The sequence below is a fragment of the Caulobacter sp. FV2ps19 genome (genome assembly GCF_058681035.1).
In genome coordinates, this window is record NZ_CM178729.1 from 2180740 (window position 1) to 3090489 (window position 909750).

The following is a 909750-nucleotide window of genomic DNA, read 5'->3' on the forward strand; positions in this document are numbered from 1 at the left end:
CGCCATTGAGGGCGCCGATCACCGGTTGGCTGAAGACGAAGGCGTAATAGTCGGGAAAGGCCGCGCCCAGAACCCCCGGACCAAGAATGATGCCGCCGATGATCTGCACGACCACCAGCGGGGCGTAATATTCGGTGCGAAACAGCCGCCATACCAGGTAGGGTGCGGCGAAAATGATCAGCATCGCGATCAGAAAGACTTCAGACGTACTCATCGCCGCGTGCACGATGTTTTCCCCACCCATTTTGCAACTCGAGTAACATGGGCGCCGAAAGCGTGGCAACCGGCATTGGCAACGCTGTCATTGGGTCGGAACGCCAGGCTCTTTCCCCAAGGCGGCGGTCCGGCTAAGGACGGCCCATGGCTCTGCACATCATCAAGCTGGTTGTCGGCTGCGACACGATCGACGACCTGCTGGCCTGGCACACGGCCGGCGAGCCCTGGATCATGCATACCCGCATGACGCCCAAGCGCATCGACGAGGTGCTGGACGGCGGCTCGCTGTATCGGGTGTTCAAAGGGCAGGTTCTGTGTCGCCAGAAGATCCTGGCGATCGACACCGTCGGCGAGGGCGCGGCCAAGCGCTGCGAGGTGACGGTCGATCCGCCGATCATCCGCGTGGTTCCGCAGCCGCGCCGGGCCTTCCAGGGCTGGCGCTATCTGCCGGCCGAAGACGCCCCGGCCGACCTGACCGAAAGCGAGGCGGCCGAGATGCCGCAGGATCTGGCCCGACAGCTGCGCGAACTTGGGGCCTGGTAAGCTAGACGGCCATGTTGTCGATCAGCCGGGTCTTGCCGAGCCAGGCGGCGACCAGGATGCGACCCTGGGCGGCGCCGATCGGACCAGGGCCCAGCTTCGACAGGTCTGACGCCTCGCGCACCTCCAGATAGTCGATCTGACCAAAGCCGGCTGCGCTCAGGGCGGCCTTGCCGGCGGCCTCGGCCTCGTCGATCCGGCCGCCATTTGCCACGGCCCGTGCCGCCGTGCGCAGGGCCTCGGGCAGGGCGACAGCTCGGGCGCGCTCGTCGCTGCTCAGATAGGCGTTGCGCGAGGAGAGAGCCAGACCGTCCTCCGCGCGCGCCGTGGGTGCGGCGATGATCTCCACCGGCAGGTCCAGGTCGCGCACAAGGCGCTGGATGACCTGCAGTTGCTGATAGTCCTTTTCGCCGAACACGGCGTAGTCCGCCTGGCTCTGGATCAGCAGCTTGGCGACCACGGTGGCGACGCCGCTGAAGAACCGGGGCCTGGCCTCGCCTTCCAGAGGGGCGGACACGCCAGAAACCGTGATCGCGGTCGAGAAGCCCGGCGCATACATTTCGTCGACTGAGGGTGCGAACATCAGGTCGCAGCCCACGGAGGCCAGCGCTTCGGCGTCGATGGCCTCGCCGCGCGGATAGGCGTCGAAATCCTCATGCGGCGCGAACTGGGTGGGATTGACGAAGACGCTGGCCACGGTGCGCCGCGCTCTGCCCTGGCCCAGCTTGATCAGGGTCAGGTGTCCGGCGTGCAGCGCGCCCATGGTGGGGATCAGGGCGACGGAGTCTCCGGCGGCTTTCCAGGCGGCGACCTGGGCGCGCAGATCGGCGACGGTGCGGACGATGACGGGGGAAGCTTGGGGCATCGGCGGCCTCTTGTACAAACAGGCGTGGCTTATGGCTGAGCGGCGCGGCGACGTCCACCGCGCCGCCAGGGTGCGGATGATCTTTGCCCCCTGCGACAAAACGGCCTGTGGAACAAAGCGATGACCGCTCGGCGCGGTTATCTCCGTCGTGTTAACTTTTCAGTGACCGTGCGAGTCGCGGTGTGAGATGGAGCGAGCACATGGCTGAAACGCGCGTGATCGTGGTCGGCAACGAGAAGGGCGGGGCGGGTAAGTCCACCATCGCTGTGCACCTCGTTACGGCCCTGCTTTACGGTGGCGCCAAGGTTGCGGTCATTGACCTCGACCTGCGTCAGTGCACCTCCATGCGCTTCTTCGAGAACCGCCGCGCCTGGCTGGAGGGCAAGAAGCTGTCCTTGCCGGAGCCGCTGCAACTTCGCCTGAGCGAGGACGATATCGCTCTGGCCACGGCGTCGGACGCTGAGCAGGTCGAGCACTTCGAGCGGGCCTTCGCCCGGGGTCTTGAAGAGGCAGACTTCGTCCTGATCGACACGCCCGGCGGTGACACCGCCATCTCGCGCCTGGCCCATGGCAGGGCCGACCTGATTGTCACGCCGATGAACGACAGCTTCGTCGACTTCGACATGCTGGGTCACGTCGATCCCGTGACCATGGAGCTGACGACGCCCAGCCTCTATTCGCAGGCCGTCTGGGAAGCCCGCAAGGCGCGGGCCATGAGCGGCCAGCGCCAGGCTCTGGACTGGGTGGTGCTGCGCAACCGCCTGGCCACCACCGAAGCCCGTAACCGCAAGCGCCTGGAAGATCGCCTCACCGCGCTGGCCAAGCGTGTTGGCTTCCGCATGGGCCCGGGTCTGCGCGACCGCGTGATCTATCGCGAACTGTTCCCGTTCGGCCTGACCATCGCCGACCTGTCGCCCCAGGTTCGTCCCGTGCCGGTCTCGCTCCAGCATCTGGCGGCGCGTCAGGAGCTACGCGCCCTGATGCATTCGCTTGGTCTTTCGGCCTATTCCGGGGAAACTCTGCTCGCCGCCCAATAGGGTCCTCTCCGGGACCTTCGGGCGCTTCCGGAAACGCGATGATCTATCTGTTGCTTGGCGCGGCCGTTCTGGCCCTGGTGTTCTGGGGCGGAAAGCGTCCGCTCGTGAAGGGCGAAGGCTGGCGTGTCGGCGCCGGCGTCGTGGCCTTGGCCGCGTTTGCAGGCGCCGCCTACACCACGCTTCGTGGCGGTTGGGGCGCTGGCATTGTCCTGGGCGTCGTGGGCTTATGGAGCGCTTCCGAGGCGCGCCGTCGGGATGGAACGCGCAACGCCGCCACGCCATCCGTCTCTGGACCCAGCATGACTGAGGCGCGCTCGATCCTGGGTGTCGGCCCCGAGGCCACGGCCGACGAGATCCGGTCGGCCCATGCGCGCCTGATTCGCCTGGCTCATCCCGACAAGGGCGGCACGACGGGTTTGGCGGCCCAACTCAATGCGGCGCGTGATCGGCTGCTGAAGCGCTAAAGTATCGTGCGGAAAAGTGGACGCCGATTTTCCGAAAAAACGATGCGAAAACAAAAGCCTAGAGTAAGAAAAAGCCCGGGGCGCCGTACGCCCCGGGCTCGATCCGAACTCTTGAGACGCGCTGCGGTTAGCGCGGCGACAGCACCATGCAGGGCTGGCGCTTGGCGGTGATCGCGGCGCAGGCGCTGCGGGCGGCTTCCGCCGTCAGGCCCTGGAACTGGGCGCGGAAGGCGCCGCCGGCGGCGCCCTCGACCGCGCCTTCGGCGTCGCTCACGAACTTGGCGAAACGGCCGCGAACGATCGACAGTTGTTTGGTGGCCAACCCCTTGGACTTGAAGGCGCCGACCTGCACGGACCACTCGCCCTTGGGCTTCCTGGCCTTGGCCTGGGCGGCTTTGAGGGTGGGCGAGACCTTGACCGGCGCGGGGTTGGGCTTGTCGGTAAGGACGATCTGCAGACCCGCCTGATCGCCATCGCCCTGTTCAATCGACGGGCGCATGATCTGTCCGCTCGGCTCGTCTTCATACAGATTGGCGGCGATGGTGGTGCGGTCGCCATGCGAACGGCGCTTCATCACCTCAAAGCCCGTCAGCAGCAGGTCTTCCATATTGTTGTCGCGCCAGGCGGTCGACGAGCCGCCCAGGACCACGGCGATCAGGCGCCGACCGTCGCGCACGGCCGAGCCGGCGAGGTTGTAGCCCGAGGCATTGGTGTAGCCCGTCTTCAGGCCGTCAAAACCGTCCATGCTGTCGAGCAGACGGTTGTGGCCCCGGACATAGTTGCCGCGGAAGGTGAAGCCCTTGATGCTGAAATAGCTGTAGTACTGCGGGAAGTCGCGCATCGTCGCGCGCGACAGGATGGCCAGATCCCGAGCGGTGCTGATCTGACGGCTGTCGGGCAGACCCGAGGCGTTCACGAACCGGCTGTTGCGCATGCCCAGTTCCTGGCCGCGCAGGGTCATCAGGGCGGCGAATCGCTGCTCGCTGCCGCCCAGCTTTTCGGCCAGGGCGACCGCGACGTCATTGGCGGACTTCACCGTGATGGAGCGGATCGCCTCGTCCACAGACAGGCTGTCACCAGCCGGAAGGCCCAGCTTGGTTGGCGTCTGGGCGGCGGCGCGGGGGGACATGACGACACGGTCGGTCAGCTTCATCCGGCCTTCGCTCAATGCCTCAAAGGCAAGATAGAGCGTCATGACCTTGGTCACCGAGGCAGGGTAGCGGGGGCTGTCAGCCCTTTTGTCGTAAAGGACTTCGCCCGAATTGGCGTCGATCACGATGGCCGCGTATTTGGGCTCGGTCGTGTTCAGTTGCAGATACGGCACCTGGGCCGCCGCGGTACTGGGCGCGATACCGGCGAGAGACGACAGCGCGAGACCGAGGGCGACGAGCAAGGGACGGGCGGATCGAAGCTTGGCGAACATGAATGTGCGTCCGTCATGTTTGAACTGAGCGGTTCCGCACCGCCACACGCGTGATCCTAGCATGACCTGACCCGCCTTTAGCCAAAGTAAACAACCGGTGAGCGATCTTGTCGCGATTGCGGAAAAATCATGCGCGTTGCCCGTCCGCTGCAGCTTGCCCTAGGGTCATGGTGCGCTGCACAAATTTCTTGACTGCTGCACTGCAACATGGCAAATCGACGTTGTCCCAAATGCATGGGGCTGTTCGCGCAGCTTCGCCATGCCCCGCCCATTTCCAGGAGACTCCCCATGGCCGCCGCCGAAACGATGAAGAAGACCGTCGAGCAATTCAGCACCGCCTCGAACCAAGCGTTCAAGGACGGCGTGGAAAAGTCCCTGTCCGCCCTGGCGGAAGCCAACACCCATTCCAAGAAGAACCTTGAGGCCGTCGTGGCTTCGGTGACCGCCGCCACCAAGGGCGCTGAAGCCCTGGGCGCCGAGGCCTTCGCCTATTCGAAGAAGGCCGCCGAAGATCAGGTCGCCGCCGCCAAGTCGCTGGCCGCCGCCAAGAGCGTTCAGGAAGCCATGGAACTGCAGACGACCTGGGCCAAGTCGGCTCTGGAAGCCTATGTCGCTCAGATGAGCAAGGCTTCGGAGATCGTCTCGGCTTCGATCAAGGACTCGATGAAGCCCCTGAACGAACGGGTCAGCGCCGCTGTCGAAAAGTTCCAGGCCGCGCGCTAGGGCGACCGCGAGGTCGGCGCACGGCGCCGGCGTCTACAGCTTGAAGAAAGGCCCAAGCCGGTGACGGCTTGGGCCTTTTTTCTTGTACCCGCCCTTGGCGAGGTTAAGCATTGCGGCTCGTGAACGGAGTGCGTGATGTCCAGGATTGAAGACCGTCTGAACCAGCTTGGCGTGGTGCTGCCCCAGCCCGTGGCGCCAGTCGCCAACTATGTGCCGTTCGTGCGGTCGGGCAACCTCGTCCACATCTCGGGCCAGATCTCTCTGGACGCCGGGGGCGGGATCAAGGGCACGGTCGGCGTGGATGTCGATCTGGAGACCGCTCAAAAGGCGGCGCGTCTGTGCGGGATCAACCTGCTGGCCCAGATGAAGGTGGCCTGCGACGGGGACCTCGATCGGGTGGTGCGGGTGGTCAAGCTGGGCGGCTTTGTCCAGGCGGGGCCCGACTTCATCGACATTCCCAAGGTCATCAACGGGTGTTCGGACCTGATGGTCGATGTGTTGGGCGACAGCGGTCGCCACGCCCGCTCGGCGGTCGGCGTCTATCGGCTGCCGCTGGGCTTTGCGGTCGAGGTCGATGCGGTGGTGGAGATCGCTTGATGCCCAGTCGCGAGCGTCCATCGACTGAGGTGTTTGGCGAGGCCTGGGAGCGTCTGTCCGAGCCCGCCATCGCCCACCGCGGTCTGTGGACGCCCGGCGGCGCTCCGGAAAATTCGCTGGCCGCCTTTCAGGCCGCCTGTTTGCGTGGCTACGCGGTCGAGCTTGATGTGCAGCTTACCGCCGATGGCCATGCGGTGGTCTTCCATGATGAGAGGCTGGAGCGCCTGACCGGCGTCGAAGGCCGCTTGCGCGATCATACCGCCGCCGAGCTCGGCGTGATGACGCTGCTGGGGACGGACGAAACCATCCCGACCCTGGCCGACACTTTGACGATGATTGGCCACCGGGCCATGGTCTATATCGAGCTGAAGACCCCGTTCGGCGAGGTTGGCCCCCTTGAAAAGGTGGTCTCCGAAATCCTGATCGACCACAATGGTCCGATCGCGGTGATCGGTTTCAACCCCTATTCCCACGCCTGGTTCGCCGACCATCATCCGCAGATCCTGCGCGGCCTCAATTCCTATGGCTGGAACGACGACGGCGCCCGAAAGCTGGCGCCGGAGATGCGCAAGTCGCTGGCGGCGCTGGAACAGGTCGAGATTGCCAGGCCCGACTTCCTGTCGCTGGGTCTGGACATGCTGCCTAGCGCGCGCGCGGACCTCTACCGCGACAAGGGCATGCCGGTGGTCGCTTGGACAGTGCGCTCGCCCGAGCAGTGGGACACAGTCAGCGACCATTGCGACAATCTGATCTTCGAGGGTTTCGAGGCGTGATCGGTGTGAAGGCGGCGGTTCGCGTGCATCGCGAGATCGCCGAGATCGGGCGCGAGGCCTGGGACGCTTGCGCCGCGCCGACCGGTGATCCGTTCGTCAGCTATGATTTCCTGTCGATCCTGGAGGAGAGCGGCTGCGTCGGCTCCCGCACAGGCTGGGCCCCGCAGCACCTGTCGGTCGAGGACGAAACGGGTGGCGTGGCCGGGGTCATGCCGCTTTATCTGAAGTCCCACAGCCAGGGCGAATACGTCTTCGACCATGCCTGGGCCGACGCCTATGAGCGGGCAGGGGGGCGTTATTATCCCAAGCTGCAGTGCTCATCACCGTTCTCGCCGGTGACAGGCTCACGCCTGATCGTCCGGCCTGATGTCGATGTGGACGAAGGACGCTCGGCGCTGCTGGGCGGCGCCCTGACCCTGTGCGAGCGCATGGGGGCCTCGTCTCTGCACGTGACCTTCCCGAACGCCGACGAATGGGCCTGGATGGGCGAGCGTGGCTTGCTCCTGCGCCAGGACCAGCAATATCACTGGGAAAACGCCGGCTACGCCACCTTCGACGACTTCCTGGCGGCCCTGTCGTCCAATCGCCGCAAGACCATCCGTCGCGAGCGCCGCGACGCCCAGGACGGGCTGGAGATCGTAGCCCTGACCGGCGATGCGCTGACCGAAGAGCACTGGGACGCCTTCTTCGGCTTCTACATGGACACTGGCAGTCGAAAATGGGGCCGGCCCTATCTGAACCGGTCGTTCTATTCGCTGCTGGGTGAGCGGATGGCCGACAAGGTGATCCTGGTGATGGCGCGCCGTCCGGGCGGGCCGTGGATCGCCGGCGCCCTGAACCTGCTGGGCCGCGACTGCCTGTATGGCCGTCACTGGGGCTGCGCCGAGGACGTGCCGTTCCTGCATTTCGAGCTCTGCTACTATCAGGCCATCGAGCATGCGATCCGGCTGGGCCTGCCGCGCGTCGAGGCCGGGGCCCAGGGGCAGCACAAGATCGCCCGCGGCTACCTGCCCAGCCCGGTCTATTCGGCCCACTGGATCGCCGACCCGATGCTGCGCGAGCCGGTGGCTCGCTATCTGGAACGCGAGCGCGAGGCCGTCGAGAGCGACATGCGGATGCTCAACGACGAATATTCGCCGTTCAAGGAGGAGCGCTAGGCCCGCTCCCAGGCCGCTCCGAGCAGCGACCGGATCTCGTCATCGATCTCGGTCGGGGAGCTCAGGACGAGCTTGGCCTTGAGGCGATCCGACCACCCTTCGTTTCGGGGTTCCTGCAGGCGAGGGGACGCGTCGGGCGTTACGGCCAAACCCAGCACGATCGTTCCGCCTTTGGCCGGCTTTGCGGCGGCGAACTGCACCTTGCGTGACCAGGCGGTGAAGGCCTTTCGCTGGCCGGTGACCAGTCCGTCGAAGTCTGCGACCGCCGTCTCTATCGCTTCGAGGATCGCCGTCGAGGCGGGGTCTATCCACAGGGCGGCGCGCAAGCCGGCGGCGTCGTCCCAGCCCATCTCTGACGGAAAGGCCTGCGCCAGGATCGGCGCCGCGCGGTTCTGGCCGATCCCGTGATGGGTCTTGAGCCACTCGGTGCGGGCGCGGGGTTTGGTTTCCGGGCAGTCCCGGCGGACGATCTCGACCCACTGCGCAAGGGTTTTGCCAGTTTCTCGCTCCAGCCCGGCCTGAACTGATGCGAACCACTTCTTTTGGGCCTCGGTGAGGTGCTCTGGACCGTCAACGGACTTGGTCGCCATGCTTGCGCGCTCCGGCTGGTTTGCTACGACCATCGCCACACTTTCGATGAGAGCATGACGGACGCTGAAGCCGGCGTCCACTTTCAGCTGTCATGCTCTGCAGGAGACGGCCATGAGCCTTAACGGAACCTACGACCCCGACAACATCTTCGCCAAGATCATCCGCGGCGACATGCCGGCGGTGAAGGTGTTTGAGGACGATCAGGTCCTGGCCTTCATGGACGTGTTCCCGCAGTCGCGCGGCCACATGCTGGTGATCTCCAAGACCTCCAAGGCCCGCAACCTGCTCGACGCGGAGGCCAAGACCCTGGGCCGACTGATCGGCGCCACCCAGAAAGCCGCCGCCGCCGTGACGGCGGCCCTGAAGCCCGACGGCGTGATGATCTCGCAGTTCAACGGCGCCCCGGCAGGCCAGACCGTGTTCCACCTGCATTTCCACGTCATCCCCCGCTATGAGGGAGAGGCGCTGGGCCGGCATGGCGAGGGCATGGCCGATGTCGAGGAGCTGAAGGCCCTGGCCGAGAAGATCACGGCGGCGCTGTAGGGATTTGCAACCAAGGCATTCGCGTTAAGGTGGCGTGCGGAGGGGGATTCGCATGCGGCTGCATCCAGTGACCTGGCTGATGATTATGGGCGTGATGCTGAAGCTCGGCGTCCTGGCCATAACGCTCGCGAGCCTCGTAGCCTCGGTCGTCTATCTCGAGACCGACGGCATGCGGTCGGAAGAGGCATCTTTCGTGCTCGGCGCCATTACTGAGCCGATGGCCTGGAATCTTCGTGAGCTCGCTCAAACAACTCTTCTGGTGGGCATGGCCTTCTGGATCGAGGCGCTTGTTCGGGTTTATGGCCGCCTGCAACACCTGAACGCACAGACACTGGGGGAGAAGGCGCATGCCTGATCAGTACGCCGCGCCAGCCGACCGCTCGTCAGCCTTTCTTCGTCGCCTGCATCCCGTGACCCGGCTTATCGTTGCCGCAGGCCTATTGCACCTGTGCGGCGATGTCGTCGGCGGATTGCATGCACTGTGGCTCCAACAGAATGCCATGGCTGTTGCCGACCAAGGTTCGATCGCCCAGCTGTTCTCGAACGGTGCTCACGCCTTGGCCTATACGATCAGCTTCTTTGGAACGGCCGCGACCGTTGAGTACCTCTTCCGCATCTGGCGGGAGGTGGCGCTCATGAGAGAGCGAAAACAATCGCTATGACGGGGCCGCGTTTAGCCGCGCGACGCTGATGAAGGTGGCGCTGCCCTGATCAGGGGAAGAGTTTGATGATGGCGGTGGCCAGACCGACGACGGCCGTCATGGCGCCCACGAGGGCGAAGCCCTGGACGCGGAGCTGATCGTGAAGCTCGGCGCGAATGCGGTGTTCCGATATCGTGATATCGGCCTTCGTCGCCACATCGGCGATGTCTGCCTTGGTCGCCAGGCCGCTGATGTCCGGAAAGTTGGTCGCGTAGCGCATCAACTCGACAATCGCGTCGGCGGCGGGTTCCTCGACGCCCGCATCGCGGAGGCGTTTTGAAGCGCTGAGTGTGTCGAAGGTCGCGGGCATGTAATCAATCTACCCGTTTGCTCCCGTTTTATCTATCGCCTCGCGCGAGCCGGAATCGAAAGAGGCCCGGATCGCTCCGGGCCTCTCGATGGTGCTGGATCTATTCGACCAGCGCCGGTTCGGCGTCGCTCTTGTCCGAGGCCTGGGACTTTCCGGGCTTTTCCGGGGTGCTTTCGATCTCGAAGTCGATCTTGCTGTCCTTGAGGATGATCTTGACGTGGCCGCCGCGAACGAGGCGTCCAAACAGGATGTCATCGGCCAGCGGCTTCTTGATGTGCTCCTGGATGACCCGGCCCAGGGGCCGAGCGCCGTAGAGCTCGTCGAAGCCGTTCTTGGCCAGCCAGTCGGCCGCGTCGTCGGTCAGTTCGATCGTCACGTTCCGGTCGGCCAACTGGGCCTCCATCTGCATGACGAACTTCTGCACGACCTGGCGGATGATCTCCGGCGTCAGCGGCTTGAAGGCCACGACCGCGTCGAGGCGGTTGCGGAATTCCGGCGTGAACAGGCGCTTGAGGGCGGCCTCTTCCTCGCCAACCACCTTGTCGCGACCAAACCCGATCGACTGCCGCTGGGCGTCCGAAGCGCCCGCATTGGTCGTCATGATGAGGATCACGTTGCGGAAATCGACCTTCTTGCCGTTGGAGTCGGTGAGAACCCCGTGGTCCATGACCTGCAGCAGGATGTTGTAGACGTCCTGGTGAGCCTTCTCGATTTCGTCCAGCAGCACCACGGCGTGCGGGTGCTGGTCGACGGCGTCGGTCAGCTGGCCGCCCTGGTCATAGCCGACATAGCCGGGAGGGGCGCCGATCAGGCGGCTCACGGTATGGCGTTCCATGTATTCGGACATGTCGAAGCGGATCATCTCGATGCCAAGCGTCGAGGCCAGCTGCTTGGCGGCTTCGGTCTTGCCAACGCCCGTGGGGCCGCTGAACAGGAACGAGCCGATCGGCTTGTCCGCGTCGCGAAGACCGGCGCGGGCCAGCTTCATGGCCGACGACAACTGATCGATCGCGGGGTCCTGACCGAACACGGCGCGCTTCAGATCCGATTCCAGTTCCTTCAGCGCCTCGGTGTCCGACTTCGAAACCGACTTGGGCGGGATGCGGGCGATCTTGGCCACGACGGCTTCGATCTCCTTGACGCCGAGAACCTTCTTGCGACGGTTCTCGGGCAGCAGCATCTGGCCGGCGCCTGCCTCGTCGATCACGTCGATCGCCTTGTCGGGCAGCTTGCGGTCGGTGATGTACTTGGCCGCCAGCTCGACCGCCACTTTGATGGCCTCGTTGGTGTATTTCAGCTTGTGGAAGTCCTCGTAGTAGCTCTTGAGCCCCTTGAGGATCTTGATGGTGTCTTCCACCGTCGGCTCGTTGACGTCGATCTTCTGGAAGCGCCGGACCAGGGCCCGATCCTTCTCGAAGTGCTGACGGAACTCCTTGTAGGTGGTCGAGCCCATGCAGCGCAGGCTGCCCGAGGCCAGAGCCGGCTTGAGCAGGTTTGAAGCGTCCATCGCCCCGCCGCTGGTGGCGCCGGCGCCGATCACCGTGTGGATCTCGTCGATGAACAGCACCGCATTGGGGTGGTTCTCGAGTTCCTTGACCACCTGCTTGACGCGTTCCTCAAAGTCGCCGCGATAGCGGGTGCCGGCCAGCAGCGCGCCCATGTCGAGCGAGAAGATGGTGGCTTCCGCCAGGACCTCGGGGACCTGATGGGTGATGATCTTGCGGGCCAGGCCCTCGGCGATGGCGGTCTTGCCGACGCCCGGCTCGCCCACCAGCAGGGGGTTGTTCTTGGTGCGACGGCACAGGATCTGGATCGCGCGTTCCACTTCGTTCGCGCGGCCGATCAGCGGGTCGACCTTGCCCTGGCGGGCCTTCTCATTGAGGTTGACGCAATAGGCCTCGAGCGCCTCGCCGCCGGTCTTGGCGTTGGGCTTGTCGGTGTCTTCTTCCGTCGTGCTGCTGTTGGCGCCCTTGACGGCCTTGGGCTCGGAGGCGCCGGCCTTCTTGGCAATGCCATGGGCGATGAAGTTCACCGCGTCATAGCGCGTCATGTCCTGCTCTTGCAGGAAGTAGGCGGCATGGCTTTCGCGTTCCGAGAAGATGGCCACCAGCACATTGGCGCCGGTGACTTCTTCGCGGCCGGAGGACTGGACGTGGATCACCGCGCGCTGGATCACGCGCTGGAAGCCGGCGGTCGGCTTGGCGTCTTCTTCATCGTCGACGACCAGCGAGGCCAGTTCGACGTCGAGATAGTTGGCCAGGCTCTTTTTCAGGGCGACGAGATCGACGTCGCAGGCCCGCATCACCCCGGCGGCGTCATCGTCGTCGGTGAGGGAGAGGAGCAAATGCTCCAGGGTCGCGTATTCGTGCTTTCGCTGATTGGCGTAGGCGACGGCGCGGTGGAGAGATTCTTCGAGGGGGCGAGAAAACGAGGGCAAGGGGGGAGGCTCCTCAGTCTTTTTCCATGGTGCACTGCAGGGGATGCTGATGACGACGCGCCGAGTCTATGACTTGCGCAACCTTCGTTTCAGCAACTTCGTAAGTATAAACGCCGCATACGCCGACGCCGTGCTGGTGCACGAGCAGCATGATACGCGTCGCGTCTTCGCGCGACTTGTTGAAGAAGCGCTCAAGGACGTACACGACAAATTCCATCGGCGTGTAATCGTCGTTGAGAATCAATACTCGATAAAGCGACGGCTTTTGAACCTTCGGCTTCACCTCAGTGACGACCGACGATCCGGAACCGTTATTCTGTCCGCCTTGCTTTCGCTCGGCCATCGACCGTTTTCTCCTGGCGGGTCAAAAGCGCCCGCCTTTCTGGATTAGATATGGAAACGCAGCGGCTTTGGAAGGGCCAGTTGCCTCGGTGCGCCGCTTTAACACAGGGGCGCCCTGCAAAAGGGCTTCACGATTGGGAGAGGGGAGGCCGTACGACGACGGTTTCCTGGGCGAGGATCCAAAATGGGGCGCGGCGATGCAGCGCGCAAGGGGACGGCGTTAACGCGGCGCGTCCGAGCGCTATGAGAGGGGCAGGGTGTATTCCAGATCATACAGGTGCTGGCCGTCGACAATCTCGATCGTCAGCTGTCCGGCGATACCCTTCAGCGCCCCCGCGCCGGAGTCGGGGACGATCTCCACCGTCAGCCTACGGTCGGCGCCGCGCATCAAGCCCTGGTGAACCAGCGCAAAGCTGCCGGCCTTGCCTTGTAGCGTCCCAGTGACGCGTTCGATGGCCACATAGACTGCCGAGCCGGGCGTATCGGTTCCGGCGGTCAGCATCTGGCCCTTGCCTGTCGCCTCCAGGTCGCCATGAAAGGTCTTGTCCAGCGACATCCGGCCCAGGATCGAACCTTCTGCGGTGTCCTGTTCCTGCGGCGCCATCTTCACCTCGAAGGGGCCCTTGGCGTGATGGATCATGGCGGCGGCTCCGGACGACGATGATGGCGGGTTGGTCTGGGTGGCGGCGATTGGCGCCGAGATCAGACTGGTCAGCACAGCGAGCGCGATGAATGGCGTGGACGGCATGCAGGCTCCTTGGATAACGTCGATCCTTGATAGAGCAACGCTACAAGCGAACAACCTTCAGCGGCTTTTGAGGGCGCGTCCCGTCATCACCGCGCCGGCGCCGAACTTGCCGCGCAGGGCGTCGATGGTCTGCTCATTCTTTAGGGTTCGCCGCTCGTCGGCCGCGAAGAAATCGTCGGCCGCGCCCTCGGCGGGGACGAACTCGGTCAGGCCCGCACCGATCAGGCGATAATAGGTTCCGCCGGGCTCGCTCGCGAGAAGCTCGCGCGTCACCTGAAACAGCGTGCGCGCCGTCTGGATCGGCACGGGTAGGGTGCGGCGGCGGGTGTGGATCTTGAAGTCGGGTGTGCGCAGCTTCAGCGTCGCCACCCGCCCGGCGACGCCTTCGGCCCGCGCCTGTTTGGCGACCCGTTCGCACAGGGGCCAGAGTTCGTCCTCCAGATCCTCAGCCTTGAACAGGTCGTCATTGAAGGTGGTTTCGGCGCTGATGGTCTTGCGCACCTGATCGGGATCAACCGACCGCGCGTCCTGGCCTTGGGCCAGGCGGTGCAGACGCAGGCCGCCGGATCCCAGCGTGGCCGCCAGATGCTTGAGATCGGCGGCCGCGATATCGCCGACCGTGCGAAAGCCTTCGGAGGCCAGGGCGCTGACCGTGGCGGGGCCCACCCCCGGCAGGATCGAGACGGGCTTGTCGGCCAGAAAGGTCTGGGCCTCGGCGGCCCCGATCACCGAGAAGCCACGCGGCTTGTCCAGCTCCGAGGCGATTTTGGCCAGAAACTTGTTGGGCGCCAGGCCGATTGAGACCGTCAGCTGGATCTCGGCCTCGATCTCGCGCTGCAGCCGGGTCAGCATCACGGCCGGAGAGGCGCCATGCAAGCGCTCTGTGCCCGACAGGTCGATCCAGGCCTCGTCCAGCGACAGGGGCTGTACCAGCGGCGTCAGGGCGTCCAGCTTGGCCATGATCCGCCGGCTCTCTTCGCGGTACTTGGCGAAGTTGGGCTTGATCACCACGGCGTCCGGACACAGCTTTAGCGCCTTGTACATCGGCATGGCCGAGCGCGCGCCGCTCATGCGGGCGATGTAGCAGGCGGTGGTGACCACGCCCCGTTTGCCGCCGCCGATGATCACCGGCTGGTCGCGGATCGAGGGATCGTCGCGCTTCTCGACCGAGGCATAGAAGGCGTCGCAGTCCAGGTGCGCCATCGACAGCGTGGCCAGCTCCTCATGGAAGATCGTGCGCGGCGAACCACAGGACGGGCAGCGCGAGGCCTTCGCCTCGCCCGTCCAGTCGCAGTCGCGGCAGAGGGCCTTCATCGCTCGTCCCTTTTTAGGAGTCCTGGAGCGGCCAAAGCCAGACCGCGCCCCGGACGCCGGAGCTGTCGCCATGCACGGCCTTGCGCACCGGCGTTTCAAAGGTGTCGGAGAAGACGTGTGGCGCGATCGCGGCCGGCAGCCGCGCGTACAGCGCCTCGACGTTCGACATGCCGCCGCCCAGCACGATGACGTCCGGGTCGAGCAGGTCGCACATCGCCGCCAGGGACCGCGCCAGGCGATCGACATAGCGATCCAGCGCCGCTGCGGCCGCCGCGTCGCCGGCCTCAATGGCCGCCATGACGGCCTGTCCGGTCGGGTGTCCGGCGTCGCGGGCGAAGGCCGGGCCGGCGATCCAGGTCTCGAGACAGCCCCGGCGGCCGCACCAGCAGGCGGGACCGGGATATTCCTCGGGGCGGGGCCAGGGCAGGGGCGTGTGTCCCCATTCGCCGGCGACGCCGTTGCGGCCTTCGATGATCCGTCCATCGACCACGACGCCGCCGCCGCAGCCGGTGCCGACGATGGCGGCGAACACGACACCCTCTCCGGCGCCGGCGCCGTCGGCGGCTTCCGACAAGGCCAGGCAGTTGGCGTCGTTGGTCAGGCGCACGGGACGCTCAAGCGCCCTCGCCAGGTCTTGTTCGAACGGACGGCCGTTCAGATAGACGCTGTTGGCGTTGCGGATCAGGCCGGTGCGCGGCGAGATCGAGCCGGGGACGCCGACGCCCAGCCGCGCCGCCTTGGCGCCGGCCATGCACTCGGCGTCGACCAGAAGTTCGGCGATGACGCTCAGGGCCTCGTCATAATTGCCGGGATTGGGCTTGCGGACGCGGGCGACGAACTGGCCATCGCCATCCAGGGCGGCGACTTCAATCTTGGTGCCGCCGAAATCGACGCCGAAACGGATCATGCGAACAGGCGCGCCTCGATCGCGGTCTGCAGGTGGGGCCAATGGTCGATCCGCGCATGGCGGTCGGGCGCGCTGGGCGCCAGCGGCCGCAGACGTTCGTCGCTGACCATCTGGAAGCGGGTCACCTGCGGGGCGCTGGCCGCGACCGATTCCAGCTGGGGGAGGAGGTCGTCGATAAAGACCGATGAGCCTGACGTCCGCGCGCTCAGTTCCGCCGCCGCAGGTCCCTTGGGGCCGCTGTTGATGATCAGCGGGTAGTCGAAGCCATGAGTCTTCAGCCACTGGGCGCGGGCCAGGCGGCCATGTTCGGGGGCGTTGGTCAGGATAATGACTCCGGAGCGGGTGGACAGGTTGGCCAGGGCGTCAGCGGCGCCCTCGGCGGGCGGCAGGTCATCGGCCCCGTCGCGGAAGAAATCGTCGAACAGGGCCTTGCCTGCGATCAGGTCCAGATGCTCGGTTTCGCCGGGCCGATAGATGTTCTGGAACAGGGCGAAACGGTCAACGCGCAGCTCAAAGCCGTGCCGGCCGATGAAGGCCCCGAACCCGCGCATGAACTGGGCGAGGACCTCATCGACATCGACGATCACCAGCGGCGCGGCGGGATCGATGGCGCAGGCTTCGATGTCGGAGTAACTAGGTTCCATGATCTGCGATTGGCCGGTGTTAACGCGATTAGCGGGGGCTTAAGGATATTCGTGCGATCTGGACACAGAAGGCCGCGCGAATCTCTCAGGCGTCGCCACGGACCGTATGGTCGGGGTCAGGATGACGAAGAAGGTCCTCATCGTGGAGGATAATGAGCTGAACATGAAGCTCTTTCATGATCTGCTCGAAGCCCAGGGTTATGAGACCCTGCAGACCCGCGAGGGTTTGCAGGCGCTATCCATTGCCCGGGATAGTCGCCCTGATCTGATCCTCATGGATATCCAGCTGCCGGAGATCTCGGGGCTCGAGGTCACCAAGTGGCTCAAGGAGGACGAGGATCTGGCGCATATCCCCGTCGTGGCCGTCACGGCCTTCGCCATGAAGGGCGACGAGGAGCGGATCAGGGAGGGCGGCTGCGAAGCCTACATCTCCAAGCCGATCTCGGTGGCCCACTTCCTGGACACCATCAAACGCTTGCTGGACAAGGCTCCGGCATGAGCGCGCGCATCCTCGTCGTCGATGACATCGAGGCCAATGTGCGCCTGCTCGAGGCCAAGCTTTCGGCCGAATATTATCAGGTCTCCACCGCGTCGGACGGGCCCACGGCCCTGGCGATGGCGGCCAGCGACCTGCCCGACATCATCCTGCTGGACGTCATGATGCCCGGCATGGACGGTTTCACCGTCTGCAAGCGCCTGAAGGAAGACGTCGCTACACGCCATATTCCTGTGGTGCTGGTGACCGCTCTGGATGGCCGCGCGGACCGCATCCAGGGGCTGGAGGCGGGGGCTTCGGACTTTCTGACCAAGCCGATCGACGACGTCATGCTGTTCGCCCGCGTGCGGAGCCTGACGCGCCTGAAGCTGGTCATCGACGAACTGCGCCAGCGCGAGGCCTCGGGCCGCCGCATGGGCGTGATCGCCGGCGCCGCCTCGCGGCTCGACGGCCTGGGCGGCCGGGTGCTGATCGTCGACGACAACGAACGCCAGGCCCAGCGCATCGCCGCCGAGCTCAGCGTCGAGCATCGCCCCGTGGTCGAGTCCGATCCGGAAAAGGCGCGGATCAGCGCTGGTGGGCCGGTGGACCTGGTGATCATCAACGCCGCCGCCAAAAGTTTCGATGGCCTGCGCTTCGCGGCCTCCTTGCGCTCCAACGAGCGCACCCGCCATCTGCCCGTTCTGGCCATGGTTGATCCCGACGAGCGTCAGCGGATGGTCAAGGCGCTGGAAATCGGCGTCAACGACATCCTGCCGCGTCCGGTCGATCCGCAGGAGCTGGCGGCCCGGGTCAAGACCCAGATCCAGCGCAAGCGGTACACGGACTATCTGCGCAACAATCTCGACCACAGCCTGGAACTGGCCGTCACCGACCAACTGACCGGCCTGCACAACCGTCGCTACATGACCGGCCAGCTCGACTCCCTGGTCCAGCGCTCGGTGCTGGGCGGCGATCCGGTGGCGGCGCTGCTGATCGACATCGATCACTTCAAGAAGATCAACGACACCTTCGGTCATGACGTCGGCGACGAGGTGCTGCGCGAGTTCGCCGTGCGTCTGGCCTCCAATGTCCGGGCCATCGACCTGCCTTGCCGCTATGGCGGCGAGGAGTTCACGGTGATCATGCCCGACACCCAGCTGGCCGACGCGATGCGCATCGCCGAGCGCATCCGCATGCATGTCGCCGGCTCGCCCTTCCGGGTGGCGCAGGGCAAGGAACTGCTGACGGTGACCATCTCGATCGGCGTCTCGGCCACCCTGGGCGAGACCGACACCCCCGAAGCTCTTCTCAAGCGGGCGGATGAGGGCGTCTATGAAGCCAAGGCTTCTGGCCGCAACGCCGTGGTCGGCCGCGTCGCCTGACGGCTTTTCAAGCCACTGTCGCTTTCCTGACATCGTGGCCGCTTAGGCGGTTGCATGCAGCAATCGATTGGGCAATTTGCATCAATGAAGAAGCTTCTGACTTTCGGCGCCCTGGCTTGCGCCGCCCTCGCGCTCGGCGCGCCCGCCCTGGCCGAGCCCGTCGCCAAGCCTGCCCCCAAGCTGGTCGTGGTCATCTCGGTCGACCAGTTCAGCGCCAATCTGTTCGCCCAGTACCGGTCGCAGTTCACCGGCGGCCTGGCGACCCTGGCGGAGGAGGGGATCGTCTATCCCAACGGCTATCAGTCCCACGCCTTCACCGAGACCTGTCCCGGGCACTCGACCCTGCTGACCGGCAAGCATCCCAACAAGACCGGCATCAGCGCCAACGACTGGTATGATCGGGAGACCGGCAAGTCGGTCTATTGCCTCGGCGATCCCAGCAGCCCCCTGGCTCATGACCCCGACGCGCGTCCGGTCAGCCCACGGAACCTGGTCGCCACCACCTATGGTGACTGGCTGAAGGCCGTTTCCCCGAGCAGCCGGGTGTTTGGCGTTTCGGGCAAGGATCGCGGCGCGATCACCATGTCCGGCCACCATGCCGACGGCGCCTTCTGGTATGTGCCCGGCTATGGCTTCACCACCTTCGTGCCCCCTGGCGACACCGCCGAGGCCCGGCTGAAGCCCGTGGCGGCGTTCAACGCCAGGATCGCCACCGACCTCAAGAAGCACCCGTTCGTGTGGGACTATGACAAGCGCCCGATGGACGCCCTGACCGGCGGTTCGGCCAAGCGCTGCAAGGCCCTGGAGGCCGACTATGTGACCGGCGGCCGCAAGTGGCGCGCCGCCCTGCCGATTCCGGTCGCGCCGGACGCGGCGGGCAAGCTGCGCGACCTGGGCTCCAGCCCCTATATCGACCAGGTCTCGCTGGAACTGGCCGCTCAGCTCCGCGACACCTATGGCCTGGGCGACGGCCCGCAGGTGGATGTTCTGACCGTCAGCCTGTCGGCCACCGACTATATCGGCCACCGCTACGGCACGCGCGGTCCGGAGATGTGCGATCAGATGGCGCGTCTGGATGAGGGGCTCGGCGCGTTCTTGAAGAGCGTCGGCAAGGCCAAGGGCGGCGTGCTGGTGGTGCTGACCGCCGACCACGGCGGCGCCGACATGGCCGAGCGGCTGAACGGCGAGGGCTATGATGTCGAACGGGTGATCGCCAAGCCGTGGCTGGCCAAGTTGAACGCCCAGGTGCGGGCTGATCTGGGTCTGTCCTGGGATCCGCTGATGGCGGACGGCGGCATCGACCAGATCTACGCCGTGGGGCCCGATCGCAAGGCGCCCTCGATCACCGACCGCGCCCGGATCGTCGCCGACGCCCTGGCTCTGATCTCCCGCCTGCCCGAGGTCGCCGGCGCCTTCGACGCCAATACCCTGCTGACCGCGGAAGCGGCCCCGGCCGACGCCTCGCCCGAGGAAATCTCGGTCATGGAGCGCATGCGCCGCAGCGCCTATCCCGGTCGTACGGGTGACATCCTGGTCGCCTTCAAGCCCGACATCGTGCCCTCGACCCCGGGGGCGACCTATGTCTCCGGCCACGGCAGTCCCTGGGACTATGACCGCCGGGTGCCGATCCTGTTCTGGTGGAAGGGCGGCGCGCCGCGCGAACGCATCCTGCCGCTGGACACCGTCGACATCGCCCCGACCATCGCGGCGGTGACCGGCGTCACGCCCCCGGCCGACATCGACGGTCGCTGCCGGCCGCTGGGGTCCGGGCACGACTGCTAGCTCACAGGCCCCCTCCTGACCGCTTCGCGGTCGTCCTCCCCCGGAGGGGGAAGATGCTCCCATCTTCCCCCTCCGGGGGAGGAGCGCCGTAGGCGCGGAGGGGGCGAGTTTCCGAGCCCAGAATCAAAAACGCCCGGCTATCGCTAGCCGGGCGTTTTCGTGTGTCGTGCCAGTCGGGCAGATCTTACTTGATCTTGCCTTCCTTGAATTCGACGTGCTTGCGGATGACCGGATCGTACTTCTTCAGCACCATCTTCTCGGTCTTGGTGCGGGCGTTCTTCTTGGTCACGTAGAAGAAGCCGGTATCCGCCGTGGAGTTCAGGCGGATCTTGATTGAAGCCGGTTTGGCCATGGTCGAATCCCTGCGGTATCGCGCAGGGTTCCCGCGCGCTGGAAATGAGAGGCGCGGAACATACTCATCACCCGGCCAAAGTCAATTGCCGATAGGGCAGCGTGTGTAAGGGAAGTCGACGGCTTTGGCACGGCCACCGACCTGACCCTCGATACGGGCGATCAAGGTCCGCTCATCCACCCGACGATACAGAATACGCTGGGGAAAATCGTGTTGCGGGTTCTCGAACACCGCTGTTTCGTTGACGAAGCCCTTGAAGGTGAAGCTCGTCTCGGCCTGACCCGAGGGGAGGGCGACATACCGGAGTTGGCCGTCGTCGCCTCGATCGATTCTGAGGAATTCATAGTCGCGCGCCACGCCGTCGCGAACGCGGCGGCTGAGCCCCATCATCATTCCGCCGTCGGTGGCGATCCACTGTTCTGTCGTGCGGCCGTTTGCAGCGACCTGTTCCCAGCAACCGGCGAGCATGCCGCTGAGCACCTCTTCGGCCGGAGGGCCGCTCGCTGGCGAGCTGACGAGGACGCCGGCGGCGAGGATCAGGCCGATCATATCCATCTCCGAGACAGCGTGGCTCAGACGTAGGTCAGGTTCCGCGCGCCGTTCAGGAAACGCATGAAGGGGGCCGGTCGTCCAGCGTCGCGTAGCCTCTGGCCGATCTCGCCGACCACGAAGCGGGTGATGTTGGGCAGGTCCAGGGCCAGGGCCTCGTCGAAATCGACCCAGGCGATCTCGTCCAGCTCGCCGCAGTCGGGCTGGCGCTCCAGGCTCAGCAGCGCCTCGGCCGGGGCCATGAAGAATCGGGCGTCGAAACGGCGGGTGCGATAGGGCGGGGTGATGGCGCGGGCCACGAAGGCCAGCGGCGCAAGGTCGGGCAGGGCGCCTTGAGCCAGGAAGGGCCTCCAGGGGCCCGCAGCAGGCCGTGGAGGCGCGGGCTTGGCCATCAGCAGTCCAGTCTCCTCGAAGGTCTCTCGCACCGCCGCCAGCGCCAGGGCGCGGGCCAGGGCGGCCGGGGACGGGTGGCGCGGCTGGTGGGTCAGCCGCGCCGCGGTCTCGGGGCTCAGTTCCGAGGCGGCGGGCGCGCGATAGTCGCCGCGATCGACGCGGCCGCCGGGAAACACCCACTTGTCGGGCATGAAGGCGTGGCCGCCGGCCCGTCGACCCATCAGCAGGCGGGGCTTGGCGGCGTCGGTGCGGACAATGATCAGGGTGGCGGCGTGGCGCGGGCGCAGCACGCCGGTCCCCGGCTCGCGCACGGCGGCGTCGTGGATCGTGTCGAATTTGGCGTCGATCGGCTCATCCATGGGGCAAGCTTAGCCCGTTTGCGTCCTTCGCCAAGCCGACCCTTGCGTCACCTTGACCGCTTGCCGGCCTGCGTCCCAATCTCTGATCCGCGTTCAAGGGGATGAGTCATGTCTGTACGGGTTTCGACGCTGGCGATCATGGCCGGCCTGGCTTTCGGCGCGCCGGCTCTGGCGGCGCCCTCCACGGCCAAGATCGAGGCGGCGGCCAAGGCGGTTCAGCCCAAGGTCATCGCCTGGCGCCGCGACATCCACGAGCATCCCGAACTGGGCAATCAGGAGGTCCGCACCGCCGCGATCATCGCCAAGGAGCTGAGGGCCCTGGGTTTCGAGGTGCGCGAAGGCGTGGGCAAGACCGGCGTGGTCGGGATCCTCAAGGGCGGTAAACCCGGCAAGGTCGTGGCCCTGCGCGCCGACATGGACGCCCTGCCGGTCGCGGAAAAGACCGGCCAGCCGTTCGCCTCCAAGGCCACCGCCACCTGGGAGGGCCGGACGGTCCCGGTGATGCACGCCTGCGGCCATGACACCCACGTGGCCATGCTGCTGGGCGCCGCCACGGTGCTGGCCGGCATGAAGGCTGACATCAAGGGCACGGTGGTGCTGATCTTCCAGCCCGCCGAGGAAGGCCCTCAGGCCGGCGAAGAGGGCGGCGCCAAGCTGATGATCCAGGACGGGGCGCTGGACCAGCCCAAGGTCGACGCGATCTTCGGCCTGCATATCGGCCCGGCCGACGCCCATCTGCTGAACTATCGCGCCGGCGGCTTCTATGCCGGGGCTGATCGCCTGACCATCACCGTCAAGGGCAAGCAGACCCACGGCGCGCGGCCCTGGGCCGGCATCGACATGTCCAGCATCGCCGCCGACATCGTTCAGGCCATCAACCAGATCGCCGCTCGTCAGGTGGATGTGGGTGTGTCGCCCTCGGTGGTCACCATCGCCATGATCAATATGGGCCTGCGCAGCAACATCATCCCCGAAGACCTGAAGATGGAAGGGACGATGCGCACCTTCACGCCCGAGCGGAAGGCCGAGCTGATCGACAAGGTCACCAAGGCCGTCGCCGCCGTCGGCGACCGCTACGGCGCCAAGGCCACGGCGGTGTTCAGCCAGCCCTATCCGGTGACCTACAACAATCCCGAGCTGTCGAGCTTCGTGAAGGCCAGCTTGCTCAAGGCCTCACCCGGCAAGGTGGATGACCAGGGCGCGTTGGTGACGGGGGCTGAGGACTTCTCGCTCTACGCCCTGAAGGTCCCTGGGGTGTTCGTGCAACTGGGCGGACGGCCCAAGGGCGTCCCCGCCGCCGGCGCGCCGGCCAACCACTCACCCTATTTCGATGTCGACGAGGACGTGTTCGAGACCGGCGTGAAGGCCGAGGTGTTCATGGCGTTGGACTATCTGGAGCGGAAGTAGGCCTACGGACTTGCCCCCTCCGCGCCTGCGGCGCTCCTCCCCCGGAGGGGGAGGACGGGCGCGAAGCGGCCCGGAGGGGGCAAGGGGTGTTTGCCGTCCGCTAAAAGACCTGCACCGTCCGCCGCCCCGCGATCATAATTGGGCCCGATTGGCGCCCACATAGGCTTTCGCGAACGACCGCGTCGCGTGTGTGAAGGAACAGATCATGGCGGACTTCTACGCCTTCGCCCTGGCTTTGGCGCTGATCTCGGTCGCGGTGGCGATCCACTTCCAGGCGCTGCGGGCTCTGTCGCGCGGCCAAGACCGGCTGATGGTGTCGGGGCGACTGAAGATTCTGCTGGTGATCTTCGGCCTCATCATCGCCCACGTCTTTGAAGCGGCGGTGTTCGCGGGCGGCTACGCGCTGGGCGAGCACATCCTGCACCTGGGCAGCTTTGTCGGCGCCTCAAGGATCAGCGCCAGCCAACTGTTCTATTTCTCGATGGAGGCCTTCACCACCCAAGGCGTGGGCGATGTCTATCCGGTCGGCCCGCTGCGCCTGATCGCCAGCCTTGAGCCCCTGGCCGGCCTGATCCTGATCGGCTGGTCGGGATCCTTCACTTTCCTGGCGATGCGGCTGGACTGGCGCTTCGCGCCGCAAACCACGGAACCAGACGCGACAGCGCTTCCTTCACCTCCGCCGTCGACACCGCGAAACTGAAGCGCATGAAGCGGTGGCCCTCGACGGGGTCGAAGTCGATCCCCGGGGCCGTCGCGACGCCAGTATCGACCAACAGCTGCTTGCAGAAGGCCATGGAGTTGTCGGTCAGGTGGCCGATATCGGCCCAGATGTAGAAGGCCCCGTCCGGCGGCGCGATCCTCGCCAGGCCCAGGGCGGGCAGGGCATCGAGCAGCAACTGGCGGTTGGCGCGATAGACCTCGACATGGCCTTCCAGCTCGCCTGTGCAGTCCATGGCGACCAGACCGGCGTGCTGGCTCAGCGAGGGGGCGGTGAGGAACAGATTGCCCATATAGGCGCGGGCCCGGTGGACGTGGGCCAGCGGCGACAGCAGCCAGCCCAGCCGCCAGCCGACCATGCTGAAATATTTCGAGAAGCTGTTGACGATCAAGGCCCTGGGCTCGAACTCCAGCATCGAGCGCACCGGTCCGACATAGCTGAGGCCGTGATAGATCTCGTCGCTGACGATGCGGATCCCGCGCGCGCGGCAGACGGCGGCGATGGCGGCCATCTCGTCGTCGGTGATGATGGTGCCGGTCGGATTGGCCGGGCTGGCGACGATGACGCCGGCCGGGGGAGGATCCAGCGCCTCTAGGTGAGCGGCGGTCAGTTGGTAGCGATCCTGCGGTCCGCAGGCGATCTCGACCGGGATCAGGTTCAGCGCCTTCAGCGTATTGCGATAGGCGACATAGCCAGGGCGGGCCAGGGCGACGCGATCGCCGGCCTCGAAGCTGGAGGCCAGGGCCATGACCAGGGCCGGCGACGCGCCGCAGGTCAGGATGATCTGTTCGGGATCGACCGTGACGCCGTGCCGGTCGTCATAGAGCTGGGCGATGCGGGCCTTCAGGGCGGGGCTCTCCCAATAGCCCAGGCCGTCGCTGTCCAGCACCGCGTGAGTTCGCGCTATGGCGGCCTTGGGCGCGCCGGTCGAGGGCTGGCCGAACTCCATGTGGATGACCGAACGCCCTTCGGCCTTCAGCTGGTGGGCCAGGCGGCTGATGGCGATGGCGTGGAACGGGTCGAGGTCGGGGCGCATGGCCTATTCTGTTAGCGGCATTCGCAGCCGCGCCCAAGAGGCGGCGCCTGTGGCGTCGCGCCTCGGCCCATGGCAAGACTTCGGCATGATCTCGACCGTCAAGCTTGCCGTCCTCGCCGTCGCCGTCAGTCTTTCGCTGGGCGGGGCGCCGTCCTTGGCCGGCGAGCGCCTGCCGGTTCACGTCGGAGGCCGTGTCGTGGCCGAGCCTGATGGCGCCCTGCGCTTCGGCTGGCCGGGCGTCTATGTCGAGAGCCGCTTCGAAGGGCCCTCGGTCGAGGTCGCCGTCGACGCCGCGCAGGACCATCTGGCGGTGTCCATCGACGGACAGCGCCGGGCGGAGCTGAGCAAGCCGGGTCCGGCGCGGCTCAGCTTCAGCGGGCTGGGCCCCGGCGCTCATGTGGTTCGCCTGGACAAGCTGACCGAGAGCCAGAGTGGTTCGTCTCGCTTCCTGGGCTTTTTCGCCGGCCCTAAGGCTCATGGCTTGCCCGAGGTCGGTCGCGGTCGGCGTATCGAGTTCATCGGCGACTCCCACACGGTCGGCTATGGCGTGCGCTCGACGGCGCTGGCGTGCACGGAAGCCGAAGTTCACGACCTGACCGACACCAGCCTGGCTTTTGGCCCCGTGCTGGCCCGCCGGCTGGACGCCGACTATCGGATCGTCGCCTTCTCGGGCCGGGGCGTGGTGCGCAACTATGCCGGCATTGTACCGGGCGAGCCCTTGCCGGCCCTCTATGATCGCCTGATCCCGGGCGAGGCGACCCCGCGCGTCGCGGACGGTGACCCGTGGAAGCCGCAGTTGATCGTGGTCGGGCTGGGGACCAACGACTTCTCGACGCCGGTCAAGCCGGGCGAGGCCTGGGCTGATCAGGCGGCTTTGCGGGCGGCCTATCGCGACGGCTATGTCGCCTTCCTCCACGCCGTGGCCGCGCGCCAGCCGCAAGCCCGCTTCCTGCTGATCGCCGGCGACCTGTTCGCCGACGACGTGGCGCAGGTGGCGCGCCAGATCGACGCCGTTGCGCCCGGGCTTGTCACGCCCGTGCGGATCACCGGCATGGCCAAGACCGGCTGCCACGGGCATCCTTCGGTGTCGGATCAGATCCTGATGGCCGACCGGCTGGAAGCGGCGATCAACAGCTTGCCGGACGCGTGGAGCCGCTAAGTATAGCCCGCCTTCCTGGGCCTTGTGCCCAGGACCCATGTTTGAGGCAGGTTGTGATTTCGGCCTCATTCACGGCTGAACAGCCCAGAACACAGACCCAAACTCGCATCGACGGCGCCATGGATCCTGGGCGCAAGGCCCAGGAAGGCTAGTCTTTCTGCCGGTTATTGATAAGCCATAGCCCTGCCGTGACAGCGGGAGCAGCCTACCGCCGCTTGCCGCGCCGCACGCCCTTGGGCAGGCCGCCGCGCGGTTTCACCCCCGCCTGACGCCTCGCCCCCAGGCGGGGCAGCGGGGCCTTCGGGTCGGCCGGCAGGGGCGGGGTCAGCATCTCGAACAGCAGGCCGCCGGTCACCGGGGTGGCCTCGACCAGCTTGACCTCGACCTGCAGGCCCAGCGGCCAGCGCTTGCCGGTGCGATCGCCGACCAGGGCGTGCATGCGTTCGTCGTGGACGAAGAACTCCTGGCCCAAGGTCGAGACCGGGACCAGGCCGTCGGCGCCGGTCTCGTCCAGCTTCACGAACAGACCAAAACGGGTGACGCCGGTGATGCGGCCGTTGAATGTCGCCCCCACCCGGTCGGACAGGAAGGCGGCGATATAGCGGTCGGTGGCGTCGCGCTCGGCGGCCATGGCCCGGCGCTCGGCGAAGGTGATGACCTCGGCGGTGTCCTTGATCTGGCTGATGTCCTGATCGGTCAGGCCGTCCGATCCCAGCCCCAGCGCGCGGATCAGGGCCCGGTGGACGATCAGGTCGGCATAGCGGCGGATCGGGCTGGTGAAGTGGGCGTATTTGGCCAGGTTCAGGCCGAAATGGCCCAGATTGTCCGAGCTGTAATGGGCCTGCATCTGGGTGCGCAGCACCACCTCATTGACGATGGCGGCGTGCGGCCCGTCGCGGGTCTCGTCCAGCAGCTTGTTGAAGCGGTGGGTCTGGGGCGCCTCGCCCTTGCTCCACTTGATCTCCAGGGTCGCCAGGAACTCGGCCAGGTTCTGCACCTTCTCCTGGCTGGGCGTGTCGTGAACGCGATAGATCAGCGGCGTGCGCTTGGCTTCCAGGCTCTCGGCGGCCGAGACATTGGCCTGGATCATCATCTCCTCGATCAGCTTGTGGGCCTCAAGGCTGGGGCGGCGGTTGATCGAGGCGATCTCGCCCTCGCGGGTGATGACGATCTTGCGCTCGTCGCTCTCGATGGCCAGGGGCGAGCGGATCTCGCGGCCCTTGCCCATCAGGCGGAAGGCGGTCCACAGCGGCTTGAGCACCGGGTCCAGCAGCGGGCCGGCCTTGTCGCCGTCCTGGCCGTCGGGCGGGACCACGCCGTCGATCGCGGCCTGGGCCTGCTCATAGGACAGCTTGGCGGCGCTGCGCATCAGGCCGCGCACGAAGCGGTGGCTCTTCTTGCGGCCGTTGGAGTCGAACACCATCCGCACCGCCAGGGTGGCGCGGTTCTCGTTCTCGCGCAGGGAGCACAGGCCGTTGGACAGCACCTCGGGCAGCATCGGCTCCACCCGGTCGGGGAAATAGACGCTGTTGCCCTTCTCGCGGGCTTCCTTGTCCAGGGCCGAGCCGGGGCGGACATAGGCGGCGACGTCGGCGATGGCCACCCAGACGATCCAGCCGTCCGGATTGCCGGCGTCGGGGTCGGGATGGGCATAGACGGCGTCGTCGTGGTCGCGGGCGTCGACCGGGTCGATGGTGATGAACGGCAGGTCGCGCAGATCATCGCGCCCTTCCAGGGTGGGCGGCTTGGCGTTCGCCGCTTCGGCCTCTGCCTCTTCCGAGAAGCCGGTCGGGATGCCGTGGCTGTGGATGGCGATCAGCGAGGCGGCGCGGGGATCGTCCTCCTGGCCCACCACTTCCAGCACCTTGCCCTGTTTGGGACCATAGCGACCGGCGGCCGTGCCGACCTGGGCGATGACCAGATCGCCCTCTTTCAGGTCCTTGGCTTCCTGCTCGTTGAGGATCAGGCTTTCCTTGGACTTGCGGTCCACCGGCTCGACGCGGATCTCGCGGCGATGCTTGCGGATCACGCCCAGGATCTTGTGAGCGCTCTGGCCCAGCTTCTTGATCAGCCGGGCTTCCATCTCGCCGTTTTCGAGGCGCTCGAAGCGCACCAGCAGGCGGTCGCCCATGCCGGGCGCGCCGCCGGCGGCCTCGTTGCGGGCCGGCGACAGCCGCACCAGGGGCGCGTCGTCGCCCGACTTGGTCAGCTTGACGAACATGTCGCCGTCTGTGTCGCGCTCGACCACATCGACCACGCCCACCGGCGGCAGCGACCCGGCCTCGGCGAAGCCCTTGCGGCCCCGCTTGCCCAGGTCGCCCGAGGCTTCCAGCTCGCGCAGCATTTCGCGCAGGGCCCGGCGATCGACGCCCTTGAGCCCAAAGTGGCGGGCGATGTCGGCCTTGCCCGCTTCCCCGGCGCTGCGCAGGAAGGCCAGCAGGGTGTCGCGATCCGGCAAGCCGGCGGGCGGCTTGGAAGCGGCGGGGAATTTCGATGATTTGGGCGAGCGCGGTTTAGCCATGTCCTGCAATAACCCGCGAGCGGGGCGGAAGGCCAAGGGAAACGCTCAAGAACCGCTCTGACCCTGACTTGGCGCCTGTTGGCAGACCGCTTTGGGGGCGATAGGTCTTTGCCTCCGCTCGGCCACCTTTGCGGTCGATTATCGCGCGGCCCCTGGCCTTGCCCGTCGCACAGGAACGATCCATGACCTTGAACGCCCGCGGCCGCGCCGTCCTGCTTTCGCTGCTGCTCTGCGGAGTCGCCGCGCCCGCCCTGGCCCAGACATCCCAGGCGGTCCCGGCCATCCTGGCGACGGCCGAGGCGCGGGACATCCACTCCTACGCCCAGCCGCTGGTGGCGCGGGTCACCCATATCGATCTGGACCTGACCGCCGATTTCGTCGGCCAGAAGATGACCGGCACGGCCGCCCTCGACATCGCCGCCGCGCCGGACGCCAAGCAGGTGGTGCTCGACAGCAAGGGCCTGGTGATCCACGGGATCACCGACGCCAAGGGCCAGGCCTTACCGTGGACCCTGGGCGCGGCCGATCCGATTCTGGGCGCGCCCCTGACCGTCACGCTCAACGGCGCCCGGCGCATTGTCATCGCCTATGACAGCGCGCCCGACGGCGCGGCCCTGCAGTGGCTGGACCCCGCCCAGACGGCCGGCAAGACCAAGCCCTATCTGTTCAGCCAGGGCGAGGCGATCCTCAACCGCAGCTGGATCCCCACCCAGGACAGCCCCGGCATCCGCCAGACCTGGACCGCCCGCATCGTCGCGCCCGCCGGCCTCAAGGCGGTGATGAGCGCCGAGATGCTGACCCCTGACGGCGAAACTTTGACGGGTGAAATGGGCGCCGGCGGCGCTCGCGCCTATCGCTTCAGGATGGACAAGCCCGTCGCCTCCTACCTGATCGCCCTGGCCATCGGCGATCTGGCGTTCCAGCCTCTGGGCCAGCGCACCGGCGTCTATACCGAGCCGTCGGTGATGAAGAAGACCGCCAACGAACTGGTCGATGTCGAGAAGATGGTCGAGGCGGCCGAGGGGCTCTACGGGCCCTATGCCTGGGGCCGTTACGACCTGCTGGTGCTGCCGCCGTCGTTCCCGTTCGGCGGCATGGAGAACCCGCGCCTGACCTTCGCCACCCCGACCATCATCGCAGGCGACCGCTCGCTGGTCAGCCTGGTGGCCCATGAGCTGGCCCACTCGTGGTCGGGCAACCTCGTGAACAACGCCACATGGTCGGACTTCTGGCTGAACGAGGGCTTCACCGACTATTTCGAAAACCGGATCATGGAGAAACTCTACGGCAAGCCGCGCGCCGACATGCTGGCTGATCTGGGCTGGAGCGACCTGCAGGCGGCGATCCAGGACGCCGGCGGCCCGACCGGCGCCGACACCAGGCTGCACTTGGACCTTGCTGGCCGCGATCCCGACGACGGCATGACCGATATCGCCTACCAGAAGGGCGCGACCTTCCTGCGCACCATCGAGAAGGCCGTCGGCCGCGACCGCTGGGACGCCTACCTGAAGGCCTATTTCGCCCGCCACGCCTTCCAGTCGCAGACCACGGCCGGCTTCGTCACCGATCTGCGCGCCAACCTGATCAAGGGCGATCCCAAGCTGGAAGCGGCGATCGGCATCGATCAATGGGTCTATGAGGCGGGTCTGCCGGCCAACGCCGTGCACATCCAGTCGGCCGCCTTCCCGGCGGTGGACGCCCTGGCGGCCGGTTATGCCCAGGGCGGGCCCGCCCCGTCCGCCCAATGGGCGGCCTGGAGCACGCCCGAGCGCACTCGCTTCATCTCGAGCCTGCCGCGTCAGCTGTCGACGGAACGCCTGGCGGCGCTGGACAAGGCCTTCGGCCTGTCGGCCCAGGGCAACAGCGAGATCCGCTTTGTCTGGCTGGAGCTGGCTGTCGCCAATCGCTACGCGCCGGCCGTGCCGTCGCTGGAGGCCTTCCTCACCGAGCAAGGCCGCCGCAAGTTCGTCGCGCCGCTGTTCAAGGACCTGATGGCCCAGGGCGACTGGGGCCAGCCGATCGCCAAGGCGCACTACGCCAAGACCCGACCACTGTACCACGCCGTGACGCGGCAGACGGTGGACGGCATCGTCAAGTAGGGGGGCGATCGACAGTCCGCCCCTCGCCCCTTTTTCATCCGTTGTTCCCGCCCTCGGGGCGGGAATGACGGCGATACAGGTGGGAAGCGTCGTCGAAATCCTGACGTTCGCAGCCGCTAGTACAGGTCCTCGATCCGCACCGGCGCGGCGGGAGCGGCTTCCGGCTTTTTCTCGCTCTGCGCGGGCGCGGCGGGCGGGGCCTCGATCACGGTGGGCGGCGCCTCGGCCTCGGGGGTCTTGACCTCGACGGCCTTGACCTTGGGCTTTTCGGGCGGCGGCGGCACATAGAGCGGGGCCGGGGCGGCGTCGCGGACCGGCACGCCCGAGACTTCCGCCAGGGGGGCGGTCGAGGCGATGGCGTTCGACTTGCTGCCCTTAAGCGCATTGGTCAGGCCCATGGCGAAGCCCAGGACGCTGGCCACGACCAGGCCGGCGACCACGAGATTGAGCGAAAGGGGCCGTTCAAGCGTCGTCATGGGCGCAATCTAAACCCGGACCGTGTTCATGGGTAGGGCTCAGGCCTCCGCCTTGGTCGGCTTCTTGGCTGCCGGTTTCTTGGCGGCGGCCTTCTTGGCGGCGGGTTTCTTGGCCGCAGCCTTCTTGGCCGGCGCGGCGCCGTCCGTCGCGACAGCCTTGGCCTTGGCGGTGGTCTTGGCAGGAGCCTTTTTCGCGGCGGCCTTCTTGGCCGGCTTCTTGCCGCCGCCCTTGGCGACGCGTTCGGCCAGCAGCACCACGGCCTCGTCCAGGGTCAGGGCGGCCGGATCGGCGCCCTTGGGCACATTGGCGTTGGTGTCGCCGTGCTTGATATAGGGCCCAAAGCGGCCCGACAGCACCTTCACCGGCTTGCCGTCCTCGGGGTGGACGCCCAGATCGGCCAAGGCCGCGGCCTGACCGCGTTGCGGACGTCCGCCGCCGGCCCGCTTGTCGGCCAGCAGGGCGACCGCGCGGTTCAGGCCGATGTCGAACACCTCTTCGGGGTTCTCCAGATTGGCGTAGGTGCCTTCGTGCAGCACGAAGGGCCCGAACCGGCCGAGGCCGGCGGTGATCTTCTTGCCGTCGTCGGGGTGCAGGCCCACCTCGCGCGGCAGGGCCAGCAGGCGCAGGGCCTTTTCCAGATCCACGGCGCCGGGCAGCCAGCCCTTGGGCAGGCTGGAGCGTTTGGGCTTGTCGCCGCTATCGACAGCGGCCGGCTCTTCGACATAGGGGCCAAAGCGGCCGTTCTTCAGCCACACGGCGCGACCGGTGGCCGGATTGATGCCCAGCTCCTTGTCGGCGGCCTCGGCCTCGCCTTCGCCTTCGGCGGTGGCCAGCTGGCGGGTGAAGCGGCATTCCGGATAGTTGGAACAGCCGATGAAGGCGCCGAACTTGCCGACCTTCAGCGACAACATGCCCGTGCCGCAGGTGGGGCAGAGACGCGGGTTGGAACCGTCGCCCTTGTCGGGGAAGATGTGCGGGCCAAGCGCGTCGTTCAGAGCGTCCAGCACATTGGTGACGCGCAGTTCTGCGATCTCGCCGACGGCGGCGTGGAATTCCTTCCAGAAGTCGCGCAGGAACTGCTTCCAGTCCAGCTTGCCGTCCGACACCAGGTCCAGCTGTTCCTCGAGGCCGGCGGTGAAGTCGTATTCCACGTAGCGGCGGAAGAACTGCTCCAGGAACGCTGTGACCAGGCGGCCCTTGTCCTCGGGGATGAAGCGGTTCTTCTCCATCTTCACATATTCGCGGTCGCGCAGCACGGTCAGGACCGAGGCGTAGGTCGACGGACGGCCGATCCCCAGCTCTTCCATCTTCTTGACCAGGCTGGCTTCCGAATAGCGCGGGGGCGGTTCGGTGAAGTGCTGGTCGGCGCGGGCGTCGATCACCTTGGCGGCGGCGCCTTCGGTGATCATCGGCAGGCGGGCGCTGTCCTCGTCGCCGTCATCATCGCGGCCTTCTTCGTAGACGGTCAGATAGCCGGGGAAGAGCACGACCTGGCCGGTGGCCCGCAGGCCGGTCTGGCCGTCGTGGCTTTCGATGTCGACCGTGGTGCGCTCGATGCGGGCGCTTTCCATCTGCGAGGCGATCATCCGCTTCCAGATCAGCTCGTACAGGCGGCCCAGATCGGGCTCCAGACGCAGCGAGCCGGGATTGCGGCCCAGGCTGGTCGGCCGGATGGCTTCGTGCGCCTCCTGGGCGTTCTTGGCCTTGACCTTGTAGTAGCGCGGCGTCTCGGGGACGTAGTCCTTGCCATAGACATTGCCGATCACCTCGCGGGCCTCGGCGATCCCTTCAGGACCCACCGCCACGCCGTCGGTTCGCATATAGGTGATCAGGCCGACGGTCTCGCCGCCGATGTCGATGCCTTCATACAGCTTCTGCGCCGCCTGCATGGTGCGCTGGGCCGAGAAGCCCAGTTTGCGCGAGGCTTCCTGCTGCAGGGTCGAGGTGGTGAAGGGCGGGGCGGGCGAGCGCTTGCCCGGCTTCTTCTCGACGGCGGCGATCTTGAACACCGCCTTTTCGACGGCCGCCTTGGCGGCCAGGGCCGAGCCCTCGTTGCCCAGGTCGAACTTGGTGAGGCGCTTGCCCTCGTGCTTGACCAGGCGGGCCAGGAACGGATCGGCGCCGGCCGAGACGTCGGCGTCGACGCTCCAGTATTCCTGGGTCTTGAAGCGCTCGATCTCCATCTCGCGCTCGACGATCAGGCGCAGGCAGACCGATTGCACGCGGCCGGCCGAGCGGCTGCCCGGCAGCTTGCGCCACAGGACCGGCGAGAGGGTGAAGCCGACCAGATAGTCCAGCGCGCGGCGGGCCAGATAGGCCTCGACCAGCTCCATGTCGATGTCGCGCGGATTGGCCATGGCCTCCAGAACCGAGGCCTTGGTGATGGCGTTGAACGTCACGCGCTGGACGGTCATGCCCTTGACCGCCTTCTTCTTCTGAAGGACTTCCAGGATGTGCCAGCTGATCGCTTCCCCTTCGCGGTCGGGGTCGGTGGCCAGGATCAGGCGGTCGGCCCCCTTCATCGCGTCGATGATGTCGGAGACGCGCTTGGACGACTTGGCGTCGATCTCCCAGCTCATCGCGAAGTCGTTGTCGGGCTCCACCGAGCCATCCTTCGACGGCAGGTCACGGATGTGACCGTACGAGGCGAGAACCGTATAGTCGGACCCGAGATACTTGTTGATGGTCTTGGCCTTGGCCGGGCTCTCGACGACGACGACGTTCATTAGGACTCTTGGACCTTGGCAGAAGGATCGCCTCGGAGGCGAGCGGCGGAAAGTGGGGGCGCGATGGGGTGTCTGTCAACGCGGGCTGTTGAAACGGCGTCGTTTCCCGCGATTTGGTAGCCGATTGTTAAGGGGGGGTATGCTTTGTTCCAGGCTCAAGACCTGACTTTTGCCTGGAACCCGCCTTGGATCTGACCGTCAACAGGATCGCGACTGAAGGGTATGTTTCGCCCATCCAGCCCGTGCGCCCGGTGACGTCGAACGCTGAGCGCGCCCAGATCGCCGACCAGCTGAAGCAGGCCATCCGCGCCGCGCCGGCCCAGGGCACGGGTTTGCTGGTCGACCTTTCGATCTAGATCTCGCGCTCAACTGCTCGACAAGCTACCCCATGTTTCCGTCTTCCCGGCGAATGCCGGGATCCAGATCGAGCCCAGAGACTGGGTCGGTTTGGCGCTTTTGAGGGCGCATCATCCCCAAACGCTCAGGATGAATCTGGGCCCCAGCCTTCGCCGGGGAGACGGGTAGGAGTTTGAGTTCTAATTGAGTTTTGACCCTAGATCTCGCGCGTCCCGGACGCGTCGTTCAGCCTTTCAGACCTTCACGCCTGGGGCGTGTTCCGCGCCAGCCAGGCCTCGACGGCGCTGGCGGCTTTCAAGTGATTTGAGCTCGAGAAGGTGGCGAAGGCCTCGCGGGCCAGGGCCGCCGTCTCCTCGGCGTCGCCGCCGAACAGCGACAGGGCGTCGTCGATCAGAACGCCATTGAGCATAGCCCTCATGGCCGCGGCCCTGGCGCGCACCCGCCCGGCGTTGGCGGGCAGGTCGCCCAGACTCCGGGCGCGGTCGAAAGCCTCGATGGCGCCGGCGAAGTCGCCCGTCAGATAGCGAACCTGGCCCAGACAGACCAGCCAGACCGGCTCGGCCCGCCGGGACTCCGCGGCGCTCTGCAGGGACGGGAGGGCTTCAGCATATCGCCCCGCGGCCATCAGGGTCAGGCCCAGGCCAAACTGCGCTTCGGCGTGATCCGGGTCCGCGTCCAGCACGGCGCGGAAGCCGGCCTCGGCCTCCTGGCGGAGGCCCGCGCCGCTGGCCTCGACCGCGCGATCGAACAGGTCGGTGACGGAGGACTGGTCCAATGCGGTGATCCTTGAGAGCGGCGATGCAGACTACACCGTCTGATTGAGATTCGTCAGGCTGGGCCTGAGCCTGTCGCCACCATCCCGCCGGTCAGAAACTCCGCCCGGTCGGCCAGGGCCAGTTCGACCAGGGCCGCCATCACCGCCGAGGTCGGGGCGCCCGTCGCCCGGACCAGCTCGTCGCGCGATACGGCCGTGGGCGAGAGCAGGGCGGCGAGACGCTCGCGCAGGGCGTCCAGATCGAGCTCGGCGTCCGGCTCGCCCTGGTAGTCGCGTTCGCGCTCGCGCAGATGGCTCTGGCCCGACAGCGAGCGCAGGACGTCCTCGGCCCCTTCGCACAGGATCGCGCCCTGGCGGATCAGGTCGTTGGTTCCCCGGGCGCGGGGGTCCAGCGGCGAACCAGGCACGGCGAAGACGTCGCGGCCCTGTTCGGCGGCCAGGCGGGCGGTGATCAGCGAGCCGGATTTCAGCTCGGCCTCGACCACCACCACCCCCAGCGACAGGCCCGAGATGATGCGGTTGCGGCGCGGGAAGTCCTTGGCCTGGGCCCGGCGGTCGGGGGCGCTTTCGCTGACCACGCAGCCCTCGGCGGCGAGGCGGGCGTGCAGCGTGTGATGCTCGGGCGGATAGATGTCGCCGACCCCGCCGCCCAGCACGGCGATCGAGCCGGTGCGCAGGCTCCCCTCATGGGCCGCGCCATCGACGCCGCGCGCCATGCCGCTGACGATCACATGGCCGGCTTCGCCCAGTTCGACGGCCAACTGGCGCGCGAAGCGCTGGCCGGCGGCCGAGGCGATGCGCGCGCCGACGATGGCGATGCAGGGCTGGGGCAAGAGCTCGGCGCGGCCCAGGGCCCACAGCACCGGCGGCGGCGGATCCAGAGCCGCCAGACGGGCCGGGAAGTCGGGTTCGCAGCCGCAGATCAAGCGTGCGCCCAGGGCCGCGCCGGCCTCCAGCTCGCGCTCGATCGTCTCGCGCAGGGGGAGGTTCAGGGGCGTGGCGCGGCCGCCGCGGCGCGACAGGTCGGGCAGGGCGGACAGCGCGCGTTCGGGCGTGCCGAAGCGGGCCAGCAGATGGTCGAAGGCGACGGGGCCGACCGTCTCGGTGCGCGCCAGCCTTAGCCAGGCCAGGCGCTGAAGGTCCGAGAGGCGACCCAAAGTCATGCGAAAAAAGGGGTCACGCGGCCGGCGGCGGCGTCTCCACCGTCTTCTTCTGGCCGATCCGGGGCTCTTCGCCCTTCAGCAGGCGGGCGATGTTCTCGCGGTGGCGGATGAAGATCAGCACCGCCATGAACAGGGCCAGGCTGAGCATCGGATAGGGCTGGTCGGTGGCCAGCACGAACGGGCCGGCCAGGGCGGCGGCGGTCAGGGCGGCCAGCGAGCTGATGCGGAACAGGGCCGCCATGGCCAGCCAGGTGATCGCCGCCAGCACGCCCACCGGCCAGCAGGCGGCCAGCAGCACGCCGTAGAAGGTGGCCACGCCCTTGCCGCCCTTGAACTTCAGCCAGATGGGGAACAGGTGGCCCAGGAACGCGGCCCCGCCGGCCAGGGCGACGATGGCGGCGCTGTCGTGGGTCAGCCAGCGGGCCAGCAGCACGGCCAGGGCGCCCTTGCCGGCGTCGCCGATCAGGGTGATGGCCGCCAGGTCCTTGCGCCCCGAGCGCAGCACATTGGTCGCGCCGATATTGCCCGAGCCGATCTGGCGGATGTCGCCCGCGCCGCCCAGCCGCGTGGCGATCAGGCCAAACGGGATCGAGCCGAGGAGATAGCCTCCGACGACCGTGATCGCGAGTGTGAGATAGACGGCTTGGGCGAGATCTTGCACAGTTCGACTCTAAGGCGAGTTGCGCGCGATTTCAATCGCTGCGCAAGGATTGCGAGTGGGCATGGTGTAGCAGCAGAGTCGGGCGAGGGGCAAAATCTCGATCGCGCCCCGCCGAGGAGACGTTCTCGGACTCCTCACGCCGACGCTACGCGCCGCCGGATCAGTCGGCTGGTCAGGATGGCGGCGACCAGGGCGCCGGCCCCGCCATAGGCGGCCCCGGTGATCGCCGTCTCGATCGAAAGGCCCCAGGGCAGGCAGAACAGCGCTGAGGTCGCGCCGCCCACCATCGCGCAGATCAGCCTGAAGCGAAAACGGGTCCCGCCGCGGCGGGCGATCGACGCGGCCAGACCCGTCAGGCCGGCCGGCATCAGGCCGTAGGCCCAGCTGAAGACCAGCATGACCGGGTTGGCGAGCACGCCAGGCAGGCCGAGGTCATAGCGCGCCGAAGGGGCCATCGCGCTGAGCGTGGCCACGGCGAGCACGGCCAGGGTGCTGACACTCGACGCGATCAGGGCGAAGACCAGGGCATAGGCCCAGGCGGAGGACGATCGAGATCCGGCCATTTCACCCCTGCGGTGATCGGTTTGCCTACCCTTCGGCGTGGTGAACGATGCGCCCATCCACCAGCGTCATCAAGACCTGACCCTGCAGCCGTCGTCCGTCGAACGGCGAGTTCTTGGACTTTGACAGCAGCTTGGCGGCGTCGACAATGATCGGGGCGTCGATGTCGCACAGCACCAGATCGGCGGGGGCCCCCGGCGCGATCCGTCCGCCGCGCAGGCCCAGCAGCTCGGCCGGGGCCAGGGTCACCGCGCGGATCAGGTCGACCAGCGGCAGCCGCTCGTCGTGATAGAGGTTCAGCAGGGCCGGCAGCAGGGTCTCCAGACCCACGGCGCCGGGCGCGGCCTCATCGAACGGCAGACGCTTGTCCTCGGCGGGCGCCGGGGCGTGGGCCGAGACGACGATGTCGATCAGCCCTGACGCCAGGGCCTCGATCAGGGCCTGGCGGTCGTCCTCGCCGCGCAGGGGCGGTGAGAGCTTGGCGAAGGTGCGATAGTCGCCGACGTCCAGTTCATTGAACGACAGGTGGTTGATCGACACGCTGGCGTGCAGGCGCAGCCCCTTGGCCTTGCCCCGCGCCAGGGTCTCCAGGGCGCCGGCGCTGGTGATCTGGTCGACCAGCAGGCGGCCGCCGGAGGCTTCCAGCAGGGCGATGTCGCGTTCCAGCATGATCCGCTCGGCCATCGGCGAGATCGAGGGCAGGCCCATGCGGCCGGCGAACTCGCCGCCGATCGCCGCGCCGCCCTGGGCCAGCCACAGATCCATCGGCCGATGAGCCAGAAGGGTGTCGAAGCCCTTGGCGTAGGTCAGGATGCGCTGGAAGACCTTGCTGTCGACGATCGGGTGGTCGGCGTCGGTGATATAGACGCAGCCCGCTTCACGCATCAGGCCGATCTCGGCCATCCGCTCGCCCTTCAGGCCCTTGGTCGCCGCGCCGGCGCACAGGATGCGGGCGCTGTCGATGTCGCGGGCGCGGCGCAGAATGAAGTCCACCACGCTGGGATCATCGACGGCCGGATCGGTGTCGGGCTGGACGACGATCGAGGTCACGCCGCCAGCCGCGGCGGCGCGGGCGGCCGAGGCCAGGGTTTCCTTGGTTTCGGCGCCGGGCTCGCCGGTCTTGACGCGCAGGTCGATCAGGCCCGGCGCCAGCATCGCGCCGCCGCAGTCGACGATGCGGACGCCCTTGCCCAGCTTGCCGAACGCGCGACCCTTGGCCACGTCGGCGATGACGCCTTCGGAAACGATGACGCCGCCGGGACCGTCATAGCCGCTTTCAGGGTCAACGAGGCGGGCGTTGGTGAAGGCTATGGGCTGGGGAGCGTTCATGATCGAAACTCGGGCTTGCGCCGTGCGTCCTTCGAGGCCCGCCCCTTAGGCAAAGAGGGGGCGGGCGCCTCAGGAAGAGGAATTGTGTTGCTGAAAACCTCATCCTGAGGTGCGAACCGCAGGTGAGCCTCGAAGGACGCAGGGCGGTTCATCGCCCCGCCTCCCCGATCCGCGCGGCCAGGCTGGTCAGCACCGCCATCCGGGCGGCGACGCCCATTTCGACCTGGTCCTGGATCAGGCTGATCTCGGGATCGTCGGCGACGTCGGAATCAATCTCGACACCCCGGTTCATCGGCCCCGGGTGCATGACCCTGGCCCCCGGCGCGGCGCGGGACAGCTTTTCGCGATCCAGGCCGTAGAAGCGGAAATATTCGCGGGTCGAGGGCACGAAGGCGCCCTGCATCCGTTCCAGCTGCAGGCGCAGCATCATCACCACATCGGCCCCGGCCAGGCCCGATTTCATGTCGTTGTGGACGGTGACGCCCCAGCGCTCGGCCTGGGCCGGGATCAGGGTGGCGGGGCCCACCAGCCGCACGCTGGCCCCCAGGGTATGCAGCAGGGCGACGTTCGAGCGCGCCACGCGGCTGTGCAGCACGTCGCCGCAGATGGCCACGGTCAGGCCCGAGACCCGACCAAAGGCGCGGCGGATCGACAGGGCGTCCAAGACCGCCTGGGTGGGATGCTCATGCTGGCCGTCGCCGGCGTTGATCACGTGGCCGCTGACCTTCTGGCTCAGCAAGCTGGCCGCGCCCGACGAGGCGTGGCGCACCACCAGAAGGTCGGGGCGCATGGCGTTGAGGGTCACGGCGGTGTCGATCAGGGTCTCGCCCTTGGTGATCGACGAGGTGCGCGGGCTCATATTGACCACGTCGGCGCCCAGGCGCTTGCCGGCGATCTCGAAGCTGGACTGGGTGCGGGTGCTGTTCTCGAAGAACAGGTTCATCAAGGTGCGACCCTTGAGGATGTCCAGCGACTTGGAGGTCTGGCGGTTGAAGGCCACGAAGGCCTCGGCCAGGTCCAGCAGGTCGGCCGCCTGGGGCGCATTCAGGTCGCCGGCGGACAGGAAATGGCGTTTGGGGAACGCAAAGGCGCGCTTGCGGATCGCGTCGAGCGCGACGCGGGCGGGATCATGGGCGGTGGCCGTCATGAAACGGTGTCATAGGCGGCTTTGCCGGGGGAGGGAAGGCCGGCGGGTGCGCTGGATGGGGATAGTTGGCCGACGCCGCAGGCCCCCTACGGCCCGCTGTCGCGGTCGTCTTCCCCCTGGAAGGGGAAGATGAGATCCGCGCCCTTCATCTTCCCCCTCCGGGGGAAGACGACCGCTACAGCGGTCCGTAGGGGGCAAGGGCGGGGATAGAGCGCAGTTTATCCCCGTCCAATTCCACAAAAACCTAATCCTTATCAACGCTCTGCAAATAAAACGATCTCCCCAATCAGACGCGTTCAGACCTGCCGTATTCTAAACCCACCTCGTCGCACGGGAAGGGCGCAAGGCCAGCGACCATTGCGGCGGCGGGGGGCGATCGAGCGGGAGTCGAAGGCGGCGCGGGGCGGGTTGCTCCGATGCTGGAAAGTGGAGGTCTCAGAAGGAGGCCTTCGTCGCCGGGTCACATGAAACAGTGGGCGAGGATCTTAAACTTGCCCGCCGGGGACCTTCACGCTGGAAGGCCCGACCGCCCGAAGGTTAATGCGGCGCCGGACGACTGGAGACCGGCGGCGGTCCATAAGGATGCGCCGGCCAAGGCCCAGGGACAGGGATGACCGTGCGGGGTGGAGGGCTGAGAAGGCCCAAGCTGCCCGGCCTGAGGGAAAACGATCGCGCGGAGCGTCTGGCTTCGTCGAAACGGTATTTTGTCTAACTCATCCGGACGTCGTCCGGACGCTCCGCAGCCCTTTCCATCCCTTCAGCGAGAGATCGCGTGAGGCCGATGACACTTGCCCCCTACGGACCGCTGTCGCGATCGTCTTCCCCCTCCGGGGGCGGAGCGCGCAGCGCGGAGGGGGGCAGTGGACGGGGACAGACCCCGGCCGAGGGAACCCGTGATGACGAACCGCCTAAACCTTCCCCGCCGCCTCGCGCATCCCCCGCATGCGCTCCAGCGCGCCCTGCAGGATCCAGCCGGCGGCCATCTTGTCGACGACCTCGGCGCGGCGCTTGCGGTTGACGTCGTGCTCCTCGATCAGCACCCGGGTGACCGCGGCGGTCGACAGCCGCTCGTCCCAGAAGGTGATCGGCACGTGCGGCTGCAGGCGCAGCAGGTTGCGACCCAGGGCCCGGTTGGACTGGCAGCGGACGCCTTCGGTGCCGTCCATGTTCATCGGCAGGCCGATGACGATGCCGGCCGCCTTGCGGCTGCCCATCAGCTGGAACAGGGTGGCGGCGTCCTCGCTGAACTTGGTCTTGCGGATCAGGGCCAGGGGGCTGGCGACCGTCAGGGTGACGTCGGACACGGCCACGCCGATGGTCTTCTCGCCCGGATCCAGCCCGACGATCGGCAGGTAGTCGGGGATGGCGGCGGCGAATTCTTCGATGTCGAGTACAGGCATTGCCCCTCTTATCACGGGGAACGACTTGTCAAAGCGCCCCTCTGACGGCTAACCCACGCGCTTGGAATTCAGGAGGCCCCCATGGCCATTGACGTCGCCACAGTGCGCAAGGTCGCGCGGCTCGCGCGGATCGCGGAACCCGAGGAACGCCTGGAAGGGCTGGCCCAGGAACTCAACGGCATCATGACGTGGATCGAGCAGCTGGCCGAGGTGAACACCGACGGCGTCGAACCGCTGACCAGCGTGGTCGGCGCCGGCGCGCCGCTGCGCGAGGATGTGGTCACCATGGGCGGTGACGCCGGGATGATCACCTTCAACGCGCCCAAGTCTGTCGACGGCTTCTTCGTCGTGCCCAAGGTGGTCGAATAATGAGTGCGCTCACGTCCCTGACCCTGAAGGGCGCCCTCGACGGCCTCAACGCCGGCGACTTCACTTCGGTGGAGCTGACCACGGCCCATATCGAGGCGATCGAGGCCGCGCGGCCGCTGAACGCCTTCGTCCTGGAGACGCCCGAGCACGCCCTGTCGATGGCCGCCGCTTCGGACGCCCGCCGGGCGCTGGACCTGCGGGGGCCGCTGGACGGCGCGCCGCTGGGTGTGAAGGACCTGTTCTGCACCAAGGACATCCGCACCACGGCCTGCTCGAACATCCTGGGCAACTTCATTCCGCAGTACGAATCCACCGTCACCAGCCAGCTGTGGCGTGACGGGGCGGTGATGCTGGGCAAGCTGAACCTGGATCAGTTCGCCATGGGCTCGTCCAACGAGACCAGCGCCTTTGGCCCGGTGACCAATCCCTGGCGCTCGTCGGCCAGCAACAAGCCCCTGACCCCCGGCGGTTCGTCGGGCGGCAGCGCCGCGGCCGTGGCCGCCGACCTGTGCCTGGGGGCGACCGCCACCGACACCGGCGGCTCGATCCGCCAGCCTGCCGCCTTCACCGGCACGGTCGGCATCAAGCCCACCTATGGTCGCTGCTCGCGCTGGGGCGTCGTGGCCTTCGCCAGCTCGCTGGACCAGGCCGGACCGATCGCCAAGACGGTCGAGGACGCCGCCATCCTGCTGACCTCGATGTGCGGTCACGACCCCAAGGATTCGACCAGCCTCGACGTCGAAGTGCCCGACTTCAGCCTGTATGTCGGCAAGTCGATCAAGGGTCTGCGGATCGGCATTCCCAAGGAATACCGCGTCGACAACATGCCCGCCGAGATCGAGAAGCTGTGGGCCGACGGCATTGAATGGTTGAAAGAAGCTGGGTGCGAGATCGTCGAGATCAGCCTGCCGCACACCAAATACGCCCTGCCGGCCTATTACATCGTCGCCCCGGCCGAGGCCTCCTCGAACCTGGCCCGCTATGACGGCATGCGCTACGGCCATCGGGCGCAGGGCGCCAACCTGACCGAGATCTACGAAAACACCCGGGCCGAAGGCTTCGGCGACGAGGTCAAGCGCCGGATCATGATCGGCACCTATGTGCTCTCGGCCGGCTATTACGACGCCTACTATCTGAAGGCCCTGAAGGTGCGCCGCCGCATCGCCGAGGACTTCGACAAGGCCTGGGAGCGCTGCGACGCCATCCTGACCCCGACCGCGCCGTCGGCGGCGTTCGGGCTGGGCGAGAACAGCAACGACCCGATCGCCATGTATCTGAACGACGTCTTCACGGTGACGACCAACCTGGCGGGCCTGCCAGGTCTGTCGCTGCCGGCGGGTCTTGACGCCAACGGCCTGCCGCTGGGCCTGCAGATCATCGGCAAGCCTCTGGACGAGGGGACGGTGTTCTCGGTGGCAGGGGCCATGGAAAAGGCGGCCGGCTTTACCGCCAAGGCCGCCCGCTGGTGGTGAAATAGAAAGGGCGGCTCCGCGAGGAGCCGCCCTTTTTCGCTATTGGGGTTCAGCTGGCGACATCGCCGCCGGTGCTGCTGGCGTGGCGATGGGGGCCGGAATCATCAGGGGAGGCGGCTCGGGGATGGACACGGCCGGGGCGGTCGGGGCCGCAACCGTGGCGCTCACGTCCGACGCGGCGGTGGTCGCGTCAGGCGCCGTGACGGCTTTCGGCGCGGCCGCTTTGCGAGCGACGGCTACCCGTGTCGCGGGTTGAGTGGGCGCGACGGCGGGCGTGGGCGGAAAAGTATCGTTCACGGCGATCTGGCTCGGAGCGGGCGCCGCCTCGGCCGGCGCCAAGGGCGGGGTTAGTGGCGCTGTATCGGTGATCGCCATCTGGGCCTGGGGCGCCGCGGCTTGAGACGGCGAGGTCGCGCTGGGCATCATTGTCCAGGCCAGAGCCCCGGCGGCGAACAGCACGATCGGCGCGCCGATCAGCAAAGGCAGGTTGCTCGACGAGCGCCGGCTGGACGGGCGGGCATAGATCGGAGCGGCGGCGAACAGGGCGGACGCATCGGAAGTCGCCGTAACGCGCGGTTCAGGGGCGTCGAAATTCAGAACTTGATTGTAGGCGGGCATGTTGTGCTCCTCAATTCTAGTCTCGAGGAGGTAACCATCGTGTGATGCGCTAGTTCCGCTGAACACACAACGACACATATTTCAACAAGAAGGCGCCTTATTTGCTTTGGCTGCTGGTGGGGACCTGTGATGGATAAATTAGACTGTCCTTGGCGCGCAAGGTCTTGCAGGCTCGAACCGCCGGCCCGGTGTTCGCCTCCCGAAGAAAAGGCCCGCGACGCCCGCCGCCTAAGGCTTTTCCGCCAGGGGGCGGGCGGTGTAAGAGAAGCGCATGACGCAAGATTCCAAAACCATCCAAGGTCGCACCGGCCCGTGGGAAATCGTTCTAGGCTTGGAGATCCACGCCCAGGTCGCCAGCACGTCCAAGCTGTTCTCCGGCGCCGCCGTGGGCTTTGGCGCGGGGCCTAATGAGCAGGTCAGTCTGGTGGACGCGGCCATGCCCGGCATGCTTCCGGTGCTGAACGGCTTCTGCGTCGAGCAGGCGGTCAAGACGGGTCTGGGTCTGAAGGCCAAGATCAATCTGAAGAGCCGTTTCGACCGCAAGAACTACTTCTATCCCGATCTGCCGCAGGGCTATCAGATCAGCCAGTTCGACCAGCCGATCGTCGGCGAGGGGGTCGTCACCGTTGAGCGCGATGACGGCACGAGCTTCGACGTCGGCGTCGAGCGCCTGCACCTGGAGCAGGACGCCGGCAAGTCGATCCACGATCTGGACCCCAACGCCACCTATGTCGACCTGAACCGGGCCGGCACGGCGCTGATGGAGATCGTCTCCAAGCCCCACATGCGCACCTCGGAAGAGGCGGCCGCCTATGTGAAGAAGATCCGTACGATCCTCGTCTATCTGGGCACCTGCGACGGCGACATGGACAAGGGCAACCTGCGCGCCGACGTCAATGTCTCGGTCTGCCGCCCCGGCGCCTATGAGAAGTTCCGCGAGACCGGCAGCTTCAGCCATTTGGGTACGCGCTGCGAGATCAAGAACGTCAACTCGTATCGCTATATCCAGCAGGCCATCGAGTACGAGGCCCGTCGCCAGATCGAGATCCTGGAAGACGGCGGGACGATCGATCAGGAGACCCGCCTGTTTGATCCGACCAAGGTCGAGACCCGCTCGATGCGGTCCAAGGAAGAGGCGCACGACTATCGCTACTTCCCCGATCCGGACCTGCTGCCGCTGATCCTCGACTCCGAATGGGTCAAGGACCTGGAGGCCAACCTGCCGGAACTGCCGGACGCCAAGAAGGCGCGGCTGCAGAGCCAGTATGGCCTGTCGGCCTATGACGCCGGCGTGCTGATCATCGAGAGCGACCGCGCCGACTATTTCGAGGCCGCCGCCAAGGGCCGCGACGCCAAGCTGGTGGCCAACTGGGTGACCAATGAGCTGCTGGCCCGTCTGTCGGCCCACGGCCACGAGATCGCCGCCTCGCCGCTGCCGGCGTCGGACATCGCCCAGCTGGTCGAGCTGATCGAGAACGGCACCATCAGCTCCAAGATCGCCAAGGAGGTCTTCGAGCACATGTGGGCCGGCGAGGGACGTCCCGCCGAAATCGTCGAGAAGCGCGGTCTTGTGCAGATCAACGACACCGGCGCCATCGAGGCGGCCATCGATACGTTGATCGCGGGCAACCCCGACAAGGCTGCGGCTGTGAAGGAAAAGCCTCAGGCCATCGGCTGGTTCGTCGGTCAGGTCATGAAGGAAACGGGCGGCAAGGCCAATCCGGCCACCGTCAATGACCTGCTGAAGGCCAAGCTGGGCCTTTAGGCCAGCACGCCCCGGAGGCTGCCTCCGGGGCGCTTTGGCTAATAGCCGTTGGTGATCACGTCGAAGATCAAGCCCGTGGCGATGGCCGCCAGGACATAGTCGTTGCCCGTGCGATACCAGTAGTAGCCGCGGGGCGGCGGCCGCAGACGATAGCGACCATAGTCTCGCACGACATAGGTCCCGCCGCGATAATAGCGCGGCAGATAGGACCCGCGACGCCAGGTCTCATAGCCGGGCCTGTAGCCAGGGCGGCCGTAATAGCTGGGCGGCGGCGCGCCGTAATGGAACCGGCTGCCGTAGTAATAGCCATTGTGGCGGCCGCTATCCCAGCGACTCCGTGAATCACCGTGATCTCGCCGGTGTTCACGGTGATGATCGCGACGATCCCACCGACCCCGATCCTGGGCTGAGGCGTCAGAAGCCGTCAGGGCTATGGGGCCGGCCACCGAAGCGGCCGCAGCGATAGTGAGCAATAGACGTTTCATCTCGTCCACTCCTTGTGGTCAGGCGGGTTTAACGCCGCCAAATCCCTCGACCTGAATGTGATGCTCGGCCCATTGGGCTGAACCGCGCCTGAATGACTTGGTCAGGCGGAATGGACTTCCTTCTCGGCTGCTTACTGGCCAGACTTCTATCTGCGGCCAATTGTCCGTCGTGAATGTCGCTGAAGGTTCGGGGTTGCGCGGCCTGGAAAGCGGCGCGATCCTTCATGACCGTCCGAGAACCCGAAAATGGGGCGTATGGGGCTATTTTGGGCGAAATGCAGTGTGCGAGATCTAAAGAGAATCTCTTCGGGTGGCGTCTGCGTTAACGCTCTGTATATGGGCGTTTACGCTCAGTAACACCCGTGAACGATACATGTATTCGTTCTAAAATTCATGATGTCGCCGCGCTTAACTATATATTCAGCGGCTGTGGACTTTTCTGCATTCAGACCGGTGATCCCACAGAACGTCGGGATAGGTCAGGACGAGGAAATGAAGCCATGATGATGAGCATTGAACCCCCAGCCGCTCACGTGCTGCCGCTGCCGACCCCGGAGTCGTCGAGCGACGATCTGTTCCGAATGGGTCTTATGTATTCGACCGGTCAGGGCGGCGCGCCTGTCGACTACGTGTCGGCGCACATGCTGTTCAACCTGGCTGCTATGCGCGGTTCGGTCGAGGCCAAGGTCTATCGCAAGGAACTCTCGCAGGAGATGGCCAGCGAAGACGTCGCCGAAGCCCAGCGCGCCGCGCGCGAATGGCTGGCCCACGGCTGAACCCGGCTTCCCGGGTTCAGCGGCCCATCGTTTGCCGGCTGAGCCTATTGGCCGACGCCGTTGACCGCATAGCTGAAACTCACCGGCAGCAGGTCACGGAAATACTGCTGCATGAACAGTCCCGTCTCGGCCGCGCCGCTGCGCGGCACGTAGACCACGTCGAACCGGCGTAGAGGGATCAGGTCCACGCCGCTTCCAGGGTTCGTCAACCCCTTCAGAAGATCCGCCGTGCGCATCATGGCGCGACCGTCGGGGCCGCGACGAATGATCACGACCTGACTGCGCTTGGATGAGGCCTTGAAGCCGCCCGCCTGGATGACGGCGCGTAAGGCGTCCACATCGCCGGGCATGTCATAGACGCCCGGATTGCCGACTTCACCGCCGACGAAAACTTTCAGGGGCGCGGTCGCCTTGACCGACACCTGGACCTGAGGGCGCAGCAATTGGCTGCCATAAGCCTCGGTGACCGCATCTTCCAACTCATAGATCGTCCGGTCAGCCGCCATGACCGGACCCAGCAAGGGCAAGACAATGCGCCCGTCCGGCTGGACGATCGCTGATTTGTTGAGCTCGGTGGCCGAGGCCACGGTCACCTCGACCTCATCGCCCGGATAGAAGCGATAGGAGGGCTCCTGCTCGGTCCAGTCAGCATAGCCGATATTGGGGAAATTCGCCGTTGGGCGCGGGGCAGGGGTCAGGGGTTCACCGTCCACGTGACTACAAGCGGTCATGCCGCTGGCCAGAAGCAGGATCGCCAAAGCCGTGGAGAGGTGCGTGCGCCTTTGCATGCGGCAAGTCTTAACAGGAATGGGTAACGAAGCCTTAAGAGCGGGCGGACCAGTTTGGGCTCAGGATTGAACCCTTCGGATTCGAATGTCGACGACGAGCGCCTGGACCAGCGTGCCGCATGACCCCCCGTCGCAACGCGACTGGGCGACGCGTGCGCGCTATGCGCCGACCGACTTCATCACCCTGCTATGGCGCGAACGCTTTCTGATGCTGGGGGTTTTCCTGGTCATCGCGCTGTTGGGCGTCGCCTTCTCGGTGACTCTGAAGAAGAACTACACCGCTGAATCCAGTCTCTTCGTCCGCCTGGGTCAGGAGTATGTCTACGAGCCGCGGGCCGGAGACGCGGGTCGTGGCGCCGTGCCGAATGTCGATCAGGTCATTCAGTCCGAGGCCGAGATTTTGGGCAGCGGCGAACTGCGCGAACGTGTGATCCGCAAGATTGGCTTCGCCAACGTTTTTCCCGCTCAAGCCCGAAAATACGCCGCCGCGACGCCTGAGGGCAAACGCCGGATGATCGCCTTGGGACGGGACTCCATTGCGCGCAGCCTGAAGATCGAAACGGCGCCGGACAACTCGATCATCCGTCTGTCGTACAAGAACGCACACCCCGATCTGGCGGAGAAGGTTCTCAACACCTTGCTCGAAGAATATCTCATCTACCGCCGCAGTCTGCTGATCGGCGGCGACGATCGCGTGTTGCAGCGCCAGAAGAGCATCTTCGAGCAGAAGCTGGAGGAGACTGACGCCAGCTATCAGTCCTTCCTGACGACGAACGACATCGGTGATTTCACCTCACAGAAGACCACGTTGACCCAGCTTCAGAGTCAGGTCGAGCAACAGAAATATTCGATCGAGGCTCAGCTTCAGGATCGCGTGGCCCGGCTGGCCGCCGTTGAAGCCGAACTGGCGCGCACCCCCGCTGAAGCCGTCCTCTACCGCGACGTCGACATGTCGGCGGCCGCCAAGCTCAATCAATTGAGGCTGGATCGTGAGGGTCTGCTCTCTCGCTATCGTCCTGACGCGAGCCCCGTGCGCGATATCGACGCCCAGATTGCTCAACTCGAACACGGCATCGCCGCAGGGCGCATGACGGGCGAAGGGGCGCGCCGCAGCGGCCCAAATCCGATCTGGCAGACCCTGCAGACCTCTCGCAATGACCTTAGCGCCGAAGTGGCGGCCCTGCGAGAATCTCAGGCGACGGCCAGCCAACAGGTCATGGATGTCAATCAGCGCCTGCTGCGCCTCGCGCAACTGGAACCGCAATTCAACCAATTGACCCTGGATCGGGACGTGCTGACGTCCAATGTTCGCGATTTCACCGTCAAAGAGCAGCAGGATGAGGCCCAACGCCGGATGTCGTCGCAGAGCAGTGACAATATTCGCATTGTTCAACGCGCTGTCGCGCCATCTCAGGGGAAAAGCCTCAAGAAGCCGATCTTGGCTCTGTCCCTCATGTTCGCGGCGTTCACGGCGGTCTGCGCGGGCCTAGTCCGCATGTTCTTGCGTCCGGGACTCCAGACGCCGGCCTCGGCCGCCCGCACCTTGAATCTTCCAGTGCTGGCCACTGCCGATTTCAAATATTGAGGCCTTGACGGTGAGCGCTTTGGCCGCCTTTCGCGTGCCGGGGGAATGGCGCTAGTTTGTAAGCCTTGAACACGCGGCGATTCGACGGATGGTGGATTTGAACGCCGAGATGGCGGAGTTGTGGAGTTCCCTGGGCGCGCCAGCGCCCGGGCGCCCTCACGTCATCCAGGTGGTCGCCGCTCGGCGCGGCGAAGGGGTCTCGACCGTCGCTCGAGAACTGGCCCGTTTCACGGCCGCGCGCGCCGGTCGCAAGACCTGGCTGGTCGATATGGACCTGGCCAACGCCTCACAATTCCAAACGCTCTCTGCAAACCCCGAGCGTTTTGGTGTTCTGGGACCAGCCGTAGCCGCCTCTCCGGACGGCTCGGCCTTCTTCACGGTCCAGCCTCCGGCGCCCCGTCCGGACGGTGGCGTGTGGCCCGACGCCAAGTATCTGGCCGCCTACAGCGTCGGTGGTGCGCGCCTCTGGGTCACGCGCTTCAATCGCGAAGCCCTCCGAGGGCCTCAGAAGGTGCACGTCATTCCGGGGGCGGAGTATTGGCAGGCGCTTCGCCGTCACGCCGAGGTGATCATCGTCGACAGTCCTTCTGTGGATCGATCTCAGGCCGCCCTGACCGTGGCGCAGCACATGGATCAATCCGTGCTTGTCGTCTCGGCCCAGCAGGCCGATGTGAAGCCGCCAGCCCAGCTTCGCGACGCCCTGGCCTCGGCCGGTGGCCGGTGCGCAGGCGTCTTCTTCAATCAGGTCTCGGTGCAGCCGCCAGCGTTTCTTCGGGCGATCCTGCCGTGACTCCTCCGAGGAGGACCTGGCTCCTCCTGCCGCAGATCGCCATCTTCTGCGTCTCGGTAGGCATGCTGCTGATCTACAGCGGCGGTTGGGAACTCCCGCTGTTCGGCGAGAACGCCGGCGAATCCGTCTCCGGTATCATGAGGATCGCCTATTTGCCGGCCTATGCCGCGGGCTTCCTGCTGATCGCGCTGAACCCCTGGAACATGATCAGGGTCTCTGTGCGACAGCCCTTGCTGATCGTTCTGATGCTGATCGTCGCTGGCTCAACGATGTGGTCGATCGCGCCGGATGTGACGACGCGACGCGCCTTTGCGGTGATTTGCACGACGCTTGGCGGGCTTGTCTTGGCCGCACGCTTCAAGTGGGCGGAACTGGCCGAAGTCGTCGGGGCCACCTTCATCGTCCTGATCGTCGCCAGTTTTGTCGTCAGCCTGGCCGTGCCGTCGATCGGCGTCATGACCGAGCTCTTTCCCGGCGCTTGGCGCGGCCTGTGGCTGGAAAAGAATGCGCTGGGCGGTATGATGGCTCTGGGCTTCTGCCTCCTGTCCGCTGCGGCTCTGCTCAATCCGCAACGCGCGCGTTTATGGTGGCCGTTCGCGGGCTTGGCCCTGGTGCTGGTCCTGATGTCGACGTCCAAGACCTCTTTGGCGTCGTTGATCGTCGGGGCAGGGGCTCTTGTGTTCGTGCTGATTGCTCGGCGCAGCCCCGCCGCGAGCGCGGCGATTACCTGGACAGGCGTGACGGCCGTGGTGCTTCTGGCGGGGTTCCTGCTGGTGGCGTCAGATGTGTTCTTCGCCATCCTGGGCAAGGACGCCACCCTGACGGGCCGCACACAGATCTGGAGCGCGGTTATGCGGCAGATCGAGGAAAGGCCCTGGCTTGGTTACGGATACGCGGCGGTTTGGGACAACAAGTCCGGCTGGGGCCCGTTTACCTGGATCAGCAAGGAAGCGGGCTTCCAGGCGCATCATGCGCACAACTCTTGGCTCGAGCAGTGGCTGGGTATGGGCATTCTGGGCCTGACGGCTTGGGTCCTGTTCTACCTGCAGACCCTGGCCTTGGCTCTGATCGCGGTGTTTCGCGAGCGTGGCGCATTGTTGGCTTTCCCGTTCCTGGTCGTATTCAGTCTCGTCTCACTGACCGAGAGCATCGCTGTGGTCTATAATGACTTTCGTTGGGCGCTGTTTGTGGCCTTTGCAGCGAAATTGGCCTTTTCGGATCGCCAGCAGGATCTCGGTTAACCGCGTCGTCGAACGAAGTTTTTAGTGCCTACAGGCTAAGGCTTGGCTCGCTGCCCTCAAAATGGGGGACGGATGCCGGAGTATGTCTTGGTGAAACCTGCCGCACTTCAGGCCGACGCGGACGAGTTCTCCGGCGCTTTCGCATCGCCGCGAACCCCGATCAGCACGCGCCAGATCTTGGCGCGCTCGGCGGTGATCCTGGGGTTTCTGGCCTATGTGGCCTTCATGGGCGCGGCTTGGTGGGTGGCTTTGAAGGTCGTTCCAACCCACGTGTCCGTCACCCTGCTGGGACGGACGCTTGATACGGACTCGGCCCACGAGCACATCAATAACGTGGCGATGATCTTCCTCCTGCTGCCCGCGGCTTTGTGGATTGAGGCCGTCGTGGTGGGGTGGCCCAAGAGCTCGGCTCGACAATTGATTTTGGCGCCCACGGCGTCGCTGAAGACCGATCTGGCGTGTTTCTTCCTCGGTCAGGCTCGTGTGACGGACATCATGGGCCGTTTGATGATGTTGGGGGCCACGATGATCTCGGGGGCCTGGATTCACGATTGGCTCGAAGGGGTGACCGGCTTGGCGATCGGCCCCGAGCCGTTGCCTGCGCCGGTACAGGTCGTCCTGTATTTCCTGCTCTATTCGTTCTTTGAGTACTGGACGCATCGCCTCGACCACTCGCGCTTGTTCTGGCCGCTGCACCGCTATCACCACTCGGCGGAGGACTTCGGCGTTATCACGGCGGCGCGTCAGCATCCTGCGGCCTTTACGGGGCTCTTTATCGTCAATCTGCCTATGGCCGTCCTGGGCGCACCGGTCGACGTGATGATCTATGTGAACGTTCTCGTGGTCAGCATTGGCTTTCTGATCCACTCGAAGATTGACTCAAACTGGGGCTGGATCGGGCGTTGGCTGATCCAGTCGCCCAATCACCATCGCCTTCACCATAAGCTCGACATGAGTCGGCCGACCGGTCATTTCTCGTCGGTTCCCCTCTGGGATCGCCTGTTTGGAACCTGGTACGGCGATGGCGACGCCTCGCTCGCGATCGGTGTGGATACGCCCTACCAGCAGGGCTTGTTTGTTCCGCGCGACATGGTGCGTGACTATTGTCACTTCTGGATAGGCTTCTTCGGCGGCCGCAATGACGGGCCGGAGTCCAATTTTCCCGGCTTTTCGAAGCGGAATGCGCCGGAGGCCTAAAGCCCGATCCTGCGTGAGCCCTCGGCGACGGTGACCACGTCGAAGCCGGCATTTATCGCGCCATCGACCAGTCGTTCCAGGGTTTGGACCGAGCAGCCCCATTGCGACGGAGCGGGCGCCACGTCGTGGGTATAGAGGATCAGCCAAGCCTTGCGCGCATGGGCGCGATCCAGCCATTTCAAGGCCGTGGCCTCGCCATCTTCCCCCTCGATCCCGACGGCGGGCGCCTGGTTCAGGTCGGCTCCATTGGCGATCAGGCCATGGTGCAGGGCGCGGACGGTCTTGAAGCGGCCCGCCAGCAGCATTTTTGCGGCGGCGCCGACGTCGCCGTATGGATAGGCGAAGCTCACAGGCGCGCCAGCGCCCCATGATGCGAGGGCCCGGGCGTTCTGGTCGATATCGGCCAGGGTTGTTTCGCGCGACGCCTGACCACAATCGAGGTGGGAGAAGGTGTGGCAGCCGATCTCATGGCCGGCGGCGTGCAGGCGCGCAGCGTCCTCGCCCGTCGCAAACCGACCCATGGGGCCGTCGCGACCGGTCAGGCCGGCGGCAAAATAGTAGGTGCCCCGCAAGCCACGGGCCTCCAGGACCCGAGCGCCCGCGTCGCAGGCCGTCGCCGGCGCATCGTCGAAGCTGAACGACACCATAGGCCGCTCCAGCCTTACCCGCGCCGGACGACGATGCGCCAGCCGGATCAGGCGTCGGCGCAGCTTGCCCTTCAGGGTGCGGTCAGGCTCGTAGGCGTCGACCTTTTCGTGGGAAACCTGCATCAGACGGCCTCACAATAGAGGGCGGCCCGGTAGAGCCTCAGGGCGAAGGCGCGCATGGCGATGGGCGCGGCCTCGTTCAAAGCGAAGGTCTTCAACAACGGTCGCCAGACTTCGCGCGCAGGCAGGGACTTGAGCGCTCGGGCGACTTTATAGCTGGGATAGGCGCCGACGATGTCACGGTGGGCGGCGACGACGCGCGCGAAGTTGGCGGCGGACTGCTCGTATTTGGCGGCCATCGCGGGCGCGGTGTCGAGCCCCAGATGGCTGGCCGAATTGTCGATGTGCAGGATTGGGTGCTCGCGGCCCACACGCATGGCCCATTCGACGTCTTCCCAGCCCCAGCCGGTGAAGCCTTCGTCAAAGGCGACGGTATCGAAGACGTCGCGCCGGACCAGCAGGTTCGAGGTGAACACGTGCTTCTCTGGCGATCGAGCGCGTTCCGGGGCGGGGGTGCAGTCGCTCTTCAGCGCCATGGCCCGGTGCAAAGCGTGCTCCGGCCGATCGGGGGTCTGGTTGAGGGTAAAGCCCCCAAAGGCAATGGGAGCATTGTCGCGCTCAGCCAAAGCTGTCCAGCGTGGCAGGAAATCCTTCGGGTCGGGCAGCATGTCGGCGTCGAGGAACAGGAAGTGGCCGGCGCGGGCATGGCTGGCCAGTCGGTTGCGGCCCTTCGCGCGGCCTTCGTTGGCGGACAACCGCACGAAGCGGGCGGGCAGGCGGAGGCGTTCGATACGGCGCGTGAGCCGGTCGGCCAGCGCCTTGTCCGCACCGCCGTCATCCAGAACGATGATTTCCGCACGTGCCGTCGGATCGTCCAGCGCCTTGAGCAAGGCTGAGGGATCGTCGCGATAGTTTGGAATCAACACGGAAAGGCGCGGCCGGGCGTCGGTCCAGGCGGCGTTGTCGAAGACGCTCTCTGTCGCGGTGGAGATCATGCTGGACGAGCCCTTCGTCGGACAAGACCGGAAAGCTTGCCGCGAAGCCCGTCTATATTGAGTCCCAGGACCACGCCGCTATAGACCGCCGCGCCGACGCTGGCTTTCAGGATCAGTTCGACGAGGCCGCCCGGCGAGGGCAGGGCGATCAGCACGGCGGCCATCAGAAAGCAGGCTCCCCCGGCCTTGGCCAAGATGTCCCACGGAATGGGCAGGGGCTGGGCGCTTCGCCCCAGCGCCCAGGCTGCGATGGCGCCCACGCCATAGCTGGCGGTGGTCGCCCAGAGCGCGCCGTCCAGACCAAACCTCGGGATCAGCACAAGGTTCAGGGTGAGGTTGACCAGGGCGGGGGCGGACATGCTGGCGATCAGCAGGGGCGTGCGCCGACCCAGGGTGAAGGCCTGCAGCAGATAATAGGTCGTAACGCCGGATAGCCAACCGCTGGCCGCGATCCAGGGGGTGACGTGAGCCGCGCCGGCCCGCAGGGCCTCGCCCACCATCAGATCGACCAGGGGAGAGGCCACTAGCGCCAGGCCCACAGCGGCGGGCAAGGTCAGCAGGATCATGAACGCGGCTTGCTCGCGAGCCGCTGTTTTGAGAGCCGCCGGGCCGCCGCGCTCGAGCGCGGCGACCAGGGCCGGGCCGCCGGCCATGCCCAGCCAGATGAACATCACATCCAGGGTGCGGCTGCCCACGGAATAACCGGCGTGATAGGCGCCGACCGTCGCTTCGCCCAGATAGGCGGCCAGCAGAAATCGGTCGGTGGTCGACAGGATCAGGGCCAGGATCAGCGACAGCGCCACCGGCAGTCCATAGGCGGCATAGTCGCGGGCCATGACCCTGTCGAAATGGCCGCCGCCCATGCGCGCCAGGTCTCTGGGTAGGACAAACACCAGGCACAGCAGTGAGATCGCGCCCATGCCCATCAGCGGCGCAGCGCCACCCAGACCAACAAGCGCCAGGACCAGACCCAGGGCAAAACCTCCGATGGTCTGGATGATATCGAGCGAGGCGGCTCCGGACACCTCGCCAGCGGCGCGTCGCCGCTCTTGGGACAGTTTGGTCAGGCTCTTGACCAGAACGGTGGCGAACGCCGCCGCCAACGCGACCTTCATCGGTCCCGCGAGAGGCAGGAAGTGCAGAACGATCGCAGCGACGACGGGGACCGCTACAGCGGCGGCCCCCCAGAGCCGATAGAGGGTGGCGAAATGGTCGAGCAGGCGGCCGTCTTCCGCGCGCTTGGCGTAAAAGCGGGCCATTGCCGCTTCGGTCCAGGTCAACAGGAACGTCTGGGTCAGGCTCAAGGCCGAGAAGGCCAGGGCATAAGCGCCGTATTCTTCCGGCGATAGCACGCGGGTGAACAGGACAATCGTCAGCAAGCCAACAACGCCCTGGGCGATATTGACCGGTAGATACCCAAGGACGCCGCGCCAGAACATCCCGGCTAACGCACCGTAGACCGATCGCCGAGCAAGCAGGGAATGGTCATGGCGATGATGTAGACGTCCAGCCAGAAAGACTGCCGTTCGATATAGTCGACATCCAGGGCCACGCGTTCGCGGACAAGTTCCGGAGTGTCGACGGGGCCGCGCGAGCCGTTGATGGCCGCCCAGCCCGTGACGCCAGGCTTCATGCGGTGACGATGGGCATATTGCTCGACCAGCTTGGAAGATTCCACGTCGCCAGTCTTCATGCCGACGGCATGGGGGCGGGGACCGACAATCGACATCTCGCCCACCAGCACGTTGAAAAGCTGCGGCAGTTCGTCAAGGCTGGTCCTGCGGATGAATTTGCCAACCCGGGTGACCCGGTCGTCATTGGCGCTGATTTGGCGCGCCGCGCGGGCGTCGGCCATTTCATGACGCATGGAGCGGAACTTCCAGACCAGGATCTCTTCATTGTTGAAGCCGTGTCGGCGCTGGCGGAAGAAGATCGGCCCGGGACTGTCGAGGCGCACGGCGACCGCGACGATCGCCATGACCGGCGCGGCGATCACCAGGCCGCACAGGCACACCGCCAGATCTTGCAGCCGCTTGACGAAGGCCTTGCGTGCGTCGGTCGGTGAGCTGGTCAGGTCCGCAAGGGCGGCGTCGGCGATGCGGGACACGGCGGCGTCGCTATCGGCGTCGCGGCCCACATCGATGAACAGGCTTATCGGGTTGGGCAGAACCTCCAGCTTGTCGACCAGTTGCCGTACGCGGCCGCGGGCCTCGGAGGTGACGGCGATGATGATCCGATCCACATAAGGCATCACGCGGTGGTCGATCAGGGCCGAGGTATCGCCCAGAACCGGGACGCCCAGAACATTTTCGGGCGCGCGATCCAACCGATCGTCGAAAATCCCCAAGACATTGACATCGCCCGTGCGCATCGCCGCGGCGATCAGATGTTGCGCATTTGCTGTGGCGCCGACCACCACGACATTCGGGGTGAGCCGACCTTGGCGACGCCCGCGCGCGATCAAGCCCCACCAGAGTGCGTGCAGTCCCAGCATGAGCGGGGCGAGGCTCATAAACGCCAGGAGCGGCGAGGTCGCATCCGGAGGACCGGCCGGCCAGATCATGTTGATCGCCAGTACCGTCGTGGCAGCGGCGCCGGAGGCGGCCAGCACGCGCAAAAGATGGCGGGGCAGGGGCTCCCTACGCGCGAAGACGTAGGCCTCGAGCGCGCGCAAGGCCAAGAGCAGTACTACAGCGCCGGCTGATAGCGCCATCCCGGCGCGGGTGTTGAACGCAGTATCTGCCGAGCCGCGGGGTAGAAGCGCGAAGATGGCGACGCAGGCGGCTAGGGTGGCGGTCGCATCGATGGCGCGAAAGGCGCGCGCCAGTATTCTCGCCTCGATCCGGATTCGCGCCGGTGTCAGGTGTTCTGGACGAAACGGGCCGCGTCGGCCGCGAGACGGAGAAGCATGCGCCGGCCTCTTTGGGCGAGGCGTCGCCGCCTCAGCCTCAGAACCTCGGTTCGCTTCTATCGGCAGCTCAGGATCACGTGTGATGACGGGCGGCATGGGCTCTGAACCGGGAAAACTATGTAAAATCTAGCGCCGCCGTCTGAGCTTCGCGTTAACGCTGCGATTTTCCATTCTCGCTGATTGTCATGTCGCCACGAACAGGCTATCCAGCCGCTCCTCTCAGGAGGAGACGTGGCCGAGAGGCTGAAGGCACCGCTTTGCTAAAGCGGCATACCCCAAAAGGGTATCGAGGGTTCGAATCCCTCCGTCTCCGCCACCACCCCGATCCAGTGCTGTCCAAGCGTGTCCACCCCTGTCGGGGATGGCTTTGATTCATCACGCTTTTCTCTCAGATTCGTGTCTGGACGCGTCCAGATTCAGCCGCTCCTATCGCTCTGGTCGAAGGGGGTGGAAACGGGGGTTCGATCCCGTGTGGGTTGGATTGGGTGTTGGGAGAGGTTCTCATGGCCAAGCTAGTTGATCGACTCACAGCCATGACGGTGCGCCATCTTGCCGGCCCTGGTCGCTATCACGATGGCGGCGGCCTCTATCTTCAGGTCACCCCCAGCGGCGGCAAGTCGTGGATCTTCCGCTACGCCATCGATCGGCGAGAGCGGCAGATGGGGCTGGGCCCTATCGAGTTCGTTAGTCTGTCGCAGGCGCGAGAGCTGGCCCGTGAAGCGCGAAAGCAGCTTTATGAAGGGCACGACCCCATTGAAGTGCGGCCCAGTCGGCGCAGGGCGCGCAGGGCCGAGACCCCGAAAGAGGATCCGCCGACGGGTGTCACCTTCAGGGATGCAATGGTCGCCTATATCGACACCAATAAGGCGGCCTGGCGCAGCGACAAGCATGTTCAGCAGTGGCGCACCACGCTGGAGACCTACGCCGCGCCTCACTTTGGCGACAAGCCGCTGGCTGCCATCGAAACCGCCGATGTTCTGGCGGCCCTCAAGCCGATCTGGTTGACCAAGGCTGAAACCGCCAGTCGGCTACGAGGCCGGATCGAGGCCGTGCTGAGTTGGGGAACCGTCCAGGGTTTCCGGACGGGCGAAAACCCGGCGCGCTGGAACGGCCATCTGCAGATGATCCTCCCGGCCAAGTCCAGGGTCCGAAAGGTCAAGCATCACGCTGCGCTCGACTATGAGGCGTTGCCGGGTTTCATGGCGGATCTGCGTCTGCAGGCCGGCGTGGGCGTGCTGGCGCTGCGGTTCACCATCCTGACCGCCGCCCGCACGGGAGAGGTGCTCGGCGCCGACTGGAGTGAGATCGACCTGGAGCGCAAGGTCTGGATTGTTCCCGCGTCGCGGATGAAGGCGGGCCGGGAGCATCGCGTGCCGCTGAGCGAGGCGGCTATCGAGATCCTCGAGCATCAGCGCGAGGTCTGGGGCGAGGCCGAGGCGAGGCGTTACAGAAAGACAGTCGGGGAGGGGCAGGGGCCGATCGGTCCCGTGTTCACAGGCCTGCTGGCCGGCAAGGCGTTGAGCAACATGGCCATGCTGGCGGTGCTGCGGCGCATGGGCCGCAGCGATCTGACCAGTCACGGCTTTCGCAGCACCTTTCGGGACTGGGCGGCTGAGGTGACGCACTATCCCAGCGAATTGGTCGAGATGGCCCTGGCCCACACCATCGCCAACAAGGTCGAGGCCGCCTATCGCAGGGGAGATCTTTTCGAAAAGCGGCGGGGGCTCATGGAGGATTGGGCGAAGGCTGCAGGTTGCTGAGCTTTGCCCATGGCCAGGGGTGAACGCTTCCGCGCTGCCCTTGAAGGAAAGCCCGAGCTAGCTTTCAGATCGGACGATGGAGAGTTCATCATCGAGGTTCTGCGCCGTGCATGATTGCAACTCCCGTGTTACGCGGGGTTCAAGGCCCTCTGCGGGGCTAGAACCTTGAGGGCTTTGTGACGACGATCTATCCGGTGATCCTGTGCGGTGGTTCTGGCACGCGTCTTTGGCCCGCCTCGCGGGCTGACCAGCCCAAACAGTTTCTGAAACTGATCGGGGACTATTCCAGCTTTCAGGACACCGTGCTGCGCGTGGCCACCTTGCCCGGTCGGGCCGAGATCGTCGTCGTCACTGGTGGCGACATGGTCGACTTCGTGCTCGCGCAGACCGCGGAGATCGGTGTTCCGGTCACCGTTCTGGTCGAACCTGAAGCCCGCAATTCCGCGCCTGCGGTCGCCGCGGCGGCGGCCTATGTGCAGTCGCGTGATCCTGAAGGTGTCGTCCTCATGCTGGCCGCCGACCACTATATTGGTGAGCCCGAGATTTTTGGTGAAGCAGTCGTGATCGCCGCCAGGGCCGCCGCTGAGGACTGGATTGTCACCTTTGGCGTGAAACCGACAGCTCCGGCCACCGGGTTTGGCTACATTCGGCCGGGTGAGGCGCTGCTGAACGGCGTCATGGGCGTGGCCGCCTTCATCGAGAAGCCCGACCGCGTTACGGCCGAAGGTTACGTCGTAGATGGCTATCTGTGGAACAGCGGCAATTTCGCTTTCAAGGCCGACATGCTGCTAGGCGAGCTGGATGCCTTTGAGCCCAGCATCTCCGACGCCGCACGCGCCTGTATCGCCGCCCTGACGATCGAAGGCGGTGTCGCTCTGCTGGATAAGGCCGCCTTCTCCGGTGCCGCCAAGATCTCGCTCGATTATGCGGTGATGGAGCGCACCAAGAAGGCCGCCGTAGTCCCCGCAGCCTTTTCCTGGTCCGACCTTGGGGCGTGGGACACCATCTGGGACGCCTCTCCCAAGGCCGAAGGCGACAATGCCGTTTCTGGCGACGTCACCTTGATCGACTGCGAGCGCGTCCTGGTCCGCTCGACCGGTCCCTTCGTCGCCGTCATTGGTCTTGAAGACATCGTTGTGGATGCAGAGCCCGACGCTGTACTGGTCTGCCACCGCGACGCCAGCCAGTCGGTCAAGACCCTAGTCGACGACCTACAGCGCAAGGGCCGCTCAATCGCTAGCGGTCGCGAGCGCGAAGGGGATGTGCGGCGTGTGTTGAGCCTTACCGCCGGCGTCCAGATTGAGCAGTGGAGATTGAAGGCTGGGGAAACTGCAGAGCTGCCTATCGGTTCGGTTCAGGTGCTGGAGGGCGTGGTCGAGGGCGTGAGCGTGCTGGCGACGCTTGAGTTCGTTAGGTCGGTTCAAGCGACGACCGCCGCAACATTGCTTATCACGCGACGGCTCTAAACCGCCGGCTGGCGCCCTTCATGTGCCTTGTTCGTTGCGGCGAAGCCGGCCCCGGGGACGGCGGATGAGCGGGCCTCGAGAAGGATAGACCATCCGCGGATCCATTTCGATTAGGCCTCCACTGCAGCGGCCCTGCTTCTCTGTTTCGGTCATTCCCGCAAGGTCATCAGTCAAGCCCGCGCTGTGAGCAGCGCAACCCTGGGGAGACTCCGGCGGCCGGTTTGCCGAATTCGTCATCGAGTGGGGCATTTTCCGTCAGCGTTTTGTGACATCGCGCACATTTTCCGCCGCATGGTTGTGGCGTAGGGTGGTGTTTGGTAAAGGCTTCGTTAAGTCTCGCGGGGCTTGTTTCATGCGAAATATGGTGGGGACATGGTTAGCGTCGCTTCTAATCCGCCAGCGGATCTATCGCTTGTGGGTAAAATCATGCCGCGCGTAGCGTTGGATCCTTATAAGCGGGCATTCGACATTATTGTCGCCGCGGTCATGCTCGTTTTTTTTGCGCCGCTGTTATTGCTGGTTGCATGGCTAATCCATCTGGAATCACCGGGTCCGATCCTGTTCCGACAGGCTCGAGGCGGGCTGAATGGCCGGGTCTTCACGATCTACAAATTCCGTTCGATGCGCTGCCAGGAGAATGGCGCGAGCGTCGTGCAAGCCTTGCGTGATGATGATCGCATTACTCGGATCGGACGATTCATCCGTAAAGCGAGTGTCGACGAGTTGCCGCAATTGTTGAACGTTTTGAAGGGCGATATGTCCCTCGTGGGGCCTCGGCCTCATGCGCAGGCCCATGATGCCCAGTATGGTGCGCTAATTCCGAGCTATCAGCTACGATCCCAGGCCCGACCGGGCCTGACGGGTTTTGCTCAGATCAAAGGGCTCCGTGGCGGAACGAGTGATGTTGCGGCCATGGCCGAACGGGTCAAGATCGACGTCGAATATATCGAAACTTGGTCTTTTGGCCGAGATATTAAGATTATGCTTCTGACTGTCCCACACCTGATAATGGCGGAAAACGCTTATTAGCCGCGTCAAATATTTCGAGCGCAGGCTAGTGGTCTGTTTCTACACGTGGGTCGAGATGTGGAGTGTTCAGGCGCTTGTACTGCGCTCATCTGTGGTGCGGGAGCTTTCTCTAGACTGAAAAATGGTTAATGAAAGTTCCTAGTTGCATTAACTTAGTCTTTGAGTGATTGACTGTCTGAACTGATTTGTCCCGCCAGTTTGGGCGGGGGCGCACCGATGGGGGATTTATGCGCGTAGCGATGATTGGCACGGGTTATGTGGGCCTGGTGTCCGGGGCGTGTTTCGCCGATTTCGGTCACGTGGTGACCTGCATCGACAAGGATCCGAGCAAGATCCTGCGTCTGGAGCAGGGCGAGATCCCGATCTTCGAGCCGGGGCTCGATGACCTGGTCGCCCGCAACGTTCGCGAAGGCCGGTTGTTCTTCACCCTCGAAGGCGCCCAGGCGATCAAGGAGGCCGACGCGGTGTTCATCGCCGTCGGCACCCCGACCCGCCGCGGCGACGGCCATGCCGACCTGTCCTATGTCTATGCCGCCGCAGAGGAGATCGCCGGCCTGATCGACGGCTTCACCGTCATCGTCACCAAGTCGACCGTGCCGGTCGGCACCGGCGACGAGGTCGAGGCGATCATCCAGCGCGTGCGGCCCGACGCCCAGTTCGCCGTGGTGTCGAATCCCGAGTTCCTGCGCGAAGGCGCAGCCATCGAGGACTTCAAGCGTCCCGACCGCGTGGTGGTCGGCACCGAGGACGAGCGCGCCCAGGCGGTGATGCGCGAGCTCTATCGCCCGCTGAGCCTGAACGAGACGCCGATCGTGTTCACCGGTCGCAAGACCAGTGAGCTGATCAAGTACGCGGCCAACGCGTTCCTGGCGATGAAGATCACCTTCATCAACGAGATGGCCGACCTCTGCGAGAAGGTCGGGGCCGACGTCCAGCAGGTGGCCAAGGGCATCGGCCTGGACAAGCGTATCGGCGGCAAGTTCCTCAACGCCGGTCCCGGCTATGGCGGATCGTGCTTCCCGAAGGACACCATCGCCCTCGTTCGCACCGCCCAGCAATACGGCGCGCCGGTCAAGCTGATCGAGACCACGGTGGCCGTGAACGACGCCCGCAAGAAGGCGATGGCGACCAAGGTCGCCGACGCCATCGGCACGACCGACCTGACCGGCAAGACGATCGGCGTGCTGGGTGTGACCTTCAAACCCAACACCGACGACATGCGCGACGCCCCCAGCCTCGACATCCTGCCGGCGCTGCAGGCCATGGGCGCGACGGTTCAGGCCTACGATCCGGAAGGCGCCAAGGAGGCGGCCCACATGCTGCCGGGCGTGGAGTTCAAGGCCGGGCCATATGAGGCCGCTCAGGGCGCCGACGCCCTGGTGATCCTGACCGAATGGGACCAGTTCCGGGCTCTGGATCTGGAGCGCCTGAAGACGGCCATGGCCGCGCCAGTCGTCGTCGATCTGCGCAATGTCTACAAGCCTAGCGAGATGGTCAAACACGGCTTTACTTACGCGTCGATCGGCAGGGCGTAGCCGCGGATGGTGAACCTAGAGGCCCCGGTCTCGAGAGGCGCGTCGACAAGAGCTTTGCGCGTTCTGATCGTCGCTTTGAATTATGCGCCGGATCTGGTGGGGTGCGCGAAGTACACGACAGAATTGGCTGAAGCCCTTGTGGCGCGCGGCCATCAAGTGGAGGTCGTGACCGCTCCGCCCTACTATCCCGACTGGGTTATCGGCGATGGGTATTCAGGTGCGCGGTGGAGCAAGGAGGCAATTGGTGGTGTTATCGTACACCGGGCTCCGCTCTACATTCCCGCGCGACCATCGGGTGTAAAACGATTGCTCCACTTGGCGTCGTTCGGCCTCAGCGCCTTGCCGACCGCCATTGCAGTGGCGCGAAGGTTTCGGCCTGACCTCGTCTTCTCCATTGCGCCCGCCCTAACCTCGACCGGCGCCGCGCTTGCAGCTGCAGCGTCGGCAAAGGCCGTCAGTTGGTTGCACGTTCAGGATTTCGAAGTCGACGCGGCTTTTGATCTAGGCCTTCTAAAAGGGCCTCTGGCGCGGCGAATAGCACTGAATTTCGAACGGCTTATATTTGGTGGCTTCGATCGGGTTTCTAGCATTTCGCCAGCCATGGTTCGATTGCTGGGCGACAAAGGTGTGGAACGCGCCATTGAGCTGCGCAACTGGGTCGATGTCGACACCACCCGCGTATTCCCAAGTTCCAATACTGATTTTCGGCGAACGCTCGGGCTCGATCCAGCGCGAGTTGTGGCGCTCTATTCGGGCAATATGGCCGGCAAGCAAGGGCTGGAGGCTCTTGCCGAGGTGGCGGTTCAGCTCAAGAAAGCAAACGCGCCTGTAACCCTACTGCTTTGCGGGGCCGGACCGGGAAGAGCGGATCTGGAAGCCTCTTGCGTAGGCCTAGACAACGTTCGTTTCCTGCCGCTCCAGCCGCTCGATCGTCTCCCGGAACTTCTCGGCACCGCTGATATCCATCTCCTGCCCCAGAGGCCGGAGGCGGCTGACTTGGTCTTGCCGTCCAAGCTGGCCGGCATGCTAGCTTCCGGCCGCCCTGTGGTCGCAATGGCTATGCCTGGCACGGCGTTGGCCTCGGAAGTCGAGGGCTGCGGCATGGTCGTTCAGCCCGATGCCGACAGCATGGCCACGGCCATACTGACCTTGGCGTCTGATGGTGACCGGCGCCGGAAGCTGGGGTTGGTCGCACGGGAACGCGCCGAAACGCGATGGCGGAAGAGCGCCATCATCGACGCCTTCGAGATTGAGATCAAAGACCTAACTGCAAAGCCTGGCGGGAAAATCGCATGACCGGATCCAAAGACATTGCGGTCGTATTGCTGACCTTCAATTCCGAAAAATCCATTGCCCGCACTCTACGTTCGGTGAAGGCGCTGTCGGACGAGATCCATGTGGTGGACTCGTTTAGTACAGATCGCACCCTAGAGATCTGTGAGGCGTATGGCTGCAAGATCGTGCAGCGACCGTTCCTGAACTATTCAGACCAGCGCAACTGGGCGATCGACAACCTCCCGATCGAAGCTCCCTGGCAGCTTCACGTTGACGCCGACGAAGAACTGGAGCCGGACCTTAGATCGCTCATTTCCAAAATCGATCTGCGGGCATCCAAATTTGACGGTTTCCTGATTGGCCGGAAGATCGTCTTCATGGGGAAGGTCTTGCGCTTTGGCGGCATCAACAAGACTTGGCATTGTCGGCTATTTCGAGCGGGCTTTGGGCGCTGCGAAGACCGACTTTACGATCAGCACTTCCTGTGCACTGGAGAGGTCACTCTGCTGAAGGGCTTTATGCTGGATCATCAAGAAGACACCTTGGCTGAGTGGACGCGACGGCATAACCGCTGGTCAGATATGGAAAGCGAGGAGATCGAAAGCGCGGCCGCCTCCGGTCCGCAAATCGTTCCTGACCTCCAAGGATCTGAAATACAAAAGAAGAGATACTATAAGGGACTATACTATCGGGCCCCGTTGTTCTGGCGGGCGATCGCATACTTCATTTACAGATATGTTTTAAAGCTCGGCATGCTTGATGGTGTGCGGGGGTTTATTTATCACAGCCTACAAGGTTTGTGGTTTAGGCTTTTGGTTGATGCAAAAATATACGAGCGTAGGTTGTCCTGAGTAAAGCTCTCGCCAGTTAGGCATACGTGAAAGCTTCCCCTCTGGTGAGGGCTGACCTCACTGGAGGGGTACCGCTCGCGGCAGGTTGCCAGCGGTAGTCTCGCCGATCGCCCGTTCTTGGACCAGCGGATTGACGGCTAATCGAGATCGAGCGGTGGGTTAACGGCTAGCATGCAGGGCGGCCCCTGGCGGAGCGCCTCTTGGTCGCCGAGATGGAGATTCGGACTCGCGAGCAGCGCCCCCCAGGTTGGCACAACCCACCACGAGCTCTCAACTACATGCTCAAGCGCTGAGCGGCTTCACGCACTCCGTCGAAACTAATCGTATCTGCCTGAGCCACAACGTAACCGGCGCGAGAACCCCACGGCGGTATGAGCCCTGGCTTATTTTGCGAAGGCCAGATCTTCGCTGAGCGCGCGCCGAGTGGCGCATGCGATCTTGATGGCGATAACGACGTCAGGGATCACGCGCCAAGTGTCAGCGACGGCTTGACGCGGCACGTTGGGCGGCAGCTCACCGTAGATCGGCGTTCCATCCGGCTCGGTGCAGTTGCTGAGTATGGTCGCCAGCAGGCCTGCGGTCTCGGTATCCCTCCGGTGAGGGCCGCCTTGTCGGCCTGAGGTGGTTGGCGATGCTTGGCTCTTAAGTCTGGTCATATGGCCGGTCGTATGAGCGGGCGTAAGAGCGCTGGATGAGCCAGATCACGTTGTTGACCGGCGAGCGCCGCCGGACGTGGACCGATGAGCAGAAGCTGGCGATTCTGGACGAGGCGTTCGGGGGTAGCGCCGTCGTGGCCGAGGTCGCGCGACGCCATGAGATTTCGACGGGCTTGCTCTACACTTGGCGGCGCAACGTCTTGGCCGCGCGGGACGAGAGCGGCTTTGTCCCGGCGGTTGTCGTCGATAGTGGCGCGGCCCCTGGTCCGGCTGGGAGCCTGGATCCAGCCATCGTCGTTGAGCTGCCACTTATAGATCAGGCTGGTCGCCACCTCGTACTTCCGCGCCACGTCGGCCACCACGGCGCCAGGCGAGAACGCGGCCATCAGGATCTCGCGCTGTTCGCTCACGCTCCACCGCCGACGCCGCTCGGGGCCCGAGATCAACGTCACATGGGCCATGCTGCACAGCTATGAGCGCTCATAAGGTCTCCTTACGAGCGCAGCATCCCGGCTAGGCTCCCCCTCAGCAAGGCGGCCCACGGCGGAGGGGTACCATCGAGACCGCCGAACGCAAGAAGGCCCGAGGCGAGAAGCCCAAGGCTGTCTACCCCAAGGCCCTGGAGGCGGTGCGCCTGATCGACGCCCTGTTCGCCGTCGAGCGGCAGATCAATGGCGCGAGCCCAGACGAGCGCCTGGCCGTCCGCCGCCAGCAAAGCGCCCCGATCATCGCCGAGTTGGAAGCCTGGATGGACGAGACCCGCCAGCAGCTCACCAGCAGCCATCACATCGTCAAGGCAATCAACTATCTGAAGCGCCGCTGGCCTTCGTTCACCCGCTTCCAGGACGACGGTCGCGTCTGCCTCAGCAACAACGCTGTCAAACGGCACGCAATCGGGCCCCCCTATCGGCGCCAAATGGGGACCCCCTTTCCGAGTTCGAGCGGCGATGCGCGTAGCTCTCAGCCAGCGCAGAGCATCGCCGCGGGGTGAGCCACTGATCGATCAGCTGCCCGGAGGGGGGTCTGGGGGGAGGTTGAACAAGTTGTGGATGAAGCGGGGCGTGCCGGTCAGGCGCGGTTCCTGAGCCGCCAGCTGTCGTTGCCGGTCTCGACGATGTCGCAGTGGTGGGTCAGGCGGTCGAGCAGCGCCGTGGTCATCTTGGCGTCGCCGAAGACCGTGGGCCATTCTCCGAAGGTCAGGTTGGTGGTGATGATCACCGAGGTGCGCTCGTAAAGCTTGCTGACCAGGTGGAACAGGCGCTGGCCCAGACAGGCGCCAAGCGGTTCACCTACCTCTACGACTTCGGAGATGGTTGGAGCCACACGGTCAAGCTCGATCGGTTCGAGACCCTTCCAGCCGGCCTCGACGCGACGTTCCTGGCCTACGCCAAGGGGCCATGTCCGCCGGAAGACTGCGGCGGGCCGTTCGGCTACGCCGATCTCGTCCAAGCCTACACTGACCCCGCTCACGAGAGCCATCTCGACGCCCTCGACATCCTCGGGACGAGGTTCAATCCGATCGCAGACCCCACCACGGATCGATACGACGCAATCCAACGCCTCGTCGGAAGTTGGGCTCGCAAGCCGCGCGTATCTCGCTGACCGCAGTACTCACCGGATGGGTACCGGTCTCGAGCGTCTCGAACAAGAACTTCCATTGAGGGATATTCAGTTTTAGCGCGCCGTAGAAGCCCCAGATCGCCTTGGACGCCCTGACCATGGCCATCGAGCGCCAAAAACCCGCGCCAGGGCATGTTCATCACTCCGATCGCGGCATTCAAGGCGGCCGAGACCTACCGTTCAGCCCTGGCCCGGTCAGGGATCACCCCGTCCATGAGCCGCAAGGGCGACTGCTGGGACAACGCGCCAATGGAAAGCTTGTTGGCTTCGCCGGCCTGTGGCTCCACACCCTCAAGACAGAACGGGTCCATCATCGGATCTACGCCACCCGCGCCGAGGCCCGGCGCGATCTGTTCGGCTATATCGAGGGCTTCTACAATTCACGTCGCCTGCATTCGGCTCTGGGCTATATCAGCCCAGCCGAGATGGAACGCAGAGCGGCTTAACCCCGTCCACTTTCTCGGGGGAAGATCAGTCTTCACTGAATAACCCCAGGCAGCCGCTGCGTAGCCCAGAACTACGCAGCGTGAGCCCGACTTAGTCTGCTCGGCTCTTCAACAGCTCGTCGAAGTACGAGATAGTCTTCGAGAGACCCTCATCCAAAGCGACCGTTGGTTCCCAGCTCAGTAGTGCCTTGGCTTTTGTAATGTCCGGTTTCCGTTGCCGGGGATCGTCAGCAGGTAATGGCCGATGAACGAGCTTGGATTTAGATCCTGTGAGCTCGACCACCTTTTGTGCCAGCGCCTTCATGGTAAACTCCCCAGGATTTCCTAGATTTATCGGCCCAGTGACCGAGTCGTCCGTGGCCATCAATCTTAGGAAGCCCTCAACCAAATCATCTACGAAGCAAAATGATCGGGTCTGATCACCATCTCCATACAATGTGATATCATCGCCTTTTAGGGCCTGAACTATAAAATTCGACACCACTCGACCGTCGTTCGGGTGCATACGCGGCCCGTAAGTATTGAATATGCGCGCGACTTTGATCTGCAACCCGTGCTGCCGATGATAATCAAAGAACAGAGTTTCTGCACATCGCTTTCCCTCATCATAGCACGATCGGATGCCGATGGGGTTAACATTCCCCCAATACTCCTCCGGCTGGGGGTGAACAGAGGGATCGCCATAAACTTCGCTAGTGGAAGCTTGAAAAATTTTGGCTTTACGCCTTTTGGCTAAGCCAAGCATATTAATCGCGCCATGCACGCTAGTCTTCGTTGTTTGAACTGGGTCGTATTGATAGTGCACGGGGGAGGCAGGGCAGGCCAAATTATAGATTTCGTCAACCTCTGCAAACAGTGGAAATGTAACGTCGTGACGCATAAGTTCAAAAGCTGGATTGCTTAGTAGGTGAGCTACGTTGCGACGGCTTCCTGTATAATAATTATCCACGCACAATACTTCATTGCCCCTCTCGAGGAGCCGTTCGCACAGGTGCGAACCCACAAAGCCTGCGCCTCCGGTGACCAAAATTCTCTTAGACATACTCGCCCCGCTCAAGGTTCTAACGGGGCGTCAGCCCCAACGGATTTCGATCTGATCGTTCGCTGCCTAATAATCCGGGCAGGATTGCCGGCATAAACAGTCCACGGATCAAGACTCTTAGCAGCTACGCCACGTGCGCCCAATACAGATCCTTCGCCGACAACAACACCAGGGCCGACAAAAGCTTCTGCAGCAATCCAAGCCCAAGATTCAATCGTTATCGGACGGGCCTGCAATTGAAAATGCGGGTCGTCTATATCATGCGTACCTGCGCATAAGTGAGCTCGCTGCGAGACCAAAGCGTGCGGCATTAGCGTAATCGGTGCCATGCAATAGCAAGTGACGCCAGCTCCCATAGTCGAAAAAGGACCCATCTCAAGATTTGCTGGGTACCAGACATCGACGCCGGGGTAGACCTTTGCTTTTCGATCTATTCTCGCGCCGAATGAACGCAAAAGGAACCGCCTCCAAGCATGAAAGGGCACTGGCGTCCAACGTCCAGAGACACTCCACACGATTTGCCACAACGCTCTATATGCTCGGTGCCGAATGGGGAAGCTGGGCCCGCCTTCCGAAGGGCGCGTGTCCTCCGCATTGAGAATGTCGCCCCCCACCTCAGTGAACGACCTACTTACCCTACCTTTCGACATTGAGACCTTCATATCCAAGTCTTCATCCGCTCGACTAATCCGGGACCCGTAGTCTTCACATCGAACTTACTAAGAAAGAGGCTAGAAGCGTTCTTTGATAACCTCTCACGGTCGCGCGCTTCTAGCGAGGTCCACTTGTGAAGAAGTTCCTCCACGCCTTGCAGCGTGTCATTGGCGACAAATCCCGCTTCAGCAGCCTGTACCTCACGCCAAATATTAACTTTATTGCTGATCAATACGGGGACCGCGCACGCTAGGCTTTCCGCGACGACGATTCCGAAATTCTCTTGATGCGACGGTAAAATAAACGCGCTGGCACCATGAAGCGCACTTAGCTTTTCTGCTCCCTGGAGCATTCCTGGCCAATGAATTCTTTCACCAACCCCGAGGTCTTTGGCGAGCTGCTGCAAGCCAGCTACCGATCCACTTTCATCAGGACCCGCTACCACGAGCTGCAGATCAGGATCCTGAGTAACGATCTTGGCGAAAGCTTTGACCAATAGGTCGCAGCCCTTCTTGGGGTGGATGCGACTCATGAATAGGATGTAAGGGCGATCGCGAAGCGTCGGAATGAAATGTGAAAGGGGTTTCAGAGATAGATTTTCCCCTTCTTGAGGGCGCGCAGTTCCGTAAGGTACGACCTCCTCCTTATAGGGGTGGCAAAGAAACACGCTACGAGCTGATATCTTTTCCTCTTCGCTTGTAAAAAGTACGCGTTGCGCCTTGGCCAAGAGACGTCCCTCTCCAATAAGCCAGGAAACTTGCTTCCCAAAATGCTTAAGTGGATAGGACCGTTTGAACCAGGGATCCATCATCCCATGAGGAAAGACAAAGTAAGGCGTGTCTGAATTCGGGAGAACTCTTGAAGCACCGAAGCTAGCGTAGTTCCATAATCCGTTTACGATAATTGCGTCATAGTTCTTTGAATGCCGCTGGAGCCAGGGAACAAACTCCGGCGCATAGCCATATCGCTTCAAAAAACCATGGCGCTGCGCCTTGCTGCCGAGCGCATGGACTCGCAACGGAAAGTTGCTCAGGTGTTCCGCATCGCTCGGGTCGAGACATAAAATCTCGCGAGTAACCTGCGATGCAGTCACCTCCGCTTGTCTAAGAATGCCTTCAATCGGGCCGCCACCAACGGGATTAACGGATCGAATAATGTGGAGCAGCTTTAATGGAGGCATTTTCGAGGTGTTATGCATCACAGAGTTCCGCCCCACGCTGGTCGCTGGAGGGTTTTGCTACGGTCGTTAAACGTGCAGGTCGCCCCTCCACTGCTGCCTCGCTGTCGAGGGCCCACTGAGTCCATAAAGCCCCACGCATTCCAGTAAGCGCTTCCAAGCTTGTCACCGGGAGTATCCTTTCGGCAGGTACAGTTTGAGGATCCGCGCGGCCCCACGCTTGCAGTTTAAGGGGGGAGCTGTCGCGCTCCCTGAGCGACTCCGGATCAACGACCGCAGCACTGCCAACTTGTAGCTCAGCCCCGCTACTCGCCCCGCGTAAATGATGCTCAATCTGGCGGGGGAGTCGCCGCTCAATAATCGCGCCTGTTCGGCCGGCCATGTGGCCGCCCCCTCTGTACCTGAACAAGGTTGTTGATAAATTCCCATCGCTCAATGCGCCTTCACTATGCTGGCCGCCTGCGGCGGGGCGGCAAAGTTTGGGTCTGTTCCGCTCATAGCCACCCGAGCCACCAGCCGGGCGCCTTTAAGGCTAAGGTGATCTGCATTAAAATATAGTACGCCGACCTCCGGCATATATGCCGGACACTTTATGTCGCTACAAAGTATAGCGCTTGAGTCAATCACTTTAACATGATTTAGACCTTTTAACTTAGCGATAAGATCCAAGTAAGGCTCGTTAGCGGCGTCGAAATCACTACGAAGAACACCCCAGTCTCGGAAATCTGAGCCCCGATCATTGAGAAGTTGCATAGCGGAAGGGGCATCATAGGGCATTATAGGTATAGGTGCGATTACTACCACCTGCTTTCCATTTGCCAGCAAATACTTCACTGATTTTTCGAACCCAGCTAAAATGCTACGACTATCTGACGTCGCATAACCGGTGAAATTCATTACAAGGTAGACCACATGAATGTCCGGCATGGAGGCTAAAATCTTAGCGATGTTATCGTTCCGCTGTCGACAGTGTGGTCGTCGCGATGACACATAGCCGATGGCAGGCGGGCACGCCGACGCAGAGAATTGAACTACGGAATGGGAGCTTTGCCCCGCTACTTCGCCAAGCTCGAAGGAAAACTCTGCGGCATGACTGTCTCCCCATACCGCAATGTCCGCTGGATGCGAGCGGTCGCCAAACACGCATGCAGATTGAGCCGTAAGCATCACGGCCCCGTCCGCATGGCAGCGGGATCTCATTGGATGGTAGTCATCGCGGGCGCTCAAAAGTGAACGTGATTGCTCGCCAAGTTTCGCGCTGAATCCATTGGTCAAGATGACACATGTCGCAGCCGTCAAAATTACAGCTATGCCAACCGCCGTGTATTTAAACACAGGTATGGTAACAGCAGGTGATTTTCGAATAAATGGCCGTTCAATATATCGATAGGAGATCCAGGAAATTCCTGTTGCGACCAACATCAATAGCGATGATGTTAATAGATTGAGCTCCCCAAGCGCCCAGTGCCTACCGAAGACCAAAAGCGGCCAATGCCAAAGATATAGGGAATATGAGATGTCGCCAAACCATGTGAGCGGGCGCCAAGATAGCATCCTACCCGCAAGGCTTCCGTTGGGCGCCTGACACCAAAGTGTGGTGGCCGTCAGGCCGGATACAATCAAGGCCGGCAGGCCTGGAAATGAGCTGTTTGACTTAAGGAGGAGCAAGAAAAGCGCAATTGCTGCCACGGCCGAAGTCGAAAGTGCGCCGCGAAATTTGGGCGATATGATTTCGCTTGATGGCTTGCAAACGGCGATCACAGCTCCAGTGAGGAGTTCATAGGCGCGCGCCGGCGCGAAAAAAAACGCTGCCGAAGGATAGTAGCGTAGAAGTATTAGCTGGATAAGAAACGAGAGCGCTAGGCAGGTAAGTATAGCGGGTAGAAGTAAGCTTTTCTGTACGCGAAACAAAAACGCCAACATTAGCGGGTAGACTAGGTAGAATTGCTCCTCCACCGAAAGTGACCATGTGTGGAGGAGTGGCTTTAAGTGTGAAACGTCATCAAAGTAACCGGACCCAAACATAAACAACATGTTTGACGAAAATAGCAGAGTGGCAGCCACACTTTGCGCAGCCTTAACGTATGTTGGTGGACTGAGAGCAAAAAAGCCAGCGATGAGGACCGAGAGCAATATAATCGACAATGCCGGCATTAAACGACGCGCTCGGCGCTCGTAAAATTTTGATATCGAGTAGGTGCCGCGGTTGAGTTCGCTGAGAATGATTTTAGTGATCAAGAACCCTGATAGTACGAAAAATATGTCGACCCCAAGAAAACCACCCGCAAGTATTTCGCCGCTTGCTGCATGATAGATGACGACACTGAGGACCGCGATCCCGCGTAGGCCTTGGATGTCCTCCCGATGCATTCGCTCCGTCATTTGCGTACCTCGGCACCCAACGGCCTATCCAATCGCCCTGGCCCGGCGGCGGTTCGCGCCTTGATGCTGGTTGAGTGCAGAAGTCTCAGCAGCGCTGCGCCGAGGACAACTGATACTAGAACGGTCGCTATACGGAAGATGGCGACGTCAAGACCGCCGCGGGTGACGTAGAGGGTCAGGATCGGAACCATTATGAAAACAAGTGCTGCCGTAAGGTAAGGCAGCGATCTTGCTCGCTGATAAGCCCAATCAAGTAGGCTCAGTAGCGCCCCGTAAGCAAAGCTGCCGATAGCCACGACATAGTAACCGCCGATGACATATAGCTCTCCAAACACGCCGTTGGTGAGGCCGCCGAGTCTGTCGCGTGACACCATTAAGCGCATCATCCGAGCAAGCTGCTCTGGCTTGTCTGGATCGAGAAATCTTGGCGTTAGTATTCGGAGGCTATCTATATAGAGGAGCGGCTTGTGGCCCATTTCTCTGACGAAGCGTTCGGCGAATACGTAACCTTCAATCGCTGAGCCTTGCGCAACGTTCATAAGCAGCATGTCCCCGTAGCTAAGCCCTTGGCCTCCCTGCAGCGTAAGCCGTATAAGTAAAGTCACGTTGAAAAGGACAACAAGCGCGATGCCCAGCACAACCAGAGAGGTCGTGCTAACATGCCTATGCGCGGAGTACGCAAGAATGTAACCGAGCGCAGTGATGGCGAGTTGAACGCGTCCTCCGAGAGCGAAGAATATAAGTGTCGAAAGTATGATTGAAAACCAAGGAACCGACTTCCCCATGCGCATTCTCACAATCATCAAAGCGCAACAGGTCAATGCATTTACGCAAGCGGAAACATATATTATCGAATAAATAAATCCTTCGACTGGAACCCGGGTCATCGCCATCTTGGCGAAACCAAGAGCTCCGAGTGGTTGAAGTATGATTAAGGCTGAGACCAGAACGGTGCTAATCAAGTGAACTACTTGCACCGTTCCTGGAAAGGGCGCCAAGTATGAGGCGCGCAGTTCTTGCGAAGGTTCTAGCGTTTTGGTTCCGGGGTTGCTCGGAAGTGTGGACTTTGCGGCGCCATACCCAAATGCGAGGGCAAGAGTAGATACGGCGGCGATGTTTAGGGCGGAGAGTGTTGATTGATCGTAGGCGCGGGCCGTGGTCATGCCGGGAGTATAATTTGCTATCCAAGCAAAGAGAATGGGGCACAGATGTGACGCACCTAGGAAGAAAGCAATCAATGCTAGTCCGGGGCGGCGCGGTCCAATCCCGTACGTAAACATGACAATGATGCCGGTGAGCGTAACAATAAGCGCAAGGGTCATTTGAAATTGCCCGAGTGGGGCTTCCCATCTACTTCTTGGAGCTGCCTAGTGAGGCGCGGCGCCCGTCGCATCATAGCCAGCAGCGCGCCAGCAGCTAGTATCTGGCTGATGCCTTCGGCAAGGGGAAAGGCGTATTGTGAAAGTGGTTTCAAAAGGAAGAAAGTTAGGACGAGAGATATGCAGACGTACGTCCAGGTCACTGGAACGGTCATCAATAGTCGATCGGCGGCTGCATAGCCTTGCTGCAAGCCGAGATACACGTTTCCCGTCACAACGATAGGCGCGAAGGCGGCGATTAGGTAGGTAGCCGCCCCCGTTCCTTCAACTATATGCGACAAGCCCCACGCAAAAACTACAATGGCCACGCAGGCCAATATCGAAAGAACCAGACCTGTTTTTTGCGCAGCGTATGTGGCTGCCCTCAGGTCAATTCCGCTAGTGACTGCGGCCACAAGTTGCGGGAATTCAGCGCGACGAACGAATTGGAGCAGTTGCATTGCCGCGTTTAGTAGTTGCTTTGCGTATACCAAAATGCCCGTCCCCGACGGGCCTAGGAAGTGATGAGCGAGCCACAGTTGACCTCGGAAGAAGAGCTGGCCAGGCATAATTGCGGCTAGGTATGTGGTTCCAGAGTAAAAACTCTTGAGGGCGATGTGGGAGTTGAATGCAATGCCTTCTATTTTGACTCCGTTGCGTCGAATTATGACGATCTGGATAATCGTGGAAAGTATAACGCCAATCGAATAGCTTCCGCCAAGTAGACAGCCCGCGATTGGCGGTGATAGTTTAGCTGCGGGTGCCAGTGTTCCAGCAAAAAGGAGAACTGGAAGGGTTGCTAAGACGCCCGCAATGCCGCTTCGGCGACGCCCATCTAAGACGCCGTTCGCGTTGAATGCGTGCGCCGGCAGTCCAGCCGACGCGGTAGCTGCGAATGCGAGCTCAAATCCAAACCGAATTTTAGAGGCCGTGATGGCAAGAGCTAGGATTGCAATTGCGGTTAGGCCTAGCCTGACTAAGCTGAGAGACCAGTAAGCTTGAGAAATGGTCGAATCTGGATCGGTTTCAGGCGTACTTGCAGCGATGCGAGTAAGGGTCAGCACCCCGCCCCAGTCCGCAATCAAATACACTAAAACGGCGGTGTAGTAGGCAACCCCAGCAGTTCCTAGAAATGCTGCATTACCTTCCGACAATAAATATGTCTGGACGCAGAACATCGTTCCTTGGCCGACGGCGAAAGCACTCACCAACAGAGCGATGTTAGTGTGCACTACGCCCAGAGGGCTAAATCTGAGGCGCATCAGCTTCACGCGAGTGAAAACTCTCGATAAACTTCAGATATGCCCCTCCGCAATTCAACGCATGGGTGCCAATTCATTCCGCGCAGTTTGTCGCCACTCATCAGCTTACGAAGCGTGCCATCGGGCTTTGTGGTGTCGGTGCGGATGTCCCCATCAAAACCGACTACCTCGCAAATGAGTCTGGCCAAATCGATTATTGCTACATCTTCGCCCGAACCAACGTTGACGTGTTCGAAATCCGAGTAGCGCTGCATCAGGAAGACACACGCATCCGCACAATCGTCAGCGTGCAGGAATTCGCGCCGAGGTGTCCCTGTGCCCCAGATGGTTATGTGGTCCACGCCCGCGATCATTGCCTCGTGCGCCTTTCGGATTAGGGCTGGGAGGACGTGGCTAGTGTTCAGGTCGAAGTTGTCGCCGGGGCCATACAGGTTGGTCGGCATGGCGCTGATGAAGTCGCTGCCGTGCTGCTTGCGATAGGCTTGCGCCAGCTTGATGCCCGCGATTTTGGCGATCGCGTACCATTCATTGGTTGGCTCAAGCGCGCCCGTTAGTAGTGAGTCCTCGCGGATCGGTTGCTCGGCGAACTTCGGATAGATGCAGGACGAACCGAGGAACAGCAACTTGGCCACACCCTCGCGGTGCGCGGCCTCGATAATGTTGGCCTCGATCATCAGGTTGTCATAGAGGAAGTCGGCCGGAAAGCTGTCGTTGGCCAGAATGCCGCCGACCTTCGCCGCCGCCAGGAAGATGGCGTCCGGCTTTTCCTTTGCCATCCAGGCCTGGACCTGGTCCTGACGCTTGAGATCGACGACCTCGCGTCCAGCCGTGATCACTTCGCAGCCTTCTGAAGCCAGCCGCCGCACGATGGCGGAGCCGACCATCCCGCGATGGCCGGCCACCCAGACGCGCTTCCCGGCAAGCGGAAAGATCACCTCATTCGGCATTGCGACGTTGCTCCCGAGCGACATTGATCATGTCGGCGGCGACCATCTCGGCGCAGAGCTGCTCCCACTTGGTGTCGTGGACCCAGCCGAGCTTTTCCTTGGCCTTGGTCGGATCGCCGATCAGCAACTCAACTTCGGTCGGGCGGAAGTAGCGCGGGTCGACCTCGACGAGCACCTTGCCGGTTTCGGCGCAGGTGCCCTTTTCTTCGACGCCCGTGCCCGACCAGTTGATGGTTACGCCGGTCTCGGAGAAGGCCTTCGTCACGAAGTCGCGAACGAGGGTCGTCTCGCCGGTTGCGAGAACGTAGTCGTCAGCGACTTCCTGCTGCAGCATCAACCACATGCCGCGGACGTATTCGCGGGCGTGGCCCCAGTCGCGCTTGGCGTCGAGGTTGCCGAGATAGAGCTTGTCCTGATAGCCCTGCTTGATGGCCGAGACCGCGCGAGTGATCTTGCGGGTCACGAAGGTTTCGCCGCGCAGCGGGCTTTCGTGGTTGAACAGGATGCCGTTGCTGGCGTGGATGCCGTAGGCCTCGCGATAGTTCACCACGATCCAATAAGCATAGAGCTTGGCGGCGGCGTAGGGGCTGCGCGGGTAGAACGGGGTCTTTTCGCTCTGGGGCACTTCCTGCACCAGGCCGTAAAGCTCCGAGGTCGAGGCCTGATAGAACTTGGTCTTCTTTTCCAGGCCGAGAATGCGGATGGCCTCAAGCAGGCGCAGCGTACCCGTGCCGTCGGCATTGCTGGTGTATTCCGGGGTCTCGAAGCTGACCGCCACGTGGCTCTGGGCCGCGAGGTTGTAGATTTCGTCCGGCTGGGTCTGCTGCACGATCCGGATCAGGTTCGTGCTGTCGGTCAGGTCGCCGTAGTGGAGAATGAACCGCTGATCCTTCTCGTGAGGATCCTGGTACAGGTTCTCGATACGGCCGGTATTGAAGGACGAGGAGCGGCGCTTCACGCCGTGCACCGTGTAGCCCTTGGAAAGCAGAAGTTCGGACAGGTACGCCCCGTCCTGACCGGTCACGCCCGTTATCAGCGCGACCTTGCCATTGCTGGCTACACTCATGGTATCCCCTTAAGTCCCCACGGCCCAATCCAGGCCCACACACATGTGCTCAGTAGCTGAGCAGCCGATCAGGCGGAAGCAAATCTTGCGCCACCCCATAACGAGATGGCAGATGCGTCGCCTCCCAGGGTCGGCTTGATTATTTTTACACCAGAATGGAACACCTGCGGCTGTGTCTAACATCACAGTCTGGTTAACTTTCCCATTGGATTGCGCTGCGTTTCTTAACGCTCGTTTGATTGATTTTATGCGTCCGTAAAAGAAGCTTTGTGCAGCGGTCATAATTTGCGAACCCGATTAGATCGGGCGCGGAGCATATCTAGGTTCGCATTTAGGTTGAAAGCGTAGCTTCGGCCGGTGAGGGGCCTAGCCGCTAGCGTTCTCACATGACATCGATTGTCGAAATGCCACTTCTGCCTAGATAATGCCCGCTCGAAGCGGATCTCGTGGATGAAGAAGGCCGACGTGGCAGTCATCAGAGCATCCCCAAATCTACGGCATTGGCGCCCGGAAACACCGCCGACAGACGCGCGTCGCCTAGTCCGTAAAGGCGCATCGTTAGACCGCCAATCATGGCGCGGTAGTCGGTCAGCACCGGCAGGTCGCGCCCCTCGTTGAGTGTTTTAGGGTTCAGGGCGACTTGGTCGCCGGCGATGCGGCCGCCTTTGACGGATCCGCCGAGCACCCAATAGGTACTGCCCCGGCCGTGATCTGTACCCTTGTCGCCATTCTCGCGAAAGGTTCGGCCAAATTCCGAGATCACGATCACCGTCGTCTTCGCCCAGACCTCATCGCCGAGACCTTCGGTGAGGCCGGTCAAACCGCGTCCGAGCTGCCCCAGTCTGTCGGCGAGCACGCCGGTCGCCGCGCCTTGGTTGACGTGGGTGTCCCATCCGCCGACGTCGAGAAAGGCCAGATTGTAGTCGTTGCGCATCAGCGTCGCGACGCGGCGGGTGGCGAGCTCGAAGCCGCTCGGCGAGACGGTGTTGCGGTTGGCGGCGATCATTTCCCCGCTGATAGCGTCATAGGCCTTGTCGCGGACGGTGAAGCCCTGGCTGACCGCGTCCGATAGGCTATGGCCGCGATACATCTCTTCGATCAGTCGCGCCTGCCTTTCATCGATCCCCGACTTGGACACCGAGCCGATGGCGATGTTCGGAACCACCCGCTCGCCCTGGAACGCCAGAGGCGGTTGAGCGGTGAAGGCGATCGAACGCGAGCCTGTAAGCTGTTGGCTAAGCCGCTCCATGAAGCCGGACCGGTAGCTGCGCGATCCGCCGACGGGTTGACCCAACTCGATCGTGTCCTGGGTCTCGAAGTGACTCCTGGAAAGATCGTCGGATCCGGCGAAGGGCACGAAGGCGATCTGTCGCTTTTGCCATAGCGGATAGATGGAGTCCTTCAGCGCTGGATGCAGGCTCCAGTCGACGTCCAGGGCCAAAGCGGCCGCAGCGTCGCCTGCGGCGGGGCGGGCGATCCGCAGGTTGGGCCTGGCTTCGTGGTAGAAGTCGCTGCTGGTCGGGATCACCACGTTCAAGGCGTCGTAGCCGCCGCGCAGAAACAGCACCAGCAGACGCTGGTCGCTGGCCGGCGCGCTCCACGCCCGACCCGCGACGCCGAGGGCCGCGGTCGCCAGGCTGGAGGTCAGAAAAGCTCGGCGATCCATGGGCTCACCTGCGGAGGAACTCTGGGGAGGACAGGAATAGGGCGTTCCATTCGGCCGACGATTTGGCCTGAGCCAAAGCTGCTTTGGTCGAAGGACCAAGGGCGGCTTCGGAGTTGGAGAAATAGAGCCGGTTCTGCAGTTGCGGAAACGCCGGCGCATCGACCGCGTCGGGCGTGTTGGGTTTGAAGAGGCCTGAAGAGCTCGAGCCAATTTGCCGGGCGACGTCGAACATCGTCGTCAATTGCCCAGGGCCGGTCCAAGCGGAGTCTTCCAGGGAATAGCCATCGGGGGTCTCCCGGCCATAGAGGCTTTGACCCATCCGGCTCAGCCAGTTTTCGATCGGGGCCGTATTGGCGATCGGCCGCCCGTCATAGGCCAGCCGCACGGCTGATACCGTGAAATGCATCGGATCCTTGGTCTTGCCGCCCAAGGACGCCTTGAAGTCCGAGGCGCGGAAGAGCGTCTTGAGCACGACGGCGATGTCGCCGTCGCTCCGCAGGAACGCCTTGGTCATTTGATCGACGAGTTTAGGCGGGGCCTGACCCATGAAGAACAGCGCCAGCTTCGTGGAGACGTGGCGGGCGGTCGCTGGGTCGCGGGCCAAAATGTCGAGGGCTTGATCCAGTTCGCTAAGGCCCGAGCCCTTGATCGGATGGCCTAGGAGGATCTTGTCGGCGAAGTCGTGCCGGGCCGGATTGAACTCGAAGAGCCCAAGCCGCACGTATTGCGCCTGCTGCTCGGGCTTGAGCTTCGGCGCGTCGCTCGATAGGCTGACGCCGACACCGGTCAGGATGCGGGTCATCGCCTCGACGTCCTTCTGCGTATAGCCGGAGCCCACGCTCAAGGTGTGCAGCTCGAGAATTTCTCGGCCATAATTCTCATTGAGCCGGCCAACCGCATTTTGATCATTGTCGAGATAGCGCAGCATGGCCGGGTGGAGAGCCGCCGCCTCGAGCAGATCTCGGAAACGCCCAAGAGCATGCGGTCTGATGGCTTGGTCTTCGTAGTCGGCGATCAGCGCGCGGATGTCGCGCTTGTCGGCCTGGACGTTGAAGTGATTGACCCAGAACCAGGTCATCTGCTCTTGCAGTTGGTTGGGCGAGTAGAGATCGCGAAGAAGCGATCGCGAGGTGGTTTGGCGCTTGAGGTCGGCCATAACGCGACCGTAGGCCTGTTGCGCGGCCTGGCGCTCCGCCGGTTCCTTGATTTGATTGGCGGCTCTGTTTTGAGCGTCCATGGCGACAGCCAGCTTCTCCATGGGCTCAGTGGTGATGCGCATCTGGTCGATCTGAGCTTGAACGCTGTCGGGTAACGTCGCCGGATTTGAAGGGCGCAATTGCGCGCTCAGCCAACGCTCATCCCCAAGATGCTCGGCGTTTTCGACGGCTTGCGATGTTCGCCCCCAGGTCACACGATCGACCAGCGCCACCGTACGCGCCGAAGCGGCCGCAGCGTCGGGAAGCGTCATTTCGATCGCGACTACGGCGAAGATTGCGACAAGGACCGGACGGCCAAGCGCTTTCAATCGAGACATGGCAAGGCTCACTTCGGGGACACCATGGAACGCGCCGGTGGCAAATCCGTGTCCGCGTCCGTGCGAAGAGATCTGACGTGCGTCGATCAAACCCTATCGTTGCGCGCGGATGTGACGTGGGAGGTCCATTCCGCGGCGCGCGGCAGATCAGTCGCGGAAGTACCGGTGCTTTCTGTCTCGCTTGAGCATTCGGCGCACGACGCCCTCAAGGCTCGGCCAAGCGAAAAGCAGCAATAGGCCAAGGATAACGAGCACGGCGAGCGCGGGCATGGTCAGCTCCAGATAAGAGCGCATCCTCCCGAACGGCGGCATTTATCGTTGATTAGCTAAAGATGGCACGCTTAGGGGCCTATACGAATTGCGCAAGGGAAACATGACCGCAAAGCCTCCGTACCGCCTGGTTTCGGGTCTCGGGCGAGGGGCCACGCCCGCCTGCTAACATTTGCGACGCATGCTGCGGCACGTGTGTCGGGCATTCGTTCGACGCCAAGTCCTTCAACCTAGGTCGTCTTGCGCTATTCTACGGCTCGCCGCCGCGATCGTCACGGGCGGCGCGACTTGACCGGCCTCATCATCGGGGGGGGGGGGGCGAACTCAGCCCCCGGCAAAGCCACACGACTGTCCACTGCGGCCCGAAGATCCGCCTCTAGCGCATGGCCGGCTGAATATCGGCATGGCAGCAGTAGCTGCTGGGCCACGCGAAGATTGCCGCTTTGGCTCAGGATAGTCGTGCCGGCGCGGTGACGGCGCTGTGGATCACCTGCGGCAGGGTGGCCGGCGCGCTTGACGGCCGCGCACAGACGCGTCTGTAGGGCCGGATGCTGGCCAGCCTCAGGATCGCCCGCTCGATCGCCCAAACTTTCGCCGGACAGATATCTTCGTCGAACCGGATGCTCGTCAGGCCGACCGATCGGGCGCGCTCCGCGCGGGCGGCGATCTGTTGGCCGTCGTCGGCGCGCAGCGGCAGCGGGGGATCAATTCTGCTCATGCGCTGCAGAAACGCAGTTTAGCATTCCAATAAGCAGGGCGAACAGATTTGGCATTTTATCAGCGGATGCCCAACCTGCATGGTTGCCGGTTGTTGGTGTCGCTGGTCGAGGTGCTCACTTCGAATTTCGGTTTCCACGGCTTTCGGATGACATGAAACCTATGCGGCTGCCCGCCAGCGCGGCGGTTTAAGAAAAATTCACGTCACAGCAAGCGCCCGTTGGACAGAATTTGCTAGCCGCGTGCTACTGGTCAATTGAGCCTCGGATGCGAGGTACAACCTGGGGTCTTCGTGAACGCGATCTATCCTGTCATTCTTTGCGGCGGTTCGGGCACGCGCCTTTGGCCAGCTTCGCGAGCCGACCAGCCCAAGCAGTTCCTGCAACTCATTGGGGACCATTCCAGCTTCCAGGATACCGTGCTGCGTGTGGCCACGCTGCCGGACCGCGCGGAAATCGTCATCGTCACCGGCGCAGCCATGGTCGAGTTCGTGCTGGAGCAGACCGCGCAGATCGGCGTTGAGGTCACCGTTCTGGTCGAGCCCGAGGCCCGCGACTCCGCCCCGGCCGTCGCTGCAGCCGCCGCCTATGTCCAGTCGCGCGATCCGCAGGGTGTCGCCCTGATGTTGGCCGCTGACCACTATATCGCCGAGCCGGACGTCTTCGGCCTGGCCGCCGTGACTGCCGCCAAGGCTGCCGCCGAGGGCTGGATCGTCACGTTCGGGGTCAAGCCGACGGCTCCCGCTACCGGATTTGGCTACATCCGGCCCGGCGATGCTTTGCTGGATGGCAGCGTCAGCGCCGTCGCCGCCTTTGTCGAGAAGCCCGACCGCGCCACCGCCGAGACCTACGTCGCCGATGGATATCTCTGGAACAGTGGCAATTTCGCTTTTAAGGCCGGCATGCTGTTGGGCGAGCTCGACGCCTTTGAGCCTAGCGTTTCCGCCGCCGCTCGCGCCTGCGTGGCTGCTCTGAAGATCACCGATGGCGTTGGCCGGTTGGACAAGGCCGCCTTCTCTGGGGCCGCCAAGATCTCGCTCGACTATGCGGTTATGGAGCGCACGAAAAAGGCCGCCGTGGTCCCCGCAGCGTTTTCGTGGTCCGACCTTGGGGCCTGGGACGCGATCTGGGAGGCTTTCCCCAAGACCGACAGCGACAATGCCGTCTCCGGCGACGTCACCCTGATCGACTGTGAGCGCGTCCTGGCCCGCTCGACCGGTCCCTTCGTCGGTGTCATCGGTCTTTCGGACGTCGTCGTGGTGGCGGAGCCCGACGCCATCCTGGTCTGTCATCGCGACGCCAGCCAGGCGGTCAAAGCCCTCGTCGATGGCCTTAAGCGCGACGGTCGCTCGATCGCTAGCGGCCGGGATCGGGGCCATGCCGTGCGCAAGGTATTGGCGACCACGGCCACCACACGGATCGAGCAATGGATCCTGAAGGTCGGCGAAAACGTCCAACTCCCCGCAGGCGTGATTCAGGTGCTTGAGGGCGAGGTCGAAGGCCTTGACCGTGTCAACACGTTGGACACCATCAAAAGTGTTCAAGCGAGGACGACGACAATCCTGCTGCTCACCTTGCGAACCTAACCACCTGGTCCATCTTCGCGTGGCGGCGCACCTTGGCCGTCAGCCGGGTTGTCCCGCCTGAAGGGCGTTCAAAAGAAACTCAGCTTCAAGACCGCCGCAACCACGCACAGGGCAAGCCATACCGCACCAGTTATCGCGATCGCAGGAAGCCATCGAAGATCTTGTGAGCGACGAGTCGAGTGCGGTATCTGATCGGGGCGGCCAGCCATGCGTTTCCTCTGGGCGCGTTTCCCGGCCCTTATTCTGAATAGACGATACTGCGTGTGCCTGCGCAAGCGGGATGCCGCCGTTGAACCATCGGGGGCCGTTTGGCGCTAATTAGTCCCGAAAATACCGATGTTTCCGATCCCGCTTGAGGAATCGGCGCAGTTCTTTTTCTGCGCTAGGCCAAACGAGAAGCAGCAATAGCGCGACGATAACCAGGATGGCCAGCAGGGGCATGGGGAGCTCCAAGATCGTGAGCCTCCTCCCAAGTCGGCGCCCATCTTGAGGCTCCGTTGGCGGGCAGGATGGCGAGGCCACGGCAAAAGGGCAAGGCGATCTTGTCCTGCCGCGTCCGGCCCTCGAATAAATCGGGCAAGGCGCCCAAAGGCAAGGCGCGTTAGAGGGCCAAGGTCTGTTTCGGTTCTGCCGTTGATGGGCGGAGCGACCCTCGCGATGACGTTGAATCGCTAAGGACATCTCTGAACAGGCGCCGGGTGGGGCTTTGAGGTTTCGGCGCGGGTGATCGTCCTTGCGTCCGGCCCAGAGCCGTAGGGAAGCAAATGCCGAGGTCCCGGCGTTCTCGATGTTGTGGCGTTGAGATGGCGCAGGGAGGCGAGGCCAAGCTCGAACCTATCAGGCGTTAGCGGGGAGCGGCGCATTGGCCACCGCAAGCTGCTGGCTTCGGGGGAGGGGAGATGGAGGCCCGGCCCAGGATCGAACCGGGGTCCATGGACACCGCATCCGCTGCGTAACCCCTCCGCCACCGAGTCGTTCGGCGTCAATTCAAGGCGCGCGCGGGCTTGTGATTTATGAGGGGTGACCCTTGACACCGCCGAGGCGTCGGCGATGGCGGAGGACGAGATTCAGGCCGGCGCGGTCGCTTCGCGGTTCTGGCTTTGGCCATTTTCGCGGAGGCCGTGCGCATTTTTTACAGGAAAGGGCGTCCCCGCCGCCGGGCGGCGGGGACATGAGAGGCGAGGCTCGAACCTCGTCTTTTACATCGGAGGGCTACGGCCCTTCGGTCTCGCCCTTGTAGGCGGGCTCGACTGCAACAGATCGATGCCGCGCCGGAGGGAAAGCGCCGGGCTTAACCGAAGCCGGCGGCTGGAATCGTTATTGGCGAACGACAGAGGGGCTGCACCTTTGTCCGTGACATTGCGTCAAGGCGCTTATGTCCGCCTCGCAAAATGCCGCCAGAAAGTTTGAGTCTTAGGCAGGGCGCTGAGGCGTTGGAAGGCGACGCGCGGTCCGCGCGCATTGTCTTGGCTAGTGGTCGTGTGGTCCGTCGCATGCGGCGATGAAGCGCCGTGGGCGGGCCTGGCGTGTCGTTCTGTTTGGGGCGCGTCCTACGCGGCCTCTTGGGCTTGATCCCGGACCGAGGCGGCGCTGTTTGGCAACCTTGGCGGCGGCTTTCTTCCCCGGGGCTTTGCCCCTTCCTCGCGATGCAACAAAGCCGCCGCCCACGGTCCTGCGCTGGCGCTTCGGGCCCGCTGGCGCGGCCTGCCGTCCTTCACCTGTCCCCGGTCTTCGGGTCGCCATCGAGGTCGCGATAGGCGCGGCCCCAGACCAGAAGGACGAACATCATGGCCCGCATCGGCTCATTTTACCAGATTGAGCGCGCATACGGGCCCAACCATTCGATCTTGGATAATCGTCACGTCCGCGTGGCGTTCGCGACCAACGACGAGCGCACCGCGCGCCGGATCAGCGACACGCTGGGCACCGCGACGGAGATGAGGGCGATGGCCAATTATGCGGGCCATCGGCTATCTCCCTGGCTTGGACACCTGATGGTCTCGCGCTAGGAAACCGCGCGTCCGCTGCTCACGCCCGGCGAGGTCATGCAGCTGCCGCCGCACGAAGCCGTCGTCCTGGTGGCCGGCGCGCCGCCGATCCGGGCGACCAAGATCCGCTACTACGCCGATCCACGTCTCGCTCGCCGGGTCTGTGTGCTGGACACCGCAGCGGGCGTCCCGAGCGCGCCCGTTGCCGCCGATTGGAGTGGCGCCGTCTCGTCGAAGGCAACGACCACAGCGGGATGCTCGACGGCTCAAGACGATGGGGGGCTGAAGCGAGAACCCGACCTGGACGGTCCTGAGGCCCCGCCGCTGCAGGACCGCGATGATGACATCGACACGGGCGAGGGTGAGGAAGGTGACGAAGCCCAGCAGGGGCGAGAATTGCAGCGCCGGTTTACGGGCGTGGCGCGCCAGGCAGCGCTGGATCGTGACGACGGCATCCCGCTGGGGGCGACGCATGAAGATCCCCACCAAGGTCTTCCTGACCAGCGACACTATCCGCGTCCTGGACGACCGCGCCCGCCGGACGAAACGGCAGAAGTCAGAGATCGTCCGTGCGGCCGTCGAGGCCTATCTGTCGCCCGACAGCGCCGAGGCCGGGGAGGCGGCATTGTTTCGTCGGCTCGATCGGATGTCTCGGCAGCTCGATCGACTGGAGCGCGACGTCACGATCGCCAATGAGGCCATCGGGCTCTTCGTGAAGACCTGGCTGAAGGTGACGCCGGCGATGTCGGCGGTGGAGGATCGGGCGGCTAGTGCGAAGGGACAGGAAAGGTACGCGGCGTTCATCGATCTGCTGTCGCGGCGGATCGCGGAGGGACGGCTGCTGCGCGGGGAGGTTTTGAACGACGTCGCCGGCGGAGGCGATCATCATGACTCTTAGCGGCCCTCGGGAAGGGCCGCTTTCGGCGAAGTACCGATGGTTTGACCTCCTGCGCCAGGAGCGCATTCACTCGACCAAATAGTCGACGAACACCCGCACGTAGCGAGCATGTCGGCCCCGCACGCAACACGGCCTGGAAGACCTCCGTATTTCCGGGATCGAAGTTTTGAAGGATCGGGATCAGCCGGCCAGTCGCCACCAGATCGCCGAGGCAGCGAAGCGCCGAGACGGCGCGCGAAACAATCGGTGTGGGGGTCGAACACGCACGGCGTCATTGGCTCAAGCGGCGCGGGTGCGTCTGAAGCCATGGCGAGTGAATGCGAGTATTCTGCGATTTCGACGGCACGATCGCCAAGCTCGACACCACCGACCTGGTCCTGACCCGTCTGGCCGACCCGGCGTGGGAAGTGCTCGAGGCGCGCTGGGCCCGCGGCGAGATCGCCGCCGCCGAGTGCATGCGCGACCAGATCGCCCTGATCGACGGCGACGACGCGGCGCTCGATGCGGTGCTCGACAGCGTCGAACTGGCCGACGGTTTCGTCGAGTTCGTCGCCTGGTGCCAAGCCAACGCCGTGCCGCTGACCGTGCTCAGCGACGGTGTTGACCGCTTCATTTTTCGCATTCTGGATCGCCACGGCCTGTCGCACTTGCCGGTGGTCGCCAACCAAATGGTCGGCAATGCGCTGCTCGGTCGAAGGCTGGAGCAGCCTTGGTCGCGCGCGGGCTGCGCGGCTGGCTCCGGCGTCTGCAAGTGCCTGGTCGTGGCCAGGTCTGACGAGCGGGCAAACGATCCTCGCGACCTGATGGTCTTCATCGGCGACGGGCGTTCGGACTTCTGCGTCTCGGGCCGCGCCAACCTGCTGTTCGCCCGCGACAAGCTGGCCGCCTACGCCCGCTCGCGGGCAATGCCCCATCACGAATTTTCCGATTTCCACACCATCAGGACGACGCTCGCGGCCACTCACGGCCGCCTGGCGCGCCGCGCCGCCATCTGACCGGAGCCGCTTCATGTACGACGCCGAAAATTCCGCTCAACTCCTCGACGAAGCCGCCCTGCGCGAGCTCGAGGCCCAGTACTGCTCCTACGGCGACACCGTCCACTACCTGCCCGATCCCAAGTTCTTCGACGGCTGCGAGGGCTCGTTCATGTACGACGCCCAGGGGCGCCGGTTCCTGGACCTGCAGATGTGGTACTCGGCGGTCAATTTCGGCTACCGCAACCCGCGCCTGAACGCCGTGGCCCACCGCCAGCTCGACACTCTGCCGCAGGTGGCCAGTCAGTACCTGCACCGCGAGAAGGTCGAACTGGCGGCGATGATCGCCCAGGACGCCGAAAAGAAGTTTGGTCGCAAGGGCCGGGTGCATTTCAACGTCGGCGGCGCCCAGGCGGTTGAGGACTCGCTGAAGCTGGTGCGCAACGCCTCGGGCGGCAAGCAGCTAATGTTCGCCTTCGAGGGCGGCTATCATGGTCGCACTCTGGGCGCTTCGGCGATTACCTCGTCCTACCGCTACCGCCGCCGCTTCGGCCACTTCAGCGACCGCGCGCAGTTCATTGAGTTCCCGTACCATTTCCGCGGCCCCAAGGGCATGAGCAAGGAAGAGTACGGCGCGGCCTGTGTGGCCAAGTTCGCCCGCCTGTTCGAAACCGAATACAATGGCGTGCTCGACACCAAGACCGGCCAGGCCGAATACGCCGCCTTCTACATCGAGCCCATTCAGGGCACCGGCGGCTATGTCATCCCGCCGCCCAACTTCTTCATCGAGCTGAAAAAGGTCCTCGACCAGTACGGTGTCCTGCTCGTGGTCGACGAAATTCAGATGGGTATGTTCCGGACCGGAAAGCTGTGGTCGATCGAGCATTTCGGCGTGCAACCTGATGTACTGGTGTTCGGCAAGGCCTTGACCAATGGCCTCAACCCGCTGTCGGGCGTCTGGGCCCGCGAGGAACTGATCAACCCGGAGATCTTCCCGCCCGGTTCGACCCATTCGACCTTCAATTCCAACCCGATGGGCACGGCCGTGGCGCTGGAGGCCCTGCGGATGACCTCCGAGGTCGACTACGGCGCAGCCGTGATGGAGAAGGGCGCCTATTTCCTGAAGGGCCTGAAGGACCTGCAGAAGCGCTGGCCGCAGATCGGCGACGTCGACGGCCTTGGCCTGGCCTTGCGCGCCGAGATCTGCGAGGCCGATGGCTTCACCCCCGCCAAGGCCCTGCTCAACCGCATGGAAGCTGAGGGGATGAAGGGTGACATCGAGATCGACGGCGAGCACTACGGCCTGATCCTCGACGTCGGCGGCTACCACAAGAACGTCATCACGCTGGCGCCCTCGCTGGAGATCAGCAGGGACGAGATCGACCTGGCCCTCAAGCTGCTCGACGCGGTCCTGCGCCGTTGCGTCGATTGAGTCACGGGATGCGGCCGGTCTTCTTGAACCTCGACGGCGCTTTGAGCGCGCAGCCCGTGCTGCGCAACCGGGCTGACGGCCTGACCGTCGAGGCCCGGGACCTGGGACCGGCTCTGCGTCTATGGAGTCGGCCGCCGGCCCTCGCCGCGCTGGCCGAACGCCTGCGCGACTTTGCGCCTATAGGGGCCAGTCCCGACCTGGTGTTCGCCGGTTCGGGAGACTTTCACCATGTGACGCCGATGCTGATCGAGCGAGCCCTCGCGGCGTCGGGCGCCGGCGCCGTGACCGTGGTGCATTTCGACAACCATCCCGACTGGGTGCGGTTCGGGAACGGCCTGCATTGCGGCTCTTGGGTCGGGCGGGCCGCGCGCCTGTCAGAAGTGGCCAGGGTGATCACCGTGGGCGTGTGCAGCGGCGACATTGACCGTCCCGAGACCAAACGCGCGGATCTGGATCTCGTCGCCGAACAGCGAGTCGAACTCTATCCCTATAGCGCGCCCGATGGCGGCCCCGTTTTGCGGGTTGGCGCCCAGAGTTGGCCCTCGATCGAGGCGATGGGCGAGAGCGGGTTCGCCGACCTGCTCGCGTCGCGCATCGTGACCCCGGTGATCTACGTCACCATCGACAAGGACGTCCTGTGTTCGGCCGACGCCGTTACCAACTGGGACCAGGGGCGCCTGAGCCTGGAGGGGCTGGAGACGCTCCTCCGCGCCGTCGCGACGCGCGCGCGGGTAATCGGCGCCGACGTGGTCGGGGACTGGTCGGCGCCGCGCTACGGTCCCGGACCGCTGGCGGCCATGCTCAAGATCGGAGAAGCGTTTCTCGATCAGCCGCATCGCGGGCCACTGCCCGCAGTGGCGCGGCGGATTAATCAGGCGACCAATCTTCGTCTGCTTTCGCTGTTTTCGGAGGTCGCGCCGTGAGCTCGGCTCTGAACTTCGCCAGCGCCGGTCTGCTGGCCTTCTGCATCGTCACGGAGATCGGTCGCGAACTCAGCTTCAAGGCGGCTTCGGACGGGGCCGAGGGCAGGCGGGCCTATATCGCGGCGCTAGCCCTACAGCCGGTGCTGTGGCTGGGGATCGTATTCTGGTTCGTCGAGATGATCGCTTGGTTGCTGGTGTTGGAAACCACTCCTCTGAGCCTGGCCTTCCCGATCATGACCCTGACCTACGCTGGCGTGCCCCTGGCCGGCACGTTGATCCTGAAGGAGCGGCTTAGCTCGATCCAGATCGCCGGCGCGGCCGTGGTCGCCGCCGGGGTGACCTGCGTGGGGCTGTCAGGCCTGTGACCCTTTCGAAGCCCGGAGCCATGGCCATGAGGCCGCAAGTCTTCCGTCTCGCCAGGCGCGTGTTCAGCCGCACGATCATCGGCCAGGCCTTGGCCGGATGGGCCGGGTTCGACCGACAACCACGCGGCTCGACCCAGGCGGCGGCGTCATGAGCGTCCAGCCGCTCCGGCTGGCCGGCCGTTCCGGCCAGGGCGTCCTGCTGGTGCATGGCCTGACCGGCGCCCCGGCTGAGATGAAGCCTCTGGCCAAGCGCCTGGCGCGGCGCGGCTTCGAGGTTGCCGCGCCTCTGCTGCCCGGTCATGGCGCCGACGAGGCGACCCTGCTGAGAACCACCTGGCGCGACTGGCTCGACGGTCTGTGCGAAGCCCATGACCGCTTCGCCACCCAGGTCGATGCCGTGCACGTAGCGGGAATCTGCGTTGGCGGGGCCCTGGGCCTGATGCTGGCGGCCGAGCGCCCGACCATCCGCGCCGCGGCGGTCTATTCGATGACCTTCGAATACGACGGCTGGAACATGCCGCGCTTCGCCGTCGCCGCGCCCGTGATCCAGCTGGTCGCCAACCTGCCGGGCGTGCGCCAACTGAGCTGGGCCGAGACCCATCCCTTCGGGTTGAAGGACGAACGGCTACGCAGCCTGGCGGAACGCGCGCCCGGCGGTCTTATCGAAGGGGCTATCGACCGCCTGCCGCTCGGCGCGCTCTACCAGATGTATCGTATGAGCCGGCGGCTGGAGCGGATGGGCAAGTCGATCCAGACACCGACCCTGATCCTTCACGCCCGCGACGACGACATGAGCCACCCGCGCAACGCCTATCGGCTGCAACGCGCTCTGGGCGGCCACACGCGGTTGCTACTGCTCGAAGACAGCTTTCACATGATCCACGTGGACCAGGAACGCGATCGGGTGGCGGCGGCCACGGCCGCCTTCTTCGGCAACGCCACGCCGCAGGGATCCGAGCTCCTGGAACGGTGGTCGCATGCTTGAGGCCCGCGTCCTGACAACGCTCGACGACCTGCCGCGCGCGCAGTGGGACCTCCTGTTTGGTGACGGACTGGAGGGCTTCGGCTACCTGCGGGCGGTGGAAGGCGCGGGCCTGCCCGGGTTCGCCTGGCGCTATGTGCTGGTCCACCGGCAGGAACGCCTGGTCGGCGCGGCGCCGGCCTTCATTACAGACTACCGGCTCGAGACCACGTTCGAAGGGGCGGGCCGCAAGATTGCCGAGCACCTGCGCCGCATCGCGCCGGGCGTGATGACGCCCAGACTGGCCTGTCTCGGTTCGCCTTGCACGGAAGTCGCGACCGCTGGCTTCGCCCCGGACCTGTCCGGGGCCGAGCGTTGCATCGTCCTGGCGGCGTTGATCAAGGCCTTCGAACAGGATGCGGTCCAGGCGGGATGTCCGCTGACAGGCGTAAAGGACGCCGACTTCGCGCAAGGCCAGCTGTGGTCCGACGCCATGGCTTCGGCCGGCTACAGCGCCGTGCCGGGACAGGCGATCGCCGACCTCATCATCGACTTCCCGGACATCGAGACTTATCTGGCGCGACTGTCCAGCGGAGTGCGTCGCGACATGCGCCGCAAGCTGCGCGCCCGGTGCGATGTGCGCGTTGAGTTGCGGTCGGACCTGGGCGCAGACCTGCCGCGCGCGATGACGCTCTATCACCAGACCCTGGCGCGGGCTTCCGCCCAGCTCGAGACGCTGACGCCAGCCTTCTTCACCGACGTCGCCGCCCGCATGCCGGGGCGGGCCATCTTCGCGCTCTACTATGTCGGAAGCGACCTGCTGGCTTTCAACCTGCTACTCGATGACGGCGAAGTTCTGCTCGACAAGTTCTTCTGCATGGAGGCCGAGCGCGGTCGCGCTTACAACCTCTACTTCCTCAGCTGGTTCTTCAATATCGAGCACAGCCTGCGGCGGGGCCTAAAACGCTATCAGAGCGGCCAGGCCAACCTCGGCGAAAAGCGCCGGCTTGGCAGCCGGCTGACCCCGACGACCCAGTATTTCCGCCATCGCAACGGCCTGCTCAACGGCGCCCTTCGCGCCCTGGCGCCGTTGGTGCTGGGCGACCGGCTTGAAGGACTGGTCGCATGATCCCGAACATCAAGGCGCCCCGCCGCCGCCTCGCGCCGGTGGTGCTGTTCGCCATCCTGCCGCTCCTGACCCTGGGCTACCAGATCGCCGCCAAAGCCTCGGCCGCGCAGTTGGCCCATGCCGGGTTCGACCTGGCCTGCCTGATCCGCGCCGCGCAGATGCCGACGGTCCAGTTGCTGCTGGCCCTCGAGGTCGCCGCCTTCGTGGCCTGGATGATCGTTCTGGCCGAAATGCCGCTCAGCGCCGCTTTCCCTCTTTCGTCGGTCAGCTACGTGCTGGTCATCGCCGCCAGCGCCGTCGTCTTCCATGAGCCGATCGGGCCGCTGCAGGTGGTGGGCAGCGTCGCCATCCTGTTTGGGGTCTGGCTGATCGGCCATGGCGGGCGCGAGGTTCGGCCCGCCAAGCCGGGCGCGGGCGCATGAGGTCGATCGCGCTCAAGACCTTGCTCTTCGACTGGCGACGCTTCGCGCCGGCTGCCGTCGCGGTGGGCTTTTCCGGACTGCTGGTGCTGTTGCAGGCCGGCCTGATTCTCGGCGTGTTCTCGCTGGCCAGCGTCTATGTCACCAGGTCGTCAGCCGACCTGTGGATCGGCTTTCCGGGCGTCCAGAGCATCGACTTGGGCCGGCCCATCGGCGGAGCGACGGAACTACTGCTGCGCGCCGATCCCCGCGTCGCCCAGGTGGAGCCCTTCTACTGGGGCTCAGGTGAGTGGCGAACCCGCCACCATGGCATGGTCAATGTTTACATCGTCGGGGTCGATCCCAAGCCCGGCGCCATGGTGCTGGCGGACGTCCTGCCAACCGACCTGCGCGCCGCCCTGGCCGAGCCGGACGCGGTGCTGGTTGATCGCGCCGATCTGGACAAACTCGAGACGGGTGTCGGCGGGCTGGCGGAGATCAACGGCCACCGGGTGCGGATCGCGGGCGTGACCGAGGGTCTGCGGGCCCTGGGCGGCGTCAATGTCATCGCCTCGCCCGCCACCGCCCGCCGGCTGGACCCGACGATTGGCGACAGGGGAGGGGCGGCCTATTTCACGGCGCGGCTTGTCGATCCAGCCCAGGCCCGCGCCACGGTCGCCGATCTTCGCGAGGTCGGCCGCCAACGGGGCTTCGAGGCGATGACCAGCCGCGCCTTCGCCGAGCGCAGCGTCCGCTACTGGCTGGCGGAGTCCGGGGCCGGGGTGGCCTTCGTGTTCGGCAGCGCGGTGGCGATCCTGGTGGCTGTGATCGTCACCAGTCAGACCCTGGCGGCGGCTGTCGCGGCCTCCCTCAAGGACTATGCGGCCCTGCGCGCGCTAGGGTTCACCGTCGGCACCCTGCGCGCCATCGTCCTGGCCCAGACTGCATGGATTGCCGCCACCGGTCTGGTCCTGGCCGGCGGCCTGACGGCGATGCTCGTGGTCCTGGCGCGTCTGAAGGCCACCCCGCTGGTGCTAACCCCCGTGATGGCCGCCGTGGCCATCGGTCTGGTGGTGCTGGTCGCTCTCGGCTCGGGCCTCTGGGCCCTGCGCGGTGTCGGTCGCGCCGATCCGGCCACATTGCTCTTGTGAGGTTTTCCATGGTTTCGACCCCCACGCGGCCAGGTCGCGCGCCGATCCTGCCGATCCTTCTGACTGGCTTGGCGCTCCACGCCTGTCAGAAGGGGCCAGAGAGCGCTCCGGCCCAGAACCGTTCGCAGGCGAGCGCGATGGCCCAGGGGGTGGTCGCCGTCGAGAGCGGGCTGATCCCAGTCGCCGCGCCGCGCGACGGCCTGATCACCCATGTGGGCGTCGAGGAAGGCGTCCATGTGGAGCGCGGCGTAGTGCTGGCGCAGCTCGACCGGGATCGCACCGTCCTGTTGGTCGAGCAGGCGGCGGCGGAAACGGCCCAACTTCGGGCAGCTTGGCGCGAGGCCGAGGCGCGATCAGCGGCCGCCCAGGCGGAAGCTGCGCGCATGGCCCGCTTGGCCTCGGCGGACGCTGCGACCGGCCATGACGCCGAATTGGCGCGCCAGGCTGCGGTCTTGGCCCTGGCCCAGAGCGAACAGGCCGGTCGCGCCGTCGACGTCGCTAGGGTGCGTCAGCGGCTGGCCGAGGTGGAGCAGACCGCGCGCACCGTCCGGGCGCCGGTGGCGGGCGTGGTGCTGCGGCGCTCAGCGGCCGTGGGCTCGGCGGCGGTGGCGGGCTCCGCCACGCCGCTGTTCGTCCTGGCGCCGGACGGACCTCGGATCGTTCGCGCCGAGCTGGATGAGGCTTTCGTCGACAAGGTCGGGCCCGGCGCGACCGCCTGGATCACCGACGCTAGCGGTGGCGGACACGTTTTCAAGGCTCGCGTGGTGCGGGTCTCCCCGAGCTTCGAGGCCGCAGCCCTTGATGATCAGCCCGGCGGCCGCGCCGACGGCCGCGTCCTGCGCCTGGTCCTGGCGTTCGAGGAGACCAATGGCCTGCGCCTGGGCCAACGGGTGCTGGCGAGGATCGACAGATGATCGGCCAGGTCCTGACTGCGCTTCTCATGGTCGCGCCGGCGGTCGTGCAAGCGGCGCCGACGGCCCAGGCGGTCGCGTCGGAGGCCGGTCCCCCCTGGTTGCCGGATTTGAAGGATCCGGTCCTGGCCGACCTGCTGCTGCGGGCCGAGCTGGGGTCTCTGGATATTCGCATGGCCCTGGTGCGCCTCGAGCGGGCGGGGGCCGACGTCGATCTGGCCCAGGCAGGGCGGCGGCCGAACCTGACGATCAGCGCGCAAGCTGCGGTCGGCGGCGGCGCCTTCTCGTCCGCGCGCGGCGGCGCGGGGGTCCCGGTCCTGGGTCGCTACGAGGTGGATCTGTATGGGCGGCTGAAGCATGGCCAGACTGCGGCGACGGCCGACGAAGCCGCCAGCCTGCGGGACGCCGCCGGCGTGCGTTGCCGGGTACTGGCGGAAGTCGCCCATGCCTATATCACCCTGCGCGCGGCGCAGGCGCGTCAGGCCGCAGCGGACATGAAAGCGACATTGGCGGTGCAAACCAGCGATCTGATCGGTCGACGTCAGGCCGAAGGCGCGGCCACCGACCATGCCCTGACGACCGCGCGAATGGCGGAGGCGCAGACACGGGCCGAACTCCAGAGCGCTACCCACGCCATCGAGGCGCAACGGATGCGGCTGGGGATCCTGCTGGGCCAGGACACCCCCATCGATGAGCCGGCCTACGCCGGCGACGAGATCCCGCCGACGCCGCCGGTGACCACCGTCTCGTCCGAAGCGGTTCTGGCGCGCGCCGATATCCTGGCCGCCGAGGCCCGCCTGCAGGCCGCCGACGCTCGCCGCGCCGAGGCCGTAACGGCGTCGCGACCTCGGTTCACCCTAACCGCAGGCTTGGGCTCCGGCGACACTGGCCTGGTCTATCTGCTGGACGTGCGGGCCCTGGCCTGGGTGGTGGCCGGTGGCCTGACCCACGACCTGCTGGACGGCGGCGCGGCCAGGGCGCGCCGGCGAGGTGCGGAGGCCGACGCGCAACTCGCCGAGCTGGCCTATCGCAAGGCGGTCGGCGAGGCCTGGGGACAGGTGCGCCTCGGTCTGGCGGCGCTGCAGGACGCGACAGTGACCGAGAGTGTGGCGCGCAAGGCCTGGCGTCAGGCGGTCATCGCGTTCGGGACGGGGCAGACGCGGCGTCGCGACGGGGACATCGACGGCGTGGCCCTGGCGGCGCTGCAGGTGCGTGCCGTCGATGCCGACATCGCGCTGGCCGAGGCCCAGGCCGTACGGGCCCGGGCCTATATCGACCTGTCGCTCGCCCTGGGCGGACGCGGAGCATGAACATCTCCCTTCGCGCGGAAGCGGTGCGCAAGAGCTACGGCGCCGGGGTCCAGAGGGTCGATGCGCTGCACCCGATCAGCCTGAGCTTGCGGTCGGGCGAGTTGGTGATGATCACCGGCCCCTCCGGGTCTGGCAAGTCGACCTTGCTGGCGATCATCTCGGGCCTGCTGAGCCCGGACTCCGGCGCGGTCGAGGCGTTGGGCAGGGCCCTGCAACCGATGAGCGCCGACCAGCGCGACCGTTTCCGGCTGGCCCACTCTGGATTCATCTTCCAGGGATTCCACCTTCTTCCGGCTCTGACCGCCAGCGAGCAGGTCGAGATCGTCCTGCGTCAGCTCGGCGTCTCGGCCCCGGACGCGCGGTTGCGGGCGGTTCAGGCTCTGGAGGCCGTGGGGCTGGGGCGGCGTATGGCCAACCGGCCAGGCGAGATGTCCGGCGGCGAAAAGCAGCGGGTGGCCATCGCGCGCGCCCTGGCCAAGCGTCCGGCCCTGATCTTCGCCGACGAGCCGACCTCGGCGCTCGATTCCGAGAACGGCCGCCAGATCGCCGGCTTGCTGCGCGCGCAGGCGCAGGCCAGCGGCGCGACCGTGGTCTGTGTCACCCACGACGCCCGGCTCGCCGACCTCGCCGACCGGGTGTTGCGGATGGAAGATGGGCGAATGCTGGCTTAGAGGGCGCGACATCGGTGGGGGGGGGGGGCGCTCGGCGACTTGATGGGCCGCCTAAGGGCCGCGTCGGCCCACCGCCGTTCGTGGCCGTCGCGAAAAATCGATGAGGGATCGCGCGAGGCACGTCGTCGGTGAGCCATGAGCATCCGATTTTCTCTCGCGACGAGGTTCGTCAGGCGGTCCCCGGCATGGCGACCACCGTCCAGGTTGGCCCCGTACCAGCAAGGGCGGTCGTTGCGGTTTACGCATCCCGCCCGGGTCGGCGCGAGGCGCTTCTCGCGCCTGCCGGTCCGCCGGGGCGTCCTGTTGTGATGAGCCTGTCGTCGTATCTCCTCCGGAAGGCGCTCGGGCCGCGTGTTCCGCGCGGAGGTCTGGTATTGGTCATGCCATCGGGCAGGCGTCTTGTCTTCGGCGACGGCGACGGCGACGGCGACGGCGATCAGGTCGTCGCGCGCTTGACCGACCCTGCCGCCGCCTGGGCCCTGGTGCTCGATCCCGACCTGAAAACCGGCGAGCTGTTCACTGACGGCCGGCTGGTGATGGAGCGGGGCTCGATCTACGACTTCATCAGCCTGGTGCTCGACAATGACGGCGAGGTCAGCCCATCACCCGTCGTGCAGGCCATCGACCGCGCCCGAACGGCGACCCAGCTCTGGCGTCAGCGCAATGATCCGCGCCGGTCCCGACGCAATGTCGCCCACCACTACGACCTTGGCGACGATCTCTACGCGTTGTTTCTCGATCCGGACTGGCAGTACTCCTGCGCTTATTTCGAGCATCCCGGACAGAGTCTGGCCGACGCCCAGCTGGCCAAGAAACGCCACATCGCCGCCAAGCTGCGGCTTGAGCCTAATCATCGCGTGCTCGACATCGGCTGCGGCTGGGGCGGACTGGCGCTCTATCTGGCCAGGGTCGCCGACGTCGCCGAGGTTCTGGGCGTGACACTGTCCCAGGAGCAGGCTGCTCGCGCCCGGCAAAGGGCCGAGAGCCTGGACCTGGCCGATCGCGCGCTGTTCTCCCTGACCGACTACCGGTCCGTCGAGGGCCGGTTCGATCGCATCGTCTCGGTCGGCATGTTCGAGCATGTCGGCCTGGGCAACTACGAAGCGTTCTTCGCCACCTGTCGGCAGCGGCTGAGCGATGACGGAGTGATGCTGCTCCACACCATCGGCTGCTCCGACGCGCCCAGCGTCACCAATCCCTGGATCACCAAGTACATCTTCCCCGGCGGACATCTGCCGTCGCTGTCGGACATGGTCAAGGTGGTCGAGCGGTCGGGTCTAGTCATCACCGACATCGAGGTCCTGCGCTTGCACTACGCCGAAACCTTGCGGGCCTGGCGGCTGGCTTTCATGGCCCGCCGCGCCGAGGCCGTTGCGATGTTCGACGAACGGTTTTGCCGGATGTGGGAGTATTATCTGGCCATGTCGGAGACGGCGTTCCGCTACGAGCAGGTCGTGGTCTTCCAGCTGCAGATCAGCCGGCGGCAAGAGACCGTTCCGCTGACGCGGGCCTACGTGGCTTTGGCGGAATCCGCGTTGCGCGCCCGTGAAGGGCCGTCGGCCTGACCGGCGATCGGTCGCCGGGCGGCCGTGGTCGACAAAGGTCGAGAAGAAGAGAGCCGCGAAAGGCTGACTGGCCCGGCTGCGTCGGTGCGCGCCCCAGGGGTGGCTCCGCTGCGGGCGCCGGTGCGGATCCGTCCCGACCATCGCCACCGTCTCGGCGCTTCCACTCCGGCGCACTGGATGCCTCACGTGGTGTTGGCCGCTGGTCCCTCAGTAAGGAGACGCCGCCCTGAGACGGCCAATCTGACGCCGAAAAACTTTGGGTCAGGTGCGGATGGCGCGCTGCCGGCGGTTCTGCGCGAGTCAGCCTGACGCCTGGCGACAATTGTGTGTGGGGGGCGAGGGGCGGCGGCGTCATTGGCCAGAACAGCGCAGCGACGCGTCACACAGACAGAAGAGGTTCACCATGGACAGAAGCCGTTTTCCCCTTGCGACGGTCACGCCCGCGGCGCGTAAGCTCGGAGTGCGCTTGGCGCTCGGCCTTCTCGCGGCTGGGGCGCTAACGTCGGTCGCGCTGGCCCGGACTAGCGCCGAGGCGTCCAACACGCACCTGCCGGTGGCCGGCGCCGAGGCCGAGACCGTCCACGATCCATTCGTGGCGTTCAACCGAGCCAGCTACGGCTTCAGCATGGATGTGGACCGATGGGTGACCGGGCCGATCGCTCATGCCTACATGGCCGTGGCGCCAGATCCCGTGCGTGATTGGGTCAGCGCGGCGGTCAACAACCTGGGCGAGCCGCGGACCCTCCTCAACGACGTCGCCCAGGGTCATCCCAAGCGCGCCGGCGTGACCACCTCGCGTTTCGTGATCAACTCGACCGTCGGCGTGTTCGGATTGTTCGATGTCGCCACCGATATCGGCCTTCCCTACCATCAGGCAGATTTTGGTCAGACCCTAGGTCGTTATGGCGTCCAGCCAGGGACGTTTTTCTATATTCCGGTTCTTGGCCCGCTGACCGCGCGCGAAGGGGCGGGCCGGATGGTCGACGCCTTGACCGACCCCGTCACCCTGGTCGGCGGCAATTTCCGTACGACGTTCGGGGCGACGCGCGCGGGCGTCACCCTTGTGGATAAGCGGGCTGATCTCGACCCTCAGATTCGAGGGCTGGAGGACGCCACGGATCCCTATGCGACCGTACGAGCGGCTTACCTCCAACGTCGCGCGGCCCTGGTGCGCGAAGCCAACGGCGAAGCGCAGGTCTTGCCTGATTTCGACGACGCGCCGTCACCGTCGCTCAAAGTCCCGTCATCCGACCCCGCGCCCGGCACGCCTGAAGCCCAATGACCGGTCCGAAACCAGCCCAATCACACGCTCGCCCCACGCGCCGCTTCGCCCAGTTCGCGCTGGCGGCCCTGGTCGGACTAGGCGGTCTGTCGCAGGCGCGTCCGGCTCTGGCTCAAGCCGCCCGCGACCCCCAGGCTGAGCAGTTCGTACAGACACTGGCCCAGCGGGTGATCTCGGTCCTGGCCGACAGGAGCCAGAGCGACGCCCAGAAAAAGGCGACCTTCCATACGGCCATCGATCAACTGGCCGACGTGCCTAGGATCACTAACTTCGTGTTGGGCAAGTACGCCCGGACAATTACGCCTGACCAGCGCACTCGGTTCGCGGCGGCTTTCCGCGTCTATGCCGAGGCCGTGTATCGGCACCGCATCGACGCCTATCAGGGCGAGAAGCTCACGGTGACCGGCTCGACGTTGCGCAAGCCGGGTGACGTGATTGTCAACGCCACGATTTCCGGCGGCCAGATCAGCCAGGCACTGCCGGTCTCCTGGCGAGTGCTGGGTGGCGGGACCTCGTGGAAGGTGGTCGACGTGCAGTTCAAGGGCGTCTGGCTGGCGATCAACCAACAGCAGGACTTCGTTTCGACGATCGACAACGCCGGCGGCGATATCGACGTGCTGATCGCCCAGCTGCAGCGTGACGGCCAGCGTTCCGTCGCGCGTAAATAAACAACGACCAAGCCGTCCGTTTGGGCGGGCGGCTTTGCTGGATTTCGAAAGGATATGGGATTGCACGAACAATGGGCCGAGACCCTGATGGGTCTTCTCGTCCTCGTCCTTGGGGTGGGGGTTCTAGTCTACGCGCTGACGGTGGGTGGCGTGGGCCGCAAGCCGGGCGGTTATGACGTCACGGCCAAGTTCGGCCAGGTCGGATCGCTGGCTCCCGGTGCGGCCGTCGCCGTAGCGGGCGTCGAGGTCGGTGCCGTTTCGGAAATCAGACTGGATCCCAAGACCTATCTGGCGGTGACCACGCTGCGCCTCGATCGGGACGTCAAACTGCCCTCGGACTCGACCGCCAGGATCACCAGCGACAGCCTGCTAGGCGGCGTCCACGTGGCCATCGTGCCTGGCGGCTCAACCGACAACATCAAGCCGGGCGGCGAGATCGACAACACCCAGGGCGCTGTCGACCTGTTCGGCCTGATCGGGTCGGCGATGCGGCCCCAAGGTGTCGCCGCCGCGCCGACGGCAGGCGAAGCGCCCGCCGCGCCCGCCGCCAGCGCTCCGGACAGTTACTGAGATGGCTGCGGTCGGCGCGGCGACGCCTGCGTTCTTGAAGCCCTTGCGCACCATCGGACGCTCGACCCTGGCCGCGCTGCGGATGGTGGGCGGGGGCGGGATCTTTGCCGTGCGCGGGGTGATCTCGGTCTTCTCGCCGCCCTGGTTCCCAGTCCAACTGCTGCGACAACTCCTGGCGATCGGCTTCTTCTCGCTGCCGGTCGTTGGACTGACCGCCGTCTTCACCGGCGCGGCGCTGGCCCTGAATATCTTCACCGGCGGTGGGCGCTTTAACGCCGAGCAGGCGATGCCGCAGATCGTCGCTCTGGGCATCACGCGCGAACTGGGACCGGTGCTGGCGGCCCTGATGCTGGCCGGCCGGGTGTCTGCCGCTATCGCTGCCGAGATCGGAGCGATGCGCGCCACCGAACAGATCGACGCCATGCGCACGCTGTCGACCGACCCGTTCCACTACCTGGTCGTGCCGCGCCTACTGGCCGCGACCCTGGTCCTGCCACTGTTGACCCTGGTCGCCGACATCATCGGCGTGGCCGGCGGCTGGCTGGTGGCGGTGCGAATTCTCGACTTCAACTCGGCGGCCTACATTCATAACACCGCCGACTTCCTACAGCTTTGGGATGTCGGCTCGGGCCTGATCAAGGCGGCTGTCTTCGGCTTCATCGTCGCCCTGATGGGCTGCTATCACGGCTATCACGCCAAGGGCGGCGCGCGGGGCGTTGGCCAGGCGACCACCCACGCAGTGGTGTCCTCGGCGATCCTGATATTCGCCTCCGACTATTTCCTCACAACGCTGTTCACTAACACATGACCGATACGCCAAAACTTGAGTGGAAAGGCGTCTGCAAGCGCTTCGATGGTCCTGTCCTGGACGGACTGGATCTGAGCGTCGCGGCGGGTCGGTCGCTGGTGATCATTGGCGGGTCAGGGCAGGGCAAGTCGGTGACCATCAAGGTGGCCATGGGTCTGCTGAACCCTGACACGGGTCAGGTGCTGGTCGATGGCAGGAACGTGGTCGGGATGGGCGGGCATTCGCGGCGCGAGCTGTTCTCGCGCATCGGCGTGCTGTTTCAGGGAGCGGCCCTGTTCGATAGCCTGACCATCTGGGAGAATGTCGCCTTTCGCCTGATCAATGCCGATGGCGTGCCCCGCAAGGAGGCCAAGGCGCGGGCGATCGAGGCTCTGGGCCGCGTGCGCCTGCAACCCAGCGTCGCCGATTCCTATCCGTCCGAATTGTCGGGCGGGATGCAGAAGCGCGTCGGCCTGGCGCGGGCCGTAGTCGCCAATCCCGAGATTCTGTTCTTCGACGAGCCGACCACCGGGCTGGACCCGATCACCTCGGCGGTGATCAACGCGCTGATCGTGGATCAGGTGCGGGGCCTGGGCTGCACGGCGGTGTCGATCACCCACGACCTTACCTCCGCCCGGACGATCGGCCACGAGATCGCCATGCTGCATGGCGGTCGAATCGTCTGGCGTGGTGCGCCCACCGAACTCGACCGGACGGACAACGCCTATATACGCCAGTTCGTTGACGCTTCGGCCGACGGGCCGATGATGAACGCAGTTTAGGGCATGGCCTCTTTCATGCGCGGGGAACCTGACCCCAGCCCATCCGCAGTGACAACCAAACCCGCCAGGCCGGCCGAGTTTCGCCCACTGTTACACCGCCGATCACGATGAAACCGGACCCGATTTAGGCGTTCTTCGCGCGGATGGAGAGGACCCATGATCGCCCAGTGGCGTTTTCGGCGAGTCGGAGCGCGACGCGAAAATGGCCAGGATGCCTTCAGTGTCGCGCACAACGGCGCGAGGCGACAAGTCTAGAACCGCGACACAAGCCGAAAGCCGGTCGTGCGCGGCCGCAGAGGTGTGATGGCCTGGTCGCTGCGCGGGGCGAACGGATTGCCGACAGCAAAGGTGTTGGCGTGGCTGTTGACGGGATTGTCGACATAGGCCTCAAGGGTCCAGCGCTCGGTTTCAAGCGCCGCGCTGGTCGACGTCGTCCAGTAGCTGTCCAGGTCTCGTCCGGTGGCCTCGCCCAACCCTAGTCGCGCGCCCCCCCTGTAGACGGCTTGAACACGAACGCGCAAGGTGGGACCCCAGGCCAGAGGTCGGTGATAGTCGATATTGAGATTGGCCGATCCGCTGGAAATCCCCACCGAGCCCGCATTGGCGGCCGACGCCGGATCCGGGCTGAGTCGCGATAGGCTGGGATTGTTGACCAGGAGCGCCAAACTTAGATCGAAGTGATCGCTGGCGCGCCAGGCGCCTTCGACTTCAGCGCCCGTATTGTCGCCGTCGCCGACATTGACCGTGTAGCCCAGGCCGTCCGCGAGGTACTGATCGCTCTGGATCGAACCCCACTCGGCATAGAAGGCCGCGGCGCGCATCCGCAGGCGATCATCGAAAGCCTTCAGCTTGACGCCAACCTCGCGGTTCCAGAGTTCGTCGGGGCGGTACTGGCGTTGCGGGGCGCCAAAACTCCCAAATACCTGCCCCATTCTCCCGCCGGTATTGAATCCGCCGGGGCGATAGCCTTCAGAAAGCTGCAGATAGACCAACAGCGAGGACCTCGGCGCATAGCTGACCAGGATCTTGGGCGAGACCCCGCGCTCGCCGTCTTCGCCTGCGAAGGCGCGGGCCTCCCCTACCTGAATGACGCTGGATCGGACACCATAGTGGTAGTCGAACCAGCGCAGGCCGGCCGTGGCCGACAGGCTCCACGGCAGGTCCCAGGTGGCTTCGCCATAGACGGCCGTTTCGCGGATGTCGTCGATGCGCGCTTCCTGATAGCCAGGAGCCCCGCCCGTCGTGGCCGGTGCCATGGCGCTGTCGAAGCGGACCTGTGTGGTGGAGAAGAAGGCGCCGACAAGGCCATGCAGCGGTCGCCCGGACGGAGTGGCGTAGGTGACCTCTCCGACCACCAGATCAGTGCTCCGCGCGTCGTCGAAGGCGGCCGGGCCCGCCGGCAGGCCAAACAGGGCCGTCTGGCTCGTGGCGTCGTAGCGACTGGAGAAGTCGTGACCCAGGCGCGAAATCGAACCGGTGAACCGGCCCCAGTCTCCGTCACCCGTCAGGGTCAGCGAGTCCTGGTCAAAGCTGTTGGCATGGGGTTCGCGCACGACGTTGTCGCGCATCAACGGTCCCAACCGCGCCACACCGTACTGGGTGTCGTGGTTGTCGATCGATTGGAAGTTGGTCACCGCCGTGACCTGCCAGGCGGACGACAGGACGGCGCGAAGCGACAGGCGTGCGCCCTTCCGCTCGGAGGCGTTGGTGTCTTTGCGCGCCAGCCCGGCACTGTCGATGTAGCCGGGCGACTTCTCAACGTAACCCACCGCCCGCATCGCCACTTTTCCGGCCAGCAGCGGAAGATTGATCGTACCCTCCATCTCGCTGCCCACGCCACCGTGGCGGGTGGCGGAGGCGCCCGCCAGGACCTGGCCGGAGATCGCGTCAAGATTGGGCTTGCGTGTGACCAGGCGAACGACCCCGCCGATCGTACCGCCGCCGTAAAGCGTGCCCTGGGGGCCCCGCATGACTTCGACCCGTTCGATGTCGGCCAGCCGCAGATCCGGGTCTGGCGCGTTGTAGGTGATGGGCGCCTCGTCAAGATAAAGGGCGACAATCGACTGGGTCTGCCCCGTGAAGGCCCCGTCCGAAAGGCCGCGCAGCAGGATCTTGTTACGGCCAGGACCCAGGTTGGTGGTGGTTAGTCCCGCTGCCTGAAAACCGATGTCGGCCAAGCTGGAGGCGCGCTGGCGGGTGATCGCCTCGCCGGAGACCGCCGAGATCGCGTAGGGGGTCCGGCCCGGGAGGTTGGGAAAGCGCTGGGCGGTGATCACCACCTCTCCGAGCGCGACTTCGCCCTCCGCCTCCGCCACGACCGGCGGCGCCGGCTGCGGCGCGGAGGCGGCTGTGGGGGGGGGGCTTCGGAACGGCCTTGCGCACCAGCACGGTGCGCTGATCCAGGATGGCGAAGGTGCAACCCGACCCGGCCAGCACGCGAGAAAGGGCGGTCTCCAGCGACATAAGCCCGGCGATCGTCGGGCTATCGCCGCGACAGACGTCGAGATTGCCGCCCAGAGACACCTCGGCCTGAAGCGCCAGGTTAATCAGGGCCTCGCGCACGGGCTTGCGCGCCACCTGCAGCCGAACCTCCGGCGACGCGGCCTCGGCGGCGGGGCCAAGGCTGAGCGACGCAGAGACAAACGCGAACAGACCCGCCCATCGCGGCGCGGACCGGCTCACGAAATCCATGACCGGCGCCTGGCGATCATTGTCCCTTCAGAACGATTTCGTTCGGGCGCGTGACGACAGCCACCCCGCTGAACTGGGCCAATCGCTCGACCATGGCCCGCTGTCCGTCGACGAGGAACACACCGCTGACCTTCACGTTCGCCGCGCTGGGATCGATCCGGATCGGCGCGCCGCCATACCGGTTGAAGTCGGCGACCACGTCGGCCAGGGGCGCGTTGTTGTAGATCAGCCGTCCGGAGCGCCAGGCGAACACCGCGTCGGGATCGGCGCCGCGCACCTCCTGGACGTTGGTGCCCTCGGTATGGAGAACCTGCTGGCCTCTGGTCAACCGCACCTCGCCGCCGCTCGCTTGCGCCACGGCGACGACGCCGCGACGCACGGTGACGGCGGTGCGACCCGCATGGCGCGAGATATTGAATTCGGTGCCGATCACTCGAACCCTCTGATCGCCCAGGGCAACCACGAACGGGCTGCCAGGCTTGTGGACGACGTCAAACGCGGCCTGGCCGTCCGCGAGGATGACGTCCCGGCGTCCGACGCGCATCGTGACGCTGACCCGCGTGTCGGCGCCCAGGGTCAGGCGCGAGCCATCCGCCAGGGTCACGGCCCGGACCTCGCCCTTGGTGGTGACATAGTCCGTCGGGGCCGAGGGCAGCCATCTCGGCGCCAACAGCAGGGCCGCGATACTGGCGGCGATGGCTCCGCCGGCGATCAGCCAGGGCGCTGGGCGTCGTGAGCGCGACTTGAAGGCCGTGACCGTGGATCTGGGCTCGAGCGCCTTGGTGTCGGTGGGGCTGGAAGGCGTCGCTGTAGCGGTCGCCAACAGGGCTTCGGCCGCCGGGTCTTCCAGGTCGAGCCATAGCGCCTCCACGTCTTCATAGGCCAGGCGGTGGGCTGGATCGGCTTCGAGCCAGGTCCGGAAATCCGTCCAGGCGTCGAGGTCGGCGTCGTCGCGCAGACGGGCGAACCAGTCTGCTGCGGTCTGCAGGATCGGATCGATCGGAGAAGCGGTCATGGGCGGTCACCTGAGGCTTCGCGGCCGAATACGGGCCAGCCTCTCCGCAACGACGTCGCCGACACACTTTCGCCTCCCCGGTTTGTTGGAGGGTGATGCAGATCAGCCACACTCATCGCGTCACCCTGGAATGAAGATGGCCCAGGGCCAGGCTGATCTGCTTTTCAACCAAGCTTTTGGAGATTTGCAGGGCGGCGGCGATCTGGGCGTAAGACAGACCGTCGACCTTGTTTAGCTTGAAAATCTGCTGAGTGCGCGGAGATAGCGTCGTCAGGGCGGCCAGGACCTTGTCCAGCCGCTGTCGCGCGATGACGGCGGATTCCGCATCGGGCGCGTCGGCGACATCCACCGATCCCATCGACGCCTGGTGAGTGCTGCGCCAGTCGGCGTCGCGCGCGCTGGCGCGGCGACGCTGACGCATGCGGTCCAACATCAGGTTGGAAGCCAGCCGATAGAGAAAGGCCGGCGGATTGTTCACCGGCTCATCGTGCAGGGCGATGACCTTCAGATAGAGGTCCTGCACGAGATCCTCGACATCGGCGTCGGGACCCAGCTTGGCCAAAAAAAACCGCCGCATATCGTCGCGGCGCTCAAGATAGGAAGCCAGAAGAGGCGATTGGTTCTGCACCGGCGACTACTTCAGCAAGACGTCAAATGAGCAAGGGTCGAAAGCAGGGGCACGCAAAGATCCAATAGACTGGCGATGTCCTAGGAGCCGCCTTTTGTGAAGCTTATCGAGATAAGGTTCACGGCGAAATGTCACAACTATGGCCATCGCTTTCGACTAACCGCGCACGCGGCGGGCCAACACGCCGAAGAACGCGAACCTTTCGCGATCATCTTCTAAGACCATGTTGCAAGAGCCTACAAGGGCCGAGCGATGGGCTATGACGACGAGATCTTCAAGATCCTGCGATCGGAAAGCCGCTGACTCAAAGCAAGAAATAATTCGGTGAGTGGTTGGTAGCCGCGTGGAGTCATTGGGGTATGGCTTCACGGAGTATCGCCCATGACCGACACCCTCTTCGCTCACGGCTTTCTGACCGATGGAGATGTCGCTTATCTTGTCGCCAGGCACGCGGGCTTGGCTCAGTCTATGCTAGGCCGCACAACTCCGATCTGTGACTTGCAGCTTTCCGCTGAGGAGTATGGAGCGGTGCTCGTCGCGATCGAGGATCACTTCGACATCGAGATCGACGACATGGTCGGCGCCGACTGCGCCACCCTTGGAGATCTGATGGACCGGCTCAAGGACCGCGTCTCCCGCTCCCGCCGTCTTGTCGTCTGGCTGGATGACGAGCAGTTCATCAATGCGGTGCTCTAGGGTCGAAACCCGATCAAACACTTGAATGATATATTCTTGTTGTGATTCAATCTCCGAAACGGAGGTTGAATCATGGCTGGAGAGTTCTGGTTGTCGGATCGGCAGTGGGCGGTGATCGATCCGTTGCTGCCGAAAAACCAGTCGGGCGCGCATCGGGTCGATGACCGGCGCGTCATCAGCGGTATCATCCATGTGCTGAAGGTGGGTTGCCGGTGGCAAGACTGTCCCGCAGTCTATGGCCCGCCAACGACCATCTACAACCGGTTCCGGCGCTGGACGATCAAGGGTGTCTGGCGGCGGCTGTTCGCGGCCCTGGTGGCGTTCAGCCCCGACGACGTGCACATGATCGACTCCACCAGCGCCAAGGCCCACCGCTCGGCGGGTGGCGGAAAAGGGGGGCCGAAATCCAGGCGATCGGCCGTTCGCGCGGCGGCCGCACGACCAAGATCCACGCCGTCGTCGACGGCAAAGGCCGCCTCATCGCCTTTGAAATAGCCGCCGGGCAGCGCGGCGACGCCCCCTTCGCCCGGTCATTGCTTGAGCCGCTTCCCAGTGCGCGCCTCTGCCTGGCCGACACCGCCTATGACGCCGACAAGTTGCGCAATTTCCTGATCGAACGGGGAACTACCCCGGTCATCCCCAACAACCCGACCCGAAAACGCATGCAGCCCTTCGATCCGGAGGCCTACAAGCAGCGCAATCTGGTCGAGCGGATGTTCTGCAGGCTCAAGGACTGGCGGCGTGTCGCCACCCGATACGACAAGCTCGCCGCCATCTTTGCCAGCGCCGTCTTCATCGCCGCCATCATCATATGGTGGGCCCAATGAGTCTGGAGCCTAGGCCAAATGCTCCACCGGCGCCGAACCGAAGTTGACTGTGGCCTGGTGATCAATCCGGCCTGAGCACGCCTCGCCACAGTTGAGCGGTGGCGTCCCAGCGCGCACTCTGACCCATCTCTACAATATATCCCAATATATCACCCTACGGACAGCCGCATCGACCATATCCACGTCGTCGTTGGGGTGTCTGCGGCATAATAAACATCGAATACTAGAACTTTGTCTGATTCTATAGAGAGAGAAATCTCCATTCATAATGCACAACAAGAACATTCGGAGCGGGCACTGACATGACCCAAATCAGAAGGTCCCTGAACAACCTGGTGACGGGGCGTCGCAAATTCTTGAGTGGGGCGACAGCACTTGGTATTGGCGCCGGACTGTCCGCGCCTAACATTGCCTCCCGCGCGACAGCGGCGGAGATTTCGGACATCTCATTGCGAGACCAGGACCTGCGCTTTATCGGCACGGAAGAGACCTTTTCCACCCATGAGTTGATGGTGCTGAACGACCGGCTGTTTCTCGAGGAGACGGGTCTTGCCGAACTAGGTCCGCGCCGCATCCGCGCGATGGATGAGGCGGGGATCAACGTTCAAGTTCTCTCCGCGCATACGCCAGGGGTGCAACACGTCCCCGGTCAGGCAGGCGTCGATTTCGCGTATCGTCTCAACAAGATGCTCGTCGATGGACCGATGGCCACCTATCCGGGGCGGTTCCAGGCATTTGCAACCTTGCCGTTGCAGAGTCCGGAGGCCTCAGCGGACGAACTAGAACGGGCAGTTCGGGAGGATGGCTTCCTGGGATGCTTGACCAATGGAATTATCGGCAAAAAATTCCTCGATCATCCTGATTTTGAGCCCGTTCTGGCGCGTGCCCAAGCCCTTGATGTGCCGATATACATCCACCCAGGCCTGCCACCTGACGAAATTTTCCAGATCTACTACAGTAATATGCGGCCAGAATATCAGGCGGAGTTCCAGGATCAGTTTCTCAGTATCTCAGCTTATGGATGGCACCAAGAAGTAGTCACTCAATGTCTTAGAATGATCACATCGGGTGTGTTCGACAAATTTCCCAAACTACAGATCATTATTGGTCACATGGGGGAGGGTTTGCCATTCTTTTGCAAGCGAATCGTGGAGAAGATGAGTGAGGTGACCAAAGGCACCCTGAAAAAGCCGTTCGACCAATATTTCCATGATAATTTCTGGTTTACAACTAGCGCATTATTTCAAGATGATCTGTTAGATCTCTTGCTGAAGCACATCAGTGTGGACCGAGTGATGTTTGCAACCGACTACCCGTTTGCGAACATGAAGGAAGGAACCGACTGGTTTCGTGCCGTCAATCTGCCCCGTGAAACAAAGGAAAAAATCGCGTTCCGAAATGCGGAGAAACTCTTCGGGATCAAGGCCTGACGCAATTTGCACCGGATCGAATGACGCCGGTTGGATTGTCGTGTCTGTCAAACGGCGTTCAAGGCTGCATTGGTCAGCGAGGCCCAGAGTGCTCGCTCGTGACGCTCGGCGGCGGGCGGCTTCCGCACTGGCGGGTTTGGCGCTAACCAATCCCGCAGCTGGCCTGAGTTTCAATATCCGCAAAGGGTCGGAAACGGAAGGAAGCGCGAGGCCCACATCCGGGCCTTCGCACTGTGTCCGATGTCCGGTTCCTGGAGCTATACCAAGGTCTGCAATTGGCGCAAGACCGCCGCCGCGAGGGGCGCGCCGCGTGTCGCGAGCGACCTTACGAACGACAGAGAGGGGTGCAGGAACGCGTAGCGCGGGGGCCGTCGGCTTTCGTTGGCTCTCCTGGCGCGGCGTTCGGCTCCTGGCCCGTTCTCGGGAGTAATTGACCCCTGAAGGCGCGTGGCCGTCACCGACCTGTCATAGCCTCCTTTTCGTGGGCTGGACCTGGGAGTGTCCGGCCCTCGAAGACCAACAAGGGGGTATCATGGCCAGATTCAATAGCTTTCGCCTGACGCTGCTGGCGAGCTGCGCGGCGCTGATTGGCGGGGGCCACGCGTTGGCCCAGGACGCCAACGGCTCCAGCCTGCTGGATGAAGTGATCGTCACCGCCACAAAGCGAGACGAGAGCGTCCGCGACATCTCCGGTTCGGTCACCGCCATATCTGGCAAGCAGTTGGAGGCCTTGGGCGCCCAGAGCTTCGCCGACTACATCGCCCGCGCCCCGGGCGTGGTGTTCAACGATTTCCAGCCGGGCACCTCGCACGTGGTGGTGCGCGGCATCGCCACCAGCGCCGGCAACGTGCAGGGCCAGGGCACCACCGGCTACTACATCAATGAAGTGCCGCTGACCGAGCCGGGCTGGACGATCGTCATTCCTGACATCGACGCCTTCGACGTCGGTCACGTCGAAATCCTGCGCGGCCCGCAAGGCTCGCTCTACGGTTCGGCCTCGATGGGCGGGGCGATCAACTACGTGGCCAACAAGGCCAACGCCTCGGCGTTCGACGCCGCCGTCGAAGGCACGTTGAGCCAGACCAAGAACGCGGACCTCAGCTACGCTGGCAAGGCGATGGTCAACATCCCGCTGGTCACCGACAAGCTGGCCGTGCGCGGCGTGGTCGCCTACCGCGAGGAGCAGGGCTATCTCGACAATGTCGGCATCGGCAAGAAGGGCTCCAACGACATCGGGGTCGGCGGCGGCCGCCTGTCGGTGGTCTGGACCCCGACGGACAACACCGAGCTTTCGTGGCTGAGCCTCTATCAGAAGACCGACGCCGACGACGCGCCCTACCGCAACCCCGCGCTTGGCGACCTGAAGCGCAGCACGGCCATCGCCGAGCCGAACGTCACCGAGGTGGAGCTGCATAGCCTGCGGGTCGACCACGACTTCGGCTTCGCCAAATTCACCGCCATCGGCGCCTATCAGGAAAAAAGCCAGGACTACCTGTTCGACTACACCCCGGTGCGCGGCGCCTACAACGCCGACCTGGGCCTGAACCTGACCTCGCCACTTTATATCAAGAGCGGCGGCGACAGCGAGGGCAAGAGCCTGGAAATGCGCCTGGCCTCGCCCAAGAGCGACAGGTTCGAGTGGCTGGTCGGGGCCATGTACTTCGAGAGCGACAAGCACCTCTATGAGGCCATCGGCGCGGCCGGTGCGGCGGCTCAGTTCAACGCCTCGCCGCTGTTTGGCGCCGGATCGGGCGCTGTGATCGCGCCCGACGGCGAGATCTTCAACGCCTTCTACACCGACCTGTCGGCCAAGGAGACGGCGCTGTTCGGTGAAGCCTCCTACCACTTCACGCCGCAGATCAAGCTGACCGGCGGCGGGCGTCTGTTCAAGACCGAGATCGAGAGCGTCTCCACCCAGGTGGGCTTCTCGACCTATCCCGGCGCGCCGATCGTGACCCCGTCGACGGACAAGCAGGACGGCTTCTCGCCCAAGGTGTCGCTGACCTACACGCCCAATGAAGACGCGATGATCTACGCGCTCTATTCGGAAGGCTTCCGCTTCGGCACGCCGAACACGCCGGGCCTGTCGGCCTATCCGATCCCGGCCGGCTCCAGCAGCGACTCCCTGAAGAACTACGAGGTGGGCGTGCGGCTCAACCCTGCGCCTGGCTTCCAGCTCGACGTCACCGCCTTCCACGTGAAGTGGGACGACATTCAGCTGCGGCTGCAGACGCCGGACTTCTTCAACTACGCGGCCAACGGCGGCTCGGCCAAGAGCAACGGCGTCGAGGTCTCGGCCGCCTGGCAGGCCACCGACAAGCTCGACCTGTCGTCCAGTGTCACCTACATGCAGGCGCGCCTGACCGAGCCGCTGTTCATTCTGTGGTACGGCACCGCCCCGGAAGGTGCGCAACTGCCTGGATCGGCCGACTGGTCGATCTCCAACCTGGCATCCTACCGGTTCGGCGGGACCTACAAGCCGATCCTGACGGTTTCGCACCGCTACCTGTCCAAAGGGATCAGCGACCTCAATTCGGCGGTGCCCGGCGTCACGCCCAGCGAGCAGGGCGACTACAACCTGTTCGACCTGCGCTTGCGCGCCAGCTTCGGCAAGACCAACGTCTCGCTGTTCGGCGCCAACATCACCGACGAACGCGGCGTGACCCGCACGGTGCCCGAGGCCAATGGCCTCAGCCAGGGCCTGGTGCGTCCGCGCACGTTCGGCGTGACGGTGAACTGGGCGCTGTAGGCGTCCGGAATCCGGACTGAGTAAGGCTTGAGGGGCGATACATGGATCGGCGACAGTTCTTCCTGACGGCGGCTGTCGCCGCATTCATGCCCCAGGTGGCGAGCGCGGCGACGCCCTTGCTCAAGCCTCCGGTCACGCCCGTCCGTCCGCATAGGATCAGCCAGCTGGGCCGCACGCGGACGGACGATTTCGCCTGGCTGCGCGATCCTAACTGGAAGCAGGTCTCTCGCGGCGAAGCCCCCCTAAACGCCGAAATCCGGGAGCGCCTGGAAGACGAGAACCGCTACGCCGAGGCCATCCTGGCGCCGACCAAGCCGCGCCAGGCCCAGTACGCGGCGGCCATGGCGGCGATGACGAGCGGCGATGACAGCCCACCGCCCGCCCCGGATGGCCCGTGGCTCTATTACAGCTATTTCCGGTCGGGCGAGGATCATCCGGTCCACGCCCGCAAGCCGCGCGGCGGCGGACCCGAGCAGGTGCTGCTGGACGAGCAGGCCCGCGCCAAGGGCCACGCCTACTACCGGATCGTCGAGGCCGCCCACAGCCCGGACCATTCGCTGTTCGTCTGGGCCGAGGACCTGGAGGGCGGCGATCGTCATGTGATCTGCGTGCGCGACCTGGCGACAGGCCAGATCCACACCTCGGCCAAGGCCGATGGCTATGGCTGGAAGGGCCTGGTCGTCTCGCCGGATTCGCAGTGGATTTTCTGGATCTGGCGCGACGCCTTCAGCCGCCCCGCCAAGGTCTTCCGCCGTCCGGCGCGTGGCGGCGAGGACGTGCTGGTCTATGAGGAAAAGGATCCGGCGCTGTTCATGTCGCTGGAGCGCACCGCCTCGGACGGCTTCGTGGTCATCCATATCCTGGGGCCGGACCTCGACGAGGCGTGGTTGATTCCGGCTGGTGAGCCCACCGCCGAGCCCCGGTTGGTCGAACCGCGCCGGCCGGGCCTGCACTACATGGTGCAGGATTGGGACGGACACCTGGTTATCCTGACGGACGCCGATGGCGCGATCGACGGCAAGCTGATGCGCGCGCCCCTCGATGCGCCGGGCAAGGCGAACTGGCGCGACTGGGTTGCGCACCAGCCCGGTCGCCACATCCTCGAGACCCTGACGTTCAAGAGCCACTTTGTGCGCCTACAGCGCCGCGACGGCCAGCTGGAGGTGGTTGTCGCCGCCCGGGGTGGGGGCGGCGAGCGGAAGGTCGCCTTCGACGAGGCGGCCTATACCGTCGGCTTCGATCCGAAACAGGAACACGACGGCGCCCGCCTGCGCCTGATCTACCAGTCGCCGCGCACGCCGGGGCGGTGGATCGACTACGATCTGGCGTCGGGCCTGCAGACCGTGGTCAAGGCCACTTCTGCCGGCGGGGGCTTTTCGTCCGACGCCTATGAGGTGCGCCGCCTGGAGGCCGCGGCCTCCGATGGCGCGCTTGTTCCGGTCACGGTGCTGATGCGAAAGGGCGCCAAGCTGGACGGCGGCGCGCCGCTGCTGCTCTACGCCTACGGCTCCTATGGCATTTCAAGCGAGGCCGACTTCTCGGTTCCCGCCCTGGCCCTGGTCGACCAGGGCTGGATCTACGCCATCGCCCACGTGCGGGGCGGGGCGGAGAGGGGGCGTGGCTGGTTCCTGGATGGACGGCGGTTCAAGAAGAAGAACACCTTCACCGACTTCATCGCCTGCGCCGAGCATCTGCACGCGGGCGGGTATGGCGCCAAGGGGCGCACGGTCGCCTATGGTCTCTCGGCCGGCGGACTTCTGATGGGCGGGATCGCCAACCTGCGGCCGGACCTGTGGGGCGGGATCATCGCCCAGGTGCCGTTCGTCGACATGCTCAACACCATGAGCGACGCCACCCATCCGCTGGTCCCGGCCTTCCGGCCCGACTGGGGCGATCCGCTGGCCGATCCCGAGGCCTATGACTATATCGCTTCGATCTCGCCTTACGAGAACGTCCGCGACCAGGCCTATCCGCCGATCCTGGCCACGGCCGGCATCCGCGACGACCGGGTCAGCTACTGGGAGCCGGCCAAGTGGGTGGCCAACATCCGACGCCACAACACCGGCCCGGCGCCGACCCTGTTCCAGACCAACATGGCGGCCGGGCACCAGGCGGCCTCAGGGCGTTCGGACCAGTACAACCAAATGGGTCTGTTCTGGGCCTTCGCTGAACTGAGCCTGACCCTGGGAGGCCAGGCTTGAACCTCGCCGACGCCCTGCGGATCGGCAGGCTCGACGCGCACGGCCAGGCGCAGCTGGCGCGGTCGGGCGAGGTGAGCGCCGCCCAACTGACCGAAGCGGCGATCCTGCGCATCGAGGCGCTCGATCCAGTTCTGGGCGCTGTCAGCGCGCGGGGCTTCGACCTGGCGCGTGGCCGGGTCGCGCAGCCTATTGGCGAGGGGCCGATGGCCGGCGTGCCCTACCTGCTCAAGGACTCGCTGGACTATCCGGGACTGCCCGGCCGGGGCGGCTCGCGGGCCCGAACCGACGCGCCGGCGACGCGATCCTTCGCCTTCACCGATCGCTTCGACGCCCAGGGCCTGGTTCCGCTGGGCAAGAGCAACATGCCGGAGTTTGGCCTGCTGCCGGTCACCGAGCCGCTGCTGGGTCCCGTAACCCGCAATCCCTGGGGCGAGGGCGCGACGCCAGGTGGCTCCAGCGGCGGCGCGGGCGCGGCCTTGGCGGCGGGGCTCGTGCCTCTGGCTCACGGCAGCGACGGCGCCGGTTCGATCCGCATCCCGGCCTCGTGCTGCGGTGTGGTGGGCCTCAAGCCCGGACGCGACGCTACCGTGCGGGTGCGGGCCCGCAGCGTCATCGAGGACCTGATCGTCGGCGACAGCCTGATGAGCCGCAGCGTCCGCGACGTGGCCTGGGCCTTCGCCGCCGCCCACCCGGACGCCGGACGCGGCGCGGTCGTGTCCCCGTCGGCCCGCCGCCTGCGGATCGGCCTGTGCTTTGACGCACTGGGCGAGGGGCCGCCCGACTCGGCGGTCGTCCGCGCGACCGAGGCCGCCGCTGGGCTTTGCGAAAGGCTGGGCCACCATGTCGAGGTTGCAGCGCCGTCCCTCGACCGCGCCGCCGCCGCCCAGGCAATGCGCACCCTGTGGATGCACGATGCGGCCGACGCCGTGGACGGTGTCCGGACCGAGGGGCGCGCTCATCTGCTGGAACTCTGGACCCTGGCCTTGGCCGAGCAAGCCGCCGCCTTGCCCGCCGCCGCCCTTGAGGCGGCGATGGGGCAGGTCGCCGAAGCGCCTCGCCAATTGTCGGCCTGGTACGCCGGCTACGACATCATGCTGACCCCGACCCTGGCCGCCCCCCCGCCGCCGATCGGCTTCATGCAACCTGCGTTGACGCCTGATCTGTTGATGACGCGGATGTTCGACTGGCTGGGCTATACGTCCTTGCAGAACCTCTCTGGCACGCCGGCCATCTCGCTGCCGCTGGGATGGTCGGACGATGGCCTGCCGATCGGGGTGATGTTCGCCGCCGATCGCGGACAGGAGGACATGCTGCTTGCCTTGGCCTTTGAGCTGGAGGCCGCGCAGCCCTGGGCCCATCGGTGGCCCGACCTGACGGACAAGGCCGCCTGATGGACCCGACCCCCGCCAAATACGCCGCCCGCTCGGACGACGACGTGCTACGTCTGGTGACGGAAAATCCGATGGCCTGGGTCGTGAGCGCCGACGGCCCCTTCGCGACGCCCTTGCCCCTGCGCCCCCTAAAGGACGCGAACGGCGCGCTAACCGGCCTGATCGGCCATTTCGCCCGGTCCAATCGCCAGTGGGAGCGCCTGCGCGACAACCCGCGCGCCCTGGTCCTCTTCATGGGCCCGCACGCCTATGTCTCACCGTCGTGGATGAGCGATCGTGTCCAGGCCCCGACTTGGAACTACGCCAGCGCCGCGTTCGCTCTGGAGTTGGAATTCATCGACGATGAAGCCGAGCTTCGCGCCCTGCTGGCCGATCTGATCGACGCCATGGAGGCCGGTCGCGACAACGCCTGGAGCCTGCCCGAGGTGGACGCCCGCTATGCCGGCCTCTCGCGCGGCATCGTCGGCTTTCGCGCCCGCATCGTCGGGGCCAAGGTGACATTCAAGCTGGGCCAGGACGAGCGCGACGACGTCTATGTCGACATCCTTGACGGTCTGAAGGCCGAAGGACGCGAGGATCTGGTCGCCTGGATGGCCGCGTTCAATGCAGGCCGGGCCTAGCCTCCGAAGTACTGGCTGGGCGCGACGCCGAACGCCCGCTGGAACATCGCCGTGAAGGCGCTGGGGCTGTTGTAGCCGACGTCAAAGGCGACGCTGGTCACCGAGTGGCCCAGCGACAGCAACGACAGGGCTTCGGCCAAGCGCACCTGTTGACGCCACAGGCTGAACGTCACGCCTGTTTCACGGCGGAAGGCGCGGGTGAAGGTGCGCCGCCCCATGCCCGCTGCGTCGGCCCACTGGTCCAGGTCGTCCTCCTGGGACGGGTCCTGGATGATGGCGCGGCAGATGCGAACCAGCCGCGGTTCCTGGGGCATGGGGATGTGGAGGGCGGTGGCGTCGCCCGTGGCCGAGCGGGCGATCTCATCGAGAATCAGGGCCATGAGGCGGTCGTCGCGTCCGCCCAGCTCGTACTCCAACGGCAGCAGCGAGGCCTCGATAATGAGTTCACGCAGAAGGTTGGAGACCTTCAGCACCCGGCAACGCTGGGGCAAGCGGTCGTCGGCGCCCGGTTCGACATAGAGCGTGCGCAGCGACACGGCCCCGCGACAAAGTGCTTCGTGTCGAACCCCGCCCGGAATCCACACCCCGCGCTGTGGCGGGATCGTGAAGCTGGCGGTCTCGGTCATCACCGACATCACTCCGGCGCTGGCATAGACCAGTTGCGCCCGTTGATGCGCGTGAGGGGGGTCGATGAAGGACGCAGGATACTCGTCGGAAAGCACCGCGAGGGGCCTTGAGACGTTCTGGTAGTCCTCGCCTTTTGTGCTCCGTTCCATGTGGCCCAATCTAGACGATTGAAGATCCGTGATCGACAGCGTGCCACGCCACTACGGCTAGTCTAGCGTTTAATGCGGAAGCGCCGGACATGTTGACCAAAGCTTAGGCACCGCCTTCCTTCTCGCGGTTCGTGAACCGCTACGTAGAGTTCCTGGAGCGGAATGACCGATACCTTGACGACGCGGGCGGGCGAGGATCTGGACCCGGCCATCGCGCGCTTCATTCGCGAGACCGGCGAGGCGTATCGTCAGCATGCTGATCTCGCCAGCGTATCAAACGCCGACATGAGGCTGATCTGCGAGACCGTCCGCGCGCCCTGGCGCCAGGGCGGCCCCCGCATGGCGTCGACATCCGAGCGCGAGGTCGACACGCGCCACGGCCCGGTGCACGTTCGCATTCACGATCCGTCACCGGAAGGAGCCAAGCCGGCGCTGATCTATCTGCACGGCGGCGGCTGGACATTCTTCAGCCTCGACACTCACGACCGGGTCATGCGTGAATATGCGGCCCGGGCCGGCGTGGTGGTGGTCGGCGTCGACTACGCGCTTTCTCCCGAGGCGAAGTTTCCCGTCGCATTGGAACAGACGGTCGATGTGGCGCTTTGGCTGCGCGACGCCGGCGCCGCGATCGGCGTCGATCCGCACCGGCTCGCCATTGGCGGTGACTCCGCGGGAGGCAATCTTTCATTTTGCGCCAGCCTGATGCTGCGGGCGCTTGGTCGCGACGATGTGATCAAGGCCATGGTGCTGAACTATCCGGTCCTCGACACCGACTCCACGGCCGAACACCGCCAACGTTTCGGAGGACCGGCCTACATGCTGACCCCCGACGAGATGGCGATATTCTGGGCCAACTACCTGACCGCGCCGGAGGAGCGCGATAATCCGTTGGCGAACCCGGCCAAGGCCCGCCTGGAAGGCCTGCCGCCGGTGTTCCTGGCCATTCCGGAATGTGACCTACTCTCCAGCCAGAGCCTGGCCATGGCGGATCGACTGAAGGCTGCGGGCGTGCCGACCAAAGCCGTGGTCTATTCCGGCGCCAGCCACAGCTTCCTGGAGGCGGTGTCGATCGCCGCGGTGGCGGGTCAAGCCTTCGATGACGCGGCGGCCTGGCTGAGCGAGACGTGGTCGCGATGACCAGCGTGGTGCTCATCGGTCTTGGACGAATGGGCGCGACGTTGATAACGGGCTGGATCACCGCCGGCGTGACGCCATTGTACTTTGTCGACCGCAACGCTGCGTCCTGGTCCGGAGCGGTCAAGCTGACGTCCATAGCCGATATCGCCGACTTGCCCCGTCCTTTGGTTGTCATCCTGGCGGTAAAGCCAGGAACGGGCCCAGAGCTCCTGGCCGAGCTGGCGCCTTGGTTGGGCGGCCAGGACCTCGTGATCTCGGTGATGGCCGGTGTAAGCCTCCAGACCCTGCGGCGGGGTGTCGGGGACAATGTCGATGTGGTTCGGGCAATGCCGAACATCGCATTCGCCAGGGGACGATCGGCGACCGCCGCCATCGCCGAGCCCGGCGTTTCGCCTGAAAACCTCGCCGTCTGCGAACGGCTGCTCATGGCCGGCGGGGGGCTGACATGGCTGTTGACTGAGCAGGCGCTGACGGCGGCCACGGCGATCTCGGGCAGCGGTCTGGCCTATGTCTTCCTGTTTGCTGAGCATCTGGCCCGGGCCGGCGCAGAGCTTGGGCTTTCTCACTCGTCGGCCATGGCTCTAGCCAGGGATGTCTTGGCCGGCGCCGGCGCGATGGCGGCGGAGGGCGAGCCTCTGGCGGCAATGCGCAACCGCATCACCAGCCCGGGGGGCACGACCGCCGCCGCCCTGGCCGTGTTCGACCGGGACGACGCTCTACAGCGGCTGGTGGTTGACGCCGCCTGGGCCGCCGCGCGCCGCTCGGCTGAACTTTCGGCTGACACTGTCCTTCCAACAAAGCGACCATCGCCATGTCTTTGACCCTGCGCATCCTTCTGGCCCTGGTGCTGGGCCTGGCGATTGGCGCTGGCTTGGCGGCCTTCCAGCCCCAATGGTTGGGCCCGTCCACCGAGGTCGCCAAGGTGGTCGGAGGGCTGTGGCTGGACGCGCTGCGGATGACGATCGTTCCGCTGATCTTCAGCCTGCTGGTGACCGGCGTCGCCTCTGCGGCAGGGACGCTCGCCGCGGGCGGCGTGGCCGCCCGAACTCTCGGCCTTTTCGCGGTCCTGCTGCTGGCCGCGGCGCTGCTCAGCGCCCTGGTCGTGCCGGCGATCCTGCAGGTTTTCCCGATCCCGATGGAGGCCGCAACCGCGCTGCGCGCGGGGCTTGGCGAGCATCCCGCCGTCCCAGGTTTACCGCCGATCGGCGACTGGCTGCGCAGCTTCGTGCCGGTCAACCCGGTCGGGGCGGCCGCCAACGGGGCCATCGTGCCGCTGGTCGTGTTTGCCCTGGTGTTCGGTCTGGCGGTCACGCGGATCGAGGTAAAGTCCCGCAATAGCCTGCTGATGGTGCTCGACGCTGTGGTCGCCGCGATGCTTGTCATCGTGCGCTGGGTGCTTTGGGCGGCGCCGGCCGGCGTCCTTGCGTTGTCGCTGCAGGTCGGCGTCACCGCCGGCGTCGGCGCGGCCGGGGGGCTTGCGCACTATGTTCTGGCCATCTCGGCGGTCTGCATCGTGGTCACCCTGGCGCTCTATCCGCTCGTCACCTTGACCACGAGGATTCCGCTGGTTCAGTTCGCCCGCGCCGCGGCGCCGGCTCAACTTGTGGCGTTTAGCACCCAGTCGTCGATCGCGTCTCTTCCAGCCATGGTCGACGCCACCCAAAAAGCCCTGAGAGTCCCCGAGCACGTTAGCAACCTGGTGCTGCCGCTGGCCGTGTCACTGTTCAGGATCACCAGCGCCACGGCCAATATGGCTGTGGCGGTCTATGTCGCCGCGTTGTTTGGCGTACCCTTGACCCCGCTGACCCTTGGAACCGGCGTGATCGTCGCCGCCATTGTGAGTCTGGCGGCCGTGGGCCTGCCCAGCCAGGTATCGTTCTTCACGGCGATCGGCCCGGTGTGCCTGGCCATGGGGGCGCCAATTACGGTCCTGCCGCTGCTGCTGGCCATCGAAAGCATACCCGACATCTTCCGCACCGTCGGCAACGTCACCGCTGATATCGCGGTGACCGCCATGATCGATCGGAACTCGCCGCAGCAAGACCGGAGAAGCGACTCCGAAGAGCTGCAAGAGCCTGTTCCTTGAGCCTGCTTTAGGCAGATTTTAATCTGGCGGGCGGTCCGAGACACCAACAGCGTCCTTCCCGCGAGCGGTGCTTTACGGCGTCTTTCTGGAAACGAGCTTACGTCTGCTTCTCTAATCGAGCATCGGGGTCAAGCTCGCTTGATCTGTCGGCCGCAGGTCGTTCACGCGCGTCACGCTTCCTTCGCAGTCTGGTGACTTCTTGCGAGTGGAGCTGACCCACCGACTGAGGAATAGAGCACCAAAGTCTCCTGATCCTCCCTCGTTTCAGTGGACACCCATGCTTCTGTAATGGGTCAACCAGCTTTTCGGGTTGATATGCCCGACGACGCCGATGACTCGGCGAGCCTCATCTAGCTTTCGTATTGTCCACGCATGCGCGGAATACGGCATGGGTTGTCGGCTTTACCGAGATCCCTTTCGGGATGTTGAGGGCTATGCCGCTGGGATTCCACCCGTGCTGGACGCTTTCAGTACGTCCATCGTCGCGCCGCTTTGGGATCTTGCTTCTGTCCGTGGTCGACGTTGCCGCCACATGATGCCATCTGATCCGAGTTGGCGAGCCAATCTAAAACGCGGCCTCTGCAAGAGCAGACCTGCTGCATTTACGGCTTCGCCATTTGGCCTGTCCCGCGGCGAGACCTTCGGGCGTGGTGGTTACGGCGGCCCGAGCTTCGTGCGGCTAAGCTGCTATCGGCGCCTCACCTGGCTGGAACAGCGATCCGTCCACCCAGATGCGGTGCAGGACCGTCGCCAGTTTGCGTGCGAGCGCGACCTTGGCCCGTTTGGCGCCACGTCGGCGGGCTACGTCCTGCGCCCAGCCCTTGAGTGTCGAGGCGCCTGCTGACCGATGTAGGATGATGTGGGCGGCTTCATACAAGGCTGATCGGACCATGCCGTCGCCCACCTTGGTGATCGAGCCAGTGATGTCCTTCGCTCCCGACTGATACTTTCTGGGGGTGAGGCCGAAGTGAGCGCCGAGCGATTTTGACGATCGGAACCGGGAAGGATCATCGACCGCAGAGACATATGTCGCCGCGACCAGGGCGCCGACGCCAGGGACGCTCATCAGACGTCGGTAAACTGGATTGGCGCGGACGATCGCAAGGACCTGACGGTGAAGCTGATGGTATTCCACCTGGAGTGCCCGCCGCGCGCGCAGCATGGGTTCAATGACCTGCTGCAGCGTGTGATGGCCGGCGATAAGTTCCTCGATCCGAGCCTCATAGCGCCCCTTGCTGATGACACCGACCTTGAGGCCGAAGCCGCGCAGGATTCCACGGATGCTGAGTTCAATGTCCATGCGCTTGGTTTGGAGGAGCTTTCGGCCGGTGAGCAACGCGCGAACCTCCTGGGCCGGTGGCGACTTGGCATGGACGGGACGGAACCAGCCCATCCGTAACAACTGGGCGATCCCCCGTGCGTCATTTCGGTCAGTCTTGTTGGTCATGGCTGAGAGCGCGGCCTTCACGTGCCGCGTCTCCAGAAGCACGACCTCGAAGCCCGCTGCGACCAGCCCGCGATGTAGCCACTGGGACAACGGCCCAGCCTCGAGCCCGACCCTTCCGATCGTCAAGCCGGACCGATGGAGACAGGCGCTCAAAGGCTCAGGCTCGCTGCTGACCTTGATCTCCAGAACGATCTTGCCTGTTGGGTCCACGACGCACACGCTGCTCTGGTCCAGCGACACATCGATCCCGACGAAGTGTTCCATCTCGCCCTCCTGCACTGGGGCGCGGCCATCCGCGCTCACTATTCGAAATTAGCGCCATCCAGCTTCTGCGCCGACTGTCAGACCCACTACGGTATCTAGCTTTTCGGAGCTGGAGAGGAGTGTCTGATGAGCGTGAAGCGTCGGGTCTTTCCGGAGACCTTCAAACGAGAAGCGGTTGACCGTGTCGCCAGCAGCGGCCTGCGCGGCCTGGCCGCTTTGCCCCGCCGCACCCGGACGACCGACAGCCGCCATGGCTATCCCATCGCGCCCAACAGGCTCGCCCGTAACTTCCAGGCGGCGGCCCCTGGCCAGGTCTGGCTCGCCGACCTGACCTATATTCCGACCGGCGAAGGTTGGCTCTACCTGGCCGGCATCCTCGACATGCACACCCGCAAGCTCGTCGGCTGGTCGATGCGTGACGCCCTGCACGCCCAGATCGTCTTGGACGCCCTAACCATGGCCATCGAGCGCCAAAAGCCCGCGCCGGGGCTCATTCATCATTCGGATCGTGGCATTCAATATGCTGCCGAGGCCTACCGCTCGGCCCTGGCCCGGTCAGGGATTACTCCCTCCATGAGCCGCAAGGGAGACTGCTGGGACAACGCCCCGATGGAGAGCTTGTTGGCTTCGCCGGCCTGCGGCTCCACACCGTCAAGACCGAACGGGTCCATCATCGGATCTACGCCACCCGCGCCGAGGCCCGGCGCGATCTGTTCGGCTATATCGAGGGCTTCTACAATTCACGTCGCCTGCATTCGGCTCTGGGCTATATCAGCCCCGCCGAGATGGAACGCAGAGCGGCCTAACCCCGTCCACTTTCTCGGGGGAAGATCAGTATCCGACCTGTGCGAATCGAACAGCATCGCGGGCAGCAGCAACGCGAAGAAAACCGCCAGTAGGTGGTAGGTCATCACGAAACCCTCCTGACCATGTCCTGGCCTTGCCAGGTTCTGCATTCCGATCGGATCGATGGGGGATTGGAAAAAACGGGTTGGGTCCTCTGGGGGGGGGGGGACCCAACCCGCTGTCGACGGCCTAGTTCGCCCAGCCGAGTGAGAAGGCCTTGCCAACGAACACGGACGCGACGACCTCGTCGGTATCGCTGCGCCAGTTCAGCTTGACCCCGCTGTTGAGCGTCCCATCGCCGTTGTTGCTGGTCAGGTAGACCGGCAACTCGACGGCGTAGAGGTCGTTCTTGGAGTCATAGGTCACGGCCAGCGAGGCGCTGAAATCGCCGAATGAGCGGCGGGCTTCGGCGCTGATCAAATCGCGGATCGTGTGCGTCGGCGCGCCGTTCGCGCCTGTCAGGCAACCGGTGGTTCCAACAGCGCAGAGCGTAATGTCGTCCTGGGGTCCGTAGCCGTCCTGGTGCTCCAGGCTTAGCAGCACCAGCCACGGCGTCTGGATGGGACGCAGGGCGTAGTACGCCTTGGCCGACCAGGCTGTCTTCTCGACCGACCTTTTGGTGACGGTGGCCGGATCCAGATAATCGAAGACCACGCGCCCGCTCTTTGCGCTGACGCCGTAGGAGCGGAGCATGGGCTTGTCGCCCCAGTGGAGCCGCAAGAAGGTGTCGAGGCTTGCCGGCTCATAGGTGGCGATGAAGCCATCGTCGCAACCATTGTCGTCGTACCATTGCTGGGCGGCGGCCCTGGTCTCGGCGGCGGCCGCCTGGGTCGGGGCTCCAGCGGAGCCCAGGCTCTTGGCGCGCTGGTCCAGGCGATCGAGGATCGCGGCGCAGAGCGCGTTTTCACGCTGGCCGATCTCCACCCACCGGTCACGCGAGGGGCGTGAGATCTGCATGACCGACCACGACATCTCGAGAGCCGCGCCGCGCGCCAAGGCGTCCAGCGTCTTGGCTGGCGTCTTGTCGACGTCGCCGCTGAGCGGTGCGGTCAGGGTCAGGTCGATCGTGTCGAAATAGGCGTTGCTCCCGTCGCCCCGCGACTGTCGAGCCTTGGCCCGGCCGTAGCGCATCAGAATCTTGGCGCCGTTCTCGTCGGTCTCGATCTGAACGCCGCTCGGGCTGGTGACTTTCTGGTCGAGCGGTGCGGCGGCCGTGGCCTCCTTGTAAGCGAAGCTCGGCTGGGCGTTGGTCTGCTCAGCCCGGGCGGCGACGCCCGAGGCCAGACCGGCTGTGATCGCCAGGATGGCGACATGGGCGGGCAGCGGGCTCATGACGTGAACGGCTTGCTGCCGCCCCCGACCACGGCGCCGGGGCGGATCGTGCTGGCCTTGACGCTGACCAGCATCTGGCCGCCGCGCTTGACCTCGATCCGCATCTTGTCCCCGGCCTTGCCCCCGAACCACCAGAGCAGCATGTGGTTGCCGTGGGCCAGGGGGTGCGGGGGCGGGGAGGGCGTGACGTCATCATTGTCGATAGCCACCCAATGGGGGCCGTCGCACGTCACGCTGACTTCGACATCGTCCATGGCTCTGATCCTCCGATCGGTTTGCGAAGAGGATCTTGTTTTCCACGGTTCCCGGCAGCTTGGCCGTGACGGCCGTCACGCCGACGCGAACTTTCGGGCGAGCACAGCACAGCGTTGTACATGCGATCAGCTTCTGGCACGGTTAAGATCTCGGTGGTCGGGGGGCCAAGGGTGGGCGAGACGGGGGACGTCGGAGCGCCGCGCTACAAGGCGTTCATCAGCTATAGCCATCGCGATGCGGTGTTTGGGCGCCGGCTACACAGGCGGCTGGAAGGCTATGTCCTGCCGCGACGGCTGACGGGCGCGAACGGACGCCGACTGTCACCAATTTTCCGCGACCGCGAGGAACTATCCGCCGCCGGAGATCTCGGCGTCGAGGTGCGCGCGGCTCTGGCCGGTTCCAACTGCCTGATCGTTGTCTGCACCCCAGCGGCGGCCGCCTCGCTCTGGGTGTCGCGCGAGATCGAGACGTTTCGCGCGCTGTGTCCGGGCCGGCCCGTGCTGGCGGCTCTGGCGGCGGGCGAACCGGCGGAGGCCTTTCCCGCCGCTCTGGTGGTTGGGGGGATCGAGCCTTTGGCCGCCGATTTCCGCCGCGAAGGTGATGGTCGGCGGCTGGCTTTCCTGAAATTGGTGGCGGGCGTGAGCGGGGTGGGCCTGGACGAACTGGTCCAGCGCGATGCGCAACGTCGATTGCGCAGCGTGATGGCCGTCACGGGACTGTCGCTGGCCGCGGTGCTAGGCATGGGCCTGCTCACGGCCTTCGCCCTGAACGCGCGTGACGAAGCCGAACGTCAACGCGGCGAATCCGAGTCGCTGGTGGAATTCATGATGACCGACCTGCGCGCGAAATTGACGCCGACCCAGCGACTGGCTGTCCAGAGCGCGGTCACCCAGCGGGCGCTCGACTACTATGCGGGGCAGGACCCCGAGCGCCGGACGCCGACTTCGCTCGCGCGCTTCGGGCGCGTGTTGAGCGCCTGGGGCGCCGATAGCGAAGAGGGCGGCCAGCTGACGACGGCGAGCGCGCGCTTTCGTCAGGCCTACGCGATCACTGGCCGGCTTGTGGCGGCCGAGCCGGACAATCCCCAACGGCTTTTCGACCATGCTCAGAATGAATACGGACTGGCCACAGTGGCCTATCGCAAGGGGCGCCTGGTTGAGGCCAAGGCCGGCTTTGCGCGCTATCGCGACCTGGCCGGTCGCCTGACCCGAATCCGGCCCGACAGCATAGAGTACCGCCGGGAGTTGGGCTACGCCGAAGGCAATCTCTGCACCGTGGCGGTGGACGGGGGCGACAAGGCGCAGAGCCAGAGACACTGCGCTGAGTCGCTGAAGGTCATGCGGGACGTAGATGCTCGTCTCGCCGAGACGCGACACGTCCAGGCGGCGGACCTGATCAATCGCCACGCCTGGATGTCTGAGGCTTACAAGGTCAGCGGCGACATCGCTGGCGCGATCAGCGAGCGCGCAATGGAAGAGAAGCGCCTCGATATCGAAATGGCCCGCTACCCTGATGACCGCAATCTGCAGGCCGACTGGGTGGCGCTCAAGCAGGCCCAGGGTGGCCTAGCCTATGTGTCGGGCGACGCCCAAACGGCGCTTTCCTATCTGGCCGCCAGCCGCGCGCGCGCGGTCGAGCTGATGGCCTTCGATCCCGACAAGGCTCGGGCGCGACGTCTGCTGGCCCGGATCGACAACAGTATCGCGTACGTCAAGCAAAACCCCACACCTAGGAGGCGCAAGTGAGCGAACGCATTCCCACGACAAAACCCGGGGATTTCCGCCCGGAAAAGATCGTCCACGTCATCCTGACGGTCGATAGATGCAAACTGTCCACCAACGAGAAGGACGCGATGAGTTTGGCCTTCACGATCAAGGAACCTGATCCCGAGGCGCCGACCATGGCCCCCGGCGATGAAACGAAAGTGACGGACTACGCGGTGCAAAGAGCCAGCCCGCAGTTGGTCGGCATCAAGCTGCAGCCGGCGCCCTCACCCTTCGACATCACGGTCAATAGGCCGTGCTGGGTGGTGGTGGAGCTCGACGAGAAGATCGAAAACTGGCAATTTGCCACCGGCGAGCGGGGCGTGACCACCAAGGCCGAGTCCGACCGAAATTGCTATCTGCGACATGTCTACGACGACGGCGCCCAACCGGCCGGTGAGCGGGTCCCCCGCGATGGATGTCGGGTGCTGTATTTCGGTGTCGTGGCTCGGGACTGCGCCAACACCGCCCAGGGCGGCGAGCTTTTCAACTTCCACACCGAGTTCCTCGTGGAGGAAAATTGTGTCAAAAAACGCCTGAGCGTGATCTTCGACCCGGACGTCAAGAACGAAGGGACAAAGTTCCCGCCCTAGGGCCGGGCCGCTTCCTCGCCACACCCTGGTCCCGTCTTCGCCTGAGCCGCGCTTGTCCCAGTCGCCATTCCTTCTCGATCTCGCCGCCCTGGTCCGCGCAGGTGCGGTGGACCACGCCTGGACCCTGTTCGTCGAGGCAGGGCTTGCGGCGTCGGACGATCCGGCCGTCCTGACCCTGAAAGGACGGATCCTAAAGGCGCGGGCGAGGGCGGCGCAAGGCGGGCGGGGCGCTGAGCTTTACCGCCTGGCCGCCGCCGCCTACCTGGCCGCGGCGCCGGGCGGCGGCGGGACATACGCCCTGATCAACGCCGCCACGCTGTCGCTGCTGGCGGGCGACGAGGTCGCCGCGCGGGTCCACGCCCTGGCGGTTTTACAGGCCGACGAGGACGACGCACCCTATTATCAGGCCGCCACCCGGGCCGAAGCCTTGCTGGTGTTGCGCCGGTTCGACGAGGCCTGGGCGGCGTTGGACGCGGCGCTGGCGGCCGCCCCCAAGGCTTGGGAGGACCATGCCGTCACCTTGCGCCAGTTCCGGCTGCTGCTGGAGGCTCTTGGGGAGAATGACGCCGGATTGGCGAGGCTGGCGCCGCCCCGGTCGCTCCACTTCACCGGACATATGTCCGTGTCGCCCGACGACGTGGGTCTGGCCGCCCAGGTCACCCGTATCGTCGCCGAGGAGCGCGTGGCGTTCGGCTACGGCGCTCTGGCCGCGGGGGCGGACATGGTGGTCGCCGAGGCCCTGGCGGACGCGGGGGTCGAGCTGCACGTACTGCTGCCCATCGATCCGGCCCTGTTTCGGAGGCTCTCGGTGACGCCCTGGGGCGAAGCCTGGGGCGCGCGGTTCGACCGGCTGATGGCCCAGGCCGAGAGCGTCCGGGTGGTGACGCCCGGGGCCTTGGCGATCGATGCGCCGACGATCGACCTCGCCGCCGAGACCGCCATGGGTCTGGCGGTGCTGAAGGCGGCGACCGTGGCGGGGGAGGCCGTGCAGCTGGCGGTGCTGTGCGGCGACGAGGCGGGGAGCAGCGCGCGCGCCGCGGCCCAATGGGCCGGCGGCGGACGGCGACAGCGGCTTCTCACGGCGCCCCGCCTGACGACGGGCGCGGTCTCGCCGATCGACCCGGCCTCGCGCCTTGCGGCCTTCCTGGGCTGCGCCGTCGATCTGCCCGACAGCCTCGATCGGGACCAAATCCTGCGAACCCTCGCGCGAGCGGTCCATGACGGACCCGCGCCATTCACCGCGCCCAGTTGGTCCGGAGCCACCCTGCTGCTCGTTTACGAGGCGCCGGATGAGGCGGCGCGGGCGGCGCGGGCGATCCTGGCGGCTTTGGGCGAGCGCGTCCGCCTGTCGGCGAGTTACGGGCTGACCACGATGGCGCCCGATCCCTTCGGCGGGGGCCTCCTGGCCACCGGCGCGGAAGCCGAGGCCGTCTTTCGCCTGTTGGTGACCACGCCGTCTGGGGCGATCCATCTGGGCCTCGCCCTCGCTGCGGCCCTCAGCTTGACCACGCCCGCCAACCAGCCCTCGCCCGTCACGGACCTCACCGGGGATGAACTGGGGCCCTATGCGCTGCGGGCCTGACCCGGCTCAGTCGATCAGGCCTTCCAGCCGCCGCGGCGCCACGACGACGAGCGCTTGGGGCGTGCGACGCACGATGCCGCGCCGCTCCAGGGCGCTCACCGTGCGCGACACGGTCTCACGGGTCGTCTGGAGGTCCATCGCCAAAGCGGCCAACACCGGCGGGGGGCTGATCGACCAGTCGGCGCGCTCGGCCCGCCGCCAGAGTTCAGCGTGGATGCGGCCGACGGCGCTGAGGGTGTTGCGATCGACAATCCGCTCGGCGGCTTCGCGCAGCTGCCGCAGGAGCATGCGCGAGAGCGTCAGGCCCACGCAGCTGTGGCGCTCCATCATCCGAAGGAAATCCAGGGCCGCGAACACGGCCGCGCGGGCTGCCTCCAGGGCTACGATCTCGGCTTCGCTCTTGGTTCCCGGCTGGACCGTCGCGCCAAAGAGATCGCCGGGCGAGAGGTCGCGCAGCAGGACCGGTTCTCCGCCCCGGCCGACAGCGGCGGCGCGGACCCGCCCCAAGGTCAGCAGATAGGTCTCACCGCAGGGGTCGTCCTGGCGAAGAATGACCGCGCCTGTCCGGTAGGCGCGCTCGATCGCGACCCCGGCGATGCTGCGGGCCACGTCCTCTTGGCACTGGAAGGCCTCGCGCACGAAGACCAACAGGTTCGCTTCCGTCTTGGCGTCCAATCGCGGCTCCCCTGGCGCGTCAGGCCAAGCCACGATGCCACAGCGCGCTGCACGGTAGTAGCCCCAGGCCGACTCGACGGCTGGAAGCGGGTTGGCGTTGGACCGATGGCGCGGTGAACCGCGCCGCGTCTGCCGGAGGCCCTGACGCTCTGAGAGATCGGGTTCAGGACGAAAGCCCAGGCGTTGATGTCTTTGCGTCTCGCCGACATGGCCTTGCCGGGAGGGTCTCTTTCGTAGCCTCTGATTCATGGGCCAATTTGGCGCGTTAGTGGTGTTGCCCAGAGCATACCCGGTCAGGCTTTGGGGCATGCCAAAGGACTGTAGCCGCCAATAGGCCGTTGCGCGCGGAAGGGCTTAAACGCCTGGCAACGCCCTTCTCGTCATAGCCCTCACGGTTTCGCCTACAGGCTGGAAATCGCCGCGCGGAGTTTGTCGGCTACCGTCCGAGCCGCGTCCTTCAGACCGGCATTGTCGATCGCCTGCATGGAGGCGACGGGATCAATGGCGGAGACATCTGTGCGGCCATCATCGCCCTCCTGCACCACGACATTGCAGGGCAGCATGGCGCCCACATTGGCCTCCAGTTTCAGCGCTTCGTACGCCAAACCCGGGTTACAAGCGCCCAGGATCAGGTAGCGACGGAAGTCGACGTCGATCTTGGCCTTCAAGGTCTTCTGGATATCGATCTCCGTGATGACGCCAAAGCCTTCCTTCGCAAGGGCCTCCCGAGTCCGTGCGACCGCGTCATCGAATGGAACGTTGAGGCTCTTGGAGAACACGTAGGTCATTGGCGCCTCCCAGGCGGCTTGAGGTCGGCTTCAGGCTACTAGGTGGGCACGCTGCGGCGGATGACGCCTTCCAGGACGGTTGCCGCTGCGACCGTATTCGAGATTGTCCCATATTTACGGACATTACGGTGCAGGAGTTCCAGGCGAGCATCATCCTCGTCTGTGTCGATGATCAACTCATAGTCCACACGCTCGATGAGGGGCGGCGCATCCTGGCGCACCGCCTTGAGCCGAACCTCTACACCACGAAGCTTGAAGTTCAGGAGCGGGGTGACCCGCTCGATACCCTTGATCATGCAGGCTGCGATTGAGGCCAGAAACAGTTCTGCGGGATTGAACGCATCCCGGCGGCCAGCGACATCGGTGTCCAGAACAAGGCTTGCCTCCTTGGCTCGCGCCAAGCTCCCGTGGCCGTCGATGCGCTTTGCGATGACGCTGTAGTTCATTCTGAGCCTTGGCGGCACGGCTGGCGCTTCGATAGGGCATCGGCGACTTGCGCTTTGGTGTGCTGCCAATATGAGTAGAGGCCTCAGCCGGGAGAACATTGATCTGTCTCAAGCCGGCGATGCGACTGAGGCGGCGCCTACGATCAATGCTCAACTGTGTAAAATATGGGCGACTGCGAGGTTGTGCGGCGTAGAGCGTCTGCGCCGGTTACCGTTCAAGCCGTCTCCGCCCTAGGCATGCGCCATGCGCGTGCTTGTCATCGACCCCGATCCTGCCCGAGCCGCCCTAGTTGCCGAGGGCCTGCTAGGCATCGATCCGCTCGAGGTGAGACAGGCGGCGCTTTTTGATGAGCGGGAGGTGGCGGCCTTTGCTCCCGATGTGGTGGTCATCGCGGCCGATAGTCCCGACCGCGACACCCTGGAGAGCTTGCGGGAGGTTACGCACGGCAACGCTCGCCCGGTGGTGATGTTCGTCGATCGCTCCGAACCGGGGCTGGCCGAGCAGGCGGTCCGGGCGGGCGTGGCGGCCTATATCGTCGATGGGCTGGCTCCAGGGCGGGTGCGACCGATCCTGGACGTGGCCATGAGCCGCTTTGCCCTGACCCAGCAATTGCGCGGCGATCTGGCCAAGGCCAAGGCGGATCTGGAGTCTCGCAAGATCGTCGAACGCGCCAAGGGTCTGTTGATGAAGGAGCGAGGTCTGGACGAGGACGGCGCCTATCGTCTGCTGCGCAAATTGGCCATGGACAAGGGCCGGCCGATCGGTGCGGTGGCCGCCGACTTGATGGCCTTCGCGGGTATTCTGAAAGGAGACGCCTCGTGAGCGGTCTCGTCGATTTGCGCCTGGGCTTCATCCCCCTGACCGACTGCGCGCCGCTGGTGGTGGCCAAGGCTTTGGGCTTCTTCGCCGAAGAAGGGTTGGAGGTGAGCCTCAGCCGCGAGGCCTCGTGGGCCACCCTTCGCGACAAGGTCACGGTGGGCGCCCTGGACGGGGCGCACATGCTGGCGCCGATGGCCCTGGCCTCCACCCTGGGTGTGGCAAGCGACGCCGTGCCGATGATCGCGCCGATGGCCCTGAACCTGAACGGCAGCGCCATCACGGTCTCGACGGCCTTGGCTGACGCGTTGCGTCAGATCGATCCCGAAGGCATGGCCCAGCGGCCGATCACGGCGCGTCCCCTGGCGCGGCTCCTGGAAAAGCGCCGGGCGACTGGTGAGCCGCTTCTGACCTTCGCCGTGGTCTTCACCTATTCGATGCACGCCTACGAGTTGCGCTATTGGATGGCCCAGGCCGGGATCGATCCGGATCGGGACATCAAACTGGTGGTCACGCCGCCGCCGCGCATGGTCGAGCAACTGCGATCGGGCGGAGTCGATGGGTTCTGCGTCGGGGCGCCGTGGAACGCCGTCGCGCTGCACGAGGGGCTGGGCGAGGTGCTGATCAGGGCCTCGGAGTTTTGGCCCGGCTCGCCCGACAAGGTGTTCGGGGTCAAGGCCCAGTGGGCCGCGACCCATCCCGACGAGCTTCGCGCCGCCCTCAGGGCGATCATCAGGGCCTCGGCCTGGGCCGATGATCCAGCCCATCGTCAGACGCTTGTTGAACTGCTGGCTTTGCCCGAGCACATCGGCGCGCCCCCAGAGGCCATCGCCTGGGCCTTGGCAGACGAGATCGTCTTTCATGACGGGGCGGCGGGACTGCCGCGCCGGGAGCACGCCCTCTGGTTCTTGTCGCAAATGGCGCGCTGGGGCCAGGTTGAGGTGAACCAGGACTTTGGGCGCATAGCTGACATGGTCTATCGCCCGGACCTCTTCCAGGCGGCGGCGATCTCGCTGGGCCCTGTCATCGAGCCGGCAGGCGCGTTCGCGGAGGCCGCGAATGTCCCGTCCATGGTTCTGTTCGATGGCCTGGAGTTTCGTCCCGAAGCTGCCGGACTCTATGCCGCCGGCTTCCCAATCACCCGCTTGAGCGTCTGACGGGGCAGGGCGCAGCGATCCTTGAGGTCGCACAAACGCGCGGAATACGGGCATGGACCTGCTGAAATCTGCTGTTGCGCTGTGCAAAAATGCGCCGATGACGGAGCGCTGTAGACGAGAACGCTGTTTTTCGATTGCCGCAGGTCGGCGCCCGCCCCCTTCCTAGGGGCGACACGCGGGGCAACGAAGTTCCGCGCTGGCCCGAGAGGGCCGCCGACGGTGACGCAATCGTCGGTATGGAATGGACAACGACGTCCGGAGAGATCGCACACGCGGTCTCGCCGGGCGTTTTTTTTTTGGCCTTGGGGGATTGAGGCAATGAAAAACCTGCGAGGAATGCTGCGATGCGGCTCGGCTGGCTGCGCCCTGATGTTGGGCGGAACGGCCTGGGCCCAGGAGGCGCCGGCACCTGCCACGCCGACCGCTGACGCTGCGGTCGAGGTCGGCGCCGAGCCGGCCGTCGAACCGCCGCCGCTCACGCCGTCGCTGACCATCAGCGACCAGATCGCGGCCGGCAAGCTGATCCTGGAGGTCCGGGCTCGCTATGAGACCGTCGATCAGACCAAGACCGCCACGCTCAAGGACGACGCCTCGGCCTTCACCGTCCGCACCCGCCTTGGCTGGGAGACCGCCGAGTTTGCCAAGGTGAAGGGGCTGATCGAGTTCGAGGACGTCCGCCAGGCCGGCGCCGAGCACTACGCCGTCAACGTGCCGGGCGCGACGACCGCCCCGCTGAACGGCGCCGACAAGGCCCGCTATCCGGTGGTCAACGATCCGGACGTCACCGAACTGAACCGTCTGCAACTGACTTGGACGCCCAGCGCGGCCGTGCAGCTGACCGCGGGCCGTCAGCGCATCTTGCTGGATGACCAGCGCTTCGTAGGTAATGTCGGCTGGCGTCAGGACGAGCAGACCTTCGACGCCATCCGCGCCGATGTCGCCCTGGGCCGGTTCAAGGCGACCTACGCCTATGTCACCCACATCAACCGCATCCTGGGTGAGCTGAAAGACTGGGACAGCGACAGCCACCTGCTGAACGCGACCTGGTCGCCGGCCGAGGCCCTGCGCCTGCAAGGCTTCGTCTACGCCCTGGACTTCGGCAATTCGGCGGTCAACTCGTCGCTCACCAAAGGTGTGAAGGCCTCGGGCAAGACCTGGGTCAGCCTGTTCCAGCTGGCCTATAACGCCACCTACGCCCAGCAGTCGGACTACCACCGCAACACGCCCAACTTCGACCTGGCCTATTGGGGCGGCGACGTCGCGGCGACCTTCGACATCTACACGGTCAAGGCTGCCTACGAGTCCCTGGAAGGCGACGGGGCGCGCGGCTTCACCACGCCCTTGGCCACCGTTCACGCCTTCCAGGGGTGGAGCGACGCCTTCGTCTCGCCGGGCGGCAACAAGAGCTTCGTCGACGGCCTCGAGGACGCCAACCTCACCTTCAACGCCAAGCCCCGGTTCAAGCGGACCTACTGGTTCAACACCGATGTGCTGGTCCGCTACCACGACTTCAACGACCAGAAGACGGGTGCGGACCTGGGTCGCGAGTGGGGCGTCCAGCTGACGGCCGCGATCACCGCGAAGCTCTCGATCCAATTGAAATATGCCGACTTCAAGCGCCAGGCGACCGTGCCGCTGGGCACGGCGGCGCCGCCGCCGTCGCGGACCAAGGGCTGGATCACCCTCGAATACAAACTCTGAACCCCAGCGGGACCTGAAGATCATGACCAAGACCGACAAGACTATCGCCGGCTCTGAGATGAGCCTCACCCGCCGCAACGCCCTGCTGGGCGCCGCCGCCACCGTCGCCGCCGTGAAGGCCGCTTTCCCGGGCGGGGCTCACGCCGCCGGCGCGGGTCCTGAAGTGGCCAAGGCTCGGCTGGGCTTTATCGCCCTGACGGACTCATCACCCCTGATCATCGCCAAGGAACGGGGCCTGTTCGCCAAGCACGGCCTGCCCGATATCGAGGTCGTCAAGCAGGCGTCCTGGGCCGCCACGCGGGACAATCTTGTGCTCGGCTCAGGCGGCGGCGGCATCGACGGCGCACATATTCTCTCGCCCATGCCGTTGCAGTTCACCCTGGGCGTCCAGACCGGCGGCAAGCCGTTGCCGATGTACATCCTGGCTCGCCTGAACACCAACGGTCAGGGCATCTCGGTGGGCAATGACCTCAAGTCGGTGCAGGTGAGGCTCAACGCCGCCGGGGCCAAGGCCCGGTTCGCTCAGTTGAAGGCGGCCGGCAACATCGCCAAGGTGGCCATGACCTTCCGGGGTGGCACCCATGACCTGTGGCTGCGCTACTGGCTGGCCGCCGCCGGGATCAATCCGGACGTCGACGTCTCGACCATCATCATCCCGCCGCCGCAGATGGTCGCCAACGTCAAGGCCGGCACCCAGGACGCCTTCTGCGTCGGCGAGCCCTGGAACGGCCAGACCGTCAATCAGCACATCGGCTATACGGCGACGACCACCAGCGAGCTGTGGATGAACCACCCGGAGAAGGCCCTGGGCCTGCGGGCCGACTGGGTGGACAAATATCCCCGCGCCGCCCAGGCCATGACCGCCGCGGTTCTGGAAGCCCAGATGTGGTGCGACAAGCCAGGCAACAAGCCGGCCATGTGCTCGATCGTCTCGGGTCGCCAGTACATCAATGTGCCGATGGGCGACATCCTGCCTCGCCAGCAGGGCGTCATCGACTATGGCGACGGCCGCAAGGTTTCGGGCTCGCCGCACATCATGAAGTTTTGGGCCGACAACGCCAGCTTCCCCTACAAGTCGCACGACCTGTGGTTCGTCACCGAAAATGTCCGCTGGGGCGTGATCGGTCAGAGCGTCAACAAGCAGGCGCTGGTCAACAAGGTTAATCGGTCCGACATCTGGCGCGCCGCCGCCAAGTCGATCGGCCAGACGGGCCCCGCCGGCGACAGCCGGGGCGTCGAGCGCTTCTTCAACGGCAAGACCTTCGATCCGGCCAACCCGGCGGCCTATTTGGCCAGCCAGCCGATCAAGAAGCTGGCCTAGGGGGGGCGTGTCCATGACCTTCCCCAAACCCAGTTTCGTCGCCGCCGAGCAGATCAAGGGTTCGGCGGCCTATCTGGCGCCGCGCGAGCCTGCCGCGATGGCCGATCGTTTGGCGTCGCTGCGCCGCCATGCGATCGGCCTGGTCTCGACCGTGCTGCCGCCGCTGCTGACCGTGGCCTTGATCATGCTCGCCTGGCAGGTCTTGTGCGGCGAGTCCTATGAGGGGCTGCCGTCGCCATCGAGGATCTGGCTGGAGTCGCGGGAGCTGATCGTCGATCCGTTGTACGACCACGGCGGTATCGACCAGGGCCTGTTCTGGCAGGTGCTGACCAGTCTCAAGCGGGTAGGCATCGGCTTTTCATTCTCGGCCGTCTGCGGCGTGATGCTGGGCGTGCTGATCGGCTCCAACCGCTGGGCTCACCGGGGGCTGGACCCCATCTTCCAGGTCCTGCGCACCGTGCCGCCCCTGGCCTGGCTGCCGATTTCACTGGCCGCTTTCCACGAAGCCAATCCTTCGGCCTTGTTCGTGATCTTCATCACCTCGATCTGGCCGATCGTCATCAACACGGCGGTGGGCGTGCGCAACATCCCGACCGATTACATCAATGTCGCCAAGGTGCTGCGGCTGTCGCCGACCGAGCACTTCTTCAAGATCCTGTTGCCGGCCACCGCGCCCTACATCTTCACCGGTCTGCGGATCGGCATCGGCATGAGCTGGCTGGCGATCGTCGCGTCCGAGATGTTGCTGGGCGGCGTCGGGGTCGGATTCTTTATCTGGGACCAATACAACTCGTCGCGCATCTCCGACATCATCGTGGCCTTGGCCTGGGTCGGATTGACCGGCTTCTTCCTCGATCGCCTGGTGGCCCTGCTGGGCCACGTCATCTCGCGCGGCGACGCCGCCAGCTAGGGGACCATGACCATGGCAAAGGCCTATCTTTCCATCGAAGGCGTCGGGGTCACCTTCGGCGCGGGCACCGTCCGCTCCGAGGTGCTGACCGGCGTCGATCTGAAGGTCGACAAGGGCGAGTTCGTCTCGATCATCGGCCACTCGGGCTGCGGCAAATCCACCCTGCTCAATGTGGTCGCCGGCCTTGTCCCGGTGACCACCGGCGCGGTGATCCTTGACCGCCAAGAGGTCAACGCGCCGGGCCCGGATCGGGCGGTGGTGTTCCAGAACCACTCGCTCCTGCCGTGGCTGTCGGTGCGCGAGAACGTCAGTCTTGCGGTCGAAAAGGTGTTCGGCAAGACCAAGTCGGCCGCCGAGCGCCGTGACTGGACGCTACACAATCTGGAACTGGTCAAGATGACCCACGCCCTGGACAAGCGGCCCGCTGAGATTTCCGGCGGCATGAAGCAGCGGGTCGGCATTGCCCGTGCCCTGGCCATGGAGCCCAAGGTGCTGCTGCTGGACGAGCCGTTTGGCGCGCTGGACGCCCTGACGCGCGCCCATCTGCAAGACAGCGTCATGGAGATCCACGCGGTGTTGAACAACACGGTGTTGATGGTCACCCACGATGTCGACGAGGCGGCGCTGCTGTCGGACCGCATCGTGATGATGACCAATGGCCCGCGCGCCAACATTGGCCAGGTGCTTGAGGTGGCTCTTGCGAGACCACGTGATCGCCTGGCCGTTGCCGAAAACCCGACCTACATCCATGCCCGCGCGGCGGTGATCGAATTCCTCTACGCGCGTCGAGCCGCCTAGGTTGCTTATAAGTTGGGCGCCTGGATCGCCTATTTGCTGAGCGATCAAGCGCCGGCTGTGGTGTGGGTGCCTGGGGGATCAAGACAGGGTGACACCCATCCCGTCTTGATCCCCTTCTAACGGCAAGCCTTCGGACAACGGCGTTCGTGGCTGCAAGAGAAGACCGCTCGGATGCGGTCACCCGTCGGGCGCAGTCGCCCCTCTCGCAGACACGCAAGACCGAGGCACGCTCATGAATCTCCGCGATTTCGCCAAGGTCGGCCACCCGCCGACCCTTTTCGCCGCCTTCCTCTATTTCGATCTCAGCTTCATGGTCTGGGTGATCCTGGGCCCCCTGGGCGTGGCGATCGCCAAGGACTTCAATCTCGACCCCGCCCAAAAGGGCCTGATGGTCGCGGTGCCGGTGCTGGCGGGCGCGCTCCTGAGGCTGGTCAATGGGGTCCTGGTCGACCGTATTGGTCCCAAGAAGACCGGCATGATCAATCAGATGATCGTGCTGACCGGTCTGGTGCTGGCCTGGGCGGTTGGCATTCACAGCTATCATCAGGTTCTGGCCCTGGGTCTGGTGCTGGGCGTGGCAGGAGCCTCGTTCGCCGTCGCCCTGCCTCTGGCTTCGCGCTGGTATCCGCAGGAATATCAGGGCTTGGCGCTGGGCATCGCGGGGGCCGGCAATTCCGGCACCGCCCTGGCCGCGCTGTTCGCGCCGCTGCTGGCCAAGCACTTTGGCTGGCAGAACGTTATTGGCCTGGCAGCGCTGCCGCTGGCCGTCGCCTTCGTGGTTTACATGCTGATGGCCAAGGACGCTCCGGAGCAACCCGCGCCCAAGAAGCTGGCCGAATATCTCGACGTGCTGAAGGCGCCCGACGCCTGGTGGTTGATGCTGCTCTATTCGGTGACCTTCGGGGGCTTCGTCGGCCTGGCTTCGTCCCTGACCATCTATTTCAATTCTGAATATCACCTGGATCCGGTGATCGCCGGGTTCTTCACCGCCGGCTGCGTGTTCGCCGGGTCGTTCGTGAGGCCGGTGGGCGGGGCGCTGGCCGATCGCTTCGGCGGCGTACGGACCCTGAGCTTTGTGTTCATCCTGGCCGCCATCGGCCTGGCCGCCGTGAGTTTCCAGATGCCCTCGGCCTGGGTTGCCCTGGCCGTGCTGATGATCGCGATGTTGGCCCTGGGGGCCGGCAACGGCGCGGTCTTCCAACTGGCCCCGCAGCGGTTCCGCAAGGAGATCGGCGTGATGACAGGGCTGATCGGCATGACCGGCGGCATCGGCGGCTTCTACCTGGCCTCGACCCTGGGCATGGCCAAGAAGCTGACCGGCTCCTATCAACTCGGCTTTCTCGGCTTCGCGGCCCTGGCGCTGTTGGCCCTCGTCGTCCTGCACAGCCTGAAGGCCCGCTGGCGCTCGGTCTGGCCGACCCTGCAGCCCGACGCCGCCCCGATCCGCGTCTAGTCCTCAGACTTAAGCGAGCAAAGTCATGACCCATCCTCAAAGGGAACGTCTGGTCGTCATCGGCAACGGCATGGCCGGGTGCCGGGCGGTTGAGGAAATCCTCAAGCGCGACCCCAAGCGCTACGAGATCGCCATCTTCGGCGCCGAGCCCCGGGTGAATTACAACCGGATCATGCTTTCGCCGGTGTTGGCGGGCGAGAAGGCCTTCGCTGACATCGTGATCAATGACGAGACCTGGTACGGCGACAACGGCATTGCCCTGCACGCCGGGCGCGCCGTCACCGGCGTCGATCTGGAGCAGCACACGGTCACCAGTGAGGGCGGGTTCCAGCTCGGATATGACAAGCTGATCCTGGCCACCGGGTCCGACCCGTTCCGCCTGCCGCTACCGGGGTCGGACCTGAAGGGCGTGGTGACGTTCCGCGATCTGGACGATGTTGAAGCCATGGTCGCGGCGTCGGTCAAGCCGGGCGCGCGGGCCGTGGTGATCGGCGGCGGGTTGCTGGGCCTTGAAGCCGCCTATGGTCTGGCGCGCCGGGGGATGGGCGCCACGGTCGTCCACCTGATGGACGTGCTGATGGAGCGCCAGCTGGACGAAAGCGCTGGCTTCCTGTTGCGCGAGGCCTTGCTGGAGCGCGGCGTCGAAACGGTGCTGGGGGCCCATTCCGAGGAGATCGTCGGTCAGGACGGCCAGGTCGCCGGCCTGAAGCTGAAAGACGGCCGCGTCCTGCCTTGCGATCTGCTGGTCATGGCCGTCGGCATCCGACCCAACGCCACCCTGGCGCGCGAGGCGGGTCTGGCCGTCAATCGCGGCGTGGTGGTGGATGACGCCATGCGCACCTCCGATCCGGCTGTGTTCGCGGTGGGCGAATGCGCTGAACATCGCGGCAATTGCTACGGCCTGGTCGCGCCCATCTGGGACATGTGCCGCTCGCTGGCCCAGTCGCTCACTGACGGCGAAGGCGCCTATGAAGGCTCGGTGCTTTCGACCCGCCTGAAAGTCTCGGGCGTCGACGTGTTTTCCGCCGGCAAGTTCGCGGGCGGCGAAGGCTGCGAGGACATCGTGTTCCGCGACGCCGGGCGCGGCGTCTACAAGCGCGTGGTCATCGAGGACGGCAAGGTCGCCGGCGCGGTGCTGTTCGGCGACGCCGCCGACGGCGGCTGGTACTTCGACCTCATGCGGGCCGGGACCATGGTCGCCGACATTCGCGACACCCTGATCTTCGGTCAGGCCATCACGGAGGGTTTGTCCGGCCTGGACCCTAATGCGGCCGTTGCGGCCATGCCCGATACGCAGGAAATCTGCGGCTGCAACGGTGTCTGCAAGGGTTCGATCGTCTCGGCCATCACCAGCCAGGGTCTGACGACCCTGGATGACGTGAAGGCGGTCACCAAGGCTTCGGCCTCGTGCGGCTCTTGCACCCCGCTGGTCGAGCAGGTGCTGAAACTGACCTTGGGCGATGGCTTCAAGGCCCAGGTCGGCCCCAAGCCAATGTGCAAATGTACGCACCATCCGCACTCGGCCGTCCGTGAGGCGATCCTGTCTCAGGACCTGAAGTCCATGCCGGCGGTGATGCAGGCCTTGGAATGGACCACACCCGACGGCTGCTCGTCCTGCCGGCCGGCCTTGAACTATTATCTGCTGTGCGCCTGGCCCGCCGAATATCGCGACGACAAGCAGTCGCGCTACATCAACGAGCGGGTCCACGCCAACATCCAGAAGGACGGCACCTACAGCGTTGTGCCGCGCATGTGGGGCGGCATGACAACGCCGGACGAACTGCGGGCCATCGCCGATGTCGCCGACAAGTTCGCCATTCCCGCCGTCAAGGTCACCGGTGGTCAGCGCATCGACCTGCTGGGCGTAAAAAAGGACGATCTGCCGGCCGTCTGGGCCGACCTGAACGCCGCCGGCATGGTCAGCGGCCACGCCTACGCCAAGGGCCTGCGCACGGTGAAGACCTGCGTCGGCACCGACTGGTGCCGGTTCGGCACCCAGGACTCCACGGGCCTGGGCATCCGCCTGGAGAAGTTCCTCTGGGGCTCGTGGGCGCCGGCCAAGGTCAAGCTGGCGGTGTCGGGCTGTCCGCGCAACTGCGCCGAGGCCACTTGCAAGGACTTCGGCGTCGTCTGCGTCGACAGCGGTTACGAGATCCACATCGGCGGCGCGGCGGGCCTGCACATCCAGGGCACCAAGGTTCTGACCCACGTCGGGACCGAGGATGAGGTGGTCTGGGTCATTGCCGCCGCCATGCAGCTCTATCGCGAAGAAGGCTGGTACCTGGAGCGCGTCTACAAGTGGATGGCGCGTGTCGGTCTGGAGGCCATCCAGGCCCAGGTCATCGATCCGGACCAGCGCAAGGCCCTTTACGACCGCTTTGTCTTCTCGCAGCGCTTTGCCCGCATCGACCCCTGGGCCGAGCGCGTGGCCGGTCGCCACAACGAGGAATTCACCCCCATGAGCCGCCGGATGGAGTTCGCTCCCGCATGAACCTCTCCGTCAAACAGCCTGTCTGGATCGATGTCGGCGCCGTCACCGATGTGCCCCGTCGCGGCGCGCGCCGCGTGACCAGCCCGCGCGGCGACATCGCCATCTTCCGCACCGGCGATGGCGAGGTCTTTGCGCTGATGGACGCCTGTCCGCACAAGGGCGGGCCGCTCAGCCAGGGTATTGTCCACGGTCGCGCCGTGGCCTGTCCGCTGCACAACTGGTCGATCGACCTGGCCACCGGCCAGCCGATGGGCGCCGACAAGGGCAAGGGCTGCACCCCTGTGGTCCCGCTGGAAGTGCGCGATGGCAGATTGCTGCTGAGCTTTGCTCTGGTCGAGGCCGATGGCTGACGACGCGGCTGCCCTCTCGGTCAAGACCGCTTGTCCCTATTGCGGCGTCGGCTGCGGCGTGACCGCCGTCGTCACCCGCGACGAGGGCGTGAGCCGGGCGGTGTCGGTGGCCGGCGATCAGGCCCATCCCGCCAATCTGGGTCGCCTCTGTTCCAAAGGGACGGCGTTGGGCGCTACCGTCGGCCTCGAAGGCCGGTTGCTGGAACCGACCATCGGCGGCCGCGTCGCGAGTTGGACTGAAGCGACGACCCTGGTCGCCAAGCGCTTTAGCGATACGATCGCCAAGCACGGACCCGACAGCGTCGCCTTCTACGTCTCGGGTCAGTTGCTGACCGAGGACTACTACGTCGCCAACAAGCTGATGAAGGGCTTCATTGGTTCGGGCAATATCGACACCAACAGCCGGCTCTGCATGGCCTCGGCCGTCGCGGCCCACAAACAGGCCTTCGGCGCCGACCTGGTGCCGGGTTGCTATGAAGACCTCGACCTTGCCGATCTGGTTGTGTTCAGCGGCCATAACGCCGCCTGGACCCATCCGGTGCTCTATCGGCGCATGGAGGCGGCCCGGGCGCGCGGCCAGAAGCACGTGGTCATCGATCCGCGCCGCACCGACACCGCCGAGGGCGCCGATCTGCACCTTGCCATCGCGCCGCAAAGCGATGTGCGCCTATGGACCGGCCTGCTGGCCGACCTGATCCGGCGCGGCGCGATCGATCGCAACTATATCGCCGCCCATGTGAACGGCTTTGACGCGGTCGAGGCGGCCCTGGGCGAACTCGACCAGTCGCCTCAGGCGGTCGCCGCCGACTGCGGTCTGGCGCTGGTCGACCTGCTGACCTTTTTCGATCTGTTCGCCGGCCATCCCAGGACGGTCAGTCTGTTCTCGATGGGAGCCAACCAGTCGGCCCAGGGCGTGGCCAAGGGGCTGTCGATCCTCAATGTCCATCTGGCCACCGGTCGCATCGGAAAGCCTGGGGCCTGCCCGTTCTCGATCACCGGCCAGCCCAACGCCATGGGCGGGCGGGAAACCGGCGGCATGGCCAACACCCTGGCCGGCCATATGGACTTCGAGCCGACCGACCGGGATCGCGTCGCCCGCTTCTGGGGTGCGCCCGACACCGCGCGCAAGCCGGGTCTGAAGGCCGTCGACATGTTCGAGGCGGTGCATGACGGCCGGATCAAGGCGATCTGGGTGATGGCCACCAACCCGGCCGTCTCGATGCCTGACGCCGGCCGGGTGCGCGAGGCCCTGGCCAAGTGCCCGTTCGTGGTCGTCTCCGACTGCATCGCCGACACCGACACCAGCGCCTTCGCCCATGTGAAGCTGCCGGCCCTGGCCTGGGGCGAGAAGGACGGCACGGTCACCAATTCCGAACGTCGCATCTCGCGTCAGCGGCCCTTGTTCGCCGCGCCGGGCAAGGCGCGCGCCGACTGGAAGATCATCGCCGACGTCGCCCTGGCCATGGGCCATGACGGTTTCGGCTGGTCGAGCCCCGCCAGCGTGTTCCGCGAATGGGCGCGCCTGACGGCCTATGAGAATGACGGCCGCCTGCTCGACCTTTCGGGTCTGACCGGCATCGATCCGGAGGGCTATGTCGGCCTGAAGCCGGTGCAGTGGCCGGTCAGAGCCGACGGGCAGGGCGCGCCGCGTCTGTTTGTCGACGGCCGCTTTCAGACCCCTGATGCTCGCGCCCGAATGGTCCCGACCCTTCCGAAGGGGCCTGCCGACGCCGTCAGCGACGCCTATCCACTATCACTCAATACGGGCCGCATCCGCGACCAGTGGCACACCATGACCCGTACGGGTCTCGCGCCCGACCTGTGCCGCCACGCGCCCGAGCCCTTTGTCGAGATGCATCCGGTCGACGCCGAGGCCGCCGGCGTCAAGGACGGGGCTCTGACCCGGGTCCTGACCGCGCTTGGCGAAGCCGTCGTGATTGCCAGGGTCACCGACCGGCAACGCCCCGGCGACCTGTTCATGCCCATGCACTGGACCGCCGCCTTCGCGCCGTCAGGGCGATCCAATGGCCTGATCGCGCCGAATATCGACCCAATCTCCGGTCAGCCGGAATTCAAACACACCCCAGCCCGGATCCGGGCCTATCGCGAAACCTGGAAGGGCTTCTTTCTGTCGCGCGACAGTCTCAGCGCGCCCGCCGGCCAGGATCTCGTATGGCGACGTATCCCGCGGGAGGCCTGTCAGCAGCATGAGTTCGCGGGGCGTGGCGACCAGGCCCAACGCGAGGTCGTCCGCAAGGTGCTGTCAAAAAGACTGGTCGGCGAGTTGGTGGCCTATGAGGATGCCGGTTCCGGTGCGCGTCGCGAGGCCTGGGTGCGCGACGGGCGATTGGCGGCGGTGCTGTTCATGACCACCAGCGGAGCCCTGCCGTCGCGTGACTGGCTGGCCGAGCTGTTCACCGCGCCGCTGCTGGGCGCCCAGGCGCGCTCGGCCCTGCTGTTTGGCCGTCCACCTGGCGCACCAGTCGACAAGGGCGCTTTGGTCTGCGCCTGCCTGAAGGTGGGCGCCAAGACTATCCAGGCCGCCATCTCGGCCGGCGCCGTCAATCCCGACGCCGTGGGCGTGGCCACCGGGGCGGGGACCAATTGCGGCTCCTGCCGGCCCGAGATCGCCCGGATGATCGCCGCTTCCCTCAAGCTCGCCAAGGAGACCGTCGATGTCGCATGATCCAAAGCCCGGCTGCGTCCTGCTCGTCGGCGCAGGCCCCGGTCCCGTCGATCTGATGACGTTGCGCGCGGTGCGGGCGGTCGAGAGCGCCCAGGCCCTGCTGTACGACGCCCTGATCTCCGAGGAGGCCACAGCTCTCGCGCCGCCGGGCTGCATCCGGATCGAGACCGGCAAGCGCTCCGGCCGTCCCAGCATGAGCCAGGACGCCATCAATCGCCTGGCTTTGCGCCTGGCGCGCAAAGGCCTGCGGGTGGTGCGCCTGAAGGGCGGAGATCCCTCGATCTTCGGTCGGGTCGGCGAAGAGGCGGACTATCTGCGGCGCTTCGGGATCGCGGTCGAGGTGGTCCCCGGCGTCACTGCCGCCTGCGCGGCGGCTGCGCAGTTCGGCTTCCCGCTCACGCATCGTGGCCAGGCCCGGCGAGTGATCTTCGCTACCGCGCGAGTCGAAGGCGCTGGCGCGGTCAGCGACTGGCAGCTGGGCGCCGATCCCGAAGCCACCTTGGCCATCTATATGGGCGGCGAAGCGGCTTCATCTCTGGCGCTCGCGCTTCTTCTGCAGGGGAGGGTTCCGACAACGTCGGTCGCGATCATGGAGAGCGTCGGTGGATCGAACGCCAGACTGACCACTGTGACCCTTGGGGAACTTGCCCAAGTCGGAGCCTCGACGTCGGGTGGCCCGCTTCTGATCGTTATCGGCGATGTTGTCTCCGCTGTCGCAGAAGCTTTGGTCCACGAGGCGCCGAAGAGGGCGTCCGCTTGAGTGGCAGGCTGATGTCGCTGTTGTCCGTCAACCGAACGTCGCCCTCCTGAGGCGGTTCGAGAGTCCGGAATTGGCGCAGCTTTCACATCGCTGGCCGGCAACCTCCGCCGCGCAATGGCCATCCGGAATTGCGGTGTCGTTGGGTTGTCCGTTTCCTATGCTCGCGACGAGCCGAGGCCAGCCATCGTCCCGCTCACGGAAAGCCCGATCCCGTTTGACCGTTCCGGCTTGTCCGCCGCCTGGTGTCACGCGCTCTGGAACCAAGACGGACATCCAGGAGCCCCGGACATGATGGGCGATCAATCCCAAAAGCCCGGCCTTCTCAGCAGGAGGAGGTTGGTGGCGCTCGCCGCGGCCGGGTCGCCGCTGATCGCGATCCTTGCGTCGCCCCCGGCCCGATCTGCGGTCGCCGCGACCAAGGCAGCCGGGGCGGAGCCGCCACGACAGGTTCCCGTGGCGTTGGCCGCGGAGATCCAACGCCGGAACGCCGACCTCTCGGCGGCCTGGCTGAGCGGGGATGTCGAGCGGCGAATGGCCCACTACGCCGCCGACAGCATCAGCAATCCCGATTACCAGCCTCGACTGTACGGCCCAGGTTCGATCGCCCGCTACTATCGGGTCCTGGCGTCTCGTCAGCGGGTCAGCGCCCATGCCCGTCGCACGACCGAGATCCTTTCGCTTGATGATGAAAGCGCGCTGGAACTTGGGCGCTTCGATCTTATCTACCCCCTCCTGGCGGACGGGGCGTCGCATAGCCTTCAAGGTCGGTACGCGAACCTGTGGCGTCGCCAAACCGACGGCGCCTTGAAGCTGAAGGCCGAAGTCTGGGGCTATTTCGAGCGGATCGACAATCCCGCCTCCCATAGCCTGGGCGAACGCGAGACGGCGGGCCGCGCGGCCCCGCCGGGCGACCCGGCGGTCGAGGCCGAACTTGGCAGGCTCAACGCCCTCGACGCCGAAGCGGTCAAGACCCACGACGCCGCCGCGAAGATCGCCCGCTATGCCGACGACGCCATCTTCATGCCCTACGCGGATACGCCCAAGGTCGGGATCGATGAGATTCGAACCCATCTGGTTCGCTACACCGAACAGGGCCGAGTCGTGGTCTTCGAGTCGGTCAAGGTCTGGAATGAGGGCTTCGAGGTGCTGGACGGCTACGTGGTCGAGTATCCCAAGTTCGAGGTGCGCTGGCGCAACGGCGCGGATTCTGGGATCGTCTCGGGCGGAGGTCTTCGGCTGTGGCGGCGGCAAGCCGACGGCGCGCTGAAGATGTTCCGCCAGATCGCGACCCACGACCATCGGGCCTAGCGCCGGGAAAGCCGTCTCGGCCCCCGGGCCAGGCCGCCCAGGATCAGGAGCATCGTCGGATGAACGTCGTGAGCCGTGGCCGACGTTACGCGCTTTGGGGCGCCGCCCTGGCGGGCGTCTGGTCGATCGTGGCGCTGCTCAATTCCTGGCAATGGTACATGGGCGGCCTCGTGACGGGCCAGGATCCCAAATGGCTGGAGCTTCTTGGTTACTCGGTCGCCGGTAACAGCATCTGGGCGCTTCTGACGCCGCTGGTGGTCGCCTTCGCCCGTCGCACGCCCTTCGATCCGCGACGCGGCGTCCGGTTCTTCATCGTGCATCTGGCGGCGGGCGTCGGCTTCGCTCTGCTGCAGACGGCGCTCTATGTCGCCCTCATGTGGGCGCTGGGCGCCGAGGCGCCGGGCCGGATGCTCGTGCAGAAGCTGTCGGGAAATTTCCAGATCAATCTGCTGATCTACGCGATCATTGTCGCCCTCGTGGTCGGCGCGCGAGCCTATCGCGCGCTCCGCGACCGGGAGGTGGCGGGCGCGCGCATGGAGGCGCGGCTGGCGGAGGCCGAGAGCGCGGCGCTGCGCGCGCAACTGCAGCCGCACTTTCTGTTCAACACCCTCAACGCGATCTCGGCGCTGGTCGAGGATGAGCCGCGCCGGGCCCGACGCCTGATCGCCAAGCTGGGCGACTTGCTGCGCCTGTCCATTGAGGAACATCGCGCGCCGCAAAGCGCGTTTGGCGACGAGCTGGATTTCACCGAGGCCTATCTCGCCATCGAGCAGGCGCGGCTCGGGCCAAGGCTGCGGGTCGTCCGCGATGTCGCGGACGACGCCTTGACCTGTCTGGTGCCGACCCTGCTGCTCCAGCCCCTGGTGGAGAACGCCGTTCGCCATGGAATCTCGCCCCTGGTGGAGGGCGGCACGGTGACGATCGCCGCCAGGGTGGTCGACGGGCGGCTGCATGTGACCGTGGCCGACGACGGCAAGGGCGCCGGCGCGATCGTCGAGCGTGTGGGGCTGGGCAACGCGCGCCGACGACTGCGACAGCTGTATGGCGACCACCATTCCCTGGAGATCGACACGGCCCCGACGGCGGGGTTCAGGGTCGTGCTGGTGACGCCGCGATGATCCGGACACTGATCGTCGACGACGAACCTCTGGCCCGGCGGCGTGTCGCGACCCTGCTGCGCGCGCAACCGGATTTCGAGGTCGTCGGCGAGGCGGCGCACGGGGCGTCGGCCATCGCCCAGATCGAGACGGCGCGACCCGACCTTGTCTTCCTCGACGTCCAGATGCCGGAGGTGACCGGCTTCGACGTCGTCGAGGCGGTCGGCGTCCAGGCGATGCCGATCACCGTCTTCGTGACCGCCCACGACGCCTTCGCCGTTCGCGCCTTCGAGGTGCAGGCCATCGACTATCTGCTCAAACCCTTCGGCGACGGCCGGTTCGCGCAGGTCCTCGAACGGGTGCGCCGGCAGGCAGCCTCCGGCTCCGGACCGGCGGGCGCCTTGACCTCGCTGCTGGCCAGCGTTCCCCGGACGCCCCGGCTGGTGGCGCGCGGCAACGGCGTGGCCCGGATCATTCCGCTGGAGGACGTCCATTGGATCGGCGCGGCCGGCAACTATGCGGAGGTCCATACGGCCGCGCGGGCGCTGCTGATCGACGAGTCGATCGCTTCTCTGGCGGCCCGCCTGCCGGCGCAGGCCTTCGCGCGCATCCATCGCGCCGTGATCGTGCGCCTGGACGCCATTGCCGAAGTTCGCGCCGGATCGCACGGCGACGGCGCGCTGCGCCTGACCAGCGGCGTCGAGCTGAGGATCAGTCGCCGCTATCGCGAGGCTGTCTGGCGCTATCTGGGCGCCTGACCCGGGCCATACGGCCAGAAGCGTCAAGTCATTTGCGACGGAAGGGTATGACGAGCGTGTCGCCCTCTTCCTGGCCGGCCCGGTTGAGGAAATAGACCGTGAAGCTGTCCGGGCCCGCTTGGGAAAAGGTGATGCCGTCGAAGAACAGGGTCTTGGCGTCCCGGTCGACCAGGGGGCGGTCGATATAGGCGTTCTGCGCCTCCCAGCCGGCGAGAAGCGGCGTGAAGTGCTTGACCCGAACGGTGACGGTGTCCCCTGCCTGCGCGAACACGCTGATCTCGTAGAAGATCACGCCGCTCGGGCTCACCGCGCGAACAAAGCCGGGCATGTGACCGAACTTCGGGCTCAGAATGACATGCTCGACGGGGCCTTCGGGCATGTCGCCGATCCAATGCCCCTCAAGCCAGGCCAGCTCGGTGATGCTGGTCGGCGGCCCGGAGGCGCCCTTGGCTAGCAGTTTGATCATGGACCGTGGCGTCGCCACGGCGACCTGGGCGAAGGATGGCGACGCGGCGATGAGCATTGAGGCCACCACGAGCGCCTCAAGCCCGCGGCGGATGGGGCAGGGGCTCATCGCGAAGCTGCATCGAAGACCAGATGGCGGGCGAAGAACGGCAGGACGTCAGTATAGACCCGGCCGTTCTCGCCCCAGTGGCGATCGCGGAAGCCGCCCCCATGCTCCTCGGCCTCGTGCGGCACGCCGTATTCGTCGAGCAGATGGGCGAAGGCCTGATTGCCGTAGACGTGGTCGACGATGGGGTCGGCCCGTCCCCAGTCGAATTTGAAGCCTCTGAGCGTCTTCAGGTTCTCGGCATGGGACGGGAGCTGCGCCGAGAGGCTGAAATGGTCGTGGAACCGCGCCATGACGGCGGTGTTGACCACTACGCGACCCTCCACGCTGCGCGCCGGGGGATCGAAGAATAGCGGGGGCCGGTGCGGGGCGGGCAGGAAGGCCTGATAGATCGACGTGAAGATCCGCGAAAAGCCGTCGTCGCCCAGGTCGTCCAGCGATCGCGCCCGCGCCAGCCGCTCCCAGTTGGGTCGGCTGTAGGTGGTCTGGAGCCCCCGGCCCGCGCCGAGGGGCTGCATCCCATAGACCGCGCCGAACACCTCGGGATGTCGCATGCCGAAGCGGATCGCGCCGTAACCGCCGGCGCCGTCCCCGACCACGCCGCGAGAGTTCCGGTTCGCCAACGTCCGGTATTGGGCGTCGATATAGGGAACCAGCTCGCCGACCATGAAGTCTTCCCAGTTCCCGGTGGCGGGGGAGTTGACGTACCAGGCGCTGCCGGCCGGGGTCGAGAAGTCCGCCGTGACGACGATGACGTCGCCGATCACGCCCTGGCCGATCGCGCGGTCGAACAGCGCCTTGGCGCCATGGTTCGCGAAGGGGGCCGTCTGATCTTCAAAGAAGGGGTTGAGATAGTAGAGCACCGGAAAGCGCTTTTGCCCGCCTGAATAGCCGGGCGGCAAATAGATCATCAGACCGCGCAGCGGGGAGACGCCGATCTTGCTGTCGACGAAGTTCTTTGATCGCAATTCGGTCGCGATCAGTCGCCCCGACGGCTGGCCGACCGCCGCCGAACCGACGCAGAGCGTCAGTAAAAAACAGAAAGAAGCACACAGTCCGCGCCACCCGTACATGCCAACCCTCCCTCGCCGTGACGCTCAAGAGGGGCGCCGCGAAGAGCTCCGTCGCAACCGTCCCTTGCCAGGCGGGATCGACGGCGCCGTGGGCGGGACCCCACGTCTCGGCGAGGAGGCGTGGGCCATACCCGAGGCCAGCGCTGAACGTCCGGAATCTGGAGCGGTCCCAAGGGCCGCTATTGGCGCGTCGTCACCCTTGGTGGACGGGTGTAGACGGGTTTGCGCTCCCCCTGTCGGGACCTCCAGCGGTCGCTACGGGGTTTCCCGGGTTCCGGGATTGATGGCTAAGGACGCGCCTGCGGCGCCGCCAGCGTCGTATGCCTTCGGTGACACCATGCGGGTAGGGCGGCGCACCGTCCTCAGCTTCAGATCAAGCTTATGGAGTTCGGCGTCGATGATCGCCGACTTGAGAACGACGAGATCTCGCCCGGTATTGTTATTGGCCACGTCACGCCCGGCCTTCATCACGGTCAATTTGTCTGCGATGGACGCGACCATCCCCAGCGTGAAGGAGGCGTTCGCCAGGTGTCGCTCTTGATGCCGAAACCGCTGATAGGCGGTTGTGGTCTTATACCGGCCAAGCTCGGTTCGAACGGCGCTGTTGATCAGTTCGGTCAGGTAGTGTGCGGCTTCGATATCGGAGCGAAGGCCAAAGAAGACGTATCGCGGATCGCCTGTCGGGGTTTTCTCGCGCCAAACCCGGCAATCGCAGAAATGCGCGATGGCGCTGATGCAGTCGCCCAGCGGTATGCGCTTGTTGAGCTTGGTCGAATATTCGCGTCGCTCGCACGCAGCATCACGGATTTCGATGTCGGTCAGCGACAAGTCGTACCGATCGAGCAGCTCGGCGACCTTGTTGGCGGCAGACAAGGCTTCGTCTTCGGTGCAGCCGTTGTCCGTCGTTTTAGCGCGTAGACCCTGGATGCGTGTCTTGAGCTTATCGAGGGCTGCGAGGTCGGGATTTTCTTTCACGGATGAGTCCCGAAAAGCCGACTTTCGGCGACACCGACGCCAGCCCCTCAGGGCGCCGACGCTGTCCTTCTAGCTGACGTCGGCGGCTCATCCCAGCGCCTCCCTCGAATGTCGTGTTCCTGGAGCGGTCCCAACGCATGCTGCTGGCGCACGATCGCCAAGCGCTGGAGACCACCTACTGGACCGACCCGCTGGTTTTCTATGCGGGTCGTTATGGGAAACGCGCTTCCGGCCTCAGGACGGATACGACCGAGCGTCATTGCCTTTCATTGCGATATCGGAGTTTGTTGACCGGCGAGGCTGTCGTTGATCGCTAGCCCTCACCCCCCAAATGAACGCCCGCCGCCGAAGCCGCTTCGAGAGATAACTGAACTACGACTCTGAACCCGCGTCGGGGCATCTGCCTGCGAAGGCAAGTTGAAGCTCTCGGACCGCACCCGCGTGCGGCCGGTGACATAATCGCGCGAGAGCGGATAGCCGCTGCCGCCATAATAGGTCCCGTTCCGATCGCGATACATCGGTGCGCCGCGATAGCCGCCGCCCATGTTGTTCAGCGCCTGGCCGATGATGAAGCCGGTCAGCAGCGGGGTGAAGAAGCTGCCGCCCTGGCTGGAGCGCGGCACGCACTGGTCGACGCCATAGCGCGCCTCGCAGCTTTGCTGATCGCTGAACTTGGGGGCGTTCTCGGCGCTATCCTTCTGGGCCTGGGCCAGCGTGGTTTCGCACTGCTGGGCGGTGAAGTCGCCCGAGGCCTTGCACTCGTCCAGGCTGGTGAAGGTGCGGGCCTCGACGGCCCGGCCCGCCTCTGCGGCCGGCGGATCGCCCCATTGGGTGACGGCGGGTGAGTTGTCGCAGGCGGTGATCGACACCGCCGCCCCGGCCATCAGGGTGGTCAGGGTCAGGCTGCGCGAGCGCTTCAGGCGTTTGGTCTGATCGGTCATGGCGCGGCTCACGACGTCATGCAGGCGGCGTTGAGCAGGCCCACCGCGATGGAGATGCTGGCCAGATAGACGCCGGCCGCCAGTTCGCCCCGCTCGATGCGGGCGGCGACGTCCTTCATCACCACCACGCGGATCAGGGTGAAGGCGGCGATCTGGATCACGCCGGCCAAGGCGGCCCAAGCGCAGAATTCGACCAGTGACACCGTGTGGCTGAGCGCCGACGCCAGGGGGAGCACGTAACCCACCAGCGCTCCGCCCAAGGCCAGGGCGGCGGCGACATTCCCTTCTCGGATCAGCTGGCCCTCATGATAGGGCGTCACCCACTGATAGATGACCTTGAAGGCCACGGTGAACAGGCCAGCGGCGATGAAGGCCACCAGGAAGGCCAGGGCGCTGGTTGTAAACCCTTGAAGATCGAACATGGGTCTTTCCGTCTTTCTGTTCAGGCTTTGAATTCGCCGGCTTCCAGCGGGATGCCCAGCATGATCTCGAATGAGACCTCTTTGTCTTCGGTCTCCTGCTCGATGGCGAGCAGCAATTCACGGCCGTCGCCCTGAAGGTCGCGGCCGAACAGCATGCAGGTCTGGAAGATGCGGCGGTCGGGAATGCCGTCCCGGTCGTCGTGCAGATCTTCCCAGAAAGTCACGGGATCTTGGCTTTCGGCCTCGTCGCCGAACCACAGGCGGGGATAGTCGGCGAGGCCCTTGGCGGTGAACACGCGGGCCTTCAGGCGAGCCAGCCAAGCGTCGCGGTCGGCTCGGCCGCCGGGATAGGCGCTATCCCACGCCATGAATACTGTCATGTCGCTCAGGCGCTGGCCTTCGCGATCGTCGGACACCGCCTGGAGCATCACGTGGTCGTCGGTGTAGAAGCGATGGACGAACCCGCCGTCCTTGAGTTCCACCAGACCTTGGGCGGTGATCTCCAGCGTATCGCGATCCAGAGCGAACCGGGTGTCTCCGCCGAACCGCCGCCAGGCCAGGGTGTCGAGCCACACCGTCCGACCCAGGGTGACATTGCGGATAATGGGCAAGGCCGGCGCGGCGAGCGCGGCGTCCTTGCGTCCGAAAAGCTTGCTGAACATCAAACGGACCCGATCGGCACAACGCCCCCTTCCTGTACGACGCCAAGCCCACTAGCAAAAGGGGGCGGGCCATTACCAACTTGTCATGCCCGATGATCGTGCGGCGCTCTCGACGACTGGTGTTCGCCCTCCCATCTTGTATGAAACGCCACGCCCTTCGAGGATGATGCCCTATGACGACCCCCGCCTGGACTGTTCGCGCGCTAAAGACCGCCCTATCGGATGGCCTCAGCGACGCCATGACAGCCAAGATCGTGGAAGGCGCCGATCCCATCCTGCTGGTGACCATGCATGATCATGGCGACTTGGAGATCTTTGTCAGCGTCAGCGACCAGCAGATCGCCGCCTCGGTGCTGTTGTGGCCGGTCGACGAGCAGGAAGACAGGCACGCCTTCAACGAGTTCCTACTGAAGGCCCAGAAGCTCGTGCCGCTATCGAACTTCGGCATCAGCAGCGTCGGCGACCGCGATTTCTACGAGCTGTTCGGCGAACTGGCCCCGTCCTCGTCGCTGGACGACATCCTGATCGAGCTGCGGGTGCTGGCCGAGAACGCCATCGAGGCGGCCTCCGACCTTCGCTCGTCCTTCAACCCCACCCCCGCCGCCTAAAGTCGCGAACCCGGAGACTCCCCATGTCCATCTGGAACAAGCTGTTCACCCTGGGCCGCGCTGGCGCGCATGAAGCCTCGGCCGCCGTCGTCGACGCCAATGCGCTGCGGATCCTGGATCAGGAAATCCGCGACGCCGACACCGCCCAGGGTAAGGCGCGCGACGACATGGCCACCCTCGTCGCCCGTCGCCGGATTCTGGAGAAGGAAGTCTCCAGCTTCCGAGATCAGGTGACCAAGTACGAGGGCTCGGCCCGCGCCGCCGTCGGCAAGGGCGACATGGACCTGGCGCGCCAGGTGGCCCAGCGCATCGCCGACCTCGAAGCCGACATCGCCCTCAAGGAGCCCCAGATCGGCGACATGCGCGCCGCCGAGGATCAGCTTCACACCGCCATCACCGCCACCGACCGCCGCATCGAGACCCTGCGTCGCGAGGTCGAGGTCGTGAAGGTCAACGAGTCCGTCCAGAAGGCCCAGGCCTCGGTCGCGGCGCGTGGCGCGGGCGCCGGCTCGTCGTTGGGCTCGGCCGCCGACAGCCTCGCGCGCATCAAGGAACGCCAGGCCATTCGCGGCGAACGTATCAAGGCGGCCGGCGAACTGGAAGACCGCCGCACGGGCGCCGATCTGGACGAAAAGCTGCGCCTAGCCGGCATCGGCCCAGGCCAGTCCTCGGCCGATGACATCCTGGCGCGCCTGGCCGCGCCGGCCGCCGCGCCGCTGCAGATCGAGCAGAAGGCCGCCGATCCCGCCAAGCCAAGCGACGCCTAGACCGCGTGCGCCGACTTGACCTGACACCGCGAGCCGACTGGCAGGCGAAAGCCGACGCCGTGGGCTTCGTCTACCATCACACCGATGGCCAGGCCTATTGGGACGAGTCCGCAGCCTACGCCTTCACCCTGGCCCAGATCGAGGACGATCTGGAGCCGGCGGCGGCCGACCTGCATGAGCTTTGCCTGGACCTGGTCGACGAGGTCGCCGGCAGCGAAGTCCTGATGACCCGCTTGGCGATCCCGGCCGAGCACCAGGACTTCGTGGCCGCCTCCTGGCGCGCCAAGGCGCCGTCGCTCTATGGCCGATTCGACTTCGGCTATGATGGCGTGAGCAAGCCCAAGCTCTACGAATACAACGCCGACACCCCGACCAGCGTCTTCGAGGCCGCCACCTTCCAGTGGCTCTGGCTCGAGGAGCTGTTGGCCTCGGGCGCCTTGCCGGCCGGGACCGACCAGTTCAACAGCCTGTTCGAGGCGTTGCGCGACCGATTCAAGACGTTGTTCCCCAGCGGCGGCTTCGTCCATTTCGCCAGCGACGCCCAGGCGGTCGAGGATCGCCAGACGGTGCGGTTCTTCGAAGACCTGGCGACGCAGGCGGGCCTCGATCCTAAGTTCGTCGCCATCGACGATATCGGGCTTAATGGCGAGGGGCGCTTCGTGGACACCGACGGCTTCGAGCTGCAGGCGGCGTTCAAGCTCTATCCCTGGGAATTCATGCTGCGCGAGCCCTATGCCGCGCACCTGAAGACCGCCGCAGTGCGCTGGATGGAGCCGGCCTGGAAGGCGATCCTGTCCAACAAGGGCATCCTGCCCTTGCTATGGGAGCGTCACCCCGGGCATCCCAATCTGCTGGAAGCCTATTTCGAGGGCGACCCCGCCGCCTCGGCCCTCGGGCCGCGCCACGTGCGCAAGCCGCTGTTCTCGCGCGAGGGCGCCAATATCGAGATCGTCGGCGGCGACGAGCCGGTTCTGGACCAGGGCTATGGCGAGGAAGGCGCTGTGCTGCAGGCCTATCATCCGCCGCCCGAGTTCGCCGGCAAGCGGCCGGTGATCGGCGCCTGGATCGTCGGCAACGCGCCGGCCGGCATCGGCGTGCGCGAGGACGACAGCGTCATCACCAAGAACCTCGCGCGGTTCGTACCGCATGTGATCGAAGCCTAGCGACGTCTAGTCCATACATGCCCAACTGAACGTCGCATTTCCGGAGGCGACCCAAGGGCAGCTCATGGCGCAGCGACGACTGAGATCCGGACGTGCTCGGTCAGGGAAGGGAGGCTGTGGGACTTAACGGCTAGCGTATGGCGCCCGTTTCGGGGCCGCGCAGCGAGGTCGGCTTTACGGAGCGGGCCTTTCGGCGTCTCGGCAGCCCGCTGGGATTGCCCCAGAAGGTCACGACGGCCAGCGTGCCCAGCAGGGTCAGGGCCAGGCCCGACACGGTCATCACCAGGCGATAGGCCGGTCCCCCGACCTTAGCCGCGTGCAGGGGGAAGTCGGTATTGGTGATCCGCGAGCCCAGGGGCAGGGCCTGAGCGTCGCGCGCGGCGACCATGCGGCCATTGGCGGGATCGAACCAGGCCATCGTCCGGCCGTTGGGCAGCCACTCGGCCTGCTGGCGCAGTCGGATCGAGATCAGCCCGCCCGCCTTGGCCGGCGGCGTGATGATCCGCACCTCGGCGCCGGGGAAACGGGTCTGGGCTTGGCCGATCACCCTGGCCCAATCCAGATCCTTGGCCAGGTTTCCGCCCTTGATCTTGGGAGGAGCCGAGGCCTGTTCCATGGTCGAAGGCGCGGTGAACGGCGCGCGCAGGGCTCGGGAGAACCACTTCAGGTTCATGGTCGCGCCGGTGGTCAGTGAAATGATCAGCAGCGGTGCGACCAGGACGCCCAGATCACGGTGATGATGGACGATCGCCGCCCGCTTCATCATCCGCGGCCAGGCGCGCAGATGGAACACCCGCCGTGTCGGCCACCACAGGATCAGGCCCGTGACCACGAAGCCCAGGCCTGCCAGACTCGCGACCCCGGCGACGATCTCGCCCGTATCACCCGCGAACAGATGGTGGTGGAAGTCGAACAGCCAGACCTCGGGCCGCGCCCATTTCGAGGTCCAGCTCAGGATGATCGCGCCGTCCTGGTCAGTATAGGCCGCCCGCTCGCGATCCTTGTAGCTCAGCCTGTGTACGCCCTGGTCGGCGGTCGCCAGCACGATGGAGCGCGGACGGTCCTCGGCGGCGAAAACTCTCGCCGCCGCCGCCGCCAGGGTGGCTGTGTCCTGCCGCTGGGCGTCGGCGGCGTGAGGCACGGTGGCGCGCAGAAAGGCGTCCTCATGCACCAGCAGCGCGCCGGTGAAGCCCAGGAGCGCCAGCAGGAGGCCGATCAGGCCGCCCGTCCAGCGGTGCAGCAGGCGCAGGGTCTTCATCAGAAGCGCGTTTCCCAGCCCAGGGTCGCCGTCCGGCCCCGGCCGGCATAGAACTTGTCCCTCTGGGGCGCGGTCGTGTCCGAGTGGTAGGTGATGTATTGCTTGTCGAAGAGGTTCTGCACGCCCAGCGACAGCGCCCCGACCGGCAGCTCGTAGCGCACGAAGGCGTCGGCGACCGTGTAGCCTTCGAAATCGTCCTTCACCGTCGCGGTCTGCATGTTGCGCGACATGTAGTTCTGCACCTGCAGGCGCAGGGCCCATTTGCCGGCCTGGTAGTCGGCGGCCAGGTTCAGACGGTCGGGCGAGATGTTGGCGCCGTCCAGGTCGGTGTCGACCTTACCGTCCCGGTTGGTGTCGGTCTGGCCGCGCAGGCGGGCGTAGCCGGTCGAGACCTCCAGGCCGGGCACGGGCGTGCGAGCCTTCACATTGACTTCCAGCCCCTCGATGGCCACGCCCTGGCGCTGGACGTCGAAGATGCCGTCGGCGTTGCGGACCAGGAACTGGCCCAGCTTCGACTTGGACCAGAAGTAGGTCACGTCGGCGTCGAAGGGGCCGCGCTTGAACTCGGCGCCGATCTCCCGGTTGTTGGACACGATGGGCTCGATCGCCAGGTAGGTGTCGACGTCCTGATTGGGGATGTTGATGCCGCGCAGGATGCGCCCGACATCCGGCACGGTGTAGCCCTCGGCATAGCTGGCATAGGCGCGCAGGCCCTTGGCCGGTTCGAACACGACGCCCCCGTTGACCAGGGTGGCCTTGAACTCGGGAGCGCCGCCGCCGACCTGACGCGAACCGTAGGAGGCCAGGGTGGTGAAGTCGTCGACCTTCAGCTTGACGTTCTCGAAGCGCACGCCGCCGGCCAGGCGCAGCTTGCCCTCCAGAAGAGCGTAGTTGCCCTGGAAGAAGGGAGCGATGCTCTCGAACTTGGTCGGCGGCACCCAGGCGCGGCCCGTGGCGGTCAGCAGTTGGGCTGTGGTGTCGGTCAGGGCGTCCAGACCCGCAGTGGCGACCAGACCTTCGATCCCCGGCACGGCGCGCTCATAGCTCATCCGCGCGCCCAACTTGCGCGAACGGTTCGCGGACTGGTCGAACAGCGTGCCGATGGGCGCGATACGCGCATCCTGGAAGGTGGCGCTGATGTCGCCGCCGAAGGTGTCGCGCGTGCGGTTGAAGAACAGCTGGGCGTTCAGCACGCCGCCAGCGAGATCGTCATTGACCAAGGACGCCGAGATCGTCTCGACGCGGTTGGCTGCTGGATCGCCGGGGACCACGCCCCGGAAAGCGGTCGTCGGCAAGCGGATGGCGCTGTCGCCGTCCGTCGGGAGAATCGCGGTCGACGGCGTGCGGCCAGCGACCGTGGCGGTCACGTAGTCGCCGTCGCCCTTCAGCTCGAAGCGGCTGCCGACCACGTCCAGGCGAGTGCTGGGGCTGAGTTGCCAGCCGAGGCGGCCAAACAGCGACAGGGTCTTGGAATCCTGGACATCACCCTGGGCGGTATCCATGCCGATGCGTCGGCCGGCGCCGTCATAGAAGGCGCCGCGGGTCTCGTAGGCGACGCCGGCGGTGGCGTCGAACGCGCCGCCCCGCCAGCTGACCAAGCCTGCGATCTTGCCGCCCACGGAGTCGCCCAGCGTGTTGCCGCCGCTGGCCTGGATCAGGGTGCGACCCGAGACGCCGTCCTGCTTGGGCGGTCCCACCGTCACCTGATTCACCACGCCGCCGGTGGCGCCGATGCCCTGCAGGGCGTTGGAGCCGTAGATCAGCTCGACACGGTCGATGAAGAACGGGTCGATCGTGTAGCCGTCGCGCGAACCGTCGCGGACCGGCGTCGACTGCGGGATACCGTTGATGGCGTAAAGCGGTGAGCGGCCGCGCAGGCTCTCGCCCGCGCCAGACAGCTTCTGGCGCGTCGGCGAGAACGACGGCGACAGGGTCGAGACAGCGTCGATGATCGAGCCGCTGATCGCCACCTGCTGGTTCAGGGTCGCGTTGTCGATCACGTCGACCGTCAGGGGCAGGGCGCTGGCCGGCAGGATGGTGCGGGCGGCGGTCACCACGACCTGGTCGATGTTGGTCTGGGCTTGGGCGAACGCGGCCGGGGACAGCGCCAGAGGGCTGAGGCCGGCGAGGAGGGCGAGCCGCAGGCGCGCGCTGGAAACTTGCTTGGTCATGACGCCCCGGAGAACATGAATCTAGGATGAGGCGCCGTATGATGTAATTGCGACTGAGTTGCAATATGTCTTGTGGGATATCGAACTTCTGAAGTCGTGAACTGACGATGGTCGCTGCGCGAAAGCGGCGTCGCGCCGCTAGAGCATTTTCCGACGAAGTGGATACCCGTTCGTCGTCAGAAAATACGCCAAAACAAAAGGCTAGAGCATTTCGTCGATCCAGTTGGATCGGAAAATGCCCTAGGGTCGAAACCCGATCAAACACTTGAATGATATATTCTTGTTGTGCTTCAATCTCCGAAACGGAGGTTGAATCATGGCTGGAGAGTTCTGGTTGTCGGATCGGCAGTGGGCGGTGATCGATCCGTTGCTGCCGAAAAACCAGTCGGGCGCGCATCGGGTCGATGACCGGCGCGTCATCAGCGGTATCATCCATGTGCTGAAGGTGGGTTGCCGGTGGCAAGACTGTCCCGCAGTCTATGGCCCGCCAACGACCATCTACAACCGGTTCCGGCGCTGGACGATCAAGGGTGTCTGGCGGCGGCTGTTCGCGGCCCTGGTGGCGTTCAGCCCCGACGACGTGCACATGATCGACTCCACCAGCGCCAAGGCCCACCGCTCGGCGGGTGGCGGAAAAGGGGGGCCGAAATCCAGGCGATCGGCCGTTCGCGCGGCGGCCGCACGACCAAGATCCACGCCGTCGTCGACGGCAAAGGCCGCCTCATCGCCTTTGAAATAGCCGCCGGGCAGCGCGGCGACGCCCCCTTCGCCCGGTCATTGCTTGAGCCGCTTCCCAGTGCGCGCCTCTGCCTGGCCGACACCGCCTATGACGCCGACAAGTTGCGCAATTTCCTGATCGAACGGGGAACTACCCCGGTCATCCCCAACAACCCGACCCGAAAACGCATGCAGCCCTTCGATCCGGAGGCCTACAAGCAGCGCAATCTGGTCGAGCGGATGTTCTGCAGGCTCAAGGACTGGCGGCGTGTCGCCACCCGATACGACAAGCTCGCCGCCATCTTTGCCAGCGCCGTCTTCATCGCCGCCATCATCATATGGTGGGCCCAATGAGTCTGGAGCCTAGTCCGGATGGCTCAGAGCCACAGGTCGTTGACGCTGACCTGCTCCTGAAAAACTGGACCGGTTTGAGATGGAGTTTTCTCGTTTTGCGGCAAGGGCCACGGAACGAGGAGCGACCGTGAGCCGAAGGCCGGCGAAGCCAACAGGTCGAAGTTCAGTGAAGCGCAGGCGGCGTTCATCCTGCGGCAGACCTCGCCAAGCGTGGCGCTCGAGACGGCCCGCTTGACCATGGTGATGATCTCGTCGAGGGCGGTGGCGGTCTCCTCAAGGCTTTCTTCGTGGCGCACGTTCGCCCGGCCTGGGCTCGGCATGCACTTAAGGCTGGGCCTGAGGCAAGGGTTGGCCCTGGATGCAAAGTTTACAATTCAGGTCGCGTTATTGTTTGTTGAAGCCGCCGGTTCAGTGCCACGCTCCTCCCTGCTTCGCGTTTAGAGTAAGGGCTGGACTATGGATGAAAAGAACGCCGCGTTGATCGGCTTGACCGCAGAGGTGGTCGCCGCGTTTGTCGGTAACAACGCCGTTGCGGTCGCGGATCTGCCTGGACTGATCAAAACCGTTCATGCGGCCCTGTCGGGCGCTGAAGTTCCGGCGCTTGAAGCGCCGGATGAAGCCATCAAGCCGACCGCTGGACAGATCCGCAAGAGCATCACGCCCGACGCCGTGATCAGCTTCATCGACGGCAAGCCCTACAAGACCTTGAAGCGTCATCTTAATACGCACGGCATGACCATAGCCGAGTACAAAGCCAGGTTTGGACTGCCCAACGACTATCCCACCACGGCCCCGGCCTACAGCGAAGCGCGCAGCGCCATGGCCAAGGCCCTCGGTCTTGGGATAGGCGGTCGCAAGCCGCCCAAGACGTTGACCAAGGCCTCAAACGCGCGCGCCAGGAGCGCCTAGGAGGCCCTGATCAGGTTGCCGACCGCTCGGCAACCTGATCGCGTCGCCAGGCGCCAGTGTACATTCGCAACGAATAGGAAATTCCAGTTCCCCAGTTTCTCGGTGGGCCGTAGGAAACGGCGCGGCTTAACCCGGTCCACTTTCTCGGGGGAAAATCAGACGGCGACCGCATTCAGCGGCGTAGCTTCAGGAGGTTGCGAGCAGCTAGAGCCATGATCACTGCGGCCGTGAGCATCAATCCCAGATTCACCCCCAGGCCGATCGAGGAGAAGGCCTGGGCGCCATGATGTGACATGTGCGCCAGCGGCAAGATCATGATCATCGCCCCCGCCACCAGCGGCGCCAGCCCATGAAGCCGTCGCGGGTCGGCCCAGAGGCCGGCAAGCGTGACGAGCACCAGGCTGATCCAGAACAGGGGCGCCGGCGGAACACCCCCGAGCATCGCCAGCGTACAGGCCAGCGCCACAAGGGCGGGCGTCGCCCAGACGAACGTCGTCCAGGCCGACTGGATGCGCGGATAGGGCCGTCCCTTTTCCGCAGACTTCGCGAGCCAGATATCCACGCCCGTCGTGCACAGAAAGCTGAGCCCCAGACCCAGAAGCACATAGATCAGCTTAACGGGCATGCCGCCGAAGGCGCCCGCGTGCAGGCGGAACATCGAGCCATAGACCTGACGGCCGATCTCGCCGTTGGAATAGCCGTCCTTGCCCATCACGCCGCCGGCCGAATTGATCCGGTAACCTTCGCTGTAGATCAGACGATCGCGATGGGCCGCGCCGATGCTCAGCTGCTCATCCTTCGTGCCGAACTGACTGAGCGTCAGATAGATCGGCGGATTGTCGGGGTAGACCTTCGCAAAGTTGCGCAGGGCCGCAACGAGGCGCGGCTCCGGTATCGCGATGCTCGGTGGCGGTCCCGCTTTCCGGGCCTCGGCGACAACGGATTTTGGGTCGCCATAGATCGCGGCCATCGCCTTGACGCCGTCGCCCCCGAACTTCAAAGGCGCGGCGATCGCCAACACCAGCAGCGCCAGCCCCATGATCGCGCCGGACAGGGCGACGATGAAATGGAATGGCAGACCCCACACCGCTATCCGGTTGTGGATGTCGACGCGGGACAGGCGGCGGCCGCCGTCGAGCCGCAAGGTGAAGGCGTCTCGGAACATGCGCGGAAGCGCCAGGGCGCCGCCGACGATCAGGGCGACCAGCAGCACGCCCAGCACCCCGATCATCACAAAGCCGATCGTTCCGGGCAGATTGAGCTCGTAGTGCAGCTCGGTGAGGAAGTGCGTCAGCTCGTGCGCGCCGGGGCCGGCCGGGTTGCCTTGCGAGTCATAGGACAACGCGTCCGGCTCGTAGTCGACGATCAGGCGCGGCATCTCGGCGCTGGGCGTGATGACATAGACGTCGGTCGGCTTGGCCTCGGTGCGGGAGATGTGCTGGCGCGCAGAGGCGACGGCGCGCCCGACAGCCTCGGGCGAGATCTGGGTCATCTCGGGAACCCCGGGCGTCTCCCAGCGCTGAAACTCGCCGTAGAACACCGCGACGGTGCCGGTGATGCAGACCAGGTACATCACAGCGGCCAGCACCAGTCCCAGCAGCTTGTGGGCCAGCAATTGACCTTTGACGAAGCCGGCCGGAACCCGTGGCCAGATTGTCTTTTTCGCCTTGTCAGCCATCAATGCGCTCCGGCAGCCGCGAGCGCGGCCAGCACTAAGGCCGCCGCGCAGCCCATGAAATCAGCCCGCCACGGCCGGCTTGACGCGAGCAGCCACAACAGGGCGCCCGACAGGACGCCGGCGAACAGAAAAGCGCTCAGCACCGTGCTGTCGATCGGGCTCCAGGGCGCGTAGGCCAGGCACACCGCGGCGGCAGCGACCGACAGGGCCGGCGCGGCGACAAGCGCGCCAAACCAGCGGGCCGCATTGCGGCTGGCCCGGCCGGCGGCTGCCACCTCACCGTTGTCGGCCGCCTGACGGACCGGGCGCTCGCGCCGAACCTTGCCGCTGGCGAGGCGCGGCAGGGCGTCCGGCGCCAGCAGCGCAAGGCCCAGCAGCATCGGCGCCAGAGACCCCAGGGCCACGGCCTTGTCCAACGAGACGGTGAGCAGCCAAGGCGTTGCGCCCAAGACGATCAGCGCCCAGGCGCCGGCCAGCATGGCGCCGCCAAGGCCGGCCTTGGTCCGCCAGTGTCGTAGCAGAACCGCGAGCCCCGCCGCCTGAACGAGGATCCCCAACGCTTGCAGCACGGCTCGCGCCCCCCCGTCTTAGAAGTTATGCGTCAGCGAAACCGTGAAGTTACGCGGCGCGCCGTAGCGGTACTGGCTGAAGTAGCTGATCTGCGTGTAGTAGGTTTCGTCGAACAGGTTATCGACGTTGGCCTGCACGGTCAGATCATCGGTGATCTTGTAGCGCGCCATCAGGTTCACCAGCGCGAACGCCTTCTGCTCGATCCGCGTGGCCGCGCCGCTCACCGGGTTGGCGGCCAGCGAGTAGATGGTGTCGCGCCAGTTGACGCCACCGCCGACGCTCAGCCGGTCCAGCGCGCCCTCGAACCGATAGGTCGTGAACAGTGAGAAGCTCTTGCGCGGCTGGTCAGTGTTGACCTTCGCCCCGGTGGCGTCCTCCACCTCGAATTGGGCGTAGGCGGCGCTGACATCCCAGTTGGGCTTCACGCGGCCCAGCAGCTCGAGTTCGAAGCCCTTGCTCTGCGCGCCATCGGCCGGCGCATAGGCCTGCTCGGGCGGGGCCGATCCCGGAACCACAGCGCTCGTCGCCTGGCCCAGGCCGTCCTGCCCGATTTTGAAGACCGCGATGGTCGACTGCAGATTATCGTCGAAGAAGGCGCTCTTCAGGCCCAGCTCGTAGGCCTTGCCGACGATCGGATCGAGGGTCTTGGCGTTGATGTCGCGCACGTTTTGCGGCTGGAAGATTTCCGTGTAGCTGGCGTAGAGGCGGTGGGCCGGCGTCAGATCATAGAGGGCACCCACATAGGGGATGACCACGTCGTCGGCCGCGTAGTTGTCCGGCGAGCCGCCGTTGATGCCGGTGCGCTCCCAGGTCGACAGCCGCGCCCCGCCGATCACCTTCAGGGCGTCTGTGATGTTGAGGCGGGTCACGGCGAAGTAGCCGGTCTGTTCGGTCTTGTTGTCCGTATATTGGGTGGGCGTCGAGGCGAAGTCCGGCTTGGGGAAGTTCCCGGTCCAGCTATAGAGGCTGGTCGCCGGCGCGAAGGCGTTCGCCCCGCCCGCGACATAATAGGAGACATCCGACGTCTGCTGGCTGCGCAGCGCACCCAGCGTGAACTCATGCTCGCGCCCGAACAGCCAATAGCCGCCCTGCAGCTGGACGTCGAAACTGTCCTGCGTCGTCTGCCCGTTGCTCTTGTAAGGGTAGGTCGCCAGGCCTACGCCCGTCGTGCGATCAAGTGCGCCGTATTGGTAGAGCAGCTGCGAGGCCTGCTCGTTGAGCAGCCGGTTGTAGTTGAACGACACCTTCCAATCGTTGGCGAAGGTGTGCTGCAAATTGGCGAAGACATTGGTGTTCTGGGTGTCCCAATACGTCCACTTCGCCGCCGTGTTGGTCGAGACCGGCAGCTTGGTCAGGCCGCCATCGGCATAGAAGGTCGGCAGCGAGCCCCAGAACGCGGCGTTCGGCGCAGTCACCTGCTCGCTGGCCCCGACTCGCAGCAAGGTCGAGGCGCTCAGGTCGGCTTCGACCACGCCGTAGAACACATGCTTTTCCGAGGACTGCAGGTCGAAATAGGTGTCGCCCTTTTCGTACTTGGCGACGAAGCGGCCGCGGACCTGCCCGTCCTTGATCGCGCCCGAGAGGTCGGTCTCGATGCGGCGCTTGTCCCAGCTGCCCAGCGTCGCGGTGACCGAGCCCTTGAACTCGCGGGAGTCGGCGTGCTTGCGCACCAGGTTGATCGAGCCCGACGGGTCGCCCGCGCCGGTCAGCAGACCCGTGGCCCCGCGCACGATCTCGATGCGCTCATAGATCGACACGTCGGCGATGGTCTCACCGGAATCGCCGGCCAGGCTCCACGAGGTCGGCACGCCGTCGATCTGGTAGTTCTTGATCTCGAAACCGCGCGCGTTGAACACGTTGCGCACGTCGTCGACCTCGACCATCGAGACGCCGGCCGTATTGCGCACGACGTCGGAAATGGTCGAGAGGTTCTGGTCCTTGATGCGCTGCTGGGTGATCACCGTCACTGATTGAGGCGTCTCGCGCACCGACAGGCCAAGGCCGGTGGCGGTGTCGATGGTCTTGTCCACGGTATAGCGGCCGGTGACCATCACGGCTTCGACGGTGTTGTCCGTCTGCGCGTTGGCGACGCCCGCGACACCGACGAGCGCGACGCCCGCCAGCAAGCCCAATTTCAAACCCATGACGATCCCCTGGCCAAGGAGAACGTCACGACATGTGTCGACGCCCCCTGCTAATGCGAATGGGTCGCATTAGCAGGGGGCGTCGTCCTGTACAAGCGACAGAGTCGCGGCATCAACGATCACGCGGCGCTGAGGGCCATCTGATCGCCGGGGAAGGGCGTTGATTTTCTACAGATCGATCTTCCGCTGTAGACCGCCTGGGGAAGGTCCTCGGCGAAGACGCGGGCGATCTGCGCCTTGAGGGCCGGATCTCGGCGGGCCCGCGCCGAAAGTCGCATGGAATCGCGTCTTTGGACCAGGCGCTCGCGGTAGGTCGACGGGGCGATGGGCAAGACCTTGCAGATCGGCTCGCCCCATGAGCCCCCGATGCTCGTCAGTAGACGTGATTATCGCTTGAGCGGGCGGTCGCGCTCCGCCCCGGCAAAAATAGGCCGACGCCTGGCGCAGGATCTCGTTGCCTTGGCGCAGTTTGCGGGTCTCCCGCTCCAGCGCCTTGAGCGTCTGGGCGATATCGGTTGGTACGCCGGCCCGCCTGCCGCTGTCGACCTGCGTGCTTTAGGTTTTTGTTTTCGCATCGTTTTTGCGAAAAGCCGGCGTCCACTTTTCCGCACGATGCTTTAGACTCACCCATGCTGGGTCTGCGGCGCTCGCCCGATTTTCTGGGCGATCGACACTACGGCCGCCCAGCGCGAAGCGTGATCGAGCACCATCCGCGCCGCGCGCTCGCGAACCTCAGGTGAAAACCTGGTCGTCGTCGTGTTTGTCATGAACCCTATCTCTCAGGCGTCAGGGCCTCCGGCAAACACGGGGCGGTTCAGGGCAAAGCCACTGGCGCGTCTGGTCGAAGGTCCGGAATCTGGAGATGCGCTAACGGCAGCGCTGATCTACCGCGTTCTTACATCGCCCACCTCGCCCGGATCGTGATCGTTCTCGGCGTACCAGGCGTGATCCAGACGTTGCTGTAGGAGCTTTCTAGATAGTAGGCGTCCAGCAGGTTCTCGGCGTCGAGGTGCAAGGACAGCCTCCGCGTCGCCTGGTAGCTGAGGTTCAGCCGCGCGGTGACATAGTCGGGCAGCTCGAAGCCGGAATTGACGTCGTCGCCCGGACGCTTGCCGACATAGACGAGGCCGCCGCCCAAGCCGACCGCGCCCGGACCGGCCTGGGTCGAACGCCAATGGGCGTAGACCGCCCCGGAATGGCGCGGAATGTTGCTCAGCGCGCTGCCCACGAAGCCTGACCGGGTGTCCTTGGTGATCTCCGTGTCGGTGAAGGCGTAGACCCCGGTCAGGGTCAATTGGTCATTGATCCGCAGATTGACGTCGGCCTCCGCGCCTCGGCTGCGCGCTTGCCCCACCGCGATGAAGAAACCGCTGTTGGCGGCGTCGTTGACCAGGATGTTGCTCTTGTCGATCCGGAAGGCAGACAGCGTCCCGGTCAGGCGGCCGTCGCGCAGGGCGTATTTGAACCCGCTCTCCAGCGCCTCGCCTTTCTCCGGCGCGAAGGCGAGGCCAGCAGCATCGGTTCCTTGGTTGTAGCGGAACGATTGTCCCCAGCTGATATAGGCCGACCATTGGTCGGACGCCGCCCAGGTCAGCGCCGCCCGGGGAGATGTGCGAGCCGGGCTCTGCTTGGCGGCGGTGCTGTTGCGATAGTTGGTGGTGGTCTGCTGGATCCAGTCATGGCGCAGGCCCAGCAGCGCGGTGAAGCGGCCCGCGGTCACCAGGTCCTGGGCGTAGAGGCTTTGGCCGCGAAGTTCCTCCAGCAGATCCTGGTTCAGCGTGGCGACGGGCTTGGGCTGGCCGTAGACCGGGTTGAAGATGTCGATGGCGTAGGGCGCCGCGGCGGTCGGGCTGTAGCGCAGGAAAACGCGGCGCTGGTCGTAGGTGAAGGCGTCGCCGCCGAGGCGAAGCTGGTGTTCGCGCCCCTTCCATTGACGAGCCACGCTCAGTTCGATGCGGCCCGACAGGTCCTGCCAGTCATAGTCGTGGACGCGCAGTTGCCGGCGAAGCTGGGTTCCAACCAGAGCCGAGTTGTGGGTCGACTGGCCCTTGAAGAGGCCGTCTCGGTACTGGAGCCCTCCCTCCAGAGACACGCCCTGGGCAAGCTCGAAGACGCCGGAGACCTGATGCTGGAGGCTCCGTTGATGGATCTTGCCATCGTTGGGTTCGCCCAGAAACCGTTCGCGGGGCAGGGCCTTACCGTCGCCATTCACGGCCACCAGGCCCCGGTCATGGACGAAATGAACATCCATCGCCTCGAACTGGTAGAGCAGGTGCGCCCTGTCGGTGGGATCCCAGGCCAGGGACGGGGCCAACACCAATCGGTCGCTGCCGACATGGTCGCGGAAGCCTTCGGTGGTCTGGTAGGCGCCGACCAGGCGGGCCGAGACCGTGTCGTTGACCGGCCCGCCAACGTCGCCGACGGCGCGCCAGGTGTCGAAACTGCCATAGCTTAGCTCGGCCGAGGCATGGGCGTGGCGCAGGGGCGCCTTGGTGACGATGTTGATCGAGCCGCCGGGCTCGCCCTTGCCCGACAGCGCCGACGCCGGGCCCTTGAGCACCTGGAAGGACTCGACCGTGGCGGTGTCTCGGCGCGGGTTGAAACCGCGATTGGCCGTGAAACGGTTGACCAGAAGATCGGGTCCCTGGTTGATGTCGCCCGAGAAACCCCGGATGGCGTAGGCGTCCCATGCGCCGCCGAAACTGTTCTGGCGCGCCATGCCGCCGGCCAGGTCGAACAGGTCCGACAGGTTGGCCAGGCCAGTCTGATCGATCAGCTCACGATCCAGAACGCGGACGCTTTGCGGCAGGCGCAGGGGATCGACGTCCAGGCCGTTGATGCTGGCGTTGGCGCGCCGCGCGGTCACCGTCACGTCCTCCACGCGCGTATCCTCCACATCCGCCTCCGCCGCGCCGGCCGCCGTCGTAAGGCCAACCGCCGCGCAACCGGCCAGCATCGCCGCCCGAAAGTCCCTCAAACCCATCTCGTCCCCCGAAAATCCACCACCGCGGTCATCCGCGATTGACTCTCAACAGTAGTGTTACGTTATAACGTCCTAGTCGAGTTGAGCTCGGCTTTGCAAGCGCCAACGCGACTTGGAACGAGGGGATCTGGATTTTGACCATCACATCGACCGCGGCCTTGGAAGCCGTGGGCTTGGAGCAGCGCTTTGGCGGCCAGTCCGTTCTTCGGGGTCTGACCTTCTCGGTGGGGGCGGGGGAGATTTACGCCCTGCTCGGCGGCAATGGCGCGGGCAAGTCCACGACCCTGAACCTGTTCCTGGGTCTGGCCAGCCCGACCGCCGGGTCCGTGCGCGTCTGTGGCGTCGAGGTCGGCGCAGACCCCACGGCGGCGCGTTCGCGCATCGCCTACGTCCCCGAAAACGTCGCGCTCTACGAGCATCTGACGGCTCGCGAGAACATCGACTACCTTCTGACCCTCGCGCGGGCCGACACCGACACTGCGGTGATCCAAGAGGCCCTAGACGCCGTGGGCCTGGTGCGCGACGCTTGGGACCGCCGGCTTTCGGGGTTCTCCAAGGGTATGCGCCAGAAGGTGGCCATCGCCCTGGCCATCGCCCGGCGCGTGCCGGTGCTGCTGCTGGACGAGCCGACCTCGGGCCTGGATCCGCGCGCCACGGCCGACTTCAACCGGCTGCTGCAGACCGCGCGCGCCCGGGGCGTGGCGACCCTGATGGTGACCCACGACCTGCTGGGCGCCAGCGAGGTCGCCGACCGCATCGGTTTCCTGGCCGATGGCCGCCTTGAGGTCGAGCTTGCCGCCGAAGGGCCGGACCGTTTCGACGTGCGGGCCCTTCATCATCGCTATGTCCAGGCTGGAGAGGCCGCGTGAGCGTTCGCCCAAACCTGATCGGCCGTGTCGCGCGCGAGGAATGGCGCGCCCTGGCGCGCAACCACGTCTCCGTGGTGGCCGGGGTGATCCTGGCGGCCCTGCTGCTCAGCGCCGCCTTGCTGGGCGTGGAGCAGCGCACCGCCATCGAGACGGCCCGAGAGCGCTATCAAGCCACGTCCGACCGGCAGTTCGACGCCCAGCCCGACCGCCACCCGCATCGCATGGTGCACTACGGCCAGTTCGTCTTCCGGCCTCTGTCGGCCCTGGCGTTCTTCGACCGGGGCGTTGACAGCTTCACCGGCCATACCGTGTTCCTTGAGGGTCACCGTCAGAACAGCGCCAATTTCAGCGAGGCGCGGCAGTCCTCGCTGCTGCTGCGGTTTGGCGAGTTGACGCCGGCCTTCGTGCTGCAAACCCTGGCGCCGCTGCTGGTGATCTTTCTGGCCTATGGCGCGGTGGCCGGTGAACGCGAGCGCGGCACCCTGCGCCTGATGGTCGCCCAAGGCCTGGCGCCGGGCCAGATGCTGCTGGGAAAACTGGCGGCTCATGGCGGGGTCGTCGGCCTGATCCTGGCGCCGGCGGCCTTGGCCTTGCTGGCCGCGGCTCTGCTCGGGTGGGCGCCGCCAGGGCCGGCGCTTCTTATGGTGCTGATCTACGGGCTCTATCTGGTGATCTGGGCGGTCGGCGCTGTGTTGGTTTCGGCGCTGGCGCGCCGCTCGCGAGACGCCCTGATCGTGCTGGTCTCGATCTGGATGGTCCTGGTGGTGCTGATCCCGCGCACCCTGCCGGAGATCGCCGCGCGCCTTCAGACGCCGACCAAGATCGAAACCGACATCGCCATCCACGCCGATCTGGTCAAGATCGGCGACAGCCACAATCCCGACGATCCCTATTTCTCGGCCTTCAAGGCCAAGACGCTGGCCCAATATGGGGTCCGGCGGGTCGAGGATCTGCCGGTGCAATGGAGCGGCCTGGTCGGCATGGAAGGCGAGCGCCTGACCAGCCAGCTCTTTGACCGCTACGCCCGAGAGGCCTTCACGCGTGAGCAGGCCCAGAACAGTTTCGTGCGTGGCTTTGGCGTCGTCAGTCCAGTGATCGCTCTGCGCCAGGCGTCGATGAGCCTGGCGGGGACCGACATCGAGAGCCACCAGGACTTCCTCGATCAGGTCGAGCGTTATCGCTACGCCTTCGTCCAGGCGCTCAACCGCATGCAGGTCGAGCAGATCCCCAACCAGAACGCCGGGGAGGATCCCCGCATCTCCGCCGACAATTGGAAACGGGTGCCCAGCTTTTCCTATGTCGCGCCGGATGTCCTGCGCCTCGCCGGCGGCCGCGTCGCCGCCAATCTCGCCATTCTGACCGCTTGGCTGGTCGTGCTGCTGGCGCTCGCCGCGCCCATCGCCCGCCGCCTTCGCAAGGACGCCCGATGATCCGCCTTCGATACGAACTGCGCCTGCTGCTCCGCTCGAAGGTCAGCGCCGCCGCCCTGGTTTTGCTGCTGGCGTTATCGCTGCTGTCGGTGTGGACCGGTCTTGCCGCCACCGCCCGCCAGAACGCGACCATCGATCGCGTCGCGGCCGCGCAAGGACGCGATCTGGCCGCCGTCGCCGGGCGGTACGGCAAGCCCGACGGCGAGGCGGGCTATGCGGCCTACTACACCTTTCATCTGACCTCTGATCGCCCGTCCGGCCTGGCCTTCGCGGCCATGGGGCAGCGCGACATCCAGCCCTATGTGCTGCGCGTGCGCGCCCTGGGTCTTCAGGCCCAGCTCTACGAAACCGAGACGGTCAATCCCGAACTCGCCCTGCCGGGGCCCTTCGATTTCGCCTTCGTTCTGATCTATCTCGCGCCGCTGGCGGTGATCGTGCTGATGCACGACCTGATTTCGGGCGAACGCGAGGCCGGCCGCCTGCGCCTGCTCAGCGCCTTGCCCGCCGCGCCCGGCGCCGTGTGGCTCCAGCGTTCGGCCTTGAGGCTGGCCTTGGTGCTGCTGGCGCTGCTGGCGCCGTTCCTGATCGGCGCGATCATCGCCCGGGCGCCGGTCGCGGGCGTGGCGATCCTGTGTCTGGTCGCGGTGCTCTATGTCGCCTTCTGGACCGGCCTTGGCCTGTTGGTCGGCGCATGGGGGCGCCGCTCGGCCTTCAACGCCGCGGCCCTGGTCGGCTGTTGGATCGTGCTTGTGCTGCTGGTTCCCGCCCTGGGCAATGCGGTGCTGTCTCGCGCTGTTCCGGTCGGGCGCGGCGTCGACCTGACCCTGGCCCAGCGCGAGGCGGTGCACCATGCCTGGGACGTCCCGCGCGAAGCGGTGATGGATCCGTTTGTCGCCAAGCACCCGGAATGGAAGGGCACGCCGGCGGTCGGCGGCCGCTTCCACTGGAAATGGTACTACGCCATGCATGAGATGGGCGATGACAGCGTGGCGGGGCAGGTCGCCGCCTACCGCGCCAGCCTGGCGGCCCGACAGACCTGGACGGAACGCCTTGGGTGGCTGTCGCCAGCGGCCGGAGCCCAGAGCCTGGTTCATCGCATCGCCGACAGCGACCTGCCGGCCCATCTGGCCTATCAGGACAGCGTCACGGCGTTCCACCGCCGCCTGCAGGACTTCTACTATCCCTACCTCTTCAACGAGCGTCCCTTCACGCGTGTGGATTTCGAGAGGCTGCCGATCTATGCGCCCAGGCCGCCATCCGGCTCGGCGCCATTTATGCCATTGCTGGCGCTTCTCGCCATCACGGCAGGTGTTTGGTCGGGTGCGACGAGGGCCGTCCGGTGCTTGAGGAGCTGAAGCCGTGATGGGGCGTCGATGGGAAGTGCGCCGAGGTCTCCTATTGATGCTGTGGACCTCGGGTAATCGCGGCACGGGTCCAACAGGCCGATAGTGCCGCGATCCGGGCAAGACCCGATGGCAAGCACATCGGAGGGTCTGAGGTCGTCCCACGCCTTCAGGCCGGATGGCGCCGATCCAGGTCGTTGGAAAGAAGAAGGTGAGGACGGCCAGGCCGTCCTCACCAAGGAGAGTAGACCTAGAACGCTTTCTTGACGCCGACCTCGATCGTCCGGCCCAGCGGGTTGCCGGTCCACGGGTCGTAGCCGAACTCTTCCTGAGCCGGCGGCGGGTCGCGGTCGAACATGTTGGCGACCGTAGCGGTCAGAGCCATGTCGCCGTTCAGTTCGACACGATAGGTGAAGTCGGCCGTGATCCACTTCTCGCCGTTTTCGCCATATTGCACACCCGCCCGCTCGTCCTGGACGGCGGAGACGTAGTTGACGCCGAAGCGGAAGTTCTGGCTGCCTAGCTGATAGTTGACGCCCACGTTTGCGCGCCACTTGGGAGCCGCCTGCGCAAAGGTGGCGAAGTTCAGGGTGCCCAGACGGTCGTCGCCCGTGGAGATGACGACGCCGTCCAGGGTGGTGGGGCCGGTGCGAAGCTCGGTCACACGGGTGGCGGTCAGGCTGACGTCGAGATTGCCGGGACCCAGCGGCAGGCCGTAGTTGCTCTGGATGTCGAAACCGTTGGTGGTCTGGCCCGGGCCGTTGCCGTAGCGGGTCGAGACCGCCGAGAAGCTGCCGACGCCGCTCATGCCCACCGCGCAACCGGCGTTGAAGCTGATCCGGGCCAGCAACGGCTGCTTGGCCATATCGCAGGTGGTGATCGTGCCGCCGGCCCCGTTGAACACCAGGCTGGCGATCTGGTTGGGATCGGCGACCTGACCGATCTGGTCCTTGGTGCGGATGTCGAAATAGTCGACGATCAGGCGGAACTTGTGATCCTCGGCCAAGCCCCGGCTCTGCCAGATGGCGCCGAAATTGGCGGTCTTGGCGGTTTCGGGTTTGAGGTCGGCGTCGGTGACGAACTGGGCCGCCAGCCAGTTGCTGGCCGCCACCGTGAAGGTGCGCGCGGCCACCGTGATCGCGCCGGGCGTCACGCCCAGCGGCGGGGTCTGGTAGTTGGTGCCGTACGACCCGCGAAGGGTCAGCGGTCCCCAGACGTTCCACTTGCCCGACACCTTGTAGACCGTCGCGCCCAGGTCGTTGGAGAACCGCTCGCGGCGAGCGGCCAGCTGGAAGTTGAGGTTCGACAGCACAGGAACCTGCAACTCGCCAAACAGCGAATACTGGCTCTGGTCGGCCTGAGCCGGCACGGTGGGGGCGAACAGCACGAAAGGCCCCGGCGCGTCGGGCGTGCAGCCCCGGTAGTTGGGGTCACTGGTCGGCAACGGGTTGGCTTCCAGGTTCGGCGAACCCGGGCCGTTGGCGCTGGTCGTGCCATGCGGCCATTCGCACTGCACTGTTCCATTGTTAGACGTGCTGGAGACGATCTGGCGGCTCTCCAGCGTGCGGTACTGCGCGCCCAGCGCCCAGCCGATCTCGCCGCCGGGCAGCGTGATCCCCGAAGAGCCGTTGAACACCAGGTCGGCGGTGAAGTTGTTGCTCTTGGTCTCGACGGCGCGCGGGTCGAACATCCAGAGGCTCAGATCCTCGGGATTCTCGTGGCCGGCGACGTAGTTTGGGTTGGCCAGGTCCCGGACGGGCTGGCCCTTGAACGCGCTGGAGAACGGGTTCCACCACTGGCACCCGTTCTTGCCGGCGGCGGCGGCGTTCTGGGTGCCAAAGCGGGTGGGGTCCAGATCGACCGCGTGGCAATTGGCGCCGCCAAAGCCGTTCATCGCCTCTTGCAGTCGATAGCCGATAGTGTCGGCGTGGGTATTGTAGTTGTAGGCGTCGTTGTAGGTCAGGGCGAAGTCGTAGCCGACGTCCTTGGCGAACGGCGCCAGGTCGCCGAAGTCGCCGGTCAGCCCGGCCGACACGCGCCAGACCTTGTTGTCGATGCGGTCGGCGACGCCGAAGCCGTCGCCATCCGAATAGTAGGGATTCCCGCCGTGACCGAACAACCGGTAGGTGGTCGGGGTGAAGCCCTGCGCGCCGACAATGCCGTGGGCGGCGGCGAACTCGGCCGCGAACGGATTGGTGATCGGCACATAGAACTGGTTGACAGCGCCGGTCGTTAGGGCTGGACCCCGCGTCACCGGCTGGGCCGGCGATCCCATCACCTGGGGCAGGGTCACGCGGCCATAGGACACATCGGCGTGGAACTTCATGCTGTCGGTGACCTGCGCCTTGATCTGGGCGTAGAGCCGATAGGTGTCCTGGTTTTCGACCAGCCGATAATAGGGGATGTAGTTGTAGGCGCAGGTATAGGCGTTGTCGTACCGGCCGCCGACCGCCGCGCAGCTGGCGGGGGTGAAATCGGAGACGAGACCGCCCAGGGGCGCGCCCCATTCGCCGACATCGGTGGCGGTGGGAACGGCGGGCAGGGCGCCGCGCGGCTGCCAGCCGGTGAGGTTGGTCAGGGTGGACCACGGAGCGGGATTGTAGCCGGTCCCCGGTGTCAGCGAGGCCTTGGTGAAGTCGCGCTCCATCGTGTTCAGGCGCGAGCGATGCTCATATTCGGCCGACACTAGCAGATTGACCCGGTCCTCGCCGATCCCCGCCATGGCGCCGACAGAATAGTCGCCCTTGGAGCCGTCGATATATTTGTACTGGGCCTGGGTTTGCAGGCCGACGAAATGGTCCTGGGTGATGAAGTTGACCACCCCGCCGGTGGCGTCGGCGCCGTAGATGACGGCCGCGCCGTCCTTCAGAATCTCGGTCCGCGCCAGGGCCATTGACGGCACGTTGGCGGTGTTCTGGTTCATCCGCCGACCATTCAGCAGGACCAGCGTCTTGTCCGCGCCGAGGCCGCGCAGATTGTAGTTCACCGAGCCCACCAGGGCGGGGCCGCCGAAATAGTACGACTCGCCGGTCGTGGGCCCCGAGATCGTCAGGCTCTTGGCGAACTCCAGCGCCGTGGGCGAGCCCTGCTTTTCGAGCGTCGCCTGCGAATAGACCTCGACCGGAAGGGCGGCGTCCAGCGCCGAGCCCCGGATGTTGGAGCCTGTGACGACGATTTCCTCGACCTGGGTGGTCGGATCCGCCGGACGCCTGGAGTCTTGACTCCAGGCCGGTTGCGCGAGGCCGGCGACCCCGATCAGAAGCGCTAGGCGCGATGCACTGCTAAGCCCGATTTTCATGTTGGTTGCCTCCCCGCTGAACGAGTCTCTTAACGCTCATTCTCACAAGAGTGAGTGTTGCATCGTCGCTCACGCAGCGTCAATGATCATTGTTCTGCGGCGGACCCTTCATGGTCGTAGGTTCGGGACGATTGACAGGACGGCGCCGGACGGGGACTACCCAAGGGAGACAGACTGGAGGAAAGCCGATTGGCAGACGCTAGAAGAAGCCCCTCGAAGCCCGGGGCGGGGAAGGCGGTCGGAGGCGCTGGCGCCAAGCCAGCTGGGCGCACCAAGGCCGAACAGCGCGCCGAAAGTCTCGAGCAGATCCTGGACGCGGCGGAGTATCTGTTTTCGCAGAACGGCCTTTACGGTGTGACGCTGCGGGACGTGGCCGTGCGCGTCGGCATCCACACCACGCTGCTGAACTACTATTTCAAGGACAAGGTGAACCTGTTCGAGGCCGTATTCGCGCGCCGCGCCGGCGTGACGGCGGGGCGTCGGATGGTCGCGCTTGAGAAATACGCGGACGAGGCCGGGGCGACGCCGACGGTCGAGGGCGCTCTGCACGCCTTTCTCGATACCGACCTGGACCTCTATTACGAGGGCGGTGAGCACTGGATGAACTACGCCGCCTTCTGCGCTCGCGTCAGCAACACGCCGGAAGGCGCGGCGCTGATGGACGAGCACTTCGATCCCGTCGTTTTAAAGCTGGTCGGCATCCTAAAGCGCGCTTTGCCCGACTATGCGGACGAGGAAATCTTTTGGGGCTACCACTTCGTCAGCGGGGCCCTGATGAACACCCTGGCGCGGACGGGCCGCATCGACCGGCTGTCGAGCGGCGTCTGCCACTCCGACGACTTTCCGGCCGTCAAGAAGCGGATCGCCAAGTTCATGGCCGCGGGCTTCATCGCCCTGAGAGCGTAAGGTCCGCGGCGCCCTGGGGCTTGCCAGTCTCGGCGCGCGCGAAAATGCGCGCCAGCCACAGGAAAAGCCCCACCGCCAGGAGATAGAACGGGATCAGGGTGTAGAGCGCGATCTGCAGCGAATTGTGCGGATGGCTGGCCCGGAAGAAGTCGCTGGCGGCGCCGACATAGGTCGGACCCAGCCCCAACCCGATGAAGTTCATGACCAGCAGCAACAGCGCGCCGGCCATCACCCGTTGATCGGGTCGCACCTCCTGCTGAACCAGCGCCACCGACGAAGACAGGTAGAAATAGTTCAGGAAGGTCGGGCCGATCAGAAACGCCAGGGCCAGGGGCCAGGTCGGAGCCCACACGAAGCCGATATAGAACGGAATGGCCAGGGTCAGCGAGATGGCCGGCGCCAGGGCGTAGGCGGTCTTGGACCGCCGGGTGAAGCGGTCGATCACCCGGCCGGAGACGAAGATCCCTGCGCTCATGCCGACCCCCACCACCAGGGCATACCAGAGCGCGACCTCCGAAAGGGTCATGCCCTTTTCGCGCATCAGGAACAGGGTGGCGAAGTTGCCCAGGCCGTAGGTGACAAATTGAGTCGCACCGCTGCCGAGCGCCGCCAGCACCAGCGTGGGGCGAGAGAAGAACATCACCAGGGTCGACCAGAAGCCGGTCTTCTGGAGGACGGGCCCGGCGTCGATCGGATCCATGCCGCCGCGGGGCGGTTCGCGCACCACCAGCGGCAGGACGACCGCGGCCAGGACGCCTACGACGCCCAGCACCACGAACGCGTAGCGCCAGTTGAAGGCCGCCGCGATCGCCGCGCCAAAAGCGATGCCCAGCGCCGCACCCACCGGCGGGCCCAGATTATAGACGCTCAACGCCGTGCCACGCTGTCCGGGCGGAAAATAATCGCAGATGATCGCGTAGGACGGCGGAACGCCGCCGGCCTCGCCAAAGCCCACCGTCATGCGCGAAATGGCAAATTGTGTGTAGTTGGCCGACAGGCCGCAGGCGGCGGTCGCCGCGCTCCAGATCCCGCAGGCCACGGACAGGACAGCGACGCGATTGGTGCGGTCGGCCAGCCATCCCACTGGGATGGCGATGAAGCAGTAGAAGAGCGCGAAATAGAAGCCGCCGATCAGGCCCAGCTGGCCATCGGTGACGTGCAAGGTGTCTTGGATCGGCTTGGCCAGGATCGACATCAGCTGTCGGTCGAGAAAATTCAGGACATACACGAACCACAGCATCGCCAGGACGATCCAGGCGCGAGGGGCGGCTGTTCGAGAGAGGCCGAGGTCGCGAGGCGCGCGCGCCTCGGCGCGTTGCGCCGCTGAAACGGTGTCCAAAGCTTCCTCCCGGCCATTTTGCGCTAGTCTAGCGTGGCTTTCCCCGATCATGCCGCCCATTAACGGCCACCGTCAATTATATTCACACTCATGAGAGTGAGTGTTGACGGGGCCCCAGATTCTCGCCACGTTCGCGCCAAGCGCCGACGACGAATAAGCGGCGTGGGCTTGGGGAGCGGGCGTCATGAGGCTGAGTTTTTCACGTCGCCCCAGGCTCGGCTCCCTGGCGGCTTGCGCTCTGGCCCTGGCCCCGGCCGCAGCGAGGGCGGAGCAGCCCGTTGTTCGTGCGCCGGTCGGCGCTGTTCGGGGCGTCGACCTGAATGGCCTTCAGGTCTTCAAGGGCATTCCCTACGCCGCGCCGCCCGTGGGCGAGCGCCGCTGGAAGCCGCCGGCAGATGCAACGCCCTGGAGCGGCGTTCGCGACGCGGCTGAGTTTGGCCCGGCCTGCTATCAGCCCAAGCCGCGCCCCGGCAGCCTCTACGCCGATCCGCTGGCGGCGATGAGCGAGGACTGCTTGTCCCTGAACGTTTGGGCGCCCGCGAAGATCAAAAAGGCCCCTGTCCTGGTCTGGATCCACGGCGGCTCGCTGACCTCCGGCTCCAGCAGCGAAGGGATGTACGACGGCGCCGCCCTGGCCAAGCGCGGTGTGGTGGTCGTGTCGATCAACTACCGCCTGGGCGTGCTGGGCTATCTGGCCCACCCCGAACTCAGCGCGGAGTCGCCCGACCATGTCTCGGGCAATTATGGCCTGCTGGACCAGATCGCGGCCCTGCGCTGGGTGAAGCGCAACATCGCCGCCTTCGGGGGCGATCCGGCCAATGTCACGATCGCAGGGGAGTCGGCGGGCGGCCTCAGCGTCATGTATCTGATGGCCTCGCCGCCAGCGCGCGGGCTGTTCGCCAAGGCGATCGCCCAGAGCGCCTACATGATCTCGACGCCCGACCTGCGCGAGACGCGGTTCGGACATACGCCGGCCGAGGCGATCGGCGTCGCCACGGCCGCCAAGCTGAACGCCCGGGGCCTGGCCGACCTGCGGGCCATGGACGCCGAGACCCTGACGACCGCTGCCCTGATGGCCGGCTTCCAGACCTTCGGCGCGGTCGACGGCAAGGTCCTGCCGGGTCAGCTCGTCGATGTGTTCAATCGCGGCGAGCAGGCGCGCGTACCGATCCTGGCGGGCTTCAACAGCGGCGAGATCCGTTCGCTGAGGATACTGGCCCCGCCGCCGCCGGCCGACGCGACGACCTACGAAGCCGAGATCCGCGCCCGCTACGGCGACCTGGCCGGCGACTATCTGAAGCTCTATCCTTCGAACGACCTGGCCGAGAGCGTGCTGCTGGCCCCGCGCGACGCCCTCTATGGCTGGACCGCGGAGCGGCTGGTCGCCAAGCAGACGGCCGTCGGCGCGCAGGGTTATCTCTATTTCTTCGACCACGGCTATCCGGCGGCGGACGCCGCAGGGCTGCACGCCTTCCACGCCAGCGAGATCCCCTACGTCTTCGGGACGGCCGCCCTGACGCCGCCGGCCTGGCCGAAGGTTCCGGCGACGGCCGTCGAGGAGACTCTCTCTGCGGCGATGATCGATTACTGGACGTCGTTCGCCCGCGACGGCGCGCCCCGCGCGGCGGGCCAGGCCGAGTGGCGGCCCTACGGCGCCGAGCGGGCCTATATGGCGTTTGTCGAAGGTCCCCGGGCCGCCGTCCATCTGCAACCGGGCATGTACGAACTGAACGAAGCGGTCATGTGCCGCCGCCGCGCCCAGGGCGACATCCCATGGAATTGGAACGTCGGCGTCGTGTCGCCGCCGCTTCCCGCTAGAGCGGCCCAGTGCCGGTGATTGAAGGGCCTATGATCGACGGTGAAATGCAGGCGTTCGCGTTGACGCTCGACAAGTTCCTGATCCACGCCGCCAAGTGGCGGCCGAATGCGGAGGTGGTCACCGCGCGGGACGGCGGCGGGACCGATCGCGTCGGCTATGCGGCGCTGATGGCCCGCAGCCTGCGGGTGTCGGCCGTGCTCCAGGGCCTGGGCGTGAAGACGGGCGACCGCATCGCCACCCTGGCCTGGAACACCCAGGCCCATGTCGAGGTCTGGTACGCCATCATGGGCATGGGGGCGGTGTGCCACACGCTTAATCCCCGCCTGACGGCCGACCATCTGGCGGCGATGATCGTCCAGTCACGGGCGCGCGTGCTGATCGTCGCCGCCGACCTGGCGCCGCTGGCGGAGCAAATCCTGGACCGCGCGCCCTCGGTCGAGCGGCTGCTGGTCATCGACGACGAAGGGGAGGCGACGTCGCACGACCGGCTCGAACCGCTGATCGCCGCGGCGGACGACGGCGCGGTCTGGGGCGACTTCGACGAGACCGCGCCCAGCGGCCTGTGCTTCACCTCGGGCACCACCGGCGCGCCCAAGGGCGTGACCTACACCCATCGCTCCAGCTTCCTGCACACGCTGCGCATCCTGCAGGTCGATGTGATGGCGATTTCGGGCCAGGACTGCGTCCTGGCCGTGGTGCCGATGTTCCACGCCAACGCCTGGGGCCTGCCGTTCGCGGCGCCGGCCGTCGGGGCCAAGCTGGTCCTGCCGGGCCGGCACGCCGACGGCGCCAGCCTCGCGCGCCTGATCGCCGACGAGGGCGTGACCGTGGGTGTCGGCGTGCCCACGGTTTGGCTGGGCTTGGTGGAGCACCTGGAAGAGAAGGGCGGTGAGCTGCCTTCCCTTCGGCGCGTCATCGTGGGCGGGGCGCCGATGGCGCCGGCCCTGATGAAGCGCATCGAGCGGCGGCTGGGCGTCACGGTTCAGACCAGCTGGGGCATGACCGAGCTGTCGCCCTCCGGCACCGTGGCGGGCCTGAGTGATCCGTCCCGCGCGGCCTTGTCCGGGCGTCCGGCAGTGGGGGTGGACCTGATGCTGACCGACGCGGACGGCGCGCCTCTGCCAGAGCAGCGCGACGTCGAGGGCCACTTGCGGGTGCGCGGCGCGGCGGTGGTGCAGCGCTATTTCGGCCATGACGCGCCGGCCACCGACGCCGCCGGCTGGTTCCCCACGGGCGATCTGGCGCGCATCGATATCGACGGCAACCTGATGATCACCGGCCGCGCCAAGGACCTGATCAAGTCGGGCGGCGAATGGATCAACCCCGCCGAGATCGAGGCGGTGATCGGCGCGCTGCCGGAGGTTTCCCTGGCCGCGGTGATCGGCCGCTCCGACGCCAAGTGGGGCGAGCGGCCCATCCTGCTTGTCGAGATGCAGGGGGCGGGCGAGGTCAGCGACGAGGCGCTGCTGGCGCCGCTGCGCGGCCGCGTGGCGTCGTGGTGGATCCCCGACGCGGTCTATCGCCTGGCGCGCATGCCCCTGGCTGCGACCGGCAAGATCGACAAAATTCGCCTGAGATCAGAGTTCGGCGGCGACTGATACTTGTCGTCGCCGGCCCCGATCAGGATTTTGCCGACAAGGTTGTTCACTCGTTAAATAGTGAATTTAAGGGGCGAGCTGTTGCTCGCGAACTTTTTAAGGAAGGGGAGGCTCGATGTCACTGAACCGACGGGTTGCGATCATCACCGGGGCGGGCGGCGGACTGGGCCGCGCCCATGCGCTGTATCTCGCCCGCCAAGGCGCGCGGGTGGTCGTCAACGACCTGACCCAGGAGGCCGCTGATCGCGTGGTCGCCGAGATCGCCGCGCAGGGCGGTGAGGCCATCGGCCTGGCGGCCTCGGTCACCGACGAGGCGGCCGTCGCGGCGATGGTGCGCAAGGTCATGGAGCGCTGGGGTCAGATCGACATCCTGGTCAGCAACGCCGGCGTCTTGCGCGACAGGAGCTTCGCCAAGATGAGCCTCGACGACTTCCGCCTGGTGGTCGACGTCCACCTGATGGGGGCGGCGGTCTGCGCCAAGGCGGTGTGGGACATCATGCGCGCGCAACGCCATGGCCGCATCGTGATGACCACCTCGTCGTCGGGCCTGTACGGAAACTTCGGCCAGGCCAACTATGGCGCCGCCAAGATGGCTCTGGTCGGTCTGATGCAGACCCTGGCCATCGAGGGCGAGAACTACGGCGTCCGCGTCAACTGTCTGGCCCCGACGGCCGCGACCGGCATGACCGAGGGCGTGCTCTCCCAAGCGAGCCTGGAGCGGCTGGATCCCAGCTTCGTCAGCCCTGGCCTGTTGGCGCTGGTCGGCCAGGACGCTCCGACGCGGACGATCCTGTGCGCCGGCGCCGGCCACTTCGCGACCGCCAATGTCACGCTCACCGAAGGGCGCTATGTCGGCGGCGGGCGCGATGCGGGCGAGCAGGTCATTGGCCAGTGGGACGGGATCACCGAGCGGGCCGGCGAGATCGTCCCGGCCTACGGCTTCACTCAGGCCGAACGCGAGCTGGCCAGCGCCGGCCTGATCGAGACTGTCATGGCAGGGCGGGGCTGATGCGGGAGGCCCTCATCGTCTCCACGGCGCGCACGCCGATCGGACGCGCCTATCGCGGGGCCTTCAACGCCACGCCGTCGCCGACCCTGGCGGCCCACGCCCTGACGGCCGCCGTCGCGCGGGCCGGGATCGCGCCGGACGAGATCGAGGACTGCCTTCTGGGCTGCTCCCTGCCCCAGGGCGTGCAGCAGACCATCGGCCGCATGGCGGCGCTTCGGGCGGGCTTCCCGGCGACCGTGCCGGGCATGACCCTGGACCGGCAGTGCTCGTCGGGCCTGATGACCATCGCCACGGCGGCCAAACAGGTCATCGTCGATCGCATGGACGTCATCGTGGCCGGCGGGGTGGAGTCGATCTCGCTGGTCCAGACGCCTGAGCTTCGCGTCGATCAGGATCCCGAGCTCGTGGCGCTGTGTCACGACGCCTACATGCCGATGCTGGACACCGCCGAGGTGGTGGCCGCCCGCTACGGCGTCACCCGTGAGGACTGTGACGTCTACGCCCTGGCCTCGCAGTATCGCGCCGCCGTCGCTCAAGCCACGGGACGCTTCGACGCCGAGATCGTGCCGGTGACCGCGACCATGAAGGTGGTCGACAAGCTCACCCAGTCCGTCGACCTGCGGACCGTGACGCTTGAGCGCGACGAGGGCGTGCGTCCCGACACCACATTCGAGGGCCTGACCGCGCTGAAGGCCGTGCGGCCCGGCGGCGTGGTCACGGCGGGCAACGCCAGCCAGCTCTCGGACGGCGCCGCGGCCTGCGTGGTTATGGAGGCCAGCGTGGCGGCTCGGCGCGGCCTGCAGCCACTGGGTCGCTATGTTGGCATGGCCGTCGCCGGCGTGGAGCCCGACGAGATGGGCATCGGCCCGGTCTTCGCCATTCCGCGACTGCTGGAGCGGTTCGACCTCTCGATCGACGACATCGGCCTTTGGGAGCTGAACGAGGCTTTCGCCTGCCAGGTTCTCTATTGCCGCGACCGCCTGGGCCTTCCGGACGAGCGTCTGAACGTCAACGGCGGCGCGATCGCCATGGGCCACCCCTACGGCATGTCGGGCGCCCGCCTGGTCGGCCACGCCCTGTTGGAGGGCAGGCGCCGGGGCGTGCGCCACGTCGTCGTCACCATGTGTGTCGGCGGCGGCATGGGCGCCGCGGGACTGTTCGAAGTGCTGTGAAACAAAGGGCGCGGCGGCGGCGTCCGTTTGCAAAAGTGTGACATCACGTTCGCTCAGGGAGACGCGTCATGAAGGCCTGGTTCAAATACCTCGCGGGGATGCTCGGCTTGAGCGTCCTCGCCCTTCATGGTCTCGCCGCCACCCAGGCGCCGGACCCGACGGTCCAGCACCCGGACTACGCCCAGCCGGCCCTGTGGCTATGCCGGCCCGATCTGGAGGATAACCGTTGCAAGGTCGATCTGGACGCCACGGTCATCGCGCCCAGCGGGAAGATGACGGTCCAGCGCCATGTCGCCGCCAAGGCCCCGAAGGTCGACTGCTTCTTTGTCTATCCGACCGTCTCGAACGATCCCGGCTGGATCTCGGACTTCTCGCCCGACGCAGCCGAGTGGGACGACATCAAGGTGCAGTTCGCGCGGTTCGGATCGGTCTGCCGCCCGTTCGCGCCGCTCTATCGGCAGGGAACCCTCCGCAGGCTCCGGGCTCCGGGAGGCGGTCCAGCGCCCGTCGGACCACAGCCGCCCGCCGGCTTCGGCGGGTTCTCGGACGTGGTCGACGCTTGGAAGTGGTACATGGCGCACGAGAACCAGGGCCGCGGGGTCGTGCTGATCGGCCACAGCCAGGGCGGCGCGATGATCGCCCGACTGATCGCTCAGGAGATCGACGGCAAGCCGGTTCAGAAGCAACTGATCTCGGCCCTCATCCTGGGCGCTCCCGTGATGGTTCCGCCGGGCAAGGACGTTGGCGGTTCGTTCCAGTCGATCCCGCTCTGCCGCGCCGACACCCAGATCGGCTGCGTGATCAGCTATGCGACCTTCCGCGACCGTCTGCCGCCACCGGTCAATTCCCGCTTCGGCCGCGCGCGAGACGGCCTGCGCGTGGCGTGCGTCAATCCGGCGAATCTGGCCGGCGGGGTGGGCCAGCCTGTGTCCTACTTCATGACCAGGGGTTTCCTGAACGGCTCGGGCGGGGACATCCAGCCTGATTGGGTGCGGCCGGCCCGACCGATCGGCACCTATTTTGTCACGACGCCGGGGCTTGTCTCGACCCAGTGCGTCCAGAGCGGCGAGTTCGACTACTTGGCCCTGCACGTGAACGCTGTCCCCGCAGACCCCCGCACGGACGAACTTGGCGGTCAGATCATCCGGCGCTGGGGGGCAGACCTGTCATGGGGTCTGCACTTGCTCGACGTCGATCATTCCATCGGCACTCTGATCCGAACCGTTGGCCGGCAGGCCGAGACCTACCTAGCTGCGGATCAAAACCTGAGTGCGGTTCTGTTCGTCATCAAGTTTCACCAGGCTGGCCATGTCACAATCGAAGCGACATTGCCCCCTTCGCGCGCCGGAACGAGAGCATTGGCGGACCATCTGAGGCCGCTAATGTTGCCTCAAACCGCGGGGCGGGGCGCGACAGCTCACGCCTCTGCCCGCGCAGTATATGGGCCTTGTGACGTAGAAGACGTCACCATGGCCAAGGTCAGCGGTGAAGCAGAGTCTGCCTTGGTCGATAAGGCTTGGCTGACGATCATGCCGCAGCATTAGGCGGCTCTTGTGAGAGGCCGGTTGTGGGCGGTCAGATCGGCGACCGCGTTACGGCTTGGCTGAATTTCGCCGGACCATCGCATCGACATAGGTCCCGATCAGTCGCCGGTCGAGCGGGGGGCAGGTCAGGCCGACCGGCGCAAGCACACTGCGCAGACACGAGGCGTCAAACTGCATGGTCTGGATGTTGGGCTTTGGGTTTCGCGCCGGATCCAGGATGGAGCCCAACACCAGCGGCATGAACTCCCGATGGGCGGCGAGCATGCCTCGAAGCGCGCTATGCCAGGCCGCGAACGGCACGAGTTCCATCGCCTGGCCGTTGTCTTCAATCCCCTGGACGAGCTCCCGCCAGGTAATCGGGGTTTCTGTGATGATGTGGAAATGGCGGTTGGCGGCGGCCGACGCCAGAACGACCTGCGCCATCGCCGCCGCGGCGAAGTCGACGGGCGTGATATGCATCAGGAAGTCGACGTCCTGCGCCTTGCCCATCGCCAGGCAGGCTCGCACGTTCAACGTCACCACGTCGTCGGGTTTGCTTTGTCCTGACCGGGTGTCGCCCCATAGATATCCAAGCCGATGGATGGTGACGTTCCATCCCCGCGCGCGGGCTGCGTCGCCAACGCGTTCTGCGATCCACTTGGACGCCGGATAGCCGCCAACGAAGCCTTCCCCCTCACCGATAAGAGCGTCTTCGGCGACATGGCTGACCCCTTTGTACGACGCCTCGTTGAAGACCGAGTACGAGGATGAGAGGTGCAGCGGTTTGGGGCGGGTCGCGGCCGCAAGGCGCAACAGGTTGACCGGGCCGTCGACATTGATGGGCAGAAGGTTATCCAGCGGCGCGATGAAGTTCACATTGGCGGCTGCGTCGACAATGGCGTCGAGGTCAGCGGCCAGCTTCGTCCACGCGGGGTCATCCAGGCCAAGGCGGGGCTGGTCTACCGCGCCCGTCACCACCTCCACCCGACCAAGGTCTGCCTGCAGATGATAGCGAGCGAGGTTGGCCTTAATGCGTGCAAGCCCGGCCGCCGCGTCGCTCGCCCGCACCAGGCACACCAAGGTGGCGTCCGAGCGGTCCAGCAAGGCCGCCAGAAGGTACGCGCCAAGATAGCCGGTCGCGCCCGTCAGCAGGATGCGCGCCGGGCGCTCGGCGATCACGCCAGCCGCTGGGTCCTTCAGATCATCAGGCAGTTGCACATGGCTGAGGAGACAGGTCTTCGACATCGGGGCCTCACGATCCTTCACGTGCGCAGCCTTGCCGCGTTCCAGTTCAACCACTGCTCGGGCCGACGTCGCAGAAGGTCCTCGATGTGACCGGCCATGATCTCGACGGTCTCGGCTTGGCTATGGATTGCGCGGTCCAGGACGGGGCGCGGCGTCACCCGCAGGGCGTCGTCTTCCCATTCATGGATGAAAGGCGCGATCGGGATCCCCATGCCGTGTATCCTCGACATCAGGGCGGTCTTGACGCCGAGGCCCGCGCTGACGCCGTCGAGCGCGCGGACCCCGGGTGTTCCGGGTCGGTGGGGGCCATCGGGCAGGATCAGCAACCTCCTGATCGAGCCATCTTTCAATCCCCTTGCGAGCTGGCGCAGTCCGGCGGGATCGGTGCTGATCACCTCCACGGTGTCCAGGACCCAGCGGTTGCCGCCCAGGCGCAGCCAACCCATGTTTCGCGCCGCCATCAGCGCGTGCAGCGGGCCATGGTGAAGGTCGCGCCAGGCCGCGCCGATCAACGAACAGACCAGGGGAAAAGCGGCCATGTGGAAGACCGTGCTCACCACCTGCGAGCGCGATTCCAAGGGCTCGAGCGCCGCACGCACTTGGGCGTAGGCGTGCGGCAAGCGTTCACGCACGGCGGCGAAATCCCACGTGTTGGCCCCGATCGTCGCCGGCAGATACAGTTGCCACAAGGCCATGGGGGCTAGGGCAGCCTGCAATCTTTCCTCCGACACGGCCAAATGCGAGGCCATGGCCTGGGCGCCTTCGAGGATGAAGCCTGGGACCGCTGCGCCCGTGGCGCCTTGCTGTCGCAACCGCGCGACGTCGATCAGGCTGGCGAAGGTTTCCGCCTCGCGGCGTTGCGCGGGAGAGGGGGGCGGAGGCTCAGCCACGCGGCTGACCGATCAGGGCGAGCATCCTGTTGACCGCAGTGGCGAGGGTCGAGCCTTCGGCGAAGCTGTGCTGGAGACGGGTCGCGGCCGCCACGAACGCTGGCCTGGCGCCGTCGATGGTCACCAACGCCGCCGACAGGCTCTCGGCCGACACGGCGTCTCGCTCGATGACCACGGCCGCGCCCAGGTTGGCCGCCTGCCGGGCGACAAGATGCTGGTCCACCGCCTGCGGTACGACGATCATCGGCACCGCATGGGAAAGCGCCTCTGACACACTGTTCATGCCCCCGTGGGTCACGAAGAGCTGGGCCTGGGCCAGCACGCCAATCTGGTCGACAAACCGATAGGCCTGGACGTGCTCGGGCCAGGACGACGGCGCGGCGGCGGCGTCGCCCAACGAGACGATGACCTGCCAGCCCCTTTGAGCCAAAACCTGGCTGATCCGCAGTAGCAGGGCGTGGTCTTGATTGAAGAGCGTGCCCAGCGACACATAGGCCAGAGGTCGCTGTCCGATCGCCTGGGCGCGGGTTCCGTCGCGAGGACGTGCGTCGACCAGTGGGCCGACGAACAGGTGGCTTTCGTCAAGGAACCGGCCAGCAGGCTGGAAAGCTCGGCTGGTGTAGACGAACTTGAGATCCGCCGCGGGCGCCAACAGGTCAAAATGATCTTGCATGCCCGCGCCATAAGCCAGGTTCAAGCGCTCGAAGGCCGGCTGCGACCAGGCGGCTGGCGGCGGCGCGTTCAGCATCTTGAGCAGCTGGCGATTGAAGGCGAAGGTGGTGATGGAGCAGGCGCTCGGAAGTCCCAGCCTACGGGCGATGACGCCGCCCCAAAAGGCAGAGGCGTCAAATAGCACCAGATCTGGCGCCGGCTTCATTTCGGCCAGGAGCAGCGGCAGCAGTATGTCCGCGACAGCCAGGTTGCGCGCCAGGTGCTCGCTGGAGTCAACCGGGGTGGTGAGCAGGGCTTCACACGCGCCGGGATAGGCCACCAACCGCGCGCCCGCGCTCTCCACCAGGGCCTTGAACGCCGGCAGCGAGTAGTAGTCGACCCGCGCGCCGCGGCGTGTCAGCTCCGCGACAAGAGGCAAGCTCGGCGCGGTGTGGCCGCGCACGGGAAAGCCGAAGAAGGCCAGGTTCGGCATGAACGAACCTTCCGCCTAGAGGCCGACACTGCGTACGCTATTGGCGGCCAGCTCGCGGATGGAGGGGTTGTCCATGATCAATTCGATGTCGGCCTCCACGCCCAGGACCTGATCGAGCTCAAACTTCAGTTCGACAATCTGGAGAGAGTCAATCGCCAGTTCGGCCAGACGAACCGAGGCGTCGATGGGCGCCGCCGGATCGGCCCGCAGCCCCTCTAGGGTGGCCAGCAGGAAGTCTTCCACCAGACGGGCGCGGTGTTGCGGCGGCGAGGCCGCCAGCTGCGCATGGGTCAGCAGTTCGATCACTTGTTCGCTCATGCCAGTCTGTCGCCTTGAGGTTGAAGGGGGGATTGCTGGTGCGTGGCCTGCCCAGGCTGCGAAGGCGCGTCGGCCCCCGCGAGGCCCGCCCCATAGCCGAACCGCTTGAGAAAGGGTGAGAAGGCTTGGCGACGCGCCTCGTAAGCCTCCAGGACATCTGGCTTCAGCCTGCTTTCGCGCGGCGCTGGCGCAGCCGCCGGGGGCGCTAGCTCCATATCGAGAAACCGGCCCATGCGTTCAAAGGCGCCGCCTTGGTCAGCGCACATGTCCTCGTAGCGCAGCGTCAGAATGTTGGCGCGTGGATGGGTCTCAAGCCAGGCGAGGAAGCCGAGATGGGCGCGCACAATACTGTCGGCCAGCCACGAGACACCGGCTGGCGAATGCAGGAAAAGACCCTGGGTCATCCGTCGCTTTGGGTCATCAAGCAGGTCACGATAGCCGCGTTCGAGAAGAAGCAGGTAGGGGTTTGGTCGCAGCACCAGGTCCCGCCAGGCATTGACCTGTGACTGCAGGGTCGCCAGCGGATGGCGCTGGATGGCGATAAAGCGCGCTTGCGGCCAGGTGGAGTCCAGTAGCGGAAGGGCAGCTGGATAATCGGGCGGCGATTTCAGCAGGAGCGGTTGATCTCGGCCATCGATCAGCGCCTTTTTTGCGCAGATATCACGAAGGCGATGCAAGCTGTCGGGCGTGGTGTCAGGCTGGTTGTAGCGAAGCTGGCCGTCGCCGATCACCAGGCCGTATTCCTCGGGCGTGTCGGCGCGCGCGGGGATGGCGTCAATTCCGCGATCGCTGGCAACCCCCGCCAGCATGGCCTCGAAGGCCGCCTTCGCTGCGGTCTTGCGATCCAGCAGATGATCGTGGACGAGCGTTCCGCGGGCGTCGGCGAAGACATCGTAGGCGCTCAGAAAGCGAAAGGCGCCGCTCCGCGCCAATTGGAGATGCAGCCAGGTTGTGCCGGAACGCTGACAGCCGACCAGGAAGACCAACGGGCCAGGATCTTGCGCGTAAGCGCTCAACTGCGCTTGGCCGTCGCGGTCAATGTCAGCGGCCGTCTGTTGCGGCGTCATGCTTGAGCCAACGGTTTTAGGCGAAACAGAACCCTGTCGCGCGGCTGCGTCGTGTAGGCGGCGGATAGGGCTATGGGCGCGTCCGACACCAATTGAAGCTCGAACTTCGCCAGGGTCATGCAGGCGATGGCGCTCATTTCCATCAGCGCCAAACCCCGTCCCAGGCAGGCGCGCATTCCGGTGCCAAAAGCGATGAGTGAGCGCGAGACGATGGGCGGCTGGGCGCCCGGCAGGAAGCGCTCGGGCCGGTATTGATCACTTTGCGGCCAAAGCGCCGGTATGCGGTGCAAGACGTAAGGACTGCAGATCACGCGCGTACCGGCAGGGATCTGCGTGTCGCCGACAACGACATCCCGGCGAGCCACCCGACCCATGAACCAGACCGGCGGGTAGAGGCGCTGGCTCTCGTTGAAGGCCGCGACAACAAAGGGGGGCGCGTCCATCGGCGGCGTTCCCTCCGCGGCGTGGGTTTTGGCCAGAACTTCCGCGCGGGCGCGCGACTGGGCCTGCGGGTGCTTGGCCAGCAGGTAAAGGCCCCAGAACATGCTTTCGCCGGTGGTGACGAAGCCTGCGGCCAGCAGGGTGACGACCTGATCGGCCAGGAAGGCGCGCTTGCGCTCAGGGGTGTAGGCTTGGAAAGTCTGCGTCGCCATCAAGCCGCCCAGGAGGTCATCTGAGGAGGAGGGGCGGGCGAGCCGTTCATCAGCGACCGCAGCCGCCAGGCGATCCATATGCTCAAGGACCCCGGTATGGGCGCTGCGCTGGAAGCGGCTTGCGGGCGCGCTCGCACCCATGCGCTTGACCAGATAGGTGATCCGGACTGTCTCCACGCGCTCAAGATCGCCCAGAGTGCGGAAAAGGTCGTCGGCCAGCGCAGCGTCGGTGATGCCGAGCAGTCCGATGGCGACAACGTCGAAAGCCAGGCGACTGGCCGCCCAGAGCAAGTCGACGGGTTCGTCCGGCGGCAGGGCCGACCAGGTGTCCATCAGGCGGGTCACTCGCTCGCAGATCAGCGGCTCCAACTGGCGGACGCGGCGACGCGTGAACAGGGGGGCGAACATGGCGTGTTGCTCAATCCAACCCTCGCCATCGACCGTGATGATCCCGTCACGCCACGAGACGCGCGGTATTTCCCCCGTCGCCCCCTTCTCGAAATCTTCCAGCTTGCCGTTCATCACCGCGTGGATCGATGCGGGGTCGGACAGGACCAGGAAGGTCTCATCGTTCATCCGAAACCAAGGCTTCGAATTGGAGAGCGCCAGATCCAACAGAAAGTTTTGCGGAGCCTGCGCGAACGCCATCAAGCTGTCGGGCAAGTCGTGGCCCATGGTCTAGCCTTGACCCTTCGGCGGGGCGGCAAGAGCGCCCAACGGGCCATGAGCACTCCGCAAGCCCAGACTCTCTCCAGACCAAGTTGTGGGGCGGCAAAGCACGCGCGGACGAAGGAAAGCCACCCGAGAAAGTCCCACTGCTGCGGCGATCGACTGCGTGAACGCTGTCGGAATCAAGCCGCCATCCGCCCAAAGCGCGACTGATAGGGAACTGCTTAGCGGCTAAGCTGGCGTTGTCGACCCCGGTAACGGCGAAATGCGAAGCGGCGTCGCGAAATTCCGCAATTGAACCCTGGCCAAAAGCGCGCGCCGCGTTCAGCGCCTAAGGTAAAGCGGCCCAAGGGGCTTGGGCCCGACGCTGAGCCGCGCGTTCGATCCCTCTGTCCGTCCAAAATAGTGCGGCTGCGCGGCGCGTCCTGCCTATGAAGGCCGCGTTTTCGAGGTGTGTCAGTGGCGGGTATTGGCGCGTAAGCGACCCTCATAGACTCCGCTCTCAGGCGAACCTTGCAATCGGCGTGCGCCGGTCAATTACGACAGCTTGCCGCCATCCTCGCGCTCGATGGCGATCACGGACGGACGCGGTGGCGCACCCTCCACGAAATCTGGCCAGCGCATCTTTGCCCCTTCCAATGAGGGCGAACGTTCGGCGGGGTGCTGGACCGACAGGAACATCGCCCTGCCATCCCCCGTGAAGGCCGGGCTGCAGCACTCTGCGCCGGACGGGGGGGAGTAGAACAGTCTGGGCCATGCGGTTTGCGCGCCAGAGGTCTGCATCATCCACAATCCATCATGCTGTCTGACCCCCGGTCCGTCCGTGCAGATCCACATGCGGCCGGCGGCGTCGAAGCTCAGATTATCGGGCGCTTCGAACCAATCCTCTGATCCCGCATCGGGGTGGAACCTTGCGCCTGATCCAGGCATGGCGGGGTCGCCACAGAGCGCAAAGACGCTCCAGGTGAAGCGGTCTGCAGCATGGTCTGGGCCGCAGCCGTTGTCGGGTGGGATAAGTTCCAGAATGTGACCGCCAGGGTTGGCGGCCCGGGGATTGGCGGGGTTGGTCGCCTCGGTGCGGTCCTCAACGCCCGTCAGCGCGATATAGACCCGCCCGGTTTTTGGATTGGGTTCATAGCCTTCCGGCGAATCCATCGGCGTGGCGCCGAGAAGATCGGCGGCGCGCCGGGTTTCCAGCAGTACATCGCCCTGGCTGGCGAAGCCGTTGGCCTGCGTCAGCGGACCGGTTCCAAACACTAGCGGCGCCCAATCGAGCGTTCCGTCGGCGGCGAACCGGGCGACGCTCAGGACGCCCTCATCCAGCAGATCGCGATTGGCGGCGCGATCGCGGGGGTTGAAGGCGTCGCGACTGACGAACCGGTAGCAGTATTCATATTCCCAGTCGTCGCCGAGATAGACCACCACCCGGCCATCGGGCGCGACCACGCTATGGGCGCCCTCGTGGGCGAAACGCCCAAGCGCGGTCCGCTTGACCGGCGGTGCGGTCGGGTCGAGGGGGTCGATCTCGACAACCCATTCGAAGCGGTTGGACTCATTGGGCTCGTGGCCCAGGTCAAAGCGCTTGTCGATCCGGCTCCAGCCGTAGCGGCCCTCCGGCTCGAGATCGGTGTAGTAGCCCCGCCTCATGCGCGCGGCGTCAGGATGGCCTCGCCAGTCGCCGCCGAAGAACTCCGCGGAGCCTTCTTCACCCGAAAGCACCGTTCCCCAAGGCGTTACCCCGCCATTGCAGTTGTCATGGGTGCCAAGGACCCGCCGGCCGGTCGGGTCTGCGCGCGTGCGCAGCTTGGGATGGCCGGCTGCGGGACCTGAAATCTGGATCGGCGTGGTGGCGGTGATCCGGCGGTTATAGGGACTATCGATCACCGCCCGCCACGCGCCGTCCACGCGCCGAACCTCAGCGACGCTCAGGCCGCAGGCGGCCATGCAAACCCTCAGCTGCTCGTCGCTGAGGGTTTGGGCGCCATCGCTCGCCGTGACGCCGGGAAACATCAGAAACGGGGTTGGGTACTCGTGATTGACCACCAGCAGGCCGCCATTGGGATCACCTGACGGCAGGGGAAGGATGGCGGTGAAGTCGTTGTTGTAGCCAAATTGCCGCTCCTGCCCGGCGGCGCTCAGGGCTGCGATGTCGAACGGCGAGGCGTCTGACCACAAAGGATCCCCCCAGCGCAGGACCACCGTGCGTTTGAACCCTTCGGGCAAGGCCTCAACCGGACCGATCGAGGGCGAGAGCGGCTTGAAGCCGATGGCGTCGGGAACGACAGCCGCGCGCGATCGTGGCGGGGTCACCCCAACGGCGACTCCCGCCGCCAGCAGGCGCCGCCGGTCGATCAGGTTGGAGATCGGCCCGGCCTCGCCGCGCGGCCGGTTGGACGCCGCGCGTCCCTTGTCATTGTGAACGCGCGACGGCCAGGTCCAGGACATTGGAGCCTCAGAAGCTGTAATTGAGACCAAAGGTCATGGTGCGACCGCTATAGGTGGCCCCTTCCAGATAGCGCGAGCCCTCACCATAGCGTTCGTCGACGATCGGCTTGTCGCCATCATTGAGGATATCGACGGCATTGAAGAACACCTTGGCGCGGCTGTTGAGGGCATAGCGCAACTGGCCGTCCAGAGAGCCGTAGGCCTGCTCGACAATGCGCGTGCCGTAGCTGGAGAACCGTACGGCCTGACGGTCGCGCCAGCCATAGGCCAGCGAGCCTTCCAGGCCATACTTCTGGTAGGTGGCGGCGGCGGTGTAGATCCGTTGCGGCGCGTTGAAGAAGTCTCCCTTGGCGATGTCGTCGACGCCCGGGTCGGCCTTGCTACGCTGCAAGGTGGCGTTGGCGTAGACGCCCAGCCCGCCCCAGACGCCCGGCAACTGCGCGAACTGGCGCACCAGATTTAGCTCTAGGCCATAGACCGTGGCCCGCTTGCCGTTGGCGTAGGTGATGACGTCGTCGATGGTTTTGCCCACCAGGCGAGGATCGTTCTCAAAGCGGGCGCGGTCGGCTTGCGTCTCGCCGGCCACGCCGCTGAAGATGAAGCGGTCGATGCGCTTGTAATAAACCCCGGCCGAGATGATGCCGATCGATCCGAAATAGCGCTCGACGCCAAGGTCGAAATTATAGGCATAGGCCGGCTTCAGACCAGGATTGCCGACCGTAACGTCCACTTCGCCATCGTCCTCCTCAATCTCCGTCGCGCCGGAGATGAACAAAGGCTCGGGGCGGGCGATCGAGGTGAAGATCGCGCCGCGCACCACCAGATCATCGCTGGCGCGATAGTTGACCTGCAGGCGCGGCAGCCAGCTTGTATATTTGGCTATTCCGGTCACGGGCGTGAACTGAGGGTCCTGTCCCTCCAGTTCAACGGCTTCCCAGTTATCCGAGGCGATCCGGGTGTGGTCCAGGCGCAGGCCGCCGATCGCTTCCCAGCGCCCCCAGACGCCCTTGGCCATCAGATAGCCGGCGAAGATGTCCTCGCGGCTCTGATAGCTGTCTTCGTCGCGGGGGATGGCGCCATCTTCGACATAGTCATTCTCAAAGTCGGGATGGGTGTCGACCAGATGTTGTGAATAGGTATTCCAGGCCTTCACCTGGGCGATGTCGAGCGACAGGAAGGCGGGGTAGGGCGCGCCGGTCTTGGAGACGTCGACCAGCGGACCGACACCGAAGGTCTCCAGGGTCAGCGGGCCCTGCAGATCCATGACATTGGCCTCCACCAGCTTTCGCTCTGAGCGCTCGGCCTTGGCGCCAAACTTCACCGACCGCAGCCAGCTGGAGCTTGGCTCATAGGTCACGTCGATGTGGGCGGCCACGCGGGTGTTCTTCTGATCATCGATGTCGATGTCGTTGTAGCCGAGTACATATTGCGAGGGATCGGCCAAGCGCGCCTTGTCAGCGGCCGTCAGATTGGGTTGGGGGAACTTGCCCGAGAAGTCATAGCCAAACAGGTTGCTGTCCAGATCGACCTTGAAGGCGACTTCATTGTCGAAGGGCTCGTTGCGGACGCCGGCCGAATAGCCAAGCCCATAGTCGAGGGTGAAGGCGACGGCGCGGGTTCGGCCGGTCAGAACGTAGGACTGCTGGGTCAGTTCGGTTTCTTCGTACTGGTCGAAGATCTGCGCATTGCCCGCCTCGGTGAGGATCAGCTTGCCGTCGTCGTCATAGTCTTCCGTACCGCCCTCAAAATAGATTTCGCGGCTGAGCTCCTGATCGTAGAGGCGGTTGTAGCTGCCCTTGAAAGTCAGCTCTGTGTTCTCGGAGATGGCCCAGTTCAAGGCGACATTGGCCGAGATGTTTTCGCGCTTGTCTTCATATTGCGCGACGTGGAATTGCAGGGGGGTGACGCCCAGGCTGGGATCATCCTCGATAAAGCTCAGATAGTCTTCGTCATTGTAAAAGACGTAGCCCTTGGTGTTTCGCTTTGAGTACCCGCCCGACACCAGGACCCCGAACTGATCGTGGTCGCCGAACCGCCGCGCCGCCGTGCCCTGAAACATCGGGCTGGTCTTGCCGGCAAGGTCGTGATGGAAGCCGCTGATTGTCAGATCCAGCACCGGCTTGGCGAAATCGAAAGCCGTGGCCGTCTCCAGTACGACCGCGCCGCCGATGCCATCGGCGTCCTGGTCGGGCAGCAGGGTCTTGTGCACGGTGATCGAGGACAGGGCGGCGGTCTGGATCATGTCCAGCGGCACCCGACGACTGGCCTTCTCCGGCTGGGCGGCGTTCATGCCGTTGATCTGGGTGTTGTTGAGGCCGCTGTCCAAGCCGCGGATCGAGACATAGCGGCCCTCGCCGGCGACCACTTCGCGCTGCACCGAAACACCGGGCATGCGGCGCAAGGCTTCTGCGGCGTTGAGATCAGGGAAGCGGCCAGCCTGGTCAGCGGCCACGATATTGCTGAGATTGTCGGCGTTGCGCTGGCGGCTGAGCGCGCGGGCCTGGGCGGCGCGCTGGCCTGTGACGACCAGCTCGGAAATTTGAGCTGCGCCCATCACGGAAACGCGCAGCGGGTTTTCCCCTGGCGCAATCTCGATGGTCTCATTGTGGTCTGGCAAGCCGAGATACTGAAAGGTCAGGGTATGGGCGCCGGAAGGCAGGGCGCCGAAGCGGTAGCGACCCTCGGAGTCGGTGACGGCGGTCTGGCCTGTCTCATCGATGCGCACCAGCACGCCAGACAGCGGGGCCTGGCCGTCGATCTGACGCACCGATCCAGAAATCTGGCCAATACCCTGCCGCTTTGCCGCCACCAGGCCGATCGTGCGGCCATTGTCGCTGTCGATGACAAGCGGCGCGCCCGCCAAGAGCAGGTTCAAAGCCTTGCGGGTCGTATATCGGCCTTGCAGCGACTTGCTGGTTCGACCTTCGATCGCGTCATAGGGAAACAGGATCTGCACGCCAGCCTGACGCGAGAAGGCGTTGAGCGCCGAAGCCAGGCCTTGGGCGGGAATATCGAAGGTGTTTTCAGCCGCCGCAATCTCGGTGGCTTGGGCCCAGGCGGCGGGCGCTGAGAAGGCGCAGGTGGTCGCAAGCAGCGCCGCCATCAGGCGGGCGCTCGAAGAACGCTTGAAGGGCATTGGGTCGCTCCGGTCAGCCGCTCAACCCCCGAATGGGCAGGCTGCGCCATAGAGACGCTTGAGCTTTGGCCAAGCTCTATGCCGAGCGCGAAATTTATTCGGCGCGGGTCAACATGATGGTGTTGTCGCCCGCGTCGACCGCCCGCACGCCGAAGCTGGAGCGCAGAGTGTCGAGAAAATCGGTGGGGTCCGAATTGGTGAAACGCCCGCCCAGACGCAGCTTGCTAAGCTCGGGATCGGCTATCACCAGCTTCTGGGTCAGATAGCGATTATAGTCTTCCACGACCGCCCCCAAGGGCGCGCCCTGGAAGACAATCTCGCCGCGCCGCCAGGCCGAGACCGCGTCGAGCGACTCTGTCGAGGCCTTCTGTATAAAGGTATCGGATGCTGTCGCCACCACGCTCTGACCGCGCTCGAAACGGGCGGCCGGCCCATGGCCTGTCTGGGATGGTCGAAGCGCTCCGGCGCCTTGCAGCACCAGGAGGTTGAGCGAACCGCCCCTGAGCCGGGCGTTGAATTCGCCAGCGCTCAGATCGACGGTCACCTCGCCGGCCTTGAGAACACAAGGCGCATGTGAGGCCGCGTCAACCGTCACGACCGCTTCGCCACGATCGAGCCAAATGCACGGCGCGCCCTGGCTTTGGCGCCAGGACACCTTGCTATCGGTGTTCAGATCGATGACGACGCCATCGCCGACGGTCACCCTCCGCCGCTCGCCAGGACGGGTGCTTGCCGTCGATTTTGCGAAGGTCTTGGACGCGAAGGCGCCGGCGCCAATGACGCTCGCGCCGCCGATCAGGCTCGCGGCGCGCAGGAAGGCGCGACGAGACGGCGGCGGCGACATGGCGCTTTTGGGAATGTCCAGGGATGTCCTGGTCTGGCCCAGCCTCATCCACAGTCGCGAGGCCTTGGCGAAGGCCGCCGCATGGGCCGGATCGGCCTCGCGCCAGCGCTCGAAGGCCTCCACATCTGCCGAACCAGAGTCGAGTTGCGCCAGCCAGAGACTAGCCTGGTCCCTTATCGCCCCGTGGTCGCCTTGGTCCTGCGGCTCCATCCGGTCTCACGTTCTCCAGCGGCGGGATCCTCCGCCATTTCCGCCGCGTCCAGCATTTGCGCCAACAGGCTCAAGCCCTTGGCGAGATGCTTCTCCATAGTAGAGACGCTTATGCCCAGCCGCGCCGCTACGGCCTTGGGCGACATCCCGTCGAAGCGTCGCATTATCACGACCCGGCGGGCCTGTGGTGGAAGCTTTTGGATCGCAGCGATCAGGCGGCGCAATTCGTCCCGATCTGACAGTTGGTCGAGAGCGTCGACCGCCAGATCGGCGTGTTGCAGGTCTTCAACAGCCGCAACGTTATCTATGGAGACGATACGCGCGCGACGAAGTCTCTGAATGCCAAGATTACGCACGACCTGAAGCACGTAGGCGCGTGGATTGGCCGCCTGCCGCGCGCCAGGATGCGAGAACACGCGGGCATAGGCGTCCTGCACGAGATCTGCGGCTTCGTCGAAATCGCCGGTCAGTCGGCGCGCCAACTTCAGATACTGCCGCTCGTAGGGCAGGATTTGGTCGATGAACCAATGATCGAACTCGCGGAGCCATATCATTTGGTCGGACCCGGGTGGAAGGCGGCTAGCTGGAGCCTTCCTTAGAAGATCCCGAAGACAGTATGACGACATGTCTCGTCTGCGGAGCCGCGTCATGGGCGCGGACGTCCGCCCCAGCCTCGTTCTCCCGCAGCATCCCGACGATCTGCGCCTCACTGAACTTCGACTTGTTGGCTTCGCCGGCCTTCGGCTCATGGTCGCTCCTCGCTCCGTGGCCCATGCCGCAAAACGAGAAAATTCTAGCTCAAACTGGTCCAGTTTTTCAGGAGCAGGTCAAACCACCACAACGCCCTGGAAGGGAACCTGTCTAGACCCAGGAGCCACGATCTGGCGTGAACCCGCAGGCCCCATCGCAACACGAGGCCTTCGCTTGAGCCAGATAGGCGGGTTCGTGCCACCAATAGTCCGCGCTGGCCTCGCAAACGAAACGCCGCTGCTGGCTCAGGGACGCGTGCATGGCGTGAGGCGTGAAGGGCGCGATCAGGTCGGCGATTGTATAGATCTGACCGTGCTTGATCACCGTCTGGACCTTCGCGGCGTCCTCGATCCTGGCCAGGGGATCACCGTCTACGACAATCAGGTCGGCATAGGCGCCAGGCGCGACCACACCCAGCGGCTCGTCGAGATAGTCGGCCGAGGCGCTGGTGGCGGTGACAAGGGCCTCAAACGGCGACATGCCAAAGCGCACCATGGCCCGCAGGTTCATGTGCAGGCTGACGGCGTTGAAGTCGATCGGCGAGTCGGTGCCGGTGACGATACGGCCGCCGGCGCGGACGGTGCGCGCCACTTCGGCGATATTGCGCTCCAGCGAGGCCAGAATGGTCGTGCGGTCGGCCGCCGCCATCAGCTTGGCGCGCTCCAGAAGGCGGGCATATTCCCACGGCGGATAGAGGGCGCGGACGCGCTCATCGTCGACCAGCGAGCGATCATCGCCAAACAGGGCCGTAGAGGTGAACAGGGTCGGGGTGCGGGCGGCCTTGCTGGCCAAGAAGGCCGCATTGACGTCCTGATAGATGTTTCCCAGCGCGCTGACGGTTCGCGAATAGCCGGTGCGGCTGGTCGCCCCCAGATGCTCCATACCGTCCATGCCCAGGGCCAGGGCCGGATAGTGATAGTGCGACGTCAGGGGCAGGCCCTTGGCGTGCGCCCAGTCGACAACCTCCTTCTGGCGCTCACCCGACAGGCGGACATAGGTCTTGATCAGGTCGTAGGACAGGGCCTCGGCCCGCTTCATCTCCAGCGCCATCTGACCCGGCTCGGTCACCGGCCGCATGAAGTTGTAGAAGATCCGCGAGCCGTCGATGGCCTCGCCGGTGGCGTAGTAGCGCGGGCCGACGCGAGCCCCGGCCTCGATCGCTTCCTGGTCCTCGACCGTGTGATAGGCCGGTCCGCCGGGCGAGCGGGTGGTGGTCACCCCCAGCGACAGCCACAGCCGACCCTCGCGGTCGCCATAGCCATAGCCCTGCATCTGACGGTGGGTGTGCATATCGATCAGGCCGGGCATCATCGTGAAGGCCCCTGCGTCGACCACCTGAACGCCGTCAGGGACGGTCGCGCCGCGCGACGAAACCGAGACGATCTTGCCGCCCTCGATCAGCACGTCGACGTTGTGGCGCAACTCGGGCGAGCGGCCGTCCCACAGCTTGCCGGCCTGGACCAGGATACGGTCCTTGGGCTTGAGGCTGGTCCAGGTCAGGCCGTGCGGCACAACGCGCGGCGCGCCGCCGGCGGCCGGGATCAGCTTCAGCTGACCGGCCGAGATGTAGAGCAGCAGCTTGCCGTCGCCGCCGTAGCTGACGGCGTCCGTGACCTCGTCATTGAGCGGCCTGGGCGGTCCGGTGAATTTGCCGGCAGCGTCGACGGGCGCGACGTGAAGACGGCTGGCGAAGACGAAGGCGAGGTTGGCGCCGTCCGGCGACCAGACGGGGCCGTCGTCGCCGCGCGTGCCCAGCGAGCGATGCGGCAGGACCGGCGCATAGGTCCCCTTGCCGGTCTCGACATCGACCGTGAGGATCTCGCTGAGGCCCTCACGGAAGCGAGCGGAATAGGGCTTGAAGGCGGCATAGGCGATGGTCTTGTCGCCGGGGCCCCAGGTCGGCTTGCCGGGCTCCCACAGGTCGGCATAGAGGCGGCGCGTCTCGCCGGTCATGGCGTCGGCGATGAACAGGCCGCCGTTCTGGCTGAGGAAGGCGAGGCTCTTGCCGTCGCGCGACCAGGCGCTGGACACCGCCGCGCCGTCGAAATGGGTCAGCTGGCGGGCCTCACCGCTGGCCATGTCGCGCAGCCAGATATCGAGACTGCCCCCCTTGTCGGTGGAATAGGCCAGGGTCTTGCCGTCAGGCGACCAGGCCGGATCAACCTTGCTGAACGGGTCCCTGGTGAGGGGTGCGGCCTTGCCGCCGATCGGCAGCAGATAGAGGTCGTTGAGAGCCCGGAACACGATCCGGGTTCCGTCCGGCGACAGGGCCGGACTGCCGATACCGACCACCGGCCGGGATTTGGCCGACAGGAAGTCGCGGCTCTTCTTGTCGTAGCGCGGACGGATCACCGGCACGGTGACCGAGAAGGCGATGGTCTGGGCCGGTCCGCCCGGCTTGCGGCGACGGATCTTGCCATCGGCGGCGTACACGAACTCGCCCGTGGGCAGCCACGAGACGCGGAACGGGAAGACATCCTCATCCCTGACGATCACGCCGGAAGCCGCGCTGCGTAGCTCGGCCCGTCCTCCCTCTATGGCGGTGTAGATCACGTCCGAGCCGTCTGGCGTGAACGCGGGACTGGCGACCGAGGCGGCGTTGAAGCGGTCGCCTGAAGGCTTGACGTTCGCCACGGTGCGCCGCGCGCCGGCGGCGTCCTGGACGTCGATGCGAACCTTGTCGACGGTGAAGGCGATGGCCTTGCCGTCGGGCGACCATGACGGCTCGAACTCGTCCGTGGTTCCGTTGCTGAACAGCGTGACCGCGCCGGTCGCCAGGTCAAGGATCTGGATGCTGTAGCGGCCGCCGTCGCGGTCGGATGCGAAGGCGATTCTGCGGCCGTCGGGGCTGTAGCGGGGCTCGCGGCAGTCGAAGGCGCCCTTGGTCAGCTGCTTCAGATTGGCGCCATCCGCGTCAATCGACCAGATGTGGAAATTGCCGTCGCGATAGGACTGGAAGACCAGGGTCTTGCCGTCCGGCGACCAGTCGGGCTGGGCGATCTCGAAGATGTCGTCGGTCAGGCGTCTGACCGGCCCTCCGGCGAGGGGCTGCAGCCACAGCATGGCGTAGACGTCGAAGGCCACCGTCGAGCCGTCGGGCGAGACGACGGCGCAGATATTGGTGCCCTCGACGGCGGTGGCGAACCGGGTGTCGTCGCTGACCGCCGTTGCAGCGGCGGCCTCCAGGGGAGGGAGAAGGGCGACGGCACCCGTGACGGCGATCGCCCCGCCGCCGAGGGAAAACAACCGACGACGGCTTACGCCGTTCGAGGGATCCTGCGTCATGCGTCTACTCGCCAAAAAGGCCGGCCCGGGCCACAGGCCCGGACCAGCGAACCAAGGTTAGAACGTTGCGGCGACCCGGGCGTAATAGAACCCGCCGCTGATCCCATAGGGGGAGTACTGATTGTAGTAGACGAAGGCGGGCGTGCCGCGGTTGGCGGCCCTGACGCTGTCGGGATAGGCGTCGAACAGATTGTTGGCCCCAACGCTGACGGTGATCTGCTCAGTGGCCGCGTAGCTCATGTCGATATCGGCGATGAGTTTCGGGCTGACCGTTTCGTCATTGGCCGCCAGCGTGCTGCGTTGGATCACCTTGCCGTAGCGGGTCAGACGCAGGTTGGTGTTGAACTTGCCCAAGGTCCAGTCCGCGCCGGCGATATACTTGTCCTTGGGGGTGCCGACCGTCAGGTCGCCCACTTTCACCCGGTTGATATAGACGATGCCGGTCGCCGCCAGGGCCGCAGGCGGCGAGACGATACGGTCGAACTTGCTCTTGTTGAAATTCGCCGAGACCGTCCAGCGCACCGCGCCGAAGTCGCCAAAGTCGGTCCGGTAGTCGGCCACCAGATCCACGCCGCGCGTCGTCGTGTCAGCGAAGTTGCCGTAGTAGAACGCCGCCTGCTGCGGGTTGAGGCCCTGGCTGGCGAGGGCGGCGCTGACCGCCGCGCTGGGACCCAGCGTTCCGCTTTGCAGGATGCGGTTCTTGATCTTGATTTCATAGACGTCGAGCGTGACGTTCATGCGCGGCAACGGCTGGGCGACGATGCCCATCGAATAGTTGGTCGACTTCTCCGCCTCCAGCGGCTTGGCCCCCAGCGCGATGGCCGCAGGGTTGTCTGGCGGCAGCAACTGCACCGGATACAGCTGGGTGGTGGTGGCTGGCGGCACGATGACCCCGATGGTGCTGGACGAGGCGTAGTGCTGTTGCTGCAGCGACGGCGCGCGGAAGCCGGTGCTGGCCGTCCCGCGAACCGCCAGGCCGGGGATGATGGCGTAGCGGCTGGAGAGCTTGAAGGTCTTGGCGTCGCCGAAATCCGAATACCGTTCGAAGCGGCCCGCCAGAGCCATTTCCCACTTGTCAGTCAGCTTCTGTTCGACATTGGCATAGAGGCTGGTGTTGTTGCGCGAGAAGACACCGGCCGAGAACGGCGGGAAACCGGTCACGCCCTGCGAACCGCCCGCGAACACGACGCCGGCCTGAGGGCTGCCGGCCGGCGCGACATAGCCGCCATTGATGTAGGAGGCCGGCTCGCCGGCTTCGATCTGGAACTGGTCGTCGCGATATTCAGCGCCCAGAGCCAGGAAGGTCGGGTGTTCGAACAGCCCGGTGTCCAGCTCCCGGGTCAGGTCAAGGTTGGTCGTCCACTCCTGGAACTTCAAGGCGCCGATATAGAAACGGGTCGGGCTGTCGGGGCCCATCGAGGCGTTCAGCGCATTCTCATAGTAGCCGACATCGTTGCGGCTGAAGGTGGAGCTGAGATCCCAGTCAAAACCGAGCACATCCGCGCCCTTGGCGCCCACCGCCACCTGGAAGTCGCGATCCTTCAGGAACAGGCGCGGGGTGTAGCCGTCCGGCGTTACGGCGGTGATATTGTTCGAGGAGTTCGGATTGCGGAAGGTCAGCCAAGCTGCGGTGTTGCGGCTGGCGAAGGTGCCGAACGAGTAGAGCTTGATGTCGTCGGTGATCTGCGAGCCGGCGCTGTAGCCGACCGAGAACAGCTGCACGCCCGGCGAGCCGGGGTGGCTGGTATGACGGTCGGCCGTGGCCTCGCGCGGGTCGGGGGTCGAGCCGGCCGTACCTACCTTGACCGGTTGGCCCTGTGCGTTGAGCGGGAAGTACATCACCGTGGTATTGGGCGTGATAGCGCCGCGATCCGTCGGATCGGCAATGCGGACATCGCCAGTCAGGTTCAGATAGCCGTTCTCACCCAGCTTCAGGCCGAAATTGCCGGAGATCTGGCCCGTCTCGCCGTCGCCCTCTCCGGTCTTACCGTAGAGGACGGACATTGAACCGCCCTCGGCGTCGTCCTTGAGGATGATGTTGATGACCCCGGCCAGGGCGTCGGAACCATACTGGGCCGAGGCGCCGTCGCGCAGCACCTCGATGCGTTCGATCGAGGCGGCGGGGATCAGGTCGAGGTCGGGCGGCGACTGACCGTTTTGGGTCGTGCCGTTGACGAACAGGATGGCCGTGTTGTGTCGGCGCTTACCGTTGACCAGAACCAGGGTCTGGTCGGCGCTGAGGCCGCGCAGGGATACGGTCTTGACCGCGAAGCTGGCGCCGGCGCCGCTGCTGGACGTATTGGCGGATGGCACAAGGGTCGAGATCAGGTCGCGGGTCGACTGCTTGCCGCTCTTGGCCAGTTCGGCGGCCGACAGCACATCGATCGGCGCCATGCTCTGGGTCACCGTGCGCGAGGTCGAGCGCGTGCCGGTGACGATCAATTCCTCGATCACGCTGGGCGTCTCGGGCTCGACCGGATCGGCCACGACGGCCGCCGGAGCCACGTCGCCGCCGCCGGCCGACCAACGGGCCTTGACCAAGCCGGCGCGGGGCGGCGCCAGGATGATGGTCTTGCCGTCATTGGAAACCACCACCAGCCCCGTGCCCGCCAGTAATCGGTCCAGCGCCACGGGCACCGGCAGATCGCCGCGCACCGGCGCGGTGCGCCGTCCCTGCGCCGCCTCGGCCTGGATCAGAATCTGAACGCCGGCCTGGCGAGCGAACTGGGGAATGCCCGTCGCGGCCGGCTGGGAGTCGATCTTGAATGGCACAGCCTGGGCCAGGGCGGCCCCGGCGCTCAGCGCCCACATCGCCGACGCGGCGCACAGCAGGTTTCGGCTCGCGGCCCGTTTCCATTCGTTCATCGACAATCCCCCATCGATACGAAGTCCGCCAAGCGCGGCCTTCTGACAGGACGAGGGACGCCAGGGATATTTCCGGCGTCGGATCGGGCGAATGATCCGCCCCCGGTCGAACACGCTCGATTTCGCGCCATTCGCGAACGCCGGCGCCCATTTCGGATGCGCGAAGGTTGTCGCCGTCGACGCGGACGACGTCGCCGGGGGGTTACGACAGGGGCGCGCGGCTCAATCGGATGACCTTGTCATCCTCGCTGACCTTGGCGCCGATCGTCGCCGCCACGGCCGCGGCGAAGCTTTCCGGCTCGTTGGTGCGGAACAGACCCACAAAGCGCTCGCGCGCCAGGTCGGGGTCCTCGATGATGATTTGGCGGCTATTGTAGCGATTGAACTGCCGGGCGGCGTCGCCCAGGCTGTCGCCGTCCAGGGCGATCTCGCCGTTGCGCCAGGCCAGGCTGCGTTCGATCAGCGACGGGCTCTCGGCCACGACAGGCGCGCTGAAGCCGGCCAGTTGCACGCGGTTTCCGGCTCCCAGACGCTGACGCGGACCAGCCTGCCCCTCGATCCAGGTTTCGACCACGCCCTCGGTGACCATCACCTCGACGCCGTCGCCACCGCGTCGCACCGAGAAGGCGGTGCCCACGGCGCGCACCCGCACCCGGCCGGCCGAGACGACAAAGGGGCGCTGGGCGTCCTTGGCGACCTGGAACCACGCCTCGCCCCGATGCAGCGCAATCTGCCGCGACTTGGGCTTGAGGGTTACGTCAAGCGCGGTAGTCGTGTTGATCGCCACCAGGGAGCCGTCAGCAAGGGGAACGCGACGGATCTCGCCCAGTTGGGTGTCGAGACGCTGATGGCGTGTGGTCAGGAAAACCGCGCCGCCGGCCACCGCTGCCGCCATGGCGCCGCCGGCGCCCGCCAGCAGGGTTCGGCGGTTTGGACGCCGGGCTTGGCCGGCGGACGGATCGGAGCCGGCCAGAGCCCGTCCGCGGTCCAGAAAACTGATGGCGGCCTGGGCCCGCAGGAACGCGCCCGCGCGGCGCGGGTCGCCAGCCAGCCAGGCCTGGAGCTCGACGTCATGATCCGCATCCAGTTCGCGACCATCGACGCGCGCAGCCCAGTCGGCCGCCTCGTCATCGATCTCTTTTGCGGATGGAGTGGAGGTCATGACCTTTATCGGCTGGCGCTTTATCGTTGTTGGAGGCTTCCGTTAAGGCTCGCAGAATTAAACGCAAGCCCCGCATTGACTGTGTCTCGACGACATTCTCGGTCACCCCGAGCCGCGCGGCCACGTCGCGCTGCGACAGGCCATGGATCCGACGCAGGGTGAAGATCTGTCGACAACGCTCGGGCAACCCTTCGATCAGATGCTGCACCCGCTGCAGTTCGCGCCGCCCCGCGACGATGCGTTCGGGAGAGGGTTCTTCATCTACGACGTTCAGCGCGTCGATTTCCGTGACGCAATCGATACGAACAATGCGGGCGCGACGTATTTTCTCGATGGCGATGTTGCGCGCCGTCCGGAAAAAATAGGCGCGACCATTAAGGATGTGGCTGACCCTGTCCAGCGCCGCCAGCCGGCAATAGGTCTCCTGGATGATATCGTCGATGTCGGCGGGATAGCTGCCCGACCCGCGCAACCAGGCTCGAACATCCGCCTCGTGAGGCAAGATCTGACCCCCGACAAAAGCGACGATTTCAGCGCGACTCTGTTTCACTTCGGTCTCGTGAAGACACACCAACACCGGGCAGGCTTCAGCGACGCTGGTTTGCAAAGCAACAGCGCGAGACCGTGATTCTCCGTTTGACGTCGCGGCGCCCTGTAGCGGTCAGATCGCGCGGCCGCTCCGCCAGGTCCTAGGCGCCCGCGGCGCGAGGGGTTGGTCTGCCAGTATGCGTGTACTCCCCATCTCAGGGCGTGCATCACGGTACTCATATGACCGCCTCAGGCCGCCAACTTCGGCATTCAGAAACGCTAGAGTGCGCTTTGAGCCAACGTCCTGCGGCATTTCCTCCGCGTGTGACGGGGCCGCTACGATCCGCTTACGGCAGGCGTTCTCCCCCAAACTGGCTCAAACCGGTCCGGTCTTTCAGGAGTAGGTCAGATTGGGTGGGAAACCCAGACCTGATCCATTCGGAGCGCACAGGCGGCTGTCATTTGATCGGTTTATTTTGACGGAAGCACAGACGCCGTGCATCGCTTCAAGAAAGGCCCTGAGCCAGGCGAGGAAACCGATTGCAGGATGTGCGGGCGCGTGTCGTGACGTGGCTGGGGCGGGAGGTCTTGCCCCATGAGGCCGATGTGCGCGCGTGGCTAAGGCGGTCCCTGGCCGCTGGAGGCGACGCAGATGACATCATCCAGGAGGCCTATTGCCGCCTGGCGAGCTTGGCCTCGATCGATCACATCGAAAGCCCGCGCGCCTATTTCTTCCAGACTGCGCGCAGCATAGCGCTCGAGCAACTTCGAAGAGCGCGGGTCGTGCGGATCGATACGGTGACGGAAATCGACGCGCTGAACGTCGAACTGGACGAGCCGTCGCCGGAGCGGATCGCCGGTGGTCGGCGTGAATTGGCTCGGGTTCAGCGGCTGATCGCCGCCTTGCCCGAGCGATGCCGGCGCATCTTTGAGATGCGCAAGATTGAGGGTTTGTCACAGCGCGAGATTGCCCGCCGGATGGGGGTCACCGAGCATGTGGTCGAGAATGAATCCGTAAGGGGGTTGCGGGCAATCCTCGCCGCCCTCGCGGAAACTGAAGGCAATGATGGCGTGGCCGCGAGGAGACCTGGGCAGCATGATCGATCGCGAAAGCGCCGCTGATATCGAGGCGCAGGCCGCCCGATGGGTGGTCCGCGCCGATCTGGGCGACCTGTCTGAGCATGATCGCGACGCCTTGGCTGTCTGGCTGGCCGCTGACCCGCGTCGGCGGGGCGCTTTCGCGCGCGCCGAGGCCGCCTGGAGCCTGATGGATCGGGCCCGGGCGCTTGGGACCGCGCCGGCGGGGGCTCCACCCCGACTTCGCGTCGGCCGCAGAGGTCTGCTGGCGGGATTTGGCGCGGCGGCGGCGGCCTGTGCGGCGGTGATCGTCGGCCCGCGCCTGTTGTCGGCCCGCTATGGCACGGCCCTGGGCGAGATCCGCCGGGTGCCGCTGGCCGATGGTTCAATGGCGGCGATCAACACCAACACCGCGTTGGAAGTCGCCATGTCGCCACGCCTGCGCCAGGTGAAGCTCGACAAGGGGGAGGCCTGGTTCGAGGTCGCCAAGGACGCGCAGCGTCCTTTTGTGGTCGAGAGCGGGCCGGTGCGGGTGAGGGCGGTCGGCACAGCCTTCTCCGTGCGCCGCCGTGATGGCGGTTGCGAAGTTCTGGTCACCGAGGGCGTTGTCGAGGTGTGGAGCGAGGCGACTGGCGAGCCGCCGCGTCGGGTATCGGCCGGGGAGCGAACCTTCGCCAGCGACGCGGCTGGCGCGACGGCGCCCGCGCTCGCGGCCCTGGAGATCAATCGCCACCTGGCCTGGCGGGATGGCCAGATTGTCCTGGACGGCGACGCCTTCAGCGAGGCCGCCGCCGAGTTCAATCGCTATAACAGCCGCAAGATCGTCATCGTCGGCCAAGCCTTGGCCGACGAGAAGCTGGTCGGCTGGTTTCGTACCAACGATCCAGAAAGTTTCGCTCGCGCCGCCGCCGCCAGCTTCGGCGGGCAGGTTACCGTGCGTGGTGACACCATACTGGTGCAGGGCGTCGAATAAAGTTTGTTGTCCTCTGACGGAAACCGGTTTCCTCCGCATCGCTATCAACAGGCGCTCCAAGAAGCGTCAGGCGAAACAAACACGGGAGGGCGTCGTATGGGTTATTCACGATACTACTATGGCAAGATGGGCTTGATGGCGGCGGCGGGCGTTTCGGCCCTGCTGGTCAGCGCTCAAGCTCAGGCCCAGACTCGCAAGTTCGATATCGCGGCCCAATCGGCCGCCACGGGCATTCCTCAATTTGGCAAGCAGGCCGACCTGCAGATCCTGGCGCCCCAGGACGCTCTGCGGGGCCAGCGCGTCAATAGCGTCCGCGGCGCCTATACGGTATCTGACGGCCTTGCCCAGCTGCTGCGAGGAGCCGACCTGACCGTGGTCTCCAATGACGGCCGCACGGCGGTCGTCGGCCAGCGCGCTTCGATCCAGTTGGCCTCGACAGCGCCGGTCGCTCTGGTCCAGGCGATTCCGTCTGTTGCCCAAGAGCCGGACGTCGCCGCCGAGGTCGAGGAGGTGGTGGTCACCGGTTTTCGCGCCAGCCTGGGCAGCGCCATCAACGTCAAGAAGCGCGCCAATGGCGTGATCGACGTCATCAAGGCCGAGGATATTGCCGACTTCCCGGACGCCAATCTCGCCGAATCCATCCAGCGCGTGCCGGGCGTCTCAATCGCCCGTGACGCTGGCGAGGGGCGGCAGATCACCGTACGGGGTCTGGGCCCGCAGTTCACCCGGGTGCGCATCAACGGCGTCGAAGGGCAGAGCACCGCCAGCGGCACCGACAGCTCGGGCGGCGCCAACCGCAACCGCGCCTTCGACTTCAACGTGTTCGCCTCGGAGCTGTTCAACAGCATCACGGTGCGCAAGACCGCCTCGGCTCAGACCGAGGAAGGCTCACTGGGCGCCACTGTCGACCTGCAGACGGGCCGGCCGTTCGACTACAAGGGCTCGACCCTCGTGATCTCGGCCCAGCAGGGCTATAATGACCTCTCCAAATCCTGGGACCCGCGGTTTGCTGCCCTGGCGTCCACGACCTGGGCCGATGGCAAGATCGGCGCCCTGGTCTCGCTGGCCTACACCAAACGCGAGTTGCTGGAGGAAGGGCACGGCTCGGGGGGCTGGCTGAACGGCACAGAGGCTGGCGGCTATAGCCCGGCCTCGACCTTCACCGACGCAAAGCTTGCCAGCACCTTCTCACCGCGCTTCCCTCGCTATGGTCGCCTGACCCATGAGCAGGAGCGGCTGGGCTTGACAACTTCGCTGCAGTTTCGGCCCGACGAGAACACCCTGTTCAGCGCCGACATCCTCTATTCGGACTTCAAGGCCAACCGCACCGAGAACTGGCTGGAGGCCCTGTCTTTCGCGCGAAACGCCTCGCAGGGCGGGCGACCCGAAATCATCGTCCGCGACGGCGTGATCAACGCCAAGGGCGATATGGTCTATGGCCTGTTTGACGATGTCGATGTCGAGAGCGAGACCCGCTACGATGTGCTGGAGACCGAATACAGCCAGGCTACCTTCACCGGCGAGCATCGCTTCGGCGACAAGCTGAAGGTCACCGGCCTGGTCGGCTTCTCAAAATCCGATTTCAAGAACCCGATCCAGACGACCGTGATCATCAATCGCGAGAACGCCGACGGCTTCTCGTATGATTATCGGGACAACGCCAACCTGCCGGCGATGAACTTCGGCTTCGATGTCACAGACCCGTTGGCCTACAATTTCGGTGCGGCGCGATCGGAGATCCGCCTTCGACCCCAGGGCGTGACCAACACGATCCGCACCGCCCAGCTCGACGGCGACTATGAGTTGACGAACAGCCTGCGTCTGAAGGCCGGCGTCAATTTCAAAACCTACAAGTTCAGGTCCTGGGCCCAGGCGCGGGTCAATGAGTCGGTTGTGCCGACTCTGCCCGCGGGCGTCACCCTGGCCAGCCTGACGACGATGATCACCGGCTTTGGCAAGAACCTGGGCGGCGGCGGCTATCCCACCACCTGGGCTGCGCCGGACCTCAACGCCTTCGCCAAGCTGTTCGACATCTATAGTGGCAAGGGCCTGTTCGAACTGAGCGGGGCCAGCAATTCCAATGCGCGCGGCAACATCCGCAGCGTCGAGGAAAAGGATACCGCCGCCTACGTCCAGCTCGATTTTGACACCGAGCGCTTCGTGGTGCCCATTCGGGGCGACTTGGGCGTGCGCTATGTGAAGACCGAGCAGAGCTCGACGGGCTATCAGTTGGTGGCGGGGGCGGCCCAGCAGGCCACGGTTGATCGTGAGTATGACGACGTCCTGCCCGCCCTGAACCTGACGGCCGAGGTCACGCCAGACTTCCTGCTGCGCTTCGGGGCCGCCAAGGTCATGACGCGTCCCAACCTGGGCAGCCTGACCCCTGGCGGCAGCCTGTCTACCGTGGGCGTGTTCAGCGTCAGTTCGGGTAATCCAAACCTGGATCCGATCCGGGCCACCACCTACGACCTGTCGGCCGAATGGTACTTCGCCAAAGACGCCCTGCTGTCGGTGGGTCTGTTCTACAAGGACATCGAAAGCTACATCCAGAACTCGAGGACCTCGCAACCCTTTAGCGCTTCGGGTTTGCCGGTCAGCTTGCTCGATGGCTTGGGCGTGTCGCCCAACGACACCTTCCTGTTCAGCCGCCCCGTCAACACCAAGGGCGGACCGCTCAAGGGGATCGAGGTCAGCTATCAGCAGCCCTTCAGTTTCCTTCCCGGGCTCTTGCGCAACACCGGCGCGATCCTCAACGCCACGATCGTCAAGTCCAAGATCGACTATATCTCGTCGCGCTCGGCCACGGGGTACGTGCAGAACGATCTGGTGGGCCTTTCGAAGAACGCCTTCAACGCCACGCTTTACTATGAGGACGACAAGTTCAGCGCCCGCGTCTCCGCCGCCTATCGCGACAAGTATCTGACCGCCGTGCCCAGCGGCACCAGCACCAACGACATCGACGGGGTGCGCGACACCTATACGGTGGACGCCTCGGCGTCTTACGCGATCAACAGCCGTCTCAAGCTGACCTTCGAAGGCCTGAACCTGACGGATACCTTCAACGAACAGTACACCGACAGCCAGCGCGACAGCGTCTATGTCTATTCGCACACGGGTCGGCAGTACAATTTCGGACTGCGGTATTCGTTCTAAGTTTTCCTCCTCCCGAGGAATATGGGCGTCGGCCGTCTTCCCGGCCGGCGCCCGCCTTTTTTGTCTTTGAGGCTTCGATGCGGATGGCTCCTCTGACACGACGTGGGCTCCTGGCCGGAGCAACCCTGCTGGCGACGCCGGGACTGGCTTTGGCTACGCCTTCTTATGACGCCGTGCTGAAACGGCCGGAGGACCCCCGGCGGTTTTCGGCCCCGACGTATGCCCGTCTTTCGGCGGCCGTCGCGGCGGCGCCGGCCGATGGCGACCGGCCCTTTCGCATCCTGATCACGCGCGGGCTTTGGGATGAGCAGGCGGTCATCGACAAGCCGTTCATTCATCTGGTCGGCGAGGATCGCAAGGCGTCGATCATCAGTCATCTGGCCGCTTCAGGATTGACCGCCCCAGATGGCAAGCGCTGGGGCACCTTCCGCACACCGACCCTGTTTGTCCGGGCGCCGGATTTCGCGGCGCGCGATCTGACGATCCAGAACGCCTTTGATGGCCTGGCTGAAATGACCAAGCCCGGCGGCCTTCATTCGCATGATGGGGCAGGGCCCCAGGCGGTGGCCTTGATGCTCGACAAGGGCAGCGACCGCGCCCGGCTGACCCAGGTTGATATCCTGAGCTACCAGGACACCCTGTTCCCGGACGCCGGACGCAGCCTGTTCGAACGCTGCCTCATCGCCGGGAGCTATGATTTCATTTTCGGCGCGGGCACGGCGTGGTTCGAGACCTGCGAAATTCGCTCGCGCCCGCGGCCTGTTGATCCCGTCGACGGCTATATCGTGGCTCCCAGCACGCCGATCGATCAGCCCTACGGCTTGGTCTTCGACAATTGCCGTCTGACCAGGGAACCGGGCGTCGCGCCTGGTAGCGTCTATCTGGGGCGGCCCTGGCGGCCGTCCAGCCAGTTTGATGACGGGCGTTACGGCGACCCCCGCTTCGTCGGCGCGAGCGCGTTTCTCAATTGCTGGATGGACGATCATATCGCGCCGCAGGGCTGGACGGAGATGTGGTACACCGGGCGCGACGGCAATCCCCGCACCATGCTGCAGCCCGAGGACGTGCGGTTCTCGCAGTTCGCCGTCCGAGGGCCCGGCGCGGCGCCTTTCGCGCGCGGGCGCTGGATGTCTGAAGACGAGGCTCGAGAATATCAGCCGCAAACCGTGCTTGCCGGGTGGCTATGATTTAATCTGTGGGGCGCTCACTGTGGCCGATTGGTGAAGCGCGCAGTTGACCGATCGGTAGCGAGGTTCAGACCTGTTCAACGCCTTGCTGGGTGAAGTTGCAGCGCTGGATGATCGGGTTGTCCTGGCGGTCGTGCGGCGCGAGGCGCGGCGAGCGATTTGCGCGCCTTCGAGGTTCATTTCGGGGGTGACTTGGGCGCGCCAAGGACCATGAACCGGGCCAGGGGGCGTTTGAAGAGCAGCAGGTAGGTGACATGGCCGGCCACCAGCAGCATCAGGCCGTTGCCGAGCAGTTCGTGGATTTCTCCAAGCGGGCTGTCTTCGCCGTCCTCATCACCTTCACCTTCACCTTCACCTTCATCTCCCTCGCGCTCGCCGCTTCTTTCCGTTTGGGCCACGATAGGTGCGGTTGTTTGGCTTGAGGCGGACTTGAGGGCTCGCCCGCGGTCCATCGCGATGCCCGTGCCGGTTACCCCGATCAGGCAGACAGCGATTCCGAGCAGCAGGATCCGACTGATGGCCGGATGGGTGAAGGCGTTGTCGAGCTTGAGGCCCTGGATCTGCGGGTAGAATCGCATGAGGCCCAGCTGGGGCGCGCCCGTCAGGGCCATGACAACCCGCAAGAGGATCACGGCCGCGACGCCGTAGCCAAGCCAGGCGTGAACAGCCCCCCATTCGTTGCTGAAATAGGCCGCCAGCACCAGGACGGCGAGCACGGCGTGGTAGGCCCGAAGGCGCGTCATGACCGGCATGACCAGTCCTTTCTTGGCGTTGAGTAGTGACATGGTCGCGCCAAGGGGCGCGGGCTGTCTGTGATCCTGGAGCATGTCGGGAAGGCGATGCGCCGGCGGACGGATCAGGTTCGAGCGCCGCCAGCGGCCTGCCAGTGATCAAACCCCTTTCGGGTCCGACCGTCTGGCGATCTCGCATGAGATCGCCGTCTGGAATGGCCGCCTAGGCGCCTTTAATTCGCCGCCTCACCGGACGTTCCGCGCGAAGCGGCCGCCTCGGCCTGAATCCAGCCGAGGCGCTTGGAGATTATTGACCAGCCAACTGGTCGTGCGCGGCCTTGTAGCGGGCATAGTGGTCGCCCTCGTCGGCGGCGATCTGGCGAAAGAGGGCGGCGGCTTTCAGATCGCCGGCCTTTTCCGCCTGGTCCGCGAAGCCAATGTACATGGTCTTGTTCTCATATTTTTCGCCGGCCATGGCGTCGAGCAAGTTGGCGGTGTTGGTCCCATCCAGCTTCAGGGCGTCGGCCTCACGTGCGAAATGCTCGTTGGCTTCGACATTGGCCGAGTCTTCGAACAGCTTGGCCAGGGCCTCATTGCCGCCTTCGCGAGCGACCTCCGCGTAGCGAAGATATTTGAGGTTGGCGAAGGCCTCACCATGCATGGCGGCCTGCAGGTTCTCGCGGGTCTGGGGCGACAGAGCGTCGGCGGCGAAGGCCGGGCCGGTCGAGACGAGGGCCGTCAGCGCAGCGGCGGCCAGAAGCTTGGTCAGGGTCATGGGATGTCTCCGGGGAGCGCGGATCGCGCTGTGCGCAATCTCCGCCTGCGGCCTGACGAAAACCTGACAGGCCAGGCGATCCAAAAATCTGATGTCCGTCAGGTTTTCGTCAGTCGCTGCGGTCAGCCTGGCGATCAAGGAGCTCCAGCTCCCGATCTCAACGGAGAAAGCCCATGCGCAAATTTCTGATCTCGGCGACGATCGCCGCCGCCACCCTGTCCATCGCCGGCGCCGCTGTCGCTGGCCCCAAATGCACGACCGAGCCCAAGGCCAAGTGGCTGACCGAGGCCCAGATGAAGGTCAAGATCGCCGCGCTGGGCTACACCAAGATCAAGGTCTTCCAGGTTAGCGGCAGCTGCTACGAAATCTATGGGATGAACAAGGCCGGCAAAAAGGCCGAGGTCTATTTCAACCCGGTCTCGGGCGCGATCGTTCAGGACAACGAGGACTAGACGCCGATGTCGCCTCAAGCATCAGGCGACGCCGTTCCAGCTTCCGACGCCTTGGCGCCACCGTCCCCGGCGCGCGTCAAGGTGTGGGATCCGCTCGTGCGCCTCTTTCATTGGACACTGGCCCTGGGCTGCATCGCCAACCTGACCGTCCTGCGGGAGGTCAAGTCAGTCCACCGCTATGTGGGCTATGTCGTACTCGCCGCTGTTGTGACCCGGCTGGTCTGGGGCTTTATCGGCACGCGACATGCCCGCTTCTCCGACTTCACGCCCGGTCCGCGACGTCTGCTGGCCTATCTGGTCGCCCTGTCGCGAGGCCGTGAGCCGCGCTATGTCGGGCACAACCCGGCGGGGGCGGTGATGATGCTGGCCTTGATGGGCCTGGTCCTGACGTGCGGCGTCACGGGCTGGATGATGGGGCTGGACGCCTTCTGGGGCGAGCCATGGCTTGAAACCCTGCACGAAGGCGCGGCCAATGTGATCTTGATCATGGCGATCGTTCACGTTCTGGCGGCGCTTGTCGAAAGCTGGCGCCACCGCGAGAACCTGGTCCTGTCGATGATCAACGGTTTCAAGCGCGCGCCGAAGGGAAGCGACGTCTGCCATGCGCCTGCTGCTGATTGAGGACAATACGCGACTGGGCGAGTTGATCGTCGAAGGACTTGGGCGTGAGGGCTTCGTCATCGACTGGCGCGAGACGCTGGAAGAGGGCCTGGAGGCGCGGGGACTGGCGGCCTACGATTTGATCCTGCTGGATCTTGGCCTGCCCGACGGTGATGGCCTAGATCTCGTCCGGCGCTTGCGGCGCGACCGCGACGTCGTGCCGATCATGATCCTGACCGCGCGCGGCGGCCTGGGCGAGAAGATCGCCGGGCTCGACGTCGGCGCCGATGACTATCTGGTCAAGCCGTTCGATATCGCCGAGCTGGCGGCGCGTTGCCGGGCCCTCTTGCGACGCCCCGGCGCCTGCCTGGGCGTGGTCCTGAGCGCGGGCAATGTCGCGCTGGACACCGCCGGCCGGAGCTTGCAGGTGGCTGGCGCAGGCATAGCCATCACCCCACGGGAGCTGGCCTTGCTGGAACACCTGTTGCGCCGGGCGGGTCAGGTCGTCCCTAAGGCCAGCCTGGAAGATCAGCTCTACGCCATGGATGCGGAGGTGACGCCCAACGCCCTTGAGGTGGCCGTCTCGCGCCTGCGTAAGCGCCTCGCGAGCGCAGGCGCGGACGTTATTCTGCGAACCGCCCACGGGGTTGGCTATGTCCTGCTGGCGCCATCAAACGCGGCTTCCGCGCATGGCTGAGGCCGCGTTCGGCGCGCATCGTCGACAGAGTCTTTTTGCCCTGATCGCCCAGCGATTGACGCTGTTGGCCGTCGTCTTCGCCTTGCTCGACGTGGCGATCGTCGTGCCGATGTACGCCAATGATGAGCAGGCGCTGGCCGAGGACTTTATTGCTCAGCAGGCGCAACGCGCCGATCACCTGCTGGCCGGCGGGTTTAAATCGAACGAGGCGTCAGTCGCCTTGGCCAAGCTTGCCAAGCCCGCCGGAGTGAGCGCGTGGCGGGTTGAAGTGTTTGACGACAGGCAGCGCCTGGTGGGTAAGGTTGGTGATCTGGCTGGCGCGTCCAAGGCGCCGTCGGCGGGAATGCTGGACTGGACCCAGCGCGAAACCAGTCCTCAAGGCGCGTTAATTTTCGGGGTTCATCGCTTTGAGGGAAAAGGCGGTCGCCGCTGGATCGCGATCACCGCCAGGGCGCGTGGAAATCGGCTCTATTGGCCCGTCATCGGCCAGGAACTGGTCGAGCATGTCGCCCTGCCGCTCATTCCGCTGACGCTGCTCCTGCTGCTTTTCAACGTTCAGGTCGTCGGCCGCCTGCTCAAGCCTCTCTCGCTGGCGGCCCATCAGGTCGACGCCCTGGATCCGGGCCGGATGGACGCGCGGCTATCCGAGCCGGACGCCTCGCGCGAGGTCGTGGCCCTGGTCGGGGCGGTCAACCGGGCGCTGGATCGTCTGCAGCAAGCCATGGGCCTGCTCAAGGGCTTCACCGCCGACGCGGCCCACGAACTGCGCACCCCGCTCTCGGTTCTGAGGCTGCGGATCGAAGGGTTACCCGATAGTCCTGGCAGGGCTCGCCTGGCCCAGGAGGTGGAGTCGATGACCCGCCTGGTCAACCAGATGCTGGATATGGCTCAGGCCGACGCCCTGGAACTGACCGATGCGCAGGATATCGACCTCGCCGCTCTGGCGGCCCAGGTCGTTGGACAGATCGCGCCGCACGCCTTTGCGGCCGGCTATGATGTCCGCCTGACAAATCTTGGGGGGGCGAGGCTGCGCGGCCATCCCGACGCCTTGTCGAGGGCCCTGCGAAACCTGATCGAAAACGCAATCCATCACGCCATTCCGGAAGGCCCGATCGAGGTCACCGTCGGCCCCGGGGCGCGCCTGTCTGTCCGCGATCATGGCCCCGGTCTTGCGGGCAAAGATATCGACAGGATCTTCGACCGCTTCTGGCGCAAGTCGCGCTCCGCCGAGGGCGGGGCGGGGCTGGGCCTTGGAATTGTTCGCAGCCTCGTTGAGGCCCACGGCGGCGTCGTCACCGCCCAAAACGCCGACGGCGGCGGCGCGATCTTCACCTGTGTCTTTGCCGACACCTGAGATGTAACTTCAGCCCGCTGGCCGTTCGATATTCCCCCTTCGAAGGGGATCCTGACACGGGAGCGATGCTGCTGGCCGGGGCCGCTGGCGAGCACCGAGTCTTGCGCCGCCATCCGCCCAGGATCTGAGGGTCTGGAAGTCGGAGGAGTTCCAAGGTGCGCCTTTGGCGCTCAGCAGCGCTTTCTTAGAGCCCGGGCGAAAACCTCGCCGCTTTCGACAAAACCCGTGGCCAGACAAAATGCGCGCAGGTCGCCGGGCCCGATCGGCGGGTGAACCACAAGCTCGCCGCACCCCGCAGAGCGGGCGGCCTGGGAGGCTGCCTTGAGAAGCAGGCGCGCGACCCCGTTTCGACGCCGGTCTGGATCGACGAGGAGGGTGGAGATCCACCCCACCTTCAGGTCGGCCGTGAGAACCGAATGCCAATGCGCCGCGATGACGCCCGACGGCGGGCCCCATTCGTCGGCGATGAGCAGGACGCCGGGTTGATCCTGAATGGCCCTCAGGCGCAGGGCAAGTTTGTCCCTGGCAAGGGTTAGGCCCGCTGTTTTGAGCAGTTCGGCCAATCCGTCCACGTCGCCATTGTCGGCGGCTCGAATGGACAGGCCGTAGCGGCTCGACATGGCGATTGTGTCTCCCCGTCACGCGAGATGGCGGTTATGGCCGCTTACCCCGAAGCCATAGAACGTCTGTTTGCCTGTTGGAAGCAGACCAGGGTTCTCGACTGGCGCAACGCCTCAGACCGACATCAAGGTCGTGAACGGAGGCTTGCGTGTCAGGTGAGGCGCTTGATCAGGAAGCGCGCGCCGAGCTGCAGGCCTGGCTCATCGATGCTGTGGCTAAGGCCTGACGAAACGTGGGATGCGACGTCGAAGTCCAGGTCTTTGAGCTGGGCTTCGGCTTGATGCAGAGCTTCGACGGGCAGGACGTCGTCGCGGTCGCCGTGGACGAGTAGAATTGGTGGCTTGGTCACGACCTCGGCGGCCAGTGCGCCTGGGTCGGCCAGCATGCCGGAGAAGCCGATGACGCCGGCCAGGGCCTTGACCCGGCGCGGCCCGACATGCAGCGCCATCATCGTGCCCTGGCTGAACCCCACCAGAGCCAGGTTGTCTTCGCTGAGGCCATGGGTGGCGAGCTGGGTGTCGATATAGGCGTTCAGCGCCGGGGCCGAGACGCGGACGCCCGCCGCGCGCGCCGCAGGCGTCAGGCTGGTCAGCGGCCACCATTGTCGACCGTACGGAACGCCGTCGCAGGGCTGAGGCGCGTCGGGCGCAAGGAACAGTGTGTCGGGCAGGGCCGCTGCCCAGTAGGGCGCCAGATCGATCAGGTCCGCGCCGTTCGATCCGTAGCCGTGCAGGAAAATCACCAGGGATTTGGCCGGGCCGCCCGAGATCGGCGACGCGCTTGGACCGTCAAGCGTGGGGATCTGGGTCATGGCGGCTCCTGGCGGTAGGGTTTGGGTGCGGTGCTCCTGATAGCCGCGTGGGCGCGGCTGCGTCGCGCGCCGAGACTTCACCGGGAGCGCCAGGATCCTTTTCGACCGTTGGGCTTGGCGCGAACCCGCCGATCCCCTGTCTTTCTACACCGGGGTACGACGAGTCGATTTGGCCGTTGATATCGGCCTCGATCGGAAGGGCGCGCGACGACAGCAGGCGGACCTTCGCACTGTGTCCGAAGGTCCGTTTCCTGAAGCAATCCAAACTTCTGCTCCATTGGCGGTTGCCGGTCCTGGCCATCTTTACGCTGCCCTTATGCGTGGCTGTCTTTTCCGCATGGCGAGCTTACGCGCCGCCGTGGTCTTCAAGCCGCCTATCCGAATGGAGGCGGCGAATGGCTGACCTGATTTTTCTGGCGCTCGGCGGGGGCTATTTCTGGCTTTCGCCGCCTTCGCCATGGCGTTGAGGCGCGTCTGACCATGCTGGTGAGCGTGCTGTGGGGAGCCGGGGCGATCGTCGTCGCGGCCTATATGGTCGCGGCCCTGCTGCGACCCGACAAGTTCTGACGGATCACATTTCATGAATTGGCAAGGATGGGCGGAGATCGCCCTGACCCTGGGCCTGGCGGTCGCGATCGCCTGGCCGCTGGGGGTCTATATGTCACGGGTCTGGAACGGCGAACGCACCTGGCTGGACCCGGTGCTCAAGCCCGTTGAGGCCCTGTTCTACGCGGCTGGCGGCATCGACCCGAAGAAGAGCCAGGCCTGGCACGGCTACGCCCTGGCGCTGCTGGCCTTCAACGCCGTGGGCTTTGGGCTGGGCTATGCCGTGCTGCGTCTGCAGGGCTTGCTGCCGTTGAATCCGCAGGGGTTCGCCGGCCTCTCGCCGCACCTGGCGTTCAACGTCGCCGCCAGCTTTGTGACCAACACCAACTGGCAGAGCTATGGCGGCGAGACCACGATGTCGACGCTGAGCCAGATGATGGTTCTGACGGTCCAGAACTTCGTTTCGGCCGCCACCGGCGCGACCATCGCCGCCGCCCTGGCGCGGGCCTTCATCGCCAATCGCGGCGAGGGAGTCGGCAATTTCTGGGCCGATCTGGTGCGCACCACACTGTATGTGCTGCTGCCGCTGTCGATCGTGCTGTCGATCGTGCTGGTCGCCCTGGGCCTGCCCCAGACCCTGGTCAGCGCCGTCGACGCCACCACCGTGGAGGGCGCGCCGCAGAAGATCGCGCTGTTCGCGGTCGCCAGCCAGGAAGCCATCAAGCAACTGGGCATCAACGGCGGCGGCGTGTTCAACGCCAACTCGGCCCATCCATTCGAGAACCCGACGCCGCTGACCGACCTGATCACGGCGGTGTCGATCAACATGCTGGGCTGGGCCGCCTTCTTCGCCTTCGGCCGTTCGGCCCTGGCCCGCAAGGATGTCCGCGCCCTGGTGGTCTCGGCCATGATCCTGCTGTCGGTGGGCGCGGCGGCGGTCTACGCCGCCGAAACCCAGCCGGCTCCGGCTCTGGTCGCCGCCCATGTCGACGCTTCCGCCAATCTGGAAGGCAAGGAGGTTCGCTTCGGCGCGCCGGCCACCGCCGTCTGGGCGGCCATGACCACGGGCGCCTCCAACGGCTCGGTCAATGGCATGCATTCCAGCCTGATGCCGCTGGGCGGCGCGGTGGCGATGTTCCTGATGCAGCTGGGCGAGATCCTGCCCGGCGGCATCGGCTCGGGGATCGCCATCATGGTGGTCATGGCCCTGCTGGCGGTGTTCGTCGCCGGGCTGATGGTGGGTCGCACGCCCGAATATCTGGGCAAGAAGGTCGAGGCTCGCGAGATCCAGCTGGCCATGCTGGCCGTGCTGATCGTGCCGCTGTCGATGCTGGGCTTCTCGGCGATCGCGGCAGTGCTTCCCGAGGCGCTGAAAGGGCTGATGCACGTCGGGCCGCACGGCCTGTCGGAGATCCTCTATGGCTACACCTCGGCCACGGCCAACAACGGCTCGGCGTTTGGCGGACTGAGCGCCAACGCGCCGTGGTGGAACACCACCCTGGGGATCTCGATGATGCTGGGGCGCTTCGTTCCGCTCATCGCGGTTCTGGCCATCGCCGGCGGTCTGGCCGCCAAGCCCAAGCTGGCGCAGTCGGTCGGGACTCTGCCGACCCATGGCGGCCTGTTCATCGGCCTCCTGATCGGGGTGATCCTGATCCTCGGCGGCCTGCAATTTTTCCCCGCCTTGGCGCTGGGGCCGATCGTCGAGCACTTCCAGGCGCTCGCCGCCGTCGCCGCCGTCCACTGACACATCCGATCGCAAAGGCGATTTGACATGACCACCCTAGACCCTTCCATCGGTGAGGACCGGCGCCCGTCGGCCTCTCTGGCCGGCGGCCTGTCTTCCAGCGTCCTGCTGCGGGCGACCAAGGACGCCTTCGTCAAGCTGGACCCCCGCCGACTGACCAACAATCCGGTGATCTTCACCACCTGGATCGTGGCCCTGCTGTCGACCGTTTCGGCGGTCGCGGCGATTGCCGATCATCAACCGGCGGGCTTCGCGATCCAGATCGCCGGCTGGCTCTGGGCGACCGTACTGTTCGCCAATCTGGCGGAAAGCGTCGCCGAGGGCCGCGGCAAGGCGGCGGCCGACAGCCTGCGCGCGACCCGCGTCACCACCAAGGCCAAGCTGATCGTCGACGAGAAGACCGGCCTGATCGTCCCGACCCCCGCTCACAAGCTGGGAGTCGGCGAGATCATCCTGATCGAGGCCGGTGACGTCGTCCCCACCGACGGCGAGATCATCGAAGGCATGGCCAGCGTCAACGAGGCCGCCATCACCGGTGAAAGCGCCCCGGTAATCCGCGAGAGCGGCGGCGATCGCTCGGCCGTCACCGGTGGCACCACCGTGGTCAGCGACTGGATCAAGGTGCGGGTCACCGCCGAGGCGGGCAACACCTTCCTCGACCGGATGATCGCCATGGTCGAGGGCGCCGATCGGCGCAAGACGCCCAATGAAATCGCCCTGGCGGTGTTGCTGGCCGGCCTGACCCTGATCTTCCTGATCGCCGTGGTCTCCCTGCTGGGCCTGGGCAAGTTCTCGGGCGTGGCGCTGGATCCGCTGGTGCTGGGCGCGCTGTTCATCACGCTCATCCCGACCACCATCGGCGGCCTGCTCAGCGCCGTCGGCATCGCCGGCATGGACCGGCTGCTGAAGGTCAATGTGCTGGCCACCTCGGGGCGGGCGGTGGAGGCGGCCGGAGACGTCGACACCCTGCTGCTGGACAAGACCGGCACCATCACCTTCGGCAACCGCATGGCCACGGAGGTGATCGCTGCGCCCGGCGTGCGCCCCGACGCCGCCCTGCGCGCCGCCGTCAGCGCCTCGCTGGCCGACGAGACCCCGGAAGGCCGCTCCATCGTCGAGCTGGGCAGAAGTCAGGGCGTGGTCGTCGAGGTTCCGGCCGGCGCGACGTCGATCCCGTTCAGCGCCATGACCCGCCAGTCGGGCCTGGACGCGGGCGGCCTGTCATGGCGCAAGGGGGCGGTGGACGCGGTCTATCGCAGTCTGGCGCTGGAGCCCCGTCAGATCCCGGCCGAGGTCAGCGCCGCCGTGGACCGCATCGCCCGCTCGGGCGGCACCCCGCTGGCGGTCAGCGAGAACGGCGTCCTGGTGGGGGTCATCCACCTCAAGGACGTGGTCAAGCCCGGCGTCAAGGAGCGCTTCGCCGACCTGCGGCGCATGGGTCTGCGCACGGTGATGATCACCGGCGACAACCCGGTGACCGCCGCCGCCATCGCGTCGGAGGCCGGGGTCGACGACTTTCTGGCCGAGGCGACGCCCGAGGACAAGCTGCGGCTGATCCGCGAGGAGCAGGGCCGGGGGCGACTGGTCGCCATGTGCGGCGACGGCGCCAATGACGCGCCTGCTCTGGCGCAGGCCGATGTCGGGGTGGCCATGCAGACCGGCGCCCAGGCCGCCCGCGAGGCCGGCAACATGGTCGATCTGGACAGCGACCCCACCAAGGTCATCGAGATCGTCGAGGTCGGCAAGCAGATGCTGATCACGCGCGGCGCCCTGACCACCTTCTCGATCGCCAACGACGTGGCCAAGTACTTCGCCATCATCCCGGCGATGTTCGTGGTCTCGCTGCCGGCGCTGGGCGCGATGAACGTGATGCGGCTGCACAGCCCGCAGAGCGCCATTCTCTCGGCGGTGATCTTCAACGCCCTGGTGATCGTCGCCCTGATCCCGCTGGCGCTGAAGGGCGTGAAATATCGCGCCGTCGGCGCCGGCAAGCTGCTGTCGCGCAACCTGCTGATCTACGGCCTGGGCGGACTGATCGCGCCGTTCGTCGGCATCAAGCTGATCGACATGATCGTATCCGCCCTCGGCTTGGCCTAAGCTGCAACCTTCGGAGATTCACCCCTCATGCTCTCCCAACCCCTTCTTGCTCACGTAAAGCCGGCCCTGGTTACGATGGGCCTCTTCACCGCCCTGCTGGGCCTGGCCTATCCGTTGGCCGTCACCAGCGTCGCCCAGGCGGCTTTCCCCTACCAGGCCAATGGCAGCCTGGTGCGGGACGCCAGGGGAACCGTCGTCGGCTCGGCCCTGATCGGTCAGGCCTTCGCCGCGCCGCAGTATCTGCATCCCCGCCCTTCGGCGGCCGGCGCGGGCTATGACGCCTCGGCCTCCAGCGGCTCGAACATGGGCCCGATGAACCCGGCCCTGGCCGAGCGGGTCAAGGCCGACGCCGACGCCCTGCGGGCCGAACACCCGGGCGCGGTCATCCCCGCCGATGCGGTGACGACGTCGGGATCGGGCCTGGATCCGGACATCTCGCCGGCCTACGCCCAGCTGCAGGCCGCCCGGATCGCCAAGGCGCGCGGCCTGGACAGCGGCGACGTTCAGGCGGTGATCGACGCCCATGTCCAGGGCCGCCTGCTGGGCTTCATCGGCCAGCCGCGCGTCAATGTGCTGGCGGTCAACCGGGCGCTCGACGCCCGCGCGCCGGGCTAGACGCTTGGCGGCCGACGAACGTCCCTATCCCGAACCGGGTCGACCCGACCCCGAGGCGCTCCTGGCCGCCGCCAACAAGGCGAGCCGGGGGCGCCTGAAGGTGTTTCTGGGCATGGCCCCCGGCGTGGGCAAGACTTACGAGATGCTGCGCGCCGCCCGGCGCCGGAAAGCCCAGGGCCAGGACGTGGTTGTCGGTCTGGTCGAGACTCACGGCCGTCGCGAGACCGAGAGCCTGCTGCGCGACATGGAGGTGCTGGCCCGCAAGCCGATCGACCATCGCGAGCGGGTGGTGATGGAGTTCGATCTCGACGCCGCCCTGGCCCGCAAACCCAAGCTGCTGCTGGTCGACGAATACGCCCATTCCAACGCCCAGGGCTCGCGCCACACCAAGCGCTGGCAGGACGTCGAGGAGATCCTGGCGGCGGGGATCGATGTCTGGACGACCCTGAACGTCCAGCATCTGGAAAGTCTGGTCGATGTGGTGCTGCGCATCACGGGCGTTCGGCAGCGTGAGACGGTGCCCGACAGCGCGCTGTCCCGGGCCGATGACATCGAGGTCGTCGACATCACGCCGGAGGAACTTCGCGAACGGATGGCGGCGGGCAAGGTCTATGTGCCCGAGACCGCGCGCCTGGCGTCCGAGAACTTCTTCAAGGTCGAGAATCTCACCGCCTTGCGCGAGCTGGCCTTGCGGCGGGCGGCCCAGACCGTGGACGACCAGCTGGTCGCCGCCATGCGCGAGAAGGGTGTCGAGGGCCCCTGGGCGGCCGGCGAGCGGATCCTGGTCCTGATCGGCGGCGACGCCATGGCCGGCGGGCTGGTGCGGACCGGCCGGCGCCTGGCGGACATGATGATGGACGCGCCCTGGACCGTCGCCCATGTCGATCGGCCCGACCGACCGCCGCCCGGTCTGGCCGCCGCCGCGCGCGCCAATGACGCCCTCAAGCTGGCCGAACAGCTGGGCGGGTCCACCGTGGTGCTGAGCGGCGCGGACGTCGTGGCCACGGTGATGGCCTATGCCCGGCGCAACAACGTCACCCAGATCGTCATCGGCAAGTCGGCCGACAGCCGCTGGCGCGAGATGCTGGGCAAGTCCCTGGCCGCGGCCCTGCTGCGCGAGGCGCGGGGCGCGGCGATCCATGTCGTGACCGAGGCCGCCCACGAGACGGTTGTCGAACCGCCCCGATCGCGCCCCGCGACGCCGTGGACCGGCTATGTCGTCAGCGCAGCCTGCGTCGTCCTGGCCACCCTGGCCGCCTGGGGGCTGGATGTGGCGTTCGACCGGGTCGACCTGGGGATGATCTTCCTGGCCGCCGTGTTGGCGGCCGGGGTGCTGCACGGGCTGAAGCCGGCCCTGGCGGCGGCGACCCTGGCCTTCCTCGTCTATAACTACCTGTTCCTCGAGCCCCGGCACAGCTTCGCGATCGGCGCGCCGATCGACTTCCTGACCCTGATCGTCTTCTGGGCCGTGGCGCTGGCGGCGGGCGGACTGGCGGGGCGGGTGCGCGACCAGGGTCTGGACGCCCAGCGCCGGGCCTCGGCGGTCTCGGCCCTGCTGGCCGCCAGCCGCACCTTTTCGGCGGCCGCCGGTCGCGACGCCGCCGCGCGGGCCATCGCCGAACAGGCCGCCGCCGCGGCCGGCGCCAGGGCGATGGTGCTGTTACCCCGCCATGGCGAGCTTGAAGCCGCAGCGGGCGCGCCGACACTGGAATCCCTCGACGCCGCAGGCATGGCCGCCGCCCGCTGGGCGTGGGAAAAGGGCGAACCGGCCGGCTTTGGCACAGGCACCCTTCCGCAGACCCGCTGGACCTTCTGGCCCCTGGACGGCGTGCGCTCCAGGGCCGGGGTGGCCGGGGTCGAGGCCGGCGCGATGATCCCGGGGTCCGACACCGAGCGGCTGGTCCTGGCGCTGTTGGAGCAGGGGGCCGTGGCGCTGGAGCGCGCCGAACTGGCGACCGAGGCCGTCGAAACAGAAACCCTGCGCCGCGCTGATCGCTTCCGGTCGGCCTTGCTGAACTCGATCAGCCACGATCTGCGCACGCCGCTGTCGACCGTGCTGGGCGCGTCCACCACGCTGATCGACTACGGCAAGACCCTGAGCCTGGCGGTGCGCGACGACCTGACCCTCAGCATTCGCGAGGAGGCCGAACGGCTCAACCGCTATGTCGGCAATCTTCTGGACATGACGCGTCTGGAAGGCGGCGCCTTGCGGCTTCGCACCGACTGGACCGACGTGCGCGACGTGCTGGGCGCGGCGGCCGACCGCGTCGCGCGTCGCTTGGGCGAGCGGGCCTTGACCCGCGACTATCCGCCGGAGCTCAGCCTCGTGCGCATCGATGGCGGGCTGCTGGAACAGGCGATCGTCAACATCCTGGAAAACGCCATCGCCTACAGCGCCCCGGGCACCCGGATCGAGATGGCCGCCTATGAGGACCAGGGCAATGTCGTGATCAGCATCGAGGACGAGGGGCGCGGCATTCCAACCGCCGAACTGGAAGGTGTTTTCGAGAAGTTCCGCCGCATGGAGGAGCCGACCGACCGAACCCAGGGCGCGGGCCTTGGCCTGTCGATCGCCAAGGGCTTCATCGACGCCATGGGCGGACGCATCGCCGCCGCCAGTCCCATTCATGACGGCAAGGGGACACGGATCCTGATCAGTCTGCCCAAGGCGGTCGCCACGCCCCATCACCTGCTATGACGACGCCATGAGTGTTTCGCGCCCCCGCATCCTGGTCATCGACGACGAGCCCCAGATCCATCGCTTCCTGGGTCCGGCGCTGGACGCGGCCGGTTACGAGCCGCTGCGCGCCGGCAGCGGTCAGGAGGGCCTGCGCGGCATCGCGCTGTGGTCGCCCGACGCCGTGGTGCTGGACCTTGGTCTGCCTGACATGGACGGCAAGGACGTGCTGATCCGGGCCCGCGATTTCTACGATGGTCCGATCCTGATCCTGTCGGCCCGCGATCGCGAGGCCGAGAAGATCCAGGCCCTGGATCACGGGGCCAACGACTATCTGGAAAAGCCGTTCGGCGTCGGCGAACTGCTGGCGCGCCTGCGCGCCGCGCTACGCCAGCGCGCATCGGCCAAGGCGCCGCAAGGTCCCATCCGATCCGGCGAGGTCGAGATTGATCTGGACATGCATCGCGTCACCCGAGCCGGCGAGATCGTGAAGCTCTCGCCCAAGGAATATGAGCTTCTGGCCCGGCTGGCGCGCGGCCATGGAAAACTGCTGACCCACAGGGACTTGCTGGTCGCAATCTGGGGGCCCGCCCACGCGGCGGACACCCAGTATCTTCGCGTCTTCATTGGCCAGTTGCGCCAAAAGCTTGAGCTCGATCCCGCCCGCCCGAAGATCATCGAAACTGAGCCCGGGGTCGGCTATCGCTTCAGCGTGGATTGAACGGCAGGGAACAGCAGGCGCAAACAGGGCTGAGAATAGATCACAACCTCTAAAGGCCCGCATTGGGCCGTGATCATTATCTCTGCTCCTGGCGCGTTTGAGCGAATCCAAGACTACGAGCGAGCAACGTCCTCATGCTGCTGGGTGGGGCGATGTCGCAGGCTAAGCGGGTCATCAGCATCACGCCCACGGTCTTATCGGCGCGCTCGCGACGGGGGGCAAGGTGTAGACGCCTGGGGCTCCTGGTCCGACCGGCAGCTTGAAGCCCACGAAAACCATCACCAGCAACACCCCGCCGGCCATGAAGCCCAGGCAATAGGGCAACATGAGTGCGATCATCGAGCCGACGCCAAATTTCGGTCGCCAGCGCTGGCAGAGGATCAACACCAGCGGAAAATTCGAGGCCAGGGGCGTGACGATGTTGAAGATCGAGTCGCCCATCCGATAGGCGGCGGTGGTCATCTCCGGCGAGATCCCCAGCAGCATCATCATTGGCACCACCACCGGCGCCATGGCGCTCCACTTGGCCGAGGCGGAGCCGATCACCAGGTCCAGCCCTGACGACATGGCCAGCAGCGAAACCAGCAGGGCCGGCTTGGGCAGTCCGACGTCTTGCAGCATCTCGGCGCCCTTGACCGCCAGGACCGGCCCCAGCTTGGACCAACTGAACATCGCCACGAAGTGGGCGGCAAAGAAGGCCAGCACCAGATAGGGGGCCATGTCCTTCATGCCCTGGCCCATCATCGAGACCACGTCGCGGTGGCTCTTGATCGCGCCGGTCGCCGAACCGAACGCCCAGCCACTGGCCAGGAACAGCAGCATGAAGGCGGCGATCAGGGCTTGGTAGAAGGGTGTCATCCGACGCGGCCCGACCGCCGTCTCGTCAATCAGCGGGGTAAAGCCGGGCCACAGGGTCAGGGCCGCGAACAGACCGATGATGACCAGGGCGGCGACGCCGGCGCGGCGCAGGCCGCGACGCTCGGCCTCGCCCGGCTCGTCCAGGGTCACCCCGGCCTGCGCGGCGGCGGCTTCATCCGGACGCCAGGGGCCCAGGCGCGGCTCGACGATGCGATCGGTGACGAACCAGGCGATCGGCGTGAACAGGATCCCTATCGACAGGGTGAACCACCAGTTCCCCAGCGGATTCATCACGAAGTCAGGATCGATCAGCCGGGCGGCCGGCTCAGTGATTCCCAGGATCAGCACGTCGAACTGCCCAGGCAGGATATTGCCCGCGAAGGCGCCCGAGATGCCGGCATAGGCGATGGCGATCCCGGCCAACGGATGGCGGCCGCTCTCGGCATAGATAAGGGCCGACAGCGGGATCAGCACCACATAGGCGGCGTCCGCGGCGTGGTGCGACATCAGGCCAATTAGGAAGATCGCGGGCGTCAGGGACCGTCGCGGCAGTTTTCGAACCGCGTCGCCCAGCAGGGCTCCGAACAGGCCGGTGCGTTCAGCGACCGCCGCGCCCAGCATAACGACCAGTACGAGACCCAGCGGCGGGAAGCCGGTCAGGGTGTCGGGCATGTTGACCAGCAGCCTGGAGAGATTGGCCTCTGACAGCAGACTCTGGGTCTTCAGATGCGCGCCGGTGACGGGGTTGACCGCGCTCCAGCCGGCCGTGCTGGCGATCACCGAGATCACCATCAGAATGGCGATGCAGAAGGCGAAGATGAACACCGGATCGGGGAGGGCGTCGCCGATCTTCTCGATGCGATCAAGCAGGCGCGCGCCCCGGCGTGCGGCCGGGCCGCGCGTATCGTCCGTCGTCATAGGAACCCTTCCCCGTTGGAGGGAGCCTCGCAGGAGGGGGCAAGCCGTACAACTGCATTGCGGTAGGGTATCAGGTCATTTGCGGGGCGCATGACCTGGGCGCTTTTCGGCGGCTCTGTTATGGCCGGGTCGATCAGGCGGCTCGTCACAGGCCTGCCATCTCCAATCCGTTTCCGTTGGTGGGCCCGACCCGCCCCAAGCCAAGGGTCGATTGACTTCACCACGTGCGACCTTGGGAAGGTCTTGTGTGGATGGCTTGTGTGGATGGCTCCCGCATTGCAAGGGGTGACGTGACGTTCGGCGGAGTAGTCGGATGCAGTCTTGTGTTCGACCTGTTCGCGCGGCGCTTCGGCCGCTGGCCATGATGGTTTCCGCAGACGAGGTCCCTATCTGCTTTGCGGGCCATGACGCCCTGGACCTTCCGTGGGTTGTCCTCGCCTCCGGTCTGACCGGCTCGCCATCAGTTCACATCGTCCTCGCAACTCATTCCTCGTGTGGGCCGCTCGCGTGGGCTCAGACGGCCACGGCCTCCCGAGCCGTCGGCGCGCGATAGTTCTCACCACGCGTCATAATCGCCCAGATCGCGCGTGCGCTGTGATTGGCCATCGCTACGGTCGCGACGCGGAGCGGCTTGCGCGCGAGCAGAGCCGTGACCCGTGCATCAGCCAGGCCAGGACGATAGGCGTTGCGGGCGATGATCGAGGTCATGCCGTTGATCAGCAGCCTTCGCAGGTATTTATCGCCCATCTTGGAGATCCTCCCGAGCCGCTCCTTCCCGCCGCTGCAATTCTGCAACGGTGTCAGTCCCAGCCACGCGGCGAACTGCCGCCCCGATCGGAATTGCGCTGGATCCGTCACTGTGGCCGCCAACGCTGTCGCGCCCAGAAGACCCACGCCCGGCACGGTCGCGATGCGTTGAGAAAGCTCGCTGGAACGATGCCACGCCAGCAGTTCACGCTCGAGCTTGCGGATGCGGGCTTGACCTTCCAGCGCCTGTTCGGCCAACGCGCCGATCACCTTCGCGGCCAGCTGAGGGATGTCCGGGGCTTCGCCGGCCACCACCCGGCGGACGAAAGCCAGAGCGTAGGTGATCCCCTTTGGAAGTTCGATGCCGAACTCCCCCAGCAGGCCGCGGATCATGTTCACCAGCTGCGTGCGCTGGCGCACGAGGAGGTCGCGTGTCCGATGAAGCGCAAGCGCCGCCTGCTGCTCGCGCGTCTTGATCGATACAAAGCGCATGGTCGGGCGCTGCACGGCTTCGCAGATCGCCTCCGCGTCGTTGGCGTCAGTCTTGCCACGCTTCACATACGGCTTGACGTAGGCCGGCGGCATGAGCCGGACCTCGTGGCCTAAGCCGCTCAGCTCACGCGCCCAATGATGGCTGGTTCCGCAGGCCTCCATGCCCACCAGGCAAGGCGCAAGCTTGCTGAAGAACGGGACCACCTGCGCCCTTCTGAGCGCGCGACGAACGACGACCTCGCCCGTACTGCTGATCCCATGCACCTGAAAGACGTTCTTGGCCAGGTCGAGGCCAACGGTGGTAATCTCCATCTCGGGTGGCTCCCAATGCTCAGGTTGTTATGACAGCAACCACTTTGGCCCTTTGAGGCCGGGAGCGGGAGCCATCCACTCCATCTAGTTTCTATAACAGGCCAAGGTCTGCCTTTGGCGCGGGGAGAACAGCCATATCGAGGGCGCAAGGCAATGACGGGGAGCGGCTCGACAGGTCGTGCCGCGGGGCGGCTCAAGCTGGGCCATGTCTCTTGCCATCTCTTGCGCTGCGGCGCCAATAGGAGGCGGCTGGAGCTCGAGCGATAATGACGCAGACACGACTGAAGGGCGCCGAACGACGCGAACGCTTTCTCGACGCGGCCGCCCAGATCGTTATCGAGCAGGGTGTCGCCGCCGTGACCATGGATGGCGTGGCCCAGCTAACGGGCGTGACCAAGGCGCTTGGCTATCGCTATTTCACCGATCGCGACGATCTGCTGACCGCGCTTTTTGATCGCGAGACCCAGATCTATGTCGAGCGCCTGGCCACCGAGGTCGGGCCCGGGTCGAGCTTTGAGGATTGGGTTCGCGGGGCTCTCAAATACTGGTGCCGTCGCGCCGACGAACGGGGCGAACTCTTCATGCGACTGGTGAGGGACTGCGGCCCTCTGGCGGAGCGGGCGCGGACCAACCGCAAGGCGGACGCCGAGGGTTGGGCGCTGGGTCTGCAGAAGGCCTTCGGCCTGCCACCGCGCCAAGCCAAACAATATGCCTGGTTTATGGTTGCTGGAACGGCGGGCGCCCTGGACGCGCGGGACGGCGACGATGAGGCCATGATCGACGCCATCACCCTGGCGGTCGTCGCCGGCGCCAAGGCTCTCGCCAAGACGTATGGCGAGCCCCGCGTCGCCACGAAGGCCTAGAGCCTCTGACGGCGGATGGTGGGTTGCTCAACTCATTAAGTGACGGTATCGTTACTTAATGAGTGAGGCGCCGAGACCTCGCGCGCGGCGGGATCGCCGCCCGGGAGGCACCATCACATGAAGCTCTATGGCGAAGACTACCCTGCGCCCAACCCGCGACGGGTCAGGATCTTTCTGGCCGAGAAGGGCCTTGCCCTGGAACATGAGCGGGTGCCGCTGCGCGAGCGCGCCCACAAGGCCAGCGACTTCATGGAGAAGAACTCCCTGGGTCAGGTGCCCGTGCTGGAGCTGGACGACGGTTCATTTCTCAGCGAGAGCGTCAGCATCTGCCGCTATCTGGAAGGGTTGCACCCCGAGCCGCCGCTGTTTGGGACCACCCCCAAGGATCAGGCGACGATCGACATGTGGATCCGGCGCATCGAGCTGCAACTGATGATGCCGATCGCCCACATCTGGCGTCACACCCATCCGCTCACCGCGGCCCTGCTGACCCAGTACAAGGACTTTGGCGAGTCAAACCGCGCTCATGCCGACCGGGTCTACCGGTGGCTGGACACCGAAATGGCCGATCGCGCCTTCATCGCCGGCGACGCCTACAGCATGGCCGACATCATCGCCGTGACCACGATCGAGTTCGGCCAGAACATCGGCGTGGCGATCCCGGAGGACTGCGGCCGGGTTACGGCATGGCTGGCGCGAATAGGCGAGCGGCCCAGCACGGCAGCCTGACGAACAACTGTTCGAAAGTCATTGCCATTCGCAATAAGTGACGGTAGCGTTACTTAAGTGTTCCGGGCCCGGACGCTGTTCCCATCAGACGGTGAGTCACCGCACTCGCCGCTCGTCTTCGACGACCGCGCCTTGAGCGCGGACGCCGGCGGCTTGCGCCCTCGCAGATCACAAAAGAAGCCGCCCAGCGGCTCAAGGAAGGAACGCGCCATGTCCATCCAACCGCGCCCGTCGCGAGCCCTCAAGACCGAGCTGCTGATGGGAGCCTCCTTTGGGGCTGCCGTGCTGTTGTCCGCGAGCGCCGCCTGGGCCCAGACGGTCCAGCCGTCCGCCAACACCAGTTCCGTGATTACTGTCGACGAGATCATGGTCACCGCCCAGAAGCGGGCCGAGAACGTCCAGGACGTGCCCCTGGCCATCACCGCGGTGCGCGGCGAGGCGCTGGCGGCCATGAACATCACCCAGCCGCAGCAACTGTCGCTGATCGATCCGAGCGTTCGCTTCAAGCAGAGCCTGAGCAGCAGCGCCTCGGGCCTGACGATCCGCGGCGTCGGCACCAGCAGCTTCTCGGCTGGGATCGAGCAGAGCATCTCCACCGTCGTCGACGGCGTGGTGCTGGCCGATCCGGCCAGCCTGGCCACCCTGGCCGATGTCGAGCGGGTCGAGATCCTGCGCGGCCCGCAGGGCATGCTGTTTGGCAAGAACGCCTCTGCGGGTCTGGTGCACTTCATCACCAACCGGCCCAGGCTGAACGAGAACAGCGGCCAGCTTCACGTCCAGTACGGCGAGCGTGGCGAGCAGGTCCTGCAAGCGATCGGCAATGTGGCCCTGGGTGACACCCTGGCCTTGCGCCTGGTGGCCACGCACAACGAGCGCGACGGCCTGATCCGCAACGTCGCCAAGGACAACGCCTTCACCGACCCGCAGGATGTCAGCACCCTGACCCTGAAGTTGTTGTGGAAGCCCCGTGACGACCTGACCGTCTATTTCTCGGCCGACCGCACTGACAACGACGCCTTCTGCTGCTCCTCGACCTGGCGCAAGGTCACGCCGGGCTACGCCCCGGCCGTCACCAATGCCCGCTACGGCATTGTCGCCGGTCCCAAGAACCTGCAGGTCGCCGCCAATGGTCCATCCGAAGGCAAGTCGACCGCCCAGGGCGGAACGCTGCAGGTCGACTATGATCTCGGCGCCGTGGCCCTGACCTCGATCAGCGCCTATCGCTCCGTCAAACGCCAGGCCTTCTATGACGGCGACCTGACGCCGGTCAGCTATGTCGACGTCAATGGCGGGGCCGGGAAGACCGACTGGCTCAGCCAGGAACTACGTCTGACCTCTCCGATTGGCGAGCGCTTTGACTATGTCGTCGGCCTCTATCTCTACCACTCCAAGGCTTCTTCGCTGATCCGTCAGCGCGGGCAACTGAGCTGGATCGTGCCGGCGTCGAACGGCGCGACCATCCCCATCATTCCCGGCGCGCCGCTGGGGACGATCTTCGAGACCTCGACCTATAACGACATCAACTCCACCAGCTTCGCCGGCTTTGGCCAGGTTGGCCTGCACATCACGCCCAAGCTGGACCTGATCGCCGGAGCGCGGGTCACGCGCGACGAAATCACCCTAGACTATCATCGGTCCCCGACGCCCGGAGCGGTCTATATCCCAGGCTCGGTGACCCTGGAGCTGCACCAGGGCGTCAACAACACCAACACCTCCTGGCGGATCGGTCCGCGCTACAATTTCAGCGACGACATCATGGCCTATGCGACGGTGTCGCGCGGCTACAAGGGGCCGGGCTTCAGCGGCCTGAGCGCCGCCAACGCCACGGCCGAGCAGCGGGTGCAGCCGGAAATCCCGACCAGCTATGAGGTCGGCATGAAGGCCGCTTTCCTGGATCGCCGCCTGATCCTCAACGCCGACGTCTACAGCACCACGATCAAGAACTTCCAGGCCCAGGTCTCCGATCTGACCAGCGCCACCTATTCGTCGCGGATCACCAACGCTGGGCAGATCAAGACGCGCGGCGTCGAAGCCAATCTGATGGCGCGGCCGATGGCTGGGCTCAGCCTCACGGCTGGCGCAGCCTACACCCACGCCCGCTACGCCGACTTCAACGGCGTGCAGTGCTATTTCGGCCAGCCCAAGATCGCCCAAGGTGGCCCTTGCAGCGCCCCGCCGGCCTCGCCTACCTCGCTGGACGGCTTCTTCAACGCCAAGGGCCTCAGCATCGCCGGCGTTCCCGAGTGGGTCTATGGCCTCAGCGCGGTCTATGAGCGCGATCTGACGTCGGATCTGCGCGGATTCTTCCAGGCCAACTGGAACTGGCAGAGCGACATCAACTACTCGATCAGCGGCGATCCTGGGACGATCCAGAAGTCCTATGGCCTGCTGGGGGGACGTGTGGGCGTCTCGGCGCCGGACAAGGCCTGGAGCGTGGCGCTGTACGCCAGCAACCTGCTCGACAAGCGCTATGCCGCCCAGATCACGCCGTCGCCGGTCACAGGGCTCAATCCCGGCGGCTACGTCCAGTATTTCAGTCCGGACTCGGTGCGCCATGTCGGGGTCGCCCTCGACGTCGCCTTCTAGGTCCAGCTCGCGCGCGCCCTTGCAATCGGCGCCCTGGGGACGAGACGGTTCACGCCAGCGAGCGGCGCGGACAGCCCCCGTCTCGTCCCATTTTTCTTCAACCGAGCCACCCTCTCAAAAGGAGAGCCGCATGAAACAGCTTATGGGACGTCGCGCCTCGCTGGGCGCACTGGCCGGCCTGGCCGCCGCGCCGCTCATGGCCTCGAAGGCCAATGCCAAGCCCACCGCGCCGATGCCGCCGGTGACGATCTACCACCTCGAAGGCCGCCGCTCCGAGCGTATCGTCTGGCTGATGGAGGAGCTGGGCCTGCCCTATGAGCTGAAGTTCAAGCGCGGTGACCTGGCCGGCTCAATGGCCTTGATCCGCGAGTTCAGCCCCGTGGTGCCCATGGCGCCGACCGTCAAATATGGCGATCAGGTCCTGGTCGAGTCCGGCGCGATCATCGAGCTGATCCTGAACCGTCACGCGCCTGGAAAGCTGCAGCCCGCGCTCGATAGCCGGGACTATCCTGATTACCTGATGTGGATGCACTTCGCCGAAGGCAGCTTGGCGGCGCGTCTGTTCTCTGACTACCGCGCCTGGATGGCCCAACCGCCCAAGCAGCGCTCGCGCCTCGTCGACTCCGAGGCCGTCGTCCAGTTTGCGGAGAACTTCCTGGGTCAGCATCCCTGGTTCGGTGGTCCCGCCTTCTCTGGTGCGGACATCATGATGATGTTCCCTCTCAACGCGGCGACGGGCCTGAATCTGGTCGAGGTCTCGCAGTTCCCGAATGTCGCGGACTGGAAAGCCCGGATCGAGGCGCGGCCAGCCTATCAGCGCATGCTCGCCAAGGCGCGCCCCGACGGCATGATCGGCAACCTGCCGCGCTTGCCGCAACACGCTCCTTCAGGTCCCCGCGAAACGCCGCCGTCACCCAAATAGCTCGGGGGTTTCGACGAAACCGAGAGACGAAAGCCTGCGGTCGAGCGGACATCGAGAGTCTGCCTTTGGCGCAAGCCGGTCACGATTGGATCGCGTCATCCCTGTCTGGCCAGCCGCCTTTAGAGCGGTTCAACGGGCTTGGCCCACACCAGATAACGCAGCGGGCCGTGGGTCTTGGCGTCCAGTGGCCAGCAGGTGGCCAGGGCCAGGGCGTGGCCGGGAGCGTGCGGGTCCACGCCCGAGGCGTCCCAGCGAACGACCTGGGCTGTGACCATTCGGAAGCGGACGTGGCGGCCATCGATGCGGTCCACCTGGATTTCGTCGCCCGGCTTCACCTGTCCCAGCAGGGCGAAATGGGTGTCGCGGTGGGCGGCGTAGACCGCCGTACCCCGGTCGCCGGCGTCGGGCGTGCCGGCCACGTGGCCAGGACCGAACGCCAGGGCCTGGCCGCTGGCGCTGTTCAGCACGATCACGGAGCGGCGCAGGCGGGGGAAGGTCATCCGGGCTATCGGCCAGGTATCGGCCCAGGGCCAGGGCTTGACCGGCTGGCCGGTGGCGAGCGCCCGGTCGAAGGCCCGCTCCAGCAACGCCTGGGCCAGCACCGCCTTGACGGGGACCCACAGGCCCTGGCCGCAGAGCGTCAGTCCCACGGCCATGACCACGGCCGCCGGGACCAGGAACGGGAGCCGCCGGCGGACGGCTCCCAGGCGGATGGTGATCCGGCTCACGCCGTCTTCCTCCGGTCCGACAGGATCCAGCCGCCGGCCCCCAGAGCGCCGCCCAGGGCCAGAAGGCCCAGGCCGATCATGACCAGCATCGGACCTTGGGTCGCGGTTTGCGGCAGGTCCAGCCCGGCGTCTTGTCGGTCGGCGTCCGCGCCGGCCTCGCCGTCCGCGCCCGGGTGGCGGGCGCCGCCGAACAGGACGTCGAAGTCCCAGCCGGCCGGCAGGTTCAGCGGCAGGTCGGCGCGGGCCAGGGGTGTTCCGGCCGGGCGGGAAGGGGTCTTGTCCACAGCCACCAGGCTGGTCTGACGGGTCACCAGCTGGTGCTCCAGGCCCAGCGTCAGCACCCGCGCGTCAGCCTCTTCGTCGGTGATCTGGGCCAAGCTGCGGGCGACCTCGGCGTCGGTCACCTTGCGGCGCGCCCAAAGCTTGGAGATTCCCTTGCCGGTCTCGGCGTCCTTCAGTGAAATCCGGGTCTCCCAGGGCTTGCCGTCGATCACGCCGCTGATCCGCAGGGTTCCTTTCATCGCGCCGACCCTGGCCGCCACGGTGACGGGTTCGCCGCGATAGAGGTCGGGCAAGACCGAGGGTGCGAGATCGGCGTCGGTCCCCTCGAACACGGCCGTCAGGTTGGTGGCCACCGGGCTTTCCAGCTTGTCGAACAGTCGGCGCATGGCCTCCTCGACGCCGTCGGTCGAGCCGATGTGGGTGAAGCTGCCCCGGCCCAGTTCAGCGGCGCGGCTCATCAGGTAGGTGTTGGGGGCCGAGCCGATGCCGACCATGAACACACGCGAGCGGCCGCGGCCGGCGCTGATGGTGTCGAACAGGCCTTGTTCGTCGCCGATCGCGCCGTCGGTCAGGAACACCACCTGGCGCACCCTGCCGCTTTCGCCGGCTTGATCGTCCCGGAGGGCGGCGGCCATGGCCGGGACCATCTCGGTGCCGCCATCGGCGTCGAGCCCGGCGACGAACTTCTGGGCCTTGGCGATATGAGTGGCGTCGGCGGTCACCACGCTGGGAAACAGCACCGTCAGGCTGTCGTCGAAGCGCACGACATTGAACCGGTCGCCGCTCTTCAGATGGGCCAGGCCATAGGCCAGGCTGGCCTTGGCCTGCCGCATCGACTCGCCGCCCATCGAGCCGGAATTATCGATCACGAACACCATGTCGCGCGGGGCGGGCGGCGTCGCGCGGGCGGTGATCGGCGGGGTCAGTTGGGCCAGCACATAGTGCTCGCCGGCCACCTTCTCGTGGAACAGGCCGACGGCCGGGGTGGCCAGGGGCGCGGCGCGCCACGTCAGGACGAAGTCGCGATCGGCCGCGACCTCGCCCTTGGCCAGGGTGATCGTCTTGCCGCCGCGTTTGTCGCGCACGTCCAGGCCGTGGGTTGCGCTGACCACGTCGGCCAGGGGAAAGCCGGCGCGCAGGTGGACGGTGATGGTCACCGGGTTGATCGCGCCGTGGACGCGCGGATCGACGATCGGGGCCTTGGCGTCGGGGGCGGGCGTCGCGCCCGGTGCGGTGTAGCGCGGGGCCACGACCAGCGGCACGCGCAGCGAATAGTCGCCAGCCGAGACCGTGACGGGGGCCTGGTACTCGATCTGCACCAGCACGGTTTCGCCAGGACCGACATTGGCGACTGAGTTGGTGAACATGTTGGGCCGGCCCTGCTCGACCAGGCTGGCCTTCTTTCCCTGGGCCTTGGCCGCGTCGTAGATCGCCTGGGCCTCGGCCTTCTTCTTGATCTCGCCGACGATGACCTTGTTTCCGACCACCATCTTCAGGGTGTCGACCCCGCCGTCGTCGGGCAGCGGGTAGACATAGATCGCCTCCACCCAGCGGTCGGTGTCGTTGCGAAAGGCCTGGGTGACGCGGGTGCGCACGGTCAGGCCGCTGACGGTCATGTCGATGTCGGTTCCCAGGCGTACGGCCTCGACCACGGCGTCGCCGCCCCCCGTCTTGGCGTCATGGGCGCGCATCATCAGAGCGCCGGAGGTCACGCCGCCAGGTTCGGCGGCGAAACTCTTCTGGCAGAATACCAGGGCCGCCAGCACCGCCAGGATCAGCATCAGTCCGGCCGCGCCGCGATGCAGGGCCAGCACGGCCAGGGCAAGGACGCGGGGCCGGAACAAACCACGGGGCGCGCCGACGTCGGGAACAGGCATGGGAAGATCTCCTCATCTCGAAAGCGAGAGATCTCTCTTGTCTTCACACCCGGCCTCGGTCGCGAGCCTCATGATTTGCCTTGTTCGTGAGGAACCCGTGCAGATCGTCCGGTGGAAGCCTTGCGGGGGCGCGAGCTGTGCGGCAGTGTGCGGAAATGTACGGATTCGTCGGGACTTGATGCAGTGACCTTGGCCCAGGCGGAAGCCGACCTCTCGACCGAACTGAGCCAGGCGATCGCCGTGCGCGTGCGTGAGGAACTGGCTCGCCGACGGCTTTCGCGCCAGGCTCTGGCGGATCTGGCCAAGATCAGTATCTCGACGCTGGAAAAAGCGCTGGCGGGTCGCAGGCCCTTCACCCTGGCCACCACGATCCGGCTGGAGGAGGCGCTGGGGGCGTCGCTACGCGCCCCGGTTCGCGCGGCCGCTTCGGCCCTGCCGCCGGGTCTCGCCCCCGAGTCTCTGGGGTCCTATTCGCGCACCGCGGTGGCCTGGCTGGAGGGTGAGTACCTGACGCTGCGGCCGTCGTTCGAGGATCCCAAGGCCGTCTACGCCTATCGCACCGAGATCGCCTGGGACGAGGCCTCGTCCAGCCTGGCCTTCCGCGAGGCGGCGCGACAGGACGCTGACTTCACCCAGAAGGGCGCGGTCTCGCTGTCCAACCAGTCGGGTCACACCTATCTGATCACCAACGAGCAGGGGCAATTCCGGCTCGTCATTCTGGGGCGGCCGGTGATCGGCGGCGAGATGTACGGCATGTTGACCACCTTGCAGGCCGGTCACGGCAGCCATCTGACCCCGGCCGCCGCCCCGATCGCTTTCGTTCCTTTACGCCGGATCGCCGACGCGGCGTTCGGGAGGATTACCGACGGCGACGCGCATTACGAGGCCTACCGCGCGACCCTGGCGCGGGTCACGGACAAGGGTTTCGCGCGGTTTTTCGCGGGGTAGAGGGGGCGTCGCCACCCTAGGGCTCTATTCTGCAACAGGTTGTTCTGAGCCTGGCCGCGCCGCTTCAGGCCCCGTCGACGCCCTGCTTCGCGAGCCTGAACGTCGACGGGGCGGCGGCGCGTCAGGCTGCGGGGGGCGAGGTCCAGCCGCCTCCAAGGGCCTTGTAGACGGCGACGACATCGGTGTTGACCCCGGTCTCGGCGACGCTGAGGGCGTCTTCGGCCGCCAGCAAGGTGCGCTCGGCGTCCAGCAGCACCAGGAAATCGATGCCGCCTTCCTTGTACTGGATGCGCGCCAGCTCGGCCGCGCGGCGCGAGGCCGCCGACTGGTCGGCCAGGCTCTTCAGCTGGGCTTGTTGCTGACGATAGGAGACTAGCGCGTTCTCCAGGTCCTCCAGCGCCCGCAGCACCGTCTGGTCGTAGGCGGCCAGCGAGGCGTCGCCCCGCGCCTGCGCCGCCTTCAGCCGCGCATGGGCGCCGCCGAGGTCGAGGGCCGGCCAACTGACGCTGGGCGCGACCGACCAGGCCTGGCTGGCGCTGTCGCCGAACGTCGAGGACGATCCCGACAGGAAGCCGACAAAGCCCGTCACCCGGACGCGCGGGAAGAGGTCGGCCGTGGCCACCCCCACCTTGGCGGTCTGGGCGGCCAGCCGGCGCTCGGCGGCCTGCACGTCGGGCCGACGGCGCAGCAGGTCGGCGGCGTCGCCGATCGGCAGGGCCGCGACCCGGGGACGGATCTCGGTCTCGCGGGCGACCAGCAGGGCGTCCAGCGCGCCGGGGCGTTGGCCAGTCAGCACCGCCAGGCGGTGGCCCGCGATCTTTTCGGCGGTGATCAGCGACGGGATGACCGCTTCGGTGGCGCTCAGGCGCGCCTGGGCGGAGGCGACATCGATCGGGCTGCCCGCCCCGGCGTCGAAGCGGACGCGGGTCAGGCGCACCGTTTCGCGCTGGGCGCCCAGGTTACGGTTGGCGACCGCCAGGCGAGCCTGGGCGCCGCGCAGTTCCAGGTAGTTGCGCGCCACTTCCGCAGCGATGGTCACCTGGGCGTCGCGCAGGTCGGCCTTGGCCGCCCCGCTTTCGGCCCGGGCGGCTTCGACGCCGCGACGGACGCGGCCGAAGAGATCAATCTCCCAGCCGGCGTCGAAGCCGGCCTGATAGGTCTCGCTCTCGACCCGTTCGCCGCCTGAACCGGCCTGCTGCTGGTCGCTCTTCTGATAGCCGCCGCTGGCGGTGAGGCGGGGCAGCTGGTCGAGACGCGCGTCCCTGAACAGGGCGCGGGCCTCGTCGACCCGGGCGACCGCGATGCGGATGTCGAGATTGTCGCCCAGGGCCTGGGTGACCAGGCTGTCCAGCACCGGATCGCCAAAGCTTTTCCACCAGTCGGCTTCGGGCGTGGCGGCGGTGAAGGTGTCGGCGGCGGCGTTCTGGAACACCGCCGGCGGCGTCGCCGGAGTTTCGTAGTTGGGACCCACGGCGCAGGCGGCGGCGAGCATCGAGACGCCGGCGACGAGGATGGCTTTCAAGGCGAGCATGGCTCTTGATCCCTTCCTGCCGGTCCTGGCCGGGCGACCCAAGTGCAGCGGCCCAAATGAGCTGAATTTGGCCGGGCCCGGCTCCCCCGCGCGATGCGGAGGAGGACGGGAGCCTTGGGCCGAGGTTTGAACGAGCATGTCCATCAGTGCGCCTCCACGGCGGTCGCGACAGGCGTCGCCGTCGTCGCCTTGCGGGCGGCGTTGCGACGGATGACGAAGTAGAAGATCGGGGTCAGCACCAGGCCGAAGACCGTGACGCCCAGCATGCCGGAGAACACCGCCACGCCCATCGCCTTGCGCATTTCCGACCCGGCGCCATGCGAGACGACCAGCGGCCAGACGCCCATGATGAAGGCGATCGAGGTCATCAGGATCGGCCGCAGGCGCAGGCGACAGGCTTCCAGCACCGCTTGCAGCGGCGTGTCGCCATGCTCCTCCCGCTCCTTGGCGAATTCGACGATCAGGATGGCGTTCTTGCAGGCCAGCCCCACCAGCACGATCAGCCCGATCTGGGTGAAGATGTTGTTGTCGCCGTGGGTCAGCAGCACGCCGGCCAAAGCCGACAGCAGGGTCATCGGCACGATCAGGATGACCACCAGTGGCAGCGTCCAGCTTTCGTACTGGGCGACCAGCACCAGGAAGGCCAGCAGCACGCACAGCGGGAAGATATAGACCGCCGAATTGCCGGCCAGGATCTGCTGGTAGGTCAGCTCGGTCCACTCATAGCCCATGCCGTTGGGCAGCTCTGTCCTGGCCAGATCTTCGAGGGCCTTCTGGGCCTGGCCCGACGAGAAGCCGGGCGAGGGACCGCCGTTGATCTCGGCGGTCAGCATGCCGTTATAGTGGCTCTCGCGGTCGGGGCCGGTGGCCTCCTTGAAGCTGACGAAGCTGCCCAGTGGGATCATCTGGCCAGAACTGTTGCGGGTCTGCAGGCGCAGCATCTGTTCGGGCTGCAGGCGGAATTTCTGGTCAGCCTGGACATTGACCTCATAGGTGCGGCCAAAGCGGTTGAAGTCGTTGACGTACAGCGAGCCCAGATAGACCTGCATGGTCTCGAACAGGTCGGTCAGCGACACGCCCGAGGCCCGGGCCTTTTCACGGTCGATGTCGGCCTGGATCTTCGGCACGCCGACCTGATAGCTGGAGAACACACCGGTCAGGGCGGGGTCCTGCCGGGCCTTGTCCATCAGGTTCTGGGTAGCCTTGTAGAGCTCGTCCGAACCCAGGCCCGCCTTGTCGACGATCTGCATGCGGAAGCCGCCGATGGTGCCCAGACCCTGAACCGAAGGCGGCGGGAACACCGCGATCTGCGCGTCGGGGATGGCGCCGAACTTCTGGTTCAGCGCGCCGACGATGGCGCCGGCCGACTCCGCCTTGCCGCGACGGTCCTTGAACTCGTCGAGGGCGAAGAAGATCGCGCCGGAATTGGGGCTGTTGATCAGCCCGTTCACCGACAGGCCGGGGAAGGCGATGGCGTGCTTGACGCCCGGGACCTTCAAAGCGATGTCGCCCATCTGCCGAACGACCGCTTCGGTGCGGTCCAGTGAGGCCGCGTCGGGCAGTTGCACGACGGCGACGACATAGGCCTTGTCCTGCTGCGGCACGAAGCCGCCCGGGGTCTTGCTGAAGGCGAAGACCGTCAGGATCAGCAGCACGCCATAGATGACCAGGCCGGTGGTCGACTTGCCCAGGCTCTTGGCCACGCCATTGACGTAGCCGTTGGACGCCCTGGCGAAGAAGCGGTTGAACGGGTTGAACAGCCAGCCCAGCCCCGCGTCGATGGCTTTCTGGAAACGGTCCTTGGGCGCGTCGTGGCTGCGCAGCAGCACCGCGGCCAGGGCCGGCGACAGGGTCAGGGAGTTGAAGGCCGAGATCACCGTCGAGATGGCGATGGTCAGGGCGAACTGACGATAGAACTGGCCCGACAGGCCGGTGATGAAGGCGGTCGGGATGAACACCGCGCACAGCACCAGGGCGGTGGAGATGATCGGTCCGGTGACCTCGCTCATGGCCTTGCGGGTGGCCGCGGCCGGTTCGAGCCCGTTGGAGATGTTGCGCTCGACGTTCTCGACCACGACGATGGCGTCATCGACGACGATGCCGATGGCCAGCACCAGGCCAAACAGGGTCAGGGCGTTGAGGCCAAAGCCCAGCATCAGCAGCACCGCGAAGGTGCCGACCAGCGAGACGGGCACGGCGATCAGCGGAATGATCGAGGCGCGCCAGCCCTGCAGGAACAGCACCACCACCAGAACCACCAGGATGATGGCCTCGATCAGGGTGTGAACCACCGAGTCGATACTCTCGTGGACGAAGGCGGTGGTGTCGTAGACGATCTCGTAGTCGACGCCTTCGGGGAAGTCCTTCTTGAGCGCCTGCATCGTCTTCTTGATGTCGGCCGCCATCTTCAGGGCGTTCGAACCGGGACGCTGGAAGATCGGCATGGCCACGGCCGACTTGTTGTCGAGCAAGCTGCGCAGGGCGTAGTTGTTGGCGCCCAGCTCCACACGGGCCACGTCGCCCAGGTGGGTGATTTCGCCGTTGTCGCCCGAGCGGATGATCACGTCGCGGAACTGCTCCTCGTCGGTCAGGCGGCCCGGCGCGTTGATCGACAGCTGGAAGGCCGAGCCCATGTCGGTGGGCGGCGCGCCAAGCTGGCCGGCGGCCACCTGGACGTTCTGCTCGCGCAGGGCCTTCACCACATCGCCGGCCGTCATGTTCATCGAGGCCAGCTTTTCCGGATCCAGCCACACCCGCATCGAATAGGCGCCGGCGCCGAAGATCTGCACGTCACCCACGCCGTCGACGCGCTTGATGCGGTCCTTGATGTTCAGCTGGGCGTAGTTGCTGAGATACAGCATGTCGTAGCGATTGTTCGGCGAGGTCATGTGCACGACCATGGTCAGGTCGGGCGAGGCCTTGTCGGTGGTCACGCCGATGCGCTGCACCTCCTGGGGCAGTTTGGGCAGGGCCTGGGCGACCCGGTTCTGCACCTGCACCTGGGCCTTATCGAGATCTGTGCCGAGGGCGAAGGTAACGGTCAGCACCATCGCGCCGTCGGCGGCCGATTGCGACGACTGGTAGAGCATGCCCTCGACGCCGTTGATGGCCTGCTCCAGCGGCGCGGCGACGGTCTGGCCGATGACGGCGGGGTTGGCCCCGGGATAGGCGGCGCGCACGACCACGGTCGGCGGCACCACTTCAGGATATTCCGAGATCGGCAGGCGCGGCAGCGCCACCAGTCCGGCGATGAAGATGACGATGGAGAGCACAGCGGCGAACCGCGGTCTGCTCACGAAGAACTTGGAGAAATTCATGGGAGGCGCCTTTGCGGGCGGGCAGGGGGAGGAGCGTGAACGGGTTCCCTCCCCCTTGATGGGGGAGGGGTAGGGGAGGGGGTGAAAGCGTCGGCGGGCCTGAACGCCGCCTCGCCACATGCTGAGGCGCTGTCACCCCCCATCCCCGCCCTTCCCCCATCAAAGGGGGAAGGGAGAAGAAAAGGATCAGCGCTGCTGGACGGTGTCGGCCAGCGCCACGCGTTGCGGCCCCGTCTCGAACTGGCGCAGGTCGCTGCTCAGGTCGGTCTTGATGACCACCGGGTTGACGGTGTCGCCCGGCTTGACCTTCTGCAGGCCGCCGACGATCACCCGGTCGCCGGGCTTGAGGCCCTGGCGGATGATGCGCAGGTTGCCGGCCAGCGGGCCGATCTCGACGGGGCGGTACTCGGCCTTGTTGTCCTTGCCGACCACCACGACGAAGCGCTTGCCAAGGTCGGTGGCTACCGCGCGGTCCGGGGCCAGGGCCACGGTCTGGGAGGTGTCGCTGACCAGGCGGATGCGGGCGAACAGGCCCGGCGTGAACCGGCCGTCAGCATTGGCGAAGATGGCCCGGCCGCCGATGGTGCCGCTCTTGGCGTCCATCGCATTGTCGATGAAGGCCAGCTTGCCCTGGTGGGGATAACCGTCCTCGGTCATCAGGCCCATATAGACCGGGCTCTGCTTGCCGCGCTCGGCGGAAGCATATTTCAGGAAGGTCTGCTCGTCGGCGTTGAAGGCCGCATAGATCGGGGTGTCGGACACCACGGTGGTCAGCAGGTCGGCCTGGGTGACCAGGTTGCCGCGGGTGATCAGGGCCTTGGAGACGCGGCCTTCGATCGGCGAGACCACGCGGGTGAATTCCAGGTTCAGGCGGGCGGTTTGCAAGGCGGCGTTGGCGGCGGCGAGATTGGCCTGGGCGGCCTTTTCTTCCGACGACAGGCGGTCAAATTCGCTTTGCGCCAGGGCGTTCTGATCGATCAGGCGACGACCGCGCTCGCGGTTGACGATGGTCAGGTCCCACTGGGCCTTGGCGCGAGCGACTTCGGCGGCGGCGCGATTGGCCTCGGCCTGGAACGGACGCGGGTCGATCTCGAACAGCACCTGGCCCTTGTGGACCCGGGCGCCTTCCTGGAAGCGGGCGCCGTCGACATAGCCGCCGACGCGCGGCCGGATCTCCACGGTGTCGATGGGTTCAAGGCGACCGGTGAAGTCGTCCCATTGGCGCAGCGACTTGAAGGCCACGGCGGTGATGGTGACTTGGGCGGGCGGAGCAGCGGCTTCTTGCCTGGCTTGGGCGCCGCAGGCGGCCAGCACGGCGGCGGCGGCCAGGGCGGTCAGCGAGGTGAGGAGGGGTTGGATGCGCATGGTAGATCCTGCCGAAAGGCGTGGAAAACGAAGAGAAGGGGTTTGAGGGTCAGTCCTTGACCGTCATTCCCAGGCGGGGCGGCGGGCGGATCGGCTGGACTTCGAGGTTGTCCGGTCCTGATCCGCGGCCGCCTTGGAGAGTTTTTTGATCCAGTGACGGAGGGGGCGGGCGTGAAGCCGCGCTGCGGCAAGCCATCCGGCGGTGGACCCTCCCGCGGAACGGGCGGCCGGCACGGCGTGTTTGTTCGTGTCCAGGGGCATGGCGCGCCCTCCAAATGGGGTTAAGGATGGAATGTCGCGGGGCGGGCCACTTGACCTTCGTCCCTGCGAGGACGATTTAGGATGTGACGAGACCGTTCGGTATCATCGCCATGAGGCAGAGATACTGACCGGTCACTCTCACGTCAAGATGAGGTAGTTGAAAATGGCCGCGAGAAATTCTGATGAGGGTGGGGCAGACGGGGCGGACGCCACGGTCTGTGCGCCCGCATCGAAGCGCCCGGCCCGAGATCGTATCTTCGAGACGGCGCGTGATCTCTTCTATCAGCACGGCATCCGCGCCGTGGGGGTGGAGACCATCGCCGCCGAGGCCGACGCTACCAAGATGACGCTCTACCGGAACTTCCCATCCAAGGACATTCTGGTCGCCGAGATCCTGCGAGAGCAGGAAAAGGACTACTGGATCTGGTGGGACCAGGTGACGGCCTGCTGCTGCGACGATCCGCGCGGCCAGCTTGAGGCGATCTTTGACGCCTTCGAGACCAAGGCCTGCAGCGGCGACGTGCACGGCTGCCCGCTATCGAACGCCGCCATCGAACTCCATGAAGTGGACCATCCGGCCCAGAAGGTTTCGATGGCCTACAAGCAGACCCTGCACGCGCGGCTGATCGATTTGTGCCAGCGCGCCGGCGCGCCGAACAGCGACCTGGCTGATGGCCTGATGCTGCTGATGGAGGGGTCTTACTCGGCGCGCGTCACCCTGGGCCCCGAAGGGCCGGTGCGCGCGGTGGCGCGAGCGGGCAGGGCGCTGATCCGCTGCGCCTTGGGCGAGCGCTAGGGTGGCACGGGTCTGCACCGCGCCGCGCCGTGATTATGTAACGCATTCCCGCACCGGCCCTCTGAAGCTATAGAACCGTCATGAGGCGACTGGAGACATGGTGGCGGGGCGTGGGAGGGCTGCTGTTGTCCTGCCTGGTGGCGCTTATGGTTCTGTCACCGACCCTCGACGCCATGATCTGTGGCGGCGATACCGGCAGGGTCGCGGCGCCGATTGCTGACGCCGCCTCGACGGTTCAACCCGATCACCAGCGTGCCAGTCATCGCGACGCCAGTGATGTCTGCCAGCATGGGCACTGCCACCACAGTACGCCGATGTTGATCGTCCAGTTGGACGGCGAGCCGTGGCGCGTGTTGGTCCAGACCCTGCATCCGACGCTCAGCGCCAGGGTCGCGCCCTCGCGGGCCCTGGCCGGACCCGAACGCCCCCCACGCGCCTGACGGACTGCGCGCGACATCGCGCGCTCGTTTTCGTCACATCGCGAGGATTTTCATGTCATCGACCCGATGGCCGCTCCGTGCGGCCTTGGCCTGCGCCGCCGCGGGAGCACTCTGCGCCGCGCCGGCCCAGGCCGACCCGGCGCCGGCGTTCGCCGAGCTTCTGCGACGGGCTCAGTCCGCCGCCCCCCGCCTGGCCGAGAGCCGAGCGGACGTCGCCCAGTCCGAAGGCCTGGCCCGCCAAGCGCTAGCCCGGCCCAACCCGACGCTCAGCGTCAATGTCGAGAACTTCGGCGGCTCGGGCCCGTTCAACCGCGGCGACGCGGCCGAAAGCTCCGCCGCGTTCGAACAGGCCCTGGAGTTGGGCGGTAAGCGTCCGGCCCGCATCGCCGCCGGACGCGCCGAACTCGAAGCCGCCCGCGCGAAGGCCGCCCAGGCCCAGGGCGATTTTGCCTTCGACCTTGCCGCCGCCTATGCCCAAGCCGAGGCCGCCGACCTACGGCTGAAGCTGGCCGCAGACGCCATTGCCTTGGCCGGGGAGGATCTTCGTGTCACCCGGGCCTTGGTCGAGGCCGGCAAGGAAGCCGACCTCCGCAGCCTCCAGGCCCAGTCGGTGATCGAAGCCGCCCGCGCTCAGCTGGGCGAAGCCAAGGCTGAACGCGCAGGCGCTTTCGCCAAGCTGACGGCCCTGTCAGGCGGCGACCTACCGATCACCTCGATCGCCGTCAGTCTCCTGGCCCATGCCGATCGTATGGAACCCTTGCCGCGCGTCGATCCGATCGCCACGCCGCCCTATCTGGCGGCGCAAGCCGAGCGGGAGGCGGCAGCGCGCCGGGTTCGGGTCGAACAGACCCGGGCCGCGCCGGACGTGTCGATCTCGCTGGGCGTTCGCCGACTGGCGGGTGATGACGCCACGGCTCTAGTCGCCGGCGTCTCGGCGCCGTTCCCGATCTTCGACCGCAACAGGGGCAATATCTCAGCCTCGCAAGCGGCCCTGGTCGCGGCCGACGCCCGCCTCAACGCGGCCCGCCTGGACGCCCAGGCCGAGATCGCTTCGGCCCTGGCCAAGGCCGAGGCCGCCCAGATCCGGGTGGGGGCCAGTCGGCAGGCCGAGGCGACGACCACCGAGGCCTATCGCCTCACCCGCCTGGGCTACGAAGGCGGCAAGTTGCCTTTGGTCGAAGTCCTAAACGCCCGTCGCGCGCTGATCGACGCCCGCGACCAGATCCTCAATGCCCGGCTCGAGCGGCTGACCGCCGAAGCCGGCCTCGCGCGCCTGCAGGGCGCCGCGCCATTTGGAGACCACCCATGAGATCCTCTTCCATGCCGCTTTATGGCGGCGTCGCCGCCGCCGTGGTCATCGCGGGCGTTGGCGGGTTTGGCCTGGCCAAGCTCACCCAGAAGACCCCGTCGACTCCGGCCGCGGAAGCCCCGGCGACCGCCGAGGGTCCTGTCGATCAGCTCACGCTGAAGCCCGAGGCGATCACCTCGGCTGGCATCCTCACCGAGACCGTCGCGGCTGGCGGTCTCTCGGCCGAGATCCTGGCCCAGGGGGCGGTGACGGCCGCACCTGGCGGCCAAGCCGTCCTGACCGCCCGGGCCGGCGGCACGGTCACCCGGATCTTCAAGCGCCTGGGCGACCCAGTGCGGGCCGGAGAGACCCTGGCGATCGTTGAAGGCGTCGACGCCGCCCAGATCGCCGCCGACCGCACGGTAGCCGGTGCCAAGGCGACTCTGGCCCAGAAGGCCCTGGCGCGCGAGAAGTCGCTCTACGAAAAGCGCATCTCGCCGCGCCAGGACTACGAGCAGGCGCAAGCCGAAGCCGCCGCCGCCAATGCCGAAGCACGCCGCGCCCAGGTCGCCGCCGGCGCCGCGCGGGTCACGGCCGATGGTCGGGGCGTGAGGGTCACCAGCCCGATCTCTGGCCGGGTGACCGCCGCTGCGGTCAGCCTCGGGGCTTTCGTCGAACCCCAGACCGAACTCTTCCGGGTCGTCGATCCGCGCCAGATCCAGATCGAGGCCTCGGTGACCGGACCTGACGCCCAGCGCATCGCGCCGGGAGACCGCGCTGTTCTGGAACTGGCGGATGGTCGCACGCTCAATGTCGCCGTTCGCTCGATCACACCCGGCCTCAACGCCGAGACGCGGGCCGCCACCGTGGTGATGACCTTGCCCGAGGGCGGGAGCGTCCTGCAGCACGGCCAGACCTTGCGGGTTCGCATCCTTCCGGCTCGCGCGTCCGGAACCGGGGGCATCGTTGTCCCCGAGGAGGCGGTCCAGACCCTGGAAGGCCAGGACTTGGTCTTCGTTCGCACCGCCCAAGGCTTCAAGGCCACCCCCGTTCAGGTCGGGGCGCGCAGCGCCGGCCGGGTGGAGATCCTAGGCGGCCTTTCCGCCGGCCAGAAGGTCGCCACCAGGAACGCCTTCCTGCTCAAGGCCGAGCTCCGCAAGGGCGGCGGGGAGGCGCACTGATGATCGCCAAGCTTCTCGCGTTCTCGGTGCGCGCCCGCTGGGCCGTGCTGTTCGTCGTCCTGGGCGTCTCGGTTCTCGGCGCCTGGCAACTCACCAAGCTGCCGATCGACGCCGTGCCCGACATCACCAACAAGCAGGTGCAGATCAACACCAGCGACCCGACGCTCTCGCCCATCGAGATCGAAAAGCGCGTGACCTTCCCGGTCGAGACTGCCCTGGCCGGCATTCCCGGCCTGGAGACCACGCGCTCGATCTCGCGCAACGGCTTTTCCCAGGTCACCGCCGTCTTCAAGGAGAACGTCGACCTCTATTTCGCCCGCCAGCAGGTCAATGAGCGGCTGGCCCAGGCCCGCGACAGCCTGCCCCAAGGCGTCCAGCCGCAGGTCGGCCCGGTTACCACGGGCCTGGGCGAAGTCTTCATGTACGCCATCGACTTCGCCAATCCCGGCGGTCGCGGCGCGAAGACCCAGGACGGCGAGCCCGGCTGGCAAAGCGATGGCGCGTTCCTGACGCCCGAGGGCGCACGGCTGACGGACGACGTTTCTCGCGCCGCCTATCTGCGCACGGTCCAGGACTGGATCATCAGTCCGCAACTGCGCGGTGTGCACGGCGTCGCTGGCATCGACACCATCGGCGGCTTCGAAAAGCAGTACGTCGTCGAGCCCGATCCGGTGAAGCTGGCCGGCTATGGCGTGTCATTCTCCGAACTGGCCAAGGCGCTGGAGGCGGCAAACCTGTCGGTCGGCGCCAACTTCGTCGAGCGGGCCGGCGAGGCCTATCTTGTTCGCGCCGACGCGCGGATCCGCAGCATCGACGAGATCGCCAATGCGATCATCGCCACCCGGGGCGGCGTCGCCGTCGCGGTCAAGGATGTCGCCGCCGTCAGGCTGGGCGGCGAGCTTCGCACCGGCGCGGCCAGCATGAACGGCCACGAGGTGGTGATCGGCACCTCGCTGATGTTGATCGGCGAGAACAGCCGCACCGTCGCCAAGGCGGTGGGCGAGAAGCTTGCCCAGGTCGAAAAGTCCTTGCCGCCGGGCGTCATCGTCACCCCGACCCTGGACCGATCCAAGCTGGTCAACGCCACCGTCGCCACCGTCGAGCGCAACCTGCTCGAAGGCGCGATCCTGGTGGCCGCCGCGCTCTTCCTGCTGCTGGGCAATGTCCGCGCCGCCCTGATCGCGGTGCTGATCATCCCGTTCTCGTTCCTGATGACGGCGATCGGCATGAACGGCCTGAAGGTGTCGGGCAACCTCATGAGCCTGGGCGCCCTGGACTTTGGGCTGATCGTCGATGGCACGGTGATCATCATCGAAAACTGCCTGCGGCGACTGGCCGAACGCCAGCACCACGAGGGCCGGCTCCTGACCCTGCGCGAGCGACAGGAGGAAACCGTGCTGGCCTCGCAGGAAATGATCCGCCCGACCGTCTATGGCCAGGCGATTATCTTCCTAGTTTTCGCCCCGTTGCTGACCTTCACCGGCGTCGAGGGCAAGACTTTCTCGCCGATGGCCATCACCCTGATGCTGGCCTTGGCGTCGGCCTTCGTCCTGTCCCTGACCTTCGTGCCAGCCATGGTCGCTCTGCTGATCCGGGGCAGGGTCGCCGAGAAGGACGTCCCGATCGTCGCCTGGATCAAGCGGATCTATGAGCCTGTCCTGCGCCGCTCGGTCGCCCGGCCTTGGCCGTTCATCGCCGCGGGCCTTGGCCTCTTCGCCATCGCCGGGGTGGTCTTCACCCAGTTGGGCCAGGAGTTCATTCCACAACTGGACGAGAAGAACATCGCCCTGTCCTCGCAGCGCATTCCCTCGACCTCGCTTGAGCAGTCCCTGGCCATGCAGACGAAGGTCGAGCAGGCGATCACCAGCCTGCCGGAAGTGGAGCGGATGTTCTCCAAGACCGGCACCGCCGAGGTCGCCACCGATCCGATGCCGCCCAACATCTCGGACGGCTTTGTGATCCTCAAGCCCGAGAAGGAGTGGCCCAAGGGCGTCGACAGCAAGGCCGACATCCTGGACCGTGTTCAGGCCAAGCTTGACGGTCTGGTCGGCAACAGCTTCGAATTGACCCAGCCGATCCAGATGCGGTTCAACGAACTGATCGCCGGGGTGCGGGGCGACGTGGCCATCAAGCTCTATGGCGACGATCTGGAGCAGATGAGCGCCGCGGCGGACAAGATCGGCGCGGCGCTACAAGCCACGCCTGGCGCGGCCGACGTTCAGGTCGAGCAGACCGATGGCGCGCCGACCCTGGACGTCCAGTTCGACCGGGCCGCCATCGCCCGCTTTGGCCTGACCGTCGAGGACGTCGCCGACACCGTCGCCGCAGCCCTGGGCGGTCGCGAGGCCGGCCTGGTGTTCGAGGGCGATCGGCGGTTCGCCGTCGTGGTCCGCGTGCCGGCCGCCACCCGCAACGACCTTGAACTCCTGGGCGCCTTGCCGGTGATGTTGCCGGAGGAGGGGGTGCACGCGCGCGGCTCGGTTCCGCTCCGCGCCGTCGCCCAGTTCAAATTCGCCGATGGCCTCAACCAGATCAGCCGCGAGAACGGCAAGCGGCGGGTGGTGATCCAGGCCAATGTGCGAGGCCGCGACGTCGGCTCGTTCGTGGCCGAGGCGACCGGCAAGGTCGAGGCGATGGCCCTGCCGTCCGGCGCCTGGCTTGAATGGGGCGGCCAGTTCCAGAACCTCAAAGCCGCCTCAGACCGTTTGGCCATCGTCGTGCCGCTGTGCTTCGCCCTGATCTTCGCCATTCTCTACAGGGCGCTGGGGAGTGTCGGCCGGGCCCTGGCGGTGTTCACCGCCGTGCCGCTTGGCCTGGCGGGCGGGGTGTTCGCCTTGGGCCTGACTGGCATCGCATTCTCGGTGTCGGCGGCGGTCGGCTTCATCTGTCTGTCCGGTGTGGCGGTGCTCAACGGCCTGGTGGTCATGAGCAGTGTGCGCCAGCGCTTGGAAGATGGCGTCGAACTGACCCAGGCGATCATCGATGGGACCATGGAGAGGGTGCGACCGGTGATCATGACCGGCCTGGTTCCGGCGATCGGCTTCGTGCCGATGGCCTTGGCCCAGGGCGCCGGCGCCGAGGTCCAGAAGCCCCTGGCCACCGTGGTCATCGGCGGCCTAATCACCGCAACGGCCCTGACCCTGCTGGTCCTGCCGGCCATCAGCCAGGTGATCCTGCGTGTCGGCGGCCGGTCCGCCAGGACCCAGGCCGACGTTGAGCCGATATCCGCACACTAGTCTTGCGTCCCGACGTCGCTTGGCGTCGGGGCGGTCCTCCCCGGGGGGGCGTCGCCGTCACTGCGCACTCCGATTTAGAGACGAACGTGACCGGGAAGCGGTGAAAGTGCCGATTGTCTTTCAGGTTCGGGCCTAGATGTATGCTGAAGGTCCGGAATCTTGGGGGACAAGGTCTGTAATTGGCGTATTTCGTCTGCTATCAGGGCCTAGATATCGACCGATCAGGGTAGCTATCCGCCAACCTTCAGGCGCCCGACGCGCAAAGTCAGAAAACCCTGAGTTCGCGCGTGACTGTCACATCGATCTGGTAGCTGTCTTGGCCATGAGATTGGCCACCCAGGAACGCGCCCTTTGGCTGGCGCGGCATGTTCTGCCCCATGAGCCGGCCTTGCGCGCCTGGCTCAGCGGGCGGCCGCTGGCCGGTCTTGAGGTCGATGACATCGTCCAGGAGACCTATGCGATCCTGGCGGGGCTGGAGCGCGTGGACCATGTCCAGACGCCGCGCACCTATATGTTCGAGGTCGCCAAGTCGGTGATCTTGCAGGCGTTGCGCCGTAGCCGCATCGTGGCGTTTGAGGCCCTGGCCGAAGCCGAGGGATTGGAGCCGCCCAGCGGTGAGCCTTCGCCCGAGACCATCGCCGCCGACCGCCAGGAGCTGGGGCGTTTGGCCGCCCTGATCGCTGGCTTGCCAGCCAAGTGCCGCGAGGCCTTCACGCTGCGAAAGGTGCACGGCCTGTCGCAGCGCGACGTCGCCCGCCGCATGGGCATTTCGGAAAACACCGTTGAAAAACACGTCGGCAAGGGCATTGGCGTGCTGATGGATGCAATGGGGCGTGGCGGAAACGGACGCTTCAAGGCATCTAGAGAACGTGACGACAAAGATCAGACCGAACTTGACAGCGACCCCCGACGCCAGCGCCGCCATTGACGCGGTCGCCGCCGGCTGGGCGGCGCGCGCGGATCGCGGCCCCTTGTCGCCCGAGGACCAGAAAGCGCTGGAAGCCTGGGCTGCCGCAGATCCGCGGCGGGCGGGAGCCTATGCCAGGGCCTTGGCTGTCAGCGCTCACGCCGATCGCGCCCGGGGGCTGGGCGAGGCGTTCGCCCCCGACCAGCATCCCGTCGCCCTAGCCGCCGGTCGCCGCAGGTGGCTGGCGACGGGCGGGGCCCTGGCCGCCGCGGCGGTCGTTGGGGTGGCCAGCTATGAGACGCTGAATCTCAGGGGCCGGGTCGTCACCCGCAAGGGCGATATTCGTCGCGCGCCTCTGGCTGATGGCTCGGCGGTCACGCTCAACACCGAGACTGCCATCCGCACGGCGTTCAGCGGCGGGATCCGCCGGGTCGACCTGCTGCGCGGCGAAGCCCTGTTCGATGTGGCCAAGGATCCGGCGCGGCCCTTCGTCGTCGTCGCCGGCCAGGTACGGGTGCGCGCCGTCGGCACCAGCTTCACCGTTCGCACCCGCGACGATGGCCAGATCGACGTTCTGGTGCGCGAAGGCGTGGTCGAGGTCTGGCGCGGCAAGGGCGGGGCGCCCCTTCGCCTGGCCGCCCAGATGGCGACCCAGGTCGCGACCACCGGATCGCTACGGGCCATCCGCGTCGCCGCCTCGGCGGTGGAGAACGCGACGGCCTGGCGCCAGGGGCAGATCGACCTGGACGGCCTGACCCTGGGCGAGGCGGCGGCCGAGTTCGCGCGCTATTCGGATCGTCGCATCGTGGTCGACGATCCCGCCGTGGCCCGCCTGAAGATGACCGGCCTGTTCTCGGCCAGCGATCCCGAGGGTTTCGCCCGCGCGGCCGCCTTGAGCCTGGGCCTGGTCGCCACGTCCCAGGCCGACGGCGTGCGCCTGGCGCGGGCCGCCGCCTCCTGAAGATTTTTCCGGGGCGGCATGGCGGAAGCCGCGCGCCCCGGCATCCAAGCCGATGAGACCCGGCGCAAGGCCGGATCAGTCGGGGGCGACCATGTCGATGACACGCAAACTGAAACTCACCTGCGGCGCGGCCGCTTTGTCGCTGATCTTCGCCTGGCCGGCGGCGGCGCAGCAGCGGACGTTCGACGTTCCCGCCCAGGGCGCGGCCTCAGCGATCTCGGCTTTCGCGCGCCAGGCCGGTCTGCAGGTGGTGGCTCCGGCCGATGGCCTTCAGGGCGTGCGCACCCAGGCCCTGAAGGGCGCACTGGACGCCCGCGTCGCCCTGCGTCAGCTGATCGCCGGCACCGGGCTTGAGATCGCGTCCGATACGGGCGGCGTGATCGTCCTGCGCCGTAGCGCGACCGCGACGACCCCGGGGGCGGACCCGGCAGCGGAAGCCGCCGCGCTCGACACCATCGTGGTCACCGCCCAGAAGCGCGAAGAGTCGGCCCAGAGCGTGCCGATCTCGCTGACCGCCTTCTCCAGTCGGGCGATCGAGACCTATCGTCTGGAAAGCCTGCGCGACATTTCGCGTCTGACCCCCGGGCTGTTGGTCTCGGCCTTCAACCAGAGCAGTCCGACCATCGCCATTCGCGGGGCGACCAACACCTTCACCCAGATCGGCGCCAACAAGCCGGTGGCGGTGGTGGTCGATGACCTGTTCATTCCGCGCAACAGCGCCGCGACCTTCGAGCTCTATGGCCTCAACTCGGTGCAGGTGCTGAAGGGCCCGCAGGGCACGCTGTTTGGCCGCAACGTCACCGGCGGCGCCATCGTGCTCGACACAGGCAAGCCGTCCTTCCGCGATCAGACCGCCTCGGTCCGGATCGGCGGCGGCGACTATGGCCTGCGCCAGGTCGACGGCCTGGTCGATCTGCCGGCCGGCGATCGCCTGGCCTTTCGCCTTGCCGGCTCGCTCAAGGCCCATGACGGCTATGGCAAGGATCGCCTGACCGGCCGTGAGCAGGACGATCTCGACAGTCAGAGCGTTCGCGGTCAGGCCCGCATTCAGGCCCATGACGCGGTGGAAGTGTTGCTGGGCGCGGACTACAGCGACGATCACAATGGCGGCCGGACCCTGTCGTCGAAGGGCGCGGGATCGGACGGCGATCGCCGCACCTCGGAGCTGGGCTATGCTCAGGGCTTCGCACGCAACCAGTTCGGCGCCTCGGCCCGCCTGTACTGGAATGCGCCGGTGGGCCAAGTGACCTCGATCACCGGCTATCGCAAGTCGCAATCGGGCGAAGACTATTCCGGCGTCGGCGCCAGCTATGTCTTCCTGACCGGAACCAACAGTCAGCAGGTCAATCGCGACGTCGACGACGTCGCCTTGCTTTCGCAGGAACTGCGCTATGCCAGCCCCAAATGGGACCGGGGCGACTTCGTGGCCGGGGTCTATCTGGCCGATGAAGACGCCAAGCGGCAGTTGACCACCCGCAGCCTGGCGGCGGTGACCGGCGTGGTCAGCGCCAATGTCCTGACCGACCAGGCGGTGAAGACCCAGAGCTACGGCGTCTTTCTGGACGGCGTGATCCATCTGCCGGCCGCCTTGGACCTGACCCTCGGCGCCCGCTACACCTACGACGAGAAGACCGCCTCGCTGGTGCGGACCGATTTCATCCGCGCGGCCAACAGCTTCGCCGCCCGCGACCTGAAGGCCGACTGGGGCGAGGTGACGCCGCGCGCCGTGCTGACCTGGAAGCCGCGTCCGGACCTGTCGGTCTATGGCAGCGTGACGCGCGGCTATACCGCCGGGGGCTTCAATACCGACGCCGCCACGCGGGCGGCCCTGATCCAGCCCTTCGATCCGGAAACCGTGACCAATTACGAGCTGGGCGTGAAATCGCAGTGGCTGGACAACCGCCTGCGGGTCAACGGCTCGGTCTTCCACATGGACTACAAGGACAAGCAGGAGCTGTTCTTCAACACCCTGACCCGCGTCCTGACCATCACCAACGCTGGTCAGGCGACGGTGGAGGGGGTCGAGCTGGAGGTCAGCTATCGCCCGACCCCCTGGCTGAACCTTATGGGCAGCTACGGCTATCTCGACACCGTCTATGACCGCTTCGTGATCCCGGGCGGCGCGGTCAATACCGGCAATCCTCTGGGCTCGTCACCGCGCAACAAGGGCGCCCTGGCGGCCGATCTGCGCGCGCCTCTGGCTGGCGTCGGCTATCTGATCGGCGCGATCAGCTGGGCCTATACCGACGGCTACTACACCGGCGCGACCAAGGACCAGAACCTCCGCGTCGAGTCCTACGCCCTGACCAATCTGTCGCTGGGCTACGAGACCCGCGACGGCGCCCTGCGCGTGACGGCCTGGGCCAAGAACCTGGGCGATGTCGACTATCTGCTGACCCCCTCGACCCAGGGCGTGCTGGCCGAATATCTGGGCGAGCCCCGCACCTGGGGCCTGATGCTGTCCGCGCGGTTCTAGACGTGGCGCGCGCGTTGGATCGGCGCGGCGTCCTTCTGGGCGCCGCCGCTTTCGGCCTGGCGGCGCGGTCCGCCCGGGCGGCCGACGACGACATCGACGTCGTCGGCCAGCCGCTGCGGCCGTGGCGCGCCGGAGGGCTGGACCTGCACCACATCGCCACCGGTCGCGGCGACTCGACCCTGATCATCGGCCCCGACGGCACCAGCCAGATGATCGACGCAGGCGCTTCGGCGACGCCGCCGCCCGCAGCTCTGGATATCCGTCCGTCGTCGGAGCGTCGGGCGGGCGAGTGGATCGGCCGCTATGCCCGGCGGCATCTGAAAGCCGCCGGAAATCCCGGTCTGGACAGCCTGCTGGTCAGCCATGTGCATCCCGATCATCTGGGCGACGTCACCGAAGCCTCGCCCCTGGGGCCGGGCGGACGCTATCGGTTGACCGGCGTCAGCGACGTGGCTGGCCTGCTGCCGATCGGCGTGATCGTCGACCGGGGCTATCCCGACTACAGCTATCCGCGCCCCTGGGCTGCGCCGTTCGCCCAGAACTACGAAGCCTTCATCCGGTCCCGGGTCGCCGGGGGCGGCAGGGTCGAACGGTTCCGGGTCGGCGCCGTCGATCAGTTCGCCCTGCGCCGGCGCCCCGCCGACTTCCCCACCTTCGCCGTCCGCAATCTCGCGGCCAATGGCGAGGTATGGACAGCGGCGGGAACACAGTCTCGGTTTCCGCTGCTTGAGACACTGGCCCCGGAAGACCTTCCCGACGAGAACGCCTGCTCGACCGCCATCCATCTGCGCTACGGCGCGTTCGACTATTTCGCGGCCGGCGACCTGACCAGCAACAACTTCGATGGCGCGTTGCCGTGGCGCGATGTCGAGACGCCTGCCGCCCAGGCGGCAGGGCCGGTCGAGGTCGCCGTCGCGGCCCATCACGGCATGTTCGACGCCACGGGAGCGGACGTCGTTCGCGCCTTGCGGCCGCGCACCTGGGTGATCCTGGGATGGCACGCGGCTCATCCCAGTCTCTCCACGCTTGAGCGACTGTTCAGCCAGAGGCTTTATGCGGGTCCGCGCGACGTGTTCGCGACAGGTCTCTCGCCCGCGAACGAACTGACCAACAAACGCCTGACCGATCGGATAGGCAGCCGCTCGGGCCATGTGGTGGTGCGGGTTTCACCCGGCGGTGGCGACTATCGCGTGGTGATTACCGACAATAGCGATGAAAGCGATCGGGTGCTCGCCACCTTTGGGCCCTTTCTAGCGGCCCCGTAGATGGCCGGAACGGGTTACCGCGCAGGGGAGGGACATTGGCGCGAGGACGGCGGAAGTCCAGGGTGACGCCGATCCCTTCGTGCCCAAGCCCTTCAACGCACGGGAGCGCCCGTTCTGGGGCTCGCCTTTCGTCAACCTGCGGGGTGAAGCGGCGCAGGCGGTTTCAGCCGGTCGGTATTTCGGCGGCTATGGCCGTCTGGATCATTCGTCGCGAATGGGCGCCGCCGGCGTCGATGTTGAGGGTCAGGAGCCGCCGCTCCGGAGCGCGCGACAGGTTCTCCTGCTGTCGCTCCAGCATGCTGAGGTCCTCGCTGAAGATCTTGCCCTGGCCGTCGCGGATGGTGGCTGTCAGGTCGGCGTCGCCGGCGGCGAAGTTGCGCGCCATGCCCCAGAAGTACCAGTGCGAGGTTTCCGTCTCAGGGGTGATGAAGTCGACGACGATGCTCGAGGCCTTGACCGCCTGATCTGCGTTATAGCCGCCGTGGCCGGCCAGGGCGACGCCGACCTCGATCATCACGTGGCTGGGCAGGGAGAAGCGGCAGATCTGCCAGCGATCGACGATGGCATGCTCGTCCAGCCCCGCGCCACGGAGCGCCATCCGCCAGAATGGCGGCGCGGTTATGGCTTCCATGTGACGGCTGGTGATCACTTCGTCGATCTCGACAGTGGTGTTCACCGGAGCTTCGTCGATCTCCTTTTGCCCGATGCTGCTGGCGTGAACATAGGTCTCGTGGGTCAGGTCCATGAGATTGTCGATCATCAGCCGATAGTCGCAGGCGATGTGATAGAGCCCGCCGCCATAGGCCCAGTCGGGACTATCGGCCCAGGCCAGGGCCGGCAACTTGGCGGGATCGGCCAGGGCGGGGTCCCCCGGCCAGACCCAGACGAATCCGTAGCGCTCGACGGTCGGAAAGGCCCGCGCTGTCGGGAAGCTGGTCACGCGCTGGCCAGGCATGCTGGCCGCCCGCCCGTCGCAGCCAAGCGTGAGGCCGTGATAGCCGCAGACCAGTTGGCCGTCGCGCACGAAGCCCAGAGACAACGGCGCACCGCGGTGTGGGCAGAAATCCTCGAGCGCCGTCGCCTGCTCGTCCCGGCCCCGGAAGAAGACCATGGGTTCGCCGCAGATCTTGCGACCCAGGGGCTTGCCGGCGATCTCCTCGGGCTTGCAGGCTGCGTACCAGGCGTTCCTGGGCCACGTCTTTTTCGATGATGCAGGGTTTTCCGAGGCCATAGTTTCTCTCACGGCGTAGACCTTTCAGGTTTGGACCATCGTTAGCTGCTGTGATCGGCGGCGAGCGCGGCGATGACCTCGGCGGCTTCGGTGAAGGCGGTGTTGGCGGCCGGCACGCCGGCATAGATTGCGGTCTGCATCAGCACCTCCTTGAGCTCGTCCTGGGTGAAACCGCCCTGCTGCAGGCCGGCGCGCACATGCAGGCGAAACTCCTCCCATCGCGCCAGGCTGGCGCAGATGGCCAGGACCAGCAGTCGACGGGTGCGATGGTCAAGGCCAGGACGACCCCAGACTTCGTTCCAGGCGTAGCGGGTGATCATCGCCTGATAGTCGGCGGTGAAGGTCGTGCGCTTGGCCAGCGACTGGTCGACCCAGGCGTCGCCCAGCACCTTGCGGCGATTGATCAGGCCGGCCTCGAACAGGACGTTCGCCGCCTCGCTGACGCTCGGGCCGTTGCGGGTCCTGGCCAGAAAGCCGCGCACCGCGCCGGCGAAGGCGGTGGGGGCCTCCAGGCTGGGCAGGTGGGCGGTGTCGAGCATCGCCGAGATCGCGCCCGGGATGGCCGCCACGATCCGGTCGCTATGCCCCTCGAACGGCGTCGAGACGTCCTTCAGCCCGCCGATCACCAGGGTGGGGGCGGTGACGGCGGAAATCCGCGCGAGGAGGTCCATGTCGCGGATCGCGGCGCCGCAGCCGCTGTAGCCGTCGGGGCTCATGGCCAGCAGGCCGGCGCGCACGGTCTCGACCGTGGCGGGATGCTGGCTCCGGAAGGGCTCGGAGAAGAACCGGCCCAGGGACATCTCGGTGATCGCGGCCAGGCCTTCGGCGCGGACGGTGGCGATGCGGGCGGTCCAGGCCGCGACGTCCATGGCCGCCGAGGTGCAGGCCAGGACGAGACCCTCGACCCGCTCGGGTGCTTTGAGGGCCAAGGCCATGGCGACCATGCCGCCCAGCGAGGTGCCCACGAGGCTGGCCGTGGCCAGGCCCGCCGCGTCCATCGCCGCCAGCACGTCGCCGGCCAGCTGGTCCAGCGTGTAGTCGCCGGCCGGGGCGTCAGATGCGCCATGGCCCCGCGTGTCGACGCGCAGCAGGCGGAAGTCGGCCAGCAGCAGCGGGGCGGCGGCGTCGTACAGCCCCATGTCCGTGCCAATGGAGGTCAGCAGCACCAGGGCCGGCTTGTCGGCTGCGCCGTCCAGCCGCCAGTAGATCCGCGCGCCGTCGTGGTTGGCGAAAGCCATCAGCGATCCTTTTCAAGATGGGTGAGCACGCGGGCGACCAGCGCTTCGGACTCGCCGGTGTCGGTCCCGACGCCGGCGGCGGCGAGATTGGCGGCCATGCGGGCGTTGTCGACCTCCAGCCCCTCGACAACCGGGGCCATGGCCGCCAAGGCGCCGTGGGTGAGCTGGAAGAGGTCGGCCAGCACCGGGCCTTCCGCCTGCCAGCCACCCAGACCGCGTTCGTGTTGCTGGGGCAGGGCCGAAAGGACCGTGGCGGCAAGGTGCGGCGCGCGGATCGCCGCTGTCAGCGCCGTCTGGCAGCCGGTGGGGTTACGCTTGTGAGCCATGGCCGACGAGCCGCCCCGGCCCGCGACGCGCGGCTCGAAGGCTTCGGCAACCTCGTTCTGGGCCAGAAGGGCGACGTCGCCGGCGATCTTGCCGACCGCGCCAGTCAGGATGGCCAGGGCCGAGGCCAGGCCCGCCAAGCCATCGCGGCGGGCGTGCCAGGGCGTGACGGCGGCGGGCAGGCCCAGGATCGTCGCCAGGCGCTCGGTGACCTCGATGGCCTTGCCGTCCAGACCCGCCAGGGATCCGGTGGCGCCGCCCAACTGCAACTGGATGGCGGCGGTCTCGCGCTCGAAGCGGGCGAGGGCGTCGACGACCCCCTGCAGCCAGCCGGCGGTCTTCAGGCCAAAGGTGATCGGCAGGGCGCCTTGCAGCAGGGTGCGACCCAGCATCGGCGTGGCCGCATGGGTCTGGGTCAGGGCGACCAGCGCCGTGACCATTCGCCCGGTCTCCTCGCGGATCAGGGCCACGCCGGCCTGGGCCTGCAGCATCAGGGCGGTGTCGGCCAGGTCCTGGCTGGTGGCGCCCTTGTGGAGCAGGCTTGCGGCGCGGGGCGAGACGGCCGCCAAGCGTTCGCGCAGCAGGGCCACCAGCGGAATGGCCAGGGTTCCCGCATGAGCCGCAGCCTCGGCCAGATCCTCAATATTGGGCAGGGCGACGCAGACCGCCGCTATGGCCTCGGCGTCCTCCGACGCGATCAGGCCCGCCTGGGCCTGGGCCTGGGCTAGACCCGCCTCGAACCGCAGCGCCGCGCGCAGCAGGTTTTCGTCGCCGAAGACCGCCAGCATGGCGTCGGTGGATCCCGCGCGGGCGCGGATCAGGCAGGACAAGGGCGACTCCTCCAAAGACCGTCAGATTTCGAAGAAGACGGTTTCGGCCTCGCCTTGCAAGACGATGTCGAAGCGCCAGGCCTCTCCAACGGGCTTGGCGATCAGGGTGTCTCGGCGTTCGGCCGGAACGAGGACCAGGATCGGGTCGCTGGCATTGGCCGCTTCGCCGTCGAAATAGGCCCGGGTGACCAGGCGCTTGAGTAGCCCGCGACCAAACACGCCGACCGCGATGTGCGGGGCCTGGGCCCCGTCCACCCGGCCCGGGCGGATCGTACGGAAGCGATAGACGCCGTTCTCGTCGGTCGAGGATCGACCAAAGCCGATAAAGCCGGTGTTGCTGCTTCCGTCGCCATAGCGCCCTGCGGCGTCGGCCTGCCAGATCTCGATCATGGCGTCGACGACCGGCGCGCCGGCCGCGTCCAGCACCGCGCCCTCAAGGGTGATGACCTCGCCCTCGATGGCGCTCTTGGGCGAGGGCTGGTTCAGCACATAGTGTTCCTCGGGAAACAACTCCGGCCGGGCGCCGATTTCGGAGACGCCGACCAGGTCCGCGCCGCCCTTCCAGGCCAGGCCGTAGTGGAAGAAGGGCCCCACGGTCTGCCACGGCGTCTGGCCAAACAGGCCGGCGTCCTGGTTGTCGAGGCGTGGGACGGGATTGATCTGCTCAGTCATGGTGATTGTCTTCCATCGGCGTGGCGTCAGGGCCGCGCAGGACCACGTCGAACAGGTAGCCCAGCGCCCAGTTGGGCCGGGTGGTCTCGATGTCGAACCGCGAGACCATGCGCTGGCGGAAGGGCATGGGTACGGCGTTGGCGATGGGGTCGATCTCGATCAGCGGATCGTCCGGGAAGTACATCTGGGTGATCAGGCGCGTGGCGAAGGCCGGGCCTAGCAGCGACAGGTGGATGTGGGAGGGGCGCCACGCGTTCTTGTGGTTACCCCAGGGATAGGCTCCGGGACGCACGGTCACGTACTGGTAGCGGCCCTCGGCGTCGGTGATCACCCGACCCGCGCCGGTGAAGTTGGGATCGTGCGGGGCGTCCCACTGGTCCTTCTTGTGGATGTAGCGACCGGCGGCGTTGGCCTGCCAGATTTCCATCACCGTGTTGGGAACCGGGCGGCCGCGCTCGTCCAGCACCCGGCCGGACACCACGATCCTCTGGCCTTGCGGCATGGCCTTGTGCTGGGTGGTCAGGTCGGCCATGGACCCGCCCATCAGCCGCTCCCAGTTCGCGTTCGGACCAGTGGTCTCGGTCAAGGTCTGGGGGATCTTGATCAAGGGCTGGCGCGGCGAGCGGGCCACGGTCGACCTGTAGTCGGGATAGAGCGACGGCGGCTGACCTTGGTCTTCCCGCGCGAAACCAATCAGGCTGGTCATTGTGGGTTTCCTAGACGCGTTCGAGCGCCAGCGCGGCGCCTTGGCCGACGCCGATGCACAGGGTGGCGAGCGCGCGCCGGCCGCCGGTAGCTTCCAGTTGGCGCAGCGCCGTCAGGGCCAGGCGGGCGCCGGACGCGCCGAGCGGATGGCCCAGGGCTATGGCCCCGCCATTGGGGTTCACGTGCGCCCCGTCGTCGGCCAGACCCAGCTGGCGCAGAACGGCCAGCCCCTGGGCGGCGAAGGCTTCGTTCAGCTCGACCACGTCGAAATCGGTGATCGACAGGCCCGTGCGGGCCATCAGGCGCTGGGTGGCGGGGACTGGACCGATGCCCATGACGCGTGGAGCGACGCCCGCTGTGGCATAGCCCAGGATACGGGCGCGGGGCGTTAGGCCATGGCGCTTGACCGCGTCTTCCGAGGCGATCAGCAGGGCCGCGGCGCCGTCATTGACGCCCGAGGCGTTGCCGGCGGTCACCGTGCCGCCTTCGCGGACGACGGGCTTCAGCTTGGCCAGGGTCTCCAGTGTGGTTTCGCGCGGGTGCTCGTCGCGATCGACGATCGTGGGACCGGCCTTGCCGGGGATCTCGACGGGGGTGATCTCGCCCTCGAAGAAGCCGGCCTTGATGGCGGCGGCGGCGCGCTGCTGGCTGCGCAGGGCGAAGGCGTCCTGATCGGCGCGGTTGACCTGAAAGTCGGCGGCGACGTTCTCGGCGGTCTCCGGCATGGAATCGACGCCATAGGCCTTTTGCATCGCCGGATTGACGAAGCGCCAGCCGATGGTGGTGTCCTCGATCTTGGCCGCGCGCGAGAAGGCGCTGTCGGCCTTGCCCATCACGAAGGGCGCGCGGCTCATGTTCTCGACACCGCCGGCGATCACCAGATCCGCCTGGTCCGAGAGAACGGCGCGGGCGGCGTAGCCGATGGCCTCCAGGCCCGAGGCGCAGAGGCGGTTGACGGTGACGCCCGGCACGCTGTCGGGCAGGCCAGCCAGCAGAGCGGCCATGCGGGCGACGTTGCGGTTGTCCTCGCCGGCCTGGTTGGCGCAACCCAGCACCACCTCGTCCACGGCGCTCCAGTCGAGGCCGGGATTGCGGGCCATCAGGGCCTTGATCGGTATGGCGGCCAGATCGTCGGCGCGGACCTTGGCCAGGCCTCCGCCATAGCGGCCAAACGGGGTGCGGATCCCGTCGCAGATATAGGCGGCGCTCATGCGAACGGCCCGGCGTTGAAGTCGGCTTCCGTCTTGGCCTTGACCTCGTCGAGCGTGACGCCGGGCGCCAGTTCGAGCAGGGTCAGGCCGCCGCCCTTCCTGTCGAGATCAAAGACGCACAGGTCGGTGATCAGCATGTCGACGCAGCCCTGGCCGGTCAGGGGCAGGGCGCAGCGCTTGAGGACCTTGCTCTCGCCGGCCTTGTTGGCGTGGTCCATGACCACGATGACGCGCTTGACGCCGGCCACCAGGTCCATGGCGCCGCCCATGCCCTTGACCATCTTGCCGGGGATCGTCCAGTTGGCGATGTCGCCGTTCTGGGCCACTTCCATGGCTCCCAGCACCGTCAGATCGACATGGCCGCCGCGGATCATCGCGAAGCTCTGGGCGCTGTCAAAGAAGCTGGAGGTCGGCAGTTGGGTGATCGTCTGCTTGCCGGCGTTGATCAGGTCCGGGTCGGCTTCGCCCTCATAGGGGAAGGGGCCCATGCCCAGCATCCCGTTTTCGGATTGCAGGGTGACGTGCACGCCCTCGGGAATGTGGTTGGCCACCAGGGTCGGAATGCCGATGCCCAGGTTCACATAGAAGCCGTCCTGCAGTTCGCGGGCGGCGCGGGCGGCCATCTCGTCGCGGGTCCAGGCCATCAGACGGTCTCTCCAGTCGCTTCACGAGGACGGGTGGTCAGCTTCTCGATGCGTTTTTCGTTGATCGTGCTCAGGACGATGCGGTCGACATAGATGCCCGGGGTGTGGATGCTGTTGGCGTCCAGTTCGCCGGCCTCGACGATTTCCTCGACCTCGACGATGGTGACCTTGCCGGCCGTGGCCATCACCGGGTTGAAGTTGCGAGCGGTCATCCGGAACATCAGGTTGCCCTCGGGATCGGCCTTCCAGGCCTTGACGATGGCGACGTCGGCCCGCAGCCAGGTCTCGCGGACATAGTCATCGCCCTCGAAGCGCTCGACAGGCTTGCCCTCGGCGACCACCGTGCCGACGCCGGTCTTGGTGTAGAAGGCCGGGATGCCCGCGCCGCCGGCCCGGATGCGCTCGGCCAGGGTGCCTTGCGGGTTCAGTTCCAGCTCCAGCTGGCCCGACAGATACAGCTGCTCGAACAGTTTGTTCTCGCCGACATAGCTGCTGATCATCTTCTTGATCTGGCCGTTGTTCAGCAGCTGCCAAAGGCCAAAGCCGTCGGCGCCGCAGTTGTTGCTGATCACCGTCAGGCCCTTGACGCCCGCATCCTTCAAGGCCGGGATCAGGCTTTCGGGATTGCCCGACAAGCCAAAGCCGCCGGACATCAGGGTCATGCCGTCGAAGACGACGCCCTCGAGGGCCGCAGCGGGGCTCGGATAGATCTTGCTCTTCATCTTTGACTCCGGGGCCTCCTAAACGAGCGGAAGGCCGACATAATTTTCGGCCAGCGTCACCTGGGCGGCGCGTGAGCCCTTGATGTAGGCGAGTTCGGCGACCTGCATTTTCCGATCAAAACCGTCCTGGTCGGGGAAGCGGTGGGTCAGGCTGGTGAACCACCAGGAGAAGCGCTCGGCCTTCCAGACCCGGGCCAGGGCGCGGGCCGAATAGCCGTTGATCCCCGCGTCCGAGCCCTGCTGGTAGTGTTCGACCAGGGCTTCGGACAGCATGACCACGTCGGAAGCCGCAAGGTTCAAGCCCTTGGCGCCGGTCGGTGGCACGATGTGAGCCGCGTCGCCGGCCAGGAACAGCCGGCCGTAGCGCATGGGTTCGGTGACGAAGCTGCGCAGCGGGGCGATTGACTTCTCGAACGAGGGGCCGCGCGTCACCTTGGCGCCGGCCTCCGGGCCCAGGCGCAGGCAAAGCTCGTCCCAGAACCGCTCGTCGTTCCAGTCCTCGATCTTCTCATCGAGGCCGCACTGGATGTAGTAGCGGCTACGGGTCGGCGAGCGCATCGAGGCCAGAGCGAAGCCGCGCTCGTGGTTGCTGTAGATCAACTCGTGGTCGCAAGGCGGCACCTCGGCCAGGATGCCCAGCCAGCCGAAGGGATAGACCCGCTCGAAGGTTTTCAGCACCGTCTGCGGGATCGCGGCGCGGCTGACTCCGTGGAAGCCGTCGCAGCCGGCGATGAAGTCGCAGTCCAGCCGCCGCTCGACGCCGTCGTCGCGCCAGGTGACGAACGGGTGGTCGGCGTCGATGTCGTGAAGGCACACATCGTCAGCGTTGAAAATGATCGGCACGCCGCGCGTTTCTGCAGCGTCGAACAGGTCGCGCATCACTTCTTGCTGGCCGTAGACCATGACGGTGGAGCCGCCAGTCAAGGCGGCCATGTCGATGCGGAACAGGTCGCCGTCATTGGCCAGGTTCGTGCCGCCATGCATCAGGCCCTCGCGGCGCATGCGCGCGTCCAGGCCCAGCCGCGCCAGGAGGTCGACAGTGATCTGCTCCAACACGCCGGCGCGAACGCGACCCTCGACATAGTCGCGGTCCCTGCGCTCAAGGATGACGGCCTCGACCCCGGCCTGCTTCAAAAGATGTCCAAGGAGAAGGCCGGCGGGGCCCGCGCCTATGATGGCCACTTGGGCGCGCATCCTGGTGTCCTCACTGCGTCGCTGCCTCGCGACTTACCGCCAAGGCTAGACGGATCTGGCGGCAAGGCGATGGACAGCGGGTCGGAAAAGTTGGACAAAACTCGGAAAGTGCATCGCCCCCTATAAGTGACGAAAAAAGGCCTGCGATGTCTCAGACCGCTCTTGTTCCTAGCTTTTTTCTGTTCGGCGAGGCTCCGAAGGCGGTGGGGCATCGCTTCTTGCATTTGGAAGCATTGGACGATCGCAGTCGCCCCAATGACTGGAATATTCGCGCTCACGCCCATGCCGACCTCAGCCATGTGTTTCATGTCGCCTCCGGCGCTGGCCGGATGAGCATCGATGATGGCGTCATCGCCTTTGAGGCCCCTTGCGCGGTCATCGTTCCGGCCGGTGTGGTGCATGGGTTCAACTGGACGGCCGAGACCGTCGGGTCGGTCCTGACCTTGTCCAAAGCCTATCTCGGCGACCTGGTTCTGCGCGATCACGAGCTGTCGGCCGTTTTTCGCACCGCTCACAGCGTCCCCCTCGGCGATCTTCCTCTGGGCGATCGGCTGGCGGCGCTGGGGCGCGAACTGGTCTGGGAGGCCCCTGGCCACGCCGCCGCCGTCGAGGCCCAACTTCTGGGTCTGCTAGTGGACCTGTTGCGCCGCTCGCGGCACGCGATGCGAGAAGCGCCGACCGTTCTTGGGCCCCAGGCTCAACTCGTTGCGCGGTTTCGCGAAGCCGTCGAACGGCGCTATCGCTCGGCCGCGACCGTGGACGACTATGCCTCGGAGCTGGGCGTGTCTCTCTCACGCCTGCGGGACGCTTGCCTCAAGACCGCCGGCGCGCCGCCCATGCGTCTGATCCAGGATCGCCTGATGCTCGAGGCGCGCCGCGCGTTGCTTTATTCCAACATGACGGTCGCTGAAGTGGCGTTCCATCTGGGTTTCGCCGATCCAGCCTATTTCTCGCGGTTGTTCAGCAAGGCGGCCGGCCAATCGCCGCGCGCCTTCCGCGCTGTGCACACCGGCCTGATTCAGCCCGCCGAGGAAAGGGGCGAAGCCGGCCCCGGACCAGCCTGTCTTTGAGGGCGATAAACGGCCGGGGAGGGTGGCGTGTCCAAGAACAGAACGACCAGGATCGACCGATCAAGCCTGTGAGAAACGTGGCGCGGGCGCGTTGAACAGCTCCGCCGAGTTAGGATCCTTCGGGCGGCGCTACAGGGCGGTTTGCCAGCCAAACGCAGAGTGCGCAGCCGAGCGCCAGCACGGGGGGGAGGGTGAGCAGCACTTGCGCGGGTGAGCGTCCGGTCGCCAGAAGCGCACCGGCCAAGAGCGGTCCCATCGCCGATCCCAGCCGGCCCATAACCACCGCCGCGCCCACCCCGGTCCCGCGCAGCCGCTGGGGGTAGAAGCCCGGCGCCAGGCCGTACACCACCGACTGCACGCCCGACACGGTGGCGCCCAGGGCCGCGCCCACCAGCAGCGATATCATCAGCGAGGCCGGGGCATCGGCCAGCACCAGCACCGAGGCCGCCGCCGCGGCGAAGACGCCGATGATGGTCACAAGTCGCCAGTTGCGCCGGTCCATCAGCCAACCCGCCGCCACGCTGCCTAAGGCGCCCGCCAGGTTGAAGGCCATCTGCACCAGGCCGGCGTCGGGCCGGCTCAGGCCCCGCCCGATCAGCAGCGACGGCAGCCAGCTGAGCAGCAGATACATGATCAGCAGGGCCAGCAAGAAGACGGTCCACAATAGCAGGGTGGTCAGCGCCCGGCCCTCGCCGAAGGCGGCCTCGATGAAGCCGGTGCGCCGCGGCGGGGCGGCGACGTCAGCGACGACCGGCGGCCGGGCGGTGGCGGGCAAGTGGCGGAACGCCGCCAGCAAGATCAGTAGCGGACCCACGCCGCCGATGTAGAAGATCATCCGCCAGTCCGACGGTTCGGCCCCGGCCAGGCTGACCAGGCTGGCCAGGGCGCCGCCGCAGGGCAGGCCCGCATAGAGGAAGCCCACGGCGCGGCTGCGTCTTTGCTCGCCCGCGCTTTCGGCGACAATGGCGATCAGGTTGGGGAGGGCGCCGCCCAGGCCTACGCCGGTCAGGAACCGGGCGGTCAACAGGTGGGCCTCGGTTTGCGCCAGGCCCGTCAGGATCGACAGGATGCCGAACAGGACAACGGACGTCGCCAGAACAGGCTTGCGTCCGAAGCGGTCCGAGAGCCTTCCGCCGATCGCCGCGCCGAACATGAGGCCAAAGGTGCTGACGCTGAAGAACCAGCCCAGCGCCTCGGGGCCAAGCCCCAGGTCGGGAGCCAGGCGCGGCGCTGCCACGCCGGCCGCCTGCAGATCAAAGCCTTCAAACAGGGCCAGGGCGCAACAGGCGATGATCGCCGCCGTCCCTCCTGGAACCCGCACGGCGGATGGGTCGGCCTTGGCCATCTGCTAGTCTCCCTGACGCTGGCGGACTGTTGCCGCCTTAACGTTCCTGTTGCGCCGGTCGGACCCCTTAGGCCCGACCGGCGTCGTCGCGCCAAAGCGTGGCGAAGATCAGTCGACGGTCGGACGCACGTAGCTGGCCAAGCCCGGCTTGTAGGTCTTGTCGTCGATGAACTGCTTGATGCCCTCGATGCGGCCGTCCGATTTGTCGAGATAGTTCAACGACTCTTGCCGGACGACAAGATAGTCCTCGGCTTCGTCATAGGTCATGGTCTGGACGCGGCGAACGGCGTCCTTGGCCGCCTTCAGCGTGGCGGGGTTCTTTTCGAGCAGGATGTCGGCCAGGGCGCGCGTGCGCGAGCGCAGCTGGGCCAAGGGGACGCTCTCATTGACCAGACGGATCTCGGAGGCGCGCTTGCCGTCGATGCGAGCGCCGGTCAGGGTCAGGTACATGGCGTCCCGAGCGCTGACCAGGTCGGTGACCACCTTGGTGGCGCCGCCGCCGGGCAGGATGCCCCAGTTGATCTCCGAGAGGCCAAACTGGGCTTCGTCGGCAGCGATGGCCAGATCGCAGGCGTAGAGCGGGCCGAAGGCGCCGCCGAAGCACCAGCCGTTGACCATGGCGATGGTCGGCTTTTCGAACCAGCGCAGCCGCCGCCACCAGCCGTAGGAGTCGCGCTGGGCCCGCCGAATGGCCATATGGCCCTTGGCCTCGGTTTCGCGGAAATATTCCTTGAGGTCCATGCCGGCCGAGAAGGCGTCGCCTTCGCCGGTCAGCACGAGAACGCCGCAACGCTCATCGATCTCGAGATCATCGAGGACCTGGTGCATGGTGGCGTTCAGGGTTGGGTTCATGCAGTTGCGCTTGTCTGGGCGGTTGAGCGACACCCAGGCCACGCCTTGCTCGAACTCGACCTTCACCACGCCGTTGTAGTCGGACATCTCGTTATTCCTGGACTGATCAGATGGGAAAATGACCGGGCTGGGTCTCGAAGGTGATCCAGCGCAGGTCGGTAAACTCGTTGATTCCGGCCTTGCCGCCGAAGCGACCCCAGCCGCTGGCCTTGACGCCGCCGAACGGCATCTGGGCTTCGTCGTGCACCGTGGGGCCATTGACATGGCAGATGCCCGACTGGATCTGCCTGGCGACCCTCAGGCCGCGGGCGATATCCTTGGTGAAGACGGAGGCCGACAGGCCGTATTCGCTGTCGTTGGCCACGGCGATTGCTTCGGCCTCGTCTTTGACCCGGATGACGCTGACCGATGGACCAAACGACTCCTCGGCGTAGATCTCCATCGCCGAGGTGACGCCGTCCAGGACGACGGCCGACATCAAGACGCCGTCCGCCGCGCCGCCAGCCACCTGACGCGCCCCCTTGGCGATGGCGTCGTCGATCAGGCGCTGGACCTTCTGGGCGGCGGCCTTGTCGACCATGGCGCCAAGCGGGGTCTGGCCTTCGCGCGGATCGCTCGCGACCAGGGTCTTGGCCTTGGCGGCGAACTTGGCGACGAAGGCGTCGGCGACGGCCTCGACCACCACGACCCGCTCCGTCGACATGCAGATCTGCCCCTGGTTCATGAAGGCGCCGAAGGCGGCCGCCTTGACCGCTTCATCCAGGTCGGCGTCGTCCAGGACCAGCAGCGGGGCCTTGCCGCCCAGTTCCAGCAGGACCGGCTTCATGTGCTCGGCGCCCAGCCGGGCGATGATCTTGCCGACCTTGGTGGAGCCGGTGAAATTGATCCGCTTGACCGCCGGATCGGCGATCAGCGCTTCGACGACCGCCGCGGCGTCGGCGGGAGCGTTGGTGATGGCGTTGACGACGCCCGGCGGCAGGCCAGCTTCCTGGAAGGCCTGAGCGATCAGGGCGTGGGTGCGTGGACAGATCTCGGAGGCTTTCAGCACCACCGTGTTGCCGCAGGCCAGGGGCGTGGCGACCGCGCGCACGCCCAGGATCACCGGCGCGTTCCACGGGGCGATCCCCACCACCACGCCGGCGGCCTGGCGCACGGCCATAGCGACGCAGCCGGGCTTGTCGGAGGGGATGACCTCGCCGCTGATCTGAGTGGTCATGGCGGCCGCCTCGCGGATCATGCCGGCGGCCAGCATGACATTGAAACGGGCCCAGCCCTCGGTGGCGCCGATTTCGTCGCGCATGGCGACCACGAAGGCGTCGGCCAGGCCTTCAAGCCGCTCTGCGGCTTTCGACAGCAGGGCGCGGCGGGCGTTGGGGCCCGTCTGCGACCAGGCGGGGAAGGCGGCCGCCGCCGCCGCGACGGCGGATCGGGCGTCGTCGGGACTGGCGGCGGCGGCGCGGGTGGCCACGGCGCCGGTGATCGGATCGAGGCGATCGAACGTTGCGCCATTAAGGGCAGGGCGGGTCTGATTGTCGATCAGCAGAAGGATTTGGGCTACGTCGGCCATGGTCTAGACTGCGACTCCTGGGGTCCCTGAGTCCGGGCTCTCGGGCTCGGTTGATGATTGATATGTGCCATAACAATTTTTGTATGTCACTGACTGTCTTCGCTCTCTCGAACGGTTGTTTGGGCGCGGGACGTGAAGGCTGGCTGGAGATTTGTGAATGAGTGTTGGCGTGCCGCGGCCTGAGCCGACCCCGCCGGGCGTTTCGCTTGGCGGACTCGAGACCCAGGTTGGCTTCCTGCTGCGTCTGGCCCAGGTCGCGGTCTTCAAGGACCTGATCGCCGCGTTGAAGCCTTTCGACCTGCGCCCCACCGACTTCTCGGTGTTGCTGGTGATCGACGCCAGCCCGGGTCTCAAGCAGCAGGCCGTGGGCGAAGCCCTGCGGATCCAGCGTCCAAACCTGGTGACCATCCTCGATCAGCTCCAGGGTCGGGGCCTGGTGCGCCGCGGGGCGGTGCCCGGCGATCGACGCTCCTACGCCCTGACCCTGACGCCGGAAGGTGAAGCGCTGTTGGTCAGGGCCCGGGCGGCCCACGGTCGCCATGATCGCAAGGTCTCCGCGGCTTTGACGGGCCTGGACCGGGCCGCGCTCATTGACGCCCTGGAGCGGATCGCGGCGATCTAACGAGGGTCGTTGGGGGTTGACGTATGTTCCATAACAATTAGTTCTGCTGCCAAGGACGCCGGGGCGATGGTCGCCGTTAGGACGTTCGTCAGGGAGGCGGCTGGTCGGCCGCGGCGGACATGGACCATGACCGGGTCGCCCCCGAAGACGACCGCGACTCCGTCGCGATTCACGCTGCGACGACGCCGGACCGCCTGGCCTGCCTTGACCTGGGGACGGGCGTTCGCCTGACCTATGGTCAATTCGACGCCCGTATCGATCGCTGCGCGGCCTGGCTGGAAGCGCGGCTGGTGGAACCTCGTGGCGAGCGGGTGGCGGTGCTGGCGCGCAATAGCGCCGATGTCCTGGTGATCCACTTCGCCTGCAATCGGATCGGCGCCGTCTTCGTGCCGCTCAACTGGCGCCTGCCCGGACCCGAGTTGGCGGTGTTGGTCGAGGACGCCACGCCGCGTCTGTTGATCCTTGAGCGCGAGTTCGAGTCCGCCCTGCCGGCCTTGCAGCGGTTCAACCTGGATCAAGTGGTCCTGGACGAAGGGTTCGCCGACCTGCTGGCTGCGGCCCCGGCGCGTCCGACACGCCCGGCGCCGGTCGCGACCGATGATCCGGCCATCCTGCTCTACACCTCTGGTACGACGGGCAAGCCCAAGGGGGTGATGATTTCGCCCAGTAACGTCCATCATTCGGCGGCCAACTATGCGGCCGCGGCCAGGGTGGGACCTGAGGTCGTCTTTCTGTGCGACACGCCGATGTTCCATACGGTGGGGCTGATCGCCATTTCACGCACCACCTTACAAGTCGGCGGCGTTCTGCTGATCTCGCGGATTTTTGACCCGGCCCTGACCGTGCGGCGGCTGGCCGATCCGGCGCTGGGGGTCACCCACTATTTCTGCGTGCCGCAGATGGCCCAGATGCTGCGTGAGACTCCTGACTACGCTGAAGCCGACCTGTCGGGTCTCACCGCCCTGTGCACCGGCGGCGCCCCGATCGCCCCGGCCACCATCCATCGCTGGCTGGACGACGGGGTGATGATCATCGACGGCTACGGCATGAGTGAGGCGGGCACCGTGCTGGGCATGCCGGTGGGCGACCTCTCCACGCCGCGCGCCAAGGCCGGGTCGGCGGGCGTGCCGGCGCCGGGCGTGGCGCTGCGGTTGGTCGATCGCGAGGGGCGCGACGTTTCCGAGGGAGAGGTCGGCGAGATCTGGCTGAAGGGCGCCAACGTCACCGCAGGCTATTGGAACAAGCCGGAGGCGACGGCCCAGGCCTTCGAGGCGGGCTGGCTGAAGACCGGCGACGCGGCCCGCCGCGACGCCGACGGCTTCTACTATCTCGTCGATCGCTGGAAGGACATGTTCATTTCCGGCGGAGAGAACGTCTATCCCGCCGAGGTCGAGGCGGCGATCCTGGAGTTGGACGCGGTGTCGGAAGTCGCCGTCATCGGTGTTCCCGATCCGCGTTGGGGCGAGGTGGGCGTCGCCTATGTCACGCCCAAGGCCGGCTCGGACCTGACGTCGGAGGCCGTCCTGGTCCATTGCCGGGCGCGCATCGCCAGCTTCAAGGCGCCCCGTCAGGTCGTTCTGGCCGCCGATGGCCTGCCGCGCACCGGCTCGGGCAAGGTGCGCAAGGATGTTCTGCGGGCCTGGCGGGACGCGGCGACCGGTTCTCTGGCGTCATGAGCCGGATCGCTTGAGGCCAGGCCGCCGCGGCGGCCTGAGCGGGCAGGGCGACCGGCGACCCCGGATCGGGGCCGCCGGCGTCCTTGGGCTTCCAGCGCGCTCTAGAACTTTCGGCCCAGGCTGAGGCCCCATTCGCGCGGACGGCCGAAGCTGGCTTCCTTCAGACCAAAGCCGCTGGAGGCGTTGCCCGACACCATGTAGCGCTCGTCTGACAGGTTGGAGCCGAACAAGGCCACCTGCCAAAGCTGGTCGGCCGAGGTGTAACCAATGCGCGCGCCGAACAGATCGTAACCGGACTGGGTCAGGTCGGGATCGTTGGCCACGTCATTATAGATCGTGCTGTAGTGGGTCCAATCGACGCGGGCGATCATGCGGCCGCCGATCGACAGCTCGCGGGCGTATTCGACCCCGCCATTGGCTGTCCATTTGGGAGCCTTGACGAAGTGGGTGGCCACGGTGATCGGCAGCACCTGGCCGGCGGCCAGGCCCGAGCCGACCTCGGTGTATTTGGCGTCCATATAGCCGCCGCCGAAATTGAAGCTCCAGTTGGTCGTCGGACGGGCCTGGAGTTCCAGTTCGACACCCTTGACCTCACCCGCCGCGGCGTTGGCCACGAAGTTGCGCGGCGTCTGGTTCACCGTCACCTGGATGTCCTGGTAATCGCTGAAATAGGCGGCCAGGTTGACGATCAGGCGACGGTCGAACCAGGAGGTCTTGGTTCCGGCCTCATAGGTCAGCAGAGTCTCGGGCTGGTACTCGGTGACCTCAGTGGCGTCGTTCAGCGGTCGGGCGTTGAAGCCGCCGCTCTTGAAGCCCTTGCCGGCCGAAGCATAGATCAGCACGTCTGGCGTGGCCTTGAATTCCAGGCCCAGCTTCGGCGTGAACGAGTCCCACGAACCGCCCTTGCCCAACTTTGCGATGATCCCGCCGTCGCGGATGCGGCGGTGGTCGAGAACATAGTCCTTCTCGTCGCGGTTTACCCGCGCGCCGACCGTGGCGCTGAGCCGGTCGGTAAGGCTGTAGCTGCCCTGTGCGAACAGGGCGTAGGTGGTGCTGGTCACCTTGGTATAGACCGCCGCCGACGGGCTGTAAGGCGGCGGCGAGGCGCCGGGGGCCAGGCCCAGGGCCAGCTTGGCGAAGCCGGAATCCGTGCCGCGTTCCCGGAACGCATAGGCTCCGGTCACCCAGGTCAGCTTGTCGTCGAACGACTGGCCGCTGAACTGGAATTCCTGGCTGTATTGCGCCTGGACGTCGTGGTTGAAGGTTTCGCGGAAGGTGAAGGGCGTGTTGTCGCCGTCGCGTGCGAAGGTGGCCTTCAGGCCGCGCACGGCGGTGATGCTCTTGAACGTGACGGCTCCAAGCTCCCAGTTGACAGTCGCCGAGGTCCCCCACAGGTCCAGGTCATTGACGTTGGGTCCTGTGCCATAGGTCGTGTACGGATCATTGGTCAGGAACGAGGTGTTGAGGGTCTTGGCGCCGTTGGGGGCGGTGATCCCAAGACCCGGCGCGATATAGGTGTTGAAGTTGCCCATGAACGGACCGACGGCGAAACCGGGGACGGCGCCGATCACCAACAGCTTCTGCGGCGCGGAATGTTCGCGGGCGCGGGTGTAGTCCGCCGACAGGTCGACGACGACGTTGTCGGAGGCTTGCCAGCGCAACTGGGCCCGGGCCGCCGTGGCGTTGCGGTCGCCCAGGTCTTCGCCGGTCAGCAGGCGCTTGCCGTAGCCGTCGCGGGTCAGCCGGGCGGCCGACAGGCGCAAGGCGACCTTGTCGCTTAGCGGGACGTCGACATGGCCCTTGATGTCGCGCCGGTTCAGGCTGCCGACCGTACCTTCGATCTTGCCGCCGAAGACGTCGCCAGGCTGGGCCGTTGAAATCACGACCGCGCCCCCGATGGTGTTCTTGCCAAACAGCGTGCCTTGCGGACCGCGCAGCACTTCGATCCGGCTGACGTCGAACGCGTCCATCGTGCCGCCGATCGAGCGGGCATAGTAGACACCGTCGACATAGACGCCCACGCCGGGGTCGCTGAAGATCGCAAAGTCGTTCTGGCCGACGCCCCGGATGAAGACCGTGGCGTTGTAGTTGCCGCCGCTCAGGGCTGCGGCCCCATCGAAGCGGATGCTGGGCGCGAACTTGGCGATCTGGTCGACGCTCTCGACCCCGCGCGCCTGCAGGGCGTCGCCCGACAGGGCGGTGACGGCCACCGGGGCATCCTGCAACCGTTCCTCACGGCGGCGGGCCGTGACCACGACCTCCTCGATCTGAGCGATCGGCTGCTGGGCTTGGGCGTTTGCGGGCGTGGCCGCTCCTTGCAGGGCGACGGCGCTGACGCTCAGCAATCCGCCGGCCAGCAGGCGATAGTTCCTGTTGCTGGACATTCATTTCCTCCCGCAGGCCGTTGCCTTGTTCCCGTTGATCGGGATTGGTCGCTGTAGATTCTATTATGCCTGCTAACTATTATTTATACTTCGCATCATCGATCGTGCAATGGCGTCGAGGCGGGAGGCAGAGCGTTCGGAGAACGGTGTTGCCTTAGAAGCACGGCGCTGGACGGCGCGCCTTGACACACGCTGGAGGTTTGCCCTGTGCTGCACACAATGGTGCAGGTTGACGAAGCGCTCCTTCAGTTTTTTTTGCAGGGGCGAGGCCTGATAGGGACCCAGTTGCGCGGCGGCCTCACGAACCAACGGCCCCAACCTATCGCGAGCCCTTGAAGGGCCTGTGCAGAGAATAGCGGGCCCAGTTCGCGCCGGACCCGCAGCGCCAGCGAGGTCTCGTCGCGGAGGATCTGGAGGTCTGTTTGCCTCCCTCAACTCCGGCGACGGGGAAGGCGAAAACGCCGACCGGCCTGCGCGCCCGATGTCTCGCCGCCCGCGTTGTCATGGCGTTGCTGGCCGGGTACGACAGCTAGCCCAAAGTACTCCTTCGAAAGTTTCAACTGACGCATGCGTGAGATCACCATCGTCGATATCGCCAAGGCGGCGCGCGTTTCGATCAAGACGGTCTCGCGAGTGGTCAACCGTGAGGATGGCGTCGGCGCGGCGACGCGCGCCCGTGTCGAGGATACTATTGTTCAGATGGGCTATCGCCCCAATGTCTCCGCACGCTCATTGTCGAGCCGTCGCAGCTATCTGATCGGCTTGATCTTCCTGCGGGTCGGCGCTTATCACTATGTTGGCGAAGTGCAGGCTGGCGCGATGGCGGCGTGTCGCCGGGCGGGGTACAATCTCGTCGTCGAGCAAGTTGATAGCCCCGACGGCGCCGGCCCCCAAGGACTGGAAAGCGTGCTCAGGGCAGGGCGGTTCGATGGCCTGATCCTGCCTCCGCCGGTTTGCGACGATCCCGAGGTTCTGGCGGTGATCGAGGCCGCTCGGCTGGCCTATGTTCGGATCGCGCCGGACCATGACTTTGACCGTTCGCCCTATGTCTTCATGGATGACAAAGAGGCCGCGCGCGCGATGACCGCTCGTCTCTGGGACCTGGGTCATCGTCGGATCGCGTTCATTGACGGCCCGCCTGATCATGGATCAGCGCGTCGCCGGCGTGAGGGATATCTGGCCGCCCTGGCCGAGCGCGGCGCGCAGGTCAGGCCTGAATGGATCGCGCCCGGCAGCTTCTACAGCCTGTCGGGATTCGATGCGGCCGAAGCGCTTCTGTCGCTACCGGAGCGTCCCACGGCGATTTTCGCCTCCAATGACGAGATGGCGCTTGGCGTGCTCGCGGCGGCCGTCAAGCGGGGACTGTCGGTTCCCCAAGATCTGTCCGTGGCGGGATTCGACGATGGTCCTTCGGCGTCCTCCGCCTGGCCGCGACTGACAACCGTTCACCATCCCGTCGCCGAGATGGCCAATGCCGCGACCGAAATGCTGATCGAGGGCTTCGGCGACGAACGCTTCCGGGGGCGAACCCGCGTCCGTCAGCTTGACTACAAGATCGTCGAGCGCGCATCGACCGGGGATCCGCTCCAACTCTGACGGACGGAGATCGATGAATTTTCCCACTCTATGGGGAAATATAGAATTTTTTATCCCTCAAATCCCGCCTAAGTAGTTGAAAATTCTAGACAGCGTTGTCTTCTGAAAATCCAATAGACAACGTTGTCGTAGCGTGATGTCTAATTACGACAACGTTGTCGTTACGGATCAACCGTGGCCAAGCGACGTCACGAAGCCTCGGGACAAGGGGCGGAGGAAACAGCCGCTCGTCGCTTGCGACGCTCGGCATTCAAGCCGGATCGGGACCGACGCGCATGTGTCGGCAGCCTGATTGCGGCCTGGCGCAGGAAAAGGGGAGACACATGCGCACCATGCTTTTGGCTTCGGCCGCCGTCGCGGCCGTCGGGCTCTACGCTCAGACCGCCAACGCTCAACAAACTGAACAGGCCCAACTCGACGAGGTGGTGGTGACCGCCCAGCGTCGCAGTGAGAACTTGCAAAAGACGCCTTTGACCATCTCGGCGGTCACCGGAGAGAAGCTGGAGTCCCAGGGCATCAAGACCGTGGTCGATCTGGCCAACCAGGTGCCGGCTCTGCAGATTACCTCCAGTGGCTCTGGCGCGGCCCAGATCTTTCTGCGCGGCATCGGCAGCACCAATCTCACCGAGGTCGGCGATCCGGCGGTGGCTTACCATATTGATGGCATCTATCAGGCCCGCGCCACCTCGGTCGGGGCGCTGTTCTACGATATCGATCGCGTCGAGGTGCTGCGCGGTCCGCAGGGGACGCTGTATGGCCGTAACGCCACCGCCGGCGCCATCAACGTCGTCACCAAGCAGCCCAGGTTCGACTATGAAGCCAACGGTTCGATCGATGTGGGCAACTACGGCGCCCTGACCACCTCGGGCATGGTCAATATCCCCGTCAGCGACACCGTCGCGGTTCGGGCGGCCTTCCAGCAGAGCCGTCATGACGGCTACGTCGTCGCCCTCAACAAGGGACCCGGCACGGGCGGCAATGATCGCTATGACCAGGATGACAAGTCGGCGCGCGCTCAGCTGTTGTGGAAACCCAGCGACGTCCTGTCGGTCCGCCTGACCACCGATTATCTGCATCAGGGCGGCGCTGGCGGCGGCGACGGCGCCTATGGCGTCGCGCGCGTCACGGGCGATCCGTGGACCTGCAACTGCTCGACCAACATCTATCGCAACAACAAGTTCTTCAGCGCCGGCGGCGAGGTCAATTGGGACCTGGGTCCCGTCACCCTGACCTATTTGACCGGCTATAACTTCTCGCGCCTGGACCGCACAGGCGAGAACGCCAGCACGGGGGCGCCCAACTACTTCAAGGGCAAGGACTTCACCTGGTCTCACGAGCTGCGCCTGGGCGGCAAGACGGGGGACCTGACCTGGGTGGCGGGCCTCTATCGCTTCACCGAAGACAACAATGTCGATTTCCGGGTGTTCCTGGCGACCAATTCCTACCTGTCCTTCATCCAGCCGCAAGTGACGGCCAAGTCCTGGGCGGCGTTTGGCCAGGGCACCTATGCGGTCACCGATCGCCTGCGTCTGACTGGCGGCCTGCGCTACACCGAAGACCAGAAGGGACGCAACGGCGGCACCTATCTGACCAACGCGGCTGGCGCGATCACCTCGACCGTGGTCATCAACCAGGCCGACGCCAAGTGGGACGCTCTGAACTGGAAGGTTGGGGCCGACTTTGACCTGACCGACAGATCGATGCTCTACGCCAATATCGCCACGGGCTATAAGGCCGGCGGCTACTATGACGGCATTGGCGCCAACACCTACGAACCCGAAAAGATCACCTCCTACGAGGCGGGGGTGAAGAACCGCTTCCTCGACAACAGGCTGCAGTTCAATGCCAGCGCTTTCCTGTACGACTATCAGGACTTCCAGGTGTCGGCGATCGGGGTGATCGCGGGCCAGAACGCCACCGTGACCCTCAACGCCGACAAGGCCAAGGTCTACGGCCTGGAGTTCGAGACCAATCTGGTGATCACCGAGAACGATCGCCTGGACGCCACCATGGGCTGGCTGCACGCTGAATATACCGACTTCGTGCTTCCGCTGGGCGACGCCTTCGCCAACAACAACGCCAATGCGACAGTGGCGGCCTGCTACACGGCCAACTTCGCCGCCGTGGCCCCGCGTTCAACCGACTTTTCGGGCTGCCGCATGGCCCGCACGCCGGAATGGACGCTGAACGTCGCCTATCAGCACACCTGGAACCTGGAGTCGGGCGCCAAGCTGACGGGGCGGATCTCAAGCCACTACGAGACCGGCAAGAACCTCGAGTACCACGGCTTTGCGCAGAACAAGCAAGACGCCTTCAGCAAGACCGACCTGAACCTGACCTATGCCAGCAGCGATGATCGCTGGACGCTCCAGGGCTATGTTCGCAACCTTGAGGACGAGGACGTGCGCACGGCCTCGTCGCCCAACGCGACGACCGGCCTGGCCACCAACGGCAACGGTGAGTTCTACGCGCCGCCGCGCACCTACGGTCTGCGCCTGGGCGTCAGTTTCTAGCCTCCCGACGACTTAAGCCCCCGGCGGTCCTGCCCGCCGGGGGCGTTCTTTTGTTTTGAGATTTCACAGTGAGGGCTTGGCGATGAGGTTTCGGGTTCTGGCGCTGTCGACCGCCGCGGCGATTGCTGTGGCCCAGTCAGCTTCCGCCGCGCAGGGACAGCCGACACTGGCCCACCGGGGTGGGGCGATCTTGATGATCGACGGCCTGTCGTTCCGCGATCTGAACCGCAGCGGCAAGCTGGAGCCTTACGAGGATTGGCGTCTGTCGCCTGACCAGCGCGCCACAGACCTGGTCGGGCGCATGTCGCTGGACGAGAAGGCCGGGCAGATGATGCATGGCACCTTGCCGGCCACCGGTCCGGCAGGCGTCGCAGGCATCGGCGGCGGCTATGACCTGGCCAAGGCTACGCCGCTGATCCTGGAACGCCACGTCACCACCTTCATCACGCGGCTCTCTGGCGCGCCAGATTGGCTGGCCGACCAGAACAACGCCGTTCAGGCTGTGGCCGAAGGCGGCCGGCTGGGGATTCCCGTAACGATCAGCACCGACCCGCGCAGCCACTTCCAGTTCACCGCCGGGGCCAGCGTGTCCTCCGGCGGCTTCTCGCAATGGCCCGAGGCCACAGGCCTGGCCGCGATCGGCGATCCGGCGCTGGTCAAACGCTTTGGCGAGATCGCCCGCCAGGAATACCGCGCCGTCGGCATCCACCAGGCCCTGTCGCCAATGGCTGATCTCGCCACCGAGCCGCGTTGGTCGCGGATCAACGGCACCTTCGGCGAGGACGCCGATCTGGTGGGCAGGCTGGTCAAGGCCTATGTCCAGGGCTTCCAGGGCGGCGACACCGGCCTGAAGGCCCATGGCGTTTCGGCGGTGGTCAAGCACTGGGTCGGCTATGGCGCGTCGGCCAAGGGCTTCGACGGCCACAATAGCTACGGCCGCTATGCGGTGTTCCCCAAGGGCCAGCTGCCGCTTCACATCAAGCCCTTCGAAGGGGCGTTCGAGGCGGGCGTGGTCGGGGTGATGCCGACCTACGCCATCCTCAAGACCCAAGGCGTCGAAGGGCAACCGCTGGAGGCGGTGGGCGCTGGCTTCAGCAAGGTTTTGCTGACCGACCTGCTGCGCGGCAAGCAGGGCTTCAAGGGCATGGTGATCTCCGACTGGGCGATCACCAACGACTGCGGCGACACCTGCCGCGACGGGTTTCCAGCAGGCACTGCGCCGAGTTTCGAGGGCTTCTCGACCGCCTGGGGCGTCGAGGGCCTGTCCAAGGTCGACCGCTACGCCAAGGGTGTGAACGCCGGGCTCGACCAGTTTGGCGGCGTCGAGGACACGGCCCAGCTGGTCGCCGCCGTGAAGGCGGGAAAGATTACCGAAGCCCGGGTCGGTCAATCCGCCTATCGGGTGTTGAAGGTGAAGTTCGAGCAGGGCCTGTTCGAGAACCCCTATGTTGATCCCAAGGTTGCCGCCACCACCGTGGGTGCGCCGCAGTTCGTCGCCGAGGGCCGCGCCGCCCAGAGCCGCGCCCTTGTCTTGCTGGAGAACAAGCAGGGCCTGCTGCCGCTGAAGGGCGCGGTCAGGCGCGTCTATCTGAGGGGCGTCTCCCCGGAGGTCGCCAGGGCCCACGGCCTGATCCCGGTGACAGACCTGGCCCAGGCCGACCTGGCGATCCTGCGCGTCGCCGCGCCGTTCCAGACCCTGCACCCCAACTACACCTTCGGCAGTCGCCAGCACGAGGGAGACCTGTCGTTCAAGGACGGTGCGGAAGACTTTGAAGCCATCAAGGCGGCCTCAGCCAAGGTCGCGACCATCGTCAGCGTCTATCTGGACCGCCCGGCGATCCTGACCCATGTCCGAGACAGGGCGGGCGCCCTGATCGGCGATTTTGGCTCCAGCGACGACGCGCTACTGGACGCCCTGACCGGCGTCGCCCCGCCCCAGGGGAGGTTGCCCCTGGAGTTGCCGTCGTCGATGGCCGCCGTCGAGGCCCAGGCCGAAGACGCCCCGCACGATAGCGAAAACCCACTCTATCCGATCCACTACGGCCTGACCTACTGAGGATGACCGCCATGCACCGATCCCTGACCGCCGCCGCCAGCGTCGCCGTCCTCATGTTCGCCACCGCCGCCTCGGCCCAGGTCGCCAGGCCGTGGATGAACACCAAGCTTTCGCCCGACGAACGGGCCCGCCTTCTGGACGCCGAGCTTACGCTCGACGAACGCATCGGCCTGGTCCACGGCCCGATGGCCATGCCCTACAAGATCAAGGAGATCCCCAAGGCCGCGATCGGCTCGGCGGGCTACATCCCCGGTGTCGAGCGCCTGGGCATTCCTGCCTTGCAGGAGAGCGACGCCAGCCTGGGCGTCACCAACCCCATGGGCATGCGGCCCGGCGACGGCGCCACGGCCCTGCCATCGGGCCTGGCCCTGGCGGCGACCTTCAACACCAAGCTGGCCTATGATGGCGGGGCCATGGTCGGGCGCGAGGCGCGGGCCAAGGGCTTCAACGTCCAACTGGCGGGCGGCGTCAACCTGGCCCGCGACCCGCGCAACGGCCGCAATTTCGAGTATCTGGGCGAGGACCCGCTGCTGGCTGGAACCCTGGCTGGGGCCTCCATCAACGGCATCCAAGCCCAGAACATCATCTCGACCGTCAAGCACTTCTCGATCAATGGCCAGGAGACCAACCGCCACTGGGCCAATTCGGTGATCGAGGAGGGGGCGCATCGCGAGAGCGACCTTCTGGCCTTCCAGATCGCCATCGAGACGGGCCAGCCCGGCTCGGTGATGTGCGCCTACAACCTCGTCAACGGCGACTATAGCTGCGGCAATGACCACCTGCTCAACGGCGTACTCAAGGGCGACTGGGCCTATAAGGGCTGGGTGATGTCGGACTGGGGCGCGGTCCACGCCACGGACTATGCCGTAAAGGGCCTGGACCAGCAGTCGGGCGAGCAACTGGATGACCAGGTCTGGTTTGGCGCGCCCCTGAAGGCCGCAGTCGAGACGGGTGAGGTGCCGGCCGCCCGCCTCTCTGACATGACCCGCCGCATCCTGCGCTCGATGTTCGCCGCCGGCCTGTTCGACGTTCCGGCCGCCAAGAGCGAGATCGACGACGCGGCCCATGCCGAGATCGCCCGCAAGGTGGCGCAGGAAGGTATCGTCCTGTTGAAGAACCGCGATGGTCTGCTGCCACTGGCCAAGAGCGCCAAGACCATTGCCGTGATTGGCGGCCATGCTGACGCCGGCGTGCTGTCGGGCGGCGGCTCCTCACAGGTGATCGCGCCGGGCGGGGCCAAGACGACCATTCCGATGGGCGGAGAGGGGCAGATGGCCGCCTTCCGCAATCAGATCCTTCACCCCTCCGCGCCCCTGGCCGCCATCCGCGCCGGGGCGCCGGGCGCCAAGGTGACCTTCGACGACGGTCGCTATGTCGCCTCGGCCGTCGCCGCCGCCAAGGCCGCCGACGTGGTGATCGTGTTCGGCAACCAGTGGATGGGCGAGGGCGAGGACGCGCCCGACCTGTCGCTGCCCAGTGGCCAGGACGCGCTGATCGCCGCCGTCACCGCCGCCAATCCCAACAGCATCGTGGTGCTGCAGACCGGCGGCCCGGTGACCATGCCCTGGCTCGACCAGGCCGGCGCGGTGGTCGAGGCCTGGTACTCGGGCGCCAAGGGCGGTCAGGCGATCGCCGATGTGCTGTTTGGCGAAGTCGACGCCTCGGGCCGCCTGCCGATGACCTTCCCCGCCTCGATCGAGCAGTATCCCCGCGTCGCCATGCCAGGCCTGGGCCTGCCCGAGAAGACCCCGCTCGACGTGGTCTATAGCGAGGGCGCTGATGTCGGCTATCGCCGCTTCGCCGCCACGGGCCAGAAGCCGCTGTTCCCGTTTGGCTACGGCCTGTCCTACACCCGCTTCGGCTACGCGAACCTGAAGGTGACGGGCGGTGAGGCGCTGACGGTCAGCTTCGACGTCACCAACACGGGGGCGCGTCCGGGCAAGGATGCGCCGCAGGTCTATCTGACCGGCGCGGCCGGCAAGCCGCTGGAACGACTGATCGGCTTTGAGAAGGTCGACCTCAAGCCCGGCGAGACCCGCCGTGTCACAGTCACCGCCGATCCGCGTCTGCTGGGCGGTTTCGACGTCGCGGGCAAGCGCTGGTCGCTGAAGGCCGGCGACTATCAGGTGGCCGTAGGCGCCTCGTCCGCAGACCTGGCGCTCAAGGGCGCCGCCAAGATCAAGGCTCGGACGATCAAACCATGAGGCAAGCCATGAAAACACTGCAGAACACCGCGTCCGTCCTGGTCGTTCTGGCCCTCTCGGCCTCGTCGACCTGGGCCGCCGATCCTTTGGTCAAGACCGCCTCGGGACCGATCACCGGCGCACAAGCCGATGGCGTGGCGGCCTTCAAGGGCGTGCCTTTCGCCGCCCCGCCGGTCGGCGACCTGCGTTGGCGCGCGCCGCAGGCTCCTGCGGCCTGGACCACGCCGCGCGAGGCCAAGACCTATGGTCCCGACTGCATGCAGAAACCCTTCCCGGGCGACGCCGCGCCCCTGGGCGTGACGCCAGCCGAGGACTGCCTGTATGTGAACGTCTGGACGCCGAGCGACACCCTCGAAAAGCCCAAGACCAAAAAGCCGGTCATGGTCTGGATCTATGGCGGCGGCTTCGTAAACGGCGGCAGCTCACCCGCCGTCTACAGCGGCGACCGCTTCGCCCGCGACGGCGTGGTGCTGGTCAGCTTCAACTATCGCGTCGGGCGCTTTGGCTTCTTCGCGCACCCGGCCCTGACGGCCGCCAACGCCGACGGCGGCCTGCTGGGCAACTACGCCCTGCTGGATCAGATCGCGGCGCTCAAATGGGTGCGCGACAATATCGACGCCTTTGGGGGGGATGCGTCCAATGTCACGATCTTCGGCGAGTCCGCCGGCGGCATGTCGATCCACGCCCTTCTGACCTCGCCGCTGGCCGAGGGGTTGTTCCAGAAGGCCATCATCCAGTCCGGCGGAGGCCGTCCGCGCCTGTTGCCGACCTTGCCGCTCAAGGCGACGGGCGATGCGCGCTCGGCGGAGACAGCGGGCAAGGCCTTCGCCGCCAAGGCGGGTGTTATCGGCGAGGACGCCGCCGCCCTGGCGGCGCTGCGCGCCCTGCCGGCCGACACGGTCGTCGATGGCCTCAACATGGCCACCTCGGGCGTTCCCACCTGGGGCGGCGGCCCGATGATCGACGGCAAGATCCTGCCGCGCGAGCCGCTGGCCGCCTATGAGGCCGGCGCCTGGAGCAAGATGCCGGTGATGGTCGGCGCTACCGGCGCGGACGGATTCTTCTTCGGCGGAACGCCCGACCAGGTCTATGCGCCGTTTGGCGACAAGCGACCGGCCGCCGAGGCGCTCTATAATCCGGGCGGCAAGGCGCCGATCGGCGTCTATGGCTGGAAAGCCGCAGGCGACCGGATGTTCATTGAGCCGGCGCGCAAGATCGCTCGTACGCTGTCGGGGCAGGGCGTTCCCGTCTACGAATTCCGCTTCTCGTATGTCGCCGAGAGTCAGCGGTCCCAGTGGTGGGGCGCGCCGCACGCCACCGAGATCCCGTTCGTGTTCGATACGGTTGACGCCCGTTATGGCGCGGCAATGACCGCGGCTGACGCGGCCGCGGCCAAGGCCGCCCATGCCTACTGGATCGCCTTCGCAAAGAGCGGCGCGCCGAGCGCAGAGGGCCTGCCGATCTGGCCGGCCTATAAGGCGTCCAGCGATCAGATCCTGGATTTCAGCAATATGGGTCCTGTCGCGGGGCCCGATCCGTTGAAGGCAAGGCTGGATCTCGTGGAGGCGACCTTGTCGACGCCAAGGGGGCGATGAGGCGTGGCCGGGAGGCAAAATGTCGAAGCCGGCCGCCTGGCCCTTCCCCAAGAACGTGAACAGGGTTGAGACTCTCTGTGCTCATCTCGGCGGTGAATATTGCGCCGAGAGCCTAGTGTATGGCCTCGACTACTCGGCCTTCCAGCTTATCAGCGGCGGTCCAAAGGCCTGGTTGAGCGCCGTCAGAAGTTTGGTGTTGAAGGTCGGCTTCTCCAGGTGCGGATTGGACCTTGCTTCGCGCCGGACGCGGATACCGGTCGCCTGAAACGACCGTACCGAAGGTCCAATGCCCACCCCGAACAGACGATGGGAGGGGGCCGCTGCCGGGCGCCCGCGATCGGCTTTGCCAGTATCGGTCTACTCCCCCGTTTTTGGGCAGGTGTTGACCGGGACCGACAACGCCTGGCGGTGCTGGTCTGAAGGACCCCTTTGCCGATGTCCGGAGGCCTCTCGGCGCCTAGTCGCCGCCTGCGGCGAGGAACAACGTCGGCAGCAGGGCCAGAGCGACGACGATCCCGGCCAGGGCGGGCCAGCGCCAGGCGCCCATGCCGCGCCACGCCGTCGCCCAAACGGACGACGCCCTCTTTTCGCGCGACAGCCGCAGGGCGTAGATCATCACACCCGACACCGCGAGCGCGGTCAGGATCAGGCCGAAGGTGAACCAGATCAACTTGGTCCAGACCCCGCCGAACGTGCCGAAATGCAGAGGGTCGGCCATTTCCGAAATGCGCTGGTGGGCGTTCAGATCGCGTCCGTCGGTCAGGAGCAAGACTGCGCCGGTGGCCGGATTGGTCCAGGCTACATTGGCCCGTTCACGCACCAGGATGGCCTTGTACCGGCCCGCGAACTGGAAGGCGCCGAGCTTGCCGGCCGGAAAGGCGATGCGCTGAATGCGCAGGCCGGGATAGGCGGTCTGGGCCGCGTTGAGATTGGTCTCCAGCCGATCGGCCAGCGTCCGGGTGTCCAGCTTGACGGCGGCGACCTTGGCCCGCGGCGAGGGCGGGGCCTTGGCCACAGTGCTCTCGGCCAGATACCAAAGGCCCGTCGCGCCGATCAGGGCCACGAACCACAGACTCCATAGTCCGGCCAGGCGGTGCAGATCGCCCATGGCCGTGCGGGCGTCGCGCCAGCGCACCGGCTTGAAGAAGCCCCGCCACCACTTCTTGTAAACCAAGAAGGACGTGCCGACGCTGATCAGCAGCAGGATCGACAGGGCCGAGACGATCGGTACGCCGATCGGCGTGGGCAGGTTCAGGTGGCGGTGCATGTTGCGCAGGATGCGCTGAGCGCCAACCCATTGCCCCTCGCCCTGCACCGCCCCGGTCGAGGGGTGCAGATAGACGAAGGCGCGCACCCCGTCCGGCTTTTGAATCGTCGCGGTCAGGGCAAAGCCCCGGTCGATCGGCGCGTCCAGCAACAGGATCTTGGCCTTGGGGTGCAAGGCTGCGACATTGCGGGCCGCCACCGACCAGGCGAGGGAACCATGAATCGTCGCCGGATCGACCCGCAGGGCTGGCCGCAGCGCCCAGTCGATCTCGTGACTGAACACCGCGATCGTCCCCGTCAAAAAGATGAAGCCCAGCAGGATCGACAGCTTCAGCCCCACCCACTGGTGGACGCTCCACCACAGGCGGGAGGCCTTGGGCTTGGCGGCGCGCCTAGGCGCCGCCGCCGTCTGGGCGCGCTCGACGCTCACCATTCCCGCGACACTTCCAGGAACACCGACCGCGGCTCTCCGGGGAAGTGGCCGGTGCGGTCGATGAAGCCGGAGGCGGCGTAGGTTTCATCCAGTAGGTTGTCGACGCGCAGAAGGGTCGACCAGGGCCCCAGCTTGTAGATCACCGAGGCGTCGAACACCGTATAGGGGCGCACCTTCTGGCCGCTGATCGAGGTGCGGACATCGACATAGTCGCCACCAACAGCCAGGGCCAGGCCAAGCTTGGGGAACTGGTAGCGGGTCCAGAAACCGGCCTTGTGCTTGGGCGCGTTGGCGAAGCGGTCGCCGACGCTGTTGGTGATCACCGTCGCGCCGTTGGTCTTGGTGATGCGGGTGTCGTTATAGGCGTAGGAGCCGGTCAGCACCCAGTTGTTGGTCAGGTCGGCGGCCAGGTCGAACTCGGCGCCCTTGCTGGTCACCTCGCCGAACGCGACCAGGTCATCGACGCCGTCGCCATCGACGTCGCCGCGCGGATCGCTCTGCAACATGTTGCTGCGAACGATCCGATAGACGGCCATGGTGGACTGCAGGCGGCCGCCCAGCAGCTCGGTCTTGACGCCGCCTTCCAGGATCTCGCCCTCGGTCGGCGCGAACGGGCCGCCCGCCAGCGGGTCCTGGCTGGACACGCTCTGCGGCTCGTAGCTCTGAGCCCACTGGCCGTAGACCGAAACGTCGGGACGGGCGCGCCAGACCAGGCCGGCGCGCCAGGTCGCCTTCTCGTCCTCGAAGGTGCTGGCGTCGGACCGGTCCTCATAGCGATCGAAGCGCACGCCAGCGGTGGCGATGAACGGACCGATCGTCGCCTCTTCCAGAAGATAGGCTCCGGACCGCTCCTGGATGGCCGAGGTGCGGACGCGGGCTTTGAGGGTGTAGGTCTTGGGATCGGTGATGCCGTAGACCGGATTGGTCAGGCTCAGCGGTGCGGGCAGGCCCGCCACTGCGGTGAAGCCGCCCAACAACGAAGGCCGATTGTTGTTGGTCAGCTCGCTGCGGTAGGCGTCGACGCCTACCAGCACGCGATTGCGCACCACGCCTAGGTCGCGCGACCAGACGGCGTTGGCACCGAAGCTCAGCTGCTCAAGGGCTCGCCTCTGGTCGCGGAACTCGCGGCGCGACAGGTCCAGCACGCCGTCGCCGTTGCTGTCGATCAAGCCACGCGGCTCGTGATATTGCTGACGTTCCAGGCTGTCCGAATAGCGCAGCCCCGCATCGACGGTCAGGTTTTCGCTGACCGGCCATTTGACCCGCGCCTGCAGCACGTTGGCCGTAAGGTCGAGGAAGTCGCTCTTTTCGTTGTGGTTCCAGCGCCGGTCGGCGAGGAAGTGGCCCAGATCGTCGGTGGGCACGCCCCGCAGGCGGTTGCCCTGCAGGTTCTGCTCGTAGCGGGTGGCCTGCAGGGTCAGGGCGGCCGGGCCAAGATCAGTCTTGATCCCGCCGTCGAGGATCAGCACCTCGTTGCCGGAATTGCGTCGCGGGGTGTTGCGGTCTTCGTAGAACACGCCCAGGCGCGTCGCCGGAGCCTTGTCGCCTGGTAGAAAGCCTTCGACCTCGACCGAACTACCCTTGCGCGCCTCGGTCCCGATCACCGCCGTGGCCCGCGCCGAAAACTCGTCCTTGGGCGTCTTGGTGATGTAGTTGAACAGGCCGCCCGGCGCGCCGGGGCCATACAGCATGCCCGCTGGCCCCTTGAGGAACTCCAGCCGCTCGACATTGAACAACTGCGGCACCGAGAAGGCGACATAGGGGTCGCCGCGCAGACCGTCGAAGAAGATTTCCTCCTGGCGGAAGCCTCGCGCCGTGACGCCAGCATAGGAGAACTGGCTGACGCCGGCGATGTTGCGATAGAGGTCCTGGGCGTCGCGCGCGCCCTGGTCGCGGATCAGCTCGGCGTTCAGAACCTGGATGTTGACGCTGGAGTCCAGCGGCGCGGTGGCCAGCTTGCCGCTGGTGGTTTCATGGGTCCGATAGAGCTGACGGGCGCGGGCCGTGACGATGACCAGGAAGGGATCGTCCGCCTCGGCCACAGCCGCCGGAGCCTCGTTCGCCCAGGCAAAACTAGACCCGCCAAGGCCCGCGACGCTGATCAGCGTCGCCATGGAAGCCGCCGAGACCCTACCCATACCCACCACTCAACTCCGTCGTCACAAACCTGGAAGGGTGTCTCTATAGAGAATGAGAATTATTCGCAAATAAAATGCGATTGAGTCTCGAATGCCGTCTGGCGACAGTGATCGTTCCGAGCCTGCGGACACCCTTTGCGATTACCGCGCACACCGTCGGACATTGTCTGCAACGGGGTATCCACCTCATGTCGGGGCGTGTGTTCACCAGAAGCGACAATGGCTCGCGGTCACGATCTGAATGTCTGCCGGACGCGGCGGACGAGGCTTGTTTGGCGTTCTCAGCGGCGCGCTTGACGGTCGCCGTGATCTCATCGAGCGCCGCGGCCGTTTCCTCCAGGCTCGCGGCCTGCTGCTCGGTGCGCTTGGAGAGATCATCCGATGAACTCCGGATCTCGTCGGTGCCGGCGCGAATCGTCTCGGCGGTGCGCCCCACCTGCTTCATCGTTCCCTGAAGCGTGTCCAGGGCGCGGTTGAAGTCGAGACGCAGCTTGTCCAGTTCGGGGGTAAAGGCCCTGTCGATCCGTTGTTCCAGGTCGCCCTGCGCCAAAGTTGTCAAGGCTTCGCCGATTTCGTTGACCGCCTCGACACGCTTGGTGACGTCGGTGGCGATCTCCTGGTGCGGCGCTTCGATCGCGAATGGAACGGCACCGGCTGGACGCGCCGGGCGATGGTCTCTGCACTGACGATGTTCGGGCTTGACGAAATGCAGGCGCGCTATGCGAGCTATGGTGATCTGGCGCCAAATGGTGCGTGCGCGCTCTACGGACCCAAAAGCGCCCTACGCGAACTGTTTGGCCGGTTGCTCTTCTATGTGCTGACGGGCAACACCGACGATCATGCCCGCAACCATGCGGCCTTCTGGGATGGCGTCAATCTCACCCTGACCAAGGCCTACGATATATGCCCCCAGCTGCGTAGCGGCCGGGAGGCCAACCAGGCGATGCTGGTCAATGGCCAAGACAAGCATCGCCTTCTGGAAACCTGCCGCCTGTCGGCGCCCAACTTCCTCCTGAGTGACCGGGACGCTCGGGTCCTGATCAAAGATCAGGTCGCCACGATCACCCGACTGTGGGGCAAGGTTTGCGATGACGCTGAACTCAGCCAGATTGACCGCAGCTTTCTTTGGCGTCGCCAGTTTCTCAACGACTATGCCTTCGAAGACTAAATCGAGGGCGCGCCGTTCTTTTGATGCCAGTCTTTTGAGGAAAGTGGCTTGCCGAAGGCGGGGGCGCTCTCGCGCTGTCCGAACTTGAGCGGAAAGTGGGCCTGTGGAGCTTAAGCCCAAAAAATCAGCGGTGTTGCGCCAATGGTTCACCCACTGGAGCAAAGGCGCCATAAGCCGTTGCGGAAAAAGGAAAAGGTTGGAGGCCCGGCCCGGAATCGAACCGGGGTAAACGGATTTGCAATCCGGCGCGTAACCACTCCGCCACCGGGCCATCCGGGGTCAACGCAGAGTGCGTTGGCGAAGAGAGCCGTTCGATACAGGAGCGGTTGTGAACTCGCAACCATCAGATACGCCCAAACGCCGCCGCGGCTTAAGAAACCTGTGACCAGAGCCGGGGAGGGCCTACCGGGTGAATGGCTCTATCGCAGCGTTGCCCGCACGCGAGGGCTACAATCAAGGTCCTTTGGACAACAAGGCCCGAAGTCGTGACGGACCGCCAAGGGCCTCCTGCTCAATGCGATTGCGCGCCAGGGCCCGAGCAATTGCGCGGCGATCGGCATAACGCTCAAGGCAGATGAGGTTGCCAAAGCTATGGCCGGTGCAGAACGCCACCTCCTGCAATGACCAGCCGGCCGCGAGGCGATTTGTGACGAATGTGCCGGGCAGATCGTGGAAGGTCAGGTCGGTGATCCCGGCCTTGCGGCAGTAGAACGTCCAGGCGTTGCGAAAACCCGCGCCTGAAGGCTGACCGGCTCCTGAAAAACTGGACCAGTTTGAGCTAGAATTTTCTCGTTTTGCGGCGGGGGCCACGGAGCGAGGAGCGACCATGAGCCGAAGGCCGGCGAAGCCAACAGGTCGAAGTTCAGTGAGGCGCAGGTGGCGTTCATCCTACGTCAGGCCGAAGAGGGCGCCACGGTTGGCGAGGTCTGCCGCAAGGCGGGGATTTCCGAGGCGACGTTCTATGTCTGGCGCAAGAAGTACGCTGGCCTGATGCCGTCGGAGATGAAGCGGCTGCGTCAGCTTGAGGACGAGAACGCCCGCCTCAAGCGGATCGTGGCGGACCTGTCGCTTGACAAGGAGATGCTGCAGGACGTCATCAAGCGAAAGCTCTAGGACCTGCCAGGCGCCGCCAGCTCGTGGACTATCTGCGAGCGGCCTGGCAGGTCAGCATCCGGCGCGCCTGCGGGGCGCTCCAGGCGGAACGATCCAGCTATCACTATAAGGGCAAGCGGACCGATCCGGTCGCCCTCAAGAAGCGGATCAAGGAGATTGCCTAGACGCGGGTGCGCTATGGCTACCGGCGGATCACGGTGTTGCTCAAACGCGAGGGATGGCCGGTCAATGGCAAGAAAATATATCGGCTCTACAAGGAGTTGGGCCTACAGCTGCGCAACAAGACACCCAAGCGCAAGGTCAAGGCCATGCTGCGCGAGGACCGTCAACCGGCCTCCCGGCCCAACGATGTCTGGGCCATGGACTTCCTGCACGATCAGCTCTTCGACGGGTGCAAGATCCGCATCCTGGCGATTATCGACACCTTCAGCCGGTTCTCGCCGGCCCTGGATCCCCGCTTCGCCTACAAGGCTGCGGACGTTGTCGAAACCCTTGATCGGGCCGGCAAGGTGGTGGGTTGTCCCAAGACCATACGGGTCGACAACGGCCCGGAATTTGCCTCCCGCGACCTGGATCTGTGGGCCTATCAGCGCGGCGTCACCCTGGACTTCAGCCGCTCTGGCAAGCCGACGGACAACGCCTTTGCGGAGTCCTTCAACGGTAAGGTCCGGGCCGAATGCCTGAACACCGCCTGGTTCATGTCCCTCGACGACGCCCGTTCAAAATGCGAGGCTTGGCGTAGGGACTACAATGAACATCGTCCCCACAGCGCGATCGGCGACAAGTGCCCGATCGAGCTGATGAACGGCGCCGGGCCATATGGCCCGCCCGGCGCATGACCGGCGAGAAATCCCGGCCCGCCCTGGTCCAAGGTTGGGGGCAAGGTCACCTTGGGGCGGACTCTAATTATTTCTGGAGGAGTTTCAGGGGGGGGCACGTCACCAACCTCTCAAATGGGGGATGGACGCGCGACAGCTCTCTGTCGCGGTGGGCGGCGTAAAGCTGATTGAGCTGGTGGCCCGCAGCCCTCGCGGAAACAATCAGAACCTGCCAGTGATCCGGGGCGAAGCGGCGCTTTTAGAGCGTTGATGACCTCAAGGTCTGGTCTGGATGGTGGCTGAGCAGTCAGGAGGCCGTATGTGCGCCGGGGGCTTTGGGCCCCTGTCTCAGCTTCCGCTTTGGTCCGTGTCGATCGATCGAAACCCAATAACGTTGCGGGCGGCGCCAACGCGAAATGGCACCGCCCGCAGCCTTGATCTTGTCGCTAGAACTTAAAGCGCACGCCGGCGCGGTACATCCGGCCGACGATGTCATAGAGCGCCGGGTTGGCGTAGTTGGGCGACTTGGCCGGATCGCGGTCGAACAAGTTGTCGACCTTGAAATAGGCGCTCACGTCCTCGCGAACGTTAAAGGTTCCGCCCACGTCCATATAGAAAGCGCCTGGCATGAAGTTCTCGTCGATCGTCGGGGCATTAGCTGTCGAGACTGGACAAGTTCCCGCCGCGCAGACGACGTATTGGTTTCCATAGTTGCCGTCGCTGAACCAACGCTCCTGCAGCGTCAAGCTGAAGCGGTCGGTCTCGTAGCTCTGGATCGCCAGCCACTTCCAATCAGGGGTATTGCCCTGGTTCACACCCGCTGAGTCCACGGGGATCGTGCCGGGCAGGCCCGTATCGGTCCAGAAGTCGCGGATGTGGGTGGCGAGGGCGCGCAGGGTGAAGTTGCCCGAAAGGCCCAGGGGCTGCTGCCAGCGGTAGCTGGCCTCGATGTCGAAGCCGCTGGTTTTGATGGACGCCAGGTTGAAGGACTGGACGTTGATGTAGTTGGGACCGTTGGTGTTGTTGAGGTTATAGGCGCTGCAGGTCTGCGGCAGGATGTTGCGATAGCAGAAATCGACGATCTGGGCGGCGCTCAGGCTGGAGACAACGTCGTCGACCTTGATCGTGTAGTAGTCGAACGAAGCGCTGAAGCCGGGCAGCCAGGGCGGGTTGGCCAGCACGACGCCGATCTGGTTGTTGCGCGCGATTTCCGGCGTCAGGTTGGGGTTGCCTACGGCGTTCTGGATCGCCACCACGTTCCTGTTGTTCGCCGGGTCGAAGAAGTTGGGCAGGGTGGTGGTGACCGGTGCGGCGAACAGTTCCGACAGGTTGGGCGCGCGGACGTCGCGTGAGGTCACGCCGCGGAACCGCAAACCTTCTATCGGCGTGTCCCAGGTGCCGCCCGCCTTCCAGGTCCAGATCGTGCCCGAGGTGCTGTAGTCGGTCACCCGCGCAGCAGCGTTGAAGTTGGCGCGGCCGACGGTGTCATTGTTGAACAGCGGCAGGTCGATTTCCAGGAAGGCTTCCTTGACGTTGTAGGCGCCGTTGCCGTTCTTGTAGTTGCCCGCATGCCAGTTGTTGCCGACTGACGCCAGAACCGGATCGGCCGGGTAGGCGCCGCTGTTGGGGCTGCGGTCGGCGACACCGGCGCCATACGGGTCCGCGCGGACGGTGTAGAATTCGCGACGATATTCAGCGCCGAAAGCCACCGACAGCGGACCGGCCCACAGGTTGATCGGCGCGCCCGAGAAGTTCAGGCTGGCTACGTCCTGGGTCATGCGCAGGCGCTGGAACGGACCGGCTTCCGGCTGGACATAGGCCAAGGCCGCAGCCGACGGGGTCTTGCCGCCGAGGATGTTGATCGGCTGACAGCCATTGGCGCGTGCCACCGGATCGGCGCAGACGATCGCGCCGTTTAGCGTGATCGCCTGGATAGCCTGATTGAAGCGCGGCGTCAGCAGGATGTGGTCGACGTCAATCGCGGTCTTGTTGACGCCATGCTCGTAGTAGGCGTCGTAGTGCCAGTCCTTGCTGAAGAGCTCGAACTTGCCCTTCAGGCCGCCGACCACGCGATATTGACGGCGATCGGTGTGAACATCGGTGTTGGGCAGCACGGCGTTGCTGGTGCCGAACTGGAAGCTGGTGACGCCCGCCGTCGCGCAGGCGGCTTGAACCGAAGTCGGCACGTAGGGGTTGGAGCACTGTAGCGTCAGGCCGGTCTTGTTCATGCCGTTGACGGGCTGGTTGCTGGTCTTGACTTGGCCCAGGTTGAACGAGACGTAGGCTTCACTATTCTCGGTGAAGTCGTAGCCTATGCGCCCATAGGCAACCTTGCGCTCGATCTTCGACTGCAGCGTGCGGCCGCTGTCGACATTGCCCGACAGGTCGCCGCCGATGCAGTAGCCCGGGAAGCAGCCGGTCACGGCCCCGTTGGCGGCCTTGGAAGGCACGCCACCCGAACCATACTGGAACTGGAACGGCTGGCCGTTCTTGTCGAAGGCTATGCCCTGCAGCGGACCGGCGGTGATCAGGCCATACTTGGTGTAGGCATAGGGTTGAGCGTTGTCGCGCATCACATATTGCGGCGAGCCGTCATTGGTGACGTTGCGGTTGATCATCGTCGTCTGGGTGAACCAGTCGCGATCGCCCGCCAGGTCTAGGCCGAAGTCGCCGGCGCCAACGCCGTTTTCCTTGGCCCATTCCACACTACCGACGACATGCACGCGATCACCCGCGAAGCTGCGTCCGCCAGCGAGCTGGACCAAGCCTTGCTCGTTGTCGCCATAGGTCGAGACGCCCGCCTGGACGTTGCCTTTCAGTCCGGTGAACTTGGTGTCCGTGATGAAGTTGACGACGCCGCCCACCGCGTCCGAGCCGTAGGATGCGGAGGCGCCGCCGTTTACCACGTCCACGCGCTGGATCAGCAGTTGCGGGAAGAGACTGACGTCGGTGACGCCCGTGTAATAGGCCCCCACGACGCGCTGGCCGTCCAGCAGGGTCAGGGTCCGCAACGTGCCCAGGCCGCGAAGCGAGAACGAGCTCAGGCCTTGCTGGCCGCTGGACGTGCTGAAGGTGTTGGTCGCCGAACCGCTTGACCCCTGCAGGGACGGCAACTGGACGATGGTGGCGAAGACGTTGGGTTGGGCGTTATTCTGGAGTTGGGCTTCGCCGATCACCGAGGTCGGAGTCGGCGCAGTGAAGCCTGTGGTTTGAATGCGCGTTCCGGTGACAACGACCTCGCTCACCGTGGCCGGTTCCGGCGTCGCGGGCGAGGTGGTCTGCGCCAGGGCAGGGACAGCGACCAGACTCGCGAGCAGGGCGGCGGCGCCTGCAGAGCCAAAGGCACTACGCCTCATCTGACGAACCAGACGGCCTCCCGTGGTCAAGCTCGCCGTCGCTGCGTTGTTGTCCCAAGACCCGGCGCTTGAGGCGCTAGGAGTCGAAGGCTCAAGGCCTTGTGAAAACATGTTTGTCCCTCCCTAAGCGCCGTTGTCCGACGCGATTTGACGCTTGCCAGCGGCGGCTTGTCCGCTTGATGGTAGCGTTATCGTAAAATTTGGTATGTCCACTGCCTCCCCAAGTCAATACTCAGACATAATAACGTTGAAGCGACGCTCGAGCTTCGCTACCACGGGCTCAGGCGCAGTCTCCTTTCGCAATTTCGGGGCGCTGCGCGCGAAATTGGGCGCCAAGCGAAGAGCACGCCATGGTGATAACGTTATCGGGGGGTGTGGTGTCGGAATCTCAGAACAGCCTTGAGCTTGGAACGGCGCCAACGCTCCGGTTTCCCGTCGTGCGATGGACGATCATTGGCCTGTTTGTTCTGGCGATGGTCCTGAACTATCTCGCCCGATCGGTGCTGGGTGTGTCCGCGCCGATGATCCTGAGCGAGCAGTCGATTTCCAGCGAACAGTATTCCTGGATCACAAGCGCTTTCCAACTCGGCGTCATGTTTCAGCCGATTGTCGGCTATTTCCTCGACGGAGCCGGGCTGAGGCTGGGGTTTACGCTGTGTGTGGCCCTATGGTCGCTGATCACCATCGCCCATGTCGCAGCCCAGGGCTGGATCCCGTTCGCCGGCCTGCGTTTCGCGCTCGGACTGGCCGAAGGCTCCGCCCAGCCCGCTGGCCAGAAGCTCACGGCAGAATGGTTTCCCGCCAAGGAGCGGGGGTTCGCCAGCGGCGTCTACAATATCGGCGCGTCGTTCGGCGCGGTGTTCGCGCCGCTTCTGGTGGCTTGGGCCGTAGCCACCCACGGCTGGCGGCTGGCGTTCGTGGTCGCCGGCGGATTGGGCTTGGTCTGGACCCTGGCCTGGCTGCTTTGGTATCGCTCACCCGCCAAGCATCCCCGGCTCAGCACGGCCGAGCGCACCTATATCGAAGCGGGCCAGGAAACTCAGCTGGCGGCCAAGGGCGGGCGGGCGAGCTGGTCGGATCTGGTTCTGCGCCGAGAGCTTTGGGGCATTGCCCTGCCGCGTATGCTGGCCGATCCGGTTTGGGGCATGCTTTCGTTCTGGATGCCGCTCTATCTGGCGCGCGTTCGGGGCTTTGATCTGGCGCACATCGCGATGTTCGCATGGCTGCCGTTTCTCGCGGCCGACCTGGGCTGCCTGTTTGGTCCGGCCGTCGTGTCATTCCTGCAAGGTCGTGGCGTGCATCTGATCGACGCGCGGCGCTGGGCGTTCACGCTCGGCGCGGCGTTGATGACGGCCATGACCCTGGTGGGCCTGGCGGCCAACCCCTACGTCGCCATCGCCCTGCTGTGCGTGGGCGGCTTTGCGCACCAAACCCTGTCGGTCACAGTGATCACCATGGCCTCGGACCTGTTTGCTCGCAACGAAGTGGCGACCGTGGCCGGGATCGCCGGGCTGGCTGGCAATTTTGGCGTCCTGGTCTTCACCCTGGTTCTTGGCCGCCTCGTTGATCAGATCGGTTACGGCCCCTTTTTCATCGTGCTTGGTTTGCTTGATCTGGTGGGCGCCGCATTGCTCTGGACCTTGGTGCGCAAATCCGCATGACCACCTTCAACAATCCTGTCCTGAGGGGCTTTAACCCCGATCCCTCGATCGTCCGCGTGGGCGACGACGTCTTCATCGCCACCTCCACCTTCGAATGGTTTCCCGGCGTCCAGATCCATCACAGCCGCGATCTGGTCCATTGGCGTCTGGCGGCCAGGCCCCTGACGCGGCCCAGCCAGCTGGACATGCGCGGCGACCCCGATTCCTGCGGCGTATGGGCGCCTGACCTGACCCATGCCGATGGCCGGTTTTGGCTGATCTATACCGACGTCAAGCGCTTCGGCCAGTCGACGCTCGATGGCGCCAAGGGCGTGACCCTGCGTGATTTCCACAACTACCTGGTCACCTGCGACCGCATAGATGGCGTGTGGTCTGACCCGATCTATCTCAACAGTAGCGGGTTTGATCCGGCCCTTTTCCATGACGACGACGGCCGCAGCTGGCTGCTGAATATGCTTTGGGACCATCGTCCGTACAGGCCGCGCTTCGCCGGTATCGTCGCCCAGGAACTGGATCGTCTCTCCGGCGCGCTGATCGGCGAGCGACGCATGATCTTCAAGGGCACCGGGCGCGGCTTCACCGAAGGGCCGCACCTCTACAAGCGCGGCGGGTGGTATCATCTGCTGGTCGCGGAAGGAGGGACCGGCTGGGGGCACGCCGTGGTCATGGCGCGCTCACGCAGCCTGTTTGGGCCCTATGAGCTGCATCCCGACGAGGTGGTGTTGTCCGCGCACGGAAGTCGCGAGGGACCGCTCGCGCGGGCGGGTCATGGCGACCTGATCGAACTGCCCGATGGTACGCCTTGGATGGCCTATCTCTGCGGACGGCCGCTACCAGACAGCCAGCGTTGCATTCTGGGTCGCGAGACGGCCCTGCAGCCCATGCAATGGGGCGAGGACGGTTGGCTGAGAAGTCTGACCGTCGACGCCGCACCCGATCCGCAACCGCCCGCGCCGAACCTGCCGGCCGCACCTTGGCCGCAGGATCCTTGGGATGGCGGCTTTGAAGGCGTGGCGCTGCCGGAGCCCTTGCAGTGGCTGCGCACCCCCTATCCGGATGAGATTTTCAGCCTCAGCGCTCGACCTGGCCATCTGCGCCTGTACGGCCGCGAAACTGTGGGCAGCCCCTTCCGTCAGGCTCTCGTGGCTAGGCGACAGGAGCACCTTTGCTACACCGCGACCACGTGGATTGATTTCGAAGCGGCTGACTTCCAGCAGGCGGCGGGTTTGATCTGCTACTACAACAGCACCAAGTTTCACTATCTCCACCTGTCGCGCGACGAAGGCGGCCGGTGTTTGCAGTTGATGACCGCCTCGCCCGACGCCGGCGGCGTCACCCTGGAGGTCGTCGCGGCGGTCGTGCCCGATGGTCCGGTTGAACTGCGCGTGGATGTCAATTTTGGCCGACTGGAATTTGCCTGGCGCGGCGAGGACGAGGCCGATTGGCGCTATCTGCCTCAGAGGCTCGACGCGAGCATTCTATCGGACGAAGTCTCGCTGCCAGGCTTGCCCAATTTCACCGGCGCGTTCGTGGGCATGGCGTGCCAGGACATGGCGGGGACGGCCACACCTGCGGATTTCGCCTATTTTCGATATCGAGGCCGGGACGACGCCTAGCCTCCGAGCAGCCTAATGGGGGAGGGCTGTGGACAGGCGCTTGATGATCTCATGATCGAGCACCCGGTCGCGGCCCTCGCCCAGCGGTTCGACGCCGTTGATCTGAGCCGCAAGCAGGCCGAGCGCTTCGGCCGCCAGCTTGCGAACCGGTTGATGAACCGTCGTGAGGGGCGGCCAAAGGGTCACTGCGGCTGAGGTGTCATCAAACCCGACAACCGTTAGTTGGCCCGGCACATCGAGGTGGCGGCGGTGGGCGACAGAAACCGCAGCGGCGGCCATGTCGTCGTTGCTGGCGAAGATGGCCGTCGGCGGCGTTGGCGCGTCGAGCAACTGCTCGGCCGCCGCCAGCCCCGATGTGAAGCTGAAATCGCCCTGGGCCATGGTCGTCACCACGCCGTCGGTCTCGCGCACGGCCGCATAGAAGCCTGCCAGGCGCTCGGCGCTGGCTGCCTGATCCGGGTTGCCCAGGATAAATCCCAGCCTGCGATGACCAAGGTCGATCAGCGCGCGTGTCATTTCGTAGGCGGCTCGACGATCGTCGATGCGAACGCAAATCGCGCCGTCGACGTCATAGGCGCCAACGGCCGCCATCGGCAGGCGCGCCTTTCGAAGCGCCTGCAGCACGGCGGGGGATTCGCCAAGCGGCGGAGCGAGGATGACGCCGGAAACGCCGGATGCGATCATGCTTTTGAGCGCCGCAGGCTCTGGCGGTCGTCCGCCATGCCCGCCCTTGAGCAGAATCAGATGGGCTCCCCTTGTTGAGGCTTCCTCATAAACGCCGGTGAGAAAGTCGCTCATGAACGCCGCGCTCGGGTTGGAATAGATCACCCCGATCCTGAGCTCGGCCGAGGTCACCAGGCTCCGGGCCGCGACGTTCGGCGTGTATCCCAGAATCTGAATCGCTGCGGCTACGGCGGCGCGGGCTTCGGGTCCAACGCCTACGCGGCCATTGATGAACCGCGAGACGGTCATCGGCGACACGCCCGCCTCGGCCGCGACGTCTATGATCGTAGGACGACCGCCTCCAGCGTTTCTTGCCAATCCGTCCCCCATCGCCTTTGACAAGGCCATATCGTCCATCGCGCGACTACCGCGCCGTCGCCGCGATCGGCGGGTTGGCCGACGTGACGTCTGGGGGCACGCTCTCGAGCCCCGCTATCAAGCGCTCTCTTTAGTCGCAGCCGGCGCGGCGTCAACGAACTATTGTTTGCGCTACCAAAGTCGCGGTTGCGTGATTTATCGCTCAGTTGGGGTGCGGTCGCGGCGCGGTGCCGCTATGAGACTCACGCGAAATCGGGCCGCGCCGCGAGGTGGGCGGTCGGAGATCGCGAAATTACTCAAATATCGCGCGCATATTTTCCTATTAGATAGAGCTATATTTACATGTTATAAAAATATATTGTTGGTAACGCAACCATGAACGATATGATCTGGTAATTGTTGATTCTGTATTTCGATTCTAGTCGCGCATAGTGAATGCGCATTGGTTTGTTGGACCGGTTTGCGCCAGTCTTGGGTCCGGGCGTCTTTTTACGCGGCGGCGCCCGCCGACAGACGCGCCGCTTCGCTCTGTGTCGCGCCGCCTTGGCCTAGGCGAACTTGCGCAGGTCCACGCCAACGCGGTCGCGCCCCGGCCTTCCGGCAGGGCGCGAGCCAGGCTCGCCTATTTGGCCACCGCGACGGCTGTATGGACCGCGAACTCCGCCGAGCGGCTCGCCACGCCGGTATCGGGTTGACCCGAACCGACGCTGACGCGATAGCGACCGGCGCTGACCCGACGCTCACCGTCCAGATCGACCGAGCTGAGATCGCGCGAGGACAGCGCGAAGGTGACCTCGCGGGTTTCGCCCGGCTTCAGCGAAATTCTCTGGAAGCCGCGCAAGGCCAGGCGGGGGGCTCCGGGCGTTTCGGGGAAGTTCAGATAGACCTGTGCGACCTCTTCGCCCGGTAGGGGTCCGATGTTTTTGATCGTGGTGGTCACACTCAGGCCCTGGCCGGTCCCCTTGACGTTGGGCTCTACCTTGAGTGGGCCGTAGTCAAAGCGCGTGAAGCTGAGGCCGTAACCGAACGGATAGACGGGTGTCCCCTCGAAATAGCGGTAGGTGCGGCCGACCATGGCCTAGTCGTCGAACGCGGGCAGGTCTTCGGTCGAGCGATAGAAGGTCAGCGGCAGTCGCCCCGCCGGATTGGTCTTTCCGGTCAGGACGTTGGAAATCGCCAGGCCTCCCGATTGTCCAGGGTACCAGGCTTCCAGGAGCGCGGAGGCGTTGTCCTTGGCCCATGAGAAGTTCAAGGGGCTGCCGTTCATCGCCACGACGATCAAAGGCTTACCCAGGCCCTTGGCCTGCGCGAGCAAGGCCTGCTGGTCGGCGGGAAGGTCGAGTGTGGTCTTGTCGCCGCCTTTGAAGCCGGGGATCTCGATCGGCGCCTCTTCGGCCTCCATGTCGGAGGTGAGACCGACGACCGCCACCAGCACGTCGGCCTTGGCGGCGGCGGCCTTGAGCTCGGCGCTCGGGTCGGCGGCGATGCGTTTCCAGATCAGGCTTAGGCCGGACAGCGCGTGCGATTCTGACACGATCTCAATCGGATACCGCCGGCCCTTTTCCAGACGAAGCGCCTTCAGGGTCGGCAGGCTGCCCCAGCCGGCCTTGCGAAGATCTGCGAACGGCTTGCCGTCGACCTTCAACTCGCCGTTGAAGCCCACCAGGCCCAGACGATAGGTCCCGCTCTCGGGCGGGACCAGGAAGCCCGTCCAGACCACGCGATGGTGGTCGTAGACGCTCGCCAGATCCAGGCTGCGGGCGGCGACGTCGGCCTCGATCCGCGTAACCACCGGCTTTTCAGCATAGGTCATCTTGGCGACGGCTTCGCCGAATGCGCCGGGCGCGAACCGCTTGGGCGGGGGCTCGGTGGTGTTGAAATAACGCGCCAGCAGACCGGCCTGTCCGTCAGGTGTGCGCAGGGCCGTGGTCGGCACACGGTCGCCGTCGGTGAAAGAGGCGCCGAACGGGGCATAGGTGACTTTGGCGCCGGGCAGGGTGAGTCTCAGGCCCTCGACCACAGAGATCGGCGGCGAGGATAGGGCCGAGGAGTAGTTGCCGCGCAGTACGCGGGTGGCGTCGCCCAGAGGGCCGATCACCGCGATGCGCAAGCCGGGCTTGAGCGGCAGTATTCCGTCGTTCTTCAGCAAAACGAGGCTCTTCTCGCTCGCGGCCAGAGCCAGCGCCGTATGCTCAGGTGTGATCACCGTGCTGGGTGCAGCCACGCGGTCAGGGGCGCCGTCCCCAGCCGAAAGGTCGCCATTGCGTAGCCGCGCCGAGAACAGGCGCACCAAAGCCTGCTCGATCTCGGCTGTCGTGATCAGGCCACGCGTCAGGGCTTCACGGTAAGGATCCGCCAGGCCGTCAGTGTCGGTCAGGGTGGCGCCGTTGCATTCGTTGTCGACGCCGGCGCGCAGCGCGGCCGCCACGGCGCTGGCCGCGTCGGGGGCGTACTTGTGGTGGGCGTTGATGTCCTTGACGGCGTCGCAGTCGGACACGACGTAACCGTCGAACTTCCACGCATCGCCCAGATGCTCCTTGAGTAGCAGATCGCTCGCGCAGGCCGGTTGACCATCAATACGATTATAGGCGCACATGATCGAGCCGGCGCGGCCTTCGACGATCGCGGCGCGGAAGGCCGGCAGATAGGTGTCTTCCAGGTCGTGGCGCGAGACGAAGACATTGGCGGTATGACGGGTGGATTCAGGCCCGCTATGGACGGCGAAATGCTTGGGGGTGGCGATGATGCGCGGGTGATCGGGATCATCGCCCTGGACGCCCTGCACGAAGGCCACGCCGATCCGCGCCGTCAGGAACGGATCCTCGCCATAGGTCTCCTGGCCGCGCCCCCATCGAGGATCGCGGAAGATGTTGATGTTGGGCGACCAGGTGTTGAGGCCGGTTCCGATCCGCCCCATGCGGCCGGTCACCCGCGCCAGGGTGTGCAGGTCCTGCATTTCCGTCGCGATCGCGCCGGCGACCTCGTGAACCATCGCGGGGTCGAAGGTCGCCGCCAGCCCGATCGGTTCGGGGAAATTGGTGGTGGGCAGGGCGCCTAGAGCGCCATGCAGCGACTCCGTCCACCAATTATAGGCCGGAACGCCGAGGCGCGGGATCGCCGGTGCGGTGTTGAGCAACTGGTCGAGCTTCTCGTCGAGCGTCAGCTTGCCCACCAGCTCGACGGCCAGACGGTCGGCCATGGCGCGATCCACCGACGCCGGCGGCGAGGCGGGGGCGGCGTGAACGGCCGGCGCTCCTGCCGACAGGATGGCGAAAAGCGCGGTGGCCAGGCCGCATCGCCGCCAATTGGACCTAAACATCTAAGCTACCTCTCGGAAGTGCATCGGATCATGTCGGCGCGGGGCCCGGCGCGCGCGACGCCGGGCCCCGCCGGGCTATGGTTTTGCGGCGTCGATCGGAAACTCGAACACCGTGGCCGAGATCGCCGGGACGACCAGGCTGGATCCCGGGCGCGGGGCGGCGCTTTGGGTGAGGGTGACGCCGGCTGGCGCGCCCACCTTGTTCTGCGCATCGAGCGCTGTGCCAGTCAGCACCCACTTGCGGCCAGCGCCGCGCAGGGCCAGCGCTTTCAGATCAAGCTTCAGCGTCTGGGGGGTAAGGGTCGGGTTGACCACGCCGATCCTCACGTTTTTGCGGTCGGGGCTCAGGCCCGCGATCACGTCGAGGGGGTAGGTCGGGCTGCCGGCTCGCACCTTCGGGTGGTTGTAGCCCACCGGATAGCGCGGCTCGGGTTGAGGCGCATCGCCAAGCACCGCCACAGGCGTCACGCCGGCCCCGAAATGCTCGCCATAGAGCTTGAAGACCTGGCCCGTTGAGTTGAGCACCGCGTCGGTGGCCGTGATGTCCATGGTCGAGGCGCCCGTGGTGAAGGCGCTCATGGTCAGGAAATCGGTGTGGCGGAGCATCTCCTGCAGCACCATGGCGTAGGCCAGCGCCGACTTGAGATTGACCTGACCAAAATAGGCGTACTCGTCGATCGACAGGAAGATCGCCTTGTCCTTCATGGCCGGGAAGCGCTGCTGGTAGATCTTCCACTGCTCGGCCTTCATGCGAACCTGGTTGGACGGCGAGCGTGCGTACTCCATCAGTTCAATGTCGGCAGGGGCGTCAGGCCGGACTTCGGGCTGATCATACCAGTGCTCGGAAATGCCATCGAAATTGCCCCAGGCCTTGGCCAGGAGCCCGCCCGTCCAATCCCATTCGGTGCCGAACTTGGGCGCGACGCTTTCGAGGGAGGCGTTTTCCTTGGTCCCGCGCGGATGGCCCTGGTCTGGCATGGCGCCCGAACCAATCAGGGTAATGGTCGGATCAACAGCCCGCATGGCCTCGGCGAAGGCGTTGTGCTTGATCATGAAATAGTCGAGCGAGGTCTTGCCGATCTGCCACCAGCCGTAAGGCTCGTTGCCGATGTTCCAGTACTTCACGCCATAGGGCTCGGGGTGACCATTGGCCGCTCGGCGCGAACCCCACAGGCTGGTCGCTGGCCCATTCAGATATTCGACCTCTTCGGCCGCCGAATTGGCGTCACCGAGGCCTGCATTGACTGTGACATAGGGCTCGACGCCGATGATCTTGGTCAGGTCCAGCCACTCGTCCATGCCGATGTCGTTGGGCTGCATCGCGCTCCAGGCGTGGTCGAACATCGGCGCGCGCTTGTCGCGCGGCCCGATCGCGCCATGCCAGTCCCAGTCCGAGAGGAAGTTTCCGCCGGGCAGCCGCCACATGCCCGAATTGAGCGAGCGGGCGATCGTGGTCGTGTCGGCCCGCCAGCCGCGAATATTGTCGGCCGGCATCAGCGAGACCACGCCGACCCGGAAGGCTCCCGCACCCAGGCCGGTGATCTCCAGGCGCGCGTCCGCCGCGTCGACCGGGGGCGCGAAGCCAAACTCCGCGCGGCGCCAGTCGGCAGACAGCGCGGGCAGGGCGACCGTTTGACGATCGTCCGGACCCTGACCCCAGACCAGCGCCGCCTCGACCTTCGCGCCGGGGTCACCCGCCACAATGAGATAGCCCTCGTAGCGTTTGCCTTTCGCCACGCCGACGCCCGATTGCGAAAAGCCCTTGCGCACCGAACGATCGACGACCACACGCGGGCTCTGCGCGCCGACATAGGCGGCCTTGGCCTCCATGACTACCGCGGCGTCGCCGCCGATCGGCCGCCACTTGCGATAGCTGACGCCAGGCCGGCCTTCGGCATTGAGCGGCGGCGGCGTATCGAAGGCCTCTGCCACGACCGGATAGTAGAATTTCCGATCGTCGAGCATTTCCGCCCACAAGGTGCGCGCCACCAGGCCGCCAATGGGCTCGATGAACATGCCGTATTCGTACTTGGTGACTGGCGCGGCTCGGCTGGAGCCGTCGATCGTCACCTTAACCGGGGGCGCAGCCATGGCCGTCGTCGAGACCATCACCGCCCAGCCGGCGCAAGCGGCCAGCCTCATTCCGTATCGCATTTGTCCCCTCCCTAATACTCAGTCATTTGACGTCGCTATTTTCCGGTTAAGGCGCGCGACGCCTTGTTCTTGGCGCGTGTGTTGCCTGCCCGACTGAGACAGTCTTGCCGGAAACTCTTGATACGTAGGCCTCGACCAACCAGTCAGCGCGCATCAGGCCAGTGACCGATGGCGCGATTGACCCTGCATCAATTTGCCGGACAAATGGTAGCGTTAACAGATTGCGCGATGCAAGACCTTAGAACGCGCGGCAGGGGAGGCTTTGGAAATGACTCTCAAGGCTAGTGACGCGCCGCGCGGGGCGTAGGCCCGCGCCGGGTATCTGGCGATCATAGCGGTCTTACTTGTCGCGCCGGGCCCCGTGCGCGCTCAAGTGACGACTCCGGGATCGCCGCCGGTGGCTGGCGGCTAGCCGGCCGTGGTCCAGAAAATCAAGGTCTACTCGGCCGCCATCGCGGGCAATCTTGAGGGCGAAAGCGCCGATCGGGACGTTTTCGTGGTGCTGCCCGCCGGCTATGCCAGTCATCCTCGGCGCCGCTACCCCGTCGTCTACGCCCTTCACGGCTATTCCATCGGGGCTCAGCAGTGGATGGGCGAGATCCATGCGCCGCAAACGATCGAAGGCGCGTTCGCCAAGGGCGCGCGCGACATGATTGTCGTGCTGCCCGACAGCAAGACGGTTCACAATGGTTCGATGTATTCGAGTTCACAGACCACCGGCGATTTCGAAACCTTCGTCGCCAGGGACCTCGTCGCCTATATTGATAAGCACTATCGCACCCTTGCGACCCGCGAGAGCCGTTGACTGGTCGGTCACTCGATGGGTGGCTACACGGCACCAGTCGCATCGGCATGCGCCACTCGGACGTATTTGGCACCCTGTACATGATGAGCCCCTGCTGCCTCTCGCCGCGTGACCCTGGCCAACTGAGCGGCGACGCCGCCGCGGCCTTGGCGCCGGTCAAGGCCCTGGAGGACGCCCAGGCGGCGACCTGGGGCGTGCGCGCGCAATTGGCGACGGCTGCGGCCTGGTCGCCCAATCCAGACAAGCCCTCACTGTTCCTTGATCTGCCCGTTGAGAACGGCGTGGTTCGGCCCGACATCCATCGCCAGATGGACCACCAACGCCCCTCTGGCCTTCGTCGATCAATATGTCTCAGCCCTTGCCCGTTACACGGCCATAGCCATTGACGTTGGTGACCGCGACGGGCTGAAGGAGGATGCGACCAAGCTGCACGCGGCGTTCGATCGCTACGGGCTTTCCAACAGCTTCGAGATCTATCCCGGGGATCATACCAGCGGCGTCGCCCCCCCCCCCCGGCTTCAGGACAACGTCCTGCCATTCTTCAGTCGCAACCTGGCATTCCAGGGGCGATGATCGTTGCGCGCGCTGGCCTCCTGGCTCCGTCTCCGCCACCTTGAGCTAGTGACGGAAGAGCTATGATTTTTCGCGCTTTTCTCTCCACTTGTGTCTGGCCGCGTCCACGTTCGGCCGGTTCTATCGCTCTCTGCGAAGGAGGGTGAAGTGGAGCGGGTTAGTATCTTGCGCTTTCACGGCTCCGGAAGTCTTGCTTGTTGCCAGGCAGGGCGGCGTCGTGCGTCAGAATGTTGGCGGGGTGTAGGCGCTGATGATGCGGACGGGTTGGTCGCCTATGCAGCGGAAACGGTGCGGGCGGCGACTGGAGAAGGCATAGGCGTCGCCGGGCCCCAACACGCTGCGTTCGCCGTCAACTGTGACCTCAAGTTGGCCAGAGATAACCACGCCGCCTTCCTCGCCCTCATGGCTCAGGGGAATTCGGCCGGTGTCGCCGCCCGGCTGATACAGTTCATCTAGAATCTGCAATTGCCGGCCAAGCAGACTTCTCCCGACCTGGCGATAGGAAACGGTTCCCTTGCCGATCTCGACCAAATCACTGGCGCGATGAAAGGGGCTGTCGACCTGATGGAGATCGAGGGAGAAAAACTCGGTCAAGGCGATCGGGACGGCGTCGAGAATGCGTTTGAGGGCCCCGACCGACGGGTTGGTGTGGTTGGCCTCGATCAGTGAGATCGTGGAATTGGTGACACCCGCCCGCTTGGCCAGAAGTCGCTGCGACAGGCCGGCGCTCTCCCGCACCAGACGCAACCGTGCGCCGACATCGACCTCAAAATTCCGGGTGACGGGGTTGGGCGTGTTTCGGTTGTTCTGCATTCAACAACGCCTAGTGAAATAATTCCATCAAATCAATTGATGGGGAATCTGAAGTAAACATCTTGTTTCGATGATCAAAACGCTTTGCTCTGCTGGCTACAAGCCCGGAGCGCCGCCCCATGACCAACGCCCCTTCATCGCTCGCGTCCTACTGGATGCCGTTCACCGCCAATCGTCAGTTCAAGCAGGCGCCTCGCCAGCTGGTCGAGGCCCGGGGGATGTATTATCGCAGTGATGATGATCGCCAGGTGCTGGATGGCACGGCGGGCCTGTGGTGCGTCAATGCCGGCCATGGCCGCGACGAGATCGCCGATGCGGTGTCCCGGCAACTGCGTACGCTGGACTATGCGCCCAGCTTCCAGATGGGGCATCCGCTGGCGTTCCAGTTCGCCGAGCGCCTGGTCGAGATCGCGCCGGCCGGATTCAATCATGTGTTCTTCACGGGGTCTGGCTCGGAGTCGGTCGACACCGCGCTGAAAATGGCGCTCGCCTATCAGCGGGCCATCGGGCAGGGCACGCGAACGCGGCTGATCGGGCGCGAGCGCGGCTATCACGGGGTGGGTTTCGGCGGCCTGTCGGTCGGCGGTCTGGTCAATAATCGCCGGGCCTTCACCATGCTGCCGGGCGTTGACCACCTGCGCCATACCCATGATCTGGCCCGCAACGCCTTTTGCGAGGGCGCGCCCGAACATGGCGCCGAACTGGCCGATGATCTGGAACGGATGGTGCAGCTCCATGGCGCCGAGACCATCGCCGCCGTGATCGTCGAGCCGGTCGCCGGCTCGACCGGCGTGCTGCTGCCGCCCAAGGGCTATCTGCAGCGTCTGCGCGAGATCGCGACCCGCCACGGCATCCTGCTGATCTTTGACGAGGTGATCACGGGCTTCGGACGGCTGGGCGCCGGCTTCGCCACGGACTATTTCGGCGTCACGCCCGACATCATCACCACGGCCAAGGGGCTGACCAATGGCGTCCTCCCGATGGGGGCGGTGTTCTGCGCCGATGCGGTGCACGACGCGATGATGCATGGCCCCGCCGCCGCCATTGAGCTCTTTCACGGCTATACCTATTCGGGCCATCCGGTGGCCTGCGCGGCGGGACTGGCGGTGCTGGATATCTACGCGCGCGAGGGGCTGCTTACGCGCGCGTCGGAGCTCTCGGACTTCTGGCGCAAGGCGATGATGACGCTGCGCACGGCCCCCAATGTCATTGATATTCGCACGATCGGCCTAGTGGCGGGCATCGAGCTCTCACCCCGCGAGGGGGCGCCTGGCTCGCGGGCCTATGACGTTTTTGTCGACTGTTTCGAGCGCGGTCTGCTGATCCGCGTGACGGCCGATATCATCGCGCTGTCGCCCCCGCTGATCGTCGAGCCGGCCCAGGTCGAGGCCATGGTGGCGACGATCCGTGACGCCCTGGAGCGGGTCACCTGACGACCTTCAAGGGGGGCTAGGTGTCGTTTTCTAGAGGCGCTGGGGCCGCTCGAGAAACCACAGGCTCGGACCAAAGCTTCGCGGTGAATAGCCAAGGCGCCTTCCGAAGCCGCAATTGTCTACGTTGTGAAGCGCGGCTTAGCTGAGGCGGGGCGAGCGACGGCCTTCCTTAGTGGTGTAAAGACTCGCTGTCGGCGCAGCGGGGCGCGCTGGTTGCCGAGGCCCTCAGGCCCTCAGGCCGCCAGGGTCAAGGCCAGGCTAAGGCGATCATAGCGGCTCTGGATCCGCTGCAGGGTGCTGAGCTTGACGGGCTCGCCTTTGCGCAGCTTGCTCCAGGTGGTCTCACTGATGCCGTACACGTCGAACAGGTGTTCGCGCGTGATGGCCGGCAGGGCGACCCTAAGCCGCTCGAAATGCTCCGGGGTAATGGTGACGGCCTGAGCCATGAGAGGATCCGTTGTCTGCAGAGAGAAGGCGCGGCCGGCGCCGGGGGGAGGAGGAAGGGCGTCGGCCGCTAAACGATCGCGGGGGGCGCGATCGTTATTCTTGGCCACCGCTAGAGCTAGGTTTGCGGTAGTCCAGGGCCGGCGGGCGATCGCCCAGCATGGCCTTGTAGGCGAAGTTCGGACCCCGACGAGCATCGAGTTCGGCCTTGGCCTTCTTGATGGTGTCGGGGTTGGAGAACAGGTCCGCGCCGGTCAGGGCCAGGGTCTTGGCCGCGTTGACCGCACCCTTGACGCCGATCGACGAACCCGCCGCGGCGACGTTCTGCCAGCTGTGGCCGGCCGAGCCGGGCACGAAGGTCGCGGTGCCCAAGCCGACAGTCGGGGTGACCCAGCTGATGTCGGACACGTCAGTCGAGCCGCCGCCGCCTTCCATCTCCACCTTGTAGGGCTCGATGGTCTTGACGGTGTCGATCGACGGCGCGCCCGGCAGGGATTCCTGCATCTTCGTGGCGAAGGCCTGCTCTTCCGGCGTCCAGCTGATGCCGCCGACCTTGCGCAGGTTGGCGTCCATCACCTTGCCCAGGGTGTCGTTAGGCAGCAGGGCGTAAACGCCGCCAGTGACCTCGGTCTTTACGGTTGTGCCGGTTGCGAGAGCCGCGCCTTGGGAGGCCTTTTCCAGGCGGGCCCAGACGTCCTTGACCACGGCTGGATCTGGGTGGCGGACATAATAATAGACCTCGGCGAAGGCCGGTACGACGTTGGGCGCCGTGCCGCCGTTGGTGATCACATAGTGGATGCGGGTCTTGTCTGGCACGTGCTCGCGCAGATAGTTGGCGGCGACGTCCATGACCTCGACGCCGTCTAGAGCCGAACGGCCCTTTTCGGGCGCGGCGGCGGCATGGGCCGACACGCCATAGAAGCGGAACTTGCCGCTGATATTGGCCATCGACACGCCCTGCACGGCGGAATTCTGGTTGGCCGGGTGCCAATGCAGGGTCACGTCAACGTCGTTGAACAGGCCGTCGCGCACCAGATAGACCTTGCCCGAACCGCCTTCTTCAGCCGGCGCGCCATAGACGCGCAGCTCGCCCTTGATGTTGTTCTTGACCATCCATGCCTTGAGCGAAACGGCCGCGCCGACCGAGGCGGCGCCAAACAGGTTGTGGCCGCAGCCGTGGCCGGCGATCTGGCCGGGAATGCCGGTCTTCACCGGATCGGCGGTCTGGGCCAGGCCGGGGAGGGCGTCGAACTCGGCAAGGATGGCCACCACTGGGCCGGGGCCGTTCTTGAAGCTGGCGAGGAACGCGGTCGGCATGCCGGCCACGCCGGCCTTCACGTCAAAGCCTGCGGCCTTGAGCTGATCCTGCAGAACGACAGTGCTCTTGACCTCCTGGTAGCCCACCTCCGCGAAGCCCCAGATTTTCAGGGCGGCGTCCTGAATCTGCGGCGCATCGGCGTCGACGGCCTTCAGGATCATGGTGCGATCGGCCTCCTTGAGCGGCGCGGCGCAGGCCTGGGTCGCGACAAGACCCGCCGACATGGCGGCGGACAGCAAGGCGACCTTCAGGGGGGAGAGCTTCATGGAGACGGGATCCCTGGTGAGCAAAGCAACGGCGCCGCTAGCCGGACCGCCCAATCTAAGACGTACCGGATCGTGCGTCCCTCACTGTGGTCGCAACGAAAAATTGGCTTTTTGGAAAAAGTCGCTGGGCGTCTCGGAGGGCTGGAACGCGCTGGAGCGTATGGTCCCAGTCCGCTGGACAGATTTGGGCTCTAGCCGCGCGGGCGGATCAGCTCGACCTGCTGGTCGTCCGCCCGGCCGACGTCGGCCAGGCCATAGGTTCGCAGGGCCGCCACGAAGGCGTCGACCTGACCGGTTTTGAAGACGCCACTGACGGGCGTGGCGCCCAGGCGCGGATCGGCGATCCACAGCTTGCGTTGCGAAAAGCGGTTCATCTCGTCGACCACGTCTGACAGCGGCTCGCCGTCGAACACCAGGCGGCCCTGCAGCCAGCTGGATTCTTTGGCCGTGTCGACGGAGGCCACAACCCATTCGGCGGCTTTGGCGGCGACGAAGCGCGAGCCAGCCGACATCTCGATCGTCCGATCGCCGCTGGGCGAAGGCCCGGCGATCCGAACTCGGCCCTCAATCAGGGTCACTGACAGCCTGTCCGGTTCCATACGCACGTCGAAGGCTGTGCCCACCGCGGTCACCCGCTTGTCGCCGGCCGCGACCACGAACGGCCGCGACGGATCCTTGGCCACCTCGAAAAAGGCCTGGCCACGCAACAGCGTCAGCCGCCGCTCGCCTTTCCAGGGATTGACCCGAACGGCGGAGCCGGTGCTCAGCGTGACGACGGAATTGTCGGCCAGGTGAAAGGTCGACTGCTCGCCGACAGCAGTGGTGAAGATCGGATCTTCCGCGCTGGAATCCGTGCTGTCCAGCATGGGCAACAGGCGGGGACCGATGATCGCCGCCCCGACGGCGGCTACGACGCCCGCCGCCGCCAGGATCCCGACGGTCCGGCGGTTCATCAGGCGCGGCGAAGCAACGTCCGCGCCAAGCGCGTCGGCGCGCAGGGCGGCGAAGGCCGGATCGGCTTCCAGAAGGTTTAGGGTGTTCCAGGTGGTCGAGACGCGATCCCAGGCGTCGGCGTGGCGCGGATCGAGACCAAGCCAGCGCTCAAAGGCCCGGCGATCTTCCGCCAGGACGTCGTCGCCCTGCAGTCGCGCGAACCAAGCGGCCGCAGCGCTATCCGGGTCGTCGTGTATCTCGTTGCCCGGTGTTGTCGACGTCATCCTGGTCCCGCAGACGCGCGTGCAAGTGACGCAGCGCCTTCATTACATGTTTCTCGACAGCGCTGACGGAGACACCCATGCGCTGGGCGACGAGCTTGTAGCTCATCTCCTCGAAGCGCACGAGGATGAAAACCCGTCGTGTCCGCTCCGGCAGCTCATTGAGAGCCGCCATCGCCCGCGCCATCTGTTCGCGTCCTTGTAAGACGCGTTCTGGCGACATTTCATCAACGGGGTGATGAATATCCTGAAATTCGCAATGATCGGAGCGGCGACGCGATCGGTCGCGACGGCTGCGATCGATCAGCACATTGGAAGCGACCTCGAAGAGATAGCCCTCGACATTGTGCACGACCGGGGCGGGCTGACGCTTCTGGATCCGGAGCAGGACCTCCTGAACCAGGTCCTCGACGTCGTTCTGATGCGCCCGGCGGGAGAAGAAGGCGCGCAGCGCCGGCGTGAAGCGCGCGCCACTGTCCATAAGGGTGTTTTCACCCTCTAGAGGCGGGGCAGCCTTGCCGATACGCATCATTTTTACCGCCCCAGGGTCTTATGGGGGAAAGGTGACGGCGGGTTCCGGCCTCTGTCAAGCAGGGTTGGCAATGCGCGACGTGACACACGCAACTGCTGGCGTGTTGCCTATTGGATATGCAACACGCGATCTTGCAGAGCCCAGACGCACCGAAGGGAATGGCGGTGCGAGAGGCTAGGGCATGGTCCGCGTCCCTACGACGCGCGATCATGCGGCGGTAATGGAGGTCGAGATTCGCCGTGTCGTGGGGTAGCTGGTCGGGAGCGTCGGTGGGACGTGGCGCGGCCCTGGCCTTGGCTTGTGCAACCGGCGTCATGGTCTTTGCGCCGCTGCGAGCCCAGGCCCAGGCCCCAAGCGCCGGCCCGACGTTTCGCTTCGACATTCCGCCCCAGCCTCTGGGTCAGGCGCTCAATCGCCTGGCGGTGCAGAGCAATCGCAACATCCTGTTCTCGTCAGCCCTCGCCAGCGGAAAGCGCAGTCCGTCCCTGACCGGCGCCTTCACCGCCGAAGAGGCTTTGGTCCGCCTGCTGGCCGGCTCGGGGCTGGAGGTGCGCGTCGAGGGGCGCAGCTTTCTGATCGTGCCGGCGCAGGCGGTCATCGCGCGGGCCGCGCCGCCCCCGCCGCCACCGCTCCCGACCGCGTCTGCGGCGCTGGACTCCGTCATTGTTACGGCTCTGAAGCGCGCCACGCCGATCCAGCGGACGCCCATCAGCATGACGGTGGTCGACGGCGAGCAACTGAGCCGCCTGGGCGTGGTCGACCTGGAGCGTGCCTCGCCGCTGCTGCCCGGCCTGAAGCTGGTCTCGACCGCCTTCGGTCGGCGACTGGTGCTGCGCGGCGTCTATGGGGCCGGGGAAGCGACCACCGGGCTCTATTACGACGAAACTTCGATGACGGGTCCCGTCGGTACAACTGCCGACCCTGGCGTGATGGCGCCGGAACTGGCTCTGGTGGATGTGGATCGGATCGAACTGCTTCGTGGTCCGCAGGGCACCCTCTACGGCTCAGGCTCCATGGGCGGCGCGCTGAGGATTCTGTTCAAGCACCCGGACCTGGCCGAGAACGCTCTGTCGGTCAGCGGCAATGTCGTCAGCGCCGCGCATGGCGGCGAAGCGGGCGGCGCCACGGCGGCCCTCAACGCTGTGATCGTGCCCAACACCCTAGCCGCGCGCCTGACGGTCTATGACCAGAGAACGCCGGGCGTCATCGACAATGTTCGGCTGGGCCTGAAGGATGTGGACGCCGCGCGGGTCCGGGGTGTTCGGATGGGGCTAGGCTGGGAGCCCAGTGCACGGTTTGCTCTGCTTCTCTCCGGAACGTCTCAGGTCACCCATCGCGACGACCTTCCGGCCTGGCACGACACGGCAGGTCCCTGGCGGACAACGCACGCCGCCCGCGCGCCCTTTGACGGCGACATCAGCCTGGCCAGCGCGACCGCGCATTGGAAGGGTGACGCCGTCAACATCACTGCAGCCTCGTCTTGGTATCGGTGGCGCTTGACGCGGCGCTCCGACTACAGCGGCGTGCTGATCGGCGAGCGCACCAATACCGCCAGCTGCATGCGCTACTTCTCGCTGAGCAGCGCCTGCGACTCCGGCCAGCTCCAGTCCTATTCGGCCTATGTGGACAGCGTATATCCGGCGATCCTCAACCAGCCCGCGACCCTGACCGCTTCGATCCACGAGGTGCGCGCCTCCTCAGTGCGTGACACGCCGGTCAGCTGGACCCTCGGCGCCTATAGCGAGATCCGTGATGACCATATCGACAGTCAGGTGCCCCACGTCGATCCGCTCACCGGCGGCTTGCCCCAGAACCCGGTCCTCATCGGCCGGCGCGACATCGACAACCACCTGCGCCAGAGCGCGGTGTTCGGCGAGCTTTCCTACGATCCGCGCCCTGAGACGCGGCTGACCCTGGGCGCGCGCCGTTTCGACTACGTCAAGCGCGACCGGGGCGCGGTGCAGATCGCCAACGCGGTCTCGGGCACATGGATGGGGTATTCGATCGATGCGCGGACGCCCGAGCGCGGCTGGAGCCTGAAGGTGCTGGCGAGCCAGCAGATCGCCCAGACTGTCTTTGGCTACGCCCAGGTTTCGCAGGGGTTCAGGCCCGGCGGCGTCAATGTCGTACCCGGCCTGGCCGAGAACCTCGCGCTCTATCGTTCGGACCGGCTGACCAATTACGAACTCGGCCTCAAGAGCCAGTGGGCGCAGCAGCGCTTTACGGCCAATGTCGCGCTCTACCAGATCGACTGGCGCGACATGCAGTACAGCGCCCAGACGCCGAACAAGGCCTTTTCGTTTCTGACCAATATCGGGGCCAGCCGCATCCGCGGACTGGAGAGCGAGATCACGGCGCGCGATCTGGTCGGCTGGGATCTGATGGCCAGCGCCACCCTGACGGATGCGCGCCTGACCGCCGATCAGCTGAGCAACACCGCCATCGGCCTGGGACTTAAAGGCGATCGCCTGCCCATCGTGCCGCAGTTCGCCAGCGCAGCCTCGCTGGAACGCAAATGGGCGCTGAGCGAGGCTGTCGACGGCCGCCTGCGGTTCGATGCGACCTATTCCGGCGGCGCACGCTCGGCGTTCAACGCCGGTAACGCGGACTATCTGACGATGGGCGCCTATGCGACGTTCGGGCTGACTGCGGGACTGCAACACGCCCAATGGACAGTCGACCTGACCCTCGACAACATTCTGGATCGTGCCGGCCGGGCTTCGGCGGCGCGCAATACCTCCGGGCCGGTCGAGTATTTCGGCACGACGCCCCGCACCGTTCGGCTAACCCTGGAGCGGCGCTACTAATCGGCTTTCACCCATTTTTTGCCGAGCGCGTGAGGGGCCGAGATCATCTTGCGTCTGACCTTACAGGCCGCCCGCGAGCGGTGAAAAAGGGGATAATTGATGAACTTGCAGTTTCGAGGCCTGAGGGCCCTGGCCCTTGGGGCGACCGCCTTGACCTCCCTGAGCGCGGGCCACGCCTTCGCCCAGGATGCCGTCACCCAACAGTCGGACAACATCGAAGAGATCGTCGTCACAGCGCTGAAGCGCTCGACCACGATCCAGACCACGCCGATAAGCATCAGCGCCGTCACCGAAAAGTCACTGCAATCCCTGGGCGCGTCGGGCATCCAGGACTATTTCCGGACCGTTCCGAACCTGCAGGTCGACGGCAACTCGCCCACCAGCCGCCGCCTCACCCTGCGCGGCGTGCGCAGCGCCGGTGAAGCCACGGTCGGCCTCTACTATGACGAAACCCCTCTGACCGGCCCGGCCGGCACGACCGCCGACGCCAGCTCGACCAGCGCCGACGTCAATCTGTTCGATGTCGAGCGCGTCGAAGTCCTGCGCGGCCCACAAGGCACGCTGTACGGCTCCGGCTCGATGGGCGGCACGCTGCGCGTCATCCTCAACAAGCCCGACAGCACCCAGTATTCTGGCGCGGTTGAAGCACAAGGCACCGCCACCAAGGACGGCGGCACGGGCTATTCGGTCAAGGGCATGGTCAATGTGCCGCTGATCGAGGACAAGCTGGCCGCGCGCGTCGTGCTGTATCAGGCCGAGCAGGGCGGCTACGTTGACGATGTCGTCCTCAACAAGAAGGACATCAACGACCAGCACGCCACCGGCGGCCGTCTGATGCTGGGCTTTACGCCCACCGACAAGATCACGATCAACGCTTCGGGCCTGTTCCAGAAGACCACCCTGGACGGCCAGAACAGCTGGTATCCGGCCCTGGGCGCGAAGGACTATTCGACAAGCGCCCGCACCATCGCTCCGACTGAGGACGATCTTCGCGTCTACAACGTGATGGGTAAGTGGGAGCTGGACTTCGCGACGATCACCGGCACCTCATCCTACTACAAGTGGTCGCTGCTGCGGAATTCGGACTATACGCCCACCCTGTCGGCCAACCGCGCCAACGCGACCTCCTGCCGCAACTACATCGCGGGCGGCCCGGCGGCGAGCGGCACGACCAACCCGGCCTGCACCACGGCCCAGATGGCGCAATACACCGCCTATGCCGACAGCCGCACCCCGGGCGCGCTCTATCAGCCGATGGGCCTGACCTCGTGGAACCACGAACTGCGGATGAACGGCTCGCTGTTCGCCGACAAGATCGACTGGACCGCCGGCGTCTACTACGAAGACCGCTCGGACTATATCGAGAGCCAGGTCGCCAAGGCCGACGCCCAGGGCGTGATCAATCCCAGCGACCTGACCGCCTGGCGCCATGTCGGCACCGAGACCAAGCAGACGGCCTTCTTCGGTGAAATCACCTACAAGCCGATTTCGAAACTGAGCCTGACGGGCGGCGTTCGTCGCTTCAACTACGACAAGACCGTCTCGGGTCAGGTGCTGATCAGCAACTTCATCACCCAGTCCTATGTCGGGGCCCCGGCCCAGGTTGACGCCAGCGCCGACGGTTGGGTCAGCAAGTTCAACGTCAGCTATCAGGTCACTTCTGACCTCATGGTCTATGGTCTGGCGGCCAAGGGCTTCCGTCCGGGCGGCGCCAACAACATCCCCGGCCTGTCCTCTGCGCTGCTGGCCTACTCGCCGGACAGCCTGTGGAACTACGAAACCGGCGTGAAGAGCCAATGGTTTGATCGCCGCCTGACCGTCAACGCCGCTGCATACCAGATCGACTGGAGCAACATGCAGATCTCGGCGACCAGCGCCAACGGCGCGTTCAGCTATCTGACCAACGCCGGCAAGGCGAAGATCAAAGGCTTCGAAATCGAGGCGATCGCTCGCCCGATACGCGGCCTGACGCTGAACGCCACAGCCGCCTTCGTCGACGCCAAGCTGACCGAAGACCAGGCCAACTCTGCCGTCCTGATCACCGGCTCGACCGGGCTTCGCGGCGACGAGTTCCCCAATGTCGCCGACTTCAGCGGTTCGGCCGCCGTCGAATACACCTGGCCGATCAACAACGATCTGAACGGCCTGCTGCGCGCCGACTACGCCTATGTCGGCGAGTCCGCCTCACAGTTCCGCCCGACCTACACCTACTATGAAAAGCAGGGCGACTACGGCTACGCCAACCTGCGCGGCGGTGTCGAGGGCGCGGACTGGGGCGCCTATCTGTTCGTCAACAACGTGGCCAATGAAGTCGGCCTGATGAGCGTGAGTTCGGCGCTCAACAACAAGCGGCAAGTCGTGAGCATCACCCCGCGCACGGCCGGCTTCTCGGTTCGCAAGCGCTTCTAAGCCAAGGCGAGGCGGCCCGGGAGTGCTCCCGGGCCGCCTCGTTTCTACTGCGGCGTGAGCAGGTTGGGATCGATGAACTGACGCGGAATGCCTGGGCCTTCGAAATAGGCGCCAAGCCAGGCGCCGCCGCCGCCGTTGAACCATTCCACACGGATGGCGTGTTTGCCGGGCTTCAGGTCGATGCCGCCGTTGGCCGTGATCACACCGTGGTCGCCATCGTTGTCGACCACCGGCTTGCCGTCGATATAGAGCTTGCTGCCGTCGTCCGAGGCGAGCGAGAAGTTGTAGGTGCCGCCGGTCGCGATCTGGAGGTGGCCCTCGAACACCACGGCGATGGCGTCCTCCCGGGGAAGCGTCAGCCCCGTGAGGGACATTTCATGGGCTGTGCCGGACGCCGCAGGTTCAAGTCGGGCGAAGTCTGGCAGCCGCACCGGGCCCTCCGGCAGCAGATACGCCTTGTACGTCACGCCGTGCGCGCCGGGGGCCTTCAGATCAAGGATCCGGAAATAGCCTGTGGCCGGGACGCTGGCGGCCTTGCCGTCCACGAAGAGTGAAGCGCGCACGATCGTATTGTGGGCGATCTTGACCGGGCCGCTATAGAGCGTCGACCCGGCTTTGGGGATCGAGTTGTCCAGCGTGTAGCGAACCTCACCCGTGGGGTTGGGGTTACGGATGGTCATTTGCGCGGGCTGATTGACGAACAAGCCGCCTGATGTCGCTGTCCCATCGTTTGCCGGCTCGATCACAGGCGAGGCGTAAAAGCTGCTGGAGCGGTAGGTCTGCTCCGGCGCCGCTTCACCCTTGAGGATGGGCGTGACCGGACGCCCCAGCCAGGCGTAGGGGATCTTCGCGCCCAGCAACCAGGCGACGGTGGCCGTGGTGTCGAACGTGTTGATCGGCAGATCAAGTTGGACGCCCGGCTTGATGTCCTTGCCATAGGCAATCCACGGAATTTCCAGTTCGGCGAGGCTTTCGCCGCCATGTCCCTTGCCCACGCCGCCATGGTCGGCGGTGATCAGGATGACGGTTTCGTCCGCGATGCCGGCCTCTACGGTCGCCTGCCGGATGCGGCCGATCAGCGCGTCGACCTTGGTCACGGCGTCATAATAGCGCGGGGAGCCATGGCCGTATTCGTGACCGGCGTGGTCGACATCATCGAAATGCACAAAGAGGAACGCCGGCTGCTTGGCCTTGATGTAGGCTATGGCCAGCGCTGCGGTGTCGGCCTCGTCCTTGCCATTGACGTCGTAGTCCACGAACCGGTGGTCATAGAGGTGTCCGAACCCGTCCCACTGATAGATCGAGCCCACCTCCAATTCCGGTTGCTGATCGAACAGCACCTGGAAGATTGATGGGAAGAAGCCGCCGGACCCGGTGACCGAGGCCGGGAAGTTGAACTCGCCCACCTGCCAGTCATTGCTGGTGACGCCGTGTTGCTCAGGACCGACGCCGTCGAGAATAGAGGCCCAGTTGGCGCCGCTGGTGGTGGGCAGGACGCCCCGCGCGTGCAAGCTCCAGCTACCGTTTTTCATCATGTCGCGCAGGGTGGGGGTGTCCGCCTTCATCACCCCGTCTGGGCTGAGGGCGTCCACCCCGATGATGATCACGTGGCTCGCCTTCCGGGTGGCGCTAGCATGAGCGCTAGGGACGCTGGCCATGCCGGCGAGGACCGCGATGGAGAGTGCGATGTGTCGGATCGGGTTCTTCATGACAGGCTCCATGTATCGGGCAGCGCGATGGGGCGTTCGGTCCGCGCTTCGGGAAAGTGGGCGATGGTTTGGATCACGTCGTCGGCGCAGGCAGCGGAGCGCCGAACGCGGTCAGCTTTTGACACACCGTCGAAGGTGAGGGTCCTGCGGGCGTTGTGGCGCCGACTCGAACGATCGTGGAACTCATGACGGGGCAATCTGTCAGGTAAATTGGTATAGACCAATTATCACATCAAGTTTGCAGTTTTGCGACTGGCGACCCTGAGCAGCTTAGTTTCCGAGGCCCCGAGCGTGGGGCTGAAACAAGCGCGATCGTTTGAGGACGGGGCGGCTCTCAAATGCGCCCTTCGCCAGAAGGGGCATCGTCAATCTGCGACTGGCGTCCGTCGGTTCCCGCGCCCCGACGCCATTTGTCGATCGTCCGCATCAAAGGTGTCGCCGTTACGCCGTGGATGAGGATCGAGCACAGGACGATGAAGCCCGTGATCGCCCACAACCGCGCCCAGCCTTCGAACTCACCGTGGTTGAGAGCCCAGGCCAGATAGTAGAACGAGCCAATTCCGCGAATGCCGAAGAAGGCGATGAACGCCCGTTCGCGGCGTGAGTGGGGGGCTCCGATCAGGCCAATCCAGCCGGCGAGCGGCCGCACCACCAGCAGGAGCGCCAGGCCCAGGGCCGCGTCCTTCCAGGTGAGTGACGCCAGGAGGCCGCTGGCGATCGCGCCACCCAGCAGAACAAGCACCAGCATCATCAGCAGGCGCTCGATCTGCTCGGCGAAGTCATGCATCGCCTCGTGAAACTGATGATCTCGCTCGGCGGCCCGCAGGGTGAGCGCAGCGACAAATACCGCAAGGAAGCCATAGCCATGCGCCGCCTCTGATAGGGCGTAGGCGAACAGGGTCGCGCCCAGCGCCACCAGGCCATCGCCTGTTCCTGACAGTCGCGCACGCGGCGCCTTGAACGTGATCCAGCCCAGCGCCTTTCCACACGCCCATCCCACGGCGATCCCGGCTGCGATCCTCCACAGGGCGTCCACTGCGAGCCAGTGAAGCAGAAGATCGGGTTTGAGCACGCCGCCTGTCGCCGCCACGGCGACGGCCAAGTGCACGAACGGGAATGCAAAGCCGTCATTGAGTCCGGCTTCCGAGGTCAAGGCGAACCGCGCCTCGCCGTCTTCTCCGGACCGTGGCGGTCCAACCTGCACATCGGAGGCCAGAACCGGATCGGTCGGGGCCAGCACCGCGCCAAGAAGCAGAGCCGGGGCGAGGCCCAGCCCCAGCCCATAGACGCCCATCAGCGCGACCCCAGCGATGGTCAGGGGCATGGTGATGGCGATCAGACGCCAGGTTGATCCCCAGGCCTTCAAGCCGATGCGGCGGTCAATCTTCAGCCCCGCGCCCATCAGCGAGACCAGGACGACCAGTTCGGTGAGCTTTTCCGTGAGTGTGGAAAACCGCAGCGGATTTGGGCGGAATGATAGAGCGCCGGTCTGGAACACCACGATACCCGCCGCGACACAGAGAATGGCCAGCGATAGCGGCAGGTTGCGCAACGCCATCGGTAGCCAAGCCACGAGCAGCACGATCACGCCAACGCCGAGGAGGAAGAGAATGTAGGGATCTAGGGCCATCGTGCATCAACGCGCCGGTTTCTCGAAGGCGCCAAGGGGTTGCGCATCCAATCTCGCTTTGTGGCGCCGTGGAAAATCACACCGATGAGGCGTGACCCGTGGCGCAGGCGATGCGACGTCGAGTTTGCGCCGCCGGCTTGAAAAGGGCAGGGGCAGACGCTTTTGACCGCTAGTCATGCGCGCTGGGTCAATTTTTTTGATCAGCGCCGAGCGCCCGGCTTTCGAGACTGAGTAAGGAGCGGGCGGCAAAGACATTTCTCTCAAAATGTCAGACGGGAGATGCGTCAGGCGGCGGATGAAAGGGTGATGCTCCTCTTCATGAGGTTCCGTCCTGGGGATAACCGCCGCAGGCGGTGGGCGCGGCAACCTCCAGCGAGGACGTCATGTCTAAACAAAAGCTCTTGTTGGCGGGGTCTTCCGCCATTGTGTTTCTGATCCTCTCCACGGCGGCTTTCGCCGAGGATCCATCGACCGCACCGGCGGATACGGTCGACGAGGTCATCGTCAAGGCGCGCGACAAGGCGGGCCTGCTGGAGAAGCAGCCCAGCAACACGGTCTTCGGCATCGACAAGCCGCTTCTGGAAACACCGCGGTCAGCCAGCTTCGTCAGTGACGTAACGCTGCAACGTTACGGCATCGAGAGCATCGACGGGCTGACCGCCGTGTCGCCCGGCACCTACACCGCCAGCTTCTACGGCGTGCCCGGTGCGCTCAATATTCGCGGCACCCTGGCGGAGAACTACTTCCGCGGCTTCAAGCGGATCGAGAACCGCGGGACCTATTCGACGCCCATCGGCGCGGCCGATCAGATCCAGATCGTGCGCGGCCCGCCGACCCCGATCTATGGCTCGGGCAAGGTCGGCGGCATGCTCAACTTCATTCCCAAGTCGGGAAAGAACGAGGGCGGCTATCTGAGCGAGCCGACCGGCGAGTTCACGGCCACGTACGGCTCGTACAACAAGAAGAACGCTACCGCCCAGGTCGGCTTGCCGGTGAACTTCGGCCCGGTCACGGGCGGCGTCTACGCCTATGGCGAAGTCGAGGACAGTCACAGCTTCTACAGGGGCATCTACCCGCGCCGTCAAACCGGCGAGATCTCGGCGGACTTCGATCTTGGCAACGGCTGGACCACCGCTTTGGGCGGGATGATCTATCATTCGGATGGCGACGTCCAAACGCCGGGCTGGAACCGTCTGACCCAGGACCTGATCGACAACCAGACCTATACCACCGGCCGCGACACCAGCCTTGTTGACAGTGACGGCAATGGTCGTCTGACGCTCAACGAGATCACCGGCAACAACGGCGCCAATCCCTACTACTATGACCCGCGTTTCACGCCGCTGTACCAAGCCTACTACGGCTACTACAGCACCGACGCCGCCCACACCCTGGACACCGGCGTGGGCACGACGAAGCTCAGCCCGCGCACCGTCTATATCAGCTCGGCTGACTTCTCGAAGACCAACACCAACACCTTCTATTTCGATCTGGCCAAGTCGCTCACGCCGGACAGTTCGATCAAGGCGCAGCTGTTCTACGATGACCAGGAGAACAAGCGTTTCGTCAGCTATGGCTATCCGGCCTGGTTCGACAGCTCGGTGTGGGAAGCGCGCCTGACCTATAATTTCGCCCATGACTTCATGGACGGCAAGGTGATCACCAAGTCGTTTGTCGGCGCCTCTTACCGGGACTTCTCTGGCCGTCGGCGCGAGAGCTACAACAGCGGCGTGATCGCCCTGGACCGCCGCGATGTCGCGTTTGGCGCAACGCCAACCGATATCATCGACAGCCCGTTCTCCACCGAAACCGGAGCGGGCGTTCTGGGTCTGGCCTGGGAGAACGACAACAAGTCCGACTGGCAGCAGAAGGGCGTGTTCTTCACGACCGACATCATGATCGCCGACACGCTGAACCTGATGTTCGGCGGCCGCTACGACGACTATGACGTCACCTCGAACGATACCGGCGTGCTCAGCTATCAGATCTCGGGCGAGCAGAAGGCCAGCAAGGGCAAGGGTACGTACACCGCCAGCGCCACCTATAAGCTGCCGGCCGGTCTGATGCCCTACATCACTTATGCCAAGGCTTCGGCGCTTGAGATGGGTCAGGCCGGTGACATCGCCCCTGGCCTGGTGGCTGACGCCAGCGACGCCTGGTTGTCGGATAGCGACCTCGCCGAGGCCGGGGTGAAGTTCCAATGGCTTCAGGGCACCCTGGTCGGCTCTCTGGCGGGCTATCGCCAGAACCGCACCCAGTTGACCGGGATCAACGGAACGCCCACCGGCACGCGCGCCAAGGGCGTGGAACTGGAAGTCCGCTGGCTGGCCAGCGAAAACTTCAGCTTCACCTTCTCGGGCAACACCCAGCACACTACGGTCAAGGGGCCCGACACCTCGTTCCAGTACATCCCGGCCTACACCGCCGGCGTTCCGGGTTCGCAGGCGTTCGGCGGCACCTATGTCGTCTGGAGCTTCGACAGCCTTTCAGGGCGTGGCGGCGACTACGACTACACCCTGATCCCCAAGTCGGTGGTCAGCCTCTACGGCGCCTATACCAGTGACGACTATGCGTGGGGCAAGGTTGGCGGAGCGCTGGGTGTCACTCACGTGACCAAGACGTCGGGCACGGTCGAGAACGCGGTGACCTATCCGGCCTATGCCGTCGCCAATGCCTCGGCTTACTACGCGGCCGGGCCTTATACGGTCACGGCCAACATCGATAACTTGTTCGACAAGCTCTACTTTACGCCCGACGCCGACTCCTACGCCAACCTCGGCGCCTTGCCGAGCAAGGGTCGGGAATGGCGCGTGACCCTCTCGCGGAAATTCTAGTTCCAACAGTTGCGCGTCGCCGCGAGAGGGCGGCGCGCAGCCAAGCTTAACGAAGGAGGCCCGACGATGATGTCGACGACCCAATGGCGATCCTGGCTCATCCTCGGGACCTTCAGTCTGCTGCTCTTCCTGATCACCGCCTCGACCTTCTCGTCGCTGGGGGTGATCCTGCCGACCATGATCAAGGAGCAGCATTGGAGCTTCGGCTCCGCGTTCCTGGGGTTCACGCTGCTCGGCGCGTTCTGCGGCGGATCCTCCTGGCTGCCGGCCATCCTGATCCGCAAGATCGGCGTACGCGCAACGATCGTCACGGGATCGGCCGTAATGGTTGTGGGGTTCGTCTGCCTGGCTCGGGCTCAAGGTCTTCCGGTCTATCTGACGGGCACGGCGCTGTTGGGCGTAGGCTATCAGATGATGGCCCTGATCCCTGGCACCCATGTGCTGGGCATGTTGTTCAAGAAGCGCGCCCTACCGTTTGGCGTCTATTTCACCATCGGCGCATTGGGCGGCGTGGCCGGTCCCTGGATGGCGCTGGTCGGTCTCGAAGCTGCGAACGGCGCCTGGCGGCCCTATTGGGCGGCGCAAGCTGTCGCCGCCGCCGTGATCGGCGCCTTGTGCGCAGCCCTCGTTGGCGGCCGGGCGTGGCTGGAGGCGGCTGCCGTAGACACCGACAAGGCTGTTGCGGAAGACGCCCTGACCGCGCCGGTTTCGTCTCGCGTCTATCGCACGACCACGGACTGGACCGTGAAGGAAGCGATCCGCACCCCGCAGTTCTACGTTATCCTCGCGGCCTATTTCGCGCACCTGCTGGGCGGCGTGACGGCGGTCAGCCTGGCCCCCAGCCATTTTGGCGAGTTGGGCGTGGTTTCGGCCATCGCGGTCAGCGCGCTGAGCCTGGAATCCCTGATGCAGGTCGTAGCCCGCATGGGCGGCGGCCTGATCGGCGACCGGATCGACCCGCGTTGGCTGTTGGCGGGCGCCCAGGGCATGATGGCGGTGGGCCTTTTGGCTCTGGCGCATGCCGCCAGCTGGCCGATGATGATGATCTTCGCCCTGGGCGTCGGCAGCGGCTTTGGCATGACCGTTCTGGCTGTCAGCATCTTGCTGCTCAACTATTATGGCCGACGCAATAACCTCGAGATCTTCTCTCTGGTCTGCCTGGTCGGCGCCGTATCCGCCCTGGGCCCGGCGATCGGCGGCTATATGCGCGATCAACTGGGCGGCTTTGCGCCGACATTCCAGGTGTTCGCGGCCGTCATCGGCGTCATATTCGTGGCGGCCCTGTTCATGCGTCCGCCGCGCAAGGCCACAGCCGAGGTCACGGAGGCTCCGGTTCCTGGTCCCACGCCGATTATGCTTCAAGACGCTGCCTGAGGAGGCTCCCATGTTTCACAGCCCATCCAAGCACAAGGATTTCGGCGTCTTCATGCCGATGGCCAATGGTGGCTGGATCATCTCCAAGACCACGCCGACCCTCGATGGTCTCTATCCGCAAAACCGGGCAGCGGCGGTTCTCGCTGACGAACTTGGCCTCGATTTTCTGATGGCCATGGGAAAGTTTCGAGGCTTCGGCGGCGAGACCAATCATTGGGGCGTGACCCTGGAGTCGGTGACCATGATGGCCGCCCTGGCCGAGGCGACCAGAAATATCAAGGTCTGGGCCACCATCCACCCCCTGCTGCAGAACCCGGCCGTTGCGGCGAAGATGATCGCCACCCTCGACCACATCAGCGGTGGTCGAGCTGGGCTGAACATCGTCGCCGGCGCCTACAAGGGCGAGTTCGAGCAGATGGGCGCCTGGGACGACAGTCTCGACCACGACGGCCGCTACCGGCTGACCGAGGAATGGACCACCATCGTCAAGCGGCTGTGGGCCGAGGACAGCGTCGACTATGCCGGCGAGTTCTTCACGATGAAGGATTGCCAGTCGGCCCCCAAGCCGCTCTCCAAGCCGCGGCCCAGCATTATCTGCGCCGGCATGTCCGAGCGCGGCTTCCAGTTCTCGGTTCGCGAAGCCGACGCGGTGTTCATCGGCGGCCGCACCCCCGACGAGCGGCGGGACGCCAGCCAGAGGGCCAAGGCCGCCGCCGAACGCATGGGCACGTCGATCCGCACCTATGCCATGTGCACGATCGTCCATGGTGAGACCGACGAAGCCGCCGAGGCGACGGCCAAGCGCTATGACGAGGGCGCTGATATCGAGGCGGTGATCGCCATGCTCGAAAGCTGGGGCATGGGCGGGGGCGACCTGAAGGCCAAGGCGCTGTCGATGGGCGCCTTCATGACCCAGACCGCCATTGGTTCGCCCGCAACCTGCGCCGCCAAGATCCAGGAGTTTGTCGACTATGCCGAACTGGACGGCCTGATGCTGATCTTCCCCGACTATGTCGAGGGCCTGACGATGTTTGGCTCGGAGATTTTGCCGGGTCTGCGCGCGGTCTATTCGTGAACGCCATGAACACCCTGACGAGGACCGGGGATGGGCTGGCCGACTGGATCGCGCCGGCGCGCACGGCGGTGCTGGTGATTGACATGCAGGTCGACTTCGCTTCGCCCGAGGGGCTGCTGGGTCAGTACGGCGTGGACCTCGGAATGGTCGAACCGGCGCTGGCGGCGGCCGAGCGACTGGTCGCCGACGCTCGCGCGTCTGGCGTGCCGGTTATCTTCGTGGGTCTGTTTTCGTCGCCGGAAACGGACTCTCCGTCCTGGAACGAGCGCATGCGCCGTCGCGGCGGTGACCCCGAGAGTGATGCGGCGCTGTGCCGGGCGGGGCAGGTCGGGTCCGATTTCGTGGGGCCACGGCCAGGGCCTGGCGAGGTCGTCGTCCGCAAGGCCCGCTACAGCGGCTTTGTCGGCACCGATCTGGATGTTCGCCTGAAGGCGCTTGGCGTGGACACGCTGGTCGTCGCGGGCGTCACCACGGAGTGTTGCGTCGACAGCACCGTGCGCGACGCTTTCAACCTTGATTATCACGTCTTCGTCGTCGCCGACGCCTGCGCGGCCTACGAGGCCGACATTCATGTCGCGTCGCTCAAGGTGATGGAGCTCAACAGCGCGATCCTGACCGATACGGTCGAGGTCGCTGACGCCTGGAAAGGGGCCGCTTAAGTCATGGCCGATGGATTTCCAAACCTGGGCGCCGCTGCGCCCTATGCCATTACCCAGGCTGACCGCGACGCCATCGCCGCCGCGATCAGCGAGGACGAGATCGTCGAACTGGCTCTGACCCTGGGCAACATCCCTGCGCCCTCGGGCAAGGAGCTGGAGGTCGCCAACTACGTCTATGACTGGATGGCGCGCGAAGGCTTTTCGCCGCGCAAGGTCGGCGCGACGCCCGAGCGGCCCAACATCATCGGCACGCACGGTGGCAAGGGTGTGGGCAAGAACCTGCTGTTCACCGCCCACCTCGACACCGAGGCCCCGACCTGGAATCCCGATCTGGACTCCTACAAGTATGGCCCCGAGACCATGGCCAATCCCGAGTGGGAGACGTGCTGGCTGGAGGATGGCAAGCTCTTTGGCTACCCGATCGCCAATGACCGCGGCCCGATGAGCTGTTTCATGATTGCAGCCAAGGCGTTGAAAAAGGCCGGCTATGAGCTGGCCGGCAAGATGTATCTGACCGCCTGTCCCGGTGAGATTGGCCCAGAGCCGATCGAGGAACACCGGGGCGTCGCCTATATGGGCAAGGATATCGGCGCCCACTATCTGTTCCACCATGGCGGCGTCGCGCCCGACTACGCCATCGCCGCCGAGGGTTGCGATTTTGGCCTGACCTGGGTGGGCTGCGGCTATGCCGTGTTCCGCTTCCAGGTCTGGGGGGAGGGGGTGTTCACCCCGCTGCTGGATCACCCCGAAACGGCGGCCAAGCACCCCAACCCAATCTACAAGATCGGCAAGCTCACCGACGCCATCCACGCCTGGAGCGGCGAGTGGGAAAAGAAGAGCCGCTATGACAGCCCGGGCGGCCTTGCTCAGCCCAAATCGCAGATCGCCTCGATCCGGGGCGGTATTCCCTTCGCTTTCGGCGCCGGGACTGAATTGGTGAACCTCTATCTGGAGGTGGGCCTCAATCCCAAACAACGCGTCGCTGACATCCAGCATTCTCTGGAGGCCATGGTCCGCGAGGCGGGGCTGGGTCGGATCGACATCGAGCCGGTGGTTGTAAGGCACGGCTTTGAGGCCGACGCCCGCGAAGTGGCGCCGCTTGTCGGGGCCGTCGATGACGCCACCAAGCTGAGCCTGGGTCATCCCGTAGCGTTGGCCAATTCGGTCTATTCCAGCATGTGGCGCGACCACAATGTCTTCAACATGCAGCGCATCCCGGCGATCACCACCGGCTTCCGCCGTTGGCGCCCGACACCTAAGGATCTTGTCGACAGCGCCCTGGTCTATGCGCTGACCGCGCTGGCGGTCTGCGGTCGCGCCAGTCCCGACGAGAGCGCCCAGCGTCCAGCCTCGGCGGTCTATCCGGACAACCCGTTCGGGAACGAGGGATGAGCGCCGCGCTGCATCATCGCACGCCCGAGCCCGACCAGTTTCGCCGGGCGATGGGCAGTTTCGCGGCCGGGGTGACTGTGGTCACCGTCTGTCACGAAGACCGGCTGGTCGGCACGACGGTCAGCGCCTTCAGCTCCGTGTCGATGGATCCGCCGCTGGTGATGGTTTGCCTCAAGCGCGACAGCCGCACTCTGGCGGCGCTCAGCCAGGCCAGGACCTTCTGCGTCAACATCCTGGCCTCTGACCAGGGTGAGCTTGCCTACCGTTTCGCCAAAAGCGGAGCCGACGACCGGTTCGCTCTGACCGCGGTTGAGGCCGGGATCTGCGGCGCGCCTCTGCTGGCCGGATGCATGACGGCGATCGAATGCGAACTGCACGCCGCCCACGACGGCGGCGACCACGAGATTCTGGTTGGGCGCGTCCTGCGGGTCGTGACCCATGAAACCAAGACGCCGCTGATCTATGTGCGCGGCGGCTTCCTGAACACCTAGTTGGAGTTGCGACGCATGGCTTATGACGTGCTCGAGGTAAAGCCGATGACCCGACGCATCGGCGCGGAGATCTTCGGTGTCGATCTGGGCCAGCCGCTTTCGAACCGCCAGTTCGAAGAGGTGCATCAGGCCCTGACCCAGTATCAGGTGATCTTCTTCCGCGACCAGGAGATGACTCACGACGCCCACAAGGCGTTCGGTCGCAAGTTCGGCGACCTGGCGATCCATTCCGGAGTGCCCGGTCTGCCGGACCATCCCGAGATTGTCGCCATCCACGCCGACGCCAATTCCAAGTTCGTGGCGGGAGAGAGCTGGCATTCGGATCTGACCTGCGATCCCGAACCGCCGCTGGGCAGCATCCTCCATATCAAGGTGCTGCCCGAGGCCGGCGGCGACACCTGCTTCGCCAGCATGTACTGGGCCTATGAGACGCTGTCGGACAAGATGAAGGCCTATCTGGAAGGCCTGTCGGCGGTGCATGACGCCAATCCGGTCTACAAGGCGATCTTCCCGGACATCGATCGCAAATATAACTGCTCGACCCATCCCATCGTCCGCACCCATCCCGTGAGCGGTCGCAAGAGCCTGTTCGTCAATCCGTCCTATACGACGCACATCGCTGGCCTGCCCAAGGCCGAGAGCAATGCGATCCTGAGCTACCTCTACCAGCACGCCAGCAACCCTGATTTCCAGGTGCGCTTTCGCTGGCGGGAAAACTCGGTGGCCTTTTGGGACAACCGCTGCACCTGGCATCAGGCGATCTGGGACTATTTCCCTGACACCCGCACGGGCTATCGCGTGACGGTGGCGGGCGACAAACCGTTTTAGGAAAAAAGCCCAGACGTTTGATGCGCCTGGGCTTTTTGCCACTATTCTCGCGTGAAGCTGTCGGGGATTTCCGGGTTCTGGCCGGCCTTGCCCCAGAGCACGATCTCGTTGCCCCATGGGTCGCGGAAAGCGTGGTTGTAGCCGTTGAACTCCGACCAGTAGTGATCGCGCCACAGCAAGGTCGCGCCCAGCTCGACGGCCGTTCCCAGGATGCGGTCGGCGCTGTCGTCATCGCTGATCAGCACCCAGATGCGCGGCTTGCGGCCTTCGTTGCTGAGCGTGCGCGGATCGACGCTGGCGGGCTGGGGATGCGGGCGGGCATTGTCGGCCTTGAAGATCCCCAGGTGCAGATTGCCGATCTCGCTGTCGGTTCCGTCGGGTTTGGGGAAGAAGCCGCCCGGCACCATGCGGTGATAGAGGCCCTCAGGCCGGGCGTCGTTCTGCCAGCCAAAGACCTTGGCGTAGAAGTCGCCGGCGGCCGACGGATCGTCCGAAGCCAGGTCGACGAAGATCAGGGTGTTGGGCTTGGTCACGGGCAGGATCTCGCGGTGAAGGGGCAGGCGTCAAAGCCGATGGACAGGGTGGTGGCTTTCCAGGCGTCGATATCGGCCTGCAGGGCGGCGGCGGCGTAGCCGGCATATTTCAAAGCGTCCTCGCCCAGCAGCAGGTGCATCGGCGGGTTTTCGACATCGGCGATATTGAGAATGGCCAGCGCCGCCCTGGCCGGATCGCCTGGCTCATGACCGGCGTGATCGACCATGATCCTTTCGGCGTCGCGCGCCAGGCCGTCATAGTCAGCGATCTTGCGTTTCACGATGGTCTTGGAGCCGCCGGCGAAGTCGGTGCGCAGACCGCCTGGCGCGACATTGACGACCTTGATCCCCAGCTCGGCCACCTCGGCGGCCAGGGTCTGGGTCAGGCCTTCCAGCGCCCATTTGCTGGCGCAATAGACTCCAGTGCCGGCCCAGGTCGCCAGGCCCGACACCGAGGTGATGTTGATGATCCGTCCCGCGCGGCGCGCGCGCATGGCGGGCAGGACGGCTTTCAGTATCGACAGAGGTCCCAGGACATTGGTTTCGAACTGGGTGCGGACTTCCTCGAGCGAGGCCTCCTCGACGGCCCCGACCAGGCCATAGCCGGCGTTATTGACCAGAACGTCGACGCCGCCGGTCAAGGCTTCCGCCTTTGCGACTCCGAGGCCCACAGCGGTCTCATCGGTCACGTCCAGCATGAGGGCGTGGGCCCGGCCGGGTGCGAGCATCTCAAATGCCGTCGCCGCCTCGGGCTTTCGCACCGTGCCGACCACGACGTCGCCTCGGGCCAGGGCGGCCAGGGCGATCGCTCGCCCCAGCCCGCCGCTGGCGCCGGTAATCAGCCAGGTCTTGATCATCGCTTCGCCTCAGTACGGCTTGTCGCCCTTGACCCACAGCCGGTGCATGGTCCGGAAGTACTTGGTGTCGTCATAGAGCGTACCGGTGTGCAGCGTGCAGCGGTTGTCCCACATCAAAAGGTCGCCAGCCTGCCACTTGTGACGATACACGAACTGCTTCTGGGTCATGAACTCGACCAGCTCGTCGAGCAACGCCAGGCCGGCCGGCCCCGGCATGCCGATGACCTCGGTCACCGTGCCGGTCGAGGGCCACAGCGCCTTGCGGCCATCGGCCGGGTGGGTGCGGATTAGCGGGTGTTCGACGTCGGGATTGGCGGCTTCCATTTCCGGCGACAGCGTCTGCTGGCCGCCGAACTGGCGGGTCGCCATGAAGTGCTTGTAGCTGTGATGCAGGCGCAGGCTTTCGAGCAGGGTCTGCCTGTCCGCGGGGAGAGCGTTCCAGGCGGCGCAGCCATCGGCGAGCAGTGTATCGGAGCCTTCTTCGGGCACCTCGACCGCATAGAGCATGGTCAGCATGACCGGCTCGGGCTTGTAGCTGTAGTCAGTGTGCCAGCCCACGCCGTCATTGTGGGCGCCGATCGGCTTCCCGTCCACGACCCGGTTGGAGAGGATGAAGATCTTCGGATAGCCGGGCAGCGTGAAGCGGGTCTGGGTATGATCCTCGGGATCACCGAAGCGGCCGATGAAGCGCATCAGATCGTCCGGCGTCATCTTCTGGTCGCGCAGCACGATCGCGCCGTGGCGATGGAAGGTGGAGACGACCTCGTCGATGGCGGCGTCCGAAGCCGTCGGCAGATCGATCCCCTGGATCTGTGCGCCGAAGCCGGGCTTCAGGTCTTGGATGGCGAGTTCGGCGGCGAGTGTCATGGCGTCCTCAAGCATGATGGCCCCATGACCCTAAAGGTCGCCAAGCCTCGGGTCTTGTCTCAGCGCGCCCCACGCTTTGCCGCTCCGACCGTGCCGAGCCGGTGTCAGAGCGCTGTTGCGCGTATTCTGCTCAACTGCGCCCGAGAATGCAGCGCAAAGGGGCGCCGCCCCAGGTCATGACCAACTCTTCGTGCGCGCTCAGGCAAGACCCGCGCGGGCGGCCCGCCTAGCCTTTAGATCTGTTCGTTCCAGGGAGCGCCTTCATCATGGGCCCCAATCCGCCGGCCGATCTGTTGAGTGATACGTTCTTTGACGGGCTTTCGCGCTCGGTCTCGGGCGTCGAAAACGCTGAGACCCTGCCGCCCTCCTGCTACACCGACGCCGCCTTCTACGCCTTCGAGAAGGAGGCGCTGTTCAATCATGAATGGCTTTGTGTCGGCCGCGTGGATTGGGTCAAGGCGCAGGGCGACTACTTCACCACGACGATCATCGGTGAGCCCATCATCGTCACGCGCAATCGCAGCGACGAGATCAAGGCGATGTCGGCCGTTTGCCAGCATCGGGCCATGTTGGTGGCCGAGGGGCGGGGCAATACGCGCGGCTTCGTCTGCCCCTATCACCACTGGGTCTATTCACTGAACGGCGACCTGGTGAACGCGCCGGCCATGGAGCGCACCTGCGATTTCGACAAGAAGAGCGTCAAGCTGCCGACTTTCAAGGTCGAGATCTGGCTGGGCTTTATCTTCATCAATTTCGACGAGGCCGCGCCGCCGCTGGCGCCGCGTCTGGCGGCGGTCGAGACCGCCATCGCCAATTTCGACCTCTCGGCCGCCGAGGGCCTGACGCCGCCGATGACCGGCCAGTTCGCCTGGAACTGGAAGGTCATGTTCGAGAACAACAACGACGGCTACCACGCCAACAAGCTGCACCGCGGCCCGCTGCACGATTTCATTCCCAGCGAGCTTTGCAGCTTCCCCGAGGCCGAGCCCGATGACGCCGGCTTCCTGCGCTACAACGGCACCCTGCACGCCGACGCCAGCTTCAATCCCACCCAGAAGGCTGTCCTGCCGATCTTTCCGAAGCTGAGCGATGAAGACCGCAACCGCGCCACCTTCGCCAATATTCCGCCGACCCTGTCCCTGGTGCTGACCAGCGACATGGTCATCTATCTGATCCTTCGCCCTACCGGGCCCGAGACCATGGAGCAGGACACCGGCCTGCTGGTCGCGCCCGGGGCCAGCGAAACCCCCGGGTTCGAGGAGCGGCTGGAAATGATCATGACTTCGGCCGGCAAGATCATCGCCCAGGACATGCACGTGGATGAGCTGGTGCAGGTGGGTCTGCGTTCGCGGTTCGCCGTGCGCGGCCGCTATTCCTGGCAGGAGGGCGCCCAGGTGCAGTTCAATCGCTGGCTGACGCCCCGCTACCAGAAGGCCTGGGCGGCGATGAAGGCTTCAAGACCGGACGCCGCCGCATGAGCCGCCTGCCTGTCATCTTCTTTGGCCACGGCAGTCCGATGATCGCGCTGGAGACCAACGACACGACCAAGACCTGGGCGGCGATGGGGCAGGCGATCGGCAAACCCAAGGCCGTCCTGTGTATCTCGGCCCACTGGCTGACCAAGGGCGTCGCGGTCACGGCCATGACGGCGCCGCGCACCATCCACGATTTCGGAGCCTCATTTCCGCAGGCCCTGTTCGACGTCCAGTATCAGGCGCCGGGTTCGCCCGAACTGGCGGCGCGGGTGAAGGATCTGCTCTCGCCCGAGCCCGTTGTTCTGGACCAGAAGGCCTGGGGCCTGGATCACGGGACGTGGTCGGTGCTGTCCAAGGTCTATCCCGACGCCGACGTGCCCGTGGTTCAGCTTAGCATGGACGCCGGCAAGCCGCCGGAATGGCATTTCGAACTGGCCAAGCGTCTGGCGCCCTTGCGCGACGAGGGCGTGCTGATCGTCGGCACCGGCAACATCGTCCACAATCTGCCCGCGATGAACTGGGGTGATCGCCATTGCGCGCCCTATGACTGGTCGCAGCGGTTCAACGACTACATCAAGCAGGCCGTCGTCGATGATGCGCCAGAGAGGGCGGTCGATTTCGCCTCGCAAGGACAGGACGCCGCGCGCTCGGTTCCGACGCCCGATCACTACTGGCCGCTTCTCTATGTGCTGGGCGCGCGCCTGCCCGGCGATCAGGCCGCCTTCGCCCCCGATCACATCGAGCATGGCTCGCTCAGCATGACCAGCATCACGCTGGCCGGCGCCTGACCCGGAGAATCCGATGCCCTTCATCTGCGAACCCGGCCAGACCCGCCCCGACGTGGCACCCGGCGCGCTTCATACCCTGCCGGCCACGCCCAAGACCGTGCACTGGGGCTATTTCGATCCCGCCACTGCGCCCACCCTGCGGATCAAGAGCGGCGATCTGGTCCAGGCCGAGGCCATCACCCACCATGCCGGCGATGCGCCCGATCTGATGATGGACGAGGGCGTCACCCGGATCTTCCGGGAGATCCCCGAGGAAGACCGCAATCCCGGCGTCCACATCATGACCGGGCCGATCTATGTGGAAAACGCCAAGCCCGGCGACGTGCTGGAGGTGCGCTATCTGCGCATGACCCCGCGTAACAATTACGGTTCCAACCTCGCAGCCAACTGGGGCTATCTGTACAAGGAGTTCGGCGAGAAGGAGCGGGTGACGATCTATGAGCTCGACCCCAACGCCAACACCGCCAGCGCGCTCTACGCCTATGACTTTCCGGGCAAATACCTGGTGCCCGGGACGATCACCAACTGCCCCGAGTGCGACCGTCAGTCGGCGCTGAAGGGCATTCGCATTCCGGCGCGTCCGCACCTGGGCACGGCCGGCGTGGCACCGGCGATCAACGGCCGCACCAGCACCATCCCGCCCGGCGCGCACGGTGGCAATATCGATAACTGGCGCATCGGCGCCGGCGCGACGATGTACTATCCGGTTCAGGTCGAAGGCGGGCTGTTTTCGATCGGCGATCCGCATGTCAGCCAGGGCGATGGCGAGCTGTCGGGCACGGCCATCGAATCCTCGCTGAACGTTTTGATGCAGATCGTTCTGCGCAAGGACGTGGAGACGCCCGGCCCGTTGCTGGAGACCCCGAAGTGGTGGATTGTCCATGGCTTCAACGAGGATCTTAATGTCGCCATGCGCGATGCGTCCCTCAATATGCTGACGCTGCTGAGCGACCATGTCGGGCTGTCGAAGAACGACGCCTATTCGCTGATGAGCGTAGCGGCCGACTTCGGTGTCACCCAGGTCGTCGACGGCAAGCAGGGCTGCCACGTGCGCATTCCGCGCGACATCTTCCCCAAGAAAGGCAGCTAGGTCCCTCGTGAAAGCCTGGTCGTTCAGCACCGACAGCCATCCCCGCGCCGAGCGCGCGGAGGCTTGGCACGAGGCGATGAGTCGCCTGGGTCTGCCGATCGAAGGCCTTTCTGACGTCGAACCCGCCAGCGCCTCTGTGGTCTGTCTCACCTCGCCGCTGGGGATCGAGTTCGCCCTGGTCGAGGCCGGCGCCCAGGCCATTTCTGGCCGCCGCACCGGCCAGCCCGCCGCAGTCTGGTTGGCGGTGCTGCTCAGCGGTCACGCCCTGTTGGTCACCGAGGATCTGGCCGAAGACCTGTCGCCCGGCGATATCGCCTATGGCCCCACCGGGGAGGCGGCGGCGCTGCGTCTGGAAACCCGCTGCAAGCTGATGTTCGTCCGCGCGCCGCGGGTGGCGCTGGACCATCGGCTGATCGCCCCCTTCCATTTGCGGGTTGGTCGTCTGGACGCCGCAAAGGGGGGCGCGCACATCCTGTCAGCGCTTCTGCGCGCCACGGCCGAGAACCTGGAAGATCTGACCGTTGATCAACTGCGGCCTGTGGAGCTGTCGCTGATGGAGTTCCTGTCCATCTGCCTGATCGAGCGCGGCGTGGCGACGGGCGAGCTTGGCGGGGCGGGGGGCTCCACCGCGCACCTGCAACGGCTCTGTCAGACGATCGAGACCCTGTTGCCCGATCCAGACCTGTCGCTGCGTCGCGTCGCCGACGAGGAAGGCGTGTCCTCGCGCTATGTCCAGAAGCTGTTCGCTTCGGTCGATGAGACCTTCAGCCACTATCTGCGCACTCGACGTCTTGAGCGGTGCCGCACGGACCTGGCCAGTCCCCAGCACGCCAGACTATCGATTTCGGAGATCTGCTTCCGCTGGGGTTTCAACGGCTCGGCCCATTTCAGCCGGGCCTTTCGCGATCAATATGGCATGTCGCCTCGCGAATTCCGGCAAGGGGAGAGCAAGGGGCGGACGAGCCTTGAAGAGGCGGTCGCCGAGCTTTGACGGTGGCCTGTTCGCGGGCTTGCCGGGACGCGCTCTTTCCAGTCCCGGGTCGTCAGCGGTGTTACGTTCCCCGGGGCGCGTACACGGCGCATAGCGTGTCCAGCACCTGGATCGCCGCAGGATCCTCCAGCCGATAATAGATGGTCTGGGCGTCGCGTCGCGTGGCGACCAGACCCTCTGCGCGCATCTTGGCCAGATGCTGCGAGGTGGCCGATTGCGCCAGGCCGACATGGCTCGACAGATCGCCTACCGAGGCCTCGCCGTCGATCAGGCGGCAAAGCAACAGCAGCCGTTGCTCACTGGCCATCAACTTTAGCAGCCGCGCGGCGGATTGAACGCTGGCGGCGAGCTCGGCGATTCCCTGGGGGGGCTTGGGGGCGAAGGCTGCGGCGGTCATGATCGCACTCTAGTGGATGCGGGAGGCGCATCAAGTTTGGGTCGCGGTGGGTCTCAGATCAGATGGCGACGAATGGGTCATGCCGCCACTTTTCCCGGGGCGGCGCGGTTATCGTCCCGCAGGACGATGTAGATGGCCGGGATGACCAGCACCGTCAGCAGGGTCGAGGACGCCAGGCCAAACAGCAGCGAGATCGCCAGGCCCTGGAAGATCGGATCGGTCAGGATCACGCCTGCGCCGATCATGGCGGCGGCGGCGGTCAGAACGATAGGCTTGAAGCGGATCGCCCCGGCTTCCAGCAGCACCTCGCGCAACGGCCGCCCGTCACCCTGGCTATGGCGGATGAAGTCGACCAGCAGGATCGAGTTGCGCACAATGATCCCGGCCAGGGCGATGAAGCCGATCATCGAGGTGGCGGTGAACGGCGCGCGGAACAGGATATGACCGACGACGATGCCGATCAGGGTCAAGGGGATCGGGGTCAGGATGACCAGCGGCAGGCGGAAGCTTTTGAACTGGGCGACAACCAGCACATAGATGCCCAGGATCGCCACCCCGAAGGCCGCGCCCATGTCACGGAAGGTCACCCAGGTGATCTCCCACTCACCATCCCAGAGCAGGGTGGGGTGGCTCTCGTCGGTCGGTTGGCCGTTCATGCGGATGTCGGGTTTGGGGACACCCTTCCAGTCAGCCTGGCGGATGGCCTTGTCGACCGCCATCATGCCGTAGATCGGGGCCTCATAGGCTCCGGCCAGTTCGGCCATGACCATGTCGACGTCACGACCATCGCGTCGGAAGATATGGGTCGAGCCGGGCTCGGTGCTGGCCGTGGCGACTTCACCCAGCGACACCAGGCGTCCGCCGTTGACGCCCTGTGAAACGGCGACGGGCATCGCTTGAAGGCCCTGGCCCCAGCTGCGCGCCGATTGCGGCAGGCGCACGGAAATCTCCAGCGGGTCGCGTCCGGCGCCGCGATGGGCGTAGCCGACCACCTGACCGTTCAGGGCGGCGGCCACGGAGTCATAGACGTCGCGGTCGGCGACCTTCAGGGATTCCAGGCGATCACGATCGGGGACCAGGCGCAGACCCGGTCGCGGCTGGCCGTAGCTGTCTTCGATATCGACGATATAGGGGACGCTGTGGAAGGTCGCCTTGATCTTTTCAGCCACCGCCCGTCGCGTCTTGGCGTCGGGGCCGTAGATCTCGGCCAGCAGGGTAGCCATAACCGGTGGTCCGGGCGGGGCCTCGACCACCTTGATCGCCGCACCGGCGGGGAGGGCCACCTGGGTCAACTTGTGACGCAGGTCCAGGGCGATGACGTGGCTGCTGCGATGGCGCTCGCCCTTGGCGGCCAGGGCCACGGACAGGTCGCCCATTTCGGGCTTATTGCGCTGATAATAGTGCCGCACCAGGCCGTTGAAGTTGAACGGCGAGGCCGTGCCGGCATAGGCGTCGATCGCCGTGACTTCGGGCAGGGCGCGGGTCACGACGGCGGCGTCCGACAGGGCGCGCTGGGTCGCTTCCAGCGAGGTTCCCTCGGGCATGTCGAGCACCACCTGCAGCTCGGACTTGTTGTCGAACGGCAGCAGTTTGACGGTGACGGTCTTGGTGGCGAACATGGCGCAGGCCACCAGGGTGGCCAGACCCACGCCCACAAGGAAGGTCCAGGCGCTTCTTCGCGTGGCGATCACCTGTCCGGCGACCTGACGATAGAGTTTTCCCAGCTTGCCCTCGCCGTCATGGCCGTGGCCGGCCGCCAGGGTCTTGCGGGCGAAGCGCACCATCAGCCAGGGGGCGATGATCACCGCCACGAAGAACGAGAAGACCATGGCCGCCGAGGCGTTGACGGGGATCGGGGCCATGTAGGGGCCCATCAGACCCGAGACGAACAGCATCGGCAGCAGGGCCGAGACCACGGTCAGGGTGGCGACTACGGTGGGATTGCCGACCTCGGCAACGGCGTCGACAGCGGCGTCCATCCGGCTTCGGCCGTCGGCCATGGCCCAGTGGCGGGCGATGTTCTCGATCATGACGATGGCGTCGTCGACCAGGATGCCGATCGAAAAGATCAGGGCGAACAGACTGACCCGATTGATGGTGTAGCCCATCAGGTTGGAGGCGAAGAGAGTCAGCAGAATGGTGGTGGGAATGACCACGGCGGTGACGGCGGCCTCACGCCAGCCGATGGCGAAACCGATCAGAACCACGATGGACAGGGTGGCCAGGCCCAGGTGGAACAGCAGCTCATTGGCCTTCTCGTTGGCGCTTTCGCCATAGTCGCGGGTCACGGCGACGTCGAGGCTGTCGGGCAGCAGCGTGCCCTTCAAGGCCTCGACCCGGGCCAGGACCGCGTGAGAGACCACGACGGCGTTGGCGCCCTTGCGCTTGGCGATGGCCAGGCTGACCGCCGGGGCTTCGCTCCAGGCCTGATCGACTTTGGCGTAGCGCCAGGCGCGGGCTTGATCCTCGCGCGGGCCCTCGATCACCTTGGCCACATCGCGCACATAGACGCTCTGGCCGGTGACGGAGGGCAGGGCCAGCAGGCCGATTTCGGCGGCGCTGGCCAGGGTGCGCCCTGCGGTGACGTCGACGGCCTGTCCGCCGCCGCGAACCTGACCGACAGGAAAGGCGCGGTTGGCCTGGCGGATGGTGTCCATCAGCACGCCCAAGGCCACCCCATGCTGGGCCAGCTTGGCGGGATCGGGCTCGACGCGGATCTCCTGGGGGCGTCCGCCGACGATGAAGGTCAGGCCGACATCGTCGACCTTGGTCACTTCGTTACGCAGCTTGCCAGCCAACTCAAAGAGCGCCTGGTCGGTCCATTGGCCGGCAGCGCCGGGCTTGGGCGACAGGGTCAGGACCAGGCTGGGAACGTCGTTTATGCCGCGCGTCTGGATCAGCGGTTCGGCGATGCCGGCCGGGATCCGATCGTAGTTAGCGCGGATCTTCTCGTGGATGCGCACCGCCGCGGCGTCGGGATCGACCCCGACCTTGAAGCGGGCTGTGACCATCACCTCATTGTCGTCGGCGAAGGTGTAGACGTGCTCGACCTCGGCCACGCTCTTGACGATGGTTTCCAGCGGCTTGCCGACCAGTTCGATGGCGTCGGGGGCTTTCAGACCCGGCGCGGCCACCATGATGTCGACCATCGGCACGCTGATCTGCGGCTCCTCCTCGCGCGGGATCGCCATCAGGGCCAGCAGCCCAACGGCGATGGCGGCGATCAGGATCAGGGGCGTCAAGGGCGAGTTGATGGTCGCCTTGGTCAGGCGACCCGAGGGGCCGAGGTTCATCGCGCCGTCTCCGCAGGCGTCAGCACGTCGCCAGCGCGCACACCGGAGAGGACTTCAGCCGTGTCGGTCGTCGGGCCGCTGCTGGTCTGCACCGGGGTTTCGGAAACGGTCCCGTCGGCGCGCACCAGGCGCACATAATCCACGCCGTATCGGGTGACGATATAGCTGCGGGGCACGACCAGAGCCTGACGCTCGCCAATCTTGATGCTGGCGCGGACGCGCTGACCGATCAGCTCCTGCGGCAGGTTGGGCGCGGTGACGTCGGCGACGACCTGACCGCCGGTGACCGACGGATAGATCTGGCTGACGACGCCAAGGGCGGGCAGGGCGCGCGTGTCGTCCGAGGCCAGTTGGACGGCGTCGCCGATCTTGAGGGCGCGGGCCTGGCCTTCGGGCAATTCGATGCGCACGACCATGGGGCCGGCTGTGATCCGGGCGATCGATTGTCCCGGCGTCACCACCGAGCCGACAGGGACATTGGCGATCAGGACGCGGCCGGCGGCTGGGGCCAGGATCGCGCCCTGGGCGGCCAGTTCGGCGCTGGCGCCCCTTTGGGCGCGCATCGCCGCCAGAGCGGCGGTGGCGGACTTTGCCTGGGCCTCGACCTGATCAAGGCGAGCCTGGGCGTAGACGCCGTGGGAGAAGAGATCGCGGGTGCGCGAAAGATCGGCCTGGGCGCGGCTGGCTTCGGCCGCAGCGGCAGTGACCTGGGCGTCCAGCGCGCCGGTCTGGAGATCGATCCGGTCGTCCTTGATCCGGGCGATCAACTGACCTTGCCGCACGGAGTCGCCCTCCCGCACAGCCAAGGCGACAAGCACGCCCGAGATGCGGGCGCGGGCCTCGGCCATGTCCCGGGTGGTGAGCGTTGCAGGCACGGGCTTGAGGTCTGAGACGCTCTGGGGTCGCAGGGTCAGTCGACCGGCGACGGGCGCCGCCTTGACGACAGGTTCGCTCTTTTCGGTCTGGCCGCAGGCGCCAAGCAAAAGCGTCAAGCTGATCGCGCCGATCAGATATGGTCTTGCCGACATGGCTAGCCCTCCCGGTGTCATTGCGTTGATGAAGCGGCTAGGTGCGATCGCGCGTGGCGCCGGTCGCAGCGTCAATCGTCATGGTCGGAAGGCCTGCCGCTTTCCAGGCCATGATGCCGCCGGCCAGATGGCTGTCGATGGCGTGACCAGCCTTGTGGCAAAGGCCGACCGCTGTCGCCGAGCGCTTGCCCGAGCCGCACTGCATGACCATCAGCTTGTCGCCGGCTGCGGGCAGGGCGCCCGGGTCAAAGGTTGAAAGCGGAAAGTTCAGGGCCCCATGGATGCGCTCGGCGGCGAACTCGGCGGGTTCGCGCACGTCAATCAGCAGAATGGTGTGGGCGTCTAGGGCGGCTTTTACCTGGAGGGCGGTCAGGTCCTTGGTCTTCGGGCCGAACATGGAAGGTCTCCTTGGCTTGAGTCGCCGTCTCGATTCCGGAGAGTGCGACAAAGAAATTCGTAGTTGCTTATATGCGATAATACGAATATATAGTCAAGCATCGTCGCAATCACCCTAGGGCGACCGCAAGCGGTCCAAACTGATCTGGATCAATGTCGCCTCCCTGGATCAGCAGACGGTGGAAGCCGCGCGACGGTGATGGATTGAGGAGGCAAACCATGTCTAAGCCACGTATCGTCATTCTGGGGGCCGGCCTGGGCGGCGCGATCGCCGCCTTCGAGATCAAGGACGCCGTCGGTGACAAGGCCGAAGTCCATGTCATCTCGCAAGGCGACACGTTTCATTTCGTCCCCTCCAACCCCTGGGTCGCCGTGCACTGGCGCAAGCGTGAGGCCATCGAGGTCAAGCTCAAGCCCGTCTTCAAGAAGAAGGGCGTCGCGTTTACGCCGGTCGGAGCGGCCAGGGTCTCGCCCGCCGCCAACCGTATCGAGCTCACGGACGGCACGTTGGTCGACTACGACTATTTGGTGATCGCCACGGGTCCTGAGCTGGCCTTCGACGAAATCACCGGCCTGGGCCCGCATGGCGGCTTTACCCAGTCCATCTGTCATGTGGATCATGCCGAAAGCGCCGCAGCGGCCTTCGATCAGTTCGTTGAAAATCCCGGTCCGATCGTTGTCGGCGCCGTTCAGGGGGCGTCCTGCTTTGGGCCGGCCTACGAGTTCGCCATGATCCTCGACACCGAGCTGCGGCGTCGCAAGATCCGCGACAAGGTGCCGATGACCTTTGTGACGTCCGAACCCTATATCGGCCATCTGGGTCTTGATGGGGTGGGCGACACCAAGGGGCTGCTCGAAAGCGAGATGCGCGATCGTCACATCAAGTGGGTCACCAACGCCAAGGTCGCGTCGGTCGAGGCCGGCATGATGCATGTCGAGGAAATCGCCGAGGACGGCTCGGTCAAGAGCCAGCATGATCTGCCCTTCGCCTATTCGATGATGCTGCCCGGCTTCAGGGGCGTATCGGCCGTGCGCGACGTCGAGGGCCTGGTCAATCCGCGCGGCTTCATCCTGGTCGACAAGCACCAGCGCAACCCGACTTTTCCCAACGTGATGGGCCTGGGCGTCTGCGTCGCCATTCCCCCCACGGGCAAGACGCCCGTTCCGGTCGGCGTGCCCAAGACCGGCTTCATGATCGAGAGCATGGTCACGGCCATCGCCCACAATCTGAAGGCGCTGGTCGATGGCGAGCCGGCCACGGCGGAGGCGACCTGGAACGCCTTCTGTCTGGCCGATTTCGGCGACGGCGGCGTGGTTTTCGTCGCCCAGCCGCAGATCCCGCCGCGCAACGTCAACTGGTCGGCCAGCGGGGGCTGGGTTCACCTGGCCAAGGTCGGGTTCGAGAAATACTTCCTCTCCAAGGTCCGTCGTGGCGAGAGCGAACCCTTCTACGAGAAGCTCGCCCTCGAGGTGATGGGCCTGAAGAAGATCAAGGCCTGAGGCCCGTGATGAGACAGTTCGTCTGCCCCGCCTGCGGCGCGGTCAACAGGACGCCGGACGACAAGGATCCGCTGGCGGCCAGGTGTGGCCGCTGCGGACTCGCGTTGTTCTCGGGCCATCCGGTCGAGACCGACGCCAAGGCGTTCCGCGCGCACAGGGCCTCGACCCGCGGGGCTGCGGTGCTGGTCGATGTCTGGGCGCCCTGGTGCGCGCCGTGTCGGGCGATGGCCCCGCAGTTCGCCGGCGCGGCCGCCAAGCTCGAGCCGGAGGTTCGACTGGTGAAGCTCAACTCCGAAGCCGAACCCCAGGCCTCGGGCGAACTCGGCGTCTCGGGCATTCCGGCGATGCTGCTGTTCAAGGACGGCAAGACCATCGCCCGCACGGCCGGACTGATGAGTACGGATCAGATCGTCGCCTGGACGCGCCAGGCTCTCGCTCAGGCTGCGGTCTGAGTTTCCATTTTCGAGGTTGACCATGACTATCGACCGTATGGTGCTGGCCTTCGCCGGCGTTGTTGTCCTGCTGGGCGTGGCGCTGGCCCAGTTTGTTCACCCGTGGTGGATCGCCCTTTCGATCTTTGCGGGCCTGAACATGATCCAAGCGGCCTTCACGGGCTTTTGCCCGGCCGCGATGGTGTTCAAGAAGCTGGGGATCAAGCCCGGCGTCGCGTTCAACTGATGGCCATGCGCAGGCTGCTCACTCTGGGTGTTCTGGCCGGCCTTCTGGCGCCGGGCGCGGTGACGGCTATGTCGCTGCCCGAGGCCATCGCCCTGGCCCAGCGTGGCAATCCCGGCTTGGCCCAGTCCAAGGCCCAGGCCGATGCCGCCACCGCGCGTCTGGCCCAGGCGCGCGGCGCGCGTCTGCCCAGCCTCACGCTGTCGGGTGAAGCAGGTCAGGGAACCACCGATCTGGGCGGCTTCTTTGGCTTTGGTCAGAGCGATGTGTCGCCGCGCTCCGCCGCCCTGCAACTGCGTCAGCCCCTCTATGCCGGCGGCGCGATCAACGCCGCCATCGACCGGGCCCGCGGGGGCAGGGACGCCGCCCTGGCTCAGGTGGGCGGGGCGCGGGCTCTGCTCGCGGCCCAGGCGGCGCAGGCCTATGTCGCCGTCTTGAGCGCGCAGGAAATGCTCGCGCTTCAGACGGCTCAGATCACGCAGATGGAAGAGATCGCCCGCCAGGCGCAACTGCGCTTCAAGGGCGGGGAAACCGCCAGGACCGATCTGGCCCAGGCCCAGGCGCGTCTGGCCGAGGCGCAGGCGGGTTTGGCGCGCGCCGAAGGCGAGGTCGCGCGCAGCCGCGCCCATTTCGTCGCGATCATCGGGGTCGAGGCCGACAGCCTGGAGGGCTTGCCAGAGCTGCCTGTGACCCCTTCCACGCTCGACGACGTGGTGGCCCAGGCCAGTCAGGCCAGTCCCGCGCTCCTGGCCGCTGAGGCAAGACTGCGGGCGGCCGAGGCGGCGGTGCGATACGCCCGGGCCGAAAGACTCCCCAACCTGGCGATCGCCGCGACCGCCAGCAGTGCGCGCGACCAGTTCTTTCCCGGCTATCAGTCTGACGGCGTCACCTTGGGCGTGCAGGGGCGCTGGACGCTGTTTTCAGGCGGTGTGATCTCGGGCCGGATCGATGAGGCGCGCGCCGAGCTCCAGGCCGCCCGGTCTGGCCTGGAGGCGACGCGGGCCCAGGTGCGCGAAGCGGTCATCAGCGGCTGGGGCGATTTGGCCACCGCGCGCGCCGTGGTCTTGGCCTCGAACGCGCAGGTCGCCGCGGCGGTCAGCGCCTTGGACAGCGTCCGCAACGAGGTGCGGGTCGGTCAGAAGCCCACGCTGGATCTGCTGAACGCGGAACGCGAGGCCCTGGGAGCGCACAGCGCTCTCGTCACCGCACGGGGGGACGCCGTGATTGCGGCCTATCGTCTGAACGCATTGCTTCCCGCGCAATGATGGGGGCGGGGGCGATGTGCCCTCGATATTAGGCCAGGGCGGGGTCGAACAGATCGCTCAGACGCGTCCGAACCTGTTGCAGGATATCGTCGCCAGACTCCTCGGTCATGTTGGAGACGACCCCGCCGAAATGCCGGTGGTCGACCACCCGCATGCCGCAAACCCCCGACACATGCTGATCAAACACCGTCATCAGCGCCTTGAGCGCTCCGGTATTGTTGATCCAGGCCTCGGGCGCGCCGGAGGTCGAGAAAGACAGCAGCGTCTTGCCTTCCAGCAAGGGCTCGGTCCCGCCGCCGATCGGTCCATAGCCAAAGCCCATGCCAAACACCCGGTCGACATAGCCCTTGAGGATCGCCGGCTGGGCGTTGAACCAGAACGGATAGACGAAAATGAAGCTGGAGACCTCGGCCAGCAGCTGGCGCTCCGCGAGGACATCCGCCGCGGGCGTAACGCCGAACGCCGTTGGAAGTTCTTCGGCCTTCAGCCTGGGATCGAAGTCGAGCGCATAGAGATCACGCAGGATGACCGTATGGCTTGTCGCCCGCAAATGCTCCACGCAGGTGCGAGCGACGGCGGCGCAAAAGCTGGTGGGCTTGGGATGAGCGAGAATGACGGCATGACGCATGGCGGGCGATCCTGGAGAGGCGTGCAGGTCTAGACTAGCGATCGCGTGTCGATGGAAATTGATCTGGATCAGAGCCGGAGCGCCGGCTTGGCGCAGAGTGTGTTGGCGATAGACCTGTCGTAGGGCCATCGGGACTTCAATCGCGTTCCACGCGACGGTTGATACCCTGCCAGACGTAGCGGCTATGTCAAAGTGGCGATCGAATATTTTGAGCGAAATACCCGCCTTGCCCGAATATTGGAATTGATTTGGCTCTCGAAGGTGCGAGTGTTTTGTGGAGGTTTATATTGAAAAGGTAATGTCTTGAAGCGGGCGACGCGTTATGTATCGGATGCTTTGGCGCTTGACTTTGCTATTTCGATTACGTCAGCGAGGCCTTGTCTGCGGGCGGGTATGGATTTTGGGAGAATGTCATGAACGGGTCTTGGTTGGTGCGTGTCATCGGTTTCGCGTTAGGTCTTGTCGCTCTCGGTGCGACAGGGGCTATGGCCCAGTCTTCCAACTCGTCGACGTCATCGTCTGTTTCGGCGGGGCAGGGCGTGGCTCAACGGTCTTGCGGCGGTTGCCACGCGATTGTTGACGGGCCCAGCCCTCTCCTGGACGCACCGCCGTTCGCGAAGCTCTATCTTCGCTATCGCCCTGGTCATCTGGAGGAAATCCTTGCGGAAGGCATGCTGGCGCCCAGCCGCATGCCGGAGGAAGGATCGCCAAAGACCCACCCCCGTATGCCCCAGGTCGACCTGGATGACGATCAAATCGCAGACCTGAAGGCCTATCTGCGGGGCCTGGACCCACGCCCCAAGTCGGGAGGTTGACGGATCGCCGCGCCTCGAGGTGTCGCCTGGCGCCGCCGGACGTCTTCCAATCAGCCAGCGCGAATGGTGATTTCAGGTTTGGCTATTTTGGGGCGCTGCGATCCAGGCTGCGAATATAGGCCGTCAGATCCGCGATCTCCGTGACGGTCAGAGGCTTGCGCGGCATGCGATAGTGGCCGACCTGCGTTATCGCCTCCAGTTCCCAATCCAGGCGCGCCTCACGGTAACGTTGCGCGATGCTGGCGAAGTCCGGAGCAGCGGTTTTGGCCTGGGTCGCGCCGGTTCCAACAGCGTGGCAGGTTGAGCATTCCGTCACAGCCAAACGGGCGCCCCGACGCGCCGCCTGACGGTCCGTTGAGTTTGGACCGTGCAACGGCCCAAGGTCGGCGCAACTGACCAAGGCCAAGCCGGTCAGAATGCAAAGGAAAGAGGTACGCACAGGAGTCTTCATCGGGTCCACCCAGCTTCACTCAGGTCAGCTTATCAGCTTGGTCAGCTCCCGGCTGCAGGTCCTGATGTGAGAGCGGATAGAACGGCCGCCGAAGTGATTGGAATATGCCGCAGGCGGGCCCCGGTCGCGTTGAAGATGGCGTTGGCGATGGCCGGCGCGACCACGGTGGTGGCCGGCTCGCCAAGACCGACAGGGACCTCGGTGCTGTCGACGAACTGGATGTCCAGCTCCGGTGTATCGGATATGCGCAACGGCCTGTAGCTGTTGAGATTGACGTCCTTGACCTGGCCGTTCTCGAAGGTTGTCCCTTCGTGCAGGGCCATGCTGAGGCCCCACAAGGTTGCGCCCTCTGTCTGGGCTCGGGCGCCGTCCGGATCGACGATCGTGCCGGCGTCGGTGACCACCGTAAGCTTTTGCACGGTGACGACGCCGCTGGTGCGATCGACATGCACGCGCGCGACGCAGGCCACCCAGGTGGGCATGTCACGCTCCTGGCCAAAGCTGGTGGCCAGACCCAGGGCGGTGTCCTTGGGCAGGGGTTTGCCCCAGCCGGCCGCTTCGGCGGCGCGGCGCACGACTTCGGCCTGGCGCTTGGCGCCGCCAACCGTGCTGGCGTCGCCGCCCGCGTTTTCACCGGCGCCGGTGAGAAGTTTCAGGCGGAAGGCCACCGGGTCAGTCTTCAGATGATGAGCGGCTTCGTCGATGAAGCTCTCGCCCGCCCAGTTGGTCCAGCCTGGTCCCACCGAACGCAGCCAGCCAGGGCGGAAGGTGTCGTTGGCGAGGTCGTTATTGATGGCCCGAACCTTGTGGGCTCCCACCTCGTACCAGTGATCGGCGCCGGAAATGGCGAACGGATCATAGGCGACGCCGTTCTTTGCCTTGGGCATCAGAGCCGGCGCATTGGCCAGGGTCGGCCAGCCGGCGGCGGCATGATGCTCCTGAGCGGTGACCCGGCCGGCGCCGTCGAAGGCCATCCGCACGGTCTGGACCGAGGGCGAGCGGACGGAGTCGAAGCGGGCGTCGTCCTCGCGGGTCAGCACAAGCTTGACTGGCTTGCCCAGGGCCTTGGCGGCCAGGGCGGCCGGAACCGCATAGTCGCCATTCAAGCGCCGTCCGAAACCGCCGCCCAGCATGTAGGTGCGCATGACGATGCTGGTCTCGGCGCGGTCCAGGGCCTTGGCCAGGGTCGGGAGGATCAGGCTCTGCCACTGGTTGCCGGTATGGATCTCCATCACCCCGTCCTTTTCGAAGGCCAGGGCGTTGAGGGGCTCCAGTTGGAAGTGCAGGACAGTGGCTGTGGTGTAGGTCCGCTCCAGGGTCGACTTGGCGGCCTTGAAGGCCGGCGCGGTGTCGGCGGTCTTGTTCTCGAGCAGCGCCCCGCCGTCGGTCTTGGCGATCAGGCTGGCGGCGTGATCCTGCAGGGCCTGTTCAGAGACCTTCGCCCCGGGGCCGGCGGCCCATTTGACCTTCACAAGCTCCGAAGCGCGAAGGGCGGCGTGATAGCTGTCGGCGATCACCAGCACCCAGCCGGGCACGGTGTCGGACGGATCCTGGATCGTCAGGCAGCGCAGATAGCCCTTGATGTCCTTGGCGGCGCGATCATTGACCGACAGCACTTTCGACCCTTGCCGCGTGGGCGGCAGCTTGGGCCTTGCGAACACCATGCCGGGCACCTTGGCGTCGATGCCATAGATCGCCGTACCGTTGACCTTGGTCGCGATGTCCAGAGCCTTGACCGGCTTGCCGATCAGCTTGCGCTCGGCCGCCGGCTTGATCGGCAGCTTGGCCATCTCTTCGGGGGTGAACTGGCGCGTCACGCCGCCGCGCTTGACGATGTCGCCGTACGAGATCGACCGCCCGCCCACATGGACGACGCCGCTCTTGGCCGTTCCGCCGGTGGGGGAAACATTGAGCAACTTGGCCCCTGCCTCCACCAGGGCGATACGCCCGGCCGCGCCGGCCTGGCTGAAGACCGGGAAGGTCTGCCACACCGACCAGCTGCCGCCGGTGACCATCAGACCCCATTTGGGATCGGTATCGACATGGACGATGCGAACCTTGTCCCAGGCCACGTCCAACTCGTCGGCCAGGATGCGCGCCAGGGCGGTGCCGACGTGCTGGCCCATTTCGGCGCGGATGACGTTGACGGTGACCATCCCGTCGCCGTCGATGGCGAACCACAGGGTGGGTTCGAACTGCGGACCGGTCTTGGCCGGCGGCGCGCCGCCCGGGACCGCCGGGTCCATCGCCGCCTGGACGAGTTGCGAGAAGCCGAAGGCCAGGCCCGCGCCGGTTGAGACGACCAGGAAGTTGCGACGCGACAGGAAACCGCCCTGATCGCCCTTGGGCGGAAGCCGGCTCATGACTTGCCACCCATCTCGGCGGCGGCCTGCTTGATGGCGGCGCGGATGCGGACATAGGTCATGCAACGACACAGATTGCCGCTCATGGTCGCGTCGATGTCCTCGTCGGTGGGGGCGGGGAAGTCCTTCAGCATCGCGGCCGCCTGCATGATCTGGCCTGACTGGCAGTAGCCGCACTGGGGCGTCTGCAACTCAAGCCAGGCCTTCTGCACCGGGTGCTGACTGGCGGGATCGAGACCCTCGATAGTCGTCACCTCGGCGCCGTCCACCGCGCTGATGGGCGTGATGCAGGAGCGTATGGCCCGGCCGCCGACATGGACGGTGCAGGCGCCGCACATGCCGATGCCGCAGCCAAACTTGGTGCCGGTCAGGCCGATCTCGTCGCGGATCACCCACAGCAGGGGCGTGTCCTCGTCGACGTCGATCGACACTGCGCGGCCATTGATCGTGAACTGGGTCATGGCTGGATCAGTTTCCCTGCGCGCGGATCGCCGCGACCTTTTTTTGTAGGTTTGGCCAGGCCGGCTTGTCCGTGCGCGTGGCGCGCAGATAGGTCGCCAAAATCGCCAGATCGGCGTCGCTGAGGTGGTTGAAGGCGGGCATCAGCACGCCGGGCGCGCCGTCCCTGGTGCTGACGCCGTGCAGCATGACCTGGATCAGATTGGTCGGATCATCCAGATGAACCGCGCTGTTCAGGGCCAGGTCGGGCCGCAGCGGATTAAGCTGACCGCCGCCGTTGTAGTGGCACGAGGCGCAGGCGGCTGTGTAGAGCTGGGCGGCAGGTTCATGCTGAGCGCCGACGTTCAGCTGATCGGCGACGGCGGCCTTCTGAAGAGCCGGCGTCAGGGTTGCAGTCCGTGTCGCCGCCTTGTCGAGGTCGGCGAAATACGTCGCCAGGGCCTGGATGTCTGTCTCGGGCAGCTTGGCCAGGCCATGGACCACCGGAGCCATCGGGCCGGCTGCGACGCCGTGATAGCGACTGACCCCCGTGCGCAGATAGGCGACCAGTTCGCCCTGATCCCAGGCGACCGGCGAGGGGTTCGAATCCGTCAGCGACGGCGCGATCCAGTTGTCGATCAGCGCGCCGGCAAAAGCCTTGTCGCGCTTCTCGGCGCCCAAGGCGTTGCGGGGCGTGTGACAGGCGCCGCAGTGACTGACGCCTTGGGCCAGATAGGCCCCGCGGTTCCATTCCGCGCTCTGGCTAGAGTCGGGCTCGAAGCGTCCAGCGCGGAAGAATAGCAGCTTCCAGCCGGCCTGCAGGGCGCGGATGTTGAGCGGGAAGGGAAGGCCATTCGACTTGGCTTTGGCGACCACGGCGGGCCGGGTCATCATATAGGCGTAGAGCGCCGAGACATCGGCGTCGGTCAGCTTGGTGAAATGGTCATAGGGAAGCGCTGGGAACAGGTGCTTGCCGTTGCGGGACACGCCCTGATGCAAGGCGCGGCGGAAGGCCGGCTCGGACCATGCGCCAATGCCGGTCTTGAGATCCGGCGTGATGTTGGTGGAATAGATCGTTCCGAAGTTTGTCTTCATCGGATAGCCGCCGGCGAACGGCTGGCCACCCTTGGCCGTGTGGCAAGTCGAGCAATATCCTGCGCCGGCCAGGGCTTCGCCCCGCGCAACCAGCGCCGGCGAAAAGGATGAGGGCGGCGGCGGCGTGATTTTCGCTATGGCCGGGCGCCAGGCAAAAACGCCGAAGCCTATGATGCCGACGGCGATCACGGCGAGCGACCCTATGAGGAGACGTTTCAGCACGAAGCTACTCCCGGCGGACCCGCGCGACGGCTCGCGCGCATCGCTTCAGGACCGATAACTGAGCTTGAGATCAAAAAGGCTGGGCGGCAAGGCATGTCAGGCAAGATGCGAGTCGATCGCGGCCAGTCACGTCACAGCGTGGAAACGCGAAACTCGAGGATAGGTTCCGCACGCATCGGCCACCGCAATTTGGGCCTCATCACCTCCATGAAAACCGGGGCGATTGAGGGGAAGGTCGCCGCGCGTCGTCCTTGAGAGCGTTCAAAGAAAGACGCGCCCATGACCCGTTTTGACAGCCAGTGTCCCGATGACGCGTTGCTTGCCCTGGCCGCGAGATCCGTCGCGCTGGATGGCTTCAGCCTGTGTCGTTCAACCCCCTTGCTAGACATCGAGATCGCCCCTGTTGATTTCATGGCGATCGTCGCGGTGATTGAAGATTTCTGCGCCGCCGAACTGGCGGACCCCGAAATCGCCCGCTGCCCAACCCTTGGCGACCTGCTCGACGCCTTGCGAGCCAGGGGAAGGGCTGTCGTCGCTTGCGGCGGAGGCGAGCTCCCTCGGCCGAGGCTCGCTCTTCCGGCCATGACCGAGGCGCTTGAGAACGTCTTCTACATCAGCGCGGCTCAAGGGAGCGCACGCGCCGCCTCGGCCGCCGATCAATAGACGACGCGGACGGTGATCGAGGCCGTGCGCGGGCGTAGCGGGGTGACCTGCTGTGTCGTCCTTAGCGAGAAGGGATTGCCGTAGGCGAAGGTGTCGCCGCTGGCGTTGGCGGGATTGTCGAGCGCGATGGTCAGTCGCCAGCGCGGGGACGCCAATCCCAAGGCCACTCGTCCCGTGGCGTAACTGCCCATCCCCGGGGCTGTGATCGCGTCGAAGGTCAGGCGCGAATGGCCGATATAGGCGTACCGGGCATCGAGCTCGAGATCGAGATCGCCGCCGAGGGGCCAGTCATAGTGGACGGTGAAGCCGCCGGCCCGGCCGGGAACGCCCGCCAGGCTCAGATCGCGCCGGGCCGGAAAGGCGGGATTGGCGTTCTCGAGTTCTGGGCCGTTGATCAGCAAGGAGCTCGTCAGATGCAGCCGGCCTGTCCTGTAGGATCCTTCCAGTTCCAGACCCAGATTACGACCATCGCCGATATTGGCCGTGAAGGGCAGGCCCGAAGGCAGAAGCTGGTCGCTCTGGATGTTCGTCCAGACGGCCTGGAACGCCGCAGCGCGCAACTTGGCGCGGCCGTCCAGAAAACTCAGGCGACTACCGACCTCAAAACTCCACAGTTCGTCGCCGCCGTAGAGACGATGGGGCTCGACGCCTTGTGACGTGAAGCGCTGATCGGGTGGACCGGTGGTGTTGAAGCCGCCCGCTCGATAGCCTTCCGCCGCCTGCGCATAGAGGAGGACGGTGGGAGACAGGACATAGGCCAGCACGATCTTGGGCGCGAAGCCGGATCGCGAGAGGGCGCCCTCGAAAGGAACGGGCGCGGTGGTGGGCGTCGTGATCACGCTTGAGACCTGCGCCTTTGACGTGAACAACCGGCCACCCAGGGTGACGCTGAGCGGTCCGGTGATCGGCAGGGTCGCTTCCCCAAACAGGGCGGCTTCGTCGAGGGTGTCGCGGCGGGCCTCGGCGAAGGCCGGTGTCGAAGCATCGCCCAATCGGATCAGCGCCACAGCGTTGTTCTGACGGGTTCGCGCCAGGAAGGCTCCCGCCAGCCATTGAACGCGCGCCGCCGCCGGCGAAGCCAGGGAGCCTTCGGTGACAAGGCCCTGGATCTGGTTGTCGTCGTCAAACGCGGCCGGGCCAGGTGGCAAAGGAACAGGCGGCGCGGCGGAGGCATCGTAGCGGCTGGTGATGTCGTGGCGCACGGCCGAGGCCGTCCATCGGGCCTGAACGCCGCTGAATTCGCCGCGCAGACCGATATGAGCCTCGAAGAAGTCGTTGTCGTGCGGCTCGCGCACCAGATTGCGGCGCGTATAGGCCGCTTCGGTCGCAAGGCCATACTGGGTGTCGGCGGCGTTGATGGCCTGGCCGACGACCCCGCCGGTCAGCGCCCAGCGCGCATTGAGGTCGAGGCGCGCCGACAGGCGGACGCCACTACGGATCGTGCGGTTGACGTTCTTCAGGCCCAGGCCAACGTCATCGACATAGCCGCCCTGGACCTCACGATAGGCCACCAGCCGGACGGCGCCCCGGTTCTGGAGCACCGGCAGATTGACCATGGCCGACGCGCCACCCGACGCCGCACCGCCCAGGGTAGTCGCGGCGGTGACCGACGCCCAGCTGTCGAAGCCCGCCGGGTCTGGCTGTTCGGTCACCAGATGCAGCACGCCGCCGAGGGATCCCGCGCCGTACAGCGCGCCCTGCGGACCGCGCAGCACCTCGACCTGGGCCATGTCGATCAGCAGGAGGTCGGGGTCGGGGGCGTTGTAGGTCAGGCGAGTGTCGTCGAGATAGAGCCCGACCATCGATTGGGTGCGACCGGTCAGCGGGCCGTCGGACAGGCCGCGCAGCATGATCTTGTCACGGCCGGTTCCCAGATTGGTCACGGTCATGGAGGGCACAGCGGCGGCGAGATCCCCGGCGTCGCGCAGGCCCTGAGCCGTGACGGTTGACCCATCGATCGCGCTGACCGCATAGGCCAGACGGTCGGCGGGGGTTGGGCGGCGCGTGGCGACAACGACCAGTTCGGGCAGCCCGAGCGGGGTCTCGATCACAGGCTTGGGCGCAGATGTCCTGGCGGCGGCTCCGGCCGGCGGCAAGCGCACGATCTCTACGGCGCGCGCGTCGATCATCCTGAAGCCGCAGCCTGTGCCGGCGAGCAAGATCTCAAGACCGCTCTTCAGCGTGTAGCGACCTTTGAGGTGTTGGCTGGTGGCGGCGCAGCTCGAGGCGGTCTGAGTGCTGATCGAGACGCCGCTCTGGATCGCCAGATCGATCAGGGCCGTCTTCAGGGCTTTGCTGGGGATGTCGAAGACGAAACTGGGCTCGGCCGCCGACGCGGCGCCGCCCAGGCCGATCGCGCAGGCTGCGCTGGAGCCCAGCGCCCAGCGTCGCCACGCGTCAGATCCCAAGACCGCTTCCTCCGAAACCGAACACCGCTTTAGCGTAGTTCGATTTCCCCGTCAGTGCGATGGACGGAGAGGGCGAAATAGCCGGCGAGGCGCTGGACCACGACCTCTTCGTCCCCCAGGGTCAGAACCCCGGAAAAGCGGCGCTTGGCGGCGGCGTCTGAAACCCGTATCGGGGTTGGATAGCGGCGGTTCAGATCGGCGATGATCGCGCCCAGGGTTTCATCGTCGCAGACCAGTCGCCCCTCCGTCCAGGCGAAGGCGCGGTTCGGGTCGGTCTTGGTTTGGGTCGAGCGCGCGTCGCCGACCACATGCGTCAGCGCCTGTCCGGCGACCAGGCGGGCCACCGGCTCGGAGCCCAGGGCGGGTTGGCGCACCTCGACAATCCCGCGCCGCACCGTGACCTGCACGGTCTTGTCATAGTGGCGGATGTTGAATTCGGTGCCCACGACCCGAACCTGCTGGTCGCCGACCCCGATCAGGAAGGGCCGGCCAGTATCCTTGGCGACATCGAAGGTGGCCTGGGCGCTGGCCATCTCGACCCGGCGCGTCCGCCAGCCCAGGCGGACGGTCAGTTTGGAAGCGGCGTCCAGATGGATGCGGGTGCCGTCGGCCAGGGCGATCTGGCGCGTCTGGCCAGGCGCTGTCTCATAGACGGCGGGCGCGCCTTCGTAGGATCGCCAGATCGCCGGACCCGCCGCGATCGCGATAACGGCGGCGGCCGCCGCCGCCAGGGCGGACCAAGTGGGGCGTGCGGGCTTGGCCGCTGGGGCGACGCGACGCTGGAAGGGAATGACCGTCGGCGCGGCCAGGGTCAGGGCCGAGGCGATGTCGGGCCCGCGCTCGGCCAGTTCAACCGCCAGCAGCTCAACCTCTTCAAAGGCGGCCAGATGGTCGTCGGAGGTTTCCAGCCAGGCGGTCAGGTCCGACCAGTCCTGCGCCGTGGCCTGGTCCGACTGCACGCGCACCAGCCACGCGACGGCATCGTCGCGCAGGGTCTCGCTCGTCGTTGAACCGCCTTGGCCGGTCATGCCTGATCATTGCTCCTGAGGCGCATCGTCGCCCCGCTTGCCCTAATGACGCCACAAACCGCCAGGCGCCTCCAAACTTTCTTTCGATCCGATGAAAGCCTCATCGTCCCACCCTGGCCGCGATGCGTTTGAGGCTGGTCATGATGTACTTCTCGACGCTGGACCGGGACACGCCCATGGCCGCCGCCGTCTCGGCGTGGTTGAGGCCTTCCAGCTTGTGCAGCCGGAACGCCTGCTGCACGGCCGGCGGCAGTTCGTTGACGGTTTCGATGATCTGGGCCAGGCGCTGACGGGCGGCGAGGGCGTCGTCGGCGGCGGGCTCTGACGAGGCGTCCTGGCCCTGGATCATATCGACCTGGGTCCCGCGCCAGTCGGTCTCGCGCTTCACGGCCCGTCGCTGCGCCTTGATGCGATCCAGCATCAGGTTGGTTCCCAGCCGGTAGAGATAGGCGGCGGGATTGTCGACCGGCTCGGCCGGCGGCGGGGTGATCTTCAGATAGATGTCCTGCACCAAGTCCTGGGCGGCCTCTTCGGACCGCAGGCGGACGCGGAAATAGCGCACCAGGTCCTCGCGCCGCGCCAGATAGACGGCGAGCAAGGGATGGACGTCACTGTCGTCCAAGGCCGTGACCTGCGCTCCAGGGGCTCAATGGCCCGTCGCCATCCGGGAATCCGGCCGCGCCCCAGTCTTTCCGAAGCCGTCTCCCGGCGCAATCGCAATCGGTTTGAGGGGGTTTGGCTCACGCGTCGTCATGGCTCCTCGAAGGGCGATGAGACGCCCGCCAGAGTTCGGAGATCGGTCTTGCTGGAAGTGATGATGCTCGACGACGGCGCCCCTCGCGGCAGTTTGAAGTTCGACGCCGATCGCGTGCGGCGCTTCACCTCGGTGGAACCGCGGGTGATCTCGATCCACCATCTGATGCAGCCCGAGCGCCGTCGGGTGGAGGCCTATATCGAGGCCGCCTATGCCGCCGCCTTCAACGGCACGATCCGTCAGCACTATCCGACCCTGATGAGCGTCCAGGACGGACAGGGCCGGATCCACGGCGCCGTGGGCTTTCGTCTGGCCGACCATGGCGCGCTGTTTCTTGAGCAGTATCTCGATGAGCCCATCGAGGCGGCTATTGAACGCAAGTCGGGCGAGCGGCCGCATCGGCAAGCCCTGGCCGAGATCGGCAGCCTGGCGTCCGAAAGCGCCGGCGCGTCGCTGTTCCTGTTCCTGGCCCTGGCGCGTCATCTGGATCAGAAGGGCTGCACCCACGCGGCCGCCACCGCCACGCGTCAACTTCGTCGCAGCTTCGCCCGGGTGGGCTTCGTCACCCAGGCCCTGACCCGCGCCGAGCCGTCGCGGCTGGGCGAGGGCGCGGCCGATTGGGGCGGCTACTACAACCGCGATCCCGAGGTGATGGTCGGCGCCATCGCACCGGCCCTGCCGGCTCTGGCCCAGATGCTGATGATCGAGCCGCCGGAAGTGGCTGACATCCGGCCCAGACTACATCCGGCCTGGCCTTCGGAGCCTGTCCGATGAGCCGGGTTCTGGACGCCGTCGCCCGTCACGCGCTCGACAAGCCCGCCGCGATCGCCCTGAGCACGCGCGCCCTGTCCCTGACCTATGCGGCGCTGGAAGGCCAGATCCAGATGGCCGTGGGGGCGCTGCTGATCTTTTCGCCCCTGGTCCGGCCGGGCGCGCCGGTCGCCGTGCGGCTGGCCAATGGTCCGGCCTGGGTGGTCCTGGACCTCGCCCTGATGCGTCTGGGCTGGTCCAGCCTGCCGCTGCCGGGTTTCTTCACGCCGGCCCAGTGCGAGCACGCCCTGAAGGACGCCGGCGCGGCTCTGTTTCTTGAGCAGGCTGAAGGCGAAGGCGCGTTCGACATTCTGGGAACCGCGATCGCCGCCAGGCCCTGCGCTACGACGCCCGTGTCGCTGCCGAGCGGCACGGCCAAGATCACCTACACCTCCGGCTCCACGGGTCAGCCCAAGGGCGTCTGCCTGTCGTTGGAGCAGATGGAGGCCACCGCCGCCGCCCTGGTCGACGCCATCGGCACCGACTATGCGGGCCTGCACCTGCCGTTGCTGCCGCTGTCGATCCTGCTGGAGAATGTCGCGGGCCTCTATACGACCCTGCTGGCCGGCGGGCGCTATCATGTGCTGTCAGCCGCCGAATTGGGTCTGGACAATCCGTTCCGCCCCGATCTCCCCGCCCTGGCCGGCGCCATCGCCACCGAGCACGCCACCAGCCTGATCGTCGTGCCCGAACTGCTGCGCGCCCTGTTGATGGTGATGACCTTCACCGGCGCTCGCTTCCCCGACCTGAACCTGGTGGCCGTCGGCGGCGCCAAGGTGTCGTCGCAGCTGCTCAGCCAGGCCGACGCCCTGGGCCTGCCGGTCTATGAGGGCTATGGCCTGAGCGAATGCGCTTCGGTCGTGGCGCTGAACACCCCGTCGGCGCGCAAGGCCGGGGCGGTGGGCAAGCCCCTGTCGCACCTGTCGGTGAGCATTGACGACGCGGGCGAGATCATCGTCTCGCCCCGGCCCTTCCTCGGCTATGCCGGACGCGAACCGCACCAGGGCGCGGTCCACACCGGAGACCTGGGCGGCCTCGACGCCGACGGCTTCCTGCGCATTGAAGGCCGCCGAACCAACACCATCATTACAGCATTTGGCCGCAATGTCGCGCCCGAGTGGGTGGAGAGCGAACTACTGGCCCAGCCCGAGATCCGCCAGGCGGTGGTGTTCGGCGAGGCCCAGGCCGAGCTCGGCGCGCTGATTGTGCCCCTGATCCCCGACATGGACGACACCGCGATCGCCCAGGCCGTGGCCCGGGCCAATCTGGCCTTGCCCGACTACGCCCAGGTCAGGCGCTGGCACGTCCGCGCGCCCTTCGACCCCGCCCAGGGCGAACTCACCAACAATGGCCGCCCCCGCCGGGCGGTCCTGTTGTCGCGTCACAGCGACTTCATCCAAGCCTCTTGAGCAGGAGCCCTAAGCCTTGACGTTTTTCCCTAAACTGGTCGCCGCCACCGTCGCGGGACAGCAGACCCTGGCCAGCGTGCCGCAGATCCAGGACGGCCTGACCGGTCAGATCTCGCGCGAGACCTATATCGCCTATCTGACCGAGGCCTATCACCACGTGAAGCACACCGTGCCGCTGATGCAGGCGGCCAGGGCTCGTCTCGACGACGCCCATGACCGCTTCCGCCATGCGCTGGACGAATATATCGCCGAAGAGACCGGCCATGAGGAATGGATCCTCAACGATATCCGCCACTGCGGCGGCGACGCCGAGGCGGTGCGCAACGGCCAGCCGCGCGAGGCCACCCGGCGCATGGTCGAGTTCGCCTATGACTACATCGCCAAGGTCAATCCGATGGGCTTTTTCGGCATGGTGTTCGTGCTGGAAGGAACCAGTGTGCGCCTGGCCACCCAGGGCGCCGAGGCCGTCGCCAGGAACCTCAATCTGGGCCCGCAATGCTTCAGCTACCTGACCTCGCATGGCTCTTTGGACATGGAGCATCTGGTCTTCTTCCAGAAGCTGATGGACGAGGTGGAGGACCCGGACGACCAGGCGGCCATCATCGAGGTCGCCAGCGCGATCTTCGAGCGCTTCGCCAATGTTTTCCGCGCCATCCCGCATGACCGGGCGGTGGCCCATGTTTGATGACATGACCATCCTGCTGACGGGCGGCTCCGGCGGACTGGGCTCGCTGATCTGCGCTCAGTTGATGGAGGAGGGCGCCCGCGTCGTGGTGCTGGACCGCACGCCGCCGGCCGCCTGTTCCGGCTTTCTGCAACACGACATCTCGACCCCGGCCGGTCTGGAAGCCGCCGCCGCGGCGATCTCCACCCGGTCCTGGGATGTGGTCATCAACCTTGCCGGCATTCAGCATTTCGGACCGTTCGAGCGGCAGAGTCCTGAGCATCTGCTGGCCAGCTACATGGTCAATCTGATCGCGCCGGTGCGCCTGACCCAAGCCGTGCTGCCCGAGATGAAGGCGCGCGGGGCGGGGCACATCGTCAATGTCGGGTCGATCTTCGGCTCGATCAACTTTGCTCACTTCGTCACCTATTCCAGCGCCAAGGCCGGACTGCGCGGCTTCAGCCAGGCGCTGCGCCGCGAGTTGTCCGGAAGCGGCCTGGACGTCACCTATGTGGCGCCGCGCGCGGTCAAGACCGCGCTGAACACGCCGGCGGTGATGGAATTCGCCAAGCTGACCCAGATGAACATGGATCCCCCCGAGCAGATCGCTCGACGCATTGTCGAGGCCGTCCGTGGGCGGAAGAAGGAAGTGTATTTCGGATTCCCAGAGAGCCTCTTCGTCCGTCTCAACGCCATCTTTCCACAACTGATCGACCGCGCCCTGTCGGCCAACGACCGCGAGGCCGCGCGGCTGTTCGCCAACTGACCGTCTGGAGTTTTCCATGAAGACGCTATCCATCCTCGCCCTGACCGCCATGCTCGGCGCTCTGGCCCTGCCGGCCTTCGCCGCTGACGCCGCCTTCGACGGGCGCGTGGACGGTCTGGCCAAGACCTGGGCGCACGTGAACTACGACGTGAAAGACAAGGCGGCTCAGGCCAATGAAGCGGCCCGCCTGGCCGCCGCCGCCGACGCCTTGTCCAAGCAGTATCCCAATCGAGCCGAACCTCTGGTCTGGGAGGCGATCTCCACCGCCACCGAGGCCGGCGCCAAGGGCGGTCTGGGCGGCCTAGCCCTGGCCAAGTCGGCCCGCGTCCTGCTCGAGCGCGCCGAGAAAATCAATCCGAACGCCCTGGGCGACGGGTCGATCTACACCAGCCTGGGATCGCTTTACGCCCAGGTTCCGGGCTTCCCGATCGGCTTTGGCGATCCCAACAAGGCGCGGGCCTATCTGGCCAAGGCCCTGGCCGTGAACCCGCGCGGGATCGACCCCAATTTCTTCCAGGGTGATTTCCTGCTGCGGCAGGGCGACTATGCCGGCGCTATCGCGGCTCTGGACCGCGCGCTCGCCGCGCCCCCGCGTCCTGATCATGAGGTCGCTGATCGCGGGCGACGGGCCGAGGCGACCGCCTTGTTGGCCCAAGCAAGACAGAAGGCTCACGGCTAAATGAGGCGAGGCGGGGCGGGGTTCGGCGCGGTTCTTCCGCCGTTGAGGTTTCGGCTTTCACACGTGATCGCCCCCAACTCCGCCTGTTCGCGCTATTGAAACTCCGGGTTGGAACACCCAAGCTCTAGGCGCGTTGTCCTCAACCGGGCGACGCAAAAGCCTCGACCTTGGCCCCCAGGAGAGCGCATGAGCCCGGACGACCTGCACGCATCAGAGGCCGTCGAGGCCACCGCCGTACGCGACCTGGAACGCTATCAAGCGGTCCGACGTCGTACCGAAACCCTCGCCGCGCCTTTGTCTGCAGAAGATCAGGCCGCCCAGTCCATGGCTGACGCCAGCCCGACCAAATGGCATCGGGCCCATACGACCTGGTTTTTCGAGACCTTCCTTCTGACGCCCTATCTTTCCGGCTATCGGCTGTTCGATCCCGGTTTCGGCTACCTGTTCAATTCCTATTATGAGGCTCTGGGGCCCCGGCAGCCCAGGCCGGCGCGGGGCCTGCTGACCCGTCCGTCGGCCGCCCAGGTCGGCGCCTATCGGGCTCATGTCGACGCCGCGATGGAGCTTTTGCTGTCGGGACCGCGTCTGTCGCGCGATCTGCGCGACAGACTGGATCTGGGGCTGGCCCATGAGGAGCAGCATCAGGAGTTGATCCTGATGGACATCCTGCATCTCTTCGCCCGGTCGCCCCTGGATCCCGCCTATCAGGCGGATGCTGCGCCGGTGCGACAGGCGCCGGTGGATCCCGAGCGGTTCGTGTCATTCGAGGGCGGACTGGTCGAGATCGGCGCGGGGGAGAGTGGCTTTGCGTTCGATAATGAGCGGCCCCGCCACAAGTTTCATCTGGCGCCCTATCGACTGAGCGACCGGCTGGTGACCAACGGCGAATGGCTCAAGTTCATCGAGGACGGCGGCTATGCCCGGCCCGAGTTCTGGCTGTCCGACGGCTGGGCGCGCGCGGTCGAGGAGGGCTGGGAGGCTCCGCTCTACTGGCGGCGGGATGAGAACGGCTGGTCGGCGATGAGCCTGGCCGGACGCCGGGCCGTTGATCCGGCCGAGCCCGTATCCCATGTCAGCTACTATGAGGCGGCCGCCTATGCGGCGTGGGCAGGGCGGCGTCTGCCCACCGAGGCCGAGTGGGAGGCCGCGGTGCGGACGCCCGGGGCTGGCGGGCTGCGCCAACTGCACGGCCATGTCTGGCAATGGACGTCCAGCGGCTATGCCGCCTATCCGGGCTTCCGCGCCGGGGCCGGGGCGCTGGGTGAATACAACGGCAAGTTTATGATCAATCAGATGGTGCTGCGGGGCGGCTGCGCGGCCACGCCGCCCGGTCACGCCCGGACGACCTATCGCAACTTCTTCCATCCCGACAAACGGTGGGCGTTCGCTGGCGTTCGGTTGGCCGACGATGCAGAGCCCAAGGACCGTCGCGGGCCTTCATCCGATGACACCTTCCTGCGGGACGTCATCAGCGGCCTGTCTGCCGATCCCAAAACCCTGCCCAGCAAGTACTTCTATGACGCGGAGGGCTCGCGGCTGTTCGAGGCGATCTGTGATCTGCCGGAATATTATCTCACGCGAACCGAGACGGCGCTTCTGCAGCGGGTCGCGCCCGATATCGCTGCGCGAATTCCGGAAGGCGCGGCCCTGGTGGAATTTGGCAGCGGCGCCAGCGTGAAGACGCGCATCCTGCTCGACGCCGCGCCGCAGCTTTCCGCCTATGTGCCGATCGACATTAGCCAGAGCGCGCTTGATGGCGCAGCGGCGGAGATCACGCTCGGCTATCCAGCTTTGGAGGTCGCGCCGCTGGTCGATGACTTCACGCGGGCGCTGCGTCTGCCGCCACAGGTCGCGGATCGTGTTGCCGTCGGCTTCTTCCCGGGGTCCACGATCGGTAACTTCCCGCCAGCCGAGGCCGAGGACTTTTTGCGCCGCGCTGGCGACTTGCTGGGACGCGGCGCGATGATGGTGGTGGGGGCCGATGTCGCCAAGTCGCCCGACGTCCTGATCCCGGCCTATGACGACGCTCAGGGCGTTACGGCGGCCTTCAATCTGAACGTGCTCGCCCGGATCAATCGAGAGCTGGGCGGCGATTTTGATCTGTCAGGTTTTGCGCATGAGGCGCGGTGGAATGAGCCGGAGAGCCGGATCGAAATGCACCTGGTGAGTCAGCGCGCGCAGCGGGCTACTGTTGGCGCCCGCGCCTTTAATTTCGCCGCGGGTGAAACGATCCACACCGAGAACTCGCACAAGTATCGGGCCGCCCATTTCGAGGCGATCGCCCAACGGGCGGGCTGGACCGTCGCCCACACCTGGCGGAGTGAGGAGCCCAGCTTCGCGATCTACGCGCTGACCCGATAGTCTGGGATCAACGCGCGTCACGAGAGGAAAATCTCTGAGTTTATTCGCCGGCGGGTCGCAGGCTGCGAGACGAAGAGCCGCCTTTACGGCCCGCATTGGCGGCCAGATCGCGATCCTTGGCGAAGCTTCGCTTTTCGCTGGGAACGCTGGCTCCGCCCTTGCGCGCGATCTCGCGGCGGCGTTCGGGATCCATGGCGGCGAAGCCGCGGCGGCCTCGGGGGCGTTCGCTGTCGAGTTCCATATCGTGCTCCTAATCGAAACTGGTCACAGTCGGGCGGGTTAGAGACGGGCGTCGTAGGGGCGATCGTCCCCGGGTTCGACTGGCGGTGATTGCATCGGCTCTTCGTCAGGCGTCATTCCCGGATCGTATTCCGGCGGTTGAGGATCGAGGGGAGGCGGGGCGTCCGGGTCAGTCATGGCGTCGTCTCCTGCGCGTCTGTAGAGGTAACCAGCGAAGCCGCGATCGGTTCATCCGAAAGCGTGAGTAAATGCACGCAAGAGGTCCTCTTGGACCGACGGACGGGACTTACACCTTGCCCAAGATCGCTAAATCACCGGCGCAAACCCACATCACGGCCCCGCATTGGCGACTTCTGGCGGGGTGTTGCGGCGGCCTGGCGGCCTCGGCGACGGGATACGTGCTGCATGCGCCGCACGGATCACTTCTGTTGCTGGGATGGGACGCTGCGGCGGCCACCTATCTGGTCCTGACCTGGCGCATGTTCCTGAGCGCGGAGGAGACGGAGATCCGTCAGCGCGCGGCGCGCGACGACGAGGGGCGCCCCATACTTTTGACGGTGGTGCTGGCCGCGATCATCGCCAGCCTCGGCGCCGTGATCGACGCCTTGTTGGCGGCCAGGACCGCCGACCCTGCCGCCAAGATCCTGATCACGGCCAGCGCCGGCGCGACCCTGGTCCTGTCCTGGCTGGTGCTGCAGTCGGTGTTCGTGCCGCACTATGCGCATCGCCATTTCGGCGACGGCAAGGGCAAGGGTGGCATCGGCTTCCCGGGGGAGCAGCCGAGCAGCTACATGGACTTCGTCTATCTGGCCTTCAGCGTTGGTGCGACGTTCCAGGTTTCGGACAATTCCATCCTGACCTCGCGCCTGCGCCGCCTGGTCACCGCCCATGCGGCGACAGCCTTCTTCTACAACACCGCCATCCTGGCGTTGGGTATCAATATCATCGCCAGCGTCGTGGGCAGCTAGGGCTCCGGGCGAAGCTCCATCCGCCAGATACCGTCAGAGCTAGAGCATCGTGCGGAAAAGCGGACGCCGGCTTTCCGCAAAACGATGCGAAAACAAAAGCCTAGAGCAAGGCGCGTGAGTCCGATTTCACGCGCCTTGCTCTAGGGGCGGTGACGCCCGGCATTTGCGCCATCGCGATTCTGGACCGGGGTCTTGGGCAACGCCTCGAGGCGCAGGGCGCCGGTCTTGTCGATGTCCAGCAAGGCAAACCTGGATCGTGCGGCCTTGAGGGCCTCATCGCGAGAGATGCGCCGGTTGAAATCGGCGTCCGCGCCCATCACCGGCTGCGGCTCAGCGAGCAAGGCATAGGGCGAGGCGCCCTGAAGGGCGCCGCCAATCGGGCCACCGCGTTTGCGGGGCGGGCCGCCGCCACCTGGGCCACCTTCGGGCGGACCACCCCGGCCGCCGCCGGACACGAGGTTGGCGCCGAGCAGGATCTCGGGCGCAATGTTCTTTTCATAGGCCGACACCTCGAACCCATCGATGACGCCGTCCTTGTCGGTGTCGAGCATCGCGAAGAACCGGGCGGCATCCGCCACGAACTCATCGCGCGTGAGCCCGCCGTCGTGGTTGGTATCCGCGCCCGAGAGCCAGGCGGCGACGGGGTAGGCCGATCCAGGCGGCGCGCGGAACGGCTCGCCTGCAGGACTGATGAACAGCTGCGGACGACGACGATCGTCACCCGGTCCGCCTTCAGCCGGCGGTGGGCCAAAGCCAGGGCCCGGCCGCTCACCGGGCCCCTCAGGTCCACGGGGCGGCGCATGGGCGCAGGCGGTGAGAGACAGGGCGAGAAGGCCTGCGGCCAGAACGCGAGATGTCATGAGAAACTCCTTGGTCTCGCATCAAGCGCGCTGACATTTCGGCAGAATGTCTGAGCCGGCGTCCAGTCTTGCGCGCCTGTAACAAAGCCGTAGCGACTAGAGCGGCAGACGCACGCTGGCGCGAAGCCCGCCCTCTGGCCGATTGGTCAGGGTGACGTCGCCGCCATGGGCTCGCGCCAGAGACCGAACAACCGCCAGGCCAAGGCCGATGCCCCCGGTCTCGCGATTGCGTGACGGTTCCCCTCGGAAGAACGGCTCGAAGACCCGTTCGTGTTCGGAGCAGGGGATGCCCGGTCCGTCATCGTCGATTTCGATGACCGCCATATCGCCTTCGGCGAACACGCGTCCCCGCGCGACCAGGCCATATTTCAGCGCATTGTCCACCAGATTGGCGACAAGACGCTTGAGGGCAATGGGATCCCCCTCGACCACGATCTTTTCCGTCTGCTCGACTGTCGCCAGGCCGCCGGTCTGGGCGGATTCATCGATGACGCTTTCAACCAGAGAGGCCAGTTCCAGCTTGGTGCGTACGGCAGGGCGGGTGGTGTCGCGAACAAAGGCCAGGGCGGCGGAGATCATCGCCTCCATCTGGTCGATATCGGCGGCGAGTTTGCCGCGAACGTCCTCTGGCACGGCCTCGATGCGGAACCTCAGGCGGGTGAGGGGCGTGCGCAGATCGTGAGCGATCGCGCCGATCATGGCCGTTCGATCCTCGACATAGCGACGCAGGCGTTCCTGCATCATGTTGAAGGCGCTGGCGGCGGCGACGACCTCGGTCGACCCGGACAGCTCCAGCGGCGTCGCGCGCGGGTCGCGGCCCAGTCGCTCGGCGGCGTTGGCGAAGGCGGTGATCGGCTGGGCCAGTCGTCGGGCAAACAGCCAGGCCAGCGGAGCGACCGCGAGCATGGACAGCACGAGGATCAACAGAACCCGCTGTTGCCAGTTGTCGAAGCGGAAGGCGGGCTTGGGCTCAACAACGGTCCAGCGACCGTCGGTCTGGCGGACGCCGAGCTTGAAATCGCCGAATATCAGGGGTTCGCCTCGTCCGGGTCCTGCGCGCGGATCCCGGTCGCCGGGGGGAGGCATCGCGCCGGCGATAAACCGATCTCGGGGCCCGCTTGGGCGCCCTTCGAGGGAGTCTGGGCCGCCTTCAGGCCCGCGCCCACGGGCGTTGTCGCCGTCGGGCGGGGGCTGCAAGGTCTTGGGAGATCGCCGAACGAAGAAGCGAGGGCCATTGTCGGTGGCCACCTCAATGCGGCTCGGCGCCACATCGAGCGCCCGGCCTATGCCGGCCTTGAACTCTGCGCGCCTGGGCGAATCCGGACCACTCGCGCGCATCTTCGCCTGTTGTCTGACAATCAACTGACGACCATCGCGAGCCTGGACGGCCTGGCCGGTCTTCAGGGCGCGAGCGATCTCTGACAGCCGATAGAGCTCGGGCGGCGGGGGTGGCAGCGTGAAGATGACGGCGATGGCGATCAGTTGCGCCGCCACCAGGGTCAGCGTCACCAGTCCCAGCGCCTGAACGAACAGTGGCGCGCCGCCCTGACGCTTGATCATGGGGTGCGGACGACCTTGGCGGTGAACATGTAGCCTTCGCTGCGGATGGTGCGGATCAGTTCACCGCCGCCGCCATCGTCGAGCTTGCGTCGTAGCCGACTGATCTGCACGTCGATGGCCCGGTCATAGGCGTCGCTGTCGCGGCCCCGGGCCAGGTCCAGAAGCTGGTCACGTGTCAGGACGCGTTGCGGGCGCTCGACAAAGGCCCGCAGCAGCGAGAATTCGCCGCTGGAAAGGTTGACCACCACCGACTGGGGCGAGCGCAGTTCGCGGCGAACCAGATCAAGCCGCCACCCGGCAAATTCGCAGGCCGCACCCATGCTGTCATCGGCGCTGCGGGGCTCCTGACGACGACGCAGTACGGCGCGGATGCGGGCCAGCAGCTCACGCGGATTGCAAGGCTTGGGCAGGTAGTCGTCTGCGCCGAGTTCCAGGCCGACGATGCGGTCGGTCTCTTCGCCCATGGCCGAGAGCATGATGATCGCCGGACCGTCCTGCGCCGAAAGTCGCCGGCAGATGGCCAGGCCGTCTTCACCGGGCAACATGACGTCGAGCACGATCAGGTCGACCGGTCCTCGCGCCAGAACCTGTTCCATGGTGCGGGCGTCGGACGCCGTCTCGACGGCATAGCCGTGTCGACCCAGGAAGTCGGACACCACGTCGCGAATGCCGGGGTCATCGTCGACGATGAGGATCCGGGGCGTCGCTAAGCGCGCGGTTTCAACGAGGGCGGGGCCAGGTTGGACGGCTGGGTCAGAATGTTGGACGGTCTCCATGAGACGCTCCTTTCATGCCCTGATGGCGTTCAGATTTCACGCCTGAAACAGCGACGCAATCCCGCCGTGCGATTTGGGCCACAATCCATTCGGGAGCTTCGCATGAAACGCTTGTCCTCGCTCGTAATCCTTGCCGCGACCTTTTGTAGCGCAGCGTCCATGGCCCAGGCTCAGGGGCCCGGTCCGGGCGGCCGCGGTCCTGATCTCGACGCCAATCGCGACGGCGTGGTCAGCGTCTCCGAATTCGAAACGGCGGGCCGCCAGCGCTTCCAGCGCATGGATGAGAATCACGATGGTATCATCGACAAGGCCGAGGTCGCGGTGATCCGTCAGCGGATGGCGGACCGCATGCAGGACCGAGGTCCGCCGCCTCCCGGGGGCGGCAAGCGCCCGGACATGATCGCCGAGATGGACGCCAACAATGATGGCGAGATCACCTTGGTCGAGGTCACGGCGACCCAGACGGCGCGCTTCAAGACCGCCGACAAGAACGGCGACGGCCTGCTGGATCGGGCCGAACAGCAGGCCCTGAACCCCGGCGGCGGTCCGCCTCGACGCTAGGCAAGGTTAGCCCGGCGAGGTGTTCTTCGGCATGGCGTAGTCGGGGCCCTGAATGTTCTGGGCCTCGATGGCGAGGTCGCTGACATAGGGATTGCTGCGTCGCTCGTTGGCGAAGCTGGACATCGGGCCGTGGCCCGGCACGAAGCGCACGTCGCCGCCCAGCGGCCACAGTTTTTGGGTGATCGAGTCGAGCAGGTTCTGGTGATTGCCGCGCGGGAAATCGGTGCGGCCGATCGAGCCCTGAAACAGGACGTCGCCGACTTGGGCGAAGCGCGCCTGGCGGTGGAAGAAGATCACGTGGCCCGGCGTATGGCCGGGGCAGTGCAGGACCTCGAACTCGGTCTCGCCCAGGGTCACCACATCGCCATCGTCGAGCCAGCGGTCTGGAACGAAGATCCGCGCCTCCGGAACACCGTAGCGCTCGCCGGTCATCTGGATCTGGTCGATCCAGAACTGATCGTCCTTGTGCGGGCCCTCGATCGGAACCCCGGTCAGGCGCTTCAGCTCGGCCGCGCCGCCGGCGTGGTCCATGTGGCCATGGGTGATCCAGATCTTCTCCAGGGTCAGGCCCTGATCGGCGATGGCCTTCATCAGCCGGGGGACCTCGCCGCCTGGATCGATGATCGCGGCCTTCATCGTCTTGGCGCACCAGACGATCGTGCAGTTCTGCTGCAGGGGCGTGACCGGCGCGATGACGGCGCGGATTGGCGGCTGGTCGCTCATCGGCTGGCTCCAAACGAAAACGGGCGGGAACCGAAGTTCCCGCCCGTTCGACCTAAGGCTTGTCAGCCGAAGATCAAGACCGTTCCTCGGGCGAGCCCGGAGCCGGGGCGCCCGGCATCGGTGCGACGCCGGTGGCCGGAGCATCGGCGTCCAGCTCGTGGACCTCGCCCCGCAGGCCGCGACCCACGTGGCTCTTGCGGAAGCCATAGGCGAAATAGATCAGCAGGCCCAGGGCGCCCCAGATCGGCAGGACCAGGATCGATTCCAGCGGCAGGTTGAAATAGAGGAAGGCGCAGCCGGCCAGGGCGATCGGAGCCACGAGCCAGATCAGCGGCGTCTTGAACGGACGCGGACGGTTGGGATCCTTCACCCGCAGCACCATCACGGCGATCGCCACCATGAAGAAGGCGAACAGCGTGCCAGAGTTGGAGATGTCCGCCAGCTGCCCGACCGGGAAGAAGGCTGCGGCCATCGCCACGAACAGGCCGGTGGCGATGGTCACGATGTGCGGCGTCTTCCACCTGGGGTGGATCGCGGCCAGCTTGTCGGGCAGCAGACCGTCGCGGGCCATGACGAAGAAGATCCGCGTCTGACCATAGATCATCATCAGGATGACCGAAGGCAGGGCCAGATTGGCGGCCAGGCCGAGCAGGTAGCCGGCGAGGGGGAAGTCGACCTGACGCAGGACGTGGGCGAGCGCTTCGTTCGAGCAGACCAGGCGGTCAGCGTTCGAGGCCAGGCCGCAGGCGGTTTGGAAAGCGGCCGAACCGGGCTGGACGGCTTCGCCCGCCGCGCCGACTACGGGTTGAGCGCCGATGGCGCCGACCGCGCCGGCGGCGACCAGCAGGTAGAAGATGGTGCAGATGCCCAGGCTGCCGATCAGGCCGATCGGCACGTTACGCTGTGGGTTCTTGGTCTCTTCGGCGGCGGTGGAGACGGCGTCGAAGCCGACATAGGCAAAGAAGATCGAAGCAGCGGCGCCGAACACGCCCATGCCCGTCGTGCCTTCCGGGCCGAACCAGCCATTGGGAGCGAAGGGTTGGAAGTTGCCGCTCTTCATCAAGGGCAGGGTCAGGATGACAAAGACGCTCAGCGCCGTGACCTTGATCAACACCAGGAAAGCGTTGACGCGGGCGCTTTCAGTCGTCCCGACGACGAGCAGAGCCGTGACCGCCAGCGCGACCACGATAGCGGGGATGTTGACGACCCCGTGGCTGAAGTCAGCGACCGGCATGAAGCCATTGAGCGACCAGGCTGGACCGGCTCGCAAAGCCTCAGGCCAACGGAAATTCAGGGCGTTCTCGATCATGCCCAGGAAGTAGCCCGACCAGCCCACCGACACGGCGCTGGCCGCCACGGCGTATTCCAGGATCAGGGCCCAGCCGACCATCCAGGCCAGCAGTTCGCCCATCACGGCGTAGGTGTAGGTGTAGGCCGAGCCAGACACCGGCACCATGGACGCCAGTTCCGAATAGCAGAGCGCGGCGAAGGCGCAGACGGCGCCGGCGATCACGAAGCTCAGCATCATGCCCGGGCCGGCCTTTTGGGAAGCCGCGGCGGTCAGGACGAAGATACCCGTCCCGATGATTGCGCCTACCCCGAGCAGTGTGAGCTGTATGGGGCCCAGCGAGCGATGAAGGGATTTCTTCTCAGCCGTCGCTAGGATCGCATCGAGCGATTTTACGCGCCACATAGTTCCTCCTGGATACGCACGACTCCCCCCCGGGGAGCCGCCCTTGGATAAATTTTGCGGACGGTGACCCGTTTATGAGCATGGGGTCAAGGCCAAGCCGCCAAGGGGCGTAATTGCTCTCCGCTGCGCATCGCGTCCAGCCATGCTTGGCGGTTAAGGTTCTGACCGCTAAAGCCAAAACGATGTTGCCCATTTTCGAGGCCCTTCCAGCGCTAAAAGACGCTTTGAGCGCGCGCCAGGCCGTCGTGCTGGTCGCGCCGCCGGGCGCGGGCAAGACCACCTCTGTTCCCCTGGCGTTGCTGGGCGAGCCCTGGGTCGAGAACCGCAAGATCATCGTGCTGGAGCCGCGCCGTCTGGCGGCGCGGGCGGCGGCTGCCCGCATGGCGGCGACCCTGGGCGAATCTGTCGGCGAAACGGTCGGTTTCCGGGTGCGCCTGCAATCCAGGGTCTCGGCCCGCACCCGCATTGAGGTGGTCACGGAGGGCGTCTTTACCCGGATGATTCTCGACGATCCGGGTCTGGAGAGCGTCGCCGCCGTCCTGTTCGACGAATTTCACGAGCGCAGCCTCGACGCGGATCTGGGCCTGGCCTTCGCGCGAGACGTCCAGGGCCTGCTGCGCGAGGATCTGCGGCTGCTGGTGATGTCGGCGACCCTGGATGGCGCGCGGGTCTCGTCTCTGCTGGGCGACGCGCCGGTGATCGAAAGCCAGGGGCGGATGTTCCCGGTCGACACCCGTTATCTGGGCCGGGACGACCGCCTGCGGCTGGAAGACCGCGTCGGCCGCGCCGTCGAACGCGCCCTGGCCGAGGAAACCGGCAGCCTGCTGGTTTTCCTGCCGGGGCAGGGCGAGATTCGCCGCGTCGAGAGTTGGCTGACCGAGCGCTTGCGCCGTCCCGACGTCGATCTGGCCCCGCTCTATGGCGCGCTTGACCCCGCCGTGCAGGATCGCGCCATCGCCGAAGCTGCGCCCGGCCGGCGCAAGGTGGTGCTGGCGACCTCGATCGCCGAGACCAGCCTGACCATTCAGGGCGTGCGGGTTGTCATCGACTGCGGCCTGGCCAGGGTTCCGCGCTACGATCCCGCCAGCGGTATCACCCGCCTGGACACCGTCCGCGTCAGCCGCGCCGCCGCCGACCAGCGGCGGGGGCGGGCGGGGCGCACCGAGCCGGGCGTCTGCTACCGTCTGTGGGACGAGGCCGAGACCCGCTCTCTCCCCGCCTTCGCCCGGCCCGAGATTCTGGAGGTCGACCTGTCGCGCCTGGCGCTGGACCTGGCCCGCTGGGGCGCGCGCGACGCATCAAGCCTGTGCTTCATGGACCCGCCGCCCGCCGCCGCCTTCGCCGAGGCTCGCACGCTATTGCAGCGCATTCTGGCGCTGGACGTCCACGGCGACCTCACCACCCACGGCAAGGCCCTGGCCGAGATGCCCTTGCCGCCGCGCATCGCCCACATGGTGGTCCGCGCCGCCGCCTCCGGGCAGGCGCGGCGCGGGGCCGAGGTCGCGGCCCTGCTGACCGAGCAGGGGCTGGGCGGTCGCGATGTCGATCTGCGGCGCCGGCTGGAGAATCTCGGCCGAGATCGCTCGCCGAGGGCCAAGGACGCCCAGGCCCTGGCCGATCGCTGGGCGCGGGCGGCGGGCAAGCCCTCCGGCGCCGCGCCCCTCGATGAGGGCCTGATGCTGGCAGAGGCCTATCCCGAGCGGGTGGCCCGGGCGCGCGGCAAGCCGGGTGAATTCCAGCTGGCCGGCGGCCGCGGCGTCTATATGGAGCCCACCGATCCGCTGGCCCGCGAGACCTGGCTGGCCGTCGGCGAACTGGGCGGCGGCGACAGTCGTGACCGCATTCTGCTGGCCGCCGCTGTTGATGAAGTGGCCCTGCGCGACACCTTCGCCGATCGCCTGACCGCCGAAGACCGCCTGGAGACCAGCCCCGGTGGCAAGGTTCGCGCCAAGCGGTTGCTGCGCTTGGGCAAGCTTGTGCTGGAGGAGCGGTTGATCGACAAGCCTGACCCGGCCCTGATCGCCGGCGCTCTGCTGGACCAGGTGCGATCAGAGGGGCTGTCGGCGCTGCGGTTGGGCAACGGCGTCCAGGGGCTGCGCGACCGCGTCGCTTTCTTGCGCGCCCTCGACGGCGAGGCCTGGCCTGACCTGTCGGACGACTCGCTTCTGGAGCGGCTCGGCGAGTGGCTGGAACCGCTGCTGCACGGCCGCTCATCTTTATTGGCGCTGGACGAAAACACGCTGGATGGCGCGATCCGATCGCTGATCCCCTGGGACGCGCAGCAAAAGATCGACGCGGCGCTCCCCGCGCGGTTCAAGGCGCCGACCGGCACAACGGTGGCCATCGACTATGCCGCCGAGGCCGGGCCGCGCATCGACATCCGCGTGCAGGAACTGTTTGGCCTGACCGAGCACCCCAGCATCGCCGGGGGCAAGATTCCGCTGGTGCTGTCGTTGCTGTCGCCGGGTCATAAGCCGATCCAGATCACGCGGGACCTGCCGGGATTCTGGAAGGGGTCGTGGCGCGAGGTGAAGGTCGAGATGAAGGGGCGCTACCCCCGGCATGTGTGGCCGGATGACCCGGCCGCCGCCGCGCCGACGACTAGGGCGAAGCCGCGGGGGACGTGATTACTTGCCCCCTCCGCGCCTTCGGCGCTCCTCCCCCTATGGGGCAGGGCTATCGCATATGGCCGAGTAGGGAGAAGAGGAAGGTGTCGTCCCAGCCGGCGCGCTTGATCTTTCCCTTTATGGAGCCCTTGTCGGGGTGCTGCCTGAGGGTGTTGAGAGCGAGTTTTCGCAGGAGGGCGAGGTTCTGGGGGGCATGGTCCTTTCGGCTTCGGGAGGCGTCTTCATCGAGGGCGACATCGAGGACCCAGTGGAGTTGGTTCTCGATGGTCCAGTGGGCTCGGGCGACCTGCAGCACCCTTTGGGGGGACAGTGGAGTCGAGAGCAGGAACCAGCGTACGATGGTATCCTGAGGCTGATCAGTTGGCTTTCGGCGGGTCTCGACGCGAGCGACAGCGGCCAGGCCAGGAAAGTCCATATCTGTCGCCGCAACGACGATGGCGGTGCGGCCCTCAAGCCGGTCGTGGGCGCGTTCAGGCCCATCGACGGCGCCGCAAGCGGCGTCGGCGGCCTGGGTCAGGACTTGAGCCTGGGCCAGCAGCTTGGGCTGGTTGGCCTTCAGCGCCAGGGCATAGTCGGCGCCAGCGTCGAGGATGGCCTGAGCGGTGTCCCTGCGGCAATGCAGGGCGTCGGCGGTGACGATGCAGCCCTGAAGATCCAACAGGGCCAGGGCCTGCTGGGCTCCCAGCACCTCGTTACGGCCCGGCGCCAGGCGCTGGCCGATGACCAGTCGAGCTTCGACGGCCCAGACATTGACCAGATGCAGTGGCGTGGCCTTGCGCCCGCGCTCATAGGCCCCGCGCAGCGCCTTGCCGTCGATGGCCACCACGCCCTTCAGAGCCCCGGCGAAGGCGGCCGTGAACTTGGCGAAGGCCGCCTCGAAGGGTTCGGGCTCAAGGTGGCGGAACACCCGACTGAAGGTGTCGTGGCTGGGCGGACCATGCTCCAGCTTCAGAACCTGACGCAGGCAATCAAGCTTGGCGCGCGCGAACAGGGCCATGTCGGTGCAGTCCTCGGCTCCGCACAGCAGCGCCGCCAGCGACACGAACATCAGCTCCAGCAGATCGTGCCGGGCATTGCCCGCCCGAGGATCTTCAACTTCCGAAAAAAAGCTCGAAAACGTCTCCACCGCGCCGTCTCCACACAACAGAAGACGCCCTTCAGAATCCGCTTCGACCTAAAAAATCGACTCCAAATCCATATGCGATAGCCCTGCCCTATGGGGGAGGACGGCTGCGCAGCCGCCAGGAGGGGGCGAGTCCGCCGCCTTACCCCGTCACCGTATAAATCATGATCCCCGTCGCCACCGACAAGTTCAGGCTGTCGGCCCGGCCGCGCATCGGGATCTTGACGTTGACGTCGCAGGCCGAGGCCAGTTCCGGCGGCAGGCCCTGCTGCTCGTTGCCCATCAAGATCAGCGATGGCTTCACATAGTCGGCGCTCTTGTGGTCGACCGTGGCGGTCAGCAGGGTGCCGACCACCGAGCCGGGCCAGACTTCGCGCCAGGCCAGGAATTCCGGGATGGTCGCCTTGACGATCTGCACCGCGAAGATCGAGCCCATGGTCGCCCGCACGCCCTCGACCGAATAGGGATCGACGCAGTCGCCCACCAGGATCACCCCGCCGCAGCCGGCCGCGTCTGCGGTGCGGATCACCGTGCCCAGATTGCCCGGGTCGCGCACCGCCTGCATGGCCACCCAGCAGGGCGCGCTTTGCGGCACGATGGCGTCCAGCGGCGTGAACACCTGCCTGAACACGCCGACCACGGCCTGGGGGTTGTCGCGGCGCGAGACCTTCTCGAGGATTTCGCGATTGACCTCAATGACTTCGCCGCCGGCCTTCAGGCAGGCCTGCGAGGCCTTCTGCAACATCGGATGGTCGGCGGCGTCACGGCCGTACATCAGGATCTTCGGCGCATGACCGCAGTCGATCGCCTCGATGACGATCTTCAGGCCTTCGGCCAGGAACAGGCCGCTCTCCTCACGCTCCTTGCGCATGTGCAGGGCGCGGACGGCCTTGACCGTGGCGTTGGACAGCGAGGTGACGGTTCTGGCGTTCATCTCGCTCACCCTTCGGAGGCCCAACGGGCGAAGAACGACAGGCCGATCTGACGATCGCCCTTTTTCTCGACCAGCGACAGCTCGCCCCAGTCGATCACGCCGCTGCGGCCGTCCAGCACCTGAGCCAGCAGGCCTGACATCGCCGCGCCCGAGACCCGGGCGGCATAGGCGTTCATCAGCAGGAATGAGGCGTCGTCGCTGAGCAATTGGGCGCAGTTCGTCGTGAGTTCGGTCAGGTCCTCGAACAGACGCCACACCTCGCCGTCGGCGCCGCGTCCGAATTTCGGCGGATCCAGGATAATGCCGTCATAGACATTGCCGCGCCGCACCTCGCGGGCCGCGAACTTGCGGGCGTCCTCGACGATCCAGCGGATCGGCTTGTCGTCGAGCCCGGCGAAGGCGGCGTTCTCGCGCGCGAAGCCGACCGACTTCTTGGAGGCGTCCACATGGGTGACGGCCGCCCCGGCGGCGGCGCAGACCAGGGAAGCCACGCCGGTATAGCCGAACAGATTCAGGATCTTGGGCTGGCGACCTGACGCCTTGGCGAAGGCGCGCACGCGCTCGTCCTGCCAGGCCCAGTTGGCGGCCTGCTCGGGAAAGAAGGCCAGGTGCCGGAAAGGCGTGAACTGGCCGTGGAACTTCGCTTCGCCCCAGGCCAGGGGGAACTTCTCGATGGGCCTGCCCTTGAAGCGCCAGCGGCCGGCCTCGTCCTCGTCGGAGGGGTCGAACACCGCGTCGGCGTCCTCCCAGGCCCTGGCCGGCAGACGGGGCGACCAGAAGCATTGCGGCTCGGGGCGCACGACCGTGTAGGGGCCGTAGCGTTCCAGCTTCTTGCCGTTTCCGCTGTCCAGCAGGGCGTAGTCGCTCCAGCCGGTGGTGCGCATCACGATGGGGGCGGGGGCGATCGTCGGGCTCATTGCCTCGCCCATACGCTTTCAAGGCGCGCGCCGTCCAGTGCGTGGGGCGTGTGAGGTCTTGTCCCACTGGTGCGGCGCGACGAAGAATTGCCACACGGCGCGGGGCGAGGCGATGATCCACAGCGTCCAGTATCCGGCCATGCCAAAGAGGTGCAGATAGCGCGGCGTCCCGCCGGCGCGCACCACGCCCAGCGCCCCGCAGGCCGCCGAGGCGCACCAACCGAAAGCGTAGAGACACAGATCCGCACTAGGGATCGATGATCGCCCATCCGCCATCTGGTCCAGGATCATCCATATCGCCGCGATCACCATCGCCGGCGCGTGCAGGTTTGATGAGGCGATCGGCATGGCCAGGGTGACCATCAGGGCCAGGATCGCGCGGGGATCGCGGTGGGCTCCAAGTCTTGCATGAACCGTCAGGGTCTGAAGATGGCCCTTGATCCAGCGCGCGCGTTGCGGGCCCCATTGCGCCAGCGAGGTCGGCGCGGTCTCCAGGGTGGGGCGCTCAAGGGTGCCCAGATGATAGCCTGCGCGGGCCAGGCGAAAGCCGATGTCCGCATCCTCGGTCACATTGTAGGAATCCCAGCCGCCGACGGCGCGCAAGGGCGCCGCCCTGAAGTGATTACTGGTGCCGCCCAGAGGAAAAGGCAGGCCCCATTTTGCATAGGCCGGCAGCAGCACCTCAAACAGAGCAGCGTATTCCAGTTGGAACTGGTGGGGAATGAAGGCCGGATAGCTGGGGGTCTCGATCCGCAAGGGCGCCTGCAGACAGGCCAGTCGCGGATCCTCCGCCGCGAAGCGGGCCGCCGCCTCGCGCAGTTGCAGCGGGTCGGGGGCGTCCTCGGCGTCGTAGATGACCACGATATCGCCCCTGGCCCAGTTGAGGGCTTCATTGCAGGCGCGAGGCTTGGTGCGCGGGACGCCCGGCGGAACGACCAGCACTTGGATGAACGCGGGCAGATCCAGGGCCCGAAAGGCTGCTCGCGTCGCCAGGTCGTCCGCTTCCAGGACGATCAGCGCCTGCAGGCGATCGCGCGGGTAGTCCAGCCGGTCCAGATGAGCCACGAGTTCGGCCGCGACCTCTGCCTCGCGATAGAGCGGCACGATCAGGGTGTAGGGCGGCAGGGCTTCATCCGGCAGGGGCGTCGCGGCCTCTGGTGCGCGCGGGGTGAGGATCGCCGCCAGCCGGATCAGCCCCCCGCCCACAAAGACGACGAAGAACCCCCAATACAGGGCGTGAAACAGGTCATTCGGATCGAACACCACCATGACCACGGCGAGAAGGCCTGTTGCGCCCGCGACGACCCTCTGTCGCGCGCCCAGGCCGACGTGCTGACCCGGCTTCGCCTCCGTGTCCGCGGGGCTGAGATCCTGAACAAAGGCCGCCGTTGCGGCTATTGGAACCACGCCCCGCTCTTCGCGCGCCATGTTGCCCCCCGAATGGTCCGCTGATCCATCAGGATGCGAGTAGGGCTAACTCAACCCATAAGTGTCAAATGAAAAACACGCGTTTCAGGTTCGATACTGCGTCGCTTGCGACGGCTGGGTGATTCCCGTTTAGTGTCGGCGGTCGGGGAACCGCAGGGGGGAGTCTGGTTGTGACGCTTGTTTTGAAGAAGCCGCATAAGTCGGCGCGGAAGCCCAAGGGCGATGGCCATCTGCGCCGAGGCGAGATTCTCGTCGCCGCCGAGAAGATCTTCATCGCCGAGGGCTATGCCGGCGCCACGATCCGCAAGATCGCCGATGCGGTCGGGGTGTCGTCCACGGCCCTCTACATGCACTTTCGCGACAAGGACCAGATCCTGCTGGAGATCAGCGACGGCGCGATCGAGCGGCTTCTGAACCTGAATACCGACGTCGCCGGCCGGCCGATCGACCCCGTTTCGCGGGTCCGGCTGATGCTGGAGGCCTATATGCGCTTCGCGCTGGAGAACCCGAACACCTACGAACTGGTGTTCTGCGGTTCGGGCGCGGCGATCTCGGTAGAAAAGCAGGCCGGCACCCTGGAGCTGGGCGATCGCTGCTTCGAGAAGTTCAGCGAACCGTTCCGCGAGATCGCGGCTTCGGGACGTCTGCGCTCGGGCACGGCCCAGAGCGCCGCCGAGGTGTTGTGGGCTGGCTGTCATGGCCTGGTGTCGCTGTTGATCACCAAGCCGAACCGTACCTGGTCTCCGTCCGAGCAACTGATGCCGATGATGCTGGATGGGCTGCTCTACGGTCTGGTCACGGACTGACTTGATGAGCCTCGCCCGCGCGCTCGCCGCTGTCGCGGCGGCGATGATCATCGCCCCGTCTGCGGCCGCGTCCAGCGTGCGGGTGATGTCGCTCGATTCCTGCGCCGATCAGTATGTGCTGGCCCTGGCGCCGCGCGAGACCATCGTGGGAGTGTCGCATCGCGCCGGAGCGCCCGACTCCTACATGCGCGCCGCCTCTGTGGGTCTCCCGCGTCGGCGCGCGACGGTCGAGAGCCTGGTGGCGGCGAGGCCGGACGTGGTGGTGCGGCTCTGGGGCGGCGACACGCGACTGGTGTCAGCGCTCGAACGCCGGGGTGTCCGCACCATCTCGATCGACGACGCGGCCGATTTTTCCGGCGTGCGCGCCAATGTCCGCCGGGTCGCCGAGGCGCTGGGGCGCCGCGCCGCCGGCGAAGCCCTGATCGCGCACATGGAGGGTCAACTCACCGCCGCCGCCGGGGCCTGGAAGGGCGACCGTGCGCTTTACCTGACGCCTGGGGGCTATACGGCCGGGAGCGGCACCCTGATCGACGCCATTCTTCGGGCGGCGGGGCTGTCGAACGCCAGCACCCAACCCTTCTTTAGCCCCGTGCCTCTGGAGAGCATGGTCATGAGCCCGCCGCGCGCTCTGGTGCTGGGGTTCTTTGACCGGACCCGCGCCGGGTCCGACCGCTGGGGTCCCGGTCGTCATGCGGCCCTGAGGCGGGCTGTCGAGCATCGGACGATCGCGTCCCTGCCCGGCGCGGTGGTGGGCTGTCCCGCCTGGTTCGCGGCCGACGGTGTGGCCTTGCTGGCTGGGGCGGGCGCCGCGCGATGAGTCTGGTTCGTCTGTGTCTCGTCATGCTGGGCCTGCTGGCCTTGGCGGCGGCGTTCGCCATCATGCTCGGCGAGACGCCCTTTGCCGCAAGCCAATATCTCCTGGCCCTGACTCATCCCGGGTCACCGCCAGGGGAAGTGCTCTGGACCATTCGGGCGCCGCGCGTGGCCATGGCCGTGCTGGTGGGCGGCGCGCTAGGCCTGGCCGGGGCCACCATGCAGGGTCTGTTGCGCAACCCTCTGGCCGATCCCGGTGTCCTGGGCGTGTCGGCGATCTCGGGTCTCGGCGCGGCTCTGGCCATCGCCGGCGGGCTGGCGGCGGCCCCCGGCGCGATTGAGCTCTCGGCCCTGGCGGGCGCGCTGCTGGCGGGCGGGGCGGTGGTCGCGATCGCCATTCGTCTGCGCGAACCCGAAGCTCTGATCCTGTTCGGCGTTGCGATTTCCGCCTTCGGCGGCGCTCTGACCGCCCTGGTGTTCAATCTGGCCCCGTCGCCCGTGGCGATCGCCGAGATCCTGGCCTGGCTGATGGGTTCGGTCGAGAACCGGGACTGGACCGACAGTCTGCGCGCCCTCGTTCCGATGGCCGTCGGGGCCGTCCTGTGCGTGAAGGCCGGGCGCGGCTTGCGCATGCTGACCCTGGGCGAGGAGGCCGCGCGGATGTCCGGTCTGCCGATGTCGCGCCTGCGCGCCTATGCCGTGGCCGGCGCCGCCCTGCTGACCGGCGCGGCCGTGGCCGGAGCGGGGGTGATCGGCTTTGTCGGTCTGGCCGCGCCGCACATGGTGCGCGCCCTGGTCAAGGACGACCCGCGGCAGATTCTGTGGCCGTCGGCCCTGGCCGGCGCGCTGCTGCTGGTGGTGGCCGATCTGGCCGCCCGCCTGGCGCCGACGGACCAGGAACTGAAGCTGGGCGTCGTCACCGCGCTGTTCGGCGCACCGGTCTTCGCCCTGTTGGCCTGGCGCGCGGCGCGGAGCTGGCGGTCATGACGGCCGCATGGACAATCCGCGGCGTCAGTGCGCGCCTGGACGGCAAGCCGGTGCTGGACGGCGCCGGTCTCGTCGCTCGGCCGGGCGAGGTGATTGGCGTGGTCGGTCCCAACGGCGCAGGCAAGACCAGCCTGCTGCGGGCGGGGCTGGGTCTGTTGCCGTTGATCGCCGGCGAGGCCGCGCTGTCTGGCAAGGCGCTTGACCAGCTCAACGCAGTCCAGCGCGCAGCCCTGGTCGGCTATCTGCCGCAGGATCGCCGCGTAGCCTGGAACCTGCCGGCCGAGAGGGTGGCGGCGCTGGGCGCGATCGACCTGCCCGAGGCCAAGGCCTTGATCGTGGCGCGTGACCGCCTGGCGCAGGTCGGCGCGGGGCGTCTGGCGACGCGGGGCGTGCTCGACATGTCGGGGGGCGAGCGGGCCCGGGTGCTGCTGGCGAGGCTTCTGTCCACCCGCGCGCCGCTGCTGGTCGCCGACGAGCCGATTGCGGGCCTGGACCCCGACGCTCAACTCCTGACGCTCGACCTGTTGCGCGCAGAAGCCGCCCGCGGCGCGGCGGTGGTGGTGACGCTGCATGACCTGAGCTTGGCCGCGCGCTCCTGTGACCGGGTGATCGTGCTGGATCAGGGCAGGGTGGTCGCCGAAGGGGCTCCGGGCGCCGCCTTGTCGTCAGAGGTCTTGGCGCGGGTCTTCAAGCTGGAGGGCGCCTTGGTCGAAACCCCGGCAGGCCTCGTTCTGGCGGCCCGGCGGCTCTAGATCAGGGCTGGGCGTCCGGTGTGTAGGCTTGGGCGATCGACGGCGTATAGACATAGCCGCCCCGTTTGAGATCGCTCGACAGCGTCAAGGGCGCTGTCCCGCCATTGAGGCGCGCGCGATAGACCATCGTCGTTTCCAGCGTGCGCATCACATAGTTGCGGGTTTCGGAAAACGGGATGCACTCGATGAAGTCCAGGGGGTCAGTCGACGCGCCGCGGGGATCCCCGCACAGAGTGGCCCACTGAGCGGGGCGTCCCGGACCGGCGTTATAGGCCGCGGCGGCCATGATGTAGGAGCCGCTGAAGTTGTTGACCATGCTGCCCAGATAGGTCGAGCCCAGGCGCATGTTGTAGGACGCGTCCGCCAGCCGATCGACAGAATGCTTTTCGCCCAGCTGGCGGGCGACGATCGCGGCGGTCGGCGGCATCAGTTGCATCATGCCGCGCGCGCCGACGCCGGAACGCGCGTTGGGATCGAAATTGCTTTCCTGCCGCGAGATCGAATAGACGAAGGCCGTCTCGGCCGCGCCGGGTCCGGGCGTGAAGTGGTGGTCCAGCAAAGGATAGCCGCGCTCGGCCAGAATGAACCCGCGTTGGGCGGCCGTGCGCACGGCGCGCATGGCCAGGTCCTGGTCGCCGGTACTGCGGGCCATATCGACCAGCAGGGCGCATTCCTCGGCGTTGGGCAGGGTGTCGTCGATGAACAGCACCAGGGCGCGGAACTGATCCTTGGCCCCGACGTCGTTCATCATCCGCGCGGCCCGGACCAGTTCGCGACCCATGAAACGGGCGCGGTCGGCCTGGGTGATGACCGGATCGCGATCCAGCTTGAGCTGGGTCATGCCCGCCTTTTCGGCCGCCAGTTGGCCGTAGAAGGTGGTGATGTAGCGCCCGCCTTCGGAATAGAAGGCCTGGGCGGCGATCGGGTCGCCCTGGGCCTCGGCCGCGCGCCCTTGCCAATACAGGGCGCGGCCCCGGGTGATCGGCGAGGCGCCGATCTCGGCAATGGCGCCGAAGTGCCGCGCCGCCGCATCGGGTTTGTTCAGACGTGTCAGGGCGATCCAGCCCGCATAGAACTCGGCCTCGGCGGCGTCCGCGCCCGAGGTGAGGCCCGTATTGGCGGAAATCTTGTAGGCGATCTGGTTGTCGCCCGCTTTTAGCGCCGTAACCACGAGGGCCCGGCGCTCTCTCCAGACCAGAGCGGCGGCCTCGTCGGTCGGGGGCGGGGAGGGGTAGTTGACGGCCTGATCCATGGCCTGGCTGTCGAGCCCCTTGCGACGCAGATAGGCCCCGCGTTCGAAGGCCACGCCCGGCGTGACCTGGTCTGAGGGCGTCAGGGCGGCATAGAGGCTGTTGGCGTTGCCGGCGTTCTGCCGATAGGCGATCCGGACCTGGGCGGCGGCCTGCTGGTCGGCGGGCAGCAGGGCGACCATGGCGCGGGCGGCGGGGCCTTGCGGGCCGTACAGCAGGATGTCCGCCCGACGCGCATAGTCGTCCGCGGTCAGCATTGACCCAAAACGCGCGGCCATGGCGCTCTGGGCATCGGCTTCGAAGACTTGATCGCGCCAGACGTGGCGGATCAGATCGACAGCCTTCTGGTTTTGACCGGAGGCCTGATAGGCGGAGGCCAGAGCCATGGCCCCTTCAGCGGTGGACGGATCGCCGCCGCCGAACCAGGCGATGATCCGGGCGGGATCAAGGCCCGACGTGGACAGCTGCTTTTCCGCGGCGCTGTCGCGACGGCCGGGGCGGGGCCAGCCGGCCAGGTCGCGCCGCGCCGCATCGAGTTCGAAAAAGCTCATCGCTTCGGCGCAACTGTCGACCAGGGCCCACAGCGCGATCTTTCGGGCCAGCGGGTCCTGCAGGCTGTCCATCGCCGAGCGCGCGCGCGACACGTCGCCCGACTTAGCGGCGGCCAGCGCCGCGCGAAGATTTCCGGCTTCGACGTCCGAAAGGGTTGTGGGGATCGCGGTCGGCGGCGTCGTCACCAACGCGGGTGCGCTGGCGGATGAGTTGGAAACCGGCTCGGCCGTCTGGGCGTCGGCGATGCTGCCGATCAGCCCCAGGCTGGCGGTCCCCAACATGATCCGACGAAACACAGAAGCCAAAACGCGCTCTCCTTCTCGCCCTGCCGAATCGACCCGACAGACGTTTATGCGATCCATTCAGCCTGAAGACACCTAAGGAACGGTTTTTCTGAGGCCCTCGGGGCTTGACCCTAAGGCCTTGGCCGATCAAACCGCAGGCGGCTCCATCGCGCCAGTTGCGGGACGACGGGGCAGCGACATATTGTCCGCACCCATCGTCCAGCCGCAACCTTCGCGGCGCCCTTGTCACGGCAAATTGCAAGTTATGGTCCATTCTCCGTTCAAGGGCGTCATTCCGGCTCTGATTACGCCCTTCCGCGACGGCGCCGTGGATGAGGCCGCCTATGTGGCCCTCGTCGAACGGCAGATCGCCGGCGGCGTGCACGGTGTCGTGCCCGTCGGCACCACCGGCGAAACCTCCACCTTGAGCCATGACGAGCACAAGCGCGTGGTCGAGCTTTGCGTACAGACCGTCAAAGGCCGCATCCCGGTCATTGCGGGCGCCGGCAGCAATTCGACCGCCGAGGCCATCGAACTGGTCCGCCACGCCAAAACGGTGGGAGCCGACGCCGCCCTGGTGGTGACGCCCTACTATAACCGGCCCAGCCAGGAAGGCCTGTATCGCCACTACGAGGCGATCAACAACGCCGTCCAGCTGCCGGTTTTTGTCTATAACGTGCCGACCCGCACCAGTGTCGACATCGCCAACGAAACCCTGGCGCGCCTGGCCAAGCTGCCCAACATCGTCGGGATCAAGGACGCCACGGGCGACCTGACCCGGGCCAGCCTTCAGCGCCTGCACTGCGGCGAGGACTGGGTGATGCTGTCGGGCGACGATCCCACGGCCCTGGGCTACATCGCCCATGGCGGCCACGGCGTGATCTCGGTGACGTCCAATGTCGCGCCGGAAGCCTGCTCGACCTTCATGAACGCCTGCCTGAAGGGCGACTGGGAAACCGCGCTCTACTGGCAGGATCGACTGGTTCGCCTGCACAAGGCCCTGTTCCTCGACTCCTCGCCGGCCCCGACCAAGTTCGCCATGGCGCATCTGGGCCTGTGCGCGGCAGACGCGCGCCTGCCGATCGCGCCGTGCAGCGAGGCGGTCAAGCCGGCGATCCTGGAGGCCATGCGCGAGGCGGGTCTGGTCTGATGACCAAGCCGATCGCGGAGAACCGGCGCGCCCGGTACGACTACTTCATCGAGGAAACCTTCGAGGCCGGCATCATGCTGACCGGCACAGAGGTCAAGTCGTTGCGCGTGGGGCGGGCCAATATCGCCGAGTCCTACGCCTCGGTCGAAGGCAAGCAGATCAAGCTGATCAATGCCGATATCCCGCCCTATGGCCACGCCAACCGCTTCAACCACGAACCGCGCCGGCACCGCACCCTGCTGCTGCACAAGAAGCAGATCGACAAGCTGATCGGCGCCGTTCAGCGCGACGGCCGCACCCTGATCCCACTCAAGCTCTATTGGAACGAGAAGGGGCTGGCCAAGCTGGAGATCGGCCTGGCCAAGGGCAAGAAGAACCACGACAAGCGCGAGACCGAGGCCGCCCGCGACTGGCAGCGCGATAAGGCGCGGCTGATGAAGGGTGACCGTGGGGACTAACGTCCTGACCCTATCGGGGCTGTAGGACCCAAAACCCCAGCATGAGGCCGGCCAGGAACCCTGCGGCGGCGATGAACGACACCGCTTTGAGGGCGTTCGACAGGCCGCGGGTTTCAGCCACAGGTCGCGGATCCCATGTGCTTGCTGAGGAAAGCAAAGGCGTCAGCGGTCAGCGACCAGGTCTTTGGCCCCGAAACGAAGGCCGCCTGGCGTCCCTCCTGCTCAGCGCGCGCGCAGTGCAACTCCAGCACCAGGGTCAGTTCGCGCGTGAGGCCTTCAGAGGCCTCTGCCGCGCCCCTGCGGCGCGCGACGTGGTCGACGACAAGTTTGCGGGGTGCGGCGCCGTCGAGATCGACGAGCGCCTCGGCGATCTCCGCAATCAGGGGCGAGAAGAGGCCGCTGTTTGCGAAATGCTTTTTTCGCGCTTTCGCCAGTTCGTCTGTGTGCACCGTAAAATCTCACAGTTGTGGGCGGCGATTGTTCGGGCTCTGAGAGCGGCGTTTGCTGGTCTGGAAAACGCGGGCGGGTATTCCGAGGTCAAACAATGTGGCGCAGATCGCCAGGGCTTCCCGGTAGGCGTTTTCCAGAGTGTCGAAACGGCCCTTGATCCGGCCTTCTTCAGTTACGGCATAGCCGGATTGCGAGTTTATGATTTCAATTCTGCGAAATGAATCGAGATTTTCTTCAGTATCTCGATAATTCATGACGTTTCCTCGCGCATAATCTATGCGTAAATTGATCGGTTATATATGTTTAAAGCTTCTATGTGCTTCGAGTTCCGAGCATATATTTGTAATTGCCGTTAATCATAATAGTAACCGCCCATATCGGGCGGTGTCCTCGCTTGATGGATGCTTGGGTTGGGTTGGTGTCGAAGCCGTCATCGCCTGGCGCGCAGGCCCGGGCGCCCGGGACCGCACCGGGGCTCGCTAGGCGTTCGAGCTCTCCATCCTCGGCGCGGACGGCGGCCGCCGTCCTATCGCGCTGCGTAGCGCAACGCGGCGATCAGGCGGTGGGTCGCGTTGCGATCCAGATCACATGCCGCGCACCGCGACCCTTGTGCGCACGGACGCCGACTTCCTCAACGCCGTAGCCGGCGCGCCCCAGCCGGCGCGTGAAATCGCTGTCGCGGGTCGAGGACCACACCTCCAGAACCCCGCCGGGCCCGAGTGCGCGCCGGGCCGAGGCCAGGCCGCCCTGGCTATACAGGCTGTCATTGCCCTTGCGGCTCAGACCGCCGGGGCCGTTGTCGACATCCAGCAGGATGGCGTCATAGGCGCCCTCGGCCTCGCGGATCAGGGCGCCGACGTCGCCCTGATGGATCTCGACGCGGGGGTCATCGAGGCTGTCGCCATGCAGACCGCCCAGGGGGCCGCGGGCCCAGGCCACGACGGCGGGGACCAGCTCCGCGACGACGATCCTGGCGTCCGGGCCAAAGGCGGCCAGCGCCGCCCGCAGGGTGAAGCCCATGCCCAGGCCGCCGATCAGCACCCGCGCGCCGGACCGCTGGCCGATGCGCTCGAAGGCCAGGGTGGCCATGGCTTCTTCCGAGCCGCTGAGCCGGCTGTTCATCAGCTCGATCGGACCGGCCATGATCGAGTATTCCGCGCCGCGCCGCATCAGACGCAGGTCGACGCCGTCGCCGGGCACGGTGGCGGTGTCCAGATGTTCCCAGGGGATCATGACCTATCCATTTGTCAGGGCCAGCAGGGCGAAGGTTGCGAGCCAGTGCTCGCCCATATAGTCGCCGGCGATATGCGGCACGGCCGCCGCCAGGTGGACCATGGCGGCGTTAGCCGCCAGGGGCTTGGCGGGGTCCAGCTCCGACAAGGCGCCGGCCAGGGTCCGCCAGCACCAGGCGCGCGACAGGTTCAGCCCGTCCAGATGGGCGATCTTGCCGTCGGTCCGGTCGCTGACCCGAACCGGCGTGAACAGGGCGGCGGGTTGCTTGCGGGCGAGCTCTGGCAGGAAGCGTACGAACCAGATCTCGAAGGTCTCCTTGGGCAGCAGCCGGCGCATGGCCTCGGCCTCGATCAGGGCCGGCGACAGGAAGTCATCGCCCGACGGCTCCCAGGCCGGGCAGGCGGCGTCCTGGCCGTACCAGAGCAGCGCCTTGGTCGTCAGCAGGTTACGGAAGACCGCATTGCCGGTCATGTCGGCATATTCCGACGCCAGGACCAGCGCAAAGGCGGTGTTGGTGTGGACGCCCGCCCGTACAGGGTAGTCGGCCAGCGGCAGAAAGCGCTCGAAGCGGGCGACGAAAGCCCTCGCCAGCGGCGCGTGTCGCCTGGCCCAGGAGCGGTCCTTGTGGCGCATCAGTTCGGCCTGCAGCATCAGGTTCCAGGCCCAGCCATAGGGCCGCTCGAACCCGCGGCTCTCCGGGCGGGCCAGATAGTCGACCTCGACCGCGACCTTGGCGTCGGTGAAGGCGTTCTCGAACAGCGCGATGATGGCCTCGGCCTCGGCCATGTCGGGCCGGATGCGCAGCAGGGTGGCCAGCAGCCAGTAGCCATGGACGCAGGAATGCCAGTCGAAGCTGCCGTAGAAGATCGGGTGCAGGTCGCGGGGCGTGCGCGCGTCGGCGTCGCCGGCCATCACGTGGTCGAGCTGGTTGGGATATTCGCGATCAATATGGCCCAGGGCGATCCCGGCGAACCGCGAGGCCGTCGAGCGGGCCAGGCTTTGAGCAGAGGGCCTGGGGGCGCTGGAGCCTGAAGGCGAGGACATTCATCTAGACCATGTTGATGACCAGCATGAGGATGGCGGTCGGCGCTTGGGCGCGGATCACGCCGTAGCGGTCCTTCAATGGCAACAGAGGCGCCGGCACAAGGTCGAAATTGACGAACCATGGCCGGGGCTTCTCCTCCGTGAAGACACGGACTTGACGCTGCTCGCGCCCGGCGCGACCCTCAACTCAACAATGATAATCTAGGAGGAGACCCCATGGCCGACGGCACCACGTCCATCAGCACGTCCCTTAAAGGCAAGGTCAGCGACGCCGAGTGGCAGGCGCGGGTCGATCTGGCCGCGCTTTATCGGCTGGTCGCCGTGCACGGCTGGGACGACATGATCTTCACCCACATCTCGGCGCGCATCCCGGGGCCCGAGCACCACTTCCTGATCAATCCCTACGGGCTGTTTTTCGGCGAGATGACGGCGTCGGCCCTGGTCAAGGTCGACCTGGATGGCAATGTCATCGACAAGACGCCCTATTTCATCAACCCGGCGGGCTTCACGATCCATTCGGCCGTTCACGCTGCGCGCGAAGACGCTCATTTCGTGATGCACCTGCACACAGACCAGGGCGTGGCGGTTTCCACCCATAAGGAAGGCCTGATGCCCCTGGCGCAACAGGCGCTAATCGTCTTGCCTCAACTCGCCTATCACGACTATGAAGGCATTGCACTCAATCTTGACGAAAGGGAGCGGCTGGTCGCCGATCTCGGCGACAAGAGGCTGATGATGCTTCGGAACCACGGGACGCTGTCCGCGGGTTCGACTGCGGCCGAGTGCTGGATGGGCATGTTCTTTCTGGAGCGGGCGTGCAAGCAGCAGGTGATGGCCCTCTCGGCGGGGCGCGACAATATCATGATGGCGCCCGACCACGCCCAGGCCGAGGTGCGCAGTCAGACGGGCGGCGGACTGGGCATGATCGCCGGCCTGGCCTGGCCCGGTTGCTTGCGTCAGCTCGATCGGGAGTCGCCGGGCTACGCCGACTGATCCCTGCGTTCGGCCTGAAAGACGCCGCCGCGATCCTGTCGATCGCGGCGGCTTTTGTTTGTGTTCAAGGCGGGCAGGCCTTTGCCGGCGCCTGGCCTACGCCACGGGGTGAAACCCAGGTTATCGCCAAGTACGAGCGACAGTCGGCCGATCGCGGCTTTGACGTCGATGGGGTCCTTGTCGATGTGGATCACCGTCGGGATGAAACGGCTTCGGTCTTCATCGAGCATGGCCTGACCGACCGCTTGACGCTGCAGGTGAAGGCCGGACTGACCCGGGGCGAAGACACCTTCGTTCGCTACAGCGGGCGAGGCCCCGTCGAACTGGGCCTTCGCTATGCCGTGCTTCGAACGCCGCGCAGCGTGGCGGCGGTCTATCTCGGCGCGGCCGAGGCCGGCGCGGGTCGCAACGCCGGCTATGCGGCGCCGGGACGGGGCGAGGCCGATCTGGAGGCAAGACTGCTTCTTGGGCGATCAATGAAGACCCGACGCGGAGAAATTTTTGCGGACTTGCAGGCTGCTCGCCTGAAGCGTTCCGGTCTCGCCAATGAGACGCGGCTGGACGCGACCCTGGGTCTTCGACCGGCCGCAAAATGGCTGGTGATGGCCCAAGCCTATGCCGGGCAGGCCGACAGGCGGCCCGGGAAATCCAGTTGGGTCAAGGCCGAGGTGTTGGCCGTGCGCAGCTTCGGCGCCTGGAGCGTGCAGGCCGGGTGGCGGGAGACGGTGGCTGGACGAGACATTCCAAAGGATCGCGGCGTGGTTCTGGGGCTCTGGCGCGGGTTCTGAACATTTCAGTTCTGAAATGTTGCGTCATCTTGCGGGCACTGGACGTAGGTTTAGGGGAGCGGCATATGACCCGCACCTCGTCCGTCCGCCGACTCCCTCGGTAATTGGAGCCGTTTCCGTTGATCCGCAGACATTTTTTCCTGTTGGCTGCGCTCGCCGCGGTGGTTGTCCTGCTCGTCGTCGGGGGCTTGAAGCTTGCGTTCGGTGAGAAAGCCGCCGGGCAGGGCGGCCCGGGCGGCCGCGCGACAAATATTTCGAGCACCGCTGTCGCCCCGAAAGCCTTCGTGGATCGCATCGAGGTGCTTGGCGTCGCCAAGGGCCTGCAATCGGTGACGATCACCTCCAACACCGCCGAACTGATCACCGCCGTGCATTTCACGGATGGCCAGAGCGTTTCTCGGGGACAGGTGCTCGTCGATCTGAAGTCGGCCAGCGAAGACGCTGGCATTACCGAAGCCAAGGTCCGGCTGGCCCAGGCCGAACGCGACTATCAGCGCTGGAAAACCCTGGCTGACAAAGGCGTCGCGCCGCGCGCCTCGGCCGAGCAATATCTGGCTGCCGTGGAAACGGCGCGGGCTGCGGTCGCTTCCGCCGAAGCCGACAAGCTGGACAGGGTGATCCGCGCGCCCTTCTCTGGCCGCGTCGGGATTTCGGACGTCGCGCCGGGCATGCTGATCAGCCCCGGTACGGCCATTGTCACCCTGGACGACGTTTCGGTGATCCGCGTCGATTTCTCGGTGCCCGATCGCTATCTCGCCTCGATGCGCGAAGGCCTGCCGATCTCAGCCCGCCCTGACGCCCTGCCGGGCGAGACCTTCCTGGGCCGCATCGCCCAGATCGATACGCGCATCGACCCGACAACCCGCGCCGTGAAGGCCCGCGCCGAGTTCCCCAATCCCGGCGGTCGGCTGAAGCCCGGCATGCTGGTCAAGGTGTCCATCGACCAAGGTCAGCGGACCGCGCCGGCCGTGCCCGAGGCCGCAATCCAGTTCGAAGGAACCCAGGCTTCGGTGTTTTTGATCGCCAACGGCCCCAAGGGCCAGGTGGCGCGACGCACGTCTGTTGATATGGGCCTTGCCGCCGGCGGGTTCGTGGAGATCCGGTCGGGTGTGAAGGCCGGCGACAAGATCGTCGCCGATGGCCTCAATCGCGTTCAGGATGGCGCATCGATCAGCGACCGGCCGGCCGGCGCCGGCCCAGGCCGCAAGGCGCGCTGATGATCTCGGATCTTTCCGTCCGCCGCCCGGTCTTCGCCGCCGTCGCGGCGATTATCCTGTGCGTCATCGGCGTGGCCGCCTTCACCAGCCTGCCGATCCGCGAACTGCCCAATGTCGACCCGCCGGTGGTGTCGGTTTCGACCACCTATCGCGGCGCGTCGGCCGAGGTGATCGAAGAGCGCATCACCCAGGTGATCGAGCGTCAGGCCTCGGGCATCCAGGGCATTGATCGGGTCAATTCGTCGTCACGCGACGGTCAGTCGCGGATCAGCATCACCTTCACGCTGGATCGTGACCTGGACGCCGCCGCCAATGACGTGCGCGACGCCGTCAGCCGTGTCTCGTCCAACCTGCCTGATCAGGCAGAGCCGCCCCAGATCGCCAAGGCCAATGCCGACAGCTCGCCGATCATCATCCTCAATCTGAGCTCGACGACCCTTTCGCCTCTGGATCTGGCCGATTATGCGGACCGCTACCTGATCGAACGCATGTCGACCGTGCCGGGCGTCGCCCAGGCGGGCCTGGCCGGCCAGCTGTATGCCATGCGGATCTGGCTCAATCCCGACGCCATGGCGGCGCGCGGCGTGACGGTGGACGATGTCGAGGCGGCGTTGAACAGCCAGAACGTCGAGTTGCCGGCGGGGTCGCTGGAGAGCGACTCCAAGGATTTCACCATCCGCGTCAGCCGTGACTATTCCAAGCCAGAGGACTTCGCCAGGTTGCCGCTGCGGCCGGCCAACGCCAACGGCTTTGTGGTTCGCCTGGGTGATGTGGCCCGCGTCGAGGAAGGCTCCAACGAGCGTCGCCGGATCTTCCGCGGCAACGGCGTCAATCAGGTCGGAATGTTCCTGACGCGCCAGTCACAGGCCAATGACGTCGCCATTTCCAAGGCTGTCGATCGTGAAGTGAAGACGATCAATGAGACACTGCCGGCGGGGACCCGGCTCATCAAGTCGACCGACAACTCGATCTTTACCGCTGAGGCGATCCACGAGGTCTGGATCACCATGGGCATCTCGATCGGTCTGGTGGCGTTGGTGAACCTGGTGTTCCTGGGCAGCTGGCGATCGGCGCTGATCCCGTCAATTGTCGCGCCGATCTGCATCCTGTCGACCTTCATCGTCCTGGCGCCGCTGGGTTTCTCGTTGAACCTGCTGACGCTGCTGGCTCTGGTTCTGGCCGTCGGCCTGGTGGTCGATGACGCCATCGTGGTGGTCGAGAACATCCAGCGTCGCGTCGATGAAGGCGAACCGGCGCCGGTCGCCGCCCTGCGGGGTACGCGTCAGGTGTTCTTCGCGGTCGTCGCCACCACCGTTGTCCTGGTCTCGGTGTTTGCGCCGTTGATGTTCCTGCCCGGCTATACCGGCCGACTATTCGTCGAGCTGGCCGTGGCCATCGCGGCGGCGGTCGTGTTCTCGGCCCTGCTGGCGTTCACGCTGTCGCCGATGCTGGCCTCCAAGCTGCTCAAGCCCGCCAGCAATTCGGGCTGGTTGGCCCGTCGTGTGGACAGCGCGATGGACAAGCTGCGCGACAGCTATCGCCACTCGCTGGAAGGCCTGCTGGCGGCGCGCAGCGCCAGCTGGGCGACCGGCGCCGTAGTGATCGTTCTGGCCCTGGTCGCCGGTGGCCTGTTCACGCTGTTGCCCAAGGAGATGGTTCCGGCCGAGGATCGTGGACGCGTCGATATCTCGCTCAGCGGCCCCGAAGGCGCGGGTTTCGACTACACCACAAAGGCTGCGGATGAGGTCGAGCGCCAGCTTGAGAAATATCGTGCTGACGGTATCGCCGAGCGAACGATCATCGCGGTGCCGCGCTTTGGTCAGGGCCAGTTCAGCACCGGCAGCGGCGTCCTGATCCTGAAGGGGTGGGGGGAGCGCAAGCAGACGGCCGATGAGGTCGCCGCCGAGCTGAACAAGAGCCTGAGCAAGATCACCAGCGTCCGGGCTGTGGCCAGTGTTCGCGGCGCGTTCCAGCGGGGCGGCGGCGGTGGCGGTGGCACCAATGTCGATCTGATCGCTGTCGGCAATGACTATGTGGAGCTGGCCAACTGGCTCAAGCCCATGCTGGTCGCCGCCCAGGACAATCCCGGCCTGTCACGACCCCGGCTGGACTACGAGCCGACCTCGCCGCGGCTGTCCGTCCAGATCGATCGCGACAAGGCCGCCAGCCTGGGGATTTCGGCCCAGTCTATAGGCCGGGCGCTGGAGACCATGTTCGGGTCCCGCCGGGCCACCACCTACATCAAGAACGGCCAGGAATATGATGTGATCCTGCAGTCGTCTCTGGACCAGCGCCGCAGTGTGGCCGACCTGGATCAGCTGCAGGTCCGGACCCAGTCCGGAACCTTGGTGCCGCTGTCGACCGTGGTGACGACCCAGCTGCGCGGTGACACGCCCGATCGCCCCCGCGTCGATCGCCTGCGGGCGGTGACCCTGACGGCGCAGCTCTCGCCGGGCTACACCGTCGCCGACGCCGTGACCTTCCTGCAGGCCCAGGCCGACGCGAACCCCGCTCCCGGTGTCAGCATCAAGTGGGGAGGGCAGGCCAAGGACTATCTCGAAGCCTCCGGCGCCGTGGGCGTGGCCTTCGGTCTGGCCTTGCTCTTGGTCTTCCTGGTGCTTGCCGCGCAATTCGAAAGCTGGATCCACCCTGCCGTCATCATGATGACCGTGCCGCTGGCGGTGCTGGGCGGCCTGTTCGGCTTGCTGATGACAGGCTCGACGATCAACACCTACAGCCAGATCGGCCTGATCATCCTGGTGGGCATCGCCGCCAAGAACGGCATCCTGATCGTCGAGTTCGCCAACCAGCTCCGCGACGAAGGCTTGAAGGTCAAGGAGGCCGTGATCGAGGCCGCCGCCCTGCGCTTGCGCCCGATCATCATGACCTCAATCGCGACGGCCATGGGCGCCCTGCCGCTGGTCTTGTGGACCGGGGCGGGGGCCGGCAGCCGCAAGACGATCGGCGCCGTGATCTTCATGGGGGCGATCTTCGCCACCCTGCTGACCCTGTTCGTGGTGCCGGTGTTCTACAATCTGCTGGCGCGGTTCACGAAGTCTCCGGAGTGGATGGCGCGGCAGATCGAGGATTATGAAGCCCGCGAAGCGAGCGGTGAGGTAAAAACCTCACTGGACTAGGCTCCAGACTCATTGGGCCCACCATATGATGATGGCGGCGATGAAGACGGCGCTGGCAAAGATGGCGGCGAGCTTGTCGTATCGGGTGGCGACACGCCGCCAGTCCTTGAGCCTGCAGAACATCCGCTCGACCAGATTGCGCTGCTTGTAGGCCTCCGGATCGAAGGGCTGCATGCGTTTTCGGGTCGGGTTGTTGGGGATGACCGGGGTAGTTCCCCGTTCGATCAGGAAATTGCGCAACTTGTCGGCGTCATAGGCGGTGTCGGCCAGGCAGAGGCGCGCACTGGGAAGCGGCTCAAGCAATGACCGGGCGAAGGGGGCGTCGCCGCGCTGCCCGGCGGCTATTTCAAAGGCGATGAGGCGGCCTTTGCCGTCGACGACGGCGTGGATCTTGGTCGTGCGGCCGCCGCGCGAACGGCCGATCGCCTGGATTTCGGCCCCCCTTTTCCGCCACCCGCCGAGCGGTGGGCCTTGGCGCTGGTGGAGTCGATCATGTGCACGTCGTCGGGGCTGAACGCCACCAGGGCCGCGAACAGCCGCCGCCAGACACCCTTGATCGTCCAGCGCCGGAACCGGTTGTAGATGGTCGTTGGCGGGCCATAGACTGCGGGACAGTCTTGCCACCGGCAACCCACCTTCAGCACATGGATGATACCGCTGATGACGCGCCGGTCATCGACCCGATGCGCGCCCGACTGGTTTTTCGGCAGCAACGGATCGATCACCGCCCACTGCCGATCCGACAACCAGAACTCTCCAGCCATGATTCAACCTCCGTTTCGGAGATTGAATCACAACAAGAATATATCATTCAAGTGTTTGATCGGGTTTCGACCCTAGAGCATCGTGCGGAAAAGTGGACGCCGGTTTTCCGCAAAAACGATGCGAAAACAAAAATCTAGAGAAAGGCGCGTGAGTCCGATTTCACGCGCCTTTCTCTAGTCCAGTGAGGAGCGCCGCGTGATCGTCGCAGACGCTCTATAGGCCCTTGATGACCACCGCCCGAGCCAGAAGACCGTCGCGGAAATCGTATGCGAAGGTTGCGCGGGTGTCGGACCAGAGCTTACCGCGCAAGTTCTTCACGGCGTACTGCAGGTCCGCCACAAGCCGCGTTGGCGGTTCGCTGCGCACGCTGATCAAGCGGGCGTCGGGGATCATGATGGTGAACTGGCGGGCGAAATAGCCCACAACCGCTTCGCGACCGCAGAGAGTCCCACCTTCAAGATTATTGGGCCATTCGACATCTGGATGCAGCAGGGGTTGCAAGGCCTTCAGGTCGCGACGGTTGAAGGCGTCGTGGGCCTTTTCCAGCAGGGCCCGTTCGTCACGCAAGTCCTGCCTTCCGCGCTTGGCCTTCGGCGGGAGCTTGGGTGTTGGCGCGCGAGATGGCGGGGGCGATGTGCGGGTCATGGCTTGCGGCCCGGGTCCTCCAGACCTTCCATATCCATGCGCTGAACGAGGCCGTCGCGAAGTGTGTAATACTGCCGCACCCTGGTGTCGGACCAGAGGCGACCGGTGCGTCCGCGCACGACCTGGTTGATCTCGACACTGATGCGGCCGTCCGGCTCGGTCGTGAAGCTGATCGGGCTGACGTCAAACTGGAGATCCTCGCCGACCTTGCGCCAATAGGCCAGCAAGGCGGCGCGACCTTTCAGCCGCAAGCCTCGCAACTGGTCGGGCCAATCCACATCCTCATGCAGGAGCGACGACGAGGTCGCGAAATCCCGCCGATTGAACGCCGCGAACAGTTCGGTAAGCAGCGTTTCGGCGTCTGTCATCAGGGCGCTGACTTGTAACCGGTCTCGACCTTCAGATAGGCGATGAGATCTATCCTATCCTTGGGGTTTTTCAGGCCCGCGAATGACATCTTGGTGCCGGGCAGGAAGCCGCGGGGGTCTGCGAGCCACTTGTCCAGGTGCTCCCCGTCCCAAACGAACCCGGCGGACTTGACCGCGGCGGAATAGGCATAGCCGGGCGAGGTTCCGGCCTGGCGGCCGAAGATCCCGTACAGATTGGGTCCGGTCAGGGCGGGGCCGCCCTCGGTGACGGTGTGACATGAGCGACAGAGGGCGAACCGGCTTTGGCCATTAGCCAGGTCACCGGTGTTGTACGGCGCTGGCAGGCTTGCGAGGGCGGCGGCCTTTTCAGCATCGGTGGGCGTGGCGGCGACGACCGGCTTGGCGGTTGGCGCCCTGTCCTCATGCGCGTCCTCCCCCTTGGAGCAGGCGGCCAGGATGACGAAGAGCGCCGCGACGGCGGCTTGGTTTGAAGAGCGCATAAAAGTTCCCGAGCGACGTTCGGTCGCAAAGTATGCGACCCCGCGCCACATTCAACTAACGCCGAACGTCTGGGTCGAAAAATGCGAAATATCAACGTTATCTCGTAAGCTGTCCACAGGGTGGCCAGGCGCTACCCTGCGACAATGGCGGATATGTCCCGGATTCCAAAGATAAAAGGTGAAATCGCGAACCGTGGTTATGCACATAAATATTTGACGCCCGTTAACCATGATCCTACCCAAAAGAGGCGGGGGGGCTGCCCCGTGTCGGGTTGGGAACATGAACATGGACTGGAACGAAGAGCGGACCGCGGTTCTGAAGAAACTCTGGCTCGAAGGCATGAGCGCCAGCCAGGTGGCGAGGCAACTGGGCGGCGTCAGCCGTAGCGCGGTGATCGGCAAGGTTCACCGTCTGGGCATCACGGTCCGTGACACACCAGTGCGCCAACGCACCTCGTCGGTCCGCTCGACACGCCGGATCGCGGTCCGGGCGCGGCAGGCCGCGCCGGCTGTGATGACGCCGCACCGCAGCGTGACCATCCGGGTCGCACAACCGATCGTCGAGCTGGCGGCGACCGCCAGTATCCTGAGCCTCGAAATCCATTCCTGCCGCTGGCCGATCGGCAATCCCGATCAGGACGATTTCGGCTTCTGCGGGCGCGATAAGTTGGCCCGCGGGTCCTATTGCGACCAGCATGCCCAGGGCGCCTTCCGTCGCTTCCAGTCGGCCGGCGACCTTGAAGCCTGGGCCCAAAGAAGCCTTTCGGGAAAGCGGCCGTCGCAGCGCCTCGGCTGAAGCCGAACCTGCTCGTCCTCCACATCAGCGCCTGCTTGAGTAGATTGCCATGAACATGGTCCTCATCGAGAACACCGTCGGCAGCAGCCAGGTGATCACCATTATTGAAGAGTTCGCCGGCCACTCCGTGTCGCGCGATCTCAGCCCCGGGGACGCCGCGCGCATCCCCGTGGGCCAGTTCAAGTCCATCACCGTACGAGAGACCTATCCCGATGATTGGCTCAGCCGCGCTCGCGCCCGTAACCGGGCCGCCAGCGACGCCTGATCGGGCTCCAGAGACGATCTGCACAACCCCCCGCGAGGCGCCCCTCGCGGGGGTTTTTGTTCAACTTTTGAATTGAGGCGTGCGATTGCGCTCAATTCTACGTGGCTGTCGTTCGACCCGATTGCGCCCACCCGGACCTCGTGACATGAAGACGCCCACGCACGCCGGGGGGATGAGATGCGGCTTCATGACTTTGGGGACGAGCACGCTTTGCCGCTGCCGAGCTATCTCAGCCATTTGCTCTATCAGACCGAACAGCATCGCCGCGCCCTGACCGCGGATTGTATCGCGCGACATGGCCTCAGCTTCCCCAAGTGGATCGCCATGGTGGCCCTGCGCCGCTTTGGGGAATGCTCGATGACCCGTCTGGCCAAGCTGTCGGCCAGCGACCGCACGACCCTGACGCGCTGCGTGGACGGTCTGATCCGCGACGGGCTGGTGGTTCGCGAGACCTCACCGACCGACCGCCGCATCGTCGTGGTGCGCCTCACCCCGGAAGGCGACGAGCTGCTCACCCGTATCCGCGCCGATATTCGCCCTCTCAATGCCGAGATCTGCGGCGGGCTGACCGCCGAGGAACAGGTTGTGATGACCGGCTATCTGCAGAAGATGCTGGGCGGTCTGATCGTCGAGCCCGAATGGAAGCAGGACGTCCTGGCGTTCAAAGCGCGCTCCGAGACGATCCCGGCCTGATCAGTCGTCGCCCTTGGGCCGTCCGCGCAACGACTTGATCCCCGCCCGTTTGCCCTTGGTCTCCAGGCGCTTGAGCTTGCTGGAATAGGTGGGCTTGGTCGGTCGGCGGGGCTTGGGCTTTTCGGTCGCCCGGCGGATCAGGTCGACCAGGCGCTCACGGGCCTCCTGGCGGTTCATCTCCTGCGACCGGCTGCCCTGGGCGAACAGCACCAGCACGCCGTCCTGGGTCATGCGGCTGCCGCCCAAGGTTTCCAGCCGCGCCTTGACGTCCTCGGGCAGGGTGGGGGAGCCGCGCACGTCAAAGCGCAGTTCGATGGCGGTCGAGGTCTTGTTGACGTGCTGCCCACCGGGACCGGAGGCGCGGGCCGCCTTTTCGAGGATCTCGTCGTCCTCGATGTGCAGCCACGAGGTGATCTCGATCATCGTCGGCCCCGCGTCGCCTTGACCACAACGGTGTCGAGGGCCTGAAGGAACTTGCTGCGGTCATTGAGGCCGAACGCCTTGGGGCCGCCCGTCACTTCGCCCATTGAGCGCAGATGCTCGCCGATCGATCGCGAGGCCAGGGCCGATCCGATCATGTCGGGGGTGAAGATCCGGCCATTGGGCGCCAGGGCCGCTGCGCCGGCTTTCAGGACCCGGTCGGCCAGGGGAATGTCATTGGTCACCGCCACATCGCCGGGCTGGGCGCGTTCGGCGATCCAGTCGTCGGCCACGTCGGGACCGGCGTCGACCACCACCTGTTCGACCGCCGGGGTCATCGGCACGCGGATCCAGCTGTTGGAGACCACGAAGGTCTTCAGGCCATAGCGGGCGGCGACCTTGTAGATCTCGTCCTTCACCGGGCAGGCGTCGGCGTCGATGAAGATCACGGGCGGGCGAGGGGCGTTCACGGGAGAGCTCACGAAAGACTGATCCCCGCGCATAGCATGGGCGTCGGGCTCTGGGTGAGGGCAGGAAGAAAAAGCTCCGGCCCTTTGCGGGGCCGGAGCCAAGTTGGCCACGCCAGGTCGCGTGGCTCAAGGGGATGGGGGCGAGGGAGGGGAATCGCCTCGAACCTGCATCTTAAGCGCGTGATGGACGATCCGGTTCCCTAGCGTGGCGCGAGGATCTGCGCAGCCGCTGGGGCGATCGGCTCCGACCCCGCCTGGGGCAGGCTCTTGATCGGCACGCCGGGCCGCAGGGGCTCCCCGGTCCATTCCCAGTGCCAGGGCTCGTACGCATAGTTGACGAAGCCGAAGCGTCCGGCGTTGACCGCCATCCACTGGAAGACCGATGACCGCGCCATGGCGCGGCGATTGTCATCGGCCGCGGAGTCCGGGCCAAAGCCCGGCGCGGCGGCGATATAGATATCCATCGCCAGGCCGGTGCGATGGGCCGAGCAGATGGTCCGCACCAGGCCCTGGCAATTGTTGTCGCGGGCGCAACGCGCGGCGTCGGCGTCGGGATCGCGAAAGCCCGAAAAGATCGTCAGAGTCTCGGGGCGACGCACGACCCCCGCCGCCTTGGCCTCGGCGACCATCCGGCGATAGGACTCCAGCGCGCCGGGGCGCAGCTGGATGGTCTTGCCGCCATAGCTCTCTTCGGCGCGGGCGGTGTCCAGGCTCTCCAGCGGCGGCGCGCCGGGACATTCGCCCTTGGCGTTGACCCGCACGAACGGGCGCTGCCTGTGCCAGCCGATCAGCATGGGCCGGAAGGTGGCCGCTTCCAGCCGGCCGGAGGCGGGCAGGCCGTGGGCTTTCTGCCAGACGGCCAGGGCGGCGGCGAAGCGCGGTGTCGATGGGGCGCAGCCCGTGCGGATCTCGGCGGCGATCCGGGGCGCATAGATCTCCCAGCCCACCTCCGGCCGACCGAACGGCGACCAGGCCAGGGTGGTCAGTGAGGCGGCGTTGGCGTCGGCCGCGCCGGCCGCGGCCCGGCCTGCGGCGCAGTCTTCATTCGGCTGGGCGCTGGGCGCTGCGGCGGGCGGATCGATGGAGGGAACATATTGTGACGTCGGTTCCGCCCAGGTCAGGGACGCATCGGTGACCAGCCGCGCTGGCGCCGGTGCGGGCGCGCTCGGCCACATCACCCAGGCGACGAAGGCGGCGGTCGCCAGGGCGAGCATGCCGATAATCCAGGCCAGGCGTCGCAGCAGCTTCAACCGGTTCTCCTCGAGAGATTTGGAACTTCGCCTTGGCTGAAGGTTTCAGACCGGCAGTCGTTCCGTCCGGAGATGCCACCCTATGTTTTTCAATCCCCGTCTTGTCGCCCTGCTGCTGGGCGGCCTGCTGACCTCGGCGGCCTGTTCCGACAAGGTTCAGGACGGCAAGACCGTCGCTGCCAGCCCTCCGCCCGGATCGACCCCGCCGTCCACCGCCGCCCAACCGTCGCCGGACGTCGCCACCAGGGCGGTGGCCTCCACGGCGCCCGAAGGCCAGGCCATCAATGCGGCGGTCTTCGACCCGACCGCGACCGATCCCGAGGCGATGAAGAACGCCCTGATCCGCGCCCAGGTCCTGCTGGACCGCGCGCGCCGGTCGCCCGGCGTGATCGATGGCCGGACCGGGACCAACCTGTCCCTGGCCGTCGAAGCCTTTCAGAAAGCCCAGGGGCTGCCGGTCAGCGGCAAGCTGGATCAGATGGTCTGGGACGCCCTGGTCGCCGGCGACGATGGCCCGGTGATGACCGACTACGTGATTGCGTCCGATGACGTCGCCGGACCCTTTCAGCCGGGCGTCGCCGACGACGATTTCGAGGCGATGGCCAAGTTGCCGGCCCTGTCCTATGGCAGCCTCGCCGAGGCCCTGGCCGAGCGTTTCCACATGGATGAAACCCTGCTTCGGGCGCTCAATCCCGATATCGACAAGGTCGCCGCCGGGACCTCGATCATCGTGACCGCCCTCCGCGCCGACAAGCTGCCGGCCAAGGTCGCCCGGATCGAGATCGACAAGACCCGCGGCCAGGTGCGGGCTTTCGACGACAAGTCCGACCTGCTGGCGGTCTATCCGGCCACGGTTGGCAGCACCGAACGGCCGGCCCCCACGGGCGAGTGGGCGGTCAATACCGTCGCGCCCCGGCCCACCTATACCTATGATCCCTCGCGGCTGACCTTCGGCGAGCACAAGGGCAAGCTGACCATTGCGGCGGGGCCGAACAATCCGGTGGGTTCGACTTGGATCGACCTGACCAAGGACACCTACGGCATTCATGGCACGCCCGATCCCAAGCTGGTGAACAAGCGCGCCTCGCACGGCTGCGTGCGTCTGACCAACTGGGACGCCGCCGAACTGGGTGCGGCGGTGCAGAAGGGCGCCAAGGTGGTGTTCCTGGGCGCGGAGGCCAAGACGGGTGAGTGAGACGGTTCCCACGCGGTCGAAGAACGCATCGAAGGGCGCGCGCCGACAGCCGCCGCCCACGGCGAAGGAGAGAGAGGGCGTTTCGATCGTGGATAGGCTGAGCCCTTCACGCCTGGTCATGGCCGCCGTCATTCTCGTGGCGGTATATTTCGCCGCGCAGGGCGCTGTGCGCCTCGCCAGCCTCTGGATCTTGATCTTCGGCTCGGTGGTCGTGGCGGTGGTGATCCGCTCGATCGCCGATCCGCTGGTCAACCGCTTCAAGCTGACGGACGGGGTGGCTGTCATCCTGTCGATCGCTGCCCTGCTGCTGTTCCTGGGCGGTGCGGGCTTCCTGTTTGGTCATCAGGTTGCGGCGCAGATCGATCAGTTGATGGTGCGCCTGCCGGCCGCCTGGGCGCTGCTGCAATCCCAGCTTCAGGCCTCGCCGGTCGCCGGCCAGATCCTCGAACAGCTCAAGAACCTCAGCTCCGAGGCCGGCAAGGTTCTGGCCATCGCCCCCAAGTTCGTGATGGGCGCGCTGTCCGGCGTGACGACGCTTTTTCTGGTGATCATCGCCGGGGTGTTCCTCGCGGGCCAGCCGGTCAGTGCGCGAGAGGGCGTGCTGTCGATGGTTCCGATCCCCCGGCGCGATCGCCTGCGCGAGGTGATGAACGCCTGCGGCCGGGCGCTGAAGGGCTGGCTGAAGGCTCAGGTCCTGTCGATGGTGGTGGTGGGCGGTCTGGTCGGTCTGGGGCTGTTCCTGATCGGCGCGCCCGCGCCCCTGGCCCTGGGACTGATCACCGGCCTGGCCCAGTTCGTGCCGATCGTCGGCCCCATCGGCGCGGCGGTGCCGGCTCTGCTGGTGTCGGCCACCGGCGGCACGCACATGGTGCTGCTGACCCTGGCGCTCTATGTCGGCGTGTCGCAGCTGGAGTCCAACCTGATCACGCCGCTGGTTCAGAAGAACCTGGCGTCGCTGCCGGTGCTGCTGGGCATTTTCGCTGTCGTGGCTCTGGGGACGCTGTTTGGTCCGCTCGGCATCCTGTTCGCCACCCCCTTGGCGCTGGTGATCTACACCGCCGTGACCATGCTCTATCGGCAGGACGTGCTGCAGGACCCCGGGGCTGTCGCACCCGGCGAGCGGCGCGACGGGCGGTCCTCGGACGAAGAGGGCGACTAGGGAGGGCCGCAAGGCGAAGAGAGGGTGTGGTGCCGGTTGCAGGAATCGAACCCGCGACCTTCGGTTTACAAAACCGCTGCTCTACCAGCTGAGCTAAACCGGCGTCCTTGAAAACACTGATGTTTTCAGGCTGGTCCGCGGCGCGTTCTGCGAAAGCCGGAAGGGTTTCACAGCGCGCGGGCGCGATGGGAGTTCTCTAATCGGCTCCGCATGCCTTTGGCAACCGCTTCTGCGGTCGCATGAGGAGCATTCGTCGCCCTCTATCCCCGGCGTTGGGGAAGTAGAGAAACACGATTTCAACGCCTTGAAACTTTCTCGCGTGAACTTATCCCCGGTGCTGAAACCGCCCGCATACTCAATCTCACCTGACAGCACGGGAAGGGCGCTCGGCCGGCGACCGTTGCGACTGTCAGGGGTGGTCGAACGGGTAGCTCAATCGATGGCGGGAAGAGCGCATCGCGCTCTGGGCCGCCAACCTCGTGGTCTCTGGCGGCGGTCGGCCGTGGAACACTAAAACGACGTGGCCACGAGGGTCGGGCGAGCAGCAAGCGGGGTTGGGAGACCTCGCGGTCCGGGCGGGAACGCTATCCCGTCCGCCCGTCGCAGGCTTCAAGGCGGCGAGGCTCTAACAGGGCTCGAGCGCCGCGCGCTTGCGGATAACGGCTGCGCGGAGCGTTCAGACCTCGTCGAAACGGTATTTGTCACTCTTCTTCCGGGCGAAGCCCGGGCGCTCCGCAGCCCTTCCCATCCCTTCAGCGGGTTTCCGCGGGAGGTTGCTGGCACTTGCCCCCACCGGGTCGCTTCGCGACCGTCCGCCCCCGGGAGGGGCGGATGATCCTCATCTTCCCCGTTCGGGCAGGGCTATCGCATATGGGAGATTGACGGGTTCAAGCATGGACGGCGCGTTACAAATCTTGCCTTCCTGGGCCTTGTGCCCAGGACCCATGTTTGAGGCAGGTTGTGATCTCGGCTTCATGCGCGGCTGAACGGCCCAGAATGCAGACCCAACCTCGCATCGGCGGCGCCATGGGTCCTGGGCACAAGGCCCAGGAAGGCTAATTTTTTGGCGCTTGATCCATATGCGATAGCCCTGCCCCTTCGGGGGAGGAGCGCCCCCTCCGCGCTCGAGGATAGGCTCCGACCCGTAGGGGGCTCGTGACACACACCGCCGCTTTCGTTTCCCGCCCCGGCCTTCTATATGCGAACGCCTAATTCCTCGATCTCTGACTCCCCCGGAAGACTCCGCCTCATGGCCCGTATCCTGATCACCTCCGCCCTGCCGTACATCAATGGCATTAAGCACCTGGGCAATCTGGCGGGATCGATGTTGCCGGCCGACGTCTATGCGCGCTTCCAGCGGGCCCGGGGTAACGAGACCCTCTATATCTGCGCCACCGACGAGCACGGCACGCCGGCCGAACTGGCCGCCGCCGCCGCCGGCCAGGACGTGGCGACCTACTGCGCCGAGCAACACATTCTGCAGCGCGATGTCGCGGCGGCCTTTGGCCTGTCGTGGGACTGGTTTGGCCGGTCTTCCTCGCCGCAGAACCAGAAGCTGACCCAGCATTTCGCGGAAGTGTTGGAGGCCAACGGCCTGATCGAGGAACGCGTCGACCAGATGGTCTATTCCATCGACGACAAGCGTTTCCTGCCCGACCGCTATATCGAGGGCACCTGCCCGCATTGCGGCTTCGACAAGGCGCGCGGCGACCAATGCGACAACTGCGGCAACCTGCTGGACCCGACCGACCTGAAGGATCCCTATTCGGTGATCTCGGGCTCGCGGAACCTGGAAGTGCGCGACACCCGCCACCTCTATCTCCTTCAGACCAAGATGGCCGATCGCATCAGGGCCTGGGTCGACAGCCACCCCGACTGGCCGATCCTGGCCAAATCGATCGCCTACAAGTTCCTGGACGAAGGCCTGATCGATCGCGGCATCACCCGCGACCTGGCCTGGGGCGTGCCGGTGGTGAAGGACGGGGCCCCGCGCCCCGGCATGGAAGGCAAGGTCTTCTATGTCTGGTTCGACGCCCCGATCGAATATATCGGCGCCACCCAGGAATGGGCCGATGCCGAGGAAGGCCGCGACTGGAAGCGCTGGTGGCGCACCGACGAAGGCGCCGACGACGTTCGCTATGTCGAGTTCATGGGCAAGGACAACGTCGCCTTCCACACCGTCAGCTTCCCGGCGACCATCCTGGGCTCGGACGAGCCCTGGAAGAGCGTCGACATGCTCAAGGCCTTCAACTGGCTCAACTGGTATGGCGGCAAGTTCTCGACCAGCAACAAGCGCGGCGTGTTCATGGACGCGGCGCTGGAGATCCTGCCGCCGGACTTCTGGCGCTGGTACCTGACCTCCAACGCGCCCGAAAGCAGCGACACCGCCTTCACCTGGGAGATGTTCGCCAGCGCCGTGAACCGCGACCTGGCCGATGTGCTGGGCAACTTCATCAACCGCATCCTGAAGTTCACCGAAGGCAAGTTCGACGGCGTGGTGCCCGAAGGCGGCGAGCCGGGGCCGCTGGAGGAGAAGCTGTTCGTCGACGTCTCGGCGCGCTTGGCCGACCTGGCCGAGCAGATGGACGCCATCGAGGTGCGCAAGAGCGCCCAGGCCCTGCGGGCCCTGTGGGTGGTCGGCAATGAATATCTGCAGGAGGCCGCGCCGTGGACCGCGATCAAGACCGATCGCGATCGCGCCGCCGTCATCGTCCGCACCGCCCTGAACCTGGCGGCGCTGTACGGCAAGATCTCGGCCCCGTTCATCCCGTTCGCGGCCGAAAAGATCAGCCAGGCCTTCTCGATCGACGTGCCGGCGGCCTGGCCGTCCAGCGACGCCGCGGTCGAGTTGAACAGGCTGCCGGTCGGCCTTTCCGTGACCGCGCCGGAGGTGCTGTTCAAGAAGATCGACGAGGACATGATCGCCGAATGGACGGCGCGGTTCGGCGGCGCGGAAGCCGAGTGATCGACGGAGACGCGGCAGGCGGGGCAGGGCGATGAACAGCCTGACGCGCCTGGGCTTCTTCTACGTCTCGATCTATCTGGGGACCGGCGTCAGCCTGCCCTATATCGCCACCTTTCTGCGTGATCGCGGCCTGAGCGGCGCCGCGATCGGTTTGATCCTGGCCATCCCGATGCTGGCCCGGCCGTTCACCGGTCCGGCCCTGGCGGTGTGGGCCGACGGCTTCACCCTGCGCCGCACCCCGATGGTGCTGTTAGCGCTCGGCGCGGGGCTGGGCTATGCGGCCCTGCTGATCGCGCCGGGCGCGCTGGGCCTGGCGATCGCCTGGCTGGTCGCCCAGACCCTGCTGTCGACCATTTCGCCCCTGGTCGACGTCATCACCCTGCGCCGGGCGCGGGTCGAGGGCTTCAACTATGGCCTGCCTCGGGGCGCCGGCTCGGCGGCCTTCATCATCGCCAATCTGGTCATGGGCGTGGGGCTGACCCTGGCGCCGCCGAGCGTCATCCCGATCTGGATCGCGGTGGCGGCGGGCCTGACGGCTCTGTCGGCGGCGGTGTTTCTGCCCCCCGAGCGGGTCCATGCCGAGGGCGTGGCCAAGCCGGTCGGCGCGGCGCGCTGGAAAGGGTTGGGCTCGCTGATGCGTGACCGCGCCTTCGTGCTGGCCGTGGTCACCGCCGGCCTGATCCAGGGCGCGCATGCGTTCTACTACGGCTTTTCGGCCATCCTCTGGCGCAAGCAGGGCATCGCCGAGCCGATGATCGGCGTCCTGTGGGGCGTCGGCGTCGCGGCCGAGGTCGGATTCATGTGGTTCATGGAGCCCTGGCGGCGCAAGATGGGGCCCGAGAAGTTGCTGGTGCTGGGCGCCGCCGCCGCCATGCTGCGCTGGACGGCCTACGCGTTTTCGCCGCCCCTGTGGCTACTGTTCCCGCTGCAGGCCCTGCACGCCTTGACCTTCGCGGCCAGTTTCATGGCCTCGCTGCGGCTGATCGAGAAACTGACCCCGCCGGCCAACGCCTCGGCCGCCCAGGCGATCAACTCGGCCCTGTCGATGGGTCTGACCCTGGGCGTCGCCACCCTGTGTTCGGGCCCGTTGTTCGACGCCTTCGGCCCCTATGGCTACCTCGCCATGGCCGGCGTGGCGGCTCTGGGCTTGGCCGGAGCCGTTGCCCTGAACCGCCGCACCGGGGGGCATCAGATATCGTAATCGACCTCGCGGCCTTCCAGCCATTCGACGATCCGCTCGGCGGCCTCCACCGGGCTCATCGCCGTGGTGTCGATGCGCAGTTCGGGAGCCTCGGGGGCCTCGTAGGGACTGTCGATGCCGGTGAAGTTTTTGAGCTGGCCGGCCCGGGCCTTGGCGTACAGGCCCTTGACGTCGCGCTCCTCGGCCACCGCCAGCGGCGTGTCGACGAAGACCTCGATGAACTCGTCGGTCTCGAGGATCTCGCGCGCCAGACGGCGCTCGGCGCGGAAGGGCGAGATGAAGGCGGTCAGCACGATCAGGCCGGCGTCGACCATCAGCTTGGCGACCTCGGCGACCCGGCGGATGTTCTCGACCCGGTCCTCCTCGGTGAAGCCGAGATTCTTGTTGAGACCGTGCCGGACATTGTCGCCGTCCAGCAGATAGGTGTGGCGACCCAGGGCGTGCAGGCGCTTTTCGACCAGGTTGGCGATGGTCGACTTACCGGCTCCGGACAGGCCCGTCAGCCAGACGACCTGACCCCGCTGGCCCTTGAGAGCTGCGCGGGATTGTTTCGTGACGTCCGTATGTTGCCAGTGGATATTGTCGGCCCGGCGCAGGGCGAAATTGATCATCCCGGCGCCGACCGTGCGGTTACTGATCCGGTCGATCAGGATGAAGCCGCCCAGCTCGCGATTGTCGGCATAGGGCTCGAACGGGATGGGCTGGTCCAGCGACAGGTTGACCAGTCCGATCTCGTTGAGCTCCAGCCGCTTGGCCGCCGTGCGCTCCAGCGTGTTGACGTTCACCCGGTGCTTGATCTCAGTGATGTTGGCCCCGACGGTGCGGGCCCCGATCTTCAGCAGATAGGTGCGGCCGGGCGGCAGGGGCTCATCGTCCATCCAGACGACCGTGGCCTCGAACTGGCCGGCGACGGGGGACGGCGCGTCGGCGGCGACGATCAGGTCGCCGCGCGAGATGTCGATCTCGTCCTTGAGCGTGAGGGTCACCGACTGGCCGGCGACGGCTTGTGGCAGATCGTCGGGCAGGGTGACGATGCGGTCGACCCGGCTTTCGCGGCCCGAGGGCAGGACGCGGATCCGGTCGCCCGGCTTGACCACGCCCGAGGCGATCAGGCCCGAGAAGCCGCGGAAGTCGAGATTGGGGCGGTTGACCCATTGCACCGGCATGCGGAACGGTTGGGCCTGCAGATGGTCCTCGACCTGAACGGTCTCCAGCCAGTCCATCAGGATCGGGCCGTCATACCAGGGCGAGGCGTCGCTCTTGCTGGCCATGTTGTCGCCGCCCAGGCCCGAGATAGGGATGGGCGTGAACACCGACAGGCCGATCTGGTCGGCGAAGGCGCGATAATCGGCGACGATGTCGTCGAACACCGCCTGGTCCCAGCCGACCAGATCCATCTTGTTCACAGCCAGCACCACGTGGCGGATGCCCAGCAGGGAGACGAGATAGGAATGGCGGCGGGTCTGGGTCAGCACGCCCTTGCGGGCGTCGATCAGGATTACGGCCGCGTCGGCGGTCGAGGCCCCGGTGACCATGTTGCGAGTATATTGCTCGTGGCCGGGGGTGTCGGCGACGATGAACTTGCGCTTGTCGGTCGAGAAGAACCGGTAGGCCACGTCGATGGTGATGCCCTGTTCGCGCTCGGCGGCCAGGCCGTCGACCAGCAAGGCAAAGTCGATCGCGCCGCCTTGCGTGCCGACCCGCTTGGAGTCGGCCTCGAGGGCCGCCATCTGGTCCTCGAAGATCATCTTGCTGTCGTACAGCAGCCGGCCGATCAGGGTGGACTTGCCGTCGTCCACCGAGCCGCAGGTGATGAAGCGCAGCAGCGACTTGTGCTGGTGGGCCACCAGATAGGCGTCGATGTCGTCGGCGATCAGGTCGGAGGGCTTGTAGATGGTATTCATCAGAAATAGCCCTCCTGCTTCTTTTTCTCCATCGAACCGGACTGGTCGTGGTCGATAGCCCGACCCTGGCGCTCGCTGGTGGTGGCCAGCAGCATTTCCTGGATGATCTGGGGCAGGGTGGAGGCGGTGCTCTCGACGGCCCCGGTCAACGGATAGCAGCCCAGGGTGCGGAAGCGGACGCTCTTCATCTGCGGAACTTCGCCCGGGTTCAGGCGGAAGCGATCGTCATCGACCATGATCAGATTGCCGTCGCGCTCGACCACCGGCCGCTCGGCCGCGAAGTACAGCGGCACAATCGGGATGTTTTCCAGGTGGATGTACTGCCAGACATCCAGCTCGGTCCAGTTGGAGATCGGGAAGGCGCGCAGGCTCTCGCCGGGGTGCTTGCGGGTGTTGTAGAGTTTCCACAGCTCGGGCCGCTGGTTCTTCGGATCCCAACGCTGCTCGGCCGAGCGGAATGAGATGATCCGCTCCTTGGCGCGACTCTTTTCCTCGTCGCGGCGCGCGCCGCCGAAGGCCGCGTCGAAGCCGTACTTGGCCAGGGCCTGCTTGAGCCCCTCGGTCTTCCACATATCGGTGTGCAACGCGCTGCCGTGGTCGAACGGGTTGATGCCCTTGGCCTCGGCCTCGGGATTTTTGTGGACCAGCAGGTCAAAGCCCAGGTCGGCGGCGACCTTGTCGCGCAGGTCGTACATCGCCCGGAACTTCCAGGTGGTGTCGACGTGCAGCAACGGGAAAGGCGGCTTCGACGGATAGAAGGCCTTGGCCGCCAGATGCAGCATCACGGCGCTGTCCTTGCCGATCGAATACAGCATCACCGGCCGCTCGCACTCGGACGCCACTTCCCGCAGGATGTGGATGCTCTCGGCCTCCAGGCGCTGGAGGTGGGTCAGGCGGGCCGGCGAAAGGTCGGTCATGAGCGGTTCCCGCGAAGCGCTGGGCGCGATCGAAGCAAGTGGGGTAGGGGCCAAAACAGGGGTCCGCAAACAGAAAAATCCCGGTCGCAACCTTGGTAGAGCGGGCGCCGGGCCATGTACTAGGCGACCTAGGCAGGGTGGGGCTCCGGGGCAAGCGCCGGAATTCTGGAGGCGCTGTCAGCTTGGGTGAACCCAAGCCAGCCTTTCGTGACCAAAAATTCACTCGGCCCGACGCTGGATCTATCGCATAACGGCGATATTCTAGTGCGGGTTGGGCCATGAGCTTCCTGGCAGAATTCCTTGCTGTGATGGTTGTCTGGCTGTCTTCGATTGCGTTGGCGCAGTTCGGCGTCGAGCTCGATCAAGGGCCCCGAACCAGGATGGCGCACCCTCCTACGGTCTCACGTTTGCCGCCGGAGCCGCTCTCGGCGCCGAAGGTTGATGCGCCTTCCGTCGAGCCATCGCCGGCGGTCTGAATGGGCGCAATCGTCGCCGCGACAACGTGAAGCCCTCGAAACTCAACCGAAGCCGCTTTGCGCGCGGGCTTTTCGCCGCTAGGTTCATTCTCTACGCGAATTAGGGGCAGGGTGCGCGTCTACTGTTTCTTGCCCTTCGCTGACCGCCTTGGGACCTTGGCTGTGTATGAAGCCTAAGAAGCGCCAACCGCTCGATTTCTCCGCCGTCCCTTTGGAGGCGCCCGTAGAGGAAGCTTTCGCCTCGCTCGAAGCCCCGAATGACGAGGCTTCCGAGGTCGTTGAGCCGACGGCTGCCATCGATCCGCCGATGGACGAGCCAGATCTCGATCTGGATATTGTCGCACCGGAGCCTTCTTCTCCGCGGGCTCGCGCCGCGTCGCGCCGGGGGCGGATCAGCGAGCCGACCCAACCCTCATTCGAATCACCTTCGTCTGCGGCCATGTCCCTGGCGACCAGTGTACCCCAGCCGCCGGCGCCTGTGGTCGAGCCTGAGCGTGACAGCGCTCCGGCCAAATCCGAGGCGCAAGACACGCCGCCCGACGTCCGTCGTCCAATCGAGCCTTTCAGCCTGCCGGACCGCGCCGAGCGGCGGCCGATGTCGGCGGTGCTGTTCTGGGCCTTCGCGGTCGCTGCGGCGGCCTTGTGGGCGCTGGCCCCCATCGCTTTCGCACTCGGCTATGCGCGTGACGTTCCCGCCTTGAAGGTGGAGGGTTTCGCGCTCGCCGTTTTTGCTGGCCTGGCGGTCGGACCGGCGCTGCTCACCCTGCTGGGCGCCTATCTGCTTCGGCAAGGCATGGGCGTCTCGGCTGAACTGCGTCGGACGCGGACCTTGACGGATCGACTGGTCACGCCGGCGATCCTGGCGGCGGCCGGTGCGTCGGGCGCGGTGGAAGTCGTTCGCGACCAGATCGAAAGCGCGACCCTGGCCGCTAACGAGGCGCGGGAACGTATCCTGGCGCTGCGTCAGGCTCTGGCCGAGGAAACCTTGCGACTGACGGACGCCGCCACGGATTCCGCGCGGATGGCCAATCAGCTGGCTCAGGGCCTCGGCCATGAACGTCAGGCCCTTGAGGCCTTGTCCCTGACCCTGGATACGCGCTCGACTGCCGTGGTGGACGCCATTGGCAGCCAGGCGCGTATGGTGGCCGAGGCGTCGGATCTTGCGGAAACCCAGCTTCGCGAAGCTGAGGCCGCCCTGGCGGCGCGCGCCGCCGACCTGGCCGCCGCCGCCGCCGAAGCATCTGACGCGGCCCGCGTGGGCGCAGAGGACATTTCACGCCAGATCGCCCGCCTCGAAACGGCTGGGCAGGGCCTGGGCGACCAGATGAGCGCGGTCGAGAAGAACCTTGCCCAGCAACGCGCGGCGCTGGTCGCCGCCAGCCAGTCGCTGCGGTCCGAGCAAGAAGACTTCGCGGCCGAAACCGAGACCCGCACCGCTCAATTGACCGAGTTTGTGTCCTACACCCGTGTCGGCGCCACCGAACTCAGCGACGTCGCCGCGATGGGCGCCGAGGTCCTGCGGGGCCTGATCGGCGCGGCATCCGAGCAGTTCAGGGATGTCGCCGACGCCGCCAAGGCCGAGCGCGAACGCCTGGCCGAGGAAACGGGCAAGGTGCTCACAGCGATTTCCGACGCCGCAGCTGGACAACGCGAGGGGCTCGAGATCGAGCTCAAACAGGCCATGGAGGCTCTGGCGGCTTCGGCCCTCAAGGCCAGCGAAGGCGTGGACTCGCGCATCGAGTCCGCGCGCAGTCGCGTGGATCAGCTCAACGAGATCGCCTTCGCAGCGGGCCAGAAGGCGGACACCGTCTTCGAGGCGCGCATGGAAGAGGCCCGCGATCTGATCGAGCAGTCGGCCCAGATGGTGGAACAGGCCGGCGCGCGCACCGCCCAGAAGCTAGCGGAAGCTGTAGTGACGGCTCGCGGTACGTTGGGCGAGCTGGAAGCAATGCTCGACGAGGTCGGCCAGCGCACCGCCGGGATGCCGGCTGAGGCCATGCAGAAGGCGCTCGAGGTTCGCGCGTCGATCGAGCAGGGCATAGAGGAACTGATGGCCGCCGCTCGTCGCACGGCCGAGGAGACGGCCGCTATCGATCAGGCCTTCCAAGATCGCGTCCGTCGCAATTATGACGCCCTGAGCGAAGCTGCGGCCGCCATGGGCGGTCCGGCTCCGACCGCGCCGCGAGCGCCGCAGCCGGCGAAGGCGCGGTCAAAAGCCGCGCCGCCAAGCTCGCCGCCTGAGATCGCGGATGAGGACCTGCTTGGTGATGAACCTGGGCAACGGCCGCGTCTGCGCCTGACTCCGACAGCGACCGATGATGAATTTCGTTCGGTCTTCGACACCGCCGGCGGTCGCGCTGCGCCGTCCGGCCAGGAGGCCCCCGAGGGGCAGGGTTGGTCCTGGCGGTCGCTGCTGTCGGGGATCGAGAACAGTTCTCCGGGTGAGGCTGGTCTGGGCGACAAGCTGGCCGGCGAGATCTCGGCCATGGGCATCGATCCGCAGGCCCTGCTGCCGCGAGGCCGAATCGACGAGATCGCCGCCGCCTTGCAGACCCGCGACGCCTCTGGCGCCCGCGAAGTCGTCAAGCGGCTGGCTCCGGCGGCCATTCGGCGTCTTGTGAGGCGCCTGTTCTCGGACGCCACGCTCAGAGGCAATACCGAGCGTTTCCTGAAACGTTATGCCGGCATGATCGAAGAAGCAGGCGGCCAGGATCGCGAAGGCTTCCTCGTGGCGGCCCTGCTGTCCTCGGACGCTGGCCGCGCTTATCTGTTGCTGGACGCCGCCACCGGCGATCTGGCCTGATCGCAGGCCGATGCTGAAGCGCGCCTTTGACGTCGCCGCTGCGGCGGGGGGGCTTCTGGTGCTGCTGGCGCCCCTGGCCCTGCTGTGGTTGCTGGTTCGAGTGACTTCGCCCGGCCCAGCGTTGCACTGGTCCAGGCGGGTGGGCCGGAATTCGCGGCTGTTTTCGATGCCGAAGTTCCGAACCATGCGGGTCGACACCCCGCAGGTCGCGACGCATCTGCTGGAAGATCCCGATCAATGGCTGACGCCGATCGGCGCGCCGTTGCGTCGCCTGAGCCTGGATGAGCTTCCGCAGCTGTGGAGCGTGCTCGTCGGCGACATGAGCCTAGTCGGGCCAAGACCCGCTCTGTTCAATCAGCACGACCTGATTTCAGCCCGGCAAGTGGCGGGCGTCGATGCGCTCCGCCCCGGGGTTACGGGGTGGGCCCAGATCAACGGGCGCGATGAATTGTCCATCCCGGACAAGGTGGCGTTTGACGTGGATTACCTGAAGCGCCGGTCTTTCGGGGTCGATCTGATGATCCTCGTCAGAACGGTCGCCCCGGTCCTGACGGGCCAGGGCGTGACCCGCTAGGCCAGGCTGGCATAGGCGCTTTCCAGCGCCGCTACGAACTTGGGATTGGCCGCGATCGCCGACGGGAACATCTCGTCCAGCGCCAGAAAAGACGCCACGTCAGATTTCGCATCGCCGCTGCAGCGCGCGGCGATCGCGGCGAGCTTCTGGGCCAGGGGGTCGACGATCGTTTCGCCGGTTGCGACCCGCAGGCGGATGAAGCGCATCCAGGCCGCCAGCGGCATGACCAGCCGGTCCGGTGAACGTCCGGACTCTAGCGCCTCGCTCAGCGTGCCCAGAATGCGGAAAGGCAGCTTCTGCGAGCCATCCCAGGCGATCTGCGCCAGAAGGTGACGGATCTCGGGATTGCGGAAGCGGTTGAGGATGGCCTCGGCATAGGCCGCCAGATCCAGGCCGCGGGGGGCGGTCAGGGTGGGGATGATGTCCTCGACCATCAGGTCGTGGGCCAGCTTGGCCAGCACCGGATCGCTGACGGCCTCGAACACGGTCTCGTGGCCGCGCAGGATGCCGGCATAGGCCAGGGTGGAATGGACGCCGTTGAGCAGACGCAGCTTGGCGCGTTCGAAGCCGCGAACGTCGTCTGTCAGGGTGACGCCGACACGGGCGAGGTCCGGGGCGTCGGCGCCCAGCACGTCTTCAATCACCCACTGGGTGAAGGCCTCGCGCTGGATGGGCCAGGCGTCATAGAGACCGGTCGCCGTGTGCACGCGGCTGCGCAGGGCGTCATCCGTGGCTGGCGTGATGCTGTCGACCATGGTGCGCGGGAAGCGGCCCTCGGCCTCGATCCAGGCGGCGAGTTCTGGGTCGACCTTGTTGGCGAACGCTGTCACAGCCGCTTTCAGCCGCCAGCCATTGTCGGCTAGATTGTCGCACGCGACGACGGCATAGGGCGGCAGGCCAACCGCAAAGCGCCGGCGCAGGCCTTCGACCAGATAGCCGATCGCACTGATCGGTTCGCGCGGATGGGCCAGGTCGTGGGTGATGTCCGGATGGGTCTCATCCAGCCCGCCGTCGCTGGACAGGCAGTAGCCTTTTTCGGTGACGGTCAGGGTCACCATGCGGGTCATGGGCGCGGCGAGGCGGGCGAAGACCGCAGGCGGATCCTCGGGCGCAACCAGCACCTCGACGATCGAACCGATGATCCGGAAAGTCGTTTCCGAGTCTAGCTGGGCCAGGGTGTAGAGGCCATCCTGGGGTGTCAGGGCATCACGGACGCCCGGGCTCTTCAGCGAAACGGCGCAGATACCCCAACGCGGATCCTGAGCCAGCAATTGGTCGAAATAATAGGCCTGATGCGCCCGGTGAAACGCGCCTGGGCCCAGATGAACGACGCCGATCGTGATCCGGTCACGATCATAGGCGGGCTGGATCACGCCGGGCAGAGCCGCAGGACAGCTGGTCGCGCAAAGACGCAGGGAAGAGGATGGGGTAGGAGCCGTCACAGGGTCACGCCTTGTTTCCAGATGGCGATTTCACGCTCGCCGTTGAGTTCAGCCTTGGTCGCCTTGCCAGACGCGGTCTCGATGACCAGGTCCATCAGGGCGTCAGCCGCGTCGTCCATGGCCTGGCCGGCCAGAACAACACCGGCGTCGAAGTCTATCCAGCCAGGCTTGCGCGTCGCCAGGCCGCTGTTGGAGGCGATCTTCAGGGTCGGGGCGGGGAAGCCCAGCGGGGTGCCGCGTCCGGTCGTGAACAGGATGACCGTCGCGCCCGCCGCTGTCAGCGCCGTGGACGACACCGCGTCATTGCCCGGCGCCTCGAGCAGGGTCAGTCCATGGGGGCCGACCCGCTCGCCATAGCGGATCACCTCGACCAGGGCCGAGCGTCCGCCCTTTTGCACTGCGCCAAGGGACTTCTCCTCGAGGGTCGTGATGCCGCCCGCGATATTGCCAGGAGAAGGGTTCTCATGGATCGGCTGATTGTTGTCGATGAAGTAGCGCTTGAAGTCGTCGATCACGCCGATGGCGCTGTCGAACACTTCCTGGTTGGCGGTGCGCGCCAGAAGCATCTGCTCGGCGCCGAAAATCTCGGGAATTTCCGTCAGGACGGGCGTGCCGCCGGCGTCCGAAACCTTGTCGGCGATGCGGCCGACCAGAGGATTGGCGGTGACGCCGGAAAAACCATCGGACCCGCCGCACTTCAGGCCGACGACCAGATCCGATACCGGGCAGGGCTCGCGACGATCCGTTTCGGCGACGGCGATCAGCGCCTCGATCGCGGCCAGGCCGTATTCCAGTTCGTCATCCACCATCTGCGTTGTGAACGCGCGCAGCCGCGCCGGATCCAGATCCGGCGCGCTTTCCAGCAGGGCCTTCAGTTGGTTGTTCTCGCAGCCCAGACCCAGGATCAGCACGCCGCCCGCATTGGGATGGGCGGCGAGGCCGGCGATGAGCTTGCGCGTGTGGGTCAGGTCATCCCCCAACTGCGAGCAACCGAAGGGGTGAGGGAAGGCGAAGACGCCGTCCGTGCGACCAGCGAAGCGGGCATTGGCCTTTTCAGCGACCCGGCGCGCGGTGTTGGCGACGCAGCCGACCGTGCACAGCACCCAGATTTCGTTGCGGGTGCCGACCCGGCCATTTTGCCGACGGTAGCCTTGGAAGACTCGGTCGCTCGTCTGCGCGACGGCTTGGGCAGCGGGCGGCGACCAGGCATAGCTTTCGACGCCGGACAGCTTGGTCTCGACATTGTGCACATGGACGTGGTCGCCCGTGGCGATATCAACGGTCGCGCGACCGATCGGCCAGCCGTATTTCAGGACGTCCTCACCGGCGAGAACGTTGGTGACGGCGATCTTGTGACCCTTGGGGATATCGGCACGGGCCAGAATGGTGCGGCCATGCAGGTCGAGCTGCTCACCGGCGATGATATCGCGCAGAGCGGTAGCGACATGATCCAAGGAGTGGACTCCGTGAATCGATTCGTCCCGGACACGATCAGTTTGGGTCATCTATGCCTTCATCTAGGGCCTCAGGCGCTGTGAAGCGTCGTCTAACGGCAGGGTAACCGGTGTCAGTTTTGTTGCAAACGACTGTTTCGGCCATTGGTGGCGAGGCCTGTGCGTGTAGAGTATGACAAAAGAAAGCGCTCAAAGCTGCATGGAAACGCCGTGAACTCTTCAAAGCCGCCTCTGCCGTCGCTTGCCGACACCGAAACCGGGAGCGGCCTGGAAGGGGGGCGCAAGCGCGCCACGATCAATGACATCGCCCGCTTGGCCGGGGTGTCCAAGAAGACCGTTTCGCGTGTGATCAACCAGTCGCCTTTCGTCCGCGATGAAACCCGCGAGCGGATTGAGGCGGTGATCGCCGAGTGGGGCTATGCGCCCGACCCCCAGGCCCGAGGCCTGGCCTTCCGCCGGTCGTTCCTGATCGGCATGATCTATGACAACCCCAATCCGCAGTATGTCGTGAACATGCAGCTGGGGTTGCTGGATGGCATGCGGGGCTCGGGTTTCGAACTGGTGGTGCACCCGTGTGATCGCGCGAGCCCGACCTTCCTGGCGGACGTCCGCGCCTTCGTCGAGCGGCAGAAGCTTTATGGCGTTGTGCTGCCGCCGTCGGTTTCGGAAGACGAGCGGGTCGCCAAGCTGCTCAATGAAATTGGATGTCTCTACATCCGCATCGCTTCGGTGCCGCTGGACAAGCCCGAGCACATGATTGTCGGTCATGACCGAATGGGCGGGGCTCAGGCCGCGAAGCATATCCTCGACCTTGGCCATCGGCGTATTGCGTTCATTTCCGGTCCTGACAGCTTTCGCTCGTCCCATGAGCGGCGAGGGGGCTTTGAGGATGCGCTGGCCGAGCTCGGCTTGGCCTTGGCGCCGAGCGACATCATCCAGGGCGCCTATACCTTCGAATCCGGCATGGCGTGCGGGGACGAGCTACTTGCCCGGACCCCGCGCCCGACGGCCATCTTCGCAGGCAATGATGAAATGGCGGCTGGGGTTTTGCAGTCGGCCCGCAAGGCTGGCCTCAATGTGCCCAAAGACCTGACGGTCGTGGGTTTTGATGACTTCCAGATCGCCCAGGCCGTCTGGCCGCCGCTGACCACTGTCCGCACCCCGACCCGAGAGATCGGGCGGATGGCGGCCGAGAAGTTGATCGATGCGGAGCGTGGCGAGCGGCGGGAAGAACGCGATCCTTCCCTGACCGAGCCAACTCTGGTCGTTCGGGAGTCGTCGGGTCCTGTGCCTTCGGTATAGACTGACCTGAAAGGGGCTGGCTTGCATCCAGTCATGACACCGGTTACCAAGCGCGCGTTAGAAGCGGCCAAGCGTGAAGCCGCCGGCTGAAGAGGAAGCAGGAGGAATCTATGGTCAGGCCCCTGATTTTTCACGAAGATCGTCTGTTTCCCGCCGACGAGCGCACGCGTTCGATCGCGCGAGAACTGTATGGGGCGGTCAAGGCGCTGCCGATCATCAGCCCGCACGGCCACACCGATCCCAGCTGGTTCGCCGCCAACGCCCCTTTCCAGGACGCCACCGACCTGTTGCTGGCGCCCGACCATTATCTGTTCCGCATGCTCTACAGCCAGGGGATCTCGCTGGACGCCCTGAAGGTGCGCTCCAAGTCGGGTGTTCCGGCAACCGATCCGCGCGAGGCCTGGCGCCTTTTGGCCCAGAACTTCCACCTGTTCCGGGGCACGCCCTCGTGGATCTGGCTCAACCACGTGTTCAGCCAGGTGTTCGGCATGGAGGTGTTCTTCGCCGCCGAGACCTCGGATCTGTATTTCGACACCATCAACGTGGCCCTCGCCACCGACGCCTTCCGGCCGCGGGCCCTGTTCGACCGCTTCAACATCGAGACGCTGGCCACCACCGAAGGTCCGCACGAGAGCCTCAAGCACCACCACGCCATCCGTGAGAGCGGCTGGGGCGGTCATGTGATCACGGCCTATCGTCCTGACGCCGTCATCGACTTTGAGGACGAGCGCTCGCCGCGCGCCTTCGAGCGCTTCGCCGAGGTCTCTGGTCAGGACGTCTATAGCTGGCAGGGCTATCTGGAAGGCCACCGCATCCGTCGCGGCGCCTTCATCGACGCCGGTGCGACCTCGTCGGATCACGGCCACCCGACCGCCGCCACCGCCGACCTGACCGACGCCGAGTCCGAGGCTCTGTTCCTGAGCCTGGTGAAGGGCGAGGTGACGCCGCACAAGGCCGAGCTGTTCCGCGCCCAGATGCTGACGGAAATGGCCAGGATGAGCCTGGACGACGGGCTGGTCATGCAGATCCACCCCGGCTCGCATCGGAACCACAATGTCGGCCTGCTGAACTCGCATGGCCGCGACAAGGGCGCCGACATCCCGATCCGCACCGAGTACGTCTCGGCGCTGAAGCCGCTGCTCAGCAAATTTGGCAATGATCCGCGCCTGTCGATCATCCTGTTCACGCTGGACGAGAGCAATTACAGCCGCGAGCTGGCGCCGCTGGCCGGCCACTATCCCGTGCTGAAGCTGGGTCCGTCCTGGTGGTTCCACGACAGCCCCGAAGGGATGATGCGGTTCCGAGAACAGGTCACCGAGACGGCGGGATTCTACAACACCGTCGGCTTCAACGACGACACCCGCGCCTTCCTGTCGATCCCGGCCCGCCACGATGTGGCCCGTCGCGTCGACTCGAGCTTCCTGGCCCGCATGGTCGCCGAGCACCGCATGGACCTCGTCGAGGCCCAGGAGCTGATCGTCGACCTGACCTACACCCTGCCCAAGCGGGCGTACAAACTCGATCAACCCCGGTCGACGCCTTCGTCGGCCCAAGCCGCCCAATAAGAACTCCGGAGCACCACAATGTTCAGCAAGACCTATCACGCCACCCATCCGGACATGATGTTCTCGGTCAGCAATGACGATCTGCGCGATCGTTACCTGATGGACGGCCTGTTCGCCGAGGACGGCATAGTCCTGCACTACAATCACGCCGAGCGCTTCGTGATCGGCGGCGCCGCCCCCATCTCGAAGGGTGTGAAGCTGCCCGACCAGACCGAGCCCGCCTCGGCCGCCGGTCACCCGTTCCTGGAGCGTCGCGAACTGGGCGCGATCAATGTGGGCGGCGGCAAGGGCAAGGTCACGGTCGACGGCGTCGTCTACGACATCGAGCCGCGTGACGGCATCTACGTCACCATGGGCGCCAAGGACGTGGTGTTCGAAAGCCTCGACGCCGCCAATCCGGCGCGCTTCTACCTGACCAGCCTGCCGGCCCACGCCGCCTTCGAGACCAAGAAGCTTGAATTCGCCAACGCCGTTCCGCTGGAGCGCGGCGCGCTGGAAACCTCCAACGAGCGCACCATCTACCAGTACATCGTGCCGACCACCTGCAAGTCGGCCCAGCTGCTGCTGGGCATGACCGTCCTGAAGCCGGGCAGCGTCTGGAACACCATGCCGCCCCACCTGCATGACCGTCGTTCGGAAGCCTATTTCTACTTCGGCCTGGGCGAGAACGACCGGGTCTTCCACTATATGGGTGAGCCGGACGAGATGCGTCACATCGTGATCGCCAACGAAGAAGCCGTGATGAGCCCGCCGTGGTCGATCCACATGGGCTCGGGCACCTCGAACTACACGTTCATCTGGGCGATGGGCGGCGAGAACCTCGACTATACCGACATGAACGTGCTGGACATCTGCCAGCTGAAATAAGGCTTTCGAGCCAGCGTCGCTCCGGCTGTCATCCCGGCCTGAGCGAAGCGTAGAGCCGGGACCGCCGCGAGCGTCAGCGCTTGCCGTGGTCCCGGATCGGCCTTTCAGGTCGTTCGGGATGACAGGATTTTTGAGCAGGAGCACACCATGGCCAATCCGTTCAGCCTCGAAGGCAAGGTCGCCCTCGTCACCGGCGCCAATACCGGCCTGGGTCAGGCCGTCGCTGTCGCTCTGGCCGAAGCCGGCGCCGACATCGCCGCCGCCGGCCGCAGCGAGCCTGCCGAGACCAAGGCCGCCGTCGAGGCGACGGGTCGCAAGTTCCTGTCGATCAAGGCCGACTTCGGCTCGATCGAGCCGGTGCAACGCGTGATCGATGAGACGCTCGCCGCCTTTGGCAAGGTCGACATCCTGGTCAACAACGCGGGCATCATCCGCCGCGCGGACTCCCTGGATTTCAGCGAAGCCGACTGGGATGCGGTGATGGACACCAACCTGAAGGTCGTCTTCTTCCTGACCCAGGCCTTCGCCCGCCAGGTGTTGAAGCAGGGGCCGGTCAATGGCGTCGCGGGCAAGGTGATCAACATCGCTTCCCTGCTGTCCTTCCAGGGCGGCATCCGCGTGCCGTCCTACACCGCCAGCAAGAGCGGCCTGGCCGGCCTGACCAAGATCCTCGCCAACGAGTGGGCCACCAAGGGCATCAACGTCAACGCCATCGCGCCGGGCTATTTCGACACCAACAACACCGAGGCCCTGCGCAACGACGCCGATCGAAACGCCTCGATCCTGGCCCGGATCCCGGCCGCCCGTTGGGGCAAGCCCAGCGATCTGGGCGGCGCCGCCGTGTTCCTCGCTTCGCCGGCGGCGGACTATGTCCAGGGGATAACTCTGCCCGTTGATGGCGGGTGGCTGGCTCGCTAGCGGGTCAAAATCGTCCATAATGACGATGGTAGCGCAACCATCATGCCGTCCGGGTTTTCGCTGACCACAAAGCGCGCTAAGGGCGCCGTTACGGCAGTCCGGACGGGTCTGGCGTCCCGGTTCATCCATCTGTAGAGGCGCCCCTGGCGTCAGCGGAGCTCGCTTATGCGTAACCCGGCCTTGTCGCTTGGCGGCGATCGTCCCACCAGCCGCCACGTTCGCCAGAACGCCGCCTTGCTGAGCGACCTGCTGTCCGAGGCCATCGCTTATCTGGAAGGCGACGAGGCGGCGGGCCTGGTGGCCAGGGCGCGCAAGAACGCTTCCCGCGAGAGTGACAACGGCGACGCGCAGGGGCTGGACCATCTGTTCGCGGATCTGTCCAACGACCAGGCCATGTTCCTGGCCCGTGCCTTTGCCAGCCATTCCCTGCTGGCCAATATCGGCGAGGACGTAGCCGGCCGCCGCCGACACGCCGAAGCCGACGCCCAGCCGGGCGACGAGCGTCCGCGCACCCTGGTCGACGCGGTCAAGATCCTGAAGGCCGGCGGTAAGACCGACGCGGACATCGCCAGGATCCTGGGATCCATGAACGTGGTGCCGGTTCTCACCGCCCACCCGACCGAAGTGCGCCGCCGCAGCATGGTCGACCGCGAAACCGAGATCACCCGGCTGATGGCCCTGCGCCGGCACCATTTGCCGGCCGATCTCGAGAGCGACATCCGCGAACGCCTGTTCCGCGAGATCGCCCTGGTCTGGCGCACCCGGCTCTATCGTCCCGAGCGGATCACCGTGAAGGATGAGATCCGCAACGCCCTGTCGATCGTTCGCACCTCGATCCTGCCGGCGATCATCGACCTCTATGGCGACTGGAGCGCCCAGATCGCCCACAATGGCGAAGTGGCGCCCTTGCTGAAGATGGGGTCCTGGCTGGGCGGCGACCGCGACGGCCATCCCGGCGTCAATGGCGAGACCCTGAAACTGGCCCTTAGCTCGCAATCGCGGGTGATCCTCGACTGGTACGCCGCCGAGGTCCGCAAGCTGTGGTCCAACCTGGCGATCTCCACCGCCTATACGCCGGTCTCCGATGAGCTGATGGCCCTGGCCGCCCAGGCCGAGGACCCCTCGATTCATCGCATCGACGAGCCCTATCGCCTGGTCCTCGAGCTGGTCTTCGACCGTCTCAACGCCGTGTCTCAGAAGTTGACCGGGCAGCCCGTCGCCTACGCCAATGGCGAGACCGATGTCGAGCCCTACGCCCATCCCGACGCCTTTGTCGCGGACCTTGCGGTCGTCATCGACTCGCTGGAGCGCAACGGCGGCGCGCGGCTGGTCGGCACGGCTCTGCGCACCCTGGTCGAGGTGGCCCGGGCCTGCGGCTTCCATCTGATGTCGCTTGACCTGCGCCAGAACGCCGATGTGCACGAGCGCACCCTGCACGAGCTGTTCCAGCGCGCCGGGGCCGATGTCGGCTATCTGAAGCTGGACGAAGAGGCGCGCTGCAAGGTCCTGATCGAGGAGCTGTCGCACCAACGCCCTCTGGTCTCGCCGTTCACCGCCTATGGCGAAGAGACGACCCGCGAGCTGGCGACCCTGGAGGCCGCCGCCCAGGCGGTGCGCGACTATGGCCACGGTTGCCTGGGCGCCTATGTGATCTCCAAGTCGGCGACCCTGTCGGACATCCTCGAGCCGCTGGTTCTGCTCAAGCAGGTCGGCCTGGTCTGGGGTGGGGCGGGGCCGCGGTCTTCGGTCAAGATCAGCCCGTTGTTCGAGACCATCGAGGATCTGGAGCAGGGCCCCCGCGTGCTGCGCCAATGGCTGGAACTGCCGCTCTCGCGGACGATCCTGGGCGATCGTCCGGTGCAGGAGATCATGCTCGGCTATTCCGACAGCAACAAGGACGGCGGCTATGTCGCCTCGCGGCGGGGCGTGGCCCGGGCCGCCTCGGCCCTGGCCTTCGAGGCCGAGCGGATGGGCGTGGGCCTGCAGCTGTTCCACGGCCGCGGCGGCTCGGTGGGACGGGGCGGGGGCCCGGCCTCCGAGGCCGTGCTGGCCCAGCCGGCCGGTACCGTCCAGGGCCGGATCCGCATGACCGAGCAGGGCGAGATGATCGCCCGGCGGTTCGGCGATCTGCCCACGGCGCGTCGCAATCTCGACAGCCTGGCCGCCGCCGTGCTCATCGCCAGCGACCGTCCGGTCAGCCGGCCTGATCCCAAGGTCGAGGCCGCCATGACCGCCCTGGCCGACGCCTCGTTCCAGGGGTTTCGGGCCCTGGTCTATGACGATCCGGCCTTTGAGGACTTCTTCTGGTCGGCCACGCCGATCGGCGAGATCGTCGGGCTCAATATCGGCAGCCGCCCGGCTTCGCGCACCGCCAGCCGCAAGATCGAGGACCTGCGGGCCATCCCCTGGGTGTTTTCCTGGTCGCAGTCGCGCTTCATGCTGCCGGGCTGGTTCGGCTTTGCGGCGGGCGTTGAGCGCGCGGGTCTGTCGGTCGGTCAGCTTCAGGACCTGGCCGGCGACTTTGATTTCTTCGCCTCCCTGCTGTCGAACATGGAGCTGGCCCTGGCCCAGAGCCATATGGGCATCGCGGGCCGCTATGTGGCCCTGTCGCCAGATCCGGCCAACGCCAACCGCATCTTCGAGACCATCAAGGCCGAGCATGAAGCCGCCCAGCGCCTGGCCCTGGCGATCCGCGGCGGGACCAGTCTGCTCGACAACCAGCCCGAGTTGGCCGAGTCCGTCGCCCTGGCCGGCCGCTCCGTCGATCCGCTGAACCATCTGCAACTGGAGCTGCTGTCGCGGCGCAGGGCAGGGGATGACGATGAGTCCGTTCGCCTGGCGATCCAGCTGACCGTGGCGGGGATCGCGGCGGGCCTTCGGAATACCGGCTGATACCTTCGCTCATCCCGCTCTCCCCGGCGAAGGCCGGGGAGAGCGGTGTTCATCAATCGGTGAATTTTCTTTCAATTCCAGAGGCTTAGGTCGACAAAAACCAATGGTCAGGCCGCTTGCCTAAACCCTCGGTTTCTGATTATCTGCGCAATGACACCGGTGGCGCCGCAAGCGTGCCTTGCATTGACACCGGTATCATCACGTTTCGGATCGACCTGGTCGGACCGTCTCGTTGCGGCTCTTTGAGCTCGCTCCTGCGCAAACTTCGGGGCGTCGGGTCTGACTCGGCGCCCTCACTTTTGCGAGGGCGAGCAACAGGGAGGGGATTGGGGAAGGAAACGAGGCCGCGCCAAGCGCGCCTTTGTTTGACGCAGCGGCAGCCACCCAGTGGCGTCCGCGCGCAACGCGGTCTAAACGATCGCCCTGAGCCAATACCGGCGAAATCTTCCACGCGACGGTCCCGCATTAAGGGGCTGGCGCAAGAACGATCCTTTGGGAGGACTATGTGATGGTGAAAGATCGTATGGCGGTTCTGACCGCTATGATGGACCAGGGCGTGATCCCGGTCTTTTATCACCCCGACGCCGAGGTCTGTAAGAAGGTGATCCAGGCCTGCGCCGACGGCGGCGCGCCCTGCATCGAATTCACCAATCGCGGCGATTTCGCCAGCCACGTCTTTTACGAAGTGACCAAGCACTTCGCCGAGGCCGATCCGCGCGTGATCATGGGCGTGGGCTCGATCGTCGACGCCCCCACCGCCGGCATCTATATCGCCAACGGCGCCAAGTTCGTGGTCGGCCCGATCCTCAACGCCGACGTCGCCAAGGTCTGCAACCGCCGCAAGATCCCGTATTCGCCCGGCTGCGGCTCGGCCTCGGAAATCTCCTATGCCGAAGAACTGGGCTGCGAGATCGTCAAGGTGTTCCCCGGCTCGTCGGTCGGCGGCCCCGACTTCGTCAAGGCGGTGCTGGGCCCGATGCCCTGGACGCGCATCATGCCGACCGGGGGCGTCGATCCCGACGAAGCCTCGGTCAAGAAGTGGTTCGGCGCGGGCATCGTCGCCGCCGGCATGGGCTCCAAGCTCATCACCCAGGAACTGCTCGACGCCGGCGACTATGCCGGCATCACCAAGAAGGTCCGTGAGACCGTCGATCTGATCAAGAAGGTTCGTGGGAAGGCCTAAATGACCGACAATATCCTCAAGATCCGCCCCGCTTCGGAAACGATGTGGGACTGCGCCTCGTTCGGCGAAGTCATGCTGCGCTTCGACCCCGGCTTTGGCCGGGTGCGCAACGCCCGCCAGTTCAACGTCTGGGAAGGCGGCGGCGAATATAATGTCGCCCGCGCGTTCAAGAAGTGCTGGGGCAAGCGCTCGACGGCCGTCACGGCCCTGCCCGTCAACGACCTGGGCTGGCTGGTCGAGGACTTGATGATGCAGGGCGGGGTCGACACTTCGCACCTGATCTGGCGCGAGTTCGACGGCCTGGGCCGCAACACCCGCGTGGGCCTGAACTTCACCGAAAAGGGCTTCGGCGTTCGCCCCGCTTTGGGCTGCAGCGACCGGGGCCACTCGGCCGCCTCGCAGATCCGCCCCGGCGAAGTGAACTGGGAGAAGCTGTTCGGCGAAGAAGGCGTGCGCTGGTTCCACACCGGCGGCATCTTCGCGGCCCTGTCGTCCAACACCGCCGAAGCCGTGATCGAAGCGGTCGAATGCGCCCGCAAGTACGGCACCATCATCTCCTATGACCTGAACTATCGCGCTTCCCTGTGGAAGTCGCAGGGCGGCAAGCCGGGGGCCCAGAAGGTCAACCGTCACATCGCCCAATATGTCGACGTGATGATCGGCAATGAAGAAGACTTCACCGCCTGCCTGGGCTTTGAAGTCGAAGGCCTGGACGAGCACATCAGCGCGATCGATCCGGCCAACTTCAAGAAGATGATCCAGACGGCGGTCAAGGAGTTCCCCAACTTCAAGGTCGCCGCCACCACCCTGCGGAACGCCAAGACCGCCTCGGTCAATGACTGGTCGGCGATCCTCTATGCCGGCGGCGAGTTCTACGCCTCGATGATGCGCGAGAACCTCGAGATCTATGACCGGGTCGGCGGCGGCGACGGCTTCGCCTCGGGCCTGATCTACGGCTTCATGGAAGGCAAGGGCCCCCAGGCCGCCGTCGAATACGGCGCGGCCCACGGCGCCCTGGCCATGACCACCCCGGGCGACACCTCGATGGTGCGCAAGGAAGAGGTCGAGGCCGTGATGAAGGGCAAGGGCGCGCGGGTCATCCGCTAGTCGTTGAAAACGGTTATCCCAACCCGGCCCTGAGCCGGGGGGGCGGCGCGCTGAGCCGGGATCTGGGTAAGCGTCGGCGCTTGCTGCGGTTCCGGGTCTTCGTCCGCGATGACAGCGTCTGGAGCGCCCCTGGTCGTCAGACCGGGCGCGCTTTGGCGCGTGGCCGCCTCGGCGAGTCGTTTCTTCTCGAGCGCATAGCCCAGACGCTGCACCCGCGCCCTGAATGCTTTGGACGCCCAATGGTCCTCGGGACGCCGCCGATAGGGGTTCATCAGCAGGCGCGTCTTGCTGCGGGGCATGGGGGGTCCTTTCGATACTGGAGGGGGCTTGGCGATAGGCGCGACGTCGCCGCCCCGACGGATCGCCGCTGGGGAGCAGGGGAGGGATGCGGAGCGTCCGGGCCGCGCCCGGAAAGGAAGACAAAATACCGTTTCGACGCAGACCAGACGCTCCGCGCGATCGTTATCCGACGGCGTCCGGCCTCTGGGCGCTGTTGACGCCAGGCCGTCTAGGCCGCCGACGGCGGACCAGGCCAGCAAGCCTGGTCCTTGACCACGGGCGTTTCCGCCCGCTGCCGCCCTCGCCAACCCCTTACATTCCACGTCGTTTCTGTGCTGCAAGGCCGACCGCCGCCAGAGGAATGCAGAGTTGCGCCTCATCCCCCGAAGGCGACGCGACGCATCGACGAGCGCGTTCCGCTCGATCGCCCTCCAAGACCGCGAAGGTCGCTGGCCACGCGCCCTCCCCATCGCCTTGAAGTGAGATCAGTATAGGGCCGTGCGGAGAGGGGAGGATAAGTGGGGCGGCGGGCGAGGGATTTCAGGGGGTTAGGCGCGGGAAGGGGGAGGATATGCCCAACGCTCGCGCTTTCGGAAAATGCCGCGCTTGAGGCAGGACGAGGGCGCGCCATGTGAGCGTCGGCTTTCTGGAGGGAAGCGATAGGCCGCTCACGAGCCTTTGCGGACGTGAAAACCCCTCTTCCAAAGGGAGAGGGAGGGGCCCGCCGCGAAGCGGTGGGAGGGTGAGGGGTTACGAGGCTGGACGTCGTGCCGGCACGCCGTCTGACACTGTAACCCCTCACCCCAGCCCTCTCCCTATGGGAGAGGGGGCATGTTTGCTCCCACCCTGGCCGGAAATTCAAATCGTCCGCTTCCGGGCGCCCAGGCTTCAGCTCATCCGCCTCACCCGGCTTCGCATCCGCCGTCGCCTCGCAGAGAGCCTTGATGATCGGAATGATCACCCAACAGACAGGGCCCCCGGTCGCGAGACCGGGGGCTTTCTCGTGGGAGGCTAGCGCCGCTTTATGCCGCGGGCGCCTTCGCCGCTTCCGCCGCGCGCAGCAGGCGCAGGACATTGCCGCTCCAGATCTTCTCGAGGTCGGCCTTGGTGAAGCCCTCGTCCAGCAGGGCTTGGGAGATCTTCCAGTAGTCGGAGGCGTCGTTGAGGCCGGTGACGCCGCCGCCGCCGTCGAAGTCGATGCCGATGCCGACGTGGTCGACGCCGGCCACCTTCAGGGCGTGGTTGAGGTGGTTCATGAAGTCCTGGAACGTCGCCTTGGTCACCGGCCACTGGGCGTCGATGGCGTTGCGTTCGGCCATGAAGGCGGCGCGTTGCGCTTCGCTCATCGCGTTGCGGGCGCCCACCTTGGCCATCAGGGCGCCCATGGCGGCTTCGCGCTCGGGGTTCTTGGGGGTGTCGATCAGATAGCTGGAATAGGCGTCGACCTGGATCACCCCGCCGCTGTCGGCCAGGGCCTTGATCCGGGCGTCGTCGACATTGCGGGGATGGTCGAACACCGCCTTGCAGCCGGAATGGGTCAGGATGACTGGGGTCTTGGACAGGGCGATCAGCTGGTCCAGCACGTCGTCGGACGAGTGCGAGCCGTCCAGAACCACGCCCAGCCGGTTGGCCTCGGCGACGAACTGCTGGCCCAGCGGGCTTAGCCCATGCCACTCGGGCTTGTCGGTCGAGCTGTCGGCCATGTCGTTGTTCTTGAAGTGGGCCAGACCGCTGATCCGCACGCCCAGGGCGTAGAAGCTGGACAGCAGCGTCACGTCGCCGTCGATCGGATAGCTGTTCTCGATGCTCATGAAGACGACGCGCTTGCCCTGGGCGGCGATCGCGGCGGCGTCGTCGGCCTTCAGGGCCAGGCCGAACTTGTCACCATGCTTGGCGACCATCTCGCGGATCTCGACGCCTCGGATGAGCGCCCTGTCCCGGGCGGCGCGGGTGGCTTCGGGCGTACGCGGCCCCTGAGGGGTGAAGATCGCGAAGAAGCCGCCGTCCAGCCCGCCCTCGACCATGCGTGGGTAGTCGATCTGCGAGCCGTCCTTGGCGGCGTCGTGGCGATCCATGATGTCCCAGCCAGGCCGGCCGAAATTGGCCGGGGTGTCCAGGTGGGTGTCCAGGGTCAGCAGGCTCTCGTGGATCTTGCGCGCCGAGGCCGCGGTTTCGGCGGCGTGGCCGGCGGAGGCAAAGGCGAGGGCGGCGACCGAGGCGGCCAGCAGCAGGGTTTTGGTCATGCGGATACTCGAACGCTGTCCGGCCAGCCTCTCTTGAAGGCTGGCCGGAACGTGGACCTAGAAGTCGGCGGAAAGCGTGAACTGGATCGTGCGGTGCGACCCGGGCCGGAAGGTGGCCAGGGTGTTCACCGTGGTCCCGATCGTGCCCAGATAGTCGGTGTCGAAGATGTTATCCAGATTGACCCGCGCCTTGACCTGTTCGAACGGGCCAAAGCCGAAGCCATCGCCCATATCGACATAGGCGTTCCAGATCATGTAGCCGCCCGCCTTCTCGCTGTTGATGAAGTTGGTGAAGCGATCGTCGATCAGACGGCCCGAGAGGTTGAACACCAGACCATCGGTCGGCTCGACGGTGACACCGCCCTGGAAGATCCATTCGGGGAAGTCCGGCAGCTTCTTGCCCTTGATCGCCAGGGTGACAGGGGTGGCGGTGGCGCTGGAGCGATAGTTCAGGATGTCGTCCTGAAACTCGGCCTTGTTGTAGGACAGGTTGGTGTTGAAATAGATCTTGCCGCCCAGCGCTTCGGGCTTCCACTGGCCGCTGAACTCCGCGCCCGAGGCTTCGACGGCCCCGACGTTCTGGTAGAAGCTTTCCACCGTCGTGCTGCCCGGCACGACCGTGTTGAACTGCTGCAGACGGTTCTTGAACTGCGTCTTGTAGACCACGAACGAGGCGTTGAACGTCGGGCGGTTGGTGCGATAGCCCAGTTCAAAGTTCTTGGAGGTCTCGGCGTCGGGCGGCGATACCGTCGGGCTGGCGGCCGACAGAACGTCGTCTGCGCCGCGGGGCAGGGCCATGTTCTCGGAGTAGGACGAGAAGATCTGGTCGCGCGCGCCGACCGAATAGACCAGGCCCACCTGCGGCAGGAAGTTGTCGGACCAGTTGGCCTTGATCGTCGGCTGACGGCTGTTGATATAGTCGGCCGGGTTGCGATAGCCGCTGATCTTGTAGTCGACGTCGAGGGTCTTGAAGCCCAGTTCCAGCTTCAGGTCATCGTCCAGCAGCGACAGGGTGTCCTTCAGGAAGAACTGCGTGGTCTGCCGGGTCGAGGTGTAGTTGCGCTGCAGGTGGACGGGCTGGTTCAGCAGCGGGGCGCCGTCCGGATCGCCGTTCTCGACATTATAGCGGGCCTGGGTGCGGTGATAGTCGTCGTCCTCCAGCCAGACCCCGGCCGAGACGGTGTTTATGCCGACGAACCATTCGCCCTTGGCCGTGACGCCCTTGCGGGTGCCGTCGATGCCCGACAGGCCGTACTGGAGGCCCTTGGGCGCGGTCAGGCCCGCTACGATCAGGCGCTCGGCGTTATAGCTGGCCAGCGAGGTGGAATAGGATTCAGGCGAGACGCCGTAGCCGCTCTTGTCCTCATAATAGGCCGTGCTGGTCAGGTTGATGTTCTCGCCGATCGCGGTCTTGAACGTCAGGCCATAGAGGTGGTCCTGCCGCTTGTTGACGGCGAACTTGTAGTACTGGTTGTAACTGGCGTTCGAGTACGCAACTCCGGCCGTGGTCATCGGCAGCGAGGTCGCCGAGGCCGCCGAGCCCACCGCGCCCGACGCCGGCACATAGCTGAGATAGGCAAAATCACGGCCCGAGCGGCCGAAAATGTCTCCCGCCGAACCGTTGTACTGCGCCTTGGTGATGGAGGGGGAGTCGTAGTCGTAATAGTCGTTATGCACGGTCTGGAACGTCAGGCTGGTGGTCGCGCCCATGTCCCAGCGCAACTTGCCCTCATAGTGCTTGCGGTCGATCGTGCCCGGGCCGCGCCACAGGTCGCCCTTGATCCACGAGCCGCTGACATAGCCTGACAAGGGGCCGACCTTGCCGCTCTCCAGCCGCAGGAAGGTGCGCTTGAGCGCGTCGCTGCCGCGCGTGTAGCTGGCCGAACCGCCTGCGATCTCGCTGGGGGTCTGGGTGAAGTAGTCGACGATGGGGCCCAGCGAGGCGTAGCTGGGCAGGGCCACGTCGCCCGCGCCGGCCGAGGCGGTGACCCGCAGCAGGTTCTCGTTGTCGACATAGCGATAGATCGGGCTGCCGCCGAACTGGTCACTGCGCCCCATGGGGATGTCGTCGAGCAGGAAGCCGATCTGCTGGAAGTTGAAGGCCCGCACCGAGACAGAGTTTCCGAACTCGTACATGCCCAGGGCGTCATTGGCCTGGACGTTGAAGCCCGGCAGCGACTCCAGCATCTTCAGGCCCGTGACGCCGGCCGGGGCCGACAGCAGGGCCTCGCGCGTAATGGAAACCGTTGCGGTCGTCTGGTCGGTGCCGATGGCGACGCTGGCTTCCGACACACGTTTGCCTGTGACGACCAGCAGTTCGACCTCGGTCGAGGGCGCGGCCTCCTGGGCGAGGACGGGCGCTGCGCCTCCAAGAATTGTCGCGGCGAGCAGGAAGGCCCGGAAATGGCGCGAGGCCGGCGCAGTGTAGCTATTCGTCATGACTATCCCCAATCATTTGATTGAGGACAATTCAAACATCTCGCCCAATCCGTAAATTATGGAAACAACTTGGCGATAACAAAACTGGTTTCAGGCGAAAATAAAAGCACTCATGCGTGATTTGTGAACATTGAATGTTGCAAGTAATATATCAGTAAATGGCTTGTTCGCGAAAACCGCATGGGTAATCGCGTCATGTCTTCCAAGTATTGAAAAGTAGGGGCGGCGTTGTGGTGATTTCAGGTCATGGGTAGCCAAAAAGGTGTAGCGACAGGCTATCGCAGCCCGCCTTCCGCACCCCCGCTGTCCTTGGCTCCTGAGAGATTCAGCGGCACCTGTCTGATCGACGAGAGGCCGCCTTGCTCCTTCGGCGAGGGCCACGCAGACGCGCCCTGCTTTCCAGCGTTTCGAAGCCGTCGCGGTCCTTTTGCTTGAGCGTTTCCGGGGTGGTTTCGCCTTCAGCGCCGGGCCAGGCCCGGTCTCTCCCGCGAGAGCCCTGACAGTCAGTTCCGCTACAGCCCTTGCGTCAATTCGGGCAACGGCAGTGGTGTGTCTGACGAAGTCTGGCGCCCTGTTTGAGCGCAACCTGCGCTGATTTTCGCAGCGTCAGGCGCTGTGCGTTTGCTCTATCGCGCATCACGCTTTCAGAATCGGGTCGCGGTTCCTGTGCGGGCGCGCGCCGGGCGAGGGGACTACGGTGCTAGATATCCAGCGCAGCGGCGTCCTGGCCGGGCTCCGCTTCAGAGGTCGCCTCGCCGAGCGCCGCGATCTGCGTCCAGGGGCGGCTGGTGATGCGGGTCGAGAGCGCCTTTTCGACGATGTTGTTGCCAAACCGCGAGGCGCCCAGGCCGTCGGGATAGGTGACATAGAGCTGGCGGCTCTCGACGCGCAGCTGCTGGCCTTCGCTCAGCTTGGTGCGCAGGGCGCCGATGACCTTCTTGTCGGGCGCGTCCTTGAGAAACAGGATCATCAGCAGGCCGGGGTCGCTTTGCGCGAAGTCCGTGTACGGATTGGCGGCGATCATCGCCGCCCAGGCCTGGGCGGTGCGGACATAGATGTCGGTGCGCAGACCCAGACGGGCGTGGATCTCGGTCTCCAGGAAGTTCTGCAGGTCGGCGCCGGTGCGCTCGGGGCTGTCGAACACCAGGTTGTTGGCGCCGCCGACCGCGCGGGCGTTGGTCAGGCCCAGTTCGCCGAGCAGGGCGGTGAAGGTCTCGGCCGCGATCGGCTGCTGGCCGCCGACGCTGATACCGCGCAGCAGGGCGATGTGGGTGGTCATGGAGTCAGGTCTCGCGGGGAATGAAGCCGCCTTAGAGCACAAATCCGCCGAGTCTTCAGGCCGCCCTGTTCAAGTCGGGGCTATTCAAGCCGCCGCGTTCAGGGCGTCGAACCCGCGCTCCAGATCGGCGATCAGATCGGCCGGGCTCTCCAGACCGATATGCAGCCGCAGCAGCGGCCCCTCCAGCTTCACGGGGATCGAACGGCTCTTCAGTTGCGGGTCGCAGTGGATGGCCAGGCTCTCATAGCCGCCCCAGGAAAAGCCCAGGCCAAACAGCCGCAGGGCGTCGATGAAGGCGTGGACGGCCGCCTCGCGCGCCGGCTTCAGCACGACGCCGAACAGGCCGCAGGCGCCGGTGAAGTCGCGTGTCCACAGGGCGTGGCCGGGATCGCCGGGCAGGGCGGGATGCAGCACGCGCGAGACCTCGGGCCGCTGTTGCAGCCAGCGGGCGACCGTCAGGCCGTTCTCCTGATGGCGCGGCAGGCGGGTGGCCATGGTGCGCAGGCCGCGCAGCATGGTGTAGGCGTCGTCGGACGACACCGACCAGCCCAGGTCCCACATGGCGTCGATCAGCAGCTGGCCGACGGCAGGGTCCTTGGTGGCGACGCTGCCCATGAAACAGTCCGAATGGCCGCCGACATATTTGGTTAGGGCCTGGATGCTGAGCGTCACGCCATGGTCCAGCGGCTTGAAATAGAAGCCCGCCGCCCAGGTGTTGTCGATCAGGGTGAGAACGCCCCGGGCGTTGGCGGCGGCGGCCAGGGCGGGGATGTCCTGCATCTCGAAGGTCAGGGAGCCGGGGGCTTCCAGCACGATCAACCGGGTTTTCGGTGTGGTCAGGGCCATCAGGGCCTGAGGCGACAGGGCCGGGTCGTAATAGGTGGTGGTGACGCCAAACCGGCCCAGAACCTGGTCGCAGAACCGCCGGGTGGGCTTGTAGGCGCTGTCGACGACCAGGATCTCGTCGCCGGCCTTCAGCACCGCCAGCAGGGCCCCGGTGATGGCCGCCAGGCCAGACGGATAGAGGGTGACATTGGCCGCGCCCTCCAGCTCGGCCAGGGCCGTCTGCAGCGCGGCGGGGGTGGACAGGCCGGTGATGCCGTAGCTGATCAGGCTGTCGTCATACAGATCGGCGGCATTGGCCATCAGCACGGTCGAGCCGCGCTGGATCGGCGGATTGACGGTCCTGGGCGAGGGCGCCGAAGACGCGCCCGTGCGGATCAGGCGGGTTTCTCTATCCATGGGGCGCTCGGGGTCTCTGGACGGTTCAGGCGGGGCCGGTGGCGACCGGAACATCGTCCAGGCCGCCCCATTCGGTCCACGAGCCGTCATAGACCGCCGCGCGCGGATAACCCAGCCGCGCCAGGGCCAGGGCGACGACCGCGGCGGTGATGCCCGAGCCGCAGGTGGTGGCGATGGGCTTGGCGATGTCGACGCCGGCCGCAGAGAAGACACCCGCCAGCTTTTCGGCGCTCAGCATCGTGCCGTCCGGGGCCAGCATGTCGGCCAGCGGGATGTTGCGCGAGCCGGGGATGTGGCCGCCGCGCAGGCCGGCGCGGGGCTCTGGAACCTCGCCGGTGAAGCGGCCGGCGGGGCGGGCGTCGATCACCTGCTCGCGGCCGGTGTCGAGATTGCGCTTCATCTGGGCGGCCGAGCGGATGATGTCGGCCTGAAAGCGCGGGGTGAAGTGGCGCTCCTGCGGCAAGGCGGGGCCGTCCTCGACGGGCAGGCCCTCGGCGATCCACTTGGGCAGGCCGCCGTCCAGAACGACGACGTCCTCGTGGCCCATGGCCCGGAAGGTCCACCACACCCGGGCGGCGGGCAGGATGCCGGTGCTGTCATAGACCACGATGCGCGCGCCATCGCCCAGGCCCAGCTTGCGCACCCGCGAGGCGAACTTGATCGGGCTGGGCAGCATGTGCGGCAAGCTGGAGGTCTCGTCGGAGATCTCGTCGATGTCGAAAAATACCGCACCGGGGATGTGGACCAGAAGGAACTCTTCCTTCGGATCGCGCGGCGTGCCCGGCATGAACCATGAGGCGTCGACGATGCGCACGTCCGGCGCCTCGAGATGGTCGCGCAGCCAGGCGGTGGAGACGAGCGGATCGCTGGGGGAGGAGGTCATGGCGGCGCCTTTCGGGGTCTGACTCGCCCCTGTTGGAAGGTCGGGCAGGATTACGGGATCAGCGGCGGGGAGCAAGGGATCACGACCCCTTAAGCGCCCCCCTACATCCAGCCCGGCGTCGGCAGGCCCTTCTCGGCCAGGAAGGCGGGATTGAACAGCTTGCTCTGATAGCGCGCGCCGGGGTCGCACAGGATGGTCACGATGGTGTGCCCCGGACCCATGGCCCGGGCCATGTGCATCGCGCCGGCCACATTGATCCCCGACGAGCCGCCCAGGCACAGGCCCTCGTGCTCGATCAGATCGAAGACCACGCCGAGCATCTCCTCGTCGCTGATCCGGAACGGGTGATCCACCACCAGGCCTTCGAGATTGGCGGTGATCCGGCCCTGGCCGATGCCCTCGCTGATCGAGGTTCCTTCCGACTTCAGTTCGCCGTCCTTGTACCAGCTGTAGAGGGCGGCGCCGTGCGGGTCGGCCAGGCCGATCTTCACCGATGGCTTGCGTTCGCGCAGGGCGGCGGCGACGCCGGCCAGGGTGCCGCCCGAACCGATCGCGCAGATGAAGCCGTCGACCTTGCCACCCGTCTGGTCGAAGATTTCGGGGCCGGTGGTGGCGTAGTGCGCCTCGCGGTTGGCGACATTGTCGAACTGGTTGGCCCAGATGACGCCGTTGGGCTCGGTCTTGGCCAGCTCTTCGGCCAGGCGGCCGGAATAGCGGACATAGTTGTCGGGGTTGGAATAGGGGACGGCGTCGACCTCGACCAGTTGCGCGCCGAACAGCTTGATGGCGTCCTTCTTTTCCTGGCTCTGGGTGCGGGGGATGACGATCGTGGTCTTGTAGCCCAGGGCCGAGGCGACCAGGGCCAGGCCGATTCCGGTATTGCCCGCCGTGCCCTCGACGATCCGGCCGCCGGGCCTCAGCAAGCCCCTGGCCTCGGCGTCGCGGATGATGCCCAGGGCGGCGCGGTCCTTGACCGACTGGCCGGGGTTCATGAACTCGGCCTTGCCCAGGATCTCGCAGCCGGTCGCCGCGCTGGCGCGGTGCAGGCGGATCAAGGGGGTGTTGCCGATAGCGTCCAGAACACTGGGGGCGACGCTGGATTTGACGGTCATGGGCACGGATCGGTCTGGCTCGAGGGTTCGTGAGGGACGCTCATCCTAGATCGTGTCGCGACGACCGGAGGCAAGCCCAGTTTTCCTGATGGCGGCGTCTAGAGCGCGCCGACCCGGGTCTCGATGACGTTCAGCAGAGCCAGGGGGCCGCCGGCCGTGGTGGCGGCGCACCAGACGTGGTGCAGGCCCTCGACCTCGACCAGCTGGTTCTCGACGGCGTCGATCATGATCCCCTCGGCGAGGTCGATCGACACCTCGCCCAGCAGTTGCTCGTCCTGCAGCTCGCCGCACCAGGCGGTGACCGCATCGACCGGCGTGGCGGCGTCGAACTGGGTGATGTAGGTGCCGCCGTGGAAATCCAGGACCATGGTGTAGAGGTTCATCGGGGTGCGACCTCGCTGTGTTTTGACGATCTAGGCACAACGACGTCATGACGCGAAGGGGAAGTTTCGGAGCCTGTTTCGCGCCCCATGGGGGTTTCGACAGTCAGCTCGACGCCTTCAGGCCTTGCTCAGCCCCAGCTGGATCACATTGGTCCGCTCGGTGCGGAAGCCGGCTTCGCAATAGCTGAGATAGAACCGCCACAGCCGCCGGAACCGCTCGTCGAAGCCCAGCTTGGTGATCTCCTCCCAGGCGCCTTCGAACCGGTGGGCCCATTCGGCCAGGGTGTCGGCATAGTTCTGGCCAAAGCGGCGGACGTCGCGCCATTCCAGGCCGGCCCGCGTGGTCTCGGCCTTCAGGCGGGTCTCGCTGGGCAGCATGCCGCCCGGGAAGATGTAGCGCTGGATGAAGTCGGTCTGGGTCCGGTAGTGCTCGAACAGCTCGTCGCGGATGGTGATGATCTGCAGGCCCGCCCGGCCGCCCGGGGTCAGCACCTCGTGGATCTTGCCAAAATAGGTAGGCCAGTATTCCTCGCCTACGGCCTCGAACATCTCGATGGAGGCGACGCGGTCAAAGCGGCCTTGGATGTCGCGATAGTCGATCAGCTGGATGTCGGCCTTGTCGGCCAGGCCCAGCTCGAACAGCCGCTTGCGGGCGAACTCATGCTGCGACGGGGAGATGGTGACGGCCGTCACCCGCGCGCCGATCTCCTTGGCGGCGAACTCGGCGAAACCGCCCCAGCCGCAGCCGATTTCCAGCACGTGGTGATCGGGTTTCAGGTCGAGGGTCTTGGCCAGGGCGGCGTACTTGGCGGTCTGGGCCTCTCTGAGCGGCTGACCCGGCTGCTCATAGACCGCCGAGGAATAGGTCATGCTGGGGTCCAGCCACCGCGAATAGAAGGCGTTGCCCAGGTCGTAATGGGCGTGGATGTTGCGCTTCGAGCCCTTGCGGTCGTTACGATGGACCAGGTGATAGAGCGCGTTGATGGCGCGCATCACCACATTGCCCTGAACCAGGCCATGCAGGCGGTCGAAGTTCAGCGAGAAGGCCTCAAGCACCGTCGACAGGTCGGGCGTGTCCCATTCGCTGGCCATGAAGCCCTCGGCGAAGCCGATGTCGCCCGACGCCAGGGCGCGGCGCACGAAGCGATAGTCGCGAACCTGGATCACGGCGTTTGGACCTGGAGCCTTGCCGGTGATCTCGAACCTCTTGCCCGACGGCAGGATGAACGCCAGCGAACCCACCGCCCAGTTCTCGGCCGCAACGCGCAGGGCCGTCCGGAAGGCGCCGGGCGCGCTTCGCAGATCGGGGTCATTCCAGAGCGCTGTGTCCGAATAGGTCATGGCGGTCCGCATGCGGGCTCCTGGGCATTAACGCTCTTGAGACCGTCCCCGTAAATCCCTATCCGCCGGCTTTCAGGCTCTGATAGGCCGCCAGGGCGCGCGATCGCGCCTGACTGTGATCCACGATCGGTCGGCCATAGGTACGCCGGGCCCCTATGGAGAGATGCGCCGGCGCCATCCACGGCTTGTGGATAAAAGCGTCCGGCATGCTGGTCAGTTCCGGAACCCAGCGGCGGACATAGACGCCCCGGGGGTCGAACTTCTCGCCCTGGCTGATCGGGTTGAAGATCCGGAAATAGGGCGCGGCGTCGGCGCCGCTGCCGGCTGTCCACTGCCAGTTGCCGACATTGCTGGCGAGGTCCGCATCGACCAGGGTGTTCCAGAACCAGGCTTCGCCCAGCCGCCAGTCGATCAGTAGGTGCTTGATCAGGAACGAGGCGACGATCATTCGCACCCGGTTGTGCATATAGCCGGTTGACCACAGCTCGCGCATCCCGGCGTCGACGATCGGATAGCCGGTCTGGCCTTTGGACCAGGCCTTGAAGGCTGCATCGTCGCGGTTCCAGGGGAAGGCGTCGAACTCGGCGCGGAAATTGGCCGTGGTGATGTCCGGGCGATGGAACAGGATCGAGGCGTTGAACTCGCGCCAGCCCACCTCGGACAGGAATTTCTCTCCAGGCCCTGACGGGACATCGCCGGCGGCCATGGCGTTGCGGGTCGCGACCCAGACCTGACGTGGACCGATCTCACCGAAATGCAGATGCGGCGAGAGCAGGGAGGTGGCCTCGACGCCGGGGATGTCGCGCTGGTCGGCATAGTCCTGGACCTTGGAGGCCAGGAAGTCGTCCAGCCGCTGAGCGGCGCCGGCCTCGCCGGGCGTCCAGAGCGCGAAGCCGGTGGACCAGTCGGGCTGGGTCGGATGCAGGCCCCAGTCGGACAGGCTGTCGCTGACGGGATAGGCGGCGGGGGCGGGCAGGGCGCCGGGAGCGGGCGTGACATGAACCTCGCCCATCTGCGCCCGGGCCGCTCGCCAATAGGGGGTGAAGACCTTGTAGCCTTCGCCCGAACCGTTCTTCACGGTCCAGGGCTCGTTGAGCAGGCCGGCGTTGAAGCTCTCGCAGGCCAGGCCGCGGGCGCGCAGATCGGCCTTGATCGCGGCGTCGCGATCGATGCTGGCCTTGTCATAGAGCCGGTTCCAGACCACGCCGGCCGCGCCGGTCTCGGTGATCACGGCGTCCAGCACATCGGCGGCCGGGCCGCGCCGCAGGATCAGACGTCCGCCGCGCGCTTCAAGGTCGCGGGCCAGGGCCGCCAGCGACTTGTCCAGCCACCACAGCGAGGCGGCGCCCATCGGCCGAACGCCCGGCGTTTCATCGAGGATGTAGAGCGGAATGACCGGTCTTCCGGTGGCGATCGCCGCATTGAGGGCCAGATTGTCGGCCAGACGCAGGTCCTTGCGCAGCCACAGCAAGACCGGTCCGTCGCCATCCGTGTCGATCCGCACTTGCACCGTCTCGCTTCTGAGGCCACCTGTCAGGCCTGCCATCATTTCTCGCCGGAAGTCTTGCCTTGAGTCAGCCCCAAGCCGTAGCCCCAAACGCCGTCGTCGAAGTTCGGACCGCCAACGGAAAGCCCGTCCGCATCGGCAATGGCGAAAAGCTGTCGATCATCGCCGGCCCCTGCCAGATGGAAAGCCGCCAGCACGCGCTGGAGACCGCCCATGCCCTTAAGGAGATGGCCGATCGCCTGGGCGTCGGCCTGATCTACAAGACCTCCTACGACAAGGCCAACCGCACCTCGGCCAACGCCCAGCGCGGCATCGGGCTGCATGACAGCCTGCCGATCTTTCAGGAGATCCGCGAGGTCACCGGCCTGCCGACCCTGACCGACGTCCACGAGATCAGCCACTGCGCCCCGGTGGCCGAGGCGGTCGACGTGATCCAGATCCCGGCCTTCCTGTGCCGCCAGACCGATCTGCTGCTGGCCGCCGCCGCGACGGGCCGCGCGATCAACATCAAGAAGGGTCAGTTCCTGGCCCCCTGGGACATGAAGAACGTCATCGCCAAGGTCACCGGCGCCGGCAATCCCAATGTCATGGCCTGCGAGCGCGGCGTGTCGTTCGGCTACAACACCCTGGTCAGCGACATGCGCGCGTTGCCGATCATGAAGGAGATCGGCTGCCCGGTGGTGTTCGACGCCACTCACAGCGTCCAGCAGCCCGGCGGCCTGGGCGGCTCGTCGGGCGGTCAGCGCGAGTTCGTGCCGGTGCTGGCCCGCGCGGCCGTGTCGATCGGCGTGGCCTGCGTGTTCATGGAAACCCATCCGGATCCGGACAACGCCCCGTCGGACGGTCCCAACATGGTGCCGATGAGCCAGTTCGAGGCCCTGGTCGCCAACCTGCTGGACTATGACGCCCTGACCAAGCGGGCGGCCTGATCGTATGACCCGACGCACAGTTCTCGTCACCGGCGGCGCCGGCTTTATCGGCTCCAACATCGTCGCCAGGCTGGCTGAGGATCCGGCCATCGACGTGGTGGTCTGCGACCGCCTGCGCGACGCGGCCAGCGGCAAGTGGCGCAATATCGCCAAGGCGCCGATCGCCGACTTCGTGGCGCCTGAGGATCTGTTCGCCTGGCTGGCCAGGCGCGGCGGCGACGTCGAGCTGGTCATCCACATGGGCGCGGTGTCCTCGACTACCGAGCCGGACGTCGACAAGATCGTGCAGGCCAATTTCGTGCTGTCGCGCGACCTGTGGACCTGGTGCGCCGAGCATGGCCGGCGGATGATCTACGCCTCCTCGGCGGCGACCTATGGCGACGGCAGCCGGGGCTTCGAGGGCCTTGATGACATGGGTTCGCTGAAAGCCCTGCGACCGCTGAACGCCTATGGCTGGTCCAAGGCGATCTTCGATCTCTACGCCGTGCGTGAAGCCGCGCGCGGTCAGGCGCCGCTGCAGTGGGTGGGTCTCAAGTTCTTCAATGTCTACGGCCCCAATGAAGGCCACAAGGGCGGCATGAAGTCGGTGGTCGCCCAGATCTGGCCGCATGTCGCGGCCGGTGAAGGGGTCAAGCTCTTCAAGTCGCACAATCCCGACTATGCCGATGGCGGTCAGCTGCGCGATTTCGTCTATGTGCGCGACGTCGCCGACATCGTCGGCTGGTTGACCGACAATCCGCAGGTCAACGGCATTTACAATCTGGGCTCGGGCGAGGCGCGCGCCTTCAAGGATCTGGCCGAGGCGACGTTCCGGGCCATCGGCCGCGAGCCGGACATCAGCTATGTCGACATGCCCGAGGTCCTGCGCGGCAAGTATCAGTACTTCACCCAGGCGAAGATGGAGCGTCTGCGGGCGGCCGGCTACGCCGCACCAATGACCTCGCTTGAGGATGGCGTGACGGACTATGTGGCCGGGTATCTGAATACGGATGATCCGTTTCGGTAACGGCAAGCGGATGGAGGTTTGAGCGATGAGCGCCGCCGCCACTCAGGGTCTGGATGTCGAGTGCTGCATCGTTGGCGGCGGCCCCGCCGGGGTGATGGCGGGGTTCCTGCTGGCCCGGGCCGGCATTTCTGTCGTGGTGCTGGAAAAGCATGGCGACTTTCTGCGCGATTTCCGCGGCGACACCGTGCATCCTTCAACCCTTCAGGCCTTTGCCGATCTGGGGCTGCTGGACGCCTTCCTGAAGTTGCCTCACACCGAGATCAGCCGACTGTCGGGCGAGTTTGGCGGCAAGCTGATCCATCTGGCCGACTTCTCGCACCTGCCCACAGCCGCGCGCTTCATTGCGTTGATGCCGCAGTGGGATTTCCTCGACTTCCTGGTGAGTCAGGCGCGGAAATTTCCGACATTCCAGATGGCCATGAGCGCTCGCGCCACCAGTCTGATCGAGGTCGACGGGCGCGTGGTCGGCGTCAGGGCCGAAACGCCGCAGGGTCTTATGGAAGTCCGTGCGCGGCTGGTGATCGCCGCTGACGGTCGCAGTTCGATCCTGCGCGGTCAGGCCAAGCTGCCGGTGACGGACCTGGGCGCGCCGATGGATGTGCTCTGGATGCGGCTGTCGCGTCGGCCGACCGATAATCCTGAGGCCTCTCTGGGGCGGATCAGCGATGGTCGGATGTTCGTGATGATCCCGCGCGAGGGCTATTTCCAGTGTGGCTATGTGGCGGCGAAAGGCCGTTTCGGAGCGATCCGGGCGTCGGGCATTGAGGCCTTCCGCCGCGACGTCGCCTTGGCCGCACCCGCCATCGCCGATCGCGTGGACGAATTGAAGAGCTTCGATGACGTGCACCTGTTGAGCGTCACGGTGGACCGGCTGGAGCAATGGTCGCGACCGGGGCTGTTGTGTATCGGCGACTCCGCGCATGCCATGTCGCCGGTCGGCGGCGTGGGGATCAACCTGGCGATTCAGGACGCCATCGCGGTGGCGAACCTTCTGTATGACGCCTTCGCCGGTTCTGATGATGTACTGGACGCGCGGCTCGATAGCGTGCGCGCCAGACGTTTGCCGGCCGTCAAGGCGCTACAGGCCCTGCAGGTCTTCGTGCAGGACCGTGTGATCGGGGCGGCGTTGGGCGGACGGCCCCTGAAAGCCCCGGCTGCGGCGCAGATGTTCAACCTCTTTCCGATTCTGCGCCGGATACCGGCCCGACTGATCGGCATGGGCCTGCGCATGGAGCGGATCACCTCGCCCGAGGTTGGCCGCGCTTGACGAAGCGGCACGCTTGAAGGGCGCGCGGGCCCGGGCATAGGCTGGGTCAACGCGACAAGATTGAGGGATGGAGACATGGTCGGCATCGCCGCCTGGGGCGCTTATGCGCCGCGCCTGCGCTTAGGCCGCAAGGCGGTGGTCGAGGCCAACGCCTGGGTCGCGCCCAACCTCAAGTCCAAGGGCAAGGGCGAGCGCTCGATGGCCAACTGGGACGAGGACGCCCTGACCATGGCCGTCGAGGCGGCCCGAGACGCGTTGGGCGCGGGTGACGACCGCAGCCATGTCGACGCCCTTTATTTCGCCTCGACCACCGCGCCGTTCGCCGACCGGCTGAACGCGGGGATCGTTTCGGCGGCCCTGACCCTGGAAAAGTCGATCACCGCCAGCGACGTCACCGGCTCGCAACGCTGCGGCCTGACGGCCCTGGGTCAGGCTCTGGCTGCGGTGGCGGGCGGCGCGGCCAAGACGGCGCTGGTCGCGGCCGGCGAGCGTCGCAAGGCGCGAGCGGCCTCGGCCCTGGAGCTGGACTGCGGCGACGGTGCGGCGGCCTTCGTGGTCACCGCCGAGGGCGGCGCGGCTGACTTTCTGGGGCGCGGCAGCGTCACCGACGACTTCGTCGATCACTTCCGCGGCAATGACGGCGGCTTCGACTATCAGTGGGAAGAGCGCTGGATCCGCGACGAGGGCATCGTCAAGCTGGTCCCGCCGGCCATCAAGCGCGCGCTGGAGGCGGCCGGCGTCACGGCCGCAGAAGTCGCCCATTTCTGCTTCCCGTCGACCTTTTCCGGCATGGCCGCGACCCTGGCCAAGAGCCTGGGCATTGCGCCCGAGGCCGTGCGCGACAACCTCGCCGCGGTGATGGGTGAAGCGGGCGCCGCCCACGGGCCGATCCTGCTGGCCCACGCCCTGGAGCAGGCGAAGGCGGGCGAGATCATCCTTGTCGCCCAGTTCGGCCAGGGCGCCGAGGCCTTGGTGTTCCGGGCCACCGGTGCGGCCGAGGCCAGGCCGGCGCGCGGCGTCACCGGATCCCTGGCTGACCGCCAGGAAGAGACCAACTATCTGAAGTTCCTGACCTTCAACGGCCTGATCGACTGGGACAAGGGCATGCGGGCCGAGAAGGACAACAAGACGGCCCTGACCACCCTTTATCGCAACGAGGACATGATCCTGGGTCTGGTCGGCGGGCGCTGTCGCGAAAGCGGCGTCGTGCAGTTCCCACGCACCCGGATCTCCGTGGCCCCCAACCATCCCGCCGTGGACACCCAGGAGCCGTACCGCTTCGCCGAGCGCAAGGCTTCGGTGCTCAGCTATTCGGCCGACTATCTGACCTTCTCGATGGCCCCGCCCAACCACTACGGGATGATCGTCTTCGAGGAGGGCGGCCGGATCATGATGGACATCACCGACGTCTCGCCCGGCGATGTCGACACCGGTCTGCCGGTCAAGATGGTGTTCCGCATCAAGGACATCGACGAGAAGCGCGGTTTTGTCCGCTATTTCTGGAAAGCCGCGCCGGACCGATCGGCCGCTTCAGCCCAAACCGCCGTCGCGGCGGAGTAGGGCGGTGTCAAGCCGCGCGCTTCACATCGGTGGCGGCGAAGTCCTCGCCCTTGAACAGCAGCGGCAGGTCGCGCGATCTGGCCAGGGCGTAGCTGAAGCAGTCGCCCATGTTCAATCCTTTCCGGCCAAAGCGATATTTCTCGTAGGCGGCTTTGGCGATCAGCAACTGTCCTTCGTCAAAGGGCTCGGTGATCACGTCAAGCTCGGACATGAACCGCTCGGCGGCCTCGACGTCTGGTCGTCCCTTTCGATGCAGACACACGGCATGGAGCTCCAGTCGCGTGCTTGCCGAGATGAGAACGCCATTCGCTGTCGCAATGGCCCTCATGAAGTCTTCGGCCTCAGGCTCTCCCCAGATGATGGCCAGGATCGCCGACGTATCGAGCACGATCACTTCGGCAGGCCGTTTTCATCGTACAGGATATCGTCAGGGTCGCGGGGGTCGAGCACCGGAAGGCTTGCGGAACGCTGCTGCAACGACCGCATGAAAGTCATTTTCTCTTCCACCGTTCGAGGCTTGTTCGAGGTTCGATCCACGCGTTCTCGCAACGCGACAATGACGGCTTCCGTCAGGCTTTCGCCTGTCAGTTCAATGAGTTGTCGCGCAAGGCGATCTGCCTCCGCATTGCGGATGTAGAGGGTCATGACGCTGTATATACACCCAATCAATACGGCCTCCAAGCCGACCGGAACCTAGGGAGCACTCACCATGGCCAAGGGCATTCGCGACAAGGTCGCCATCCTGGGGATGGGCTGCAGCAAGTTCGGCGAGCGTTGGGACTGCGGGCCCGACGACCTGATGGTGGAAGCCTATATCGAGGCCATGAGCGATGCGGGCATCGAGCCCAGCCAGCTGGACGCGGCCTGGTTCTCGACCCATGTCGACGAGATGGGGACGGGCAAGGGCGGCACGCCGATGTCGATCGCCCTGCGCCTGCCCAATATCGCCGTCACCCGGGTGGAGAACTTCTGCGCCTCGGGTTCGGAAGCCTTCCGGGGGGCGGTCTATGCCGTGGCCTCCGGCGCGGCCGACATCGCCATCGCCCTGGGTGTCGAGAAGCTGAAGGACACCGGCTATGGCGGCCTGCCGGTCGCCAATCCCGGCACCCTGACGCCGCAGGTGATGCCCAACGGTTCCGCGCCCGGCAACTTCGCCCAGCTGGCCAGCGCTTACCGCGCCAAGCACGGGGTCTCCAAGGACGATCTGAAGCGCGCCATCGCCCATGTTTCGGTCAAGAGCCACGCCAACGGGGCCAAGAACGCCAAGGCCCACCTGCGCAAGCCCATCACCGTCGAGCAGGTGCTCAATGCGCCGATGATCGCCGAGCCCCTGGGCCTGTTCGACTGCTGCGGCGTGTCGGACGGCGCGGCCGCCGCCATCGTCACCACGCCCGAGATCGCCAGGGCGATGGGCAAGACCAACCTGACCATGGTGAAAGCCATCCAGCTGTCGGTCTCCAACGGCTATGAGAGCCAGTATAACGGCTGGGACGGCAGCCACTTCCACACCGCGCGCATCGCCGCCGGCAAGGCCTATCGCGAGGCCGGCATCGAGCGGCCGCGCGAGCAGATCTCGATGATCGAGGTGCATGACTGTTTCTCGATCACCGAGCTGGTGACCATGGAGGACCTGTTCATCTCGCCAGAAGGTCAGGGCTGGCGCGACGTGATGGACGGCTTCTATGACGCCGACGGCGGGGTGCCGTGCCAGATCGACGGCGGCCTCAAGTGCTTTGGCCATCCGATCGGGGCCTCGGGCCTGCGGATGCTGTACGAGATGTACCTGCAACTTCAGGGCCGGGCCGGCGAGCGGCAGCTGAAAGACCCGGTTTTCGGCATGACCCACAATCTGGGCGGCGCGCCGGCCAGCAATGTGTGCTCGGTGGCGATCATCGGGCAGGAGGGGGCTTAATCCCCGCGCGGCCATGGTGTAACCCAAGGTCATGGGCGACCGTTTCAAGGGCTTCAAACGCTGGATCTTCGCCGGGGCCGTCCTTTTGACGGCCCTGGTCGTGGCCGCTGCGTTCGTGTGGCGCTTTGACATCCTCAGCAACGCCCTGGATCCCAAGATCCCGTTCCTGACCTATGATCCGCCGCCGGCCCCGGATTACGGCAAGGCTTCGTCCTGGGCCCTGCGGCCCAAGGATCCGGCAAGACCCGGAACGGGCGATCCGCCGGCCGATGTGTTCTTCGTCCACCCCACGACCTTCGATGGCGGCCAGGACTGGAACGGCGCCATCGATCAGCCTAAGGCCCAGCGGTTCCTGTCGCGGGTGGTGCTGCCCAACTATGCCGGGCCCTTCTACCGCGTCGGTCGGGTGTTCGCGCCGCGCTATCGTCAGGCCAGCCTCTACACCTATCTGACTCTTCGCGACGACGCCCGCGACGCGCGACGCTTCGCCTATGGCGACGTGCGCGAGGCGTTTAGGCTCTATCTGACCCAGTACAACAGGGGTCGTCCGTTCATCATCGTCGGGGTCGAGCAGGGGGGCGCCATGGCGGCGCGCCTGCTGCGCGAGGAGATCGGCGCCGATCCGGCCGTTAAGCCGCGCCTGATCGCCGCCTATCTGGTTGAAACCGTTGTGCCGGCCGAGGAATACGGCCCGGGAGCGCCTCTGCCCGCTTGCGAACGGCGCGACCAGACGGGTTGTGTCGCCGCATGGGCCTCGACCCAGGAGGGCGATTTCCAGCGTCTGCAAGAGTTGATGCATCGGTCGTTGATCTGGGACGACGGCGATAGACTGATTGACCTGAACGGCCGCCGCGCCCTGTGTTTCAACCCCTTGCTCGGCGGCGTCAGCCTCGAGCGGGCTCCCGCCCGGCTGAACCTGGGCGCCGCCAATGCGACCGGGCTGGACTGGGGCGCCCGGCCGGCCTTCCTGCAACGTCAGGTCTGGGCGCAGTGTGAGAACGGCCTGCTGCACACCAGTCGTCCAAAGTCCAAGGCGCTGCGTGACGCCGGCTCCTGGGCTGATCGTCGCAAGGTCGACAGCTTCAACCTGTTTTATGCCGACGTGGAGGCCGACGCTCTGGGGCGCGTGGCGATCATGAGCGGTCAGCCGCTTCAGTCGTCGAGCAGGGCCGCCAGCCCGCAATAGGTCGGCTGGTCGATGGCGATCCGGTCGATCGCGGTCGCCCTGAGATGGGCCAGCAGGGCGGGGGCGTTCGGCTTGATCGCACCCGACCGCAGCGCCTGGCATAGCCGGCGATTCAGCTCCGCGAAATCACCTTCGACCCCCAGCAGGGCCGCCAGCCGCGTTCGTTCGGCCGTTTCGCCCGCCGCGCCGAGCGCCTGCTCCCGCTGAAGCAAGGCCCGGGCGTTGTCGGTCACACGCGCCAGAAAGGCGTGACGGGCGTCGCCGGGTTGATCGGTCTCGCGATCAGAGGCGTCGACAGCGGTCTGGAGTTCGGTGGCGGTGGGGCAGGTGATCATGTCGCGCGCTCCATCAGCAGGACGAGGTCAATCTCGGTCTCGCTGACCCGCCGGCCGATCATCGCCCGCTCGATCGACGGATCGGCCCCGCTGGCGAAGCTGGCGTACATCATCAGGCACATCACGCCCCATTTTAGCGAGCCCAGAGCCTGCCAGAACCGTAGTCGCGACAGCGGGATCTCTCGCCCGCCCGCAGCGGCATAGCCGTCCAGAAGGGTCTGGTAGCCGCCAAAGCCGCCCACCGGGCTTCGCCATTGCCCGAACCGCCAGGAATTGACGCACAGCCAGCCCAGATCCTCGGCCGGGTCGCCCAGATGGGCCAGCTCCCAGTCCAGCACCCCGACCAGACCGCGCTCGGGATGGATCATCAGATTGCCGTTGCGAAAGTCGCCATGCACCAGAACCGGCGGCAGGGGCGGGGGCGCAGACGCCTCCAGCCAGCGGAAGGCGGCCTCGAAGGTCGGCAGTTCAGCGCCCAGCTGACGATAGATCGCCTCATAGCGGGCCAGTTCGCCCAGGGCGTCCGAGGTGGTCAGCGGCGGTAGATCATCCTGGGCGGCGCCGTGGATCTGCGCCAGAACCTCGCCGCAGCGCCGCGCCAGGCCCGGTCGCACCATGTCGAACGCGGCGTCGCGGACGATGCGCTTGCCCAGGGTCTCGCCCTCCAGCCGCCGCATGACAAAGGCCTCGCCCAGGCCATCGGCGGGATCGCAGACATGCTCGACGACCGGGACGGGCGCGCCGGCCCGGCCGGCGGCGACGATCAGGGCGGCTTCTTGCGCTAGGGACGCGGCGGTCTCGCGGGGCGGGGCGGCGTCGGGGCGGCGTCGCAGGATCAGAGGGGTTCCGTCATCGAGGTCGAAGGCCCAGGTTTCGAGGCTGGCGCCGCCCGACAGCCGCCAGGCGTTTAGGGCCGCGGTCGCTGTCGGCGACAGGCGCGGCGCGAGACGGGACAGGGCTGAGGGAATGTCCATAGGGCTAGGTTTCAGGGCTCACCCAGCGTCATGCAAGGGCATGCGCTGGCTCGGAGCGACGGCGCTGTCGACTTTGGCGGCGGATCACCGCAACTTGCACGCCGTTTCGTTCTCGCGCTCAGCGCGCCTTTTGAGAGTGTCCATGCCGTCTGGTCTCGCCGCCCTGCTGGATGACGTCGCCGCCATCACCAAACTCGCCGCCGCGTCTCTTGACGATGTCGGCGCCGCCGCGGGCAAGGCGGGAACCAAGGCCGTGGGAGTCGTGGTCGACGACACGGCCGTGACGCCCGGCTACGCCATGGGCTTCACGCCCGAGCGGGAACTGCCAATCGTCTGGAAGATCGCCGTCGGGTCGTTCCGCAACAAGCTGGTGTTCCTTTTGCCGGGAGCCTTGCTGCTGAGCGCCTTCGCGCCCTGGGCCGTGACCCCGATCCTGATGCTTGGCGGCTCCTATCTGTGTTTTGAGGCCACCGAAAAGATCATCGAGGCCGTCGCAGGCCACGATCCCGTCGAAGAGCCTGAGGAACTGGCGCTCAGCGGCCCGGCCCTGGAAGCCCAGAAGGTCAATGGCGCGATCCGCACCGATCTGATCCTGTCGGGTGAGATCATGGCTATCGCCCTGGGCACGGTCGCTGAACGACCGCTGCTGATTCAGGCGGGGGCCCTGGCCTTGGTCGGGATCCTGCTGACCATCGCCGTCTATGGCGTGGTGGGTCTGATCGTAAAGATGGACGACATCGGCCTGCACCTGTCGCGGCGCAGGACCGCGCCGGTGCGCGCCTTCGGACGCGGTCTGGTCAAGGCCATGCCCATTACCATGGAGGCCCTGACCGTGATCGGCACCGCCGCCATGTTGTGGGTCGGCGGCGGTATCATTGTTCATGGCCTGGAGCATTTCCACCTGACGCCGATCCCAATCTGGGTGGAGGCCTTCTCCCATTGGGCGGCCGGCGCGCCGTCGGTGGGCGCGGCGACCGGCTGGATCGCGTTCGCGGCGGGCTCGTCGGTGGTGGGACTGGCCGTGGGCGGCATGTTGGCGGGCCTGATGCATCTGTGGACGCATCGCAGCGCCGCTGCGACGCACTGAGCGGGCCGGTGTCAGGCGACAACAATCCCTGGGGGCGTCAAGCCGAGGAGGCGAGCACGCCGCCGCCCGCGCCAGGCCCGTCCCGGCGCTGGCTCTGGCTGCTGTTCCTGGTCGCCCTGATCGGCATTGTCGTCGCCCTGGCCCGGGCCTTCCCTGAGTCCGTGCGCACCGGCGACGACTGGGCCAACATCGCCTTTCGGGTCGGTCTGGTGGTGGTGGTCTGTTCGGGTCTGGCGCGGCTGCCGCGGGGCGCCATCGGCAGACATCTGCGCTACGCCGCGATCTGGGCGGTGATCGTTGCGGTCCTGGCGCTGGGCTTTGCCTATCGTGAGGAGCTCGAGGACGTTTCGAACCATCTGCGCATCGCCTTCAGCGGCGGCGACCCCGTGGCCATTTCCGAGCACGAAATGGTCATCCCGCGTGACGAAGGCGGCGGTTTCACGGTGGTGGCCCTGGTCAACGGACAGCGCGTGCGGTTCGCCGTCGACACCGGCGCGACCGAGACCGTGCTCAGTCCCGATGACGCCCGACGGCTGGGCGTCGATGTCGACGGCCTGCGCTATGACAATGTCGCCGAAACCGCCAACGGCCTGGGCTATGGGGCGCCCTACACCGCTGACAGCCTGGCGGTCGGCCAGATCCGGATCAACGATTTCGACATGATCATCAACAAGGCCCCGATGAGCACCTCGCTTCTGGGCATGAGCTTCCTCAACCGCCTGGAGGCGTTCGAGGCCCGGCGGGGCAAGCTGACCCTGAAATGGCGCGACGGGCCTGAGCGGTAGGCACCGTGGACAGAGGGGCGGTCGCCCGCCATGGGGGCCGCCCTGGTCCTTCGACAAGCTCAGGATGAGGGCTATTTCACCGCCCACTCACTCGAAAACCTCATCCTGAGCCTGTCGAAGGGCGAGGTTTTCGCGCCACGGCGGTCAATGTTCATACAGCCCTAGCCCGCGTCGTGCAGCGGCGAGGCCGGTTTCCAGTCGAACAGTTCCTGCAGCGTCCGCACCGCCAGGCCGCGCGGCGAGGTGAGGTCTGGATCGCGGGCCAGGATCAGTCGGGCGTCGTCGGCGGCCACGGCGATCAGGTCGCGGTGGGCCACAGGATCGGCCAGGCGATAGGCGGGAAAGCCGCTTTGCTTGAGGCCCAGGGGATCGCCGCCGCCGCGTAGTTCCAGATCCTTCTCGGCGATTTCGAAGCCGTCGTCGGACTTGCGCAGGATGTCCAGCCGCTGCTGGGCGGTGTCGGACAGCGGCAGGTCGTACAGAAGCACGCACGAGCTTTCCCGCGCGCCGCGGCCGACCCGGCCGCGCAGCTGGTGAAGTTGGGCCAGGCCAAAGCGTTCGGCCTGTTCGATGACCATGATGCTGGCGTTGGGCACATTGACGCCGACCTCAACCACGGTGGTGGCGACCAGCACCGAGACCTTGCCCTCGACGAAATCGGCCATCACCGCATCCTTTTCGGCGGCCGCCATCTGACCGTGCACAAGACCCACCGACGAGCCGATGATCTGACGCAGGTCAGCGGCGCGGGCTTCGGCGGCCTGCATGTCGATCTTCTCGGATTCCGAGACCAGCGGGCAGATCCAGAAGGCTTGCGCCCCACTGGCGGCGGCGGCCTTCAGGCGGGCGATGATCTCGGGCAGGCGGGTCATGGGCACAGCGCGGGTGGCGACCGGCGTGCGGCCCGGCGGCTTCTCGTCGATGCGCGAGACGTCGAGATCACCGAACACCGTCAGCTCCAGGGTGCGCGGGATCGGCGTGGCCGACATCGCCAGCAGATGCACCCGGTCGCCCTTGTCCTGCAGCCGGCGACGTTCATTGACGCCGAAGCGGTGCTGTTCGTCGATGATCGACAGGCCCAGGGCCTTGAAAACCACATCGTCCTGAAAGAGCGCGTGGGTGCCGATGGCTACAGCGTGCGCGCCGTCGGCTAGGCCGGCCAGCTTGGCGGCGCGGCCCGCGCCCTTGTCGCGGCCGGTCAGCAGGATCACCGATAGGCCCAGTGCGGCTAGCGGCCCGGCCATGGTCTCGTAGTGCTGGCGCGCGAGGATCTCGGTGGGGGCCATGAAGGCCGACTGCAGGCCCGCGCCAGCGGCGTCGGCGATGGCCAGCATGCCGACCACGGTCTTGCCCGAGCCGACGTCGCCCTGCAGCAATCGGCTCATGCGCTCGCCGGAGGCGAGATCACCCCGAACTTCAGAGAGCGCCCGGATCTGGGCGCCGGTCAGCTTGAAGGGCAGGGCTTTTTCGACAGCCTCCGCCAGGGGGCTGGGACCGACGCGCGGCGCGGGCTGGGCGCGGCGCGAGGCCTTGCGCTGGGCCAGGGCCAGCTGATGGGCCAGCAGCTCGTCATAGGCGAGCCGGCGGCGATGCGGCGACAGGGGCGAGACATCGGCCTCGCCGGTGGGATTATGGGCGGCGGCGAAGGCCTCGCGCCAGCCGGGCCAGGCCTCGCGCGCCTTCCAGGCGGGATCCAGCCACTCCGGCAGCTCAGCGGCGCGCTCGAGAGCCTCCAGGGCGAAACGGCGGAAGGTGCGCGAGGGCAGGCCGGCGGTGGCCGGATAGACGGGCTCGAACGCGGGGATCTCGCCAGCGCGGTCCTCGGGCAGCAGGTATTCGGGGTGGGCGACCTGGATCTCGGAGCCGAACCGCTCGACCTTGCCGCTGACGGCGCGGCGGGCGCCCACGGGGTGCTGTCGCTCCAGGTGAGGTCCGTGGCCCTTGAACCAGGTCAGGGTCAGGAAGCCGGTTTCGTCCCAGGCGCGGATCTTCCACGGCTGACCCAGGCGGCTGGGCGGCTGGTGGGCGTCGATACTGACGGTGAAGGTCTGGACCTGACCGTCGATCGCGTGGTCGACGGTGGTGGCGGTGCGCCTGATGACGCTCTGTGGGGGCGTGAACAGCACGTCGCGGACGATGGCCCCGGCGACACGCTCGACCAGAGGCGCGACGCGCGGCCCCACGCCTTTCAGCGTGGAGACCGGCGTAAACAGCGGAAAGAGAATCTCTGGTCTCATCGGCTAGACCATAGCGAAGCCGACGCCAGAAGTGGACGCCGGCTAGGCGTCCCGGTTCATCACGGGATGGAGGGCCGACAGCAGATCGGCATGTTCCTCGCTCCGCGAGGCGCCCGAGACGTTTAGGCGCGTATAGAGATGGGCGGCGCCGTGACGGGTCACGGCCTCGGACCATCGGGCGTTGGCGCCGATCAGGTTATTGGCCTCGCCGACGAACAGCACCTGGCCGGCCCCGTCCACAAAGACGAAGTTTCCGGCGATGGTCGTCCGGGGATCAGCATCCTCAGCCAGTTTGTAGCGGTAGACGGCGCCAGAAGCGCCTTTCAGTTCGATATAGGGTTTCACAGGACCTCGCCTCAACAGCACACGGCGTTGGCGGCGACGTGATGGAGAGCGCCGGGGGCCAAATTATGGCTCAGGGCGCGGTCACCTTGCCGAGGAATCGTCGTGTGCGCTCTTCCTTAGGCGCTCCGAACAGCGCGCGCGAGGGGCCCTGTTCGACGATAACGCCGCTATCCATGAAGATCGTACGATCGGCGACGTCTCGAGCGAAGTCCATCTGGTGCGTGACGATCAGCATGGTCCGCCTCTCGGCGGCCAATTCGCGGATGACGGCCAGCACCTCGCCGACCAGTTCCGGGTCGAGGGCGGAGGTCGGCTCGTCGAAAAGGATCACCTCAGGATCCATCGCCAGGGCCCGGGCGATGGCGCAACGCTGCTGCTGGCCACCGGAAAGCGCGCTGGGATAGGCGTGGGCCCGTGCGCCCAGTCCGACCTTTTCCAGCAGGGCCAGGGCGCGGGCCTCCGCCGCTGCACGAGATTCTCCACGGACGACGATGGGTCCCTCTGCGACATTTTGAAGCGCCGTGCGATGCGGGAAAAGATTGAAGCTTTGGAAGACGAACCCGACGCGGCCCTTCAGGGCGCGGGCCAGGGGCGCTCGCGGCGCGGCCTCGACGCCGGCGATTCGCAGCGTCCCGCCGTCCAGCAGCTCCAGCCCGGCCAGGCAGCGCAGAAGGGTGCTCTTGCCCGAGCCGCTGGGACCGATGATCGCCACCACCTCGCCGGAGGCGACCTCCAGATCGACCCCGTTGAGCACGGTGGTCCCGTCGAAGCGCTTGATCAGGCCCCGGGTCGTCACGGCGTTCATCGGCGGCCCTCGGCGGCGCGGCGCTCCAGCACGCCCTGGCCGGCGGCCAGCAGGGTCGAGACGATCCAGTAGAGGGCCGCCGCCGCCAGATACATCGTGAAGATCTCGAAGGTGCGGGCGGTGATCAGCTGGGTCTGGCGAAACAGCTCGGGCACCTGGATGGTGGCGGCCAGGGAGGTGTCCTTGACCAGGCTGATGAAGCTGTTGGACAGCGGCGCGACGGCGGTGCGGGCGGCCTGGGGCAGGATCACCCGCCGCAGGGCCTGGCCCCGGCTCATGCCCAGCACCGTGGCGGCCTCCCACTGGCCGCGATCAACATTGGCGATGGCGCTGCGCAGGATCTCGCAGGCATAGGCGGCGATGTTCAGCGAGAAGCCGATGCCGGCGGCGATCAGCGGCGGCAGCTCGATCCCGAACTGCGGCAGGCCGTAATAGATCAGGAAGAGCTGCACCAGCAGCGGCGTGCCGCGAAAGGCCGAGACATAGGCGCGGGCCGGCCAGCGCAGCAGGGCTGTGCGGGACAGCCGCATCAGGGCCAGGCCAAACCCTAGAACAAGGCCCAGGCCCATGCCGATCAGGCTAAGCGCCACGGTGTATCCCGCGCCCTTCAGCAGCAGCGGCGCGGACTGGCGCAGAAGGTCTAGCGTGGCGTCCATGCCTAGCGCGTGACGTCCGCGCCGAACCATTTCTGCGAGATCGCCGCCAGCTTGCCATTGGCGCGCAGGCCGTCGATGGCCTGGTCGACCAGCACCTTCATGGCCGGATCCTTCAGCATGGCCACGCCCTGGTTCTGGGCCGCGAACGCCGGGCCCGAGGCGACGAATTCGGGCGAGCTCTTGACGAAGTCGGCGGCGACCAGCCGGTCGTTGAGCACGGCGTCGAGGCGACCGGCCTTCAGGTCCTGATACTTGGTCGGGTCATCGTCATAGGTGCGGATGTCGGCGGTCGGCACATTGGCCCGCATCCAGCTTTCATAGTTGGTGCCCAGACCCACCCCGACCTTTTTGCCGGCCAGCTCGGCCGGGCCGTAGGGGCCCGCCTTGCCCTTCAGCGTGATGATCTGGATGCCCGAGACCGTGTAGGGCTTGGAGAAGTCGTACTTGGCCTGGCGCTCGGGGGTGATGGTGATCTGGTTGACGACCACGTCGATGCGTCCCGACTCCAGTGCGCCCAGCAGGCCCGCGAAGGGCGAGGGGCTGAACACCGGCTTGACGCCCATCTGCTCGGCCAGGGCCTTGGCGAAGTCGACATCGAAACCGGCCAGCTGACCGTCCCTGTCCTGGAAGTTGAACGGCGGATAGGTGCCCTCCAGCCCGATCCGCAGGGTCTTGGTCGCCTCGACCCGCTGGGCCGTGGTCTGGACGGCGGCCTGCGGCTTTTGGTCGCACCCGGCCATCGCCAGGGCGCCGCCGGCTCCGAGGGTCAGCAAGAAGGATCGACGGTCATGGAACGGCATGGGGACCTCAGGAAATCCGGACTGCGCTAGTTCTATACGCCGCCGCGCCCTTCACTAGAGCCAAGGGCGGCGGGAACCGGCGCATTGCGGGCGGTGATGGGTAATTGGCCAGTCGGCTAGCGCCTACCGCTTCCTGACAAACACCGTGCCCGCCGAATAGCCCGCGCCGAAGCTGCAGATCAGGCCGGTTTCGCCGGCCTTGAAGTCGTCATTGGCCGAGTGGAAGGCGATGATCGAGCCGGCCGAGCTGGTGTTGGCGTAGGTGTCCAGGATGATGACGTTCTCGCCGGGGGCGGGGTCGCGGCCCAGAACCTTGCGACCGATCATCTCGTTCATGTTGATATTGGCCTGATGCAGCCAAAGGCGCTTGAGGCCTTGGGGATCAACGCCGATATCGGCGGCGTGCTGCACGATCATCTCGCTGACCATCGGCACCACCTCGCGGAACACCTTGCGGCCTTCCTGCACGAACAGCTTGTCGCGCGCGCCTTCGCCCTCGGGGGCCGCGCGGTTCAGGAAGCCGAAATTGTTGCGGATATTGTTGGAGAACACCGTCTTTAGCCGCGTGCCCAGGATCTCCCAGCCGCCGGTCGCCTGGTCGGCGTCCTCGATGATCACCGCCGTGGCCACGTCGCCGAAGATGAAGTGGCTGTCGCGGTCCTTGAAGTTCAGATGGCCCGAGCAGATCTCCGGATTGACCATCAGCACCACCCTGGCCGAGCCGGAAGCGATGAAGTCAGCGGCGGTCTTGATACCAAACGTCGCCGACGAGCAGGCGACGTTCATGTCGAAGGCGAAACCGTCGATGCCCAGGGCCTGCTGCACCTCGATGGCCATGGCCGGATAGGCGCGCTGCATGTTGGAGGCCGCGCAGATCACAGCGCCGATCTCGGACACGGGCTTTCCCCAGGCGGCTATGGCCTGCTTGGCGGCTTCCACGGCCATCTGCGCCAGGATCGAGATCTCGTCATTGGGGCGTTCGGGGATGATCGGGCGCATCACGGCCGGATCGAGGATGCCGTCCTTGTTCATCACGAAGCGCGATTTGATGCCCGAGGCCTTCTCGATGAACTCGGGCGACGAGGGGGCCAGGGCGACGATGTCGCCGGCCGCGATGGCCTCGGCGTTCTGAGCGTTGAAGCGCTCGACGAAGGTGTTGAAGGCCTCGACCAGCTCGGTGTTCGAAATGCTGAACGGCGGGGTGTAGAGGCCGGTGGCGGCGATGACGGCTTGATGCAAGCGACTGGTCCCGATGACGCTGGCGCGCGACTTGAAGCGCGCGTCTCAAATTATTTTTCTCGCTGATCCATAGCACGCCTTCAGGTGGCGTCACCTCCCCTGGGGGTGCGGCCTTGCGGTGACCGTCGCCAGTTTTTGCCTTCCCAAGGGGAACGTTCTGGCGTCGCCACATTCGCCTTGGAGATTGCCGGGACGACACGCAAAGGCCTCAAACGGGTCTCGGCAGGGCCCTATCGGGGCCGCATCGCGCCGCTAGTCAGGGAGGGCTGAGGGGCAAGAGTCCGTGGAGTACCAACAATGAAAAACCTCATGCCGGCGGCCCTGGCCGCCCTGTCGGTCGCCGCTATCCCCGTTCTGTCGCATGCCCAGGTCTCGCCGGAATATTACGGCTCGGTTGGCTATGGCTCGACCCGCTCCGACGGCGCCGACAACGGCGTCATCCAGGGGCGCGTGGGCGCCAAACTGACCCCCCACTTCGGCGTCGAGGGCGAAGTCGCCGGCGGCGTGTCCGATGACAAGACCTATGTCGCCGGCGCGCCGGTCAATGTTGAGCTCAAGCATCAGGCTGCGGCCTATGCGGTGGGTTTCCTGCCTGTGACGCCCCATATCGATCTTCTGGCCCGCGCCGGCTACGGCACGACCAAGTTCGACGCCTCGTCCTCCGCTTCGCCCCTGAAGGGCTCGATGGAAAGCTGGAACTACGGCGTCGGCGCCCAGTACAAGTTCGACGACAAGAACGGTATCCGGGCCGACTGGACCAAGTCGGAATACACCAACTCCAAGGAAGACGCCGACACCCTGGCCGTGGCGTACGTGCGCAAGTTCTAGCAGGTTTCGTCCCGGGCCTGCGGGCCCGGGGCGGCTTGCGGGTCACGGTCCAGGAGCGGACGTTTCGAAGGACGGGGTGGGGGCGGGCGCTGACGGGGCCAGTGCTCAGCCGAGCCGAGCAAACATGACGCAGGCGTCACTCTTGACGCGGGGCATCCATGGTCCGACCCTGTAAAAAACAAGGGGAGGACGGCGTCAGCTTGGAAAAGGCGATGCTGATTCAGTTGATCGGCTCGGCGCTGGCGATCGCCGCGCTGGTCGGGATCGCGGCCTGGGCGGGGATCGCCCGGCCCACGCCGCCGCTCGACGCGTCGGCGCTCGCGGGGCTTCTGGCCGAGGAGTTCCCCGATCATCACCCTGACGCGACCTGGATTTCCGCCGACGGCTCCGGCGCCCTGGCGCGGGACGGCGACACGGTCCTTGTGCTGTGGCGACGCGGCGACGGCTATGTGGCGCGCGACGCGCCCTGGCCAGTCATCGCCGCCCTGAAACCCCGCAAAGGCCGACTGGCGGTCCGGCTAGCCGACGCCAGGCCGATCTTCGCCGTCGCCGATGACCTGTGGCCGCCCCAGGCGCTGGTCGCGTGAAGGATCTCATCGCATGAAACCTGCTTTCGATCCCGTCCAGCTGGCGATCCCGTTCTTCGTGCTCGCGGTCATTCTGGAAATCGTCCTGGCCCGGCTGGGCAAGGCCCGGGCCAACTACGAGACCCGCGACACCGCCACCTCTCTGGCCATGGGGCTGGGCAGCAGCATCGCCGGTCTGATCACCGGCGGAGCGATCTTCGCCGCGACGATCTGGATCTGGCAGCACCGGATCTTCACAATCCCGATGACCGCCGTCTGGGCCTGGGTCGTGCTCTTCTTCGCCGAGGACCTGACCTATTATTGGTTTCATCGCCTGTCCCACGAGCGACGGTTCTGGTGGGCCAGTCACGTCAATCACCACACCTCGACCCACTATAACCTGTCCACGGCGCTGCGGCAGACCTGGACCGGCGGCGTGGCCGGCACCTGGCTGCTGTGGCTGCCGCTGTCGTTCCTGGGTTTCCCGCCGGCCATGGTGGCGATCCAGAAGGGGATCAGCCTTGTCTATCAATTCTGGATCCACACCGAGGCGATCAAGCGCCTGCCACGCTGGTTCGAGGCGGTGTTCAATACGCCCTCGCATCATCGGGTGCACCATGCCCGTAACGCCCGCTATCTGGACGCCAACTATGCCGGCATCCTGATCATCTGGGACCGGATGTTCGGCACCTTCATCCCCGAGGTCGAGGAGGAGCCCTGTCGCTATGGCACGGTGAAGAACCTGGGCAATTTCAATCTACTGCACAATGTCTTTCACGAGTTTGTCGGCATCGGAAAGGACGTCGCGTCGAGCAAATCCCCGCGCGAGGCGATCGGCTATGTGTTCGGACCACCCGGCTGGAGCCCGGACGGATCGCGGGAGACGTCGCATACGCTGAAAGCCAGGTGGCGGGCGCGGCTGGAGGCGGAGAAGGCGTCGGCCGCGGTGAAGGGCGCGGCGGAGTAGGGCGGCGTCAGTCCCGCAGCAGCGGCAGGCTCAGCCCGCCCGTCGGGCGGGCGGTGAGGATCTCGCTGCGAAAGCGGAACAGTTCGGCGGGCCGGCCGCCGGTTTCCGCGTCCAGGCGGCCCAGACCCTCAACCAGTTCCTCCCGCTCCACGACGCGGCGGAAGTTCTGCTTGTGCAGCGGCACCCCGGCGATCGCCTCGACGGTGCGTTGCAGGGTCGAGAGGGTGAATTCCGGCGGCGTCAGTTCGAACACCACCGGCCGATATTTGATCTTGCCGCGCAGCCGCGACAGGCCCGTGGCCAGGATGCGGCGGTGATCGGAGATCATAGGCTCGCCCAGGGCCGCCGACAGGGCGACAGGCTCGCCCGGATCATCGCCGTCGGCCCGGGCCTGATCGCGCGCCGCTTCGGGGGCGAGACCGGCGTCGTACAGCAGCTCATAGCGCTCCAGCACGCGTTCCTCATTCCAGGGCGCGCCATCGAGGGCAAAGGCCAGGCGGACGCGGGACCACTGGGCCGGGTCGTCGCCCGCCCATCGCCTCAGGGCCGGAGCCAGGACCTCGTCCAGAAGGGCGGGGCGGCCCTGACGCCAGTCCTCCCAGGGGAAGAACCGTGACCAGGGGGCCCAGACAGTGTCGGGCGCCTCGGTGTCGACCGCATCGGGGGTCAAGCCCAGATAACCGACCGAGACCACGCGCGCCGCGCCGGCCCCGACCTCGGCCCGCGGCGCGTCGCGGCCCTTGTCGCCGAAGGTATAGAGCTGCTCGACATAGCCCAGCTGGAAGCGGGTCTGTTGGGTGACGAAAGCCCGCAGGCCCAGCTCGAAGGTGCGGTGGCCCTCCGGGTCAAACGGTCCGAAGGGCAGGCCGGGCAGGGGGGAGGCGATGTCGGTGACCGCGTCATGGGGGCGGACGGTCAGCACGACCGCCTCGCCGTCGCGGATGGCGACGACGACAGCCGACAGCCCGATGACGACGGAGGCGGTCATTTGGTCTCGAACACGGCATGGGGCGAGGGCTCAAAGCCCGCGGCCCTGGACAGGTCATGGAACCGCTGGACGTAATGGGCCTGGGCCTCGAACGGCGGCTGCGGGGTGATCTGTAGCTCATAGCCGGCCGGCGGCGCGCCGAAGATGGCCAGGGACTCAGCGTGGTCGAACCCTGCCAGCTGGGTGGCCTCGAAGAAGGCGCAGGCCCGGTCGGCCTGCTTGATCAGCTTCTTGATCGGCGCCGGGGTCTTCACCGGCAGGCCAAAGCGGATATGGATGGCGTCCTCCAGGCGCGCCTCGAAATCCTTGTAGCTGACGCCGAGGGCCGCCTTGAACGGGCTGATCATGTCGCCGATCACATACTCGGAGGCGTCGTGTAGCAAGGCCGCAAGACGCCAGCGGGGCTCAAGGTCAGGCTTGATATGGGCCGCGATTTCCTCGACCACCAGGCTGTGCTGCGCGACGGAAAATCCATGTTCGCCAATCGTTTGACCGTTCCAGCGGGCGACGCGGGCCAGGCCGTGGGCGATGTCCTCGATCTCGATGTCCATGGGCGACGGGTCGAGCAGATCCAGTCTCCGACCGGAGAGCATCCTCTGCCACGCGCGCGGCGCCGCGCCCCTATGCAGCCCTTTGGCCACGAGATCGTTCCCCTTGGTGAGGGGAATTGACTGACCCATCGATTGACAAAGATCAATGATGGGCGGGCTTTGTCCTGTGGAAATGCGCTCCAAAGGAGTTCGATCATGAGCTGGGCTAGAATTATGGCTCCCCTTGCGGGAGCACAGAGCGATCGAGGCGTCCTGACCTCGGCGGCCGTGCTGGCCGAGGCCTTCGACGCCGAACTGGCCTGTATCCACGCGCCTGCCGACATGGCCGACCTGATGCCCTGGATGGGCGAGGGTTTCATGGGCGGCGTACAGGTCACGGCGCTCGAAAGTCTCAAGGAGGCCGCGGTTGAAGGCGCTCGCGCCGTCGGCGCTCTGGCCGCCGAGATCGGTTATCCGCGGACCCGGGTGATCAGCCTCGACTCGCCGGTCTGGGCGGGCCTGGCGATGGAGGGGCGTCTGTCGGACGTCATCGTCTTTGACGACGCCGCGGCGCGCGGCAAGGGGCCGCTGGCCGAGGCCTTCCAGCAACTGGTCGCCGACGAGCAGCGTCCTGTCGTCGTAGCGCGTCCCGGCTTGAAGGTCGGCGGCGTGGCGCTAGTGGCCTGGGATGGCGGCAAGGAAGCCAGCCGGGCCATGCGCACGGCCTTGCCCCTCCTGCAAAAGGCTTCTTCGGTCGTTATCGCCGGAGCACCGGGCGCGTCGTCCCGAAACTTCGAGCTTAACCGCTTGGCTGATTTCCTCGCCGCTCGCGGCGTCAAGACGACCATCCGCACCCTCGAAGGCGCCGGTGACGCCGCCGGACTGCTCCTGAGCACGGCGCGTGACATCGGCGCTGATATCCTGGTCGCCGGCGCCTTCGGGCACCCGCGCCTTCAGGAGTTCATCTTCGGCGGCACGACCCGCAGCCTGCTGAACACCGACGGCCCGTCGCTGTTTCTCTCCCACTAGATTTCAATCAAAACAAGGGAGGCTTAAATGTCCCTGTCTCGCATCGTAATGCGCCTTGCCCGCAACCCTGGCACCGAGTTCGCCGGCGGCGACGACCATCGCGGCTATACCCTGACCGCGCCCCTGACGGCCGACGGCCATCTGGACGAGACGGCCTATGCCAAGAGCAAGGCCGCCTGCAGCGTTCGCCGCTTCGCCCCGGACGAGGACGCGGCCGACGGTCTGCTGGCCCGCAAGGGCGCGCGATGGTTCTTTGACTATGACAGCGCCGACAGCGCCGACGACGAACCCGTTCACCGGCTGGGCGAGCATCGCTTCGCGACCGGCGAATATGTCACCGTCACTGACGAGGACGGACGTCCGCTGACCTACAAGGTCATGGAAGTCGTCGCGGTTGCGGACTGAGGTCAGCCGCCGACGTTGTGGCGGACGAGGGCCTTCATGTCCTTGAAGACGTCATGGTCGCCGGAATCGCGGTTCTTGGCCTTGATGGTGGCGACGGCGAGCGGCCCCCCTTTGGGGCCGCGCGCCTCGTAGCCCACAACGCGGTAGCCGCTGGGCGCCTTGTCGCTGGCCAGGATCAGGGTTGAACGGATGGCGTCGCCGTTCTTGCTGTGTCGGATTTCCGCGCCCTCTTCACTGGCGTGGATGTTGACGTCGCCATCTTCATCATCGTCGGCGCTGACCGTTACGCTCTCGCTGCGTTCGTTGTCGCGGACGGTGACATTCTTGTTGATCTTGACCTCGGCCGCGCCATTGTCGCTGTTGATGGTCAGATGGCCGATCTTGATGTCGGCGCCGTCGTCGCTGGCGTCGATCCGTATGCCCGGCAGATGGATGCTGGTCTTGTTCTTGCCGTGCTTTTTGTCAGGTGTCTCGGGCGTCGCGGGGGCCTTCACGGCGGGCATCAAGGCCTTGAGCTCGGTCTCGATGGGCGCCAGCACGTCCTCGGCCGCGCCGCCGTTCATCGCCACCAGTCTCAAAACAACCTCGGCCTGGGCGCCGGCATAGGCGCAGGACAGACCGTCGGCGGCGACGCTGATCCGCTTCAGCTCGCCTTGCTGTTCAGGGCAGTCCAGCTTGGAGATGGCGCGGATCGGCTCGCGGCGCAGGCCATGCTCGGACCTTTCGGTTTTTGGCTTTTCGGCGCGATGGCAGCCGCCCACGGTGAGGGCGCTTGTTCCTACGAGTATCGCGGCGATCCAAGTCGAATGACGCATGACCATCCCTTTGATTTCGCGGGGAAGGTGAGGGGCTCCGTGCCGTCCGTCCAGTGAATTTCCGGTAAGACCGCGCGGGCGCGGTCTACTGGCCCGGCCGCCCGCCGGAGCCTTCGCGGCGCGCCAGGAAGGCCAGGCGCTCGAAAAGGTGGACGTCCTGCTCGTTCTTCAACAGAGCGCCATGCAGCGGGGGGATCAGCTTGGTTGGGTCGCGTTCGCGCAGGGCCTTCTCGTCGATGTCCTCGACCATCAGCAGCTTGAGCCAGTCGAGAAGCTCCGAGGTCGACGGCTTCTTCTTCAGGCCCGGCACCTTGCGCATGTCGTAAAAGATCCGCAGCGCCTCGCTCACCAGCTTCTGCTTGATGCCCGGATAGTGGACGTCGATGATCGCCTGCATCGTCGCCTCCTCGGGGAAGCGGATATAGTGGAAGAAGCACCGACGCAGGAACGCGTCCGGCAGCTCCTTCTCATTGTTGGACGTGATGATGATCATCGGTCGCACCTTGGCGGCGATGGTTTCACCGGTCTCGTAGACGTAGAACTCCATCCGATCGAGCTCTTGCAGCAGATCGTTGGGAAACTCGATGTCGGCCTTGTCGATCTCGTCGATCAGGAGGACCGGCCGCACGGGACTTTCAAAGGCTTCCCAGAGCTTGCCCTTCTTGATGTAGTTGCTGACGTCCTTGACGCGCTCGTCGCCCAGCTGGCTGTCGCGCAGACGGCTGACGGCGTCATATTCGTAGAGGCCCTGGTGCGCCTTGGTGGTCGACTTGATGTGCCAGGTCAGAAGCGGCGCGCCCATGGCCTTGGCGACCTCGTAGGCTAGAACGGTTTTTCCCGTGCCCGGCTCGCCCTTGATCAGGAGGGGGCGTTCAAGCGCCACGGAGGCATTGACCGCGACCTTCAGGTCGTCGGTGGCCACATAGTCGGAAGTGCCTTCGAAACGCTGGCTCATTGCCATCCTCAGCCCCGGGCGCGCGGCCCTTCGAACAAGTGTTCAAAACGAGCGACCAAACTACCGGCGCGCGCGCGCTTGGCAAGGGGATGTGCGTCCTCAATTGAAACCGGGCTGCGGGATTGCCGCCTTGCAGCGTCGTCCGGGACGCAGAAGCCGTCAGCGGCCCGCTAAAGCATCGTGCGGAAAAGTGGACGCCAGTTTTCCGCACGATGCGAAAACAAAAACCTGGAGCAAGGCGCGCGAGTCCGATTTCACGAGCCTTGCTCTAGATCGATTCGAAATCGGCCGGCCGATCATCTTCGCTGCTCAGGGTCTCGTCGACATCCAGGTCGTCGCCGGCCACGGCGTCGAGCGGCTCGCGAAGAACGTCTTGGCCCACGTCGTCGCGGGCGGATTCGAGATCCTCCGCGATCTCATCCAACTCGGCTTCATCGACGACATCAGGATCGAGATCCTCGTCCTCATCGGCGTCGCCGTCCTCCTGGGTGACATCGAAGACATCGTCAATGTCATCGAAATTGGCGATGGCCTCACCGTCCTTGGTCAGGTGCGTTTCATCCAGCACCTCGGCGCGGTCCTGGGCGTCGGCGCTGTCGAACTCGAGGTCTGCGGGCATGGTGGCTCCTGGCTTTGAAGGCTTGGCTGCCTTCACAACCCTTCGACCGCTTGGGGAGTTCCGCCGGCCAAGGGCGTGACGCCCTTGGCAAAGGTCTCTGAGGAGTCGCGACTCAGTCCGCGATCGGAGCCTCGAGCGCTTCGGTGGCGTACCCTTTGTCGACAAGGCGCTGGCGGGCGGCCCGCCGGAGCGCGCGCCACTCTTCAGCCAGGAGGCCAAGGCCGATCACGTCGACCGGTTGGCCGCTCTTGACGACATGGGCCCGAAACAAGGCTTCCCGCTGAAACCCGTTGGCCATGTGCAGGCGCCAGGCGATTTCGTTGGTCGCCAGCACCTCCGACCAAAGCTTGCGCAGGCCCAGCGTTGCAAAGGCATGGTCGAGAAGCTTGAACTCGGCGAACCCGCCGACGCCCCGACCGCGAACGGCGGGATCGGCGACATAGCGGGCAAGGGTCGCGCGGCCCTGTGCGGAGTCGATATCGACAAGATTGGTCAGGCCGACCGGAACGCCCTCAAGCTCGATCACCCAGAATTTTCGACGGGCGTCACCCGCCAAGCCGTTGAACCAGCGATCATGTTCCTCGGCGCTGATCCGATGGTCGGAATACATGTAGGCGGCGACCTGGGGGCTGTTGCGCCAGGCCAGCAGGGTCTGACGGTCGTCCTCGTGCAACGCTCGCAAGGCGGCTGTGGTCATATCCGGCGGTCCCCGCCCAGAAGCGCCAGATCGGGGCGGGTACGCATGAAATCGCGCACGTCGTCTGAGGAAAAGGCCGGTTTGGCGGGGTAAAGCGTCTCATAGACCGTCTGAACAAATCCCAGATCGTCGGGGCGATCAACGGTCCATCGCACCTCGCCTTCCTCGCGGTTCTGCGTGTAGGCCGCCAATCGGAAGCGCTGGGGGTGGTGATAGAGAAAAGGCGTCACGTGCTCGCGGTCATACGGCTCGGCCGCCTCGGACAAGGCGGTCCGCAGGGCGCGCGTGCTGATGACCTCAACGTCCAGACCTTTGGGAAAGGTGCGGGGCTCGGCGACGTTGGAAGTGTAGTCCGCGCCGCTCGTCCTGTGCAGATCGATCGTGCCGTCTATGACTTCGGGATCGGCCAGGGGGCAATCGGCGGTCAGGCGCACCACGTCAGCGGCGGGGCCCCATTGGTCCAGCGCGGTCCCGAACCGTCCCAGGACGTCATGCAGGTCGCCGCGATGCACGGCGACACCGGCCTGTTCCATCGTTCGCGCCAGAACGTCGTCGCTTTGCTCAGAGGATGTGGCCACCACGATCTGGTCCAGTCGGCGAGCGCGCTTGAGGCGTTCGATCTGGCGCAGGATCATCGGCGCGCCGGCCAGATCCGCCAGCACCTTGCCGGGCAGCCGGCTGGAAGACATCCGCGCCTGCAGGATCGCTAGAATCATAGGCCCGGGCCTCCCTAGGCCTTGAACTTTTCGCCCAGCGCCTGCGCGACCCGCGTCATGACCGGAGTCCAGTCTCCGAAGTCTTCGGTGCCGAAGCAGCGCGCTTGCGGATACCAAGGGTAGGAGTCGGTGCCCAGGCGCGTCCAGACCGCTGCGGCGGTCAACAGCCAGACTGGCGCGCCGCAGGCGCCCGCCAGATTGATGGTCGCGTTGGAGAACCCGATCACCAGATCCATTGCGCAGCATAGCGCGGCGACATCGTCGAGATCCTGCTTCAGGTCGATGCCCGGCGGTTGCCAGATATCGATGCCGAACTCTGACTTGGCCAGAGCGATCTCTTCGGCGCAGTCGCCGTATTGCAGGTTCACAAAGGTGACGCCGGGCGTTTCGAGGACTGGACGCCATTGATGGAAAGGCGAGAACTGCCGCGCGCGTTCGCCGTTCAGCTTCAAGCTCTTCCAAAGCAATCCGACCTTAGGTCCCTTGGGGGCGGCCTCGAGTTGCTGGCGCCAGTAGGCGACGCGATCTGGATCGGCGACCAGGAAGTTCGGCCGGTCTGGGAAGGCCTCCGCTGAGGGCCGCAAAGTTGAAAGCAGCGATCCGATCGGCGCCCATTGATCGATCTTGCTCCAGTCGGAAACGTTCGGCGCCGTTCTGATTACGCGGCCTTCGAATGCAATGGTCCGGTGGGCGCTGACTTCGATGTTGGGAAAGGAACGTGTGAACAACGGTATCAGGCGCCGTTCCACCGCCAGTGACAGCGAGCCGTCGGGTCCGATCGCGTCGATGATGTCGGGCAACATGTTGGCGAACATGACCTCGTCGCCCAGTCCCTGCTCGGTGCAGATCATCATCCGCTTGCCGGCTAGGGGTTGATCGGGCGACCAGCGCGGCGCGTCGATCACGAACCGCGGGGCGTCGCTGAGATCAGGCGAGAAGCGGCTTTCATAGGCCGCCCAGCCCTCGCCGACGCGTCCCACGCACAGAAGGATGGTGGAGCGTGCGAATTGCATCATCGCCAGGTCGTCTGGGGTGTCGACGTGCGCGATGGCGGACTCGCAGTCTTCGAGCGCGCCTTGCGCGTCGCCGAGGTCGAGGCGGGCATAGGCGCGGTTGTGATAGCCCTTGCCAAAGGTCGGGTCGAGACGAAGGGCCTCATCAAAGAAGGTGAGGGCCTGCCGCCCATCGCCCAGGCTGCACATTACGGTGCCCAGGGTGTTCCAGAGAAGCGGCTGTCCCTGGTCCTGCAGGATGGCGGGCCGCAGAATTTCGATGGCCTCGTCGCATTTATTGAGGTCACGGAGCGCGCAGGCCAGGTTGTTGACCGCCTCTGCGCAGTCGGGCCTGGCCAGACGATAGTGAGCGAAGAATTTCGCGGCGATCTCCGGCATGTCCATCCGGTAAGCCAGGCGTCCCAAGTCGCCCGCGACAGGGCCTTGGTCGGGCAGCAATTGCAGCGCGGCCTCGTAGGCGCGCATGGAAGAGACGAAGTCGCCGGTTTTTTCCCGGGCGATGGCCAGAACATGCCAGGCCACGCCCTGTCGATCGTCCTTCGCCAGCACCTCAAGCGCCAAGGCGTCGGCCTTCTTGTACTCGCGCGCATGAATGGCGTTGATCGCCTGGGCCAGAAGTCGCGCTGTCTTGCGATTTTTCAGCTCGGCGGCGGCGCGATCCAATCGCGCCAGGGCTTCCGACGACGCGGAGTCGCCCATTGTGGTTCCCGCCATGCCGCGCTTGGCGACGGCGCCCGCCTCGATCGGTTGCTGTGCCAGCGAGCTGCTGGAACTCTCTAGGGCGCGTTTACGGGACATCGCTAAGCCTTGCGGGTTTTGAGTTAACCATTCAGTGGGCCAGTATGCTTAATTGAGTCCTAAGTTGCGGCTCACGGTCACAGGGCTAGCAAGACGGCGTTAACCCGGCCCATCATAGTTTATGACTGACTCGCCGATCGTGGCGGGCCGGGTTTTGTGGCGACGCAGACAGGGAGCCGTACAACGTGCCTTTGAAGCTTTCGCTGAAGCCCGGCGAGAAGTTCGTCCTGAATGGTGCGGTGGTCCAGAATGGGGATCGGCGCGGCGTTCTTGTGCTCCAGAACAAGGCGTCGGTCCTTCGTGAAAAGGACATCATGCAGCCGGATCAGGTGACGACGCCATCGCGCCGCATCTACTTTCCGGTGATGATGATGTATCTTGAGGAGGCCGTCGCTGAGCGGTTCTACGAAGATTTCGCCACGCGCCTGAATGAGTTCATGAGTGTGGTGAGAAATCCATCCGTGTTGGCCGATTGCATCGCGATCTCCAAACACGTGATGGCGCGCGAATACTACAAGGCGCTCATGTTGAGCCGAAAATTGATTGAATACGAAGACGAGAGGTTGGGGCATGTCTCTTCGGGCCTATCAGCAGGCGGCGACGAGGGCGGAAAATCCGCGTGAACTGGAGTATCGTCTTTTCGGCCAGGTGACGCGCGCATTGATAGATGCGTCTCAGGCTGAAGAAGACGATTTCGCCAAGCGGATTGATGCGCTGGATTGGAACCGACGCGTATGGTCGGCGATGGCGACTGACTGTTCCTTGCCGGAAAATTCCCTGGCGCCTGAACTGCGCGCCAGCATCATTTCGCTTAGCCTTTGGGTCAATCGCCACTCAAGCGCGGTCATGCGCAAGGAAGAAGATTTCGAGCCTCTGATCGATATCAATCGAACGATCATGCAGGGCTTGGCCGGGCGCGTCGACGCCGCCTGATCGTCGACCGGCGACAATTACCCAGCCCCCTTAGGAAGTTCCTGCCGCCCGGCGAATCCTGCATTCGCCGGGCGGTTTCGTTTTTGGCCCGAAGCCAAAATATCCCAACAAAATCAAATTGATAATATTCTTCTTCGCGGGGGTTAAGCTGGCCCGCCGCTTGCGATGGTCATCATAGGCAAAATGCTAAGCCGGTTCGCGCCGGAGAAATCCCACCAAAACGGTAGGTGACCTATGATGAACTCTATCAACACCAATGTCGGTGCGCTCATCGCACTGCAAAACCTCAATGCAACTAACTCGGAGCTTGCAGCAACCCAGGGTCGCATCAACACCGGTAAAAAAGTCGCCACCGCCAAGGATAACGGCGCGATCTGGTCGATGGCCAAGCAACAAAGCACGACAGCGAATTCGTTGAACGCCGTTAAGGATTCACTCCAGCGCGGCCAATCAACGATCGATGTAGCGCTCGCTGCTGGTGATACGATCACAGATCTGCTCAGCAAGATGAAGGAAAAGGCCCTGGCTGCTTCCGACACCTCGTTGAACACCGCCAGCTTCAATGCCCTGAAGGCCGATTTCGAGTCCCTTCGCGATCAAATCGAGAAGGCGGCTACGAACGCCAAGTTCAACGGCGTCAGCATTGCTGACGGCACGACTTCGGCGCTGACCTTCTTGTCCAACGCGGATGGTGACGGTTTCACCGTCGCCGCCCAGACCCTGGCCCTCGCGGGCATTGGTCTGACGTCGACGGACACCTTTACCGATGCTGCGACCGCCAAGACGATGATCGCGACGATAACGACCTCTCTCACCACGGCGACCAATAAACTGGCGTCCTTGGGCACCAACTCTGTCGGTCTGGACACGCACCTGACCTTCATTGGCAAGCTTCAGGATAGCCTGGACGCAGGGGTGGGTAACTTGGTCGACGCTGACCTGGCGAAGGAAAGCGCTAAGCTCCAGTCGCTGCAGACCAAGCAGCAATTGGGTGTGCAGGCGCTCTCGATCGCCAATCAGACGCCGCAGTCGATCTTGTCCTTGTTCAAGTGACCCGACATGCCGGGCGATCTCAGGATCGCCCGGCGCCTCCTTTACCCGGCGCCTAGTGCCCGGCAATAATTGCCCCACGACAAAGGCCCCCGGCAGTTTCTGCCGGGGGCCTTTGTCGTAAACAGATCTATAACGCCATCTTTTCAATGTGTTGTGAGATTTCGCCGGGTAGGAAACTTTGGCCCGGTCATTGCTTCTCACCTACCTGAGCAAAAAGCTCCCGGCAGTCAAAATGACGTCGGCACACCTTGAAAAGGAACTTTCGTAATGGCGCTGAACAGCATCAACACGAACGCCGGCGCGATGATCGCGCTGCAAAACCTCAACACGACCAACGCCGATCTGCAAACGGTCCAGCAGCGCATCAACACCGGTAAGAAGGTGGCGAGCTCCAAGGACAATGGCGCGATCTGGGCGAGCGCGAAAATCCAGTCCACGACGGCTTCGTCGCTGAACGCCGTGAAGGACTCGCTGCAACGCGGTCAGTCGACCATCGACGTGGCCCTGGCGGCTGGCGATACGATCACCGACCTGCTGGGCAAGATGAAGGAAAAGGCTCTCGCCGCTTCCGACACCTCACTCAATACGGCCAGCTTCAACGCTCTGCTCGCGGACTTCACGTCCCTGCGCGATCAGATTGAGAAGGCGGCCTCCAACGCCAAGTTCAATGGCATCAGCATCGCTGACGGCTCAACCACGGCGCTGACCTTCCTGGCCAATGAGGATGGTTCTGGCTTCACTGTGGCGGCCAAGACCCTGAATCTGGCTGGCCTCAACTTGACCGCCGCGACGTTCACCGACGCTGCTTCGGCCAAGACCATGATCACCACGGTCTCGTCGGCCCTGGAGACGGCCACCAACAAGCTGGCCTCGCTGGGCACGAACTCGACCGGTCTCGACACCCATCTGACCTTCGTCGGCAAGCTGCAAGACAGCCTCGACGCCGGCGTGGGCAATATGGTTGACGCCGACCTGGCCAAGGAAAGCGCCAAGCTGCAGTCGCTGCAAACCAAGCAGCAACTGGGTATCCAGGCGTTGTCGATTGCTAACCAAGCTTCTTCGTCGATCCTGAGCCTGTTCCGCTAACGAACAGGGGGAGGCGGGTCCGGTGGATCCGCCTCCTGATCTTGTCAGGCTAGATGTTGGGGAGAACCTATTTAGAGGACGCTTCCGCGAAAGCGCGGGCGCAAGGAGAAATGGAAACCAAAGCCGCATTGTCGGCCCCCGCTGCCGACACGGTCCCAACGGGCCAATATCCGAAATTCACCGCCCCGGAGCCATCCGTGGGCGCTGTTGGCGTTTCGGAGACGGCCGCGGCCTCCGCCGAGCCACAGCCGGGCGATCTTCGCCTGGTGATCGAGCAGGATGAGGACAAGGGGACGTTCATCTACAAGACGGTCGATCGTCGGACCGGGGAAACCATTCAGACACTGCCTCGCGAGGACGTGCTGAAACTCAAACACGCCCCCGGCTATGATCCTGGCGCGGTCTATGACGGCCTGACCTGAGGTCGCGCGCGTTTGCTGTAGCCCGCGACCCTGCGTCGCTGGGCATATTCGTTATGGTTTATTTCCGTTAACCATAACCTTACCTTCTGATCCTACGGTCGGCTCCGTGAGGGCTTGCTCGCTGTTAGCGCGCGCAAACCAAACCCGGAAAAAACTTCCGATCGGAGGCCGCCAATGTCGCTTAGCGTCAATACGAATCAGCCCGCGCTGATCGCCCTGCAGAACCTGAATCAGACCAACGATCAGATGCAGGGGGTCCAAACCCGCATCAATACGGGTCTTGCGGTCTCCAGCGCCAAGGACAATGCGGCCGTCTGGTCGATCGCTCAGGAACAGCGCGCGGACATGAACGCGCTGTCGGCGGTCAAGATGAGCCTGGACCGAGCGAGCTCGGTGGCGGATGTGGCCCTGGCCGCAGGCGAATCGATCTCAGACCTGCTGAGTTTGATGCGCGAAAAAGTTGTGGCGGCCAAGGATTCGTCGCTGACCACGAAGTCGCGCGAAGCCTTGAACTCGGACTTCCAGGGGCTGGTCAAGAACCTGTCGCAAGTGTTGTCGAGCGCCACCTTTGACGGCGCCAACCTGCTGAATGGCAGTCTCGTGGCCGACGTTTCCTTCCTGGCCGACTCCGACGGCGCCACGTCAATCACCCTCAATCTTCAGGATCTGTCGCTTGGCGGCACGATCAATACGCTGACGGCCACTGACGATATCCTCGACGTCACCAACGCCGCCAATGTTCTGACCCGGCTCGACTCGACGATGGGGGCGGTGAACCAGGCGGTCGGTAATATCGGCACCCAGGCCAAACAGATCGAAGCGCACCACACCTTTGTTTCCAAGCTCTCTGACGTGCTGGAAACCGGGGTGGGCAACCTTGTCGATGCGGACCTGGCCAAGGAAAGCGCCCGCCTGCAGGCCTTGCAGGTGAAGCAGCAGCTTGGCGCCCAGGCGCTGTCGATCGCCAATAGCGCGCCTCAGATCATTCTGAAGCTCTTTAACGGCGGCTAACGAGGCGTCGCGCGGTTGATCGCCGGGGGCCTAGGCTCGCCGCCTCGCGCGACTTAGACTTTACACCGACGGCGCATCAGGGGGAATCGGCGGGAATGATCGACCTTCGCGATTTGCGAGAAGACGACGAGGACGTGCTTTTTCAGTGGCGCTCTGAACCGGAAGTCGATCGCTGGATGTCGGACGCCGCCTTTCCCAGTCGCGAGGCCCACGCGGTTTGGTTTGAAAGCCTTCGCGCCGATCCGGACATGCGGGGCTGGATGATCACACGGGGAGGCGAGGCGGCGGGGCTTCTCACCCTCACCGGCCTTCTCAGTCATCACCGCCGAGCGAGCTGGAACTGGTTCCTGGGTTCAGCCGATGCGCGAGGTCGCGGTGTTGGTCGCGCCGCCCAGGTGCTTGGCCTGGATCGCGCCTTTTGCGAACTGGGGCTGCACAAGGTATTCGCCGAGGTCATGGCGGACAATGACGCGGCGCTGAAAGCGCAAGTCGCAACAGGTTTTCGGCGCGAGGGCTATCTTCGCGGTCATGTGCTCAAGAACGGAGAGCCCCGCGACGTTGTGATGTTGGGCATATTGGCTTCGGAGTGGAGCCAACTGCGCAAGGAAGCACGGCGCAGCCTGACAGAAGCAAGGCTAATCGCTGCGTAATCAAAGGTCTTAACGAATCTTCAGCCTTGTAGGCTCAAAAAGAGGCGGGGTGCGAAGTGTGTCCCGACGGAACTGACCGTGATCACTTTCGACACCAGTGTCCTGCTCGGTTACTATCAGGCTCGTACGGGCCAGTTTGATGCTGCGGCGACCACGGTGGCGACCTCGTCCTCCAAGTCCAAGGCCGTGGTGCCTAACGCGCCCTGGAACGCTGGCGCGCCGGAGCCCAGCGCTCTGGTCAAGTCGGCGTTGTCCGGTCACAAATTTATCGATGAAGCCGCCAATCAGACCAGCCTGAAGGGCGCCAGCAGCGACTATAAAAAGCTGTTCGCCACCTATCAGGCGCTCAATACGCTCTCTGCGATCGCCGCGCGATCATCCGAGAAGGGCGTCACCGATAGCGAGCTCAAGCGCTTGCAAACGGCGATGGCCAAGGGGTTGTCGGAAATCACGACCTATACCCAGAATCTCAAGCTCGAGCAGGGGCGACTGACGGCAGGCACGGTGATGACCACCGATAGGACCTCGGTCGGCGTCCCGAAGAACAATTACACCTACATCACCGATACGATCTACAGCGGCCAGTCCGATGATCCTGTGCCCAAGTTCCAGGGCAATGCGAGTTTCGACTTGGCGATCAAGAAATTCGGCGTGACGACAAACGTCAATATTGACCTGATCGATATGGGGGCCACGCCCAGGACGATGTCCAACGTAGTCAGCTTCATGAACGACAAACTCAAGGCTCAGGGTTTCGAGACCAGCTTCGCCGTCGAGCGAACGATTGGCGAAACCCGGACCGTCCAGGTCAATGGCCAGCCCGTCACGCTGCCGGCGACCGGGGATGATTTCGCCCTCCGCGTGAAGGGGGATTCGACTGAGAAGCTGACCTTCTCGGCCGCAACCACATCGCCGGCCGTCTACATCACGACAGCAGCGGGCGATCCCGACCCCGACAAAGATACCAAGACCGATGATGCGGTCATCGAAAATACCCTGACCAAATACAGCGCCGCCGGTGGGGGGCAGCCTGGTGGCAAGGTGTTTTCGGAAACGTTGCAGGGCACGATCTCGAGCGTGCGCAAGACCGTCACGGCAGCCGACGGCTCGATCTACATGCTGGCGGATGTCACCAAGGATGTCAGTGGGCAGGTCATCAAGGGCGATCAGGATGTCGCCCTGCTGAAATATGACTCGGCCGGGCATCTCCTTTATGCGCGCAGCCTGGGAGCCACAGATTCCGCCAGCGGCCTGAACCTCGCGGTCGCCAGTGACGGCAGTGTCGCGGTGGCGGGATCGGTGACCGGCCGCTTGGATGGCGCGGTCAATGGGCCGATCAATTCCGATGCGGATTCGGGAAAGACCGATAGTTTCGTCACCCGCTACGACGCCAAGGGCGACGAGCAATGGACGGTGCGTCGCGGCGGCATGCTGGAAGACGAGGCCACAGCCGTGGCGTTCGGATCCGACGGCGTTCTCTATGTCGGCGGGCGGTCCAAGTCCGACCTTCCCGGCTCGTCAACGATCGCCGGCGGGGAATATGATTCCTATCTGACGGCCTTCGCCACCGACGTGAACGGCACGCCAAAGGCGCTGTTCACCCAGAAGTTTGGCACGGCCGAGAACGACTCCGTTTCAGACATCGTGGTCAACGGTTCGCAGGTGATCGTCGGCGGCAAGGAAGGCGGCAACGCGGTCCTGCGCAGCTTTACGGTGGCGCCCACCGTCGTGACCGAGGACGCCACGTCGATGACCTCTGCGGGGGTTATGGTGACCACGCCGGTCACCTACACCAAGTCCGCGACGCTGACCGCTGGCGCCACCCGTAACCTTGGGTCGCTGCAGGGCGGCGACCTCGCGGGCCTCGCGATCGATGGCGGCCAACTCTATGTAGGTGGCTACACCTCAAACGGCGCTCTGAGCATTGGCAACGCCACCACGACCGCCTCGGGCGGATCGGACGGATTTGTCGGCCGCGTCGCGCTGGATCTGGCCGACACCAGCGCCGACACTCTGGCCTATTACGGCGGCGCGGGGAATGACACCGTGACCGGCATGGCGGTGGCCAACGGAGCGGCCTGGCTGGTCGGTTCGGCCGGCGACAATCTGGAAGGTCAGAGCACGGTCGGGGAGAAGGACGGCTATGTCGCCCAGATCGACGTCGCCACCGGCGCGGTCTCCTGGTCCCAGCGCCTGACCGGCAAGGATGGCTATGCGACCCCGACTTCGATTTCCGTCGACCAGGGGGGATCCAGTGGCCTTGACGCCTTTGGTTTGCCCAAGGGCGTCATGGATTTCACGCAGTCCGAACGTCTTGTCTCAGCGACAGCCGCTCGAGCGGGCGACACGTTCCAGATCCGCACCCGCGAGCGCGGGACCCTGACCACGATCAAGATCGAGGCCAACGATACGCTGGAAACCCTGGCCGACAAGATCAAGCGCGCGTCGGGTTTCCGCGCCAAGGTCGAACTGGCCAGCGACGGCAATGCGCGCAAGCTCAAGATCAGCCCTGCCTACGCCACCTCAACGATCGAAATCCTGGCAGGCAAGGGCGGCACCGACGTGCTGCAGGCTCTGGGGCTGGCCTCTGGGGTCATTCGCGGCACAAAGGTCGAGAGCGGTAAAACCGTTTCAGCTGACGGCGGCGGCCCGGTCTTTGGGCTGCAGCTTCCCCCGGAGGTCGACCTGACCACCGAGGCGGGACGCAAGGCGGCCTCTGCGGCGATCACCAAGTCCATGTCGGCGGTGCGCACGGCTTATCGCGAGTTTGCCGATCTCGCTATGGGCATCGATAGCAGCGCGGCCAGCACGTCGGGCAAGACGGGAGGCACTGTGCCGACCTATCTGACCAACCAGATCGCCAACTATCAGGCCGCGCTGAACCGTCTCACCGGCGGATAGTCGCACTCCTGCGCTAGAGGTGCTTGAAAGCGCCATCTTCGCGTCGTAGCCAGTACTCATGGAATTTCTGAAAGACCGGCGCATCATTCTTGCGGGCGGCGCGGCGCTCGCGCTCGTGGCTGGCCTCGTCATCGCGATCCTGCTGCTGGGCGGCAAGAGCAAGCAAGCCGAGCCGCCGCCGGCCTCGCGCGCTGGGCTGATCGTCGAGACCGGGCGGGCCGACGACACCAAGCTCGATCCCGCTCGACCCCTGCGGTGCTTCGTGGGCGGTCAGTTCGCGGGCGAGACGACCCTGGCGGTCTGCGCCCAGAAAAATGGCGTCGCCACCGGCGCCCTGGACGTCGGTGTGGACGAGACGGGCGCCCTGGCGGCTGCGGACGAGGCGGGCACGGTGCTGACGCCGTTGCCGCCGCCCGCCGTCGTGGCGCCTGCGCCTTCGGTTGTCGCGCCAAGTCCTGCGACGTCGCCTGCCGTGCCTGTTTCCACTACGCCGTTGGCCGTGTGCTGGCGTTATTCCGGCGCCGAATGGCGGCGTCTGCCGGGCGAAATCACCCTGAACGCCTGCGCCCAGACCCTGTTCGGAGGGCGTTGCGAGCGCGCTGGCGGAGCCACCTATGGTCGTTGGGGTGAGGAAACCCTGCGATTGGTTCCCGGGCGCGTCGAAGCGTCTTCCGATAACCGTTCCTTCCACACCGTCATCGACCAGGGACCGAACTGCTCGATCCCGGTCGCCGGCTAAGGCGAGTTCCCCCATGCGCCGTTCGCTCTTGATCACCATCGCCGTCGCCGCCGCGGGTCTGGGCCTGTCCGGCTGCGAAAAGCAGATCAAGGCCCCGTTTGAACAGGGGGTCTGCTTTCAGGTCGCGACCAACAAGGACAAGACCCTGCGCTTCAATCCCGTGGAGCGAAATGTCCAGACCATGGAACAGTGCGCGGCGATCCTGGAGGGGGTTCGTCTTCGGTTCATTCGGCTGGGCAGCCCCAGCCGCACCCTGACCGGGGCCTATCAGGGCAGCTTCATCTTCGTGGAAAAGGAAGGGATCTATTTGGGTCAGACCTATGACGGCGCGCGCTTCATGTCTCTGGTTCGCACCGGCGATGGTCGTCTGGCCGTTCCGGGCGCCGTGCGGCAGGTTCCGGCGCAATAGAACGTCGGTCCGCGACAATCGCCCTCGGTCCACAGGAACGTATTGAGAACAAAATTGCGTTGACCGCGACGCTCCGTTAACGTCTTGATCAGATTCCGGCGCAAGGGTCGCCGGGCGTGAACAAGGTCGAAACGATGGCGGGCAGCGTCAATAAGGTCATTCTGGTGGGCAATCTCGGGGCCGATCCCGAAATCCGCAGCCTCAGCTCCGGTGACCGCGTCGCCAATCTGCGCCTGGCGACCTCTGAAACCTGGCGCGACCGCACCTCGGGCGAGCGTAAGGAAAAGACCGAATGGCACCGGGTCGTGATCTTCAACGACAATCTGGTGAAGGTGGCCGAGCAATATCTGCGCAAGGGCTCCACGGTCTATATCGAAGGGGCGATCCAGACCCGCAAATGGACCGATAACACCGGCGCCGAAAAGTACTCCACCGAGATCGTGCTGCAGAAGTTCCGCGGCGAACTGACCATGCTGGGCGGTCGCGGCGACGGCGCGGGCGCATCGTCCGGCGGTGACGACGGCTATTCCAGCGGCGGGGGTGGCGGCGGCTTTGGCGGCGGCGGCGCGCCGCGCAGCCAGCCCAGCGGCCCGCGCGAGAGCTTCTCGGCCGATCTGGACGACGAGATCCCGTTCTAGGTCTAGCTTTAGATCTGTATTCAACAGCAGGCGGTCAGGTCCTCTGGATCTGGCCGTTTTGCGTTGCGGCGGTGGGGCGGCGGACAGGGTCTGGTCGGCTATCGCGGTTTCAGAACCAGATCCGCCAGCGCATCCGCATTCCAGGTCGGGGCGCGGGGGGCCAGGATCAGCGAGGCTCCGGTCTCGAACCCGCGCAGCATGTCGGCTGTCTGGACCAGCTCCGGCGCCGCCAGACTCTCGCTCATGACGAGGGCGGCGACGGTGAGGCCGCGCGCCCGGATCACCTCCAGAGCGGTGAGCACATGGCTGACCGTGCCCAGATAGGATCCCGCCACCAGAAGGATCGGCAGATTGAGCGCCGCCATCAGGTCCAGATTGGTGGTCGAGTCGGTCAGCGGCGACATCACCCCGCCCGCGCCTTCGATCAGCAGCAGGTCGCGATCGGGTCGTGAGAGGCGAAGCGCGCAGTCGGCAATCAGATCCTCCAGGCTCAGGGTGTCGCCTTCCATCCGGGCGGCCAGATGTGGGGCCAAAGGCGCGCCGTAGCGGCGCGGCGAAATGCGGGCCACGGCGTCAGGGTCTCCCAGGGCCCGGGCCAGGCGTCCCGGATCACTGGTGTCCGGGGCGGCGGGATCAAAGCCGCTGACCACCGGCTTGAAGGCGTCAACGCTCAGACCTCGCGCCCTTGCCGCCTGGATCAAAGCGCAGGCGACATGGGTCTTGCCGATGTCGGTGCCGGTCCCGGCGATGAAGAGGCTCTTCATGCGGTCTGATCCTGGCGAAGGTCCGCCACCTGTTCCGCCAGTCGCGCCACATCGGTCTCGGTATGGGCGGCGCTGAAGGCGATGCGCAGGCGGGCCGTGCCGTCGGGCACGGTCGGCGGACGGATGGCGACGACCAGGAAGCCCTCGGCCTCAAGCCGCGCCGAAGCGGCGAGAGCCGCCTCCGCCGAGCCGATGATCACGGGCACGATCGGGCTCTGGGCCGGCGGCAGATCCAGGGCGGCGGTGAAGGCGCGGGCTCTGGCCAGGGGCAGGGCGGTGAGGGGCGGCTGGCTTTCGATGATGTCCAGGGCGGCCAGGGCGGCGGCGGCCGAGGCCGGCGGCAGGCCGGTGGCGTAGATCACCGTGCGGGCCCGGGTCTTCAGCAGGTCGATCACCGCCTGCGAGCCGCAGACATAGCCGCCGTAGGATCCCAGCGCCTTGGACAGGGTGCCCATCTGCAGCGGGATGTCAGCGGCCGGGAACAGCGCCGCCGAGCCGCGTCCCTCGGCCAGGACGCCGACGCCGTGGGCGTCGTCCGACAGCAGCCAGGCGTCGTGGGCGGCGCAAAGGGCCGACAGCTGATCCAGAGGGGCGATGTCGCCGTCCATCGAGAACACGCCGTCGGTGGCGACCAGGACGTGACGGGCGCCGGCCCGTTCGGCCTTCAAAAGGCGCTCCAGATCGGCGACGTCATTGTGCCTGAAGGCGATCGTCCGGGCGCCCGACAGCTTGGCCCCGGCCCACAGGCAGGCATGGGCCAGCGCGTCGATCAGGATCAGATCGCCGGGCCCGACGAAGGTGGGAATGACTCCCAGATTGGCCAGATAACCCGAGCCAAAGACGCAGGCGGCCTGGGTTCCCTTCAGCCGCGCCAGGCGCTTTTCGAGGTCGCCCAGCAGAGGATGATCGCCGGTGACCAGCCGCGAGGCGGCCGCGCCGGCCCCGTAGTTCAGCGCCGCCTCGGCGGCGGCGGCGCGGACGGCCGGGTGATGCGACAGGTTCAGATAGTCGTTGCAGGAGAACGAGATCAGCCGCCGGCCGTCGCGCTCGACGATCGCGCCGTCCAGCCGGCGGGTCGGTTTCAGGGTGCGGCGCAGGCGCTTGGCGTCCAGGGCGGTCAGCTTGTCTCCGGCGAAGGCGTCGAGGCTCTGCATGCTGTTTCCCGTTTGCGAAGGCAGGGCGCAGGGCATAGGCAAGGCGCCCTCCCATGGCAACGAAAAGGGAGGCGCAACGCAGGATCGTCCATGACCCCCGAATGGCTCAATGAAGGCGCGGCCCATGTCTGGCGACCCTATTGCCAGATGCAGACCGCGCGGCCGCCCTTGCCGGTGGTCGCCACGCGGGGCTCGCGGCTGGTGCTGGCTGACGGGCGCGAGCTGGTCGACGGCCTGGCCTCGTGGTGGACCGCCTGTCACGGCTACAATCATCCGCATATCGCCCAGGCCCTGCGCGACCAGATCGAGCGGATGCCGCATGTGATGTTCGGCGGGCTGGCCCATGAGCCGGCCTATCGCCTGGCCAAACGGCTGGCCGACCTGCTGCCCGGCGATCTGAACCATGCCTTCTTCGCCGAGTCCGGTTCGGTGGCGGTCGAGATCGCCATGAAGATGGCCCTGCAGTTCCACATCAATCGCGGCGAGGTCGGGCGGACGCGGTTCCTGTCGTTCCGGGGCGGCTATCATGGCGACACCCTGGCCACGATGACGGTCTGTGATCCGGAGGAGGGCATGCACAGTCTGTTCTCGGGCGTCATGCCGGCCCAGGTGATCGCCGACCTGCCCAGAGACGCGCGGGGCGACGCCGACGGCGAGCTCGCGCTGGACGCCTTGCTGAGCGAGCGGGGCGGGGAGATCGCCGCCATCCTGGTCGAGCCCCTGGTGCAGGGCGCGGGCGGCATGCTGCTGCACGGGCCCGACACCCTGCGGGCCCTGAGGCGACTCGCCGACAAGCATGGCGTGCTGCTGATCTTCGACGAGATCTTCACGGGCTTTGGCCGCACCGGCACGCTGTTCGCCATGCAGGCGGCGGGCATCGAGCCCGATATCGTCACCCTGTCCAAGGCCCTGACCGGCGGGACACTGCCGTTGTCGGCGGCGGTGGCCTCGACCCGGGTGTTCGAGGCCTTCCTGTCGGATGATCCCGAGGCCGCCCTGATGCATGGCCCGACCTACATGGCCAATCCTCTGGCCTGCGCGGCGGCCAACGCCTCGCTGGACCTGTTCGAGGACGGAGCCTGGCGGTCCGATGTGGCGCGGGTCTCGGCCGCTCTGGCCGAGGGGCTGGAGCCGTGTCGCGCCGCGCCGGGCGTCGTTGATGTGCGGGTCCTTGGCGCGATCGGGGTCGTCGAGTTCGACGCACCCGTCGCGGTGAGCGACCTGTGCGCCCGGTTCGCGGAGGCGGGCGTCTGGATCCGGCCGATGGGCAAGGTCGTCTATCTGACCCCGGCCTTCACGACGCCGGACACCGATCTGGCCCTGCTGACCGGCGCGGTGCGCCGCGTGATCTGCGCCGATCAATCGCCTCCAGATTGACCCCAGCCGCGCGGTCTGGTCCAAGCGGTCATGCCCGCCAATTCGCCCCTGTCTGGTCTTGAGCGCCTCGCCATCCTGGCGATCATCCTGACCTGGGGTCTGAACAACGCCGCCGCCAAGGTGGCCACGGCGCACCTGCCGCCGATCCTGGTGGGCGGGATGCGGTTTGCCCTGGCCCTGGTGTTTCTGGCGGCGTTCGTCCGGCCGCCGTTCCCGGAACCCAGGAAGCTGGCGGCGATCATCCTGCTGTCGGGGCCGATCCATTTTGGCCTGATCTATTCGGCCTTTGGTCTGGCCAAGTCGCTGAGCCCGCTGGTCGTCGCCAGCCAGCTGTGGATCCCGTTCACCGCCATTGCCGCCTGGAAGCTGCTGGGCGAGTCCATGCGTCCGCCGGCGGTGATCGGCCTGGTCATCGCCTTTGTCGGCGTGGCCTGGATGAGCCTGGATCCGCACGGCGCTGGCGATCTGCCGGCCCTGGTGCTGGTGGTGCTGGCCTGCGCCTGCTGGGCGGTGGCGACGGTGCTGGTGCGCATGACGCCGGGGGTCAAGCCGCTGAAGATGCAGGGGATGACCGCCATCGTCGCCGCCCCCAGCCTGATCGCCCTGTCCTTCGCCGTCGAGCCCCGGATCGTCGAGCGGGTGACGACCGCGCCGCCCCTGGCCTGGGCCTGCGTCGCCTTCGCCGGCGTGGTCTCGACCATCGGGGCCAGCGCCTTGCTGTTCTGGCTGGTCCAGCGGCGCGAGGCGGGCCGGGTGACGCCGTATTTCCTGCTCACGCCTCTGGTCTCCTGCACGATCGGCATCGCCTTCATGGGCGACCGCCTGACCCCGCAACTGCTGATCGGCGGGGGCGCGACCCTGGTCGGCGTGGCCCTGGTGGCCCTGACCGAAAAGCGCGCCGTCAAGGCGCAGGCCATGGCGGCCGAGACGGTTTAGGTCGACTCCCGTCCCGTCGGCGGATGGGGGAAGGGAGAAGACAAGACTTCGCCGCCTCACGCGGATCACCGCTGAAGGGATGGGAAGGGCTGCGGAGCGTCCGGGCCTCGCCCGGAATATTGAGTTTTAAGTACCGTTTCGACGAAGACGAACGCTCCGCGTAGCCGTTATTCGGGAGCATCGCCGGGATTGGCGGGGTTTTAGCCCGCTCCGGTAGCTAGGCCCCCGACGGGTGGAGGGGATGGCGACCCCGTCCAGACCGCATGAGCGATTTCAGCCCATGCCTGTTGCGCGTCATCGGGCGTCGGCGAAGGGTGCTCTCGGCGGTCCGGGCCTGGCCTCAACACGGGACGGTCCTCGAGGGGTGTCCACGCTCAGCCAGACCCCGCCGGGCCTTCGACGACGGCCGACGGGCGCTACCCGTTCGACCACCCCTGCCAGTCGCAACGGTCGCCGTACGTGCGCCCTTCCCGTGCTGTCAGGTGAGATTGATTATGCGGGCGGTTTGAACGCCGGGGATAAGTTTGCGCGAGAAAGTTTTAGAGCGTTGATTGGGTTAGGGTTTGATCCGGAATCGACGGGGATAGAGGGCCGCCAATGCCCGTTCTGCCGTAACCCCTCACCCTCCCACCGCTCCGCGGCGGGCTCCTCCCTCTCCCTTTGGAAGAGGGACTAAGAGTCTGCTCAGCGTCGCAACCTGCCCCCGACGTCAAAGCCTAACTTTGGGATCGCACGACGCCTGGCCGCAGGCCCCGCCGCGAACGGCGGGGCCCTGTCGCGCTTACTTCACCACGCCGCAGGCCACCCGGGCGCCGGCCCCGCCGATGGGCTGGGTCATGTAGTCGTCGGGGCTGGCATGGACGACGACGGCCGAGCCGTCGGCGTCCAGCAGGGCCGGGCGGCCGCCGGCGCCGTGCAGCGACACCAGGGTGGAGAAGAGTTCGGCCGTGGCCGTGCCATCAGCGCCGGCGAAGATGTTGGGCAGGTCGCCATTGTCATTGCCGTCAGGATTGAGCAGGCCGTGGACGACATTGGCCGTGGTGTGGACGTGGCTGCCGGCCGATTTGAAGTCCGGCGCGCCGCAGTCGCCCTTCTCGTGGAAGTGGGCGCCATGCCAGCCGGGCGTCAGCCCTTTGAGCTCAAGGCGCAGCAAAACGCCGTGCGGGGCCTCGGTCAGGGTGAGGGTTCCGGCGTCCTTGCCGTCGCCGGCTTTCATGGCGACCGTTGCGGTCGGGCTGTCGGCGGCCAGGACGGGCAGGGCGGCGAAACCGGTCAGGGACGTGATCAAGCAGGCCGTCGCGACGAGGGAGGAGCGCATGGGAAATCCTTCAAAAACAAACGGGCAAGAGCCGGGCCCGCCCCGGAAAGGTGGCGTCGGCCTTAGGGGAATGCTAACAGTTAAAGACAGTTCCGTGTTCGATTCTGACGGCGAAAAATCCCCTTGAGCGACGATCAAATGACTACCCCTCCCGAAGGGCCGCGAGGGGATATCGCCCCGATCTTCATTGAGGACGAACTGCGTCGTTCGTATCTCGACTACGCGATGAGCGTGATCGTCAGCCGCGCCCTGCCGGACGCGCGCGACGGCCTCAAGCCCGTTCACCGCCGCGTGCTGTTTTCGATGCACGAACAAGGCCATACGCCGGATCGCTCCTATGTGAAGTCGGCCCGCGTGGTCGGTGACGTGATGGGTAAATACCATCCGCACGGCGACTCCTCGATCTATTTCACCCTGGTGCGGATGACCCAGCCGTTCTCGATGGGGCTGATCCTCATCGACGGTCAGGGCAATTTCGGCTCGGTCGACGGCGATATGCCCGCCGCCATGCGTTACACCGAGTGCCGGATGGCGCCGCCGGCCCTGGCCCTGCTGGCGGACCTCGACAAGGATACGGTCGACTTCCAGGACAATTATGACGGCAAGGAGCAGGAACCCTCGGTCCTGCCGTCTCGGATCCCCAATCTTCTGGTCAATGGCGCGGGCGGCATCGCCGTCGGCATGGCCACCAATATCCCGCCGCACAATCTGGGTGAAGTGATCGACGCCTGTCTGGCGATGATCGACGATCCCGACGTCAGCGTCGAAACCCTGCTGGACCTGGTGCCCGGCCCCGACTTCCCGACCGGCGGCGAGATCATTGGCCGCAGCGGTCCGCGCCAGGCGCTGATGACCGGCCGCGGCTCGGTGATCATGCGCGGCCTGGCCTCGGTGGAGGAGATCCGCGCCGGGCGCGAGGCGATCATCGTCACCGCCATCCCCTATCAGGTGAACAAGGCCAATCTGGTCGAGCACATCGCCGAGCTGGTGCGCGACAAGAAGATCGAGGGCGTCAGCGACATCCGCGACGAGTCCAACCGCGACGGCATGCGCATCGTGGTCGAGCTGAAGCGCGACGCCTCGGGCGACGTGATTCTCAACCAGCTGTATCGCTTCACGGCCCTGCAGAGCTCGTTCGGCGTCAATATGCTGGCCCTCAACCGCCGCCGGCCCGAGCAGATGGGTCTGCACCAGCTGATCAAGATCTTCGTCGATTTCCGCGAGGAAGTCGTCGTGCGGCGGACCAAGTTCGACCTGGGCAAGGCGCGCGATCGCGGCCACGTGTTGGTCGGCCTGACCATCGCCGTCGCCAATATCGACGAGTTCATCCACATCATCCGCTCGTCCAAGGACCCGGCCGAGGCGCGCGAGCGTCTGGTGGCCAAGTCCTGGCCGGCCGGCGACATGCTGCCGCTGGTTGAGCTGATCGCCGATCCGCGCACCCTGCAGGAAGACGGCGGCCTGATCCGCCTGACCGACGAGCAGGCCCGCGCCATTCTGGCCCTGACCCTGTCGCGTCTGACCGGCCTGGGCCGTGAGGAAATCGGCAACGAGGCGACCGCCCTGGCCGAGGCCATCCGCGGCTTCCTGGAACTGCTGTCGGACCGCGCCAACATCATGGCCGTGGTCCGCGAGGAACTGGTTGAGGTGCGCGACAAGTTCGCCGTGCCGCGCCGCTGCCAGATCGTCGACGGCGACGCCGACGTGGAAGATGAAGACCTGATCGTCCGCGAGGACATGGTCATCACCGTGACCATGGGCGGCTATGTGAAGCGCACGCCGCTGGCCAATTACCGCACCCAGCACCGGGGCGGCAAAGGCAAGTCGGGCATGGCCACCAAGACCGAGGACGCGGTCACCCGCGTGTTCTCGGCTTCGACCCACGCGCCGCTGCTGTTCTTCACCTCGGGCGGCAAGGTCTACAAGCTCAAGGTCTGGAGGCTGCCGCTGGGCGCCGCCAATTCGCGCGGCAAGGCCTTCGTCAACCTGCTGCCGATCGAGCCGGGCGAGACCATCACCTCGATCCTGGCCCTGCCCGAGGACGAGGCGACCTGGGATCGGCTGGACGTGATGTTCGCCACCCGCTCGGGCAGCGTGCGCCGCAACAAGCTGAGCGACTTCGTCGACGTGCGCCGCAACGGCAAGATCGCCATGAAGCTCGATGAGGGCGACGGCATTGTCGGCGTCGGCGTCTGCGGGACCGAGAACGACATCCTGCTGACCACGTCGGTGGGCCGCTGCATCCGCTTCTCGGCCGACGAGGTGCGGGTGTTCGCCAGCCGTGACTCGACCGGTGTGCGCGGTGTGAAGCTGGCCGAGGGCGATGAAGTCATCAACATGGCCATCCTGCGCGGCGTCGACGCCACGCCGGCCGAGCGCGCCGCCTATCTGAAGCACGCCCGCGCCATGCTGCGCGCGGCCGGCGAAGAGGGCGACGACGCCCCGGCGCCGGAAGAGGCCGACGAGGAGCTCGACGAAACCAGCCTGACGCCGGAGCGCATCGCCGAACTGGGCGCGGCCGAGGAGTTCATCCTCACCGTGTCGTCGGAAGGCTTCGGCAAGCGCACCAGCGCCTATGACTATCGCCGCACCGGCCGGGGCGGGCAGGGGCTGACGGCCCAGGACCTGAGCAAGCGCGGCGGCCGTCTGGCGGCTTCGTTCCCGGTCGACGACAGCGACGAAATCCTGTTGGTGACAGACGCCGGACAATTGATACGGTGCCCCGTTTCGCAAATTCGTGTTGCAGCGCGGAATACTCAGGGCGTAACCGTCTTCCGCACCGCGAAGGACGAGCACGTCGTCAGCGTGGAGCGGCTGGCTGACGCCGGCGGCGACGACAACGACAATGATCAAGGCGACGTAAGCGGGGCGGACGAGACCCTGTAGGCGCAACCAACGCAGGGGGTTTCATGAGGGTCGGGCTTTATCCCGGAACGTTTGATCCGGTCACCAACGGCCATCTCGACATCATCGGTCGGGCCGTGAAGCTGGTCGACAAGCTGGTGATCGGCGTGGCGGTCAATATCGGCAAGGGGCCGCTGTTCACGCTGGAAGAGCGTGTCGCGATCCTGGAGCGGGAAACCGCGCACCTGTCGAAGGTAGCCGTGATCGAGGTGCGGCCGTTCAATACCCTGCTGATGCATTTCGCCCGCGAGGTCGGGGCCCAGATGATCGTGCGCGGCCTGCGGGCCGTGGCCGACTTCGAATACGAGTTCCAGATGACGGCCATGAACCAGCAGCTGGATCGCGAGATCGAGACGGTGTTCCTGATGGCCGATCCGCGTCACCAGGCCATCGCCTCGCGGCTGGTCAAGGAAATCGCGGCCCTGGGCGGCGATATCTCCAAGTTCGTGCCGCCGGCTGTGGGCGAACAGCTGGTGGCCAAGCTTCACAAGGTCTGAAACCGTGGAACTGCCGTGAAGTGGCCGGAATCTTAGGCTTCAACACGGCGGTCTTGTCGCGAGGGGCGGCGTTGGTCTAGGGCTTGCCTGCCTTTCTGTTCGGGGATTTTCATGAAGTTTGCGTCTTCCGCCATCGTTGTGGCGCTGCTGGCGACGAGCGCCGTCGCCCAGCCTGCATCGAGTCCGTCGTCTGACTGGCGCACGCCCGATCCGCAGAATGTGCTGGTGGTCGAGACCAACAAGGGCCGGATCATCGCCGAGCTCAATCCCGAGGTCGCCCCCGCCCATGTCGCGCGCATCCGCGAGCTGACCCAGGCCGGTTTCTATGACGGCCTGACCTTCTTCCGCGTCGTCGACGCCTTCATGGCCCAGACCGGCGATCCGCAGAACACCGGAACCGGCGGCTCGGACAAGCCTGACCTGCAGGGCGAATTCACCTTCCGCCGCGGGGCCGACCTGCCCCTGGCGGCGCCGGGCAAGGCGGGCAGCAACGAGACGGGCTTCCTGGGCGCCTTGCCGGTGACCAGCCAGCCCGCCGCCCTGGCGGTGATGACCGCTGATCGCAAGGTGGCGACCTGGGGCAATTTCTGTCCGGGCGTCCTGGGCATGGCCCGGGCCGGCGACCCCAACAGCGCCAACAGCCAGTTCTACTTCATGCGCCAGACCTATCCGTCGCTGGACAAGGTCTACACCGCCTTCGGACGCACCCTGTCGGGCCTGGATGTGGTGCGGTCGATCAAGGCCGGCGAGCCTGTGCCTGATCCGCAGGACAAGATGATCAGCGTCCGGCTGCTGGCCGACCTGCCGGCCGACAAGCGGCCCTCGATTCAGGTCATGGACACCCGCGGTCCGGCCTTCGCCGCCCTGGTCGCCAAGCGCCGCGCCGAGGTGGGGCCCAGCTTCACCAATTGCGACATCGACATCCCGGTGAAGGTCAAATGAAGCCCACGCCCGCCGTCGTCCTGGGCCTGAGCCTGGCCGTTCTGGCCGGGCCGGCGTTCGCCGCCGCCAAGTCCAAGGCAGGCCAGGCAGCCGGGCCGACGGCGGCCGATTGGCGGGTCCCGGACCCCGACACCGTCATGGTCATCGACACCAACAAGGGTCGGGTGATCGTCGAACTGGCGCCGCAGGTCGCGCCCGGCCACGTCGCGCAGATCCGCGATCTGACCCGCGCCGGTCTCTATGACGGCCGAAGCTTCTTTCGGGTGATTGACCGGTTCATGGCCCAGACCGGCGATCCGCTCGACACCGGAGAGGGCAATACCGACCGGCCCAACCTCAAGGCCGAGTTCACCTTCCGGCGCGGAGCCGACAGCGGCTTCACCCCCGCCGCGGCGCCGGCGGGCCTGGAGGTCGGATTGCTGGGATCATTGCCGGTCGTCAGCCAGCACTGGAGCTGGCACGACGTCACCGCCGACGGCAAGGTCTCGGCCTGGGGAACCTATTGCCCCGGCGTGGTCGGCATGGCCCGCGACGACGACAACAATTCGGCCAACAGCCAGTTCTTCCTGATGCGCCAGCCCTATCCCTCGCTCGACAAGCGCTACACCGCCTTTGGCCGGGTGATCAGCGGGCTGGAGGTCGTGCGATCCATCAAGACCGGGGAGCCGGTCGCCGCGCCGCAGGACCGGATGGAAAAGGTTCGGATGCTGTCGGATATCCCCGCGCCCGAGCGGCCGAGCCTTCGCGTGATCAATACCCATGGGGCCTGGTTCGCGGGTGAGATCAAACGCAACCGGGCGAAAAAGGGGGCGGATTTTTCCGTCTGTGACCTGAAGGTTCCCGTCGATATCCGTTAGCCCCTGCGCTTTTAGGTCGCAGATGGTTCACAGCATGGGGAAAAGCGCGCTAGAAGCGCCATCACCATTCGACGCCTCATTTTTCGACATCAAGGGATGACCATGTCGGCCGACCTCGAAAACACCCTGATCCTGACGCTCGAGAGCGGTCCGGTCACGATCCAGCTGCGCCCCGACCTGGCCCCCGGCCACGTTGAGCGCATCAAGGAACTGGTCCGCGAGGGCTTTTACGACGGCGTGGTCTTCCACCGCGTGATTCCGGGCTTCATGGCCCAGGGCGGCGACCCCAGCGGCACCGGCCGCGGCGGTTCTGACAAGCCGGACATCAAGGCCGAGTTCTCCGAGGAGCCGCACGTGCGCGGCGTCTGCTCGATGGCGCGTACGCCTGATCCCAACTCTGCCAACAGCCAGTTCTTCATCGTTTTCGATGAAGCCACCTTCCTTGACGGCCAATACACGGTCTGGGGCAAGGTGACCGAAGGCATGGATCACGTCGACGCCCTGCCCAAGGGCGAGCCGCCGCGCGAGCCGGGCAAGATCCTCAGCGCCAAGATCGCCGCCGACGCCTGATCCGGCCTCTGCTGAACACCAAGACGGCCCCGGAGCGATCCGGGGCCGTTCTTCGTTTGGGGTTGGCCACCGACCGTCGAGGCGGAGATGTGTCGGCGGCCGCGTAGGTCTGCTGCCGGGCAGGGGAGTGATGGCAGGCTTCGAGCCTTTGCGGACTCCAATTCCCTCTTCCAAAGGGAGGGGGAGGGGCCCGCCGCGAAGCGGTGGGAGGGTGAGGGGTTACGAGGCTGGACGGCGTGCCGGCACTCCGTCTGACACTGTAACCCCTCACCCCAACCCTCTCCCTATGGGAGAGGGGGCATGTTCGCTCGCCACCCCGAACAGACGATGGGAAAGTCTGCTGTCGGGCGGTGAAGTCCAAGGTCCGCATTCCGGACGGGCGGCAATTTCCGTTCCCGACCCCAGTCAGACGTTCGCTTGGTCGGCTTGCGAAAGCCTAGAGACCGGTCGATTGTTGCGGGCTCACAGCCGTTGCAACTCTCGTAAGGCCTCCGTCATGCTTAGGCGCTCATTCCTGCTGACCAGCGTAGGCCTAATAGCTGCGTGCACACGCAGCGCCGAAACGACGCTGTCCGATGCGTCGATAATGCACAACTTCAACAAGCACCGTGAAGACTTCGCCCGCCTAGTTGATGTCGTGACCACGGAGCCTCAAGTCGCCTCGGTGGATATCGACGAGAACGGAAGCTATCGCATTTCCCCCGGCGGCTTGCCGCCAGCCAAGATCGAACAAGTGGTCACTGGAGCGCGCGCGCTCGGAGTGTTGCATGTGGGGGTGCCGCCATTTGAAACGGGCACCCGAAGTGTTCAATTTCTTTTGTCCGCTGCCGGTCTATCGGTCTCAGGCACCGCAAAGTCTCTAATTTACTCGGAAGGTCCCATGGAGGGCGAGGCAGTCGCGGACACAGACACACCGCGCCCCACATCGGGCCTACAGGTTATTCATCGGAAGATAGCCGAGCACTGGTACATTCTGAAGGTCAGCAACTAGCCTTCACCTTGTTTGAGAGGCCGGGAGGTAATGTCGACTCCCCCCCCCTTCCCAGACCTTCGGAATGTCTGCTGTCGGGCCGGGGCGACCACAGCCCCTAGGGCTGACGCCGCAGCATTACGACGACCGGCCGGTGGTCCGAGCCCAGCGGCGGACCGCGCGTGACGCTGACGGTCTTCCAGGCCTTGCCGGCATAGACTTGATCGATCGGCAGGAACGGGGCGGGCGCATTGGCGACCCGTGAGAACTTGCCGGACGGCCAGGTGGCCAGGGCGTGGGTGCGGCGATCCAGGCCAAAGGCCTTGTCCTGTCGTTTCATCGTGAACGACCAGGGCGTGGAGTTGAAATCGCCGGTGACGATGGTGGTCGTCTTGTCGAACCGCGCGATCGCGTCGGTCATCCGACGGCTCTGCTGCTGCTGCGGGCCGGCGGGCATGGGCCAGACATAGTGGACGCCGGCCACGGTGAAGGCGCCCTTGGGATCGGCGAACGTCGCCCAGGCGCCCGGCAGTTCGCGACCTTCGTCATAGAAGCCCCCGCGGGCGATCATGCGTTTCTTGCTGAAGACCCAGGTGTCACAGGCCTTCTTGCCGGCGCAGGACACCGAGAAGGGGTAGAAGGCCTTCAGCGCCTTGACCACCGGCGTGGACATGCCGCCGCCCTCGACCAGAACCACGACGTCGGCGTCCTGTTGGAGCAGCCAGCGCCGGGCTTTGTCGGGCGTTCTGTTGTCGTGCCAGACATTGAACTGAATGATCTTCAGGTCGCCGGGCCGCGCCGCCAGGCGCTTGGCGCCGGCCGCCGCCAACAGATCTGGCCCCATCAGCACGCAGCAGGCCAGAACCCCAACCAGGCCCAGGCCCATCATGGCCTTGCGCTCGTCATTGCGCGCGAAGACATAGCCCATGACCACGGCGACGACGCCCATGGCCAGCCACAACGGGGCGAAATGGGTCAGGGCGTCCAGCTTGTCGCTGAACACGCCGCCAAGGCAGGCCACAGCGAAGGTGGCTCCGACGAGACCGAACATCAGCGCGGTGCCGCGGAACATCAGACTCAAGAGGCGCAGCAGCAGATCCATGGTCTGCCCATAGCACAGCCACGCGCGTCGGCGATGACTTCAGTCGCCGGCAAAGTAGATGAAGCTGATGTTGCGTATGCGCTCGGCGCCGACCTGCAGGCCGCCGCTCAGCACGGTTCGGGCGCCGCCGTTGGGGCCCTCGGTCTTGGCCGCCTTCAGCGCGGCCAGATCGAGGCCCCCCGAGAACAGCACCTCGCCGACGCGCGGGTCCGTCGCATGGAAGGTGACCTGGCCGGCGCCGACCCTGTAGCGGTCGGGCAGCAGGCGAAAGCCGGACGTATGGTAGACCTGACCCAGTTCGTTTTCGGCCGTCGGGCTGGTGACGTCCTCGAATTCCAGGAAGAACGGTCCGAAATTGGCGGGGCGCTTGCCGTCTTCCCACGACGCGAAGTCGCTGGGCGAACCCATGTTCACCGATTTGAGCTTCCAGTTCCCGGACTGCACGGGCGTCTCGGTGAAATAATAGCCGAACACGTCAAGCTTTGGATCGTGCTGGAAATTGGCGGCCGACGGGTCGGCTTTGACCGTCGGGGCCGGCGCGGCGGCGCTCGGAGCCTGGGTCTGGGCCGGCGTTTGGGTGGCGGGCTTGTCGTCGCAGCCTGCGAGCAGCAAGGGCAGCAGCGCCGCCAGGGCGGACAGGCGTTTCATGTCGGTTTCCCCCGAAAGTGTTGTTCTGGACCGGAGACTGGCGGCGCTTCGTGACGCTTGTCCATGACGCTCGCCTCTCGGCCGATCTTGACCTGCGGGCCGCGCCGTGTCCTTGAAGCCGCCCCATGCGCCTGTCCGACTTCGATTTCGTCCTTCCCGAGGACAATATTGCCCTGCGTCCGGCCGAGCCGCGCGATTCCGCGCGCCTGCTGGTCGTGCGACCGGGCCACGACCTGGCCGACCATGTCGTGCGCGACCTGCCCGATTTCCTCCAGCCGGGCGACGCCCTGGTGTTCAACGACACGCGGGTGATCCCGGCGCGGCTGGCGGGGCTGCGTGAGGCGCGCGCCACCGGCGGCGGCGACGGCGCGCCGGTGCCGGTCGAGGCCACCCTGCATCGCCGCGTCGCGCCCGAGCGCTGGAAAGCCTTCATGCGTCCGGGCAAGCGGCTGAAGGTCGGCGACCGGGTGGCGTTCGGCTCCGATGAGCATCGCCTGGACGCCACGGTGCTGGAAAAGCACGACGGCGGCGAGGTGCTGCTGACTTTCGACCAGTCGGGACCCGACCTCGACCTCGGCGTCGCCCGCCACGGCGACATGCCGCTGCCGCCCTACATCGCCGCCAAGCGGGCCGAGGATGACCGCGATCGCGCCGACTATCAGACCGTCTATGCCCGCGAGGACGGCTCTGTCGCCGCGCCGACCGCCGGCCTGCACTTCACGCCCGACCTGCTGGAGCGGCTGAAGGCGAGGGGCGTTTCGCTGCACTTCGTGACCCTGCACGTGGGCGCCGGCACCTTCCTGCCGGTCAAGACCGACGAGGTTTCCGAGCACAGGATGCACGCCGAATATGGCGAGGTGACCGCGCAGATCGCCGACGCGCTGAACGCTGTCCGCGCGGCCGGCGGCCGCATCGTCTGCGTCGGCACCACGTCCTTGCGGCTGCTGGAAAGCGCCACGGGCGAAGACCGGGTGATCCGCCCGTTCGCCGACGAGACCGCCATCTTCATCACGCCCGGCTACCGCTTCCGCGCCGCCGACGTGCTGATGACCAATTTCCACCTGCCCAAATCGACCCTGTTCATGCTGGTCAGCGCCTTCGCCGGTCAGAAGACGATGCGCGACGCCTATGAGCGGGCCATCGCCACGGGCTATCGCTTCTATTCCTATGGCGACAGTTCGCTGCTGTTCCCCGCCGATCCTGACGAGACCTGAGCATGGCGTTCCCCTTCGAGATCTCCGCCACCGACGGCAAGGCGCGCACCGGGGTGCTGAAGACCCCGCGTGGCGACATCCGCACCCCGGCCTTCATGCCCGTGGGCACGGCCGGCACGGTCAAGGCCCTGACCGTCGACCAGGTCAAGGACACCGGCGCCGACATCATCCTGGGCAACACCTATCACCTTATGCTGCGCCCCACGGCCGAGCGGGTGAAGCGTCTGGGCGGGCTGCACAGGTTCATGCGCTGGGACAAGCCGATCCTGACCGACAGCGGCGGCTTCCAGGTGATGAGCCTGTCGGGGATCAGCAAGGTCACCGAGGAGGCCGTCACCTTCGCCAGCCACATCGATGGCTCCAAGCATGTGCTGAGCCCCGAGCGGTCGATGGAGATCCAGGCCGACCTGCTGGGCAGTGACATCGTCATGCAGCTGGACGAATGCGTCGCCTGGCCGGCCGAGGAGAAGCGAGCCCGCGAGGGTATGGAGCTGTCGGCGCGCTGGGGGATCCGCTCCAAGGCCGCGTTCGGGACGCGCGACAGCCAGGTGCTGTTTGGCATCCAGCAGGGCTCGACCTTCGAAAACCTGCGCCGCGAGTCCTCGCAGCGTCTGCAGGACATCGGTTTCGACGGCTACGCCATCGGCGGCCTGGCGGTGGGCGAGGGGCATGAGGCGATGTGCGAGGTGCTGGACTATGCCCCCGGCCTGCTCCCCGAAGACAAGCCGCGCTATCTGATGGGCGTGGGCAAGCCGATCGACCTGGTCGAGGCGGTGGCGCGCGGCGTCGACATGTTCGACTGCGTGCTGCCCACCCGTTCTGGCCGGCATGGCCAGGCCTGGACCTGGGATGGGCCGATCAATCTGAAGAACGCCCGGTTCGCCGAGGACGATACGCCGCTGGACGCCGCCAGCGACTGCCCGGCCAGCCGCGACTATTCGAAGGCCTATCTGCGTCACCTGTTCAAGGCCGAGGAGATCCTGGGCCAGGTGCTGCTGTCCTGGCACAACATCGCCTTCTTCCAGGCCCTGACGGCGGCCATGCGCACGGCCATCGCCGAGGGCCGGTTCGAGGCCTTCCGCCGCGACTTCGCGGCGCGCCACGGCGCTAGTTGATCGGGAAACGCGGCTTGAGCCCGGAGCCGGGCGCGACCGGCGGCGGCATGCCGGGCTCGACGACGGGCGGCGGCGCAGGCGGCAGATGCTGCGGCGTGGCGGGCGGGTTGCAGCCCCGAGCCTCGCCCAGCCCCTTCAGATAGGCGCGGCGCACATTGCCCGAGGTGATGGCGCTCTGCACCAGACGGTCGTGACGCTCGGCGCCGCTCAGCTTGCGCACCCAGCCGCGCATCGGGATCATGTCCTGTGCCGCGCTGGCGACCGCCCCCAGGGCGGCGGACCCGGCCGCCTTGCGTCCCCGGTCCATCAGATCTTCGTTCTCTTCCGGCGGATGCTGGTCCAGATCCTGACCCAGGGCGGCGTCCAGGGGGGTGACCAGGTTGATGAGGGTGGCGCAGCTGGCCCGGGCCGGGCGGGCATAGGGATCGGCCATCGCCTCGATCAGCACCGGCGGAATCTTTGTTCGGACAATATTGACGTCGCGGAGCGGCGCGCTCACGGCGCCTGAAAGGCCGTCCCGATTGGCGTCCGATGTGGTCTGGATCTTCGAATCATCTGGCGGCGACTGCTGGGCAAACACCGGCGCGCTGGCCAGCGAAGCAGGAAAAACCACGGCCGTGAGCAACAGTTTACGCATGAGCCGACCATAACGCGCTCGCCCGGCCGTCGTCATCTGAAACAAGGGCGAAAGCCCGCTTGCGGCGACGGCGCCCCCCGACTATGTTCCGCGCCGCTTCCACCGGCCTCGCCGCGTCGTGAGCGGGCCGGTAGCTCAGTGGTAGAGCATTCGACTTTTAATCGAATGGTCGAGGGTTCGAACCCCTCCCGGCCTACCAAACCCACCTCCGATTTTCGGGTGGGTTTGGTCCAAGCGGAGGACGGCGAAGCCGGGTGCCCCTGAGCTGTTCGCCATTTCCTGAGCGCAGATGTTACGGGCGGGTTCTGAAGGCCCAGGCCTGCGCATTTCACTCCCAGGTGTCGCGTCGCCCGTTGTGCGCGCCCCGTCGCAGCCAGCGTCTGACGTGCGGCTCCAGGGAGGGCCACGCCAGCAGCAGCACGAAGGCGAGAACGACGGGGATTGCGAATGTAAGCATCAATGACCTTCCTTGCCCCTGTCTCGCGCCCGCAGGTGGCCAAGGTGTGACCAAGCGGGTGTTCAACCATCCGCCGGACTTTGGCGCATGAGTTTTTCTGAGGGGCTCGGCGGAGAATTCTCAATTGACCCCACCAGCGCGGTGGGGATTTAAACGGGCCTAGATTTATGCCGCTTGGAACCTGGTCACGGGCGACGAGTGTTTCACGCCCGGACTTCGCCGGACCCAGGACGACGATCAGATCATGACCGCCGAAACCGCCGCCGCGATCCGCCGTGATCCCCGAGCCTTGGGTCCCGTGGCCAAGAGGCCGATGTTCCGGCGCCGGTCGGCGATCCCGGGCTTTACCCTGACCCTGGGCGTGACCCTGACGATCCTGTCGCTGGTCGTGCTGATCCCGTTGTCGGCCGTGGCCCTGAAGGCCGCCGAGCTGTCGCCCGCCCAGTTCGCGGCCGCCGCCTTTTCCGAGCGCGCCCTGGCGGCCTATCGCCTGACCTTCGGCGCCGCCCTGGTGGCCGCCGCGATAAACGGGGTGTTCGGCGTGCTGACCGCCTGGGCGCTGGTGCGCTACGACTTTCCGGGCAAGACCCTGGTCAACGCCCTGGTCGACCTGCCGTTCGCCCTGCCTACCGCGGTGGCGGGCATCGCCCTGGCCACGCTCTACTCGCCCAATGGCTGGGTGGGGCAATATCTGACGCCGCTGGGAATCAAGGCCGCCTACAACCCGATCGGCGTCACCATCGCCCTGATCTTCATCGGCCTGCCGTTCGTGGTCCGCACCGTAGAACCCGTGCTGCGCGACCTTTCTGATGATGTCGAGGAAGCCGCCGCCAGCCTGGGGGCCGGGCGCTTGTCGACCATCGCCCGCATCGTCCTGCCGGCCCTGGGCCCCTCGTGGCTGACCGGCTTCGCCCTGGCCTTCGCCCGGGGCGTGGGCGAGTACGGCTCGGTGATCTTCATCGCCGGCAACATGCCCTACAAGTCCGAGATCGCGCCGCTGCTGATCATCATCCAGCTGGAGCAGTTCGACTATGCCGCCGCCGCGGCGATCGCCGTGGTCATGCTGGGGGCGTCGTTCCTGATGCTGCTGGTCATCAACGCCGTTCAGGCCTGGTCGAGAAGGTTCTCCTGATGGCCGCGCCGCGCCTGTCCACCGAGGATCCCGCCTGGGCCAAGGCCGTGATCATCACCCTGGTCCTGGGCTTTCTGGGGCTGGTTCTGGTCCTGCCGCTGGCCGCCGTGTTCGCCGAGGCCCTGCGCAAGGGCCTGCAACCGGTCCTGGCGGCGGTGTCGGACCCCGCCGCCGTCGCCGCCATGAAACTGACCCTGCTGACGGCCGCCATTTCCGTGCCGTTCAATGTTGTGTTTGGCCTGTGCGCCGCCTGGGCGGTGGCCAAGCACCATTTTCCGGGCAAGAGCCTGCTGATCACCCTGATCGACCTGCCGTTCTCGGTCTCGCCCGTGGTCGCGGGTCTGATCTATGTGCTGGTGTTCGGGCTGCAGGGCTGGTTTGGCGAGCATCTGCTGGATCACGACATCCGCGTCATCTTCGCCACGCCCGGCATCATCCTGGCGACGATCTTCGTCACCTTCCCCTTCATCGCCCGCGAACTGATCCCGCTGATGCAGGAGCAGGGCGTCAGCGAGGAGGAGGCGGCGGTGTCGATGGGCGCCTCGGGCCTGTACACCTTCTGGCGGGTGACCGCGCCCAATGTGCGCTGGGGCCTGCTGTACGGCGTGCTGCTGTGCAACGCCCGGGCCATGGGCGAGTTCGGGGCCGTGTCAGTGGTCAGCGGCCACATCCGAGGCCTGACCAACACCATGCCGCTGCACGTCGAGATCCTCTATAACGAATATGATTTCGTCGGAGCCTTCGCGGTCGCCGGTCTGCTTTGCCTGCTGGCGATCGTGACCCTCGTCCTGAAGACCGCGCTTGAAGTCGCCCAGCCCGGCTCGCGCCGGCGCGGCGGACACTGATCGGAACGCCAGACCTCATGACCATCTCCATCCGTTCCGTCGAAAAGAAGTTCGGTCGCTATCCGGCGCTGAACAAGATCGGCCTCGAGATCGCCGACGGCGAGCTTCTGGCCCTACTGGGGCCTTCGGGGTCGGGCAAGACCACCCTGCTGCGGGTCATCGCCGGGCTGGAGTTCCCTGACGCCGGCCAGGTGCTGTTCCACGACCAGGACGTCACCTTCGCCTCGGCCGCCGCGCGCCGCGTGGGGTTCGTCTTCCAGCAATATGCGCTGTTCAAGCATATGACCGTGGCCAAGAATATCGCCTTCGGCCTGGACGTCCGCAAAGGCAAGGACAAGCCTTCGCGGGCCGAGATCAATCGGCGGGTCGAGGAGCTGCTGCATCTGGTCGAGCTGGACGGTCTGGGCGGTCGCTATCCGTCGCAGCTGTCCGGCGGCCAGCGCCAGCGGGTGGCCCTGTCGCGCGCCCTGGCCGTTCAGCCCAGCGTGCTGCTGCTGGATGAGCCGTTCGGGGCGCTGGACGCCACCGTTCGCAAGTCGCTGCGCAAGGAACTGCGCCGGGTGCATGACGCCACCGGGGTGACGACCATCTTCGTGACCCACGACCAGGAAGAAGCTTTGGACCTGGCCGACCGCGTCGCCGTCCTCAATCAAGGTGTCATCGAGCAGATCGGCACGCCGGCCCAGGTGTTTGACACCCCGGTCTCGCCGTTCGTCTGCGGCTTCGTGGGCGAGGCGAACCGGTTCGAGGGCGTTGTGTCGGGCGGCCGGTTCTCGGCGGGGTCTGTCTTTCTGCCCGCCTCAGGCGTTCGCGACGGCCAGGCCGTGGGCTTTGTGAGGCCGCACGATCTGGTGCTGGACGCCCAAGGCTTCGAGGTGCGCGTCGAGCGGGTGCATGTGCAGGGGGCTTTGGCCGTGATCGACGGCCTGGCGACGGACGGCCGCCGGATCGACATCACCGTCTCCCGCGATCAGGCCGATCAGTTCACGGGGACCGTGCGGGTGTCGGCCCGCCGGGCGCACGTTTATCCGGGGTAGGGCGCCCAGAAGCGCAGTCCCTGACGTCCGCTTGGGTCCGAAGGCCGACAGGCCGTGCGTCCTTCGAGGCGCGCTCAGGAGCGCGCACCTCAGGATGAGGAATGCAAAACACGCGCCTCATCCTGAGGCGCCCGCGTAGCGGGCCTCGAAGGACGCAGGGCGTTCGACAGTCCGTCGATCACTGCTGTTGTTGTTGCTGCTGCTGGTGCAGGTCCTGCCGGACGGAGGCCGCGTCGCTTTGACGGCGACGGCCGCCGATGAAGGTGGGGCGGGCCATGCGCAGGAATTCCGGCTCGGCCAGGGCGGCGCGGGCCCGGCGGACCGATACGCCCACCGCCAGCTCGCTGTCGGAATCGCCCTTGTAGACACCGCGTGAGGGGGTGACGTCGGCATAGTCGCGGCCCACGGCCACGGCCACGTGCCGCTCGCCGGTCATCACGTTATTGGTCGGGTCGAAACCCACCCAGCGCAGGCTGGGCAGGAACACCTCGACCCAGGCATGGGTGGCGTCTGGATCGGAGCGGTCGCCGGCGTCACGATCGGTGAACAGGTAGCCGGACACATAGCGGGCCGGCACGCCCCACAGCCGGCACACCGCCAGCATGATGTGGGCGAAGTCCTGGCAGACCCCGCGACCGGCGCCGAGCGCCAGGTCGATTGGGCTGTCGGCGTCGGTCACCCCCGGCTGATACTCGAACGCCTGGTAGATGGTCTCGGATAGCACCCGCATCGCGGTCAGGGGATCGCGCCGACGCAGGTCGGCCAGATTATGCTCGTCGATGAAATTGGTCAGGGCGTCGGTCGTCTCGACAAAACCGTGCGGCCGCAGAAAGTCGAAACACTCACCGCGCACGAACTCGCTGCGCAGCCGGTCCCATTCGCCCATGTCCAGGGCGTCGGGCCGCTCGCCCGGCGCCTCGGTCTCGACGGCCGAACGGGCCAGGATGGTCAGCTTGTCGTGTGGGTGCGGCACATCGAAGTGATAGACGGCGTTACCGAAGCTGTCGGCGTAGGAGAACACCTGGGCCGCCGGATTGATCTCCAGCTCGAAACTGATCAGGCGCTGGCGGGCGGTCTTCTGGGGCTGCATCCACAGCTCCATCAGGCTTTCCCGGACCGGGCGCTCGTACTGGTATTGGGTGACGTGACGGATTTCGAGGAGCACGGGATAGAGTCCTTACTTGATCGCGTGACGGGCGCCGAAGCCGCTGACACTTTCGGCTGTCACGCTCACGGTCCTAGGCCGGAAGGCGCATTTCGAGCGGGTAGGCGACGAAGGTCTCGTAGATCGACTCGTGAATTCGCGCGCATTCATTGACGACGGTGGTCAGCAGGGCGCCGGCGCCCTGGGTTTCCAGCTCATTGATGTCGGCGAATTCCAGCCGGGCCTTCAGACGCCCGGCGATCCGTTCCGGTCCGGCGCCCTCGCTGCCGGCCCGACGCGCCAGGGCGCTGAGATTGGCCTCGATCTGCGAGGTGACGAAGCGGATCGAGCGGGGGAAGTCCTCGTCGAAGACCAGGAACTCCAGAATATGCCGGGGTTCGATCTCGGCGGTATAGACCCGCAGATAGGGCTCCAGAGCGCAGGCCATGCGCAGCAGGCTGACCAGGGCGATATGGTCGTTGATCTGCCGGCCTGGCGTCTCGGCGAAACAGACTTCCAGCAGGCGCGAGACCAGTTGGGCCCGTTCCAGATACATGCCCAGCATCATGAACCGCCAGCTTTCGCCATGGCTCATGGTGGTGTCGGCGGCGCCCTTGAACAGGTGCAGGTCGGCGATCACGTCGTGCAGAAAGGTGGTCGAGCCGTCGGCGAACTCCTCGCGGGCGTTCTCGTCGGTGACTTTCAGATAGAGCAGGTTCAGCCGCTCCCACGTCTCGGTGGTGATCTGGTCGCGCACCTGACGGGCGTTTTCCCGGGCCCGGGCCAGGGACGACACCACGGAATTGGCGTCCGAACGGTCAAGGACCAGGGCTTCGGCGGCCTCGAACGAGCCGACGGCGCTGCTCATCTCGGGCTCGCCGACAGCGGACAGGGCGATCCACACCGCCTGAACGCCGGCGTCGGTCTGATCCAGGGTGGCGTTCAGCATCACGCTGGACAGCCGCGAGAGGTGTTCGGCGCGTTCGATGTAACGGCCCAGCCAGTAGAGGCTGTCGGCGACCCGAGCGAGCATCATGCGAGCGACCCCTTATGGAGGGAATGAGCGAGCATCATGCGAGCGCCCCCCTATGGAAGGAATGAGCGAGCGTCATGGGCGCGCTCCTCCGCCGCCAGGGCCATTGGCGGGGCCTTCCTCGGCGAGCACCCAGGTGTCCTTGGAGCCGCCGCCCTGGCTGGAATTGACCACCAGGGATCCGCGCTTCAGCGCTACGCGGGTCAGGGCGCCGGGTGTGACCACGGTCTTTTCACCCGAGAGGATGAAGGGACGCAGGTCGACGTGGCGCGGTTCGATGCGTCCGTCGACCAGGCAGGGCGCGGTCGACAGCTGGATGGTGGGCTGGGCGATATAGTTGGCAGGGTCGGCCTTGATCGCGATGGCGAAGTCGTCGCGCTCTTTCTGGGTGGCGTGGGGGCCCACCAGCATGCCGTAGCCGCCCGAGGCGCCGACCGCCTTGACCACCAGCTTGTCGAGATTGGCCAGCACGTGGTTCAGCTGGGCCGGTTCGCGACAGAGGAAGGTCTCGATATTGGGCAAGATCGCGTCCTCGCCCAGATAGTAACGGATGATCTCCGGCACATAGGCGTAGACGGCCTTGTCGTCGGCCACGCCTGTGCCCGGCGCGTTGCACATCACCACATTGCCGGCGCGATAGGCGTTGAACAGACCTGCTGCGCCCAGCGACGAGTCGCGGCGGAAGGTGAGGGGGTCGATGAAGTCGTCGTCGACCCGGCGATAGATCACATCCACCCGGCGGATGCCGGTGGTGGTGCGCATATAGACCATGTTGTCATGGACCACGAGATCGCGGCCCTCGACCAGGGGCACGCCCATCAGCCGCGCCAGATAGGCGTGCTCGTAATAGGCCGAGTTGTAGACGCCCGGGGTCAGGACCACGACCTGGGGATTGGGCCGCCATTCGGGGCTCATGCTTTTCAGGGTCGACAGCAACAGGTCGGGATAGCGCTCGACGGGCCGCACGCCGGCGGCGCGATAGGTGCCCGGAAAGGTGCGCTTGGCCGCGTCGCGATTGGCCAGCATGTAGGACACGCCCGACGGCACCCGCAGATTGTCTTCCAGCACCGCGAACTGGCCGTCCTGGCAGCGGATCAGGTCGCTGCCGCAGACATTGGCATAGGCCTTGTGAGGCACATACAGGTGCTGCATTTCGCGGCGATAGGACGGCGCGCCCAGCACCAGTTCGCGCGGCACGACCCCGTCCATCAGGATCTGCTGGTCGCCATAGATGTCGGCGAGGAAGAGATTGAGCGCCAGCAGTCGCTGGATCAGGCCCGCCTCGATCTGGGCCCATTCCTGGGCGGGAATGATGCGCGGAAAAAGGTCGGTCGGAATGATCCGCTCGGTCGTGTTCTCGCCGCCGTACACCGTGAAGGTGATGCCCTGCAGCAGGAACGACCGTTCCAGCGTCCGTTGCCGGCTGGCCAGATCGTCGCCGCCCAGCGTCGACATGCGGGCATGCAGCGGATCATAGTGGGCGCGCACCGCGCCGCCTGGCGCGAACATCTCGTCATAGGCGACGCCTGGCAGATAGGCGGCCTCTGTCATGGGCAGGGTCGGGGTCTGAAGAGTCTTGATGTTCGCCGCCACGCTTTTGTCCACGTCTGTTCGCCTTGGGTGTGTCGAGTTCGACGCGCCGTCCCCAACTCTAGAACGTCACGGCCCTCGACGTTGACGATTTTCGCCGCCGCCGCGTCATTGCGCAGGACTGCTTAGCATTTGGGCGCCGTTTGTTGGGGGAGGGAAGCCGCGGTTGTCCGCCACCGTTGCATTTCCGATCGTGACAGCGGCAAGACCGACGACTACAGGGGGAGTGGGGGCGCTTCGCGCGGGGAATACGGTTTGGTGCGTAGACGACTAGTCCTCGGAATCGCGACAATGGCGGCGCTGTCTGCTGGCTCAGCCATGGCGGACGAGCCGTCAGCGACGATTTCCGGGGTCGACGACAAGGCGTTGCGCGAGGCTATTCAACGCGTTCTCACCCAGTCCAAGGCCTTGCCGGAGAGCCGCGCCGAAGCGCGTCGCCGCGCGCGGACCGCTGGCGATGACGTCGTCGCCGTACTTCGCGCCGAGGGCTACTACGCCTATTCCGTCGAACCCGACATCAGCGAGGGCGATCCGCCACAGGCCGAGGTCAAGGTGACGCCAGGGCCCGTGTTCGTCCTGGCCGATCCCAAGATCGTCTGGCGCGGCGTCAAGCCTGACAACAACGTCATTCAATGGGCCAGCTCGGCCATGCAGCTGACCCCCGGCGAGCCTGGGCGCGCTGCTGATATTGTGGGCGCCGAGGGGCGGGTGATCGCCCGGATCGGGCAGTTGGGCTATGCGGACGCCTCGGCTGACCCGCGCGAGGTCATTGTGGATCACGCCGACCACACGGTGCGGCCCACCTTCAATATCGTGGCGGGCGACCTGACCCGGCTGGATGGCATCGAGGTTGTCACCAAGGGCCGCAGCAATCCGGCCTGGGTCAATCACCTGGCGCCCTGGAAGCCCGGGGACGTCTACAATCCCGAAATCGTCGCCGAGCTGGAGCGTCGCCTGCGCGACACCCAGGTCTACGATTCCATCTCGGTGTCGTTGTCGCCGCGCGACAAGATCCGGGCCGACGGTCTGCGACCGATCATCGTCAGTCTGACCGACCGGCCGTCGCGCACCGTCGAGCTAAGCGCCGGCTATTCGACCAGCGAGGGCCCCGGCGTCGACGCGCGATGGATCCGCTACAATCGCCTGCGCCGCGCCGACACCACCACCTATACAGCGCGACTGGCCAAGCTGGAGCAGCGGCTGGGCGGCGAGGTTGCTCTGCCGCACTGGCGCAAGCCCCAGCAGAGCCTGAAACTGAACGGCGCGGTCTTTCGCGAAACGACGGACGCCTATGACGAAACGGGCGCGACGATCAGCGCCGACATTACCCGGCGCCGCAAGGCCACCTCCTACCGCACCTACGGCGTCGCCCTGGACCTCTCACAGTCGCTGCAACTGGCGTCGACCACCGGAACCTCGGTCCAGGAGACCTTGAATCTAGCCATCGTCACGGGCCTTGGCGCCTTCGCCAAGGATCAGTCCGACAGCATCCTGAATCCAACACGCGGCTGGCGCTTCGAAGCCCGGGTCGAGCCGACGGGGATCGTGGGCGACACCACCCTGGCCTATCTGCGGACCCAGGCCCAGGGATCGGCCTATCTGCCGTTCGGCGAAAACGCCAAGACCGTGCTGGCCGGGCGGCTCAAACTGGGCGCCATCTTCGGGGGTCTGATTTCAGAGGTGCCGGCGTCTCGTCGGTTCTATTCTGGCGGTGGCGGTTCGGTGCGCGGTTACGCCTACCAGGCCATCGGTCCGCGACTGTCCGACAATACGCCCCAGGGCGGTGTGTCCCTGGTGGAGACCTCCTTCGAGGTTCGCCATCGCTTCACCGAGCGGTGGGGCGGTGTGGCCTTTCTGGACGGCGGCGCCATCGGTCCCGAGCGAACGCCCGATCCCCAGGACTTCCGCTTCGGCGCGGGTTTGGGTGTGCGCTACGATCTCGGCTTTGGCCCTATCCGCGCCGACATCGCTATTCCCTTGGGCAAGCGTTCGGGTGATCCGGCCTTTCAGATCTATATCAGCATCGGGCAGAGCTTTTGACCGGCGCGCCTGGGCATCCCGAGACGCCTGCGACGGACCAGGCGGTCACCGCCGCCGTTGCGGGCGCCAAGCGACTCGGCTGGCGCGGCGGGTTGATGATCGCTGCGCTGGCGCTGGTGGCCGTCGTCACCGTGTCCCTCGGCGGGCTGCGCTATGCGCCGATCACGCCACAGGGCCGAATGTTCCTGGAGGCCCGGCTTGACGGGTTGAAGCTGGGCCGCATCGGCAAACTCAAGATCGAAGGCCTGTCGGGGGACATCTGGAAGGATTTCGCGGTCAAACGTCTCACCATCGTCGACGAGAAGGGCGTTTGGCTGGAAGCGCATGATATCCAGGTCGCCTGGAAGCCGGCTGAACTCCTTGAGCGGCGTTTTCACGCCACGCGGATCGACGCCCGCGAGTTGATCCTGCTGCGCCGGCCCAGCTTGACGCCGAAGGGCGACAAGTCCTCGGCGGCGCCGGTTTCGGTGGATCTGGACTCTGTCGCCCTGAGATTGATCACCCGGCCCGCCTTCAGTGGTTCGGCGGGGGATTTTGATGTTTCCGGCGACTTCGAGATGGCGCGAGGCGGCGGCAAGACCGGAAAGATCGCTGTGGCCAGCCGGCTGCACCGGGGCGACCATCTCACGCTGGATTTCGATTTTGGACGCAATGACAGCCTTCGGCTGAACGCGGACGCCGTTGAGGCCAATGGCGGCGCGATCGCCGGCGCGATCGGCCTGCCCGTCGACAGGCCTTTCGCCCTGAAAGCCAAGGCCAGCGGAACCATGAACCGCGGTGCGTTCGAGATGATTGCGCGAACCGGAAATCAGACCCCGCTCGACACCACGGGCGCCTGGACGCCAGAGGGCGGGTCGGCGCGGGGGCGGATTGACCTCGGCGCGTCCCGATATACCCAGCGACTGCAGTCGATGTTCGGTCCTGAGGCGGCCTTCACGCTGGAGGGCCGCAAAACGTCGGGTGGGCTTTTTGATCTGACGACGCATATCCGCGCCGAGAACCTGACCTTGGACTCACGCGGCCTGGCCGATATCGGCAAGAAGAAGACCGGACCCGACGGCTTGCCGTTCACGGCGCGTATTGGATCCTTGAAAAAGATCGTCTCGATCCCGGAGATGGGGACGGGGCTGGTCAAGGGCGTTTTCCGGCTGGAGCCCGGCGGCTTCTCGGTGGAGGGCGACGTCGACGTCGCCGACCTGTCGCTGCTGGGCTACCGCCTGGCGCGGGCCAAGGGGCCGGCTCTGGTGCGCTGGTCGAAGGGCGAACTGACGATCAAGGCCCAGGCGGCCGGGACGGGCGGCGGCGGGGAGGGCTTGCCGGCCCCATTGGGCGCTTCACCGGAGGCGACGTTTGAGGGCGTGCGGCTGAAGGGCGGCCAGTTCCTGATCCGGTCCGCAAAGATCACCGCGCCCAATCTGGTGGTGACAGGCGAGGGGCAGCGCGGAATTCTGGGCGGTCTCAGCTTCAAGGGCGACGCGCGCGTCGCCAGCCTGGCCCCCATTCGGGCCGGGGCCCAGGGCAAACTGATCGCCCGCTGGTCGGCCAGCAGTCCCAGAGGCAAGCCCTGGGACTTCACGCTCGACGCCAGGGGCGAGGATTTCGCGACGGGGCTGGGCGAACTTGACCGGTTGCTGGGCCGGACGCCGCGGCTGACGGGCAAGGGCGGCTGGAACGACGGGACGTTGTCGATCTCCAACGCCAAGCTTGAGGGCGCGGCGGTCGAGTTTCGAACCTCTGGCCAGATGCCGCGTGGCGGCGGCCTGGACTTCAAGCTTGATTGGACCGCCACGGGACCGTTCCGCGCGGGACCTGTCGAGGTCACGGGCACGGCCAAGGGCGACGGCGCGATCACAGGAACGCTGTCGGCGCCGAAGGCGGATCTGATGGCGAACTTCGACTCGATCGATGTGCCGAAGCTGCCCCTGACCAAGGCCCAACTGCATCTGACCTTTGCGCGGACGGCGAATGGCGCCGATGGCGTGGCGCGATTGACGGGCCAAAGCGCCTATGGCCCGGCCAGGGCGGGCGCGGCCTTCCGCTTCGCGTCTGACGGGCTTGATCTGAGCGATCTGGATGTCGATGCCGGCGGGGCCAAGGCGACGGGTTCCGTTGCTCTGCGCGGTCTTCGCCCCACGTCGGCGGATCTGAGGGTCGACGTGCGGTCTGGCGCCTTCCTGCCGCGGGGACGGGTGTCGGGATCGGCTCGGATTGTCGACGCGCCGGGCGGCGGTCGGGCGAGCCTGGATCTGACGGCCGAGGAGATCAGCAACGGGTCCTGGACCCTGCGCTCGGCGCGGATCAAGGCCGACGGCCCGCTGGCCAAGCTGCCCCTGACCTTCGACGCCCAGGGTTTGGCGCCGGCCGGCCGCTGGCGCCTTTCGGGTTCCGGCGCCTTGGCCCAAACTGCCGATGACTACGCCTTGTCGCTGGACGCCGCCGGACGTCTGGGACGCACCGAGATCAAGACCCGCGAGACGGCGAGCTTCCGTTTCGGTGGCGCGGTGATGGCCACACGGCTGCGCCTGCTGACCGGGGAGGGGCAAGCCGATCTTGACGCCAACCTCGGCGGCGAAAGCGTCAGTCTGAACGCCCGCCTGGCGGGCGTCAGCCTCACGGCCTTTGATCCGGATCTGGCGGGGGACATTGACGGCGCCTTTGACCTGCACGGCCAGGGCGACACCCTGATGGGCGATTTTTCGGCCAAGCTGACCGGCGCGCGGGAACGCGGTTCCAAGATCGAACAATCGCTGGATGCGCAAATCAGCGGCGCGTTGCGCGACCAGGTCCTGACCATCACCGCCGAGGGCGCGAACCGCCGTGGGCTGAAGTCTGAGGCGCGCCTGACCTTGCCCGCCGTGGCGTCAGCCAAACCGCTTCACCTGGCGATCGACCGCACGCGGCCAATGAAGGGGACTTTCCTGGCCCAGGGTGAGATCAAGCCGCTGTGGGATCTGCTGATGGGACCGGAACGGTCGTTGTCGGGCAAGATCGACGCTGAGGGCACGCTGGCGGGCACCCTGGCCGATCCGCGCATCGTGGGGCGCGCGTCGCTTGACGAGGGCGGATTTGAAGAAGGCCAGACCGGTCTGCGCCTTCGCAACATCACCTTGCGCATGTCCCTGGCTGACAATGCCATCGATGTCAGCCAGGCCACGGCGGAGGACGGCTTGGGCGGCGCCCTGACGGGCGATGGCCGCATCAGTCTCAACCGCGACGGCGTGAGCGGCTTCAAGCTGAACCTGAAGGGGTTCCAGCTGATCAATAACGACATGGCGACGGCGTCGGCGACAGGGCAGGCGACGGTCAATCGATCCGCCGATGGACAGGTCAAGCTCAGCGGGGCGCTGACGATTGATCGCGCCGATGTCTCCGCCCAGAGCAAGACCCCGTCGGGGGTCGTCAATATGGATGTTATTGAGCGCAATCGCCCTGCCGATCTCGACCAGGGTGTGCAGCCGCGTCGGGCCAGCCCCGGCGGCGGAATCGCCCTTGATATTGACCTGAAGGCGCCGCGCCGGGTCTTCGTTAGAGGGCGCGGCCTGGACGTCGAGCTGTCGCTCGACGCGCATGTGGGCGGCACGTCGTTCTCACCCCGCCTGGACGGTGTGGCGCGGATGGTGCGCGGCGAATACGACTTCGCCGGCAAACGGTTCGAATTCGATGACAATGGCGTGGTCACCCTGTCGACCCAGCTTGACCACATCCGCCTGAACCTCAGCGCGCGCCGTGAGGACACAAACCTGACCGCCGTCGTCAAGATTCAGGGCACGGCCGCCAAGCCCGAGATCACCCTGACCTCGACGCCGGAACTGCCCAGCGACGAGGTGCTCAGCCAGGTGTTGTTCGGCGCGTCGGCCGCGCAGCTGTCGCCGATCGAGGCCGCGCAACTGGCCTCCGCCCTGGCGGCCCTGGCCGGCGGCGGCGGCTTTGACGTGATCGGCAATCTGCGCAGCTTTGCCCGGCTTGACCGTTTGTCCTTCGCCGAGAGCGCCGCAGGCGTGACGGTCGCGGGCGGCAAATACCTCACGGACGACGTCTATCTGGAACTCATCGGCGGCGGTCGCGAGGGGCCCGAGGCTCAGGTCGAGTGGCGCATCCGCCGTCGCCTGTCGCTGGTGTCCCGGATCGGCGGCCAGGGCGACGCAAAGCTTTCGGTTCGCTGGCGAAAGGACTATTAGAGAGCAAGGCTGTTGCGCGGGCGCCTCGTCACCTCGTCAGAGGAAGCACGTTTTACCCGCGGCCCTTGGTTTAGTCTGACTGAGGGAGGAACGGCATGTCTATGCGACTCAATGATCAGGATCGCACTGTCCTGGATCGACTGGCGGGCGAAGGCGCGTCGATCATCGATCGGGCGGTGGCGTGGTGCGCGATCAATTCCGGCAGTCGGCACCTGGCGGGGCTGGAGCGTCAGAGGCAGGTTCTGCTCGATGCGGTCTCGGTGTTGCCGGCGGCGGCGACCGAGATGCCACTGACGGCCTCCGAAGAGATCGGCAGCGACGGCCGCGTCGGCGAGCAGCAACATCCATCGGCCATCGCCGTGGTCGTACGCCCCGAAGCGCCGCTGCAGGTCGTGCTGACGGGCCACTACGACACGGTCTATCCCGAAACCAGCACCTTCCAGTCCATGAAGACGCGCCCCGATGGCGCGCTGCATGGGCCCGGCATCGCCGATATGAAGGGCGGGATCAGCGTCATGCTGGCGGCGCTGGAAGCTTTTGAACGGCATCCGGACGCCGCCAAGGTGGGCTACCGCGTGCTGCTGTCGCCGGATGAGGAGATCGGCTCGATCGCTTCGGGCCCCATCCTCGCCGACTTCGCGAGACAGGGCCATGTCGGCCTGACCTATGAACCGGCCCTGGCCGATGGGGCGCTGGCCTCGTCGCGCAAGGGGTCGGGCAATTTCCATATTGTGGTGCACGGCCAGGCCGCCCATGCCGGCCGCGACTTCGCGGCCGGGCGCAATGCGGTGATCGGCGCGGCGCGGATCGCTGAGGCGCTGCATGGCCTCAACGGTCAGCGCGACGGCGTGACGGTGAATGTCGCCCGCATCGACGGCGGCGCGCCCTTGAACACTGTGCCGGATGTCGCGATCGCCCGCTTCAATGTGCGGTTCCTGGACGCCGAGTCCGCCGTCTGGTTCGAGGCCCAGGTCGCCCGGATCGTCGCCGAACCCCGCGAGGGTCTGCATGTTCACCTGCACGGCCTGATCACCCGCCCGGCCAAACCGTTCAACGCCGCCCAGCAGAAGCTGTTTGGGGCGGTCAAGGCGGCGGGCGCTCTGCTGGGGCAGGACATTGCCTGGAAGCCGTCCGGCGGGGTCTGCGAGGGCAATAACCTGTTCGCGTCCGGCCTGCCCAATGTCGACACCCTGGGGGTGCGGGGCGGCGACATCCACAGTGACGCCGAGCACGCCTTTCCGGAAAGCTTTGTCGAGCGCGCCCAGCTCTCGGCCCTGATCCTGATGAAACTGGCCAGCGGCGAGATCGACGGACGGTCGATCCGCGCGGCCATGAACCCCCAAGGGGAGATTATCTGATGCTTGTTGTCCGTCCTGCCGGCCCATCTGACTTCGACGCCCTGATGGAACTGGCGGTCCTGTCTGGCCGTGGCTTCACCAGCCTGCCCGAGGATGAGCAGACCCTGCGTGAGCGGCTGGCCCTGTCGGAGAACAGCTTTCAGGCCGACGTGGCGGCGCCTGAGGCCTGGTACACCCTGATGCTGGAAGACCTGGAGGACGCCGATGTGATCGGCGTCGCCGGAGTGAAGGCGGGGGTGGGGCTCAAGCGGCCCCACTTCTCGTTCCGGGTCGTCACCCTGGCCCAGTCGTCGCCGACCCTGGCCAAGCGCTTCGATCACCGGGCCCTGGTGCTGGTCAATGAGTGCGCCGGCTGGTCGGAGGTGGGGTCGCTGTTCCTCAAGCCCGAGAGGCGCAAGGGCGGGGCGGGGCGCCTCTTGGCCCAGTCGCGCTACATGCTGATCGGCCTGGAGCCGCAGCGCTTCGCCGAGATGGTTCTGGCCGAGCTGCGGGGCTGGTTCGACGAGGACGGTGGCTGTCCGTTCTGGGATCACGTGGCCAACAAGTTCTTCCGCCTGGAGTTCGACGAGGCCGACATGATGAGCGCCTCGACCGACGGCCAGTTCATCCTCGACCTTGCCCCGCGCCATCCGATCTATGCCGAGCTGCTGCCCAAGGAGGCGCGCGATGTTCTGGGCCGGGTACACCGCGAGGGCGAGGCGGCGCGGGCCATGCTGGAGACAGAGGGTTTCCGCTATCAGGGCCTGATCGACATCTTCGACGCCGGCCCCACCGTCGCGGCGCGGCGGGACGACATCAAGACCGTGCGCGACGCGCGGCGACTGCGCCTGAAGATCGGCGAGGACGCCTATGGCGAGGAGGCGTTGGTCTCGACGGGCGACATCGGCAAGTTCCGCGCCGTGCGCGCGCCGGTGTTGATCGATGGCGAAACGGCGATCCTGGGGCGCGACGCCGCCCAGGCGCTGCGACTTTCCGAGGGCGACATGGTGCGGGTGAAGGCATGAGCGGCGGGGTGTTTATCGACGGCGTCTGGCGCTCGGGCGCGGGCGCGGAAGCGGTCTCGATCGATCCGACCACGGGCGAGACGATCTGGCGGGAGGCCACGGCCTCGCAGACCGATGTCGCCGCCGCCGTGGCGGCCGCGCGGCGCGCCTTTCCGGCCTGGGCCGATCGCCCGCGTGACGAGCGGATCGCCATCCTGCGTCGCTACAAGGAGATCCTGGTCGAGCGCACCCCAGCCTTCGCCGAAGCCCTGAGCCGCGAGACGGGCAAGGCGCTGTGGGAGACCAAGGCTGAACTCGGCTCGATGGCCGGCAAGGTGGATCTGTCGATCAAGGCCTATGACGAGCGCACAGGCGGCGTCGACAACGCCATGCCGTTCGGCCGCGCCGTCCTGCGTCACCGCGCCCATGGCGTGATGGCGGTGCTGGGACCGTTCAACTTCCCGGGTCACCTGCCCAACGGTCATATCGTGCCGGCCCTGCTGGCGGGCGACACCGTCGTCTTCAAGCCCTCCGAAGAGACGCCGCTGGCCGGTCAGATGCTGGTCGAGGCGCTGGAGGCGGCGGGGGTTCCGGCCGGGGTGATCAACCTGGTTCAGGGCGGTCGCGAGACCGGTCAGGCCCTGATCGCCGAAGAGATCGACGGTCTGCTCTTCACCGGCTCGGCCCAGGCCGGCGCCTTCTTTCGCCGCTATTTCGCCGATCGACCCGACGTGATCCTGGCGCTGGAACTGGGCGGCAACAATCCGCTGGTGGTCTGGGACGCAGGCGACGCCGAGGCCGTCGCGGCCCTGGTCGTGCAGTCGGCTTTCATCACCACCGGTCAGCGCTGTTCGTGCGCGCGGCGGCTGATTGTGTCGGACGACGCGGCGGGCAGGGCGGTGATCGAGGCGGTTGCGGCCCTGTCGGACCGGCTGACCGCCGGCGCCTGGAACGGTCCGAGCGAACCGTTCATGGGCCCGCTGATCTCGGCCCGCGCCGCGGCGATGGCCAGGGCCGGCGCCGAGGCGCTGGGTGGCCAACCGATCCGGACCCTGGGCGCCGTCGACGGCCTGAGCGACGCTTTCGTGTCGCCTGGATTCGTGGATGTCACCGGCGTCGAGGTCGCGGACGAGGAGCTGTTCGCGCCCCTGCTGCAGGTCCGTCGCGTCGCCAGTTTCGATGAAGCGATCGTCGCGGCCAACGCCACGCGCTACGGCTTGTCGGCGGGACTTATCTCAAATCAATCAGAACTTTGGGACAAGTTCCTCAACCGCATTCGCGCCGGCGTGGTCAACTGGAACCGGCCCACCACCGGGGCTGCCGGCAGCATGCCGTTCGGCGGGCTGGGCGCGTCGGGCAATCACCGGCCCAGCGCCTACTACGCCGCCGACTATTGCGCCTATCCGGTGGCCAGTTTCGAGGCTGATGCGGTGCTTGATACCCTGAAGGATATCAAGGGACTGCGCGCATGACCTCAGCGTTGGAGGCCAATTGCGACGGCCTGGTCGGCCCGACCCATTCCTATGTCGGTCTGTCGCCGGGCAACCTGGCCAGCCAGAAGAACGCCGGCGAGGTCTCCAACCCGCGCGGCGCAGCGCTGGAAGGCCTGGCGAAGATGCGCCAGCTGGCCGACTGGGGCATCCCGCAGTTCGCCCTGCCGCCGCATGAGCGGCCGGACGTAAGCCTGCTGAAAGCGTTGGGTTTTTCGGGCTCTGATGGCGCGGTGCTTGAGCGCGCCTGGAAAGATGCGCCGGCCCTGGCCGCCGCCGTCTGTTCCGCCTCGCCCATGTGGGCCGCCAACGCCGCGACGGTGACGCCCAGCGCTGACAGCGCCGATGGCCGCGTGCACTTCACCCCCGCCAATCTGCTGACCAATCTGCATCGCAGCCTGGAAGGCCCGCAGACGACCCGCAGCCTGCGCCGGCTGTTCCCGGATGAGGCGCGGTTCGCGGTCCATGACCCGCTGCCGTCCCAGCCGCACTTCGCCGACGAGGGTGCGGCCAACCATGTGCGCCTCTGCGCCGAGCATGGCGCGCCGGGGGTCAATCTGTTCGTCTGGGGCCGCGAAGCCTGGGAGCACTGGGATGGCCGCTTTCCCGCCCGCCAGACCCGCGAGGCCTTCGAGGCTGTGGAGCGTCGACACGGCGCGGCTCGGGCGGTCTTTCCGCGTCAGGGCAAGGCGGCGATCGATGGCGGGGCCTTCCACAACGACGTGGTCTGCGTCGGAACGCGCGAGTGCCTGTTCTTCCACGAGCGGGCCTTCGAGGATCGCGATGCCATGACGGCGTCGGTCCGCGCGGCGGCCGAGGGTTTGTTCGAGCCGGCCTTTGTCGAGGTCGCCGAAGCCGACCTGCCGATGGCCGATCTGGTGGCCAGCTATCTGTTCAATTCGCAGCTGCTCGTGGTTCCCGGCGAGGATCGTCTGGTGCTGCTGGCCCCGGCTGAGACCCGGGACAATCCTCGCGCCCATGCTGTGGCCCAGAGCCTGACCGCCTCCAACGGCCCGATCGGACGGGTCGAGTATGTCGATGTCCGCCAGAGCATGCGCAACGGCGGCGGCCCGGCCTGTCTGAGGTTGCGCGTGGTGCTGACGCCCGAGGAGTTGGCGGCGACCAATCCGGCCCAGCGGTTCGATGCGGCCCTGCAGGCGCGCCTGGGCGACTGGATCACGCGGCGCTATCGCGACCGCCTGGCGCCGGCCGATCTGACCGATCCCGCCCTGCTGATCGAAACCCGTGAGGCCCTTGATGAGCTGACCGGCATCCTTGGTCTCGGCGCCGACTTCTATCCGTTCCAGAGGGTCGGGTGAGCGAGGGCGTTTCGATCCGGCTGGCGGCGCGGGACGACATCCAGCCTATCCTGGATCTGCATCGCGCCGCCGCCGTCACACCCGGCGGTCTGGCGCGGGCGCCCGACGAGATCTCGCGCAGCTATGTTGAACAGGCGATCGGCGGCGCGGGGGCGGTGAGCTTCGTGGCGGTGGGCTCTGACGGCGGGATCTGGGGCGAGATCCATGGTCGCCGCGAAGGCGTGGCCCTGTTCGCGCATGTTCTGTCGAGTCTGACCGTCGCGGTGCATCCCGATCGTCAGGGTCTTGGGATCGGGTCGATGCTGTTCGAGGCGCTGATCGCGCACGCTCGGGCGATGCAGCCCCCCATCCTGCGCATCGAGCTGGCGGCGGGCGCGGGCAATCCTGGCGCGGTTCGGCTCTATGAGCGCCTGGGCTTCCAACACGAAGGCCGGCAGATTGCGCGCGGGCGCTATCCGGACGGTCACTTCGAGGACGACATCCTGATGGGCATGCTGCTCTAGCCGCGCAGAGCAGTGAGGGCCTCGGGGAAGCGGCGCGACAGCGGCGCTTCCAGTTCGCCCAGCTCGACGGCGTAGTCGCCAGAACCCTCGGGGCGCAGGCCGGTCACCCGCGCCGAATTGACCAGCCATGAGCGATGGGTGCGCACCAGCCCCATCGGCGCCAGGTCCTTTTCCAGCGCGGCCAGGGACGAGCGCATCAGCAGCTTGCGGCCGTCGGCCAGGGTGAATTCGGCATAGTTGCCGGCCGCCGTGACGGCCAGGATCTCGACGACCGGCACGCGGGTCAGGCGGCCGCCGTCCTGGATGTCGAACACCGCCGGGGCCGCCGCTGCGGGGACCGCGACCGCCGCCGACTGACCGCTGTGGCGCAGGGCCAGATGGAAGATGATCGAGGCCAGGCCATAGGCCAGCAGGTCCTTGCGGAACTCGTACGGGAATTCTCTGACCAGCGGCCCGAACACATAGGGCTCGTGAAACAGGGTCAGGTAGGCGAGCTTGCGGAGCGCCACGAAGCCGGTGACGTGCAGGATGGAATAGAGCAACGCCGCCGCGAGGTGGGCGGGCGCGGCGATCCACCATCGCGGCCTGGTCCGGATCATCCAGACGGCCATCGCCGCCGGAATCAGGAAGATGAAGATCGTGACGAGGGCGCTGCTGCTCTCCCAGATCGCCGGGGGCAGGGTTCCCAGATCGGGCTTGTCATGGCGGATGGTCAGGATGTTGACCACGCAAATGGCGCTGATCAGTCCAGCGCCCAGAAGCCAGGCGCGCAGGAGCCACAGACGCTCATCGCCGCACATCCCGAAAACCGCGCCGCTCGTCCCTGCGGGTTTTCCGCTCATCCCAGCCATAGGCCGCTCGTCCCCTTAGCCTTGGCTCGGTAGGGTTGTCTGCGCCAACAGCGACCCATCGTTTCTCGCCGTCGGATGCCCGCCATGCCCTTGACCGCCTCAAATCCCGATCGCCGCTACGACCTCGACTGGATTCGAGTCGGGGCGTTCTTTCTGCTGATCCTCTACCACGTCGGCATGTTCTACGTGCCGTGGGACTTCCACGTGAAGACGCCCCATCCGGTGGATGGTGTGATGCCATTCATGCTGATCACCAACCCCTGGCGCCTGACCTTGTTGTTCCTGGTCTCCGGGGCCGCCACGCGGTTCATGGCCGACAAGACCACGGTCGGGAAACTGACCTGGGCGCGGATCAAGCGCCTTTTGCCGCCGCTGCTGTTTGCGATGTTCGTGATCGTGCCGCCGCAATCCTACTACCAGATCGTCGAGTACATCACGGCCCATCCCGGTACGTCGCTGACCGTCGACAATTTCTGGCTGCGCTATGTGACGGCCGCAGGCCGCTGGTGCGGCGTCGACGGCAAGTGCCTGACCACCCCGACCTGGAACCACATGTGGTTCGTCGCCTATCTGCTGTTCTACGCGCTTGTTCTGGGTCTGATCCTGCTGGTCTGGCGCAAGGCCGGCGAGCACATCCAGGCCGGCGCCGAGCGGGTGCTGAAAGGCTGGGGGCTGATCGTCTGGCCGATCCTGTTCCTGGGCCTGGCCCGGGCGCTGCTGATCCGCTTTGGCGAGACCCACGCCCTGGTCGGCGACCACTATGTCCACGCCGTGTCGTTCAGCGCCTTCCTGCTGGGCTTTGGCCTGGCCAAGTCCGAGGTCCTGCGCCAGCGGTTCATCGCGGTGCGCTGGCCCGCCCTGGCCATGGCTGTTGCGGCCTGGGCCGGTTGGGCCACCTATGTCTGGGTCTATCGCGCCGACGACGCCAACCCGCCCGAGACGCTGCGGACGGCGATGCGCTTCGTGTTCGCCGCTGACACCTGGACCGCCATCGTCGCCATCCTGGGCTTTGGGGCCAAACACCTGAACAAGGGCGGCCCGGCGCTGCGCTACCTGACCCTGGGCGTTTTCCCATTCTATCTGGTCCACCAGACCCTGATCATCGTCATGGCCCATAACCTGGCCAAGCTGGGCCTGCCCCAGGGCCTGGAGGCCATGATCCTGATCGTCGGCACCTTCGTCGGCTGCTTCGCGACCTATGAGATCGTCCGCCGCATCCCGGTGGTAAGCTGGCTGTTCGGGTTGAAGTCTCAGCCCCGGGCCGAGGCCAGCCGGCCGCCGGCGTTGGCATAGGCCTGGGTTCCGCGGGTGAACACGGTGTCGCCGGGCAGGATCTCGGCGATACCGATGTCGCTGGCGCCCGCCAGGCGCTGATAGACCGGCGCGAAGTCCTGCAGGGTGACGGCCTGCAGGGTCTGGATCGAGTCGATGACGAAATAGGCCTGCTGGAAGTCGTCGATCCGGTACGGCGTGCGCATCACCCGCTCCAGGTCAAAGCCGATCCGGTTGGGGGAGGGGTCATCCAGGGCGAACACCGACTCGGCCCGCGATGAGACGATGCCCGCGCCATAGATCCGCAAGCCCTCTGGCGTGTTCATCAGCCCAAACTCGACCGTGTACCAGTAGAGGCGCGCCAGATTGGCCAGCTGGCCCAATTCCAGGGCGCGCTGGCCGCCCTGCCCATAGGCCTGCATATAGTCGGCGAACACCGGGTCGGTCAGCATCGGCACATGGCCGAAGACGTCATGGAAGATGTCGGGTTCCTGCAGATAGTCCAGTTCGTCGGGCTTGCGGATGAATTGGCCGGCGGGAAAGCGGCGATGGGCCAGGTGGTCGAAGAACACGTCGTCGGGAACCAGGCCGGGCACGGCGACCACGCTCCAGCCGGTCAGGCGTTGCAGCTCTTCATTGATGCGCTTGAAGTCGGGGATGCCCGAACGGTGCAGGTCCAGCGCGTCGAGCCCCTGCAGGAAGGCGTCGCAAGCCCGGCCCGGCAACATCGCGGTCTGGCGATCATAGAGCGTGATCCAGACCTCGTGCTCGGCCTGGGAGTAGGTTTCCCAGGCCTGGTCGATGGTCCAGTCCGCCCGGGCTCCGGGCGGCGGCGAGGTGGAAAAGCCGTCTGCGCTCATGCGACGACGCTACGCCCCGTTTGCGGCAAATATCGTCCGGATTTTGCGAGAATTGGCGCGATGTCGGGGTAGACGTTGCGCCTAGTGCGAGATCCTGGGGCGAAGCTTGTAGGCGCCGTGATCGAAGGACTCGAAGATCACGGTCGTCTGCGGATGCTGAACCGGCTCACCGGTCTCGTCCGCCAGAAGGTTCTGTTCGGACACATAGGCCACATAGGTGTTGTCGTCGTTCTCGGCCAGCAGGTGGTAGAAAGGCTGGTCCTTGATCGGCCGGATGTCTTCGGGAATCGACTCCCACCACTCGTCGGTGTTGGCGAACACGGGATCGACGTCGAACACCACGCCCCGGAAGGGGAAGATCCGGTGTTTGACGATTTGGCCGATCGCGAATTTGGCGAATCTCGAATTCATGTCGCCAAGAATAGCAGCTCCTCCTGACTGAAACCTGAACGGACAGCTCCGGACGCGGATAACAAGGCTTCCGCCCGCCGCCCGCCTTGCTATGCTCAACGCCGAAGTGAGGCGCCGTGATTTGCGGTGTCTGCGAGACAAGGTGGAAAGACCATGTCGGAGGCGCCGCGTGCGCCCGGCGGGCCCATCCCTGCAAGCGGGGAGCGTGGGCGACGCCGGCGGCCGCCGGGCGAGCAGTCGTGTTATGCGGCGCTTGACCTGGGCACCAACAATTGCCGCCTGCTGGTGGCGACCCCCTCGGCGCGTGGATTTCGCGTGGTGGAGGCCTATTCCCGCATCGTGCGCCTGGGCGAGGGCCTCTCGCAAACCGGCCTGCTGTCCGAAGCGGCGATGGATCGCTCCATGGCGGCCCTGAAGGTCTGCGCGGAGAAGATCCGGCGTCGCAAGGCCATACGGGTCAAGGCCGTGGCCACCCAGGCCTGCCGCGGCGCTGACAACGGCGCAGCCTTTGTTCAGCGCGTGGTCGAGGAAACCGGCCTGCGCCTGCAGATCATCACCCCGCGCGAGGAAGCCCAGCTTTCGGTCGCCGGCTGCATGAGCCTGTTCGATCGCGAGGCCGACGCCGCCCTGGTGGTCGATGTCGGCGGCGGCTCGACGGAATTGTCGTGGGTGGACCTGAAGGGGGAGGGGCTGGACGCCAAGCCCCGCCAGTTCGCCGCCTGGAAACTGCCGATCAAGGCCTGGCTGTCGATCCCGGTCGGCGTCGTCACCCTGGCCGAGCGCTTTCCCGAGGGCGAGCGCGGCGACGCGGTCTGGTTCCGGGCCATGGTCGACGACGTCAAGGCGCGGATCGCGGCCTTTCCGCACGCCGAGCCGATGCGCGAGATCTTCGCCAGCGGCCGAGCTCATCTGGTCGGCACCTCCGGCGCGATCACCAGCCTGGCCGGTCTGCATCTGGGCTTGCCGCGCTATGACCGCAATATCGTCGATGGACTGTGGATGGACCGCACCGATTGCGAGGTCGCGGTCGACCATTTGCTGGGCCTGACCGCCGCCGAACGGGCGCTGGAGCCCTGTATCGGAACCGATCGGGCCGATCTGGTCCTGGCCGGCGCGGCGATTCTGCAGGCCGTTCAAGAGCTTTGGCCCTGTTCGCGCGTGCGTGTCGCCGATCGAGGGCTTAGAGAGGGTCTTCTGATGTCCCTGATGTCCGAACAGCAGCGTCGCCCACGTCGGCGACGCCGCGGCGGCGCGTCCAAGTCAAACCCGGTGTCCGAATGACCGAAGAAGAACCGCCTCGCAAGCGCATGGTGAAGCCGCCGACCGGCGGCACCGACGCCGGCCGCGCCAAGCCCGCTCGGCTGAAGAAGACCTATGGCCGCACCTCCTCGCAGCAGGCGTGGCTGGAGCGTCAGATCAATGATCCGTTCTCGGCCAAGGCCCGGGCCATGGGCTATCGCAGCCGCGCGGCCTTCAAGATCAGCGAGATCGACGACAAGTTCCAGTTCTTCAAGAAGGGCGCCCGCGTCATCGACCTGGGCTGCGCGCCCGGCGGCTGGCTGCAGATGGCCGTGGAGCGCGGCGTCACTCAGTTGGTCGGTGTCGACCTGCTGCCCGTCGACCCCGTTTCGCCGGCCCATATCCTGGAAATGGATTTCACCGATCCGACCTGTCCGCCCAAGCTGATTGAGCTTCTGGGCGGCGCGCCGGACGTGGTGGTGTCGGACATGGCCCCCAACACGGTCGGCCACCGCGAGACCGACCACCTGCGCATCGTCGGCCTGATCGAGATCGGCGCCGAGTTCGCCATCGAGGTGCTCAAGCCCGGTGGCGCCTTTGTCGCCAAGGCCTTCCAGGGCGGCGAGACCTCGGATGTCATCGCCCGGCTGAAGAAGAACTTCGAGAAGGTCGTCCACTTCAAGCCCAAGGCCAGCCGCGCCGACAGCTCGGAGGTCTTCCTGGTGGCGACGGGGTTCAGAGGGCGGTGAGGGTCGCGATCGGATGCTGAAAGACCTGCTCTCGCGTCCGATGCGCAATCTCATCTATGCCGTGCTGTTCGTGCTGGTGGTCGCGGCGTTGGCCACGGTCGGCTATGGCCTGGCCGGCTGGAGTCTCGGCGACGCCCTCTACATGGTCACCCTGACCATCTTCACGGTGGGCTATGGCGAAGTGCATCCGGTCAACACGGCCTACTTGCACGCCTTGACCATGGCCACGATGATCCTGGGCTGCACCGGCAATATCGTCGTCACGGGCGCACTGGTCCAGGTTCTGACCCTCAACCAACTTGAGCAATTCTTCGGGAAACGCGTGGAAAAGACCATCGAGCAGCTTGAAGGCCATATCATCGTCTGCGGCTTTGGACGGATCGGCATGATGCTGGCCGGCGAGCTGGCGGCGGCGGGCTCCAAGCTGGTGGTGATCGAGCGCGACGAGGCGCGCGCCCAGCACGCCCTCAGCCTGGGGCACCTGTGCCGGCAGGGCGACGCCACCGACGAGGCGATGCTGAAGGCGGTGCATGTCGAGCGCGCCAAGGTCATGGCGACGGTGCTGGCCGATGACGCCGCCAACGTCTTCATCACCCTGTCGGCGCGCAGCCTCAACCCCAAGCTCCACATCATCGCGCGCGGCGAGCGTCCCTCCACCGAGGGCAAGCTTCTGCAGGCGGGCGCGGATCGCGTGGTGCTGCCGACCCACATCGGGGCCGAACGGATCGCCGAGCTGATCCTGTTTCCCGAGATCGCGCAGATCTTCCGCGGGGGGCAGACGGGCGCCACCCTGGACAAGGCCCTGGATCGACTGGGCCTGGACCTGGAAATCCTGGTCGTGCCGGGTGACGTGATCAGCGGAACCTTGACGGCCGGCGCGATCGAACGCCGGGCCGGGGCCGCGTTCCTGCTGCAGATCAATCGGCCCGACGGCACGGTGATCGCCAAGCCCGCCGCTGATCACCCGATTGAGGCCGGCGACGGCCTTGTCCTGCTGTCCAAGCTGGGACGCGGGGCGCTGGATCGGCTGTTTGAGGAAGCCTCCACAGCCTCGATCTAGAGGGATCGCGCGAAGCGGGTTCGAACGCCTCGACAAACCGAGACCCCGCCGCTATACGAGCGCCGCAAAATGGAGACTCCAATGGAGATTCGCGAAGGGCTCACCTTCGACGACGTTTTGCTCGAACCCGGTCCGTCCGACGTCATGCCCACCCAGGTGACGACAGAGACCAAGTTCACGCGTGAAATCAGTCTGAACATCCCGCTCGTGTCCGCGGCCATGGACACTGTAACCGAAAGCCGCCTCGCCATCGCCATGGCTCAGGCCGGCGGCATGGGCATCCTGCACCGCAATATGACGGTCGACGAGCAAGCCGACCACGTGCGCGAAGTGAAGCGTTACGAAAGCGGCATGGTCATCAATCCGCTGACCATCAACCCCAACACGACCCTGGCCGAGATCCGCGAGATCAAGGCCCGGCGCAAGATCTCGGGCTTCCCGGTGGTCGAGCCCAAGACCGGCAAGCTGGTCGGCATCCTGACCAATCGCGACATGCGGTTCGAGGGCGACGACAAGGTTCCGGCCTCGGCGCTGATGACCCGCGAGAACCTGATCACGGTCGGTGAAGGCATCGACCATCGTGAGGCGCGCGAGTTGCTGCGCAAACACAAGATCGAACGCCTGATCGTCGTCGACGAGGCCTATCGCGCCGTCGGCCTGATCACCGTCAAGGATATCGAGAAGGCCCAGGCTCACCCCTTGGCCGCCAAGGACGACAAGGGTCGGCTGCTGGTCGGCGCCGCCTCGACGGTCGGCGATCCGGGTTTCGAACGGTCCATGGGCCTGGTGGACGCCGGCGTTGACGTCGTCGTCATCGACACTGCTCACGGTCACTCAAGCCAGGTCACGGCGGCCGTGTCGCGTCTGAAGCGCGAAGCCAACCGTGTTCAGATCGTCGCAGGCAACATCGCCACCTATGACGCCGCGCGCGCTCTGATCGACGCCGGCGCCGACGCGGTGAAAGTGGGCATCGGGCCTGGCTCGATCTGCACCACCCGCATCGTCGCGGGCGTGGGCGTGCCGCAATTGACCGCGATCATGGAGGCCGTTCGCGCTGCCCGGGACAGCGGAACGCCGGTCATCGCCGATGGCGGCATCAAGTATTCCGGCGACCTGGCCAAGGCCATCGCGGCCGGCGCCAGCACCGCCATGATGGGCTCGATGTTCGCGGGCACCGAAGAGGCCCCCGGCGAGGTGTTCCTGTACCAGGGCCGCTCGTACAAGAGCTATCGCGGCATGGGCTCGGTGGGCGCCATGGCGCGCGGCTCGGCCGACCGCTACTTCCAGAAGGAAGTCACCGACAGCTTCAAGCTGGTGCCGGAAGGCATTGAAGGGCAAACACCTTTCAAGGGCGCGATCGCACCCGTGCTGCACCAGCTGGTCGGCGGTCTCCGCGCCGCCATGGGCTATGTCGGCGCCCCCACGATCGCCGAGTTCCAGAGCCGCGCCCGCTTCGTGCGCATCACCGGCGCCGGCCTGCGGGAGAGCCACGTCCACGACGTGATGATCACGCGCGAGGCGCCCAACTATCCGAGCGCGGTCTAGATCATGCGGGTCGCCATCGAACTTCAACTCCTCGCCGCCGCGGTCCTGATCGGGCTGGTCCATCTGCTGTGGGCCTCCGCCGCCGCGCAACCGCAGCGAGGGTTGAAGTGGAATGTCGGCCCGCGCGACGAACCGGTGGTCCTGACGGGCATGGCAGGGCGCCTCGAGCGCGCCTTCGCCAATTTCCGCGAGACCTTCCCGCTGTTCGCCGCCGCCGTGGTCGTCACCTATCTGTCGGGTCGGATCGGTTATCTGACCGCCCACGGCGCGCTGATCTACGTCGTCGCCCGCGCGATTTACATGCCGCTGTATGCGTTCGGCGTCCCCGTCGCGCGCACCCTCGCCTGGTTGATCTCCTTCATCGGCATCGGGATGGTCCTCGCGGCCATGGTGGTCTGAGACCATGCGGGACGGTGGACGGGTTTCAGCCGCGATCGAGGTTCTGGCCGAGATCGAGGCGCGGCATTTCCCTGTGAAGATGGCGCTCAAGCGCTGGGGCGAAAGCGCGCGCTATGCCGGCTCCAAGGACCGGGCGTTCGTTTCGGGTCTGGTGCTGGACGCTCTGCGCCGCAAGCGCTCGCTGGGCTTCATGATGGGCGACAGCGCCGCCCGCGGCGTGGTGCTGGGCGTCCTGGCCCATGTCTGGGGCTGGTCGGCCGAACGCGTCGCCGAGATGGCGGGCGAGGAGCACGGCCCCGGCGCTCTGGCCGAGGCCGAGCTGAAGGCTCTGACGGCGCCGGCCTCGCTGGCTGACGCGCCGGCGCCGGTGGCGGGCGACTATCCCGACTGGCTCGAGCCGTTCCTGGCCCGCGCCCTGGGTGACACTGTTCGCGACGAGATGGCCGCCCTGTCGCAACGGGCCCCCGTCGATCTGCGGATCAACACCCTCAAGACCGACGCCGAACGCGGCGCCAAGGCCGTCGCGCCGATCGGCGCCGAGCCGGCCGGCGTGCTGGAAAACGCCTTCCGCATTCCCGCGCCTCAGGCCGCCGACCGCACCTCTTCGGTCGAGGCCGTGCCGGCCTTCTCCAAGGGCTGGTTCGAGGTGCAGGACCTGGGCTCCCAGATCGCCGCCACGATGGCCGGTGAGATCAAGGGCAAGCAGGTCCTGGACTTCTGCGCCGGCGGCGGCGGCAAGACCCTCGCCCTGGCGGCCGCCATGGGCAATACCGGTCAGATCTTCGCCCATGACAGCGACGCCCGTCGTCTGGCCGACACCATCCGTCGCAGCCAGAGGGCCGGGGTGCGTAACCTGCAGATCCGCTCGCCCATCGAGGCCGAGCCGCTGAAGGGCCTTGAAGGCAAGCTGGACGTCGTCTTCGTCGACGCGCCCTGCACCGGCTCGGGCACCTGGCGCCGTCATCCCGACGCCAAGTGGCGCCTCTCGCCCGACCAACTGGCCAAGCGCCAGATCGAGCAGGACAGCGTGCTGATCGACGCGGCTGACTTCGTGAAGGTCGGCGGCCGTCTCGTCTATGTGACCTGCTCGCTGCTGGTCGAGGAGAACGAGGACCGCGTCTCCGCCTTCCTGGCGCGCCGGCCCGATTTCGCCGTCAAGCCGATCGTCATGGACGCCGTGGCCGAGCATGTCACCGCCCAGGGCTATCTGCGCCTGACGCCTTACACCGCCGGCGCCGACGGCTTCTTCGCCGCCGTGCTGGAACGAACCTAAAACCCTTCTCCCCCTGCGGGAGAAGGTGGCCGCGAAGCGGTCGGATGAGGGGTTTCGGCGCTCGACAAGTCGCCGACCGTCCGATCGAGGCGCGACCCCTCATCCGTCAGCCTGCGGCTGACACCTTCTCCCGCAAGGGGAGAAGGATCCGAACAACGCGACGCCGGAGACCCATCGCCATGACCGCCCCCGCCCAACACCAGCGCGTTCTGATCGTCGATTTCGGCAGCCAGGTGACACAGCTGATCGCCCGCCGGGTGCGCGAGGCCGGAGTCTATTGCGAGATCCATCCGTTCGACAAGGCTGAGGCCCTGGTCGACGACTACGCGCCGTCGGCGATCATTCTGTCGGGCGGTCCGGCCAGCGTGCTGGAGGCCGACAGCCCGCGCATCGGCAAGAAGCTGTTCGAGCTGGGCGTGCCGCTGCTGGCCATCTGTTACGGCCAGCAGCTGCTGTGCGACGTGCTGGGCGGCAAGGTCGAGGGCGGCCACGCCGGTGAGTTCGGTCGCGCCGAGCTGATCATCGGCAAGGTCAATCCACTGTTCGAAGGCCTGGCCGGCGTCGGCGAGCTGGAAACCGTCTGGATGAGCCACGGTGATCGCGTCACCGCCATCCCCGACGGTTTCGAGGTCATCGGCACTTCACAGGGCGCCCCGTTCGCGGCCATCGCTGATGACGCACGCAAGATCTATGCGGTGCAGTTCCACCCCGAGGTGGTCCACACCGTCAATGGCACGCAGGTCTATCGCAACTTCCTCAAGCTGGCAGGCCTGAAGGGCGACTGGACCATGGCCGCCTTCCGTCAGGAAATGGTCGGCAAGATCCGCGCCCAGGTCGGGACCGGCAAGGTGATCTGCGGCCTGTCGGGCGGGGTCGACAGCTCGGTCGCGGCCGTACTGATCCACGAAGCCATCGGCGACCAGCTGACCTGCGTCTTCGTCGACACAGGCCTGCTGCGTCACAATGAAGCCGAGCAGGTCGTCACCCTGTTCCGCGACCACTACAATATCCCGCTGGTTCATGTGGACGCCGGCGCCGAGTTCCTGGGCGCCCTGGCCGGGGTCAGCGATCCGGAGACCAAGCGCAAGATCATCGGCGGCAAGTTCATCGACATCTTCGACCGCGAGGCCGCCAAGATCGACGGCGCCGACTTCCTGGCCCAGGGCACGCTCTATCCCGACGTCGTTGAAAGCGTCTCGGCGCGCGGCGGCCCGTCGGCCGTGATCAAGAGCCACCACAATGTCGGCGGCCTGCCCGAGTTCATGAAGCTGAAGCTGGTCGAGCCCCTGCGCGAGCTGTTTAAGGACGAGGTCCGCGCGCTGGGCGTCGAGCTGGGCCTGGCCCCGGCCTTCGTCGGTCGCCACCCGTTCCCGGGCCCGGGCCTGGCCATCCGTATTCCCGGCGACATCACGCCCGAAAAGGTGGCGGTGCTGCAGCAGGCCGACGCCATCTATCTGGACGAGATCCGCAAGGCGGGCCTGTACGACCAGATCTGGCAGGCCTTCGCCGTGCTGCTGCCGGTCAAGACCGTCGGGGTGATGGGCGACGCCCGCACCTATGAGAACGTGCTGGCCCTGCGCGCGGTCACGTCCACCGACGGCATGACCGCCGACTTCTTCGAATTCCCCTGGGACGTGCTGGGCAAGACCGCCACCCGGATCATCAACGAGGTCCGCGGCGTCAACCGCGTGGTCTATGACGTCACCTCGAAGCCGCCTGGCACGATCGAGTGGGAGTAAGGGCCGATCGCCTCGTGCCTCTGAGCATGATCCATGAACGCTTCAATCTCCTGGCTTGCCGCCGACAAATGGGAGCTGTGGGATCCTGGCCCTACTGGCAGCAATGGCGCGAGCCGTCATATCCCATGTAGATCCGGCCGTTACGGTCATAGCTGCGGTATTTCTTGTGGCAGTACTATGCCCGGGAAGAAGTCTTAGGCGCCGCGCGCCGTGTAGGCTTACGGGGTGTCCAGATTGGGTTGTTTGAGTGAATCTGATTCAAGATCAATAAATACGTCGATCTTCAAGGTCGTAAGCTGGGCGCTTAGTTGTTTTGCAATATGCGTGCAAATCAAAAGCGCCCAGAAACGATCATCACAATGTACAATAATTGAAGTTTTCTATTTAACGAATATTTGTTCGTTCAGTATTTTGTTTATAAAGTTGATTTTCTTTTCGCTCTGACTGAGTCCGCTGGCGTTCAAGATTTCAGCTTTTCCAAAGAGTTGGCCGTTTTCATAATCAGTTTTCTTGGCGAGTATTCGATTCTGAAAATCACCCAGGTGGTCGGCGTCTTTGACGAAAACGCTTACAAAATCCAGCCACTCGCCGCCTCTTTGCGTGTAGCTCTCCAGCATTTCAGAATTTAGACCGTTTCTCTTGGCCCAAGTTATCAAGGCTCGTCCGCTATCTGGATAAAATCTCCAGCAATCGACCGGGTACCTGTGAAATGATCCCGCCGACGGCGCGTTCAAATAGAAAAGGCCTTTTGGTTTCAGAACCCTGAGAACCTCCAGAAAAACCAACCAGAACATCTCTGAGTGCTCGAAACATGAGCTTGACACAACTATGTCGATGGATTCATCCTCAAATGGAAGGGTGTAGGGATCGTCTAGAACAATATCTACACCTTTCGCTCTTTGGAAATCGACTCCAATATATTTGAATTCTTTCGGGCAAACTTGCCTTAGTGTACCATTTACATCTTGAGAGCCTATCTCAACAACTTTTGTATCGGAGTTGAATGGAAAATATTGCGAATATGACTCAAAAAAGCTTCTACCGTTATTCATTGCTGTGGGGTGCATGTTGCCATTCCGATAAAAGCGTCAGTATCGATATTCGAGACTTGGCGTCCTGACTGTGGGGCGCAAGGAAAGTAGCGAAAAATTCGTGTAAGTGTCTACACGGCCGTTATTGGTCCACTACACAGCGCGCTGCGCAAACTCAAGTGTATAAAATCTAGTAGAAACAATATCTAATCCATTTATGCGTATCCGTGAGGCTCGGGTGTTCGATTCGAGCGATTGTGCAATGGCCTGCTCCGAACTCAAGTAATTGAAAAAATCGACAAAATTTCCAAGTGCCATCGGTCAAGGGCGACGCCCAGCGGCGTCGTGAGGCGCTCTATTGAGTGGATCAGACGGGAATGTCAGGCGTCCCAGCCCGCGACGATCCTTTGCAGCCGCGGGCGAAAGCTCAGGAAGCGGCGGTAGCTGAAGTCCAGCAAGGCCAGCACCCAGCGCTGCTTCGCTGCAAGCCCGAGAGGGCGCAGGAGTGGAATGGCCCGCCACATGGCCGCGAAGGCGCCCGCGCCGGTCAGCAGCACGCCGTTCTCGCAGGCGTGGAAGCGGGCCAGCAGATCCGCCCGATCGACCGGACATTCGACGGCGCTATCGGTCGCATCGATGAAGTGGATGGCGCCGGCCTGGTCGAGCCGCCGCATCAGGGCGATCTCGCGCAGACAGAGCGGGCAGGCGCCATCGAACCAGACAGTTAGTTGGGTCATGGTTCTAAGCTGGGGAGGCGAGGGCGCCCCCGCAGCGGCGATCTGAAAATAAACCCGGCCGGCGCCAGCGCTCAGCCCGCGCTGCGCTGGCTGGTGACGGACCAGCGCAGGGTTTCACCGGCATGGAACGGCACCAGATGGGATCCGGCCGCCTCGATGCGGTCTGGCGCGGCGTTGTCCGTTCGCACCAGCTCGACGACGTCTTCATTGACCGGCAGGCCGTAGAAATGCGGGCCGTTCAATGAGGCGAAGGCTTCAAGTCGGTCGAGCGCGGCTTCTTCCTCAAAAACGGTCGCATAGCTTTCCAGCGCGAAGGGCGCGTTGAAGACGCCGGCGCACCCGCAGGCGGATTCCTTGGCCCCGACGGCGTGGGGCGCGGAGTCTGTGCCCAGAAAGAATTTGGCGGCGCCGGAGGTCGCGGCGCGACGCAGGGCGAGCCGGTGCGGTTCCCGTTTGGCGATCGGCAGGCAATAGAAGTGCGGGCGGATTCCGCCTTCGAACATGGCGTTGCGATTGATCATCAGGTGGTGCGGCGTAATGGTCGCCGCCAGATTTGGGCCGCTGGCCTCGACGAAAGCCACGGCGTCGGCGGTCGTGATGTGTTCGAACACGATCTTGAGGGCCGGAAAGTCCGCGATCAGCCGGATCAGGATGCGGTCGATGAAGACGGCTTCCCGGTCAAAGATATCGATATCGCGGTCCGTCACTTCACCGTGCAGCAGAAGCGGCATGCCGATGCGTTGCATGGCCTCCAGCACGGGGCGGATCTTCTGGATATCCGTCACGCCATGGTGCGAATTGGTGGTGGCGTTGGCGGGGTAGAGCTTGCAGGCGGTGAACACGCCTTCGGCAAAGCCGCGCTCGACTTCGCCTGCATCGATCGTGTCGGTGAGATAGCAGGTCATCAGGGGTGTGAAGGCCAGACCCGGCTCAAGCGCCGAGACGATCCGGTCTCGATAGGCCTGCGCGGCCGCGACGGTCGTGACCGGCGGATTGAGATTGGGCATGACGATGGCCCGCGCAAATTGCCGGGCCGTGAAGTTGACGACCGAGGCCAGCATGACGCCGTCGCGCAGATGGACATGCCAGTCATCGGGGCGTCGAAGCGTCAGGCGTGTCGGCGCGTGTTCCTTGCTGCGGGGCAGGGCGTCAATTTCCGATGTCGGCATAGATTGGGTCCACTTGCGTCGCTCAGAACTGTGTCTTGGCGCCTCGTCGCTCGGCCCTCAAGGCCTGAGCGTCAGAGGGGTCTGTCGATGGCGCCGGCGTCGATAAGCGGGGCTGCGTCGATCTCGGCGGCGCCCAGGATCTGGCCCACGCGCTCAAGGCCCGCCAGAATCATCGCCTGCTCCCAGGGCGGGAGCACTTCGAAGCGGCCTCGAAACACCGCCTGCAGCAGGTCCGGCGCCGCGTCCAGCACCGCTCGCCCGGTTTCAGTGACGCGCAGGAGGATCTGCCGCTTGTCGCGTTCACTGCGCTGACGCGTGGCGAAATTGGCCGCCACCAGCCGGTCGACAATGTTCGTCACGGTCGCCTGACCGAACTGCAGGGCCGCGGCGACCGCGCCCGGCGTGGTCTCTCCGCGCCGCTCGATCTCCTGCAGCACAAGAAGCTGGGAAGGGGTCAGTCCGGTCTCGGTCGCAAGCTTGCGACCCCCCTGATCGGCGGCCCGCAAAATGCGTCGAATCGCCCGCAGTGCGGCGTTTGTGATCGGGCCTTCCATGGTCGGACAATTAGCGCCGGGAACCAGACGGGGCCAACGGTATTTTCTTTCGGAAACCGAAATATAATAAGGGCTCCAGCCATGCTGTCGGCTCCAAAAATCGGCCAGGGGTTGATTTTTTGGGCATTATGAACGATCTTTAGGCGCTTCCACCGGCCCTGCTTGGCCAAACTGTCCAAAAAACACCTTCGGGGGGCGAAATAATCGATATCGCAAACTTGCGCGCTGCCGCGCCTGCACCCGCCGCACCGCGGGGAACGAACGCCGGTCAGAACCTTTCCGTCGAGCTGCGTGCGCCTAGCGCCAAGGATGGCCCGGCGGTCACCGCCCTGATCCGAGACTGCCCGCCGCTCGACGCCAACTCGGCCTATTGCAACCTTCTGCAGTGCTCGCATTTCGCCGACACCTGCGTGATGGCCGAGCGCGACGGCAAGCTGGTCGGCTGGGTCTCCGGCTATCGTCCGCCGTCAACGCCGGATCAGTTCTTCATCTGGCAGGTGGCGGTGCACGAGGACGCCCGGGGCGCGGGTCTGGGCGGTCTGATGCTGGACGCCCTGTTGCGCCGGCCCTCGGCGCGCGGCGCTCGCGTCCTGGCCACGACCATCACCAAGGCCAACGCCGCGTCATGGGCCCTCTTCACCGCCTTCGCCCGCAAGCGGAGCCTGATGCTGACCAAGGCGCCGATGTTCCTCCGCGAGGACCATTTCGCCGGCGCTCATGACACCGAGTGGCAGGTCACGATCGGCCCCCTGTCCTGATCCCCATTCGCTGAACCCCAATTTCCCCAACCTGAATTTGCAAGGGAGGACGCATGACCGTCCCGCTTCACCCCGAGCCGAGCCGCAATGGCTCGGATTTCGCCCTCTATGACCGCATGGAATCGCAAGTCCGCAGCTATTCGCGTTCGATCCCGCGCCAGTTCCGCCGCGCGGTCGGCCCCTGGATGTATGACGACAAGGGCGGTCGCTACCTGGACTTCCTGTCGGGCTGCTCGAGCCTCAACTACGGCCACAACCATCCGGCCCTGAAGCAGGCGCTGATGGACTATATCGCCCAGGATGGCGTGACCCACGGCCTGGACCTGCACACCGAAGCCAAGGCCGCCTTCCTGACCGCGCTGGAGACCGTGATCTTCAAGCCCAGGAACCTCGACTACCGGGCGATGTTCACCGGCCCCACCGGGACCAATGCGGTCGAGGCGGCGTTGAAGCTGGCGCGCAAGGTGACCGGCCGCGAGACCGTCATCGCCTTCACCAACGGCTTCCACGGCATGACCCTGGGGGCTCTGTCCTGCACCGGCAACGCGACCAAGCGCGCCGGCGCCGGGGTGCCGTTGGGCCATGTCAGCCATCAGCCCTATGACGGCTATTTCGGCCCCGACGTCGACACCGCCGACCTGCTGGAGCAGAATCTCTCGGATCCGTCGAGTGGCCTGGACGCGCCGGCCGCAATCCTGCTGGAGACCGTTCAGGGGGAGGGCGGACTGAACGCCGCTTCGCCCGAATGGCTGCGGAAAATCGCCCAGATCGCCGAGCGCCATGGCGCCGTGCTGATCGTCGATGACATCCAGGCGGGCTGCGGTCGCACCGGCGGCTTCTTCAGCTTCGAAGGCATGGGCTTCACGCCCGATATCATCACCCTGGCCAAGTCGTTGTCGGGCATGGGCCTGCCGTTCGCCCTGACCCTGATCCGTCCCGAACTCGACCAATGGACGCCGGGTGAGCACAACGGCACGTTCCGGGGCAACAACCATGCCTTCATCACGGCCACCGCCGCCCTGAATACCTTCTGGCGGGACGGCGCGTTCGTAGCCGATGTTCAGCGTCGCGGGGCTTATCTGGGTGGTCGCCTGGAAGCCCTGGCCAAGGAGTTTGGCCTGTCGACCCGCGGCCGCGGCATGATGCAGGGGCTGAATGTCGGCACGGGCGAGATCGCCGACCAGATCACCAGCGCCGCCTTCGCGCGCGGGCTGATCATCGAGACCAGCGGCGCCCACGACGAGATCCTCAAGGTGCTGGCCCCCCTCACCATCGAGGACGACGTGTTCGCGATGGGCCTCGACATCCTGGAAGACTGCGTCCGCGCCACAATGGCTCAAGCCTATGGCGTCGCGGCGGAATAGGAGAAAATCATGATCATTCGGAAACTTGACGAGATCCGCTCCACTGACCGGAACGTGAAGAGCCAGGGCTGGGAAAGCGCCCGCCTGCTGCTCAAGGACGACGGCATGGGCTTCTCGTTCCACATCACCACGATGTACGCCGGCGAAGAGCTGCGCATGCACTACAAGAACCATCTGGAATCGGTCTTCGTGATCAGCGGCGAGGGCACGATCGAGGATCTGGCCACCGGCGAGATCCACGACCTGAAGCCCGGTACGGTCTATGCGCTGAACGCCCACGATCGGCACATTGTCCGTCCGCGTACGGACATCGTCACCGCCTGCACGTTCAATCCGCCCGTCACCGGCCGCGAGGTTCATGACGAGACGGGCGCCTATCCCGCCGACACCGACCGCGCGCCCGTCGCCGCGCTGGCCCATTGAGCGTTTCGGGAGGGCTTGATCCGATGACAGATCCCTATCCTTCACGCCATGAGACGCACGCCAGGATGCTGCCGCGCGTCGATCCGGCGGTTCACAGCGCCTGGACGCCCGACGCGCCGATCAGCCAGGCGCAGGCCGCCCAGTTCGACACGGACGGCTATCTGGTGCTCGACGACCTGTTCCAGGCTGAGGAGTTGGCCCTTCTGCAGGGCGAGGCTCACAGCCTCCTGAACGCGCCGGCCTCGCTTGAGCCCGAAACGATCATCACCGAGCGCAACAGCGATGAGGTTCGGTCGATCTTCAAGGTGCATGACCAGAGCGCGGTGATGGCGCGGCTGGCCGCCGATGACCGGCTGGCCCAGGTGGCGCGGTTTCTGCTGGGCGATGAGGTCTACATCCATCAGTCGCGGCTGAACTATAAGCCCGGTTTCACGGGCAAGGAATTCTACTGGCACTCCGACTTCGAGACCTGGCACGTCGAGGACGGCATGCCGCGCATGCGGGCGCTGTCGATGTCGGTCCTGCTGGCGCCCAACACGCCCAATAACGGGCCATTGATGCTGATCCCCGGATCACACAGCAAGTTCCTGACCTGCGTGGGCGAGACTCCGGAGGATCACTATCTCAGCTCGCTGAAGAAGCAGGAATACGGCGTTCCCGACCAGGAGAGCCTGACTGCGCTGGTTCAGGAGCACGGGATCGTCGCTCCGACGGGCGAGCCCGGCACGGTGGTGATCTTCGACTGCAACACCATGCATGGCTCGAACGGCAACATCACGCCGCTGCCCCGGGCCAACGCCTTCTTCGTCTACAACGCCCTGTCCAACGCTCTGGTCGAGCCGTTCGGCGCCGCAAAGCCGCGCCCCCCGTTCATCGCCACGCGCGACGTCAGGCCGCTCCTGAAGTCGCCGGGTCTGCTGCAGGAGCGCGCTGCATGATCGGCTTTCACAGCGCCGAGAAGATCGGCGGCACGTCGATGGCGGCCACCCAGGCGGTCTTCGACAACGTCCTGATCGCCGGCCGGACGGGTCGGGATCTCTATGGCCGCATTTTCGTGGTCTCGGCCTATGCCGGGATGACGGACCTGTTGCTGGAGCACAAGAAGACCGGAGCGCCGGGTGTCTATGCCCGGTTCCTGGCTGATGACGAGGACGCCTCCTGGGAGGATGCGCTGGACGAGGTGAGCGCCGCGATGCGCGACCGCAACGCCCAGATTTTCAGCCGCGCCGAAAGCCGGGCGGAGGCCGACCTGTTTGTCGAGACCCGGATCGGCTCCATGCGGACCTGTCTGGAGGATCTGGATCGCCTGCGCAGCCACGGTCATTTCCGCCTGACCGAGCCTCTGGCGACGGTGCGGGAAATGCTGGCGAGCCTGGGTGAGGTGCACTGCGCCCACAGCACAGCCTTGTTGCTGCGCGACCGCGGCGTCAACGCGGTCCTGGTTGATCTGACCGGCTGGGGTGAGGCTATCCAGCCGACCCTGGACGCCCGGATCGAGACCGCGCTGGCGGAGATCGACCTGACGACCCAGATGCCGATCGTCACGGGCTATGCCGGCTGCGACGGCGGCATGGTCAGCCGGTATGATCGTGGCTATACCGAGATGACCTTTTCTCGTCTGGCCGTTGTGACCAGGGCGCGCGAGGCGATCATCCACAAGGAGTTCCACCTTTCCAGCGCCGACCCGCGCGTGGTGGGCCCCGGCAAGGCGGAGAAGATCGGTCGGACGAACTATGACGTCGCCGACCAACTGGCCAATCTGGGCATGGAAGCCGTCCATCCCCGCGCGGGACGCGGTCTGCGCCAGGCCGGCATCGCCCTGCGGGTGAAGAACACCTTTGATCGCGAAGACGAAGGCACCCTGATCTGCGGGGACTATATCTCCGACACCCCCAGGGTGGAGATCATCACCGGTCTGCGATCGATGTTCGCCCTGCAGTTCTTCGAGCAGGACATGGTCGGCGAAAAGGGCTTCGACGCCGCTATCCTGGAGTGCCTGACACAGCACAAGGCCTGGATCGTCAGCAAGTCCTCGAACGCCAACACCATCACGCACTACCTGGCCGCCAATGCGGCCACCGTACGGCGGGTGATCGCCGACCTGGAAAAGCGATTCTCCAGCGCGGCGATCTCGGCCCAGCCTGTGGCGATGGTCGCCGCGATCGGCAGCGACATCAGCGAACCTGGCCTGGTCACCCGCTCAATGGCGGCCCTGGCCAAGTCCGGGGTGGAGGTCGTCGGACTGCAGCACCAGATCCGCAATGTCGACGTGCAGTTCATCATTGCGCCCAAGGACTTCGATATCGCGATCCGCACCCTGCATCAGGCCTTGATCAGCGAGTGCCCCTCGCGAGTGACAGGTCGAAAAGCGGCGTGAAGGACGTCCGCGCCGGATGCTGACCGCCATTCGCCCGTTGAGCAGCCTGTTGCTGGCGATCTTCATGTTGATGGCCGGCGCGGGGTTTATGGGAACCCTGCTGGGCCTGAGGATGGAGGACGCCGGTCAGGGCGCGCCGATGATCAGTCTGCTGGCCACGGCCTATTTCTCAGGCCTGGCCATCGGCTCGCGCCAGGTTTCGCGGGTGATCCACCGCGTCGCCCACATCCGCGCCTTTGCCGCCTTCGTCGCGCTGCTGTCGGCGAGCACCCTGGCCTATTCGCTGCATCAGTCCCTGCCGCTGTGGATCGCCTTGCGGTTCATCGACGGGGTGTGCGTGGCCGGAGTCTATGTGTGTCTGGAAAGCTGGCTCAACGATCAGGCCGAGCCACAGGCCCGGGGCTTGGCGCTGGCCGCCTACATGATCGCCCTCTATGGCGGTCAGGGGCTGGGTCAGTTCCTGCTGCCCCTGTCGACGATCACGCCGTCCACCCCTCTGGTCGCCGCCTCGATCCTGATCTCGCTGTCGATCATTCCCATCGTTCTGACCCGCAACAAGAGCCCGAACCTGGAGCCAACCCCGCCATTGCCGATGCGGCAGCTCTATGGAATTTCGCCCCTGGGCATGGTGGGCGCCGGGGCCACGGGCGTCGTCCTGGGCGCGTTCTATGGCGTCGGCGCGGTCTATGCCCACCGCCTGGGCCTGACGCTGCAGACCACCGCCGTTTTCATGAGTACGGTGATCGTTGGCGGGGTGGCTTTGCAATGGCCGCTGGGCTGGCTGTCGGATCATTTCGATCGACGGCGGGTGATCGTCGGGACCCTGATCGGCGCCGTTCTGGCGACGCTGGGCATGGCGATCATCGGTGGGGCCGGTCCGGCGTTCCTGGTGCTGGGCGCGTTGTTTGGCGGCTTCAGCTTCGCGCTCTATCCGCTGTGCGTCGCCCACGCCAATGACCATGTCAGCCCCGAGCAACGAGTGGGCGCCAGCGGCGGTCTGATCCTGGTCTATTCAATCGGCGCGGCGGCCGGACCCCTGTTGGGCGCTCTGGCTCTGAAGCAGTTCGGCCCCGCGGGTTTGCCGGGATTTCTCGCCGTCTGCGCGGGGAGCGCGGTGATCTTCGCCCTGTGGCGCATGGCGGTCAGAGAGCCTGTGCCGTCCGACCTCCAGCAATCCTACCAGCTCCTGCCGCGCACGACGCCGATGTCGGCGATGCTCGATCCGCTAACCCCTGATGAAGCCTAGTCCGGAAGACCGGCATGGCGTCCAAGAGCCTTGAGGACCTATCCATGAGCAGTCTCTCGCCGGCGTCGTCGGAAACCCCGGCCTCGAAGTCCGCCCTGCGCCGCGCCGTCGCGGCTTCCGCGGTGGGCAACGCCACCGAGTGGTTCGACTACGGCATCTATGCCTATGGGGTGAGCTACATCTCCGCGGCGTTGTTTCCTGGCGAAGCCCAGCAGGCCACCCTGTTCGCCCTGGCGACCTTCGCCGTCTCGTTCCTGGTGCGTCCGCTGGGCGGGTTCTTCTGGGGACCGCTGGGCGATCGGTTGGGACGCAAGGCCGTTCTGGCCGTGACCATCGTGCTGATGGCCGGCGCGACCTTCTTCGTCGGTCTGTTGCCGACCTATCAGGCCGTCGGCTTCTGGGCGCCGCTGCTGCTGGTGGTGCTACGGATGATCCAGGGGTTCTCGACCGGCGGCGAATACGGCGGCGCCGCGATCTTCATGGCCGAATACGCACCCGACAAACGGCGAGGCTTCTTCGGCAGTTTCCTGGAATTTGGCACCCTGGCCGGCTTTTCCCTCGGGGCGCTGCTGATGCTGGGCTCGTCGCTGCTGCTGGGCGAGGACGCCATGCACGCCTGGGGCTGGCGGCTGCCGTTCCTGGTCGCCGCGCCTCTGGGTCTGGTCGGCATCTATCTGCGCTCCAGAATCGAGGACACCCCGGTGTTCCGCGAGGTCGAGGCCGCCGAAGCGCGAAAGACCGAGGCCCGCGTCGGTCTCGCCCATCTGGCCCGCGACTACTGGCGGCCGCTGCTGGTGATGAGCGGACTGGTCGTCGCGCTCAATGTCGTGAACTATACCCTGCTCAGCTACATGCCGACCTATCTCGAGCGACGCCTGGGTCTCTCCACCCAGCAAGCCCTTGTGGCGCCCATTGTCGGCATGCTGTTCATGATGATCCTTTTGCCGTTCGCCGGAGCGCTGTCGGACAGGGTGGGACGCAAGCCTCTATGGTGGGCCTCGCTGATCGGGCTCTTTCTGTTCGTCACCCCGCTCTACCATTTGATGGCGTCCAGCTTCGCCGGGGCGATCGTGGGCTTTTCGGTTCTGGGGCTTCTCTATGCGCCGCAACTGGCGACGATCTCGGCGACCTTCCCGGCCATGTTTCCGACCCATGTCCGCTTCGCCGGTTTCGCGATCGCCTATAATTTGTCGACCTCGATCTTCGGGGGCACGGCGCCGGCCTTCAATTCCTGGCTGATCACCCTGACTGGCGACCCTATCGCTCCGGCCTATGTGATGATGGGCTCGTGTCTGGTGGGCATGGTGGCTCTAGCCTTCACCATCGAGACGGCGGGGTGCTCGCTCCGTGGCGCGGGTATCCCCGGAAAGGCTCCGGAGCAGGCCGTCGCCCGGTGAAGCGCGGTCCTATTCAAAGAGACAGCAATGCCTAGAGGGGCGAAGTCACCCGATCGCCGTGGGCGTAGAGACCGCTTGACCTAGCGGACTATGCGCTGGGCCGCGACCGGAGCAGGCGAGCGGACGCCCAAGCTCACGAAGAAGGCCAGCGTCAGAAAGGCGGCGACAAAGCAGGCGGGGCAGTGCCCGGCCAGCGAAAAAGAGTCCTGGGCGCTGCTGCATATCGGTCCCGCCATCAGGCGAGGCAGGGCCTGCCAGAGCGCGACGCTCCAGCTGGCCAGCGCAGCGGCCGCGAGCCCGAGCGAGGCTGGGCGAGAAAGACGATCGATAACAGCCAGCATGACAGTCTCCCGGGAACTTCCATCATTCTGAAGGGCGGCGTCGAACTTGGCTTTGATCAGGATCAAGGCGAGCGAGTCTGACTCATGAAATCCATCGGCAAGGTTCGCCGAACGGAGTCTGAATGTCCGCCCCGCCCACAACGATCAATGCCGCTCCCCCGGGAGGGTCGGCAGCGCTTCTCGCGATCTCCGTCATCGGAGCCTTCCTGGCGATCATGGGCGCGGGTCTATCCCACGACCCGATCTTTCGCTTGCAAGCCGAAACCCTGGCCCTGGCCGGCGTCATCGCCGCCTTCGCCCTTAATGCGGGACTGTCGAGTGGCACGCTGCGCCATGATCCCGATCGCTATTCCGACGAGGTGATCAAGGCGGGCGTCATCGCCACCCTGTTCTGGGCCGCCGCCGGTCTGCTGGTCGGGGTGGTCATCGCAGCCCAGCTGTCCTGGCCGCGGATTTTCTATTTCCCCGAGCTCGGCTTTTTGAACTTCGGGCGGCTGCGGCCCCTGCACACCTCGGCGGTGATCTTCGCCTTTGGCGGCAACGCCCTGATCGCCACCTCGTTCTGGGTCGTGCAACGCACCTGCAAGGCCAAGCTGGCCGGGGGCATCGCGCCCTGGTTCGTGTTCTGGGGCTATCAGCTGTTCATCGTTCTGGCCGCCACCGGCTATCTTATGGGCGCGACCCAGGGCAAGGAATACGCCGAGCCCGAATGGTACACCGACATCTGGCTGACCATCGTCTGGGTGACCTATCTGCTGGTCTTCCTGGGCACGATCTGGAAGCGCAAGGAGCCGCATATCTATGTGGCCAACTGGTTCTACCTGGCCTTCATCGTCACCGTGGCGCTGCTGCATCTGGTCAATAACGCCGGCGTTCCCGTCGGCCTGCTGAACCACAAGTCCTATGGCGTCTTCTCCGGCGTCCAGGACGCCCTGACCCAGTGGTGGTACGGCCACAACGCCGTCGGCTTCTTCCTGACCGCCGGTTTCCTGGGCATGATGTACTATTTCGTGCCCAAGCGCGTTGAGCGTCCGGTCTACAGCTACCGCCTGTCGATCGTGCACTTCTGGGCGCTGATCTTCATCTACATCTGGGCCGGCCCGCACCACCTGCATTACACGGCGCTGCCGCAGTGGGCCCAGACCCTGGGCATGACCTTCTCGATCATGCTGTGGATGCCGTCCTGGGGCGGGATGATCAACGGCCTGATGACCCTCTCGGGCGCCTGGGACAAGCTGCGCACCGACCCGGTCGTGCGGATGATGGTGGTTTCGATCGCCTTCTACGGCATGAGCACCTTCGAAGGTCCGGTGATGTCGATCCGCGAGGTCAACGCCCTCAGCCACTACACCGACTGGACCATCGGCCACGTGCACTCCGGCGCGCTGGGCTGGGTCGGCTTGATCAGCTTCGGCGCCATCTACTGCATGGTGCCCTGGCTGTGGAAGAAGACCGCCATGTACTCGAACAAGCTGATCGAGTGGCACTTCTGGATCGCGACCACGGGCATCCTGCTCTACATCGCCGCGATGTGGGTGTCGGGCATCATGGAAGGCCTGATGTGGCGCTCCTACACGCCGCAAGGCTTCCTGGCCTACAGCTTCATCGAGACGGTGTCGGCCAAGCACGTCGAGAACATCATCCGCACCGTTGGCGGCCTGATGTACCTGAGCGGCGCCCTGATCATGATCGTCAACGTCTGGCGCACGATCCAGATGCCATCCCAAGCCGCGTCTGAACCGACGCAGCCCGCCCTCACACCCGCGATCGCCTGAGGTCCCTGATGTCACTCTGGAAGCACCACGCCAAGTTCGAGCGGCATTCGCTGCTGCTCGTCGTCGGCATCCTCGTGGTCGTCTCGATCGGCGGCCTCGTGGAAATCGCCCCGCTGTTCTGGCTGCAGAGCACGATCGAGAAGGTGGACGGCATGCGTCCCTACACCCCGCTCGAACTGGCCGGCCGCGACATCTATGTCCGCGAGGGCTGCTATCTGTGCCACTCGCAGATGATCCGCCCGCTGCGCGACGAGGTCGAACGCTACGGCCACTACAGCCTGGCGGCCGAGAGCATGTACGACCACCCGTTCCAGTGGGGGTCCAAGCGCACGGGTCCCGACCTGGCGCGCGTGGGCGGCAAGTATTCCGACTCCTGGCATCGCGACCACCTGGCCGATCCCCGGTCGGTCGTGCCGGAATCGGTGATGCCCCCCTACAAGTTCCTGGCCAAGAAGGAGCTCGACTACAGCGATATCGCCGACAAGATGCGCACCCTGCACACGGTGGGCGTCCCCTACACCGAGGACGAGATCGCCAACGCCAAGAAGGATCTCGAGGCCCAGGCCGATCCCTATTCGACCGATGCGGTCGGCCTCAAGGCGCGCTACGGCGCCAAGGTGGTCAATCGCGACTTCGACGGCGATCCCGAAAAGATCACCGAGATGGACGCCGCGATCGCCTATCTGCAGATGCTGGGCACGCTGGTCGATTTCAACTCCTACAAGGCTCTGGCCCCGGAGAACCAACGATGAGCGGTCTCTCCTACGAAGACGTCGCGCGCTTCGCGCAGCAGGCCGGGCTGATCTATTTCGGCCTGATCTTCCTCGTCGGCGTCGCCTACGCCCTGCGGCCTTCCAAGAAGGCTGAATTTCAACACGCCGCGCGTATGCCGCTGGAAGACGAGGAGCTGCTCTGATGGCGCTCGACCGCGAAACCGACGACGTCACCGGCGTCGAAACCACCGGCCACGAATGGGATGGCATCCGCGAGCTCGACAATCCTCTGCCGCGCTGGTGGCTGTGGACCTGGTTTGGCTGTATCGCCGTGGCCATCGGCTACTGGGTGCTGATGCCCGCCTGGCCCGGCCTGCATGGCTACACCAGGGGGCTCCTGCACGCTTCCGATCGGGCCGAGGTCGCCACCGAGCTTCACGCTCTGGATGTACAGCGCGGCTCGGGCGCGGCCATGATGCGCAAGGCCAGCCTGGAACAGATCGAGCAAACCCCTGAGCTGCAAGCCTACGCCCAGCAGGTCGGACAGTCGGTCTTCGGCGACAATTGCGCCACTTGCCACGGCATCGGCGGCACCGGCGGCAAGGGCTATCCCAACCTGCGCGATGACGTCTGGCTGTGGGGCGGCACGCTGGAGGATATCCAGCAGACCATCACGGTGGGCATTCGCTCAGATCATGCCAACGCGCGCATGTCGCAGATGCCCGCCTTCGGCCGCGACCAACTGCTGCCGCCGGCGACGATCAGCGATCTGACCGAATATGTGGTCAAGATCTCGGGGCGTCCCGCTGACGCGGCCGCCGTCGCGCGCGCCGCGCCGGTCTTCGCCGCCCAGTGCGTCGCCTGCCACGGCGCCGATGGACGCGGAAGTCAGGAGCTCGGCGCGCCGAACCTGACCGACGCCGATTGGCTTTACGGCTCGGATCGCAAGACCATCAACGGCCAGATCTTTTCCGGCAATGGCGGGGTGATGCCCACCTGGGGCGGTCGTCTCAGCCCGGAAACCATCAAGGCTCTGGCGGTTTATGTCCATGCCAACGCGGGCGGTCAGTAGGGCCCATGCCCACCCTCATCGACAATACGCGTTCCAAGCCTGAACCCCGAGCGACGGTCTCGGCCGCCGCTCGGGCCAAGGAAAAGGGCGACGCCAAGGGCGGTCTCTACAAGCCCCGCGAGCCCATCTATCCCAAGCTGGTGCATGGCCGCTGGCGGACGGTGAAGTGGGCTCTGCTCATCATCACCCTGGCGATCTACTACATCACGCCCTGGATCCGGTGGACGCGGCCCGGCGACCTGCCGCAACAGGCGGTGCTGGTCGATTTCGCCGGCCGCCGTTTCTACTTCTTCGACATCCAGCTGTGGCCGCAGGAAGTCTATATCTTCACCGGCCTGCTGGTGATCGCCGCCCTGGCGCTGTTTCTGGTGACGGCCCTGTTTGGTCGTCTCTGGTGTGGCTATGCCTGTCCGCAGACGGTCTGGACCGACCTGTACATCGCGGTCGAGCGCGTGTTCGAGGGCGATCGCAACGCCCGCATGCGCCTGGACGCCCAGCCGATGTCGTTCGACAAGCTGTGGCGCAAGACCGGCAAGCACCTGACGTGGCTGGGCATCGCCTTCGGCACGGGCGGCGCGTGGATCTTCTATTTCCATGATGCGCCGACCCTGATCCGCACGTTCTGGATCGGGCAGGGCGCTGTCACCGCCTATGTCTCGTGCGCGCTGCTGACAGCGACCACCTATGTCTTCGCCGGCTGGATGCGCGAGCAGGTCTGCACCTATATGTGCCCCTGGCCCCGGATCCAGGGCGCCATGCTGGACGAGCATTCGCTGCAGGTGGCCTATCTGCGTGATCGCGGCGAGCCGCGCGGCGCCCACAAGAAAGGCCAGACCTGGGAACGGCGCGGGGATTGCATCGACTGCAACCAGTGCGTCGTCGTCTGCCCGATGGGCATCGACATTCGCGACGGCAGCCAGCTGGAATGCATCAATTGCGGCCTGTGCGTTGACGCCTGCGATGACATCCTGGGGCGTCTGGGCCGGCCCACGGGCCTGATCGCCTATGACACAGACTCCGCCGTCGCCGCCCGGGGCTGCGGCCAGAAGGCGGTCTACAAGTTCGTTCGTCCTCGCACGATCTACTACGCCCTGGCCCTGACCCTGGTCTCGGGCCTGACCCTGTGGGCGCTGGTCGGTCGGCCCCAGGCCGACGTCCATGTCATCCGCGACCGCAATCCGATCTTCGTCCGCCTGCATGATGGCGCGGTGCGCGACGGCTACACCCTGAAGATCGCCAATCGCACCTTCGCCGATAGGCGGTTCGACGTCGCCTTCGCCGGCCTGCCGGGCGCTCGCCTCAGTCAGCCCGGCCTCGCGGGCTCCAGCGTCAGCGTCCTGGTGCCGGCCGATCAGGTCGTGGCGGTTCGGGTGTTCGTGACCGCGCCGCCCGATGCGGATCGCGCCCCCAGCCTGCCGGGCCGTTTCGTCGTCCGTTCGGGCGATATCCAGACCGAAGCCAAGACCGTCTTCCTCTCCGGAGCCGCGAACCCGCAATGACCCTGGCTGCTTCTCCCGCGACCGTCCCTGTCCCGCCGCCCGTAAAGGGACAGATCAAGGGCTGGCACGTCTTGATCGGCATGGTGCTGTTCTTCGCGATCGTCATCGGCGTCGACACGCTGTTCATGATCAAGGCCTACAGCACGTTTTCGGGTGAGGTCGCCTCCAATCCCTATGAGGCGGGCCTGGCCTTCAATCGCACCCTGGCCCTGCGCGAGCGGGAAGCGGCGCTGGGCTGGGCCGCTGTCGTCGAGACCCCCGCGCCGGGCGTCGTGGTCCTGCGGGTGAAGGACAAGGCCGGCAAGCCGTTGTCGGCCCTGTCGCTGACGGGAACCCTGGAGCGTCCGGCCACCGAGACAGGGCGTCAGGTTCTCAATTTCAAACCCATCGGCGAGGGGCGCTATCAGGCCAGCGCCAGGCTGGACGGCGCCTGGGACCTGCACGCCACGGCCCGCAACGGCAGCGATCAGTTCGAGATCGGCACCCGGCTGGTGGCGCCATGAGTCCCGCGCTCGCCGTTCGACGCGATCTGGAAGCCTTCGTCCGGCGCGATGCGGCGGGACGAGGGCGCCTGGAACTGCTGGTCAATGGCGCGCGCTGCGCGGGCTGTATCGGCAAGATCGAAAAGGCCGTGCGCGACTTGCCGGGCGTCGGCGGCGCACGTCTGAACCTGACGACCGGCAAGCTGGCGGTCGATCTCGACGCAAACTCGGCCGATCCCGATCGCGTGGTCCAGGCCGTCGAGGACCTGGGCTATCGCGCCTGCCTGTTCGATCCGACCGAAGCGGCCGCCGCTCAGGACCGCGAAGGTCACGATCTGGCTGTCGCCCTGGGCGTCGCCGGTTTTGGGGCCGGCAATGTGATGATGTTCTCCGTCCCGGCCTGGGCGGGGCTGTTTGGTCAGGAGCTGAACGGCTCGACCCTGACGGTGATGTACTGGCTGGCCGCCCTGGTCGCCACGCCCTGCGCGCTGTTCGCGGGACGGCCGTTCTTCCGCTCGGCCTGGGCGTCGCTGCGGCGCGGCAAGGCCAATATGGATGTGCCGATCTCGATCGGCGTGATCCTGACCCTGATCGTCAGCTTCTCCGAGACCATCCTGGGCGGTCGCCACGCCTATTTCGATGCGGCGGTGACACTGCTGTTCCTGCTGCTGATCGGTCGCTATCTGGACCATCGGCTGCGGGCCAACGCCCGCTCGGCGGCGCGGGACCTTCTGGCGCTGCAAGCCCCAGTGGCGATCCGGTTGGACGGTGAGCTTGAGCAGGGTGTTCCGGTGGCGGATGTGCGCGTGGGCGACCGCGTGGTCATCGCGCCCGGTGACCGCGTGCCGGTCGACGGCCGGGTCGAGGCGGGACTATCAGAACTCGACAACGCCCTGATCACCGGCGAGACGGCGCTCGCACCGGTCGGCGTCGGATCCAGCCTGCACGCCGGGGCGCTGAATCTCACCGGTCGGCTGATCATGACGGTCACGGCGCGCAGCGAGGACTCCACCCTCGCGGCCATCGCCCGACTGATGGAAGCCGGGGCCCAAAGCCGCTCAGCCTATGTGCGCCTGGCCGACAAGGCCGCCGCGCTCTATGTGCCGATCGTGCATACGGCCGCCGCCGCGACCTTCCTGGGGTCATGGGCCCTGGGTCTGGGGCCGCGCGAGGCCTTGCTGCGCGCCGCGGCGGTGCTGATCGTCACCTGTCCCTGCGCCCTGGGTCTTGCGGTTCCGGCCGTTCAGATCGCCGCCAGCAGCCGGCTGTTTCGCAAGGGCGTGCTGGTCAAGTCGGGCGCGGCCCTGGAGCGTCTGGCCGAGATCGATCACGTGGTGTTCGACAAAACCGGCGTCCTGACCGAAGGGCGGCCTCGCCTGATCGACGCGCCGACCCACCTGATCGTCATGGCCGCGCCTCTGGCTCGCGGCTCCCGCCACCCCCTGGCCCGCGCCCTGGCCGCCGAGGCGGGACTGGGTCTGGTCGCCCAGGATTGCGTCGAGACGCCGGGGCAGGGCGTCGAGGGGCTCATCGGCGGTCGGCGGGCCCGTCTGGGTCGGGCGGCTTTCGTGGGCGTCACCGGCCGCTACGCCGGGGAGACCGAACTGTGGTTCGGTTTCGACGGAGATGTGAAAATCCGCTTCACGTTCGAGGACCAGCCGCGCGCTGACGCCGCCGCGACCATCGCCGCCCTTCGCCGCCTGGGGCTGGGCGTCGAGATCCTCTCGGGTGATCTGGAGGGACCCGTCGCCCGCATCGCCAACGCGGTAGGTCTGGACGACGCCTGGCAGGCGGAACTGACCCCCTTTGACAAGGCCGAGGTCATCGACCGGCTGAAGGCCGAGGGCCGCAAGGTCCTGATGGTCGGCGACGGCCTCAATGACGCTGCGGCCCTGGCCCGCGCCCACGCTTCCATGGCGCCGGGAGCCGCCGTCGACGCGGCGCAGAACGCCGCCGATCTCGTGTTCACCGGTGAAGGTCTGGGCGCGGTGACCCAATCGATCCTGGTCGCCCGCACGGCGCGTCGCCGCGCCCTGGAGAATTTTGCCTTCTCGGCGCTCTACAACCTCGTCGCCGCGCCGGCGGCGATGTTTGGCCTGATCAATCCGTTCATCGCCGCCCTGGCCATGTCGGGATCGTCAATCGCCGTGCTGCTCAATGCCGTGCGCCCCCATCTGGGCTGGAGGCGCAAGTGACGGTCCTGCTCTTTCTCGCCCCGATCTCCCTGGCCCTCGGCACCCTTGGGCTCGCCGCCTTTCTGTGGACCATGCGGTCAGGCCAGTACGATGATCCCAAGGGCGATGCGGCGCGCATCCTCTACGACCATCTCGAAGAGCTTCCGCCGTCGGATAAGCCTGATTGATCCAGATCACGGACTGAATGCGGCAATCCATGGACAATGCCTTGGTTGAACAGGAGCAAATCGCCATGACTGTCGCCTCGGCCCTCGCGCCTGCCCGGAACGCCGAGGCGCTGCCTGCGCCCCTGTTGCTCCAACGCTATGAGAGCCGCGCGCCGCGCTACACCAGCTATCCCACCGCGCTGCAGTTTTCCGGTGAGGTGACGGGCGAGCTCTACGGCGACTGGCTTGCCGGGCTGGATCCGCAGGAGCCTGTCTCGGTCTATGCCCACATCCCGTTCTGCAATCGGCTGTGCTGGTACTGCGGCTGCAATACCCGGGTGGTCAAAAAGCCGAACCTGATTAGCGAATATGTCGACTATCTGATCGAGGAGCTGGCTCTGGTCGAGGCCCGGCTCCCGGGGCGGCTGAAGGCCGGCGCTGTGCACCTGGGCGGCGGCACGCCCAACGTCCTGTCCCGCGATGATCTGGTGCGCCTGTTCGGAGCCCTGCGTCACGTCTTTCCCTTCGCGCCTGGCGTACAGATCTCTGCGGAACTCGATCCGGCCGTCCTGACAGAAGCCTGGGTCAAGGCCGCCGCCTTCCATGGCCTGAACCGGGCCAGTCTGGGCGTCCAGGATCTGGCGCCGCATGTGCAGGACGCTGTCAACCGGATCGAGCCCTTCGACGTCGTGGCCCGCGCCGTCGGCTGGCTGCGCCAGGCGGAAATCGCCTCGATCAATCTGGACCTGATGTATGGCCTGCCGCGCCAGACCGTCGATGACGTGGTCTCGACCCTGGATGCGATCCTGACCCTTAAACCGGAACGCATCGCACTGTTCGGCTATGCCCACGTGCCGTGGGCCCGGCCACACCAGAAGCTCATCCAGGACGCCGACCTGCCCGACGCCGCGGCCCGCTCCCAGCAGAGCCAGGTCGCGGCCGAACGTCTGGAGCGCGCCGGCTATGTGGCTATTGGCCTGGATCACTTCGCCCTGCCCAGCGACGCCCTGGCGACCGGCGCGGCCGATGGAACCCTGCGACGCAATTTCCAGGGCTACACCACCGATCCGCACCCGACCCTGATCGGGCTGGGCGCGTCCTCGATCGGGCGTCTGCCGCAGGGCTTTGCCCAGAACGTCTCCAGCGAGGTGGCCTGGCGGGCGGCGATCTCCGAGGGGCGTCTGCCCGTGGCGCGCGGGGTGGTCCTCACCGACGATGACCGCCTGCGCGGCGACGTCATCGAGCGGCTGATGTGCGACTTCACGGTCGATCTGGGTCAAGTCGCCGCCCGCCATGGCGTTGCGCCCGGAGTCTTCGCCGAAGACATGGTTCGGTTAAAGGTTCTGGTCGCCGATGGATTGGTCGTCGTGGACGGTGATCGGGTTGCGGTAACGGCGGCCGGACGACCGTTCGTGAGACTGGCCGCCCAGGCCTTCGATCGCCGGTCGAAGGACGACGGGAGTTTTTCCCGGGTCGTCTAGGCTCGTCGCGTGTGAGGGGGAGGGCGTCCTTGATGAAGATCAAGGCGAGGGCGCTTCCAAAGCCTCAGCATTACGCCTTGATGAATCAGGCCCCGGATAATGATCACCTGAACAAGGTGGCGCTCTTTTCGCCGATGAGCCCGGCGGCGCGTCGCGCCCTGGCCTCGGCCGGAGAAACGCTGTCTGTCGCCAAGGGGCGGGTGGTCGATGTTCGGGGACGGGACGCCCTGCTTGTGCTGCTGGAGGGCGCGGTCGCCCTGAGCGTGCAGGAGACCGACCGCCAGGCGATCCTGTCGACGGTCCGCGCGCCCCAGACCCTGAACCTGGCCTGTGTGATGGGCCAGGCTCGTTGCGAGATCCAATGGCGCGCACTGGAGCCGACCACCGTGCTGATCGTGCCTGGAGACCTGTTCCGGACCGCTCTGGCCCGTGACGCCCGTCTGGCCGCGCGAGCCTGTGGCGAACTGGCTGTGGCCTATCAGCAATTGCTCTCAGGCGCGGCCGGCCAGCGACTGCAGACCGCGCAACGCCGTGTCGCCGACTATCTTTTGTCCCTGGTCTCCGCGCCGCTGGGCAAGGCCGTGGTGCAACTGCCGTACGAGAAGCACCTGCTGGCCTCCTTGCTCGGCATGACCCCCGAGAATTTCTCGCGCGCTCTGGCCCGTCTGTCTGAATATGGCGTGTCGGTCAGGGGCTCCGACGTTGACATTGTGCAGGTCGAGCGCCTGCGCGCAGGTCTGATGGCGATGTAGCGTCAGCGACGCCGGTAGAAATAGATCCCCGACAGCGTGACGAAAACGCCGCCCACGATCGCGGTGGCGTAGGCGCTGGTGATGAAGAAGGGCAGCCATTCGAGGCTGACGACCCCGAAATTGCGCCAGAGCAGCAGGGCGACGCTGCCCAGATAGCCCGAGGCGTCCGCCAGATAGATCAGGAAGCCGGCGGTCGCCACGCGGCCGCTGAAGGCGATCAGCCGGTCAAACAGCATGGCGTTGAATGGCGTGTAGGCCATGTAGAGGCCGGCGCCCGTCAGGATCATCCAGGGCAGGGGCGCGATCAGGTGGGCCTGGAACGCCAGGGTCGAGCCGCCCAACACCAGAAAGCCCGCGGCGACCATGCCGTGGATAACCATCAGGGCGCGGCGATTATCGCGGACGACCATCAGCGTCGCGAGGGCGGCGAGGGCGGCCACCGCCACGGGAAGCTCGCTGGCCGAGAACACGCCGGACTGGCCGCCATAGCCCAGCTCTTTCCAAATCTCGGCGGCGAAGTTGTCGCGGAAGTCGCGAAAGGCGGTCAGCAGAACATAGGAGATGACCAGCAGGGCCATGCCCGGTCCGTAACCGGCCAGGAAGGCCCGACGCTCGGCGGCGTTCATCGGCGCGCGCTTGACCCGTTCGGCCTCGTCCGCGGGGCCGGGCGGCGGCAGGATGCTGAGACCCCAGACCGAAACCAGCAGAAGGGGCATGAACAGCGCGCCTGTGGCGGCCGGCATCCAGAATCGGTCCACGTGAACCGTCAGCATCAGCCATGCGCCGACCGATTTCACGACGCCGGACGAGACGATGAAGCTGGCGCACAGGATGGCGCCCAGCACTTCGGAGACCCGGCGGCCCTCCATATAGCCAAACACCAGGCCCCAGATCATGCCCAGGGGGAGGCCGTTGAAGAACAGGGCGGCGACATTCCAGGGCGCGGGAATCAGGGCGAAGGCGACCAGGGCCAGCCAGGACACGGCGATCAGGCCGAGGATCGCGCCGGCCCTGCGGGCCGGATCGATCTCGGAGATCACCTTGACCCCGATCATCTTGGACAGCGCGTATCCCGCCACCTGGGCCAGAACCAGGGCGATCTTGTAGTCGAGCAGGAAGTGCCACCCCGGAACCGCGTCGAACGTCGCCGCCGTGAACGGCTTGCGGAATGCGTACATGGCGAAATAGGCGGAAAAGCCCGCCAGCCCCGCAAAGACCGTGAAGATCACAGGATTGGCGCGGGCCAAGGCTTGCTGCAGCTTACCGCTCACGTCGAACTTCCCCAGAAACGCGCCCGACCTGTACGTCGTACGTCCAAAAATTGGTATAGACCAAGCCTGTTGCGGTTGCATGACGGCGCTTGGTCATCGCGCTGTCGCATCCGCGCCCTAGTGAGGGCAGGCCGTCCGTTATCGGAGATCTGTGACATGCAAAAGATCTTGAAACTCTCCGCCCTCGCGCTGCTGGCGGGTCTTGTGGGCGGCGGGGCGCCCGTTGGGCAAGGCTGCAACGCCAAGGCGCCCGATGCGCATCTGGCGGGCGCCAACTGCGCGCGCATGTGGATGGACGCCAACCTCAAGCTCAACGATCTGATGATGGTCGGGACTCACAACAGCTACAAGACCGCGATTCCGCCGGCGGTGCTGGCCGCGATCGGCGAGCGCGGCAAGGGTCTGGACTATGCCCACCGTCCGCTTGTCGAGCAGTTGGACGACGGTGCGCGGCAGCTGGAGATAGACGTCTATTACGACCCGCAGGGCGGTCGCTTTTCCCATCCGATGTCGGTCAAGCTGACGGGCGAGCCGCTGGAGCCCTGGCGCGCAGCGGCCCTGGCCGAGCCCGGCTTCAAGGTCCTGCATGTGCCGGATGTCGATGTGCTGAGCGCCTGTCCGACCCTGGTCCTGTGCCTGGAGACCATCCGTCGCTGGTCGCTGGCCCATCCCGACCATGCGCCGATCCTGTTGATGTTCAACACCAAGACCGACGCGTCTCCGGTTCCCGGCGGAACCGGCGCCCTGCCGATGGACGCGGCGGCTTTCGACGCGCTGGACGCCGAGATCCGCAGCGTCTTCCCGGCCCACGCCCTGATCACTCCAGACGATGTGCAGGGCGGCTATCCGACGCTGCGTGAGGCGGTGCTGCACGACAACTGGCCCACCCTGGGTCAGGCGCGCGGCAAGGTGCTGTTCGCCCTGGACGAAGGTCCCGAAAAAGTCGCCGTCTATCGGGGGCCGCGCCGCTCGCTGGAAGGTCGCGTATTCTTCGTCAACACGGACGAGAACTCGCCCGCTGCGGCCTATCTGACTCTCAATGATCCGCTGGCGGACGCTGAGCGGATCCGCAAGGCGGTCAAGGCCGGCTTCATGGTCCGCACCCGCGCTGATTCCGATACAGCCGAGGCCCGCGCCAATGACGGGCGCCGCCGCGATGCGGCCCTGGTGTCGGGCGCCCAATATGTCTCGACGGACTATATGCGGCCCGATCCGCGCTGGGCGGGTGGCTATCAGGCCCGTCTGGCCGGCGAGGCCGTCGCGGTGTGCAATACCGTCCGCACCGGCAAGCGCTGCGCCGGCCTGGCCGTGGAAACCGGCCTGAAGCACGACGGCGACCGCTACCTGTCGCCGGGCGCCACGCCGGACGGCCTGCGCATCCTGCCGCCGCCGCCGAAGCCGGGATCTCCCCTGGCGGAGGCTGACCGCCGGATCTTTGAAGACACCCGCAAGCTGCAGGGGACCCCGCGCTGGAGCGTGGCGACGTCCGACGTCGATACCGACACGCTGGATTACTATGCCTGCGCCCTGGGCGTTCAACTGACGCCGCAGACCGCGCCGGTCCTGGCCCGACTGCTGGACAAGGTCAGCACCGGCGGTCTGGTCGGGGAGGTCAAGGACTACTATCGCAGCCGGCGACCCTATCTCGACACCAGCGCGCCGATCTGCCAGGCCCGCACCGATCACCTGGCCCAGAACGGCGACTATCCCAGCGGCCACACAGCCGGGGGCTGGGCCGAGGCGCTGGTGCTGGCCGAGCTGGTCCCGGACCGCGCCACGGCGATCCTGGCCCGGGGCAGGGCCTTTGGCGAAAGCCGGGCGATCTGCGGCGCGCACAGCGCCAGCGCGGTGCAGGCCGGGTTCATGTCCGGTTCCATTGTGGTGGCCGCCCTGCACGGTCAGCCCGCTTTCCGCGCCGATCTCGAGGCGGCCCGCGAGGAGCTCGCCCGGGTTCGCATGTCCGCGCCGGCCCCCGCCGCCGGGCAGTGCAAGCTGGAGCGCGAAGCGCTCTCGGCGCCGGGCTACTGACTTCAGGGGGCGATCAGCGGACGCGGATGTCGACGCTGATCTTCAGGGCGTCGTGACGCCAGTATTCGCGGTCATATTCCACGACGCGGCCTTGGGCGTCGTAGCACGTCCGCACCACGTTCAGGCCCGGAAGACCTGATTTCACCTTTAGGATTTCTGCGGGCTCGCGGGTGAGGGCGCAGGGCTGCATGTCCACCCGGTTGCGCGCCACGGAGATGTTGTAGGCGTTCTTGAGGATGCTGGTCAGGGACTGGTCCAGGCAATGGTCGATCAGGCCCGGCGCGACCTGGGCGTCGACCACGATGATCTCCACCAGAACAGCCCGGCCATCGATGTAGCGCCGCCGCCGGATCAGATACATCGGCGCCCCGACCGGGCGGTCGAAGATCTGCGACAGGAGGTCGTCGCACACAATCTGCGTCTTGCTCAGCGTCTCGGTGGCGGGGGTGCGGCCCTGGGCCTCGACATAGGACATGAAGCCGTCCCACCGCGTGGGGTCATAGACCACCGGCGGGGGCGAGACGTACCAGCCGCTGCGATCCTTGCGGTAGATGATCCCTTCGGCTTCGAGTTGGAACAGGCCTTCGCGGATCGTTCCCCGCGCCACCCCGGCGCTGGTATGCAGCTGGCGTTCGGAAGGGAGCCGCTGGCCGGGCTTCAGGTCGCCGGTGGCGATCCGCGCGGCGATGTCGTCGCGCATGTCCAGATAGTTCAAGCCTTCCGGAGAGTCCGCGCGGCCGGACGGGGATGCGGCTTTGGACTGTGACATGCATAGAGTCTCGAACGAGAAAGGGTGCAATCTAGTGGAGAACCATACGAATCCAACATGGAACCGTGCGAACCCGCCTCGGTCAGTTCAGGCGTGACCCCCGCAGCGCGCCGTCCATCAAATTTTCATGAAACCGTCGCTCTACAGCGCTGAAATTGGTCTATACCAATTACGCTGAAATATGGAGTGACGATGGCGACGAGCAGACGGGGTTTTCTCCGCACATCGGCGGGGGGGCTGGCGGCAGGAGCGGCGATGAACCTGCTGCCCTTGGCCGTGCGCAGGGCCATGGCCATTCCCGCGCACAGTCCGACCGGCACGATCATGGACGTCGAGCACGTGGTGATCTTCATGCAGGAGAACCGCGCCTTCGATCACTATTTCGGAACGTTGAGCGGCGTGCGCGGGTTGGGCGATCCTCGTCCCCAACGCCTGCCGGGCGGGGCTTCGGTGTGGCGTCAGCCCAGCCGCGAGCATCCCGACGGCTATGTCTCGCCGTTCTACGGCGACTCCAAAGCCACCAACGCCTACACGGTCGACGGCTCAGAGCAGAGCCACAAGGAAGCCAGCCTGATCGTCGACGGCGGGCGCTATGACCAGTGGGGCCGCTCGGGCGAGCTGCACAAGCGCATGGTCTATTACAAGGGCGCGGACCTGCCGTTCTATCACGCCCTGGCCGGCGCCTTCACGATCTGCGACGCCTATCACTGCTCGACCCTGACCCAGACCTATCCCAATCGCCTGCACCTGTTCACCGGCTGTAACGGCGGCGGAACGGTCGGCGGCGATCCGGAGATGACCAATTACGGCGAGGACGAAACGCCCAGCGCCGATATGGCCCAGGACCGGCCGATGGCTCACGGCCCCTACGACTGGACCACCTATGCCGAGCGCCTGCAGGCCGCCGACATCAGCTGGAAAGTCTATCAGGAATACGACAATTTCGGCGACAACATCCTGTCGGTGTTCAAGGCGTTCCGGCCGTGCGCCAAGGACTCGCCGCTCTATGCGCGCGGCCGCGCCTGGGCGTCAGAGCACAGGCCGAGCCCCGATCGTGAGCGCTCGGACGGCGAACAACTGGTCGAGGCGTTCCGCGCCGACCTGACCGCCGGGCGGTTGCCGCAGGTCTCGTGGATCGTCACCGCTGCTGACCTGTCGGAGCACCCGCAGGCCGAGCCGTCCAAGGGCGAGCATGTCTGCGCCAAGCTGATCGAGGCGCTGGTGGATCACCCCGAGGTGTTCGCCAAGACGGTGTTCATCGTCAACTATGATGAGGCCGGCGGGTTCTATGATCACATGCCGCCGCCGATGCCGCCGCTTACTCCCGAACAGGGCCACAGCACCGTCTCCGTGGCCGGGGAAGCCAAGGACTATGGCGACGGCGCGGGCGAGGGCTATGAGACTCTGAAAGGTCCGCACGCCCTGGGCCTGGGCATTCGGGTGCCCGCGATCATCGTCTCGCCCTGGAGCCGTGGCGGCTATGTCTGTTCAGAGGTGTTCGACCACACCTCGACCCTGAAGTTTCTGGAAAAGCGTTTTGGCGTCATGGAGCCCAATATCAGCGACTGGCGCCGTTCGGTGTGCGGCGACCTGACCTCGACCCTCGATTTTGCGGCGCCCAATCGCGATTGGACGAGCCTGACCCTGCCGCAGACCGCCGACTACATGGCGCGTGTTCGCCAGTCCAAGGCGGCGCCCACCCTGCGCATTCCCGAACGCCAGGCGCCCGGCGCGCAGGAAGCGGGGCAACGCCTAGCGCGGCCCCTGCCTTATCGCCTGGAGAGCCACGCCCGCGTGGAAGACGGGCGCGTCTGGATCGATCTGGTCAATTCCGGAACTGTTGGGGCCGTGTTCCAGGTGTTCGACAACACCGATCGCGCCGGGCCCTGGCGGTTCACCATCGGGGCCGGCGAGCACTATGCGGCGGGGCACTGGAACGGGGAGGGCGGGCTGGGCGCCTATGATCTCACGGTTCAGGGACCCAACGGCTTCTATCGCCGGTTCGCCGGCGACGCCCGTCGGGTCGAGCCGCTGGTGAAGGTGGCCGGGGTGGGGCCGCATGATCTGGCCCTCACGCTCTGGCGCCCGGACCGTACCGCTGTTCTGGCGACCCTCGAGATGGCGAGCGACTATCCGCTGGTGGAGGGGCAATCCCGTCGTCGGCTCAGGGCGTCGGCCAGCGGTCCTGCGCAAACCGTCTGGGATCTGCGCGGCAGCGACAACTGGTACGACCTGACCCTGCGGCTTCCTGATGACCCGACCTTCATTCGCAGGTTCGCCGGTCACCTGGAGACCGGGATGGCCAGCCGCACGGACCCGGCCATCGGCCGTATGCGCCTGTGAGCCCAACGACCACGACCTGTAACGCCTTCGTGCTTTCCCTGGATCTTCAATGACAACCTCTACCGCCGCAGATGCTTTCGTCACCGAACTGTCGGACCTGTTCGCCCGGCTGGGCGGCCTTCACTATGGAGAGGACGTCACCCAGCTCGAACACGCCCTGCAGACGGCCCACCACGCACGGGCCGATGGCGCGCCGCCGGCCCTGATCGCCGCCGCGCTGCTCCACGACGTGGGCCATCTGATGCAGAAGGTCGGCGAGGACGCCGCCGATCGGGGGATCGACACACGCCACGAACAGATCGGCGCCGGCTATCTGGCCCGGGCCTTCGGGCCGGAGGTGACCGAGCCGATCCGTCTGCATGTGGCGGCCAAGCGGTATCTGGTCGCCAAACAACCCGACTATCTGGAAGGCCTCAGCCAGGCGTCGCTGCAAAGCCTGGCGCTGCAGGGCGGCGCGATGAGCCCGGCCGAGGTCGAGGCCTTTCTGGCCGACCCCGCTTCCGAAGCCGCTTTGCGGCTGCGCAGCTATGACGAACTGGGCAAGGTCCAGGGGGTGGAGATGGCGGGTTTCGAGACCTATCGTGACCTGCTCTGCGACCTGATCGATCGTCGGGTTTAGGACAAGTCAGCACAGTAACACAAAGCCGGAGCCCGCGTTGACCGGGGCCCTGAGGGCCAGGCGGGAGCGGCTTTGGGTCAGCCAAGGGTAAGAGATCGTGCTGCAGGAAAAATTTGACCTTGTCGTCGTCGGCGCGGGCATTGTCGGCTTGGCCCACGCCCTGGCCGCAGCGCGGCTTGGCAAGCGCGTGGTGGTCATCGATCGCGACGCTCAGGCCAATGGCGCCTCGGTGCGCAATTTCGGCTTTGTGACGGTGACAGGCCAGGAGCGCGGGCGGACCTGGAATCTCGCCCGGCGCTCCCGCGACGTCTGGGCGGAGATCGCCCCCAAGGCGGGCATCGCCATTGAGCAGAGGGGCCTGACCATGGTCGCGCGCCGCCCGGAATCCCTGGCCGTGCTCGCCGCCTTTCTACAGACCGAAATGGGGGAGGGGTGTCGGCTGTTGTCGGCCGCCGAGACCCGGGCGTACTTGCCTGGAACGGCGCTGGACCTCCCTGCGGGCGCGCTTTTCAGCCCCCATGATCTGCGGGTCGAGTCGCCCACGGCCATTCCGCGCCTGGCCGCCTGGCTGGAGACCGCCTTTGGCGTGACCTTCCTGCGCGAGACCGCCGTGCATGCCGTGACGAGCGGCCAGGTCTCGACCTCGCGCGGGAGGATCGACTGCGAAGCGGTCGTGGTCTGTCCCGGCGATGACCTCTCCACCCTGTATCCGGACCTGATGGCGGCCCGCGCCGTCCAGCGTTGCCGCCTGCAGATGCTGCGCCTGGCCGATCCCGGATTCCGCCTGCCCAGCGCGGTGATGTCCGACCTGGGGCTGGTGCGCTATCTGGGCTATGCGGCCCTGCCCGAAGCGGCCGCCGTGCGCGCCCGGCTCGAGGCCGAGCAAGCCGAACATCTTGAGCATGGCGTCCACCTGATCGTGGTGCAGGCTCTGGACGGCTCGCTGGTGGTCGGCGACAGCCATCACTACGCCCCGACCCCCGATCCCTTCGCCATGGAGCCGGTGGACGCCCTCATCCTCGATGAATATGCCCGGGTGCTGGGCGCGCCGCCGCCGGTCCTGCAGCGCTGGACCGGCACCTATGCCTCCGCCGCGACCCATAGCTTCATCGAGGCTCCGGAAGCGGGCGTGCGCCTGGTCATCGTCACCAGCGGCACCGGCGCATCAACGTCCTTCGGTCTGGCCGAAGAGGTGATTGGCGAGCTTTACGGCGTTCAGAAGGATTTCGCAGCATGACCCTTTCCATCCAAGCCGTCGTGTTCGACTGGGCCGGGACCATGGTGGATTTCGGCTGCCGCGCCCCAGTGCGCGCCCTGCAGGAAGTGTTGCGAGGCGCCGGCGTCGATCCAACGGAGGCCGAGGTCCGGCGCGACATGGGCATGGCCAAGATCGCCCATATTCGGGCCCTGCTCGACATGCCGCGTCTGCGGGCCGAATGGATCGCGCGCCATGGCCGCGCACCCGACGACGCCGACGTCACGCGGCTGCACGACGCGGTCGAGCCCCTGATGTGCGCGGCGGCGGCGGAATGCGCGCAACTGATCCCTGGCGCGGCCGAGGTCGTGGCGGGGCTGCGCGCCCAGAGAATCAAGATCGGGTCGGGCACCGGCTATACCCGCACGATGATGGCCGAGATCCTGCCGCGCGCGGCGCAGCAAGGCTATGCGCCTGACGTTGTGGTGTGCTCTGGCGAGACCCCGGTAGGACGCCCTTCGCCGCTGCCGTTCTGGAAGGCTCTGGTGGAGCTGGGCGCCTGGCCGGCCCACGCCTGCGTCAAGGTGGACGACGCCGTGGTCGGCGTAGCCGAGGGGCGGGCCGCCGGCGCATGGACCGTCGGTCTGGCGGCCTCGGGCAATGGGGTCGGGCTGGGCCTGGTGGATTATCTGGCGCTTGAGCCGCAAGACCAGCGCGCCCGGGCCGATGCGGCGGGCGCGGCTCTGAACGCCGCCGGCGCGGACTTCGTCATCGACAGCGTCGCGGACCTGCCGACCGTGATCCTGGAGATTCAGCAGCGCCTGGCGCGCGGGATCCGACCGCGATCCGACGCCTGAGGATGAACCGGCGAGCGGTGCGCTGAGCGCATCAGGCGCTGGGCGCGTGTTGAACGTCGGGCAATAGCCAGGAGCCGCAAAGGGTGTCGCTGGCCTATACCGCCGACAGTCGCTGGCGCAACCGCAGCGTGTTCCTGCAGGGCCGCGCCGCCATTGTCGATTTTCTGACCCGGAAGTGGAGCCAGGAAGACGAGTACCGCCTGATCAAGGAACTCTGGGCCTTCACCGACGACCGGATCGCCGTTCGGTTTGTCTATGAGTGGCGCGACGCCAGGGGCGACTGGTTCCGCGCCCACGGCCTGATGCGCGAGCGACACGCCAGCATCAATGACGTCGCGATCCGTGATGATGAGCGGCTTTTTCACTGGGACCGCTTCGCCCCCCGTCCGGCTGACCATCCAGGCCTGAGTGATCTTGGGCTTTAGGGGGCCATGGTCTGGTTGCTTGGCGTTGCGCGTCGTCATCTGAACTTGTCCGGCGTCAAATAACCGCAGGTCAGACGACTTGATCTGATCCCAAAGTCACGTCAGGTCATCCGCGATTGATGATTCCCGACGTAAAGGACCCGTTCTGAGTCGGGCGATCTTTGGCGGGGATTAAACACACTTGCGGTCAGACCTAGGATCACTCCAACTTGGCCGTAATCAAGACCGCCAATAGAACCAGAGACACAAGTCGAGGGCATGACGATGTCGGAACAGAATAACGCCGCGGGGTCCAGCACCGCCGCAATCCTGGCGGCCGTATCGGCCGAGATGTCGATTGCCGCCGAGGCCTGCGGAAAGCTGGACGACGCACTGGGGCAGATCCTTCAGTCGACGCCGGCCGAGAACCGCAATCAGGTGATGCAGGAACTGCACATGGTTGACCTGCTGGCCCAGCACATCACGGCCGTCACGGACTTTACCCATCGCCTCGCCGACATCGCCTCGACCGAGGATGAGCTGGTGATCGAGGAAGCCCTGTCAGCCATCACCCTGGGTGACGTCGCCAATCGTCTGCGCGCCAGTCTGGCCGCCGCGAAGGCCGGTTAAAGTCGTCGGGCTATGGGGTCGGAGCAGTTGTCCTTGTTCGGGCTCGAGCCCGCGCGGCGCGACAAGCATCTGATCCTGATGGTCTATCCTGACGAACAGGCGAAGGCCGCCGCTCGGGCGCGCGGTCTTCGCTATCAGGTCGACAACCGGTTGGACGGCACGGTCTTCAACCCCGACCTGATGCATATCACGCTTGGTCATTTCGACTATTGGGACGCCGTGCCCCCAAGCCTCGTGGAGAGAATTTCACGGGCGGTTTCGACGCTCAAGATCGCGCCATTTGACCTGTCGCTGGATCAGATCGGCGGCTTTCCCCGGAACGTCGTGCTGCGCGGCGGGGAGGGCGTCCACGCATTGGAAGCCTTTCAGGCGGCGCTGCGTCAGGCGCTCGCATGGGAAAAGCTTGATGGCGCTCACCTGGCTTTCACGCCCCATATGACAGTGCTGTACGGGCAGCCAGGCGCTGTGGTCGCCCCTATTGAACCCGTGAGTTGGACCGTTCAGGAGTTCGCCCTGGTCGTCAGCCATCAAGGGCAGGGGCGGCACGAGGTCATCGCTCGCTATCCCCTCGCCAGCTGACTTGCGCGCTCGAACCTGGGGCGCTACCCGTCGCCGTCTAGTGGTTTGAAGGGGGCGTCGCCTTGAGCGTCACGATCTACGGCATCAAGGCCTGCGACACGATGAAGAAGGCCCGCGACTGGCTTGATGGGCAGGGCGTGTCCTACGCCTTTCACGACTACAAGACCGCGGGCGTTGATCGCGCTGCGCTGGAGCGTTGGGTGCGGGACCTGGGCTGGGAAACGGTGCTCAATCGCGCCGGGACGACGTTCAGAAAGCTGGCTGATTCTGACAGGCAGGATCTGAACGCGGAGAAGGCGATCGCCCTGATGGCGGCTCAACCTTCGATGATCAAACGCCCGATCCTCGATCTTGACGGAAAGTTGATCGCGGGCTTCAAGCCTGATGTTTATGCCCGGGCCTTCGGCAAGGCCGCCTAAGACGATCGGTCCCGCTGAAAGCCAGAACCCGGAATTTAGGGCGACAGGCGAGACAAACCGGGGCTATTTCGGCCGGCAACGGCCAGGTGAACTAGAAAAGCGCAGGAAACAACGCGTGGGAGCCCATCCCGTCCCGTCTTACGACATGGTGATCTTTGATTTCGACGGCACGCTGGCCGACAGCGCGTCGTGGATGATCGAGGCCATCAATCCGATGGCGCGCCGCTTTGGCTTCAAGGCGGTCACGGCCGAAGAGATCGACATGCTGCGCGGTCGGTCGACGCGCGAGGTGATCCGCTATCTGGGCATTTCGCCGTGGAAGCTGCCGATGATCGCCTCGTACGGCAAGAAGCTGATGGCGGCGGACTGGGGCTCCATCCCGATGTTCGCCGAAACCCCCACCATCCTCACGGCGCTGCATGAGGCCGGTTTGAAGCTGGCCGTGGTCAGTTCCAACAGCGAAAACACCATTCGCGCCGTGCTGGGTCCAGACCTGTCCCGGCTGATCAGCCAGTTCTCCTGTGGCGCGTCGCTGTTTGGCAAGGCTCGCAAGTTTCGCAAGGTGACCGCGGGGGTTCCGAGAGATCGGGTGCTCTGTATCGGCGACGAGACCCGGGATATCGAGGCGGCCAGAACCCTCGGCCTGGCCAGCGGCGCTGTGACCTGGGGCGCCGCCAAGCGCGCCATCCTGGTCGAGCACAGCCCGACGGTGCTGTTTGAGTCCCCCACTGAAATTATTTCGTATCTGGTTGCATCCAGAGCCCCGGTCGGCGGCGTCTAACCTTCAGACAAGGCGCGACGCTTCGCGCCGATCGGAGGGGCGAGATGTTGGACCTGATCTATTCGTTCTGGTGGCTGGCTTTTCCTTTGGGCGGCTTTGCGCTGGCGGGCTGGCGCACCTGGTTGGCCCACAAGGCGCGGCGGGACACGCTGGACCTGATCCAGACCTATGTCCGCAGCGGTCGGGACGCCCCGCCAGAGCTGCTGGCCCGTTTGGGCCGGGCCTGAGTTCGAAAAGAGTCTGCCGAGCGCATCCATTCAGCCTTGCGTCGGCGACTAACCCACAGAGCGACGGCGCGACGGGTTCGCGCCCCTGGAGATTAGCTGATGGAAGACCTGTTTCGTTCTTATTGGTGGCTGATCTTCCCGCTCGGCTGGTTCGTGTTCGGCGGGTTTCGCAGCTGGCTGTCCTATCGGGCCAATCGCGACACGCTGGATCTGCTCAAGTCCTACGCCGCCAGCGGGCGTGAGCCGCCGCCGGAACTGGTGGCGCGGCTGAACCGGCGCTGGAGCGAATCCGATGACGACTATGAGGATCGGCCGAGGCGCCGGTACCGCCGCTATCGCTATGGCGGCGAGCATCCGCTCTACCAGTTCGTGCTGTTCGCCGCCCTGTGCGCCGGGTTCAGCTACGCCGCCTATATCGACATTTACGGCGCGGGCGAGGCTTTCGTCATCGTGGCCTTCGTCATGGGTGCGATGAGCCTGGCCTCGCTGGTGTCTCTGGTGGTCGGCCGGGGACCCCGGGTCTGATGGACGCGCCGCTCGTCAGGGCGGCGCGAGGCGGATCCCAGGCGGCGTTTTCCCGGTTGGTCGCCATCCACGAGAAGCCCTTGCGGGGCTTCTTGCGGAAGAGCGGTTGGGTCGACGCTGACGATATCGCCCAGGACGCCTTCGTGGCGGCCTGGACGAGCTTGGGGCGGCTGCGCGCCGACGACGGCTTTCGGGCCTGGCTCTATGGCATCGCCTGGCGCAAGGCGCTGGACCATCGTCGCGCCGCCAGCCGTTCGGCCCGGCGTGACGAGGACTGGCGCAGCCAGGAGGCCCAGCAGGCCCCGACCCGGATCGCCGGAGAGGATCGCCTGGCCCTTCAGACCGCCCTCGATGGGCTGCCGGAGGACCAAAGGGCCTGCGTCACCCTGTGTCTTGGGCAGGCGTGGTCTCACGCCGAGGCGTCCCAGGCCCTGGGGTTGCCGCTGGGCACTGTTAAGTCGCATGTCACCCGCGGTCGTGAGAGACTGCTGGCTGTTCTGGGAGACCCGTCATGACGCCCGATGATCGTTTGGCCGCCTTTCTGGCGGAGACCCCGGCGCCCGTCGTCGCCGACGTCTTCGTGGCCGAGGTGATGGAGGCCGTCCAGCGTCGCGCCTTCTTCGAGCGGCTGCTGGCCGGCGGCGCGGCGGCCCTGACCCTGGGCGTGGTGCTCTGGGCCTGTTCGCCGGTGCTGAATCTGGCGGTCGACGCCCTGGCCCCGACGCTGCTGCCAGTCGCCGGCATCCTCACCCTTACGCTGGCGGCGGCGGTTATGGGCGGCCGGTTTCTGCCCCAGGACTAGCCTTACGAAAGTTTCATCCCGCCGGGCGCCTCCAATAGCCCCTCCCGGCGCCTCTTATAGTCAGAAGGCGGCGACAAGGATGTCGCGCACCCCGGAAAGAGGAATTCGCTATGGAAGGCATTCTGGTCCCCATCACGCTGTTCATCGTGATCGGCGCAATCTGTATCGTGCCCGTTTGGCTCAAGAGCCGCGAGCGTACGGAAATGCAGGCGACGCTGCGCGCCGCAATAGACAAGGGACAGCCCGTGCCGCCCGAAGTGATTGAAGCCCTGACCCGCAACGTGAAAGTCGCCCCCACCTCGCTGAGCGACATGCGGGCCGGCGTGATCTGGGCCGCGGTCGGCATCGGTCTGGGGCTGTTCAGCTATTTCGTCGGCTATGAGGACAATGATTTCCAGTTTCCGGGTCTCGGCATCGCCGCCATCCCGCTGATGATCGGGCTGGCCTATATCGTCCTCAGCTTCTTCAACCCCAACAAAGCCAAGCGCGTCTGATCGCGGGACCTGGGGGAGGGGCAGGACATGACCAGCCAACGGCCGCCGACGGGGCATGATGTCGAGCTTGCTGCTCTGGCGGCGGCGGGCGATCGCCTGGCCTATGGCGAGCTGGTCCGGCGGCACGGGTCGGCGGTCCGGGGGCTGCTGCGGCGCATGGGCGCCGATTCGGCCACCGCCGATGACATGGCCCAGGATGCTTTCCTGGCGGGCTTCGAGCAGGTGGCCGACTATCGCGGCGAGGGCGCCTTTGGCGGCTGGATCAAGCGCATCGCAGCCCGCTGCTATCTGCGCAAGATCAAGCGGGAAGCGCGCATGATCCTGACCGATGAGGTCCAGGACGGCGACGATCCGGCGGCGCTCAACGAGCCTCGTACGGCCAGCCGCATCGATCTGGACGAGGCCCTGAAGACACTTTCGAAGGGCGAGAGGCTCTGCGTCTCGCTCTGCTACGGGGGCGACTGGTCGCACGCCGAGGTCGCCGAAGCGTTGAACATCCCGATCGGCACGGTGAAATCCCATGTCAAACGTGGTTTGGATAAACTCAGGGTCCGATTGGTCCCACAGACGGAAGGCGCGAGGAGGGAAGCTCATGGCTGAACCCGATTTCGAATCGCAGCTCACCCGGCTCTACAGCGAAGCGCCGTCATTTCCCGACGCCGAGCTGTTCGCCGCCCAGGTCTCGGCCAGTCTCGATCGTGGCTGGGCTTTGCGACGCGTGCTGATCGGCGGCGCGGGCGTCGCCGCTGGCGTCGTTGCAGCGGCCCAGATCGCAGCCAGCCGATTTTCGTCGGAGCTGCAGACCCTGTCGCTCGACAGCGCGCGCGGCGTCAGCACCGAAGTGGACGCCGCGATGCAAAAGTTCAATCAGCTGGTCGCCACGCCGGCCAGTGTCGAGGCGCTCTGGCTGGTGGCCGGGCTGGCCGCTCTGGCCCTGGCCTTCGCCGTGACGCGGGCCATGGAGGAGTTCTAACCCGCGTCGTTTCCGGACTGATCATTGTTCATGTTGCGGCGCGGCGGGATCTGACCGACAACTGCCCGCCTTCGCCCGTGTCCGGGCCTGTTCAGGAGCATCGTTCTGTCCTCGCATCGTGAAGAGACGGTTCGCCGTCTTGCAGCCCCCGATATCGCCGCGCGCAAGGGCGGTGAGCCCATCGTCTGCCTGACCGCCTACACGGCGCCGGTCGCGGCGGCTCTGGATGACGCCTGTGACCTTCTGCTGGTCGGCGATTCCCTGGGTATGGTGGTGCACGGAATGCCCAACACGGTGGGCGTGACGATGGAGATGATGATCCTCCACGCCCAGGCGGTGATGCGCGGATCGCGCAAGGCCATGGTGGTGGTCGACATGCCCTTTGGCTCTTACGAGGCCTCGCCCGAGCTGGCCTATGCCAACGCCGTCCGGATCATGAAGGAAACGGGCGCCCAGGCCGTCAAGGTCGAGAGCGGGATCACCGTGCCGGCGACCATCGAATATCTGACCCAGCGCGGCGTGCCGGTCATGGGTCATGTCGGTCTGAGGCCGCAGGCCGTGCTGGTCGACGGTGGCTTCAAGGCCAAGGGCAAGGACGAGGCCGGCCGCGCCGTGGTTCTGGACGAAGCGCGTCGCACCGCCGACGCCGGGGCCTTTGCCGTGGTGGTCGAGGGCGTGGCCGAGAGCCTGGCGCGTGAAGTCACGGCGGCTATCGCCGCGCCGACCATTGGCATCGGCGCCTCGGCCGGTTGTGACGGCCAGATCCTGGTCACGGACGACATGCTGGGCCTGTTCGACTGGACGCCCCGGTTTGTCCGCCGCTACGCCAACCTCAAGGGCGAGATCGAACGCGCCGCCCGTGCGTACGCCGATGACGTCAAGGCGCGGACCTTCCCTGGCGAGGCCGAGACCTATTACGCCAAGAAGGGTTAGCGACAGGCCCCCGGGGCCCGTTGCGGCTGGCCCGTTCCCGCTATAGGTTCGCCGCCTGCGCCGGCGGCCCACCGCTGGCCACATTCTGTTGTAAACCCTGCGTCGCCCGCCGGACTGTCCGGCGCCGTCGCCAGGGGCGCCTCGCGCGCCCCGTTTCGGAGCCTCGTTCGTGGTCGATGTGTTTGACGAGGTCGAAGAGCAGCTGCGCTCCGACCGTTACAAGACCCTCGCGCTGAAGGCGCTGCCCTGGATCGGCGCCGCAACGGTCGCGATCGTGATCGGCGTCGGCGGCTATTGGGGCTGGACCGCGTATCAGGACAAGGAAGCCGCCAAGGCGTCCGAGGCCTATCAGGCGGCGCTGGAAACCCTGGGGCGCGACGGTGCGGCCAAGGGCTTCCCCGCGCTTGAAGCGGTGTCGAAGGGCGGGGCTCAAGGCTATCGCGCCCTGGCCCTGATGCACATGGGCGGCATCCGCCTCGACGAGGGCAAGACCGCCCAGGCCGTGGGCTATTTCGATGAGGCCGCCAAGCTTTCGTCCGACCCGGTGATCGGTGATCTGGCCCGCCTCAAATCCGCCTTGGCGCTCATGGATACGGCCTCGTTCAAGGATATTGAAACGAGGTTGACGCCGTTGACGGGGGAAAAGAGCCCATATCGGGTGAACGCCAAGGAAGCCCTGGCGTTCGCCAAGCTTCAATCGGGCGACCTCAAGGGGGCGCGCGAAGACTTCAGCGTGCTCGCCAATCTGCTCGACAACAATTCCGAAGGGGTCCGTGAAAGGGCCCAGGCGGCGATGCAGATGATCGACTCCGGCTCGGCCAAGGATCTGGCCGCCGTCGTCAAGGCTTCGCTCGCTCTCGCGCCGCCCGCCCAGCCGTCGCTCGCCCCGCAACCCGCGCCCAGCAGCGCCCAATGAGCCGCCTCATGAATTCAAAGCGTTCCGTGGCGTTTATCGCGCTGATGTCGGCGGCGATGGCGATGAGCGGTTGCTCGACGGTCGCCAAGCTCAATCCTTTCGACAAGTCTGAAAAGGACAAGGCCAAGGCGACCCAGGGTCAGCGGATCTCGGTCATCGCTTTCGACCAGAAAGTCGAGGCCTCCGACATCCTAAAGGGCACGGAGTTCTTCATTCCCGATGCGGCGCCGCAGCTTGACTGGCGTCTGCCGGGCGGCGACGCCGAGCAATCGGTGGAGCATGTCGACGCCGGCAAGGCGTTCGAGATCGCCTGGCGCCGGGGCTTTGGCCAGAAGGGCGGTCGCAAGTTCCACATCACCGCGCCGCCGGTCGCGACCAGTGACCGCGTCTATGTCATGGACGGCGAGGTTACGGTTTCGGCGATCGACGCCAAGACCGGCGCCGTTGACTGGCACAAGGACCTGCGCCCATCGGCGGGCGCCGCCAAGCGCGGACTTTTCGGCTTTGGCAGCGCCAAGAACGATCGGCTGGGCTTTGGCGGCGGCCTGGCCCTGAGCCCTGACAACAAGCTCTATGTGTCATCGGGCTTCCGCTTCGTCGCCGAACTGGACGCCCAGACCGGCGCCGAGGCCTGGCGTCAGACCACGGCGACGCCGATCCATGCAGCGCCGACCGTCGTTGATGGTCGCGTCTTCGTGGTGTCCACCGACAATGAATTGCTGACCTACAACGCCGCGAACGGCACGCCCGGCTGGACCTATCAGGCCCTGATCGAACCGGCCCGTATCCTGTCGGCGCCCAGTGTGGCCGTCAGCGGCGACACTGTCGTCGCGGGCTTCGCCTCCGGCGAACTGGTCGCGTTGCGCGCGGCCAACGGCAACGATCTTTGGAGCGAGGCTTTGTCGCGCGCCAGCCGGACCAATGCGCTGTCGGAAATCCGCGACATCCCCGGCCGTCCGGTCATCTACAAGGGCGACGTCTTCGCCGTCAGCCATTCGGGTGTGTTCTCGGCGACAGATCTGCGCACCGGCCAGGCGCGCTGGAGCCTGCCGATCACCGGCATCACCAGTCCCTGGGCGGTTGGCGACGTGGTTTATGTCGTCGACAAGTCGGGCCAGGTGATCTGCGTGGCGCGTGAAAGCGGCTCCGTCTACTGGATCCGCGACCTCAACGAAGGCCTCGGCCAGAGCAAGCGCGAGAAGAAGAAGTACGCCAAGCATCCGCGCCTTTGGAGCACCCCCATCCTGGCCTCGGGTCGCCTGATCACCGTGTCCAGCGATGGCGAAGCCGTCGCCCTGAACCCCAAGACCGGCGAGACTCTCAAGACCCTGAAGATCGGCGCGCCGGTTCTGCTGTCGCCGATCGCGGTGGGCGAGATGATCTATGTGGTCACCGACGACGCCCAACTGGTGGCGATCCGCTAGGTCAATACGCCTCGCTCTTCGGAGCGAGGCGTCGGCACGGTGGTGTTCCCCGGGGGCGGGGTCTTTGCGAAGGGGCGGGCATGGATTTGGACGTCGAGACAGCTTGCCCGGTGTGCGGCGGGCGGCTCCGTCCGGGGCGGCGGGACTGGCTGCGACGCTGCGCGACGTGCGGCGTCCTGCGGTCGAATTTTGAAATCAATATTCCCGACGTCGCCGGCCAGGTCCTGGTCGACGAGTCGATGCGCGAGGCGGGTCTTGAGACCCTCCGCCGCGACAATAACGCCAAACTCCTGGATAAACTCGCGAGCCTGAAAGCCCCGCCGGCCCGATTGCTGGACGTGGGCAGCGGTCCCGGCTTTCTACTGTCCCAGGCCAAGGCTGTGGGCTTCCAGGCCGAGGGCATTGAGCCGGACGCCAATACCGTCGAGGCCGCCAGGGCTGGCGGTGTGGCGGTTCGCCACGGCTATTTCCCTGATGTGCTGGCGGCCGACGAGGCCTTTGATGTCATCGTCTTCAACGACGTGCTCGAGCATATTCCCGACCTGGACGCCGCCCTTAAGGCCTCGGTCGACCGTTTGCGGCCGGGCGGGGTTCTTTGCCTGAACTGCCCCGATCGCGATGGGTTCTATTTCCGCACGGCGACGGTTCTGGACGCTCTGGGCCTGGGCGGCGCCCTGGCGCGGCTCTGGCAGCGCGGTTTGCCGTCGCCGCATATCTGGTACTTCACGGCCGCCAATCTGCGGCAGGCGCTCGGCCGCCACGGGCTGGCCGAGATCGCGCGTCTGCCGCTCGACACCGTGGGGATCAAGGGACTGTGGGCGCGCATCCGCTGCGTGAAGGCCGAGCCGCTGCTGCTGTCGCTGGCGGCCTATGGTTTCGCTGTGGCGACCTATCCGATCGCCCGGGTCATGCCTAGCGACGCTCAGGTTTGCTTCTTCCGGAAGCCCTGAGATGTCGCCGGCCGATGTCGCCCTGTGTAGCGCCTTCAGTCTGACCCTGCCGATCGGCCAGGTGCTCTTCAAGCGCGCGGCCCTGCGGCATGGCCAGATGAGCGGACCGCTGCCGGTGCGGGTGCTGACTAACCTTTCCCTGATCATCGCCTGCGCCTGGTATGGCGGTACGGCCCTGTTCTGGTTTTTCATCCTGACGCGGGTTCCGCTGGTCGCGGCCTATCCGTTCGCCATCGCCGGTTCGGCCAGTGTTCCCCTGGTCTCCAGCTTGGTCTTCAAGGAAAAATTGTCGCGCGGTTTTGCGGTCGGCTTCGCCCTGATGCTGGCCGGACTGGCCCTGGTCGTCCTGAGTCCAGGTCACGGATAGTTCCCGGAATGCGCCCCGGCTTTGCGGGAACCGGAAAAATCGACTACTGCAAGCCCATGCCCTTGAAACTCGCTATTGTCGGTCGCCCCAATGTGGGCAAGTCCACGCTGTTCAATCGTCTCGCCGGTAAGAAACTGGCCATTGTGGACGACCAGCCGGGGGTCACCCGTGACCGCCGCTATGCTTCCGGCCGTCTGGGCGACCTGGATCTGGAGCTGATCGACACCGCCGGCTTCGAGGACGTCAATGACGAGAGCCTGGAGGCGCGCATGCGCACCCAGACCGAACTGGCCATTGAAGAGGCCGACGTCTCGCTGTTCATCTACGACGCCCGCGAAGGCGTGACGCCCCTGGACGAAGTGTTCGCCACCATCCTGCGCCGCAGCGGCCGTCCGGTGATCATTGCGGCCAACAAGGCCGAGGGCAAGGCGGCCGATTCGGGCATCGGCGAGGGCAACAGCCTGGGCCTGGGCGAGCCGATCCCGATCTCGGGCGAGCACGGGGAGGGCATGGCCGATCTCTATGCCGCCCTGCTGGCCGCCACGCCGGAAGACTTCATCGAAGAGGAAGAAGACGAGGACGACAAGCCGATCCGTCTGGCCATCGTCGGTCGTCCCAATGCCGGCAAGTCAACCCTGATCAACCGCCTGATCGGCGAGCAACGCCTGCTGACCGGGCCTGAAGCCGGCATCACCCGCGACTCGATCTCCGTCGACTGGCTATGGGGCGACAAGCGCGTGCGCCTGGTCGACACCGCCGGTCTGCGCAAGAAGGCCAAGGTGCAGGAGAAGCTGGAAAAGCTATCCACCCAGGACACCATCCGCGCCCTGACCTTCGCCGAAGTCGTGGTGCTGGTGATGGACGCCACCCACCCCTTCGAGGTTCAGGATCTACAGATCGCCGACCTCACCGAGCGGGAAGGGCGGGCGCTGGTCTTCGTGCTGGCCAAGTGGGACCTGGTCGAGGACCCCGTCGCCCAGCTGAAGGATTTCCGCGAGCACGCCGAGCGCATGCTACCCCAGCTTCGTGGCGCGCCGGTGGTGGCGCTGTCGGGCGAAACCGGCAAGGGCGTCGAGAAGCTGATGCCGGCGGTGCTTAAGATCCACAAGGACTGGTCGACCAAGGTCAAGACGCGCGACCTGAACGACTGGCTGCAGCTGGCCATGCAGCGCCATCCGCCGCCCACCGTCAGCGGCAAGCGGATCAAGCCCAAATACATGGCCCAGACCAAGGCCCGTCCGCCGACGTTCGTGCTGTTCTCCAGCCGGGCCGACCAGATGCCCGAGCAGTATCGGCGCTATCTGATCAACAGCCTGCGCGAAAGCTTCGACCTGCCGGGCGTGCCGCTGCGCATCACCATCAAGTCGGGCGCCAACCCCTATGCCGATGGCGAGGCCAAGGGCCACAGCGGTCGCGGAAAGAAAGAGTTCGAACGACGCGAACGTGAGGAAGAGCGCATCCGCGCCTCGCGCAACACGGTCAAGAAGTCCAAGCGGATCGCCGATGAGGCCGCCGCCGCCGCCGCCCTGGCGTCTGGCGAGCCGGTGCCTGAGCACAGCAAGCCCACCGTGAGGTTGCTCAAGAAGTCGGACCTCGTGGTGAGCCGCAAGGGCGCGCCGACCACGAGCTCAGCGCTCGAGCCCGTGGCGCCCAGCGAGCCCGGCAAGGGCGCGGTGAAGTCGGTGAAGAAGCAGGGGCCGCGCGCCCAGAAGAAGGTATCGACGGTGCCCAGCTACAAGGTCGGCTTCAAGGCCGCCGGCGGCAAGGCGGCGACGACCAAGCGTCCGGTCGCCGGATCCAAGACCGTGCGCGGGAACAAGGGCCCAGGCGCGCCCAAGGGCCGCTAGAGCATCGTGCGTAAAAGTGGACGCCGGTTTTCCGCAAAAACGATGCGAAACCAAAAACCCAGAGCAGGGCGCGTGAGTCCGATTTCACGCGCCCTGCTCTAGGTCGCCGCCGGTATCCCTGGGCGTTTAGCCCGGGGGAAGCAGCGTCCACGCGCTGCGTTTTGCCTAGCTGATGCTGGCCGATTCCTGCCCGCGGTCCTTGAACCGCGCCACGCCCCTGGGCGGCTCGCGATCGGGGCGAACCAGGTCGATGATGTAGGGCACGATCGTCTCGGGCGCAGGAACCGTCATGGGATCCTCGCCGGGAAAGGCGCCCGAGCGCATTCGGGTGCGCATGGCGCCGGGATCGACGCACAGGGCCCGGACCGAGGTATTCTCCATCTCGTCGGCATAGCAGTCGACAATGGCTTCCAGGCCCGCCTTGGAGGCCGCATAGCCGCCCCAGAAGGCGCGGTGGGTCTTGGCGACGCTGCTGGTCAGGAACAGGGCCCGGCCGGCGTCCGAGGCGCGTAGCAGTGGATCCATGGCGCGGATCAGCCGCCAGTTGGCCGTCAGGTTGGTGGCCATGATCATGTCCCAGCCCTTGGGATCCAGGTGACCCACCGGGGTGAGGGCGCCCAGCACGCCGGCCGCGCCCACCAGGATGTCGAGCTTGCCCCAGCGCTGGTGCAGGGCCGCGCCCAGCGGATCCAGGCCGTCGGCCTCCCGCAGATCCAGCGGCACGAGGGTGGCATGTTCGCCCGTGGCGGCGAAGATGCTGTCGTCGAGGGCCTCCAGCGCCCCTTGAGTGCGCCCCAGGGCCACGACATGGGCGCCAGCCTCGGCAAGGCCGAGGGCGATCGCCGCGCCGATGCCGCGCGTCGCGCCGGTGACCAGGGCGAAGCGGCCCGCGAGCGGTGTTTTTGAAGAATCCATGGGGGCTTTTAGCGAGCCTGGGCGGCTTCTTGAACCCCGTCCGTGAGATCATCGGACGGACGCTTGGCGTAGCGCTGGGCCAGGATCGAGCAGGCCATCAGCTGGATCTGGTGGAAGATCATCAGCGGCAGCACCAGCACCCCGGCCGTGGCCCCGGAAAACAGGATGCCGGCCATCGGAACGCCGGTGGCGAGGCTCTTCTTGGAGCCGCAGAACACGATGGCGATCTCGTCGGCCTTGGAGAAGCCCAGGGCGCGGGCGCCGAAGGTCGTGGCCGCCAAAATGGTCGCCAGAAGCAGGCCGCACACCACGAGCAGGGCCAGAAGCTCCAGCGGCGAGACCGTCTTCCACAGCCCGGCGAATACGGCGGCGCTGAAGGCGGAGTAGACCACCAGCAGGATCGAGCCGCGGTCGACATAGCCGATCAGGGGTTTGTGCCGCTCGATCCATCGGCCGATGACCGGCCGCAGCACCTGGCCCGTGACGAAAGGCAGCAACAGTTGCACGACGATGTCGCGGATGGACGTCCAGCTGGAGGCGCCGCCGTGGGCGTGCATCAGCAGGCTGACCAGAACCGGCGTCAGGAAAATGCCCAGCAGGTTCGACGCCGACGCCGCGCAGACGGCGGCGGCGACATTGCCCCGCGCGATCGAGGTGAAGGCGATCGACGACTGAACGGTCGAGGGCAGGCAAGCCAGGAACACCATCCCGGTAGCGAGGGTGGGCGACAGCAGGCCTGTCCTGGCCGCGACCAGACCCAGGATCGGGAACAGGACGAAGGTGAAGGCCAGGATCGTCAGGTGCAGCCGCCAGTGGGTGACGCCCGCGACCACGGCCTCGCGCGACAGCTTGGCGCCGTGCAGGAAGAACAGCAGGGCGATGGCCAGCTTGACCACCACGCCGAGGATCGCGGCCGGCTGCCCGTGGATGGGCAGGAATGAGGCCAGCAGCACCATGCTGATCAGGGCCAGGATATAGGGGTCGATCTTGAGCTTGGTGAGAAGGTTGGTGATGGTCATCTATCCGCTATCCCCGTGATAGCGGGGACCCTTAGGGAGGCGCCGGCAATTGTGGCGTTCAGACGTGGCGCGCCGCTAGGGTCCCCGCCTTCGCGGGGACGCGCGGCGGTATTACGCGCTGACCAGTAGCGACAACTGCTTGTCATTGGCCTCGTTGCGGCCCAGGGCGGCCTCGCGGTCGGTCAGGCGGGTCGGGTAGTCGCCGGTGAAATAGTGATCGGTGAATTGCGGGGTCACCGGATCGCGCTGACCGGCTTCCAGGGCCTCATACAGGCCGTCGACCGACAGGAAGCCCAGGCTGTCGACCTCAAGGAAGCGCGCCATTTCTTCCAGCGACTTGTTGGCCGCCAGCAGCTGTTCGCGCTCGGGCATGTCGATGCCGTAGAAGTCGGGCCACTTGATGGGCGGGCTGGCCGAACGGAGGTGGACCTCCTTGGCGCCGGCCTCGCGAACCATGCGGACAATCTTCAGGCTGGTGGTGCCCCGCACGATCGAGTCGTCGATCAGGATCACCCGCTTGCCCTCGAGCACGGCGCGGTTGGGGCTGTGCTTCATCCGCACGCCCAGCTCGCGCACGCCCTGGGTCGGCTGGATGAAGGTGCGGCCCACATAGTGGTTACGGATGATGCCCAGGTCGAAGGGGATGCCGCTCTGCTGGGCGTAGCCGATGGCGGCCGGAACGCCGCTGTCGGGCACGGGCACCACGACGTCGGCCTCGACGCCGGTCTCGATCGCCAGCCGCTGACCCATGCGCTTGCGCACGTCATAGACCGAGCGGCCGTTCACGACGCTGTCGGGACGGGCGAAATAGACATATTCGAACACGCAGGGCCGGGCGGCCACGGTGCTGAAGGGCTTGAGCGACTTCACGCCGGTTTCGGAGATGACCACCATCTCGCCGTGCTCGATGTCGCGCACGAAGCGCGCGCCGATCATGTCCAGAGCGCAGGTCTCCGAGGCCAGGATCGGCTGACCGTCCAGGTCGCCCAGGACCAGCGGGCGGATGCCCAGCGGGTCGCGGACGCCGATCATCTTCTTGTTGGTGATCGCCACCAGAGCGTAGCCGCCCTCGATCTGGCCGATGGCGTCGATGAAGCGATCGACGATGCGCGCCTTTCGCGAGCGGGCGATCAGGTGAAGGATCACCTCGCTGTCGCTGGTCGACTGGAAGATCGCGCCTTCCTGCACGAGGCGTTCGCGCAGGCTGAGGAAGTTGGTCAGGTTGCCGTTGTGGGCGATGGCGAGACCGCCGGTCTCGAGATCGGCGAACATCGGCTGGACGTTGCGGATGCCGCTGCCGCCGGCCGTGGAATAGCGCGTATGGCCGATCGCCATGCCGCCGGGCAGGCGCTGCACCAGGTCATTGCCGGTAAAGGCGTCGCCCACATGGCCCATGTGGCGTTCGGTGTGGAAGCGCTGACCGTCGAAGGCGGCGATGCCGCAGGCTTCCTGGCCGCGATGCTGCAGGGCGTGCAGGCCCAGGGCGGTGATGGCGGCGGCGTCACGCACGCCATAGACGCCAAACACCCCGCATTCCAGACGCAGGGTGTCGTCTTCGGGATCGCGCCAGGGCGCGGAGGAATATCGGTCGCTCGATTGGCCGATAGAGGTCATCGCGATTTCTCCACCAGGTCGTCGAGGGTCCGACGCTGGTTCTGATCATAGCCGGGTTCGTCGGGTTTGTTGTCCGACGGATTGTCGCTGGTTCCCCGTACGGCGCCCTCGATGGCGGGCGCGAGCTTTTCGGCCAGGGCGCTGCCCTTGGGCATGAACACCTTGAGTACTCGAGCGCTGGCTTCGGACAGAGGGTAGAAGATCGAGCGTTCGACCCAGGCCGGCACGCGATCGGGCGGCGTGGCCATGTGGAACAGCAGGTTGAACACGCCCAGGATCACCAGGGCCCGCATCAGGCCAAAGCCGAGGCCGACGGCGCGGTCGAGAAAACCCATGGCGCTCTCGTGCAGGCCCGATGTCAGGCGTCCGCCCAGGAACCGCAGGATGACGAAGGCAATAACGAAGACCACCAGCAGGGCGCAGGCCGTGGCCGCCCAGTCGGGGTTCATCAGGTTGCGAAAGATCGGTCCGGAGATCCGCAGACCAAACAGCGCGATGGCGGCCGCAAGGATGAAGGACAGGGCCGATGTCAGTTCCCGCGAGGCACCGCGGGCGAAACCGATCGAACCGGAGGTGATCAGCAGAAGACCGGCGATGATGTCAAACGGCGTCACGTCAGCTGACCCCAGATCTCGTCGCCGATCCGCCGCACGGCGTCGGCCAGTCGCGCGACCCCGGCCACCGGCAAGGCGCCGCCGCCTTCAGGCAGGCCCGACAGCGATGATAACGCCCGGCCAAACCCCAGTTTCGCGGCTTCCTTCAAACGTGTCTCCATCCGGCTCACCGGCCTCACCTCGCCCGAAAGGCTGACCTCGCCGAACACGACGCAGTCCTGGGGCAGGGCGATATCGAGGGCTGAAGAGGCCAGGGCCGCCGCCGCCGCGAGATCGGCCGCCGGCTCGGTGATCCGCAAGCCGCCAGCGACGTTCAGATAGACGTCCTTATCGCCAAAACCAAGGCCGCAGCGTGATTCAAGTACCGCCAGCACCATGGCCAGCCGTCCGGAGTCCCATCCAACCACGGCGCGTCTGGGCGTTCCGTACGCGGAAGGCGCGACCAGGGCCTGGAATTCCACCAGGACGGGTCGCGAGCCCTCGATGCCGGCGAACACCGCCGCGCCGGCCGCGCGCTCGCCGCCCTCATTGAGGAACAGCGCCGAGGGATTCTTGACCTCGCGCAGACCCACATCGCCCATCTCGAACACGCCGATCTCGTCAGTGGCGCCAAAACGGTTCTTGGCCCCGCGCAGAATGCGGAACGGATAGCCGCGCTCGCCCTCGAAGCTGAGCACCGCGTCGACCAGATGCTCGACCACCCGCGGGCCGGCGATCTGGCCGTCCTTGGTGACATGACCGACCAGCAGGATCGCCACGCCCTTCTTCTTGGCCAGCCGCACCAGCTCTGTGGCGCAGGCGCGCACCTGGGTCACCGTGCCGGGCCCGGCCTCGTGGGCGTCGCTCCACATGGTCTGGATGGAGTCGATGACCACCAGATCGAAATTGTCGCGCTTGAGGCCGTCGAGGATGTCGCGCAAGCTGGTTTCCGCCGCCAGTTGCACATTGGCCTTGGCCAGGCCCATGCGGTCGGCGCGCGAGCGGATCTGCTCGACCGCCTCCTCGCCGGAAATGTAGGCGCAGGACGCCCCGCGCATCGCGGCGCTGGCGCAGACCTGCAGCAGCAGGGTGGACTTGCCGACCCCGGGGTCGCCGCCGATCAGGATGGCCGATCCAGGCACCACGCCGCCGCCGCACACGCGGTCGAATTCATCGACGCCGGTGGCGATGCGCGGCGGGGCAGGGGTGTCGCTTTCCAGGCCCTGGAACTGCAGGCCCCGCGTGCGGGACGCCTTGGTGGTCGACAGGGCGCCAGGCGGCCGCGCGCTGACCTCTTCAACAAGGCTGTTCCAGGCGTTGCAGGCCGGGCATTGCCCAGACCACTTGCTCTGGACCGCGCCACAAGACTGGCAGGCATAGACAGCGCCGTCTCGGGCCATGGAAACTCCTGATTCTCGGATAGCTGGAGACTACAGGGTGATGGGCCCATGCGCCAAAGGCGGACGTGCGGTCAGACGATCAGGCGCTTCACGCGCGCCGTGATCCGGGTCAGAAGTTCGTACGCCGTCGTGTCCGCCGCCGCCGCGGCGTCGTCGACCGGCAGGTCAGGGCCGATGAGCTGCATCATGGCGCCGGGGCGAGCGGTGTCGCAGTCGGTGATGTCGACGGCGATCAGATCCATGGAGACTCGCCCCAGCATCGGCCGCCGCCTGCCGTCGAACCAGACCGCGCCTCGGGGATGGGCGGCGCGCGGTACGCCGTCGGCATAGCCGGCCGCCAGGATCGCCACGCGGGTGTTGTCCGTCGCCGTGAAGGTCGCGCCATAGCCGATGCTTTCGCCGCGCGGGACATTGCGGGTCTGCAGGATCGGCGCTTCCAGGGTGGCGACGGCCTTGATCCGGGAATCCGGAACATCGCGCGGCCCGCCGCCATAGAGGCTGATCCCCGGCCGAACCTGGTCGAAGGCATAGTCTGGACCCAGGAAGATCCCGGCCGAATTGGCCAGGCTGCGGCGAGCGTGGGGGACCAGCGCCGCCGCCTCCTGGAAGCGCTCCAGCTGCCGGGCGTTCAGCGGGTGATCCGGTTCGTTGCCGCAGGCCAGGTGGCTCATCACCTGGGTGATCTCGACATGCTTGAGCCGGTCCATCGCGCCCAGCAGAACGCGGACTTCTTCCACGCGCAGGCCGAGGCGGTTCATGCCGGTGTCGACGTGCAGTGTAGCGGCGAGACGGCCGCCGCGCGCATGGCTGTTCCAGGCCTCGACCTGGGGCAGGCTGTTGAGCACGGGCGTCAGGCGGGAGGCCTCCAGCGCCGGGGCTGAGCCGGGGGTCGCGCCGTCGAGGACATAGATGGTGGCCTCACGGTCGCCCAGGCTCTGGCGCAGGGCCAGGCCCTCGGACAGACGGGCGGTGTAGAAGCTTCGCGCGCCCTCATGCCAAAGCCGGTCGGCGATCAGCGCCGCGCCCAGACCATAGCCATCCGCCTTCACCGCCGGCGCGACCTCCGCCCCGGAGGCGGCCTTGACCAGGGCGCGATAGTTGGCGGCCACGGCGTCAAGATCGAGGGTCAGGCAGGTGTCGGAAGGATCGGTCACAGGGGGCTCGGAGGGCAGGAGGCGACGCCTGAGGGCGTAACTGACCCCGTCCGCCTTTGCCAGCTAGAACGCGTTGGGATGCGCTGCGAGGAACACCGTGACCAGGTTTTCGAAGCCCGACGCCGTGATCTGAACCCCGATGCACAGCAGCAGAAAAGCCACCAGCCGCGACAGAACCCGAGCTCCGGATTGGCCCAGCAGCTTGGTCACCCGGTCAGAGGCGCTGTAGAGCAGCCAGACCAAGATGGCCACGCCGGCGGCTGCCACGCCGGCGCCGAGGAAGAAGCCCACCGCGCTGCCTTCAGCGGGCCGCTGGGACGACAGGGCGATCGCCACCGAGATCGAGCCTGGTCCGGTGGTGAACGGCATGGTCATCGGAAAGAAGGCGATGTCGTCCTGCCGATGGGCGGGCTCGGTGTCACTGGTCTTGCGGTCTTCGTGATGCTGAGGGTCCATCAGCAGGCCCCAGGCGCGGATCGCCACCACCAGACCACCCGCCACCCGCAGCGCACCCAGGCTGACCCCGAAGAAGTTGAGGATATAGCCGCCCAGCAGCAGCGATCCGAGCAGAACCAGGAAGGCGTAGAAGGCGATGCTACGCGCCAGCTTCCGCCGTTCGGCGCGACTGCGGGTTCCCATGGCCTGATCGAAGATCAGCGACGCCCCGACCGGATTGACGATCGAAAACAGGGCCGGAAAGGCCAGCAGAAAGGCCCCGATGAAACTGGAAACGGGCAGGGGATTGAAGTTCACAAGGGACTCGTCTGGCTGAGGCGGGCGAATGAGCCTTGCCCGCCAGCCGCTCCAAGGTCAAACCGCCAAAGCCCGATCTATCCAGCCTTCGCCGCAAAGGTCGGAAATGGGGATCACTCGTCAGACGGAATGTTGCGCGCCTGGGCGAAATAGTGGTCGCGGGCCAGATTCCCGAAGCGGGTCGTGTCGCTGTTGAACGACAGACGCACCGTGCCGATGGGGCCGTGACGCTGCTTGGCGATAATCACCTCGGCCAGGCCCTGCAGGCGGTCCATGTCCTCCTGCCAGGTCAGGTGTTCCGGCGTGCCCTCGCGCGGCTCGGCGCGGCCGACATAGTAGCTTTCGCGATAGACGAACCACACCATGTCGGCGTCCTGCTCGATCGAGCCGGATTCGCGAAGGTCGGACAGCTGGGGACGCTTGTCCTCGCGCTGCTCAACCTGACGCGACAGCTGCGACAGGGCGATGACCGGACAGGCCAGCTCCTTGGCCAGGGCCTTGAGGCCCATGGTGATCTGGCTGACTTCCTGAACGCGGTTGGCGTTGGAGCCGAGATCCGAGCCGGTGACCAGTTGCAGGTAGTCGACCACCACCAGGTCCAGGCCGACCTGACGCTTGAGGCGTCGGGCCCGCGCCGTCAGCTTGGCGATCGAGATGCCGCCGGTGGCGTCGATATAGAGCGGCGCTTCCTGCAGCTCCATCGCCGCGTCGCGGACCCGGCCAAATTCCGACGCATCGATCTCGCCCTTGCGCAGCCGGTCGCCTGACACGCCCGAGGCGTCGGCCAGCATCCGCAGGGCCAGCTGTTCAGCGCTCATTTCCAGCGAGTAGAAGGCTACGACGCCGCCCTGGACGGTCTTCTTCGTGCCGTCAGGCTGGATCTCGTAGGCGTATTTACGGGCGATGTTGAAGGCGATGTTGGTGGCCAGGGCGGTCTTGCCCATCGAAGGACGGCCGGCCAGGACCACGAGGTCGGAGGGGTGCAGGCCGCCGATCTTCTGGTCGAGGTCGGTCAGGTCGGTGGCGACGCCGGACATGCCGCCGTCACGGCTATAGGCCTCGGCGGTCATCTCGACGGCGCCGCGCAGGGCGTCGCCGAAACTCACAAAGCCAGAGGACGCCGTGCCGCTTTCGGCCAGGGTGTAGAGCTGCTGTTCGGCCGACTCGATCTGGTCGCGGGCCGGACGGATCTCGTCGCCGCCGCCATGGGCCGCCGTGGCGATGTCGCCGCCGATGCGGATCAGGTCGCGGCGCAGGGCCAGGTCGAAGACGGCGCGGGCATAGTCGCCGACATTGGCGGCGGGGGGCGCGCGGTCGACCAGGTCGGCCAGATAGCGCAGGCCGCCCAGTTCCTCGAAGGCCGGGTCCTTCTTGAATTCGTCGGCTAGCAGGATCGGTTCGGCCAGCTGACCCTTGCGGATATGGGTCTCGATCGATTGGAACAGCCGCTGATGGAAAGGTTCGTAGAAGTGACGGCCATTCAGGGCGTCGGTCAGCCGCTCATAGGCCGCATTGTCGTAGAGAAGCACGCCCAGGAGCGCCTGCTCGGCCTCCAGGTTGTGCGGGGCGACAGCGATGGTGATGTCCGCGTGAGGCGGACGCAGATCCAGAGCAGGTACAAGCGACATCGTCACAGGTTAACGCGGGGGGCGGCTTTTCGCGCGTGCGGCTTGCGAGCGCGCCTAAGATGAACGGGGATGTTCTGTGTATATTCTGGCATGGCGATACGTCCAAACGGGTCGCAGGCCTAAGTCGGAAATGAAAAAACGGCGCGGATTGCTCCGCGCCGTTTCTCGATAGATCGCCGATCCGGAAGGATCAGGACTCGTAGTGATCGCCTTCGAACGAACCGGCGCCACCGGCGGCCATGTCCGAGGCCGCTTCGGCGTCAGCCGCGCGGTCTTCTTCGAATTGAGCGGCGATGACGTTTTCGCCGCGCGCTTGACGCTCGGCTTCGTCGGCGCTGCGCGCGATGTTGAGAGTGACCGTGACGGTCACCTCAGCGTGCAGCTTCACCTTCACTTCGTGAACGCCCAGGGTCTTGATGGGCTTGTCCAGGACGATCATCGAGCGATCGACCTTGCCGCCTTCGGCCTTGATGGCGTCGGCGACGTCGCGACCCGCGACCGAACCGTACAGCTGGCCGCTTTCGCCAGCCTGACGGATCATCACGTATTGCGTACCGTCGAGGGTGTCGCCGTTGGCGCCCGCGAGTTCGCGGTTCTTGACGTTACGGGCTTCGATTTCAGCGCGCTGAACTTCGAAGGACTTCAGGTTGGTGGCGTTGGCGCGGAGCGCCTTGTGACGCGGCAGCAGGAAGTTACGGGCGAAGCCGTCCTTCACGGTGACGATGTCGCCAAGGACGCCGGTGCCGTCCACGCGTTCGAGCAGGATAACTTTCATCGTGGTTTCTCCCTTACTTCACGACGTAGGGGAGCAGAGCCAGGAAGCGGGCGCGCTTGATGGCCTTGGCCAGTTCGCGTTGCTTCTTGGCCGACACCGCGGTGATGCGCGACGGCACGATCTTGCCGCGCTCGGAAACGTAGCGCTGCAGGAGCTTGACGTCCTTGTAGTCGATCTTCGGCGCGCCGGCGCCGGAGAACGGGCACACCTTGCGGCGGCGGAAGAACGGGCGACGAGCGCCGCCGGCAGCGGGCGCGCCGGGGGCGGATTCGGGAGCTTCGGTCGTGGTATCGGTCATGATCTCTATTCTCCCTTACGCGGCCGCGAAATCTTCGCGGGGACGGTCCGAACGCTCGGGGCGGTCGCTCCGTTCGCGGTCACGACGGGCCAGAACCGGCGACAGTTCCAGGTCCAGCTCTTCCACGCGGATGGTCATGAAGCGCAGCACGTCTTCGTTGATCGACAGCTGACGTTCCATTTCCTTGACCGCCGGCGCCGGGGCGTCGATGGCCAGCAGGGAATAGTGACCCTTGCGGTTCTTCTTGATGCGATAGGTGAGGTTGCGAAGGCCCCAGTATTCGATCTTGGCGATGTGACCGCCGCCTTCTTCGATCAGGGTCTTGATTTGCTCATTCAGAGCTTCGGCCTGTTGCGGCGAAATATCCTGCCGCGCGATGACCACGTGTTCGTAGAACGACATGTTTTCCTTCTTCCGGCTTGGAGGGCGGCGCGGTCAGCGGCGGAAGTCCGGCGACCACGATGGTTCCAGGGCGCCGAGCGGGAAATCCCGACCCGTGAGGGCTGCGCCAAAGACCGCCATCCGTGAGAGCGCGCGCTATTACAGGAGAAGGGGCAAGGAGGCAAGAAAGCAATGGCATTGCTCGCCGCGATGGGGCGGTGGCATTGAGGCCGAGTTCACGTGGAGACGGCCATGAAAACCTTTGCAACGATCCTCTTGGCCTTCTGGCTATGCGCAAGCGGCCCTGCCGCAGCCAGGCAGGCCAGCAGTCCGGTGGCCCCAGCGGCTGCTCCGTCGGCACGCTCACTGGCGCTCACTCGGCGTTACATGGCCGCGATGCATCTCAATGACAGCTTCAAACCCATGATGAACAATATGCTTTCGGCCATGCTTGAACAGCAGATCCAGGCTCGACCGGGCCTGTCGGACGAACAGAAGGCGGTAAACCAGAAAGCCATCCTCGACGCCTTTGCCTCCAGCATGGATGACGGTTTGCTGGACAAACTGTTTGAAGCTCTGGTTCCGAGCACGGCTCAGGTGTTCACCGAGGCTCAACTCAGCGCGCTCGTTGATTTCTATGAGAGCCCGATGGGGCAATCCATCGTTGAAAAGATGCCCGAGTACGGCCGCGTCTCAGGGGCTGCGGTCGTGGCCGTGATGCCTGAAATGCAGGCAGAGCTCGCAAAACGGGTTCGCGCTAACCTCTTGGCGGCGGGCCAGCCGACAAACTAGGCCGTGAAATCTTGCCGTAACGACAAGCCATGTTAAGAAGCGACCATGAGGGGCAAAACTATATCATGTCTGGTCTTGGCTGCGGCGTTTGCCCTGAGCGCCAAGCCCGCCCCTGTCGCCGCCCAGGCGATCCAGAAGCCAGACCTTTCGGTTTCGGCCAATGACGGACGGTTCCAGGGCTATTCGGCGGCGCTGCCACTGGATCTTTCCACCGACACCGAGAGCGCCAAGCTGACCGCCAAGGTCGCTGGCACGATCGAACAGCCGACCTATGATCTGGATCTGCGGCTCGTTCGCAAGGCTGATGACGCCCAGGCAGGCAAGCGATCGCTGGCGCTAGGGGCCTCATGGAACGAGCGAGAGGCCAGGCTTCGGTCATCGGTGTCCAAGGCTTTTGGCTTTGGTCTGGTGCCGCGCGCCAACTATGTCAGCCTTTCGATGGACATGAACGCCAGTCAGTCCATCGCTGTCCCCGGGCAGATCCCGGTGGCGCGGGCCAATGTTCGCTCAGCGCTGACCCTGGAAGGCCGACCGGTGGGCTCGATCGCCCTGGGTGGCGGCACGATGGGCGACGAGGGTGTCGACCTGGCCTTGACCCGGCCGTTCGACATCCCCGCCGAGTTCACCGTCAGCGTCCGCGCCGTCGCCTCGAACGGCGAGGCCTGGCGCGTCCAGGACAGCCGCTTCATGGTCAAGCTTGTAAAGGCGAACTGGTAGCGCGACGTTTTGATCGCGTCGCTTCGGCGAACCGCGCCAGATAGGTCGGGTTCTCGGTGCCCATCCACCGATCCCACCATGTAAAATACAGCCCGTAATTATAGCCCGCCTGCGCGTGATGCAGGTCGTGGTGGGTGACTGTGGTCAGCCAGGGCAGCAGAGGGCGGCCGTCCTTGCGGGCGGGGAACAGTTCATAGCCGCTGTGTCCCAAGGTATTGCGGGCGATCTGGTGCAGCATGAACAGGCCCGCCACCGGCCATTGGGTGGGCACGATCAGCATCCACAGCGGCACGAACAGCGCATTGATCGCCGCCTCGCCCAGATCAAAGCTGTAGGCGGTGAAGGGCGAGGGGTTGTTCGAGCGGTGATGGCGCCGGTGGAAAGCGCGAAACAGCCGCCGGTCGTGAATCAGGCGGTGCGTCCAGTAAAACCAGGCGTCGTGGGCGATGATCATCAGGACAAGGCTGGCCCAGAACCAGACGGGTCCCAGGTCGCGCGCGATGTAAGGGCCCTGCATCAGGCCGGCGCGGAACAGGCCGAAGGTCAGCAGCCCCGCCGTCGAGAAGATCATGATCGAGCGGATCGAGATCAGGAACTCCAGGACAAGCTGGCGGGCCGGCGGTCGGCTGTCGCGGATTTTTCGGCCGGCCAACGGAACGGCCAAAACGACCCAAAGGATCAGCCAGACACCGACGGCGAACAGGACGTACCGTGTGACGTCGACCTGCATTGAGACCAGCCAGTTGCGGGCGAAGGGGAGGAGGGTGTCGAGCATCGGAAGCTCCCTGAGAGGATGAACGACATCAGGGAAGCGGCGTAGGCTCAGCCTGTCGCGCCGTTCTCGAAATCAGGCGCGTTTGTCGGGTTTCGACGCGGCTTGCGCGGTTTCGACCAGTCGCAGATGCGGCAGGGCCGGCGTCGCCTCTTGACGCCAGGTGGTCGGTGGAACGCCGACGGCGGCCCGGAAGGCGCGGTTGAAGGGGCCCAGGGAGCCAAAGCCCAATTCATAGGCGATGGTCGAGACCGACTTCAGGGCCTGTTCCGGATCGGCAAGCGCGACCCTAGCCGCCTCGATCCTCCGGCCATTGACGTAGTCGGCGAAGTTGCGATGGCCCAGCACGCCGTTGATCAGCCTGCGCAGCCTGTGCTCTGGCGCGCCGACCAGGGCGGCCAGCGCGCCGATGGACAGATCCTCGCCCCGCCAGACTTCGGTTTCGGTCATCGCCGTTTCCAGGCGCGCCAGAACGAGGCGGTCGGCGGGTGTCAGATCAAGCGTTTCGGCCGGCTTGGGTGCTGGCGTCGCATCGGATGCGACGGCTGCCTGCACGAGCAGGGGTTCGGCTCGCAGCAGCGCCAGGGCCGACCCTATCCCCAGAGCGGCGAGAGACAGGGCCTGGACCATGCTGGGCAGCACCGGACCCTGTCCGAAGCCGAAGTCGCACAGGTTCTGGATGAACATGTAGCCCGTCGCCGCAGCGGCGAGGGGCGCGCGAAGACGACGGCGACGCTCCACCAGATCGATGCGCCAGCCCCGCCAGGCGGTCAGCAGGATGTGGCAATGGATGCCCACCGAGAAGGCGGCGAACAGCCACCATGCGGCTGCGCGCGCGGGAGACGCAGGCAAAAGCGCGCCTGCCGCCCAAAGGGCCAGGACGGCCCCGGGAACGGAGAGCCGCCACAGCGGGATCGAGGGTTCATCCTCGAAAAGCACCGAGCAGAATAGCCAGAATACGCCGGCCGCCGAGGCTGACAGGGCCCAGGTCAAAAGGTCGTAGTGTCGGCGTTCGGTGTAGTAGAAATGGCCGTCGACGACGTGGGCGATCGCGCAGGCCATCAGCAAGACTCCGACCCAGCGGGTAGGGGTCATCCTACGGCTGGCGCCGAGGGCGACGGCTGTGGCGGCGAAGGCGCCGACGGCGACGCCCCGGACCCCGATTTCGAGGGCCGCGAACGGAATCTGGGCGGGATCGGTCATGCCCGATCCTCTCCTCTGGGCCTCGCGGCGTTCAAGCCGCGAGGCTGGTCGAAACCGGAAAGTGCTGGCTACTTCTTGGCCTTGTAGGCCTTCACCGCGTCCATGGTCTTGGTGACGTGGCCGGCGAAATTGCCATCGGTGTAGGCCATCAGGATCTTGCTGTCGGGCGCGATCACGTAGGACGTGCGGTTGGACCAGCCGCCCGGCATGGGCAGGGACACGTCATAGCTCTTGATCAGTCCGGCCGGCGCGGCGGCCACCGCGAACTTGTCGCGGCAGTGTTCCTTGGAGAAGTCCTTGATGCGGTCGACATTGCCGGCGGTGACGCCGATCACGGTCGCGCCCAGCTTTTCGAACTCCGGCGTGGCTTCGGCGAACTCATGCGCCTCGGCGGTGCAGCCCGAGGTGTAGGCGGCCGGGAAGAAATACAGCACCACCGGCCCCTTTTTCAGGGCCTTGGACAGGGTGAAGCTGAAGTCGGCGCCGGCCAGGGCGGCGGGGGCGGTGAAATCAGGAGCCTTGTCGCCAGGCTTGAGGGCTGCGAGGGCGGGTGTGGCGGCGAGTACGGCGATGGCGGCGAGGCCGGCGGTCAGGCGAGTCATGAGAAACTCCAATCGATGACTATCGGCGTAGCTACGCCCACGGTCTGGCAGTGGATGCGAAATAGCCCCCGTTGAATAACCCCATTCTCCGAGCTTCCAAACTGTCTCTCGCGCCCTTACCTGCGAAGGAGGGGCAGTGGAGGGGCGATCATGGACGAAAACAGCAAGACGATACCGACCCTGTCGGCCTGGGCCGGCGGGCCCGCCGCGATGGAGGCCCTGTTCGAGGCCTTCTACGCCAAGGTTCCGCAGCACCCCATCCTGGCGCCGGTGTTCGCCGGTATGGACCCTCGCCACGCCCGGCATGTGGCCGCTTTCGTGGCGGAGGTGTTTGGCGGACCCAAGACCTATACCGAGGGCGGCGGCAGCCACAGCGCCATGATCCGCAAGCATATGGGCCGGCATTTAACCGAGATCCAAAGGCGGGCCTGGGTGAACCTGATGGTCGATACGGCCGATGAGGTGGGTCTGGCCAGCGATCCGGAGTTCCGCGCCGCCTTCGTGGGCTATCTGGAGTGGGGCACGCGGCTGGCGGTGATCAACTCAGCCGAGGGCGTGAACGAGCCTCAGGGCGACCCGCCGATGCCGGTCTGGGGCTGGGGTCCGCCGGGCGGTCCGTGGTTGGGTTGAGCGGCCTGACTTGCCGCCTTGGCTGCGATGTCCTAACCCTCCGCCCCTGATTTTCACTAGACGGAGCGGGCTTTCATGAGCATCGCCTTCATTTTTCCCGGCCAGGGCAGCCAGTCGGTCGGTATGGGCGCGGACCTCGCGCAGGCCTTCGCCAGCGCCCGAGAGGTCTTTCAGGAAGTCGATGACGCCCTGGGCCAGAAACTGTTCGCCCTGATGCGCGAAGGGCCCGAGAGCGACCTGACCCTGACCGAGAACGCCCAGCCGGCCCTGATGGCGGTCAGTCTGGCCGTGTCGCGGGTGCTGGAAAAAGAGTTCGGGATCGGCATCGAGCGCGCCGCCTTTGTGGCCGGCCACAGCCTGGGCGAATATTCGGCCCTCGCCGCCGCCGGCGCGATCACCCTGGCTGACACCGCCCGCTTGCTGAAGCTGCGCGGCCAGGCCATGCAGCGCGCCGTGCCGGTGGGCGAGGGGGCCATGGCTTCGCTGATCGGACCCAAGACCGATCTGGCCCTGGCCGAGGCCGCCGCCGCCGCCGGCGCCGAGGTCGGCGTCTGCGTGGTGGCCAATGACAACAACAACGGCAATGTGGTGATCTCCGGCGACAAGGCCGCGGTCGACAAGGCCATCGAGAAGGCCAAGGAGCTGGGCGCGCGCGCCATCCTGCTGAACGTCTCCGCGCCCTTCCACTGCCCGCTGATGCAGCCGGCCGCTGACGAAATGGCCGAAGCCCTGGCCGCGGCCACCATCGTGTCGCCGCGCGCGCCGCTGGTGGCCAACATCACCGCCGGTCCCGTGCACGACCCGGACGTCATCCGGGGCCTGCTGGTCGAGCAGGTCACCGGCCGTGTGCGTTGGCGCGAGAGCATGATCTGGCTGGCCGGCGAGGGCGGCGTCACCCGCTTCGCCGAAGCCGGCGCAGGCAAGGTGCTGTCGGGCATGGCCAAGCGCATCGCCCCGGACGCCGAGGCCACGCCGCTGAACAGCCCGGCCGACCTCGAAGCTTTCGCAAAATCTCTCTGAAAATCCCTCCGAACGGAGAACCATCATGTTTGATCTCACCGGCAAGACCGCTCTTGTCACCGGCGCCACGGGCGGCATCGGCGGCGCCATCGCCAAGGCGCTGCATGCGCAAGGCGCCCATGTCGTGCTCTCGGGCACCCGCGAATCGGCCCTGGCCGAGTTGAAGGCCCAGTTCGGCGAGCGCGTTTCGACCGTGGCGGCCAATCTTTCGGACGCCGAGGCCGTCGACGGCCTGGTCGCCAAGGCCGAGGAAGCCGCAGGCGCGCCGCTCGATATCGTCATCGCCAATGCCGGCATCACCCGCGACGGCCTGATCGTGCGGATGAAGGATGAAGACTGGGACACGGTCATCAAGGTCAACCTTGAAGGCTATTTCCGCCTGGCCCGCGCGGCCGCCAAGGGCATGATGAAGCGCCGCGCCGGCCGCATCATCGGCATCACCTCGGTGGTGGGCGTCACCGGCAATGCCGGCCAGACCAATTACGCGGCCTCCAAGGCCGGAATGATCGGGTTTTCCAAGGCCTTGGCCCAGGAGCTGGCCAGCCGCAACGTCACGGTCAACTGCGTGGCGCCGGGCTTCATCGCCAGCCCGATGACCGACGCCCTGACCGACGCCCAAAAGGCCGGGATCCTGACGGGCATTCCAGCAGGCCGACTGGGCGAGGGCGGCGATATCGCCGCCGCCTGCGTCTATCTCGCCAGCAATGAGGGCGCCTACGTCACCGGTCAGACCTTGCACGTCAACGGCGGCATGGCCATGATCTGACGCGCCTTTGCAAAGCCTCACAACCTTTCCATTCGGAAAGGCGGGGCGGGCGTTTCTTCTGCGGGCGACTCGCTAGTCACCCGAAAAGGAACGTGATAGGCGGATGCCGACAATTCCCGTGCGTGGTAAAGGCCTAGGCCAAACCGTTCGTGGGCAACAGAATTCATAACGAGGGACTAAACAGAATGTCCGACATTCTCGAGCGCGTGCGTAAGATCGTCATCGAGCATCTGGATGCCGATCCCGAGAAGGTCACCGAGAAGGCCAGCTTCATCGATGACCTGGGCGCTGACAGCCTCGACAATGTCGAGCTGGTCATGGCGTTCGAAGAAGAGTTCGACATCGAAATTCCCGACGACGCCGCTGAGCATATCCAGACGGTCGGCGACGCCGTGAAGTTCATCACGGAAAAGACCGGAGCCTAAGGGCCCCGTTCGCGCTTTGCGAACACGTCTTCAACCGCCGCGCAGCACGGGCTCTTGCCTTCGTGCGCGCGGCGGTTTTCGTATGAGGCCGAGAGTCGCGGCCGGGGGGGCATCGGATTCGTCCGCAAAACCCCTATGTATCGCGGTGCGAAGGTTGGGAGTGATCCATGCGTAGAGTTGTTGTCACCGGGCTGGGCCTGCTGACCCCGTTGGGCCAGGGCGTCGACGTGTCCTGGAAGAACATCCTGGCCGGCAAGTCCGGCGCCAACAGGATCTCGGCTTTCGATCCGACCGACTATGCCTGCAAGGTGGCCTGCGAGGTTCCGCGCGTCGATGGACGCGGCGGCGGCGGGCCCGATGTGGAAGGGGCCTTCAACCCCGACCTGACCATGAGCCCGCGCGACCAGAAGCGCGTCGACAACTTCATTCTCTACGGCATCGCCGCCGCCGACGAAGCGGTGAAGGATTCGGGCTGGGTCCCGGAGACCGAGGATGACAAGTGCCGTACCGGCGTGATCATGGGATCGGGCATCGGCGGGCTTTCCACGATCGCTGACACCGCCCTTGAGCTTGAGGCCCGGGGGCCGCGCAAGGTCAGCCCGTTCTTCATCTCGTCGGCCCTGATCAATCTGATCTCGGGTCAGGTCTCGATCCGCTACGGCTTCAAGGGCCCCAACCACTCGGTGGTGACGGCCTGCGCCACGGGCGCCCACGCCATTGGCGACGCCGCCCGCATGATCAAGTACGGCGACGCCGATGTAATGGTGGCCGGCGGCGCGGAAGCCGCCGTGTGCAAGGTCGGCATCGCCGGCTTCATCGCCTGCCGCGCGGTCTCGACCGACTGGAACGACACCCCCGAAAAGGCCTCGCGCCCCTATGACAAGGACCGCGACGGCTTCGTGATGGGCGAGGGCGCCGGCGCCCTGGTGCTGGAAGAGTACGAGCACGCCAAGGCCCGCGGCGCCAAGATCTATGCCGAAGTGGTCGGCTACGGCCTCTCGGGCGACGCCTATCACATCACCGCTCCGGCCGAGGACGGCGACGGCGGCTTCCGCGCCCTGTCGGCGGCCGTCAAGGACGCCGGTCTGCAGCCTTCGGACATCGATTATATCAACGCTCACGGCACCTCGACCATGGCCGACGGCATCGAGGCCAAGGCCGTCGAGCGCTTCCTGGGCAATCACGCCGCGAATGTCGTGATGTCGTCGACCAAGTCGATGACCGGCCACCTGCTGGGCGCGGCCGGCGCCATCGAGGCCATCTTCTCGATCCTGGCCATCCGCGACCAGATCGCGCCGCCGACCATCAATCTCGACAATCCCGACGTCGAGGTCGCCATGAACCTGGCGCCCAACAAGGCCGTGCCGATGAAGATCGACGTGGCCGCCTCCAACAGCTTCGGCTTTGGCGGCACCAACGCGTCAGTCGTGTTCCGTAAAATCTCGTGAGCCGAAAACCCGCCTCTCCCAAACGTTCGGCGGGTCGCAAACGCGAGTCGGCGTCCGCAGGACGTCGGCTGATCGCCTCAATCGTCTCGGCTTTCACCACGCTGGCGGCGATCGCCGCCGTGCTGATCGTCGGGGCGATGTGGCTCTATCAGGGTCCGGGACCGGCGGCGAAGTCGGGCGAGGTCACCACGGTGGTGCTGCGCAAGGGCGCCAGCCTGCCGGAAATCGCCTCCACCCTGGAGCGCGGCGGCGTGATCCGGTCGTCCTCGATCCTGATGACCGCCGCCAAGCTCAGCGGTGCGGCGCGCACGCTGAAGGCCGGCGAATATGAGTTCAAGTCGCGCGCCTCGATGGCCCAGATCCTGGACGCCATCCGTCGCGGCCGCATCGTTCGCCACCAGGTGACCATTCCCGAGGGCGTCACCTCCGACATGGCCGTCGACATCCTGATGCGCTCCAAGGTGCTGACCGGCGTGGTTCCCACCCCGCCGGAAGGCTCGATCCTGCCTGAAACCTATCAGGTCGAGCGCGGCGAGGACCGCTCCGCCGTCCTGCAACGGATGATGGACGACCGCGACCAGGTGGTCGACGAGCTTTGGTCTCATCGCCAGAAGGGCCTGCCGTTCACGACCAAGGACGAAGCCGTGACCCTGGCCTCGATCGTCGAGAAGGAAACCGGTCTGGCGTCGGAGCGTCCGCGCGTCGCGGCTGTCTTCGTCAACCGCCTGCGCACCGGCATGCGGCTGGGCTCGGACCCGACCATCATCTATGGCCTGACCCGGGGCCGGCCGTTGGGACGCGGCATCCTGCTGTCGGAACTGCAGCGCCAGACGCCCTACAACACCTATCTGATCGACGGCCTGCCGCCGACCCCGATCGCCAATCCCGGCCGCGCCGCCATCGCCGCCGTGCTCGATCCGCCCAATACCAATGAACTGTATTTCGTCGCCGACGGGACCGGCGGCCACGTGTTCTCAAAAACCTATGCCGAACATGAGGCCAATGTCGCCAAGTGGCGGCAGGTGGAGCGCAGCCGTGCCGGCAAGGCTCCGCCCAAGCCTGCCGTCACCCCGCTGAGCGGAGGCTGAGGTGGCGCTGTCGGGCATGACCGGCTTCGCACGTGTCGAGGGCGCCAGCGGGGCCTGGTCCTGGGCCGTGGAGGCGCGCAGCGTCAACGGCCGTAATCTCGAAACCCGCTTTCGGGGCCCGCCGGGCTTCGAGGGGTTGGACCGGGTGGCCCGCGACGGCGCCCAGGCCCGCTTCCAGCGCGGCCAGCTGACGGTCAACATCCAGGGCAAGCGCGCCGAGGCCGCCGGCCAGACCCAGGTCAGCGTCGAGACCCTGGAGCGCTATCTGAAGGCCGGCGCGCCCTATGTCGCCACCTGCATGGTCGCCAAGCCGTCGTTGGACGGCCTGCTGGCCCTGCGCGGCGTCATCGAGGTGCGCGAAGAGGACGACGACGCCGAGACCCGCGCCGCCGTCGAAGCCGCCATGACCGCTTCTATCCATCAGGCGCTGGACGCCCTGAAGGTGGCGCGGCAGGAGGAGGGCGCGGCCTTGTCGCCGGTGCTGGGCGGCCAGGTCGACACGATCGAGCGCCTGACGGCCCAGGCGGGCGTCGAGGCCGCCGGCCAGCCCGCCGTGCTCAAGGATCGCTTCACCCGCCGCATGGCCGAACTGCTGACCGAGACGGTCTCGGACGAGCGCATCGTGCAGGAGGCCGCCGCCCTGGCCGTGAAGGCCGATGTGCGCGAGGAACTCGACCGCCTGGCCAGCCATGTGGACGCCGCCCGCGTCCTGTTGACCGGTGAGGTCGCCGCCGGCCGCCGCCTGGACTTTCTGTCCCAGGAGTTCATGCGCGAAGCCAATACCCTCTGTTCGAAATCGGCCCTGGCCAGCCTGACCAAGCTCGGTCTGGAACTGAAGGTCACCATCGAGCAGTTTCGCGAACAGGTTCAGAACGTTGAATAAGCCCGATCACAAAACGCGCGGTCTTTTGCTGATGGTCGTCGCGCCGTCGGGCGTCGGCAAGACCTCTCTGACCCGCCGTCTGGTCGCCGACCATAACGACCTGCACCTGTCGATCAGCGCCACCACCCGCGAGCCGCGCCCGGGCGAACATGACGGTCGCGACTATCACTTCGTCAGCCGCGCCCAGTTCGACGAGATGGTGGCCAAGGACGAGTTCCTGGAGTGGGCCGAGGTCTATGGCAACTTCTATGGCAGCCCCAAGCCGCCGATCATGGCGGCCCTGGAGCGCGGCGAGAGCGCGCTGTTCGACATCGATTTCCAGGGCGCGATGAAGGTCCACGCCCAGACCGGCCCCGACAGCGTGCTGGTCTATATCCTGCCGCCGTCCCTGGCCGAGATGAGCCGTCGCCTGCACGCGCGCAGCCAGGACAGCGAAGAGGTCATCCACCGTCGTCTGGCCCGCGCCAAGGACGAGGTCGCCGCCTGGGAGCAGTTCGACTACGTCATCCTCAATGACGACTTCGACAAGGCCTATGCCGACCTGGCCCACATCTATCACGCGGAACGCCAGAAGCGGGCGCGCAACCCGTGGATCGGGGATCTGGTCAGTGACCTGCTGAAGGAAGAGATCTAGGCGGGATTGACGAAACGGGCCATTCGCCGGATTCTCGGAGCATGGCTGACGGCGCGATCACTCTGACCCTTGATGAGGCCTTGATCGAGAAACTCGATCGACGCGCTGCTGCTGCAGGCTTGAGCCAGCAAGAGTTTGCGCTGCAAGCCCTGGAACGCTCGCTGTTCGACTACGATGATTACACGTGGATCGGAGGTGATCCTCGCGATTGGCGCAGTGATCCGCCCGAGGGCGAGGGTCCTGACGGGCGGCCGTGGGAGGAGGTCAAACGCGATCTTCGCGCCAAACTCGAAGCGCGCCTCGCCGCCAAGGCATGAAACTGATCGTTGAGGCTCGCGCCGAGCGTGATCTCAGCGACTTGGTCGATTGGCTGGTGGAGCGGTCGGCCCCTGCTGCGGAGCGCGCCTTGGAGCTATTCTTCTCGCGGGTCGACAGATTGGTCGATTTTCCCGCGAGCGCACCTGAGGTGGAAAACGGCAAGCGCGAATTGTTCGTCGAGTTCGGGCGCGATGGTTTTGTGGTGCTGTATCGTATCGATCAGGAGACGATCTTCGTCGAAAGAGTCTATCACGGCTTGCAGAAACGCCGCTGATCAACCCGCCAGCGTCGCCCGCGCCAGCGCCAGAAACCCCTCGATCGGGACGTTCTCGGCGCGGATGTCCGGGCTGATCCCGGCCTTCTCGCACAGGTCGCCGCCGCCCAGCGCCTTGAGGCTGGAGCGCAGCATCTTGCGACGCTGGCCGAAGGCGGCGGCGGTGACGCGCTCCAGGGCGGCCAGTTCGGCGGCCGGCGGGATCACGGCGCGCGGGATCAGGCGCACCACGGCCGAATTGACCTTGGGGGGCGGGGTGAAGGCCCGGGCCGGCAGGTCCATGACCACCTTGGTCTCGCAGACCGTCTGGGAGATCACGGCCAGGCGGCCATAGGCGTCGTCATTGACCTGGGCGGCGATACGCTCGGCCACTTCTTTCTGGAACATCAGGGTCATCGACAGCGGCCGGAAGGGACCGGTCAGCCAGTTGATCAGGAGCTGGGTGCCGACATTGTAGGGCAGGTTGGCCACCACATGGGCCGGGACCCCGCCGATAGCCTTCGACGCGTCGACCTTGAGGGCGTCGCCTGACACCACCTCAAGGCGCTGCTCGGCCGCTTCGGCGAGCTCGGCCAGGATCGGCGTGAAGCGGCTGTCCATCTCGATGGCCACCACCCGCGCGCCGGTTTCCAGCAGGGCGCGGGTTAGACCGCCCGGTCCGGGGCCGACCTCGACCACCACGTCGTCCGGACCGATCCCCGCCAGGCGCGCGATCTTGCGGGTGATGTTGAGATCCAGCAGGAAGTGCTGACCAAAGCTCTTGCGGGCCAGTAGGTCGTGACGCTCCAGGGCGTCGCGCAGCGGCGGCATGTCGGCCAGGCTCATGGTGTCCAGGGTCTCTAAAAAAGTCAGGCCGCGCGGCGGGCGGCGATCTGGGCCGCCAGCCGGATGGCGGCGATCAGGCTATCGGCTCGGGCCAGGCCGCGTCCAGCGATGTCGAAGCCGGTGCCGTGGTCGGGCGAGGTGCGGACGATCGGCAGGCCCAGAGTGACGTTCACCCCACCCCAGAAGTCGAGCATCTTGACTGGGATCAGGGCCTGGTCGTGATACATGCACAAGACCGCGTCAAAGCGGGCCCTAGCCTCGGCGTGGAACAGGGTGTCGGCGGGCGAGGGCCCCTGGGCCTCGACGCCCAGGTCGCGCAGGGCGCGGACGGCCGGCGCAATGATCTCGATCTCTTCTCGACCCAGGGCCCCGCCTTCGCCGGCGTGCGGATTGAGGGCGGCGACCGCCAGACGCGGCGCGCGGATGCCGAAGTCCTGCTTGAGGGCCTGGGCGGTGACCCTGCCGGCATTGACGATGGCCTCGATCGACAGATCGCCGGGAACGTCCTTCAGGGCCCGGTGGATGGTCACCAGGGTGGCGCGCAGATTGCCGGCCGCCAGCATCATCACCGGCCCGCGCGCGCCGTCGAGATGGGCGGCGTCGGTCAGTTCGGCCAGGAACTCGGTGTGGCCGGGAAACTTGAACCCGGCGTCATACAGCGGCGCCTTGGCGATCGGCGCTGTGACCAGTCCCGACACGACGCCCGACAGGGCCAGGCCCGCGCCGGTTTCGATGCAGCGAATGATCTGGGCGGCGTGGGCGCTGGAGGGCTGGCCCGAAATCACCGGCGACAGCAGGGGGATATCCAGCACGGGCAGGGCGGTGGGGAAGATATCCAGCGCCTCGGCCGGTCCGGTGACGGTCTTGACCCTTATGCCCGATCCCGCCGAAGCCAGGGACCGCGCATCGCCCACAGCCATGAACGGCGGCCCTTCCCAGCGAAGAGCCGTCCAGGCCTTGGCGATGATCTCGGCCCCGACGCCGGCAGGATCGCCGGCGCTGAGGGCCAGGGGCTTGGATGTCACCGGGTTTCTATGGTCGCCGAGTTACGCAGGTCGCGCAGATAGCGCTTGGAGATCAGGGCCAGTTGCTGACCCCGGAGGCGGTTCTCGATCTGGTCGTGGGTCGGCGCATTGCCGCCCGACTGGCGCTTGCCGCAAACCGCGATCAGGTGAAGCCCGGCGTCGGTGCGGATAGGATCCGACACCTGACCGATCTCGAGGGCCGACGCCGCAGCCTGGAAGGCCGGGGCCAGATCGGTGATCTCGGCCTCGCCAAGGTCGCCGGCGACCAGGCCGTCGACCTTTTCGGCGGTGGCTTCGAGGCTCTCGCAGCTGGTGATCTTGGGCTTCAGGGCCAGCAGGGCGGCGTTGGCGACCTCGACCTGGCTGGGCGTGGCGTCGGCGGCCAGCGGATAGGCCACCTGCTTCAGGTCGACCAGGGCGGTCTTGGCCCCGGCGCGCTTGTTGCGCAGATAGATGATGTAGACGCCGTCCTTGACCGGGATGGGGCGCGAAAGCTGGCCCGGACGCAGTTCCTCAAGCGCCGCATCGACCTCTGCCGGCATTTCGCCAGGGCTGATCCAGCCCGCGTCGCCGCCATTGGCCGCCGTGGCTGCGGAAGAGAACTGACGCGCGACGGCCGGGAAAGGCGCGCCCTGCTGCATCTGGGCGACCAACTGGGTCGCGCCGTTGACGGCCGTCTCCATGCCGCCGACGCGTGCGGCGTCGATGAACACTTCGCTGACCTCGTACTGCGGCTTGCTGGCCGACTCGGCCAGGCGGCGCTGGAAGGCCTTGATCTGGTCTTCGCCAACCCGAAGGCGCGAACCGTAGCGACCGCTAATCCAGTTTTGCCAGCTGCTGTCGATACGGATCTGGGAGCGGAAGGTCTCGGGGCCGACGCCCTGTGACGCCAGCTGGGCGAGCAGTTGGGCGCCGGTCATATTGGCGTTGTTGCTGCGGGCGATGTCGTCGATCTGCTCGTCGACTTCCTTTTCGGTCGAGATGATCGTGATCTTCTGGGCCTTCTCGACCCGATGAAGTTCCTGCAGTTGAACGCGCTCGTCGATCAGCGAGCGAAGCGCCTCCTGCTCCAGCTGGGGCAGATTTTCCGCCGTCGGCTGTACGCCCGAGCTGATCATCAACAGGCGCATGCGCTGCATCAGGTCGTAGCTGGAAACGATATCGTCATTGACCATGGCCGCGACGCTTTCCGACAGCGGGGCGGGCGGCGCGGCGGGCGCGGGCGCGACCTCGGCAGGCGCAGGCGCCTCGGCGGCGTCCTGCGCCCAGGCGGACGGGCCAAAGCTGGCGACGGCCAAGGCGATGATGGACGCGGCTCCAGCCGCTGCAAAAGTCTTCACGCTACGCGCAGGCCGCATGGGTAGTGTCGTTCCTTTAGTGCGGACATGCCGACCAAGCGCGCGTCGTGGTGCGCGCGGCCGGCGCCGCAGATGAATTTTTAGTTGTTGTACCCTGTATCGCCCAATGTGGCGAACGATAGGCGGAAGGTGATGGACTCGTCAGATTTGAGTTTCAAACCGCCGGTGGCGACCTGACTGTAGCGATCTTCGTTCTGGTAGATCATGTCGATGCGGATGCAATCGTTGGTGTAAACCACGCCGAGGTCACGCCGGCGCCAGACGCCCGCTTCCAGGTCGTTCTGGCCATAGGCGGTGAGCGCCCAGTGATTGGTCAGCTTCAGCTGTCCGCTCGCCTGGAAGGTCTCAAGCGGGGTGCCGCCGGCGTCCTGCTGATCCTTGACATAGCGAATGGAGGCGCTGCCCCGGCTGACGGAGCCGTCAAGACCGGCCTCGATGCGGCGGAACCGGTCGTCACCCGCCTGATCGGGCGCATAGCGGGTCCGCGCAAAGGCGGTGATGCCGCGCACCGGCGTGACCGACGCGGCCACGATCCAGTCGGACGACTTGTTCTGCAAGCCCGACCGGCTCGGGAGCAGCAGATCGGTTTCAGAGCGGAAGCTCCGGCCGACCAGGACGCTGGCGCCGCGACCCTTGCCATAGTTCACCGTCGCCCGGCCACCCAGGTTGAGGCGCTGCCCGCCTTCATAGAGGTCAAAGCCCGGGGACTTGTTGGCGCTGAACAGGTTGGTTTCGTCGAATTCGAACGAGGTGCTGTCCTCGTTGTAGAGATAGGTGGTCGCCCCCGAGGCGCCCACGACGACCGGCACATTGTGGGTCTTTGACCCGACAGCGATCTGGGCCAGCGGTTCCAGCACGATGCTGCCGTTCTTCAACGGCTTGAACAGGGGGTAGCTCAGATCAACACCGGTCACGCCAAGGGCGCGGGAATAGGTTTGGGTGCTGTCCGCGCCGGGGATCTGGGTAATGCGATAGCCGTCGCCGCGCGCCTGGGCGAAGGGGGAAACCCGAACGCCGGACTTGAGGGTAAGGCTGGACCGCCAGTCGGCGCGGACGCTGCCGCGCTGGCTGTCGACGCCGTCGGTTCCGGACGCGTAGGGCGACTCGGAGCGCGTCAGGACGACGCCCGTTCCCTGCAGCCTCAGTCGGCCGCCCAGGACAGGCGTTTCCGGCTGCCAGCGGGCTTCGACCAGCGGACCGATCAGCGGGAAGACATCACTGCTCTCGAAGCTGGCGAGGCCGGTGACCGTGTCCGTGCCGGAAACCCGCAGACCTTGCACGGAGATCGCCGAAACAGACAGATAAGACTGCTTGTCCTGGCGGGTCGCGTAGATCTGCGAATTGAGGCGGCGGTCTTCGCTGGTGAACAGGCCGCGCGCTTCGTAGACGTCATTGACGCTGTAATTGTCGAACAGCAGTTTGTCCGAAACGCGTTCGGCGCTGAAGCCCCACTTCCAGTTCTCGTTGATGTCGAACAGGCCCTTGGCGAGGATATAGCTGCGCGACGTGGCTTCGCCGAAGCGCTCGCCCCGGCTGTCGATGTTCTTTTCGTAGGTGTAGCCAAGCCGCGCTTCGGCGTAGCCCGAATAGAAGCGCTTGCGCCAGTTCACGTTCAGGAACGGGTTAACACTTGAATTAATCTGAGGACTTATGACGACATCCTGCGACGGCGAAATCACCTGCAGATAGGGCTGCTGGTAGGACATGCCGCGCCGCTTGGACGCGCCCAGCTTGGGCGTCAGAAAGCCTGAGCTACGGGTCGCGCCGGGGTCAGGATGCCAGAACACCGGCAGGTACATCAGCGGCGCGCCCCACAGGCGAATGACCGCATTCTTGTAGTAGACGAGCTGCCGATCCTTGTCCTGGACCACATGGTCGGCGGCCACCGACCAGGTCGGAACCGGCTTGTCGGCGCAGACCTCGCACGGCGTATAGATCGCCCGATTGAGCTCCTGGATATTCTCGTTGCGACGGACGGCCGAGGCGGCGGCGATCTTGATGTTCTTGTCCATGCGGGCCGAGAAGCCCAGGGCGAAGCCCGCCTTCAGATCCTTGTCCAGGGTCATCTCGTCGGCGAACTGGGCGGTGCCGTCGCTATTGATCAGCTGGACATGGCCCTTGGCCTGGATCACGCCGTTCTCGGTGTCATAGACCAGCTCGTCGGCGCGCAGGGTGCGGCCCTCGTAGCGCGCCTCGACATCGCCACGCGCCGTCAGGGTCTGCGCCTTGTCATCCCGAATTAGAAGATCGGATTCGAGGTAATAGCCCTCGGTCCCGAGCCCGGCGGACGGCGACACTGCGGCGGCGGGCGTGCGCGCACCATCCGCCTGAGCCTGGGCGTGAGCCGCCGAGGCGACCAGCACCAGCATGGCGACGCCGCCGAGCAGGCGCGCTCGAGCCGCCAGGCGCGAACCGCCTTGACGCTGATCCTTCATGAACGACCTCGGAAACACGGACTCAACCATCCTCGGTATAGCAAAGTAGGGTGAAGCCCGCCAAAAGCGCGACGAGCGGGGGAGTCCAGGCTGCGACGGCCGGGTGGAGAACCTCGGCCTTCGCGAGCGCACTGCATAGCTCGTTGAAGAAGAAAAATCCGAAACCCAGCGCCACACCCGATCCGGCCAGGGCCGCCAGGCCGCCCAGACGCATCAATCGCATCGAAAAGGCCGCCGCCAGCACCGACATGGCGGCGAACAACAGGGGCGTGGCCAGGATCTGCTGATAGCGCAGGCGGAACGGCGTGGCCGAAAAGCCGGCGTCTTCGGTTCGACTGATCGTCGTCGGCAAGCGCCACAGGGCCACGGCCTGGGGCGAGTTGAAGCGTTCCGATGCGGTGCGGTCATCCAGGTTCGAAGGGATCGACAGGCTTTCGGAGCGGATCGCGCCCGCGCCCGGGGTCGCCTCGCGCACCCCGATCAGGCGCCAGAACCCCGGTTCCAGCCTCGCCTCATTGGCTTCGATCCGGCGGGAGAAGTCCATCACGCCCTTGGCGTTGAGGGTATAGATGAACAGCGACACGCCGCGCAGGCGCACCGAGCCGTCGACCTGATCCCGCGCCCGCGCCCGGATCACGATCTGGGTTTTTTCATCGCCTTGCCGCAGCCACGTGCCCTTGGGCGCGGACTTCAGATAGTTTTCCATCATCGCATCGCGCGAGGTTTCGTACTGACCGGTCATGGCCGCGCTCAACGGGTTGAGCAGCGTGATGGTCAGGACGCCGATGACAAAGGCCGCCGCCGCCGCCGGCAGAATGAAGCGCCAGGCCGAGACGCCCGCCGCGCGCATGGCGATCAGTTCGCTGCGCCGGTTCAGCCCGACAAAGGCGGTCAGGGTGCCAAACAGGAAGATGAAGGGCGCCAGCAGCAGGATGGTGGCCGGAGCCTGCAGGACGGTCAGATAGAGTAGCTGGAAGAAATCAACATCGGCGCGGGTGCCGACATTGCGCGCGATATCGACGAAGGCGATCAGCATCACCATCGAACCCAGCACGGCCAGGGCCGCACCGAGCGACGCCATGGTCTGCCTCAGCACATAGCGCTCGATCAGGCCGGCGCCAAAGCTCATGCGGGGATCCCCCGAGCGGCGTAGGCGGCCTTGCGCCGGCCGATGGCGACGTAGCGTGAGACCTTTTGCCGGAAGATCTGGGCCATGCCCCACCACGTGGCCGCCACGGGCACGACGTACTGCAGGATGTTCAGCCAGGCATTGTCGTCACACGCCGCCTGCACGCCGAAACCCACGATGCGGACAACGCCGGCGGCCGCGCCGACCACGGCGATCCGCCGACCATAGCCCATGCGATTGAACGGCCCGCCGATCACCGCGGCCAGGGCCATGGCCATCAGGGCGATGTTGTAGAGCGGCCCTGCGAAGCGCGAATGGGCCTCGGCCAGCAAGCCGGTGCGGTTCTTCTGCTCCCACTCCTGCGTCAGGTCGGGGAAGACCAGCTCGTGCAGATAGCGGTCCGCGATCTTGTAATGCAGCAGTTCGTCGCTCTGGAACAAGGACGACAGGTCGAAGGTGTATTCCTCGAACGACGTGTATTGCAGCACGCCGGCGTTGGAAAACTGCTGGTTGGAGCCCTTGTAGAGGATCAGGACCGGCGCGCCGTTGCGGGTGGCGATCACCGCCTCGCGGGACGAATAGGTCGAGGCCCCGCCGTCCGGACGCTCCTGGTGAATGAACAGGTTGTGGATCAGATTATCGCGGTCCATCGACTGGGCGTAGACGGTCAGGCCCGGCCCCGGCTCGGTGAACTGGCCGGGCTGGACCAGGGTGGATGCGACGTCGGTCTTTATGGTGAAAGCGGTCTCGCGAATTTGACGCGCACTCCACGGCTGCACCCAAAGTCCGATGACCAGCGACAGCAGGGCCGCGAACACCGCCAGCCGCATGGCCGGCGAGATCACCCGCCAGCGGCTCATGCCCCCCGCGAAACAGACCACGATCTCCTGCTCGGTGTGCAGCCTGTTGAGCGCCACCAGGGCGGCCACGAACAGGGCGATCGGCAGCACGATATTCAGCAGCTGGGGCAGGGCCAGCAGAATGATCTTCAGGAAAACCAGAGCGCTCTGACGCTGGGTGATCAGGATATCGAATTCCGACAGGCTCCTCGCCAGCAGGGCGAGCGCCGCCAGGGCCGCCGCCGCAAGGAGCGTCGGACCCAGCAATTGACGGAAGATGTAGCGGTCGATCAGGCGCATCAAAAATGGGGTTCGAGCGGGCGGATTCGGAAAACGGCGAACCCCGTGGGACGGGCTGTTCTACACGGGCGCTTCGCTCCCGTACAACCGAAGACCGCGCGCTGTCAGGAGTCGGAACTCTTTTCTCTCGACGAGGGTTGGACTATGCCGCCAGATCAAGGCGAGACGGCCGATCCGATGACCGTGTCGCGAGTCGTCAAAAGGCCCGCCAGGGTTGGACGCCAAGTCATTTCAGGAGCGCGCCATGCGTATCGAGTTCGTCCCGGCCGATCATCATGCCGGCGCCACGGCCGCCCTCGCGGTCCTGGCCCATCAGGCCGCCGCCCTGTCGCCCGAAGCCCGGGTCGTTGACGAAGCCACCGGCGGCGCCCTGGCGCGGGCCATCGCCGGCGGACGCTTCACCGGCGCCAAGGGCCAGGCCCTTGAACTCGTCGCGCCGCATGGCCTGGAGGCCGCGCGCGTGGTGCTGGTCGGCGTCGACGGCGTCGGCGCCGTTGAGCCCGAAGCGGTCGAAACCGCAGCCGCCCAAGCCTTCCAGGCGGTGAAGGCTTCGGGGGTCACCGAACTGGTTCTCAAATTGGGGGCCGACGCCGAGACCGCCGCGCGCGCAGCCTTCGGCGCCAAGCTGGCCGCCTATCGCTTCGACAAGTACCGCACCACCGAGAAGGCCGAGAAGAAGCCTTCGGTCACCGTGGTCAAGGTCGCCGCCGCCGACCCCGTCAAGGCCGCCAAGGTTTTCGAGGGTCTCAACGCCCTGGCTGACGCCATCCTCTTCAGCCGCGATCTGGTCTCGGAGCCGGCCAATATCCTGCACCCCGAAGCGTTCGCCGCCCGCGCCAAGAGCCTGGAAAGCCTGGGCCTCGAGGTCGAGATCCTCGGCGAGGCGGCCATGGCCGAGCTGGGCATGGGCAGCCTGCTGGGCGTCGGGCAGGGCAGCGTTCGTGAGAGCCAGCTGGTCATCATGAAGTGGAACGGCGCGGCCGACAAAACCGCCCAGCCCATCGCCTTCGTCGGCAAGGGCGTCACCTTCGACACCGGCGGCATCAGCATCAAGCCGGCCGACGGCATGGAAGACATGAAGTGGGACATGGGCGGCGCCGCCGCCGTGACCGGCGTGATGCACGCGCTGGCCGGTCGCAAGGCCAAGGTCAACGCCATCGGCATCCTGGGCCTGGTCGAGAACATGCCCGACGGCAACGCCCAGCGCCCCGGCGACGTGGTCACCTCGATGTCGGGCCAGACCATCGAGGTCATCAATACCGACGCCGAAGGCCGCCTCGTTCTGGCCGACGCCCTCTGGTACTGTCAGGACCGCTTCAAGCCCAAGTTCATGATCGACCTGGCCACCCTGACCGGCGCGATCATCATCGCCCTGGGTCATGACTACGCCGGCTTGTTCAGCAATAACGACGGCTTGTCAGAGAAACTTCTGGCCGCCGGCAAGGCCGAACGCGAGACCCTGTGGCGCATGCCGCTGCCCGCCGCTTACGAGAAGCAGATCGAAAGCCCGATCGCCGACATGAAGAATATCGGTGGCCGGCCCGCCGGCTCGATCACGGCCGGCCTGTTCCTGCAGAAGTTCGTCAACGGCACGCCCTGGGCGCACCTCGACATCGCCTCGGTGGCTTGGCGCAAGCCCTCGACCGATCCCACCGTGCCCGATGGCGCGGTCGGATTCGGCGTGCGCTTGCTCAACCGCCTGGTCGCCGACGCCTACGAAGGCTGACCCGGGTCATGTCAGACATGCCCTGCGAGGTCTGGTTCTACCATCTGGAGCGGAGCAGCGCCGAACAGGTGCTGCCCGAGCTTCTGGAAAAGACCCTGGGGCGGGGCTGGAAGGCGTTGGTGCGGGGTGTGGACAAGGCGCGCCTTGAGCACCTCGACAATCACCTGTGGACCTGGCGGGACGACGCCTTCCTGCCGCACGGTCTGGTCGGCGAGCCCATGGCCGAGCGTCAGCCGGTTCTGCTTACCGACGGCCTCGACAACCCGAACGGCGGTGATGCGTTGTTTCTGCTCGACGGAGCTGAACCGGGCGATCTGGGCGACTTTGCCCGCTGCGTCCTGTTGTTCGATGGTCGCGACGACTCGGCCCTGGCCCAGGCGCGCGGCCGTTGGGCGGGATTCAAGAAGGCCGGACATCCGGTCTCCTACTGGCGCCAGGGCGCTGAACGTGGTTGGGAGAAACAGGCATGAAGCGGTTGATGATGACGGGTGCGATGCTCGCCGCGATCGTGCTGGCGGCGTCCTGCTCCAGCGCGCCTGAGCCCGCGCCGCTGCCGCCGCCGGAAACCCCCGTCGCGCCGCCGCCGGTCGCCATCGCGCCGCCTCAGCCGCGCGATCAGTGCGGCATGAAGGAGGCCCAGGCCTTTGTCGGCAAAAACCGCACCGCCTTGCCCGCGCCGGTGGATCCGAGCCGCTGGCGCGTGGCCTGCACCACCTGTCCCGTGACCATGGATTTCCGCCCGGACCGCCTCAACATCCTGTTCGACGCCGATACGGGCGTGGTCAAGGAGGTCAAGTGCGGATGATCGCGTTCTACAGGTCCGGCCGCTGAACGGGTTTGCGGGCCGTGACGCTGATCCACGGCCCTTGAACGCCGTCATAGCCGCCGGCCAGATCGGCGGTCAGTGACTGAATGTCCCATGCGGCCGAGCACTGATAGGCGGCTCTGACGTCGTCGGCCGTGAGATAGTTGAAGTAGCGCCCAAAGCGGTCACGCCCTTCGCGGTCGCCGCCTTTGAAACTGGCGAAGTGCAGGCCGCCGGGTTTCAGGGCGCGAAAGATCCGGGCCAGAACGCCGGGCAGGGCGGGGCGGGGCACGTGCAGAAGACTGGCGTGCGCCCAGACGCCGTCATAGGCCTCCACCGCCGCCAGTTCATCGAAGCGCATCACGCGCACCGGATGACCGATCCGCGCCTCCGCCTTGCGCGCCATTTCCGCGACGCCATCGGTGGCGTCAAGGGCGAAGCCTCGGGCCAGAATGGCTTCGCTGTCCCGGCCGCCGCCGCAACCGAGCTCAAGAATGCGCGCGCCGGGCGTGAGGCGCTGCAGGAAGGCCTCCAGGCGCTGGCTTGGACCGCTGGGGCCGCTGGCGACGTAGCGCGGCGCCTCATCAGCGTAGAAATCCAGCGTCGTCTGATCATGGGCCGGGTGATCAAAGGATGCGGGCTCTAGCTCTGTCATCCGCAAAATCTAGGCCGAGACGGCAAGCTTGGGCAATGACCGCCGGCCCGCACCCGTCTGCCTCTTCGTTGCCCAGGGCGAGGGCTCCACTAGAACGTCAGTCGCATCGCACAGCGTTGATGGCTCGGAAATCCTTGCTTGGCTTCATCAGAGAGGATCCCCGCGAGCCGCTCGCCCAAGGCCTCGGCGCCAAGGGTTTCAAAGCCCCATCGACGGTAGAGCCGCTCGTTCCAGCTTAAGTCGCGAAAGGTCGTGAGCGTGATGGCCGTCATGCCTCGCTGACGTGCGTACTGGACAGAGGCTTCAAAGAGGGCGCGCCCTGCGCCACGGCCTTGTTGATCGCGCCTCACGGAAAGCTCGCATATGTGCAAATCCTCCCCCCAGATCTCCGCGCTGAGGAAGCCGAAAGGGTGATTTTGATCATCCACGGCGACCCAAGACGTCCCATCTCGCGCGTGGGCCCGGTGTTGCGCTTCAGATTGGACATCATCATCGGCGATCCAGGCGAGTCCGGGAACGCTTCGAAAAACCTCTCCCGCAGACCGTTCTACAGCCGGCAGAAAGACCGCATCGCTTTCGAGCGCCGCCCGCACGCGCATCTCCGAGCCCTCCTCATTTCTCTCCTCGCTCCAAAGCAGGCCCGTTGAACGGCCGCAAGGGGGCGTGCGCGGCGATGCGCACGGGCGACAATGACGGGGGCATGGTCGTCGATCGGCCTGATATCCCCCGAACGGACGATCCCATGTCCGCTCTGGAGGAGAAGCGTCGCCCCGCTGACAGGAACAGCGGGCCGGTCCTTTCGCGCCGGATCAGGCCTGGGCCGCCGCCAGCTCATCGACCAAGCCCATCCAGGTCGCTTCGGCTTCGTCCAGCTTGGCCTGGGCGTTGTCGCGGCGCTTGGTCAGTTCGGCCAGCTTGGTCGGGTTCTTGTAGAGCTGCGGATCGGCCAGCTGCGCATCCAGCTCGGCGACCTGACGGGTGGTGCGGGTGACGACCTGTTCGGCGGCTTCGATCTTGCGTTTCAAGGGCTCGATGGCCACGGTCTTGCGCGGGGCGGGGGCGGATGTCTCGGCCTTGGCGGGTTCGCGGGCCACCTGGGTCGGTTTCACCGACTGCTTGGCGCGATCCAGCACGAACTTGGCGTAGTCGTCCATGTCGCCGTCGAAGGGCTTCACGGTGCCGTCGGCGGCCAGCCACAGGCGGTCGGCGACCAGTTCCATCAGCGAGCGGTCGTGGGTGATCAGGATCACCGCGCCCTCATAGTCGTTGAGGGCGTCCAGCAGGGCGCGGCGGCTGTCGATGTCCAGGTGGTTGGTCGGTTCGTCGAGGATCAGCATGTGCGGCGCGTCCATCGCCACCATGTTGAGCAGCAGCCGGGCGCGCTCGCCGCCCGACAGGTTGGCGACCGTGGTTTCCTGCTTGTCGAAGCCCAGGCCGAACTGGGCCAGCTTGGAGCGGCGCGAGGACTCGCTGGAGTCCGGCATGGCCCGGCGGATGATCTCCAGCGGGGTGTCGACGGGGTCCATCGCCTCGATCTGGTGCTGGTGGAACCAGCCGACCCGCATCTTGCGGTCGCGATGGAACTCGCCGGTCTGCACGCCCAGGGCCCCTGCGATCATCTTGGCGAAGGTCGACTTGCCGGCGCCGTTGACGCCCAGCAGACCGATACGGTCGTCCAGGTCCATGCGCAGGTTGAGGTTCTTGAGGATCGAGCGGCCTTCCTCATAGCCGACATTGGCCCGTTCCAGTCGGATCAGCGGCGGCGGCAGGGGGCGCGGCGGCGAGGGCAGGGTGAAGGGCGCGACGCGCTCCTCGATCGTGGTGGCCACCGGCTCCATCTTGGCCAGGCGCTTCATGCGCGACTGGGCCTGGGCGGCCTTGGAGGCCTTGGCCTTGAAGCGGTCGACGAAGGACTGCAGGTGGGCGCGCTCGGCGTCCTGCTTGGCCTTGGCGGAGAGTTGAAGACGGGCCTTTTCGGCGCGGCGCTTCTCGAAATCGTCGTAGCCGCCGGTGTAGAGTTCCAGCTTGCCGCCGGCCAGGTGCAGCATGTGCGTACAGCTGTTGTTGAGCAGTTCGCGGTCGTGGCTGACGATCAGGGCGGTGTGGGGGTATTTCTGCAGCCGGGCCTCCAGCCACAGGGCGCCTTCCAGGTCGAGATAGTTGGTCGGTTCGTCCAGCAGCAGCATGTCGGGCTCGGAAAACAGCGCCGCGGCCAGGGCCACGCGCATGCGCCAGCCGCCCGAGAACTCGGCCATCGGCCGCTGCAGGTCTTCCTGGCTGAAGCCCAGGCCCGACAGGATTTCCGAGGCCTTGGCCGGGGCTGCATCGGAGTCGATCTCGATCAGCCGGCCCCAGATCTCGCCCATCTCCTCCGGATCGGCGGTCTCCAGACGCGTCAGCAGGGTGTGACGCTCCTCATCGGCCTCCAGCACCGTATCTAGCAGGCTGTCCGGCGTGGCGGGGTGTTCCTGGTCCACCGAGCCGATGCGCGCCGACTTTGGCAGGCTGATCTCGTCGTCACCGGCGTGCAGCTGGCCCAGGATCAGTTTGAACAGGGTGGACTTGCCCACGCCGTTGCGTCCGATCAGGCCGACCTTCGCGCCAGGCGGCAGGCTGACGCTGGCGTGGTCGAAGAATTTGCGACCCCAGGCGTTGAAGGACAGGTCTTTGATCTGGAGCATTTGATTTCAACGATACGCAGCGCTTGGCGGGGAGGAAGCGCCCGGCTATAAGCCCGCAACTCCCCAATTCACAACTTTATGTGTGAGATATCTTCGTGACCGAACGCACCTTCTCGATCCTCAAGCCGGACGCGACCCGTCGCAACCTGACCGGCGCCATCAATGCGGTGATCGAGGCCGCCGGCCTGCGGATCGTCGCTCAGCGTCGCGTCAAGCTGACCGAAGCCCAGGCCAAGAAATTCTATGAAGTCCACGCCGAGCGCCCGTTCTACGGCGAACTCGTCGGTCAAATGACCGCCGAGCCGGTCGTCGTCCAGGTTCTGGAAGGCGACAACGCCATGGCCAAGTATCGCGAAGTCATGGGCGCCACCAACCCCAAGGACGCCGCTGAAGGCACCATCCGCAAGCTGTTCGCCCTGTCGATCGGTGAAAACTCGGTCCACGGTTCGGACAGCCTGGAGAACGCCGCGATCGAGATCGCCCAGTTCTTCACGGAAGACCAAATCGTCGGCTAAGGCTTTCAGCCTTCAAAGACGCGAAAGGCCGGGGCGAAAGCTCCGGCCTTTTTCGTTTCAGGCCAGAACCCGCACAGGGCGAACGGCGATGGGGGCGAACCGCTTCCAGGCGGCAAAGGCCATGCCCGCCACGATCGCCGCGCCGAGGGCCAGGGCCGCGCCGGTCGCCGGATCGGCCTGCAGGACGTGCAGGTTTCGCGCGGCCAGATAGCCGGGGGTCAACAGCGAGATCACCCAAAGCGGCGCCGTCAGGACGCTGGCGGCCTGGAACGCCCAGGGACGCGAGCGCGACATGCCGGCCATGATCGGAATGAAGGGGCGAACCGGACCCAGGAAGCGCGCCAGGGCGATGGCGATGACGCCATGCCGGCGCGACAGGATGCGGGCTCGCGCCAGAAGGCGGCGATGGCCCGCCAGCACTCCGCCTGACAGACGGCGCGCGCCCAGGCCTCGGCCCAGCAGATACGAGAGGGCGTCGCCGACGACCGCGCCCGCGCTGCACCAGAGGATGACCTCGACCGGATGCAGGGCGCCCTGGGCCACCAAGGCGCCGGCCATGATCATCACCCCGACGATCGGGATCAGCAGCCCGACCAGCAGCAGGGCTTCCAGCAGCGTCAGCCCAAACAGAACCAGACCGGCCCAGAGGCTGTTTTGGGCGATCGTCTCGCTCAGGTGGGGCAGTAGCGATTCCATACCCGCACTGTGACCGCGAAGCGTGACGAGAGCCTGACCGGGAATGGTTATTTCTTTGGGCGCGACAATCGGTCTCGTCGGCGCCCTGCGGCGTTTTCGGATGACACGACGGGGTCCAATCGGTGACGATCCGGCCTTGGCCCTTTCTGGAGACTGCGGGTGAAAGACTATCGCCGCCGTGACGTCGCCCTGGCCGCCGCCCTTTCGGGCGTGGCCGGCTATGTCGACGCCATCGGCTTTCTGAAACTGGGCGGGTTCTTCGTCTCGTTCATGAGCGGCAATTCCACGCGATTGGGCGTCGGGATCGCCACAGGCCATCTGAGCGCCGCCGTCACCGCCCTGTCGCTGATCGCGCTGTTCGTGGCCGGGGTCGTGCTGGGCGCCCTGGCGGCACGGATGGCGGGCGAGGAGCGGCGCTCCGTTGTGATGACGCTGGAGGCGGCGCTGCTGGCCAGCGCGGCGGCGCTGATCATGGCCGGGTTCGACGGCGCGGGCGTCGCGGCGATGGTCCTGGCCATGGGCGCCGAGAACGCGGTGTTCCAGCGCAATGGCGATGTGGGTGTGGGCCTGACCTACATGACCGGCGCCCTGGTCAAGGCCGGGCAAAGGATCGCAGCGGCCCTGACCGGGGGCGAGCGCTGGGCCTGGGGGCCCTATGTCCTGCTGTGGGCGGGACTGACCCTGGGCGGCGCCCTGGGCGCAACGGCCTATCTGAAATTTGGCATTCTGGCCCTGTGGGGCGCGGCGGCGGTCGTGGCGACCTTGGCCATCGCCCGTCATCTGGAAGAGCGTCGACTAGGCTAGGGCCCGGCAGAACGCCGCCAGGGCTTGCGGATAGAGCCTGTGCTCCTGCTCCAGCACCCGCAACGCCACGGCATGCTCGTTGTCGCCCGGCAGGATCGGAACCCGCGCCTGGCCCAGAATCGGGCCCTCGTCGACCCCGGCGGTGACCAGATGCACCGTGCAGCCCGCCTCTCTGTCACCGGCGGCCAGGGCGCGGGCATGGGTGTCGAGACCAGGATATTTCGGCAGCAGGGACGGGTGGATGTTCAGCATCCGGCCCTCCCAGGCGTCGACCAGGAACGGCGTCAGGATGCGCATATAGCCGGCCAGGGCGATGACCTGGATCCCGCGCTCGCGCAGGGCGGCGTCGATGGCCCGCTCATGGGCTTCGCGGTCCTTGCCGAACGCGCGCTGATCGACGCACAGCGCTTCGATCCCGGCGTCAGTCGCCGTGGCCAGGCCACCGGCGTCGGGCTTGTTGGCCAGGACGAGGGCGATCTCGAACGGGCAATCGGTCGGTTGGGCCGCGCCGACCAGGGCCTCCATGTTGGAGCCCCGGCCGGAGATGAGGACGGCGACTTTGGTGCGTTGGGTCATGCGATGAGCCCTTGTCGCCCTGCGTCCTTCGAGGCCCGCTGCGCGGGCGCCTCAGGATGAGGAGCGCTGTTCAGTGAATTCCTCATCCTGAGGTGCGAGGCAAAGCCGAGCCTCGAAGGACGCAAGGCCTAACCCGCCACCAGCTGACCGCAGACGAAAGCGTCCTCGCCGGCGTTGAGCAGGGCGGCCAGCACCGGCTCGGCGTCCGAGGCCGCCACCACCAGGATGAAGCCGACACCGCAGTTGAAGGTGCGGCGCAGTTCGTGGTCGGAGATCCCGCCGACCTCCTGCATCCAGGCGAAGACCGGGGGCAGGGGCCAGGCGTTCCAGTCGAATTCGGGGACCAGGCCCTTGGCGATGCAGCGGGGCGGGTTCTCGATCAGGCCGCCGCCGGTGATGTGGGCGCCGCCCTTGATCCGGCCCGACTGCAGCAGCGGCAGGATCGACTTCACATAGATACGGGTCGGGGCCATCAGGGCCTCGGCCAGGGTCTTGCCCTCAGCAAAGGGGGCCGGGGCGTCCCAGGCCAGGCCCGAGCGCTCGACCACGCGGCGCACCAGCGAATAGCCGTTGGAGTGCGGGCCCGAGGAGCCGACGCCGATGATCAGGTCGCCGGCCCTCTGCTTGTCCAGCTTGGGCAGCACGCCGTCACGCTCGACCGCGCCGACCGAGAAGCCGGCCAGGTCATATTCGCCGTCGCTGTACATGCCCGGCATTTCGGCGGTTTCGCCGCCCACCAGGGCCGCGCCGGCCAGCTTGCAGCCCTCGGCGATGCCGGCGACCACGCTCTTGGCGACCTCGATGTCCAGCTTGCCGGTGGCGAAATAGTCGAGGAACAGCAGCGGCTCGGCGCCCTGGGCCAGCAGGTCGTTGACGCACATGGCCACCAGGTCGATCCCGACCGTGGCGTGCATCTGCGCGTCGATGGCGATGCGCAGCTTGGTGCCGACGCCATCAGTGGTCGAGACCAGCAGCGGGTCGTCGTATCCGGCCGCTTTAAGGTCGAACAGAGCGCCGAAGCCGCCCAGGCTACCATCGGCGCCGGGCCGGCGGGTGGCCTTGGCCAGAGGCTTGATCGCCTCGACAAGGGCGTTGCCCGCATCGATATCCACGCCGGACTGGGCATAGGTGAGGCCGTTGGGCAGATCGCTCATTCGCTCGCTCTGGTCTATTTGAAGACGCATTCTCGCCTTCAACTCGCGGAAATTTGCACCTTGGCGCCGCTTGACGCTTGCAGACTCGGGGGTGCGCGAGGCTATTAGCAGCCGATGAAGCCGATAACCACTACCGCCGAACTGACGGCGTTTTGTAACGCGTTGCAGGGCCAGCCCTTTGTCGCCGTGGACACTGAGTTCATGCGCGAGACAACGTACTGGCCCAAGCTCTGCCTGATCCAGGTTGGCGCGCCGAATATCGAAGCGGTCATCGATCCGCTGGCGGACGGCATCGACCTGACGCCGCTGCTGGATCTGATGCGCGACGAACGCGTGCTGAAGGTGTTCCACGCCGCCCGGCAGGACGTCGAAATCTTCAACAATCTGGGCGCCATGCCCAGGCCCCTGTTCGACACCCAGGTGGCCGGCATGGCCGCGGGCTTTGGCGAGCAGATCGCCTATGACGCCCTGGTCCGACAGATGCTCAAGATCGAGCTCGACAAGTCCAGCCGGTTCACCGACTGGGCCCGTCGCCCGCTGTCCGAAGCCCAGCTGACCTACGCCCTGGCCGATGTGACCCACCTGGCCTCGTTGTTCCCGATGCTGCGCCAGCGCCTCCAGGACGCCGGCCGGTTGCCGTGGGTCGAGGAAGAGATGCAGGCCCTGTGCGATCCGGCGTTCTATGACGTCGATCCCGAAAAGGCCTGGCGTCGCCTGCGTCCGCGCAAGACGGCGCAGAAGTATCTCGCCGTGTTCCAGGCCGTCGCCGCCTGGCGCGAGCGCACCGCCCAGCAGCGCGACCAGCCGCGCGGCCGCATCCTGAAGGATGAGGCGATCGACGAACTGGCGACGCAAGCGCCGACCACGCTCGATGGCCTCAACACCCTGCGCGGCGTGCCCAAGGGCTTTGGCGGCAGCAAGTTTGGTCCCGATCTGCTGGCGGCGATCAAGGCGGCCTTGGCTGATCCTGAGCGCTACGCGCCCGTGCTGGAAAAGCCCGGCCCGCCGCCGCCGCCGTCGGCCGGCGCCGTGGTCGAGCTTCTCAAGGTGCTGCTGAAGGCGCGGGCTGAAGAGGCCGGTGTGGCCTCCAAGCTGATCGCCACGGTCTCGGATCTGGAAAAGATCGCCGCCGACGACAACGCCAATACCTCGGCCCTGACCGGCTGGCGTCGTGACGCCTTCGGCGCCGATGCGCTAAAGATCAAGCGCGGCGAACTGGCCTTGGTGCTCGACGGATCGCGTGTGCGGGTCGTCGAGGTGCGCCGGGCTCCAAAAACCGAAGAGGCGTCCTGAAACGACTGTTTCTTGACCACTGAACCTGGTCTATCGAACTTGAACTAAAACTTCAGAACCGTCGCACCAAGGTGCGGCGGTTTCGCTATCTCGGCCCCTCCGTGTAACCTATACCCATTTTGGGTTTCAGGGGAGCGTCGGGGTTTCGCCCGGAATGACGCGGCGAAATTTGAGTTGTGTGGACGGGAGTGGCGTTGGTGCGTTTCTGGGAGACACTCGCGGTCGAATACAGGTCCGCGGCAGTGTCCCGACGACACCAGGTTCGCCTGCGGCTCTTTGTGGCTCTGGTGATCTGCGCCAGTTTGGCCTGGCGACCGGGCTATCAGTTCCTGGCCCCGTGGGCGACGGCTTACCTCCTTGTTCAGATGGTCGAAGTGCTGGCCCTGAAACGCTTTTTGAGACACGAGCGTCCCTCAGAGACGGTTGGCTTCAATCTGACCGCCGATGTCCTTATGGCTGTGGTTTTCGGCGCTGTAGCCATCCCGATCTGGCAGGTGGGGACGCCGGCGGCGGCCGCCGCCGCCACATTGCTGCTGTCGGGATCCATCCTGACGGCGCTGATGGGCGCAGAGGGGTGTCTGGCGGCCTTTATCGCCTCGGCGATCCCGCACCTGGCCTATCTGTTCATTCTGCCGATCGCCGGCGGCTCGCTGCACGATCGCGTGACGCCCTACCTGCTCATCGGCACAGGTCTGTTCTCCCTGATGCTGTCCATGGTTTTCCGATGGTCGCGCCGGGCCATGCAGGCCGAGCGTTCGGCGCGTCTGACGGCCGAGGCCCAGACGGCGGCCAAGTCCGCGTTCGTCGCCATGGTCAGCCACGAGCTGCGCACGCCGATGAATGCGCTGCTGAACGGCGCCAGCGCCCTGGAACTTAAGGCCGGCGAAGACCGGAGCGCGGTCGCGTTGATCGCCGACGCCGGGGCGATGATGAAGACCCTGCTCAACGACCTGCTCGACTATTCCAAGATCGAGGCAGGGCGCATGGGCGTGGAGGTGGCGGACTATGATCTGCCCCGCCTGATGCGCAATAGCGCGCTGCTGTGGCGGGGCGTGGCGCGGTCCAAGGGCATCAAGCTGGAACTGAAGGGCGCCAAGACGCTTCCAACCTGGGTGAGAGGCGATCCTATGCGGGTGCGGCAGATCCTCAACAACCTGCTGTCCAACGCCATCAAGTTCACGACCGAGGGCGGCGTGGTGCTTTCGGTGGCGATGCGCGATGGACCAGACGGCCGCGCCGTCGTGATCGACGTCGTCGACACCGGTCCAGGCCTGACCGACGATCAGATCCGTCGGGTTTTCGTGGCCTATGACCAGCTTGGCGAAGGCACCGCCCGCAGCTTCGGCGGTACGGGCCTGGGCCTGTCGATCAGCCACGATCTGGCCCGGCTGATGGGCGGAACTCTGGTCGCCGCCAGCGATGTCGGCGGCGGGGCGCGGTTCACCCTGACCCTGCCGGCGCCCGAAGGGGCGCCGCCGCCGGCCGTCGATCTGGCCCGCGTGTCAGGGCTCGAGGCCGGAGCCGATGCGCCGCTCATCCTCGTGGTCGATGATCACGACATCAATCGCCGAGCCCTGCGCCAGATGCTCGAAGCCTTCGGCGCGCGGGTCGAAGTCGCCGAGGACGCCGAAATCGCCCTGGCCGCCTGCAACGCCAGGCGTTTCGATGCGGTGCTGATGGATGTGCGGATGCCGGGCGTCGATGGACTGGAAGCGACCCGCCGCCTGCGCGCCGGGGGGCTGAACCAGCATGCGCCGGTCATCGCCGTCACCGGTGACGTGGCCGAGGCCGATCGCGAGGCCTGTCGCGCCGCCGGCATGACGGGCTGGGTGCAAAAGCCCGTCAAGGCAACGCAGCTCTATGAGGCGCTGTTTGGCGACAGGGACTAGAGCATTTTCCGATCCAATTGGATCGACGAAATGCTCTAGCCTTTTGTTTTAACGCATGTTCTGACGACGAACCGGTATCCACTTCGTCGGAAAATGCTCTGGCCCGGGGGGCTGTCCCTGTCGTTCAGATCCAGAAGACTCTAGCGCTGAAATTCGGCGATGGCCCCGAAGGCGGCGAGGCCCAGAGCGCAGAAGATCCCGAGGTGGAAGACCACGCCGATCGCCACCGTGCGGCGCACCGACCAGGTCGTCTCCTGAGCGAAAACACGCGCGATGTCGTTTTGCAGAGCCCGCGCGGCGCTGGGTGTCGGCGCATCGCCTTCATGGGCGAGGCGAAGGACGGGCCGCTTGTTCTTGGCCGGCGCGATGGCGTCCAGATAGTCCACTTTACGCTGTAGCATCACTTCGCCTCCCTATGTCTTGTCAGGCATTGTGGCAAAGGAAGGCTAACAAACTGTACGCACAGATCGCGAATAGGGGCGCGTTATCCTGTCGCTATCTCAATGTGGGTATGTTTATACCTCATTAAGCACGTATTTCCGCAATGAACACTTGGTTCAGGCGGTGGCGATCCTGGGTTTAAGGCCGAGAAGTTGGGCAACTGTATTGGCGCGCTTGCTGGTTTGTTCGCCCAATAACAGATCGGCATAGCCGGGCTCGGCGGTCAGCAGAAGTTGGGTCTTGTCGAGGACCAGCCGCGATTTGGCCAGCAGGGGCGCGCTGCGGCCCGACAGGTCGCAGCCCAGCCGGATGGCCGCGCCCAGGGCCCGGGCGCGCTTGAGCCGGGCGGGGCTGAGCAGGTGCTCCAGAACCTCGGGTTCGGGCGGGTTGAAGGCGGTGGAGTGGCGCGCATAGATGGCGGTGGCCAGAAAGGCGCGCTCGGCATGGGTCTGACCGGCGATCGGGGCCCGCAGCACCTGCTCGAACACCAGATCGGCGCGATGGTCGGGGTGGAGGCGGGCGCCCAGATCGGCCAGCCGGCAGGCGGCGGCGATCAGGACCGGATCACGATCCTCCTCGAACAGCGGCGGCAGGCTGGAAAAGGCGGGGCTGATCCAGGCCTGCAGGCCCGGGCCCAGATCGTCGGTGACGCCCTGTCGGGCCCCCAGCGAGGCGCAGCCCTCGATCAGCGGATCCTGGCTGCGGATGCGCGGGGCCATGGCCTCGAACAGCAGCCCTTCGCGCACGCCGAAGGCCGAGATCTCGATGCGCTTGAGGTCCAGGCTCTCGATCAGGGCTTCCAGCACCAGGGCGGCGTAGGGCAGGGTTTCCGAGCGCTTCTTGCTCATCCCCTCGATGCGTTCCAGCGAGGCCCGCGACTGGTGGGCGACCAGCCGGGCGGCGTCCAGGGCCTCGGAGGCCGAGATCTCGTACTGGTGGACCACATGCAGCGGATAGCCCGACAGCCGCATATGCAGCAGGGCCAGGTTGCGCCAGGCGCCGCCCACGGCGTGGAAGCTTTCAGTTCTGAAGGCGCTGGTCACCGGCCCCAGGCGCTGGGCGCACAGCCGGCGCACGCGGTCGGCGTCAAAGCCGTCCGACAGGCCCAGGCTGAACGGGCCCAGCGGCAGGGTGACGCCCAGGCCGGGACCGGCGCTTTCCAGCCGCACCAGCTCCAGGCTGGCCCCGCCCAGGTCGCCGACCACGCCGGTGGCCTGCGGCGCTCCGGCCAGCACGCCCAGGGCGGCGTAACGGGCCTCTTCGTCGCCTGACAGCACCCGCACGGTCAGACCGGTCTCGGCCTTGACCCGGGCCACGAAGGCCCGGCCGTCGGAGGCCTCGCGGGCGGCGGCGGTGGCGACCACGAAGGTCTCGGCCGGCGACACCGCCTCCAGCACCGCCCGGAAGCGCTTGAGGGCCGAAAGCGTCTGCAGCACGCCGTCGGGCGACAGCCTGCCGTTGTCGCCCAGATCGCGGCCCAGCCCCGCCAGCACCTTCTCGTTGAACACGGTCCAGATGGCGCGGCCTTCCAGCCGGTACACCACGAGGCGCACCGAGTTGGATCCGATATCGATCACGGCCGCGTCGCGCGGCGCCGGAAACTGCATGGGGCTGGTTTAGCCTATTGTGACCCGGGGGGAAGACGGCCTGGCGAAAATCGCGCCGGTCGGGCTCTAGCCCCGCCGGGGGCCCACATGGTCGAAGGCCATCGGCAGATCCTTCACCTTGTGACCCCGGCCCGACAGGCTGGGATTGGTCATGAAGTAGTCGTGGGCCGAGAAGGCGCCCTTGACCGCCCAGCCCGGGTCGCGGGCATAGGCGCCCTCGCTGTCCAGATTCCAGCTCTGGGCCTCGTCATTGAGATTGGCGACCATGATCTGGTTGAGCACCTGCTCGTGCACGGTGGGGTTCTCGATCGGCACCAGGCTCTCGACCCGGCGATCCAGGTTGCGCGGCATCCAGTCGGCCGAGCTGATAAATACCCGGCTCTGGGCCGAGGGCAGGGCCGCGCCATTGGCGAAGGCCACCACGCGGGCGTGCTCCAGGAAGCGGCCGACGATGCTCTTGACCCGGATATTCTCCGACAGGCCCTTCACGCCCGGCCGCAGGCAGCAGATGCCGCGCACCACCAGGTCGATCGACACCCCGGCCTGGCTGGCGGCATAGAGGGCGTCGATGATCTGCGGATCGACCACGGCGTTCATCTTGGCCCAGATGCCGGCCGGCTTGCCGGCCCGGGCGTTGTCGGCCTCGATCCCGATCATCCGCAGCAGGTCCGGCTTCAGCGTCTCGGGCGAGAAGCTCAGCTTCTCCAGACCGTGCGGCTGGGCGTAGCCGGTGATGAAGTTGAACAGCTTGCCGCCGTCCCGGCCCAGCGGGCCGTCACAGGTAAACAGGGACAGATCGGTATAAACCCGCGCCGTCTGCGGGTGATAGTTGCCGGTGCCGAAGTGGCAATAGGTTCGCAGGGCCTCGCCCTCGCGCCGCACCACCACCGACAGCTTGGCGTGGGTCTTCCAGTCCACGAAGCCGAACACCACGTGCACGCCCGCCCGTTCCAGGTCGCGGGCCCATTTGAGGTTATTCTCTTCGTCGAAGCGGGCCTTGATCTCGACCAGGGCGGTGACGTTCTTGCCGTTGTCGGCCGCCTCGATCAGGGCCGCCACGATCGGACTGTCCTTGGAGGTGCGATACAGGGTCTGCTTGATCGCCAGCACATTGGGATCGCGGGCCGCCTGGCGCAGGAACTGCACCACCACATCGAAGCTCTCGAAGGGGTGGTGAACCAGGATGTCCTTCTCGCGGATCGCCGCGAAACAGTCGCCGCCATGGTCGCGGATGCGCTCGGGGAAGCGGGCGTTGAACGGCTTGAACTTCAGGTCGGGACGGTCGGGCGGGATCAGCTCGCTCATCTGGGCCAGGCCCAGCTTGCCGTCCACCAGGATCACGTCCTCGGGCTCGGCCCGCAGACCCTCGATGATGAACTCGCGCAGGTCCTGGGGCATCGAGGCCTGGATCTTGACCCGCACCACCTGGCCCAGGCGACGCTTCTTCAGCCGCGCCTCGAACTCGCGCACCAGGTCCTCGGCCTCTTCCTCGATTTCCAGATCGCTGTCGCGGATCAGGCGAAACAGCCCGCGGCCCTCGACCTCATAGCCGGGGAACAGGTGATTCAAGAACAGGATGATGAAGCTTTCCAGCGCCATGATCTTGCGCTGCCGCTTCTTGCCGCGCGTCACCACGCTGGACAGTTCCCAGAACCGCTGCACCTGGCTGGGGATCGGCACCAGGGCGTACAGGTGCTTGTCGTCGGCGATCCGCCGCAGCTTCAGGGCCAGGCAGAAGCCCAGATTGGGGATGAACGGGAACGGGTGGGCCGGGTCGATGGCCAGGGGCGTCAGCACCGGGAACATCCGGGTCAGGAACAGCTGCTCGGCCGTGGCCTTGATCTCGCCGGTGATCTCCGACGAGTCCATCAGCCGCAGGCCCTCGTCGGCCAGTTCGGCGCGCACCTCGCGCCAGATCCGCTGCTGCTCGGCCATCAGGTCGAAGGCCGAGGCGTTGATCCGCGCCAACTGCTCGCCCGGCGTCAGGCCGTCCAGGCTGACCACCCGCACGCCCTCGCGCACCTGGCCCTTCAGGCCGGCCACCCGCACCATGTAGAATTCGTCGAGGTTATTGGCCGAGATCGACAGGAACCGCAGGCGCTCCAGCAGCGGGTGACGCCGGTTGGCGCTCTCTTCCAGCACCCGCTCATTGAAGGCCAGCCACGACAGTTCCCGATTGAAGAACCGCTCGGGCGAGGCCAGCTGCTCCAGATCCAGCCGACAGGTGGTGTCGGCCTCGTGCGGGGGCGCTTTGGCGGGGATCGTCAGGGTGGCGGCGTCAGTCATGCGGGGAACCATAGGCAAGGCGGATTGCCGCATGGTGAACGCGGTGGGTGACGGGGGCAAGACAGACTGGCGTCCTTCTCCCCTTGCGGGAGAAGGTGGGCCGCGTCAGCGGCTCGGATGAGGGGTTGAAGGCCAGGTCGGCCGCGCACCGCCTCAGACGCCGGCGCGACCCCTCATCCGGCGCTTCGCGCCACCTTCTCCCGCAAGGGGAGAAGGGCCCGCTCAAGCCTGCCCCTCAGTCCTCCCCCTCATCCCCCTCGACCTCCAGCACCTGACCGGCCAGCAGCCGGTTCACCGGCCGGCCCTCGGCCGAGGCCGCCTCGTCCAGCAGGTCGACCACGGCGATGGCCTCCAGGGACGAGCGGGGGATGCGGCGCAGCAGATAGGGATAGACGTCTTCGGACGGCTTGATCGACCGCGCCGCGAAGGCCCGGCGCAGCACGGCCTCCAGCACGATGTCGTCGGGCTCGCCCAGGCCGGCCACGGTCAGGGCGTTGAGGCGCGAGCGCAGGTCGGGCACCGCGCAGGGCCACGCCAGCGGAGCCGCGCGCCCGGTCAGCAACAGCGTGCCGCCGTCGACCCCGGCCATGTTGATCAGGTGAAACAGGGTCTCGTCGTCCAGATGCCCGCCTTCCGCCCGGCGATCGGCGTCATCCACCAGCACCGCGCGGCCGCGCAGGGCGGCCAGGTCGGGCGGGGCTTCCAGCGGATTGGCGGCCTCGATGACCACGGCGTCGGCCCGGGCCGCCCAGTCGCGGGCCAGATGGGTCTTGCCGGCCCCGGCCTCGCCCACCAGGGCCAGCCGCCCGTCCACCCAGCCCGGCCAGGCGTCCAGCAGGGCCAGGGCCGGAGCGTTGGTCGGCGACACGGCGAAGTCGGCGCGCGCGAACGACGGCGGGCTGTGCAGCGGCAGTCTGAACTGACGGGACAAACGGGGAGCGTCCGGCGTGGTTACTGGGTGTGCTGGATATAGGGCGCGGGAAGCGTCAGCGCGAGCGTGCGGGTGCGGGAAGGTGGGGATGAGGGGCGGGGAGGTGTGGATGGGAAGAGCCCGCACCGATCTAGACAGCAGAGAAGAGCACAAGCTAAGCTTCTAATGATCTATAAGCAAAAGGGGCGTGGGATGGTGGTATTTTCGCAAGCCGTGCTTTCGGCGTGAGCGGTTCACCTTCTGTGCCAAGCGAAACTTGGTGGAGTTGGGCGTTTAGTCCAACTCACGCCGCTGAGGTTGCGGGTTTGGGATTCTGGCTGGGCGCGTTTGGCTTATTGCTCACTATCGTGGGCTTTGCAGTTACATTGCGGCAGCTGGCCAAGACGAAGAGTGCTGCGGAGGCAGTAAAAACGGAAGTCGATAGAATTCAAAATTCTATGAGACAGTATGACTCCGCTCATGAAATTTCTAGGGCTTCGTATGCTCTCGGCGTTGCCAGAAAGCATTTTAAAAATGAAGCTTGGGATGATGGTGCTGATAGCTATTCAGATGTGCGAAATTCTCTGATATCTTTAAAAGCAAATATAGCTGATTTGGATAATGATACTATAAAATCGATAGATAAATCGACCGTATATGTCGATAAAATTTGCGAGCGAGTGGATAGGGGCGATTTCGTTAATGTTGGAAGGGATGACGTTGCTAAAATTATATCAATAATGCGGCAGCATGATCAGTTGATAACGTCTATCAAAATACACATCCAAAAAGGCGTATTTTAATGTCACTAGTTTTGACAAAATATAGAAAGCTAATCGAGAAGTTGTATGATCGACTTGATGGCTCTGGTCCATCTTGGTCTTATGATGCTGAAAATGATTATGTGGAGACGCGACTTGCTGGAAATTTTATCAGGCTGTTTCGCTCAAGAGATGAATATGAAACGCCCTTAGCCGTTCTTTGCATTATTGGAGAAGATGATTCTTTAATAGAGAGATTTACGGATGAAGACATAAAAGATGAACATTATCAGCATGATGGAAAAAGCTACTATCAATTGATGTTATCAATAATTGATTTTGCGAAAAGGAAAGCTACGGGGGCGGATGCCGCGTTAGACTCTATACTGGATGAACTTGATGTATAATATTTCGCTGAATTTCAAAAAAGGTGAGAGTAATTTCGGATTATTTTGCCCATAGAATAGTGATGCTTGAATTGCCCGCGTCGTAGAGCACCGGCCGTTCGTTGAGTGCCGCCTGCCGCACCGCCAGCAACCCAAACCCCACCAGGATCACCGGCCCGAACACCGCGAAGGTCCAGCGGGTGATCCGCTCGGGCAGGAAGGTGTCATAGGCCCCGTCCTTGCGCGCGCCGTACCTCACGGCCACGGCGGTCAGCGGGCATTTGAGGCCGCAGGCGGCGAACACCACGCTCTCGACGGCGACCAGCCCCGCCGCCGCCCACAGCCAGGGGCCGCCGGCCCCAGTGATCCCGGCGTACAGCACCACCAGACTGGCGGCGGCCATCACGACATAGATCACCGTGTGGACGGCGCGGACCAGGGTCAGGGCTTGGGCGTCGGTCATGGGAGTATCCTACGCTTCCAAATTCTCCCGTCATTCCCGCCCTTGTGGCGGGAACCCCTCTATCCGCCGCAGGTGCGGGAGGGGCGAACCGCCGGCGGTTCGCTGGCGCTTCACGTGCGGCTGAGCCAGGGGTTCCCGCCACAAGGGCGGGAATGACGGTGGGGTGTGTTGTGGGTGCTCAAACCTGCCTTGGAACCGGGGTCCATTCGAAGACGGCGGCGTAGAGATCGTCCCAACGGGGATTGTCGCGTTCGATCAGGTTGATCTTCCACTGGCGGGGCCAGCGCTTGATCGAGGTTTCGCGCTGGATCGCCTCGGTCATCAGGTCGTGGATCTCGTACCAGACCAGTCGCTTGAGGCCGTAGCGCCGGGTGAAGCCCCGCTGCTGGCCTTCGCGGTGCTGGACGATGCGCGTGAAGAACTGGGCGGTGACGCCGGTGTAGAGCGTGCCGCGATAATGGTCGGCCATCATGTAGACCGCGATCCAGGCTTCGCGCGGAACCATGGCGATGCTCCTTTTTGCGGCTGGAACAATACCAGAACAAATAGCCCTCGTCATTCCCGCCCTTGTGGCGGGAACCCCTGGTTCAGTTCGCACGTGAAGCGCCAGCGAAGGGCGCGCGCCCTTCGCCCCTTCCGCCCCTGCGGCCGATAGAGGGGTTCCCGCCACAAGGGCGGGAATGACGGTTGTTGGGTGGGCGGGAATGACGGTGGATTTGGGAAGGTTGGGATGTGGCGCGGCGCGACCCTATATCTCCCCCATGCAACCCCCGCCCGACCTCGCCCCCGACCTGACCGCCTGGCGCGCCGCCATCACCCGGCCGCCGGGGTCGTTCAGCGGGTTGGCCCGCGCCGCCCAGGTCAAGATCAATCAAGTGATCCCCGAAAAGGTCCATGCGGCGGTGACCACGGCGATGTCGGCCATGACCCGGGCCATCCTGACCGGGGCCGACTTCGCCACCGGCTCGCCCCTTCACGGCCTGACCCTGGACGAGCGCCGCGCCAAGGCCGCCGCCGCCATCGACGGCTGGAAGAAGACCGCCAGCGTCGAGGGCGGGGTCACCGGGGCTGGGGGCTTTCTGGCGGCGGCGGCCGATTTCCCGCTGCTGATGAGCTTCAAGATCAAGCTGCTGTTCGAGATCGCCGCCATCTTCGGCCATGACGGGACCGATCTGGATGAGCGGCTCTATATCCTGCACATCTTCGAGCTGGCCTTTTCGGACGCTGGCCACCGGGCCAGGGTGCTGGCGGCGATGGAGGATTGGGACGCCCGGCGCAGTCAGCGGCCCGGCAGTCTGGAGGCCTTCGACTGGCGGGCCTTCCAGCAGCAGTATCGCGACCATATCGACCTGGCGAAAATGGCCCAGCTGCTGCCCGTGGTCGGCGCCCCGGTCGGGGCCATCGTCAACTGGCGGCTGGTCGAGCATCTGGGCCACACGGCGGTGATGGCCTACCGGATGCGGGGCGAGGGGCTTGATCGGCCGACGCCGCTGGCCCCCTCCTGACCTGCTACGCAGGTCGTCCTCCCCCAAAGGGGGAAGATGGTCGCGCAGCGACCCGTAGGGGGCAAGTGCGGGGATAGAGCGCCGTCTGTCCCCGGCGGGGGACGGGGATAAAGAACCCTCTCCCAGAGGGAGAGGGCGGGGCCCGCCGCGAAGCGGTGGGAGGGTGAGGGGTTTGCGAAGCCCTTCCGGACGGGGCAGGATACCAGGTGCGACAACGGTTTGCGGTGTAACCCCTCACCCTCCCACGCAAGCGTGGGCCCCTCCCTCTCCCTCTGGGAGAGGGTCGATGGAACGGGGACCGGCGGGGGCGTTCAGAAAACTTATCCGACGCGCTCAAACCGCCCGTATTCTAAACCCACCTCGTCGCACGGGAAGGGCGCAAGGCCAGCGACCATTGCGGCGGCGGGGGGCGATCGAGCGGGAGTCGAAGGCGGCGCGGGGCGGGTTGCTCCGATGCCCTGCAAAGGGTGGAGGTCTCAGAACGAGGCCTTCGTCGCCGGGTCACATGAAACAGTGGGCGAGGATCTTAAACTTGCCCGCCGGGGACCTTCACGCTGGAAGGCCCGACCGCCCGAAGGTTAATGCGGCGCCGGACGACTGGAGACCGGCGGCGGTCCATAAGGATGCGCCGGCCAAGGCCCAGGGACAGGGATGACCGTGCGGGGTGGAGGGCTGACAAGGCCCAAGCTGCCCGGCCTGAGGGAAAACGATCGCGCGGAGCGCACGGCTTCGTCGAAACGGTAATCTCTATCCTCATCCGGACGTCGTCCGGACGCTCCGCGACCCTTCCCATCCCTTCAGCGAGCGATCGCGTGAGGTCGATGACACTTGCCCCCTACGGACCGCTTCGCGGTCGTCTTCCCCCGGAGGGGGAAGATGGGCGCGCGCTTTTCATCTTCCCCCTCCGGGGGAGGAGCGCCGCAGGCGCGGAGGGGGCGAGTGCGCGCTAAACGTCCAGGTCCGCCGCCGCGAATTCGGCGTTTTCCTGGATGAAGCGGAAGCGCAGTTCGGGTTTGCGGCCCATCAGGGTCTCGACCAGGGATTCCACGCCTTCCTCGGCGCGGGGCAGGGTGATCTTGGCCAGGGTGCGCACCGCCGGGTCCATGGTGGTTTCCTTCAGCTGGGCGGCCATCATCTCGCCCAGGCCCTTGAAGCGGCCGATCTCGGGCTTCTTGTTCTTGAACTGCGTGGCCAGCAGTTCGTCCTTGTGGGCGTCGTCGCGGGCATAGGCGCTCTTGCCGCCGTGGCTGATCCGGTACAGCGGCGGCAGGGCCAGGAACAGGTGCCCGCCGCGGATCAGCTCGGGCATGGTGCGGTAGAAGAAGGTGATCAGCAGCGAGGCGATGTGGGCGCCGTCGACATCGGCGTCGGTCATGATGATGATCCGCTCATAGCGCAGATCTTCCTCGCGATACTTGTTGCCGGCCTGGACGCCCAGGGCCAGCATCAGGTCTGACAACTCCTTGTTGCCGCTCATCTTTTCGCCGGTGGCCGAGGCGACGTTGAGGATCTTGCCGCGCAGGGGCAGGATGGCCTGGGTCTTGCGGTTGCGGGCCTGTTTGGCCGAGCCGCCGGCGCTGTCGCCTTCGACGATGAACAGCTCGGCCCCGTCGACGGCGCTACCGGCGCAGTCGGCCAGCTTGCCCGGCAGGCGCAGCTTGCGGGTCGCCGAGGCGCGGGAGACTTCCTTGTCCTTGCGGCGCTTGAGGCGTTCCTCGGCCCGCTCGACGACGAAGTCCAGCAGGGCCTGGGCGTTCCTGGGCGAGGCGGTCAGCCAGTGGTCGAACGGGTCGCGCAGCGCGGCTTCCACGAAGCGCTGGGCTTCGCTCGACGACAGCTTTTCCTTGGTCTGGCCCTGGAATTCCGGGTTCTTGATGAACACCGAGATCAGGGCCCCGGCCTGGGCGATGACGTCGTCGGCGGTGATGATCGCGCCCCGCTTCTCGCCCTTCAGCTCGGCATAGGCCTTGAGGCCGCGGGTCAGGGCGGCGCGCAGGCCGCTTTCGTGGGTGCCGCCTTCGGGGGTGGGCACGGTGTTGCAGTAGGACTGCATGAAGCCGTCATGCTCGCCGAAACCGCGCGGCGTCCAGGCGATGGCCCACTCGACCGCCCCGGCCTCGCCCTGGCGCTCGATGCGGCCCGAGAAGCTGTCGGGGGTGACGGTTTCCAGGCCCTTGGTGCGCTCGGCCAGGAAGTCGGCCAGGCCGTTGGGGAAGTGGAAGACGGCCTCGGGCGGGGTCTGGTCCTGGATCCGTTCGGGGGCGCAGCTCCACTTGATCTGCACGCCGCGGAACAGATAGGCCTTGGACCGCGTCATCCGGTAGAGGCGCGCCGGCTTGAAATTGGTCCCTTCGCCGAAGATCTCGTCGTCGGGCTTGAAGCGCACCATCGTGCCGCGCTTCTTGCTGGGGCCGATTTTCTCGACCGGGCCCAGGGGCTTGCCGCGCGAGAACACCTGCAGGTGCTCGAACCCATCGCGCCAGACGGTGACCTCGACCAGCTCCGACAGGGCGTTGACCACCGAGGCGCCCACGCCGTGCAGGCCGCCGGAGGTCTCATAGGCCTTGCCGCTGAACTTCCCGCCGGCGTGCAGGACGGTCATGATCACTTCCAGGGCCGACTTGCCCGGATGCTTGGGGTGCGGATCGACCGGCATGCCCCGGCCGTCGTCCTTGACCGACAGGAAGCCGTCGGCGTCGAGCTTGACCTCGATGGTCTTGGCGAAGCCGGCCACGGCCTCGTCCATTGAGTTGTCCAGCACTTCGGCGAACAGATGGTGCAGGGCCCGCTCGTCGGTGCCGCCGATGTACATGCCGGGCCGCTTGCGCACCGGCTCCAGGCCTTCCAGCACCTCGATGTCGCTGGCCGTGTAGCCGCCCGACGAGGCCGGGGCAGGCGCAACGGTGGGCGGCGGCGGCGCGGCGGCGCGGGCCGGGGCCGGAACGTGCGGCTCACGGGCCGGCAAGGGCGCGGCCGGCGGCGGCGACATCGCGTCATCGAACAGGGAGGGCAGGGGCAGATCGTCTTTGGAGGACATTACGGGAACATGCGTCGATTCGGAGGGAAGCTCCGTATGGGCTTCGAAGACTCGGCTGAAAAGAGGCGTCTCGTCGCGGGGACCGGATTTGTTGGGGATCCGGAGACTCGCCCCCTCCGCCGGAGGGGGCGAGCGCGCCTTCGCTACCGATAGGCCGGCGGCAAGCCGTTGTCGGGCGCCGCATAGCGGTCGCGCAGCTGGGTCTGGCGGCTGCCCTTGGGCTGCTCGACGCCGGCGATGAACACCTTGTCGGCCCAGCTGGTGGTTTCCAGCGGATCGCCGGTCCACAGCACGACATCGGCGGCCTTGCCCACCTCCAGCGAGCCGATCTTGTCAGCCTGGCCCCAGATCCTGGCCGGGACAAGCGTCACCGCCGCCAGACCGGCCGCATAGGGCAGGCCGTTGGCGACGGCGAGACCGGCGTTCAGCCGTTCCTGCCGCAAATTGTTGAAGTCCCGCGCCCCATTGATCGCCACCATGACGCCCGCGGCGTGCAGCCGGGCGGCGTTGCCGAGGCGCGAGCCCAGGGTCTCGAAGCTGTCGGGCAGGTCGGCCTGGGTGTCGAGGATCACCGGCACGCCGGCCTTGGCGATCTCGGCGGCGACGACCCAACCCTCCTCAGCGCCTTCGAGGATGATCCGGACCTTCTCCTCGGAGGCCAGCTTCAGGGCCAGGCGGATGTCGGAGGCGCGGTGGGCGCGGATCAGCAGCGGGGTCTTGCCCTGCACGACCGGAACCAGGGCCTGCAGGTCCAGGCGCGAGAGGCCGTACTCGCGGGTCGCGCCCTGCTCATAGGCGGCGCGATTTCTGGCGAAGGCGCGGGCGTCTTCCAGGGCCGACTTGATCAGCACCATCGACGCGCCGCGCGAGCCGCCAGCGGCGCGGGCCCCGGACTCGCCCAGCGAGACGGTCACGGCCAGTTTGGAGCCTTGCACCAGATCGGCGTCGCCGGCCTTGAGGCGGACGAAGGCGGCCTGACCGCCAAACAGCGGCGGGTTGCCCGAGCCGCTGGAGCCGGCCGTCATCTCCTCGACGACGCCGTCATCGGCATGCTCGCTGGCGCCGCCGCCGACGCCGGACAGAACCGGGGTCACGGCCGAGGCGGTGACGCCCCCGTCGCGGGCCAGGCCGATCATCGGCGAGGCCGGATTGACGCTGTAGGCGATATCGAAGCCCGCCGACAGCGCGCTGCCGGTGCCGTCGTCGCGGGTCTCCTTGACGCCGCCGATTTCCGAGGCGGTCAGGTTGGACGACGGCGCGATCAGGCCGGGGGTGACCACCCCGCCCTTGGCGTCGATCACCGTCGCGCCGGCCGGCGCCGCCACACCGGCGCCGATCGCGAGGATCTTGCCGTCCCGCATCACGATCGTGCCCGAGGCGATGGCCGGACCGCTGACCGGCTCAAGCCGGGCATTGGTGATGGCGAGGGTTTGAGCGGCGGCGGGAGCCGAAAGGGCGGCGCAGGCGGCGCCCGTCAGAAGGAGGGACCGGATCATCAGTTGAACGCTCCCTGGCCGGTTTGGCCCAGTTCGAAGTCGGACTTGGGCTGATAGCGCGGATCATGACGATCATAGGTCAGGGCGCCGTCGATATAGACCTGCTCGGCCTGGGCGTAGACGCTGAACGGATCGCGGCTCCAGATCACCAGATCGGCGTTCTTGCCGGGCTCCAGCGAGCCGGTCTCGTCGGCGATGCCCATGGCCTTGGCGGGATTGGCGGTGATCCACTTGATCGCTTCGGCCCGGCTGATGCCGTAGCCCAGCTTGTTGCCGGCGGTCATGGCGATGGCGGCTTCCTGGTTCAGGCGCTGGGTCATGACCGGGTCGTCGGAGTGGATGACCACGCAGGCCCCGGCCTTCCACAGAAGGGCGGCGTTGGCGTCGATGCCGTCCAGGCTTTCCATCTTGAAGCCGGTCCACGAGGCCCAGGTGGCCGAACAGATACCTTCCTTGGCCAGCAGGGGCGCGATCTTGTAGCTCTCGATCGCGTGGTGGAACATGGTGATCTTGTAGCCAAACTCCTTGGCGATATCGATCATCACGGCTTCTTCGTCGGCGCGATAGCAGTGGTTCTGAACCAGGATCTCGCCCTTCAGGACGCCGACCAGGGTTTCGAGCTGCAGGTCGCGCTTGGGCGGATCAGCCTTCTCGCCCTTGTCCTTCTTGGCGCGATAGTCGTCCCACTTGCGACCATAGTCGGCCGCATCGATCCAGGCCTTGCGGTAGCCGAACACATTGCCCATCGCGGTCGAGGGCGACCGGCCCTTGCCGCCATAGACCCGCTTGGGGTTCTCGCCGCAGGCCATTTTCAGGCCGTAAGGCGCGTCGGGGAACTTCATGCCCTGCATGGTCAGGGATGGCACGTTCTTCAACGTGACCGAACGGCCGCCAAACAGGTTGGCCGAGCCTGGGAGGATCTGCAGGGTCGTGACGCCGCCGGCCCGGGCGCGATTGAAGCCCGGATCCTGAGGCCAAACCGAGTGCTCGGACCAGACCTGGGCCGTGTTGGGGTCGGTCGCCTCATTGCCGTCGGACTTGGCCTGGACGCCGGGCGAGGGATAGACGCCCAGATGGCTGTGAGCGTCGATGACGCCGGGTGTCACCCACCTGCCCTTGCCGTCGATGACGGCGGCGTTAGCCGGGACCGGCGTGCCGGCGGGGCCGACGGAGACGATCTTGCCGGCAGACATAAACACGACGCCGTTGTCGATCTGCTCGCCGGCGGCGGTCAGGATGGTGGCCCCGACGATCGCTGTGGCCCGTGAGGGCAGGGGCGCATAGGTCGAGGGATAGCCCGTCGAGGCCGAGCCATCCAGGCCCTTGGGCAGAGGCTTGTTCTCGGCCTTTTCAGCAGGCTTGGCCGTTGCCGCGCCGGGCTTGGCGCCGGCTCCGCTGGCTGTCGCGCAGGCTGAAAGACCAAGCGCGAGCAGGCTTACGGCCGTAGCCGTATGACGCCATCCGATCATGAAAAACCCCGACTCCCGAAGAGGCGGGCAGGACAGACGAAAACACTTCGCCAAGCAAGGGAGACTCTCCCACGATGGCTCGATCCGCGAAATTTGTCTGTCGCCTGATCGCGACGGAGCCATCATGCGTTAGGGTCCGCGTTCATGAAGCCCTGGAGATAGACCGATGGCGTTGCGTTCCTGGATGCTGGCCCTGACGGCCATCCTTCTAGTGGGCTGCGAAAGCCCCGGCGCAAGCGCGCCGCCCAACCCGCCGCCGATGTCGCGCACGCCTGTCGCCGAGGACGGCATGTGCGGCGGCATTGCCGGCTTTCAATGCGCGGAGGGACTCTCCTGCCAGTTTCAGGCTGGGCAGTGTCGTACGGTCGCTGACGCCGCTGGAATCTGTCGCAAGCGGCCGGCGGCTTGCACCCGGGAGTACCGCCCTGTGTGCGGCTGCGACGGCAAGACCTATGGCAATGCCTGCACGGCGGCCGCCGCCGGGGTAAGCGTCGCCGCGCCGGACGCCTGCAAGGTCTAGGAGATGGGATTGAGCGATTTTGAGATTGAGCGGCGGGCGGTTTTGGCGGCCGCCGCCATGGCCGTCGTCGGAGCGCCGTCAGTGGCCTCGAGCAAGGAACAAGCAAGCATGTATGGATTGATCGGCCAGATGATGGCCGCAGCGGGTAAGCGCGATGAATTGATCGCCATCCTGAGCGAAGGCACGCAATCGATGCCGGGCTGCCTGAGCTACATCGTGGCCAAGGACGCCGCCGCTGAGGACGCCCTGTGGATCACGGAGGTCTGGGTGGACGCGGAACACCACGCCGCCTCCCTGAAGCTTCCCGCCGTCCAGGCGGCGATCACGCGCGCCAGACCGATCATCGCGGGCTTCGGCCAACGGTTCGAAACCGTTCCAGTCAGCGGTTTCGGTTCGCCCGAAGCCTGACCAAGAAAAGGGGCCGCGGATGTCTCCGCGGCCCCCTGTCGGTCTGCAAGAAGAGATCGACTACATCTTGACGTTCAGCGACACGCCGATGACGCGCGGCTCGTTGACGAAGCTCGTCAGGTTGTTGAAGTCGATCGCGCCCTTGAGGTTGTCCTCGTCGGTGATGTTGCGCGCGAACACAGCGGCTTCCCAGGCGCCGTCGAGCTTGGCGTAGCCGAGCTTCAGGCCGCCTTCGAAGTCGCCCTTTGTGTAGAACTCCTTGGACTCGTAGAGGAAGAAGTTCGTCATGCCCTGCACCTTCCAGTCGGTGTAGGCAAAGAGCTCGCCGTCAGCGCCGAAGGGCACGCTGTAGCGGGCCGTGACGTCGAAGGTGTATTCCGGCGCGTTGGGGAAGGGGTTGCCGTCGACCAGCGCCTGACCCGCCGCGTTGAGCGGATCGGTGACCGTGCATTGGGCGCAGACGGCCACGGCCAAGGTCTTATCCTTGATTTCGGTGTGGCTGTAGCTGTAGCCGGCCGTCACGACGAGGTTCTTGGTGACAATGAACTCGCCGTCGAGTTCCAAGCCGTAGGCTTCGCCCTTGTCGGCGTTGATCAGGCGGTTGGAGTTGGCGCTGCCGCCGACGGCGCTGAATTGCGGATCCTTGATGGTGTAGGTGAACAGGGCGCCGTTCAGACGAACGCGGCGATCCATCAGTTCGCTCTTCAGGCCGACCTCATAGGACATGATGGTTTCGGACTGGGCGACTGAGGGCGGCGAGAAGAAGGCGATATCGCGGCCCTGGATCGAGGGGCCCCGGAAGCCCGAGGCGACCTTGCCGTAAACACTGACATTGTCGGTGAGCGTATAGAACGCGCTGAGGTCCCAGCTCGCCTTCTCGTCGGAAACGGAGACCGGTGCGACGGGATTGGGGCCGGAAACGACGCTCATGTCCTTGTCGTCGCTGGTGTAGCGCAGGCCGCCGGTCAGGGTGAGGGCGTCGGTGGCCTTGTACGAGGCCTGGCCGAAGACAGCCCAGGACTTGTTCTTCTGTTCCAGGGTCGTCGGCGGGGCGAAGCCTGGATCGGTGCGGATCTGATAGGTGGAGTCGAAATAGTAAGCCCCAACCTGCCAGCTCAGCGGACCGTCGGTGTCGCTGGCCAGGCGAAGTTCCTGGGTAACCTGGTCCAGATTCTTGATGCCGTCGGTGCTTTCCGACGGGAAGGGGATGAAGCCCGGGCCCGTCAGGTTGCCGCCGTCGATGTCGCCGCGGCTGCTGCCGTGCGTCTCTTCATAGGCGGTGATCGAGGTCAGGGTGACGTCGCCGAAGTCGTAGCCGATATTGGCTGAGGTGCCCCAGCCCTTGTACTTTTGCGGATTGCCGCCACCAGCGTCGAAATAGACCGTGTTGCGGTCGTAGTTGGCGTTGAGCTTGTTGGAGCCCTTGGTCAGGATATTGGCGCGGAACACCGCCGCCGTGCCGTCGAGGTCGCGGGCGTGAACGTTGAACAGAGCGCTGAGCGCTTCGGTCGGCGTGAACAGGACCTGCAGGCGAGCCGCCCGTTCGTCGAAGCCGCCCAGAGCGTCCTTCTGACCCGTGAAGCCGTTGTTGATCCAGTTGTCGCGATGCTGGATCAGCAGCGAAGCGCGCGCCGCGACCTTGCCTGGGACCAGCGCGCCGCCGACGCCGCCGTCAAAGGTCATGGTGTTGTAGCTGCCATAGGTAGCGGCGGCGCGAGCCTTCAAGTCTTCGCTCGGCTTGATGCTGTCGAACTTCACGATACCGGCCGTGGTGTTACGGCCAAACAGGGTGCCTTGCGGACCGCGCAGCACTTCGACCTGGTCCAGGTCGAAAATGGGCGAGCTCTTCAGAACCACGTTTTCCAGCACAACGTCGTCCTGGATGATCGAGACGGGTTGCGAAGCAGCCAGATCGAAGTCGGCATTGCCGAGGCCGCGAATATAGAAGCGCGGTGCGGCGCGGCCGTTCGAGGATTCCACGAACAGGCCGGGCGCCTTGCCGGCCAGAGCCAGGATGTCATCGCCGGCGGCGAACATCGATTCCAGCCGTTCGCCCGACAGGGCTACGACCGAGACCGGCACGTCCTGCAGGTTCTCGCTACGCTTTTGAGCCGTAACGATCACGTCACTGACCTGAGTGTCCTGAGCGAATGCGGCGGGGGCGGCGGCCATGGCGACGCTCAGGGCGGCGAAGCCGCATGTAAGAGCGAGCGCGCGCCGAAGTGTGCGATTGGAGGAGTGCATGGAGAGATCCTGTGCTGACCAAGCTTAGCGCCGCCGACTCTTTCGGCGGGCGGTCGCGTCGCTTCCGTGTGCAATGCGTTAAGCTCAGTTGGCGCTTTGGCGATATCGTCCGCGACTGACTTTCGAGCGCCTGTGGCCGATTGCGTCGGTTATGTTGCGAAGTTGCGACATTTTTGTTCAGTGGGCGCCTGTAAGTAAGAAGCTATTCCCGTCGCTGAACACCCCGCCATGGACCCCTTAAACAGAAAGAGGCCGGAGATTTCTCTCCGGCCTCCATCACGGGTTCAAGGCGTGGTCTAGCCTAGCACTTGTAGTACATGTCGAATTCGACAGGGTGCGGGTGCAGTTGCAAGCGCATCACCTCTTCCATCTTCAGCTCGATGTAGCTGTCGATGAAGTCGTCATCCATGACGCCGCCGGCCTTGAGGAAGGCGCGGTCCTTGTCGAGGTTCTCGAGCGCCTCGCGGAGCGAACCGCAGACTTCCGGGATCTTCTTTTGCTCGCGCGGGGGAAGATCGTAGAGGTTCTTGTCGGCGGGCGCGCCCGGATCGATCTTGTTGTTGATGCCGTCGAGGCCGGCCATCAGCAGGGCGACAAAGGTCAGATAGGGGTTGCCCATCGGGTCGGGGAAGCGGGCTTCCAGACGCTTGGCCTTCGGCGAGTCGACGTGCGGGATGCGGATCGAGGCCGAACGGTTGCGGGCCGAATAGGCCAGCTTCACCGGGGCTTCATAGCCGGGCACCAAGCGCTTGTACGAGTTCGTCGTCGAGTTCGAGAACGCGTTGATCGCCTTGGCGTGCTTGATGATGCCGCCGATGTACCACAGGCACATGTCCGACAGACCGGCGTACTTGTCGCCGGCGAACAGGGGCTTGCCGTCAGCCCAGATCGACTGGTGGACGTGCATGCCCGAGCCGTTGTCGCCGAACATCGGCTTGGCCATGAAGGTGGCCGTCTTGCCATAGGCGTGCGCCACGTTGTGGATCACGTACTTATAGAGCTGCAGACGGTCGGCCATGATGACCATGGTGTCGAACTTCAGGCCCAGTTCGTGCTGGGCGGGCGCCACTTCGTGGTGGTGCTTTTCCGGCTTCATGCCGAGTTCGCCCATCACTGCCAGCATTTCGCCGCGCAGGTCTTGAGCCGAGTCGATCGGGTTGACCGGGAAGTAGCCGCCCTTGGGGCCCGGACGGTGGCCCATATTGCCTTCAGCATAGGTCTTTGCCGAGTTGCCCGGCAGCTCGACCGAGTCGAACGAGTAGCTGGTGTCGTTGGGCGCGGTGTTCCACTTCACGTCGTCGAAGATGAAGAACTCGGCTTCCGGGCCGAAGAACACGGTGTCGCCGATGCCCGAAGCCTTGACGTAGTTCAGCGCCGCCTTGGCGATCGAGCGCGGGTCGCGGTTGTACGGTGTGCCGGTGTCGGGGTTCACGACGTCGCAGAACAGCGCCAGCGTGGTCTGCTGATAGAACGGGTCGATGATGGCGGTCGCCAAATCCGGGCGCAGCTTCATGTCCGACTCGTTGATCGCCTTCCAGCCGGCGATCGACGAGCCGTCGAACATGGTGCCGTCATTGAGGAAGTCGTCATCGACCAGGTCGATGTCGAAAGTGACGTGCTGCATCTTGCCGCGAACGTCGGTGAAACGGACGTCGACATATTTGACGTCCTTTTCCTTGATGAGGTTCAGGATTTCTTTGGCCGTGCTCATTCCGTATCCCCTTCTTGAGCGTCGTGTATGTTCAAACGATCCGCGCCTAAACGGCGGCAGGGCCGCTTTCTCCGGTTCGGATGCGGATGACTTCCGCGATCTCCGAGACGAAAATCTTGCCGTCACCGATGCGCCCCGTGCGGGCGGCGCGGGTGAGGGCTTCCAGCGCGGGTTCCAACTGGCTGTCTTCGATGACGACCTCCACCTTGATCTTGGGAAGGAAGTCCACGACGTACTCCGCGCCACGATAGAGCTCGGTATGACCTTTTTGGCGGCCATAACCCTTGGCTTCGAGCACCGTCATGCCCTGGACGCCCATCTCCTGAAGGGCCTCCTTAACTTCATCCAGCTTGAACGGCTTGATGATGGCTTCGATCTTCTTCATCGGTTCCACTTTCGGGCCCGCTGGCGCTCTGTGTGCGTATTAGCGGCACCGATCACGCCGCCCGCACCCCCCGCAAGCTTTGGTCGACCTGAAAGCCGCCATGCGAGGATGCAGTGAAGGCTTTGATCAAAAAACATGCACGTTGAGCTTGAAAATTCATCAGTGCGGATTTGGCGATCAAATGGCCTTGCTGTTCGCCGTTTCAGACCTAGGATCGCGCCCAACAAGCGTTTGAACGGGGGTGATTATGCGCGACGATACGCCGGTTTTGATTGGCGCAGGCCAGTTCACCTTTCGGGGTTCGGCCGAAAATTCGCCCTCTCCGCTGGAATTGCTGAAGATTGCGGCGGAACGCGCCCTCGGTGATGCAGGGCTATTGGGGGCGGTTCTTGCTGATCTCGACGCCCTCGCGGTAATCGCTTTCAGTATCGATGCGCCTGGGGGGCTTTCGAAGCTTCCGCTGCCGCGCTTGACCAATCCGCCCGCCAGCCTGGCCAGGGCCCTGGGCGCGACGCCCGCCTGGAGTGTTTATACCGAGACCGGCGGGAACAGCCCGCAGCAGGCCGTCAATATTGTCTGCGAGCGGATCGCGCGCGGCGAGAGCGAATTGGCGCTCGTGACAGGCGCTGAATTCCTCGGCTCACTCATGAAACGCCTCAAGGGCGGTCTGGGATTTGACGGCTGGGGCGACGACATCAGCGACGCGCCAGACCGTATCGGGGATCCACGCCCCGGTGTTACCCCTCAGGAAGCGGCGCACGGCCTTGGCTATCCGGTGAACACCTATCCGATGTTCGAGAACGCGTTGCGCGCCCGAGATGGTCGCTCGCTTGCGGATCATCAGGCCAGACTAGGGGCGCTGTTTTCGCCGTTCAGCAAGGTCGCCGCGGCCAATCCACACGCCTGGTTCCCCGTCGAACGATCGCCTGAGGAATTGGTTACGGTCACCGACCGCAATCGAATGGTCAGCTTCCCCTATCCGAAATATCTCAACGCGATCATGGAGGTGGACCAGTCGGCCGCAGTCTTGATCAGCAGCGTCCGCAAGGCCCGAGAGATGGGCGTACCTGAAGATCGCTGGGTCTTCCTGCACGGCTGCGCCGACGCCGCCGACCTTTGGTACCCACTGGAACGGCAGAACTATCACTCCAGCCCGGCCATTCGACTGACCGGCGAACGCGCCCTGCAGATGGCGGGGATCGAGCTGGCGGATATTGATGTGATCGATCTCTATTCCTGCTTTCCGTCGGCGGTCGAGGTCGCGGCCGAGGAACTGGGCCTGGCGCTGGATGATCCGCGCGGTCTGACCGTGACGGGCGGCCTGCCTTATTTCGGCGGTCCAGGGAACAACTACGCTCTTCACTCTATCGCCGAGATGATGGCGCGCCTTCGGGCCCGGCCTGGGGCCTATGGACTTTGCACGGCCAACGGCTGGTTCCTGACCAAGCAGTCGACCGGGGTCTATTCCACGACACCCGTCGCGGGAGCGTGGGTTCGCGAAGCGCCCTCGAAAATCCAGGGCAAGATTGACGCCTTGCCGCATCCTGAGATCGTCGAGCGCCCCGATGGGTCTGCGGTAATCGAGACCTACACGGTCGTTCACGCCCGAGAGGGCGTGCGAATGGGCATCGTGATCGGGCGAGATGCGATGGGTCGCCGCTTCGTCGCCAATACGCCTGAGGATCCCGAAATCCTGCTGGACCTGGAAGCGCGGGAAGGGGTTGGCAGGACCGGAACCGTGGGGCCTCACCCCGATGGCGTTCGCAACCTCTTCATTCCGGACTGACGTCATGGCCCCTGTCTACGTCATACGTCACGGTCGCCCTGCTTCGACCTGGGGAGGCGCGGAGGATGACCCGGGTCTCGACGAAGCCGGGCATGAGCAGGCCCGCGAAGCCATGAAACACCTCATAGCCTTGCCGGAAGGGGAGCGTCCCCGCCGCGTTGTGTCATCGCCGCTGCGCCGATGTCGCGAGACGGCCGCGCCGATGGCGCACGCCCTGGGCGTGGAAGTCGTGATCGATCCTCGGGTCGGAGAAATCCCGACTCCCGTCGCCATGCCGGCGACGCAGCGTCCTGACTGGCTCCGCACGGCTTTTGGGGGTGACTGGAAGGATATTGTTGGCGATCTCGACTATCAGGCCTGGGCCAATGGTGTCGCTGCAGCCCTGGCCGAGTATCCTGATGCGGCTGTCTTCAGTCACTTCGTGGCCCTCAACGCCGCCGTCAGCGTGGGGACAGGCGAGGCGAGGGTGGCGGCCTTCCGTCCAGATCATTGCTCGATCACGACGTTCGAGATTCGCGATGGCCGCTTGATCCTCAAGGAGAAAGGACGCGAAGCTCAGAGCCAGGTGCTCTGAAGGAGTCTTTGTGTCTCACGAGATCATGACCGTCGCTGAAATGACTGCGGCGGATCGCGCGGCTGTGGAACGTGGCGTGCCGATCTCCACACTGATGGAGCGGGCCGGCCTCGCTGTGGCAGAGGCCGTAAGGGCGCGCTTTTCACGGCGCTCCGTGGTGATCTGGTGTGGGCCGGGCGACAATGGCGGCGACGGTTATGTCGCCGCCCGGCACCTGCGTCGCAAGGGCTGGTCCGTTCGGGTCGAGGCCTCGGGAGCGCCGTCAACGGACGCTGCGCGTAGCGCAGCCGCCCGTTGGAAGGGTGAGACCGCCAAGCTGTCGCCGGATCCGACCCATGCGGAACTCTATATAGACGCGTTGTTTGGCGCGGGATTGTCGCGCCCTCTTGAGGGCGATGTCGCCAAGCTGGCCCGTGCCTGCGAAGCGCTGGCCAGGCCGATCGTTGCGATTGACCTCCCAAGCGGCCTTTCGGGGGATACTGGCCTGGCGCTGGGAGGTATCGCCTTCAGGGCGGATCTCACCGTGACCTTCCATCGCCGCAAGCCGGCCCACGTCCTGATTGAGGGGCATGAAGCGTGCGGTGAGGTCGTCGTGAGTGATATTGGTCTCGGAACGACACCGCTGGCCTCCAGCCTCCACGAAAACATCCCTGAGCTTTGGGAGGCGCTTTTCCCTTGGCCAGCGACGGATGCCCACAAATACCGACGCGGACGCCTGAAGGTGGTCAGCGGCGACGCCTGGAGCACCGGCGCGGCGCGTTTGGCGGCGCGCGGGGGACTGCGGATCGGAGCCGGGGTGGTCAGTGTGCTGTCTCCCCCTAGCGCCTTGTCCGTGCACGCCGCCCATCTGGAGGCGATCATGCTGTCCTCGTTCGAGGGCGAAGCGGATCTGCAAGCGGCCGGGGAGGCGGCTGACGCCGTGGTCATCGGACCGGCCGCAGGCGTCGGAGACGCGACCATGCGGAACCTGTTCGCTCTGGCGCGCACCGGGGCGGCGCTAGTGGTCGATGCGGACGCCCTGACCAGCTTTCGTCATGATCCCGAAGCGCTGTTCTCGGCGCTCGATCGCGACGATGTGCTGACGCCTCATCCCGGTGAGTTCGAGCGGATATTCCCCGGTCTTCTCGCCCGTGCGCCCGAGCGAATCTCGGCGACCCGAGAGGCGGCCAGGCAGGCTGGGGCGGTTGTGCTCCTGAAAGGTCCCGATACGGTGGTGGCGGCGCCCGATGGCAGAGCGGCCGTGTCGCTCAACGGATCGCCCTGGCTGGCGACGGCGGGATCTGGCGACGTGCTGGCCGGTTTCATCGGGGGCCTGATCGCCCAGGGCATGGAAAGTTTCGAGGCCGCCTGCGCGGGAGTCTGGATCCACGCTGCGTGCGGCGGCGCTCATGGTCCGGGTCTGATTTCGGAGGATCTTCCAGATCTCGCGCCCGGTGTGCTCGGGCGGCTTTATGCCCGCCGTCAGGGGCGAGCGCGCGCCGGGCTTGCGCCCGATCATTGAAATCCGTAAGGGCTGGCGCCACGCGGATGTGGCGAAACTGGTAGACGCACCAGATTTAGGTTCTGGCGCCGAGAGGCGTGGAGGTTCGAGTCCTCTCATCCGCACCAAATTTCTTGACCGTTCCCGCCCCTTTGGCGGCGGGAACGACTTTTGCCGCTGGCGCTCTTGGATGGTCACGCACGTCGTGACATAAGGGCGCTCTTTCGCCGCCCCGGCCTCGCGGGCGGCGTCGATGTATTGGACCCCAGGGCGGACCCCCGACGCGCGCGTCGCAGATCCGAGAATTTAAGAATGTCGATGCAAATCGTTGAAAAGTCGGGCGAAGGCCTCAGCCGCGTTTATGGAGTGACCGTGCCGGCCGCCGAGCTGGCCACGCGTCTCGAAGCCCGGATCGCGGAAGTCGCGCCGCAGATGAACGTCAAGGGCTTCCGCCCTGGCAAGGTTCCTGCCGCGCACGTCCGCCGCCTGTATGGCAAGGCGCTTATGGGTGAAGTCGTCGAGCAGGCGCTCAACGAAACCACTCAAAAGGTGCTGGATGACAACAAGCTGCGCCCTGCGGGCCAGCCTGATCTGAAGCCCTCTTCGGACATGGACAAGGTCATCGCCGGCGGCGAAGACCTCGCGTTCGACCTGTCGGTCGAAGTGATGCCCGACTTCGAACCGATCGACCCGACCAGCATCGCCCTGACCAAGCCGGTCTACAAGGTGTCTGAGGCCGAGGTCGACGAAGCCCTGGCCGAGCTCGCCAAGCAAGCTCGCACCTATGAGCCCCGCAAGGGCAAGAGCTTGAAGGCGAAGGACGGCGATCAGCTTCTGATCGACTTTGTCGGCGCCGTGGACGGCGTCGAGTTCGCCGGCGGCAAGGCCGAGGGCGCGGAACTGGTCCTGGGTTCGGGTCAATTCATCCCGGGCTTTGAAGAGCAACTGGTCGGCGCCAAGCCTGACGATGAAATCACCGTGAAGGTCACCTTCCCGGAAGACTATCAGGCCAAGGATCTGGCCGGTAAGGCCGCCGAGTTCGCCACCACCGTCAAGGAAGTGCGTGCGCCGGTCGATGCGGAAGCCGATGACGAACTGGCCAAGCGCCTGGGCCTGTCGGATCTCGCCGCCCTGAAGGACCTGCTGAAGTCGAACCTGTCGGGCCGCTACGACAATTCGTCGCGTTTCAAGCTGAAGCGCGCCCTGCTGGACGTTCTGGACACCCAGCATGACTTCGCCCTGCCGCCGCGCATGGTCGAGGCCGAGTTCGCCGGCATCTGGCAACAGGTTCAGGCTGACAAGAGCCAGGGCGGCCTGCCGCCTGAAGACGCCGACAAGACCGAAGACCAGTTGAAGGACGAGTACCGCAAGATCGCCGAGCGCCGCGTGCGTCTGGGCCTGGTGCTGGCCGAGATCGGTCGCAAGAACGACGTCGTCGTCACCGAGCAGGAACTGACGGACGCCATCATGCGCGAAGCTCGCCAATACGGCGCGCAAGCCCAGCAGGTGTTCGACATGTACCGCCAGCGCGCCGACCTTCAGGCGGCCCTGCGCGCCCCGATCTACGAAGACAAGGTCGTCGACCTGATCTTCGGCAAGGCCAAGATCGAGGAAAAGGAAGTCTCCAAGGACGAGCTCCTGGAAGAAGACGACCTGCCGGAAGGCTACGGCGGCTAAAGCCGGCCACACGGAACGAGACAGGGCGCGGCTCGCAAGGGTCGCGCCCTTTTCTTTTGCGTCGACTGTCGGTCGGCCTCCTTGCAACCTGTTAATCGCCACGCGATATGCGTTGGCGACGCCGCGCGAGGTCTGATTCGCGTGGCCCCAAAACGCGAAAAAGGGCGAACCCTATGTACGATCCGGTCTCTACGGCGATGAACCTCGTGCCGATGGTGGTCGAACAGACCAGCCGCGGCGAGCGCGCGTTCGACATTTTCTCTCGCCTGCTGAAGGAGCGGATCATCTTTCTGACCGGACCCGTCGAAGACGGCATGGCCAGCCTGATCTGCGCTCAACTGCTCTTCCTGGAGTCCGAGAACCCCAAGAAGGAAATCGCCATGTACATCAACTCGCCGGGCGGCGTGGTGACGGCGGGTCTGGCGATCTATGACACCATGCAATACATCAAGTGCCCGGTGTCGACCGTGTGCATGGGCATGGCCGCTTCGATGGGTAGCTTGCTGCTCGCCGCCGGCGCTGCGGGTCAGCGCATCTCGCTGCCGAACTCGCGCATCATGGTTCACCAGCCGTCGGGTGGTTTCCGCGGTCAGGCCTCGGACATCGAGCGCCACGCCGAGGACATCATCAAGACCAAGCGCCGGCTGAACGAAATCTACGTCAAGCATTGCGGCCGCACCTATGAAGAGGTCGAGCGCACCCTCGATCGCGACCACTTCATGAGCGCCGAGGAAGCCAAGGCTTGGGGGCTGATCGACCACATCAACGAGACCCGCGACGAGACGGACGCCAAGGCCTAGGCCTCAGCGATCTCGATGGACCGATGAAGCCGCCGCCCGAAAGGTCGGCGGCTTTTTCGTGCGGTGAGTTCAGGCCGGTCTGCCGCGAAACACGCGATAGCCACGCTCATCGGCGATAGCCAGCATCTCTATGTCGCCGGAGGTGTCGCCATAGGCGGCCGTCAGGCGGACATCCTCGCCAAAGGCCGCCTTCAGGCGCACGACCTTCTCCTTGGCTCGGCAATTGGGTCCTGCCAGAGCGCCCAGGGCTCGTTCCTCCTGGTCGAACGCCAGCTGGGTGCCGATCAGCAGGTCGGCGCCAAGGCCCCGCGCGAACGGCGCGACGGTTATTTCGGGTGAGGCGGTGACGATAACCATCTTCGCACCCTTCGCCCGCCAGCGCCGCCAGACAGCCAGGGCGTCGGGGCGAAACAGGGAAGGGGCGTGCAATTCGGCGAAGGTGCGCGCATCAGCCTCGATCTGGGCCTGGCTCACGCCCTTCAGAAATTCACGGACGGCGGCGGCCTTGAGCTTGCCGCGGTTGCGGTTGAAGCCATAGGCGGTGAGGGCCGGAGACAGTCGGATAAGGCCTGCGGTCCAGCGGCGCGGACCGGCGCGCCACTTCAGGAAGGCGTTGAAGCTGTCGCGGACCGTCAGGGTGCCATCAAAATCAAAGGCCACGAGCGCGGGCCCGTCTGTCATATCGCCGGTCATTGGCGTCGAGGCCGTTAGGCCCTTGGCCATCAGTGAACGCTTCGCCATATGTCCCCGCGCGTCGGTAGCGCGCCCTGCTGCGTGAGCGCGTGTTCGATCACGATTCCCATTCCGCTTCTAAAGCCTTCCGCGGCCGCGAAAAGGCCAAACAGGCGAACGGGTTGCGCCAACGCCCTAGAGCCCCATTTTAGGGAGGAAAACCGTGACCCCGAACGGCTCATTTGCTTGCTAGATGCTCGAAAAGGGCGGCAAGGCTTGTGAACCTCGTCCGGATCGGGGAATGTCAAGGATTAGACAACTCCCGGCATGTAAGCTGTCCCTTCGGCGGCGGCGTGTAAGCCAGGAGCAGGCGTTCACGGCAGTAGCCGTCGCCGCCATAGCGTGAGAAGCGACCATGACGAAAGCCGCGAGCGGCGATACCAAGAGCACCCTGTATTGTTCTTTCTGCGGAAAGAGCCAGCATGAGGTGCGTAAGCTCATCGCGGGACCGACGGTGTTCATCTGCGATGAATGCGTCGAGCTCTGCATGGATATCATCCGCGAAGAGCACAAGATCGCCTTCGTGAAGTCCAAGGACGGTGTTCCGACCCCGCGGGAGATCTGCGAGGTTCTGGACGATTACGTAATCGGCCAAGGTCACGCCAAGAAGGTGCTCGCTGTAGCGGTTCACAACCACTACAAGCGCCTGAACCACGCGTCGAAGAACAACGACGTCGAACTGGCCAAATCCAACATCCTGCTGGTCGGTCCGACCGGCACCGGCAAGACGCTTCTGGCCCAGACCCTGGCCCGAATCATCGACGTGCCTTTCACGATGGCGGACGCCACCACCCTGACCGAAGCCGGCTATGTGGGTGAAGACGTCGAAAATATCGTCCTGAAGCTGCTGCAAGCCGCCGACTACAATGTCGAGCGTGCCCAACGCGGCATCGTCTATATCGACGAAATCGACAAGATCAGCCGCAAGTCCGACAATCCCTCGATCACGCGCGACGTTTCGGGTGAGGGCGTCCAGCAGGCTCTGCTGAAGATCATGGAAGGCACGGTCGCCTCCGTGCCGCCGCAAGGCGGGCGCAAGCATCCGCAGCAGGAGTTCCTGCAGGTCGACACCACCAACATCCTGTTCATCTGTGGCGGGGCGTTCGCGGGGCTGGAGCGCATCATCTCGGCGCGCGGCCAGGGCAAGTCGATCGGTTTCGGCGCCAAGGTCGCCGATCCGGAAGAGCGTCGCACGGGCGAGATCCTGCGCAACGTCGAGCCGGACGACCTGCAGCGTTTCGGCCTGATCCCGGAATTCATCGGCCGTCTGCCGGTGGTGGCGACCCTGGAAGACCTCGACGAGGTCGCCCTGGTCAAGATCCTCACCGAACCGAAGAACGCCTTCGTCAAGCAGTACCAGCGCCTGTTTGAGATGGAGAACATCGGCCTGACCTTCACTGAAGACGCGCTGCACGGCGTGGCGACCAAGGCCATCGCGCGCAAGACCGGCGCGCGCGGCCTGAGGTCGATCATGGAAGGCATCCTGCTGGAGACCATGTTCGAACTGCCCAACTACGAGGGCGTCGAGGAAGTGGTGGTCAATGCCGAGGTCGTCGAAGGCCGGGCTCAGCCTTTGCTGATCTATTCGGAAAAGAAGGGCGGCGCCGCGTCGGCCTGACGCGGATTTCCGTCCTGGTGATCAAGGCGCGCTCCTGCGGGGCGCGCCTTTTTCATGTTTGGAGCCCTGCCGATTGAATTTTCGCCGACAGGAGAACGTTGAAGCGCTGACCCTTCCGAATTGCCGCTTTCGGTAGAGAGTCAATTCTTGAAACGAAATTGCGCAAACCGAGATTTTGAGGGCATATCCCCTTCAGCTTGGCCACTTATGCGCGACCTCTCGACGCTGTTAGGCGACTCGGCTTGAACGCCGTTGCGAAACGTCCACATAAATAGAGACATTCCGTCCAGTTTCGGACGGACGGGCCGATGGACTCAGGCGCATCGTCTGAGCAACGGCGGCCCGCATGGCCGAGCGCGGACGCCGCGACGGCCGGGAGTAAAGAGCATCATGTCCGAACTTCGTACGCTTCCAGTCTTGCCGCTGCGGGATATCGTTGTTTTCCCGCACATGGTCGTCCCACTTTTCGTAGGCCGCGATAAATCCGTCCGCGCCCTCGAAGAGGTGATGCGCGGCGACAAGCAGATCCTGCTGGTGACCCAGAAGAACTCCGCCGACGATGATCCGGCGCCGGGCGACATCTATGATGTCGGCGTTCTGGCCACCGTGCTGCAACTGCTCAAGCTGCCCGACGGCACCGTCAAGGTGCTGGTCGAAGGCAAGGCGCGCGCCGCCGTCGTCCGCTTCACCGACCAGGAGGCCTTCTACGAGGCCCAGATCGGCGAGGTCAGCGAGGACGAGGGTATCGGTCCCGAGGCCGAAGCCCTGTCGCGGGCCGTGGTCGAGCAGTTCGAGAACTACGTCAAACTCAACAAGAAGGTGCCGCCCGAAGCCCTGGCCTCGATCCCGCAGATCGCGGAGCCGGGCAAGCTGGCCGACAGCATCGCCGCCCACCTGTCGGTGAAGATCGGCGACAAGCAGAACCTGCTGGAAATCTTCGACATCGTGAAGCGCCTGGAAAAGGTCTTCGCGCTGATGGAAGGCGAGATCAGCGTCCTGCAGGTCGAGAAGAAGATCCGCTCGCGCGTGAAGCGCCAGATGGAGAAGACCCAGCGCGAATATTATCTGAATGAGCAGATGAAGGCCATTCAGCGCGAGCTGGGCGATCCTGACGATCAGCGCGATGAACTGATCGATCTGGAAAAGCGCATCAAGAAGACCAAGCTGTCCAAGGAAGCCCGCACCAAGGCCGAAGGCGAGCTGAAGAAGCTGCGCAATATGAGCCCGATGTCGGCCGAGAGCACCGTCGTGCGCAACTATCTCGACTGGATGCTGTCCATCCCGTGGGGAAAGGCCAAGACCAAGAAGATCGACCTGAATGAAGCCGAGGCGGTTCTCGAAGAGGACCACTATGGCCTTGAGAAGGTCAAGGAACGCATCCTGGAGTACCTCGCCGTCCAGGCGCGGACCAATTCCCTCAAGGGCCCGATCCTGTGCCTGGTCGGTCCTCCCGGCGTCGGCAAGACCTCACTGGGCAAGTCGTTGGCCAAGGCCACGGGCCGTGAGTTCGTGCGCATGAGCCTGGGCGGCGTGCGCGACGAAGCCGAGATCCGTGGTCACCGCCGCACCTATATCGGCTCGATGCCCGGCAAGGTCATCCAGTCGATGAAGAAGGCCAAGACCACCAACGCCTTCATCCTGCTCGACGAAATCGACAAGATGGGCAGCGACTATCGCGGCGATCCGGCTTCGGCGCTGCTGGAGGTTCTCGATCCTTCGCAGAACTCGGCCTTCGGCGATCACTATCTGGAGGTCGACTATGACCTGTCCCAGGTGATGTTTGTCACCACGGCCAATAGCCTCAACATGCCCCAGCCCCTGCTGGATCGCATGGAGATCATTCGCATCGCCGGCTACACCGAGGATGAGAAGCTCGAGATCGCCAAGCGTCACGTTCTGCCCAAGCTGATGAAGGACCATGGCCTCAAGGAGACCGAGTTCGTGGTCCCCGAAAAGGCGATCCGCGATCTGATCCGCTACTACACCCGGGAAGCCGGCGTGCGGTCGCTGGAACGGGAACTGGGCAAGCTGGCCCGCAAGGCCGTTCGCGACCTGGGCCGGGAGAAGATCACGTCGATCACGATCGATGATGAGCGCCTGGCCAAATATGCCGGCGTTCAGCGGTTCCGCTATGGCGAGACCGATGAAGTCGATCAGGTCGGGATTGTCACCGGCCTGGCCTGGACAGAATACGGCGGCGAGATCCTGACGATCGAGGCGGTCAAGATGCCCGGCAAGGGCCGCATGACCGTTACCGGCAATCTGAAGGACGTGATGAAGGAGTCGATCTCGGCGGCCCAATCCTATGTCCGGTCGCGGGCCCTGAATTTCGGCGTCAAGCCGCCGATCTTCGAAAAGACCGATGTCCACATCCACGTGCCGGACGGCGCGACGCCCAAGGACGGTCCGTCCGCCGGCGCCGCGATGGCCGTGGCCATGGTTTCGGTTCTGACCGGCATCCCGATCCGCAAGGACATCGCCATGACCGGCGAGATCACCCTGCGGGGTCGGGTGACGGCCATCGGCGGGCTCAAGGAAAAGCTGCTGGCGGCCCTGCGCTCGGGCGTGAAAACGGTGCTGATCCCTCAGGAGAACGAGAAAGATCTGGCCGATGTCCCGCAGTCGGTGAAGGACGGCTTGGAGATCATTCCGGTCTCGACGGTGGACGAGGTGCTCAAGCATGCGCTCACCGGGCCTCTGACGCCGATCGAGTGGAACGAGGCCGACGAGCCGATTGCTGCGACTGCGAAGGGCGACGAGGGCGATGCGGACGCCGTTCTGACCCACTAGGAGTATATTATCGTCGATAAGTTGGGCGGCGCAGGAGACTCCTGCGCCGCCTTCATTTGACGGGGCATTTTCCGCCGCCATAATCCTCTCCAAGCGAAGTGGCGTCGGCTTTTGAGAAACGCCGCCGCATTTTGGCTGGGAGAAAAACATGACCACAAAAGCCGAACTCGTTACGGCGATCGCCGACAAGGCGGGCATCAATAAAAATCAGGCCAAGGACGCTCTGGAAGCCTTTATCGAATCCGTCACCGACTCTCTGAAGTCGGGACAGGACGTGCGCCTTGTGGGCTTTGGCACATTCAAGGCTGTGGCGCGCGCCGCCGGCACAGCCCGCAACCCGCGGACCGGCGAAAGCGTGAACCGTCCGGCGTCAAAGACAGCCCGTTTCCAGGTTGGCGAAGGCCTGAAGACTTCGCTCAACAGCTGATCGAAGTCCAAAAAACAGGAGGGTGGCGTGTGACGGTGCGCGCCGCCCTTTTTTGTTTTCGCGCTTTGCACCAACGGCGGTGACGGCTAGAAGGCCGACTCGACTTTGGGGGCGGTTAGCTCAGCGGTAGAGCGTCTCGTTTACACCGAGAGGGTCGGGGGTTCGATCCCCTCACCGCCCACCAAGCGTTTGCGTCGACAGCCCCCTAAACCGGGGCGACCGCGCCGACGAGCTGTTCCAATTCCATCGCAGCCGATCGCTTGATTTGGTCTTCGCGGATCGCTTTCCCAAGCGTGATCGCGGACTGGCGGTAGCCGGCATTTTCGATCAGTTCAGAGATTGCGGCGGCGATCGCCTCAACGCTGGCGTCGGGCGCGAGGCGCAGGCCGGCGCCGCGATCCGTTACGCGGGCGGCGTTGTCGTTCTGATCGCGGCCCATGGGAAGACAAAGCAGGGGAACGCCCGCCATCAGGGGCCGTAGCGTCGAACCGTGACCAGCATGGGTGACGAACACGGCGGTCTGCCCCAGCAGGGCCTCATGCGGCGCGCTGCGCACCACTGTGACGTTGTCCGGAGCCGGGAACTCGGCCGGATCAAGGGTTGGGCCGGTGGTCACCAGGCCGCGGACGCCAAGGCCGCCAAGAGCCGCGATGACGGTGTTCAGCACAGCTTCCTGAGCCTGGTAGAGACTTGAGAACGAGACGAGCACCAGCGGCGCGTCCCCGGCGGGCGCTTCCGCAGGTTCGACCCAGGTCGGATCAGCCAGATAGGGACCGGCATAGGAAAAGGGCGCGGGCAGGGTGGTGGGCGCGAAGTCGAAGGCGCGGCTCGTGCCAATGAGGATCAGGCGCGCCGCGTCGAGTTGAGCGAAAAGATCATCCAACGCGGGCAGCCCAAGCTCCATCCGGGCCGCATTCAGGGCCGGCAGGCCGACCTGGAACAACCCCCGGCTCATCTGCGTGACCATCGCGTGCATCGCCTGGTCTTCATCAGAAGCTGCAGGGGGCATTCCCGCTCCGAAGGGCGGAACGCCAGGAAGGGTCGGGAGCGACCAGATATTGGCGCTGAACAGCGCCAGCGGAATATTCCGCGCCTCAGCCGCCGCCATGACCCCCAAGAGCAATTCCTGGCTGATCACAGCGTCCGGCCTGAAAACATCGATCTGTGCAAGGGTGTCGCGGGCATAGGCGAGGGCGGGGCCGGCCATGACCCGGTCAATCAGCCGCTGGATCACCTCAAGGGGATTGTCAGCCTCGTGATCCTTCAGCCGGTCATCCTCACGCTGCTTGCCCGTCTGACTAGGCGCGGTTGTCCAGGTCTGGAGCGGCAGGCCCAGGGCCGCCGCGTCCGCAGCATTGCAGGCGTCGCTGACAATACGGACGTCATGGCCGCGATCCTTCAGATCGCGCGCGACGAGCAGCAAGGGCTGAACGTGTCCGCCGCCTTCCCAGGTCGTGAAGAGATACCGCGCCATTTGATCCTCGATTGTCTGCAGGGGCGGGCTTACGCGGTTCGCCCTGATCTTGCCAATTCCGCAGCGCCATATCGTCATGCAGGCGTCGCGACCCACGCCTCACCGGATGATCGTGGTGCTGAATTGCCTAGCGTTAACGCTCATGTTGAAATGGACCTGCCGAAGCCGCGCAAGCCCGGACTTTCAGCTTGAAGGCGTGTCTCCGCAAAGGGAACTCCAGTTGTCGCGAAAGCTTTATCGTTCAGAGGCCGAATAGCGCGGTTAATGTGATGAGGATTCGGAGTGACGGATTTTAGATCGGCGCGATCGCTCGGCTTCCAAGGCTTCGCGCAAGGCGACACGGCGCTGGCGGACGACAGTGTCCGACTGGTCGACACCACGATGCTCTACGCACCGCGTAGTGGCGGCGTGCGCCGCTACCTCAATTGCAAGCGGGCGTGGCTCGCCGAAAATCGTCCTAGCGTGCACCATACCCTGGTCGTGCCAGGCGCACGCGATGCGCATGATGGGCGAGGGCGGGTGTCGATCTACGCCGCGCCATTGCCCTTCGGCGACGGCTATCGCTGGCCTGTCGTCAAGCAGGCCTGGATGGAGCGCCTGATCCGTCAGCGGCCCAGTATCATCGAAGCGGGTGATCCTTACACGCCGGGCCTTGCAGCGCTGCGCGCCGGCGACGCCCTGGGCGTTCCCGTGGTCGGCTTTTGCCATACCGATCTTGGCGCTCTGGCTGCCCTGCATATCGGTGAATGGGCCGAGAAACCGGTCCAAAGACGCTGGGCGGCGATCTACAGCCAGTTTGATCAGGCCGTGGCGCCGAGCCGATTCATCGCAGGCCGCCTTATCGAGGCGGGCGTCTCCAACGCCATCGGCCTGCCCCTCGGCGTCGATGTGAACGTCTTCAATCCGGGCCGCGGTGATCCGGCCGGATTGCGCGCCTCGCTGGGCCTGACCGCGCGTCACCGCATTCTGGTCTTTGCCGGTCGGCCCGCCCGGGAAAAGCGACTGGATGTGCTGGTTGAGGCCGTCGAGCGCCTCGGTGATCCCTATGTTTTGCTGCTGGTCGGAGCTGGCAATGGTGCGCCGGTCAGTGATCGGGTGATTTCCATGGACTATCAGCGCGATCCGGAGGCGCTGGCCGCCATCCTGGCGGGTTGCGACGCCTTTGTTCATGCCAACGACAATGAACCCTTCGGCCTCGTGGTCCTGGAGGCGATGGCCTGTGGCCTGCCGGTGATCGGGATCGCGTCCGGCGGGGTGGCCGAGTCAGTCGACGCCTCGGTCGGCGAACTCGCCGCTGCGTCGGAGGCCGGAGCCTTGGCCGAGGCCATTGAGTCGGTGTTCGCACGCGGCGCATCTGATCTGGGCCTTGCGGCCCGACAGCGGGCCGTGGAGCGGCACGGCTGGGACACGGTCTTCCAGACCCTGTGCCAGATCTATGGCGGGCTGACAGGTGCGGCGGGCTTCACGAGCGACCTCCTGGGCGTCGAAGGGCCGTTGCGCCACTGACTAGGCGGCGAGTTCCAACCTGCCCCTGACATTGGCGAGAATCTCGTAGCTGTGAACGCGGGCGGCGTGGTCATGGATCTGCGACGCCGCCATCAGCTCGTCAGCGCCGGTCAGGGCCAGGACCGACTCGATCTTGGCCTGAACGGCGCCCGGCGAGCCTATGGCCGAATAGCGGAAGGTATGGTCGAGGCCTGCGAGCTCAGCTTCTGACGCGATCTGGGTGATGTCATCCACCGGCGGCGGCAGCAATCCCGGCTGACCACGACGCAGGGCCAGGAACTGCTGTTGTGTGGAAGACGACAGACGCTTGGCTTCTTCATCGGTGTCCGCTGCGCACACGCCGATGCAGACCATCACATAGGGCGCGGACAGGGAGTCGGACGGCTTGAAATGGCGGCGATACAGCGTGATGGCGTCCATCAGCTGGTCGGGGGCGAAATGGGCGGCGAAGGCGAAGGGCAGCCCGAGGGCCGCCGCGAGCTGAGCGCTGTAGGTGCTTGAGCCCAGCAGCCATAGCGGTACGTCCTGGCCCTCGCCGGGAACGGCGCGAACGGACTGCTCCGGCGTGGCGGGCTGGAACCAGGCCTGCAGCTCGACCACGTCCTGAGCAAACGAATCAACAGAGCCCATGTAGCGGCGAAGCGCCCTCATGGTGGCCTGATCGGTGCCCGGCGCGCGCCCCAAACCCAGATCGATTCGGCCCGGATAGAGCGCGGCCAGCGTCCCGAACGCTTCGGCGACCATCAGCGGTGCATGATTTGGCAGCATGATCCCGCCCGAGCCGACCCGAATCGTCGAGGTGCCGCCCGCCACATGGCCGATCGCCACGGCCGTCGCGGCGCTGGCGATTCCCGGCATGTTGTGGTGTTCGGCCAGCCAGTAGCGATGAAAGCCGAGCTGTTCGGCATGCCTAGCGAGATCCAGGCTGTTGCGGAGCGCGTCGCTGACCGTGGAGCCGAGAGGGACAGGTGCGAGATCGAGAACGGAAAACCGGGGTGCGGACACTGTGTGCATCGCCGCTACATCGTGTCGCAGCGCCCTAACCTCAAGGCTTGGGCGGGCAATGAGGCGCTATAACCCCAGTATGTGGCTCAGCGACTTGAATTCTGGGGGAAAGCGCCGGACGGTGGCGCGAATGACGGGACTTGAACCCGCGACCTCCGGCGTGACAGGCCGGCGCTCTAACCAACTGAGCTACATCCGCGTCGAGCGCCAGGGCGCGACAATCGTCCGTATTCGCGTGCAAGGAGGGAAGCAGAACCACCAAAAGAAAGTGGCGCGAATGACGGGACTTGAACCCGCGACCTCCGGCGTGACAGGCCGGCGCTCTAACCAACTGAGCTACATCCGCATTAGGCCTTCGCCGAAGCGAAAGTGCGACCCGCCCTTCGGCGAGGCGCGTCTGATATGTCGGGCGCGGACTCGTGTCAACGTCCATGTCGCCGAAGCTGTGGATCATGCCCAGTTGCGACCGTTTCTCAATGTGTCAGAGGCGTTTGAAGCGTCGGCAGGCATGGGCTACAACCCGCACGATTCAAGCCAAGGGCTGTCATGAACGCCTTCCTTCTCCAGTATCTGCCGATCGTGATCTTCCTAGGGATCGCAACTGTTATCGGCGTCGCCTTTCTCGCCGCCGCAGCGGTGCTAGCGCCCAAGGCGCCGGACCCCGAAAAGCTGTCCGCCTACGAATGCGGCTTCAACGCCTTCGATGATGCGCGCATGAAGTTCGATGTCCGGTTCTATCTGGTCTCGATCCTCTTCATCATCTTCGACCTTGAAGTGGCCTTCCTGTTCCCCTGGGCGGTCAGCCTGATGAAACTGCCCCACGAGGCCGCAGCCTTCGCCTTCTGGTCGATGATGACCTTCCTGGGCGTCCTGACCGTCGGCTTTATCTATGAATGGAAGAAGGGCGCCCTCGAATGGGAGTGATCGTTCCCGCCAATAGCTCGCCCCTCGTTCCCGCCGGCGCCGCCGGCCGGTCGACGGTGCAGGGCTATGACCCCAAGCTGCATGATCCGTTCTTCGACGGCATCTCGGGTCAATTGGCCGACAAGGGCTTCATCACGGCCGCCGCTGATGATCTGATCACCTGGGCCCGAACGGGTTCGCTGATGTGGATGACGTTTGGCCTGGCCTGCTGCGCCGTGGAAATGATGCAGGCCTCTATGCCGCGTTATGATCTGGAGCGTTACGGCTTCGCGCCGCGCGCCAGCCCGCGTCAGAGCGATGTGATGATCGTCGCTGGCACCCTGACCAACAAGATGGCTCCGGCCCTGCGCAAGGTCTACGACCAGATGCCCGAGCCGCGCTACGTCATCTCGATGGGCAGCTGCGCCAATGGCGGCGGCTACTATTATTACAGCTACAGCGTCGTTCGCGGCTGCGATCGGGTGGTGCCTGTGGACATCTATGTCCCGGGTTGCCCGCCGACCGCCGAAGCCCTGGTCTATGGCGTGCTGCAGCTTCAGAAGAAGATCCGTCGCACGGGGACGATCGAGCGATGAGCGAAGCTCTCGAAACTCTCGGCCAGGACATCGTGGCCCGCGGGCCTGGCGTGCTGGGTCATTCGGTGGCGTTCGGCGAACTGACCATTGTCGCCCGTTCGGCCACCGTAGTCGAAACCCTGACCTTCCTGCGCGACGACGCCGCCTGCCGGTTCCACCAGCTGATCGACCTGACCGGCGTGGACTATCCGGAGCGCGCGGCGCGGTTTGACGTGGTCTATCACCTACTGTCGCTGGTGAAGAACCATCGCATCCGGCTGAAGGTCTCGACGGACGAAGATACGCCCGTTCCGACCTCGACGCCGGTTTTCCCGGTGGCCGACTGGTTCGAACGTGAAGCGTTCGACATGTTCGGCATCTTCTTCGACGGCCACCCGGACTTGCGCCGGATCCTGACCGACTACGGCTTCCACGGCCATCCGCTGCGGAAGGACTTCCCCATGACGGGGTATGTCGAGGTTCGCTACGATGACGAGCTGAAGCGCGTCGTCTATGAGCCCGTAAAAATCACTGAGTTCCGTGCGTTCGATTTCCTCTCCCCCTGGGAAGGCGCGAAGTACGCCCTGCCCGGCGACGAGAAGGCCGAGAAGAGAGCAGGGGATGCCTGATCATGGCTTTGCGCAGGCCGACGTTCCGTTCCGCCACAGCGTTCTTTCTGGTGACGTTTTCGACTGCGTTTCTCATGACCATCGGCATGCGGCTGACGGGCTGGTTCACGCGCGCGCCGGTAATCTCGACGGAACAGAACAAGGGGCTGGGCGTGGCCATCATGGTCGCGGTCATGACCTTGGCGATCGGGGCCGGCCTTCGACGGATGGAAATCGCGGAGTTGCGCAGCGCGCTGCTCGGCGCGGCTTCCGTGCTCCTGGCGCTTCCGCTGTCCCAGGCCGCGATCTCGCAGTCCTGGAGCGTCGCCACCACCATCATCACGCTGCTGGGCGCGGTCCTGCTTATCGCTGGACTGCTCGTTTCGCTCAGCATCGAGCAGCGTAAGGAAGGCCAGCAGCCATGACCGGCCAGAACTCGCCCGCAGCGGCGACCGACTTCTTCCGCGACGAGCCCTCGACTCCGGCCCTGCCGGAAACCCCGGTTCGCAAGTTCAACATCAATTTCGGCCCGCAACACCCGGCCGCGCACGGCGTGCTGCGCCTGGTGCTCGAGCTGGACGGCGAAGTGGTCGAACGCGTCGATCCGCATATCGGCCTGCTACACCGCGGCACCGAGAAGCTGATGGAGGCGCGTACCTACCTCCAGAACATCCCGTACTTCGACCGCCTCGACTATGTGGCGCCGATGAACCAGGAACACGCGTTCTGCCTGGCGATTGAAAAGCTGCTGGGCGTCGAGGTTCCGATCCGCGGCCAGATCATCCGGGTGCTCTATTCGGAAATCGGCCGGATCCTCAGCCACCTGCTGAACGTCACGACCCAGGCCATGGACGTCGGTGCCCTGACGCCGCCGCTGTGGGGCTTCGAGGAACGCGAAAAGCTGATGGTGTTCTACGAGCGCGCCTGTGGCGCTCGTCTGCACTCCAACTATTTCCGGCCCGGCGGCGTCCATCAGGACCTGCCCGTCGCCTTGATCGAAGACATCGACACCTGGGCCAAGGCTTTCCCGAAGATCTGCGACGACATCGAAGGCCTGATCACCGACAACCGCATCTTCAAGCAGCGCAACGTCGATATCGGCGTCGTGACGCGCGAGCAGGCGATCGAGTGGGGCTTCTCGGGCGTGATGGTGCGGGGTTCCGGCATCGCCTGGGATCTGCGCCGCAACCAGCCCTACGAGAACTATAGCGACTTCGAGTTCGATATCCCGCTGGGCAAGAACGGCGACTGCTACGATCGCTATCTGTGCCGCATGCAGGAAATGCGCGAGTCGACGAAGATCATCCGTCAGGCCTGCGACATGCTGCGCAAGACGCCGGGACCGGTGATGACCGAGGACAACAAGGTCAGCCCGCCGCGCCGCGCCGAGATGAAGCGCTCGATGGAAGCCCTGATCCATCACTTCAAGCTCTATACCGAAGGTTTCCGCACCCCGGCCGGCGAGGTCTATGCCTGCGTCGAAGCGCCCAAGGGCGAGTTCGGGGTGTTCGTGGTCTCCGACGGCACCAACAAGCCCTATCGCTGCAAGATCCGAGCTCCGGGCTTCCCGCACCTGGCGGCCATGGACTGGATGAACCGCGGCCACATGCTGGCTGACGTCTCCGCCATCCTCGGCTCGCTGGACATCGTGTTCGGGGAGATCGACCGTTGAATCTGGCCGATATCGCCCAAGCTCAACTGGACGCCTATAATGCCCAGGACCTGGACGCCCACTGCGCCCATTTTGCCGATGACGTCGTCGTCGCCGGCCTGAATGGCGATGTGGCGCGCACCGGGATCGAGGCCTATCGGGCGTTCTACGCCAAGACCTTCGCCGACTTTCCCGGCAACAAGGCCAAGCTTCTTAACCGCATCGTGGTGGGCGCGAACGTGATCGATCACGAGCACGTCGACCGCGGTAACGGCGACGAACCTTTCCAGGTCGCCGCCATCTACACCTTCAAGGGCGACAAGATCGCCCGCGTGGATTTCGCACGATGAGTGTTCGCCGTCTCGCCAAGGAACAGCCCGCCAGCTTCGCCTTCTCGAAGGACAGCCAGGTCAAGGCCGACTGGTGGAAAGCCAAGTACCCCGCCGAACGCAAGCAGTCGGCAGTGATCCCCATGCTCTGGCTGGCCCAGAAGCAGGAGGGCTGGATTCCCGAGCCCGCCATCCAGGAGATCGCCAAGCAACTGGAAATGCCGGTGATCCGGGTTCTGGAAGTGGCGACCTTCTACGTGATGTTTCAGCTGCAGCCGGTCGGCAAGGTCGCCTTCGTCCAGCTGTGCGGCACCACGCCGTGCCAGCTGCGCGGCGCGCTGGATCTGCGTCAGGTGCTGAAAGACAAGATCGGCGACGCCAATCACGTCTCGGCTGACGGCAAGTTCAGCTGGGAAGAGGTCGAGTGCCTTGGCGCGTGCTGCAATGCGCCGATGGCCGCGATCAATGACTACTATTATGAGGACCTGACGCCGGAGAGCCTGGCGCAGATCCTCGACGACTTCGCCGCCGGCAAGTCGCCGCAGCCGGGCAGCTACGAAGGCCGCAAGGCGTCCGAGCCCAAGGATTCGATCAAGACCCTGACCGACCAGTCGCTGTACGACGGTTCGTTGGCCAAGAAGATCAAGATCCCCAACCTGCCCGAAAAGCCCAAAAAGGCGCCCAAGGCGGAGCCTGCTGCCTGATGTCTGACGCCGTCCTTCAGAAGAAGCGACTGACCACGATGTTCGCCATCGATGTGGTCTGCTTCCTGCTGGCCGGCGCAGCGATCGTCGGTCATGTGGCTCTGAAGATCAGTTGGCTGCTGCCGGTCTTCGTGATTCTGGTCGGGATCGGGCTTGGCGCGCAGATCTGGTTCGTTCTGGGCTGGATGCGCGCCGTGAAGGCGGAAGAGGGGGTTTCGTCATGATCGACGACAGCGCTCTCAATCTGCGTCGCGCGGCCTATGCCGATACGATTCGAAACCTGGGTCGCCGCGAACGTGGTCTCGGTTTCGTGGCCTGTCTGATCGGAGCCCTGCTTCTGGTCTGGGGCAAAACCGGCCTCGGCGGGCCTGGCTGGGCCGTCTTCGCCGGGCTTGTGACGATTGGCGCCGGTTGGTTGCTTTTCGCCTATGTCATCCTTCGTCGGACGCGGTATGTGCGCGTCCATCCATTCGATCCGCAAAGCTGAGTCATGGTCGGTATCCTCGAAGACAAGGACCGCATTTTCACGAACCTTTACGGGCTCCACGACTGGGGTCTTGAAGGCGCGAAAAAGCGCGGCTGCTGGAATGGCACCAAGGACATCCTGGACGCGGGTCGCGACTGGATCATCGACAATATGAAGAACTCCGGCCTGCGCGGCCGGGGCGGGGCGGGCTTCGGCACCGGCCTGAAGTGGTCGTTCATGCCCAAGGAAGTGAAGGACGGCCGTCCGCACTATCTGGTCGTCAACGCCGACGAGTCCGAGCCGGGCACCTGCAAGGACCGGGAGATCATGCGTCATGATCCCCACCTGCTGATCGAGGGCTGCCTGATCGCCTCGCGCGCCATGCTGGCCAACGCCTGCTACATCTATATTCGCGGCGAATATGTCCGCGAACGTGAAGTGCTCGAAGCCGCCATCAAGCAGGCCTATGAGGCCAAGCTGATCGGCAAGAACAACATCCATGGCTGGGACTTCGACCTCTACGTCCACCACGGGGCCGGCGCCTATATCTGCGGCGAAGAGACGGCCCTGCTGGAAAGCCTGGAAGGCAAGAAGGGCCAGCCGCGCCTGAAGCCGCCGTTCCCGGCCGGCGCGGGCCTCTACGGCATGCCCACCACGGTCAACAACGTCGAGAGCATCGCCGTGGCCGGCACCATCCTGCGCCGTGGCGCGGCCTGGTTTGCGGGCTTTGGCCGGCCCAACAACACCGGCACCAAGCTCTTCTGCGTCAGCGGGCACGTGAACACGCCCTGCAATGTCGAAGAGGCGATGAGCATCCCGTTCCGCCAGCTGATCGAGGATCACTGCGGCGGCATCCGGGGCGGCTGGGGCAACCTCAAGGCCGTGATCCCGGGGGGGTCGTCCGTTCCCATGATCCCGGCCGAGCAGTGCGAAGATTTGCCGATGGACTTCGACGCCTTGCGCGCCCTGAGGTCGGGCCTGGGCACCGCCGCCGTCATCGTCATGGACAAGGACACCGACCTGGTTCGCGCCATCGCCCGCCTGTCGTATTTCTACAAGCACGAGAGCTGCGGCCAGTGCACGCCGTGCCGCGAAGGCACCGGCTGGATGTGGCGGGTCATGGAACGGATGGTCACCGGCGAGGCCGATCCCAAAGAGATCGACACCCTGCTGGACGTCACGACCCAGGTCGAGGGTCACACCATCTGCGCCCTGGGCGACGCGGCCGCCTGGCCGATCCAGGGCCTGTTCCGTCACTTCCGCCACGAGGTGGAAGACCGGATCGCCTCCTATCGTAGCGGTCGCCTGCACGTGCAGGGCGCCAAGCTGATCGCGGCGGAGTAGGCATGGCCGAAGAGCCTGAAAATTTCGTCCTCGTCATGCTGCGTCGGATCGACGATCGCATGGTCCGAATGGATGAAAAGCTTGATCGGCTGGTCGACGACGTGAGGGATATGAAAGTCCGCATGACTCACGTGGAAGAAGGTTTGGCCGGCGTAAATCGGCGGCTCGATCGCTTGGAAGTGCGCGTTGAGCGCATCGAGAAGCGTCTGGAACTAGTGGATTCGCCCTTTGGCGGAGTGCGGGAATAATGGCTAAAGCCAAGGTCAACGGCGTCGAGGTCGAGTTCGAACCCGGCATGACGGTTCTGCAAGTTGCTGAACTGGCTGGGGAAGAGATCCCGCGCTTCTGCTATCACGAGCGTCTCAGCATCGCCGGCAACTGCCGGATGTGCCTGGTCGAGGTGAAGCCCGGTCCGCCCAAGCCGCAGGCGTCCTGCGCCCTGCCGGCCGCCGAGGGCCAGGAGATCTTCACCAAGACCCCGATGGTCAAGAAGGCCCGCGAAGGGGTGATGGAGTTCTTGCTCATCAACCACCCGCTGGATTGCCCGATCTGCGACCAGGGCGGCGAGTGCGATCTGCAGGACCAGGCCATGGGCTATGGCCGCGACGACAGCCGCTATGAAGAGAACAAGCGCGCGGTCGAAGAAAAGGCCATGGGCCCGCTGATCAAGACCGTGATGACGCGCTGCATCCAGTGCACGCGCTGCGTCCGCTTCATCACCGAAGTCGCCGGCTCTCCGGAAATCGGCCTGATCTCGCGCGGCGAAGACGTTGAAATCACGACCTATCTGGGCGCGGCGGTGACGTCGGAACTGAGCGCCAATGTCATCGACCTGTGCCCGGTCGGCGCCCTGACCTCCAAGCCCTACGCCTTCGAGGCGCGGCCCTGGGAACTGCGCAAGACCGAGAGCATCGACGTCATGGACGCGCTGGGCTCGGCGATCCGCGTCGACAGCCGCGCCGCCGCAGTGCTCCGCGTGCTGCCGCGCGTCAATGAGGACGTCAACGAGGAGTGGATCTCCGACAAGACGCGCTATGCCGTCGACGGCCTGCAGCGCCAGCGTCTGGACCGTCCCTATGTCCGCATCGGCGGTCGTTTGCAGCCCGCGACCTGGGCCCAGGCCTTCGCGGCCGTGGCGACCAAGATCAAGGCGACCAAGCCGGAACGCATCGGCGTCATCGCCGGCGACCTGCAGGACGCCGAAAGCCTGAAGGCCACCAAGGACCTGTTCAGCGCCCTGGGCGTCAAGAACCTCGACGCCCGCCAGGACGGCGTGGCGCTGGGCGCTGGTCCGCGTGAGAGCTGGCTGTTCAACTCCACGATCGCCGGCATCGAGAACGCCGACGTCATCCTGCTGGTCGGAACCAATCCGCGTGTTGAGGCCCCGGTGCTCAACACCCGCCTGCGCAAGCAGTGGTTGGCCGGCAAGCTTCGCATCGGCGTGATCGGCGAGCAGGGCGACCTGACTTACGAGTACGACTATCTGGGCGCCGGCACGAAGACGCTGGCGGGCCTGACCAAGAGCAAGTCAGACTTCGTCGCCGCCCTGAAGGCCGCCGAACGTCCGGCGATCATCATCGGCCAGGGCGCCCTGACCCGCGCCGACGGCGCGGCGGTGCTCAAGGCCGCCGGCGCGGTCGCCAAGAGCTTCAAGATCGTTCGCGACGGCTGGAACGGCTGGAACGTCCTGCACACCGCCGCCGCTCGCGTGGCTGGCCTCGACATGGGCTTTGTCCCGGGCGAGGGCGGTCTGTCGACCGGCGAGATGCTGAAGCCCGCCGCTCTGGACGTCCTGTTCCTGCTGGGCGCCGACGAGTGTGAGACGGCCGCATCGAACGCCTTCAAGATCTATCTGGGCACCCACGGCGACGCTGGCGCGCACAAGGCTGACGTGATCCTGCCGGGCGCGGCCTATACCGAGAAGAACGGCCTCTATGTGAACACCGAAGGCCGCGTCCAGATGGGCGAACGGGCGGTGTTCCCCAAGGGCGAGGCCAAGGAAGACTGGTCGATCCTGCGGGCCCTGTCCGAAGTTCTCGGCCACAAGCTGCCCTATGACAGCCTGGACCAACTTCGCGCCAAGCTGTTCGCCGACCACCCGACCTTTGGCCAGATCGACTTCGCCCCGGGTTCGATCCCGACAATGTTCGACGTCGGAACCCTTGGCGGCGCGGGCGAACTGGGCGATACGCCGTTCGAGAGCGCCATCAAGGCCTTCCACCTGACCAATCCCATCGCACGCGCCAGCGTGACCATGGCCGAATGCGCGGCCGTGGTTTCGGGCGCGGCCAAGATCGCGGCGGAGTAGGCCGATGAATGCTTTCTTCAGCAACCCGGCCGTGACCTGGACCCTGCTGACCACCGGCGGCATCCTGCTGGTGGTGATCTGGGTTCTGCTCAGCCTGGCCTTCCTGCTGCTGGCGGACCGCAAGATCTGGGCCGGCGTGCAGATGCGCAAGGGCCCCAACGTCGTCGGCCCCTTCGGCCTGCTGCAGTCCTTCGCCGACTTCTTCAAGTTCGTGCTGAAGGAAATCATCATCCCGGCCGGCGCCGACAAGGTGGTGTTCATCCTGGCTCCGCTGCTGAGCCTGGTCCTGGCCTTCGTGGGTTGGGCGGCCATTCCGTTCGCGCCGGGCTGGGTGGTTTCCAACCTCAATGTCGGCATTCTCTACCTGCTGGCGATGAGCTCTCTGGGCGTTTACGGCATCATCATGGGCGGCTGGGCTTCGAACTCGAAGTACCCGTTCCTGGGCGCGCTGCGCTCGGCGGCGCAGATGGTGTCGTATGAAGTCTCGATCGGCCTGATCATCATCACGGTGATCCTGCTGGCCGGCTCGATGAACCTGTCGACCATCGTCGAGAAGCAGTCGGGCTGGATCTGGAACTGGAACGTGTTCGGCGGCGGCGGTCTGAAGAACCTGCCCCTGGTTCCGGTGATGATCATCGCCATGGGCATGTTCTACATCTCGGCCCTGGCCGAAACCAACCGCCCGCCTTTCGACCTTCCCGAAGCCGAATCCGAACTCGTGGCCGGCTATCAGGTCGAATACAGCTCGACCCCGTACCTGCTGTTCATGGTCGCCGAATATTCCAACATCGTCCTGATGTGCGCGATGATCAGCGTCCTGTTCTTCGGCGGCTGGAACCTGGGCCTGCCGATCGACCTGGTGGCGATGTGGGGCTGGTGGGGCAAGTTCGCCCTGGCCCTGGTGTTCTTCGCCAAGATTTGCTTCTGGTTCTTCATGATCGCCATGGCCAAGGCCATCGTGCCTCGCTACCGCTACGACCAACTGATGCGCCTGGGCTGGAAGGTGTTCCTGCCGACCTCGCTGGTGCTGGTGGCGCTTGTGGCGGCCTGGCGCGTCTTCGGACCGGCGGCGTGATGCAACGCAGCAGCGCCATGGCCCTGCTGGGCTTGACCTTGGTTTCGCTCGCGGCCTGCGCCGCGACCGGTGTCTCGGACACGTCCTATTCGCTGGGCCGCGGCATTGTGAACTACGACGAACTCCGTAGGGCAGGCGACAAGTGCTCGGCCGCCGGCGGAGCGCTACAAGCCAAGCAGGACGGGGGAGATCCCGCCCAGCTTTCAAACTACACCTGCGTCATTCCGAAAGGTAATTGACGGCCATGATGCAACGCATTTCCCAGGCGATTAAGGGCGCGGCCCTTCTCGACTTCGCGGGGGCCTTCGGCCTCGCGATGAAGTACATGATCGCCCCCAAGAAGACCGTGATCTATCCGAACGAGCGTAACCCGCAGTCGCCGCGCTTCCGGGGTGAACACGCCCTGCGTCGCTATCCGTCGGGCGAGGAGCGCTGCATCGCGTGCAAGCTGTGCGAGGCCATCTGCCCCGCCCAGGCGATCACCATCGAGGCCGAACCGCGCGAGGACGGCAGCCGCCGGACCACCCGCTACGACATCGACATGGTCAAGTGCATCTATTGTGGTCTGTGCCAGGAGGCCTGCCCGGTGGACGCCATCGTGGAAGGTCCGAACACCGAGTTCGCGACCGAAACCCGCGAAGAGCTCTATTACGACAAGGAACGGCTTCTCGATAACGGCGACCGTTGGGAACGCCTGATCGCGAAGAATCTGGAGTTGGACGCGCCCTACCGCTAAAGACGGGGCGCGATTCCAAAGGGGGCGGCGCGCCATTCGGCGCTGTCGTCATTGACGTAGTTTTCAGGGGAGCAGCCTTGCAGGCGATCGCTTTCTATCTACTGGCTTTCACAACGCTAGCGGCGGGTGCTCTCGTCGTCTCGGCGCGAAACCCGGTGCACTCGGTGCTCTTCCTGATCACCGCCTTCTTCTCGGCTGCGGGTCTCTTCGTCCTGCTGGGCGCGGAGTTCCTCGCGATGCTGTTGATCGTCGTCTATGTGGGCGCGGTCGCAGTGCTGTTCCTGTTCGTGGTCATGATGCTGGACATCGACTTCGAGGCGCTCCGCAAGGGCTTCGCCCAGTACCTGCTGATCGGCGGAGCGGTGGCGTTTGTCCTGACCTTCGAGATGATCGCCGTGGTCGCCACGGTCGCCACCAACGGGGCCGCCGGCAAGAGCGGTTCGCCGATGGCGTCGCCTGACGGTGTGAGCAACACCGAGGCGATCGGCCGGGTGCTCTATACTGACTACGTGTTCTTCTTCCAGATGGCGGGTCTCGTCCTGCTGGTCGCGATGATCGGGGCCATCGTCCTGACCCTGCGCCACAAGCCGGGCGTCAAGCGTCAGAACATCGCCAAGCAGGTCGCCCGTTCGCCCAAGACCGGCATGGAACTGGTTCAGATCAAGCCGGGTGAGGGGATCTCCGAATGATCGGCCTGTCGCACTATCTCGTCGTCGCCGCGATCCTGTTCACGATCGGGGTCTTCGGCATCTTCGTGAACCGCAAGAACATCATCGTCATCCTGATGTCGATCGAACTGATCCTGCTGGCGGTGAACATCAATCTCGTCACCTTCTCGGTCTATCTGCACGATGTGGTGGGCCAGATCTTCGCGATGTTCGTGCTGACCGTCGCCGCCGCCGAGGCGGCCGTCGGCTTGGCCATTCTCGTCACCTTCTTCCGAAACCGCGGCGATATCGCGGTTGACGACGCCAGCATGATGAAGGGCTAAGCGACGTCATGCAGACGCTTGTCACCATTATCCTCTTCGCCCCGCTGGTCGCGGCGATCATTGCGGGCCTGTTTGGCCGCCGCATCGGCAACATCGCCTCCCAGGCGATCACCACCGGCGGCCTCCTGCTGGCCTGCGGCCTCTCCTGGTATGTGTTCAGCCAGTGGACCTGGGGCGGCCTCGAAGCCTTCACCGTTCACCTGCTGCCCTTCATTCATGTCGGCGACTTCCAGGCCAACTGGTCCATCCGGATCGACGCCCTGTCGGCGGTGATGCTGATCGTGGTCACGACGGTCTCGGCCCTGGTCCACATCTATTCCTGGGGCTACATGGCCGAGGACGACAGCAAGCCGCGGTTCTTCGCCTATCTGTCGCTGTTCACCTTCGCCATGCTCTCGCTGATCAGCGCCGCGGACTTCATGCAGCTGTTCTTCGGCTGGGAAGGCGTGGGCCTGGCCTCGTATCTGCTGATCGGCTTCTGGTTCAAGAAGCCCACGGCCAGCGCCGCCGCCATCAAGGCCTTCGTGGTCAACCGGGTCGGCGATTTCGGTTTCGCCCTGGGCATCATGACCACCTTCTGGGCGTTCGGTTCGATCCAGTTCGCTGAGATCTTTCCGCAGATCGCGGCCAATGCCGGCCGGTCCTGGGAATTTGCGGGTCACACCTACCCGCTGGTGGATATCGCCTGCTTCCTGCTGTTCATCGGCGCGATGGGCAAGTCCGCCCAGTTCTTCCTGCACACCTGGCTGCCGGACGCCATGGAAGGCCCGACCCCGGTCTCGGCGTTGATCCACGCGGCGACCATGGTCACCGCCGGCGTCTACATGCTGTGCCTGCTGTCGCCGATGTTCGAATACGCTCCCGTCACCAAGAACATCGTCACGGTGATCGGCGCCATCACGGCCCTGTTCGCCGCCACGGTCGGCCTGACCCAGAACGACATCAAGCGGGTCATCGCCTATTCGACCTGTTCGCAGCTGGGCTACATGTTCTTCGCGGCTGGCGTCGGCGCCTATCAGGCGGCGATGTTCCACCTGTTCACCCACGCCTTCTTCAAGGCTCTGCTGTTCCTGGGCGCCGGTTCGGTGATCCACGGCATGCACCACGAGCAGGACATGCGGAAGTACGGCGCCCTGGCCAAGCTGCTGCCGGTCACCTTCATAGCCATGACCGTCGGCACCATCGCCATCACGGGGCTGGGCTTCCCGCCGCTGCACCTGGGCTTCGCCGGCTTCTATTCCAAGGATACCATCATCGAGGCGGCCTTCGCGGCCGGCGGGGCCAATTCGCTCGCCCTGTTCGCCTGGGTGATCGGCGTGCTGGTGGCGGGTCTGACCTCGTTCTATTCCTGGCGCGTGGCGTTCTTCACCTTCAACGGTACGGCCCGCTGGGGTCATGACGCCCATGCCCATGACGACCACGGCCATGACGCCCACGCCGCCCATGACGATCATGCCCACGATGATCACGGCCACGGCCATGATCACAAGCCGCACGAGAGCCCGCTGATCATGCTGTTCCCGCTGGTCGTGTTGTCGATCGGCGCCATCTTCGCCGGCTTCGTGTTCACCGACTACTTCGTCGGCCACGGCCAGGCCGAGTTCTGGCGCGGCGCGATCTACAACGCCCCGACCAACCACGTGCTGCACGAGGCGCATGAGGTGGCCGACTGGGTGAAATGGAGCCCTCTGATCGCCTCGATCATCGGCCTCGTCATCGCCGCCTACGTCTATCTTTTGAAGGGCAACGAGCGGCTGGGCGAGAAGCTCGCGGCTCGCAGAGGCCCGCTGTACGTGTTCTTCTACAACAAGTGGTTCTTCGACGAGCTGTATCAGGCCACCTTCGTGCGTCTGACCAAGTTCCTGGGCGACCTGTTCTGGAAGGGCGGGGATCAGAAGATCATCGACGGCCTCGGGCCCGACGGCGTCAGCGCCGTCTCCTATGAGGTCGGCCGCCGGACCGGCAAGCTTCAGACCGGCTACGTTTATCACTACGCGTTTGTCATGCTGCTCGGCGTCGCCGGTCTGCTTGGCTTCGCCCTGTTTGCATTCCGTTGAGGGGGACGGAGCTCATGAGCGGCCTTCTCAGCCTCACCACCTTCGCCCCGCTTGCCGGCGTCGCCATTCTGTTGGCGATCCGCGCGATCAAGGGCGACAGCCCAGCCACCGACGGCCTCGCCCGCTGGATCGCCCTGGCGACCACCCTGGTCACTTTCGGCCTGTCGGTCCTTCTGGTCGCGCAGTTCAACCCGGCCAACCCCGGCTTCCAGTTCATGGAAGACATCACCTGGTTCGCGGGCCTGCATTACCGCATGGGCGTGGACGGGATCTCGATCCTGTTCGTGCTGCTGACCGCGTTCCTGCTGCCGATCTGCGTGGTCGCCAGTTGGAAATCGATCGACAAGCGGGTCGTCGAGTATTTCATCGCCTTCCTGCTGCTGGAGACCCTGGTCATCGGCGTGTTCTGCGCGCTGGACCTGATCCTCTTCTATCTGTTCTTCGAAGCCAGCCTTGTGCCGATGTTCCTGATCATCGGCATCTGGGGCGGCAAGCGGCGGATCTACGCGGCCTACAAGTTCTTCCTCTATACGCTGCTGGGCTCGGTGCTGATGCTGGCCGCGATCCTGGCGATGATCTCGATCTCGGGCACCTCCTCGATCCCCGAGCTGATGCAGTACAAGTTCGCGCCCTGGCTCCAGACCTGGCTGTGGCTGGCCTTCTTCGCCAGCTTCGCGGTCAAGATGCCGATGTGGCCGGTCCACACCTGGCTTCCCGACGCCCACGTCGAGGCGCCGACAGCCGGTTCGGTCATCCTGGCGGGGATCCTGCTGAAGTTGGGCGGCTACGGCTTCATGCGCTTTAGCCTGCCGATGTTCCCCAATGCGTCGGAGATGTTCCAGCCGCTGGTGTTTGCGATGTCGGCGATCGCCATCGTCTACACATCGCTGGTCGCCTTCCGTCAGACCGACATCAAGAAGCTGATCGCCTATTCCTCGATCGCCCACATGGGCTTCGTGACCATGGGCATCTTCTCGGGCAACGTCGAAGGCGAGCAGGGCGCGCTCTTCCAGATGCTGAGCCACGGGGTGATCTCCGGCGCGCTCTTCCTCTGCGTCGGCGTGGTCTATGACCGCATGCACACCCGCGAGATCGCCTTCTATGGCGGCCTGACCAACCGCATGCCGTGGTACGCAGCGACCTTCATGCTGTTCACCATGGGCAATGTCGGCCTGCCGGGCACCTCGGGCTTTGTCGGCGAAATCCTGACCATGACCGGGACCTACAAGGCCTCGACCTGGACGGCGCTGGTCGCCGCCAGCGGCGTGATCTTCTCGGCCGTCTACGCCCTGACGCTGTATCGCCGGGTGATGTTTGGCGAGATCACCAACCCGCAACTGGCGACGATCACCGATCTCGACAAGCGCGAGATCCTGATCTTCGCCCCGTTGATCCTCTCGACCCTGGTTCTGGGGATCTATCCGAATTTCGTGTTTAACCTGACCGCGTCGTCCGTCGACGCGCTGGTCGGCGCCTGGCGCGCCGCCGTGGGCGGGTGAGGGACTGATGACGTTTTCAGCCAACTTTTCCCTGATCCTGCCCGAGGTCATCCTCGCGGGCTCGGCCCTGGTCCTTCTGGTCTGGGGCGCGGTCCAGGGTAAGACCAGCCCGCTGTTCACCCTGGCCTCGGTCGCGGCCCTGCTGGCGGCGGCTGTCGCGGCCGTCATGGGTCCGCACGGCCACGCCTTCAACGGCGCCTATTCGGCCGACGCCGCGGCGACCTACGCCAAGGTGGCGATCTATATCTCGAGCGCCATCGGCATCGTGCTGGGCGACCGCTGGCTGGCCCAGCGGGGCGATCAGAAGTTCGAATATGCCGTGCTGGTGATCCTGGCCGCGGTCGGCATGGGCGTCACCGCCTCGGCCGGCGACCTGATCAGCCTCTATATCGGCGTCGAGCTGCAGTCCCTGGCGCTCTACGTTCTGGCCGCCTTCCGCCGCGACGACGCCAAGGCGTCTGAAGCCGGTCTGAAGTATTTCGTGCTCGGCGCCCTGTCTTCGGGCCTGCTGCTCTATGGTTCGTCGCTGATCTACGGCTTCGCTGGCTCGACCCGCTTCTCGGAGATCGCCGCCGTCGGCCAGGGCGCGCCGGGCGTGGGTCTGCTGTTTGGCCTGATCTTCCTGATCTGCGGTCTGGCGTTCAAGGTCTCGGCCGCGCCGTTCCACATGTGGACGCCCGACGTCTATGAAGGCGCCCCGACCCCGGTCGTCGGCTTCTTCGCCGCCGCGCCCAAGCTGGCGGCGATGATGATGTTCGCCCGCGTGCTCGGCGACGCCTTTCCGGACGCCGTCGGCCAATGGCGCCAGGTCCTGATCATCGCCTCGTTGATCTCGGTGTTTGTCGGCGCCTTCGCCGGCCTGGCCCAGACCAATCTGAAGCGCCTGTGGGCCTATAGCTCGATCGCTAATGTCGGCTACGCCCTGCTGGGCGTCGCCACGGGCGGCGAGACCGGCTTCCAGGCCATGCTGGTGTTCATGGTCCTCTATATGGTCGACGTCACCGGCTTCTTCGCCTGCCTTCAGGCCCTGAGCCGCGACGGCAAGCCGATGGAGACCATCGAGGACATGGCGGGCCTGGTGAAGGAACGTCCCGGTATCGCCCTGGCCATGACGGCGTTCTCGCTGTCAGCCCTGGGGCTGCCGCCGTTCTCGGGCTTCTGGTCGAAGTTCTACGTCTTCAAGGCCGCGCTCGGCACGGGCGACGTGATGATGCAGTGGGCGGCCGTGCTCGGCCTGGTCGGCAGCGTCGTGGCCGCCTTCTATTATCTGCGCCTGATCAAGGCGATGTGGTTCGACGCTTCGCCGGGTTCGGTGGACGCGCCGGCCCCGACGGCCCGCGCCGTGGGCTTCGCCGCCGCGCTCTTTGCTTTCCCGGTGGTGCTGGTTGCGCTGATCTGGCTCGACCCGGCCGCCAAGGCCGCCGCAGCGGCCTTTGGCCACGCGTGACGTGACGGGCGCCCACTCGACGCTTGAGCGGCCGCCCGTCGTCGTCCTTGACGAGATCGATTCCACCAACGCCGAAGCGCGCCGTCGCGCGGAAGCCGGGGAGGCGGGCCCGGTCTGGCTGGTGGCCTTGCGGCAGACCTCGGGGCGCGGACGACGCGGCCGGGTCTGGGAGACCGGCGAGGGCAATCTCGCCGCCACCCTGCTGTTCTCGACAGACATGCCCCCGGCCCAGGCGGCCCAGGTGTCCTTCGTCGCCGCCCTGGCCGTGGCCGACTTGCTGGCGGCCTATGTCCCGGCCTCGCTGGTCAGCCTGAAATGGCCCAATGATCCCATGCTGGGCGGCCTGAAGGTCAGCGGCATCCTCGTGGAATCCGGCGCGCGCCCGACCGGCGGGCTTTGGCTCGCCGTTGGCGTGGGCGTCAATCTGTCGCGCAAGCCGATTGACAGCGAACGCCCCGCGACCGCCCTGAGCACCTATCGCGCCGCGCCGCCGCCATCGGCTGTCGAGGCGGTCGAGGTGCTGGCCGACGCTTTTGAGCGCTGGTTGCGGGTCTGGCGGACCCTGGGCTTTCCGGCGATCGCCGACGCCTGGACGGCGCGGGCCCATGGCCTGGGCGAGCCCTGTGTGGCGCGACTGGGAACAGAGACGGTCGAGGGTGTCGCCGAGGGCCTGGACGGCGACGGCGCCTTGAAGCTTCGGTTGCCTGACGGACGCTTGCGGCGCATCACCGCCGGTGATGTGTTTTTCGGCGAGGCTTCCTGATGCTTTTGGCCATCGAGCAGGGCAACACCAACACCATGTTCGCCATCCATGATGGCCAGAGCTGGATCGCCCAATGGCGCTCGGCGACCGAGAGCACGCGGACGGCCGACGAATATGTGGTCTGGCTGTCGCAGTTGCTTTCGATGGAAGGCCTGGGCTTTCGGGCCATCGACGCCTGCATCATCTCCAGCGTCGTGCCGCAGTCGATCTTCAACCTGCGCAATCTGTCGCGCCGCTATTTCGACGTCGAACCGCTGGTGATCGGCGAAAACGCCAAGCTGGGCGTGGATGTTCGCATCGACAAGCCGTCGGAAGCCGGAGCGGACCGCCTGGTCAACGCCGTCGGCGCTCACATGGTCTATCCGGGACCGTTGATCGTTATCGACAGCGGCACGGCCACCACCTTCGACATCGTCGCCGCAGACGGCGCGTTCGAAGGCGGCATCATCGCGCCTGGCATCAATCTTTCCATGCAGGCGCTGCACGAAGCAGCTGCTAAACTGCCGCGCATCGCCATTCAGCGCCCCGCCCGTAATCGCGTGGTCGGAACCGATACCGTCAGCGCCATGCAGTCGGGCGTGTTCTGGGGTTATATTTCTCTGATCGAAGGGCTTGTTGCGCGCATCAAGATCGAGCGCGCCGAGCCCATGACCGTCGTCGCCACCGGTGGGGTCGCCTCACTGTTTGAAGGCGCCACGGACTGCATCGATCACTTCGATTCGGATCTGACGATCCGCGGACTTCTCGAAATTCACCGTCGCAACACCACCTTAGAGACCTAATGACAAAATCCTCCCAAGACGAACTCGTTTTCCTCCCGCTCGGCGGGTCGAACGAGATCGGCATGAACTTCAATCTGTACGGCTTTGGCCCCGCTCACGCGCGCAAGTGGATCGTCGTCGATCTGGGCGTGACGTTCGGCGACCAGACGACGCCCGGCGTCGAGATCATCCTGCCCGATCCCGAATTCATCGAAGCCTATGCCGACGACATTCTCGGCATCGTGCTGACCCACGCCCACGAAGACCACCTGGGCGCCGTGCACTGGCTGTGGCCGCGCCTGAAGGCGCCGGTTTACGCCACGCCGTTCACCGCCTTCCTGCTGCGGGAAAAGCTGCGCGACGCGCGGCTGCTGGACGAGGTGCCGATCACCGAGATCCCGCTGGGCGGCAAGTTCTCGATCGGGCCGTTTGATCTGGAAATGATCACCCTGACCCACTCGATCCCCGAGCCGAACGGCCTGGCGATCAAGACCCCGCTGGGCACGATCCTGCACACCGGCGACTGGAAGATCGATCCCGAGCCTCAGCTGGGCGAGGCCACCGACATCGACGCGCTGCGCGCTCTGGGCGATGAAGGCGTTCTGGCCATGGTCTGCGACAGCACCAATGTGTTCGTCGACGGCGAGGCCGGGTCGGAAGCCGATGTTCGCGTGGCGATGAACAAGCTGATCTCCGGCTTGCAGGGCAAGATCGCCGTGGCCTGTTTCGCCTCGAACGTCGCGCGCATGGACACCGTGATCCGCGCCGCCCAGGCCGTCGGCCGCAAGGTCTGCCTGGCGGGCCGCTCCATGCACCGCATGGCGGCCGCCGCGCGCTCTGTCGGCTTCCTGGTGGGGATAGAGCCTTTCGTCACCGATGATCAGGCCAAGTACCTGCCCGAGAACGAGATCCTGTTCCTGTGCACCGGCAGCCAGGGCGAGGCGAGGGCGGCCCTGTCGCGCATCGCCGAGGGCACCCACCCTCACGTGAAGCTGTCGCAGGGTGACCACGTGGTGTTCAGCTCGCGGGTCATTCCGGGCAACGAGATCCCGATCCGCAACCTGCAGAACAAGCTGGCCGATCGCGGCGTGCGCCTGCACACCGAACGTGACACCCCCGGCATCCACGTCAGCGGCCACCCGTGCCGCGGCGAACTCAAGCAGATGTATCAGTGGGTGCGGCCCGAGATCGCGGTGCCGACCCACGGCGAGCGCCGCCACCTGATCGAGCACGCCGCCTTCGCCAAGGACCTTCAGGTTCCCCAGACCGTAACGCCGCGCAACGGTGACATGGTTCGCTTGGCCCCGGGCCGCGCCGAGATCATCGACGAAGTGCCGGCCGGCCGTCTGTATGTTGATGGCGGCGTGGTCACGGCGGAAAATGGCCAGGCGCTGCGCGAACGCCGGCACGTGGCCTTCAACGGCATGCTGGCGGTTTCGATCGTGCTGGACGGCAAGAACCGCATCGTCTCCGGACCTCAGGTTCGGGGCCTCGGTCTGGCCGGCGACAAAGAGTATCCGCTTGGCGAAGCTATGGACGACATCGCCGAGGAAGCCGAAAACGCCTACAAGCGCCTCGGCGGCAATGACAAGGAAATGGACGAGGCGATCGAGAACGCCATCTCTCGCGCGGTGAAGAAGGCGGCGTTCCGGATCTGGGAACGCAAGCCGGTTGTCGAGACGACCGTCCTGCGCGTCTGACCTAGGGGAAGGGCGACCCGCCGTCAATTTGACACGGTGGGTCGCTCTTTTCGCATCGCAGCACAGGTGTTAGGCCTTCGCGCAAACAACAAACGCGCGGGAGCAGGATCATGATCGGCAAGTTGAACCACGTCGGCGTCGCCACGCCATCGATCGACGAGTCGCTGAAGATGTATCGTGATCTTCTGGGCGCAACGTCCGTCACCGAGAAGTGGGCCATGCCCGAACAGGGCGTCTGGGTGTGTTTCGTCAACCTGCCCAACAGCCAGATCGAGCTGATCGAGCCCTATGGCGAAAAGTCGCCGATCCACGCCTTCCTGGCCAAGAACCCCAAGGGCGGTCAGCACCACATCTGCTTCGAGGTCGAAAACATCTATGAAGCGCGCGACGCCCTGGTCGCCAAGGGCGCGACCGTGCTGGGCGAGCCGCGCATCGGCGCGCACGGCACCCTGATCATCTTCGTCCACCCCAAGGACATGGGCGGCCTTCTGGTCGAGCTCATGGAGACGCCCAAGGAGGCGCATCACTAATGGGACCGATCACCAGCATCGCGATCTTCATGACCATCTGGTGGACGGCCCTGTTCGCCATCCTCCCCCTGGGCTCGCGCAGTTTCCACGAAATGGGCGTCAAGCCGCCGCCCGGCGCCGACCCCGGCGCGCCGGTGAATCCCAATCTGAAGCGCAAGTTCATCACCACCACCTGGGTGTCGATGATCGCGTTCGCCGTGCTGTGGCTGGTCATTCGCTTTCATCTGATCACCTTGCCGCCGATGCCGTCGACCTACTGAAACCTGACGGCGCCCAAGGCTTGAGCGGCGCGCTGAATTTTCGCCCAGGATCGCTCAAGGCTTGGGCGAAACGGCCAAATGCGCCGCGAGAGCCGCATGCGCATGCCCCAACAGATGTTTGGCGGCGTACAGTGACCTTACGAGATCAGATGTTTCTGATCTTACTCTGTGGCGTCTTCCCCGACGATGAACTTGCAAGGCCGCGCGGATCGCGCGGCCTTCTTTTCGTTCTGAGAGACATCTCCCGTCATCTTTTCGCCGCGCGCGTTGCCAAGTTGTCGGGCAAGGGGCTATCTCAGGCTCACTTTTCCCCGGAGACGTCTTTCTGATGCGCCTGTCGCGCTATTTCCTGCCCGTATTGAAGGAAGCCCCGTCCGACGCCCAGATCGTGTCGCACCAGTTGATGCTGCGCGCCGGCATGATCCGCCAGGAAGCGGCCGGCATCTATGCCTGGCTGCCGCTGGGCCTGCGGGTTCTCAACCGCATCGAACAGATCGTGCGCGAGGAGATGGATCGGGCCGGCGCCATCGAGCTTCTGATGCCGACGATCCAGTTGGCCGAGCTGTGGCGGGAAAGCGGTCGCTATGACGACTACGGCGACGAAATGCTTCGTATCACCGACCGCCACAAGCGCGAGCTGCTGTTCGGCCCGACGGCCGAGGAAGTGGTTACCGACATCTTCCGCGCCTCGGTCAAGAGCTACAAGGACCTGCCCAAGAACCTCTACAACATCCAGTGGAAGTTCCGGGACGAGCGCCGTCCACGCTTTGGCGTGATGCGCGGGCGCGAGTTCCTGATGAAGGACGCCTACAGCTTCGACCTCGACGCCGAGGGCGCCCGCAAGTCGTACAACCGCATGTTCGTGGCCTATCTGAACCTGTTCTCGCGCATGGGGCTGAAAGCCGTACCGATGCGCGCCGACACCGGTCCGATCGGCGGCGACCTCAGCCACGAGTTCATCGTCCTGGCCGACACTGGCGAAAGCGCCGTGTTCTGCCACAAGGATCTGGTCGAGATGAGCGCGCCCGGTCCCGATGTCGACTGGGACGGCGATCTGCAGCCGCTGGTCGATCAGCGTACCGCGCTGTATGCGGCGACCGAGGAAATGCACGACGAAGCCGCCTTCAACGCGGTGCCGGAAGGCGACCGCCTGTCGGCGCGCGGCATCGAGGTGGGCCACATCTTCTCGTTCGGGACAAAATATTCCGCGCCGATGAAGGCCCTGGTGACGGGCCCCGACGGCAAGGACGTCCCCGCTCAGATGGGCTCCTACGGCGTCGGGGTTTCCCGGCTGCTGGGCGCGATCATCGAGGCCAGCCATGACGATGCGGGCATCATCTGGCCCGAGTCGGTGGCGCCGTTCGATGTCGGCATCATCAACATGCGCCAGGGCGACGCCGCGTGCGACGCCGCCTGCGACACCGCCTACAAGGCGCTGACGGCGGCCGGCCGCACCGTGCTCTATGACGACACCGATGCACGGGGTGGCGCCAAGTTCGCCACCATGGATCTGATCGGTCTGCCCTGGCAGATGATCATCGGGCCCAAGGGCGTCGCGGAGGGCGTAGTCGAGATCAAGAACCGGGCGACCGGCGAACGCTCAACCGCCTCGCTCGAGTCTGTCCTGGCGGGGCTCACCCAAGCCAAGGCCAACTGATGAGCGTGCTCGGGGCTGCCGGACCTTTCAGTCGCTGGGAGCGGTCTGTCGCCTGGCGATACCTGCTGGCCAAGCGCAAGCACGGCGGCGTCGCCCTGATCGCGGTAATCTCGTTCTGCGCGGTGATGCTGGCGGTCTTCGCCCTGATCACCGTGATGAGCGTGATGAACGGCTTCCGCGCCGAACTGCTGGGCCGGATCCTGGGCTTCAACGGGCACCTCTACGCCCAGTCGCCCCTGATCAACGGTCCGGACCGCGAAGGCGTGATCACCCGAATCCGCGCCATTCCGGGTGTCATCCAGGCCGTGCCGATGGTCGAGGCCCAGGCCATGATCATCGGCCCCAGCCAGGTGACCGGCGCAATCGTTCGGGGCGTCAGCCCGCAGGATCTGCGCGGCTTGAAGATCATCTCCGGCAATATCAAGAAAGGCTCAATGGCCGGCTTTGGCCAGGGCGAGTTTGGCGGCGACATCGTCCTGATCGGCGATCGTATGGCGGCCAATCTCGGCGTGACTCCTGGCGACGCCATCACCCTGATCTCGCCCTCGGGCCCAGCCACAGCCTTTGGCTCCTCGACGCGGGAAAAGGACTATATTGTCGGCGGCGTCTTCAGCGTCGGCATGAGCCAGTTCGACGAAGCCTATGTCTACATGCCGCTGGAACAGTCGCAGCTGTTCTTCGGCCGCGACACCTCGGTCGACTATGTGGAGATCAAGGTCGAGGATCCCGATGAAGCCAAGGCCCTGAAACCGGCCGTCGAGGCCGCCAGCGGTCCTGGGGCTCTGGTCGCCGACTGGATGGACAAGAACCACAGCTACTTCACGGCCCTGCAGGTCGAGCGCAAGGTCATGCGCCTGATCCTGTTCTGCATCGTCGCCATCGCGACGCTGAACATCATCTCCAGCCTGGTGATGCTGGTGAAGAACAAGGGCAAGGACATCGCCATCCTGCGCACCATCGGGGCGGGGCAGGGCGCCGTCCTGCGGATCTTCGTGATGGCCGGCGCCTCGATCGGCGTGGCCGGCACCCTGGCGGGCCTGCTGCTGGGCGTGGTGTTCTGCGCCTATATCACCCCCATCCAGAACTTCGTGGAGTGGGTCACCGGCACCGCGGTGTTCAGCGCCGACGTCTATATGCTGTCTCACATCCCGGCGAAGATCGACTGGTCCGAGGTCGGCGGCATCGTGGGCCTTTCGGCCCTGATGAGCATTGCCGCGACCCTGCCGCCCGCCTGGCGCGCCTCGCGCCTCGATCCCGTGGAAGCGCTGCGCTATGAGTGATCCCGTCCTGTCGCTGCGCGGCGTTGAACGCGTTTACAAGACCGAGGCGGGTGATCTGCCGGTGCTGCGCGGCGTCGATCTGGACGTCTATCCGGGCGAGGTTGTCGGCCTGATCGGGCCTTCGGGTTCGGGGAAGTCATCGCTGCTGCATTCGGCCGGTCTGCTGGAGCGTCCCGACGCTGGACTGGTCGCCCTGGGCGGCCGCGACTGTTCCAAGCTTTCGGAGCGGATGCGCACCCGTATCCGCCTGGGTACCGTGGGCTTCGTCTATCAGTTCCACCATCTGCTGCCCGAATTCAGCGCGCTCGAGAACGTGTCCATGCCCGGCATGATCGCCGGACGCGCTCGAGCCGAAGCCCAGGCGCGCGCCAGCGAACTGCTGACGAACCTGGGCTTGGGCGAGCGCGTGAACCATCAGCCCGCCCAGATGTCAGGCGGCGAGCAGCAGCGCGTGGCGATCGCCCGGGCCCTGGCTAACAAGCCTCAGCTTTTGCTGGCTGACGAGCCGACAGGGAACCTGGATCCGGCCACCTCGGCGGCGGTGTTTCAGTCGCTCTACAGTCTGGCGCGAGATCAGGGCGTCGCCGCCCTGATCGCCACGCACAACATGGACCTGGCGCGTTACATGGACCGGGTTTTCGCCCTGAAGGACGGCCACCTGGTGGCCCAGACCTTCTAGGTCGTCAGAGCAGCGCCGCCTTCAGGGCGGCGAAGAAGCCGGCCTGATCGATCTTCTTGATCACGCGCGCATTGGCGGGCTTGCGCTTAAGAGCCGGGTCGGCGAGCTCGATGTCCGGCAGGATGGCGTTTGAGACGCTGAGATAGCCGCGGGTCAGTTCGCCCTGCGTCTCGACATCGACCACGGCCCGTTCGGATTCCAGGATCAGACTTTCGTCCATGGCCACCGCGCAGGTGAGCGCATCGGGGTGCAGGCTGCCGTTCAGACCTTCCGTCTCCTGGGCAAAGGCCAGCGAAGCGCGGTTCACGTCGGTGAAGAACCGGGCGCGCGGCGTATCCAGGGCGCGCAGCTGCGCCAGCTGATCCAGATCCAGCAGGCCGTCGCGCAGGGTCTCGGTCCAAGTGACGATCGACAGGTCGAAACCGGCATTGATGACGATCCTGGCGGCTTCCGGATCGACATAGAGATTGTACTCGGCGGCCGGCGTGACATTGCCCACGCCGTTGTCGGTGCCGCCCATGATCCACAGATGTTTAGCCGCCTTGGCGATGCGGGGCTCGCGCAGATAGGCCAGGGCGATATTGGTCAGGGGCGCCTGGGCGATCAGGGTGATCTCACCCGGCGCCGCCATGACCCGGCGCACGATCTCGTCGACGGCGTGGCCGTCCTCGGGGCGTTGGGCGGCCAGGGAAAAGGCGCTGTCGCTCATGCCGTCGGCCCCGAACACATAGGCGGCGTCGAGTGGGGCGCGTGAGAAGGGGGCCTGGGCGCCCAGATAGACCGGGACATCGCCCGCTCGCCCACAGGCCTCCAGTGTCACCAGGGCGTTCTCCGCGTGTTGCACGAAGCCGACATTGCCGTGCGCGATGGTGATCGCCTCCACCGTCACGCCCGGGCGGGTCAGGGCCAGCATCAGCGAGAAAACGTCGTCGCCGGCGGTGTCGGTATCGATGATCAAGCGCATGGCCTGATGTGACGGATCCTGAGGCGAACGCCAAGGGGGAGGGCGCGTCGATCGCCCGCGCTCTCCACAGCCGCGAAAATTATCGAGGATGGAACGGGAACATCTTGTGGATGGAACAAAAGAGGAATATGGAACAAACAAGCAACCGTTGTGGAGGTTCTGATGATCCGTATCGCCCGTGAGTCTTTGGCGCTTGTATCCGTCGCCAGCTTCGTCTGGATGATGTGTTCGGTCGCCCAACTGGTGGCCTGAGTCGGTTGAGCGGAGGCGTGGGCGATGTCGGACGGCGAAGGACAGGGGTTTGTCCACCTTCGGGTTCGGTCGGCCTATTCCCTGCTGGAAGGAGCCATCAAGGCTGACGTCATCGGCAAGATGACCGAGGCGGCGGGCATGCCGGCCGCCGGTCTCACCGATCGCGCCAACCTCTTTGGGGCCCTGGAATACTCTTCCTACGCCAAGGACGCGGGCATTCAGCCGATCATTGGCTGCGCCCTGCCGGTCTCCGGCGTCGGGGCCGGACCGACCGAACGCTGGGCGCGGGCCCCGACGATCACCCTGCTGGCCCAGAATGAGCGGGGCTATCTCAATCTCTCCGAGCTGTCGTCCATCGCTTATCTCGAGAGCAGCGATCTGGCCGAGCCGATCGTGCCCTGGGCCAAGGTCATCGAGCACGCCGAGGGCCTGATCATGCTATCGGGCGGCACCGATGGCCCGGTGGACGCCCTGTTCGCGTCCGGCAAGACCGCCGAGGCCACGGCGGCGCTCGCCGAAATGAGCCGGGTCTTCGGCGACCGGTTCTATGTCGAACTGCAGAGGCATGGCTTGCCCAGGCAGGCCGCCGCCGAGCCGGGTCTGGTCAACTGGGCCTATGAAAACGACGTTCCGTTGGTGGCCACGAACGATGTCTATTTCGCCAAGGCCGCGCTGTATGACGCGCACGACGCCCTGCTGTGCATTTCCGACGGCGCCTTCGTGGGTCAGGATGAACGTCGCCGGGTGACGCCCGAGCACTGGTTCAAGCCGGCCGCCGATATGCGCAAGCTGTTCTCGGACCTGCCGGAAGCCTGCGACAACACCATCGATATCGCCCGTCGCTGCGCCTTCATGGTCAAGAAGCGCGACCCCATTCTGCCCAGCTTCCCCACGGGCGCTGGCCGCAGCGAGCCCGAGGAACTGGCCCACCAGGCGCGGGAAGGCCTGAAGATGCGGCTCGCCGAGAATGTTCTGGCGGTCGATGAACAGGTCTATTGGGATCGTCTGGATTTCGAGCTCGGCATCATCACCAGGATGGGCTTCCCCGGCTACTTCCTGATCGTGTCGGACTTCATCAAGTGGGCCAAGTCGCACGGCATCCCGGTCGGCCCCGGCCGGGGCTCGGGCGCGGGCTCGCTGGTCGCCTGGGTGCTGACCATCACCGATCTTGATCCGCTGCGGTTTGGCCTGCTGTTCGAGCGGTTCCTCAATCCCGAGCGGGTTTCCATGCCCGACTTCGACATCGACTTCTGCCAGGAGCGGCGCGAAGAGGTCATTGTCTACGTCCAGGAAAAATATGGCCGCGACCGCGTGGCCCAGATCATCACCTTCGGTTCGCTGCAGGCCCGCGCCGTGCTGCGCGATGTCGGGCGGGTGATGCAGCTGCCGCTGGGCCTGGTCGACCGGCTCTGCAAGATGGTGCCCAACAATCCGGCTGCACCGGTGACCCTGGCCCAGGCCATCGAACTGGAGCCGCGGCTCAAGCAGGCCAAGAAGGAAGACGGCAACGTCTCCAACTGTCTCGACGTCGCCCTGCAACTGGAAGGACTGTTCCGCAACGCCTCGACCCACGCCGCCGGCGTGGTGATCGGCGACCGGCCGCTGACCCAGCTGACGCCGCTGTACAAGGATCCGCGATCGGATCTGCCCGCCACCCAGTTCAACATGAAGTGGGTCGAGAGCGCCGGCCTGGTGAAGTTCGACTTCCTGGGCCTCAAGACCCTGACGGTGCTCGATCGCGCCGTGAAACACCTGAAGAAGCGCGGGGCCGAGGTCGATCTGGGCAAGCTGCCCTTCGACGACGCCAAGACCTATGAGCTGCTGGCCTCGGGCCAGACCGTCGGTGTGTTCCAGCTGGAAAGCCAGGGCATGCGCGACACCCTGCGCAAGATGCGCTGTAGTTCGATCGAGGAGATCACAGCGCTGATCTCGCTCTATCGGCCAGGCCCGATGGACAACATCGACACCTTCGTCGACTGCAAGTTCGGCCGCAAACCCGTCGACACCCTGCACCCCTCCTTGGAAGGCGTGCTGAAAGAGACCTACGGCGTCATCGTCTATCAGGAACAGGTGATGCAGATCGCCCAGATCCTGGCGGGCTACAGCCTGGGCGAAGCCGACCTTCTGCGCCGGGCCATGGGCAAGAAGAAGAAGGAGGAAATGGATCTCCAGAAGATCCGTTTCGTCGACGGCGCCAAGGAAAAGAACGTTCCCGAAGAACAGTCGGGCTCAATCTTCGAACTGGTGGCCAAGTTCGCCGGCTACGGCTTCAACAAGAGCCACGCCGCCGCCTATGCGCTGATCGCCTATCAGACGGCCTGGCTGAAGGCCAATACGCCGGTCGAATTCCTGGCCGCGTCGATGAGCCTGGATATGTCCAACACCGACAAGCTGGCGGTGTTCCACCAGGACGCCCGGCGCTTCGACATCACGGTGCGCGCCCCGGACGTCAATCGCTCCGGCGCCGACTTCGAGGTCGAGAACGGCGAGGTGCTTTATGCCCTGGGCGCCGTGCGCAATGTCGGCCTGGAAGCCATGAAGCATCTGGTCGCGGTGCGGGCTGAGGGCGGGCCGTTCCGCGACATCTTCGATTTCGTCGAGCGGGTCGATCCCCGGCAGGTCAACAAGCGGGCGATCGAAAACCTGGCCCGGGCAGGGGCCTTCGACTCCTTCCACAAGAACCGGGCCCAGATCCTGGCCTCGTCCGATGTCCTGATCGCCCACGGCCAGAGCGTCGCCGCCGATCGTCAGGGCGGCCAGCACGCCCTGTTCGGCGCCGACCCGGCGGCCGGCCGGCCGCGCCTGAAGAAGATCGATCCCTGGAACCAGGTCGACCTCCTGGATGAAGAACTGGCGGCCGTCGGCTTCTATCTGACCGGCCACCCGCTCGAGGACATGGTCGGCATGCTGCGTCGGCGGCGCACGGCGATGTTGACCGAGGTTATTCCTCAGGCCGAGGCGGGCATGGAAGCCTTCCGCATGTGCGGCGTGGTGCGACGCCGGCAGGAGAGGGCGTCGCAGAGCGGCGAGCGCTTCGCCTTCGTCTCCTTGTCGGACCCGACGGGCGAATACGAGGTGCTGTTTCCGCCGGAGGCCCTGCGCAAGTGCCGCGAGGTGCTGGAACCCGGCAAGTCGGTGTCCATCAAGGTGCGGGCCAAGGCGCGCGACGGCGAGGTGCGGTTCTTTGGCGACGACGCCGAGCCGATTGAAAAGGCGATCGAGAACGTGGTGGCGGGCTTGCGGGTCCATCTGTCGCCCTCGGCCACCGAAATCGAGGCGCTGAAGAAGCGACTGGATCCGGCGGTGTCTCAGAAGGGCGGCGAAATCACCTTCATCGCCGCGATCGGCGGGGGACGGGAGATCGAGCTGAAATTGCCGGGGCGCTACACCCTGGACGCCTCGCTGCGCGGCGCCTTGAAGACCGCGCCCGGCGTCGCCCTTCTGGAAGACGTCTAACCGGACGCCGTGGCGTCGCAAGTCGGGGATAGAGGATCATGGCCAGGCATCAGGGCGGTTGTCAGTGCGGCAGGGTGCGGTTCGAGGCGGAGGTCGGCCTCGAGGACACGATCACCTGCAACTGCTCGCGCTGCGGCAAGCTGGGCTCGGTGCTGGCCTTCGCCGCCGAGAGCGACTTCACCCTTTTGCAGGGCGAGGACGCCTTGACCGACTATCGGTTCAACACCGGCAAGATCTCGCACCTGTTCTGCTCGACATGCGGCGTCGAAGCGTTCGGGCGCGGCGAGGGCCCCGGCGGCGTGCGGATGGCGGCGATCAATGTGCGCTGCCTGGATGATGTCGATGTTTTCGCGCTGACGCCGGTCCAGGTGGACGGCAAGGCGTTTTGACGGACTGATGGCGGCCGTCCGGGCGAGGTCGAACGGCGCGCCGGGAATGGGGATGGACAAGGCGGTCGTTGTCGCCGACGGCCAACCGGGATGGGATGGATATTTGCTGATGGGGCTCAGAATGGACGCACGCGCAATTCCACCGGCGGCGCTTCGCGACCCCATCGCCGTAGAACTCGCTCGGGTATGGATCGCAGAGCAGGGACTGCATTGTTCGCTCAAGTTTGGTCTCTACGCCCACGGTGGCGTGGCGGCCGAGACGGCGGCGTGGGGAATCATCCTGGCCGACCTCGCAGGCCATGTCGCGGACGCGCTTGGCGCTGAGGGTATGGGCGCCAAGGCCGACCTGTTGGAGGCCATCGTCGAGCGCTTCAATGAAGAGATTTCCGCGCCGTCCTCCGAGCGGGTGGGCGGGTCTGGCTCCGAGGTTGGCTAGCTTCAGCGCTGTCGGTGAGAATGCCAGGCGTGCAAGCCCCGGCGCCGTTGATTCGCCAATGGCGCACCAGAAGGTGATCCGCTAGGCAGCGATGATCTTCTTCCAGACGTCGCCTGGAAGGTCGAAGGCGCCCTGACTTGGCCCCGATTGGGGTTGCCCGCTGCAAGCCTCGTCACGCAATCCGTCCGACAAGACTTGCCTTTTGCGCCATTCCCGCCTATCTGCGCGCCATTCCACACGTGGACGTTCGGTTGCTTCGGGGAGAAATCCTGAGGTCACCGTTCCGGTCCCGCTCCGAAATTGTTCGGAACGGGGGTGTCCGCGGAGGTTCAACCGGAAAAAGGATATAGGCCCGATGGCTCTTCCCGAATTCTCCATGCGTCAGCTCCTGGAAGCCGGCGCCCACTTCGGTCACCAGACGCACCGCTGGAACCCGAAGATGGACCGCTTCATCTTTGGCTCGCGTTCGAACATCCACATCATCGACCTGTCGCAGTCGATTCCGCTCCTGCACCAGGCTCTGGTGAAGGTGCGTGAAGTCGCCGCCGCCGGCGGTCGCGTGCTGTTCGTCGGCACCAAGCGTCAGGCTTCCGATCCGGTCGCCACGGCCGCCAAGCGCTGCGCCCAGTACTATGTCAATCACCGCTGGCTCGGCGGCACCCTGACCAACTGGCGCACCGTCTCGGGTTCGATCGCGCGTCTGCGCGAACTCGAAGGCGTGCTGGTCGGCGAAGGCGCCGGTCGCACCAAGAAGGAATTGCTGCAGCTGACCCGCGAACGCGACAAGCTGGAGCTGTCGCTGGGCGGCATCAAGGACATGGGCGGCATTCCCGACATCATGTTCGTGATCGACACCAACAAGGAAGCGATCGCGATCCTTGAAGCCCGCAAGCTGAACATCCCGGTCATCGCGATCCTGGACACCAACTGCGATCCGGACGGCATCACCTATCCGATCCCGGGTAACGACGACGCCGCCCGCGCCCTGCAGCTGTATTGCGACCTGATCGCTGACGCCGTCCTCGACGGTCTGGCCGCCGGCCAAGCCTCGTCGGGCGTCGATCTGGGCGCTTCGGCGGCTCCGATGGAACCGACCCTGGCGCGCGAACTGACCCCGGAACCGGTGGCTGAAGCCGCCGCGCCCGAGGCCGCTCCGGAAGCCGCTCAAGAGGCGACCACCGAAGCCCTGGACGCCGTCGCCGAAGAGCCGGCCGCCAGCTGATCTATCAACGGCCGCTCTTTGCAGCGGCTGTTGCAAGCCTGACATGCGACCGGGTTATCAAACCCGGTCGCTAACCGTTTGAATCTGGAGATTTTCCATGGCTGAGATTACGGCAGCGCTGGTCAAGGAACTGCGCGAAAAGTCCGGCGTCGGCATGATGGACTGCAAGAAGGCGCTGATCGAAAACGCCGGTGATATCGACGCGTCCATCGACTGGCTGCGCACCAAGGGCCTGTCCAAGGCCGCCAAGAAGGCCGATCGCGTCGCCGCTGAAGGCCTGGTGGGCCTGGCGGTTCGCAATGACGGCGCCGGCATGACCGCCGCTGCGGTCGAAGTGAACGCCGAAACCGACTTCCTGGGCCGCAACGACCTGTTCCAGAACGCCGTCCGCAAGATCGCGGCCGTCGGCCTGGATGTTGACGGCGTCGACGCCATCAACGCCGGCAAGACCGCCGATGGTGAAGTCGTGTCCGACATCCTGACCAACCTGATCGCCACCATCGGCGAGAACATGGTCCTGCGTCGCTCGGCCCGCTTCACCGTCGCCCAGGGCGCGGTGTCGACCTATATCCACAACGCGACCGCGCCGGATCTCGGCCGCATCGGCGTGCTCGTGGCCATCGAAGGCGCTGGCGACCAGGCCAAGATCCTGGAACTGGGCCGCAAGATCGCCATGCACGTGGCGGCCACCGCGCCGCTGTCGCTGTCGCCGGACGATCTGGACCAGGCCGCCATCGAAAAGGAACGCGCCATCTTCACCGAGCAGGCCCTGGAATCGGGCAAGCCGGCCGGCGTGGTCGAAAAGATGGTCGAAGGCCGGATCCGCAAGTTCCTGGAAGAAGTCGTGCTGCTCAAGCAAGCCTTCGTCATGAACCCGGACCAGACCGTCGAGCAGCTGGTCGCTGAAACCGGCAAGGAACTGGGCTCGCCGCTCACCGTGAAGGGCTTTGTTCGTCTGGCCCTGGGCGAAGGCGTCGAGAAGGCTCCCGCGGGTGACTTCGCCGCCGAAGTCGCCGCCATGGCCGGCCAAGCCTAAACCTATCCGGGCGCGCGCCTCGCTTTGGCGAATCGCGTGCTCATCGGCCTCGAAGGGCGCGGCGCGTTTTGATGCGCGCCGCGCCCTTCTTGCGCCTGCGCCACCGGTATTTTGCCCTGCAGAACGGCGTTGCGGCCCTGGCGTGCAAAACCGGTCCCACTTTTGAATAACGCGCACTATGTTGCGTGCCGACGACTCAGGAAGAGCCCGGTCCATGTCCGAACCCAGCACCGCCACGCCCCAACGGTTCCGCCGTGTGCTCCTGAAGGTCTCCGGCGAGGTCCTGATGGGCGATACGCCCTACGGCATCGACACCAACACCGTTCAATCTGTGGCGGCGGATATCGCCGAGATCGTCAAGTCCGGCATCGAGCTGTGCATCGTCATCGGCGGCGGCAACATCTTCCGCGGCATGGCGGGCGCGGCCAAGGGCATGGAGCGCTCCAGCGCCGACTATATGGGCATGCTGGCCACGGTCATGAACGCGCTGGCCATGCAGGACGCCCTGGAGCGTATCGGCGTCTCCACCCGCGTGCAGTCGGCGATCCCGATGGCCACGGTCTGCGAGCCCTATATCCGTCGCCGCGCCCAGCGCCATCTCGAGAAGGGCCGCGTGGTGATCTTCGCCGCCGGCACCGGCAACCCGTTCTTCACGACCGACACCGCCGCCGCCCTGCGCGCCGCCGAAATGCAGTGCGACGCCCTGCTCAAGGGCACCAGCGTCGACGGCGTCTATACCGCCGACCCCAAGAAGGACGCCTCGGCCCAGCGCTATGACCGACTGACCTATATGGACGTCCTGGCCAAGGATCTGCGGGTGATGGACGCCTCGGCCGTCGCCCTGATGCGCGACAGCAATATCCCGATCGTGGTCTTCTCCATCAAGGGACGGGGCAATCTGCTCAACGTCCTGCGAGGCGAGGGCACCTTTACCGTCGTCGCCCAAGACGCCGTCTAACCTAACCCAGAGAGCCCAAGCCATGGCCGCCGTCGAAAAGCCCGTCCTGTCCCGCTACAAGGATCGCATGGAGAAGTCCGTGCTCGCGCTGAAGGAAGACTTCGCCGGTCTGCGCACCGGTCGGGCGTCCTCCAGCCTGCTGGACCAGATCATGGTCAACGCCTATGGCTCGATGGTGCAACTCAACACCGTCGCCTCGATCAGCGTGCCCGAGCCGCGCCAGATCAACGTCAACATCTGGGACAAGGGCGTTGTTTCGGCGGTGGAAAAGGCGATCCGCAATTCGGATCTGGGCCTCAACCCCGTCGTTGAAGGTAACAATCTGCGCATTCCGATTCCGCCGCTCACCGAAGAGCGCCGCAAGGACCTGTCCAAGATCGCCGGCAAATATGCCGAGGCTCAGAAGGTGGCTGTGCGCAACATCCGCCGCGACGCCAATGACGATCTCAAGAAGGCCGAGAAAGCCAGCGTCATCAGCGAGGATGAGCTGAAGAAGATGGAAACCGAGGTCCAGAAGATGACCGACGAAGCCATCAAGAAGGTCGACGAGGCCTTGAAAATCAAAGAGCAAGAGATCATGCAGGTTTGATAGCCGACCAGCGTAACGGGGACGGTTAGGGAAGGCTTGAAGCGAATGTCGGCGTCGACCGGCCTGCAGGATGTTTCGGCGCGCGCTGGGGGCGACGTGTCGGACCGCTCGCTGCATGTGGCCATCATCATGGACGGGAACGGTCGCTGGGCGAAGCGGCGCGGCATGCCGCGCGTGCTCGGCCATCGCGCCGGCGTCAAAGCGCTTCAGCGCACCGTGGAAGCCGCGCCGACTCTCGGTGTCGACGTGCTGACGGTTTTTGGCTTCTCGACCGAGAATTGGAGCCGGCCGGCCCACGAAGTTTCCGAGCTTATGAGCCTGCTGAAGGCCTATGTTGAATCGGATCTGGAGCGTCTGGCGCGCGAAGGCGTCAGGGTGCGGATCATCGGCCGTCGAACGGGGCTGGCGCCGGACATCCAGGAAATCATTGAACGGGCGGAGCGACGCACCGCTGAGAATGTGAAGTTCACCCTTCAGGTGGCCTTCAACTACGGTGGTCGCGCCGATATCGCCGACGCCGCGCGCGCCTTCGCAGAATCGGTCGAGCGCGGCGAGGCCAAGGCGGCTGATCTCGATGAGGCCGTTTTCGAAAAGCAGCTTTCAACCTCGGCGTCCCCGCCGCCGGACCTGATCGTCCGCACCAGCGGCGAGCGTCGAATTTCGAATTTCCTGTTGTGGGAATGCGCCTATGCCGAGCTCGTCTTCCAGGACGTGCTGTGGCCGGACTATGGACCTGAGGCGCTCTCGGCCGCCATTGCGGACTACCGCGGGCGCGACCGACGCTATGGAGGCATTGCTGCCGATGACGTCGCCGTCGCCGGCTAAGCGCTTCAACTGGACCAATCTTCGCGTGCGCGTGGCTTCCGCCACGGTGCTCGTGCCCACAGTCGTGGCCGCCGTATGGTTTGGCGGGATCTGGTTTCTGGCCCTGATCCTGGTCTGCGCCGCCTTGCTCGCGCGCGAATGGGGCATGATGAGTGCTCCCCGCGCGCCCAGGGGCGTAGCCATCGCCATCGGCGGCGCAGTGCTGGTGGCCGTGGTGGCGGCTTTTCGCGAGCACTATTATCTCACCTGGCCCTTGCTGGCGGTCGGCGCGATCCTGGCGGCTCTGCTGGCCCGGGGCGCGGTCGAACGCAGGGCGGATGCGGCCTATGGCGTCATCTATATCGCGCCGGCCTGTATCGCGATGCTCTGGCTGCGCATGCTGGACGCGGGACTCAGCTGGACCCTGCTGCTGTTCGCGGTCACCTGGTTTTCCGACATCTTCGCCTTCGTGGTCGGCAGCGTCCTGAAGGGTCCCAAGCTGTGGCCGGCGTTTTCACCCAACAAGACGTGGTCCGGCTTCTTCGGCGGACTGGCGGCGGCGGCGATCGCCGCGATCGGCATCGACCTCCTGTCCGGATGGCTGCCCGCGCTTCCGGATATGAACCTGACTTGGCCCATCGCTGCGATGATCGGATTGCTCGGCGGCCTTGCGACCATGACCGGCGATCTGTGGGAATCCATGCTCAAGCGGCGGTTCGGCGTGAAGGACTCCGGAGACCTGATCCCAGGCCATGGCGGCATGCTTGATCGCGTGGACGGCTTGATGTTCGCGGCGATCGTGATCGCCGGGGTTCGCCTGATCTATCTCTACGGGTGGGCGCATTGACCTCCGCACGCAAGGTGGTGGTTCTTGGCTCCACAGGCTCGATCGGCGTTTCGACCCTGGGGCTGTTCGAGGCGTCGGGCGTCGAGGTCGAGATCCTGGCGCTCACGGCCGGCCGCAACGTCGAACGGCTGATCGAACAAGCGCTTCGCTGGCGTCCTGCGGTCGCGGTGATTGAGGACGAGAGCCGACTTGCCGCCTTGCGCGACGGCCTCAAGGACACGGGGATCCGCGCCGCGGCGGGGACCCGCGCCGTAATCGAGGCAGCGGCCATGGGCGCCGATTGGGTCATGTCGGCGATCGTCGGCGCGGCCGGCCTGGCGCCGACCCTGGCGGCCGCGCGCACGGGCGCGGTGATCGCCCTGGCCAATAAGGAAAGTCTGGTTTGCGCCGGTCCCGCCCTGCTGCGAATTTCACGCGAGGCGGGCGGATCGGTGATCCCGGTTGATTCCGAGCACTCGGCGATCTTCCAGGTCCTGCAGCCGGCCTGTATCCATCGTGTATCAAGACTGATCCTGACAGCCTCGGGCGGCCCTTTCCGCACCTGGACAAAAGACCAGATGGCGGTCGCCACGCCCGAGCAGGCGGTCGCCCACCCCAATTGGTCCATGGGCGCCAAGATTTCGGTCGATTCGGCGACCATGATGAACAAGGGCCTCGAGATGATCGAAGCCTCCTACCTGTTCGACACTCCCGGAGAGCGTATCGAGGCCGTGATCCATCCGCAGTCCATCATCCATAGTCTGGTGGAATATGCCGACGGCTCGACCCTGGCCCAGCTGGGCCCGCCGGATATGCGCAGTCCAATCGCCTGCGCCTTTGCCTGGCCAGACCGCCTGCCTTGGCCCGCGCCGCGCCTGGATCTTGCGGCCTATGGCCAACTGACCTTCGAGGCGCCCGACCTCGAACGCTTTCCGTCCATTGGCATCGCCCAGGAGGCGATGCGGCTAGGCGGCGGCGCTCCGGCTGCTATGAACGCAGCCAATGAAGTGGCCGTGGCGGCTTTCCTTGACCGCCAGATCGGCTTTCTCGATATTGCCGCCTCGGTGGCGGGGACCCTGGAACGCATGAACAGTCTCGGGGCGATCTTGGAAGCCGACGCCGATCCGGTTGAAAGCGCCATGGCGACGGATGCTGCGGCCCGCCGTATTGCGGCCGAGGTTGTCGCGCAGAAGCGTCAACGGAACTGACGCGGAGATTCCTGCTTTCATGCTCGACGTCTTGATCTTTGTTGTATCCACAGTCTTCGTGCTGTCGATCGTCGTGACGATTCACGAGCTCGGGCACTTCTGGGCGGCTCGCGCCTGCGGCGTGGCGGTGGATTGCTTTTCGTTGGGTTTTGGCCCGCCCCTGGCGTCCTGGCGCGGACGCTCGGGCGTTGAATGGCGGATCGCCGCGATTCCGCTGGGCGGCTATGTGCGCTTTTCCGGCGACGAGAACGCAGCCAGCGTTCCCGACCAGAACGATCTGGCGGCGATGAAGCGCGCGATCGTGGAGCGGGAAGGGGAGGCGGCCGTCGGGCGCTATTTCCATTTCAAGCCGATCTGGCAACGCGCGATCATCGCTGCGGCCGGACCGATGGCCAATTTCGCCCTCGCCATTGTGATCATGGCTGCGTTCCTGCTGCTGATCGGCAAGCCCCAGGGCGTTGCGACGGTCCGGAACGTCATGCCGGGCACCGCCGCGGAGGCCGCAGGCTTCAAGCCGGGCGACGTCTTCATTTCCGCCGACCGGCAACTGATTTCCAGCGCCCAGGACCTCAGCAGCTATGTTTCGCTGCGCGCCAACATGCCCATCGATTTCCTGATCGAGCGGGCGGGCGCCCGGATACACCTGAAGGCGACGCCACGCTTCGTCGAGGTCAAGGACGATATTCGCGGCCGGGTCAAGGAAGGCCGACTGGGCGTCGAAAACGTCAGCGTCGCACGCTTCCAGAAATCCACGGTCCTTCACGCCGTGCCCGATGCGGTCGCGGAAGTCTGGGGCATGCTCAAGACTATCGGCTTCTATCTGGGTCGCCTGATCACGGGTCAGGTGCCTGCCGACCAGATCAGCGGCCTGATCGGCATCGGCCACACGGCGGGGGCGGTCACCAAGGCCAGCGTCGCCGACGCGCCCAATACCGAGACCCTGCTGTTCCGGCTGGCCATCAGCCAGATGCTGCTGATCGCCAGCCTGTCGGTCAGCATCGGCTTCATGAACCTGTTGCCGATTCCTGTTCTGGATGGCGGCCACCTGTTGATGTACGCCTATGAGGCGATCGCCAAGCGTCCCCTGCGCGCCGATTTTCAGGCTGCGGGTTTTCGCGCGGGGCTTGCGCTGATCCTGGGTTTCATGTTGTTCGCGGCGTGGAACGACCTCAACCGCTACGACGTGTTCAAATTCATCGGCGGTTTGTTCACGTGAACGCCCGCTCTTCGTCCACGAATGGTCCCATGAACAATCTTCGCGCCCATAGCGCCGCGTTCGCCACCGGTGTGGCGCTCCTTTTCGGCTCCACCGCGTTGGTCGCGCCCTCGGCGGCTTTTGCCCAGGCGGTGCAAACCAGCGTCGTGCAGCGGATCGTCGTGCAAGGCAATGAGCGGATCGAGCAGGGCACGGTGACGTCCTATCTGCCGATCCAGCCGGGCGACACGGTGGACGCCGCGCGTCTCGACCTTGCCCTCAAGACCCTGGCGCGCACCGACCTCTTCGCCGATGTGAAGATCGAAATGCTGTCCGGCGATCTGATCGTAAAGGTCGTCGAAAACCCGATCATCAATCAGGTGGTCTTCGAGGGGAATTCGTCCCTGAAGGAAGACAAGCTGAAGGACGAGGTCCAGATCCGGCCGCGCGGCATCTTCACGCGCGCCAAGGTCCAGGCCGACGTTCAGCGCATCATCGAGCTTTATCGTCGCTCGGGTCGTATCTCGGCGACCGTGACCCCGAAAGTCGTCGAACTGCCGCAAAAGCGCGTCGATCTGGTGTTCGAGATCAACGAAGGCCCAAAGAGCGGCGTCCTGGGTATCAACTTCCTGGGCAATTCCGAGTTTTCGGACAACGACCTGCGCGACGTGATCGTGACCAAGGAGTCGCACTGGTACAAATTCCTGACCAGCAACGACAACTACGATCCCGACCGGATCGAGTACGACCGCGAGCAACTGCGCAAGCATTATCGCAACCGCGGCTTTTTCGATTTCCGCGTCGTCTCGTCCGTGGCTGAACTCTCGCCGGACAAGAACGGCTTCGCGGTCAGCTACACCCTGGATGAGGGTCCCAAGTACAAGTTCGGCAAGATTACGGTGGAAACCGAGCTGAAGAAGCTCGACGGCACATTGCTGGCCCAGATTCTGCCCGTCCGCACCGGTCAGCTCTATGAAGACGAACGCATCGAGCAGGCGACTGACGCCCTGACCTTCGCGGCGGGCGCGGCCGGCTTCGCGTTCGTGGACGTTCGACCGCGCTATGTGCCCAATCGCGAAACCAACACGGTCGATGTGGTCTTCCAGGTGCGTGAAGGGCCCCGCGTCTATGTTGATCGCATCGACATCGTCGGCAACACCCGGACGCTCGACTACGTCCTGCGTCGTGAGCTCGAAGTGGCCGAAGGCGACGCCTATAACCGCGTGCTGGTCGACCGCTCCAAGAACAACATCCGCCGCCTTGGTTTCTTCAAGGATGTCGACATCCAGGAAGTGCCCAGCGGCGCGCCCGACCGTACGGCCCTGCGGGTCAAGGTCGAGGAGCAGCCGACCGGCGAACTGTCGTTCAGCGCCGGCTACAGTTCGGTCGACAAGCTCGTGCTCGACGTCGGTATTACCGAGCGCAACTTCCGAGGCCGTGGTCAAAATGTGCGCGGTCGCGTTTCGGTGGGGTCGCTGCGTCAGCAAATCGACTTCGCCTTTACCGAGCCACGCTTCCTGAACCGCAATCTGGTCGCCGGCGTGGACGTCTACTCCTTCCGCTACGACCTCAGCGATTATGCGGCCTATGACACCCGGTCCGTCGGCGGCAACGTCCGGGTTGGCTTCCCGTTGACCCAGAACGCGTCGATGAGCCTGCGCTATACGCTGCGCCGGGACGAGGTCAGTGTGGCGGACAGCCTTTGCACCAGCGGCTCGGTCTCGCAGATCCTGTGTCTGCAGCGCGGCGCCTACATGACCTCGCTGGTCGGCTACGGCCTGCGGATCGACAAGCGCAATGATCCGATCCAGCCGACGCGGGGTTGGTTCGCCGACCTCAACCAGGATCTGGCGGGCTTCGGCGGCGACGTGAAGTACCTGAAGACCGAGACTGACGGCGGTTGGTACTGGGGCTTCAACAAGGACCTGATCTTCAGCGCCACCGGCTCGGCCGGCTATATCGAGGGCTGGGGCGGCGACACCATCCGGATCAACGACCGCTTCTACAAGGGCGGCACCAACTTCCGCGGCTTCGAGACGGCGGGTATCGGTCCGCGCGATATCTCGACCACCAGCAACTCGATGGGCGGCAAGCTCTATGCGATCGGCACGTTCGAGCTGACCGTTCCGACCTTCCTGCCCGAGCAGTACGGCATCAAGGCCGCTGTTTTCACCGACTTCGGTACGTTGGGCCAGCTCGACGACGCCGATCGCCAGTCTTCGACGGGTGTGTACGACTCCAACATTCGTGACGACCTTGCTCTCCGCGCTTCGGCGGGTATCAGCATCGACTGGAAGTCGCCGATGGGGCCGATCCGCTTCGACTTCAGCAAGATCCTCTCCAAGGAAGATTACGACCGGACCGAAACGTTCCGGTTCTCCACCTCCACAAGGTTCCAATGATCATGACCTCCAAGTTCCTGTTCGCGGCCGCCTCGAGCGTCGTTGCTATCGCGGTTTCGACCAGCGCCATGGCCCAAACGGCTCCCGCTGCTCCGGCCATTACGCACGGCGCGCCGATTGCCGGCGTCTGTATCTTCTCAAGCCAGCGCGCTGTCGGTTCCTCGGCCGTCGGCCAGGCCGTCGATGCGCGTCTGAAGATCATCATTCAGCAAGTGAACGCCGAACTGACCGGCGAACGCTCCGCGCTGGAAAATGAAGCCAAGGCGCTGGAGGCCAAGAGGGCCACGCTCGACCAGGGCGCGCTTGAGCAACAGGCCGCGGCCCTGCAGGTCAAGGGCAACGCCTGGCAGCGCAAGAGCCAGCTGCGCCAGAAGGAAGTTGAAGCGACCGAACAGAAGGCCCTGTCGCGCGTCTATCAAGAGCTCGACCCCGCCATCAAGCAAGTCTATCAACAACGGACGTGCGGCATGCTGGTCGACCGTGAATCGGTTCTACTGGCCAACCCGGCGATGGACATCACGGACGCCGTCGTTGTCGCGCTCGACGCGCGCATCAAGACTCTGACCTTCGATCGCGAACGTCTGGACCAAGCGACTCCTGGCGCTCAAGCTCTGACGCCGCCCAAGAAGTAGTCGGGTCGATCCGGGCCAGGAGCCCGGAACGCCTTTGAGAGGACAAGATGCCGGACCCCCGTTTTTTTGATGACCTGGGTCCGGCGTCACTCTCGGAGTTGGCGTCTGTCGGGGCGGCGACGCTTTACGATGCGGCCCTCGCGGATCGCACGATCCGGCATGTCGCGCCGCTTGATGCGGCCGATGCTCAAGCGATTTCGTTTTTTTCCGATCCGAAACGCCGTGACGCGGCGGCGACCACCCTGGCCGGCGCCTGTTTTGTGCGACCCGAGCATCGTGATCTGCTGGCTCCGACCTGTGCGGCTCTCCTGACCTCCCACCCGCAAGCCTCGTGGGCCGCCGCCGCGTCGCGATTGCACGCGCCGCGGCGACACGATCCCTCGGCTGCGGCGATCCATCCTGACTGCGTGCTGGAGGCCGGCGTTCTGCTGTCGCCCGGCGTGACGATCGGGCAGGGCGCGCGAATCGGCAGGGGCACGAGACTGGCTCCCGGCGCGGTGATCGGGCCCGGGGTCACGATCGGCCGCGACGGCCTGATCGGCGCCAACGCCGTGGTCGGTTTCGCCATCCTCGGGGATCGGGTCAGCCTGCACGCCGGGGCGGTGATCGGCGAAGCCGGCTTCGGGGCCGCGCCCAGCCCCAAGGGCATTGTCGACCTGCCGCAACTGGGCCGCGTCGTGATCCAGGATGGCGTGACGATCGGGGCCAATAGCTGCGTGGACCGGGGCGCTTTTGGCGATACGACGATCGGCGAGAACACCAAGATCGACAATCTTGTTCATGTCGCCCACAACGTCCGTCTAGGGCGCAATTGCGTGCTGGCGGCCTATACGGGTATTTCGGGCAGCACCATCGTCGGAGATGGTGTGGCGTTCGGCGGCAAGGCCGGGGTTGCAGATCATTTGACCATCGGTTCGGGGGCGAGCCTCGGCGCGTCAGCGTCGGTGTTCAAGAACGTGCCGGCGGGCGAAACATGGACAGGGTTTCCGGCGCGTCCGCTCAAGCGGTGGCTCCGAGAGACCGCATGGCTGTCACGCATGGCGGGCGGCCGGGTAACAAGGGGCTAAGTATGGGCCGAGACGTCGCCGAACCGGCGCAGTCCGCGATCGACATCGCCGAGATCCTCGCCAGGATCCCGCATCGTTACCCCTTCCTGCTGGTCGATCGGGCCGAGGACTATCGTCCGCACCAGTCGATCGTCGGCATCAAGTGCGTGACCGTCAACGAGCCGTACTTCCAGGGACACTTCCCGGGCAATCCTGTCATGCCGGGCGTCCTGATCATCGAGGCCATGGCGCAGACCGGCGCGATCCTGATGAGCAAGTCGCTCGAGGTCGACACCGAGGGCAAGACCATCTTCTTCATGTCGGTCGACAACGCCCGCTTCCGCAATCCCGTGCGTCCCGGCGACGTGCTGCGGATGGAGGTCGAGGTGACCCGCGCGCGGTCGAGCATCTTCAAGTTCAAGGGTCAGGCCAAGGTCGGCGACAAGCTCGCCGCCGAGGCCGAGTTCGCCGCCATGGTGGTGGAGACGCCCGTCAAATGACCTCAAGCATCCATCCCACCGCCATCGTCGCGCCCGGCGCGACGCTCGCTCCGGATGTCGAGATCGGTCCGTTCTGCATCGTCGGCGGTGACGCGACCCTCAAGGCCGGCGTTCGGCTGATGTCGCATGTGGTCATCGATGGGGCCACCACCCTGGGCGAGGGCTGCGTCGTGCACCCCTTCGCCAATCTCGGCGGGCCGCCCCAGCATCTGGGCCACAAGGGCGAGCGCACCGAACTGCTGATTGGCCCGCGCAACATCATCCGCGAGCACGTCACCATGCACACCGGCACCGCGTCCGGCCGGGGCGTGACCACCGTCGGGAGCGACGGGCTCTACATGGTCGGCTCGCACATCGCCCACGACTGCGTGGTCGGCGACCATGTGGTCATGGCCAAGGGCGCGACCCTGGGCGGTCATGTGGCCATTGGCGACTACGTGTTCATGGGCGGTCTGGCGGCGGCTCACCAGTTCACGCGGATCGGCCGTTACAGCTTCATCGGCGGCCTGGCCGCCGTGACCAAGGACGTCATTCCCTACGGGTCGGTGTGGGGCAACCACGCACACCTCGAAGGCCTCAACCTGGTGGGCCTGAAACGTCGCGGCTTCAGCCGCGAGACGATCAATGCGCTACGCGCCGCCTACCGCCTGCTGTTCGCTGATGAGGGCACCTTCCAGGAGCGCCTGGAAGACGTGGCCGAGCTTCACGCCGGCAATCCCGAGGTGATGGAAATTGTCGACTTCATCCGGGCGGACAATAATCGTCCGCTTTGCCTGCCCCAACGCGAGGTCTAGGCTCTGCCCATGCGTAAGCTCGGCTTGATCGCCGGCGGGGGCGCGCTCCCTGTCGAACTGGCGGCTCACTGCGAGTCGGCCGGACGTCCTTTCGCGGTGATGCGGCTGCGAAGCTTCGCCGATCCCGTCCTTGACCGCTATCGCGGCATCGAGGTGGGACTGGGGGAGTTTGGCAAGATCTTCAAGGCGCTTAAGGCCGAGGGCTGCGAGGTTGTCTGCTTCGCTGGGACCGTCAGTCGACCCGACTTTGCCGCCATCCTGCCCGACCTGCGCGGCGTCACGGTGATCCCGGCCCTGATCAAGGCCGCCCGTCAGGGCGATGACGCGCTGCTGCGCCGGGTGCTGGCCGAGTTCGAGAAGGAAGGCTTCGCCATTGAAGGCGCCCACGAAGTCGTCGGCGAACTCACCCTGCCGCCGGGGCCGCTGGGCGCGCACGCGCCGCGAGCCCAGGATCTCCCGGACATCGAGCGCGCGCTGCTGGTGGCGCGGGAAATCGGCAAGCTGGACGTCGGGCAGGGGGCGGTCGTCTGTGACGGCCTGGTGCTCGCCGTAGAGGCTCAGGAGGGCACCGACGCCATGCTGCGTCGGGTCTTCGAATTGCCCGAAGCCATTCGCGGCGCCGCCGATCGTCGACGCGGCGTCCTGGCCAAGGCCCCCAAGCCGATCCAGGACACCAAGGTGGATTTGCCCACCATCGGCGTGGCCACCCTGCAGCGCGCCGCCCGCGCGGGCCTGGCCGGCGTGGTCGGCGAGGCCGGCCGTCTGCTGGTCGTCGATCGCGAGGCGGTCATCGCCTGCGCCGATGAGCTGGGGCTGTTCGTTCTGGGCGTCGACGCTCAAGGTCAGCCATGACGCGGCCCCTGACCGTCATGCTGGTGGCGGCCGAGGCTTCAGGCGACGCTCTGGGCGCCGGCCTGGCCCGGGCTCTGAAGCAAAACCTGGGCGACCAGCCGGTGCGCTTTGTCGGCGTGGGCGGCGCCAAGATGGCCGTCGAGGGGATCGAAAGCCCGTTCGACATCGCCCAACTGTCGATCATCGGCATTGCGGAGAGCCTGAGGGCCTATCCGCGCGCCATGGCCCGCCTGAAGGACACCCTGGCGCTGGCGGAACGCGAACAGCCTGATGTCGCGGTCCTGATCGACTCCTGGGGTTTCAATATCCGGCTGGCCCAGGCCCTGCGCCGCCAGAACCCGGACCTGCGACTGGTGAAGTACGTGGCCCCTCAGGTGTGGGCCTATCGTCCGGGACGGGCCAAGGCCCTGGCCAAGGCCGTGGATCTGCTGCTGTCGATCCAGCCGATGGACAAACCCTATTTTGATCGCGTGGGCCTGAAGAACGTCTTTGTCGGCAATTCCGCCCTCGCCAAGGATTTCAGCCAGGCGAACCCGGCGCGGTTCCGCGCGGCGATCGGCCTCTCGGCGGACGAGCCGATCCTGTTGGTCCTGCCGGGCAGCCGGCCGTCCGAGATCGAGCGGGTCATGCCCGTCTTCGAGGACGCGGTTCGCAGGCTCAAGGCCTCTCGCCCAGATCTCGCCGTGGTCGTGCCCGCGGCCTCCACCGTGACCGAGGCCGTCAAGGCCCGGGTGGCCGGCTGGCCCTTCCGTGCGCATGTGATCGAGGACGAGGCGCTCAAGGACGACGCCATGGTCGCCGGAACCGTGGCCCTGGCATGCAGCGGCACCGTGACCACCGAACTGGCTCTGGCGGGCTGCCCCATGGTGGTCGGCTACCGAACCGGCGCGATCACCTACGGCCTGCTGAAAATCCTGTTCAAGCCGCGCTGGGTGACCTTGCTCAATATCGCCGCAGAGACCGGTGTCGTGCCCGAATATCTGCAGGGCGATCTCGATGGCGAGGCGCTGGCCCAGGCCATCACCCTGCGTCTTGATGATCCTGCATTGCGCGCAAAGCAGGTCTCGCAGCAAACCGCCGCTCTGGGGCTGATGGGCCGCGGCCTGGCCGATCCGTCAACGGCCGCCGCCCAAGCCCTCCTGGTGTTCCTGGGTCGGTCCGACGCGGCTGGACCGGGTGAGCGTCGAAAGCGCGGGCGTCCCCCCGGCTTTTAGCTCTCCTCGTCGAGAGGGGCGAGGCGCAACGCCCGAGCCGCGCGCTGCGCTTGAAGCTGGACGCCTAGTGGAACTAGCGCTCATTCTGTGCTGACGACCTGAGTGATTCGGTCCACGCCATCACGCTTGCGGCCCGCGTCACCAGCACGATCTATTGAGAGAGGCGATCTTCGCGACCCAGGCGGTTGGAGGCTGTTCATTGCCCATCGATCCGGTAGCGCCCATTACGCCGATCCTGCCGTCTTCTGCGGTAGGCCACGCCTCTGATCCGGCCACAGCCCTGGCGGCGCTGGCGCGGGCCCAGGCCGTGCTCGCCAGCAACACCTCGGTTCTGAACGCTCTGGCCGGAACGACCCAGGCCGAGATCTCCACGGGCGCAAGCAGCACCCCGGGACCCGATCAACACACAAAGGCCGAGCGTTCCGTGCCCGATCGCCTGGCCGAGGCTGTGCGCTCGACCGCCGCCCAGGCCGCGCCCCTCCAGTCGGGACTGGCCCCGATCATGGCTGATTTGGAGGCTCTCGACACCCGGCTGGAGCTCCCGGCATCCGTGCAGCAGGCGGCCAGAGCGGTTCTGGACAAGGCCATTCCGATTGATCAGCCCCTGACGGCGCAGGGCCTGCGCGCCGCGCTCAATGGGTCGGGCGTCCTGCTTGAGGCCCATCTCGCGCGCGCGGTTGCAGGAAACAGACATCCCGCCGCGGCCGCTCCACCGCCGGCGGCCGGCGACATGAAGGCGGCGCTCCTGGTCTTTCGCGCGGTTGTCGCAACCTGGCTGGCCAAGACGCCCGCCGCGACGCTCCCCCCATCGCCCGGGACACAAGCCGCCGAGAACACGGTCGCCCCGCCGCCGAACCTGCCGCCTCGAGGCGGCTATCCCGCGCTGCCCAAGCTTCCTGATCTGCCCCAGCTTCAACCCGATCAGGGACAAACTGGGAAGGATGTCATCAGGGCCGCCTCTGCGGCCGCGGTCGGCGCCGGATCTGAGGCCGAAGCTGTAGCTGGTCCGCAGAACGATGCAGGCCTCGACGTCGAGGCGGACACGCTAGCCGCATCGACCCGCCCACAGCCCGCGGCGCCGCTCGCAACCGGCGCGCCCGTTTCCCGGCCTGAGGTTTCAACGCTTCCAGAAGACGACCCCGCGCTTCCAACAGCCGCGACGCCGCCAGGCGAACCGTCCGAGCCGCTTCCAGCGACTGAACTCAAGACCGCAGCGCCCGCCGTGGCCCGCCCGCCGACAGCGCCGGAACGTCCGTTCCTGATGGTCGGACTGATCGAGGACGAAGTGATCGACCCGTTGCCGCGACCCACCGGTCGCGATGACGCCGTCGATCGGGGCGTGGGGTCACCTCTGGTCGCGGCAAGGTCCCAATCGCCCGCAAAGCCGCCGCCGCCCTATCCGGGTGGTCCCATGGCGGCGCAGGCTGCGGCGACCTCTGATCTGCCTGAAGGCCTTCCCGAGGCGGACCTCGCGCGTCGCCTGCTGAAGGGGACCAATGGCGCCATCGCGCGCCAGGAACTGTTGCAGATCGCCTCCCTGCCGGAGCGACACGCCGAGGCTGAACGGGTCAGCGACGCCAAAAGCCCGCGTTGGGTGTTCGACCTGCCGTTCCAGACCCCCCAGGGCGTCGCCGTCGCCCAGTTCGAAGTCAGTCGCGATGGCGGCGGCGGCGGGGCGGGGGGCGATCACGAGATCGAGCGCACCTGGCGCGCGCGCTTTTCCCTCGACGTCGAGCCTCTGGGACCGGTCCACGTTCAGATCGCGCTAACAGGGCCTGTCGCCCGCGTGGGCCTGTGGGCCGAGCGGCCGGACGCAGTGGCGCGCCTGCAGGCCGGCGAGGAGGCCCTGGGCGGAGCCTTGCGCGAGGCCGAGTTGTCACCTGAGGTCGCCATCCACGCCGGTGCGCCGGCCATCGCGCCGATCGCGGTGGGACGCTTCCTGGACCGTGAATCATGACCGGGATCGTTGGCGACGGAGGACGACGCGGCAGGATCGCCGTCGCCCTGCACTATGACGGCGTCGACGCGCCCCGGGTCGTGGCCTCAGGCCAGGGCTGGATCGGCGAAAAGATCATCGAGACCGCGCGGGAACACGGTGTGCCGATCGAGGAAAACCCGGCCCTGGCCCAGGCCCTGTCGACGATCGAGATCGACGAAGAGATCCCAGAGGCCCTTTACCGCGCCATCGCCGAGATCCTGAGCTTCCTGCTCAAGCCCTGACAAAGAAAAAGCCCCGTCGTAAGACGGGGCTTTTCCAGATCAAGGCCGCTTCGGTGAGGACCGAGCCGTCGGCTCAGCCGCGCTTTTCCACCGGGGTGTAGTCGCGGTGCGTTTCGCCCGTATAGAGCTGACGCGGGCGACCGATCTTGCGGGTGGGATCCTCGAACATTTCCTTCCACTGGCTGATCCAGCCGACGGTGCGGGCCAGAGCGAACAGCACGGTGAACATGTTCGTCGGGAAGCCCATCGCGCGCAGGGTGATGCCCGAATAGAAATCGATGTTCGGATAGAGCTTGCGATCGATGAAGTAGGGGTCGCTGAGGGCCACCTTCTCCAGCTCCATCGCCACGTGCAGCAGCGGGTCGTTGATGCCCAGTTGCTCGAGCACCTCGTAGCAGGTCTTCTGCATCACCTTGGCGCGCGGATCGAAGTTCTTGTACACGCGGTGGCCAAAGCCCATCAGCTTGTACTTCTTGTCCTTCACGCCCTGGACGAAGGCGGGGATGTTCTCGACCGTGCCGATTTCCTCGAGCATTTCGAGGGCTTCCTGGTTGGCGCCGCCATGCGACGGGCCCCACAGGCAGGCGATGCCGGCGGCGATACAGGCGAACGGGTGCGCGCCCGACGAACCGGCCAGACGGACGGTCGAGGTCGAGGCGTTCTGCTCGTGATCGGCGTGCAGGATGAAGATGCGGTCCATGGCGCGGGTCAGGACGGGGTTGGGCGCCCAGTCCTCGGCCGGCACGGCGAAGCACATCCGCAGGAAGTTTTCCGAATAGGACAGGTCGTTGCGCGGCGACACGAACGGCTGGCCGATCGTGTACTTGTAGGCGCGGGCGGCGATCGTCGGCATCTTGGCGATCAGGCGATGGGCGCTGATCTCGCGCTCGCGCGCGTCATCGACATTGATGCTGTCCGAATAGAAGGCCGACAGGGCGCCGACGGCGCCGGTCATCACCGCCATCGGGTGGGCGTCGCGGCGGAAGCCCTGGAAGAACTGGTCGAACTGGGCGTGCAACATCGTGTGATAGGTGATGTTGTGTTCGAACTTGGCGAGTTCATCGGCCGTCGGCAGTTCGCCGTTCAGCAGAAGGTGGCAGACTTCCAGGAAGCTCGACTTCTCGGCCAGTTGGTCGATCGGATAGCCGCGGTGCAGCAAAACGCCGGCGTCGCCGTCGATATAGGTGATCTTGCTTTCGCAGGAGGCGGTCGAGGTGAAGCCCGGATCGAAGGTGAAGTGATCGCTTTCGCCGTAGAACTTGCGGACGTCGACGACGTCCGGCCCCGTGGTGCCCTTGAGGATCGGCAGATCGTAGGTTTTATCGCCGATCGTCAGTGTGGCCTTATCGGTCATGCGGGAGACCCCTTCATGGATGGAATAAGTAGTCCGAATTTCATTTCGCGGCTGCGTTATAGAGCCTCATGCGCGCGTAGCTAGCGCATCGTCAAGACGGCCCAGGCTCTCGTCGCGTCCCAGGGCCGCCATGATCTTGTTCAGGTCGGGCGCCTGGGCGCCGCCGGTCAGCACGCCGCGCAGCGACGGGCCAAACTTGCCAAAGCCGACGCCTTCTGATTCCGCGAAGGATTTCAACAGGTCGCCGAGCTCGCCGACAGACCAGACCGGAGTCTGGGCCAGACGATCACGCAAGCGGGTCAGGCGCTCGACCGTCTCTTCGTTCAGCTGCTTGAGGGTCTTTTCCTCAAGCTGAAGCGGTCGCATTTTGAGGGCGAAAGCACAGTGTTCGGCCAGTTCGAGGATGGTCTTGGCGCCTTCCTTGACCTGCGGAACGACCGCCAGCAGGCGAGCAGCGGCGTCCGAGGGCAGGCTGGCCTCCTGGGCGATCAGGGCCTTGAGGACCAGGTCGGCCAGACGGGCGTCATCGGCCAGGCGCAGGTGCTGGCTGTTGATGTGATTGAGCTTGGCCCAGTCCAGGCGAGCGGGCGCCTTGACCACGTCCTTGACGTCAAACCAGTCGATCGCCTGGGCGTCGCTGAACACCTCGTCGTCGCCATGGCCCCAGCCCAGCCGGGCCAGATAGTTGCGCAGGCCTTCGGGCAGATAGCCCATATCGGCGAACTCGCCGACCGCCTGGGCGCCGTGGCGCTTGGACAGTTTGGCGCCGTCGGGACCATGGATCAGGGGGATGTGGCCGAAGGCCGGCAGGTCCCAGTCCATCGCCTGATAGATCAGGGTCTGGCGGGCGGCGTTGTTGAGATGGTCGTCGCCGCGAATCACGTGGGTGACGCCCATGTCGTGGTCATCGACGACGACAGCGAGGTTATAGGTCGGGGCGCCGTCGGCGCGCAGCAGCACCAGGTCGTCCAGATCGGTGTTCTTGAACGTCACCGGACCCTTGACCAGGTCATCGACCAGGGTCTCGCCGTCGGCCGGGCCCTTGAAGCGGATCACGTGCGGCGCCGAGGGATCGGCCGGCGGCGGCGCGTCTCGCCAGGGCGAGCGAATGGCGTGGCCTTCGGCGCGCGCCTTCTCGCGGGCGACTTCCAGTTCCTCGACCGTCATCCAGCAGCGATAGGCGCGGCCGCGCTCCAGCAGTTGCTGGACAACCTCGGCGTGGCGCGGGGCGCGAGTGTGCTGGAACACCGGCTCCTCGTCGGATTTCAGGCCCAGCCAGTCCAGGCCCTCGAAGATCGCGGCGACGGCGGGCTCGGTCGAGCGCTCGCGATCGGTGTCCTCGACGCGAAGAAGGAACTTTCCACCCGTATGCCGTGCATATAACCAGTTGAACAACGCCGTGCGGGCGCCGCCGATATGCAGGAAGCCGGTGGGCGAGGGGGCGAAGCGCGTGACCACGCCACGGTCGGTGGAGGAGGGGTTCGACATCGAACTCAATACTGAAAGGCTGGACGCCGCCGAGACGGCAGGAATCGCGCAGCGGGGCGCGGCTTGGGCGGGGCGTCTTAGCACGACGGTTCGCGCATGGCCTAGCCCGGCGACGATGTGGCGCACGGCGCACGCCGAGCTTGACGTCAATCTCGAGCGCTGGGTGCTCTGGAGCCCGGTCGCGTTCGGGCTGGGCGCGGCCGGCTATCTGAACGCCGCGATGGAACCGCCGTTGTGGGGCCTGGCCCTGCTGACCGGCGCCTGCGCAGCGGCCTGGGCGCTCGTCCGGCGTTCATCCCACCGGTCCCTCGTCGTTGGCGTGGCTTTGCTGACCTTCGCGGTCGCGGGCGCGCTGACGGCGAAAATTCGGAGTGATCGCGTCGCCGCGCCGGTGATCGCCGGTGAGCGCGCCCCGCGTCGGGTCGAGGGCTTCGTGGTCGATGTGGTCAGTCCAGGCGCCAGCGGTCCCCGGGTTCTGATCGCCCCGGTTCAGATCGGAGGGGGCGAGCCTATCGATACCCCGCACCGGATCCGGGTCACGGTCGACGCCGAGACGCTGCCCCGGCCGGGCGACGCGGTGCGCCTGCGGGCCATTCTGGGACCGCCCCCGCCGCCGGCAGCGCCGGGTTCCTATGATTTCGCCCGCGACGCCTGGTTCAATGCCGTGGGGGCGGTCGGATTCACCCTGGGCGACATCCGGCCCCTCCGGCTTGAGCCGCCGCCCTGGCGGCTGCGGGTCGCCATGGCCGTCAACGCCTTTCGCTGGCGGCTGGCCGAACGGATCGTCGCCCATATGGGCCCCAGCAGCGGCGGCATCGGCGCAGCCATGGTGACCGGCCACGAAGCCTGGATCACGCCGCAGCAGACCGACGCCATGCGAGCTTCGGGGCTGGCCCATATCCTGTCGATTTCGGGCCTGCACATGGCCATCGTCGGCGGCTTTGTGTTCGGCCTGACGCGGCTGGTCGTCGCCGCCTGGCCGTGGCTGGCCCTGCGGGCGCCGGGCAAGAAGATCGCCGCCGTCGCCGGCCTGATCGCCGTGACGGTCTATCTGATCATCTCGGGCGCGCCGCCGCCGGCCGAGCGCGCGGCGATCACCGCCAGCGTCGCTTTCGCCGCCATCCTGTTCGACCGTCAGGCGGTGACCCTGCATGGCCTGGCCGTGGCGGCGCTGATCATCCTGGCGCTGCAGCCCGAGGCCGCCGGCGCGCCGGGCTTCCAGATGTCGTTCGCCGCGACCACGGCCCTGATCGCCCTGGCCGAGGCCTGGCCCCGGCCGGTGCGCGAGATCTCCGTGCCCTGGCCCATCCGCGCCATTCAGGCCGCAAGCGGCTGGCTGGCGGTGAGTATCGGGGCCAGCTTCGTCGCCGGTCTGGCGACGGGCCCTTTCGCCATGCAGCACTTTAACCGCGTCGCCCTGTGGGGCCTGCCGGCCAATCTGATCGTCGCGCCGCTGTCGTCCTTCGTGATCATGCCGTTCCTGGCCCTGGGCGCGGTTCTGGAGGGCCTGGGATGGGGCGAGCCGTTCCTGCGCATTGCGGGCTGGGGCGTCGACGCCATGCAGGCCGTCGCCCGACGCTTCGAAGCGCTGGGCGGTCAGGCCGTGGTCGCCAGCGCGCCGGGCTTCACCCTGGTCATCGCTGTTCTGGGCCTGATGATGCTGTGCCTGTGGAAGGGGCGGCTGCGCTGGCTGGGCGCGCCCCTGGCCTGCGCCGTCGCCCTGTGGCCCCGGCCGCCGGCGGGGAACCTGTGGATCGCGGCGGACGGCTCGACGGCGGCGGTCCGGCAAGGCGGCGCGGCGCTTTTGCTGCGCCCCGACACCCGGCGATTCGGCGCCGAACTGTGGGCCCGGCGGCGCGGCCTGGCGATCGCCGAGACCCGGGACTTCGACTGCGCCGCCTATGTCTGCACGCCGGGCGTACGGGCCCCGGTCCGACTGGCCCTGTCCTGGAGCCGCAAAGACCTCGCCCCGCAAGCCCTGGACGCGCTGTGCCGCGACGCCGAGATCATCGTTCTGCGCGGCGAGGCGCAAGGCGACCCGCCCGAAACCTGCCGGGACCGGATCGTCCTGACGGGCGCGGATTTCGCCGCCGGCGGCGCGGCGGAGCTCTATCGCCGCGAGGATGGTTGGTGGATTGTCTGGGCTCAACCGCTGCGCGGCCGCCGGCCGTGGTCGACGCCGCACTGACACCCTGCTGCCACTCTCTGTCACAACGGTCGCCTATGGCTGGCGAGACCTTGGAGGCCCTTATGTCATCGATCGATTTCACCGCCCGTCGCGCCGCTTTCCGCGCCCTGCATGTCGACGGCTGCTTCACCCTGCCCAATCCCTGGGATGCCGGAAGCGCCAGGCGGCTGCAGACCCTGGGCTTCAAGGCTCTGGCCTCGACCAGCGCCGGCGCGGCCTGGGCCCTGGGCCAGGATGACGGCGGCCTGAGCCGCGACCAGGTTCTGGAGCATCTGCGGATGCTGTGCGCCGCCACCGACCTGCCGGTGAACGCCGATTTCGAGGCCGGCTTCGCCGACGAACCGCACGGCGTCGCCGCCAATGTCGCCCTCGCCATTGACACCGGCGTGGCGGGCCTGTCGATCGAGGATCGGGTCGGGCGCGACCTCTATGAGCTCGACCTGGCCGTGGAGCGGATCAAGGCGGCGCGGGCGGCCATCGACGCCAGCGGCCAGGACGTGGTGCTGGTGGGGCGCACCGAAGGCTTCCTGATCGGCCGCAAGGACCTCTCGCCGACCATCGATCGCCTGGTCGCCTATGCCGAGGCGGGCGCCGATTGCCTCTATGCGCCCGGCGTCATCGCGGTGTCCGAGGTGGCCCAGATCGTCAGGGCCGTCAGCCCCAGGCCCGTCAACGTGCTGATGGCCTGGCCCGGCCAGTCCGTCGCGCCCCTGGCCGACATCGGGGTGCGTCGCGTCAGCGTGGGCGCCGCTCTGGCCGGCGCGGCCTGGGCGGGTTTCGATATCGCCGCCAAGATGTTGGCCGAGCGGGGAAAACTACCCTAGATTGACAGATCGTCGCCGCCTGCGGCCTTGTCAATCGCGGCGACGATATTCTCGGGGGCTTCGGCCCCGATGACCGCAACCTTCCCGCCAAAGATCACATAGGGCACGCCCGTGACGCCGCCCTGCACCGCCATCGTGTGCTCGCGGGTCACGGAGTCCCGGTCAGCGCCTTCCGACAGGAGCTGCAGCACGATCAGGCGATCCATGCCGGCGGCCTCCGCGATATCGGCCAGGACCATCGGGTCGCCGATATCGCGGCCTTGGGTAAAATAGGCGGCGAACAGCGCCTCGACGACGGCGTCCTGCACCCGTGCGGTCAAAGCCCAGCGGATCAGGCGGTGCGCGGCGTTTGTGTTAGGAGATTTCTCTATCGCTTCGAAATCAAAGACAATTCCATCCTCAGCGCCGCCCGTGACCAGGGCGTCGTGCACCGCTTTGAGGCGCTCTGGATCCTTGAACTTCGAGGCTAAATAGGCTTTGCGATCAACGCCTTCTTCGGGAAGGTTCGGATCCAGCTGGTAGGGCCGCCAGATCAGCGAGATGTCCAGATCCGGCCGCAAGGCCTGGGCCGCCTTCACCCGTCGCCAGCCCAGATAGCACCAGGGGCAGACCACATCGGCGACCACGTCCACGATCATCGGCTGGCGCATCGCGGGTCTCAGCTGGCTTCGCGTTGCATCGCGCGGGCCGCGGCCCGTTCCAGCGCCTTGACGGCGCCTTCGCCCCCCTCGATCTGGGCCACGCCGATATCGAATTCGCAGACGAACGGCGGGCGGTCCTCGCCGGCGTCAAAAGCGGTGCAGCCGATCACGGCCGCGATCCGTTCGGCGGCGGCTCGAGCGGCGTTCTGGTTGGTGGCGGGCAGGGCGAGGGCGAACACCTCCGGCGCCAGGCGGGCGGCGGTGTCTTCCACACGGACCAGCCGACCGACCATCGAGCCGATCTGGGGAATGGCCCGGTCCAGCCAGCCGTTCTGACGCGCCCAGACGGTTTCGGGCTTGTCAGCCACGCGCAGCACACAGATCGACAGCGGACGGGATCGCTCCCGCGCCGCGCCCGTCAGGCGCGCCAGGTGGGCGGCGAACAGGTCGCGGGTGAACAGGCCGGTGGCGGCGTCCATCAGGCCGGAGCTGCGGGCCTTTTCCAGGGCGCCGCGAATGGATTCGCCGCGCCGGTAATTGCGGGCCAGCTCGATCACCCGTCGCGCGGTCTCGACCTCGGGCGTCTCGGGCGAAGCCACGTCGGAGACGCCCCGATGGAAGGCCTCCGACATGGTCACATAGCTCTCGGCCTTCAGATACAGCATGGCCGGGATGTGGAAGAGGCGGGTGTTGCGGCGCATGCCCGCCGCGATCGACAGCGCTTCCTGCTGGTTGTCGCCGGCCCACAGCACCACGGAATCGAAGGCCCGTTCGTGCAGATAGTCGAAGGCCGTATAGGCGGTGAAGGCGCCCACCACCTCGGCGCCGCTGCGCTTGAGGGCGTTGGACAGGGCCAGGAACTGCGGCGCGGGCTCGCCCACGGCCAGGATGCGGAACGGCGAGGGCTGGGGTTCGGGCAGATCCATCCGGCGGCCGCGCTCGCCGAAGGTTTCGAGCCGCAGCTCGAATTCCTCTTCGGCGATGGCGGTGCGCACCAGCGATTCCAGGCGTAGCGCCGCCTGGGAGGGATGGAGCGGCGGCGAAAGGGTCAGGTCGAAGGCCTGGCTCTGTTGGCCGTCGTCCAGTTCGCCGATGGCGATGACGGGCAGGCGTCGCGGCGCCACCGCCGCCTTCAGCCGGCGGGCCAGGGACTGGGTGTCGGGACCGGCGCTGGCCAGATCGACGATCACGGCCTCGATCGGCAGGTCGCCCAGCGCCGCCAGCGCCGCATAGGGCCCCCGCGCGGTGATGGTTCGCCAGCCAAGGCGATCCAGCCCCTCGGCCAGGGGGCCGGCGCGCAGATCATCGCGCGCCACAATCAGGATCCGGGCGTCAACCGCCACACTTACCTCCGACCCAAACCCCGCTGAACGCCGGCCGCAATCGACCGTCGAGATTCGAGCCTGCAACATAGCAGAGGCTCGGGCCGGAGATAGGGAAGGAACGCCGCAGCGTCCGATTGTCGTCAGGGGCCTGCGAAACGCTCGCCTGACGCCGGGCACGGGCATAGACGGCCCTCTATCCCCGTCGATTCCGGATCAAACCCTAACCCAATCAACGCTCTAAAACTTTCTCGCGCGAACTTATCCCCGGCGTTCAAACCGCCTGCATAATCAATCTCACCTGACAGCACGGGAAGGGCGCACGTACGGCGACCGTTGCGACTGTCAGGGGTGGTCGAGCGGGTAGCGCTCATCGGGGGTCTTGAGTGACCGCCTTGGCGACAGATCTGGACGGGTTCCCTGAAACATCGGGACGAAAACCCAGGCGGCGAAGGTTCGAAGAGTGCGACAGGCATGGGCTGAAATCGCCCATGCGGTCCGGGGTGCGCCAACACCCTGCCCGTCGGGGGCCTAGCTACCGGAGCGGGTTAAAACCCCGCCAATCCCGGCGATGCTCCCGAATAACGGCTGCGCGGAGCGTTCGTCTTCGTCGAAACGGTACTTAAAACTCAATATTCCGGGCGAGGCCCGGACGCTCCGCAGCCCTTCCCATCCCTTCAGCGAGAGATCGCGTGAGGCGGAGGCCTCATGTCTTCTCCCTTCCCCCTTTGATGAGGGAACGGAGCAGACATCACCGCCGGCTTGCCGATCGCCGGCAAGGCTGGACCAACGCCGCAGGGAATCTCTTGCATGACCGAACGTCAGCGCCGCTCTACATCAAGCCAGCGACCGCGTTGAAAGGTCGGCAGGGAGGACGCCATGGGTCAGGGACCGCTTTCAGGACTGAAGATCGTCGAGTTCGCCGGCATCGGCCCGGGCCCGTTCTGCGGCATGTTGCTGTCCGATCTCGGGGCGGACGTCGTGCGCATCGATCGCAAGGGGCAGGGCCGGGGATCGCCGGCCGACGTCACGGCGCGAGGCCGCCGGTCGGTGGCGCTGGACCTGAAAAATCCCGCTTCCATTGAGACTTGCCTGAAACTCCTCGAAAGCGCCGACGGCCTGATCGAGGGCTTCCGTCCCGGGGTCATGGAGCGCCTGGGCCTGGGCCCCGATGTCGCCCTGGCCCGCAACCCCAGGCTCGTCTATGGCCGGATGACCGGCTGGGGCCAGTTTGGCCCCTATGCCAAGGCCGCCGGCCACGACATGAACTATATCGCCATCACCGGCGCCCTGGACGCCATCGGGACCCAGGACAAGCCGGTGCCGCCGCTGAACCTGGTCGGCGATTTCGGCGGTGGCGCGCTCTATCTGGCGTTTGGCCTGCTGGCGGGCGTCATCCACGCCCGAGCCAGCGGTCAGGGGCAGGTGATCGACTGCGCCATGAGCGACGGCGCGGCCTCGCTGATGGCGATGTTCTACGGCTTCAAGGCCGGCGGGATGTGGACCGAAGGCCGGCGCTCCAACCTGCTGGATGGCGGCGCGCACTTCTACGACACCTACCAGTGCAGCGACGGCGGCTGGATCTCGATCGGCTCCATCGAACCGCAGTTCTATCTGCTGCTGCTGGAGAAGACCGGGATCACCGATCCACAGTTCCAGCATCAGATGAGCCGTGAAGAGTGGCCGCAGCTGCGGGACAAGCTGGCGGCGGTGATCGCCACCAAGACCCGCGATGAATGGTGCGACCTGATGGACGGCACCGATGTCTGTTTTGCCCCGGTTCTGACCATGGACGAGGCGCCCAGGCATCCCCACAATCTGGCCCGCGAGACCTTCGTCGACATCGCGGGCGTCATGCAGCCCGCGCCGGCCCCCCGCTTCTCGGCGACCCCGGGCAAGATCCAGGGGCCGCCACCCAAGGTCGGCGGCGACAACGATACAGCCCTGGCCGACTGGGGCTTTTCGGCCGACGCGATCGCAGACCTGAAGGCGACCGGCGCGCTGTAGAACCTGACAGTAAGCTCTTGATCTCGTTCAGCGGCGGTTCAGCCAGCCGACGCTAACGTCTTTTCATACCGGCCGTTGCGCCATCCGTCCCTCGATGTGGCGGCCGGTTTCAGGGTCATCCTGCGGAGACGCGCTGCCTCCCCCCCGGAGGCGGCGCGTCTTTGACCGCGAAGGCCCGGGGTTGCGCCCGGCGACCCACGCGGGCAGGTTCCCGCCGATGCAAAGCCCCAATCCCATTCGCTGGCGCGACCTGGATCTTGATCCGATCCACTGGGTCCGAGAGATCCTGCGCGTTCTGGGCCTGGCCCTGTCCCGGATCTGGGGGCGCGACGTGATGCTGTATGTCGGCGGGGTGTCGTTCTTCGCCCTGCTGGCCGTGTTTCCGGGCCTGGCGATTCTGATCGGCCTCTACAGCCTGCTGCTCAACCCGGACCAGGCCGCCGCCCAGGCGGAAAATCTCGCCAGGCTGATGCCCGTCGGCGCGCGCGACATGTTTGAAAGCGAACTGGCGCGACTGGCCCATGCGCCCGAACAGGCCGTTTCGGCGCAAAGCGCCGTCGTCCTGATCATCGGCGCCTATGCCGCCCATCGCGGCTTCAAGGCGCTGCTGGCGGGGCTGTCCTTCATCCACGACGAAGAGGATCAGCGGGGCTTTGTCGGCTTCAACCTGATGGCGCTGTTCGTTCTGATCGCGGCCTTTGGTCTGCTGTTCGTGATGTCGGGGATCTTCCTGACGCTGCGCCTGCTGTCCAGCGCGCTGGACCTGCACCCGCTGGCCGGCGTCCCGTGGATCCAGAGCGAATGGACCTGGGCCAGCCTGGGCCTGGTGGTCGGCATGACCCTGATCTACCGCTACGCCATGTCCCGCACGCCGATCGGTTGGCGCGCCGCGATCGCCGGCGGCGTCGCCGCGGCGATCCTGTGCCTGTTTATGTCTTCCGCATCAGCCTTTTACGTCGACAAAATCGCGCGGCTTGGCGCCACCTATGGCTCGATCTCGGCCGTGATCGTTTTCCTGATCTGGCTGTCCTGGAGCGTCAACGCCGTCTTCCTCGGCGGGGCCCTGGCCACCGAGGTCGAGATCGCCCTCGATGAACGCCCGCGCGCCCTGGTCGAAGGCCCGCGCGGCGTCGCCCTCAAATACCCTTCGACACCAGAAAGCTGATCGCGCCGTCTTCAGCCTCAGTGATCGATATCAGTGTCGCCCCCGCACTGGCGGCGAAATGCGGCACGTCAATCCGCGCCAGGGGATCGTCGGCGATCAATCGCACCTGACCGCCGGCCGGCGCCGTTTCCAGAGCCCGCCGCAAACGTAGCGTCGGCACCGGGCACCGATGGCCGCGGGCGTCGACCAGCACGGGCTCAGACATCGTCAAAAACCCGCTCGGCTTCAGCGGCGGCCAGGATCAGATGCTGTCCAGGCTCCAGATCAGCCGGCAGGGTCAGGCCGCCGATGCGCTCGCGATGCAGCGCGAGAACGTGATTGCCGGCGGCGGCGAACATCCGGCGCACCTGATGATAGCGGCCCTCAGTGATGGTCAGGCGGGCCTGATGCGGGTCAATCACGGCCAACTGGGCCGGCAGCAGCGGCTTTTCCTCGCCTTCCAGCATCAACTCGCCGGACGCGAACAGCGCCTCTTCGCCGCCCTGAAGCGGCCGATCCAGCGTGGCCAGATAGGTCTTGGGCACATGGCGCTTGGGCGAGATCACCCGGTGCAGATAGTCGCCGTCGTCGGTGATCAGGATCAGGCCCGAAGTATCCTTGTCGAGGCGCCCCACGGTCGACAGCCCCGGATCGCGAATCCGCCACCGGCGAGGCAGCAGGTCATAGATCCGATCCCCGTCCTCCTTGTGCGAGCAGACGACGCCGAGCGGCTTGTGCATCAGCAGCACCAGCGGCGCGGGCGGATCCACCGGCGCGCCCCGGATCGTCATGCGGCCTGGAAGATCGGCCGTGACGGCGACCTTGGCGCCGATATCCTTGAGAACCTTGCCGTCCAGCAAGACCTTGCCGCCGGCGATCAGCGCCTGAACGTCCTTGCGACTGCCGTAGCCCAGATTGGCCAGCAGCCGATCAAGCCGCGCCATCAGGGCCTTGGTCACTTGCGGGCCTCGTAGACCTTGTAGCCATTGGTCTCGCCGGCCAGCCGCACCTTGGCGAAATGCTCCGCCAGGATCGCCTCATAGGGCAGGTGGCGATTGGCGACGATCCACAGGTCTCCGCCCTTGCGCAGCGACGCCGCCGCAGTGCGGATGAAGCTCTGGCCCAGCGAACGGTCTTCACCGCCGGTCTCATGGAAGGGCGGGTTGGTGACGACGAAATCCAGAGCGCCAAGTGTTGGGGCGATCTGCCGCACATCACCCCACACGAAGTCGGCGCGGGGGTCGTCGATATTGCGACAGGCCGCATCAATCGCGCGGCGATCCAGATCGATCAGGGTGAGTTTTGTCACCGTTGGGGCGTTCAGGACACTGCGCGACAGCCAGCCGATCCCGCATCCAAAGTCAGCCACGGCGCCGGTGAGGACGGGCAGGGTCTTCAGCAGCAAGGCGGTGCCCGGATCCAGGCGGTCCCAGCTGAAGATGCCGGGTTGGGTCCAAAGCTCGTCGGTCGCTCGTCTGGGCGCGCCGGCCTCGATGGCGTCCTGAAGTCCAACCGGCGCCTCCGGCCGCAGCGCGACGCAGATGCGGTTATGCTTCTTCGAGCTTTCGCCGACCACGCAGCCGAAGGCCTCCAGCTCCTTGCGCAGGCGAAGACCGCCGCGATCCTTGGGCCCAAACACCGTCAGCCGGCCTTCGACGGCCAAGGCGCGAAGCGCATGAGCCAGCACGAACCGACGTTCGACCACCCCGGCCGGCGCGCGAATGGCGAAGGCGTCCAGCGACTGGTCGCCAAGCGCGGCGAGGTCTGCGGCGCCGTCGACCAGCGGCGAAACCTGAATCGCGTCGGCCGCGACCGGAGCCAGATCGTGGTCGGCCGGGCCGTAAAACGCCGTGCGAGGTGTGGACATTGGAATCCTGAACTGTCCGCCGCGCCGGATCAGCAGGTCCAGCGCGGCGGAGAAGGGGGTGGCGGACAGAGTGGGATTCGAACCCACGGTAGGCTTTCACCTACGGCGGTTTTCAAGACCGCTGCCTTAAACCACTCGGCCATCTGTCCGGAGCGGCGGCTATATCAGCGCTCTTGCGCCTTAACCAGACGGCAAAACAACCTGATGCAGGATGAATGTTCTGAAGGCGCATCGGCGTCGCAAAGATGTCAGCATGGTTGGGCAGCAACAGTTTTGGCGCGGTTTGCGCGGTTTGGGCCTGATGGCGCTCGTCGCCGTCAGCCTTGCAGCCTGCGCGACTCCCAAGCCTCGCCTGGACATTGGTCGAACGATCGCCTCGTCACCGCGTGGACCGATGACCTCACCGTCAGGAAAGCCGCTGAGGGGGACCGAAAAGCCCTATCAGATCAAGGGGATCTGGTACTATCCCCATGAAGATCCTGACTATGACGTCAAGGGGATCGGCTCCTGGTACGGCGAGCAATTCCACAATCGCCGCACGGCCAACGGCGAAATGTTCGACATGAACATCCCCTCGGCGGCGCACAAGACACTGCCGCTACCCTCCCTCGTTGAGGTGACCAATCTCGACAATGGCCGCAAGATGCTGCTCCGCGTCAATGATCGCGGGCCCTTTGTGGGCGATCGCGTCATCGATCTTTCGCGCGCCGCCGCCGAGCAATTGGGCTATCGCCGCCAGGGCGTGGCCCGGGTTCGGGTTCGTTATGTCGGTCCCGCGTCGAAGACGGTGTTCGATTCGCGACAATATGCTCGGGCGGCCACAGCACCGCCACCGCCTCAGTCGGTCGAGCCGAAGAAAGCCGCCGAGCCGGTTTGGCCCGCCGAGCCGCCACCCGTCCGCACGGTGCTTGTCCCCGCCCGCGATACGACCTTCAAGGTCCAGGCCGGCGCTTTTTCAAGTCGCGAAAACGCCGAACGCGCCGCCGCGCAGCTCAAGACCGCAGGGAGCGCCACGATTGAACCCATCGTTCGGGCCGCCAGCACCCTCTATCGCGTCGTTGTCGCAGCGGGTGAAGACGAGGGGGAAGCCTGGGCGCTGCGCGAACGGGTCGTGGCCCTGGGCTATTCCGGCGCAACCGTTCTCCGTCGCTGACGGACAGACGCGAGGCCTCTGGACAAGCGACGCGATCCGGCCGAATTGAGGCTCGTGACACGCGGTACATTCATCAGTTTCGAAGGCGGGGAGGGGGCTGGAAAGTCGACCCAGATCCGCAAGCTCGCCGATCGTCTGATCTCGACCGGCTTCGACGTCGTGCTGACCCGCGAGCCGGGCGGCAGCCCGGGCGCTGAGGCGATCCGCGACCTTCTGGTCCATGGTGACGCCGATCGCTGGTCGCCGGTGACTGAGACGCTCTTGATGTATGCCGCCCGCCGCGACCATCTGGAGCGCGTAATCCGCCCGGCGCTGGATCGCGGCGCCATCGTCCTGTGTGACCGTTTCGCCGATTCCACCCGGGCCTATCAGGGCGCAGGCGGCGACGCCCCGGCCTCGCTGATCGCCGCGCTCGAAGATCACGTTCTGGCCGGATCCATTCCAAACCTGACCCTGATCTTTGATATTCCGGCCGCTGTCGGGCTGGAACGCGCGGCGAACCGCGGTGGGGCCGCCCGCTTCGAATCCAAGGGATTGGACTTCCACGAACGTTTGCGCGCCGGATTTCTGGCCATCGCCCAGCGCGAACCCGAACGCTGCATCGTAGTCGACGCCGCCGATACGCCCGCTTCGGTGTTTGAGGCCGTCTGGGACGTCGTTTCCAGCCGGCTCGAACTCTAGATGAGCGCGCCGCCCCATCCCCGCGACGTCTATGATCTGGAGGGGCTAGGCGCAGCCGAAGCCTCTTTCCTGGATGCACTCGCTCGAGGCCGTCTGCATCACGCCTGGCTGCTGACGGGACCTGAAGGCGTGGGGAAGGCGACCCTGGCCTATCGCATGGCGCGGCGCCTGTTGGGCGCGCGGCCGGATCCATCTCACGGCCTGCTCGGCGCGGCCCCGTCCGATTTTGTCAGCCGGCAAGTGGCCGCCCGCTCGCACCCTGATCTGATGGTCCTCGAACGGGCTACCGACGATGGCAAGGCGCGCAAGGCCATTCCTGTCGACGAGGCCCGGCGCCTGCCTGAATTCTTCGCCAACTCCCCGGCGGTCTCGCCCTATCGCGTCGCCATCATCGACGCCGCCGACGATCTGAACGTCAATGCCGCGAACGCCGTGCTCAAGACCCTCGAAGAGCCGCCTTCGCGCGGCGTGATCCTGCTCGTCAGCCACGCCCCAGGCAAGCTGCTGCCGACCATCCGCTCGCGGTGCCGTCGACTGGTCGTGCCGGCGCCGGGGGTGAAGGCGGCGACCAGCATGGTCGAGCGCACGGCCGGTCTGGATCATCGCGACTCCGAGCGCCTGGCCGTCATGGCCCACGGCGCGCCGGGAAGGGCGCTGCAATTGGCCGCGTCTGGCGCTCTGGCTATTGATGACGCCGCGAGCGAGATCCTGAAGGGGCTGCCGAACATTGATGAGGCCGCCCTGCTGGCCATGGCCGACACCTTCCGTGGCGGTGAGGGGGCAGCCCGCTTTGAGTTGCTGTTCGAACGACTGGCCGATCAGGTTCACGCCATGACCACCCGCCTGGCCAGCACAGGGTCTTCGCCAGCGCTCGACCGCTGGGCGGCGGTCTGGGGACGCCTGTCGCGCTGGCCCGGCGAGGCCGAGGCAATCAATCTGGATCGCGCCGACGTATTCTGGAGTGCGATCTCGGACTTGCGCGCGGCGGCCAAGACGGCGATGTGAGCGCCATGCTCATCGACAGTCACGTCAATCTCCACGCCCATCAGTACGATGAAGACCGCGACGCGGTGATCGCCCGCGCCCGCGAGGCCGGCATCGGCCTGATGGTCACCATCTGCGACAAGGTTTCCTCGTTCGAGGCCGTCCATGCCATCGCCATGGCCGAGCCGGACGTGTGGTGTACGGTCGGGACCCATCCGCATGAGGCCAAGGAAAACCCGGACCTGTCCGTCGAGACCCTGGTCGCTTTGGCGGCCCGTCCACGGGTGATCGGCATCGGCGAATGCGGCCTCGATTTCCACTACGACCTGTCGCCGCGTGAGATTCAGGCCAAGGTGTTTCGCGTCCACGCCGCAGCCGCGCGTCAGACGGGTTTGCCGCTGGTGGTTCACACGCGCGAAGCCGATGACATCATGGCGCAGATCCTCGAAGAGGAGCACGCTCGCGGCGCGTTCAAGATCCTTATGCACTGCTACACCAGCGGTCCTGAACTGGCCGCGCGTATGGCGGCGCTGGGAGCCTGGTTCTCCGTGTCCGGCATCGCCACCTTCAAGGCCGCCGAAGAGGTGAGGGCAATCATTCGCAATATGCCGCAAGACCGGATTATCGTCGAAACCGACTGCCCCTACCTGGCGCCCGTACCCATGCGCGGACGCCGGAACGAACCAGCCTACCTGCCCCATATCGTCGACAAGCTGGGCGAAATCCGGGGTTGGACGCGCGCCGACACCGAAGCGCGAACTGAAAACGCCTTCTTTGCCCTGTTCGACCGGATTCCCCGTCCATGACCGGCCCGCTGGAGTTCACGATCCTCGGCTCGGGCTCCTCGGGCGGCGTGCCGCGCGCTGACGGCGACTGGGGTGATTGCGATCCGGCTGATCCACGCAATCTGCGAACACGTTGTTCTTTGCTCGTGCGACGCAAAGGGGAGGGCGGCCCCTCGTCCGAGACGACAGTCGTCGTCGACACCTCTCCGGATTTTCGGCTCCAGGCCGTCGCGGCTGGCGTAAGGCGCGTCGATGCGGCTCTGTTCACCCATGACCATGCCGATCAGACCCACGGCATCGATGATCTGCGGCCGTTTTTCCTGAACCAGCGTCGCAAAATCCCAGCCCATATGGACGAAGCAACCCGCGACAGCCTGATGTTGCGTTTCGGCTATGTGTTCGAGTCCCGCGGAGGCTATCCGGCCATTTGTGAGCCTGAGCCTTTGCCCGCGCATGGAAAGCCCTGGGCCGTGGACGGACCGAGCGGCGAAATCCCGGTCGTGGGTTTCGATCTCGACCATGGCAATATCCGATCCGTCGGGTTCCGCTTTGGCGATGTCGCCTATACGCCCGATGTCGTGGCGATTCCGAATGACAGTTGGGCCGCGCTCGCCAATCTGGACGTCTGGATTGTCGACGCGCTGCGCTGGACGCCGCACCCGACCCATGCTCACGTCGAACGCGCCCTGGAATGGATAAGCCGCGTCAAGCCCCGTCGTGCGATCTTGACCAACCTTCATATCGATCTTGATTTCAGCGCCTTAACGGAAAAACTTCCGGACGGCGTGGAGCCAGCATACGACGGATTGCGGTTCACCTTGGATGCAGACAAGAGCGCCTAACGCAGGCTTTTTGATATAGAATTTTGCTGATAATATACCTTAGACGATATGCGAGTCAAGCATGCCGTCAGTGCTCGGCGGTCCGTGAAACCCGGCCCGACCGACCACGACACCGCAATCAGCATCAACGATGGCGCGTGTATCTGCGACCTACCAAACCCTTGCTTTCCCAGCCTCTTCACGAGGAGCGAAGCTCACCATGCGCTGTGCGAAGTGAAAAGCCTCGGCTGACACTGGCGCACCGAGAACGGGATCCCCGCAGACGATCTTCCGTGCAAGGGCGAGCAGCGCCTCCTCAAGCACCAGGGCTCGATCCATAAAGTGGCCGGCTAGCATCCGGACAAACACGAGATGGTAGCCCGGCATCTGCAACTCGACCGGATAGATGTTGCCCTTGCCAGGTTCGCGGCGAACTTCACGCTCGAACGCCGGCGCGACCTGGCGCTCACGGGCGACGACATCTAGCGGCTTGTAGATGCCGTCGGACAGGATAGTGGCGACGACGACGTCTCGCTCATATCCCCACGCCTCGCCACGTCGATGCCGACCGTCTCGGCCATGCGCGCGCCATGCAGAAACCCGGCGTACGCAGCGTAGACATAGGACGCCCTCACCGCCGACCGCCATGTACGGAACTCTTGGCAAGCAAGCGGTGGTCTAACGGCTGCGAACTACCGCGTCGCCCAGGCGCGGCCGATCTCCGCGAGTGGCACGCAGCCGTGATAGGCGCCGGGCACAGGATCGTACTGGAGCGCCACGGTCGCGCCGGGCTCCGAGGTGAAGTAGCCCACGGTCACCATGTCCTCCAGAACGGGGAAGAAATGGTTCTTTTGGCTCGACGCCTGGGTGCGGAGCGTGATGGCCTCTTGCTCGTAGGTCGTCAGGAGTTCGACCTGCTGCTGGGACGTCAGAGCGGTGAAGACAGAGCCATGAGCAGCGCGGGCGTCGGCGTCCATGCGGGTCAGTCCGCCAATCAGCTGCTCGACCTGCGCCTTGTCGTAGTAGTTGGCCAGAGCCCGGTCGATGAACTGCGGCACGCCGGCCGCCCGCGCTCCGGGCGTATCGGTCGCGGGGATGATCAGCTCAGCGACCACATCCAACAAATGGGCCTGGTCCAGTGTGAGGGCCGTCGGAGTCCAGGTCAGGGCGGACGCCGAGGCCGACCCCGCCCAACTCGTGGCCGCGGCCCCGACCGTCAGGGCCAGGCCGCCACGGATCGCGTCGCGTCGGTTCAGCATCAAAGCTCTCCCCGCTTGCGCGCCTGGACCGCGTGGTCGACGGCCCGGGCGGTCAGCGCCATATAGGTCAGGGACGGGTTCACGCACGACGCCGAGGTCATGGCCGCGCCGTCGGTGACATAGACGTTCTTGCACTCGTGGACCTGGTTGTGGGCGTTCAGCACCGAGGTCTTTGGATCTCGACCCATGCGGGCGGTGCCCATCTCGTGGATGCCCAGCCCCGGCGCATAGCCGCCGTCGCGGCCCTGGACGTTCTTGAAGCCCGCCGCCTCCAGCATCTCGGCCGCCGCCGTCTGCATGTCGCGGCGCATGACGATCTCGTTCTCGCGCATGGTGACATTCATCGACAGGGTCGGCAGGCCGTACAGGTCCTTGACCTCGTGGTTCAGGGTCAGGCGGTTGTCCTCATAGGGCAGGATCTCGCCGAACCCGCCCAGGCCGATGGTCCACGGCCCAGCCTGGCTGAGCGCCGCCTTGCGCGCCGCCCCGAAGCCGGGGCTTTGGGCGCCATGCTTGCCCAAGTCGCGGTCCCAGCCCTGGCGGGACGCGCCGCCCTGATAGCCGAAGCCCCGCAGATAATCGTTCCGCTTGGTGGCCGCGTCGCCCAGATTGCGGAAGCGGGGGACGTAGATCCCGTTCGGTCGACGGCCGGAATAATACATGTCGGCGAACTCGGGAGCCTCGCCCGACGCGCCGACGCCCAGATGGTGGTCCATCACGTTGCGACCCAGTTGGTCGCTGCCGTTGCCAAAGCCGTTGGGGAACCGCGAACTGGTCGAGTTCATCATGATCCAGGCCGAATTGAAGGCCGAGGCGCACAGGAACACGACGTCGGCGTAGAACTCTTCTTCCTGCCGCATCGTCGCGTCCAGGATGCGCACGCCCGTCGCCTTGCCCGCTCTCTCGTCATAGATCAGCGAGGTGACGATCGAGTCGGGCCGGATCACCAGATTGCCGGTGCGCTCGGCCGCCACCAGCCCGCCAGAGTTTGAGCTGTAATAGGCCCCGAACGGGCAGCCGCGAATGCACAGATTACGAAACTGGCACTTGGTCCGACCAAGGCTCATCTGCTCCTTCGTCGGATCGGTCAGGTGCGCCGTGCGACCCATGGTGATCCGCCGCTCGGGAAACCGCGCCTCAGACTTGGCCTTGAAAGCCTTCTCGACGCAGTTCATCTCCATCGGCGGCTGGTAGTGGCCGTCAGGAAGATGGGGCAGGCCCTCGGCCTGGCCCGAGACGCCGATGAAGCGTTCGACGTGCTCGTACCAGGGCGCGAGCTCCTCGTAGCGGATCGGCCAGTCGACGCCGATTCCCTCGCGGGCGTTGGCCTCGAAGTCGAGGGGGCTGTGGCGATAGCTCTGGCGGCCCCAGGTGAGCGACCGTCCGCCCACGTGATAGCCCCGGATCCAGTCGAAGCGATTTTCCTCGACATAGGGGTTCTCGTCGTCGCGGACGAAGAAGTGCTGGGTGTTCTCCGTCATCGTGTAGCCGGTGCGGCGCTGAACCGGATATTTGGCGGCCAGTTCGGCCTGCGGCAGCTGCCCCTGCGGGTGCTTGGTCTCCCAGGGCGCCGTCATCGCGGTGGGATAGTCCTCCTGGTGGCGGACCATCGGGCCGCGCTCCAGCACCAGGGTCTTGAGACCCTTCTGGGTCAGCTCCTTGGCCGCTATGCCGCCTGTGATGCCGCTGCCCACGACGATGGCGTCATAGGTGTTTTCTCGGCGCGCGCGACCGCTGAGGTTGGCCATGAGTGCTCCCTAATCCGCTCACTCGATGACGCGCCGGGGCTAGTCCAGAGCCCAGCGCGCCGACCTCGGCGAACCCCTATCATTGGTCTGGAAGCTTCCATGAAATGGGTTACATTGCAAGAAAGCTCGACAATTCGATCAAAATCGCCGGGCGCCATGGAGGAAGACCAAGCCATGACCGAACTGTGTCTGCCTGTACGACTCCGCCACGCCCGGGCGATGCGCCATGCCGCGATGGCGGCCTTGATCGGCTGCTTGTCGCTGGGCCTCGTGACCCAGGCCCGCGCCGAGGAATTAAAGGCCGGGCCGTGGCGTCCGTTGTTCGATGCGCGCACCCTGGAAGGCTGGACGCCGAAGGTCGCCCAGCATCCGGCCGGAGAGAACTATCGCCAGACCTTCGTGGTCGATCACGGCGCGATCCGCGTGTCCTATGCCGGTTACGACAAGCTGGACGGACAGTTCGGGCACCTGTTCCACAAGACCCCCTTCAAGGCCTATCGCCTGCGCCTATCCTACCGCTTCCTGACCGAGGGCGGCCTGGCCGACACGCCCAGCTGGGCGCGCAGCAACAGTGGGATCATGTTCCATAGCCAGAGCCCCGAGAGTATGACGGTGGAGCAATCCTTCCCGGTCTCGGTGGAGTTCCAGCTGCTGGGCAAGGATGGAGACGCGCCTCGCCCCACCGGCGCGGTCTGCACGCCCGGCATCACCATTACCTTCGACGGCGTGAAGGCCAAGGAGCACTGCACGCCTTCGGCCAATGCGCCCACGATCCTCAACGGGACCTGGACCAAGGTGGAACTGGAGGTTTGGCCAAACGGCGAGGTCTTCCAGAAGATCGACGGCGTGGTCGTTCACCACTATGCCGGCCTGACCCTGGATCCCGACGATACGGTCGCGGGCGGGGCCAAGCCCTACATCCTCGCGCGCGGAGCCCAGCCGGTGACCGAAGGCTACATCGCCCTGCAGAGCGAGGGTCATCCGATCGAGTTCAAGGATATCGAGATCCAGGAGCTGAAGGCGCGCTGAGCGCCGACGGCAAGGCTCAAGCCTACTTCTTGAGTGAGCTCAGGTAATGGATGACGGCCGCGCGCTGCTGGGCGTCCGGCGCGCCGAGCAGCATCTTGGTCCCAGGCACGGTCTTGGCCGGCGCCTTGACATAGGCGTCCAGCGTCTCGGCGTTCCAGGTGATGCCCGAGGCTTTCAGGGCGTTGCTATAGGCGAACCCGCTCACGGTTCCCGCCTTGCGGCCGACGACGCCGGCCAGGGGCGGCCCCATCTTGCCGGGCGCTGGCTTCAGCGAATGGCAAACCGAGCAGCGTTGATCGAACACGTCCTCGCCCGACGGCGGCGCGGCGACGGCGCTGGTCGCCATGGCCGAAAGGACAGCGACGAGGATAAGCGGGAACTTCATCAGGACATCTTCCTCGAAGGTTTGTTCTAGAGCCCCAGTAGGCGCCGGTTGCGGCCAGCGTCTGGCGCGGCGCCGGCGAAGTCGTCGAACGCTCGATCGGTCACCTGGATGATGTGGTCGCGGATGAACGGCGCGCCTTCGCGGGCGCCCTGCTCGGGATGCTTCAGCGCGCACTCCCATTCCAGCACCGCCCAGCCGGGAAAGTCGTACTGCGCCAGCTTGGAGAAGATCGCCTTGAAGTCCACCTGGCCGTCGCCCAGCGAGCGGAAGCGCCCCGGCCGTTCGGCCCAGCCCTGATAGCCGCCATAGACGCCCGACTGGGCTGATGGCCGGAACTCGGCGTCCTTGACGTGGAAAGCTTTGATCCGCTCGTGATAGCGGTCGATGTAGCCCAGGTAGTCCAGCTGCTGCAGCACGAAGTGGCTGGGATCATAGAGGATATTGGCGCGCGAATGGCCGCCGACCTCATCCAGGAACCGCTCGAACGTCGCGCCGTCGTGCAGGTCCTCGCCCGGATGGATCTCGTAGCAGATGTCCACGCCCTCGTTCTCGAAGACGTCGAGGATCGGCTTCCAGCGACGGCCGAGTTCAGCAAAGGCTTCCTCGACCAGGCCAGCCGGCCGCTGCGGCCATGGATAGAAGTAAGGCCAGGCCAAAGCGCCGGAAAAGGTGGCGTGGGCGTTCAGGCCCAGGCGCCGACTGGCGACAGCGGCGGCCTTGACCTGCCCGACCGCCCAAACCTGGCGCTCGACCGGCTTGCCGCGCAGCTCGGGCGGGGCGAAGCCGTCGAACAGCTCGTCATAGGCGGGATGCACGGCGACCAGCTGCCCCTGCAGGTGGGTCGACAGCTCGGTGATCTGCAGGCCGTGGCCGGCCAGCATCCCGGCGATGTCGTCGCAATAGGTCTGGCTCTCGGCGGCCAGGGCCAGGTCGAAGAACGAGTCGGCCCCGCCGGTCGGCATCTGGACGCCGACATAGCCGAGATCGGCCACCCACGCGGCCATTGTCTCCAGCTTGTCGAACGGCGGCTCGCTGCCGATGAACTGGGCCAGGAAGATGGCCGGTCCCTTGAGCGTCTTCATCGCCCGTCTCCTTCAAGAGCCACCCAGCCCGCATCGTTTCGGCTGGCGGTCACGGCGCGCTCGACAAAGGCCATGCCGCGCACGCCCTCCGCGATATCCGGTACAAGCCCCCGGCCCTGCCCTTCGATCGCGTCGGCGAAGTCGCGATAGATGTTGGCGAAGGCCTCGATGAAACCCTCAGGATGACCCGTGGGGATCCGCGTCACCGCCCGGGCGGCCGCGCCCAGATAGGCCGAGCCGGCGTGCAGCACCTGGCTGGGCGCGTCCAGCCAGTCCAGGGTCAGTTCGGTGTGGCGCTCGTGGCTCCAGGTCAGGCCGCCCGTCTCACCATAGACGCTGATCGTCAGGCCGTTGCGCGCGCCCGCCGAGATCTGCGAGGCGATCAGCACGCCGCGCGCGCCGCCCTCGAACCGCAGCAGCACGTTGCAGTCGTCGTCCAGGTTTCGCCCAGGAACCACGGTGGCCACATCCGCGCACAGGCGCTCAACGCGGCGCCCCGTGATGAACTCGGCGATGTTGAAGGCATGGACGCCGATGTCGCCAATGCAGCCGCCGACACCGGACTGGGCCGGATCGGATCGCCAGTCCGCCTGCTTGTTGCCCTCCCGCTCCAGCGGTCGCGACAGCCAGCCTTGCGAATATTCCACGACGACCTTGCGCACCGCGCCCAGGTCCCCGCGCGCCACGATCTCGCGCGCCTCGCGAACCATCGGATAGCCGGTATAGGTATAGGTCAGGGCATAGAGCTTGCCGGATGCGGCGACGATGTCGGCCAGCTCCCGCGACTGGGCAAGATCGAGGGTCGCGGGCTTGTCACTGATCACGTGCAGCCCGCCGCGCAGGGCGGCGGCTGACACGTCGAGGTGCAGATGGTTGGGCGTGACCACGGCGACCAGATCGGCTCCATCGGGGCGGCCCCGCTCGGCCGCGATCATCGCGTGATGGTCGGGATAGACACGGTCGCGCGCCACGCCCCAGCCATCGGCCGCTGTGGCGTTCTTGACCGGATCACGACTGAACACGCCGGCCACCAGACGCATGCGACCGTCCAGTTCGGCGGCCATGCGATGCACCGGTCCGATGAACGAGCCAGGACCGCCCCCCACCATGGCCAGACGCAAAGGCGCGCGAGCGCTCATCAGGCCCTCACTTTCGCCAGATACTCAAAGCTGATCCTGGCCGAGTCCAGGCGGGCTTGGGCGAATGGCGGCTCCTGCTCGTAATAAAAGCCCCGGATTCCGGCGGCATAGGCGGCCGGCAACAGCGCCTTCCAGTCGATCATGCCGCCGCCGACCTCGGTTGGATCCTGGCGCAGCTCGAAATTGGTCTTGGTGGTGGGCTTGATGTCCTTGACGTGCATCTGGGTGAACCGGCCGGGGTGCGCTTTCATCAGAGCGATGGGGTCATGTCCCGCCGCCGTCACCCAGCCCGCGTCCAGCTCGAAGGTGACGAGATTGGGATCGGTCCCTTGCAGCAGGATATCCATGCCCGTGGTTTCGCCGAGCGGCGCGAACTCGAAATTGTGGTTGTGATAGCCGGTGACGATGCCAGCCTTCTTGAGGACAGCGGCCTTCTCATTCAGGAAGTCGGCGTTCCACTTCCAGTCGTCGGCGGTCATCTGGACGCCGGCCTGACGCAGGTCGGCGCCGCCCATGCGGTCGGGAATGTAGTGGATCGGCATGATCGCCGACTTCACGCCGATCACGTGCAGCTCGTCGGCCAGCTTGGCGAGGTCGCCGCTAAAGCCGTTGGCCCCCTTGGGCGAGATATGGGCGCTGGGGCAAACCAGACCCGCCTTATCGAACGCGGCCCGCAGTTCGGCCGGTGTGCGGCCCAGATAGCCGGCCAGTTCCACCGACTTGAAACCGATCCCAGCCAGGGTGGCCAGTTGCGCGTCCAGCGCCTTCGCCAGATCCGGACCCAGGGTATAGAGCTGGATGCCGACCGGCAGATCATGGCGTTGGAAGAACGGCTTGTCCGCCGCCCTTGCGACACCGCCACAGGCCATGCCCAGGGCCGCCGCGCCGGCGCCCAGCAGGCCCCGTCGCGACAGGTCGGCGCCGCCGGCGGTATGTCCGAAAACAGTTGAGCGCACGAGGCTTTCCTTTTTCTGAATAGACAGGGTCATGGCTGGGCCGGCGTGGCGGTCGCGACCGGTCCGTCGTCGGCGACCTCCGGGATCGGCGCGCGGGTCGGCGGCCTGAAGAACAGGGCGAGCAGACACACCGCCGCCAGCGCCATGCCGGTGGGGACCAGGAACAGACCGGTATAGTCCACCGTTACAACGCCATCGGCGCCGGTCTGGGTGAGGCGGCTGACCAGCGACGGGAACAGGAAGCTGGCGACCACATTGCCGACGCCAAGGATCAGCAGGTTGAACAGGCCCTGGGCGCTGGATCGGACATCCTTGGGGAAGACCGCGTCGACGAATATGTAAACCGTGGCGAAGAAGAAGGCGTAGCAGATCCCGTGCAGCAGCTGCACGGCCACGATCACCGGGATGCTGTCGGCGAAGAATGCAAACACCGCGAAGCGCGCGGCGTGACCTAGCACCCCGACGATCATGGTGATTTTCCAGCCCAGCCGCGCCAGCACCCGGCCCAGCAGGAACATGGTCAGGATTTCGGCCACTTGGCCCAGGCTCAACACCACCATGCTGAGGTTGCCGGCTATGCCCACCCGGTTGGTCAGGAAGGCGTCGGCCATCACGAAGTAGCCGTTATGGATGACGGAATCGATGAAGGTGACGATGAACAGCACCAGCACGAACGGCGTGGCCAAAAGCTTGAAGGCGCGCCTCCAGGCCAGCTTGTCAATGCCGGGCGCGTCCTTGCGGGCCGGCGTATGCGGCAACGTGAGGGAATAGGCTGCGAAGACGAACGAGACGAGCGCCGCGACCAGGAAGATCCATCGCATCTGCTCGACCTCGGCGTTGACGCCCAGCAGAAACACGAAGGGCCAGCTGACCAGCACCCAGCCGACCGTGCCGCCCATGCGCACCGCCCCGAAGTCCGCCGCCGGGTTGCGCAGGTTGGCGAAGGCTATGGAGTTGGTCACCGACAAGGTCGGCACATAGACCAGGCTGAAGATCAGATAGCAGGCGAAGAACGGCCAGAAGCTGGTCGCGAACGCCGTCCCCACCAGGGCCAGGCCGCCGATCAGGTGGCTGACAGCCAGAAAGCGCTCGGCCGCGAAATTACGGTCCGCGAACTGGTTGGAAAAGAAGATGCCGACCAGGGCGGCCACGCCCCAGGAACTGCCGACCAGGGACTGTTGCCACGGCGCGAAGCCCAGCATGCCCATATAGGGAAATATCTTCGGGGCCCACGCGCCCCAGATGGCCAGCTGAAGCACCATCATCAAAAAGAGCCGGAAGCTCGTCGTCATGGTCCTGGCCCTCCCCGACCAAGCATAGGCGGCTCATTTTGACCCGTTTGGGCCACGTCCGCTCTCATGTAATCGAAATCATCGATAGTCAGGCCCGTCAAGGCGGGAACCGCAGGGCGCCCTGATCGCTGCGCCTTGCCAAGCCATCGGCTTGTCGCCAGTGTCCGCCGATGGCCACCATTAAAGATGTCGCGCGCGACGCGGGTGTCTCGACCGCGACGGTTTCCCGCGTGTTCAGCGCGCCCGAACTGGTGCTGGAGGCGACGCGCGGCAAGGTCATGGAGGCGGTCAACCGCCTGGGCTACGAGCCCAACTTCGCGGCCAAGAGCCTGCGCACTCTGCGCACCGAAAAGATCCTGGTCACCGTGCCGGACATCTCCAACCCCTTCTTCTCCCAGGTGATCCGGGGCGTCGAGGAAGCCGCGATGGCGGCAGGCTATTCGGTTCTGCTGGGCGACACCCGTCACGAAGAGGCGCGCGAGGAACAGTATGCGACAATGTTCCGCCGCAAGGAGGCCGACGGTCTGATCTTCCTGGGCCACCGCCTTCCTGACGTTCTGGCCGACATAGTCGCGGCCAAGGGCCCTCGCACGCCGATCGTCAATGGTTGCGAGTTCCGGCCTGGCCTGGCGGTCTCCAGCGCCCATATCGACAACGAGCGCGCCGCCGCCGAGGTCATGGAGCATCTCTATGGCCTGGGGCACACGCGGGTCGGGATCGTCACCGGCCCTCTGGCCAGCCCGATCAGCACCGACCGCCTGACCGGCGCGCTGGCCGCCGCCCAGCTTCGGGGTCGCGCCAGCGCCTTGCGCATGGCCGTGGGCGACTTCTCGATCGAGTCCGGCGTGCGCCAGACGGGCGAGCTTCTCGACGAGCCCGGACGGCCGACGGCGATCTTCTGCTTCAGCGACGAGATGGCGATGGGCGCGCTGGAAGCCATCCGCCAGCGTGGTCTGCTGTGCCCGCAGGACATCTCGCTGGTCGGCTTCGACGACATCCGCTTCGCCGAGTACCTGAGCCCCAAACTGACCACGATCAGCCAGCCGATGGAGCAGATCGGCCACGAAGTCGTCCGCCTGCTGCTGGACATACTGGCCGACCGGGCCAGCGCGCTGCAGAACGTCACCCTGCCACACCGCCTTGTGGTGCGGGGAAGCACCGCTCCGCACCCAGGCTAGGGCCGACGGGGCAGCTCGCGGACCCAGATGTTGCGGAAGCTGATCGGCACGCTGGGGTCGCCATGCGCCTGTAATTTTATGGGTGTCGCGCCATGGACGACCCGGTAGGTGGGCTTGCCGATATAGACCGTCTCCCCAGCCAGCACCGCGTTGTCCTGAACCAGAACTCCATTGTGCAGCAGGGTCACCGTGGCCGGCGAGGCGAGCGCGCCCTCGGCGCCAAACCCGGGCGCATGCCAAATGATGTCGTAGCTCTGCCACTCGCCCGGCCTGCGACTGGCGTTCGCGAGCGGCGGATGCTGCTTGTAGACGCTCGCGGCCTGACCGTTCACGTAGGTCGCGTTCTCGTACGAGTCGACGATCTGCACTTCGTAGCCTTCGTCGCGCGGCCCGGTGGAAGCCAGGAAGACGCCACTGTTGCCTCGCCCCTGTCCGGTCCCGGTGATGTCGGCCGGGATGCGCCATTCCAGGTGCAGCTGATAGTCCTGGAATGCACGCCGGGTCTCGATATTGCCTCGCGCCTTGTTCACCGTCATGACGCCGTCTTCGACGGTCCAGCCGGCCGGCGACTTGTCCCTGGTCGAGACCCACTGGTCCAGATCGTCGCCATCGAACAGCACGATGGCGTCAGCTGGGGCCTGGCCGGCGGTCGCGGCGGGCTCGACCCGGGCCGGAGCCGGTGTCCAGACCTCGGTGTCCTCGGGCTTGGTCTGGGCAGGGGCCCCGGCCATCAGGCCGATAGCGGCGGCGACAACTACGCTTCGCGTCGTCATGTTGTTTCGCGCTCCCTCCAGAACATCTTCTTCCTATCGCCTCCCGGCCGACTGGCCTAGCCGCTGTTCGGGTCAACCGGACTACGACTACCTCAACGGTTGCGGTGACAACGCTGTCAGATAGAGTGGTCGGGTGCCGTGGAGAGGGCAAGAGAAGCGCATGTACAAAATCCTGACCTTTATCGCGGCTTTGGCCGCCGCAGCGTCAGCGGTGGCCGCCCCGCGTCCGACCCTGGTGCTGACCGAAATTCCCAAGCCCACCGGTCCCGCGACCGTGCTGTTCAACGGCCAGGACCTGAAGGACTGGGACGCCTGGCTTGGCTATGCCGACCCGGCCCTCACCTACAAGCGCCCGCCCGTCGCCCCGATCGGCGCGACGGCCCAAAGCGGCGACATCTTCAAGGTGGTGGTCGAGGATGGCCGCCCCGCCCTCTACGTCAACGGCCAGACCTGGGGCAGCCTGGTCCACAAAGGCGACTTCCAGAACTACCACCTGCGCCTGCAGTACAAGTGGGGCAAGGGCCGTTGGGCGCCCCGCGAAACGCAGGCGCCCAACAATGGCCTGCTCTACCATTCGCACGGCGCGCCAGGCGTGGTCTGGGGGACCTGGAGCCAGTCGGCGGAGTTCGAGATCATGCTCGGCTCGACGGGCATGGTCGTCCCCGTCGGCGAGGCGATCAGCGCCGTCACCACGGTCGTGGACGATCCCACCCTGATCGATCCCAAGCTGCGGTTCGCGCCAGGCGGCCGCGCCAAGATGGTCAAGGGAGGCACGGCCGACTGGAATATCGAGGCTTATAGCGACGCCGAAAAGCCGGCCGGCCAGTGGAACACCCTTGACCTCTACGTGCTGGGCGACCGCGCGATGCACGTGGTCAACGGCGTGCCGGTGATGGAGGTTCGTGAGCTCAAGGCCGACGGCCAGCCCCTGACTCACGGCGCGATCCAGCTGCAATCGGAAGGCGCCGAAGCCTTCTTTCGCGACATCGTACTGGAGCCAATCGCGGCGATGCCGAATATGATGGCGAAGTAGGTGTCCAAAAGTCTGACAGAGACACACGTAGGTCCCCCTGCCGCCCCGGCCAGGCCCAGCGTCAAGGTTGCAAGAGCGGGTGAGGTCAATCCAACGCGCGAGTCCGCTGCGCGCCAGATTTCCCCGTTCTAGACGGCGGTCTCGCGCCCAACCTCACCACTGCCAGGAAGCAGATGGAGTGGATGGCTCCCGCTCCCGACCTCAAAGGGCCAAAGTGTTTGCTGTCATAACAACCTGAGCATTGGGAGCCACCCGAGATGGAGATTACCACCGTTGGCCTCGACCTGGCCAAGAACGTCTTTCAGGTGCATGGGATCAGCAGTACGGGCGAGGTCGTCGTTCGTCGCGCGCTCAGAAGGGCGCAGGTGCTCCCGTTCTTCAGCAAGCTTGCGCCTTGCCTGGTGGGCATGGAGGCCTGCGGAACCAGCCATCATTGGGCGCGTGAGCTGAGCGGCTTAGGCCACGAGGTCCGGAGGCCTGGTCGACTACCGCATAGACGGTCACGCGGTCCTGGCGGGCGGCGCGCCGAATTTCTATCGCGCCCTCACCGACAACGATATCGGCACCCGGATCGACCGCACGCACGGGGTCTGGAAGACCGCTTCGGCCAAACGCGTGGTCGAGACCCTGACGGTCGAGCGCACCGACGAGGGCGTCGCCGTTCGTGTCGGTCTGAGCGTGGGAGATGGCGTGGCGCGATTTGAAACCGCTTATGTCATGCGGAGCGACGGCAGCGTCGCCGTCGACGCCCAGTTCACGCCGATCGCCATGGACCTGCCCGACCCGCTGCGCATGGGCCTGGCCTATGCCCTGCCCGCCGGCTTCAAGGCGCTTGAGTGGTATGGCAAGGGTCCCCACGAGAGCTATGCCGACCGCCAGGCCGGCGCCGCGCTCGGCCGCTGGACCGGCGCGATCGCCGACCAGAACCACGACTACATGCGACCCCAGGAGACGGGCAACAAGGTCGGCGTGCGTTGGCTGCGGGTCAGCGGCGCGACGACGCCGTCACTGACGGTCACGGGCCAGACGCCGCTGTCGGCGAACGTCCTGGCGTTTCCCTACGAGGATCTGTCCCGACAGCCGCCCGGAACACGCAAGAGCAGCGATATCCGACCGCACGACCAGGTCACCCTGCTGATCGACGCGGTGCAGAGCGGATTGGGCGGCACCGACAGCTGGAGCCCGCTTGGCCGGCCGCTGGAGGTCTACCGGATCCCCGTCGCGCCGCACCGGTACGGCTTCGTCCTGTCGGTCGGGCCCGAGGCCTTGCCGGCCAGGGGCGCGCAACCGGCCGCCGCCACCAGCACGCCCCTGGCGTTCTGAACGCCCCGCGGCGTTGGCCGGCGCGTCAGCGCTGGTGCAACGCCGCCTCGCCCCAGGTCACGGGAAGCGTGGCGGGATCGTCCGTGGGGGCCCGCGCCACCAGCTCGATGATCTTGACGCCCGACACGTCCACGGCGATCTGCTGGCCCGCGGCGCCCCATTTCAGCGGGCGACTGACGGCCAGCACCTTGCCATCCCCGTAGACCGTAAACGTCGTGGCATGGCGGCTGTCGCGCGCGGAGTCGTTGACCCCGACGGTAGCCGTGAAGCGTCCGTAACCCTGGTTGCGCACTTCCAGCCGTGAATTGGCCAGGACGCCCACGCCGGCCTCGAACCTTTTGCCGCTGATGCGCAGGGCCTCACCATAGGGCGCGCTGTCTGGCAGGGCCCCGCCCCAGCCGGCGTAGATGGGGCGCTCACCGCTCCCGCGCGTGCCCTGCCATCCGAAGGCCGAGCGGTGGATGGTCGGATCCGGAGCGGGATGGACGACGCCGTCGACCGCCGGATTGACGTTACCGGGCTGCTCGGAAAGATACAGCCCGTCAGCCAGCAAGCGCGGGCCTCGGGCCTTGAACACCAGCGTCTGGTGGGGCTCAAGGCGCAACTTCACCACCTCGCGGAAGCTTTGGGCGCGCCCGGTCCACAGATCCACGAGCGTGATGTCGGCGTCGTTGCGGAACTTCATCTGGGCGGCCGTCAGATCAACATCCAGCGCCGCCGCGCTGCGATTGAAGACAGCGACGGCCTTGTCGCCGGTGCTCAAGGTCTTGACGAAGGTCTGAACCTCCTCGCTGTCGAAGGCGACGACGGCCTGATGCCCGGCGGGATCCTGATTGACCGCGATAACCTCCGCATTGCCCAGGATCTTGAGCAGGGGTTCGGGCGCGGTCCGCAGATCCATGCCGATCAACAGCGGCGCATTGATCATGGCCCACATCGTCAGGTGGGACCGCGCCTCGGTCAGGTGGTCGGCGTCGAAGTCACCCTTGCCGATAAACAGCATGTCCGGGTCGTTCCACGCGCCGGGATGCGCATAGAAGGCGCGCTTGGCGGCGCTGTCGAAGTTGGTCAGCAGTCGCCCCCACGTGGGGTTGATGTCGTCGCTGGTGCGCGAGAGGCCGCCGAAGTCCTTTCCCCACGCGCGAACATTGCCGGCGCCCCAGATGCACAGCGACAGCAGAAAGTCGCCGTCGGGATTGTTGCGGACCAGGGCCACATTGATCTGCCGAAACAGTGACTGCACCGCCGGGATGTCCGACCGGGCCACCGAGTCCATGTCGAGAATGGGTTTCAGTTCGCGGTACTTGCCCGAGCGCACCTTGTCCGCCTCGGCGGAGAACGCCCGCAGGCCGCACCCGTCGACCTTGATGAAGTCAAAGCCCCAGTCGGTGAAATAAAGGGCGATGTCCTGGTTGATATGTCCGTACAGCCCAACCTCGCGCTCCTCGACGGAGCCTTTTGGCAGGTCGGTCTCGTCGGGCGAATAGGCCTGCGAGCAGGTGTTGCGGCCGAGATCCGAATAGATGCCGGCCTTCAGGCCCATGGCGTGCAGTCGGTCCGTGAAGGGCCGGAAAGACGGCAAGCCGCCTTCGCGCCGCGTCGACGGGAAGCGCTCGGAGCGGATGACCATTTGGCCGTCGCTGACGCGCCGCCGCAGCCACCAGCCGTCGTCGATATTGACGTAGCGATAGCCCTTCTGGGCCAGTCCGGCGTCCACGAGCACCTTTGCCGATCCGAGGATCTTGTCCTCATCGATATCGGTGGCGAAGGCGTTCCAGCTGCTCCAGCCCATGGGCGGGGTTTGCGCTTGGCCGGCGGTGTTGGCGCTCCAGCGCGCCGTCGGCGCCAGCGGGTCGCCCTGGGCCTGGGCTGAAGAGACGGCAAGCACCGCCAGCGCCGCGCCGATCAAGATCTTCATGTCCGCCATCCCACCCTTGGTTCAATCTTGATCGGCCGCCACCTCGTCATGGCCACATCGAGATAGACGCGATCGCCAACGACCAGAGGCGCGGGATCGGCTGTGAACCGTCACGAGGGCGATCCGACAGACATCACGCCCTTGCTCATCTCAAGCGCGATCTTCACCACACTCCATCGACGCGCCAAATTTACTCAGACAAAATAGCCCGTCAATCACGGATATTGGACTTCAGCACTCTACCGTGCATGGCGTCTTGGTGCTAGGCGCGTCCCTTCCTGATTTGGATCACTCACATTTCAGCGCTTCGCAACAGACGATGTTCGCGGCGGTATACTCAGACAAAAATTAGTTCGAGCATTAAGCGCCGTGATGACCGACAACTGCTGTGCGTGTCACTCCCTGCACTAATTTGTCGTAGGCGCGACCACGGAAATAGGAGCCCTTACGCCGGGCGACATCATCGGCGTTCGCGGCAACCCGTCAAAAAAAGATGCGCCCTGCCGCCCTCCCCTTGAAAAGATCATCGATCAACAGAAGGAGCCGTTCGATCCATCGCCGTTTGCGGATTGCTGCTAAGCACACTGTAGGAGCCAAGCGCGCCTAAGGCGCGTGCTTGTGCGCGCTGACGCATCGAAATGGCCACAACGGCGGCGCCGGCAGCCACCACCAGCGAGTCCTCAATCAAGCCGCTGCGGGTTTGACCGATCCGCGCCATCGCGCGCTTGCGGCCAGCCAATGTCAGATAGGCCAAAGGAACGGCGGTGGCGATCGCGATGGCTGCTCCCGCCTTTTCCCTGCCGCGCGGCGCCAGAGCGGCGCCCGCGATTCCGCCGCTCATCACGCGAGCCAGCAACCCCAGGAAGACCGTACGATCGGGCGCTGACTTCATCTTGTCGCCGACCAGCTCTCCCGCGCCCATGGCCAAAGCGCCGAACTCAAACAGGGGTTGATCCAGCAACACCAAGCGCCCCGGCGTGCTGCGACCGCCAAGGCGCGCCGCCGCGATTATAGCCATAGGAGTCATAGAGCGCGAGCTTGCAACGGCGCCGATCAGGGCCGACGGAAGGAGTCCTAAATTCTTCATTCCAGCTCAACACGCCGGCCGCGCTGAGGTTCAGTCGCACGCCAAAGCGCGACGGGTCAGGTCGGCTCATCAAGCGGCCTCCAAAAAGGACGGCGCTACCGCCGAACCCTGAGTCTGAAATTGTTTGGAACCTTTATCGCGCCCTGTCGTTTAGGGCTCCACGCGCCGAGGCGCCGGCCAGGGGGCAAGTGACTTTTGAGTATTTTTGGTCTGGCGGCGGCGCTGAAAACAGCTGCATGTTTGACGTCGCACCGAGCGACGCCCAAATCTGGCGCCTCAACCAGGAACCTGATCGTCCGCGCGCGTATCGCCGCCCAAAGGCTCGCCATTCGAGCCTTGAGGACTTCAGGATCACCCGCTAGCTCGTCCAAACCCTACCTCGGCCCATTCCGACAACCTTCGATCTCGAGATCTCCATGGCGCTAATCGAACCGCGTGGCCCGTCTGCTCCCCGGACCAAGGTGGAATTATGGACGGCGCTGGGGCTGGGCCTAGTCCTCGCCTTCTTCCTCGTCAGCGGCATCATCGCCTACCGCAACATTGAAGTCTTGCGGACCAACAGCGAGAAAATCCAACATACCCACACGGTGCTGATCTCGATCGACGAACTTTTCTCGACCATTCAGGACGCAGAGACCGGCCAGCGGGGCTTCCTCCTGACGGGCAACGATCGCTATCTCGAACCTTATCAGAGTGCGGCGGCGGCCGTCGCTTCGCGTGTCGATGCCATGGCTTCGCTCACAAAGGACAACCCCGCCCAACAGACCAATCTTGCCCAGGTCCAACGCCGCATCGGCGCCAAATTGGCCGAGCTGGAGGAGACGATCGCCCTGCGACGTAGCCAGGGCGCGCAAGCGGCGATGGCCGTGGTCGCCACCGACCGCGGCAAGGTCGAAATGGCCGCGATCCGCAATCAGCTCGATGTGATGCGGGCGGAAGAACAGCGCCTGCGCCAGATCCGCGTGGCGGAGATGGACAAGGCCTACGAAACCGCCATGGTCAGCGGCCTGCTATCCGCCTTGCTGGGGGCGGCGCTCACCGCCGCCGTGTTCGTGCTGATCCGTCGAAGCACCCTCGCCCGCGCTCGCCAGGAATGGCTGCAGTCCGGTCTGGTGGGCCTCTCCGACTCTATGATGGGCGATAAGTCCGTCGAGGAACTCGGCGACAGCATCTTGAGCTTCCTGTCACAATATCTGGGAGCTCAGGCTGGCGCCCTGTTCAAGGGCGAAAAAGGCCACTTCTATCGCGCTGCAGCCCTCGGCATAGCGGCGGACGCCGACGTGCCCGTCCGCTTCACCGCCAAGGAAGGGCTCTTGGGCAAGGTCGCCGTTGACGGTCGAACCCTGATCGTCAGAGACATTCCCGACGGCTACCTGACCATCGGCTCGGCGATGGGGCGCGATAAGCCCCGGCACCTGATCCTCGTGCCCGCTCATGCCGACGACGTGGTCAACGCCGTCATCGAACTGGGCTTTCTGCATCCGGTCGACGCGCGCATGGTCGATCTTCTGGACGAGGCTGCGAGCTCCATCGGTATTGCCCTGCGATCGGCGCGCTATCGCGCCCAACTGCAGGACGTTCTGGAGGAAACTCAGCGCCAGGCTGAGGAACTGCAAGTTCAGAGCGAGGAACTGCGGGTTTCCAACGAGGAACTGGAAGAGCAGGGTCGGGCGCTGAAGGAATCCCAGGCGCGGCTGGAGCAACAACAGGTCGAGCTGGAACAGACCAACAGCCAGCTGGAAGAGCAGGCCCAGACGCTGGAAGCGCAGCGCGACGAGCTGGAACGCACCGCCGCCGCCGTCGCCCTGAAGGCGCGGGAACTGGCCAAGGCGAGCCAGTACAAGTCCGACTTCCTGGCCAACATGTCGCATGAGCTGCGCACGCCGCTGAACTCTCTGTTGATCCTGTCCAAGCTGCTCAGCGACAACCCAGACGGCAATCTGTCGAGCGAACAGGTCAGGTTCGCCCAGACTATCGCCTCGTCGGGCAATGACCTGCTGGTGCTGATCAACGACATCCTCGACCTGTCGAAGATCGAGGCGGGCCATGTCGAGGTTCGCCCCGAAAGCCTGCCGCTCTCGCGGCTGACGGGCGATCTGCGCCAGGTGTTCCAGCCCGTCGCCAACGATCGGGGCCTGGACTTCGAAATCCACGTCGCGGACGACTGCCCGCCGCTGATCGAGACCGACCGCCAGCGCCTCGAACAGATCCTCAAGAACCTGCTGTCGAACGCCTTCAAGTTCACGGAAGCCGGCAGCGTGCGGCTGACGATCGCGCCGGTCGGCTCGGACCACCTCGCCTTCGCCGTAACCGACACCGGCATCGGTGTGTCGGCCGAACAGCAGCAGGCCATTTTCGAGGCCTTCCGCCAGGCTGACGGCGCCATCAGCCGCAGATATGGCGGAACAGGCCTGGGCTTGTCGATCTCGCGAGAGCTCGCACGCCTTCTGGGCGGGAAGATCACACTCGAAAGCCAGGCCGGCCAGGGCAGCACCTTCACCATCACCCTGCCCCGCGCCTACGATCCTTCCCAGGTCGCGCCACGGGAACAGCCGTCCAGCGCCGAGCCACTCCCCGCGCCGACGCCTGCGCGCGCCAAGCGCTCAAAGCCTCTGCGCCAGACCATCGATGACGATCGCGAGCAGGTTGGCGGCGGTCGGCGGATGTTGCTGGTGGTCGAGGACGACGATAAGTTCGCGGGTATCGTGCGCGACCTCTCCCGCGAGCTCGGCTTCCACTGTCTGGTTGCCAGCACCGCGGAAGAGGCGCTGAAACTGGCCCGCCAGTTCAAGCCCAGCGCTGTGGTTCTCGACGTCGGGCTGCCCGATGAATCGGGCCTGATAGTGCTGGACCGCCTCAAGCGGGACGAAGCCACCCGGCACATCCCGATTCACGTGGTCTCGGCCGGCGATCACAGCCAGACCGCCCTGTCGCTCGGCGCGATCGGCTACCTCCTCAAACCGGTCAAGCGCGAAGCCCTGGCCGAGGTGCTTCAGTCCCTGCAGGCGAAACTGGCCAGCACGATGCGGCGGGTGCTGATCGTCGAGGACGACCCGGTGCAACGCGACGCCGTCGGCAGGCTGCTGTCCTCGGGTGACGTTGAAACCGTCGGCGTTGGAACAGCGGCCGAATGCCTGGAACAGCTCAAGCAGCAAACCTTCGACTGTATGGTCCTGGACCTTTCCCTGCCCGACGCCTCAGGCTACTCGCTGCTCGAAACGCTCAGCCGCGACAGCAACCGGGCCTTCCCGCCGGTCATCGTCTATACCGGGCATGATCTATCGGCCGACGACGAGCAGAGGCTTCGCCGCTATTCGAGCTCGATCATCATCAAGGGCGCCAAGTCGCCCGAGCGTTTGCTCGACGAGGTCTCGCTGTTCCTGCACCAGGTGGTGTCCAACCTGCCGCCCGAACAGCAGAAGATGATCCAGAAGGCGCGCAATCGCGACGCCGTCCTGGAAGGCCGCCGCATCCTCATCGTCGAGGACGACATTCGCAACGTCTACTCCCTGAGCAACGTCCTGGAGCCCCGCGGCGCCGAGGTAGCGATCGCCCGCAACGGTCAGGAAGCGATCGAGGCCCTGGCCCGCTCCGCCGAGGATCCGTCGCGCGCCATCGACCTGGTGCTGATGGATGTGATGATGCCGGTCATGGATGGCCTGACGGCCACCCGGCACATCCGCGACGAGCCCCGGTGGGCCAAACTGCCGATCGTGATGCTGACCGCCAAGGCCATGCCCGACGACCAGGAGCGGTGTATCGCCGCCGGCGCCAACGACTACATGGCCAAACCCATCGACGTGGACAAGCTGCTCTCGCTGGTTCGGGTCTGGATGCCACGATGAGCATGACCCGTGCCTGACTCCATTGTGGACCTCGAGATCCAGCTTCTGCTCGAAGCGCTTTTCCAGCGCTATCACTATGACTTTCGCCACTATGCGCGGGCGTCGATCAAGCGACGCCTGGTGCTGGCGCGCGATCAACTGAGCTTTGGCAGCATCTCGGCGATGCAGGAACAGGTCCTGCACGACCCCGCCCTGCTGCCGCGCCTGCTGGGCTATCTCACCGTGCAGGTCAGTGAGATGTTCCGTGACCCGTCCTATTTTCGGGCGTTGCGCGAAAAGGTCCTGCCGCATCTTCGGACCTACCCGTCGCTGAAGGTCTGGATCGCGGGCTGCAGCGAGGGTGAAGAGCTGTATTCTCTGGCCATCCTGTTCCGGGAGGAAGGCCTCTACGATCGGACGCTGTTCTACGCCACCGACATCAATCCAGACGCCCTCAGCGCCGCGGAGGCCGGGGTCTATTCCCTGGATCGCATCCGGAAATTCACCGAGAACCACCAGAAGTCGGGCGGCAAATCGTCGCTGTCTGACTACTACACCGCCGACTACGGGCGCGCCGCCTTCGACAAGACCCTGCGCGAGCGGGTCGTGTTCTCGGACCATAGCCTGGTGACCGACGCGGTCTTCGCCGAGATGCACCTGATCTCATGCCGCAATGTGATGATCTATTTTGATCGGCCGCTGCAGGACCGGGCCATCGGTCTGTTCCGGGACTCGCTGGCCCGCAAGGCCTTCCTGGGCCTGGGCTCGAAGGAGAGCCTGCGCTTTTCCGTCCACGCCCCCGCCTTTGCCGACTTCGTGCCCGAGGAAAAGATCTATCAAAGGCGCGAGCCATGAGTCCGGCGCCGATCAGGGCCGTCGCGATCGGCGCGTCGGCCGGCGCCGTTCAGGCGCTGCAGACCATCCTGCCAGCCCTCCCCGCAGACTATGGTCTTCCGGTGCTGATCGTGGTGCACGTCCCTTCGGATCGCGACAACCAGCTTGCGTCCCTCCTGCAGGCCCAGTGCCAGATCCCCGTCAAGGAGGCCGAGGATAAGGAACCCGTCGCCCCTGGCGTGATCTATTTCGCGCCCTCCGACTACCACCTGTTGGTCGAGACAGACCATAGTCTCGCCCTGTCGACGGATGAAACCGTGAACTACTCTCGCCCGTCGATCGACGTGCTTTTCGAGAGCGCGGCGGACGCCTACGGGGACGGGCTGGTTGGCGTCATCCTCACCGGCGCCAATCACGACGGCGCGGCGGGTCTCAAGGCGATTGCGGAAGCCGGAGGCAAGGTTATCGTCGAAGAGCCTGACGGCGCCTATGCGTCGACCATGCCGCGCTCGGCGTTGGAATCCTGTCCCTCCGCAAGGCGCATGGACCTGGACACCATCGCATCCTACCTTTCGAGCTTGGGAGCTCCATGATGATCGCGGAAAAGCCGATCAACTTCCTGCTCGTCGATGATCTCGAAGAGAACCTGCTGGCGCTTGAGGCCCTGCTTCAGCAGGACGGGCTTGTCTGCCTCAAGGCCCGATCTGGCGAGGAGGCGCTGGAACTGCTGTTGGCGCACGACATTGCGCTTGCGCTGCTCGACGTCCAAATGCCCGGCATGGACGGCTTCGAGCTGGCCGAATTCATGCGCGGCAATGCTCGCGCGCGTCACACTCCGATCATCTTCGTGACCGCCGGCGCTGCAGACAGCCGGCGTCGTTTCCGCGGCTACGAGGCCGGCGCAGTGGACTTCATTCAAAAGCCCATCGAGGCCGATATTCTGCGCAGCAAGGCCAAGGTGTTCTTCGAACTGCACAGGCAGCGCCAGCAGATCGAACGCCAGCGCGATGAACTCGAGATCGCCGCCCAGGCCCTCCGGCGAGCCGATCGCCATAAGGACAGCTTCCTGGCGGTTCTGGCCCACGAACTGCGCAACCCCGTCGCAGCTCTGAGTGGTGGACTTCACCTGCTGGGCAAGGACGTACCCGCCGAGCGCGCCAAGGATATCCGCTCCCGTATGGACCGGATGCTGACCCACCTCTCCCACCTGGTCGACGATCTGCTCGACGTTTCGCGGGTCAGCCAAGGAAAGATCTCGCTGAAAAAGGAGCGGATCACACTGAGCGAAGCGCTTCAGTCGGCGATCGAGACGAGCCAGCATAGTCTGGACGCGGGAAATCATCGCTTCATTGTCGACATTCCCAGCGAAGCGATCTGGCTCGAGGCTGACCACACGCGACTGGCTCAGGTCGTGTCCAACCTGCTTAATAATGCCGCCAAATATACGCCCTCGGGTGGAGTCGTGACGTTGTTCGCCAGAGCCAACGGCGGCTTTGCCGAGATCAAGGTTAGCGACACAGGCGTCGGCATTGCGCCGGAGATGCAGCCCCGGATCTTTGAGATCTTCGCCCAGGTCGAGGATCACCTCGCCAAGGCGCAGGGGGGGCTCGGAATCGGCCTCGCCCTGGTGAAGCAACTCGTTGCTCTTCACGGCGGGACAATCGAGGTGGAGAGCGCGGGTCAGGACAAGGGCAGCACCTTCAGCGTCAGGATTCCGATCCCCCCGAACCTAGACTAGGTTCACCGGATTGAAGGGTGACACCGTGGTCGTTCGGAAATTTGATCGCTTTCAACGCTCGATTTGAAGTTTCGAGATTTCAAGTCAGTGACACGACGGCCAATTGCCAGCGCCCCACTTGGGATCGCCCAGGACAAGCGCGGCTCGCAGGCTTGACCAAGGAAAGCCATGCACAGGTGTCCCGTTCGGGCCTCCCCTGCCCTACAGGCGCGAGATTGCGAAGATCAGAATGGCGCGGGGACTTTCGGGGTCGAAGTTGTCGTCCGACATCAGCACCAGGGTCCAGCGCCCGTCCCTCAGGCGCGGCCCCCAGGCCATGGCTTCCAGATTGCCGGCGTCAACGCCCTCCAGCCGATCGAAATTGACCAGCAGCCGTTTGGCCAGTGGACGCGCCGGGTCGTCCACCAGGTTGGGTCGCCCGGCGATATCCTGAGCCCCGCGACTGTCGACCAGATAGAGGCGGCAATGAAACGCGAAGCGCCCCTTGCGGATCTGCACCAACGCACTGTTGTGCCTTTTGGCGGCCGGCGCCGTGGCCGCCAGCCTTTCTCAGAGCTTTTTCGATGGTCGTGTTTTCCGGACCGGTGGCGCCGTGCGTCCCGGCGCCGCCCTCTAGGCCGATCTAAGCCGGCGGCGTCTTCGCCTTCTTTTGGATCAGGTTCCATCGCCGATTCTGCTGCGACGCCACGACGATCAGATCATCGCTGTGAGCCGGGCGGCCCGAGCCTTGTTCGACGTCCCACCCGCATGTGCGCCTGACGGTTGAGACCAGCGACGGTTCACTTGCCCTGACGATCGAGGACTCCGGTCCTGGTGTCGCGTCTGACCAAAGGGATCAGGTGTTCCTGCCCTTCTTTACGACCAAGTCGACAGGATCGGGCGTCGGCCTGAGCCTCGCGCGGCAGATCGCCCAAGCGCATGGCGGGACACTCGCCCTGCGGACGGACAACGCCAGCGCGCAAGATCGCCTCGGCGGTGCGCGGTTCCGCTTGGTGCTGCCGACCTAGGGGCGGCGACAGACGCCGCGCCCCCGCCGCGGGGGTCTTGATCAGGCGGGGGCCTGCAGGCTGTGGACGAAGTTGTCGCGCCAGGCCGCAACGTCGTCGCGCGACACACCTTCCATCAAGCGCTCCCAGCGTTGGCGGCGCTCGGTGAGCGGCATGGACAGCGCCCGGGTCAGAGCTTCGGACATGTCCTCGCGGCTGAACGGATTGACGATCAAGGCGTCGGTCATCTGCTCGGCGGCGCCGGCGTACCGCGACAACACCAACACGCCAGGATTTTCCGGGTCCTGAGCGGCGACATATTCCTTGGCCACCAGATTCATGCCGTCCCGGAGTGGGGTGACCAGGCCCACATCGGCCGCGCGATAGATCCCGGCCAATTCATCCCGCCGATAAGCGCGATTGACGTAGCGGATCGGCACCCACTCCACCGTGGCATAGGCGCCGTTGATCCGGCCCGAGACCCCCTCCAAGCGCGCACGGATTTCCTGATAGGCCTCGACCTCGTCACGACTGGGGGTGGCGATCTGAAGCAAGAACACCTTCTCGGCCCATTCGGCATGGTCAGCCAGAAGTTGCTCATAGGCCAGGAACCGCTCTTCCAGCCCCTTGGAATAGTCCAACCGGTCGACGCCGACGATCATCCTGCGGCCCGCCTGACTCTCTCGCAGGCGCGCCAACATCGCCTGGGCCTCATCGCCCTTGGCTGTCGCGGCGAAGGCGTCGCCCTCGATACCAATCGGAAAAGCGCCGATCGCTACCCGACGATCGCCAACGATCGCGACGCCGTCCTCGACCACGCCCTCCAGTTCGCGCGTCACATAGTCGGAGAAAGCCTCCAGGGAATCGCGCGTCTGAAATCCGATGAGGTCGTAGTCGAGCATCGCCTCGACCAGTTCCCGGTGCTCGGGCAGCGTCGTCATCAATCGCCGACCGGGCCAGGGCACATGCAGGAAAAAGCCGATGCGGTTGGTAACCCCCAGCCTGCGCAGTTCCTGGGCCATCGGGATCATGTGATAATCGTGGATCCAGACGAGGTCATCGGGCCCGATGAGCGGGCGGAGGGTTTCCGCAAACCGGCGATTGACCCTCTGATAGCCCTCGCCGAACGACCGCTCGAAAGCCGCCAGATCCGTGCGCGAATGCAGCAGTGGCCAAAGCGTCTTGTTGGCGTAGCCGTTGTAATATTCCTGGCGATCCTGCTCTTCGAGATCGACCAGAGCGACCGTCACCCCCGCCACTCTCTGCATCGATATCTGGCCCGAGAAGGTTTCGACCGTCTCACCGCTCCAGCCGAACCAGACGCCCGAATATTCGCGCAGGGCGGCGGCCAGGGCCATGGCCAGCCCGCCTGCTGTCCCAACATTGGCGTCGGTGGGCGGATTGACCCGGTTGGAGACGACGATCAGCCGACTCATGCGGTCTCCTCCCCGGCCGCTTCGAGCCAGTCGAGCACCGCATCAACACCATCCAAGCGATAGCGCGCCGCCGTGCCCCGCGGCGCACCGACCAGTACGCCAAAGCCGCCGGCCTCGACGGCGGCCTTGAACCCGTCCTCGTCGGTGACGTCATCCCCCACAAAGATCGGTCGCGCGCCGCTGAAAGGCGCTTCGCCCAGAAAGGCAGTGACGGCGTCACCCTTGTTTGGCCCCGCCGTGCGCAGTTCGACGACATGGTCGCCTTCCTGCAGCACCAGATCAGAGGAGACCTCCAGTCGCCGCGCCGCGTCACGAACGGCGTCCTGCGCGCCGGGCGCAAGACGATAGTGCAAGGCGACGCTGACACCCTTGTCCTCGACCAGCAGTCCCTTCTGGGCCTTGGATAAGGCGTTGAAGACCGCCAAGGCGTCGCTCAAACGCGGGTCGCTCCGGAACGCGATCTCGTCGCCCCAGGCCGTGCGGCGCTGCAGACCATGAACGCCAGCCGCCGCAACCACAGCCCCACCCGTCAGGACCGTCAAATCAGACAAACAGCGGCCGCTGATCACGGCCAGGCGCTGCTCGAAGAGGACCCCAAGCCGTTTCAAAATGGCTGTACGTCTAGCGTCTGCTTCCACCTGGTCTGGACGGTCGGCAAACGGCGCGAGCGTTCCATCCAGATCCACGAACAGGGCGTGGCCTGCGATCGGCACAGGCGGTGGCGGCGTCAGCGCCGTTGGAAAGTTCAGAATGTGGGCGCTCATGCCGCCTCCGCAAATGTCACGCCGAGCGCGACAGGCGCCCCCAGGGTTGCCTGTCGTCGTTCCGGGCCTTGAAGATTTGTCTCTGCCGCCGACGCCTTTGCGCCGCGGCCAAGCCCGCTAGAGGGCGCGAACCAATCGCAGGAAATCTGTTTCGGCGGGTCGCGGCGTGTCGGTGTCAGCCGGAATTGTCAGCGCGCCATAGGGCGGCGGTTCTGCGACCTGAAGTTCGGAGGCGACGGGACTAGGCGCGTCGGCGGCGGCGAATGGTGTCATGAACAGCCCTTTTAAATCCGGCGCCGTGCGCGGCGCGAAACGTCTCCAAGATTTTGGATCTGCCGTCTGCGGGACGGCGAACCCTACCGCCCAATGCGATACGAGCCTCGGCCCTGCCGGTCTGAAGCCTTATGAGATCTTCCCCGACGCGGACTAGCCTAGCAGGTCAATCCGGCCGAGGGGCCTCTATAACGCCAAAGTGAGGCTTAGGTTACCGCTATTGCAGCGCCAGCCTTCTCCATACCATCCGCCAAGGTCGCTTGCCGTTTCGTAAGGCGGCCCAGATCGTGGAAGCCGGTGACGCATAGGGCAGCCCTTCGCGATGGTCAGCGCGCCTTGCCTAGAATGGCTTTTTCCGGCATCAGCGAAGGCTCACTAAGGACCCGGGCAAACCGGGTGGCTACCCCGGGCGCCCATCCCTCGGGAAATCCGAGCGGATTTGAAGCGCATCGCGCCTCCCCGCGATCGACAGACTGAACAAGATGACCCTGCTTGCCTCGGCGCGCCAACAATGGCTCGCCAATCCGCGCCGCGATCTGCTGGCGGGGACCGTCGTGGCCCTGGCTCTGATTCCAGAGGCCATTGCCTTCTCGATCATCGCGGGTGTTGATCCCGCCGTGGGGCTCTACGCCTCATTCGTGATCGCCGTGACCATCGCGCTGGTAGGCGGCCGCCCCGCCATGATCTCGGCCGCGACGGGCGCCATGGCCCTGTTGATGGTCACCCTGGTTCGCGACCACGGCCTGGAATACCTGTTCGCCGCCTCGATCCTCTGCGGTGTGTTCCAGATCATCATCGGCCTTCTGAAACTGGGACGTTACATCAAGTTCGTCTCAAAGAGCGTGATGACCGGCTTCGTCAATTCGCTGGCGATCCTGATCTTTCTGGCCCAGATGCCTCAACTGATCGGCGCCAACTGGCAGACCTTCGCCATGGTCGGCGCCGGCCTGGCGATCATCTACGGCCTTCCCTTCATCACCAAGGCCGTGCCGTCAGCCCTGATCGCGATCATTGCGCTGAGCGCCTTTGCGATGATCACGGGCCTGGACGTTCGCACCGTCGGCGATATGGGTCAGATGCCCTCAACCCTGCCCTTGTTTCACTTGCCGTCCGTGCCCTTGACCTGGGAAACCCTGCGGCTGATCGCTCCAATCTCGGCGACCTTGGCCTTCGTCGGCTTGCTGGAATCCCTGCTGACCGCAAACCTTCTCGACGACATCACCGACAGCCCGTCGGACAAGGATCGCGAGACGCGCGGCCAAGGCATCGCCAACATCGCTTCGGCGCTGTTTGGCGGCATGGCCGGTTGCGCCATGATCGGCCAATCAATCATCAACGTCACCTCCGGCGCTCGGGGGCGGCTCTCAACCCTATGGGCGGGGCTCTTCCTCCTGTTCCTAATTCTGGTGCTTCAGGACTGGGTGGCGCGCATTCCGATGGCCGCACTTGTCGCGGTGATGATCATGGTTTCGGTCGGCACATTCGATTGGGGCGCGATCCGGAGACTGCGGTCAACGCCGGTGCAGTCGTCGATCGTCATGATCGCTACCACTTTGACGGTCGTGGTGACACATGACCTCTCCAAGGGCGTGGTGCTGGGCGTGGTGCTCTCGGCCGTATTCTTCATGCGCAAGGTCGGCAAGACCCTGACCGTGAGCGAGATTCAGACGCCCGAAGACGGTCTGTTGCGCTATCGCGTCTCAGGTCAGCTGTTCTTCGCATCCGCCGACCTCTTCGCCGCCAGTTTTGAACATCACGGCCATCCCAAACAGGTCGAGATCGATATGACCCTAGTCCATATCTGGGATCTGACCGGCGTAGCGGCCGTCGACAAGGTGGTGTTTCGCTACCGGCGACAGGGCGCGCAAGTTGACGTCATCGGTATGAACGCGGCCAGCCAGACACTAGTGGATCGGGTCGGCAAATCCGACAAAAGCCCTCTGGGGACAGCGACGCCTGCACACTAGCCGACACGATCGCACTTGGGCGCGACAAATCTAGCAGACAAGGACCGGGGTTCTCGCGTTCCAGAGACCTGTGGGATGGATCGGCCCCAGAGGCCCGGAACCGTCAGGCATCAGCACGGTGCGCGAAATGACAATTAAGTCGATCCCGCGGGAGGCCATATAGCTTTCGACAGCTTCGCCGGGGCGATCCCCTTCAACAGCGAAAACCTCGGCATCCCGGTCGCGCAATTCATCCCGAACTAGGGCGATCTTGCTCGAGGAGTCTTCGCCATTGGCCGTCGTCACGATGAGATCCAGCGATAGCCCAACCAACGCTGGATGAGACATGACGAAGGGCAGAGCCGTTCGATGATTTGGATCGGCATCGAGGAGGACAAGCACCCTCTCGATCGGCAGGAAAATCTTGGACGTCAGGCAAACCGGTAGGGGGGTCGCGCGCAGCACGGCGTCGACATGCGCGCCAAGGACCAGACGATCAGCTTGGCTGTCAGCTCCGCGCTTTCCCATCACAATAAGGTCTGCCCCGGCCCCGGCCCCGGCCAAGACCTCGAGAAACTGCCCAGATTCAAGCCTCTGAGAGATGGAGGTTATCCCTTGGTCGTGCAGATGGCCCGCTACGCCCGAGAGTAAGGCTTGCTGAGCCTTGCCCGACAAACCCGCCTCGACATGGAGCAGCTCGATGCTCGCGGCCATCCGCTCGGCAAACCAGGCGGCGTGATCGCCAACGCTCGCGGCATAGCTGGAGCCATCGATACAGGCCAAAACCCTTTGCATAACGTCGAGTCCCGGGCCGCGTCGCCTAACGACGCCACTCGGTCAGAACCGCGCCTTGATCATCCTCGAACGCCACACGATCGATGTCCACGGCGTAAAGGCAAACAGGGCGATGCTCGTTTGACTCGCTCCAGCAACGCACAGCCGCGCCATCGGGAAAGCTCGCGATCCGACCTTCCAGCTTCAGCCTGAAGGTCCGGGACAGGACGGGCGCTTCAGGCTTGGTCAGCTTGACCAGAAACTCGTAAGGCCGGTCGCCGCGTTGATCGACACGTGAACTGTCTGGCCCATAGAGAGTCGCCAGACCCAGCGTTGGCGCTGCGACAGGGGTGGGAGTCGCCGGGGGCGGGCCGTCACGAGGCGGCGGGCAAGCCTCACTGGCCGTCCAGGACCAGGGCACCCAGAACCCCTCGACAGCTTCAGCGGGCTTGGGCGCCGAAAGCGCGCGGATAAGGGGTAGGTCCGTCCAGATGGATGGGCGCGCCACCAGACGCAAAGCCTGTTTTTGGGAGTCATATTGATAATAGACCTGCGCCGACCCGGGATCGGTGACCGGTCCGGTGCAGCCGAAGGCGAGACTGATCTCAAAGGGGCGACCGACCTGAGGCCCAGCCTTCCCCGGCAGCGCTTCACCTGCGGCATAGGCCGAACGCGCGGCTGCGGCGCCGGCGATAAGATCCGACCGGGAAACTGTCGCAGGCGTAACCACGGCAGGTGGGGCGATCACCGCGGGTGGAGGACTGGGTTGAGTCGCAGCGACCGGTTCCGGATGCGGCGCCGGCTTGACCAGCATCACGATCAGGACGATGACCGCCACCAGAACGATGACGATCGGCGCAACCAGCGCCAACTTGCGGTCGGGGGACCTTGCTCTATTCTCGGTCATGGCGAGAGCCTAGCAGATAAAAAGGTTCGCGTTGTACCCGCCAAGTTCCCCAATCGCACCGACTGACGACCGGCCGCGCGTTCGAGCCGGTTCGGCATGACGCTTCCGCAGATCATTGCTCTGGCGGTTCTGGTCGGCGTGGTCGCGGCCATGATCCAGGGCAAACTCCGCTCAGACGTCGTGGCCCTCGCCGGCGCGGCGGTTCTGCTCGGCACGAGAACCGTAAGGCCGATCGAGGTTCAGGGAGCATTCGCCAGCCCGGCGATCATCGCCTTGGCCTCGCTGTTTGTGATCGCCTACGCGATGGAATTGTCAGGCCTTCTTGGCGTCCTGATCCGCAGGGCGACGCGGCTATGCGCCCGTCTGGGCGAGGTCGGCCTCTGGCTTGTCATAGGCCTCTGCGGGGTGGCCTCGGCTTTTCTGAACAATACGCCGATCGTCGTGCTTGGCGCTCCGGTCGTCCGCGATGTCGCCCAGTCGATGAACCTTTCGCCCAAGCGATTCCTGATCCCGTTATCCTATGTCTCCATCCTGGGCGGGGCCTGCACCCTGATCGGCACCTCGACCAATCTGCTCGTCAACGATATGGCGCGCAATGCTGGCCAGCCGGGGTTCGGCATGTTCGAGATCACGCCGGTCGCCCTGATCGTCGCCCTGGCCGGCGCGATCTACATGGTTCTTCTGGGCAACCGCCTGCTCACCACCGATGCGCCGACGCCCGCCGAGCTCCCCCATCTGGCGCTGGGGAACCCGCCAACAGGGGATGACCCCGCGCTCTATCCCACGGACGCCCCGCTTCAGCCGATCAAGGCTGCCGCGGCGCTCCTGGTGTTCATCCTGGTCGTTCTGGTCGCGGCCCTGGGCCTGATCCCGATCGCCGCAGCCGCCTTCGCCGGCGCCGTGGCGCTCGTCCTGACCCGGGCCATCAGCGTAGAGGACGCCTATAAGGGTCTGCGACCCGAGATCCTGCTGCTGATCGCCGGAATGGTCGTGATCGGTTTGTCGCTGGAGGTGACAGGCCTGGCCGCCCTAGCGACAGACGCCATGGTCGGCCTGTTCCAGCGCCTGGGCCCCCTCTACGCCCTGGCCTTGATCTATGGAACCACCCTGTTCCTGACCGAGATCCTGTCCAACGCCGCCGTGGCGGTACTACTCACGCCGGTGGCGGTGGCGCTTGCGGAAAGCCTCGGCGTCAATCCCCGCCCCTTCCTGGTGGGTGTGATGATGGCGGCCAGCGCGGCGTTCGCCACGCCGTTCGGCTATCAGACCAATGTCCTCGTGTACCAGATGGGAGGTTATCGCTATCTGGACTTCGTCCGCATCGGTGTGCCCCTGAACCTGATCACATGGGTCGTCGGGGTCGCCGTGATCCCGATCTTTTTTCCGTTCTAGCGGTTCCCGGCTCAAGCCTCACAATATCGTTAGACCATTGTGTCCCGAGCCCCGTTTCATCGTGTTACGCTCTCGCTGAGCTGACGGTTCAGCTCCCGAAAGCGGGGACGATATGCATGAGCACGAAAAAGACACCATACTGCTGATCTGCAGCGACGAAACCGCCGCCGCGAGCATTATCAGCGATCTGTTCGAGGCGGACCTGCGCGTCGTGGGACCGATCCAGACCGCCAGAATGGCCTTGGCCATGGCGGCGCAAACCAGCCCTACCCTGGCCCTCTTGGTCAACGAACCGACAGGCGAACGTAAGTCGCCGGAACTGGCCCAAGCCCTGATGGCGACCTGGGGCGTCCGCTCGATGATGCTGGACGACATGATGCACGCCACGAGCGGGACGCCGGAATGGTTGGCTCCGCCCCAGCAAATCGCCCGCGTACGACGGGCTCTTTCAAGACATCAGAACGAACCCTGCGCCGTCTAGCGAGCGCACATCTCACCTCGATGGGTCGCCGAAGTCACGCGGCCCAACACCGAAATTCCGCCATGGAGACGCGCAGCGCATGACCGCGAGCGAACGCATCCTGGCGAGCCTGAACCAGCTCGTCGCTCATTTTTCCACACTCAGCCCGGCCGCTTGGGGGATCAATCTTGCCCTCACATTTGTCGCGGTGGCCCTGGCTTTAGCCGCAGCGCAAAGCGCACGGCGCCTAACCCGCTATGCCGCACATCGCTTGCCGGGCGACTCGAGCGCCGAGCGCACCGTCCGTGAAAACCGACTGGCCCGGCTGGTCGGTCGGGTGGTGCAACTGGCAGCAGGATTGGCGGCGCTGGTCGCCATTTCAGAAATCTGGAGTTTTGATCTGTTCGGCTGGACCTCAACCCCAACGGGGTCGAGCATGCTGGCCGCCGCCACGCGACTGGGCGTTTTGCTAATCGTGGCGGTCGCCGCCTTTGAGCTGGTGGGTCTTGTCATCGGCCGCGGCATGGACCGCATCGCCAATCAATCTCTTGAACCTCGCCGACGCGCACAACTGAGCACCTTGGGCCCCTTGCTACAGGGCATTGCCCAGACCACGATCATGATCGTCGCCGCACTGATGGCCTTGGGCGAACTTGGCGTGCAGATCGGCCCGCTCTTGGCGGGGGCAGGCGTCGCGGGCATAGCACTGGGCTTCGGCGCCCAGACCTTGGTCAAGGACTTCCTCACCGGCATCTTCCTCATCGTCGAGGACATCGTTTCGGTCGGCGACATTGTCCGGATCGGCGACAGCGGCGGTCTGGTGGAGCAAATGACTCTACGGACGATACGACTGCGCGACTTTGACGGCACAGTGCACGTCTTCCCGTATGGCGAGGCCCAGATCATTCACAACCTCACGAAGACCTTCTCCTACTATGTCTTCAATCTGCAGGTGTCCTATGGGTCGGATATCGATCACGCCTTGGGCATCATGCGTCGGGTCGGCGCGGAAATGCAGGCCGAGGCGCCTTTCTCAGAAGCCATTCTCGAGCCGATCGAGGTGGTCGGGGTGGATGCCCTCGCCGACAGCGGGGTCGTGCTGAAGGCGCGCATCAAAACCCAACCTCTGCAGCAGTGGACAATCGGTCGGGAATACAACCGCAGGATCAAGCTGGCCTTCGACGCTGAGGGCGTCGAAATCCCCTTCCCTCACCTGCAGATCGTCATGCCGGACCGCCAGCCCGACGCGCGCGAACTGCTGGAGCCAACCCGACGCGGCGAGAAACGCGCCAGTTTCTCCTGAGAAACGAGCATCGGACGCGGCGTTTTTTGCAGCGCCCCGAAGTTGTTCTTGAACGCAGTCAGGAGACTCACCGACAGCGTAGAAATCAGGTCTGAAACCGACGCCAGGCGATTGCGCTCGCGCTAACCGATCGCTGTCGCCAAACTGTCATCATCCTCTGGCAACACGTCCCGAGTTCATGGGCATATGTGCGACTGATCGGTCTGTGGAAACCGGCCCGGTCTGCGAATAGCCCGCAGCGTACTCGGCCAATCAAATTAAGCTGCCAGGATACTCAAGATGAAACATCTTATCGGCGCGACCGCAGCCCTAGGTCTCGTGGCTCTTGCGCCGTCGGCCCACGCCGCGCGCGACTACGTGTGGGCCGCGGGATCGTCCACGGTCTTCCCGTTCTCGACCCGTACGGCTGAGAACTACGCCAAGAAGACCGGCAAGAAGGCCCCCAAGATCGAGAGCCTGGGCACCGGCGGCGGCTTCAAGCTGTTCTGCGGCGGCGTCGGTGAGGGCTTCCCCGATATCGCCAACGCCTCGCGCCCGATGAAGAAGTCAGAGTTCGAGGCCTGCAAGGCCAAGGGCGTCAAGGATATCATCGAGCTGAAGATCGGTTTCGACGGCATCGTCGTGGCCATGGACAAGTCGGCCCCCAACTACGACTTCAAGCTTCAGCAGCTCTATGTGGGCCTGGCCCAGAACAGCGTCAAAAACAACGCTTTCCAGACCAACAGCTACAAGTCCTGGAACGAGGTCAGCGCGAACCTGCCCAAGACGCGGATCCTGGTTTACGGCCCCCCGCCCACCTCGGGCACCCGTGACGCCTGGACCGAGCTCGCCATGGAGGGCGGCGCCAAGACCTTCCCGTTCGCCAAGAGCATGGCCGACAGCGACGAGAAGGCCTTCAAAGCCAAGGTGCATCCCATGCGCACCGACGGGGCCTGGGTCGACGCTGGCGAGAACGACAATGCTATCGTCGGCACTCTCGAAAAGACCCCCGGCGCTCTGGGCGTGTTCGGCTACTCCTACCTTGAAGAGAACGCCAGCCGCATCAAGGCCGCCAGCATCAACGGCGTGAAGCCAACCGCAGCGACCATCGCCAGCGGAGCCTACCCGATTTCCCGATCGCTGTTCATTTACGTCAAGAAGGCTCATGTGGGCGTCGTGCCGGGGCTGAGTGACTTCATAAAGGAGTTCACCTCCGACGCAGCCGCCGGCCGGGGCGGGTATCTGAGCCAACGCGGCCTGATCCCGCTGCCGCCCGCGCAGCATGCGGCGATGAAAGCCGCCGCCGCCAAGATGACCCCGATGGCGCCGCCTAGGGACTAAGGTACAAGACCGCGCGGACGTCTTGCGTCCGCGCGGTGCTGGCCTGAGCCAGATGGCCAGGGCGGAAGGTTACGTGGCTTGACCCTCGACGATCTACCGGCTGTCGCGACTCTCGTTCTTGGCCCTTTCATGGGCAGCTTCATCGGTCTGCTGACCCTGAGACTCCCGGCCGGCCGCGCCTGGGCTGTCTCACGATCCGCTTGCGAGTCCTGCAATCGCCCTCTGGGCGTCGTGGATCTGTTTCCCCTGGTCAGCTACCTGGCTCTGCGCGGACGCTGCAGGACCTGTCAGGCCGCAATCCCTCCGCGCTATCCGCTTCTGGAAGTCGCCTGCTTTCTCATTGCCCTGTGGAGCGCCCTCAGCCAGAGCGGGCCGTTGATTCCGGCCACCGCTCTGCTCGGTTGGGTGCTTTTGCTCATCGCCGTGATTGATGCCGAGCATCTCTGGCTCCCCGACCTCCTCACCCTGCCCCTGGGCTTGGCGGGCCTGGTCCTGACCCTCTGGCTGACGAGCGTACCCTTCTGGACGCCGCTGCTCGGCGCCGCTGTGGGATATGGCGGCCTGGCGCTGATCGCCTGGCTCTATAAACGCATCCGGGGCCATGAGGGTCTAGGCGGCGGCGACCCCCGCCTGCTCGGCGCAATCGGGGCCTGGGTGGGCTGGCAAGGCCTGCCGTCTGTCTTGGTCTGGAGCTGCGTGGCCGGTCTGAGCGTAGCCGCCGCCCAGGCGATCGTCCGCCGGCGGCTTTCACCCGATGAGCAACTGCCGTTTGGAAGTTTCCTGGCGATCGGCGCCTGGCTGACCTGGCTATGGGGTCCGCTTCATACCCTGATCCGCTGACGCCGTCGGCGGCGGGAAAAGACGGCCATTGACGGTCCGTCGCGCGCCGGTCGCGTCCTTCGAAAAGCCGCTGGCCAGCAAACCCTGGATCAGGTCCGCATCCGTGGTCGCCACCGCCATCTCCAGCTGATAGCGCCCTGTCGGCTCGACAAGGGCGGTCAGGGTCAGGTCGGCGTCTCCCGATCGCCCCGTCAGACTGGTGGCCCAGCTATAGTCGCGGCAGGCGGACACGCCGTTCAGCACGGCGCCCTGTAACGGTCCTTCACCGATCAGCCTCAAACGAATATCCCCTCGCGCGCCGGCGCAGCGCCCCTCTCTGAAGGCAGCCGTAACGTCCTTGAGGGCGATGTCGCCATTGAGCGGAATGCCCAAACCACTCAGGTCGACAGACGTCCGCAGGTTCAGGCGCGCAACGCCTATGTCGCGGCGCCCCATCAGCAGAACAGCGCGCTGATTGGAGTCCGCCTTGTCCTGCTTCAACAGCACCCGAACCTGCCTGTCGAACAGGGGCAACGGATCAAGGCCGGCCTTCCAGGTCCCGATGGGCGCGCCCGCGAGTACGACAGTCTTCAGCCGGCCGCTCCAGACCGTCCCGCTGACGCCGGACATGCTCACAAGGCTGGAACCACCCAGGCCAGAAACCAGAAGGCGCATGGGCGCCAGCAGCAAGGTCATGACCAGGCTGGCGGCGATCAGAAGCGCAATGAGAACGCGGTTGGTCATCGAACGGCCCTGGCAAAGGTGATCTCGGCCTCGACCACACCGCTGTCCAGCCGCGAGGCGGTGAAATCGGTGACCGTCACACCGCCCTCGCGCTCCAGAGCCGCCACCCAGGGCAAGAGGATCTTGGCGTCGATCGATGTGATCCAGATCGTGAACCGGCCGTTGGCGTCCTGCCGATGGCGCGCGATGGGCAGGCCAACCTTGCTCGCGGCCGCCTCGACCAGGGCCTGAGGGGACGCAGTGCTGGCCGGCCCTGAACGCGCGCCGGCGGGAGCCAGGGTCCGCAGGCTGGCCAGTCGCGAAGAAGCGCGCTCAAGGCGGACCTGCCCGGCCTTGGAAGCCGCTGCCAGGGGCGTCAGAACGCCATACCAGCCGACAACCGCCGCCAAGGCGACGGCCATGACGGCCAGCATCACCTGCTCGCGTGCCGTGCGGGAAAGCCACCAGCGACGGGCGGCCTCGACTCGTCCGTTCATGGCTTTCTCCTGACGATCAGATCACTGCTGATGCGCCCGCCTTCACTGACAGTGCTTTGCTCGGTCAGCTCCAGGCCCAGTCGCTTGGCCGCCGTCCGAAGCAGATCCATGTCGGAATAGTTGGCGTAGCTCACGGCCGAACGGATCGCCCCCTCTTCGCCATAGACCAGTGTATCCAGCGTCACACCCGGGGCAGACTGGATCATGGTCAGGTAGCTGGCCGAGAGCTCACCAAAGCCCCGGCCGCCCTGGGCGGCCGCCAGGCGCGTCAGGGCGTAGCCCGCCGAGTCCTCATAACGCGACGCCTGAGGAACCAGAGAAACCGCCAAGCGGGCGGCCTGACCTTCCATCGCCTGCGCGCTGATCTGGTCATGAGTGATCTGAACCGCCAGCAACAGCAACGGCGAGATCACCACGGCTGCCGCCAGGATGGCGGGACGCCTCAGATTCCGCTGAGAAGACCCGTTGCCAATGGCGAACTGCCCCTGCAGCAGATTGATCAGCGGCGCGCGCGCGCCCGCGATCAGCCAAGGATCCAAGTCTTCGGTCGGGATGTAGCGATGAGGACGGCCCTCAACCAGCAAAGCCGCCAGTTCAGGATCGGCGTTGAACGCCCGGCCCGGTTCTCGCAACGCCAGTTGCGCGCCGAACGGGGCGACGACCAACTGACCATCCTCCGCTTCAGGGAGCAGGAGATAGTCGGGAATCGCAGCCTGAGGCGTCACGCCATGGGCGAACGCAGCGTCGAGCCAGGCTTGCAGCTTTCCACGCGCGGTCCACACCACCACAGTGCGCCCGTTATGATCTGCGGCGCCGACAGCGATATGCAGATCATCTCCGCCCAGCGCCACCTCGTCCTCGATGCGGAAAGCCGCTGCGGATCGCGCCTGGGCCTGGCTTCCTCCCGGCAAATCCATCCATCGCGCCACGGTCTCTGCGCCCGGCACGATCAGGGTCACCGGCGCGGCGCTATCCAGATGTTCGTCAGGGCCAAGCAGCCGCCGGGTGACCGTCGCACCTTTGGCTTCGAGCAATTCAAGCGGCGCGCCGGGTTCGGGCGGCAGGATCAGGAGGCGGAGCAAGGTCATTCGTCGGAGGTCCAACGCCGCGCGACCAGCGTAACCGTACTGGCCGAGGGGGTTTCGAAAAGTGAGGTCATGAACACCGGCATGTCCGCAAAGACAACCTGGCTGTCGAGGGCGAAGAACCGGGTGCGGAAGCGCACCTGATCGCGCACCACATCGCCGGGCGGCGTGGCGAGCAGCGCTTGTTGTCCCCAGAAGGCCTGACCGTCGGGCCAGCCCTGGGCGGGACGACTGACCAGGACCCGGCGAGCCAGTTCGCGATCGATCCGCCCCTCCGTCAGGGCCGTCAGCAACAGCGCCCGCTCCGGAGGGAGCGTATTGATGTTGATCGGCGAAAGGTCGGTCGTCGGCAAGGCGCAGACATAGGGCCGCAGCGCCGCATAAACTTCGGGAGTGAACCCGCGCACCGCGCGCAATTCACTGACCTCGGCCAGGGGGCCGCCAGCTGTCCGGTAAGGCTCCGGTAAATTGACGTAGCCCGTGTCCTCGGCGTCGGCCTGACCGACGTCGTTGCTGTCCATCCAGTCGGCGAGGGTCTCCGCCAGCTTGGCGCCGCCCGGCACGCCGATCAGCGACATCAGGGCTGTGAACTGTCGCACGCCCAGCTCGCGGCGCCGGAAAGGCTCGCCCTGATTGGCCTCGACAACGCTGTTGAGGTTGAAGCAACCGGTGGCGTCGGTCAGCCTGGCCTGCATCTGGCCCTGATCAATCGGAAACGCGATAAGCCGCCCGTTCCAACCGCCTTCCAGCGTCGTCTTGCCTGCGTCGCGATCCATCAACTTGGCGATTCGGGTACGAGCCAGTTGCTCGGTCCCAAGGGCGTACCAGCGCGCCTGACTGGCGACGCGGGCGTTGAAGGTGCGACGGACGCCGAAGCGGATATCATCCAGAACGCCGATGGCGATCACCGCGATCACGGCCACCATCAACAGCACCGTGAGCAGCGCGGCGCCTTTCTCATGCGCGGGCCTCATCGCCCTTCCCCCGAGGTCAGGAACAGCTGGTCGATCTCGCCCAGATCCTTGAGCGTCATGTCCAGGCGCACAGCGGTGGGTATGTCCGACGTCGGGTCACCCTTCCAGGTGGGGCGCCAGACGCCATCGAACAAATAGGACGACTGCACGCTGTCGACGCCGGTTATCAGCACCTGGGCTGGGCCTAGGCGTGCGCCGTCCAGGGCCGGCCGAGCCCGACGCTCCAGTCGCCCTTCGACCAGCGCGTATTCGACGTACTGCATCGAGGCGCGGGGCGCGCGGTCGGGGTTTTCATAGCCGCGCCGGGTAAAGGCCAGGAGCGGGCCAGGAACCCAGGGATTAACCCCGGCGAAGGCGGTCAGAGCCGGCTGGCCGTCCTCGCCGCGGGTTCGGCGCGAAGCCGCCTGCGACAGGTCGGCCTTGAGAATGGCTCTTGTCCTCTGAAGTTCGGCGTACCGTTCGACCCTGATGCGCACAGCGCTCTGGTTGGCGAGCGTCGAGCTCATCACCGCAACCCCGGCTGTGGTGATGAGCGCGAAGATCAGCAGCGCCACCATCATCTCGATCAGGGTGAAGCCCTTCATTTAGCGGCCCTGAACAGGGTCGCCGCCGCCGCTGGCTGGCGCGAGCGCGGCGTCGTGACGACGATATCAACCCGCAGAATATCCGGATCGGCCGTGCGGCTGACCTGCCGGGTCCACAGCCACGGACGGCCCGCGACCTGCTCCGCGCCGGCCGCCTGGCCCAGGGCGGGCGGCGCAACACTGGTCACGGTCTCGATGGCGCGATTGTCCAGCACCACCTCGGCCAGGATGCGGTCCTGCAGGCGTCCACCGGCCCGCGTGTTCTCGCCCGCCAGATTCATCAGTGCGAGCACGGCCAGGCTGAAGATCGCCAGGGCGACCAACAGCTCGATCAGGGTGAACCCCGCCTCAGAGCGTGCGCGTGGCATGGACAGCAACATTCCCGGCGATGTCGACGCTGACCACATAGCCCGCGGCGCCGCGTCCCAGAGTAAACTCGGCTCCACTGGCCTGACCGGTGGGTTCAAAAACGACGGCGCGTTCGCCGTCCAGCGCCGACACTTGGGTCTCGTCCACCCAGGGGGTCGGCGAAAACGGCGCCTGATCCAGAGCGCGCCAGTCGCGGCCATCGCGGATGTCGAAACGGTAGTCTGAAGAGGACACGCTGACGCGAACCTGACGATTGGCCAGCAACGATTCCTCGCGCGCGCGCAGAAGGCGAGCGGCGAAGCGCTCGCTCTCCTGCGCCAGCGAGATCCTGCCGTCCGGCAAGGTCAGGATCACGGCGGTGGCCAGCAGCCCCATGATCACCAGCACCACCATCAGCTCGACCAGCGTAAAGCCGGCCCGGGCCGCGCGCCGCGCTGTCAGGCGCCCGGGTTCAACTCCAGTTGCCAATGTCGGCGTCCTTGCCTTCACCGCCCTCGCGACCATCCGCGCCGAACGAGAACACGTCGATGGCCCCGTGCGCGCCCGGTGCGCGGTACTGATAGGCGTTGCCCCAGGGATCCTTGGGCAGACGGCGCACATAGCCGCCCTCCCGGTAGCGATCGACCTGGGTCAGGCCTGGCGGTGGCGCGACCAGAGCCTGAAGACCCTGCTCTGTGGTCGGGAAGCTGAAATTATCCAGGCGATAGCCCTCCAGCGCCTGTTCCAGGACCGATACATCGGCGCGCGCCTTGCCCTTCATGGCTTTTTCCTGGCTGGGCAGGACATTGATGGCCACGACAGTGGCCAGCAGACCCAGGATCACGATGACCACCATCATCTCGACCAGGGTGAAGCCGGCTTGTCGCGCCCGGCGGCGTGTCTTCTTGGGATCGAGGGTCGGCATGGCTGTGCCTCCTACTTCAAGGCCAGGGTGTTGATCTGCAGGATGGGGAGCAGGATGGACAAAACGATCGTGGCCACCACGCCGCCCAGCAGGACGATGATCGCCGGCTCCAGCAGGCTCAGGAGCGTGGCGGTGAAAGTGTCGAACTCGCGCTCCAGATAGTCGGCGGCCCGCATCAGCATGGTCTCGACGCGCCCGCTGCTTTCACCGCTGGCGGTCATGTAGATCAGCACCGGGGGAAAGACCTCGGCGCGGCGCATGGCCACCGACAGGGCGCCGCCTTCGCGAATGGCTGCGACCATATCGTCCATCGCACTGCGCAGCACGGCGTTGCGCACCGTGCCGGCCGTGAGCATCAGGCCCTCCAGAAGGGGCAGGCCGCTGGCGATCATGGTGGCGAGGGTCCGCGCGAGGCGGGCGGCATGGACGTCGCGGATCAGCCGCCCCAGCATCGGCGTGCGCAGCAGCATCCGGTCGACCCGCAGCTTGAAACCCGGATTGCGCAGGCCGCGCAGGAAGGCCATCACTCCGCCAGCCACGATCAGGGCGATCAGCCAGCCAAAGTGTTGCAGGCCATTCGACACGCCGATGACGATGCGGGTCAGCAGCGGCAATGTCTGCCCCATGGAGTCGAACTGCTCCACCACCTTGGGGATCACGAAGATCATCAGGGCCGCAACGACCAGGCAGGCGACCACGGCGAGCACGATCGGATAGACCAGTGCGGTGGTGATCTTGGCCCGGACCTGCTGCTGCTGTTCCAGCAGATCCGACAGGCGATCCAGGATCGTTGGCAGAGCCCCGGAGGACTCGCCGGCCGAGACCATGGCCCGATAGAGGGGGGGAAAGGCCTTGGCCGGCCGAGCCAGGGCGTCCGACAGACGATGGCCTTCCAGCACTGCGGCGTGAACCTGGCCGACCACGATCTTGAGCTTGGGCTTGTCCGCCTGCAGGGCGAGGGTGCGCAAGGCCTCTTCGAGGGTCGAAACCGTGGTCAGCGTCGCCAGTTGGCGTGTAAACATCGAACGGTCCTTCGCGCCGAGACCCGCGCCGAACGCCTTCGTCAGGGGCTGCGGTGACTTGGCGGCCGCCGGGGCGATCTTCACGAGGGCGAGACGGCGACGCTCCAGTTGGACGATAGCTGCGCCCTCGTCGCCAGCCCGAACCTGGCCCTGGCGCGTTCGGCCCGCAAGATCGAGGGCGACATAGTCAAACGTCGCCATCACGAGCCCCCTGCCCCGTGATCCGCAACGCCTCTTCGACGGTTGTCAGACCCGCCAGAATGTAGCGACGCGCTTCCTCGCCCAAATCCCGATCGAGGCCCGCGGCGGTGATTTCCTGTTCGGTGGCGTTCTGGCCGATCAGGCGGCGCAGCCGGTCGTCGACGCGAATGGCCTCATAGATGCCAATCCGCCCCTGATAGCCCGTGTGAGCGCAGTGCGCGCACCCGACCGGGCGATGGAGAATGGCGCCCGGCGTCACCCCGATCAGCGCCGCCGTCGAGGCGTCCGCGGGTTCAGGAACGCGGCAATGTTCACACAGTCGACGCACCAGGCGCTGGGCGATGATCAGCCGCAGGGTCGAGGCCAACAGGAAGGGCTCAACCCCCATGTCGCGCAAACGGACAACAGCGCCGGCCGCGTCATTGGTGTGGACGGTCGACAACACCAAGTGGCCCGTCAGGCTAGCCTGGACAGCGATCTGGGCGGTTTCGGAGTCGCGGATCTCGCCGATCATGACCACGTCGGGGTCCTGACGCAGAATGGCCCTCAGGCCGGCGGCGAAGGTCATGCCGACCTTGGTGTTGACCTGGGTCTGGCCGATGCCGTGCACGGCGTATTCGACCGGATCCTCGATGGTGAGGATATTGCGGCTGTTGTCGTTCAACACCGCCAGGGCGGCATAGAGCGTCGTGGTCTTGCCCGACCCTGTGGGGCCGGTGACCAGGATAATGCCGTGCGGTTCGCGGACAGCCGCCTCAAGCGCGGTCAGGACGGCGGGCGACATGCCAAGATCGGCCAGACGCAGACCGGCCTGGTCCTTGTCGAGGATCCGCATGACCACCCGTTCGCCCATGCGGGCCGGCAGGGTCGAGACGCGCACGTCCAGGCTCTTGCCGCCCAGCGCCAGGGAGATCCGGCCATCCTGAGGCAGACGCTTCTCGGCGATATCCAGCTTGGCCATCACCTTGACCCGCGATACCAGCATTGCGGCGATGCGAGGCGACAGGCTCAGGACCTCGCTCAGCACGCCATCAATACGCAGGCGCACAATCAAGGCCTGCTCGAAAGGCTCGATATGGATGTCCGAGGCGCCCAGCCGCACGGCTTCGGCGATCAGGCCATTGATCAGTCGGATGATCGGCGCATCATCTTGGGGATCCAGCAGGTCTGCGGCCGCCGGAATGTCCTCGAGCAACAGGCCCAGTCCGCCCTCGAGGTTCAGGCTGTCGGCGCTGGAGGCCGAAGCGAGGCCGGCGCCAGCATAGACTTCGGAAAACTTGCGGTCGAACACCGGCGGCGACATCGGCTCGATGGCGAGGGGCAGACCGATCGCCCGACGCACCTCGACCAAGGCAACGGGGTCATAGCCTTCCCGAACGCCCACCACAGCGCGCTCGCCCAGGGACAGCAAGACGACGCCATTACGCTTGGCGAAGCCATAGGCGAGCATGGGCGCGGTCATTGCGATGCGGTCGGTTCTGCGGCGACGGGACGGGCCGCGTTCAGATAGTCGCGCAGGACAGCGTCGAGCGAGTTGTCGCCCTCAGGTGTGGTCATGGGTGGCAAGTTGCGCATGTAGTCGTACCGGGGCGCGGTGACATTGCGGGCGTCGTCGACGCTGCGAATGATGCGGGGCCGGATGAAGACCATCAGATTGGTTCTGTTTCGCTCGCGCGCCGTGCTGCGGAACAGCGCGCCCAGGCCCGGGATGTCGCCGAGCACCGGGGTGCGCTGAGCCGACGAGGTTTCCTGCTGATCGAGCAGTCCGCCCAGCACGACAATGTCTCCGTCGTCGACCAGTGCCGTGGTTTCGATCTCGCGCTTATTGATGATCAGTTCGCTGGAGCCGACACTGACAGGCCCCGCGACACTGGACACTTCCTGACGCAGGAACAGGGTGATGCCGCCGCCGGCGTTGATCTGCGGCTTGACCTCCAGCTGAATGCCGACGTTCTGGCGCTGGATGGTGCGGAAGGGATTGGAATTGGAGTCGCCCAGCACCTCGCCAGTGGTGATCGGCACTTCCTGACCGACCAGGATCCGGGCCTCTTCGTTGTCCAACGTCATGATCGACGGCGTCGACAGCAGGTTGGAGCCCCCATCCTTCTTCACCGCATTGATGATCGCCCCGTACAGCAGATCGCCACTGCGACCGACAACCCCGCCAGTCACACCCGAAGCGTTCAATAACGAACTGACGGCGGCGTCGCGCACGGAGGTCAAGCTGTCTGAAGTGGCATCAGTCTTTGTGCTGGCGCCCGCAGCCACCAGCGGCAGAAGGCTGGGCGACGTGTTGGTGTAGTTGGTGGCGACAAACGGGATCGTGCCGTTGGCGCCGCCCAGCAAGAACTGCACGCCCAACTGCTTGGCGGTGCTGTCGGTGACCTCGACCACGATGGCCTCGACCAGAACCTGCTCGCGGCGGACATCCAACTGGCGGATGACTTCGGCCAGGGTGCGCTGAGTTTCCGGCGGCGCGCTGATGATCAGGGCGTTGGCTCCGGGATAGCGCGCCACGCTGGCCTGAGCCCCGCTTGAGGGCGAAGAAGAGGCGGTGTTGGCGGTGTTGGCGGTGGCCGTACTCGACGTTCCGCTCGCGGATCTCGAGCCGCCCAGCGATCGAGACGACGTTCCAGTCGCGACACCGGTGCTTTGCCCCACCAACTGTTGCAGCACAGGCAGCATCTGCTCGGCATTGGCATGACGCAGGAACACCACCCGCACGTCATCGCTGGACTCGGCGCGGCGATCCAGGTCGGAGATGATCGGCAACAGGCGTTGAACAGCATCCGAATCGCCGCGCAACAACACCGAATTGCTGCTCTCGACCGCGACCACGGTCACAGCGCCGCGTCCGCTTTTACCGTCCCCGCCCGGGGTAGCCATGATGTCATTGACCACCTGGGCGATTTCGCGCGCCGAACTGTTGGTCAGGGTGACGGTGTGCACCGCAGCCCGGTCCTGGTCGATCTGGGCGAGCAGCCCGCGGATCCGGCGCACATTGTCGGCATAGTCCGCCACGACGACGGAACCGCCGCGTGGATTGGCCACCACCTGACCCTGGGGACCGATCAACGGCTTGAGCATTTCGACGGCGCTGGCCGCATCGAGGGTGCGCAGGCGAAACACCTCGGTCGCGAACTGGCCGCCGGCCGTGCTGGGCTGACGGGCGGCGTTTTCAGAGGGCTCGATACGATAGGTCCCGTTGCCCGCCGGGGTGGCCACGAAATTATTGGCCCGCAGGGTCGCCAGAAACACTTCGAACAGTTCGCGCCGATTGAGCGGACCGTTGCTGGCGACCGTCACGGTCCCCTTGACGCGCGGATCAATGATGAAGGTCGTGCCCGTCGACTTGGCGACATCCTGGATAAAGACCCGGATGTCGGCGTCCTGGACATTGAGAACCTGCGTCTGAGCGATGGCCGGCGCAGTGGGCAAGACGGCAAAGCCCAGGGTCAAGGCCGCAGCGATGGCCAGGACAGAGGTTCGCGGCGAATGGACCTTGGTCATGGACGTTCCGGAAACGAGAGGGTGGTGCGCGCGCCGCCGCGGGACAGCTCAACATGATCCGCAGCGACCGAGGCCAGGACGACACCATCGGCGACAGTCTCACCGACAGCGTAGGATTTCTGCACGCCGTCCGCTCCGGCGATGATCGCTGATCCACCTCCAGCGCCGCCGGCGCGCACGCCGAAAAGCCGGAACGTGTCGCTGGCTTGGCTGCGCGTCGTTGCACTGGCCGAGCCAAAGGCGTCAAAGCGGGCCAGAACGCCAAGATCGACGGAAGGGCGGGAAGTCATGACGGGCGCCGATACAGCCGCCGACGGCGTAGCCACTGACCAGACCAGGCGAGCCGATTGAACGCCAAGCACCAGGACCAGCGCGATCTCAAGCGCCAGGACCAGCCTCGGACTCGGCGAGCGGACAAGATCAATGAGGTTCAAGGGGGCCCGCCGACTGGTCGCTTCCGACAATTGGGAGTACCGCGCCGGCGCCGCAGATCTGCGACGGTTTGAAGACGGTATTGTGAAAAACGCTCCTCATTCGGATGAATGGGAGCGTTGTTCAGGTCACGATAGGAGCCGGCGTCCATGGGCGCCGAGGAGGGGGAAACCCCCTCCTCGACAGCATTTTAGAACTTGGCCTGGGCGGAAAGGGAAAAGACCCGACCCGTGGTGTAGGTGTTGATATCAATCCGGTTTGAACCCGAGGATTGATACTCCTCATGCTTTTGTCCGGTCAGATTGCGCGCTTCGAACTTCAGTTCGATTTCGCGACCGATCAGCTCGATGCCCTGGCGAGCAACGAAATCAATTGTGACGCCCGGATATTCGAAAGCGTCCGGTTGCCCACTGTTCACCAGACCACGGCTTGTGACCCGCTTGCTGGCATAGTTGAACAGCAGGGTCTGCTGTGACAGGTGGTCGGAGTCTTCAAGGCCCAGCTGGATATTGGCCACGTGATCCGACTGCCCCGTAAGCGGCGAACCGTCGCGGAAGTAGTCGGTTGCGATGGTCGAGCTCGCCGCGAACGCCGCGACGGAATCGCCAGCGGAGACCTTCAGTTTCGACTTTGAGAAGGTGTAATTCGCCGAGGTCACGAAGCGCTTGTTCGCCCAGAAATCACCCTTCCAATCGGACAGGTCGAAAGACTTCTGAACTTCAAATTCAGCGCCATACAAATCCGCCTTCGGCGCATTCGCAAAGCTGGTGGTGAAGTCGTCGCCCGAGACATAGGTCTCGATGGGATGGTTGATCTGCTTGTAGAAGCCCGCGACGGTGAAGCGTTGATCGCGATCGAAGAACCACTCGTAGCGCGCCTCGGCATTGGTGAGTTCGCTGTCGATCAGCAGGGGATTGCCGCGATAGGTGCGGTTGCTCTCCGGATCAAAATAGAACTGATAGATCAGTTCCCGGAACTGAGGCCGGGCAATCGTCTTGGAAGCGCTGGCGCGCAGCTGCATCTCGGGATTGAGGTGCCAGGTCAGAGTGGCGGACGGCAACCAGTAGTTCTCGTCAAGCTTGGTCGCCGCCAGAGACGCGCCAGGCGTGTTGAACACCTGGATCGGCGAAACCTCCTGCTTTGCCGTTTCGTAGCGCACACCCGCGTCATATTCGAGAACATCGAACAGCGAGCCGTTGAACTTGGCGTAGGCGGCGTGGTTGCGCAACGTCGCCCGGAAGGCGGGGTTGCCTTCATTGGTTTCCACCAGAACGACGTCGAAATTGTCGATAACCGCCGGCCCCAAGAGGAGGTCAGGACGCAACATATCGACCCCACGCGGGAAGGTGTTCGGGGCCTGGAATTGGAAATCCCGGCGAGAACTCGTCCGGTCGGTGTCGAGATAGGCATAGCCGACCGTCGCGGAATAGCCGGGCGCGAATTTGTAGGTCGCATCCACACCGCCGGACAGGAGGTCTTCGTTCAGATCCGAATAGCTGATCGTCGCGTCACCGCCGTTACCGTTGTTCAGGCGGTTGACATAGTACTGCCCGTAGAGGTCCGACGCGACGTTGGTGCGGACATATTCGAAGGACAGTTCGGCCGGCGCTTCACGCTTGGTGTTGGCGAAGCTGGCGCGAACATCGACGTTGATCTTGTCTGTCGGCTTGAATTCACCAACAATTTGCGTGTCGGCTAGCTGACGTTCGTACCAGGCGGTGTCCTGCTGCATGAAGTCGACGGTGGTGCCGTGGCGGTTGCCGACCCCAAGACGCGCATGTTTGAGCGTGTCGTGGACATACAGATTGGTCCAGCGGATCGTATTGTCGCCAAAGCCCAGCGACGCTCCAACGAGGCCGTTCAGGACCACGCGATTATTGGTCGTCACGCGACGGAAATCGGATTCCTTCTCCGCCAGATCCGACTGCAGGGAGCTCTGATTAAGCGCGCTGCGCGATGACCACTTGTTGCTGTAACCGACCGTGGCGATCACACCCAGATCGACCGAGTTCAGGTCAAAGGGTTTGCCACCCGTCACATCGACGGAGAAGTTCGCCGGCAGGTGGTTCCAGGTCTGGAGCACAGCGTTGCGACCGGTGACCAATTGGCCGGCGATCGCCGCCGTGTCGACCTTGCCCGAGCTGATGCGTTCACCGCTGGCGAAGAAGGCGCCGAGGGCGGACGGCGTGTCACGGTTGCCGTTGTCGTATCCGCTCCAGTCAGTCTTGCTTCCATAATAGGAATAGCCGAGCTGGTTGGTGGTTTCGGTGTCAGCCGAAACAGAGCCGCCGACGCTGAGGAAGGCTTCCTTCGGAATGGCCCTCGTCGTGAGGTTGATCACGCCACCGCCAAATTCGCCCGGGAAATTGGCTGAATAGCTCTTCTGCACGAGCGAGGATGCAATGACGCGGCTGGGAAAGAGATCAAGCGGAACGACGCGCTTCAGCGGCTCGGGGCTGGGCAACGGCGAGCCGTTGAGCAGGGCCAGCGAATAGCGGTCGCCCAGACCACGGACATAGACATAGCCGTTGCCGACCAGGCTAAGACCGGTCACGCGGCTAAGGGCGCCGGCGATATTGCCTTCGCCCGTGCGAGCGATTTCCGCCGCCGACAGCACCGTCACAACCTGCGAGCCGGTCTTTACGATATTGCCGTTGCGCGTGGCCGTGATGACCACTTCGGAAACCATCCCGGGGATGGAAACATCAGTCTGCTCTTGCTGCTCCGCCTGAGCCTGCGGCTCGGCGGCCGCGACGCCCCCGCCCGAAGGCGCGGCAGACGAGGATGCAGTTTGCGCCAGTGCCCAGGAAGGCATCGAGAGCGCCGTCGAGAGCAGCAACAAGGACGTGAGCCGCCGCGTGATCATATCCGATCCCCCCGGAAAATTAGATGGGTAAAAAGGGGGCGGCCGCGTGTTCCGGCCACCCCCTCCGATAGAGTTCAGTCGCTTGTCAGGTGGTCGGCAGCGAGGTGCAGCTGGTGCTGGTCGTACCGAAGTCCGCCGCGCCGCTGTTGCAGGTCCAGCCGGCCCACCAGGTGTCATTGCTGTCCTTGACGGCGCCGACGTAGGTGGTGGCGCTGAAGAACGAGCCCAGGCCGGTCACATCGAACACGGCAGCCGCCAGTTCGTTGGCGCCGTTGATGAACACCTTGGTCAGGGTCGAGGTGAACGCGTCGTTGTTGCCGTTGGCGCCCGTGCCGAACGCCGTCGCCGTGGCGGCGGCGTTATAGGTGCCGCTGCCCAGGTACTTGGTCGCATTACAGCTCATGACGACCGAGCGAGCGGTCAGCGTGGTCGGAACCGTGCCCGAACCGTTGAGGCGCAGACATTCGTTGTTCGGCGTGAAGATCACGCTGTTAGCCAAGGTCACATCCGAGTTGCCGCGGATCAGGATCGAGGCCTGGTCGTTGGCTTCGTTGCTGCTGCTGACCTGGGCCTGGACCATCGTGAAGTTGGAGAGCTTCAGGGTCTGGCGCGGATCCTGGGTTTCGTTGCCGTTGCTGTCGATTTCCATCAGGGCGTCGCCGGCGCCAGCGCGCTGGATCAGCAGACCGTACTGGAAGTTGCCGGTGATGCCGGTGTCGCTGTCGAGGCTGTCATCGTCCGCGCCAACCGCGACATAGTACTTCATGTTGACGTTGCCGCCGAAGAATTCAGCGCCATCGTCCGAGCTGTTGAAGCTCATGATGTGGTCGAGCTTGGTGCCGCTGCCGACGCCCTCGGTGGTCAGCGACTGAAGTTCTTTGTCCGCACCCAGAACATAGCCCGAATAACGGATCTGGACGTAGGACATTTGACCGCTGTTGTCGGTGTTGTCGCCGCCACCGTACGTCGCCGCGTCAGCCGAGCCTTCGGTCGAGCGCTCGCAGGTGCCGGCCGTGGTCGAACCGAAGTTACAGTCGGTGATCTTGGCGCGACCCAGAAGAACCACACCGCCCCATTGGCCCTGGGACGTTTCGGTGTTGAGGCCCAGAACGTTGTCGCGGCTGGTGAAGATGATCGGCTTGGTCGCGGTGCCGACGGCGCTGATCTTGTTGCCGCGGTTGACGGCCAGCCACGAAACGCCGGTGCCGCCATAGACGATCACGCCGGGCTCGATGGTCAGGGTGACGTTGGTGTCAGCCGCGGTCTTGGTGAAGCCGCCGTCCGTGCCGACGTCAACGCGACCGGCCATTTGGTAGAGCAGGCCCGGGATCTTGGTCAGGGTGATCGACTTGTTGATGCGCGAGGGCAAGGTGCAGACGCGCCACGAGCCGGTCGGACCGGTGATCGTGCCGTCGTCCTTGAGGCCTTGCGGATCGGCGATGGTCGGGCAGCCCGAAGCTGCGGTCACGGAGCCGGAGCCAGTGCCGGGCGTGGTCGGGGTCGTCGGGGTCGTCGGGTTGTTGATGGTGACATTGCCGCCCGTGCCCGGCGACGAGATATCGTCCGATCCGCAACCAGCGAGCGCCATCGCGCTACAACCCACGAGGATTAGGTTCTTATACAGCTTCACGGGAGCCCCCTTGATTTTCCATGCCGCCACGAACGCCAGCATCCGTGTCTTGGGAGAGCTATAGTCAGCAACTGTGACAGTTTTTCCGAACCGCAACGGGACCCGGCGCCCTGGACCTCAAGCGCAACTTGCGGCGTTGTTTTGTGCAGTCATGAAATCTCTGGGGCGGAGCGATGATGCGCCAGGGCCGCCAATTTCGGCCTCGCGTTTCGTCATCAGCTTGCGCACGCAGCCAAGTTCGGAGAGGTCACCCCAGCCTTGGTCCCCTCACCGCCCTGGTTGCGCCCTGCCTATTTGTCTGAGTATATTTGATGAGGCGGTCTTTAGAATAACCCGAACCGCAACCCCATTTGGCGACGAGGAAACCCATGAAGATTTGGCGCTTGGCCGTACAAGGCGCGATTCTGGCCGCCGCTGTTTCCGCGCCGTTGGGGAGCGCCGTCGCCGCAGACTATGCGCGCAAGCCGTTCGGCCAGACCTCATCGGGGGAAGCCGTGGAGGCGGTGACACTGACCAACGGCCACGGCGTCAGCGCGACGATCATCTCCTATGGCGCGACCCTTCAGTCCCTCGTCGCTCCGGACAGGGCCGGCAAACCCGCCGACATCGTTCTGGGTTTCGCCGACATCGACGCCTATGTCCGCAACGCCAGCTATTTCGGCGCCTCTGTCGGACGGTTCGCCAACCGCATCGGCAAGGGGCGCTTTGTGCTCGACGGCAAGACATACCAGCTGGCGCTGAACAACAATGGCGTCGCCGCCCTTCATGGCGGAACCAAGGGCTTCGACAAGGTCGTGTGGAAGGTGCTCGAGGTGAAGCGAGGCCCAACGGCCTCGGTCACCTTCGCCCATATCAGTCCAGACGGAGACGAGGGGTACCCAGGAACCCTGACCGCGACGGCGACCTACGCTCTGGATGAAGACAACCAGCTGACCGTCACCTATGGCGCGACCACCGACAAGCCGACCATCGTCAACCTCACCAACCACGCGCTTTTCAATCTCGCGGGCGAGGGCTCACCCCAGGGTGCGATGGACAATGTGATGACCCTGGAGGCCGACGGCTACACGCCCGTGGACGGCGAATTGATCCCGACCGGCGCGACGACCCCGGTGGCCGGAACGCCCTTTGATTTTCGAACGCCTCATACGGTGGGCGAACGCATTCGCGACGCCAGCGATCCGCAGATCGTCATCGGCCGCGGCTACGATCACAACTACGTCCTGAGAGGCGTTTCGGGCGGTGAACCTCGTCTTGGCGCCCGTCTCTCCGACCCTCAGAGCGGCCGCGCCATGGAGATCTTGACCGATCAACCCGGCATCCAGGTCTATGCTGGCAATTTCATCGACGGCACGACCATCGGCAAGAGCGGCAAGATCTATCGTCAGGGCGACGGCATAGCGCTGGAGCCCCAGCATTTCCCTGACGCGCCCAATCAACCCGCCTTTGCGCCGGTTCGTCTCGATCCGGGCCAGACCTATCGCAACACGATGATCTTCAGGCTCACCGTCGAAAAATAGAGCTGTCGGCTCCGATCCGTGCGACGCGGAGTAAGGTGCGCAACGCCCGCTGCCATGGCGCGTTGATCGGATCGTGGAGACGCCCATGCGGTTCGATATTCAGGCCAAGCTCACCTATGACTTCACGTCGCCGTGCGAGGTGTTGCTGTTGATAGAAGCCGCACATGGAAGCGGCCAGACGATCCACAGCGAGGCCCTGATCCTATCGCCGACCGCTCAGATCGCGCGGCTGGACGATGACCATAGCGGCGAGCGCCGCGCCGTTTTCACCGCCAGCGGCCGTGTCGATATCGACTATTCCGCCGATATAGAGGTGGCCGAGCGCTTTCCAGAACTGCAGGGCGCGGCTGCTACAGCCATCCGCGATCTGCCAGGGGACGCCCTGCCCTATCTTCGCGCCAGCCGATATTGCCCGTCCGACCAGTTTGAGCGCTTTGTCGAACGGGAATTCGGGACGCTGACCGGTGGCGCCCAGGTCGCCGCCATCCTGGCCTGGATCGCCGAGCACATCGACTACAAGACCGGCGTCAGCGACGCGGCCACCACAGCACGTGACACCTTTGTCGATCGCGCCGGCGTGTGTCGCGACTTCGCCCACCTCGCGATCACCCTTTGCAGAGCCGCCGATATTCCCGCGCGAGCGGTCAGCGCCTATGCGTGGCGCCTTGAACCGGCTGATCTGCACGCCGTCGCCGAGGTCTATCTGGGTGGCCGATGGCGCTTGATCGACCCCACGGGGCTAGCGCCGCTGGAGGGTCTGGTGCGCGTCGCGACAGGGCGCGACGCCGCAGACATCGCCTTCATGACCATCTTTGGAACCGCGCAACTCGTGGCCCAGAGCTTCTCGATTCACGAACGGCTGGCCCAGCGGCCGGCAGCTTGACACGTTGAGGCCACAGCCCGCGCTGAGATCAGGACTGACCGGAACGGCGCGCAACGGCGTCCAGGCCGGCAATGCTCGACAAGGCGTCGATATCAAAGGCCTCTTCCAGAGCCGATGCGATCCCGTCCAGCGCTGCATGGACGCGCACGGCCTGGTCCAGTCCATCGGACGCCGCGCCCATTTCGGCCAGGAAAGCCTCACGCGCCGATCCCTGATTGAACAGGCCGTGGACGTAGCAGCCCATGATCCGCCCATCAGGTGACAGCGCACCGTCCGTCGCGCCGTTGTCCATGATCAGCATGGCCCGGGCGTCGCCCGTCGTACGGCCGACATGCATCTCATAGCCCTCGAAAGGCGCGCCGGAGGAGAGCAGTCGGCCCGATGCCGGCGCCAGCACCTTGTCTCCGGTCAGCACCGTGTCGACATCCAGCAGCCCGAGGCCTTGGACCGTCTCCGGTGGTCCTTCGACGCCGGTAGGATCGCTCAGGGTCCTGCCCAGCATCTGATAGCCGCCACAAACGCCCAGCACCCGCCCAGTGCGGCGAACGTGCGCCATCAGGTCGATATCCCAGCCCTGGGCGCGCAGGAAGGCCAGGTCCGCCAGGGTCGCCTTGGTGCCCGGCAGGATCACCAGGTCAGCGTCGCCCGGCAGCGGCTGCCCGGGAGGAACGAAGCTGAATTCCACGTCCGGCTCCAGACGAAGGGCGTCAAAATCGTCGAAATTGGCGATCCGCGACAGCATCGGCGCCACGATCCGTAGCCGCCGGCGCCCGCCCTGAACGGCTCGATCCAACACCACGGCATCCTCGGCCGGCAAGGACCGCGCCGCCGCCAGCCAAGGCGCCATGCCTAGATCCGCCCAGCCCGTGCGCCGCACGATCTCGGTTCGCCCGTCGTCAAACAGCGACGGATCGCCCCGGAACTTGTTGATCAGAAATCCCCGGATCATCGCGCGATCCTCGGCGTCGAGCACGACATGCGCCCCCACCAGGGCCGCGATGACATGCCCCCGATCAATGTCGCCGACCAGTACGACCGGAACATCGGCGGCGCGCGCGAATCCCATATTGGCGATGTCGCCGACGCGCAGATTGACCTCGGCAGGACTCCCCGCGCCTTCGACGATCACCAGGTCGCATTCGGCTTCAAGACGCCGGTAGCTCTCCAACACGGTATCGAGCAAGGCCAGCTTGTGGTCCTGATACCCCCGAGCCTGCCAGGTCCCCGCCATCTGGCCCCGTACGATCAACTGGGCGCCCACGTCGCTTTGCGGCTTGAGCAGCACCGGATTCATATCGACGGTCGGCGGCGTGCGACAGGCCATGGCCTGAAGCGCCTGCGCCCGACCGATCTCGCCGCCGTCGGCGGTGACGGCTGCATTGTTGGACATGTTCTGCGGCTTGAACGGCCGTACGCTCAGCCCCCGATTGGCGAACAGCCGACAGAGGCCGGCGACCAGCACCGACTTGCCAACATCCGAGCCGCACCCCTGGATCATCAAGGCGGCCATGATCGTCCTCCGGCGATGAGCACCACATTGGCCAAACGCGGCGATCGCTCTTGGGCGACCGCCGCGCGTGACACACCGCGCGGAACAGCGGCGTCGTTCAGACTCTAGAACTTGGCGCGAACACCCAGGAAAGCGCCGCGTCCGGGAGTCCCGTAGTTCAGGACCGTCTGATAGTCCTTATCGAAGGCGTTCTCGATCCGACCATAGACTTCGAGCGTCTCGTTGATCGGATAGGACGCCCGCAGATCGACAAGCGTGTAGCCGCTGACAGCGACGGTATTGGCCTCATTGTTGAACGTCTTGCCAACATGCCGCGCGGCGACCGCCGTGTTCAGGCCGACCGGCCAGCGATAGCTCGCAGACAGATTGGCCAGGGCCTTGGGCCGCCGTGTCAGTTGCTTGCCCGCCGACGCGCCGGAGGCGTTCTCGGCGTCGGTATAGGTGTAGTTGCCGCTCAGGGTCAGGCGATCCGTAACCTCAAGCTGACCGATCAGCTCCACCCCCTTGGTCTCGGTCTTCTGGAGGTTCTTGTAGTAGCCGTACCGGAGGGCGCCGCCCGGATTGCACAGGGCGTCGGTCGCCGTGTAGCTGCACGAGAAGTAGCGTATCTCGTTGTCCGCTTCGCGCTTGAACAGCGTCGCCGAAACCTTGGCCTTGCCGCCCAGAAGGCGCTGCTCAACGCCGGCGTCCCAGCTGTCGAAGCTTTCCGGCTTCAGATCCAGATTGCCGTACTCGCTGTAGAGTTCGTAGAGGCCCGGCGCGCGGAAACCCTGGCCAAAGCTGGCGCGCAGAACCGTGGCGCCCTCATTCAACGCCCAGGCGGCCGAGACCTGACCCAGGGTATGGCGGCCATAAGTGTCATGGTCTTCGTAGCGCAGACCACCGGTCAAGGTCAGCCCCGGAACGAGCTCGGCCTGAAGCTGGCCATAGACGCTGTCTGAACTAACCCGTCCCGTGCGAAACGCCGGATTGGGCGCACTTGTGCTGGGCGAGCGAACGGCCATTCGCGAACGCTCGCTTTCAGCGCCAAACGAGGCCGTAACCGTGTCCGTCACGGCGAAGGCGCCCTGGTATTCCCAGCGCTTGTTCTTGCCGATGGCGTCGAAGCTCAGCGGCACGGCCGGGCGGGCCGGGTTGATGTTCTCTCGATCGGTGTCGGTGTAGCCGTAGGCTAGGCGGTTGTTCCAGCGACCGTCCAGCAGGGCGAAGTTCAGACCGGTATAGATCACCAGTTCCTCAGTGCGGCCAAACTCCGGGGAATCCACGCCAAAGCCGTCGAAATCGACCCGCCCATAGGAATAGACCGAGCGAACTTCGGCCGAGACATTGTCGCTGAGCGCCACCCGCACGCGGCCCGAGACGCCGGTGTTCTGATAGCCGTCCTTCTCCTTGCCCGGCGCATAGGCCGAGAAGCCGTCGGTGGTGTAATAGCTGCCCGCCAGACGCCAGGTGACGCGCTCGGTCACCCCGCCGGCCCCGGCGCGGACAAAGGCGGTGTCGCGCGCGCCGCCCTCGATGCTGGCATTGCTTTCGAAAGCTTCGGTCGGCTCGGCGGTGACGATGTTGACCACCCCGCCGATGGCCTGGCTGCCCCACAGGGTGGATTGAGCGCCGCGCAGGACCTCGATGCGCGAGACATCGCCGATCAGCAGGTTGCCGGCGTTATAGCTGCCCTGGGTCGAGGACGGATCGTTCAGCTTCACGCCGTCAATCAGCACCACGGTGTGCTGGGTTTCAGCGCCGCGGATATAGAGGCTGGTGGCGGAACCCACGCCGCCATTGCGGGCGAAGGTGACGCTGGGCGTCTGGGCCAGCAATTCAACCGCCGAGATCGCCTGGCTGGCCTGGATGGCCTCGGTCGTCAGCACGCTGATCGAGGCCCCGACCTTTTCGATCGGTTGCGGCGAGCGGGTGGCGGTGACCACAAGTTCAGCGACTGCGGTCGCGCCGGTCTTGCCGGCGACGTCGGTTTCAGGAGCCCGTTGCTCGTCGGCCATAGCGGCGCCGGCGATCAGGGTAGTGGAGAGTGCGGAGGAGCACAGAAGCGCTCGGATCATGGTCTTTCCCTTTGAATGACCCGCGCACGTCCTCCAGCCGCGAACGTGCAGACACGCCGAGGCCAAAGGCCGCGACGCGGCCTGACTGACATGTCGTTTCGCGGGAAATCCCGTTCGTTCGGCGCACCCCGGCCGGACGATGAACGACTGCGCCGGGCAGGTCTCCTGGCTCACGGGTCTAGGCTTGGCGCGTCGCCTTCCCAGGACCGAGGTCCCAGTGGCATGTGACGCGTAAGCTCACCGCTTACAGTTGCGGGGGCAGCCGGGGTTTTAAACCCCGTTCCCTATTCATCCTCTTGCGAGGAACCTGACGCGCGAGCAGCCCTATAGACTGCGTCCAAGACCGTCAATGTGACGCTTGAAAGACATTGGGTCGGTTCGTCGCCGAGCCCAGGGGTGCAGAAACCGGTTCCGGTGGGCCCGATCCCAGGCGCATCGCCAACCCGAACAAACGTTTGGAATGGGTTGATCCAGCGCTGGCGTTTTCCGACGGATCGACGCACAGTTTGCGAAAGGATCAGTTTCGGAGTGTCAATGATGAGAGCCTCGCTCGCGATCCTTGCCCTGGGCCTGGCGGTCACCGCCGTCCCGGCCCAGGCGGCGCCTGTTGTCTCGGTGGTCCACGTGACCCTTGGGTCAGACCTGGCAAGGAAAACCGAAATCCTCGACGACCGTGAGATCCAGTACCTGACTGGAGAGCTCAAGCAGTCTGTCGAAAAGGCCCTGGACAGCGCAGGCGCGCTTCGTCCGGATGGCGGCGTGCTGGACCTGGTGATCGAAGACGCCAAACCCAACCGCCCTACGCAGCGGCAAATGAGCGTCAAGCCAGGACTGTCCTATTCCAGTTTCGGCGTCGGCGGCGCCCGCATCAGCGGCGAATACCGGGCGTCGTCTGGCGCTCGGATCCCCGTTCACTACAGCTGGTACGAGAGCGACATCCGCTGGGCCAGCACCAGCACGACCTGGAGCGACGCCGACCGGGCCTTCGACAGGCTGGCGGACCGGCTGGCCAAGGACCAATATGACGACCGCTGACGCGGCTGGATACGACATTTGAAGTCAAGAGGCGGGAACCAACCCGCCGGTCTGGGAGGACACTGAGCAATGGCCGATCGACGATCGTCGTGGTCCCTGGCGGCTTTCGCCGCGCCTTGCTTGCCGATCTCGGCGCTGGGCCTGCCCCTTGTTGTGTACCTCCCCGAGTTCTACGCCAGCGACCTTGGCCTGTCGCTCAGCGCGGTGGGGGCGGCGTTTCTGATCGTTCGTCTGATCGACATCCTCTTCGACCCGTTCATCGGCGGCCTCATGGATCGAACCCGCACCCGCTGGGGCCGATTCAGGCCCTGGCTGGTCATGGGCTCGCCGCTGGTGATGATCGGCGCCTTCGCCCTGTTCATGGCCCAGCCGGGAATCGGGCCGATCTATCTGTGGTTCTGGCTGGTCGTCACCTATGCCGGCTATTCGATGGTCGTGTTGTCGCACACCGCCTGGGCCTCAGTGCTGTCGACCGACTACGCGCAACGATCGCGCGTCTATGGCTGGTGGCAAGCCGGCAACGTCGTGGGCATGATCCTGGTGCTCACCCTGCCGCCGATCATGGCCTATGCCTTCAAGGGGGACCATGCCGCCGGCATCCGCTCGATGGGCTGGTTCATCGTGCTTTTGATCCCGCTGTCGGTGCTGCTGGCGACGCGCGCGGTGGGCGAGCCGGCCGCGCCGACAATCCGGCACGCCTCGGGTCTGACGCAGTATCTGGCTCTGCTCAAGCGGAGTTCCGTGCGCAAGCTGCTCCTCGCGGACCTGCTGATGGGCCTGGCTCCTGGTATCGCAGGCGCGCTGTTCTTCTTTTTCTTCGAGCGCATCAAGGGCTTCGACAAGACCCAGGCGGGTTTGCTGCTTCTGCTGTATTTCATCTCGGCCCTGGCTGGCGCCTCGATCTGGCCGATGCTGGCCAAGCGACTGGGCAAGCACCACGCCCTGGCGGTGGCGTCGGTCGTCTACGCCATCGTGCAGGTCTTCGCCGTGGTGACCCCGGCCGGAAACACATGGGCTGGGGCGCTGGTGCTGATCCTGGCCGGCCTCCCCTATTCGGCGGCCCCGTTGCTGGTCCGGTCGATGATGGCGGACATCGGCGACGAGGAACGCCTGGCCAGCGGCGTCGACCGCACCGGACTTCTCTATGCGATCGTCAATGGCACGATGAAGCTGGGACATGCCCTGGCGATTGGAGCCTTCCCCCTGCTCGCCCTGCTTGGCTTCGACCCCAAGCTGCCCTCCGCCACCGGCGACGTCGCCCTGATCTCTCTCTATTCAGTCGTGCCCGCCGCCTTGGGGCTTGTCGTCGCGGTCGTGATGCTACGCTATCCGCTCGACGCGACTCGCGTCGCCGAGATCCAGCGCCAACTCGCGGCGCGCGATGCGGCGGCGCGGTCAGCCCACGAGCCCGAACCGGATCAGAATGCCGCCCTCGCCGCCCCTGCCGAATGACCCCGACCATCCGTTGTTTGCCCTGCTCGGGATCATGGCGCGCCTGCGCGATCCTGTCGGCGGCTGCCCCTGGGATCAGCAACAGACCTTCGCCAGCATCGCGCCCTACACGGTTGAAGAGGCCTATGAGGTCGCCGACGCCATCGAGCGCGGCGATCTGAGCGACCTGAAGGAAGAGCTGGGCGACCTGCTTCTGCAGGTGGTCTTCCATTCGCGCATGGCAGAAGAACAGGGCGCGTTCGACTTCGCCGCCGTCGCCGCCGCCATCTCCGACAAGATGATCCGCCGGCACCCGCACGTCTTCGGCGACCATACCTATGACGACCAGGCCGCCCAGACGTCGGGCTGGGAGGCCCTGAAGGCGCAGGAGCGCCGGGCCAAGGCCAAGACGGGCGTGCTTGACGACGTGCCCGCCGGCCTGCCGGCCCTGACCCGCGCGGTGAAGCTTACCAAGCGCGCGGCCCGGGTGGGCTTTGACTGGCCATCGACCGACGAAGTTCTGGACAAGCTGCGCGAGGAGATCGCGGAACTGGAGGTCGAGATCGCGGCCGGCGACCAGGCCAAAGCCCGCGAGGAGCTGGGCGACCTGCTCTTCGTCTGCGCCAATCTGGCCCGCAAGCTCGATGTCGAACCGGAAGACGCGCTGCGCGCCACCAACGCCAAGTTCAGCCGGCGGTTCGCCTATATCGAGGCAGCCCTGGCGAAGGACGGTCGCACCCCAGACCAATCGGATCTGGCCGAGATGGACGGACTTTGGAACGCCGCCAAGGCCGACGAGAAAAAGCGCTAAGCTAGTTGGCGACCATCACGAAGGCGTCCGGGAACTGACGCTCGAAGCGCCCCAGGGCCTGGGCGTCAAGACGCGCGACGATGACGATCCCGCCCTGCGCCTCATCTTCCCGGCTGATCACGCGGCCATTGCGATAGATCCAGGCTAGACCCTCGCCGTCGCTTGCCCCCAGACGAATGGCGACAGGAGGCGTATCATCGATCAGCGCCCCGATCCGCTTGAGCAGTTCGGGACATCCATCGCCGGTGACGGCCGAAACCGCCGCAGCGCCTAGCCGGCGTGCATTGCCCTCGACCTCTTCGCGATCTTCCTCGGCGACCAGATCGATCTTGTTCCACACCTCGACGATGGTCTTGCCGTCGTCGAAGGTGACGCCGAGATCGGCCAGCACCGTCTCGACATCGCGCGCCTGGGCGGCGCTGTCGGGATTGGCGATGTCGCGCACATGCAGCACGACGTCGGCTTCCTGTACCTCCTCCAGGGTGGCGCGGAACGCCTCGACCAGTTCGTGCGGCAGGTCGGAAATGAACCCCACCGTATCGGACAGGATCGCCGGGCGACCGTCGGGCAATTTCACCGTCCGCAGCGTGGGATCCAGCGTGGCGAACAGCATGTCCTTGACCAGCACGTTCGCCTCGGTGAGCCGATTGAACAGGGTGGACTTGCCGGCATTGGTGTAGCCGACCAGCGCGACGGTCGGGTACGGGACCTTGCTGCGCGCCTTGCGGTGCAGGGTCCGCGTACGCCGCACCTCTTCCAGCTCGCGCTTCAGCTTGATGATGTTGTCGGCGATCAGGCGACGGTCGAGCTCGATCTGGGTTTCCCCAGGGCCGCCCGTATTGCCGGTGCCGCCACGCTGGCGTTCCAGGTGGGTCCAGGTCCGGACCAGGCGCGAACGCTCATAGTCCAAGCGCGCCAGCTCGACCTGCAGCTTGCCTTCGCGCGTGCGAGCACGGCGGGCGAAGATCTCAAGGATCAGGCCCGTCCGGTCCACGACCTTGACGTTGAGACCCCGCTCCAGATTGCGTTGCTGGACCGGGGTCAACTGGTCGTCAAAGACCGCGACATCGATTTTCTCGACCTCGCAGATCGTCGCGAACTCCTCGATCTTGCCCTTGCCGAATAGGGTGGCCGGCGTGACCACGCGCAGGGGCGCGATCGCCGTCTCCACGACATTGAGGTCAAGCGCCTCGGCGAGGCCGACCGCCTCTTCGAGGCGCGCTTGCGGATCGCGCGCTTCGATGGCGGACTGGCCCCGCTTGGGACGAACCGGGTGGACGACGAACGCCTTAAGAACCGGCGTGGCGTGATCTACGGATTTTGAAGATTTGGACAAGCGTCTCTAATTCAATCGTCGGAGTCGGCGCTCGGCTCGTACAGCTGGACAGGCTGAGCCGGCATGATGGTCGAGATGGCGTGCTTATAGACCAGTTGCGACTGGCCATCGCGGCGAAGCAGGACACAGAAATTGTCAAACCAGCTGACAACGCCCTGGAGCTTGACGCCATTGACGAGGAAAATGGTGAGCGGCGTCTTGGACTTGCGCACGCTGTTCAGGAACGTGTCCTGCAGGTTTTGTTTCTTCTCGGCCGACATGGGGGTTCCCCTCTTATTGTTTCGGAGGGCAAAGCACCCTCCACACAAACAAGTACATGCTAGATCATTTTTCGCCGAACGCGATCATCATTCAGCGTGAAAGTGCGCCCTGCGTCGAAAACGCGCTCTTTCCCACCACGCGTTTGAGCCGTTTTTGCAAATTGGTCAGACAGCCTTCTCGCGAGCGCGCTGGATATAGAGACGCCGGAGCCTCGTTGCTATAGGTCCGGGCGCGCCATCGCCGATTTTGACGCCATCGACCTTGACGATCGGCATGACCAGCGCCCCGGCTCCGGTGATGAACGCTTCGCGCGCCGCTTGCGCCTCGGCGATGGTGAACGGCTTCTCGTTGATCGGAAGACCGGTCTCGCGGATCACCTCAAACAAGGTGGAACGCGTCACACCGCGCAGGATATTGGCATTGGCGTCGCGGGTGCGCAGATTGCCCTCGGCGTCGACGATCCAGGCGTTGGACGAGGCCCCTTCGGTGACCAGTCCCAGGTCGTCGACAAACCAGGCCTCCAGAGCGCCACGTTCCCGGGCGGCTTGTTTGGCCAGGGCGTTCGGCAACAGACCCACCGACTTGATGTCGCAACGCCCCCAACGGTTCTCGGGAACGCTGATCACCGCAGCGCCCTGAGCCGCCTTGCGTTCAGCCTGATCGCGATCCGTCGACTTGGCGGTCACGACCATCGACGGCGCCACGGCCGGATTGGGAAAGGCATGGTCCCGACGCGCTACGCCGCGCGTCACCTGCAGATAGACCAGACCATCGCGGACCAAGTTGCGGCGCACCGCCTCGCGCAGCACGCAGGTCAGCGCCGCCTGTCCCATCGGGTGAGTGATGCGCAGTTCATCAAGGCTCCGCCAAAGCCGGGCAAAGTGCCCCTCCGCGTCGACCAACTTGCCGTCGAAGACCGCCCAAACCTCATAGACGCCGTCGGCCAGCTGGTAGCCGCGATCCTCGATGTGCACGACGGCTTCGCCGTGACGCAGAAAGCGACCGTTCACATAGGCAAAGCGCGACATCTATTCGTCCTCGTCCGCGCGGGCGCCAGCGACGCCGAGGGACTTAAGCTTCCGGTGCAAGGCCGAACGCTCCATGCCGATGAAATTGGCTGTCCGTGAAATATTGCCGCCAAAGCGCAAGATCTGGGCGTTCAGATATTCGCGCTCAAACAGTTCCCGCGCCTCGCGCAGTGGCAGGGCGATGATCCGCTCGGCGCCGATCGCCCCCGCATGGCCGGCGGAAGGTTGCTCCGCCCCCGCCAGCATTTCGGCGGTGATCAGGTCATCGGGCTCGCCGGTCGCCAGGATCAGCATGCGCTCGACGTTGTTTCGCAGTTGACGGACATTGCCGGGCCAGGTCTGCACCTGAAGCGTCGCCAGGGCGTCGTCGCCCAGCCGACGGCGAGGCAGGCCTGTGGCCTCCACGATACGGTCGATGAAGAAGCTGATCAGCTCCGGAATGTCCTCGCGACGTTCCGACAGGCCTGGAACCCGCACGGGCACCACGTTCAGACGATGGAACAGATCCTCGCGGAACCGGCCGGCGGCAATCTCGTCGCGAAGGTCGCGCGAGGTGGAGGAAATCACCCGAACATCGACCTGAACGTCGCTGTCTCCCCCGACCCGTCTAAAGCGTTGCTCGACCAGAACCCGCAGGATGCGGCTCTGGGTCTCGCGCGGCATGTCCGCCACCTCATCGAGATAAAGCGTGCCGCCGTGGGCGCGCTCGAACACGCCGATCTTGCGCGGACGGCCACCCTCGCCTTCTTCCCCGAAGAGCTCGACGTCGAGACGCTCCGGCGCCATGCCCGCCGCGCTGACCGCCATGAACTCCTGCCGCGCCCGGGCGCTGGCGCCGTGGATCAACCGCGCCACGAGCTCCTTGCCCGATCCTGGCGGCCCCGAGACCAGAACCCGGCTGTTGGCCGGAGCCACCTTGGCGATGAGTTGTCGAAGGGCCTGGGCCGCGGCCGACTTGCCCATCAGTCCATCCGACGTGAAGCTCTGGGCGCGCAAGCGCCGGTTCTCGCGCTTGAGGCCCGCCGCCTCCAGGGCGCGCTCGATCACCAGCAGGAGGCGATCCGATTTGAACGGCTTTTCCAGAAACTCATAGGCGCCCCGCTTGATGGCGCTGACGGCGGTCTCGATATTGCCGTGACCGGAGATCATGATCACCGGCAGGTCAGGATCCAGCCCCTTGATCATGTCGAGCAATTCCAGCCCGTCCATGCCGCCGCCCTGCATCCAGATGTCCAGGACCAACAAGGCGGGTTTGCGAGCGCGCAAAGCCGCCAAGGCTTGGTTGGAATCTGCGGCGGTCCGAACAGCGTATCCTTCGTCCTCCAGGATTCCGGCCACGAGGTCGCGGATGTCGGCTTCGTCGTCCACGACAAGCACGTCAGCGCTCATATCATCTCCTCAACGCCCTCGAGCGTCGCGACAGACAGGCGCGCGCTCTTCGGAAATCTCATGATCACCCGGGCTCCGGGCGCTTCGCGGGCATCTGTGAGGACGAGGCTTCCCTCATGGTCCTCCATGATCCGCTTGACGATCGCCAAGCCAAGGCCAGTGCCTTTCTCGCGGGTCGTCACATAGGGTTCAGTCAGGCGATCACGATCGCGGACCGGCAAACCAACGCCATTGTCCTCGACAATCACGCAGAGATCCTCGTCGTCGTCCACGAGTGTCGCGGTGATCAGCCCCTGGGGCTCAGGACTCGCCATTCGCCGGGCCGCGACCGCCTCGCCGGCATTCTTGAGAATGTTGGTCAGCGCCTGGCCGACCATCCGGGCGTCGCAGGTTATGAGAACATCCTCGCCCGTTTCCTGAAGCACAACCTCGATCTCATTATCAATGAACCGCTGCGCGAAGACGCTCTGGCGCAGCATTTCGGTGAGATTGGCCGGCTCGAAGCGCGGTGCGGGCATCCGCGCGAAGGCCGAGAACTCATCGACCATGCGACCGATATCGCCAACCTGGCGAATGATGGTGTCGGTGCAACGATCGAAGGTCTCCAGATCGCTGGTGATTTCCTTGCGATATTTCCGACGAATGCGCTCCGCCGAGAGCTGGATGGGCGTCAGCGGGTTCTTGATCTCGTGGGCGATGCGCCGCGCAACGTCCTTCCAGGCGGCGTTTCGCTGGGCGGCGACCAATCGGGTAATGTCATCGAAGGTCAGAACCAGGCCCTCGGCCACCTGCCCGGCGCCGCGGACGCGAAGGCGACGGGTTTCCCCTTCCCGCACCAGATCGACCTCGACCTCGGCGTCAGATCTGCCCTCCAGAATGGCCTCGATGACGACGTCGAACTCCGGCGCGGCCTCGATCAGATCCAGGCCGACGGCGTCTTCCTGCAAGCTCAGCAGCGTTACAGCGCGGCGGTTCAGCGCCGAAATGCGCCCCTGCGGGTCGAGGCTGACAACCCCCGCGCTGACGCCAGACAACACGGTCTCGATGAACTGACGCCGCGTCTCGGCGTCCAGACTGGCGGTTCGCAGGGCAGCCTGCTGAACCTGGAGATCGGTGGTCATCATGTTGAAGGCGTTGGACAGGGCCCGGATCTCGTCTGGCCCGACCTCAGTGTCGACGCGCGCATCGAGATCCCCCGCCGAGACGCGCCCCGCCGCCTCCACCAATCCCGCAACGGGGCCCGCGATGGAGTTGGCGGCGGCGATTCCGACCCACACAGCCGCGACCAGCACCAGAAGCGCCGTCTCCGCATAGCTGAGGCCGAAGATGGCCTGGATCCGGACTCGGCTTCGCTCGGCGTCGCGATAAGAGATCAGCGATTCCTCTGCCTCGATCAGGTGAGCGAGGATGCCGGTGTCGATCGGACGGACCACATACAGATAGGCGTCCGGGAAGGCCTTGAGGCGATAGAGGGCTCTGAAAAGGTCGGCGGACACGAAGCGCTGGGCGATCGCCTCGCCGGTGTCGGTGCCCTGAAAGGTGGTGGGCGGCGGCGCGAGAAACGGGGGGGCCTCGGGCGACTCGGCGCGGGCGAGGATGCGGCCATCGCGGTCGAGCACATAGGCCGCGGAAAAGCCGCTGACCTTGGTCTCATCGGCAAGGTAGTGCCCAAAGGCGACCGGCGATTGCGACAGCGCCGGCGCCGCCTCATTCAGACTGGCCGCCATCGGGCGGATGTTTTCGCTAATATATTTGACCTGCTCGGCGACATAGGAATTGGCCACCTTGGCCGAGTTCTCGACGACGGTTCGGACCCGTTGGCTGAACCAGCCCTCGACGCCGCGATTGACCAGAACGCCGAAAAACAGCGCCACAATCACGGCCGGCGCCACGGCGGCCAGCGAGAACAGCCCGACAAAGCGCAGGTGCAAACGCGCGCCGGCGTCATGGGCCCGCGCATCGATCATCTCGAACAGTCGCAGGCCGACCACCGTCGCGACCCCGAGAATGAGGACGAGGTTGAAGCCGAGAACGACGAGGATGGCGGTGCTGGCGGGGCTGATCGGACCGCTTTTGGGCGGCGACGAGGCAAGCGCCACACCGGTGACCGTCAAGATCACGGCCAGGGCGTAAACCCCGCCAATCACATAGCGCGACCGAAGGCGCTCCCGCCACCAGACCCGACTGAACGGGGCCGGCGGGCCTTCGAACCCGATGTCGGACACGACTGACGCCATTGAGTCAGTCTAAATCCGGGTGTGCCCTAAATTCAACAGCTATGTGCCAAATAAGCTTCAACGCCGCCCGCGGGTCATTTCGACCCCGAGGTCCTGGATCTTCTTGCGCAGGGTGTTGCGGTTCAGGCCCAGAATCTCCGCCGCGCGCACCTGGTTGCCCCGCGTCGCCGACAGGGTGAGCTGAATCAGCGGGCGCTCCACCTCCTGCAGAACGCGGTCATAGAGCCCCGCGGCAGGCACGCCATCCGGCTGGTCGGCGAAATGGCCGGCCAAGTGGCGCTCCACGAGCATCGATAGCGTCAAAGGCCCCTCCTCCGATCGCGTCGCGGGGGTGTGATCCTGCAGCTCACGGTCGACGATTCGCGCGCTGATCAGCTCCTCGGCATAGAGCGCGCACATGCGGCGGATGAGGTTTTCCAGCTCGCGGACATTGCCTGGCCAGGAGTGGGCCTTCAGGCGGTCCAGGGCGCTGGAATCAATCGTCTTGGCCGGCAGGCCTTCCCGATGGGCGCGCAGCAGGAAGGTGCGGGCCAGATCGGGGATGTCCTCTGTGCGGTCGCGCAGCGGCGGCAAGCGCACCGGGGCCACATTGAGACGGAAGAACAGATCTTCGCGGAACAGACCCTGCTGGATCAGACCGCGCAGATCCCGATTGGTCGCGGCGATGATCCGCACGTTCGGGCGGCGGCCGGTCTTGGGATTGAGCACCGGCTCGGTGCCGTCGATCACCCTCAACAGACGGGTCTGGGCGTCGAGCGGCATATCGCCAATCTCGTCGAGGAACAGGGTGCCGCCGTCAGCCTCGATCAGCCGACCCAAATCGCCCTCGCCACGCCCGAAGAGCTCGGTCTCAACCCGTTCTCGCGGCACCGCCGCCAGATTGATGACCACGAACTTGCCGTCGCGACGACGACCCAGTTCGTGAAGGGCGCGGGCGACCAGCTCCTTGCCGGTGCCGCTTTCGCCGAGGATCAGCACCGTGAGGTCCGCGCCGACCAGTCGGGCGATGGTGCGATAGACTTCCTGCATCGGCGCCGAGCGGCCGATCAGCGGCAGGCGTTCATCGCGCAGGGCGCGGGCCTGGGCCTTGGAGGCCTCGGCGTCGGCGGGACGCGACAGGGCCCGGCGCGCCGCAGCCGTGACATCGTCCAGGTCGAAAGGCTTGGAGATATATTCGAACGCCCCGGCGTCAGCGGCGTTGACCGCGGTCAGCAGGGTGTTCTGGGCGCTCATCACGATGATCGGCAGCTTGGGCCGTTCCTTGCGGATGCGCGGCAGGACGTCGAAGACGTTCTCGTCGGGCATCATCACGTCGGTGACGACAAGGTCGCCCTCGCCATCCATGACCCACTTCAGCAGGGTGGTCGCGTTGCCTGTCGCCCGCACCTGATAGCCCAGTCGTGTGAAGGCCTGGCTGAGGACAAGTCGCACGGACGAGTCGTCGTCAGCGATCAGGATCTTCTTGCTGGCGGCATTCATACTCACGCGTCTCCGACGGAAGGTTCAGGCGCCACGGGCAACAGCACGCGAAATACGGTGCGGCCAGGCTCGGACTCGAAATCGATCAAACCGCCGTGGGCGGTGACCAGCTTGGTGACCAGGGCCAGGCCTAGGCCCGTGCCATTGGGTTTGGTGGTGACGAAGGGCTGGAAAAGATGCTCGCGCAGGCTCTGGGGCACGCCCGGGCCATTATCCTGGACACGGATCTCGATTGGCGCGCCGCTGGTGGCCTTGCCGTCCGCGCCGCGCATCCGCACGCCGGGCCGCCACGCGGTATTGATCGCGATCGCGCCGCGCCCGTCGCCGCGCATGTGGGCGGCCTCAGCCGCGTTCTTCACGAGGTTGAGGAAGATCTGGATCAGGTGATCTTCATCGCCCCAGACGGGCGGCAATGACGGATCATAGTTGTCTCGCAGCGCCAGGCCATCGGCGACGCCGTTGGCGACCAGCGCCCGGACCCGGTCGAGAACCTGGTGGATATTGACGGCTTCGCGCGGTGTCGGGAGATTTTCCGAGAACGCTTCCATGCGATCGACCAGTCGCCGGATGCGATCGGTCTCATCGACAATCAACTGCGCCAGCGGCTGGTCGGCCGCCGGGGCGCCCGCCTTCAACAATTGCGCCGCGCCGCGAATGCCCGCCAGAGGGTTCTTGATTTCGTGGGCCAGCATCTTGCCCAGGCCGACAACCGAACGAAGCCCGGCCGCATCCGCGCCACGATCAACGCCCAGAACGCCCTTCACATGCAGCGTCAGCAAGACCGAGCCGTCGCCGAGCGGCGCTGCGGCGCCATCGGCTTCAAACGGCGGCTGGCCGAAGAGATTGACCTCCACGCCATGTTCACGCACCGGCGCGCCTTCGAAGATGGCGCGGTCCAGCAAGGCGACCAGCACGGAGCCCGGCGGCAGCGCCGCGCGGAAACGTCCTCGCGCCAGCAGCGACAGCCCATGGCCAAACAAGGCCTCGGCCGCTTCGTTGACGGCGACAAGGCCGCCTTCGCGATCGACGACAAGGGCCGGTTCGGGACTGAGATCGAAAGCCGCCGACTTCAGGGCGTCGGGGCCCTTGCCGCCATAAACGCGGGCATGATCGGTCATGCGGCGATCCTCCGGTCTTCCAGCCAAAGCCGTGTCAGGGCCTGCTCAACCTGTTCCGGATCTTCAAGCCGACATAGCGAAGCCCGCGCAGCGCGGCGTGCTTCGGGACTGTCAGGCCACGGCGCCGCCTCGATGTAGGATGCAAGGTGCTTGCGGAACATCTTCAGACCCAAGGGCTGGCCATAGAAATTCAGGCTGCGACGAAAATGGGTCAGCGCGATCGCCAGGCGCTCGTCGGCGTCCGGCTCGACGAAGGTTCGCCCTTCAAGCGCGGCCTCAATGGCCGTGGCGATCCATGGACGTCCATAGACGCCCCGTCCGATCATCACGCCATCGGCGCCTGACTGCTCCAGCGCCATCCGCGCGCTGACGCCATCGACAATATCGCCGTTCACCAACACCGGGATCGAGACCGCCGCCTTGACCGCAGCGACGGCAAACCAATCCGCGACACCCTTGTAGAACTGACTGCGCGTTCGGCCGTGAACCGTGATCGCTTTGGCGCCGGCCGCCTCGGCGCGGCGCGCGATGTCGGCGGCGTTGCGGGCGCCATCGTCCCAGCCCAATCGCATCTTCACGGTGATCGGAACGTTGACGGCCTCGACCGCAGCGGCGACCAGGGCCTCCGCCAGATCCGGATCGCGCATCAAGGCCGAGCCGCACTGCTGGCCGCCGGACACTTCCTTGGCGGGACAGCCAAAGTTCAGATCGACGATGTCCGCGCCGGCTTCGGCGGCCATTCGCGCGCCCCGCGCCATGAGTTCCACATCACGCCCCACCAGTTGAACCACCATCAGCGGCAGCCCTTCGCCCACGGCGGCGCGGCGCACCACATCAGGGCGCCCCCGCGCGAATTCCGCGCAGGCCACCATTTCGGTCGCCACATAGGGCGCGCCGAGCGCCGTGGCCGTCTCTCTGAAAGGTAGATCGGAAACGCCCGTCATCGGCGCGATCCAGACGCGCCCGGGAACTTCCACCCCACCGACTCTGAGCGCACTGCTCATTTTGTAATCATCCCCATCGCTGCCTTTTTAGGCACATTGTGCGCTGCAGTAAAGCCCGGATCGACTGGACAAGCGCGACCGCCAGACTAAACACCGGCCATGACCTTTTCCGTCGTGATTGTCGCTGCCGGTTCCGGAACTCGGGCCGGCCCTGGCCAGGCCAAGCAGTGGCGGCCGCTGGCGGGTAAACCCGTTCTGCGCTGGTCCGTCGAGGCTTTCCTTGCCGCCGGGGCGGCGAAGATTGTCATCGTAACCTCGGACGACGGCGCCGTGGCCCTGACCGAGGTGCTGACGGGATTGGACGGCTGGAACGTCGCCAAGGGCGGCGCAACGCGAGCCCTGTCCGTTCAGTCGGGTCTGGCCGCCCTGTCGGAACGTCCACTCGACGAACCGGTGCTGGTGCACGACGCGGCACGCCCCTTCGTGACCCTGGGAACCATAGAGGGCCTGCTCAGCGCCCTAGACGCGTCGGACGGGGCCCTCCCCGCTCTCCCCGTGGCCGACACCCTGAAACTCAGCCAGCCCGGCGCGGCGCTGACGACCGCTCCTCGCGACAATCTGTGGCGCGCCCAGACTCCCCAAGCCTTCCGACGCAACACGCTGGTGGCCGCCTACGCGGCCTGGCCTGACGACCGTGAGCCGACTGACGACGCCCAGGTGGTCGAGGCGGTCGGCGGTCATGTCACCCTCGCGCCGGGCGATCCGTTACTGATGAAACTGACCTATCCGGAGGACTTCGCCATGGCCGAACGACTGGCGGGCGCCGCCCGGATCACCCGCATCGGCCAGGGCTTCGACGCGCACCGCTGGGGACCGGGCGAGTCGGTCTGGCTGTGCGGCGTCGAAATCGCCCATGATGAAACCCTGATCGGTCACTCCGACGCCGATGCTGGTCTGCATGCCCTGACCGACGCCCTCTTGGGCGCGATTGGCGAAGGCGATATCGGCGACCATTTCCCGCCGACGGATCCGCAATGGAGAGGCGCGGCGTCCGACATGTTCCTGATCCATGCCGCCGACCTGGTTCGCGCCCGGGGCGGCGTGATCATCAATGTCGATGTGACGCTGATCTGCGAGCGCCCCAAGATCAAGCCGCACCGCGCTGCGATGCGTGAGCGTCTGGCGCAGATCCTGGCCCTACCGCTCGACCGGGTCAGCGTCAAGGCGACCACGACCGAGAAGATGGGATTCACCGGCCGGGGCGAAGGCCTGGCGGCCCAGGCCGTCGTCGCGGTCGAGACTCCCGCCTGAACGGTATAGGCTGGTCTGCAAATCCCCTGGAGAGCCGCATGTTTCCCCTAGAGATCGAGACCTTGGCCAGACTTTTGGTGGCCGAGGCCCGGGACAAATCCCTCAGACTGGTCACGGCCGAAAGCTGCACGGGCGGGCTGGTGTCCGGAGCGATCTGCGCGATCTCGGGCGCGTCCGACGTCTTCGAGCGTGGATTCGTCACCTATACCAACCGGGCCAAGTCCGAGATGATCGGCGTGCCCGGCGACCTGATCGCCGACCATGGCGCGGTGTCGGAGCCCGTAGCGCGCATGATGGCCGAAGGGGCGCTGGCCAACAGCAACGGTCACGTGGCGGTCTCGATCACGGGGATCGCCGGCCCGGGCGGCGGCACGCCGATGAAGCCCGTGGGCACCGTGCATTTCGCCGTCGCCCGCGCCAACCGCTCGGTCGTTCATCGTCACGAGACATTCGACGGCCAGACGCGCGAAGCCGTGCAGTTGGCCGCCGTTCGCGTCGCACTCGAGATGTTGCGCGAGGCGGTGGCTTAGCGTGCCGGAAGCCGCGCCTTCCGACTGGCGGCGGTTCGTCGGCGCGGGCCTGTCCAAGAGCGCCCTCGCCGCTGCGGCGGCGCGAAAGAGCGAGATCCGCCACGCTATCCGCGTTTCAGCCGCCGTTGGTGCGGCCTTCGCCCTGGCCACCCTGCTGCGCCTGCCGCAGGGCTATTGGGCGGTATTCACCGCGGTCATCGTGGTTCAGACCAGTATCGGCGGCACGATCACGGCGGCGATCGAACGGTTCATGGGCACCCTGGTCGGCGCCGCGACCGGTGCGGCGGCAGCCTATCTGCACATCCGCTGGCCACAGTTTGGCGGGCTCATTCTGTGCGTGACGGTGGCCCTGCTCGCCTTACTCGCCGCCATCCGCCCTCAACTGAAGGCCGCCCCCATCACCGCCGTGATCATGTTGATCGGCACGACGACCCATATGGAACCGCTGACAGCAGCCCTGTATCGCGTGATTGAAATCACCGTCGGCAGTCTTGTCGGCGTCGCCGCCACCCTGCTGATCTTCCCGGCCCGCGCCCATGGCGCCGTCGTCGAGCGGGTGCGCGAGATCGCTGATCTGAACGCCCGACTCCTGACTCACTACGCAGCGCAGCTACGCGGCCAACCCAGCGACCTCCTCACGGCCGATACCTATGACGCCCATCGCGCGGCGATGGCCAAGCTGCAGACGGCCATGGTGGAGGCGGATCGGGAAACCGCTTCCCGGCTCAGCCTCCGCGCCGCGCCGGAAGCCCTGCCGCGCACCCTTTGGCGGCAGCGCAATGACATCGTGATGATCGGTCGCGCCCTGGCTCAGCCCGTCCCCATTGTCAGCCTCAGAGAGCCCGCGGCGGCGATGATTGACGCCGCCAGGATCTTCCTGACCCAGACCGCGGGCTTGATCTCGGGCGGCGAACGCCCTGATCGCATAGCTTTTTCAGAGGCGCACCTCACCTTTCAGGCGGCGATCGAGTCGCTGCGCGCCGAGGGCGCGATCCGCACCCTGCCGTTCGACGACGCGGCGCGTGTCTTCGGTCTCGCCTTCGCGATCGAAAACCTGCACGCCAACCTGGGCGATCTTGCCGATCGCCTGGAAGAGCGAAAGAGCGCGCCGGACTGACCCGCTATTCGGGTGCCAACGGCGGCGATATCCATCTTGAGAAGATGCGCCAACACGATGATCTATCGTCGCTTTCAACGCCGTCATGACATCCCACGGCCACGATCGTTAGGCGGCTGGGGCGCCGTGGATCTCGCGAGCTCGCGCCTCGAAACAGGCGATCAGCTTGTCGGCCGCACGATCCAGATTGGCGGCCAACAGCGCGTCGAGCATGCGCGACTTGAAGGCGAAATCGATCACGAATTCTATTGTGGTTTCAGCGCCTTTCGGCGTGAATTTCCATTGATTTGAGAGCCGCTTGAACGGGCCATACAGCAGACTGACATCGACAGTCAGATGCTCCGCGTCGCGGCGCACCCGGGTCGCGAACTTCTCCTTCAGGAAGGAAAAGCCCACCTGCGCTTCGGCGTCGACCGTGCTGACCGGGCCGTCTTGCCGGGCGTTCCAGGTCCTCATGCCTGTGATCCACGGCACGAAGCTGGGATAGGCCTCCACATCGCCGACCAGGGCGAACAGTTGCTCGGGCGCGTAGGGCAAGACCCGCGTGACGACGTGACGGTGCAAGCCTAGGCGGTCCGGGCGTCGAGGGCGCGGCGCGCGGCCTGCAGCTTGGCGAAGTCGTCGCCGGCGTGATGGGACGAGCGGGTCAGGGGGCTGGCCGAGACCATCAGGAAGCCCTTGGCCCGGGCGATCGCCTCATAGGCCTTGAACTCTTCGGGGGTCACGAAACGGTCGACGGCCGCGTGCTTGCGCGTGGGCTGCAGGTACTGGCCGATGGTGATGAAATCGACGCCGGCCGAGCGCATGTCATCCATCACCTGCATGACCTCCTCCTTGGCCTCACCCAGACCGACCATCAGGCCGGACTTGGTGAACTGGGTCGGGTCACGTTCCTTGACCCGCTCCAGCAGGCGCAGGGAATTGTAGTAGCGGGCCCCGGGGCGGATCTTGAGATAGAGCCGCGGCACGGTTTCCAAATTGTGGTTGAAGACGTCGGGCCGGGCGTCGATCACGACGTTCTCGGCGCGGTCCTTGCGCAGGAAGTCCGGCGTCAGGATCTCGATGGTCGTGCCCGGCGCGGCCGCGCGGATGGCCAGAACCACCTCGGCGAAGTGCTGGGCGCCGCCGTCGGCCAGGTCATCACGATCAACCGAGGTGATGACGACGTGCTTGAGGCCCATCTTGGCGACAGCCTCGGCCACACGGCGTGGCTCGTCGGCGTCCAAGGCATTGGGAAGTCCGGTGCTGACATTGCAGAACGCGCAGGCCCGCGTGCAGATCTCGCCCATGATCATCATGGTGGCGTGCCTCTGGCTCCAGCACTCACCGATGTTCGGGCAGGCCGCTTCCTCGCAGACCGTGGTCAGCTTGTGGTCCCGGACGATACCGCGGGTTTCGTTGTAACCCGGTGAGCCCGGCGCGCGGACGCGCAGCCACTCGGGCTTGCGCAGCACCGGCGTATCCGGGCGGTTTTGCTTTTCGGGATGGCGCGCCGCCCGGTCGTCCGAGTTCCGCGCCGTCAGTGTGTCGATCACCGTGGCCATGGGCCCTAAATCGGACGTCTTGCCCTCCGGATCAAGCACGCGATCTTGCATAAGACGCGAAGGCGCGAAAAGAGTGGTCCATATGCGTCGCCGCCTCCTCGTTTTCCTGCTCCTTGCGAGCCTTGCCGGTTGCGGTGACAGCGGCACACGCGCGCCTTTCGCCGAGAGCCGCATCCCGCCGTCAATCACGCCAAGGTTCTTTGCCCCGGACAGCTGGGCCTGGGGCTATGTGCGGGTCGGAAACGGCCGGGTCCAGCGCTATGGCGTCTCAACGCCGCCGGTGGCGCCGCGCGCGACCGTTTTGATCCTGACCGGCTATGGCGAGCCGGCGGAGAAGTGGTTCGAGACCGCGCGACGCCTGAACGCGGACGGCTACACGGTGTGGGTGCTGGAACGGCAGGGCCAGGGGGGATCCGAACGCGCCACGCCCTGGCGCGATCTGGGCCATGCCGACAGCCTTGATCCTGACGTGGCCGCAGTCCGCGCGTTGGTCGAGGTCGTGATCCGACCGCAAGGTCATAAGCCACTGGTCGTCCTCGGGCACGCCGATGGCGGCCTCGTCGCCTTGCGCGCCGCCGAGACCGGCCTGCCGAGCGACGGCCTAATCCTGTCCTCGCCGGCGTTCGAACTTGCAAACCTGCCGCGATCGGCGGAGCAGACCGCCCAGATCGCCCTCTGGGCTCATCGCCTGAGGCTGGGATGGCTAAAACTGCCCGGCCAGGCCGGCTGGCGTCGTGACGGGCCCGACGGCTTCGAGGCGGGTCTCACCGCTGACCGCACGCGCGGCGCGGTGCAACAGGCCTGGCTGACGGCCAATCCGGACCTGCGCATGGGATCCCCCAGTCTGGGCTGGCTGGCGGCCTTTTTCGAGGCTTCAAACCGCGCCCGGGCCGAAGCCGGAAGGGTCAGGACGCCCGTCCTGCTGTTACGCGGTGGCCAGGATCGCGTGGCGCCGCCCGCGCTGGCGATCAAGACCTGCGCCGCCCTGCCCGCCTGTGCTGACGTGAACTTCAAGGCGGGTCGCCATGATCTCCATATGGAATCAGACGCCGTGCGCGAGGTCTGGCTTGCGGAAATCGAGCGCTTCATCCACGCCCGCATCGCCGCGAAAGCCAGGCTGGGCGGCGCCCCGCATCACGCTTTGTGACTCTTTCTTGCAAAGCCGGACCTTCCCCGGCAGAGTCGACCCAACGAACGAAAGCGCTGACGCTTTTCGGGGAGGTTTCGCCGGGATGGCGTTAGATTTCAAAGCAGAAGACGGTCAAAAGGCCCTCTTCGACGCCCTTATCGACGCGCGCGACACCTATGGCGCCAAAAAACACATTCTTGAGGATCAGGATCGTAATCCCCTCAGCTATACCGACCTGATCCGCGCCAGCTTCGCCCTGGGCCGCAAGATCGCGGCCATGACCGAGCCGGGCGAGAATGTCGGCGTGCTGCTGCCCTCGGGCTCGGCGGCGGTCGTCACCTTCTTCGCCCTGCACGCCTTTGGCCGCGTGCCCACCATGCTCAACTTCACCGCCGGCCTGCGCAACCTGAAGGCCGCCTGCGCCCTGGCCAAGGTCAAGCGCGTGCTGACGGCGCACAAGTTCATCGAACTGGGCAATCTGCATGACATCGTCGACGCCCTGGGCGCACAAGCGACGATCACCTATCTGGAAGATGTGCGGGGCACGATCGGTCTGGGCGACAAGCTGTTCGCCGCCGTCGCCGGCCAGTTCCCGCGCCAGTTCCGCGCCCCGGCCAAGCCGTCCGATCGCGGCGTCGTACTGTTCACCTCCGGCAGCTTCGGCGCCCCGCGCGGCGTGGTGCTGAGCCAGGCCAATATGGTCACCAACGCTGAACAGGTGGCCGCCCATATCGCGCTGGATCCCGACTGGGTGTTCTTCAACCCGCTGCCCGTCTTCCACTGCTTTGGCCTGACGGGCGGCGTCATCCTGCCGATCCTGAAGGGCATGAAGGCGTTCCAGTATCCCTCGCCCCTGCACACCAAGCAGATCCCGGCCCTGGTCAAGGAGACCGGCGCCTCGGTCCTGTTCGCGACCGACACCTTCCTCAACCACTATGCGCGCGCCTCGGAAAGCGACGAGCTGTCTGGCCTGAGGTTTATTGTCTGTGGCGCTGAAAAGGTTCGGGAAGAGACCCACAACCTCATTCATGAAAAGTTCGGGCCTGTGCCGGTCCTCGAAGGCTATGGCGCCACCGAAGCCTCCCCGGTCATCGCCGTGAACAAGCCCGAAGACAACCGTCGTGGGACGGTCGGGGCCCTGTTGCCGGGCCAGGAACACCGGGTCGAACCGGTCGAGGGCATCACCGGCGGCGGCAAGCTGATGGTGCGCGGCCCCAACATCATGTTGGGCTATCTGCGCGAGGACGGCGGCGTCGACGCGCCCGAGGGGGGCTGGCACGACACCGGCGACGTGGTCTCGATGACCGACGATCACTGGATCACCATCAAGGGCCGGGTGAAGCGCTTCGCCAAGATCGGCGGCGAAATGGTGTCGCTGATGGCGGCCGAAGACCTCGCCTCGGCGGTGTGGCCTGAGGGGCGTCACGCGGTGATCTCGATGCCTGACAAGCGCAAGGGTGAAAAGCTGGTGCTGGTCACCGACCGTCACGACGCGGCGGTGTCGGATCTCGTGGCCCACGCTCAGACCATCGGGGCGCCGGAACTGGCCGTTCCGCGCAAGATTCTGAAGGTGCCGGAAGTTCCCGTCCTGGGCAGTGGCAAGACAGACTATGTCGCCATCCAGCGAATGGCCGATCAGGACGCCAAGGCCGCCTGAGCGGGGCGTGGCTAGAGCATTTTCCGACGAAGTGGATACCGGTTCGTCGTCAGAAAATGCCTTAAAACAAAAGACTAGAGCATTTGGTCGATCCAATTGGATCGAAAAATGCTCTAGAACACGCCGCCCAGGGCTTCCAGCTCGGCGCGGAAGCCCTGCTTGCGGCCATGGGCGGTGCGCAGATCATCCATGAAGGCCTGATGATCCTGAAACTCGCCAAAGTCGGCGATCATCGGCGCCAGGGATTCGATTTCAAGGAGATGCTGAGCCGCAGGCTTGTAGCGAGCCGCGACGCCGTAGGTCAGGGTCTGCAGGACCATGGCCCGCAGCAGCAGTGTCGCCGCCAGCGGATAGCCGCCCTCCAGGCGACGCGCGGCGGTGGTCAACAGCGCCTCATCAGCGCCGTTGATAGCCCCATGCCGATGCAGGATCAGTCGCGACGCGGCGGCCAGATCCGGCCAGCCCAGGAAAAACGCCAGGGCGGCGTCGACGCGATGAAACTCGGCGGCGATCTTCTTGGCGTCATCCTCGGCGACCACATCGTCGAAATCCGCCAGACCCTTCAGGAAGGATCGCAGGCGGGAGATCGACAGGGTCGTCTCGAAGGCTGCCCAGCGGCGGCGCTGCGCCTCGTCCTGGCGGCCACTGGCCTGCAGGACGTCCAGATAGACCTCCTCCCAGGCGTCGCGCTCGGCGAGACCTTCGGGATCCTGCCCTCGCGACCTGTCCGACGGCGCACCGGCCTTCAGGGCGGCCAGCGCCTCCTCCGGCCGCCCGGACGCCAGCAACCGCCGTCCGATCTCGGTAGCGACCAGAGGCGCCTTGAGGTGCGGCGCGGCGAAGGTCGCGACATAGGCGTCGACATCACCCGACAGGTCCGCCAACCGCCGCAGCCCGTCGCGGAGCATCGCCGAGCGCACGTCATAGGCGGCGTTGTGCCGGGTGGCTCGCCCGGCCAGAGTCGTCTCGAAATTCTGGCGCAGTCGACCCAGGCCAGCCGGTCCAAGCGCGGGGGCCAGGACCTCGATCAGCGCGCCAAAGAGCGCGTGGTCGTCGGACAGGATCAGCTTGGCCACGCGATCGGCCAGATCCGCCGGCGCGGCCTTGGCGTCCAGGGCTATGGCCCCGAGGCCGTCCCGCGCTTCGACGAAGACATCGGCGATCACGCCTTCGGACTGATTGACCCGGTCGAGCACCGGATTGGCCAGGTCCAGCAGATCCAGCATCAGGCCCAAGGCGGTCTTCGCGTCCGTGGCGGCCAGCCGCACGATCATGGCGCGATGCAGATCCAGCTCGCGCGCGAAGGCGGCGCGCTTGCGCCAATGGATGCGCGAGGTGGCCTTGCCGATCGCCGCCAGCCGCTTGGAAATCTCGACGGCCAGGCTGTCGCCGCTGGCTTCAACCAGCAGTTCCAGCTTCAGCGCGCGCTTGACGTAGCTGTCGACCGTCAGGTCCATCAGGATGGCGGCCAGCCGCTCGGCGCCCAGATCGGCAAGATTGGCCTCGGAAAGGGTGGTCTTGGACCCCTTCCGCGTCTTGGCCGAAGCCTTGGCCGGTATGCCTGTCGTCGTCGCCTTGGCGCGCGCCATCCGTATCCCTAGATGTGAAGCACCCGGCCATAAGCGTCGAGCGCGGCTTCGTGCATGGCTTCCGACATGGTCGGGTGAGCGTAGACGATTCCGTGCAGATCTTCCTCGGTCGCTTCAAGCGTGATGGCGGTGACGAAGCCCTGGATCATTTCGGTGACTTCGTGGCCGATCATGTGGGCGCCGATCAGCGCGCCGGTCTTGCCGTCGAACACCGTCTTGACGAAGCCCTCGGTCTCGCCCGCGGCCACGGCCTTGCCGTTGACCTTGAACGGGAAGCGGCCCGCCTTGACGTCGATGCCAGCGGCCTTGGCGGCGGCTTCGGTATAGCCGACCGAGGCGACCTGCGGATTGGCATAGGTGCAGCCCGGGATGGGCGAGTGGACGGCGGGGGCCTTGTAGCCGGCGATGAACTCGGCAGCGTGGATGCCCTCATGGCTGGCCTTGTGCGCCAGCCAGGGCGCTCCGGCGACGTCGCCGATGGCGTAGAGGCCCGGGACATTGGTTTCGCCGTGCTTGCCGGTGGTGACGTGGCCACGATCCAGGGTCAGACCAACGGCCTCGGTCCCTTCGGTGTTGGGCACGATGCCGATGGCGACGATGCACTTCTCGGCCGTCAGTTGCTCGGCCTTGCCGCCGACCTCGACGGACACCGACACGCCGGTGGCGGTCTTGTCGATCTTGGTGACCTTGGCGCCGATCCGGAACTTGATGCCGCGCTTCTCGAAGGCCTTCTGGGCGGCCTTGGAGACCTCGGCGTCCTCAACGGGCATGATGCGGTCCACGGCTTCCACGACGGTGACGTCGGCGCCCAGGGCGCGATAGAAGCTGGCGAACTCGATGCCGATGGCGCCTGAACCGATGACGACCAGCGACTTGGGCATGGACTTGGGCGCCAGGGCGTCGCGATAGGTCCAGACCTTCTCGCCGTCCGAGACAGCGCCAATGGCGGGGATGTTGCGGGCACGGGCGCCGCTGGCCAGGATGACGTTCTTGGCCTGAACGGTGCGGCTGCCGCCCGCCTTCAGGGCCACGACGACCTTGGGCGCCGGGCTGCCCTTTTCGAGCTTGGCCTCGCCCTCGATCACCTCGATCTTGTGCTTCTTCATCAAGAAGGCGATGCCGCTGGACATGGTCTTGGCCACGCCGCGCGACCGCTCGATGATCTTGTTGAAGTCGAAGGACGGCTTCTCGACCGACAGGCCATAGCTGTCCAGATGCGACAGCTGCTCGAAGATCTCGCCGGACTTCAGCAGCGCCTTGGTCGGGATGCAGCCCCAGTTCAGGCAGATGCCGCCCAGGTTTTCGCGCTCGATAATCGCCGTCTTCAGACCCAGCTGGCTGGCGCGGATCGCGGCCACATAACCGCCAGGACCGGCGCCGATGACGACGAGATCAAATTCCGTGGACATGGTGTCTTACCCTTTCCGGGACGCGATCCGGGGGGAGCCGGGTCAGCGTCGATCGATCGGCCTGCAAGCCAACCTTGGGAACTATTTGTTTTTACGCATTTTCTTGACGCGAACCGGAAGCCGCTTCGCTAAAAACACCTACAGCAGCGCCTCGACGGCAACCTTGAGGTCTTCAGGCTTGGTGGTGGGGGCGAAACGCTCGACGACCTCGCCGTCCCGGTCGATCAGGAACTTCGTGAAGTTCCACTTGATCCCCTCGGAACCCAACAGGCCCTTCTGTTCCTTCTTCAGGAACGCGTAGAGCGGGTGGGCCGAGGGGCCGTTGACATCGATCTTGGCCAGCATCGGGAAGGTCACGTCGTAGGTCAGCGAGCAGAAGTTCGCGATCTCCTCGGCATTGCCAGGCTCCTGGGCTCCGAACTGGTTGCACGGGAAGCCCAGGATCGTCAGGCCGCGATCCTTGTAGGCGCGATAGAGCGCCTCCAGGCCTTCGTACTGCGGGGTGAACCCGCACTTGCTGGCCGTGTTGACGATCAGCAGAACCTGACCGCGATAGTCGGCCAGGCTCACGTCCTGGCCGTCCAGCGTCTTGGCGGAATAGTCATAGACTGACATGGCGCGCTCCCTGCCCTGTTCTGCTTAAACGATCAGGGTCAGCGGCTCTTCGATCAGCGGCTTGAAAGCCGCCAGGAACTTGGCGCCGATCGCGCCGTCGACCACGCGGTGATCACAGGTCAGGGTCACGGTCATCACGGTCGCCACGGCCAGTTGGCCGTTCTTGACCACCGGGCGTTGCTCGCCGGCTCCCACGCTCATGATCGCGCCCTGCGGCTCGTTGATGATCGAGGCGAAGGCCTTGATGCCGAACATGCCCAGATTGGACACCGAGAAGGTGCCGCCCTGGAATTCCTCGGGCTTGAGCTTCTTGGTCTTGGCGCGTGCGGCCAGGTCCTTCATCTCGGCCGAGATCTGGGCTAGGCCCTTGGTTTCGGCGGCGCGGATGATCGGCGTGATCAAACCGCCGTCCACGGCCACGGCCACAGCGATGTCCGCATGGTGGTGCATGGCGATGCCCTCGGGCGTGTAGGAGGCGTTGGCTTCCGGCACGCGCTTGAGGGCCACGGCGGCGGCCTTGATGATGATGTCATTGACCGACACCTTCACGCCGTCCTTCTCCAGCAGGCTGTTGATCTTGGCGCGGGCGGCCAGAAGGCCGTCGATGTCCAGATCGATCGTCAGCGGGAAGTGCGGCACGTCGCGGAAGCTGTCGGTCAGACGACGCGCGATCGTCTTGCGCATGCCGTCCAAGGGGATCAGGTCGTAGGAGCCGGCGGGGATGCCCATCTGCTCCAGAGATTGCGCCTGGCGCGGCGCGGCCGCGGCGGCCGGAGCCGAAGACGGCGCGGCCTTGGCGGCGGCGACGCCGCCCTTGCCGGCGGCTTCCACATCGGTCTTGACCACGCGACCATGCGGGCCCGTGCCCTTGATGCTCTTCAGGTCCAGACCGGCGGCCTTGGCCAGGCGTCGGGCCAGGGGCGAGGCGAAGACGCGGGCGCCGTCGGCGGCGGCCGGAACCGGCGCAGACGATTGTGCAGCTTGTCCGGTTTGTGGGGTCGAAACGGGGGTATTGTCCGGTTTCGCGCTGTCCGGTTTATCAGGCGCTTTTGCGGGCGGCGGAGCCGGGCTGTCGCCCTCGCCGGTCAGCTTGGCGATCAGGGCGTTGACCTTGACGTTCTCCGTCCCGGCGTCGACCAGAATGGCCTCGACCACGCCTTCGTCGACGGCTTCGACTTCCATCGTCGCCTTGTCGGTTTCGATCTCGGCGATCACGTCACCGGCCTTGACGGTGTCGCCCACCTTCACGTGCCACTTGGCGAGGGTGCCCTCTTCCATCGTGGGGGACAGGGCGGGCATCAGGATGTCGATCGACATTGAGCTTCTTCCTCAAGCGTTCGGGACGTTTTCGGCCGGGCCGTCGTCCGCGCGATCTCGCAACGGGGCGAGGTGTTGTTCTTGGCCGACATCGAAGCGGCTCACATCCGACAGGTCTGCAGCAATCAACGCCGCCCCGCCAGACATGAGCCGCTCCTTCATCAGCGGTAGCAAACCTTCTTCGCGGCCGCGACGATCTTCTCGACCGACGGCAACGACAGGGCTTCCAGGTTGGCGGCATAGGGCAGCGGCACGTCTTCCTGGCAAACGCGCAGGGGCGGCGCATCCAGATAGTCGAAGCCGTGCTCGGTGATGCGGGCGACGATCTCGGCGCCGACGCCCATCGGACCCCAGCCTTCCTCGGCCGTCACCAGACGGTTGGTCTTCTTGACGCTTTCCAGGATCGTCGCGTGGTCCATCGGACGGATGGTCCGCAGGTCGACAACCTCGGCCGAGATGCCTTCCTTGGCCAGTTCCTCGGCGGCCTTCAGCGAGAAGCCCACCATGCGGCTATAGGCCACCAGGGTGACGTCCGTGCCTTCGCGGCGGACCTTGGCCTTGCCGATCGGCACGACATAGTCCTCGACATCGGGGATGTCGAACTCGATGCCGTACATCATCTCGTGTTCGAGGAAGACGATCGGGTTGGGGTCGCGGATGGCGGCTTTCAGCAGGCCCTTGGCGTCGGCCGCGTCGTAGGGCGCGATGACCTTCAGACCCGGGACATTGCCATACCAGGCGGCGTAGTCCTGGCTGTGCTGGGCCCCGACCCGCGAGGCGGCGCCGTTGGGGCCGCGGAACACGATCGACGACTTGATCTGACCGCCCGACATGTAGAGCGTCTTGGCGGCCGAGTTGATGATGTGGTCGATCGCCTGCATGGCGAAATTCCAGGTCATGAACTCGACGATCGGCTTGAGGCCGGCCATCGCCGCGCCGACGCCCATGCCGGCGAAGCCGTGCTCGGTGATCGGGGTGTCGATGACGCGCTTGGCGCCGAACTCCTGCAGCAGGTCGCGGCTGACCTTGTAGGCGCCCTGATACTGGGCGACTTCCTCGCCCATCAGGAACACGCGGTCGTCGCGGCGCATCTCTTCGGCCATGGCGTCGCGCAGGGCGTCGCGCACGGTGATCTTCTTCATCGGCGTGCCGGCGGGGATTTCCGGATCCGCGAAGCTCGAGGCGGCGGCGATCGGGGCTGCGGCGGCCGAAGCCGGTGCGGCAGCTGGAGCCGACTCAGCGGCTGCGGTCGGCGCCGAAGGCGCTGCGCTGTCTTCGCCCGAGAGACGGGCGATCGGCGTGTTGACCTTCACGTTCTCGGAACCGGCGGCGATCAGCAGCGCTTCGATCACGCCTTCGTCCACGGCTTCGACTTCCATCGTCGCCTTGTCGGTCTCGATCTCGGCGATCACGTCACCAGCCTTGATGGCGTCGCCTTCCTTGACCAGCCATTTGGCCAGGGTGCCCTCTTCCATCGTGGGCGAGAGGGCGGGCATGAGGATGTCCACGCTCACTGGGCGGCCTCCAAGTAGACGTCGGTGTAGAGTTCGGAGGGATCCGGCTCGGGGCTGGTGCGGGCGAATTCAGCGGCTTCGGCGACGATGCGCTTCACCTCGGCGTCGATGCCCTTCAGGTCGTCCTCGGTGACGCCGACCTTGGCCAGGCGTTCCTTGATGTGATCGATCGGGTCGCGCGTGTGCTTGACCTCATCGACCTCTTCCTTGGTGCGGTACTTGGCCGGATCCGACATCGAGTGGCCGCGATAGCGATAGGTCTTCATCTCGAGGATGTAGGGCCCCTGCCCGCTACGCGCATGCTCGCTGGCGCGGGCGCCGGCTTCGCGCACAGCAACGATGTCCATGCCGTCGACTTCTTCGCCCGGGATCCGGAACGAGACGCCGCGCTTGTGGAAAGCGGTTTCCGACGCCGAGCGCTCGACGCTGGTGCCCATGGCGTACTGGTTGTTTTCGACCACGTACACGACCGGCAGCTTCCACAGCTGGGCCATGTTGAAGCTCTCATAGACCTGGCCCTGATTGGCCGCGCCATCGCCCATATAGGCGTAGGACACGTTGCCATTGCCCTTGTAGCTGTTGGCCAGAGCCAGGCCGGTGCCGAGTGAAACCTGCGCGCCGACAATGCCATGACCGCCGTAGAAGCCGGTGGCGATGTCGAACATATGCATCGAGCCGCCCTTGCCGTGCGACGAACCGCCCGCGCGGCCAGTCAGCTCGGCCATGACTTCCTTGGGATCCATGCCCGCAGCCAGCATATGGCCGTGATCACGATAACCCGTGATGATCTGGTCGCCCGTTTGCTGGATCGACTGCATGCCGACCGCGATGGCTTCCTGACCAATATAGAGATGGCAGAACCCGCCGATCAAACCCATGCCGTACAGCTGGCCTGCGCGCTCCTCGAAGCGACGGATCAGCAGCATGCTCTGATAGAACTTGAGAAGCTCTTCCTTGCCGACGAAGACGTTGACACCGGTGTCACTCGTCTTGCCCTCGGAAGCCTCACCCTTGCGCGTACGCGCCATTCAAATCTCCTTGGCCAATCTTCATCGCGGCCTTCATCCCAGAGCATGTCCCGCCGAATGAGTCGTCGGTTCCGCGAAGGAAATGCTCATCATGTCACGCCATGATCGCTCCCGGTTCGGATGACCCAGGAACGATCTTCAACCAGCGCCGAAGCCCACGATCTAACCGCGCTAGCGCTTGGTTCGGATCACATAGTCCTTCGGGTCGGCATATCCTAGGAGAGAACGTGCGCGTTCTTCCAGAAGATCCGCCGACAGGCTGCCGCTGCGTAATAGACGAGCCCGGGCCTCCAGGTCCATCCTCTCTGCGTGGATCTTCTTGAGTTCCTTCGTCTTGGCAGCGAAGTCAGCGTTACGCCGCGAGGTCGATAACAGACCGCGTTCTCCCGTCAGCGCGTGAAACACGAAGTAGAAGATCAAGAAAATGATCGCCGCAGTCGGCAGGAAGGGTTGCAGTCGGGCGAACATCTGGAAATCCCGGGAAGGGATTTTCATAGTCTCAGATCGTGTTTAACGCCTTCTGAACAAGGGCTCACGAAGTGTCGATCTGTCCATGCAGCGCCCCGAGTCCAATGCTTTCATTTGAGATGGTTTCATCGGCATCTAGATACCGCATCGCGGCGCCCTCTTCGCGTCCGCGAAGGGCGCTTTTCGGTGGGCGAAGAAGGTCTGACGCTCGCTTATAGAAAAAATGGGAGCGAGCTTTTGGGGTAGTCGAGACCGCTGGGCGCGCAAGCATCGCAATCGACGCAAATTCGAACAGTTGCTTTGGGTTTACCGGGCAAGAAAAAGGCGCGGCTCCCATCGAGAACCGCGCCTTTCGAAATCCAAGCCGGGCTGAAACCGAGCCTAGCGGCCCTTCAGCGCCGCGCGGCCGGCGTAGACGGCCTGATCGTCGAGCATCTGCTCGATCCGCAGCAGCTGATTGTACTTCGCCAACCGGTCAGAGCGGGCCAACGACCCGGTCTTGATCTGACCGCAGTTGAGGGCGACGGCCAGGTCGGCGATGGTCGAATCCTCGGTCTCGCCCGAGCGGTGGCTCATGACGCTGGTATAGCCGGCGCGGTGCGCCATATCGACGGCGTCGATGGTTTCCGACAGCGTGCCGATCTGGTTGACCTTGACCAGGATCGAGTTGGCCAGCCCGATGTCCAGACCCATCTGCAGGCGCTTGGGATTGGTCACGAACAGGTCGTCGCCAACCAGTTGGACCTTCTTGCCCAAGGCCTCGGTCAGCAGCTTCCAGCCCTCGAAGTCGTCCTCGGCCATGCCATCCTCGATCGACAGGATCGGGAACTTGGCGGCGAGGCCGGCGAGATAGTCGACCATGCCGGCCGGATCGAGAGTCTTGCCCTCACCTTCCAGATGGTACTTGCCGTCCTTGAAGAACTCGGTCGAAGCCACATCCAGACCCAGGACGAAGTCGTCGCCGGCCTTGTAGCCTGCGGCTTCGCCGGCCTTGACGATGAAGTCGAGCGCCGCCTCAGCCGAAGCGAGATTGGGCGCGAAGCCGCCCTCATCGCCGACATTGGTGTTGTGGCCCGCATCCTTCAGGGCCTTCTTCAGGCCATGGAAGATCTCCGCGCCCATGCGCAGAGCCTCGCTGAAAGTCGGCGCGCCCGTGGGCAGGATCATGAATTCCTGGATGTCGATCGGATTGTCGGCATGGGCGCCGCCATTGATGATGTTCATCATCGGCAGTGGCAGGACGCGGGAATTGACCCCGCCGACATATTTGTAGAGCGGCAGGCCGGCGGACTCGGCGGCGGCCTTGGCCGTCGCCAGCGAGACGCCGAGAATGGCGTTGGCGCCCAGACGCGCCTTGTTCGGCGTGCCGTCCAGACCGATCAGCAGATTGTCGACCCGGCGCTGGTCTTCGGCGTCAACGCCCGACAGAGCGTCGAAGATTTCGCCATTGACCGAGTCTACAGCCTGCAGGACGCCCTTACCTTGATAACGGCTCTTGTCGCCGTCGCGCTTTTCCGAAGCTTCATGAGCGCCCGTGGAGGCGCCTGAAGGGACCGCTGCGCGGCCAAATGCGCCGTCCTCGAGGATCACATCGACCTCGACCGTCGGGTTGCCCCGGCTATCGAGAATTTCGCGGGCGATGATATCGACGATCTCGGTCATGGCGGTTCCTCAAGGCAAAAGGCGCGGGAGCCTTAGCTGGCAAGCCCGCCGCGCGCAACTTGACTTCCCTTCAAAACAGCCCGTGATCATCGGGCTTGTAGGGAGAACGTCATGCTGACCGTCGAAAAGAGCGGCCCCATCGCTGTGGTGACCTTGAACCGGCCGGAGGCGATGAACGCCCTGTCCAAGGCGCTCCGGGCGTCGCTGAATACCGTGATGTTCGAACTGGACGCGGACCCCGCCATCAGCGTCGTGGTTCTGACCGGCGCCGGCGAAAAGGCCTTCACAGCTGGCCTTGATCTCAAGGAACTCGGCAGCGACCCCAAGGCGATGAGCGCCGCCAATGATCAGGACGCCGAATCCAACCCGGTCAAGGCGATCGAGCAGTGCCGCAAGCCCGTGATCGGCGCGATCAACGGCGTCGCCATCACCGGCGGCTTCGAACTGGCCCTGGCCTGCGACATCCTGATCGCCTCAGAGAACGCCCGCTTCGCCGACACCCACGCCCGAGTGGGGATCATGCCTGGCTGGGGCCTGTCCCAGAAGCTGTCGCGCCTGATCGGGATCTATCGCGCCAAGGAACTGTCCTTGACCGGCAACTTCCTGTCGGCCGAAACCGCAGCCGAATGGGGCCTTGTGAACCGCGTGGTGCCCGCCGCAGACCTGATGCCAACGGCGCTCAAACTGGCGGCCGACATCGCCTCGATCCCCGTGGAAACCCTGAGCTTTTACAAACGCCTGATCGACGATGGTTTCGCCCGGTCGTTCCGCAAAGGCCTGGAACTCGAGCACGAACGCTCCAGCGCCCACAATCGCAAGGTCACACCGCAAGCCGTCGAGGCTCGACGCGCTCAGATCCAGGCGCGGGGCCGGGAGCAGTAGGGTCAGGCGTTCAGGATCTGGGGCTGGGTGACCCCACCGATCCGAAACAGCACCCTGCCCGCGCCAAAATCCAGCTCGACCCGCGCGAACAGCCGCAGGATATCGGCGCCCAGCAGAATCGCCGGTCGGTCATTGAGTCGCCAGACATCAAAGATGTGCACATCGCCAAAGGCCATGGGCACATTGGTCATCCGCAGCTCGCCGAGCGTCAGGGACGGAGCGATCCGGAACTCCCCCACGGTCATTTCCCCGGACGCGGTGATCAGTTGGGCGGGTTGAGGATCGTCGAGACGCCGCCGCCGGGTCGCGATCGCTCGTGACAGGGCCATATTGCCGATGCTGACCCCGCCGCCGCTGTCGATGAACGCCAGGGCCCGCGCCCCGGCGACCTTGCAGTCGGCCACCGTTAGCCGACCAAACCGGTCGTCGGCGACGACCGAGACCTCACGCGGCAGCCGAACCAGATCCAAGACGGATCGACTGCGACGGACCTCAAGCTTCCGGTTGCGGAAGTCCATGATCACATTGCGGCCTTCCAGGATGTCGACGCCCAACAGGCCGTCGGCGCCGACCCGTTCGGAGGGCAACACCGGCAGACTGACGTTGGATAGCCGCGCGTCGCCGACCGTCAGCCGGTCAACCCGAGCCGTGCGGGTGATCTGGGAGCCTCCGACGCCATGGACCAGGACGTCCGCCCCCCGGACCAGATCCAGCCGATCTGCGAGGGGCTGAGACAGCACGCTGCGGTCGGCGCCGCTGTCGACAATGAACTGGAACGGCCCAAGGCCATTGAGCATCACCGCGACGGTGAGGCGATCATCGGGATCCATAGAGGCGTCGAGGATCAGGACGGGCTCGGCCAGCGGAATAGGGGCCAGCGGAACAGGGGCCAGCGGAACAGGGGCCAGCGATTGGGCCAGCGCCTGATGGGTCATGAACGAAAGACCCAGTCCCGCCGCTATGCTTCGGCGTGTGAACATGGGGAACCTCCCTTGTTCGATCACGCTAACACTTTTTTCGACGCCAATGACGAAAAACGCCGCCCGGCAAACCGGGCGGCGTTTTCCAACTCACAGCCTTGAAGGCGAGACCTTAGTCTTCCTTGGGGGTGAGGATCTGCTTGCCGTTGTAGAGGCCAGTCTTCAGGTCAACATGGTGCGGGCGGCGCAGTTCGCCCGAGTCCTTGTCTTCCACGAAGGAATTGGCGCCCAGGGCGTGGTGCGACCGGCGCATGTTCCGGCGAGAAGGCGAAGTTTTTCTTTTAGGAACGGCCATCGAAGTGACTCTGCTCGTTGAGCGTGAAAATCGAGAGCGGCGACTCGGGAAAACCCAGGTCGCCGCGTGAGGGCGCGCTTATGCCTGAAACTCTTCAGACATGCAACAGCGCCTGTTAAACCAACCTGCCCTGCTCCTTCGCCGCGGCGATGAAGCTGGCGAACAGCGGGTGCGGGGCGAACGGACGGCTCTTCAGTTCCGGGTGGAACTGCACGCCGATGAACCACGGATGGTCATCGCGTTCGACGATTTCGGGCAGGACGCCGTCAGGCGACCGCCCGGTCAGCTTCAGGCCAGATTCCTCCATCCGGTGGCTGTAGCCGATATTGACCTCGTAGCGGTGCCTGTGGCGCTCGCTGATGGCCGTGCCGCCATAGATCGCGGCGACCTTGCTTCCCGGCGTCAGGACGGCGTCGAAGGCCCCCAGGCGCATGGTGCCGCCCAGATCGTCGCCAGAGCGGCGCTGGACCGTCTCATTGCCCTTGATCCACTCGGTCATGATCCCGACGACCGGACGGTCGGTGGGGCCAAATTCGCTGGAGGAAGCGTCGGCGATGCCGGCGACATTCCGCAGGGTCTCGATGACCGCCATCTGCATGCCAAAACAGATGCCGAAATAGGGCACCTTGCGTTCGCGGGCGAACTGGGCCGCGCGGATCTTGCCTTCCGCGCCCCGCTCGCCAAAGCCGCCGGGCACCATGATGGCGTGAGCGTTCTGCAGGCGGGCCGCGGCGGCGCCGGGATCCCCCTCGAAGGTCTCGCTCTCGACCCAGTCGAGATTGACCTTCACCTTGTTGGCCAGGCCGCCATGATGGAGCGCTTCGATCAGCGACTTGTAGGCGTCCTTGAGGACCGTGTACTTGCCGACCACGGCGATGGTCACTTCGCCGTCGGGATGATTGACGGTCTCGTCGATGGCTTCCCAGCGCGACAGGTCGGGCTTGGGCGCGTCGCTCATGCCGAACACGTCCAGCACCTCGGCGTCCAGGCCTTCGTGGTGATAGTCGATCGGCACGGCGTAGATCGACGAGCTATCCATCGCCTGGATCACGGCGCTGGGCCGCACGTTGCAGAACTGCGCGATCTTGCGCTTTTCCTCGACCGGGATGTCCTGCTCGCAGCGGCACAGCAGGATGTCGGGCTGAATGCCGATCGAGCGCAGCTCCTTGACCGAATGCTGGGTCGGCTTGGTCTTCATCTCGCCGGCCGTCTTGATGAACGGCAGCAGGGTCAGATGGACGTAGCAGCTCTGGCCGCGCGGCAGGTCCTGGCGCAGCTGGCGGATCGCCTCGAAGAACGGCAGGCCTTCGATGTCGCCGACCGTGCCGCCGATCTCGACCAGCACGAAATCGACCGGCTTCTCGCCCGTCTCGTCCATGGCGGGCGACAGGACGAAATCCTTGATCTCGTTGGTGACGTGCGGAATCACCTGGACGGTCGCGCCCAGATAGTCGCCGCGCCGTTCCTTCTCGATGATCGTCTTGTAGATCTGGCCGGTCGTGATGTTGTCGGCCTTGGTGGCCGACACGCCGGTGAAGCGCTCATAGTGGCCCAGGTCGAGGTCCGTCTCGGCGCCGTCGTCGGTCACGAAGACCTCGCCGTGCTGATACGGGCTCATCGTGCCTGGATCGACGTTGAGATAAGGGTCGAGCTTACGAAGGCGGACCTTGTAGCCACGAGCCTGGAGGAGCGCTCCGAGCGCTGCGGAGGCGAGGCCTTTTCCAAGCGAGGAAACCACGCCGCCGGTGATGAAGATGTACCGGGTCATGGGCGCTCAGATTACCCGCGATTCGGCGATCGCGGCGAAAAGACCGACGTTCATCAACAGCTTTCGCTGCAAACGCTTACTGGGCAGGCGCTTGAGCAGGGCTCGGGGCCGGCGCGGCCGGCGTGGAGGGCGAGGTCAGGGGCGTATTGATGCTGGGGGTCGGCGCCTGGATCGCGCCCGGCTGGGCCGAACCGGGAGCCTCGCCGGCCGGCGCGGTCGGAACCACCGGGGCGTTGAGGGTCTTGGTGTCGAGATTGTCGATCTTCAGGCGATCCACGGACGAGCCGCTGCCCATCCGGCCGGTCAGGATGGTCAGGACCAGGCTGATGACCAGGAACACCGAGAACAGGATCCAGGTGATGCGAGTCAGAAGGTCACCGGCGCCGCGCGCCGTCATGAAGCCGGTATTGCCGCCGCCGACGCCCAGGGCGCCGCCCTCCGAACGCTGCAGGAGAACCACGCCGATCAGGCCGAGGCAGACGACGATATTGATGGCGAGCAGGATGCCGATAAGCATGAGGTGACTGATCTCGATCCGGGCGACGGGATGATCCGTCGTGAAAAACGAAGCGGCCCCTCTACCACTAGCGGCGCGCGCACGCCATAGCTGGGAAGGGTGGCGGGTAACTCAAGATCGTGGAACGCAATGATCCTCGAAACCGAACGACTGAATCTGACGCCCCTGACCGTGGGGGATGCGCGCTTCGTCTATCCGTTCCTCAGCGACCCCGAGGTCATGGCCCATTGGGACCAGTCGGCCATCGAGGATCCTGATGAGGTCGAAGCCTGCGTGGTCGCCCAGGTCGCCCAGATGGATGAGGCCAAGGCCCATTACTGGGCGGTGCGCCAGTCCAAGACAGGCGACTTTCTGGGCTGCTGCGAACTGATCGATATCGATCGCCGTCACAGCCGGGCCGAACTGCGCGTCATCGTCGCCCGCGACGGCTGGGGCCAGGGCTATGGCCTGGAAGCCCTCAGAGCCCTGTTGACCCATGCCGCCTCGATCGGCCTCAAGCGCCTGATCGCCCGCAGCCATGTCGGCGATACGCGTGCGGAGCGCCTGCTGGAGAGGCTGGGGTTCGAGGCGGAGGGTTATCTGAAGGGTCATGTCCAACGCGACGGTGAGCGGCGGGACTGCCGGCTTTATGGATTGCTACTGTAAGCGCGGGTTCTCGGCCTCACGCGGAAACCCGCTGAAGGGATGGGAAGGGCTGCGGAGCGTCCGGGCCTCGCCCGGATGAGAGTGTTTTTAAGTACCGTTTCGACGAAGACGAACGCTCCGCGCAGCCGTTATTCGGGAGCATCGCCGGGCTGGCGGGGTTTTAACCCGCTCCGGTAGCTAGGCCCCCGACGGGTGGAGGGGATAGCGACCCCGTCCAGACCGCATGGGCGATTTCAGCCCATGCCTGTTGCGCGTCATCGGGCGTCGGCGAGGGGTGCTCCCGGCGGTCCGGGCCTGGCCTCGACACGGGACGGTCCTCGAGGGGTGTCCACGCTCCGCCAGACCCCGCCGGGCCTTCGACGACGGCCGACGGGCGCTACCCGCTCGACCACCCCCGCCAGCCGCAACGGTCGCCGTACGTGCGCCCTTCCCGTGCTGTCAGGTGAGATTGAGTATGCGGGCAGTTTGAACGCCGGGGATAAGTTCGCGCGAGAAAGTTGTAAGGTGTTGAAATCGCGGAGCTGTGCCTCGCCATTGCCGGGGATAGAGGGGCGTTTATCCCCGTGCTCGGCTCAACAAAGCCCGTCATCCCGCGCTTTATGCGCGGGACCCAGGGTTCAGCTATCCCGTCAGCGTGTCGCCCCGCGCCGCCCTTGCGGCGGACAGATGGGTCCCGCGCATAAAGCGCGGGATGACGGCGGTATTGCACCGGGCGCAACGCCCCGCCTCCGCGCCGGAGGGAGCCATCCTTACATCTCCCGGCGAGACGATCGCCGGTCTGCACAGGTTGCAGCCCCTCAAGCCGCCGCGATGATCGCCAGGAAGTCGCTGGCCTTCAGCGCCGCGCCGCCCACCAGGGCGCCGCCGACCTCGGCCACGCGCAGGATGTCGACGGCGTTGTCGGGCTTGACGGAACCGCCATAGAGAATCGGCGCCGTCTTGCCGGCCTCGCCGAACATCGTCACGAGTTCGGCGCGAATGGCCGTGTGCATCGCTTCGATGTCGCCAAGAGTGGCGGTGTGCCCCGTGCCGATCGCCCAGATCGGCTCATAGGCCACGGCGAAGGCCTGGCCCGCCAGACTAGCCGGAAGGGACCCGCGGATCTGTGTGGTCACGACCTCGAGGGCCAGGCCCGCTTCGCGATGCGCCAGGCTTTCGCCCACACAGATGATCGGCTCAAGGCCCGCGGCCAGGGCGGCCCCGACCTTGGCCGCGACCTGGGCGCTGGTCTCGCCGTGATCCTCGCGGCGCTCCGAATGGCCCAGGATCACCAGCTGGGCGCCGGCGTCGACCAGCATGGGGGCCGAAACGTCGCCCGTATGGGGCCCGCAGACCAGATGATGACAGTCCTGACCGCCGGTCAGCACGGTCGAGCCTTCCAGCGTCTGGGCCAGACGGTGCAACAGGGTCGCCGGCGGGCAGATCGCCACGCGGGCGCCGACGGGCTTGGCGTCGAGGGCGGCGGCTACCGCGCGGGCTTGATCGAGCGCCTCGGTCAGGCCGTTCATTTTCCAGTTTCCGGCGATAAGCGGCCGGGGCGACAGGTTGGAAAGGGTCATGTCACAGGTCTTGACCCCGCCCTCCCTTGGGAAGTCAAGACCGCCGTGGCTTGCTCCCTCACCTTCCCCTCTACTATACCCGCTGCGCGCGTCCGCCGCGTCGCCCCGGGCGACCCAGCGCATGCGTTTAAGTCAGGAAGGTTTTCCCAGTCATGCTCGCCGGTTTCCGCTCCTTCGCCAAGTCGCCCTTCGCGGTGATCCTGTTTGGCCTGCTGATCGTCAGCTTCGCCGTCTTCGGGATCAGCGACGTGTTCAAGGGGCCGCATATTTCCGGCGTCGTGGCCGCAGGGTCGCGCTCCGTCTCGCCGGCGGACTTCAAGTCCCGCTATGAAAACTATCGCAAGGCGACCGAGCAGCGCACCGGCGAGACCCTGACGCCCGACCAGGCCGTGGAGCGCGGGGTGGACCGCCAGATCCTGCAAGAAGTCGCGCTGCAGGAATCGGTCGCCGAAGTCGTTCGCAAGTTCGGCATCCGCCCCTCCGACAAGCTGGTGGGCGATGTCGTGCGCGAGCAGATGAGCAGCCTGCACCCCAGCCAGCGCCCGTTCGACCCGATCACCGGCAAGTTCGATCCCAAGATGTATGAAGCGCTGCTGCGCGAAAACGGTCTGACGCCGGACAGCTATCAGGCCTCCCTGCGCGATGAGATCGCCCAGACCCACACGTTCAGCGCCGTTGCGGACGGCCTGCACGCCCCGCGCATCTATGGTGCCCTGCAGGCGGCCTACGGCCTGGAAAGCCGCGACCTGGCGGCCTTCGCGATCAATCCCGCCTCTGTCGAACGCCCGGCCGATCCGACCGACGCCCAGCTGACCGCCTTCATGAAGGAAAACGCCGACCGTCTGACCCGTCCCGAAACCCGCGTGCTGTCGATCATGCGCGTCAGCGCCAAGGCCCTGGAGCCCTCGGTGACGGTCACACCGGCCGAGATCCAGAAGACCTTCGACTTCCGCAAGGATACGCTGGCCGCGCCCGAGACCCGTTCGCTGGTCCAGATCGTCGCGCCCGACGCCAAGGCCGCCACGGTCATCGCCCAGCACCTGACGAAGGGCGAACAACCGGCCGTCGTCGCCAGCGCCTATGGCAAGCAGCCGGTGATCCTCAACGACAAGCCCAAGTCGGCCCTGCCCGACCGCAAGGTGGCCGACGCCGCCTTCAGCCTCGCCGCCGGCCAGGTCAGCGCCCCGATCGCCGGCGACCTTGGTTTGTCGGTGATCAAGATCACCAAGATCACGCCCGGCACGACGGCCAGCCTTGAAAGCGTGCGTCCGGCCATCGAAGCCGAACTGCGGGCCCAGAACGCCCAGGCCAAGGCCTATGACCAGACCCAGACCTATCAGGACGCTCATGACGCGGGCGCCGACCTGATCACCGCCGCGGACAAGGCCGGCGCCATGGTGATGACCACGGCGCCGATCACCGCCGAAGGCGCCGACCAGACCGGTCAGCCAGTCCCCGGCCTGACTCCCGATATCCTGAAAACCGCCTTCGCCCTGCCCACGGGCGGCGAAAGCGAACTGGTCGAGGTCGGCAAGGGCGAATATTTCGCCGTAAAGACCGAAAAGGTCATTCCCGCCGCCCTGCCCGAGCTGGCCGAGATCAAGCCGCAATTGACCCAGGTGTGGCTGCAAAATGAAATGACCAAGCGCCTGCAGGCCAAGGCCGACCTTCTGCTCGCCCGGGTCAAGAAGGGCGAGTCCATCGAAGCGGTCGCCAAGGCCGCCGGCTCCCAGGTCCAACGCGTGCCCGGCATCAGCCGCGCCAATGCCCAACAGCACCAGGGGCTGGGTCGCGACCTGCTGATCGCCACCTTCGGCGCCAAGCCCGGCGAGGCCTTCACCGCCCGCGCCGGCCAGATGGCGATCGTCGTCGCCAAGCTGGAAGCGGTTCATCCGGGCAAGATCGCCGAGATGGCCAGCGCCACCCAGGCCATGCGTCAGCAGATCGACAGCGGCCTGATGCGCGACATCGGCGAAGCCGCCCGCCAGGGCGCCCAGGCCAGCCTGAAGACCAAGGTCAATCTGACCCTGGCCCGCCAGGCCATCGGCGTCGACACCGAAGCCCTGGCCAAGGCCGAGGCCGCCCAGAACGGTGCTAGCAAGACCGGCAAAGCCAAATGAGCCTTGAGCCCGCCTTCGACGCCTTCGCCCAGACCTATGACGCCGGCCAGCCCCAGGTGGTCTGGACCCGGCTGATCGATGACCTGGAAACCCCGGTCTCGGCCTATCTGAAGATCGGACACGGCAAGCCCTACGCCTTCCTGTTCGAAAGCGTCGAGGGCGGTGCCTGGCGCGGCCGCTATTCCATCGTGGCGATGAAGCCGGACCTCGTCTGGCGCTGTCGCGGCGATCAGGCCGAGATCGCGCAAGGCGACGCCATCGCGGCGCGGGACTTCACGCCCCAGGCCGGCGGGGCCCTGGACAGCCTGCGCGACCTGATCGCCAGCGCCCGGATCAACCTGCCCAAGGCCCTGCCGCCGATGGTCGCCGGCGTGTTCGGCACCCTGGGCTACGACATGGTGCGGCTGGCCGAGCGTCTGCCCGACATCAACAAGGACACCCTGGGCGGCTTGCCCGACGCGATCATGATGCGGCCGTCGATCGTCGCGGTGTTCGACGCCATCGCCCAGGAGATCATCCTGGTGACGACCGCGCGCCCCGAGGCCGGCGTCTCGGCCCAGCAGGCCCATGACGCCGCCCGGACCCGGATCGAGACGGTGATGGCCGACCTGCGCCGTCCGCTGGCCCACGACGCGCCCCGGACGGGCCATGCGCCGATCGAGTTCACCACCCCTGTCAGCCGCGAGGCCTATGCGGTCGTGGTCGAGAAGGCCAAGGACTACATCCGGGCCGGCGACATCTTCCAGGTGGTGCCCAGCCACCGCTTCCGCGCGCCGTTCGACCTGGATCCGTTCGCGCTGTATCGCTCGCTACGCCGGACCAATCCTTCGCCGTTTCTGTATTTCCTCAATCTGGACGGCTGCCATCTGGTGGGCTCCAGCCCCGAGATCCTGGTGCGCCTGCGCGACGGCAAGATCACCATCCGCCCGATCGCCGGCACCCGTCCGCGCGGCGCGACGCCGGAAGAGGATCTGGCCCTGGAGGCCGAACTGCTGGCCGATCCCAAGGAGCGCGCCGAGCACCTGATGCTGCTGGATCTGGGCCGCAACGATGTGGGCCGGGTCTCGATGCTGAAGGAGCCCGGCCGCAACGAGCCCGCCAAGCCCCACAAGGGCCCGCGGGTGAAGGTCACCGAGAGCTTCAAGGTCGAGCGCTACAGCCACGTCATGCACATCGTGTCCAATGTCGAAGGCGTCGCGCCAGAAGGCGTTGATCCGGTCGACGTGCTGATGGCCGCCCTGCCCGCCGGCACGCTGTCCGGCGCGCCCAAGGTGCGGGCCATGGAGATCATCGACGAGCTGGAGATCGAAAAGCGCGGTCTCGGCTATGCCGGGGCTGTGGGCTATGTCGGGGCCGACGGCTCGGTCGACACCTGCATCGTGCTGCGCACGGCCCTGGTCAAGGACGGCATGATGTACGTTCAGGCCGGCGGCGGCGTCGTGGCCGACAGCGATCCGGACGCCGAATATGACGAAACCCTGCACAAGTCCCGGGCTCTGAAGCGCGCAGCTGAGGAGGCTTGGCGTTTCGCCTGAGCTTTGTTTGAACGCCTTTTCTTCACGCGAACCGGGGTCCACTTCGCTCGAAAAGGCTCTAGTCGCCCAGGCGCTCGGTAGGGATATGCTGCACGACCGCCGGCGGGGCCAGCACCATCACGGTGGCGAAGCTCAGGGCGCAAAACGCCGCGAAGGCCGCCGCCGCCAGGACTGGCGCCATCTTCTGACGTCGTTCCTTGGGCCGCAGCAGGGCGCGGACATAGGCGATCGCCACGGGATCGAGAGCCGACTCGGTCATGCCCCGAGCATGCCCGACGCCAGGCGTTCTGTAACGGCCTTGAGGCTTTCTCGCGCTCAAATGCCGCTAGCGTCGCGCAAAATCATTCCCAGATCGGCCCTGCCCGTTCTAGAAGCTGAACCCCGAAAGGCGGCGTCATGATCCTGGTCATCGATAACTACGACAGCTTCACCTACAACCTCGTTCACTATCTGAACGAGCTGGGAGCCGAGACGGTCGTCCACCGCAATGACGACCTGACGGTGCAGGAGGCCCTTGGCCTGCGCCCGTCGGCGATCCTGCTGTCGCCGGGCCCCAAGGCGCCCGATCAGGCGGGCATCTGCCTGCCGCTGCTGCGCGGCGCGCCCGAGGACATGCCGATCCTGGGCGTCTGCCTGGGCCACCAGGCCATCGGCCAAGCCTATGGCGGCGAAGTGATCCGCGCCAAGGAAGTCATGCACGGCAAGACCAGCCCCATCCGCCACGCCGACAAGGGCATCTTCAAGGGCCTGCCCAACCCCTTCACCGCCACCCGCTATCACAGCCTGGCCGTCCGCCGCGAAGACCTGCCCGCCGAGCTGGAGGTCACCGCCTGGACCGACGATGGCGAGATCATGGGCGTGCAGCATCGCACCCGCCCGGTGCACGGCGTGCAGTTCCACCCCGAATCCATCGCCACCGAGGGCGGCCACCAGATGCTGGCCAATTTCATCGACCTGGCCGGCGTCAAGCGCGACGCGGCGATCTGGGTCTAGGCCATGTCCGACGCCTTCAAACCCCTGCTGGCCAAGCTGGCCGACGGCCAGACCCTGTCCGAAGACGACGCCGAAGTGTTCTTCAGCGCCTGCCTGCGCGGCGAGCCCAGTCCGGCCCAGATCGGCGCGGCGGTCACCGCCATGCGCCTGCGCGGCGAGACGGTGGGCGAGATCGCCGCCTGCGCCCGCGCCATGCGCCGCGCCGCCGTCATGCTGGACCATCCCTATGACGTCGTCGACGTCTGCGGCACCGGCGGCGATGGCCTGCATACGCTCAACATCTCCACCGCCGTCGGCTTCGTGGCGGCGGGCGGCGGGCTGAAGGTCGCCAAGCACGGCAACCGGGCGGTGACCTCCAAGTCCGGCACCGCCGACGTCCTGGCGGCCCTGGGCGTCAATATCGACGCCTCGCGCGACCAGCAGCGGCGGGCCCTGGACGAGGCCGGCATCTGCTTCCTGTTCGCCCAGAGCCATCACGGGGCGATGAAGCATGTCGCGCCGATCCGCCAGCAGCTGGGCTTTCGCACCATCTTCAACCTGCTGGGTCCGCTGACCAATCCGGCCGGCGCCAAGCGTCAGGTGGTCGGCGTCTCGGCCCCGCGCTTCGTCGAGCCGATCGCCCGGGCCCTGGGCGCCCTGGGCGCCGAGCGCGCCTGGTCCGTGCATGGCCAGGGTATGGACGAGCTGACCACCACCGGCGAAACCGAGGTCGCCGAATGGCGCAACGGCGCGGTGCGCCTGTTCACGATCACGCCGGAAGCCGTCGGCCTGCCGCGCGCGTCGCTGGCCGACCTGACCGGCGGCGAGCCGGCCTTCAACGCCGCCGCCCTCACCCGCCTGCTCGACGGCGAGACCGGCCCCTATCGCGACATCGTCCTGCTCAACGCCGCCGCCGCCTTCCTGGTCGCCGACACCGTCGAGACCCTGGCCGAAGGCGTCGCGATGGCCGCCGCCGCGATCGACAGCGGCAAGGCCAAGGCGGCACTGGCCGGCCTGGTCGCCGCCACCAACACACAGATTGCCACCGCATGACCGACATCCTGGCCAAGATCGCCGCTTACAAGCGTGACGAGGTGGCCGACCGCAAGCGCCGGCGCTCCGTGGCCGCCCTCGAGAACGCCGCCAAGAACGCCTCGTCGCCGCGCGGCTTCAAGCGGGCCCTGGTCAACGGCCATGCGCCCGGCAAGCTCGCCCTGATCGCCGAGATCAAGAAGGCTTCGCCGTCCAAGGGCCTGATCCGCGCCGATTTCGATCCGCCGGCCCTGGCCCGCAATTACGAAGCCGGCGGCGCGTCCTGCCTGTCGGTGCTGACCGACGGCCCCAGCTTTCAGGGCGCCGATCCCTTTCTGATCGACGCCCGCGCCGCCGTCAGCCTGCCCTGCATCCGCAAGGACTTCCTGGTCGACCCTTGGCAGGTGGCTGAAAGTCGCGCCCTGGGCGCCGACGCCATCCTCGTGATCCTGGCGATGATCGACGACGCCGTCGCTGCCGACCTGATGGCCGAAGCCGAGCGCCTGGGCATGGACGCCCTGGTCGAGGTGCATGACGAGGCCGAAATGGCCCGGGCCGGCGCGCTGGGCGCGACCCTGGTGGGCATCAACAATCGAGACCTGAAAAGCTTCGTGGTCGACCTGGCCGTGACCGAGCGCCTGGCCGCCCAGGCCCCGCAGGACGCCCTTCTGGTCACCGAAAGCGGGGTCTTCACCGCCGCCGACGCGGCCCGGATGGAAGCGGCCGGCGCGACGGCGATGCTGGTCGGCGAAAGCCTCATGCGTCAGGCCAATGTCACCGAGGCGACCCGGGCGCTGCTGGCTTGAGGACTATGCTCGGGCGCTGGAAGCAGCCCTCGGCAAGCATTCTAATGACAAACCCGTAAGCCATGATTTAGCCAGGCTGAGCCCTACACTCTGCCTTCGGACGGTAGCGGGGACCACCATGACCAACGACAGCAAGCCAAAGACCGGCTGGGCTCCGGGCCTGATCGACACCGCCAAGACCTTCGCGCTGGTCGCGGCCATCATGCTGATCCCGCGCACGGTGCTGTGCCAGCCCTTCACCATTCCGTCGGGCTCGATGGAGCCGACCCTGCTGGTCGGCGACTACATCCTGGTCTCGAAATTCCCCTATGGGATCAGCCGGCATTCTGCGCCGTTTAGCCCGCCGATGGGTCAGGGACGGCTGTTTGGCCACCAACCCGAGCGCGGCGACGTGGTGGTGTTCAAGCGACCTGGCGACGGCCGCACCGACATTATCAAACGGCTGGTCGGCCTGCCGGGCGACCGGATCCAGGTTCGTGGCGGCGTCTTGCGGATCAATGACCGGCCGGTCCGGCAGGTGTCTCAGGGCGTACGCGCCGAGGACGATGACGACCATCCGGCGGTGGTCGAGGAGATCGCCGAGACCCTGCCCAATGGCCGGACCTATCTGACCCATAGCCAGGGTCCGCGCACGGCGGCGGCCAATACCGGCGTCTATGTGGTGCCGGCCGGCTGCTATTTCGTGATGGGCGACAATCGCGACAATTCGGTCGACAGCCGCTTCGACCCCGGCCGCGTTCCGGCGGGCGAAGCCGCCTGCCCCTGGAACGCCGAACTGGATCGCTATCTGCCCCCCGAGACCGGCATGGGCTTCGTGCCGTTCGACAATCTGGTCGGCCGGGCCGAGCGCGTACTGTTCTCCTGGGACGCCAAGTCCGGCCTGCGCCTGGGCCGCACCTTGAAGTCGCTCTCGGCGCCCCAGACCTGACGCACGCCTGAGCGCCAGCCATAGAGGCGCTCGGCTCTGGCGCCCTGAGCGCTTCTCGGACACATTGCCCCCACGACAGTCGCGCCGAAGCGGATTCGTCCGGGAGGGTGGTTGAGATGGGCCTTGTCGCCCGCATCGTGAAATGGGCGCTGGTCGCCTTCTTTCGGCGTCAGGGCTGGACGGTGGAGGGCGCAGCGCCCTCGCCGCGCAAGTTCGTGGTCATCGCCGCCCCGCACACCAGCAACTGGGACTTTGTCTATTTCCTCGGCGCGGCCGACTCCCTGAAGGTCGAGCTCAGCTTCATGGGCAAGGCCTCGCTGTTTCGCTGGCCGTTCGACAGGATGATGCGCGATCTGGGCGGCGTGCCGGTCGATCGCTCCAAGTCTGGCGACACGGTCCAGGCCATGGTCGATGAGTTCGCCCGCCGCGACGAGTTCATGCTGACCATCGCGCCCGAAGGCACGCGCGGGAAGGCGCAGCAGTGGAAGACCGGCTTCTACAATATCGCCTTGAAAGCCGGCGTGCCGCTGGTGTGCGGCTATATCGACTATGAGCGCAAGATCATCGGCCTGGGGCCCACCTTGGTCCCCAGCGGCGACTATGAAGGGGATCTGGCCAAACTGGCCGCGTTCTATCGAACCTTCACCGGTAAGCACCTGGATCGGGCGACCGCGCTTTAGGCGCGAATCGCCGCGCGCGAGGCGCGACTCAACCTGAGGCCGCCGCCGTCCGAAGCGGTTCGACATTGGCCGGCGGCGAAACCTTGCGGCCCATGCTCCAGTTCGACTGCAGGCGAACCTTGGGGTTGGGCGCCGACCAGATCTCGCCCGTGCCGTCGATCGCCACCACCCAGATCAGGTGATGTTCCTGGCCGTAGTCGATGACCGCAAAGGCGAATCCCGTCCCCTTGCCTTCGACAGAGACCGGTACGGTCGGGTTCAGTTGGTTGAAACTCACGACGAAAGCCCTCCTGTGCGGCTTTCGGCTCAACGGCGAAGGGGGCGAGAGCGTTCCTAAGTCGTCAACTTGACATTAAGGAAGAACGCCTAGAGAACATTCGCAAGGTTTGCGGTTTGTTCCGCGTCGTCCTCGAGGTCGAGATGCTTACGCGCAAGCAGCACGAGCTGCTGATGTTCATCCATGAACGCATCAAGGAGAGCGGGGTCTCGCCCTCTTTCGACGAGATGAAGGAGGCGCTGGATCTGGCGTCGAAGTCGGGCATCCACCGCCTGATCACGGCCCTGGAAGAGCGCGGCTTCATCCGGCGTCTGGCCCACCGGGCCCGGGCGCTGGAGGTGGTGAAGCTGCCGCAGCAGGCCACGACCGCCTCGCCGCCCAAGGGCCGCGGGACATTCAAGCCGCAGGTGGTCGAGGGCGGCGGCGCGCCCCCCGCCATGAACGGCGGGTCTTCGTCGGCCCCGGCCAACGACAGCCGCGAGCTGCCGATCCTGGGCAAGATCGCCGCTGGCACACCCATCGACGCCATCCAGCACGAACGCGACCGCCTGCCGGTGCCCGAAAGCATGCTGGGCGGCGGCGAACACTATGTGCTCGAGGTGCAGGGCGACTCGATGATCGAGGCCGGCATCCTCGACGGCGACTATGTGATCATCAAGAAGGGCGACACCGCCACCTCCGGCGAGATCGTCGTGGCCTTGGTCGGCGAGGAAGCCACGCTGAAACGCCTGCGCAAGAAGGGCGGCTCGATCGCCCTGGAAGCCGCCAACCCCAAATACGAGACCCGCATCTTCGGACCCGATCAGGTCGAGGTGCAGGGCAAGCTGGTGGGGCTGATCCGGCGGTACCACTGAGGCTTGATTAGAGCTTTTCGAGATTGAAGGCCGCCCCGGTTGGGGCGGCCGTTTTCGTTGTAAATTAGCTTGTCATCCCGGCCGCAGCGAAGCGGAGCGCCGGGACCCAGGGGCAAACACGATGCGCCGGCCCCTGGGTCCCAGACAGCCTCTGCGAGGCTTCCGGGATGACAAGGATTTTGAGCTTTAGAGCTCCCCCCGCCCTACTCCCTGGCGATCCGCGCCAGCTGGACCAGGATCTTCTCGGCCGCATCCAGACGCTGGGCCGGGGTGTCCCATTCGCCCTTGATCACCACCTTCTGGTCGGGACGCACCTTCCAGACGATATTGTTCTTGGCGACATACTGCATGAGCCCCAGCGGATTGGCGTAACTATCATTCCTGAAACTCGCCACCGCGCCCTTGGGGCCGACATCGATCTTGGCGACATTGGCCTCGCGGCACAGGCCCTTGATGGCGACCACCTTGAGCAGGGAGTCGGTCTCGGGCGGCAGCGGGCCGAAGCGGTCGATCAGTTCGGCGGCCAGGGCTTCGCGGTCGGCGGACTTCTCGGCTTCCGACAGGCGGCGATAGAGCGACAGGCGCACATTGAGGTCGGGCACATAGTCGTCGGGGATCATCACCGCCGAGCCGGTATTGATCTGCGGCGACCAGCCACGATCCTCCAGCAGGGCCTCGGCGCCCTGGCGCTGACGCAGTTCGGCGACGGCGTCTTCCAGCATCTGCTGATAGAGCTCGACGCCGATTTCCTTGATGTGGCCGCTCTGCTCGTCGCCCAAGAGGTTGCCGCCGCCGCGCTGGTCCAGGTCGTGGCTGGCCAGTTGGAAGCCGGCGCCCAGGCTGTCGAGGGACTGCAGCACCTGCAGACGCTTCTCGGCCGACAGGGTGATGGTCTTCTCGTTGGGCGTGGTCAGATAGGCGTAGGCGCGGGCCTTGGAACGGCCCACGCGGCCACGGATCTGATACAGCTGGGCCAGGCCGAACATGTCGGCGCGGTGGACGATCAGGGTGTTGGCCGACGGAATATCCAGCCCGCTTTCGACGATCGTGGTGGCGAGCAGCACGTCGTACTGGCCCTCATAGAAGGCCGTCATCACGTCTTCCAGCTGGGTCGGGGCCATCTGGCCGTGGCCGACCACATATTTGACCTCGGGCACCTGGGTGCGGAGGAACTTCTCGATCTCCTCCAGATCCTTGATGCGCGGCACCACATAATAGGCCTGGCCGCCGCGATACTTCTCGCGCAGCAGGGCCTCGCGCAGGGTCACCGGGTCGAACGGGCTGATATAGGTGCGCACCGCCAGGCGATCGACCGGCGGCGTGGCGATGATCGACATCTCGCGGATGCCGCTGAGCGCCATCTGCAGGGTGCGCGGGATCGGCGTGGCGGTCAGGGTCAGCATGTGCACGTCGGCGCGAAGCTCTTTCAGCTTCTCCTTGTGCTTGACCCCGAAATGCTGCTCCTCGTCGACGATCACCAGGCCCAGGTCCTTGAACGAAACCTGCTTGGACAGGATGGCGTGGGTGCCGACCACGATCTCCAGCTGGCCGTTGGCCAGGCCCTCGCGGGTCTCGGCGGCTTCCTTGCCGGTGACCAGGCGCGACAGGCGGGTGACCTTGACCGGCCAGCCCTGGAACCGCTCCTTGAAGGTCTTGTAGTGCTGGCGGGCCAGCAGAGTGGTCGGGCAGACGATGGCCACCTGCTTGCCGCTCATCGCCACCACGAAGGCGGCGCGCAGGGCGACCTCGGTCTTGCCGAAGCCCACGTCGCCGCAGATCAGCCGATCCATCGGTTTGCCCGAGCCCAGATCGGTCAACACATCGGCGATGGCCGACAGCTGGTCGTCGGTCTCTTCATAGGGGAAGCGGGCGCAGAACTCGTCATAGACGCCCTGCGGCGCGTCGGTTTCTTCCACCGACTTCAGCTGACGGGCGGCGGCGATCTGGATCAGGCCCTCGGCCATGATCCGCAGGCGCTCCTTGGCCTTGGACTTGCGGCTCTGCCAGGCCGCGCCGCCCAGCTTGTCCAGTTGAACGTTCTCGCCGTCGGTCCCGTAGCGGGTCAGCAGGTCGATGTTCTCGACCGGCAGATAGAGCTTGCTGTCGGCGGCATAGAGCAGGTCCAGGCAGTCATGCGGCGCGCCCTGGACGTCGAGGGTCTTGAGGCCCTCATAGCGGCCGATGCCGTGGTCGATATGGACCACCAGGTCGCCGGGGGTCAGGGCGCTGGCCTCGGCCAGGAAGTTGGCGGCGCGGCGCTTCTTGCGCGGCCGGGCTAGGCGGTCGCCCAGGATGTCGGTCTCGGAGATCACCGCCAGGGTGTCGGTCTCGAAACCGTTGTCCAGCGGCAGGACCACGCGCTGCGGGGTCTTGGGATCCGCCGCCTTGGCCGCCTGCCAATAGGGCGCATAGGCGATCTTGCTGAGGCCATGGTCGGCCAGCATGGTTCCCAGGCGCTCGGACGAGCCCTCCGACCAGGAGGCGAACAGCACGCGCTTACCCTGGGCGCTCAGCGCCTTGGCGTGCTCGCCGGTGGCTTCGAACAGGTTGACGCTGTCCTGCGAGCGCTCGGCGGCGAACACCCGGCCAAGCTTTGCCCCCATGTCGACCACGTCCAGGCCCTGGGGCTGGAACGGCGTGAACCGGCGATGCGGGCGGTCCGACAGGGCCGCTTCCCATTCGGCGGCGGTCAGATAGAGCGCGCTGGGCTCCAGCGGCCGATAGGCTGACTTGCGGTCGGCGCCGGCCCGGGCGTCATAGGCGTCCTCGATCATCGCCAGACGTTCGTCGCGGGCCTCGGAGGCCTGGTGATCAACGCCGACCAGGGCCCCGTCGGGCAGATAGTCGAACAGGGTCGCCATCCGCTCATAGAACAGCGGCAACCAGTGTTCGAGCCCGGCGCGGCGGCCGCCCTGGCTGACCGTGGCGTACAGAGGATCATCACCCGGCGCGCCGAACTTGGCGACATAACCACTGCGGAATCGCGAAATGCCCTCGGCGTCCAGCAGGGCCTCGCTGACCGGCAGCAGATCGATCGCCTTCAGCTGCTTGGTTGAGCGCTGGGTCTCGGGATCGAAGGCGCGGATGCTTTCCAGCGTGTCGCCGAACAGATCCAGACGCACGGGCTCCTCGGCGGCCGACGGATAGACGTCGATGACGCCGCCCCGGATGGCGAACTCGCCCTTTTCCGACACGGTCGAGGCGCGGGCATAGCCGTTGACGGCGAAATAGCGCTCCAGGTCCTTGATATCGACGCTGTTGCCGACCGTGGCTGAATAGCTGGCGCGCATCAGCACGGTCTTGTCGGGCACGCGCTGCAAGAGCGCCGGCGCCGAGATGATCAGCATGGCGGCCTTGGTCGTTCCCAGACCGCGCGCCAGGCGCGACAGGGTGGCCATACGCTGGGCGGCGACGCCGGCCGACGGGCCGACCCGGTCATAGGGCAGGCAGTCCCACGACGGGAAGACGACGGCCTCGACCTCGGGCGCGAAGAACTTCAGGGCGTCGGCGAAGGCGTTGGCGCGGGCGGTGTCGCGGGCGACGAAGGCGGTCAGGCCGCCCCGCGCCCTGGCGATGTCGCCCATCACCAGGGCGTCGAACCCCTCAGGCGCGCCGGCCAGGGTCAGGCCGCCGGCGGCCTTGGCGATCTGCTTGGCGTCATAGGCCATGGATGTCTCTTAAGCGCCGTCGCCGATGGGGCGCACGGCATGGGCCTCGAAGCGGAACGTGCGGATCATCGCCAGCACGTCGGTTTCGAATTCGGCGGGCGTCGCTTCCTGCCCGACGATCCAGGCATAGATCTCGCGATCCGGATTTTCGAGAAGGGCCTCAAGCTTATCCAGCTGTTCTGGGGTCAGCTTGTGGCCATGGTTGTCCGCGAACGGCCCCAGAATGAGGTCCGCTTCCCGAAAGCCGCGATGCCAGGCGCGAAAGCGAAGCCGCCGAAGGCGGGAGTCGTGATCTAGGGTCATGTGCCCGGCGGATATAGAGTGGCCTGAGGCGTCGCGCCAGCGCTCAGGCGGGGTTTGGGTGATTGTATGCCGCTTGGAAACGATGGCTGGGGACACTCGGCGCCCTCGCAGACCGCGCGCGCCATCATTGACTTTGGCGCAGTTGAGCCTATTTATCCCCAGCTTCGGAGCAGGTCAGGCGAATCCGCGCCGCCCGTTCGCCCAAACACGGGCGGCTCTGAATTCAGCCAGATTGATATGACAGAATTTACCGAACTCGGGCTGTCGCCCACGACCCTTCAAGCGGTCGCAGACACCGGCTACACCACGGCCACCCCCATCCAAGCCGCCGCCATTCCCGTGGCGCTCGCCGGACAGGACGTTCTGGGCATCGCCCAGACCGGCACCGGCAAGACCGCCGCCTTCACCCTGCCCCTGATCGACAAGCTGATGAACGGCCGCGCCAAGGCGCGCATGCCGCGCGCCCTGGTCATCGCCCCGACCCGCGAACTGGCCGACCAGGTCGCCTCCAGCTTCGAGAAGTACGCCAAGGGCACCAAGCTCTCGTGGGCGCTGCTGATCGGCGGTGTGTCGTTCGGCGATCAGGAAAAGAAGCTGGATCGCGGCGTTGACGTTCTGATCGCCACGCCCGGCCGTCTGCTCGACCATTTCGAACGCGGCAAGCTGCTGATGACCGGCGTGCAATTCCTGGTCGTCGACGAAGCCGACCGCATGCTGGACATGGGCTTCATTCCGGACATCGAGCGCATCTTCAAGATGACGCCGCCCAAGAAGCAGACCCTGTTCTTCTCGGCGACCATGCCGCCGGAAATCACCCGCCTGACCAAGCAGTTCCTCAAGGATCCCGTGCGGATCGAGGCGGCGCGTCCGGCGACGACCAACGAGAACATCACCCAGCTCCTGGTGAAGATTCCGACCTCCGATCCCAAGGCCAAGCGCCTGGCGCTGCGCGCGCTGATCGAGAAGGCCCAGATCGAGACCGGCATCGTCTTCTGCAATCGCAAGACCGAGGTCGACGTGGTCGCCAAGTCGCTGCGCTCGCACGGCTTTGACGCCGCCGCAATCCACGGCGACCTGGACCAGAGCCAGCGCATGAAGACCCTGGCCGCCTTCCGCGACGGGTCGCTGAAGATCCTGGTGGCCTCTGATGTCGCCGCGCGGGGCCTGGACATCCCGGCCGTCAGCCACGTCTTCAACTATGACGTCCCGCACCACGCCGACGACTATGTGCACCGCATCGGCCGCACGGGTCGCGCCGGACGCTCGGGCGTCACCTACATGCTGGTGACCCCGGCCGACGACAAGGGTTTCGACAAGGTGGTCAAGCTGATCGGCTCGACCCCCACCGAGGAAAAGCTGGATCTCGACTATTCCGGCGCCGTGACCGTCCAGCGCGACGGCGACCGCAAGCGCGGCGGCCGTGGCGCGCCGCCGAGCCGTGAACGCGGCGGTGAGCGCGAACAGGGCGAACGCTCGGCCCGTGGCGGTCGCGGCGCACGGACCCGCGATGCCGAAACCGCGCCCGTCGAAGGCGTCGTCTCTGCTGAGATCCCTAGCGAAACCGCTGAAGCGCCCGTCGAGGCGCGTCCCGCCCGCACGCGCGGCGAACGCAAGCCCCGCGAACGCGGCCCCCGCGCCGATCGTCCCGAACGGACCGAAGCCGCGCCGGCTGCCGAAGTGGTCGAGACCGTCGCCACGGTCGACGCTGAAGCGCCGGTGACGCGCGAACGCGGTCGTGATCGTGGCCGCGGCCGTGATCGCACCCCGCGTCCGGATCGCGCCGAAGCCCCCGCGGTTGCGCGGGCCGAAGACAGCGCGCCCCGAGAGCAAGGTCACGACCGAGCCCGTCCCGAGCGCGCCGAACGCCCTGAGCGCCCTGAGCGCGAAACGCGTCCAAGCTCCCCCGTGCGCGGCGTTCAGCCCGTTCGCGGGCGCGAGGATGATGACGACCGTCGGGTCGTGGGCTTCGGCTCCGACACCCCGGCCTTTCTGATGCGCGCGACGCCCGGCCTGACCAAGGCCGCGACCGACGACTGACGGCGCGGGCGACGCTTCGGCGTCGCCAGTCCCTCGAAATGAGCGTAGAATAACGGCGTTCTCGGCTCCGGCCGGAGCGCCGTTAGGCGTTTTGCCTCCGGACTGGGCCCGTTTCGGGACTGGAAGGACGGCGAGCGGGTCTGACGACGCCTTGGCTGCTCCGGGTCTTTCGGAGGTCCATGGCATGTCCCTCGCAAACGACTCTGAAATCGCCCCTGAAATCTCACCGGATCTGGTGGCCCACGAACGCACCTATCATGTGTTCAACATGCTGGTTCGCTGGTCCATGCTGGTTCTGGCCACAGGCCTGACGATCTTGACCCTGTGGTTCGCCACATCCGTCGGCGTCTTTGGCGCCGTGATCGCCGGGATCATCGTCTGGTTGGCCGGCTATTACGGAGTCGTCCGCCATGAGGCGCGACAGCCGTTGGACCCCTGGGCGATGGGACGCTAGGGCCCCACCGCCCGTCCGGGTCAGCGCTTGATCTGCCCCGCCAGATATTTGCGGATGCCTTCGCCATAGGGCGGACGCAGGGCCAGCACCGGCGCAATGTCTTTCTTCAGTTGCTGGAACACGGCCTTGCGGTGGCTGAATTCCAGGAAGCCGTCATGGCCGTGATAGGCCCCCATCCCGGCCGGCCCGACGCCGCCGAACGGCAGCTCTTCCTGGGCGACATGGAAGATCACGTCATTGACGGTGACTCCGCCGCTGGTGGTGCGCTCCAGCACCCGGTCCTTCTCGGCCATGTCGGTCCCAAACCAGTAGAGCGCCAGCGGACGGTCATGGGCGTTGATATAGTCGACCGCCTCCTCGACCCGTTCATAGGTCTTCACCGGCAGCAGCGGGCCAAAGATCTCCTCGCGCATCACCGCCATGTCGTCAGTGGGGTTGAGGATCAGGGTCGGGGCGATCTTGCGATGCGGCTGCTGCGACAGGTCCTCACCGGCCGGATTGATCTCGACAATGGTCGCGCCCTTGGCGCGGGCGTCGGCGACATAGCCTGAGATCCGATCGAAATGCCGCTGGGCGACGACCGCCGTGTAGTCCGGATTGTCCTTCAGAGTCGGGAAGTAGCGCCCGACGGCCGCCTTGGCTTCAGCCACAAAGTTGTCGACCTGATCGGCCGGCACGAAGACATAGTCCGGCGCCAGGCAGATCTGGCCGGCATTGAGGGTCTTGCCGTTCATCACCCGCGCGGCCGCCGTGGCCATATCCGCCCCGCGCGACACGATGACCGGGCTCTTGCCGCCCAGTTCCAGGGTGACCGGCACAAGGTTCTCAGCCGCCGCGCGCATGACATGCCGCGCCACGGACGTCGCGCCGGTAAAGACCAGATGGTCAAAGGCCAGTCCGGCAAAGGCCTGCCCTGCCTCGGGACCGCCGGTAAAGACCGCGATCTCTTCCTCGGTGAAGGCCTTGGCGAACATCGTCTTCATCAGCTCGGACGTCACCGGCGTGAACTCGGACGGCTTGATCATCGCCCGGTTGCCCGCAGCCAGGATCCCGGCGAGCGGCGCGAAGGTCAGGTTGACGGGGAAATTCCAGGGGCTGATCACCCCCACCACGCCCTTGGGCTGGTACTGCACACTGGCCTTGGCGCCAAACAGACCCAGGATCGCCGGCGTCGTCTTGCGCTTCTCGGCGCGCATCCACTTGGCCAGATTGTCGCGGGCGAATTTCAACGGCCCGATGGACCCCGCCACATCCGTCAAGGCGGTGGCCTCGGGCGAGCGCGACCCAAAATCGGTATTAATGGCTTGGGCGATTTGTGTCTGGTGGCCGACCAAAAGGTCGATGCAGCGGTTGATCCACTCAATACGGGTTTCCGCGCTGGGGGGGCCGTCGCGCAGGTGAGCGGCCTTCTGGCGCTCAAGCGCCTGAGTCATTTCAGCTTTATGGGCGTCAAAATTCAAGAATGTCGGCGCGTTCATGATCACTTTCCTCCCGGGCGACCCCCTAAGGGGCTCATCTTATCACTGTTTACAATGATCGGAGGCGCGTCGAAGCGCAAGAGAACCTTGTTCGTTCTTAACCCCTCGTTTGAACTCTCGGGCCTATGGTGTTGCTCCAAGCGATCGGCGTTTTCGCTATGGAACGCGCCGATTGGGGGAAGATCAGATGTCCAACGTCGAAACCACGCTGCGCGGCCCCGAGGCCTACAAGATCGCGAAACGCGCGCTTGAGCTGATGGAACGCCACCAGGTGTGGCCGACCGCGCTGAATTTCGAGCTGTGGACGCACTATGTCGCCGACCCCGAGGGCGCGCTGGCGCGCGAGCTCACCCGGCTGATCTCGCTGGGCGAACCGATGACCGAACTGGTCAGCGAGGAACTCGCCGCGACCTACCTGCCCAAGGCTCGCCTCAACGAACAGATCCGCGACGCCGGCGACCTGCTGAGCAAGGAACTGGAATCGGTCTCCAAGGCGATTCAGAACGCCCAGAAAACCAATGCCGCCTTCGGCAAGCAATTGGCTGGCGTCAACAAGGACCTCGGCGAGGACGCCGATGTCGCCGCCATCAAGACCGTGGTCACCAACCTCGCCGAGGCCACTCGCCGCGTTCAAAAAGAAAACAAGTCGCTGGAATCACGGCTGGCCGACTCAACCGCCGAGGTCGATCGTCTGCGCGAGCATCTGGAACAGGTGCGACGCGACGCCACCACCGACGGACTGACCAATCTGGCCAACCGCAAGGCCTTCGACGAGGAGCTGGACCGCGCCTGCGCCGAAGGCGACGAGGCCGGCTCCAGCCTCTGCCTTGCGGTGCTCGACATCGACCATTTCAAGGGCTTCAACGACACTTGGGGCCATCAGACGGGCGATCAGGTCATTCGCTATGTCGCTTCGGTGATCGGCCGCGTGGCCGCCATGCCGCGCTTTGCCGCCCGATACGGCGGCGAAGAGTTCGCGATGATCTTCCCGCGCGAATCCTCGGCCATCGTCGCCAGCTGCCTGGAAGAGATCCGCGTCGAGGTGTCCTCGCGCATGCTCAAGCGCCGCTCGACCAACGAAGATCTGGGCACGATCACCATCTCGTCGGGCTTCGCCGAGCGCCACAAGGCTGAAAGTGGCCACTCGCTGATGGAACGCGCCGACGCGGCGCTCTACGCCTCCAAGCGCAGCGGCCGAAACAAGGTCAGCTCGGCCGAGGGCAAGCCGGCTTCGGCCAACGCCGCCTAGCCTTAAGCGCTCCACGACTCTCAAGCGCCGCCGTTTTCGCGAACGGCGGCGTTGTCGTATGAAAAATCCTCTGGTCTTCCGCTGGGTGAGCGGGGTCTAGCTAGGCGCAAGAGCGCAAAGCCCTGGGAGGACGTCATGGACTATCAGAAAATCCGCCTGACCGCCGAGGACGGCGTCGCGACGATCACTCTGGCCGATCCAACCACCCTGAACGCCGCCAGCCTGGATCTGGCGCGCGAGATCACTCATGCCCTGGCGTCGATCAGCGCAGGCAAGGTGACAGCGCGGGCCGTGGTCATCACCGGCGAAGGACGCGGCTTCTGTTCAGGAGCCAACCTGTCCGGCGGCGGCCCGGCCGCCCGGGAGCTGGATGTCGACGGCAAGCCTGACGCCGGCTCGGCGCTGGAGACGATCTACAATCCGATGATGACCGCCCTGCGCGACTTCCCCTACCCCATCGTCACCGCCGTCAATGGCGCCGCGGCGGGCGTCGGCTGCTCGCTGGCCCTGATGGGCGACATCATCGTGGCAGGCGAGAGCGGCTATTTCCTGCAGGCGTTCCGGCGCATCGGCCTGGTCCCTGACGGCGGCTCGACCTATCTGCTGCCCCGCATGATCGGCAAGGCCCGCGCCATGGAGATGATGCTGCTGGGCGATCGTCTTCCCGCCGCTACGGCGCTGCAGTGGGGCCTGATCAATCGCTGCGTGCCCGACGACCAACTGCACGGGACCGCCATCACCCTCGCCCGCGAACTGGCTAACGGGCCGGCGTCCCTGGGCGCGATCCGCAAGCTGGTGTGGGAGAGCCTCGACACCGACTGGAACGGCCAACTGCACGCCGAGCGCAAGGCTCAGAAAATCGCCGGCAAGACCGAGGACTTCATCGAAGGCGTCAGCGCCTTTCTTCAGAAGCGCGTGGCCGCGTTCAAGGGCCGCTAGAGCAAGGCGCGTGAAATCGGACTCACGCGCCTTACTCTAGGCTTTTGTTTTCACATCGTTTTTGCGGAAAACCGGCGTCCACTTTTCCGCACGATGCTTTAGCCGGCCAGATAGGGCTTGTAGCTCTTTTCCTCAACGATCTCTGAGCCGGCGACGGCGTTGATCGCCCGCTTGAGGGCGGCGCGCTGGTCGTTGTCGATATAGACGCGGCGGGCCAGGGCCACGAACTCGGGCCCGAAGTCCTGGCGGCGCTCGCAGTCGCGCTTGCCGTCCTCGATGTCCCATAGGGCGGCGTTGACCGTGGTGAGTTCGGCGGTCAGGCGGTCGATCTCGGCCGAGGCAGCGAGGTGCTCGGCCGCCGTGGCTTCCAGCAGGGCCAGCTCCTTGCGCACATTGGCTTCTTTGGCCGGGTCGCCGATCCGCTCGGCCTTGACCCTCAGGATGGTGATCTTGTCGATCAGTTCGCCGGCCGAGATGGGCGCGAGGATGGGCATTCAGGCGACTCCGGACATCAGCCGCGACAGCGCGGCTTCCACCGCCTCGCTAGGCAAGGCGGTCATGGCGTCTCCGTAGTCCGCCGCGACCAGCATCTCAAGCCTGGCGGCGGCGGGACGGAACTTCACGGCCTTGCGGGCGTCCTTCTGTAGCGACAGCAGCGGCGCGCCGCCGGCCGCCAGCATGTGGCCGGGCCCAGCGTCATTGGCCACGGCGGCGCACAGCCGGCCAGCCAGGGCGATGACCAGCAGCGGGCCTTTCACCTGCGGATAGCCGTCCTGGCGATCCACTTCGGGGAACAACGCGCCAGGGACCTCGCGCCGCGTCCGGGCCGCGTCCTCGGCTTCATCGGGGCCGAAGAAGAACACCGGTGTGGCGTCGATGGCCTCCAGATGCCGCGCCAGGGCGATATAACGCTCCAGCGGCCAGCGCTTGTCCTGGCCGCCCGCCCCCGGCGCCAGGCCGACATAGGCGCGGCCGTCGGGCAGCAGCGCCCTGGCGGCGGCCAGGGCGTCGGGATGGGTCAGGGTGATCGGAGTCGGCCTGCCCTCCCCGTTCGAGGCCAGGGCCAGCAGCCGGGCGAACCGATCGGTGACGGCCACGGGCCAGGCCTTGCCGCGCGCCAGCCGCGCAGCCGAGACGAAGACGCCCGCCGCCGCTCGTCGCGCCACGGCGCTGCGGCGCAGATTTTCCTGGGTGTCGATGACAAGGTCGAACCTGCGCCCGCCGAACGGCTTGACCCACGGCAGGATGTCGAAGGCGCCGACGCCCGTCGGGCCCTCCGTCAGGATCTCGTCGATATAGCCGTCGACCACGGCCTTCAGCGGCCCCGCATAGACCGTCTCGCCCTTGGCCGCGCACCAGGTGATCCGGGCGTCCGGAAACGCCGCGCGCAGGCCGGCGATGAAGGGCAGCTTGATCAGCCCGTCGCCGATCACCTCGCCCATCGAATAGACCAAGACGGTTTTGACCATGGCTTGGATTAGGCTGCCTCAGACCAGACGGTCAATCGGCGGGTTCGATCGCCGGCTGGATCGTCACGCTCTCGCCGCAGCCGCAGGCGTCGGTTTCGTTGGGATTGTTGAACACGAACTTCGACGACAGCTTGCTGATCTCGTAGTCGATCGTGGTGCCGATCAGGAACAGCACGGCCTTCGGGTCGATCAGGATGGTGACGTCCTTGTCCTCGACAACCTCGTCCAGCGGGTTCTTGGCGTCGGCATAGTCGAAGATATATTCCGAGCCGGCGCAGCCGCCGTTCTTCACCCCGACCCGCAGGCCGACATAGGGCTTGCCCGGCTCTTCAAGCGCCTTTCGGGCCATGATCTCCTTCACGCGCGCCGCCGCGGCGTCGGTCAGGCTGACGACCTTGGGCCGGGGACGACGAACGCGGGGCGTGAGGGCGGCTTCCATGGTGTTTGAACCGATCAGAACATGTTCAGTTGCAGCTTGGCCTCATCGCTCATCCGCGAGGGATCCCACGGCGGCTCGAAGACAAGGTCGACGGTGCAGGACTTCAGACCCGGGATTTCCATCACCGCGTCCTTGACCCAGCCCGGCATTTCCCCGGCCACCGGGCAGCCCGGCGCGGTCAGGGTCATGTCGATGGCCACGTCCTTGTCGTCGCTGACATCGACCTTGTAGATCAGACCCAGCTCATAGATGTCGACCGGGATTTCCGGGTCGAACACCGACTTCAGCTTCTCGATCAGCAGATCGGTCAGCTTGGCCAGCTCTTCCTTGGGAAGGGCCGATACGGTCTCGGGTGCGGCGTCGGTCATGAAGGGCTCAACTGAAGAAACTGCGGGCCTTGGCCAGAGCGTCCACGAACGCATCGGCCTCGGCCTCGGTGTTATATAGGGCGAAGGAGGCGCGCGCGCTCGAGGTGACGCCGAAGCGTCGCATCAGGGGCTCGGCGCAATGGGTTCCGGCCCGCACGGCGACGCCGTAACGGTCCAGCACCTGGGCGATGTCGTGAGCATGGGCGCCCTCGACCGTGAACGACAGCACCGCGCCCTTGCCGGGCGCCGTGCCGAGAATCCTCAGGCCGTTGACGCCGGCCAGGCGCTCGGCGACCCGCTGATAGAGCGCGTGCTCATGGGCGAAGGCGGCGTCGCGATCCAGGCCGTTCAGCCAGGTGATCGCCGCGCCCAGGCCGACGGCCTCGAGGATCGCGGGGGTGCCAGCCTCGAACCGATGCGGCGGATCGGCATATCTGATCTCCTCCATGGACACCGAGGCGATCATCTCGCCGCCGCCCTGATAGGGCGGCAGAGCGGCCAGGCGATCGGCCTTGCCATAGAGCACGCCGATGCCGGTGGGGCCGTAGAGCTTGTGGCCGGAGAACACGTAGTAGTCGACGTCCAGAGCCCTCACGTCGACCCTGGAATGGACCACGCCCTGGCAGCCGTCGATCAGCACCTGGGCGCCGGCCGCGTGGGCCAGACGGACGATCTCGGCCACGTCATTGACCGTGCCCAGCACGTTCGACATCTGGGTCAGGGCGACCATCCTGGTCTTCTCGGAAAGCAGGCCCTTGTAGGCCTCCATGTCGAGACGGCCGTCGTCCAGCACCGGCACGAACTTCAGGACCACGCCCTTGCGCTCGCGCAGGAAGTGCCACGGCACGATATTGGCGTGGTGCTCCATCTCGGACAGCACGATCTCGTCGCCGGCCTTCAGCGACAACCCGAACGAGGCCGCCACCAGGTTGACCGCCTCGGTGGCGCTCTTGGTCCAGACGATTTCGCCGATATCCGCATTGATGAAGTCCGCGACAATTTGTCGCGCCTTCTCATAGGCTTCCGTCGTTTCATTGGCCAAGGTGTGCAGGCCGCGATGAACATTGGCGTAGGACGTGCGCGCCAGACCGGTCATGGCGTCCAGAACCGCATCCGGTTTCTGAGCGCTGGCGGCGCTATCCAGATAGATCAACGGCTTGCCGTGAACCGTTCGCGCAAGGATCGGGAACTGGGCGCGGATCGCCTCGACGTCGAACGGCGCGTCAAAAGCCATCAGTCAGCGCTCCGTCCCAGGCGCTCGGCGACCCAAGTGCGGGCGACCTCGCGAGCGGCGGCGTGTTCGATGCGCTCGACCACTTCGCCGACAAAGGCCTCGGTCAGCATGGCGCGGGCTTCCAACTCGGGAATGCCGCGCTGGCGGGCATAGAAGATCGCCTGCTCGTCCAGGGCGCCGATGGTGTTGCCGTGGGCGCAGGCGACGTCGTCGGCGAAGATCAGCAGCTCGGGCTTGGCGTCGACCTCGGCCTTGTCCGACAGGATCAGGGCGTGGTGGCCCATGCGGGCGTCGGTCTGGTCGGCGCCGGGCTGGACGATGATTCGGCCCTGGAACACGCCGCGCGCCTGGTCCGACACCATGCCCTTGGTCAGTTGCGAGGTGGTCCCACCGACTCCGGCGTGGGTGACCTGGGTAGTCAGGTCGGCGTGGCGCTGGCCGTCCAGCAGATAGATCCCGTCGAGCCGCAGGTCGGCCTGGGCGCCGGGATGGGCGACGTGGGTCTCGATGCGCTGACGGCGGGCGCCGGAGGTCAGGATGGTCTGGGCATAGCGGGCGCCGGGGGCCAGGGAGACCTCCGCGGTGCTGACGGTGACAGCGTGGGCCAGGTCATCGACCAGGACGATGCGCTCGAGTCGCGCGCCTTCACCGACCGAAAAATCCAGGCCGATATTGGCCAGATAGCCGCCCTGCCCCTGGCCCTCATAGCTTTCCAGCACGGTCAGGGTCTGGCCGGGCGCGACCGTCACGGCGAAGTCGGAGTCATGGGCCGTGGCGTCGGCATGGGACACGAACCGCAGCGCCAGAACGCCGGACTCGGGGGTGGGCTCGCCTTCGCGCACCCATCCGTTGACGATCACCACCGAGCCGTCGGCCAGCGCGTCGAACGGACCCGCGCCGACATCACCGACAAAGGCCGGGGACACCGCCGGAATGGCGCGGATCAGGCCGCGCAGATCCGTCCAGCGCCAGTCCTCGTCGCGGCGCGAGGGCAAGCGGCAGGCGTCGCCGGTCTTTATGGCCAGGGCCAGGCTCATGCCGCGGCGCTCGCATATTTGTCGTAGCCTTCGGCTTCCAGTTGCAGGGCCAGTTCCGGACCACCCGAGGCGACGATGCGGCCGGCGGCCAGAACGTGGACGCGGTCGGGTTTGATATAGTCCAGCAGGCGCTGATAGTGGGTGATCACCAGCATGCCGCGCTCGGGGCCGCGCAGGGCGTTGACGCCTTCGGAGACGATCTTCAGGGCGTCGATATCCAGGCCGCTGTCGGTCTCATCCAGGATGAGGAATTTCGGCGAAAGCATCGCCATTTGAAAGATTTCCATCCGCTTCTTCTCGCCGCCCGAGAAGCCGACGTTCAGACCGCGCTTGAGCATCTCGAAGTCGATCTTCAGCGAGGCGGCCTTTTCGCGGGCCAGCTTCAGGAAGGCCGGGGCGGCGATCTCGTCCTCGCCGCGCGCGCGGCGTTGGGCGTTGAGAGCTGTGCGGATGAAGGTCAGGGCCGGAACGCCCGGGATTTCAAGCGGATACTGGAAAGACAGGAACAGGCCCTTGGCGGCCCGCTCATTGGCGTCCAGAGCCAGCAGGTCCTCGCCATTGAGGCTGGCCGAACCCTCTGTGACCTCGTAGCCGCCACGGCCCGTCAGCACATAGGACAGGGTCGACTTGCCCGCCCCGTTCGGCCCCATGATGGCGTGCACCTCGCCCGCCGGCACGTCCAGCGTGACGCCCTTCAGTATGGCCTTGTCTTCGACGCGGGCGTGGAGGTTTTGGATATTAAGCATTGAAAGCCGTGATCTTTTCGAGCGTCTGGATAGCGAACGTGGTCGGCTTGCCGGTCAGGGCCGGCGCTTCCCATTCATGTTCGGGGCTGTAGCAGGCGAGTTTGAGCAGTTCGGTCAGCAGGGCGCGCTCGGCGGCGCCGTCGGCATTGCCGCCCGACAGCAGCTTGGCGCTGCGGTCGATCAGCGGCGCCTCGTCGCCATAGGGATTGATCCACGTGCCGTGCGCCGCCTGATAGGCCAGCTGGCGGGCGTATTTGTATTCCTTGTCGTTGAGCCCGAAGCGGACAGGGATCATCCCACGCTCCCTTCCAGGCTGATCGCCACCAGCTTCTGGGCCTCGACGGCGAACTCCATCGGCAGCTGCTGCAGTACGTCCTTGACGAAGCCGTTGACCAGCAGGGCCACGGCCTCTTCCTGGCTCAGGCCGCGCTGCTGGCAATAGAACAGCTGATCGTCCGACAGGCGGGTGGTGGTGGCCTCGTGCTCGAAAACGGTCTGGCCGTTGCGGGCCTCGATATAGGGGATGGTGTGGGCGGCGCAGGTCTTGCCGATCAGCAAGGAGTCGCACTGAGTGAAGTTGCGGGCGCCCTTGGCCTTGGGGTGGGCGCTGACCAGGCCACGATAGGTGCTGGTCGACTTGCCGGCGCTGATGCCCTTGGCGACGATCCGCGAGCGGGTGTTGGCGCCCAGATGGATCATCTTGGTGCCGGTATCGGCCTGCTGGTGGCCGTTGGTCACGGCGATCGAGTAGAACTCGCCTGAGCTCCCCTCGCCGCGCAGCACGCAGGACGGATATTTCCAGGTCACGGCCGAGCCGGTCTCAACCTGCGTCCACGACACCTTGGAGCGATCACCCCGGCAGTCGGCGCGCTTGGTGACGAAGTTGAAGATGCCGCCCTTGCCGGTCTCCGGATCGCCCGGATACCAGTTCTGAACGGTGGAATATTTGATCTCGGCGTCGTCAAGCAGGACCAGTTCGACCACGGCGGCGTGCAGCTGGTTCTCATCGCGCATCGGGGCCGTGCAGCCCTCCAGATAGGAGCAATAGGCGCCCTTGTCGGCGATGATCAGGGTGCGCTCGAACTGGCCGGAGTCCTTGGCGTTGATGCGGAAATAGGTCGACAGCTCCATCGGGCAGCGCACGCCCGGCGGGATGTAGACGAACGAGCCGTCGCTGAAGACCGCGCTGTTGAGGCAGGCGAAGTAGTTGTCCGAGGTCGGCACCACCGAGCCCAGATACTGCTTCACGAGGTCGCCGTGCTCGCGGATGGCCTCGCTCATCGAGCAGAAGATCACGCCGACGGCGGCCAGTTCCTTCTTGAAGGTGGTGACGACGCTGACGCTGTCGAACACCGCATCCACGGCGTAGCGCGGCGCGCCTTCAACGCCGGCCAGAACTTCCTGCTCTTTCAGCGGGATGCCCAGCTTGGCGTAGACGGCCAGGATGTCGGGATCCACCTCATCCAGGCTCTTGGGGCCGTCCTTGGCCTTGGGGGCGGCGTAATAGTAGGAGTCCTGATAGTCGATCTTCGGATAGTTGACCTTGGCCCAGTCGGGCTCTTCCAGCTCAAGCCAGCGGCGATAGGCGTCCAGGCGCCAGTCCAGCATCCACTGGGGCTCTTCCTTCTTGGCCGAGATGAACCGCACGATGTCCTCGGAGAGGCCTTTGGGGGCGAACTCCTGATCGATATCGGTGGTGAAGCCGTGCTCGTATTTCTCAAGCAGGGCGACGGTATCAACGGTTTCTTTAATCGCGGCCATCACGCCACCTCCCGGCGCCGGGCGCCGATACGCTTCCAGGCGGCGAGCCAGGCGTCGCCGCATTTGATCCAGTCATCTTCGGTGCTCGCCCAGCCGCCGCTGACCCGCAGGGCGTAGGGCGCCAGGTCGGAGCGGCCCATGGCCTCAACTACGCGGCTGGCCTTGACCTTGCCCGACGAGCAGGCGCTGCCGGCGCTGACCATCACGCCGGCCAGGTCCAGGTTCATCACCTGGATCTCGGAGCCGAAGCCTTCGCCGGCGAAGCACAGGGTTTGGGGCAGACGTTCGGCGCCTTCGCCCATCACGACCGCGCCCGCCGCCTTGACCCGCTCGGCCAGGGCGTCGCGCCACTGGGCCTGCGGCGCCATCGCGGGAAGATCTCGCGATGCCGCTTCGACGGCCGCGCCGAAGGCGGCGATGCCCGCGACATTCTCGGTCCCGGCCCGGCGGCCGCGCTCCTGACCGCCGCCGTGCTGGCGACGCGACAGCGTGGCGCGGGCTCCGGCGACCAGCGCGCCGACGCCCTGCGGTCCGCCCAGCTTGTGCGCCGACAGCGCCATCGTATCGGCGCCGAGGGCGGAAAAATCGATGGCGATCTTGCCGGCGGCCTGCACCGCGTCGACATGCAGCCAACCGTCAGCGGCGCGCACCAGAGCCGAAGCCTCGGCGACAGGCTGCAGGACCCCGGTCTCGTTGTTGGCCAGCATCAGGCAGACCAGGGCCCGGCCGGGCGCCTTCAGGTCGGCCTCCAGCCAGGCCATGTGCGCGACGCCATTGGCGTCGACCGGCCAGGTCTCGACCGGCAGGCCGCTGGCCCGGGCGGTCTCGACCACGGCGTCATGATCGGTGGCCCCGACGATGATCCGCTCGAAACCGGCGGCCTTGGCGCTTTCGATGGCCAGGGCGTTGGCTTCGGTGCCGCCGCTGACAAAGGTGACCGAACCGGCGGGCACGCCGACCAGAGCGGCGACCTGGGCGCGGGCGGTCTCGACCAGATCACGCGCGGCGCGGCCGGCGGCATGCACAGATGAGGGATTGGCCGGCGACTCCAGAGCGCGCAGCAGAGCCTCGCGGGCCTCCGGACGGATCGGACCCGTGGCGTTGTAGTCGAGATAGACGGATCCGCGAGGCAAGGTCATTCCGCCGCGATCTCCAGGGCCTTGGCGTCCGGACGCAGGCGACCTTCCAGCACATCGGCGATCGACACCGAGGTGAGATAGCCCTGGATCTGACGGCCCATCTCTTCCCAAAGGTCGTGGGTCATGCAGCGCTCGCCGCCCGCCATGCAGCCCTTGGGGCCGCCCTTGGTCAGGCCGCAGCGCGTGGCGCGCAGGGGCTCGTCCACGGCCAGGACAATATCGGCGATGCAGGTCTTGTCGGCGTCCAGCGCGAGGCGATAGCCGCCGCCAGGGCCGCGCGCGCTCTTGACCAGGCCCTTGCGGCGCAGGCGAGCGAAAAGCTGTTCGAGATAGGAGAGCGAGATCTGCTGACGCGCGGCGATCTCGGCCAGGGCGACGGCGCGGCCGTCCCCCTCGTCCTGGCGTTTGGCCAGGTCGGTCATGGCCATGACGGCATAACGTCCCTTGGTGCTCAGGCGCATGCGCCTTACTCCTTGCAGATTCCGCGCGCATCGGCTTTTGCGTGTGCTACAAGCCGCGACTTCGCGCCGGACCCTTGGTCCGCGTCGCTGGTTGCGATTTAGGAAGACCAAGCGCAGCGGTCAAGTATTCCGTCGGTCGAAAGATCCGGAATCGTCCGTCGCTTGCCGAACCAAAGAGGTCGATATGCCTGATGTGATTTTGGCCGGCGCGTCCGGACGGATCGAAGCGCGCTACTCACCGGGCAAGACCGAGACGGCTCCGATCGCCTTGATCCTGCACCCGCACCCCAAGGCGGGCGGGCACATGAACCACCCGGTATCGGTGCAGCTGTACCACCTGTTCATGAAGCGCGGCTTCGCGACGCTGCGCTTCAATTTCCGCGGCGTGGGCCGCAGCCAGGGCGAGTTCGACGCCGGCATCGGCGAACTGGCCGACGCCGCGACGGCGCTGGACTGGCTGCAAACCAGCAACCCTGCCGCCAGCCAGACCTGGGTCGCCGGCTTCGACTTCGGCGCCTATATCGGCATGCAGCTGTTGATGCGTCGCCCCGAGACCGATGGCTTCATCAGCGTCTCGCCGCCGACCAACATGTATGATTTCAGCTTCCTGGCGCCCTGCCCGGCTTCGGGCCTGTTCCTGACCGGTTCGGCCGACACCATCACGCCGCCCGTCGAGGTGGAGCGTGTGGTCTCAAAGCTGCGCACCCAGAAGGGAATCATCATCGACTATGAGGTGATCGACAAGGCTAGCCACTTCTGGACCGAGCACCTGCCCTCCGTGGAGCGCAGCGTCGGCGACTATCTCGACAAACGCATCGAGATGAACCCGATCTGACTTAAAGGCCTCCCTTCGGGGAGGCCTTTTTCGTTCGGGACAGGACGGCCGCGAGCCCTTACATAACGCTGGTAGCGGTAACGCGAGAGCGAACATGCACTACGACATCGTCATTGTCGGTGGCGGCGCGGGCGGACTGGAATTGGCGGCGCATCTTGGTCGTCGCTTGGGCCGAAGAACCGGCAAGGAGCGCGTGCTCCTAATCGACCGTTCCAGCTTCCATATCTGGAAACCGACCCTGCACGAGGTGGCGGCCGGGACGCTGGACGTTCACCAGGAAGGGATCTCCTATTCGATCCTCGGCCGCGCCAACGGCTTCAGCTTCCAGCTGGGCGAACTGACCACCTTCGATCCCGTCGCCAAGCGCCTGACCCTGAAGGCCATTCTCGACAAGTCTGGCGGCGTGCTCGCGCCGGAAAGAACGATCAGCTTCACCTACGGCGTGCTGGCCATCGGCAGTGGCTCGAACCTGTTTGGCACCCCCGGCGCCGAGCTGGCCTACCTGCTGGAACGCACCGAGGACGCCGAAGCCTTCCACGCGCGCCTGCTCGCCGCCTTCACCAAGGCCGCGTTCTCAACTGACAAAACCCTGAGCATAGCCATTGTCGGCGCGGGCGCGACCGGTGTGGAGCTGTCTGCCGAGCTGATCGAGGCCCATCGCGAACTGCTCGAAAGCCTCGGGAGCGAGCAGCGCTTTCGCCTGGACATCGCGATCGTAGAGGCCGCGCCGCGCATCCTGAACGGTCTGCCTCAGAAGATCGCCGACCAGGCTACGGTCGCCCTGGAGCGCAAGGGCGTGCGGGTCAAAACCGGCGCCAAGGTGCTGGCCGTTCACGCCGATCGGCTGGAAACCAGCCTGGGCGATATTCCCGCTGACCTCGTGGTCTGGGCGGCGGGCGTCAAGGCAGCCCAGACCAATGCCGGCTTCGGACTGGAGACCAATGCTGGCAATCAGTTCGTGGTCAATGGCCGGCTGGAAACGTCAGCCCACGACATCTGGGCGCTGGGCGATTGCGCCGCCTGCCCGTGGACAGAGGGACGTCTTATCCCCGCCCGCGCCCAGGCCGCCCACCAACAGGCTGACTACCTGACCAAGTCCCTGACAGCTCGCCTGGGCCAGCGCCAGATCGAGACGCCGTTCGTCTATCGCGACTTCGGCTCTCTGGTGTCGCTGGGCGACAACAAGGGCGTCGGCGCCCTGATGGGCGGACTGGGCGGCCCCAACTTCTTCATTGAAGGCCTGCTGGCCAAATGGGCCTACATGTCACTGCACTTGGATCACCACCGGGCGATCCTGGGAATCGGCAAGACGGCGGTGCTGGCCCTGGCCCGGCTGCTGCAGCATCGCGTGGCGGGGCGGTTGAAGCTGCACTAGATCGGCTGGACGATCCGTCCGCCGGTCATCGGCGCCTTAACCCCCGTCGTGCCTGGGAAACTGATCGGCAGCCCCCGCGCCGTGCGGGCCGCGAGATAGGCGAAGGCCTCGGCCTCGATGGCGTCGCCGCGCCAGCCATAGTCCTCGGCGGTCTTGACCGGCACCGGCGCGCGTTCGGCCAGGGCGCGCATGATCTGCGGATTGTGCCGCCCGCCGCCGCAGACGATCAGAGCCGCCGGCAGAGCGCCCAATTCGAACGCCTTGACGACCGCCTCGGCGGTGAAGGCCACCAGGGTGGCGGCGGCGTCCTCGGCGGACAGGGATTCGACCAGATCCAGCGGGAAGTCGTAGCGGTCCAGTGACTTGGGGGCCGGGCCGGCGAAATAGGCGCTGGCCAGGAAGGTGTCGAGCACGGTCTGGTCAACCTTGCCCGCGGCGGCCAGGCGGCCTCGATCATCGAAACGCCCCAACCCGCGCGACTGCAGCATCAGATCGATCATGCCGTTGCCAGGGCCGGTGTCGAAGGCCAGCAGGTCCTCGCCCTCGCCCACCAGGGTGATATTGGCCACGCCGCCGATGTTCAGCGCCGCCACCGGCGCGGCCAGGCCTGACGCTCGTGCGCGGGCCGCATGATAGATCGGGGCCAGGGGTGCGCCCTGCCCGCCCGCCGCCACGTCGGCGGTGCGGAAATCGAAGGCCACCGGCCGGCCGGTGGCGCGAGCCAAGCGCTCGGCGTCGAGCAGTTGCACCGTGCGGCCGATCCGGCCCGGCTCGGGCCGCTCGTGCAGCACCGTCTGGCCGTGGACGCCCAGCAGATCAAATTCCGACCAGGTCAGGCTGTGTTCGGCCAGGAAGCTCTGGGCGGCCTGGAAATGCTCGTCCGCGACCGCCTGCGCCGCCTCGGCGAAGATGTCCGGCGCCGGCTTGCCGCGCGGCCAGCCGCGGGCGACCTCGGTGGCCACCAGCAGCAGGTCGCGGGTTTCCTCGCGCAACTTGCGCTCGCCGCAGGGCCCAAAGGCCTGAATCTCTTCGCCGTCAGTCTCGAGCACCGCCATGTCGACCGCGTCGAGCGAGGTGCCGGTCATGAATCCCAGAATACGCATCAGCGTTGACTGCCATGGTCGCAGGCCTGTAGCTAGACCCATGATCGACGCTCGTTTCGCCGCTGCCACCTATTACCGCCCGCTCAATTAGCGGGAGGCCGGCCTGACACGTCGATGCGCCCCGCCCTGCCGGGGTCGCGTCTCACCAGATCATCGCGCTCCGGCCCTATCCGGAGACTGACCCATGAAACCCTCGCCACATCACGGCTCGCTCGTGCTAGACGGCCCACCGTCACTTCAAGAGCCGTCCCATCCAGAGAGTCGATCCATGTCCGCGCCCGCCTCGTTCAAGTCGGAATTCCTGCAAACCCTGCAGGCGCGCGGCTATATCCATCAGATCACCCACCCGGACGAACTGGACGCCGCCGCCGTCGGCGGGATCGTCACCGCCTACATTGGCTTCGACGCCACGGCGCCCAGCCTGCATGTCGGCTCGCTGATCCAGATCATGATGCTGCGCCGCCTGCAGCAGGCCGGCCACAAGCCGATCGTCCTGATGGGCGGCGGCACCACCAAGGTCGGCGACCCCACCGGCAAGGACGAGAGCCGCAAGCTGCTGTCGGACGCCGACATCGCGGCCAACATCGCCGGCATCAAGTCGGTGTTCGCCAAGTTCCTGACCTTCGGCGACGGGCCGACCGACGCCGTCATGGTCGATAACGACGCGTGGCTCTCCAAGTTCGGCTACGTGCAGTTCCTGCGCGACTACGGCGTGCACTTCACGGTCAACCGGATGCTGGCCTTCGACTCGGTCAAGCTACGCCTCGAGCGCGAACAGCCGATGACCTTCCTCGAATTCAACTACATGCTGATGCAGGCGGTCGACTTCCTGGAACTGAACCGCAAGTTCGGCTGCGTGCTGCAGATGGGCGGCTCTGACCAGTGGGGCAATATCCTCAACGGCGTGGAGTTGACCCGGCGCGTGGATCAGAAGGCCGCCTACGGCCTGACGACGCCGCTGCTGGCGACCGCCTCGGGCGCTAAGATGGGCAAGACCATGTCGGGCGCCGTGTGGCTCAATGCTGAGCAGTTGAGCCCTTATGACTACTGGCAGTTCTGGCGCAACACCGAGGACGCCGATGTGGGTCGCTTCCTGAAGCTGTTCACCGACCTGCCTCTGGACGAGATCGCCAGGCTGGAAGCCCTGCCCGGCGCCCAGCTGAACGACGCCAAGAAGGTGCTGGCCGACGAAGCGACGCGCATGGCGCATGGCGACGAGGCCGCGCGCTCGGCTCGCGACGCTGCTGAAAAGGCGTTCGAGCAGGGCGTGACCTCTGCCGACCTGCCGACCTTTGAGGTTCCCGCTGCGGATCTGAAGGCCGGGATCGTCCTGGCCAACCTGTTCGCCGACGCCGGCCTGGCCGGTTCCCGAGGCGAGGCCCGTCGCCTGGCCCAGGGCGGCGGCTTGAAGGTCAATGACAAGGCCGAGGCCGACGCCAACCGCGTCGTGACCGAAGGCGATCTGATCGACGGTGTTGTCAAGCTGGCGGCCGGCAAGAAGAAGATCGTTCTGGTCAAACCGGTTTAAGCTATCAGTCGTCCCGACTCGCGGCCTCGCCACGGGTCGGGACGACACCAAGAGTTGAGGAGAGAGACGATGCTTCAGGCTGGCGACAAGGCTCCCGCGTTCGACCTGCCCACCGATACCGGCCGGGTCAGCCTGGCGGGCCTCAAGGGCAAGAACATCGTTCTCTATTTCTACCCTAAGGATGACACGTCCGGCTGCACGTCCGAGGCCCTGCAGTTTTCGTCAGAGGTCGAGGAATTCGCCAAACTGGGCGCCGTGATCATCGGCGTGTCCAAGGACAGCGCGGCTTCGCACGCCAAGTTCCGCCTCAAGCACGACCTGACCGTCGAACTGGCCGCCGACACGACCGGAGAGATCGTCGAGACCTACGGCGCCTGGGTCGAGAAGAGCATGTATGGCCGCAAATATATGGGCATCGACCGCTCGACCTTCCTGATCGACGCCGAGGGCGTGGTCCGGGAGGTCTGGCGCAAGGTCAAGGTGCCCGGTCACATCAAGGCCGTGCTGACTGCGGCCAAGGCTCTGAAATAACCCACTTCTTGCGGATTTTTTTATCCGCGTGGCGGCTCGGCCGCCTGCTTGGCTGTGTTGTATTTGCGCCGCGCGTCCCGGCCAATGACCACCTGTGCGACAGACGGCCTTGCCGATCGCGTTCAGGTCACGTTAACGGTTTCGGCGATATGATGAAATTTGTAGCTCACTCTCTCCAGGGGCGGGAAGAGTCTTGCACAGGCATTCAATATCGTTGCATATCCCCCTTGTTCTGAAAACGGGGGTTTCGTGAGCGATGGCCATCAAACGCTTCAAGCGACTGCGGCAATCCCTCGAAGGTCTTTTCCCTGAAAGGCATCTCTATATCCGCTCAGGCGGCGAGATGCGGGGCTACGTTTTCTCCACCAACAAGCAACTTCTCGCGAGCGCCGTTGTCGGCTGCGCAGCCCTGTGGATGGGCGTCTGCACCGCCGCGATGATGGTCAACGCCTTGGCGGTCAGCTCGACCGATCAGCAGGTCATCAAACAACGCGCCTATTATGAGCGCCTCAATGCCGACCGGCAGGCCCGCCTCAACAGCGCTGTGGCCCAGCTTTCGGCCACCAACGGCTCGCTGGACGAGTTGGCCGCATCCGTCGAAAAACGCCACTCCGCCCTGGCCCTGCTGGTCAGCGACTTCCGAGGCGTGCCCGGCGCCGCCGACGCCCTGAAGGTCAGCAAGCCGCGTTTGCTCGCCGCCACGCCCGTCCAGCGCATCCAAGCCACGCGTATGGATCAGGAACGCCTGATCGACGCCGCCGAAACCTTCGCCAAGAGCCGCGCCGAACGCCTCCGGCTGGCCATGCGAATGGCCGGACTGGACGCCGGCAACTATACCGGCCGCGGCGGCTCTCTGGGTGGTCCGCTGATCGAGGCCAAGGATCCCCGGGCGCTTGCCGCCGTGCTCGACGTTGATGAAGACTTCGCCTCCCGGATTAAGCGCGCCGCCACCGACATGTCGGACATGCGTGCGCTCAACACCGCCGCCAAGAAGCTTCCCTTCTTCCGTCCGACCAGCAATCCGGCGCTCAGCAGCAGTTATGGCGTGCGCTTTGATCCCTTTACCCATCGCCCGGCCTTCCATTCGGGCCTCGACTTCCCCGGCGCCTTCTACACCCCGATCATGGCGACGGCGCCCGGCGTCGTGTCGTTCACCGGCGTACGCTCCGGCTATGGCAATACGATCGAAATCGACCATGGCGGCGGCTTCAAGACGCGCTATGCTCACCTTCAAGCGATCTCCGTGCGCGTCGGACAGCGTGTGGCGATCGGTCAACGCGTTGGCGCCATGGGCTCGACCGGCCGGTCGACCGGCCCGCACCTGCACTACGAAGTCTGGGCCAATGGTAGGGCCCAGAACCCTAATCGCTTTTTGAAGGCTGGTGAGTATGTTCAGCAAGCAAACTAAGGGTCAGGCGCGCGGTCCGGCCAAGATCGAGCCCTTGCCGACCACCCCCATTACCTCCGTTGATCCAACGCGCAAGGCCGCCCCCAAGGTCGCGTCCCTGATCTCGGCGGACATCACCATCGAGGGCAATGTCACCGGTGAAGGCGAACTGCAGGTTGATGGCATCGTTCGCGGCGATATCCGCGTGGGCCGCCTGACCGTCGGCGAAACCGGCCACGTGGAAGGCTCCGTCTACGCAGAAGCCTCGGAGGTTCGCGGCCGCGTCGTCGGCTCGATCACCTCCAAGCAGGTTCGCCTCTACGGCACCTCCTATATCGATGGCGACATCACCCATGAGCAACTGGCCATGGAAACGGGCGCCTTCTTCCAGGGTCGCAGCCTGAAGTTCCAGCGCCCCGCGCCTCAGCCGGCGCCCGCACCGACCCTGGCGGCCCCCGCTCCGGCGCCTACCCCTCAGGCCAAGCCCGCCTAAACGAAAAACGCCCCGGAGTGATCCGGGGCGTTTTACTTTTGCGGCCTATCGCGCGACCCTGGAGCAAGGCGCGTGAAATCGGACTCACGCGCCTTGCTCCAGGTTTTTGTTTTCGCATCGTTTTTGCGGAAAACCGGCGTCCACTTTTCCGCACGATGCTTTAGGCGTCGCGCGTGGCGCCGACGCGCTGGGCCAGGGACGCACCCATGAAGTCGTCGAGATCACCGTCCAGCACCCCTTGGGTGTCGGAGGTTTCGACATTGGTCCGCAGATCCTTGACCATCTGATAGGGCTGCAAGACGTAGCTGCGGATCTGGTGACCCCAGCCGATATCGGTCTTCTGGTCTTCCAGCGCCTGCTGCGCGGCCTCGCGGCGTTGCAGTTCGGCCTCATAGAGGCGCGCGCGCAGCATCTTCCACGCTTCTTCGCGGTTCTGGTGCTGTGAGCGGCCGGCCTGGCAGGCCACGGCGATGCCGGTGGGGATGTGCGTCAGACGCACCGCCGAATCAGTCTTGTTGATGTGCTGACCGCCGGCGCCGCTGGCGCGATAGGTGTCGGTGCGCACATCCGACGGATTGATATCGATCTCGATGGCGTCGTCCACCACCGGATAGACCCAGGCCGAAGCGAAGCTGGTGTGGCGCTTGGCGGCCGCGTCATAGGGACTGATCCGCACCAGACGGTGCACGCCCGCCTCGGTCTTCAACCAGCCATAGGCGTTCTGGCCCTTGATCAACAGGGTGGCCGACTTGATGCCCACCTGGTCGCCGGACGTCTCTTCGACCAGCTCCACGCTCATCTTGTGCGCATTGGCCCAGCGCGAATACATCCGCAGCAGCATGCCGGCCCAGTCGCAGGACTCGGTGCCACCGGCCCCGGAATTGATTTCGACATAGCAGTCATTGCCGTCGGCCTCGCCCGACAACAGGGCTTCCAGCTCGGCGCGGCCGGCGCGGTCCTTGAGATCCTTCAGTTGGGCGCGGGCGTCCTCCAGGACAGCTTCGTCCTCCTCCATGTCCGCCAGTTCGGCGTATTCGAGGGCGTCCTTGAGCCCGCGTTCGAGCACCTGAACAGCCTCGACACGGCCCGCCAGACTGGCGCGCTCGCGCGAGACGGCCTGGGCCTCGGCGGGTTTGTCCCAAAGCGTAGGGTCTTCGACCCGGGCGTTCAGCTCATCGAGCTTTCGAAGTGCGGCATCCCAGTCAAAGACGCCTCCTGAGCAGTCCAATGGACTGCTCGATGTCGGCCGCAGAGGCCTCAACATCCGGTCGCATCACGTTACTCCGTGACAAGTGTGAAGGGCGCGGGGAATAGCCCGCGCCCGGAGTCGGCGCAACGCCGATGATGGATCAGTAGAGGCCGCTGAGCGGATCGGCAGGCTTTGGCTGTGGCTTGGCGGCCTCCGACGCGTTGGAGGCGCCGCTGGGCACGCCATTGGGCCAGGCTTCCGAATAGGGCTGCGGCTCGGCGACCGCGGCCGGAATCTCGACCTTGGGCTCGGTGCCCGGCCTGAACGCCTCGCGGATGCCGCGCACATTGGCGAACTTGGCGGTCTTCGGCGGCTTGAAATCGGCGACCGGCGTGCCTTTCAGGGCCTCTTTCATAAAGTCCATGAAAACCGGCACGGCGTCCGTGGCCCCGGTCTCGCCTTCGCCCAGCGAGCGGTTGTCGTCGAAGCCGACGAACACGCCGACCACGAGATTGGGCGAATAGCCCATGAACCAGGCGCTGCGATATTCATTGGTGGTGCCGGTCTTGCCCGCCAATGGCCGCCCCAGGGAACTGACGGCCGCCGCCGTACCGCGCTGAACCACGCCCTGCAGCATCGAGGTGATCTGGTAGGCTGTGACGGGATCCATGACCTGCTCGCCCGGCGCGTCGAAGCGCGGGCTTTCATCGCCGCTGAAGCCCGCCGTGCACTTGAGGCAGTCGCGCTTGTCGGCCCGGAAGATCACCTTACCCTCGCGATCCTCAACCAGTTCGATCAGGTGCGGCTCGACCCGCCGTCCGCCATTGACGAAAGGTGCGTAGGCCGAGGTCAGCTTGAACGGCGTCGTCTCGCCCGCCCCCAGCGCCATGGCCAGAACCGGCTGCATGTCCCGAACCACACCCGTACGCTTGGCCAGATCAATGATCTTCTTCATGCCGACGCTCTGGGCCAGGCGCACGGTCATGGCGTTGATCGACTGCTCAAGGCCCTTGCGCAGAGGTTGAGCGCCGTAGAACTCCTTGTGGTAGTTTTCCGGGCTCCAGCTCTCACCATTGGCGCCCTTCAGGGTGATGGCGCTGTCGACCACCACGCTGGCCGGCGTATAGCCGTTCTCGAGCGCGGCGGCATAGACGAACGGCTTGAAGGCCGAGCCCGGCTGACGCATCGCCTGGGTGGCCCGGTTGAAGTTCGACAGCGAGTAGCTGTAACCGCCCACCAGGGCGACGACGCGACCACTATAGGGCTCAATGGCCACCAGGGCGCCATTGACGGCCGGTACCTGGCGCAACCGATAGGACGACGAGCCGTCGACCGGCTCGACGAAGACCAGATCGCCAGGCTTCAACCCCTTGCCGGCGCGGGCCCAGACCATGTCCTGGTCGACGATGGGGCCTTCGCCTTCATTCTTGACCAGACGCACCCGGCCATCGGTCGAGATGACCACGGCGGCGCGCCAGCCGCGGCGTTCGGACGGCGGAGCCTTGGCGCGAGCGCTCTTCTCCCAGTCGGCGTCATTGGCCTCGACATGACCCCAGGCCCCGCGCCAGCCATGGCGACGGTCATAGTGTTCCAACCCGTCCATCAGGGCGACACGGGCGGCGGTCTGCAGGCGCGGATCAAGGGTCGTGCGCATATAGTAGCCGCCCTCGCTGAGGCGGGGGCCGAGGGTGGCGACGCCGCGCTGGCGCACTTCCTCGACGAAATAGTCGGCGTCTCGATAGGCGGCGCGCTTGGGGGCGGCCTGAACCACCAGGTCTTCGGCCTTGGCCTTCTCGGCGTCAGCCTTGGACACCCAGCCCAGATCCGCCATCTGATCCAGGATCCAGTTGCGGCGGACGATCGCCTTGGCCTTGTTGCGCACCGGATGATAATTGTCGGGCCCCTTGGGCAGCGCCGCCAGATAGGCGCACTCGGCCAAGGTCAGGTCCGGCAGCGACTTGCCAAAATAGTTATAGGACGCCGCTCCCACCCCGAACGAGCGGTAACCCAGCCAGATTTCGTTCAGGTACAGCTCAAGGATCTGCTGCTTGTCGAGCGACTGCTCAAGGCGGTGCGCCAGAATGGCTTCCTTGAACTTGCGGCCAACCGTCGCATCGCTGGTCAGCAAGACGTTCTTGGCGACCTGCTGGGTGATCGTCGAGCCGCCCTCAAGGCGCTTGCCGTGCGCAGCGTTGCCGACATTCTTGATCATCGCGCGAGAAAATCCGCCGACGTCGACGCCGCTGTGCCGGAAGAAATTACGATCCTCGGCGGCCATGAAGGCCTGGGCCAGCTGGGGCGGAATCTGGTCGTAGGGAACGAAGATCCGGCGTTCCTTGGAATATTCGCCGATCAGGGTGCCGTCCCAGGCATAGACGCGCGTCGCCGTCGGCGGCCGGTAGTCTTGCAGCTCGCCGGCGTCAGGCATGTCGTGGAAGAGCCACGCCGCATAGATCGCGATCGCGAACCCCGCCACGGCAATGGCCGAAAGCACGGCCACGCCCGCGATGGCCATCCATCGTTCGGTGGGTTTCAGATCCACGCGGCCTCCGTCGGGCGACGCGCCCTCGCCCGCCCTTCACTCATCCTCTAGAGCCCGTTCCACAAAAGTGTAAGCGGTTTTGCGGTCGCATCGCGCCGCGCTGGCTCAAGCCATGCCTCTAGCGCGCATCGTCACGGGCGCCAACGGCCCGCGAGCGTCAGGATTTGCGAACCTGGGCGGTGAAGTAGGATTCGATGGCGTCGCCGACGGCGTTGACAACACGAGCCCGACTGTCGGCGGTGCTCAACAGGCGCTCATCCTCAATATTGGTGATGAACCCCATCTCCAGCAAAACGGCGGGGACATCGGGGGCGAGCAGCACGATAAAGCCGGCGTCGCGGTGACTACGGCGCAGAAGGGTCGTCTCCTCGCCTACCCGATCCAGAAGCAATTGCGCGAAAGCCGCAGAACGATTCTTGGTGGCGCGCTGACTGAGGTCGAGCAGGATCTGGCTGACGGCGCGATCCCGGCCCGGCAGATTGGCCTTCATCAGCCAGTCGTCCTTTTCCAGGACCCGGGCCACCCGTTCAGCGCCTTTTTCCGACAGCGTATAGACGCTGGCGCCGCGCGTATTGACGTCGGGACCGGAGTCCGCGTGCATCGAGATGAAGAGATCCGCATCGGCGCGGCGCGCGATCTGTACGCGGGCTTCCAGAGGAATGAAGGTGTCGGTGTCGCGGGTCATCACGACCTGGAAGCGACCGGTCTTCTCCAACCGAACCTTCAAGGCCTTGGCCGCAGCCAGGGTGACGTCCTTTTCATAGACCGAAGCGCCCAACGACCCGGGATCCTTGCCGCCATGACCCGCGTCGATGACGATCACCTTCTTCAGGCGAAGCGGCGCGGCTTTCACAGGACCGGAAACGAGGGTCCGCTTCAGAGCCGGCGCGGCGGCCGCGCCGTCCGTGGCCTTAAGATCGATCACATAGCGATAGGCGACCGCGCCGTCGCCAGGCGGCAACAGGAACCGGCGGCGAACCTCGGCCGGACCTGAAAGGTCGAGCCGAAGGCGCGCGCCGCCGCCCGCCTCGTCAATCACCCAGCGCTTGACCAGACCCTGGCCGGCGCCCTGCAAATCGCCGGCGACGGACACATTGGGCAGACCGATGATAATCCGTTGATCCAGGGCCCCATCGGCGACCAGGCGGCCGACGGCGGCGCGGTCCAGATCGATCACGACACGGGTTTCGGCGCGATCGCCGCCGAAGCGAACCTTCTGAACGCCGGCGGCCGGCGCGGGCCCCTGAGCGGTAGCGACCGCGACGCCCAGCACAGTCAGGCCGCCGACGATCAAAGTCGCCCTCAGCCATCCCGTACGCGCCAAACCGATCAGAACCCTACGCATTCCCCGCCTGAGCATTCTACAACTGGTGAACCAGTCTGGAATATCAATCACACGTGGTAGCCAAAGGGTTAAACCTGACCTTGTTGTCCAGCGCTTTCCTTTTGCCCCGCGATGTTGCTACAATTAAATTGCGTGTGAGCGCCGTGATCGTCATGGCCTCTCGCGCGGGCGGCCCGCGCCGATCGAAGCCCTGAGCCTCTTTCGTGTCGTGAGCCGCAGACTAGACAGTGTTCGCGGATCGATCCTTCGCTTGCAGGCTTGGCGCCTGCCCTGGGATGGGTTCGCGGAGCCCGCGTCGGGCTCTCCGCCTTTCTGGCGACGACGCGCCATCCGATCAGCGCCATCCGGTGCGACCCGGTCAAACATCCAGTCCGCGCTCTCGTCGCGGTAGAGAAAACAGAAACCCCATGGGCTGCGCCGCACCCGTCCGCCATTGGCATCCGACCTCTCGCAACCGCACTGGCGGAGCGACGGGCGGTGACGCGCGCGCCTGTCTTTCATATCGGCGCCCGGGCCCAGAGCCCGCCGCGCGCCGTGGAGATTCCCTTAATGTCGAAGAAGATGCTGATCGACGCAGCACACGCCGAAGAGACGCGTGTGGTCGTCGTGGACGGAACCCGGGTTGAAGAATTCGATTTCGAAAGCCAAACCCGCAAACAGCTTCGCGGAAATATCTATCTCGCCAAAGTAACCCGCGTTGAGCCCAGCCTGCAGGCCGCGTTCATCGAATACGGCGGCAACCGCCACGGGTTCCTCGCCTTCAACGAGATCCACCCGGACTATTACCAGATCCCGGTCGCCGACCGCGAAGCGCTGATGCGCGACGATTCGCATGACGACGAGGACGACCACGTCTCCTCGCGTCACGGCGAAGATCGCGACGGCGAGCATGTCGACGACGAAGACGACGCCGTCGAAGAGGAACTGGAGCGCCGCAAGCGTCGCCTGATGCGCAAGTACAAGATCCAGGAAGTGATCCGCCGCCGGCAGATCATGCTGGTTCAGGTCGTCAAGGAAGAGCGCGGCAACAAGGGCGCGGCCCTGACCACCTACCTGTCGCTGGCGGGTCGCTATGGCGTCCTGATGCCCAACACCGCGCGCGGCGGCGGCATCAGCCGCAAGATCACCACGATCACCGACCGCAAGCGCTTGAAGAGCGTCGTCCAGAGCCTGGACGTGCCGCAAGGCATGGGCCTGATCATCCGCACGGCCGGCGCCAAGCGCACCAAGGCCGAGGTCAAGCGCGACTACGACTATCTTCTGCGCCTGTGGGAGAACATCCGCGAGACCACGCTGCATTCAGTCGCGCCGGCGCTGATCTACGAGGAAGAAGACCTCGTCAAACGCGCCATCCGCGACATGTACGACAAGGAGCTGGAAGGCATCTGGGTCGAGGGCGAGGCTGGCTTCCGGGAAGCGCGCGACTTCATGCGCATGCTGATGCCCAGCCAGGCCAAGAAGGTCTTCCACTACCGCGAGCCGGCGCCGCTGTTCGTCAAGCATCGTATCGAGGACCATCTGGCGCAGATCTATTCGCCGGTCGTGCCTCTGCGGTCAGGCGGCTATCTGGTGATCAACCAGACCGAAGCCCTGGTCGCCATCGACGTCAATTCGGGCAAGGCGACGCGCGAACGCAACATCGAAGCCACCGCGCTGAAGACCAATACCGAAGCCGCTGAGGAAGCCGCACGCCAACTGCGCCTGCGCGACCTGGCCGGTCTGATCGTCATCGACTTCATCGACATGGATGAGGCCAAGAACAACCGCTCCGTCGAGAAGGTCCTCAAGGACGCCCTGAAGGACGATCGCGCCCGCATCCAGATGGGCAAGATCAGCGGCTTTGGCCTGATGGAAATCAGCCGCCAGCGTCGTCGCACGGGCGTGCTGGAAGGCACCACCCACGTCTGCGAACACTGCGAAGGCACCGGCCGCGTCCGTTCGGTCGAATCCAGCGCCCTGGCCGCTCTGCGCGCCATCGAGGTCGAAGCCCTGAAGGGCAGCGGTGCGGTCACGCTCAAGGTTTCCCGCGCCGTCGGCATCTACATCCTCAACGAAAAGCGCGCCTATCTGGTCCGCTTGCAGCAGACCCACGGCCTGTTCGTGACGGTGCTGGTCGATGAGAGCCTGCATGCGGCCGAAAACGAGATCGAGCGCACCGAGCTGGGCGAGCGCATCGCCGTGGCGGCGCCGCCGATCACTGACGCCGACTTCGCCGACGACGACCTCTATGACGATGAGGACGAGGACGAAGAAGAAATCTTCGACGAAGAGGCCCTCGAGCGCGAAGACACCGACGACGACGCAGCTGACGTCCGCGCCACCCAGCGCGAAAAGGGGCGTTCCGCCGAAGCCGCCTCGGACGACGACGGTGATCGCAATCGCAAGCGCAAGCGCCGTCGTCGCGGTCGTCGTGACGATGTCGACCTCGAAGCCGCGCCCGGCGCAGCAGAAGACGACCCCGAGGGCGATGACTCCGAAAGCCGTGACGGTGACTTCGCCATCGAAGGTGAGGACGAGGAAGCCCGTCGTCGTCGCCGTCGCCGCGGTCGTCGCGGCGGACGCCGTGGCGGTCGTGAGGACGGTGATCGTCCGGCCGACGCCTTTGTCTGGATCCGTCCCCGTGTCCCGTTCGGCGATAGCGCCTTCGCCTGGCACGATCCGGCGGCGCTCGACGGGCGTGGCGGCGAGTCGCGTCGCCCCGCGCCAGAACCCGTGACCGAGACCCAGGGCAGCGAGCGCCCCGAACGTGCTGAACGTCCGGAACGCGCTGAGCGTCCTGAACGCGCCGCACGTCCGGAACGCGCCGAGCGGTCCGAAGGGCGTTCCAGCCGCAGCCGTGGTCGCGGTCGCGGCGAACGGGAAGCTCGCCCGGCGGCGGCCGAGACGACTGTCGCGACGGCGGTCGAGGCTGAACTGCCGCCGATCGCTCCGATCGTCGCCGAAGCCCCGCCCAGCGACGTCTGGGTCGAGCTGCCCGCGCCGACGGAGGACGCCCCCAAGAAGGCTCGTCGACCGCGCGCGCGCAGTCGTAAGGCCGACGTTGCGGTGACCGAAGATACGGCGATCGAGTCGGCCGTCGAGGTCGAGACCCCGGTCGAGATCACGCCGCCCGCCCCTGTCGCCCCGACCCCGGTGGTTGCGACGCAACCGGCCCCGACGCCGGAAGCGGTCGCCGAACCCGTCCTGGAAACGGTGACAGCGCCCGCTGCGCCGGACCCGGCCGAGATCACCGACGCCCCCGCCAAGCCGCGCCGCGGTTGGTGGCGCCGGAGCTGATAACGGATCGTGGACGGTCAGGCTCTGGCCTGGCCGTCCACGGCGCCTATATGCAAGAGGCGCGCTACGAAGGCGGTGGTTCACAGGCCGCTGCATTCCACGCTACACTTGCCTCGATCGCGGGGGCGCGACTGGAGACGTTGGATGACCTCGCGCACGCGGCGGGCTGAAAAAGGGTTTCGCGCCTTCTGCTCCGTCGCCATGGTCGCGGCGCTGACCCTTTCGACGCCTGCCCCCGCCGCCGCGCAGGACGGCATTTCCCTGATCCGCGACACCGAGATCGAGGAAATCCTGCTCAAGGATGCGGTGCCGATTTTCGAGGCCGCCGGTCTTGACCCCAAATCGGTCCATATCCTTCTGGTCGGCGGGAAGGACCTTCAGGCCTTCGCCGCCCCCGGAACGATGGGCATCTATACCGGTCTGATCCGTCAGTCCGAAAACCCCAACCAGCTCCGGGGCGTTATCGCCCACGAAGTCGGCCACTTGCAGGCGGGCCACTCGTTCCGCTCGGGCGAAATGACCAAGGCTGGCCTCAAGCCAATGATCCTGACCATGGGCCTGGGCGTACTGGCGGCCCTGGCCGGCGCGCCGGACGCCGGCGCCGTACTGATGGGCAACGCCAGCTTCTTTGGTCAACTGGGCGCACTGGGCTACAGCCGCGAACAGGAGGGCCGCGCCGACCAGGCGGGCGCCACCCTGCTGGAAGCGACTGGCCAGTCAGGCAGGGGCCTGGTCGAGTTCTTCGACAACTTTCGCTATCAGGAGGTTTTTGATCAGTCGCGGCGCTTCGCCTATTTCCGCAGCCATCCGCTGTCGTCTCAGCGCATCGACGCCCTGCGCAGCCGGGTCGAGCGCCTGCCGCACTATGACCAGGTCGACAGCCCCGAAGACCTGGCCGAACACGAGATCATGAAGGCCAAGCTGGAGGGGTTCATGAACCCCCAGTCGGCCCTGATCAAATACAAGGAAAGCGATAGCAGCTACCCCGCCCAATATGCGCGCGCCATCGCCTACTATCAGATGAAAGAACCCGATCGCGCCCTGGCGCTGATTGACGCCATGCTGACCGAACAGCCCAACAATCCCTATCTCTGGGAGCTGAAGGGGCAGATCCTGTTCGAGTTCAACCGCGCAAAGCTGGCTGAAGCTCCGCAGCGCCGATCCGTTGAACTCAAGCCCGATGCGCCCCTCCTTCGGATCAATCTGGGCCAAACCCTGATCGGTCTCAATGACCCCAAAAAGGTCGAGGAAGGCGTTCAGGAGCTCAAGCGCGCCCTGATCAATGATAATGACAACGCCGTGACCTGGCGTCTGCTCGCCCAGGCCTATGATGCGCAAGGCAAGGACGGCCCGGCTCGTCTGGCCACCGCCGAGCAGTATTTCGCGCTGGGCGCACCCCAGGAGGCTCGGGTCTTCGCCATGCGGGCGCGTGAACTCCTGACCAAGGACACGCCTGAATGGCGACGCGCCACCGACATCGTCCTAGCCTCGCGCCCCAGCAACCAGGACCTCAAGGATCTAGCCAAGGAAGGCGCGACCCAGTCCGTCTTCCGTCGCTGATCCCTCGCTTCCAGTTCGAGATTGTCATGACCCTTAATCGCCGCGCCGGCGCCCTCGCCGCTTCGTTCGCCCTGTCGGGCCTGCTCATGGGCGCCTGCTCGCCCGCCAAACCCGACAAGGCCTTTGGCGAAAAGGTTCGCGCCTATCTGGTGGAGAACCCCGAAGTGCTGCTGGAAGTCAGCGCCAAGCTGGAACAGAAACAGGCCGCCAAGACCGCCGAGAGCGGCCGCGAGGCCATTGGCCGGTACCGTCAGGCGATCGAGCGTGACCCGCGCGACTTCGTGGCCAATCCCAATGGATCGGTCACGGTCACCGAGTTCTTCGATTACCGTTGCGGCTACTGCAAGCAAGCCGCCCCCGAGATCGTCAAGCTGATCCAGGAGAACCCGGACGTCCGGTTCGTATTCAAGGACTTCGTGATCTTCGGTCACGATTCAGAGGCCGCTGCGCGTCTGTTTCTCGGCGCGAAGGATCAAGGCAAGGACCTCGCCCTTCACCAGGCGCTGATGGCGGAGAAAAGCCTGGACGAGGCCTCCGCCCTGCGGATCGCCTCGGGACTGGGCCTTGATGTGGCCAAGGCGCGCGTCAAGGGCGCCAGCGAGGCGACCACCCAGCACCTGGCCGACACCCACGCCCTGGCCCAGGCCCTGGCGATCGAAGGCACACCGGCCTTTATCATCGGCGACCAGTTGATCCCCGGCGCCGACATGCAGGCGCTGAAACTGGCCATCGCCCAGACCAAGGCGGCCGCGTTGAAGAAGACCTGATCGCGCCGAGCGGCGGAGCCGTCTGGAGGCCCCACCGGTAGAGTTTGCAGGGCAGGTTTTACCCGTGGGGACGAGCTCCGCGCTCAGGGCTCGTCCAAGGGCTTGAAATCATTGATCCGCGATCCGTCGCGAGCTTGCACGAAGCTTGCGACGGGAGACCCGCCTTTTTGAAGCGGGAGCGCTCATGCTTATTTCAGGGTCAAGCAACAGCATCATGGCGTCGCTCAGCAACACCGCGCTGACGAGGCTCAATGCCGCGATGGCGCCAAAGACCCCGGACGCCGGCGCGAGCGGCGCGATGGCCGCCTCGAGCAAGACGGCCAAGGACGAGTTCCTCGACTACGCGAAGATGACGCCCGCCCAGAAAATGCGCGCGGCGATGCTCTCCAAGCTGGACGTCACCGAAGACCAGCTGAAGGCGATGGATCCCAAAGAGCGGCAGAAGATCGAGGACCAGATCAAGGAGATGATCAAGGCCGAGATCGAAGGTCCGGACGGCAACCGCAAGGCCAAGGGGGCCTTGGTTGACGTAAAAGCCTGACTAGATCAGCCCCGCCAGCGGCGAACTGGGATCGGCATACATCCGCTTGGGCATCCGTCCGGCCAGATAGGCTTCGCGGCCGGCGATGACCGCGTGCTTCATGGCCCGGGCCATGCGGATCGGATCCTTGGCCTCGGCGATAGCGGTGTTCATCAGGATAGCGTCGCAGCCTAGTTCCATGCCGATCGCGGCGTCCGAGGCTGTGCCGACGCCGGCGTCGACCAACACCGGCACCTTGGCGTTCTCGATGATGATCCGCAGATTGACGCGGTTCTGGATGCCCAGGCCCGAGCCGATCGGCGCGCCCAGCGGCATGATCGCCACCGCGCCCGCCTCTTCGAGCTTGCGGCAATAGACCGGGTCGTCCGAGCAATAGACCATCACCTGGAAACCCTCGGCGACCAGCAGCTTCAGCGAGCGCAGGGTCTCTTCCATGTCGGGATAGAGGGTCTTGGGATCGGACAGCACTTCCAGCTTCACCAGATCCCAGCCGCCGGCCTCTCGGGCCAGGCGCAGGGTGCGCACGGCGTCCTCGCCGGTGAAACAGCCCGCTGTATTGGGCAGATAGGTGAAACGGTCCTGCTTGATATAGTCGACCAGCAGCGGCTGGGTCGGGTCGGTCAGGTTCACGCGGCGCACGGCCACGGTGACGATCTCGGCCCCGGCGGCCTCGGCGGCGGCGGCGTTGGTCGCATAGTCCTTGTACTTGCCCGTGCCGACGATCAGTCGCGAGGTGAAGGTGCGGCCAGCGACGGTCCAGGTGTCATCGGCGGCGACGGAGTCGGGGGAAACATGCGCGTTCATGAGGGAGGTTTACGCCTGCGCAAGCGCGGTTTCAAACCCCGTAGGAACCGCAATGCGCCTAGCCGCCGCCAATGAAGGTCACGATTTCGATCCGGTCACCATCAGCCAGGGCCGTGTCGGCATAGGTCGAGCGGGGAACGATCTCCAGATTGCGCTCCACGGCCACCTTGCGCGAGTCCAGACCCAGCGACGCGACCAGATCAGCGACGCTGGAAACCTCGGCAATCACCCGTTCATCGCCATTCAATAAAAGCCTCATCTCACCTCCTGAGCGAGCCCTGCTTGTGACCTGACGGAACCGGCTATACAAGACCTCCGGAATCGACGGCGGAGCCGAATGGTAAAATCGATCCATGTGCTGAGTGGCCCCAACCTCAACCTGTTGGGAACGCGTGAGCCCGAGATCTATGGCAAGGACACGCTTGACGATGTCCGGGCGCGCTGCGAGGCGCGTGCGGCGTCGCATGGCCACTCCGTGGTCTTCCGGCAATCCAACCATGAAGGCCAGTTGATCGACTGGGTGCAGGAGGCGCGTGTGTCTGCCTCGGCCCTGGTGATCAACCCGGCGGGTTATGGCCATACCTCGATCGCGCTCTTGGACGCGCTCAAGATGCTGAGCGTTCCAATCATAGAGTGCCATCTGTCCAACCCCGCGGCGCGAGAGGAATTCCGCCGCCACACCTACGTTTCGCTCGCGGCTACGGGGATCGTCTCCGGCTTCGGCGCGGCGAGTTATGAACTGGCGATCGAGGCCGCTATCGGCCTGATCGGCGCGAAATAGGTCCAGCCCGCGAGCGTTCAACCGCCGCGCGCCAAGAGAACAAGGTAGCTTCAATGTCCAATCCCAAGGCTTCCGCCGATCCGGTCGAAACTCCGTCGATCGACGCCCGCCTGGTCCGCAAACTGGCGGACATCCTGAAGGACACGGGCCTGTCCGAAATCGAGGTTGAGCATGCCGGCCTGAAAATCCGGGTCGCGCGCGAACTGACCGTGGCCGCCTCGCCCACCACCTATGTTCAGGCCCCGCAGGCCTATGCCCCGCAGGCGCCCGCCGCCGCCGCGCCGTCAGAACCGCCAGCCGCCGCCGTAGCGCCGGTCGCCGCCGCCCGCGCCGCCGGCGACATCGTCAAGTCACCGATGGTCGGCACCGTCTATATGTCGCCGCAACCCGGCGCCGACGCCTTCATCAAGGTCGGCGACACGGTCACCGCCGGTCAGACCCTGCTGATCGTCGAAGCCATGAAGACCATGAACCCGATCTCGGCCCCCAAGGCCGGCAAGGTTGTCGACATCATCGTCGGTGACGCTCAGCCCGTCGAATTCGGCGAGCCGCTCGTCGTCATCGAGTAGCGATCATGTTTGACAAGATCCTGATCGCGAACCGGGGCGAGATCGCGCTTCGGGTTCACCGCGCCTGCAAGGAAATGGGCATCGCCACCGTGGCGGTCCATTCCGAAGCCGACTCCAATTCCATGTGGGTGCGCCTGGCGGACGAAAGCGTCTGCATCGGCCCCGCCCCTGCCGCCAAGAGCTATCTGAACATTCCGTCGATCATCGCCGCCTGCGAGATCACCGGGGCCCAGGCCGTTCACCCCGGCTATGGCTTCCTGTCGGAAAACGCCCGCTTCGCCGAGATTGTCGGCGCCCACGGCTTTACCTTCATCGGGCCCAAGCCGGAACACATCCGGATGATGGGCGACAAGATCACCGCCAAGCAGGCCGTGAAGGACGCGGGCATCCCCGTGGTTCCCGGCTCCGACGGCGGTGTGGCCACGGAAGAAGAAGCTTTCGCGGCCGCCGACAAGATCGGCTTCCCCGTGCTGATCAAGGCCGCCTCCGGCGGCGGCGGTCGCGGCATGAAGGTGGCCCAGACGCGGGAAGACCTGGCCGAAGCCGTCTCAACGGCACGCTCGGAAGCCCGCGCGGCGTTCGGGGACGACACGGTCTATATGGAGCGCTATCTCCAGAAGCCGCGTCACATCGAGATCCAGGTCATCGCCGACAGCCACGGCAATGTGGCTCATCTGGGCGAGCGCGACTGCTCGCTGCAGCGTCGCCACCAGAAGGTGCTGGAAGAAGCCCCCTCGCCCGCCCTGGGCGCGGCCGATCGCGCCAAGATCGGCAAGATCGTCGTCGATGCCGTCAAGGCCATCGGCTATCTGGGCGTCGGCACGATCGAGTTCCTGTGGGAGAACGGCGAGTTCTTCTTCATCGAGATGAACACCCGTCTGCAGGTTGAACACCCGGTCACCGAGGCCATCACCGGCATCGACCTGGTGCGCGAACAGATCCGCATCGCCGCCGGCCTGCCGCTGTCCTTCACCCAGGCGGACGTCGTCTTCGAAGGCCACGCCATCGAGTGCCGGATCAATGCCGAGAACGCGCGGACCTTCACGCCGTCGCCCGGCACCATCACCGACTTCCATGCCCCCGGCGGCCTGGGCGTTCGTCTGGATTCGGCGATCTACACCGGCTATGCGATCCCGCCCTATTACGACAGCCTGATCGGCAAGCTGATCGTTCACGGCCGCGACCGTCAGGAGTGCATCGCACGCCTGAAGCGTTGCCTGGGCGAAATGGTCGTCGGCGGCATCGAAACCACGATCCCGTTGTTCCAGGACCTGTTGGTGCAACCCGACATCCTGGCCGGCGACTACGACATCCACTGGCTGGAACGCTGGATCAAGGCGCAGGGCTAGGACGCGGGCGCGCATGGACGCCTTCACGGTCGACGACCTCATCACCTGCTATCAGCGCGGCGTCTTTCCGATGGCCGACGCCCGCGATGATGAGAACGTCTTCCTGATCGATCCCGAGCATCGGGGGGTGTTGCCGCTGGATGGCGTCCACATTCCCCGTCGCCTCGCGCGAACGGTGCGAACCGAGGCTTTCGAGGTCCGCATCGACAGCGCCTTCGACGCCGTGGTCGAGGCCTGCGCGGCCGCCAAGCCCGGACGCCAGGAAACCTGGATCAACGCGACAATCCAGACGCTCTATGGCGAGTTGTTTGCGCGCGGCCTGGCCCACTCTGTCGAGTGCTGGCGCGATGGCCAGTTGGTGGGCGGGCTCTATGGCGTTTCGCTGGGGGCGGCGTTCTTTGGCGAGAGCATGTTTTCAACCCAGCGCGACGCCAGCAAGGTGGCGCTGGTCCATCTCGTGGCGCGACTGCGGGTGGGACACTATCGTCTGCTCGACACCCAGTTCATCACCGACCATCTGCTACAGTTCGGGACGATCGAAATCCCCCGCGCCGAGTATCGTCGCCGTCTGGCGCGCGCTTGGCCCGGCGAGGCCGACTTCTACCGCTTGGCGGCCGCAGCGACCGGCGCAGACGTCTTGCAGGCGATCAACCAGGCGTCATAAACCGGATGCTCCAACGGGTTCATGCCCGGAGCGTTGGCGTACATCCAGCCCTTGTAGACCTGACGTCCCGGAGGGGCGACCCTGCCGGCGACCGCTTTGGGCTGGGTGTCGACCACGACATAGGCCGTGGATTCTGGCGCAATCTCGTCCGCAGTCGAGGTCTCGCAAGCGCGGACGGTGAAGATCAGGGTCTTGTAACGAATAGGCTGACCGATCGGCGCCTCAAACCGCATGGTTTCAGTCGTGATCTTGTCCAGGGCCTGGATAATCGCGACAGAGGATCGCGCGCGCTTCAGCGGTTCAGCCGGCGGGGCTTGCTCGGCGGCAGCCTTGTTTGACGAAACGAGCTTTGCCACAGGCTCGGCCTGAGGCTTCATCTCAGGCGCAGGTATCGCTATCCGCGGAGTCGCGGCGGGCGGTGTCTGCGCCACAGGCGCTGTCGGTGCTTGCGGGGCGACCGGCGCTGCAGACTGCCGCGCGACCGCCACGCTTGCAACGGCCAGGCTGGCAGCCAGGACGGATGCGCTCAGGGTCGCTCCGCGACGCATCAAACCTATTCCGGCTTCCAGGGCTGGTAGTCGCTGGTGGCCACGGCGCGCTGACCGCCGCGCGCGATGGAACCCTTAGGGCGCCAAGCGTGAACAGTACCCGTCAGATTGGGGATGTGATCCTTCTCCCACGACCGACGCGGCAGAGGCGCGATGGTCGGCGGTTCGTCCAGCGTGTAGTGCAGCCAGCCGCTCCACTCGGCCGGAACCTTGGAGGCTTCGGCATAGCCGTCATAGATCACCCAGCGGCGCTTGTGGGCGTCATAGCTGTCGCTGGAGTCGCGGGCTTCGAAATAGCGGTTGCCGAAATCGTCCTGACCCACGAAGACGCCGCGACGGCCAATGTGAAACCGCTGACCGAGGGTCGCGCCGTTCCACCACGTGAAGATCGCTTTCAGCACTACGTTCGCACCCGAATTTGCAAAAACGCCCAAGTCGCGACAGGCGCGACGACGCGCTCAGACTATAGGGCTCTCGGCCGTGAGCGTCCAGCATGAGACCCGCAGTTCAAATTCAACATCTTGTGGATCATACCACAACAAGCCCCAACATCTATTGAAGGGTGATAGACGGCGATCTAGGCTGGCCGCCTCGTGGCGCCTAAGACGCGGAATCGCCTATGCGCAATCTATCCGGATATGTCGACCTGCCCGTCCAGGCGGAACGGCGCGAACTTGAGCGCAGCAACGCCGTCGTCGAGGTCATGGCCCCGCCGACCTGGACGGATGCGCGCGTCGAGTCCTGGCTGGACTGGGCCGGCGAGCCGTTTGATGCGGACGCGCCGCTGGGCGGCGGCCCCGCGCGCCATGCCGAACGCCTGGCCCAGGCCGGCCTGGCCAAGGGCGTCTTCGCCGACGCCGCCGACGCCGCCGCCTTCCGCGACGCCCTGCTGAACACCATGCTTGCCGGCCTGGCGACTCCCACAGCGCCAAGGCCGAGCCTGGAACGCCTGCCGGACATCGCCGAAATCGAATTCAAGCAGGTCGTCGACGGACACCTAGCCCGGCGACGTAGCCACCATCTCGCCGCAAGGGCCGCCGCGCGGCTCGACACGGCTCTGGCCCAGGTCGGAGACGCTGTGCAGCGTTGTCACGGCGACGCCAAGGCCTGCGCTGATCCCGCCAAGAACAGCGCCCTGGCGCGAGCCGCACGCCGGGCGCGGGACCTGGGCGCCGATGATCGCATGATCTTCGACGCCATCGCTCTGGCCGGCGCGCGCCGCATCGCGCTGCTGGACGACAATGCCCATACCGATATCGCCATGGTCGCATCGGGCTCACGACAGACCGTCTCCGCCGGCGACGAGGACGCCGCCTTCGCCGCCCAGGTCGGCTGGGACACCAGCGCCCTGACCCTGGCTCTCAGCCCCGAAGACGCTGAGGCGCTCTCGGCCGGCGCATCGTGCGGCGCAGCGATCGACGCGTCCGCCTTCCAGACCGAAGACGCCTTTGACGTCCAGGGCTTCACCTACGCCGTCCACATCTGGGCGACGGCGCTCGAGATCGAGCGCGGCGACAGGCGGGCCTTCATCTCCCTCGCCGGTGTGGGCGACTGGTTGTTGACCCAGGGGCTGTCCCTGGCCAGCGGCGAGGGGCGCGACGCCGCGGCGTCCCTCTGGGCCCTTGCCGTTGGCGCGGCGCTCTCCGCCAGCGCCGAAGCGGCCGCGACCCTGGGGGTCGACCCCGGATTCAAGCAGGATCGTCAGGTCGTGCTGCGCAGTCTGGCTGAGCGTAGAGTACGCGCCGCATCCCTGCGCTCGCCGCTGGCCTCGGAAGCCGCCACCGCGCTCGCCATGGCTCACGGCCTGGCCAAGAAGCACGGCCTGCGGTCGAGCGGCCTTGTCGCCGCGTTCGACGACCCGGAAGCTGCCCTACGTCTCGGCGGACGCCCCATGGGCTGGGCCGGAATCGCCTCACCGGTGGAAACCGTCCAGACGGCCGATGGCATGCTGTTGCCCGCGTTCAGCGCCGCGGCTCTGCAATGCCTATCCAGGGCGGACGCGGACATCGACGCTGCGCGCCGCCATGCGCTCGGCCACGGGTCGCTGAGCGACTCGCCGACCATTGATCATGTCACCCTTCAGGCCAGCGGCTTCACCGCCCACGAGATCGAACGGGTCGAGGATGCACTTCGCACGGCAGGCGGCCTGCGCGAGGCTTTCGCGCCCGCTGTCATCGGCGCCGGCTTCCTGGCGGACGTCCTGGGCGCGTCGCCGCGAAACCTGGTGAAGCCCGATTTCGACACCCTGGCCTTCGCCGGCTTCTCGCCGGCCGAGATCGCCTCGGCTGAACGGTACGCCCTGGGCGCCGGCACGCTGGCCGACTGCGAGGCCCTGCAACCGGAAGTCCGCGAGATCTTCCTGGCGATCGAAGCGCCGACCCTGGCCGATCGCATGGCCATGATTGCGGCGGTGGAAACCTATGTCTGCCTCCCAGCGCCTGTGGTTCTGCCCCTGGCGTTCGACGCCCGCCCGGTCGATGGCCTGCGGCTGCAGGCCGCCGCCGCGCGGGCCGGCGTCCGGGCCCTGCGCCTGCAGCGCGCAGATCCGCCGATCGATTTCCGTCTGGACCTGCCCGACGAGCCCGCTGAACCAACGCGCCAGCCCCTGCGCGAACAGGTCGTCACCGAACGCGTCGTCGAGAAGATCGTCGAGCGCGACCGCTCACGCCGCAAGCTGCCCGACCGCCGCAAGGGCTACATCCAGAAGGCCGCTGTCGGCGGCCACAAGGTCTATCTGCACACCGGCGAATATGATGACGGCGAGGTCGGCGAGATCTTCATCGACATGCACAAGGAAGGCGCCGCCTTCCGCAGCCTGATGAACAATTTCGCCATCGCGGTTTCGCTGGGGCTGCAGCACGGGGTGCCGCTGGACGAGTTCGTCGAAGCCTTCGTGTTCACCCGGTTCGAACCGGCCGGACCCGTGACCGGCAACGACTCGATCAAGTCGGCGACCTCGATCCTCGACTATATTTTCCGGGAACTGGGTGTGTCGTATCTGGGTCGCGACGATCTGGCCAATGCCGACCCCCAGGAGTTCAACGCCGACGGCCTGGGCCACGGCAAGGCCGACGCCGAGGTCGACGCCGAGCTTGAACCCCTGCCCGCCAGCAAGTTCATCTCCAAAGGCTTTTCGCGCGGCGCGGCGCCCGACAATCTGGTCTTTCTGCCGTTCGGCGGGCGCAAGGCCGAGGATGCAGCTCGGGCCATGGACGGCGCGGCCGATGTCTGCCCGGCCTGCGGCGACATCGCCCTGACCCAGCGCGGCGCGATGACCGTCTGCGACAGCTGCGGCGTGCAATCCAATCGCTCGGAGCCGGGCGCCGCCACCTAACGATCGAGGCGTTCGTCTGGCCTTAAGCTTGCGGGCCTAGGCTTTTCTCGCCGATAGTCGCCAGGATGCGTCCCAGAATGACCCCGATCGCCCGCCTCGCCGTTCTGGCGCTCAGCGCCGCCGCACTGGCCACGGCTGCGCCCGCCCTCGCCCAGAATCCCAGCCAGATCGCTCGCGTCCGCGGCGGCGCCAGTTGCCCGGGCTGCAATCTGTTCCAGGCCGACCTGACCAACCTGCAAGCGCGAGGCCTCAACCTCGCCAAGGCCCGCCTGCGTCAGGCCGACCTGTCGACCGTCGTGATGAACCGCGCCAGCTTCGCCGGCGGCGATCTGCGCGACGTCAACGCCTATGGCGGCGTGTTCGGCGGGGCCAGCTTCGCCCGCGCCGACCTGACCCATGCCAGCTTCGTCGGGACCTATCTGCAAGGCGCGAATTTCGCCGGGGCCAATCTGACCGGCGCCAACTTCTCGGGCGCCGAAATGGACCGCGCCTCGGGCCTGACCCAGAGCCAGTTGAACCGGGCTTGCGGCGACCATTCCACCCGTTTGCCGCGCGGCCTCTCCATCCCCGGTTGCCGTTAAATCCCCGTCATTACCGCGATTTAAGTGGCGCCCCGAGCCTCGCGGGGCCAAATCGTAGCCTAGACAGCTACGTATTCGGCTGGAGGAGATTTCGATGTCCCGCATGGGCGTTTCATTCGCGGTGCTGACGCTGGCCCTGGCGGCCCTGGCCGGACAGGCCCAAGCCGCGCCCGAGGACAAGGATGTCGCCCGCCTCGTGTCGTTCGGCGGCATGTGCGTCAGTTGCGAGCTTTCAGGTCGTCGACTGACCGGCGCCAAGTTCAATGGCGCCAATTTCGCCAAGGCCGTCCTGATCGGATCGGACCTGCGCGGCGCGGCCTTCTACGGCTCAAACTTCGCCAATGCCGACCTGACCCGCGCCGACCTGCGGGGCGCCGAGATGCGCGGCGCCAATTTCGTCAACGCCAACTTCACCGACGCCCGGCTGTCCGGCGTGGAAAGCAGCGGGGCCAACTTCCAGGGCGCCAACCTGACCCGGGCGGACCTGTCTTCGTCCGAACTGCATGGCGCCAACATGGTCGGCGCCAACCTGTCCAAGGCCAATCTGTCCACTGCCGAACTGAACGGCGCCAACCTGGTCTCGGTCAATGCGCGCGGCGTCAACTTCCGCAATGCCGAGTTCAATAGCGCCAACCTCGTCAACGCCCGCTTTGACGGCGCCGATATGCGGGGCGCCGAGTTCAACAATGCCGCCATGCGGGGCGCCACCTTCAATGGCGCCAATATGAGCGACGCCGACCTGTCGGGCGCCGTGCTCGGCGGAGCCGACCTGTCGGGCGCCGTGGGCCTGGACCAGGACCAGTTGGACGAGGCCTGCGGCGACGACTCCACCCGCCTGCCCAGGGGCCTGACCGTCCATCGGTGCGATGGGCGCGGCCGTCAAATCCGCGTCGTTGTCGACTTCGCCCGCGCCCGGGCCGAGGCCGCCCGCAGCGCCGCTGAAGCCGAGAAGGCCGCTGCCTCGGCGTCGGCCTGGGCGGCGCCCAAACCGCCCAAGGCGCCAAAGCCCCCAGCCGAGCCCAAGCCGCCGAAATACTAGGCCCCCAAAACACCAAGCCGGGCCAGGCCCTGAAAATCAAAAGGCCCCGGTCGCGAAACCGGGGCCTTTTTCGTCAGATCTTGATGGGCGGAGCCGCCCGGATGTGCAGTTCCTTGTATTGCCGCTCCTGGGCCTCGGCCGGAGCGTTCATCAGCAGGTCCTGGCCCTGCTGGTTCAGCGGGAAGGCGATGACCTCGCGGATGGCCACCTGTTCGGCCAGCAGCATGACGATGCGGTCAATGCCGGGGGCCAGGCCGCCGTGCGGCGGGGCCCCGAAGCGGAAGGCGTTCAGCATGCCGCCGAACTGCTCTTCCACCACCTCGGCGCCATAGCCGGCGGTCTCGAAGGCCTTGAGCATGATCTCGGGCTTGTGGTTCCGGATCGCGCCCGAGCACAGCTCATAGCCGTTGCAGACGATGTCATACTGATAGGCGCGGATGGTCAGCGGATCCTGGGTCTCCAGGGCCTCCAGACCGCCCTGCGGCATCGAGAACGGGTTGTGCGAGAAGTCGACGCGCTTCTCGTCTTCGTTCCATTCGAACATCGGGAAGTCGACGATCCAGCAGAACTTGAACTGGTTCTCGTCCACCAGCTTCAGCTCGGTTCCGACCCGGGTGCGGGCCAGACCGGCGAACTTGGCGAACACGGCCGGGTCGCCGGCCACGAAGAAGGCGGCGTCGCCGGTCTTCAGGCCCAGCTGGGCGGCGATCGCGGCCGAGCGCTCGTCGCCGATGTTCTTGGCGATCGGCCCGGCGGCGCCCTCTTCATTGCCGTGCTCGTCGGCGGCCCGCCAGAAGATATAGCCCAGGCCGGGCTGACCCTCGCCCTGCGCCCACGAGTTCATGCGGTCACAGAAGGCGCGGTTGCCGCCGGTCGGAGCCGGGATCGCCCAGATGGCGTTCTTGGGATCGGCCGCCAGGATCTTGGCGAACAGGCCAAAGCCGCCCTCGCGGAAATGCTCGGAGACATCCTGCATCTTGATCGGATTGCGGGTGTCGGGCTTGTCGCTGCCGTACCACTTCATCGACTGGGCGTAGGTCAGGCGCTCGAAGCCGGTATGCTGCAGCGTCGCGCCGAAATCGTTGGTGAAGGTATGGGTCCCGGTGATCGGCGACACCGGCTTGCCGCCCGAGAATTCCTCGAACACGCCGTGCATCACCGGCTCGATGGCCGCGAACACGTCTTCCTGGGTGACGAAGCTCATCTCGATATCGAGCTGGTAGAATTCCAGGCTGCGGTCGGCGCGCAGGTCTTCGTCGCGGAAACACGGGGCGATCTGGAAATAGCGGTCAAAGCCCGAGACCATCAGCAGTTGCTTGAACTGCTGCGGGGCCTGGGGCAGCGCATAGAACTTGCCCGGATGCAGACGCGACGGCACCAGGAAGTCGCGGGCGCCTTCCGGCGACGAGGCGGTCAGGATCGGGGTCTGGTATTCCAGAAAGCCCTGGTCGACCATGCGGTGACGGATCGAGTGGATCACCTTGCTGCGCAGCACGATGTTCTTGTGCAGGGTCTCGCGGCGCAGATCCAGATAGCGATGCTTGAGGCGGATTTCCTCGGGATAGTCGGGCTCGCCAAACACCGGCAGCGGCAGTTCGGCGGCTTCACTGAGCACTTCCACGGCGGTGACGCGGATCTCGATCGTCCCGGTCGGCAGGTTGGGGTTCACGGCCTCGGGGTCGCGGGCCACGACCTCGCCGTCGACCTTGATCACGCTCTCGGCGCGCAGGCGCTCGACGACGTCAAAGCCCGGGGTTTCGGGGTGCAGAACCAGCTGGGTCAGGCCGTAATGGTCGCGCAGGTCGATGAAGACCAGGCCGCCGTGATCGCGCTTGCGGTGGATCCAACCCGAAACCCGGACGCTGGCGCCGGTGTCGGAGGCGCGCAGAGCGCCGCAGGTATGGGTGCGGTAGGCGTGCATCGTCGTCATGAAAGGCTTCGGAAATCCGGAAAACGCATTGATTTGCAAGGCGCGGAAAGGCGCATGGGGGGGCGGATATGTCAAGGATTCTGAGCCAGGTCCGCCCCCTTCCCCCTTGGATGGGGGAAGGGTTGGGGATGGGGGTGACAGCGTCTCCGGATGGGGCCCGGCCTGCGCGACATCGTCCAGCGGCGCCACCCCCATCCCCGCCCTTCCCCCATCCAAGGGGGAAGGGAGAAGACACATGCTCTCGGCCTCACGCGATCGCTCGCTGAAGGGATGGAAAGGGCTGCGGAGCGTCCGGGCCTCGCCCGGAAGAGTCAGACAAAATACCGTTTCGACGAAGCCGTGCGCTCCGCGCGATCGTTTTCCCTCAGGCCGGGCAGCTTGGGCCTTCTCAGCCCTCCACCCCGCACGGTCATCCCTGTCCCTGGGCCTTGGCCGGCGCATCCTTATGGACCGCCGCCGGTCTCCAGTCGTCCGGCGCCGCATTAACCTTCGGGCGGTCGGGCCTTCCAGCGTGAAGGTCCCCGGCGGGCAAGTTTAAGGTCCTCGCCCACTGTTTCATGTGACCCGGCGCCGAAGGCCTCCTTCTGAGACCTCCACTTTCCAGCATCGGAGCAACCCGCCCCGCGCCGCCTTCGACTCCCGCTCGATCGCCCCCCGCCGCCGCAATGGTCGCTGGCCTTGCGCCCTTCCCGTGCGACGAGGTGGGTTTAGGATACGGGCGGTTTGAGCGCGTCGGATAAGTTTTCTGAACGCCCCCGCCGGTCCCCGTTCCATCGACCCTCTCCCAGAGGGAGAGGGAGGGGCCCACGCTGGCGTAGGAGGGAGAGGGGTTACACCGCAAACCGTTGTCGCACCTGGGATCCTGCCCCGTCCGGAAGGGCTTCGCAAACCCCTCGCCCTCCCACCGCTGCGCGGCGGGCCCCGCCCTCTCCCTCTGGGAGAGGGGTATTGATCCCCGTCCCTGGCCGGGGACGGCGCGATCGCCATCCTCGTCGCGGGGCGTGCGCGCCTTCCGCCTTTTACCCCTTCGGCGTCGACCCGATGGACCAGGCGAAGCCGAACGGGTCGCGCAGCAGGCCGTAGCGGTCGCCCCAGAACTGGGTCTCGATCGGCTTGATGATGACGCAGCCCGCCGCCACGGCGCGCTCGAACCAGACGTCGGCGTCATCGACCTGCAGGTGCAGGGTCACGGCGGCCGGCGTTTCAGCCGGATGGCCATATTCGGGAAAGCCGTCGCACAGCATCAGCATGTCGCCATTGATCTTCAGCGCGCAGTGCATCAGCCGCTGACCGTCTTGGCTCGGGATCCGACCGGTTTCCTCGGCGGCGAAGGCCTTCTGGTAGAAGCGGGCGGCCGCAGCCGCCCCCTCGCCGCCAACGCAAAGATAGGGCGCGAGGCCGGTGGTCGGGCCGCGCTGCTCGGCGGTCATGCTTGTCATGTCAGTCTCCATCCCTTTGGTCGCCAGTCCCAACAAGGACGCCGTCGCCTGCTCGACGCCGACAGTCGCGCCGAACTTTCCCGCCCGCGCCTTAACCCTACGCTGCGACCTAATGGCCGCACACGGTGGGAATTTCCCCGCCGCCCTTGCAATCCCGACCGTTTTAGCCTCCTTAAGCGGCCCATCGGACCCCTTTTCGCCTTGGCCTCATCGGCACGGCGGCCAAACGGGTCTATATTTCACGAGATAAGACCAAGAACACGGTCCATTTGGGGGTCGTATTTGGTCGTGGCGCGGGCCGCACGTGTGTGTGTGCCGTCCGCTTGAACCGAATTGGACCTATATGCCCTTCCCCGCCTCCCACCCCGCTCTTGAGCGGGCTCTTGCTGCTCAAGGTTACGCTGAGCCCACCCCCGTCCAGGCCGCCGTGCTGGAAGCCGACGCCGAGGGCCGTGACCTGCTGGTCAGCGCCCAGACCGGCTCGGGCAAGACCGTGGCCTTCGGCCTGGCCGCCGCCACCACCCTGCTGGGCGACGCCGAGGTGTTCGGCAAGGCCGGCGCCCCGATGTGCCTGGTCATCGCCCCGACCCGCGAACTGGCCATCCAGGTCAATCGCGAGCTGGCCTGGCTGTATGCCGACGCCAAGGCCGTGGTGGTCAACTGCGTCGGCGGCATGGACGCCCGCCGCGAACAGCGCGCCCTGAACTTCGGCGCCCATATCGTGGTCGGCACCCCCGGCCGTCTGCGCGACCACATCGAGCGCGGCCACCTGGACCTGTCGGAGCTGAAGGTCGCCGTCCTCGACGAGGCCGACGAGATGCTCGACATGGGCTTCCGCGAAGACCTGGAATTCATCCTCGACGCCGCCCCCAAGGAGCGTCGCACCCTGCTGTTCTCGGCCACCCTGGCGCGCGAGATCGTGCAACTGGCCAAGAGCTATCAGAACGACGCCCTGCGCATCGACACCGTCGGCCGCAACGAGCCGCACCGCGACATCGAATATCGCGCCGTGCGGGTCGCGCCCAACGAGATCGAGCACGCGATCGTCAACCTGCTGCGCTATTTCGAAAGCCCCGGCGCCCTGGTGTTCTGCAACACCCGCGAAAGCGTCCGGGCCATGCACTCCAAGCTGCGCGAACGCGGCTTCGCCGTGGTGGGCCTGTCGGGCGAGCTGAGCCAGCGTGAACGCGCCGACGCCCTGCAAGCCCTGCGCGACGGCCACGCCCGCGTCTGCGTCGCCACCGACGTCGCCGCGCGCGGTCTTGACCTGCCCGATCTGGGCCTGGTGATCCACGCCGAACTGCCGGTCAACAAGGCCACCCTGCTTCACCGTTCGGGCCGCACCGGCCGGGCCGGCAAGAAGGGCGTCTCGGCCCTGGTCGTGCCCTATACCCGTCGCCGCAAGGCCGAGCAGCTGCTGATGGCCGCCGGCGTCGAAGGCAACTGGGGCGGCGCCCCGACCGCCGACGAGATCCGCGCCAAGGACACCGAGCGTCTGCTGGACGATCCGATCTTCGCCGAGGCCTCAACCGAGGAAGACGCGGCCCTGGCCGAAATCATGCTGGAAAAGCGCACGCCGCTGGAGCTGGCCTCAGCCCTGATCCGCACCCGCCGCGCCAAGCTGCCGGCGCCGGAAGAGATCTATGACGACCCGCGCCACGGCGCCGATCCGGGCCCGCGTAGCCGCGAGCCCCGCGAATTTGGCGGCGACCGCGATTTCGGCGGAGACCGTCCAGAACGTGAACCGCGCACCGACATGAGCGGCGCCGAGTGGTTCCGCCTCAACACCGGTCGCCGCAACAACGCCGACCCCAAGTGGCTGATCCCGCTGATCTGTCGTCTGGGTCACGTGACCAAGAAGGATATCGGTTCGATCCGGATCTTCGACTATGACACCAAGTTCGAGATCTCGGCCGAAGCGGCGGTGAAGTTCGGCGCGGCGGTGCAGGCCACCGTCCGTGACGATGTCGCCATCACCCCGACGGCGGCTCCGGCCGCCCGCGACAGCAGCGGTCCGCGCAAGGACTTCGCGCCGCGTCCCCCCCGTGAAAATGGGCCCCGCGACAACGATGCGCCGCGCGAGTTCAAGCCGCGCGCCCCTCGCGATGACGCGCCACGTAGCCCCCGCGCCAATGCGCCGGGCTCGCGCGACAGCACGCCGCGTCCGTCGACCTATGGCGACGACGGCTTCAGCAACGCCAAGCCTTACGGCAAGGGCGAAGAGCCCAAGGGCGACTACAAGGCCCGCCCCCCTCGCGACCGCGACAACGCCGCGCCGCGAGACTTCAAGCCGCGCACCGAGTTCAAGCGCGACGACGCCCCGCGCGATTTCAAGCCCCGTGCGCCTCGCGAAACTGCAGCCCGCAGCGACGCCCCGCGCCCCTACTCGCCGCAGGACTCCGAAGGCGGCGCCAAGCGCGCCTACAAGCCGCGCACCGAGGGCCGCGACGCCCCGGCCCGCGACTTCAAGCCCAAGGGCGCGCCCAAGGCGTTCGGCGACACCGGCCCCAAGGTGGCCTATGTGCCCAAGCCGCGCGGCGACGGCCCGGCCAAGCCATTCAAGGGCCCCAAGCCCTTCAAGGCCAAGAGCTTTGACGGCAAGCCGGCCGGTAAGCCGTTCAAGAAGAAGTAGTCCAAAAACTTGTCATCCCGGGCGGCGTAGCCGACCCGGGACCCAGGGGCCAACGCGTCGCGGTTGCCCTGGGTCCCGGCGCTCCGCTTCGCTGCGGCCGGGATGACAAGAGTTTTGATTGAGGCCTAACACCTCAGACCGCCTGCCCCGCGCTCCAGCCCGAGGCCCAGGCCCACTGGAAATTGAAGCCGCCCAGCCAGCCGGTGACGTCCACCACCTCGCCGATGAAATAGAGGCCCGGGACGTCCTTGGCCTGCATGGTCCGCGAGTCCAGGTCGCGAGTGTCGACCCCGCCCAGGGTCACCTCGGCCGTGCGATAGCCCTCAGAGCCCACCGGCTTGAAGGTCCAGGCGTTGACCGCCGCCGCCAGCCGCCCCAGCACCTTGTCCGAACAGTCGGCGATATTGCCCTGGGCGCCCTCATCGTCGGAGACCACCTGGGCCACGCGCTGCGGCAGCAGGGTGGCCATCACCGTCGAGGCCGCCCGGCGCGGCGTGGCGGTGCGGGCGGTTTTCAGGACCGCCAGGGCGTCGACGCCCTGGGCCATGTCGACCCGGATCTCGTCGCCTTCGCGCCAATAGGACGAGATCTGCAGGATCGAGGGGCCCGACAGGCCCCGGTGGGTGAACAGCATGCCTTCCTGGAACTTCGTCTTGCCGTGAGCGACCACGGCGTCCAGCGCCACGCCGGCCAAAGGCGTGAGGCGCTCCAGCGTCTTGACCTCGAAGGTCAGGGGCACCAGGGCCGGGCGGGTGTCGACCAGGCCGACACCGAACTGCTTGGCGATCTCGTAGCCCAGACCCGTCGCGCCCATCTTCGGGATCGACTTGCCGCCGCAGGCGACCACCAGGGACGCACACTGGACGGGGCCGCTGGACAGGGTCACCTCGAAGCCCTCGCCTGACCGCGCCACGTCTTCGAACGCGGTCTCCAGGCGCAGCTTGACGCCGACGGCGTCCATCTCGCTGAGCAGCAGGGCGACGATCTGCTTGGCAGAACCGTCGCAGAACAGCTGGCCCAGGGTCTTTTCGTGAAAGGCGACGCCGTGCTTCTGCACCAGGGCGATGAAATCCCGGGGCGTATAGCGGCGCAGGGCCGAGACGCAGAACTTGGGATTGGTCGACAGGAAGTTGGCCGGCGCGGTGTGGATATTGGTGAAGTTGCAGCGGCCGCCGCCGCTGATGCGGATCTTCTCGCCGGGCGCGCTGGCGTGGTCGACCACCAGCACCGAGCGGCCGCGCTTGCCCGCCTCGATGGCGCACATCATGCCGGCCGCGCCGGCCCCGATTACGACGACGTCGAACTGTTCCATCGCGTCCTTCGACAGGACACGCCCGGTGAAGTCAATCAAACCCCGCATCGGCCCTTGAACCCGCGCCCGTCAGCCGCTACCAACCCGCCCCCACCCTGAAACCCGGTTGCGCCCATGACGTCCGTCGCCCCGCCGACGATCGGCATCGATTTTGGCACTACCAACACCGTCGTCTCGATGACGCACGGCGACGGTTCGGCGCGCCTGGTCCGCTTCCCGACCGGCGAAGGCGACCTGTTCGCCTTCCGATCGGCCCTGAGCTTCCACACCCTTCAGGGCCAGGGCGATCAGGCCAATGAGCGGGTGGTCGAGGCCGGTCCCTGGGCGATCGAGGCCTATCTGGAAGATCCGCTGGAGACCCGGTTCATCCAGTCGTTCAAGAGCTTCGCCGCCAGCGCCGCCTTTACCGAGACCCGCATCCTCAACAAGCGCTACCTGTTCGAGGACCTGCTGGCCGCCTTCCTGTTGAAGGTGCGCGAGCACGCGGGCGCGGCCCTCGCCGATCTGCCGCCGCGGGTGATCGTCGGTCGCCCGGTCACCTTCGCCGGCGGCAATCCCAACGAGGCCCTGGCCCTGCAACGCTATGAGGTCGCCTTCGCCCGCCTGGGCTTCACCGATATTCGCTACGCCTATGAGCCGGTCGGCGCGGCCTTCTTCTTCGCCCGCCAGCTGAAGCAGGACGCCACCGTGCTGGTCGCCGACTTCGGCGGCGGCACCAGCGACTTCTCGCTGGTTCGGTTCGAGCGCGAGGCCAGTGGCGCGCTGCGCTCGACGCCGCTCAGCCATTCGGGCGTCGGCGTCGCCGGCGACGCCTTCGACTACCGGATCATCGACCATCTGGTGTCGCCCGCCCTGGGCAAGGGCTCCCTGTACCGCGCCTTCGACAACCGGCTGCCGATCCCGCAGCGCTACTACACCGCCTTCGCCCGCTGGGATCAGCTGGCCCTGCTGCGCGCCTCGCGCGACATGCGCGACATCCGCGCCCTGGAAAAGACGGCCCTGGAGCCCGAGAAGATCAGCCGCCTGATCGAGGTGCTGGACGACAATCACGGCTACGCCCTCTACCGATCGGTGTCGCGCCTGAAGGAAGCGCTTTCGGCCCAGGACCGCGCGACGTTCCGGTTCGAGGCCGGGTCGGTGCTGATCGAGCAGGAGGTCGAGCGCTCGACCTTCGAGGGCTGGATCGCCCCGGAACTGGCCGCCATCGAGACGGCGGTCGACCAGGCCCTGGCCCGCGCCAATCTCGCCCCCGAGGCCGTGGATCGCGTCTTCCTGACCGGCGGCAGCTCGTTCGTGCCGGCCGTGCGCGACATCTTCCAGCGCCGCTTCGCCGCCGACCGGATCGAAAGCGGCGGCGAGTTCGAGTCGATCGCCTCGGGCCTGGCCCTGATCGGCCGCGAGACCGATCTTGACCTCTGGACGCTCAGGGCGCCGGCCAGTCCAGTCGCCTGACCTGGTCTAGTTTGTCACGTGGACCGAATCTCGTATTCCACTTAACCTTACCGCGAGTGTTGCGGAACCTGGATCAGGCTGAAGCAACGGCAGCCTAAAACCTTGGGTCAGGACGAAGCCTTTGCCGATCTCCTATCTCTCGGCCGCACAGATCGCCGCCCTGCCCACGACGATCATTCATGACCTCTCGGCGACCAAGATCGCCACCCTCACCAGCACCCAGGTCGGGGCGCTCAACGCCACGGCGGTGGGTGTGCTGGACGCCACACAGGTCGACGCCCTCTCGGCCACGGCGGTCAAGGGCCTGTCCGCCACCCAGATCCCGACCTTTGGCGCAAACGTGGCGTTCAACGCCAGCCAGTTGGCGGCGTTCAGCGGCGCTCTGGTGGCGGCCCTGACCTCGACGCAGTTGGCCGGCCTGGATGCGGCCCGGCTGGACGCCTTCAGCGCCACCCAGATCGGCGCCCTTTCGGCCACCAGCTTCTCCAACCTCGACGCCACCCAGATCGCATCGCTGGAAGCGACCCAACTGACGGGCCTGACCGCCAGCCAGATGGCCGGCCTGACCGCGACCGACGCGGCCGAACTGTCCCCGACCCATGTCGCCATTCTCAGCGCGTCCCAGATCAGCAGTCTGGAAGCATCCACCCTCGCCGCCTTCGTCAGCGCCCAGCTGGCGGTCCTGTCGGCCACCCAGATCCAGGGGCTGGGCATCGCCCAGGTCGGCGCCCTGAGCCCCGCGCAGCTGGATGGGCTGGACCCGACCCAGATGGGCGCCCTGAGCGCCACCCAGATGTCCAGCCTCAGCGGCGCCCACGTCGCCAGCCTGACCGACACCCAGGTCAGCGCGCTGACGGCCACCCAGCTGAGCGGTCTGACCGCGACCGGCCTGTCGGCGCTGAACGCCACCCAGATGACCGGACTCAGCACGACCCAGATCGCCGGCCTGACGACCACCCAGTTTCAGGAGCTCGACGCGACAGACTTCGCGGAACTGTCGAGCACTCAGGTCGCGGGACTGACGCCGACCCAGCTTGGCGCCCTGTCGACCACCAATATCAACGCCCTGACCGCAACCCAGATCGGCGCTCTGACCGCCACCCAATTCGCCAGCCTGACGAACACCCAGTTCGGCGGCCTGACGGCGAGCGATTTCGCCGAGCTCTCAGCCACCCAGATCAACAGCCTGACGGCCACTCAGCTGGGCGGCCTGTCGGCGAGCAACCTTTCCAGCCTCGACCTCACCCAGGTCCAGGCCCTGTCTACGACCCAGCTGGGCGGCCTCACCGCCACCCAACTGGCCGGACTCACCGCCTCCGATATGGGAGAGTTCTCGACCACCCAGGTGGGGGGCATGACCGGCGCTCAGATCGGCGCCTTGTCGGTGACCAATGTGGCGGCTCTGGACTCGACCCAGCTGGGCGCCATCAGCACAACCGCCATCCGCGGCCTGTCGGCCTATCAGGTGCGCAAACTGGACCTGAGCGACTTCAACGACCTCAGCGGGTCGCAGATCGGCGCCCTGACCGCCACCCAGGTCTCGGCCCTGTCGACGACGGTGATCGCCGGCCTGACCACGACCCAGATCGGCTATCTGACCCCGACCCAGATCCCCGGCCTGACCCTGACCCAGTTGAGCTGGCTGTCGACCACGAATGTCGCCGCCATGAGCCCCTTGCAAGTCGGCGCCTTCACGCCCTCCCAACTGGACAGCCTCTAGGCGTCCAGAATGGATGAGATGGCGGCCCTTTATCCTCTGGCCGTCGCACCTATCTTTAGAGGACGCCGTGCAAACCGCCGCCCAGGAGGTCCCCAATGCTCAAGTCGATTCCGCTCGCCCTGGGACTCGCCGCCTCCATCGCGACAACGCCCGCCTTCGCCCAAGCGCCCAAGCCGCTGGGCGCTCTGGGGCGATGGACCCTGGACCTTCCCGCTTCACGCTTTAACGAGGCCCTGACCGGCGACGCCCCGATCGCCGCCGAGCTCGATGTCACCAAGGACGACGGCTCCGCCCTGGCCTGGACCCTGGTCGAGGAAGACACCCAGGGTGTCGCCGCCATCCAGTTCGCCGATGCGCCGCTGGACGGCCGGGCCACCCGCGCCGTGGTCAACATGGTTCAGGTCAGCATCAGCGTCACCCGTGAGGGCGAGCACGGCGTGTTGGTGATCACCCAGGGCCAGTCCGGCCGTCGTCAATCGATGAAGGTGTGGATGGCCGATCCCGACACCCTGAAAATCGAGCAGGATGTCGACGGCCTGCCCGGTCCCCCGGACCAGGCCCTGACCTTCCGCCGGATCAAATAGATCAGCTTCTGGCCTTGCCGCTCAGCGCCGAAGCCAGGAAAGCGACCAGCGCCTCGACCCGGGCCGGCCTGGGTCCGCCGGGCGGCATGACCAGATGCAGGGCGATGGGCGGCGGGGTCCAGTCGGGCATCACCGCCTCCAGGCGACCGTCAGCCAGGGCGGCTCCGGCGATGAAGTCGGGCATCACCGCCAGGCCCTGCCCCGCGATCAGAGCCGGCATCAGGGCGTCGGCATTATTGACCCGCAACGGGCCAGCCGGTCGCACAGAAGCCTCCTCCCCCGCCGCATTGACGAACCGCCAGGTGTCGGGCGTGGGCAGATAGGCGTAGCCAAGGCAGCTGTGCTCGGCCAGGTGACCCGGATGGGTGGGACGGCCTCGCCGCGCCAGATAGGCCGGCGCGCCGACGACATAGCGCTTCACCGGCCTTAGGCGGCGCGCCACCAGCGAGGAATCGGGAAGCGCCGCGATCCGCAGCGCCGCGTCAAAGCCCATACCGATGAGATCCACCGTCGCATCGCTGAGATGAAGGTCGACGGAGACTTCCGGATAGGTCGCCAGAAAGTCCGGCAGGATCGGCGCGACGTCCGACAGACCAAATGACATCGGCGCCGCCAGGCGGACCAGACCGCGCGGCGCGGCCGACTGGGCCATGGCTGCGTTCTCGGCGTCCTCGCCCTGGACCAGCACCCGCGTCGCGGGCTCGACCAGGCTCTGGCCGGCGTCGGTCAGGGCCAGACGCCGCGAACTGCGATTGAACAGTCTCGCCCCCAGGCGCGTTTCCAGACGGGTGACCGCCTTCGACACCGTGGCCTTGGACAGGCCCAGCTCCTCGGCCGCCCCGGCGAAGGACCGCAGTTCCACCACCTTGGCGAAGATCGCCAGGCCCTCGAGATCGGGAAGTTTGCTCATTTTGGAAACAATGGATTTCAATAGTTTCTATTTCAGTATCGATCCTGATCGCTATCTTCACCTCAAGCAAGCGACGCCGATGTCGGCGCCGAGAGAAATCAAAGGTTCAAGGCCATGATCGATCGCAGACCGTTCGACAGGCTTGGCGGCGCCGACCACGGTTGGCTCAAGGCCAAGCATCACTTTTCGTTCGCCAGTTACTACGACCCCAAGAACATGAACTGGGGCGCCCTGCGGGTGTGGAATGACGACGAGATCGCCCCCAATACGGGCTTTCCGCCCCACCCCCACTCGGACATGGAAATCATCACCTATGTCCGCAGCGGCGCCATCACCCACCAGGACAATCTGGGCAACAAGGGCCGCACCGAAGCGGGCGACGTTCAGGTGATGAGCGCCGGGTCGGGCATCCGTCACTCGGAATACAATCTGGAAGGCGACACCACCCGCATCTTCCAGATCTGGATCGAACCCAACCGCACCGGCGGCGCGCCGTCCTGGGGGGCCAAGCCGTTCCCCAAGGGCGACCGCTCGGGCAAGTTCGTGACCCTGGCCAGCGGCTTCGACAATGACGGCGACGTCCTGCCGATCCGCACCGACGCCCGCGTTCTGGGCGCCACCCTGAAGGCCGGCGAAAGCACGACCTATGACCTGGGCAAGACCCGCCACGCCTATCTGGTGCCGGCGGTCGGCTCGGTCACGGTCAATGGCGTCCAGCTCGACGCCCGCGACGGCGCGGCTATCACCGGTGAGGACGTCATCACCGTCACCGCCCTGAACGACGCCGAACTGGTGCTGGTCGACGCGGCCTAAAGGCGTCGAATTGTTCAATCTTCCGGCGGGGCGGAGCCCTAGGCTCCCCCCGCCTCTTTCCCCCCACACCCCTCACAGGAGGCCATCATGGCCAAGGTTCTGGTTCTTTATTATTCGTCCTATGGTCACATCGAGACGATGGCCAACGCCGTCGCCGAGGGCGCCCGCGCCGCCGGCGCCACCGTCGACGTCAAGCGCGTCCCCGAAACCGCGCCGCTTGACGTGGCCAAGAGCGCCCACTTCAAGCTCGACCAGGCCGCGCCGATCGCCACGATCGCCGAACTGGCGGACTATGACGCCATCATCGTGGGCACGGGCACGCGCTTTGGCCGCATGACCTCGCAGATGGCCAGCTTCCTGGACCAGGCCGGCGGCCTGTGGGCCCGAGGCGCGCTGAACGGCAAGGTGGGCGGCGCCTTCACCTCGACCGCCACCCAGCACGGCGGCCAGGAAACCACGCTGTTCTCGATCATCACCAACCTGCTGCACTTTGGCATGGTGATCGTGGGCCTGGACTACGGCCACGGCGGCCAGATGACCCTGGATGAAATCACCGGCGGCACGCCCTACGGCGCCAGCACCATCGCCGGCGGCGACGGCTCGCGTCAGCCCAGCGCCAACGAACTTGAAGGCGCCCGCTATCAGGGCCAGAAGATCGCCGAAACCGCGATCAAGCTGCACGGCTAAGCCTTCCGCCGTCCGCGTTCCTCCCCCGGTAGGACGGCGAGGATCCGCCCCGAAGCCCGACGGCTTCGGGGCGGTTTTCGTTTTAGCGACCCGCGACGATGGCGATGGTGATCGTCGAACCGTCAGGACCGGGCGCGGTCCAGCTTTCGCCGACCTTCTTGTCGACCGTCGGGCTGCAGTTGGGCGTCATGCCGGCCGGCGGCGCGGGGTCGGTCTGGGTGAGGCAGGTCTTGCCGTCAGCGATCTTCCAGGCGCCCTTCGCGATCGACCCATCCGGCCCGTGCGCCGAATAGGTTCCGTCGGCGTCGATGAACATCTTGGCCACGGCGCCATTGGGATAGGTGATCGCAACAGTGTTGCCATAGGCGCCGGCCATCGGATCGGCCAGCGCCGCGCCGGTGATCCCCAAGGCCAGGACGGCCGCCATCATCAAGGTCCGCATTGTTTTCTCCCGTTTTCAGTCGCCCCATCTGCGTGGGGACGGCGGGAGCTTAACCTTGCCGTGCGGCAAATCGATAACAATGTTCGGCAAAACAAAAAGGGCGGCCGCCTCTTCGGCGACCGCCCTGAATGTCGAAACCTGACGGACGCCTATTTGGCGGCCAGCGCCGCCTGGGCCGCCGCCAGGCGGGCGATCGGCACGCGGTAGGGCGAGCAGCTCACATAGTCGAGGCCGACGCTTTCGCAGAAGGCGATCGAGGCGGGATCACCGCCATGCTCGCCGCAGATGCCCATCTTGATCCCCGGACGGGCCGCGCGGCCGCGTTCGGCGGCGATGCGGATCAGATCACCGACGCCTTCCTGGTCGAGGCTGACAAAGGGGTCCTTGTCGAAGATGCCCTTGTCGATATAGGCGCCCAGGAACTTGCCGGCGTCGTCGCGGCTGATGCCGAACGTCGTCTGGGTCAGGTCATTGGTGCCGAAGCTGAAGAACTCGGCGGTGGCGGCCAGGTCGCCGGCCCGCAGGGCGGCGCGCGGCAGCTCGATCATGGTGCCGACCGTGTATTCGATCGCGATCCCCTGCTCCTCCAGCACCGCCTTGGCGGTGCGGTCGGTCAGGTCGCGCAGATATTTCATCTCCTCGCCCTTGGCGACCAGCGGGTGCATGATCTCGGGGATCGGCGCCGCCTTGCCGGACTTCGAAATATCGCAGGCGGCCTCGATGATCGCCCGCACCTGCATCTCGTAGATCTCGGGATAGGACACGCCCAGCCGGCAGCCGCGATGGCCCAGCATGGGGTTGGTTTCGTGCAGTTCCTTGGCCCGGCGCATCAGCTTGTCGGCGTCGAGACCCGTGGCCTGGGCCACGGCGACGACGTCTTCCTCGGTGTGCGGCAGGAACTCGTGCAGCGGCGGGTCGAGCAGGCGGATGGTGACGGGCAGGCCTTCCATGATCGTGAACAGCTCGACGAAGTCGGCCTTCTGGAAGGGCGCGATCTTGGCCAGGGCCGTGCGACGGCCCGCTTCGTCATCGGCCAGGATCATTTCGCGCACGGCGGCGATCCGGGTGTCGTCGAAGAACATGTGCTCGGTGCGGCACAGGCCAATGCCTTCCGCCCCGAACTGCCGGGCGGTCTTGGCGTCCAGCGGCGTCTCGGCGTTGGCCCGCACCTTCAGGCGACGGACCTCGTCGGCCCAGCCCATCAGGGTGGCGAAGTCGCCGGTCAGCTCGGGCTCGATCATCTTGGGCGAGCCCATCAGGATCTCGCCGGTCGAACCGTCGATGGTGATGATCTCGCCGGCCTTGAACTCGCGACCGCGAACCCGGAACAGGCCTTCCTTGGGGAAGATCCCGACCTCGCCGGCGCCGGAGACGCAGGCCCGGCCCATGCCGCGCGCCACGACGGCCGCGTGGCTGGTCATGCCGCCGCGGGCGGTGATGATGCCCCGCGCCGCGTGCATGCCGTGAATGTCCTCGGGGCTGGTTTCCTCGCGCACCAGGATCACGGCCTCACCGGCGGCGGCGGCCTTTTCGGCGGCGTCACTGTCGAAGACGATCTTGCCGGTCGCCGCGCCGGGCGAAGCCGGCAGGCCCGTGGCGATCACGTCACGATGGGCGGTCGGATCGATGGTCGGGTGCAGCAGCTGGTCCAGCGAGGCGGGCTCGACGCGGCCGATGGCCTCGGTCTTGGAGATCACGCCCTCGGCCGCCATGTCGACGGCGATCTTCAGCGCCGCCTTGGCGGTGCGTTTGCCGTTGCGGGTCTGCAGCATGTAGAGCTTGCCCTGCTCCACCGTGAACTCGATGTCCTGCATGTCGCGATAGTGGCGCTCCAGCGTCTCGACCACGGTCTTGAACTGCTGGAAGACGGCGGGCATGGCCTCTTCCATCGACGGGGTCTGGTCGCCCATTTCCTCGCGGGCGATCTTGGTCAAGGACTGCGGCGTGCGGATACCGGCGACCACGTCCTCGCCCTGGGCGTTGATCAGGAACTCGCCATAGAGGCGGCTGTCGCCATTGGACGGGTTGCGCGTGAACGCCACGCCGGTGGCCGAGGTCTCGCCCATATTGCCAAACACCATCGACTGGATGTTGACGGCGGTGCCCCAGGCCTCGGGAATGTCGTGCATGCGGCGATAGAACTTGGCCCGGTCGTTCATCCAGCTGGCGAACACCGCGCCGACGGCGCCCCACAGCTGCTCCTGGGCGTCCTGCGGGAACGGCTTGCCCAGCTGGTCGCGAACGGCGGCCTTGTAGTCCTTGATCACGGCGGCCCAGTCATCGGCGGTGAGGCCGGTGTCGACATGGACGTCCAGGCGATCCTTGTGATCGTCGAGGATCTCCTCGAACATGTGGTGCTCCAGATCGAGCACGACGTTCGAGTACATCTGGATGAAGCGGCGATAGCTGTCATAGGCGAAGCGGCGGTCGCCCGACAGCCTGGCCAGGCCCTCGACGGTCTCGTCGTTGAGGCCCAGGTTCAGGACGGTGTCCATCATGCCCGGCATCGAGGCCCGGGCGCCCGAGCGCACCGAGACCAGCAGCGGATTGGCGACATCGCCGAACTTTTTGCCCGTCAGGGTCTCGACCGTGCCCAGGCCGATATTGACCTGCTCGACCAGCTCGGTCGGATACTGCTTGCCGTTGGCGTAATAGTGGACGCAGGCCTCGGTGGTCACCGTGAAGCCCGGAGGCACCGGCAGGCCCAGCGACGACATCTCGGCCAGGTTGGCGCCCTTGCCCCCCAGCAGGTTCTTCATCGAGGCGTCGCCGTCCGCGCCGCCCCCTCCGAACGAATAGACCCAACGGGACTTGGTCAGCGTCTCTACCGGCATTTTGAGTTCACCCTGCGATAAGTGAAAGAGGCGGCGATCTTCTGTGTGATCGTCTCACCTTTGGACAAAGCGTGGAACGGTGATCCCGCACTGCAATATCCGGGGCGTTCACTAGCACTTTGGTCAAGAACGCGTCCACCAGCGCTTTGAGTTCCAGAGCGAAGACCGAAAATTTGGCAAATATTTCCAATGACAACGTTGTCTTGATTGAGTTTTGGCGTCGGTTACGACGTTCGTGGTCGGAAGAATTGTCTTTCGCCCGGAAACTCAGGCGCAAGCCACGCAGAGCGATCCGCCGCCAGACCGCAACCGCCTGCTGTCGCCGTCAGCCTGACCGCGGCGAACGTCGCCGCGAATCGAACGCGGCGCGCTTCGCCGTCGATGACGGGACAGGCCGCCCTGAAACCCGACACGCCGACCGCACCCGAACGGGCTAGCCGGGGCGTCCAGCGCGCGCGCTGAATGCCGCAGAGCAGAGGAAGTGTTACAAAGTCATGGTCTGGAACCCGGACACATCGAAGAGTAATGAGAGCGACCGACACAGAACTCGCCCTCCATGACGCCGCGACATATTGCCCCACGCGGCCCTTTTCGCGCCGCGAAGTTGATTGGCTTACAGGGCATTAACCTCGTTAGACCAGCCTCGCTGGCGTCAACCCGGGCGCAAGGCTGCGACATGCTGAAAACAATCAATCAAAAGGTGATCAGCGCGGGGGCGGCGGTGATGGTGCTGTGCACGGCCGGCGCCAGCGCCGGGCTGTGGTCCAGCCTCAGGCTGGACAGCGCCTTGCGCGAGGCCAATGTCTCGGCCGGCGTCCTGCGCAATCACCTGGAAGCCGACATGATGCACGACGCCCTGCGCGCCGACGTCCTGTCGAGCCAGATGGCGGGCATCCCGGGCGCCGGAACCCAGATCGACGACGTCCGCAAGGACCTGGCCGAGCACACCAAGATCTTTCGCGAGGCCATCGCCAGCAATGACCGCCTGGCCACCGACCCGGCCAGTCGCGCGGCCCTGCACGAGGTGAAGGCGCCGCTGGACAAATATATCACGTCCGCCGGCGAGATGGTCGAGATGGCCGCGACCAGCCCGGCCCAGGCGATCATCTCCATGCCCGACTTCATGACCCAGTTCACGGCCCTCGAAGGCGCGATGAGCGCGGCTTCGGACAAGATCGAGGCGGCCTCCAAGGCCGCGACGGTTCGCGCCCAGAAGGTGGCCCGGTTCTCCGAGTTGCTGATGGGCGCAGCGGTCCTGGCCGGCGTCCTGTTCGCGGCGATCCTGATCGTCATGTCGCGCGCCGCCATCGTCCGCCCCCTTCTGCAAATGGCCGCAGACATGCGCCGTCTGGCCTCGGGGCAGAACGATATGACGGTCAGTGGCGCTGGCCGCCGCGACGAGATCGGCGAAATGGCCAAGAGCGTCGAAGTCTTCCGCCAGTCCAGCATCGAGTGCCAGCGACTGCAGGCTCAGGCGGCCGACTTCCAGCAGGACCTGGACCGGAAACTCAAAGACATGGAGGCCGCGTTCGAGCTGGCGGGCCGTGAACAGAAGGCGGTTGTCGACGTCATGGCCAAGGGCCTGTCGGGCCTGGCCAGCGGCGACCTGTCGACCCGCATCGCCGCCCAGGTCAGCGCCGACTATGCCGCCTTGAAGCAGGATTTCAACGCCGCCGCCGCCGGCCTGGAGAGCGTCATCCGCACCCTTTCGGCGGTCGCCGGCCAGATCGGCTCAGGCACGGACGAGATCGCCCAGGCCTCCAGCGATCTGGCGCGCCGCACCGAACAACAGGCCGCCAGCCTGGAGGAAACCGCCGCCGCGCTCGATGAGATCGTCGCCACGGTCCGTCAGACCGCCGACGGCGCGACCCGCGCCACCGCCGAGGTCGCTTCGGCCCGAGAGGACGCCCAGCGCTCCGGTGAGGTGGTCAGTCAGGCCGTCGCGGCCATGGACGCCATCGAGGAAAGCTCGGGCCAGATCACCCAGATCATCGGCGTGATCGATGAAATCGCCTTCCAGACCAATCTCCTGGCGCTCAATGCGGGCGTCGAGGCGGCGCGCGCCGGCGAGGCCGGTCGCGGTTTCGCGGTCGTGGCCCAGGAAGTGCGCGCCCTGGCCCAACGCTCGGCCGACGCCGCCAAGCAGATCAAGACCCTGATCTCGACCTCGACCCAGCAGGTCGGCGCGGGCGTCGACCTGGTCGGCCAGACCGGCGAGGCCCTGGGCCGCATCGTTCAACGCGTGGCCGTGATTGACGAACTGGTGCTGGGCATTTCGGCCTCCAGCCGCGAACAGGCCTCAGGGCTGGGCGAGGTCAATTTGGCGATCAACCATATGGATCAGGTGGTCCAGCAAAACGCCGCCATGGTCGAGGAAGCCACCGCCGCCACTCACTCCCTCAAAGGCGAAACGGCGCAACTGATGACGCTGGTGGGCAAGTTCAAGATCGGCTCGGCCCCGGAAGCCATGCGGATGGCCGGGTAACGGGCGCCGCCTCTGCACATCCAGCGGCGCCCCCCTACATCCGGCGGCGCCCCCCTTGCGTCCTTCGAGGCGCGCTCAGGAGCGCGCACCTCAGGATGAGGAGGTCAGCGCACCGTCTTCCTCATCCTGAGGCGCCCGCGCAGCGGGCCTCGAAGGACCCACAGCGTCCGACACCGCGCGCTGGCCCCTACCCCGCGATCAGCGAGAAGTCCGCCACCCGGCCCATGGCGTCGCGGACGGCGGCCAGGGTCTTGAGGCGGTTGTCGCGTTCGGCGGCGACCTCGGAATTGACGAACACGCCGTCGAGGAACGCATCGACCGGGCCGCGCAGGCCGGCCAGTTCGCGCATCGCGCCGGTGAAGTCTTCCTGGGCCAGGGCCGCCGCCAGGGCCGGCTCGACGATCCGCAGGGCGTCGTGCAGAGCCACTTCCGGCGCCGAGGCGTCGTCCAGCAGGCCGCGCTCGCCTTCGGCCTTCCAGCCCTTCTTCTCCTCGGCCTTGAGGATATTGGAGGCGCGCTTGTAGCCGGCCATCAGAGTCTTGCCGTCGTCGGTCTTCAGGAACCCGTCCAGCGCCTCGACCCGGGCGACGATGCGCACGAGGTCGTCGTCGCCCAGAGCGAACACGGCGTCGACGAGGTCGTGGCGCTTGCCTTGGTCCTTGAGGGTCACCTTCAGGCGGTCGGCGAAGAAGGTAAGAATGTCTTCTTCCACCGAAGACGACCGGGCGTCGAAGTCGCGCTCAAATCGTCGGGCTTCGCCCGCAGCGTTATCGTCCACCATGTCTTGAGCATCAACACCGTCCGAAAGCACCCTTTCAGCCCGCTCATGCACCCCATAGCTAACACGCTCTGAAAGCTGATCGCGAAGATTCTCGAGGGCAAATTTCGTTAGATAACGAAGGCTCATTGGAGTCTTCGTTTGAAGGATTGTCCGGATTATGCCGAGTGCAGCTCGACGCAATGCGTAAGGATCTTTTGAACCTGTAGGCTTCTCATCAATCGCAAAGAAGCCGATCAGCGTATCCAGCTTGTCTGCTAGCGCCACGGCTACGCTCAGTGGCGCGGTAGGAACGAAGTCAGCCGGGCCTTGCGGCTTGTAGTGGTCGCGGATGGCGTCGGCGATCGCGGCATCCATCCCGGCGGCGCGGGCGTAGTAGCCGCCCATCAGCCCCTGTAATTCAGGGAACTCGCCGACCATCTGAGAGACCAGATCGGCCTTAGACAACCTCGCAGCTTCACCAGCTTCATCTGGATGCGCTCCAACCTTCACCGCAATTTGGCGGGCCAATGACATGATACGACCAACTCGATCGTCCATCGTGCCCAGCTTGGCGTGGAAGGTCACGCCGTTCAGCTTTTGCAGCCAGGCCTCGAACCCGACCTTGATGTCCTCGTCCCAGAAGAAGCGGGCGTCCGACAGGCGCGAGGACAGCACCTTGGCGTTGCCCTCGGCGATCACCTTGCCGCCGTCGGCCGCCTGGATATTGGCGATGGTGATGAAGTGCGGGGCCAGGCCGCCGGTGGCCGGATCGCGAACCGCGAAATACTTCTGGTGCGTGCGCATCGAGGTGCGGATCACCTCGGCGGGCAAATCCAGGAACGCCGGGTCCATGTCGCCCAGCACCGGGGTGGGCCACTCGGCCAGGCCGGCGACTTCGTCCAGCAGGCCCTGGTCTTCGACCAGTTCCAGATGACGGGCAAAGCACAGGGTCTCGCAGCCCTTGAGGATCAGTTCCTTGCGCTCTTCGACATCGAGGATGACGAAGTGGTCGCGCAGGCCCTTCTGGTACTCGTCGAAATCGCGGGCCTTGAACGTCTGGCCGCCCCAGCCGGGGCCGACGCGCATGAAGCGGTGGCCTTCGGAGACGTCGCCGCTGTCGATCCCGTCGATGCTGAACGGCACGACCTCGCGATCAAAGACGCACAGGATGCGCTTGAGCGGCCGCACCCAGCGCAGCTTGCCGCTGCCCCAGGTCATCGACTTGGGCCAGGCGAAGCCGCGCACGATGGCCTCGACCATCTCGGCGATGATCTCGGGCGTGGCGCGACCGGTCTTCTCGATGAAGGCCATATAGACGCCGTCGCGCTCGACCAGCTGGTCTTGCGTCAGGCCCGCCTTGCGCAGGAAGCCTTCCAGGGCTTGCGGCGGCGCGCCGACGCGGGGGCCCTTCAGCTCTTCCTTGCGGTCGGCCTGGGCGATCGGCAGGCCCTCGACCACCAGGGTCAGGCGGCGCGGACCGGCGAAGGTCTTCAGGGCCTCGGGCAGGAAGCCGGCGGCGACCAAATGCTCGCGCGCCAGGCGTTCCAGGTCGCGCGCGGCGTTGGCCTGCATGCGCGCGGGGATTTCTTCGGAGAACAGTTCGAGGAGAAGTTGGGGCATCTGACTTACGCGGCTTCCTGCTGCTTCACCCACTCCGAGGCGCACATCTTACAAAGGTCGCGGATGCGTCCGATGTAGCTGGCGCGCTCGGCGACGGCGATCGCGCCGCGGGCGTTCATCAGGTTGAAAAGGTGGCTGGCCTTGAGGACCATGTCATAGGCGGGCAGGACGAGGGACCTGTTGCCGTAGGAGCGGGCCAGCATCAGCGGGACCTGCTGTTCCATCTGCTCGAACTGTTGCTTGAGCACGGCCACGTCATAACCGTGGAAGTTGGCCTGCGACTGCTGACGCTCGTTCTCCAGGAACACGTCGCCATAGGTCAGGTGGCCCAGGGGCGCGTCGGGATCGTTGAACGGCAGGTCATAGACGTTGTCGACGCCGAACACGTACATCGCCAGGCGTTCCAGGCCATAGGTCAGCTCGCCGGCCACCGGCGAGACGTCCAGGCCGCCCACCTGCTGGAAGTAGGTGTATTGGCTGACCTCCATACCGTCGCACCAGACCTCCCAGCCCAGGCCCCAGGCGCCGACCGTGGGGTTTTCCCAGTCGTCCTCGACAAAGCGGATGTCGTGCAGCCGCAGATCCAGGCCGATGGCCTCCAGCGAGCCCAGATACAGGTCCTGCATGTTGGACGGGTTGGGCTTCAGGATCACCTGGTACTGGTAATAGTGCTGCAGGCGGTTGGGGTTGTCGCCATAGCGGCCGTCGCTGGGCCGGCGCGAGGGCTGCACATAGGCCGCGTTCCACGGCTTGGGGCCCAGGGCCCGCAGCACCGTGGCCGGGTGCAGGGTCCCCGCCCCCACCTCGATGTCGTGCGGCTGCAGGATCACGCAGCCATGCTCGCTCCAATAGTTATGGAGCGTCAGGATCAGGGCTTGGAACGAGGTGGGCTTGGGGCGCGACATCAGTGTCCGAACAGGGCCAGAAAAAAGTCGGCGGACCATAGGGCCCGCCGACTGGTGCTTCAAGCGAAGTTGGGACTCAAGAAGGGCTAGTTGCCCTTGGGCGTGGTGTTCTTGCCGGCGTTGCTGTCCGGCGTGCCGAACTTGGCGCGGTTCTGCGGGGTGTCGGCGACCGGCGGGTTGGACACGACGTCCGGATCGCCGGCCTTAAGCGTGGCCTGGGCTTCAGGCGATTGCGACGACAGGGGAATAACGCCCGACGTATCCGTGCCCGTCGCGGTCGCCGAGGCGGCGACGGCCGGGTTCGAGCTCATCATGCCCGGGTCCTTGACCGGGGCTTCCGGCGCGGCCGGATTGACCCGCTGGGCCTGATCGCTGGCGGAGACGTTCATCGCCGCGCCCGTGTCGGTGGCGGCGCTGGCTTGGGCGGCGGGCAAGTCGCTCGGCATCAGCACCTTGTCGACCACGTGCAGGATGCCATTGGTCGCCATCACATCGGCCTGAACGATCTTGGCCCCGTCAACCATCGGCGCATCACCGCTGCCGTCCAGCGAGACGCTGGAGCCTTCGACGGTCTTGACGTCGACCTTGGCCGCGCCGATCGCGCTGGAATCCACCTTGGTGTTGATCAGGTGGTAGGTCAGCACCTTCTGCAGCGTGGCGGCGTTCTCAGGCTTCATCAGCCGGTCGAGTTCGCCGGCCGGCAAGGCGGCGAAGGCCGTGTCGGTCGGCGCGAAGAAGGTCAGGTTCGGATTGGTCTTCAGCACGCTGGTCAGGTTGGTGGCGTCCAGGGCCTTCAGCAGGGTCGTGAACTGACCGGAGGCCTTGGCGGTCTCGATCAGATCGCCCTTGGCGACGACCGGGGCGATCGCGGCGGACGGTTCGGCGGGCATCGACTGAGCCAGGGCGGCGCCGGACATCAGGGCGACAGCAGCGGCAGCGGTAAACAGGCGCGTCATCATCATGGCGTAGGTCCTTGTGTTCGAGGCAAGGTTTACGCTTGGGACCACGCTCGGTTGCCGTGATCACGGGTTCGTGATCAAGCCGCCGGCCTATTTGCCGAAGAACACGAAGGCCGCGCCGGCCACGATCAGAGCGAATCCCACAAACGTCGTCCACTTCAGCGCCTCACCCAGATAGAGGTACGAGAACAGCGTGAAGACGATCAGGGTGATGGCCTCTTGTCCCGTCTTGAGCTGCGCTGTGGAATAGACTTGGTGGCCCAGACGGTTTGCTGGAACCGCCAGCATGTATTCTGGAAGCGCGATCAGCCAACTGCTGGCGATGGCCAGCGGCAGGGTCAGACTTTTGTTCTTCAGATGGCCGTACCACGCGAACGTCATGAACACGTTTGAGGCGACCAGCATCAGCCAGGGGGCGAACTTCAGCCAAGTCGCGGTCATGGGTGTGGCCTTTGAAAAGGTGGAGGTGGAATTCCCCCTGACTAAAGCAAGCGCGCGGCGCCACGCCAGGGCGAGGACAGCGCCAAAAGCGGCTTTTTTTGATGCAACAGCAACGCTAGTTGCTCAAAATTCAGGCGCCGCGCCCATTTCCTTTCCAAATCCTTGCTCAACGACCGCACCTCGCGGGGCTCGCCCGATAGCGTAACCCCACCGGGGAAAGCGATGCAGCGCGTAGTGGCGGCTTCGGCGGTGATCATCTGGGCGTTCGCGCCCGCCAACCAAGCAAGAGGAGCCCGCGACAACGGCGGGCCGGAGCAAGGCGGATGAAACTGATCATAGCGATCGTCAAACCCTTCAAACTCGATGAGGTTCGCGAGGCGCTTGTCGCTGCGGGCGTCGAGGGGCTGACGGTGTCGGAAGTCAAGGGTTACGGCCGTCAGAAGGGCCAGACCGAGATCTACCGGGGTGCGGAGTACCAAGTGAACTTCGTTCCCAAGGTGAAACTGGAAGCGGTCGTGGACGATGCGTCCGCGGCCAAGGCTGTCGAGGCGGTGAAGGCCGCGGCGGCCACGGGCAAGATCGGCGATGGCAAGATCTTTGTCCTCAACGTGGAAGACGCCGTGCGCATCCGGACCGGTGAAACCGGCCCGGCCGCTCTGTAAAACTCATCGGGAACAGGGGATAACCGACGATGAAATTGACCTTCAAACCGCTGGCTGGGCTACTGCTCGCCGCGACACTGGCCGGAGCGCCGCTCGGCGCCGTGGCCTTCGCTCAGGAGACTGCGCCCGCCGCGGTCGCCGCCGCGCCCGCCGAGGCTGCGCCGGCTCCGGTGGCCGCACCCGTTGAGGCCGCGCCCGCCGAGGCGGCCGCGCCCATTCCGGACAAGGGCGATAACGCCTGGATGATGACCTCGTCCATTCTGGTCCTGCTGATGATCCTGCCCGGCCTGGCCCTGTTCTACGGCGGCCTGGTCCGCTCCAAGAACATGCTGTCGGTGATGATGCAGGTCTCGACCGTCGCCATCATCGGCTTCATCGCCTGGGTGCTGTGGGGCTATAGCTTCGCGTTCACCGACGGCGGCAGCTGGGACAAGTATGTCGGCGGTCTGAGCCGCGTGTTCCTCAAGGACGTGACCCCGGCCAGCAATGTCGGCACGTTCTCGACGGGCGTCGTGATCCCCGAGTTCACCTTCATCTCGTTCCAGGCGACCTTCGCCGCCATCACCGCCGCCCTCGTGGTCGGCGCGCTGGTTGAGCGCATGAAGTTCGCCGCCATCGTGGCCTTCGCGGTCCTGTGGCCCCTGCTCTCCTACTATCCGATGGCCCACATGGTCTGGTGGTGGGCGGGTCCCGACAGCGTGGCCGCCAACCCGACCGCGCCGATCCAGTCGGGTCTGCTCTGGGGCTTCGGCGCGCTCGACTTCGCCGGCGGCACCGTGGTTCACATCAATGCCGGTATCGCCGCCCTCGTCGGCGCCGTGATCCTCGGCAAGCGTCAGGGCTACGGTAAAGAACCGATGCCGCCGCATTCGCTGACCCTGACCCTCGTGGGCGCGGGTCTGCTGTGGGTGGGCTGGTTCGGCTTCAACGCCGGCTCGAACATGGAAGCCACCGGCTACGCCTCGCTGGCGATGATCAACACCTTCGTCGCCACCGCCGCCGCCGGTCTGTCCTGGATCGTCGTCGAGTGGATCACGAAGAAGAAGCCTTCGGCCCTGGGCCTGGCTTCGGGCATCGTCGCCGGCCTCGTGGCCGTCACCCCGGCCGCCGGCTTCACCGGTCCGATGGGCGCTGTGATCCTGGGTCTGGTCGTCTCGCCGATCTGCATCATCTTCTGCTCGGCCGTGAAGAACGCGCTGAAGTACGATGACAGCCTGGACGCCTTCGGCATCCACGGCATCGGCGGCATCGTCGGCGCCATCGGCACCGGCTTCCTGGTCAACCCCGACTGGGGCGGCGCTGGCGTCGTCGACTACACCACCTGCGCTGCGGACGGTGACATCTCGACCTGCGACAACGGCGTCTACGACATGGGCGTGCAGGTCATGGCCCAACTCAAGGCCGTCGGTGTGACGGTCGTGTGGTCGGCCGTCGCCAGCATCATCGTGTTCATGGTGATCAAGCTTGTCATCGGTCTGAAGGCGTCGCCGGAGTCCGAAGAAGAAGGCCTGGACATCTCCGAACACGGGGAACGCGCCTACCACAGCTAGGCCCTACGGCTCAGCTGAAAGGCGAAGGGCGCGGAGCTTGGCTCCGCGCCCTTTCCTTTTGTTCAGACGACGTTGAAGCCTGTTCAGACGAAGTTGAAGCCTAAGGCGCGACAGGCGCGCGGCGCATGCGGACGATCGGCACGGGCGGATCGAGGATCTGACCCTTCATGACCGGGTTGTTGGCGACGCCCGGGGTCGGCAAGGCCAGGATCTTGCAGACCACATCCATGCCCTCGACCACATGGCCGAAGGCGGCGAAGCCCAGATTGTCGCCGGGCGCGTTCGGATCGGCGTCCAGATAGGGCGCGTCGCCGACGCAGATGAAGAAGTCCGAGGTGGCGGTGCCCGGCGCATTGCGGCCGATCGACAGCGTGCCATCGACATGTTTGAGCCCGGTCGTGGTCGTCGGCTCATGCGCGATCGGCTTCAGCACCTTGGCCGGGTCGTTCTGCACGCCGCCCTGGATCAGACCGTAGTCCACCGCGCCCGGCGCGCGCGAAGCCCGAAAAAAGGTCGCGCCGTCATAGCGCTTCTGGTCGACATAGCGCAGGAAGTTGCCCGCCGTGATCGGCGCGCGGCCGATCTCCAGCGCAATCACGATACGCCCCTGGCCGGTATCCATATTGACCAGGACCGTGGCGGGCGGCGCTAGCGCCGGGGCGAGGTCCGGCGGCGAAGTCTGGGCCAGGGCCGCTGAAGCGACCAGGCTCAGCCCGGCCGCCATGATGTCGCGTCGCTTGATCATCGCAGGATCTCCTGTCCATCCAGCCGACACCGGCGAACCCACCAGTCGGGCCGCAGGCTTTCCAGGCGCTCGACCAGGCCCTCGGCCTCGATATCGCCGGCGCAGAGGGCGAAACACGTGGCGCCGGAGCCCGACATGCGGACCAGAAGGCTTTCCGGCTCGGCGCGCAGCATGGCCAGCACCTCACCGATGCGTGGCTCCAGGGCGACGGCGGGAGCCTCCAGGTCGTTGCGCGTCGCCACGGCGAGCCAGCCGGCGAGTTCTTCAGCGCTCTCGAAGGCATCGGGCATCCAGGGCCGCGCTTGCCCCTGCGCCGCGACGGCGGCGTCATAGGCGCGATAGACCGCGCCGGTGGGGGACGGGACCAGCGGATTGACCAGCACGGCGTGCAACACGGGCAAGATCGGCGCGGACGAAAGCTGTTCTCCCCGCCCCTCGGCCATCACGGGCCTTCCCCAAAGACAGGCCGCGCCATCGGCGCCGAGGCGGGAGGCCAGGGCTTCCAGCCTCGCGTCGGCAAGGCCTGGCGCCAGGGCGTCACGCAGCAGCCGCAGGGCCGCCCCCGCATCGCTGGAACCACCGCCCAGGCCGGCGGCGATCGGCAGACGCTTGTCCAGCAGGAGGCGAAACGGCGGCAAGGGCCCGGACGCGGCCGCGTGAAAGGCCCGCGCGGCGCGCATGACCAGATTGTCGTCGCCGGCCGGGATGTCGGCGCCGAACAGGCCCGTCGTCTCGAAGCCTGGCGCGTCGCTGGCCTGGATCGAAACCTCGTCGCCGACGTCCGCGAAGACCATCAGGCTTGAGATCGGGTGATAGCCCTCCGCATCGGGTTCGCCGACGTGCAGGAACAGATTGACCTTGGCCGGGGCGAAGGCGGTATGGCGCATGACAGCCCCTATGACGAACCAGGGTTCGTCCGATAACTCAGTTGCGGGCGATGGTCGACTTGGCGGCGGCGCCGGTTACGCCCAGCCCGTCCTTCAGCTTGGCTTCGGCCTCAGCCTTTTGCTTGTCGTCCGGCTCAAGGCTCAGCACCCGACGCCACTGGAACTGCGCCTCGATGCGCCGATCCACCCGCCAATAGGCGTCTCCCAGGTGGCCGTTGACGTCCGGATCGCCGGGCTCCAGCTCGACGGCCGCCTCGAGCTTCTCGACGGCGGTCTTGTAGTCCCCCAGCCGATAATAGGCCCAGCCCAGCGAGTCGAGCATGGCGCCGGACTGCGGTCGAGCGTCGACCGCCTTCTGGACCATGGCCAGGGCCTGGGGCAGGTTCTCGTTGCGGTCAATCCAGGAATAGCCCAGGGAATTGAGCAGTTCCGGGTCGTCGGGATTGAGCTTCAGCGCTTCGCTCAGGTCGCGCTCGGCCTCGGTCCAGCGCCCGGACTGCTGAAAAGCGATGCTCCGCAGATAGAGCACGCGCCAGTCAGGATGGGCAGCCTCGCTGGTGATCAGCGGATCCAGAACCTTGACCGACTCGTCCCAGCGCTGGTTGGCCAGCAGCAGGTCGGCCAGAGCGATCTGGACGTCACGGTCGCCCGGCGCCCCGGCCATGGCCTGCCGGGCGATCTCTAGGGCGCGCGCCTTGTCGCCGCTTCTCTGATAGGTCCAGGCCAGCTTGTTTTGGGCCGCCGCATATTGAGCCGAGCCCAGCGGGATATGATTGTAGGCCTCGATCGCGCCGCGATAATCATTGGCCTGGTTCAACAGATTGCCGAGCGGAAGCCAGGCGTCCTCGCTCTCGGGATCCAGGCGCAGCGCCAGGCGCAGATAGGCCAGGGCGAACTGGCCCTGACGCTCGCGCGCGAAGGTGGCCGCGCACTCCACCAGATTTTGCGAGGCCCCTTGCCTGATCGACAGCTGCGGCGGCGGTGCGCCCTTGGCCAGCGCCCGCGCGCGCGCCATGGTCAGGGCGGCGTCCGTCGGATCGGCGGCCAGGGCCTGATCATACAGCGCCACAGCGTCGGCCTGCCGTTTGCGGCGCTCAAGGAACGCCCCATAGTCGAGGACGAACAGTCCGCCGGTCGCCGATGTCGTGGTGAGCGCCTTGTAGTCGGTCTCCGCCTCATCATAGCGGCGGGCCCGCTCGAACAGCCTGGCCTGCCCCAGCTGGCCAAAATACTGCACCAGCCGATCGTTCTGCAGGGTGGGCTGCACCGTTGCGCCCTCGGCGTCGCCCGCAGCGGCGGCCAACCAGGGCCCCAGCAAAGCGGCGACCTGTCGGTGCGGGAAGGCCATGGGCTCCGCCCCCAGCAGGGCCTGGGCGGCCTTGCCCTGACCCGAGGCCAGCAGCTCCACAACCCGGGTCAGCACCCCAAGCCGCTTGACCGCCTCGTTGGCGTCCTCGCCGCGCGGCGCGACCTGGGCGGCGCGCGTCACCTCTCCCGACAGCAGAAGAGCGGTGAAGGTTCGCTCGCCAATGATGCCCGGATCCTCGTCCAGAACCCCCGCCGCGCCGAAATAGTCAGCAGCCTCGCGGGTATAGCCGTCACGCAGCGCCGCCTGCCCGGCCAGGAACTGGCCGTAGGAACTGCGCTCGTCGAAAAAGGGATAGCTGGCCTTCACCGGGCCGCGCAGCGCGACGTCCTGGGTCGTGGCGCAGGCCGACAAGGTCAGCAGGGACGCGGCGGCGAGGAGAACTTTGAAACGCATGAGGCCACCCTGTTGGGTTTCGACGCGCGCCGCAAGTCCGCGACGCGCGGCAAAAACGTTTGGTGAGCTCAAAGCGCGCCAACAAAAAGGCCTCCCGATCAAATCGATCGAGAGGCCGGGTCGTCACATGTTCGGATAGTTCGGACCACCGCCGCCTTCAGGCGTCGTCCAGACGATATTCTGCGACGGATCCTTGATGTCGCAGGTTTTACAGTGGACGCAGTTCTGGGCGTTGATCTGGAAGCGCGGATCGGTCCCCTGCTCGTTGTAAAGCACCTCATAGACGCCCGCCGGGCAGTACAGCCGAGCCGGCTCGCCATATTTGGGCAGGTTCACCGAAATCGGGATCGACGGGTCCTTCAGCGTCAGGTGGGCCGGCTGATCTTCCTCATGGTTGGTGGCCGACAGGAAGACCGAACTGAGCTTGTCAAAGCTGATCACGCCGTCGGGCTTGGGATAGACGATGGGCTTGTAGTCCTTGGCCAGCCCGGTCGAGGCGGCATCGGTCTTGTCGTGCTGCATCGTCCCGAAGAACGAGAATCCGCCCAGCAGGTGGGTGCACCACATGTCGAACATGCTGACCGCGCCGCCCAGGGCGGTGCCCAGCTTGCCCAGGATCGGCTTGGCGTTGCGGACGACCTTCAGCTCCTTGGCCACCCAGCTCGCTTCGAAAGCGGTTTGGTACTCGACCAGTTCGTCGCTGGCGCGCCCCGCAGCCAGGGCCTTGAAGGCCTGCTCGGCGGCCAGCATGCCGGTCTTCATGGCGTTGTGGCTGCCCTTGATGCGCGGCACGTTGACGAAGCCGGCCGAGCAGCCGATCAGCGCGCCGCCGGGGAAGGTCAGCTTGGGGATCGACTGATAGCCGCCTTCGGTGATGGCTCGCGCGCCATAGGAGATGCGGCGGCCGCCTTCCAGGTGCGGCTTGACCGAAGGGTGGTGCTTGAAGCGCTGGAACTCATCGAACGGCGACAGCCAGGGGTTCTTGTAGTTGAGGTGGACCACATAGCCGATCGACACATAGTTATCGCCGAAATGGTACATGAAACTGCCGCCGCCGGTCTTGTCGTCCAGCGGCCAGCCGGTGGTGTGCTCGGCCAGGCCCGGCTGGTGCTTTTCGGGCGGCACCTGCCACAGTTCCTTGATGCCGATCCCGTACTTCTGCGGCGACTTGCCGGCCGAGAGGTCGAACTTGGCGATCAGTTGCTTGGCTAGCGAGCCGCGCACGCCCTCGGCGATGAACACGTACTTGCCGTGCAGTTCCATGCCCGGCTGGTAGTCGTCCTTGTGGTGGCCGTCCTTGGCGATGCCGACCACGCCGACGACGACGCCCTTCAGGGACCCGTCCTCGTTCCAGACCATGTCCGAGGCGGCGAAGCCCGGATAGATCTCAACGCCCAGTTCCTCAGCCTTGCCCGCCAACCAGCGACACACATTGCCCAGCGAGGCGATGTAGCAGCCGTGATTGTGCATGAATGGCGGCAGGGCGAACATCGGCAAGGAAATCTCACCCTGCGGGCCCAGCATCAGGAAGCGGTCCTTGGTGACGGGCGTCTCAAGCGGCGCGCCCTCGTCCTTCCAGTTGGGGAAGAGCTCGTTCAGGGCCTTGGGATCAATCACCGCGCCCGACAGGATATGCGCGCCGACTTCGGAGCCCTTTTCCAGAACGGCGACCGAAACCTCGGTTCCAGCCTGGGCGGCCAGTTGCTTGAGGCGGATGGCGGCGGAGAGCCCTGCCGGACCGCCGCCAACGATGACGACGTCATATTCCATCGACTCGCGTTCGAGGACTTCGCTCATGGGATCTCCCGCCTGGGCCCATCATCAGCTGGGATGGAGCCCGCGTTTCTTGCTGTTGAATCTCACCTTATCAGAACGTGACGCAGCGATGGTCAAGGAGAAAGCCGTGACTTTTGTTGCATCGCAGCGTGGAGGCCCGCCAAAGTTCAGGCTAAGGATAACGTCATGAGCCTCGCCGTCGATCCGCGCGCCGTTGAAAGTCTGCTCGCCTTCTGGGCCGATGCGGGCGTCGACGCGAGCTATGCGGATGACCCGATCGACCGCCTGGCCGAAGGCGCGGCCCTGCTGCGCGCCCGCAGCCAACCCGCGCCCGTCGCCGCCGCGCCGCGCCCCGTCATGGTCGCCGGCGGGCTGCAAGATGTTACCTTCGCCGTTGCTCAGGCGCGCGCCGCAGCGGCGGCCTGCCAGGATCTGGACGCCCTGGCCGCCGCCGTCGCCGCCTTTGACGGCTGCCCCCTGAAGACCCAGGGCGCCAAGCAGGCGGTCTTTTCGCGGGGACCCGGCGATGCGCCGCTGATGATCATCGGCGAATGCCCCGGCGCCGACGAAGACACCCAGGGCCAGCCGTTCGTCGGGCGGGCCGGACAACTGCTGGACCGCATGTTGAAGGCCGCCGGCCTGACCGATCGCGCCTTCATCACCAACACCGTGTTCTGGCGGCCGCCGGGCAACCGGACCCCAACGCCGCAGGAACAGGCCATCTGCGCGCCCTTCGTCGAACGGGCCATCACGCTGGTCAATCCCAAGATGCTGCTGCTGATCGGCGGCGCCTCGGCCAAGGCGATGCTGAAGCGCGATGAGGGCATATTGGCGTTGCGCGGCCGTTGGTTCGAATGGACCGCGGCCGACGGCGGCCAGGAATTGCCCGCCCTGCCCACCTTGCATCCCGCCTTCCTGCTCAGGCAGCCTGCGGCCAAGAAGAAGGCTTGGCAGGATCTGCTGACCCTGACCGAAAGGCTTGATCGCCCGGAACGTCCCCACTAGGACTCTTCTCGACCAAAGGGGGACGCGCGCCTTTCGAGACGCGTGGTTAGGCATTGCAGCTCATCGCTAGACCTCTGGCCGTCCTGTCGGCCCTCGCCCTGTGCCTGTGCGCCGCCGTGGGCGCGCGCGCGTCCAGCCTCGAGCCGCTGTCCGGCGAGGATGTCCGTTACTATCGCGCGGCCTTCGCGGCCTCCGACCGCGGAGACTTCGACGCCGCCGAGGCGGCCCTGGCCGATACGCGCGACAAGAGCCTGGCCGGACGCCTGGCCTATGCCAAGCTCATGCACCCGCGCGCCTACACCGCCTCCTACCACGAGCTCAACAACTGGCTGCGCGCCTATAGCGACGAAGCCGGCGCCGACCGCATCTACGCCCTGGCCCTCAAGCGTCAGCCGGCCAAGGGTCCCGGACCGCGCCCGCCGGTGCTGTTTGTCGCGTCCGAGGACGGGCCGCCGCCGGCCGACAAGGCCCGGGGCGCGCGCGAGGCCTATTATTCCGGCGACATCACAACGGCCCTGGCCCTGGCCCAGCGCAGCGGCGAGCGCTGGATCGCGGGCCTGGCCGCCTATCGGCTGGGCCAGACGGCCCTGGCCCAGACCTATTTCGAACACGTGGCCCGCGACGAGAGCCAGGACGACTGGCTGCGCGCCGCCGGGGCCTTCTGGGCCGCCCGCGCCGCTGTCGCCTTCGGTCGCCAGCACGACGCCCGCGCGCTGTTGATCCAGGCGGCGCGCACGCCCAACACCTTCTACGGGATGATCGCGGCCCGCCAGTTGGCCCTGGCGGGCGTCGCCCAGCCCAACGACCCCGATGACCCGATCGCCGCCCTGATTTCCCGGTTCAGCTATGACGGCCCCGACCTCACGGCCCTGGGACGCCTGCTGGACGCCGATGAGCGGGCCCGCCGGGCCGCCGCCCTGGCCCAGATCGGCCGCTGGACGGAATCCGGTCAGGAGCTGCGCGCCGGCCTCTCGCTGGCCAAGACCGACAAGGCCCGCAGCGCCTGGATGTCCCTGACCCTGACCCTGAACGCCGGCGCGCCGCTCAATGCCGGCCGGCCGGTGGCCCGTCTGGGCGCCGAGGACTATCCCCTGCCCCCGCTGGAGCCCAAGGGCGGCTTCACCATCGACAAGGCCATGGTCTACGCCCTGGTGCGCCAGGAAAGCCGCTTCGACCCTACGGCGGTGTCGGGTTCCGGGGCCGTGGGCCTGATGCAACTGATGCCGATCGCCGCCGCGCGCGCCGCCGGCGACGACAAGCTGCTGGCCGACAACACCCCGCTGCTGGACCCGGCCTTCAACCTGCGAGTCGGCCAGGACTATTTCACCTGGCTGATGGATCGCGGCCTGCAGAGCCCCGACATCCTGCGCGCCGTCGCGGCCTATAACGGGGGCCCCGGCGCCCTGCTGAAGGTTCAGAACCAGCTGGGCGAGGACTGCGACAGCCTGCTGCTGATCGAAAGCCTGCCGGCCTTCGAGACTCGCGACTATGTCGAGAAGGTCATGGCTTCGTACTGGACCTATCGACGCCTGCTGGGCGGGGAAACCCGCACGCTCGACGCTGTCGCCAGCGGGGCCCGGGTCGTCGATTTCAGGCTGGACCTGTAGGTCAGCCCGCCAGCCGCGCGGCGCCCAGCGCCTTGATCAGACGCTCCAGCCCCTTGTCGCCCGATCGAAAGCCGCCGCTGGCCTCGTAGCGCCGGACGGACACCAGCAGGCCCTGCGGCTGTCGGCCGGTCATCCATCGCGACAGCCATGACCCGCCCGGACGCGCCAACCAGCCGGCCTTGTCCGACCCGGCGCCGAGCTGCCGCTCCACGCCCCCGCGCCATCCCTCGGGCAGGATCGCATCGGGCGCCAGGATCAGCAGCCAGTCACCGCGCGGCGCGACGCATCCGGCCTTCAGCCGCGCGCCAAGATCACCGTCGCCGCCGACCACCCGCGCGCCGCTGTCCTCGGCGATCTCCAGGGTCTCGTCGGTCGAGCCGCCGTCGGCCAGCACCACCTCGCGCACCAGACCGTCCACCGCCGCCGAAACGAGACTTGAAAGACCGGGACCCAGGGTGCGGGCGCTGTCGAGCGTGGGAATGACGACGGTGAGCATGGACCCTGCATCCGCGCCTCAGCGACGCGGGTCAAGAGTCGTTCTTGTTATGTTCTAACTTCAGTTCTAAGATCGCGGCATGGCGACTCCGGCTCACCTCAACCGCGTGGCTCTCAAGGGCCGCGGCGCGCGCACCAACGACAGCGGACGCTTTGAAAGCTTCCGCTCGGAATCCTTCGAAGACGGCTGGACCGAGGAGGATGAGGCGGCGCGGCCGCTGGTCACCTCCATCCAGCCGATGAAGTCCAAGACCATCATCGCCAGGAACGACAGTCCCGACATCGGCTTCAACCGTTCGATCAACCCCTATCGCGGCTGCGAGCACGGCTGCATCTACTGCTACGCCCGCCCCGCCCACGCCTATCTGGGCCTGTCGCCGGGCCTGGACTTCGAATCCAAGCTGTTCTTCAAGCCCGAGGCCGGCAAGCTGCTGGAGCGCGAACTGTCCAAGCCCGGCTACAAGCCGCAGGTGATCCATATCGGCGGCGACACCGATCCCTATCAGCCGCAGGAAAAGACCCTGCGGGTCACCCGGGCGGTGATCGAGACCCTGGCCCGATTCAATCATCCCTTCACGATCATCACCAAGTCGGCCCTGATCACCCGCGACCTCGACATCCTGGGGCCCATGGGTCAGGCCGGCCTGGCGCGGGCGGCGGTGTCGGTCACCACCCTGGACCGCAGGCTGGCGCGCAGCATGGAACCGCGCGCCGCGACGCCGGAGCGCCGTATCGACGCCATCCGCCAGCTGTCCCAGGCCGGCGTGCCGGTGACGGTGATGTTCGCCCCCGCGATCCCGTCGCTGAACGATCACGAGATGGAGGCGGTGCTGCAGCGCGCCGCCGAGGCCGGGGCCACATCCGCCGGCTATGTGGCCCTGCGCCTGCCGCTGGAGATCAATGACCTGTTCCAGCAATGGCTGGCCACCGACCATCCCGACCGCGCCAAGCGGGTGATGTCCCTGGTGCGCCAGATGCGCGGCGGCGCGGCCTATGACTCCGAGTGGGGCAAGCGGATGACCGGCGAAGGGCCGGTCGCCGAGGTGATGAACCAACGCTTCCTGATCGCCCGGCGTCGGTTTGGCCTGGACGAGCCGTCGATGCGGATGGACGTCGGGGCTTTCAAGGTCCCGGCCAAGGCCGGCGATCAACTCAGCCTATTCTAGGCATACTGAAGCCTGGGCTTGACTATATGGAGACTGAGATTTAGTGAAGTTCAGACTTCACTTTTGAGGACGCGCCCATGTCAGACCCCCTTGCTGTCCATGACACCTTCGTCCTGGAGCGCGCCTATCCGGTTGCGCCTGAGCGTCTGTTCGCGGCCTTTTCCGACGTCGCCCAGAAACGTCGCTGGTTCGCCGAGAACAAGAACCACGACCTCGAGCTTTTCGAGATGGACTTCCAGATCGGCGGGGCCGAAACGGCGCGCTATCGCTTCAAGGCCGACAGTCCGTTTCCGGGTGTCCAGCTGGCCAGCGACTCCCTCTATCTGGATATCCAGCCCGCGCGCCGGATCGTCATGGCCGGAAAAATGGCCATGGGCGGACGGGTCTTCTCGGCGACCCTGGTCACCCTCGAGATCCTGCCGACGGCGAAGGGCTCGGATCTGATCTGCACGCATCAGGGCGCGTTCTTCGAGGGCGCGGACGGGCCGGAAATGCGCAAGGACGGCTGGCGCCTGCTGCTCGAGGGCCTGGCCGAGGCCGTAGCCTTTTAGGCGAAGCCATGTCCCAACCCGACATCGACAGCCTGTTCCAGGCCCTGGGCGATCCCACACGCCGGGCCATGCTCGACCGCCTGGGCACGGGGCCGCTATCCGTCTCGCGGCTGGCGGCGCCGATGGACATCACCCTGACGGCGGTGGCCCAGCATCTGAAAGTGCTGGAACAGTGCCGCCTGGTTCGCACCCAGAAGATCGGACGGGTGCGAACCTGCGCCATCGATGAGACAGGGTTCGCGCGGCTTGAGCAATGGAGCGCTCGGCACCGCTCGAGCTGGAGCCTCCGGCTCGATCAACTCGGCGACTTGCTCGATGAGGACGGCGGCGAATAGCGCGCCCGGGAGACTCTCGACCTAAGCCTCAGGAAAAAATCAGATTTCCCATACTCTTTTGAGGTATTCCGCCTGGGCTCAGGAGACACCGGAGGTCGCCGTGCGACCGTCGCCCCCGGTCTCGCGCTCGAGACGATCCAGATATTGCCGGATAAGGGCGGCCTCGGCGGCGGTGCCCGCCAAGGCGATGGCCCGATCAAACGCCGCCCGCGCCTCGTCCGTCCGCCCCAACTGACCCAGGAACGCGCCCCGCGCCCCATGGAAGTGGAAATAGCCGCCCAGGCGCGCCTCCAGCGGCTCGATCATCGCCAGGGCCGCCTCGGGCCCCTGGACCTTGGCCACCGCCACCGCGCGGTTCAGGGTGACCACGGGCGACGGCTGCATGCGCTCCAGCGCGGCATAGAGCTGATCGATCTCGACCCAGTCGGTGTCTTCGGGCCGCGCCGCGCGCGCATGCAAGGCCGCGATCGCCGCCTGCACCTGATAGGGCCCCGGCCGACGCCGCCACATCGCCTTGTCGATCAGGGCCAGACCCTCGCCGATCATCCGCTTGTGCCAGAGGCCGCGGTCCTGATCCTCCAGCAGGATCGCCGCGCCATCGGCATTGAAGCGCGCCGCCGCGCGGGCATGCTGCAACAGCATCAGGGCGGTGAGTCCCATGATCTCAGGCTCGGCCGGGAACAGGCGCAGCAGCAGACGCGCCAGACGGATGGCCTCGTCGCTCAAAGGCCCCCTCGCCTCCACGGCCGCGCCGCTGGCCGAATAACCTTCGTTGAAAACCAGGTAGAGCATCGCCGCCACCGCCGCGAGCCGCTCGGCCCGCTCGACGGGACCGGGCGTCTCGAACGCCGCCTCACCGCCGGCGACGCGAGCCTTGGCGCGGGTGATCCGCTGCTCCATGGCCGCCTCGCTGACCAGGAAGGCCCGAGCGATCTGCTTGACCGAAAGGCCCGAAACCACCCGCAGCGCCAGGGCGATCTGCTGGGTGGCCGGCAAGTCGGGATGACAGCAGATGAACAGCAGCCGCAGCACGTCGTCGCGATAGTGCGAACCATCCAGCCGCTCGGCCAGATCGGTCTCGGCGTCTTCCAGATCCGACAACAGGTCTTCGGGCGGCAACGGTTGATAGCGGCTCTGGCGACGGCTGGCGTCGATCGCGGCGTTGCGCCCCACCAGGATCAGCCAGGCCGTGGGATCGCGCGGCGGCCCCTTCTCCGGCCAATTGCGCAGGGCGCGCAGGCAGGCATCCTGAAAGGCTTCCTCGGCCGCGTCGAGGTCACGGAAATAGCGCAGCAGAGCGGCCACCGCCTGGGGACGGGCGCCGGACAGCGTCGCATCGATCCAGGCGGGGTCGGTCATGTCGGCAGCACGCCCGGACGCAGCAGGGCCATCGGCCGGATCTCATACGAGCCGCCCGGATTGGCCACGCCCAGCTCCTTGGCCGTCTCGATGGCCTGGTCCAGGTCGACGCAGTCGATCACGAAGAACCCCAGAAGCTGCTCCTTGGTCTCGGCGAACGGGCCGTCCAGCACCAGCGGCGGATCGCGGTCCTTGCGCAGGGTGGTGGCGGCCGTGGTCGGCATCAGCCGGGCCACGGGGCCCAGGCGACCGGCCCTGGCCAGCCGTTCCTCGACGACGCCGAGATCGGCCATGACCTTGTCGTTCTGGGCCTGGGACCAGGCGCAGACCGTGTCCTCATCGTGATAGCAAAGAATGGCGTAGAGCATGGGCTAGACCTCGTTTCTCCAGGACGCATGAGCATGCCGTCGTCCGACAGCCCGCGCGCGAAAAATCTCAGGCCGGGCGCAAGCGCGCCTTCAGCCATCCCCGAACTGGCAGGTCATAGGCCTTCAGCACGCCCCAGGCGCCGGCGATGATCAGGACGACGGCGCCCGCGACGAAGGCGGCCGGATAGCCCTTGCCGCCCGCGGCGCGGAAGGCGCGCAGCAGAAGTTCCCACCCGACCCAGTGCAGGGCGTAGAGCGGATAGGAGACCTCGCCGCTGAACCGGCAGATCTTCCCGAGAAGGCCGTCGGGGTCGCTTCGCCCGGTCAAGACGATCAACGGGAAGACGACGCCCACGCACACCAGGTCAAAGGTGGCGGTATAGTCCAGCGGCGGCAGGCCCAGCACGGCCAGCAGCGCCAGGGCCAGCAGCCAGGCCGGGACGCTCAATCGCGTATGGGCCTGGATCCGGTAGCACCCCCACCCCAGCGCGAACGGGAAGATCGTGCGGATGATCCCGATCCAGTAGGTGGCGCGATCCCAGCCGGTCTGCACGCCGCCCATGCCATAGGCGACACCGATCAGGATCGCGCCCGACACGACGATCACCAGGACCAGCCACAGGGTCGAAAGCCGCCGCGCCGGGAACCATAGGGCGCTGGCCAGCAACTCGAGAAACAGCGACCAGGCCGGCGGATTCAAAGGGAAAAGCGGTGAGAAGCTCTCTTCCGACTTCACCCAGATCCGGGGCAGGACCAGCAGACCCATCAGCAGGCAGATCAGGATGTTGTCGCGATGCCCGATCATCACCAGGGCGCCGGCGACCATCGACAGGGCGATCAGCGGCCACACCCGGATCAGCCGCGCCCGCATGAAGCCGATCCAGCCCAGGGTCCGCGCGCCATAGGCGTGGGCCAGGACGAAGCCGCTCAGGCAGAAGAAGAAGTCCACGGCCAGATAGCCGTGACCCATCAGCCAGGGGCGACCGGTCCAGCCGCCCAGATGGTACAGCAGAACGCCCAGCGCCGCGATGCCGCGCAGGCAGTCCAGGGCCTCATATCGACGCCCGCCGTCTGTGGATTGCCCCAATGCGCTCGCCCCCCCGACACGGGGGCCTAAGCGCCGCGCTTCGGCGCTTTCGTCAAGCCTTCAGACCTTTTCCAGCAGCAAGGCCTTGGTCAGGAAGGCCCGATCCTCGCCGATCAGGCGCAGCCCTGCGTCCTGGAAAAGCGCCGTCAGGTCGGTCTGGGCGTAGGTGGAATAATAGGGTTCATGGAAATAGGCCGGAAAGGCCGCCAGCAGCCGCGCCAGGTCCGGCTCGTCGGCCGGCTGGACGGAGTCGACAAAGACCAGCACCCCGCCCGGCTTCAGCGCCCGGGCAATCGCGGCGGCAACCACCGGCCGAACGCGGGGCGGGAGTTCGTGGAACAGGTAGACGCAGCTGACGGCGTCCAGCGACCCATCGGCGAACGGCAGGGCCTCGACATTGGCCTGCACCGCGCCAACGCCCGTGCGCCGCCGAGCCCTGTCCAGATAGGCTGAGGACAGATCCACGCCCGCCAGGGCGGCGCGGGGAAAGGTCGCCTTCAGATCGCGCAGGAAGGCGCCGGAACCGCAGGCGGCGTCGACGATCCTCAAGGCGCGTTGATCACATCCCCGCCAGTGCCTGGCCAGCAGCGACAGGCCGCGCCGCCGCATGGCCGCTGCCGTCCCGGCGAACAGCGCCTCGACCTGGGCGTCATAGCGCTGCGCGCTCTCGGCCGTGAACCAGCCGCCGGACTGATAGTGGAAATTCTGACGATAATAGTTTGGATAGGCTTCGGTTTCAGGCTCCGATTTAACTTCCAGACCATCGCCGCGACGGCGACGCTGATCGACGGATCGCGCGTCGATGAGGAAATCCAGAGCCCCCAGAAGAGACTGGATCGGCCGGTTCGGCGCATCCTCCACAGCGGGATAGAGACCGGCCGCGACATCGCGCGCGTCCTTTTCGAACGCCTCGAGATAGACCCGGCGCAACCGCTCTTTGGAGACAGGCGGGCCGTCAGGCTCGAAGCGGATCGCCGACGGCCCCTTGGTGGGCTGGGTCATGGCCCGAGCCAGACCGCCCGCCGCGCTCCACCACACAGCCTTGGCTGTCGCCCTGGCGCGCTGGCGGACCGCGTCTAGCGCGAAGGCGCCGGGTTCGCGCCGACCGTCCGTGACCTCGACCATGCCAACCTCATCGCGAGAAGACCCCGACCATCTCAATATGGGGTGACCAGACGAACTGGTCCACCGGCAACACCTTTTCCAGGGTGAAGCCGGAGTCGACCAGCATCCGGGCGTCGCGGGCGAAGGTGGCGGGATTGCACGAGACGCTGACCACCCGGGAGACCTTGGAATTGGCGATCTCGACCGTCTGTTCCAGCGCGCCGGCCCGCGGCGGGTCGATGACCACCACGTCGGTCTTGGTCAGTTCCATGGTCAGCATCGGACGCCGCACCAGATCGCGCGCTTCGGCGGTGATCGGCTTGAGCCCCGGCGCACCGCCGATGGCCGCCTTCAGGGCGGAGACGGCAGGCGCGGCGGAGTCGGCGGCGTAGACTGCGGCGATCTCGGCCAGGCGGAAGGTGAAGGTGCCGACGCCGCAATAGAGGTCGGCGATCCGGGTTGCGCCCTGGGCCGCCTCGACGGCGAAGGCGACCATGGCCTTTTCGGCCTGCGGCACGGCCTGCAGGAAGCTGCCGGGCGGCAGGGCCACCACGGCGGGACCCAGCTTCACCATCGGCTGGCGCGCCATATAGACGACTTCACCAGCCAGGGTGACGCGAGCGAAATCGCCCTCACTGGCCGCCATGGCCGCCAGCATGCGGGCGTCGGCCGACAGGCCGCCGCTCTTGGCCTCCACGCCCGTGACATCGACGTCCAGACCGGTCGCGGTCAGGGTGACGTGCAGGGTCGGGGCCGACTTGGGATGCTCCAGGAACGGCTGGGCCAGGCGCGCCAGGGCCGGAAAGGCCGCGACCAGACGCGGGTCGGAGACCGGGCATTCCTCGATCTTGACCAGGTTCCAGGAGCGACGCTCCTTGAAGCCCAGACGCACCCCGCCCTTGCCGCCGCGGGCGTGCAGGGCGACGCGGCGGCGCGAGGCCGCCGGCGCGGCGAAGGTCGGCAGAATTTCGGTTTCGATCCGCTCGTGTGACAACTGAAGACGAACCAGTTCGGCCTTCCAGTCGAGGTAAGGCTGCTGAGCCCAGTGCTGCGAGGTGCAGCCGCCGCACTCGCCAAAGTGCTTGCAGGGCGGCGTCACCCGATCAGCACTAGCGTCGAGAATCTCAACCAGTTCACCGCGCTGGCCGTCCATCTTCACCCGAACCCGCTCCCCCGGGAGGGTCAGGGGGACAAAGACCGGGCCTTGCCGGACGAGGCCGTCGCCCTGGGCGCCGACCGCGTCGATGATTACTTCACGCATTCCGTATCCATTCTCGGGCGGATCTCTTCAGGAGATCCCGCCATTTCAAGCGCCTGAGCCAAGCTTGGCAGCATGTCGCCCGAGGCTCATCGAGCCTCTCAAGGCTGTCCATACCCTCAAACCGCGCGCTTGGCATGAACGAAGATGAACGCCTCGATCAACGGCCATTCATCTTGCCCGCGCCATGGTGCAGCTATCGGGTGGTCGGGCGCGCTTTCGGCGCGTCCCAAAAAAGACATCTGCAAGCTCGAGAGAGTTGTGATGACCAACAGGACGTCAAAGATGAAGTTCGCTCTGTACGCCGCCGTCGCGGCAATCGCCGCCGGCGCTTTTGCGCCCACCTTCGCCAGCGCCCAGGCCTATGGCCAGCCCGGCTATGGCGGCGCCTATGACAACAACGGCGCCTATTACGATCCCTGCCGCCGCAGCACCACCCAGCGCGGCACGGGCGGCGGCCTGGCCGGCGCCGGTCTCGGCGCGGTGATCGGCAGCGGCGTGGCGGGTCACGGCGCCAAGACCGAAGGCGCCGTGCTCGGTGGCCTGCTGGGCGCAGTGATCGGCAGCAATATCGGCAAGACTTCGGCCGCCTGCACGCCCGGCGCGGTTCCGCCCCCGCCGCCTCCGCCGCCCTCGGCCTACAATACCTACGACAATGACCGGTACGACGATCACACGGACAACCGCTACCAGGACAATCGCTACGAAGACACGCGCCGGGAAGCCGATCGCGACGCCTATCGCCGCGACTCCTATTCCTACCGCATCGAGCAGCGGTCCTCGTCGGACATCAACGGCTGCACCCTGGCCGAAAGCCCGATCTATCTGCCCGACGGCCGTGTCCAGAAGCGCTTCGTGCGGGTCTGCCCTGACGCTCAGGGCCGCTATCAGGTCGTCGACTAGGCCTTGGCCTGACGAGACGATCAGACGGCCGCCGGCTTGCGCTGGCGGCCGTTTTCTATTGGCGGCGCGCCCAGATCAGGCTCTCGACCTGACCGTCACCGCCGGTGATCGGACTTTCGGCCTGCCCCATCACGGTCCAGTCGGCCTCTTCGAAGAAGGCGATGATTTCGCGATGAACCCGGGCGATGGTCTCGGGATCCTTGACCAGACCGCCCTTGCCGACGTGTTCGCGTCCGGCCTCGAACTGCGGCTTGATCAGGGCCACCATCTCCGTGCCCGACACCGCCAGTTCCATGACCGCCGGCAGAGCCTTGGTCATCGAGATGAAGCTGACGTCGCTGACGATGATGTCCGGCTCTTCCTCGATCCAGCTGTCGTCCAGAATGCGGGCGTCGGTGCCCGACAGGTCCATGACCCGCTCGTGGTCAACCAGGCTGTTGTGCAATTGCTCGCGCCCGACATCGACCGCATAGACCTTGGCCGCGCCCCGCGAGAGCAGCACTTCGGTGAAGCCACCGGTCGAGGCGCCGATGTCCACGGCGATCTTGCCTTCGACGGCGATCGGCCACAGGTCGAGGGCGTGGACCAGTTTTAGCGCGCCGCGTCCGACCCAGGGATGGGCCAGCGAGGCGCGAATTGAAACGTGCTCTTCCACCATCTCGGAAGGCTTGAGCACGAGCACGCCGTCGGCGCGCACCAGCCCGGCCTCGATCGCCTCGCGGGCCTTGGCGCGGCTGTCGAACAGCCCACGCTCCATCATCAGAACATCAACACGTCTACGAGTCATGGGCGCGCTTTAGCACGGACTTGCGGTCAAGGTCGCTTCAGGTTCAACTGAACGCTGTTTATGGGCGCGGCAAGACGCCGAGTGTTTGGGAGAGTTTCATGAATTTCAGTCGCCGCGGCCTGTTGGCCGCCTCCGCCGCCATGGCCGCCGCTTCGGCCGCCGACGCCAAGCCCAAGACCGCCGCACCGACCGCCTGGACGCCCGACGCCACCGAGATCGCCGGTCGCATCCGTCGCAAGGAGGTCAGCGTCGCCGAGGTGGTCGAGGAGTCCATCCGCAAGGCCGAGGCGCTGCAGCCCAAGATCGGCGCCCTGGTGAATTCCGACTTCGATCGGGCCATGGACAAGGCCCGAAGCGGCCAGTTGTCGGGTCCCTTCGCCGGCGTGCCGTTCCTGATCAAGGACCTAGACGCCTATAAGGGCCTCCCCACCCGCTATGGCTCGCGCAGTTCGCTGGGCGCTCGGCCGGAAACCGCCCAGACCGCCTTCATCGACGCCTATGACCGGGCCGGCCTGGTGGTGATCGGCAAGTCGACGACGCCGGAATATGGCTTCCTGCCCACAACCGAACCGATGGGCTTCCTGCCGACCCGCAATCCCTGGAACCTCAAGCACTCGTCCGGCGGCTCGTCGGGCGGCGCGGCGGCGGCCACCTCGGCCGGCATGGTGCCGTTCGCCCACGCCAGCGACGGCGGTGGCTCGATCCGCATCCCCTCGTCCAATTGTGGCCTGTTCGGCCTGAAGCCCTCGCGGGGGCGGATGATCGAGGGTCGGCCCAACGGCAAGGGCATCGACCTCTCGGTGGCCCACGCCGTGACCCGCAGCGTGCGCGACTCCGCCGCCCTGTTCGCGATCAGCGAACGCACGGCCGCCGGCTCGCCCTTCGCGCCCCTCGGCGTGGTCACCGGCCAGACCCGCAAAAAGCTCAAGGTCGGGCTGCTGATAAACACCGGCGGGGGTCAAAAGCCCGATCCGGAAGTGGTCACCGCCATCGAAGCCGCCGCCAAGCTGATGGCCAGCCTGGGCCATCATGTGGAGCCGACGGATTGGCCCATGGACGGCGTCCAGTTCGGCGCCGATTTCACCGCCCTGTGGTCCACCGGCGCGGCGCAACTGGCGGCCGGCGTCAGCAAGGCCATGGGCCGCAAGGCCGACGCCAGCGTGCTGGAGCCCTTCAGCCTGGGCATGGCCGAACTGGTGGCCAACCTGAAGCCCGGCGATCTGGAAGCCGCCGTTGGTCGCCTGGAGGCCGCATCAAGGGCCTATGACGTCTGGCTGACCCGCTATGACGTGATCCTGTCGCCGGTGCTGGGCGCGCCGCCGGTCGAGCTGGGCTTCGTCAGCGGCGACGTGCCGTTCGAGGAACTGCAGGTCCGGCTGATGAACTATGTCGGCTATACGCCCGTGCACAACGTGGCCGGCGCCCCGGCCATGAGCGTGCCGCTACACTGGACCGCCGACGGCCTGCCGGTCGGCTCCCACTTCGCCGCACGCATCGGCCAGGAAAAGTTACTGTTCGAGCTGGCCTATCAGTTGGAGGCGGCCCAGCCCTGGGCCCATCGCAAGCCGCCGACGTCACTCTAGATCGCGAAGGGCGAGCGGGTCCTTCATGCGCACCCGCTCGCCTTGCGCGCCTTCACGTCGGCCAGAATGTCGGCGATCAAGCCGAAGTCCATCCTGTCGGGGTTACGCCAGCGAATGCAGCCCTTGCCCAGGTCGGCCGCGCCCAGACGGTCGCCGAAGCGATCGACCGCCCCCTGCCCGGCATAGAGCGAGATGTGCTGCTTCTGGCTGTTGAAGGCGATCCACGGAGCCTTGGGATCGCCATAGGCCGGCATGCCGAACGCCATCCGTTCGTGCTGGGCGCCGAAGGTCTCCCGACACAGGGCGCGAAGGCGGTCGAGCGCCGGGCGACGGTCGACCAAAACCTCCTGCATGAAGTCATCAACACTCGCCGCCTTCGACTGGACCATGGTCGCCTCCAGAGAGGGCTCAGCCCTCGACGAACACCTTCTTCAGTTCGTTCTTCATGATCTTGCCGTTGGCGTTGCGCGGCAAGGTCTCATGCCAGAACACCACCTTGACCGGCACCTTGAAGGCCGCGAGACGCTCGGCGACGAAGGCGCGGAGTTCGGCCTCGGTGGCCTCGGCGCCGGGCTTGAGGGTGACGACGGCGGCCGGCTCTTCGCCCAGGGTCTTGTGGGGAATGCCGACCAGGGCGGCGTCCATCACCGCCGGGTGGTCATAGAGGCAGTTCTCGACCTCGATGCAGTAGATGTTCTCGCCGCCGCGGATCAGCATGTCCTTGGCGCGGTCGATGATGAAGCAGAAGCCCTCGGCGTCCAGACGCGCCAGGTCGCCGGTCTTCACCCAGCCGTCGATGAAGGTCTGGGCGGTGGCTTCGGGCTTGTTCCAGTAGCCGCGCACCACCTGCGGGCCACGGCACCACAGCTCGCCGACCTCGCCGATCGGCAGTTCGCGATGCGGCTCCTCGACCGTCATGATCTTCAGGTCGGTGACCGGCACGGCGGGGCCGCAGCTGTCGGGGCGGTTCTCATAGTCTTCGGCCGAATTGCTGGTGGCGGTGGCCGAAGTCTCGGTCATGCCCCAGCCATTGCCCGGGGCCGCCTTGGGCCAGATTTCCTTGATCTTGCGCACCAGCTCCGGCGCCGAAGGCGCGCCGCCATAGGCGACCGCCTCGATCGAGGACAGGTCGTACTGCTCACGGCTGGGATGCTCGATGATCTGCCAGGCGATGGTGGGCACGCCGCCCATCGAGGTCAGGCGCTCATCCTGGATCAGTTGCATGGCCTTGTCCGGATCCCACTTGCGGATCATGGCCAGCTTGGCGCCGCCGAACAGCGAAGGGTTCAGCACCGCGAAACAGCCCGTGGCGTGGAAGAACGGCACCGAGATCAGCGACCCCTTCTGCGGCAGGCTGGGATCGGGCTCGGGCGGCGCCTCGCCGCGGCGCAGGAAGCTGCGGGCGCCGGCGGCGGCGGCGGCGAAGATGTTGCTGTTGACGTTGCGATGCGTGCCGATGGCGCCCTTCGGCTTCCCGGTCGTGCCCGAGGTGTAGAAGATCGTCGCGTCGTCATCCGCCGCGATCGGCGTCGTCGACAGCGGCTGCTCCGCCAGCGCGGCCCAGTCGTTGGGCGCGCCGGTCACCGCCTCCAGATGCGTGACATAGGGGTGGTTGATCTCTTCGGGCGAGCGGCTGACATAGACCGTCTTCAGCTCGGGGCAGTTGTGCAGATGTTCGGTCAGGCGTTCATAGCGCTCGACATCGACCACCAAGACCTTGGCGCCGGAATCCAGCAGGCCATATTCCAGCTCCGCGCCCGTCCACCAGGCGTTCAGCGGGGTGACGATCGCGCCGATCGACAGGGCGGCATAGAAGGCCACCGGCCATTCCGGCAGATTGCGCATGACGATGGCGACCCGGTCGCCCTTCTGCACGCCCTTGGCGGCCAGTTCGGCGGCGAAGACGGTGACGGCGCGATAGAAGGCCTCGAAACTGACGCGCTCGTCCTCATGCACCATGAAGATCTTCTCGCCGTGGGCGCGGCCCATCAGCAAGGTGTCTCGCAAGGTCGGCGGGGCGTTCTTCCAAACCCGGGTTTTTACGCCGCGGATCTCGATCTCTTCCATTTCGCCGGGCGTACCCGGTTGGGTGATCAGGGCATAGGCCTGCTGGACCGACATGGCGGGCCACGGAATGGAGGCGGGGGTCGGCGCGGAGGCGGCCTGGGTCATGTTACTCTCCCAATATGGTCGCGCCTTATCGTGTGGGCGCGTTCCCCTAGCGAGAAAGCACAGGCGACCGCCCGATGCAAACACCCGTTTGAGCCTAAGGGAACATTGATAACCTAGAGCACTCCAGCCGCCCGTTTGGCCCGCGCCGGCGCCGCCTTTGCGGTCACGGCGGTATTGCGCATCGGGCGCGGGTCCGCGCGCTCACGCGGCGATCCGCTGAGGGGATGGGAAGGGTGCGAAGCGTCCGGGCCTCGCCCGGAGGATTGCATTTTGAATACCGTTTCGACGAGGTCTGAACGCTCCGCGTAGCCGTTATCCGCAAGCGCGCGGCGCTCGAGCCCTGTTAGAGCCTCGCCGCCTTGAAGCCTGCGACGGGCGGACGGGATAGCGTTCCCGCCCGGACCGCGAGGTCTCCCAACCCCGCCTGCTGCTCGCCCGACCCTCGTGGCCACGTCGTTTTAGTGTTCCACGGCCGACCGCCGCCAGAGACCACGAGGTTGGCGGCCCAGAGCGCAAGGCGCTCTTCCCGCCATCAATTGAGCTTCCCGCTCGACCACCCCTGACAGCCGCAACGGTCGCCGGCCGAGCGCCCTTCCCGTGCTGTCAGGTGAGATTGAGTATGCGGGCGGTTTGAACGCGGAGGATTGGCGCGATCGATTTATTTTTAGGGCGTTGATTGAACTGAGGTTTTCGCGGACCCCGACGGGGATAAACTGCGCCCAATCCCCATACTTGCCCCCTCCGCGCTTCGCGCTCCTCCCCCGAAGGGGGAAGATGAGATACGCGCTCTTCATCTTCCCCCTTCAGGGGGGAGGACGACCGCGCAGCGGTCAGGAGGGGGCCAGCGGCGTTGGCCGGGGTACGCCCCCTACCCCACCGCCGCCAGCCGGCTGAGCGCCGCTTCCAGCTTGGCCTTGGCCGCTTCGGCCTCGGCGAGACGCTCGCGGTTTTCCTCGACCACCTCTTCCTTGGCGCGGGCCAGGAAGTCGGGATTGTTCAGCTTCTTGTTGGTTTTCTCGATCTCGCCGACATGGCCGGCGATGTCCTTGGTCAGGCGGGCCTTCTCGGCCGCCAAGTCGATGAACTCGGCGATGGCCAGGGCGCCGGTCGCCTCGCCCAGCACGAAGGGCACCGCGCCGGTCGGCGGGGCTTCGGCCTCGCGGGCGCTGTCCAGACGGGCCAGGGTCAGCAACAGATCCCGGTGACGGGCCAGGCGGGCCTTGGTCTCGGCGCTGGCCCCGATCACCGTCAGCGGCGGCTTGGCGCCCGGCGGCACGTTCATCTCGGCGCGGACCGAGCGGATCTCGCTGACCGTGTCGACCAGCCAGCCGATCTCGGCCTCGGCCTCGGCGTCGATCCAGCTGTCCGGCAGTTCCGGCCACTTTTCGACGATCAGCATGCCCTCGCGGGCCGCGCCGAATTCGGCGGTCTTCTCCCACAGCTCCTCGGTGATGAACGGCATCACCGGGTGCAGCAGCTTGAGGATCACGTCCAGGGCCCAGGCGGCGGTGGCGCGGGTCTCGGCCTTGGCGGCGGCGTCATCGCCGTTCAGGACAGGCTTGGCCAGTTCCAGATACCAGTCGCAGAACACGTTCCAGATGAACTTGTAGAGCGCGCTGGCCGCCGCATCGAACGACGGCGCTTCCAGGGCGCGGGTCACCTCGGCCACGGTCTTGACCGTCTCGCCGCGGATCCACTTGTTGATCGGCTGCTGGACGGTGGCGGGATCGAAGCCCTCGACCCGGACGCACTCGTTCATCTGCGCGAAGCGCGAGGCGTTCCACAGCTTGGTGCCGAAGTTGCGATAGCCCTCGATGCGTTGCTTGCTCAGCTTGATGTCGCGCGCCTGGCCCGACATCGCCGTCATGGTGAAGCGCACCGCGTCGCAGCCCAGCTCGTCGATCAGGACCAGAGGGTCCATCACATTGCCCTTGGACTTGCTCATCTTGGCGCCCTTCTCGTCACGGACGAGGGCGTTGATGAACACCTGCTTAAACGGCACTTCGCCCATGAAGTGCAGGCCCATCATCATCATCCGGGCGACCCAGAAGAAGATGATGTCAAAGCCGGTGACCAGGGTGCTGGTCGGATAGAAGCGGGCCAGATCCTCGGTCTTTTCCGGCCAGCCCAAGGTCGAGAACGGCCACAGGGCGGACGAGAACCAGGTGTCGAGGACGTCTTCGTCGCGCTTCAGGATCGGCGCTTCGTCGCCATAGTGCAGGATGGCGGCGGCGTAGGCCTCTTCTTCGGTCTCCTCGACGAAGATGTGGCCGTCTTCGCCAAACCACGCCGGGATCCGATGACCCCACCAGAGCTGACGCGACACGCACCAGGGTTCGATATTCCGCAGCCACTCGAAATAGGTCTTCTCCCAGTGGCGGGGCTCGAAGACGGTGTCGCCGTTCTCGACCGCCTTCAGGGCCGGCTGGGCCAGGGTCTTGGCGTCGACATACCACTGGTCGGTCAGGAAGGGCTCGATGACCACGCCCGAACGGTCGCCGTGCGGGACCATGTGCTTGGTCTTTTCGATCTCCTTCAGCCAGCCCTCTTCCTCGGCGCGGGCGACGATGGCCTTGCGCGCGACGAAGCGGTCCAGGCCGACATACTCGGCCGGCACGGCCTCATTCAGCTTGGCCTCGACGGTCAGGATATTGATGACCTCCAGACCCGCACGCTTGCCGACGCCGAAGTCGTTGAAGTCATGCGCCGGCGTGATCTTCACCGCGCCCGAGCCCTTGGTCGGGTCAGCATAGTCGTCGGCGACGATCGGGATGCGACGGCCGACGATCGGCAGGGTCACGAACTTGCCGACCAGGCCCTTGTAGCGCTCATCCGTCGGGTGGACGGCCACGCCGGTGTCCCCCAGCATGGTCTCCGGGCGCGTAGTGGCCACGACGATATAGTCCCGGGTTTCGTATTCGGTGGCCTTGCCGTCTTCGTCGAAGGCGATCGGGTATTGGTAGGTGACGCCGTCGGCCAGCGGATAGGCGAAGTGCCAATAGAAGCCGTCGACCTCCTTCTGCTCGACCTCGAGGTCGGAGATGGCGGTCTGGAACTGCGGGTCCCAATTGACCAGGCGCTTGTCGCGATACAGCAGATTCTGCTTGTAAAGCTGGACGAACACCTTGCGGACTGCGGCCGACAGGCCCTCATCCAGGGTGAAGCGCTCGCGGCTCCAGTCGCAGCTGGCGCCCAGCCGGCGCAGCTGTTCGATGATCGTGCCGCCGCTCTCGGCCTTCCACTCCCAGATCTTCTCGACGAAGGCCTCGCGGCCCATCTCGCGACGGCCGACATTGCCGGCGGCGGCCAGCTGGCGCTCGACCACCATCTGGGTGGCGATGCCCGCGTGGTCGGTGCCCGGCAGCCACAGGGCGGCCTTGCCGCGCATGCGGTGGAAGCGGGTCAGCACGTCCTGCAGCGTGTTGTTCAGCGCATGGCCGATGTGCAGGCTGCCCGTCACGTTCGGCGGTGGGATGACGATCACGAACGGCTCGGCGTTCGGGTCCTCGCTCGGCTTGAAGGCCCCTGAGGCCTCCCAAGCGGCGTACAGGCGGGGTTCGACGGCTTTGGGATCGAAGGTCTTGTCTAGCATGGCGGTGCGGGTATGCCATCTGCGGCCGCCGGGCGAAACCGGGCGACCCTGGATTCATGGGGTTTTGAACGGGAAAAGGCGGCCGCAGGTGCGACCGCCTTCCCAAATGTCGAACGTCATCGTCCGCGTCGGGCGGAGGATGACGTTGTTCTATACGCCGCGACCGCGGGCGATGCGTTGGACTTCTTCTTCGACCTTGGCCTCAACAATGCGCGGCAGGTTTTCGTCCAGCCAGCCCTTGAGCAACGGCTTGAGCAGTTCGCGCACCACGTCTTCCAGCGTACGGCCGTCACGCGGCATCAGCACGGCGGCGCTGAGGCTGCCGAAGGCGCTGGCGGCCAGGCCCGCTGCGTGATCGCCCACGAGATTGTCGGCCACATCATCGCGATTGAACGCCGACGGCTCCGGCGGCGGGGCGGGTTCAGGCTCGGGCGCGGGCGGGGAATAGACGTCGATGTCGCCGACGCTCTCGAACGGCTCAGGCTCCGCCTCCGGTTCGATCGGATCGGTCAGATCCAGAACATCATCTTCCGCCGGCTCTTCTGCCGGCGCCTGATACTCAGGCTCGATTTCCGGCTCAGGTTCGGGCTCTGGCGGAGCCGCCGCGGCCTCGGGCTCCGCCGGCGCGTCATCTTCGGAGATGATGCGTCGGATGGAGGCGAGGATCTCCTCCATCGTCGGTTCTTGAGAGCTTTGGTCAGACATGTGCGGGGGCCGTCGAAATGAGGTACGAATCCTTGCGCACCCCAAGGGCGCGCTTACCACGATGGTGCAGACTTGTGCGGCTTAAGCAAGCGCAAGGATCGGGGGTGGGCGAAATCGACGCGTTTGGTTCTACTTGGACTTCGGCTTGGCCGATGCTGCGCCGACCCTGTCGATCAACTGAACGGCAGGCTCCCAAGGCACCCAGCCGATCTTCCAGCTCAGGCTCTTCTTGTTGATGTCGGGATCATAGGTCTGAACCTGAGCCAACTTGGTGACATCCATCACGCCCATGGCCTGAAGCACCGTTGCGGCGGCTGAATATTCATCCGCGCGAGCGACCGCCAGGGCAAGTTCGGCGGCGCGCAACTCCTGCTGCGCATTCAAGACTTCCGTGGTCGTGCGCAGACCCACCTGCTGCTCCTGCTTGACGCCCTCATAGGCCAGCGTGGAGGCTTTGACCTGATCCTGAGTGGAGATCACATTGGATTGAGCGGCAAGATAAGACGCCCAGGCGCCGGCCGCAGACCTGATCGCCGAGCGCTTGGCCACTTCCACCGCAGCCCGAGCCGCGTTTTCGCGTTCAGTGGCC

The 909750-nt window shown here is 65.8% G+C and carries 808 protein-coding genes, 9 tRNA genes, 22 pseudogenes, 2 riboswitches and 2 other annotated features (2 of these 843 cut by a window edge); of the genes and pseudogenes, 460 read left to right on the plus strand and 379 right to left on the minus strand.

Going from position 1 to position 909750, the window contains the following annotated elements:
* Positions 1 to 214: the 5' end (the start) of a cation:proton antiporter gene (locus tag ACW18B_RS10470; protein WP_492046982.1), read on the minus strand. It extends 986 nt beyond the left edge of the window; the window shows 214 of its 1200 coding nt (coding positions 1–214); the start codon lies at positions 212 to 214; the stop codon falls past the left edge of the window.
* A 146-nt stretch (positions 215 to 360) separates the two neighbouring features.
* Here ACW18B_RS10470 and ACW18B_RS10475 point away from each other — a divergent pair, with 146 nt between their 5' ends.
* The gene (locus ACW18B_RS10475) at positions 361 to 759 is read left to right on the plus strand and encodes a DUF1489 family protein (protein ID WP_492046983.1); all 399 of its coding nucleotides are present in this window, start codon (positions 361 to 363) and stop codon (positions 757 to 759) included.
* Between the two features lies 1 nt (position 760).
* Here the strand turns inward: ACW18B_RS10475 and panC are convergent, their stop codons facing one another.
* Positions 761 to 1621: a pantoate--beta-alanine ligase gene (panC, locus tag ACW18B_RS10480; protein ID WP_492046984.1), complete on the minus strand. Its 861-nt coding sequence runs from the start codon at positions 1619 to 1621 to the stop codon at positions 761 to 763.
* A 200-nt stretch (positions 1622 to 1821) separates the two neighbouring features.
* Here panC and mipZ point away from each other — a divergent pair, with 200 nt between their 5' ends.
* Together mipZ and ACW18B_RS10490 are read left to right on the plus strand one after the other, a co-directional pair.
* Positions 1822 to 2658 (plus strand): division plane-positioning ATPase MipZ, encoded by an 837-nt coding sequence (gene mipZ, locus ACW18B_RS10485; protein ID WP_492046985.1) that lies wholly within the window; start codon positions 1822 to 1824, stop codon positions 2656 to 2658.
* A 38-nt stretch (positions 2659 to 2696) separates the two neighbouring features.
* The gene (locus ACW18B_RS10490; protein WP_492046987.1) at positions 2697 to 3122 is read left to right on the plus strand and encodes a J domain-containing protein; all 426 of its coding nucleotides are present in this window, start codon (positions 2697 to 2699) and stop codon (positions 3120 to 3122) included.
* Positions 3123 to 3249: 127 nt separating this feature from the next.
* On the opposite strand, the gene ACW18B_RS10495 is transcribed toward ACW18B_RS10490, so the two are convergent.
* On the minus strand, positions 3250 to 4545 hold the full coding sequence (locus tag ACW18B_RS10495; protein WP_492046988.1) for a serine hydrolase: 1296 nt from the start codon (positions 4543 to 4545) through the stop codon (positions 3250 to 3252).
* A 288-nt stretch (positions 4546 to 4833) separates the two neighbouring features.
* Here ACW18B_RS10495 and ACW18B_RS10500 point away from each other — a divergent pair, with 288 nt between their 5' ends.
* The 4 genes from ACW18B_RS10500 (at position 4834) to ACW18B_RS10515 (ending at position 7795) form a co-directional block, all read left to right on the plus strand.
* The gene (locus tag ACW18B_RS10500; protein ID WP_492046989.1) at positions 4834 to 5268 is read left to right on the plus strand and encodes a phasin family protein; all 435 of its coding nucleotides are present in this window, start codon (positions 4834 to 4836) and stop codon (positions 5266 to 5268) included.
* Between the two features lie 135 nt (positions 5269 to 5403).
* On the plus strand, positions 5404 to 5865 hold the full coding sequence (locus ACW18B_RS10505) for a RidA family protein (protein WP_492046990.1): 462 nt from the start codon (positions 5404 to 5406) through the stop codon (positions 5863 to 5865).
* Positions 5865 to 6638 carry a glycerophosphodiester phosphodiesterase gene (locus ACW18B_RS10510; protein ID WP_492046991.1) on the plus strand — a complete coding sequence of 258 codons (774 nt, stop codon included), beginning with the start codon at positions 5865 to 5867 and terminating at the stop codon, positions 6636 to 6638. Before ACW18B_RS10505 ends, ACW18B_RS10510 begins: the two co-directional genes overlap by 1 nt.
* Positions 6602 to 7795, plus strand: a complete 1194-nt coding sequence (locus tag ACW18B_RS10515) for a GNAT family N-acetyltransferase (protein WP_492046992.1) — start codon at positions 6602 to 6604, stop codon at positions 7793 to 7795. Before ACW18B_RS10510 ends, ACW18B_RS10515 begins: the two co-directional genes overlap by 37 nt.
* On the opposite strand, the gene ACW18B_RS10520 is transcribed toward ACW18B_RS10515, so the two are convergent.
* Positions 7792 to 8385, minus strand: coding sequence for a DUF4287 domain-containing protein (locus ACW18B_RS10520; protein WP_492051678.1), 594 nt, complete (start codon positions 8383 to 8385; stop codon positions 7792 to 7794). The genes ACW18B_RS10515 and ACW18B_RS10520 overlap by 4 nt on opposite strands.
* A gap of 112 nt (positions 8386 to 8497) precedes the next feature.
* Between ACW18B_RS10520 and ACW18B_RS10525 the strand changes: the two genes are divergently transcribed.
* From ACW18B_RS10525 to ACW18B_RS10535, 3 genes are read left to right on the plus strand one after another with little or no spacing between them, the layout of a single operon-like run.
* On the plus strand, positions 8498 to 8929 hold the full coding sequence (locus tag ACW18B_RS10525) for an HIT family protein (protein WP_492046993.1): 432 nt from the start codon (positions 8498 to 8500) through the stop codon (positions 8927 to 8929).
* Positions 8930 to 8981: 52 nt separating this feature from the next.
* Positions 8982 to 9284 carry a hypothetical protein gene (locus ACW18B_RS10530; protein ID WP_492046994.1) on the plus strand — a complete coding sequence of 101 codons (303 nt, stop codon included), beginning with the start codon at positions 8982 to 8984 and terminating at the stop codon, positions 9282 to 9284.
* Entirely contained in the window at positions 9277 to 9591 is a 315-nt protein-coding gene (locus tag ACW18B_RS10535) for a hypothetical protein (RefSeq protein WP_492046995.1), read from the plus strand. The genes ACW18B_RS10530 and ACW18B_RS10535 overlap by 8 nt, the downstream gene beginning before the upstream one ends.
* A gap of 49 nt (positions 9592 to 9640) precedes the next feature.
* Here ACW18B_RS10535 and ACW18B_RS10540 read toward each other — a convergent pair whose 3' ends face one another.
* The 7 genes from ACW18B_RS10540 to ACW18B_RS10570 form a co-directional block, all read right to left on the minus strand.
* On the minus strand, positions 9641 to 9940 hold the full coding sequence (locus tag ACW18B_RS10540; protein WP_492046996.1) for a CCDC90 family protein: 300 nt from the start codon (positions 9938 to 9940) through the stop codon (positions 9641 to 9643).
* A 100-nt stretch (positions 9941 to 10040) separates the two neighbouring features.
* Positions 10041 to 12377 carry an ATP-dependent Clp protease ATP-binding subunit ClpA gene (clpA, locus tag ACW18B_RS10545; protein ID WP_492046997.1) on the minus strand — a complete coding sequence of 779 codons (2337 nt, stop codon included), beginning with the start codon at positions 12375 to 12377 and terminating at the stop codon, positions 10041 to 10043.
* A gap of 13 nt (positions 12378 to 12390) precedes the next feature.
* Entirely contained in the window at positions 12391 to 12720 is a 330-nt protein-coding gene (gene clpS, locus ACW18B_RS10550) for an ATP-dependent Clp protease adapter ClpS (protein ID WP_492046998.1), read from the minus strand.
* Positions 12721 to 12960: 240 nt separating this feature from the next.
* Positions 12961 to 13467, minus strand: coding sequence for a DUF3224 domain-containing protein (locus ACW18B_RS10555; protein WP_492046999.1), 507 nt, complete (start codon positions 13465 to 13467; stop codon positions 12961 to 12963).
* Positions 13468 to 13524: 57 nt separating this feature from the next.
* A complete protein-coding gene (locus ACW18B_RS10560; RefSeq protein ID WP_492047000.1) occupies positions 13525 to 14781 on the minus strand; it encodes a DNA polymerase IV in 1257 nt (418 codons plus the stop codon).
* A 13-nt stretch (positions 14782 to 14794) separates the two neighbouring features.
* Positions 14795 to 15688: an ROK family protein gene (locus ACW18B_RS10565; RefSeq protein ID WP_492047002.1), complete on the minus strand. Its 894-nt coding sequence runs from the start codon at positions 15686 to 15688 to the stop codon at positions 14795 to 14797.
* Positions 15685 to 16332, minus strand: coding sequence for a hypothetical protein (locus ACW18B_RS10570; RefSeq protein WP_492047003.1), 648 nt, complete (start codon positions 16330 to 16332; stop codon positions 15685 to 15687). Before ACW18B_RS10570 ends, ACW18B_RS10565 begins: the two co-directional genes overlap by 4 nt.
* A gap of 121 nt (positions 16333 to 16453) precedes the next feature.
* Here ACW18B_RS10570 and ACW18B_RS10575 point away from each other — a divergent pair, with 121 nt between their 5' ends.
* The 3 genes from ACW18B_RS10575 to phoY all read left to right on the plus strand — a co-directional run bounded on the left by ACW18B_RS10575 (position 16454) and on the right by phoY (position 19974).
* A complete protein-coding gene (locus tag ACW18B_RS10575; RefSeq protein ID WP_492047005.1) occupies positions 16454 to 16831 on the plus strand; it encodes a response regulator in 378 nt (125 codons plus the stop codon).
* Complete coding sequence (locus tag ACW18B_RS10580) at positions 16828 to 18192, plus strand: PleD family two-component system response regulator (RefSeq protein ID WP_492047006.1); 1365 nt, start codon at positions 16828 to 16830, stop codon at positions 18190 to 18192. Before ACW18B_RS10575 ends, ACW18B_RS10580 begins: the two co-directional genes overlap by 4 nt.
* An 84-nt stretch (positions 18193 to 18276) precedes the next feature.
* Positions 18277 to 19974, plus strand: a complete 1698-nt coding sequence (gene phoY, locus ACW18B_RS10585; protein WP_492047007.1) for an alkaline phosphatase PhoY — start codon at positions 18277 to 18279, stop codon at positions 19972 to 19974.
* A 184-nt stretch (positions 19975 to 20158) separates the two neighbouring features.
* Here the strand turns inward: phoY and rpmG are convergent, their stop codons facing one another.
* The 3 genes from rpmG to ACW18B_RS10600 all read right to left on the minus strand — a co-directional run bounded on the left by rpmG (position 20159) and on the right by ACW18B_RS10600 (position 21627).
* Positions 20159 to 20326, minus strand: a complete 168-nt coding sequence (gene rpmG / locus ACW18B_RS10590) for a 50S ribosomal protein L33 (RefSeq protein ID WP_007673017.1) — start codon at positions 20324 to 20326, stop codon at positions 20159 to 20161.
* 81 nt (positions 20327 to 20407) lie between these two features.
* Positions 20408 to 20875 carry a DUF6265 family protein gene (locus ACW18B_RS10595; protein WP_492047008.1) on the minus strand — a complete coding sequence of 156 codons (468 nt, stop codon included), beginning with the start codon at positions 20873 to 20875 and terminating at the stop codon, positions 20408 to 20410.
* Between the two features lie 23 nt (positions 20876 to 20898).
* Positions 20899 to 21627 (minus strand): NUDIX hydrolase, encoded by a 729-nt coding sequence (locus ACW18B_RS10600; protein WP_492047009.1) that lies wholly within the window; start codon positions 21625 to 21627, stop codon positions 20899 to 20901.
* Positions 21628 to 21735: 108 nt separating this feature from the next.
* Here ACW18B_RS10600 and ACW18B_RS10605 point away from each other — a divergent pair, with 108 nt between their 5' ends.
* Positions 21736 to 23034 carry an amidohydrolase gene (locus ACW18B_RS10605; RefSeq protein ID WP_492047010.1) on the plus strand — a complete coding sequence of 433 codons (1299 nt, stop codon included), beginning with the start codon at positions 21736 to 21738 and terminating at the stop codon, positions 23032 to 23034.
* Between the two features lie 205 nt (positions 23035 to 23239).
* A complete protein-coding gene (locus tag ACW18B_RS10610; RefSeq protein ID WP_492047011.1) occupies positions 23240 to 23734 on the plus strand; it encodes an ion channel in 495 nt (164 codons plus the stop codon).
* On the opposite strand, the gene ACW18B_RS10615 is transcribed toward ACW18B_RS10610, so the two are convergent.
* A complete protein-coding gene (locus ACW18B_RS10615; RefSeq protein ID WP_492047012.1) occupies positions 23631 to 24788 on the minus strand; it encodes a pyridoxal phosphate-dependent aminotransferase in 1158 nt (385 codons plus the stop codon). The two genes, ACW18B_RS10610 and ACW18B_RS10615, sit on opposite strands and share 104 nt — an antisense overlap.
* 85 nt (positions 24789 to 24873) lie before the next feature.
* Here ACW18B_RS10615 and ACW18B_RS10620 point away from each other — a divergent pair, with 85 nt between their 5' ends.
* Positions 24874 to 25947: an SGNH/GDSL hydrolase family protein gene (locus tag ACW18B_RS10620; protein WP_492047013.1), complete on the plus strand. Its 1074-nt coding sequence runs from the start codon at positions 24874 to 24876 to the stop codon at positions 25945 to 25947.
* A 205-nt stretch (positions 25948 to 26152) separates the two neighbouring features.
* On the opposite strand, the gene rnr is transcribed toward ACW18B_RS10620, so the two are convergent.
* Positions 26153 to 28468, minus strand: a complete 2316-nt coding sequence (gene rnr, locus ACW18B_RS10625) for a ribonuclease R (protein ID WP_492047014.1) — start codon at positions 28466 to 28468, stop codon at positions 26153 to 26155.
* Between the two features lie 182 nt (positions 28469 to 28650).
* Here rnr and ACW18B_RS10630 point away from each other — a divergent pair, with 182 nt between their 5' ends.
* A complete protein-coding gene (locus ACW18B_RS10630; protein WP_492047015.1) occupies positions 28651 to 30567 on the plus strand; it encodes a M1 family metallopeptidase in 1917 nt (638 codons plus the stop codon).
* A gap of 116 nt (positions 30568 to 30683) precedes the next feature.
* On the opposite strand, the gene ACW18B_RS10635 is transcribed toward ACW18B_RS10630, so the two are convergent.
* Positions 30684 to 31043, minus strand: a complete 360-nt coding sequence (locus ACW18B_RS10635) for a hypothetical protein (protein WP_492047016.1) — start codon at positions 31041 to 31043, stop codon at positions 30684 to 30686.
* A 39-nt stretch (positions 31044 to 31082) separates the two neighbouring features.
* Positions 31083 to 33770 (minus strand): type I DNA topoisomerase, encoded by a 2688-nt coding sequence (gene topA, locus ACW18B_RS10640; RefSeq protein WP_492047017.1) that lies wholly within the window; start codon positions 33768 to 33770, stop codon positions 31083 to 31085.
* A gap of 185 nt (positions 33771 to 33955) precedes the next feature.
* On the opposite strand from topA, the gene ACW18B_RS10645 reads away from it, so the two are divergent.
* Positions 33956 to 34126, plus strand: a complete 171-nt coding sequence (locus tag ACW18B_RS10645; RefSeq protein ID WP_492047018.1) for a hypothetical protein — start codon at positions 33956 to 33958, stop codon at positions 34124 to 34126.
* 485 nt (positions 34127 to 34611) lie between these two features.
* On the opposite strand, the pseudogene ACW18B_RS10650 reads toward ACW18B_RS10645, so the two are convergent.
* The 8 genes and pseudogenes from ACW18B_RS10650 to ruvX all read right to left on the minus strand — a co-directional run.
* Positions 34612 to 34902, minus strand: a pseudogene (locus ACW18B_RS10650) (tetratricopeptide repeat protein); the annotation flags it as partial.
* A gap of 53 nt (positions 34903 to 34955) precedes the next feature.
* Complete coding sequence (gene dprA, locus ACW18B_RS10655; RefSeq protein ID WP_492047019.1) at positions 34956 to 36065, minus strand: DNA-processing protein DprA; 1110 nt, start codon at positions 36063 to 36065, stop codon at positions 34956 to 34958.
* A 13-nt stretch (positions 36066 to 36078) separates the two neighbouring features.
* Complete coding sequence (plsY, locus tag ACW18B_RS10660) at positions 36079 to 36726, minus strand: glycerol-3-phosphate 1-O-acyltransferase PlsY (RefSeq protein ID WP_492047020.1); 648 nt, start codon at positions 36724 to 36726, stop codon at positions 36079 to 36081.
* 134 nt (positions 36727 to 36860) lie between these two features.
* Positions 36861 to 37289, minus strand: a complete 429-nt coding sequence (locus tag ACW18B_RS10665; RefSeq protein ID WP_492047021.1) for a hypothetical protein — start codon at positions 37287 to 37289, stop codon at positions 36861 to 36863.
* 25 nt (positions 37290 to 37314) lie between these two features.
* Positions 37315 to 38616 (minus strand): dihydroorotase, encoded by a 1302-nt coding sequence (gene pyrC, locus ACW18B_RS10670; RefSeq protein ID WP_492047022.1) that lies wholly within the window; start codon positions 38614 to 38616, stop codon positions 37315 to 37317.
* 148 nt (positions 38617 to 38764) lie between these two features.
* Entirely contained in the window at positions 38765 to 39763 is a 999-nt protein-coding gene (locus ACW18B_RS10675; RefSeq protein ID WP_492047023.1) for an aspartate carbamoyltransferase catalytic subunit, read from the minus strand.
* Positions 39764 to 40059: 296 nt separating this feature from the next.
* Positions 40060 to 40196, minus strand: a pseudogene (locus ACW18B_RS10680) (hypothetical protein); the annotation flags it as partial.
* Between the two features lie 475 nt (positions 40197 to 40671).
* Positions 40672 to 41163: a Holliday junction resolvase RuvX gene (ruvX, locus tag ACW18B_RS10685; RefSeq protein WP_492047024.1), complete on the minus strand. Its 492-nt coding sequence runs from the start codon at positions 41161 to 41163 to the stop codon at positions 40672 to 40674.
* Positions 41164 to 41244: 81 nt separating this feature from the next.
* Here ruvX and gatC point away from each other — a divergent pair, with 81 nt between their 5' ends.
* Both gatC and gatA read left to right on the plus strand, forming a co-directional pair.
* Entirely contained in the window at positions 41245 to 41532 is a 288-nt protein-coding gene (gene gatC / locus ACW18B_RS10690; RefSeq protein ID WP_492047026.1) for an Asp-tRNA(Asn)/Glu-tRNA(Gln) amidotransferase subunit GatC, read from the plus strand.
* Positions 41532 to 43004, plus strand: a complete 1473-nt coding sequence (gene gatA, locus ACW18B_RS10695) for an Asp-tRNA(Asn)/Glu-tRNA(Gln) amidotransferase subunit GatA (protein ID WP_492047027.1) — start codon at positions 41532 to 41534, stop codon at positions 43002 to 43004. Before gatC ends, gatA begins: the two co-directional genes overlap by 1 nt.
* 39 nt (positions 43005 to 43043) lie before the next feature.
* Here the strand turns inward: gatA and ACW18B_RS10700 are convergent, their stop codons facing one another.
* Entirely contained in the window at positions 43044 to 43622 is a 579-nt protein-coding gene (locus ACW18B_RS10700) for a hypothetical protein (RefSeq protein ID WP_492047028.1), read from the minus strand.
* 271 nt (positions 43623 to 43893) lie between these two features.
* On the opposite strand from ACW18B_RS10700, the gene gatB reads away from it, so the two are divergent.
* Entirely contained in the window at positions 43894 to 45387 is a 1494-nt protein-coding gene (gatB, locus tag ACW18B_RS10705) for an Asp-tRNA(Asn)/Glu-tRNA(Gln) amidotransferase subunit GatB (protein WP_492047029.1), read from the plus strand.
* A 38-nt stretch (positions 45388 to 45425) separates the two neighbouring features.
* Here gatB and ACW18B_RS10710 read toward each other — a convergent pair whose 3' ends face one another.
* Entirely contained in the window at positions 45426 to 45872 is a 447-nt protein-coding gene (locus ACW18B_RS10710; RefSeq protein ID WP_492047030.1) for an RcnB family protein, read from the minus strand.
* Positions 45873 to 46372: 500 nt separating this feature from the next.
* On the opposite strand from ACW18B_RS10710, the gene ACW18B_RS10715 reads away from it, so the two are divergent.
* The gene (locus ACW18B_RS10715) at positions 46373 to 46648 is read left to right on the plus strand and encodes a sel1 repeat family protein (protein WP_492047031.1); all 276 of its coding nucleotides are present in this window, start codon (positions 46373 to 46375) and stop codon (positions 46646 to 46648) included.
* A gap of 44 nt (positions 46649 to 46692) precedes the next feature.
* On the opposite strand, the gene ACW18B_RS10720 is transcribed toward ACW18B_RS10715, so the two are convergent.
* A complete protein-coding gene (locus ACW18B_RS10720) occupies positions 46693 to 47436 on the minus strand; it encodes a polysaccharide biosynthesis/export family protein (protein ID WP_492047032.1) in 744 nt (247 codons plus the stop codon).
* An 85-nt stretch (positions 47437 to 47521) separates the two neighbouring features.
* Between ACW18B_RS10720 and ACW18B_RS10725 the strand changes: the two genes are divergently transcribed.
* From ACW18B_RS10725 to ACW18B_RS10740, 4 genes are all read left to right on the plus strand, one after another.
* Positions 47522 to 49021 (plus strand): GumC family protein, encoded by a 1500-nt coding sequence (locus tag ACW18B_RS10725; protein ID WP_492047033.1) that lies wholly within the window; start codon positions 47522 to 47524, stop codon positions 49019 to 49021.
* Positions 49022 to 49109: 88 nt separating this feature from the next.
* A complete protein-coding gene (locus ACW18B_RS10730; RefSeq protein WP_492047034.1) occupies positions 49110 to 49811 on the plus strand; it encodes a P-loop NTPase family protein in 702 nt (233 codons plus the stop codon).
* A gap of 62 nt (positions 49812 to 49873) precedes the next feature.
* Entirely contained in the window at positions 49874 to 51052 is a 1179-nt protein-coding gene (locus tag ACW18B_RS10735) for an O-antigen ligase family protein (protein WP_492047035.1), read from the plus strand.
* A 90-nt stretch (positions 51053 to 51142) separates the two neighbouring features.
* Positions 51143 to 52249: a sterol desaturase family protein gene (locus tag ACW18B_RS10740; RefSeq protein ID WP_492051680.1), complete on the plus strand. Its 1107-nt coding sequence runs from the start codon at positions 51143 to 51145 to the stop codon at positions 52247 to 52249.
* Here ACW18B_RS10740 and hfsH read toward each other — a convergent pair.
* From hfsH to hfsE, 4 genes are read right to left on the minus strand one after another with little or no spacing between them, the layout of a single operon-like run.
* The gene (gene hfsH / locus ACW18B_RS10745; protein WP_492047036.1) at positions 52246 to 53019 is read right to left on the minus strand and encodes an oligosaccharide deacetylase HfsH; all 774 of its coding nucleotides are present in this window, start codon (positions 53017 to 53019) and stop codon (positions 52246 to 52248) included. The genes ACW18B_RS10740 and hfsH overlap by 4 nt on opposite strands.
* On the minus strand, positions 53019 to 53951 hold the full coding sequence (gene hfsG, locus ACW18B_RS10750; RefSeq protein WP_492047038.1) for a polysaccharide biosynthesis protein HfsG: 933 nt from the start codon (positions 53949 to 53951) through the stop codon (positions 53019 to 53021). Before hfsG ends, hfsH begins: the two co-directional genes overlap by 1 nt.
* Positions 53948 to 55390: a polysaccharide biosynthesis protein HfsF gene (gene hfsF / locus ACW18B_RS10755; protein WP_492047039.1), complete on the minus strand. Its 1443-nt coding sequence runs from the start codon at positions 55388 to 55390 to the stop codon at positions 53948 to 53950. The genes hfsG and hfsF overlap by 4 nt, the downstream gene beginning before the upstream one ends.
* 5 nt (positions 55391 to 55395) lie before the next feature.
* Positions 55396 to 56958: a polysaccharide biosynthesis protein HfsE gene (gene hfsE / locus ACW18B_RS10760; protein ID WP_492047040.1), complete on the minus strand. Its 1563-nt coding sequence runs from the start codon at positions 56956 to 56958 to the stop codon at positions 55396 to 55398.
* A 129-nt stretch (positions 56959 to 57087) separates the two neighbouring features.
* On the opposite strand from hfsE, the gene ACW18B_RS10765 reads away from it, so the two are divergent.
* The 8 genes and pseudogenes from ACW18B_RS10765 to ACW18B_RS10800 all read left to right on the plus strand — a co-directional run.
* Positions 57088 to 57178: transfer RNA gene (locus ACW18B_RS10765), tRNA-Ser, on the plus strand.
* 187 nt (positions 57179 to 57365) lie between these two features.
* Positions 57366 to 58622 (plus strand): tyrosine-type recombinase/integrase, encoded by a 1257-nt coding sequence (locus ACW18B_RS10770; protein ID WP_492047041.1) that lies wholly within the window; start codon positions 57366 to 57368, stop codon positions 58620 to 58622.
* A gap of 176 nt (positions 58623 to 58798) precedes the next feature.
* Complete coding sequence (locus ACW18B_RS10775) at positions 58799 to 60088, plus strand: mannose-1-phosphate guanylyltransferase (RefSeq protein ID WP_492047043.1); 1290 nt, start codon at positions 58799 to 58801, stop codon at positions 60086 to 60088.
* Positions 60089 to 60460: 372 nt separating this feature from the next.
* Positions 60461 to 61117 (plus strand): exopolysaccharide biosynthesis polyprenyl glycosylphosphotransferase, encoded by a 657-nt coding sequence (locus tag ACW18B_RS10780; RefSeq protein ID WP_492047044.1) that lies wholly within the window; start codon positions 60461 to 60463, stop codon positions 61115 to 61117.
* Positions 61118 to 61344: 227 nt separating this feature from the next.
* On the plus strand, positions 61345 to 62652 hold the full coding sequence (locus ACW18B_RS10785) for a UDP-glucose dehydrogenase family protein (protein WP_492047045.1): 1308 nt from the start codon (positions 61345 to 61347) through the stop codon (positions 62650 to 62652).
* A gap of 54 nt (positions 62653 to 62706) precedes the next feature.
* Complete coding sequence (locus ACW18B_RS10790) at positions 62707 to 63948, plus strand: WcaI family glycosyltransferase (RefSeq protein ID WP_492047046.1); 1242 nt, start codon at positions 62707 to 62709, stop codon at positions 63946 to 63948.
* On the plus strand, positions 63945 to 64778 hold the full coding sequence (locus ACW18B_RS10795) for a glycosyltransferase family 2 protein (protein ID WP_492047047.1): 834 nt from the start codon (positions 63945 to 63947) through the stop codon (positions 64776 to 64778). Before ACW18B_RS10790 ends, ACW18B_RS10795 begins: the two co-directional genes overlap by 4 nt.
* Before the next feature lie 691 nt (positions 64779 to 65469).
* Positions 65470 to 65595 (plus strand): annotated as a pseudogene (locus ACW18B_RS10800) (transposase); the annotation flags it as partial.
* Positions 65596 to 65676: 81 nt separating this feature from the next.
* On the opposite strand, the pseudogene ACW18B_RS10805 reads toward ACW18B_RS10800, so the two are convergent.
* A pseudogene (locus tag ACW18B_RS10805) lies at positions 65677 to 65895 on the minus strand (transposase); the annotation flags it as partial.
* A 95-nt stretch (positions 65896 to 65990) separates the two neighbouring features.
* Here ACW18B_RS10805 and ACW18B_RS10810 point away from each other — a divergent pair.
* Complete coding sequence (locus tag ACW18B_RS10810) at positions 65991 to 66425, plus strand: IS66 family transposase (RefSeq protein ID WP_492051682.1); 435 nt, start codon at positions 65991 to 65993, stop codon at positions 66423 to 66425.
* Between the two features lie 77 nt (positions 66426 to 66502).
* Here the strand turns inward: ACW18B_RS10810 and ACW18B_RS10815 are convergent.
* A pseudogene (locus ACW18B_RS10815) lies at positions 66503 to 66703 on the minus strand (ATP-binding protein); the annotation flags it as partial.
* Here ACW18B_RS10815 and ACW18B_RS10820 point away from each other — a divergent pair.
* The gene (locus ACW18B_RS10820) at positions 66683 to 67036 is read left to right on the plus strand and encodes a plasmid pRiA4b ORF-3 family protein (protein WP_492047048.1); all 354 of its coding nucleotides are present in this window, start codon (positions 66683 to 66685) and stop codon (positions 67034 to 67036) included. The pseudogene ACW18B_RS10815 and the gene ACW18B_RS10820 sit on opposite strands and share 21 nt — an antisense overlap.
* Before the next feature lie 92 nt (positions 67037 to 67128).
* Positions 67129 to 67500, plus strand: a pseudogene (locus ACW18B_RS10825) (DDE-type integrase/transposase/recombinase); the annotation flags it as partial.
* A 91-nt stretch (positions 67501 to 67591) separates the two neighbouring features.
* Here ACW18B_RS10825 and ACW18B_RS10830 read toward each other — a convergent pair.
* From ACW18B_RS10830 to ACW18B_RS10875, 10 genes are all read right to left on the minus strand, one after another.
* Positions 67592 to 68542 carry a UDP-glucuronic acid decarboxylase family protein gene (locus ACW18B_RS10830; protein WP_492047049.1) on the minus strand — a complete coding sequence of 317 codons (951 nt, stop codon included), beginning with the start codon at positions 68540 to 68542 and terminating at the stop codon, positions 67592 to 67594.
* A 658-nt stretch (positions 68543 to 69200) separates the two neighbouring features.
* The gene (locus ACW18B_RS10835; RefSeq protein WP_492047050.1) at positions 69201 to 70394 is read right to left on the minus strand and encodes a glycosyltransferase; all 1194 of its coding nucleotides are present in this window, start codon (positions 70392 to 70394) and stop codon (positions 69201 to 69203) included.
* 411 nt (positions 70395 to 70805) lie between these two features.
* Positions 70806 to 72755, minus strand: coding sequence for an acyltransferase family protein (locus tag ACW18B_RS10840; protein ID WP_492047051.1), 1950 nt, complete (start codon positions 72753 to 72755; stop codon positions 70806 to 70808).
* Positions 72752 to 74077, minus strand: coding sequence for a hypothetical protein (locus ACW18B_RS10845; protein ID WP_492047052.1), 1326 nt, complete (start codon positions 74075 to 74077; stop codon positions 72752 to 72754). The genes ACW18B_RS10840 and ACW18B_RS10845 overlap by 4 nt, the downstream gene beginning before the upstream one ends.
* Complete coding sequence (locus ACW18B_RS10850; protein WP_492047053.1) at positions 74074 to 75384, minus strand: lipopolysaccharide biosynthesis protein; 1311 nt, start codon at positions 75382 to 75384, stop codon at positions 74074 to 74076. Before ACW18B_RS10850 ends, ACW18B_RS10845 begins: the two co-directional genes overlap by 4 nt.
* Positions 75381 to 76346 carry a GDP-L-fucose synthase gene (gene fcl, locus ACW18B_RS10855; RefSeq protein WP_492047054.1) on the minus strand — a complete coding sequence of 322 codons (966 nt, stop codon included), beginning with the start codon at positions 76344 to 76346 and terminating at the stop codon, positions 75381 to 75383. The genes ACW18B_RS10850 and fcl overlap by 4 nt, the downstream gene beginning before the upstream one ends.
* Positions 76312 to 77388: a GDP-mannose 4,6-dehydratase gene (gmd, locus tag ACW18B_RS10860; protein ID WP_492047056.1), complete on the minus strand. Its 1077-nt coding sequence runs from the start codon at positions 77386 to 77388 to the stop codon at positions 76312 to 76314. Before gmd ends, fcl begins: the two co-directional genes overlap by 35 nt.
* A 475-nt stretch (positions 77389 to 77863) precedes the next feature.
* On the minus strand, positions 77864 to 79054 hold the full coding sequence (locus ACW18B_RS10865; protein WP_492047057.1) for a DUF1501 domain-containing protein: 1191 nt from the start codon (positions 79052 to 79054) through the stop codon (positions 77864 to 77866).
* A gap of 4 nt (positions 79055 to 79058) precedes the next feature.
* On the minus strand, positions 79059 to 80678 hold the full coding sequence (locus ACW18B_RS10870; protein WP_492047058.1) for a DUF1800 domain-containing protein: 1620 nt from the start codon (positions 80676 to 80678) through the stop codon (positions 79059 to 79061).
* Between the two features lie 628 nt (positions 80679 to 81306).
* The gene (locus ACW18B_RS10875; protein ID WP_492047059.1) at positions 81307 to 81576 is read right to left on the minus strand and encodes a hypothetical protein; all 270 of its coding nucleotides are present in this window, start codon (positions 81574 to 81576) and stop codon (positions 81307 to 81309) included.
* Between the two features lie 291 nt (positions 81577 to 81867).
* On the opposite strand from ACW18B_RS10875, the gene ACW18B_RS10880 reads away from it, so the two are divergent.
* The 20 genes and pseudogenes from ACW18B_RS10880 to ACW18B_RS10975 all read left to right on the plus strand — a co-directional run bounded on the left by ACW18B_RS10880 (position 81868) and on the right by ACW18B_RS10975 (position 101925).
* Complete coding sequence (locus tag ACW18B_RS10880) at positions 81868 to 83160, plus strand: mannose-1-phosphate guanylyltransferase (protein WP_492047060.1); 1293 nt, start codon at positions 81868 to 81870, stop codon at positions 83158 to 83160.
* Positions 83161 to 84962: 1802 nt separating this feature from the next.
* Positions 84963 to 85308, plus strand: a pseudogene (locus ACW18B_RS10885) (type IV secretory system conjugative DNA transfer family protein); the annotation flags it as partial.
* Between the two features lie 312 nt (positions 85309 to 85620).
* Entirely contained in the window at positions 85621 to 86046 is a 426-nt protein-coding gene (locus ACW18B_RS10890; RefSeq protein ID WP_492047061.1) for a CopG family transcriptional regulator, read from the plus strand.
* 317 nt (positions 86047 to 86363) lie between these two features.
* Positions 86364 to 87041 (plus strand): MtnX-like HAD-IB family phosphatase, encoded by a 678-nt coding sequence (locus ACW18B_RS10895; RefSeq protein WP_492047063.1) that lies wholly within the window; start codon positions 86364 to 86366, stop codon positions 87039 to 87041.
* Positions 87042 to 87054: 13 nt separating this feature from the next.
* Positions 87055 to 88452: an aspartate aminotransferase family protein gene (locus ACW18B_RS10900; RefSeq protein ID WP_492047064.1), complete on the plus strand. Its 1398-nt coding sequence runs from the start codon at positions 87055 to 87057 to the stop codon at positions 88450 to 88452.
* 23 nt (positions 88453 to 88475) lie between these two features.
* On the plus strand, positions 88476 to 89375 hold the full coding sequence (locus ACW18B_RS10905) for a hypothetical protein (RefSeq protein ID WP_492047065.1): 900 nt from the start codon (positions 88476 to 88478) through the stop codon (positions 89373 to 89375).
* On the plus strand, positions 89372 to 89740 hold the full coding sequence (locus tag ACW18B_RS10910; RefSeq protein WP_492047066.1) for a DMT family transporter: 369 nt from the start codon (positions 89372 to 89374) through the stop codon (positions 89738 to 89740). The genes ACW18B_RS10905 and ACW18B_RS10910 overlap by 4 nt, the downstream gene beginning before the upstream one ends.
* A 148-nt stretch (positions 89741 to 89888) precedes the next feature.
* Positions 89889 to 90725 (plus strand): alpha/beta hydrolase, encoded by an 837-nt coding sequence (locus ACW18B_RS10915; protein ID WP_492047067.1) that lies wholly within the window; start codon positions 89889 to 89891, stop codon positions 90723 to 90725.
* Positions 90718 to 91830, plus strand: coding sequence for a peptidogalycan biosysnthesis protein (locus ACW18B_RS10920; RefSeq protein WP_492047069.1), 1113 nt, complete (start codon positions 90718 to 90720; stop codon positions 91828 to 91830). The genes ACW18B_RS10915 and ACW18B_RS10920 overlap by 8 nt, the downstream gene beginning before the upstream one ends.
* Positions 91827 to 92252, plus strand: coding sequence for an EamA family transporter (locus tag ACW18B_RS10925; RefSeq protein WP_492047070.1), 426 nt, complete (start codon positions 91827 to 91829; stop codon positions 92250 to 92252). The genes ACW18B_RS10920 and ACW18B_RS10925 overlap by 4 nt, the downstream gene beginning before the upstream one ends.
* Positions 92249 to 93379, plus strand: a complete 1131-nt coding sequence (locus tag ACW18B_RS10930) for an ABC transporter permease (protein ID WP_492047071.1) — start codon at positions 92249 to 92251, stop codon at positions 93377 to 93379. The genes ACW18B_RS10925 and ACW18B_RS10930 overlap by 4 nt, the downstream gene beginning before the upstream one ends.
* Positions 93380 to 93387: 8 nt before the next feature.
* Positions 93388 to 94293 (plus strand): HlyD family secretion protein, encoded by a 906-nt coding sequence (locus tag ACW18B_RS10935; RefSeq protein WP_492047072.1) that lies wholly within the window; start codon positions 93388 to 93390, stop codon positions 94291 to 94293.
* Positions 94290 to 95600, plus strand: coding sequence for a TolC family protein (locus ACW18B_RS10940; RefSeq protein ID WP_492047073.1), 1311 nt, complete (start codon positions 94290 to 94292; stop codon positions 95598 to 95600). The genes ACW18B_RS10935 and ACW18B_RS10940 overlap by 4 nt, the downstream gene beginning before the upstream one ends.
* Complete coding sequence (locus ACW18B_RS10945; protein WP_492047074.1) at positions 95597 to 96271, plus strand: ABC transporter ATP-binding protein; 675 nt, start codon at positions 95597 to 95599, stop codon at positions 96269 to 96271. Before ACW18B_RS10940 ends, ACW18B_RS10945 begins: the two co-directional genes overlap by 4 nt.
* Positions 96272 to 96651: 380 nt before the next feature.
* Positions 96652 to 97836, plus strand: a complete 1185-nt coding sequence (locus tag ACW18B_RS10950) for a class I SAM-dependent methyltransferase (RefSeq protein ID WP_492047075.1) — start codon at positions 96652 to 96654, stop codon at positions 97834 to 97836.
* 403 nt (positions 97837 to 98239) lie between these two features.
* Positions 98240 to 99118 (plus strand): MlaA family lipoprotein, encoded by an 879-nt coding sequence (locus ACW18B_RS10955; protein ID WP_492047076.1) that lies wholly within the window; start codon positions 98240 to 98242, stop codon positions 99116 to 99118.
* Positions 99115 to 99786 carry an MlaC/ttg2D family ABC transporter substrate-binding protein gene (locus ACW18B_RS10960; RefSeq protein ID WP_492047077.1) on the plus strand — a complete coding sequence of 224 codons (672 nt, stop codon included), beginning with the start codon at positions 99115 to 99117 and terminating at the stop codon, positions 99784 to 99786. The genes ACW18B_RS10955 and ACW18B_RS10960 overlap by 4 nt, the downstream gene beginning before the upstream one ends.
* Before the next feature lie 54 nt (positions 99787 to 99840).
* A complete protein-coding gene (gene mlaD / locus ACW18B_RS10965) occupies positions 99841 to 100356 on the plus strand; it encodes an outer membrane lipid asymmetry maintenance protein MlaD (RefSeq protein ID WP_492047078.1) in 516 nt (171 codons plus the stop codon).
* A 1-nt stretch (position 100357) separates the two neighbouring features.
* Positions 100358 to 101164 (plus strand): MlaE family ABC transporter permease, encoded by an 807-nt coding sequence (locus ACW18B_RS10970; protein WP_492047079.1) that lies wholly within the window; start codon positions 100358 to 100360, stop codon positions 101162 to 101164.
* Positions 101161 to 101925 carry an ABC transporter ATP-binding protein gene (locus ACW18B_RS10975; protein WP_492047080.1) on the plus strand — a complete coding sequence of 255 codons (765 nt, stop codon included), beginning with the start codon at positions 101161 to 101163 and terminating at the stop codon, positions 101923 to 101925. The genes ACW18B_RS10970 and ACW18B_RS10975 overlap by 4 nt, the downstream gene beginning before the upstream one ends.
* A gap of 251 nt (positions 101926 to 102176) precedes the next feature.
* On the opposite strand, the gene ACW18B_RS10980 is transcribed toward ACW18B_RS10975, so the two are convergent.
* From ACW18B_RS10980 to ACW18B_RS10990, 3 genes are all read right to left on the minus strand, one after another.
* A complete protein-coding gene (locus tag ACW18B_RS10980; protein WP_492047081.1) occupies positions 102177 to 104240 on the minus strand; it encodes a TonB-dependent receptor in 2064 nt (687 codons plus the stop codon).
* Positions 104241 to 104632: 392 nt separating this feature from the next.
* Entirely contained in the window at positions 104633 to 105631 is a 999-nt protein-coding gene (locus ACW18B_RS10985) for a FecR family protein (RefSeq protein WP_492047082.1), read from the minus strand.
* Between the two features lie 112 nt (positions 105632 to 105743).
* Positions 105744 to 106259, minus strand: coding sequence for an RNA polymerase sigma factor (locus ACW18B_RS10990; RefSeq protein WP_492047084.1), 516 nt, complete (start codon positions 106257 to 106259; stop codon positions 105744 to 105746).
* Positions 106260 to 106640: 381 nt separating this feature from the next.
* Here ACW18B_RS10990 and ACW18B_RS10995 point away from each other — a divergent pair, with 381 nt between their 5' ends.
* The 7 genes and pseudogenes from ACW18B_RS10995 (at position 106641) to ACW18B_RS11025 (ending at position 116173) form a co-directional block, all read left to right on the plus strand.
* Positions 106641 to 106955 (plus strand): hypothetical protein, encoded by a 315-nt coding sequence (locus tag ACW18B_RS10995; RefSeq protein ID WP_492047086.1) that lies wholly within the window; start codon positions 106641 to 106643, stop codon positions 106953 to 106955.
* Positions 106956 to 107027: 72 nt separating this feature from the next.
* Positions 107028 to 107782, plus strand: a pseudogene (locus ACW18B_RS11000) (IS5 family transposase).
* Positions 107783 to 108084: 302 nt separating this feature from the next.
* The gene (locus tag ACW18B_RS11005) at positions 108085 to 109212 is read left to right on the plus strand and encodes an amidohydrolase family protein (RefSeq protein ID WP_492047087.1); all 1128 of its coding nucleotides are present in this window, start codon (positions 108085 to 108087) and stop codon (positions 109210 to 109212) included.
* 532 nt (positions 109213 to 109744) lie between these two features.
* Positions 109745 to 111961 carry a TonB-dependent receptor gene (locus ACW18B_RS11010; protein WP_492047088.1) on the plus strand — a complete coding sequence of 739 codons (2217 nt, stop codon included), beginning with the start codon at positions 109745 to 109747 and terminating at the stop codon, positions 111959 to 111961.
* 41 nt (positions 111962 to 112002) lie between these two features.
* Positions 112003 to 114162: a S9 family peptidase gene (locus tag ACW18B_RS11015; protein WP_492047090.1), complete on the plus strand. Its 2160-nt coding sequence runs from the start codon at positions 112003 to 112005 to the stop codon at positions 114160 to 114162.
* Positions 114159 to 115553, plus strand: a complete 1395-nt coding sequence (locus ACW18B_RS11020; protein WP_492047091.1) for an amidase family protein — start codon at positions 114159 to 114161, stop codon at positions 115551 to 115553. Before ACW18B_RS11015 ends, ACW18B_RS11020 begins: the two co-directional genes overlap by 4 nt.
* Positions 115553 to 116173 (plus strand): FMN-binding negative transcriptional regulator, encoded by a 621-nt coding sequence (locus tag ACW18B_RS11025; RefSeq protein WP_492047092.1) that lies wholly within the window; start codon positions 115553 to 115555, stop codon positions 116171 to 116173. Before ACW18B_RS11020 ends, ACW18B_RS11025 begins: the two co-directional genes overlap by 1 nt.
* Here the strand turns inward: ACW18B_RS11025 and ACW18B_RS11030 are convergent.
* A complete protein-coding gene (locus ACW18B_RS11030; RefSeq protein ID WP_492047093.1) occupies positions 116170 to 116949 on the minus strand; it encodes a helix-turn-helix domain-containing protein in 780 nt (259 codons plus the stop codon). The genes ACW18B_RS11025 and ACW18B_RS11030 overlap by 4 nt on opposite strands.
* Before the next feature lie 162 nt (positions 116950 to 117111).
* Here ACW18B_RS11030 and ACW18B_RS11035 point away from each other — a divergent pair, with 162 nt between their 5' ends.
* Genes ACW18B_RS11035 through ACW18B_RS11045 form a run of 3 tightly spaced genes read left to right on the plus strand, consistent with a single transcriptional unit; the run spans position 117112 to position 120172 of the window.
* On the plus strand, positions 117112 to 118086 hold the full coding sequence (locus ACW18B_RS11035; protein ID WP_492047094.1) for an alpha/beta hydrolase: 975 nt from the start codon (positions 117112 to 117114) through the stop codon (positions 118084 to 118086).
* On the plus strand, positions 118083 to 118907 hold the full coding sequence (locus tag ACW18B_RS11040) for a pyrroline-5-carboxylate reductase family protein (RefSeq protein ID WP_492051683.1): 825 nt from the start codon (positions 118083 to 118085) through the stop codon (positions 118905 to 118907). Before ACW18B_RS11035 ends, ACW18B_RS11040 begins: the two co-directional genes overlap by 4 nt.
* Positions 118898 to 120172 (plus strand): dicarboxylate/amino acid:cation symporter, encoded by a 1275-nt coding sequence (locus tag ACW18B_RS11045; protein WP_492047095.1) that lies wholly within the window; start codon positions 118898 to 118900, stop codon positions 120170 to 120172. Before ACW18B_RS11040 ends, ACW18B_RS11045 begins: the two co-directional genes overlap by 10 nt.
* Before the next feature lie 679 nt (positions 120173 to 120851).
* Here ACW18B_RS11045 and ACW18B_RS11050 read toward each other — a convergent pair.
* Positions 120852 to 121883 (minus strand): IS110 family RNA-guided transposase, encoded by a 1032-nt coding sequence (locus tag ACW18B_RS11050; protein WP_492047096.1) that lies wholly within the window; start codon positions 121881 to 121883, stop codon positions 120852 to 120854.
* Positions 121884 to 122075: 192 nt separating this feature from the next.
* On the opposite strand from ACW18B_RS11050, the pseudogene ACW18B_RS11055 reads away from it, so the two are divergent.
* A pseudogene (locus tag ACW18B_RS11055) lies at positions 122076 to 122689 on the plus strand (IS3 family transposase); the annotation flags it as partial.
* A gap of 229 nt (positions 122690 to 122918) precedes the next feature.
* Here ACW18B_RS11055 and ACW18B_RS11060 read toward each other — a convergent pair.
* Together ACW18B_RS11060 and ACW18B_RS11065 are read right to left on the minus strand one after the other, a co-directional pair.
* A complete protein-coding gene (locus ACW18B_RS11060) occupies positions 122919 to 124061 on the minus strand; it encodes a hypothetical protein (RefSeq protein WP_492047097.1) in 1143 nt (380 codons plus the stop codon).
* Positions 124058 to 124315, minus strand: a complete 258-nt coding sequence (locus tag ACW18B_RS11065) for a hypothetical protein (RefSeq protein WP_492047098.1) — start codon at positions 124313 to 124315, stop codon at positions 124058 to 124060. The genes ACW18B_RS11060 and ACW18B_RS11065 overlap by 4 nt, the downstream gene beginning before the upstream one ends.
* A 120-nt stretch (positions 124316 to 124435) precedes the next feature.
* On the opposite strand from ACW18B_RS11065, the gene ACW18B_RS11070 reads away from it, so the two are divergent.
* The 3 genes from ACW18B_RS11070 to ACW18B_RS11080 are packed head-to-tail and all read left to right on the plus strand — an operon-like array spanning position 124436 to position 128254.
* The gene (locus ACW18B_RS11070; protein ID WP_492047099.1) at positions 124436 to 126061 is read left to right on the plus strand and encodes a toll/interleukin-1 receptor domain-containing protein; all 1626 of its coding nucleotides are present in this window, start codon (positions 124436 to 124438) and stop codon (positions 126059 to 126061) included.
* Entirely contained in the window at positions 126058 to 126672 is a 615-nt protein-coding gene (locus ACW18B_RS11075) for a nucleotide synthetase (protein WP_492047100.1), read from the plus strand. Before ACW18B_RS11070 ends, ACW18B_RS11075 begins: the two co-directional genes overlap by 4 nt.
* Before the next feature lie 52 nt (positions 126673 to 126724).
* Positions 126725 to 128254 (plus strand): hypothetical protein, encoded by a 1530-nt coding sequence (locus tag ACW18B_RS11080; protein ID WP_492047101.1) that lies wholly within the window; start codon positions 126725 to 126727, stop codon positions 128252 to 128254.
* A gap of 6 nt (positions 128255 to 128260) precedes the next feature.
* Here the strand turns inward: ACW18B_RS11080 and ACW18B_RS11085 are convergent, their stop codons facing one another.
* The 3 genes from ACW18B_RS11085 to ACW18B_RS11095 form a co-directional block, all read right to left on the minus strand.
* On the minus strand, positions 128261 to 128929 hold the full coding sequence (locus ACW18B_RS11085) for a Crp/Fnr family transcriptional regulator (protein ID WP_492047102.1): 669 nt from the start codon (positions 128927 to 128929) through the stop codon (positions 128261 to 128263).
* A gap of 401 nt (positions 128930 to 129330) precedes the next feature.
* Positions 129331 to 129717 (minus strand): DUF302 domain-containing protein, encoded by a 387-nt coding sequence (locus ACW18B_RS11090; protein WP_492047103.1) that lies wholly within the window; start codon positions 129715 to 129717, stop codon positions 129331 to 129333.
* Between the two features lie 38 nt (positions 129718 to 129755).
* Complete coding sequence (locus tag ACW18B_RS11095) at positions 129756 to 130163, minus strand: OsmC family protein (RefSeq protein ID WP_492047104.1); 408 nt, start codon at positions 130161 to 130163, stop codon at positions 129756 to 129758.
* 244 nt (positions 130164 to 130407) lie between these two features.
* On the opposite strand from ACW18B_RS11095, the gene ACW18B_RS11100 reads away from it, so the two are divergent.
* The 14 genes from ACW18B_RS11100 (at position 130408) to ACW18B_RS11165 (ending at position 147770) form a co-directional block, all read left to right on the plus strand.
* On the plus strand, positions 130408 to 130986 hold the full coding sequence (locus ACW18B_RS11100) for an ANTAR domain-containing response regulator (RefSeq protein ID WP_421736419.1): 579 nt from the start codon (positions 130408 to 130410) through the stop codon (positions 130984 to 130986).
* On the plus strand, positions 130983 to 132137 hold the full coding sequence (locus ACW18B_RS11105; RefSeq protein WP_492047105.1) for a CmpA/NrtA family ABC transporter substrate-binding protein: 1155 nt from the start codon (positions 130983 to 130985) through the stop codon (positions 132135 to 132137). The genes ACW18B_RS11100 and ACW18B_RS11105 overlap by 4 nt, the downstream gene beginning before the upstream one ends.
* Positions 132138 to 132455: 318 nt before the next feature.
* On the plus strand, positions 132456 to 133838 hold the full coding sequence (locus ACW18B_RS11110) for an alginate export family protein (RefSeq protein ID WP_492047106.1): 1383 nt from the start codon (positions 132456 to 132458) through the stop codon (positions 133836 to 133838).
* Positions 133839 to 133860: 22 nt separating this feature from the next.
* The gene (locus tag ACW18B_RS11115) at positions 133861 to 135159 is read left to right on the plus strand and encodes a CmpA/NrtA family ABC transporter substrate-binding protein (protein ID WP_492047107.1); all 1299 of its coding nucleotides are present in this window, start codon (positions 133861 to 133863) and stop codon (positions 135157 to 135159) included.
* A 13-nt stretch (positions 135160 to 135172) separates the two neighbouring features.
* Positions 135173 to 136069 (plus strand): nitrate ABC transporter permease, encoded by an 897-nt coding sequence (gene ntrB, locus ACW18B_RS11120; protein ID WP_492047108.1) that lies wholly within the window; start codon positions 135173 to 135175, stop codon positions 136067 to 136069.
* Positions 136070 to 136081: 12 nt separating this feature from the next.
* Positions 136082 to 136867, plus strand: a complete 786-nt coding sequence (locus ACW18B_RS11125; protein ID WP_492051685.1) for an ABC transporter ATP-binding protein — start codon at positions 136082 to 136084, stop codon at positions 136865 to 136867.
* Positions 136868 to 137099: 232 nt separating this feature from the next.
* Positions 137100 to 138320 (plus strand): nitrate/nitrite transporter, encoded by a 1221-nt coding sequence (locus tag ACW18B_RS11130; RefSeq protein ID WP_492047109.1) that lies wholly within the window; start codon positions 137100 to 137102, stop codon positions 138318 to 138320.
* A gap of 25 nt (positions 138321 to 138345) precedes the next feature.
* Positions 138346 to 140811 (plus strand): nitrite reductase large subunit NirB, encoded by a 2466-nt coding sequence (gene nirB / locus ACW18B_RS11135; protein WP_492047111.1) that lies wholly within the window; start codon positions 138346 to 138348, stop codon positions 140809 to 140811.
* Positions 140808 to 141161 (plus strand): nitrite reductase small subunit NirD, encoded by a 354-nt coding sequence (gene nirD, locus ACW18B_RS11140; protein ID WP_492047112.1) that lies wholly within the window; start codon positions 140808 to 140810, stop codon positions 141159 to 141161. The genes nirB and nirD overlap by 4 nt, the downstream gene beginning before the upstream one ends.
* A complete protein-coding gene (locus tag ACW18B_RS11145; RefSeq protein ID WP_492047113.1) occupies positions 141154 to 143847 on the plus strand; it encodes a nitrate reductase in 2694 nt (897 codons plus the stop codon). Before nirD ends, ACW18B_RS11145 begins: the two co-directional genes overlap by 8 nt.
* Positions 143837 to 144607 carry a uroporphyrinogen-III C-methyltransferase gene (gene cobA, locus ACW18B_RS11150; protein ID WP_492047115.1) on the plus strand — a complete coding sequence of 257 codons (771 nt, stop codon included), beginning with the start codon at positions 143837 to 143839 and terminating at the stop codon, positions 144605 to 144607. The genes ACW18B_RS11145 and cobA overlap by 11 nt, the downstream gene beginning before the upstream one ends.
* A gap of 453 nt (positions 144608 to 145060) precedes the next feature.
* Complete coding sequence (locus tag ACW18B_RS11155; protein WP_492047117.1) at positions 145061 to 145915, plus strand: YybH family protein; 855 nt, start codon at positions 145061 to 145063, stop codon at positions 145913 to 145915.
* A 59-nt stretch (positions 145916 to 145974) separates the two neighbouring features.
* Entirely contained in the window at positions 145975 to 147033 is a 1059-nt protein-coding gene (locus ACW18B_RS11160; protein ID WP_492047118.1) for a sensor histidine kinase, read from the plus strand.
* Positions 147030 to 147770: a LytR/AlgR family response regulator transcription factor gene (locus ACW18B_RS11165; RefSeq protein WP_492047120.1), complete on the plus strand. Its 741-nt coding sequence runs from the start codon at positions 147030 to 147032 to the stop codon at positions 147768 to 147770. The genes ACW18B_RS11160 and ACW18B_RS11165 overlap by 4 nt, the downstream gene beginning before the upstream one ends.
* Before the next feature lie 28 nt (positions 147771 to 147798).
* On the opposite strand, the gene ACW18B_RS11170 is transcribed toward ACW18B_RS11165, so the two are convergent.
* The 3 genes from ACW18B_RS11170 to ACW18B_RS11180 all read right to left on the minus strand — a co-directional run bounded on the left by ACW18B_RS11170 (position 147799) and on the right by ACW18B_RS11180 (position 150389).
* Positions 147799 to 148236 (minus strand): DUF6265 family protein, encoded by a 438-nt coding sequence (locus tag ACW18B_RS11170; protein ID WP_492047121.1) that lies wholly within the window; start codon positions 148234 to 148236, stop codon positions 147799 to 147801.
* A gap of 104 nt (positions 148237 to 148340) precedes the next feature.
* The gene (locus tag ACW18B_RS11175) at positions 148341 to 149414 is read right to left on the minus strand and encodes an alpha/beta hydrolase (protein WP_492047122.1); all 1074 of its coding nucleotides are present in this window, start codon (positions 149412 to 149414) and stop codon (positions 148341 to 148343) included.
* Between the two features lie 255 nt (positions 149415 to 149669).
* Complete coding sequence (locus tag ACW18B_RS11180) at positions 149670 to 150389, minus strand: DUF2786 domain-containing protein (protein ID WP_492047123.1); 720 nt, start codon at positions 150387 to 150389, stop codon at positions 149670 to 149672.
* Positions 150390 to 150526: 137 nt separating this feature from the next.
* Between ACW18B_RS11180 and ACW18B_RS11185 the strand changes: the two genes are divergently transcribed.
* On the plus strand, positions 150527 to 150706 hold the full coding sequence (locus ACW18B_RS11185; RefSeq protein WP_492047125.1) for a hypothetical protein: 180 nt from the start codon (positions 150527 to 150529) through the stop codon (positions 150704 to 150706).
* 3 nt (positions 150707 to 150709) lie between these two features.
* Here ACW18B_RS11185 and ACW18B_RS11190 read toward each other — a convergent pair whose 3' ends face one another.
* Genes ACW18B_RS11190 through ACW18B_RS11200 form a run of 3 tightly spaced genes read right to left on the minus strand, consistent with a single transcriptional unit; the run spans position 150710 to position 152414 of the window.
* Complete coding sequence (locus ACW18B_RS11190; protein WP_492047126.1) at positions 150710 to 151330, minus strand: DUF1190 domain-containing protein; 621 nt, start codon at positions 151328 to 151330, stop codon at positions 150710 to 150712.
* 8 nt (positions 151331 to 151338) lie between these two features.
* On the minus strand, positions 151339 to 151752 hold the full coding sequence (locus ACW18B_RS11195; protein WP_492047127.1) for a DUF350 domain-containing protein: 414 nt from the start codon (positions 151750 to 151752) through the stop codon (positions 151339 to 151341).
* 20 nt (positions 151753 to 151772) lie between these two features.
* Positions 151773 to 152414: a DUF2491 family protein gene (locus ACW18B_RS11200; protein WP_492047128.1), complete on the minus strand. Its 642-nt coding sequence runs from the start codon at positions 152412 to 152414 to the stop codon at positions 151773 to 151775.
* A gap of 173 nt (positions 152415 to 152587) precedes the next feature.
* On the opposite strand from ACW18B_RS11200, the gene ACW18B_RS11205 reads away from it, so the two are divergent.
* The 3 genes from ACW18B_RS11205 to ACW18B_RS11215 are packed head-to-tail and all read left to right on the plus strand — an operon-like array spanning position 152588 to position 154952.
* Positions 152588 to 153022 (plus strand): YjfI family protein, encoded by a 435-nt coding sequence (locus tag ACW18B_RS11205; protein ID WP_492047129.1) that lies wholly within the window; start codon positions 152588 to 152590, stop codon positions 153020 to 153022.
* 23 nt (positions 153023 to 153045) lie between these two features.
* Entirely contained in the window at positions 153046 to 153789 is a 744-nt protein-coding gene (locus ACW18B_RS11210) for a PspA/IM30 family protein (RefSeq protein ID WP_492047130.1), read from the plus strand.
* A 5-nt stretch (positions 153790 to 153794) separates the two neighbouring features.
* On the plus strand, positions 153795 to 154952 hold the full coding sequence (locus ACW18B_RS11215) for a glutathionylspermidine synthase family protein (protein ID WP_492047131.1): 1158 nt from the start codon (positions 153795 to 153797) through the stop codon (positions 154950 to 154952).
* A 130-nt stretch (positions 154953 to 155082) separates the two neighbouring features.
* Here the strand turns inward: ACW18B_RS11215 and ACW18B_RS11220 are convergent, their stop codons facing one another.
* Both ACW18B_RS11220 and ACW18B_RS11225 read right to left on the minus strand, forming a co-directional pair.
* Positions 155083 to 156210 (minus strand): PepSY-associated TM helix domain-containing protein, encoded by a 1128-nt coding sequence (locus ACW18B_RS11220; protein WP_492047132.1) that lies wholly within the window; start codon positions 156208 to 156210, stop codon positions 155083 to 155085.
* Positions 156210 to 158381 (minus strand): TonB-dependent receptor, encoded by a 2172-nt coding sequence (locus ACW18B_RS11225; RefSeq protein ID WP_492047133.1) that lies wholly within the window; start codon positions 158379 to 158381, stop codon positions 156210 to 156212. Before ACW18B_RS11225 ends, ACW18B_RS11220 begins: the two co-directional genes overlap by 1 nt.
* 316 nt (positions 158382 to 158697) lie before the next feature.
* Between ACW18B_RS11225 and ACW18B_RS11230 the strand changes: the two are divergent.
* A pseudogene (locus ACW18B_RS11230) lies at positions 158698 to 159452 on the plus strand (IS5 family transposase).
* 23 nt (positions 159453 to 159475) lie between these two features.
* Here the strand turns inward: ACW18B_RS11230 and ACW18B_RS11235 are convergent.
* The gene (locus ACW18B_RS11235) at positions 159476 to 159748 is read right to left on the minus strand and encodes a hypothetical protein (RefSeq protein ID WP_492047134.1); all 273 of its coding nucleotides are present in this window, start codon (positions 159746 to 159748) and stop codon (positions 159476 to 159478) included.
* Positions 159749 to 159908: 160 nt separating this feature from the next.
* On the opposite strand from ACW18B_RS11235, the gene ACW18B_RS11240 reads away from it, so the two are divergent.
* Complete coding sequence (locus tag ACW18B_RS11240) at positions 159909 to 160361, plus strand: Ros/MucR family transcriptional regulator (protein ID WP_492047135.1); 453 nt, start codon at positions 159909 to 159911, stop codon at positions 160359 to 160361.
* A 172-nt stretch (positions 160362 to 160533) separates the two neighbouring features.
* Here the strand turns inward: ACW18B_RS11240 and ACW18B_RS11245 are convergent, their stop codons facing one another.
* Genes ACW18B_RS11245 through ACW18B_RS11255 form a run of 3 tightly spaced genes read right to left on the minus strand, consistent with a single transcriptional unit; the run spans position 160534 to position 164753 of the window.
* A complete protein-coding gene (locus ACW18B_RS11245; RefSeq protein WP_492047136.1) occupies positions 160534 to 162039 on the minus strand; it encodes a PepSY-associated TM helix domain-containing protein in 1506 nt (501 codons plus the stop codon).
* Positions 162039 to 162608 (minus strand): hypothetical protein, encoded by a 570-nt coding sequence (locus ACW18B_RS11250; protein WP_492047137.1) that lies wholly within the window; start codon positions 162606 to 162608, stop codon positions 162039 to 162041. The genes ACW18B_RS11245 and ACW18B_RS11250 overlap by 1 nt, the downstream gene beginning before the upstream one ends.
* An 18-nt stretch (positions 162609 to 162626) precedes the next feature.
* Positions 162627 to 164753 (minus strand): TonB-dependent siderophore receptor, encoded by a 2127-nt coding sequence (locus ACW18B_RS11255; RefSeq protein ID WP_492047138.1) that lies wholly within the window; start codon positions 164751 to 164753, stop codon positions 162627 to 162629.
* A 317-nt stretch (positions 164754 to 165070) separates the two neighbouring features.
* Positions 165071 to 165186 (minus strand) — a sequence feature (AL1L pseudoknot).
* On the opposite strand from ACW18B_RS11255, the gene ACW18B_RS11260 reads away from it, so the two are divergent.
* Positions 165078 to 165374, plus strand: coding sequence for a hypothetical protein (locus ACW18B_RS11260; protein ID WP_492047139.1), 297 nt, complete (start codon positions 165078 to 165080; stop codon positions 165372 to 165374). (Overlaps the previous feature by 109 nt.)
* Positions 165375 to 165648: 274 nt before the next feature.
* Here ACW18B_RS11260 and ACW18B_RS11265 read toward each other — a convergent pair whose 3' ends face one another.
* Positions 165649 to 167736 (minus strand): TonB-dependent siderophore receptor, encoded by a 2088-nt coding sequence (locus ACW18B_RS11265; protein ID WP_492047140.1) that lies wholly within the window; start codon positions 167734 to 167736, stop codon positions 165649 to 165651.
* A 134-nt stretch (positions 167737 to 167870) separates the two neighbouring features.
* On the opposite strand from ACW18B_RS11265, the gene ACW18B_RS11270 reads away from it, so the two are divergent.
* The 3 genes from ACW18B_RS11270 to ACW18B_RS11280 are packed head-to-tail and all read left to right on the plus strand — an operon-like array spanning position 167871 to position 171390.
* Positions 167871 to 168605 (plus strand): ABC transporter ATP-binding protein, encoded by a 735-nt coding sequence (locus tag ACW18B_RS11270; protein WP_492047141.1) that lies wholly within the window; start codon positions 167871 to 167873, stop codon positions 168603 to 168605.
* Positions 168602 to 170035, plus strand: coding sequence for an ABC transporter permease (locus ACW18B_RS11275; protein ID WP_492047142.1), 1434 nt, complete (start codon positions 168602 to 168604; stop codon positions 170033 to 170035). The genes ACW18B_RS11270 and ACW18B_RS11275 overlap by 4 nt, the downstream gene beginning before the upstream one ends.
* Positions 170032 to 171390 carry an ABC transporter permease gene (locus ACW18B_RS11280; protein ID WP_492047143.1) on the plus strand — a complete coding sequence of 453 codons (1359 nt, stop codon included), beginning with the start codon at positions 170032 to 170034 and terminating at the stop codon, positions 171388 to 171390. The genes ACW18B_RS11275 and ACW18B_RS11280 overlap by 4 nt, the downstream gene beginning before the upstream one ends.
* A gap of 238 nt (positions 171391 to 171628) precedes the next feature.
* On the opposite strand, the gene ACW18B_RS11285 is transcribed toward ACW18B_RS11280, so the two are convergent.
* A complete protein-coding gene (locus tag ACW18B_RS11285; protein ID WP_492047144.1) occupies positions 171629 to 174676 on the minus strand; it encodes a TonB-dependent receptor domain-containing protein in 3048 nt (1015 codons plus the stop codon).
* 189 nt (positions 174677 to 174865) lie between these two features.
* On the opposite strand from ACW18B_RS11285, the gene ACW18B_RS11290 reads away from it, so the two are divergent.
* On the plus strand, positions 174866 to 175582 hold the full coding sequence (locus tag ACW18B_RS11290; protein WP_492047145.1) for a TetR/AcrR family transcriptional regulator: 717 nt from the start codon (positions 174866 to 174868) through the stop codon (positions 175580 to 175582).
* Here ACW18B_RS11290 and ACW18B_RS11295 read toward each other — a convergent pair.
* The gene (locus tag ACW18B_RS11295; protein WP_492051687.1) at positions 175563 to 176822 is read right to left on the minus strand and encodes a spinster family MFS transporter; all 1260 of its coding nucleotides are present in this window, start codon (positions 176820 to 176822) and stop codon (positions 175563 to 175565) included. The genes ACW18B_RS11290 and ACW18B_RS11295 overlap by 20 nt on opposite strands.
* Before the next feature lie 283 nt (positions 176823 to 177105).
* Here ACW18B_RS11295 and ACW18B_RS11300 point away from each other — a divergent pair, with 283 nt between their 5' ends.
* The 5 genes from ACW18B_RS11300 (at position 177106) to ACW18B_RS11320 (ending at position 184063) form a co-directional block, all read left to right on the plus strand.
* Positions 177106 to 178758, plus strand: a complete 1653-nt coding sequence (locus ACW18B_RS11300; protein ID WP_492047146.1) for a carboxylesterase/lipase family protein — start codon at positions 177106 to 177108, stop codon at positions 178756 to 178758.
* An 11-nt stretch (positions 178759 to 178769) separates the two neighbouring features.
* On the plus strand, positions 178770 to 180338 hold the full coding sequence (locus tag ACW18B_RS11305) for an AMP-binding protein (protein WP_492047147.1): 1569 nt from the start codon (positions 178770 to 178772) through the stop codon (positions 180336 to 180338).
* A gap of 115 nt (positions 180339 to 180453) precedes the next feature.
* Positions 180454 to 181347, plus strand: a complete 894-nt coding sequence (locus ACW18B_RS11310) for an SDR family NAD(P)-dependent oxidoreductase (RefSeq protein WP_492047148.1) — start codon at positions 180454 to 180456, stop codon at positions 181345 to 181347.
* Positions 181347 to 182519, plus strand: coding sequence for an acetyl-CoA C-acyltransferase (locus ACW18B_RS11315; RefSeq protein ID WP_492047149.1), 1173 nt, complete (start codon positions 181347 to 181349; stop codon positions 182517 to 182519). The genes ACW18B_RS11310 and ACW18B_RS11315 overlap by 1 nt, the downstream gene beginning before the upstream one ends.
* Positions 182520 to 182587: 68 nt before the next feature.
* On the plus strand, positions 182588 to 184063 hold the full coding sequence (locus ACW18B_RS11320) for a DUF3089 domain-containing protein (RefSeq protein ID WP_492047150.1): 1476 nt from the start codon (positions 182588 to 182590) through the stop codon (positions 184061 to 184063).
* Between the two features lie 48 nt (positions 184064 to 184111).
* Here the strand turns inward: ACW18B_RS11320 and ACW18B_RS11325 are convergent, their stop codons facing one another.
* The 14 genes from ACW18B_RS11325 to ACW18B_RS11390 all read right to left on the minus strand — a co-directional run bounded on the left by ACW18B_RS11325 (position 184112) and on the right by ACW18B_RS11390 (position 205332).
* Positions 184112 to 185341 (minus strand): SDR family oxidoreductase, encoded by a 1230-nt coding sequence (locus ACW18B_RS11325; protein WP_492047151.1) that lies wholly within the window; start codon positions 185339 to 185341, stop codon positions 184112 to 184114.
* Positions 185305 to 186177, minus strand: a complete 873-nt coding sequence (locus tag ACW18B_RS11330) for a hypothetical protein (protein ID WP_492047152.1) — start codon at positions 186175 to 186177, stop codon at positions 185305 to 185307. The genes ACW18B_RS11325 and ACW18B_RS11330 overlap by 37 nt, the downstream gene beginning before the upstream one ends.
* Positions 186170 to 187321, minus strand: a complete 1152-nt coding sequence (locus tag ACW18B_RS11335; protein WP_492047153.1) for a nucleotide disphospho-sugar-binding domain-containing protein — start codon at positions 187319 to 187321, stop codon at positions 186170 to 186172. Before ACW18B_RS11335 ends, ACW18B_RS11330 begins: the two co-directional genes overlap by 8 nt.
* Before the next feature lie 15 nt (positions 187322 to 187336).
* Positions 187337 to 187639, minus strand: coding sequence for an acyl carrier protein (locus ACW18B_RS11340; protein WP_492047154.1), 303 nt, complete (start codon positions 187637 to 187639; stop codon positions 187337 to 187339).
* Complete coding sequence (locus tag ACW18B_RS11345; protein ID WP_492047155.1) at positions 187636 to 188706, minus strand: sulfotransferase family protein; 1071 nt, start codon at positions 188704 to 188706, stop codon at positions 187636 to 187638. Before ACW18B_RS11345 ends, ACW18B_RS11340 begins: the two co-directional genes overlap by 4 nt.
* Positions 188703 to 190022, minus strand: coding sequence for a cytochrome P450 (locus ACW18B_RS11350; RefSeq protein WP_492047156.1), 1320 nt, complete (start codon positions 190020 to 190022; stop codon positions 188703 to 188705). Before ACW18B_RS11350 ends, ACW18B_RS11345 begins: the two co-directional genes overlap by 4 nt.
* Positions 190023 to 190565: 543 nt before the next feature.
* Positions 190566 to 192473, minus strand: a complete 1908-nt coding sequence (locus tag ACW18B_RS11355; protein WP_492047157.1) for a PhoX family protein — start codon at positions 192471 to 192473, stop codon at positions 190566 to 190568.
* A gap of 7 nt (positions 192474 to 192480) precedes the next feature.
* The gene (locus tag ACW18B_RS11360; RefSeq protein ID WP_492047158.1) at positions 192481 to 195609 is read right to left on the minus strand and encodes a TonB-dependent receptor; all 3129 of its coding nucleotides are present in this window, start codon (positions 195607 to 195609) and stop codon (positions 192481 to 192483) included.
* A gap of 94 nt (positions 195610 to 195703) precedes the next feature.
* Positions 195704 to 196663 carry a FecR family protein gene (locus ACW18B_RS11365; protein WP_492047159.1) on the minus strand — a complete coding sequence of 320 codons (960 nt, stop codon included), beginning with the start codon at positions 196661 to 196663 and terminating at the stop codon, positions 195704 to 195706.
* Entirely contained in the window at positions 196627 to 197217 is a 591-nt protein-coding gene (locus ACW18B_RS11370; RefSeq protein WP_492047160.1) for an RNA polymerase sigma factor, read from the minus strand. The genes ACW18B_RS11365 and ACW18B_RS11370 overlap by 37 nt, the downstream gene beginning before the upstream one ends.
* Before the next feature lie 307 nt (positions 197218 to 197524).
* Positions 197525 to 200698 (minus strand): DPP IV N-terminal domain-containing protein, encoded by a 3174-nt coding sequence (locus ACW18B_RS11375; protein ID WP_492047161.1) that lies wholly within the window; start codon positions 200696 to 200698, stop codon positions 197525 to 197527.
* Positions 200699 to 200755: 57 nt separating this feature from the next.
* Positions 200756 to 203563 (minus strand): TonB-dependent receptor domain-containing protein, encoded by a 2808-nt coding sequence (locus ACW18B_RS11380; protein WP_492047162.1) that lies wholly within the window; start codon positions 203561 to 203563, stop codon positions 200756 to 200758.
* 202 nt (positions 203564 to 203765) lie between these two features.
* Positions 203766 to 204725, minus strand: coding sequence for a FecR family protein (locus ACW18B_RS11385; RefSeq protein ID WP_492047163.1), 960 nt, complete (start codon positions 204723 to 204725; stop codon positions 203766 to 203768).
* Complete coding sequence (locus ACW18B_RS11390; RefSeq protein WP_492047164.1) at positions 204691 to 205332, minus strand: RNA polymerase sigma factor; 642 nt, start codon at positions 205330 to 205332, stop codon at positions 204691 to 204693. The genes ACW18B_RS11385 and ACW18B_RS11390 overlap by 35 nt, the downstream gene beginning before the upstream one ends.
* Positions 205333 to 205793: 461 nt before the next feature.
* Between ACW18B_RS11390 and ACW18B_RS11395 the strand changes: the two genes are divergently transcribed.
* The 4 genes from ACW18B_RS11395 to ACW18B_RS11410 all read left to right on the plus strand — a co-directional run bounded on the left by ACW18B_RS11395 (position 205794) and on the right by ACW18B_RS11410 (position 211643).
* On the plus strand, positions 205794 to 206375 hold the full coding sequence (locus tag ACW18B_RS11395; protein ID WP_492047165.1) for an RNA polymerase sigma factor: 582 nt from the start codon (positions 205794 to 205796) through the stop codon (positions 206373 to 206375).
* Complete coding sequence (locus ACW18B_RS11400; RefSeq protein ID WP_492047166.1) at positions 206350 to 207303, plus strand: FecR family protein; 954 nt, start codon at positions 206350 to 206352, stop codon at positions 207301 to 207303. Before ACW18B_RS11395 ends, ACW18B_RS11400 begins: the two co-directional genes overlap by 26 nt.
* 96 nt (positions 207304 to 207399) lie before the next feature.
* Complete coding sequence (locus ACW18B_RS11405) at positions 207400 to 210456, plus strand: TonB-dependent receptor (RefSeq protein WP_492047167.1); 3057 nt, start codon at positions 207400 to 207402, stop codon at positions 210454 to 210456.
* A 77-nt stretch (positions 210457 to 210533) separates the two neighbouring features.
* Positions 210534 to 211643, plus strand: a complete 1110-nt coding sequence (locus ACW18B_RS11410; RefSeq protein WP_492047168.1) for a pectinesterase family protein — start codon at positions 210534 to 210536, stop codon at positions 211641 to 211643.
* Between the two features lie 176 nt (positions 211644 to 211819).
* On the opposite strand, the gene ACW18B_RS11415 is transcribed toward ACW18B_RS11410, so the two are convergent.
* Both ACW18B_RS11415 and ACW18B_RS11420 read right to left on the minus strand, forming a co-directional pair.
* A complete protein-coding gene (locus ACW18B_RS11415; RefSeq protein ID WP_492047169.1) occupies positions 211820 to 212470 on the minus strand; it encodes a cytochrome b/b6 domain-containing protein in 651 nt (216 codons plus the stop codon).
* Positions 212471 to 212681: 211 nt separating this feature from the next.
* Complete coding sequence (locus ACW18B_RS11420) at positions 212682 to 213149, minus strand: ferritin family protein (RefSeq protein ID WP_492047170.1); 468 nt, start codon at positions 213147 to 213149, stop codon at positions 212682 to 212684.
* Positions 213150 to 213322: 173 nt separating this feature from the next.
* Here ACW18B_RS11420 and ACW18B_RS11425 point away from each other — a divergent pair, with 173 nt between their 5' ends.
* From ACW18B_RS11425 to ACW18B_RS11440, 4 genes are read left to right on the plus strand one after another with little or no spacing between them, the layout of a single operon-like run.
* Positions 213323 to 213601, plus strand: a complete 279-nt coding sequence (locus tag ACW18B_RS11425; RefSeq protein ID WP_492047171.1) for a PepSY domain-containing protein — start codon at positions 213323 to 213325, stop codon at positions 213599 to 213601.
* Between the two features lie 6 nt (positions 213602 to 213607).
* Positions 213608 to 214222, plus strand: coding sequence for a cytochrome b/b6 domain-containing protein (locus ACW18B_RS11430; RefSeq protein ID WP_492047172.1), 615 nt, complete (start codon positions 213608 to 213610; stop codon positions 214220 to 214222).
* A complete protein-coding gene (locus tag ACW18B_RS11435) occupies positions 214203 to 214898 on the plus strand; it encodes a response regulator (RefSeq protein ID WP_492047173.1) in 696 nt (231 codons plus the stop codon). The genes ACW18B_RS11430 and ACW18B_RS11435 overlap by 20 nt, the downstream gene beginning before the upstream one ends.
* Complete coding sequence (locus ACW18B_RS11440) at positions 214891 to 216252, plus strand: sensor histidine kinase (protein ID WP_492047174.1); 1362 nt, start codon at positions 214891 to 214893, stop codon at positions 216250 to 216252. The genes ACW18B_RS11435 and ACW18B_RS11440 overlap by 8 nt, the downstream gene beginning before the upstream one ends.
* 170 nt (positions 216253 to 216422) lie before the next feature.
* Here ACW18B_RS11440 and ACW18B_RS11445 read toward each other — a convergent pair whose 3' ends face one another.
* Together ACW18B_RS11445 and ACW18B_RS11450 are read right to left on the minus strand one after the other, a co-directional pair.
* Entirely contained in the window at positions 216423 to 216872 is a 450-nt protein-coding gene (locus tag ACW18B_RS11445; RefSeq protein ID WP_492047175.1) for a GNAT family N-acetyltransferase, read from the minus strand.
* 152 nt (positions 216873 to 217024) lie between these two features.
* Complete coding sequence (locus ACW18B_RS11450) at positions 217025 to 217684, minus strand: alpha/beta hydrolase (RefSeq protein WP_492047176.1); 660 nt, start codon at positions 217682 to 217684, stop codon at positions 217025 to 217027.
* A gap of 580 nt (positions 217685 to 218264) precedes the next feature.
* Between ACW18B_RS11450 and kdpA the strand changes: the two genes are divergently transcribed.
* The 5 genes from kdpA to ACW18B_RS11475 are packed head-to-tail and all read left to right on the plus strand — an operon-like array spanning position 218265 to position 226087.
* Positions 218265 to 219977 carry a potassium-transporting ATPase subunit KdpA gene (gene kdpA / locus ACW18B_RS11455; protein WP_492047177.1) on the plus strand — a complete coding sequence of 571 codons (1713 nt, stop codon included), beginning with the start codon at positions 218265 to 218267 and terminating at the stop codon, positions 219975 to 219977.
* A gap of 27 nt (positions 219978 to 220004) precedes the next feature.
* Positions 220005 to 222074, plus strand: a complete 2070-nt coding sequence (gene kdpB / locus ACW18B_RS11460) for a potassium-transporting ATPase subunit KdpB (protein WP_492047178.1) — start codon at positions 220005 to 220007, stop codon at positions 222072 to 222074.
* 27 nt (positions 222075 to 222101) lie between these two features.
* Complete coding sequence (kdpC, locus tag ACW18B_RS11465; protein WP_492047179.1) at positions 222102 to 222689, plus strand: potassium-transporting ATPase subunit KdpC; 588 nt, start codon at positions 222102 to 222104, stop codon at positions 222687 to 222689.
* 4 nt (positions 222690 to 222693) lie between these two features.
* Positions 222694 to 225387, plus strand: coding sequence for a DUF4118 domain-containing protein (locus ACW18B_RS11470; RefSeq protein WP_492047180.1), 2694 nt, complete (start codon positions 222694 to 222696; stop codon positions 225385 to 225387).
* A gap of 7 nt (positions 225388 to 225394) precedes the next feature.
* Positions 225395 to 226087: a response regulator gene (locus ACW18B_RS11475; protein ID WP_492047181.1), complete on the plus strand. Its 693-nt coding sequence runs from the start codon at positions 225395 to 225397 to the stop codon at positions 226085 to 226087.
* A 180-nt stretch (positions 226088 to 226267) separates the two neighbouring features.
* On the opposite strand, the gene ACW18B_RS11480 is transcribed toward ACW18B_RS11475, so the two are convergent.
* Both ACW18B_RS11480 and ACW18B_RS11485 read right to left on the minus strand, forming a co-directional pair.
* Positions 226268 to 227863: an AbgT family transporter gene (locus ACW18B_RS11480; RefSeq protein WP_492047182.1), complete on the minus strand. Its 1596-nt coding sequence runs from the start codon at positions 227861 to 227863 to the stop codon at positions 226268 to 226270.
* Between the two features lie 513 nt (positions 227864 to 228376).
* Positions 228377 to 229414, minus strand: a complete 1038-nt coding sequence (locus tag ACW18B_RS11485) for an IS110 family RNA-guided transposase (protein WP_492047183.1) — start codon at positions 229412 to 229414, stop codon at positions 228377 to 228379.
* A 266-nt stretch (positions 229415 to 229680) separates the two neighbouring features.
* On the opposite strand from ACW18B_RS11485, the gene ACW18B_RS11490 reads away from it, so the two are divergent.
* From ACW18B_RS11490 to ACW18B_RS11505, 4 genes are all read left to right on the plus strand, one after another.
* On the plus strand, positions 229681 to 230277 hold the full coding sequence (locus ACW18B_RS11490; RefSeq protein WP_492047184.1) for a TetR/AcrR family transcriptional regulator: 597 nt from the start codon (positions 229681 to 229683) through the stop codon (positions 230275 to 230277).
* A 117-nt stretch (positions 230278 to 230394) separates the two neighbouring features.
* Positions 230395 to 231006, plus strand: a complete 612-nt coding sequence (locus tag ACW18B_RS11495; protein ID WP_492047185.1) for a glutathione S-transferase family protein — start codon at positions 230395 to 230397, stop codon at positions 231004 to 231006.
* A gap of 210 nt (positions 231007 to 231216) precedes the next feature.
* A complete protein-coding gene (locus tag ACW18B_RS11500) occupies positions 231217 to 233592 on the plus strand; it encodes a TonB-dependent receptor (RefSeq protein WP_492047186.1) in 2376 nt (791 codons plus the stop codon).
* 130 nt (positions 233593 to 233722) lie between these two features.
* Complete coding sequence (locus tag ACW18B_RS11505; RefSeq protein WP_492047187.1) at positions 233723 to 234514, plus strand: glutathione S-transferase family protein; 792 nt, start codon at positions 233723 to 233725, stop codon at positions 234512 to 234514.
* A 119-nt stretch (positions 234515 to 234633) separates the two neighbouring features.
* Here ACW18B_RS11505 and ACW18B_RS11510 read toward each other — a convergent pair whose 3' ends face one another.
* The gene (locus ACW18B_RS11510; RefSeq protein WP_492047188.1) at positions 234634 to 235242 is read right to left on the minus strand and encodes a class GN sortase; all 609 of its coding nucleotides are present in this window, start codon (positions 235240 to 235242) and stop codon (positions 234634 to 234636) included.
* On the minus strand, positions 235239 to 237401 hold the full coding sequence (locus tag ACW18B_RS11515) for a marine proteobacterial sortase target protein (protein WP_492047189.1): 2163 nt from the start codon (positions 237399 to 237401) through the stop codon (positions 235239 to 235241). Before ACW18B_RS11515 ends, ACW18B_RS11510 begins: the two co-directional genes overlap by 4 nt.
* A 183-nt stretch (positions 237402 to 237584) precedes the next feature.
* Between ACW18B_RS11515 and ACW18B_RS11520 the strand changes: the two genes are divergently transcribed.
* Positions 237585 to 238349: a helix-turn-helix domain-containing protein gene (locus ACW18B_RS11520; protein ID WP_492047190.1), complete on the plus strand. Its 765-nt coding sequence runs from the start codon at positions 237585 to 237587 to the stop codon at positions 238347 to 238349.
* 121 nt (positions 238350 to 238470) lie between these two features.
* Here the strand turns inward: ACW18B_RS11520 and ACW18B_RS11525 are convergent, their stop codons facing one another.
* The 3 genes from ACW18B_RS11525 to ACW18B_RS11535 form a co-directional block, all read right to left on the minus strand.
* On the minus strand, positions 238471 to 239880 hold the full coding sequence (locus ACW18B_RS11525; protein WP_492047191.1) for an efflux transporter outer membrane subunit: 1410 nt from the start codon (positions 239878 to 239880) through the stop codon (positions 238471 to 238473).
* A gap of 143 nt (positions 239881 to 240023) precedes the next feature.
* Entirely contained in the window at positions 240024 to 243197 is a 3174-nt protein-coding gene (locus ACW18B_RS11530) for an efflux RND transporter permease subunit (protein WP_492047192.1), read from the minus strand.
* A 186-nt stretch (positions 243198 to 243383) separates the two neighbouring features.
* On the minus strand, positions 243384 to 244562 hold the full coding sequence (locus tag ACW18B_RS11535; RefSeq protein WP_492047193.1) for an efflux RND transporter periplasmic adaptor subunit: 1179 nt from the start codon (positions 244560 to 244562) through the stop codon (positions 243384 to 243386).
* 424 nt (positions 244563 to 244986) lie between these two features.
* Between ACW18B_RS11535 and ACW18B_RS11540 the strand changes: the two genes are divergently transcribed.
* From ACW18B_RS11540 to ACW18B_RS11580, 9 genes are all read left to right on the plus strand, one after another.
* Positions 244987 to 245619, plus strand: a complete 633-nt coding sequence (locus ACW18B_RS11540; RefSeq protein ID WP_492047194.1) for a TetR/AcrR family transcriptional regulator — start codon at positions 244987 to 244989, stop codon at positions 245617 to 245619.
* Between the two features lie 80 nt (positions 245620 to 245699).
* Positions 245700 to 246059, plus strand: coding sequence for a hypothetical protein (locus tag ACW18B_RS11545; RefSeq protein ID WP_492047195.1), 360 nt, complete (start codon positions 245700 to 245702; stop codon positions 246057 to 246059).
* A 52-nt stretch (positions 246060 to 246111) separates the two neighbouring features.
* The gene (locus tag ACW18B_RS11550) at positions 246112 to 247368 is read left to right on the plus strand and encodes a TolC family protein (protein ID WP_492047196.1); all 1257 of its coding nucleotides are present in this window, start codon (positions 246112 to 246114) and stop codon (positions 247366 to 247368) included.
* Positions 247365 to 248528, plus strand: coding sequence for an efflux RND transporter periplasmic adaptor subunit (locus tag ACW18B_RS11555; protein ID WP_492047197.1), 1164 nt, complete (start codon positions 247365 to 247367; stop codon positions 248526 to 248528). Before ACW18B_RS11550 ends, ACW18B_RS11555 begins: the two co-directional genes overlap by 4 nt.
* Positions 248528 to 251764, plus strand: coding sequence for an efflux RND transporter permease subunit (locus ACW18B_RS11560; RefSeq protein ID WP_492047198.1), 3237 nt, complete (start codon positions 248528 to 248530; stop codon positions 251762 to 251764). The genes ACW18B_RS11555 and ACW18B_RS11560 overlap by 1 nt, the downstream gene beginning before the upstream one ends.
* A gap of 388 nt (positions 251765 to 252152) precedes the next feature.
* Positions 252153 to 252692, plus strand: a complete 540-nt coding sequence (locus ACW18B_RS11565) for an RNA polymerase sigma factor (RefSeq protein WP_492047199.1) — start codon at positions 252153 to 252155, stop codon at positions 252690 to 252692.
* The gene (locus ACW18B_RS11570) at positions 252658 to 253632 is read left to right on the plus strand and encodes a FecR family protein (RefSeq protein WP_492047200.1); all 975 of its coding nucleotides are present in this window, start codon (positions 252658 to 252660) and stop codon (positions 253630 to 253632) included. Before ACW18B_RS11565 ends, ACW18B_RS11570 begins: the two co-directional genes overlap by 35 nt.
* A gap of 91 nt (positions 253633 to 253723) precedes the next feature.
* Entirely contained in the window at positions 253724 to 256108 is a 2385-nt protein-coding gene (locus ACW18B_RS11575) for a TonB-dependent receptor (RefSeq protein ID WP_492047201.1), read from the plus strand.
* A 2-nt stretch (positions 256109 to 256110) separates the two neighbouring features.
* On the plus strand, positions 256111 to 257373 hold the full coding sequence (locus ACW18B_RS11580) for a ComEC/Rec2 family competence protein (RefSeq protein WP_492047202.1): 1263 nt from the start codon (positions 256111 to 256113) through the stop codon (positions 257371 to 257373).
* Positions 257374 to 257536: 163 nt separating this feature from the next.
* Here the strand turns inward: ACW18B_RS11580 and ACW18B_RS11585 are convergent, their stop codons facing one another.
* Genes ACW18B_RS11585 through pobA form a run of 9 tightly spaced genes read right to left on the minus strand, consistent with a single transcriptional unit; the run spans position 257537 to position 266144 of the window.
* Positions 257537 to 258604, minus strand: a complete 1068-nt coding sequence (locus tag ACW18B_RS11585; RefSeq protein WP_492047203.1) for a Rieske 2Fe-2S domain-containing protein — start codon at positions 258602 to 258604, stop codon at positions 257537 to 257539.
* Between the two features lie 41 nt (positions 258605 to 258645).
* Positions 258646 to 259842: a bifunctional 3-oxoadipate enol-lactonase/4-carboxymuconolactone decarboxylase PcaDC gene (gene pcaDC, locus ACW18B_RS11590; RefSeq protein ID WP_492047204.1), complete on the minus strand. Its 1197-nt coding sequence runs from the start codon at positions 259840 to 259842 to the stop codon at positions 258646 to 258648.
* On the minus strand, positions 259842 to 260996 hold the full coding sequence (pcaB, locus tag ACW18B_RS11595; RefSeq protein WP_492047205.1) for a 3-carboxy-cis,cis-muconate cycloisomerase: 1155 nt from the start codon (positions 260994 to 260996) through the stop codon (positions 259842 to 259844). The genes pcaDC and pcaB overlap by 1 nt, the downstream gene beginning before the upstream one ends.
* A 21-nt stretch (positions 260997 to 261017) precedes the next feature.
* The gene (pcaG, locus tag ACW18B_RS11600; RefSeq protein WP_492047206.1) at positions 261018 to 261668 is read right to left on the minus strand and encodes a protocatechuate 3,4-dioxygenase subunit alpha; all 651 of its coding nucleotides are present in this window, start codon (positions 261666 to 261668) and stop codon (positions 261018 to 261020) included.
* Positions 261661 to 262374 carry a protocatechuate 3,4-dioxygenase subunit beta gene (gene pcaH, locus ACW18B_RS11605; protein WP_492047207.1) on the minus strand — a complete coding sequence of 238 codons (714 nt, stop codon included), beginning with the start codon at positions 262372 to 262374 and terminating at the stop codon, positions 261661 to 261663. The genes pcaG and pcaH overlap by 8 nt, the downstream gene beginning before the upstream one ends.
* Positions 262375 to 262384: 10 nt before the next feature.
* The gene (pcaF, locus tag ACW18B_RS11610) at positions 262385 to 263584 is read right to left on the minus strand and encodes a 3-oxoadipyl-CoA thiolase (protein ID WP_492047208.1); all 1200 of its coding nucleotides are present in this window, start codon (positions 263582 to 263584) and stop codon (positions 262385 to 262387) included.
* The gene (locus tag ACW18B_RS11615; protein ID WP_492047209.1) at positions 263581 to 264228 is read right to left on the minus strand and encodes a CoA transferase subunit B; all 648 of its coding nucleotides are present in this window, start codon (positions 264226 to 264228) and stop codon (positions 263581 to 263583) included. Before ACW18B_RS11615 ends, pcaF begins: the two co-directional genes overlap by 4 nt.
* Entirely contained in the window at positions 264228 to 264950 is a 723-nt protein-coding gene (locus ACW18B_RS11620) for a CoA transferase subunit A (RefSeq protein WP_492047210.1), read from the minus strand. Before ACW18B_RS11620 ends, ACW18B_RS11615 begins: the two co-directional genes overlap by 1 nt.
* Before the next feature lie 18 nt (positions 264951 to 264968).
* Positions 264969 to 266144: a 4-hydroxybenzoate 3-monooxygenase gene (gene pobA / locus ACW18B_RS11625; protein WP_492047211.1), complete on the minus strand. Its 1176-nt coding sequence runs from the start codon at positions 266142 to 266144 to the stop codon at positions 264969 to 264971.
* A gap of 218 nt (positions 266145 to 266362) precedes the next feature.
* Between pobA and ACW18B_RS11630 the strand changes: the two genes are divergently transcribed.
* On the plus strand, positions 266363 to 267214 hold the full coding sequence (locus ACW18B_RS11630) for a helix-turn-helix domain-containing protein (RefSeq protein ID WP_492047212.1): 852 nt from the start codon (positions 266363 to 266365) through the stop codon (positions 267212 to 267214).
* A gap of 109 nt (positions 267215 to 267323) precedes the next feature.
* Here ACW18B_RS11630 and mhpT read toward each other — a convergent pair whose 3' ends face one another.
* From mhpT to ACW18B_RS11645, 3 genes are all read right to left on the minus strand, one after another.
* On the minus strand, positions 267324 to 268559 hold the full coding sequence (gene mhpT, locus ACW18B_RS11635; RefSeq protein WP_492047213.1) for a 3-(3-hydroxy-phenyl)propionate transporter MhpT: 1236 nt from the start codon (positions 268557 to 268559) through the stop codon (positions 267324 to 267326).
* A gap of 108 nt (positions 268560 to 268667) precedes the next feature.
* On the minus strand, positions 268668 to 269498 hold the full coding sequence (locus ACW18B_RS11640; protein WP_492047214.1) for a p-hydroxycinnamoyl CoA hydratase/lyase: 831 nt from the start codon (positions 269496 to 269498) through the stop codon (positions 268668 to 268670).
* 19 nt (positions 269499 to 269517) lie between these two features.
* Positions 269518 to 270978, minus strand: coding sequence for an aldehyde dehydrogenase (locus ACW18B_RS11645; protein ID WP_492047215.1), 1461 nt, complete (start codon positions 270976 to 270978; stop codon positions 269518 to 269520).
* Positions 270979 to 271135: 157 nt separating this feature from the next.
* Here ACW18B_RS11645 and ACW18B_RS11650 point away from each other — a divergent pair, with 157 nt between their 5' ends.
* A complete protein-coding gene (locus ACW18B_RS11650) occupies positions 271136 to 271600 on the plus strand; it encodes a MarR family winged helix-turn-helix transcriptional regulator (protein WP_492047216.1) in 465 nt (154 codons plus the stop codon).
* Between the two features lie 119 nt (positions 271601 to 271719).
* A complete protein-coding gene (locus ACW18B_RS11655; RefSeq protein ID WP_492047217.1) occupies positions 271720 to 273276 on the plus strand; it encodes an AMP-binding protein in 1557 nt (518 codons plus the stop codon).
* Between the two features lie 101 nt (positions 273277 to 273377).
* Here the strand turns inward: ACW18B_RS11655 and ACW18B_RS11660 are convergent, their stop codons facing one another.
* The gene (locus ACW18B_RS11660; protein ID WP_492047218.1) at positions 273378 to 275660 is read right to left on the minus strand and encodes a TonB-dependent receptor; all 2283 of its coding nucleotides are present in this window, start codon (positions 275658 to 275660) and stop codon (positions 273378 to 273380) included.
* A gap of 567 nt (positions 275661 to 276227) precedes the next feature.
* Between ACW18B_RS11660 and ACW18B_RS11665 the strand changes: the two genes are divergently transcribed.
* From ACW18B_RS11665 to ACW18B_RS11685, 5 genes are all read left to right on the plus strand, one after another.
* A complete protein-coding gene (locus tag ACW18B_RS11665; protein ID WP_492047219.1) occupies positions 276228 to 277256 on the plus strand; it encodes a LacI family DNA-binding transcriptional regulator in 1029 nt (342 codons plus the stop codon).
* 323 nt (positions 277257 to 277579) lie between these two features.
* The gene (locus tag ACW18B_RS11670) at positions 277580 to 279769 is read left to right on the plus strand and encodes a TonB-dependent receptor (protein ID WP_492047220.1); all 2190 of its coding nucleotides are present in this window, start codon (positions 277580 to 277582) and stop codon (positions 279767 to 279769) included.
* Between the two features lie 82 nt (positions 279770 to 279851).
* Positions 279852 to 281825, plus strand: coding sequence for a glycoside hydrolase family 3 protein (locus ACW18B_RS11675; protein WP_492047221.1), 1974 nt, complete (start codon positions 279852 to 279854; stop codon positions 281823 to 281825).
* Positions 281826 to 281836: 11 nt separating this feature from the next.
* Positions 281837 to 284029: a beta-glucosidase family protein gene (locus ACW18B_RS11680; protein ID WP_492047222.1), complete on the plus strand. Its 2193-nt coding sequence runs from the start codon at positions 281837 to 281839 to the stop codon at positions 284027 to 284029.
* A gap of 8 nt (positions 284030 to 284037) precedes the next feature.
* Entirely contained in the window at positions 284038 to 285624 is a 1587-nt protein-coding gene (locus ACW18B_RS11685) for a carboxylesterase/lipase family protein (protein WP_492047223.1), read from the plus strand.
* Positions 285625 to 286081: 457 nt separating this feature from the next.
* Here the strand turns inward: ACW18B_RS11685 and ACW18B_RS11690 are convergent, their stop codons facing one another.
* From ACW18B_RS11690 to ACW18B_RS11700, 3 genes are all read right to left on the minus strand, one after another.
* The gene (locus ACW18B_RS11690; protein ID WP_492047224.1) at positions 286082 to 287323 is read right to left on the minus strand and encodes a PepSY-associated TM helix domain-containing protein; all 1242 of its coding nucleotides are present in this window, start codon (positions 287321 to 287323) and stop codon (positions 286082 to 286084) included.
* Positions 287317 to 289437 (minus strand): TonB-dependent siderophore receptor, encoded by a 2121-nt coding sequence (locus ACW18B_RS11695; RefSeq protein WP_492047225.1) that lies wholly within the window; start codon positions 289435 to 289437, stop codon positions 287317 to 287319. The genes ACW18B_RS11690 and ACW18B_RS11695 overlap by 7 nt, the downstream gene beginning before the upstream one ends.
* Before the next feature lie 67 nt (positions 289438 to 289504).
* Positions 289505 to 290020, minus strand: coding sequence for a methyl-accepting chemotaxis protein (locus ACW18B_RS11700; RefSeq protein WP_492047226.1), 516 nt, complete (start codon positions 290018 to 290020; stop codon positions 289505 to 289507).
* On the opposite strand from ACW18B_RS11700, the gene ACW18B_RS11705 reads away from it, so the two are divergent.
* On the plus strand, positions 289988 to 290629 hold the full coding sequence (locus ACW18B_RS11705) for a HipA domain-containing protein (RefSeq protein WP_492047227.1): 642 nt from the start codon (positions 289988 to 289990) through the stop codon (positions 290627 to 290629). The genes ACW18B_RS11700 and ACW18B_RS11705 overlap by 33 nt on opposite strands.
* 197 nt (positions 290630 to 290826) lie before the next feature.
* On the opposite strand, the gene ACW18B_RS11710 is transcribed toward ACW18B_RS11705, so the two are convergent.
* Positions 290827 to 290900 (minus strand) — tRNA-Cys (locus ACW18B_RS11710).
* 182 nt (positions 290901 to 291082) lie between these two features.
* On the minus strand, positions 291083 to 291457 hold the full coding sequence (locus ACW18B_RS11715; protein WP_492047228.1) for a hypothetical protein: 375 nt from the start codon (positions 291455 to 291457) through the stop codon (positions 291083 to 291085).
* A gap of 48 nt (positions 291458 to 291505) precedes the next feature.
* On the opposite strand from ACW18B_RS11715, the pseudogene ACW18B_RS11720 reads away from it, so the two are divergent.
* Positions 291506 to 292581 (plus strand): annotated as a pseudogene (locus tag ACW18B_RS11720) (IS3 family transposase).
* 425 nt (positions 292582 to 293006) lie between these two features.
* Here ACW18B_RS11720 and ACW18B_RS11725 read toward each other — a convergent pair.
* Entirely contained in the window at positions 293007 to 295916 is a 2910-nt protein-coding gene (locus ACW18B_RS11725; RefSeq protein ID WP_492047229.1) for a TonB-dependent receptor plug domain-containing protein, read from the minus strand.
* 437 nt (positions 295917 to 296353) lie between these two features.
* Here ACW18B_RS11725 and ACW18B_RS11730 point away from each other — a divergent pair, with 437 nt between their 5' ends.
* Both ACW18B_RS11730 and ACW18B_RS11735 read left to right on the plus strand, forming a co-directional pair.
* Positions 296354 to 297577: an MFS transporter gene (locus tag ACW18B_RS11730; RefSeq protein WP_492047230.1), complete on the plus strand. Its 1224-nt coding sequence runs from the start codon at positions 296354 to 296356 to the stop codon at positions 297575 to 297577.
* Entirely contained in the window at positions 297574 to 299193 is a 1620-nt protein-coding gene (locus ACW18B_RS11735) for a glycoside hydrolase family 43 protein (RefSeq protein WP_492047231.1), read from the plus strand. The genes ACW18B_RS11730 and ACW18B_RS11735 overlap by 4 nt, the downstream gene beginning before the upstream one ends.
* Positions 299194 to 299205: 12 nt before the next feature.
* On the opposite strand, the gene ACW18B_RS11740 is transcribed toward ACW18B_RS11735, so the two are convergent.
* From ACW18B_RS11740 to ACW18B_RS11755, 4 genes are all read right to left on the minus strand, one after another.
* Complete coding sequence (locus ACW18B_RS11740; RefSeq protein WP_492051689.1) at positions 299206 to 300264, minus strand: LacI family DNA-binding transcriptional regulator; 1059 nt, start codon at positions 300262 to 300264, stop codon at positions 299206 to 299208.
* A gap of 592 nt (positions 300265 to 300856) precedes the next feature.
* The gene (locus ACW18B_RS11745; protein ID WP_492047232.1) at positions 300857 to 301309 is read right to left on the minus strand and encodes a fibronectin type III-like domain-contianing protein; all 453 of its coding nucleotides are present in this window, start codon (positions 301307 to 301309) and stop codon (positions 300857 to 300859) included.
* A 3-nt stretch (positions 301310 to 301312) separates the two neighbouring features.
* Positions 301313 to 303553 carry a glycoside hydrolase family 3 N-terminal domain-containing protein gene (locus ACW18B_RS11750; protein WP_492047233.1) on the minus strand — a complete coding sequence of 747 codons (2241 nt, stop codon included), beginning with the start codon at positions 303551 to 303553 and terminating at the stop codon, positions 301313 to 301315.
* 75 nt (positions 303554 to 303628) lie between these two features.
* Complete coding sequence (locus ACW18B_RS11755; RefSeq protein ID WP_492047234.1) at positions 303629 to 305695, minus strand: alpha-L-arabinofuranosidase family protein; 2067 nt, start codon at positions 305693 to 305695, stop codon at positions 303629 to 303631.
* Positions 305696 to 306125: 430 nt separating this feature from the next.
* Here ACW18B_RS11755 and ACW18B_RS11760 point away from each other — a divergent pair, with 430 nt between their 5' ends.
* Both ACW18B_RS11760 and ACW18B_RS11765 read left to right on the plus strand, forming a co-directional pair.
* On the plus strand, positions 306126 to 306512 hold the full coding sequence (locus tag ACW18B_RS11760; RefSeq protein ID WP_492047235.1) for an alpha/beta hydrolase: 387 nt from the start codon (positions 306126 to 306128) through the stop codon (positions 306510 to 306512).
* Between the two features lie 258 nt (positions 306513 to 306770).
* Entirely contained in the window at positions 306771 to 307085 is a 315-nt protein-coding gene (locus ACW18B_RS11765) for a hypothetical protein (protein ID WP_492047236.1), read from the plus strand.
* 222 nt (positions 307086 to 307307) lie between these two features.
* Here the strand turns inward: ACW18B_RS11765 and ACW18B_RS11770 are convergent, their stop codons facing one another.
* A complete protein-coding gene (locus tag ACW18B_RS11770; RefSeq protein ID WP_492047237.1) occupies positions 307308 to 307898 on the minus strand; it encodes a cupin domain-containing protein in 591 nt (196 codons plus the stop codon).
* A gap of 119 nt (positions 307899 to 308017) precedes the next feature.
* On the opposite strand from ACW18B_RS11770, the gene aptA reads away from it, so the two are divergent.
* A complete protein-coding gene (gene aptA / locus ACW18B_RS11775) occupies positions 308018 to 309331 on the plus strand; it encodes an omega-aminotransferase AptA (protein WP_492047238.1) in 1314 nt (437 codons plus the stop codon).
* Positions 309332 to 309564: 233 nt separating this feature from the next.
* On the opposite strand, the gene ACW18B_RS11780 is transcribed toward aptA, so the two are convergent.
* From ACW18B_RS11780 to ACW18B_RS11795, 4 genes are all read right to left on the minus strand, one after another.
* Positions 309565 to 309777: a hypothetical protein gene (locus tag ACW18B_RS11780; RefSeq protein ID WP_492047239.1), complete on the minus strand. Its 213-nt coding sequence runs from the start codon at positions 309775 to 309777 to the stop codon at positions 309565 to 309567.
* 94 nt (positions 309778 to 309871) lie between these two features.
* Positions 309872 to 311359 carry an amidohydrolase gene (locus tag ACW18B_RS11785; RefSeq protein ID WP_492047240.1) on the minus strand — a complete coding sequence of 496 codons (1488 nt, stop codon included), beginning with the start codon at positions 311357 to 311359 and terminating at the stop codon, positions 309872 to 309874.
* 191 nt (positions 311360 to 311550) lie between these two features.
* A complete protein-coding gene (locus ACW18B_RS11790) occupies positions 311551 to 312576 on the minus strand; it encodes a FecR family protein (RefSeq protein WP_492047241.1) in 1026 nt (341 codons plus the stop codon).
* Entirely contained in the window at positions 312530 to 313105 is a 576-nt protein-coding gene (locus ACW18B_RS11795) for an RNA polymerase sigma factor (protein ID WP_492047242.1), read from the minus strand. Before ACW18B_RS11795 ends, ACW18B_RS11790 begins: the two co-directional genes overlap by 47 nt.
* Positions 313106 to 313419: 314 nt before the next feature.
* On the opposite strand from ACW18B_RS11795, the gene ACW18B_RS11800 reads away from it, so the two are divergent.
* Together ACW18B_RS11800 and ACW18B_RS11805 are read left to right on the plus strand one after the other, a co-directional pair.
* Entirely contained in the window at positions 313420 to 315912 is a 2493-nt protein-coding gene (locus ACW18B_RS11800; protein ID WP_492047243.1) for a TonB-dependent receptor, read from the plus strand.
* Between the two features lie 99 nt (positions 315913 to 316011).
* Positions 316012 to 318321, plus strand: a complete 2310-nt coding sequence (locus tag ACW18B_RS11805; RefSeq protein WP_492047244.1) for a TonB-dependent receptor — start codon at positions 316012 to 316014, stop codon at positions 318319 to 318321.
* 44 nt (positions 318322 to 318365) lie between these two features.
* Here ACW18B_RS11805 and ACW18B_RS11810 read toward each other — a convergent pair whose 3' ends face one another.
* Both ACW18B_RS11810 and ACW18B_RS11815 read right to left on the minus strand, forming a co-directional pair.
* Positions 318366 to 320030 (minus strand): alkaline phosphatase family protein, encoded by a 1665-nt coding sequence (locus ACW18B_RS11810; protein ID WP_492047245.1) that lies wholly within the window; start codon positions 320028 to 320030, stop codon positions 318366 to 318368.
* Between the two features lie 334 nt (positions 320031 to 320364).
* Positions 320365 to 321660, minus strand: a complete 1296-nt coding sequence (locus tag ACW18B_RS11815; RefSeq protein WP_492047246.1) for a cation:proton antiporter — start codon at positions 321658 to 321660, stop codon at positions 320365 to 320367.
* 383 nt (positions 321661 to 322043) lie between these two features.
* Between ACW18B_RS11815 and ACW18B_RS11820 the strand changes: the two genes are divergently transcribed.
* The 7 genes from ACW18B_RS11820 (at position 322044) to ACW18B_RS11850 (ending at position 330313) form a co-directional block, all read left to right on the plus strand.
* A complete protein-coding gene (locus ACW18B_RS11820) occupies positions 322044 to 324494 on the plus strand; it encodes a TonB-dependent siderophore receptor (protein ID WP_492047247.1) in 2451 nt (816 codons plus the stop codon).
* 69 nt (positions 324495 to 324563) lie between these two features.
* Positions 324564 to 325868 carry an MFS transporter gene (locus ACW18B_RS11825; protein ID WP_492051690.1) on the plus strand — a complete coding sequence of 435 codons (1305 nt, stop codon included), beginning with the start codon at positions 324564 to 324566 and terminating at the stop codon, positions 325866 to 325868.
* 10 nt (positions 325869 to 325878) lie between these two features.
* Positions 325879 to 326943 carry an LLM class flavin-dependent oxidoreductase gene (locus ACW18B_RS11830; protein WP_492047248.1) on the plus strand — a complete coding sequence of 355 codons (1065 nt, stop codon included), beginning with the start codon at positions 325879 to 325881 and terminating at the stop codon, positions 326941 to 326943.
* A 5-nt stretch (positions 326944 to 326948) separates the two neighbouring features.
* The gene (locus tag ACW18B_RS11835; protein ID WP_492047249.1) at positions 326949 to 327602 is read left to right on the plus strand and encodes a cysteine hydrolase family protein; all 654 of its coding nucleotides are present in this window, start codon (positions 326949 to 326951) and stop codon (positions 327600 to 327602) included.
* A gap of 3 nt (positions 327603 to 327605) precedes the next feature.
* Positions 327606 to 328994 (plus strand): zinc-binding metallopeptidase family protein, encoded by a 1389-nt coding sequence (locus ACW18B_RS11840; RefSeq protein ID WP_492047250.1) that lies wholly within the window; start codon positions 327606 to 327608, stop codon positions 328992 to 328994.
* The gene (locus ACW18B_RS11845) at positions 328991 to 329485 is read left to right on the plus strand and encodes a flavin reductase family protein (protein ID WP_492047251.1); all 495 of its coding nucleotides are present in this window, start codon (positions 328991 to 328993) and stop codon (positions 329483 to 329485) included. The genes ACW18B_RS11840 and ACW18B_RS11845 overlap by 4 nt, the downstream gene beginning before the upstream one ends.
* A 15-nt stretch (positions 329486 to 329500) precedes the next feature.
* A complete protein-coding gene (locus ACW18B_RS11850; RefSeq protein ID WP_492047252.1) occupies positions 329501 to 330313 on the plus strand; it encodes a TauD/TfdA dioxygenase family protein in 813 nt (270 codons plus the stop codon).
* A gap of 41 nt (positions 330314 to 330354) precedes the next feature.
* On the opposite strand, the gene ACW18B_RS11855 is transcribed toward ACW18B_RS11850, so the two are convergent.
* The 3 genes from ACW18B_RS11855 to ACW18B_RS11865 are packed head-to-tail and all read right to left on the minus strand — an operon-like array spanning position 330355 to position 332570.
* Positions 330355 to 330846 carry a VOC family protein gene (locus ACW18B_RS11855; protein WP_492047253.1) on the minus strand — a complete coding sequence of 164 codons (492 nt, stop codon included), beginning with the start codon at positions 330844 to 330846 and terminating at the stop codon, positions 330355 to 330357.
* The gene (locus ACW18B_RS11860) at positions 330843 to 331703 is read right to left on the minus strand and encodes an oxidoreductase (RefSeq protein ID WP_492047254.1); all 861 of its coding nucleotides are present in this window, start codon (positions 331701 to 331703) and stop codon (positions 330843 to 330845) included. The genes ACW18B_RS11855 and ACW18B_RS11860 overlap by 4 nt, the downstream gene beginning before the upstream one ends.
* Positions 331704 to 331712: 9 nt before the next feature.
* Positions 331713 to 332570, minus strand: coding sequence for a TauD/TfdA dioxygenase family protein (locus ACW18B_RS11865; RefSeq protein WP_492047255.1), 858 nt, complete (start codon positions 332568 to 332570; stop codon positions 331713 to 331715).
* 266 nt (positions 332571 to 332836) lie between these two features.
* Here ACW18B_RS11865 and ACW18B_RS11870 point away from each other — a divergent pair, with 266 nt between their 5' ends.
* The 4 genes from ACW18B_RS11870 to ACW18B_RS11885 are packed head-to-tail and all read left to right on the plus strand — an operon-like array spanning position 332837 to position 336914.
* Positions 332837 to 334048: an aromatic ring-hydroxylating oxygenase subunit alpha gene (locus ACW18B_RS11870; RefSeq protein ID WP_492047256.1), complete on the plus strand. Its 1212-nt coding sequence runs from the start codon at positions 332837 to 332839 to the stop codon at positions 334046 to 334048.
* Complete coding sequence (gene ygiD, locus ACW18B_RS11875) at positions 334045 to 334833, plus strand: 4,5-DOPA-extradiol-dioxygenase (protein WP_492047257.1); 789 nt, start codon at positions 334045 to 334047, stop codon at positions 334831 to 334833. The genes ACW18B_RS11870 and ygiD overlap by 4 nt, the downstream gene beginning before the upstream one ends.
* 13 nt (positions 334834 to 334846) lie before the next feature.
* Positions 334847 to 335923 (plus strand): acetamidase/formamidase family protein, encoded by a 1077-nt coding sequence (locus ACW18B_RS11880; RefSeq protein WP_492047258.1) that lies wholly within the window; start codon positions 334847 to 334849, stop codon positions 335921 to 335923.
* A gap of 7 nt (positions 335924 to 335930) precedes the next feature.
* A complete protein-coding gene (locus ACW18B_RS11885) occupies positions 335931 to 336914 on the plus strand; it encodes a helix-turn-helix domain-containing protein (RefSeq protein ID WP_492047259.1) in 984 nt (327 codons plus the stop codon).
* Positions 336915 to 336975: 61 nt separating this feature from the next.
* On the opposite strand, the gene ACW18B_RS11890 is transcribed toward ACW18B_RS11885, so the two are convergent.
* The 4 genes from ACW18B_RS11890 to ACW18B_RS11905 form a co-directional block, all read right to left on the minus strand.
* Positions 336976 to 337311, minus strand: a complete 336-nt coding sequence (locus tag ACW18B_RS11890; protein ID WP_492047260.1) for an ArsR/SmtB family transcription factor — start codon at positions 337309 to 337311, stop codon at positions 336976 to 336978.
* Positions 337312 to 337388: 77 nt separating this feature from the next.
* Positions 337389 to 340604: an efflux RND transporter permease subunit gene (locus ACW18B_RS11895; protein WP_492047261.1), complete on the minus strand. Its 3216-nt coding sequence runs from the start codon at positions 340602 to 340604 to the stop codon at positions 337389 to 337391.
* Complete coding sequence (locus ACW18B_RS11900) at positions 340601 to 341632, minus strand: efflux RND transporter periplasmic adaptor subunit (protein WP_492047262.1); 1032 nt, start codon at positions 341630 to 341632, stop codon at positions 340601 to 340603. Before ACW18B_RS11900 ends, ACW18B_RS11895 begins: the two co-directional genes overlap by 4 nt.
* A gap of 37 nt (positions 341633 to 341669) precedes the next feature.
* Positions 341670 to 342029, minus strand: a complete 360-nt coding sequence (locus tag ACW18B_RS11905; RefSeq protein WP_492047263.1) for a rhodanese-like domain-containing protein — start codon at positions 342027 to 342029, stop codon at positions 341670 to 341672.
* A gap of 218 nt (positions 342030 to 342247) precedes the next feature.
* On the opposite strand from ACW18B_RS11905, the gene ACW18B_RS11910 reads away from it, so the two are divergent.
* From ACW18B_RS11910 to ACW18B_RS11925, 4 genes are read left to right on the plus strand one after another with little or no spacing between them, the layout of a single operon-like run.
* Positions 342248 to 343528 carry an NAD(P)/FAD-dependent oxidoreductase gene (locus ACW18B_RS11910; protein ID WP_492047264.1) on the plus strand — a complete coding sequence of 427 codons (1281 nt, stop codon included), beginning with the start codon at positions 342248 to 342250 and terminating at the stop codon, positions 343526 to 343528.
* A gap of 8 nt (positions 343529 to 343536) precedes the next feature.
* Positions 343537 to 343980 (plus strand): thioredoxin domain-containing protein, encoded by a 444-nt coding sequence (locus ACW18B_RS11915; protein ID WP_492047265.1) that lies wholly within the window; start codon positions 343537 to 343539, stop codon positions 343978 to 343980.
* A gap of 22 nt (positions 343981 to 344002) precedes the next feature.
* The gene (locus ACW18B_RS11920; protein WP_492047266.1) at positions 344003 to 344206 is read left to right on the plus strand and encodes a YgaP family membrane protein; all 204 of its coding nucleotides are present in this window, start codon (positions 344003 to 344005) and stop codon (positions 344204 to 344206) included.
* Complete coding sequence (locus tag ACW18B_RS11925; RefSeq protein ID WP_492047267.1) at positions 344206 to 345468, plus strand: TolC family outer membrane protein; 1263 nt, start codon at positions 344206 to 344208, stop codon at positions 345466 to 345468. Before ACW18B_RS11920 ends, ACW18B_RS11925 begins: the two co-directional genes overlap by 1 nt.
* 28 nt (positions 345469 to 345496) lie before the next feature.
* Here the strand turns inward: ACW18B_RS11925 and ACW18B_RS11930 are convergent, their stop codons facing one another.
* Positions 345497 to 346096, minus strand: coding sequence for an NAD(P)H-dependent oxidoreductase (locus ACW18B_RS11930; protein ID WP_492047268.1), 600 nt, complete (start codon positions 346094 to 346096; stop codon positions 345497 to 345499).
* A 485-nt stretch (positions 346097 to 346581) separates the two neighbouring features.
* On the opposite strand from ACW18B_RS11930, the gene ACW18B_RS11935 reads away from it, so the two are divergent.
* Positions 346582 to 346911 carry a c-type cytochrome gene (locus ACW18B_RS11935; RefSeq protein ID WP_492051692.1) on the plus strand — a complete coding sequence of 110 codons (330 nt, stop codon included), beginning with the start codon at positions 346582 to 346584 and terminating at the stop codon, positions 346909 to 346911.
* A gap of 82 nt (positions 346912 to 346993) precedes the next feature.
* On the opposite strand, the gene ACW18B_RS11940 is transcribed toward ACW18B_RS11935, so the two are convergent.
* The 4 genes from ACW18B_RS11940 to ACW18B_RS11955 are packed head-to-tail and all read right to left on the minus strand — an operon-like array spanning position 346994 to position 351480.
* Positions 346994 to 347362 (minus strand): c-type cytochrome, encoded by a 369-nt coding sequence (locus ACW18B_RS11940; RefSeq protein WP_492051693.1) that lies wholly within the window; start codon positions 347360 to 347362, stop codon positions 346994 to 346996.
* Between the two features lie 41 nt (positions 347363 to 347403).
* Complete coding sequence (locus ACW18B_RS11945) at positions 347404 to 349725, minus strand: xanthine dehydrogenase family protein molybdopterin-binding subunit (protein ID WP_492047269.1); 2322 nt, start codon at positions 349723 to 349725, stop codon at positions 347404 to 347406.
* Positions 349722 to 350186 carry a (2Fe-2S)-binding protein gene (locus tag ACW18B_RS11950; RefSeq protein WP_492047270.1) on the minus strand — a complete coding sequence of 155 codons (465 nt, stop codon included), beginning with the start codon at positions 350184 to 350186 and terminating at the stop codon, positions 349722 to 349724. Before ACW18B_RS11950 ends, ACW18B_RS11945 begins: the two co-directional genes overlap by 4 nt.
* Positions 350187 to 350193: 7 nt before the next feature.
* Positions 350194 to 351480 (minus strand): cytochrome c, encoded by a 1287-nt coding sequence (locus ACW18B_RS11955; protein WP_492047271.1) that lies wholly within the window; start codon positions 351478 to 351480, stop codon positions 350194 to 350196.
* 279 nt (positions 351481 to 351759) lie between these two features.
* Between ACW18B_RS11955 and ACW18B_RS11960 the strand changes: the two genes are divergently transcribed.
* Positions 351760 to 352143 carry a hypothetical protein gene (locus ACW18B_RS11960; protein WP_492047272.1) on the plus strand — a complete coding sequence of 128 codons (384 nt, stop codon included), beginning with the start codon at positions 351760 to 351762 and terminating at the stop codon, positions 352141 to 352143.
* On the opposite strand, the gene ACW18B_RS11965 is transcribed toward ACW18B_RS11960, so the two are convergent.
* The 3 genes from ACW18B_RS11965 to ACW18B_RS11975 all read right to left on the minus strand — a co-directional run bounded on the left by ACW18B_RS11965 (position 352137) and on the right by ACW18B_RS11975 (position 356201).
* The gene (locus ACW18B_RS11965; protein ID WP_492047273.1) at positions 352137 to 354551 is read right to left on the minus strand and encodes a TonB-dependent receptor; all 2415 of its coding nucleotides are present in this window, start codon (positions 354549 to 354551) and stop codon (positions 352137 to 352139) included. The genes ACW18B_RS11960 and ACW18B_RS11965 overlap by 7 nt on opposite strands.
* Positions 354552 to 354580: 29 nt before the next feature.
* A complete protein-coding gene (locus ACW18B_RS11970) occupies positions 354581 to 355579 on the minus strand; it encodes a FecR family protein (protein ID WP_492047274.1) in 999 nt (332 codons plus the stop codon).
* A 100-nt stretch (positions 355580 to 355679) separates the two neighbouring features.
* Positions 355680 to 356201 carry an RNA polymerase sigma factor gene (locus tag ACW18B_RS11975; RefSeq protein ID WP_492047275.1) on the minus strand — a complete coding sequence of 174 codons (522 nt, stop codon included), beginning with the start codon at positions 356199 to 356201 and terminating at the stop codon, positions 355680 to 355682.
* A gap of 189 nt (positions 356202 to 356390) precedes the next feature.
* On the opposite strand from ACW18B_RS11975, the gene ACW18B_RS11980 reads away from it, so the two are divergent.
* From ACW18B_RS11980 to egtB, 6 genes are all read left to right on the plus strand, one after another.
* Complete coding sequence (locus ACW18B_RS11980; protein WP_492051694.1) at positions 356391 to 357107, plus strand: thermostable hemolysin; 717 nt, start codon at positions 356391 to 356393, stop codon at positions 357105 to 357107.
* Positions 357104 to 358552 carry an AMP-binding protein gene (locus tag ACW18B_RS11985; RefSeq protein WP_492047276.1) on the plus strand — a complete coding sequence of 483 codons (1449 nt, stop codon included), beginning with the start codon at positions 357104 to 357106 and terminating at the stop codon, positions 358550 to 358552. The genes ACW18B_RS11980 and ACW18B_RS11985 overlap by 4 nt, the downstream gene beginning before the upstream one ends.
* 16 nt (positions 358553 to 358568) lie before the next feature.
* The gene (locus ACW18B_RS11990; RefSeq protein WP_492047277.1) at positions 358569 to 359237 is read left to right on the plus strand and encodes an iron-containing redox enzyme family protein; all 669 of its coding nucleotides are present in this window, start codon (positions 358569 to 358571) and stop codon (positions 359235 to 359237) included.
* Positions 359230 to 359982, plus strand: a complete 753-nt coding sequence (locus tag ACW18B_RS11995) for an SDR family NAD(P)-dependent oxidoreductase (RefSeq protein ID WP_492047278.1) — start codon at positions 359230 to 359232, stop codon at positions 359980 to 359982. Before ACW18B_RS11990 ends, ACW18B_RS11995 begins: the two co-directional genes overlap by 8 nt.
* Before the next feature lie 16 nt (positions 359983 to 359998).
* Positions 359999 to 360661 carry a tetratricopeptide repeat protein gene (locus tag ACW18B_RS12000; RefSeq protein ID WP_492047279.1) on the plus strand — a complete coding sequence of 221 codons (663 nt, stop codon included), beginning with the start codon at positions 359999 to 360001 and terminating at the stop codon, positions 360659 to 360661.
* A 186-nt stretch (positions 360662 to 360847) separates the two neighbouring features.
* The gene (gene egtB / locus ACW18B_RS12005) at positions 360848 to 363022 is read left to right on the plus strand and encodes an ergothioneine biosynthesis protein EgtB (protein WP_492047280.1); all 2175 of its coding nucleotides are present in this window, start codon (positions 360848 to 360850) and stop codon (positions 363020 to 363022) included.
* 40 nt (positions 363023 to 363062) lie between these two features.
* Here egtB and ACW18B_RS12010 read toward each other — a convergent pair whose 3' ends face one another.
* The gene (locus ACW18B_RS12010) at positions 363063 to 363263 is read right to left on the minus strand and encodes a con-10 family general stress protein (protein ID WP_492047281.1); all 201 of its coding nucleotides are present in this window, start codon (positions 363261 to 363263) and stop codon (positions 363063 to 363065) included.
* A gap of 292 nt (positions 363264 to 363555) precedes the next feature.
* Between ACW18B_RS12010 and ACW18B_RS12015 the strand changes: the two genes are divergently transcribed.
* Complete coding sequence (locus ACW18B_RS12015; protein ID WP_492047282.1) at positions 363556 to 364230, plus strand: DUF1345 domain-containing protein; 675 nt, start codon at positions 363556 to 363558, stop codon at positions 364228 to 364230.
* A gap of 140 nt (positions 364231 to 364370) precedes the next feature.
* Here the strand turns inward: ACW18B_RS12015 and ACW18B_RS12020 are convergent, their stop codons facing one another.
* From ACW18B_RS12020 to ACW18B_RS12030, 3 genes are all read right to left on the minus strand, one after another.
* Positions 364371 to 365090 carry a hypothetical protein gene (locus tag ACW18B_RS12020; RefSeq protein ID WP_492047283.1) on the minus strand — a complete coding sequence of 240 codons (720 nt, stop codon included), beginning with the start codon at positions 365088 to 365090 and terminating at the stop codon, positions 364371 to 364373.
* A gap of 96 nt (positions 365091 to 365186) precedes the next feature.
* Positions 365187 to 366650 (minus strand): ATP-binding protein, encoded by a 1464-nt coding sequence (locus ACW18B_RS12025; protein WP_492047284.1) that lies wholly within the window; start codon positions 366648 to 366650, stop codon positions 365187 to 365189.
* Positions 366647 to 367426, minus strand: a complete 780-nt coding sequence (locus tag ACW18B_RS12030; RefSeq protein WP_492047285.1) for a response regulator — start codon at positions 367424 to 367426, stop codon at positions 366647 to 366649. Before ACW18B_RS12030 ends, ACW18B_RS12025 begins: the two co-directional genes overlap by 4 nt.
* A 159-nt stretch (positions 367427 to 367585) precedes the next feature.
* Here ACW18B_RS12030 and ACW18B_RS12035 point away from each other — a divergent pair, with 159 nt between their 5' ends.
* Complete coding sequence (locus ACW18B_RS12035; protein ID WP_492047286.1) at positions 367586 to 367987, plus strand: EF-hand domain-containing protein; 402 nt, start codon at positions 367586 to 367588, stop codon at positions 367985 to 367987.
* A 6-nt stretch (positions 367988 to 367993) separates the two neighbouring features.
* Here the strand turns inward: ACW18B_RS12035 and ACW18B_RS12040 are convergent, their stop codons facing one another.
* Positions 367994 to 368710, minus strand: a complete 717-nt coding sequence (locus tag ACW18B_RS12040; protein ID WP_492047287.1) for an MBL fold metallo-hydrolase — start codon at positions 368708 to 368710, stop codon at positions 367994 to 367996.
* 73 nt (positions 368711 to 368783) lie between these two features.
* Positions 368784 to 370403 (minus strand): amino acid permease, encoded by a 1620-nt coding sequence (locus ACW18B_RS12045; protein ID WP_492047288.1) that lies wholly within the window; start codon positions 370401 to 370403, stop codon positions 368784 to 368786.
* Between the two features lie 182 nt (positions 370404 to 370585).
* Here ACW18B_RS12045 and hrpB point away from each other — a divergent pair, with 182 nt between their 5' ends.
* Entirely contained in the window at positions 370586 to 373030 is a 2445-nt protein-coding gene (gene hrpB, locus ACW18B_RS12050) for an ATP-dependent helicase HrpB (protein ID WP_492047289.1), read from the plus strand.
* A gap of 49 nt (positions 373031 to 373079) precedes the next feature.
* Here the strand turns inward: hrpB and ACW18B_RS12055 are convergent, their stop codons facing one another.
* The 4 genes from ACW18B_RS12055 to ACW18B_RS12070 all read right to left on the minus strand — a co-directional run bounded on the left by ACW18B_RS12055 (position 373080) and on the right by ACW18B_RS12070 (position 377432).
* The gene (locus ACW18B_RS12055; protein ID WP_492047290.1) at positions 373080 to 374156 is read right to left on the minus strand and encodes an ISAs1 family transposase; all 1077 of its coding nucleotides are present in this window, start codon (positions 374154 to 374156) and stop codon (positions 373080 to 373082) included.
* 139 nt (positions 374157 to 374295) lie between these two features.
* Positions 374296 to 375087: a TrmH family RNA methyltransferase gene (locus tag ACW18B_RS12060; RefSeq protein WP_492047291.1), complete on the minus strand. Its 792-nt coding sequence runs from the start codon at positions 375085 to 375087 to the stop codon at positions 374296 to 374298.
* Between the two features lie 5 nt (positions 375088 to 375092).
* Positions 375093 to 376004, minus strand: a complete 912-nt coding sequence (locus ACW18B_RS12065; protein ID WP_492047292.1) for an RsmD family RNA methyltransferase — start codon at positions 376002 to 376004, stop codon at positions 375093 to 375095.
* 18 nt (positions 376005 to 376022) lie between these two features.
* Positions 376023 to 377432: a glycosyltransferase gene (locus tag ACW18B_RS12070; RefSeq protein ID WP_492047293.1), complete on the minus strand. Its 1410-nt coding sequence runs from the start codon at positions 377430 to 377432 to the stop codon at positions 376023 to 376025.
* A 170-nt stretch (positions 377433 to 377602) separates the two neighbouring features.
* On the opposite strand from ACW18B_RS12070, the gene ACW18B_RS12075 reads away from it, so the two are divergent.
* Genes ACW18B_RS12075 through ACW18B_RS12090 form a run of 4 tightly spaced genes read left to right on the plus strand, consistent with a single transcriptional unit; the run spans position 377603 to position 380790 of the window.
* Positions 377603 to 378238 (plus strand): TetR/AcrR family transcriptional regulator, encoded by a 636-nt coding sequence (locus ACW18B_RS12075; RefSeq protein WP_492047294.1) that lies wholly within the window; start codon positions 377603 to 377605, stop codon positions 378236 to 378238.
* Positions 378239 to 378242: 4 nt separating this feature from the next.
* Entirely contained in the window at positions 378243 to 379055 is an 813-nt protein-coding gene (locus ACW18B_RS12080; protein WP_492047295.1) for an ABC transporter substrate-binding protein, read from the plus strand.
* Entirely contained in the window at positions 378992 to 380038 is a 1047-nt protein-coding gene (locus ACW18B_RS12085) for a FecCD family ABC transporter permease (RefSeq protein ID WP_492051695.1), read from the plus strand. Before ACW18B_RS12080 ends, ACW18B_RS12085 begins: the two co-directional genes overlap by 64 nt.
* Positions 380035 to 380790: an ABC transporter ATP-binding protein gene (locus tag ACW18B_RS12090; RefSeq protein WP_492047296.1), complete on the plus strand. Its 756-nt coding sequence runs from the start codon at positions 380035 to 380037 to the stop codon at positions 380788 to 380790. The genes ACW18B_RS12085 and ACW18B_RS12090 overlap by 4 nt, the downstream gene beginning before the upstream one ends.
* A 1-nt stretch (position 380791) precedes the next feature.
* On the opposite strand, the gene ACW18B_RS12095 is transcribed toward ACW18B_RS12090, so the two are convergent.
* Positions 380792 to 382897, minus strand: coding sequence for a transglycosylase SLT domain-containing protein (locus tag ACW18B_RS12095; protein WP_492047297.1), 2106 nt, complete (start codon positions 382895 to 382897; stop codon positions 380792 to 380794).
* A 244-nt stretch (positions 382898 to 383141) separates the two neighbouring features.
* On the opposite strand from ACW18B_RS12095, the gene dapA reads away from it, so the two are divergent.
* Together dapA and smpB are read left to right on the plus strand one after the other, a co-directional pair.
* Positions 383142 to 384026: a 4-hydroxy-tetrahydrodipicolinate synthase gene (gene dapA, locus ACW18B_RS12100; protein ID WP_492047298.1), complete on the plus strand. Its 885-nt coding sequence runs from the start codon at positions 383142 to 383144 to the stop codon at positions 384024 to 384026.
* Positions 384026 to 384484, plus strand: a complete 459-nt coding sequence (gene smpB / locus ACW18B_RS12105) for an SsrA-binding protein SmpB (protein ID WP_492047299.1) — start codon at positions 384026 to 384028, stop codon at positions 384482 to 384484. Before dapA ends, smpB begins: the two co-directional genes overlap by 1 nt.
* A gap of 113 nt (positions 384485 to 384597) precedes the next feature.
* Here the strand turns inward: smpB and ACW18B_RS12110 are convergent, their stop codons facing one another.
* From ACW18B_RS12110 to ACW18B_RS12130, 5 genes and pseudogenes are all read right to left on the minus strand, one after another.
* Positions 384598 to 384933, minus strand: a complete 336-nt coding sequence (locus ACW18B_RS12110; protein WP_492047300.1) for a hypothetical protein — start codon at positions 384931 to 384933, stop codon at positions 384598 to 384600.
* Positions 384934 to 384942: 9 nt separating this feature from the next.
* On the minus strand, positions 384943 to 385188 hold the full coding sequence (locus ACW18B_RS12115; RefSeq protein ID WP_492047301.1) for a hypothetical protein: 246 nt from the start codon (positions 385186 to 385188) through the stop codon (positions 384943 to 384945).
* A gap of 301 nt (positions 385189 to 385489) precedes the next feature.
* The gene (locus ACW18B_RS12120) at positions 385490 to 386167 is read right to left on the minus strand and encodes a spermidine synthase (protein ID WP_492047302.1); all 678 of its coding nucleotides are present in this window, start codon (positions 386165 to 386167) and stop codon (positions 385490 to 385492) included.
* 3 nt (positions 386168 to 386170) lie between these two features.
* Positions 386171 to 387211 (minus strand): DUF2891 domain-containing protein, encoded by a 1041-nt coding sequence (locus ACW18B_RS12125; protein ID WP_492047303.1) that lies wholly within the window; start codon positions 387209 to 387211, stop codon positions 386171 to 386173.
* Between the two features lie 4 nt (positions 387212 to 387215).
* Positions 387216 to 387317: pseudogene (locus ACW18B_RS12130) on the minus strand (5-oxoproline transporter, DUF979 family subunit); the annotation flags it as partial.
* A gap of 110 nt (positions 387318 to 387427) precedes the next feature.
* Between ACW18B_RS12130 and ACW18B_RS12135 the strand changes: the two are divergent.
* The 4 genes from ACW18B_RS12135 (at position 387428) to ACW18B_RS12150 (ending at position 393346) form a co-directional block, all read left to right on the plus strand.
* Positions 387428 to 388204: a class II aldolase/adducin family protein gene (locus ACW18B_RS12135; protein WP_492047304.1), complete on the plus strand. Its 777-nt coding sequence runs from the start codon at positions 387428 to 387430 to the stop codon at positions 388202 to 388204.
* Positions 388159 to 388992: a hypothetical protein gene (locus ACW18B_RS12140; RefSeq protein ID WP_492047305.1), complete on the plus strand. Its 834-nt coding sequence runs from the start codon at positions 388159 to 388161 to the stop codon at positions 388990 to 388992. The genes ACW18B_RS12135 and ACW18B_RS12140 overlap by 46 nt, the downstream gene beginning before the upstream one ends.
* A 119-nt stretch (positions 388993 to 389111) precedes the next feature.
* Positions 389112 to 390209: an efflux RND transporter periplasmic adaptor subunit gene (locus ACW18B_RS12145; RefSeq protein ID WP_492047306.1), complete on the plus strand. Its 1098-nt coding sequence runs from the start codon at positions 389112 to 389114 to the stop codon at positions 390207 to 390209.
* Positions 390209 to 393346 (plus strand): efflux RND transporter permease subunit, encoded by a 3138-nt coding sequence (locus ACW18B_RS12150; RefSeq protein WP_492047307.1) that lies wholly within the window; start codon positions 390209 to 390211, stop codon positions 393344 to 393346. The genes ACW18B_RS12145 and ACW18B_RS12150 overlap by 1 nt, the downstream gene beginning before the upstream one ends.
* Before the next feature lie 9 nt (positions 393347 to 393355).
* Here ACW18B_RS12150 and ACW18B_RS12155 read toward each other — a convergent pair.
* The 4 genes from ACW18B_RS12155 to ACW18B_RS12170 form a co-directional block, all read right to left on the minus strand.
* A protein-coding gene (locus ACW18B_RS12155; RefSeq protein ID WP_492047308.1) for an IS5 family transposase occupies positions 393356 to 394110 on the minus strand; the annotation gives its coding sequence in 2 pieces (ribosomal slippage) (positions 393356 to 393777 and positions 393777 to 394110; 756 coding nt in all).
* A gap of 214 nt (positions 394111 to 394324) precedes the next feature.
* Positions 394325 to 394678, minus strand: coding sequence for a nuclear transport factor 2 family protein (locus tag ACW18B_RS12160; RefSeq protein WP_492047309.1), 354 nt, complete (start codon positions 394676 to 394678; stop codon positions 394325 to 394327).
* Positions 394679 to 394752: 74 nt separating this feature from the next.
* Positions 394753 to 395124, minus strand: a complete 372-nt coding sequence (locus tag ACW18B_RS12165; protein WP_492047310.1) for a nuclear transport factor 2 family protein — start codon at positions 395122 to 395124, stop codon at positions 394753 to 394755.
* Complete coding sequence (locus ACW18B_RS12170; RefSeq protein ID WP_492047311.1) at positions 395124 to 395624, minus strand: c-type cytochrome; 501 nt, start codon at positions 395622 to 395624, stop codon at positions 395124 to 395126. The genes ACW18B_RS12165 and ACW18B_RS12170 overlap by 1 nt, the downstream gene beginning before the upstream one ends.
* Positions 395625 to 395910: 286 nt before the next feature.
* Here ACW18B_RS12170 and ACW18B_RS12175 point away from each other — a divergent pair, with 286 nt between their 5' ends.
* From ACW18B_RS12175 to ACW18B_RS12185, 3 genes are all read left to right on the plus strand, one after another.
* Positions 395911 to 396420 (plus strand): GcrA family cell cycle regulator, encoded by a 510-nt coding sequence (locus ACW18B_RS12175; protein WP_492047312.1) that lies wholly within the window; start codon positions 395911 to 395913, stop codon positions 396418 to 396420.
* Between the two features lie 49 nt (positions 396421 to 396469).
* Positions 396470 to 396685 (plus strand): hypothetical protein, encoded by a 216-nt coding sequence (locus ACW18B_RS12180; protein ID WP_492047313.1) that lies wholly within the window; start codon positions 396470 to 396472, stop codon positions 396683 to 396685.
* A 177-nt stretch (positions 396686 to 396862) separates the two neighbouring features.
* Positions 396863 to 397378 (plus strand): MarR family winged helix-turn-helix transcriptional regulator, encoded by a 516-nt coding sequence (locus ACW18B_RS12185; RefSeq protein WP_492047314.1) that lies wholly within the window; start codon positions 396863 to 396865, stop codon positions 397376 to 397378.
* On the opposite strand, the gene arfB is transcribed toward ACW18B_RS12185, so the two are convergent.
* The 3 genes from arfB to ACW18B_RS12200 form a co-directional block, all read right to left on the minus strand.
* Positions 397379 to 397801 (minus strand): alternative ribosome rescue aminoacyl-tRNA hydrolase ArfB, encoded by a 423-nt coding sequence (gene arfB, locus ACW18B_RS12190; protein ID WP_492047315.1) that lies wholly within the window; start codon positions 397799 to 397801, stop codon positions 397379 to 397381. It abuts the gene before it with no gap.
* Complete coding sequence (locus ACW18B_RS12195) at positions 397798 to 398247, minus strand: YaiI/YqxD family protein (protein WP_492051696.1); 450 nt, start codon at positions 398245 to 398247, stop codon at positions 397798 to 397800. Before ACW18B_RS12195 ends, arfB begins: the two co-directional genes overlap by 4 nt.
* Before the next feature lie 221 nt (positions 398248 to 398468).
* Positions 398469 to 399518 (minus strand): D-alanyl-D-alanine carboxypeptidase family protein, encoded by a 1050-nt coding sequence (locus ACW18B_RS12200; RefSeq protein WP_492047316.1) that lies wholly within the window; start codon positions 399516 to 399518, stop codon positions 398469 to 398471.
* An 82-nt stretch (positions 399519 to 399600) separates the two neighbouring features.
* Here ACW18B_RS12200 and ACW18B_RS12205 point away from each other — a divergent pair, with 82 nt between their 5' ends.
* Both ACW18B_RS12205 and ACW18B_RS12210 read left to right on the plus strand, forming a co-directional pair.
* The gene (locus tag ACW18B_RS12205) at positions 399601 to 400713 is read left to right on the plus strand and encodes a L,D-transpeptidase family protein (RefSeq protein ID WP_492047317.1); all 1113 of its coding nucleotides are present in this window, start codon (positions 399601 to 399603) and stop codon (positions 400711 to 400713) included.
* A gap of 88 nt (positions 400714 to 400801) precedes the next feature.
* Complete coding sequence (locus ACW18B_RS12210; RefSeq protein WP_492047318.1) at positions 400802 to 401872, plus strand: AI-2E family transporter; 1071 nt, start codon at positions 400802 to 400804, stop codon at positions 401870 to 401872.
* A 27-nt stretch (positions 401873 to 401899) separates the two neighbouring features.
* On the opposite strand, the gene ACW18B_RS12215 is transcribed toward ACW18B_RS12210, so the two are convergent.
* Positions 401900 to 401975, minus strand: a tRNA-Thr gene (locus ACW18B_RS12215).
* A gap of 1146 nt (positions 401976 to 403121) precedes the next feature.
* Between ACW18B_RS12215 and metG the strand changes: the two genes are divergently transcribed.
* Together metG and ACW18B_RS12225 are read left to right on the plus strand one after the other, a co-directional pair.
* A complete protein-coding gene (metG, locus tag ACW18B_RS12220; RefSeq protein WP_492047319.1) occupies positions 403122 to 404837 on the plus strand; it encodes a methionine--tRNA ligase in 1716 nt (571 codons plus the stop codon).
* A gap of 31 nt (positions 404838 to 404868) precedes the next feature.
* On the plus strand, positions 404869 to 406038 hold the full coding sequence (locus ACW18B_RS12225; protein ID WP_492047320.1) for an MFS transporter: 1170 nt from the start codon (positions 404869 to 404871) through the stop codon (positions 406036 to 406038).
* Here the strand turns inward: ACW18B_RS12225 and cysN are convergent.
* The gene (cysN, locus tag ACW18B_RS12230; protein WP_492047321.1) at positions 406026 to 407942 is read right to left on the minus strand and encodes a sulfate adenylyltransferase subunit CysN; all 1917 of its coding nucleotides are present in this window, start codon (positions 407940 to 407942) and stop codon (positions 406026 to 406028) included. The two genes, ACW18B_RS12225 and cysN, sit on opposite strands and share 13 nt — an antisense overlap.
* Positions 407942 to 408859: a sulfate adenylyltransferase subunit CysD gene (cysD, locus tag ACW18B_RS12235; RefSeq protein WP_492047322.1), complete on the minus strand. Its 918-nt coding sequence runs from the start codon at positions 408857 to 408859 to the stop codon at positions 407942 to 407944. Before cysD ends, cysN begins: the two co-directional genes overlap by 1 nt.
* 642 nt (positions 408860 to 409501) lie before the next feature.
* Between cysD and ACW18B_RS12240 the strand changes: the two genes are divergently transcribed.
* Positions 409502 to 412138, plus strand: a complete 2637-nt coding sequence (locus ACW18B_RS12240; RefSeq protein WP_492047323.1) for a coiled-coil domain-containing protein — start codon at positions 409502 to 409504, stop codon at positions 412136 to 412138.
* Positions 412139 to 412151: 13 nt separating this feature from the next.
* Complete coding sequence (locus ACW18B_RS12245; protein WP_492051697.1) at positions 412152 to 412712, plus strand: sugar transferase; 561 nt, start codon at positions 412152 to 412154, stop codon at positions 412710 to 412712.
* Here ACW18B_RS12245 and ACW18B_RS12250 read toward each other — a convergent pair.
* The gene (locus ACW18B_RS12250; protein WP_492047324.1) at positions 412709 to 414154 is read right to left on the minus strand and encodes a mannitol dehydrogenase family protein; all 1446 of its coding nucleotides are present in this window, start codon (positions 414152 to 414154) and stop codon (positions 412709 to 412711) included. The two genes, ACW18B_RS12245 and ACW18B_RS12250, sit on opposite strands and share 4 nt — an antisense overlap.
* Positions 414151 to 415659, minus strand: a complete 1509-nt coding sequence (locus ACW18B_RS12255) for a UxaA family hydrolase (RefSeq protein ID WP_492047325.1) — start codon at positions 415657 to 415659, stop codon at positions 414151 to 414153. Before ACW18B_RS12255 ends, ACW18B_RS12250 begins: the two co-directional genes overlap by 4 nt.
* Before the next feature lie 180 nt (positions 415660 to 415839).
* On the opposite strand from ACW18B_RS12255, the gene ACW18B_RS12260 reads away from it, so the two are divergent.
* From ACW18B_RS12260 to ACW18B_RS12290, 7 genes are all read left to right on the plus strand, one after another.
* Entirely contained in the window at positions 415840 to 416910 is a 1071-nt protein-coding gene (locus ACW18B_RS12260; protein ID WP_492051698.1) for a LacI family DNA-binding transcriptional regulator, read from the plus strand.
* A 110-nt stretch (positions 416911 to 417020) separates the two neighbouring features.
* Positions 417021 to 418475 (plus strand): glucuronate isomerase, encoded by a 1455-nt coding sequence (gene uxaC / locus ACW18B_RS12265; RefSeq protein WP_492047326.1) that lies wholly within the window; start codon positions 417021 to 417023, stop codon positions 418473 to 418475.
* A gap of 18 nt (positions 418476 to 418493) precedes the next feature.
* Positions 418494 to 419342, plus strand: coding sequence for a 5-dehydro-4-deoxy-D-glucuronate isomerase (gene kduI / locus ACW18B_RS12270; protein ID WP_492047327.1), 849 nt, complete (start codon positions 418494 to 418496; stop codon positions 419340 to 419342).
* A gap of 147 nt (positions 419343 to 419489) precedes the next feature.
* Positions 419490 to 420260 carry a 2-dehydro-3-deoxy-D-gluconate 5-dehydrogenase KduD gene (gene kduD, locus ACW18B_RS12275; protein WP_492047328.1) on the plus strand — a complete coding sequence of 257 codons (771 nt, stop codon included), beginning with the start codon at positions 419490 to 419492 and terminating at the stop codon, positions 420258 to 420260.
* Positions 420261 to 420425: 165 nt separating this feature from the next.
* A complete protein-coding gene (gene ppc, locus ACW18B_RS12280; protein WP_492047329.1) occupies positions 420426 to 423152 on the plus strand; it encodes a phosphoenolpyruvate carboxylase in 2727 nt (908 codons plus the stop codon).
* 508 nt (positions 423153 to 423660) lie between these two features.
* On the plus strand, positions 423661 to 424335 hold the full coding sequence (locus tag ACW18B_RS12285) for a bifunctional 4-hydroxy-2-oxoglutarate aldolase/2-dehydro-3-deoxy-phosphogluconate aldolase (RefSeq protein WP_492047330.1): 675 nt from the start codon (positions 423661 to 423663) through the stop codon (positions 424333 to 424335).
* On the plus strand, positions 424336 to 425442 hold the full coding sequence (locus ACW18B_RS12290; RefSeq protein WP_492047331.1) for a PfkB family carbohydrate kinase: 1107 nt from the start codon (positions 424336 to 424338) through the stop codon (positions 425440 to 425442).
* On the opposite strand, the gene ACW18B_RS12295 is transcribed toward ACW18B_RS12290, so the two are convergent.
* From ACW18B_RS12295 to ACW18B_RS12340, 10 genes are all read right to left on the minus strand, one after another.
* A complete protein-coding gene (locus tag ACW18B_RS12295) occupies positions 425439 to 425741 on the minus strand; it encodes a hypothetical protein (RefSeq protein ID WP_492047332.1) in 303 nt (100 codons plus the stop codon). The genes ACW18B_RS12290 and ACW18B_RS12295 overlap by 4 nt on opposite strands.
* 1002 nt (positions 425742 to 426743) lie before the next feature.
* Positions 426744 to 427964, minus strand: coding sequence for a dipeptidase (locus tag ACW18B_RS12300; protein WP_492047333.1), 1221 nt, complete (start codon positions 427962 to 427964; stop codon positions 426744 to 426746).
* Positions 427965 to 428021: 57 nt separating this feature from the next.
* Positions 428022 to 430403 carry a TonB-dependent receptor gene (locus tag ACW18B_RS12305; protein WP_492047334.1) on the minus strand — a complete coding sequence of 794 codons (2382 nt, stop codon included), beginning with the start codon at positions 430401 to 430403 and terminating at the stop codon, positions 428022 to 428024.
* A 409-nt stretch (positions 430404 to 430812) separates the two neighbouring features.
* A riboswitch (glycine riboswitch) is annotated at positions 430813 to 430901 on the minus strand.
* A 202-nt stretch (positions 430902 to 431103) separates the two neighbouring features.
* The gene (locus ACW18B_RS12310) at positions 431104 to 431682 is read right to left on the minus strand and encodes a DUF1697 domain-containing protein (RefSeq protein WP_492047335.1); all 579 of its coding nucleotides are present in this window, start codon (positions 431680 to 431682) and stop codon (positions 431104 to 431106) included.
* Between the two features lie 84 nt (positions 431683 to 431766).
* Positions 431767 to 432924, minus strand: a complete 1158-nt coding sequence (metC, locus tag ACW18B_RS12315; protein ID WP_492047336.1) for a cystathionine beta-lyase — start codon at positions 432922 to 432924, stop codon at positions 431767 to 431769.
* Positions 432925 to 432949: 25 nt separating this feature from the next.
* Positions 432950 to 433807, minus strand: a complete 858-nt coding sequence (gene sseA / locus ACW18B_RS12320; RefSeq protein ID WP_492047337.1) for a 3-mercaptopyruvate sulfurtransferase — start codon at positions 433805 to 433807, stop codon at positions 432950 to 432952.
* Positions 433808 to 433908: 101 nt separating this feature from the next.
* Positions 433909 to 434919 (minus strand): cysteine synthase A, encoded by a 1011-nt coding sequence (locus ACW18B_RS12325; RefSeq protein WP_492047338.1) that lies wholly within the window; start codon positions 434917 to 434919, stop codon positions 433909 to 433911.
* A gap of 98 nt (positions 434920 to 435017) precedes the next feature.
* Positions 435018 to 435302, minus strand: coding sequence for a hypothetical protein (locus ACW18B_RS12330; protein ID WP_492047339.1), 285 nt, complete (start codon positions 435300 to 435302; stop codon positions 435018 to 435020).
* Between the two features lie 117 nt (positions 435303 to 435419).
* A complete protein-coding gene (locus ACW18B_RS12335; RefSeq protein WP_492047340.1) occupies positions 435420 to 436655 on the minus strand; it encodes a class I SAM-dependent methyltransferase in 1236 nt (411 codons plus the stop codon).
* Between the two features lie 46 nt (positions 436656 to 436701).
* Positions 436702 to 438153 (minus strand): cryptochrome/photolyase family protein, encoded by a 1452-nt coding sequence (locus ACW18B_RS12340; protein ID WP_492047341.1) that lies wholly within the window; start codon positions 438151 to 438153, stop codon positions 436702 to 436704.
* A gap of 59 nt (positions 438154 to 438212) precedes the next feature.
* Between ACW18B_RS12340 and kdsA the strand changes: the two genes are divergently transcribed.
* From kdsA to ACW18B_RS12360, 4 genes are all read left to right on the plus strand, one after another.
* A complete protein-coding gene (gene kdsA, locus ACW18B_RS12345) occupies positions 438213 to 439079 on the plus strand; it encodes a 3-deoxy-8-phosphooctulonate synthase (protein ID WP_492047342.1) in 867 nt (288 codons plus the stop codon).
* Between the two features lie 4 nt (positions 439080 to 439083).
* Positions 439084 to 440085 (plus strand): ADP-glyceromanno-heptose 6-epimerase, encoded by a 1002-nt coding sequence (gene rfaD, locus ACW18B_RS12350; RefSeq protein ID WP_492047343.1) that lies wholly within the window; start codon positions 439084 to 439086, stop codon positions 440083 to 440085.
* 25 nt (positions 440086 to 440110) lie between these two features.
* Complete coding sequence (locus ACW18B_RS12355; protein ID WP_492047344.1) at positions 440111 to 441352, plus strand: FAD-dependent oxidoreductase; 1242 nt, start codon at positions 440111 to 440113, stop codon at positions 441350 to 441352.
* 75 nt (positions 441353 to 441427) lie between these two features.
* Positions 441428 to 442912, plus strand: coding sequence for an OB-fold domain-containing protein (locus ACW18B_RS12360; RefSeq protein ID WP_492047345.1), 1485 nt, complete (start codon positions 441428 to 441430; stop codon positions 442910 to 442912).
* Between the two features lie 7 nt (positions 442913 to 442919).
* Here the strand turns inward: ACW18B_RS12360 and ACW18B_RS12365 are convergent, their stop codons facing one another.
* Positions 442920 to 443306 (minus strand): type II toxin-antitoxin system VapC family toxin, encoded by a 387-nt coding sequence (locus ACW18B_RS12365; RefSeq protein ID WP_492047346.1) that lies wholly within the window; start codon positions 443304 to 443306, stop codon positions 442920 to 442922.
* Complete coding sequence (locus ACW18B_RS12370; RefSeq protein WP_492047347.1) at positions 443303 to 443557, minus strand: type II toxin-antitoxin system VapB family antitoxin; 255 nt, start codon at positions 443555 to 443557, stop codon at positions 443303 to 443305. Before ACW18B_RS12370 ends, ACW18B_RS12365 begins: the two co-directional genes overlap by 4 nt.
* 64 nt (positions 443558 to 443621) lie before the next feature.
* Here ACW18B_RS12370 and ACW18B_RS12375 point away from each other — a divergent pair, with 64 nt between their 5' ends.
* Positions 443622 to 444824 carry an acetyl-CoA acetyltransferase gene (locus tag ACW18B_RS12375; protein ID WP_492047348.1) on the plus strand — a complete coding sequence of 401 codons (1203 nt, stop codon included), beginning with the start codon at positions 443622 to 443624 and terminating at the stop codon, positions 444822 to 444824.
* 31 nt (positions 444825 to 444855) lie between these two features.
* Positions 444856 to 446010, plus strand: a complete 1155-nt coding sequence (locus tag ACW18B_RS12380) for a DUF3089 domain-containing protein (protein ID WP_492047349.1) — start codon at positions 444856 to 444858, stop codon at positions 446008 to 446010.
* Here ACW18B_RS12380 and ACW18B_RS12385 read toward each other — a convergent pair.
* Together ACW18B_RS12385 and ACW18B_RS12390 are read right to left on the minus strand one after the other, a co-directional pair.
* Positions 445977 to 446345 (minus strand): DUF6285 domain-containing protein, encoded by a 369-nt coding sequence (locus tag ACW18B_RS12385; protein WP_492047350.1) that lies wholly within the window; start codon positions 446343 to 446345, stop codon positions 445977 to 445979. The two genes, ACW18B_RS12380 and ACW18B_RS12385, sit on opposite strands and share 34 nt — an antisense overlap.
* Entirely contained in the window at positions 446342 to 447319 is a 978-nt protein-coding gene (locus ACW18B_RS12390; RefSeq protein ID WP_492047351.1) for a phosphotransferase family protein, read from the minus strand. The genes ACW18B_RS12385 and ACW18B_RS12390 overlap by 4 nt, the downstream gene beginning before the upstream one ends.
* Before the next feature lie 142 nt (positions 447320 to 447461).
* Between ACW18B_RS12390 and ACW18B_RS12395 the strand changes: the two genes are divergently transcribed.
* On the plus strand, positions 447462 to 448406 hold the full coding sequence (locus tag ACW18B_RS12395) for a DUF808 domain-containing protein (RefSeq protein ID WP_492047352.1): 945 nt from the start codon (positions 447462 to 447464) through the stop codon (positions 448404 to 448406).
* Between the two features lie 8 nt (positions 448407 to 448414).
* Positions 448415 to 449191, plus strand: a complete 777-nt coding sequence (locus tag ACW18B_RS12400) for a retropepsin-like aspartic protease family protein (RefSeq protein ID WP_492047353.1) — start codon at positions 448415 to 448417, stop codon at positions 449189 to 449191.
* A 161-nt stretch (positions 449192 to 449352) separates the two neighbouring features.
* On the opposite strand, the gene recG is transcribed toward ACW18B_RS12400, so the two are convergent.
* The 6 genes from recG to ACW18B_RS12430 form a co-directional block, all read right to left on the minus strand.
* Positions 449353 to 451428 carry an ATP-dependent DNA helicase RecG gene (recG, locus tag ACW18B_RS12405; RefSeq protein WP_492047354.1) on the minus strand — a complete coding sequence of 692 codons (2076 nt, stop codon included), beginning with the start codon at positions 451426 to 451428 and terminating at the stop codon, positions 449353 to 449355.
* Between the two features lie 42 nt (positions 451429 to 451470).
* A complete protein-coding gene (locus tag ACW18B_RS12410; protein WP_492047355.1) occupies positions 451471 to 451773 on the minus strand; it encodes a hypothetical protein in 303 nt (100 codons plus the stop codon).
* Positions 451774 to 451843: 70 nt separating this feature from the next.
* Positions 451844 to 452578 (minus strand): amino acid ABC transporter ATP-binding protein, encoded by a 735-nt coding sequence (locus ACW18B_RS12415; protein WP_492047356.1) that lies wholly within the window; start codon positions 452576 to 452578, stop codon positions 451844 to 451846.
* Positions 452575 to 453234 (minus strand): cystine ABC transporter permease, encoded by a 660-nt coding sequence (tcyL, locus tag ACW18B_RS12420; protein WP_492047357.1) that lies wholly within the window; start codon positions 453232 to 453234, stop codon positions 452575 to 452577. The genes ACW18B_RS12415 and tcyL overlap by 4 nt, the downstream gene beginning before the upstream one ends.
* Positions 453235 to 453236: 2 nt before the next feature.
* The gene (tcyJ, locus tag ACW18B_RS12425) at positions 453237 to 454034 is read right to left on the minus strand and encodes a cystine ABC transporter substrate-binding protein (protein WP_492047358.1); all 798 of its coding nucleotides are present in this window, start codon (positions 454032 to 454034) and stop codon (positions 453237 to 453239) included.
* Between the two features lie 123 nt (positions 454035 to 454157).
* Positions 454158 to 455273, minus strand: coding sequence for a beta-ketoacyl-ACP synthase III (locus tag ACW18B_RS12430; RefSeq protein ID WP_492047359.1), 1116 nt, complete (start codon positions 455271 to 455273; stop codon positions 454158 to 454160).
* A gap of 297 nt (positions 455274 to 455570) precedes the next feature.
* On the opposite strand from ACW18B_RS12430, the gene ACW18B_RS12435 reads away from it, so the two are divergent.
* The 3 genes from ACW18B_RS12435 (at position 455571) to ACW18B_RS12445 (ending at position 457634) form a co-directional block, all read left to right on the plus strand.
* The gene (locus tag ACW18B_RS12435; RefSeq protein ID WP_492047360.1) at positions 455571 to 456101 is read left to right on the plus strand and encodes a porin family protein; all 531 of its coding nucleotides are present in this window, start codon (positions 455571 to 455573) and stop codon (positions 456099 to 456101) included.
* A gap of 212 nt (positions 456102 to 456313) precedes the next feature.
* Positions 456314 to 456688 carry a hypothetical protein gene (locus tag ACW18B_RS12440; protein ID WP_492047361.1) on the plus strand — a complete coding sequence of 125 codons (375 nt, stop codon included), beginning with the start codon at positions 456314 to 456316 and terminating at the stop codon, positions 456686 to 456688.
* Between the two features lie 13 nt (positions 456689 to 456701).
* On the plus strand, positions 456702 to 457634 hold the full coding sequence (locus ACW18B_RS12445) for a sterol desaturase family protein (RefSeq protein WP_492047362.1): 933 nt from the start codon (positions 456702 to 456704) through the stop codon (positions 457632 to 457634).
* 7 nt (positions 457635 to 457641) lie between these two features.
* On the opposite strand, the gene ACW18B_RS12450 is transcribed toward ACW18B_RS12445, so the two are convergent.
* Together ACW18B_RS12450 and ACW18B_RS12455 are read right to left on the minus strand one after the other, a co-directional pair.
* On the minus strand, positions 457642 to 458622 hold the full coding sequence (locus tag ACW18B_RS12450) for an NUDIX hydrolase (RefSeq protein WP_492047363.1): 981 nt from the start codon (positions 458620 to 458622) through the stop codon (positions 457642 to 457644).
* Positions 458619 to 459263, minus strand: coding sequence for a YfbR-like 5'-deoxynucleotidase (locus ACW18B_RS12455; RefSeq protein ID WP_492047364.1), 645 nt, complete (start codon positions 459261 to 459263; stop codon positions 458619 to 458621). Before ACW18B_RS12455 ends, ACW18B_RS12450 begins: the two co-directional genes overlap by 4 nt.
* 105 nt (positions 459264 to 459368) lie before the next feature.
* On the opposite strand from ACW18B_RS12455, the gene ACW18B_RS12460 reads away from it, so the two are divergent.
* The gene (locus ACW18B_RS12460) at positions 459369 to 460181 is read left to right on the plus strand and encodes a universal stress protein (protein ID WP_492047365.1); all 813 of its coding nucleotides are present in this window, start codon (positions 459369 to 459371) and stop codon (positions 460179 to 460181) included.
* A gap of 27 nt (positions 460182 to 460208) precedes the next feature.
* Positions 460209 to 460586, plus strand: a complete 378-nt coding sequence (locus tag ACW18B_RS12465; protein ID WP_492047366.1) for a hypothetical protein — start codon at positions 460209 to 460211, stop codon at positions 460584 to 460586.
* A gap of 2 nt (positions 460587 to 460588) precedes the next feature.
* On the opposite strand, the gene ACW18B_RS12470 is transcribed toward ACW18B_RS12465, so the two are convergent.
* The 6 genes from ACW18B_RS12470 to ACW18B_RS12495 all read right to left on the minus strand — a co-directional run bounded on the left by ACW18B_RS12470 (position 460589) and on the right by ACW18B_RS12495 (position 466199).
* The gene (locus ACW18B_RS12470) at positions 460589 to 461401 is read right to left on the minus strand and encodes a hypothetical protein (protein ID WP_492047367.1); all 813 of its coding nucleotides are present in this window, start codon (positions 461399 to 461401) and stop codon (positions 460589 to 460591) included.
* An 85-nt stretch (positions 461402 to 461486) separates the two neighbouring features.
* Complete coding sequence (locus ACW18B_RS12475) at positions 461487 to 462356, minus strand: AAA family ATPase (RefSeq protein ID WP_492047368.1); 870 nt, start codon at positions 462354 to 462356, stop codon at positions 461487 to 461489.
* Between the two features lie 268 nt (positions 462357 to 462624).
* Positions 462625 to 462975 (minus strand): primosomal protein, encoded by a 351-nt coding sequence (locus ACW18B_RS12480; RefSeq protein WP_492047369.1) that lies wholly within the window; start codon positions 462973 to 462975, stop codon positions 462625 to 462627.
* Between the two features lie 112 nt (positions 462976 to 463087).
* Complete coding sequence (pseH, locus tag ACW18B_RS12485; protein WP_492047370.1) at positions 463088 to 463672, minus strand: UDP-4-amino-4,6-dideoxy-N-acetyl-beta-L-altrosamine N-acetyltransferase; 585 nt, start codon at positions 463670 to 463672, stop codon at positions 463088 to 463090.
* Positions 463669 to 464388: a cytidylyltransferase domain-containing protein gene (locus tag ACW18B_RS12490; RefSeq protein ID WP_492047371.1), complete on the minus strand. Its 720-nt coding sequence runs from the start codon at positions 464386 to 464388 to the stop codon at positions 463669 to 463671. Before ACW18B_RS12490 ends, pseH (ACW18B_RS12485) begins: the two co-directional genes overlap by 4 nt.
* Before the next feature lie 14 nt (positions 464389 to 464402).
* A complete protein-coding gene (locus ACW18B_RS12495) occupies positions 464403 to 466199 on the minus strand; it encodes a tetratricopeptide repeat protein (protein ID WP_492047372.1) in 1797 nt (598 codons plus the stop codon).
* A gap of 185 nt (positions 466200 to 466384) precedes the next feature.
* On the opposite strand from ACW18B_RS12495, the gene flbT reads away from it, so the two are divergent.
* The 11 genes from flbT to ssb all read left to right on the plus strand — a co-directional run bounded on the left by flbT (position 466385) and on the right by ssb (position 476041).
* Positions 466385 to 466822, plus strand: a complete 438-nt coding sequence (flbT, locus tag ACW18B_RS12500) for a flagellar biosynthesis repressor FlbT (protein WP_492047373.1) — start codon at positions 466385 to 466387, stop codon at positions 466820 to 466822.
* On the plus strand, positions 466770 to 467132 hold the full coding sequence (flaF, locus tag ACW18B_RS12505; protein WP_492047374.1) for a flagellar biosynthesis regulator FlaF: 363 nt from the start codon (positions 466770 to 466772) through the stop codon (positions 467130 to 467132). Before flbT ends, flaF begins: the two co-directional genes overlap by 53 nt.
* A gap of 234 nt (positions 467133 to 467366) precedes the next feature.
* The gene (locus ACW18B_RS12510; protein WP_492047375.1) at positions 467367 to 468185 is read left to right on the plus strand and encodes a flagellin; all 819 of its coding nucleotides are present in this window, start codon (positions 467367 to 467369) and stop codon (positions 468183 to 468185) included.
* 267 nt (positions 468186 to 468452) lie between these two features.
* Positions 468453 to 469271 (plus strand): flagellin, encoded by an 819-nt coding sequence (locus ACW18B_RS12515; protein WP_492047376.1) that lies wholly within the window; start codon positions 468453 to 468455, stop codon positions 469269 to 469271.
* Positions 469272 to 469468: 197 nt separating this feature from the next.
* On the plus strand, positions 469469 to 469693 hold the full coding sequence (locus ACW18B_RS12520; protein ID WP_492047377.1) for a hypothetical protein: 225 nt from the start codon (positions 469469 to 469471) through the stop codon (positions 469691 to 469693).
* A gap of 174 nt (positions 469694 to 469867) precedes the next feature.
* Entirely contained in the window at positions 469868 to 470704 is an 837-nt protein-coding gene (locus ACW18B_RS12525) for a flagellin (protein WP_492051700.1), read from the plus strand.
* A 95-nt stretch (positions 470705 to 470799) separates the two neighbouring features.
* Positions 470800 to 471354, plus strand: a complete 555-nt coding sequence (pseH, locus tag ACW18B_RS12530) for a UDP-4-amino-4,6-dideoxy-N-acetyl-beta-L-altrosamine N-acetyltransferase (protein WP_492047378.1) — start codon at positions 470800 to 470802, stop codon at positions 471352 to 471354.
* 78 nt (positions 471355 to 471432) lie between these two features.
* Positions 471433 to 474255 (plus strand): hypothetical protein, encoded by a 2823-nt coding sequence (locus ACW18B_RS12535; protein WP_492047379.1) that lies wholly within the window; start codon positions 471433 to 471435, stop codon positions 474253 to 474255.
* A gap of 58 nt (positions 474256 to 474313) precedes the next feature.
* A complete protein-coding gene (locus ACW18B_RS12540) occupies positions 474314 to 474994 on the plus strand; it encodes a hypothetical protein (protein WP_492047380.1) in 681 nt (226 codons plus the stop codon).
* Positions 474995 to 475007: 13 nt separating this feature from the next.
* The gene (locus ACW18B_RS12545; RefSeq protein ID WP_492047381.1) at positions 475008 to 475403 is read left to right on the plus strand and encodes a hypothetical protein; all 396 of its coding nucleotides are present in this window, start codon (positions 475008 to 475010) and stop codon (positions 475401 to 475403) included.
* A gap of 134 nt (positions 475404 to 475537) precedes the next feature.
* Positions 475538 to 476041 carry a single-stranded DNA-binding protein gene (ssb, locus tag ACW18B_RS12550; RefSeq protein ID WP_492051702.1) on the plus strand — a complete coding sequence of 168 codons (504 nt, stop codon included), beginning with the start codon at positions 475538 to 475540 and terminating at the stop codon, positions 476039 to 476041.
* Between the two features lie 98 nt (positions 476042 to 476139).
* Here ssb and bioD read toward each other — a convergent pair whose 3' ends face one another.
* Entirely contained in the window at positions 476140 to 476805 is a 666-nt protein-coding gene (bioD, locus tag ACW18B_RS12555; RefSeq protein WP_492047382.1) for a dethiobiotin synthase, read from the minus strand.
* Positions 476802 to 477959, minus strand: coding sequence for an 8-amino-7-oxononanoate synthase (bioF, locus tag ACW18B_RS12560; protein ID WP_492047383.1), 1158 nt, complete (start codon positions 477957 to 477959; stop codon positions 476802 to 476804). Before bioF ends, bioD begins: the two co-directional genes overlap by 4 nt.
* A gap of 90 nt (positions 477960 to 478049) precedes the next feature.
* On the opposite strand from bioF, the gene ACW18B_RS12565 reads away from it, so the two are divergent.
* Both ACW18B_RS12565 and ACW18B_RS12570 read left to right on the plus strand, forming a co-directional pair.
* A complete protein-coding gene (locus ACW18B_RS12565; protein ID WP_492047384.1) occupies positions 478050 to 479336 on the plus strand; it encodes an adenosylmethionine--8-amino-7-oxononanoate transaminase in 1287 nt (428 codons plus the stop codon).
* Positions 479333 to 480272 (plus strand): annotated as a pseudogene (locus ACW18B_RS12570) (DMT family transporter). The gene ACW18B_RS12565 and the pseudogene ACW18B_RS12570 overlap by 4 nt, the downstream one beginning before the upstream one ends.
* A gap of 781 nt (positions 480273 to 481053) precedes the next feature.
* On the opposite strand, the gene sodC reads toward ACW18B_RS12570, so the two are convergent.
* Positions 481054 to 481590, minus strand: a complete 537-nt coding sequence (gene sodC, locus ACW18B_RS12575; protein ID WP_492047385.1) for a superoxide dismutase[Cu-Zn] — start codon at positions 481588 to 481590, stop codon at positions 481054 to 481056.
* 123 nt (positions 481591 to 481713) lie between these two features.
* Here sodC and gyrA point away from each other — a divergent pair, with 123 nt between their 5' ends.
* From gyrA to ACW18B_RS12600, 5 genes are all read left to right on the plus strand, one after another.
* Entirely contained in the window at positions 481714 to 484476 is a 2763-nt protein-coding gene (gene gyrA, locus ACW18B_RS12580) for a DNA gyrase subunit A (RefSeq protein WP_492047386.1), read from the plus strand.
* Positions 484477 to 484499: 23 nt separating this feature from the next.
* A complete protein-coding gene (gene coaD, locus ACW18B_RS12585) occupies positions 484500 to 484991 on the plus strand; it encodes a pantetheine-phosphate adenylyltransferase (RefSeq protein ID WP_492047387.1) in 492 nt (163 codons plus the stop codon).
* A 111-nt stretch (positions 484992 to 485102) separates the two neighbouring features.
* Positions 485103 to 485933 (plus strand): peptidylprolyl isomerase, encoded by an 831-nt coding sequence (locus tag ACW18B_RS12590; protein ID WP_492047388.1) that lies wholly within the window; start codon positions 485103 to 485105, stop codon positions 485931 to 485933.
* The gene (locus ACW18B_RS12595; protein WP_492047389.1) at positions 485930 to 486790 is read left to right on the plus strand and encodes a peptidylprolyl isomerase; all 861 of its coding nucleotides are present in this window, start codon (positions 485930 to 485932) and stop codon (positions 486788 to 486790) included. The genes ACW18B_RS12590 and ACW18B_RS12595 overlap by 4 nt, the downstream gene beginning before the upstream one ends.
* Positions 486791 to 486892: 102 nt before the next feature.
* Positions 486893 to 487360, plus strand: coding sequence for a peptidylprolyl isomerase (locus ACW18B_RS12600; RefSeq protein ID WP_492047390.1), 468 nt, complete (start codon positions 486893 to 486895; stop codon positions 487358 to 487360).
* Between the two features lie 163 nt (positions 487361 to 487523).
* Here the strand turns inward: ACW18B_RS12600 and ACW18B_RS12605 are convergent.
* Positions 487524 to 487631: pseudogene (locus ACW18B_RS12605) on the minus strand (hypothetical protein); the annotation flags it as partial.
* Positions 487632 to 487946: 315 nt separating this feature from the next.
* On the opposite strand from ACW18B_RS12605, the gene ACW18B_RS12610 reads away from it, so the two are divergent.
* Complete coding sequence (locus ACW18B_RS12610; RefSeq protein ID WP_492047391.1) at positions 487947 to 488351, plus strand: hypothetical protein; 405 nt, start codon at positions 487947 to 487949, stop codon at positions 488349 to 488351.
* A 97-nt stretch (positions 488352 to 488448) separates the two neighbouring features.
* Here the strand turns inward: ACW18B_RS12610 and ACW18B_RS12615 are convergent, their stop codons facing one another.
* Positions 488449 to 489432 (minus strand): endonuclease/exonuclease/phosphatase family protein, encoded by a 984-nt coding sequence (locus ACW18B_RS12615; protein ID WP_492047392.1) that lies wholly within the window; start codon positions 489430 to 489432, stop codon positions 488449 to 488451.
* 39 nt (positions 489433 to 489471) lie between these two features.
* Positions 489472 to 490080 (minus strand): hypothetical protein, encoded by a 609-nt coding sequence (locus ACW18B_RS12620; protein WP_492047393.1) that lies wholly within the window; start codon positions 490078 to 490080, stop codon positions 489472 to 489474.
* 125 nt (positions 490081 to 490205) lie between these two features.
* On the opposite strand from ACW18B_RS12620, the gene queA reads away from it, so the two are divergent.
* Both queA and tgt read left to right on the plus strand, forming a co-directional pair.
* Positions 490206 to 491294: a tRNA preQ1(34) S-adenosylmethionine ribosyltransferase-isomerase QueA gene (queA, locus tag ACW18B_RS12625; protein ID WP_492047394.1), complete on the plus strand. Its 1089-nt coding sequence runs from the start codon at positions 490206 to 490208 to the stop codon at positions 491292 to 491294.
* Positions 491295 to 491296: 2 nt separating this feature from the next.
* On the plus strand, positions 491297 to 492409 hold the full coding sequence (gene tgt / locus ACW18B_RS12630) for a tRNA guanosine(34) transglycosylase Tgt (protein ID WP_492047395.1): 1113 nt from the start codon (positions 491297 to 491299) through the stop codon (positions 492407 to 492409).
* On the opposite strand, the gene ACW18B_RS12635 is transcribed toward tgt, so the two are convergent.
* Positions 492402 to 493046 carry a hypothetical protein gene (locus ACW18B_RS12635; protein WP_492047396.1) on the minus strand — a complete coding sequence of 215 codons (645 nt, stop codon included), beginning with the start codon at positions 493044 to 493046 and terminating at the stop codon, positions 492402 to 492404. The genes tgt and ACW18B_RS12635 overlap by 8 nt on opposite strands.
* A 124-nt stretch (positions 493047 to 493170) precedes the next feature.
* On the opposite strand from ACW18B_RS12635, the gene ACW18B_RS12640 reads away from it, so the two are divergent.
* Positions 493171 to 493245: transfer RNA gene (locus ACW18B_RS12640), tRNA-Lys, on the plus strand.
* A 129-nt stretch (positions 493246 to 493374) separates the two neighbouring features.
* On the opposite strand, the gene ACW18B_RS12645 is transcribed toward ACW18B_RS12640, so the two are convergent.
* Positions 493375 to 493503 carry a hypothetical protein gene (locus ACW18B_RS12645; RefSeq protein ID WP_492047397.1) on the minus strand — a complete coding sequence of 43 codons (129 nt, stop codon included), beginning with the start codon at positions 493501 to 493503 and terminating at the stop codon, positions 493375 to 493377.
* Positions 493504 to 493747: 244 nt separating this feature from the next.
* Here ACW18B_RS12645 and cysT point away from each other — a divergent pair, with 244 nt between their 5' ends.
* The 3 genes from cysT to ACW18B_RS12660 are packed head-to-tail and all read left to right on the plus strand — an operon-like array spanning position 493748 to position 496517.
* Positions 493748 to 494635: a sulfate ABC transporter permease subunit CysT gene (gene cysT / locus ACW18B_RS12650; RefSeq protein WP_492047398.1), complete on the plus strand. Its 888-nt coding sequence runs from the start codon at positions 493748 to 493750 to the stop codon at positions 494633 to 494635.
* Positions 494635 to 495480, plus strand: coding sequence for a sulfate ABC transporter permease subunit CysW (gene cysW / locus ACW18B_RS12655; RefSeq protein ID WP_492047399.1), 846 nt, complete (start codon positions 494635 to 494637; stop codon positions 495478 to 495480). Before cysT ends, cysW begins: the two co-directional genes overlap by 1 nt.
* A gap of 17 nt (positions 495481 to 495497) precedes the next feature.
* The gene (locus ACW18B_RS12660) at positions 495498 to 496517 is read left to right on the plus strand and encodes a sulfate/molybdate ABC transporter ATP-binding protein (RefSeq protein ID WP_492047400.1); all 1020 of its coding nucleotides are present in this window, start codon (positions 495498 to 495500) and stop codon (positions 496515 to 496517) included.
* Positions 496518 to 496695: 178 nt separating this feature from the next.
* Here ACW18B_RS12660 and ACW18B_RS12665 read toward each other — a convergent pair whose 3' ends face one another.
* The 3 genes from ACW18B_RS12665 to ACW18B_RS12675 all read right to left on the minus strand — a co-directional run bounded on the left by ACW18B_RS12665 (position 496696) and on the right by ACW18B_RS12675 (position 500245).
* Positions 496696 to 497682, minus strand: coding sequence for a transglutaminase family protein (locus ACW18B_RS12665; RefSeq protein ID WP_492047401.1), 987 nt, complete (start codon positions 497680 to 497682; stop codon positions 496696 to 496698).
* 73 nt (positions 497683 to 497755) lie between these two features.
* A complete protein-coding gene (locus ACW18B_RS12670; RefSeq protein ID WP_492047402.1) occupies positions 497756 to 498697 on the minus strand; it encodes an alpha-E domain-containing protein in 942 nt (313 codons plus the stop codon).
* A gap of 72 nt (positions 498698 to 498769) precedes the next feature.
* A complete protein-coding gene (locus ACW18B_RS12675; protein ID WP_492051704.1) occupies positions 498770 to 500245 on the minus strand; it encodes a circularly permuted type 2 ATP-grasp protein in 1476 nt (491 codons plus the stop codon).
* Between the two features lie 357 nt (positions 500246 to 500602).
* Between ACW18B_RS12675 and ACW18B_RS12680 the strand changes: the two genes are divergently transcribed.
* The 7 genes from ACW18B_RS12680 (at position 500603) to ACW18B_RS12710 (ending at position 512155) form a co-directional block, all read left to right on the plus strand.
* Entirely contained in the window at positions 500603 to 502324 is a 1722-nt protein-coding gene (locus tag ACW18B_RS12680) for an autotransporter assembly complex protein TamA (protein ID WP_492047403.1), read from the plus strand.
* Positions 502325 to 502419: 95 nt separating this feature from the next.
* Entirely contained in the window at positions 502420 to 506502 is a 4083-nt protein-coding gene (locus tag ACW18B_RS12685; protein WP_492047404.1) for a translocation/assembly module TamB domain-containing protein, read from the plus strand.
* A gap of 101 nt (positions 506503 to 506603) precedes the next feature.
* The gene (locus tag ACW18B_RS12690; RefSeq protein WP_492051706.1) at positions 506604 to 507860 is read left to right on the plus strand and encodes a hydrolase; all 1257 of its coding nucleotides are present in this window, start codon (positions 506604 to 506606) and stop codon (positions 507858 to 507860) included.
* Positions 507860 to 508864: an arginine N-succinyltransferase gene (locus ACW18B_RS12695; protein WP_492047405.1), complete on the plus strand. Its 1005-nt coding sequence runs from the start codon at positions 507860 to 507862 to the stop codon at positions 508862 to 508864. Before ACW18B_RS12690 ends, ACW18B_RS12695 begins: the two co-directional genes overlap by 1 nt.
* On the plus strand, positions 508861 to 510315 hold the full coding sequence (astD, locus tag ACW18B_RS12700; RefSeq protein ID WP_492047406.1) for a succinylglutamate-semialdehyde dehydrogenase: 1455 nt from the start codon (positions 508861 to 508863) through the stop codon (positions 510313 to 510315). Before ACW18B_RS12695 ends, astD begins: the two co-directional genes overlap by 4 nt.
* On the plus strand, positions 510312 to 511652 hold the full coding sequence (gene astB, locus ACW18B_RS12705; RefSeq protein ID WP_492047407.1) for an N-succinylarginine dihydrolase: 1341 nt from the start codon (positions 510312 to 510314) through the stop codon (positions 511650 to 511652). Before astD ends, astB begins: the two co-directional genes overlap by 4 nt.
* On the plus strand, positions 511649 to 512155 hold the full coding sequence (locus ACW18B_RS12710) for a GNAT family N-acetyltransferase (RefSeq protein ID WP_492047408.1): 507 nt from the start codon (positions 511649 to 511651) through the stop codon (positions 512153 to 512155). Before astB ends, ACW18B_RS12710 begins: the two co-directional genes overlap by 4 nt.
* Here ACW18B_RS12710 and ACW18B_RS12715 read toward each other — a convergent pair.
* A complete protein-coding gene (locus tag ACW18B_RS12715) occupies positions 512152 to 513006 on the minus strand; it encodes a LytTR family DNA-binding domain-containing protein (RefSeq protein WP_492047409.1) in 855 nt (284 codons plus the stop codon). The two genes, ACW18B_RS12710 and ACW18B_RS12715, sit on opposite strands and share 4 nt — an antisense overlap.
* 84 nt (positions 513007 to 513090) lie before the next feature.
* On the opposite strand from ACW18B_RS12715, the gene ACW18B_RS12720 reads away from it, so the two are divergent.
* Complete coding sequence (locus tag ACW18B_RS12720) at positions 513091 to 514299, plus strand: acyltransferase family protein (protein WP_492047410.1); 1209 nt, start codon at positions 513091 to 513093, stop codon at positions 514297 to 514299.
* Here the strand turns inward: ACW18B_RS12720 and phhA are convergent.
* Together phhA and hspQ are read right to left on the minus strand one after the other, a co-directional pair.
* Positions 514257 to 515138: a phenylalanine 4-monooxygenase gene (gene phhA / locus ACW18B_RS12725; RefSeq protein WP_492047411.1), complete on the minus strand. Its 882-nt coding sequence runs from the start codon at positions 515136 to 515138 to the stop codon at positions 514257 to 514259. The genes ACW18B_RS12720 and phhA overlap by 43 nt on opposite strands.
* 81 nt (positions 515139 to 515219) lie before the next feature.
* On the minus strand, positions 515220 to 515549 hold the full coding sequence (hspQ, locus tag ACW18B_RS12730; RefSeq protein ID WP_492047412.1) for a heat shock protein HspQ: 330 nt from the start codon (positions 515547 to 515549) through the stop codon (positions 515220 to 515222).
* Positions 515550 to 515702: 153 nt separating this feature from the next.
* On the opposite strand from hspQ, the gene ACW18B_RS12735 reads away from it, so the two are divergent.
* From ACW18B_RS12735 to guaA, 7 genes are all read left to right on the plus strand, one after another.
* Positions 515703 to 516830, plus strand: coding sequence for a Ppx/GppA phosphatase family protein (locus ACW18B_RS12735; RefSeq protein ID WP_492047413.1), 1128 nt, complete (start codon positions 515703 to 515705; stop codon positions 516828 to 516830).
* A complete protein-coding gene (locus tag ACW18B_RS12740) occupies positions 516827 to 517537 on the plus strand; it encodes an RlmE family RNA methyltransferase (protein WP_492047414.1) in 711 nt (236 codons plus the stop codon). Before ACW18B_RS12735 ends, ACW18B_RS12740 begins: the two co-directional genes overlap by 4 nt.
* A gap of 13 nt (positions 517538 to 517550) precedes the next feature.
* Positions 517551 to 518597 (plus strand): potassium channel family protein, encoded by a 1047-nt coding sequence (locus ACW18B_RS12745; RefSeq protein ID WP_492047415.1) that lies wholly within the window; start codon positions 517551 to 517553, stop codon positions 518595 to 518597.
* Between the two features lie 81 nt (positions 518598 to 518678).
* Positions 518679 to 520142 (plus strand): IMP dehydrogenase, encoded by a 1464-nt coding sequence (guaB, locus tag ACW18B_RS12750; protein ID WP_492047416.1) that lies wholly within the window; start codon positions 518679 to 518681, stop codon positions 520140 to 520142.
* Positions 520143 to 520145: 3 nt separating this feature from the next.
* A complete protein-coding gene (locus ACW18B_RS12755; RefSeq protein WP_492047417.1) occupies positions 520146 to 520541 on the plus strand; it encodes an MAPEG family protein in 396 nt (131 codons plus the stop codon).
* A gap of 4 nt (positions 520542 to 520545) precedes the next feature.
* Complete coding sequence (locus ACW18B_RS12760; protein ID WP_492047418.1) at positions 520546 to 521814, plus strand: RsmB/NOP family class I SAM-dependent RNA methyltransferase; 1269 nt, start codon at positions 520546 to 520548, stop codon at positions 521812 to 521814.
* 179 nt (positions 521815 to 521993) lie between these two features.
* The gene (gene guaA, locus ACW18B_RS12765; RefSeq protein WP_492047419.1) at positions 521994 to 523553 is read left to right on the plus strand and encodes a glutamine-hydrolyzing GMP synthase; all 1560 of its coding nucleotides are present in this window, start codon (positions 521994 to 521996) and stop codon (positions 523551 to 523553) included.
* Positions 523554 to 523644: 91 nt separating this feature from the next.
* Here the strand turns inward: guaA and ACW18B_RS12770 are convergent.
* From ACW18B_RS12770 to ACW18B_RS12790, 5 genes and pseudogenes are all read right to left on the minus strand, one after another.
* Positions 523645 to 523716, minus strand: a pseudogene (locus ACW18B_RS12770) (hypothetical protein); the annotation flags it as partial.
* 217 nt (positions 523717 to 523933) lie between these two features.
* Complete coding sequence (locus ACW18B_RS12775; RefSeq protein WP_492047420.1) at positions 523934 to 524620, minus strand: class I SAM-dependent methyltransferase; 687 nt, start codon at positions 524618 to 524620, stop codon at positions 523934 to 523936.
* Positions 524621 to 524964: 344 nt separating this feature from the next.
* Entirely contained in the window at positions 524965 to 525321 is a 357-nt protein-coding gene (locus ACW18B_RS12780) for a thiol-disulfide oxidoreductase DCC family protein (protein WP_492047421.1), read from the minus strand.
* A 71-nt stretch (positions 525322 to 525392) separates the two neighbouring features.
* The gene (gene pyrC, locus ACW18B_RS12785) at positions 525393 to 526490 is read right to left on the minus strand and encodes a dihydroorotase (protein WP_492047422.1); all 1098 of its coding nucleotides are present in this window, start codon (positions 526488 to 526490) and stop codon (positions 525393 to 525395) included.
* A gap of 71 nt (positions 526491 to 526561) precedes the next feature.
* Positions 526562 to 527044 (minus strand): MarR family winged helix-turn-helix transcriptional regulator, encoded by a 483-nt coding sequence (locus ACW18B_RS12790; RefSeq protein WP_492047423.1) that lies wholly within the window; start codon positions 527042 to 527044, stop codon positions 526562 to 526564.
* A gap of 218 nt (positions 527045 to 527262) precedes the next feature.
* On the opposite strand from ACW18B_RS12790, the gene ectA reads away from it, so the two are divergent.
* From ectA to ACW18B_RS12825, 7 genes are read left to right on the plus strand one after another with little or no spacing between them, the layout of a single operon-like run.
* On the plus strand, positions 527263 to 527802 hold the full coding sequence (gene ectA / locus ACW18B_RS12795; RefSeq protein WP_492047424.1) for a diaminobutyrate acetyltransferase: 540 nt from the start codon (positions 527263 to 527265) through the stop codon (positions 527800 to 527802).
* A 53-nt stretch (positions 527803 to 527855) separates the two neighbouring features.
* Complete coding sequence (gene ectB, locus ACW18B_RS12800) at positions 527856 to 529166, plus strand: diaminobutyrate--2-oxoglutarate transaminase (RefSeq protein ID WP_492047425.1); 1311 nt, start codon at positions 527856 to 527858, stop codon at positions 529164 to 529166.
* Positions 529167 to 529175: 9 nt separating this feature from the next.
* Positions 529176 to 529589: an ectoine synthase gene (locus ACW18B_RS12805; RefSeq protein ID WP_492047426.1), complete on the plus strand. Its 414-nt coding sequence runs from the start codon at positions 529176 to 529178 to the stop codon at positions 529587 to 529589.
* Between the two features lie 23 nt (positions 529590 to 529612).
* Positions 529613 to 530527 (plus strand): ectoine hydroxylase, encoded by a 915-nt coding sequence (thpD, locus tag ACW18B_RS12810; RefSeq protein WP_492047427.1) that lies wholly within the window; start codon positions 529613 to 529615, stop codon positions 530525 to 530527.
* Positions 530524 to 531966: an aspartate kinase gene (locus tag ACW18B_RS12815; RefSeq protein WP_492047428.1), complete on the plus strand. Its 1443-nt coding sequence runs from the start codon at positions 530524 to 530526 to the stop codon at positions 531964 to 531966. Before thpD ends, ACW18B_RS12815 begins: the two co-directional genes overlap by 4 nt.
* Positions 531967 to 531982: 16 nt before the next feature.
* Positions 531983 to 533212, plus strand: coding sequence for an MFS transporter (locus ACW18B_RS12820; RefSeq protein ID WP_492047429.1), 1230 nt, complete (start codon positions 531983 to 531985; stop codon positions 533210 to 533212).
* 44 nt (positions 533213 to 533256) lie between these two features.
* On the plus strand, positions 533257 to 534609 hold the full coding sequence (locus tag ACW18B_RS12825; RefSeq protein WP_492047430.1) for an MFS transporter: 1353 nt from the start codon (positions 533257 to 533259) through the stop codon (positions 534607 to 534609).
* A gap of 80 nt (positions 534610 to 534689) precedes the next feature.
* On the opposite strand, the gene ACW18B_RS12830 is transcribed toward ACW18B_RS12825, so the two are convergent.
* Positions 534690 to 535016 (minus strand): hypothetical protein, encoded by a 327-nt coding sequence (locus tag ACW18B_RS12830; protein ID WP_492047431.1) that lies wholly within the window; start codon positions 535014 to 535016, stop codon positions 534690 to 534692.
* Positions 535017 to 535072: 56 nt separating this feature from the next.
* On the opposite strand from ACW18B_RS12830, the gene ccoN reads away from it, so the two are divergent.
* The 10 genes from ccoN to ACW18B_RS12880 all read left to right on the plus strand — a co-directional run bounded on the left by ccoN (position 535073) and on the right by ACW18B_RS12880 (position 545065).
* Positions 535073 to 536725, plus strand: coding sequence for a cytochrome-c oxidase, cbb3-type subunit I (gene ccoN / locus ACW18B_RS12835; protein WP_492047432.1), 1653 nt, complete (start codon positions 535073 to 535075; stop codon positions 536723 to 536725).
* A gap of 8 nt (positions 536726 to 536733) precedes the next feature.
* Positions 536734 to 537477 carry a cytochrome-c oxidase, cbb3-type subunit II gene (gene ccoO / locus ACW18B_RS12840; RefSeq protein WP_492047433.1) on the plus strand — a complete coding sequence of 248 codons (744 nt, stop codon included), beginning with the start codon at positions 536734 to 536736 and terminating at the stop codon, positions 537475 to 537477.
* The gene (locus tag ACW18B_RS12845; RefSeq protein WP_492047434.1) at positions 537474 to 537641 is read left to right on the plus strand and encodes a cbb3-type cytochrome c oxidase subunit 3; all 168 of its coding nucleotides are present in this window, start codon (positions 537474 to 537476) and stop codon (positions 537639 to 537641) included. The genes ccoO and ACW18B_RS12845 overlap by 4 nt, the downstream gene beginning before the upstream one ends.
* Positions 537641 to 538510 (plus strand): cytochrome-c oxidase, cbb3-type subunit III, encoded by an 870-nt coding sequence (ccoP, locus tag ACW18B_RS12850; protein WP_492047435.1) that lies wholly within the window; start codon positions 537641 to 537643, stop codon positions 538508 to 538510. The genes ACW18B_RS12845 and ccoP overlap by 1 nt, the downstream gene beginning before the upstream one ends.
* 5 nt (positions 538511 to 538515) lie before the next feature.
* Complete coding sequence (gene ccoG, locus ACW18B_RS12855; protein ID WP_492047436.1) at positions 538516 to 540009, plus strand: cytochrome c oxidase accessory protein CcoG; 1494 nt, start codon at positions 538516 to 538518, stop codon at positions 540007 to 540009.
* The gene (locus tag ACW18B_RS12860; RefSeq protein WP_492047437.1) at positions 540006 to 540512 is read left to right on the plus strand and encodes a FixH family protein; all 507 of its coding nucleotides are present in this window, start codon (positions 540006 to 540008) and stop codon (positions 540510 to 540512) included. Before ccoG ends, ACW18B_RS12860 begins: the two co-directional genes overlap by 4 nt.
* Complete coding sequence (locus ACW18B_RS12865) at positions 540509 to 542686, plus strand: heavy metal translocating P-type ATPase (RefSeq protein ID WP_492047438.1); 2178 nt, start codon at positions 540509 to 540511, stop codon at positions 542684 to 542686. The genes ACW18B_RS12860 and ACW18B_RS12865 overlap by 4 nt, the downstream gene beginning before the upstream one ends.
* Positions 542683 to 542853, plus strand: a complete 171-nt coding sequence (gene ccoS, locus ACW18B_RS12870) for a cbb3-type cytochrome oxidase assembly protein CcoS (RefSeq protein ID WP_492047439.1) — start codon at positions 542683 to 542685, stop codon at positions 542851 to 542853. Before ACW18B_RS12865 ends, ccoS begins: the two co-directional genes overlap by 4 nt.
* Positions 542854 to 542918: 65 nt before the next feature.
* Positions 542919 to 544313, plus strand: a complete 1395-nt coding sequence (gene hemN, locus ACW18B_RS12875) for an oxygen-independent coproporphyrinogen III oxidase (RefSeq protein WP_492047440.1) — start codon at positions 542919 to 542921, stop codon at positions 544311 to 544313.
* Positions 544314 to 544345: 32 nt separating this feature from the next.
* Complete coding sequence (locus ACW18B_RS12880) at positions 544346 to 545065, plus strand: helix-turn-helix domain-containing protein (RefSeq protein ID WP_492051707.1); 720 nt, start codon at positions 544346 to 544348, stop codon at positions 545063 to 545065.
* 2 nt (positions 545066 to 545067) lie between these two features.
* On the opposite strand, the gene ACW18B_RS12885 is transcribed toward ACW18B_RS12880, so the two are convergent.
* Complete coding sequence (locus ACW18B_RS12885) at positions 545068 to 546336, minus strand: DUF5690 family protein (RefSeq protein WP_492047441.1); 1269 nt, start codon at positions 546334 to 546336, stop codon at positions 545068 to 545070.
* Between the two features lie 156 nt (positions 546337 to 546492).
* On the opposite strand from ACW18B_RS12885, the gene ACW18B_RS12890 reads away from it, so the two are divergent.
* A complete protein-coding gene (locus ACW18B_RS12890; RefSeq protein ID WP_492047442.1) occupies positions 546493 to 548364 on the plus strand; it encodes a Ca2+-dependent phosphoinositide-specific phospholipase C in 1872 nt (623 codons plus the stop codon).
* Positions 548365 to 548377: 13 nt separating this feature from the next.
* Here the strand turns inward: ACW18B_RS12890 and ACW18B_RS12895 are convergent, their stop codons facing one another.
* The gene (locus ACW18B_RS12895; RefSeq protein ID WP_492047443.1) at positions 548378 to 549133 is read right to left on the minus strand and encodes a UTRA domain-containing protein; all 756 of its coding nucleotides are present in this window, start codon (positions 549131 to 549133) and stop codon (positions 548378 to 548380) included.
* Between the two features lie 192 nt (positions 549134 to 549325).
* Between ACW18B_RS12895 and ACW18B_RS12900 the strand changes: the two genes are divergently transcribed.
* The 22 genes and pseudogenes from ACW18B_RS12900 to der all read left to right on the plus strand — a co-directional run bounded on the left by ACW18B_RS12900 (position 549326) and on the right by der (position 566418).
* The gene (locus ACW18B_RS12900; RefSeq protein WP_492047444.1) at positions 549326 to 551476 is read left to right on the plus strand and encodes a phosphocholine-specific phospholipase C; all 2151 of its coding nucleotides are present in this window, start codon (positions 549326 to 549328) and stop codon (positions 551474 to 551476) included.
* A gap of 49 nt (positions 551477 to 551525) precedes the next feature.
* Entirely contained in the window at positions 551526 to 552095 is a 570-nt protein-coding gene (locus tag ACW18B_RS12905) for an HD domain-containing protein (RefSeq protein ID WP_492047445.1), read from the plus strand.
* Between the two features lie 97 nt (positions 552096 to 552192).
* A complete protein-coding gene (locus ACW18B_RS12910) occupies positions 552193 to 553332 on the plus strand; it encodes a TIGR03364 family FAD-dependent oxidoreductase (RefSeq protein WP_492047446.1) in 1140 nt (379 codons plus the stop codon).
* Positions 553329 to 554147 carry a phosphonoacetaldehyde hydrolase gene (gene phnX / locus ACW18B_RS12915; RefSeq protein ID WP_492047447.1) on the plus strand — a complete coding sequence of 273 codons (819 nt, stop codon included), beginning with the start codon at positions 553329 to 553331 and terminating at the stop codon, positions 554145 to 554147. The genes ACW18B_RS12910 and phnX overlap by 4 nt, the downstream gene beginning before the upstream one ends.
* A gap of 74 nt (positions 554148 to 554221) precedes the next feature.
* A pseudogene (locus ACW18B_RS12920) lies at positions 554222 to 554572 on the plus strand (DUF1348 family protein); the annotation flags it as partial.
* Between the two features lie 264 nt (positions 554573 to 554836).
* Positions 554837 to 555181: a DUF8776 family protein gene (locus ACW18B_RS12925; protein ID WP_492047448.1), complete on the plus strand. Its 345-nt coding sequence runs from the start codon at positions 554837 to 554839 to the stop codon at positions 555179 to 555181.
* Positions 555182 to 555214: 33 nt separating this feature from the next.
* Positions 555215 to 555760, plus strand: a complete 546-nt coding sequence (locus tag ACW18B_RS12930; RefSeq protein ID WP_492047449.1) for a 2'-5' RNA ligase family protein — start codon at positions 555215 to 555217, stop codon at positions 555758 to 555760.
* A gap of 62 nt (positions 555761 to 555822) precedes the next feature.
* Complete coding sequence (locus ACW18B_RS12935; RefSeq protein WP_492047450.1) at positions 555823 to 556179, plus strand: ArsC family reductase; 357 nt, start codon at positions 555823 to 555825, stop codon at positions 556177 to 556179.
* Positions 556180 to 556294: 115 nt separating this feature from the next.
* Positions 556295 to 556960: an HAD hydrolase-like protein gene (locus tag ACW18B_RS12940; protein WP_492047451.1), complete on the plus strand. Its 666-nt coding sequence runs from the start codon at positions 556295 to 556297 to the stop codon at positions 556958 to 556960.
* 44 nt (positions 556961 to 557004) lie between these two features.
* A complete protein-coding gene (locus ACW18B_RS12945) occupies positions 557005 to 557187 on the plus strand; it encodes a hypothetical protein (protein ID WP_492047452.1) in 183 nt (60 codons plus the stop codon).
* Between the two features lie 99 nt (positions 557188 to 557286).
* A complete protein-coding gene (locus tag ACW18B_RS12950; RefSeq protein WP_492047453.1) occupies positions 557287 to 557712 on the plus strand; it encodes a hypothetical protein in 426 nt (141 codons plus the stop codon).
* A complete protein-coding gene (locus ACW18B_RS12955) occupies positions 557712 to 558227 on the plus strand; it encodes an RNA polymerase sigma factor (RefSeq protein WP_492047454.1) in 516 nt (171 codons plus the stop codon). The genes ACW18B_RS12950 and ACW18B_RS12955 overlap by 1 nt, the downstream gene beginning before the upstream one ends.
* Positions 558224 to 558514: a hypothetical protein gene (locus tag ACW18B_RS12960; RefSeq protein WP_492047455.1), complete on the plus strand. Its 291-nt coding sequence runs from the start codon at positions 558224 to 558226 to the stop codon at positions 558512 to 558514. The genes ACW18B_RS12955 and ACW18B_RS12960 overlap by 4 nt, the downstream gene beginning before the upstream one ends.
* A gap of 110 nt (positions 558515 to 558624) precedes the next feature.
* Positions 558625 to 559008 (plus strand): DUF6249 domain-containing protein, encoded by a 384-nt coding sequence (locus tag ACW18B_RS12965; RefSeq protein ID WP_492047456.1) that lies wholly within the window; start codon positions 558625 to 558627, stop codon positions 559006 to 559008.
* A gap of 27 nt (positions 559009 to 559035) precedes the next feature.
* Positions 559036 to 559608: an RNA polymerase sigma factor gene (locus ACW18B_RS12970; RefSeq protein WP_492047457.1), complete on the plus strand. Its 573-nt coding sequence runs from the start codon at positions 559036 to 559038 to the stop codon at positions 559606 to 559608.
* Positions 559601 to 559981 carry a hypothetical protein gene (locus ACW18B_RS12975; RefSeq protein WP_492047458.1) on the plus strand — a complete coding sequence of 127 codons (381 nt, stop codon included), beginning with the start codon at positions 559601 to 559603 and terminating at the stop codon, positions 559979 to 559981. Before ACW18B_RS12970 ends, ACW18B_RS12975 begins: the two co-directional genes overlap by 8 nt.
* A gap of 105 nt (positions 559982 to 560086) precedes the next feature.
* Positions 560087 to 560914: a 3-methyl-2-oxobutanoate hydroxymethyltransferase gene (panB, locus tag ACW18B_RS12980; RefSeq protein ID WP_492051709.1), complete on the plus strand. Its 828-nt coding sequence runs from the start codon at positions 560087 to 560089 to the stop codon at positions 560912 to 560914.
* Positions 560915 to 561083: 169 nt separating this feature from the next.
* Positions 561084 to 561830, plus strand: a complete 747-nt coding sequence (locus tag ACW18B_RS12985) for a tetratricopeptide repeat protein (protein WP_492047459.1) — start codon at positions 561084 to 561086, stop codon at positions 561828 to 561830.
* Complete coding sequence (locus tag ACW18B_RS12990) at positions 561827 to 563254, plus strand: PQQ-like beta-propeller repeat protein (protein WP_492047460.1); 1428 nt, start codon at positions 561827 to 561829, stop codon at positions 563252 to 563254. Before ACW18B_RS12985 ends, ACW18B_RS12990 begins: the two co-directional genes overlap by 4 nt.
* Before the next feature lie 80 nt (positions 563255 to 563334).
* Positions 563335 to 564204, plus strand: a complete 870-nt coding sequence (locus ACW18B_RS12995; RefSeq protein WP_492047461.1) for a methyltransferase domain-containing protein — start codon at positions 563335 to 563337, stop codon at positions 564202 to 564204.
* Between the two features lies 1 nt (position 564205).
* Positions 564206 to 564571 carry a hypothetical protein gene (locus tag ACW18B_RS13000; RefSeq protein WP_492047462.1) on the plus strand — a complete coding sequence of 122 codons (366 nt, stop codon included), beginning with the start codon at positions 564206 to 564208 and terminating at the stop codon, positions 564569 to 564571.
* 56 nt (positions 564572 to 564627) lie between these two features.
* Positions 564628 to 566418 (plus strand): ribosome biogenesis GTPase Der, encoded by a 1791-nt coding sequence (gene der, locus ACW18B_RS13005; protein ID WP_492051711.1) that lies wholly within the window; start codon positions 564628 to 564630, stop codon positions 566416 to 566418.
* A 165-nt stretch (positions 566419 to 566583) separates the two neighbouring features.
* Here the strand turns inward: der and ACW18B_RS13010 are convergent, their stop codons facing one another.
* From ACW18B_RS13010 to rpsF, 11 genes are all read right to left on the minus strand, one after another.
* A complete protein-coding gene (locus ACW18B_RS13010; RefSeq protein ID WP_492047463.1) occupies positions 566584 to 567333 on the minus strand; it encodes an SDR family NAD(P)-dependent oxidoreductase in 750 nt (249 codons plus the stop codon).
* An 8-nt stretch (positions 567334 to 567341) separates the two neighbouring features.
* A complete protein-coding gene (locus ACW18B_RS13015) occupies positions 567342 to 568352 on the minus strand; it encodes a bile acid:sodium symporter family protein (RefSeq protein ID WP_492047464.1) in 1011 nt (336 codons plus the stop codon).
* Positions 568353 to 568463: 111 nt separating this feature from the next.
* Complete coding sequence (gene purF, locus ACW18B_RS13020) at positions 568464 to 569966, minus strand: amidophosphoribosyltransferase (RefSeq protein ID WP_492047465.1); 1503 nt, start codon at positions 569964 to 569966, stop codon at positions 568464 to 568466.
* Positions 569963 to 570580 carry a CvpA family protein gene (locus ACW18B_RS13025; RefSeq protein ID WP_492047466.1) on the minus strand — a complete coding sequence of 206 codons (618 nt, stop codon included), beginning with the start codon at positions 570578 to 570580 and terminating at the stop codon, positions 569963 to 569965. Before ACW18B_RS13025 ends, purF begins: the two co-directional genes overlap by 4 nt.
* Complete coding sequence (gene radA / locus ACW18B_RS13030; protein WP_492047467.1) at positions 570577 to 571959, minus strand: DNA repair protein RadA; 1383 nt, start codon at positions 571957 to 571959, stop codon at positions 570577 to 570579. Before radA ends, ACW18B_RS13025 begins: the two co-directional genes overlap by 4 nt.
* Before the next feature lie 71 nt (positions 571960 to 572030).
* Entirely contained in the window at positions 572031 to 573113 is a 1083-nt protein-coding gene (gene alr / locus ACW18B_RS13035; RefSeq protein WP_492047468.1) for an alanine racemase, read from the minus strand.
* A 63-nt stretch (positions 573114 to 573176) separates the two neighbouring features.
* Entirely contained in the window at positions 573177 to 573866 is a 690-nt protein-coding gene (locus tag ACW18B_RS13040; protein WP_492047469.1) for a MarC family protein, read from the minus strand.
* A gap of 113 nt (positions 573867 to 573979) precedes the next feature.
* Positions 573980 to 575500, minus strand: coding sequence for a replicative DNA helicase (locus ACW18B_RS13045; protein ID WP_492047470.1), 1521 nt, complete (start codon positions 575498 to 575500; stop codon positions 573980 to 573982).
* Between the two features lie 184 nt (positions 575501 to 575684).
* Positions 575685 to 576269 (minus strand): 50S ribosomal protein L9, encoded by a 585-nt coding sequence (gene rplI, locus ACW18B_RS13050; protein WP_492047471.1) that lies wholly within the window; start codon positions 576267 to 576269, stop codon positions 575685 to 575687.
* Between the two features lie 13 nt (positions 576270 to 576282).
* On the minus strand, positions 576283 to 576567 hold the full coding sequence (gene rpsR / locus ACW18B_RS13055; protein WP_492047472.1) for a 30S ribosomal protein S18: 285 nt from the start codon (positions 576565 to 576567) through the stop codon (positions 576283 to 576285).
* Positions 576568 to 576582: 15 nt separating this feature from the next.
* On the minus strand, positions 576583 to 576969 hold the full coding sequence (gene rpsF, locus ACW18B_RS13060; protein ID WP_492047473.1) for a 30S ribosomal protein S6: 387 nt from the start codon (positions 576967 to 576969) through the stop codon (positions 576583 to 576585).
* Positions 576970 to 577200: 231 nt separating this feature from the next.
* Between rpsF and ACW18B_RS13065 the strand changes: the two genes are divergently transcribed.
* Positions 577201 to 577740 (plus strand): DUF2059 domain-containing protein, encoded by a 540-nt coding sequence (locus tag ACW18B_RS13065; RefSeq protein ID WP_492047474.1) that lies wholly within the window; start codon positions 577201 to 577203, stop codon positions 577738 to 577740.
* A gap of 45 nt (positions 577741 to 577785) precedes the next feature.
* Positions 577786 to 578457: a hypothetical protein gene (locus tag ACW18B_RS13070; protein ID WP_492047475.1), complete on the plus strand. Its 672-nt coding sequence runs from the start codon at positions 577786 to 577788 to the stop codon at positions 578455 to 578457.
* Here the strand turns inward: ACW18B_RS13070 and ACW18B_RS13075 are convergent.
* The 3 genes from ACW18B_RS13075 to ACW18B_RS13085 form a co-directional block, all read right to left on the minus strand.
* Positions 578432 to 579232 carry a sterol desaturase family protein gene (locus ACW18B_RS13075; protein WP_492047476.1) on the minus strand — a complete coding sequence of 267 codons (801 nt, stop codon included), beginning with the start codon at positions 579230 to 579232 and terminating at the stop codon, positions 578432 to 578434. The genes ACW18B_RS13070 and ACW18B_RS13075 overlap by 26 nt on opposite strands.
* A gap of 72 nt (positions 579233 to 579304) precedes the next feature.
* The gene (locus ACW18B_RS13080; protein ID WP_492047477.1) at positions 579305 to 580432 is read right to left on the minus strand and encodes a helix-turn-helix domain-containing protein; all 1128 of its coding nucleotides are present in this window, start codon (positions 580430 to 580432) and stop codon (positions 579305 to 579307) included.
* Positions 580433 to 580500: 68 nt separating this feature from the next.
* A complete protein-coding gene (locus ACW18B_RS13085; RefSeq protein ID WP_492047478.1) occupies positions 580501 to 581034 on the minus strand; it encodes a peroxiredoxin in 534 nt (177 codons plus the stop codon).
* Between the two features lie 150 nt (positions 581035 to 581184).
* On the opposite strand from ACW18B_RS13085, the gene ACW18B_RS13090 reads away from it, so the two are divergent.
* The 10 genes from ACW18B_RS13090 (at position 581185) to ACW18B_RS13135 (ending at position 588520) form a co-directional block, all read left to right on the plus strand.
* A complete protein-coding gene (locus tag ACW18B_RS13090; RefSeq protein ID WP_492047479.1) occupies positions 581185 to 581664 on the plus strand; it encodes a group II truncated hemoglobin in 480 nt (159 codons plus the stop codon).
* A gap of 75 nt (positions 581665 to 581739) precedes the next feature.
* Complete coding sequence (gene fabD, locus ACW18B_RS13095) at positions 581740 to 582684, plus strand: ACP S-malonyltransferase (RefSeq protein ID WP_492047480.1); 945 nt, start codon at positions 581740 to 581742, stop codon at positions 582682 to 582684.
* A gap of 25 nt (positions 582685 to 582709) precedes the next feature.
* Complete coding sequence (gene fabG / locus ACW18B_RS13100; RefSeq protein ID WP_492047481.1) at positions 582710 to 583450, plus strand: 3-oxoacyl-[acyl-carrier-protein] reductase; 741 nt, start codon at positions 582710 to 582712, stop codon at positions 583448 to 583450.
* A gap of 185 nt (positions 583451 to 583635) precedes the next feature.
* On the plus strand, positions 583636 to 583875 hold the full coding sequence (locus ACW18B_RS13105) for an acyl carrier protein (protein ID WP_007672577.1): 240 nt from the start codon (positions 583636 to 583638) through the stop codon (positions 583873 to 583875).
* A gap of 167 nt (positions 583876 to 584042) precedes the next feature.
* Complete coding sequence (fabF, locus tag ACW18B_RS13110; RefSeq protein ID WP_492047482.1) at positions 584043 to 585323, plus strand: beta-ketoacyl-ACP synthase II; 1281 nt, start codon at positions 584043 to 584045, stop codon at positions 585321 to 585323.
* A complete protein-coding gene (mltG, locus tag ACW18B_RS13115; protein ID WP_492047483.1) occupies positions 585320 to 586411 on the plus strand; it encodes an endolytic transglycosylase MltG in 1092 nt (363 codons plus the stop codon). The genes fabF and mltG overlap by 4 nt, the downstream gene beginning before the upstream one ends.
* A gap of 1 nt (position 586412) precedes the next feature.
* Positions 586413 to 587294, plus strand: a complete 882-nt coding sequence (locus ACW18B_RS13120) for a YicC/YloC family endoribonuclease (RefSeq protein WP_492047484.1) — start codon at positions 586413 to 586415, stop codon at positions 587292 to 587294.
* Positions 587287 to 587928, plus strand: coding sequence for a guanylate kinase (gene gmk / locus ACW18B_RS13125; RefSeq protein WP_492047485.1), 642 nt, complete (start codon positions 587287 to 587289; stop codon positions 587926 to 587928). The genes ACW18B_RS13120 and gmk overlap by 8 nt, the downstream gene beginning before the upstream one ends.
* Positions 587929 to 587969: 41 nt before the next feature.
* The gene (locus ACW18B_RS13130) at positions 587970 to 588245 is read left to right on the plus strand and encodes a hypothetical protein (protein WP_492047486.1); all 276 of its coding nucleotides are present in this window, start codon (positions 587970 to 587972) and stop codon (positions 588243 to 588245) included.
* Entirely contained in the window at positions 588242 to 588520 is a 279-nt protein-coding gene (locus ACW18B_RS13135; protein WP_492047487.1) for a type II toxin-antitoxin system RelE/ParE family toxin, read from the plus strand. Before ACW18B_RS13130 ends, ACW18B_RS13135 begins: the two co-directional genes overlap by 4 nt.
* Here ACW18B_RS13135 and rsmA read toward each other — a convergent pair whose 3' ends face one another.
* From rsmA to lptF, 6 genes are all read right to left on the minus strand, one after another.
* Entirely contained in the window at positions 588521 to 589345 is an 825-nt protein-coding gene (gene rsmA / locus ACW18B_RS13140; protein ID WP_492047488.1) for a 16S rRNA (adenine(1518)-N(6)/adenine(1519)-N(6))-dimethyltransferase RsmA, read from the minus strand. It abuts the gene before it with no gap.
* A gap of 23 nt (positions 589346 to 589368) precedes the next feature.
* Positions 589369 to 590370 (minus strand): 4-hydroxythreonine-4-phosphate dehydrogenase PdxA, encoded by a 1002-nt coding sequence (pdxA, locus tag ACW18B_RS13145; protein WP_492047489.1) that lies wholly within the window; start codon positions 590368 to 590370, stop codon positions 589369 to 589371.
* Complete coding sequence (locus ACW18B_RS13150) at positions 590367 to 591710, minus strand: peptidylprolyl isomerase (protein WP_492047490.1); 1344 nt, start codon at positions 591708 to 591710, stop codon at positions 590367 to 590369. Before ACW18B_RS13150 ends, pdxA begins: the two co-directional genes overlap by 4 nt.
* A gap of 98 nt (positions 591711 to 591808) precedes the next feature.
* On the minus strand, positions 591809 to 594163 hold the full coding sequence (locus ACW18B_RS13155; protein WP_492047491.1) for an LPS-assembly protein LptD: 2355 nt from the start codon (positions 594161 to 594163) through the stop codon (positions 591809 to 591811).
* Between the two features lie 22 nt (positions 594164 to 594185).
* On the minus strand, positions 594186 to 595292 hold the full coding sequence (lptG, locus tag ACW18B_RS13160) for an LPS export ABC transporter permease LptG (protein WP_492047492.1): 1107 nt from the start codon (positions 595290 to 595292) through the stop codon (positions 594186 to 594188).
* A complete protein-coding gene (gene lptF / locus ACW18B_RS13165) occupies positions 595289 to 596431 on the minus strand; it encodes an LPS export ABC transporter permease LptF (RefSeq protein ID WP_492047493.1) in 1143 nt (380 codons plus the stop codon). Before lptF ends, lptG begins: the two co-directional genes overlap by 4 nt.
* Before the next feature lie 244 nt (positions 596432 to 596675).
* Here lptF and ACW18B_RS13170 point away from each other — a divergent pair, with 244 nt between their 5' ends.
* The 3 genes from ACW18B_RS13170 to ACW18B_RS13180 are packed head-to-tail and all read left to right on the plus strand — an operon-like array spanning position 596676 to position 598962.
* Complete coding sequence (locus ACW18B_RS13170; protein ID WP_492047494.1) at positions 596676 to 598157, plus strand: leucyl aminopeptidase; 1482 nt, start codon at positions 596676 to 596678, stop codon at positions 598155 to 598157.
* An 8-nt stretch (positions 598158 to 598165) separates the two neighbouring features.
* Positions 598166 to 598627, plus strand: coding sequence for a DNA polymerase III subunit chi (locus tag ACW18B_RS13175; protein WP_492047495.1), 462 nt, complete (start codon positions 598166 to 598168; stop codon positions 598625 to 598627).
* Positions 598624 to 598962: a peptidase inhibitor I78 gene (locus ACW18B_RS13180; protein ID WP_492047496.1), complete on the plus strand. Its 339-nt coding sequence runs from the start codon at positions 598624 to 598626 to the stop codon at positions 598960 to 598962. The genes ACW18B_RS13175 and ACW18B_RS13180 overlap by 4 nt, the downstream gene beginning before the upstream one ends.
* Positions 598963 to 598969: 7 nt before the next feature.
* Here ACW18B_RS13180 and ACW18B_RS13185 read toward each other — a convergent pair whose 3' ends face one another.
* From ACW18B_RS13185 to ACW18B_RS13195, 3 genes are all read right to left on the minus strand, one after another.
* Positions 598970 to 599617 (minus strand): class I SAM-dependent methyltransferase, encoded by a 648-nt coding sequence (locus ACW18B_RS13185; protein ID WP_492047497.1) that lies wholly within the window; start codon positions 599615 to 599617, stop codon positions 598970 to 598972.
* Positions 599618 to 599706: 89 nt separating this feature from the next.
* Positions 599707 to 600216: a GNAT family N-acetyltransferase gene (locus ACW18B_RS13190; RefSeq protein ID WP_492047498.1), complete on the minus strand. Its 510-nt coding sequence runs from the start codon at positions 600214 to 600216 to the stop codon at positions 599707 to 599709.
* A 210-nt stretch (positions 600217 to 600426) separates the two neighbouring features.
* Entirely contained in the window at positions 600427 to 602298 is a 1872-nt protein-coding gene (locus ACW18B_RS13195) for an ABC-F family ATP-binding cassette domain-containing protein (RefSeq protein WP_492047499.1), read from the minus strand.
* A gap of 95 nt (positions 602299 to 602393) precedes the next feature.
* On the opposite strand from ACW18B_RS13195, the gene ndk reads away from it, so the two are divergent.
* Positions 602394 to 602813 carry a nucleoside-diphosphate kinase gene (gene ndk / locus ACW18B_RS13200; protein WP_492047500.1) on the plus strand — a complete coding sequence of 140 codons (420 nt, stop codon included), beginning with the start codon at positions 602394 to 602396 and terminating at the stop codon, positions 602811 to 602813.
* Between the two features lie 57 nt (positions 602814 to 602870).
* Here the strand turns inward: ndk and ACW18B_RS13205 are convergent, their stop codons facing one another.
* The gene (locus tag ACW18B_RS13205; protein ID WP_492047501.1) at positions 602871 to 603509 is read right to left on the minus strand and encodes a DedA family protein; all 639 of its coding nucleotides are present in this window, start codon (positions 603507 to 603509) and stop codon (positions 602871 to 602873) included.
* Positions 603510 to 603668: 159 nt separating this feature from the next.
* Between ACW18B_RS13205 and ACW18B_RS13210 the strand changes: the two genes are divergently transcribed.
* On the plus strand, positions 603669 to 604313 hold the full coding sequence (locus ACW18B_RS13210) for a YoaK family protein (RefSeq protein WP_492047502.1): 645 nt from the start codon (positions 603669 to 603671) through the stop codon (positions 604311 to 604313).
* On the opposite strand, the gene purN is transcribed toward ACW18B_RS13210, so the two are convergent.
* From purN to purM, 3 genes and pseudogenes are all read right to left on the minus strand, one after another.
* Entirely contained in the window at positions 604305 to 604889 is a 585-nt protein-coding gene (gene purN / locus ACW18B_RS13215) for a phosphoribosylglycinamide formyltransferase (RefSeq protein WP_492047503.1), read from the minus strand. The genes ACW18B_RS13210 and purN overlap by 9 nt on opposite strands.
* Positions 604886 to 605042: pseudogene (locus ACW18B_RS13220) on the minus strand (hypothetical protein). The gene purN and the pseudogene ACW18B_RS13220 overlap by 4 nt, the downstream one beginning before the upstream one ends.
* Positions 605018 to 606043, minus strand: coding sequence for a phosphoribosylformylglycinamidine cyclo-ligase (gene purM / locus ACW18B_RS13225; protein ID WP_492047504.1), 1026 nt, complete (start codon positions 606041 to 606043; stop codon positions 605018 to 605020). The pseudogene ACW18B_RS13220 and the gene purM overlap by 25 nt, the downstream one beginning before the upstream one ends.
* Positions 606044 to 606157: 114 nt before the next feature.
* Here purM and rnd point away from each other — a divergent pair, with 114 nt between their 5' ends.
* Together rnd and ACW18B_RS13235 are read left to right on the plus strand one after the other, a co-directional pair.
* Positions 606158 to 607336, plus strand: a complete 1179-nt coding sequence (gene rnd / locus ACW18B_RS13230; protein WP_492047505.1) for a ribonuclease D — start codon at positions 606158 to 606160, stop codon at positions 607334 to 607336.
* A 242-nt stretch (positions 607337 to 607578) separates the two neighbouring features.
* Entirely contained in the window at positions 607579 to 609225 is a 1647-nt protein-coding gene (locus ACW18B_RS13235; protein ID WP_492047506.1) for a response regulator, read from the plus strand.
* 140 nt (positions 609226 to 609365) lie between these two features.
* Here the strand turns inward: ACW18B_RS13235 and ACW18B_RS13240 are convergent, their stop codons facing one another.
* From ACW18B_RS13240 to hdaA, 4 genes are all read right to left on the minus strand, one after another.
* The gene (locus ACW18B_RS13240; RefSeq protein ID WP_492047507.1) at positions 609366 to 609629 is read right to left on the minus strand and encodes a hypothetical protein; all 264 of its coding nucleotides are present in this window, start codon (positions 609627 to 609629) and stop codon (positions 609366 to 609368) included.
* Between the two features lie 153 nt (positions 609630 to 609782).
* Positions 609783 to 611273: a Ppx/GppA phosphatase family protein gene (locus ACW18B_RS13245; protein ID WP_492047508.1), complete on the minus strand. Its 1491-nt coding sequence runs from the start codon at positions 611271 to 611273 to the stop codon at positions 609783 to 609785.
* Between the two features lie 66 nt (positions 611274 to 611339).
* The gene (locus tag ACW18B_RS13250) at positions 611340 to 613559 is read right to left on the minus strand and encodes an RNA degradosome polyphosphate kinase (protein WP_492047509.1); all 2220 of its coding nucleotides are present in this window, start codon (positions 613557 to 613559) and stop codon (positions 611340 to 611342) included.
* Positions 613560 to 613794: 235 nt separating this feature from the next.
* Positions 613795 to 614490, minus strand: coding sequence for a DnaA regulatory inactivator HdaA (gene hdaA, locus ACW18B_RS13255; RefSeq protein WP_492047510.1), 696 nt, complete (start codon positions 614488 to 614490; stop codon positions 613795 to 613797).
* 224 nt (positions 614491 to 614714) lie between these two features.
* Between hdaA and ACW18B_RS13260 the strand changes: the two genes are divergently transcribed.
* Both ACW18B_RS13260 and ACW18B_RS13265 read left to right on the plus strand, forming a co-directional pair.
* Positions 614715 to 615272, plus strand: coding sequence for a hypothetical protein (locus ACW18B_RS13260; RefSeq protein ID WP_492047511.1), 558 nt, complete (start codon positions 614715 to 614717; stop codon positions 615270 to 615272).
* Positions 615272 to 615637 carry a hypothetical protein gene (locus tag ACW18B_RS13265; protein WP_492047512.1) on the plus strand — a complete coding sequence of 122 codons (366 nt, stop codon included), beginning with the start codon at positions 615272 to 615274 and terminating at the stop codon, positions 615635 to 615637. Before ACW18B_RS13260 ends, ACW18B_RS13265 begins: the two co-directional genes overlap by 1 nt.
* 40 nt (positions 615638 to 615677) lie before the next feature.
* Here the strand turns inward: ACW18B_RS13265 and ACW18B_RS13270 are convergent, their stop codons facing one another.
* Positions 615678 to 616079, minus strand: coding sequence for a hypothetical protein (locus ACW18B_RS13270; RefSeq protein ID WP_492047513.1), 402 nt, complete (start codon positions 616077 to 616079; stop codon positions 615678 to 615680).
* Here ACW18B_RS13270 and ACW18B_RS13275 point away from each other — a divergent pair.
* Positions 616065 to 616243, plus strand: a pseudogene (locus ACW18B_RS13275) (hypothetical protein); the annotation flags it as partial. The gene ACW18B_RS13270 and the pseudogene ACW18B_RS13275 sit on opposite strands and share 15 nt — an antisense overlap.
* A 14-nt stretch (positions 616244 to 616257) precedes the next feature.
* Here ACW18B_RS13275 and ACW18B_RS13280 read toward each other — a convergent pair.
* The gene (locus ACW18B_RS13280) at positions 616258 to 616584 is read right to left on the minus strand and encodes a GIY-YIG nuclease family protein (protein ID WP_492047514.1); all 327 of its coding nucleotides are present in this window, start codon (positions 616582 to 616584) and stop codon (positions 616258 to 616260) included.
* A gap of 256 nt (positions 616585 to 616840) precedes the next feature.
* Here ACW18B_RS13280 and ACW18B_RS13285 point away from each other — a divergent pair, with 256 nt between their 5' ends.
* Positions 616841 to 617584, plus strand: a complete 744-nt coding sequence (locus ACW18B_RS13285) for an EcsC family protein (RefSeq protein WP_492047515.1) — start codon at positions 616841 to 616843, stop codon at positions 617582 to 617584.
* A 333-nt stretch (positions 617585 to 617917) separates the two neighbouring features.
* On the opposite strand, the pseudogene ACW18B_RS13290 reads toward ACW18B_RS13285, so the two are convergent.
* From ACW18B_RS13290 to ACW18B_RS13305, 4 genes and pseudogenes are all read right to left on the minus strand, one after another.
* Positions 617918 to 618024 (minus strand): annotated as a pseudogene (locus tag ACW18B_RS13290) (hypothetical protein); the annotation flags it as partial.
* A 506-nt stretch (positions 618025 to 618530) separates the two neighbouring features.
* On the minus strand, positions 618531 to 620621 hold the full coding sequence (parE, locus tag ACW18B_RS13295; RefSeq protein WP_492047516.1) for a DNA topoisomerase IV subunit B: 2091 nt from the start codon (positions 620619 to 620621) through the stop codon (positions 618531 to 618533).
* Between the two features lie 143 nt (positions 620622 to 620764).
* A complete protein-coding gene (locus ACW18B_RS13300) occupies positions 620765 to 622117 on the minus strand; it encodes an amidohydrolase family protein (RefSeq protein ID WP_492047517.1) in 1353 nt (450 codons plus the stop codon).
* Entirely contained in the window at positions 622117 to 623586 is a 1470-nt protein-coding gene (locus ACW18B_RS13305; RefSeq protein WP_492047518.1) for an amidohydrolase, read from the minus strand. Before ACW18B_RS13305 ends, ACW18B_RS13300 begins: the two co-directional genes overlap by 1 nt.
* A 166-nt stretch (positions 623587 to 623752) precedes the next feature.
* Here ACW18B_RS13305 and ACW18B_RS13310 point away from each other — a divergent pair, with 166 nt between their 5' ends.
* Both ACW18B_RS13310 and ACW18B_RS13315 read left to right on the plus strand, forming a co-directional pair.
* Positions 623753 to 624106 carry a Kazal-type serine protease inhibitor domain-containing protein gene (locus ACW18B_RS13310; RefSeq protein WP_492047519.1) on the plus strand — a complete coding sequence of 118 codons (354 nt, stop codon included), beginning with the start codon at positions 623753 to 623755 and terminating at the stop codon, positions 624104 to 624106.
* 3 nt (positions 624107 to 624109) lie between these two features.
* On the plus strand, positions 624110 to 624514 hold the full coding sequence (locus tag ACW18B_RS13315; RefSeq protein WP_492047520.1) for a putative quinol monooxygenase: 405 nt from the start codon (positions 624110 to 624112) through the stop codon (positions 624512 to 624514).
* Between the two features lie 60 nt (positions 624515 to 624574).
* Here ACW18B_RS13315 and ACW18B_RS13320 read toward each other — a convergent pair whose 3' ends face one another.
* The 3 genes from ACW18B_RS13320 to ACW18B_RS13330 form a co-directional block, all read right to left on the minus strand.
* Positions 624575 to 626758: a TonB-dependent receptor gene (locus tag ACW18B_RS13320; protein ID WP_492047521.1), complete on the minus strand. Its 2184-nt coding sequence runs from the start codon at positions 626756 to 626758 to the stop codon at positions 624575 to 624577.
* A gap of 301 nt (positions 626759 to 627059) precedes the next feature.
* Positions 627060 to 628469 carry a type I glutamate--ammonia ligase gene (glnA, locus tag ACW18B_RS13325; RefSeq protein ID WP_492047522.1) on the minus strand — a complete coding sequence of 470 codons (1410 nt, stop codon included), beginning with the start codon at positions 628467 to 628469 and terminating at the stop codon, positions 627060 to 627062.
* Between the two features lie 46 nt (positions 628470 to 628515).
* Positions 628516 to 628854, minus strand: a complete 339-nt coding sequence (locus ACW18B_RS13330) for a P-II family nitrogen regulator (RefSeq protein ID WP_492047523.1) — start codon at positions 628852 to 628854, stop codon at positions 628516 to 628518.
* Between the two features lie 247 nt (positions 628855 to 629101).
* Here ACW18B_RS13330 and ACW18B_RS13335 point away from each other — a divergent pair, with 247 nt between their 5' ends.
* From ACW18B_RS13335 to ACW18B_RS13360, 6 genes are all read left to right on the plus strand, one after another.
* On the plus strand, positions 629102 to 630640 hold the full coding sequence (locus ACW18B_RS13335) for an acetyl-CoA acetyltransferase (protein WP_492047524.1): 1539 nt from the start codon (positions 629102 to 629104) through the stop codon (positions 630638 to 630640).
* A gap of 4 nt (positions 630641 to 630644) precedes the next feature.
* Positions 630645 to 631214, plus strand: coding sequence for a histidine phosphatase family protein (locus ACW18B_RS13340; protein ID WP_492051713.1), 570 nt, complete (start codon positions 630645 to 630647; stop codon positions 631212 to 631214).
* Between the two features lie 10 nt (positions 631215 to 631224).
* Positions 631225 to 632715, plus strand: a complete 1491-nt coding sequence (locus tag ACW18B_RS13345) for an NAD(P)H-hydrate dehydratase (RefSeq protein ID WP_492047525.1) — start codon at positions 631225 to 631227, stop codon at positions 632713 to 632715.
* A 22-nt stretch (positions 632716 to 632737) separates the two neighbouring features.
* Positions 632738 to 632822: transfer RNA gene (locus ACW18B_RS13350), tRNA-Leu, on the plus strand.
* A 190-nt stretch (positions 632823 to 633012) separates the two neighbouring features.
* On the plus strand, positions 633013 to 634371 hold the full coding sequence (gene tig, locus ACW18B_RS13355) for a trigger factor (protein WP_492051715.1): 1359 nt from the start codon (positions 633013 to 633015) through the stop codon (positions 634369 to 634371).
* 173 nt (positions 634372 to 634544) lie between these two features.
* A complete protein-coding gene (locus tag ACW18B_RS13360; RefSeq protein WP_492047526.1) occupies positions 634545 to 635171 on the plus strand; it encodes an ATP-dependent Clp protease proteolytic subunit in 627 nt (208 codons plus the stop codon).
* A gap of 69 nt (positions 635172 to 635240) precedes the next feature.
* On the opposite strand, the gene ACW18B_RS13365 is transcribed toward ACW18B_RS13360, so the two are convergent.
* Positions 635241 to 635912 carry an HAD-IB family hydrolase gene (locus ACW18B_RS13365; RefSeq protein ID WP_492047527.1) on the minus strand — a complete coding sequence of 224 codons (672 nt, stop codon included), beginning with the start codon at positions 635910 to 635912 and terminating at the stop codon, positions 635241 to 635243.
* Between the two features lie 346 nt (positions 635913 to 636258).
* Here ACW18B_RS13365 and clpX point away from each other — a divergent pair, with 346 nt between their 5' ends.
* The 4 genes from clpX to ACW18B_RS13385 all read left to right on the plus strand — a co-directional run bounded on the left by clpX (position 636259) and on the right by ACW18B_RS13385 (position 640922).
* Positions 636259 to 637521 (plus strand): ATP-dependent Clp protease ATP-binding subunit ClpX, encoded by a 1263-nt coding sequence (clpX, locus tag ACW18B_RS13370; protein ID WP_492047528.1) that lies wholly within the window; start codon positions 636259 to 636261, stop codon positions 637519 to 637521.
* 390 nt (positions 637522 to 637911) lie between these two features.
* Positions 637912 to 640311 (plus strand): endopeptidase La, encoded by a 2400-nt coding sequence (gene lon, locus ACW18B_RS13375; RefSeq protein ID WP_492047529.1) that lies wholly within the window; start codon positions 637912 to 637914, stop codon positions 640309 to 640311.
* 148 nt (positions 640312 to 640459) lie between these two features.
* Entirely contained in the window at positions 640460 to 640738 is a 279-nt protein-coding gene (locus ACW18B_RS13380; protein ID WP_492047530.1) for an HU family DNA-binding protein, read from the plus strand.
* A 109-nt stretch (positions 640739 to 640847) separates the two neighbouring features.
* Positions 640848 to 640922 (plus strand) — tRNA-Val (locus tag ACW18B_RS13385).
* Positions 640923 to 640943: 21 nt separating this feature from the next.
* Here the strand turns inward: ACW18B_RS13385 and ACW18B_RS13390 are convergent.
* Positions 640944 to 642308: a glycosyltransferase gene (locus ACW18B_RS13390; RefSeq protein WP_492047531.1), complete on the minus strand. Its 1365-nt coding sequence runs from the start codon at positions 642306 to 642308 to the stop codon at positions 640944 to 640946.
* Positions 642309 to 642494: 186 nt separating this feature from the next.
* Here ACW18B_RS13390 and ACW18B_RS13395 point away from each other — a divergent pair, with 186 nt between their 5' ends.
* Positions 642495 to 643718 (plus strand): glycosyltransferase family 4 protein, encoded by a 1224-nt coding sequence (locus tag ACW18B_RS13395; RefSeq protein WP_492047532.1) that lies wholly within the window; start codon positions 642495 to 642497, stop codon positions 643716 to 643718.
* Here the strand turns inward: ACW18B_RS13395 and ACW18B_RS13400 are convergent, their stop codons facing one another.
* The 3 genes from ACW18B_RS13400 to ACW18B_RS13410 all read right to left on the minus strand — a co-directional run bounded on the left by ACW18B_RS13400 (position 643719) and on the right by ACW18B_RS13410 (position 645069).
* Positions 643719 to 644732 (minus strand): LLM class flavin-dependent oxidoreductase, encoded by a 1014-nt coding sequence (locus tag ACW18B_RS13400; protein ID WP_492047533.1) that lies wholly within the window; start codon positions 644730 to 644732, stop codon positions 643719 to 643721. It abuts the gene before it with no gap.
* A gap of 113 nt (positions 644733 to 644845) precedes the next feature.
* Positions 644846 to 644922, minus strand: a tRNA-Asp gene (locus ACW18B_RS13405).
* A gap of 70 nt (positions 644923 to 644992) precedes the next feature.
* Positions 644993 to 645069, minus strand: a tRNA-Asp gene (locus ACW18B_RS13410).
* Between the two features lie 200 nt (positions 645070 to 645269).
* Between ACW18B_RS13410 and ACW18B_RS13415 the strand changes: the two genes are divergently transcribed.
* The 28 genes from ACW18B_RS13415 to ACW18B_RS13550 all read left to right on the plus strand — a co-directional run bounded on the left by ACW18B_RS13415 (position 645270) and on the right by ACW18B_RS13550 (position 669046).
* Positions 645270 to 645647, plus strand: coding sequence for an NADH-quinone oxidoreductase subunit A (locus tag ACW18B_RS13415; RefSeq protein ID WP_492047534.1), 378 nt, complete (start codon positions 645270 to 645272; stop codon positions 645645 to 645647).
* Positions 645617 to 646222: a NuoB/complex I 20 kDa subunit family protein gene (locus tag ACW18B_RS13420; protein ID WP_421737900.1), complete on the plus strand. Its 606-nt coding sequence runs from the start codon at positions 645617 to 645619 to the stop codon at positions 646220 to 646222. Before ACW18B_RS13415 ends, ACW18B_RS13420 begins: the two co-directional genes overlap by 31 nt.
* Positions 646219 to 646830, plus strand: coding sequence for an NADH-quinone oxidoreductase subunit C (locus tag ACW18B_RS13425; protein WP_492047535.1), 612 nt, complete (start codon positions 646219 to 646221; stop codon positions 646828 to 646830). The genes ACW18B_RS13420 and ACW18B_RS13425 overlap by 4 nt, the downstream gene beginning before the upstream one ends.
* 2 nt (positions 646831 to 646832) lie before the next feature.
* Positions 646833 to 647234 carry a hypothetical protein gene (locus ACW18B_RS13430; RefSeq protein ID WP_492047536.1) on the plus strand — a complete coding sequence of 134 codons (402 nt, stop codon included), beginning with the start codon at positions 646833 to 646835 and terminating at the stop codon, positions 647232 to 647234.
* Positions 647231 to 648481 (plus strand): NADH-quinone oxidoreductase subunit D, encoded by a 1251-nt coding sequence (locus ACW18B_RS13435; RefSeq protein WP_492047537.1) that lies wholly within the window; start codon positions 647231 to 647233, stop codon positions 648479 to 648481. The genes ACW18B_RS13430 and ACW18B_RS13435 overlap by 4 nt, the downstream gene beginning before the upstream one ends.
* The gene (locus ACW18B_RS13440) at positions 648478 to 648810 is read left to right on the plus strand and encodes a nuclear transport factor 2 family protein (protein ID WP_492047538.1); all 333 of its coding nucleotides are present in this window, start codon (positions 648478 to 648480) and stop codon (positions 648808 to 648810) included. Before ACW18B_RS13435 ends, ACW18B_RS13440 begins: the two co-directional genes overlap by 4 nt.
* Entirely contained in the window at positions 648807 to 649493 is a 687-nt protein-coding gene (gene nuoE / locus ACW18B_RS13445) for an NADH-quinone oxidoreductase subunit NuoE (protein ID WP_492047539.1), read from the plus strand. The genes ACW18B_RS13440 and nuoE overlap by 4 nt, the downstream gene beginning before the upstream one ends.
* The gene (locus ACW18B_RS13450; protein WP_492047540.1) at positions 649493 to 649717 is read left to right on the plus strand and encodes a hypothetical protein; all 225 of its coding nucleotides are present in this window, start codon (positions 649493 to 649495) and stop codon (positions 649715 to 649717) included. Before nuoE ends, ACW18B_RS13450 begins: the two co-directional genes overlap by 1 nt.
* Positions 649714 to 649980 (plus strand): hypothetical protein, encoded by a 267-nt coding sequence (locus ACW18B_RS13455; protein ID WP_492047541.1) that lies wholly within the window; start codon positions 649714 to 649716, stop codon positions 649978 to 649980. The genes ACW18B_RS13450 and ACW18B_RS13455 overlap by 4 nt, the downstream gene beginning before the upstream one ends.
* A gap of 3 nt (positions 649981 to 649983) precedes the next feature.
* Positions 649984 to 651303 carry an NADH-quinone oxidoreductase subunit NuoF gene (nuoF, locus tag ACW18B_RS13460; RefSeq protein WP_492047542.1) on the plus strand — a complete coding sequence of 440 codons (1320 nt, stop codon included), beginning with the start codon at positions 649984 to 649986 and terminating at the stop codon, positions 651301 to 651303.
* 2 nt (positions 651304 to 651305) lie between these two features.
* Positions 651306 to 651551, plus strand: a complete 246-nt coding sequence (locus tag ACW18B_RS13465) for a hypothetical protein (RefSeq protein WP_492047543.1) — start codon at positions 651306 to 651308, stop codon at positions 651549 to 651551.
* The gene (gene nuoG / locus ACW18B_RS13470) at positions 651551 to 653611 is read left to right on the plus strand and encodes an NADH-quinone oxidoreductase subunit NuoG (protein ID WP_492047544.1); all 2061 of its coding nucleotides are present in this window, start codon (positions 651551 to 651553) and stop codon (positions 653609 to 653611) included. The genes ACW18B_RS13465 and nuoG overlap by 1 nt, the downstream gene beginning before the upstream one ends.
* Positions 653612 to 653615: 4 nt before the next feature.
* On the plus strand, positions 653616 to 654686 hold the full coding sequence (nuoH, locus tag ACW18B_RS13475) for an NADH-quinone oxidoreductase subunit NuoH (RefSeq protein ID WP_492047545.1): 1071 nt from the start codon (positions 653616 to 653618) through the stop codon (positions 654684 to 654686).
* On the plus strand, positions 654686 to 654925 hold the full coding sequence (locus ACW18B_RS13480) for a hypothetical protein (protein ID WP_492047546.1): 240 nt from the start codon (positions 654686 to 654688) through the stop codon (positions 654923 to 654925). The genes nuoH and ACW18B_RS13480 overlap by 1 nt, the downstream gene beginning before the upstream one ends.
* Positions 654926 to 654930: 5 nt before the next feature.
* Positions 654931 to 655422 carry an NADH-quinone oxidoreductase subunit NuoI gene (gene nuoI / locus ACW18B_RS13485; protein WP_492047547.1) on the plus strand — a complete coding sequence of 164 codons (492 nt, stop codon included), beginning with the start codon at positions 654931 to 654933 and terminating at the stop codon, positions 655420 to 655422.
* Between the two features lie 77 nt (positions 655423 to 655499).
* Positions 655500 to 656111, plus strand: a complete 612-nt coding sequence (locus ACW18B_RS13490; protein WP_492047548.1) for an NADH-quinone oxidoreductase subunit J — start codon at positions 655500 to 655502, stop codon at positions 656109 to 656111.
* Positions 656108 to 656413, plus strand: coding sequence for an NADH-quinone oxidoreductase subunit NuoK (nuoK, locus tag ACW18B_RS13495; RefSeq protein WP_492047549.1), 306 nt, complete (start codon positions 656108 to 656110; stop codon positions 656411 to 656413). The genes ACW18B_RS13490 and nuoK overlap by 4 nt, the downstream gene beginning before the upstream one ends.
* Positions 656414 to 656421: 8 nt before the next feature.
* On the plus strand, positions 656422 to 658470 hold the full coding sequence (gene nuoL, locus ACW18B_RS13500) for an NADH-quinone oxidoreductase subunit L (protein ID WP_492047550.1): 2049 nt from the start codon (positions 656422 to 656424) through the stop codon (positions 658468 to 658470).
* On the plus strand, positions 658467 to 659969 hold the full coding sequence (locus ACW18B_RS13505; RefSeq protein ID WP_492047551.1) for an NADH-quinone oxidoreductase subunit M: 1503 nt from the start codon (positions 658467 to 658469) through the stop codon (positions 659967 to 659969). The genes nuoL and ACW18B_RS13505 overlap by 4 nt, the downstream gene beginning before the upstream one ends.
* A gap of 7 nt (positions 659970 to 659976) precedes the next feature.
* A complete protein-coding gene (nuoN, locus tag ACW18B_RS13510; protein ID WP_492047552.1) occupies positions 659977 to 661416 on the plus strand; it encodes an NADH-quinone oxidoreductase subunit NuoN in 1440 nt (479 codons plus the stop codon).
* A gap of 1 nt (position 661417) precedes the next feature.
* Positions 661418 to 662179 carry a biotin--[acetyl-CoA-carboxylase] ligase gene (locus ACW18B_RS13515; protein ID WP_492051717.1) on the plus strand — a complete coding sequence of 254 codons (762 nt, stop codon included), beginning with the start codon at positions 661418 to 661420 and terminating at the stop codon, positions 662177 to 662179.
* Positions 662176 to 662961 (plus strand): type III pantothenate kinase, encoded by a 786-nt coding sequence (locus tag ACW18B_RS13520; RefSeq protein ID WP_492051719.1) that lies wholly within the window; start codon positions 662176 to 662178, stop codon positions 662959 to 662961. Before ACW18B_RS13515 ends, ACW18B_RS13520 begins: the two co-directional genes overlap by 4 nt.
* Entirely contained in the window at positions 662961 to 664640 is a 1680-nt protein-coding gene (locus ACW18B_RS13525; protein ID WP_492047553.1) for a ribonuclease J, read from the plus strand. Before ACW18B_RS13520 ends, ACW18B_RS13525 begins: the two co-directional genes overlap by 1 nt.
* A 110-nt stretch (positions 664641 to 664750) precedes the next feature.
* Positions 664751 to 665170 carry a methylmalonyl-CoA epimerase gene (gene mce / locus ACW18B_RS13530; protein ID WP_421737881.1) on the plus strand — a complete coding sequence of 140 codons (420 nt, stop codon included), beginning with the start codon at positions 664751 to 664753 and terminating at the stop codon, positions 665168 to 665170.
* Complete coding sequence (locus ACW18B_RS13535) at positions 665170 to 665430, plus strand: DUF1467 family protein (RefSeq protein ID WP_492047554.1); 261 nt, start codon at positions 665170 to 665172, stop codon at positions 665428 to 665430. Before mce ends, ACW18B_RS13535 begins: the two co-directional genes overlap by 1 nt.
* A 328-nt stretch (positions 665431 to 665758) precedes the next feature.
* Entirely contained in the window at positions 665759 to 667087 is a 1329-nt protein-coding gene (gene proS, locus ACW18B_RS13540) for a proline--tRNA ligase (protein WP_492047555.1), read from the plus strand.
* Positions 667087 to 668367, plus strand: a complete 1281-nt coding sequence (locus tag ACW18B_RS13545; protein ID WP_492047556.1) for a lipoprotein-releasing ABC transporter permease subunit — start codon at positions 667087 to 667089, stop codon at positions 668365 to 668367. The genes proS and ACW18B_RS13545 overlap by 1 nt, the downstream gene beginning before the upstream one ends.
* The gene (locus tag ACW18B_RS13550) at positions 668360 to 669046 is read left to right on the plus strand and encodes an ABC transporter ATP-binding protein (protein WP_492047557.1); all 687 of its coding nucleotides are present in this window, start codon (positions 668360 to 668362) and stop codon (positions 669044 to 669046) included. The genes ACW18B_RS13545 and ACW18B_RS13550 overlap by 8 nt, the downstream gene beginning before the upstream one ends.
* Before the next feature lie 4 nt (positions 669047 to 669050).
* Here the strand turns inward: ACW18B_RS13550 and ACW18B_RS13555 are convergent, their stop codons facing one another.
* Entirely contained in the window at positions 669051 to 670010 is a 960-nt protein-coding gene (locus ACW18B_RS13555; RefSeq protein WP_492047558.1) for a nucleoside hydrolase, read from the minus strand.
* A 162-nt stretch (positions 670011 to 670172) separates the two neighbouring features.
* Between ACW18B_RS13555 and sidA the strand changes: the two genes are divergently transcribed.
* The 21 genes from sidA to ACW18B_RS13660 all read left to right on the plus strand — a co-directional run bounded on the left by sidA (position 670173) and on the right by ACW18B_RS13660 (position 692041).
* Positions 670173 to 670262, plus strand: a complete 90-nt coding sequence (sidA, locus tag ACW18B_RS13560; RefSeq protein WP_156111316.1) for a cell division inhibitor SidA — start codon at positions 670173 to 670175, stop codon at positions 670260 to 670262.
* Between the two features lie 24 nt (positions 670263 to 670286).
* Entirely contained in the window at positions 670287 to 673718 is a 3432-nt protein-coding gene (gene dnaE, locus ACW18B_RS13565) for a DNA polymerase III subunit alpha (protein WP_492047559.1), read from the plus strand.
* A gap of 38 nt (positions 673719 to 673756) precedes the next feature.
* Positions 673757 to 674107 carry a GFA family protein gene (locus ACW18B_RS13570; protein ID WP_492047560.1) on the plus strand — a complete coding sequence of 117 codons (351 nt, stop codon included), beginning with the start codon at positions 673757 to 673759 and terminating at the stop codon, positions 674105 to 674107.
* A gap of 52 nt (positions 674108 to 674159) precedes the next feature.
* Positions 674160 to 674543 (plus strand): DUF5076 domain-containing protein, encoded by a 384-nt coding sequence (locus ACW18B_RS13575; RefSeq protein ID WP_492047561.1) that lies wholly within the window; start codon positions 674160 to 674162, stop codon positions 674541 to 674543.
* Between the two features lie 355 nt (positions 674544 to 674898).
* On the plus strand, positions 674899 to 675765 hold the full coding sequence (rpsB, locus tag ACW18B_RS13580; protein ID WP_492047562.1) for a 30S ribosomal protein S2: 867 nt from the start codon (positions 674899 to 674901) through the stop codon (positions 675763 to 675765).
* Between the two features lie 97 nt (positions 675766 to 675862).
* On the plus strand, positions 675863 to 676801 hold the full coding sequence (gene tsf, locus ACW18B_RS13585; RefSeq protein ID WP_492047563.1) for a translation elongation factor Ts: 939 nt from the start codon (positions 675863 to 675865) through the stop codon (positions 676799 to 676801).
* 214 nt (positions 676802 to 677015) lie between these two features.
* Positions 677016 to 677759 (plus strand): UMP kinase, encoded by a 744-nt coding sequence (gene pyrH / locus ACW18B_RS13590; RefSeq protein WP_492047564.1) that lies wholly within the window; start codon positions 677016 to 677018, stop codon positions 677757 to 677759.
* Positions 677760 to 677781: 22 nt separating this feature from the next.
* On the plus strand, positions 677782 to 678348 hold the full coding sequence (gene frr / locus ACW18B_RS13595; RefSeq protein WP_492047565.1) for a ribosome recycling factor: 567 nt from the start codon (positions 677782 to 677784) through the stop codon (positions 678346 to 678348).
* Positions 678349 to 678393: 45 nt separating this feature from the next.
* The gene (gene uppS / locus ACW18B_RS13600) at positions 678394 to 679173 is read left to right on the plus strand and encodes a polyprenyl diphosphate synthase (RefSeq protein WP_492047566.1); all 780 of its coding nucleotides are present in this window, start codon (positions 678394 to 678396) and stop codon (positions 679171 to 679173) included.
* Positions 679151 to 679999 carry a phosphatidate cytidylyltransferase gene (locus tag ACW18B_RS13605; protein WP_492047567.1) on the plus strand — a complete coding sequence of 283 codons (849 nt, stop codon included), beginning with the start codon at positions 679151 to 679153 and terminating at the stop codon, positions 679997 to 679999. The genes uppS and ACW18B_RS13605 overlap by 23 nt, the downstream gene beginning before the upstream one ends.
* The gene (gene dxr / locus ACW18B_RS13610; protein ID WP_492047568.1) at positions 679987 to 681186 is read left to right on the plus strand and encodes a 1-deoxy-D-xylulose-5-phosphate reductoisomerase; all 1200 of its coding nucleotides are present in this window, start codon (positions 679987 to 679989) and stop codon (positions 681184 to 681186) included. The genes ACW18B_RS13605 and dxr overlap by 13 nt, the downstream gene beginning before the upstream one ends.
* A 19-nt stretch (positions 681187 to 681205) precedes the next feature.
* The gene (locus ACW18B_RS13615) at positions 681206 to 682402 is read left to right on the plus strand and encodes a M50 family metallopeptidase (RefSeq protein WP_492047569.1); all 1197 of its coding nucleotides are present in this window, start codon (positions 681206 to 681208) and stop codon (positions 682400 to 682402) included.
* A gap of 29 nt (positions 682403 to 682431) precedes the next feature.
* Complete coding sequence (gene bamA, locus ACW18B_RS13620; protein ID WP_492047570.1) at positions 682432 to 684783, plus strand: outer membrane protein assembly factor BamA; 2352 nt, start codon at positions 682432 to 682434, stop codon at positions 684781 to 684783.
* Positions 684784 to 684785: 2 nt separating this feature from the next.
* Positions 684786 to 685415 carry an OmpH/Skp family outer membrane protein gene (locus ACW18B_RS13625; protein ID WP_492051720.1) on the plus strand — a complete coding sequence of 210 codons (630 nt, stop codon included), beginning with the start codon at positions 684786 to 684788 and terminating at the stop codon, positions 685413 to 685415.
* 47 nt (positions 685416 to 685462) lie between these two features.
* Entirely contained in the window at positions 685463 to 686482 is a 1020-nt protein-coding gene (lpxD, locus tag ACW18B_RS13630; RefSeq protein ID WP_492047571.1) for a UDP-3-O-(3-hydroxymyristoyl)glucosamine N-acyltransferase, read from the plus strand.
* A gap of 2 nt (positions 686483 to 686484) precedes the next feature.
* Positions 686485 to 686961 (plus strand): 3-hydroxyacyl-ACP dehydratase FabZ, encoded by a 477-nt coding sequence (fabZ, locus tag ACW18B_RS13635; protein ID WP_492047572.1) that lies wholly within the window; start codon positions 686485 to 686487, stop codon positions 686959 to 686961.
* Positions 686958 to 687755, plus strand: coding sequence for an acyl-ACP--UDP-N-acetylglucosamine O-acyltransferase (gene lpxA / locus ACW18B_RS13640; RefSeq protein ID WP_492047573.1), 798 nt, complete (start codon positions 686958 to 686960; stop codon positions 687753 to 687755). The genes fabZ and lpxA overlap by 4 nt, the downstream gene beginning before the upstream one ends.
* A gap of 9 nt (positions 687756 to 687764) precedes the next feature.
* Positions 687765 to 688607, plus strand: coding sequence for a UDP-2,3-diacylglucosamine diphosphatase (gene lpxI, locus ACW18B_RS13645; protein ID WP_492047574.1), 843 nt, complete (start codon positions 687765 to 687767; stop codon positions 688605 to 688607).
* Positions 688604 to 689821 (plus strand): lipid-A-disaccharide synthase, encoded by a 1218-nt coding sequence (lpxB, locus tag ACW18B_RS13650; protein ID WP_492047575.1) that lies wholly within the window; start codon positions 688604 to 688606, stop codon positions 689819 to 689821. Before lpxI ends, lpxB begins: the two co-directional genes overlap by 4 nt.
* Before the next feature lie 199 nt (positions 689822 to 690020).
* Complete coding sequence (fliK, locus tag ACW18B_RS13655) at positions 690021 to 691778, plus strand: flagellar hook-length control protein FliK (protein ID WP_492047576.1); 1758 nt, start codon at positions 690021 to 690023, stop codon at positions 691776 to 691778.
* Positions 691775 to 692041: an EscU/YscU/HrcU family type III secretion system export apparatus switch protein gene (locus tag ACW18B_RS13660; protein ID WP_492047577.1), complete on the plus strand. Its 267-nt coding sequence runs from the start codon at positions 691775 to 691777 to the stop codon at positions 692039 to 692041. The genes fliK and ACW18B_RS13660 overlap by 4 nt, the downstream gene beginning before the upstream one ends.
* A 73-nt stretch (positions 692042 to 692114) precedes the next feature.
* Here ACW18B_RS13660 and gltA read toward each other — a convergent pair whose 3' ends face one another.
* Entirely contained in the window at positions 692115 to 693395 is a 1281-nt protein-coding gene (gltA, locus tag ACW18B_RS13665) for a citrate synthase (protein WP_492047578.1), read from the minus strand.
* A gap of 66 nt (positions 693396 to 693461) precedes the next feature.
* Positions 693462 to 694883: a glutamate--tRNA ligase gene (gltX, locus tag ACW18B_RS13670; RefSeq protein WP_492047579.1), complete on the minus strand. Its 1422-nt coding sequence runs from the start codon at positions 694881 to 694883 to the stop codon at positions 693462 to 693464.
* Positions 694884 to 694998: 115 nt separating this feature from the next.
* On the opposite strand from gltX, the gene ACW18B_RS13675 reads away from it, so the two are divergent.
* Positions 694999 to 697071 carry a ComEC/Rec2 family competence protein gene (locus tag ACW18B_RS13675; protein WP_492051721.1) on the plus strand — a complete coding sequence of 691 codons (2073 nt, stop codon included), beginning with the start codon at positions 694999 to 695001 and terminating at the stop codon, positions 697069 to 697071.
* A gap of 62 nt (positions 697072 to 697133) precedes the next feature.
* Entirely contained in the window at positions 697134 to 697895 is a 762-nt protein-coding gene (locus ACW18B_RS13680) for an isocitrate lyase/PEP mutase family protein (RefSeq protein WP_492047580.1), read from the plus strand.
* On the opposite strand, the gene ACW18B_RS13685 is transcribed toward ACW18B_RS13680, so the two are convergent.
* Together ACW18B_RS13685 and ACW18B_RS13690 are read right to left on the minus strand one after the other, a co-directional pair.
* Positions 697892 to 698545, minus strand: coding sequence for a DsbA family oxidoreductase (locus tag ACW18B_RS13685; RefSeq protein WP_492047581.1), 654 nt, complete (start codon positions 698543 to 698545; stop codon positions 697892 to 697894). The two genes, ACW18B_RS13680 and ACW18B_RS13685, sit on opposite strands and share 4 nt — an antisense overlap.
* Before the next feature lie 8 nt (positions 698546 to 698553).
* A complete protein-coding gene (locus ACW18B_RS13690) occupies positions 698554 to 699879 on the minus strand; it encodes a diguanylate cyclase domain-containing protein (protein ID WP_492047582.1) in 1326 nt (441 codons plus the stop codon).
* Positions 699880 to 700737: 858 nt separating this feature from the next.
* On the opposite strand from ACW18B_RS13690, the gene ACW18B_RS13695 reads away from it, so the two are divergent.
* Positions 700738 to 701865 (plus strand): CaiB/BaiF CoA transferase family protein, encoded by a 1128-nt coding sequence (locus ACW18B_RS13695; protein WP_492047583.1) that lies wholly within the window; start codon positions 700738 to 700740, stop codon positions 701863 to 701865.
* 217 nt (positions 701866 to 702082) lie between these two features.
* Positions 702083 to 703030: a YihY/virulence factor BrkB family protein gene (locus ACW18B_RS13700; RefSeq protein WP_492047584.1), complete on the plus strand. Its 948-nt coding sequence runs from the start codon at positions 702083 to 702085 to the stop codon at positions 703028 to 703030.
* Here ACW18B_RS13700 and ACW18B_RS13705 read toward each other — a convergent pair.
* From ACW18B_RS13705 to ACW18B_RS13720, 4 genes are all read right to left on the minus strand, one after another.
* Complete coding sequence (locus tag ACW18B_RS13705; RefSeq protein ID WP_492047585.1) at positions 703002 to 703235, minus strand: sulfurtransferase TusA family protein; 234 nt, start codon at positions 703233 to 703235, stop codon at positions 703002 to 703004. The genes ACW18B_RS13700 and ACW18B_RS13705 overlap by 29 nt on opposite strands.
* Positions 703228 to 703968 (minus strand): pseudouridine synthase, encoded by a 741-nt coding sequence (locus ACW18B_RS13710; RefSeq protein ID WP_492047586.1) that lies wholly within the window; start codon positions 703966 to 703968, stop codon positions 703228 to 703230. Before ACW18B_RS13710 ends, ACW18B_RS13705 begins: the two co-directional genes overlap by 8 nt.
* Complete coding sequence (locus ACW18B_RS13715; RefSeq protein WP_492051723.1) at positions 703965 to 704876, minus strand: class I SAM-dependent methyltransferase; 912 nt, start codon at positions 704874 to 704876, stop codon at positions 703965 to 703967. The genes ACW18B_RS13710 and ACW18B_RS13715 overlap by 4 nt, the downstream gene beginning before the upstream one ends.
* 59 nt (positions 704877 to 704935) lie before the next feature.
* Positions 704936 to 705025: transfer RNA gene (locus ACW18B_RS13720), tRNA-Ser, on the minus strand.
* 152 nt (positions 705026 to 705177) lie between these two features.
* Between ACW18B_RS13720 and ACW18B_RS13725 the strand changes: the two genes are divergently transcribed.
* Genes ACW18B_RS13725 through ACW18B_RS13745 form a run of 5 tightly spaced genes read left to right on the plus strand, consistent with a single transcriptional unit; the run spans position 705178 to position 709321 of the window.
* Positions 705178 to 706029, plus strand: coding sequence for a septal ring lytic transglycosylase RlpA family protein (locus ACW18B_RS13725; protein ID WP_492047587.1), 852 nt, complete (start codon positions 705178 to 705180; stop codon positions 706027 to 706029).
* Positions 706030 to 706083: 54 nt separating this feature from the next.
* Positions 706084 to 706710 (plus strand): dTMP kinase, encoded by a 627-nt coding sequence (gene tmk / locus ACW18B_RS13730; RefSeq protein ID WP_492047588.1) that lies wholly within the window; start codon positions 706084 to 706086, stop codon positions 706708 to 706710.
* The gene (locus tag ACW18B_RS13735; protein ID WP_492047589.1) at positions 706711 to 707715 is read left to right on the plus strand and encodes a DNA polymerase III subunit delta'; all 1005 of its coding nucleotides are present in this window, start codon (positions 706711 to 706713) and stop codon (positions 707713 to 707715) included.
* On the plus strand, positions 707712 to 708500 hold the full coding sequence (locus ACW18B_RS13740) for a TatD family hydrolase (protein WP_492047590.1): 789 nt from the start codon (positions 707712 to 707714) through the stop codon (positions 708498 to 708500). The genes ACW18B_RS13735 and ACW18B_RS13740 overlap by 4 nt, the downstream gene beginning before the upstream one ends.
* Positions 708497 to 709321 (plus strand): MBL fold metallo-hydrolase, encoded by an 825-nt coding sequence (locus ACW18B_RS13745; protein WP_492047591.1) that lies wholly within the window; start codon positions 708497 to 708499, stop codon positions 709319 to 709321. Before ACW18B_RS13740 ends, ACW18B_RS13745 begins: the two co-directional genes overlap by 4 nt.
* Before the next feature lie 150 nt (positions 709322 to 709471).
* On the opposite strand, the gene ACW18B_RS13750 is transcribed toward ACW18B_RS13745, so the two are convergent.
* The 3 genes from ACW18B_RS13750 to ACW18B_RS13760 are packed head-to-tail and all read right to left on the minus strand — an operon-like array spanning position 709472 to position 712307.
* Complete coding sequence (locus ACW18B_RS13750) at positions 709472 to 709948, minus strand: hypothetical protein (protein WP_492047592.1); 477 nt, start codon at positions 709946 to 709948, stop codon at positions 709472 to 709474.
* Between the two features lie 44 nt (positions 709949 to 709992).
* Positions 709993 to 710559 (minus strand): gluconate 2-dehydrogenase subunit 3 family protein, encoded by a 567-nt coding sequence (locus ACW18B_RS13755; RefSeq protein WP_492047593.1) that lies wholly within the window; start codon positions 710557 to 710559, stop codon positions 709993 to 709995.
* Positions 710559 to 712307, minus strand: a complete 1749-nt coding sequence (locus ACW18B_RS13760) for a GMC oxidoreductase (protein ID WP_492047594.1) — start codon at positions 712305 to 712307, stop codon at positions 710559 to 710561. Before ACW18B_RS13760 ends, ACW18B_RS13755 begins: the two co-directional genes overlap by 1 nt.
* A gap of 174 nt (positions 712308 to 712481) precedes the next feature.
* Between ACW18B_RS13760 and ACW18B_RS13765 the strand changes: the two genes are divergently transcribed.
* Complete coding sequence (locus tag ACW18B_RS13765) at positions 712482 to 713336, plus strand: 3-keto-disaccharide hydrolase (RefSeq protein ID WP_492047595.1); 855 nt, start codon at positions 712482 to 712484, stop codon at positions 713334 to 713336.
* Positions 713337 to 713358: 22 nt separating this feature from the next.
* Here ACW18B_RS13765 and ACW18B_RS13770 read toward each other — a convergent pair whose 3' ends face one another.
* The 5 genes from ACW18B_RS13770 to ACW18B_RS13790 are packed head-to-tail and all read right to left on the minus strand — an operon-like array spanning position 713359 to position 718190.
* Positions 713359 to 713721: a c-type cytochrome gene (locus tag ACW18B_RS13770; RefSeq protein ID WP_492047596.1), complete on the minus strand. Its 363-nt coding sequence runs from the start codon at positions 713719 to 713721 to the stop codon at positions 713359 to 713361.
* Between the two features lie 26 nt (positions 713722 to 713747).
* On the minus strand, positions 713748 to 714803 hold the full coding sequence (locus ACW18B_RS13775; protein ID WP_492047597.1) for a sugar phosphate isomerase/epimerase family protein: 1056 nt from the start codon (positions 714801 to 714803) through the stop codon (positions 713748 to 713750).
* The gene (locus ACW18B_RS13780; protein ID WP_492047598.1) at positions 714800 to 715942 is read right to left on the minus strand and encodes a Gfo/Idh/MocA family protein; all 1143 of its coding nucleotides are present in this window, start codon (positions 715940 to 715942) and stop codon (positions 714800 to 714802) included. Before ACW18B_RS13780 ends, ACW18B_RS13775 begins: the two co-directional genes overlap by 4 nt.
* Positions 715942 to 716898, minus strand: coding sequence for a sugar phosphate isomerase/epimerase family protein (locus ACW18B_RS13785; protein ID WP_492047599.1), 957 nt, complete (start codon positions 716896 to 716898; stop codon positions 715942 to 715944). Before ACW18B_RS13785 ends, ACW18B_RS13780 begins: the two co-directional genes overlap by 1 nt.
* Before the next feature lie 29 nt (positions 716899 to 716927).
* On the minus strand, positions 716928 to 718190 hold the full coding sequence (locus ACW18B_RS13790; RefSeq protein WP_492047600.1) for an MFS transporter: 1263 nt from the start codon (positions 718188 to 718190) through the stop codon (positions 716928 to 716930).
* A 170-nt stretch (positions 718191 to 718360) separates the two neighbouring features.
* Between ACW18B_RS13790 and ACW18B_RS13795 the strand changes: the two genes are divergently transcribed.
* Complete coding sequence (locus ACW18B_RS13795; protein WP_492047601.1) at positions 718361 to 719368, plus strand: LacI family DNA-binding transcriptional regulator; 1008 nt, start codon at positions 718361 to 718363, stop codon at positions 719366 to 719368.
* Here ACW18B_RS13795 and ACW18B_RS13800 read toward each other — a convergent pair.
* Positions 719365 to 720141, minus strand: coding sequence for a 3-keto-disaccharide hydrolase (locus ACW18B_RS13800; RefSeq protein ID WP_492047602.1), 777 nt, complete (start codon positions 720139 to 720141; stop codon positions 719365 to 719367). The genes ACW18B_RS13795 and ACW18B_RS13800 overlap by 4 nt on opposite strands.
* A 160-nt stretch (positions 720142 to 720301) precedes the next feature.
* Here ACW18B_RS13800 and ACW18B_RS13805 point away from each other — a divergent pair, with 160 nt between their 5' ends.
* From ACW18B_RS13805 to ACW18B_RS13815, 3 genes and pseudogenes are all read left to right on the plus strand, one after another.
* A complete protein-coding gene (locus ACW18B_RS13805; protein ID WP_492047603.1) occupies positions 720302 to 721174 on the plus strand; it encodes a 3-keto-disaccharide hydrolase in 873 nt (290 codons plus the stop codon).
* Positions 721175 to 721431: 257 nt separating this feature from the next.
* A pseudogene (locus ACW18B_RS13810) lies at positions 721432 to 721647 on the plus strand (IS110 family transposase); the annotation flags it as partial.
* A 37-nt stretch (positions 721648 to 721684) separates the two neighbouring features.
* Positions 721685 to 722497, plus strand: coding sequence for a beta-galactosidase small subunit-related protein (locus ACW18B_RS13815; RefSeq protein ID WP_492051725.1), 813 nt, complete (start codon positions 721685 to 721687; stop codon positions 722495 to 722497).
* A gap of 25 nt (positions 722498 to 722522) precedes the next feature.
* Here the strand turns inward: ACW18B_RS13815 and ACW18B_RS13820 are convergent, their stop codons facing one another.
* A complete protein-coding gene (locus tag ACW18B_RS13820) occupies positions 722523 to 724415 on the minus strand; it encodes an NPCBM/NEW2 domain-containing protein (RefSeq protein ID WP_492047604.1) in 1893 nt (630 codons plus the stop codon).
* Between the two features lie 523 nt (positions 724416 to 724938).
* A complete protein-coding gene (locus ACW18B_RS13825; RefSeq protein ID WP_492047605.1) occupies positions 724939 to 725382 on the minus strand; it encodes a hypothetical protein in 444 nt (147 codons plus the stop codon).
* Positions 725383 to 725918: 536 nt separating this feature from the next.
* On the opposite strand from ACW18B_RS13825, the gene ACW18B_RS13830 reads away from it, so the two are divergent.
* The 4 genes from ACW18B_RS13830 to ACW18B_RS13845 are packed head-to-tail and all read left to right on the plus strand — an operon-like array spanning position 725919 to position 731898.
* Positions 725919 to 729347 (plus strand): response regulator, encoded by a 3429-nt coding sequence (locus ACW18B_RS13830; protein ID WP_492047606.1) that lies wholly within the window; start codon positions 725919 to 725921, stop codon positions 729345 to 729347.
* Between the two features lie 9 nt (positions 729348 to 729356).
* Positions 729357 to 730181, plus strand: coding sequence for a CheR family methyltransferase (locus tag ACW18B_RS13835; protein ID WP_492047607.1), 825 nt, complete (start codon positions 729357 to 729359; stop codon positions 730179 to 730181).
* Positions 730178 to 730753 carry a chemotaxis protein CheB gene (locus tag ACW18B_RS13840; protein WP_492047608.1) on the plus strand — a complete coding sequence of 192 codons (576 nt, stop codon included), beginning with the start codon at positions 730178 to 730180 and terminating at the stop codon, positions 730751 to 730753. Before ACW18B_RS13835 ends, ACW18B_RS13840 begins: the two co-directional genes overlap by 4 nt.
* On the plus strand, positions 730750 to 731898 hold the full coding sequence (locus ACW18B_RS13845; protein WP_492047609.1) for a hybrid sensor histidine kinase/response regulator: 1149 nt from the start codon (positions 730750 to 730752) through the stop codon (positions 731896 to 731898). The genes ACW18B_RS13840 and ACW18B_RS13845 overlap by 4 nt, the downstream gene beginning before the upstream one ends.
* A 201-nt stretch (positions 731899 to 732099) precedes the next feature.
* Here the strand turns inward: ACW18B_RS13845 and ACW18B_RS13850 are convergent, their stop codons facing one another.
* Positions 732100 to 732396, minus strand: a complete 297-nt coding sequence (locus ACW18B_RS13850; protein ID WP_492047610.1) for an esterase-like activity of phytase family protein — start codon at positions 732394 to 732396, stop codon at positions 732100 to 732102.
* Positions 732397 to 732541: 145 nt separating this feature from the next.
* Between ACW18B_RS13850 and ACW18B_RS13855 the strand changes: the two are divergent.
* Together ACW18B_RS13855 and ACW18B_RS13860 are read left to right on the plus strand one after the other, a co-directional pair.
* Positions 732542 to 732664: pseudogene (locus tag ACW18B_RS13855) on the plus strand (hypothetical protein); the annotation flags it as partial.
* Positions 732648 to 732905, plus strand: a complete 258-nt coding sequence (locus tag ACW18B_RS13860; protein ID WP_492047611.1) for an ATP-binding protein — start codon at positions 732648 to 732650, stop codon at positions 732903 to 732905. The pseudogene ACW18B_RS13855 and the gene ACW18B_RS13860, both read left to right, overlap by 17 nt.
* Positions 732906 to 732946: 41 nt before the next feature.
* Here the strand turns inward: ACW18B_RS13860 and otsA are convergent, their stop codons facing one another.
* The 3 genes from otsA to ACW18B_RS13875 all read right to left on the minus strand — a co-directional run bounded on the left by otsA (position 732947) and on the right by ACW18B_RS13875 (position 735357).
* Positions 732947 to 734320, minus strand: coding sequence for an alpha,alpha-trehalose-phosphate synthase (UDP-forming) (otsA, locus tag ACW18B_RS13865; protein WP_492047612.1), 1374 nt, complete (start codon positions 734318 to 734320; stop codon positions 732947 to 732949).
* Positions 734317 to 735084, minus strand: a complete 768-nt coding sequence (otsB, locus tag ACW18B_RS13870) for a trehalose-phosphatase (protein WP_492047613.1) — start codon at positions 735082 to 735084, stop codon at positions 734317 to 734319. The genes otsA and otsB overlap by 4 nt, the downstream gene beginning before the upstream one ends.
* A 117-nt stretch (positions 735085 to 735201) precedes the next feature.
* Positions 735202 to 735357: a hypothetical protein gene (locus ACW18B_RS13875; RefSeq protein ID WP_492047614.1), complete on the minus strand. Its 156-nt coding sequence runs from the start codon at positions 735355 to 735357 to the stop codon at positions 735202 to 735204.
* Between the two features lie 376 nt (positions 735358 to 735733).
* Positions 735734 to 735787, plus strand: a sequence feature (sul1 is cis-regulatory element that is thought to sense ions involved in sulfur or methionine metabolism; They are found in Alphaproteobacteria).
* A 52-nt stretch (positions 735788 to 735839) separates the two neighbouring features.
* On the opposite strand from ACW18B_RS13875, the gene ACW18B_RS13880 reads away from it, so the two are divergent.
* Positions 735840 to 737324: a SulP family inorganic anion transporter gene (locus tag ACW18B_RS13880; protein ID WP_492047615.1), complete on the plus strand. Its 1485-nt coding sequence runs from the start codon at positions 735840 to 735842 to the stop codon at positions 737322 to 737324.
* Between the two features lie 30 nt (positions 737325 to 737354).
* Here the strand turns inward: ACW18B_RS13880 and ACW18B_RS13885 are convergent, their stop codons facing one another.
* The gene (locus ACW18B_RS13885; protein ID WP_492047616.1) at positions 737355 to 738098 is read right to left on the minus strand and encodes a universal stress protein; all 744 of its coding nucleotides are present in this window, start codon (positions 738096 to 738098) and stop codon (positions 737355 to 737357) included.
* Between the two features lie 25 nt (positions 738099 to 738123).
* Positions 738124 to 738984: a hypothetical protein gene (locus tag ACW18B_RS13890; RefSeq protein WP_492047617.1), complete on the minus strand. Its 861-nt coding sequence runs from the start codon at positions 738982 to 738984 to the stop codon at positions 738124 to 738126.
* Between the two features lie 96 nt (positions 738985 to 739080).
* Here ACW18B_RS13890 and ACW18B_RS13895 point away from each other — a divergent pair, with 96 nt between their 5' ends.
* The 5 genes from ACW18B_RS13895 to ACW18B_RS13915 all read left to right on the plus strand — a co-directional run bounded on the left by ACW18B_RS13895 (position 739081) and on the right by ACW18B_RS13915 (position 744299).
* The gene (locus ACW18B_RS13895) at positions 739081 to 740376 is read left to right on the plus strand and encodes an SLC13 family permease (protein ID WP_492047618.1); all 1296 of its coding nucleotides are present in this window, start codon (positions 739081 to 739083) and stop codon (positions 740374 to 740376) included.
* Between the two features lie 112 nt (positions 740377 to 740488).
* A complete protein-coding gene (locus tag ACW18B_RS13900) occupies positions 740489 to 740857 on the plus strand; it encodes a hypothetical protein (RefSeq protein ID WP_492047619.1) in 369 nt (122 codons plus the stop codon).
* A 79-nt stretch (positions 740858 to 740936) separates the two neighbouring features.
* Entirely contained in the window at positions 740937 to 742139 is a 1203-nt protein-coding gene (locus ACW18B_RS13905) for a mechanosensitive ion channel family protein (protein WP_492047620.1), read from the plus strand.
* A gap of 279 nt (positions 742140 to 742418) precedes the next feature.
* Positions 742419 to 743459, plus strand: a complete 1041-nt coding sequence (locus ACW18B_RS13910; RefSeq protein ID WP_492047621.1) for a substrate-binding domain-containing protein — start codon at positions 742419 to 742421, stop codon at positions 743457 to 743459.
* Between the two features lie 78 nt (positions 743460 to 743537).
* Complete coding sequence (locus ACW18B_RS13915; RefSeq protein WP_492047622.1) at positions 743538 to 744299, plus strand: prepilin peptidase; 762 nt, start codon at positions 743538 to 743540, stop codon at positions 744297 to 744299.
* Here the strand turns inward: ACW18B_RS13915 and gspN are convergent.
* The 14 genes from gspN to ACW18B_RS13985 all read right to left on the minus strand — a co-directional run bounded on the left by gspN (position 744267) and on the right by ACW18B_RS13985 (position 759075).
* Positions 744267 to 745022, minus strand: a complete 756-nt coding sequence (gene gspN, locus ACW18B_RS13920; RefSeq protein ID WP_492047623.1) for a type II secretion system protein N — start codon at positions 745020 to 745022, stop codon at positions 744267 to 744269. The two genes, ACW18B_RS13915 and gspN, sit on opposite strands and share 33 nt — an antisense overlap.
* Entirely contained in the window at positions 745019 to 745498 is a 480-nt protein-coding gene (locus ACW18B_RS13925; RefSeq protein ID WP_492047624.1) for a type II secretion system protein M, read from the minus strand. Before ACW18B_RS13925 ends, gspN begins: the two co-directional genes overlap by 4 nt.
* The gene (gene gspL / locus ACW18B_RS13930; RefSeq protein WP_492047625.1) at positions 745495 to 746586 is read right to left on the minus strand and encodes a type II secretion system protein GspL; all 1092 of its coding nucleotides are present in this window, start codon (positions 746584 to 746586) and stop codon (positions 745495 to 745497) included. Before gspL ends, ACW18B_RS13925 begins: the two co-directional genes overlap by 4 nt.
* Positions 746583 to 747557 carry a type II secretion system minor pseudopilin GspK gene (gspK, locus tag ACW18B_RS13935; RefSeq protein ID WP_492047626.1) on the minus strand — a complete coding sequence of 325 codons (975 nt, stop codon included), beginning with the start codon at positions 747555 to 747557 and terminating at the stop codon, positions 746583 to 746585. The genes gspL and gspK overlap by 4 nt, the downstream gene beginning before the upstream one ends.
* Complete coding sequence (gene gspJ, locus ACW18B_RS13940) at positions 747554 to 748141, minus strand: type II secretion system minor pseudopilin GspJ (RefSeq protein WP_492047627.1); 588 nt, start codon at positions 748139 to 748141, stop codon at positions 747554 to 747556. The genes gspK and gspJ overlap by 4 nt, the downstream gene beginning before the upstream one ends.
* A complete protein-coding gene (gspI, locus tag ACW18B_RS13945; protein ID WP_492047628.1) occupies positions 748138 to 748521 on the minus strand; it encodes a type II secretion system minor pseudopilin GspI in 384 nt (127 codons plus the stop codon). The genes gspJ and gspI overlap by 4 nt, the downstream gene beginning before the upstream one ends.
* On the minus strand, positions 748490 to 748999 hold the full coding sequence (locus ACW18B_RS13950; RefSeq protein ID WP_492047629.1) for a GspH/FimT family pseudopilin: 510 nt from the start codon (positions 748997 to 748999) through the stop codon (positions 748490 to 748492). Before ACW18B_RS13950 ends, gspI begins: the two co-directional genes overlap by 32 nt.
* Positions 748962 to 749414 carry a type II secretion system major pseudopilin GspG gene (gene gspG, locus ACW18B_RS13955; protein WP_492047630.1) on the minus strand — a complete coding sequence of 151 codons (453 nt, stop codon included), beginning with the start codon at positions 749412 to 749414 and terminating at the stop codon, positions 748962 to 748964. Before gspG ends, ACW18B_RS13950 begins: the two co-directional genes overlap by 38 nt.
* An 11-nt stretch (positions 749415 to 749425) precedes the next feature.
* On the minus strand, positions 749426 to 750637 hold the full coding sequence (gspF, locus tag ACW18B_RS13960) for a type II secretion system inner membrane protein GspF (RefSeq protein ID WP_492047631.1): 1212 nt from the start codon (positions 750635 to 750637) through the stop codon (positions 749426 to 749428).
* Complete coding sequence (gspE, locus tag ACW18B_RS13965) at positions 750624 to 752099, minus strand: type II secretion system ATPase GspE (RefSeq protein WP_492047632.1); 1476 nt, start codon at positions 752097 to 752099, stop codon at positions 750624 to 750626. Before gspE ends, gspF begins: the two co-directional genes overlap by 14 nt.
* Positions 752096 to 754147 carry a type II secretion system secretin GspD gene (gene gspD / locus ACW18B_RS13970; protein ID WP_492047633.1) on the minus strand — a complete coding sequence of 684 codons (2052 nt, stop codon included), beginning with the start codon at positions 754145 to 754147 and terminating at the stop codon, positions 752096 to 752098. The genes gspE and gspD overlap by 4 nt, the downstream gene beginning before the upstream one ends.
* Positions 754144 to 754509 carry a type II secretion system protein N gene (locus ACW18B_RS13975; RefSeq protein ID WP_492051727.1) on the minus strand — a complete coding sequence of 122 codons (366 nt, stop codon included), beginning with the start codon at positions 754507 to 754509 and terminating at the stop codon, positions 754144 to 754146. Before ACW18B_RS13975 ends, gspD begins: the two co-directional genes overlap by 4 nt.
* Before the next feature lie 260 nt (positions 754510 to 754769).
* Positions 754770 to 757445, minus strand: a complete 2676-nt coding sequence (locus ACW18B_RS13980) for a TonB-dependent receptor domain-containing protein (protein WP_492047634.1) — start codon at positions 757443 to 757445, stop codon at positions 754770 to 754772.
* A gap of 85 nt (positions 757446 to 757530) precedes the next feature.
* A complete protein-coding gene (locus ACW18B_RS13985; protein WP_492051728.1) occupies positions 757531 to 759075 on the minus strand; it encodes a beta-helix domain-containing protein in 1545 nt (514 codons plus the stop codon).
* Between the two features lie 368 nt (positions 759076 to 759443).
* On the opposite strand from ACW18B_RS13985, the gene ACW18B_RS13990 reads away from it, so the two are divergent.
* Together ACW18B_RS13990 and ACW18B_RS13995 are read left to right on the plus strand one after the other, a co-directional pair.
* Positions 759444 to 760595 (plus strand): aldose epimerase family protein, encoded by a 1152-nt coding sequence (locus ACW18B_RS13990; protein ID WP_492047635.1) that lies wholly within the window; start codon positions 759444 to 759446, stop codon positions 760593 to 760595.
* Between the two features lie 85 nt (positions 760596 to 760680).
* Positions 760681 to 761478, plus strand: coding sequence for a transglutaminase-like domain-containing protein (locus ACW18B_RS13995; protein WP_492047636.1), 798 nt, complete (start codon positions 760681 to 760683; stop codon positions 761476 to 761478).
* Positions 761479 to 761506: 28 nt separating this feature from the next.
* On the opposite strand, the gene ACW18B_RS14000 is transcribed toward ACW18B_RS13995, so the two are convergent.
* Together ACW18B_RS14000 and ACW18B_RS14005 are read right to left on the minus strand one after the other, a co-directional pair.
* Positions 761507 to 762988 (minus strand): cobyric acid synthase, encoded by a 1482-nt coding sequence (locus tag ACW18B_RS14000; protein WP_492047637.1) that lies wholly within the window; start codon positions 762986 to 762988, stop codon positions 761507 to 761509.
* Between the two features lie 104 nt (positions 762989 to 763092).
* Positions 763093 to 765045, minus strand: a complete 1953-nt coding sequence (locus ACW18B_RS14005; protein ID WP_492047638.1) for a TonB-dependent receptor plug domain-containing protein — start codon at positions 765043 to 765045, stop codon at positions 763093 to 763095.
* Between the two features lie 138 nt (positions 765046 to 765183).
* Positions 765184 to 765371, minus strand: a riboswitch (cobalamin riboswitch).
* Between the two features lie 211 nt (positions 765372 to 765582).
* Here ACW18B_RS14005 and ACW18B_RS14010 point away from each other — a divergent pair.
* The 3 genes from ACW18B_RS14010 (at position 765583) to mazG (ending at position 768322) form a co-directional block, all read left to right on the plus strand.
* Positions 765583 to 766080 carry a hypothetical protein gene (locus tag ACW18B_RS14010; protein ID WP_492047639.1) on the plus strand — a complete coding sequence of 166 codons (498 nt, stop codon included), beginning with the start codon at positions 765583 to 765585 and terminating at the stop codon, positions 766078 to 766080.
* A gap of 69 nt (positions 766081 to 766149) precedes the next feature.
* Positions 766150 to 767532: an MFS transporter gene (locus ACW18B_RS14015; RefSeq protein WP_492047640.1), complete on the plus strand. Its 1383-nt coding sequence runs from the start codon at positions 766150 to 766152 to the stop codon at positions 767530 to 767532.
* Positions 767504 to 768322, plus strand: coding sequence for a nucleoside triphosphate pyrophosphohydrolase (gene mazG / locus ACW18B_RS14020; RefSeq protein WP_492047641.1), 819 nt, complete (start codon positions 767504 to 767506; stop codon positions 768320 to 768322). The genes ACW18B_RS14015 and mazG overlap by 29 nt, the downstream gene beginning before the upstream one ends.
* Before the next feature lies 1 nt (position 768323).
* On the opposite strand, the gene hflX is transcribed toward mazG, so the two are convergent.
* The 8 genes from hflX to dusB form a co-directional block, all read right to left on the minus strand.
* Positions 768324 to 769658, minus strand: coding sequence for a GTPase HflX (hflX, locus tag ACW18B_RS14025; protein WP_492047642.1), 1335 nt, complete (start codon positions 769656 to 769658; stop codon positions 768324 to 768326).
* 11 nt (positions 769659 to 769669) lie between these two features.
* On the minus strand, positions 769670 to 769918 hold the full coding sequence (hfq, locus tag ACW18B_RS14030; RefSeq protein ID WP_013079113.1) for an RNA chaperone Hfq: 249 nt from the start codon (positions 769916 to 769918) through the stop codon (positions 769670 to 769672).
* Between the two features lie 165 nt (positions 769919 to 770083).
* The gene (locus tag ACW18B_RS14035; RefSeq protein WP_492047643.1) at positions 770084 to 770947 is read right to left on the minus strand and encodes a D-amino-acid transaminase; all 864 of its coding nucleotides are present in this window, start codon (positions 770945 to 770947) and stop codon (positions 770084 to 770086) included.
* Complete coding sequence (ntrX, locus tag ACW18B_RS14040) at positions 770948 to 772336, minus strand: nitrogen assimilation response regulator NtrX (protein ID WP_492047644.1); 1389 nt, start codon at positions 772334 to 772336, stop codon at positions 770948 to 770950.
* Complete coding sequence (locus ACW18B_RS14045) at positions 772333 to 774573, minus strand: sensor histidine kinase NtrY-like (protein ID WP_492047645.1); 2241 nt, start codon at positions 774571 to 774573, stop codon at positions 772333 to 772335. The genes ntrX and ACW18B_RS14045 overlap by 4 nt, the downstream gene beginning before the upstream one ends.
* Positions 774574 to 774630: 57 nt before the next feature.
* A complete protein-coding gene (locus ACW18B_RS14050) occupies positions 774631 to 776052 on the minus strand; it encodes a sigma 54-interacting transcriptional regulator (protein ID WP_492047646.1) in 1422 nt (473 codons plus the stop codon).
* A gap of 2 nt (positions 776053 to 776054) precedes the next feature.
* Positions 776055 to 777170 (minus strand): two-component system sensor histidine kinase NtrB, encoded by a 1116-nt coding sequence (locus ACW18B_RS14055; protein ID WP_492047647.1) that lies wholly within the window; start codon positions 777168 to 777170, stop codon positions 776055 to 776057.
* Positions 777167 to 778174 (minus strand): tRNA dihydrouridine synthase DusB, encoded by a 1008-nt coding sequence (gene dusB / locus ACW18B_RS14060; RefSeq protein ID WP_492047648.1) that lies wholly within the window; start codon positions 778172 to 778174, stop codon positions 777167 to 777169. The genes ACW18B_RS14055 and dusB overlap by 4 nt, the downstream gene beginning before the upstream one ends.
* Before the next feature lie 99 nt (positions 778175 to 778273).
* Between dusB and ACW18B_RS14065 the strand changes: the two genes are divergently transcribed.
* From ACW18B_RS14065 to ACW18B_RS14075, 3 genes are read left to right on the plus strand one after another with little or no spacing between them, the layout of a single operon-like run.
* On the plus strand, positions 778274 to 779425 hold the full coding sequence (locus ACW18B_RS14065) for a bifunctional 2-C-methyl-D-erythritol 4-phosphate cytidylyltransferase/2-C-methyl-D-erythritol 2,4-cyclodiphosphate synthase (protein WP_492047649.1): 1152 nt from the start codon (positions 778274 to 778276) through the stop codon (positions 779423 to 779425).
* 38 nt (positions 779426 to 779463) lie between these two features.
* Positions 779464 to 779955: a CinA family protein gene (locus tag ACW18B_RS14070; RefSeq protein WP_492047650.1), complete on the plus strand. Its 492-nt coding sequence runs from the start codon at positions 779464 to 779466 to the stop codon at positions 779953 to 779955.
* A gap of 1 nt (position 779956) precedes the next feature.
* Positions 779957 to 781072: an FUSC family protein gene (locus ACW18B_RS14075; RefSeq protein ID WP_492047651.1), complete on the plus strand. Its 1116-nt coding sequence runs from the start codon at positions 779957 to 779959 to the stop codon at positions 781070 to 781072.
* Positions 781073 to 781180: 108 nt separating this feature from the next.
* On the opposite strand, the gene ACW18B_RS14080 is transcribed toward ACW18B_RS14075, so the two are convergent.
* Both ACW18B_RS14080 and lipA read right to left on the minus strand, forming a co-directional pair.
* Entirely contained in the window at positions 781181 to 781636 is a 456-nt protein-coding gene (locus ACW18B_RS14080) for a type II toxin-antitoxin system RatA family toxin (RefSeq protein WP_492047652.1), read from the minus strand.
* Positions 781637 to 781638: 2 nt separating this feature from the next.
* Positions 781639 to 782616: a lipoyl synthase gene (gene lipA / locus ACW18B_RS14085; RefSeq protein WP_492047653.1), complete on the minus strand. Its 978-nt coding sequence runs from the start codon at positions 782614 to 782616 to the stop codon at positions 781639 to 781641.
* 82 nt (positions 782617 to 782698) lie between these two features.
* Here lipA and ACW18B_RS14090 point away from each other — a divergent pair, with 82 nt between their 5' ends.
* A complete protein-coding gene (locus ACW18B_RS14090; protein WP_492047654.1) occupies positions 782699 to 783763 on the plus strand; it encodes an alpha/beta fold hydrolase in 1065 nt (354 codons plus the stop codon).
* A gap of 85 nt (positions 783764 to 783848) precedes the next feature.
* Positions 783849 to 785402, plus strand: a complete 1554-nt coding sequence (locus ACW18B_RS14095) for an AMP-binding protein (RefSeq protein WP_492047655.1) — start codon at positions 783849 to 783851, stop codon at positions 785400 to 785402.
* Between the two features lie 113 nt (positions 785403 to 785515).
* On the opposite strand, the gene ACW18B_RS14100 is transcribed toward ACW18B_RS14095, so the two are convergent.
* The 8 genes from ACW18B_RS14100 to eno all read right to left on the minus strand — a co-directional run bounded on the left by ACW18B_RS14100 (position 785516) and on the right by eno (position 795004).
* A complete protein-coding gene (locus tag ACW18B_RS14100; RefSeq protein ID WP_492047656.1) occupies positions 785516 to 786991 on the minus strand; it encodes a DUF6880 family protein in 1476 nt (491 codons plus the stop codon).
* A gap of 8 nt (positions 786992 to 786999) precedes the next feature.
* On the minus strand, positions 787000 to 788400 hold the full coding sequence (lpdA, locus tag ACW18B_RS14105) for a dihydrolipoyl dehydrogenase (protein ID WP_492047657.1): 1401 nt from the start codon (positions 788398 to 788400) through the stop codon (positions 787000 to 787002).
* Positions 788401 to 788538: 138 nt separating this feature from the next.
* Positions 788539 to 789015: a glutathione peroxidase gene (locus tag ACW18B_RS14110; RefSeq protein WP_492047658.1), complete on the minus strand. Its 477-nt coding sequence runs from the start codon at positions 789013 to 789015 to the stop codon at positions 788539 to 788541.
* Between the two features lie 24 nt (positions 789016 to 789039).
* On the minus strand, positions 789040 to 790332 hold the full coding sequence (locus ACW18B_RS14115) for a pyruvate dehydrogenase complex dihydrolipoamide acetyltransferase (protein WP_492047659.1): 1293 nt from the start codon (positions 790330 to 790332) through the stop codon (positions 789040 to 789042).
* Between the two features lie 161 nt (positions 790333 to 790493).
* On the minus strand, positions 790494 to 791828 hold the full coding sequence (locus tag ACW18B_RS14120; protein ID WP_492047660.1) for a pyruvate dehydrogenase complex E1 component subunit beta: 1335 nt from the start codon (positions 791826 to 791828) through the stop codon (positions 790494 to 790496).
* Positions 791829 to 791842: 14 nt separating this feature from the next.
* A complete protein-coding gene (gene pdhA / locus ACW18B_RS14125; RefSeq protein ID WP_492047661.1) occupies positions 791843 to 792874 on the minus strand; it encodes a pyruvate dehydrogenase (acetyl-transferring) E1 component subunit alpha in 1032 nt (343 codons plus the stop codon).
* Positions 792875 to 793045: 171 nt separating this feature from the next.
* Positions 793046 to 793342, minus strand: a complete 297-nt coding sequence (locus tag ACW18B_RS14130) for an FtsB family cell division protein (protein ID WP_492047662.1) — start codon at positions 793340 to 793342, stop codon at positions 793046 to 793048.
* Positions 793343 to 793723: 381 nt separating this feature from the next.
* The gene (gene eno, locus ACW18B_RS14135; RefSeq protein WP_492047663.1) at positions 793724 to 795004 is read right to left on the minus strand and encodes a phosphopyruvate hydratase; all 1281 of its coding nucleotides are present in this window, start codon (positions 795002 to 795004) and stop codon (positions 793724 to 793726) included.
* Positions 795005 to 795115: 111 nt separating this feature from the next.
* On the opposite strand from eno, the gene ACW18B_RS14140 reads away from it, so the two are divergent.
* The gene (locus ACW18B_RS14140; RefSeq protein WP_492047664.1) at positions 795116 to 795886 is read left to right on the plus strand and encodes an enoyl-CoA hydratase; all 771 of its coding nucleotides are present in this window, start codon (positions 795116 to 795118) and stop codon (positions 795884 to 795886) included.
* Positions 795887 to 795888: 2 nt separating this feature from the next.
* On the opposite strand, the gene ACW18B_RS14145 is transcribed toward ACW18B_RS14140, so the two are convergent.
* The 4 genes from ACW18B_RS14145 to secG form a co-directional block, all read right to left on the minus strand.
* Positions 795889 to 796866, minus strand: a complete 978-nt coding sequence (locus tag ACW18B_RS14145) for an aspartyl protease family protein (protein ID WP_492047665.1) — start codon at positions 796864 to 796866, stop codon at positions 795889 to 795891.
* Positions 796867 to 796978: 112 nt separating this feature from the next.
* On the minus strand, positions 796979 to 797161 hold the full coding sequence (rpmF, locus tag ACW18B_RS14150; RefSeq protein ID WP_007671126.1) for a 50S ribosomal protein L32: 183 nt from the start codon (positions 797159 to 797161) through the stop codon (positions 796979 to 796981).
* A gap of 115 nt (positions 797162 to 797276) precedes the next feature.
* On the minus strand, positions 797277 to 798929 hold the full coding sequence (gene pyrG / locus ACW18B_RS14155; RefSeq protein WP_492047666.1) for a CTP synthase: 1653 nt from the start codon (positions 798927 to 798929) through the stop codon (positions 797277 to 797279).
* 76 nt (positions 798930 to 799005) lie between these two features.
* The gene (gene secG / locus ACW18B_RS14160) at positions 799006 to 799446 is read right to left on the minus strand and encodes a preprotein translocase subunit SecG (protein ID WP_492047667.1); all 441 of its coding nucleotides are present in this window, start codon (positions 799444 to 799446) and stop codon (positions 799006 to 799008) included.
* A gap of 129 nt (positions 799447 to 799575) precedes the next feature.
* Between secG and ACW18B_RS14165 the strand changes: the two genes are divergently transcribed.
* Positions 799576 to 800091, plus strand: a complete 516-nt coding sequence (locus ACW18B_RS14165) for a GNAT family N-acetyltransferase (RefSeq protein ID WP_492047668.1) — start codon at positions 799576 to 799578, stop codon at positions 800089 to 800091.
* 797 nt (positions 800092 to 800888) lie between these two features.
* Here the strand turns inward: ACW18B_RS14165 and tpiA are convergent.
* Complete coding sequence (tpiA, locus tag ACW18B_RS14170) at positions 800889 to 801650, minus strand: triose-phosphate isomerase (protein WP_492047669.1); 762 nt, start codon at positions 801648 to 801650, stop codon at positions 800889 to 800891.
* Positions 801651 to 801802: 152 nt separating this feature from the next.
* Here tpiA and ACW18B_RS14175 point away from each other — a divergent pair, with 152 nt between their 5' ends.
* Entirely contained in the window at positions 801803 to 803770 is a 1968-nt protein-coding gene (locus ACW18B_RS14175) for a peptidylprolyl isomerase (RefSeq protein ID WP_492047670.1), read from the plus strand.
* Positions 803767 to 805305: an anthranilate synthase component I gene (gene trpE, locus ACW18B_RS14180; RefSeq protein WP_492047671.1), complete on the plus strand. Its 1539-nt coding sequence runs from the start codon at positions 803767 to 803769 to the stop codon at positions 805303 to 805305. The genes ACW18B_RS14175 and trpE overlap by 4 nt, the downstream gene beginning before the upstream one ends.
* Before the next feature lie 58 nt (positions 805306 to 805363).
* Here trpE and ACW18B_RS14185 read toward each other — a convergent pair whose 3' ends face one another.
* Positions 805364 to 805564 (minus strand): hypothetical protein, encoded by a 201-nt coding sequence (locus ACW18B_RS14185; protein ID WP_492047672.1) that lies wholly within the window; start codon positions 805562 to 805564, stop codon positions 805364 to 805366.
* Between the two features lie 137 nt (positions 805565 to 805701).
* On the opposite strand from ACW18B_RS14185, the gene ACW18B_RS14190 reads away from it, so the two are divergent.
* The 5 genes from ACW18B_RS14190 (at position 805702) to ACW18B_RS14210 (ending at position 809723) form a co-directional block, all read left to right on the plus strand.
* Entirely contained in the window at positions 805702 to 806298 is a 597-nt protein-coding gene (locus ACW18B_RS14190; RefSeq protein WP_492047673.1) for an anthranilate synthase component II, read from the plus strand.
* 3 nt (positions 806299 to 806301) lie between these two features.
* The gene (trpD, locus tag ACW18B_RS14195; protein WP_492047674.1) at positions 806302 to 807330 is read left to right on the plus strand and encodes an anthranilate phosphoribosyltransferase; all 1029 of its coding nucleotides are present in this window, start codon (positions 806302 to 806304) and stop codon (positions 807328 to 807330) included.
* Complete coding sequence (gene trpC / locus ACW18B_RS14200) at positions 807327 to 808115, plus strand: indole-3-glycerol phosphate synthase TrpC (RefSeq protein WP_492047675.1); 789 nt, start codon at positions 807327 to 807329, stop codon at positions 808113 to 808115. The genes trpD and trpC overlap by 4 nt, the downstream gene beginning before the upstream one ends.
* Positions 808116 to 808233: 118 nt before the next feature.
* On the plus strand, positions 808234 to 809043 hold the full coding sequence (lepB, locus tag ACW18B_RS14205) for a signal peptidase I (RefSeq protein ID WP_492047676.1): 810 nt from the start codon (positions 808234 to 808236) through the stop codon (positions 809041 to 809043).
* A 116-nt stretch (positions 809044 to 809159) separates the two neighbouring features.
* Positions 809160 to 809723 carry a lysophospholipid acyltransferase family protein gene (locus tag ACW18B_RS14210; RefSeq protein WP_492047677.1) on the plus strand — a complete coding sequence of 188 codons (564 nt, stop codon included), beginning with the start codon at positions 809160 to 809162 and terminating at the stop codon, positions 809721 to 809723.
* Between the two features lie 28 nt (positions 809724 to 809751).
* Here ACW18B_RS14210 and ACW18B_RS14215 read toward each other — a convergent pair whose 3' ends face one another.
* The gene (locus ACW18B_RS14215) at positions 809752 to 810000 is read right to left on the minus strand and encodes a hypothetical protein (RefSeq protein ID WP_492047678.1); all 249 of its coding nucleotides are present in this window, start codon (positions 809998 to 810000) and stop codon (positions 809752 to 809754) included.
* Between the two features lie 143 nt (positions 810001 to 810143).
* Here ACW18B_RS14215 and lexA point away from each other — a divergent pair, with 143 nt between their 5' ends.
* Positions 810144 to 810854 (plus strand): transcriptional repressor LexA, encoded by a 711-nt coding sequence (gene lexA, locus ACW18B_RS14220; RefSeq protein ID WP_492047679.1) that lies wholly within the window; start codon positions 810144 to 810146, stop codon positions 810852 to 810854.
* Between the two features lie 203 nt (positions 810855 to 811057).
* On the opposite strand, the gene mfd is transcribed toward lexA, so the two are convergent.
* Entirely contained in the window at positions 811058 to 814522 is a 3465-nt protein-coding gene (gene mfd / locus ACW18B_RS14225) for a transcription-repair coupling factor (protein ID WP_492047680.1), read from the minus strand.
* Positions 814523 to 814531: 9 nt separating this feature from the next.
* A complete protein-coding gene (locus ACW18B_RS14230) occupies positions 814532 to 814825 on the minus strand; it encodes an FAD assembly factor SdhE (RefSeq protein WP_492047681.1) in 294 nt (97 codons plus the stop codon).
* 237 nt (positions 814826 to 815062) lie between these two features.
* Between ACW18B_RS14230 and ACW18B_RS14235 the strand changes: the two genes are divergently transcribed.
* Positions 815063 to 816862 carry a DEAD/DEAH box helicase gene (locus ACW18B_RS14235; protein WP_492047682.1) on the plus strand — a complete coding sequence of 600 codons (1800 nt, stop codon included), beginning with the start codon at positions 815063 to 815065 and terminating at the stop codon, positions 816860 to 816862.
* A 184-nt stretch (positions 816863 to 817046) separates the two neighbouring features.
* Positions 817047 to 817316, plus strand: a complete 270-nt coding sequence (locus tag ACW18B_RS14240; protein WP_492047683.1) for a hypothetical protein — start codon at positions 817047 to 817049, stop codon at positions 817314 to 817316.
* Positions 817317 to 817336: 20 nt separating this feature from the next.
* On the opposite strand, the gene ACW18B_RS14245 is transcribed toward ACW18B_RS14240, so the two are convergent.
* Complete coding sequence (locus ACW18B_RS14245) at positions 817337 to 818794, minus strand: coniferyl aldehyde dehydrogenase (RefSeq protein ID WP_492047684.1); 1458 nt, start codon at positions 818792 to 818794, stop codon at positions 817337 to 817339.
* Between the two features lie 187 nt (positions 818795 to 818981).
* On the opposite strand from ACW18B_RS14245, the gene ACW18B_RS14250 reads away from it, so the two are divergent.
* Positions 818982 to 820043: a GGDEF domain-containing protein gene (locus tag ACW18B_RS14250; RefSeq protein ID WP_492047685.1), complete on the plus strand. Its 1062-nt coding sequence runs from the start codon at positions 818982 to 818984 to the stop codon at positions 820041 to 820043.
* A 135-nt stretch (positions 820044 to 820178) separates the two neighbouring features.
* Complete coding sequence (locus tag ACW18B_RS14255; RefSeq protein WP_492047686.1) at positions 820179 to 820982, plus strand: enoyl-CoA hydratase/isomerase; 804 nt, start codon at positions 820179 to 820181, stop codon at positions 820980 to 820982.
* Between the two features lie 98 nt (positions 820983 to 821080).
* On the opposite strand, the gene ACW18B_RS14260 is transcribed toward ACW18B_RS14255, so the two are convergent.
* From ACW18B_RS14260 to ACW18B_RS14310, 11 genes are read right to left on the minus strand one after another with little or no spacing between them, the layout of a single operon-like run.
* A complete protein-coding gene (locus ACW18B_RS14260; protein ID WP_492047687.1) occupies positions 821081 to 821476 on the minus strand; it encodes a DUF6165 family protein in 396 nt (131 codons plus the stop codon).
* Entirely contained in the window at positions 821477 to 822451 is a 975-nt protein-coding gene (locus ACW18B_RS14265) for a glycosyltransferase family 9 protein (RefSeq protein WP_492047688.1), read from the minus strand.
* A 31-nt stretch (positions 822452 to 822482) separates the two neighbouring features.
* Positions 822483 to 822890, minus strand: coding sequence for a HesB/IscA family protein (locus ACW18B_RS14270; RefSeq protein WP_492047689.1), 408 nt, complete (start codon positions 822888 to 822890; stop codon positions 822483 to 822485).
* A gap of 14 nt (positions 822891 to 822904) precedes the next feature.
* Positions 822905 to 823258, minus strand: a complete 354-nt coding sequence (locus ACW18B_RS14275) for an SUF system Fe-S cluster assembly protein (RefSeq protein ID WP_492047690.1) — start codon at positions 823256 to 823258, stop codon at positions 822905 to 822907.
* Between the two features lie 7 nt (positions 823259 to 823265).
* A complete protein-coding gene (locus ACW18B_RS14280; protein ID WP_492047691.1) occupies positions 823266 to 824492 on the minus strand; it encodes an aminotransferase class V-fold PLP-dependent enzyme in 1227 nt (408 codons plus the stop codon).
* A complete protein-coding gene (gene sufD, locus ACW18B_RS14285) occupies positions 824492 to 825529 on the minus strand; it encodes a Fe-S cluster assembly protein SufD (protein ID WP_492047692.1) in 1038 nt (345 codons plus the stop codon). Before sufD ends, ACW18B_RS14280 begins: the two co-directional genes overlap by 1 nt.
* Positions 825526 to 826275, minus strand: coding sequence for a Fe-S cluster assembly ATPase SufC (sufC, locus tag ACW18B_RS14290; protein WP_492047693.1), 750 nt, complete (start codon positions 826273 to 826275; stop codon positions 825526 to 825528). The genes sufD and sufC overlap by 4 nt, the downstream gene beginning before the upstream one ends.
* On the minus strand, positions 826268 to 826570 hold the full coding sequence (locus ACW18B_RS14295; protein WP_492047694.1) for a hypothetical protein: 303 nt from the start codon (positions 826568 to 826570) through the stop codon (positions 826268 to 826270). Before ACW18B_RS14295 ends, sufC begins: the two co-directional genes overlap by 8 nt.
* Entirely contained in the window at positions 826567 to 828036 is a 1470-nt protein-coding gene (sufB, locus tag ACW18B_RS14300) for a Fe-S cluster assembly protein SufB (RefSeq protein ID WP_492047695.1), read from the minus strand. Before sufB ends, ACW18B_RS14295 begins: the two co-directional genes overlap by 4 nt.
* Positions 828036 to 829175, minus strand: coding sequence for a cysteine desulfurase family protein (locus ACW18B_RS14305; protein WP_492047696.1), 1140 nt, complete (start codon positions 829173 to 829175; stop codon positions 828036 to 828038). The genes sufB and ACW18B_RS14305 overlap by 1 nt, the downstream gene beginning before the upstream one ends.
* The gene (locus ACW18B_RS14310) at positions 829172 to 829636 is read right to left on the minus strand and encodes an Rrf2 family transcriptional regulator (RefSeq protein WP_492047697.1); all 465 of its coding nucleotides are present in this window, start codon (positions 829634 to 829636) and stop codon (positions 829172 to 829174) included. The genes ACW18B_RS14305 and ACW18B_RS14310 overlap by 4 nt, the downstream gene beginning before the upstream one ends.
* Positions 829637 to 829820: 184 nt before the next feature.
* On the opposite strand from ACW18B_RS14310, the gene ACW18B_RS14315 reads away from it, so the two are divergent.
* Entirely contained in the window at positions 829821 to 830471 is a 651-nt protein-coding gene (locus ACW18B_RS14315) for an alpha/beta hydrolase (protein ID WP_492047698.1), read from the plus strand.
* Between the two features lie 94 nt (positions 830472 to 830565).
* On the plus strand, positions 830566 to 831846 hold the full coding sequence (locus tag ACW18B_RS14320; protein ID WP_492047699.1) for an NAD(P)/FAD-dependent oxidoreductase: 1281 nt from the start codon (positions 830566 to 830568) through the stop codon (positions 831844 to 831846).
* On the opposite strand, the gene ACW18B_RS14325 is transcribed toward ACW18B_RS14320, so the two are convergent.
* A complete protein-coding gene (locus ACW18B_RS14325; protein ID WP_492047700.1) occupies positions 831843 to 832949 on the minus strand; it encodes an anhydro-N-acetylmuramic acid kinase in 1107 nt (368 codons plus the stop codon). The two genes, ACW18B_RS14320 and ACW18B_RS14325, sit on opposite strands and share 4 nt — an antisense overlap.
* A 184-nt stretch (positions 832950 to 833133) precedes the next feature.
* On the opposite strand from ACW18B_RS14325, the gene tyrS reads away from it, so the two are divergent.
* From tyrS to ACW18B_RS14345, 4 genes are all read left to right on the plus strand, one after another.
* Positions 833134 to 834477: a tyrosine--tRNA ligase gene (tyrS, locus tag ACW18B_RS14330; RefSeq protein ID WP_492047701.1), complete on the plus strand. Its 1344-nt coding sequence runs from the start codon at positions 833134 to 833136 to the stop codon at positions 834475 to 834477.
* 69 nt (positions 834478 to 834546) lie between these two features.
* Positions 834547 to 835008, plus strand: coding sequence for a peroxiredoxin (locus tag ACW18B_RS14335; protein WP_492047702.1), 462 nt, complete (start codon positions 834547 to 834549; stop codon positions 835006 to 835008).
* Positions 835009 to 835264: 256 nt separating this feature from the next.
* Positions 835265 to 836416, plus strand: coding sequence for a peptidoglycan DD-metalloendopeptidase family protein (locus ACW18B_RS14340; RefSeq protein ID WP_492047703.1), 1152 nt, complete (start codon positions 835265 to 835267; stop codon positions 836414 to 836416).
* Positions 836397 to 836888: a bactofilin family protein gene (locus ACW18B_RS14345; protein WP_492047704.1), complete on the plus strand. Its 492-nt coding sequence runs from the start codon at positions 836397 to 836399 to the stop codon at positions 836886 to 836888. Before ACW18B_RS14340 ends, ACW18B_RS14345 begins: the two co-directional genes overlap by 20 nt.
* A gap of 160 nt (positions 836889 to 837048) precedes the next feature.
* Here ACW18B_RS14345 and prfB read toward each other — a convergent pair.
* From prfB to ACW18B_RS14360, 3 genes are all read right to left on the minus strand, one after another.
* A protein-coding gene (gene prfB, locus ACW18B_RS14350) for a peptide chain release factor 2 (RefSeq protein WP_492047705.1) occupies positions 837049 to 838162 on the minus strand; the annotation gives its coding sequence in 2 pieces (ribosomal slippage) (positions 837049 to 838092 and positions 838094 to 838162; 1113 coding nt in all).
* Positions 838163 to 838237: 75 nt separating this feature from the next.
* Entirely contained in the window at positions 838238 to 840619 is a 2382-nt protein-coding gene (locus tag ACW18B_RS14355; RefSeq protein WP_492047706.1) for a penicillin-binding protein 1A, read from the minus strand.
* Between the two features lie 157 nt (positions 840620 to 840776).
* Positions 840777 to 841964 (minus strand): N-acetylmuramoyl-L-alanine amidase family protein, encoded by a 1188-nt coding sequence (locus ACW18B_RS14360; protein ID WP_492047707.1) that lies wholly within the window; start codon positions 841962 to 841964, stop codon positions 840777 to 840779.
* Positions 841965 to 842371: 407 nt separating this feature from the next.
* On the opposite strand from ACW18B_RS14360, the gene ACW18B_RS14365 reads away from it, so the two are divergent.
* From ACW18B_RS14365 to ACW18B_RS14385, 5 genes are all read left to right on the plus strand, one after another.
* On the plus strand, positions 842372 to 842590 hold the full coding sequence (locus tag ACW18B_RS14365) for a hypothetical protein (protein ID WP_492047708.1): 219 nt from the start codon (positions 842372 to 842374) through the stop codon (positions 842588 to 842590).
* Positions 842514 to 845240: an Rne/Rng family ribonuclease gene (locus tag ACW18B_RS14370; protein WP_492047709.1), complete on the plus strand. Its 2727-nt coding sequence runs from the start codon at positions 842514 to 842516 to the stop codon at positions 845238 to 845240. Before ACW18B_RS14365 ends, ACW18B_RS14370 begins: the two co-directional genes overlap by 77 nt.
* A 144-nt stretch (positions 845241 to 845384) precedes the next feature.
* Positions 845385 to 846800 carry a M48 family metalloprotease gene (locus ACW18B_RS14375; protein WP_492047710.1) on the plus strand — a complete coding sequence of 472 codons (1416 nt, stop codon included), beginning with the start codon at positions 845385 to 845387 and terminating at the stop codon, positions 846798 to 846800.
* A 26-nt stretch (positions 846801 to 846826) separates the two neighbouring features.
* Entirely contained in the window at positions 846827 to 847567 is a 741-nt protein-coding gene (locus ACW18B_RS14380) for a DsbA family protein (RefSeq protein ID WP_492047711.1), read from the plus strand.
* Between the two features lie 145 nt (positions 847568 to 847712).
* Positions 847713 to 848108, plus strand: a complete 396-nt coding sequence (locus ACW18B_RS14385) for a hypothetical protein (protein WP_492047712.1) — start codon at positions 847713 to 847715, stop codon at positions 848106 to 848108.
* Here ACW18B_RS14385 and ACW18B_RS14390 read toward each other — a convergent pair whose 3' ends face one another.
* Positions 848109 to 848912, minus strand: a complete 804-nt coding sequence (locus ACW18B_RS14390; RefSeq protein WP_421737758.1) for a thiazole synthase — start codon at positions 848910 to 848912, stop codon at positions 848109 to 848111.
* Positions 848913 to 848970: 58 nt separating this feature from the next.
* Positions 848971 to 849171 carry a sulfur carrier protein ThiS gene (gene thiS / locus ACW18B_RS14395; RefSeq protein WP_492047713.1) on the minus strand — a complete coding sequence of 67 codons (201 nt, stop codon included), beginning with the start codon at positions 849169 to 849171 and terminating at the stop codon, positions 848971 to 848973.
* 78 nt (positions 849172 to 849249) lie between these two features.
* Here thiS and aroQ point away from each other — a divergent pair, with 78 nt between their 5' ends.
* The 4 genes from aroQ to aat are packed head-to-tail and all read left to right on the plus strand — an operon-like array spanning position 849250 to position 852275.
* A complete protein-coding gene (aroQ, locus tag ACW18B_RS14400; RefSeq protein ID WP_492047714.1) occupies positions 849250 to 849693 on the plus strand; it encodes a type II 3-dehydroquinate dehydratase in 444 nt (147 codons plus the stop codon).
* A gap of 53 nt (positions 849694 to 849746) precedes the next feature.
* Entirely contained in the window at positions 849747 to 850262 is a 516-nt protein-coding gene (gene accB / locus ACW18B_RS14405; RefSeq protein WP_492047715.1) for an acetyl-CoA carboxylase biotin carboxyl carrier protein, read from the plus strand.
* A 5-nt stretch (positions 850263 to 850267) separates the two neighbouring features.
* Positions 850268 to 851611 (plus strand): acetyl-CoA carboxylase biotin carboxylase subunit, encoded by a 1344-nt coding sequence (gene accC, locus ACW18B_RS14410; protein ID WP_492047716.1) that lies wholly within the window; start codon positions 850268 to 850270, stop codon positions 851609 to 851611.
* Between the two features lie 13 nt (positions 851612 to 851624).
* Entirely contained in the window at positions 851625 to 852275 is a 651-nt protein-coding gene (aat, locus tag ACW18B_RS14415; RefSeq protein WP_492047717.1) for a leucyl/phenylalanyl-tRNA--protein transferase, read from the plus strand.
* On the opposite strand, the gene ACW18B_RS14420 is transcribed toward aat, so the two are convergent.
* Positions 852212 to 852823 (minus strand): DUF2155 domain-containing protein, encoded by a 612-nt coding sequence (locus tag ACW18B_RS14420; protein WP_492047718.1) that lies wholly within the window; start codon positions 852821 to 852823, stop codon positions 852212 to 852214. The genes aat and ACW18B_RS14420 overlap by 64 nt on opposite strands.
* Before the next feature lie 5 nt (positions 852824 to 852828).
* Positions 852829 to 853224, minus strand: coding sequence for an NADH:ubiquinone oxidoreductase subunit NDUFA12 (locus ACW18B_RS14425; protein ID WP_492047719.1), 396 nt, complete (start codon positions 853222 to 853224; stop codon positions 852829 to 852831).
* 218 nt (positions 853225 to 853442) lie between these two features.
* On the opposite strand from ACW18B_RS14425, the gene ACW18B_RS14430 reads away from it, so the two are divergent.
* From ACW18B_RS14430 to ACW18B_RS14440, 3 genes are all read left to right on the plus strand, one after another.
* Entirely contained in the window at positions 853443 to 856157 is a 2715-nt protein-coding gene (locus ACW18B_RS14430; RefSeq protein WP_492047720.1) for a TSCPD domain-containing protein, read from the plus strand.
* A gap of 77 nt (positions 856158 to 856234) precedes the next feature.
* Positions 856235 to 856738: a pentapeptide repeat-containing protein gene (locus ACW18B_RS14435; RefSeq protein WP_492047721.1), complete on the plus strand. Its 504-nt coding sequence runs from the start codon at positions 856235 to 856237 to the stop codon at positions 856736 to 856738.
* 103 nt (positions 856739 to 856841) lie between these two features.
* Complete coding sequence (locus ACW18B_RS14440; RefSeq protein ID WP_492047722.1) at positions 856842 to 857777, plus strand: pentapeptide repeat-containing protein; 936 nt, start codon at positions 856842 to 856844, stop codon at positions 857775 to 857777.
* Between the two features lie 73 nt (positions 857778 to 857850).
* On the opposite strand, the gene aspS is transcribed toward ACW18B_RS14440, so the two are convergent.
* Positions 857851 to 859707 (minus strand): aspartate--tRNA ligase, encoded by a 1857-nt coding sequence (gene aspS / locus ACW18B_RS14445; RefSeq protein ID WP_492047723.1) that lies wholly within the window; start codon positions 859705 to 859707, stop codon positions 857851 to 857853.
* 590 nt (positions 859708 to 860297) lie between these two features.
* Here aspS and ACW18B_RS14450 point away from each other — a divergent pair.
* Positions 860298 to 860434 (plus strand): annotated as a pseudogene (locus ACW18B_RS14450) (hypothetical protein); the annotation flags it as partial.
* Positions 860435 to 860726: 292 nt separating this feature from the next.
* Here ACW18B_RS14450 and ACW18B_RS14455 read toward each other — a convergent pair.
* Positions 860727 to 861146, minus strand: a complete 420-nt coding sequence (locus ACW18B_RS14455) for a VOC family protein (protein WP_492047724.1) — start codon at positions 861144 to 861146, stop codon at positions 860727 to 860729.
* A gap of 343 nt (positions 861147 to 861489) precedes the next feature.
* On the opposite strand from ACW18B_RS14455, the gene ACW18B_RS14460 reads away from it, so the two are divergent.
* Complete coding sequence (locus ACW18B_RS14460; protein ID WP_492047725.1) at positions 861490 to 863778, plus strand: DEAD/DEAH box helicase; 2289 nt, start codon at positions 861490 to 861492, stop codon at positions 863776 to 863778.
* Positions 863779 to 863911: 133 nt separating this feature from the next.
* Here the strand turns inward: ACW18B_RS14460 and ACW18B_RS14465 are convergent, their stop codons facing one another.
* Positions 863912 to 865090 carry a BaiN/RdsA family NAD(P)/FAD-dependent oxidoreductase gene (locus ACW18B_RS14465; RefSeq protein ID WP_492047726.1) on the minus strand — a complete coding sequence of 393 codons (1179 nt, stop codon included), beginning with the start codon at positions 865088 to 865090 and terminating at the stop codon, positions 863912 to 863914.
* 114 nt (positions 865091 to 865204) lie between these two features.
* Between ACW18B_RS14465 and ACW18B_RS14470 the strand changes: the two genes are divergently transcribed.
* From ACW18B_RS14470 to ACW18B_RS14480, 3 genes are all read left to right on the plus strand, one after another.
* Positions 865205 to 866542 (plus strand): Hsp70 family protein, encoded by a 1338-nt coding sequence (locus ACW18B_RS14470; RefSeq protein ID WP_492047727.1) that lies wholly within the window; start codon positions 865205 to 865207, stop codon positions 866540 to 866542.
* 121 nt (positions 866543 to 866663) lie between these two features.
* Positions 866664 to 868262: an ice nucleation protein gene (locus ACW18B_RS14475; protein WP_492047728.1), complete on the plus strand. Its 1599-nt coding sequence runs from the start codon at positions 866664 to 866666 to the stop codon at positions 868260 to 868262.
* A gap of 95 nt (positions 868263 to 868357) precedes the next feature.
* Positions 868358 to 868846 (plus strand): hypothetical protein, encoded by a 489-nt coding sequence (locus ACW18B_RS14480; protein ID WP_492047729.1) that lies wholly within the window; start codon positions 868358 to 868360, stop codon positions 868844 to 868846.
* A gap of 1 nt (position 868847) precedes the next feature.
* Here the strand turns inward: ACW18B_RS14480 and ACW18B_RS14485 are convergent, their stop codons facing one another.
* Positions 868848 to 869756: a LysR family transcriptional regulator gene (locus ACW18B_RS14485; RefSeq protein WP_492047730.1), complete on the minus strand. Its 909-nt coding sequence runs from the start codon at positions 869754 to 869756 to the stop codon at positions 868848 to 868850.
* A gap of 114 nt (positions 869757 to 869870) precedes the next feature.
* Here ACW18B_RS14485 and ACW18B_RS14490 point away from each other — a divergent pair, with 114 nt between their 5' ends.
* Both ACW18B_RS14490 and wrbA read left to right on the plus strand, forming a co-directional pair.
* Positions 869871 to 870569 carry a pirin family protein gene (locus tag ACW18B_RS14490; RefSeq protein WP_492047731.1) on the plus strand — a complete coding sequence of 233 codons (699 nt, stop codon included), beginning with the start codon at positions 869871 to 869873 and terminating at the stop codon, positions 870567 to 870569.
* 87 nt (positions 870570 to 870656) lie between these two features.
* Entirely contained in the window at positions 870657 to 871256 is a 600-nt protein-coding gene (wrbA, locus tag ACW18B_RS14495; RefSeq protein WP_492047732.1) for an NAD(P)H:quinone oxidoreductase, read from the plus strand.
* Positions 871257 to 871338: 82 nt separating this feature from the next.
* On the opposite strand, the gene ACW18B_RS14500 is transcribed toward wrbA, so the two are convergent.
* The gene (locus tag ACW18B_RS14500) at positions 871339 to 871698 is read right to left on the minus strand and encodes a hypothetical protein (protein WP_492047733.1); all 360 of its coding nucleotides are present in this window, start codon (positions 871696 to 871698) and stop codon (positions 871339 to 871341) included.
* Positions 871699 to 871847: 149 nt separating this feature from the next.
* Positions 871848 to 874532 carry a pyruvate, phosphate dikinase gene (ppdK, locus tag ACW18B_RS14505; protein WP_492047734.1) on the minus strand — a complete coding sequence of 895 codons (2685 nt, stop codon included), beginning with the start codon at positions 874530 to 874532 and terminating at the stop codon, positions 871848 to 871850.
* 676 nt (positions 874533 to 875208) lie between these two features.
* Between ppdK and ACW18B_RS14510 the strand changes: the two genes are divergently transcribed.
* Positions 875209 to 877017, plus strand: coding sequence for a methyl-accepting chemotaxis protein (locus ACW18B_RS14510; RefSeq protein ID WP_492047735.1), 1809 nt, complete (start codon positions 875209 to 875211; stop codon positions 877015 to 877017).
* A gap of 187 nt (positions 877018 to 877204) precedes the next feature.
* Here ACW18B_RS14510 and glyS read toward each other — a convergent pair whose 3' ends face one another.
* From glyS to ACW18B_RS14535, 5 genes are all read right to left on the minus strand, one after another.
* A complete protein-coding gene (gene glyS, locus ACW18B_RS14515) occupies positions 877205 to 879397 on the minus strand; it encodes a glycine--tRNA ligase subunit beta (RefSeq protein WP_492047736.1) in 2193 nt (730 codons plus the stop codon).
* A 5-nt stretch (positions 879398 to 879402) separates the two neighbouring features.
* Positions 879403 to 880302 (minus strand): glycine--tRNA ligase subunit alpha, encoded by a 900-nt coding sequence (locus ACW18B_RS14520; protein ID WP_492047737.1) that lies wholly within the window; start codon positions 880300 to 880302, stop codon positions 879403 to 879405.
* 86 nt (positions 880303 to 880388) lie between these two features.
* Positions 880389 to 881264 carry a fasciclin domain-containing protein gene (locus tag ACW18B_RS14525; protein WP_492047738.1) on the minus strand — a complete coding sequence of 292 codons (876 nt, stop codon included), beginning with the start codon at positions 881262 to 881264 and terminating at the stop codon, positions 880389 to 880391.
* Between the two features lie 87 nt (positions 881265 to 881351).
* Positions 881352 to 881702, minus strand: a complete 351-nt coding sequence (locus tag ACW18B_RS14530) for a DMT family protein (RefSeq protein ID WP_492047739.1) — start codon at positions 881700 to 881702, stop codon at positions 881352 to 881354.
* 41 nt (positions 881703 to 881743) lie between these two features.
* Positions 881744 to 881959 (minus strand): hypothetical protein, encoded by a 216-nt coding sequence (locus ACW18B_RS14535; protein ID WP_492047740.1) that lies wholly within the window; start codon positions 881957 to 881959, stop codon positions 881744 to 881746.
* A gap of 66 nt (positions 881960 to 882025) precedes the next feature.
* Between ACW18B_RS14535 and ACW18B_RS14540 the strand changes: the two genes are divergently transcribed.
* Together ACW18B_RS14540 and ACW18B_RS14545 are read left to right on the plus strand one after the other, a co-directional pair.
* A complete protein-coding gene (locus tag ACW18B_RS14540; protein ID WP_099445818.1) occupies positions 882026 to 882364 on the plus strand; it encodes a P-II family nitrogen regulator in 339 nt (112 codons plus the stop codon).
* A 29-nt stretch (positions 882365 to 882393) separates the two neighbouring features.
* Positions 882394 to 883914: an ammonium transporter gene (locus ACW18B_RS14545; protein WP_492047741.1), complete on the plus strand. Its 1521-nt coding sequence runs from the start codon at positions 882394 to 882396 to the stop codon at positions 883912 to 883914.
* Between the two features lie 100 nt (positions 883915 to 884014).
* On the opposite strand, the gene ACW18B_RS14550 is transcribed toward ACW18B_RS14545, so the two are convergent.
* The 4 genes from ACW18B_RS14550 to ACW18B_RS14565 form a co-directional block, all read right to left on the minus strand.
* Entirely contained in the window at positions 884015 to 884659 is a 645-nt protein-coding gene (locus ACW18B_RS14550; RefSeq protein WP_492047742.1) for a peptidylprolyl isomerase, read from the minus strand.
* Positions 884656 to 885546 (minus strand): 4-(cytidine 5'-diphospho)-2-C-methyl-D-erythritol kinase, encoded by an 891-nt coding sequence (locus ACW18B_RS14555; protein ID WP_492047743.1) that lies wholly within the window; start codon positions 885544 to 885546, stop codon positions 884656 to 884658. Before ACW18B_RS14555 ends, ACW18B_RS14550 begins: the two co-directional genes overlap by 4 nt.
* Before the next feature lie 37 nt (positions 885547 to 885583).
* Positions 885584 to 887308, minus strand: coding sequence for a tetratricopeptide repeat protein (locus ACW18B_RS14560; RefSeq protein ID WP_492047744.1), 1725 nt, complete (start codon positions 887306 to 887308; stop codon positions 885584 to 885586).
* 123 nt (positions 887309 to 887431) lie between these two features.
* A complete protein-coding gene (locus tag ACW18B_RS14565) occupies positions 887432 to 889105 on the minus strand; it encodes an electron transfer flavoprotein-ubiquinone oxidoreductase (protein ID WP_492047745.1) in 1674 nt (557 codons plus the stop codon).
* 165 nt (positions 889106 to 889270) lie between these two features.
* On the opposite strand from ACW18B_RS14565, the gene ACW18B_RS14570 reads away from it, so the two are divergent.
* Together ACW18B_RS14570 and ACW18B_RS14575 are read left to right on the plus strand one after the other, a co-directional pair.
* Positions 889271 to 890089 (plus strand): uracil-DNA glycosylase, encoded by an 819-nt coding sequence (locus tag ACW18B_RS14570; RefSeq protein WP_492047746.1) that lies wholly within the window; start codon positions 889271 to 889273, stop codon positions 890087 to 890089.
* Positions 890090 to 890142: 53 nt separating this feature from the next.
* On the plus strand, positions 890143 to 891696 hold the full coding sequence (locus tag ACW18B_RS14575; RefSeq protein ID WP_492047747.1) for a lytic transglycosylase domain-containing protein: 1554 nt from the start codon (positions 890143 to 890145) through the stop codon (positions 891694 to 891696).
* Between the two features lies 1 nt (position 891697).
* Here ACW18B_RS14575 and ACW18B_RS14580 read toward each other — a convergent pair whose 3' ends face one another.
* Positions 891698 to 892192 carry a glycosyltransferase gene (locus tag ACW18B_RS14580; protein WP_492047748.1) on the minus strand — a complete coding sequence of 165 codons (495 nt, stop codon included), beginning with the start codon at positions 892190 to 892192 and terminating at the stop codon, positions 891698 to 891700.
* Positions 892193 to 892271: 79 nt separating this feature from the next.
* Here ACW18B_RS14580 and ACW18B_RS14585 point away from each other — a divergent pair, with 79 nt between their 5' ends.
* From ACW18B_RS14585 to ACW18B_RS14595, 3 genes are all read left to right on the plus strand, one after another.
* The gene (locus tag ACW18B_RS14585; RefSeq protein WP_492047749.1) at positions 892272 to 893357 is read left to right on the plus strand and encodes a PA0069 family radical SAM protein; all 1086 of its coding nucleotides are present in this window, start codon (positions 892272 to 892274) and stop codon (positions 893355 to 893357) included.
* 77 nt (positions 893358 to 893434) lie between these two features.
* On the plus strand, positions 893435 to 893908 hold the full coding sequence (locus ACW18B_RS14590; protein WP_492047750.1) for an SRPBCC domain-containing protein: 474 nt from the start codon (positions 893435 to 893437) through the stop codon (positions 893906 to 893908).
* A gap of 8 nt (positions 893909 to 893916) precedes the next feature.
* Positions 893917 to 894243, plus strand: a complete 327-nt coding sequence (locus ACW18B_RS14595; protein ID WP_492047751.1) for an ArsR/SmtB family transcription factor — start codon at positions 893917 to 893919, stop codon at positions 894241 to 894243.
* 78 nt (positions 894244 to 894321) lie between these two features.
* On the opposite strand, the gene ACW18B_RS14600 is transcribed toward ACW18B_RS14595, so the two are convergent.
* From ACW18B_RS14600 to ACW18B_RS14620, 5 genes are all read right to left on the minus strand, one after another.
* Positions 894322 to 895602 carry an RNA polymerase sigma factor gene (locus ACW18B_RS14600; protein WP_492047752.1) on the minus strand — a complete coding sequence of 427 codons (1281 nt, stop codon included), beginning with the start codon at positions 895600 to 895602 and terminating at the stop codon, positions 894322 to 894324.
* Positions 895599 to 895970: a YciI family protein gene (locus tag ACW18B_RS14605; protein WP_492047753.1), complete on the minus strand. Its 372-nt coding sequence runs from the start codon at positions 895968 to 895970 to the stop codon at positions 895599 to 895601. Before ACW18B_RS14605 ends, ACW18B_RS14600 begins: the two co-directional genes overlap by 4 nt.
* Before the next feature lie 67 nt (positions 895971 to 896037).
* Positions 896038 to 897057 carry an acyltransferase family protein gene (locus tag ACW18B_RS14610; RefSeq protein WP_492047754.1) on the minus strand — a complete coding sequence of 340 codons (1020 nt, stop codon included), beginning with the start codon at positions 897055 to 897057 and terminating at the stop codon, positions 896038 to 896040.
* Positions 897058 to 897117: 60 nt separating this feature from the next.
* Positions 897118 to 898182: a class I SAM-dependent methyltransferase gene (locus ACW18B_RS14615; protein ID WP_492047755.1), complete on the minus strand. Its 1065-nt coding sequence runs from the start codon at positions 898180 to 898182 to the stop codon at positions 897118 to 897120.
* A 7-nt stretch (positions 898183 to 898189) separates the two neighbouring features.
* Positions 898190 to 899422, minus strand: a complete 1233-nt coding sequence (locus ACW18B_RS14620) for a class I SAM-dependent RNA methyltransferase (RefSeq protein ID WP_492047756.1) — start codon at positions 899420 to 899422, stop codon at positions 898190 to 898192.
* Between the two features lie 282 nt (positions 899423 to 899704).
* Between ACW18B_RS14620 and ACW18B_RS14625 the strand changes: the two genes are divergently transcribed.
* A complete protein-coding gene (locus tag ACW18B_RS14625; protein ID WP_492047757.1) occupies positions 899705 to 900322 on the plus strand; it encodes a hypothetical protein in 618 nt (205 codons plus the stop codon).
* 55 nt (positions 900323 to 900377) lie between these two features.
* Here ACW18B_RS14625 and ACW18B_RS14630 read toward each other — a convergent pair whose 3' ends face one another.
* Positions 900378 to 901109 (minus strand): TlyA family RNA methyltransferase, encoded by a 732-nt coding sequence (locus ACW18B_RS14630; protein WP_492047758.1) that lies wholly within the window; start codon positions 901107 to 901109, stop codon positions 900378 to 900380.
* Between the two features lie 98 nt (positions 901110 to 901207).
* On the opposite strand from ACW18B_RS14630, the gene ACW18B_RS14635 reads away from it, so the two are divergent.
* Positions 901208 to 902692 carry an amidase gene (locus ACW18B_RS14635; protein WP_492047759.1) on the plus strand — a complete coding sequence of 495 codons (1485 nt, stop codon included), beginning with the start codon at positions 901208 to 901210 and terminating at the stop codon, positions 902690 to 902692.
* Positions 902693 to 902715: 23 nt separating this feature from the next.
* Here the strand turns inward: ACW18B_RS14635 and ACW18B_RS14640 are convergent, their stop codons facing one another.
* The 5 genes from ACW18B_RS14640 to ACW18B_RS14660 form a co-directional block, all read right to left on the minus strand.
* The gene (locus tag ACW18B_RS14640; protein ID WP_492047760.1) at positions 902716 to 903081 is read right to left on the minus strand and encodes an iron chaperone; all 366 of its coding nucleotides are present in this window, start codon (positions 903079 to 903081) and stop codon (positions 902716 to 902718) included.
* A gap of 19 nt (positions 903082 to 903100) precedes the next feature.
* Positions 903101 to 904864 carry a class I adenylate-forming enzyme family protein gene (locus ACW18B_RS14645; RefSeq protein WP_492047761.1) on the minus strand — a complete coding sequence of 588 codons (1764 nt, stop codon included), beginning with the start codon at positions 904862 to 904864 and terminating at the stop codon, positions 903101 to 903103.
* 868 nt (positions 904865 to 905732) lie between these two features.
* Positions 905733 to 908456: a valine--tRNA ligase gene (locus ACW18B_RS14650; protein WP_492047762.1), complete on the minus strand. Its 2724-nt coding sequence runs from the start codon at positions 908454 to 908456 to the stop codon at positions 905733 to 905735.
* A 150-nt stretch (positions 908457 to 908606) separates the two neighbouring features.
* Positions 908607 to 909161 carry a pole-organizing protein PopZ gene (gene popZ, locus ACW18B_RS14655; RefSeq protein ID WP_492047763.1) on the minus strand — a complete coding sequence of 185 codons (555 nt, stop codon included), beginning with the start codon at positions 909159 to 909161 and terminating at the stop codon, positions 908607 to 908609.
* Positions 909162 to 909290: 129 nt separating this feature from the next.
* On the minus strand, positions 909291 to 909750 hold the 3' portion of the coding sequence (locus tag ACW18B_RS14660) for a TolC family outer membrane protein (RefSeq protein WP_492047764.1). The gene runs 974 nt beyond the window's last position; only the last 460 of its 1434 coding nucleotides appear in the window; the start codon falls outside the window, past its right edge; it ends in the stop codon at positions 909291 to 909293.

Coding starts and splice junctions, on each gene's coding strand:
- ACW18B_RS10475 (WP_492046983.1), top strand. CDS start 361: ATGGCTCTGCACATCATCAAGCTGGTTGTCGGCTGCGACACGATCGAC.
- panC (WP_492046984.1), bottom strand. CDS start 1,621: ATGCCCCAAGCTTCCCCCGTCATCGTCCGCACCGTCGCCGATCTGCGC.
- mipZ (WP_492046985.1), top strand. CDS start 1,822: ATGGCTGAAACGCGCGTGATCGTGGTCGGCAACGAGAAGGGCGGGGCG.
- ACW18B_RS10490 (WP_492046987.1), top strand. CDS start 2,697: ATGATCTATCTGTTGCTTGGCGCGGCCGTTCTGGCCCTGGTGTTCTGG.
- ACW18B_RS10495 (WP_492046988.1), bottom strand. CDS start 4,545: ATGTTCGCCAAGCTTCGATCCGCCCGTCCCTTGCTCGTCGCCCTCGGT.
- ACW18B_RS10500 (WP_492046989.1), top strand. CDS start 4,834: ATGGCCGCCGCCGAAACGATGAAGAAGACCGTCGAGCAATTCAGCACC.
- ACW18B_RS10505 (WP_492046990.1), top strand. CDS start 5,404: ATGTCCAGGATTGAAGACCGTCTGAACCAGCTTGGCGTGGTGCTGCCC.
- ACW18B_RS10510 (WP_492046991.1), top strand. CDS start 5,865: ATGCCCAGTCGCGAGCGTCCATCGACTGAGGTGTTTGGCGAGGCCTGG.
- ACW18B_RS10520 (WP_492051678.1), bottom strand. CDS start 8,385: ATGGCGACCAAGTCCGTTGACGGTCCAGAGCACCTCACCGAGGCCCAA.
- ACW18B_RS10525 (WP_492046993.1), top strand. CDS start 8,498: ATGAGCCTTAACGGAACCTACGACCCCGACAACATCTTCGCCAAGATC.
- ACW18B_RS10530 (WP_492046994.1), top strand. CDS start 8,982: ATGCGGCTGCATCCAGTGACCTGGCTGATGATTATGGGCGTGATGCTG.
- ACW18B_RS10535 (WP_492046995.1), top strand. CDS start 9,277: ATGCCTGATCAGTACGCCGCGCCAGCCGACCGCTCGTCAGCCTTTCTT.
- ACW18B_RS10540 (WP_492046996.1), bottom strand. CDS start 9,940: ATGCCCGCGACCTTCGACACACTCAGCGCTTCAAAACGCCTCCGCGAT.
- clpS (WP_492046998.1), bottom strand. CDS start 12,720: ATGGCCGAGCGAAAGCAAGGCGGACAGAATAACGGTTCCGGATCGTCG.
- ACW18B_RS10555 (WP_492046999.1), bottom strand. CDS start 13,467: ATGCCGTCCACGCCATTCATCGCGCTCGCTGTGCTGACCAGTCTGATC.
- ACW18B_RS10560 (WP_492047000.1), bottom strand. CDS start 14,781: ATGAAGGCCCTCTGCCGCGACTGCGACTGGACGGGCGAGGCGAAGGCC.
- ACW18B_RS10565 (WP_492047002.1), bottom strand. CDS start 15,688: ATGATCCGTTTCGGCGTCGATTTCGGCGGCACCAAGATTGAAGTCGCC.
- ACW18B_RS10570 (WP_492047003.1), bottom strand. CDS start 16,332: ATGGAACCTAGTTACTCCGACATCGAAGCCTGCGCCATCGATCCCGCC.
- ACW18B_RS10575 (WP_492047005.1), top strand. CDS start 16,454: ATGACGAAGAAGGTCCTCATCGTGGAGGATAATGAGCTGAACATGAAG.
- ACW18B_RS10580 (WP_492047006.1), top strand. CDS start 16,828: ATGAGCGCGCGCATCCTCGTCGTCGATGACATCGAGGCCAATGTGCGC.
- phoY (WP_492047007.1), top strand. CDS start 18,277: ATGAAGAAGCTTCTGACTTTCGGCGCCCTGGCTTGCGCCGCCCTCGCG.
- rpmG (WP_007673017.1), bottom strand. CDS start 20,326: ATGGCCAAACCGGCTTCAATCAAGATCCGCCTGAACTCCACGGCGGAT.
- ACW18B_RS10595 (WP_492047008.1), bottom strand. CDS start 20,875: ATGATCGGCCTGATCCTCGCCGCCGGCGTCCTCGTCAGCTCGCCAGCG.
- ACW18B_RS10600 (WP_492047009.1), bottom strand. CDS start 21,627: ATGGATGAGCCGATCGACGCCAAATTCGACACGATCCACGACGCCGCC.
- ACW18B_RS10605 (WP_492047010.1), top strand. CDS start 21,736: ATGTCTGTACGGGTTTCGACGCTGGCGATCATGGCCGGCCTGGCTTTC.
- ACW18B_RS10610 (WP_492047011.1), top strand. CDS start 23,240: ATGGCGGACTTCTACGCCTTCGCCCTGGCTTTGGCGCTGATCTCGGTC.
- ACW18B_RS10615 (WP_492047012.1), bottom strand. CDS start 24,788: ATGCGCCCCGACCTCGACCCGTTCCACGCCATCGCCATCAGCCGCCTG.
- ACW18B_RS10620 (WP_492047013.1), top strand. CDS start 24,874: ATGATCTCGACCGTCAAGCTTGCCGTCCTCGCCGTCGCCGTCAGTCTT.
- rnr (WP_492047014.1), bottom strand. CDS start 28,468: ATGGCTAAACCGCGCTCGCCCAAATCATCGAAATTCCCCGCCGCTTCC.
- ACW18B_RS10630 (WP_492047015.1), top strand. CDS start 28,651: ATGACCTTGAACGCCCGCGGCCGCGCCGTCCTGCTTTCGCTGCTGCTC.
- ACW18B_RS10635 (WP_492047016.1), bottom strand. CDS start 31,043: ATGACGACGCTTGAACGGCCCCTTTCGCTCAATCTCGTGGTCGCCGGC.
- topA (WP_492047017.1), bottom strand. CDS start 33,770: ATGAACGTCGTCGTCGTCGAGAGCCCGGCCAAGGCCAAGACCATCAAC.
- dprA (WP_492047019.1), bottom strand. CDS start 36,065: ATGACTTTGGGTCGCCTCTCGGACCTTCAGCGCCTGGCCTGGCTAAGG.
- ACW18B_RS10665 (WP_492047021.1), bottom strand. CDS start 37,289: ATGGCCGGATCTCGATCGTCCTCCGCCTGGGCCTATGCCCTGGTCTTC.
- pyrC (WP_492047022.1), bottom strand. CDS start 38,616: ATGAACGCTCCCCAGCCCATAGCCTTCACCAACGCCCGCCTCGTTGAC.
- ACW18B_RS10675 (WP_492047023.1), bottom strand. CDS start 39,763: ATGACGGCCACCGCCCATGATCCCGCCCGCGTCGCGCTCGACGCGATC.
- ruvX (WP_492047024.1), bottom strand. CDS start 41,163: ATGCCTGTACTCGACATCGAAGAATTCGCCGCCGCCATCCCCGACTAC.
- gatC (WP_492047026.1), top strand. CDS start 41,245: ATGGCCATTGACGTCGCCACAGTGCGCAAGGTCGCGCGGCTCGCGCGG.
- gatA (WP_492047027.1), top strand. CDS start 41,532: ATGAGTGCGCTCACGTCCCTGACCCTGAAGGGCGCCCTCGACGGCCTC.
- ACW18B_RS10700 (WP_492047028.1), bottom strand. CDS start 43,622: ATGCCCGCCTACAATCAAGTTCTGAATTTCGACGCCCCTGAACCGCGC.
- gatB (WP_492047029.1), top strand. CDS start 43,894: ATGACGCAAGATTCCAAAACCATCCAAGGTCGCACCGGCCCGTGGGAA.
- ACW18B_RS10710 (WP_492047030.1), bottom strand. CDS start 45,872: ATGAAACGTCTATTGCTCACTATCGCTGCGGCCGCTTCGGTGGCCGGC.
- ACW18B_RS10715 (WP_492047031.1), top strand. CDS start 46,373: ATGATGATGAGCATTGAACCCCCAGCCGCTCACGTGCTGCCGCTGCCG.
- ACW18B_RS10720 (WP_492047032.1), bottom strand. CDS start 47,436: ATGCAAAGGCGCACGCACCTCTCCACGGCTTTGGCGATCCTGCTTCTG.
- ACW18B_RS10725 (WP_492047033.1), top strand. CDS start 47,522: ATGTCGACGACGAGCGCCTGGACCAGCGTGCCGCATGACCCCCCGTCG.
- ACW18B_RS10730 (WP_492047034.1), top strand. CDS start 49,110: ATGGTGGATTTGAACGCCGAGATGGCGGAGTTGTGGAGTTCCCTGGGC.
- ACW18B_RS10735 (WP_492047035.1), top strand. CDS start 49,874: ATGCTGCTGATCTACAGCGGCGGTTGGGAACTCCCGCTGTTCGGCGAG.
- hfsH (WP_492047036.1), bottom strand. CDS start 53,019: ATGCAGGTTTCCCACGAAAAGGTCGACGCCTACGAGCCTGACCGCACC.
- hfsG (WP_492047038.1), bottom strand. CDS start 53,951: ATGATCTCCACCGCGACAGAGAGCGTCTTCGACAACGCCGCCTGGACC.
- hfsF (WP_492047039.1), bottom strand. CDS start 55,390: ATGTTCTGGCGCGGCGTCCTTGGGTATCTACCGGTCAATATCGCCCAG.
- hfsE (WP_492047040.1), bottom strand. CDS start 56,958: ATGCCGCCCGTCATCACACGTGATCCTGAGCTGCCGATAGAAGCGAAC.
- ACW18B_RS10770 (WP_492047041.1), top strand. CDS start 57,366: ATGGCCAAGCTAGTTGATCGACTCACAGCCATGACGGTGCGCCATCTT.
- ACW18B_RS10780 (WP_492047044.1), top strand. CDS start 60,461: ATGGTTAGCGTCGCTTCTAATCCGCCAGCGGATCTATCGCTTGTGGGT.
- ACW18B_RS10785 (WP_492047045.1), top strand. CDS start 61,345: ATGCGCGTAGCGATGATTGGCACGGGTTATGTGGGCCTGGTGTCCGGG.
- ACW18B_RS10795 (WP_492047047.1), top strand. CDS start 63,945: ATGACCGGATCCAAAGACATTGCGGTCGTATTGCTGACCTTCAATTCC.
- ACW18B_RS10830 (WP_492047049.1), bottom strand. CDS start 68,542: ATGTCTAAGAGAATTTTGGTCACCGGAGGCGCAGGCTTTGTGGGTTCG.
- ACW18B_RS10835 (WP_492047050.1), bottom strand. CDS start 70,394: ATGCATAACACCTCGAAAATGCCTCCATTAAAGCTGCTCCACATTATT.
- ACW18B_RS10840 (WP_492047051.1), bottom strand. CDS start 72,755: ATGACGGAGCGAATGCATCGGGAGGACATCCAAGGCCTACGCGGGATC.
- ACW18B_RS10845 (WP_492047052.1), bottom strand. CDS start 74,077: ATGACCCTTGCGCTTATTGTTACGCTCACCGGCATCATTGTCATGTTT.
- fcl (WP_492047054.1), bottom strand. CDS start 76,346: ATGTCGCTCGGGAGCAACGTCGCAATGCCGAATGAGGTGATCTTTCCG.
- gmd (WP_492047056.1), bottom strand. CDS start 77,388: ATGAGTGTAGCCAGCAATGGCAAGGTCGCGCTGATAACGGGCGTGACC.
- ACW18B_RS10865 (WP_492047057.1), bottom strand. CDS start 79,054: ATGGATCGCCGAGCTTTTCTGACCTCCAGCCTGGCGACCGCGGCCCTC.
- ACW18B_RS10875 (WP_492047059.1), bottom strand. CDS start 81,576: ATGAGCAGAATTGATCCCCCGCTGCCGCTGCGCGCCGACGACGGCCAA.
- ACW18B_RS10890 (WP_492047061.1), top strand. CDS start 85,621: ATGAAGATCCCCACCAAGGTCTTCCTGACCAGCGACACTATCCGCGTC.
- ACW18B_RS10895 (WP_492047063.1), top strand. CDS start 86,364: ATGCGAGTATTCTGCGATTTCGACGGCACGATCGCCAAGCTCGACACC.
- ACW18B_RS10900 (WP_492047064.1), top strand. CDS start 87,055: ATGTACGACGCCGAAAATTCCGCTCAACTCCTCGACGAAGCCGCCCTG.
- ACW18B_RS10915 (WP_492047067.1), top strand. CDS start 89,889: ATGAGCGTCCAGCCGCTCCGGCTGGCCGGCCGTTCCGGCCAGGGCGTC.
- ACW18B_RS10920 (WP_492047069.1), top strand. CDS start 90,718: ATGCTTGAGGCCCGCGTCCTGACAACGCTCGACGACCTGCCGCGCGCG.
- ACW18B_RS10925 (WP_492047070.1), top strand. CDS start 91,827: ATGATCCCGAACATCAAGGCGCCCCGCCGCCGCCTCGCGCCGGTGGTG.
- ACW18B_RS10930 (WP_492047071.1), top strand. CDS start 92,249: ATGAGGTCGATCGCGCTCAAGACCTTGCTCTTCGACTGGCGACGCTTC.
- ACW18B_RS10935 (WP_492047072.1), top strand. CDS start 93,388: ATGGTTTCGACCCCCACGCGGCCAGGTCGCGCGCCGATCCTGCCGATC.
- ACW18B_RS10940 (WP_492047073.1), top strand. CDS start 94,290: ATGATCGGCCAGGTCCTGACTGCGCTTCTCATGGTCGCGCCGGCGGTC.
- ACW18B_RS10945 (WP_492047074.1), top strand. CDS start 95,597: ATGAACATCTCCCTTCGCGCGGAAGCGGTGCGCAAGAGCTACGGCGCC.
- ACW18B_RS10950 (WP_492047075.1), top strand. CDS start 96,652: ATGCCATCGGGCAGGCGTCTTGTCTTCGGCGACGGCGACGGCGACGGC.
- ACW18B_RS10955 (WP_492047076.1), top strand. CDS start 98,240: ATGGACAGAAGCCGTTTTCCCCTTGCGACGGTCACGCCCGCGGCGCGT.
- ACW18B_RS10960 (WP_492047077.1), top strand. CDS start 99,115: ATGACCGGTCCGAAACCAGCCCAATCACACGCTCGCCCCACGCGCCGC.
- mlaD (WP_492047078.1), top strand. CDS start 99,841: ATGGGATTGCACGAACAATGGGCCGAGACCCTGATGGGTCTTCTCGTC.
- ACW18B_RS10970 (WP_492047079.1), top strand. CDS start 100,358: ATGGCTGCGGTCGGCGCGGCGACGCCTGCGTTCTTGAAGCCCTTGCGC.
- ACW18B_RS10975 (WP_492047080.1), top strand. CDS start 101,161: ATGACCGATACGCCAAAACTTGAGTGGAAAGGCGTCTGCAAGCGCTTC.
- ACW18B_RS10985 (WP_492047082.1), bottom strand. CDS start 105,631: ATGACCGCTTCTCCGATCGATCCGATCCTGCAGACCGCAGCAGACTGG.
- ACW18B_RS10995 (WP_492047086.1), top strand. CDS start 106,641: ATGACCGACACCCTCTTCGCTCACGGCTTTCTGACCGATGGAGATGTC.
- ACW18B_RS11005 (WP_492047087.1), top strand. CDS start 108,085: ATGACCCAAATCAGAAGGTCCCTGAACAACCTGGTGACGGGGCGTCGC.
- ACW18B_RS11010 (WP_492047088.1), top strand. CDS start 109,745: ATGGCCAGATTCAATAGCTTTCGCCTGACGCTGCTGGCGAGCTGCGCG.
- ACW18B_RS11015 (WP_492047090.1), top strand. CDS start 112,003: ATGGATCGGCGACAGTTCTTCCTGACGGCGGCTGTCGCCGCATTCATG.
- ACW18B_RS11025 (WP_492047092.1), top strand. CDS start 115,553: ATGGACCCGACCCCCGCCAAATACGCCGCCCGCTCGGACGACGACGTG.
- ACW18B_RS11030 (WP_492047093.1), bottom strand. CDS start 116,949: ATGGAACGGAGCACAAAAGGCGAGGACTACCAGAACGTCTCAAGGCCC.
- ACW18B_RS11035 (WP_492047094.1), top strand. CDS start 117,112: ATGACCGATACCTTGACGACGCGGGCGGGCGAGGATCTGGACCCGGCC.
- ACW18B_RS11040 (WP_492051683.1), top strand. CDS start 118,083: ATGACCAGCGTGGTGCTCATCGGTCTTGGACGAATGGGCGCGACGTTG.
- ACW18B_RS11045 (WP_492047095.1), top strand. CDS start 118,898: ATGTCTTTGACCCTGCGCATCCTTCTGGCCCTGGTGCTGGGCCTGGCG.
- ACW18B_RS11050 (WP_492047096.1), bottom strand. CDS start 121,883: ATGGAACACTTCGTCGGGATCGATGTGTCGCTGGACCAGAGCAGCGTG.
- ACW18B_RS11060 (WP_492047097.1), bottom strand. CDS start 124,061: ATGAGCCCGCTGCCCGCCCATGTCGCCATCCTGGCGATCACAGCCGGT.
- ACW18B_RS11065 (WP_492047098.1), bottom strand. CDS start 124,315: ATGGACGATGTCGAAGTCAGCGTGACGTGCGACGGCCCCCATTGGGTG.
- ACW18B_RS11070 (WP_492047099.1), top strand. CDS start 124,436: ATGCGATCAGCTTCTGGCACGGTTAAGATCTCGGTGGTCGGGGGGCCA.
- ACW18B_RS11090 (WP_492047103.1), bottom strand. CDS start 129,717: ATGACCTACGTGTTCTCCAAGAGCCTCAACGTTCCATTCGATGACGCG.
- ACW18B_RS11095 (WP_492047104.1), bottom strand. CDS start 130,163: ATGAACTACAGCGTCATCGCAAAGCGCATCGACGGCCACGGGAGCTTG.
- ACW18B_RS11100 (WP_421736419.1), top strand. CDS start 130,408: ATGCGCGTGCTTGTCATCGACCCCGATCCTGCCCGAGCCGCCCTAGTT.
- ACW18B_RS11110 (WP_492047106.1), top strand. CDS start 132,456: ATGAAAAACCTGCGAGGAATGCTGCGATGCGGCTCGGCTGGCTGCGCC.
- ACW18B_RS11115 (WP_492047107.1), top strand. CDS start 133,861: ATGACCAAGACCGACAAGACTATCGCCGGCTCTGAGATGAGCCTCACC.
- ntrB (WP_492047108.1), top strand. CDS start 135,173: ATGACCTTCCCCAAACCCAGTTTCGTCGCCGCCGAGCAGATCAAGGGT.
- ACW18B_RS11125 (WP_492051685.1), top strand. CDS start 136,082: ATGGCAAAGGCCTATCTTTCCATCGAAGGCGTCGGGGTCACCTTCGGC.
- ACW18B_RS11130 (WP_492047109.1), top strand. CDS start 137,100: ATGAATCTCCGCGATTTCGCCAAGGTCGGCCACCCGCCGACCCTTTTC.
- nirB (WP_492047111.1), top strand. CDS start 138,346: ATGACCCATCCTCAAAGGGAACGTCTGGTCGTCATCGGCAACGGCATG.
- nirD (WP_492047112.1), top strand. CDS start 140,808: ATGAACCTCTCCGTCAAACAGCCTGTCTGGATCGATGTCGGCGCCGTC.
- ACW18B_RS11145 (WP_492047113.1), top strand. CDS start 141,154: ATGGCTGACGACGCGGCTGCCCTCTCGGTCAAGACCGCTTGTCCCTAT.
- cobA (WP_492047115.1), top strand. CDS start 143,837: ATGTCGCATGATCCAAAGCCCGGCTGCGTCCTGCTCGTCGGCGCAGGC.
- ACW18B_RS11160 (WP_492047118.1), top strand. CDS start 145,975: ATGAACGTCGTGAGCCGTGGCCGACGTTACGCGCTTTGGGGCGCCGCC.
- ACW18B_RS11165 (WP_492047120.1), top strand. CDS start 147,030: ATGATCCGGACACTGATCGTCGACGACGAACCTCTGGCCCGGCGGCGT.
- ACW18B_RS11170 (WP_492047121.1), bottom strand. CDS start 148,236: ATGATCAAACTGCTAGCCAAGGGCGCCTCCGGGCCGCCGACCAGCATC.
- ACW18B_RS11175 (WP_492047122.1), bottom strand. CDS start 149,414: ATGTACGGGTGGCGCGGACTGTGTGCTTCTTTCTGTTTTTTACTGACG.
- ACW18B_RS11185 (WP_492047125.1), top strand. CDS start 150,527: ATGCTGCTGGCGCACGATCGCCAAGCGCTGGAGACCACCTACTGGACC.
- ACW18B_RS11190 (WP_492047126.1), bottom strand. CDS start 151,330: ATGACCGATCAGACCAAACGCCTGAAGCGCTCGCGCAGCCTGACCCTG.
- ACW18B_RS11195 (WP_492047127.1), bottom strand. CDS start 151,752: ATGTTCGATCTTCAAGGGTTTACAACCAGCGCCCTGGCCTTCCTGGTG.
- ACW18B_RS11200 (WP_492047128.1), bottom strand. CDS start 152,414: ATGTTCAGCAAGCTTTTCGGACGCAAGGACGCCGCGCTCGCCGCGCCG.
- ACW18B_RS11205 (WP_492047129.1), top strand. CDS start 152,588: ATGACGACCCCCGCCTGGACTGTTCGCGCGCTAAAGACCGCCCTATCG.
- ACW18B_RS11210 (WP_492047130.1), top strand. CDS start 153,046: ATGTCCATCTGGAACAAGCTGTTCACCCTGGGCCGCGCTGGCGCGCAT.
- ACW18B_RS11220 (WP_492047132.1), bottom strand. CDS start 156,210: ATGAAGACCCTGCGCCTGCTGCACCGCTGGACGGGCGGCCTGATCGGC.
- ACW18B_RS11225 (WP_492047133.1), bottom strand. CDS start 158,381: ATGACCAAGCAAGTTTCCAGCGCGCGCCTGCGGCTCGCCCTCCTCGCC.
- ACW18B_RS11240 (WP_492047135.1), top strand. CDS start 159,909: ATGGATGAAAAGAACGCCGCGTTGATCGGCTTGACCGCAGAGGTGGTC.
- ACW18B_RS11245 (WP_492047136.1), bottom strand. CDS start 162,039: ATGGCTGACAAGGCGAAAAAGACAATCTGGCCACGGGTTCCGGCCGGC.
- ACW18B_RS11255 (WP_492047138.1), bottom strand. CDS start 164,753: ATGGGTTTGAAATTGGGCTTGCTGGCGGGCGTCGCGCTCGTCGGTGTC.
- ACW18B_RS11260 (WP_492047139.1), top strand. CDS start 165,078: ATGGGCAAGACCTTGCAGATCGGCTCGCCCCATGAGCCCCCGATGCTC.
- ACW18B_RS11265 (WP_492047140.1), bottom strand. CDS start 167,736: ATGGGTTTGAGGGACTTTCGGGCGGCGATGCTGGCCGGTTGCGCGGCG.
- ACW18B_RS11280 (WP_492047143.1), top strand. CDS start 170,032: ATGATCCGCCTTCGATACGAACTGCGCCTGCTGCTCCGCTCGAAGGTC.
- ACW18B_RS11285 (WP_492047144.1), bottom strand. CDS start 174,676: ATGAAAATCGGGCTTAGCAGTGCATCGCGCCTAGCGCTTCTGATCGGG.
- ACW18B_RS11295 (WP_492051687.1), bottom strand. CDS start 176,822: ATGCTGTGGTTCGTGTATGTCCTGAATTTTCTCGACCGACAGCTGATG.
- ACW18B_RS11300 (WP_492047146.1), top strand. CDS start 177,106: ATGAGGCTGAGTTTTTCACGTCGCCCCAGGCTCGGCTCCCTGGCGGCT.
- ACW18B_RS11305 (WP_492047147.1), top strand. CDS start 178,770: ATGATCGACGGTGAAATGCAGGCGTTCGCGTTGACGCTCGACAAGTTC.
- ACW18B_RS11310 (WP_492047148.1), top strand. CDS start 180,454: ATGTCACTGAACCGACGGGTTGCGATCATCACCGGGGCGGGCGGCGGA.
- ACW18B_RS11315 (WP_492047149.1), top strand. CDS start 181,347: ATGCGGGAGGCCCTCATCGTCTCCACGGCGCGCACGCCGATCGGACGC.
- ACW18B_RS11320 (WP_492047150.1), top strand. CDS start 182,588: ATGAAGGCCTGGTTCAAATACCTCGCGGGGATGCTCGGCTTGAGCGTC.
- ACW18B_RS11335 (WP_492047153.1), bottom strand. CDS start 187,321: ATGCCGAACCTGGCCTTCTTCGGCTTTCCCGTGCGCGGCCACACCGCG.
- ACW18B_RS11340 (WP_492047154.1), bottom strand. CDS start 187,639: ATGAGCGAACAAGTGATCGAACTGCTGACCCATGCGCAGCTGGCGGCC.
- ACW18B_RS11345 (WP_492047155.1), bottom strand. CDS start 188,706: ATGACGCCGCAACAGACGGCCGCTGACATTGACCGCGACGGCCAAGCG.
- ACW18B_RS11355 (WP_492047157.1), bottom strand. CDS start 192,473: ATGTCCTGGACCTGGCCGTCGCGCGTTCACAATGACAAGGGACGCGCG.
- ACW18B_RS11360 (WP_492047158.1), bottom strand. CDS start 195,609: ATGCCCTTCAAGCGTTCTTCGAGCGCCCGCCTGATGGCGGCGCTGCTT.
- ACW18B_RS11365 (WP_492047159.1), bottom strand. CDS start 196,663: ATGGAGCCGCAGGACCAAGGCGACCACGGGGCGATAAGGGACCAGGCT.
- ACW18B_RS11370 (WP_492047160.1), bottom strand. CDS start 197,217: ATGATATGGCTCCGCGAGTTCGATCATTGGTTCATCGACCAAATCCTG.
- ACW18B_RS11375 (WP_492047161.1), bottom strand. CDS start 200,698: ATGACGCAGGATCCCTCGAACGGCGTAAGCCGTCGTCGGTTGTTTTCC.
- ACW18B_RS11380 (WP_492047162.1), bottom strand. CDS start 203,563: ATGAACGAATGGAAACGGGCCGCGAGCCGAAACCTGCTGTGCGCCGCG.
- ACW18B_RS11385 (WP_492047163.1), bottom strand. CDS start 204,725: ATGACCTCCACTCCATCCGCAAAAGAGATCGATGACGAGGCGGCCGAC.
- ACW18B_RS11400 (WP_492047166.1), top strand. CDS start 206,350: ATGATCGATCGCGAAAGCGCCGCTGATATCGAGGCGCAGGCCGCCCGA.
- ACW18B_RS11405 (WP_492047167.1), top strand. CDS start 207,400: ATGGGTTATTCACGATACTACTATGGCAAGATGGGCTTGATGGCGGCG.
- ACW18B_RS11410 (WP_492047168.1), top strand. CDS start 210,534: ATGCGGATGGCTCCTCTGACACGACGTGGGCTCCTGGCCGGAGCAACC.
- ACW18B_RS11415 (WP_492047169.1), bottom strand. CDS start 212,470: ATGCTCCAGGATCACAGACAGCCCGCGCCCCTTGGCGCGACCATGTCA.
- ACW18B_RS11420 (WP_492047170.1), bottom strand. CDS start 213,149: ATGACCCTGACCAAGCTTCTGGCCGCCGCTGCGCTGACGGCCCTCGTC.
- ACW18B_RS11425 (WP_492047171.1), top strand. CDS start 213,323: ATGCGCAAATTTCTGATCTCGGCGACGATCGCCGCCGCCACCCTGTCC.
- ACW18B_RS11430 (WP_492047172.1), top strand. CDS start 213,608: ATGTCGCCTCAAGCATCAGGCGACGCCGTTCCAGCTTCCGACGCCTTG.
- ACW18B_RS11435 (WP_492047173.1), top strand. CDS start 214,203: ATGCGCCTGCTGCTGATTGAGGACAATACGCGACTGGGCGAGTTGATC.
- ACW18B_RS11440 (WP_492047174.1), top strand. CDS start 214,891: ATGGCTGAGGCCGCGTTCGGCGCGCATCGTCGACAGAGTCTTTTTGCC.
- ACW18B_RS11445 (WP_492047175.1), bottom strand. CDS start 216,872: ATGTCGAGCCGCTACGGCCTGTCCATTCGAGCCGCCGACAATGGCGAC.
- ACW18B_RS11450 (WP_492047176.1), bottom strand. CDS start 217,684: ATGACCCAGATCCCCACGCTTGACGGTCCAAGCGCGTCGCCGATCTCG.
- kdpA (WP_492047177.1), top strand. CDS start 218,265: ATGAATTGGCAAGGATGGGCGGAGATCGCCCTGACCCTGGGCCTGGCG.
- kdpB (WP_492047178.1), top strand. CDS start 220,005: ATGACCACCCTAGACCCTTCCATCGGTGAGGACCGGCGCCCGTCGGCC.
- kdpC (WP_492047179.1), top strand. CDS start 222,102: ATGCTCTCCCAACCCCTTCTTGCTCACGTAAAGCCGGCCCTGGTTACG.
- ACW18B_RS11475 (WP_492047181.1), top strand. CDS start 225,395: ATGAGTGTTTCGCGCCCCCGCATCCTGGTCATCGACGACGAGCCCCAG.
- ACW18B_RS11480 (WP_492047182.1), bottom strand. CDS start 227,863: ATGACGACGGACGATACGCGCGGCCCGGCCGCACGCCGGGGCGCGCGC.
- ACW18B_RS11485 (WP_492047183.1), bottom strand. CDS start 229,414: ATGGAGATTACCACCGTTGGCCTCGACCTGGCCAAGAACGTCTTTCAG.
- ACW18B_RS11490 (WP_492047184.1), top strand. CDS start 229,681: ATGACGCAGACACGACTGAAGGGCGCCGAACGACGCGAACGCTTTCTC.
- ACW18B_RS11495 (WP_492047185.1), top strand. CDS start 230,395: ATGAAGCTCTATGGCGAAGACTACCCTGCGCCCAACCCGCGACGGGTC.
- ACW18B_RS11500 (WP_492047186.1), top strand. CDS start 231,217: ATGTCCATCCAACCGCGCCCGTCGCGAGCCCTCAAGACCGAGCTGCTG.
- ACW18B_RS11505 (WP_492047187.1), top strand. CDS start 233,723: ATGAAACAGCTTATGGGACGTCGCGCCTCGCTGGGCGCACTGGCCGGC.
- ACW18B_RS11515 (WP_492047189.1), bottom strand. CDS start 237,401: ATGCCTGTTCCCGACGTCGGCGCGCCCCGTGGTTTGTTCCGGCCCCGC.
- ACW18B_RS11525 (WP_492047191.1), bottom strand. CDS start 239,880: ATGCTCGCCTTGAAAGCCATCCTCGTCGCCGGCGTCTCGATGCTCGCC.
- ACW18B_RS11530 (WP_492047192.1), bottom strand. CDS start 243,197: ATGAATTTCTCCAAGTTCTTCGTGAGCAGACCGCGGTTCGCCGCTGTG.
- ACW18B_RS11535 (WP_492047193.1), bottom strand. CDS start 244,562: ATGCGCATCCAACCCCTCCTCACCTCGCTGACCGCCCTGGCCGCCGCC.
- ACW18B_RS11540 (WP_492047194.1), top strand. CDS start 244,987: ATGGCCGCGAGAAATTCTGATGAGGGTGGGGCAGACGGGGCGGACGCC.
- ACW18B_RS11545 (WP_492047195.1), top strand. CDS start 245,700: ATGAGGCGACTGGAGACATGGTGGCGGGGCGTGGGAGGGCTGCTGTTG.
- ACW18B_RS11550 (WP_492047196.1), top strand. CDS start 246,112: ATGTCATCGACCCGATGGCCGCTCCGTGCGGCCTTGGCCTGCGCCGCC.
- ACW18B_RS11555 (WP_492047197.1), top strand. CDS start 247,365: ATGAGATCCTCTTCCATGCCGCTTTATGGCGGCGTCGCCGCCGCCGTG.
- ACW18B_RS11560 (WP_492047198.1), top strand. CDS start 248,528: ATGATCGCCAAGCTTCTCGCGTTCTCGGTGCGCGCCCGCTGGGCCGTG.
- ACW18B_RS11575 (WP_492047201.1), top strand. CDS start 253,724: ATGTCGATGACACGCAAACTGAAACTCACCTGCGGCGCGGCCGCTTTG.
- ACW18B_RS11585 (WP_492047203.1), bottom strand. CDS start 258,604: ATGGCCTCGGAAAACCCTGCATCATCGAAAAAGACGTGGCCCAGGAAC.
- pcaDC (WP_492047204.1), bottom strand. CDS start 259,842: ATGGCTTTCGCCAACCACGACGGCGCGCGGATCTACTGGCGGCTGGAC.
- pcaG (WP_492047206.1), bottom strand. CDS start 261,668: ATGACTGAGCAGATCAATCCCGTCCCACGCCTCGACAACCAGGACGCC.
- pcaH (WP_492047207.1), bottom strand. CDS start 262,374: ATGACCAGCCTGATTGGTTTCGCGCGGGAAGACCAAGGTCAGCCGCCG.
- pcaF (WP_492047208.1), bottom strand. CDS start 263,584: ATGAGCGCCGCCTATATCTGCGACGGGATCCGCACCCCGTTTGGCCGC.
- ACW18B_RS11615 (WP_492047209.1), bottom strand. CDS start 264,228: ATGGCCTGGACCCGCGACGAGATGGCCGCCCGCGCCGCCCGCGAACTG.
- ACW18B_RS11620 (WP_492047210.1), bottom strand. CDS start 264,950: ATGAAGAGCAAGATCTATCCGAGCCCCGCTGCGGCCCTCGAGGGCGTC.
- pobA (WP_492047211.1), bottom strand. CDS start 266,144: ATGCGCGCCCAAGTGGCCATCATAGGCGCGGGCCCCGCCGGCCTTCTC.
- mhpT (WP_492047213.1), bottom strand. CDS start 268,559: ATGGCCAAGGCCGACCCATCCGCCGTGCGGGTTCCAGGAGGGACGGCG.
- ACW18B_RS11640 (WP_492047214.1), bottom strand. CDS start 269,498: ATGTCCGACTACAACGGCGTGGTGAAGGTCGAGTTCGAGCAAGGCGTG.
- ACW18B_RS11645 (WP_492047215.1), bottom strand. CDS start 270,978: ATGGCCGACGTAGCCCAAATCCTTCTGCTGATCGACAATCAGACCCGC.
- ACW18B_RS11650 (WP_492047216.1), top strand. CDS start 271,136: ATGAGTGTTGGCGTGCCGCGGCCTGAGCCGACCCCGCCGGGCGTTTCG.
- ACW18B_RS11655 (WP_492047217.1), top strand. CDS start 271,720: ATGGACCATGACCGGGTCGCCCCCGAAGACGACCGCGACTCCGTCGCG.
- ACW18B_RS11660 (WP_492047218.1), bottom strand. CDS start 275,660: ATGTCCAGCAACAGGAACTATCGCCTGCTGGCCGGCGGATTGCTGAGC.
- ACW18B_RS11665 (WP_492047219.1), top strand. CDS start 276,228: ATGCGTGAGATCACCATCGTCGATATCGCCAAGGCGGCGCGCGTTTCG.
- ACW18B_RS11670 (WP_492047220.1), top strand. CDS start 277,580: ATGCGCACCATGCTTTTGGCTTCGGCCGCCGTCGCGGCCGTCGGGCTC.
- ACW18B_RS11675 (WP_492047221.1), top strand. CDS start 279,852: ATGAGGTTTCGGGTTCTGGCGCTGTCGACCGCCGCGGCGATTGCTGTG.
- ACW18B_RS11680 (WP_492047222.1), top strand. CDS start 281,837: ATGCACCGATCCCTGACCGCCGCCGCCAGCGTCGCCGTCCTCATGTTC.
- ACW18B_RS11685 (WP_492047223.1), top strand. CDS start 284,038: ATGAAAACACTGCAGAACACCGCGTCCGTCCTGGTCGTTCTGGCCCTC.
- ACW18B_RS11690 (WP_492047224.1), bottom strand. CDS start 287,323: ATGGTGAGCGTCGAGCGCGCCCAGACGGCGGCGGCGCCTAGGCGCGCC.
- ACW18B_RS11695 (WP_492047225.1), bottom strand. CDS start 289,437: ATGGCGACGCTGATCAGCGTCGCGGGCCTTGGCGGGTCTAGTTTTGCC.
- ACW18B_RS11715 (WP_492047228.1), bottom strand. CDS start 291,457: ATGGTCGCTCCTCGCTCCGTGGCCCCCGCCGCAAAACGAGAAAATTCT.
- ACW18B_RS11725 (WP_492047229.1), bottom strand. CDS start 295,916: ATGAGGCGTAGTGCCTTTGGCTCTGCAGGCGCCGCCGCCCTGCTCGCG.
- ACW18B_RS11735 (WP_492047231.1), top strand. CDS start 297,574: ATGACCACCTTCAACAATCCTGTCCTGAGGGGCTTTAACCCCGATCCC.
- ACW18B_RS11740 (WP_492051689.1), bottom strand. CDS start 300,264: ATGGCCTTGTCAAAGGCGATGGGGGACGGATTGGCAAGAAACGCTGGA.
- ACW18B_RS11745 (WP_492047232.1), bottom strand. CDS start 301,309: ATGGTCGGCCGCACCTACCGCTATTTCGAGGGGACACCCGTCTATCCG.
- ACW18B_RS11750 (WP_492047233.1), bottom strand. CDS start 303,553: ATGTTTAGGTCCAATTGGCGGCGATGCGGCCTGGCCACCGCGCTTTTC.
- ACW18B_RS11755 (WP_492047234.1), bottom strand. CDS start 305,695: ATGAGGCTGGCCGCTTGCGCCGGCTGGGCGGTGATGGTCTCGACGACG.
- ACW18B_RS11770 (WP_492047237.1), bottom strand. CDS start 307,898: ATGCAGAACAACCGAAACACGCCCAACCCCGTCACCCGGAATTTTGAG.
- aptA (WP_492047238.1), top strand. CDS start 308,018: ATGACCAACGCCCCTTCATCGCTCGCGTCCTACTGGATGCCGTTCACC.
- ACW18B_RS11780 (WP_492047239.1), bottom strand. CDS start 309,777: ATGGCTCAGGCCGTCACCATTACCCCGGAGCATTTCGAGCGGCTTAGG.
- ACW18B_RS11785 (WP_492047240.1), bottom strand. CDS start 311,359: ATGAAGCTCTCCCCCCTGAAGGTCGCCTTGCTGTCCGCCGCCATGTCG.
- ACW18B_RS11790 (WP_492047241.1), bottom strand. CDS start 312,576: ATGACGTCGACAACACCGGGCAACGAGATACACGACGACCCGGATAGC.
- ACW18B_RS11795 (WP_492047242.1), bottom strand. CDS start 313,105: ATGATGCGTATCGGCAAGGCTGCCCCGCCTCTAGAGGGTGAAAACACC.
- ACW18B_RS11800 (WP_492047243.1), top strand. CDS start 313,420: ATGGTCTTTGCGCCGCTGCGAGCCCAGGCCCAGGCCCCAAGCGCCGGC.
- ACW18B_RS11805 (WP_492047244.1), top strand. CDS start 316,012: ATGAACTTGCAGTTTCGAGGCCTGAGGGCCCTGGCCCTTGGGGCGACC.
- ACW18B_RS11810 (WP_492047245.1), bottom strand. CDS start 320,030: ATGAAGAACCCGATCCGACACATCGCACTCTCCATCGCGGTCCTCGCC.
- ACW18B_RS11815 (WP_492047246.1), bottom strand. CDS start 321,660: ATGGCCCTAGATCCCTACATTCTCTTCCTCCTCGGCGTTGGCGTGATC.
- ACW18B_RS11820 (WP_492047247.1), top strand. CDS start 322,044: ATGTCTAAACAAAAGCTCTTGTTGGCGGGGTCTTCCGCCATTGTGTTT.
- ACW18B_RS11825 (WP_492051690.1), top strand. CDS start 324,564: ATGTCGACGACCCAATGGCGATCCTGGCTCATCCTCGGGACCTTCAGT.
- ACW18B_RS11830 (WP_492047248.1), top strand. CDS start 325,879: ATGTTTCACAGCCCATCCAAGCACAAGGATTTCGGCGTCTTCATGCCG.
- ACW18B_RS11835 (WP_492047249.1), top strand. CDS start 326,949: ATGAACACCCTGACGAGGACCGGGGATGGGCTGGCCGACTGGATCGCG.
- ACW18B_RS11840 (WP_492047250.1), top strand. CDS start 327,606: ATGGCCGATGGATTTCCAAACCTGGGCGCCGCTGCGCCCTATGCCATT.
- ACW18B_RS11845 (WP_492047251.1), top strand. CDS start 328,991: ATGAGCGCCGCGCTGCATCATCGCACGCCCGAGCCCGACCAGTTTCGC.
- ACW18B_RS11850 (WP_492047252.1), top strand. CDS start 329,501: ATGGCTTATGACGTGCTCGAGGTAAAGCCGATGACCCGACGCATCGGC.
- ACW18B_RS11860 (WP_492047254.1), bottom strand. CDS start 331,703: ATGATCAAGACCTGGCTGATTACCGGCGCCAGCGGCGGGCTGGGGCGA.
- ACW18B_RS11865 (WP_492047255.1), bottom strand. CDS start 332,570: ATGACACTCGCCGCCGAACTCGCCATCCAAGACCTGAAGCCCGGCTTC.
- ACW18B_RS11870 (WP_492047256.1), top strand. CDS start 332,837: ATGGGCCCCAATCCGCCGGCCGATCTGTTGAGTGATACGTTCTTTGAC.
- ygiD (WP_492047257.1), top strand. CDS start 334,045: ATGAGCCGCCTGCCTGTCATCTTCTTTGGCCACGGCAGTCCGATGATC.
- ACW18B_RS11880 (WP_492047258.1), top strand. CDS start 334,847: ATGCCCTTCATCTGCGAACCCGGCCAGACCCGCCCCGACGTGGCACCC.
- ACW18B_RS11890 (WP_492047260.1), bottom strand. CDS start 337,311: ATGACCGCCGCAGCCTTCGCCCCCAAGCCCCCCCAGGGAATCGCCGAG.
- ACW18B_RS11895 (WP_492047261.1), bottom strand. CDS start 340,604: ATGAACCTCGGCCCCTCGGGTCGCCTGACCAAGGCGACCATCAACTCG.
- ACW18B_RS11900 (WP_492047262.1), bottom strand. CDS start 341,632: ATGTCGGCAAGACCATATCTGATCGGCGCGATCAGCTTGACGCTTTTG.
- ACW18B_RS11905 (WP_492047263.1), bottom strand. CDS start 342,029: ATGTTCGGCCCGAAGACCAAGGACCTGACCGCCCTCCAGGTAAAAGCC.
- ACW18B_RS11910 (WP_492047264.1), top strand. CDS start 342,248: ATGTCTAAGCCACGTATCGTCATTCTGGGGGCCGGCCTGGGCGGCGCG.
- ACW18B_RS11915 (WP_492047265.1), top strand. CDS start 343,537: ATGAGACAGTTCGTCTGCCCCGCCTGCGGCGCGGTCAACAGGACGCCG.
- ACW18B_RS11920 (WP_492047266.1), top strand. CDS start 344,003: ATGACTATCGACCGTATGGTGCTGGCCTTCGCCGGCGTTGTTGTCCTG.
- ACW18B_RS11925 (WP_492047267.1), top strand. CDS start 344,206: ATGGCCATGCGCAGGCTGCTCACTCTGGGTGTTCTGGCCGGCCTTCTG.
- ACW18B_RS11930 (WP_492047268.1), bottom strand. CDS start 346,096: ATGCGTCATGCCGTCATTCTCGCTCATCCCAAGCCCACCAGCTTTTGC.
- ACW18B_RS11935 (WP_492051692.1), top strand. CDS start 346,582: ATGGCCCAGTCTTCCAACTCGTCGACGTCATCGTCTGTTTCGGCGGGG.
- ACW18B_RS11940 (WP_492051693.1), bottom strand. CDS start 347,362: ATGAAGACTCCTGTGCGTACCTCTTTCCTTTGCATTCTGACCGGCTTG.
- ACW18B_RS11945 (WP_492047269.1), bottom strand. CDS start 349,725: ATGAGCCGGCTTCCGCCCAAGGGCGATCAGGGCGGTTTCCTGTCGCGT.
- ACW18B_RS11950 (WP_492047270.1), bottom strand. CDS start 350,186: ATGACCCAGTTCACGATCAATGGCCGCGCAGTGTCGATCGACGTCGAC.
- ACW18B_RS11960 (WP_492047272.1), top strand. CDS start 351,760: ATGACCCGTTTTGACAGCCAGTGTCCCGATGACGCGTTGCTTGCCCTG.
- ACW18B_RS11970 (WP_492047274.1), bottom strand. CDS start 355,579: ATGACCGGCCAAGGCGGTTCAACGACGAGCGAGACCCTGCGCGACGAT.
- ACW18B_RS11985 (WP_492047276.1), top strand. CDS start 357,104: ATGAGCCGGGTTCTGGACGCCGTCGCCCGTCACGCGCTCGACAAGCCC.
- ACW18B_RS11995 (WP_492047278.1), top strand. CDS start 359,230: ATGTTTGATGACATGACCATCCTGCTGACGGGCGGCTCCGGCGGACTG.
- ACW18B_RS12000 (WP_492047279.1), top strand. CDS start 359,999: ATGAAGACGCTATCCATCCTCGCCCTGACCGCCATGCTCGGCGCTCTG.
- egtB (WP_492047280.1), top strand. CDS start 360,848: ATGAGCCCGGACGACCTGCACGCATCAGAGGCCGTCGAGGCCACCGCC.
- ACW18B_RS12010 (WP_492047281.1), bottom strand. CDS start 363,263: ATGGAACTCGACAGCGAACGCCCCCGAGGCCGCCGCGGCTTCGCCGCC.
- ACW18B_RS12020 (WP_492047283.1), bottom strand. CDS start 365,090: ATGACATCTCGCGTTCTGGCCGCAGGCCTTCTCGCCCTGTCTCTCACC.
- ACW18B_RS12025 (WP_492047284.1), bottom strand. CDS start 366,650: ATGATCAAGCGTCAGGGCGGCGCGCCACTGTTCGTTCAGGCGCTGGGA.
- ACW18B_RS12030 (WP_492047285.1), bottom strand. CDS start 367,426: ATGGAGACCGTCCAACATTCTGACCCAGCCGTCCAACCTGGCCCCGCC.
- ACW18B_RS12035 (WP_492047286.1), top strand. CDS start 367,586: ATGGCCCAGGCTCAGGGGCCCGGTCCGGGCGGCCGCGGTCCTGATCTC.
- ACW18B_RS12040 (WP_492047287.1), bottom strand. CDS start 368,710: ATGAGCGACCAGCCGCCAATCCGCGCCGTCATCGCGCCGGTCACGCCC.
- ACW18B_RS12045 (WP_492047288.1), bottom strand. CDS start 370,403: ATGTGGCGCGTAAAATCGCTCGATGCGATCCTAGCGACGGCTGAGAAG.
- hrpB (WP_492047289.1), top strand. CDS start 370,586: ATGTTGCCCATTTTCGAGGCCCTTCCAGCGCTAAAAGACGCTTTGAGC.
- ACW18B_RS12060 (WP_492047291.1), bottom strand. CDS start 375,087: ATGAACGCCAGAACCGTCACCTCGCTGTCCAACGCCACGGTCAAGGCC.
- ACW18B_RS12065 (WP_492047292.1), bottom strand. CDS start 376,004: ATGAGCCCGACGATCGCCCCCGCCCCCATCGTGATGCGCACCACCGGC.
- ACW18B_RS12070 (WP_492047293.1), bottom strand. CDS start 377,432: ATGGCGCGCGAAGAGCGGGGCGTGGTTCCAATAGCCGCAACGGCGGCC.
- ACW18B_RS12080 (WP_492047295.1), top strand. CDS start 378,243: ATGAGCCTCGCCCGCGCGCTCGCCGCTGTCGCGGCGGCGATGATCATC.
- ACW18B_RS12090 (WP_492047296.1), top strand. CDS start 380,035: ATGACGGCCGCATGGACAATCCGCGGCGTCAGTGCGCGCCTGGACGGC.
- dapA (WP_492047298.1), top strand. CDS start 383,142: ATGGTCCATTCTCCGTTCAAGGGCGTCATTCCGGCTCTGATTACGCCC.
- smpB (WP_492047299.1), top strand. CDS start 384,026: ATGACCAAGCCGATCGCGGAGAACCGGCGCGCCCGGTACGACTACTTC.
- ACW18B_RS12115 (WP_492047301.1), bottom strand. CDS start 385,188: ATGAATTATCGAGATACTGAAGAAAATCTCGATTCATTTCGCAGAATT.
- ACW18B_RS12120 (WP_492047302.1), bottom strand. CDS start 386,167: ATGATCCCCTGGGAACATCTGGACACCGCCACCGTGCCCGGCGACGGC.
- ACW18B_RS12125 (WP_492047303.1), bottom strand. CDS start 387,211: ATGTCCTCGCCTTCAGGCTCCAGCGCCCCCAGGCCCTCTGCTCAAAGC.
- ACW18B_RS12135 (WP_492047304.1), top strand. CDS start 387,428: ATGGCCGACGGCACCACGTCCATCAGCACGTCCCTTAAAGGCAAGGTC.
- ACW18B_RS12150 (WP_492047307.1), top strand. CDS start 390,209: ATGATCTCGGATCTTTCCGTCCGCCGCCCGGTCTTCGCCGCCGTCGCG.
- ACW18B_RS12165 (WP_492047310.1), bottom strand. CDS start 395,124: ATGACAGACGCCGAAACGCTGCTTACCGAACTGTTCGCGGCGTTCAAT.
- ACW18B_RS12170 (WP_492047311.1), bottom strand. CDS start 395,624: ATGCGCTCTTCAAACCAAGCCGCCGTCGCGGCGCTCTTCGTCATCCTG.
- ACW18B_RS12175 (WP_492047312.1), top strand. CDS start 395,911: ATGGACTGGAACGAAGAGCGGACCGCGGTTCTGAAGAAACTCTGGCTC.
- ACW18B_RS12180 (WP_492047313.1), top strand. CDS start 396,470: ATGAACATGGTCCTCATCGAGAACACCGTCGGCAGCAGCCAGGTGATC.
- ACW18B_RS12185 (WP_492047314.1), top strand. CDS start 396,863: ATGCGGCTTCATGACTTTGGGGACGAGCACGCTTTGCCGCTGCCGAGC.
- arfB (WP_492047315.1), bottom strand. CDS start 397,801: ATGATCGAGATCACCTCGTGGCTGCACATCGAGGACGACGAGATCCTC.
- ACW18B_RS12205 (WP_492047317.1), top strand. CDS start 399,601: ATGTTTTTCAATCCCCGTCTTGTCGCCCTGCTGCTGGGCGGCCTGCTG.
- metG (WP_492047319.1), top strand. CDS start 403,122: ATGGCCCGTATCCTGATCACCTCCGCCCTGCCGTACATCAATGGCATT.
- ACW18B_RS12225 (WP_492047320.1), top strand. CDS start 404,869: ATGAACAGCCTGACGCGCCTGGGCTTCTTCTACGTCTCGATCTATCTG.
- cysN (WP_492047321.1), bottom strand. CDS start 407,942: ATGAATACCATCTACAAGCCCTCCGACCTGATCGCCGACGACATCGAC.
- cysD (WP_492047322.1), bottom strand. CDS start 408,859: ATGACCGACCTTTCGCCGGCCCGCCTGACCCACCTCCAGCGCCTGGAG.
- ACW18B_RS12240 (WP_492047323.1), top strand. CDS start 409,502: ATGAAGCCTAAGAAGCGCCAACCGCTCGATTTCTCCGCCGTCCCTTTG.
- ACW18B_RS12255 (WP_492047325.1), bottom strand. CDS start 415,659: ATGACCCAAACTGATCGTGTCCGGGACGAATCGATTCACGGAGTCCAC.
- uxaC (WP_492047326.1), top strand. CDS start 417,021: ATGGTCAGGCCCCTGATTTTTCACGAAGATCGTCTGTTTCCCGCCGAC.
- kduI (WP_492047327.1), top strand. CDS start 418,494: ATGTTCAGCAAGACCTATCACGCCACCCATCCGGACATGATGTTCTCG.
- kduD (WP_492047328.1), top strand. CDS start 419,490: ATGGCCAATCCGTTCAGCCTCGAAGGCAAGGTCGCCCTCGTCACCGGC.
- ppc (WP_492047329.1), top strand. CDS start 420,426: ATGCGTAACCCGGCCTTGTCGCTTGGCGGCGATCGTCCCACCAGCCGC.
- ACW18B_RS12285 (WP_492047330.1), top strand. CDS start 423,661: ATGGTGAAAGATCGTATGGCGGTTCTGACCGCTATGATGGACCAGGGC.
- ACW18B_RS12290 (WP_492047331.1), top strand. CDS start 424,336: ATGACCGACAATATCCTCAAGATCCGCCCCGCTTCGGAAACGATGTGG.
- ACW18B_RS12295 (WP_492047332.1), bottom strand. CDS start 425,741: ATGCCCCGCAGCAAGACGCGCCTGCTGATGAACCCCTATCGGCGGCGT.
- ACW18B_RS12300 (WP_492047333.1), bottom strand. CDS start 427,964: ATGACCAAAACCCTGCTGCTGGCCGCCTCGGTCGCCGCCCTCGCCTTT.
- ACW18B_RS12305 (WP_492047334.1), bottom strand. CDS start 430,403: ATGACGAATAGCTACACTGCGCCGGCCTCGCGCCATTTCCGGGCCTTC.
- ACW18B_RS12310 (WP_492047335.1), bottom strand. CDS start 431,682: ATGACCACCCACATCGCCCTGCTGCGCGGTATCAGCGTCGGCGGCCAG.
- metC (WP_492047336.1), bottom strand. CDS start 432,924: ATGGATAGAGAAACCCGCCTGATCCGCACGGGCGCGTCTTCGGCGCCC.
- sseA (WP_492047337.1), bottom strand. CDS start 433,807: ATGACCTCCTCCCCCAGCGATCCGCTCGTCTCCACCGCCTGGCTGCGC.
- ACW18B_RS12325 (WP_492047338.1), bottom strand. CDS start 434,919: ATGACCGTCAAATCCAGCGTCGCCCCCAGTGTTCTGGACGCTATCGGC.
- ACW18B_RS12330 (WP_492047339.1), bottom strand. CDS start 435,302: ATGAACCTCTACACCATGGTCCTGGATTTCCACGGCGGCACCTACATC.
- ACW18B_RS12335 (WP_492047340.1), bottom strand. CDS start 436,655: ATGCGGACCGCCATGACCTATTCGGACACAGCGCTCTGGAATGACCCC.
- rfaD (WP_492047343.1), top strand. CDS start 439,084: ATGACCCGACGCACAGTTCTCGTCACCGGCGGCGCCGGCTTTATCGGC.
- ACW18B_RS12355 (WP_492047344.1), top strand. CDS start 440,111: ATGAGCGCCGCCGCCACTCAGGGTCTGGATGTCGAGTGCTGCATCGTT.
- ACW18B_RS12360 (WP_492047345.1), top strand. CDS start 441,428: ATGGTCGGCATCGCCGCCTGGGGCGCTTATGCGCCGCGCCTGCGCTTA.
- ACW18B_RS12370 (WP_492047347.1), bottom strand. CDS start 443,557: ATGACCCTCTACATCCGCAATGCGGAGGCAGATCGCCTTGCGCGACAA.
- ACW18B_RS12375 (WP_492047348.1), top strand. CDS start 443,622: ATGGCCAAGGGCATTCGCGACAAGGTCGCCATCCTGGGGATGGGCTGC.
- ACW18B_RS12380 (WP_492047349.1), top strand. CDS start 444,856: ATGGGCGACCGTTTCAAGGGCTTCAAACGCTGGATCTTCGCCGGGGCC.
- ACW18B_RS12385 (WP_492047350.1), bottom strand. CDS start 446,345: ATGATCACCTGCCCCACCGCCACCGAACTCCAGACCGCTGTCGACGCC.
- ACW18B_RS12390 (WP_492047351.1), bottom strand. CDS start 447,319: ATGGACATTCCCTCAGCCCTGTCCCGTCTCGCGCCGCGCCTGTCGCCG.
- ACW18B_RS12395 (WP_492047352.1), top strand. CDS start 447,462: ATGCCGTCTGGTCTCGCCGCCCTGCTGGATGACGTCGCCGCCATCACC.
- recG (WP_492047354.1), bottom strand. CDS start 451,428: ATGAGACCAGAGATTCTCTTTCCGCTGTTTACGCCGGTCTCCACGCTG.
- ACW18B_RS12415 (WP_492047356.1), bottom strand. CDS start 452,578: ATGAACGCCGTGACGACCCGGGGCCTGATCAAGCGCTTCGACGGGACC.
- tcyL (WP_492047357.1), bottom strand. CDS start 453,234: ATGGACGCCACGCTAGACCTTCTGCGCCAGTCCGCGCCGCTGCTGCTG.
- tcyJ (WP_492047358.1), bottom strand. CDS start 454,034: ATGCCGTTCCATGACCGTCGATCCTTCTTGCTGACCCTCGGAGCCGGC.
- ACW18B_RS12435 (WP_492047360.1), top strand. CDS start 455,571: ATGAAAAACCTCATGCCGGCGGCCCTGGCCGCCCTGTCGGTCGCCGCT.
- ACW18B_RS12440 (WP_492047361.1), top strand. CDS start 456,314: ATGCTGATTCAGTTGATCGGCTCGGCGCTGGCGATCGCCGCGCTGGTC.
- ACW18B_RS12445 (WP_492047362.1), top strand. CDS start 456,702: ATGAAACCTGCTTTCGATCCCGTCCAGCTGGCGATCCCGTTCTTCGTG.
- ACW18B_RS12450 (WP_492047363.1), bottom strand. CDS start 458,622: ATGACCGCCTCCGTCGTCATCGGGCTGTCGGCTGTCGTCGTCGCCATC.
- ACW18B_RS12460 (WP_492047365.1), top strand. CDS start 459,369: ATGAGCTGGGCTAGAATTATGGCTCCCCTTGCGGGAGCACAGAGCGAT.
- ACW18B_RS12465 (WP_492047366.1), top strand. CDS start 460,209: ATGTCCCTGTCTCGCATCGTAATGCGCCTTGCCCGCAACCCTGGCACC.
- ACW18B_RS12470 (WP_492047367.1), bottom strand. CDS start 461,401: ATGCGTCATTCGACTTGGATCGCCGCGATACTCGTAGGAACAAGCGCC.
- ACW18B_RS12475 (WP_492047368.1), bottom strand. CDS start 462,356: ATGAGCCAGCGTTTCGAAGGCACTTCCGACTATGTGGCCACCGACGAC.
- ACW18B_RS12480 (WP_492047369.1), bottom strand. CDS start 462,975: ATGCCCGCAGACCTCGAGTTCGACAGCGCCGACGCCCAGGACCGCGCC.
- pseH (WP_492047370.1), bottom strand. CDS start 463,672: ATGACCACAGCCGCCTTGCGAGCGTTGCACGAGGACGACCGTCAGACC.
- ACW18B_RS12490 (WP_492047371.1), bottom strand. CDS start 464,388: ATGATTCTAGCGATCCTGCAGGCGCGGATGTCTTCCAGCCGGCTGCCC.
- ACW18B_RS12495 (WP_492047372.1), bottom strand. CDS start 466,199: ATGTCCCGTAAACGCGCCCTAGAGAGTTCCAGCAGCTCGCTGGCACAG.
- flaF (WP_492047374.1), top strand. CDS start 466,770: ATGTCTCTTCGGGCCTATCAGCAGGCGGCGACGAGGGCGGAAAATCCG.
- ACW18B_RS12510 (WP_492047375.1), top strand. CDS start 467,367: ATGATGAACTCTATCAACACCAATGTCGGTGCGCTCATCGCACTGCAA.
- ACW18B_RS12515 (WP_492047376.1), top strand. CDS start 468,453: ATGGCGCTGAACAGCATCAACACGAACGCCGGCGCGATGATCGCGCTG.
- ACW18B_RS12525 (WP_492051700.1), top strand. CDS start 469,868: ATGTCGCTTAGCGTCAATACGAATCAGCCCGCGCTGATCGCCCTGCAG.
- pseH (WP_492047378.1), top strand. CDS start 470,800: ATGATCGACCTTCGCGATTTGCGAGAAGACGACGAGGACGTGCTTTTT.
- ACW18B_RS12540 (WP_492047380.1), top strand. CDS start 474,314: ATGGAATTTCTGAAAGACCGGCGCATCATTCTTGCGGGCGGCGCGGCG.
- ACW18B_RS12545 (WP_492047381.1), top strand. CDS start 475,008: ATGCGCCGTTCGCTCTTGATCACCATCGCCGTCGCCGCCGCGGGTCTG.
- ssb (WP_492051702.1), top strand. CDS start 475,538: ATGGCGGGCAGCGTCAATAAGGTCATTCTGGTGGGCAATCTCGGGGCC.
- bioD (WP_492047382.1), bottom strand. CDS start 476,805: ATGAAGAGCCTCTTCATCGCCGGGACCGGCACCGACATCGGCAAGACC.
- bioF (WP_492047383.1), bottom strand. CDS start 477,959: ATGCAGAGCCTCGACGCCTTCGCCGGAGACAAGCTGACCGCCCTGGAC.
- ACW18B_RS12565 (WP_492047384.1), top strand. CDS start 478,050: ATGACCCCCGAATGGCTCAATGAAGGCGCGGCCCATGTCTGGCGACCC.
- sodC (WP_492047385.1), bottom strand. CDS start 481,590: ATGCGCTCCTCCCTCGTCGCGACGGCCTGCTTGATCACGTCCCTGACC.
- coaD (WP_492047387.1), top strand. CDS start 484,500: ATGAGGGTCGGGCTTTATCCCGGAACGTTTGATCCGGTCACCAACGGC.
- ACW18B_RS12590 (WP_492047388.1), top strand. CDS start 485,103: ATGAAGTTTGCGTCTTCCGCCATCGTTGTGGCGCTGCTGGCGACGAGC.
- ACW18B_RS12595 (WP_492047389.1), top strand. CDS start 485,930: ATGAAGCCCACGCCCGCCGTCGTCCTGGGCCTGAGCCTGGCCGTTCTG.
- ACW18B_RS12600 (WP_492047390.1), top strand. CDS start 486,893: ATGTCGGCCGACCTCGAAAACACCCTGATCCTGACGCTCGAGAGCGGT.
- ACW18B_RS12610 (WP_492047391.1), top strand. CDS start 487,947: ATGCACAACTTCAACAAGCACCGTGAAGACTTCGCCCGCCTAGTTGAT.
- ACW18B_RS12615 (WP_492047392.1), bottom strand. CDS start 489,432: ATGGATCTGCTGCTGCGCCTCTTGAGTCTGATGTTCCGCGGCACCGCG.
- ACW18B_RS12620 (WP_492047393.1), bottom strand. CDS start 490,080: ATGAAACGCCTGTCCGCCCTGGCGGCGCTGCTGCCCTTGCTGCTCGCA.
- queA (WP_492047394.1), top strand. CDS start 490,206: ATGCGCCTGTCCGACTTCGATTTCGTCCTTCCCGAGGACAATATTGCC.
- tgt (WP_492047395.1), top strand. CDS start 491,297: ATGGCGTTCCCCTTCGAGATCTCCGCCACCGACGGCAAGGCGCGCACC.
- ACW18B_RS12635 (WP_492047396.1), bottom strand. CDS start 493,046: ATGCGTAAACTGTTGCTCACGGCCGTGGTTTTTCCTGCTTCGCTGGCC.
- ACW18B_RS12645 (WP_492047397.1), bottom strand. CDS start 493,503: ATGCTTACATTCGCAATCCCCGTCGTTCTCGCCTTCGTGCTGCTGCTG.
- cysT (WP_492047398.1), top strand. CDS start 493,748: ATGACCGCCGAAACCGCCGCCGCGATCCGCCGTGATCCCCGAGCCTTG.
- cysW (WP_492047399.1), top strand. CDS start 494,635: ATGGCCGCGCCGCGCCTGTCCACCGAGGATCCCGCCTGGGCCAAGGCC.
- ACW18B_RS12660 (WP_492047400.1), top strand. CDS start 495,498: ATGACCATCTCCATCCGTTCCGTCGAAAAGAAGTTCGGTCGCTATCCG.
- ACW18B_RS12670 (WP_492047402.1), bottom strand. CDS start 498,697: ATGATGCTCGCTCGGGTCGCCGACAGCCTCTACTGGCTGGGCCGTTAC.
- ACW18B_RS12675 (WP_492051704.1), bottom strand. CDS start 500,245: ATGACAGAGGCCGCCTATCTGCCAGGCGTCGCCTATGACGAGATGTTC.
- ACW18B_RS12680 (WP_492047403.1), top strand. CDS start 500,603: ATGGCGGACGAGCCGTCAGCGACGATTTCCGGGGTCGACGACAAGGCG.
- ACW18B_RS12685 (WP_492047404.1), top strand. CDS start 502,420: ATGATCGCTGCGCTGGCGCTGGTGGCCGTCGTCACCGTGTCCCTCGGC.
- ACW18B_RS12690 (WP_492051706.1), top strand. CDS start 506,604: ATGCGACTCAATGATCAGGATCGCACTGTCCTGGATCGACTGGCGGGC.
- ACW18B_RS12695 (WP_492047405.1), top strand. CDS start 507,860: ATGCTTGTTGTCCGTCCTGCCGGCCCATCTGACTTCGACGCCCTGATG.
- astD (WP_492047406.1), top strand. CDS start 508,861: ATGAGCGGCGGGGTGTTTATCGACGGCGTCTGGCGCTCGGGCGCGGGC.
- astB (WP_492047407.1), top strand. CDS start 510,312: ATGACCTCAGCGTTGGAGGCCAATTGCGACGGCCTGGTCGGCCCGACC.
- ACW18B_RS12715 (WP_492047409.1), bottom strand. CDS start 513,006: ATGGCTGGGATGAGCGGAAAACCCGCAGGGACGAGCGGCGCGGTTTTC.
- ACW18B_RS12720 (WP_492047410.1), top strand. CDS start 513,091: ATGCCCTTGACCGCCTCAAATCCCGATCGCCGCTACGACCTCGACTGG.
- phhA (WP_492047411.1), bottom strand. CDS start 515,138: ATGAGCGCAGACGGCTTTTCCACCTCGCCGCCGCCCGGAGCCCGGGCG.
- hspQ (WP_492047412.1), bottom strand. CDS start 515,549: ATGAATTCGAGATTCGCCAAATTCGCGATCGGCCAAATCGTCAAACAC.
- ACW18B_RS12735 (WP_492047413.1), top strand. CDS start 515,703: ATGTCGGAGGCGCCGCGTGCGCCCGGCGGGCCCATCCCTGCAAGCGGG.
- ACW18B_RS12740 (WP_492047414.1), top strand. CDS start 516,827: ATGACCGAAGAAGAACCGCCTCGCAAGCGCATGGTGAAGCCGCCGACC.
- ACW18B_RS12745 (WP_492047415.1), top strand. CDS start 517,551: ATGCTGAAAGACCTGCTCTCGCGTCCGATGCGCAATCTCATCTATGCC.
- guaB (WP_492047416.1), top strand. CDS start 518,679: ATGGAGATTCGCGAAGGGCTCACCTTCGACGACGTTTTGCTCGAACCC.
- ACW18B_RS12755 (WP_492047417.1), top strand. CDS start 520,146: ATGCGGGTCGCCATCGAACTTCAACTCCTCGCCGCCGCGGTCCTGATC.
- ACW18B_RS12760 (WP_492047418.1), top strand. CDS start 520,546: ATGCGGGACGGTGGACGGGTTTCAGCCGCGATCGAGGTTCTGGCCGAG.
- guaA (WP_492047419.1), top strand. CDS start 521,994: ATGACCGCCCCCGCCCAACACCAGCGCGTTCTGATCGTCGATTTCGGC.
- ACW18B_RS12775 (WP_492047420.1), bottom strand. CDS start 524,620: ATGCACCCCACAGCAATGAATAACGGTAGAAGCTTTTTTGAGTCATAT.
- ACW18B_RS12780 (WP_492047421.1), bottom strand. CDS start 525,321: ATGACCCAACTAACTGTCTGGTTCGATGGCGCCTGCCCGCTCTGTCTG.
- pyrC (WP_492047422.1), bottom strand. CDS start 526,490: ATGCCGACATCGGAAATTGACGCCCTGCCCCGCAGCAAGGAACACGCG.
- ACW18B_RS12790 (WP_492047423.1), bottom strand. CDS start 527,044: ATGGAAGGCCCGATCACAAACGCCGCACTGCGGGCGATTCGACGCATT.
- ectB (WP_492047425.1), top strand. CDS start 527,856: ATGACCGTCCCGCTTCACCCCGAGCCGAGCCGCAATGGCTCGGATTTC.
- ACW18B_RS12805 (WP_492047426.1), top strand. CDS start 529,176: ATGATCATTCGGAAACTTGACGAGATCCGCTCCACTGACCGGAACGTG.
- thpD (WP_492047427.1), top strand. CDS start 529,613: ATGACAGATCCCTATCCTTCACGCCATGAGACGCACGCCAGGATGCTG.
- ACW18B_RS12815 (WP_492047428.1), top strand. CDS start 530,524: ATGATCGGCTTTCACAGCGCCGAGAAGATCGGCGGCACGTCGATGGCG.
- ACW18B_RS12820 (WP_492047429.1), top strand. CDS start 531,983: ATGCTGACCGCCATTCGCCCGTTGAGCAGCCTGTTGCTGGCGATCTTC.
- ACW18B_RS12825 (WP_492047430.1), top strand. CDS start 533,257: ATGAGCAGTCTCTCGCCGGCGTCGTCGGAAACCCCGGCCTCGAAGTCC.
- ccoN (WP_492047432.1), top strand. CDS start 535,073: ATGTCCGCCCCGCCCACAACGATCAATGCCGCTCCCCCGGGAGGGTCG.
- ccoO (WP_492047433.1), top strand. CDS start 536,734: ATGTCACTCTGGAAGCACCACGCCAAGTTCGAGCGGCATTCGCTGCTG.
- ACW18B_RS12845 (WP_492047434.1), top strand. CDS start 537,474: ATGAGCGGTCTCTCCTACGAAGACGTCGCGCGCTTCGCGCAGCAGGCC.
- ccoP (WP_492047435.1), top strand. CDS start 537,641: ATGGCGCTCGACCGCGAAACCGACGACGTCACCGGCGTCGAAACCACC.
- ccoG (WP_492047436.1), top strand. CDS start 538,516: ATGCCCACCCTCATCGACAATACGCGTTCCAAGCCTGAACCCCGAGCG.
- ACW18B_RS12860 (WP_492047437.1), top strand. CDS start 540,006: ATGACCCTGGCTGCTTCTCCCGCGACCGTCCCTGTCCCGCCGCCCGTA.
- ACW18B_RS12865 (WP_492047438.1), top strand. CDS start 540,509: ATGAGTCCCGCGCTCGCCGTTCGACGCGATCTGGAAGCCTTCGTCCGG.
- hemN (WP_492047440.1), top strand. CDS start 542,919: ATGACTGTCGCCTCGGCCCTCGCGCCTGCCCGGAACGCCGAGGCGCTG.
- ACW18B_RS12880 (WP_492051707.1), top strand. CDS start 544,346: ATGAAGATCAAGGCGAGGGCGCTTCCAAAGCCTCAGCATTACGCCTTG.
- ACW18B_RS12890 (WP_492047442.1), top strand. CDS start 546,493: ATGCAAAAGATCTTGAAACTCTCCGCCCTCGCGCTGCTGGCGGGTCTT.
- ACW18B_RS12895 (WP_492047443.1), bottom strand. CDS start 549,133: ATGTCACAGTCCAAAGCCGCATCCCCGTCCGGCCGCGCGGACTCTCCG.
- ACW18B_RS12900 (WP_492047444.1), top strand. CDS start 549,326: ATGGCGACGAGCAGACGGGGTTTTCTCCGCACATCGGCGGGGGGGCTG.
- ACW18B_RS12905 (WP_492047445.1), top strand. CDS start 551,526: ATGACAACCTCTACCGCCGCAGATGCTTTCGTCACCGAACTGTCGGAC.
- phnX (WP_492047447.1), top strand. CDS start 553,329: ATGACCCTTTCCATCCAAGCCGTCGTGTTCGACTGGGCCGGGACCATG.
- ACW18B_RS12925 (WP_492047448.1), top strand. CDS start 554,837: ATGTCGGAACAGAATAACGCCGCGGGGTCCAGCACCGCCGCAATCCTG.
- ACW18B_RS12945 (WP_492047452.1), top strand. CDS start 557,005: ATGTTGGACCTGATCTATTCGTTCTGGTGGCTGGCTTTTCCTTTGGGC.
- ACW18B_RS12950 (WP_492047453.1), top strand. CDS start 557,287: ATGGAAGACCTGTTTCGTTCTTATTGGTGGCTGATCTTCCCGCTCGGC.
- ACW18B_RS12955 (WP_492047454.1), top strand. CDS start 557,712: ATGGACGCGCCGCTCGTCAGGGCGGCGCGAGGCGGATCCCAGGCGGCG.
- ACW18B_RS12960 (WP_492047455.1), top strand. CDS start 558,224: ATGACGCCCGATGATCGTTTGGCCGCCTTTCTGGCGGAGACCCCGGCG.
- ACW18B_RS12965 (WP_492047456.1), top strand. CDS start 558,625: ATGGAAGGCATTCTGGTCCCCATCACGCTGTTCATCGTGATCGGCGCA.
- ACW18B_RS12970 (WP_492047457.1), top strand. CDS start 559,036: ATGACCAGCCAACGGCCGCCGACGGGGCATGATGTCGAGCTTGCTGCT.
- ACW18B_RS12975 (WP_492047458.1), top strand. CDS start 559,601: ATGGCTGAACCCGATTTCGAATCGCAGCTCACCCGGCTCTACAGCGAA.
- ACW18B_RS12990 (WP_492047460.1), top strand. CDS start 561,827: ATGAGCCGCCTCATGAATTCAAAGCGTTCCGTGGCGTTTATCGCGCTG.
- ACW18B_RS12995 (WP_492047461.1), top strand. CDS start 563,335: ATGGATTTGGACGTCGAGACAGCTTGCCCGGTGTGCGGCGGGCGGCTC.
- ACW18B_RS13000 (WP_492047462.1), top strand. CDS start 564,206: ATGTCGCCGGCCGATGTCGCCCTGTGTAGCGCCTTCAGTCTGACCCTG.
- der (WP_492051711.1), top strand. CDS start 564,628: ATGCCCTTGAAACTCGCTATTGTCGGTCGCCCCAATGTGGGCAAGTCC.
- ACW18B_RS13010 (WP_492047463.1), bottom strand. CDS start 567,333: ATGGATTCTTCAAAAACACCGCTCGCGGGCCGCTTCGCCCTGGTCACC.
- ACW18B_RS13015 (WP_492047464.1), bottom strand. CDS start 568,352: ATGACCATCACCAACCTTCTCACCAAGCTCAAGATCGACCCCTATATC.
- purF (WP_492047465.1), bottom strand. CDS start 569,966: ATGACCTCTATCGGCCAATCGAGCGACCGATATTCCTCCGCGCCCTGG.
- radA (WP_492047467.1), bottom strand. CDS start 571,959: ATGGCCCGAGACGGCGCTGTCTATGCCTGCCAGTCTTGTGGCGCGGTC.
- rplI (WP_492047471.1), bottom strand. CDS start 576,269: ATGAAAGTTATCCTGCTCGAACGCGTGGACGGCACCGGCGTCCTTGGC.
- rpsR (WP_492047472.1), bottom strand. CDS start 576,567: ATGACCGATACCACGACCGAAGCTCCCGAATCCGCCCCCGGCGCGCCC.
- rpsF (WP_492047473.1), bottom strand. CDS start 576,969: ATGTCGTTCTACGAACACGTGGTCATCGCGCGGCAGGATATTTCGCCG.
- ACW18B_RS13065 (WP_492047474.1), top strand. CDS start 577,201: ATGAAAACCTTTGCAACGATCCTCTTGGCCTTCTGGCTATGCGCAAGC.
- ACW18B_RS13070 (WP_492047475.1), top strand. CDS start 577,786: ATGAGGGGCAAAACTATATCATGTCTGGTCTTGGCTGCGGCGTTTGCC.
- ACW18B_RS13075 (WP_492047476.1), bottom strand. CDS start 579,232: ATGCTCGACACCCTCCTCCCCTTCGCCCGCAACTGGCTGGTCTCAATG.
- ACW18B_RS13080 (WP_492047477.1), bottom strand. CDS start 580,432: ATGACCGATCCCGCCCAGATTCCGTTCGCGGCCCTCGAAATCGGGGTC.
- ACW18B_RS13085 (WP_492047478.1), bottom strand. CDS start 581,034: ATGACTCGCCTGACCGCCGGCCTCGCCGCCATCGCCGTACTCGCCGCC.
- ACW18B_RS13090 (WP_492047479.1), top strand. CDS start 581,185: ATGGACGAAAACAGCAAGACGATACCGACCCTGTCGGCCTGGGCCGGC.
- fabD (WP_492047480.1), top strand. CDS start 581,740: ATGAGCATCGCCTTCATTTTTCCCGGCCAGGGCAGCCAGTCGGTCGGT.
- fabG (WP_492047481.1), top strand. CDS start 582,710: ATGTTTGATCTCACCGGCAAGACCGCTCTTGTCACCGGCGCCACGGGC.
- ACW18B_RS13105 (WP_007672577.1), top strand. CDS start 583,636: ATGTCCGACATTCTCGAGCGCGTGCGTAAGATCGTCATCGAGCATCTG.
- fabF (WP_492047482.1), top strand. CDS start 584,043: ATGCGTAGAGTTGTTGTCACCGGGCTGGGCCTGCTGACCCCGTTGGGC.
- ACW18B_RS13130 (WP_492047486.1), top strand. CDS start 587,970: ATGGCTGACGGCGCGATCACTCTGACCCTTGATGAGGCCTTGATCGAG.
- ACW18B_RS13135 (WP_492047487.1), top strand. CDS start 588,242: ATGAAACTGATCGTTGAGGCTCGCGCCGAGCGTGATCTCAGCGACTTG.
- rsmA (WP_492047488.1), bottom strand. CDS start 589,345: ATGAGCCTGGCCGACATGCCGCCGCTGCGCGACGCCCTGGAGCGTCAC.
- ACW18B_RS13155 (WP_492047491.1), bottom strand. CDS start 594,163: ATGAAGGATCAGCGTCAAGGCGGTTCGCGCCTGGCGGCTCGAGCGCGC.
- lptG (WP_492047492.1), bottom strand. CDS start 595,292: ATGAGCTTTGGCGCCGGCCTGATCGAGCGCTATGTGCTGAGGCAGACC.
- lptF (WP_492047493.1), bottom strand. CDS start 596,431: ATGCGCCTGATCGACCGCTACATCTTCCGTCAATTGCTGGGTCCGACG.
- ACW18B_RS13170 (WP_492047494.1), top strand. CDS start 596,676: ATGCGTATCGAGTTCGTCCCGGCCGATCATCATGCCGGCGCCACGGCC.
- ACW18B_RS13175 (WP_492047495.1), top strand. CDS start 598,166: ATGTCAGACATGCCCTGCGAGGTCTGGTTCTACCATCTGGAGCGGAGC.
- ACW18B_RS13180 (WP_492047496.1), top strand. CDS start 598,624: ATGAAGCGGTTGATGATGACGGGTGCGATGCTCGCCGCGATCGTGCTG.
- ACW18B_RS13185 (WP_492047497.1), bottom strand. CDS start 599,617: ATGACAGAGCTAGAGCCCGCATCCTTTGATCACCCGGCCCATGATCAG.
- ACW18B_RS13190 (WP_492047498.1), bottom strand. CDS start 600,216: ATGCGCGTGCGGGCGGCGCTCGAAAGCGATGCGGTCTTTCTGCCGGCT.
- ACW18B_RS13195 (WP_492047499.1), bottom strand. CDS start 602,298: ATGCTCCAGATCAAAGACCTGTCCTTCAACGCCTGGGGTCGCAAATTC.
- ACW18B_RS13205 (WP_492047501.1), bottom strand. CDS start 603,509: ATGGAATCGCTACTGCCCCACCTGAGCGAGACGATCGCCCAAAACAGC.
- purN (WP_492047503.1), bottom strand. CDS start 604,889: ATGACCCAACGCACCAAAGTCGCCGTCCTCATCTCCGGCCGGGGCTCC.
- purM (WP_492047504.1), bottom strand. CDS start 606,043: ATGAGCGATCTGCCCAACGGCCTCACCTATGCCCAGTCCGGCGTGGAT.
- rnd (WP_492047505.1), top strand. CDS start 606,158: ATGAAGCCGATAACCACTACCGCCGAACTGACGGCGTTTTGTAACGCG.
- ACW18B_RS13245 (WP_492047508.1), bottom strand. CDS start 611,273: ATGCAGTTTCCGGCGCCGCGCGACGCGGCCGTGATCGATATCGGATCC.
- ACW18B_RS13250 (WP_492047509.1), bottom strand. CDS start 613,559: ATGACTGACGCCGCCACCCTGACGATCCCCGCCAAAGCGCCCCCGCAC.
- ACW18B_RS13265 (WP_492047512.1), top strand. CDS start 615,272: ATGTCACTAGTTTTGACAAAATATAGAAAGCTAATCGAGAAGTTGTAT.
- ACW18B_RS13270 (WP_492047513.1), bottom strand. CDS start 616,079: ATGACCGACGCCCAAGCCCTGACCCTGGTCCGCGCCGTCCACACGGTG.
- ACW18B_RS13280 (WP_492047514.1), bottom strand. CDS start 616,584: ATGGTTCCGCGCGAAGCCTGGATCGCGGTCTACATGATGGCCGACCAT.
- ACW18B_RS13285 (WP_492047515.1), top strand. CDS start 616,841: ATGCAACCCCCGCCCGACCTCGCCCCCGACCTGACCGCCTGGCGCGCC.
- parE (WP_492047516.1), bottom strand. CDS start 620,621: ATGTCCTCCAAAGACGATCTGCCCCTGCCCTCCCTGTTCGATGACGCG.
- ACW18B_RS13300 (WP_492047517.1), bottom strand. CDS start 622,117: ATGATCCGGTCCCTCCTTCTGACGGGCGCCGCCTGCGCCGCCCTTTCG.
- ACW18B_RS13305 (WP_492047518.1), bottom strand. CDS start 623,586: ATGATCGGATGGCGTCATACGGCTACGGCCGTAAGCCTGCTCGCGCTT.
- ACW18B_RS13310 (WP_492047519.1), top strand. CDS start 623,753: ATGGCGTTGCGTTCCTGGATGCTGGCCCTGACGGCCATCCTTCTAGTG.
- ACW18B_RS13315 (WP_492047520.1), top strand. CDS start 624,110: ATGGGATTGAGCGATTTTGAGATTGAGCGGCGGGCGGTTTTGGCGGCC.
- ACW18B_RS13320 (WP_492047521.1), bottom strand. CDS start 626,758: ATGCACTCCTCCAATCGCACACTTCGGCGCGCGCTCGCTCTTACATGC.
- glnA (WP_492047522.1), bottom strand. CDS start 628,469: ATGAGCACGGCCAAAGAAATCCTGAACCTCATCAAGGAAAAGGACGTC.
- ACW18B_RS13330 (WP_492047523.1), bottom strand. CDS start 628,854: ATGAAGAAGATCGAAGCCATCATCAAGCCGTTCAAGCTGGATGAAGTT.
- ACW18B_RS13335 (WP_492047524.1), top strand. CDS start 629,102: ATGCGCGACGATACGCCGGTTTTGATTGGCGCAGGCCAGTTCACCTTT.
- ACW18B_RS13340 (WP_492051713.1), top strand. CDS start 630,645: ATGGCCCCTGTCTACGTCATACGTCACGGTCGCCCTGCTTCGACCTGG.
- tig (WP_492051715.1), top strand. CDS start 633,013: ATGCAAATCGTTGAAAAGTCGGGCGAAGGCCTCAGCCGCGTTTATGGA.
- ACW18B_RS13360 (WP_492047526.1), top strand. CDS start 634,545: ATGTACGATCCGGTCTCTACGGCGATGAACCTCGTGCCGATGGTGGTC.
- ACW18B_RS13365 (WP_492047527.1), bottom strand. CDS start 635,912: ATGGCGAAGCGTTCACTGATGGCCAAGGGCCTAACGGCCTCGACGCCA.
- clpX (WP_492047528.1), top strand. CDS start 636,259: ATGACGAAAGCCGCGAGCGGCGATACCAAGAGCACCCTGTATTGTTCT.
- lon (WP_492047529.1), top strand. CDS start 637,912: ATGTCCGAACTTCGTACGCTTCCAGTCTTGCCGCTGCGGGATATCGTT.
- ACW18B_RS13380 (WP_492047530.1), top strand. CDS start 640,460: ATGACCACAAAAGCCGAACTCGTTACGGCGATCGCCGACAAGGCGGGC.
- ACW18B_RS13400 (WP_492047533.1), bottom strand. CDS start 644,732: ATGCACACAGTGTCCGCACCCCGGTTTTCCGTTCTCGATCTCGCACCT.
- ACW18B_RS13415 (WP_492047534.1), top strand. CDS start 645,270: ATGAACGCCTTCCTTCTCCAGTATCTGCCGATCGTGATCTTCCTAGGG.
- ACW18B_RS13420 (WP_421737900.1), top strand. CDS start 645,617: ATGGAAGAAGGGCGCCCTCGAATGGGAGTGATCGTTCCCGCCAATAGC.
- ACW18B_RS13425 (WP_492047535.1), top strand. CDS start 646,219: ATGAGCGAAGCTCTCGAAACTCTCGGCCAGGACATCGTGGCCCGCGGG.
- ACW18B_RS13430 (WP_492047536.1), top strand. CDS start 646,833: ATGGCTTTGCGCAGGCCGACGTTCCGTTCCGCCACAGCGTTCTTTCTG.
- ACW18B_RS13435 (WP_492047537.1), top strand. CDS start 647,231: ATGACCGGCCAGAACTCGCCCGCAGCGGCGACCGACTTCTTCCGCGAC.
- nuoE (WP_492047539.1), top strand. CDS start 648,807: ATGAGTGTTCGCCGTCTCGCCAAGGAACAGCCCGCCAGCTTCGCCTTC.
- ACW18B_RS13450 (WP_492047540.1), top strand. CDS start 649,493: ATGTCTGACGCCGTCCTTCAGAAGAAGCGACTGACCACGATGTTCGCC.
- ACW18B_RS13455 (WP_492047541.1), top strand. CDS start 649,714: ATGATCGACGACAGCGCTCTCAATCTGCGTCGCGCGGCCTATGCCGAT.
- nuoF (WP_492047542.1), top strand. CDS start 649,984: ATGGTCGGTATCCTCGAAGACAAGGACCGCATTTTCACGAACCTTTAC.
- ACW18B_RS13465 (WP_492047543.1), top strand. CDS start 651,306: ATGGCCGAAGAGCCTGAAAATTTCGTCCTCGTCATGCTGCGTCGGATC.
- nuoG (WP_492047544.1), top strand. CDS start 651,551: ATGGCTAAAGCCAAGGTCAACGGCGTCGAGGTCGAGTTCGAACCCGGC.
- nuoH (WP_492047545.1), top strand. CDS start 653,616: ATGAATGCTTTCTTCAGCAACCCGGCCGTGACCTGGACCCTGCTGACC.
- ACW18B_RS13480 (WP_492047546.1), top strand. CDS start 654,686: ATGCAACGCAGCAGCGCCATGGCCCTGCTGGGCTTGACCTTGGTTTCG.
- nuoI (WP_492047547.1), top strand. CDS start 654,931: ATGATGCAACGCATTTCCCAGGCGATTAAGGGCGCGGCCCTTCTCGAC.
- nuoK (WP_492047549.1), top strand. CDS start 656,108: ATGATCGGCCTGTCGCACTATCTCGTCGTCGCCGCGATCCTGTTCACG.
- nuoL (WP_492047550.1), top strand. CDS start 656,422: ATGCAGACGCTTGTCACCATTATCCTCTTCGCCCCGCTGGTCGCGGCG.
- nuoN (WP_492047552.1), top strand. CDS start 659,977: ATGACGTTTTCAGCCAACTTTTCCCTGATCCTGCCCGAGGTCATCCTC.
- ACW18B_RS13525 (WP_492047553.1), top strand. CDS start 662,961: ATGACAAAATCCTCCCAAGACGAACTCGTTTTCCTCCCGCTCGGCGGG.
- mce (WP_421737881.1), top strand. CDS start 664,751: ATGATCGGCAAGTTGAACCACGTCGGCGTCGCCACGCCATCGATCGAC.
- ACW18B_RS13535 (WP_492047554.1), top strand. CDS start 665,170: ATGGGACCGATCACCAGCATCGCGATCTTCATGACCATCTGGTGGACG.
- proS (WP_492047555.1), top strand. CDS start 665,759: ATGCGCCTGTCGCGCTATTTCCTGCCCGTATTGAAGGAAGCCCCGTCC.
- ACW18B_RS13545 (WP_492047556.1), top strand. CDS start 667,087: ATGAGCGTGCTCGGGGCTGCCGGACCTTTCAGTCGCTGGGAGCGGTCT.
- ACW18B_RS13550 (WP_492047557.1), top strand. CDS start 668,360: ATGAGTGATCCCGTCCTGTCGCTGCGCGGCGTTGAACGCGTTTACAAG.
- ACW18B_RS13555 (WP_492047558.1), bottom strand. CDS start 670,010: ATGCGCTTGATCATCGATACCGACACCGCCGGCGACGACGTTTTCTCG.
- sidA (WP_156111316.1), top strand. CDS start 670,173: ATGATCCGTATCGCCCGTGAGTCTTTGGCGCTTGTATCCGTCGCCAGC.
- dnaE (WP_492047559.1), top strand. CDS start 670,287: ATGTCGGACGGCGAAGGACAGGGGTTTGTCCACCTTCGGGTTCGGTCG.
- ACW18B_RS13570 (WP_492047560.1), top strand. CDS start 673,757: ATGGCCAGGCATCAGGGCGGTTGTCAGTGCGGCAGGGTGCGGTTCGAG.
- ACW18B_RS13575 (WP_492047561.1), top strand. CDS start 674,160: ATGGACAAGGCGGTCGTTGTCGCCGACGGCCAACCGGGATGGGATGGA.
- rpsB (WP_492047562.1), top strand. CDS start 674,899: ATGGCTCTTCCCGAATTCTCCATGCGTCAGCTCCTGGAAGCCGGCGCC.
- tsf (WP_492047563.1), top strand. CDS start 675,863: ATGGCTGAGATTACGGCAGCGCTGGTCAAGGAACTGCGCGAAAAGTCC.
- pyrH (WP_492047564.1), top strand. CDS start 677,016: ATGTCCGAACCCAGCACCGCCACGCCCCAACGGTTCCGCCGTGTGCTC.
- frr (WP_492047565.1), top strand. CDS start 677,782: ATGGCCGCCGTCGAAAAGCCCGTCCTGTCCCGCTACAAGGATCGCATG.
- uppS (WP_492047566.1), top strand. CDS start 678,394: ATGTCGGCGTCGACCGGCCTGCAGGATGTTTCGGCGCGCGCTGGGGGC.
- ACW18B_RS13605 (WP_492047567.1), top strand. CDS start 679,151: ATGACGTCGCCGTCGCCGGCTAAGCGCTTCAACTGGACCAATCTTCGC.
- ACW18B_RS13615 (WP_492047569.1), top strand. CDS start 681,206: ATGCTCGACGTCTTGATCTTTGTTGTATCCACAGTCTTCGTGCTGTCG.
- bamA (WP_492047570.1), top strand. CDS start 682,432: ATGAACAATCTTCGCGCCCATAGCGCCGCGTTCGCCACCGGTGTGGCG.
- ACW18B_RS13625 (WP_492051720.1), top strand. CDS start 684,786: ATGACCTCCAAGTTCCTGTTCGCGGCCGCCTCGAGCGTCGTTGCTATC.
- lpxD (WP_492047571.1), top strand. CDS start 685,463: ATGCCGGACCCCCGTTTTTTTGATGACCTGGGTCCGGCGTCACTCTCG.
- fabZ (WP_492047572.1), top strand. CDS start 686,485: ATGGGCCGAGACGTCGCCGAACCGGCGCAGTCCGCGATCGACATCGCC.
- lpxA (WP_492047573.1), top strand. CDS start 686,958: ATGACCTCAAGCATCCATCCCACCGCCATCGTCGCGCCCGGCGCGACG.
- lpxI (WP_492047574.1), top strand. CDS start 687,765: ATGCGTAAGCTCGGCTTGATCGCCGGCGGGGGCGCGCTCCCTGTCGAA.
- lpxB (WP_492047575.1), top strand. CDS start 688,604: ATGACGCGGCCCCTGACCGTCATGCTGGTGGCGGCCGAGGCTTCAGGC.
- ACW18B_RS13660 (WP_492047577.1), top strand. CDS start 691,775: ATGACCGGGATCGTTGGCGACGGAGGACGACGCGGCAGGATCGCCGTC.
- gltA (WP_492047578.1), bottom strand. CDS start 693,395: ATGACCGATAAGGCCACACTGACGATCGGCGATAAAACCTACGATCTG.
- gltX (WP_492047579.1), bottom strand. CDS start 694,883: ATGTCGAACCCCTCCTCCACCGACCGTGGCGTGGTCACGCGCTTCGCC.
- ACW18B_RS13675 (WP_492051721.1), top strand. CDS start 694,999: ATGTGGCGCACGGCGCACGCCGAGCTTGACGTCAATCTCGAGCGCTGG.
- ACW18B_RS13680 (WP_492047580.1), top strand. CDS start 697,134: ATGTCATCGATCGATTTCACCGCCCGTCGCGCCGCTTTCCGCGCCCTG.
- ACW18B_RS13685 (WP_492047581.1), bottom strand. CDS start 698,545: ATGCGCCAGCCGATGATCGTGGACGTGGTCGCCGATGTGGTCTGCCCC.
- ACW18B_RS13695 (WP_492047583.1), top strand. CDS start 700,738: ATGGGTCAGGGACCGCTTTCAGGACTGAAGATCGTCGAGTTCGCCGGC.
- ACW18B_RS13700 (WP_492047584.1), top strand. CDS start 702,083: ATGCAAAGCCCCAATCCCATTCGCTGGCGCGACCTGGATCTTGATCCG.
- ACW18B_RS13705 (WP_492047585.1), bottom strand. CDS start 703,235: ATGTCTGAGCCCGTGCTGGTCGACGCCCGCGGCCATCGGTGCCCGGTG.
- ACW18B_RS13715 (WP_492051723.1), bottom strand. CDS start 704,876: ATGTCCACACCTCGCACGGCGTTTTACGGCCCGGCCGACCACGATCTG.
- ACW18B_RS13725 (WP_492047587.1), top strand. CDS start 705,178: ATGGCGCTCGTCGCCGTCAGCCTTGCAGCCTGCGCGACTCCCAAGCCT.
- ACW18B_RS13735 (WP_492047589.1), top strand. CDS start 706,711: ATGAGCGCGCCGCCCCATCCCCGCGACGTCTATGATCTGGAGGGGCTA.
- ACW18B_RS13745 (WP_492047591.1), top strand. CDS start 708,497: ATGACCGGCCCGCTGGAGTTCACGATCCTCGGCTCGGGCTCCTCGGGC.
- ACW18B_RS13750 (WP_492047592.1), bottom strand. CDS start 709,948: ATGGCGGTCGGCGGTGAGGGCGTCCTATGTCTACGCTGCGTACGCCGG.
- ACW18B_RS13755 (WP_492047593.1), bottom strand. CDS start 710,559: ATGCTGAACCGACGCGACGCGATCCGTGGCGGCCTGGCCCTGACGGTC.
- ACW18B_RS13760 (WP_492047594.1), bottom strand. CDS start 712,307: ATGGCCAACCTCAGCGGTCGCGCGCGCCGAGAAAACACCTATGACGCC.
- ACW18B_RS13765 (WP_492047595.1), top strand. CDS start 712,482: ATGACCGAACTGTGTCTGCCTGTACGACTCCGCCACGCCCGGGCGATG.
- ACW18B_RS13770 (WP_492047596.1), bottom strand. CDS start 713,721: ATGAAGTTCCCGCTTATCCTCGTCGCTGTCCTTTCGGCCATGGCGACC.
- ACW18B_RS13775 (WP_492047597.1), bottom strand. CDS start 714,803: ATGAAGACGCTCAAGGGACCGGCCATCTTCCTGGCCCAGTTCATCGGC.
- ACW18B_RS13780 (WP_492047598.1), bottom strand. CDS start 715,942: ATGAGCGCTCGCGCGCCTTTGCGTCTGGCCATGGTGGGGGGCGGTCCT.
- ACW18B_RS13790 (WP_492047600.1), bottom strand. CDS start 718,190: ATGACGACGAGCTTCCGGCTCTTTTTGATGATGGTGCTTCAGCTGGCC.
- ACW18B_RS13795 (WP_492047601.1), top strand. CDS start 718,361: ATGGCCACCATTAAAGATGTCGCGCGCGACGCGGGTGTCTCGACCGCG.
- ACW18B_RS13800 (WP_492047602.1), bottom strand. CDS start 720,141: ATGACGACGCGAAGCGTAGTTGTCGCCGCCGCTATCGGCCTGATGGCC.
- ACW18B_RS13805 (WP_492047603.1), top strand. CDS start 720,302: ATGTACAAAATCCTGACCTTTATCGCGGCTTTGGCCGCCGCAGCGTCA.
- ACW18B_RS13820 (WP_492047604.1), bottom strand. CDS start 724,415: ATGAAGATCTTGATCGGCGCGGCGCTGGCGGTGCTTGCCGTCTCTTCA.
- ACW18B_RS13830 (WP_492047606.1), top strand. CDS start 725,919: ATGGCGCTAATCGAACCGCGTGGCCCGTCTGCTCCCCGGACCAAGGTG.
- ACW18B_RS13840 (WP_492047608.1), top strand. CDS start 730,178: ATGAGTCCGGCGCCGATCAGGGCCGTCGCGATCGGCGCGTCGGCCGGC.
- ACW18B_RS13845 (WP_492047609.1), top strand. CDS start 730,750: ATGATGATCGCGGAAAAGCCGATCAACTTCCTGCTCGTCGATGATCTC.
- otsA (WP_492047612.1), bottom strand. CDS start 734,320: ATGAGTCGGCTGATCGTCGTCTCCAACCGGGTCAATCCGCCCACCGAC.
- otsB (WP_492047613.1), bottom strand. CDS start 735,084: ATGAGCGCCCACATTCTGAACTTTCCAACGGCGCTGACGCCGCCACCG.
- ACW18B_RS13875 (WP_492047614.1), bottom strand. CDS start 735,357: ATGACACCATTCGCCGCCGCCGACGCGCCTAGTCCCGTCGCCTCCGAA.
- ACW18B_RS13880 (WP_492047615.1), top strand. CDS start 735,840: ATGACCCTGCTTGCCTCGGCGCGCCAACAATGGCTCGCCAATCCGCGC.
- ACW18B_RS13885 (WP_492047616.1), bottom strand. CDS start 738,098: ATGCAAAGGGTTTTGGCCTGTATCGATGGCTCCAGCTATGCCGCGAGC.
- ACW18B_RS13890 (WP_492047617.1), bottom strand. CDS start 738,984: ATGACCGAGAATAGAGCAAGGTCCCCCGACCGCAAGTTGGCGCTGGTT.
- ACW18B_RS13895 (WP_492047618.1), top strand. CDS start 739,081: ATGACGCTTCCGCAGATCATTGCTCTGGCGGTTCTGGTCGGCGTGGTC.
- ACW18B_RS13900 (WP_492047619.1), top strand. CDS start 740,489: ATGCATGAGCACGAAAAAGACACCATACTGCTGATCTGCAGCGACGAA.
- ACW18B_RS13905 (WP_492047620.1), top strand. CDS start 740,937: ATGACCGCGAGCGAACGCATCCTGGCGAGCCTGAACCAGCTCGTCGCT.
- ACW18B_RS13910 (WP_492047621.1), top strand. CDS start 742,419: ATGAAACATCTTATCGGCGCGACCGCAGCCCTAGGTCTCGTGGCTCTT.
- gspN (WP_492047623.1), bottom strand. CDS start 745,022: ATGACCAACCGCGTTCTCATTGCGCTTCTGATCGCCGCCAGCCTGGTC.
- ACW18B_RS13925 (WP_492047624.1), bottom strand. CDS start 745,498: ATGAACGGACGAGTCGAGGCCGCCCGTCGCTGGTGGCTTTCCCGCACG.
- gspL (WP_492047625.1), bottom strand. CDS start 746,586: ATGACCTTGCTCCGCCTCCTGATCCTGCCGCCCGAACCCGGCGCGCCG.
- gspK (WP_492047626.1), bottom strand. CDS start 747,557: ATGAGGCCCGCGCATGAGAAAGGCGCCGCGCTGCTCACGGTGCTGTTG.
- gspJ (WP_492047627.1), bottom strand. CDS start 748,141: ATGAAGGGCTTCACCCTGATCGAGATGATGGTGGCGCTGCTGATCTTC.
- gspI (WP_492047628.1), bottom strand. CDS start 748,521: ATGTTGCTGTCCATGCCACGCGCACGCTCTGAGGCGGGGTTCACCCTG.
- gspG (WP_492047630.1), bottom strand. CDS start 749,414: ATGCCGACCCTCGATCCCAAGAAGACACGCCGCCGGGCGCGACAAGCC.
- gspF (WP_492047631.1), bottom strand. CDS start 750,637: ATGGCGACGTTTGACTATGTCGCCCTCGATCTTGCGGGCCGAACGCGC.
- gspE (WP_492047632.1), bottom strand. CDS start 752,099: ATGACCGCGCCCATGCTCGCCTATGGCTTCGCCAAGCGTAATGGCGTC.
- gspD (WP_492047633.1), bottom strand. CDS start 754,147: ATGACCAAGGTCCATTCGCCGCGAACCTCTGTCCTGGCCATCGCTGCG.
- ACW18B_RS13980 (WP_492047634.1), bottom strand. CDS start 757,445: ATGATCACGCGGCGGCTCACGTCCTTGTTGCTGCTCTCGACGGCGCTC.
- ACW18B_RS13990 (WP_492047635.1), top strand. CDS start 759,444: ATGAAGATTTGGCGCTTGGCCGTACAAGGCGCGATTCTGGCCGCCGCT.
- ACW18B_RS13995 (WP_492047636.1), top strand. CDS start 760,681: ATGCGGTTCGATATTCAGGCCAAGCTCACCTATGACTTCACGTCGCCG.
- ACW18B_RS14000 (WP_492047637.1), bottom strand. CDS start 762,988: ATGGCCGCCTTGATGATCCAGGGGTGCGGCTCGGATGTTGGCAAGTCG.
- ACW18B_RS14005 (WP_492047638.1), bottom strand. CDS start 765,045: ATGATCCGAGCGCTTCTGTGCTCCTCCGCACTCTCCACTACCCTGATC.
- ACW18B_RS14010 (WP_492047639.1), top strand. CDS start 765,583: ATGAGAGCCTCGCTCGCGATCCTTGCCCTGGGCCTGGCGGTCACCGCC.
- ACW18B_RS14015 (WP_492047640.1), top strand. CDS start 766,150: ATGGCCGATCGACGATCGTCGTGGTCCCTGGCGGCTTTCGCCGCGCCT.
- mazG (WP_492047641.1), top strand. CDS start 767,504: ATGCCGCCCTCGCCGCCCCTGCCGAATGACCCCGACCATCCGTTGTTT.
- hfq (WP_013079113.1), bottom strand. CDS start 769,918: ATGTCGGCCGAGAAGAAACAAAACCTGCAGGACACGTTCCTGAACAGC.
- ACW18B_RS14035 (WP_492047643.1), bottom strand. CDS start 770,947: ATGTCGCGCTTTGCCTATGTGAACGGTCGCTTTCTGCGTCACGGCGAA.
- ntrX (WP_492047644.1), bottom strand. CDS start 772,336: ATGAGCGCTGACGTGCTTGTCGTGGACGACGAAGCCGACATCCGCGAC.
- ACW18B_RS14045 (WP_492047645.1), bottom strand. CDS start 774,573: ATGGCGTCAGTCGTGTCCGACATCGGGTTCGAAGGCCCGCCGGCCCCG.
- ACW18B_RS14050 (WP_492047646.1), bottom strand. CDS start 776,052: ATGAATGCCGCCAGCAAGAAGATCCTGATCGCTGACGACGACTCGTCC.
- ACW18B_RS14055 (WP_492047647.1), bottom strand. CDS start 777,170: ATGACCGATCATGCCCGCGTTTATGGCGGCAAGGGCCCCGACGCCCTG.
- dusB (WP_492047648.1), bottom strand. CDS start 778,174: ATGAGCAGTGCGCTCAGAGTCGGTGGGGTGGAAGTTCCCGGGCGCGTC.
- ACW18B_RS14065 (WP_492047649.1), top strand. CDS start 778,274: ATGACCTTTTCCGTCGTGATTGTCGCTGCCGGTTCCGGAACTCGGGCC.
- ACW18B_RS14070 (WP_492047650.1), top strand. CDS start 779,464: ATGTTTCCCCTAGAGATCGAGACCTTGGCCAGACTTTTGGTGGCCGAG.
- lipA (WP_492047653.1), bottom strand. CDS start 782,616: ATGGCCACGGTGATCGACACACTGACGGCGCGGAACTCGGACGACCGG.
- ACW18B_RS14090 (WP_492047654.1), top strand. CDS start 782,699: ATGCGTCGCCGCCTCCTCGTTTTCCTGCTCCTTGCGAGCCTTGCCGGT.
- ACW18B_RS14095 (WP_492047655.1), top strand. CDS start 783,849: ATGGCGTTAGATTTCAAAGCAGAAGACGGTCAAAAGGCCCTCTTCGAC.
- ACW18B_RS14100 (WP_492047656.1), bottom strand. CDS start 786,991: ATGGCGCGCGCCAAGGCGACGACGACAGGCATACCGGCCAAGGCTTCG.
- lpdA (WP_492047657.1), bottom strand. CDS start 788,400: ATGTCCACGGAATTTGATCTCGTCGTCATCGGCGCCGGTCCTGGCGGT.
- ACW18B_RS14110 (WP_492047658.1), bottom strand. CDS start 789,015: ATGTCAGTCTATGACTATTCCGCCAAGACGCTGGACGGCCAGGACGTG.
- ACW18B_RS14115 (WP_492047659.1), bottom strand. CDS start 790,332: ATGTCGATCGACATCCTGATGCCCGCCCTGTCCCCCACGATGGAAGAG.
- ACW18B_RS14120 (WP_492047660.1), bottom strand. CDS start 791,828: ATGCCCGCCCTCTCGCCCACGATGGAAGAGGGCACCCTGGCCAAATGG.
- pdhA (WP_492047661.1), bottom strand. CDS start 792,874: ATGGCGCGTACGCGCAAGGGTGAGGCTTCCGAGGGCAAGACGAGTGAC.
- ACW18B_RS14130 (WP_492047662.1), bottom strand. CDS start 793,342: ATGTTCGCCCGACTGCAACCCTTCCTGCCGACTGCGGCGATCATTTTC.
- eno (WP_492047663.1), bottom strand. CDS start 795,004: ATGACCGAGATCGTCGATATCATCGCCCGCGAAATTCTCGATAGCCGG.
- ACW18B_RS14140 (WP_492047664.1), top strand. CDS start 795,116: ATGCTGACCGTCGAAAAGAGCGGCCCCATCGCTGTGGTGACCTTGAAC.
- ACW18B_RS14145 (WP_492047665.1), bottom strand. CDS start 796,866: ATGTTCACACGCCGAAGCATAGCGGCGGGACTGGGTCTTTCGTTCATG.
- rpmF (WP_007671126.1), bottom strand. CDS start 797,161: ATGGCCGTTCCTAAAAGAAAAACTTCGCCTTCTCGCCGGAACATGCGC.
- pyrG (WP_492047666.1), bottom strand. CDS start 798,929: ATGACCCGGTACATCTTCATCACCGGCGGCGTGGTTTCCTCGCTTGGA.
- secG (WP_492047667.1), bottom strand. CDS start 799,446: ATGCTTATCGGCATCCTGCTCGCCATCAATATCGTCGTCTGCCTCGGC.
- ACW18B_RS14165 (WP_492047668.1), top strand. CDS start 799,576: ATGATCCTCGAAACCGAACGACTGAATCTGACGCCCCTGACCGTGGGG.
- tpiA (WP_492047669.1), bottom strand. CDS start 801,650: ATGACCCTTTCCAACCTGTCGCCCCGGCCGCTTATCGCCGGAAACTGG.
- ACW18B_RS14175 (WP_492047670.1), top strand. CDS start 801,803: ATGCTCGCCGGTTTCCGCTCCTTCGCCAAGTCGCCCTTCGCGGTGATC.
- trpE (WP_492047671.1), top strand. CDS start 803,767: ATGAGCCTTGAGCCCGCCTTCGACGCCTTCGCCCAGACCTATGACGCC.
- ACW18B_RS14185 (WP_492047672.1), bottom strand. CDS start 805,564: ATGACCGAGTCGGCTCTCGATCCCGTGGCGATCGCCTATGTCCGCGCC.
- ACW18B_RS14190 (WP_492047673.1), top strand. CDS start 805,702: ATGATCCTGGTCATCGATAACTACGACAGCTTCACCTACAACCTCGTT.
- trpD (WP_492047674.1), top strand. CDS start 806,302: ATGTCCGACGCCTTCAAACCCCTGCTGGCCAAGCTGGCCGACGGCCAG.
- trpC (WP_492047675.1), top strand. CDS start 807,327: ATGACCGACATCCTGGCCAAGATCGCCGCTTACAAGCGTGACGAGGTG.
- lepB (WP_492047676.1), top strand. CDS start 808,234: ATGACCAACGACAGCAAGCCAAAGACCGGCTGGGCTCCGGGCCTGATC.
- ACW18B_RS14210 (WP_492047677.1), top strand. CDS start 809,160: ATGGGCCTTGTCGCCCGCATCGTGAAATGGGCGCTGGTCGCCTTCTTT.
- lexA (WP_492047679.1), top strand. CDS start 810,144: ATGCTTACGCGCAAGCAGCACGAGCTGCTGATGTTCATCCATGAACGC.
- mfd (WP_492047680.1), bottom strand. CDS start 814,522: ATGGCCTATGACGCCAAGCAGATCGCCAAGGCCGCCGGCGGCCTGACC.
- ACW18B_RS14230 (WP_492047681.1), bottom strand. CDS start 814,825: ATGACCCTAGATCACGACTCCCGCCTTCGGCGGCTTCGCTTTCGCGCC.
- ACW18B_RS14235 (WP_492047682.1), top strand. CDS start 815,063: ATGACAGAATTTACCGAACTCGGGCTGTCGCCCACGACCCTTCAAGCG.
- ACW18B_RS14240 (WP_492047683.1), top strand. CDS start 817,047: ATGTCCCTCGCAAACGACTCTGAAATCGCCCCTGAAATCTCACCGGAT.
- ACW18B_RS14245 (WP_492047684.1), bottom strand. CDS start 818,794: ATGAACGCGCCGACATTCTTGAATTTTGACGCCCATAAAGCTGAAATG.
- ACW18B_RS14250 (WP_492047685.1), top strand. CDS start 818,982: ATGTCCAACGTCGAAACCACGCTGCGCGGCCCCGAGGCCTACAAGATC.
- ACW18B_RS14255 (WP_492047686.1), top strand. CDS start 820,179: ATGGACTATCAGAAAATCCGCCTGACCGCCGAGGACGGCGTCGCGACG.
- ACW18B_RS14260 (WP_492047687.1), bottom strand. CDS start 821,476: ATGCCCATCCTCGCGCCCATCTCGGCCGGCGAACTGATCGACAAGATC.
- ACW18B_RS14265 (WP_492047688.1), bottom strand. CDS start 822,451: ATGGTCAAAACCGTCTTGGTCTATTCGATGGGCGAGGTGATCGGCGAC.
- ACW18B_RS14270 (WP_492047689.1), bottom strand. CDS start 822,890: ATGGAAGCCGCCCTCACGCCCCGCGTTCGTCGTCCCCGGCCCAAGGTC.
- ACW18B_RS14275 (WP_492047690.1), bottom strand. CDS start 823,258: ATGACCGACGCCGCACCCGAGACCGTATCGGCCCTTCCCAAGGAAGAG.
- ACW18B_RS14280 (WP_492047691.1), bottom strand. CDS start 824,492: ATGGCTTTTGACGCGCCGTTCGACGTCGAGGCGATCCGCGCCCAGTTC.
- sufD (WP_492047692.1), bottom strand. CDS start 825,529: ATGAGCCTGGCCCTGGCCATAAAGACCGGCGACGCCTGCCGCTTGCCC.
- sufC (WP_492047693.1), bottom strand. CDS start 826,275: ATGCTTAATATCCAAAACCTCCACGCCCGCGTCGAAGACAAGGCCATA.
- ACW18B_RS14295 (WP_492047694.1), bottom strand. CDS start 826,570: ATGATCCCTGTCCGCTTCGGGCTCAACGACAAGGAATACAAATACGCC.
- sufB (WP_492047695.1), bottom strand. CDS start 828,036: ATGGCCGCGATTAAAGAAACCGTTGATACCGTCGCCCTGCTTGAGAAA.
- ACW18B_RS14305 (WP_492047696.1), bottom strand. CDS start 829,175: ATGACCTTGCCTCGCGGATCCGTCTATCTCGACTACAACGCCACGGGT.
- ACW18B_RS14310 (WP_492047697.1), bottom strand. CDS start 829,636: ATGCGCCTGAGCACCAAGGGACGTTATGCCGTCATGGCCATGACCGAC.
- ACW18B_RS14315 (WP_492047698.1), top strand. CDS start 829,821: ATGCCTGATGTGATTTTGGCCGGCGCGTCCGGACGGATCGAAGCGCGC.
- ACW18B_RS14320 (WP_492047699.1), top strand. CDS start 830,566: ATGCACTACGACATCGTCATTGTCGGTGGCGGCGCGGGCGGACTGGAA.
- ACW18B_RS14325 (WP_492047700.1), bottom strand. CDS start 832,949: ATGCGTATTCTGGGATTCATGACCGGCACCTCGCTCGACGCGGTCGAC.
- tyrS (WP_492047701.1), top strand. CDS start 833,134: ATGAAACCCTCGCCACATCACGGCTCGCTCGTGCTAGACGGCCCACCG.
- ACW18B_RS14335 (WP_492047702.1), top strand. CDS start 834,547: ATGCTTCAGGCTGGCGACAAGGCTCCCGCGTTCGACCTGCCCACCGAT.
- ACW18B_RS14340 (WP_492047703.1), top strand. CDS start 835,265: ATGGCCATCAAACGCTTCAAGCGACTGCGGCAATCCCTCGAAGGTCTT.
- ACW18B_RS14345 (WP_492047704.1), top strand. CDS start 836,397: ATGTTCAGCAAGCAAACTAAGGGTCAGGCGCGCGGTCCGGCCAAGATC.
- ACW18B_RS14360 (WP_492047707.1), bottom strand. CDS start 841,964: ATGCGTAGGGTTCTGATCGGTTTGGCGCGTACGGGATGGCTGAGGGCG.
- ACW18B_RS14365 (WP_492047708.1), top strand. CDS start 842,372: ATGGGCTGCGCCGCACCCGTCCGCCATTGGCATCCGACCTCTCGCAAC.
- ACW18B_RS14370 (WP_492047709.1), top strand. CDS start 842,514: ATGTCGAAGAAGATGCTGATCGACGCAGCACACGCCGAAGAGACGCGT.
- ACW18B_RS14375 (WP_492047710.1), top strand. CDS start 845,385: ATGACCTCGCGCACGCGGCGGGCTGAAAAAGGGTTTCGCGCCTTCTGC.
- ACW18B_RS14380 (WP_492047711.1), top strand. CDS start 846,827: ATGACCCTTAATCGCCGCGCCGGCGCCCTCGCCGCTTCGTTCGCCCTG.
- ACW18B_RS14390 (WP_421737758.1), bottom strand. CDS start 848,912: ATGAACGCGCATGTTTCCCCCGACTCCGTCGCCGCCGATGACACCTGG.
- thiS (WP_492047713.1), bottom strand. CDS start 849,171: ATGAGGCTTTTATTGAATGGCGATGAACGGGTGATTGCCGAGGTTTCC.
- aroQ (WP_492047714.1), top strand. CDS start 849,250: ATGGTAAAATCGATCCATGTGCTGAGTGGCCCCAACCTCAACCTGTTG.
- accB (WP_492047715.1), top strand. CDS start 849,747: ATGTCCAATCCCAAGGCTTCCGCCGATCCGGTCGAAACTCCGTCGATC.
- accC (WP_492047716.1), top strand. CDS start 850,268: ATGTTTGACAAGATCCTGATCGCGAACCGGGGCGAGATCGCGCTTCGG.
- aat (WP_492047717.1), top strand. CDS start 851,625: ATGGACGCCTTCACGGTCGACGACCTCATCACCTGCTATCAGCGCGGC.
- ACW18B_RS14420 (WP_492047718.1), bottom strand. CDS start 852,823: ATGCGTCGCGGAGCGACCCTGAGCGCATCCGTCCTGGCTGCCAGCCTG.
- ACW18B_RS14430 (WP_492047720.1), top strand. CDS start 853,443: ATGCGCAATCTATCCGGATATGTCGACCTGCCCGTCCAGGCGGAACGG.
- ACW18B_RS14435 (WP_492047721.1), top strand. CDS start 856,235: ATGACCCCGATCGCCCGCCTCGCCGTTCTGGCGCTCAGCGCCGCCGCA.
- ACW18B_RS14440 (WP_492047722.1), top strand. CDS start 856,842: ATGGGCGTTTCATTCGCGGTGCTGACGCTGGCCCTGGCGGCCCTGGCC.
- aspS (WP_492047723.1), bottom strand. CDS start 859,707: ATGACGACGATGCACGCCTACCGCACCCATACCTGCGGCGCTCTGCGC.
- ACW18B_RS14455 (WP_492047724.1), bottom strand. CDS start 861,146: ATGACAAGCATGACCGCCGAGCAGCGCGGCCCGACCACCGGCCTCGCG.
- ACW18B_RS14460 (WP_492047725.1), top strand. CDS start 861,490: ATGCCCTTCCCCGCCTCCCACCCCGCTCTTGAGCGGGCTCTTGCTGCT.
- ACW18B_RS14465 (WP_492047726.1), bottom strand. CDS start 865,090: ATGGAACAGTTCGACGTCGTCGTAATCGGGGCCGGCGCGGCCGGCATG.
- ACW18B_RS14470 (WP_492047727.1), top strand. CDS start 865,205: ATGACGTCCGTCGCCCCGCCGACGATCGGCATCGATTTTGGCACTACC.
- ACW18B_RS14480 (WP_492047729.1), top strand. CDS start 868,358: ATGCTCAAGTCGATTCCGCTCGCCCTGGGACTCGCCGCCTCCATCGCG.
- ACW18B_RS14485 (WP_492047730.1), bottom strand. CDS start 869,756: ATGAGCAAACTTCCCGATCTCGAGGGCCTGGCGATCTTCGCCAAGGTG.
- ACW18B_RS14490 (WP_492047731.1), top strand. CDS start 869,871: ATGATCGATCGCAGACCGTTCGACAGGCTTGGCGGCGCCGACCACGGT.
- wrbA (WP_492047732.1), top strand. CDS start 870,657: ATGGCCAAGGTTCTGGTTCTTTATTATTCGTCCTATGGTCACATCGAG.
- ACW18B_RS14500 (WP_492047733.1), bottom strand. CDS start 871,698: ATGCGGACCTTGATGATGGCGGCCGTCCTGGCCTTGGGGATCACCGGC.
- ppdK (WP_492047734.1), bottom strand. CDS start 874,532: ATGCCGGTAGAGACGCTGACCAAGTCCCGTTGGGTCTATTCGTTCGGA.
- ACW18B_RS14510 (WP_492047735.1), top strand. CDS start 875,209: ATGCTGAAAACAATCAATCAAAAGGTGATCAGCGCGGGGGCGGCGGTG.
- glyS (WP_492047736.1), bottom strand. CDS start 879,397: ATGCCCCAACTTCTCCTCGAACTGTTCTCCGAAGAAATCCCCGCGCGC.
- ACW18B_RS14520 (WP_492047737.1), bottom strand. CDS start 880,302: ATGTCGCGCCCCAAGCCCACCTCGTTCCAAGCCCTGATCCTGACGCTC.
- ACW18B_RS14525 (WP_492047738.1), bottom strand. CDS start 881,264: ATGATGATGACGCGCCTGTTTACCGCTGCCGCTGCTGTCGCCCTGATG.
- ACW18B_RS14530 (WP_492047739.1), bottom strand. CDS start 881,702: ATGACCGCGACTTGGCTGAAGTTCGCCCCCTGGCTGATGCTGGTCGCC.
- ACW18B_RS14535 (WP_492047740.1), bottom strand. CDS start 881,959: ATGATCACCGCCGAAGCCGCCACTACGCGCTGCATCGCTTTCCCCGGT.
- ACW18B_RS14540 (WP_099445818.1), top strand. CDS start 882,026: ATGAAACTGATCATAGCGATCGTCAAACCCTTCAAACTCGATGAGGTT.
- ACW18B_RS14545 (WP_492047741.1), top strand. CDS start 882,394: ATGAAATTGACCTTCAAACCGCTGGCTGGGCTACTGCTCGCCGCGACA.
- ACW18B_RS14550 (WP_492047742.1), bottom strand. CDS start 884,659: ATGATCAAGCGACGCGACATCATGGCGGCCGGGCTGAGCCTGGTCGCT.
- ACW18B_RS14555 (WP_492047743.1), bottom strand. CDS start 885,546: ATGCGCCATACCGCCTTCGCCCCGGCCAAGGTCAATCTGTTCCTGCAC.
- ACW18B_RS14560 (WP_492047744.1), bottom strand. CDS start 887,308: ATGCGTTTCAAAGTTCTCCTCGCCGCCGCGTCCCTGCTGACCTTGTCG.
- ACW18B_RS14565 (WP_492047745.1), bottom strand. CDS start 889,105: ATGAGCGAAGTCCTCGAACGCGAGTCGATGGAATATGACGTCGTCATC.
- ACW18B_RS14570 (WP_492047746.1), top strand. CDS start 889,271: ATGAGCCTCGCCGTCGATCCGCGCGCCGTTGAAAGTCTGCTCGCCTTC.
- ACW18B_RS14580 (WP_492047748.1), bottom strand. CDS start 892,192: ATGCTCACCGTCGTCATTCCCACGCTCGACAGCGCCCGCACCCTGGGT.
- ACW18B_RS14585 (WP_492047749.1), top strand. CDS start 892,272: ATGGCGACTCCGGCTCACCTCAACCGCGTGGCTCTCAAGGGCCGCGGC.
- ACW18B_RS14590 (WP_492047750.1), top strand. CDS start 893,435: ATGTCAGACCCCCTTGCTGTCCATGACACCTTCGTCCTGGAGCGCGCC.
- ACW18B_RS14595 (WP_492047751.1), top strand. CDS start 893,917: ATGTCCCAACCCGACATCGACAGCCTGTTCCAGGCCCTGGGCGATCCC.
- ACW18B_RS14600 (WP_492047752.1), bottom strand. CDS start 895,602: ATGACCGACCCCGCCTGGATCGATGCGACGCTGTCCGGCGCCCGTCCC.
- ACW18B_RS14605 (WP_492047753.1), bottom strand. CDS start 895,970: ATGCTCTACGCCATTCTTTGCTATCACGATGAGGACACGGTCTGCGCC.
- ACW18B_RS14615 (WP_492047755.1), bottom strand. CDS start 898,182: ATGGTCGAGGTCACGGACGGTCGGCGCGAACCCGGCGCCTTCGCGCTA.
- ACW18B_RS14620 (WP_492047756.1), bottom strand. CDS start 899,422: ATGCGTGAAGTAATCATCGACGCGGTCGGCGCCCAGGGCGACGGCCTC.
- ACW18B_RS14625 (WP_492047757.1), top strand. CDS start 899,705: ATGAAGTTCGCTCTGTACGCCGCCGTCGCGGCAATCGCCGCCGGCGCT.
- ACW18B_RS14630 (WP_492047758.1), bottom strand. CDS start 901,109: ATGACTCGTAGACGTGTTGATGTTCTGATGATGGAGCGTGGGCTGTTC.
- ACW18B_RS14635 (WP_492047759.1), top strand. CDS start 901,208: ATGAATTTCAGTCGCCGCGGCCTGTTGGCCGCCTCCGCCGCCATGGCC.
- ACW18B_RS14640 (WP_492047760.1), bottom strand. CDS start 903,081: ATGGTCCAGTCGAAGGCGGCGAGTGTTGATGACTTCATGCAGGAGGTT.
- ACW18B_RS14645 (WP_492047761.1), bottom strand. CDS start 904,864: ATGACCCAGGCCGCCTCCGCGCCGACCCCCGCCTCCATTCCGTGGCCC.
- ACW18B_RS14650 (WP_492047762.1), bottom strand. CDS start 908,456: ATGCTAGACAAGACCTTCGATCCCAAAGCCGTCGAACCCCGCCTGTAC.
- popZ (WP_492047763.1), bottom strand. CDS start 909,161: ATGTCTGACCAAAGCTCTCAAGAACCGACGATGGAGGAGATCCTCGCC.